Source organism: Xanthomonas sp. F10, from assembly GCF_014206815.1.
GTDB lineage: Bacteria > Pseudomonadota > Gammaproteobacteria > Xanthomonadales > Xanthomonadaceae > Xanthomonas_A > Xanthomonas_A indica.
In genome coordinates, this window is record NZ_JACHNP010000002.1 from 458,233 (window position 1) to 1,300,321 (window position 842,089).

Annotated in this window: 667 protein-coding genes, 4 tRNA genes, 4 other RNA genes, 8 pseudogenes and 2 riboswitches (1 of these 685 cut by a window edge); of the genes and pseudogenes, 331 read left to right on the forward strand and 352 right to left on the reverse strand. The window is 69.7% G+C overall.

Annotation, left to right across the window (positions count from 1 at the left end; translation table 11 throughout):
- Both FHR56_RS13495 and FHR56_RS13500 read left to right on the forward strand, forming a co-directional pair.
- Positions 1–158 carry the 3' portion of a response regulator gene (locus FHR56_RS13495; RefSeq protein ID WP_019797077.1) on the forward strand. 283 nt of this gene lie to the left of the window's left edge, so only the last 158 of its 441 coding nucleotides appear in the window; the start codon falls outside the window, past its left edge; the stop codon is at positions 156–158.
- A gap of 6 nt (positions 159–164) precedes the next feature.
- Positions 165–1,679, forward strand: coding sequence for a hybrid sensor histidine kinase/response regulator (locus tag FHR56_RS13500; protein ID WP_184502643.1), 1,515 nt, complete (start codon positions 165–167; stop codon positions 1,677–1,679).
- Positions 1,680–1,884: 205 nt separating this feature from the next.
- On the opposite strand, the gene FHR56_RS13505 is transcribed toward FHR56_RS13500, so the two are convergent.
- Entirely contained in the window at positions 1,885–2,724 is an 840-nt protein-coding gene (locus FHR56_RS13505) for a 20S proteasome subunit A/B (RefSeq protein WP_160945424.1), read from the reverse strand.
- A 96-nt stretch (positions 2,725–2,820) separates the two neighbouring features.
- Here FHR56_RS13505 and folK point away from each other — a divergent pair, with 96 nt between their 5' ends.
- Positions 2,821–3,309: a 2-amino-4-hydroxy-6-hydroxymethyldihydropteridine diphosphokinase gene (folK, locus tag FHR56_RS13510; RefSeq protein ID WP_019795883.1), complete on the forward strand. Its 489-nt coding sequence runs from the start codon at positions 2,821–2,823 to the stop codon at positions 3,307–3,309.
- 195 nt (positions 3,310–3,504) lie between these two features.
- Here folK and FHR56_RS13515 read toward each other — a convergent pair whose 3' ends face one another.
- A complete protein-coding gene (locus FHR56_RS13515) occupies positions 3,505–4,239 on the reverse strand; it encodes a pteridine reductase (protein WP_160945423.1) in 735 nt (244 codons plus the stop codon).
- Between the two features lie 54 nt (positions 4,240–4,293).
- Between FHR56_RS13515 and FHR56_RS13520 the strand changes: the two genes are divergently transcribed.
- The 3 genes and pseudogenes from FHR56_RS13520 to FHR56_RS13530 all read left to right on the forward strand — a co-directional run.
- A complete protein-coding gene (locus FHR56_RS13520) occupies positions 4,294–5,478 on the forward strand; it encodes an SAM-dependent methyltransferase (RefSeq protein WP_160945422.1) in 1,185 nt (394 codons plus the stop codon).
- Complete coding sequence (locus FHR56_RS13525; protein WP_160945421.1) at positions 5,478–5,879, forward strand: VanZ family protein; 402 nt, start codon at positions 5,478–5,480, stop codon at positions 5,877–5,879. The genes FHR56_RS13520 and FHR56_RS13525 overlap by 1 nt, the downstream gene beginning before the upstream one ends.
- Positions 5,880–6,140: 261 nt before the next feature.
- Positions 6,141–6,746 (forward strand): annotated as a pseudogene (locus tag FHR56_RS13530) (expansin EXLX1 family cellulose-binding protein); the annotation flags it as partial.
- Positions 6,747–6,840: 94 nt separating this feature from the next.
- Here the strand turns inward: FHR56_RS13530 and FHR56_RS13535 are convergent.
- The gene (locus FHR56_RS13535; RefSeq protein WP_160945419.1) at positions 6,841–9,474 is read right to left on the reverse strand and encodes a TonB-dependent receptor; all 2,634 of its coding nucleotides are present in this window, start codon (positions 9,472–9,474) and stop codon (positions 6,841–6,843) included.
- Between the two features lie 1,158 nt (positions 9,475–10,632).
- Here FHR56_RS13535 and FHR56_RS13540 point away from each other — a divergent pair.
- The 11 genes from FHR56_RS13540 to FHR56_RS13590 all read left to right on the forward strand — a co-directional run bounded on the left by FHR56_RS13540 (position 10,633) and on the right by FHR56_RS13590 (position 28,141).
- The gene (locus FHR56_RS13540) at positions 10,633–13,332 is read left to right on the forward strand and encodes a TonB-dependent receptor (protein ID WP_160945418.1); all 2,700 of its coding nucleotides are present in this window, start codon (positions 10,633–10,635) and stop codon (positions 13,330–13,332) included.
- An 85-nt stretch (positions 13,333–13,417) separates the two neighbouring features.
- Positions 13,418–16,300: a beta-galactosidase GalA gene (gene galA / locus FHR56_RS13545; RefSeq protein WP_160945417.1), complete on the forward strand. Its 2,883-nt coding sequence runs from the start codon at positions 13,418–13,420 to the stop codon at positions 16,298–16,300.
- A 4-nt stretch (positions 16,301–16,304) separates the two neighbouring features.
- The gene (locus FHR56_RS13550; RefSeq protein WP_160945416.1) at positions 16,305–18,662 is read left to right on the forward strand and encodes an alpha-N-acetylglucosaminidase; all 2,358 of its coding nucleotides are present in this window, start codon (positions 16,305–16,307) and stop codon (positions 18,660–18,662) included.
- Positions 18,659–19,813, forward strand: a complete 1,155-nt coding sequence (locus tag FHR56_RS13555) for a heparan-alpha-glucosaminide N-acetyltransferase domain-containing protein (protein ID WP_160945415.1) — start codon at positions 18,659–18,661, stop codon at positions 19,811–19,813. The genes FHR56_RS13550 and FHR56_RS13555 overlap by 4 nt, the downstream gene beginning before the upstream one ends.
- 71 nt (positions 19,814–19,884) lie before the next feature.
- A complete protein-coding gene (locus FHR56_RS13560) occupies positions 19,885–20,640 on the forward strand; it encodes a GntR family transcriptional regulator (RefSeq protein ID WP_019796176.1) in 756 nt (251 codons plus the stop codon).
- A gap of 37 nt (positions 20,641–20,677) precedes the next feature.
- The gene (locus FHR56_RS13565; protein WP_019796175.1) at positions 20,678–21,943 is read left to right on the forward strand and encodes a sugar MFS transporter; all 1,266 of its coding nucleotides are present in this window, start codon (positions 20,678–20,680) and stop codon (positions 21,941–21,943) included.
- 38 nt (positions 21,944–21,981) lie between these two features.
- Complete coding sequence (locus FHR56_RS13570; protein ID WP_010343153.1) at positions 21,982–23,049, forward strand: LacI family DNA-binding transcriptional regulator; 1,068 nt, start codon at positions 21,982–21,984, stop codon at positions 23,047–23,049.
- A gap of 8 nt (positions 23,050–23,057) precedes the next feature.
- On the forward strand, positions 23,058–24,086 hold the full coding sequence (locus FHR56_RS13575; RefSeq protein WP_160945733.1) for an SIS domain-containing protein: 1,029 nt from the start codon (positions 23,058–23,060) through the stop codon (positions 24,084–24,086).
- Positions 24,086–25,231, forward strand: coding sequence for an N-acetylglucosamine-6-phosphate deacetylase (gene nagA / locus FHR56_RS13580; RefSeq protein ID WP_160945414.1), 1,146 nt, complete (start codon positions 24,086–24,088; stop codon positions 25,229–25,231). The genes FHR56_RS13575 and nagA overlap by 1 nt, the downstream gene beginning before the upstream one ends.
- A 159-nt stretch (positions 25,232–25,390) precedes the next feature.
- On the forward strand, positions 25,391–25,813 hold the full coding sequence (locus FHR56_RS13585; RefSeq protein ID WP_160945413.1) for a CTP synthase: 423 nt from the start codon (positions 25,391–25,393) through the stop codon (positions 25,811–25,813).
- Between the two features lie 378 nt (positions 25,814–26,191).
- Positions 26,192–28,141, forward strand: a complete 1,950-nt coding sequence (locus tag FHR56_RS13590) for a hypothetical protein (protein ID WP_160945412.1) — start codon at positions 26,192–26,194, stop codon at positions 28,139–28,141.
- A gap of 445 nt (positions 28,142–28,586) precedes the next feature.
- Here FHR56_RS13590 and FHR56_RS13595 read toward each other — a convergent pair whose 3' ends face one another.
- Positions 28,587–29,831, reverse strand: a complete 1,245-nt coding sequence (locus tag FHR56_RS13595) for a multifunctional CCA addition/repair protein (protein ID WP_160945411.1) — start codon at positions 29,829–29,831, stop codon at positions 28,587–28,589.
- A 124-nt stretch (positions 29,832–29,955) separates the two neighbouring features.
- Positions 29,956–31,908 carry a transglycosylase SLT domain-containing protein gene (locus tag FHR56_RS13600; protein WP_160945410.1) on the reverse strand — a complete coding sequence of 651 codons (1,953 nt, stop codon included), beginning with the start codon at positions 31,906–31,908 and terminating at the stop codon, positions 29,956–29,958.
- Positions 31,909–32,595: 687 nt separating this feature from the next.
- Between FHR56_RS13600 and FHR56_RS13605 the strand changes: the two genes are divergently transcribed.
- Positions 32,596–35,484 (forward strand): TonB-dependent receptor, encoded by a 2,889-nt coding sequence (locus tag FHR56_RS13605; protein ID WP_160945409.1) that lies wholly within the window; start codon positions 32,596–32,598, stop codon positions 35,482–35,484.
- Positions 35,485–35,666: 182 nt separating this feature from the next.
- Here the strand turns inward: FHR56_RS13605 and FHR56_RS13610 are convergent, their stop codons facing one another.
- From FHR56_RS13610 to FHR56_RS13625, 4 genes are all read right to left on the reverse strand, one after another.
- Entirely contained in the window at positions 35,667–36,434 is a 768-nt protein-coding gene (locus tag FHR56_RS13610) for an endonuclease/exonuclease/phosphatase family protein (protein ID WP_152237554.1), read from the reverse strand.
- Between the two features lie 25 nt (positions 36,435–36,459).
- Entirely contained in the window at positions 36,460–37,311 is an 852-nt protein-coding gene (locus FHR56_RS13615) for a thiol:disulfide interchange protein DsbA/DsbL (protein WP_160945732.1), read from the reverse strand.
- A gap of 103 nt (positions 37,312–37,414) precedes the next feature.
- Positions 37,415–38,056 carry a thiol:disulfide interchange protein DsbA/DsbL gene (locus FHR56_RS13620; RefSeq protein WP_160945408.1) on the reverse strand — a complete coding sequence of 214 codons (642 nt, stop codon included), beginning with the start codon at positions 38,054–38,056 and terminating at the stop codon, positions 37,415–37,417.
- Between the two features lie 84 nt (positions 38,057–38,140).
- Positions 38,141–38,962, reverse strand: coding sequence for a c-type cytochrome (locus tag FHR56_RS13625; RefSeq protein WP_160945407.1), 822 nt, complete (start codon positions 38,960–38,962; stop codon positions 38,141–38,143).
- Between the two features lie 129 nt (positions 38,963–39,091).
- Between FHR56_RS13625 and yihA the strand changes: the two genes are divergently transcribed.
- Positions 39,092–39,715, forward strand: coding sequence for a ribosome biogenesis GTP-binding protein YihA/YsxC (gene yihA / locus FHR56_RS13630; RefSeq protein WP_160945406.1), 624 nt, complete (start codon positions 39,092–39,094; stop codon positions 39,713–39,715).
- 134 nt (positions 39,716–39,849) lie between these two features.
- On the opposite strand, the gene FHR56_RS13635 is transcribed toward yihA, so the two are convergent.
- From FHR56_RS13635 to FHR56_RS13655, 5 genes and pseudogenes are all read right to left on the reverse strand, one after another.
- Positions 39,850–40,842, reverse strand: a complete 993-nt coding sequence (locus tag FHR56_RS13635; protein ID WP_160945405.1) for an MBL fold metallo-hydrolase — start codon at positions 40,840–40,842, stop codon at positions 39,850–39,852.
- 106 nt (positions 40,843–40,948) lie between these two features.
- A complete protein-coding gene (locus tag FHR56_RS13640) occupies positions 40,949–41,779 on the reverse strand; it encodes a helix-turn-helix domain-containing protein (RefSeq protein ID WP_160945404.1) in 831 nt (276 codons plus the stop codon).
- Between the two features lie 265 nt (positions 41,780–42,044).
- Positions 42,045–42,118, reverse strand: a non-coding RNA gene (locus FHR56_RS13645) — sX9 sRNA.
- Positions 42,119–42,179: 61 nt separating this feature from the next.
- Positions 42,180–42,603, reverse strand: a pseudogene (locus FHR56_RS13650) (VOC family protein).
- Between the two features lie 145 nt (positions 42,604–42,748).
- Positions 42,749–43,444 (reverse strand): VIT family protein, encoded by a 696-nt coding sequence (locus FHR56_RS13655; RefSeq protein ID WP_160945403.1) that lies wholly within the window; start codon positions 43,442–43,444, stop codon positions 42,749–42,751.
- Positions 43,445–43,667: 223 nt separating this feature from the next.
- Between FHR56_RS13655 and FHR56_RS13660 the strand changes: the two genes are divergently transcribed.
- Positions 43,668–45,032, forward strand: coding sequence for a glutamate--cysteine ligase (locus FHR56_RS13660; protein ID WP_160945402.1), 1,365 nt, complete (start codon positions 43,668–43,670; stop codon positions 45,030–45,032).
- A 34-nt stretch (positions 45,033–45,066) separates the two neighbouring features.
- Entirely contained in the window at positions 45,067–45,456 is a 390-nt protein-coding gene (locus tag FHR56_RS13665) for a hypothetical protein (protein WP_160945401.1), read from the forward strand.
- A gap of 8 nt (positions 45,457–45,464) precedes the next feature.
- Here the strand turns inward: FHR56_RS13665 and FHR56_RS13670 are convergent, their stop codons facing one another.
- Positions 45,465–45,686: a hypothetical protein gene (locus tag FHR56_RS13670; RefSeq protein WP_184502699.1), complete on the reverse strand. Its 222-nt coding sequence runs from the start codon at positions 45,684–45,686 to the stop codon at positions 45,465–45,467.
- Positions 45,687–45,804: 118 nt separating this feature from the next.
- On the opposite strand from FHR56_RS13670, the gene FHR56_RS13675 reads away from it, so the two are divergent.
- Positions 45,805–46,341 carry a DUF2199 domain-containing protein gene (locus FHR56_RS13675; protein WP_160945400.1) on the forward strand — a complete coding sequence of 179 codons (537 nt, stop codon included), beginning with the start codon at positions 45,805–45,807 and terminating at the stop codon, positions 46,339–46,341.
- Between the two features lie 76 nt (positions 46,342–46,417).
- Here FHR56_RS13675 and FHR56_RS13680 read toward each other — a convergent pair whose 3' ends face one another.
- A complete protein-coding gene (locus tag FHR56_RS13680) occupies positions 46,418–46,702 on the reverse strand; it encodes a hypothetical protein (RefSeq protein WP_160945399.1) in 285 nt (94 codons plus the stop codon).
- Between the two features lie 41 nt (positions 46,703–46,743).
- On the opposite strand from FHR56_RS13680, the gene FHR56_RS13685 reads away from it, so the two are divergent.
- The 3 genes from FHR56_RS13685 to FHR56_RS13695 all read left to right on the forward strand — a co-directional run bounded on the left by FHR56_RS13685 (position 46,744) and on the right by FHR56_RS13695 (position 48,394).
- The gene (locus tag FHR56_RS13685; protein ID WP_019798188.1) at positions 46,744–47,325 is read left to right on the forward strand and encodes a hypothetical protein; all 582 of its coding nucleotides are present in this window, start codon (positions 46,744–46,746) and stop codon (positions 47,323–47,325) included.
- Positions 47,326–47,488: 163 nt separating this feature from the next.
- On the forward strand, positions 47,489–47,710 hold the full coding sequence (locus tag FHR56_RS13690) for a hypothetical protein (RefSeq protein ID WP_160945398.1): 222 nt from the start codon (positions 47,489–47,491) through the stop codon (positions 47,708–47,710).
- 297 nt (positions 47,711–48,007) lie between these two features.
- Positions 48,008–48,394, forward strand: a complete 387-nt coding sequence (locus FHR56_RS13695; RefSeq protein ID WP_160945397.1) for a YbjQ family protein — start codon at positions 48,008–48,010, stop codon at positions 48,392–48,394.
- 34 nt (positions 48,395–48,428) lie between these two features.
- Here the strand turns inward: FHR56_RS13695 and FHR56_RS13700 are convergent, their stop codons facing one another.
- Both FHR56_RS13700 and FHR56_RS13705 read right to left on the reverse strand, forming a co-directional pair.
- Positions 48,429–49,940, reverse strand: coding sequence for an ATP-binding protein (locus FHR56_RS13700; protein WP_160945396.1), 1,512 nt, complete (start codon positions 49,938–49,940; stop codon positions 48,429–48,431).
- A complete protein-coding gene (locus tag FHR56_RS13705; RefSeq protein ID WP_026143454.1) occupies positions 49,937–50,653 on the reverse strand; it encodes a response regulator transcription factor in 717 nt (238 codons plus the stop codon). The genes FHR56_RS13700 and FHR56_RS13705 overlap by 4 nt, the downstream gene beginning before the upstream one ends.
- Positions 50,654–50,968: 315 nt before the next feature.
- Between FHR56_RS13705 and FHR56_RS13710 the strand changes: the two genes are divergently transcribed.
- The 4 genes from FHR56_RS13710 to fghA all read left to right on the forward strand — a co-directional run bounded on the left by FHR56_RS13710 (position 50,969) and on the right by fghA (position 53,957).
- A complete protein-coding gene (locus tag FHR56_RS13710; protein ID WP_048490915.1) occupies positions 50,969–51,244 on the forward strand; it encodes a metal/formaldehyde-sensitive transcriptional repressor in 276 nt (91 codons plus the stop codon).
- Positions 51,245–51,284: 40 nt separating this feature from the next.
- Entirely contained in the window at positions 51,285–52,394 is a 1,110-nt protein-coding gene (locus FHR56_RS13715) for an S-(hydroxymethyl)glutathione dehydrogenase/class III alcohol dehydrogenase (protein WP_048490914.1), read from the forward strand.
- 71 nt (positions 52,395–52,465) lie between these two features.
- Entirely contained in the window at positions 52,466–53,038 is a 573-nt protein-coding gene (gene gfa / locus FHR56_RS13720; RefSeq protein ID WP_160945394.1) for an S-(hydroxymethyl)glutathione synthase, read from the forward strand.
- Between the two features lie 88 nt (positions 53,039–53,126).
- The gene (gene fghA, locus FHR56_RS13725; protein WP_160945393.1) at positions 53,127–53,957 is read left to right on the forward strand and encodes an S-formylglutathione hydrolase; all 831 of its coding nucleotides are present in this window, start codon (positions 53,127–53,129) and stop codon (positions 53,955–53,957) included.
- A 362-nt stretch (positions 53,958–54,319) separates the two neighbouring features.
- On the opposite strand, the gene FHR56_RS20670 is transcribed toward fghA, so the two are convergent.
- The gene (locus FHR56_RS20670; protein WP_255421421.1) at positions 54,320–54,451 is read right to left on the reverse strand and encodes a hypothetical protein; all 132 of its coding nucleotides are present in this window, start codon (positions 54,449–54,451) and stop codon (positions 54,320–54,322) included.
- Between the two features lie 192 nt (positions 54,452–54,643).
- Positions 54,644–56,056 (reverse strand): PLP-dependent aminotransferase family protein, encoded by a 1,413-nt coding sequence (locus FHR56_RS13730; protein WP_184502645.1) that lies wholly within the window; start codon positions 56,054–56,056, stop codon positions 54,644–54,646.
- Positions 56,057–56,163: 107 nt separating this feature from the next.
- On the opposite strand from FHR56_RS13730, the gene FHR56_RS13735 reads away from it, so the two are divergent.
- Positions 56,164–56,955, forward strand: coding sequence for a PhzF family phenazine biosynthesis protein (locus FHR56_RS13735; protein WP_160945391.1), 792 nt, complete (start codon positions 56,164–56,166; stop codon positions 56,953–56,955).
- The gene (locus tag FHR56_RS13740; protein ID WP_160945390.1) at positions 56,952–57,863 is read left to right on the forward strand and encodes a DMT family transporter; all 912 of its coding nucleotides are present in this window, start codon (positions 56,952–56,954) and stop codon (positions 57,861–57,863) included. The genes FHR56_RS13735 and FHR56_RS13740 overlap by 4 nt, the downstream gene beginning before the upstream one ends.
- Before the next feature lie 55 nt (positions 57,864–57,918).
- Here FHR56_RS13740 and FHR56_RS13745 read toward each other — a convergent pair whose 3' ends face one another.
- The 3 genes from FHR56_RS13745 to FHR56_RS13755 form a co-directional block, all read right to left on the reverse strand.
- The gene (locus FHR56_RS13745; RefSeq protein WP_160945389.1) at positions 57,919–58,257 is read right to left on the reverse strand and encodes a hypothetical protein; all 339 of its coding nucleotides are present in this window, start codon (positions 58,255–58,257) and stop codon (positions 57,919–57,921) included.
- 83 nt (positions 58,258–58,340) lie between these two features.
- A complete protein-coding gene (locus FHR56_RS13750) occupies positions 58,341–59,282 on the reverse strand; it encodes a DegV family protein (protein WP_160945388.1) in 942 nt (313 codons plus the stop codon).
- Between the two features lie 47 nt (positions 59,283–59,329).
- Positions 59,330–59,959: a DsbA family protein gene (locus FHR56_RS13755; protein WP_160945387.1), complete on the reverse strand. Its 630-nt coding sequence runs from the start codon at positions 59,957–59,959 to the stop codon at positions 59,330–59,332.
- A gap of 317 nt (positions 59,960–60,276) precedes the next feature.
- Between FHR56_RS13755 and FHR56_RS13760 the strand changes: the two genes are divergently transcribed.
- The gene (locus FHR56_RS13760; RefSeq protein ID WP_160945386.1) at positions 60,277–61,110 is read left to right on the forward strand and encodes a cellulase; all 834 of its coding nucleotides are present in this window, start codon (positions 60,277–60,279) and stop codon (positions 61,108–61,110) included.
- Positions 61,111–61,318: 208 nt separating this feature from the next.
- Here FHR56_RS13760 and FHR56_RS13765 read toward each other — a convergent pair whose 3' ends face one another.
- The 3 genes from FHR56_RS13765 to FHR56_RS13775 form a co-directional block, all read right to left on the reverse strand.
- Positions 61,319–62,923 (reverse strand): rhamnogalacturonan lyase B N-terminal domain-containing protein, encoded by a 1,605-nt coding sequence (locus FHR56_RS13765; RefSeq protein WP_160945385.1) that lies wholly within the window; start codon positions 62,921–62,923, stop codon positions 61,319–61,321.
- A gap of 177 nt (positions 62,924–63,100) precedes the next feature.
- On the reverse strand, positions 63,101–64,390 hold the full coding sequence (locus FHR56_RS13770; RefSeq protein ID WP_160945384.1) for an amidohydrolase family protein: 1,290 nt from the start codon (positions 64,388–64,390) through the stop codon (positions 63,101–63,103).
- A complete protein-coding gene (locus tag FHR56_RS13775; protein ID WP_160945383.1) occupies positions 64,387–65,787 on the reverse strand; it encodes an amidohydrolase in 1,401 nt (466 codons plus the stop codon). The genes FHR56_RS13770 and FHR56_RS13775 overlap by 4 nt, the downstream gene beginning before the upstream one ends.
- A 163-nt stretch (positions 65,788–65,950) precedes the next feature.
- On the opposite strand from FHR56_RS13775, the gene FHR56_RS13780 reads away from it, so the two are divergent.
- A complete protein-coding gene (locus FHR56_RS13780; RefSeq protein WP_160945382.1) occupies positions 65,951–66,496 on the forward strand; it encodes a DUF924 family protein in 546 nt (181 codons plus the stop codon).
- A 636-nt stretch (positions 66,497–67,132) separates the two neighbouring features.
- Here the strand turns inward: FHR56_RS13780 and grxD are convergent.
- A complete protein-coding gene (grxD, locus tag FHR56_RS13785) occupies positions 67,133–68,059 on the reverse strand; it encodes a Grx4 family monothiol glutaredoxin (protein ID WP_160945381.1) in 927 nt (308 codons plus the stop codon).
- Positions 68,060–68,101: 42 nt separating this feature from the next.
- Between grxD and FHR56_RS13790 the strand changes: the two genes are divergently transcribed.
- Entirely contained in the window at positions 68,102–68,893 is a 792-nt protein-coding gene (locus FHR56_RS13790; RefSeq protein WP_184502646.1) for a polysaccharide deacetylase family protein, read from the forward strand.
- Positions 68,894–68,969: 76 nt separating this feature from the next.
- Here the strand turns inward: FHR56_RS13790 and FHR56_RS13795 are convergent, their stop codons facing one another.
- The 4 genes from FHR56_RS13795 to FHR56_RS13810 all read right to left on the reverse strand — a co-directional run bounded on the left by FHR56_RS13795 (position 68,970) and on the right by FHR56_RS13810 (position 72,122).
- Complete coding sequence (locus FHR56_RS13795) at positions 68,970–69,308, reverse strand: hypothetical protein (protein WP_160945379.1); 339 nt, start codon at positions 69,306–69,308, stop codon at positions 68,970–68,972.
- A 67-nt stretch (positions 69,309–69,375) separates the two neighbouring features.
- Positions 69,376–70,047, reverse strand: a complete 672-nt coding sequence (locus tag FHR56_RS13800; protein WP_160945378.1) for a methyltransferase domain-containing protein — start codon at positions 70,045–70,047, stop codon at positions 69,376–69,378.
- A gap of 60 nt (positions 70,048–70,107) precedes the next feature.
- Positions 70,108–70,749 (reverse strand): SGNH/GDSL hydrolase family protein, encoded by a 642-nt coding sequence (locus FHR56_RS13805; protein ID WP_160945377.1) that lies wholly within the window; start codon positions 70,747–70,749, stop codon positions 70,108–70,110.
- Positions 70,750–70,844: 95 nt separating this feature from the next.
- Entirely contained in the window at positions 70,845–72,122 is a 1,278-nt protein-coding gene (locus FHR56_RS13810; RefSeq protein WP_184502647.1) for a pyridoxal phosphate-dependent aminotransferase, read from the reverse strand.
- Between the two features lie 330 nt (positions 72,123–72,452).
- Here FHR56_RS13810 and rsgA point away from each other — a divergent pair, with 330 nt between their 5' ends.
- The 3 genes from rsgA to FHR56_RS13825 all read left to right on the forward strand — a co-directional run bounded on the left by rsgA (position 72,453) and on the right by FHR56_RS13825 (position 75,603).
- The gene (gene rsgA / locus FHR56_RS13815; RefSeq protein ID WP_160945375.1) at positions 72,453–73,565 is read left to right on the forward strand and encodes a ribosome small subunit-dependent GTPase A; all 1,113 of its coding nucleotides are present in this window, start codon (positions 72,453–72,455) and stop codon (positions 73,563–73,565) included.
- Positions 73,566–73,573: 8 nt separating this feature from the next.
- Positions 73,574–74,818, forward strand: coding sequence for a flavohemoglobin expression-modulating QEGLA motif protein (locus tag FHR56_RS13820; RefSeq protein WP_160945374.1), 1,245 nt, complete (start codon positions 73,574–73,576; stop codon positions 74,816–74,818).
- A 101-nt stretch (positions 74,819–74,919) separates the two neighbouring features.
- Positions 74,920–75,603 carry a type 1 glutamine amidotransferase domain-containing protein gene (locus tag FHR56_RS13825; RefSeq protein WP_160945373.1) on the forward strand — a complete coding sequence of 228 codons (684 nt, stop codon included), beginning with the start codon at positions 74,920–74,922 and terminating at the stop codon, positions 75,601–75,603.
- Between the two features lie 346 nt (positions 75,604–75,949).
- Here FHR56_RS13825 and FHR56_RS13830 read toward each other — a convergent pair whose 3' ends face one another.
- The 3 genes from FHR56_RS13830 to FHR56_RS13840 all read right to left on the reverse strand — a co-directional run bounded on the left by FHR56_RS13830 (position 75,950) and on the right by FHR56_RS13840 (position 80,678).
- The gene (locus FHR56_RS13830; RefSeq protein WP_184502648.1) at positions 75,950–77,869 is read right to left on the reverse strand and encodes an alpha-amylase family glycosyl hydrolase; all 1,920 of its coding nucleotides are present in this window, start codon (positions 77,867–77,869) and stop codon (positions 75,950–75,952) included.
- Positions 77,870–77,915: 46 nt separating this feature from the next.
- Positions 77,916–80,375, reverse strand: a complete 2,460-nt coding sequence (locus tag FHR56_RS13835) for a TonB-dependent receptor (protein ID WP_160945372.1) — start codon at positions 80,373–80,375, stop codon at positions 77,916–77,918.
- 93 nt (positions 80,376–80,468) lie between these two features.
- The gene (locus FHR56_RS13840; protein WP_160945371.1) at positions 80,469–80,678 is read right to left on the reverse strand and encodes a hypothetical protein; all 210 of its coding nucleotides are present in this window, start codon (positions 80,676–80,678) and stop codon (positions 80,469–80,471) included.
- On the opposite strand from FHR56_RS13840, the gene FHR56_RS13845 reads away from it, so the two are divergent.
- A complete protein-coding gene (locus FHR56_RS13845) occupies positions 80,677–82,002 on the forward strand; it encodes an MFS transporter (RefSeq protein WP_160945730.1) in 1,326 nt (441 codons plus the stop codon). The two genes, FHR56_RS13840 and FHR56_RS13845, sit on opposite strands and share 2 nt — an antisense overlap.
- Positions 82,003–82,120: 118 nt before the next feature.
- Here the strand turns inward: FHR56_RS13845 and FHR56_RS13850 are convergent, their stop codons facing one another.
- The 4 genes from FHR56_RS13850 to FHR56_RS13865 all read right to left on the reverse strand — a co-directional run bounded on the left by FHR56_RS13850 (position 82,121) and on the right by FHR56_RS13865 (position 86,752).
- Positions 82,121–83,152: a LacI family DNA-binding transcriptional regulator gene (locus FHR56_RS13850; protein WP_160945370.1), complete on the reverse strand. Its 1,032-nt coding sequence runs from the start codon at positions 83,150–83,152 to the stop codon at positions 82,121–82,123.
- Between the two features lie 73 nt (positions 83,153–83,225).
- The gene (gene phbB / locus FHR56_RS13855; RefSeq protein WP_160945369.1) at positions 83,226–83,966 is read right to left on the reverse strand and encodes an acetoacetyl-CoA reductase; all 741 of its coding nucleotides are present in this window, start codon (positions 83,964–83,966) and stop codon (positions 83,226–83,228) included.
- A gap of 137 nt (positions 83,967–84,103) precedes the next feature.
- The gene (locus FHR56_RS13860) at positions 84,104–85,429 is read right to left on the reverse strand and encodes a CitMHS family transporter (protein WP_160945368.1); all 1,326 of its coding nucleotides are present in this window, start codon (positions 85,427–85,429) and stop codon (positions 84,104–84,106) included.
- A gap of 132 nt (positions 85,430–85,561) precedes the next feature.
- On the reverse strand, positions 85,562–86,752 hold the full coding sequence (locus FHR56_RS13865) for a porin (RefSeq protein WP_160945367.1): 1,191 nt from the start codon (positions 86,750–86,752) through the stop codon (positions 85,562–85,564).
- A gap of 245 nt (positions 86,753–86,997) precedes the next feature.
- Between FHR56_RS13865 and FHR56_RS13870 the strand changes: the two genes are divergently transcribed.
- The 3 genes from FHR56_RS13870 to FHR56_RS13880 are packed head-to-tail and all read left to right on the forward strand — an operon-like array spanning position 86,998 to position 90,162.
- Positions 86,998–87,702: a response regulator transcription factor gene (locus tag FHR56_RS13870; RefSeq protein ID WP_160945366.1), complete on the forward strand. Its 705-nt coding sequence runs from the start codon at positions 86,998–87,000 to the stop codon at positions 87,700–87,702.
- Complete coding sequence (locus FHR56_RS13875) at positions 87,695–89,083, forward strand: sensor histidine kinase (RefSeq protein ID WP_160945365.1); 1,389 nt, start codon at positions 87,695–87,697, stop codon at positions 89,081–89,083. Before FHR56_RS13870 ends, FHR56_RS13875 begins: the two co-directional genes overlap by 8 nt.
- Complete coding sequence (locus tag FHR56_RS13880; RefSeq protein ID WP_160945364.1) at positions 89,080–90,162, forward strand: ABC transporter substrate-binding protein; 1,083 nt, start codon at positions 89,080–89,082, stop codon at positions 90,160–90,162. The genes FHR56_RS13875 and FHR56_RS13880 overlap by 4 nt, the downstream gene beginning before the upstream one ends.
- Before the next feature lie 16 nt (positions 90,163–90,178).
- Here the strand turns inward: FHR56_RS13880 and FHR56_RS13885 are convergent, their stop codons facing one another.
- Positions 90,179–93,313: a ligand-binding sensor domain-containing diguanylate cyclase gene (locus FHR56_RS13885; RefSeq protein WP_160945363.1), complete on the reverse strand. Its 3,135-nt coding sequence runs from the start codon at positions 93,311–93,313 to the stop codon at positions 90,179–90,181.
- 300 nt (positions 93,314–93,613) lie between these two features.
- On the opposite strand from FHR56_RS13885, the gene FHR56_RS13890 reads away from it, so the two are divergent.
- The gene (locus FHR56_RS13890; RefSeq protein ID WP_048490880.1) at positions 93,614–94,252 is read left to right on the forward strand and encodes a response regulator transcription factor; all 639 of its coding nucleotides are present in this window, start codon (positions 93,614–93,616) and stop codon (positions 94,250–94,252) included.
- Positions 94,253–94,346: 94 nt separating this feature from the next.
- A complete protein-coding gene (locus tag FHR56_RS13895) occupies positions 94,347–94,697 on the forward strand; it encodes a DUF5713 family protein (protein ID WP_019796691.1) in 351 nt (116 codons plus the stop codon).
- A 504-nt stretch (positions 94,698–95,201) separates the two neighbouring features.
- On the opposite strand, the gene FHR56_RS13900 is transcribed toward FHR56_RS13895, so the two are convergent.
- Positions 95,202–97,847 (reverse strand): PAS-domain containing protein, encoded by a 2,646-nt coding sequence (locus tag FHR56_RS13900; protein WP_160945362.1) that lies wholly within the window; start codon positions 97,845–97,847, stop codon positions 95,202–95,204.
- Between the two features lie 314 nt (positions 97,848–98,161).
- Positions 98,162–99,334 carry a porin gene (locus tag FHR56_RS13905; protein WP_160945361.1) on the reverse strand — a complete coding sequence of 391 codons (1,173 nt, stop codon included), beginning with the start codon at positions 99,332–99,334 and terminating at the stop codon, positions 98,162–98,164.
- 443 nt (positions 99,335–99,777) lie between these two features.
- Here FHR56_RS13905 and FHR56_RS13910 point away from each other — a divergent pair, with 443 nt between their 5' ends.
- Both FHR56_RS13910 and FHR56_RS13915 read left to right on the forward strand, forming a co-directional pair.
- On the forward strand, positions 99,778–101,118 hold the full coding sequence (locus FHR56_RS13910) for a dicarboxylate/amino acid:cation symporter (protein ID WP_160945360.1): 1,341 nt from the start codon (positions 99,778–99,780) through the stop codon (positions 101,116–101,118).
- A 149-nt stretch (positions 101,119–101,267) separates the two neighbouring features.
- Complete coding sequence (locus FHR56_RS13915; protein WP_160945359.1) at positions 101,268–103,553, forward strand: NADP-dependent malic enzyme; 2,286 nt, start codon at positions 101,268–101,270, stop codon at positions 103,551–103,553.
- A 470-nt stretch (positions 103,554–104,023) separates the two neighbouring features.
- Here FHR56_RS13915 and FHR56_RS13920 read toward each other — a convergent pair whose 3' ends face one another.
- Positions 104,024–104,272, reverse strand: coding sequence for a helix-turn-helix transcriptional regulator (locus tag FHR56_RS13920; protein WP_311195509.1), 249 nt, complete (start codon positions 104,270–104,272; stop codon positions 104,024–104,026).
- 191 nt (positions 104,273–104,463) lie between these two features.
- Between FHR56_RS13920 and FHR56_RS13925 the strand changes: the two genes are divergently transcribed.
- From FHR56_RS13925 to FHR56_RS13935, 3 genes are read left to right on the forward strand one after another with little or no spacing between them, the layout of a single operon-like run.
- A complete protein-coding gene (locus tag FHR56_RS13925) occupies positions 104,464–104,661 on the forward strand; it encodes a zinc-finger domain-containing protein (RefSeq protein WP_160945358.1) in 198 nt (65 codons plus the stop codon).
- 10 nt (positions 104,662–104,671) lie between these two features.
- On the forward strand, positions 104,672–105,784 hold the full coding sequence (locus FHR56_RS13930; protein WP_160945357.1) for a glycosyltransferase: 1,113 nt from the start codon (positions 104,672–104,674) through the stop codon (positions 105,782–105,784).
- A complete protein-coding gene (locus FHR56_RS13935; RefSeq protein WP_160945356.1) occupies positions 105,765–107,120 on the forward strand; it encodes an O-antigen ligase in 1,356 nt (451 codons plus the stop codon). The genes FHR56_RS13930 and FHR56_RS13935 overlap by 20 nt, the downstream gene beginning before the upstream one ends.
- A 4-nt stretch (positions 107,121–107,124) precedes the next feature.
- Here FHR56_RS13935 and FHR56_RS13940 read toward each other — a convergent pair whose 3' ends face one another.
- Positions 107,125–108,066: an LpxL/LpxP family Kdo(2)-lipid IV(A) lauroyl/palmitoleoyl acyltransferase gene (locus FHR56_RS13940; protein WP_160945355.1), complete on the reverse strand. Its 942-nt coding sequence runs from the start codon at positions 108,064–108,066 to the stop codon at positions 107,125–107,127.
- A gap of 91 nt (positions 108,067–108,157) precedes the next feature.
- On the opposite strand from FHR56_RS13940, the gene waaA reads away from it, so the two are divergent.
- Positions 108,158–109,468 carry a lipid IV(A) 3-deoxy-D-manno-octulosonic acid transferase gene (gene waaA / locus FHR56_RS13945; RefSeq protein WP_160945354.1) on the forward strand — a complete coding sequence of 437 codons (1,311 nt, stop codon included), beginning with the start codon at positions 108,158–108,160 and terminating at the stop codon, positions 109,466–109,468.
- A gap of 470 nt (positions 109,469–109,938) precedes the next feature.
- On the opposite strand, the gene FHR56_RS13950 is transcribed toward waaA, so the two are convergent.
- The 3 genes from FHR56_RS13950 to FHR56_RS13960 form a co-directional block, all read right to left on the reverse strand.
- Positions 109,939–111,306 carry a TolC family outer membrane protein gene (locus FHR56_RS13950; protein ID WP_160945353.1) on the reverse strand — a complete coding sequence of 456 codons (1,368 nt, stop codon included), beginning with the start codon at positions 111,304–111,306 and terminating at the stop codon, positions 109,939–109,941.
- 18 nt (positions 111,307–111,324) lie between these two features.
- Entirely contained in the window at positions 111,325–111,984 is a 660-nt protein-coding gene (locus FHR56_RS13955) for a protein-L-isoaspartate O-methyltransferase (protein ID WP_160945352.1), read from the reverse strand.
- Between the two features lie 134 nt (positions 111,985–112,118).
- Complete coding sequence (locus tag FHR56_RS13960) at positions 112,119–112,781, reverse strand: TetR/AcrR family transcriptional regulator (protein WP_184502649.1); 663 nt, start codon at positions 112,779–112,781, stop codon at positions 112,119–112,121.
- Positions 112,782–113,082: 301 nt separating this feature from the next.
- Here FHR56_RS13960 and FHR56_RS13965 point away from each other — a divergent pair, with 301 nt between their 5' ends.
- Entirely contained in the window at positions 113,083–116,019 is a 2,937-nt protein-coding gene (locus FHR56_RS13965; RefSeq protein ID WP_237473010.1) for a diguanylate cyclase, read from the forward strand.
- A 171-nt stretch (positions 116,020–116,190) separates the two neighbouring features.
- Here FHR56_RS13965 and leuB read toward each other — a convergent pair whose 3' ends face one another.
- From leuB to ilvC, 8 genes are all read right to left on the reverse strand, one after another.
- Complete coding sequence (gene leuB / locus FHR56_RS13970) at positions 116,191–117,252, reverse strand: 3-isopropylmalate dehydrogenase (protein ID WP_160945349.1); 1,062 nt, start codon at positions 117,250–117,252, stop codon at positions 116,191–116,193.
- Positions 117,242–117,820 carry a 3-isopropylmalate dehydratase small subunit gene (gene leuD, locus FHR56_RS13975; RefSeq protein ID WP_017914017.1) on the reverse strand — a complete coding sequence of 193 codons (579 nt, stop codon included), beginning with the start codon at positions 117,818–117,820 and terminating at the stop codon, positions 117,242–117,244. Before leuD ends, leuB begins: the two co-directional genes overlap by 11 nt.
- A gap of 177 nt (positions 117,821–117,997) precedes the next feature.
- Positions 117,998–119,413, reverse strand: a complete 1,416-nt coding sequence (leuC, locus tag FHR56_RS13980) for a 3-isopropylmalate dehydratase large subunit (protein WP_160945348.1) — start codon at positions 119,411–119,413, stop codon at positions 117,998–118,000.
- An 84-nt stretch (positions 119,414–119,497) separates the two neighbouring features.
- On the reverse strand, positions 119,498–121,057 hold the full coding sequence (locus FHR56_RS13985; protein ID WP_160945347.1) for a 2-isopropylmalate synthase: 1,560 nt from the start codon (positions 121,055–121,057) through the stop codon (positions 119,498–119,500).
- Complete coding sequence (locus FHR56_RS13990) at positions 121,054–122,154, reverse strand: threonine dehydratase (RefSeq protein WP_160945346.1); 1,101 nt, start codon at positions 122,152–122,154, stop codon at positions 121,054–121,056. The genes FHR56_RS13985 and FHR56_RS13990 overlap by 4 nt, the downstream gene beginning before the upstream one ends.
- Positions 122,155–122,324: 170 nt before the next feature.
- Complete coding sequence (locus FHR56_RS13995; protein WP_017910519.1) at positions 122,325–122,573, reverse strand: ACT domain-containing protein; 249 nt, start codon at positions 122,571–122,573, stop codon at positions 122,325–122,327.
- Entirely contained in the window at positions 122,557–124,278 is a 1,722-nt protein-coding gene (gene ilvG, locus FHR56_RS14000) for an acetolactate synthase 2 catalytic subunit (protein WP_160945345.1), read from the reverse strand. Before ilvG ends, FHR56_RS13995 begins: the two co-directional genes overlap by 17 nt.
- Positions 124,279–124,321: 43 nt before the next feature.
- The gene (gene ilvC, locus FHR56_RS14005; RefSeq protein WP_160945344.1) at positions 124,322–125,329 is read right to left on the reverse strand and encodes a ketol-acid reductoisomerase; all 1,008 of its coding nucleotides are present in this window, start codon (positions 125,327–125,329) and stop codon (positions 124,322–124,324) included.
- A gap of 492 nt (positions 125,330–125,821) precedes the next feature.
- Here ilvC and ggt point away from each other — a divergent pair, with 492 nt between their 5' ends.
- On the forward strand, positions 125,822–127,543 hold the full coding sequence (gene ggt, locus FHR56_RS14010) for a gamma-glutamyltransferase (protein ID WP_160945343.1): 1,722 nt from the start codon (positions 125,822–125,824) through the stop codon (positions 127,541–127,543).
- Between the two features lie 22 nt (positions 127,544–127,565).
- Here the strand turns inward: ggt and FHR56_RS14015 are convergent, their stop codons facing one another.
- Positions 127,566–129,146: a BCCT family transporter gene (locus FHR56_RS14015; protein WP_160945342.1), complete on the reverse strand. Its 1,581-nt coding sequence runs from the start codon at positions 129,144–129,146 to the stop codon at positions 127,566–127,568.
- 313 nt (positions 129,147–129,459) lie between these two features.
- Here FHR56_RS14015 and FHR56_RS14020 point away from each other — a divergent pair, with 313 nt between their 5' ends.
- From FHR56_RS14020 to FHR56_RS14045, 6 genes are all read left to right on the forward strand, one after another.
- Positions 129,460–131,316 carry a methyl-accepting chemotaxis protein gene (locus tag FHR56_RS14020; RefSeq protein WP_160945341.1) on the forward strand — a complete coding sequence of 619 codons (1,857 nt, stop codon included), beginning with the start codon at positions 129,460–129,462 and terminating at the stop codon, positions 131,314–131,316.
- A 212-nt stretch (positions 131,317–131,528) separates the two neighbouring features.
- Positions 131,529–131,629: riboswitch (TPP riboswitch) on the forward strand.
- A gap of 111 nt (positions 131,630–131,740) precedes the next feature.
- Positions 131,741–133,618 (forward strand): phosphomethylpyrimidine synthase ThiC, encoded by a 1,878-nt coding sequence (thiC, locus tag FHR56_RS14025; protein ID WP_160945340.1) that lies wholly within the window; start codon positions 131,741–131,743, stop codon positions 133,616–133,618.
- 185 nt (positions 133,619–133,803) lie between these two features.
- Positions 133,804–134,469, forward strand: a complete 666-nt coding sequence (locus FHR56_RS14030; protein WP_160945339.1) for a two pore domain potassium channel family protein — start codon at positions 133,804–133,806, stop codon at positions 134,467–134,469.
- A 265-nt stretch (positions 134,470–134,734) separates the two neighbouring features.
- On the forward strand, positions 134,735–137,053 hold the full coding sequence (locus FHR56_RS14035) for a winged helix-turn-helix domain-containing protein (RefSeq protein ID WP_160945338.1): 2,319 nt from the start codon (positions 134,735–134,737) through the stop codon (positions 137,051–137,053).
- A 120-nt stretch (positions 137,054–137,173) separates the two neighbouring features.
- The gene (locus FHR56_RS14040) at positions 137,174–138,070 is read left to right on the forward strand and encodes a helix-turn-helix transcriptional regulator (RefSeq protein WP_160945337.1); all 897 of its coding nucleotides are present in this window, start codon (positions 137,174–137,176) and stop codon (positions 138,068–138,070) included.
- A 49-nt stretch (positions 138,071–138,119) separates the two neighbouring features.
- Positions 138,120–140,975: a TonB-dependent receptor gene (locus FHR56_RS14045; RefSeq protein ID WP_160945336.1), complete on the forward strand. Its 2,856-nt coding sequence runs from the start codon at positions 138,120–138,122 to the stop codon at positions 140,973–140,975.
- Between the two features lie 641 nt (positions 140,976–141,616).
- On the opposite strand, the gene FHR56_RS14050 is transcribed toward FHR56_RS14045, so the two are convergent.
- Both FHR56_RS14050 and ppa read right to left on the reverse strand, forming a co-directional pair.
- Positions 141,617–142,732 carry an HDOD domain-containing protein gene (locus FHR56_RS14050; protein ID WP_160945335.1) on the reverse strand — a complete coding sequence of 372 codons (1,116 nt, stop codon included), beginning with the start codon at positions 142,730–142,732 and terminating at the stop codon, positions 141,617–141,619.
- A gap of 156 nt (positions 142,733–142,888) precedes the next feature.
- The gene (ppa, locus tag FHR56_RS14055; protein WP_017917485.1) at positions 142,889–143,422 is read right to left on the reverse strand and encodes an inorganic diphosphatase; all 534 of its coding nucleotides are present in this window, start codon (positions 143,420–143,422) and stop codon (positions 142,889–142,891) included.
- Positions 143,423–143,620: 198 nt separating this feature from the next.
- Between ppa and FHR56_RS14060 the strand changes: the two genes are divergently transcribed.
- On the forward strand, positions 143,621–144,109 hold the full coding sequence (locus FHR56_RS14060) for a hypothetical protein (protein ID WP_160945334.1): 489 nt from the start codon (positions 143,621–143,623) through the stop codon (positions 144,107–144,109).
- A gap of 55 nt (positions 144,110–144,164) precedes the next feature.
- Here the strand turns inward: FHR56_RS14060 and FHR56_RS14065 are convergent, their stop codons facing one another.
- Complete coding sequence (locus FHR56_RS14065) at positions 144,165–146,192, reverse strand: sodium-translocating pyrophosphatase (protein WP_160945333.1); 2,028 nt, start codon at positions 146,190–146,192, stop codon at positions 144,165–144,167.
- A 257-nt stretch (positions 146,193–146,449) separates the two neighbouring features.
- Here FHR56_RS14065 and FHR56_RS14070 point away from each other — a divergent pair, with 257 nt between their 5' ends.
- Entirely contained in the window at positions 146,450–146,989 is a 540-nt protein-coding gene (locus FHR56_RS14070) for a hypothetical protein (RefSeq protein ID WP_160945332.1), read from the forward strand.
- Positions 146,990–147,129: 140 nt separating this feature from the next.
- Here the strand turns inward: FHR56_RS14070 and FHR56_RS20485 are convergent, their stop codons facing one another.
- Together FHR56_RS20485 and FHR56_RS14080 are read right to left on the reverse strand one after the other, a co-directional pair.
- Entirely contained in the window at positions 147,130–147,495 is a 366-nt protein-coding gene (locus FHR56_RS20485; protein WP_237473009.1) for a DUF6434 domain-containing protein, read from the reverse strand.
- A gap of 169 nt (positions 147,496–147,664) precedes the next feature.
- Positions 147,665–148,921, reverse strand: coding sequence for a 6-phosphofructokinase (locus tag FHR56_RS14080; RefSeq protein ID WP_160945331.1), 1,257 nt, complete (start codon positions 148,919–148,921; stop codon positions 147,665–147,667).
- A gap of 145 nt (positions 148,922–149,066) precedes the next feature.
- Here FHR56_RS14080 and FHR56_RS14085 point away from each other — a divergent pair, with 145 nt between their 5' ends.
- The 4 genes from FHR56_RS14085 to FHR56_RS14100 all read left to right on the forward strand — a co-directional run bounded on the left by FHR56_RS14085 (position 149,067) and on the right by FHR56_RS14100 (position 152,970).
- Positions 149,067–149,630, forward strand: coding sequence for an adenylate kinase (locus tag FHR56_RS14085; protein WP_010343370.1), 564 nt, complete (start codon positions 149,067–149,069; stop codon positions 149,628–149,630).
- 532 nt (positions 149,631–150,162) lie between these two features.
- Positions 150,163–151,602, forward strand: coding sequence for a UDP-N-acetylmuramate:L-alanyl-gamma-D-glutamyl-meso-diaminopimelate ligase (gene mpl / locus FHR56_RS14090; protein WP_160945330.1), 1,440 nt, complete (start codon positions 150,163–150,165; stop codon positions 151,600–151,602).
- A 28-nt stretch (positions 151,603–151,630) separates the two neighbouring features.
- Positions 151,631–152,212 (forward strand): LON peptidase substrate-binding domain-containing protein, encoded by a 582-nt coding sequence (locus FHR56_RS14095; RefSeq protein WP_010343368.1) that lies wholly within the window; start codon positions 151,631–151,633, stop codon positions 152,210–152,212.
- A gap of 278 nt (positions 152,213–152,490) precedes the next feature.
- Positions 152,491–152,970, forward strand: coding sequence for a protease inhibitor I42 family protein (locus tag FHR56_RS14100; RefSeq protein ID WP_160945329.1), 480 nt, complete (start codon positions 152,491–152,493; stop codon positions 152,968–152,970).
- Positions 152,971–153,061: 91 nt separating this feature from the next.
- Here the strand turns inward: FHR56_RS14100 and FHR56_RS14105 are convergent, their stop codons facing one another.
- Positions 153,062–155,074 carry a bifunctional DedA family/phosphatase PAP2 family protein gene (locus tag FHR56_RS14105; protein ID WP_160945328.1) on the reverse strand — a complete coding sequence of 671 codons (2,013 nt, stop codon included), beginning with the start codon at positions 155,072–155,074 and terminating at the stop codon, positions 153,062–153,064.
- 126 nt (positions 155,075–155,200) lie between these two features.
- Positions 155,201–156,592 (reverse strand): gluconate:H+ symporter, encoded by a 1,392-nt coding sequence (locus FHR56_RS14110; RefSeq protein WP_160945327.1) that lies wholly within the window; start codon positions 156,590–156,592, stop codon positions 155,201–155,203.
- Positions 156,593–156,765: 173 nt separating this feature from the next.
- On the opposite strand from FHR56_RS14110, the gene FHR56_RS14115 reads away from it, so the two are divergent.
- From FHR56_RS14115 to FHR56_RS14135, 5 genes are all read left to right on the forward strand, one after another.
- Positions 156,766–157,428 carry a serine/threonine-protein kinase gene (locus FHR56_RS14115; protein WP_160945326.1) on the forward strand — a complete coding sequence of 221 codons (663 nt, stop codon included), beginning with the start codon at positions 156,766–156,768 and terminating at the stop codon, positions 157,426–157,428.
- Positions 157,429–157,560: 132 nt separating this feature from the next.
- The gene (locus FHR56_RS14120) at positions 157,561–158,376 is read left to right on the forward strand and encodes an NAD(P)-dependent oxidoreductase (protein WP_160945325.1); all 816 of its coding nucleotides are present in this window, start codon (positions 157,561–157,563) and stop codon (positions 158,374–158,376) included.
- 195 nt (positions 158,377–158,571) lie between these two features.
- Positions 158,572–159,732 carry an ROK family transcriptional regulator gene (locus FHR56_RS14125; protein ID WP_184502650.1) on the forward strand — a complete coding sequence of 387 codons (1,161 nt, stop codon included), beginning with the start codon at positions 158,572–158,574 and terminating at the stop codon, positions 159,730–159,732.
- A 118-nt stretch (positions 159,733–159,850) separates the two neighbouring features.
- Entirely contained in the window at positions 159,851–160,273 is a 423-nt protein-coding gene (locus FHR56_RS14130; protein WP_019798348.1) for a VOC family protein, read from the forward strand.
- A 159-nt stretch (positions 160,274–160,432) separates the two neighbouring features.
- The gene (locus tag FHR56_RS14135) at positions 160,433–161,665 is read left to right on the forward strand and encodes an acetylornithine transaminase (RefSeq protein ID WP_160945323.1); all 1,233 of its coding nucleotides are present in this window, start codon (positions 160,433–160,435) and stop codon (positions 161,663–161,665) included.
- A 9-nt stretch (positions 161,666–161,674) separates the two neighbouring features.
- Here the strand turns inward: FHR56_RS14135 and FHR56_RS14140 are convergent, their stop codons facing one another.
- A complete protein-coding gene (locus FHR56_RS14140; RefSeq protein WP_160945728.1) occupies positions 161,675–162,292 on the reverse strand; it encodes an HAD-IA family hydrolase in 618 nt (205 codons plus the stop codon).
- Positions 162,293–162,528: 236 nt separating this feature from the next.
- On the opposite strand from FHR56_RS14140, the gene azu reads away from it, so the two are divergent.
- Positions 162,529–162,984, forward strand: a complete 456-nt coding sequence (gene azu / locus FHR56_RS14145) for an azurin (RefSeq protein WP_019797104.1) — start codon at positions 162,529–162,531, stop codon at positions 162,982–162,984.
- Positions 162,985–163,057: 73 nt separating this feature from the next.
- Here the strand turns inward: azu and hemL are convergent, their stop codons facing one another.
- Both hemL and thiE read right to left on the reverse strand, forming a co-directional pair.
- Entirely contained in the window at positions 163,058–164,350 is a 1,293-nt protein-coding gene (gene hemL / locus FHR56_RS14150) for a glutamate-1-semialdehyde 2,1-aminomutase (RefSeq protein ID WP_184502651.1), read from the reverse strand.
- A gap of 598 nt (positions 164,351–164,948) precedes the next feature.
- On the reverse strand, positions 164,949–165,572 hold the full coding sequence (gene thiE, locus FHR56_RS14155; RefSeq protein WP_160945321.1) for a thiamine phosphate synthase: 624 nt from the start codon (positions 165,570–165,572) through the stop codon (positions 164,949–164,951).
- Between the two features lie 72 nt (positions 165,573–165,644).
- Between thiE and FHR56_RS14160 the strand changes: the two genes are divergently transcribed.
- Complete coding sequence (locus tag FHR56_RS14160; protein ID WP_019798180.1) at positions 165,645–165,836, forward strand: rubredoxin; 192 nt, start codon at positions 165,645–165,647, stop codon at positions 165,834–165,836.
- Positions 165,837–166,329: 493 nt separating this feature from the next.
- On the opposite strand, the gene FHR56_RS14165 is transcribed toward FHR56_RS14160, so the two are convergent.
- The 10 genes from FHR56_RS14165 to FHR56_RS14210 form a co-directional block, all read right to left on the reverse strand.
- On the reverse strand, positions 166,330–167,175 hold the full coding sequence (locus FHR56_RS14165; RefSeq protein ID WP_019796091.1) for a SirB1 family protein: 846 nt from the start codon (positions 167,173–167,175) through the stop codon (positions 166,330–166,332).
- 119 nt (positions 167,176–167,294) lie between these two features.
- Positions 167,295–167,744 carry a DUF192 domain-containing protein gene (locus FHR56_RS14170; RefSeq protein ID WP_019796090.1) on the reverse strand — a complete coding sequence of 150 codons (450 nt, stop codon included), beginning with the start codon at positions 167,742–167,744 and terminating at the stop codon, positions 167,295–167,297.
- A gap of 170 nt (positions 167,745–167,914) precedes the next feature.
- The gene (gene rpiA, locus FHR56_RS14175; protein ID WP_160945320.1) at positions 167,915–168,562 is read right to left on the reverse strand and encodes a ribose-5-phosphate isomerase RpiA; all 648 of its coding nucleotides are present in this window, start codon (positions 168,560–168,562) and stop codon (positions 167,915–167,917) included.
- Between the two features lie 100 nt (positions 168,563–168,662).
- Entirely contained in the window at positions 168,663–169,133 is a 471-nt protein-coding gene (locus FHR56_RS14180) for an EVE domain-containing protein (protein ID WP_160945319.1), read from the reverse strand.
- The gene (locus FHR56_RS14185) at positions 169,130–169,723 is read right to left on the reverse strand and encodes a 5-formyltetrahydrofolate cyclo-ligase (RefSeq protein WP_160945318.1); all 594 of its coding nucleotides are present in this window, start codon (positions 169,721–169,723) and stop codon (positions 169,130–169,132) included. Before FHR56_RS14185 ends, FHR56_RS14180 begins: the two co-directional genes overlap by 4 nt.
- 81 nt (positions 169,724–169,804) lie before the next feature.
- Positions 169,805–170,584 (reverse strand): thioesterase family protein, encoded by a 780-nt coding sequence (locus tag FHR56_RS14190; protein WP_160945317.1) that lies wholly within the window; start codon positions 170,582–170,584, stop codon positions 169,805–169,807.
- Between the two features lie 160 nt (positions 170,585–170,744).
- Positions 170,745–170,929, reverse strand: a non-coding RNA gene (ssrS, locus tag FHR56_RS14195) — 6S RNA.
- Positions 170,930–171,027: 98 nt separating this feature from the next.
- Positions 171,028–171,321: a cell division protein ZapA gene (locus FHR56_RS14200; RefSeq protein ID WP_160945316.1), complete on the reverse strand. Its 294-nt coding sequence runs from the start codon at positions 171,319–171,321 to the stop codon at positions 171,028–171,030.
- Entirely contained in the window at positions 171,318–171,539 is a 222-nt protein-coding gene (locus tag FHR56_RS14205) for a TIGR02449 family protein (RefSeq protein ID WP_017910437.1), read from the reverse strand. The genes FHR56_RS14200 and FHR56_RS14205 overlap by 4 nt, the downstream gene beginning before the upstream one ends.
- A 67-nt stretch (positions 171,540–171,606) precedes the next feature.
- Positions 171,607–173,790 (reverse strand): GGDEF and EAL domain-containing protein, encoded by a 2,184-nt coding sequence (locus FHR56_RS14210; RefSeq protein ID WP_160945315.1) that lies wholly within the window; start codon positions 173,788–173,790, stop codon positions 171,607–171,609.
- 210 nt (positions 173,791–174,000) lie between these two features.
- On the opposite strand from FHR56_RS14210, the gene FHR56_RS14215 reads away from it, so the two are divergent.
- The 3 genes from FHR56_RS14215 (at position 174,001) to FHR56_RS14225 (ending at position 177,058) form a co-directional block, all read left to right on the forward strand.
- A complete protein-coding gene (locus FHR56_RS14215) occupies positions 174,001–174,546 on the forward strand; it encodes a YecA family protein (RefSeq protein WP_160945314.1) in 546 nt (181 codons plus the stop codon).
- Entirely contained in the window at positions 174,546–175,877 is a 1,332-nt protein-coding gene (locus FHR56_RS14220) for an aminopeptidase P N-terminal domain-containing protein (RefSeq protein WP_160945313.1), read from the forward strand. Before FHR56_RS14215 ends, FHR56_RS14220 begins: the two co-directional genes overlap by 1 nt.
- Before the next feature lie 173 nt (positions 175,878–176,050).
- Entirely contained in the window at positions 176,051–177,058 is a 1,008-nt protein-coding gene (locus FHR56_RS14225; protein ID WP_160945312.1) for a hypothetical protein, read from the forward strand.
- Between the two features lie 13 nt (positions 177,059–177,071).
- Here FHR56_RS14225 and pepQ read toward each other — a convergent pair whose 3' ends face one another.
- From pepQ to rph, 7 genes are all read right to left on the reverse strand, one after another.
- Positions 177,072–178,397 (reverse strand): Xaa-Pro dipeptidase, encoded by a 1,326-nt coding sequence (gene pepQ, locus FHR56_RS14230; protein ID WP_160945311.1) that lies wholly within the window; start codon positions 178,395–178,397, stop codon positions 177,072–177,074.
- Between the two features lie 266 nt (positions 178,398–178,663).
- A complete protein-coding gene (locus tag FHR56_RS14235) occupies positions 178,664–179,005 on the reverse strand; it encodes a PilZ domain-containing protein (protein WP_160945310.1) in 342 nt (113 codons plus the stop codon).
- The gene (locus tag FHR56_RS14240) at positions 179,002–181,380 is read right to left on the reverse strand and encodes a DUF1631 domain-containing protein (RefSeq protein ID WP_345776737.1); all 2,379 of its coding nucleotides are present in this window, start codon (positions 181,378–181,380) and stop codon (positions 179,002–179,004) included. Before FHR56_RS14240 ends, FHR56_RS14235 begins: the two co-directional genes overlap by 4 nt.
- Positions 181,381–181,472: 92 nt before the next feature.
- Positions 181,473–182,702, reverse strand: coding sequence for a radical SAM family heme chaperone HemW (hemW, locus tag FHR56_RS14245; RefSeq protein WP_160945309.1), 1,230 nt, complete (start codon positions 182,700–182,702; stop codon positions 181,473–181,475).
- 134 nt (positions 182,703–182,836) lie between these two features.
- Complete coding sequence (gene rdgB, locus FHR56_RS14250; protein ID WP_160945308.1) at positions 182,837–183,448, reverse strand: RdgB/HAM1 family non-canonical purine NTP pyrophosphatase; 612 nt, start codon at positions 183,446–183,448, stop codon at positions 182,837–182,839.
- Complete coding sequence (locus FHR56_RS14255) at positions 183,445–183,834, reverse strand: VOC family protein (protein WP_160945307.1); 390 nt, start codon at positions 183,832–183,834, stop codon at positions 183,445–183,447. The genes rdgB and FHR56_RS14255 overlap by 4 nt, the downstream gene beginning before the upstream one ends.
- Positions 183,831–184,556 (reverse strand): ribonuclease PH, encoded by a 726-nt coding sequence (rph, locus tag FHR56_RS14260; protein ID WP_160945306.1) that lies wholly within the window; start codon positions 184,554–184,556, stop codon positions 183,831–183,833. The genes FHR56_RS14255 and rph overlap by 4 nt, the downstream gene beginning before the upstream one ends.
- 109 nt (positions 184,557–184,665) lie before the next feature.
- On the opposite strand from rph, the gene FHR56_RS14265 reads away from it, so the two are divergent.
- From FHR56_RS14265 to FHR56_RS14305, 9 genes are all read left to right on the forward strand, one after another.
- Positions 184,666–185,526, forward strand: coding sequence for a YicC/YloC family endoribonuclease (locus FHR56_RS14265; protein WP_160945305.1), 861 nt, complete (start codon positions 184,666–184,668; stop codon positions 185,524–185,526).
- 153 nt (positions 185,527–185,679) lie between these two features.
- Positions 185,680–186,306, forward strand: a complete 627-nt coding sequence (gmk, locus tag FHR56_RS14270; RefSeq protein ID WP_160945304.1) for a guanylate kinase — start codon at positions 185,680–185,682, stop codon at positions 186,304–186,306.
- Between the two features lie 112 nt (positions 186,307–186,418).
- Entirely contained in the window at positions 186,419–186,718 is a 300-nt protein-coding gene (rpoZ, locus tag FHR56_RS14275; RefSeq protein WP_010343101.1) for a DNA-directed RNA polymerase subunit omega, read from the forward strand.
- 101 nt (positions 186,719–186,819) lie between these two features.
- Positions 186,820–188,991 carry a bifunctional (p)ppGpp synthetase/guanosine-3',5'-bis(diphosphate) 3'-pyrophosphohydrolase gene (locus FHR56_RS14280; RefSeq protein WP_160945303.1) on the forward strand — a complete coding sequence of 724 codons (2,172 nt, stop codon included), beginning with the start codon at positions 186,820–186,822 and terminating at the stop codon, positions 188,989–188,991.
- A 252-nt stretch (positions 188,992–189,243) separates the two neighbouring features.
- Positions 189,244–189,627 (forward strand): RidA family protein, encoded by a 384-nt coding sequence (locus FHR56_RS14285; protein WP_010341827.1) that lies wholly within the window; start codon positions 189,244–189,246, stop codon positions 189,625–189,627.
- A 9-nt stretch (positions 189,628–189,636) separates the two neighbouring features.
- Positions 189,637–191,790, forward strand: coding sequence for an ATP-dependent DNA helicase RecG (recG, locus tag FHR56_RS14290; protein ID WP_184502653.1), 2,154 nt, complete (start codon positions 189,637–189,639; stop codon positions 191,788–191,790).
- 274 nt (positions 191,791–192,064) lie between these two features.
- Positions 192,065–193,003, forward strand: a complete 939-nt coding sequence (locus FHR56_RS14295; RefSeq protein ID WP_160947498.1) for a nucleoside hydrolase — start codon at positions 192,065–192,067, stop codon at positions 193,001–193,003.
- 153 nt (positions 193,004–193,156) lie between these two features.
- On the forward strand, positions 193,157–193,399 hold the full coding sequence (locus FHR56_RS14300; protein ID WP_010341537.1) for a type B 50S ribosomal protein L31: 243 nt from the start codon (positions 193,157–193,159) through the stop codon (positions 193,397–193,399).
- A 289-nt stretch (positions 193,400–193,688) separates the two neighbouring features.
- On the forward strand, positions 193,689–194,978 hold the full coding sequence (locus FHR56_RS14305) for a citrate synthase (protein WP_026143410.1): 1,290 nt from the start codon (positions 193,689–193,691) through the stop codon (positions 194,976–194,978).
- A gap of 193 nt (positions 194,979–195,171) precedes the next feature.
- On the opposite strand, the gene FHR56_RS14310 is transcribed toward FHR56_RS14305, so the two are convergent.
- Together FHR56_RS14310 and FHR56_RS14315 are read right to left on the reverse strand one after the other, a co-directional pair.
- On the reverse strand, positions 195,172–195,816 hold the full coding sequence (locus FHR56_RS14310; protein ID WP_160947499.1) for a hypothetical protein: 645 nt from the start codon (positions 195,814–195,816) through the stop codon (positions 195,172–195,174).
- Between the two features lie 155 nt (positions 195,817–195,971).
- Positions 195,972–198,404 (reverse strand): penicillin-binding protein 1A, encoded by a 2,433-nt coding sequence (locus FHR56_RS14315; protein ID WP_160947500.1) that lies wholly within the window; start codon positions 198,402–198,404, stop codon positions 195,972–195,974.
- Between the two features lie 218 nt (positions 198,405–198,622).
- Between FHR56_RS14315 and FHR56_RS14320 the strand changes: the two genes are divergently transcribed.
- The 13 genes from FHR56_RS14320 (at position 198,623) to tkt (ending at position 214,718) form a co-directional block, all read left to right on the forward strand.
- Positions 198,623–199,681 (forward strand): pilus assembly protein PilM, encoded by a 1,059-nt coding sequence (locus tag FHR56_RS14320; protein ID WP_017908825.1) that lies wholly within the window; start codon positions 198,623–198,625, stop codon positions 199,679–199,681.
- A complete protein-coding gene (locus FHR56_RS14325) occupies positions 199,681–200,463 on the forward strand; it encodes a PilN domain-containing protein (protein WP_160947501.1) in 783 nt (260 codons plus the stop codon). The genes FHR56_RS14320 and FHR56_RS14325 overlap by 1 nt, the downstream gene beginning before the upstream one ends.
- Entirely contained in the window at positions 200,460–201,125 is a 666-nt protein-coding gene (locus FHR56_RS14330) for a type 4a pilus biogenesis protein PilO (protein WP_184502654.1), read from the forward strand. Before FHR56_RS14325 ends, FHR56_RS14330 begins: the two co-directional genes overlap by 4 nt.
- The gene (locus FHR56_RS14335) at positions 201,122–201,658 is read left to right on the forward strand and encodes a pilus assembly protein PilP (RefSeq protein WP_160947502.1); all 537 of its coding nucleotides are present in this window, start codon (positions 201,122–201,124) and stop codon (positions 201,656–201,658) included. The genes FHR56_RS14330 and FHR56_RS14335 overlap by 4 nt, the downstream gene beginning before the upstream one ends.
- Positions 201,659–201,678: 20 nt before the next feature.
- The gene (locus FHR56_RS14340; protein ID WP_160947503.1) at positions 201,679–203,574 is read left to right on the forward strand and encodes a type IV pilus secretin PilQ family protein; all 1,896 of its coding nucleotides are present in this window, start codon (positions 201,679–201,681) and stop codon (positions 203,572–203,574) included.
- Positions 203,575–203,728: 154 nt separating this feature from the next.
- Positions 203,729–204,748 (forward strand): MoxR family ATPase, encoded by a 1,020-nt coding sequence (locus tag FHR56_RS14345; RefSeq protein ID WP_160947504.1) that lies wholly within the window; start codon positions 203,729–203,731, stop codon positions 204,746–204,748.
- Between the two features lie 67 nt (positions 204,749–204,815).
- Positions 204,816–205,748, forward strand: coding sequence for a DUF58 domain-containing protein (locus FHR56_RS14350; RefSeq protein ID WP_160947505.1), 933 nt, complete (start codon positions 204,816–204,818; stop codon positions 205,746–205,748).
- Positions 205,745–206,212: a DUF4381 family protein gene (locus FHR56_RS14355; RefSeq protein WP_160947506.1), complete on the forward strand. Its 468-nt coding sequence runs from the start codon at positions 205,745–205,747 to the stop codon at positions 206,210–206,212. The genes FHR56_RS14350 and FHR56_RS14355 overlap by 4 nt, the downstream gene beginning before the upstream one ends.
- The gene (locus FHR56_RS14360) at positions 206,209–207,231 is read left to right on the forward strand and encodes a VWA domain-containing protein (protein ID WP_160947507.1); all 1,023 of its coding nucleotides are present in this window, start codon (positions 206,209–206,211) and stop codon (positions 207,229–207,231) included. The genes FHR56_RS14355 and FHR56_RS14360 overlap by 4 nt, the downstream gene beginning before the upstream one ends.
- Positions 207,228–209,075, forward strand: coding sequence for a tetratricopeptide repeat protein (locus tag FHR56_RS14365; RefSeq protein ID WP_160947508.1), 1,848 nt, complete (start codon positions 207,228–207,230; stop codon positions 209,073–209,075). Before FHR56_RS14360 ends, FHR56_RS14365 begins: the two co-directional genes overlap by 4 nt.
- 47 nt (positions 209,076–209,122) lie before the next feature.
- Complete coding sequence (locus FHR56_RS14370) at positions 209,123–210,829, forward strand: BatD family protein (RefSeq protein ID WP_160947595.1); 1,707 nt, start codon at positions 209,123–209,125, stop codon at positions 210,827–210,829.
- A 384-nt stretch (positions 210,830–211,213) separates the two neighbouring features.
- Positions 211,214–212,503, forward strand: a complete 1,290-nt coding sequence (locus FHR56_RS14375) for a dicarboxylate/amino acid:cation symporter (RefSeq protein WP_160947509.1) — start codon at positions 211,214–211,216, stop codon at positions 212,501–212,503.
- A 214-nt stretch (positions 212,504–212,717) separates the two neighbouring features.
- Complete coding sequence (gene tkt, locus FHR56_RS14380) at positions 212,718–214,718, forward strand: transketolase (RefSeq protein ID WP_019796904.1); 2,001 nt, start codon at positions 212,718–212,720, stop codon at positions 214,716–214,718.
- A gap of 194 nt (positions 214,719–214,912) precedes the next feature.
- On the opposite strand, the gene FHR56_RS14385 is transcribed toward tkt, so the two are convergent.
- The 14 genes from FHR56_RS14385 to FHR56_RS14450 all read right to left on the reverse strand — a co-directional run bounded on the left by FHR56_RS14385 (position 214,913) and on the right by FHR56_RS14450 (position 230,482).
- Entirely contained in the window at positions 214,913–215,674 is a 762-nt protein-coding gene (locus tag FHR56_RS14385; RefSeq protein ID WP_160947510.1) for a DUF2894 domain-containing protein, read from the reverse strand.
- Positions 215,664–216,314, reverse strand: coding sequence for an OmpA family protein (locus FHR56_RS14390; protein WP_160947511.1), 651 nt, complete (start codon positions 216,312–216,314; stop codon positions 215,664–215,666). The genes FHR56_RS14385 and FHR56_RS14390 overlap by 11 nt, the downstream gene beginning before the upstream one ends.
- Positions 216,311–218,767, reverse strand: a complete 2,457-nt coding sequence (locus tag FHR56_RS14395) for a DUF802 domain-containing protein (RefSeq protein WP_160947512.1) — start codon at positions 218,765–218,767, stop codon at positions 216,311–216,313. The genes FHR56_RS14390 and FHR56_RS14395 overlap by 4 nt, the downstream gene beginning before the upstream one ends.
- Before the next feature lie 10 nt (positions 218,768–218,777).
- A complete protein-coding gene (locus FHR56_RS14400) occupies positions 218,778–219,512 on the reverse strand; it encodes a DUF3348 domain-containing protein (protein ID WP_160947513.1) in 735 nt (244 codons plus the stop codon).
- A gap of 257 nt (positions 219,513–219,769) precedes the next feature.
- Positions 219,770–222,508, reverse strand: coding sequence for a TonB-dependent receptor (locus tag FHR56_RS14405; protein WP_160947514.1), 2,739 nt, complete (start codon positions 222,506–222,508; stop codon positions 219,770–219,772).
- Between the two features lie 132 nt (positions 222,509–222,640).
- On the reverse strand, positions 222,641–223,759 hold the full coding sequence (locus FHR56_RS14410; protein ID WP_160947515.1) for a phosphatidylinositol-specific phospholipase C1-like protein: 1,119 nt from the start codon (positions 223,757–223,759) through the stop codon (positions 222,641–222,643).
- Between the two features lie 229 nt (positions 223,760–223,988).
- Positions 223,989–225,944 (reverse strand): acetyl-CoA hydrolase/transferase C-terminal domain-containing protein, encoded by a 1,956-nt coding sequence (locus tag FHR56_RS14415; RefSeq protein WP_160947516.1) that lies wholly within the window; start codon positions 225,942–225,944, stop codon positions 223,989–223,991.
- 121 nt (positions 225,945–226,065) lie between these two features.
- A complete protein-coding gene (locus tag FHR56_RS14420; protein ID WP_160947517.1) occupies positions 226,066–226,623 on the reverse strand; it encodes a flavin reductase family protein in 558 nt (185 codons plus the stop codon).
- A 60-nt stretch (positions 226,624–226,683) separates the two neighbouring features.
- Positions 226,684–227,301 carry an ATP-binding cassette domain-containing protein gene (locus FHR56_RS14425; protein ID WP_160947518.1) on the reverse strand — a complete coding sequence of 206 codons (618 nt, stop codon included), beginning with the start codon at positions 227,299–227,301 and terminating at the stop codon, positions 226,684–226,686.
- 28 nt (positions 227,302–227,329) lie between these two features.
- Complete coding sequence (modB, locus tag FHR56_RS14430) at positions 227,330–228,025, reverse strand: molybdate ABC transporter permease subunit (protein ID WP_160947519.1); 696 nt, start codon at positions 228,023–228,025, stop codon at positions 227,330–227,332.
- Between the two features lie 9 nt (positions 228,026–228,034).
- Positions 228,035–228,814 (reverse strand): molybdate ABC transporter substrate-binding protein, encoded by a 780-nt coding sequence (gene modA / locus FHR56_RS14435; RefSeq protein ID WP_160947520.1) that lies wholly within the window; start codon positions 228,812–228,814, stop codon positions 228,035–228,037.
- A gap of 117 nt (positions 228,815–228,931) precedes the next feature.
- Positions 228,932–229,762: an MBL fold metallo-hydrolase gene (locus FHR56_RS14440; RefSeq protein WP_160947521.1), complete on the reverse strand. Its 831-nt coding sequence runs from the start codon at positions 229,760–229,762 to the stop codon at positions 228,932–228,934.
- Positions 229,759–230,109 (reverse strand): metalloregulator ArsR/SmtB family transcription factor, encoded by a 351-nt coding sequence (locus FHR56_RS14445; protein ID WP_019797877.1) that lies wholly within the window; start codon positions 230,107–230,109, stop codon positions 229,759–229,761. Before FHR56_RS14445 ends, FHR56_RS14440 begins: the two co-directional genes overlap by 4 nt.
- A gap of 4 nt (positions 230,110–230,113) precedes the next feature.
- Complete coding sequence (locus FHR56_RS14450; protein ID WP_160947522.1) at positions 230,114–230,482, reverse strand: rhodanese-like domain-containing protein; 369 nt, start codon at positions 230,480–230,482, stop codon at positions 230,114–230,116.
- A 157-nt stretch (positions 230,483–230,639) separates the two neighbouring features.
- Between FHR56_RS14450 and FHR56_RS14455 the strand changes: the two genes are divergently transcribed.
- The 4 genes from FHR56_RS14455 to trxC all read left to right on the forward strand — a co-directional run bounded on the left by FHR56_RS14455 (position 230,640) and on the right by trxC (position 236,019).
- On the forward strand, positions 230,640–231,815 hold the full coding sequence (locus tag FHR56_RS14455; RefSeq protein ID WP_160947523.1) for an efflux RND transporter periplasmic adaptor subunit: 1,176 nt from the start codon (positions 230,640–230,642) through the stop codon (positions 231,813–231,815).
- A 1-nt stretch (position 231,816) separates the two neighbouring features.
- Positions 231,817–235,020 (forward strand): efflux RND transporter permease subunit, encoded by a 3,204-nt coding sequence (locus tag FHR56_RS14460; protein ID WP_160947524.1) that lies wholly within the window; start codon positions 231,817–231,819, stop codon positions 235,018–235,020.
- A gap of 79 nt (positions 235,021–235,099) precedes the next feature.
- On the forward strand, positions 235,100–235,579 hold the full coding sequence (locus FHR56_RS14465; protein ID WP_019797577.1) for an OsmC family protein: 480 nt from the start codon (positions 235,100–235,102) through the stop codon (positions 235,577–235,579).
- A complete protein-coding gene (gene trxC, locus FHR56_RS14470; protein WP_160947525.1) occupies positions 235,576–236,019 on the forward strand; it encodes a thioredoxin TrxC in 444 nt (147 codons plus the stop codon). Before FHR56_RS14465 ends, trxC begins: the two co-directional genes overlap by 4 nt.
- 88 nt (positions 236,020–236,107) lie before the next feature.
- Here trxC and FHR56_RS14475 read toward each other — a convergent pair whose 3' ends face one another.
- From FHR56_RS14475 to FHR56_RS14485, 3 genes are all read right to left on the reverse strand, one after another.
- Positions 236,108–236,920 carry a S1/P1 nuclease gene (locus FHR56_RS14475; RefSeq protein WP_160947526.1) on the reverse strand — a complete coding sequence of 271 codons (813 nt, stop codon included), beginning with the start codon at positions 236,918–236,920 and terminating at the stop codon, positions 236,108–236,110.
- A gap of 132 nt (positions 236,921–237,052) precedes the next feature.
- The gene (locus FHR56_RS14480; protein ID WP_160947527.1) at positions 237,053–237,673 is read right to left on the reverse strand and encodes an OmpW family outer membrane protein; all 621 of its coding nucleotides are present in this window, start codon (positions 237,671–237,673) and stop codon (positions 237,053–237,055) included.
- Between the two features lie 234 nt (positions 237,674–237,907).
- A complete protein-coding gene (locus tag FHR56_RS14485; RefSeq protein ID WP_160947528.1) occupies positions 237,908–238,537 on the reverse strand; it encodes an OmpW family outer membrane protein in 630 nt (209 codons plus the stop codon).
- Positions 238,538–238,696: 159 nt separating this feature from the next.
- On the opposite strand from FHR56_RS14485, the gene gap reads away from it, so the two are divergent.
- Positions 238,697–239,698, forward strand: coding sequence for a type I glyceraldehyde-3-phosphate dehydrogenase (gene gap, locus FHR56_RS14490; protein ID WP_019796921.1), 1,002 nt, complete (start codon positions 238,697–238,699; stop codon positions 239,696–239,698).
- 237 nt (positions 239,699–239,935) lie between these two features.
- Here the strand turns inward: gap and FHR56_RS14495 are convergent, their stop codons facing one another.
- The 3 genes from FHR56_RS14495 to FHR56_RS20495 all read right to left on the reverse strand — a co-directional run bounded on the left by FHR56_RS14495 (position 239,936) and on the right by FHR56_RS20495 (position 241,513).
- A complete protein-coding gene (locus FHR56_RS14495; RefSeq protein ID WP_237473304.1) occupies positions 239,936–240,391 on the reverse strand; it encodes a hypothetical protein in 456 nt (151 codons plus the stop codon).
- A 292-nt stretch (positions 240,392–240,683) separates the two neighbouring features.
- Complete coding sequence (locus FHR56_RS20490; RefSeq protein WP_202407016.1) at positions 240,684–241,088, reverse strand: hypothetical protein; 405 nt, start codon at positions 241,086–241,088, stop codon at positions 240,684–240,686.
- Positions 241,089–241,327: 239 nt separating this feature from the next.
- Positions 241,328–241,513: a hypothetical protein gene (locus tag FHR56_RS20495; RefSeq protein WP_202407010.1), complete on the reverse strand. Its 186-nt coding sequence runs from the start codon at positions 241,511–241,513 to the stop codon at positions 241,328–241,330.
- Positions 241,514–241,589: 76 nt separating this feature from the next.
- Here FHR56_RS20495 and FHR56_RS14505 point away from each other — a divergent pair, with 76 nt between their 5' ends.
- From FHR56_RS14505 to FHR56_RS14535, 7 genes are all read left to right on the forward strand, one after another.
- Entirely contained in the window at positions 241,590–244,331 is a 2,742-nt protein-coding gene (locus FHR56_RS14505) for a DUF2339 domain-containing protein (protein WP_160947529.1), read from the forward strand.
- Positions 244,328–245,689 (forward strand): DUF3999 domain-containing protein, encoded by a 1,362-nt coding sequence (locus FHR56_RS14510; RefSeq protein WP_160947530.1) that lies wholly within the window; start codon positions 244,328–244,330, stop codon positions 245,687–245,689. The genes FHR56_RS14505 and FHR56_RS14510 overlap by 4 nt, the downstream gene beginning before the upstream one ends.
- A 211-nt stretch (positions 245,690–245,900) precedes the next feature.
- Positions 245,901–247,076 (forward strand): phosphoglycerate kinase, encoded by a 1,176-nt coding sequence (locus FHR56_RS14515; protein ID WP_160947531.1) that lies wholly within the window; start codon positions 245,901–245,903, stop codon positions 247,074–247,076.
- Positions 247,073–247,723, forward strand: coding sequence for an HAD-IA family hydrolase (locus FHR56_RS14520; protein WP_160947532.1), 651 nt, complete (start codon positions 247,073–247,075; stop codon positions 247,721–247,723). The genes FHR56_RS14515 and FHR56_RS14520 overlap by 4 nt, the downstream gene beginning before the upstream one ends.
- A gap of 234 nt (positions 247,724–247,957) precedes the next feature.
- Positions 247,958–249,424, forward strand: coding sequence for a pyruvate kinase (pyk, locus tag FHR56_RS14525; RefSeq protein ID WP_026144035.1), 1,467 nt, complete (start codon positions 247,958–247,960; stop codon positions 249,422–249,424).
- A gap of 104 nt (positions 249,425–249,528) precedes the next feature.
- Complete coding sequence (locus FHR56_RS14530; RefSeq protein ID WP_184502655.1) at positions 249,529–250,938, forward strand: HD domain-containing phosphohydrolase; 1,410 nt, start codon at positions 249,529–249,531, stop codon at positions 250,936–250,938.
- Positions 250,939–251,056: 118 nt separating this feature from the next.
- Entirely contained in the window at positions 251,057–252,061 is a 1,005-nt protein-coding gene (locus FHR56_RS14535) for a class I fructose-bisphosphate aldolase (protein ID WP_010341500.1), read from the forward strand.
- A 167-nt stretch (positions 252,062–252,228) separates the two neighbouring features.
- Here the strand turns inward: FHR56_RS14535 and FHR56_RS14540 are convergent, their stop codons facing one another.
- Positions 252,229–252,912, reverse strand: coding sequence for a response regulator transcription factor (locus tag FHR56_RS14540; RefSeq protein ID WP_160947534.1), 684 nt, complete (start codon positions 252,910–252,912; stop codon positions 252,229–252,231).
- A gap of 67 nt (positions 252,913–252,979) precedes the next feature.
- Between FHR56_RS14540 and FHR56_RS14545 the strand changes: the two genes are divergently transcribed.
- Positions 252,980–255,052, forward strand: a complete 2,073-nt coding sequence (locus tag FHR56_RS14545) for a sensor histidine kinase (RefSeq protein WP_160947535.1) — start codon at positions 252,980–252,982, stop codon at positions 255,050–255,052.
- 172 nt (positions 255,053–255,224) lie between these two features.
- Here the strand turns inward: FHR56_RS14545 and FHR56_RS14550 are convergent, their stop codons facing one another.
- From FHR56_RS14550 to FHR56_RS14560, 3 genes are all read right to left on the reverse strand, one after another.
- The gene (locus FHR56_RS14550; protein WP_160947536.1) at positions 255,225–260,993 is read right to left on the reverse strand and encodes a GLUG motif-containing protein; all 5,769 of its coding nucleotides are present in this window, start codon (positions 260,991–260,993) and stop codon (positions 255,225–255,227) included.
- Positions 260,994–261,006: 13 nt separating this feature from the next.
- Complete coding sequence (locus tag FHR56_RS14555; RefSeq protein ID WP_237473305.1) at positions 261,007–262,626, reverse strand: ShlB/FhaC/HecB family hemolysin secretion/activation protein; 1,620 nt, start codon at positions 262,624–262,626, stop codon at positions 261,007–261,009.
- Between the two features lie 328 nt (positions 262,627–262,954).
- On the reverse strand, positions 262,955–263,497 hold the full coding sequence (locus FHR56_RS14560) for an O-acetyl-ADP-ribose deacetylase (protein WP_160947538.1): 543 nt from the start codon (positions 263,495–263,497) through the stop codon (positions 262,955–262,957).
- 125 nt (positions 263,498–263,622) lie between these two features.
- On the opposite strand from FHR56_RS14560, the gene FHR56_RS14565 reads away from it, so the two are divergent.
- Positions 263,623–264,126 (forward strand): hypothetical protein, encoded by a 504-nt coding sequence (locus FHR56_RS14565; protein ID WP_160947539.1) that lies wholly within the window; start codon positions 263,623–263,625, stop codon positions 264,124–264,126.
- Positions 264,127–264,148: 22 nt separating this feature from the next.
- On the opposite strand, the gene FHR56_RS14570 is transcribed toward FHR56_RS14565, so the two are convergent.
- Positions 264,149–264,655 carry an isoprenylcysteine carboxylmethyltransferase family protein gene (locus FHR56_RS14570; protein ID WP_160947540.1) on the reverse strand — a complete coding sequence of 169 codons (507 nt, stop codon included), beginning with the start codon at positions 264,653–264,655 and terminating at the stop codon, positions 264,149–264,151.
- A gap of 281 nt (positions 264,656–264,936) precedes the next feature.
- Here FHR56_RS14570 and FHR56_RS14575 point away from each other — a divergent pair, with 281 nt between their 5' ends.
- A complete protein-coding gene (locus FHR56_RS14575; protein ID WP_160947541.1) occupies positions 264,937–266,061 on the forward strand; it encodes a nucleoside hydrolase in 1,125 nt (374 codons plus the stop codon).
- Between the two features lie 119 nt (positions 266,062–266,180).
- Complete coding sequence (locus FHR56_RS14580; RefSeq protein ID WP_237473306.1) at positions 266,181–266,642, forward strand: hypothetical protein; 462 nt, start codon at positions 266,181–266,183, stop codon at positions 266,640–266,642.
- On the opposite strand, the gene cysK is transcribed toward FHR56_RS14580, so the two are convergent.
- Together cysK and cobA are read right to left on the reverse strand one after the other, a co-directional pair.
- Complete coding sequence (gene cysK / locus FHR56_RS14585) at positions 266,599–267,558, reverse strand: cysteine synthase A (protein ID WP_160947542.1); 960 nt, start codon at positions 267,556–267,558, stop codon at positions 266,599–266,601. The two genes, FHR56_RS14580 and cysK, sit on opposite strands and share 44 nt — an antisense overlap.
- 25 nt (positions 267,559–267,583) lie before the next feature.
- Positions 267,584–268,768 carry a uroporphyrinogen-III C-methyltransferase gene (gene cobA, locus FHR56_RS14590; protein WP_160947543.1) on the reverse strand — a complete coding sequence of 395 codons (1,185 nt, stop codon included), beginning with the start codon at positions 268,766–268,768 and terminating at the stop codon, positions 267,584–267,586.
- Positions 268,769–268,935: 167 nt separating this feature from the next.
- On the opposite strand from cobA, the gene FHR56_RS14595 reads away from it, so the two are divergent.
- Together FHR56_RS14595 and FHR56_RS14600 are read left to right on the forward strand one after the other, a co-directional pair.
- A complete protein-coding gene (locus tag FHR56_RS14595; RefSeq protein ID WP_160947544.1) occupies positions 268,936–269,919 on the forward strand; it encodes a LysR family transcriptional regulator in 984 nt (327 codons plus the stop codon).
- A 373-nt stretch (positions 269,920–270,292) separates the two neighbouring features.
- A complete protein-coding gene (locus tag FHR56_RS14600) occupies positions 270,293–270,880 on the forward strand; it encodes a phospholipid scramblase-related protein (RefSeq protein WP_160947545.1) in 588 nt (195 codons plus the stop codon).
- 440 nt (positions 270,881–271,320) lie between these two features.
- Here FHR56_RS14600 and FHR56_RS14605 read toward each other — a convergent pair whose 3' ends face one another.
- Both FHR56_RS14605 and arsC read right to left on the reverse strand, forming a co-directional pair.
- Positions 271,321–272,523, reverse strand: coding sequence for a GAF domain-containing sensor histidine kinase (locus FHR56_RS14605; RefSeq protein WP_160947546.1), 1,203 nt, complete (start codon positions 272,521–272,523; stop codon positions 271,321–271,323).
- A 132-nt stretch (positions 272,524–272,655) separates the two neighbouring features.
- Entirely contained in the window at positions 272,656–273,081 is a 426-nt protein-coding gene (arsC, locus tag FHR56_RS14610) for an arsenate reductase (glutaredoxin) (RefSeq protein ID WP_160947547.1), read from the reverse strand.
- 413 nt (positions 273,082–273,494) lie between these two features.
- Between arsC and FHR56_RS14615 the strand changes: the two genes are divergently transcribed.
- From FHR56_RS14615 to FHR56_RS14625, 3 genes are all read left to right on the forward strand, one after another.
- Entirely contained in the window at positions 273,495–273,899 is a 405-nt protein-coding gene (locus FHR56_RS14615; RefSeq protein WP_160947548.1) for a DUF2946 family protein, read from the forward strand.
- A 67-nt stretch (positions 273,900–273,966) separates the two neighbouring features.
- Positions 273,967–276,021, forward strand: coding sequence for a TonB-dependent receptor (locus FHR56_RS14620; protein ID WP_160947549.1), 2,055 nt, complete (start codon positions 273,967–273,969; stop codon positions 276,019–276,021).
- Positions 276,021–277,454 carry a PepSY domain-containing protein gene (locus FHR56_RS14625; RefSeq protein WP_160947550.1) on the forward strand — a complete coding sequence of 478 codons (1,434 nt, stop codon included), beginning with the start codon at positions 276,021–276,023 and terminating at the stop codon, positions 277,452–277,454. The genes FHR56_RS14620 and FHR56_RS14625 overlap by 1 nt, the downstream gene beginning before the upstream one ends.
- 304 nt (positions 277,455–277,758) lie before the next feature.
- On the opposite strand, the gene FHR56_RS14630 is transcribed toward FHR56_RS14625, so the two are convergent.
- From FHR56_RS14630 to FHR56_RS14640, 3 genes are all read right to left on the reverse strand, one after another.
- Positions 277,759–278,499, reverse strand: coding sequence for a phosphoadenylyl-sulfate reductase (locus FHR56_RS14630; RefSeq protein WP_160947551.1), 741 nt, complete (start codon positions 278,497–278,499; stop codon positions 277,759–277,761).
- Positions 278,496–280,220 carry an assimilatory sulfite reductase (NADPH) hemoprotein subunit gene (gene cysI / locus FHR56_RS14635; RefSeq protein ID WP_160947552.1) on the reverse strand — a complete coding sequence of 575 codons (1,725 nt, stop codon included), beginning with the start codon at positions 280,218–280,220 and terminating at the stop codon, positions 278,496–278,498. Before cysI ends, FHR56_RS14630 begins: the two co-directional genes overlap by 4 nt.
- A 140-nt stretch (positions 280,221–280,360) precedes the next feature.
- Complete coding sequence (locus FHR56_RS14640) at positions 280,361–282,235, reverse strand: assimilatory sulfite reductase (NADPH) flavoprotein subunit (protein ID WP_160947553.1); 1,875 nt, start codon at positions 282,233–282,235, stop codon at positions 280,361–280,363.
- 194 nt (positions 282,236–282,429) lie between these two features.
- Here FHR56_RS14640 and cysD point away from each other — a divergent pair, with 194 nt between their 5' ends.
- The 5 genes from cysD to FHR56_RS14665 all read left to right on the forward strand — a co-directional run bounded on the left by cysD (position 282,430) and on the right by FHR56_RS14665 (position 292,630).
- Entirely contained in the window at positions 282,430–283,338 is a 909-nt protein-coding gene (gene cysD / locus FHR56_RS14645) for a sulfate adenylyltransferase subunit CysD (protein WP_160947554.1), read from the forward strand.
- Positions 283,339–283,382: 44 nt separating this feature from the next.
- Positions 283,383–285,326: a sulfate adenylyltransferase subunit CysN gene (cysN, locus tag FHR56_RS14650; protein WP_184502684.1), complete on the forward strand. Its 1,944-nt coding sequence runs from the start codon at positions 283,383–283,385 to the stop codon at positions 285,324–285,326.
- A 245-nt stretch (positions 285,327–285,571) separates the two neighbouring features.
- Positions 285,572–288,250 (forward strand): M1 family aminopeptidase, encoded by a 2,679-nt coding sequence (locus tag FHR56_RS14655; RefSeq protein WP_160947556.1) that lies wholly within the window; start codon positions 285,572–285,574, stop codon positions 288,248–288,250.
- A gap of 163 nt (positions 288,251–288,413) precedes the next feature.
- Positions 288,414–289,508 (forward strand): efflux RND transporter periplasmic adaptor subunit, encoded by a 1,095-nt coding sequence (locus FHR56_RS14660; protein ID WP_160947557.1) that lies wholly within the window; start codon positions 288,414–288,416, stop codon positions 289,506–289,508.
- Positions 289,505–292,630, forward strand: coding sequence for an efflux RND transporter permease subunit (locus FHR56_RS14665; RefSeq protein ID WP_160947558.1), 3,126 nt, complete (start codon positions 289,505–289,507; stop codon positions 292,628–292,630). Before FHR56_RS14660 ends, FHR56_RS14665 begins: the two co-directional genes overlap by 4 nt.
- A gap of 37 nt (positions 292,631–292,667) precedes the next feature.
- Here FHR56_RS14665 and FHR56_RS14670 read toward each other — a convergent pair whose 3' ends face one another.
- Entirely contained in the window at positions 292,668–293,789 is a 1,122-nt protein-coding gene (locus FHR56_RS14670; protein ID WP_160947559.1) for a glycosyltransferase family 4 protein, read from the reverse strand.
- Positions 293,786–294,529, reverse strand: coding sequence for a polysaccharide deacetylase family protein (locus FHR56_RS14675; RefSeq protein ID WP_160947560.1), 744 nt, complete (start codon positions 294,527–294,529; stop codon positions 293,786–293,788). The genes FHR56_RS14670 and FHR56_RS14675 overlap by 4 nt, the downstream gene beginning before the upstream one ends.
- Positions 294,530–294,682: 153 nt before the next feature.
- On the opposite strand from FHR56_RS14675, the gene FHR56_RS14680 reads away from it, so the two are divergent.
- Positions 294,683–295,240, forward strand: a complete 558-nt coding sequence (locus FHR56_RS14680) for a GNAT family protein (protein WP_160947561.1) — start codon at positions 294,683–294,685, stop codon at positions 295,238–295,240.
- A gap of 43 nt (positions 295,241–295,283) precedes the next feature.
- Here the strand turns inward: FHR56_RS14680 and FHR56_RS14685 are convergent, their stop codons facing one another.
- On the reverse strand, positions 295,284–296,342 hold the full coding sequence (locus FHR56_RS14685; protein ID WP_160947562.1) for a hypothetical protein: 1,059 nt from the start codon (positions 296,340–296,342) through the stop codon (positions 295,284–295,286).
- Between the two features lie 494 nt (positions 296,343–296,836).
- Here FHR56_RS14685 and FHR56_RS14690 point away from each other — a divergent pair, with 494 nt between their 5' ends.
- The 3 genes and pseudogenes from FHR56_RS14690 to FHR56_RS20765 form a co-directional block, all read left to right on the forward strand.
- On the forward strand, positions 296,837–297,679 hold the full coding sequence (locus FHR56_RS14690; protein WP_160947563.1) for a TrmH family RNA methyltransferase: 843 nt from the start codon (positions 296,837–296,839) through the stop codon (positions 297,677–297,679).
- 198 nt (positions 297,680–297,877) lie between these two features.
- Positions 297,878–297,967 (forward strand): tryptorubin family RiPP precursor, encoded by a 90-nt coding sequence (locus FHR56_RS20760; RefSeq protein WP_017911958.1) that lies wholly within the window; start codon positions 297,878–297,880, stop codon positions 297,965–297,967.
- A gap of 625 nt (positions 297,968–298,592) precedes the next feature.
- A pseudogene (locus tag FHR56_RS20765) lies at positions 298,593–298,904 on the forward strand (cytochrome P450); the annotation flags it as partial.
- A gap of 231 nt (positions 298,905–299,135) precedes the next feature.
- Here FHR56_RS20765 and FHR56_RS14705 read toward each other — a convergent pair.
- The 5 genes from FHR56_RS14705 to FHR56_RS14725 all read right to left on the reverse strand — a co-directional run bounded on the left by FHR56_RS14705 (position 299,136) and on the right by FHR56_RS14725 (position 303,388).
- On the reverse strand, positions 299,136–300,188 hold the full coding sequence (locus tag FHR56_RS14705; RefSeq protein ID WP_160947565.1) for a LacI family DNA-binding transcriptional regulator: 1,053 nt from the start codon (positions 300,186–300,188) through the stop codon (positions 299,136–299,138).
- 61 nt (positions 300,189–300,249) lie between these two features.
- A complete protein-coding gene (locus FHR56_RS14710; RefSeq protein ID WP_160947566.1) occupies positions 300,250–301,665 on the reverse strand; it encodes a M28 family peptidase in 1,416 nt (471 codons plus the stop codon).
- Positions 301,666–301,758: 93 nt separating this feature from the next.
- Positions 301,759–302,178: a large-conductance mechanosensitive channel protein MscL gene (gene mscL / locus FHR56_RS14715; RefSeq protein ID WP_019798175.1), complete on the reverse strand. Its 420-nt coding sequence runs from the start codon at positions 302,176–302,178 to the stop codon at positions 301,759–301,761.
- Positions 302,179–302,288: 110 nt separating this feature from the next.
- The gene (locus FHR56_RS14720) at positions 302,289–302,996 is read right to left on the reverse strand and encodes a fumarylacetoacetate hydrolase family protein (protein WP_160947567.1); all 708 of its coding nucleotides are present in this window, start codon (positions 302,994–302,996) and stop codon (positions 302,289–302,291) included.
- 119 nt (positions 302,997–303,115) lie between these two features.
- Complete coding sequence (locus FHR56_RS14725; RefSeq protein ID WP_017910413.1) at positions 303,116–303,388, reverse strand: hypothetical protein; 273 nt, start codon at positions 303,386–303,388, stop codon at positions 303,116–303,118.
- 204 nt (positions 303,389–303,592) lie between these two features.
- Here FHR56_RS14725 and FHR56_RS14730 point away from each other — a divergent pair, with 204 nt between their 5' ends.
- Positions 303,593–303,931, forward strand: a complete 339-nt coding sequence (locus FHR56_RS14730) for a Rieske (2Fe-2S) protein (protein ID WP_160947568.1) — start codon at positions 303,593–303,595, stop codon at positions 303,929–303,931.
- Positions 303,932–303,962: 31 nt separating this feature from the next.
- Here the strand turns inward: FHR56_RS14730 and FHR56_RS14735 are convergent, their stop codons facing one another.
- The 4 genes from FHR56_RS14735 to thiS form a co-directional block, all read right to left on the reverse strand.
- On the reverse strand, positions 303,963–305,831 hold the full coding sequence (locus FHR56_RS14735) for an SLC13 family permease (RefSeq protein WP_019796679.1): 1,869 nt from the start codon (positions 305,829–305,831) through the stop codon (positions 303,963–303,965).
- Between the two features lie 116 nt (positions 305,832–305,947).
- Positions 305,948–306,706 carry a tRNA (guanosine(46)-N7)-methyltransferase TrmB gene (trmB, locus tag FHR56_RS14740; protein ID WP_160947569.1) on the reverse strand — a complete coding sequence of 253 codons (759 nt, stop codon included), beginning with the start codon at positions 306,704–306,706 and terminating at the stop codon, positions 305,948–305,950.
- A gap of 10 nt (positions 306,707–306,716) precedes the next feature.
- Positions 306,717–307,511 carry a thiazole synthase gene (locus tag FHR56_RS14745; protein WP_019796478.1) on the reverse strand — a complete coding sequence of 265 codons (795 nt, stop codon included), beginning with the start codon at positions 307,509–307,511 and terminating at the stop codon, positions 306,717–306,719.
- A 64-nt stretch (positions 307,512–307,575) separates the two neighbouring features.
- Positions 307,576–307,776, reverse strand: coding sequence for a sulfur carrier protein ThiS (thiS, locus tag FHR56_RS14750; RefSeq protein WP_160947570.1), 201 nt, complete (start codon positions 307,774–307,776; stop codon positions 307,576–307,578).
- A 184-nt stretch (positions 307,777–307,960) separates the two neighbouring features.
- Between thiS and FHR56_RS14755 the strand changes: the two genes are divergently transcribed.
- The gene (locus FHR56_RS14755; RefSeq protein ID WP_160947571.1) at positions 307,961–309,784 is read left to right on the forward strand and encodes an autotransporter domain-containing protein; all 1,824 of its coding nucleotides are present in this window, start codon (positions 307,961–307,963) and stop codon (positions 309,782–309,784) included.
- A gap of 260 nt (positions 309,785–310,044) precedes the next feature.
- Positions 310,045–310,118, forward strand: a tRNA-Gly gene (locus FHR56_RS14760).
- 232 nt (positions 310,119–310,350) lie between these two features.
- Here FHR56_RS14760 and FHR56_RS14765 read toward each other — a convergent pair.
- A complete protein-coding gene (locus FHR56_RS14765; protein WP_160947572.1) occupies positions 310,351–311,313 on the reverse strand; it encodes a LysR family transcriptional regulator in 963 nt (320 codons plus the stop codon).
- Between the two features lie 71 nt (positions 311,314–311,384).
- Here FHR56_RS14765 and FHR56_RS14770 point away from each other — a divergent pair, with 71 nt between their 5' ends.
- Complete coding sequence (locus FHR56_RS14770) at positions 311,385–312,008, forward strand: NAD(P)H-dependent oxidoreductase (protein WP_160947573.1); 624 nt, start codon at positions 311,385–311,387, stop codon at positions 312,006–312,008.
- 65 nt (positions 312,009–312,073) lie between these two features.
- Here the strand turns inward: FHR56_RS14770 and FHR56_RS14775 are convergent, their stop codons facing one another.
- Positions 312,074–312,694, reverse strand: coding sequence for a histidine phosphatase family protein (locus FHR56_RS14775; RefSeq protein WP_160947574.1), 621 nt, complete (start codon positions 312,692–312,694; stop codon positions 312,074–312,076).
- 266 nt (positions 312,695–312,960) lie between these two features.
- On the opposite strand from FHR56_RS14775, the gene FHR56_RS14780 reads away from it, so the two are divergent.
- The gene (locus FHR56_RS14780; RefSeq protein ID WP_237473307.1) at positions 312,961–314,985 is read left to right on the forward strand and encodes a phospholipase C, phosphocholine-specific; all 2,025 of its coding nucleotides are present in this window, start codon (positions 312,961–312,963) and stop codon (positions 314,983–314,985) included.
- A 252-nt stretch (positions 314,986–315,237) separates the two neighbouring features.
- Here the strand turns inward: FHR56_RS14780 and FHR56_RS14785 are convergent, their stop codons facing one another.
- The gene (locus tag FHR56_RS14785; protein ID WP_160947575.1) at positions 315,238–317,547 is read right to left on the reverse strand and encodes a TonB-dependent receptor; all 2,310 of its coding nucleotides are present in this window, start codon (positions 317,545–317,547) and stop codon (positions 315,238–315,240) included.
- A 283-nt stretch (positions 317,548–317,830) separates the two neighbouring features.
- Here FHR56_RS14785 and rimK point away from each other — a divergent pair, with 283 nt between their 5' ends.
- The 3 genes from rimK to FHR56_RS14800 all read left to right on the forward strand — a co-directional run bounded on the left by rimK (position 317,831) and on the right by FHR56_RS14800 (position 321,368).
- Positions 317,831–318,724 (forward strand): 30S ribosomal protein S6--L-glutamate ligase, encoded by an 894-nt coding sequence (gene rimK, locus FHR56_RS14790; RefSeq protein WP_160947576.1) that lies wholly within the window; start codon positions 317,831–317,833, stop codon positions 318,722–318,724.
- A 639-nt stretch (positions 318,725–319,363) separates the two neighbouring features.
- Positions 319,364–320,041: a response regulator transcription factor gene (locus FHR56_RS14795; protein WP_010340533.1), complete on the forward strand. Its 678-nt coding sequence runs from the start codon at positions 319,364–319,366 to the stop codon at positions 320,039–320,041.
- Positions 320,034–321,368, forward strand: a complete 1,335-nt coding sequence (locus tag FHR56_RS14800; protein ID WP_160947577.1) for a HAMP domain-containing sensor histidine kinase — start codon at positions 320,034–320,036, stop codon at positions 321,366–321,368. Before FHR56_RS14795 ends, FHR56_RS14800 begins: the two co-directional genes overlap by 8 nt.
- 109 nt (positions 321,369–321,477) lie before the next feature.
- On the opposite strand, the gene coaE is transcribed toward FHR56_RS14800, so the two are convergent.
- The 3 genes from coaE to FHR56_RS14815 are packed head-to-tail and all read right to left on the reverse strand — an operon-like array spanning position 321,478 to position 324,250.
- Positions 321,478–322,107: a dephospho-CoA kinase gene (coaE, locus tag FHR56_RS14805; protein WP_160947578.1), complete on the reverse strand. Its 630-nt coding sequence runs from the start codon at positions 322,105–322,107 to the stop codon at positions 321,478–321,480.
- 13 nt (positions 322,108–322,120) lie between these two features.
- Positions 322,121–322,984 carry an A24 family peptidase gene (locus FHR56_RS14810; protein WP_010342233.1) on the reverse strand — a complete coding sequence of 288 codons (864 nt, stop codon included), beginning with the start codon at positions 322,982–322,984 and terminating at the stop codon, positions 322,121–322,123.
- Between the two features lie 6 nt (positions 322,985–322,990).
- The gene (locus FHR56_RS14815; RefSeq protein ID WP_160947597.1) at positions 322,991–324,250 is read right to left on the reverse strand and encodes a type II secretion system F family protein; all 1,260 of its coding nucleotides are present in this window, start codon (positions 324,248–324,250) and stop codon (positions 322,991–322,993) included.
- A 365-nt stretch (positions 324,251–324,615) separates the two neighbouring features.
- Between FHR56_RS14815 and FHR56_RS14820 the strand changes: the two genes are divergently transcribed.
- From FHR56_RS14820 to pilB, 3 genes are read left to right on the forward strand one after another with little or no spacing between them, the layout of a single operon-like run.
- The gene (locus FHR56_RS14820; protein WP_019799634.1) at positions 324,616–325,035 is read left to right on the forward strand and encodes a pilin; all 420 of its coding nucleotides are present in this window, start codon (positions 324,616–324,618) and stop codon (positions 325,033–325,035) included.
- A 33-nt stretch (positions 325,036–325,068) separates the two neighbouring features.
- Complete coding sequence (locus FHR56_RS14825) at positions 325,069–325,542, forward strand: pilin (RefSeq protein WP_160947579.1); 474 nt, start codon at positions 325,069–325,071, stop codon at positions 325,540–325,542.
- Between the two features lie 40 nt (positions 325,543–325,582).
- The gene (gene pilB / locus FHR56_RS14830) at positions 325,583–327,316 is read left to right on the forward strand and encodes a type IV-A pilus assembly ATPase PilB (RefSeq protein WP_160947580.1); all 1,734 of its coding nucleotides are present in this window, start codon (positions 325,583–325,585) and stop codon (positions 327,314–327,316) included.
- A 161-nt stretch (positions 327,317–327,477) separates the two neighbouring features.
- On the opposite strand, the gene FHR56_RS14835 is transcribed toward pilB, so the two are convergent.
- Together FHR56_RS14835 and FHR56_RS14840 are read right to left on the reverse strand one after the other, a co-directional pair.
- Positions 327,478–328,866 (reverse strand): sigma-54 dependent transcriptional regulator, encoded by a 1,389-nt coding sequence (locus FHR56_RS14835; protein ID WP_160947581.1) that lies wholly within the window; start codon positions 328,864–328,866, stop codon positions 327,478–327,480.
- 82 nt (positions 328,867–328,948) lie between these two features.
- Positions 328,949–330,562 (reverse strand): ATP-binding protein, encoded by a 1,614-nt coding sequence (locus FHR56_RS14840; RefSeq protein ID WP_160947582.1) that lies wholly within the window; start codon positions 330,560–330,562, stop codon positions 328,949–328,951.
- Positions 330,563–330,937: 375 nt separating this feature from the next.
- On the opposite strand from FHR56_RS14840, the gene sucC reads away from it, so the two are divergent.
- The 4 genes from sucC to FHR56_RS14860 all read left to right on the forward strand — a co-directional run bounded on the left by sucC (position 330,938) and on the right by FHR56_RS14860 (position 337,537).
- Positions 330,938–332,107 carry an ADP-forming succinate--CoA ligase subunit beta gene (sucC, locus tag FHR56_RS14845; protein WP_010342227.1) on the forward strand — a complete coding sequence of 390 codons (1,170 nt, stop codon included), beginning with the start codon at positions 330,938–330,940 and terminating at the stop codon, positions 332,105–332,107.
- A gap of 22 nt (positions 332,108–332,129) precedes the next feature.
- Positions 332,130–333,005: a succinate--CoA ligase subunit alpha gene (sucD, locus tag FHR56_RS14850; RefSeq protein ID WP_026144653.1), complete on the forward strand. Its 876-nt coding sequence runs from the start codon at positions 332,130–332,132 to the stop codon at positions 333,003–333,005.
- Positions 333,006–333,343: 338 nt separating this feature from the next.
- Positions 333,344–335,440, forward strand: coding sequence for a pyrroloquinoline quinone-dependent dehydrogenase (locus FHR56_RS14855; protein WP_343160762.1), 2,097 nt, complete (start codon positions 333,344–333,346; stop codon positions 335,438–335,440).
- A 459-nt stretch (positions 335,441–335,899) separates the two neighbouring features.
- Complete coding sequence (locus FHR56_RS14860; RefSeq protein ID WP_160947583.1) at positions 335,900–337,537, forward strand: NAD+ synthase; 1,638 nt, start codon at positions 335,900–335,902, stop codon at positions 337,535–337,537.
- Positions 337,538–337,730: 193 nt separating this feature from the next.
- Here the strand turns inward: FHR56_RS14860 and egtD are convergent, their stop codons facing one another.
- Positions 337,731–338,714 carry an L-histidine N(alpha)-methyltransferase gene (gene egtD / locus FHR56_RS14865; RefSeq protein ID WP_160947584.1) on the reverse strand — a complete coding sequence of 328 codons (984 nt, stop codon included), beginning with the start codon at positions 338,712–338,714 and terminating at the stop codon, positions 337,731–337,733.
- Positions 338,711–340,000, reverse strand: a complete 1,290-nt coding sequence (gene egtB, locus FHR56_RS14870) for an ergothioneine biosynthesis protein EgtB (protein WP_160947585.1) — start codon at positions 339,998–340,000, stop codon at positions 338,711–338,713. The genes egtD and egtB overlap by 4 nt, the downstream gene beginning before the upstream one ends.
- A 70-nt stretch (positions 340,001–340,070) precedes the next feature.
- Here egtB and FHR56_RS14875 point away from each other — a divergent pair, with 70 nt between their 5' ends.
- Positions 340,071–341,279: an aminotransferase class V-fold PLP-dependent enzyme gene (locus tag FHR56_RS14875; RefSeq protein WP_160947586.1), complete on the forward strand. Its 1,209-nt coding sequence runs from the start codon at positions 340,071–340,073 to the stop codon at positions 341,277–341,279.
- Positions 341,280–341,529: 250 nt separating this feature from the next.
- On the opposite strand, the gene FHR56_RS14880 is transcribed toward FHR56_RS14875, so the two are convergent.
- The 4 genes from FHR56_RS14880 to FHR56_RS14895 all read right to left on the reverse strand — a co-directional run bounded on the left by FHR56_RS14880 (position 341,530) and on the right by FHR56_RS14895 (position 345,923).
- Positions 341,530–342,987, reverse strand: coding sequence for a glycine betaine ABC transporter substrate-binding protein (locus FHR56_RS14880; RefSeq protein ID WP_237473310.1), 1,458 nt, complete (start codon positions 342,985–342,987; stop codon positions 341,530–341,532).
- A 41-nt stretch (positions 342,988–343,028) separates the two neighbouring features.
- The gene (locus FHR56_RS14885; RefSeq protein ID WP_160947588.1) at positions 343,029–343,766 is read right to left on the reverse strand and encodes an ATP-binding cassette domain-containing protein; all 738 of its coding nucleotides are present in this window, start codon (positions 343,764–343,766) and stop codon (positions 343,029–343,031) included.
- A gap of 52 nt (positions 343,767–343,818) precedes the next feature.
- Positions 343,819–344,772, reverse strand: coding sequence for a hypothetical protein (locus FHR56_RS14890; protein WP_160947589.1), 954 nt, complete (start codon positions 344,770–344,772; stop codon positions 343,819–343,821).
- Between the two features lie 275 nt (positions 344,773–345,047).
- Positions 345,048–345,923: an outer membrane protein assembly factor BamD gene (locus FHR56_RS14895; RefSeq protein WP_019797124.1), complete on the reverse strand. Its 876-nt coding sequence runs from the start codon at positions 345,921–345,923 to the stop codon at positions 345,048–345,050.
- Positions 345,924–346,039: 116 nt separating this feature from the next.
- Here FHR56_RS14895 and rluD point away from each other — a divergent pair, with 116 nt between their 5' ends.
- The 4 genes from rluD (at position 346,040) to FHR56_RS14915 (ending at position 348,890) form a co-directional block, all read left to right on the forward strand.
- A complete protein-coding gene (gene rluD, locus FHR56_RS14900; protein ID WP_160947590.1) occupies positions 346,040–347,047 on the forward strand; it encodes a 23S rRNA pseudouridine(1911/1915/1917) synthase RluD in 1,008 nt (335 codons plus the stop codon).
- Between the two features lie 112 nt (positions 347,048–347,159).
- A complete protein-coding gene (gene pgeF / locus FHR56_RS14905) occupies positions 347,160–347,933 on the forward strand; it encodes a peptidoglycan editing factor PgeF (protein WP_160947591.1) in 774 nt (257 codons plus the stop codon).
- Positions 347,918–348,460 carry a DUF4166 domain-containing protein gene (locus tag FHR56_RS14910; protein ID WP_160947592.1) on the forward strand — a complete coding sequence of 181 codons (543 nt, stop codon included), beginning with the start codon at positions 347,918–347,920 and terminating at the stop codon, positions 348,458–348,460. Before pgeF ends, FHR56_RS14910 begins: the two co-directional genes overlap by 16 nt.
- A gap of 10 nt (positions 348,461–348,470) precedes the next feature.
- The gene (locus FHR56_RS14915; RefSeq protein ID WP_160947599.1) at positions 348,471–348,890 is read left to right on the forward strand and encodes a thiol-disulfide oxidoreductase DCC family protein; all 420 of its coding nucleotides are present in this window, start codon (positions 348,471–348,473) and stop codon (positions 348,888–348,890) included.
- 19 nt (positions 348,891–348,909) lie between these two features.
- Here FHR56_RS14915 and FHR56_RS14920 read toward each other — a convergent pair whose 3' ends face one another.
- The 6 genes from FHR56_RS14920 to FHR56_RS14945 form a co-directional block, all read right to left on the reverse strand.
- Positions 348,910–350,766, reverse strand: a complete 1,857-nt coding sequence (locus FHR56_RS14920; protein ID WP_160947593.1) for a methyl-accepting chemotaxis protein — start codon at positions 350,764–350,766, stop codon at positions 348,910–348,912.
- A 308-nt stretch (positions 350,767–351,074) separates the two neighbouring features.
- Positions 351,075–353,507 (reverse strand): membrane-bound PQQ-dependent dehydrogenase, glucose/quinate/shikimate family, encoded by a 2,433-nt coding sequence (locus FHR56_RS14925; RefSeq protein ID WP_184502687.1) that lies wholly within the window; start codon positions 353,505–353,507, stop codon positions 351,075–351,077.
- 363 nt (positions 353,508–353,870) lie between these two features.
- On the reverse strand, positions 353,871–355,241 hold the full coding sequence (gene otsA / locus FHR56_RS14930; protein ID WP_160948496.1) for an alpha,alpha-trehalose-phosphate synthase (UDP-forming): 1,371 nt from the start codon (positions 355,239–355,241) through the stop codon (positions 353,871–353,873).
- The gene (locus FHR56_RS14935; protein WP_160948495.1) at positions 355,238–357,019 is read right to left on the reverse strand and encodes a glycoside hydrolase family 15 protein; all 1,782 of its coding nucleotides are present in this window, start codon (positions 357,017–357,019) and stop codon (positions 355,238–355,240) included. Before FHR56_RS14935 ends, otsA begins: the two co-directional genes overlap by 4 nt.
- Before the next feature lie 76 nt (positions 357,020–357,095).
- On the reverse strand, positions 357,096–357,848 hold the full coding sequence (gene otsB / locus FHR56_RS14940; protein WP_160948494.1) for a trehalose-phosphatase: 753 nt from the start codon (positions 357,846–357,848) through the stop codon (positions 357,096–357,098).
- A 329-nt stretch (positions 357,849–358,177) separates the two neighbouring features.
- Positions 358,178–360,616, reverse strand: a complete 2,439-nt coding sequence (locus tag FHR56_RS14945) for a TonB-dependent receptor (RefSeq protein ID WP_184502656.1) — start codon at positions 360,614–360,616, stop codon at positions 358,178–358,180.
- Between the two features lie 244 nt (positions 360,617–360,860).
- On the opposite strand from FHR56_RS14945, the gene FHR56_RS14950 reads away from it, so the two are divergent.
- The 4 genes from FHR56_RS14950 to FHR56_RS14965 all read left to right on the forward strand — a co-directional run bounded on the left by FHR56_RS14950 (position 360,861) and on the right by FHR56_RS14965 (position 364,734).
- Complete coding sequence (locus FHR56_RS14950; protein WP_160948386.1) at positions 360,861–361,340, forward strand: DUF3574 domain-containing protein; 480 nt, start codon at positions 360,861–360,863, stop codon at positions 361,338–361,340.
- A gap of 76 nt (positions 361,341–361,416) precedes the next feature.
- The gene (locus FHR56_RS14955) at positions 361,417–361,893 is read left to right on the forward strand and encodes a GNAT family N-acetyltransferase (RefSeq protein WP_160948385.1); all 477 of its coding nucleotides are present in this window, start codon (positions 361,417–361,419) and stop codon (positions 361,891–361,893) included.
- A 100-nt stretch (positions 361,894–361,993) separates the two neighbouring features.
- Complete coding sequence (locus FHR56_RS14960) at positions 361,994–363,592, forward strand: hypothetical protein (protein WP_160948384.1); 1,599 nt, start codon at positions 361,994–361,996, stop codon at positions 363,590–363,592.
- Positions 363,593–363,900: 308 nt separating this feature from the next.
- Positions 363,901–364,734 carry a DUF3014 domain-containing protein gene (locus FHR56_RS14965; protein WP_184502657.1) on the forward strand — a complete coding sequence of 278 codons (834 nt, stop codon included), beginning with the start codon at positions 363,901–363,903 and terminating at the stop codon, positions 364,732–364,734.
- A 215-nt stretch (positions 364,735–364,949) separates the two neighbouring features.
- On the opposite strand, the gene FHR56_RS14970 is transcribed toward FHR56_RS14965, so the two are convergent.
- Positions 364,950–365,654, reverse strand: coding sequence for a glutathione S-transferase (locus FHR56_RS14970; protein WP_160948382.1), 705 nt, complete (start codon positions 365,652–365,654; stop codon positions 364,950–364,952).
- 216 nt (positions 365,655–365,870) lie between these two features.
- Between FHR56_RS14970 and clpB the strand changes: the two genes are divergently transcribed.
- The 3 genes from clpB (at position 365,871) to FHR56_RS14985 (ending at position 370,519) form a co-directional block, all read left to right on the forward strand.
- Positions 365,871–368,456 (forward strand): ATP-dependent chaperone ClpB, encoded by a 2,586-nt coding sequence (gene clpB, locus FHR56_RS14975; RefSeq protein WP_160948381.1) that lies wholly within the window; start codon positions 365,871–365,873, stop codon positions 368,454–368,456.
- On the forward strand, positions 368,456–369,106 hold the full coding sequence (locus tag FHR56_RS14980; protein WP_160948380.1) for an HAD-IA family hydrolase: 651 nt from the start codon (positions 368,456–368,458) through the stop codon (positions 369,104–369,106). Before clpB ends, FHR56_RS14980 begins: the two co-directional genes overlap by 1 nt.
- Before the next feature lie 126 nt (positions 369,107–369,232).
- Positions 369,233–370,519, forward strand: coding sequence for an O-acetylhomoserine aminocarboxypropyltransferase/cysteine synthase family protein (locus FHR56_RS14985; RefSeq protein WP_160948379.1), 1,287 nt, complete (start codon positions 369,233–369,235; stop codon positions 370,517–370,519).
- A 192-nt stretch (positions 370,520–370,711) separates the two neighbouring features.
- Here the strand turns inward: FHR56_RS14985 and FHR56_RS14990 are convergent, their stop codons facing one another.
- Positions 370,712–371,662: a LysR family transcriptional regulator gene (locus FHR56_RS14990; RefSeq protein ID WP_184502658.1), complete on the reverse strand. Its 951-nt coding sequence runs from the start codon at positions 371,660–371,662 to the stop codon at positions 370,712–370,714.
- A 47-nt stretch (positions 371,663–371,709) separates the two neighbouring features.
- Here FHR56_RS14990 and FHR56_RS14995 point away from each other — a divergent pair, with 47 nt between their 5' ends.
- Positions 371,710–373,746, forward strand: coding sequence for an FUSC family protein (locus FHR56_RS14995; protein ID WP_160948378.1), 2,037 nt, complete (start codon positions 371,710–371,712; stop codon positions 373,744–373,746).
- Between the two features lie 63 nt (positions 373,747–373,809).
- Here FHR56_RS14995 and FHR56_RS15000 read toward each other — a convergent pair whose 3' ends face one another.
- On the reverse strand, positions 373,810–374,559 hold the full coding sequence (locus FHR56_RS15000; protein ID WP_160948377.1) for an SDR family oxidoreductase: 750 nt from the start codon (positions 374,557–374,559) through the stop codon (positions 373,810–373,812).
- Between the two features lie 97 nt (positions 374,560–374,656).
- Here FHR56_RS15000 and FHR56_RS15005 point away from each other — a divergent pair, with 97 nt between their 5' ends.
- Positions 374,657–375,028 carry a helix-turn-helix domain-containing protein gene (locus FHR56_RS15005; protein WP_160948376.1) on the forward strand — a complete coding sequence of 124 codons (372 nt, stop codon included), beginning with the start codon at positions 374,657–374,659 and terminating at the stop codon, positions 375,026–375,028.
- Between the two features lie 100 nt (positions 375,029–375,128).
- Here the strand turns inward: FHR56_RS15005 and FHR56_RS15010 are convergent, their stop codons facing one another.
- On the reverse strand, positions 375,129–375,959 hold the full coding sequence (locus FHR56_RS15010; RefSeq protein ID WP_160948375.1) for a helix-turn-helix transcriptional regulator: 831 nt from the start codon (positions 375,957–375,959) through the stop codon (positions 375,129–375,131).
- Positions 375,960–375,988: 29 nt separating this feature from the next.
- Between FHR56_RS15010 and FHR56_RS15015 the strand changes: the two genes are divergently transcribed.
- Together FHR56_RS15015 and FHR56_RS15020 are read left to right on the forward strand one after the other, a co-directional pair.
- On the forward strand, positions 375,989–377,257 hold the full coding sequence (locus FHR56_RS15015; RefSeq protein ID WP_160948374.1) for an MFS transporter: 1,269 nt from the start codon (positions 375,989–375,991) through the stop codon (positions 377,255–377,257).
- A 102-nt stretch (positions 377,258–377,359) separates the two neighbouring features.
- Complete coding sequence (locus FHR56_RS15020) at positions 377,360–378,451, forward strand: sterol desaturase family protein (RefSeq protein WP_160948373.1); 1,092 nt, start codon at positions 377,360–377,362, stop codon at positions 378,449–378,451.
- Positions 378,452–378,556: 105 nt separating this feature from the next.
- Here the strand turns inward: FHR56_RS15020 and FHR56_RS15025 are convergent, their stop codons facing one another.
- The 9 genes from FHR56_RS15025 to ybaL form a co-directional block, all read right to left on the reverse strand.
- Positions 378,557–378,871, reverse strand: coding sequence for a PsiF family protein (locus tag FHR56_RS15025; protein ID WP_160948372.1), 315 nt, complete (start codon positions 378,869–378,871; stop codon positions 378,557–378,559).
- Between the two features lie 53 nt (positions 378,872–378,924).
- Positions 378,925–380,178 (reverse strand): type III PLP-dependent enzyme, encoded by a 1,254-nt coding sequence (locus tag FHR56_RS15030; RefSeq protein WP_160948371.1) that lies wholly within the window; start codon positions 380,176–380,178, stop codon positions 378,925–378,927.
- On the reverse strand, positions 380,175–381,932 hold the full coding sequence (locus tag FHR56_RS15035) for an IucA/IucC family protein (RefSeq protein WP_160948370.1): 1,758 nt from the start codon (positions 381,930–381,932) through the stop codon (positions 380,175–380,177). Before FHR56_RS15035 ends, FHR56_RS15030 begins: the two co-directional genes overlap by 4 nt.
- Positions 381,910–383,082 carry an MFS transporter gene (locus FHR56_RS15040; protein ID WP_160948369.1) on the reverse strand — a complete coding sequence of 391 codons (1,173 nt, stop codon included), beginning with the start codon at positions 383,080–383,082 and terminating at the stop codon, positions 381,910–381,912. The genes FHR56_RS15035 and FHR56_RS15040 overlap by 23 nt, the downstream gene beginning before the upstream one ends.
- Entirely contained in the window at positions 383,079–384,875 is a 1,797-nt protein-coding gene (locus tag FHR56_RS15045) for an IucA/IucC family protein (RefSeq protein ID WP_160948368.1), read from the reverse strand. Before FHR56_RS15045 ends, FHR56_RS15040 begins: the two co-directional genes overlap by 4 nt.
- Positions 384,872–386,098, reverse strand: coding sequence for a siderophore biosynthesis protein PvsA (locus FHR56_RS15050; RefSeq protein WP_160948367.1), 1,227 nt, complete (start codon positions 386,096–386,098; stop codon positions 384,872–384,874). Before FHR56_RS15050 ends, FHR56_RS15045 begins: the two co-directional genes overlap by 4 nt.
- Before the next feature lie 251 nt (positions 386,099–386,349).
- Positions 386,350–388,479: a TonB-dependent siderophore receptor gene (locus FHR56_RS15055; RefSeq protein ID WP_160948366.1), complete on the reverse strand. Its 2,130-nt coding sequence runs from the start codon at positions 388,477–388,479 to the stop codon at positions 386,350–386,352.
- A gap of 28 nt (positions 388,480–388,507) precedes the next feature.
- Complete coding sequence (locus FHR56_RS15060) at positions 388,508–389,239, reverse strand: aldolase/citrate lyase family protein (RefSeq protein ID WP_160948365.1); 732 nt, start codon at positions 389,237–389,239, stop codon at positions 388,508–388,510.
- A 203-nt stretch (positions 389,240–389,442) separates the two neighbouring features.
- Positions 389,443–391,122 (reverse strand): YbaL family putative K(+) efflux transporter, encoded by a 1,680-nt coding sequence (ybaL, locus tag FHR56_RS15065; protein ID WP_160948364.1) that lies wholly within the window; start codon positions 391,120–391,122, stop codon positions 389,443–389,445.
- Between the two features lie 514 nt (positions 391,123–391,636).
- On the opposite strand from ybaL, the gene FHR56_RS15070 reads away from it, so the two are divergent.
- Positions 391,637–393,148, forward strand: coding sequence for an MASE1 domain-containing protein (locus FHR56_RS15070; protein ID WP_160948387.1), 1,512 nt, complete (start codon positions 391,637–391,639; stop codon positions 393,146–393,148).
- On the opposite strand, the gene FHR56_RS15075 is transcribed toward FHR56_RS15070, so the two are convergent.
- From FHR56_RS15075 to FHR56_RS15095, 5 genes are all read right to left on the reverse strand, one after another.
- The gene (locus FHR56_RS15075; RefSeq protein ID WP_184502659.1) at positions 393,138–393,569 is read right to left on the reverse strand and encodes a hypothetical protein; all 432 of its coding nucleotides are present in this window, start codon (positions 393,567–393,569) and stop codon (positions 393,138–393,140) included. The genes FHR56_RS15070 and FHR56_RS15075 overlap by 11 nt on opposite strands.
- 473 nt (positions 393,570–394,042) lie before the next feature.
- On the reverse strand, positions 394,043–394,189 hold the full coding sequence (locus FHR56_RS15080) for a hypothetical protein (RefSeq protein WP_160948363.1): 147 nt from the start codon (positions 394,187–394,189) through the stop codon (positions 394,043–394,045).
- A gap of 162 nt (positions 394,190–394,351) precedes the next feature.
- Entirely contained in the window at positions 394,352–396,736 is a 2,385-nt protein-coding gene (locus FHR56_RS15085; protein WP_160948362.1) for a TonB-dependent receptor, read from the reverse strand.
- Between the two features lie 886 nt (positions 396,737–397,622).
- Positions 397,623–400,004: a TonB-dependent receptor gene (locus FHR56_RS15090; protein WP_160948361.1), complete on the reverse strand. Its 2,382-nt coding sequence runs from the start codon at positions 400,002–400,004 to the stop codon at positions 397,623–397,625.
- A gap of 201 nt (positions 400,005–400,205) precedes the next feature.
- Complete coding sequence (locus tag FHR56_RS15095) at positions 400,206–402,596, reverse strand: TonB-dependent receptor (RefSeq protein ID WP_160948360.1); 2,391 nt, start codon at positions 402,594–402,596, stop codon at positions 400,206–400,208.
- A 254-nt stretch (positions 402,597–402,850) separates the two neighbouring features.
- On the opposite strand from FHR56_RS15095, the gene FHR56_RS15100 reads away from it, so the two are divergent.
- Together FHR56_RS15100 and FHR56_RS15105 are read left to right on the forward strand one after the other, a co-directional pair.
- Complete coding sequence (locus tag FHR56_RS15100) at positions 402,851–404,710, forward strand: ABC-F family ATP-binding cassette domain-containing protein (protein ID WP_184502660.1); 1,860 nt, start codon at positions 402,851–402,853, stop codon at positions 404,708–404,710.
- A 94-nt stretch (positions 404,711–404,804) separates the two neighbouring features.
- Positions 404,805–405,320: a YcxB family protein gene (locus FHR56_RS15105; protein ID WP_160946527.1), complete on the forward strand. Its 516-nt coding sequence runs from the start codon at positions 404,805–404,807 to the stop codon at positions 405,318–405,320.
- Positions 405,321–405,762: 442 nt separating this feature from the next.
- Here FHR56_RS15105 and FHR56_RS15110 read toward each other — a convergent pair whose 3' ends face one another.
- Both FHR56_RS15110 and FHR56_RS15115 read right to left on the reverse strand, forming a co-directional pair.
- Positions 405,763–406,053 (reverse strand): hypothetical protein, encoded by a 291-nt coding sequence (locus tag FHR56_RS15110; protein ID WP_237473104.1) that lies wholly within the window; start codon positions 406,051–406,053, stop codon positions 405,763–405,765.
- A gap of 208 nt (positions 406,054–406,261) precedes the next feature.
- Positions 406,262–407,140, reverse strand: a complete 879-nt coding sequence (locus FHR56_RS15115; protein ID WP_184502661.1) for a LysR substrate-binding domain-containing protein — start codon at positions 407,138–407,140, stop codon at positions 406,262–406,264.
- 98 nt (positions 407,141–407,238) lie between these two features.
- Between FHR56_RS15115 and bla the strand changes: the two genes are divergently transcribed.
- Together bla and FHR56_RS15125 are read left to right on the forward strand one after the other, a co-directional pair.
- On the forward strand, positions 407,239–408,147 hold the full coding sequence (gene bla / locus FHR56_RS15120; RefSeq protein WP_160946525.1) for a class A beta-lactamase: 909 nt from the start codon (positions 407,239–407,241) through the stop codon (positions 408,145–408,147).
- 317 nt (positions 408,148–408,464) lie between these two features.
- Positions 408,465–409,406 (forward strand): alpha/beta hydrolase, encoded by a 942-nt coding sequence (locus FHR56_RS15125; protein WP_160946544.1) that lies wholly within the window; start codon positions 408,465–408,467, stop codon positions 409,404–409,406.
- 114 nt (positions 409,407–409,520) lie between these two features.
- Here FHR56_RS15125 and FHR56_RS15130 read toward each other — a convergent pair whose 3' ends face one another.
- Both FHR56_RS15130 and FHR56_RS15135 read right to left on the reverse strand, forming a co-directional pair.
- Complete coding sequence (locus FHR56_RS15130) at positions 409,521–411,689, reverse strand: phospholipase C, phosphocholine-specific (RefSeq protein ID WP_160946524.1); 2,169 nt, start codon at positions 411,687–411,689, stop codon at positions 409,521–409,523.
- Between the two features lie 70 nt (positions 411,690–411,759).
- Positions 411,760–414,036, reverse strand: a pseudogene (locus tag FHR56_RS15135) (TonB-dependent receptor); the annotation flags it as partial.
- Positions 414,037–414,588: 552 nt separating this feature from the next.
- Here FHR56_RS15135 and FHR56_RS15140 point away from each other — a divergent pair.
- Entirely contained in the window at positions 414,589–415,872 is a 1,284-nt protein-coding gene (locus FHR56_RS15140) for a cation:proton antiporter (protein WP_160946522.1), read from the forward strand.
- A gap of 71 nt (positions 415,873–415,943) precedes the next feature.
- Complete coding sequence (locus FHR56_RS15145; RefSeq protein ID WP_160946521.1) at positions 415,944–416,282, forward strand: zinc ribbon domain-containing protein; 339 nt, start codon at positions 415,944–415,946, stop codon at positions 416,280–416,282.
- A gap of 173 nt (positions 416,283–416,455) precedes the next feature.
- On the opposite strand, the gene FHR56_RS15150 is transcribed toward FHR56_RS15145, so the two are convergent.
- A complete protein-coding gene (locus tag FHR56_RS15150) occupies positions 416,456–417,406 on the reverse strand; it encodes a DUF3011 domain-containing protein (protein ID WP_160946520.1) in 951 nt (316 codons plus the stop codon).
- A 157-nt stretch (positions 417,407–417,563) separates the two neighbouring features.
- Between FHR56_RS15150 and aspS the strand changes: the two genes are divergently transcribed.
- The 5 genes from aspS (at position 417,564) to FHR56_RS15175 (ending at position 421,213) form a co-directional block, all read left to right on the forward strand.
- Complete coding sequence (gene aspS, locus FHR56_RS15155; protein ID WP_160946519.1) at positions 417,564–419,315, forward strand: aspartate--tRNA ligase; 1,752 nt, start codon at positions 417,564–417,566, stop codon at positions 419,313–419,315.
- Positions 419,316–419,346: 31 nt separating this feature from the next.
- Positions 419,347–419,649, forward strand: a complete 303-nt coding sequence (locus FHR56_RS15160) for a DNA primase (RefSeq protein WP_160946518.1) — start codon at positions 419,347–419,349, stop codon at positions 419,647–419,649.
- Between the two features lie 3 nt (positions 419,650–419,652).
- Complete coding sequence (locus FHR56_RS15165) at positions 419,653–420,171, forward strand: GNAT family N-acetyltransferase (RefSeq protein ID WP_160946517.1); 519 nt, start codon at positions 419,653–419,655, stop codon at positions 420,169–420,171.
- A gap of 99 nt (positions 420,172–420,270) precedes the next feature.
- Entirely contained in the window at positions 420,271–420,582 is a 312-nt protein-coding gene (locus FHR56_RS15170; RefSeq protein WP_237473103.1) for an I78 family peptidase inhibitor, read from the forward strand.
- Positions 420,545–421,213: an alpha/beta fold hydrolase gene (locus FHR56_RS15175; RefSeq protein ID WP_160946516.1), complete on the forward strand. Its 669-nt coding sequence runs from the start codon at positions 420,545–420,547 to the stop codon at positions 421,211–421,213. The genes FHR56_RS15170 and FHR56_RS15175 overlap by 38 nt, the downstream gene beginning before the upstream one ends.
- Positions 421,214–421,308: 95 nt before the next feature.
- Here the strand turns inward: FHR56_RS15175 and FHR56_RS15180 are convergent, their stop codons facing one another.
- A complete protein-coding gene (locus FHR56_RS15180; RefSeq protein WP_160946515.1) occupies positions 421,309–422,211 on the reverse strand; it encodes a hypothetical protein in 903 nt (300 codons plus the stop codon).
- Positions 422,212–422,516: 305 nt separating this feature from the next.
- Here FHR56_RS15180 and FHR56_RS15185 point away from each other — a divergent pair, with 305 nt between their 5' ends.
- The 16 genes from FHR56_RS15185 to FHR56_RS15260 all read left to right on the forward strand — a co-directional run bounded on the left by FHR56_RS15185 (position 422,517) and on the right by FHR56_RS15260 (position 435,960).
- Positions 422,517–423,251: a YebC/PmpR family DNA-binding transcriptional regulator gene (locus FHR56_RS15185; RefSeq protein ID WP_010344319.1), complete on the forward strand. Its 735-nt coding sequence runs from the start codon at positions 422,517–422,519 to the stop codon at positions 423,249–423,251.
- 82 nt (positions 423,252–423,333) lie between these two features.
- Complete coding sequence (ruvC, locus tag FHR56_RS15190; protein WP_202406919.1) at positions 423,334–423,930, forward strand: crossover junction endodeoxyribonuclease RuvC; 597 nt, start codon at positions 423,334–423,336, stop codon at positions 423,928–423,930.
- A 124-nt stretch (positions 423,931–424,054) separates the two neighbouring features.
- Entirely contained in the window at positions 424,055–424,639 is a 585-nt protein-coding gene (gene ruvA, locus FHR56_RS15195; RefSeq protein ID WP_010344317.1) for a Holliday junction branch migration protein RuvA, read from the forward strand.
- Between the two features lie 133 nt (positions 424,640–424,772).
- Positions 424,773–426,614, forward strand: a complete 1,842-nt coding sequence (locus tag FHR56_RS15200) for a potassium transporter Kup (RefSeq protein WP_237473108.1) — start codon at positions 424,773–424,775, stop codon at positions 426,612–426,614.
- Positions 426,615–426,745: 131 nt separating this feature from the next.
- Positions 426,746–427,780 carry a Holliday junction branch migration DNA helicase RuvB gene (gene ruvB / locus FHR56_RS15205; RefSeq protein WP_160946513.1) on the forward strand — a complete coding sequence of 345 codons (1,035 nt, stop codon included), beginning with the start codon at positions 426,746–426,748 and terminating at the stop codon, positions 427,778–427,780.
- 5 nt (positions 427,781–427,785) lie between these two features.
- Positions 427,786–428,280 (forward strand): tol-pal system-associated acyl-CoA thioesterase, encoded by a 495-nt coding sequence (ybgC, locus tag FHR56_RS15210; RefSeq protein WP_160946541.1) that lies wholly within the window; start codon positions 427,786–427,788, stop codon positions 428,278–428,280.
- Positions 428,277–429,053: a protein TolQ gene (gene tolQ, locus FHR56_RS15215; RefSeq protein ID WP_017907448.1), complete on the forward strand. Its 777-nt coding sequence runs from the start codon at positions 428,277–428,279 to the stop codon at positions 429,051–429,053. Before ybgC ends, tolQ begins: the two co-directional genes overlap by 4 nt.
- Positions 429,054–429,090: 37 nt before the next feature.
- Entirely contained in the window at positions 429,091–429,528 is a 438-nt protein-coding gene (tolR, locus tag FHR56_RS15220; protein ID WP_010344312.1) for a protein TolR, read from the forward strand.
- On the forward strand, positions 429,518–430,519 hold the full coding sequence (tolA, locus tag FHR56_RS15225) for a cell envelope integrity protein TolA (RefSeq protein WP_019797277.1): 1,002 nt from the start codon (positions 429,518–429,520) through the stop codon (positions 430,517–430,519). Before tolR ends, tolA begins: the two co-directional genes overlap by 11 nt.
- A gap of 171 nt (positions 430,520–430,690) precedes the next feature.
- Positions 430,691–432,010 (forward strand): Tol-Pal system beta propeller repeat protein TolB, encoded by a 1,320-nt coding sequence (tolB, locus tag FHR56_RS15230; protein WP_019797276.1) that lies wholly within the window; start codon positions 430,691–430,693, stop codon positions 432,008–432,010.
- Between the two features lie 68 nt (positions 432,011–432,078).
- Positions 432,079–432,597, forward strand: a complete 519-nt coding sequence (gene pal, locus FHR56_RS15235) for a peptidoglycan-associated lipoprotein Pal (protein ID WP_010344309.1) — start codon at positions 432,079–432,081, stop codon at positions 432,595–432,597.
- 6 nt (positions 432,598–432,603) lie between these two features.
- Positions 432,604–433,431, forward strand: a complete 828-nt coding sequence (ybgF, locus tag FHR56_RS15240) for a tol-pal system protein YbgF (protein ID WP_184502662.1) — start codon at positions 432,604–432,606, stop codon at positions 433,429–433,431.
- A 46-nt stretch (positions 433,432–433,477) separates the two neighbouring features.
- Positions 433,478–434,155 carry a 7-carboxy-7-deazaguanine synthase QueE gene (gene queE, locus FHR56_RS15245; RefSeq protein ID WP_019798162.1) on the forward strand — a complete coding sequence of 226 codons (678 nt, stop codon included), beginning with the start codon at positions 433,478–433,480 and terminating at the stop codon, positions 434,153–434,155.
- Between the two features lie 186 nt (positions 434,156–434,341).
- On the forward strand, positions 434,342–435,007 hold the full coding sequence (gene queC, locus FHR56_RS15250; RefSeq protein ID WP_026143259.1) for a 7-cyano-7-deazaguanine synthase QueC: 666 nt from the start codon (positions 434,342–434,344) through the stop codon (positions 435,005–435,007).
- A gap of 64 nt (positions 435,008–435,071) precedes the next feature.
- Positions 435,072–435,147, forward strand: a tRNA-Lys gene (locus tag FHR56_RS15255).
- Positions 435,148–435,558: 411 nt separating this feature from the next.
- The gene (locus FHR56_RS15260; RefSeq protein WP_160946512.1) at positions 435,559–435,960 is read left to right on the forward strand and encodes a hypothetical protein; all 402 of its coding nucleotides are present in this window, start codon (positions 435,559–435,561) and stop codon (positions 435,958–435,960) included.
- 256 nt (positions 435,961–436,216) lie between these two features.
- On the opposite strand, the gene FHR56_RS15265 is transcribed toward FHR56_RS15260, so the two are convergent.
- Complete coding sequence (locus tag FHR56_RS15265; protein ID WP_160946511.1) at positions 436,217–436,834, reverse strand: LysE/ArgO family amino acid transporter; 618 nt, start codon at positions 436,832–436,834, stop codon at positions 436,217–436,219.
- 105 nt (positions 436,835–436,939) lie between these two features.
- Here FHR56_RS15265 and FHR56_RS15270 point away from each other — a divergent pair, with 105 nt between their 5' ends.
- The gene (locus FHR56_RS15270) at positions 436,940–437,848 is read left to right on the forward strand and encodes a LysR family transcriptional regulator ArgP (RefSeq protein WP_160946510.1); all 909 of its coding nucleotides are present in this window, start codon (positions 436,940–436,942) and stop codon (positions 437,846–437,848) included.
- Positions 437,849–438,133: 285 nt separating this feature from the next.
- Here the strand turns inward: FHR56_RS15270 and FHR56_RS15275 are convergent, their stop codons facing one another.
- From FHR56_RS15275 to FHR56_RS15290, 4 genes are all read right to left on the reverse strand, one after another.
- A complete protein-coding gene (locus FHR56_RS15275) occupies positions 438,134–438,760 on the reverse strand; it encodes a TetR/AcrR family transcriptional regulator (protein WP_160946509.1) in 627 nt (208 codons plus the stop codon).
- A 596-nt stretch (positions 438,761–439,356) separates the two neighbouring features.
- On the reverse strand, positions 439,357–439,851 hold the full coding sequence (locus FHR56_RS15280; RefSeq protein WP_160946508.1) for a hypothetical protein: 495 nt from the start codon (positions 439,849–439,851) through the stop codon (positions 439,357–439,359).
- Between the two features lie 146 nt (positions 439,852–439,997).
- Entirely contained in the window at positions 439,998–441,806 is a 1,809-nt protein-coding gene (gene recQ / locus FHR56_RS15285; protein ID WP_160946507.1) for a DNA helicase RecQ, read from the reverse strand.
- Between the two features lie 424 nt (positions 441,807–442,230).
- On the reverse strand, positions 442,231–442,797 hold the full coding sequence (locus FHR56_RS15290) for a Dps family protein (RefSeq protein ID WP_160946506.1): 567 nt from the start codon (positions 442,795–442,797) through the stop codon (positions 442,231–442,233).
- A 93-nt stretch (positions 442,798–442,890) separates the two neighbouring features.
- Here FHR56_RS15290 and hrpA point away from each other — a divergent pair, with 93 nt between their 5' ends.
- On the forward strand, positions 442,891–447,024 hold the full coding sequence (gene hrpA / locus FHR56_RS15295) for an ATP-dependent RNA helicase HrpA (RefSeq protein WP_184502663.1): 4,134 nt from the start codon (positions 442,891–442,893) through the stop codon (positions 447,022–447,024).
- A 737-nt stretch (positions 447,025–447,761) separates the two neighbouring features.
- Here the strand turns inward: hrpA and FHR56_RS15300 are convergent.
- The 6 genes from FHR56_RS15300 to pqqB form a co-directional block, all read right to left on the reverse strand.
- Positions 447,762–449,537 (reverse strand): chloride channel protein, encoded by a 1,776-nt coding sequence (locus tag FHR56_RS15300; RefSeq protein ID WP_160946504.1) that lies wholly within the window; start codon positions 449,535–449,537, stop codon positions 447,762–447,764.
- 12 nt (positions 449,538–449,549) lie between these two features.
- Positions 449,550–450,062, reverse strand: a complete 513-nt coding sequence (locus tag FHR56_RS15305; protein ID WP_160946503.1) for a hypothetical protein — start codon at positions 450,060–450,062, stop codon at positions 449,550–449,552.
- Between the two features lie 97 nt (positions 450,063–450,159).
- Positions 450,160–451,281, reverse strand: coding sequence for a pyrroloquinoline quinone biosynthesis protein PqqE (gene pqqE, locus FHR56_RS15310; RefSeq protein ID WP_160946502.1), 1,122 nt, complete (start codon positions 451,279–451,281; stop codon positions 450,160–450,162).
- Positions 451,278–451,556 carry a pyrroloquinoline quinone biosynthesis peptide chaperone PqqD gene (gene pqqD / locus FHR56_RS15315; protein WP_160946501.1) on the reverse strand — a complete coding sequence of 93 codons (279 nt, stop codon included), beginning with the start codon at positions 451,554–451,556 and terminating at the stop codon, positions 451,278–451,280. The genes pqqE and pqqD overlap by 4 nt, the downstream gene beginning before the upstream one ends.
- Positions 451,553–452,299 carry a pyrroloquinoline-quinone synthase PqqC gene (pqqC, locus tag FHR56_RS15320; protein ID WP_160946500.1) on the reverse strand — a complete coding sequence of 249 codons (747 nt, stop codon included), beginning with the start codon at positions 452,297–452,299 and terminating at the stop codon, positions 451,553–451,555. Before pqqC ends, pqqD begins: the two co-directional genes overlap by 4 nt.
- Positions 452,300–452,333: 34 nt before the next feature.
- Entirely contained in the window at positions 452,334–453,233 is a 900-nt protein-coding gene (pqqB, locus tag FHR56_RS15325; protein WP_160946499.1) for a pyrroloquinoline quinone biosynthesis protein PqqB, read from the reverse strand.
- 606 nt (positions 453,234–453,839) lie between these two features.
- Between pqqB and FHR56_RS15335 the strand changes: the two genes are divergently transcribed.
- Together FHR56_RS15335 and FHR56_RS15340 are read left to right on the forward strand one after the other, a co-directional pair.
- Positions 453,840–455,993, forward strand: coding sequence for a bifunctional (p)ppGpp synthetase/guanosine-3',5'-bis(diphosphate) 3'-pyrophosphohydrolase (locus tag FHR56_RS15335; RefSeq protein ID WP_160946498.1), 2,154 nt, complete (start codon positions 453,840–453,842; stop codon positions 455,991–455,993).
- A gap of 122 nt (positions 455,994–456,115) precedes the next feature.
- Positions 456,116–457,639: a hypothetical protein gene (locus tag FHR56_RS15340; RefSeq protein WP_237473106.1), complete on the forward strand. Its 1,524-nt coding sequence runs from the start codon at positions 456,116–456,118 to the stop codon at positions 457,637–457,639.
- 526 nt (positions 457,640–458,165) lie between these two features.
- Here FHR56_RS15340 and FHR56_RS15345 read toward each other — a convergent pair.
- The gene (locus FHR56_RS15345) at positions 458,166–460,262 is read right to left on the reverse strand and encodes a glycosyltransferase (RefSeq protein ID WP_160946497.1); all 2,097 of its coding nucleotides are present in this window, start codon (positions 460,260–460,262) and stop codon (positions 458,166–458,168) included.
- Between the two features lie 93 nt (positions 460,263–460,355).
- On the opposite strand from FHR56_RS15345, the gene mrcB reads away from it, so the two are divergent.
- From mrcB to FHR56_RS15370, 5 genes and pseudogenes are all read left to right on the forward strand, one after another.
- Positions 460,356–462,788 carry a penicillin-binding protein 1B gene (mrcB, locus tag FHR56_RS15350; protein ID WP_160946496.1) on the forward strand — a complete coding sequence of 811 codons (2,433 nt, stop codon included), beginning with the start codon at positions 460,356–460,358 and terminating at the stop codon, positions 462,786–462,788.
- Between the two features lie 22 nt (positions 462,789–462,810).
- Entirely contained in the window at positions 462,811–463,332 is a 522-nt protein-coding gene (locus tag FHR56_RS15355; RefSeq protein ID WP_160946495.1) for a tetratricopeptide repeat protein, read from the forward strand.
- Between the two features lie 162 nt (positions 463,333–463,494).
- Positions 463,495–465,534 carry an ATP-dependent DNA helicase gene (locus FHR56_RS15360; RefSeq protein ID WP_160946494.1) on the forward strand — a complete coding sequence of 680 codons (2,040 nt, stop codon included), beginning with the start codon at positions 463,495–463,497 and terminating at the stop codon, positions 465,532–465,534.
- Between the two features lie 94 nt (positions 465,535–465,628).
- Positions 465,629–466,333, forward strand: coding sequence for a tRNA (adenosine(37)-N6)-threonylcarbamoyltransferase complex dimerization subunit type 1 TsaB (gene tsaB, locus FHR56_RS15365; protein ID WP_160946493.1), 705 nt, complete (start codon positions 465,629–465,631; stop codon positions 466,331–466,333).
- A pseudogene (locus FHR56_RS15370) lies at positions 466,330–467,251 on the forward strand (ADP-ribosylglycohydrolase family protein). Before tsaB ends, FHR56_RS15370 begins: the two are co-directional and overlap by 4 nt.
- 59 nt (positions 467,252–467,310) lie before the next feature.
- Here the strand turns inward: FHR56_RS15370 and FHR56_RS15375 are convergent.
- The 3 genes from FHR56_RS15375 to gshB all read right to left on the reverse strand — a co-directional run bounded on the left by FHR56_RS15375 (position 467,311) and on the right by gshB (position 472,672).
- Complete coding sequence (locus tag FHR56_RS15375) at positions 467,311–470,310, reverse strand: TonB-dependent receptor (protein WP_160946492.1); 3,000 nt, start codon at positions 470,308–470,310, stop codon at positions 467,311–467,313.
- Between the two features lie 533 nt (positions 470,311–470,843).
- Positions 470,844–471,725 carry an energy transducer TonB gene (locus tag FHR56_RS15380; RefSeq protein WP_160946491.1) on the reverse strand — a complete coding sequence of 294 codons (882 nt, stop codon included), beginning with the start codon at positions 471,723–471,725 and terminating at the stop codon, positions 470,844–470,846.
- Positions 471,722–472,672: a glutathione synthase gene (gshB, locus tag FHR56_RS15385; protein WP_160946490.1), complete on the reverse strand. Its 951-nt coding sequence runs from the start codon at positions 472,670–472,672 to the stop codon at positions 471,722–471,724. The genes FHR56_RS15380 and gshB overlap by 4 nt, the downstream gene beginning before the upstream one ends.
- Before the next feature lie 242 nt (positions 472,673–472,914).
- Between gshB and pilG the strand changes: the two genes are divergently transcribed.
- The 10 genes from pilG (at position 472,915) to FHR56_RS15435 (ending at position 493,540) form a co-directional block, all read left to right on the forward strand.
- Complete coding sequence (gene pilG, locus FHR56_RS15390; RefSeq protein ID WP_003472648.1) at positions 472,915–473,316, forward strand: twitching motility response regulator PilG; 402 nt, start codon at positions 472,915–472,917, stop codon at positions 473,314–473,316.
- Positions 473,317–473,333: 17 nt separating this feature from the next.
- Entirely contained in the window at positions 473,334–473,696 is a 363-nt protein-coding gene (locus tag FHR56_RS15395; RefSeq protein ID WP_010343242.1) for a response regulator, read from the forward strand.
- A gap of 1 nt (position 473,697) precedes the next feature.
- Positions 473,698–474,228, forward strand: coding sequence for a chemotaxis protein CheW (locus FHR56_RS15400; RefSeq protein ID WP_017914762.1), 531 nt, complete (start codon positions 473,698–473,700; stop codon positions 474,226–474,228).
- A gap of 40 nt (positions 474,229–474,268) precedes the next feature.
- Positions 474,269–476,305, forward strand: a complete 2,037-nt coding sequence (locus tag FHR56_RS15405) for a methyl-accepting chemotaxis protein (RefSeq protein WP_160946489.1) — start codon at positions 474,269–474,271, stop codon at positions 476,303–476,305.
- A gap of 111 nt (positions 476,306–476,416) precedes the next feature.
- The gene (locus tag FHR56_RS15410) at positions 476,417–483,730 is read left to right on the forward strand and encodes an Hpt domain-containing protein (protein WP_160946488.1); all 7,314 of its coding nucleotides are present in this window, start codon (positions 476,417–476,419) and stop codon (positions 483,728–483,730) included.
- Positions 483,717–485,054: a chemotaxis protein CheB gene (locus tag FHR56_RS15415; RefSeq protein WP_160946487.1), complete on the forward strand. Its 1,338-nt coding sequence runs from the start codon at positions 483,717–483,719 to the stop codon at positions 485,052–485,054. The genes FHR56_RS15410 and FHR56_RS15415 overlap by 14 nt, the downstream gene beginning before the upstream one ends.
- 73 nt (positions 485,055–485,127) lie before the next feature.
- Positions 485,128–485,604 carry a chemotaxis protein CheW gene (locus FHR56_RS15420; RefSeq protein WP_160946486.1) on the forward strand — a complete coding sequence of 159 codons (477 nt, stop codon included), beginning with the start codon at positions 485,128–485,130 and terminating at the stop codon, positions 485,602–485,604.
- A 315-nt stretch (positions 485,605–485,919) separates the two neighbouring features.
- A complete protein-coding gene (locus FHR56_RS20510) occupies positions 485,920–490,677 on the forward strand; it encodes an RHS repeat-associated core domain-containing protein (protein WP_221441949.1) in 4,758 nt (1,585 codons plus the stop codon).
- 1,013 nt (positions 490,678–491,690) lie between these two features.
- Positions 491,691–492,755 (forward strand): N(4)-(beta-N-acetylglucosaminyl)-L-asparaginase, encoded by a 1,065-nt coding sequence (locus tag FHR56_RS15430; protein WP_160946485.1) that lies wholly within the window; start codon positions 491,691–491,693, stop codon positions 492,753–492,755.
- 14 nt (positions 492,756–492,769) lie between these two features.
- The gene (locus tag FHR56_RS15435; RefSeq protein ID WP_160946538.1) at positions 492,770–493,540 is read left to right on the forward strand and encodes a copper homeostasis protein CutC; all 771 of its coding nucleotides are present in this window, start codon (positions 492,770–492,772) and stop codon (positions 493,538–493,540) included.
- 74 nt (positions 493,541–493,614) lie between these two features.
- On the opposite strand, the gene FHR56_RS15440 is transcribed toward FHR56_RS15435, so the two are convergent.
- Positions 493,615–494,706, reverse strand: coding sequence for a sialidase family protein (locus FHR56_RS15440; protein WP_160946484.1), 1,092 nt, complete (start codon positions 494,704–494,706; stop codon positions 493,615–493,617).
- 112 nt (positions 494,707–494,818) lie between these two features.
- Here FHR56_RS15440 and FHR56_RS15445 point away from each other — a divergent pair, with 112 nt between their 5' ends.
- From FHR56_RS15445 to FHR56_RS20680, 5 genes and pseudogenes are all read left to right on the forward strand, one after another.
- Positions 494,819–496,195: an alpha-L-fucosidase gene (locus FHR56_RS15445; protein WP_160946483.1), complete on the forward strand. Its 1,377-nt coding sequence runs from the start codon at positions 494,819–494,821 to the stop codon at positions 496,193–496,195.
- A gap of 794 nt (positions 496,196–496,989) precedes the next feature.
- Entirely contained in the window at positions 496,990–497,589 is a 600-nt protein-coding gene (locus tag FHR56_RS15450; RefSeq protein ID WP_237473102.1) for a hypothetical protein, read from the forward strand.
- A 70-nt stretch (positions 497,590–497,659) separates the two neighbouring features.
- Positions 497,660–498,223 carry a hypothetical protein gene (locus FHR56_RS15455; protein WP_160946482.1) on the forward strand — a complete coding sequence of 188 codons (564 nt, stop codon included), beginning with the start codon at positions 497,660–497,662 and terminating at the stop codon, positions 498,221–498,223.
- Between the two features lie 373 nt (positions 498,224–498,596).
- A complete protein-coding gene (locus FHR56_RS15460; protein ID WP_160946481.1) occupies positions 498,597–498,923 on the forward strand; it encodes a RebB family R body protein in 327 nt (108 codons plus the stop codon).
- 80 nt (positions 498,924–499,003) lie between these two features.
- Positions 499,004–499,147 (forward strand): annotated as a pseudogene (locus FHR56_RS20680) (RebB family R body protein); the annotation flags it as partial.
- Positions 499,148–499,476: 329 nt separating this feature from the next.
- Here FHR56_RS20680 and FHR56_RS15470 read toward each other — a convergent pair.
- Positions 499,477–499,863: a helix-turn-helix domain-containing protein gene (locus FHR56_RS15470; protein WP_019797807.1), complete on the reverse strand. Its 387-nt coding sequence runs from the start codon at positions 499,861–499,863 to the stop codon at positions 499,477–499,479.
- 151 nt (positions 499,864–500,014) lie between these two features.
- Between FHR56_RS15470 and FHR56_RS15475 the strand changes: the two genes are divergently transcribed.
- Positions 500,015–501,022, forward strand: a complete 1,008-nt coding sequence (locus tag FHR56_RS15475) for an NAD(P)-dependent alcohol dehydrogenase (protein WP_160946480.1) — start codon at positions 500,015–500,017, stop codon at positions 501,020–501,022.
- A 224-nt stretch (positions 501,023–501,246) separates the two neighbouring features.
- Here the strand turns inward: FHR56_RS15475 and FHR56_RS15480 are convergent, their stop codons facing one another.
- From FHR56_RS15480 to FHR56_RS15580, 21 genes are all read right to left on the reverse strand, one after another.
- Positions 501,247–501,702, reverse strand: a complete 456-nt coding sequence (locus tag FHR56_RS15480; RefSeq protein WP_160946479.1) for a hypothetical protein — start codon at positions 501,700–501,702, stop codon at positions 501,247–501,249.
- Positions 501,703–501,949: 247 nt separating this feature from the next.
- On the reverse strand, positions 501,950–502,237 hold the full coding sequence (locus tag FHR56_RS15485) for a SymE family type I addiction module toxin (RefSeq protein ID WP_343160746.1): 288 nt from the start codon (positions 502,235–502,237) through the stop codon (positions 501,950–501,952).
- Between the two features lie 688 nt (positions 502,238–502,925).
- Positions 502,926–503,345, reverse strand: a complete 420-nt coding sequence (locus FHR56_RS15490) for a hypothetical protein (protein WP_160946478.1) — start codon at positions 503,343–503,345, stop codon at positions 502,926–502,928.
- A 254-nt stretch (positions 503,346–503,599) separates the two neighbouring features.
- Positions 503,600–504,415 carry a hypothetical protein gene (locus tag FHR56_RS15495; protein WP_160946477.1) on the reverse strand — a complete coding sequence of 272 codons (816 nt, stop codon included), beginning with the start codon at positions 504,413–504,415 and terminating at the stop codon, positions 503,600–503,602.
- Positions 504,416–504,880: 465 nt separating this feature from the next.
- A complete protein-coding gene (locus tag FHR56_RS15500) occupies positions 504,881–505,474 on the reverse strand; it encodes a hypothetical protein (protein ID WP_160946476.1) in 594 nt (197 codons plus the stop codon).
- 56 nt (positions 505,475–505,530) lie between these two features.
- Positions 505,531–506,337: a hypothetical protein gene (locus FHR56_RS15505; protein WP_160946475.1), complete on the reverse strand. Its 807-nt coding sequence runs from the start codon at positions 506,335–506,337 to the stop codon at positions 505,531–505,533.
- Between the two features lie 69 nt (positions 506,338–506,406).
- Positions 506,407–506,895, reverse strand: a complete 489-nt coding sequence (locus tag FHR56_RS15510; protein WP_160946474.1) for a hypothetical protein — start codon at positions 506,893–506,895, stop codon at positions 506,407–506,409.
- Between the two features lie 399 nt (positions 506,896–507,294).
- Positions 507,295–509,139, reverse strand: a complete 1,845-nt coding sequence (locus FHR56_RS15515; RefSeq protein WP_160946473.1) for a beta-galactosidase family protein — start codon at positions 509,137–509,139, stop codon at positions 507,295–507,297.
- A gap of 118 nt (positions 509,140–509,257) precedes the next feature.
- Positions 509,258–511,600 carry a GH92 family glycosyl hydrolase gene (locus FHR56_RS15520; RefSeq protein WP_160946472.1) on the reverse strand — a complete coding sequence of 781 codons (2,343 nt, stop codon included), beginning with the start codon at positions 511,598–511,600 and terminating at the stop codon, positions 509,258–509,260.
- Between the two features lie 114 nt (positions 511,601–511,714).
- On the reverse strand, positions 511,715–513,154 hold the full coding sequence (locus FHR56_RS15525) for a glycoside hydrolase family 125 protein (RefSeq protein ID WP_160946471.1): 1,440 nt from the start codon (positions 513,152–513,154) through the stop codon (positions 511,715–511,717).
- A gap of 170 nt (positions 513,155–513,324) precedes the next feature.
- The gene (locus FHR56_RS15530; RefSeq protein ID WP_160946470.1) at positions 513,325–514,767 is read right to left on the reverse strand and encodes a 6-phospho-beta-glucosidase; all 1,443 of its coding nucleotides are present in this window, start codon (positions 514,765–514,767) and stop codon (positions 513,325–513,327) included.
- Positions 514,742–515,677 carry a carbohydrate kinase family protein gene (locus FHR56_RS15535; RefSeq protein ID WP_160946469.1) on the reverse strand — a complete coding sequence of 312 codons (936 nt, stop codon included), beginning with the start codon at positions 515,675–515,677 and terminating at the stop codon, positions 514,742–514,744. The genes FHR56_RS15530 and FHR56_RS15535 overlap by 26 nt, the downstream gene beginning before the upstream one ends.
- Positions 515,674–517,044: an APC family permease gene (locus tag FHR56_RS15540; RefSeq protein WP_160946468.1), complete on the reverse strand. Its 1,371-nt coding sequence runs from the start codon at positions 517,042–517,044 to the stop codon at positions 515,674–515,676. Before FHR56_RS15540 ends, FHR56_RS15535 begins: the two co-directional genes overlap by 4 nt.
- Positions 517,041–518,960 (reverse strand): beta-galactosidase, encoded by a 1,920-nt coding sequence (locus FHR56_RS15545; RefSeq protein ID WP_160946467.1) that lies wholly within the window; start codon positions 518,958–518,960, stop codon positions 517,041–517,043. Before FHR56_RS15545 ends, FHR56_RS15540 begins: the two co-directional genes overlap by 4 nt.
- An 868-nt stretch (positions 518,961–519,828) precedes the next feature.
- Positions 519,829–522,801, reverse strand: a complete 2,973-nt coding sequence (locus FHR56_RS15550; RefSeq protein WP_160946466.1) for a TonB-dependent receptor — start codon at positions 522,799–522,801, stop codon at positions 519,829–519,831.
- 637 nt (positions 522,802–523,438) lie between these two features.
- Positions 523,439–526,114: a glycoside hydrolase family 3 C-terminal domain-containing protein gene (locus FHR56_RS15555; RefSeq protein WP_160946465.1), complete on the reverse strand. Its 2,676-nt coding sequence runs from the start codon at positions 526,112–526,114 to the stop codon at positions 523,439–523,441.
- Between the two features lie 11 nt (positions 526,115–526,125).
- Positions 526,126–528,825, reverse strand: coding sequence for a glycoside hydrolase family 2 protein (locus FHR56_RS15560; protein WP_160946464.1), 2,700 nt, complete (start codon positions 528,823–528,825; stop codon positions 526,126–526,128).
- 16 nt (positions 528,826–528,841) lie between these two features.
- The gene (locus FHR56_RS15565; protein ID WP_160946463.1) at positions 528,842–531,334 is read right to left on the reverse strand and encodes a family 20 glycosylhydrolase; all 2,493 of its coding nucleotides are present in this window, start codon (positions 531,332–531,334) and stop codon (positions 528,842–528,844) included.
- Between the two features lie 119 nt (positions 531,335–531,453).
- Complete coding sequence (locus tag FHR56_RS15570; protein ID WP_160946462.1) at positions 531,454–532,509, reverse strand: glycosyl hydrolase family 18 protein; 1,056 nt, start codon at positions 532,507–532,509, stop codon at positions 531,454–531,456.
- Positions 532,506–534,200, reverse strand: coding sequence for an alpha-L-fucosidase (locus FHR56_RS15575; RefSeq protein WP_160946461.1), 1,695 nt, complete (start codon positions 534,198–534,200; stop codon positions 532,506–532,508). The genes FHR56_RS15570 and FHR56_RS15575 overlap by 4 nt, the downstream gene beginning before the upstream one ends.
- Before the next feature lie 99 nt (positions 534,201–534,299).
- Positions 534,300–536,960: a TonB-dependent receptor gene (locus FHR56_RS15580; protein ID WP_160946460.1), complete on the reverse strand. Its 2,661-nt coding sequence runs from the start codon at positions 536,958–536,960 to the stop codon at positions 534,300–534,302.
- Positions 536,961–537,834: 874 nt separating this feature from the next.
- Between FHR56_RS15580 and FHR56_RS15585 the strand changes: the two genes are divergently transcribed.
- A complete protein-coding gene (locus FHR56_RS15585) occupies positions 537,835–538,857 on the forward strand; it encodes a glucokinase family protein (protein ID WP_160946459.1) in 1,023 nt (340 codons plus the stop codon).
- 469 nt (positions 538,858–539,326) lie between these two features.
- Here FHR56_RS15585 and FHR56_RS15590 read toward each other — a convergent pair whose 3' ends face one another.
- Together FHR56_RS15590 and bioA are read right to left on the reverse strand one after the other, a co-directional pair.
- A complete protein-coding gene (locus FHR56_RS15590; protein WP_160946458.1) occupies positions 539,327–540,058 on the reverse strand; it encodes a 16S rRNA (uracil(1498)-N(3))-methyltransferase in 732 nt (243 codons plus the stop codon).
- A complete protein-coding gene (bioA, locus tag FHR56_RS15595) occupies positions 540,049–541,440 on the reverse strand; it encodes an adenosylmethionine--8-amino-7-oxononanoate transaminase (protein WP_160946457.1) in 1,392 nt (463 codons plus the stop codon). The genes FHR56_RS15590 and bioA overlap by 10 nt, the downstream gene beginning before the upstream one ends.
- Positions 541,441–541,526: 86 nt before the next feature.
- Between bioA and nudE the strand changes: the two genes are divergently transcribed.
- The 10 genes from nudE to FHR56_RS15645 all read left to right on the forward strand — a co-directional run bounded on the left by nudE (position 541,527) and on the right by FHR56_RS15645 (position 549,757).
- Complete coding sequence (gene nudE, locus FHR56_RS15600; protein WP_202406913.1) at positions 541,527–542,069, forward strand: ADP compounds hydrolase NudE; 543 nt, start codon at positions 541,527–541,529, stop codon at positions 542,067–542,069.
- Entirely contained in the window at positions 542,066–542,866 is an 801-nt protein-coding gene (gene cysQ, locus FHR56_RS15605; RefSeq protein WP_184502664.1) for a 3'(2'),5'-bisphosphate nucleotidase CysQ, read from the forward strand. The genes nudE and cysQ overlap by 4 nt, the downstream gene beginning before the upstream one ends.
- Positions 542,867–542,995: 129 nt before the next feature.
- Complete coding sequence (gene mazG / locus FHR56_RS15610) at positions 542,996–543,772, forward strand: nucleoside triphosphate pyrophosphohydrolase (RefSeq protein ID WP_160946536.1); 777 nt, start codon at positions 542,996–542,998, stop codon at positions 543,770–543,772.
- Positions 543,769–544,092 carry a YnfA family protein gene (locus FHR56_RS15615; protein ID WP_160946455.1) on the forward strand — a complete coding sequence of 108 codons (324 nt, stop codon included), beginning with the start codon at positions 543,769–543,771 and terminating at the stop codon, positions 544,090–544,092. The genes mazG and FHR56_RS15615 overlap by 4 nt, the downstream gene beginning before the upstream one ends.
- Positions 544,093–544,513: 421 nt before the next feature.
- Positions 544,514–544,816 carry a DUF962 domain-containing protein gene (locus tag FHR56_RS15620; protein ID WP_160946454.1) on the forward strand — a complete coding sequence of 101 codons (303 nt, stop codon included), beginning with the start codon at positions 544,514–544,516 and terminating at the stop codon, positions 544,814–544,816.
- Positions 544,817–544,884: 68 nt separating this feature from the next.
- The gene (locus FHR56_RS15625) at positions 544,885–545,847 is read left to right on the forward strand and encodes an SPFH domain-containing protein (RefSeq protein ID WP_160946453.1); all 963 of its coding nucleotides are present in this window, start codon (positions 544,885–544,887) and stop codon (positions 545,845–545,847) included.
- A 3-nt stretch (positions 545,848–545,850) separates the two neighbouring features.
- Positions 545,851–546,282 (forward strand): NfeD family protein, encoded by a 432-nt coding sequence (locus FHR56_RS15630; RefSeq protein WP_160946452.1) that lies wholly within the window; start codon positions 545,851–545,853, stop codon positions 546,280–546,282.
- Positions 546,283–546,506: 224 nt separating this feature from the next.
- Positions 546,507–547,613 carry a glycine cleavage system aminomethyltransferase GcvT gene (gene gcvT, locus FHR56_RS15635; RefSeq protein ID WP_160946451.1) on the forward strand — a complete coding sequence of 369 codons (1,107 nt, stop codon included), beginning with the start codon at positions 546,507–546,509 and terminating at the stop codon, positions 547,611–547,613.
- Positions 547,614–547,707: 94 nt separating this feature from the next.
- Positions 547,708–548,103 (forward strand): glycine cleavage system protein GcvH, encoded by a 396-nt coding sequence (gene gcvH, locus FHR56_RS15640; RefSeq protein WP_017910465.1) that lies wholly within the window; start codon positions 547,708–547,710, stop codon positions 548,101–548,103.
- A gap of 1,213 nt (positions 548,104–549,316) precedes the next feature.
- On the forward strand, positions 549,317–549,757 hold the full coding sequence (locus FHR56_RS15645; protein WP_019797776.1) for a hypothetical protein: 441 nt from the start codon (positions 549,317–549,319) through the stop codon (positions 549,755–549,757).
- 1,420 nt (positions 549,758–551,177) lie between these two features.
- Here FHR56_RS15645 and FHR56_RS15650 read toward each other — a convergent pair.
- The gene (locus tag FHR56_RS15650) at positions 551,178–552,530 is read right to left on the reverse strand and encodes a serine hydrolase domain-containing protein (protein ID WP_184502665.1); all 1,353 of its coding nucleotides are present in this window, start codon (positions 552,528–552,530) and stop codon (positions 551,178–551,180) included.
- 371 nt (positions 552,531–552,901) lie between these two features.
- The gene (locus FHR56_RS15655) at positions 552,902–554,500 is read right to left on the reverse strand and encodes a choline dehydrogenase (protein ID WP_160946449.1); all 1,599 of its coding nucleotides are present in this window, start codon (positions 554,498–554,500) and stop codon (positions 552,902–552,904) included.
- Positions 554,501–554,709: 209 nt separating this feature from the next.
- On the opposite strand from FHR56_RS15655, the gene FHR56_RS15660 reads away from it, so the two are divergent.
- Positions 554,710–556,056, forward strand: a complete 1,347-nt coding sequence (locus FHR56_RS15660; protein ID WP_160946448.1) for an MFS transporter — start codon at positions 554,710–554,712, stop codon at positions 556,054–556,056.
- An 82-nt stretch (positions 556,057–556,138) separates the two neighbouring features.
- Entirely contained in the window at positions 556,139–556,492 is a 354-nt protein-coding gene (locus FHR56_RS15665; protein ID WP_160946447.1) for a DUF1304 domain-containing protein, read from the forward strand.
- Between the two features lie 42 nt (positions 556,493–556,534).
- Here FHR56_RS15665 and FHR56_RS15670 read toward each other — a convergent pair whose 3' ends face one another.
- From FHR56_RS15670 to FHR56_RS15680, 3 genes are all read right to left on the reverse strand, one after another.
- Complete coding sequence (locus FHR56_RS15670; protein ID WP_160946446.1) at positions 556,535–557,011, reverse strand: hotdog fold domain-containing protein; 477 nt, start codon at positions 557,009–557,011, stop codon at positions 556,535–556,537.
- A 68-nt stretch (positions 557,012–557,079) separates the two neighbouring features.
- A complete protein-coding gene (locus FHR56_RS15675; RefSeq protein WP_160946445.1) occupies positions 557,080–559,566 on the reverse strand; it encodes an acyl-CoA dehydrogenase in 2,487 nt (828 codons plus the stop codon).
- Complete coding sequence (locus FHR56_RS15680; RefSeq protein WP_160946444.1) at positions 559,563–560,483, reverse strand: alpha/beta fold hydrolase; 921 nt, start codon at positions 560,481–560,483, stop codon at positions 559,563–559,565. The genes FHR56_RS15675 and FHR56_RS15680 overlap by 4 nt, the downstream gene beginning before the upstream one ends.
- Before the next feature lie 139 nt (positions 560,484–560,622).
- Between FHR56_RS15680 and FHR56_RS15685 the strand changes: the two genes are divergently transcribed.
- The gene (locus FHR56_RS15685; protein ID WP_160946443.1) at positions 560,623–561,234 is read left to right on the forward strand and encodes a TetR/AcrR family transcriptional regulator; all 612 of its coding nucleotides are present in this window, start codon (positions 560,623–560,625) and stop codon (positions 561,232–561,234) included.
- Positions 561,235–561,358: 124 nt separating this feature from the next.
- Here FHR56_RS15685 and FHR56_RS15690 read toward each other — a convergent pair whose 3' ends face one another.
- From FHR56_RS15690 to FHR56_RS15700, 3 genes are all read right to left on the reverse strand, one after another.
- Positions 561,359–564,238 carry a TonB-dependent receptor gene (locus tag FHR56_RS15690; RefSeq protein ID WP_160946442.1) on the reverse strand — a complete coding sequence of 960 codons (2,880 nt, stop codon included), beginning with the start codon at positions 564,236–564,238 and terminating at the stop codon, positions 561,359–561,361.
- Between the two features lie 220 nt (positions 564,239–564,458).
- On the reverse strand, positions 564,459–565,319 hold the full coding sequence (locus tag FHR56_RS15695) for a hypothetical protein (RefSeq protein ID WP_160946441.1): 861 nt from the start codon (positions 565,317–565,319) through the stop codon (positions 564,459–564,461).
- A gap of 115 nt (positions 565,320–565,434) precedes the next feature.
- Positions 565,435–566,328, reverse strand: a complete 894-nt coding sequence (locus FHR56_RS15700) for an Hsp33 family molecular chaperone HslO (RefSeq protein WP_160946440.1) — start codon at positions 566,326–566,328, stop codon at positions 565,435–565,437.
- An 81-nt stretch (positions 566,329–566,409) separates the two neighbouring features.
- On the opposite strand from FHR56_RS15700, the gene mtgA reads away from it, so the two are divergent.
- From mtgA to FHR56_RS15715, 3 genes are all read left to right on the forward strand, one after another.
- The gene (gene mtgA / locus FHR56_RS15705) at positions 566,410–567,153 is read left to right on the forward strand and encodes a monofunctional biosynthetic peptidoglycan transglycosylase (protein WP_160946535.1); all 744 of its coding nucleotides are present in this window, start codon (positions 566,410–566,412) and stop codon (positions 567,151–567,153) included.
- Between the two features lie 197 nt (positions 567,154–567,350).
- A complete protein-coding gene (locus FHR56_RS15710) occupies positions 567,351–568,373 on the forward strand; it encodes a glycosyltransferase family 2 protein (RefSeq protein ID WP_160946439.1) in 1,023 nt (340 codons plus the stop codon).
- Positions 568,333–568,761 (forward strand): CBS domain-containing protein, encoded by a 429-nt coding sequence (locus tag FHR56_RS15715; protein WP_160946438.1) that lies wholly within the window; start codon positions 568,333–568,335, stop codon positions 568,759–568,761. The genes FHR56_RS15710 and FHR56_RS15715 overlap by 41 nt, the downstream gene beginning before the upstream one ends.
- A 142-nt stretch (positions 568,762–568,903) precedes the next feature.
- Here FHR56_RS15715 and FHR56_RS15720 read toward each other — a convergent pair whose 3' ends face one another.
- The 4 genes from FHR56_RS15720 to FHR56_RS15735 form a co-directional block, all read right to left on the reverse strand.
- Positions 568,904–570,877, reverse strand: coding sequence for an AsmA family protein (locus FHR56_RS15720; RefSeq protein WP_160946437.1), 1,974 nt, complete (start codon positions 570,875–570,877; stop codon positions 568,904–568,906).
- Positions 570,878–570,929: 52 nt separating this feature from the next.
- Positions 570,930–571,601 carry a hemolysin III family protein gene (locus FHR56_RS15725; RefSeq protein ID WP_010344180.1) on the reverse strand — a complete coding sequence of 224 codons (672 nt, stop codon included), beginning with the start codon at positions 571,599–571,601 and terminating at the stop codon, positions 570,930–570,932.
- Positions 571,602–571,709: 108 nt separating this feature from the next.
- On the reverse strand, positions 571,710–573,314 hold the full coding sequence (locus FHR56_RS15730; RefSeq protein WP_160946436.1) for a peptide chain release factor 3: 1,605 nt from the start codon (positions 573,312–573,314) through the stop codon (positions 571,710–571,712).
- Positions 573,315–573,441: 127 nt separating this feature from the next.
- The gene (locus tag FHR56_RS15735) at positions 573,442–574,272 is read right to left on the reverse strand and encodes a M23 family metallopeptidase (RefSeq protein WP_160946435.1); all 831 of its coding nucleotides are present in this window, start codon (positions 574,270–574,272) and stop codon (positions 573,442–573,444) included.
- Positions 574,273–574,420: 148 nt separating this feature from the next.
- A riboswitch (SAM riboswitch) is annotated at positions 574,421–574,539 on the forward strand.
- A gap of 70 nt (positions 574,540–574,609) precedes the next feature.
- Between FHR56_RS15735 and FHR56_RS15740 the strand changes: the two genes are divergently transcribed.
- The 3 genes from FHR56_RS15740 to FHR56_RS15750 are packed head-to-tail and all read left to right on the forward strand — an operon-like array spanning position 574,610 to position 577,943.
- Positions 574,610–575,647: a homoserine O-succinyltransferase gene (locus tag FHR56_RS15740; protein WP_160946434.1), complete on the forward strand. Its 1,038-nt coding sequence runs from the start codon at positions 574,610–574,612 to the stop codon at positions 575,645–575,647.
- Entirely contained in the window at positions 575,644–576,861 is a 1,218-nt protein-coding gene (locus FHR56_RS15745; RefSeq protein WP_160946433.1) for an O-succinylhomoserine (thiol)-lyase, read from the forward strand. The genes FHR56_RS15740 and FHR56_RS15745 overlap by 4 nt, the downstream gene beginning before the upstream one ends.
- Complete coding sequence (locus FHR56_RS15750) at positions 576,858–577,943, forward strand: homoserine dehydrogenase (RefSeq protein ID WP_160946432.1); 1,086 nt, start codon at positions 576,858–576,860, stop codon at positions 577,941–577,943. The genes FHR56_RS15745 and FHR56_RS15750 overlap by 4 nt, the downstream gene beginning before the upstream one ends.
- A gap of 165 nt (positions 577,944–578,108) precedes the next feature.
- Here the strand turns inward: FHR56_RS15750 and FHR56_RS20685 are convergent, their stop codons facing one another.
- The 5 genes and pseudogenes from FHR56_RS20685 to FHR56_RS15770 all read right to left on the reverse strand — a co-directional run bounded on the left by FHR56_RS20685 (position 578,109) and on the right by FHR56_RS15770 (position 586,241).
- Positions 578,109–579,353 (reverse strand): glycoside hydrolase family 18 protein, encoded by a 1,245-nt coding sequence (locus FHR56_RS20685; RefSeq protein ID WP_237473105.1) that lies wholly within the window; start codon positions 579,351–579,353, stop codon positions 578,109–578,111.
- Between the two features lie 345 nt (positions 579,354–579,698).
- Positions 579,699–580,160: pseudogene (locus tag FHR56_RS20690) on the reverse strand (Ig-like domain-containing protein); the annotation flags it as partial.
- 421 nt (positions 580,161–580,581) lie between these two features.
- On the reverse strand, positions 580,582–581,592 hold the full coding sequence (locus FHR56_RS15760) for an alpha/beta hydrolase (protein WP_160946431.1): 1,011 nt from the start codon (positions 581,590–581,592) through the stop codon (positions 580,582–580,584).
- Between the two features lie 68 nt (positions 581,593–581,660).
- Complete coding sequence (locus FHR56_RS15765; RefSeq protein ID WP_260400302.1) at positions 581,661–584,747, reverse strand: ligand-binding sensor domain-containing diguanylate cyclase; 3,087 nt, start codon at positions 584,745–584,747, stop codon at positions 581,661–581,663.
- A gap of 111 nt (positions 584,748–584,858) precedes the next feature.
- Positions 584,859–586,241, reverse strand: coding sequence for an L-serine ammonia-lyase (locus tag FHR56_RS15770; RefSeq protein WP_048490425.1), 1,383 nt, complete (start codon positions 586,239–586,241; stop codon positions 584,859–584,861).
- Between the two features lie 87 nt (positions 586,242–586,328).
- On the opposite strand from FHR56_RS15770, the gene FHR56_RS15775 reads away from it, so the two are divergent.
- Together FHR56_RS15775 and FHR56_RS15780 are read left to right on the forward strand one after the other, a co-directional pair.
- The gene (locus tag FHR56_RS15775; protein WP_160946430.1) at positions 586,329–586,577 is read left to right on the forward strand and encodes a glutaredoxin family protein; all 249 of its coding nucleotides are present in this window, start codon (positions 586,329–586,331) and stop codon (positions 586,575–586,577) included.
- Positions 586,578–586,651: 74 nt separating this feature from the next.
- Positions 586,652–587,284: a glutathione S-transferase N-terminal domain-containing protein gene (locus tag FHR56_RS15780; RefSeq protein WP_160946429.1), complete on the forward strand. Its 633-nt coding sequence runs from the start codon at positions 586,652–586,654 to the stop codon at positions 587,282–587,284.
- 76 nt (positions 587,285–587,360) lie between these two features.
- On the opposite strand, the gene FHR56_RS15785 is transcribed toward FHR56_RS15780, so the two are convergent.
- From FHR56_RS15785 to FHR56_RS15795, 3 genes are read right to left on the reverse strand one after another with little or no spacing between them, the layout of a single operon-like run.
- Complete coding sequence (locus tag FHR56_RS15785) at positions 587,361–587,930, reverse strand: YceI family protein (protein WP_160946428.1); 570 nt, start codon at positions 587,928–587,930, stop codon at positions 587,361–587,363.
- 12 nt (positions 587,931–587,942) lie between these two features.
- Positions 587,943–588,509, reverse strand: a complete 567-nt coding sequence (locus FHR56_RS15790; RefSeq protein ID WP_160946427.1) for a cytochrome b — start codon at positions 588,507–588,509, stop codon at positions 587,943–587,945.
- The gene (locus tag FHR56_RS15795) at positions 588,506–589,192 is read right to left on the reverse strand and encodes a YceI family protein (protein ID WP_160946426.1); all 687 of its coding nucleotides are present in this window, start codon (positions 589,190–589,192) and stop codon (positions 588,506–588,508) included. Before FHR56_RS15795 ends, FHR56_RS15790 begins: the two co-directional genes overlap by 4 nt.
- Before the next feature lie 231 nt (positions 589,193–589,423).
- Here FHR56_RS15795 and FHR56_RS15800 point away from each other — a divergent pair, with 231 nt between their 5' ends.
- Both FHR56_RS15800 and FHR56_RS15805 read left to right on the forward strand, forming a co-directional pair.
- Entirely contained in the window at positions 589,424–592,996 is a 3,573-nt protein-coding gene (locus tag FHR56_RS15800; RefSeq protein WP_160946425.1) for an ATP-binding protein, read from the forward strand.
- A gap of 92 nt (positions 592,997–593,088) precedes the next feature.
- Positions 593,089–596,667 (forward strand): ATP-binding protein, encoded by a 3,579-nt coding sequence (locus tag FHR56_RS15805; protein WP_237473101.1) that lies wholly within the window; start codon positions 593,089–593,091, stop codon positions 596,665–596,667.
- Positions 596,668–596,917: 250 nt separating this feature from the next.
- Here the strand turns inward: FHR56_RS15805 and mdtD are convergent, their stop codons facing one another.
- The 4 genes from mdtD to FHR56_RS15825 form a co-directional block, all read right to left on the reverse strand.
- Entirely contained in the window at positions 596,918–598,348 is a 1,431-nt protein-coding gene (mdtD, locus tag FHR56_RS15810; RefSeq protein ID WP_160946423.1) for a multidrug transporter subunit MdtD, read from the reverse strand.
- A 320-nt stretch (positions 598,349–598,668) separates the two neighbouring features.
- Positions 598,669–599,736 carry a uroporphyrinogen decarboxylase gene (hemE, locus tag FHR56_RS15815; RefSeq protein WP_160946422.1) on the reverse strand — a complete coding sequence of 356 codons (1,068 nt, stop codon included), beginning with the start codon at positions 599,734–599,736 and terminating at the stop codon, positions 598,669–598,671.
- 10 nt (positions 599,737–599,746) lie between these two features.
- The gene (locus tag FHR56_RS15820; RefSeq protein ID WP_160946421.1) at positions 599,747–600,001 is read right to left on the reverse strand and encodes a WGR domain-containing protein; all 255 of its coding nucleotides are present in this window, start codon (positions 599,999–600,001) and stop codon (positions 599,747–599,749) included.
- Between the two features lie 66 nt (positions 600,002–600,067).
- Entirely contained in the window at positions 600,068–601,021 is a 954-nt protein-coding gene (locus FHR56_RS15825; RefSeq protein WP_160946420.1) for a helix-turn-helix domain-containing protein, read from the reverse strand.
- A 92-nt stretch (positions 601,022–601,113) separates the two neighbouring features.
- On the opposite strand from FHR56_RS15825, the gene FHR56_RS15830 reads away from it, so the two are divergent.
- The 5 genes from FHR56_RS15830 to FHR56_RS15850 all read left to right on the forward strand — a co-directional run bounded on the left by FHR56_RS15830 (position 601,114) and on the right by FHR56_RS15850 (position 608,248).
- The gene (locus tag FHR56_RS15830; RefSeq protein WP_160946419.1) at positions 601,114–601,737 is read left to right on the forward strand and encodes a cysteine hydrolase family protein; all 624 of its coding nucleotides are present in this window, start codon (positions 601,114–601,116) and stop codon (positions 601,735–601,737) included.
- Positions 601,734–602,057, forward strand: a complete 324-nt coding sequence (locus FHR56_RS15835) for a cupin domain-containing protein (RefSeq protein ID WP_160946418.1) — start codon at positions 601,734–601,736, stop codon at positions 602,055–602,057. Before FHR56_RS15830 ends, FHR56_RS15835 begins: the two co-directional genes overlap by 4 nt.
- A gap of 334 nt (positions 602,058–602,391) precedes the next feature.
- The gene (locus FHR56_RS15840; protein WP_237473100.1) at positions 602,392–603,609 is read left to right on the forward strand and encodes an efflux RND transporter periplasmic adaptor subunit; all 1,218 of its coding nucleotides are present in this window, start codon (positions 602,392–602,394) and stop codon (positions 603,607–603,609) included.
- Positions 603,606–606,806 (forward strand): efflux RND transporter permease subunit, encoded by a 3,201-nt coding sequence (locus tag FHR56_RS15845; RefSeq protein ID WP_160946417.1) that lies wholly within the window; start codon positions 603,606–603,608, stop codon positions 606,804–606,806. Before FHR56_RS15840 ends, FHR56_RS15845 begins: the two co-directional genes overlap by 4 nt.
- Positions 606,806–608,248 (forward strand): efflux transporter outer membrane subunit, encoded by a 1,443-nt coding sequence (locus tag FHR56_RS15850; RefSeq protein WP_237473099.1) that lies wholly within the window; start codon positions 606,806–606,808, stop codon positions 608,246–608,248. Before FHR56_RS15845 ends, FHR56_RS15850 begins: the two co-directional genes overlap by 1 nt.
- A gap of 68 nt (positions 608,249–608,316) precedes the next feature.
- Here FHR56_RS15850 and FHR56_RS15855 read toward each other — a convergent pair whose 3' ends face one another.
- Complete coding sequence (locus tag FHR56_RS15855) at positions 608,317–609,342, reverse strand: alpha/beta hydrolase (RefSeq protein ID WP_160946415.1); 1,026 nt, start codon at positions 609,340–609,342, stop codon at positions 608,317–608,319.
- A gap of 111 nt (positions 609,343–609,453) precedes the next feature.
- Between FHR56_RS15855 and FHR56_RS15860 the strand changes: the two genes are divergently transcribed.
- The gene (locus FHR56_RS15860; RefSeq protein ID WP_160946414.1) at positions 609,454–610,272 is read left to right on the forward strand and encodes an AraC family transcriptional regulator; all 819 of its coding nucleotides are present in this window, start codon (positions 609,454–609,456) and stop codon (positions 610,270–610,272) included.
- A 78-nt stretch (positions 610,273–610,350) separates the two neighbouring features.
- Here the strand turns inward: FHR56_RS15860 and aroB are convergent, their stop codons facing one another.
- Positions 610,351–611,460: a 3-dehydroquinate synthase gene (aroB, locus tag FHR56_RS15865; protein ID WP_160946413.1), complete on the reverse strand. Its 1,110-nt coding sequence runs from the start codon at positions 611,458–611,460 to the stop codon at positions 610,351–610,353.
- The gene (locus FHR56_RS15870) at positions 611,457–611,999 is read right to left on the reverse strand and encodes a shikimate kinase (RefSeq protein WP_017910873.1); all 543 of its coding nucleotides are present in this window, start codon (positions 611,997–611,999) and stop codon (positions 611,457–611,459) included. Before FHR56_RS15870 ends, aroB begins: the two co-directional genes overlap by 4 nt.
- A gap of 133 nt (positions 612,000–612,132) precedes the next feature.
- On the opposite strand from FHR56_RS15870, the gene pdxH reads away from it, so the two are divergent.
- The gene (pdxH, locus tag FHR56_RS15875) at positions 612,133–612,732 is read left to right on the forward strand and encodes a pyridoxamine 5'-phosphate oxidase (RefSeq protein ID WP_160946412.1); all 600 of its coding nucleotides are present in this window, start codon (positions 612,133–612,135) and stop codon (positions 612,730–612,732) included.
- A 67-nt stretch (positions 612,733–612,799) separates the two neighbouring features.
- Positions 612,800–613,600: a cobalamin-binding protein gene (locus tag FHR56_RS15880; RefSeq protein ID WP_160946531.1), complete on the forward strand. Its 801-nt coding sequence runs from the start codon at positions 612,800–612,802 to the stop codon at positions 613,598–613,600.
- 148 nt (positions 613,601–613,748) lie between these two features.
- On the opposite strand, the gene FHR56_RS15885 is transcribed toward FHR56_RS15880, so the two are convergent.
- Positions 613,749–615,134 carry an MFS transporter gene (locus tag FHR56_RS15885; RefSeq protein WP_160946411.1) on the reverse strand — a complete coding sequence of 462 codons (1,386 nt, stop codon included), beginning with the start codon at positions 615,132–615,134 and terminating at the stop codon, positions 613,749–613,751.
- A gap of 101 nt (positions 615,135–615,235) precedes the next feature.
- On the opposite strand from FHR56_RS15885, the gene soxR reads away from it, so the two are divergent.
- Complete coding sequence (soxR, locus tag FHR56_RS15890) at positions 615,236–615,673, forward strand: redox-sensitive transcriptional activator SoxR (RefSeq protein ID WP_160946410.1); 438 nt, start codon at positions 615,236–615,238, stop codon at positions 615,671–615,673.
- A gap of 937 nt (positions 615,674–616,610) precedes the next feature.
- Here the strand turns inward: soxR and FHR56_RS15895 are convergent.
- The 5 genes from FHR56_RS15895 to FHR56_RS15915 form a co-directional block, all read right to left on the reverse strand.
- Positions 616,611–617,063 (reverse strand): DUF4426 domain-containing protein, encoded by a 453-nt coding sequence (locus FHR56_RS15895; protein ID WP_160946409.1) that lies wholly within the window; start codon positions 617,061–617,063, stop codon positions 616,611–616,613.
- 21 nt (positions 617,064–617,084) lie between these two features.
- Positions 617,085–617,160: non-coding RNA, sX9 sRNA (locus tag FHR56_RS15900), on the reverse strand.
- A 61-nt stretch (positions 617,161–617,221) separates the two neighbouring features.
- On the reverse strand, positions 617,222–618,067 hold the full coding sequence (gene proC / locus FHR56_RS15905) for a pyrroline-5-carboxylate reductase (protein WP_160946408.1): 846 nt from the start codon (positions 618,065–618,067) through the stop codon (positions 617,222–617,224).
- 131 nt (positions 618,068–618,198) lie between these two features.
- Positions 618,199–619,227: a hypothetical protein gene (locus tag FHR56_RS15910; RefSeq protein WP_160946530.1), complete on the reverse strand. Its 1,029-nt coding sequence runs from the start codon at positions 619,225–619,227 to the stop codon at positions 618,199–618,201.
- Between the two features lie 316 nt (positions 619,228–619,543).
- The gene (locus tag FHR56_RS15915; RefSeq protein ID WP_255421434.1) at positions 619,544–620,215 is read right to left on the reverse strand and encodes a YggS family pyridoxal phosphate-dependent enzyme; all 672 of its coding nucleotides are present in this window, start codon (positions 620,213–620,215) and stop codon (positions 619,544–619,546) included.
- Positions 620,216–620,316: 101 nt separating this feature from the next.
- On the opposite strand from FHR56_RS15915, the gene FHR56_RS15920 reads away from it, so the two are divergent.
- The 6 genes from FHR56_RS15920 to FHR56_RS15945 all read left to right on the forward strand — a co-directional run bounded on the left by FHR56_RS15920 (position 620,317) and on the right by FHR56_RS15945 (position 626,755).
- Entirely contained in the window at positions 620,317–621,354 is a 1,038-nt protein-coding gene (locus FHR56_RS15920; protein WP_184502666.1) for a type IV pilus twitching motility protein PilT, read from the forward strand.
- A gap of 118 nt (positions 621,355–621,472) precedes the next feature.
- Positions 621,473–622,603, forward strand: a complete 1,131-nt coding sequence (locus FHR56_RS15925) for a PilT/PilU family type 4a pilus ATPase (RefSeq protein WP_160946405.1) — start codon at positions 621,473–621,475, stop codon at positions 622,601–622,603.
- Between the two features lie 156 nt (positions 622,604–622,759).
- Positions 622,760–624,040, forward strand: a complete 1,281-nt coding sequence (locus FHR56_RS15930) for a PQQ-binding-like beta-propeller repeat protein (RefSeq protein WP_160946404.1) — start codon at positions 622,760–622,762, stop codon at positions 624,038–624,040.
- Entirely contained in the window at positions 624,037–625,536 is a 1,500-nt protein-coding gene (locus FHR56_RS15935) for a diguanylate cyclase (protein WP_160946403.1), read from the forward strand. The genes FHR56_RS15930 and FHR56_RS15935 overlap by 4 nt, the downstream gene beginning before the upstream one ends.
- Positions 625,537–625,716: 180 nt before the next feature.
- Entirely contained in the window at positions 625,717–625,887 is a 171-nt protein-coding gene (locus FHR56_RS15940; RefSeq protein WP_237473097.1) for a hypothetical protein, read from the forward strand.
- A gap of 151 nt (positions 625,888–626,038) precedes the next feature.
- A complete protein-coding gene (locus FHR56_RS15945; protein WP_160946402.1) occupies positions 626,039–626,755 on the forward strand; it encodes a YitT family protein in 717 nt (238 codons plus the stop codon).
- A gap of 124 nt (positions 626,756–626,879) precedes the next feature.
- Here FHR56_RS15945 and FHR56_RS15950 read toward each other — a convergent pair whose 3' ends face one another.
- The 3 genes from FHR56_RS15950 to FHR56_RS15960 all read right to left on the reverse strand — a co-directional run bounded on the left by FHR56_RS15950 (position 626,880) and on the right by FHR56_RS15960 (position 630,225).
- The gene (locus FHR56_RS15950) at positions 626,880–627,794 is read right to left on the reverse strand and encodes a DUF72 domain-containing protein (protein WP_160946401.1); all 915 of its coding nucleotides are present in this window, start codon (positions 627,792–627,794) and stop codon (positions 626,880–626,882) included.
- Between the two features lie 83 nt (positions 627,795–627,877).
- On the reverse strand, positions 627,878–628,417 hold the full coding sequence (locus tag FHR56_RS15955; RefSeq protein WP_160946400.1) for a DNA-3-methyladenine glycosylase I: 540 nt from the start codon (positions 628,415–628,417) through the stop codon (positions 627,878–627,880).
- A 14-nt stretch (positions 628,418–628,431) separates the two neighbouring features.
- Positions 628,432–630,225, reverse strand: coding sequence for a DUF4153 domain-containing protein (locus FHR56_RS15960; protein ID WP_160946399.1), 1,794 nt, complete (start codon positions 630,223–630,225; stop codon positions 628,432–628,434).
- 105 nt (positions 630,226–630,330) lie between these two features.
- Between FHR56_RS15960 and FHR56_RS15965 the strand changes: the two genes are divergently transcribed.
- From FHR56_RS15965 to FHR56_RS15995, 7 genes are all read left to right on the forward strand, one after another.
- Positions 630,331–630,897 (forward strand): YqgE/AlgH family protein, encoded by a 567-nt coding sequence (locus FHR56_RS15965; RefSeq protein ID WP_160946398.1) that lies wholly within the window; start codon positions 630,331–630,333, stop codon positions 630,895–630,897.
- Between the two features lie 7 nt (positions 630,898–630,904).
- Positions 630,905–631,402 (forward strand): Holliday junction resolvase RuvX, encoded by a 498-nt coding sequence (gene ruvX, locus FHR56_RS15970; RefSeq protein WP_160946529.1) that lies wholly within the window; start codon positions 630,905–630,907, stop codon positions 631,400–631,402.
- 19 nt (positions 631,403–631,421) lie between these two features.
- Positions 631,422–632,369: an aspartate carbamoyltransferase catalytic subunit gene (locus FHR56_RS15975; RefSeq protein WP_160946397.1), complete on the forward strand. Its 948-nt coding sequence runs from the start codon at positions 631,422–631,424 to the stop codon at positions 632,367–632,369.
- A 192-nt stretch (positions 632,370–632,561) separates the two neighbouring features.
- Positions 632,562–634,565 carry a M1 family metallopeptidase gene (locus FHR56_RS15980; RefSeq protein WP_160946396.1) on the forward strand — a complete coding sequence of 668 codons (2,004 nt, stop codon included), beginning with the start codon at positions 632,562–632,564 and terminating at the stop codon, positions 634,563–634,565.
- A gap of 416 nt (positions 634,566–634,981) precedes the next feature.
- Complete coding sequence (locus FHR56_RS15985; RefSeq protein WP_160946395.1) at positions 634,982–636,046, forward strand: polysaccharide lyase family 1 protein; 1,065 nt, start codon at positions 634,982–634,984, stop codon at positions 636,044–636,046.
- Positions 636,047–636,510: 464 nt separating this feature from the next.
- Positions 636,511–638,769 carry a methyl-accepting chemotaxis protein gene (locus FHR56_RS15990; RefSeq protein ID WP_160946394.1) on the forward strand — a complete coding sequence of 753 codons (2,259 nt, stop codon included), beginning with the start codon at positions 636,511–636,513 and terminating at the stop codon, positions 638,767–638,769.
- A gap of 793 nt (positions 638,770–639,562) precedes the next feature.
- Positions 639,563–641,818 (forward strand): methyl-accepting chemotaxis protein, encoded by a 2,256-nt coding sequence (locus FHR56_RS15995; protein WP_160946393.1) that lies wholly within the window; start codon positions 639,563–639,565, stop codon positions 641,816–641,818.
- A 341-nt stretch (positions 641,819–642,159) separates the two neighbouring features.
- Here FHR56_RS15995 and FHR56_RS16000 read toward each other — a convergent pair whose 3' ends face one another.
- Positions 642,160–642,642, reverse strand: coding sequence for a hypothetical protein (locus FHR56_RS16000; RefSeq protein ID WP_160946392.1), 483 nt, complete (start codon positions 642,640–642,642; stop codon positions 642,160–642,162).
- 517 nt (positions 642,643–643,159) lie between these two features.
- Between FHR56_RS16000 and FHR56_RS16005 the strand changes: the two genes are divergently transcribed.
- The gene (locus tag FHR56_RS16005) at positions 643,160–644,536 is read left to right on the forward strand and encodes an amino acid permease (RefSeq protein WP_160946391.1); all 1,377 of its coding nucleotides are present in this window, start codon (positions 643,160–643,162) and stop codon (positions 644,534–644,536) included.
- Between the two features lie 366 nt (positions 644,537–644,902).
- Here FHR56_RS16005 and FHR56_RS16010 read toward each other — a convergent pair whose 3' ends face one another.
- The 17 genes from FHR56_RS16010 to FHR56_RS16090 all read right to left on the reverse strand — a co-directional run bounded on the left by FHR56_RS16010 (position 644,903) and on the right by FHR56_RS16090 (position 660,366).
- Positions 644,903–646,171 carry an arsenic transporter gene (locus FHR56_RS16010; RefSeq protein WP_160946390.1) on the reverse strand — a complete coding sequence of 423 codons (1,269 nt, stop codon included), beginning with the start codon at positions 646,169–646,171 and terminating at the stop codon, positions 644,903–644,905.
- A gap of 474 nt (positions 646,172–646,645) precedes the next feature.
- Positions 646,646–647,095 (reverse strand): hypothetical protein, encoded by a 450-nt coding sequence (locus tag FHR56_RS16015; RefSeq protein ID WP_160948502.1) that lies wholly within the window; start codon positions 647,093–647,095, stop codon positions 646,646–646,648.
- Positions 647,096–647,281: 186 nt separating this feature from the next.
- Positions 647,282–648,100, reverse strand: a complete 819-nt coding sequence (locus tag FHR56_RS16020) for a prolyl oligopeptidase family serine peptidase (protein ID WP_160948503.1) — start codon at positions 648,098–648,100, stop codon at positions 647,282–647,284.
- A 260-nt stretch (positions 648,101–648,360) separates the two neighbouring features.
- Positions 648,361–649,719 carry a magnesium transporter gene (gene mgtE / locus FHR56_RS16025; protein WP_160948504.1) on the reverse strand — a complete coding sequence of 453 codons (1,359 nt, stop codon included), beginning with the start codon at positions 649,717–649,719 and terminating at the stop codon, positions 648,361–648,363.
- A 431-nt stretch (positions 649,720–650,150) separates the two neighbouring features.
- A complete protein-coding gene (gene ptsP, locus FHR56_RS16030; RefSeq protein WP_160948444.1) occupies positions 650,151–651,857 on the reverse strand; it encodes a phosphoenolpyruvate--protein phosphotransferase in 1,707 nt (568 codons plus the stop codon).
- 58 nt (positions 651,858–651,915) lie between these two features.
- On the reverse strand, positions 651,916–652,185 hold the full coding sequence (locus FHR56_RS16035; RefSeq protein ID WP_010344110.1) for an HPr family phosphocarrier protein: 270 nt from the start codon (positions 652,183–652,185) through the stop codon (positions 651,916–651,918).
- Complete coding sequence (locus FHR56_RS16040; RefSeq protein ID WP_160948445.1) at positions 652,178–652,570, reverse strand: PTS fructose IIA subunit family protein; 393 nt, start codon at positions 652,568–652,570, stop codon at positions 652,178–652,180. The genes FHR56_RS16035 and FHR56_RS16040 overlap by 8 nt, the downstream gene beginning before the upstream one ends.
- A gap of 145 nt (positions 652,571–652,715) precedes the next feature.
- Complete coding sequence (rapZ, locus tag FHR56_RS16045) at positions 652,716–653,594, reverse strand: RNase adapter RapZ (protein ID WP_019795905.1); 879 nt, start codon at positions 653,592–653,594, stop codon at positions 652,716–652,718.
- Positions 653,591–654,541 carry an HPr(Ser) kinase/phosphatase gene (gene hprK, locus FHR56_RS16050; protein ID WP_019795906.1) on the reverse strand — a complete coding sequence of 317 codons (951 nt, stop codon included), beginning with the start codon at positions 654,539–654,541 and terminating at the stop codon, positions 653,591–653,593. Before hprK ends, rapZ begins: the two co-directional genes overlap by 4 nt.
- Positions 654,538–654,990 carry a PTS sugar transporter subunit IIA gene (locus FHR56_RS16055; protein ID WP_160948446.1) on the reverse strand — a complete coding sequence of 151 codons (453 nt, stop codon included), beginning with the start codon at positions 654,988–654,990 and terminating at the stop codon, positions 654,538–654,540. The genes hprK and FHR56_RS16055 overlap by 4 nt, the downstream gene beginning before the upstream one ends.
- 21 nt (positions 654,991–655,011) lie before the next feature.
- A complete protein-coding gene (gene raiA, locus FHR56_RS16060; RefSeq protein WP_010344105.1) occupies positions 655,012–655,329 on the reverse strand; it encodes a ribosome-associated translation inhibitor RaiA in 318 nt (105 codons plus the stop codon).
- 50 nt (positions 655,330–655,379) lie between these two features.
- Positions 655,380–656,843: an RNA polymerase factor sigma-54 gene (locus tag FHR56_RS16065; RefSeq protein WP_160948447.1), complete on the reverse strand. Its 1,464-nt coding sequence runs from the start codon at positions 656,841–656,843 to the stop codon at positions 655,380–655,382.
- A gap of 43 nt (positions 656,844–656,886) precedes the next feature.
- A complete protein-coding gene (gene lptB, locus FHR56_RS16070; protein WP_152239442.1) occupies positions 656,887–657,606 on the reverse strand; it encodes an LPS export ABC transporter ATP-binding protein in 720 nt (239 codons plus the stop codon).
- A complete protein-coding gene (gene lptA / locus FHR56_RS16075) occupies positions 657,606–658,187 on the reverse strand; it encodes a lipopolysaccharide transport periplasmic protein LptA (protein ID WP_160948448.1) in 582 nt (193 codons plus the stop codon). The genes lptB and lptA overlap by 1 nt, the downstream gene beginning before the upstream one ends.
- Positions 658,165–658,731 carry an LPS export ABC transporter periplasmic protein LptC gene (gene lptC, locus FHR56_RS16080; RefSeq protein ID WP_019799409.1) on the reverse strand — a complete coding sequence of 189 codons (567 nt, stop codon included), beginning with the start codon at positions 658,729–658,731 and terminating at the stop codon, positions 658,165–658,167. Before lptC ends, lptA begins: the two co-directional genes overlap by 23 nt.
- Positions 658,728–659,276: an HAD hydrolase family protein gene (locus tag FHR56_RS16085; RefSeq protein ID WP_160948449.1), complete on the reverse strand. Its 549-nt coding sequence runs from the start codon at positions 659,274–659,276 to the stop codon at positions 658,728–658,730. Before FHR56_RS16085 ends, lptC begins: the two co-directional genes overlap by 4 nt.
- Before the next feature lie 88 nt (positions 659,277–659,364).
- On the reverse strand, positions 659,365–660,366 hold the full coding sequence (locus FHR56_RS16090; protein ID WP_160948450.1) for a KpsF/GutQ family sugar-phosphate isomerase: 1,002 nt from the start codon (positions 660,364–660,366) through the stop codon (positions 659,365–659,367).
- Positions 660,367–660,418: 52 nt separating this feature from the next.
- Between FHR56_RS16090 and FHR56_RS16095 the strand changes: the two genes are divergently transcribed.
- From FHR56_RS16095 to FHR56_RS16105, 3 genes are read left to right on the forward strand one after another with little or no spacing between them, the layout of a single operon-like run.
- Positions 660,419–660,661, forward strand: coding sequence for a BolA/IbaG family iron-sulfur metabolism protein (locus FHR56_RS16095; RefSeq protein WP_160948451.1), 243 nt, complete (start codon positions 660,419–660,421; stop codon positions 660,659–660,661).
- A gap of 49 nt (positions 660,662–660,710) precedes the next feature.
- Positions 660,711–661,985, forward strand: a complete 1,275-nt coding sequence (murA, locus tag FHR56_RS16100) for a UDP-N-acetylglucosamine 1-carboxyvinyltransferase (RefSeq protein WP_160948452.1) — start codon at positions 660,711–660,713, stop codon at positions 661,983–661,985.
- Entirely contained in the window at positions 661,982–662,296 is a 315-nt protein-coding gene (locus FHR56_RS16105) for a hypothetical protein (RefSeq protein WP_010344096.1), read from the forward strand. Before murA ends, FHR56_RS16105 begins: the two co-directional genes overlap by 4 nt.
- 397 nt (positions 662,297–662,693) lie before the next feature.
- On the opposite strand, the gene FHR56_RS16110 is transcribed toward FHR56_RS16105, so the two are convergent.
- From FHR56_RS16110 to purM, 4 genes are all read right to left on the reverse strand, one after another.
- A complete protein-coding gene (locus FHR56_RS16110; RefSeq protein WP_019797113.1) occupies positions 662,694–663,377 on the reverse strand; it encodes a DUF3108 domain-containing protein in 684 nt (227 codons plus the stop codon).
- 2 nt (positions 663,378–663,379) lie between these two features.
- The gene (locus FHR56_RS16115) at positions 663,380–664,234 is read right to left on the reverse strand and encodes a DUF3108 domain-containing protein (protein WP_184502667.1); all 855 of its coding nucleotides are present in this window, start codon (positions 664,232–664,234) and stop codon (positions 663,380–663,382) included.
- A 63-nt stretch (positions 664,235–664,297) separates the two neighbouring features.
- Positions 664,298–664,951 (reverse strand): phosphoribosylglycinamide formyltransferase, encoded by a 654-nt coding sequence (purN, locus tag FHR56_RS16120; protein WP_160948454.1) that lies wholly within the window; start codon positions 664,949–664,951, stop codon positions 664,298–664,300.
- A gap of 157 nt (positions 664,952–665,108) precedes the next feature.
- Positions 665,109–666,167, reverse strand: a complete 1,059-nt coding sequence (gene purM / locus FHR56_RS16125; RefSeq protein WP_160948455.1) for a phosphoribosylformylglycinamidine cyclo-ligase — start codon at positions 666,165–666,167, stop codon at positions 665,109–665,111.
- Between the two features lie 106 nt (positions 666,168–666,273).
- Between purM and FHR56_RS16130 the strand changes: the two genes are divergently transcribed.
- Genes FHR56_RS16130 through hda form a run of 3 tightly spaced genes read left to right on the forward strand, consistent with a single transcriptional unit; the run spans position 666,274 to position 669,271 of the window.
- Positions 666,274–667,377, forward strand: coding sequence for a DUF2066 domain-containing protein (locus FHR56_RS16130; protein ID WP_160945761.1), 1,104 nt, complete (start codon positions 666,274–666,276; stop codon positions 667,375–667,377).
- Entirely contained in the window at positions 667,374–668,543 is a 1,170-nt protein-coding gene (locus FHR56_RS16135) for an AI-2E family transporter (RefSeq protein WP_019796858.1), read from the forward strand. The genes FHR56_RS16130 and FHR56_RS16135 overlap by 4 nt, the downstream gene beginning before the upstream one ends.
- A complete protein-coding gene (hda, locus tag FHR56_RS16140; protein ID WP_160945762.1) occupies positions 668,540–669,271 on the forward strand; it encodes a DnaA regulatory inactivator Hda in 732 nt (243 codons plus the stop codon). Before FHR56_RS16135 ends, hda begins: the two co-directional genes overlap by 4 nt.
- Positions 669,272–669,320: 49 nt before the next feature.
- Here the strand turns inward: hda and murU are convergent, their stop codons facing one another.
- The 4 genes from murU to FHR56_RS16160 all read right to left on the reverse strand — a co-directional run bounded on the left by murU (position 669,321) and on the right by FHR56_RS16160 (position 673,149).
- Entirely contained in the window at positions 669,321–670,043 is a 723-nt protein-coding gene (gene murU, locus FHR56_RS16145; protein WP_160945763.1) for an N-acetylmuramate alpha-1-phosphate uridylyltransferase MurU, read from the reverse strand.
- Entirely contained in the window at positions 670,040–671,068 is a 1,029-nt protein-coding gene (locus tag FHR56_RS16150; protein ID WP_160945764.1) for a phosphotransferase, read from the reverse strand. The genes murU and FHR56_RS16150 overlap by 4 nt, the downstream gene beginning before the upstream one ends.
- Before the next feature lie 73 nt (positions 671,069–671,141).
- Positions 671,142–671,411, reverse strand: coding sequence for a GlsB/YeaQ/YmgE family stress response membrane protein (locus FHR56_RS16155; RefSeq protein ID WP_010344083.1), 270 nt, complete (start codon positions 671,409–671,411; stop codon positions 671,142–671,144).
- 247 nt (positions 671,412–671,658) lie between these two features.
- Entirely contained in the window at positions 671,659–673,149 is a 1,491-nt protein-coding gene (locus FHR56_RS16160; RefSeq protein ID WP_160945765.1) for a M20 family metallopeptidase, read from the reverse strand.
- Positions 673,150–673,353: 204 nt separating this feature from the next.
- Here FHR56_RS16160 and FHR56_RS16165 point away from each other — a divergent pair, with 204 nt between their 5' ends.
- From FHR56_RS16165 to FHR56_RS16175, 3 genes are all read left to right on the forward strand, one after another.
- Positions 673,354–673,686 (forward strand): ComEA family DNA-binding protein, encoded by a 333-nt coding sequence (locus tag FHR56_RS16165; protein WP_017909203.1) that lies wholly within the window; start codon positions 673,354–673,356, stop codon positions 673,684–673,686.
- A gap of 243 nt (positions 673,687–673,929) precedes the next feature.
- Positions 673,930–674,526, forward strand: a complete 597-nt coding sequence (locus FHR56_RS16170) for a HutD family protein (protein WP_237473047.1) — start codon at positions 673,930–673,932, stop codon at positions 674,524–674,526.
- A gap of 96 nt (positions 674,527–674,622) precedes the next feature.
- Positions 674,623–675,351, forward strand: coding sequence for a response regulator transcription factor (locus tag FHR56_RS16175; RefSeq protein WP_160945767.1), 729 nt, complete (start codon positions 674,623–674,625; stop codon positions 675,349–675,351).
- A 182-nt stretch (positions 675,352–675,533) separates the two neighbouring features.
- Here the strand turns inward: FHR56_RS16175 and FHR56_RS16180 are convergent, their stop codons facing one another.
- From FHR56_RS16180 to FHR56_RS16195, 4 genes are all read right to left on the reverse strand, one after another.
- Positions 675,534–676,454, reverse strand: a complete 921-nt coding sequence (locus FHR56_RS16180; protein WP_184502692.1) for an FAD:protein FMN transferase — start codon at positions 676,452–676,454, stop codon at positions 675,534–675,536.
- Positions 676,455–676,623: 169 nt separating this feature from the next.
- Positions 676,624–677,316, reverse strand: coding sequence for a Fe2+-dependent dioxygenase (locus tag FHR56_RS16185; RefSeq protein ID WP_160945768.1), 693 nt, complete (start codon positions 677,314–677,316; stop codon positions 676,624–676,626).
- A gap of 63 nt (positions 677,317–677,379) precedes the next feature.
- Positions 677,380–679,677, reverse strand: coding sequence for a catecholate siderophore receptor Fiu (locus tag FHR56_RS16190; protein WP_160945769.1), 2,298 nt, complete (start codon positions 679,675–679,677; stop codon positions 677,380–677,382).
- 640 nt (positions 679,678–680,317) lie between these two features.
- A complete protein-coding gene (locus FHR56_RS16195; RefSeq protein ID WP_160945770.1) occupies positions 680,318–681,814 on the reverse strand; it encodes an aminotransferase class III-fold pyridoxal phosphate-dependent enzyme in 1,497 nt (498 codons plus the stop codon).
- Between the two features lie 128 nt (positions 681,815–681,942).
- On the opposite strand from FHR56_RS16195, the gene FHR56_RS16200 reads away from it, so the two are divergent.
- The 3 genes from FHR56_RS16200 to FHR56_RS16210 all read left to right on the forward strand — a co-directional run bounded on the left by FHR56_RS16200 (position 681,943) and on the right by FHR56_RS16210 (position 685,727).
- Complete coding sequence (locus FHR56_RS16200) at positions 681,943–682,374, forward strand: Lrp/AsnC family transcriptional regulator (RefSeq protein WP_160945771.1); 432 nt, start codon at positions 681,943–681,945, stop codon at positions 682,372–682,374.
- 138 nt (positions 682,375–682,512) lie between these two features.
- The gene (gene queA / locus FHR56_RS16205; RefSeq protein ID WP_160945772.1) at positions 682,513–683,562 is read left to right on the forward strand and encodes a tRNA preQ1(34) S-adenosylmethionine ribosyltransferase-isomerase QueA; all 1,050 of its coding nucleotides are present in this window, start codon (positions 682,513–682,515) and stop codon (positions 683,560–683,562) included.
- A gap of 317 nt (positions 683,563–683,879) precedes the next feature.
- Positions 683,880–685,727, forward strand: coding sequence for a S8/S53 family peptidase (locus FHR56_RS16210; RefSeq protein ID WP_160945773.1), 1,848 nt, complete (start codon positions 683,880–683,882; stop codon positions 685,725–685,727).
- 258 nt (positions 685,728–685,985) lie between these two features.
- On the opposite strand, the gene FHR56_RS16215 is transcribed toward FHR56_RS16210, so the two are convergent.
- Complete coding sequence (locus FHR56_RS16215; RefSeq protein ID WP_160945774.1) at positions 685,986–687,800, reverse strand: DUF885 domain-containing protein; 1,815 nt, start codon at positions 687,798–687,800, stop codon at positions 685,986–685,988.
- Positions 687,801–688,094: 294 nt separating this feature from the next.
- Between FHR56_RS16215 and FHR56_RS16220 the strand changes: the two genes are divergently transcribed.
- A complete protein-coding gene (locus FHR56_RS16220; protein WP_160945775.1) occupies positions 688,095–688,922 on the forward strand; it encodes a DUF4349 domain-containing protein in 828 nt (275 codons plus the stop codon).
- Between the two features lie 373 nt (positions 688,923–689,295).
- Here FHR56_RS16220 and FHR56_RS16225 read toward each other — a convergent pair whose 3' ends face one another.
- The 4 genes from FHR56_RS16225 to FHR56_RS16240 all read right to left on the reverse strand — a co-directional run bounded on the left by FHR56_RS16225 (position 689,296) and on the right by FHR56_RS16240 (position 692,603).
- Positions 689,296–689,589 carry a hypothetical protein gene (locus tag FHR56_RS16225; protein ID WP_017909065.1) on the reverse strand — a complete coding sequence of 98 codons (294 nt, stop codon included), beginning with the start codon at positions 689,587–689,589 and terminating at the stop codon, positions 689,296–689,298.
- Between the two features lie 66 nt (positions 689,590–689,655).
- The gene (locus FHR56_RS16230) at positions 689,656–691,089 is read right to left on the reverse strand and encodes a DUF2867 domain-containing protein (RefSeq protein ID WP_184502668.1); all 1,434 of its coding nucleotides are present in this window, start codon (positions 691,087–691,089) and stop codon (positions 689,656–689,658) included.
- Between the two features lie 30 nt (positions 691,090–691,119).
- Entirely contained in the window at positions 691,120–691,434 is a 315-nt protein-coding gene (locus tag FHR56_RS16235) for a metalloregulator ArsR/SmtB family transcription factor (protein ID WP_019798027.1), read from the reverse strand.
- Between the two features lie 227 nt (positions 691,435–691,661).
- On the reverse strand, positions 691,662–692,603 hold the full coding sequence (locus FHR56_RS16240) for a LysR substrate-binding domain-containing protein (RefSeq protein WP_160945777.1): 942 nt from the start codon (positions 692,601–692,603) through the stop codon (positions 691,662–691,664).
- A 218-nt stretch (positions 692,604–692,821) separates the two neighbouring features.
- Here FHR56_RS16240 and FHR56_RS16245 point away from each other — a divergent pair, with 218 nt between their 5' ends.
- Positions 692,822–693,748 carry a DMT family transporter gene (locus FHR56_RS16245; RefSeq protein ID WP_160945778.1) on the forward strand — a complete coding sequence of 309 codons (927 nt, stop codon included), beginning with the start codon at positions 692,822–692,824 and terminating at the stop codon, positions 693,746–693,748.
- Positions 693,749–693,904: 156 nt separating this feature from the next.
- Here the strand turns inward: FHR56_RS16245 and FHR56_RS16250 are convergent, their stop codons facing one another.
- On the reverse strand, positions 693,905–694,825 hold the full coding sequence (locus tag FHR56_RS16250) for a peptidylprolyl isomerase (protein WP_160945779.1): 921 nt from the start codon (positions 694,823–694,825) through the stop codon (positions 693,905–693,907).
- Between the two features lie 99 nt (positions 694,826–694,924).
- Positions 694,925–696,703 (reverse strand): XVIPCD domain-containing protein, encoded by a 1,779-nt coding sequence (locus FHR56_RS16255; RefSeq protein ID WP_160945780.1) that lies wholly within the window; start codon positions 696,701–696,703, stop codon positions 694,925–694,927.
- A 171-nt stretch (positions 696,704–696,874) separates the two neighbouring features.
- Here FHR56_RS16255 and FHR56_RS16260 point away from each other — a divergent pair, with 171 nt between their 5' ends.
- Both FHR56_RS16260 and FHR56_RS16265 read left to right on the forward strand, forming a co-directional pair.
- On the forward strand, positions 696,875–697,240 hold the full coding sequence (locus FHR56_RS16260; protein ID WP_160945781.1) for a PadR family transcriptional regulator: 366 nt from the start codon (positions 696,875–696,877) through the stop codon (positions 697,238–697,240).
- Positions 697,237–698,157 carry a sensor domain-containing protein gene (locus FHR56_RS16265; RefSeq protein ID WP_160945782.1) on the forward strand — a complete coding sequence of 307 codons (921 nt, stop codon included), beginning with the start codon at positions 697,237–697,239 and terminating at the stop codon, positions 698,155–698,157. Before FHR56_RS16260 ends, FHR56_RS16265 begins: the two co-directional genes overlap by 4 nt.
- A 45-nt stretch (positions 698,158–698,202) precedes the next feature.
- Here the strand turns inward: FHR56_RS16265 and phaZ are convergent, their stop codons facing one another.
- Both phaZ and FHR56_RS16275 read right to left on the reverse strand, forming a co-directional pair.
- On the reverse strand, positions 698,203–699,513 hold the full coding sequence (gene phaZ / locus FHR56_RS16270) for a polyhydroxyalkanoate depolymerase (protein WP_160945783.1): 1,311 nt from the start codon (positions 699,511–699,513) through the stop codon (positions 698,203–698,205).
- A 63-nt stretch (positions 699,514–699,576) separates the two neighbouring features.
- Positions 699,577–700,182: a class I SAM-dependent methyltransferase gene (locus FHR56_RS16275; RefSeq protein ID WP_160945784.1), complete on the reverse strand. Its 606-nt coding sequence runs from the start codon at positions 700,180–700,182 to the stop codon at positions 699,577–699,579.
- A gap of 81 nt (positions 700,183–700,263) precedes the next feature.
- On the opposite strand from FHR56_RS16275, the gene FHR56_RS16280 reads away from it, so the two are divergent.
- Positions 700,264–700,719, forward strand: coding sequence for a CopD family protein (locus FHR56_RS16280; protein WP_019797166.1), 456 nt, complete (start codon positions 700,264–700,266; stop codon positions 700,717–700,719).
- A 152-nt stretch (positions 700,720–700,871) separates the two neighbouring features.
- On the opposite strand, the gene FHR56_RS16285 is transcribed toward FHR56_RS16280, so the two are convergent.
- From FHR56_RS16285 to FHR56_RS16405, 25 genes and pseudogenes are all read right to left on the reverse strand, one after another.
- Positions 700,872–701,831, reverse strand: coding sequence for an acetyl-CoA carboxylase carboxyltransferase subunit alpha (locus tag FHR56_RS16285; RefSeq protein ID WP_160945785.1), 960 nt, complete (start codon positions 701,829–701,831; stop codon positions 700,872–700,874).
- Positions 701,832–701,911: 80 nt separating this feature from the next.
- Positions 701,912–702,775: a hypothetical protein gene (locus FHR56_RS16290; RefSeq protein WP_160945786.1), complete on the reverse strand. Its 864-nt coding sequence runs from the start codon at positions 702,773–702,775 to the stop codon at positions 701,912–701,914.
- A 56-nt stretch (positions 702,776–702,831) separates the two neighbouring features.
- A complete protein-coding gene (gene dnaE, locus FHR56_RS16295) occupies positions 702,832–706,422 on the reverse strand; it encodes a DNA polymerase III subunit alpha (RefSeq protein WP_160945787.1) in 3,591 nt (1,196 codons plus the stop codon).
- A gap of 201 nt (positions 706,423–706,623) precedes the next feature.
- Positions 706,624–707,283 carry a ribonuclease HII gene (locus tag FHR56_RS16300; protein WP_160945788.1) on the reverse strand — a complete coding sequence of 220 codons (660 nt, stop codon included), beginning with the start codon at positions 707,281–707,283 and terminating at the stop codon, positions 706,624–706,626.
- Between the two features lie 17 nt (positions 707,284–707,300).
- Positions 707,301–708,485 (reverse strand): annotated as a pseudogene (gene lpxB / locus FHR56_RS16305) (lipid-A-disaccharide synthase); the annotation flags it as partial.
- 161 nt (positions 708,486–708,646) lie between these two features.
- Positions 708,647–709,438, reverse strand: a complete 792-nt coding sequence (lpxA, locus tag FHR56_RS16310; RefSeq protein ID WP_017908793.1) for an acyl-ACP--UDP-N-acetylglucosamine O-acyltransferase — start codon at positions 709,436–709,438, stop codon at positions 708,647–708,649.
- A 19-nt stretch (positions 709,439–709,457) separates the two neighbouring features.
- Positions 709,458–709,913: a 3-hydroxyacyl-ACP dehydratase FabZ gene (fabZ, locus tag FHR56_RS16315; RefSeq protein WP_019797386.1), complete on the reverse strand. Its 456-nt coding sequence runs from the start codon at positions 709,911–709,913 to the stop codon at positions 709,458–709,460.
- Positions 709,910–710,926: a UDP-3-O-(3-hydroxymyristoyl)glucosamine N-acyltransferase gene (gene lpxD, locus FHR56_RS16320; protein ID WP_160945789.1), complete on the reverse strand. Its 1,017-nt coding sequence runs from the start codon at positions 710,924–710,926 to the stop codon at positions 709,910–709,912. The genes fabZ and lpxD overlap by 4 nt, the downstream gene beginning before the upstream one ends.
- 96 nt (positions 710,927–711,022) lie before the next feature.
- Entirely contained in the window at positions 711,023–711,316 is a 294-nt protein-coding gene (locus tag FHR56_RS16325; RefSeq protein WP_160945790.1) for a hypothetical protein, read from the reverse strand.
- Between the two features lie 93 nt (positions 711,317–711,409).
- Positions 711,410–713,830, reverse strand: a complete 2,421-nt coding sequence (gene bamA, locus FHR56_RS16330; RefSeq protein ID WP_160945791.1) for an outer membrane protein assembly factor BamA — start codon at positions 713,828–713,830, stop codon at positions 711,410–711,412.
- Positions 713,831–713,910: 80 nt separating this feature from the next.
- Positions 713,911–715,269, reverse strand: coding sequence for an RIP metalloprotease RseP (rseP, locus tag FHR56_RS16335; RefSeq protein ID WP_160945792.1), 1,359 nt, complete (start codon positions 715,267–715,269; stop codon positions 713,911–713,913).
- 26 nt (positions 715,270–715,295) lie between these two features.
- On the reverse strand, positions 715,296–716,501 hold the full coding sequence (locus FHR56_RS16340) for a 1-deoxy-D-xylulose-5-phosphate reductoisomerase (RefSeq protein WP_160945793.1): 1,206 nt from the start codon (positions 716,499–716,501) through the stop codon (positions 715,296–715,298).
- Positions 716,502–716,506: 5 nt separating this feature from the next.
- Complete coding sequence (locus FHR56_RS16345) at positions 716,507–717,331, reverse strand: phosphatidate cytidylyltransferase (RefSeq protein WP_017911571.1); 825 nt, start codon at positions 717,329–717,331, stop codon at positions 716,507–716,509.
- Positions 717,328–718,068 carry a polyprenyl diphosphate synthase gene (uppS, locus tag FHR56_RS16350; protein ID WP_160945794.1) on the reverse strand — a complete coding sequence of 247 codons (741 nt, stop codon included), beginning with the start codon at positions 718,066–718,068 and terminating at the stop codon, positions 717,328–717,330. The genes FHR56_RS16345 and uppS overlap by 4 nt, the downstream gene beginning before the upstream one ends.
- Positions 718,069–718,106: 38 nt before the next feature.
- Positions 718,107–718,664 carry a ribosome recycling factor gene (frr, locus tag FHR56_RS16355; RefSeq protein ID WP_160945795.1) on the reverse strand — a complete coding sequence of 186 codons (558 nt, stop codon included), beginning with the start codon at positions 718,662–718,664 and terminating at the stop codon, positions 718,107–718,109.
- Positions 718,665–718,867: 203 nt separating this feature from the next.
- On the reverse strand, positions 718,868–719,590 hold the full coding sequence (gene pyrH, locus FHR56_RS16360; protein WP_160945796.1) for a UMP kinase: 723 nt from the start codon (positions 719,588–719,590) through the stop codon (positions 718,868–718,870).
- An 81-nt stretch (positions 719,591–719,671) separates the two neighbouring features.
- Entirely contained in the window at positions 719,672–721,165 is a 1,494-nt protein-coding gene (locus FHR56_RS16365) for a GGDEF domain-containing protein (protein WP_160945797.1), read from the reverse strand.
- 119 nt (positions 721,166–721,284) lie between these two features.
- Entirely contained in the window at positions 721,285–722,163 is an 879-nt protein-coding gene (gene tsf, locus FHR56_RS16370; RefSeq protein ID WP_160945798.1) for a translation elongation factor Ts, read from the reverse strand.
- Positions 722,164–722,314: 151 nt separating this feature from the next.
- Positions 722,315–723,112: a 30S ribosomal protein S2 gene (rpsB, locus tag FHR56_RS16375; protein WP_017908839.1), complete on the reverse strand. Its 798-nt coding sequence runs from the start codon at positions 723,110–723,112 to the stop codon at positions 722,315–722,317.
- Positions 723,113–723,387: 275 nt separating this feature from the next.
- A complete protein-coding gene (locus FHR56_RS16380; RefSeq protein WP_160945799.1) occupies positions 723,388–724,101 on the reverse strand; it encodes a fimbria/pilus periplasmic chaperone in 714 nt (237 codons plus the stop codon).
- Between the two features lie 17 nt (positions 724,102–724,118).
- A complete protein-coding gene (locus FHR56_RS16385; protein WP_160945800.1) occupies positions 724,119–724,439 on the reverse strand; it encodes a hypothetical protein in 321 nt (106 codons plus the stop codon).
- Positions 724,440–724,520: 81 nt separating this feature from the next.
- Positions 724,521–725,543, reverse strand: a complete 1,023-nt coding sequence (locus tag FHR56_RS16390) for a spore coat U domain-containing protein (RefSeq protein WP_160945801.1) — start codon at positions 725,541–725,543, stop codon at positions 724,521–724,523.
- Positions 725,540–727,909: a fimbria/pilus outer membrane usher protein gene (locus FHR56_RS16395; RefSeq protein WP_184502669.1), complete on the reverse strand. Its 2,370-nt coding sequence runs from the start codon at positions 727,907–727,909 to the stop codon at positions 725,540–725,542. The genes FHR56_RS16390 and FHR56_RS16395 overlap by 4 nt, the downstream gene beginning before the upstream one ends.
- Positions 727,860–728,600 (reverse strand): molecular chaperone, encoded by a 741-nt coding sequence (locus FHR56_RS16400; RefSeq protein ID WP_160945803.1) that lies wholly within the window; start codon positions 728,598–728,600, stop codon positions 727,860–727,862. Before FHR56_RS16400 ends, FHR56_RS16395 begins: the two co-directional genes overlap by 50 nt.
- A gap of 14 nt (positions 728,601–728,614) precedes the next feature.
- The gene (locus FHR56_RS16405; RefSeq protein WP_019796707.1) at positions 728,615–729,118 is read right to left on the reverse strand and encodes a spore coat U domain-containing protein; all 504 of its coding nucleotides are present in this window, start codon (positions 729,116–729,118) and stop codon (positions 728,615–728,617) included.
- On the opposite strand from FHR56_RS16405, the gene FHR56_RS16410 reads away from it, so the two are divergent.
- The 11 genes from FHR56_RS16410 to FHR56_RS16460 all read left to right on the forward strand — a co-directional run bounded on the left by FHR56_RS16410 (position 729,117) and on the right by FHR56_RS16460 (position 740,432).
- Positions 729,117–729,329, forward strand: coding sequence for a hypothetical protein (locus FHR56_RS16410; protein ID WP_160945804.1), 213 nt, complete (start codon positions 729,117–729,119; stop codon positions 729,327–729,329). The two genes, FHR56_RS16405 and FHR56_RS16410, sit on opposite strands and share 2 nt — an antisense overlap.
- Before the next feature lie 15 nt (positions 729,330–729,344).
- On the forward strand, positions 729,345–730,121 hold the full coding sequence (gene map / locus FHR56_RS16415) for a type I methionyl aminopeptidase (RefSeq protein ID WP_160946051.1): 777 nt from the start codon (positions 729,345–729,347) through the stop codon (positions 730,119–730,121).
- Positions 730,122–730,150: 29 nt separating this feature from the next.
- A complete protein-coding gene (locus tag FHR56_RS16420; protein ID WP_160946050.1) occupies positions 730,151–732,751 on the forward strand; it encodes a [protein-PII] uridylyltransferase in 2,601 nt (866 codons plus the stop codon).
- The gene (dapD, locus tag FHR56_RS16425) at positions 732,751–733,761 is read left to right on the forward strand and encodes a 2,3,4,5-tetrahydropyridine-2,6-dicarboxylate N-succinyltransferase (RefSeq protein WP_160945805.1); all 1,011 of its coding nucleotides are present in this window, start codon (positions 732,751–732,753) and stop codon (positions 733,759–733,761) included. The genes FHR56_RS16420 and dapD overlap by 1 nt, the downstream gene beginning before the upstream one ends.
- Positions 733,762–734,793: 1,032 nt before the next feature.
- Complete coding sequence (locus FHR56_RS16430; protein WP_237473049.1) at positions 734,794–735,453, forward strand: hypothetical protein; 660 nt, start codon at positions 734,794–734,796, stop codon at positions 735,451–735,453.
- A gap of 220 nt (positions 735,454–735,673) precedes the next feature.
- A non-coding RNA gene (locus FHR56_RS16435) (sX9 sRNA) lies at positions 735,674–735,751 on the forward strand.
- Between the two features lie 28 nt (positions 735,752–735,779).
- Complete coding sequence (locus FHR56_RS16440; protein ID WP_019797108.1) at positions 735,780–736,136, forward strand: arsenate reductase; 357 nt, start codon at positions 735,780–735,782, stop codon at positions 736,134–736,136.
- The gene (locus tag FHR56_RS16445) at positions 736,133–736,591 is read left to right on the forward strand and encodes a GNAT family N-acetyltransferase (RefSeq protein ID WP_160945807.1); all 459 of its coding nucleotides are present in this window, start codon (positions 736,133–736,135) and stop codon (positions 736,589–736,591) included. The genes FHR56_RS16440 and FHR56_RS16445 overlap by 4 nt, the downstream gene beginning before the upstream one ends.
- 159 nt (positions 736,592–736,750) lie before the next feature.
- On the forward strand, positions 736,751–737,881 hold the full coding sequence (dapE, locus tag FHR56_RS16450) for a succinyl-diaminopimelate desuccinylase (protein ID WP_160945808.1): 1,131 nt from the start codon (positions 736,751–736,753) through the stop codon (positions 737,879–737,881).
- A 251-nt stretch (positions 737,882–738,132) separates the two neighbouring features.
- Complete coding sequence (gene asnB, locus FHR56_RS16455) at positions 738,133–739,824, forward strand: asparagine synthase B (protein ID WP_160945809.1); 1,692 nt, start codon at positions 738,133–738,135, stop codon at positions 739,822–739,824.
- The gene (locus FHR56_RS16460) at positions 739,821–740,432 is read left to right on the forward strand and encodes a LysE family transporter (RefSeq protein ID WP_160945810.1); all 612 of its coding nucleotides are present in this window, start codon (positions 739,821–739,823) and stop codon (positions 740,430–740,432) included. The genes asnB and FHR56_RS16460 overlap by 4 nt, the downstream gene beginning before the upstream one ends.
- A gap of 115 nt (positions 740,433–740,547) precedes the next feature.
- Here FHR56_RS16460 and FHR56_RS16465 read toward each other — a convergent pair whose 3' ends face one another.
- The 3 genes from FHR56_RS16465 to FHR56_RS16475 all read right to left on the reverse strand — a co-directional run bounded on the left by FHR56_RS16465 (position 740,548) and on the right by FHR56_RS16475 (position 745,429).
- On the reverse strand, positions 740,548–741,621 hold the full coding sequence (locus FHR56_RS16465) for a GGDEF domain-containing protein (protein ID WP_160945811.1): 1,074 nt from the start codon (positions 741,619–741,621) through the stop codon (positions 740,548–740,550).
- Between the two features lie 300 nt (positions 741,622–741,921).
- Entirely contained in the window at positions 741,922–742,968 is a 1,047-nt protein-coding gene (locus FHR56_RS16470) for a right-handed parallel beta-helix repeat-containing protein (RefSeq protein WP_160945812.1), read from the reverse strand.
- A gap of 82 nt (positions 742,969–743,050) precedes the next feature.
- Positions 743,051–745,429, reverse strand: coding sequence for a penicillin acylase family protein (locus FHR56_RS16475; protein WP_160945813.1), 2,379 nt, complete (start codon positions 745,427–745,429; stop codon positions 743,051–743,053).
- Between the two features lie 191 nt (positions 745,430–745,620).
- Here FHR56_RS16475 and bfr point away from each other — a divergent pair, with 191 nt between their 5' ends.
- The 11 genes from bfr (at position 745,621) to FHR56_RS16530 (ending at position 756,180) form a co-directional block, all read left to right on the forward strand.
- On the forward strand, positions 745,621–746,112 hold the full coding sequence (gene bfr / locus FHR56_RS16480; RefSeq protein ID WP_026143459.1) for a bacterioferritin: 492 nt from the start codon (positions 745,621–745,623) through the stop codon (positions 746,110–746,112).
- A gap of 215 nt (positions 746,113–746,327) precedes the next feature.
- The gene (locus FHR56_RS16485) at positions 746,328–746,657 is read left to right on the forward strand and encodes a hypothetical protein (protein WP_160945814.1); all 330 of its coding nucleotides are present in this window, start codon (positions 746,328–746,330) and stop codon (positions 746,655–746,657) included.
- A gap of 57 nt (positions 746,658–746,714) precedes the next feature.
- On the forward strand, positions 746,715–747,140 hold the full coding sequence (locus FHR56_RS16490; protein ID WP_160945815.1) for a DUF2147 domain-containing protein: 426 nt from the start codon (positions 746,715–746,717) through the stop codon (positions 747,138–747,140).
- A gap of 104 nt (positions 747,141–747,244) precedes the next feature.
- Positions 747,245–748,150 carry a TorF family putative porin gene (locus FHR56_RS16495; protein ID WP_160946052.1) on the forward strand — a complete coding sequence of 302 codons (906 nt, stop codon included), beginning with the start codon at positions 747,245–747,247 and terminating at the stop codon, positions 748,148–748,150.
- 3 nt (positions 748,151–748,153) lie between these two features.
- The gene (locus tag FHR56_RS16500) at positions 748,154–749,797 is read left to right on the forward strand and encodes an FGGY-family carbohydrate kinase (RefSeq protein WP_160945816.1); all 1,644 of its coding nucleotides are present in this window, start codon (positions 748,154–748,156) and stop codon (positions 749,795–749,797) included.
- Positions 749,784–750,425, forward strand: coding sequence for a class II aldolase/adducin family protein (locus FHR56_RS16505; RefSeq protein WP_160945817.1), 642 nt, complete (start codon positions 749,784–749,786; stop codon positions 750,423–750,425). The genes FHR56_RS16500 and FHR56_RS16505 overlap by 14 nt, the downstream gene beginning before the upstream one ends.
- A gap of 49 nt (positions 750,426–750,474) precedes the next feature.
- The gene (locus tag FHR56_RS16510; protein WP_160945818.1) at positions 750,475–751,923 is read left to right on the forward strand and encodes an aminotransferase class III-fold pyridoxal phosphate-dependent enzyme; all 1,449 of its coding nucleotides are present in this window, start codon (positions 750,475–750,477) and stop codon (positions 751,921–751,923) included.
- Positions 751,924–751,926: 3 nt separating this feature from the next.
- Entirely contained in the window at positions 751,927–752,565 is a 639-nt protein-coding gene (locus FHR56_RS16515; RefSeq protein ID WP_160945819.1) for a hypothetical protein, read from the forward strand.
- 84 nt (positions 752,566–752,649) lie between these two features.
- The gene (locus tag FHR56_RS16520) at positions 752,650–753,801 is read left to right on the forward strand and encodes an MFS transporter (RefSeq protein WP_160945820.1); all 1,152 of its coding nucleotides are present in this window, start codon (positions 752,650–752,652) and stop codon (positions 753,799–753,801) included.
- A 99-nt stretch (positions 753,802–753,900) separates the two neighbouring features.
- Positions 753,901–755,343, forward strand: a complete 1,443-nt coding sequence (locus FHR56_RS16525; protein WP_184502670.1) for an aldehyde dehydrogenase family protein — start codon at positions 753,901–753,903, stop codon at positions 755,341–755,343.
- Between the two features lie 165 nt (positions 755,344–755,508).
- Complete coding sequence (locus FHR56_RS16530) at positions 755,509–756,180, forward strand: TetR/AcrR family transcriptional regulator (RefSeq protein WP_160945821.1); 672 nt, start codon at positions 755,509–755,511, stop codon at positions 756,178–756,180.
- Between the two features lie 191 nt (positions 756,181–756,371).
- On the opposite strand, the gene FHR56_RS16535 is transcribed toward FHR56_RS16530, so the two are convergent.
- Positions 756,372–757,268: an SDR family oxidoreductase gene (locus FHR56_RS16535; RefSeq protein ID WP_160945822.1), complete on the reverse strand. Its 897-nt coding sequence runs from the start codon at positions 757,266–757,268 to the stop codon at positions 756,372–756,374.
- Positions 757,269–757,365: 97 nt separating this feature from the next.
- Between FHR56_RS16535 and FHR56_RS16540 the strand changes: the two genes are divergently transcribed.
- Positions 757,366–758,238 carry a helix-turn-helix transcriptional regulator gene (locus tag FHR56_RS16540; RefSeq protein WP_160945823.1) on the forward strand — a complete coding sequence of 291 codons (873 nt, stop codon included), beginning with the start codon at positions 757,366–757,368 and terminating at the stop codon, positions 758,236–758,238.
- A gap of 387 nt (positions 758,239–758,625) precedes the next feature.
- Here the strand turns inward: FHR56_RS16540 and FHR56_RS16545 are convergent, their stop codons facing one another.
- The 3 genes from FHR56_RS16545 to FHR56_RS16555 form a co-directional block, all read right to left on the reverse strand.
- Complete coding sequence (locus FHR56_RS16545; protein ID WP_160945824.1) at positions 758,626–759,519, reverse strand: hypothetical protein; 894 nt, start codon at positions 759,517–759,519, stop codon at positions 758,626–758,628.
- A gap of 63 nt (positions 759,520–759,582) precedes the next feature.
- Complete coding sequence (parC, locus tag FHR56_RS16550; RefSeq protein WP_160945825.1) at positions 759,583–761,826, reverse strand: DNA topoisomerase IV subunit A; 2,244 nt, start codon at positions 761,824–761,826, stop codon at positions 759,583–759,585.
- 57 nt (positions 761,827–761,883) lie between these two features.
- Positions 761,884–762,768, reverse strand: a complete 885-nt coding sequence (locus FHR56_RS16555) for a helix-turn-helix transcriptional regulator (protein ID WP_242080868.1) — start codon at positions 762,766–762,768, stop codon at positions 761,884–761,886.
- Between the two features lie 142 nt (positions 762,769–762,910).
- Here FHR56_RS16555 and FHR56_RS16560 point away from each other — a divergent pair, with 142 nt between their 5' ends.
- The 5 genes from FHR56_RS16560 to FHR56_RS16580 all read left to right on the forward strand — a co-directional run bounded on the left by FHR56_RS16560 (position 762,911) and on the right by FHR56_RS16580 (position 769,408).
- Positions 762,911–763,360, forward strand: a complete 450-nt coding sequence (locus FHR56_RS16560; RefSeq protein WP_160945827.1) for a MarR family transcriptional regulator — start codon at positions 762,911–762,913, stop codon at positions 763,358–763,360.
- Between the two features lie 10 nt (positions 763,361–763,370).
- Positions 763,371–764,855 (forward strand): efflux transporter outer membrane subunit, encoded by a 1,485-nt coding sequence (locus FHR56_RS16565; RefSeq protein ID WP_160945828.1) that lies wholly within the window; start codon positions 763,371–763,373, stop codon positions 764,853–764,855.
- A 10-nt stretch (positions 764,856–764,865) separates the two neighbouring features.
- Entirely contained in the window at positions 764,866–766,047 is a 1,182-nt protein-coding gene (locus FHR56_RS16570; RefSeq protein WP_160945829.1) for an efflux RND transporter periplasmic adaptor subunit, read from the forward strand.
- An 8-nt stretch (positions 766,048–766,055) separates the two neighbouring features.
- The gene (locus FHR56_RS16575; RefSeq protein ID WP_160945830.1) at positions 766,056–767,633 is read left to right on the forward strand and encodes a DHA2 family efflux MFS transporter permease subunit; all 1,578 of its coding nucleotides are present in this window, start codon (positions 766,056–766,058) and stop codon (positions 767,631–767,633) included.
- Between the two features lie 242 nt (positions 767,634–767,875).
- Positions 767,876–769,408, forward strand: a complete 1,533-nt coding sequence (locus FHR56_RS16580; RefSeq protein WP_160945831.1) for a GDSL-type esterase/lipase family protein — start codon at positions 767,876–767,878, stop codon at positions 769,406–769,408.
- Positions 769,409–769,577: 169 nt separating this feature from the next.
- On the opposite strand, the gene FHR56_RS16585 is transcribed toward FHR56_RS16580, so the two are convergent.
- On the reverse strand, positions 769,578–769,925 hold the full coding sequence (locus FHR56_RS16585; protein WP_019798064.1) for a helix-turn-helix transcriptional regulator: 348 nt from the start codon (positions 769,923–769,925) through the stop codon (positions 769,578–769,580).
- Between the two features lie 251 nt (positions 769,926–770,176).
- Between FHR56_RS16585 and FHR56_RS16590 the strand changes: the two genes are divergently transcribed.
- On the forward strand, positions 770,177–770,374 hold the full coding sequence (locus tag FHR56_RS16590) for a hypothetical protein (RefSeq protein ID WP_010343993.1): 198 nt from the start codon (positions 770,177–770,179) through the stop codon (positions 770,372–770,374).
- Between the two features lie 74 nt (positions 770,375–770,448).
- Here FHR56_RS16590 and FHR56_RS16595 read toward each other — a convergent pair.
- Positions 770,449–770,533: transfer RNA gene (locus FHR56_RS16595), tRNA-Leu, on the reverse strand.
- Between the two features lie 96 nt (positions 770,534–770,629).
- Complete coding sequence (locus tag FHR56_RS16600; protein ID WP_160945832.1) at positions 770,630–771,085, reverse strand: VirK family protein; 456 nt, start codon at positions 771,083–771,085, stop codon at positions 770,630–770,632.
- 352 nt (positions 771,086–771,437) lie between these two features.
- Here FHR56_RS16600 and FHR56_RS16605 point away from each other — a divergent pair.
- From FHR56_RS16605 to FHR56_RS16625, 5 genes are all read left to right on the forward strand, one after another.
- Positions 771,438–771,522: transfer RNA gene (locus FHR56_RS16605), tRNA-Leu, on the forward strand.
- Positions 771,523–771,661: 139 nt separating this feature from the next.
- On the forward strand, positions 771,662–774,109 hold the full coding sequence (rnr, locus tag FHR56_RS16610) for a ribonuclease R (protein WP_160945833.1): 2,448 nt from the start codon (positions 771,662–771,664) through the stop codon (positions 774,107–774,109).
- Between the two features lie 103 nt (positions 774,110–774,212).
- Positions 774,213–774,686 carry a GFA family protein gene (locus FHR56_RS16615; protein ID WP_160945834.1) on the forward strand — a complete coding sequence of 158 codons (474 nt, stop codon included), beginning with the start codon at positions 774,213–774,215 and terminating at the stop codon, positions 774,684–774,686.
- A gap of 338 nt (positions 774,687–775,024) precedes the next feature.
- Positions 775,025–775,771, forward strand: coding sequence for a 23S rRNA (guanosine(2251)-2'-O)-methyltransferase RlmB (gene rlmB / locus FHR56_RS16620; RefSeq protein ID WP_160945835.1), 747 nt, complete (start codon positions 775,025–775,027; stop codon positions 775,769–775,771).
- An 867-nt stretch (positions 775,772–776,638) separates the two neighbouring features.
- Positions 776,639–779,500 carry a ligand-binding sensor domain-containing diguanylate cyclase gene (locus FHR56_RS16625; RefSeq protein ID WP_237473061.1) on the forward strand — a complete coding sequence of 954 codons (2,862 nt, stop codon included), beginning with the start codon at positions 776,639–776,641 and terminating at the stop codon, positions 779,498–779,500.
- A 131-nt stretch (positions 779,501–779,631) separates the two neighbouring features.
- Here the strand turns inward: FHR56_RS16625 and FHR56_RS16630 are convergent, their stop codons facing one another.
- The 13 genes from FHR56_RS16630 to pstS (FHR56_RS16690) all read right to left on the reverse strand — a co-directional run bounded on the left by FHR56_RS16630 (position 779,632) and on the right by pstS (FHR56_RS16690) (position 789,828).
- On the reverse strand, positions 779,632–780,045 hold the full coding sequence (locus FHR56_RS16630; RefSeq protein ID WP_160945837.1) for a hypothetical protein: 414 nt from the start codon (positions 780,043–780,045) through the stop codon (positions 779,632–779,634).
- Between the two features lie 113 nt (positions 780,046–780,158).
- Positions 780,159–780,395: a hypothetical protein gene (locus FHR56_RS16635; RefSeq protein ID WP_184502671.1), complete on the reverse strand. Its 237-nt coding sequence runs from the start codon at positions 780,393–780,395 to the stop codon at positions 780,159–780,161.
- Positions 780,396–780,405: 10 nt separating this feature from the next.
- Entirely contained in the window at positions 780,406–780,738 is a 333-nt protein-coding gene (locus FHR56_RS16640) for a low molecular weight protein tyrosine phosphatase family protein (RefSeq protein WP_160945838.1), read from the reverse strand.
- 108 nt (positions 780,739–780,846) lie between these two features.
- Entirely contained in the window at positions 780,847–781,500 is a 654-nt protein-coding gene (rnt, locus tag FHR56_RS16645) for a ribonuclease T (RefSeq protein ID WP_017911007.1), read from the reverse strand.
- A 41-nt stretch (positions 781,501–781,541) separates the two neighbouring features.
- Positions 781,542–782,288 (reverse strand): putative DNA-binding domain-containing protein, encoded by a 747-nt coding sequence (locus FHR56_RS16650; protein WP_160945839.1) that lies wholly within the window; start codon positions 782,286–782,288, stop codon positions 781,542–781,544.
- Entirely contained in the window at positions 782,285–783,130 is an 846-nt protein-coding gene (locus tag FHR56_RS16655; RefSeq protein ID WP_160945840.1) for a DUF692 domain-containing protein, read from the reverse strand. Before FHR56_RS16655 ends, FHR56_RS16650 begins: the two co-directional genes overlap by 4 nt.
- Positions 783,117–783,518 carry a hypothetical protein gene (locus FHR56_RS16660; RefSeq protein WP_160945841.1) on the reverse strand — a complete coding sequence of 134 codons (402 nt, stop codon included), beginning with the start codon at positions 783,516–783,518 and terminating at the stop codon, positions 783,117–783,119. The genes FHR56_RS16655 and FHR56_RS16660 overlap by 14 nt, the downstream gene beginning before the upstream one ends.
- Positions 783,519–783,695: 177 nt before the next feature.
- Complete coding sequence (gene phoU / locus FHR56_RS16665) at positions 783,696–784,406, reverse strand: phosphate signaling complex protein PhoU (protein WP_160945842.1); 711 nt, start codon at positions 784,404–784,406, stop codon at positions 783,696–783,698.
- A gap of 130 nt (positions 784,407–784,536) precedes the next feature.
- Positions 784,537–785,364 (reverse strand): phosphate ABC transporter ATP-binding protein PstB, encoded by an 828-nt coding sequence (gene pstB / locus FHR56_RS16670; protein ID WP_160945843.1) that lies wholly within the window; start codon positions 785,362–785,364, stop codon positions 784,537–784,539.
- 19 nt (positions 785,365–785,383) lie between these two features.
- On the reverse strand, positions 785,384–786,250 hold the full coding sequence (gene pstA, locus FHR56_RS16675; protein ID WP_160945844.1) for a phosphate ABC transporter permease PstA: 867 nt from the start codon (positions 786,248–786,250) through the stop codon (positions 785,384–785,386).
- A gap of 1 nt (position 786,251) precedes the next feature.
- Entirely contained in the window at positions 786,252–787,226 is a 975-nt protein-coding gene (gene pstC / locus FHR56_RS16680; protein ID WP_160945845.1) for a phosphate ABC transporter permease subunit PstC, read from the reverse strand.
- Positions 787,227–787,439: 213 nt separating this feature from the next.
- On the reverse strand, positions 787,440–788,537 hold the full coding sequence (gene pstS / locus FHR56_RS16685) for a phosphate ABC transporter substrate-binding protein PstS (protein ID WP_160945846.1): 1,098 nt from the start codon (positions 788,535–788,537) through the stop codon (positions 787,440–787,442).
- Positions 788,538–788,814: 277 nt separating this feature from the next.
- A complete protein-coding gene (gene pstS / locus FHR56_RS16690) occupies positions 788,815–789,828 on the reverse strand; it encodes a phosphate ABC transporter substrate-binding protein PstS (RefSeq protein WP_160945847.1) in 1,014 nt (337 codons plus the stop codon).
- A gap of 258 nt (positions 789,829–790,086) precedes the next feature.
- On the opposite strand from pstS (FHR56_RS16690), the gene FHR56_RS16695 reads away from it, so the two are divergent.
- The 4 genes from FHR56_RS16695 (at position 790,087) to FHR56_RS16710 (ending at position 794,231) form a co-directional block, all read left to right on the forward strand.
- Complete coding sequence (locus tag FHR56_RS16695; RefSeq protein WP_160945848.1) at positions 790,087–791,337, forward strand: porin; 1,251 nt, start codon at positions 790,087–790,089, stop codon at positions 791,335–791,337.
- A gap of 197 nt (positions 791,338–791,534) precedes the next feature.
- Positions 791,535–791,852 carry a hypothetical protein gene (locus FHR56_RS16700; RefSeq protein ID WP_160945849.1) on the forward strand — a complete coding sequence of 106 codons (318 nt, stop codon included), beginning with the start codon at positions 791,535–791,537 and terminating at the stop codon, positions 791,850–791,852.
- 104 nt (positions 791,853–791,956) lie between these two features.
- Positions 791,957–792,646 (forward strand): carbonic anhydrase, encoded by a 690-nt coding sequence (locus FHR56_RS16705; protein ID WP_160945850.1) that lies wholly within the window; start codon positions 791,957–791,959, stop codon positions 792,644–792,646.
- A 19-nt stretch (positions 792,647–792,665) separates the two neighbouring features.
- Positions 792,666–794,231, forward strand: coding sequence for a SulP family inorganic anion transporter (locus FHR56_RS16710; RefSeq protein WP_184502695.1), 1,566 nt, complete (start codon positions 792,666–792,668; stop codon positions 794,229–794,231).
- A 414-nt stretch (positions 794,232–794,645) separates the two neighbouring features.
- On the opposite strand, the gene nth is transcribed toward FHR56_RS16710, so the two are convergent.
- The 3 genes from nth to FHR56_RS16725 are packed head-to-tail and all read right to left on the reverse strand — an operon-like array spanning position 794,646 to position 796,506.
- Positions 794,646–795,323 (reverse strand): endonuclease III, encoded by a 678-nt coding sequence (nth, locus tag FHR56_RS16715; protein ID WP_160945851.1) that lies wholly within the window; start codon positions 795,321–795,323, stop codon positions 794,646–794,648.
- Positions 795,320–795,712 carry a hypothetical protein gene (locus FHR56_RS16720; RefSeq protein WP_160945852.1) on the reverse strand — a complete coding sequence of 131 codons (393 nt, stop codon included), beginning with the start codon at positions 795,710–795,712 and terminating at the stop codon, positions 795,320–795,322. Before FHR56_RS16720 ends, nth begins: the two co-directional genes overlap by 4 nt.
- Before the next feature lie 11 nt (positions 795,713–795,723).
- On the reverse strand, positions 795,724–796,506 hold the full coding sequence (locus FHR56_RS16725) for an enoyl-CoA hydratase-related protein (RefSeq protein WP_160945853.1): 783 nt from the start codon (positions 796,504–796,506) through the stop codon (positions 795,724–795,726).
- Positions 796,507–796,666: 160 nt separating this feature from the next.
- Between FHR56_RS16725 and FHR56_RS16730 the strand changes: the two genes are divergently transcribed.
- The 4 genes from FHR56_RS16730 (at position 796,667) to FHR56_RS16745 (ending at position 800,150) form a co-directional block, all read left to right on the forward strand.
- Positions 796,667–797,368 carry an FKBP-type peptidyl-prolyl cis-trans isomerase gene (locus FHR56_RS16730; RefSeq protein WP_010343966.1) on the forward strand — a complete coding sequence of 234 codons (702 nt, stop codon included), beginning with the start codon at positions 796,667–796,669 and terminating at the stop codon, positions 797,366–797,368.
- Between the two features lie 113 nt (positions 797,369–797,481).
- Positions 797,482–798,282, forward strand: coding sequence for a DUF1289 domain-containing protein (locus FHR56_RS16735; RefSeq protein WP_160945854.1), 801 nt, complete (start codon positions 797,482–797,484; stop codon positions 798,280–798,282).
- The gene (locus FHR56_RS16740; protein ID WP_160945855.1) at positions 798,279–799,160 is read left to right on the forward strand and encodes a sulfurtransferase; all 882 of its coding nucleotides are present in this window, start codon (positions 798,279–798,281) and stop codon (positions 799,158–799,160) included. Before FHR56_RS16735 ends, FHR56_RS16740 begins: the two co-directional genes overlap by 4 nt.
- A gap of 54 nt (positions 799,161–799,214) precedes the next feature.
- Positions 799,215–800,150 (forward strand): DUF1684 domain-containing protein, encoded by a 936-nt coding sequence (locus FHR56_RS16745; RefSeq protein ID WP_237473050.1) that lies wholly within the window; start codon positions 799,215–799,217, stop codon positions 800,148–800,150.
- A 242-nt stretch (positions 800,151–800,392) separates the two neighbouring features.
- On the opposite strand, the gene FHR56_RS16750 is transcribed toward FHR56_RS16745, so the two are convergent.
- Positions 800,393–800,968 (reverse strand): N-acetylmuramoyl-L-alanine amidase, encoded by a 576-nt coding sequence (locus FHR56_RS16750; protein WP_160945856.1) that lies wholly within the window; start codon positions 800,966–800,968, stop codon positions 800,393–800,395.
- Between the two features lie 22 nt (positions 800,969–800,990).
- On the opposite strand from FHR56_RS16750, the gene FHR56_RS16755 reads away from it, so the two are divergent.
- From FHR56_RS16755 to FHR56_RS16770, 4 genes are all read left to right on the forward strand, one after another.
- Entirely contained in the window at positions 800,991–801,482 is a 492-nt protein-coding gene (locus tag FHR56_RS16755; protein ID WP_160945857.1) for an MOSC domain-containing protein, read from the forward strand.
- On the forward strand, positions 801,479–802,006 hold the full coding sequence (locus FHR56_RS16760; RefSeq protein WP_010343959.1) for an alpha/beta fold hydrolase: 528 nt from the start codon (positions 801,479–801,481) through the stop codon (positions 802,004–802,006). The genes FHR56_RS16755 and FHR56_RS16760 overlap by 4 nt, the downstream gene beginning before the upstream one ends.
- A gap of 14 nt (positions 802,007–802,020) precedes the next feature.
- Positions 802,021–802,524 carry an N-acetyltransferase gene (locus FHR56_RS16765; protein ID WP_184502696.1) on the forward strand — a complete coding sequence of 168 codons (504 nt, stop codon included), beginning with the start codon at positions 802,021–802,023 and terminating at the stop codon, positions 802,522–802,524.
- 167 nt (positions 802,525–802,691) lie between these two features.
- Positions 802,692–804,305, forward strand: a complete 1,614-nt coding sequence (locus tag FHR56_RS16770) for an ABC-F family ATP-binding cassette domain-containing protein (protein WP_160945859.1) — start codon at positions 802,692–802,694, stop codon at positions 804,303–804,305.
- 166 nt (positions 804,306–804,471) lie between these two features.
- On the opposite strand, the gene FHR56_RS16775 is transcribed toward FHR56_RS16770, so the two are convergent.
- Positions 804,472–805,302, reverse strand: a complete 831-nt coding sequence (locus FHR56_RS16775; protein WP_160945860.1) for an oxidoreductase — start codon at positions 805,300–805,302, stop codon at positions 804,472–804,474.
- 89 nt (positions 805,303–805,391) lie between these two features.
- Here FHR56_RS16775 and FHR56_RS16780 point away from each other — a divergent pair, with 89 nt between their 5' ends.
- Positions 805,392–806,321 (forward strand): AraC family transcriptional regulator, encoded by a 930-nt coding sequence (locus FHR56_RS16780; RefSeq protein WP_202406839.1) that lies wholly within the window; start codon positions 805,392–805,394, stop codon positions 806,319–806,321.
- 336 nt (positions 806,322–806,657) lie between these two features.
- Positions 806,658–808,832, forward strand: a complete 2,175-nt coding sequence (rlmKL, locus tag FHR56_RS16785) for a bifunctional 23S rRNA (guanine(2069)-N(7))-methyltransferase RlmK/23S rRNA (guanine(2445)-N(2))-methyltransferase RlmL (protein ID WP_160945862.1) — start codon at positions 806,658–806,660, stop codon at positions 808,830–808,832.
- Positions 808,833–808,933: 101 nt separating this feature from the next.
- Here rlmKL and FHR56_RS16790 read toward each other — a convergent pair whose 3' ends face one another.
- From FHR56_RS16790 to FHR56_RS16820, 7 genes are all read right to left on the reverse strand, one after another.
- Positions 808,934–809,977, reverse strand: a complete 1,044-nt coding sequence (locus tag FHR56_RS16790) for an HD domain-containing phosphohydrolase (protein WP_160945863.1) — start codon at positions 809,975–809,977, stop codon at positions 808,934–808,936.
- A 20-nt stretch (positions 809,978–809,997) separates the two neighbouring features.
- Complete coding sequence (locus FHR56_RS16795) at positions 809,998–814,077, reverse strand: CHASE domain-containing protein (RefSeq protein ID WP_184502672.1); 4,080 nt, start codon at positions 814,075–814,077, stop codon at positions 809,998–810,000.
- A gap of 299 nt (positions 814,078–814,376) precedes the next feature.
- The gene (locus FHR56_RS16800) at positions 814,377–815,618 is read right to left on the reverse strand and encodes a DUF445 family protein (RefSeq protein ID WP_160946056.1); all 1,242 of its coding nucleotides are present in this window, start codon (positions 815,616–815,618) and stop codon (positions 814,377–814,379) included.
- A 151-nt stretch (positions 815,619–815,769) separates the two neighbouring features.
- Positions 815,770–816,612 (reverse strand): plasmid replication/partition related protein, encoded by an 843-nt coding sequence (locus FHR56_RS16805; RefSeq protein WP_160945865.1) that lies wholly within the window; start codon positions 816,610–816,612, stop codon positions 815,770–815,772.
- 156 nt (positions 816,613–816,768) lie between these two features.
- Positions 816,769–817,083, reverse strand: a complete 315-nt coding sequence (locus FHR56_RS16810; RefSeq protein WP_160945866.1) for an EthD family reductase — start codon at positions 817,081–817,083, stop codon at positions 816,769–816,771.
- A gap of 333 nt (positions 817,084–817,416) precedes the next feature.
- The gene (gene ald, locus FHR56_RS16815; RefSeq protein WP_160945867.1) at positions 817,417–818,529 is read right to left on the reverse strand and encodes an alanine dehydrogenase; all 1,113 of its coding nucleotides are present in this window, start codon (positions 818,527–818,529) and stop codon (positions 817,417–817,419) included.
- A gap of 64 nt (positions 818,530–818,593) precedes the next feature.
- Entirely contained in the window at positions 818,594–819,970 is a 1,377-nt protein-coding gene (locus tag FHR56_RS16820) for an aspartate aminotransferase family protein (RefSeq protein WP_160945868.1), read from the reverse strand.
- Between the two features lie 196 nt (positions 819,971–820,166).
- Between FHR56_RS16820 and FHR56_RS16825 the strand changes: the two genes are divergently transcribed.
- Complete coding sequence (locus tag FHR56_RS16825) at positions 820,167–820,715, forward strand: cupin domain-containing protein (protein WP_160945869.1); 549 nt, start codon at positions 820,167–820,169, stop codon at positions 820,713–820,715.
- A 79-nt stretch (positions 820,716–820,794) separates the two neighbouring features.
- Entirely contained in the window at positions 820,795–822,297 is a 1,503-nt protein-coding gene (locus tag FHR56_RS16830; protein ID WP_160945870.1) for an aldehyde dehydrogenase, read from the forward strand.
- Positions 822,298–822,457: 160 nt separating this feature from the next.
- On the opposite strand, the gene FHR56_RS16835 is transcribed toward FHR56_RS16830, so the two are convergent.
- Positions 822,458–822,955, reverse strand: a complete 498-nt coding sequence (locus FHR56_RS16835; RefSeq protein WP_160945871.1) for a DUF1203 domain-containing protein — start codon at positions 822,953–822,955, stop codon at positions 822,458–822,460.
- A gap of 152 nt (positions 822,956–823,107) precedes the next feature.
- Positions 823,108–823,698 carry a hypothetical protein gene (locus tag FHR56_RS16840; protein ID WP_160945872.1) on the reverse strand — a complete coding sequence of 197 codons (591 nt, stop codon included), beginning with the start codon at positions 823,696–823,698 and terminating at the stop codon, positions 823,108–823,110.
- Positions 823,699–823,995: 297 nt separating this feature from the next.
- Here FHR56_RS16840 and FHR56_RS16845 point away from each other — a divergent pair, with 297 nt between their 5' ends.
- The 6 genes from FHR56_RS16845 (at position 823,996) to FHR56_RS16870 (ending at position 835,223) form a co-directional block, all read left to right on the forward strand.
- Positions 823,996–825,678 (forward strand): OFA family MFS transporter, encoded by a 1,683-nt coding sequence (locus tag FHR56_RS16845; RefSeq protein ID WP_160945873.1) that lies wholly within the window; start codon positions 823,996–823,998, stop codon positions 825,676–825,678.
- A 15-nt stretch (positions 825,679–825,693) separates the two neighbouring features.
- Complete coding sequence (fdhD, locus tag FHR56_RS16850) at positions 825,694–826,533, forward strand: formate dehydrogenase accessory sulfurtransferase FdhD (RefSeq protein WP_160945874.1); 840 nt, start codon at positions 825,694–825,696, stop codon at positions 826,531–826,533.
- The gene (locus FHR56_RS16855; RefSeq protein WP_160945875.1) at positions 826,530–828,878 is read left to right on the forward strand and encodes an FdhF/YdeP family oxidoreductase; all 2,349 of its coding nucleotides are present in this window, start codon (positions 826,530–826,532) and stop codon (positions 828,876–828,878) included. The genes fdhD and FHR56_RS16855 overlap by 4 nt, the downstream gene beginning before the upstream one ends.
- Positions 828,868–829,116: a hypothetical protein gene (locus tag FHR56_RS16860; protein WP_160945876.1), complete on the forward strand. Its 249-nt coding sequence runs from the start codon at positions 828,868–828,870 to the stop codon at positions 829,114–829,116. Before FHR56_RS16855 ends, FHR56_RS16860 begins: the two co-directional genes overlap by 11 nt.
- Positions 829,117–829,806: 690 nt before the next feature.
- Complete coding sequence (locus FHR56_RS16865; RefSeq protein WP_160945877.1) at positions 829,807–833,574, forward strand: Ice nucleation protein; 3,768 nt, start codon at positions 829,807–829,809, stop codon at positions 833,572–833,574.
- A gap of 368 nt (positions 833,575–833,942) precedes the next feature.
- Positions 833,943–835,223, forward strand: coding sequence for an MFS transporter (locus tag FHR56_RS16870; protein WP_160945878.1), 1,281 nt, complete (start codon positions 833,943–833,945; stop codon positions 835,221–835,223).
- Here FHR56_RS16870 and FHR56_RS16875 read toward each other — a convergent pair.
- The 3 genes from FHR56_RS16875 to FHR56_RS16885 all read right to left on the reverse strand — a co-directional run bounded on the left by FHR56_RS16875 (position 835,162) and on the right by FHR56_RS16885 (position 839,416).
- Positions 835,162–836,541, reverse strand: coding sequence for a diguanylate cyclase (locus FHR56_RS16875; RefSeq protein WP_160945879.1), 1,380 nt, complete (start codon positions 836,539–836,541; stop codon positions 835,162–835,164). The two genes, FHR56_RS16870 and FHR56_RS16875, sit on opposite strands and share 62 nt — an antisense overlap.
- Positions 836,542–836,631: 90 nt before the next feature.
- Complete coding sequence (locus tag FHR56_RS16880; protein ID WP_184502698.1) at positions 836,632–837,942, reverse strand: FAD-binding oxidoreductase; 1,311 nt, start codon at positions 837,940–837,942, stop codon at positions 836,632–836,634.
- A gap of 94 nt (positions 837,943–838,036) precedes the next feature.
- Positions 838,037–839,416: a glutamine synthetase family protein gene (locus FHR56_RS16885; protein ID WP_160945881.1), complete on the reverse strand. Its 1,380-nt coding sequence runs from the start codon at positions 839,414–839,416 to the stop codon at positions 838,037–838,039.
- Positions 839,417–839,683: 267 nt separating this feature from the next.
- Between FHR56_RS16885 and FHR56_RS16890 the strand changes: the two genes are divergently transcribed.
- Positions 839,684–840,439 carry a gamma-glutamyl-gamma-aminobutyrate hydrolase family protein gene (locus FHR56_RS16890; RefSeq protein ID WP_160945882.1) on the forward strand — a complete coding sequence of 252 codons (756 nt, stop codon included), beginning with the start codon at positions 839,684–839,686 and terminating at the stop codon, positions 840,437–840,439.
- A gap of 5 nt (positions 840,440–840,444) precedes the next feature.
- Positions 840,445–841,827 carry a glutamine synthetase family protein gene (locus FHR56_RS16895; RefSeq protein ID WP_160945883.1) on the forward strand — a complete coding sequence of 461 codons (1,383 nt, stop codon included), beginning with the start codon at positions 840,445–840,447 and terminating at the stop codon, positions 841,825–841,827.
- Positions 841,828–842,089 lie beyond the last annotated feature (262 nt).

Here is an 842,089-nt window from a genome sequence, read left to right on the forward strand (position 1 = left end):
TGTCGTCCTCGCGCGAGGAAAGCGACCTGGCCCGCAGCTGGGACCTGGGCGTGAACGCCTATGTGGTCAAGCCGGTGGACGTGGACCAGTTCTTCACCGCGGTGAAGACCCTGGGCACCTTCTGGGCGCTGATCAACCAGGCGCCGGACAAAGAGTAAGCGCGCATGCCCACCACCGGCCCCAGGCTTGGCCCGATCCGGATCCTCATGGTCGAGGATTCGCCGGAGGATGCCGAGCTGCTGTCCGACCAGTTGCTGGACGCCGGCCTGGAGGCGACGTTCCGCCGTGTGGAAAGCGAACCGACGCTGCGCGAGGCGCTCGGCGATTTCGCCCCGGACATCGTGCTGTCGGATCTGAGCATGCCCGGGTTCTCCGGGCACGAGGCGCTGCGGGTGGTGCGTGAGGACGGCAACGCCGTTCCCTTCATCTTCGTCTCCGGCACCATCGGCGAGGAGACCGCGGTGGAGGCGCTGCGCGACGGCGCCAACGACTACATCATCAAGCACAACCCGACCCGCCTGCCGTCGGCGGTGGCGCGGGCGATCCGCGAGGCCCGCACCGAGCGCGAGCGGCAGCGGGTGGAGCGCGAACTGATGCGCGCGCAGCGGCTGGAGAGCCTGGCCCTGCTCGCCGCCGGCCTCAGCCACGACCTGCGCAACATCCTGCAGCCGCTGCTGATCGTGCCGGAACTGATCGTCGGGCGCAGCGACGATCCGCAACTGCGGCACCTGGCCGACGTCATCGCCGAGTGCGGCCGGCGCGGCCATGAGATGGCCGAGTCGATGCTCTCGTTCGTGCGCGGTTCGCGCACGCCCAGCGAGCGGGTGCGCCTGGCCGAGCTGTTCCAGGCGGTGCAGATGCTGCTCAAGAGCAGCCTGCCGGAGCGGGTTTCGCTGAAGGTGGACGTGGCCGATCCGGCGCTGTCGATCGAGGCCAACTACACCGAACTGCAGCAGTGCCTGCTCAACCTCGGCCTCAACGCGATCCAGGCGATGCCGGAGGGCGGCCAGTTGAGCCTGTCGGCGACGCCGGCGATCGGCGCCGACGGCAGCGAGCAGGTGCGCATTCTGGTCCGCGATAGCGGTATCGGCATGGATGCGGAGACCCAGGCGCGGCTGTTCAGCCCGTTCTTCACCACCAAGCCGGACGGCACCGGCCTGGGCCTGATCTCCTGCAAGCGCATCGTCGAGAGCTATGGCGGCCGGATCGGCGTGGACAGCACGCCGGGCGAGGGCACCTGCTTCGAACTGCTGATGCCGCTGCGCACGCCGGCGCCGTCGACCGAGCCGGAGCTGTCGCTGCCGATGGGCAAGGGCCAGCGCGTGCTGCTGGTCGACGGCGAGGCCACGCGGCTGTCGCTGCTGGGCAATGCGCTGTCCAGCCAGGGCTACCGCCCGCAGCTGGCGTCCGACGGCGCCGCGGCGCTGCGCGACGTCGAGGAGCACGGCCTGCCGGACCTGGTGATCGTCGACAGCGACATCATCCTGCTGTCGGCGGTGCGCTTGCTGCTGGCGCTACAGGACCTGGGCTACCAGGGCCCGGCGATCGTGCTCGAGGACACCGGCACCCACCTGGAACGCGACCACTTCCCCGCCGACATCGCCGTGCACGTCCTGCGCAAGCCGCTGGAAATGCAGCGCGTGTTCCGCGCCGTGGCGCATGCGCTTGAGAGTGGTTGATCCAGGGGCTGGGATTGGGGAGTCGGGATTCGGGATTTGTTGTGAAGCCGGAATTGGGGAGTCGGGATTGGGGATTCGCCCGGGGCAACAACAACAGCCGACGCCGCTCGCGCGCGAAGCGCAGCAACGCGCTAGGCGCGTTGTGTCAGCTCCCCAGGGATCCGCTTTTGCGAATCCCTAATCCCGACTCCCCAATCCCGGCGCCTCACTGCTGGGCTGACTGGTCTTCCGGGTCGCGACGGGCGGGGGCGCGACGGGGCGGCAGGGGCGGCAGGATGTCGCGGGTTTCGTTGTCGGGGTCGGCGGCCAGGGCCGGTTCCCAGGGGAAACGCGGCAGGGTGCGCACGGCGTTCTCCAGCTTGCGCGACCAGGTGTCGTGGATCTCGGCGTACAGCGGGGTGTCGGCTTCCAGGCGCATGCGTTCGGTCACGCGCAGGTCGTTGCGGCGGATCAGCGCCAGGTCGATCGGCATGCCCACCGACAGGTTGGAGCGGATGGTCGAGTCCAGCGACACCAGCGCGGTGCGCGCGGCGTCTTCCAGTTGCATCTCCGAGCGGATGATGCGGTCCAGGATCGGCTTGCCGTACTTGGATTCGCCGATCTGCAGGTAGGGCGTCTCCGGCGAAGTGGCGATGGCGTTGCCGAGCGGATAGATCATGTACAGCCCGGGCCGTTCGCCGGCGATCTGCCCGCCCAGGATCAGCGTCGACTGCACGTTGACGCCGCTGTGCTGGGATTGCTCGGAGAGCTTGATCTGGCTGGAGGCCAGCACTTCGCCGACATACTCGGCGACCTCGAACAGGTGACGGAAGCTGCGCAGACTGCGCGGCGCCTCGGGATCGTCGGCGTCGCGCTGCAGGCGCGAGAGGGTCAGCTGCGTGGTCGCCAGGTTGCCGGCCGACATCAATGCGAACACCGCCTGGCCCGGATACTCGAACACGTGCAGCTTGCGGTGCACGCGGACGTCGTCCAGCGAGGCGTTGGTGCGGGTGTCAGCGGCGAAGACCAGGCCTTCGTCCACTTCGATGCCGACGCAATATGTCATGGCGCTGCCGAAAAACCAGGTACGTTCCGATTCTATGCGGGGGGCTCGGGCTTGGCTACCGTTGACGCTCGCCGCCGCGGCATGCGCGAATAGCGCATGACCACCGTGCTTCTGAGCCTGGGCAGCAATCTGCGCCCGCATCACCACCTGGCCGCGGCGATCGCGGCGCTGCGCCGGCAGTTCGGCGCGATCGTCGTGTCGCCGACCTATCGCACCGCGGCGGTCGGCTTCGACGGGCCGGCGTTCCTGAACAACGCCGTGGCGCTGCAGACCGACTGGGAGCTGGCGCCGCTGGACGACTGGCTGCATGCGCTGGAGGACGCGCATGGCCGCGACCGCAGCGGCCCGCGTTTCAGCGACCGCACCCTGGACATCGATGTAGTGTTCTACGGCGACCGCATCGTCGAGGGGCCCGGCAAGTTGCGCATCCCGCGTCCGGAACTGCGCCACGCCTTCGTCCTCAAGCCGCTGGCCGACATCGCCGCCGACTTCGTCGACCCGGTCAGCGGCCAATCCCTGGCTGCGCTATGGCAGGCGCATGCCGAGCACGGGAAGGTGTTCGAGGTGGTGGAATTGGTTGAGTAGCGGGGATTGGGGAGTCGGGATTGGAGATTGGTTGTGAAGCAGGGATTCGGGATGTAGGGATTGGGGATTCGCTTCAGGCAGCAGCGACGGCGGGGCCACGGCCATCGCGGAAAGCGCCGCGGCGTTCAAGCGGCGCTATCGGACCGCTGCAATCCGCTTTTGCGAATCCCGACTCCCGAATCCCCAATCCCGGCCTCACATCAGCCCGCGCCCGCCATCCACCCGCACGGTCTGCCCGGTGACGAAGCTGGCATCGTCGAGCAGCCAGCGCACGGCCTCGGCGATTTCCTCGATCTGGCCGGTGCGCGCCAGTGGGGTGCGTGCCAGCAGGGCCTGCTGCGCGGCCGCGTCCTTGCCCGCGTCGGGCCACAGGATCGCGCCGGGGGCGATGGCGTTGACCCGCACCTGCGGTGCCAGTTCCAGCGCCAGCGAACGGGTCAGCATCGCCAGGGCGGCCTTGGCCGCGCTGTACAGCGGATGCGCGCGCAGCGGTTGTTCGGCGTGCAGGTCGGTGAGGTTGACGATCGCGCCGCCATGCTGGCGCAGTTGCGTGGCCGCGGCCTGCGCCAGGAACAGCGGCGCGCGCGCGTTGACCGCGAACAGGTCGTCCCACTGCGCCGGCGTCGCCTCGTGCAACGGCGTGGGATAGAAGTTGGAGGCGTTGTTGACCAGCGCGTCGAGCCGGCCGAAACGCGCCACGCACTGCGCCACCAGGTCCGGTAACTGCGCGGTGTCGCGCAGATCGGCCTGCAGGGTCAGCGTGCTGCCGGCGCGCACGGCCTCCAGTTCCTGCGCCAGCGCCTGCAGCTCGGCCTGCGAGGTATGCGCATGCAAGGCGACGGCGTAGCCGGCCGCGTGCAGGCGTCGGGCGATGCCGGCGCCGATGCGCCGCGCGCTGCCGGTGATCAGGGCGACTTTGGTCTGGGTCATGTACGGGTTCCGTGCTCGGCTATGCTGTGCATTGTCCACGCAATCCGGCGCCGCATGCCCACCGACCTTCCTTCGCCCGATGCCATCGCACTGGCCCACAGCGATCGCCTGGCCGCGCACATGCGCGCCGAGATCGCCGCCGCCGGCGGGGCGATTCCGTTCTCGCGCTTCATGGAGCTGGCGCTGTACGCGCCAGGTCTCGGTTACTACAGCGCCGGCAGCAGCAAGTTCGGCGAGGAGGGCGATTTCGTCACCGCGCCGGAGTTGGGGCCGCTGTTCGCCGCGACCGTGTCCAATGCGCTGGCGCCGGTCTTGCAGCAACTCGGGCCGCAGGCGCGCATGCTGGAAGTGGGCGGCGGCAGCGGCGCCTTCGCCGAGGTCATGCTCAAGCGCCTGCTGGCGCTGGATGCGCTGCCCGAGCGCTACGCGATCCTGGAGCCCAGCGCGGATCTGCGCGAACGCCAGCGCGAGCGCCTGGCGCGCGCGCTGATCCCGCCGGTGTTCGACCTGGTGGAGTGGCTGGACCGGCCGTTCGACGACGACTGGAACGGCGTGCTGTTCGCCAACGAGGTGATCGACGCCCTGCCGACGCCGCGCTTCGCGCTGCGCGACGGCGAGGTGTTCGAGGAGACCGTGACCCTGGACGGCGAGGGCCGCTTCCGCCGCGGCGAACAGCCGGCCGATCCGCTGCTGGCGGCGGCGGTGCGGCACATCGAGCGCTATCTGCAGGCGCCGTTCGCCGATGGCTACCGTTCCGAGCTGCTGCCGCAGTTGCCGTACTGGATCCAGGCGGTGGCCGGCGGCCTGCGCAGTGGCGCGATGCTGTTCGTGGACTACGGCTATCCACGCCGCGAGTTCTATCTGCCCGAGCGCGACGACGGCACCTTGCGCGCCTTCTACCGGCATCGCACGCATGCCGATCCGTACCGCTGGCCGGGCCTGCAGGACCTGACCGCATCGGTCGACTTCACTGCGCTGGCCGAGGCCGGCACCGGCGCCGGCTTCGACCTGGCCGGTTACTGCAACCAGGCCAGCTTCCTGCTCGGCAACGGCCTGGACGCGCTGCTGGCCGAGGCCGAGGCGCGCGGCGACGAGGCCGCGCGGCTGCGCCTGCGCCAGCAGGTGAAGCAGCTGACCCTGCCCAGCGAGATGGGCGAGCGCTTCCAGGTAATGGGCTTCGAACGCGACGTGTCGCTGGCGCCGGCGTTCCTGTCCGGCGACCTGACCTGGCGGCTGTGATGGCGGCAGTGCGCGCCTTCCGCTGGCCCTGGCTGTGGCTGGGGCTGTGGTGGCTGGGCATCGTGGTGCTGATCTACGTGTGCATGATGCCGCACCCGCCGCAGTTGTCGGACCTGCCCGACAGCGACAAGGCCGAGCACTTCATCGCCTACCTGCTGCTGGCGGCTGCGGCGGTGCAGATCTACGCCGGGCCGCGCGCCTGGCGCTGGGCCGCGCTGGGCCTGCTGGCGTTGGGCGTGGGCATCGAGTTCGCGCAAGGGGCGTGGACCACCACGCGGTCGGCCGATCCGCTGGATGCAGTGGCCGATGCCTTGGGCGTGGCGGCGGGCATGGCCACCGCGGCCACGCCATGGCGCGACCTGCTGTGGCGGCTGGAGCGCGGCGGTCTGCGCCGTCGCTGAGACGTGACGGCGCGGTCTACGGTGTCGGCCAAGTCGTGGAATTCCCGGCCGCGCGCAAGGCGCGGCGTGCGCGCCGCGTCCTAGAGTGCCGGCGCCGGGCAGGCTGCCCGGTCGCCGCGCGGCGGCTCCGCGCGCCTGTGCAGGAGAACACGCATGCAAGCACGCCACTCCACCCGTGCCGCGCGCGGCGCCGGCCTGTTCGCCGCGCTGTGCCTGGCGATCAGTGCGGCACCGGCCAGCGCCGCCTGGAACGATGTCTGCAGCGGCACCGCCACCTACACCAGCTCCGGCTATTCCGGGGGCGCGCTGCTGCTGGATCCCATCGACCCGGCCGCGACGATCACTGCGCTGAACCCGAAGCAGCTCAATTACGGCGGAATCCAGGCGGCGCTGGCCGGCGCCTACCTGCAGGTGCAGGGACCACGCGGCACGGTCACGGTGTACGTCACCGATCTGTATCCGGACGGCGCCGACTGCGGGCTGGATCTGTCGCCCAATGCGTTCGCCGCGATCGGCGACACCAGTGCCGGGCGCATCCCGATCCGCTGGCAGGTGGTGGCCGCGCCGGTCAGCGGCAACGTGGTGTACCGGATCAAGGAGGGCAGCTCGCAGTATTGGGCGGCGATCCAGGTGCGCAACCACCGCTATCCGGTGGTGAAGTTCGAATACAAGAAGAACGGCGACTGGGTCAGCCTGCCGAAGACCGCGTACAACCATTTCGTCGGCGAGCAGATGGGCGCGCAACTGCTGGAGATCCGCCTCACCGATATTCGCGGCCAAGTGGTCACCGATACCATCGGTGCGCTGCCCAGCCAGGGCGACAAGGGCGTGTACTTCGCCGACGGGCACGTGCAGTTTCCGCGCTGAGGCGTGCCGGTGCCAGCGCATGCCGGCGCTGCCGCGGCCCGCATGCGCGCGCCTGCGCCGCGGCGTTGGCTCCGCGGCGCAGGCGTGGCAGCGCTCAGAACTTGAAGTGCAGCGTCGCCATGTAGCGGCGGCCGTTGTGGTAGCGCCCGGCCGGGTGGTCCTTGTCGCCCAGGTACTGCAGGTACTCCTCGTCCAGCAGGTTCTGCGCGTCCAGTTGCAGCGACCATTGCGCGTTGATCGCGTAGCCCACGCTGGCGCCCAGGTCGGTGTAGTCGTCGACGCTGGCCGGCGCGGCGCCGGCGACGTAGCCGCCGGCCAGGTAGCTGTCGCGCCAGTTCAGGCTGATCCGCGCGTTCCACGGCCCCTTCTCGTAGTACGGGCTGAAGGCGACGCTGTTGCGCGACTGATAGGGCAGCGGGTTGCCGCTGTTGTTCTCGCCGCTGGCGTAGGTGTAGTTGGCGGACAGGCCGAAGCCGGTCTCGCCGAACGGCTGCTGATAGGCCAGGGTGAAGCCCTTGACCTTGCCGTCGCCGGCGTTGCGCGGGCGCTGGATGCTGTAGTCGCAATAGCCGTCGGCGGTGCAGCCGTTGCTGCCGAGCATCTGCGCCCAGGTCTGCGGCGAGGTGTCGCGGATCGCGTTGTACTGGCGCTCGATGGTGGCCGAAGTGTCGATGTAGTTGTCGATCTTCTTGTAGAAGATCGACCAGGCCACCACCGCCTGCGGCGCGAAGTAGTACTCGGCCGAGAGGTTGAAGTTCCACGATTCGTAAGGCGAGAGCTCGGCATTGCCGCCGCTGCCGGTGAGCGTGGTGTCGTTGAGGAAGGTGTTGTTGACCATCTGGTTGTACGGCGCCCAGGCGATCACCTTGCCGGCGCCGAAACGGAACACCCAGTCGTTGTCGGTGTCGTAGGCCAGGTTCAGCGACGGCAGCAGGAAGTGCTCGGTCTGCGTGCGCGTCTGCCACTTGCTGTCCAGGTCCTGCAGGGTCGGCGTGCCGCTGTAGACGAAGCCGCTGCCCTCGGTCTTGGAACGCACGTAGCGCAGGCCGAGGTTGCCGCGCAGGCCGGCGTTGGAGAAGTTCAGCTGCACGTAGGCGGCGTTGTTGGTCTGCTGCAGCGCCCAGGTATTGTTGAGGTAGCTGGACGGGTCCGGGTTGGCGTAGTCGACCGGGCTGTTGCGGATCCAGTCGATCACGTTGCCGCGCCCGGCCTGCACGTGCTGGCCCTGGTCGGGATAGAACCCGCGGATGTCGGTCAGGCCGATGGTGCCGATGTCGGCCAGCGTGCCGGGGGTGACGCCACCGTACACGTTGAGGGCGAAGTCCTCGTCGTGCTTGCCCTGGCGTACGCCGGCCAGCAGCTGGTTGAACACGCCGTCGAACTGCAGGTCCAGATCGAGCTGGCCGTAACGGTCCTTGCTCTGGGTGGAGAACACGCCGTTGTTGCCGATCCAGCCGCCGGCCGAGCCCCAGTTGGCCGGGTTGCGCGCGCCGGTGGGGTCGTCGAAGCGGATGCCGCGGTCCAGATCCCAGCGGAAGCCGCCGTTGTAGAACGGCTCGATGAAATACTGCGCCAGGTGATCGTTGTCGGACTTGCTCTGGCCGACCTGGCCGCGCAGGGTCCAGCGTTCGCCGCGGTAGGCACCGCGCAGGTCCAGGCCCTTGGTGGTCACCTGCGATTGGCGCACGTTGTTGTCGTAGATCACCGTGCCGCCGCCCGCGTTGGCGTTGGCGCCGGAATGGCCGCTGCGGACCACGCCGTTGCGCACGTCGCCCAGCGCGTCGACCGCGGCGACGGTGCCCGGGTTCCAGGTCAGGAAGCTGTACATCGACTGGTTGTAGTTGTCGAAGTCTTCCTTGATGTACAGGCCGCTGAGGTTGAACTCCAGCGCGTCGCTCGGCTTGAGCTGCAGGTTCACCACCGCGCTGTCGCGCTTGCGGTCCTGCTGGAACCAGGCGGCGTTGATCGAGTTGGGCACGTCGGCATCGGCGGGTACGCCGGTGGCGTTGGCGAAGGTGCCGGCCTTGGCGTAGCCGAACACTTCCAGGCCCTGACGGTCGACGCGTTCCTCGTAGTGCTGCGCGGAGACCGCAATACCGAAGGTCTCCTGCGGATTCTTCCAGCTGTACAGCAGCGACGCATTCGGCTTGCCCTCGCTGGCCTGCTGGCTGTAGCTGTAGCCCACCGAGCCGGCGATCTCGTTGGCCTTCAGGTCCAGCGGCTGGCGGCTGTGCATCAGCACGGTGCCGCCAAGGCTGCCTTCGGTCAGCCGCGCCTCGGTGGATTTGACGATCTCCGCGCGCCCCAGGATCTGCGGCGACAGCAGGGTGTAGTCGAAGCCACGGTTGGGCTGCTCGCCGTACAGCCAGATCGCCTGCGCCACCGGGTGGCCGTCCAGGAACGACAGGTTGAGGCTGGGATCGGTGCCGTCGATGCTGACCCGCTCACCCTGGCCGAAGCGGCGGTCGATGGTGACGCCGGGGATCTGCGCGAATGCCTCGGCGACGTTGGTGCTGGGGAACTTGCCGATGTCCTCGGCGGTGATCGCCTCGGACACGGTGACGTTGTTGCGCTTGGTGTCCAGCGACTTCTCCAGGCTGGCGCGGATGCCGACCACCTGGACCGCGTCCAGGTCGGTGGCGGCGGAATCGGCCTGCTGCGCCTGCGCGGCGAAGGCGAGGACGCTGGCGGCGATGGCCGCCGACAGGGCGGAATGGCGGTATTGCATGATGTCTCTCCCTCATCATTCAATGGATCAACGCGATTGCGCGGACGTCGGGCCGCGTGCCGGAGTTGCCTGTTGCCTTACTGCCTGGGGTGCGGATGCGGGCTGGAGTGCCGGGTGGTGCGGAACCTGGAGGCCGTCCTGCGCTGCACGGGACGACGGGTGCTGCCGGTGTCGTGCGCACGTGCAGGCGCGAGCGGCCGCGGCGCGTGCACGGCGATATTGCGTGAATCGAGCAGGTGCGCTGGCGAGGCCGCCCATCGCGGTCGATCGGACCACGTTCCGATGGCGGGACGCCGCGGAAACGGTGGCAGGGCACTGGACGCGGCGTGCGCCGACGACCTCGCGCCGGGCAGGGCGCGAGGCCGTCTTTCGGAATGCCATGAAGTGCCGCGTGCGACACGCGATGCGTGCGAACGGATCATTGCGATCACATGCCTCCCTTGGCCCGCTTTCGCGCCGCACATGCGCGGCTACACCCCCGTGTGCGCCGATTCTTACGAGGCCATGACAACGATGTCAAGCCTTGGCAAGAAAATTTGTCTGGTTCTGGTTTTGCCGCTCAATCTCGGCACTGGATCCCGGAAAGGACGCTGTGGTGGAGTGGGAATGTAGATTTATCAATCAGTTGCACAAGAGGCTGTAACAGTACGTGGCCGTGCGCAAATGAGAATGCAGTGCGATTATGCGGCGGTGCACAAATTGGTCTCGTTGTCACAATTGGTGCGACATAGGTATCGTGACAACGATGCGTGGAAAACGCCGCGCCGGAAATATTTCGCCGGTGCATACAATTGATAAATAAGCGATTTATCGGAATGCGCGCGCAAGTCCAGAGGTCATTGTGCGATTTCGTGCGGCACGGCGTTGACACAATCTTTCTAAGACCATAAGAATCGAAGCGCCTGGAATTGGTCCTTGCCAATTCGGGCCAGATTCGTCCAGCCGCACCATGCAGTCGCCCGTTCCGGGGAAGGGACGGGGACGCGCCTCCTGCAAGACCGGGCGCAGGAAACAGCCAGAACGCTCCATTCACTCCGTGTCCGCACGGACGGCATCGCCCTGCGCGTCGCGTGGGCGCGATGGAGGGTGCTGCCTGCCGATCGCCGCCCTGGATGTCCGCCGTCGTCGTGCCGATCCGCCATCAACCAGGATAGCCCAATGCCACATGTCGCCCGCTCCCGTTCGCATTGTTGTCCCCTGTCCGCCCTCGCCAGCGCCATCGCGCTCGGCCTGCTCAGCGCCGCTGCGCAGGCGCAGGAAGCGCCCGCATCCGACGCGGTCTCCCAGCTCGATACGGTGACCGTCACCAGTTCCTACCAGAAGAGCCTGATCACCGCGCTGGACAACAAACGCACCGACGCACGCATGACCGACGGCATCTCCTCGGAGGACATCGGCAAGTTCCCGGCCGAGAACATCGCCGAGGCGATCCAGCGCATTCCCGGCGTGCAGATCTCCACCATCAACGGGCGCGGGTCGACCATCAGCATCCGCGGCCTGGGTCCCCAGTATTCGGCGACCACCATCAACGGCCAGACCATCAAGAGCGCCGATTTCACCGACGGTTTCCGCTACGACATCATCCAGCCGGAAGTGGCTGCGGCGATCCAGGTGATCAAGTCGCCGTCGGCGGACATGGATGCCGGCGGGCTCTCGGGCACGGTCAACATCGAGACCACCAAACCGCTGGACTACAAGGCGCGCAAGCTGATCTTCTCGGCCAAGGAGCAGTACGCCGAATTCGCCGGCGGCGCGCCGACGCCGAAGGGCGTGCTGACCTACATCGACCAGTTCCATCTCGCCGACGGCGGCGAACTGGGCGTGTTCGTCAACGCCGGCTACCAGAAGCTCAAGGACCGTGCCGACTACCTGTGGATCGACCGCTGGTACACCCAGGCCACCGACGACGGCACCCTGTACATCCCGCGCCGTCCGCGCTATCGCTCGATCGAGCGCGAGACCGACCGCAAGATGCTCACCGCCGGGCTGCAGTGGAAACCCAACGACCGGTTGGAGATGAATCTGACCGCGCTGTATTCGCAGGACAAGACCGACAACGACATGAACCAGTTGGTCTACTCCTTCGATCGCAACTTCCTGAGCGTGCTGCAGACCGACGGCCTGACCGCAACCAAGGTGTCGGCCTCCAACTACTGGCTGGAGAACAACCGCCAGCTCGAGCGCCACGATCTGACCTCGCAACTGCTGACCTGGGACGCGCGCTGGAAGGGCGACGCGTGGACCTTCAGCGGCGTGGCCAACTACACCGAGGGCAAGACCGACGAGGACGAGCGCGCGGCGATCCTCGGCCGCAAGCCGAGCGCGACGCTGTTCGACATGTCCAACCCCGGCGCCATCTCGCTGACCACCGATGCCGACGCCACCGACGCCAGCGCCTGGAACAAGGCCAACCTGGTCCGCGACGAATACCCCAACGGCGCGATCAACGCGCTGCGCAACAAGGAATGGTCGCTGCAGTTCGATGCGGAGAGTTACGTCGGCAACGGCTTCCTCGATGCGGTCAAGGTCGGCACCAAGTTCCGCCGCGAGACCTTCGACCGCAACGTCTGGCGCCGCGACTTCCTGTACCTGATCAACTCCGGCGCGGTGTCCGGCTACGACATGTTCCCGGAGCTGTCGGCGGCCAGTTCCAACGTCAGCAACTTCCTCGACGGCAACCTGGCCTCGCAGAGCGACTGGGTGGCGCCGGACGTGTATGCCTACGCCCGGGCCCTGGCCGCCTCCGGCATCACCGTGCCGGTGCTGTTCGCGCCGCAGGCCAGCTACCACATCCGCAACGACATCTTTTCCGCCTACGCGTTGGCGAAGATCGACACCGACCTCGGCAGCATGCGCCTGCGCGGCAACGTCGGCGTGCGCTACGAGAACACCAAGCGCACCACCGACACCTACCTGACCACCGCCTCGCAGTACAGCGAGGACGCCAACGAGGTGGTCGGCACCGAGCGCGCCCCGTACGACTACCACAACTGGCTGCCCAGCCTGAACCTGGTGCTGGACATGCGCGAGGACCTGCTGCTGCGCTTTGCCGCCGGCAAGGTGCTGGTGCGGCCGATCCTGGACAGCAACACCGCCATCGCCACCACCATCTCCTCCGGCAGCAACACCGGCGGCACCACCACCTACGACGTGGCGCTGGGCCAGACCGACCTGAAGGCGCTGACCGCCGACCAGGCCGACCTCAGCCTGGAGTGGTACTACGGGCAGGGCGGCGGGCTGACCCTGGCCGGCTTCTGGAAGAACGTCAAGAACGGCACCTTCAACAGCATCGTCTGCCCGGCCACGTTCAACGGCACGGCGCTGTCCACCAATGGCGCCGGCGACTGCGTGGACGGTGGCGGCAACATCTACGAGATCACCGCCACCCGCAACGATCCCAGCAAGGTCAAGATCAAGGGCTACGAACTGGGCTGGACGCAATCCTTCGATGCGTGGCTGCCGATCCAGGGCTTCGGCCTGACTGCCAACTTCACCCGGGTGATCCCGCAGCGCGACACCGACTTCAAGATCCGCAACCTGTCGGAGAAGACCTGGAACGCCACCGGCTACTGGGAGAACGCGATGTTCTCCGCGCGCGTGTCGCTGAACCACCGCAGCGAGTACGAGCAGGACAGCAGCGACAGCTTCTTCGCCCGCGAAGGCCACACCATGAAGGCGCGCACCCAGGTCGACGCGGTGCTCGGCTACCAGGCCACCGACACGCTCAGCTTCCAGCTCGGCGCGCTCAACCTGACCAACAAGAAGGAAGAGGCGTACAAGGACATCAGCAGCCGCTGGCAGATGACCGGGGTCACCGGCCGCAGCTTCTACGTGTCGATGCAGTGGGACATCCTGTGAGGGCGGCGCGCGCGCCTGCGGGCTAGCGCGACCCTGGCCCGGCGCCGCGGTGGCGCCGGGCGGTCGTTCCGATGAGGACAAGCGCATGCAACGAAGAACCTTCCTGGCCGGCAGCGCCGGCGCCGGCCTGCTGCTGGCGCTGCCACGCGGCAGCCGCGCCGGCCCGGCGGCGTCCGCCGGCCTCGCCGGCGCCGATACCGCGGCGCTGGCGGCCGTGCCAGGGGTGACCCTGGCGGCCGATCCCGGCCTGTTCTGTCTGGACGAGGGCTGGCGTTTCCACGAGGGCGACATCCCGTTTCCGCCGATCACCGGGCAGGACGCGAGCTACGACAACGCCAAGGCCGGCAAGGCCTGGGGCGCGGCCGCCGGTGATTTCGACGACAGCCAGTGGCGGCAACTGCGGCTGCCGCACGATTTCGCCATCGAGCAGCCGATCGAGGCCAGCGCCAATGTGGCGCAGGGCTATCGCCGCCGCGGCATCGCCTGGTACCGGCGCAGCCTGCGGCTGGACGAGGCGCAGCGCGGCAAGGCGCTGGAACTGCGCCTGGACGGCATCGCCAGTCGCGCCACGGTGTGGGTCAACGGCCTGCTGATGGCGCGCAGCTGGAGCGGCTACGACGGCATCGCCATCGACATGACCGCGATCGCGCGCTATGGCCAGGATCTCAACACCATCGCGGTGCGCGTGGACGCCGAGGCGATGGACGGCTGGTGGTACGAAGGTGCCGGGCTCTACCGGCATACCTGGCTGGCGGTGCGCGATGCGCTGCATATCGTCGGCGACGGCGTGCATGCGGTGCCGCGTGCCGGGGCCGACGATCGCTGGACGCTGCCGGTGACGGTCACCGTCGCCAACGTCGGCGAGCACGCCGATGCGGCGCTGCTGGAGGCGGCCCTGTACGACGCCCGAGGCACGGTGGTGGCGCAAGGCAGCAGCGCGCTGCAGGCCGGCGCGCTGGCGCAAGTGGAGGCCCAGGTCGTGTTGCAGGTCCGTCAGCCGCAGCGTTGGGACGTGGCCGCACCGCATCTGTACCGGCTCGCGACGGTGCTGCGCAGCGCAGGCCGCGAGCGCGACCGCCGCGAGTGCGCGATCGGCTTCCGCACGCTGCGCTTCGATGCGCAGCAGGGCTTCTTCCTCAACGAGCGGCCGCTCAAGATCAAGGGCGCCTGCCTGCACCAGGACCATGCCGGGGTCGGCGTGGCGGTGCCGGACAGCCTGCTGGACTTTCGCATCCGCCGGCTCAAGGCGCTGGGCTGCAACGCGATCCGCCTGCACCATGCCGTGGCCGCCGAACTGCTCGACGTGTGCGATCGCCTGGGCATGCTGGTGATGGCCGAGAACCGCGTGTTCAATCCTGCCCCGGACTATGCGGCGCAACTGCGCTGGCTGGTGCGCCGCGACCGCAACCGCGCCTGTGTGTTCCTGTGGTCGGTATTCAACGAAGAGCCGATGCAGGGCACCGCCGCCGGCTATGAAATGGTGCGCCGTGCGGTGGCGCTGGTGCGCGAACTCGACGACAGCCGCCCGGTGACCGCGGCGATGAACGACGGCATGCTGACCCAGCGCAACGCGTCCCATGCGGTGGATGTGGTCGGCTTCAACTACCGCCAGTTCAACTACGACCGGGTGCATGCGGCGATGCCGCATACACCACTGCTGTCCAGCGAGGACACCAGTGCGTTCCAGACCCGCGGCGCCTGGTTCACCGACATGGAGGCGCACGTCATCGCCGAGGACGATTCGGTCGCTGCGCCCTGGGGCAACACGCATCGCACGTCCTGGAAATTGATCGACGAGCGGCCCTACCTGGCCGGCAGCTTCGTCTGGACCGGCTTCGACTATCGCGGCGAGCCGACCCCGTTCGAATGGCCATCGGTGTCCTCGTTCTTCGGCATCATGGATCTGTGCGGCTTCCCGAAGGGCGCCTACTGGCTGCGCCAGGCGCAGTGGATCGACGAGGCGCCGGTGCTGCAGCTGCTGCCGCACTGGAACTGGCCGGGCCGCGAGGGCACGCCGATCAAGGTGATGGCGTTCTGCAACGCGCAGCAGGTGGAGCTGTGGCTCAACGGCCGCTCGCAGGGGCGGCAGGCGGTGGACCGGATCGCGATGAACACCTGGCAGGTCGTGTACGCGCCCGGCGTGCTGGAAGCGGTGGCGTATCGCGACGGGCGCGAGGTGGCGCGGCAGCGGGTGCAGACGGTCGGCGCAGCGGTCGCGCTGCGGCTGACCCCGGACCGCCCGCGCATGCGCGGCGATGGCCGCGACGCGCAACCGATCACGCTGGAAGCGGTGGACGCGCAGGGCCGTCACGTGCCGTTCGCCGATGCGCAGATCGCGCTGCAGCTCGACGGCGGGCGCCTGCTCGGCGTCGGCAACGGCGACCCGAACCGGCATGCGCCCGACAACGTGCCGCAGGTGCAGTTGTTCAACGGCCTGGCGCAGGCCATCGTCGAGGCCGGCAGCGATCGCCGTCGGCTACGCATCGTGGCAAGCGCGCCTGCCTTGCGTGCGGCGCAGGCAAATATCACGCTGGACGCGGCGCCGCCGCCGTTGTCGTTGCCGCCGGCTGCCGCGGCGATGGTGGTGGGCGGCTGGCGGCACACCCTGCCGTTCGCCACCCCGCCGGATCCGGCGCTGCCGCGCGCACCCAACGACAACAACAGCTGGAGCTTCTGCCAGCCGGGCAACCTGGAGACGCGCGCCGAGCGCGATGGCTATGTGCTGTACCGAACCACGTTCACGCCCTGGGCCGGGATCCAGCAGCGCGGCGGCCGCGTGCGGCTCGGCCGCGCGACCGGCGCGGTGCAGGTGTATCTGGACCGGCAGCGGGTGGCCGACGTGGCGGCGGGGCAGCCGGTGTCCCTGCGGCTGTCGCCGGCGTCCGGCGAACGGGTGCTGGCCGTGGTGATGCAGGTGACGGCCGGGACGCCTTTCGGCTTCGACGATGTCGCGACAGTGGAGTATTGAGCCAATGAACCATGTTTTCCGCCAGATCTTCCCGCATGGCCTTGCCGGGCTGCGCCGCCTCCGGGCGGCGTCGGGACGCGCGCATGTGGTGCTGTTGCTGCTGGCCTGTGCGCTGCTGGCGCCGATCGCTGTTGCCGCGCCCGCGCAGGACACGCAGGGCGGCGCCGCACGCGAGGTGCTGCTGCGCACGCTTGGCCCACGCGCGGCCGAGCTGCAGCTGCAACGGCAACCGCGCGGCCGCGGCAACGACTGGTACCAGGTGACCGCCGAGGCCGGCGCGCTGCGCGTGTCCGGGTCCTCGGAGGTGGCGCTGGCACACGGTGCATACAGCTATCTGCAGTCGATCGGCGCGGCGTCGGTGAGCTGGGAAGGCAGCCGCGTGGCACTGCCGGCGGCGTATGCCGACGCCCACGGTCCACGCGTGGCCACGCCGTTCGCGCACCGCGCCTATCTCAACGTCTGCACCTACGGCTACACCACGCCGTGGTGGGACTGGGCGCGCTGGGAGCGCGAGCTCGACTGGATGGCGCTGCACGGCATCGACATGCCGCTGGCGATGGAAGGCCAGGAGTACGTGTGGCAGGCGCTGTGGCGCGAGTTCGGCGTCGCCGATGCCGACCTGGCGCAGTACTTCTCCGGCCCGGCGTTCGCGCCATGGCAGCGCATGGGCAACATCGAGGGCTACGATGCGCCGCTGCCGCAGCAGTGGATCGAGGACAAGCACGCGCTGCAGCTGCGCATCCTGCAGCGCATGCGCGCGCTGGGCATGAAGCCGGTGCTGCCGGCCTTCGCCGGCTATGTGCCGAAGGCGTTCGCGCAGACGCATCCGCAGGCGCGGATCTACCGCATGCGCGCCTGGGAGGGCTTCCACGAGACCTACTGGCTGGATCCGGCCGATCCGCTGTTCGCGCAGATCGCGCAGCGCTTCATCCAGCTCTACGACCGCACCTACGGCAAGGGCACCTATTACCTGGCCGATGCGTTCAACGAGATGCTGCCGCCGATCGCCGCCGACGGCAGCGACGCGCGCCTGGCCAGCTACGGCGACAGCACCGCCAACTCCGCCAAGACCAAGCCGCCCGAGGTGCCGCCGGCGCAGCGCGACAAGCGCCTGGCCGAGTACGGCCGCGCGCTGTACGCCTCGATCCACCGCGCCAACCCGGATGCGGTGTGGGTGATGCAGGGCTGGCTGTTCGGCGCCGACCGCCACTTCTGGACGCCGCAGGCGATCGCCGCATTCCTGCGCGAGGTGCCCAACGACAAATTGCTGGTGCTGGATATCGGCAACGACCGCTACCCCGGCACCTGGAAGCTGTCCGACGCGTTCGACGGCAAGCAGTGGATCTACGGCTACGTACACAACTACGGCGGCAGCAATCCGGTGTACGGCGACCTGGCGTTCTACCGCGAGGACCTGCGCACGCTGCTCGCCGACAAGGACAAGCAGCAACTGGTCGGCTTCGGCGCCTTCCCGGAGGGGCTGCACACCACCTCGGTGGTCTACGAGTACATGTACGCACTGGCCTGGGGCGCACAGCAGCGCCCGCTGCAGGACTGGCTCGACGACTACACCCGCGCCCGCTACGGGCACACCTCGCCGGCCTTGCGCGCGGCCTGGGACGACCTGCAGGCGTCGGTGCTGTCGACCCGCTACTGGACACCGCGCTGGTGGCGCAGCCGTGCCGGCGCCTACCTGTTGTTCAAGCGGCCGACGCTGGACATCGGCGAGTTCGAGGGCGCGCCCGGCGATCCGCCGCGGCTGCGCCGCGCCTTGCAGCAGTTGCTGGCGCTGGCGCCGGAGTACGCCGACGCGCCGCTGTACCGCTACGACCTGGTCGACTTCGCCCGCCACTACGCCACCGGTCGCGTGGACGTGCAGTTGCAGCAGGCCGTGGCCGCGTACCGGCGTGGCGACGTTGCGGCCGGCGACGCCGCGGTCGCGCGCGTGCGAGATGCGGTGATGCAACTCGACCGTCTGGTCGGCGGCCAGCAGGACACCTTGTCGAGCTGGCTCGACGCGGCGGCCGGTTACGCCAAGACCCCGCAGGACGCGGCCTACTACCGGCGCGACGCCAAGGCGCAGGTCAGCGTGTGGGGCGGCGAGGGCAATCTCGGCGACTACGCCTCCAAGGCCTGGCAGGGCATGTACGCCGACTACTACCTGCCACGCTGGACCTTGGCGCTGCAGATGCTGCGGGAAGCGGCGGTCGCCGGCGGCAGCGTGGACGAGGCGCACTTGCAGCAGCGGCTGCGCGACTGGGAGCGGGACTGGGTGGTGCGCGACACGGCCTACCTGCGGCAGGCGCCGGCCGATCCGGTCGCCGCGGTGCGCACGCTGCTGCAACAAGTGGATGCGCCATGAGCGCCGCGTCCGTCCGCCTTCCCGCCGCGGCGCCGTCGCGCGAACGCTTCCTGTCGCTGGACGTGTTCCGCGGCCTGACCATCTTCCTGATGATCCTGGTCAACACGCCGGGCGCCGGGGCCGATGCGTTCGTGCAGTTGCGGCACGCGCCGTGGTTCGGCTTCACCGCCGCCGACCTGGTGTTCCCGTCGTTCCTGTTCGCCGTCGGCAACGCGATGAGTTTCGCGCTGGACCGCGGCCAGCCGCTCGGCGCCTTCCTGCGCCGGGTCGGCAAGCGCAGCGCACTGATCTTCCTGCTCGGCTTCCTGATGTACTGGTTTCCGTTCGTGCACCAGGGCGCCGACGGCCACTGGAGCGTCACCGCGATCGACCAGACCCGGGTGCCCGGCGTGCTGCAGCGCATCGCGCTGTGCTACGCGCTGGCCGCGCTGCTGTGCCGCTGGCTGTCGCCGCGCGGCCTGCTGGGCATGTGCGTGGCGCTGCTGCTCGGCTACTGGGGTGCGTTGTACCTGTGGGGCCAGCCGGGCGCGGAACTGAGCAAGCTCGGCAATGCCGGCACGCGGCTGGACCTGTGGCTGCTGGACCCGGCGCAGCTGTACCGCAAGGACGGCGGGTTCGATCCCGAAGGTCTGCTCGGCACGCTGCCGGCCACGGTCAATGTCATTGCCGGCTACCTGACCGGGGTGTACGTGCGCCGTGTCGGCAAGCAGGCACGCACGGTGCGCTGGCTGCTGCTGGCCGGTGTCGCGCTGGTCCTGCTGGCGCTGGCCTGGCAGCCCTGGTTCCCGCTGGCCAAGAAGCTGTGGACCGGCTCGTTCGTGCTGCTGACCGTGGGCCTGGACCTGCTGTTGCTGGGCGCGTTGTTGTGGGCGATCGAGATACGCGGCTGGCAGGCCGGCAGCGGCTTCTTCACCGTGCTAGGGCGCAATCCGCTGGCGATTTACCTGTTCTCCGAACTGTTTGTGGTCTGCCTGCGGCTGGTCCCGGCCGGCGCCAGCGGCATGGACCTGTACCAGTGGCTGGGCGTGGAGGTGTTCCAGCGGCTGCTGCCCGGCCCCTGGGGCAGCCTGGCCTGTGCGCTGGCCTACACCCTGCTGTGCTGGGCGGTGGGCTGGTGGATGGACCGGCGAAGGCTGTACCTGCGGCTGTGACCCGGCGTGCACGGACCGCAAATTGGTACTATATTGGACATAACGAATTCATGCGGACTGGAGAGCGCGCCATGACCAAGCCCAAGCCGCAGGCCGATCCGCGCCTGCATGCGCTGGCCGTGGACCCGGACGCGCCGACGCCGCTGTACCTGCAACTGGCCAGCAAGCTGGTGGAGGCGATCAAGGGCGGGCAGTGGAAGCCGGGCGAGGCGCTGCCGGCCGAACGGCAACTGTGCGAATACCTGCAGGTGTCGCGGGTGACCCTGCGCCAGGCCGTGGATGCGCTGGTCGAACAAGGCCTGGTGTCGCGCCGCCAGGGCGCCGGGACGTTCGTCACCTCGCACATCCAGCACCAGCTCAGCGGCCTGGCCAGCTTCAGCGAGACCCTGCGCATGAAGGGGCTGGAGCCGGGCACGCGCTGGCTGGAGCGGCGCACGCGTCCGGCGCACGGCGAGGAGATCCTGCGTCTGGGCCTGTCGCCGGACACGGTGGTCGCGGCGCTGACCCGCCTGCGCAGCGCCGACGGCCGGGTGATGGCCTACGAAAAGGCGGTGCTGCCGCAGCACGTGGTGCCCGATCCGCACGCCATCGCCGATTCGCTCTACACCTACCTGGACGAACGCGGCACCCCGGTGGTGCGGGCGCTGCAGTACTTCCGTGCCATCAACCTGCCGGCGCGGCTGGCCGGCCACTTGGGCATGAAGGAAGGCGAGGCGATCCTGCACGTGGTGCGGGTCGGCTACACCCGCGACGGCAGCGCGATCGAGCTGACCGACACCTATTGCCACAACGACTACTACGACTTCGTCGCCGAACTGCGACGCTGATCGCCGAACCCTGCGCCCACCCGGAGCACGCCCGCCCATGACCACCGCACGGCCCGCCAGTCCCTACGCCTCCATCGCCATCGTCGGCCTGTTGTTCTTCATCATGGGCTTCTTCACCTGGATCAACGGGCCGTTGATCCTGTTCGCCAAGGTCGCTTTCAACGTCAGCGACACGTTCGCGTTTCTCATCCCGAGCGCGTTCTACATTTCCTACTTCTGCCTGGCATTGCCTGCTTCGTTCATCCTGAAGCTGACCGGCATGAAAAAGGGCCTGGCGCTGAGCCTGCTGATCATGGCGATCGGCGCCGCCATCTTCGGCCAGTTCACCAATGCCCGTTCGTATGCGGGTGCGGTGAGCGGCATCTTCATCATCGGCGGCGGCCTGGCCTTGCTGCAGACTGCGGTCAATCCGTACATCAGCATCCTCGGGCCGATCGATGGCGCAGCGCGCCGTATCGCGCTCATGGGCATCTGCAACAAGGTGGCCGGAGCGCTGGCCACCTATGGACTGGCGAAGGTGGTCCTGCACGGGATGGAGGATTTTTCGACCCGGATCGAACAGGTACTGCCTGCGCAGAAGGAGCTGCTGTTGCAGGAGTTCGCTGGTCGCATCCACGGCCCCTACATGGCGATCGCCGGTGTCCTTGCCGTGCTTTCCGTCGCCATCCTGTTTTCGCCCTTGCCCGAGATCAGCGCCGAGAAGGCGAACGCGTCGGCCTCCGACGAGCGCAGCCGCGACAGCATCTTCGCGTTTCCGCACGTGTGGCTGGGCGCGTTGTGCATCTTCGTGTACGTCGGCGCCGAGGTGATGGCGGGCGATGCGATCGGCATCTACGGCAACAGCCTCGGCCTCTCGCTCGACTACGCGAAGTATTTCACCATCGGCACGCTGGCCTGCATGCTGGCAGGCTACCTGGTCGGCCTGGTGCTGATCCCGAAGTACATCTCCCAGGAAAAGTACCTGTCCATTTCGGCCGGCCTTGGCATCGTGTTCTCGCTGTGCGCGATGTTGACCGGCGGCTATGTCTCGGTGGCGTTCGTCGCGGCGCTCGGATTCGCCAACGCCATCATGTGGCCGGCCATTTTCCCTCTGGCCATCAAGGGCCTGGGAAAGTTCACGGAGAAGGGCGCGGCGTTGTTGATCATGGGCATCGTGGGCGGCGCAGCGGTTCCGCAGCTGTTCGCCCATCTGAAGGAGTTCTTCGATTTCCAGGTGGTCTTCGCCGGCTTGATGATCGCTTGCTACCTGTACATCTTGTTCTTCGCGCTGCGCGGTCACCGCGTGGGCCAGGGCGCGCGGTGAGCTGACGCGCTTTTCTCCAACTCGGCAAACTCATTCCAATGCGCAGACCCACCATCAAAGACGTCGCCGAACGGGCGCGGGTGTCGCTGAAGACCGTCTCGCGGGTCATCAACAACGAACCGTCGGTGATGCAGGCCACGCGCTCGCGCGTGCTGCACGCCATCGCCGAACTCGACTACGAGCCGGATCCGTCCGCGCGCAACCTGCGCAGCGGCACCCCGTTCGTGATCGGGCTGGTGTACGACAACCCCAATCCGTACCACATCATCGGCGTGCAGAACGGCGTGCTCGCCGCCTGCCGCGAAACCGGCTTCGGCCTGCAGATCCATCCCTGCGATTCCACCGCGCCGATGCTCGCCGAGGAACTGGCCGAATGGACCCAGCGTTCGCGCCTGGCCGGGCTGGTGCTGACCGCGCCGATGTCCGAGCGCGCCGACCTGGTCGCGGCGCTGGCCGCGCGCGGCATCAAGACCGTGCGCATCATCGCCGCCACCGAGGATCCGCAGGACGGCCCGTGCGTCTATGTCGACGATCGCGATGCCGCCTATGAGATCACCGAGCACCTGATCCAGCTCGGCCACCAGCGCATCGGCTTCCTGTGGGGCGGCACCTCGCACCGGTCCAGCGGCGAGCGCTATGCCGGCTACGAGGCGGCGCTGAAGGACTACGGCATCACCCTGGACAAGCACCTGGTGATCCCCGGCGACTACACCTTCGACGATGGCTTCCGCGGCGCGCGGCGGCTGCTGGCGCTGCGCGAACCGCCGACGGCGATCTTCGGCTCCAACGACGAGATCGCCGCCGGCGTGCTGGCCGCGGCCAAGTCGGCGGGCATGAACGTGCCCTACGACCTGTCCATCGCCGGCTTCGAGGACAGCCCGTTCTCGCGCCAGTCGTGGCCGCCGCTGACCACCGCCAAGCAGGCCACCGAGGACATCGCCCGCCATGCCGCGCGGCTGCTGATCAGCCAGCTGCGCAGCGATGCCTACGAAGACCATCCGGCGCCGGTGCACAACCAGGGCTTCGTGCCGCAACTGGTGGTGCGCGGCTCGACCGCGCCCATGCAGCCGCATTCCCGCCGTTCCTCCTCCCCCGACCCCACATGACCCTGCCCATGGCGCTGCCCTCCGAAACCGAAACCCTGATGTTCCGCGAAGCCGCGGAAGCCGCCGCGGTCGTCGCCGCGCAGTTCCAACGCAACCACGCCACGGTGGCCGCACTGGCCGCATCGCTGCGCGCCGATCCGCCGCCGTTCGTGGTGACCTGCGCACGCGGCAGTTCCGACCACGCCGCCACCTACGCCAAGTACCTGTTCGAGACCCAGCTCGGCGTGGTCACCGCTTCGGCCTCGCCGTCGGTGGGCTCGGTGTACGAGGCGCCGCTGCAACTGCGCGGGGCGCTGTACCTGGTGATCTCGCAATCGGGCAAGAGCCCTGACCTGCTGCGCAACGCCCAGGCCGCCAAGGACGCCGGCGCGCGCGTGGCGGCGCTGGTCAACGTCGAAGACTCGCCGCTGGCGCAACTGGCCGACACGGTGATCCCGCTCGGCGCCGGCCCGGAGAAGAGCGTGGCCGCGACCAAGAGCTACCTGGCGTCGCTGGCGGCGATCCTGCAACTCGGTGCGCACTGGAAGAACGACCCGGCGCTGCTGGACGCGCTGCAACACTTGCCGCAGGCGCTGCGCGCGGCCTGGCAGGCCGATTGGCGCTCGCTCACCGACGGCCTGGTCGAGGCGCACAACCTGTTCGTGCTCGACCGCGGCCTGGGCCTGGCGGCGGCGCAGGAAGCGGCACTGAAGTTCAAGGAAACCTGCGGCCTGCACGCCGAGGCCTACAGCTCGGCGGAAGTGAAGCACGGGCCGATGGCGCTGGTCGGCCCGGGCTTCCCGGTGCTGGCGTTCGACCAGCCGGACGAAGCGGGCGAGGGCACCCGGCGCCTGGCCGAGGAATTCCGCGGCCGCGGCGCGCAGGTGTGGCTGGCCAGCGCCGGCGGCGACCTGCCGCTGGTCGCCGCGCCGCACCCGGCCTGCGCGCCGCTGCTGGCGATCCAGAGCTTCTACCGCGCGATCAACGCCCTGGCGCTGCGCCGCGGTTACAACCCGGACCTGCCGCCGCACCTGAACAAAGTGACGGAGACCGTCTGATGACCACGGTGGCGCTGCGCAATGCCCGCGTGCTCGGCGAGGACGGTTTCCTCGATGGCGTCAGCGTGCTGTTGGAGGGCGAGCGCATCCTCGCCCTGCTCGACGACGCCGACCCGCGCGTGGCGGCGGCGCCGGTGCAGCACGACCTGGGTGGCGGCAGCCTGCTGCCGGGCTTCATCGACCTGCAGGTCAACGGCGGCGGCGGCGTGCTGTTCAACAACCGCACCGACGTCGAGGCGCTGCGCCGCATCGGCCAGGGCCATCGCCGCTACGGCACCACCGGCTACCTGCCGACGCTGATCAGCGACGACGTGGAGGTGATGCGTGCGGCGATCGCCGCGACCCGCCAGGCCATCGCCGAGGGCGTGCCGGGCGTGCTCGGCATCCATCTGGAAGGGCCGTACCTGGCGCCGGCGCGCAAGGGCACCCACAACGCCGACAAGTTCCGCGTGCCCGACGCCGAGGAACTGGCGCTGGCGACCTCGCTGGACAACGGCGTCACCCTGATCACCCTGGCGCCGGAACGCGTGCCGGCGGCCAGCATCCGCACCCTGGCCGCGGCCGGCGCGCGCGTGTTCGCCGGCCACACCGCCGCCAGCTACGAGGAGACCCGCGCCGGGCTGGACGCCGGCATCTGCGGCTTCACCCATCTGTACAACGCCATGACCCCGCTGCAGGGACGCGATCCCGGCGTGGTCGGCGCCGCGCTGGAAGACCGCAACGCCTGGTGCGGGGTGATCGTCGACGGCGTGCACGTGCATCCGGCCAGCCTGCGCGTGGCGCTGGCGGCCAAGCCGCGCGGCACCGTGTTCCTGGTGACCGACGCGATGCCGATGGTCGGCGCCGACAGCCCCGCCTTCGATCTGTATGGCGAAACCATCACCGCCATCGACGGGGTGGTGCGCAACGCCGCCGGCGCCCTGGCCGGCTCGGCGCTGGACATGGCCAGCGCGGTGCGCAACAGCGTGCAGTGGCTGGGCGTACCGCTGGAGGAGGCCGCACGCATGGCCTCGCTGTACCCGGCGCAGTGCGTGGGCCTGGACCACCGCTACGGCCACATCGCACCCGGCTATCAGGCCGACCTGGTGCTGCTAGACGCCGCGTTGCAGGTCCGCCATACCTGGATCGCCGGCGCGATGGAGTAAGCGGCTGCCGGCACCGCCCGTCGGTGCGCGCAGGGAAACATCGTGCCGCCGGCCGTGGATAGGTGCGGTAGCCTGGCGCCGGCGCATCGGCGATGCCGCGCCCTCGCCGCGCGGGCGCAGGCAGGCGCCAGCTCCGCTCCACCTCACAAGGAACGTCCGGTGATCTACGCGATTCAACCCTATGCCACCGTGGGCGGATTCCGTTTCGGCTGCAGCCAGGCCCAGATCGCCAAGGCGCACGGCGCGCCATTCACCACGGTGATCGACAACATCCAGAAGATCGTGACCGAGACACGCGAAGGCTGCGAACTGGTCTACGAACACAAGGCGCTGTGTTACGTGACGCTCAACCGGCATGTGGCCCGGGTGGTCGAGGGGATCGCCATCTATGCGTCGGACGCGTTGGCGCAGCTGATGGCGCTCGATCCCGATCATGCGATCGGGCCGCGCTATGCGCTGTTTCGCCGCCTCGGCATCTGCGTCGGCGGCCTCGGCGTCAAGCGCATTCCCGAAGGCAGGCTGGTCAGTGCCTTCGCCGAGGACAAGCGCGACTTCTTCGAATTCTTCGTTGCCGAGGACTGAGGCGCGCGCTCGTGTGGCGGACGCACGGTGCGCAGGGTGCAGGCGCAACCACGCGAATCGTTTGGAAGCGCGGTTCGCTTGAGCGGCGATGTCGGCAGCGCCGCGGCGCCAGTCCCCGCTGGGCGTGCCTGTTGAGCAAAAGATTAAAAGTCTTCTGTCTCTCTCCCCGCACGCGGGGTCGTCACCCGCATGCATTAGGATCACGGGCGATCGCCACAGGGGGAGATCGTCATGCGTATCGTACGGACGGTGCCGCGTTCTTGCGGCAGCGGTGAAGGGTGGTTCGACGGAATGTCGCGTGTCGTCGTGGCTTGGCGCAAGCAATGGCATGGTATCGGCGATGCGCCGCGTCGCGCGGCTGAGCGGCCGCAGGTGCAGATGTCGAAGCTGCTTGGCGCGGGCAGCATGCGCGCCGGGGCCGTCCTGCTGTTATGGGCCACGGCCTGGCCGACCTGGGCCGCGACGCCACCGGCGGCGTGTCGGCGGCCGGCGTTGCCGGTGGCGTGCGCGGGTCCGACCGCGGTCGGGCGCTTCATCGCCCGCAACGGCGGGTCCTGGCAGCCCTATGCGTTCGCCACGCCGCTCGATGTGCCCGCCGGGGAAACCCTGGCCATCGCGATCTGCGGACAGGCCAATCAGACCGTGCAGGATGCGTGGTGGCAAGCGCAGCCGTCGTTGTTGCCGACGCTGGTGCACAGTGTCGGTGCGAACGCCACGCTGGCGATCTTGGTGGAGGACAGTGCCAACGTGGCGCTGGCCGGGCGGTTGATCCTGGGCGAGGACACGCGTGCGGCCGACGGCAGCTTGCATGCGCCGGCGGGGCTGGTGCAGGCCGCGCTGATCGGCACGTTGGTCGACGGCCCCATCGCGGACGGTGCGCGCCTCGATGTGCGCCTGCGCGACTCGGCCAACGTCAGTCTGCAGACCGCGCAGAGCCACCTGCACCTGGGCGGCGGCAGCCTCAGCGAACGGCTCATCGCGCCACGCGATGCAGCGGTCGCGGCGGCCGACGGCGCCTGTCTCGCGGTCGCCGTGGAGCGCAGCGACCGGGTGCGCGGTGATCGTGGCCTGCTGACGATCGGCGGCGGCCGCCTGCAAGGCGCGCTGATCGCCCATCCGTTGCGCGGCAGCCATGTCGCCGTGCAGGCGGACGACGTGGCCACTGTGGCGGCGGACGAGGTCCGCCTGTTCGCCGGCCAGTTGCTGGATGAGGTGGTGCACGCCGGGCCGTGGCTGGGCGGCCAGATCGCGATCGGACTCGCCAACGTGGCCAATGTCGATGCGCGCGCACTGGACATCCAGGATGCGGTGCTGGTCGACGAACTGGTCGACGCCGGCCACGTGCAGGGCGCGGCGATCGACCTGCGCCTGACCGATACCGGCAACGCCAGCATCGAGGGCGCGCTGCGCATCGGCGATGGCGGGCTGATCGACGAGCCGTTGGACGCTGCCGACCTGCTCGCGTCCGATGTCGCGGTCACGCTGCTGCGCAGCGGCAATGCGGTCGCTGCCGAAGCGCGGATCGTGGACGGCGAACTGATCGACGAAGCGATCGATGTGGGGGCGATACAGGATGCGGTGTTGGCGGTTCGCTTCGAGGATGCCGGCAACCTGCATGCCGTGGCCGCGCGGATCGAGGAGGGCGAACTGATCGACGAGGCGATCGATGCCGGGTCCATCGACGGCGGCACGCTCGACGTCGCGTTCGCGGACAGCGGCAACGTCACCGGCGACGCCCTGGCCATCGTCCATGGCGAACTGATCGACGAGGCGGTCGACCTGCAGGGCCCGCTCGCCCGCGCGCAGCTGCGCCTGGACATGGCCGATGCCGGCAACGCCCGGGTCCAGGCGCTGGACATCGTCGAGGGCGAACTGGTCGACGAAGTGCTGGACCTGATCGATGCGCGCGATGCCAGCGCGGAACTGCGCGTGCGGCGCAGCGGCAATGCCGGAGGCGCGCTATCGGCGTCGGCCCAGCGCGTGTCGATCGTGGATGGCGAGTTGATGGATGAGGTGATCGACGCGGCAGGCACGCTGGACGGATTCGCCGGCATCGTCGATCTCGGCGATGTCGCCAACGCGCGCGCCGCACGCATCGCGCTGCAGGGCGCGCAGCTGCTCGACGGCGTGGTGGACGCCGCGTCGCTGCGCGTCAGCGAACTCGGCCTGCAACTGACCGATGTGGCCAACGCGCGCTATCGGGACGCCTTGGACATGCAGGACAACAGCACGCTGTTGGGGGAGATCGCCGACGTGGTCAGCCGCGATGCCGCATCGCAGATCGCCACGGTGGTCGTGGCCAGCGGGGAGGCGATCCAGGTGCCCTAGCGGGTGTCCGGCGAGCACTGCGGCGGGTGGTGGCAGCGCTGCAATCGCCGCCACGCAATTCGGGCAACTTGCCGTTGTCTGCAGGCGCGGTGTCAGGTGCGGCGGCATGCTTGCCACGCATCAAGCGGGCACGTTACCGCACCCGTAGGAGCGGCTTCAGCCGCGACGGGCGTTCCCGATAACGCGGTCGCGGCTGAAGCCGCTCCTACACGTGTGGCTAGGGCACCTCAATAACGGCAAAGACCGCGACCAAAGCGCCTGGAAAACACTAATGTGCACAGATCGCTATGGATGGATTCCAGGTTCTCAGCGGTGCCTTCAATCGCTCCTGGATGTTCGCTTCCGTTGCGATGGACCATCCAGTTGAGCCTGTCGCGGCTCATGCCCAGGAAGCGGATGAGCCCCGCTTCCACCGCGCATCTATGCAAGCGCGACGTGGCAGCGCTCAGAGCGTGTCGGCCGGCAGCTCCCGCCGCGCCGCGGCGATCGCCGCGATCCGCGCCTTGGCCAGTGCCTCGCCGATCTGCGGGCCGCTCAGGCCCTGCGCGGCCAGGTCGCGGGCGTTCACTGCCAGCGCCGCGGCATGCAGGCGCTGCAGCGCGGGGCCCTGCGGATAATCGGCGTCCTCGCTGCCGAGGCGGCCGCGCTTGTCGGCCTCGCACACCGTCGCCAGCTGCGCGATGCGCTCGGGCTTGCGGAAGCCGTCGCAACGCTGCAGCAGTTCGTGCACGGTGCGGTCGCGCAACTCGGCCAGGCGATGCACGTTCAGATGTTCGCGGCAGGCGATCTCGGCCAGTTGCCGATGCTCCTGCGGCAGCTTCAGGCGCTCGCACAGCGCGCGCAACGGCGCCAGGCCGCGTTGCTCGTGCATCAGGTGGCGCGGCCATTCCTCGGGCGGGGTCAGCGCCTTGCCCAGGTCGTGGGTCAGCGCGGCGAAGCCGATCAGCGCGTCGCCCGGCGCCAGCCGCGCGGCCATGTCGCTGACCAGTTCCTGGTGGCGTCCGGTGTCGATCTCCGGGTGGTACTCGGCGCGCTGCGGCACCCCGTACAGCGCGTCCAGTTCGGGCAGCACCCAGCACAGCGCCTCGGCCTCGCGCAGCGTGCGCAGGAACGCCGATGGCTGCGCGGACGCCAGGCTGCGGCGCAGCTCCTGCCACACGCGCTCGGGCACCAGCGTTTCCAGTTCGCCGCCGGCGGCCATCGTGCGCATCAGTGCCATGGTCTCGTCGGCGACACGGAACCCCAGCGGCGCCAGCCGCGCCATGAACCGCGCCGCGCGCAGCACCCGCAGTGGATCCTCGGCGAAGGCCGGGCCGACATGACGCAGCACCCGCTGTTCGAGATCGCGCACGCCGCCGTAGGGATCGACCAGGCGCCCGTCGGCCTCGTCGCGGGCGATGGCGTTGATGGTGAAGTCGCGCCGCTGCAGGTCCTCCTCCAGCGTCACCGACGGATCGGCCTGCACCACGAAGCCGAGGTAGCCGCGCCCGGCCTTGCGCTCGGTGCGCGCCAAGGCGTATTCCTCGCCGCTGCGCGGATGCAGGAACACCGGGAAATCGCGGCCGACCTGCTTGTAGCCCAGGTCCAGCATCTGCTGCGGCGTGGCCCCGACCACCACCCAGTCACGATCGCCCGGCGGCTGCCCGAGCAAGGCATCGCGGACGGCGCCGCCGACGAGGTAGGTGTTCATGGGCTGGGATTCGGGAGTGGGGATTCGGGATTCGTAAAGGCGGATTGTCGGAACGAATACCGCTCCCGCCTATGTCGATGCTACCTGCATGTGGGCGCGCTGCGCTGTTGCCAATCCCGAATCCCTAATCCCGAATCCCCGCCTCACACACAAACTTCTTCCGCGGCGCGTCCAGCTTGCCGAGCATGCGCTCGGTGACCGGCAGGGCGTCGCCGTTGAGGCGCCAGTCGTAGATCACGCTGAAGGCGAGGATGCGCGCCACGTACTCGCGGGTTTCCTTGTAGCTGACCGTCTCGATCCAAAAGTCGGGATCGTGGCCCGGGCGCTGGGTCTGCCAGCGCGAGGCCGGGCCGGGGCCGGCGTTGTAGGCGGCGATGGTCAGGTAGGGCAGGCCGTAGGTATTGAGCAACTGGCGCAGGTAGGCGGTGCCGATGGCGATGTTGGTGTCCGGGTCGTACAGGCTCGCGGCGCCGCCGTAGCCGGCCAGGCCGAGGTTGCGGGCGACGCTGGCGCCGGTGGCCGGCACCACCTGCATCAGGCCCATGGCATTGGCCGGCGAGCGCGCATTGGGATTGAACACGCTCTCGGCGCGGATCTCGGCGGCCACCCAGGCCGGGTCGATCGCGTTCCTGCCGGCTTCACGGCGGATGGTCTCGGCGTGGTGCAGCGGGAAGCGCAGCGTGTACAGGCGCTGCTCTTCCGGGCGCTTGCCCAGCCCGAACACCGCGCGGTCGAACCAGCCGTTGGCGCTGGCCACTTCCACCGCCAGGCGCCGCTGGGTGTCGTCGAAGCGGCTCAGCGCATCGTTCCACTCGGCCACCGCCCAGCCGGCGCGGTCGATCTTGAACAGCTCCAGCGCGCGGATCAGCGCCGGGTCGCGCGCCACCGCCGCCTGCGCCTGCGCGCTGTCGTTCGGTTCCCACGGGCACAGCGCATACGGCTGCTTGAGCCGGTCGGCGGCCAGGAAGCCGTGGAAGGTGGCGGAGGTGGCCGCCGCGCGATACAGGCGCTGCGCCTCGCTGGCATTGCCGGTCTTCTCCGCCAGGCGCGCTTCGAAGTACTGCCAACGCGAATCGCTGCGCTGCGCCGGCGGCATCTTGCGGATCGCGGCCAGCGCCGCCGGCCAGTCGCCGCGCGCCATCGCCTCGCGCGCGCGCCACTCGTGCAGGCGTTCGTCGTAGGCGGACTCGGGCACGGCATTGAGCCGGCGCGCCGAATCGGGGCCGTACGAGGCCACCGTCCACAGCGCGATCTGATACAGCACCGCGCCGCGTTGCGCCTCGCTGAACTGCAGCGCCTGGGCGAACTGCGGCAGTTGCCGCTCGGCGGCATCCGGGTCAGTCTTGGCCAGCTTTTCCAGCCCGTCCACCGCCACCTTGCGGCTGCGCTCGGTCTTGGGCCAGCTCAGCGCACGCGGATGCACCGCGTCCAGGAACGCGGCGTAGTCGTTGGCCAGCGCCAGCTCGGCGGTGGGCAGACCGCGCGCGGCGGCGCGCATCACCGCCGGTTGCTGGGCGTCCGCGGCCGCTTCCACGCGCGCCCAGCGCAGCGCATCGGTCATGCCGCCGCGCGCCTGCAGCACCGCGAACACCGGGTCGCAGGCGTCGGGCAGCGACTTGCCGGCGTTGCGCCACAGCGCCTGCGCCTCGTCCACCCACTGTGCGTCGGCGCGGCCGGTGGCCTGGCGCGCATTGAGCTGGGCGCAGCGCAGGCCGAGGTTCTCGGTGGGTTTCCAGTTCGCCAGCAGTGCCGGCCAGTCCTCGCGCCGCGCCAGCGCCGGCAGCCACAGCGCGCGGAAGCTCTCGGCCACCGGCTGCCCGGCGTAGCGCTTAAGGAAGTCCTGCGCCTGCGCATCGGACACCTTGTCGATGGTGCGGCGCAGGTTGGCGTACTCCAGCCAGCCGTACAGCGGATGCTGCCTGAAGGCAGCGGCGCGGACCGGATCGAACCGGCCCTGCTCGGCATCGTCGATCGCCGAGCGGATCGCCGGGCGTTGCGCATCCAGGGACTGGGCGAGGGCGGAAACGGGGCCGCACAACGCGGCGGCGAACAGCAGGAGAGACGTGCGCAGGATCATGCGCGGGACTATACCGAAGGCCGATGAATCGCCGTGCCACGGGCGATGGTGGGTGCTGTCGTTGCGTCCGCTGTCGCGGCTGCGGCGCTGTTGTCCCGTGCCGTCCGGGCGCGCGACGATTGCGCTGGATGACGCGATGCCGACGTGCTGACGGGTGGAGCCGCTGCACGTCGTGTCGGTGCAACGCGCTGCAGCGTTTGCAGCTTGGCGCCGCTCGCCGGGCCGGTATCCGGTGCCTGCAGGGACGGATGAGAGAGTGGGCAAGCCTCTTGTCGCAGATCGGCGCGGGCGCTTCGCCTCTGTACTTTCACCCCAACCCTTCTCCCGGGGGAGAGGGGCTTGGCTTCTCCCTTCTTCCATCGAGACCATGGCCCCCTTTTCGGGGGAAGGTGCCCCGCAGGGGCGGATGAGGGTGCGGGCGAAGCCCCTTATCGTCGCGGGCGCTTCGCGCGCCGGACCCTCACCCCAACCCCTCTCCCGAGGGGAGAGGGGCTTTGGCATTGCGTCGCTGTTGGATGAAGTCTCGCGAGCCTGTGTCTACCAGATCGACCAGTCGCATCGATCGCCCACCGCTTTGCCTGCCGGGCGCTTGCAGCCCGTTTACGATTTGTTTACAAAGAATTCCACGCCGTCGCGGTGCAGGGGGTCGCAGCGGCCGACCCACATCCTTTCTGGAGAGAGAGACGGATGAACTTCCTGCACCGCCATCCTTTGGTCTTCGCGGTATCCCTGGCCCTGCTCGGCGGCGTCCCCGCCATCGCCGGCGCCCAGCAACAGAGCACCCCGGCCGCCCCCGGCGGCGCCACCACCCTGGACAGCGTGCAGGTCACCGGCACCCGCATCCGCCGCGCCGAAGTGGAGGGCCAGGTGCCGGTGCAGACCCTGAGCCGCGCCGACATCGAGCGCACCGGCCTGACCTCCATCGGCGATGTGCTGCAGGAGCTCACCGCCTCCGGCTCGGCCTTGAACGCCAAGTTCAATTCCTCCGGCAATTTCGGTTTTCCGCCGGACGGCAGCGGCGTCGGCGCCGGCTCGGCGCAGGTCGATCTGCGCCATCTGGGCGCCAAGCGCGTGCTGGTGCTGGTCGACGGCATGCGCTGGGTCAACGAGTCCTCGGCCTCGGGCGTGGGCGCGGCCACCGACCTCAATACCATCCCGCTGGCCATCGTCGAACGCGTCGAGGTACTGGAGGACGGCGCTTCCTCGCTGTACGGCTCGGACGCCATCGCCGGCGTGGTCAACATCATCACCCGGCGCAGTTTCGAAGGCGGCCAGGTCACCCTGAACTACGGCGGGTACGACAAGGGCGACGGCGCCAGCAAGGGCGTGGACCTGGCCTGGGGCCACAGCACCGAGCGCACCAGCCTGTTCCTCGGCGCCAGCTACACCAAGCAGGACCCGATCTACGCACGCGACCGTGCGCAGTCGCTGTATCCGATTCCCGGCACCGGCCTGAGCTTCGGCAGCTCGGCCACGCCGGACGGGCGCTTCATCTTCGTCGATCCCAACACCGGCGCCGAGCAGAACCTGACCCCCAACAGCGGCGTGGGCACGCCGCGCTACGACGGCGCCGGCGGCTGTACCCGCAGCGACGACTACCATTGCTTCACCACCGCCGACCGCTACAACTTCGCCGCGTCCAACCTGCTGCTGACGCCGTCCGAGCGCAAGGGGGTGTTCGGCCAGTTCCGCTTCTTCTTCAACGACGACGTGCAGTGGTACCTGAAACTGCTCGGCAACCGCCGCGAATCGACCAACCAGGCCGCGCCGGAGCCGATCTTCCTCGGCCCCGACGCCGGCACCGGCAATCCGCTGGCCGACAACATCGTCATTTCCGCGGCCAACCCGTACAACCCGTTCGGCTTCGCGCTGGATTCGGGCAGCAACCTGATCATGATCGGGCGCCGCCCGGTGGAAGGCGGCGCGCGCGTGTTCGAGCAGCGCGTGGACACCCAGTACGTCGGCACCGGCTTCATCGGCAGCTTCGAGGGTGCCGACCGCACCTGGTTCTGGGACGTCAACGGCGCCTACAGCAAGAACAAGGCCGAGCAGACCAACTACGGCAGCTACAACATCTACAACATCAACCTGGCGCTGGGCGATCCGGCGGCGTGCGCGGCGGTGGCCGGCTGCGTGCCGCTGAACATCTTCGGCGGCGCCGGCAGCATCACCCCGGACATGCTGCGCTGGATCCAGCCGGTGGTGCACGACCGCAGCCAGAACGAACTGACCCAGTTCACCGCCAACCTCAGCAGCGACCTGTTCCGGCTGCCGGCCGGCGCGGTGTCCTTCGCCACCGGCGTGGAGTACCGCAAGTACGAGGGCTTCTACCGCCCCGATCCGCTCACCGTCATCGGCCACTACAACGGCGTGCCGTCGCTGCCGACGCAGGGCAGCTACGACGTCAAGGAGGCCTACCTCGAACTGAGCGTGCCGATCTTCGCCGACTCGCCGCTGGGCGACAAACTGGACCTGAGCCTGGCCGGGCGCTATTCCGACTACTCCACCTTCGGCGGCAAGTTCACCCCGAAGTACGGCCTGCGCTGGCAGGTGGCGCCGGACTTCGTGCTGCGCGCCAGCTATGCCGAAGGCTTCCGCGCGCCCAGCATCGGCGAACTGTACGGCTCGGCCGCGCGCGCCGACCTGACCCTGTCCGACCCGTGCTCGATCGGCCTGGGCGGCACCGCGCCGCGCGGCAGCGCCAGCAACTGCGCCGCGCTCGGCGTCCCGGCCGGCTACCAGCAGGCCAACTCGCAGATCTCGGTGACCACCGGCGGCAACCGCGCGCTGGAGCCGGAGAAGGCGCGCAGCTTCAGCGCCGGCTTCGTCTGGAGCCCGTGGTTCGCCAGCAACGTGCCGTGGTCGGACCGCTTCGACGTGGAGGTGACCTTCTACCGCCACGACATCGATGGCGCGATCCAGGCGATCAACGCGCAGACCCAGCTCGATCTGTGCGTGGACACGCTGTCGCCGACGTACTGCGACGGCATCACCCGCGCGTCCACCGGCGGCATCAACGGCTTCAACAACCGGCTCACCAACCTCGGCTCGATCAAGACCGACGGGTGGGACGTGGACCTGTTCTGGACCACGCCGGAGACCGCCGCGGGGCGCCTGAAGGTCGGCTGGCAGAACACCTTCGTCACCCGCTACGTCGCCACCGGCGCGGCCGGCCAGGTGCAGCCGCAGCGCCCGGGCGTGGAAGTGGTGGACAGCTCGATTCCCGAGTGGACCAGCAACCTGAGCCTGGACTGGTCGCTTGGCCGCTGGAATGCGTCGTGGACGCTGCGGCACATCTCCGAACTGACCGAACAGTGCGGCGATGCGGTCGCGTTCCCGGTGTGCAGCGACCCGGTCGCCGGCACCAACACGCTGGATGCGATCACCTACCACGACCTGCAGGTGGGCTACCGCTTCGACTGGCTCAAGGGCCTGACCCTCAGCGGCGGCGTCAACAACGTCTTCGACAAGGACCCGCCGATCTGCCTGTCGTGCTCGCTCAACGGCTACGACGCCTCCACCTACGGCATCCCGGGCGGGCGCTACCTGTACGTGCGCGCGGATCTGAAGTTCTAGTCGCGGCCTGCGCATGCAACCGTGCGGGAGCGCGCGTGTGCTCCTGCAGGGCGCGGCTGATGCGGTGGGCCGAAGCGACCTTGATGCTGTAGGAGCGGCTTTAGCCGCGACCGATGTTCCCGGGAACGCCCGTCGCGGCTAAAGCCGCTCCTACGCGTGGTGCAAGAACCGGCGTGGCTGCCTCAGCGCAACAAGTGCTGCGGCACTTCGATCTCGGTGGCCACGGCGAGGTGGTCGGAGAACGCGGCGGGCACCGCACGCTGCGCGTTGCAGCGCAGGCCGTCGCTGACCAGGATGTGGTCGATGGCGCGCTGCGGGCGCCAGCTGGGGAAGGTCGGCACCACGCAGCCCGGCGGTTGCAGCCGGGTGCGCTGGTAGAGGAACTGCATCTCCGGGCGGTCGGCGACGCAGTTGAAGTCGCCCATCAGCACCACGTTTGGGTGATCGGACAGCAGCTCGGCGATGAAGGCCAGTTGCGCTGCGCGCGAGTTGGCGCCCAGCGACAGGTGCGCCACCGCCACCGCCAGGCCTTCGGCGCCATTGCCGAACTTGGCCAGCAGCACGCCACGCCCGCCGAGCCGGCCGGGCAGGGCATGGTCCTGCACCTCCACCGGCTCCAGCCGGCTGAGCAGGCCGTTGGCGCTGGAGGCCACCCCGCCCACGCGGCGGTTCGGCTGGTGGCTCCAGTAGTTGAAGCCGGCGCGCTCGGCCAGGTAGTGGGTCTGGTTGGTGAAGCCCGAGCGCAGGCTGCCGGGGTCGGCCTCCTGCAGGCCGACGATGTCGTGGTCGCTGGCCAGCTGCGCGATCGCGTCCAGGCTGCTGCGCTTGCGCCCGGCCGGCAGCGCATGCGACCAGCTGCGGGTCACGTAGTCGCTGTAGCGGCGCGTGCTGGAACCGGCCTGGATGTTGGCGGTCAGCACGCGCAGGGTGCGGGTGGCGGGAGCGGTCACGGCGGGGCGGGCCGGGGCGGACGGCTTACTTGGCCATCGCCGCGCGTTCGCGCGCGATCAGGTGATCGGCGATGCGCAGCATGTCGTCGTAGCTCTTGCCCTTGACCAGGTACTTGCCGTTGATGATCAGCGACGGCGTGCCGCTGATGCCGCTGCGGGTGGCGAACTGCTTGGCGCGGTTGGTCTTGGTGGCCACCGCGAAGCTGCCCATGGTGTCGGCGAACTGCTTCGGGTCCACGCCGTACTTGGCATAGAAGTTGGCGATGTCCTGCACCGAGTCGCGGCCGCGCTCGCCCTTCAGGGTCTGGTCGACGTGGATGGCCTTGTACAGCGCATCGTGGGTCTTTTCCTGCACGCCCAGTGCCTCGGCGGCGTAGAAAGCGCGGGCGTAGTCGTCCCAGGTGCCGCCGAACATCGCCGGCACATAGACGAAGCGCACGTCGGAGGGCAGGCCGGCCTTCCACGGGCCGATCAGCGGCTGGAAGCGCGCGCAGGCCGGGCAGACGTAGCCGAAGATCTCGGCCACCTCGATCTTGCCGTTGGTCGGCTGGAACGGCTGGCCGCCCGCGATGTCGACATAGTCGGTGCCGGCGACCGGCTCCGGACCGTTCGGGGTCTTGGCGGCGACCGGCTTGGCTGCGGCGGTGCTGTCGCCTTCGGCGGCGGCGGGCTGCGCGGCGGCATCGGCGGTGGTGGTTGCGGGAGCGGCCGGGGTCTCGGCGGGCGCGGCGGCGGCATCGTTGCCGGCGGCAGGCGCGGCCGGGGCCGCGGTGGTGCCGGAGGCAGGGGCGACGGTGTCGGCAGTGCCGTCCTGGGCCTTGCATGCCACCAGGATCGGCAGCAGGGCCATCAGGGTCAGGGCGAAGCGGGTCTTCATCGGCGACATCTCCAGCAGGATGGGGGACAAATGCCGGACGCCGCAAGCGCGGTCCGGCCACCCCGTCATGATGCCATGGCGCGGATGAAGCGCCGTGCGCCGATTACTTGCCTGCGCGCTCGCGGGCGATCAGCGCATCGGCGATGCGCAGCATGTCCTCGAAGTTCTTGCCCTTGACCAGGTACTTGCCGTTGACGATCAGCGCCGGGGTGCCGGCGATGTCGGCGCGCACGGCGAAATCGCGCGCGGCCTTCACCTGCGCGGCGACCTGCGGGCTCTGGTAGGCGGCGATGAAGGCCTGCGGCTTGACCCCGAAGCCGGCGTAGAACGTGGCCAGTTCCTCCGGCGCCACGTTCTGCACGGGCACACTGCGCTTGTCGTGGATGGCCTCGAACATGGCGCGGTGGCTGCGGCTCTGCACGCCCAGCTGCTGCGCGGCATAGAAGGCGGCGGCGAAGTTGTCCCAGTAGCCGCCGAACGCCGCCGGCACCAGGGTCAGGCGCACGTCCTTGGCCTGCTTGCCGGCCCATTCCTCCAGCAGCGGCTCGAAGTGCGCGCAATGCGGGCAGGTGTAGCCGAACACTTCCACCACCTCGATCTTGCCGGCCAGCGGCGCGAACGGCTTGGGATCGGCGATCAGCGTGTAGTCCTCGCCTTCCACCGCGGTGGCGGACTTGGGTTGCGCGCAGGCGCTCAACGGCAGCAGGGCGAGCAGGCACAACAGCAGGCGGGGCAGACGGTTCATGCGATCTCCAATGGCAAAAACGAACGCCGGTCGTCGGACCGGCGCAAGGGGGAAACGGGCCGGCGCCGCCGCGGCGGCGCACGGTCAGGATTGTTGCGCGGGTGCCGGCTGCGGTGGCGTTGCGGCCGCCGGCGTCACCTGCGCGGCGGCCGCGTCGTCGGCGCGGTCGTGCAGGCCCTGCAGGTAGCTGCCCAGCGCCTTGATCTCCTGGTCGGTCAGCGGCTTGGCCACCTGCGCCATGATCTTGAACAGGGTCGGGTCGCGCTCCTGGGTGGTGCCGGCCTGGTATTCCTGCAGGCGCCGCGCCACGTAGTCGGCATGCTGGCCGCCCAGGTGCGGGTAGGCCGGGCCCGGGTTGCCGGCGCCGGCCGGGCCGTGGCAGGCCATACACGCGGGGATGCCGCGGCTCGCATCGCCGCCGCGATACAGCTGCTGGCCGACCTCGTAGAACTTCATGCCCGCATACGGGCCGTCGGCGATCACCGCGTCGTCGGCGATGCCGGCGCCGGCCTTCTGCGTGGCGAAGTAGGCGCCGATGTCGCGCATGTCCTGCGCGCTCAGCGGCTGCACGAACGGCACCATCGCCGCGACCGCGCCGCTGGTGCGCTCGCCGTGGGCGATCAGCGCCATCTGCCGCGCGCTGTAGCGCTCCACTTGGCCGGCGATGCGTGGATACATGGCGATGGCGGGATTGCCGTCCGCGCCATGGCAGGCGGCGCAGGCCGCGGCCTTGGCCTGGCCGGCCTTGGGGTCGCCCCAGGCGGCCTTGCCGATGTCGCCCTCCAGCGGCGTGGTGCGCACCGGGGCGTTGTCGGGAATGGGAACCACCGAGGTCTGCGCGAACGCGACCGCGGCGGCGACGGAAACCGCTAGACCGGCAAAGGCAAGAACGCGAGCGTGGCGCATTGCTGAAGCTCCGTATGACCCGACCCCGCGGCTGCCGGGCCGGCGACCGCACTCGCGCGATTATCGGCATGCCGCGGCCTGGCGGTCAACGAAGCCCGCCCGGGGCCGCGGACGTGCGATCCTAGGCGGATGTCGCTGATCCTCGAACGTGCCCACTATCTGCTTTCCGCCCACAACGCCCGCCAGTTGCCGGACGATGGCGGCTGGGAAGTGGCATTCGCCGGCCGCTCCAACGCCGGCAAGTCCAGCGCGCTGAACGCGCTGACCCGGCAGAACGCCCTGGCCCGCGTCTCCAAGACGCCGGGCCGCACTCAGCAACTGGTGTTCTTCGAGGTCCAGCCTGAGCGCTGCCTGGTGGACCTGCCTGGTTACGGCTACGCCAAGGTGCCGCTGGAACTGCAGGCGCACTGGCAGAAGTTCATCGACACGTATTTCCGTACCCGCGAGGCGCTGCGCGGGCTGGTGGTGGTGATGGACATCCGCCATCCGCTCAAGGACTACGACCGGCAGATGCTCGGCTACGCGGTGCAGCGCGGGCTGCCGGCGCATGCGTTGCTGACCAAGGCCGACAAGCTCGGCCGCGGCCAGCAGGCGCAGGCGCTGCAGCAGGTGCGCAAGGAACTGGCCAGCGCGTTCGGCGACACGGTCAGCGTCCAGGCCTTCTCCGGCGAGACCCGCCAGGGCGTGGACGAAGCGCGCGGCATCGTCGGCCGCTGGCTGGGGCTGGAGACGGAGCCGCCCGCCGCTGAGTGAGCGCGGCGGCGCCGGGCTCGGTCTCCTACGCTTGAATCCTGCGAGACGCTTCGCGCCGGACCCTCACCCCAACCCCTCTCCCGGGGGGAGAGGGGCTAACAGCGGTTCCTTCTCCCATCGGGAGAAGACCAGCCTCAACGCGCGGCCGGCAACGGCGAGAACTCGGTCGGCACCCAGGCGAACGCCTCGCCTTCGCGGCGCACGTGACCCAGGCCCGGGAACGGCAGGTGCGCGCCGGCCACCCACCAGCCGTGGTCTGCCGCCTGCGCCAGCATGCGCTTGCGCGCGGCGATCGCCGCGTCGCGGTTGCTGTCGGCCTCGTACGAGGCCTGCGGCTGCGCGAACTGCACCGCGTGGTAGTGCACCAGGTCGCCCCACACCAGCAGCTGTTGCCCGGCGCCGCCCTCGAAGCGGTACGACACGTGCCCGGGCGTGTGCCCGTGGGTGTCCAGCGCGACCGCGCCGCCGGGTAGCGCATCGCCGGGACGGAAGCGGCGCAGCCGCTGCGTGGCCTGGTACGGCGCCACTGCCGCACGCGCCAGCGGGAAGGCGAAGCGCAGCATTTGCGGCGCGCCGGCCTCGCTGGCCGGGTCCAGCCAGTACGCGGCGTCGGCGGCGCTCAGCCACACCGTCGCCTTGGGGTAGGCGGGCTGGCCTTGCGCGTCCAGCAGGCCGCACAGGTGATCGGGATGGGCGTGGGTGAGCAGCACGTCGTCGACCTGCTCGGGCGCATAGCCGGCCGCGCGCAGGTTGGCCAGCACCTGGCCGAGCCCGGGGCCGAAGCAGGTGGCGGTGCCGGTGTCGACCAGGGTCAGGTGCGTGCCGTCCTGGATCAGGTAGGCATTGACCGCGGTCTGCAAGCCCTTGTCGTTCTCCGGCACGTAGCGGTGGTCGAGCAGGCGCGCGATCGCCGCCGGCGGGATGTTCGCCAATTGCGCGCGCGGCAGCGCGACGGTGCCGTCGAACAGGGCGGTGACGCGCAAGCGGCCGATCGCCTGGCGATAGACGCCGGGTACCTGCGTCGCGGTAGCGTCCGCCGCGGCGGCACGGGCGGGGGATGGCAGTGTCAGCGCCGTGCTGGCGGTCAGGGCCAGCGCGCACAGCGCACGCAAGGGAAACACGGACATGGGGACTTCCTGGCAGAGCGGCAGGCGCCGCGGTACCGGCATGCTGCGCCTGCGTCGCTGCGCGATTCGCTCATTCCGCTGCGCGCGGCGCTCAAGCCGTCGCCGCTCAATTGCCGATGCTGGCCGGATCCAGGCCGTAGCGTTGCTGGAAGCGTTGGCTGAAGCTGCGTACCGAGCGGTAGCCGGTGTGCGCGGCGACCGTCTTCAGCGGCCAGCGCGTGGTGTACAGCAGCTGCATCGCATGCGCCAGGCGCGCATCGGCGAGCAGTTCGCGCAACGAGGTGCGTTCGCCGGCCAGGTGCCGGCGCAGGGTCGCGCCGCTGAGGCCCAGGCTGTCCTCGATGTCGCGCGAACGCCAGGCGCGTTGCGGCTGTGCGGCGATCAGGTCGCGCACCTGCGCGGCCACGCTCGGCGCAGGCGGCAGCAGCAGGCCGCCATGGCCACGCCGGCATAGCGCCACCACCAGCGTCGCCAGTGCCAGCCGCGCCTCGGTGTAGTGGCCGTCCTGCAGCGCCTGCCGCCATTGCAGCAGAGTGCTGCCGAACGCCTCGGCATGCAGGCGTGCCAGTTCCGCGCCGGCAGCGGGCAGCGGCTCGTTCCACAGCACGCGTGCGGCGCTCAGCGCCTCCTCGCACAGCGGTACCAGCACGCTCAGGTACAGGCCGCTGTGCGGATCCGGGATGTTGACCACATCGATGCGGCAGCGCCGCGTCACCAGGAACAGGTCGCCCGGCACGAACTCCAGGGTCTGCGTGGCGGTGCGCACCTGCTTGCGGCCCTGCAGCAGGATCGCCAGGTGCGGCTGCGGAATCTCCACCGAGCGCGCCCCGTGTTCGCGGCGCGCGGTGATGCAGGCGTAGCCGTCGGCCTGCGAGCAATCGGCCAGGCTGGCCAGGCGCGCCAGCAGCAAGGCGTCGGGGGAAGTCGTGTCGGCCATGGCCGTCATGCTAGCGCAGCGCGGCGCGCGCGCTCAGAGCAGAGCGCCGGGCCGCTCCGTCGCAGCCGGCAGGAGACCACCACGGCTGCGCTGGTGCCGGCCCGCAAACTGCCGGTCTCGGCGCGCCACAGGTCGCTTCCCCTCGGGTTCGCCGGCCGCGCCGCGGACAGCCGACGCATAGCGCCTCAATGTGCATCACCCACTTTAGCCAGCGGCGATCAAAGGATCGAAGCGCCCCGCACCATGCAGGATGAGACTTCAGAGTGGCTGACAAAACGGCGCGAGCAGTCGCCAGGCGGGCGCGGACGGGCACAGGAACTGCGATGTACAGCGCTACACGAGGATTGCGAGCGCTGCACGCGCCGCTCTGGCAGCTGCGCAGTCGTTTTGTTGGCCACTCTTACCTGGGAGGTTGCATGAGTTCGATGGTGATCCCGTCGGGCCCGCTGACGTAGGCAACGACGGTTCCCGCGCGTGGCCCGGCCTCGATCGGTCGCGGAGATCCTTTCAAGTGCCATCCCTGCGCCTGGATCCTGGCGACAGCGACGTCGATCTCCGTCACGGTGACGGCAAGATGGGCCGCGCCTATCGCGCCAGCGCTTGCGGGTGTCTTGCCCAACGTGCGGGCCGTCGAGTATTCCAGCAGTTCGATGGGGAAGCCGGCAGGCGATACCACCAGCGCCATGCGGCAACGCGGATCGTCGACGACCTGTCACCTCGCGCAGGAAATCGCCGCCCATTTCGCCTGTGCGGACAAGTTCGAAGCCCATGGCCGCAGTCCAGAACGCGATCGCCTCATCCAGCGATGAAACGGAAAATCCCATGTGATCGACGACGAAGGTGCCGGTATTGATTTTCAGTCCTCCAGGTCAGGTTCCGTTTTGAGCGATGGGCGTGCGGTTGCCTTGCATTTCGGGGAACCGGGTATTGGCCATGCCGGTGATGCTACCCAGTACGGTGCGCGTCCGCTCAGACATGCACGCCGAATACGTGGCCGATCGCGCCGCTGGCGAGCATCGCCGCCGCGCCCCAGAACACCACGCGCACCGCGCCGCGCAGGCCCGAGGCGCCACCGGCGCGGGCGGCCAGCGCGCCGGTCAGCGACAGGCCGAGCAGCGTCGCCGCGCCGGTCACCCACAGTTGCCGGCCGTCCGGCGCCAGCCACGCGGCGGCGATCGGCAGCGCCGCGCCGCTGCAGAACGCGGCCGCCGAGGCGGCCGCCGCCTGCAGCGGACGCGCGCGCAGGCTCTCGGTGATGCCGAGTTCGTCGCGCGCGTGTGCGCCCAGGGCATCATGCGCGGTCAACTGCTCGGCGACCTGGCGGGCCAGGCCGGGATCGAGCCCGCGCTGGCGATAGATCGCGGTGAGTTCGTCCAGCTCGCTCTGCGGATCCTCGTGCAGTTCGCGCCGCTCCAGCGCCAGGTCGGCGCGCTCGGTGTCGGCCTGCGATTGCACCGACACGTATTCGCCGGCGGCCATCGACATCGCACCGGCGACCAGGCCGGCGATGCCGCTGGTCAGCACCGTGGCCGCCGACGCACCGCTGCTGGCGACGCCGACCACCAGGCCGGCCACGGACAGGATGCCGTCGTTGGCGCCGAGCACGGCCGCGCGCAGCCAGCCGGCGCGGTCGGTGCGATGGCGTTCGGTGTGGGTCGGGCGCATGCGTTGCCTGCTGCGGGCGGTGAGAGAGTCCGCAGCCTACCGAAGCCGGCGCCGCGAGCGCTTGCTGCGTCTCACTCTCGACGCCGCCAGCTGCCGCGGTCGTGGAATGCTGCAGTGCCGCCGGTAGCGATATGGGCCTCACCCCCGGCGCGTTATAGTGCGGGGCCTTGCGGTGCTGGCGGCTGGCCCCCACATCGCTTCACCCGTTGCGCGAGTCCTGCCCTTGTCGAGCCCCAGCCACGTTGCCGAGACGCCGATCACCGACCGCGCCGAACTGGTCCAGGTGCTCGCCTCCGGAGAAAAACCCGAAGCGCAGTGGCGCATCGGCACCGAGCACGAGAAGTTCGGCTTCCGGCTCGACGACCTGCGGCCGCCGACCTTCGACGGCGAGCGCGGCATCGAGGCCTTGCTGCTCGGCCTGACCCGTTTCGGCTGGGAGCCGGTGCGCGAAGCCGGGCACACCATCGCGCTGCTGCGCGATGGCGCCTCGGTGACGCTGGAGCCGGCCGGCCAGCTGGAACTGTCCGGCGCGCCGCTGCCAACCATCCACGACACCTGCGTGGAAGTGGGCAGCCACCTCAACGAGGTCAAGCAGGTCGCCGACGAACTGGGCCTGGGCTTCCTCGGCATGGGCTTCCAGCCGAAATGGCGCCGCGACGAGATGCCGTGGATGCCTAAGGGCCGCTACAAGATCATGCAGGCGTACATGCCCAAGGTCGGCGCGCTCGGCCTGGACATGATGACCCGCACCTGCACGGTGCAGGTCAATCTGGACTACGCCAGCGAAGCGGACATGATCAGGAAGTTCCGCGTGTCGCTGGCGCTGCAGCCGATCGCCACCGCGCTGTTCGCCGATTCGCCGTTCGCCGAGGGCAAGCCCAACGGCTACCTCAGCTACCGCTCGCACATCTGGACCGACACCGACGCCGACCGCACCGGCATGCTCGACTTCGTGTTCGAGGACGGCTTCGGCTACGAGCGCTACGTCGACTACCTGCTCGACGTGCCGATGTACTTCTCCTACCGTAACGGCACCTACGTGGACGCCAGCGGGCAGAGCTTCCGCGACTTCCTGCAGGGCAAGCTGCCGGCCTTGCCGGGTGCGTTGCCGACCCTGCGCGACTGGTCCGACCACATGACCACCGCGTTCCCGGAAGTGCGCTTGAAGAAGTACCTGGAAATGCGCGGCGCCGACGCTGGCCCGTGGGGCCGGCTGTGTGCGCTGTCGGCGTTCTGGGTGGGCCTGCTGTACGACGATGCCGCACTGGATGCAGCCTGGGACCTGGTCAAGGATTTCAGCCTGGTCGAACGCCACGCGTTGCGCGACGGCGTGCCGAAGCAGGCGCTGAAGCTGCCGTTCCGCAACGGCACCGTGCAGGACCTGGCCGCCGAAGCGGTGAAGATCGCCCTGAGCGGCCTGCGTCGCCGCGCGCGGTTGAACCGCGACGGCCAGGACGAATCGCGCTTCCTGGAGCCGCTGGTGGAAATCCTGCACGCCGGCGAGACCGCGGCCGAGCGCAAGCTGGCGCTGTACCACGGCGCGTGGCAGGGCAATATCGACCACGTGTTCCGCGAATTCGCGTACTGAGCGTCGCGCCGCACGCCGGTACGCCAGCACGACGATGACCGCGATCGAGGGCATGGCGGGCCTGTTCCAGGACGAGCCGCCCACATGGGGCGGCCGTGGCGATCCGTATCTCTGGGAGGAAATGGCGTCGACCCTGGCCGGCGTGCCGCTGCCGGTGACAGCGGCACAGTGCGAGGCGCTGCTCGCCGACACCTTCGCGCGCCTGGTCGGCACGGCGCTGGACGGCGCCTCTGTCGAATCGGTCTTCGTGCCGCGCCACAGCCATGGCGGCATGTCATCGGGGTACGTCAGCCTGGTGTTCTGGCGGGCGACCGCCATGCCGCTGTTGCTGGCGCGCCATGCGGCGGCCCTGGCGCAGCAACGTGCGGGCGCCGCAGCGCTGCAGACGCTGCCATGGTGGCGACGGCTATTCCGCTCGCGCTAGACGCCCTGTCACAGCCCATTCGCGCGCTGGTTGCGTCCCAGCCCGGGCGGCCGCATGCCGAGCGACTGCTGCTGTACGCCGCCGCCGACCTGGCCGAACGCAATACCTTCGAGGTCGCGCGCTCTACTTGCCGGCCATGTGCTGATCGGCGACGACAGCGGCGGCCAGGCCGTGCTGGTCGCGCCGGCGCATCCGGTGGTGTACGACGTAATGTGGTTTCCGGTAGTCATTGCGTCGTGTCCGGTGCGCCGCCGCCAAGAGCCGGAGCGAAATGCGTTCCAATGCATCCATCCATCGCCGATACTGGACGCTGCAATCTTGTGGATGGTCCTGGGGGGAGGGGCTGGCATGACAGAACATGACTTTGTATGCGCCAATTGCGGGCAAGCGCACCCGGGGCTGCCTACGGACTGGGCTTTCGGATTGCCGGACGAGGTGTTTGCGCTGCCCTACCTGGACAGGTATCGCCGTGCGCGCTTCAACACCGACCTGTGTACCCTGGACGATCGGCGATTCTTCGTTCGAGGCGTGCTGAAAATCCCGTTTACGTATCGGGACGACGCATTCGCCTGGGGAGTCTGGGCTGAAGTGTCCAAGGAGGATCATGACTTCTATGTGGATCACTTCAATGACGCGCAGGTGCAAGGTCGGCGATTCTCTGGGGTGCTCGCCAACGCCATTACCGGGTTGAGCGACGCCGTAGGCCTGCCATTTTCGGTCGAACTGCAGGATCCCAGGAGCCGTCCCGAGTTTGCATTTCCGTCCTGTGCGGAGCATGCGCTTGCTGTGGACCAGCGCACCGGCATCGATGAGGCGCAGCACCACCGGATGCTGGAGTTGTGCGGGCATTTCAAGGACTCTCAACGTATGGACGTTACTCAGTAGGCTTCTCCTGAAGAGGTCGAGCCAATTGGGGAAGGCGCAGGGCGTTTGGTCTCTCGTAATCCGGAAGATGCCACGATCACGTCTTGGCACTTCTACAAAGAATGCCGCAGGCTTCTTCGGCTTCGTGTCGCTTTTCGTCTATTGCGGCATTCTGCTCGCGCTTGGACCAGCTCCAGGCGCGGTGTTGTTCATCGCATTGGGAATGCTTGCCACCTTCTTGATATCGGTGCGATCGGGCAAACGGCTTCTGCTGCTCCGGCGCATGCGGACGGCGCAACGTCGATAGTTCCTTGCATTGGCTGGCCTGGTTGCGGCCTCGTGCCTTCCATTGGCGCCCCTGAATGGTGATGACGGCGGCCACGGGGCAGGCGACAATGCCATACTCGTCTTTGGGGAGACGTCATGCACCAAGCACCACCGCGGTCCAGCTTTGTCACCATCCTGGCCTGGATCTTCATCGCACTCTCTGGTTTCGGAACGGTGGTCGGCGTCATGCAGATCTTCGTTCTGTTTGCCGTGTTCGATCACGTGCAGTTCGCCGATCTGGCAAGGAGGCTTCCGCCAGGGATGCCGCCCACGACGGCCTTCATTTTTTCCAACTTTCGTTGGTTGTTTCTTGGAACTGTGCTGTTTTCGGCGTGGACCCTGGCGAGTTCGATCGGGCTTCTGCGGCGGCTGAACTGGGCGCGGTGGTGCTTCATCGGTGCCATGGTGCTGGTGATCGCATGGAATCTGGGCGGCGCAGTCGTGCAGGTGCAGATGATCGGGTTCATGCAGCAACAGCTCGCGGTTGCGCAGATGCACGGCGCGCCGGATATGCAGCCGATGATGTGGGCCATGGCGGCGATCGGCGTGGTGTTTGCTGCGGTCTTCGTCGTCCTGCATGGCTGGATCATCGCGCGCTTGCTTTCACGACCTGTCGCTGCCGAGTTTCGACGTTCATTGCCGACGGTGGGCGGCAGCGGCGCGCCACCGAGGCGTTGATCTGCAGTTTTTCGTGTTTTGCGGTAACGGTGCTTCAGGCAGGGGGGGCTCCATGTTGTGTGCGGAGTGGTTCGCATCGAAATGGCGATGGCTCAAGTGATTCGCGGGCGCCGCCGGGCTGGGAAGCGCGCTCATCGTCGCTGGCTGGAGCGCGGAGCACGAAGTGATTGTCGCTGTCGGAGGGCTGCTGGTGGTGCCGCTTCTCATCTGGCTGTTCATCATTCCGATCCTGCATTGGAAGGACCGCTGTGTGGGCGAACGCAGTGGCGCGTGGGGTGCACTGCTGGTGTTGGAGACTTCAAACTGGTCGAAAATGCTCTATTGGTATCGACATGTGCTGTCCGATTGGCGGCGCACGGGGCGCTACGAGCATGTGCCGCGATGAGGGTGTCCGCTGCGTGAGGGTTCCCTTCCTCGTTCGGCCAGAGATTCACGACCAGCGGCACGTGATGCGCTGTCGCTCGACGGGTCGCTCTGCAATACGCGCACTTCGCATCGTTCGCACTCGCTTGCCACCTGCCTTGCGGCGCGCAGCGGTGCTCGGCGCCATCGTGGCGATGCTGCTGCTATGGAGGGTGGCGATTGCGTGGGTCTTCCTGCGGTGCTAACACTGCCCGCCTCGGCGCATGCGCGCCGGGGCCGCGGTCCGCGGCGCCACGGACCACGCCACCAGGGGACTTCGATGACCGATCCGTACAATTCCTCGCCGCCGCGCGCGGTGGCGGCTTCGCCGCTCACCGATGCGATGGTGACCACCGCGCCGGAGCTTCCCGGTTACCGCATCGTGCGCAACCTGGGCATCGTGCGCGGCATCACCGTGCGCTCGCGCTCCATCGTCGGCAATTTCCTGGGTGGGCTGCAGACCATCTTCGGCGGCAATATCACCATCTACACCCAACTGTGCGAGCAGGCGCGCCTGGAGACCTACCGGGACATGCTGCAGCACGCGCGGCAGATGGGCGGCAACGCCATCGTTGCGGTGCGCTACGACGCCACCGAGTTGATGGCCGGGCTGACCGAGGTGCTGTGCTACGGCGCGGCCGTGGTCGTGGAGCCGCACCCGCGCTGAGCCGATCGGTGCGGCGGTGTGGGGCAGGCCCGGCTCAGCCGCCCACCGCCTGGCACGGCAGCCGCACGCTGACCCGCAGGCCGCCCTCGGGGCGGTTGTCCAGGGCGATCTGGCCGCCGTGCGCCAGCACGATGCTGTGCGCCACCGACAGGCCCAGGCCGATGCCGCCGGTGTCGCGGTTGCGCGAGTTCTCGCCGCGGAAGAACGGCAGGAACAGCTTCTCGCGCTGCGCGGGATCGATCCCGGGGCCGTCGTCGTCGATCCACAGCAGGCACTCGCCGGCGTCGTGACGCAGCTGCAGGCGCGCGCGCTTGCCGTACTTCAGCGCGTTCTCCACCAGGTTCATCACCATGCGCCGCAGCGACAGCGAGTCGCCGTCGAGGGTGATGGCGTCGCCGAGCAGCAGGACCACGTCGGCGCCGGTGTCGCTGGCGTCGTCGACCACGCTCTCCACCAGCAGGCGGAAATCCAGGGGCGAGCGGGTGCCGCGGCGGCTGTCGTTGTGGATGAAGTCCAGCGCCGCGGAGATCATTGCCTTCATCTCGTCGATGTCGGCCATGGTCTTCTCGCGCAGCGGCGACTGCAGGTTCTCCAGGCGGAACGCCAGCCGCGCCAGCGGCGTGCGCAGGTCGTGGGCGATGGCCGCGACCATGTGCGTGCGCTCGTTGATCAGCCGGTTCAGGCGCGCCTGCATGGCGTTGAACGAGTCGGCGGCCTGCACGATCTCGCTGGGGCCGCTGCGCCGCAGCGGCTGCGCGTCGGGGTTGCGCCCGAGCTGGTCGGCCGCCTCGGCGAAGCGCCGGATCGGCGCCGACAGCGCCCGCGAGAACCACCAGGCCAGCGGCAGCATCGCCAGCATGCCGACCAGGAACAGCATCACCACCTGGGTCTTGAACGCGTTGGAGAAGCGGCGCGGCGGCGACATCACGCTGCGCCAGTGTCCATCGGGCTGGCGCAGCGCCGCGGTGAAGCCATCCAGCAGCGGCACCGCCGGGGCGAAGCCACGTTCGCGCCAGCCCACTGCGCGCATGGTCGCGCCAAACGCCTCGGTGCGCGGTGCCTCGCCCGGTGCCGGTGGCGGCTCCAGCGGCGGTGGTTGCTGCGCGTCGGGTGGAGGCGCCAGGTCGTCGGGTGCGGGGATGGCGTCGTCGGCAGCGAGTGCATGCGGTGGCGGCGGCGGGCGTTCGCCCAGGCGCAGACGCAGGCGCTCCAAACGGCCGTCGCTGTTGCGGTAGAAGCGCACCTGGTCCGGCGCCACCTCCAGCCAGTGCGCCATCACCCGTTCGGCATTGCGGTCGCGCACCTGGTCGCGCGCCGGCAGCGGCGCATGCGCCGTGTCCTGCACCTTGAGGGTCTGGGTGCCGGCCGGCATGCGCGTGCTGAGCAGGGCGATCACTTCCGGCGGGTGCACCGGCATCTCGTAGACCGGGGTGCGCAGCACCAGGGCGATACCGATCAACTGCGCGGTGAGCAGCGCCACCACCAGCAGCAGGAAGGCGCGGGCGAAGATCGGCACGCCGCGGCGGGCGCGCGTGGGCCCGCTCACAGGCGGGCGACGCTCGGCAGCAGCATGTAGCCTTCGTTGCGTACGGTGCGGATCAGTTCGGTCTGCACGCGTTCGTTGATCTTGCGGCGCAGGCGACTGATCTGGCTGTCGATGGCGCGGTCGTAGACCTCGGTGTCGCGGCCGCGCGCGTAGTCGAGCAACTGGTCGCGGCTGAGCACGCGCTGCGGGTGCTCGACGAAGGTGCGCAGCAGCGCGAATTCGCCATCGGAGAGATTGATGAAGATGCCGGTGGGGTCGCGCAGGTCGCGGCGGATCACGTCCAGCCGCCAGCCGGCGAACTCGTAGACGTTGCCGCGCGCTTCCGGCGGCAGCGTCGCCGCCTGGCTGCGCCGCAGCAGGGCGCGCACCCGCGCCAGCAGTTCGCGCGGATTGCAGGGCTTGGCCAGGTAGTCGTCGGCGCCGACTTCCAGGCCGATGATGCGGTCGGTGTCGCTGCCCAGCGCGCTGAGCATGATCACCGCCGGTGCGCCGCGCTCGCTGGCGAGCTGGCGGGCGGCGCTGAGGCCGTCCTCGCCGGGCATCATCACGTCCAGGATCACCAGGTCCGGCTGGCGCTCGGCCATCCGCAGGCGCATCTCCGCCACTGTTTCGGCGGTGTCCACCTGATAGCCGTGGTCGCTCAGGAACTCGCTGATGAGTCGGCGCAGATCCGGATCGTCGTCGACGACCAGAATGAAGGATTTCATGTCCACGATCTTGAGGGGCGGCCACACGGGAGTCGCCCAGTCTAGACGTGGCCGCGGCTGCCTGGAACTGGGCGCGGGCAGGGACGTGGCCGCCGGAGCCGGGCCCGCGCTTGACCGCATGGCCATCATAGGCAGCGCCGGCGGCGCGAACATGGCCGGTTCGTGTCTTGTGCCGACACGCGTTGCCATGCGCCGGCACTAGCGCTGTCGCGGCCTCCGGCGGCGGGGGCCGATCTGGCGGGGCGGCCGCGCGGCGCGGGCATTTCCTTTTTTCGGTCGTGAAGATACTATCCCCCAGTATAGTTCCTGGGTCCCCATCGCATGCCACATACCCCGCACGAGAAGAAGCGCGTCCTGGCCCGCATCCGCCGCCTGCGCGGCCAGACCGAAGCACTGGAGCGCGCGCTGGAAGGCGGCGCCGAGTGCGCGGCGGTGCTCCAGCAGATCGCCGCCATCCGCGGTGCGGTCAATGGCCTCATGTCCGAGGTGATGGAGGCCCACGTCCGCGAAGAATTCGGCCAGCCCGCCAGCTCCGACGCGCAGCGCGCCGCGCGCGTGCGCGAGATGGGCATGCTGGTCCGCTCCTATCTCAAGTGATCCACACCCCACACCCATTTCCTCAGCCAGGAGAAAGCGCATGAAATCCCGAGCCGCCGTTGCCTTCGAAGCCGGCCAGCCACTGCAGATCGTGGAGATCGATGTCGAGCCGCCGCGCCAGGGCGAGGTGCTGGTGCGCATCACCCATACCGGCGTGTGTCACACCGACGCGTTCACGCTGTCCGGCGACGACCCGGAAGGCATCTTCCCGGCGGTGCTCGGCCACGAGGGCGGCGGCATCGTCGAGGCGGTGGGCGAGGGCGTGACCAGCGTCAAGGTCGGCGACCACGTGATCCCGCTGTACACGGCCGAGTGTCGCAAGTGCAAGTTCTGCCTGTCCGGCAAGACCAACCTGTGCCAGGCGGTGCGCGCCACCCAGGGCAAGGGCCTGATGCCCGACGGCACCACCCGCTTCTCCTACAACGGCCAGCCGATCTACCACTACATGGGCTGCAGCACCTTCAGCGAGTACACGGTGGTGCCGGAAATCTCGCTGGCGGTGGTCAATCCCGAGGCGCCGCTGGAGAAGGTGTGCCTGCTCGGCTGCGGCGTCACCACCGGCATCGGCGCGGTGCACAACACGGCCAAGGTGAAGGAAGGCGACAGCGTCGCGGTGTTCGGCCTCGGCGGCATCGGCCTGGCGGTGATCCAGGGTGCGGTGCAGGCCAAGGCCGGGCGCATCCTGGCCATCGATACCAATCCGGGCAAGTTCGAGCTGGCGCGCAGCATGGGCGCCACCGACTGCATCAACCCCAAGGACTATTCCAAGCCGATCCAGGAGGTCATCGTCGAGCTGACCGACGGCGGCGTGGATTTCAGTTTCGAATGCATCGGCAACGTGCACGTCATGCGTTCGGCGCTGGAGTGCTGCCACAAGGGCTGGGGCGAGAGCGTCATCATCGGCGTGGCCGGCGCCGGCCAGGAAATCAGCACGCGTCCGTTCCAGCTGGTCACCGGCCGCGTCTGGCGCGGCAGCGCCTTCGGCGGGGTCAAGGGCCGCACCCAGCTGCCGGGCATGGTGGAACAGGCGATGCACGGCGAGATCGACCTCGATCCGTTCATCACCCACACCCTGCCGCTGGACGAAATCAACGAGGCCTTCCACCTGATGCACGAAGGCAAGTCGATCCGCACCGTCATCCACTTCTGACCCGCAGGTCAGGCCGGCGCGCGGCCGTTTCCGCGCAGTGCAGCGACGCAACGAACCCGGGAGGGGGCAAGATGAGTACTGTGACGATTCATCCGTCGGTGGATGCCGGCGTGCGTGCCGGCGCGGAGCAGTTCCAGGGCGGCACCCTGGAATGCCACTGCGCCAGCGACAAGGTAGTGGTGGAAGTGGGGGCACAGACCGCGCACAACCATGCCTGCGGCTGTACCAAGTGCTGGAAGCCGAAGGGCGCGACCTTCTCGGTGGTGGCGGTGGTGGCGCGCGACAAGGTCAAGGTGACCGCGCACAAGGAGAAACTGAAGGTGGTGGACGAGAGCGCGACCATCCGCCGTCACGCCTGCACCGGCTGCGGCGTGCACATGTACGGCCGCATCGAGAACACCGAGCATCCGTTCTACGGCCTGGATTTCGTGCATACGGAACTGTCGCCGCAGCAGGGGTGGTCGGCGCCGGGCTTCGCCGCGTTCGTGTCCTCGATCATCGAGAGCGGTACGCGGCCGGAGGCGATGGACGGGGTGCGCAACCGCCTGCGCGAACTGAAGCTGGAACCGTACGACTGCCTGTCGCCGCCGTTGATGGACGCGATCTCCACCCACGTGGCGCGCAAGCACGGCGTGCTGCACTGAAGTCCGCTGCCGCGCGTCGCCGGTCGACGCGTCGCGGCATCCCGCCTGCGGCCGGTCGCGGTCGCAGGCCCACATTTCGGAATTGCCCATGGAACGCATCGAACACCACGCCTGCTGCGGCGGCTGGCAGGACGTCTATCGCCACGACTCGGCCGTGCTCGGCTGCCCCATGCAGGTGGCCGTGTACCTGCCGCCGCAGGCCGAGCATGCCAAACTGCCGGTGCTGTACTGGCTCAGCGGCCTCACCTGCACCGAGCAGAACTTCATCACCAAGGCCGGCGCGCAGCGCTATGCGGCCGAGCATGGGGTGATCCTGGTCGCCCCCGACACCAGCCCGCGCGGCGAGCAGGTCGCCGACGCCGAGGGGTACGACCTGGGCAAGGGCGCCGGCTTCTACGTCAACGCCACCCAGGCGCCGTGGGCCGCGCACTACCGCATGTACGACTACGTGGTGCAGGAACTGCCGACGCTGATCGAGGCGCAGTTCCCGCACAACGGCCGCCGCGCCATCAGCGGGCACTCGATGGGCGGCCACGGCGCCCTGGTGATCGCGCTGAAGAATCCCGGCCGCTACCGCAGCGTGTCGGCGTTCGCGCCGATCGTCGCGCCGAGCCAGGTACCGTGGGGCGAGAAGGCCTTCACCGCCTACCTGGGCGAGGATCGCGCGCAATGGCAGGCGTACGACGCCAGCGTGTTGATCGGCGGCGCCAGCGAGCACCTGCCGCTGCTGATCGACCAGGGCGGCGGCGACGAATTCCTGGACAAGCAGTTGCGCCCGCAGCTGCTGCAGGCGGCCGCCGAGGCCGCCGGCTATCCGCTGACCCTGCGCGTACAGCCGGGCTACGACCACAGCTACTACTTCATCGGCAGTTTCATCGGCGAGCACATCGCCTTCCACGCGCGCGCGCTGCAGGACTGAACGCGATGCGCTGGCGGTCGCGCACGATGCGACCGCCGGGCAGAGTGCCGCGGGCTTGGCGGCGATGCCGGTGCACCCCGTGCCCTCCGGGCTGTCGTCGCTGCCGTGCCGTGCGGTGGCCGGAGGCGAGCGGCGCAGATGTGGGCTCGCCGGCCTGCACATGACAGCGCGGTGACCGCCACGGCGGCGGCGTGGCCGGTCTCGTAAACAAACGTGGGTGCAGTACCACCCGGCGCGCGGATGTGCGATCGCGTTCGCGCCTGCTGAGACGGGCGCTGGCTAGATTCCGCAGGGATCGCCATCGCCACGTCCCTGGATCGGAGCCGCGCCATGTCTTGCCGTCGCACCCTGCTGCTCCCCTGTCAACGCTGGCGCAGCCCGCTCAGCCCCGTGGCGATGCTCGCCTGCACCTTGTTCGGCGCCTGCGTGGCGCTGGCGATCGGTGCGGCCACGCCATAGCGCAAGCCGCCGCTGGCTGCCGTCGGTTGGTCCACGCGTGCTGTCGGGCGCCTCCACTGCGTCGGCGGTGCACCGCGGCCATCGTTGTGGCTGGCCGACACTCGTGTAGATGCAGGTGTAGGGCCCCGCTTGGCAAGCGGGCGGGACGTGGTGCGGTCACCAGCCAGGTAGACGCTGGCAGCGCGCGCGTCGCCTCGGCACTGCGGCGCGGCGCCGGACGTCCCTTTTCAGCGCGGCAGCCGCGCGGCCAGCGTGCCGAGTTGGCGCATGGCCTGCTCCAGGGCGGGCGTCCAAGGCTGGCCGCAGCTCAGCCGCAGGTGGTCGGCATAGTCGCCGCGGCTGGAGAACAGATGCCCGGGCGAGGTGCCGATGCCCTCGGCGAGGGCGGCCTCGAACAAGGCCTGGCCGCTGCCGGCGTCGGCCAGTTGCAGCCACAGCGACAGACCGCCGGCCGGGTCGCCGATGCGGGTGCCGGCCGGCCAGTGCCGCAGTACCGCCTCGCGCAGGCGCTGGCCGTTGTCGGCCAGGGTGCGGCGCAGCTTGCGCAGGTGGCGCTCCAGGTCGTGCCGTTCCAGGTAGTCGGCCAGGGCCAGTTGCGGCAGGCTGGCGCCGCCGATGGTGGAGAAGTACTTGGCGCGCACCAGCGCGTCGGTCCAGGCGCCGCCGAGCAGCCAGCCCACGCGGAGGCCGGGCGCCAGCACCTTGGAGAAGGCGCCGCAGGTGATCACGTTGCCGTGGGTGTCGAAATGGCGCAGCGGCCGCGGGCGCTGTCCCGACCAGTCGAGTTCGCCATAGATGTCGTCCTCGATCACCACCGTGCCGTGGCGCGCGCAACTCTCCAGCAGGGCGCGCTTGGCCGGGTCCGGGGTGAGGCTGCCGAGCGGATTGTTGAAGTTCGGCACCAGCACCGCGGCGCGCGCCGGGGTGCGCTGCAGCAGTGCGTCCAGGCGTGCGGCGTCGATCCCTTGGCCCGGGCGGTTGGGCACTTCCAGTACCTTCAGCCGCAGCGCCGCCACCGCCTGCAGGATGCCGTGATAGGTCGGGGTCTCGACCAGCACCACGTCGCCGGGCGCGGTGAGGGTGCGCAGGGCCAGGCTGATCGCTTCCATCGCGCCGGCGGTTACCACCACCTCGTCGGCGGCCACGGCGGTGGCGCAATGCGCGTAGCGCTGCGCGATTTGCCGGCGCAGCGCGGCATGGCCCTGCGGCGGCGCGTAGTCGAGCGCGGCGCTGCGCTGGCGGCGCAGTTGCCGCGCCAGTGCGCTGGCCAGGTGCGCGCCGGGCAGCAGCGCCGCGGCCGGCGTGGCGGTGTGCAGCGGCACCAGGTCCAAACGCGCGAGCATGTCCAGCACGCCCTGCAGCGCCGGATTGGCGACCGCGCCCGGCGCGCGCCGCCGGGTGGTGGCGCTTGCGCCGGTCGGTTGCGCTGTGGTCGCAGCACGCACGAAGTAGCCGGAGCGCGGCCGCGCCTGCACCCGGCCTTCGCGTTCCAGTTGCAGGCAGGCTTGCACCGCGGTGGCGGCGCTGATGCCGTGGCCGGCGGCCAGTTGCCGGATCGACGGCAGGCGCTCGCCGGCGCGCAGCGTGCCCTGCGCGATCTGGTCGCGCAGTTGGTTGGCGAGGGCTTCGTACAGGCGCATGCGCCGGCCTCATCTGTATCGGTCGATTTGCAGCGTATCTGACTCTGTGCTGGTCGCCCAACCCGGCGCACACTGGCCGTGTCCTATCCGATCCCGCGAGGCCGCGCGTGCAGCTGCCGTTGTTCATCGTCGATGCGTTCACCAGCGTGCGGTTCCGCGGCAACCCGGCCGCGGTGGTGCCGCTGCAGGCGTGGTTGCCGGATGCGCTGATGCAGGCCATCGCCAGCGAGAACAATCTGTCGGAGACCGCGTTCTTCGTGCGCGAGGCCGATGGCGCGTTCGCGATCCGCTGGTTCTCGCCGCTGCGCGAAGTGGCGTTCTGCGGCCATGCCACCCTGGCCAGCGCCTTCGTCGTCGCCACCCAGGGCCTGGCGCCGCTGCCGTTGCGGTTCCGCGCCGCGGGTGTCGGCGAACTGGCGGTAGATCGCGAAGCCGACGGGCGCTTCGTCCTGCGCTTCCCGAACCAGGCGCCGACCGCGTTGGCGGCGGTGCCGCAGGCCCTCGCGCAGGCCCTGTCGATCGCGCCGCAGGCGGCGTACCGCAACGCCCAGGCCTATATCGCCGTGTACGCGGACGAAGGCCAGGTCCGCGCGGTGGTGCCGGACCTGGTGCGGATGCTGGCGCTGGCGCCGCGCGATGTCGCGGTCACCGCGCCTGGCCGCGAGCACGATTTCGTCTCGCGCTATTTCTGGCCGGCCAACGGTGGTGCCGAGGATCCGGTCACCGGCTCGATACACGCCGCGCTGGCGCCGCTGTGGGCGCAGCGGCTGGGCAAGCGCGACCTGCGTGCGTGGCAGGCCTCGGCGCGCGGCGGCGAGCTGGAGTGCCGGGTACTGCCGGACCACGTGCAGGTGCGCGGCGCGGCGGTGCAGTACCTGCACGGGAGCATCGCGCTGTGAGCGCGGCACCTGCGATATCGGCGGGTGCATCCCGGCGCGCGCTGTGGCAGTTGCTGCTGGCCGAGGTACTGATCGGCTCGGTCGGCGTGTTCGTGCACGAGAGCGGCCAGGACCCGGTGACCGCGGTGTTCTACCGCTGCTTGTTCGGCGCACTGTTCCTGACCGTGTGCGGCCTGCTCGGCGGACAGTTGCGCGGGCTGTGGCGCGAGCGCGCGCTGCTGCGCGACGCCGCGCTCAGCGGCGTGCTGCTGGTGCTCAACTGGGTGGCGCTGTTCGCCGGCATGGCGCGCTCGTCGATCGGCGTGGCGACCATGGTCTACCACGTGTTTCCGTTCGTCATGCTGATCCTGGCGGCGTTGCTGCAGGGCGAGCGCAGCCGCCGCGCCGACCTGGGCTGGACGCTGCTGGCCTTCGTCGGCGTGGCCTGTTCGGCCGACCCGCTGCGGCTGTGGTCCAGCGCCGACCGTGGCTACCTGGGCGGGATCGCGCTGACCCTGCTGGGCGCGCTGCTGTGCGGGGCGTCGTTGCTGATGTCGCGGCGGATCAGCCGCGAGCGGCCGCTGGCGGTGGTGACGGTGCAGTGCTGGGTCGGGGCGGCGATGCTGGCCGGCTTCTCCAGCAGCGCCGCGCTGCATCCCGGGCGGCACTGGTTCTGGCTGGTCGGCCTGGGAGTGATCCACAGCGGCGTGGTGTACGTGCTGTTCTACAGCGCCTACCGGCACCTGCACGTGGCGGCGATCGCGGTGGTCGCCTTCGTCTACCCGCTGGTGACGCTGCTGCTGGACTACCTGCTGTACGGCCACCGGCTGGTGCCGGTGCAATGGCTGGGCCTGGCGCTGATCGTGCTGGGCACGCTGGCGGTCAACCTGCGCTGGTCCTGGCCGCGCCGCGCGGTCGCCGCTTCCTGACGCGGCTCCGCGTGGGCGCGTCGGCCACCGCAGTGCGGTGGCCGTGCCGCGGGGCTCAGCGCACGTCGCGCAGTTCCCAGCCGCTGCCGGCGAGCAGGCGCAGGCGCTGCTTGAGGATGTCGCCGGGGACGCTGGTGGTGGCGGACAGGTCGATGCGCAGATCGTCCTGGCGGCCGGTCACCCGTGCTGCCGGATCGGTCACGCCCAGCGCCGGGTCGACCTCGTCCGGCTCCGGCTGCATCGCGCGCCAGCGCTCGAACCAGGCCGGATCGCTCAGGGCGGCCTGCAGTTGTTCGGCGAAGGCGTCGGCGCCATGCGCGGTGAAGCTCAGCGACGGGTGGCTGCCGCGGGCACGGGCGGGATCGGGCAGGCTGATCGAGTAGGTGACGGCCATTGGGCATCTCTTGTGGGCGGTACGAAGCGGCGCAGCCTAGCAGAGCCGGCGGCGCGCCGTCGTCGACGCGGCCAGCGGGCGGATCAACCGAAGCGCAGCGCTTCGCCGGCGAAGCCCAGCACCAGTGCGCCCTTGCCGACGTTGACCATGCCGGTCAGGCTCATCACGCTTTCCAGCAACTCCACGCCATGAGTGTCACAGGCCTGCCGCAGCGCTGCGTAGCCGGGCAGGGCGTGCAGTTCCGTCAACTCGCCGCCATAGCTCACGCACAGCGTGGGCGTCATCAGCCCGCTGGCCACGCGCTTGGCGGCCAGACCGAACAACGTCTGCACGGCGTGCTCGAAGCCCTTGAGCTTGGCCACCGGCGCGGTCTCGCCGCGATGGCAGTGCAGCACCGGCTTGATGTCCAGGGCCGAGCCGAGCGCGGCGCTGAGCAGGCCGACGCTGCGGTCGCCCTTGCTGCGCGCGCGGCTGCGCAGGTAGTACAGGTCGCGCGCGATCATGTAGCCATGGGTGTGCTCGGCCAGCGTTTCCAGCCGCTCGCGGATGGCCTGCACGCTGGCGCCGCCGGTACGCAACCGCACCGCCTCGACGGCGACCACCGCCTGCGCGGCGAACAGGTTCTGGGTGTCGATCACCCGCAATGCGAACGGCGAGGCATGGCCGGCGGCCTGGCGGATCGGCTTGTAGTCGGTGAGGATGGCGAAGCCGGCCTGCTGCGCGTGATCGTGGATCGGGCTGCGGGTCTTGGCGATGGTCAGGCAGAACACATGGTCGTAGTCGATGACCAGCCGGCCGAGGAACAGCTCGCGGATCTGCGCCACGCTGTAGGGCACGGTCTCGGCCTCGGCGCCATGCGCGCTGACCTGCGCGTGCAGGAACTCGAGCGTCGCCGCTTCGTCGCGGCGATCGGCGAGCACCGTGCCGCCGAGGCGCACGCTGATCGGCAACACCACCAGGTCGTGTGCTGCGATGTAGTCCTGCGGCAGATCGCAGGCGGAATCTACGACGATGCCGATGCGCATCCGCTGGATCTCCGGGATTGGGAAATGTCGATGGACATGGCGGCGGCTCAGGCGTTGCGCTGCACCGCGGCCGGCAGACTGCCCAGGCGCGCCATCTCGCCGCGCTGCAGCAGCTGCGGGTCGGCCAGCACCGCCCGCATCAGCGCGTGCGCGTCGTTGCCCCACAGCAGGGTGTCGTCGATCTGCAGGGTCGGCACGCCGAACACGCCGGCCGCCAGCGCCTGCTCGGTGTTGGCGCGTAGTTGCGCCTTGACCTGGGCCTCGGCGGTGGCCGCAGCCACGTCGGCGATGCCCAGCACCTGGCCGACCGGCGCCAGCGCCGCGGCGTCGTCGCCGGCGTGGCCATCGCGCCACAGCCAGTCGAAGATCGCATCGATGGCCTGCGGCGTGGTGCCCGCAGCGACGCACAGGCGCAGCGCCGTCAGCGGGTTGAACGGATGAGCCGGCGGGAAGCGCAGCGGCACGCCCTGCTGCTGCGCCTGCCACTGCACGAAGCGGTAGGTGAACTCGCGCTTGTGCGGCACCTCGGCCGGCCCGCGCGTCTGCAGCTGCGCCAGCACCGCACCGAACACGATCGGCACCGGCTGGATCCGGGCGAACTCCGGAAGCGTTTTCACCTGCTGCCAGTGCAGGTAGGAGAACGGCGAGATGAAATCGAAGTACCAGCGCAACGGCATCGTGCTTCTCCGCAATGACCGCTCAGCTTAGCGCGGCGCCGCGCGCGCGGCGACTGCATGCCCGTGCATGCTGCAGTGCGGGACGCCGGTGTCGCGTGGGCGCGCGCAGACAGCGCGGCGTAGACGATGCGCGGGCGAGAATCTCGCCGGCACGAGATACCTGTGAAGCGCCCCACGCCCGCGCCCTGGATCGCGGTAGCGCTATTGCGTTGGCGCATGGCGTGCGCGGGTCTTGTCATAGCTCGCGGCGCGCGCGCCTTGCTAGCGTCCGTCGCGGCAGCACCGTCGCTGCCCCTGCACGCTCAGGAGAGACCGCCATGCACGCTTCCGCTCCCGTTTCCGCCGCCGCTTCGCCGCGCTTTCCCGTCACGCTCGCACGGTCGTTGCGCGGCCGCACACGGACCGTGCGCGCGCTGCTCGCCGCGGCCCTGCTCGCCGTCGCGCCTATGGCGCTGGCCGGTCCCTACCAGGTGTACGGCAACCAGTACGCCTGGGTGAACAACTTCAACGATCCCAACAACGTCATCCAGGGCACCTTCCACAGCGGCAGCACGCCGAGCATGACCGTGACCTTCAATTTCCCCAACGCGAGCCTGTACGGCTATCCGGCGATCCTGCGCGGCTCGCACTACGGCTTCAATCCCACCTCCGACCGCACCTTCCCGCGGCAGGTCTCGGCGCTGCGGTCATTGCCGGCGACCTTCGCGTACTCGTCCGGTGGCAGCAACCTGGGCGGCGATTTCGCCTACGACCTGTTCTTCCGCTGGGACAGCACGGTCTCCTCCAGCGCGATCCCGCAGACCGAAGTGATGATCTGGGGCGGCCACAACTCGTATCCGATCGGCACGCTCACCGCCAGCAACGTCATCAGCGCCGGCGGCTACACCTTCGATCTGTGGGGAGGCATGAACAGCGCCGCCGGCTACTACGTGTACACCTTCATTCCGCACAACACCGCCGGCCAGCCGACCCTGCCGAGCAACGGCAATCTCAACATCGACATCAAGCCGTTCCTGACCTGGCTGCACAATCACCGCGCGCAGGACGGACGCTTCAGCAATGCGATGTACCTGCACGTGGTCGAGGCGGGCTTCGAGGTGGTGCGCGGCAACGGCTGGGCCTGGATCCAGGCCAACATCGGCGCCAACTGAGCCGCTGTAGGGCGCCGCCGGGCGCAGGGCGGCGGCGCCTTGCGCCGCGCCGCGTTGTGCCGGGCGGCGCGGGCGATCGGCAGGAACGCGTCGGCGTCGCCAGGCGGCACGCCGTGGCGCATGTCCTCGGCATCGTTGCCGGCGCGTTCCAGCCCGGTGCCAGCGTGCGCAGGCAAACGGCGTCTCTCCAGCGCCTCACGGTGCCGCCTCACGGCGCGAGCAGTTGCACGCTGTCGAAGACCAGGCCGGGGCCGAGGAAGCCGTTGTCCGGCGTGCCCGACGCGACCTCGATGTCCAGCGTGTTGAGGCCGGCCTGCAGGGCGCTGGCGGGGATGTCGAACAGATACGCCGTGTTGTTGCCGCGATAGGTACCGCGGGTGATGCCGCGGCTATCCGGCTGCTCCGGGCGTGGCGGCACCGGTCCGTTCCAGCGCTCGTTCACTCGCAGCTGCGGACGGCCGCCGGCCTGGGTCAGGGTGACGAACAAGCGCAGGCGATAGGCGTGCACCTGGTCGCGGCCGAGCACGAAGGCGATGCGGATGGGCGTGTTGACGCCGCGCCATTGCGCTGCCGGGAACGCGTCGAGAGGGTCGCGGCCCACGCGATACGTGAGCGGCCCCCACGGCGCCATGCGCCGGTCGGAAGGATGCGCGCTCGCCAGCAGCGCGGCGTTGCGGAAGCCGGCCGGCGTGCCATCGGGATCGCCGATCTGCCAGATCACCTGGCCCGGCAGCGGCACCGCATGCAGCTCGGCCTGTGCGGTGGCCGCGGCATTGATCTGCACCGTGGCGTGGGCCAGCTCCAGCTCGTTCTGGTACAGCGCGATGCGGTACGCGCCGGGGCGGATGCCGGCGATGCGGAAGCGGCCATCGGCGTCGGCCCTGGCCCAGTACTGCGCCTGCGCGTTGCGCAGGGCCACCACCGCCGGCCGCCCCGCGGCGATGCCGGAGACCTGGCCGGCCACCGCGCCGCGCTCCGCTGCGCCCAGGAAGCCCTGCAGCCCCAGCGACGCGTCCACGAAGCGCAGGTCCGGCGGCACCTGCGCCGCCGCGCCGCCCTGGCTGAACTGCAGCACGTACACGCCATGCAGGCCGCCGCGGTACGGTTCGGTCTGGGTGTGGTTGGAGAACATGTAGTTGTACAGCTCGTGGGTGCGCGCGGTCCGTTGCGTGGCGATGTCCTTGAAGAACGGCCCGCCGGCGCTGTGTTCGCGATCGCCCATCCACATCCGCACGGCGAGGCCGGGACCGCTGACGCCATGCACGGTGTCGTCGATCGCGCGCCGCGCCGAGTAGAACTTGGAGCTGGTGCGGCCGTTGGGCAGCAGGAACACGTCCTTGCCTTCGATCGCGGTGCCGACGTTGGAATCCGGCTCGCGTTCTGCGTTAGGCAGCTTGACCGCGTCGAGCCTGGCGATGAAGCGCAATTCGCCGACCGGCAGCAGGGTCGGTGCGTAGGTGGCCAGATAGATCGCGTCGCGTCCCTTGCGCGCCATGTAGTACTGCACCAGGTCGCCGGCGCTGGCCGAGACCACGATGGTGTCGCCGACGGTGCGTGCGGTGACGCTGGCGCTGCCCAGGCCCGAGGCGATCTGCGAGTGCTTGGCTTCCGGGCTCTCCAGTTCGACGCCGCGGTAGCGCATGGAGACCACGTCGCCGGTGCGCGCGTCCACGCTGAACTGCAGATCGGCGCCGCTGTCGACGACGAAGCGCTCGCCGACCCTGGCGACGCCGAAGCGGCTCGCGCCGGCCCATGCGGGCGCTGCACTGGTCAGCGCGAACAGACACAGCAGCAGGCGAGACAGGCGGGGCATGGCGGTGCGCGCAAGGGCAAGAAGGCGCTCAGCCTACTGCGCGTCGGTGCGCTGCCGGATGTCGCCGACGCGCGCCGGTCGGGTGGCGCTCAGCCGCGCGTGGTCGAGCGCGCGGCCACGTGTGTCGCCGGGGAACGGCAGCGTCTGCACGCTGCCGTCTCCGCGTCCCCGGCGGGGCTAGTGGGTGTAGGCCTTCGGCAGCGCGCCGCTGTGCTGCATGTAGCGGTCGCGCAGTTCGGTCTGCCGCGAGCGCATCGGGATGGCGCGGCCGCCCAGCCAGACCTGCTCGGCGTAATGCGCCACGTCCAGCGGGTCGCCCTCCCACAGCACCAGGTCGGCGAGCTTGCCCGGGGCGATGCTGCCCAGGCGGTCGCCCACGCCAAACGCCTCGGCCGGAACCCGGGTCAGGCCGGCCAGGGCGGCGTCCCACGGCAGCCCGTGCGCAACCGCGTTGCCGGCCAGTTGCCGCTGCTTGCGCGCGTTGTGCGCGCCGTCGCCGCCCTGGGTGAAGCTCACCGCCACGCCGGCGGCATTGAGGCGCGCGGCGTTCTCCAGGGTGGCGCCGATCTGGTCGAAGCTGGCCGGCAGGTCGTCCAGCGCATTGACGAACACCGGCACCTGCGCCTTTGCCAGTTCCGGCGCCAGCTTCCAGGCCTCGTCGCCGCCGGCGATGGCGATGCGCACCTTCTCGCGCTGCGCCCAGCGCAGCAGCTGGCGGATGTCGGCCGCCCGGTTCACCGTCACCACGATGCGGCCCTGGCCGGCGAGGTAGCGCGCCAGCACCGCGCGGCCGGCCGGGGTCAGCAGCGCATGCGGCGAGTCGGCGGGCATGCGCCCGCGGGCCTCGGCCACCAACTGGTCGAGCAACATCCACTGCGCCGCACGCGACTTGCCGCTCAGTTCCAGCGCATCGCTGCCCAGGTGCAGGTACAGCGCGCGCGGGCCGATCGGATCGGCGCCGCCGTCCAGGCGCATCACCGCACCCTGGCCGGCGACGAAGGCGCCGCCGGTGTTGGCGCCGAGCGCGGTGAAGCCGATGCCTTCCACGCGTGCGACCGGGATCAGCACCGATTCGGGGTTGTAGGCCAGGGTCACGTCGAACTCGGGACGCATCGGCTGGTCGTGCGGCAGGGTCAGCGTGCTGTCGACGGTGGAGGCCTCGCCGGAGACCTCCTCGATGCCGATCTCGGTGATGCCGCCGAACAGCGCCGGGGTCAGTGGCCGGCCTTTGGCTTCGACCACGGCGACGCCGGCCGGCGCGCTCAGGCCGGGGCCGACCGCGCGGATCACCCCGCCCTGGACCAGCACGTCGGCATTGGCCAGGGTGCCGCGGGCGCTGGCGGTGTGCACGGTGGCGCCGCGGATCAGCACGTCCTGGGCGACGCCGGGCGCGCTGCCCAGCAGCAGACAGGCGGCCAGCGCCAGGCGCTGCGCCAGGCGGTGCGGCGAAGATAGGGCGCGGCTCATGGGGCAGCCTCCTGGCCAAGCATGAAATCGGAGGTGGGTTGCAGGCGGCGGTCGGCGCGGTCGTAGACCTGCGCGCCGTCGATGTAGACCTTGTCGGCCAGGGCGTAGGAGCTGAAGGGGTTGCCGTTCCACAGCACCACGTCGGCCATCTTGCCCGGCTCCAGCGAGCCGGTCTGCTTGTCGATGCCCAGCGCCTTGGCCGGATTGCTGGTCAGCCAGCGGATCGCGCGTTCGGGCGGGATGTCCATGCCGGCGCGGCGCCCGGCGGCCATCGCCTTGGCCGCTTCCTGGTTGAGCCGCTGGATGCCTTCCTCCGAGTCCGAGTGCACGATCGCGCAGCCGTTGGCCGGGCGATCGACCAGGGCGATGTTCTCCTGGATGCCGTCGAAGGCCTCCATCTTGAAGCCCCACCAGTCCGCCCACAGCGCGCCGCAGACGTTCTCCTGGGCCAGGCGGTCGGCGATCTTGTAGGCCTCCACGCCATGATGGAAGGCGGCGATCTTGAAGCCGAACTCCTTGGCCAGGTCGAGCATGGTGGTCATCTCGTCGGCGCGGTAGCAGTGGATGTGCACGCGGATGTCGCCGTTGATGGCGCCGGCCAGGGTGTCCAGCTTCAGGTCGCGCTTGCCGCCGCTGTCGCCGCTGCTGTCGTTGTCGCCGTTGCCGCGGCTCCACCAGTGGCGCTTGGGCGGGCTCTTCTGCATCGGCGCGTTCTTGCGCAGGTATTCGCTGGCGTCGATCAAGGCGGCGCGGTAGCCGGCGACGTTGCCCATGCGCGTGGACGGGCCGCCCTTCTCGCCGTAGACCCGCTTGGGGTTCTCGCCGCAGGCCATCTTCAGGCCCCACGGCGCGCCGGGGAACTTCATCGCCTGGTAGGTGGTGGCCGGCACGTTCTTCAACGTGACGCCGCGGCCGCCGACCAGGTTGGCCGAGCCGGGCAGCACCTGCAGCGCGGTGACGCCGCCGGCCAGCGCGGTGCCGAAGCCGGGATCCTGCGGCCAGATCGAATGTTCGGCCCACACGTTCGGGGTCACCGGCGCGGTCGCCTCGTTGCCGTCGCTGTGCGCGCTGACCCCCGGGCTTGGGTAGACGCCCAGGTGCGAGTGCACATCGATGATGCCGGGCGTGACCCACTTGCCGTGGCCGTCGATGCGGGTGGCGTTGGCCGGCGCGGCCAGCGCACGGCCGACCGCCTGCACGCGGCCGTCCTGCAGCAGCACGTCGGCATCGTCCAGGCGCTCGCCGGTGCCGGTGAGCACGGTGGCGTGTTCGATCAGCACCGGCACCGAGGGCAGCGCGCGGTAGGTGCTGGGATAGGGATCGTCGACGAAACGCGAGGCGGCAGCGGCCGGGCCGCACAACGCCACGCCCAGGCAGGCGAGCAACAGATGACGCATCGGATTTTCCCCGGAAGATGGACGCGGCCCTTGCGGCCGTGCCCGCACGCTAGCCCGAGCCGGCGCGCTTGCCAAGTGCGGGTGCGGCATGGGCGTGGTTTGATGCACCGGATCGCGACGCGAAACCTGGTATGCAGACCCATTCCCGCTCATGGACACCGCGATGACCGACACCCCCGCGCGCACCGTCGTGGACTTCTGGCGCAGCGCCGGCCGCGAACGCTGGTTCGCCGCCAACGACTCCTTCGACGCCAACGTCCGCCAGCACCTGCTGGACGCGCACCATGCCGCCGCGCGCGGCGAACGCGCCGACTGGCTGGCCGACGCCGAGAGCGCGCTGGCGCTGCTGCTGTTGCTCGACCAGGTGCCGCGCAACGTGTTCCGCGGCAGCGCCCACGCCTTCGCCACCGACGGCCTGGCCTGCCGCTACGCCGACCAGGCGCTGGCGGCCGGCTTCGACCAGCAGGCCGATGCGGAATTGCGGATGTTCTTCTACCTGCCCTATACGCATGCCGAGGACGCCGCGCGGCAGCGCCAGGCGGTGGAGCTGTTCAGCGCGCTCGGCGACGCCGAGTCGCTGCAGTGGGCGGTGGTGCACGAGGACGTGATCCAGCGCTTCGGCCGCTTCCCGCACCGCAATGCAGCCCTGGGGCGTACGACGACGCCGGAGGAGCAGGCGTTCCTGGATGCGGGTGGGTTTGCTGGTTGAGAGATGTCTGATTGAGAGAAGCTTGGTCGAGGGGGGCTACACGTTCAGCGCCTCATGCGCTTCGCGCTCCTTGTCGAACATCGGTGGAGACGTATCGCGGCGGCAATGCTTCGGCATCCGCGTCCAGCGCGCCTGGAGACAGCAGGCATGGTGTGGGAGCGAGTTTGATTGCGACGAGCGGAGCCACTGGCGCATTGGATCTCTCGCAGTCGGGACTGAAGTCCCTCCCACAGGGAGGCATCAGGCAGTGAGCACCGCCTTCCGCATTCACTCAGTGCTCGCACAGGAGACATGGGAGTCTGCTCCTTGTGGGAGCCGCTTCAGTCGCGACGAGCGGAGCCATCGGGCGCATCGGATCTCGTTGCAGTCTGGACTGAAGGCCCTCCCACAGCGGATTGCCGAACCTCGGTACTGCCGCCGGCACCTGCGCAAGACGCCAAGCGGTTTTGCCTCGGGTAGGAGCGGCTTCAGCCGCGACCGGGCGTTCCTGGTAAAGCCCGGTCGCGGCTGAAGCCGCTCCTACGCGTTTGCGTATTTGCGCGTTGTGGCGATCGCGGCGCGCGAAAAAAAAAGGGCGATCGTTCGATCGCCCCTTGCGAAGTGTCCGCGCTGGAGGCGAACGACGTGGTCCCCGACTCAGTACTTCGGCACGCTGCCGTCGACCTGGTCGGTCCAGGCGTCGATGCCGCCGACCACGTTGTGCACCTTGGTGAAGCCCAACGAACGGAAGTGCTCGGCTGCCTGCGCGCTGCGGCCGCCGCGGTGGCACAGGAAGGCCAGGGCGGTGTCCTTGGGCAGCGCTTCCAGTTGCGCGCGCTGCTCGCCGTCGAGGGTGCGGAATGGCACGTTGACCGACGCCACCGCGCGCTCCTCCGGCGGACGCACGTCCACCAGGATCACGCTGCCGGCGCGCACCTGGTCGTCGGCGTCGCGCGGACTGAGGTCCTGCACCGGCTTGGGCGCGTTGGGATTGTCGATGGCCAGGCCACGGCCGCGCATGTCGTCCACCCAGTCGATGGTGATGCCGTCGGCGCGGCGCGCGCTGCCCAGGTCGAACTGCACGCGCAGGCCGTTGGACTCGGCGGCAATGGCGTTGGGATCGGTCGGCGCCAGCTGGAAGTTCGGCTGGAACTGCGCGTCGATCGCCAGCGCCAGGCTCGCGCCCGGGGCGTCGGCCAGCGCGCCGCGCAGCATTTCGGCGGCGGCGTCGGTGATGGTGATCGACGGCGGGGTGCGGTCCGGCGCCGGCACGCCGAGCAGCTCGCTCAGTTCGCCGCTGCCGGCCATCTGCAGGATGATGTCGCTGCCGCCGATCAGCTCGCCGTCCACGTACAGCTGCGGGATGGTCGGCCAGTCGCCGTAGACCTTGATGCCCTCGCGGATGTCCTGGTCGGCCAGCACGTTGACGTGGGCGAAGTCGACGCCGAGCTCGTTCAGCGCGCCCACCGCCTTGGCGGAGAACCCGCACTGCGGCATGCCCGGCTGGCCTTTCATGAACAGCACGACGCGGTTGGAGCTGAGCAGCGTTTCGATACGGGAGCGCAGGGCGGGGTCGAGGGACATGGCAGCAGTCGTCGCAGAGTCGGACCGGTCATTCTACGCCGCATGGCATCATGGGGCATGACAGTTCCGGAAACGCTGCATCGCATCCCGCGCCACCCGTACCGCTGGCTGCCCTGGGCGCTGGCCTCGCAGGCGTTGGTGGCGGCGCTGTGGTGGGCCTACGGGTGGCGGGTCGGGCTGCCGGCGCTGCTGCTGTCGCACGCGGCGCTGGTGCTGCCGGTGTTCCTGCCGCGGGCGCGGCTGTATGCGCCGGTGCTGGACCGCCTGCCCGGCAACGCGCCGCGGGTGTGGCTGACCATCGACGACGGCCCTTCCGACGACACCGCGGTGATCCTGGACCTGCTCGACCGCCATCAGGCCAAGGCCACCTTCTTCCTGGTCGGCGCCCGCGCCGCCGCGCGCCCGCAGCTGGTGCGCGAGATCCTGCGTCGCGGCCACGGCATCGGCAACCACAGCCAGCATCACCCGCAGGCCTGGTTCTGGGCGCTGGGGCCGCGGCGCATGGCCCAGGAGATCGGCCAGGCGCAGCAGACGCTGGCCGCGATCGCCGGCACCGCGCCGCGCTGGTACCGCTCGGTGGTGGGCATGACCAACCCCTTCGTCGCCGCGCCGCTGCGCCGGCATGGCCTGACCCGGGTGGCCTGGAGCGCGCGCGGCTTCGACGGGGTGCGCTGCGACCCCGCGGTCACCGTCGCGCGCATCGCCCGCGACCTGCGCCCCGGTGCCATCGTGCTGCTGCACGAAGGCGCGGCGCACGGGCACAACCCGGCGATCGTGGAGGGCGTATTGCAGGCCTTGCAGGCACGTGGGCTGCAGGCGGTGTTGCCGGATTGAGTCGGACTGCGTCGTGGTGCCGCGGCATCGCGACCCGCGGCATGTCCCCGTGCCGATCGCTTCGCCGCCGCGGGGATCAGCCTGGCCGGGTCATGCCGTAGGCGAGCAGCGCCGCCATCGCTCCGAGGGTGAGCAGGGCGCACAACAGACCGAGGATGCCGTAGCGCTTGCTGCGGCCAGGCTGCAGGCAGTTGCCGATGCCCAGTGCGATGGCGCAGACCTGCGCGATGGCGGTGAACAACGCCAGCAGGCCGAGCAGCAGCGACATCGGCGCGCGCGGGCCAGCGGCGAACGTCGGGATGACGAAGAAGGTGCTGAGCACCAGCGCTGCGAGCAGCAAGAACGCGCTGAGCAGGCTGGTCGCCAGGGATGCGATGCCCAGGCCGGAGTGTGGCCGTGGCGCGGGTGCCGTCATGCGTGGCAAGCCGGGTGTGAACCGGCGCAGCCGCTGCGGCCGCTGCCTGCGCGGGGCAGTACCAGCCTCACCGTGGCTCCGCCACGATCAGCCAGTTGTTGAACGGCGTGTTGCCGTACAGCGGCGCGAAGCTGGCGCGCAGGCCGGCGGCGTCGAGCTGGGCCTGCAGGCTGTCGCGGGTGGGGTAGGCCTTGGGCAGCTCCTGCATCCAGCCGGCCAGGTGCGCCAGCACGTCGGTGATGCGGCTGGTGCGGCCGCGGCCGCTGGCATCGCCGAGACCGCTGCGGATCACCAGCTTGGCGCCGGGCGTGAGCATCCGCGCCACGCTGCGGATCAGGTTGGACTGCATGTCGCGGTCCAGGTACTGAAGTACGTCCAGGATCGCGACGCTGCCGTGGTGCTCGGGCCAGGACTGGCCCAGGTCGACCACCGCGAAATGCGTGTCCTGCAGCCCGTTGCGCGCAGCGATGGCGCCGGCGCGGCGGATCTTGGCCGCATCGATGTCCACGCCGTGGTAGCGCTGGCGCTGGCCGTCGGCGCGCAGCGCGTGCGCCAGCAGGCCCAGCCCGCAGCCCAGGTCCAGCACCGACGCGTCGGTGCCGCGCAGCGCGGCGAGCACGCCGGGATACAGCGGATCGGTGCGCAGCTTGGTGCGCGTGTAGTAGTAGTCGTAGCGATTGCCCAGCGGATGCGTGGGCAGGAAGGCGCGGGCGATGGCCAGGGCCTGTGGGCGGGTCATGGGCTGGGTGGTGCTGGCGTCGCGCAATGTCGGTCCTTGGCAGCGGGCGTCGTACGCCGGCTAGGCTAACGCATCGCGTGCCGCCGATGACAGCAGCGCGGTCCAGCGCGCATACATCGCTGCCGACGGATGCAGCCCGTCGGCGGCCAGCATCGCCGGATCGCCGCCGCCATCGCGGCTGCAGGCAGTGATATCGACGAAGCGCACCGCGCGCGCGGCGCAGCAGGCCTGCGCCGCGGCGTTGAAGGCGTCGATCTGCACGGCGATGCGCGCCGGATCGTGCGCAGGCGGCTGTGCGAAGGCGGTCACGCCCCAGTCCGGGATCGACACCGCCAGCACCCGCTGCGGCCGCGCGTCGGCGAAGCCGATCGCACGCTGCAGCAGCGCGTCGAACTGCGCGCGGTAATTGTCCAGCGGATAGCCGCGGTACTGGTTGTTGACGCCGATCAGCAGCGTCACCAGGTCGAAGGGGCCCTGCGGGGCTGCCGCATCGATGCCGGCGTCCAGTTCGTCGGTGGTCCAGCCGGTGGTGGCGACGATCTGCGGATCGTCCAGCGCGATGCCGTCGCGGCGCAGCGTCGCGGCCAGTTGCATCGGCCAGCGTCCGTCGGCGTCCACGCCTTCGCCGATCGTGTAGGAATCGCCCAGCGCCAGATAGCGCAGCAGTGTGGGCTCGGGCGTGGCGAAACGGCCTTTGCTCATCTACGCAGAACCCGCAGCGGCCATATCACCGGGATACGCGATCCAGCAACGGCGCACGCTTAGCCATTCCCGATTCCCGATTCCCCAGTCCCCACTCACCGCCCCACAGCCGCCCGCGGCTTCAGCGGCACCACCTTGGTGGCGTCCTCGGCGCGGCGCGCCAGCACGCGGTCGATGCGCGCGAACACTTCGCGCATCGTCGCCGCTTCCGGCAGCAGGGTGACGCGGAAATGGTGCCGGTAGGGCACGTTGAAGCTGGAGCCGGGCACCACCAGCACGCCTTCCTGTTCCATCAGTTCCAGGGCGAAGGCGTGATCGTCGAAGCCGCGCGCGGCGGCGCCGACCACGGCCGGGAACGCGTACAGCGCGCCGGCCGGCTGCACCAGCGACAGGTGCTCGCTGGCCGCGCAGGCCTCGAGCACCGCGCGGCGGGTCTCGTACAGGCGGCCGCCGGGCGCGCACAACGGCGAGATCGTGTCCGGGCCGTTGACCGCGGCATCGATGGCGAACTGGCCGGGCACGTTGGCGCACAGGCGCAGCGCGCCGAGCAGGTCCATGGCGTTGCGGAAATCGCCGACGCGCTCGCTATCGCCGGACAGCAGCGCCCAGCCCACGCGCCAGCCGCAGGCGCGGTGCACCTTGCTCAGGCCGCCGAAGCTGATGCACGGATGCGCGCCGGCCAGCGGCGCCACCGACACGAACTCGGCGGCGTCGTACAGCACCTGGTCGTAGATCTCGTCGACCATCAGCAGCAGGTTGTGCTTGACCGCGATGGCGACGATCTTCTCCAGCAGTGCGCGCGAGTAGCTGGCGCCGCTGGGGTTGTTCGGGTTGATCAGCACGATCGCGCGGGTGCGCGAGGACACCAGTGTCTCGATCTCCACCGGGTCGGGCTGGAAGCCGTTCTCCGGCGCGCAGCGGTAGTACACCGGGCGGCCGTCGTTGAGGATGGTGGCGGCCGACCACAGCGGGTAGTCCGGCGAGGGCACCAGCACTTCGTCGCCCGGGTTGAGCAGGGCGCGCAGCGACAGGTCGATCAGCTCGCTGACGCCATTGCCGACGAAGATGCGGTCCGGGTGCGCGTTCGGGTGCTGGCGCCGGGCGTAGGCCGCGGCGATCGCCTCGCGCGCCTCCGGCAAGCCCTGCTGGTGGGTATAGGGATCGGTACGGCCCATGTCGTCGGCGATCGCGCGCTGCAGATGTTCCGGCGCACGGAAACCGAACGCGCCGGGATTGCCGATGTTGAGCTTGATCAGCTTGCGCCCCTGGGCCTCCAGCTCGCGGGCTCGCCGTGCCAGTTCGCCGCGGATCTCGTAGCGGACTTCGGACAGGCGTTCGCGGATCGCGAGCGGCTTGATCGGCAGGGTGGGCATCGCATTGGCCGGTGGGGCGTGGGACCTGCATGGTAGCGGAAATGTGACACCACGGCGGGGCAGAGGGCGCCGCGGCAGCCGGTCGTCTACGGCGGCCGGCCGCTGCCGCGGGCGCCGCATCGGGCGAGGCGCCGGGATGGCCCGTGTGGCTGCCGCAGACGCACGCCGCAGCGCTCGCCCCGCCACGGGCGCAGCGCTGCGGCGGGCTGCCCGGTGCTGCGCTGTCCTGCGTGGTTGGGCGCGGCCGCCATCCCAGGCCGTCATTGTGCGTGGCCATGGCTGCGGCCTGGCGCTCACCGCGCGGCGTGGCACACCCTCTAGAATCCGCGCATGACTTCCTCCCCGATCGACTTCGACGCGTTGCGCCCCATCGGCTGGCCCTGGCCCGGAATGCCCGAGGAGCCGGCCTGGCGCGCGCTGTTCGACACACATCCGCAGGCACGGCCGGCACGGGTGGTGGAGCAGCACCGCACCGGCTACGTGGTCGCCGATGCGGTGGACACCGGGTTCAAGGTCGAATCGCTGCCGGACTGGCAGCGGCCACGCTTTCCCAGCCACGAGCGCGCCGCGGTCGGCGACTGGGTGCTGCTGGAGGACACGCGCATCGTCGCGCTACTGCCGCGGCGCACCGCGATCAAGCGCGGCGCCGCCGGCGAGCACTATCACCAGCAGGTGATCGCGGCCAACATCGACACGGTGTTCATCGTCTGCGGCCTGGATGCGGACTTCAACCCGCGGCGGATCGAGCGCTATCTGCTGCTGGTGGGCGGCGGCGGTGCGGCGCCGGTGGTGGTGCTGACCAAGGCCGACCTCACCGAGTACGCCGACGATGCGTTGGCAGTGCTGGAGGAACTGGCGGCGCAGGCCATCCCGCTGCTCACGGTCAACGCGCGCGAGGCCGACAGCGTCGCCGCGCTGCAGCCGTGGCTGGGGCCGGGGCAGACCGCGGTGCTGGTCGGCTCGTCCGGTGCCGGCAAGTCCACCCTCACCAACACCTTGCTGGGCGTGCAGAAGATGCGCACCGCGGCGGTGCGCGCCACCGACTCGCGCGGCCGCCACACCACCACCCATCGCGCGCTGCTGCCGCTGCCGTCCGGCGCCTGCCTGATCGACACCCCCGGCATGCGCGAACTCAAGCCCACCGGCGAGGAAGACCTGGCCGAAGGCGCCTTCGCCGACATCGAGGCGCTGGCCGCGCAGTGCCGCTTCAACGACTGCGCGCACCTGGCCGAGCCGGGCTGTGCGGTGCAGGCAGCGATCGAGCGCGGCGAGATCGATGCCGCGCGCCTGGCCAACTACCTGAAGTTGCGCGAAGAAGTGGCCGGCGCGGCCGGCAAGCTGGCGCAGCGCCAGGCTCAGAACGCGGCCGCCGGCCGGGGCGGCAAGCCCAGCGGCGGCAAGCCGGGCGGCAAGCGCCCGCCGCCGCGCAACCTGCGCCGCTGACGCCGGCCGTGGCCAAGCGCGCGCTGCCGGCCGAGATCCGCCACCACGCCGCGCTCGATGCGCGGCTGGTCAAGGCGGTGCGCGGCATCCGCCTGCTGGCCCTGGCCAGTTGGCCGGTGGCGCTGCAGGCGCCGTTCCTGGAGAGCGTGGCGCGCGGGCAGCCGCAGCTGCCGCAGGTGGACTACCCCAGGCTGGATTTCGCCGACACCCGCCGCGAGCTGGCCGCGATCGCCGAGGCCGCCGATCCGGCGCACCCGCTCGGCGCCTATCTGCAGGCGTCGGTGCATAGCTGGGATCTGGCCGCGGCCCTGCTGGAAACGCTGGGCACGCCGGCGGTGGGCACGTACTCGGCGCAGTTGTTCGGGGTGCCGGACGACCCGATGCCCGGCAACGGCCCGACGACCCGCGAGGCGGCCGGCCATTTCATCCGTATCGCCCAGGAACTGGACCGCGAACTGTTCTCGGCCGAAGAACAGGTGCCGGTGTCGGCCACCGCCTTGCGCCTGCTGCTGCAGCGCGACCTGGACGAATTCTTCGGCACGCGGGTGATCACGGTGGAACTGGATCCGGACCTGCTGGCCAAGGCCGCCGCCGGCGCACAGCGCATCCGTCTGCGCTCCGGCGCGCACTTCAGCGACTACGACCGCGCGCAACTGTTCCACCACGAGGCGCTGGTGCATTCGCTGACCGCGCTCAATGGCCGGCAACAGGCGCAGTTGCCGAGCCTGGCGCTGTCCTCGCCGCGCACCACCGCAACCCAGGAAGGCCTAGCGACCTTCGCCGAGCAGATCACCGGCAGCATCGACATCGCGCGGATGAAACGGATCAGCCTGCGCATCGAGGCGATCGCGCTGGCCCGCGACGGTGCCGACTTCATCGAGGTGTTCCGCTACTTCGACGCAGCCGGGCAGGCGCCGGCGGAGAGTTTCTCCTCGGCGCAGCGCGTGTTCCGCGGCGTGCCGACCACCGGCGGCGCTGCCTTCACCAAGGACACCGTGTATCTGCGCGGCCTGGTGTCGGTGCACACCTTCTTCCGCCAGGCGCTGCAGCGCGACCGCCTGCCGCTGTGCCGCTGGCTGTTCGCCGGCAAGATGGCGCTGGAGGACGTGGCCGCGTTCGCGCCGCTGTTCGAGTCCGGCGTGCTGGCGCCGCCGCGCTGGTTGCCGACGTGGGTGGCGCGCGCCAGCGGCCTGGCCGGGATGCTGGCGTTCTCGCTGTTCGCCAACCGCATCCGCATGGATCAGGTGGACTGAACGGCGCCACGTCGCGCTCACTCGCCGCGAATGCGTGGCTGCCGATACTGCGGCGCCCGGCCTGCCCCCGCATGGCCGCTTCCCCTCACGAGGAACTCTGCATGAAGATCCTGATGGTGCTGACGTCGCACGACCGCCTAGGCGACACCGGCCACAAGACCGGCTTCTGGCTGGAAGAATTCGCCGCGCCGTACTACACGTTCAAGGACGCCGGTGCCGAGATCACGCTGGCCTCGCCCAAGGGCGGGCAGCCGCCGCTGGACCCGAAGAGCGATGCGCCGGACGCGCAGACCGAGGCCACCCGCCGCTTCAAGGATGACCCGGCCGCGCAGCAGCAACTGGCGAGCACGCAGACCTTGGCGTCGGTGCGCGTGGACGACTACGACGCGCTGTTCTACCCGGGCGGCCACGGCCCGCTGTGGGATCTGGCCGAAGACCGCGACTCCATCGCGCTGATCGAAGCGTTCGCGCGCGCCGGCAAGCCGATCGGCTTCGTCTGCCATGCACCGGGCGTGCTGCGCCGAGTGACCGCGGCCGATGGCACGCCGCTGGTGAAGGGCCGTCGCGTCACCGGCTTCACCAACGGCGAGGAAGCCGCGGTCGGCCTGACCGAGGTGGTGCCGTTCCTGGTCGAGGACGAACTGCAGCGCCTGGGCGGCGACTACAGCAAGGGCGCCGACTGGGGCGTGCACGTAGTCGAGGACGGCCGCCTGGTCACCGGGCAGAACCCCGCCTCGTCCGAGGCGGCGGCAGAGGCGTTATTGGGAATGCTGCGCGCCAAGTGAGCGCTCACCGATCGCGAGGCTGGCAAGGCGACGCCATCTCGGTGCGAGAGAGCACCGTTTCCTGGCGTGGCGTGGCGCGGGCGCAGCGGTTGAAGCGCACCTCTGGTAACCGCGTTGGTAGCGCCCGTCCGGCCCCACCTTTGCGCTGCCTTCCGTAGGAGCGGCTTCAGCCGCGCCAGGCGTTCCCATGAACGCTGGTCGCGGCTGAAGCCGCTCCTACGACGCACACATGCCACCGCGTGCCAGTGAGGGTGCGCGCCTGTGGGAGGGACTTCAGTCCCGACTGCACGCACTCGCACGTGCAGATGTGCAGCAGCGGCGCGTACAGCGCCGCTGATGTTTCGGCTCAGCCGCGCCGCCACCAACGCAAGCCGTACGCGGGCAGGATGCCGTTCCAGTTCGACAGTGCCGAGGGATCGCTGCCGCCGTCGGCGATGGCCTGCCAGTCGCTTTCGCCCAGCGTGGTGGCGACATCCACCGCGATCGGTTGCGCGCTGAAGTTGTACACCGCCACGAACGCCTCGCCGCGGGCCAGGCCAAGCAGCGCGGGATCGCCCAGCGGCAATGCGCGCAGCGGCTGGTCGGCGGCCAGCGCCGCGGTGTCGGTACGCGCGGCGATCAACCCGCGCAGGCGGGTGTAGACCTGGCCGGGCAGGCTGTCGGTGTCGTGGCGTTGCGCCGCGCGTGCCCAGTCCATGGCCGGACGATGCAGCCAGCGGCCTTCGTGGCGGCGCAGTGGATCTTCGCGATAGGCCTCATCGTTGCCCAGGGCCAGCTCGTCGCCCATGTACAGCAGCGGGACGCCCGGCATCGCCAGTGCCACCGCGTACAGCAGCAGCAGGCGGCGCACGCCCAGCTCCAGTGCGTCGCTGTCGTTGGCGGCCAGCGCCGTGGCGATGCCGGTCAGTGCCGCGCTCATGCCGTTGCTGCCGTGTACGCCGTCGCCGCTGCTCTGGAACGCCTCGCCACGCGCGTAGCTGTCGGCGGTGCGGCCGGCGTAGAACTGGGCGATGCGCGCCAGCGGGAACGGGGCCACGCCCTCGCCACCGGCGGCTTCGCGCTGCAGTACGTTCCAGCCGATGTCGTCGTGGCAACGCACGTAGCTGAGCCAGGCGCAGGCCGGCGGCAGCGCGGGCGTGTGCGCGATCGCCGCCTGCACGATGTCGCCGCGCTGCTCGGCCAGCGCCACCCAGCCGGCCGCCATCAGCGTGCTGTGGTAGGCCAGGTGGCATTCGTGGCCGCGCGTGGCGCCGGTGCCGAAATAGGGCGGCAACTGCGCCATCGGCACGATCGCCTCGGCCTTCAGCAATACCGCCGGCGCCAGGATGTCGGTGAGCGCGCGCAGCGCCTGCAGGATGATGTGCGCCTCCGGCTGGTTCATGCAGTCGGTGCCGGGGCGCTTCCACAGGTAGGCGGTGGAATCCAGGCGGAACACCTCCACGCCCAGGTTGGCCAGGTGCAGCAGCGCCAGTGCCATCTCGCCGAACACCGCCGGATTGCTCCAGTCCAGATCCCACTGGTAGGGATAGAACGTGGTCCACAGCCAGGCGTCGGCTTCCTCCACCCAGGTGAAGTTGCCCGGTGCGGTGTGCGGGAACACCTGGCCCAGGGTGCGCTCGTAGGCGTCCGGCACGCTGCGGTCGGGGAAGTGGTGGTAGTAGTCCAGATGCCGCGCATCGCCGCGCTTGGCCGCCAGCGCCCACGGGTGGTCGTCGGCGGTGTGGTTGAGCACGAAGTCGGCGCACAGGCTGATCCCGGCTTCGCGCAGGCGTGCGGTCAGCGCTGCCAGGTCGACGGTGTCGCCGAGGCGCGGCTCGACCTGGCCGTAGTCGCTGACCGCGAAGCCGCCGTCGTTGTCGCCGTCGCGCGCGCGCAGGAACGGCAGCAGGTGCAGATAGCGCACGCCCAGTTCCTGCAGGTAGGGCACACGCTCGCCGACGCCGGCCAGGGTGCCGGCGAAACGGTCCACATAGGCGCTGTAGCCGAGCATCGCCGGGGTGGCGAACCAGTCGGGCGCGCGCTCGGCATCGAGCTGGCGCAGCGCCGGCGGCCGCGCAGTGGCGGTGGCCGCGAGTTGCGTCAGCCAGTGCGGCAGCCACTGCGCGAAGGCCGGATGCGCGCCGTACAGCGCATGCAATGGGGCGAGCAGGCGCTCGCCGTGGCGCTGCAGGCGTGGCAGCACTGCGGCAGCGGCATCCGGAGGCAGATGCGCCTGCCACAGGGTGTGGGCGAGCGCGGACAGTGCGGAAGGAGCGGGTGCGGTCATGGGGGGCTTGGCCGCGCCCGTGCGGGGCGCGGATGTGCGGTCCTCGTCAGAAGTCGTAGCGCAGGCTGATGCTGGAGGTGCGGCCCGGGATCGAGCGCGCGCGGATCACGCCGGAGGCCGCGTCGGCGATGGACGCTTCTTCCGCTTCGGTCAGGCCGAAGGTGTTGAACAGGTTGTTGACGTTGAGCGAGACGGTCAGCGCGTCGGTGATGCGGTAGTCGCCGAACAGGTTGACCTGGGTGTAGCCGGGCATCTTCAGCTGGTTGCTGTCCTGGGTGTAGGCCGAACTGGTGCCGATCGCGTTGATGCCGATCTGGTAGCGCTCGCCGCGGTAGCTGGGGGTCAGCTGCCAGACGAAGCGCGCCTGCCGACGCGGCGTGTTGCCGGCGTTGGCCGGGGTGATCTGGTCCTTGTCGATGGTGGCATCGGTCCAGGTCAGGCCGCCGTTGAGGTTGAAGCCACCGGCGCGGTACGCCGCTTCCAGTTCCAGGCCATGCGCCTTGTAGGTGCGGTCGAAGAAGCGCTGGGTGGTCGCTTCGTAGTTCTGCTCCTGGGTGCGCGCGGCGAAGGCGGTGGCGAACAGGCTCAGCCCGCCGCTGCGCCACTTCAGGCCGCCCTCGAGCTGCTTGACCACGTTCACCGCCTCGTTGGAGGACACCGAGCCATCATCGCGGACCACGCCGAACAGCAGGCGGTCGGCATTGGCACGCGCACCGCGGCTGTAGCGCGCGAACGCGGCCAGGTCGTCGTTGAGCATGTAATTGCCGCCGAACGAATACGACAGGTAGTTCCAGTCGTAGCGCACCGGCTTGCGGTTGCCGTAGTCGATGGTCGCCACGCTTTGCTCCGGCGCCTCGATCACGCCGTCGCCGTTCACGTCGATGTTGCTGGCCAGCACGCCGCCGGCGGTGTTGCCGCGCGCGCGGCCCATGTCGTAGCGCAGGCTGCCGTCCACGCTCAGCGGGCCCTGGTCCCAGCTCAGCGCCAGGTACGGCGCGTTGATGTCGTAGCGCACGTCGTAGTGGCGGGTATTGTCCAGGCCCCAGTACGGCACACCGTAGGCGTACAGGCCGTCCTGCGAACGCAGGCTGCCGTCGGCGGCGACCACGTCCAGCAGCCGCGGCCGGTGCGCCAGCGACTGCACGTAGGAATTCCAGGTCCAGTCCACGTCGATGGTCTGCCGCGAGGTGTACCAGCCGGCCTTGAGGTTGAGGTTGTCGCCGCCGCCGCTGCCGAAGTCGCGGGCCAGGCTGAGGTCGTTGACCGCGTTGCCCAGGTCGTTGAGATGCACGTTGAACAGGTGCGTGCGCAGCGCCAGCCCGGTGTAGGCCTGGCCGGCGTTCGGTCCGTCGACGTAGCGCAGGCCGGCGCCGGCGCCGCCGATGCTGGCGGCCAGCGCCGCGGCATCGGCGACCTGCGCCGGGAACGGCGAGACGAAGCGCCCGGAGGTGTCGGCGATGCGGAACTTGTCGGTCAGGGTCCAGCCGCCGCCGACATCGAACTGCGCCTCGGCGCCGAACGCGCGCGACAGCGGATGCATGCCGTCGCCCAGTTCCACGCGCGAGGGCGTGTTGCCGCCATCGAGGGTGGCGCTGCTGCGGAAGTACGGGCTGTACAGCGTGTCGGTGCCGGGGTCGAAGCCGTCGATGCTGCCGAAGTGCGGCGACCCGTCGCGGCCGCTGACCCGCGTGGGTACCGGCAGGTAACCGGCGGCGCGGTCGTTGAGGTACTTGGCGTAGACGCGCACGTAGCCGTTGTCGAACAGCCGGGTCAGGTTGGCCTTGAGCTGGCCACCCTTGTCGGTGGTGTAGCCTGCGTCGCGCACGCCGTCGCCACGGCGGTAGAAGCCGCCGACATTGAACTGCCAGTGCTCGGCGAACGGCGCGCCGTAGTCGAAGTCCAGGCGGGTGTTGTCGTAGCCGCCCAGGCCGCGGGTGAGGCCGACGCTGCCGCCGGCGGTGTCGCCGGTCTTGCTGATGAAGTTGATGATGCCGCCGGGCGAGTTGCTGGCGAAGGTGGAAGCCGAGCCGCCGCGGATCGCCTCGATGCGCTCCAGGCTGTAGTCGGCGCGCAGGAAGATGTCGGCGTTGCCGAAGGCGATGTCGCCGAACTCCAGCACCGGCAGCCCGTCTTCCTGCAACTGCAGGAACTTGGCGCCGCCGGAGGCGACCGGCAGGCCGCGCACGGCGATGTTGGCATTGCCTTCGCCGCCGCTGGATTCGGAACGGATGCCGGGGATGTTGCGGAAGATCTCGGCGGTGCTGCGCGGTGCCGACCGTTCGATCGCCTCGGCGCCGACGGTGCTGACCGAGACGCTGGACTTGAGCTTGCTCTTGGGTGTGGCGGTGCCGGTGACGAACACCGAGTCCAGGCTGATCACGTCGCCCTGCGCCGCCGGAGCGTCGGCAGCGGCGGGCGTGGCCTGTTGCGCGAGCGCAGCCGGCGCGGACAGCGCCGCGGCGACGGCCAGGGCCAGGGTCTGCAGGCGGATCGAAGGGTGGTGCATCGCTGTCTCTCCCGAAGCGAAATGGTGCAGTAGGTGGCGGCGCGCCACCGCCGGGAACGGACAGGGCGCGGCACGGACGGTGGGTGCGGCGGGCTACAGATACGGCTGCTTGCAATCGTTTGCAATTTGCAGTGCAGCAAAGCGGCAGCGGTGCCGATGGATCCCGATCAGGAAGAGACGGGGCATATCTTGCATGGTGCGGCGCAGCGTTACAAACGATTGCAGGCGCGGCGACACTCCGCTCCGCCGCTGCGGCACGCCTCCCGCGTGCCCGACCCGCCCCAGGCCGATGCCGATGCTCATGCGTTCCGATCGCCCTCTGCTTCCGCTCTCTCGCGTGCTGGCGCTCAACGCCGGTTTCTTCGGCGTGCAGTACAGCTTCGGGCTGCAGCAGAGCAACATGAGCCCGATCTACAACTACCTGGGCGCCGACCACGCCAACCTGCCGTATCTGTGGCTGGCCGGCCCGATCACCGGGTTGGTGCTGCAGCCGGTGGTCGGCGTGCTCAGCGACCGCACGGTGACGCGTTGGGGCCGGCGCATGCCGTACATGGTGGTGGGCGCGCTGGTGTGCAGCCTGTGCCTGCTGACCATGCCCTTCAGCGTGGCGCTGTGGATGGCGGTGGCGCTGCTGTGGATGCTGGATGCGGCCAACAACGTGGCGATGGAGCCGTACCGTGCGCTGGTGAGCGACGTGCTGGCGCCACCGCAGCGGCCGCTGGGCTACCTGACCCAGAGCGCGTTCACCGGCCTCGGTCAGACCCTGGCCTACGTCACCCCGCCGTTGCTGGTGTGGCTGGGCATGAACCAGGACGCGGCCAACGCCCACCATATTCCCTACGTCACCATCGCCGCGTTCGCGATCGGCGCGGGTTTCTCCGCTGCGTCGATCCTGCTCACCGCGCGCAGCGTGCGCGAGCCGGTGCTGCCGCCGGCGCAGCTGCAGCGCCTGCGCAGTGCCACGGTCGGGCCGCTGGCGACGCTACGCGAGATCGTCGACGCGGTGCGGCAGATGCCGCCGACGATGCGGCAGATGGCGCCGGTGATGCTGTTCCAGTGGTATGCGATGTTCTGCTACTGGCAGTACATCGTGCTGTCGCTGTCCACCACCCTGTTCGGCACTACCGCGGCCGATTCGCATGGTTTCCGCGAGGCTGGGCTGGTCAACGGCCAGATCGGCGGTTTCTACAACTTCGTCGCCTTCCTGGCCGCGTTCGCGATGGTGCCGGTGGCGCGCCGGTTCGGCCCCAAGGCGACCCACGCCGCCTGCCTGGTCGCTGCCGGCCTCGGCATGTGCCTGCTGCCGTCGATCCACGACCGCTGGCTGTTGCTGCTGCCGATGATCGGCATCGGCCTGGCCTGGGCCAGCATGATGGGCAATCCCTACCTGATGCTGGCCAACAGCATCCCGCCCGAACGCACCGGCGTGTACATGGGCCTGTTCAACCTGTTCATCGTGCTGCCGATGCTGATCCAGATCGTGACCCTGCCGCTCTACTACGACAGCCTGCTGCAGGGCGACCCGCGCAACGTCATTCGCCTGGCCGGCGTGTTGATGCTGTTGGCGGCGGTGGCGATGGGGTTGGTGAGGGGGCGGGATTCGGGAGTGGGGATTCGGGATTCGTAAAGCGGTGGAGCCGGGATTGGGGATTGGGGATTGGGAAAAGCCGGCTAGGCCGGTGCACCCGCAATGCGCGCGTCCTGGCTTCTACGAATCCCCAATCCCGCTGCCCAATCCCCGCCCCTCACGCCGACTCCCGCACCACCAGGCTGACCGGCAGCTCCACCGAGTCCACCGGTGCGCCGGCGATCAGGTGCAGCACGCCGTCCACCAGCAGGGTGGCGGCCTGGGCCAGGTCCTGGCGCACGGTGGTCAGCGGCGGCTGGCTGTAAGCGGCGAGCGGAATGTCGTCGAAGCCGACCAGGGCGATGTCCTGTGGCACGCGGTGGCCGGCTTCGATCAGGGCGCGGATCGCGCCCAGTGCGATCACGTCGGAGGCGGCGAAGACTGCATCGGGTGGATCGGTCTTCTTCAGCATCGCCCGGGTCAGGCGGTAGGCGTCCTCGCTGAGGAAGTGGCTGCGCGCGTGCAGCCGCGGGTCGAACGCCAGGCCGTGCGCGTCGAGCATGCGCCGGTAGCCGGCGAAGCGCGGCGCCACTTCCGGTAGTTGCTCGTCGCCAAGGAAGGCGATGCGCTGGCGGCCGTGCTCGATCAGGTGCGCGGTGGCCAGTTCGCCGCCGCGCAGGTTGTCGCTGCCGACGCTGGCATAGGCCTGGCCGTCGATGCGGCTGCCCCACACCAGCATCGGCAGGCCCCCGCGCGCGGCCGCGTCCAGCGACGCATGCTCGTGGCTCTGGCCGAGCATGATCACGCCGTCGGCCCGGCTGCTGCGCGCCAGGTCCTCGACCCAGTGGTCCTGGTGCTGGTCCAGCTTGGACAGCAGCATGCTGTAGCCGCGCGCGGTCAGTGCATCGGCGAGCAGCGCCAGCATGGTCATCATGAACGGGTCCGACAACGGCTGCTCGTGCGCGTGCATCAGCGGTACCGCCACGCAGACGATGTTGGAGCGGCGCGAACGCAGGCTGCGCGCCACCGGATCGACCCGGTAGCCGGCGTCGCGGGCGAGCTGCTTGATGTAGGCGCGGGTGCGTTCGGCGACCACCGGATTGTCGGCCAGCGCGCGCGACACCGTGGATTCGGAGACGCCGGCCATGCGTGCGATGTCGGCCATCTGCAGGCGCGCGGCGGGCGCGCCGGATTCGGGTTTGTCGGACATGCGGAGCGGGGCGCGACGAACGAAGCGGAACCGGCAGTGTATGCCAGGGGCGCGTCGCGGCGCTGCGCACGCCCTAGGCCATGTGCAGGCCGCCGTTGACCGCGTAGTCGGCGCCGGTGACGTAGGCGGCCTCGTCCGAGGCCAGCCAGGCGCACAGCGCGGCGACTTCCTCGGGCTTGCCGAGCCGGCGCAGCGGCACCGAACTGGCCAGGCGGTCGAGCACGTCCGGCGGGAAGCCGCTGATCGCCGCGCTGGCGATGTAGCCGGGCGACACCGTGTTGACGGTGACCCCGCGCGAGGCCACTTCCTGCGCCAGCGCGCGGCTGAAGCTCTGCATCGCCGCCTTGGCGGTGGCGTAATTGATCTGCCCGATCTGGCCCTTCTGCGCGCTGACCGCGCCGATGTTGACGATGCGGCCCCAGCCGCGTGCGGTCATGCCATCCACCACCTGCTTGGTGATGTTGAACAGCGCATGCAGGTTGCTGGCGATCACCGCCTGCCAGTCCTCGCGGCCCATCTGCCGGAACAGCATGTCGCGACTGCCGCCGGCGTTGTTGACCAGCACGTCGATCTCGCCGACCTCGGCCTTGACCTTGGCGAAGGCGGCCACCGTCGAATCCCAGTCGGTGGCATTGCCCTCGGAGGCGATGAAGTCGAAGCCGAGCTCGCGTTGCTCGCGCAGCCACGCCGACTTGCGCGGCGAGTCCGGCCCGCAGCCGGCGACCACGGTATGGCCGTTGCGCGCCAGCTTCTGGCAGATCGCGGTACCGATGCTGCCCATGCCGCTGGTGACGTAGGCGATTCTTAGGGTCATGAAGATGCTCCGTGGCAGGTGGGGAACGCCGGGACTCGGGACCGGGGACCCGGGACCCGGGGAACGGAAGTCGGTAAAACTTTAGTCACAGCGCTGCGCTCTTCCGGGTCCCGGGTCCCGGGTCCCGGGTCCCGGCTTCATCGCGCCACCGGATACAGCGCAAACAGCAGGCTGCCCGCCATCAGCAAAAGTGAAATCAACACCGCCCACTTCAGGGTGAAGCGCTGGTGGTCGGCGAAGTCGACCTTGGCCAGGCCGACCAGCAGGTAGGTGGACGGCACCAGCGGGCTGAGCAGGTGCACCGGTTGCCCGGCCAGCGAGGCGCGGGCCATCTCCACCGGAGTGATGCCGTAGTGGCTGGCGGCGTCGGACAGGATCGGCAGCACGCCGAAGTAGAAGGCGTCGTTGGACATGAAGAAGGTGAAGGGCATGCTGGCCAGCGCGGTGATCACCGCCAGGTACGGGCCCCAGGCGTCGGGGATCACCGCCAGGAAGCTGCGCGACATCGCCTCGACCATGCCGGTGTTGGAGAGGATGCCGGTGAACACGCCGGCGGCGAAGATCAGCGACACCACCGACAGCACGTTGCCGGCATGGTTGACCAGGCGCCGACGCTGTTCGGCCAGGTTCGGATAGTTGATCAGCAGCGCCAGGGCGAAGCCGATCATGAACAGCACCGGCATCGGCAGCACGCCGATCACCAGCGCGGCCATCAACGCCAGGGTCAGCACCAGGTTCACCCACAGCAGCCGCGGCCGCTTGATGTCCTCGGCGTCCTCCACCGTGGGCAGCGCCTCGCCGTCGTCGGCCACGCTGCCGTCCATCCAGGCATCGCCGGGCAGCGTCACCACGCCGAGGCGCCGCCGCTCCTTCATGCCCAGGTACCAGGCCAGCACCAGGATGCCGGCGATCGCCAGCGCCATCGCCGGCACCAGCGGCACGAACACGTCTGCCGGGTCCACGTGCAGCGCGGTGGCCGCGCGCGCGGTCGGGCCGCCCCACGGCGTCAGGTTCATCACGCCGCCGGCGAGGATGGTCACGCAGGTCATGTTCAGCGCGTTCATGCCCAGCCGCCGGTACAGCGGCAGCATCGCCGAGACAGTGATCATGTAGGTGGTGGAGCCGTCGCCGTCGAGCGAGATCAGCAACGCCAGCACCGCGGTGCCGACCACGATCTTCATCGGGTCGCCCTTGACCAGGCGCAGGATGCGCCGGACCAGCGGATCGAACAGGCCAGCGTCGATCATCACCCCGAAGTACAGGATCGCGAACATCAGCATGACGCCGGTGGGCGCGATCTTCTTGATCCCTTCCAGCATCATCTCGTTGATGCCGGTGCCGAAGCCGCCGGCCAGCGCGAACACGATCGGCACGATGATCAACGCGACCAGCGGCGACAGCCGCTTGCTCATGATCAGGTACATGAAGGTAATGACCATTCCGAAACCGAGCGCGGTCAGCATGGAAGTTCCTTGTGGTGAAAGGCCGGGGCCCGGGGCCGGGGACCCGGGGCCCGGAGAGCGAAGGTCGATAAAGCCTCAGGGACAACCCTGCGCTTTTCCGGGTCCCGAGTCCCGAGTCCCGGGTCCCGGCACTTAGAAGTCATACTGAAAGCGCCCGGTGATCGCCCGCGTATGGTCCAGCGTCACGCCGGCCAGGTGATCGCGGTTGCGGCTGTCGATCAGGTTGAGCATCAGCCGCAGGTTCGGCTTGAGATACCAGTTGCCGGCCAGCGTCCACGAGGCGGTGGAGGCGTCGAGCAGATCCGGCTGGCCGTCGCGGTGCTGCTCGCCCCACATGCGGTCGTAGCGCAGCGCCAATTCGAAGGCGCCGTACTTGTGGTTGACCTGCTTGATGCGGGTGAAACGCCCGGTCTTGCTGTCGTAGCGGCGCGATTCGCCGGTGGCGAACCAACTGACGAAGCCGTAGGCCGCCATCACGTCGGCACGCTGCGCACCGTCGTCGAACAATCCGCCGCTGAACTCGCCCTGCCACGACAACGGTCCGCGCACCTGCGCGTATTCCAGCGACCACTTGTCCACGTCGGTGTCGCGGCCGTCGGCGAAGCGCGCCAGGGTGATGCGGCTGTCGTCGGACAGATGCCCGGCCGGGCGCGGGCGGATGCTCAGCGCCGGCGCGCCGCCGGCGCCGGGATGATCGTAGTGCTCGTGCGCCAGCGACAGGCCCAGGTGCAGCACGTCGCCGTCGCGCGCGCCCGGCGCCCAGGTGCCGCGGCCGCCGAACGCATGGCCGCGGACATTGGAGACGTCGATGCTCTGCAGGCTGTAGACGCTGGCGGCCCAGGTGTAGTCGGTGCCTGCGGCCTGCCACGACACCGCCTTGCGGTACAGCGGCGCCAGCGTACTGGCCGCGCCGCTGCGCTCCAGGAACTGGCCGAAGTTGGAGCCGGTGCGGTCGTCGAGGGTGAAGTACTGCTTGAACTGGCCCACGGTCAGGGTGCCGGCGCCGAATTTGCGGGTGATGTAGACGTCCTTGGCCTCGATGCCCTTGCCATTGAAGTCGTCCTGCAGCCCGGCGAAATCGCCTTCGACCTTGTAGCCGAAGCCGAAGAACTTGCCGGACACATCCAGCCACAGGCGGCGGATCTCGGTGTCGTCGGGATTGGGCGTGCCGCGATTGTCGTTGTCGAAATGGGCGAAATCCCAGTGCAGGCGGCCGCCGAGTTCGGCGGTCACCGGGCCGTCGTCGTCGGTGGCGGCGCGCGCCGAGCCGGCCAGGCACAGCAGCGCGCAGGCGCTGCCCCATGTCAGAGTCTTTAGTTCCACGTCCCCTCCCAGGTGCGTGTCGCAGCGATTGGATCGGTCCGCCAGCGCATGCCGCGGACCGGCGTGGACGCAGCCTAGTCGGGCGTAGCTGTCATCGACCTGTCGGTGGGGCCGGGATTGGGGATTCGGGATTCGGGATTGGTAAAAGCACCGTGCGTGCTGTCTGCCCTGACGCAGGCGCGTTAGCATCCGCGTACGGAGCCGCTCTTGCGAATCCCCAATCCCGAATCCCCAATCCCCGACCCATGCGCCTGCTCCTGGTAGAAGACAACGCCGATCTCGCCGATGCGATCGTGCGGCGCATGCGCCGCAGCGGGCATGCGGTGGATTGGCAGCGCGATGGGCTGAGTGCGGCCGGTGTGCTGCGCTACCAGCGCTTCGATCTGGTGGTGCTGGACATCGGCCTGCCGGGGCTGGATGGGCTGCGCGTGCTGGCCGGGCTGCGCGAGCGCGGCGATACCACGCCGGTGCTGATGCTGACCGCGCGCGACGGCATCGAGGACCGGGTGCAGGCGTTGGACGTGGGCGCCGACGATTACCTGGGCAAGCCGTTCGATTTCCGCGAGTTCGAGGCGCGCTGCCGGGTGTTGCTGCGGCGCAACCGCGGCCAGGCCAGCGAAGTGGTGCAGCTTGGCGGCTTCGCCTTCGACAACGCCGCGCACAGTGTCAGCCTGGACGGCACGCCGATCGACTTGCCCAACCGCGAATACCGCCTGCTGGAGATCCTGATCGGCCGGCTCGGCCAGGTGGTGGGCAAGGACGAGATCGGCAACGGCCTGTTCGGCTTCGACGACGAGGCCGGGCCGAACGCGATCGAGCTCTACGTCGGGCGCCTGCGCAAGAAGCTGGCCGACGCGCCGCTGCGCATCGTCACCGTGCGCGGCGTCGGCTACAAGCTGGAGGCGGCCGCGGCGCCGCCGGATCCGGCGGCAGCGGACGTCGATGGCTGAGGCCGCGCCGCCAGCGCCGTCGATCCGGCGCACGCTGTTGCGCTACCTGGGCGCGTTGTCGCTGCTGGGCGCGGTGGCGCTGTTCTTCGTGGCGCGCGATTACGGCCAGCGCGCCGCCAACCGTTCCTACGACCACCTGCTGGTGTCCTCGGCGCTGTCCATCGTCGATTCGGTGGCGCTGGCCGGCGGCCAATGGCAGGTGGACCTGCCGTACGCGGCGCTGGATCTGCTGGCGATGGCGCCGGAGGACCGGGTGTTCTACCGCGTGTTCGATGCGCGTGGGCGCACCATCACCGGCTACGACGACCTGCCGGCGGCGCCGTCGCTGCCGCGCGCCAGCGCACCGCCGCGCTTGTTCGACGCGGTCTACAGCGGCGAGCCGGTGCGCTTTGCGGTGGTGTCGCGGCGGGTGTCCTCGGCGGCGGCGCAGGACCAGGTGTGGGTGCAGGTGGGGCAGACCCGCCGCGCACGCGAGGCGCTGGCGCAGGACGTGGTGCTGCACGCGCTGGTGGCGATCGCACTGCTGTCGCTGCTGGCGTTGGCGCTGGTCTGGCTGGGCGTATCGCGCGCCTTGCGCCCGTTGCGCACGCTGGAGCGCGAGCTGTCGCGGCGCGAACCGTCCGAGCTCAAGCCGGTGGCCGCCACCGCGCCGCAGGAGATGCAGCAGATGGTGGCGGCGCTGAACCGCTTCATGGCGCGCCTGGCCGGCAGCAACGAAACCCTGCGTGCGTTCATGGCCGAGGCGGCCCACCAGATGCGCACGCCGCTGGCGGCGCTGCGCGCGCAGGCGCAACTGGCGCTGGACGAGGACGACCCGCACGAGATGCGCCGCAGCCTGGAGGCGATCGAGCGCAATGCCACGCACATGAGCCGCCTGCTCAACCAGTTGCTCAGCGATGCCAGCGTGATCCACCGTTCGAACCTGCAGCGCTACGCCAGCGTCGACCTGGCCGAGGTGCTGCACCAGGCGCTGCACGAGGCCGTGCCGCAGGCCGCGCCGCGGCCGCGCGTGCAACTGGCCGTCGCCAGCGAACCGGCGCTGGTGCGCGGCGATGCGCTGCTGTTGCGCGAGGCGATCAAGAACCTGATCGACAACGCCTGCAAGTACGGCGGCGACGGCCCGCTGCAGGTGGCGCTGACCTGCAATGCGCGCGACTGCGTGGTGACCGTGGCCGACCACGGCCCCGGCATCGCCGCGGCCGAGGCCGAGCGCGTGTTCGAGCGTTTCGTGCGCGGCGAGGGCGCGGCCGCCGGCGGCGCCGGACTGGGCCTGGCGATCGTCAAGCGCGTGGTCGAGGCCCATGGCGGCCGCATCGACCTGTCCAACCGCGTGGGCGGCGGCCTGATCGCCAGCCTGCACCTGCCGAGGTTGCATCCATGAGCCTGTCCGCACTGTTGCGCCGTCTGCCGCTGCTGTTGACCGTGCTGCTCGCCGGCACCGCGCTGGCCGCGCCCGGCGACGTGCGCCGCTTCCCGGCACAGGGCGCCGCCAGCGCGCAGCTGTGCATCCAGGGCTCGACCGACATCGAAGTGTTCGCCGCGGTGATCGGCGACTACCAGCGCCTGCATCCGCGCACCGAGGTGGTGTACCAGGACGCGATCGCCTGGGACATCTACCAGCGCTATCTGCGGCCGGGCCCGGGCCCGCGCTGCGCCGATCTGCTGATCAGCGCCAGCATGGACCTGCAGACCAAGCTGGTGAACGACGGCCACGCGCTGGCGCACCGTTCGCCGCAGACCGAGGCGCTGCCGACCTGGGCGCAATGGCGGCACGAACTCTTCGGCATCAGCTACGAGCCGGTGGCGATCGTCTACAACACCGCGCGGCTGCCGGCCGCGCAGGTGCCGCGCACCCGCCGTCGTCTGCTGGAACTGCTGCGCGCACCGGGCCAGCCGCTGCGCGGACGCATCGGCACCTACGACGTGGAGCGCAGCGGCGTGGGCTACCTGTTCGCGACCCAGGACAGCCAGCTCGGCAGCATGGCCGGGGCGCTGCTGGCGGCGATGGGCGACAACCAGGTGGTGCTGGAGGAGCGCACCGGCGTGCTCCTGGACAAGGTCGCGCGCGGCGAGCTGCTGCTGGCCTACAACGTGCTGGGCTCGTATGCGCAGGCGCGCATCGATGCCGGCGCGCCGCTGGCGATCGTGCAGCCGGAGGACTACACCCTGGTGGCGCTGCGCACCGCGGTGATCCCGCGCGACAGCCCGCATGCGGCCGAGGCGCGACGTTTCCTGGACTACCTGCTGTCGCCGCGCGGACAGCAGGTGCTGTCGCGCGAGGCACGGCTGCAGCCGATCCTGCCGCAGCCGGGCAGGGTGGCGCAGGGCGGGCCGGCCGCCGCCGCGGCGTTCCGCCCGATCGCGCTGGGCCCGGGGTTGCTGGTGTACCTGGATGCGCTGAAGCGGCGCCAGTTCCTGGACGCCTGGCGCAGCAGCATGCAGCAGGCGCCGCCGCGCTGAGCCGCGGTGGCGGCGCTCAGCGCGCGAAGCGCGGCTGGCGCCCGGGCGAGCACAGCACGCGCACGCCGTCGCCGAGTTCCTCCGGCGCGCCGCCGGCCAGCAGCGCGTGCAATCGCGGCCGGTCCGGTGCGGCGCCCGGCGCCAGTCCCACCCAGGCGTCCTTGCCGGCGCCCTTGGCGGCGTAGAGGCAGCGGTCGGCCAGGCCCACGCTCTGTTCCCAGTCGCCCAGCGCCGGCCACGCGGCCACGAACGGCCACGGCGCGAAACCGATCGAGCAGGTCAGGGTCAGTTCGCGCTCGGCCAGGGCGAAGCCCTGCGTCGCCACCGCCGCGCGCAGGCGTTCGGCCAGGTCGGTGGCGGCGCCCTCGCGCGGCAGGCGCGTGACCAGCAGGAATTCCTCGCCGCCCCAGCGCACCAGCAGGTCGTGTTCGCCGCACAGCCCGCGCAGGCGATCGGCGCAGTGCACCAGCGCGGCGTCGCCGGCCTGGTGGCCGTAGTCGTCGTTGATGCGCTTGAAGTTGTCCACGTCGATCATGAAGAAGTACAGCGCATCGGCGCTGCTGCCTTCGTCCAGCGCCGCCAGCAGGGCCGGGCATTCGCGTGCCAGCCAGTCCTGCAGTTCGCGGCGGTTGGCGACCTGGGTCAGCGGATCCAGGCGCGTGGCCGCCTGCAAGCGCGCGTTGCTCTGCAGCAGTTGCTGATTGGCGCGCTCGAGCTGGCGGGTGCGCTCGGCCACGGTCAGGTTCAGCAACTCCACCATGTCGCGCTCGCGGTTGACCGTGCGCCGCACGCGATGCAGCACCAGGCCGATCACCGCCAGCCCCAGCAGCACGTAGCCGGCATAGGCCAGCGGATGCCGCCACGGCGGCGGCAGTACCTCGATCTGCAGCCGCCGCGCGGCGCCGAACTGGCCGTCGCGCCCGGCCGCTTCCACCACCAGGGTGTAGCGGTCCGGCGGCAGGTGGCTGACCGAGAAATCGCTGTGCGCGGTCTGCGGATACACCCAGCCCTTCTGCAAGCCGTCGACGCGGTAGCGCAGGCGCGCGGTGCCGGGCGCGGCGAAGTCGATCGCGGTCATGCCGAGGGTGAACACATTGTCGCGGTGGTCCAGGGCGATGCGCTGCGCGTAGACCACGTCGCTCTCGGCCTGGTTCTGGCCGCCGTTGCGATCCTCGCCGGCATTGAGGATGCGCAGGTCCGTGAGCACCGCGCGCGCCTGCGGGCTGCGCAGCGGCAGACGCGTGGGATCGATCACGTCCACGCCCTGGGTGCCGCCGAAGTACAGCAGGCCGTGTGCGTCGAGATAGCCGCGGCCGCTGTTGTATTCCTGGTTCTGCAAGCCGTCGCGGCGGCCGAGGCTCTGCACGATGCGGGTGCGCGGGTCGAGCACGCTCAGGCCGTTGTTGGTGCTCAGCCACAGCCGCCCCTGCGGATCCGGCAGGATGGTGTAGATGACGTTGCTGCTGAGGCCCTCGCGGTCGCTGTAGCGCACTGCCACGTCGCGCTTGAGGTCGATGCGGTACAGCCCGCCGGAGAAGGTCCCCACCCACAGCACGCCGTCGTGTTCGTACAGCGACCACACCGAGGGGTACAGGGTGCTGCCGCGCGGGCGGTACGGCTCGGCGGGGCGGCCGCTGCGCATGCGCCACACGCCGCAGTCGTTGCAGCCGATCCACAGCGTGTCTTCGCTGTCGCGGTAGACCCGGGTCAGGGTGTGCCCGTTCAGCGGCGCCCAGCGCGGATCGTTGCGCACCTGGCCGCCGACCACGCGGCTCAGGCCGCGGCGGGTGGCCACCCACAGCGTGTCGCCTTCCAGCAGCAGATCGTTGATGTGCGCGTCGGCCAGCCCACCCAGGCGCCGCAGAGCGCCGCTGCGGTCCAGGCGCCACAGCCCCTGGCGCGTGCCCAGCCACCAGCCGTCGCGGTCGGCGGCGATGCTGCGGATCGCCTGGCTGGCCAGTCCCGGTACCACGCGCCACGCGGCGCGGTTGCCGTCGCGCAGCAGCAGGCCCTGGTCGGTGCCGATCAGCATGCGCTCGCCGTCGCGCCAGATGCTGCGCACGCTGCTGCTGGGCCAGTCGTGGGTGTCGCTGACGCGCTCCTCGTCGTTGCGGATCACCGCCGACAACGGCCGCACCCGGTACAGCCCGGCGGTGTAGGTGCCGATCCACCAGGTGCCGTCGGGGGCCTGGTAGAAGCGGATGATGGCGCTGTTCGGCGCTATGTCGAAGCTGAGCCGCTGCGGCGCATGCCGCGCGCTGTCCAGTTGCGTCACCGTGGCGTTGGTGGTGCCGACCAGCACACGGCCATCGTGCAGCCGGATCAGCGCGCTGAGGTCGCTGCCGCCGGTCAGCAGCTGCGCCGGCGTCCAGTGCGCCAGCACCGCGCCGCGCGGATCGAGCTGGAACAGCCCGCCGCGCGCCGAGGCCAGCCACAGCCCCTCCGGCCCGGACTGCAGGCCCACGCATTCGTCGATGCCGGGCGGTGCCGGCAGTGCCTCGCGGGTGTCGCGGCCCAGCCGCCACAGCCGGCATTGCCTGTCCAGCGCCACCGGCTGCTTGCCGTCCGGCATCCAGGTCAGGCCCACCACCGGCGCATCGCCGCCCAGCGGACGTGCCCGCTGCAGGTCGGCGTCGACACGGTCGACCCCGCGTTCGGTGCCCAGCCACGCGCCGCCCTGCGGATCGATCAGGATCTGGGTGATGCGGTTGTGCGACAGCCCTTGCTTCTTGCCGAGGCGGTGGTGTTGCCAGGTGGCCAGCTCGATCACTTCCAGGCCGGCATCGTTGGTGCCCAGCCACAGGCGGGTGCCTTTCGGTTCGAAGCCGAGGCTGTCGATGCTGCTGCTCAGCAGACTCTGCCGGCTGTCGCTGCCGAGCTCGCGCCGGTAGGCGCGGAACAGATGGCCGTCGAAGCGGTTCAAGCCCTCCTGCGTGCCCACCCACAGGAAGCCCTGGTCGTCGCTCTGCAAGGCGTTGATCGACAGTTGCGACAGGCCCTCGTCCAGGCCGAAGTGTTCCAGGCTGCTGGGCAGGTCGTCGTCGTTGGCCGTCACGGCCGCCGCCGCGGTCGGCGCCAGCGCCAGGCACAGGAGGAGGCAGCGCGCGGCCAGCGGCAGGCGGCCCAGCAGGTTGGAGAGCGAGACGATCACGCCGTCTTATCGGCCAGTGTGGTGCTGGTCTTGAATACGCGGCCGTCGCTGTTGCCGTTGCGGTAGCGGCTGGCGGCTTGCGATACGTGCGTCCCGTGCGCAACGCGCCGACCTGCGCCGGTTGACGCGCCCCGGTGGCGTCCCGGAGGCCGACCATGGCCGCCATTGGCCGCGCCGCGGTCCGATCGGGGCACGTGCACGCTCGGCATCCAGCCGCGCCGCACGTACACTGCCTATCCTGCGCGCTGTCCGCGCCCACCCGACGCCGCGTTGCGGCGTCATGCCAGCCGCCTCACGCCCATGGATGCCCCGACGATCCTGGTCGCCGACGACCACCCGCTGTTCCGCGCCGCCGTGCTGCACGCGCTGCGCCAGGCCCTGCCGCGCGCCCTGGTGGTGGAGGCGGCCAGCGCCGCCACCCTGGACGCCGCACTGGCCGCGCAAGCCGATGCCGACCTGATCCTGCTGGACCTGGCCATGCCCGGCGCGCGCGGCTTCTCGGCCCTGCTGCACGTGCGCGGCGAGCGCCCGGACGTGCCGGTGGTGGTGATTTCCTCCAACGACCACCCGCGGGTGATCCGCCGTGCGCAGCAGTTCGGCGCCGCCGGCTTCATCCCCAAGTCCTCGCCGGCCGAGACCATCGGCATCGCGGTGGCGGCGGTGCTCGACGGCGGCACCTGGTTCCCGCCGCTGACCGCGGCGCGCTCGGAGGCCGATGCGCAGCTGGCCGCGCGCCTGGCGCAACTGACCCCGCAGCAGTTCCGGGTGCTGCTGTGCCTGGCCGACGGGCTGCTCAACAAGCAGATCGCCTACGAGCTGGGCCTGGCCGAGAACACCGTCAAGGTCCACGTCACCGCGATCCTGAAGAAGCTCGAGTGCCACAGCCGCACCCAGGCGGCGGTGCTGGTGAAGGCGCTGGAGCCGGAAGGCGAGGCCTGAACCGGGCGCCGGCGGGGGGCGTTTTCCGCGGCGCCCGGATACGCGATGCTATGCGCCGATGCCCGCGCCCCCTGCGGGCGGAGACCACCGGACCATGCCCACCACGACCATCCGCAACGAGCAGACCGCCCACTATCCGTTCCTGCAGGAGATGCTGGACGACGACTACTTTCCCCCGTCGCTGGTCGGCAAGGGGCAGAAGATCCTGCTGCGGTTGTGCGAGGCGATCGAGGCGCAGGAACCGGCGGACCTGGCGGCGCTGTACCGGCTGACCCATGCCGCCACCGAGGAGTTCAACAAGCTGGCGCTGGAGTTCGAGGCCCACGACAGCGAGATCGAGACCTCCGCGCGCGAGAACATCGGTGTGGATTTCCTGCACATCGCCAAGGCCTACGGTTTCGAAGACGCCGACGTCGAAGAGCTGATCGCCCCGCGCGAGTGGTGAAAGCGGCGCATCCTTCTCCCCCGGGAGAAGGTGCCCGCAGGGGCGGATGAGGGTGCGGCGGCCCGGGGGCTTCCTCTCTCAAGGGCAAGGCGGGGAGGGCTTGCCAACTGCGCATGAGGTCTCAGGTGGCGCTGCGCGCGCCGACCCTCACCCCAACCCCTCTCCCGACGGGAGAGGGGCTAAAGCGCGACGCTCCGGCTTGTCCTTCTCCCCTCGGGAGAAGGTGCCCCGCAGGGGCGGATGAGGGTGCGGCAGCCCGGGGTTCCTCCCTCAAAAGCAATGGCTGGGATGCCCGCCAACTGCGCATGAAGCCTCAGGTGGCGCTGCGCGCCCCGGACCCTCACCCCAACCCCTCCCCCGGGGGAGGGGGCTAAAGCGCGACGCTCCGGCTCTTCCTTCTCCCCTCGGGAGAAGGTGCTCCGCAGGGGAGGATGAGGGTACGGGCGCCGGGTTTCCCTAGCCGCCAAAGTACCGCGGCCAGACATCCAGCCTCCACAACACGCCTCACCCACGCCGCAGCAGCATCTGCGTCATCAGCGCGCGCAGGGCCGGGGCCCGGACCGGCTTGGCCAGGAAGCCCCAGCCGCGTTCCTGCGCCAGGGCGCGCAACGCCGGATCGGCTTCGGCGGTGATCAGGATCACCCGTGGCTCGGCCTGCCAGCGTGCGCACAGCTGCGCGAACAGGCTCGGGCCGTCGCGGTCGCCCATGCGCACGTCCAGCAGCACCAGTTCGGGCGCCTGCGCCGGCTGCGCCGCGGCCAGGGCCTGCTCCGGGCCGGCGGCCAGTTCCACCTGGCAGGCCCAGCGCGTCAGCAGGGTGCGGCTGGCCTCGCAGACCCGCGGGTCGTCGTCGATGCACCACACGCGGCAGCCGTGCAGGATCGGGTCGTCGCCGTTGTCGCTGGCCATCGCCGCCGGCGCCTGGCGTTGCGCGGCAGCGGCATCGCCCAACGGCACCGTCACCGAGAACACGCTGCCGCGGCCCAAGTGCGAGCGCAGGCCGATGCGATGGCCGAGCAGGCGGCCGATGCGCTCCACGATCGCCAGGCCGAGGCCGGCGCCGCGGTCGTTGGCGACGCCGTCGCCGAGCCGGCGGAATTCCTCGAAGATCTCCTGCTGCAGGGCGTCGGGAATGCCCGGCCCCTGGTCGTGGACCTCGATGCGCAGTTGCGCGCCCTCGCGCCGGCAGCCCAGCAGCACGCGCCCGCGCGGGGTGTAGCGCACCGCGTTGGACAGGAAGTTCTGCAGGATGCGCCGCAGCAGGGTCGCATCGCTGCGCACCGTGGCGCGCGTCGGCACATAGTCCAGGCGCAGGCCGCGACCTTCGGCGACGATGCCGAACTCGCGCGCCAGGGTCTGCAGCAGCGGATCCAGCGCCAGGTCCTGCACCTGCGTCTTCAGCGTGCCGGCCTCCAGCCGCGAGATGTCCAGCAGGCTGTTGAGGATCGCATCCTGCGCCGCCAGCGCGTTGTCGACATGGTCGGCGATCTGCCGCGCATCGGCCTCGTGCAGCTTGCCGCGCAGCGCCGAGACGAACATGCGCGCGGCGTTCAGCGGCTGCAGCAGGTCGTGCACCGCCGAGGCCACGAAGCGGGTCTTGTAGCGGTTGGCGTTCTCGGCCTCGCGCTTGGCCTCGGCCAGGTCGCGGGTGCGTTCGGCGACGCGGTGCTCCAGCGCGTCGGCCAGCGAGCGCAGTTCGCGCGCGGCGTTCTTGTAGCTGGTGATGTCGGCGTAGCTGGTGACGAAGCCGCCGTCGGGCAGCGGATTGCCGCGGATTTCCAGCACCGTGCCGTCGTCCTTCTCGCTCTCGCGCATGTGCGGGCGGCCGCTGCGCAGGTGGTCCAGGCGGCGCTGGATGGCCGCCTCCACCGGGCCGGGGCCGAGCAGGCCGCGACGCGCGTTGTAGCGGAACACGTCCTCGATCGGCCGGCCGACCCGGATCAGTTCCGGCGGAAAGCGGAAGATCTCCAGATAGCGCGAATTCCACGCCACCAGGCGCAGTTGCGCGTCGATGATCACCACGCCCTGCGGCAGGTGCTCCAGGCTGCGGCTGAGGCCGGTGTCTGCCTGCTGCGCGGCCTGTACGATGCCGTCCTGGGCGGTACGCAGCTCCTGCGCATGCTGCTGCAGTAGCGACTCCAGTTCGCGCCGGCTGCGCTGGCGCAGCCGCGCCAGGCGCTGGCGCTGCTGGAACAGCAGGCCCAGGAACGACACTGCCAGCCAGATCCCGGCTGCCGCCAGCGCGGCGGCACGGCCGGCCGCGCGGCTGCCGCCGATGTCGTGCAGCAGGTGCAGGCGCCAGCCGCTCTCCGGCAGCGCCATGCTCTGCCACAGCAGCGGCGCCGGCTGCGCCGGCATGTCGATGCGCATCACCTGGCCGCCGTCGTCCAGCGTTTCCAGCACCCGCCGTTGCGCCGGCAGCAGGGTCTGCTGCGCGTACTGGCGGGTGGCCAGCAGTTCGCCGCGCTCGCGCGCGCTGAGCGGCTGCAATTGGCGGTAGCGCCAGACGTCGCGGCTGGACAGGAACACCACGCCGTGGCGGTCGCTGACCAGCACCACGTCGGGCACGCGCAGCCATTCGTGCTCCAGCGCGGCCAGCTCGATCTTGATCACGATCACTCCGAGCGGACGCCCGCGTGCATCGAGGATCGCCTGCGACAGGAAGTAGCCGGGCACGCCGGTGGTCATGCCGATGCCGTAGAAGCGGCCCTTGCCCTGGGCCAAGGCCTGCTTCACGTACGGGCGGAAGCTGTAGTCGGCGCCGACGTTGCTGCTGGCCAGGCGCCAGTTGCTGGCGGCCAGGGCCACGCCGTTGGCGTCGATCAGGGTCAGGGTGGAGGAGCGGGTGACATCGTTGGCGCGTTCCAGTTTCAGGTTCAGTTGCCGCTGCGTGGCCGCGTCCAGCGGGTGGGTCAGGGCATCGCGCAGTTCCGGATCCAGTGCCAGCACCTGCGGCAGGGTGCGGTAGCGGTCGATGCGCTGCTGCAGGGTCTGCGCATACAGCTCCAGTTGCTGGCGCAACTGCACGCTCTCGGCACGCAGGGCGCGTTGTTCGGCGACGTGTTGCGCCGACAGCATCGCCAAGGCCATGCCGCCGACGATGACGACCAGCAGCAGGACGAGGCGGCGATGGCGCAGGAGCGAGGGCATGCGGAAGAATGCGGCGACAGGGGCCGCATCAGCTTAGAGGGTGCGATGCCGTTTGCGGCATGCGCTGGCGCTGGCCGGTGTCGCTGATCGTCTAGAAACGGCCCGGTCAGGCCTGGACGGCAATCGCGTCAGCGAGCGTCGCCGGTAGCGACCCGCAGATGCGCCGCGGACACGCTGTGGGCGGCGAGGCCGGAGTGCACGCGGGCCGTCGGCATCGACGACGGGCTGCGCTGCGGTTCCTTGCACGGTCGCTGCGGCTGGCGCCGCAGTACGCACGCCGGCCGATCGCGTCGGATCGGCCGGCGTGCGACGGCTCAGAACTGGACCTGGGCGCGGACGTCCAGCGAGTTCGGCTTCAGGCGCACGCCGGCGCGTTCGGCATCGGCGCGCACGTAGTTGACCTGGAACTTGAAGTGGCTGGTCAGGTACCAGTTGGCGCCGAAGGTCCAGTCGTGCTGGCGGCCGCCGAGCACGGTGCCGTCGTCCAGGTCCAGGCGGCTGTAGCGCGCCAGCAGCTCGACCGCGCCGTAGGCATTGGCCGGCTTGATGTTGCCGACGTTGCCGGCGCTGTACGGCCGCGATTCGCCGGTCAGCACGTAGCTGGCGAACACGTACTGGCCGTCGGCGGTGTAGTCGGGGCGGCCGTTGTCGCGGGTCACGTCGGCGCGCAGCGCCTCGCCCTGCATCGAGAACGGCCCCTTGATCCAGATCGCCTCCAGGCCGGTGCGGCGCACCTGGTCGACGTCGACCAGCGTGCCGGAGTCGATCAGGCGCACGTCGGTCAGGCCGGCTTCCGGACGCGCGCGGAAGCGCGCGCGCGGGCTGAAGCTCACGTCCAGGCCGTTGTGGTAGCCGCGCGGATTCTCCTGCGAATAGGCCAGGCCCAGGTGCAGCACGTCGCCCTCGGCCTTGAACGGGGTCCACACGCCGCGCACCGCCTGGGTGGTGCCGGGGTTGTCGCCCTGCAGGTCCTTGCCGCCGTAGGCGCCGGCCTGCAGCAGGTATTGCGGACGCTCGAAGGTCCACTCCACGCCGGTGCGGCGGCCCTGGTAGATCGCCTGCACCGGCAGCGCCACTTCCATGAAGCTGTCCGCACGCGAGCTGGTCACGCCTTCCAGGCCCACCGGCACCTTGATGTAGCCCAGCCGCACCTTGCCGTAATCGGCGCCGAACAGCGCCTTGGTCTCGAAGCGGAAGAACACGTCCAGCCACAGCTTGGACTCGAAGTCGAAGTACACCATCGCGTCGTACACGCCCTTCTTCTTCAGCGTGGCGCCGAATTCCTTGCGGCGGAACGCGTTGTCGTCTTCCAGGCGGCCGTCGTCGTTGGAAAAGTTGTTCCAGTCGTAGGCGTAGTTGCCGGTCACGGCCAGTTCGGTGCCGTCGTTGAAGGCGACCTTGGTCGGCCAATTGTCGAAGTTATCGGCGGCGATGGCGGGAGCGGCGGCGGTCAGGCCCAGCGCAGCGAAGAGAAGGGTGTGGCGCATGATGGAGTCGTCTCGGTAAGGAATGAAGGCGCGGCAGTCCCCGGCCGGGCTGGTGGTGCGATGGCGCGGGCAGTGCGGTGGCGGGCCGCACGCGAACGGCGAGCCGCCGCGATGCGGACACGGTGCCGGACGTAATTGCCCCCTGCATGCAATAGCGGACGCGCCCGGCCGTTCTTTACGGCGATGTTGCAATTCCTGCGGCGCCGCCTCCCCTGAGGACGCGCTGCGATGGCGACGGCGCCGCCACAGGCCGCCAGGGCGGCGTCTGTCTGCGGCGTTGCGTTCGGCCCTTCCGTGAGCGTACCGCGGCACTGTAACCGCGTCGACATGGCCAGGCGCCGGGCCTAGTACCAATAGGTTATCTGCTTAGACGCCGGCGACGCGTACAAAGGCAGCATTCCGCGACCCGCGTCGGGTGGGCGGACCGTCCCGGAGCGCAAGCCATGCATATTCCAACCTCGCCGGCAGGTCACGCGCCCCGGCATCTGCCGTTCTACCGGCAGCTGTACTTCCAGGTGGTGGTCGCCATCGTCCTCGGCGCCATCCTCGGCCACTTCGAGCCGGCGTTTGCCGAGAAGCTCAAGCCGCTGGGCGACGCCTTCATCAAGCTGGTGAAGATGATCATCGCGCCGGTGATCTTCCTGACCATCGTCACCGGCATCGCCGGCATGACCCACCTGAAGACGGTGGGGCGGGTGTTCGCCAAGGCGATGGTGTACTTCCTGTTCTTCTCCACCCTGGCGCTGATCGTCGGCATGATCGTCGCGCACGTGGTGCAGCCCGGCGCCGGCATGAACATCAATGCCGCCGACCTGGACCAGAGCGCGGTGCACAGCTACGTGGAGAAGTCGCACGAGCTGACCCTGGTCGGCTTCCTGATGGACATCATCCCGAAGACGCTGCTCAGCCCGTTCGTCGGCGACAACATCCTGCAGGTGCTGTTCGTGGCGGTGCTGTTCGGTGTGTCGCTGGCGATGGTGGGCGAGCGCGGCAAGCCGGTGCTGAACCTGCTGGAGGCGCTGGTGGCGCCGGTGTTCAAGCTGGTGCATATCCTGATGAAGGCCGCGCCGATCGGCGCGTTCGGCGCGATCGCCTTCACCATCGGCAAGTACGGCGTGGGATCGCTGGTCAATCTGGCCTGGCTGGTGGGTTCGTTTTACGTGACCTCGCTGCTGTTCGTGCTGGTGATCCTGGGTGCGGTGGCGCGCCTGTGTGGCTTCTCGGTCCTCAAGCTGATCCGTTACCTGAAAGCCGAGCTGCTGCTGGTGCTCGGCACCTCCTCGTCCGAATCGGCGCTGCCCTCGCTGATGGAGAAGATGGAAAAGGCCGGTTGCCAGAAGTCCGTGGTCGGCCTGGTCGTGCCCACCGGCTATTCGTTCAACCTCGACGGCACCAACATCTACATGACCCTGGCGGCGCTGTTCATCGCCCAGGCCACCAACACCGAACTGACCCTCGGCCACCAGATCGCGCTGCTGCTGGTGGCGATGCTCAGCTCCAAGGGCGCGGCCGGCGTGACCGGCGCCGGCTTCATCACCCTGGCGGCGACGCTGGCGGTGGTGCCGGAAGTGCCGGTGGCCGGCATGGCGTTGATCCTGGGCGTGGACCGCTTCATGAGCGAGTGCCGCTCGCTGACCAACTTCATCGGCAATGCGGTGGCCACCGTGGTGGTCTCGCGCTGGGAGAACGCGCTGGATCGCGACCGCCTGCGCATCGCCTTGAACGGCGGCGAAGAATCGCTGCCCGATGTGACGGTCGATCCTGTCGCCACCCCGACCCGCTGAGTCCGCTGCAATCTGGACGCGCCGGCACTGCCGGCGCGTCGCGTTTTTCCCGGTGCCCGCGGCCCTGGTGACAGCCGCCAGACAGGACCGCTCCTGCTGCTGGGGGTAGAATTCCGGGCCTCCGCGCCTTTCGACAAAAGAAGCCCTCGATGTCAAACGACGATTTCAAACAGGCCGCCCTCGACTATCACCGCCAGCAGCCGCCGGGCAAGATCAAGGTCTCCGCGACCAAGCCGATGCTGACCCAGCGCGACCTCTCCCTGGCCTATTCGCCGGGCGTGGCCTTCGCCTGCGAGGCCATCGTCGCCGACCCGAAACAGGCCAGCGAACTGACCGCGCGCGGCAACCTGGTGGCGGTGATCAGCAACGGCACCGCGGTGTTGGGCCTGGGCAACATCGGCCCGCTGGCGTCCAAGCCGGTGATGGAAGGCAAGGGCGTGCTGTTCCAGAAGTTCGCCGGCATCGACGTGTTCGACATCGAGATCAACGAGAACGATCCGGACAAGCTGGTCGACATCATCGCCAGCCTCGAGCCGACCTTCGGCGGCATCAACCTGGAAGACATCAAGGCGCCGGAGTGCTTCATCGTCGAGCGCAAGCTGCGCGAGCGCATGAACATCCCGGTGTTCCACGACGACCAGCACGGCACCGCGATCATCGTCGGCGCGGCCGTGCTCAACGCGCTGGTGGTCACCGGCAAGAAGATCGAAGAGGTCAAGCTGGCCACCACCGGCATGGGCGCGGCCGGCATCTCCTGCGTCAACATGCTGGTCTCGTTGGGCCTGAAGCCGGAGAACATCCTGGCGCTGGACCGCGACGGCGTGATCCACACCGGCCGTACCGACCTGGACCCGGACAAGGCGCGCTACGCCCGCGACACCGACAAGCGCACCCTGGCCGAGATCGTCGAGGGGGCGGACATCTTCCTGGGCCTGTCGGCCGCAGGCATCCTCAAGCCGGAGATGGTGGCGACGATGGCGCCGCAGCCGGTGATCTTCGCCCTGGCCAATCCCAATCCGGAAATCACCCCGGAAGCGGCCAAGGCGGTGCGCCCGGACGCGATCATCGGCACCGGCCGTTCGGACTACCCGAACCAGATCAACAACGTGCTGTGCTTCCCCTACCTGTTCCGCGGCGCCATCGACGTCGGCGCCACCGGCATCAACGAGGAGATGAAGATCGCCTGCGTCAAGGCGATCGCCGCGATGGCGCGGCGCGAGGCCTCGGACCTGGGGGCGGCCTACGGCGGCGAGACGCCGAGCTTCGGCCCGGACTACCTGATCCCGCGGCCGCTGGATCCGCGCCTGCTGGTCGAACTGTCCTCGGCGGTGGCGCAGGCGGCGATGGATTCGGGCGTGGCCACGCGGCCGATCGCCGACATGGCCGCCTATCGCGACAAGCTCAGCCAGTTCGTCTACCGCACCAGCCTGATGATGAAGCCGGTGTACGACCGTGCGCGCGCCGACAAGCAGCGCGTGGTCTACGCCGAGGGCGAAGAGGAAGTGGTGCTGCGCGCGGTGCAGAGCGTGATCGACGAGGGCCTGGCGTTCCCGATCCTGATCGGCCGCCCCGACGTGATCGAGGCGCGCATCAAGCGCCTGGGCCTGCGCATCACCGCCGGCGTGGATTTCGAAGTCACCAACATCCATGACGACCCGCGCTTCAACGACTATTGGCAGTACTACCACGCGCTCACCGAGCGCCGCGGCGTCACCGTGACCGCGGCCAAGGAGCTGATGCGCTCGCGGCCGACGCTGATCGCGGCGGTGATGGTCGCGCGCGGCGAAGCCGATGCGCTGCTCACCGGCGTGGTCGGCCGCTTCCACAAGAAGCTCGGCTACGCGCGCAGCGTGATCCCGCTGGAACCGCGGGTCAGCTCCACCTCGGCGATGACCGGCGTGATCAACCAGCAGGGCGCGTTCTTCTTCGTCGACACCCACGTGCAGGAAGATCCCAGCGTGGAGCAGATCGTCGAGGCCACGCTGCAGGCCGCCTATCGCCTGAAGCTGTTCGGCATCGAGCCGAACATCGCGCTGCTGTCGCATTCCAATTTCGGCAGCCACGATTCGCGCGATGCGCTGAAGATGCGGCAGGTGCGCGAGGCGTTGCTCAAGCGCAAGCCCGAGCTCAACATCGACGGCGAGATGCAGGGCGACACCGCGTGGGACGAGGCGCTGCGCAAGCAGATCATGCCCAACAGCACGCTGAAGGGCCGCGCCAACCTGTTCGTGCTGCCGAATCTGGAAGCGGCCAACATCGCCTACAACCTGGTGCGCGTGTTCACCGATGGCGTGGCGATCGGCCCGATCCTGATGGGCATCTCCAAGGCGGTGCACATCCTCACCACCAGCGCCACCTCGCGCCGGGTGATGAACATGACCGCGATCGCCGCGGTCGACGCGCAGATCCGCAAGCAGCTCGAAGCGGAGAAGTAAGCCGCCGCCGCGGCCTCCGTTGCACACCGGTCCGCGCGAAGGCGCCGCCGGTGTGTTGCATGCGCTCCGGCACCGCCGCCGGGGCGCACAGCTTGCCCGCTCGGCAGCCTGGCTGCCTTCCGGTCGCTCCTACGAGGTCGGTGCGTGCGTTGTGCGCGCACTTGAAGGCGGGGCGTGTTCGGTGCCGTGCCTGAGAGGGCGTGAGGTGGCAGCAGGCGGGCTTGCTGGCAGAGAAGGGTGGCGATCGCGCGCGGATCAGTGTCGGAGTATCACGACAGCAGCGTGGGCGTCTTCGCTACGGGCAGCGCTGCTGCGCAGCGGGTCAGAGAAACGTGGGGGCTGAAAACGGTTTCATATGCAGGCGACAAGGTATGTCGCAGTGCCATTCGCGCCATCGCGCGCGGCCGGCACGCGGGCCGCGCGGGGTCAAGCCGGGGCACGGGAGCGACGCCAGTGGCGCCGCGCCGCACTCAGGCCATGCGCTTGCCCACCGGCAACGGCAGGCTGTCGCCGTCGGTCTGGTTCAGCTTGGAAGGCTTGCCAGTCAGCAGCACATATGCGTCGACGCCGGTAAGTTCGGCGATCTTCAGCAAATGCCGGGCATTAGGGACAGAACGATTGTTCTCCCAGTGACCCAGGGTGCTATGCGCCACGCCCAGCAAGGCGGCAAGCTCGCGCAGCGTGAAACCGGCATTTCGCCGCGCCTGCATCAAACGCACACCTATATCCACGAGACACCTCAAAGCGGCATGTTGGCGCCGCGTGACACCAGCATAGTGCTGCGTTCGTCTTGCATCAAGCGAATAGGAAAAGCGCGTGAAGGAACGTCGTCGCCGTGCCTCGCGGATCCCACGCCGGGCCCGGGCGGGCTGCTAGAATCGCCTGTCCCTTTCGCCGTGTCCCCACCGCCATGAGCCATACCGCCACCGCGCCCGCCAATGCCCAGACGCGCTACGAGGTGCGCCGCGCCGACCTGCCGCTGAGCTGCCCGACGCCGGAGATGGCGCTGTGGAATTCGCACCCGCGGGTCTACCTGCCGATCGAGGACGAGCCCGGCCTCGAAGCCAAGTGCCCGTACTGCGGCGCGGTCTTCGTGCTGATCGACTGATCCGGGTTCGATGCACCGCCTGACCGTGGTGCAGCTGCTGCCGGCGCTGGAGTCCGGCGGCGTCGAGCGCTCCACGCTGGAAATCGCCCAGGCCCTGGTCGATGCCGGGCATCGTGCCCTGGTGGTCTCGGCCGGCGGCCGGCTGCTGCCCGCGCTGGCCGCCACCGGCGCCGAGCACATTGCCCTGGACATTGGCCGCAAATCCCTGCTGACCCTGCGCCACGTGCCCGCGCTGCGGCGCCTGTTCGCGCGCGAGCGCGCCGACATCGTGCACGCGCGCTCGCGGCTCCCGGCCTGGCTGGGCTGGCGCGCGCTGCAGGGCATGCCGGCGGCGCAGCGCCCGCGCCTGGTCACCACCGTGCACGGGCTCAACTCGCCCAGCCGCTACAGCGCGGTGATGACCCGCGGCGAGCGGGTCATCTGCGTGTCCGAGACCGTGCGCGCCTACGTGCTGCAGCACTATCCGCAGACCGATCCGGCGCGCCTGCGGGTGGTGCCGCGCGGCATCGATCCGGCGCAGTTCCCGCGTCGTGCCTGGCCCGATGCGCAGGCGCGGGCCTGGGCGGCCAGCCAGGCGCCGGCGCTGGCCGGGAACGGGCCGCTGCTGTTGCTGCCGGGGCGCGGCACCCGCCTCAAAGGCCACGCCGACGCGCTGCGCCTGCTGGCGGCGCTGCGCGGCGACGGCCGCGACGCGCGGCTGTGGCTGCCCGGCGCACGCGAGGCCGGGCGCGAGGCCTATATCAGCGAACTGGAAGCCGAGGCCGCCGCACTCGGCGTGGCCGACGCGGTGGCGTTCACGCCGCCGACCGCGCGTATCGCCGAGGCCTACGCCGCCAGCGACCTGGTGCTGCAGCTTTCGCGCAAGCCCGAGGCGTTCGGCCGCACCGTGGTCGAGGCGCTGGCGGTCGGGCGGCCGGTGCTGGGCTGGGCGCATGGCGGGGTCGGCGAATTGCTCGCGCAGCTGCAGCCCGCCGGCGCGGTGGCGACCTTCGATGCCGGAGCCCTGCAGGCCGCCGCGCGTGCGCTGCTGGCGCAACCTCCCGCGCCGCCGGCGGCGCTCCCCTACACGCTGCAGGCCATGCAGCGCAGTACCTTGGCGATCTATGACGAACTCCGGCCCTGACGGTTCCCTGTCCGCTTCCGCCTTGCCCGAGGTCCGCGAGCGCTGGGCGCCGGTCTGGGTGCTGCTCTTCGTCGCGCTGTGGCCGGCGCCGGGCCTGGCGGCCGGGGTGCTGGCGCTGGGCGCCCTGGTCACCCTGGCGCGCCTGCTGCACAGCCGCTTCCGGGGGGGCGGGCGCCTGCTCAGCGGCCCGGCCTGGGCGCTGACCACGCTGCTGTTCTTCGCCTATTGGCTGCCGCAGCCGCTGTCGGCGCTGGGCGCGGTGGACGTGCCGCTGGCCCTGCGCGAATCGGCGGTGGACCTGCGCTTCCTGCCGTTCCTGTGGCTGGTGGCGATGGCGGTGGCGACGCCGCGCGGACGCCGCATCACCTTCAACGGCGTGGCGGTGATCGCCGCGCTCTGGACCGTGGACGCACTGGCGCAGGCGCTGTGCGGCACCAGCCCGCTGTTCTGGTCGATGGACCAACTGAAGTGGGCGATCAGCCACCACGGCCTGTGCACGCCGCAGGAGATCGCCCTGGCCGATCGCCTCAGCGGCGTGTTCGGCCCGTGCAACCTGAAGTTCGGCCAGGTGCTGGCCAGCGTGTCGCCGTTCCTGCTGTGGGTGGCGGCGCGCCGCGGTGGTGCCTGGGGCTGGCTGCTCGCCGCGGCCGCGGTGGGCGTGGTGCTGGTGCTGGCGGGATCGCGCGCCTCGTGGATCACCTATGCGGTGCTGCTGGTACTGTCGGGCTGGCGCCTGCTCGGCGCGCGCAAGCTGCTGGCGCTGGGCGTGGCCGCGCTGCTGGTGGCCGGGGTGCTGGGCGTGGTGTCGCCGCAGGTGCACGACCGCTTCGAGCGCACCGCGCGCGCGCTCAGCGGGCATCCGGCCGACCTCAACGCGGCGCTGACCGGGCGCGCGCAGATCTGGACCGCTGCGTGGTGCATGATTCGCGAGCATCCGATCAACGGCGTCGGCGTACGCGGCTTCCGCGAGGCCTACGTCGGGTGCGACCCGGATCCGACCCATGGCGGGGAATGGGGGCGCGAGCCGGCGTTCCATGCCCACCAGATCGTGCTCGAAGTGCTCGCCGAGACCGGCGTGATCGGCCTGCTGCTGTGGCTTGCCGGTGCCGCGCAGGCATGGCGCGCCTGGCGCTATGCGTCGGCGCAGGCGCGCGAACGCGCGCGCCCGGCGATGCAGGCGTTGCTGATCACGGTGTTCCCGTTCAACACCCACCTGGCGTTCTACTCGTCGTTCTGGGGCGGGCTGACCATGCTGCTGATCGGCCTGTACGCCGGCGCGCTGCTGGCGAACGACCCCGAACCGGGCGAGCGCGCCAACGCCGCGGCGCCGGGTTGAGCGCTCAGCCGCGCTCGTAGAAGTCGCTGCGGCCGCCGGGCTGGCGCTTGAAGCGGCGGTGGATCCACAGGTACTGCGCCGGCGCCTCGCGCACCATCGCCTCGATGGCGGCGTTGACCCGCGCGGTGTCGGTGACCATGTCTTCCGACGGAAAGTCCTCCAGCGGCGGCGCGATGCGCAGGATGTAGTCGGCGCCTTCGCGGCGGTGGAAGTACGGCACCACCGCGCAGCCGGTCAGCCGCGCCAGCTGGTGGGTGGCGGTGATGGTGGCCGCGGGCATGCCGAAGAACGGCACGAACACCGTGTCCTTGCCGCGCATGTCCTGGTCCGGGGCGTACCACAGGAAGCCGCCGCGCTTGAGATGGCGCACGCTGCCGCGCAGGTCCTCGTTGGCGAACATGGCGGTGGCGTAGCGCAGGCGGCCGCGCTTGACCGCCCATTCGAACACCGGATTGCGGTGGCGCCGGTACATCCCGGCCAGCGGCACGTACTGGCACAGCAACCGGCCGCAGATCTCCAGGGTCATGAAATGGCCCGACACCAGCAGCACGCCGCGGCCCTGCGCCTGCAGCGCCTGCAGGTGTTCCAGGCCTTCGATGCGGGTGCGCCGGCGAATCGCGCCGATGCCGCCCCACCAGGCGCGGGCGAACTCGAACACGCCCACGCCCAGCGCATCGAAGCTGTCGCGCAGCAGGCGTTCGCGCCAGGCCGCGCTCTGCTCCGGGAAGCACAGTGTCAGGTTGACCTCGGCGGCATGGCGGCGGGTGCCGGCCAGGCGCAGCGCCAGCCAGCCGATGCCGCGGCCCAGGGCGCGTTGCAGCAGCCAGGGCAGGCGCGCGGCGATCACCGCCAGGCCGAGCAGCAGCCAGGTGAGCCAGTGGCGGGGCGAGCGCGGCGGCGGTGCGGCGTGGGTCGCGGAGGCGGGCGGAGTGGGAGCGGCAGACATGCGCCAAGTTTAGCCGGGCACGCGCACGGCCGCGTCGGCGCGCCTGGCGATCGTCTGCCGCCGCCCGCGCGCAACCGGCTATGCTGTCCGGATGCGCAACGATTTCATCGAGCGGCTGCTGCGCGGCCTGTACTCGGCCGTGCTCTATCTGCTGCTGCCGGTCACCGTCTATCACCTGGTCTGGCGCGGCTTCCGCGTGCGCCAGTACTTCCAGCGCTGGGACGAGCGCTACGCCTCGTATTCGCAGGCGCGCGGGCGCCCGCGGGTCTGGCTGCACGCGGTCTCGGTGGGCGAGGTCAACGTCGCCGCGCCGGTGGTCAACGCGCTGCGCGCGCAGCGCCCGGACATCCGCTGGGTGATCACCACCATCACCCCGACCGGCTCGGAGCGGGTGCGCGCGCTGTGGGGCGATGCCCTGGACCATGTGTATCTGCCCTACGACGTGCCCGGCAGCGTCGGCCGCTTCCTGCAGCATTTCCGCCCCAGCCTGGCGCTGATCCTGGAGACCGAGCTGTGGCCGAACATGTTGTTCGGCTGTCGCGACCGCGGCATCCCGGTGTACGTGCTCAATGCGCGGCTGTCGGCGCGCTCGCTGCGCGGCTACCGGGTGCTGCGGCCGTTGATCGGGCGCGCGCTGCGCACCGTTACCTGTGTGGCGGCGCAATCGCAGGAGGACGCCGAGCGCTTCGTCGCCCTGGGGGCGCGCCCGGAGCAGGTGCGTGCGCTGGGTAATCTGAAGTTCGACATCGCCGCGCCTGCGCACCTGCCCGACGTCGTCGCCGCGTTCCGTACGCGTGTGCCGGCGACGCGTCCGGTGTGGATCGCCGCCAGTACCCACGATGGCGAGGAGGCGGCGGTGATCGAGATGCATCGGCAACTGCGCCGCCAATGGCCGGACGTGCTGCTGCTGTGGGCGCCGCGGCATCCGGAACGTTTTGCCAAGGTCGAGGCGCTGGCGCGCGACCAGGGCTGGCGGGTGACCACGCGTCGCCAGCAGCAGTGGCCCGGCGCCGACGATGCGGTGTTCGTGATCGATACGCTGGGCGAACTGATGGGCTTCTACGCCTGCGCCCAGGTGGCCTTCGTCGGCGGCAGCCTGCAGCCGATCGGTGGGCACAACCTGCTGGAGCCGGCCGCCGTCGGCACGCCGTCGGTCACCGGCCCGCACCTGCACAACTTCTCCGAGATCTCGCGGCGCATGCGCGAGGCCGGCGCGGTCGCCATCTGCGAGGATGCCGGTGCCGTGTGCGCGGCCCTGCAGACCCTGCTGGCCGATGCCGAGGCGCGCAAGCGCATGGCCGAGGCCGGCTGCGCGCTGGTCGAAAACGGCCGCGGCGCGCTGCAGCGGACCCTGCAACTGATCGCGCCGCACCTGCCGCCGCTGGCGGGCGCGGAGGAGTGACCTGCGTCGCTCGGGATGCGCTCGCCCGTAGGAGCGGCGTCAGCCGCGACGGGCGTTCCCGGTAAAGCGCGTCGCGGCTGAAGCCGCTCCTACGGATCTGCGACGGCATCCGAATTCTAGAAAGACCCCTTGTGGGAGTGGCTTCAGTCGCGACGCATGAGGCACTTTCCGTTCGCCCATCGTATTCCTTGGCACAGCGCGTCGGGACTGAAGTCCCTCCCACAGTGGCTGCCGGAGCGTCGCGTCAGCGGCCAGTGCGGCGTTCGTTCCGCTAGTGGCGCGGGGCCTACGCTGTACGGCGTGGGGCGTGGGGCGTGTGTCGCATCGCCATGCGCGCCCCGTAGGAGCGGCTTCAGCCGCGACCCGCGAGCGGGCGGCAGAGCTCCGACACATCGCCTCTAGTGGCTCCCCAACACAGAAACGGCGGACCCGAAGGCCCGCCGTTTCTGTGTTCGCGCCAGCGAACGCGCTTACTGCGTGCTGCTGGCGGAGTTGAGCTTGGACTCGGCGCTCTGGGTCAGCAGCGCGTTGATCGACTGCACCTCGGCCACGTCCAGCGAGCCGAGCGCCTGGCTCAGCAGCAGGCGGTTCTGCAGGAAGTTGTAGCGGGCCTGCGCGTACGCCAGCTGCGCCTGGTACAGGGTGCGCTGGTTCTGCACCACGTCGAGCACGGTGCGGGTGCCTACTTCCAGGCCGACCTGCGAGGCGTCGAACGCGGCCTGCGCCGACACCACCGCCAGGCGTCGCGCCTCGATCTCGCTGATCCCGGCCACCACCGTCTGGTAGGCGTTGCGAGTGTTGCGGTCGAGCGCGCGCTTCTGCAGCTCGTAGGTGTCCTGGGCGATGTCGCGCTGCGCCAGGGCCTGGCGCACGGCCGACTGGGTGGCGCCGCCGGCGAAGATCGGGATGTTCAGGGTCAGACCGATGGTGTTGCTGTCGGCGCGCGGGGTGCTGCCGCTACCGGAGACGCTGTCGCCCCAGTTCGCGTCGCGGCCGGCGCTGGCCGACAGGTTCAGCGTCGGCAGGTGCCCGGCGCGTGCCGCCGAGACGCTGGCCTCGGCCGCCTGCACCTGGTACTGGTAGGAGCGCAGCGACGGGTTCTTGTCCAGCGCCGAGGCGATCAGGCTGTCGATGTCGCCGCCGGTGGCCGGCAGCTGCGGACGGAAGTCCTCCGGCAGGCCGCGCAGGTCGCGCACCGGCTGGCCGGTGATCTCGGTCAGCGCCTGGTACAGGTCCTGCAGCGAGTTGCGTGCGGTGATCGTGTCGGCGCGGGCCTGGTCGTACTCGGCGCGCGCTTCGTGCACGTCGGTGATCGGTGCCAGGCCCACTTCCAGGCGCTTGTCGGCGTAGTCGAACTGCTTCTTGGCGGCGGCTTCGTTGGTCTCGGCGGCGACCAGCGACTCGATCGCCACCAGCACGTTGAAGTAGGCCGCCGAGGTGCGCACGATCAGGTCGTCGTTGGCTGCGTCGAGAGTGTAGTCGGCGGCCTGGCCGCGGGCCTTCTGCGCACGCAGGTTGGAGAACTGCGCGAAGTTGACAAGGGTCTGCTGGCCCTGCACCGCATAGCTGCGGCTCTTGCCGGTGCCGGACAGTTCGCCGCCGCCGCGCTCGACCTCGCTATGGTTGCGCTGCAGCGACGCGCTGCCGTTGATCTGCGGCAGCAGCGCGGCGCGCGCCTGCACCTCGCCTTCCTTGTCGTACAGCCGGGTCGATTCCGCGGAGGCCAACTGCGGGTCGCTGTTGCGGGCCATTTCGTAGACTTGCAGCAGGTCCGTGGCGTTGGCGGCCAGCGGAGACAGCGCGGCGGCCAGCGCCAGGACGAGGGATCGGCGGATCATTGCGGCTTCCTTGATGGATCAGAATGTGAACTGGGGGACTGGCGCGGCGCCTCGCAGGTAGTACGCCAGGTCGGTTTCGAACAGCGATTCCGTGCGCGGCGCGCCGGCCTCGGCATGCACCAGCACCGCTTCCATGACCGGCGCGCGGCCGCGGATCGCGAACAGGCGTCCGCCGGGGCGCAGCCAGGCCAGGAACTGGGCCGGGATCTCGGTGACCGCGGCGGTCACGCAGACCACGTCGAAGCGGCGCTCGCTGTTCCAGGCGAAGGCGTCGGCAGTCTCGATGCGGACGTTGCTGCCCAGGCCGGCGGCGTCCAGGTTGGCGCGCGCGGCAGCGGCCAGGGCCGGCTCGATCTCCAGGCTGACCACTTCGCGGCCGAGCTCGCCCAGGCAGGCGCTGACGAAGCCGCTGCCGGTGCCGATCTCCAGCACGTCCTCGCCCGGCTGCAGGTCCAGGGCCTGCAGCATGCGGCCTTCGATGACCGGCTTCATCATGTACTGGCCGTGGCCCAGCGGAATCTCCAGGTCGGCGTAGGCCACGGCGCGGTGCGCCGGCGGCACGAAGGTCTCGCGCGGCAGCCGCGACAGCACGTCGAGCACGCGCAGGTCGAGCACGTCCCAGGGACGGACCTGCTGTTCCACCATCTTTTCGCGGGCTTGGGAGTAGTCGATCGTCATTTCGGGCATCCAACGCGGAGGGCCGGGCATTTTAGCCGGCACGGAGGCCGGGCGTATGCCGCAGCATCGCCGCCGGACGGCCCGGCGCGCAGTGCCGGAAGTCATCGGCGCCGGGGAATGGCCTGGCGGCCGGGCTAGCGCGACGCATAGGCACGCAGGAAGAAGTCGATGCTGGCCTCGACGTGGGCGCGGATCCGGTCCTGGCCGGCGTCGCGGCACAGGCCGCACATCATCAGCGAGTACAGCTCGCCCTTGACCAGGCAGAAGAACTGCGAGGCGGCCAGGTTCAGGTCGGCGATGTCCAGCTCGCCGGCGGCGACATGCGCCTGCAACAGCGTCGCCAGGTCCTGCTGGGTGCGCTTGGGACCGGCGTTCCAGAACATCTCGCGGACGTGGTCGTCGCCGGTGCCGGGGGTCAGCATCATGCGGTGGGTGGCCATCGCCGCCTCGCTGCTGATCATGGCGAAGAAGGCCAGGCCGATCTCCACCAGCTGCGCGCGCAGCGGGCCTTTCAGCGCATGCCCGAACAGGTCGTCCGGCAGCAGCGCCTGGCATTGCGCGCGCACCGCCTCGGCGAACAGGGTTTCCTTGTCGCCGTAGTGGCTGTAGACGGTGAGCTTGGAGACGCCGGCGCGGGCGGCGATGCCGTCCATGCTGACCCCGCCAAAACCCAGTTCGGTGAACATCTCCCGCGCCGCCTCCAGGATCGCGGCACGTTTGCCCATGTCCTTGGGGCGACCGGGCCCGGCGGGACGCGAGGAGGATTTGGCGGAGGCGGCGGGCGATTTGCTGACCATGGCGGCAATACTAGACCAGTCGGTTCGATATTTATACTAGACCCGTGGGTTCATTATTGTGACGCTGCGTTCGGCCGCGCTGCGCCGGAAGCCGGCGAAGGCGTGCGCCGGCCGCCCCAGGACCGCCCAGCCGTCAGGAAGTCCCTGACATCGGCAGCGAACAGGCGGTGATAGATTAGGTATCTGCCCACAGGGGGTACCGCGCGCCGTTGCCGGTGTGATTCGGAAAGGGATGGAACAAGGGGATCGGCGTCACGATAGTCGCGACGGCGCGCATGCGCTGTGTCACCGCGTGGGTGTGATGTTGTGCCTGTTGCTGGCGCTGTGGTGTGCCAGCGTCGTCGCGCGCGCCGCCGAACCGGCCGCGCCGCTGACCGAGCGCGCCGTGCTCGAGCGCCCGGTGATCGCGCGCTGGACCATGGAAGAGGGGCTGCCGCACAACCTGGTGCACGCGTTGGCGCAGGATCGCGACGGCATGATCTGGGTCGGCACCTGGGAAGGCGTGGCGCGCTTCGATGGCCGCGCCTTCACCGTCTTCGATCGACAGAACACTCCGGGCATGGAGCTGTCGGGAGTGTTCGCGCTGCTCGCCGACGCCGACGGCGGCATGCTGGTCGGCACCGCGTACGACGGCGTGTTCCGCTACGCCGCCGGGCGTTGGGAGCATCTGGGCGATGCGCGCGCGCAGCGGCTGCGGGTCACGGCGATGCTGCGCGACGCCGACGGCGGACTGTGGGTCGGCAGCGAGGACGGCCTGTTCCGGATCGAGGCCGACGGCCGCCTGGTCGACGTCGGTGCCGCCGCGGGGCTGGGCAAGACCCGCATCGCTGCCCTGCTGCGCTACCGCGATGCGGTGCTGGTGGGCACGCCGCAGGGGCTGTTCCGGATGGCCGCGCACGGCACGCAGGCACAGCGCTGGGGCGCGGCAGCGATGCGCACCGCGTCGATCCGGCGCCTGGCCGCCGACCGCCAGGGCGGCCTGCTGGTCGCCAGCGACGAGGGCGTGTTCTGGCTCGGCGCCAACGGCGGCCTGCAATGGCTGCGGCGCGGTCAGCGCGTCGATGCCGCGCTGCAGGACCACGAGGGCCAGCTGTGGATGAGTCTGTCCAGTGGGCAACTGCTGCGGCGCGCTTCCAACGGCGCCGAGGAAGTGCTGTCGATCTCCGGCGTGGTCAGCCCGGCGCTGATCGAGGACCACGAGGGCCTGGTATGGGCCGGCAGTACCGATGGCCTGTTCCGCGTCGCCAACGGCGATGCCGGCGGCCTGACCCGCCAGGACGGGCTCGGCAGCGACTACGTGCGCGTGGTCCAGCAGAACGCCGATGGCGCGATCTGGATCGGCCATGCCGCCGGCCTGGACCGCTGGCAGGACGGCCGCATCCGCGCGGTGCGGCTGAGCGAGCGCCCGGGTCGCGATCCCTCTGCGCTGGCGCTGGCCGCCGCCCGCGACGGCGGCATGTGGGTCGGCACCTACGACCAGGGCGTCCTGCTGCTGTCGGCCGACGGCAGCATCCGGCAACGCCTGGGCGTGGCCGCGGGCGTGCCGCGGACCATGGTGCGCGCGCTGCTGGCCGATGCCGACGGCGGCCTGTGGATCGGCGGCAACGAGGGACTGCTGTATCGCAAGGGCGATCGCACGCGGGCCTACGGCACCGCCGAGGGCCTGCCCGGGCGGCAGGTGCAGACGCTGTACCGCGACCGTGCCGGGGTGCTGTGGATCGGCACCAACCAAGGCATCGCCACGCTCGCCGCGGACGGCACACTGCAGGCGCGGCCGAGCGGCCACGGCTTCCCGGCGCAGAACGCCTTCGATTTCCTGGAGGATGCCGACGGCACCCTGTGGGTCGCCAGCGACCGCGGCCTGCTGCGCCTGCGCGACGGGCAGTGGCGCATCTACGACCACAGCGTTGGCCTGCCGCGCGACAAGCTGTTCCGCCTGCTCGACGACGGCAACGGCAACCTGTGGGCGGACAGCAATCGCGGCGTGCTGCGCATCGCGCGTGCGCGCCTGGCGGAACTGGACGCCGGCCAGCGCAGCACCCTGGCGGTGGACGTGGTCGATCGCAGCGACGGCATGCCCGGCGGGCAGGGCAACGGCAGCAGTGCGCCGGCGGGCTGGCGCAGCCGCGACGGCGTGCTGCTGATCCCGACCTCGGCCGGGCTGGCGCTGATCGATCCGGCGCTGCCGAGCCGGCGCAACGTGCGTGCGCCGCCGCTGGTGATCTCCCATGTGCAGGTGGATGGCGTGGCGCAGCCACTGCAAGGCGACTACCGCCTGCACGGCGGCGTTGCCCGCCTCGCGATCGGCTATGCCGGGCTGAGCTTCCGCTCGCCGGACAAGGTGCGCTACCGCTACCGCCTGCAGGGATTCGATCGGCAGTGGGTCGACGCCGGCAGCAGCGAGGAAGCGGTCTACACCAACCTGCCGTCGGGCAGCTACCGCCTGGACGTGCAGGCGATGACCAGCCCGCTGGACTGGTCGCGCAGCGAGCGCATCGGCAGCGCCTCGCTGCGCCTGCAGCTGGTGCCGCCGTTCTGGGAACGCTGGCCGTTCGTGGTCCTGGTGGCGCTGTGCGCGACCGGCCTGCTCCTGTGGTGGTACCGCGGCCGCAGCCGCCGTTACCGGCGCCGCCAGCGCCGGCTCAACACCATCATCGCCGAGCGCACCCACGAACTGAAGGCGAAGAACCTGGCGTTGAAGCTGGCCAACCTCGAGCGCGAGGACCTGGTGCGCAAGCTCGCCTACCAGGCCGGGCACGATGCGCTCACCGGCCTGCCCAATCGGCGCACCGGCGATCCCTACCTCAACGCGGCGCTGGAGCGGGCGCTGAGCACGCGCACGCCCCTGTGCGTGGCGCTGCTGGACATCGACCATTTCAAGAAGATCAACGATGCCTACGGCCACGAGATCGGCGACGAGGTGCTGCGCCGGGTCGGCGAGGCGCTGCGCGCCAGCCTCGGCGAGCAGGCCTTCGCCGCGCGCCATGGCGGCGAGGAGTTCCTGCTGGTGCTGCCGGGCCTGGACCAGGAGCCGGCGCAGGCGCGCCTGGACGCGTTGCGCCTGCACATCGCCGATCTGGTGCTGCACGACGACCACGGACGCGCGGTGCGCTTCACCGCCAGCATCGGCTTCGCCTGCCTGTCGCCGGCCCTGCGCACCCGCCGCGACCTGCTGGTGCAGGCCGACAAGCGCCTGTACCAGGCCAAGCGCGAAGGCCGCGATCGGGTGATCGGCTAGGGCGGTGAGGCGGCGTAGGCGCGGCGCATGGTCCGCGCGGTGGCCTAGGACTGCGCAGGGGCGATGACGCAGGCGCCACGCAGGCGCACCGAAGAGAAAGGGCAGCGCTCCACATCCGCCGCATCGTCGCGGCGGGCGGGAGGCGGCCGGCGCCAGTGGCGCCGGCGCGGATCAGCCCTGCAGGCGCTGCAGCACCGCCTCGGTGGCGGCCTCAGTGGAGATGCCCTGGCCCGGTGCGGCAAGGTCGGCGGTGAACGCCTGTGCATCGAGCGCGGCATTCACGGCCTGCTCGATCGCCACGGCTTCGGCTTCCAGGCCCAGCGAGTGGCGCAGCAGCAGCGCCGCGCTGAGGATGGTCGCGTAGGGATTGGCGATGCCCTTGCCGGCGATGTCCGGCGCCGAGCCGTGGATCGGCTCGTACAGGCCGATGCGGCCTTCGCCCAGCGAGGCCGACGGCAGCAGTCCCAGCGAGCCGGCCAGCATCGAGGCTTCGTCGGTGAGGATGTCGCCGAACATGTTCTCGGTGACGATCACGTCGTACTCGCGCGGCTTGGCCAGCAGGTGCATGGCCATCGAATCGACCAGTTGGTGTTCCAGGCGCACGTCGGGAAATTCCTCGCGGCCGATCCGCGCGGCGACGTCGCGCCACAGCCGCGAGGTTTCCAGCACGTTGGCCTTGTCCACCGAGACCACGTGGTTGCGGCGCTGCCGGGCCAGGCGGAACGCGCTGCGCAGCACCCGCTCGATCTCCGCGACGGTGTAGCGGCACAGGTCGCTGGCGTCGCTGGGGCTGCGGGTCTTGTCGCCGAAGTAGATGCCGCCGGTCAGTTCGCGCACCACCACGATGTCCACGCCCTGCAGCAGGTGCGGCTTGATCGGCGAGGCGTCCAGCGCCGCCGGGTGCGGCTTGACCGGGCGCAGGTTGGCGAACAGGCCCAGGCCGCGGCGGATCGCCAGCAGGCCCTGCTCGGGGCGTACCTTGGCATTCGGATCGGACCACTTCGGTCCGCCGACCGCGCCCAGCAGCACCGCGTCGGCGCGCTGGCAGGCGGTCAGCGTCGCCGCCGGCAACGGCTCGCCGTGGCGGTCGATGGCGATGCCGCCGATGTCGTGTTCCTGGAACTGGAAGTCGTGGCCATGGCGCGCGGCCACGGCGCGCAGCACCGCGACCGCGGCGGCGGCGACTTCCGGACCGATGCCGTCGCCGGGCAGGACGACGATGTCAGCGTGCATGGGTGGCCTCGTAGCGTTCGATGTCGGGTTGGCGCAGCAACAGGTAGCCCATCTCGTCCACGCCCTCGAGCAGGCAGGTCTGCGAGAACGCGTCGAGCGGGAAGGCGTAGACGCGGCCGTCGGGCGTGCGCAGTTCGCGCGCGGCCACGTCCACGGTCAGTTCGTCGTCCGGGCGCTGCATCAGCGTCTGCACGTCGTCCTCGGCCAGCACGATCGGCAGCAGGCCGTTCTTGAGGCTGTTGTTGCGGAAGATGTCGGCGATCTCGCTGCTGACGATGGCGCGCAGGCCCAGGTCGGTCAGCGCCCACGGCGCATGCTCGCGCGAGGAGCCGCAGCCGAAGTTGCGCCCGGCCAGCAGGATCTGGCGGCCGGCGTTGTGCGCCTGGTTGAAGGCGAACTCCGGGTTCGGCGTGCCGTCGGCCTGCCAGCGCCAGTCGTTGAAGGCGTGGCGGCCGAGGCCGGCGCGTTCGGTGGTGGACAGGAACCGTGCCGGGATGATCTGGTCGGTATCGATGTTGGTCTGGCGCAGCACCACGCTGCGCGAGGTGAGGGTGGCGAAGCCGGCCATCACGGGGTCTCCTGGGAAGCGACGGGTCGGGGGCGGGCGCCGCGGCGTCGGCCGCTGGCGGCAGTGCCGCGGGCGGCACATGCGGCGGCAGCAGCGGCTGATGGCGGTGTGCGAAAGCGCGGGTGGTGGTGGCGACGAAGGTCAGCGTGGCCGCGAATGCGGCGATGTGCGATGCCATCACGCGACCTCCGCGAACAGCGCGCGCGGATCGCTGACCCGGCCGTTCACCGCGGCCCAGGCCGCGGTCAGCGGCGAGGCCAGCAGGGTGCGCGAGCCCGGGCCCTGGCGGCCTTCGAAATTGCGGTTGCTGGTGCTCACCGCCAGCTGTCCCGGCGCCACCAGGTCGCCGTTCATGGCGATGCACATCGAGCAGCCCGATTCGCGCCATTCCGCACCGGCGGCGCGCACCACCTCGTGGATGCCCTCGGCCTCGGCCTGGCGCTTGACGATCTCCGAGCCCGGCACCACCAGCATGCGCACGTGCGGCGCCACCTTGCGGCCGCGCAGCACCTGCGCCACCTCGCGCATGTCGCTGAGCCGGCCGTTGGTGCAGGAGCCGACGAACACCACGTCCACCGGCGTGCCGATCAGCGCGTGTCCGGCTTCCAGGTGCATGTAGTGCAGGCCCTTCTGCGCCGCCGGATCCTGCGCGGCCGGGATCGGCACGTCCACCGCGATCGCGGTGCCGGGGTGGGTGCCCCAGGTCAGGGTCGGGCGGATGTCGCGCGCGTCGATGCGCACCTCGGCGTCGAAGCGCGCGCCGGGATCGCTTTGCAACTGCGACCAGCGCTGCACGGCGGCCTCGAAGTCGGCCCCCTTGGGGCCACGCGGGGTCTTGGCGACCCAGTCGAAGGTGACCTGGTCCGGCGCGACCATGCCGGCGCGCGCGCCGGCCTCGATCGACATGTTGCACAGGGTCATGCGCTGTTCCATGTCCATCGCGGCGATGGTGGAACCGCGGTACTCCAGCACGTGGCCGGTGCCGCCGTTGACCCCGATCACGCCGATGATGTGCAGGATCACGTCCTTGGCGCCGACGCCCGGCGCCAGCGGTCCGTCGACGGTGATGGCCATGGTCTTGGCCTTGCGCTGCAGCAGGCACTGCGTGGCCAGCACATGGCCGACCTCGCTGGTGCCGATGCCGAACGCCAGCGCGCCGAACGCGCCATGCGTGGAGGTGTGGCTGTCGCCGCAGACGATGGTCATGCCGGGCTGGGTGAAGCCCTGTTCCGGCGCGATCACGTGGACGATGCCGCGGTTGTCCGAGCCCATGTCGAACAGTTCGATGCCGTAGTCGGCGCAGTTGCGCGCGAGCATGTCCACCTGCGCCTCGGAGGCCGGGGTGTAGTACGGCAGCTTGCCGTCGGCGCCGCGCGGCAGGGTCGGCGTGGAGTGGTCCATGGTCGCCTTGGTGCGGTCCGGCCGGCGCGGCGTCAGGCCGCGCGCCTTGAGCTCGGTGAACGCCTGCGGCGAGGTCACTTCGTGGATCAGGTGCAGATCGATGTACAGCACCGCCGGGGCGGCGGCGCTTTCGGGGACGACGACGTGCGCGTCCCACAGCTTGTCGTACAGGGTGCGGGGAGTGGCGGACATTGCGGAACTACCTGGCAGGAAAGCTGGGCGGGACGGACGGGCGAAGGCGAGCGTGCACCACGACGATGACCGTGCGGTGGCGGCTCAGGCCAGCGCGTCGGCGATGCCGGCCGGCGCGCCCTGGCGCTGCCGCAGCACGCGGTTGGCCACGTCCAGCCAGGCCAGCGCGCTGGCCTCGATGATGTCGCGGCTGGTGCCGGTGCCGTCGTACTCGACCTCGCCATGGCGCACGCTGAGGTTGGCCTCGCCGCGCGCGTCGGCGCCGATGCCGACGCTGTGCACCTGGTAGCTGTCCAGCACCAGCTGCACGCCGGTGGCCGCCGACAGCGCGGCGAACAGCGCGTCCACCGGGCCGTCGCCCTCGGCGCGCTCGCTGACCCGCTGGCCATCCGGATCGGACAGCTCGACCTGCGCGCTGGCGCGCTGGCCGCGGTCGCTGACGGTCATCGACGACAGGCGGTAGCCCTGGCTCTCCGGCGCGTCCTGCATCATCGCCTGCAGGTCGGCGTCGTTGACCACGCGCTGCTGCTCGCACAGCGCCTTGAACGCGTCGAAGGCGATGTTCAGTTCGGCCTCGTCCAGCACATAGCCCAGCGCGCGCAGGCGCTGCTCGACCGCGGCGCGGCCGCTGTGGCGGCCCAGCACCATCTGCGAGGACTCCCAGCCCACGTCTTCCGGGCGCATGATCTCGTAGGTGCCGCGGTGGCGCAGCATGCCGTGCTGGTGGATGCCCGACTCGTGGGCGAAGGCGTTGCCGCCTACGATCGCCTTGTTGCGCTGTACCGGCATGCCGACCAGGCGCTGCAGCAGCTGCGAGGTGGCGACGATGCGCGGGGTGTGGATCGCGGTGTCCAGCTCGTAGAACGCGTTGCGTACCTTCAGCGCCATCGCGATCTCTTCCAACGCGCAGTTGCCGGCACGCTCGCCGATGCCGTTGATGGTGCATTCCACCTGCCGTGCGCCGCCTTCCACCGCGGCCAGCGAGTTGGCCACGGCCAGGCCCAGGTCGTTGTGGCAGTGGGTGCTGAAGACCACCCGATCGGCGCCGGGGACGCTGGCGATGATCCGCGCGAACATGCCGCGGATCTCTTCCGGGGTGGTGAAGCCGACCGTGTCGGGCAGGTTGATGGTGGTGGCGCCGGCGGCGATCGCCACGCTGGCGACCTCGGCCAGGAAATCCTCCTCGGTGCGGGTGGCGTCCTCGGCCGAGAACTCCACGTCGTCCACGTACTGGCGCGCCAGCGCCACGTGCTTGCGCACCGACTCCAGCACCTGCTCACGACTCATCCGCAGCTTGTGCTCGCGGTGCAGCGGGCTGGTCGACAGGAACACGTGCAGGCGCGGATTGGCCGCCGCTTCCAGTGCCCGTGCCGAGGTCTCGATGTCGGCGGCCAGGCAGCGCGACAGCACCGCCAGGGTCGGCGTGCGCAGCTCGCGGCCGATCAACGCCATCGCCTCGCGGTCGGACTGCGAACTGGCCGGGAAGCCGGTCTCGATGATGTCCACGCCCAGCTCGGCCAGGGCGCGCGCCATCACCAGCTTCTGCGGCGGGGTCATGCTGCAGCCGGGGGATTGCTCGCCGTCGCGCAGGGTGGTGTCGAAAATGCGGATGCGGGGGGTCTGGGAAGAAATGGAAGTGTTCACCAGATGGGTTCCTCTACGGCGGCGGTGGCTTGCGGATGGGGATGCGGGGACGACGCGATGCGGGCAGGAGCGGGCGGGGCGGGACGTTGGCTGCGAAGTCGCTCGGCGCTGCGGCGGCGCGGCTTGCGCGGCGGGCGCGGGCGCACCTCCGACAGCAGCGTCGCCAGCACGCCGGCGTCGATGTTGCCGCCGGACACCACCGCGCATTTGCGCTTGCCGGCGACGCGGCGCCCGGCCGCCAGGGCCAGCGCGCCGGCGCCCTCGGCGATGACGTGCTCCTCCAGCGCCAGGCGGACCAGCGTTTCGCGCAGTTCCGCCTCGCGCACGATCACCACGTCGTCGAGCAGGCTGGCGCACAGCCGGCGGGTGATGAACCCGGGGATTTTAACCTTGACGCCGTCGGCCAGGGTGGGGACGGGATCCACGGCGCGGATGTCGCCGCGGATCGCCCGCGCCATCGAATCCACGCCCTCGACCTGCGCGCCGACCACGCGCACGCCCTGCGAGCGCAGCGCCAGGGCCACGCCGGAGGCCAGGCCGCCGCCGCCGATCGGCACGATCACCACGTCCGGGGCGTGCGCGGCCAGCTCGATGCCGACGGTGCCCTGGCCGGCGATCACATCCGGGTCGTCGAAGGCGGACAGGAAACGGTAGCCGTTCTGCTCGGCCAGTTCGCGGGCGAAGGCGAAGGCCTCGTCGTAGCTGTTGCCGTGCTGGCGCACGGTGGCGCCCCAGTGCGCGACGCCGGCGATCTTGGTCTGCGGCGCGCCGTGCGGCATCACCGTGATGGCCTGCACGCCCAGGCGGTGCGCGGCCCAGGCCACGCCCTGCGCGTGGTTGCCGGCGGAGGCGCAGATCACCGCGCGCTCGTCGCCGCGTTCCAGCCCGGCCAGCAACGCATTGAGCGCGCCGCGCACCTTGTAGGAACCGGTGCGCTGCAGGTTTTCCAGCTTCAGCCAGACGCCGAAGCGCTCGGCGTAATGTACCGGCGTCGGCGGCAGGTAGCGGCGCAACCGCGCCTGCGCGGCCAGCACGTCGGCGACGCTGACGGCGACGTGCGGTACGTCCGGCTCCTGCGGGACGGTGATGTCAGACATGGAGCCGGGACCGCGGACCCGGGACCCGGGAAAAGCGGGTTCCCGGAGAAGCGACCTCCATGGAAGAAGACACCTCCGTGCAGCCCTCGCTTGCGCACGTTTCGCGCTGCGCCTGACACCCGCGGCGACCGCCACGGGTTCCGGGTCCAGGGTCCCGAATCCCGACCTTTTCATACCACCCCATCCAGCGCGGTCACGCGCACCGATTCGCAGTCGTAGACCTTCTCCATCTGCAGGCGCAGGGTCTCGCCGGGACGGTTGCCGTCCACCACCAGTTGCAGGTGCCAGCGGCCGGCGTCCTCGGCCACCGGCGCGCCGCTGATCGAGATCGGCGCGAAGCCGCGGCGTTCGGCCATGCCGATCGCGCGCAGCAAGGCGCCGTCGATCGGTTTCAGCACCAGGTCAAGCTGGTAACGCATGTGTCGTCTCCTGGCGCTGGGCGGCGGGATTGCTTTCCAGCATGGTGCTGTTGGCGGTGTTCGGCGGCACCAGCGGCCACACGTTGGCGCGCGCGTCGATGGCCACGTGCAGCAGCGCCGGGCCCGGCTGCGCCAACAGCTCGGCCAGCGCGTCCTCGACCTGGCCGCGCGCGGTGATGCGCTTGGCCGGGATGCCGAACACCTGCGCCAGCGCGGCGAAATCCGGGTTGTCGGACAGGTCGATCTCGCTGTAGCGCTCGGCGAAGAACAGTTCCTGCCATTGCCGCACCATGCCCAGCGAACTGTTGTCCAGCAGCACGATCTTCACCGGCAGCTTGCAGCGGGCGATGGTGACCAGCTCCTGCACGTTCATCATGAAGCTGCCGTCGCCGCTGACCAGCACCACCGTGCGGTCCGGGCAGGCGAACTGCGCGCCCATCGCCGCCGGCAGGCCGAAGCCCATGGTGCCCAGCGCGCCGCTGGTCAGGTGATTGCGCGGGTGGTTGAAGCGGCAGTGCTGCGCCACCCACATCTGGTGCTGGCCGACGTCGCAGGCGATCACGGTGTCGGCGGGTGCCAGTTCGCTCAGCCGCTTCAGCAGGCCGGGCGCGTAGATGTCCTGCCCGGGCGCGTCGTAGCGCGCGCCGAACTTCTCGCGATGGCCGACGCAGCGGGCGTGCCAGGCCTCGCAGGTGCTGGTCGCCGCGGCCAGCGCGCGCAGCGATTGCGCCACGTCGCCAGGCACGGCGATGTCGGCCTGGCGCAGCTTGGAGATCTCGCAAGCGTCGGCGTCCAGGTGGATGACCCGCGCGAACGGCGCGAATTCGGCCAGCTTGCCGGTGGCGCGGTCGTCGAAGCGGGCGCCGACCACGATCAGCAGGTCCGACTCCTGCACCGCCATGTTGGCGGCGCGGGTGCCGTGCATGCCCAGCATGCCCAGGTAATGCGGGTGCGCGTGCGGCAGCGCACCCAGGCCGCGCAGGGTCAGCACGGTGGGGATGCGAGTGGCCTCGACGAACTGGCGGAACGCCTCCACCGCATCGCCCAGGGCGATGCCGCCGCCGCCGTAGATCACCGGCTTTTCGGCGCCGGCGATCGCCGCCAGTGCCTCGGCCAGTACCGCATCCTGCGGCGCCGGCGGGGTCGGCACTTCCGCCGGCACGTGCGCGGGCAGATGCGTGGCATCGGCCAGTTGCACGTCCTTGGGCAGGTCGATCAGCACCGGGCCCGGCCGCCCTTCGCGGGCGATGCGGAACGCGTCGCGCAGCACCTGCGGCAGGTCGTCCACGTGTCGCACCAGGAAGCTGTGCTTGACGATCGGCAGGGTCAGCCCGAACACGTCCAGTTCCTGGAACGCGTCGGTGCCAAGCAGCGGCGTGGCGACCTGTCCGGTCAGGCAGATCATCGGCACCGAGTCGAGCATCGCATCGGCGATGCCGGTGACCAGGTTGGACGCGCCCGGCCCGGACGTGGCGACGCACACGCCGACCCGGCCGCTGGCGCGGGCGTAGCCGTTGGCGGCCAGCGCCGCGCCCTGCTCGTGGCGGACCAGGATGTGCTTGAGCTGGCTGTCTACCAGCGCGTCGTAGAACGGCATGATGGTGCCGCCCGGATAGCCGAACAGCGTGTCCACGCCTTCGGCTTCCAGGGCCTGCGTCAGCCAGCGCGCGCCGTTGCGGGGCGTGCCGTGAGCGGAGGAGTTCATACGGTGGCGACCTTTCGGTGGAAGCGGGTGGGGGAGCCGCGGGTTACGCGGCCTTGGTGCCGCCGGCGGCCGGAGCGGCAGCGGCGTCGCCGTTGAGCCACACCATCTTGGCGCGCAGCTGCTTGCCGACCGTTTCGATGGGGTGGTCCAGGTCGGCCTGCTTGAACTTCGTGTAGTTCGGCAGGCCGGCGTTGTACTCGGCCACCCAGTTCTTGGTGAAGGTGCCGTTCTGGATGTCGGTCAGCACGTCGCGCATGCGCTCCTTGGTCGCCGCGTCGATCACCCGCGGGCCGCTGACGTAGTCGCCGTACTGCGCGGTCTCGGAGACGAACTCGAGCATGCGGGTGATGCCGCCTTCGTAGAACAGGTCGACGATCAGCTTCAGTTCGTGCAGCACTTCGTAGTAGGCGATTTCCGGCTGGTAGCCGGCTTCCACCAGCACTTCGAAGCCGGCCTGCACCAGCGACGAGGCGCCGCCGCACAGCACGGCCTGCTCGCCGAACAGGTCGGTCTCGGTCTCTTCCTTGAAGGTGGTCTTGATCAGGTTGGCGCGCGCCCCGCCCAGGCCGGCGGCGTACTCCAGCGCGAACTGCTCGGCCTTGCCGCTCTTGTCCTGGTACACCGCCCAGATGCACGGCACGCCGCGGCCGATCTCGTACTCGCGGCGCACCAGCGCGCCCGGACCCTTGGGCGCGACCAGCACCACGTCCAGGTCGGCGCGCGGCTTGATCATGTCGAAGTGCACGTTCAGGCCGTGCGCGAACAGCAGGCACGCGCCCTGCTGCATGTTCGGCGCCAGCACTTCCTCGTACAGCTTCTTCTGCACCATGTCCGGGGTCAGCACCGCGACCAGGTCGGCGTCCTTCACCGCCTCGGCGGGGCTCTTCACCACGAAGCCGTCGGCCTGCGCCTTGGATTCGGTCGGGCCGCCGGCACGCAGGCCGATGGTGACGTCGAAGCCGGACTCGCGCAGGTTCAGCGCGTGCGCGCGGCCCTGGCTGCCGTAACCGACGATGGCGATCTTGGTGGTGGGCTGGGCGGAACTGGTCATGGGGCGGATGTCCTTGAACGGTGTTGGAGTGAAGGGGGGTCTTGCATTCGCGGTCACTGAAACGAAAAACCCCGCGCCGTTGCCGGTGCGGGGTCTGATCGAATCCTGGCTGCTTGTCGCTTACACGCCGGTTCGTCCCGCACTTGTGGGCGAGGTAATAAGCACGAGTACGAGGAGCGACGCCGCAGCGTCCGCGCGCAGGGCGGCGGGCTGGAGGGTCGACTTCGGGCGGGTGTGGCGCTGCAACATGCAGCGAGATAACCATGGGCTTTGCGCGACTGTCAACTGTGTTGCGGGCGTGCGTGGGCGAATGTGCCGAAAGCCGCGCCAGCGCTGCATGGTTACGCATGAAACGGAGGTGGCGCAGGCGGCGAAAAGCGCCAATTGCGCGGAACTCCGGCCTTTGCCGACGGCGCGCTGTGCACGTGTACGCGGCGGCGCCGGCCGCACTCGGGTACGGTGGGTGTCCCCTGTTCTTCCGGAGAGCCGCGCATGTCCGTTTCGCTTCCTTCCCTGGCGCGCCTGGCGCTCGCGCTGGCACTGGCGACGTCGGTGCCGGCGCAGGCCGCCGACCGCATCACCGGCCAGCCGTTCGCGACCCGCTCGGAAGTGATCGCCCCGCACGCCATGGCCGCCACCTCGCAGCCGCTGGCCACGCAGATCGCGCTGGAGACCATGCGCGACGGCGGCTCGGCGGTGGATGCGGCGATCGCCGCCAACGCCGCGCTGGGACTGATGGAGCCGACCGGCAACGGCGTCGGCGGCGACCTGTTCGCCATCGTCTGGGATCCGAAGACGCAAAAGCTCTATGGCTACAACGGCTCGGGCCGCTCGCCGAAGGCGCTGACCCTGGCCGAGTTCCAGCGCCGCGGGCTGAAGGAGATCCCGGCCACCGGCCCGCTGCCGGTGTCGGTGCCCGGCGCGGTCGACGGCTGGTTCGCGCTGCACGAGCGTTTCGGGCGCAGGACGATGGCGCAGAACCTGGCCCCGGCGATCCGCTACGCCCGCGACGGCCATCCGGTGGCCGAGACCATCGCCTACTACTGGGACCGCTCGGTGCCGCGGCTGTCGCAGTACCCCGGCTTCAAGGAGCAGTTCACCATCGATGGCCGCGCCCCGCGCAAGGGCGAGCTGTGGAAGAACCCGAACCTGGCCAACACCTTGCAGCAGATCGCCGACGGCGGCCGCGACGCGTTCTACAAGGGGCCGATCGCGCGCACCATCGACGCCTACTTCAAGGCCAACGGCGGCTTCCTGCGCTACGAGGACCTGGCCAGCCACCATGGCGAATGGGTGGAGCCGGTGTCCACCAACTACCGCGGCTACGATGTGTGGGAGCTGCCGCCCAACAGCCAGGGCATCGCCGCGCTGCAGATGCTCAACATCCTGGAAGGCTACGACTTCTCCAAGATCCCGTTCGGCTCGGCCGAGCACGTGCACCTGTTCACCGAGGCGAAGAAGCTGGCCTTCGCCGACCGCGCGCGCTTCTACGCCGACCCGGCGTTCCAGCCGGCGCCGCTGGCGCGGCTGATCTCCAAGGACTACGCCGCGCAGCGGCGTGCGCTGATCTCGATGGACCGCGCGCTCAAGGAAGTGCAGCCGGGCACGCCGAAACAGTTGGAAGAGGGCGACACCATCTACCTGACCGTCGCCGATGCCGACGGCATGATGGTGTCGCTGATCCAGTCCAACTACCGCGGCATGGGCAGCGGCATGGCGCCGCCCGGGCTGGGCTTCATCCTGCAGGATCGCGGCGAGATGTTCGTGCTGCAGAAGGACCATCCCAACGGCTACGCACCGGGCAAGCGTCCGTTCCAGACCATCATCCCCGCGTTCGTGACCAAGGACGGCAAGCCGTGGCTGAGCTTCGGCGTGATGGGCGGGGCGATGCAGCCGCAGGGCCACGTGCAGATCCTGATGAACCTCATCGATTTCCACATGAACCTGCAGGAGGCCGGCGACGCGCCTCGGATCCAGCACGACGGCTCCACCGAACCGACCGGGCAGGCCACGGCGATGCGCGACGGCGGCGAGCTGAACCTGGAGACCGGCTTTGCCTATGACACCATCCGCGACCTGATGCGCAAGGGTCACCGGGTGATCTTCGCCGACGGTCCCTACGGCGGCTACCAGGCGATCGCCCGCGACCCGGACAGCGGCGTGTACTACGGCGCCTCGGAAAGCCGCAAGGACGGGCAGGCCGCCGGCTACTGAAGCCGACCGCGCGCGGCGGGGTTCATGCCTGTTCGCGGGGCGGCGCCGCGTCGGTGCCGTCGCGCTGCGCCTGCGCGGCCTGTTCGCGCGCGATCCAGGCCTCGATCATGTGCCGCGCGCGCTGCGCCTTGCGGCGTTCGCGGTTGGACTCGGCATCGAGCACGCGGTACAGCGACACGATCACCAACACCATCAGCAGGGCGAACGGCAATGCCGCGATGGTGATCATGCCCTGCAGCGCATCCAGGCCGCCGGCCAGCAACAGCACCGCGGCGATCAGCGCCACCGCCACGCCCCACACCAGCTTGCGCGCCAGCGGCGGGTCGCCGGCCTCGTCGGTGGACATGCTGGCCAGCACCAGCACCGCCGAGTCGGCGGAGCTGACGAAGAAGATCATCAGCAGCAACAGCGCCGCGCTCGACAGCAGCAGCGAGCCGGGCAGGCTGTCGAACAGCGTGAACAACACCGTCTCGTAGCCGTTGTGCAGCGCCTGCAGCATGTCGACGTGACCGAACAACTGCGACCACAGCGCGGTGCCGCCGAACACCGAGAACCACAGGAAGCCGAGCAGGGTCGGTGCCAGCACCACGCCGACGACGAATTCGCGCACGCTGCGGCCGCGCGAGACGCGGGCGATGAATGCGCCGACGAACGGCGCCCAGGCGATCCACCACGCCCAGTAGAAGATGGTCCAGTCCGCCACCCAGCGGCTGCCGGAGAACGGCGACATGCGCAGGCTCATCGTCACCAGCTGGTTGAGGTAGGCGCCCAGCGTGGTGGTGAAGGTGTCGAAGATGAAGCCGGTGGGGCCGAGCACCAGCACCGCGGCCAGCAGCAGCGCCGCCAGCGCCAGGTTGAAGTTGGACAGCCACTTGATGCCGCGCTCCACGCCACTGCTGGTCGAGGCCATGTACAGCACGAAGGCCACCGCGATCACCGCCATCTGCACCGGGATGCCGGCGTGCACGCCGAACACGCGTTGCAGGCCGGCGGCGATCTGGATGGTGCCGAAGCCCAGCGTGGTGGCCACGCCGACCGCGGTGGCGACCACGGCGGCGATGTTCACGCTCTGTCCGATCCAGCCGCGGTGGTGGCGGCCGATGACCGGCTGCAGCATGTCGCTGACCAGGCCGCGGCCGTTGCGGTTGTACTGGAACCAGGCCATCGCCAGGCCGATCAGGCCGTAGATCGCCCAGGGATGCAGGCCCCAGTGGAAGAACGCATAGCGCATCGATGCGCGCGCGGCCTCCATGCTCTGCGGCGCCAGGCCCTCGGGCGGCGCAAGGAAATGCGAGATCGGTTCGGCCGCGCCCCAAAACACCAGGCCGATGCCCATGCCCGCGGCGAACAGCATCGACAGCCAGCTGCCGCGCGAGAAATCCGGTTCGGCGTCTTCGCCGCCGATGCGCAAGTTGCCGAAGCGGCCGAAGGCCAGGTACAGCAGGAAGCTCAAGGTCAGGAACACGATCAGCAGGTACATCCAGCCGGCGCCACGGACCACCTCCACCAGTGCCGCCTGCACCAGCGCATTGAACGGCCCGGGCGCGATGCCGGCGATCAGGACCAGCAGCGCCACCAGGGCGATGGAAATGCGGAACACCATGGGGATGCGTCTCCAGTCGTGGACGGTGGGTGCGCCGGCTTCGCGCAAGCGGGCGGGGAGGCGGGGACCGCGCGTCGCGTCGCAGCGAATCGGGGTGCCGGCGTCCTGCCGGATCGCATCCCGCCGAGCCCTGCGCGACCGCCGTCGTGGCGTGATGGATCCCGATCCTCGCGAGGACGGCGTCATGACTGCGTCGTTGTCGCGTCTGCCGGTCACGCGGCGGCGCATGATGAGGATCCCGGGTTGCGGCGGCCGTGGCTGCGGGAGCAGGGTGGGAGCCGATACCATGGGCGCAGCACCGAGGGAGACGACGATGGCCTTGTTCTCACGCAGTCCGGAAGTCGATGCCGCACCCGCTGCCGGCTTGCCGGACGCCCCGATCGCGCTGCTGCGGCTGGAACCGGACGGCCGCATCAGCGCCGCCAACCGCGCGGCCCTCGACCTGCTGGGAGTGACCGCGCAGACCTTGCTCGGCGCCACCAGCGAGGCGATCTGGGGCCTGCCGCTGACCGCCCTGGTCGACGCCGAAGGCAGTTGGCTGGCGCCGGGAGCCGATCCCACGCGCCGCGTGCGCTACCAGCGCGATCGCGATCGCGGCGGCCAGGGCTGGCTGCTGTCGCTGCCGCATCCGGAAACCGCGGCGCTGCTGCGCGATGTCGCCCTGCTCGGCGCCGGCCAGGCGCAGGGCGCGATCAGCCCGGCGCTGCAGGCGCTGGCGCAACGGATCCACGAGGGCGCGGCCGCGCAGGCGCTGCTGGACCGGGTCGGCGAGCGGCTGACCGGCTGCGATCTGGATCTGGGGCTGCAGACGCCGCTGTCGGCGCAGGAGACCGAGGCAATGCCGGGGCGGCGCCTGTCGGCCGGCTTCGGCAATCTGGCCGAGGCGATCCGCCAGGCGGTGGCGCTGTCGCTGCAGATCGCCGCCGACGTGCCGCACGTGGTCGCCGAGAACGACGAACTGGCGCGGCAATCGCAGACTCAACTGGATGCCTTGCAGACGGTGCTGGCCACCACCCGGCAACTGCTGCAGGGGTTGCACGAGATGGATCGCGACCTGCGCGCGGTGATCGCAGTGGCGGCCAGCGCCGACGACAGCGCACGCCAGGGCGTAGAGGCGGCGCGCACCCTGGGCCAGGCGATGCAGGAGGTGGCGCGGCGTTCGGCGCGCGCCAACCAGGTCATCGAAGTGATCGATTCGGTCGCGTTCCAGACCAACATCCTCTCGATCAACGCCAACATCGAGGCGGTGCACGCCGGCCCGGCCGGGCGCGGCTTCGCGGTGGTCGCCACCGAGATCCGGCAACTGGCCGAACGTGCCGCCACCGCGGCGCGCGACGTGCGCGGCATCATCGGCGAGACCGGTGCGGCCCTGCAGGACAGCGCGGCCTCGGCGCAGCGCACCGAACAGGTGCTGGGCGGCATCGGCGAACTGCTCGGTCGCGCCAGCGCGGCGATGGACGCGGTGGCCGGCCGCATCGCCACCCAGAGCGGGGAGATCGGCGGCATCGACCGGGCCGTCGAGCACGTGGTCGGACTCAGCCGCAGCAACCTGGAGCACGCCGCGCGCGTAGTGCAGCGCAGCGCCGACCTGGCGGCCGGCAGCGAGACCCTGCATGACTGCGTGAACCTGTTCCGCTTGCCGGCCGATCCGATGCGGCAGCCTCGGCATGCGCGGGTGCGCGATCTGGCCAGGGCCGCCGCCGTCGGGATCGGCCAGGCGTTCGAGGCCGCGCTGGCACGTGGGCGCATCGCCGAGGATGCGCTGTTCGCCACCGACTATGTCCCGATCCCGGGTGTCGACCCGCCCAAGTACCGCACCGCCTTCGATGCGCTGTGCGACGAACTGCTGCCGCCGCTGCAGGAGCCGCTGCTGGCCGCGCATCCGTGGATCGTGTTCGCGATCTGCGCGAACGTCGACGGCTACGTGCCGACCCATAACCTACGCTTCAGCCAGCCGCTCAGCGGCGACCGCGCGCGCGATCTGGTCGGCAACCGCACCAAGCGCATCTTCAGCGACCGGGTCGGCCGCAACGTCGGCCGCCACACCGAGCCCTATCTGCTGCAGGTCTACCGGCGCGATACCGGGCAGATCCTGTTCGACCTGTCGGTCCCGGTGCAGGTGCGCGGGCGCCACTGGGGCGGGCTGCGCGTGGCCTACGTACTCGAGTGAGCGCGCGCGGCGCGCGGGCAAAAAATGCCGCCGGCAGCGCCGACGGCGATGAGAGAGAGCCCTGATGCTTGTGCGAGCAGGCTAGGCCGGCCACGTGGCCGCGGTTTGTCGCCGGCGGCGCGGCGCGTGGCGGTGCTGACACGTGCGCATGGCGGCTGTGCCGGCGTTCAGGCGCGCCGGTTGGCGGCCAGCGGCCGAAACGGGTCTAATAGCCGCAGAAGCGGGGGTACCGTCGGCGCAGGCCGCGGTTGAGACAGTCCCTTCGAACCTGATCCGGTTGATACCGGCGTAGGGAAGCTTCGCAAGTCCGCTACGAGCGCCTGCGCGCGCGTGGCGGGCCCGCGCCGCCGCTTCGTCCGAGATGCGAGTCCGCTCGCACCCGTCCCGCCTCCGCCGCGGGTCACTTGAACCAGGACGAACGCCGATGAACGCCGTACCCAATCCGCTGCAGCAGCAGACCGATACCTTGTCCGCGGCGGTGACCCGCCCGATCCCCGGCTCGCGCAAGATCTTCGTGCAGGGCTCCCGCGCCGACCTGCAGGTGCCGATGCGCGAGATCGCACTGACCCGCACGCCCACCGTGTTCGGCGGCGAGGAGAACGCCCCGGTCACCGTCTACGACACCTCCGGGCCCTATACCGATCCGCAGGCACGGATCGATCTCGGCGCCGGCCTGGCGCCGTTGCGCGCGGCCTGGATCGCCGAGCGCGGCGACAGCGTCGCGCTGGCCGGGCTGAGTTCGCAGTTCGGTCGCGCGCGCGAGGACGATGCGCGCCTGCAGGCGGTGCGCTTCCCGGCGCGGCGCCTGCCGCGGCGCGCCCGCGATGGCGCCAACGTCACCCAGATGCACTACGCGCGGCGCGGCATCGTCACCCCGGAGATGGAGTTCGTGGCGATCCGCGAGAACCAGCGCATGCAGGACCTACACGATGCGCAACTGCGCGTGCAGCACCCCGGCGAGGGATTCGGCGCCGCCATCCCGCAGCAGATCACGCCCGAGTTCGTGCGCGCGGAAATCGCCCGCGGCCGCGCCATCCTGCCGTGCAACATCAACCACCCGGAAAGCGAGCCGATGATCATCGGCCGCAACTTCCTGACCAAGATCAACGCCAACATCGGCAACAGCGCGGTCAGTTCCGGCATCGCCGAGGAAGTGGAGAAGCTGGTGTGGGCGATCCGCTGGGGCGGGGATACGGTGATGGACCTTTCCACCGGCAAGCACATCCACGAGACCCGCGAATGGATCGTGCGCAATTCGCCGGTGCCGATCGGCACCGTGCCGATCTACCAGGCGCTGGAGAAAGTGGATGGCCGCGCCGAGGAGCTGACCTGGGAGATCTTCCGCGACACCTTGATCGAGCAGGCCGAGCAGGGCGTGGACTACTTCACCATCCATGCCGGGGTGCTGCTGCGCTACGTGCCGCTGACCGCAAAACGCGTCACCGGCATCGTCTCGCGCGGCGGCTCGATCCTGGCCAAGTGGTGCCTGGCGCACCATCGCGAGAACTTCCTCTATACCCACTTCGAGGACATCTGCGAGATCATGAAGGCCTACGACGTGGCCTTCTCGCTGGGCGACGGCCTGCGCCCGGGCTGCATCGCCGACGCCAACGATGCTGCGCAGTTCGGCGAACTGGAGACGCTGGGCGAGTTGACCAGGATCGCCTGGAAGCACGACGTGCAGACCATGATCGAAGGCCCCGGCCACGTGCCGATGCAGTTGATCAAGGAGAACATGGACAAGCAGCTGCGCGAATGCGGCGAGGCGCCGTTCTACACGCTGGGACCGCTGACCACCGACATCGCGCCTGGCTACGACCACATCACCTCGGCGATCGGCGCGGCGATGATCGGCTGGTTCGGCACCGCGATGCTGTGCTATGTCACGCCCAAGGAGCATCTGGGCCTGCCCAACCGCGCCGACGTGCGCGACGGCATCATGGCCTACAAGATCGCCGCGCACGCCGCGGACCTGGCCAAGGGCCATCCCGGCGCGCAGGTGCGCGACAACGCCTTGTCCAAGGCGCGCTTCGAGTTCCGTTGGGACGATCAGTTCCATCTCGGCCTGGATCCGGAGAAGGCACGCGAGTTCCACGACGAGACCCTGCCCAAGGACGCGCACAAGCTGGCGCACTTCTGTTCCATGTGCGGGCCGCATTTCTGTTCGATGAAGATCACCCAGGACGTGCGCGACTACGCCGCCGAACACGGCGTCGACGCCGAGGCGGCCTTGCATGCCGGCATGGTGGAGAAGTCGGCGCAGTTCCTGGCGGCTGGCGCGCAGGTGTACCGCGCCGAGTGACTCACAGCGGTCGGCGGCGCGGTCCGCCGACCGCTGACGTGGCCCGGTGGCCCCGTGCGCCTGTGCACCGCCACGCCTGGAGTGCACACGTGCACGACAGGGGCGGCGTGCGTCCGAGGTCATGACCACGGCGCCTTGCGGGCGCACATTTATGATGCGCGCTGGGTCGCCACAGGGAATGTCTCATGCTGCGCTACGCGTTCGCGCTGCGTCGCCATCCGTCCGCACTGTTGCTTGCTGTGCAACTGCTGGGCGTGCTGCTGTATCCGTGGATGGAGGACACCGCGGCCGGACGCGCGCTGTTCGGCGCGTTCGGCATCGTGGTGCTGGCGCTGGCGTTATGGGTGGTCAACCGCGGGCCGTCGGCGCTGTGGATCGCCTGCTGCCTGGCGCTGCCGTCGGTGGCGCTGTCGATCGCCGCGGCCCTGCTCGGCAACCCGGCGATGACCGCCTGGGCGCAGTTGCTGGAAAGCCTGCTGTACTTCTATACGGCCGGCAGCCTGATCGCCTACATGCTGCAGGACCACGTGGTGACCCGCGACGAGCTTTATGCCGCCGGCGCCACCTTCACCCTGCTGGCCTGGGCGTTCGCGTTCGTCTTCGCGGTGTGCCAGCAATGGTGGCCGGGCAGCTTCACGGCGGCCGTGGACGCGGCCTCGCCGCGGACCTGGATGGAATTGCTGTATCTGAGCTTCAGCGTGCTGTCGGGCGTGGGCTTGAACGACGTGGTGCCGGTGCAGCCGTTCGCGCGGGCACTGGTGATGATCGAACAGTTCGCCGGGGTGATGTATATCGCGCTGGTGGTGTCGCGCCTGATTGGGCTCAGCGTCACGCGTCACATGAAAGCGTGAACGCGGCGTAAAAAAAGCGCGCCCAGGGGCGCGCAGTCATGGAGCGATTATGTGAATTGCGTCGGCGGAGAGAGAGAGCCTGAATGCGTCGTCGCGGTGGCAACGGCGACGACTAGAGTAGAATCCGACGACAGGTCGCGCTTGGCGGTATCCGCCGCCTCGTTTTGCCGAGTTTGCTCGTTGGCCTCCACTGCGGGGCCACCCGTGGCTGCGTCGCCGCCGCATCTGCGACACTTCCATCACGGCGTTTTCTTTGTTGTCCAACATGGTTTCCTCATCGTTCGCCACCCCGACGCTTCCGCAACGGATGCAGGTCGGCGATTGCCTGGTGCTGCTGTCCTTGCGGGAAGTGCATGCGCCACGCGCGCGCCGACCGCAACGGCTCACGCCCAAGGCGATGGGCGTGCTGCGGGTGTTGCTGGCGCAACCGGGCCAGGTGGTGGAGCGCGAGGCGCTGTTGGCGCAGGTCTGGCCGGACACGCAGCCGACCAACGATGTGGTGACCCAGGCCATCACCCAGTTGCGCAAGGCCTTCGCCGCAGGCGAGCGCGGCGAGGCGCCGGTGTACATCGAGACCCTGGCCAAGAGCGGCTACCGCCTGGTGGCACCGGTGCAGGCCTTGCCTGACGTCGAGGCCGAGGTCGAGGCGGAGGTGGTGGCGGCCTCGACGACGGACGCGGACGACGTCGCGGCGACGGCCGCCGCCAGCGTGCCGGCGGCGCCTGCCGCCGTGCGACGGCGCCTGCCGCCGTGGCTGGCCGCCGCCGCCGGTGCGGCCGTCATGCTGGTTCTGGCGCTGGCCTGCTGGTGGTGGTTCGCCCGTGAACCAATGCCTGCCGACAGCGCCGAACAGGAGCGGGTGCTGGGCAGCCCCAAGCGGCCCTATCGGCTGATCACCGCCACCTCCGGATTCAAGCTGGAGCCGGCGCTGTCGCCGGATGGCGCGCAGGTGGCCTATGCCGCGCGCGCCATCGGCAGCGACGGCACGCAGTTGCTGGTGCAGCCGACCAGCGGCGGCGCCGGCAGTACCACGCCGCGCTCGCTGGGCGTCCCGGCTCGCGGCGAGTCCGACCGGCTGCCGGCCTGGTCGCCCGACGGCACGCGCATTGCCTTCGCCCGGCTCGGCGCGGAGCGGCAGTGCCGGGTCATGCTGGTGCAGGCCGACGGGCGCACGCCCGCGCGCGAGGTCTCGCGCTGCGACGACAGCGAATTGTTGAGCTTCGACTGGACTCCAGACGGCCATGGGCTGGTGTTCGGCAGCATGCACGGGCGCTCGGCCGCGCGTGGCATCCGCGTGCTGGATCTGGGGAGCGGCCGCTGGACGGCATTGGATTATCCGGTCGCCGCTGGCGATTTCGATTACGCGCCGCGCTACTCGCCGGACGGCAAGTGGATCGCCTTCGTACGCAATCCGCAGATGGGCGGGCTGTGGCGGATGCCGGCCGCCGGCGGCACCGCCGAGCCGCTGACCCATGAATTCGCCGAGATCCGCGGCTGGGACTGGGCGCGCGACGGGCGCGGCATCGTGTTTGGGCGCCGCGTCGATGGCGAGACCCGGCTGTACCGGCTGGACACCCAGACCCGGCGCCTGCGCGACCTGGGCCTGAGCGACGCGCAGGCGCCGCGGCTGGCGCGCGACGGTGGCAGCCTGGCGTTCGTGCACCGGCGCCCGCAGTTCGCCGTGTACCGCATCCCGGCTGGCGCGGCGGACGTGCCCCGCGAGCGCCAGCGGTTGTTCGCTTCCACCGGCCGCGACGGGCAGCCGAGCATTGCGCCGGACGGACGCCAACTCGCCTTCACCTCCGATCGCGACGGCAGCTATTCGCTGTGGTGGGGCGACGTGACCCAGCCAGCCTCGCTGCGGCTGATCGAGGGCGTGCGCCCGGAAACCCGGCAGCCCCTGTCCTGGTCGGCCGACAGCCAGGCGCTGCTGGTCAGCGGCCGCGATGCGCAGGGAACCTCGACGATCTACGAGGTGCGGCCGCAGTCCGGCGGCGTGGCGGCCCTGCCGGTACCGGCAGGTGAGCCGCTGCAGGCGCTGTACACCGCCGATCCAGGGCAATTGCTGGTGCTGCTGGGCGAGAACGGGCGCACCCGCCTGCAGCTGTACGACCGGCGCGCCGTGCCGTGGCGGCCCTTGGCGAGCCTGCCGGACGTGTCCCAGGTCCGCACCGATCCCGCCACCGGGCAGATCCTGTTCACCCGGCTCGCACGCAGCGGCCTGTGGCGCGCCGACGCCAGCCTGGACTTGGACAGCGTGCGCGCCGTGGACGACGGCCTGCCATCGCTGTGGCGCTACCGCAGTTGGGCGCTGGGGCCCGATGGCGCGGTGCATTACCTGTTCCAGACCGGCGAATGCGCCAGCCGCCTGGCACGGATCGGCGGCGGCCTCGGCACCAGCGTGTGCCTGGATCGCGACCATTTCAGCGCGGTCAACGGGTTCAGCATCGACCCGCGCAGTGGCGACGCCTATGTGTCGCTCGCGATCGAGGACGGCAGCGAGATCGGCTTCATCCGGATGCACGAGCAACCGGAATGGTTCTCGACCATTTCGCACAACTGGTTGATCCGCAAGGACATATAGGTTTCGTAAGTTGTTCGTAAGGGCGTCGTGGCGATTTCGGACAAATATCGCCAGGCCTTCCTGACCTGTCGCCACATTCGGCAAAGACTGCACACCGGTTTACGTCAAACAGGTGCTTGGATGCGGCAATCTTTCCTGGTCGATCATGGACAACAGCTGGTACTGGACGCGGACGATGCGCCGACCGGTCCCGCCTGCCTGGGCGCAGCCCGACTGGCCAGCGTGCAGGCGTCGGCGAACGCCTTCACGGTCTGGCTGCAGTTGCGCGGCAGCGCCTGGATCGAGGCCAAGGAGGGGCGTTTCGCCTTGCGCCGCGGCCAGTGGCTGGCCTTCGAACGCGATTCGCGCCCCCTGCTGCAGACCGACCGCGATGGCCTGTGCATCGGCTTGAGCCTGGACGGCGAGGCGCTGAAAGCGTTGGGGCGGATGGCCGACGAGACCTTGTATGCCGGGCGTGGCGAATTGTCGTTGCGCGAGACGCGCACCGCCCTGCGCTTGTGGCGGCAGGCCGCGGCGCGGCCGGGCGACGCCTTGGCGATGCGGCCGGTGCTGCTGCATCTGGCGTCCATGCAGGGCGAGTTGTCGCGCCGCGTGCAGCGCTGTCCCGGGCGCTCGCGGATGCGCAAGCGTCAGGTGTTCGGGCGCATGCAGCGCGCGCGGCTGTATCTGGACGGCCATCGCGACCGCGTGGTGCGGATCAGCGAGCTGGCCGAACTGACCAACTTCTCCGGTTGGTACCTGTCCAAGACGTTCCAGAGCCTGTACGAGGAAAGCCCTCAGGCGCTGTCGGCGCGCCTGCGCCTGGAGCGGGCGGCGGATCTGCTGCGCGAGACCACGATGATGATCGGCGAGGTGGCCGCCGCCAGCGGGTTCGACAACTGCTGCAGCTTCGCGCGGGCGTTCCGTGCGCGTTTCGGGGTCTCCGCCTCGCAATATCGGCATGGCACCACCGTCCCGCCAGAATCGGCAAAGTCTGCAGGCGGCAGCGGCAAAGCAGCCGCGCTCACCGGAACGTAACGTGCCGAGGGCGTCTTAACACGCCCCTAACGTTACCCTGGAGAGATTGATGAACCTTCGCACTCCCGCAGTGCGGCTGGGCTTGCTGCCCGCCAGCATCGCGATCGCGTTGACGCCGGCGATTGCCGGCGCGCAAGAAGCCGCCGCCTCGTCCACCACCACGCTGGACCGGATCGAAATCACCGGTTCGCGCATCCGCAGCGCCGACGTCGAAACCCAGCAGCCGATCCTGACCCTGGACCGCCAGGCGCTGGAGCGCCAGGGCTACACCTCGGTCGCCGACGTGCTGCAGAACCTGACCTCGGCCGGTTCCCCGGCGATCTCGCGCGCCGACGCACTGGCCTCCGGCGAAAATGTCGGCGGCTACTACGTCGACCTGCGCAACCTCGGCGCCGAGCGCACCCTGGTGCTGCTGAACGGCAAGCGCCTGGGCGCCACCACCTCGGGCCTGCAGGACCTGAGCCAGGTGCCGATGGCGGCGATCGAGCGCATCGAAGTGCTGAAGGACGGCGCCTCGTCGATCTACGGCTCCGATGCCATCGCCGGCGTGGTCAACGTCATCACCCGCAAGCGCTTCGACGGCGCCGAGGCCTCGGCCGAGTTCGGCCAGTTCGGCGAAGGCGACGGCAAGACCTCGCAGTACTCTTTCACCATCGGCACCCAGGGCGAGCGCGGTGGCGTGGCGCTGACCGCCGAGTACTCCAAGCAGGATCCGGTGTTCGCCAAGAACCGTTGGTTCAGCCGCGACGGCAGCCGTGGCCCGAACTCCACGCCGAGCGGCTGGAGCCCGATCAGCCAGAACGGCAGCTGGTGCAACCCGCTGACCGTGGACTGCTCGGATCCGGAAACGGCGGTGTGGCAGACCCTGAACCCGGGCGGCAACCCGAACAACCCGGCCGATTACCATCCGCTGACCCCGGCTGAGTACGCCAACTCCAACCAGCAGATGATGGTGCAGACCGGCATCGAGCGGAAGTCGGTGTTCGCCAACGCCAACTACGACCTGACCGACTCCATCGTCTTCAACGCCGACGTGCTCTACAACGAGCGCACCACCGATCAGCAGATCGCCGGCTACCCATACGACTCCGTCAGGTTCGGCACCCCGCTGGCCGGCGACAGCGCGTTCAACCCGATCGGCCAGGACGTCGACTTCCGCCGCCGCCTGTGGGAAGTGCCGCGCACCACCGAGAGCAAGCTGAAGACCACGCGCTTCGCGCCGACCATCAGCGGCTCCTTCGAGTTCGCCGACAAGAGCTGGGACTGGGACGTCGGTGCGCTGTGGAACCGCAACGAGAGCACCAAGACCGGGCACGGCGACATGAGTCTGATCGCCTCGCGCCAGGCGCTGGGTTCGTCCTTCATCAATGCCAACGGCGTCGCCCAGTGCGGTACCGCCGCCGCGCCGGTGCCGCTGAGCGCCTGCCGTCCGTGGAACCCGCTGCTGCCGTATGGCGTGGCCGGCCCGGGCTCGCTGGCCGATGCGGACACCCAGGCCTTCCTGTTCCCGTACTTCACCGACACCGGCCTGACCAAGACCACCAGCTACACCGCCAACCTGAGCGGCACGCTGGCGACGCTGCCGGCGGGCGATCTCGGCATCGCGGTCGGCTACGAGCACCGCAAGGAAGAAGGCCGCTTCTCGCCGGATGCCTTCGCGCAGTCGGGTGAGAGCACCGGCCTGGGCGCCAAGACCACTGCCGGCAACTACGATCTGGACGAGTTCTACCTCGAGTTGAACGTGCCGATCCTGGCCGACATGGCGTTCGCCAAGCAGCTGACCCTGAACCTGGCCAGCCGCTACTCCGACTACAGCAACTTCGGCGACACGGTGAACTCCAAGTTCGGCTTCACCTGGAAGCCGATCGACGAGCTGCTGGTCCGCGGCACCTACGCCGAGGGCTTCCGCGCGCCGACGATCAGCGATCTGTACGGCGGCCTGAACAGCAGCTTCGAGTCGTACATCGATCCGTGCGGCGTGGGCGCACCGAACAGCGTCAACGGCAATGCGGCGTGCAGCGCCGCCGGCGTGCCGGTCGGCTACACCCAGCTGGGCCAGGGCTACGTGCCGTGTTCGACCCTTCCTTGCCAGACCCCGGACGAGTTCATCAGCGGCTCCAACCCGAACCTGAAGCCGGAGACCTCCACCAGCAAGACCGCCGGTCTGGTGTGGAGCCCGCGCTGGGTGCAGGGCCTGGACATCTCGCTGGATTGGTACCGCTACGAGATCAAGGACATGATCATCGCCGATAGCGTGGACCGCATCCTGCGCGACTGCTACGTGCTGGGCAATGCCGAGCGCTGCGCCGGCGTGACCCGTGCCGCCGACGGCCATATCTCGGCGATGACCTACGGCGTGGCCAACCTCGGCCAGATGGAGACCGAAGGCTACGATCTGGGCATCCGCTACCGTCTGCCGGAAATGGCGTTCGGCAAGATCATGATCGACTGGCAGACCAGCTACGTCAGCAAGTACGACGAAGCCGGCCAGAATCAGGCGGGCGACAACATCACCATCGGCAGCGTCGGCACGCCGGGCATCTTCCGTGTGCGCTCCAACCTGGGCGTGAACTGGACGATGGGCGACTTCGGTGTGAACTACACCCTGCGCTACTACTCCGGCATGAAGGAAAGCTGCATCTCGCGCGCCACGGACTACTGCGATGCGCCGGACCACTTCGCCAACGGCGAATCCGATCCGCTGCGTCACACCGGCGCCAACACCTTCCACGACCTGCAGGTCAACTGGAAGGCGCCGTGGGACGCGACGATCGCCATCGGTGCGAACAACGTGTTCGACCACCGCGGTCCGCTGATGTACTCGGCCCCGGACAGCAGCTTCGCCTACTACGGCGGCTTCGACATCGGTCGCTACGTGTACATGAAGTACACCCAGCGCTTCTGATCGAGCTGTTGGCGTGACACGAAGACGGGCCGCAAGGCCCGTCTTTTTTTGTGCCTGCGCGGCGCCTGTGAGGTGGCGTGCTGGGCGGCAGGCAGGCGGTTGGCGAACCGTGGCGCGGCGTATGGCCGGCGCATCCTGGCGTGCGCGTCGCTGCTATGGCCCGGGGACTGCTGGCGATGGAGGCGCTTGGCTTGGCAGCGCGTGCCGACGATCACGGCATCAGGGCCGCTGCAAGCACCGGCTGTCGCTGTCGTAGGAGCGGCTTCAGCCCCGACGGGCTTTACCGGGAACGCCCGCGTCGCGGCTGAAGCCGCTCCTACGGACACGTCCTTAGGTTATTAGAGGCGCCCTGAAGCCGCGCCTGCGATAGCGCGCTTCGCGCGTCGTCGCGGGATGCCCTGAAGCCGCTCCTCTCGCGGCCGCTGCGCGCTCGCTGGGGCGGTCTCGCCCCGACTCGCGATGGTGCCGTCGTCGCGCTGCAGGGGCGCGCGGCGGACCGTCTTGCGGATTGGCCCATTGGCGGGCCGCGATGCCGGCGAGATACGCCGAAAACAGCGGACCAACGGCAGCGAGGACGCCGGCGAGGTGCACAAGCGCCATTCGGCGCGCACGGCGGCAAGCCGCGCGCACCACGTTCGGGCTCAGGCCGAGGTCAGCCCCATCAGGTTCTCGGCCTGCTCGCGCCAGGTCGGCAACTTGCCGAGCATGCCGGTCTTGGCCAGGTACTCCTCGTCGACCTCCGAGCCGCTGGCCAGCGCCATCGCCACGTGCACCGCGCCGGTGACCCAGAAGCTGCGGGTGCTGGAACGCTGCGGCTGGCGATGGAAGGCCACCGCTTCGATGATCGGCATCGGCAGGCCCCACAGGCCGAGCAGGTAGGCACCGGCCTCGGCATGGCCCGGCCGGGTGTCGTCGTCACCGGTGGGTGGCTCGCGCTCGTCGCGCACGCCCGGCAACAGCAGGCCGATGTCGGCCAGCAGTGCCGCGGTCGACCCCAGCTCGACGCTGGAGGTCGGCAGCATCTTCGCGGCCAGCTTGGACGCCAGCAGCGAGCGCTGCTGCAGCGCGTTGCGCTCGGCGTTGGACAGCGCCTGCACCGAGAACACTTCGCTGGCTAGGACCAGGTCGCGCAGGGTGGCGGTGCCCAGGCGGGTCACGGCGGTGCGCAGGTCGGAAATGGTGCGGCCGTTGGAGAAGAACGCCGAATTGCACAGCTGCAGCACCTTGGCCGCGATCGCCGGGTCGGCCGAGACCAGCTTGGCCAGGTCGGCAGCGTTGCTGCCTTCGTCCTGCTCCAGCGCGTGCATCAGGCTCAGGTACAGATGCGGCGGCGAGGGCAGCTTCTCGATGCGGCCGATGCTGGAACGCAGGCGCGGGTTGCCCAGCAGTTCCTGCAGCTCCTCCAGGCTGGTGACCGCCTCCAGCAGCATCTCCGGCGACAGCGGCAGCGGCAGGAACCGGTGCGCCACGCCGATGATCCGCGCCGGCGGCGCACGGTTGCTCTGCTCGGCCTCGATCAAGGCGATGCGGATGGTTTCCGGGCTCAGCGTGCGGATCTGGCCGAGCAGGGTGGCGGTGGTCAGGTCCGGCAGCGTCGGCGCGGCGATCACCGCATCCAGGCGCACGGTGGCCGCCGCGGCGATGGCGGCATTGCCGTCGGCGACGCTCTGGACCTGCCAGTCCTCGCCAAGATCGCGAATGTATTCAGTGACTTCGGACGGAAGGCTGGCTTCGTCGCCGACGAACAGGATGCGCAAGAGACTGTCCCCCAAGAAGAGCCGGGTCGCGGACGGACCGGGCTCGGTGATGCCATGGCGCAATGTACCGCAAACCCCGATGGGCGGCGCCCCGGCAACGGCAAAACGTGAAACAGGTCAGCCACGGCGGGGCAGGGCCCCGCCACGGCGAGCGGCTCAGGCGCCGGCTTCGAAACGGGTCACGGACTCGCGCAGGATGCGCTTGGCCTCTTCGGCGTTGCCCCAGCCGTCGAGCTTGACCCACTTGCCCTTCTCCAGGTCCTTGTAGTGCTCGAAGAAGTGGCCGATGCGCTCCATCCAGTGGCCGGACACCTGGGTGATGTCCTCGATGTGCGCATAGCCCTGGAACACCTTGGCCACCGGCACCGCCAGGATCTTCTCGTCGCTGCCGGCCTCGTCGCTCATCTTCAGCACGCCGACCGGGCGGCAGCGCACCACGCAGCCGGGCACCAGCGGCAGCGGCAGCACCACCAGCACGTCGGCCGGGTCGCCGTCGCCGCACAGGGTGTTGGGCACGTAGCCGTAGTTGCAGGGATAGCGCATCGGGGTGGAAAGGATGCGGTCGACGAAGATGGCGCCGCTGGCCTTGTCCACTTCGTACTTGACCGGTTCGGAATCCTTGGGGATTTCGATGACGACGTTGATTTCTTCCGGCAGGTTCTTGCCGGAGGTGACCAGTTCCAGACCCATGCGCTAGCTCCAGTGGAGTGGCTTCTAAAGAGGCAGGCATTCTAGTCGGTTGGCTGTTGCAATGCAGCGCACGCCCGTTCGGAGGATTCCTACAGCGGTTTCGGACTCCATACCGGCCCGCATGGGGCGCAGTCCGATGGTGCCGGCAACGGGCGGCGGCGATCCTGTGGCCACTGTCCCCCACCACGGAGCAAGACGATGAATGGAATCCGGCGATCGATGTGGCCGCTGCTGGCGGTGCTGGTCCTGGCCTGCGGCGCTGCGCAGGCACAGCAGGCGCAACCGACCTACGTGGATGCGATGGACTACCCGGCACCCGGCGAGGGCTGGGAGGCGTTCGCCGACCTGGAGCAACGGCTGGCGCACGACTTCGACCAGCTGTGCGGCGACACCTTCTGCGAGGGCGACTACAGCGACTACCGGCCGCTGCGCTATCGCTGCTCGGTGCGCCAGCGCGACGGGGTGATCGGCGAGTGCATCTGGAGCTTCGGCGCCAGCGAGGCCAGCATCGAGCCGGACAGCGGCCGGGTGGTGGTCGATGCGCGGCTGTGGCATTGCCGCACGCCGCTGCAACCGCAGACCCGGCTGCACGCGCTGTACGTGGCGCTGTCGGGCGAGCGGCCGCTGTTCGCGCCGCTGCCGCGCAGCGAGCGCAGCATCAACGACGGCCTGATCGACTGCCTGTAGCCAAGCGCGTCCTGCGCAGCGGGCGTCGGCATGCGCCGGCGCCCGCTGTCCCCGGCTACAGCAGCGGCACCAGCAGCAGCGCCACGATGTTGATGATCTTGATCAGCGGATTGATCGCCGGCCCGGCCGTGTCCTTGTACGGGTCGCCGACGGTGTCGCCGGTCACTGCGGCCTTGTGCGCCTCGCTGCCCTTGCCACCGAAATGGCCGTCCTCGATGTACTTCTTGGCGTTGTCCCAGGCGCCGCCGCCGGTGGTCATGGAGATCGCCACGAACAGGCCGGTGACGATGGTGCCGATCAGCAGGCCGCCGAGCGCGCGCGGGCCCAGCAACAGGCCGACCACGATCGGCACCGCCACCGGCAGCAGCGACGGCACGATCATTTCGCGGATCGCCGAGCGGGTCAGCATGTCCACCGCGCGGTCGTACTGCGGCTTGCCGGTGCCCTGCATGATTCCGGGGATCTCGCGGAACTGCCGCCGGACTTCCTCCACCACTGCGCCGGCGGCACGGCCCACCGCTTCCATCGCCATCGCGCCGAACAGGTAGGGGATCAGGCCGCCGATCAGCAGGCCGATGATCACCGTGTGGTCGGACAGGTCGAAGGCGAAGGTGTCGGTGGGATGCGCGGCGCGCAGGTTGTGGGTGTAGTCGGCGAACAGCACCAGCGCCGCCAGCGCCGCCGAGCCGATCGCATAGCCCTTGGTCACGGCCTTGGTGGTATTGCCGACCGCGTCCAGCGGATCGGTGACCGCGCGCACCTCCGGCGGCAGTTCGGCCATTTCGGCGATGCCGCCGGCGTTGTCGGTGATCGGGCCGTACGCATCCAGCGCCACGATCATGCCGGCCATCGACAGCATCGCGGTGGCGGCGATGGCGATGCCGTACAGGCCCGACAACGCGAACGCGCCCCAGATCGCCGCGCACACCGCGACCACCGGCAGCGCGGTGGACTTCATCGAGATGCCGAGCCCGGCGATGATGTTGGTGCCGTGGCCGGTGGTGCTGGCCTGGGCCACATGCTGCACCGGCTTGTACTGGGTGCCGGTGTAGTACTCGGTGATCCACACGATCAGCCCGGTCAGCACCAGGCCGATCAGCGCGCAGCCGTAGAGCTTGCCGGCACCGGCGGCGGTGTCGCCCATCAGCTGCTGGGTCACCGGCCAGAACGCCAGTGCCGCCAGCACCGCCGAGACCACCACGCCCTTGTACAGCGCGCCCATGATCGAACCGCCCGGGCGCACGCGCACGAAGAAGGTGCCGACGATCGAGGCGACGATCGAGACCCCACCCAGCACCAGCGGATACAGCACCGCGTTGCGCCCGGCCTCGGCCGCCATCAGCCCGCCCAGCAGCATCGTCGCGATCACCGTGACCGCATAGGTTTCGAACAGGTCGGCGGCCATGCCGGCGCAGTCGCCGACGTTGTCGCCGACGTTGTCGGCGATCACCGCCGGGTTGCGCGGGTCGTCTTCGGGAATGCCGGCCTCGACCTTGCCGACCAGGTCCGCGCCGACGTCCGCGCCCTTGGTGAAGATGCCGCCGCCCAGGCGCGCGAAGATTGAGATCAGCGAACTGCCGAAGGCCAGGCCGACCAGCGCATGCAGGCTGTCGCCGACGCTGTGGCCCAGCCACTGCAGCAGGCCGTAGTAGCCGGCCACGCCGATCAGGCCCAGGCCCACCACCAGCATGCCGGTGATCGCGCCGCCGCGGAACGCCACCGCCATGGCCGGCGCCAGCCCGCGTCGCGCCGCCTCGGCGGTGCGCACGTTGGCGCGCACCGACAGGTTCATGCCGATGTAGCCGGCGACCCCGGACAGCACCGCGCCGATCGCAAAGCCCCCGGCGGTGTACCAGCTCAGGAACACGCCGACCAGCACCAGCAACACCACGCCGGCGATGGCGATGGTCAGGTACTGGCGGTTGAGGTAGGCGCGGGCGCCTTCCTGGATCGCATCGGCGATCTGCCGCATGCGTTCGTTGCCGGCAGGCTGCGCCAGGATCCAGCGCGTGGAGACGATGCCGTAGAGCACCGCCAGAGCCGCGCACGCCAGTGCCACGGTGACCGCATATCGTTCCAACATGACCCCTCCCAAGGATGTGGATGGCGCCCAAGCGCTGGACATACCGAGGGATCACACCGTAGGAGCTGAAGCATGCAACGACTCCGCGGCCACAACGCGCGCCGCTGGTGCGTATCGCAATGTCATCTGGCCTGAACGTGGGCGAGTATGCGCCTGGCTCCGTGATGCCGCCAGCGACCAGGCAGGGCGTCGCACTTTTGGCGTCCGGTTCAGTCTGCGCATGGCAGCGTGGCGCATCGCTTCCCAGGAGCCTTCCGATGCAATCGACGATTTCCCCGCGGCTGCGCGCACGCGCCTCGATCCTAGCCATCGCCCTGTGCGCGCTGGCGCCGCTGGCCGCGGCGGCCGCCGACCCGACCCCCGAGTTGCAGCGCCCGGCCAGCGCGCCGCAGGCGGTAGGCGTGGTCCACACCATTCGCCAGATCCCCGAGGCCTGCGTGCGCTTCGAGGGCGAGTACACCGGCGATGCGGCGCAGCCCTACCGTTTCTCCGCCGTGCGCAGCAGCTCCACCTGCCAGCCGCGCGCCAAGCTGGTCGAGTTCGACCAGGCCAAGCCCAGCGAGGCCACCGGCTGGAAGTTCAACGATCTGATCCGCGTGCCCAGCGCGGCCTGTCCGTCGCAGCAGGCGGTGGTGCGGGTGTGGCGCAAGCCGGTCGCACTGAATACCGAACGCGATGGCCAGGGCCAGTCGCGCATCTATCTGGAGGAGGCCAAGCAGCAGGCGGCCGCCGGCAAGGTCGCGCAGGTGCCGCAGTTCACCGCGCAGATGACCGTGGAAGGCAAGGCCTGCCGCTGAGCGGGCGGGTTGGCTGGGCCCGGCGTCTCGCCTGCACGGCGGGGCGGCACGGTCGCGACTGCGGCAGCGTGTGTACGCGACGAGAACGGAGCTGCGGTGACACGGCCCGCGCCGGCGGACGTGAGGTATCGACGCGTGCGTCAATCGGCGCTCAGGCCAGGCTCCCCGGCGTGGCGCGTCGCGCTATTTGGTTGCCGATCCGGCGCATGCGGTGTGTGACCGCCCGTCTCATCGGCTGACGTCGTGCCGATGTGCCGCCGCTGCCATGCGTCGGCGACGTCGCCCATGGTCTTGGCGACGCCATTCCTGATCCAGGCCATGAACGCGCGATCGAAGGCGAAGCCGTCGCCACATGCCGCAACGAGAAAACGACGCACGTTCTGCGTGTTGCTGTAGCGCCCATCCACCGGCGTCGCGCGCGTGATGGTGTCGCTGTGCCAATCGAAGCCCATCGTGGGACTCTCGCTGGTGCGGTCTTCGCGCTTGCCGCCGTGCATGCCGGCCATCTCGGACTTTGTGGGGGCGCTGGCACGCGTGCCGTCGTGCCAGCGCGTGGTGAGCGAGTGGGGTCTGCCATGCCTCCGTCGCCGCGCTTCAGGCGTTGGCGCCTGTCCCGCAGCGTGCCGCGCACCGGCGCGCGCCGGTCGCGGCACAGGGGGGCGTGCGCGCGCGTTGTCAGCCCTCCCAGGCCGGCAGCTTCTTCTTCACCGCCACGTTCTTCAGTGCCACGTACTTGGGCAGGCCATCCGTGCCGTAGGGCAGCGGCGCTTCGCCGCGGATCAGCGGCTGCAGGTAGCGGCGTGCCTTCTCGGTGATGCCGAAACCGTCCTTGCGCAGGAAGCCGGCCGGCATCTTCTTCTCGTGGTTGGCGACCTTGGCCAGCGGCGCGGCCTCGATCTTCCAGCGGTACGGCGCGTCGCTGCTGCGCACGATCGCCGGCATCACCGCGTTCATGCCCTTCAGTGCGAACTGCACCGCGGCCTTGCCGACCGCCTGCGCCTGCTCCCAGTCGGTGCGCGAAGCGATGTGGCGCGCCGAACGCTGCAGGTAGTCGGGCAGGGTCCAATGCACCTTGTAGCCCAGTTCGGCCTTGACCTTGCCGGCCAGGTAGGACGCCACGCCGCCGAGCTGGCTGTGCCCGAACGCGTCGGTGCCGCCGCCGGCATCGGCGACGAAGCGCCCGTCGGCGGTCTGGATGCCCTCGCTGGCCACCACCACGCACCAGCCGACCCTGTCCACCACCTTGCGCACCTGCGCCAGGAACGCGGCCTCGTCGTAGGCGCGTTCGGGGAACAGGATGATCTGCGGCGCGTCGTCCGGCGATTGCGCGGCCAGGCCGGCGGCGGCGGCCAGCCAGCCGGCATGGCGGCCCATGGCTTCGTAGACAAATACCTTGGTCGAGGTCTCGGCCATCGCCGCCACGTCCAGCGCCGCCTCGCGCACCGACACCGCGGTGTACTTGGCGGCCGAGCCGAAGCCCGGGCAGGTGTCGGTGACTGCCAGGTCGTTGTCGATGGTCTTGGGCACGCCGATGCAGTGCAGCGGGTAGCCGAACGCCTGCGCCAGCTGCGACACCTTCCACGCGGTGTCGGCCGAATCGTTGCCGCCGTTGTAGAGGAAGTAGCGCACGTCGTGTGCCTGCAGCACCTGCAGCAGACGCTCGTACTTGGCGCGGTCGGCCTCCAGCGACTTGAGCTTGTAGCGGCACGAGCCGAACGCGCCACCGGGGGTGTGGGCCAGCGCGGCGATCGCCGCCGCCGACTCCTTGGAGGTGTCGATCAGGTCCTCGCGCAGCGCGCCGAGGATGCCGTTGCGCGCGGCCAGCACCTTGACCTTGCGCGCCCGCGCTTCGCCGATGACGGCGGCGGCGCTGGCGTTGATGACGGCGGTGACGCCGCCGGACTGGGCGTACAGCAGGGTGCCTTGGGCCATGGTCGGGGTTCGCTCCTGGGGTGAGGACATTGCCGGGACATTGCCTGGATGCGGTAAGCTGGGGATCTTGCGGTGCAGCGCAGGCGTGGCCCCCGAGTCTAACGCCGCCGGCCGCGCACGGTACTTTCCTCGAGGAGTCAGGTTGATGCGATTGGTTCTGTTGGGACCGCCCGGATCGGGCAAGGGCACGCAGGCGGCCCGCCTGAAGGACAAGCTGCAGATCCCGCACATCTCCACCGGCGATCTGCTGCGCGCCGAAGTCGCCGCCGGCACCCCGCTGGGCGTGCAGGCCAAGGAAGTGATGGCGCGCGGCGATCTGGTTTCCGACGACATCCTGCTGGGCATGCTCGAATCGCGCCTGGGCCGCGACGACGTGCGCAACGGCTTCATCCTCGACGGCTACCCGCGCAACCTGGCCCAGGCCGGCGCGCTGGACGAACTGCTGGCCAAGCTCGGCCAGCCGCTGGACGCGGTGGTGCAGTTGGACGTGGCCAACGAACTGCTGGTCGAGCGCATCGCCGGCCGCGCCAAGGCCGAAGGCCGCGAGGACGACAACCCCGAGTCGGTGCGCAAGCGCCTGCAGGTCTACACCGATTCGACCGCGCCGGTGATCGGCTTCTACGACAAGCGCGGCACGCTGGCGCGAGTGGATGGTGTCGGCTCGCTGGACGAGGTGCTCGCCCGCATCCTGGCGGCGATCGGCCGCTGAGGCGGCTTGGCACGCCGGCGCCCGCGACGGGCGCCGGACGTGCAGACGGTGCGGGATCCCGACGATTGCGCGTCCCCGTTCACGACGCGCAACGCCCGTAGGAGCGGCTTCAGCCGCGACGGGCATTTCCGGGAAAGCCCATCGCGGCTGAAGCCGCTCCTACGAAGGTAAGCTTGTCTCCCGCCGCCGCACAGCGAGTGATCGACCGTGGGCGCGCATGCCGCTTGCCATGGGGCCAGGGTCGATAAAAAAAGTGCCAGCGAGCGGGCTTGCTCAGGGCCCCACGACATGAGCTCCCTTGGGGATGGTCTCTTGGGGAGTAGAACCACAGGGTGTCGAGGCTGGCCCGTTCATTCTCGGCGTCGGCTCCCGACTTGCCTATCGGGAACTTTACCCAGCCGATGTGGGGGATTCCCTACTTGACGGCGCAGCGGCGCGCTTGCCCCGAAGCGGTCCCGCGCGGGGCCTGTCGCCGCCAACTGTCGGCACGTCGCTGGTTTGCGTGCGCCGGGGGATCGGCGACAATCGGGCCATGAGCAAGATCCATATTCTCGGCATCGCCGGTACGTTCATGGGCGGTGTCGCCGCGCTGGCGCGCGAACTCGGCCATGCGGTCGAGGGCAGCGACCAGGCGATCTATCCGCCGATGTCCACGCAGTTGGAACACCTTGGCATCGCGCTGAAGCAGGGTTACCTGCCCGAGCACATCGCCGCGGACTGCGACCAGGTGATCGTCGGCAACGCGTTGTCGCGTGGCAATGCGGCCGTGGAAGCGGTGCTCGACGCCGGGCGCGCCTACACCTCCGGCGCGCAATGGCTGAGCGAGCAGGTGCTGCCGGGGCGCGACACCCTGGCGGTGGCCGGTACCCACGGCAAGACCACCACCACCAGCATCCTGACCTGGCTGCTGCAGGCCGCCGGGCGCGAACCGGGTTTCCTGATCGGCGGGGTGGCCGAGGACTTCGGCGTGTCCGCGCGGCTGGGGCGTGCCGTTGCCGAACCCGCATCCGGCGCTGCGCGCCACCTTGTCCCGGAGGGAGCAGGGGAGCAGGGGCCGGACCTTTCGGAACGGCCGCTCTTCGTTGTGGAGGCCGACGAGTACGACACCGCGTTCTTCGACAAGCGCAGCAAGTTCGTGCACTACCGGCCGCTGGTGGCGATCCTCAACAACCTCGAGTACGACCACGCCGACATCTTCCCCGACGTCGCCGCGATCCAGCGCCAGTTCCACCACCTGGTGCGGACGGTGCCGCACCGCGGCCGGCTGATCGTCAACGGCGAGGACGCGCACCTGCGCGAGGTGCTGGCGATGGGCTGCTGGACCCCGGTCGAGCGCTTCGGCTTCGATCCGGCCTTCGAGTGGAGCGCACGCCTGCTCGCCGCCGACGGCAGCCGTTTCGCGGTGCTGCACCAGGGCCGCGAACTGGGCGAGGTGGACTGGCCGCTGCTCGGCCGCCACAACGTGATGAACGCGCTGGCCGCGCTGGCCGCCGCCCATGCGGTGGGCGTGGCACCGGCGCAGGTGATGCCGGCGCTGGCGCGCTTTCGCAGCGTCAAGCGGCGCCTGGAGGTGCTCGGCCAGGCGCAGGGCATCACCGTGTACGACGACTTCGCCCACCATCCCACCGCCATCCGCACCACGCTGGAAGGCCTGCGCGCCAAGGTCGGCGCGGCGCGCATCGTGGTGGCGATGGAGCCGCGCAGCAATTCGATGCGGCTGGGCGCGCATGCCGAAGCGCTGGCGCCGTCGCTGGAGGCCGCCGACGCGGTGGTGTTCCTGCAGCGCCCGGAGCTGGCCTGGGATGCCGGCAAGGTGATCGCTGCGGTGCGCGGGGATGCCTGCGCGGCGCCCGACGTGGACGCCTTGCTGGCTGCGCTGCAGGCGCAGGCGCGCGCCGGCGACCACGTGGTGTTCATGTCCAACGGCGGTTTCGACGGGGCGCCGCGGCGCTTCCTGGCGGCGCTGCAATGAGTCTCGCCGGGCACGGCGGAGCCGGCGCGTGAGCCCGCAGCGGACCACGCTGCCGCTGTTCCCGCTGCACGCAGTCCTGCTGCCTGGCGCCTCGATCAAGCTGCGGGTGTTCGAGCGCCGCTACCTGGACCTGGTCCGCGAGTGCGGGCGCACCGACAGCGGCTTCGGCGTGTGCCTGATCCTGGACGGCAGCGAGACCGGCGCCCCGGCGGTGCCAGCGGCGTTCGGCACCGAGGCGCGCATCGTCGACTTCGATGTCGGCGCCGACGGCGTGCTGGTGCTGAGCCTGCGCGGTGCGCGGCGCTTCCACGTGCTGCGCAGCCGGGTCCGCGACAACGGCCTGGTGGTCGGCGACGTGGAATGGCGCGAAGCCGACGGCGACGACGAACTGCGTCCGCAGCACGCGCTGTTGGCGACCGTGCTCGACAGCATCCTCGACCAGGCCGCCGCGGTGTATCCGCTGGCCGGTCCGCGCCAGCTCGACCAGGCCGCCTGGGTCGGCTGGCGCATGGCCGAACTGCTGCCGCTGGACGAACGCCAGCGCCTGTCGCTGCTGCAGGAAGACGACCCGCACGCGCGGCTGGATCAGTTGCTGGCCTGGATTCCCTGAGCGAGCCAGGCGAGGGCGGTAGCGCCGTCCTCGCCTGCACGACGCATCGCAGGGCAGGGCGGCCCGAGCTCTGCGCGGCCTCGCGCCAGGATGCCCCCATCCGACACGATCGCCGCGCACTGCCTCGATGGGGCAGCGAAGGCGCCCACGCACGGCATTCAGCGCGCCGCTAGCAGGCGCAGGCGACGCTTGGCAGCGATCGGCGGCCGCCCGGCTGCCGGCACGGCATCCCGCCCTGGCGGCCTGACGTCCTATCCACGCACGATCGAGGACTTCGTATGAGGCGTTCCTTCCTGCTGTTGTTGCTGTCCGCCGGCGGCGCCGCGAGCCTGCCGGCCGTCGCCGCCGAGCCGCCCGGCACCACCGCCGCTGCCACCACTGGCCAGGCCGATTGCCCGCGCGGCGCCATCGCCCTGGTGACCGGCAATGCCGATCAGGTGTCGCCCAAGACCTGCCTGACGCCGTCGATGAAGCCATTCGCCCTGCAGCGCGGCCAACTGTTCGCCATCACCCTGTCCGAGAACGGCTCGACCGGCAGCGCCTGGGCCTTGCGCAGTCTGCCCGCGTCGCTGTCGCTGCTCGACATCGAACATGCACCGGGCACGGCCTGCGCCGCCGGCCGGATGGGCTGCCCCAGCAATGTCACCTACACCTTCAAGGCCACCGAGCACGGCAGCGGTACGATCGATCTCCTCTACGCCCGGCACTGGGAAGATCGGGCCACCGACTCGCGTTCGGTCCGGGTCGAGGTGAAGTAGCGGGACGGCGACGCGCCTGCGCCAGTGGCGGGTCGCGTCAACCGTGAGTCGCCTGCGCGTGCGCCATCGCGGCCCGCGTTGCCGCCGTCGTTCAGGGCGACGGCGGAGCCTCGTCGTCGCTGCGCACCAGCAGCACCGGGATCTCGCTGCGGCGGTGCATGTCCTTGCGCGTGGGCAGCGCGTGCAGCGCCTCGGTCACTGCGTTGAGCGCCGGATCGGCGCCGCGCAGCGGGCGCCACAAGCCGATCAGGTTGAAGTGGCGTTCGTAGCGCAGGCTTTGCGCGCTGCCCAGCCACAGCGGCACGTTGCCCGGCTGCAGGCGGGCCGGCGCTGGCCACAGGCGCAGCGCGTACAACTCGTCCGGATTCGGTCCGGGGCGCAGCATCAGCAGCGATTCCACCCGCGTGTCCAGCGTCGCCGGCAGCACCGGCACCTGCGCCGGCGTGGCCTTGTAGTCGAGCAACTGCAGCGCCTGCTGCCAGCCGGCCTGCGGCTGCACGCGCCAGCCGGCCGCTTCGAGCTGGCGCTGCAGCGGCGCCAGCGGCCCGGCCACCTGGATGTCCAGCGGCCAGCGCTGGTCGTCGTCGAACTCGTTGCGCCGCGATGGCAAGGTGCGCCAGTCGTGCTGCCACCAGGCCGCGTCGGCCAACTGCGTCAGCTGCGGCGGCGGCGGTTCGAACTTGGCCAGCTTGCGTTCCAGCTGGCGCGGCGCGTACCACAGCGCCGCAATCGCGAAGCCGCCGTAGAACAGCCAGGCCAGCGGCTTCATCCAGAACCCGCGGTTGAAGCGGCGGCGGTAGGCGATGCCCAGCACCAGCAGCCAGAAGATGCCGAACAGCATGCCGCCGACCACGTCGCTGAGCCAGTGCGCGCCCAGGTACAGGCGGGCGAAGCCGATCAGGGTCACCACCGCGCCCGACAGCAGGTACGGCCACACCCGCGAGCGCCCGGGCAGTTCGCGGGCGATCAGCACCGCGAAGAAGCCGAAGCTGATCGTGGCCATGGTCACCGCCACCGAGGGGAAGCCGAAGCCGCTGCTGGCCGCCGGCGGGCGCACCACGTGCACGGTGGCGCCGAGCAGCTTGGTCAGCGCCAGGCCGAAGGCCAGCGCCGCCAGCCAGTGCGCCGCGGCCATCCAGCGCCGGCGCCAGGCCAGGTAGAGCAGGCCCAGCGCGGTCGGCGGCACCAGCACCTGCCAGTTGCCCAGCGAGGCCAGCGCGGTCATCGGGTAGTCGGCCAGCGGGTTGCGCAAGGCCAGCATCAGGTCGTGCACGGCCAGGTCCAGGCGCAGCGGCTCGCCGTGCGCCACCACCACCATCAGCAGCGCGAACCAGCCCCAGCCCAGCGCCAGCAGCATCACCGCCAGCATCGCCAGCGGCACCGACTCGCGCCGCTGCGGATCGAACACCGCGATCGAGTAACGGCCCAGCACCGGATGCCGGCGCGACCAATCCAGGCCGCGCGCCAGCAGCGCGTCCATGTGCCCGGCCGACCAGCGGTAGCCGTACAGCACGATGGCCCACACCAGGCCCAGCGCCAGCGCCAGCAGGCCCACGACCAGGAACAGGCGGCCGGCGACCGCGGCGACTGCGTCGTAGGCCTGGCCCAACAGCCAGCCCGGGCCCAGGAACAGCAGCGCCCAGGTCACCGCGGCCACGCTGCTGGGCAGCAGATAGCGCCGCAGCGGCATCTTCATCATGCCCGCCACCGCCGGCACGAACGGACGGATGGCGCCGACATAGCGCGCCACCAGGATGCTCTTGAAGGCGTTGCGGCGGAACATCGCCTCGCCGCGGTCGAGCAACTGCGGGTAGCGCTTGAACGGCCAATAGTTGCGCAGCTGATGGCCCCAGCGGTAGCCGACCCAGTAGCTGACCGCATCGCCGATCAGCGCGCCGAGCGCGGCGCTGATCACCGCATACGGGCCGGAGATCTGGCCCAGGCCGATCAGCACGCCGATCGCGAACAGCAACGGCAGCGCCGGCACCAGCGTGCCGAGGATGATGACCGCATCGCAGAACGCGATGGCGAAGATGACCGCGCCGGCCAGGACGGGGTGTGCTGCGATCCACTCCAGCGTGGCATCGGTCCATGAGGCATTCATCGGGCGATTATAGAGGGAGCACGATGACCGTCCGTGCACGCGACCGCGCTGCCGATCGTGACCGGTCCCTGGGCCTGCCTGCGCTGCCGCCGGGCGACGGCGAGGCGGCGAGACCGTCGCCGCGGGTCACGCCAACGGCGGCAGCAGGTTCAGCAACAGCACCATCCCCAGCCCCACCAGCGCCACGATGGACTGCACCACCGAGATCGTCTTGGTCGCCTCGCCCATGCTCATGCCGAAGGACTCCTTCACCAGCCAGAAGCCGGCATGGTTGGCGTAGTTGAAGAACAGCGAGCCGCAGCCGATGGACAGCGCCAGCAACGGCAGGTTGAGCGTGGGCTCGGCGCTGCCGAGCGGCGCCAGCAGCCCGGCGGCGCCGACCACGCCGACGGTGGCCGAGCCGGTGGACACCGACAGCAGCATCGAGATCAGCCAACCCAGCAGCAGCGGCGACAGCGCCAACTGCTGGCTCATGTGCACGATCGCATCGCCCACGTGCGCATCGGTGAGCACCTGCTGGAAGGCGCCGCCGCCGGCGATGATCAGCAGCACGCCGGCGACCGGCTTGACGCTGTCGCCCAGGGTCTTGCGCAGTGCGGCCGGTGTTCCCGGCCGCAACGCGACCTGTGCGAACAGCACCCCGAGCAGCATCGCCACGATGGGGTGGCCGACGAAGGCGGTGGCATGCAGCACCGCCGAGTCCTTGCGCAACAGCATCTCGGCCACCGCATGGCACAGCATCAGCAGGGCCGGCGCCAGCGCCGCCAGTACGCCCAGGCCGAAGGCCGGCGGCGTACGTGGTGCGGACGCGCCACCGTCCGCGGCGTCGGCCGACGCGTACTGCGCCAGCAGTGCGGCATCCGGTTCGGCCTGGATGTGCCGCGCGATATAGCGGCCGTACAGCGGTCCGGCCAGGACGATGGCCGGAATGGCCGCGATGAAGCCGTAGAGCATGGTGGCGCCCACGCTGGTCCCCAGCGTGGCGATGGCCGTGAGCGGACCGGGATGCGGCGGCACCATGCCGTGCATCGCGGCGAGGGCGGCGATGACCGGGACGCCCACGTAGGCATAGGCCGAGCCGTTGACCTGACGATCCGCTTGCAGCTTGCGGGCCACGCCGAAGATCAGCGGCAGCAGGATCACCAGGCCGACTTCGAAGAACATCGGGATGCCGACGATGAAGGCGACGCCTGCCATGGCCCAGGGCAGCGCGCGCGGCGACGCGCGGCGCAGGATCGCGTTGGCCAGCGTGTCGGTCACGCCTGCCTGGGCCAGCAGTTTGCCGAGCATCGCGCCCAGCGCCACCACCAGGCCGACCGCCCCCAGGGTCTTGCCCGCGCCCGTGGCGACGGCGTGCAGCAGCGCGTCCATCGGCATGCCGACCACCAGGCCGGCGACCAGCGACACCAGCAGCAGCGCCAGCAGCGGATGCAGCTTGGGGCGTGCCACGATCAGCAGGACCAGGGCGATGACGCTGAAGAGCGCGGTGAACAGCAGAAACAGGTCGTTGGAGCTCATGGGGGCGCTGTCGCGTGGATCGGCCGCAAGCTTAGCCTGCGGCATCGCCCGAGCGCCGGACGCTTTCGGCGAGATCGTGTGACGCCGCGGCGAACGGCGCGCTGCCGGCAGGGACAAAGGTGCGACGGGCCCGACCCGCCTCGCAAACGGCAGGGCACGTTTACACTGGCCGGATGCCTGCCCCCGCGTCCCGCACCGTGCACATCCTCAAGGCCGACAGCTTCGGCCGCATCCTGCTGCTGGGCGAGGGCGAGGCGCGCTTCGTCCGCCGCGACCTCACCGCCTCGCCCTGGTGGCTGCGGCTGCCGGCGTGGTGGCTGGCGCGGCGCGAGGCGCTCGCCCTGCGTCACCTGGACGGCATGCCGGCGACGCCGCAACTGCGCGGCTGGGACGGCACCTTCCTGGATCGCAGCTACCTGGACGGCGCGGCGATGTACCAGCGGCCGCCACGTGGTGACCTGGCCTATTTCCGCGCCGCGCGGCGCCTGCTGCAGCAGGTGCACCGGCGCGGCGTGGCGCACAACGATCTGGCCAAGGAGGCGAACTGGCTGGTGCTGGAAGACGGCAGCCCGGCGTTGATCGACTTCCAGCTCGCCGTGCGCGGCGCACCGCGCGCGCGCTGGATGCGCCTGCTGGCGCGCGAGGACCTGCGCCACCTGCTCAAGCACAAGCGCATGTACTGCGCCCACGCCCTGACCCCGGTCGAACGGCGCCTGCTCAAGCGCCATTCCTGGGTGCGCGACCTGTGGTTCGCCAGCGGCAAGCCGGTGTACCGCTTCGTCACCCGGCGCCTGCTCAAGTGGGAAGACAACGAGGGGCAGGGGCCGAAGCCCTGAGAGGCCGGGATTGGGGATTGGGGATTCGGGATTGGGGATTGGCAACGGCGCATGGTGGCGCCTGACCCTGCCCTGGTGGGGACAGCAAGGCGCTAAGCTTTGGCGAATCTCCAATCCCGACTCCCCAATCCCGTGACCTTACAAGGCAAAACCCTCTTCATCACCGGCGCCTCGCGCGGCATCGGGCTGGCGATCGCGCTGCGGGCGGCGCGCGACGGTGCCAATGTGGCGATCGCGGCGAAGTCGGCGGTGCCCAATCCCAAGCTGCCTGGCACCATCCACAGCGCGGCAGCGGCGGTGGAGGCGGCCGGTGGGCGCGCGCTGGCGCTGAAGTGCGACATCCGCGAAGAGGAGCAGGTGCGCGCGGCGGTGGCGGCGACGGTCGCGGCCTTCGGCGGCATCGACATCCTGGTCAACAACGCCAGCGCGATCTGGCTGCGCGGGGCGCTGGAGACGCCGATGAAGCGCTTCGACCTGATGCAGCAGGTCAACGCGCGCGGCAGTTTCCTGTGCGCGCAGGCGTGCCTGCCGCATCTGCTGCGCAGCGCCAACCCGCACATCCTGACCCTGGCGCCGCCGCCGTCGCTGGATCCGAAGTGGTGGGCGCCGCATACCGGCTACACCCTGGCCAAGATGGGCATGAGCTTCGTCACCCTGGGCCTGGCCGGCGAGTTCGGCCCGCAAGGCGTTGCCGTCAATGCGCTGTGGCCGCGCACGCTGATCGCCACCGAGGCGTTGAACATGATCCCTGGCGTCGAGGCCGGCAACGGCCGCCGCCCGGAGATCATGGCCGATGCCGCGCACGCCGTGCTGACCCGGCCGGCCGCCGGTTTCTACGGCCAATTCCTGATCGACGACGCAGTGCTGGCCGAGGCCGGCGTGCACGATCTGTCCGGCTATGCGCTGGATCCCTCGCAGCCACTGTTGCCGGATCTGTTCCTGGATTGAGACCCGCTGGTGGCGGGCGCGCGGCAGATGCGACGCGGCGCCGCGTTCCGGACGCTGGGAGGCCGCGATCGCAACGCGCTGCGTGCGGGTGGCGGCGCGCTGCAAAGACGCTCTGTTCCATCCGATCGCGGTCGGTGCCGCAATGACCAAGCGCGGCGCGGCTATGCTGCCGGGGTCTTCATGCCACCGCCGCCCATGCCCGCTCCAGTCGCCGTCGCCCTGCCGCGCCTTCCCGAGTCCCGCCACGCCATCCATGCCGATCTCAGCGACAACGAGCGGCACATGCTCGATCGCCTGCGCCTGGCCGGCACCGCCACCCGCGCCGATCTCAGCCGCAGCACCGGGCTGACCGTGCAATCGGCGGTGCGCCTGGTCGATGCGCTGGCCGAGCGCGGCCTGGTCGCGATCGGCGCCTCGCTGGCGCACGCGGGCCGCGGCAAGCCGGGCGCGGGCATCGCGCTCAACCCCGGCTACGGCCATACCGTCGGTTATGCGATCGCCACCGATGCGCTGTCGCTGGCGCTGCTGGATTTCAGCGGGCAGATCCGCGCCACCGCCGAGCATGCGCTGCGCTCGACCGAGCCGGCCGCCCTGCTGGCGCAACTGCGCGAGGCCGACGCCGCGCTGACGGCGGCGGCCGGCGCCGGGCTCGGTCCGCGCCTGGGCGCGGGCGTGGCGATGACCGGCTTCTTCGTCGAGGACGGCGTGCACATGAACCCGCCCGAGCCACTGCGCGCGCTGGGCCAGCTGTCGATCGGCGACTGGCTGGCCGAGGCGCTGGGCTTGCCGGTGTGGGTGGACAACGACGGCACGGTGGCGGCGGCGGGCGAGAGCCTGCTCGGCATCGGCCGCCAATACCGCGATTTCGCCTACCTGCACTTCAACTACGGCCTGGGCGGCGGCGTGGTGATCGATGGCGCCTGCCTGCGCGGGGCGCACGGCAACGCCGGCGAGTTCGCCGGCATGCTGCCGCAGCAGGGGCTGGAGCGCGGCACGCTGGAGCTGTTGCGGCAGTTGCTGGCGGAGGACGGCATCGCGCTGCCCGACATCCGCGCGCTGCTGGCGGCCTACGATCCGACGTGGCCGGCGATCGAGCGCTGGATCGCACGGGTGGCGCCGGGCCTGTCGCTGATCGTGTCGGCGATCGTGGCGATCTTCGATCCGCAGGCGGTGGTGTTCGGCGGGCGCATGCCGCGCGAACTGGCGACGCGGCTGATTCCGCACGTGCGCATCGACAACCAGCCGCGCCGCGGCCAGGCGCGGCCGTTGCCGGTGCTGCTGCCGGCCGCCGCCACCGCCGATGCCAGTGCGGTGGGCGCGGCGGCGCTGCCACTGAAGGCCTGCTATTTCCGCTGAACCGGTGCTGCCGCGGCGTCGCCATGCCTGCACGGCGCCGGCGCTACCCTATGCGTCCTCTCCGCGCGCCGCCGCAGTTCCGCGCGCGCCCCATCCCCCCACCATCGGAGTTGTCACGATGAAATACCTGCACGCCATGATCCGCGTCCACGACCTGGAGAAGACCAGCAAATTCTTCACCGAAGGCCTGGGCCTGCACGAGACCCGCCGCATCGACAACGAAGCCGGCAAGTTCACCCTGGTGTACTTCGGCGCCCCGGAGAACCCGGAGGCCGAGGTCGAACTGACCTACAACTGGGGCTCGGACGAGGACTACGGCAGCGCCCGCAATTTCGGCCACCTGGCCTTCGAGGTCGACGACATCTATGCCCTCTGCGCGCACCTGCAGTCGCTCGGCGTGACCATCAACCGGCCGCCGCGCGACGGGCGCATGGCCTTCGTGCGCAGCCCCGACCTGATCTCGATCGAACTGCTGCAGAAGGGCGAGGCGCTGGCCCCGGCCGAACCGTGGGCATCGATGCCCAACACCGGCGTCTGGTAAGCACAGCCAGCGCTGCCGCCGCCGCGCCGTCGCCGGCGGCGCGCGAGCGTGTGTCCGTCGCGGCGGGCCGGCGCCGCGTTGCGCCGGCGGTCGCGGTCCGACCGCCGCGCCTGCCGCGGCGGTCTCTATAATCGGCGCTTTCCCCGCAGGACTGCCTCGATGACCGCTTCTTCCGCCGCGGAGCTGATCGCCCTCGGTCAACGCTACAGCCTGCCGATCTACCGTCCGCGCCAACTGGTGCTGGAGCGCGGCCAGGGCGCCCGGGTCTGGGACAGCGAGGGACGCGACTACATCGACCTGTCCGCCGGCATCGCCGTGTGCGGGCTCGGCCACAACGATCCGGACCTGCAGGCGGCGCTGCTCGAGCAGGCCGGCAAGCTGTGGCACACCAGCAACGTGTTCTACAGCGAGCCGCCGCTGCGCCTGGTCGAGGAACTGGTGGTGGCCTCGCGCTTCGCGCACAAGGCGTTCCTGTGCAATTCCGGAGCCGAAGCCAACGAGGCGGCGATCAAGCTGGTGCGCAAATGGGCCACCGCCCAGGGCCGCCCGCCGCAGCGGCGGGTGATCGTCACCTTCCGCGGCAGCTTCCACGGCCGCACCCTGGCGGCGGTGACCGCCACCGCGCAGCCCAAGTACCAGGAAGGCTACGAGCCGCTGCCCGGCGGTTTCCGCTACGTCGACTTCAACGACATCGTGCAGCTGGAAACGGCGATGGCCGCCGGCGACGTGGCCGCGGTGATGCTGGAGCCGGTGCAGGGCGAGGGCGGGGTGATGCCGGCGGCGCCGGGCTTCCTGGCGCAGGTGCGGGCGCTGTGCGACCACCACGGCGCGCTGCTGGTGCTGGACGAGATCCAGTGCGGCATGGGTCGCACCGGCACCCTGTTCGCGCACTGGCAGGACCAGGTGACGCCGGACATCGTGACCCTGGCCAAGGCGCTGGGCGGCGGTTTCCCGATCGGCGCGCTGCTGGCCGGGCCGAAGGTCGCCGAGACCATGCAGTTCGGCGCGCACGGCACCACCTTCGGCGGCAACCCGCTCGCCGCGGCGGTGGCGCGGGTGGCGCTGCGCAAGCTGGCCTCGACGGCGATCGCCGCCAACGTGTCGCGGCAGTCGGCGGCGCTGCGCAAGGGCCTGGCGGCGCTCGACGAGGAGTTCAGGTTGTTCTCGCAGGTGCGCGGCCGCGGCCTGATGCTCGGTGCGGTGTTGAATCCGGCGCATGCCGGGCAGGCCGGGACGATCCTCGACCACGCCGCCGCGCACGGCGTGCTGACCTTGCAGGCCGGGCCGGACGTGCTGCGCTTCGTACCGGCGCTGAATCTCACCGATGCCGAACTGGGCGAAGGCCTGGCGCGGTTGCGCAGCGCGCTGCGCGCCTACCTCGCCGCGCGCTGACCCAGCAGTTCAACCCAGCCCGTGCCGCGCCAGCGCGCGGCGCAGGGCGCGTGCGCCGCTGGCGGTTTCCGCGGCCATGCCGATCGCGCGGGCGCCGCGCACGTTGACGAACAGGTCGTCGATGAACAGTGCCTGCCGTGGCGCGACACCGAAGTGGGCCAGCGCCTGCCGGTACACCGCCGCGTCCGGCTTGCGCCCGCCCAGGCTGCCGCTGCACAGCACGCGCCCGTGCAGCAGCGGGAACAGCGCCGGCACGATCTGCGGCAGCGCCTGTGCCATCAGCGCGCCGTTGTTGGTCAGCACGCCGACGGCCACGCGCTCGGCCAACGCCAGCACCTGCGCGACCACGCCGGCATCGGCGCGCGTGGCCGCCACCCGCGCAGCGATCCATGCAGTCGCATCCACCTGGGCGCCCAGGCCCACGCTCAGCCGCTGCAGGTAGCTGGCGGTGTCCAGTTCGCCGCCGTCGTAGGCGGTCTCCAGCCCGGAGCCGAACAGTACCTCGCGCACCTGCGCCGCCTCGCATCGGCAGTGCGCGGCCAGCGCGGCGATGCGCGCGGCGCGCGTGTAGCGCGCCAGCACCCCATCGAAATCGAGCAGCAGCAGGGCCGGCCGCGCGCGGATCATGGCGGACATGCGTGCGCCTGCGTGGCTGGCTGCAAGCGCAGTGAACGTGGCGAGGGAGCTGCGCCGATCGAGCCGCGTTTCGCGCTCGTCGCCGCGCGCGGCAGCGCGTGTCGATGATGCAATGCGCCATCGCTTGTCGTTGACAAGCCGTTACGCGCGAGTGGACAGTCGGGGCACATCGCCGCACGCATGATCTGCCGTGGCGCAAACCTGTCTTTCTTGCCGAGGAATCCGCCTTGAACACCAAGTTTCCGTCCCTGCTGCTCGTCCTGTCCGGCCTCGCGTTCGCGCCTGCCGCCTGGGCCAAGACCTGCGCGGTGACCATCACCGGCACCGACCAGATGTCCTTCGACCAGACCCAGATCAAGGTCGCGGCCGATTGCACCGAGGTGGCGGTGACGCTCAAGCACAGCGGCAAGCTCGCCGCCGCGGTGATGGGCCACAACTGGGTGCTGACCAAGACCCCGGATTTCCAGGCGGTGGCCAGTGCCGGCACCAGCTCCAGCCTGGCCGACAGCTACCTGCCCAAGAACGATCCGCGGATCATCGCCCACACCAAGGTGATCGGCGCGGGGCAGTCGGACACGGTCAAGTTCTCCACCGCCAAGCTCAGCAAGGGCGGCGACTACACCTTCTTCTGTTCGTTCCCGGGGCACTGGGCGGTGATGAAGGGCAAGTTCGTATTCGGCTGATCCAGCACAGCGTCGCGGCGCCAGCCATCGGCGCCGTGCGTTGTCGTCATGCCATAGTCGTGGCGCCGGCATCTCAGCCGGCGGCGACCACTGCGAATGCCTCGCGCGCCGCGGCCAGGGTGGCGTCCAGCACGCCCTGGTCGTGCGCACTGGAGACGAAGCCGGCCTCGTAGGCCGAGGGCGCCAGGAACACGCCGCGCTCCAGCATCGCGTGGAAGAAACGGTTGAACGCAGCGGTGTCGCAGGCGGTGGCCTGCGCATAGGTCTCGACCTTCTCGGTGGTGAAGAACAGCCCGAACATGGCCCCGACCTGGTTGGTGGTGACCGCCACGCCGGCCGCCGCCGCGGCGGCTTCCAGCCCGGCGCACAGCTGCGCGGTGGCCGTGTCCAGGCGCTGGTGGAAGCCCGGTGCCTGGATCAGTTCCAGCATCGCCAGCCCCGCGGCCATCGCCACCGGGTTGCCGCTGAGCGTGCCGGCCTGATAGATCGGCCCCGACGGCGCCACCTGCCGCATCAGCTCGGCGCGCCCGCCGTAGGCGCCCACCGGCATGCCGCCGCCGATGATCTTGCCGAAGGTGGTCAGGTCCGGGGTGACCCCGTAGTGCGCCTGCGCGCCGCCCAGGGCGACGCGGAAACCGGTCATCACCTCGTCGAAGATCAGCAGCGCGCCGTGCTGCGTGCACAGCTCGCGCAGGTGCTGCAGATAGCCCGGCCGCGGCGGAATGCAGTTGGCGTTGCCGACCACCGGTTCGATGATGACCGCGGCGATCTCGTGGCCGATCCGCTCGAACAGCGCGGTGGCGCCCTCGGCGTCGTTGTAGGCCAGAGTGGCGGTGAGTTCGCTCAGGCCCGCCGGCACGCCCGGCGAGGTCGGCACGCCCAAGGTCAGCATGCCGCTGCCGGCCTTGACCAGGAACGAGTCGCCGTGGCCGTGGTAGCAACCTTCGAACTTGACGATGCGGTTGCGCCCGGTGGCGCCGCGCGCCAGGCGCACCGCCGACAGCGTGGCCTCGGTGCCGGAGTTGACCATGCGCACCATCTCGCAGGACGGCACCAGCCGGGTAATGGTCTGTGCCATCGTCACCTCGGCCGGACACGGCGCGCCGAACGACAGCCCGTCGCCGATCGCGCGCTGCACCGCCTCGCGCACCGCCGGGTGGTTGTGGCCGGCGATCATCGGCCCCCACGAGCCCACGTAGTCGATGTAGCGGTTGCCGTCGACGTCGTACAGGTACGGACCATCGGCGCGCTGCACGAAGAACGGCTCGCCGCCGACCGACTTGAAAGCGCGCACCGGCGAATTGACGCCGCCGGGAATCAGCGATTGCGCTTGGGCGAACAGGGCGTGCGAGCGGGAATGGTTCATGAGCGGAAATCCTTGGCGATGCTGGCCAGGCCGATCGGCCGGGCACGGAGCGAGGCCGTCTATTGTCGCGGCTGCCGCCGGCATGCGCCATGTCGTCGATCCGCCGCGCTCGGCGCCACGCCGTGATTTGCCGTCTACGCTCAAGCGCTAGCCCCTCTCCCGCCGGGGGAGGGGTTGGGGTGAGGGTCCGGCGTGCAGCGACGCGCGATGTCTTGGTGCGCGAGGTTTCGCCCGCACCCTCATCCGCCCCTGCGGGGCACCTTCTCCCAAAGGGAGAACGGAAGCGCTAAGTCCCTCTCCCATCGGGAGAGGGGGTGGGGTGAGGGTCCGGCGCGCAGCGACGCGCGATGTCTTGGTGCACGAGGCTTCGCCGTACCCTCATCCACCCCTGCGGGGCACCTTCTCCCAAAGGGAGAAGGGAAACGCTAAGCCCCTCTCCCATCGGGAGAGGGGTTGGGGTGAGGGTCCGGCGCGCAGCGACGCGCGATGTCCGGGTGCATGAGGCTGCGCCCGTACCCTCATCCACCACTTCGGGGCACCTTCCCCCGAGAAGGGCGCATGGTCCCGGTGGGAGAAGGAAGGCGCTAGGTCCCGTGCCTCAGTCGAAACAGGCGCGGTACGCAGCCAGCGCCGTGCGTGGATTGGACGCATCGAATACGCCGCTGATCACCGCCAGCAGGTCGGCGCCGGCCGCCACCAGCGGGCGCGCGTTGTCCGGGGTGAGGCCGCCGATCGCCACGCGCGGCAGACCCAGTGCCGCGGCCTCGTGCAACAACGTGGGCGTGGCGCGGCGCGTGGTGACCTTGCTGCGGGTGGGGAAGAACGCGCCGAAGGCGACGTAGCTGGCGCCGGCGGCCGCGGCGCTGCGGGCCAGCGCCAGGTCGTCGTAGCAGGACGCGCCGATCAGCGCCTGCGGCCCGAGCGTGGCGCGCGCGGCGGCCAGGTCGCCGTCGTCCTCGCCCAGGTGCACGCCGGCCGCGCCCACCGCCTGCGCCAGGGCGACGTCGTCGTTGACGATCAGCGGCACCCCGGCTTGCGCGCACAGCGCCTGCAGTGCCGCGGCCTGCTGCTGCCGTTGCGCGGCATCGGCGCGTTTGTTGCGGTACTGCAGCCAGGTCACGCCCTGGTCCAGCAGCGGTGCCACCCGTGCCAGCAGGCGCGCGCCATCGGCTTCGTCGGGAGTGATCAGGTACACGCCGCGCGGCGCCGGGGATGCGTTCATGGCCAAGCCTTCCGATGCGTCGACGGCGATGGGACAATGCCGTTCCGTCCGACTGTGACCTGCGATTATCCAATGAGCGACGCCACCGCCACCACCTATCGCACCTGGATGTGCGTCGTCTGCGGGTTCATCTACAACGAGGCCGACGGCCTGCCGGAAGAAGGCATCGCCCCCGGCACCCGCTGGGAAGACGTGCCCGACACCTGGACCTGCCCGGACTGCGGCGTGACCAAGGACGATTTCGAGATGGTCGAGATGGAGTGAGGCCGGGATTGGGGAGTCGGGATTGGGGATTCGTTGGAGCCCGGTTCCGCCTTTTTTCCTGCTGGTAGATGCGGCTTCGTTCCCCTGGATCAGTCGCGATGTGGCGCTGGTGATGCCTGATTCGGGAGTGAAGGCAGCCTCCGCTCCCGAGATCCATGTCTTAGATGCGGCTTTCTCTGGGTTGTCTGGGCGATGCGATCGCGTTTGCCGCGATGGCGCCGCTGACTGGCGTGATGCGGGAGAGGCTTCAGTTCCCACCCGTCCGCCATTGTCGCGTCGGGGCTGAAGCCCCTCCCACAGTGGCGATGCGTTGACGACGCGGGTTGCGCGCGCCTCAAAGAAGCCCGTGACGGTGTGGAGCGCTTACAGCGACGCCACACTGCATGGCACGTCCAAATCCCGAGTTCCGGCGTTCAACAGCCGCAGGTTGGTTCTTGCGATCCCGGCTTTCCACCGCCGCAGGCGGCTCATCCCGAATCCCGAATCCCCGCCGTCAGTGCATCCGCTGCGCGCGGGCGCTCAGTTCCACCAGGCGCTCGCGGATCGGCAGGGCGTCGGAGGCCTCGGGGTTCAGTTGCAGGTAGCGGCCCAGGTCGCGGCGCGCGCCGGGCACGTAGTCCATCTGCAGGTAGGCCATGCCGCGGTCGCGCAGGGCTTCGGGCTGGTCCGGCATCAGCTTGAGTACGCGGTCGGCGCTGCGCGCGGCGCGGTCCCACTCGTCGCGTTCGGCATACAGGCCGTGCAGGTTGCGCAGGACACGGGCGAGGATCGCGCGATGCGGTGCCGGGTCCAGGATCTGCAGCAGGGCGCGGTCGTCCGGGCTTTCGCCGCCCATGTGCGGCCGCGCGCGCTCGCGCAGTTCCTCCACCGCCAGCGGGCGCCCGCCGTTGAACGGGTCCATCACCAGCAGGCCGTCGTCCACCGGCAGGCGCACCAGGAAATGCCCGGGGAAGGACACGCCGTCGAGCGGGATGTCCAGGCGCCGCGCCACTTCCATCTGCACCAGCGCCAGCGAGATCGGGTTGCCCAGGCGCCGCTCGAACACCTGGTTCATGTAGCTGTTGCGCGGGTCGTAATACTCGTCGTGGTTGCCGGTATAGCCCAGCTCTTCGAACAGGTGGCGATTGATCGCCGCCATCTTCAGCGGCCACTGCTCGATTGTCGCCACCTCGTGACGCAGGTGGTCGGCGTGGCTCTGCGCCAGGGTGTCGTAATGGGCGGCATCAAGTTCCGGATACTCGTCGCGGGCGATCAGCAGTGCGGTCGCCAGCAGCGGCAGGGCATCGTCGTCCAGAGCGGCTAGGGTATTCCAGCTCGGCAATGTCAATCGGGCGGCCATGGCCCAAGACTGGCGGCAAAGCCGAGCCCGATCAAGTCCGGCGGTTCCCGACAGCGGTGTCGGGTTCAGCGCCGTGGTGGCGGGGCGTTTTCCCGACCCCCACCGGCACGGCGGGGGGATCAGTGGCCCTGCGGAATCCCGGGGCCGAAGCGCAGTTCGGTGCCGTCCTGCAGCTTCAACTGCTCGGCCTGGCCGGCGTTGAGTTCGAGCACGTAGCGCGCCGGCGCGTTGCTCGGGTAGGGCGGGCAGGCGTCGCCGGCCGAGCACGGCGGCACGTCGCGCTGCTGCGCCACCAGCTTGCGCTGGTTGTCGAAGTACAGGATGTCCAGCGGGATCTTGGTGTTCTTCATCCAGTACGCCTGCGGTTCCTCGCGGTCGTGGATGAACAGCATGCCGTGGTCGGCGTCCATCTGGTCGCGGAACATCAGCCCGCGCGCGCGGGTGGCGTCGTTCTGCGCCAGCTCGACCTGGTAGCGGTGCCCGCCCAGTTCCACCCAATGGTCGCCGGCGCTGGCGCAGCCACTGAGGGCGAGCAGGAGAAGGACGCCGAACGCGCGGAAGAGGGACATGGGCGGGGCCAGGGCAAGAGGAAGACAGCGCGCACCTTGTTGCATGGTGCGCGTGGCGTCAAGAGCGGGGATTGGTGATTGGAGATTGGGGGATTCGTGAAAGCCAGGGATCCACGCTTTTACGAATCCCCAATCCCGACTCCCCAATCCCACGCGCGCGCCAGCGCGCGTCAAAAGACGCGCGGCGGCTCGCCACCGACGATCACCACGTCGGCCGGGCGGCGCGCGAACAGGCCGACGCAGACCACGCCCGGGATCTGGTTCAGTTCGCGCTCCAGCGCCACCGGGTCGGTGATCGACAGGTGGTGCACGTCCAGCACCACGTTGCCGTTGTCGGTGATCACGCCGTCGCGCCACACCGGCTGGCCGCCGGTGCGCGCCAGGATCTCGCGGGCGACCAGGCTGCGCGCCATCGGGATCACCTCGATCGGCAGCGGGAACGCACCCAGGGTCTGCACCTGCTTGCTCGGGTCGACGATGCAGATGAAGCGCTCGCTGGCCTCGGCGATGATCTTCTCGCGGGTCAGCGCGGCGCCGCCGCCCTTGATCAGGCACTTGTTCGGATCGCACTCGTCGGCGCCGTCCACGTACAGCGACAGGTTGCCGGTGTGGTTCAGGTCCAGCACCTCGATGCCGTGCTGGCGCAGGCGCGCGGTGCTCTGCTCGGAACTGGACACCGCGCCCTTGATGCGGTGGCCGATGCGGCCGAGCGCGTCGATGAAATAGGCGACGGTGGAGCCGGTGCCGACGCCGACGATCATGCCGTCCTGGACGTAGTCGATGGCTTTCTCGGCGGCAAGGCGTTTGGCGTCTGACATTGGAAGAGCTCGGGAGTGGGGATTCGGGATTGGGGATTCGTTGAAGCGGCAGACGGGTGGGCTGGGAGGCAAATCCCCAATCCCCAATCCCGAATCCCGGCTATTCGAGCGAAAGCAGCAGCTTCCACTGCGCGGCGCTGACCGGGAACACCGACAGGCGGTTGCCGCGGGCGACCAGGGGGAAGCCCTCGCCCAGCGCGTCGGCGTGCTGCTTGATCTCGTCCAGGGCGATGGTGCGCGTCAGCTTGCGTTCGAACGCCACGTCCACCAGATACCAGCGCGGCTGCTCCGGGGTGGCCTTGGGGTCGTGGTAGTCGGAGGACGGGTCGAACTGGGTGGCGTCGGGGTAGGCCTGGCTGGCCACGCGCGCCACGCCGACAATGCCCGGCACCTTGCAGTTGGAGTGGTAGAACAGGATGCCGTCGCCGACCTTCATGCCGTCGCGCATGAAATTGCGCGCCTGGTAGTTGCGCACGCCGTTCCAGGGTTCGGTGCCGACCCGCTGCAGGTCGTCGATCGAGAAGGCGTCCGGTTCGGACTTCATCAGCCAATAGCGGGTGCGTGCGGTCATGCGGGGAAATCGTGCGCGGTCGACAGGGTGAGGGATTCGGTGCAGACCGCGTCCAGCGCCACGTCCCAGGCGGCGAGCGGCAAGGCCGCGACCTGTTGCGCGTCGAAGGCGGCCCCGACCAGCCAGGGCGGCGGAGCCTGCCGCTGGCGGAAAGCGAAGCTGCGATCATACCAGCCGCCCCCCATGCCCAGGCGGCCGCCGGCGGTGTCGAAGCCGACCAGCGGCGTCACCACCAGCGCCATCTGCGCCGGCGCCAGGGTCGTGGCCGGGTCGACGTCGGGCTCGGGAATGCCGTAGCGGTTGGCGTGCAGCGGCTGCCCGGGACGCCACGGCGCGAAGCGCAGGGTGTCGCCGCTGAGCACCGGCAGGCAGTACTGCACCGTGTCCGGCAGCGACAGTTGCCAGCGGTGCAGCGCGATCTCGCCATCCATGGCCCAGTAGCCGCCGACATGGCCGTGCTGCGGCGCGAACGGCAAGTCCAGCAGCCGCTGCGCCAGCGCATCGGCGGCGGCCAGGCGCACGGGCGCGGTGAGCGCGCGGCGGCGCGCACGCAGGTCCTGGCGCAGGGAGTCGCGGTCGTCGGCAGTCATCGGGCAGGCGTGGCGAGGATTGGCGCTATTGTCGGCGCCGGCGCGCGCACTGACCAGCAGGCGCGGTCGCCGCCGCGGCGATCACGCGTAGAGCGCCACCGTCTGCCGGCCCCACAGCGCCAGCCGCCCGGCCGTATCCCAGATCTGCATGTCCTGCAGCGAGTAGCCGTCTTCGGCATGCAGGCTGGCCGAGCGCAGCAGGAACCAGTCGCTGGCGCTGGCCGGCTGCGGGAAGTCCAGGGTCCAGGTCATCGAACTGACCGGCGCCGGTGCGCTGAAGCAGGTCATCGCGGCCGGCGGCAGGCAGTCGCCCAGTGCGACCAGGGCCACGCTCGGATCCACGCCGGCGGCGTCGCGATGGCGCGCCCAGACCAGCAACTCCGGGTCGGCCGCGGCGGACAGCGGCAGCGCGCCGCTGGCCAGGCGCATCTCGAAGTTGGCGACGAAGGCCGGCGTCGCCGCGCTGTCGGCGATCGGCGTCGCCGCGTCGGGGCCGACCACCGCCGGGCGTGCCGGCAGGAAGTCGTGGGCGATGCGGCTGGGGCGCGGCTGCGCGAACAGCAATGCGGCACGCAGGGCGACCTGTCCGTCGGCCAGGCAATCGACCGCGATCGAGGTGGCGGACTTGCCCTGGCGCAACAGCTGCGTATCGAAGCGCAGGGTGCCGTCGGCCGGGCCGATGAACCCGATATGCGCCGACTTCAGTGGCGGCAACGCGGACGGCGCCGTGCGCAGCGCGGCCTGCAGTGCCAGCGCCGCGGACAGTCCGCCGAAGGCGGTGCGGCCTTGTCGCCAGCTGGCGGGAACGTCGAATCCCGCTGCGGGATCGAAGCGGTCGAGGATCTGGGCGAGCGTCGGCAATCCGGGATCTCCGTGGTGGGGGCACCAGTATCCCGGGTTTCGGCCGGCGCGAGAACGCGCGGCGCATGCGCTACGCCGGCAACCACGGCGTGATGGACGCGCACGTTGCGGACGCGCAAAAAGGAAACGGCGCCTTGCGGCGCCGCTTCCTGGAAGAATTGCATTCTCCGCCGTGACGATGCGTGCGAAACGACCTTGAACCCGGGGTTCAAGTGGGATGGCTGGAGAATCATCGGGCTTCCCGCTACGAGGCGGACTTGCACTCCCGATTCCGTCGCCACCCCGTGGTCGTCATTAAGGGACAAGGCGAATGTTTGCACACGCTGTCGTTCACAGCAGAGAACGCAAGTGGAGTATAGCGCCGTCGTCGCGCTTGGCTAGTCCGTTCGTCGGTGCTTCGGTGCGTTGCAATTCACGTTGATGATCGCAGCGCCACGTGCGGATCAGCGCGCCGTATCGACCACGCTGTCCAGGCGCCGATTGAGATCGGCGAGTGTGCGCGCCATCTCGCGGTCGCGCTGCGCGTGTTCGTCGCGCAGTTGCTGCAGTTCGTGCGCCAGATTCAGCGCCGCGAGAACGGCGACGCGATCCACCGCGGCCATGCGGTTGCTGCCGCGCACTTCGCGCATCTTCGCGTCGAGCAGGCGCGCGGCCGCGAGCAGGCCGTCGCGCTCCTCGGCCTCGACGCCGACGGTGTACTCGCGGTCGAGGATGCGGACGCTGACCGGCTCGCTCACGTGTGCTGCTCCAGGGACTTCAATCGGGCGATCATCGCTTCCACGCGCGAACGCGCCTGCTCGTTCTTGGTCAGCAACTGCGAGCGCTCGCCGATCAGGTGTTCCTGCTGCTGGCGCAGGCTGCGGTTCTCGTCGGACAGGCGCTGGCAGCGCTCGACCAGCGTTTCCACGCGTGCGGCAAGGGCGCGAAGCTCGGCGAGGGCGTCAGGGCTATCCATGGCGCTCACGATAGGCATGCGCCGGAGGGGCGGTCAAGACGCCGCGTGGCGGCGCCATGGCCGGCGCTCAGGCAGGCAGCCGCAGCGGTTGCTGCAACAGCCGCAGGCAGGCGTCCGGCTCCAGCGCCGGCGCCACCAGGTGGCCCTGGATCTCGTCGCAGCCGTGCGTGCGCAGGAACGCCAGCTGGCCGGCGTCTTCGACCCCTTCGGCCACCACCTTCAGCGCCAGTGAATGGCCCATCGCGATGATGGTACTGGTGATCGCCTCGTCGTCCGGGTCGCGGGTGAGATCGCCGATGAATTCCTGGTCGATCTTCAGGGTATTGATCGGCAGCCGCTTCAGGTAGGCCAGCGACGAATAGCCGGTGCCGAAATCGTCGATGGCCAGGGTCAATCCCAGCTCGCGGCAGGCGCGCAGCAACTCGGCGTTCTTGCCGACCTGCGACATCACCACGCTCTCGGTCAGTTCCAGTTCGATGTTGGCGGCCGGCACGCCGGTCTCGGCGAGGATCTCGGCCATCAGCTCCGACAGGTTGCCGCGCTCGAGCTGGATCGCCGAGACGTTCACCGACATGCACAGGTCGGTCAGCCCCATCCGCCGCCAGTCGCGCAGCGCGCCGCAGGCCTGGCGCAGCACCCATTCGCCGATCTCCAGGATCAGCCCGGTCTCCTCGGCCAGCGGGATGAACTGGCTCGGCGAGACCGGTCCGAAATCGGCGCTGTGCCAGCGCAGCAGCGCTTCCACGCCGACCACCCGCTGCGTGCGCAGCGAGTAGCGCGGCTGGTAGACCAGCTTCAGTTCCTGGTCCAAGGGGATCTTGCGCAGCGTGCTGGCCAGGGTGGCGCGATGGCGGGTGGCCTCGTCCATGCGCGCCGAGTACACCTGCACGTTGCGGCGCCCGGCGGCCTTGGCCTGGTACATCGCGGTGTCGGCGTGCTTGAGCAGTTCGCTGGGCAGCAGCGCGTGCTGCGGGAACAGGGAGATGCCGATGGAAGTGGAGACCGCGACCTCGCGGCGTTCGTCCAGCCGCAGCGGCGCCTCGAAGGCGGCCAGCACGCGGGCGGCCACCGCCTCGGCCTCGCCCTGGCTGACGATGTCCTCGACCACCACGGTGAATTCGTCGCCGGCCAGCCGCGCCACCGTGTGCTGCGGCCCCACCGCCTGCTGCAGGCGTTCGGCCACGGCGCGCAGCACGCGGTCGCCGACCGCATGGCCGAGCGAATCGTTGATGTCCTTGAAACGGTCCAGGTCCAGAAACAGCACCGCGACCGAGCCGGCCTGGCGCCGCGCACGCACGATCGCCCGCGCCAGGCGCTCGGACAGCAGCGCACGGTTGGGCAGGCTGGTCAGCGTGTCGTAGTTGGCCAGGTAGCGCAGTTCCTGCTCGGCACGCTTCTGGTCGGTGATGTTCTCCAGCACCACCACCTGGAAGCTCTGCCGCCCGTCGGCGTCGACCACGGTGTTGCGGCGCAGGTGGCAGAGGATCTCCTGGCCGTCCTTGCGCCGCTTCCAGGCCTCGCCGCGCCAGTGCCGGCCGTGCTCGGCCGCTGGCGCGGCCGGCGTTTCCGGGGTGTGGTCGATCAGCGTCATCGGCTGGCCCAGCACCTCGCGCTCGCTGTAGCCGGTGATGCGGGTGAACGCCGGATTGACCGAGATGAAGCGGCGCTCCTCGTCGAGGACGGCGACCGCCTCGCCCATGCTGCGCAGCACTTCGGCGGCGATGCGCCGCTCCAGGTCGGCCTGGCGGTGCGAGGTGATGTCGCGTGCGGTGCCGGCGAGGCGACGCGGTGCGCCGCTGGCGTCGTAGTCGACCACGCGGCCCCGCACCCGTGCCCAGTGCCAGACCCCGTCCCCGGCCAGGTCCACGCGGTACTCGGCGGTATAGATCGCGGTGCGGCCCTGCAGGTGTTCCTGCAGCACCTGCCGCGCCTGTTCCATGTCCTCGGGATGGATCCGCAGCGGCTCGTTCTCGCGGATCACCAGGCCGATGTCCTGCGCGTGCGGCGTGGCCTCGTCGGCGCGCATCAGCCGCAGCGTGCGCTGTTGCAGGTCGTAATCCCAGAAGTGCTCGCCCGAGGCCCACAGCGCCAGTTTCAGGTGCTGGTCGCGTTGCTGCAGCTGCGCGTGCCGGTGCAACTGCTCGCGCAGGCGCCGGCGCGAACGCAGGGCGAACAGCGCGGCCACCCCGCAGGCCGCCAGCGCGCCGAGGGCCACCAGTGGCCATGCGGCCAGCAAGGTATCGCCGAACAAGGCCAGGCCGGTCCTTTCCGCAGCTCCTGCAGCAACGTGCTCCAATGGCATGGCGGAAAGTGACTTCTGTCAAAGAACGGGTGGTGGAGTGTAGGCGCGTGTCGGAAGCCTCCACAAGCGGCGGCGCACACGCGATTGCTACACTGCGCAGTCCCGATTCCGCTGCAGGCCGCCACAGGCCCGTGGCCAGCGCCCGACAGGCTTCGCTCCATGACCGAACTTCCCACTGCCGACCAGATCGCCGATGCCAGCCGGACGCTTGGCCTGGCTGCGTCGGCAGCCGAACTGCACGGCGCCCTGTGCGGCTGGCTGGCCGGCGGCGGCGCCGAACTGCCGGCGTGGCCGGCTGCCGTGCTGGCCGATGCCAGCATCGCCGCGCCGCGCAGCGGCGACGCGCTGGATCGCCTGCGCGAGGCCACGACTGCGCAACTGAACGACCGCGATTTCGGTTTCGACCTGGTGCTGGCCGATGCCGGCGCGTCGCTGCCCGAGCGTGCCGATGCGCTGTTCGACTGGTGCCGCGGCTTCCTCGGTGGCTTTGGCCTGGCCGCAGGGGCGGCACCGCCCCTGTCCGAGGAGGGGCAGGAAGCGCTGCAGGACCTCGCACGGCTGGCCCAGGCCAGCGCCGACGACTTCGACAGCGGCGACGAGGACGAGGACGCGCTGGCCGAGATCGAGGAGTTCGTGCGCGTGGCGGCGCTGTTGCTGCACAGCGACTGCGTGCTCGGCCCGCGCCACCGGCAGCGCCTGAACTGATGAAGCGGCTCACCGGGATTTCCTCCGGCGAGTACGCGCGCCGGCGCCGGCAGCTGATGGACATGGCCGGCGAGCAGGCCATCCTGGTGCTGCCCAGCGCGCCGGAGCGGGTGCGCAGCCACGACACGCACTACCCGTACCGGCAGGATTCGGACTTCTGGTACCTGTGCGGCTTCCCCGAGCCGGATGCGGTGCTGGTGCTGGTGCCCGGGCGCCGCCACGGCGAAGCGCTGCTGTTCTGCCGCGAACGCGACCCCGAGCGCGAAGCCTGGGACGGTCCGCGGGCGGGCCAGGAAGGCGCGGTCGAGCGCTACGGCATGGACGACGCCTATCCGATCGACGACCTCGACGAGATCCTGCCGGGGCTGCTGGAAGGGCGCTCGCGGGTGTACTACCACTTCGGCCGCGATGTCGATTTCGACCTGAAGCTGATCGGCTGGGTCAAGCGCGTGCGCGAGCAGGTGCGGCATGGCGCGCAGCCGCCGCACGAATTTTTGGAACTGGGCCATCTGCTGCACGAGCAGCGCCTGTTCAAATCGCGCGACGAGATCGCGCTGATGCAGGTCGCTGCGGACCTGAGCGTGGCCGGGCACCGCGCGGCGATGCGGCTGGCGCGCCCGGGCGTGCACGAATACCAACTGCAGGCCGAGATCGAGCGCGAATTCCGCGCCGGCGACGCCTGGCCGGCCTACGGCAGCATCGTCGGCAGCGGCCACAATGCCTGCGTGCTGCACTACCGCGCCAACGCCGCGCGCCTGCGCGACGGCGAGCTGGTGCTGGTCGATGCCGGCGCCGAGTACCGCGGCTATGCCGCCGACATCACCCGCACGTTCCCGGTCAACGGCCGCTTCAGCGCCGAACAGCGCGCGCTGCACGACCTGGTCGGTGCCGCCCACGCCGCCGCGCTGGCGCAGGCGCGGCCGGGCGTGGCCTACGAGGCCGGGCACCTGGCCGCGGTGCAGACCCTGACCGAAGGCCTGCTGCGGCTGGGCCTGCTCAAGGGCAGTCTGGATCAGAACCTGGCCAGCGGCGAGTACCGGCGCTTCTACCGGCACAAGACCGGGCATTGGCTGGGCCTGGACGTGCACGACGTCGGCGACTACCGGCTGGCCGGCGAATCGCGCCTGCTCGAGCCTGGCATGGTGTTCACCATCGAACCCGGCCTGTACGTGTCACCGGACGACAAGGACGCGGACCCGAAGTGGCGCGGCATCGGCATCCGCACCGAGGACGACGTGCTGATCACCGACGACGGCCACCGCGTGCTCACCGATGCCCTGGCGCGCAGCGCCGAGGAGATCGAGGGACTGATGGCTGGGAATGGGGAATAGGGAAACGGGAATGGGAAAGCGGTGACCGCGCGCTGGAAGGTCAGCTAGCAGGTCCGGCGCTTTTGCTGTTGCGAATCCCCATTCTGCATTCCCTGTGATAGCCCAGGCAGCCGCCTCTTGCGTATGCGCGGCCGCTTGCGCACAGTGACCGGCTGAAAGGGGGATTCATGACGATGTGGATGCGATGCCTGCTGGCGGCAGGACTGTGCCTGGCCGTCTCGGCGCAGGCGGGCGCACAGCAGGCGACCGCGCCGGCGGCGCCAGCCGATGCTGCGCCGGCAACGATGCCGACAGCCGCACCGGCCGCGGTGCCTACGCTGGCACTGGACGATCTGCAGACCTTGTTGTCGCTGCGCTCTGCGCCGGAAGCGCGCGCGCAGATGCTGGCGCAGGTCGTCGCGCTGGCAGGCAAGGGCGATGGCGCCTCGGCGTACGTGTTGGGTGTGCTCTACCGCAATGGCGAGGCGCATCCGGCGCATCTGGTGCCGCGCGACCTGGACACGGCCCGCTACTGGCTGGAGCGCTGCCTGGGCATGCCGCGCTGCCCACTGCTGGCGTTGGCCTCGCTGGCCGAGCTGGAACTGTCCGCCGGCAATGCCAAGCCGGCGCTGCAATGGGCGCAGGGCTGGGTGGCGCTGGACCGCGAGTTCACCACGCGCGCGCGGGAGATCGAAGGCCGGCACGTGCGGCCCAGCCAGCGCAATCGCGATACCGCCTACCATGCCTACCTGCTGGAGCGCTGCTATGCGGCGATGCCGAGCGGCGACCGCGACGCGGTCGGCCTGGCCTGGTTCAATGCATTTCGCGTGCAGTGGGGCCGGGTCCTGGACCGGATGCTGTTCGCGCAGCTCGATGCGCTGCAGGCGCAGGATGGCGAGGACGCGGGCGGGCTCACCGCGCGTGCCGAGAATCAACGCCGCAAGACCGTGCTGGACAGCCCGGCGGACCTGCCGGTCACGCCGGCGTTGAGCCTGTTCCTGATGCGTGGCGATCCCCAGGGCGGACGTCCCGAGTCCGCCCTGGTGCTGGAGGCGCTGCCCTCGCCGAACGCGGCACGTGGGCTCGAAGCGCTCGCCCGCGATTTCAAGACCGCGCCATATCCGGCCGCTGCTGGACAGCGTCGCTACGACCTGATCCCGATGAGCTTCAATCGCGGCCCTTACGCGTTGACCGGCAAGTGACCGTGGTGGCGGCTCAGGCCGCCGCCGCGAATACCGGCCGCGTCAGGTTCTCGGGCGCGCCCTCGGTGCACACCACCTCGTCCTCGATGCGGATGCCGCCGTAGGGCTTGAACTGTGCCACGCGCGCCCAGTCGACGCTGTTGCCGTGGCCGGCCTGCTTGAGGTCGTCGAGCAGCATGTCGATGAAGTACAGGCCCGGCTCGATCGTCACCACCATGCCCGGTTCCAGGGTGCGGGTCATGCGCAGGTAGGGGTGGCCGTCGGGGCGTTCGATGCGGCCGCCGCGGTCGCTGGCGGCGAAGCCGGCGACGTCGTGCACCTGCAGGCCGATCGGGTGGCCCAGGCCGTGCGGGAAGAACGCGGCGCTGACGCCGGTGGCCACCGCGGTTTCCGGCGACACGGTGAGCACGCCGGCATCCTTCAGCACGCCCATCAGCGCCAGGTGCGCATCCAGGTGCAGCTGCCGGTAGTCGACGCCGGCGCGCACGGCCTGGCCCATGCGCTGCTGCGCGGCGTCCACCGCGTCGATCAGCGCCTGGAAGTCGCTGTCGCGATCGGCGGCGTAGGTGCGGGTGATGTCGCTGGCGTAGCCGTGCGCGGAGGCGCCGGCGTCGATCAGGAAGCTGCGCAGCGGCGTCGGCGCCTGCCGCTGCAGTTCGGTGTAGTGCAGGACGGCGCCGTGTTCGTTCAGCGCCACGATGTTGCCGTACGGCAGTTCGTTCGCGTCCTGCCCGACCGCGGCGCAGTAGGCCATGTGGATCTCGAACTCGCTGCGGCCTTCGCGGAACGCGGCCTCGGCGGCGCGATGGCCGCGCACTGCCAGTTGTTGCGCCTGGCGCATCAGCGCCAGCTCGTAGGGCGTCTTGTAGGCGCGGTGGTACTCCAGGTACTGCAGCACCTCCGCCGGGTTGTTCGGCACGTAGCCGCCCAGTGCGCTCTGCGGCTCGCCCAGGATCGCGCTGCGCGCGACATCCGGCAGCAGCGCCAGCGCCTCGTCCGGGGTGCGGATCAGGTGGATGTCGCAGTGCTCCACCCACCAGCCGCTGGGTGCGTCCGGCACCACGTGCCAGTAGTCGCGGGGCTGGTGGAAGATCACCTGCGGCCGGCGTCCGGGCGTGTACACCACCCAGCTGTTCGGCACCCGGGTCAGCGGCAGCCAGGCCTTGAACTGCGGGTTCACCGCGAACGGATAGTCGCGATCGTCGAACACCTGGTAGTGCAGGCTGCCGCTGGGGACCACCAGGTGGTCGAAGCCGCCGCGCGCCAGCGCCTCGTCGGCGCGTCGGGTCAGGGTGCGCAGGTGGTCGGCGTACAGGGCGCTGGGGTCGTGCTGGGGCATGGCAATGGCTCGTTCGGCGATGCGGAAACAGGGCGCCAAGTGTGCCGGAAACGGTGTAGGTGTGCGGACGTGAGTGGACGGCGTGCGCATAGCGCACGTTGTCGAAGCTGCGCCGGCGACGCGGGGCTTTGTCGATCCGCTGGATCTTTTTGAGTCGGAGCGCGTAACGGACTCGGATGGCTGTCGTAGGAGCGGCTTCAGCCGCGACCGAGGCGTTCCCGCGAATGCCGGTCGCGGCTAAAGCCGCTCCTGCGAGATTGGCGGCGTTAGCCGCCGGATGCGGCGTTGATCCACTGCCGCAACAGGTCGCGGTGCGCGGGAGAAATGGTCAGGAAGCGGAAGCCGGCCCAGGCCTGGCCCGGTGCGTGAGAAGGTTCGCTCCACAGCAGGTGCGCGCCGACGTCGATCTGCACCTCGCGGTCGGCGTGCGGCATCGCGAAGCGCAACTGGTACAGGGCGTCCTCGTGCAGCGGCGCCGAAGCCAGCAGCAGCATGCCGTGTTCGGACACGTTGCCGAGGCGGCCGACCACGGCGTCTTCCATCAGGTCCAGGACCGGCACCATCTCCGGGACCTGGCGGCGCGGCGAACGGCGGGCGTCGGTGCTCATGCGCCCTCCATCGCGTCGTCGGCCGCGGGCGCGCCGGCCAGGGTGCGCAGCGCGCGCACCGCGGCCTGCCAGGCGCGGTCGATCAGGCGGGCGCGGTCTTCGCTGACGATGCGGGCCTGGCCCTGCGCCAACAGCCGCGCCAGCCCGTCCAGGGTGTGCTCGGCGGCCTTCTGGCCGCGCTGGTTGACGAACAGCGCGCGATCGGTGATCGGGCTGTACCAGGACAGGCGCTGCCGTTTCAGGTCGCCCTGCTGGTTGACGACGAACTCGAACCAGGTGCCGAACGGCAGCGTGCGCAGCCGCGCATACGCGGCCTGTTCGGTCTCGGTGCGTGGCGGCAGCGACGGCCGTTCGCCGTCCTCGCCCTGGTCGCCCAGGCGGGTGCGCGCCTTCAGTCGCACGCTGAGTTCGGTGCGCGAGGTGGTGGCATCGGTGCCGCCCGGCGTGGACAGGCGGCGGGCGATCGCCTCGGCTTCCTGCTGGTGGTAGCCCACCTGCAGCAGCGCCTGGCACACGCGCTCGGCCAGGGCGGCATCGGAGGCGCCGTCGCTTTGGCAGGTGACCTCGGCGATGCGCTCGGCCAGGCCGATGCGCTCGCGCCAGGTCTCCGAGTCCTCGCCCTGGCGCAGCAGGGTCAGCACCAGCACGTCGGACCAGGCCTGCTGCAGCAGGGTTTGCACGAAGCCGGGCGGTTGCCGGGCGCTGCACAGCGCCTCCAGGGTGGCGGTCGCGGTCTGCTTGGCCAACTCCAGCCGTTCCTTGCCGCGCGCGGCCTCGACGTGGCGGCGTTCGGCGATCTCGGCCTTGTGCGCCAGGCTGCGCTGCTGCGCCTGGATGTCCTGGTGGGCCTGTTCGAAGACGACCTCGTCGCCTTCGTACTCCTCGACCACGCGGTCCACCGCGTGGTCGAGCTTGAGCAGCAGCGTCGGATCGCTGTCGTCTTCGCCCAGCCAGGTCGCGCCCGATTCGGCGACGGCGTTGAGCAGTTCCCGCGCCGGGTGGCGGCTGTGCGTGAAGAACGCCGGATCCTGCAGCGCCGCGCGCACCAGCGGCACCTGCAGGCGTTCCAGCAGCCCCGCGGCCGGCGCGTCGGGGCGGACCTCGCGTTCGATCTCGCCGTACAGCAGGCCGAGCAGGTCGAAGGTGTCGGCCTGCTGCGGTGCCAGCGTCGCCTGTGCGCCGTGGGTGGCGTGCAGCGCCTGCAGCAGGGCGGCGCGCACGTCGCGCAGGTGGCGGCGCCCGCGCAGCCCGCCCAGGGTGCTGTGGGCCGGCGGCTGCGCCTGCAGTTCGCCCAGGGCCTCCAGCAGGCTGGCGGTCGGCACCGGCGCCGCGCCGATGGCGCTCGCCGGCAGCGACGGGAGGGGGGCGGCGCCGGTGGCCATGGCCGCCGGTGCCGCGGCGGTGGGCGCGGCATGCGCGCGTGCGGCCGCCAGCAGCTGGCGCAGGGTGGCCAGATCGGGACCGCCAGCGGGTGGCGCGCCGGCATCGGCCGCCGGGCTCGCTGGCGGCAGCGGCGGTGGGGCGGCGGGCCCCGCCGACACGCCCGCGGCAGGCGCGGTCTGGCCGGGAGCGCTGCCGCTCCCCCTGGGTCCGCTGGCGGCAGCGGCAGGCGCGGCGCCTGCGGGCATGCGCGCGACGCGGCGCGCGCCCGGCTCGACGTTGGTGCTGCGCGCCACGTAGGGCAGGTAGATCAGGCCCGGCAGCACCCCAGCGTGGGTGAGCATGACGTTGGCCCGTTCAACGATCTCGCCATAGCCCGCCAGCACCTGGCGTTCGAAGGCGCGGTACAGCGCCAATTGCGTGTCCAGGCCCAGGCCCAGCGCGTCGCCGGCATCGCGCAGCAGCCGGCACAGCGCGTGCGGTCCCAGCGGCAACTGCTCGATCTCGAAGGCGGGCCGTGCCGCCAGCACGCCGAAGCGCTGGCCGAGCAACTGCAGCGGGATGTTGCAGCGGGTGGCCTCGCGGCGGGCGATCTCGTGCAGCACGATGTCGCGGTCGATATCCACGTCGGCGACCAGGGTCATCATCTGCGCGGTGGCGCCGGCCTTGGCCGCGCGCGGCGTGGCGGCCATCGTCAACGGGCTGCGGATGCCGGCCAATCCGGCTTCCAGGTGGGCCTGACAGAACGGCGCGAAGCGCGCGCGCTGCGCGCGCAGGCGCTGCGCTTCCTGGTAGATGTCCTGCTGCACCTGGCCGTTGCGGGCGCGCTCGGCTTGCTCGAACAGGGCCTGCTCCAGGTCGTCCAGGGTCGCCTGCAACGGTCCCTCGAGGGACCGCCACAGCTGGGCGTTCAGGGCCTGCAGGAGGCCGCGCACGCGCGCCGGCAACGCGGCGCTGGCAAGCGTCGCCGGCGGGGCCGACCTGGTCGCAGACACGGGCATCCTGTGATCGCCGTTGTACTTTTCTGCGCGGTATGTAGCACGATCCGCCGCCGCAACCAAGGCGGCGACGTCGTCAGGACACCGTCCTAGGGCAGAAACAGCGCGACCACGTCGTTGGTGAAACGCCGCCCCAGCTCGGTCGGCACGGCGTGGCCGGCGTCCACCCGCAGCCAGTCGCGGGCCTGCGCGGTGGCCAGGGCCGGGGCGATCGCCTGCAGCGGCAGGCCGGTGCGGGCGCTGAAGTCGCGCAGCGCGAAGCCGCCGTTGAGGCGCAGCGCGTTGAGCATGTACTCGAACGGGCGCCGCTCCGGCGCGATCCATTCGTCGCCGCCGATCGCCGCCGGCGTTCCGGCCGTGTCCAGGAACGCCTGCGGATGCTTGTGCTTCCAGCGCCGCAGGATGCTCTGCTCGGCGCCGGAGCTGATCTTGCCGTGGGCGCCGGCGCCGATGCCGAGATAGTCGCCGAAGGTCCAGTAGTTGAGGTTGTGCGCGCAGCGGTAGCCGGCGCGGGCGTAGGCGCTGACCTCGTACTGTGCGTAGCCGGCCTCGGCCAGCAGCGCCTGGCAGCGCTCCTGCATGTCCCAGGCGTCGTCGTCCTCGGGAATGCCCTGCGGCGGTCGCGCGGCGAACAGCGTATTCGGTTCCAGGGTGAGTTGGTAGTGGCTCACGTGGGTCGGCTGCAGCGCCAGCGCTTGCGCGATGTCGCGCTCGGCCTCGGCCAGGGTCTGCTGCGGCAGCGCGTACATCAGGTCCAGGTTGAGATTGGCGTAGCCGGCGTCCTGCGCCAGCTTCACCGCGCGCTCGGCCTCGGCACCGTCGTGGATGCGGCCCAGCCGCTGCAGCGCCGCATCGTCGAAGCTCTGGATGCCGAAGCTGAGGCGATTCACCCCGGCCGCCAGGTAACGGTCGAAGCGGCCGTGCTCGGCGGTGCCGGGATTGGTCTCCAGGGTGATCTCCAGGCCCGGGGCAAAGCGCAGCCGGGCGCTGGCGGCCTGCAGGAAACGGTCGATCGCCTCGGGCGGGAACAGGCTGGGCGTGCCGCCGCCGAAGAACACGCTGTTGACCACGCGGCCCCAGACCAGCGGCAGGTCCTGGTCCAGGTCGCGGATCAGCGCCTCCACGTAGGCGTCGAACGGCAGCGCGCCCTTGGCCGCGTGCGAGTTGAAGTCGCAGTACGGGCATTTGCGCACGCACCACGGCAGGTGCACGTACAGCGACAGCGGCGGCGGCACCAGCGCCGGGCTGTCGGCGTGCGCGGACGGGTCCGGGCAGGCGGTGCCGGGCGGATGCTGGCAATGGTCGTGGGCGTGCGGCATGGCGGGCGAGGGCGGGGAAGCGGAGAGGCGGGCGGCGCGTGTGCTGGGTGGTGGTCAGGGCCTGACGGCGTGGCGCGACACGGGCCGCGCGGGCCATGGCGCCGGCCCTGGTCGGATGCCCGCGCGCGGCGCGTTCATCCGGTCGGTTGCGCCGCCAGCAGGTCGGCCAGGCGCTGCTTGAGCTGCTGCAGGGCGAGGGCGCGATGGCTGATGCGGTTCTTCAGCGCCAGCGGCATCTCGGCCGCGGTCTGGCCGTGGTCCGGGTCCAGGAACACCGGGTCGTAGCCATGTCCGCCGGTGCCGGCACGGGCCCGCGCGATGCGGCCGCGCCAGCGGCCCTCCACCAGCAGCGGCTGAGGATCCTCGGCATGCCGCAGCAGCACCAGCACGCAGTAGAAGTGCGCACCGCGCTGCGCGTCCGGGACATCGTGGAGTGCGTCCAGCAGCTTGTCGATGTTGGCCTGCGCATTGCCGTGTTCGCCGGCATAGCGCGCCGAATACAGGCCGGGTGCGCCGTGCAGCGCGTCGACGCAGATGCCGGAGTCGTCGGCCAGTGCCGGCAGGCCGGTGACGCGGGCGGCGTGGCGCGCCTTGAGCAGCGCGTTCTCGACGAAGGTCAGGCCGGTCTCGTCGGCATCGCTGACGCCGAGCGTGGATTGCGCGATCAGGTCGACGCCGACGTCGTCGAGCAGGGCATGCAGTTCTTCGAGCTTGCCGGCGTTGCTGCTGGCGAGGACCAGTTTCATGCGGTGGGCTCCAGCAGATCCCAGGTGTTGCCGTAGAGGTCGCGGAACACCGCGACCGTGGCGTAGGGTTCGTGACGTGGGGCTTCCAGGAATTCCACGCCGGCGGCGAGCATCGCCGCATGGTCGCGCTGGAAGTCGTCGGTGTGCATGAAGAAGCCGACCCGGCCGCCGGTCTGGTCGCCGATGCGGCTGCGCTGCGCGTCGTCGCTGGCGCGCGCCAGCAGCAGCGCCGCACCGCGCGCATCGCCAGGCCCGACCACGACCCAGCGCTTGTGGCCCTGGTCCACGTCTTCCAGCAACTGGAAGCCCAGCTTGCCGGTGTACCAGGCGATGGCCTCGTCGTAGTCGGCCACCACCAGGGTGACCAGCGCCAGGCGCCGGTTCATTGCGCCAGGGCCGCGCGCTGCGCCGCCAGCAGCTCGCTGATGCCGCGCTCGGCCAGGCCGAGCAGCGCGTCCAGTTCGTCGCGACGGAAGGCGTGGCCCTCGGCGGTGCCCTGCAGCTCGATGAAGCCGCCGCCGTCGTTCATCACCACGTTCATGTCGGTATCGCAGTCGCTGTCCTCGGCATAGTCCAGGTCCAGCACCGGCACGCCGCGGTAGACGCCGACCGAGACCGCCGCGACCGCGCCCAGCACCACCGGCTTCTTCAGGTCGCCGCGCTTCTGCAGCCAGTTCACTGCATCCACCAGAGCCACGTAGGCACCGGTGATGGCGGCGGTGCGGGTGCCGCCGTCGGCCTGCAGCACGTCGCAGTCCAGAGTGATGGTGCGCTCGCCCAGCGCGGTGCGGTCGACGCAGGCGCGCAGCGCGCGGCCGATCAGACGCTGGATCTCCAGCGTGCGTCCGCCCTGCTTGCCGCGCGCGGCCTCGCGATCGGAACGCGAATGGGTGGCGCGCGGCAGCATGCCGTATTCGGCGGTGACCCAGCCTTCGCCCTTGCCGCGCAGGAAGCCAGGCACGCGGTTCTCGACGCTGGCGTTGCACAGCACGCGGGTGTCGCCGAAGCTGACCAGGACCGAGCCTTCGGCATGGCGGGTGAAGGCGCGTTCGATGCGGACCGGGCGCAACTGATCGGCCGTGCGGCCGCTGGGACGGGAGAAGGACATGCAGGGGGTTCCGGGAAGGGCGGGGCCATGCGCGGCATGTGACCGCGTTCGGCAAGGCAGGAAAGGGCGCTAGGTTAACATCCGCCCCTTGTCCGCATTGGAACACCGCATGATCCGCAGCATGACCGCCTACGCCGGCGCCGAGCGCATCACTCCCTGGGGCACGCTGGGGTGCGAGCTGCGCTCGGTCAACCACCGTTTCCTGGAGGTGGGCGTGCGCCTGCCGGAGGAACTGCGCGCGCTGGAGCCGCAACTGCGCGAACGCGTGGCCGCGCGGATCAGCCGCGGCAAGCTCGACCTGATGCTGCGCCTGCGCGCGCCGGACGCGGCGCAGACCCTGGCGGTGAACGAGGCCCTGGTCGAGCAGCTGGGCGTGCTGGCGCAGCGGCTGGGCGCGCGTTTTGCGCAGATGCAGGTGCAGTTCGTCGACCTGCTGCAGTTGCCCGGCGTGCTGCAGGGGCAGAGCGTCGATCCGGCGGCGCTGCAGGCGCAGGCGCTGGAACTGCTGGACGAGGTGCTGGCCGAGTTCGTCGCCGCGCGCGAGCGCGAGGGCGGCAAGCTGGCCGCGGCCATCGTCGAGCGGGTGGATGCGGTGGAACGCATCGCCGGCGAGGTGCGCACGCTGATCCCGGCCATCCGCGACGGCCAGCGCGCCAAGCTGGCGGCGCGCCTGGCCGACCTGCCGCACCCGGTCGACCCCGGTCGCGCCGAGCAGGAACTGGTGCTGTGGCTGCAAAAGCTCGACGTGGACGAGGAACTGGACCGGCTCGCCAGCCACATCAAGGAACTGCGCCGGGTGCTGCGCCAGCCGGAACCGGCGGGCCGGCGCCTGGACTTCCTGCTGCAGGAGTTCAACCGCGAGGCCAACACCCTGGGCTCGAAGTCGGTGGACAGCCGCACCTCCAACGCCGCGGTGGAACTGAAGGTGCTGATCGACCAGATCCGCGAGCAGGTGCAGAACCTGGAGTAGCCGGGATGGCGGGAGTCGGGATTGGGGATTGGTACGGCGGATCCCGGCGTTGGCCGGGTCGGACCCAATACCGGGTAGCATATCGACCCCGTGGGTATCGGCCCGCGGCTTCGCTCGCGAATCCCGACTCCCCAATCCCGAACCCCTGATCCTATGCGCGGCACTCTCTACATCGTGGCGGCCCCCTCCGGCGCCGGCAAGAGCAGCATCGTCAACGCCACCCTGGCGCGCGATCCGCAGATCGCGCTGTCGATCTCGTTCACCTCGCGTGCGCCGCGCCCGGGCGAACGCCATGCCGAGCACTATCATTTCGTCTCCGCCGACGAATTCCAGCGCATGATCGATGCCGGCGACTTCTTCGAGTACGCCCGCGTGCACGGCGACTGGAAGGGCACCGCGCGGCAGTCGGTGGAGCCGCAGCTGGCTGCCGGTCACGACGTGCTGCTGGAGATCGACTGGCAGGGCGCCCGCCAGGTGCGGACCAAGGTGCCGGACGCGGTCAGCGTGTTCATCCTGCCGCCCTCGCGCGAGGCGCTGGAGCAGCGCATGCGCAAGCGCGGCCAGGACAGCGAGGCGGTGATCGCGCAGCGGCTGGCCGCCGCGCGCGAGGAGATGTCGCACTACGCCGACTTCGACTACGTGATCGTCAACGAGCACTTCGACACCGCCGTGGACGAGATGTGCGCGATCTTCGTCGCCAGCCGCCTGCGCCGCCTGCCGCAGCAGCAGCGCCATGCCGGGCTGATCGCCACTCTCCTGCAGGAACAGCCAACTGGCTGATTCCAAAGGGAACTGAATAGGGTGGGGTTGATCTTGGGCGGTTGCCGCCCTACAATCCCCGCCCTTTCCCTCATTCGAACGCGTGGCCGTTGCCGGCCCGCCGGGAGCCCGCATGGCCCGCATCACCGTAGAAGATTGCCTGGAAGTCGTTAACAACCGTTTCGAACTGGTCATGATGGCGTCCAAGCGCGCCCGCCAGCTCGCCAACGGCGTGCAGGCCACCCTCGACAACACCGAATCGGCCGACAAGCCGACCGTGCTGGCGCTGCGCGAGATCGCCGCGCGCAAGATCGACAATGCGCTGATCGACGAGGTCGAGAAGGCCGAGCGCGAGCGCGCCGAGCGCGAAGCCCTGGAATGGGCCGCGGCCGAGGTGGTGGCCGACGAGGACATGTCCAAGAACGACGACTGATCGCGTCCCCGCGTCGCGATCGTCCTGCGAACAGCCCGCATCCGCGGGCTGTTTCGTTTTGCGGGTTTGCCGTCCACGCGCCGCTGGCATAGTCTTTCCGCATGAACCCAGGCCCTTCTGCCCAGGTCGCCAGTGCCGCGCCGCCGTCGGCCGACGAGGCGGTCCCCGACTACGTCCTGCAGCTCGAACGCAGCGCCAGCTATCTGCCCGCCGAGCAGATCCCGCTGCTGCGCCGCGCGTGGGAGGTCGGCGCGGCCGCGCACGCGGGGCAGACCCGCAAGTCCGGCGAGCCCTACATCACCCATCCGGTGGCGGTGGCCGGGGTGCTGGCCGAACTCGGCCTGGACGTGGAGGCGCTGATCGCGGCGATCCTGCACGACACCATCGAGGACACCCCGCTGACCCGCGCCGAACTGGCCGCCGAGTTTGGCGAGGCGGTGGCGGAACTGGTCGACGGCGTCACCAAGCTGGACAAGCTCAAGTTCCGCGACCGCCAGGAAGCGGCCGCCGAGAGCTTCCGCAAGATGCTGCTGGCGATGTCGCGCGACCTGCGCGTGATCATGATCAAGCTCGCCGACCGCCTGCACAACATGCGCACGCTGGGCGCGCAGAGCGCCGAGGCGCGCAGCCGCATCGCCCGCGAGACCCTGGAGATCTACGCGCCGATCGCCCAGCGCCTGGGCATGAGCCTGATGAAGTCCGAGCTGCAGAATCTCGGCTTCCGCGCGTTGCATCCGTGGCGCCACGCAATCATCGAAAAACACATCCGCAGCCAGCCGGTGGTGCGCCGCGAGTCGATGGCGCAGGTGGAGGTGCAATTGTCGCAGCGCCTGGCCAAGGAAGGGCTGGAACACCGGTTGGTCAGCCGGATCAAGACCCCGTGGAGCATCTACAACAAGATGCGCGACGAGAACAAATCGTTCGACCAGGTGATGGACGTGTTCGGCTTCCGCCTGGTGGTGCGTGGCGTGCCGGACTGCTACCACGCGCTCGGCGCGGTGCATGCCACCTTCAAGCCGCTGGACGCGCGCTTCCGCGACTTCATCGCCATTCCCAAGGCCAACGGTTACCAGTCGCTGCACACGGTGCTGTTCGGGCCCTTCGGCTCGCCGATCGAAGTGCAGATCCGTACCGAGGAGATGGACCTGATCGCCGAGCGCGGCGTCGCCGCGCACTGGACCTACAAGTTCGGCGGCGATTCGCCCAACAGCGCGCAGAGCCGCGCGCATGCGTGGATCGTCGAACTGATCGAATCGCAGCGCGCCGCCGGCTCGTCGCTGGAGTTCCTGGACAACGTCAAGGTCGACCTGTTCCCGGACGAGGTCTACCTGTTCACGCCCAAGGGCAAGATCCTGGCGTTGCCGCGCAACTCCACCGCACTGGACTTCGCCTATGCGGTGCACACCGACGTCGGCAATCGCGCGGTGGCCTCGCGCGTGGACAAGAAGCTGGTGCCGCTGCGCACCAAGCTGGTCAGCGGACAGACGGTGGAAGTGATCACCGCGCGCTCGGCCACGCCCAAGCCGCAGTGGCTGGAGTTCGTGGTCAGCAGCAAGGCGCGCACCGCGATCCGTCACCAGCTCAAGCAGCTCGAGCACGAGGACGCGGTGCAGCTCGGCCACCGCATGCTCGACCGCGCGCTGGAGGCGATGGACAGTTCGCTGGAACGGCTGCCCAAGGGGCGCCTGGACTCCTTCCTCAGCGAGCACCGCTACCCGCGTCTCGAAGCCCTGCTGGCCGACGTGGCGCTGGGCAACTGGATGCCCAACCAGGCGGCGCAGGCGCTGATGGCGTATGCCGAACTGCGCGGCGGCGGCCACTCCAAGCATTCGCAGGAAAAGATCCTGATCAACGGCACCGAGCGCGGCGTGGTCAGCTTCGCCAACTGCTGCCAGCCGATTCCCGGCGACGAGATCATGGGTTATCACACCGCCGGCAAGGGCATCGTGGTGCATCGGCTGGACTGTCCGAACCTGGCCGAACTGCGCAAATCGCCGGAGCGCTGGGTGCCGATCGGCTGGGATACCAGCGTCATCGGCGACTACGACACCGCGCTGGTGGTGGACGTGGAGAACCGCACCGGCGTGCTGGCGCAACTGGCCGCGGCGATCGCGCAGAGCCAGTCCAACATCGAGCGCGTCGACTACCTGGACCGCGACTTCAACGCCGCGGTGCTGCGCTTCAACATCCAGGTGCGCGACCGCAACCACCTGGCCGAGGTGATGCGCCGGCTGCGGCGCTTGAATGCGGTGCAGAGCGTGCGGCGCCAGTAGGTGGTGCCGGGATTGGGGAGTTGGGATTGGGGATTCGACGCGGGCCTGGCCCTGGCGTCGTAGGAGCGGCTTCAGCCGCGACGCCTTACCGATGAAGTGTCGCGGCTGAAGCCGCTCCTACGAAATCTCCTGAAAGCGGGCACCGCGGCGTGTCCCGCCGTCACGCTGTTCCCGAATTCCCAATCCCCAATCCCCAATCCCCAACCGCGCACGCCAGCTAAACTAGGCGGACATTCTTCCAACGGAGTCGCCATGTCCCGCCAGATCATCCATACCGACCGTGCACCGGCTGCGATCGGTCCGTATTCGCAGGCCGTGCGCGCCGGCAACACCGTGTACTTCTCCGGGCAGATCCCGCTGGATCCGGCCACCGGCGAGATCGTCGCCGGCGACATCGCCGCGCAGGCGCGCCGCGCCTTCGACAACCTGCAGGCGGTGGCCGAGGCGGCCGGCGGCTCGCTGGATCGCATCGTGCGCCTGGGGCTGTATCTCACCGACCTGGCGCAGTTCGCGCAGGTCAACGCGGTGATGCAGGACTACTTCCAGGCGCCGTTCCCCGCGCGTTCCACCATCGAAGTCTCGGCCCTGCCCAAGGGCGCGGGCTTCGAAGTGGACGCGGTGATGGTGCTGGACTGATCCCCCGCCGTGCCGCGCGTGCAGGTTCCGGCGCCGGCGCCGGCGCTGTCGGCGGCAGGCGAGGTGCCGCTGACCACGCTGCCCGGCGTCGGACCCAAGCTGGCGGAGAAATTCGCCGCGCGCGGCCTGTCCACGCTGCAGGACCTGTGGCTGCACCTGCCGCTGCGCTATGAGGATCGCACCCGCCTGACCACGGTGGCGGCGCTGCAACCCGGCGTGCCCGCGCAGATCGAGGGGCGGGTGCAGGCGGTGGACCGTGGCTTCCGCTACCGGCCGATGCTGCGCGTGGCGGTGGCCGACGACTCGCGCGGCACCCTGGTGCTGCGCTTCTTCCAGTTCCGTGCGGCGCAGGCGGCGCAGTTCGCGGTCGGTGCGCGCTTGCGCGCCTTCGGCACGCCCAAGCCGGGCCAGCACGGGCTGGAGTTCGTGCATCCCAGCTATCAGATCCTCGGCGAGGACGACGACGCGGCGTTGGGTGATCGCCTAGATCCGGTGTACCCGGCGGTGGAGGGCGTCGGCCCGGCGACCGTACGCCGGCTGATCGGCCAGGCGCTGGACCGTCTGCCCGAGGAGGCGGCGCTGGAACTGCTGCCGGCGTCGTTGCTGGCCGAACTCGGCTTGCCGTCGTTGCGCAGCGCGCTGCTGGTCGCGCACCGGCCGCCGCCGCAGGCCGATCTGGCCGCGCTCGCCGCCGGCCTGCATCCGGCGCAGCAGCGCCTGGCGCTGGAGGAGTTGCTCGCGCATCACCTGAGCCTGCGGCGCCAGCGCATCGCCCTGCAGTGCCAGCCGGCGCCGTCGCTGCGCGGTCGCGGGCTGCTGGCCAAGCGCCTGCAGCAGTCGCTGCCGTTCCAACTGACAGGCGCACAGCAGCGCGTGTTCGCGCAGATCCGCGCCGATCTGGAGCGGCCGGCGCCGATGCTGCGGCTGGTGCAGGGCGACGTCGGCAGCGGCAAGACCGTGGTCGCCGCGCTGGCGGCGATGCTGGCGGTGGATAAGCGCAAGCAGGCGGCGCTGGCGGCGCCCACCGAACTGCTCGCCGAGCAGCATCTGGCCAACCTGCGCGGTTGGCTGGAGCCGCTGGGCGTGCGCGTGGCCTGGCTGGCCGGCAAGGTCACCGGCAAGGCGCGCAGCGCGACCCTGGCGCAGATCGCCTCCGGCGAGGCGCAGGTGGTGGTCGGCACGCATGCGCTGATGCAGGAGGCGGTGCGCTTCCACGACCTGGCCCTGGCCATCGTCGACGAGCAGCACCGCTTCGGCGTGCACCAGCGGCTGGCGCTGCGCGACAAGGGCGCCTCGGGCGCGGGCGTGCCGCACCAGTTGGTGATGACCGCCACGCCGATCCCGCGCACGCTGGCGATGGCCGCGTATGCCGACCTGGATGTTTCCTCGATCGACGAACTGCCGCCGGGACGCACCCCGGTGCAGACCATCGTGCTCAACGCCGAGCGCCGTCCCGAACTGGTGCAGCGCATCCGCGTGGCCTGTGCCGAAGGCCGGCAGGCCTACTGGGTCTGCACGCTGATCGAAGAGGCCGAGGACAGCGAGAAATCCGCGCAGGCCGGCGCCGGCCACCGGCTCGAGGCCAGCGCCGCGCAGGCTACCTTCGAGGCGCTGTCGGCGCAGTTGCCGGAACTGCGCGTGGGCCTGGTGCATGGGCGCATGAAGCCGGCGGAGAAGCAGGCGGCGATGCGCGCGTTCAAGCAGGGCGAGATCGACCTGCTGGTCGCCACCACGGTCATCGAGGTCGGTGTGGACGTGCCCAACGCTTCGCTGATGATCATCGAGAACGCCGAACGCCTGGGCCTGGCGCAGTTGCACCAGCTGCGCGGCCGGGTCGGGCGCGGTGCGGCGGCGTCGAGCTGCGTGCTGATGTACCAGGCGCCGCTGTCGGCGATGGCGCGGCAGCGCCTGGAAACCATGCGCCAGACCAACGACGGCTTCGTCATCGCCGAAAAGGACCTGGAACTGCGCGGCCCCGGCGAACTGCTCGGCACCCGCCAGACCGGCCTGGCCGCGTTCCGCGTGGCCGACCTGGCCCGCGACGCCGGCCTGCTGCCGCGCGTGCACGCCCTGGCCGACCGGCTGCTGGAGGAGGCGCCGGTCCTGGCCGACCGCATCGTCGCGCGCTGGGTCGGCGGCGCGGTGCGGTTCGCCGGGGCGTGAGGGGCGGGGATTCGGCATTGGGGATTGGGGATTCGCAAACGCGATATCGCCACGTCTTTCTCGTAGGAGCGGCTTCAGCCGCGATGGGGCTGTCCTGGTAACGCCCGGTCGCGGCTGAAGCCGCTCCTACAACGAACAGCGGTGGCGCAGCCTCTGCGAATCCCCGCTTTCAACAGCCGAATGGCTGGTCATCCCGACTCCCCAATCCCCGCGCCTTCCCATGCCCGCGCCGCAGTGCCAGACTCGGCGGCCGAATGGACGAGCGAAGCGACGCATGAGCGACAAGATTCCCCTGTTGATCGATACCGACCCCGGCGTGGACGATGCGCTGGCGCTGCTGATGGCGTTCGCCGATCCGCGCCACGAGGTGGTCGGGCTGACCATCGCCGCCGGCAACGTCGGGCTGCGCCACACCGTGCGCAATGCGCTGAAGCTGTGCGAAGTGGCCGGGCGCGAGGATGTGCCGGTGTTCGCTGGCTGCGCCGATCCGCTGCTGCATCCTTCGGTGGACGCCGGGCACGTGCATGGCCAGGACGGCTTCGGCGACGTCGACCTGCCGGCGGCCGCGCGCGGCGCCGAGGCCGAGCATGCCGCGCTGGCGATCCTGCGCCTGTCGCACCAGTATGCCGGGCGCCTGCTGCTGGTCGCGCTGGGGCCGCTGACCAACATCGCGCTGGCGCTGAAGCTGGACCCGACCCTGCCGCAGCGCGTCGGCCGCTTCCTGGTGATGGGCGGGGCGATCACCTGCCACGGCAACATCACCCCGGCCGCCGAGTTCAACATCGCCTTCGACCCGGAGGCCGCGCACATCGTGTTCAAGGCGTTCCCGCACATCGAGGTGGCGGATTGGGAGGCGACCGTGGCGCACGGGCTGCCGCACCGCGAGGTCGAGCAGTGGCTGGCGGTGGATGCGCCGAAGGCGCGCTTCTACGAACTGATCTCGCGCAAGACCCGGCTGTGGTCGGAAGACGCGCGCGGCGAACACTGGTATGCCGCCGACGCACTGGCGATGGCCTGGGCGCTGCAGCCCGACGGTGCCCAGGAGTTGCAGGCGCGCCCGATGCAGATCGAGCTGTCCGGGGTGCATACCCGCGGCGCCACCCTGGTCGACTGGAACCGCCAGCTGGGCCTGCCGGACAACGCGACCATGCTGATCCGCTACGACCACGCCCGCTTCCTGGGCCTGGCGCGGGCAGCCGTCGGCGCCGGCTGAGCCTGTCGATCCCGCCCGCATCCGGGCGGGATCTCCCGGAGCAGGGCCCCCGGGGCGCTGCCACCGCATCTGTCGCGACGTAAACGTTGCGTGGAGGGCGGCAGGGCTGTTATAGTTTCCCTCTTGTCCAGCAGCCACCTACGGTGCGAGCCCATGAAGGCCGACATCCATCCCCAGTACCGCGACGTCGTGTTCCACGATGTCACCTCCGATTTCAAGATCCTGACCCGTTCGACCATGTCCTCGAAAGAGACGGTCAAGTGGGAGGACGGCGAAGAGTATCCGCTGATCAAGGTCGAAATCTCCTCGGCTTCGCACCCGTTCTACACGGGCAAGCACAAGGTCATCGACACCAGCGGCCGCATCGACAAGTTCCAGAAGCGCTACGCGCGCTGATCGGAACCGTCGAACGGATGTAAAGCGACGGCCGCTTGCGCGGCCGTTTTGCTATCCGCTGCATGGTCTCTTCCCGGCGCGGCCGCGCCGGTGTCATCTTCCCGTGAAAGTGCGGCGAGGATGCAACGCTGTGTCGCTTCCTGCCGCCATCGTGCGGCATGAGGGGTGAGCGACGACGCAAATGCTGCTGTGCGATAATGGCGCGATCCGTGGCGATTGCCGTGGACTTCCTTCACGCGTCTGTTCGCAACGTAATCGGACAGGCGCCTTCCATCGAGGAGCGCACACTGTGTCCGATCTTGATCAGGTCACGTTGAACGCCGGCGACAAGTCGGTCGTTCTTCCGGTACTCAAGCCCACCCTGGGCAACGATTGCGTCGACATTTCCAAGTTGACCAAGGAGACCGGTCTCTTCACCTACGACTCGGGCTTCACCGCGACCGCCAGCTGCAAGTCGGCGATCACCTACATCGACGGCGACAACGGCGTGCTGCTGTACCGCGGCTACCCGATCGAGCAACTGGCCGAGAAGTCCAACTTCCTCGAAGTGGCCTACCTGCTGATGAACGGCGAGCTGCCCACCGCCGACGAATTCAAGAAGTTCGACCACGAAGTGACGCATCACACGATGATGCACGAGTCGCTGAAGAACTTCCTCGGCGGCTTCCGTCACGACGCGCACCCGATGGCGATGATGGCCGGCACCGTGGCCTCGCTGTCGGCGTTCTACCACGACACCCTCGACCTCAACGATCCGGAGCAGCGCCGCCTGGCCGCGATCCGCCTGATCGCCAAGGTGCCGACCATCGCCGCCGCCGCCTACCGCTATTCGATCGGCTGGCCGATCCGCTATCCGCGCAACAACCTCGGTTATGTCGAGCGCTTCCTGCACATGATGTTCGAGGTGCCCAGCGAGCAGCTGCAGATGAACCCGGTCGTGGCCAAGGCCCTGGACCTGCTGTTCATCCTGCACGCCGACCACGAGCAGAACGCCTCGACCTCGACCGTGCGCCTGGTCGGTTCCACCGGCGCCAACCCGTACGCCTCGGTTGCCGCGGGCATCACCGCGCTGTGGGGCCCGGCGCACGGCGGCGCCAACGAAGCCGTGCTGAAGATGCTGGAAGAGATCGGCACCGCCGACAATGTCGAGAGCGCCGTGGCCAAGGCCAAGGACAAGAACTCGAGCTTCCGCCTGATGGGCTTCGGCCACCGCGTGTACAAGAACTTCGACCCGCGCGCGAAGATCATCCGCGAGATGACCCACAAGGTGCTGGGCGAGTTGGGCGTCAACGACCCGCTGCTGGAAGTGGCGCTGAAGCTGGAAGAGGCAGCGCTGAAGGACGACTACTTCGTGCAGCGCAAGCTGTACCCGAACGTCGACTTCTACTCGGGCATCATCTACAAGGCGCTGAACATTCCGGTGGAGATGTTCACCGTGATGTTCGCCATCGCCCGCACCGCCGGCTGGGTCTCGCACTGGCTGGAGCAGCAGGTCGACCCGGAAATGAAGATCGGCCGTCCGCGCCAGATCTACACCGGCTACGACAAGCGCGACTACACCAGCGCCGACAAGCGCTGATCGATCGCCTTCAAGGCTGTCCGGAACGCCCCGCTTTGCGGGGCGTTTTTCGTTTGTGGTGGGGCCGAAACGGGAAAGGGGGCCGTCAGGTGACTCGTCGTGCGCGCTGCAAGCCTGTGTGCGGGCGCCGGCCCAAAGGTGCCGCGCCCATCGCGTCCATGATCCGCATCCGCGACGCGGCGCGCTGCCGCGTTCAGCCGGCCTGGTAGTCGGCGATGTCCTGCTCGGTCAGCAGTTGCCGCAGTTGCGGCATGGAGGCACGCCGCATCGGCTTCTCGTCCACCTGCGACAACGGCGCCTGGCGCAGCGCGTCGTAGGGGAGCACGGTCAGGTCGAAGGTCAGCTCCTCGGCGGTGAACAGCCACACCGGGAAGTCCTCGCTGCGCTCGCGGTCCAGGCGCAGGCGACGGCTGCGCAACTCGGCCGGGATGCGGTGCTCTTCGAGGAAGCGCGCCACTGCCTCGGCATCGTCGCTGTGCAGGTGCAGTTGCACCGGGCTGTTGGCGTCGGCGGTGCCGTCGTGCACCGGGCCGGCCAGGCGTGGCGCGAACGCGTGCAGGAAGTCCATCGCGCGCAGCGCGGCCTCGCGCCGTCGGCGCAACTCGCCGGCATGGTCCGGGCCGGCGAACAGCCGCTGGTATTCGCGCAGCGCGTCCTCGATCTCGCTGTTGCGCGGCAGCGAGGCATCGTCGTGGATGCCGAGCCGGTCGGCGGCCTTGAGCTTGGCCTGATGGAAATCGCGGATGCCGCCTTCGGCCATCAGCCGCGCGGCTTCGTGCGCCAGCCGGCGACGGCGTTCGTGCGTGCGGGTCCGGGCGTGTTGCCGAGCGTGGTGCATGGTGCGCCTCCCCTCAAAGCCTGCCCCGACTGTACCGCAGCCTTGCGAAATTCAGGTGTAGCCGGCGGCGCTGCGTGGTGCGGCGTCCGCCGGGCGAGGCGCGCCCGGCGAAACAATGCCCCCGGCGGGCGCCGAGGGCGAGGGAGGCGGGGCGATCAGAAGATGTCGAATGCCGCGTCGTCGGTCTTCTGGTCCTGCAGGCTTTCGTCGAACTGCTGGATGCGGTCCATGTCCTCGGTCTTGACCCATTCGGTGGCGCCGTTGAGGGTGACCTGGACCATGCCGGCCGGCGGGTCGTTGCGGGCGATCGGCTGGTCCTTCAGCGCCACCCGCATGTAGTCGATCCAGATCGGCAGCGCCGCCTTGCCGCCGTACTCGCGGTAGCCGAGCGAGCGGTAGTCGTCGCGGCCGACCCAGACCGTGGTCACGTACGGGCCGCCGAAGCCGGAGAACCAGGCGTCGCGGTGGTCGTTGGTGGAGCCGGTCTTGCCGCCGACGTCCTCGCGGCCGAGCACCTTGGCGGGAGTGCCGGTGCCGCGCTGGACCACGTCGCGCATCATCGACACCAATTGATAAGCGGTGCGCTCGTCGATGGCGCGCGGTGCGACCTTGGCCTCCGGATCGGTCGCCGGGGTCTTTTCGTCCGCGGTCGGTGTGGCGGCGGTCGCGGCCGGCTTGGCCGCCGGCGGCGGCGTGGCCGCGCCGAAGTTGAAGCCGTCCACCACCTGGCTGACCGGCGCGGCATTGCCGCCGACGCTGCCGCAACTGCGGCACGCGGTCAGCGGATGCTCCTGGAACAGCACCTTGCCGTCGCGGTCGGTGACCTTGTCGATGATCCAGGTGTTGACCAGCGAGCCGCCGTTGGCGAACACGGTGTAGCCGCGCGCCACCGACAGCGGCGTCAGCGAGGCGGTGCCCAGCGACATCGACAGGTTCGGCGGCAGCTCGGCTTCCTGGAAGCCGAACTGGCTGATGTACTTGCGTGCGAAGTCCACGCCGATGGCGTCCAGCAGGCGCACCGAGACCAGGTTGCGCGACTGCACCAGCGCCTCGCGCAGGCGCATCGGGCCGCGGAAGCCGCCGCCGTCGTTCTGCGGCGACCAGGTCTTGCCGCGGCGGTCGCGGAACACCACCGGCGCGTCGAGCACGATCGAGGCGGGGTTGAAGCCCTTCTCGAACGAGGCCGCGTACAGGAACGGCTTGAAGCTGGAGCCGGGCTGGCGGCGCGCCTGGGTGGCGCGGTTGAACTTGTTGCCGGCATAGCTGAAGCCGCCGACCATGGCGCGCAGCGCACCGTTGTTGGCGTCCAGCGAGACCAGGGCGGCCTGGCCGCGCGGGATCTGAGTGATCTCCCATTCGCCCGGCTTGTCGCCGGCCTGGATACGCACCAGGTCGCCGCGCTTGAGCAGGGTGGCCGGGCTGCGCCCGGTCCAGCGGCTGGCGGCCACCGGCAGCACCAGCTCGGTCTTGTTGGCGAGCACCACGGTGGCGCTGCCGTCGCTGCCGGTGCTGGCGACGATGCTCGGCAGCATCCCGCCCTGCACGTAGACGCCGCTCAGGTGGCTGGCCAGCGCCGCCGCATCGGCATTGGCGGGGACGTCGAAGTGCTTCTCGACGCCATGCCAGCCATGTCGACGGTCGTAGACGATCAGGCCCTCGCGCACGGCATGGTTGGCCGCGGTCTGCAGGGTCGAGTCGATGCTGGTATAGACGTGGTAGCCCTTGTCCAGCACGTCGCCGCCGAAGCGCGCGATCATCTCCTGACGCACCAGCTCGGCCACGTACGGCGCCTCGACCTCGACCGGGCGCTCGTGCGGCGCGGCGTGCATGGGCACCGCCTTGGCCGCCTCGGCCTCGGCCGGGGTGATGAAGCCCAGCGCGGCCATGCGGCTGAGCACATAGTTGTCGCGGCGCTGCTTGGCGCGCTCGGGATTGCTGATCGGGTTGCCGCTGGAGGGGAACTTGGGGATGCCGGCCAGCGAGGCCATCTCGTCCAGGCTCAGCTCGTTGAGCTTCTTGCCGTAGTAGTACTCGGCGGCGGCGGCGATGCCGTAGGCGCGGTTGCCGAAGAAACTCTTGTTGAGATACAGCTCGAAGATCTCGTCCTTGCTCAGCTCGGCCTCGATCTTGCGCGCCAGCAGGATCTCCGCCAGCTTGCGGGTGTAGCTGTACTCCGAGCTCAGGAAGAACTGGCGGGCGACCTGCTGGGTGATGGTGGAGCCGCCCGGCACGCGCTTGTCGTTGGTGGTGGCCAGCAGCCACACCGCGCGGGCGATGCCCTTGTAGTCGACGCCGCCGTGCTCGTAGAAGCGGGCGTCCTCGGTGGCCAGGAAGGCCTGCTTCAGCCGCTCCGGCACGTCCTTCATGGTGATGGGGTAGCGCCGGGTCTCGCCGAACAGCGCCATCAGCTTGCCGTCGCTGGAGTAGACGTACATGGGCTCCTGCAGTTCGACCTTGCGCAGGGTCTGCACGTCCGGGAGCTTGGAGGAAACGACGTAGTACAGCCCGCCTGCCACGGCGGCGCCGACGAGGCCAAGGAGGACGAATGTGACCAGCGCCCAGCGCAGCCAACGACGAAAACGGGGCATCGCGAGAGATTCCGATTGCAGATTTCTTGGGCGCAGAGTATAGAGTACGCCGGGGAACGGCTGGGGCCGGTTCCGGGGATGCGACGGGTTTGCTGCCGCAGGTCATGCCGTGACACGGATCGCGGTATGCAACCGGGCGGTTGCCAATTGCAAAAAATTTGTTATTAATGCGCTGGCGCAACATTGGCGTCCAAGTGCCCGCCGGCAGGGGAAAATCCGTGGGGCTTATCCCAAAGAGTCAGCAACCGCTGATCGGCATCGATATCAGCTCGACCGCGGTCAAGCTGCTGCAGCTTTCGCGTAACGGCAACCGGTTCCGCGTCGAGCATTACGCCGTCGAACCCTTGCCGCCCAATGCCGTGGTCGAAAAGAACATCGTCGAGGTCGAGGCGGTGGGCGAGGCGATCCGCCGCGCCGTCACCCGTTCCGGCACCCGCGCCAAGCATGCCGCGGCCGCCGTGGCCGGTTCGGCGGTGATCACCAAGGTGATCCCGATGCCGGCCGAACTGGACGAGAGCGAACTGGAAGCCCAGGTCGAGCTGGAGGCGGTGAACTACATCCCGTACCCGATCGACGAAGTGAACCTGGATTTCGAGGTGCTGGGCGTCATCCCCAACAACCCCGAGATGGTGCAGGTGCTGCTGGCGGCCTCGCGTTCGGAGAACGTGGAACTGCGCCAGTCGGCCCTGGAACTGGGCGGCCTGGTGGCCAAGGTGATGGACGTGGAGGCCTTCGCGGTCGAGAACGCCTTCGCGCTGGTGGCCAGCGAGCTGCCGGTGGCCGCCGACGGCATCGTCGCCCTGGTCGACATCGGCGCCACCATGACCACCCTCAATGTCCTGCGCGGCGGGCGCAGCCTGTACAGCCGCGAGCAGGTGTTCGGCGGCAAGCAGCTGACCGACGAAGTGATGCGCCGCTACGGCCTGACCTACGAGGAAGCCGGCATGGCCAAGCGCCAGGGCGGGCTGCCGGAGAGCTACGAGGTCGAGGTGCTGGAGCCGTTCAAGGAAGCCACGGTGCAGCAGATCAGCCGCCTGCTGCAGTTCTTCTACGCCGGCAGCGAATTCAACCGGGTCGATCACATCGTCCTGGCCGGCGGCTGCGCCGCCCTGGCCGGGCTGCCGGAGATGGTGGAGGAGCAACTGGGCGTGGCCACGGTGGTCGCCAACCCGTTGGCGCAGATGACCTTGGGCCCGAAGGTCCAGGCGCATGCGCTGGCCCAGGATGCGCCGGCGCTGATGATCGCCACCGGCCTGGCGCTGAGGAGCTTCGACTGATGGCGAAGATCAATCTGCTGCCCTGGCGGGCGGAACGGCGCAAGCAGCGCGAACGCGAGTTCTATTCGATGCTTGGCCTGGCCGCATTCGCCGGGGTGCTGCTGGCGGGGCTGATCTGGTTCTATTACGACCTGCAGATCAGCGGCCAGAACGAACGCAACGCCTATCTGCAGACCGAGATCGAGAAGGTCCAGGCGCAGAACAAGGAAATCGACACCCTCGACGAGAAGAAGCGCCGGCTGCTGGCGCGCAAGCAGGTCATCGAGGAACTGCAGGCCAAGCGCTCGCAGATGGTGCATCTGTTCGACTCGCTGGTGCGGACCATTCCCGATGGCGTGGTGCTGACCTCGGTGAAGCAGGAAGGCGACATGCTGACCCTGGAAGGCCGCTCGCAGTCCAACGCGCGGGTCAGTACCTACATGCGCAACCTCGAAGGCTCTGGCTGGATGACCAATCCGGAGCTGACCGTGATCGAGGCCAAGGCCCAGGACAAGGAAGCCAAGGGTCCGATCGTCGACACCAAGGCGCTGCCGTACGTGTTCACGCTGCGGGTCAAGCTGCCGGTGCCGGGTGAAAGCGCCGACCCGGCGGCCGACGCGACAGCACCGGCCGGCTCCGCCGCGCCCGCAACCCCAGGCGCCGCGCCCGCGGGCGGCGCGCCTGGCATGCCGACGCAGACGCCGGGTGCATCTGCACCTGCCGCGGGCGGTTCCGCCGCACCCGCACCGGCCGCCGCGCCGACGCCCGCTGCCACGCCAGCGCAACAGGGACCGGCGTCATGAGCAAGAAATTCAACATCAAAGAGCTGGATTTCAACAACATCGGCAACTGGCCCCAGCAGGCCAAGATCGTGTTCTGCGTGCTGGTGACCCTGTTCATTCTGGCCATGTCGTGGTTCCTGCTCATCAGCAGCAAGAGCGATGAGCTGGAAGGGCTGGAACAGAAGGAAACCGAGCTGCGCGCCACCTTCGAGAAGGAACAGGGCCGCGCGGTGAACCTGCAGCCGCTCAAGCAGCAGCTGGTGCAGATGGAGAAGGTGCTGCAGCAGATGCTGCGGCAGCTGCCGAGCAAGACCGAGATGCCCGACCTGATCATCGACATCTCGCAGACCGCGCTGTCCAGCGGCCTGACCAACGAGTTGTTCCAGCCTGGTCCGGAATCACCGAAGGAGTTCTACGCGGAGAAGCCGATCGCCCTGCGCATGGTCGGCAGCTACCACCAGTTCGGTGCCTTCGTCAGCGGCGTGGCGTCGCTGCCGCGGGTGGTGATCCTGACCATGCACGACATCAACCTGAAGCCGCGCGACAAGAGCAATGGCATCACCGCGCGCGGCGAACTGGAACTGTCCGGTACGGTCAAGACCTATCGCTACCTGGACGACAAGGAAATGGAAGAACAGGAGCAGGCGGCGAAGAAGGCCGGCAAGCAAGGCGGTGGCGCATGAGTCGGCAGCGGATTGTCAGGATGCTCGCCGCGGGCGCGCTGGCGCTTGTGCTCGGCGCGTGCGGCCGCAGCATCACCAGCACGCCTGGCGATGCGCCGAACCTGGAGAACTGGGTGAAGGAAGTGCGCGCGCGGCCGGCGCAGCCGCTGGAGCCGCTGCCGGTGATGCAGCAGTTCGAAACCTTCGAGTATGCGGCGCAGGGCCTGCGCGATCCGTTCAGCGATGCCTGGGCCAGCCCCGACGGCAGCAGCGGCCTGCGCCCGGACCCGAACCGCCGCAAGGAACCGCTGGAGCAGTTCCCGCTGGACAGCCTCAACATGGTCGGCACGCTGGGGAGTGGCGCGGGCCAAGTCGCGCTGGTGATGGCGCCGGACAAGGTGACCTACCGCGTGCGTCCCGGCGTGTACATGGGGCAGAGCGATGGCCGCGTGACCGGGGTGCACGAGGATCGCATCGATTTGATTGAACTGGTGCCGGATGGCGCCGGCGGCTGGTTGGAACGTCCCGCCTCCGTCGCGCTGGACGATCAATGATTGATTATGGGGATAGCACGATGACTTTTTCCAAAGCCCTGAGCCTGCGCCCCATCCGGCGCCACGCGACGATGCGGCTATGCGCGTTGGGGTTGGCGGCGATGCTCGGGAACGCGGTCGTCGCCAGCGCGGCACCGGCCACTGCGGCTGCGGCCACGCCTGCCGCAGCGGCGGCGACGCCGGCCAAGCTCACCGTGTCGAAGGTCGACTTCAAGCGCGGCGACGGCGGTGCGGGGCGGCTGATCCTGTCCTTCAACGGCGCCGGCGCCAGCCCGGACCTGCGCACGCAGGGCAACAACGTGGTGGTCGATGTCGGCAATGCCGTGCTGCCGCCGGAGCTGCAGCGGCCGCTCAACGTCACCGACTTCGCCACCCCGGTGCAGCGCATCGATGCCAAGCCCTATGCGGGCGGCGCGCAGCTGACGCTGAGCACCAACGGCCCGTTCGAGTCGCTGGCCTACCAGTCGGGCAACGAATACGTGGTCGAGATCACCCCGCGCGCCGCTGCGCCGGCCGTCGGCGCGGTCACCGCGGCCACGGTCAGCCAGGCCGCCGCGCAGGTGGCCGAGCGCGGCTACAGCGGCAAGCCGGTGACCTTCAACTTCCAGGACGTGCCGGTGCGCACGGTGCTGCAGCTGATCGCCGAGGAATCCAATCTCAACATCGTCGCGTCCGACACCGTGCAGGGCAGCGTCACCCTGCGCCTGGTCAACGTGCCGTGGGACCAGGCGCTGGACATCGTGCTGCGCGCCAAGGGCCTGGACAAGCGCCGCGACGGCAAGGTGATCTGGGTCGCGCCGCAGCAGGAACTGGCCAAGTTCGAACAGGACAAGGAAGACGCGCGCATCGCGATCGAGAACCGCGAGGACCTGATCACCGACTACGTGCAGATCAACTATCACAGCGCCACGGCGATCTTCAAGGCGCTGACCGAGGCCAAGGGCATCGGTGGCGGTGGTGGTGGCGGTAGTGGCGGCTCGGGTGGTGGCGGCAACAGCCAGAACGACAACGGCTTCCTGTCGCCGCGCGGACGCATCGTCGCCGACGAGCGCACCAACACGCTGATGATCAGCGACATCCCGAAGAAGGTCGCGCAAATGCGCGAGCTGATCAATGTGATCGATCGACCGGTCGACCAGGTGCTGATCGAGGGGCGTATCGTCATCGCCACCGATACCTTCGCCCGCGACCTGGGCGCCAAGTTCGGTGTCGGCGCAACACGCACCTATGGAGACAATGTCGCCACGGTCGGAAGCAACGCAGCCGGTGGCGGCGTCAATACGCGTGGCCTCAATGTCGATCTGAGCGGCCCGACCTTCACCAGCGCGCAGACCCTGCCCAGCCTCGCATACACCCTGCTCGGCAAGAACTTCAATCTGGATCTGCAACTGTCTGCCCTGCAAGAAGAAGGGCGGGGTGAAGTCATTTCCAATCCGCGCATCGTGACCTCCAACCAGCGCGAGGCAGTGATCCGGCAAGGCAAGGAAATCGGCTATGTCACGATCACCGGTGGAACCGCCGGAACCGCGGCGACGCCCAACGTACAGTTCAAGGAAGTATTGCTGGAGCTGAAGGTGACGCCGACCATCACCGACGACAATCGTGTGTTCTTGAACATGAACGTCAAGAAAGACGAAGTCGAGCGCTACGTGGTCTTGCAGAACTACGGCACCGTGCCGGAAATCAATCGCCGCGAGATCAATACCGCCGTGCTGGTCGACGATGGTCAGACGGTGGTGATCGGTGGTGTCTACGAGTTCAACGATCGCAGCAGTGTCTCCAAGGTGCCGTTCCTGGGCGATGTGCCGTTCCTGGGTAACTTGTTCAAGAAGCGCGGCCGCAACAAGACCAAGGCAGAGCTACTGATCTTCGTCACCCCGAAGGTGATGCACGTGGCCAAGCGCGCGTCGGCCTGAGTTTGCAAAACGCAGGCGGGATCCTCCGACGGGAGAGGCGCAAGCCTCTCCCGTCGTCGTTTACGCCGCATGGATGAGGAAAACCTGAATTCACAGCACGTGGCGGCGGCCGCGCGCGGAACCATTTTCACCGGTGATCGGTCAGACTGCGCAAATGAACACGTCCTCCTCGCCCCTCGATTCCCCGCCGGCCGCGCCCGAGCAGCAGCGCCTGCACGCCGCCTTCGTCGCCCTGCGCGACGGCCTGTCCCAGACCATCGTCGGCCAATCGGCGCTGGTGGAGCGCTTGCTGATCGCGCTGCTCGCCGACGGCCATCTTTTGGTCGAAGGCGCGCCCGGTCTGGCCAAGACCACGGCGATTCGCGCCCTGGCCTCGCGCCTGGAAGCGGACTTCGCCCGCGTGCAGTTCACGCCGGACCTGCTCCCGGCCGACCTCACCGGGACCGAGGTGTGGCGTCCGCAGGAAAGCCGCTTCGAGTTCCTACCCGGGCCGATCTTCCATCCAATCCTGCTTGCCGACGAGATCAACCGAGCGCCGGCCAAGGTGCAATCGGCGCTGCTCGAAGCGATGGGCGAGCGCCAGGTTACCGTCGGCCGGCATACGTACGCGCTGCCGAAGCTGTTCCTGGTCATGGCGACGCAGAACCCGATCGAGCAGGAAGGGACCTTCCCGCTGCCGGAGGCGCAGTTGGATCGCTTCCTGATGCATGTGCGGATCGGTTATCCGGAAGCGGCGGCGGAAGCGGAGATCCTGCGCCTGGCGCGCGAGCGCGCACGCGAGACGCTGGAGGCGGGGGAGGCGCCGTCGCCGCGCATGCCGCTGGAAGACGTGTTCGCCGCACGCCGTGCGGTGCTGGCGCTGCACATGGCGCCGCCGCTGGAGCGTTATCTGATCGAACTGGTGCTGGCTTCGCGCGACGCCAGCGGCTATGACGCCGCGTTGGCGCGGCGCATCGCCTGGGGCGCGAGCCCGCGCGGCTCGATCGCGCTGGAGCGTTGCGCGCGCGCTCGGGCCTGGCTGGCCGGACGCGATTTCGTCACGCCCGACGACGTGCGCGCGGTCGCCGCCGACGTGCTGCGCCACCGGGTGTTGCCTAGCTACGAAGCCACCGCCGAAGGCTGGGATGGCGATCGCCTGGTCGCCGCGCTGCTGGACAAGGTGCCGCCGCCGTGACCGGGTGCAGGTACGCGCGCCCTGATGCAGGGCTGACTGCCGCCCGCCTTCGCACGGAGTAACGACGATGGCACCGCAGCCGACCGCGCCGGGCATGCCGCAGGCCGCCGCGCCGGCCGAGCAGGGCGTTCGCCCCAGCCTGACCGAACTGGTGGCGTTGCGCGCGGCCGTCGCGCGGGTGCCGCCGCCGCGTCGCGGCCGTCACGGCCTCAGTGGCGCCGCCCCGTCGCCGATGCGTGGGCGAGGCATGGAGTACGCCGAATCGCGCGAATACGTGGTGGGCGACGACGTCCGGCACATCGACTGGCGGCTGACCGCGCGCAGCGGCCGCACCCACACCAAGTTGTTCCAGGCCGAGCGCGAACGGCTCAGCCTGATCGTGGCCGATACCGCGCCGTCGCTGTATTTCGGTACGCGCGTCCGCTTCAAGTCGGTGCAGGCGGCGCGTGCCGGGGCCGTGGCCGCATGGGCGGCGCAGCGCCAGGGCGATCGCCTGGCCGCGCTGCGCGGCAGCCGCAGCGAAGCGCCGGTGCCGCCGGCCTCCGGACCGCGCGGGGTGCTGCGCGTCCTCGATGCGCTGGCGCGCTGGTATGCGCAGCCGCCGCAGGACGACGCCGGCCTGGGCATGGCCCTGGATCATGCGGCCAAGTTGCTGCGTCCAGGATCGCGCCTGACCGTGCTGGCCGATCCGGCCAGCGCCCAGGCGGTTCCCGCCGCGCGCTGGGCCGGACTGGCGCTGCACAACGACGTCGAGTTGATCCTGCTCGCCGATCCGCTGGAAGTGCAGCCGCCGCGCGCGGCCCTGCCGTTCTGGGCGAGTGGCCGCCGCGTGGAAGTGGATCTGCTGGCGAGCACCGCGCAACAGCGCTGGCGCGCGCAGTTCGTGCAGCCGCTGGAAACCCTGGCTGCGGAACTGCCGGGCCGTGGCGTGCAGGTGCGGGTACTGCTGAGCGACGCGCCCAGCGAATCGTGGTTGCTGCCGGTGGGGGCGATGGCATGAGTCCGCAGCAACTGCCCCTGCGCGATGTGCATCTGCCGCCGGCGCCGGCCTGGTGGCCGCCCGCACCGGGCTGGTGGATGCTGGCGGCAGTGCTGCTGCTGGCGATCGCCGTGGTGCTGGTCGTGTGGATACGCCGGCGCCAGCGCGTGCAGCGCTGGCAGCGCCAGTTCGACGCGGCAACGCGCGCGGGCGAGCCGCCGGCGCAGGTGGCCGCGGTGTCGGAGTTGCTGCGGCGCGCGGCGCAACGTCGCGATCCCGCCGCGGCGACATTGCAGGGCGAAGACTGGCTGCGGTTCCTGGACGGTGGCGACAAGCGCCAGGCGTTCTCGGCCGGCCCGGGCCGTGTGCTGCTCGATGGCGGCTATCGGCCCAGCGTGGACCCGGCACAGGTGCAGGCGTTGCTGCCGCTGGCCCGGCGCCGGTTCCTGGTGCTGATGGCGCCGCGACGTGGAGGACGGCGATGAGCCTGTTGCCGTCGTCGTGGCAGAGCCTCAGCGACCTGGTGGCCGGCTTCGTCTGGCCCTGGATGTGGCTGGCGATGCCGCTGCCCTTGCTGGCTAACCTGCTGCTGCCGGCACGCCGCGGCAATGCGCCGGCCTTGCGCGTGCCCTATGGCGAGCGCCTGCAGGCCGTGGCCGCCGCGCCGGTGCGCGGTGGGCTGTGGCGTGCCAGCGCGTGGCTGGCATGGCTGGCGTGGTTCTGCCTGTGCGCGGCGGCGGCGCGGCCGCTGCAACTGGGCGAGCCCATCGCGCCGCCGCAGCAGGCGCGGCAGCTGATGCTGGCGGTGGATCTGTCCGGCAGCATGAGCGAGCCGGACATGAGCCTGGGCGGGCGCGTGGTCGATCGTTTGACCGCGGCCAAGGCGGTGCTGGCCGATTTCCTCGACCGCCGCGACGGCGACCGCATCGGCCTGCTGGTGTTCGGCCAGCAGGCGTATGCGCTGACCCCGCTGACCGCAGACCTGGCCACGGTGCGCGACCAGTTGCGCGACAGCGTGGTCGGCCTGGCCGGGCGCGAGACCGCGCTGGGCGATGCGATCGCGCTGGCGGTCAAGCGCCTGCGCGAGCAGAAGCAGGGCGAGCGCGTGCTGATCGTGCTCACCGACGGCGTCAACACCGCCGGCGTGCTCGACCCGCTGAAGGCCGCCGAACTGGCCAAGGCCGAACACGTGCGCGTCTATACCATCGCCTTCGGTGGCGATGGCGGCATGTCGTTGTTCGGCCTGCCGATCCCGGGGAGCGGCGGCGACGATCAGGTCGACGAGGACACGCTGCGCAAGATCGCGCAGGACACCGGTGGGCGCTTCTTCCGCGCCCGCGACACCGCCGAGCTGGCCTCGATCTACGCCGAGCTGGACCGGCTCGAGCCGGTACGGTCTGCTGGCCCGGCGGTGCGGCCACGGATCGAACGCTACGCCTGGCCGCTGGGCGCGGCGTTGGCCCTGGCGTTGCTGTCCTTCATCTGGCCCTGGAGGCGGCAATGACCCGCGTGGTGGAATTTCTCCAGGCCCTGCACCTGTTGCGCCCGGAGTGGCTGTGGGCGCTGCTGTTGCTGCCGTTGCTGGGCTGGAGCTGGTGGCGTCGGCGTCGGCGCCGCGACATCTGGCGGCGCACGGTGGACCCGCATCTGCTGCCGCACCTGCTGGCGCGCGGCGATGCCAAGGGTCGCGCCGGCCTGTTGCTGGGTGCGCTGGGCTATGCGTTGGCCGTGCTGGCGCTGGCCGGGCCGAGCTGGCGCCAGGAACAGCAGCCGCTGTGGCAGGCGCGCACGCCGTTGGTGATCGCGCTGGATCTGTCCGCGCAGATCGATGCGCGCGACCTGCCGCCGTCGCGGCTGTTGCAGGCGCGGGCCAAGCTGGCGCGGCTGCTGCACGAGCGCGCCGGCGGCGAAGTGGCGCTACTGGCGTATGCCGGCGAGCCGTACACGGTGGCGCCGCTGACCGACGACGCGGCGAACGTGGGCCTGTTCCTCGACGCGCTGTCGCCGCAGGTGATGCCGGTGGCGGGGCAGCGGACCGACCTGGCGATCGACTGGGCAGCGCAGTTGCTGCGCCAGGCCGGTTTCTCCCGCGGCGACATCCTGGTGCTCAGCGATCAGGCCGATGCGCAGGCGCAGCAGGCGGCGGCACATGCGGCCGGGCAGGGCTATCACGTGTCCGCGCTGGGATTGGGCACGGCGCAGGGCGCTGCCTACCGCGACGACCAGGGCCGGCTGGCGCACGCGCAACTGGATGCAGGCTCGCTGCGTGCGCTGGCCACGGCCGGCGCGGGGCGTTATGCCGCGTTGACGCCCGACGATAGCGACCTGCGCGCACTGGGCGTGTTGCGGCCGCAGGAAGCGGACGCCACGGCCGCCGACGAAAGCCATGGCCGGGTCTGGCTCGACCAGGGTTACTGGTTGTTGCCACCGCTGATGTTGCTGGCCCTGCTGGCGTTTCGCCGGCGCGGCGGCGCGGCGGTGCTGCTGTTGGTGTTGGTGCCGTTGGCGCTGCCGGAACCGGCCCAGGCCCAGCCAGCGGCGCAGGCACAGGCAGCCACTCCCGCTCCCGTTGCAGGCGGCTGGTGGGAGCGTGCCGACCAGGTCCGTCAGCAGCGGCTGGACGCCGGCGTGCAGGCGTATCGCAAAGGTGACTTCGCCGCCGCCCAACAGCAGTTCGAAGGCATCGACAGCGATGCCGGTTGGTACAACCTCGGCAATGCGCTGGCGCGCCAGGGCCGTTACGACGAGGCGATCGACGCGTACGACAAGGCGCTGAAGCTGCATCCGCAGATGGCCGATGCGATCGCCAACCGCGCTGCGGTGGAGGCCGCGCGCAAGCGTCAGTCGTCGCAGAACTCCAAGTCCGGCCAGCAGGGCAAGGACGGCCAGCAGCAGAAGAACGGTCAGCAACAGAACGGTCAGCAACAGAACGGACAGCAGCAGTCGGGCCAGCAGCAGAATGGTCAGCAGCAGAATGGTCAGCAGAAGGACCAGCAGCAAGCGCAGGGTGGCCAGCAGCAGAACGGCAAGCAGCGCGACGGCCAGCAGGGGCGCGACGGCGCCAGGGACGCACAGCAGGCGCCACCGAAGCCAGGCGATGCGCAGGCGCAACAGCGGGCCGATGCGGCGCAGCGCCAGCAGATGCAGCAGGCGATGGCGCAGCAGGGCGGCACCGACAAGCAGGCCGCCGAACGCGCGGCTGCCGCCGCGAACGAGACGCCGCAGCAGCGCGAGCAGCGCCAGGCGGTGGAGGCGTGGTTGCGGCGGGTACCGGACGATCCGGGCAATCTGCTGCGCGCCAAATTCAGGCTGGAACACGAACGCAGGCAGCGGGAACAGGAACCATGATCCACTTCAAGCGATTCGGCCAGGGGGGGCGCGTCTGCGCAGTGCTGATGGTGTTGGCCGCGCTGCTGCTGGCGCTACCGGCGGGCGCCGCCACGCGCGCGTGGCTGGATCGCGACAACGTCGGCGCCGGCGAGGGCGTGACTCTCAACATCGAGACCGACCAAGCGACGGCGACCCCGGACTACACGCCGCTGCGCGCGGATTTCGCGCTCAGCAACGAGGTCAAGAGCCGGCAGATGCAGATCGTCAACGGCGCGGTCTCGGCGAAGTCCCTGTTCGGCGTGATCCTGACCCCGCGCAGCACCGGCACGCTGGAGATCCCGTCGCTGCAGGTCGGCAACGAGCGCACCGCGCCATTGCGGTTGGAGGTGGGCGCGGCCAGCGCCGCGGCGCCCGCCACCGCCAACGCCGATGTGCCGGCGCAAGTGGGCAACGCCGATGTGTTCGTGCAGACCGTCGTCGACGACGCGCAGCCCTATGTGCAGCAGAGCGTGGGCGTGGTGGTGCGGCTGTATCTCGGCGTGCCGCTGAGTTCCGGCGAACTGGACCTGGACGCACCGGCGGGCGCGTCGTTGCAGCGCGTCGGCGACGATATCCAGAACCGCCGCCAGATCGACGGACGCATGTACACCGTGGTCGAGCGGCATTACCTGCTGGTCCCCGAACGCAGCGGACCGCTGCTGTTGCCGGGCGCGCGTTTCAGCGGTCGTGGCCCCACCGGTTTCTTTGACGACTACTTCGGCCGTGGTGGCGAACTCAATGCGCGCGGCACCGAGCAGACCCTGAAGGTGCGCGCGCAGCCGGCCAATGCGCCGCAGCCATGGCTGCCGCTGCACGAATTGCGCCTGCGCTATACCGCCACGCCGCAGCGCGCCAAGGCCGGCGAAGCGGCCGACATCGTGGTCGAGGCCACCGCACGCGGCGCCACCCAGGCCCAGTTCCCCGAACTGCCCACGCCCAGCGTCGATGGCGCACAGGTGTTCGCCGAGCCGCCGCAGGTGCAGGAACGCTTCGTCGACGGCGGCCCGCAGGTGACCGTCACCCGCCGCTACTCGATCGTGCCGCAGGCGGCGGGCCCGTTGCTGGTGCGCGGCCTGCGCACGCCCTGGTGGGATGTCGGCGCCGGCGCCGCGCGCGAGGCCAGCCTGCCGGACCTGACCCTGCAGGTGCAGCCCGGGCAAGGCGTGCCCGCGCCGGCCCCGGCGCCGCTCAGTCCGACGGCGCCGACGCTGAGCGTGGTGCCGCCGGACAACGCGGTGGCGCCGACGCACACGCTGCGCGGACGGCTCGCTTCGTTGCCGCTGTGGATGGCATTGGCCGCGGGCTTCGCGGTGCTATGGCTGGCGACCCTGGTCTGGGCCTGGCGCCGCGCGCGCCGCCCGCGCGGCGTTGCCGCGCTGCCGTCGACCACGCCCAACGCTGCGCCTGGGACGCCATCGGCGCCTGCAAGTGCCCGCGCCGCGCTGCCGGCGTTGCGCAAGGCCCTGGACAGCGGCGGACTGGACGAGGTCGCGGCGATCCTGTGCGCGCAGGCCGGCGTGGTCGACCTGGATACAGTGGTGCAGCGTCTGGACGATCCGGCACAGCGCGACGCGGTGCTGCGCATGCAGCACGCGCGCTGGGGCGGTGGCGGCGATGTGACCGGCGCGCGTGCCGCGCTGCGTCAGGCGTTCTGGGCCGGGCCACGTTGGCGCGCTGCGCTGCGCAAGCAAGACAAGGACGATTTGCCGCCGTTGTATCCGCGCGATGCGTGAGTTCCTGTTGTTATGCGCGTAACGCTGATCGTTCTCAACGACGCAGCGTGATCAATGATGTTGTCGCCGATTTCTCAGGTGCTTACCGGAAGACCGGCGGCGGATGTGGCTATAGCCGCGACACGATCCCGATAGCGTGATCGAGCGAATGGCGCGGATCCAGCTTCGTACCATCCGTGTCTTCACCCGGAGCACAGGACGTTGACGCCCGGCCGTACGCCTTGGTGCTGATGCAGTCATGGCTGGCCAGCCTGTCTGTCAGGTTTTTTTTTCGCGCCTGCGTCTATCGACGGCGCCTTGCCACAGGACTCGCACCAGCGGCGAGATGTCGACGCTTGCTCATGGTTTGTTAAGCTGGGTGTTCCTCCTTGCAAGGCGCACACCATGACCGACACCCCCGTGAAGGCCGAAACCGGCATGCCGTTGCACTGGAAAATGGCGATCGGCTTCGTCCTCGGGCTGGTGCTGGGCCTGGCGGTGCATATGAGCGTGGGCGGCGATGCGGCCTGGGTGCAGGCGCTGACCAAGTACCTCACCACGCCGTTCTCCAAGCTGTTCCTCAACCTGATCTTCATGCTGATCGTGCCGTTGCTGTTCTCGGCGCTGGTGATGGGCATTTCGGAGATGGGCGACATCCGTGCGCTCGGCCGGATCGGCTGGAAGACGCTGGGCTATACGGTGGTACTGTCTGGTGTGGCGGTGCTGCTGGGCCTGGTGCTGGTCAACGTACTCAAGCCCGGCATCGGCGTGGATCGCGAGCTGGCGCAGCAGTTGCTGCAGCAGAACGTGGAGCGGACGGCGCAGATCGTCGACCAGAGCAAGCACCAGCCGCACGGCATGGACATGCTGTTGTCGATCGTGCCCGACAACGTGGTCGCGGCCGCGTCCAGCAATGGCGCGATCCTGTCGCTGATGTTCTTCGCGGTGATGTTCGGCGTGGGCATGGTGCTCAGCGACGACGCCAAGGTGGCGACGCTGCGCCGCGGCATCGAGGGCGTGTTCGAGATCTCGATGACCCTGATCGGCTTGGTGATCCGCCTGGCGCCGTATGCGGTGGCCTGCTTCATGTTCAACCTGGCGGCGCTGTTCGGTTTCGAACTGTTGGTGCGGCTGGGCGCATACGTGGGCGTGGTGGTGCTGGCGCTGGGCCTGCACATGGTGGTGAGTTACGGCGTGGCGGTGCGCCTGGCCGGACGCTCGCCGCTGTGGTTCTTCCGCTCTACCCGCGAAGCGACGGTGATGGCGTTCTCGACCGCGTCCAGCAACGCCACCCTGCCGACCGCGCTGCGCGTGGCCGACCAGATGGGGCTGCCGCACAAGGTCTCGCGTTTCGTGCTGACCGTCGGCGCCACCGCCAACCAGAACGGCACCGCGCTGTTCGAGGGGGTGACGGTGATCTTCCTGGCGCAGTTCTTCGGCGTGGAACTGAGCATCGCGCAGCAATGCATGGTGATGCTGGTGTGCATCCTCGGCGGCATCGGCACTGCCGGCGTGCCATCCGGCTCGCTGCCGGTGGTGGCGCTGATCTGCGCGATGGTCGGCGTCGACCCGGTCGGCATCGGCATGATCCTGGGCGTCAACCATTTCCTGGACATGTGCCGCACCGCGCTGAACGTGACCGGCGACCTGGCCCTGACCACGCTGGTGGCCAAGGGCGAGGACGGCGGGAATTAGGGATTCGGGATTGGGAAGGCGGCGCTATCGCCGCCTGACGGGCCATGGGTAGGTGCCGCTTCAGCCGCGATGGGCCATCCCGGTGCGCCTGTCGCGGCTGAAGCCGCTCCTACGCCATCCGAGGTGTCCAGCCGGCGACGCTACGAATCCCCAATCCCCGCCTGTGGGACAATAGTGGGCCCGACGCCACGCGCCCGCTTCCGACAGATCCCTCATGACGACGCCTACCCGCCGCGAACTCGCCAACGCGATCCGTTTCCTTGCCGCCGATGCGGTCGAGGCCGCCAATTCCGGCCACCCCGGCATGCCGATGGGCATGGCCGACATCGCCGAAGTGCTGTGGAACGACTTCCTCAGCCACAATCCGAACAATCCGCACTGGTTCAACCGCGACCGCTTCGTGCTGTCCAACGGCCATGGCTCGATGCTGCAGTACGCGCTGCTGCACCTGTCCGGCTACGACCTGCCGATCGAGGAGCTCAAGCGCTTCCGCCAGCTGCACAGCAAGACCGCCGGCCACCCCGAGCGCAGCGAGACCCCGGGGGTGGAGACCACCACCGGTCCGCTGGGCCAGGGCTTTGCCAACGCGGTCGGTTTCGCGCTGGCCGAGAAGCTGCTGGCGCAGCGCTACAACCGTCCCGAGCACCAGATCGTCGACCATCGCACCTGGGTGTTCATGGGCGACGGCTGCATGATGGAAGGCGTGTCGCACGAAGCCGCATCGCTGGCCGGCACCTGGGGCCTGGGCAAGCTGGTTGCGTTCTGGGACAACAACCATATCTCCATCGACGGCAACACCGCCGGCTGGTTCAGCGACAACACCCCGGCCCGGTTCGAGGCCTATAACTGGCACGTGATCCGTGATGTCGACGGCCAGGATGCCGACGCGGTCAAGGCTGCGATCGAGGCCGCGATCGCCGAGAGCGAGAAGCCGACCCTGATCTGCTGCCGCACCACCATCGGCTTCGGTGCGCCGACCAAGGCCGGCAAGGAATCCTCGCACGGCGCCGCGCTGGGCAAGGAAGAGCTGGAAGGCGCGCGCAAGGCGCTGAACTGGCCGTATGCGCCGTTCGAGATCCCGCAGGCGATCTACGACGGCTGGCGCGCCGGCGGTGCGGGCACGCTGCGCCAGGCCGAGTGGGAGCAGGCCTTCGACAAGTACGCCAAGCAGTACCCGGCCGAAGCCGCGGAACTGACCCGCCGCTCGCATGGCGAGCTGCCGGAAGACTTCCTCGCCCAGGCCGACGCCTACATCGCCAAGCAGGCCGCCGAAGGCCAGACCATCGCCTCGCGCAAGGCGTCGCAGATGGCGATCGAGGCGTTCGCGCCGCTGCTGCCGGAGCTGGTCGGCGGTTCGGCCGACCTGGCGCATTCCAACCTGACCCTGTGGAAGGCCAGCAAGTCGGTCGCCAGCGACGATCCGAACGCCAACTACGTGTACTACGGCGTGCGCGAGTTCGGCATGACCGCCATCGCCAACGGCCTGGCGCTGCACGGCGGCTTCATCCCGTTCGACGCTACCTTCCTGGTGTTCAGCGACTACGCGCGCAACGGCGTGCGCATGAGCGCGCTGATCCCGGCGCACGCGATCCACGTCTACACCCACGATTCGATCGGCCTGGGCGAGGATGGCCCGACCCATCAGCCGGTGGAACACCTGGCGTCGCTGCGCTACATCCCCAACAACGACGTGTGGCGCCCCTGCGACACGGTGGAGTCGGCGGTGAGCTGGAAGGCCGCGATCACCCGCAAGGACGGCCCGAGCTGCCTGGTGTTCAGCCGCCAGAACCTGCCGCACCAGCCGCGTAGCGCCGAGCAGATCAAGCAGATCGAGCGCGGCGGCTACGTGCTGGCCGATGCCGAGGGCGGCACGCCCGACGTGATCCTGATCGGCACCGGCTCGGAAGTCGGCCTGGCGGTGGAAGCGAAGCAGGCGCTGGATGCCGCGGGCCTGAAGACCCGCGTGGTGTCGATGCCGTGCACCGACGTGTTCGATCGCCAGGACGCGGCCTACCGGGAGTCGGTGCTGCCGTCGTCGGTGCGCAAGCGCGTGGCGGTGGAAGCCGGTGTCACCGCCTTCTGGCGCGCCTACGTGGGCCTGGACGGCGCCGTGGTCGGCATCGACAGCTTCGGCGCCTCGGCGCCGGCGAATGTGCTGTACAAGCACTTCCAGATCACCGCCGAGCACGTGGTGGCGGCGGCGAAGGCGCTGTAAGCCGATCCCGCGATGGAAGACGGAAAAGGCCGGCGCATGCCGGCCTTTTTCTTGCCTGTGCGGATGTGTCGGATGAGGAAAAAGCGGATCTCGTAGGAGCGGCTTCAGCCGCGACCGCGTTTCCTGTAACGCCCGTCGCAGCTAAAGCCGCTCCTGCCACGACGCTGTCGGCGCGATGTGCATCGACGATGGGCTCAACCGCGCTTGCGCGGCCTGCTGCGCGGCGTTGCAGGTTTGCCGGCGGCGTTACTGGATTTCTGCGGCGTCGCCAGTGCGCCAGCCTCCTGCAGTTGCTGCAGCCAGGACAGTGCGTCGACGTAGGACAGGAAGTGCTGCAGATAGCCGGGCGAGAGCGTGCGCATCAGCGTCAGTGCGCGATGCACCAGCACGCCGGAGTTCAGCGGACCGGCGTCGGCGGGTGCCGGTTGCAGCGACTGCCGCAACTGGCTGCGGCTGCGCAGCTCGGTCCACAGCCGGCGCGCGTCTTCGACCGCGGGCAACTGTGGCGCGACGAGGCGCGCTGGCGCCGCTGCGGACGACGACGCTGCGTCAGCTGGCGACGCTGCCGCTGTGAGCGGCTCGGTGGTGGTCCCGGTGCCGGTGTCGGCACCCAGACCGGGCGCGGCGTCGGATTCGGTTGCAACGTTGCTGGCGCTGGCGACGGCAGCCGAACGATGTTCCGCCAGCAGTGCACCCAGCGGACTCGGCTGGGCCGAGTGCGCCGCGGCGTCGGCGGTATCGCCAGTGTTCTGCGGCGTCGCGGCCAGCGCGGCCGCGTAGGCGTCGAGCAGGGCGGACAGCTTCTGCTCCAGCAGTTCCCGCGCCTTGCCCCGCTGCGCCTCGGTGCGGCGTGCCAGCGCTTCGAGGAAGCGGAAGCGCAGCGGGTCCAGCCGCTCGGCATGCTGTGTGCGCCAGGCGGCAAGACGGTCGGTGGCGGCGATTGGATCAGGGCGCATGCGGTGTCGCGGCGCGCTTGCGCATGCGTGGCAGCGGTGCCATCTCCACGCGGCGGTTGCTGGCGCGTCCGGCCTCGTCCACGTTCGGCGCCACCGGTTGCTGCGCGCCGAAGGCCGCGGCGAAGACCGCATCGGCCGGTACGCCGGCCTCGATCAGCGCACGGGTCACGGTCAGCGCACGCTCGGCCGACAGTTCCCAGTTGTCGGCGAACTGGCGGTTGCTCTCGCGCACCTGGCGGTCGTCGGTGAAGCCGCTGACCATCAGGATCTCGTCGCGGGCCTTGAGGTAGCCGGCCAGCGGCGCGGCCAGGCTCTTCAGCAGGTCGCGGCCCTCCGGCTGCAACTGATCCGAGTTCAACGCGAACAGCACGTTGCCGCGGATGCCGATGCGGCCGTCGACCAGGGTCACCCGGCCCGCCGCCAGCGGGACCGCCAGCGCCTGTTCCAGGGTCTTGCGCTGTTGCGCTTCGCGCTGGTGCTGACGCATTTCCGCGTCCAGCTTGTTCGCCAGCTGCAACTGCACGCCGATCACCCCGATCAGGATCAGCACGAAGGCGCCGAGCAGCACCGACATCAGGTCGCCGAACACCGCCCAGACCGGCGCGCCGCTGTCGGCCTCGAGTTCCAGCTCGTCGCTCATGCCGCGTCGGCCTGGTCGGGCGCCTGGCGCGCGGCGAGCTGGCGCAGCTCTTCGGTGATCTGCTGCTGCGAGAGCATGCTCAGGTCGATCACCTCACGCGCCTGCGCCACGTAGTAGGCCAACTGTTCGTCGCTGCGCGCCAGCGACTTGTCCAGCGCCTGCTCGATGCCCTGCAGGCGTTCCAGCAGTGCCGTGTTCGATTCGCCGAAGGCCTGCACCGCACCGGCGAAGGCGTCGCCCAGGCTGGCCACTTCGGTGGCGCCGGCGACGACCTGTGCGGCGGCGTCGCCGAGCTTGCCGGTCTCGGCTTCGATCCGGTCGGTGAAGCGGCTGCCGACGCGTTCCAGCAGGTCGGCCGAGGTGGCGACCAGGGCGTCCACCGCGCTGCGCTGTTCGGTGGACGCGTGGTTGACCGCCTCCAGCAGGGTCTGCAGCGTGGCCAGCAGGCGGTTGCGTTCGTCCAGCATCGCGGTGTCGCGGACCATGCTGTCGGAGAGCTTCTGGCGCAGTTCGGCGACCACGTCGGCCGCCGCCTTCGGCGCTTCCGAGGCGACCTGCACCAGCCGCTCGATCTCGGCGATGGTGTCGCGCGCCTGCGCCTGGCTCTGTTCCGACATCGCCGCGGCGGTCTCCTGCAGGGTGCCGCAGATTTCCTGCTGGCGCTGCGCGATGCGCTCGCCGTGGTGCTCCCACTGCCCGCCGAGGGTCGCGGCCATGCTGGCGAAGCTGTCGGTCCAGGCACGCAGGCGCGCCTGGTCGCGCGCTTCCAGCGCCTGCTGCAGGTCGGCGTGTGCCTGCTGCAGCGTCTCGGCCAGCGCGGCGGCGCGCTGCTCCAGGGTGGCCGCGGCCGTGTCCAGCGCCTGCGCATTGCGCGTGGCGAGGGCCTCGTTGACGTCGCGTTGTTGCGTCAGCGCGGCGCTCCAGGCCTGCTGCACGGCTTCGGCGGTGGCGTCCAGACGGGTCGCCACGGTGTCCAGTGCTTGCGCTTGGCGCGTGGCGAGCGCCTCGTTGGCGTCGCGTTGCTGCGCCAGCGCGGCGCTCCAGGCCTGCTGCGCGGCCTCGGCGGTGGCGTCCAGACGGGTCGCCACGGTGTCCAGCGCCTGCGCGTGGCGCGTGGCGAGCGTCTCGTTGACCTCACGCTGCTGCGTCAGTGCCGCGCCCCATGCCTGTTGTGCGGCCTCGGCGGTGGCATCCAGACGGGTCGCCACCGTGTCCAGCGCCTGCGCATGGCGCGCGGCGAGACCGTCGTTGGCCGCGCGCTGCTGCGTCAGGGCCTCGGCCCAGGCCTGCCTGGCGTCGTCGCTGGCGGCCTGCAGGCGTGCCGCGGTCGCCTCCACCAGGCTGGTAGTGCGCTGTTCCAGGCCGTCGCCGGCGCGTTGCAGCGCGCTGCCGAGTTCCTGCAGCAGCGCGCCGTTGGTGCGTTGCTGCTCGGCCAGCGCCTTGTCCCAGCGCTGCGTGGCCTGCTCGGCGGCCTGTGCGAAGCCGCTGGACAGACCGTCCAGTTGCCGCTGCACCGCCTGGCCGACGCTGTCCTGCAGCGCGGCGGTCTCGCGCGCCACGCCGTCGAGGGTGCGCTGCACCACCGGTTCCAGCGCATCGCCGAAGGCACGCGCGTGCGCGGCCACGCCGGCCTGCAGGGCATGTTCCACGGCCCCGGCCAGGCGCGTGTAGGCGGCTTCGGTGCGGCTGTGGAAGGCGTCCTGGCTGCTGGCCAGGCGCTCGCCGCTGACCGCGCTGTGCTGTTCCAGCGCCGCCATCATCGTCTGCATGCGCTCGATCAGGCCGGGCATCAGCGTGGCCTGGGTCTGCAGCAGCTTGAAGGCCTCGTTGCGCTGGTAGGCCAGCGAATGCGTGCGCAGTGCGGTCGCCGCATGCAGGTCCAACTGCTGCACCGCCTGCAGGCGCTCGCGCCGGCACAGCGCGGCGAGCAGGCCGAGCATCGCCGAGGTGGCCACGCCGGCGATGGAGGTGCCGAAGGCGAAACCCAGGCCCTTCAGCGGCGCCGCCAGCGAGGCGCGGATGGCCTGCAGGTCGGTGGCGCTGTCCAGCGCCAGGCCGGTGCCGCGCAGGGTGGCCATCATGCCCAGGAAGGTGCCGAGCATGCCCAGCAGCACCAGCAGGCCGACCAGGTACGGGGTCAACGCCGGCACCGGCAGGCCCGCGCGCTCGCCCTCGATGCGCAGGCGCACCGCGTTGCGCAGGCTGGGGTGCAGGCGCTGCAGCCAGCCGCCCAGGTCGCTGCTTGCGGCGTCGGCGTGCGCCAGCGCGCCGTGCAGGGTCTGCGTGGCCTGGCGGTAGCGGTACAGCTCGGCGATGCCGGCCAGGTAGCAGAGGCCGATCAGCGCGGCGAAGCCGGCGCCCAGCGGGTTGGAGCCGAGATAGCCGACGCCGATCCAGCAGACCACGGCGAGGCCGGCGAGGAACAGGGCGGAATGGAGCAGGGTCTTGGGCATGAGGGTCAAATCAACGGCTGCGAAGCGCGGCGAGCAGCGCCTCGATGGGATGGAAGCGGACGTCCAGTTCGGCGCGCAGGACGCTGTGCAGGTCCTGGCGGAACAGGTCCAGCCAGGCCGCGTCGGACGGCGCCGGAAGAGGGTCGGTAAGCGTCGGATCGGGAGCGGGTGCCGCCGCCGTCGCGCGCAGGCGCTGGAAATGCGCCTCGAGCAGGTTGGGCACCGTCGCCAGCAAGGTCTGTTCGCGTGGGCTGAGGGTCAGTTCCATGACCGCATCGACCTCGGCCAGCCGCGCCATGTCCGGCGAGAGCGGGATCAGGGCATCGCGCAGCAGGCCACGCAGGCGCCCGGTCGCGGTGAGCATCGCGCGTTGCAGCGCCAGGTAGCGCTGGCGGAACGGCGCGTACTCGATCGGTGCGTCGGGGTCGTGCTGGCGCTTGCCCACGGGCTTGCCGGTCTCCTTGGCGATGTCCAGCGCGATGCCTTCTTCCAGCGCGGCGCGCACGCGCAGGCATTCGGCCTCCAGCGCCGACGGTTCCGGCGCCTCGGGCGCGTCTTCCGCGGGCTCGGGCAGTTTGCCGTCCAGCGCCCGCGACACCGCCACCGCGCGGTTCCAGTCGATCCATTGGCCGAGCCGGTCGGCCAGCGCGGGGCTGGACGCGGGCATCGGCGCATCGCTCAGGCGCGCCAGCAGGCGAATGAAGGCCGGGCCCGGGACGGGCGCCCGTGGAGGGGCTTTCGCCATGTGAGGGGTCAAAAACCCGCAATTTTACACGCGAATGACATCCCCCGCCGGCACCTGCCTGCGGCGGACGGAAACCGTTGCGTGGCGGGCGCCGCGCGGTCTTGGCGGCGTCCAGGTGGGGCTGGCGGCGCAGGCGCCCGGGGGATGCGGGGCGCGCGCTGACGCGGCCGCAGGACCGACCGCGCCCTCGGGGCGCGTCCAGGCTGCCCGATGCGCCGCAAGGCCTCCGGCGCGGCGCGCCGGAGGCAGGCGCGGCGTCAGTAGGTGTAGCTCAGCGTGAGCATGTACACGCGCCCGGTTTCCACGTAGGCGCCATCGGCACCGGGGTCGTAGGCCATGTAGCGCGTGGACTTGCCCTGGGTTTCGTAGAACGTGGCCGCGTTCAGCAGGTTCTTGGCGGCGATCCCGACATCGATGCCGTGCGGCAGGTGGTAGGTGGCGGTGAAGTCCAGCGACTTGACCGGCTGCAGGTAGTAGTTGAGCCGGTCGCTGGTCAGGCCGAGCAATTGCAGGCCGGTGTAGTTGTAGCTCAGGTCGGCGCGCAGGCGGCTGTCGTCGTAGAACAGGTCCAGGTTGTAGATGCGCTCGGGCGCACGCGGCAGCCAGGTCTTTTCGGGTTGGTCGGCGCGCTTGCTGTCGGCGGAGCTGTGCTGCAGGGTCAGGTTGGCGGCGATGCCGAGATTGCCCCAGAACCCGGGCAGGTCCTGCAGGCGCTTGCTGCCGGCCAGTTCCACGCCGTACAGCGTGGCGGTGCCGCCGTTCTGCGGCATGGTCACCGGCACGCCGTCCTCGAAGGTGGTGCCGGTCGGGACCAGGCCACCCAGCGTGTTGTCGTTGCTGGTCGCCGACTGCGAGGTGTAGATGAAGCCGGTGATGCGCTTGTAGTAGGTCGAGGCGCTGAGCACGCCGCCGTTGCGGTCGTAGAACTCCGCGGACAGGTCGGCGTTGTCGGCCTTGCTCGGCTGCAGGTCGGGATTGGGTTTGGAAATGCCGATGACTTTCTGGGTGGGGTCGACGGTGTACACCGTCTCGCCGGAGATCAGGCCGAACGCCGGGCGGCTGAAGCTGCGCCGCAGCGAGGCGCGGTAGACGGTCAGCTCGTCCGGGCGGTAGTTGAGGCTGATGCCGGGCAGCACCTCGCCGTAGCTGCGGCCGCTGCCGACGAAGCGGCCGTTGATGCCGTCGCCGTTGGACTGCCAGGCGTCGGCCGAGTAGCGCGTCAGTTCGTAGCGCACCCCAGGCAGTACGGTCACCGCGCCGACATGCAGCGTGGCCATCGCGTAGCCGGCGTAGATCGCCTCGGTGCTGGAGGTGGTGTTGGCGTTGTAGTCGTTGGCGGTGTAGACGCCGGCGCCATTGGGATCGTTGACGTACTTATAGGGCACCGCCTGCGCGCGCACCCAGTCGCGGTCGAGGATCTTGAACGGGCCGGCGTAGTGGCCATCGAAGGCGGCATAGGTGAGACGGCCGGGCAGCGCGCTCAGCGGCGGGCCGCCGGCGTTGGGGAACACGTAGTTGCTGCCGCCGAAGTAGGGGCCGTTGTAGATGAAGTTGCCGTCCTTGTGGAAGAACGGGTGATCGTAGGAGCCGCGGTCGGCGTGGTCCAGCGACAGGCCGGTCTTGACCTCGTCGAGCAGGTCGCCGTCCACGCGGTAGCTGATGTCGGCATGCGCGCTGGCGCGGTTGTCGTGGCTGCCGGCGTCGTGGCCCTGGGTCTTCCAGAACAGCGCCGAATCCAGGCTGTAGAAGAAGTTCTTCAGGGCCGGCGAGCTCGGGCCGATGCCGGGATAGGTCGGATCGCTGAGGTCGAACGCGAAGCTGCCCGGGGTGAAGCCGTACAGGCTGGCCGCGACATAGTCCGGTCGGGCGCGCGTACCGCGTCCGAACGAGCCGCCGTAGTCGAAGCGCAGGCGGTCCAGCGTGGTCTGCCCACCCAGTTGCAGCGTGGCCAGGGTTTCCTTGATGTCGTGGGTGTTGAAGTAGCCGCCACGCACCGCGGTGGGCTGGTTGTTGACGGTTTCCAGGCGTGCGCTGGACTGGTCCTGCTGGCCGGTGACGTTGTAGCTGCCGTAGATGGCGCGGGCGAAGAAGGCGCTGTGGTCGCCCTGCCAATCGAAGGCGAGGTTGCCGCCGTAGCGCTCGATCTGGCTGGTGTAGACGCTGTACTTGTAGCGGGCGCTGAGCAGCGGGCCGACATCGCGCAGATCCACCGCCTTGGCCTGTGCCGGGTCCGCGGGGAAGTACGCGCTGTTGGGCGCGGGCGCCTGCGCCATGTTGTTGTTCTTGCCGTAGTAGGCCGAGGCGTAGATGCCGAACGCGTGGTCGTCGCCGAACTTCCAGGCCAGCTCCTGTTGCACCGTGCCGCCGGTGTGCTTGCCGCCGAGGTCGGAGGCGAGCGCGTTGAACTGGCCTTGCGCGGTGGTCTTGCCGTAGAAGTCGCCGTCGAAATCGAACGCGCTGGGCGTGCGCATGTCGATCGCGCCGCCGATCGCGTCGCCCGGCAGGTCCGGGGTCGGCGACTTGGAGACCTTGACAGACTGGATGCCGAACGGCGCCAGCATGTTCAGCGAGATCGCACGCGTGGACGAATCGGTCTCGGGCATGCCGAAGCCGTTGAGGCTGTAGCTGTTGTAGCTGGCATCCAGGCCGCGGATGCTGACGTAGGCGTTCTCGCCGGTGGTGGCCTGGCCCAGATGCATGTCGCTGTAGGCCGACAGGCCGGGCAGGTGCGCGACCACGTCGGCGATGCCGGCGGAGGGGATCGCGTCGATCTGCTGCTTGCTCATCACGCTGTTGACGCCGTTGGACAGGCGCTGTTCGTCCAGCGAGCCCGGCGCGCTGGCCTGCGCCGCCTGCACGTTGACCGAGTCCAGGGTGGTGGTGCGCGCACTGGCGTCAGTCGGGTCGTCGGCGTCGCTGGCGTGGGCGGCTGGCGAGAGCGCCAGCGCAAGGGCGATGGCACAGCACAAGGGACGGGGGCGATGGAACACGGGCATGGGCACGACTCGTTGGGGGAAACAGCGGTTGCGATCCGAGGTCCGGACACGCCGATGCCGGCGCGCGGATCGCCCAGGCCTTCCATTGCGTGTGTGCAGGGCGTGGCCGCGACGCAGCGCGGCCACTGGCGATCAGTGGCGCAGGTCGACGTCGTGGCAGTCGGCCTGCGGACGTTGCGGATTGCAGCGGGCGACGGCGTCGCCGGGAAAGCGCACCACGTAGCCGGAGGCGGCCGGCTCGTGATCGGGAAAGTCGGTGCTGAGCAGTTGCGCGCCGCTGGCGAGCATGGCGTCGCGCCGCGCGGTGTCGTTGCGCAGGGCTTCCTTGAGGTCGGCATCGGTGCGGGTGCGCACCAGGTAGCCGGCCTTCACCAACGTTGCGATCTCATCGGCGCTGCCATCGTTGCGCTCGACGAAGGCGGCATCGTCGGTGCCGGGATCGGCATTGGTGAAACACACGCGGCCGCGCAAGGACGGATGGCCGGCCAGGTAGGCCGAGCCGACGCCACGCTGGTCGAGCAGGAACACCACCTTGCCGCGCGCCGCGGAGAGCGCCGGCCAGCCATGCGCGAGCACGGCGGCGTTGAGCGTGGCGGCGCTGCCACGCACCTGGTCGGGGCTGATGTACTCGTTGGCGGCGAACACCGCGCGCAGTTCGGCGTCCAAGGCATCCAGTGCCTTGCCGTCGAACGGTTCCGGCTGCACCGTGGGGAAGGCCGCCGGCACGGTCGATTGCTTGGTTTCCAGCAGGATGAAGAGTGGCAGATGCCCGGGATGCCGTCGCGACCACGCGCGCACCTCGCGCAGGCAGGCCAGCAGCGGCTGGCAGGTGCTGCGCTGATCGAGGTCCTGGATGTGCATGACCTTGAAGCCCGGTTGCTGCATCACCCCGGGCGCGGAGATCGGCGGGGCCGGCGGCAGCCCGGCCTTGGCGAGTTGCTCGATCATCGCCGGATGCGCATAGCGGCCGCCCTTGGCGTCGGCGTAGATGTCCAGTTCGATCTGGCGCACGCCGTCGTCCAGTTGCTGCGTCAACGGCGGGTGCCGGTAGTCGAGCGCCGCGAACGTCGCCGGGTCCAGGCGTTTCCACAGCGCCGCTTCGCTGGGCGCGAAGCCGGCGTGGTAGCTGTTGTGGCTGCCGAGGTACTGCAGGTCGTTGAGCTTGGGTTCGGCGAGCAGGGCGGACGGCAACAGCACCAGTACCGCCAACAGCACGCGCAGCGCGGTGCGGCGAGAGAACGACGACGGCATCGGGACAGGGCGTTGGGAGTGCATCGCGGCCACGCTTGGTAACGATATCCCGACAGCATCCCGAGCGCAGTTGACGCCCTTCCTGCCGGCATGTTGCCGAATCGTGTCATCGCCGCCGATGTGCGACATTCGTGCGGCACATCGCATTCGCGTGCGACGCGCGATCACTTATCGCATCGCGCCTGCGATCGGTGCGCCAGCGCGTTGCAGCGTCAGGCGCGGCGGCGCGTCATGGCGGCGTGCGCGTGCGCTGCAGGGCGAACGCCAGCAACGTCGCCTCCAGGCGCTCGCCGAGACTGCGTGGTGCGTCCAGCCCCATGCGCTGCATGCAGGCGGCGTCGCCGGTGGGACGCGCCAGCAAAGCCGTGGCGATCGTCTTCAGCTTGGCGCCCGTGCTGGCGGTGTGTTGCTGCAGCCAGGCCAGCGCGCGCAACAGGCGCTGCTCGACCTCGGTGAAATCGCTGCCCAGCGGATAGTCGGGAAGGCTGCCGTCGCGGCGGAACGGCGCCAGTGCGTCGCGCACCCGCGCGGCGTGGTTGCGCTGCCAGTGCGCCGGCGCAGCGAAGCCGGCGGCCAGCTTGCCGTTGGTCTTCGCCGTTTCCAGCAGTGCGGGCTGGGCCTGCACGTCGGCGATCCCGGCCATCGCCGCGATGCAATCCTCGTCGGTCAGGCCACGCAGGTCGGCGATGCCGTACTCGTTGACGTAGAGGTCGCGCAGGTGCCGCGGGATGGTGGTGTGGCCGTAGTTCCAGCGTACGTTGGACTGCGCCGCGCCGCCGTCGCTGCGCATGGCGCGGAACATCAGCACGCTGCGCGCGTCGTCCAGCGCGTGCGCCATCGCCACGAAGTTGTACTGGCCGCCGACGCCGGACACCACGCGGCCGTCGTCCAGCGCATCGGACACCGCCGCGCCGAGCGCGGTGGCCATCATGCAGGAGTTGAAGAAACGCGCCTCGCGCCGCTGCAGCCTGCGCAGCGCCTCGCCGCCGTAGAGCTGGTTGATCTCGCTGATGCGGTGCATGCCGATCGCCTTGCGCGCCTGCGGATCCATCTCGCGCAGCCAGGCGTAGAACTCCGGCGACCCCAGGTAGAACGCGCCTTGCAGGTATTCGCCGTCGCGCTCCAGACGCTGCAGGTCCTGCGCATCGGCGCTGCCGTCGGCCACACGCTGCAGCAGCGGCGCGTCGTCGAGCACCTTGCGCCGGATCACCCCGCACTGGACCAGTTGCCGGAAGCCCTCGTTGAGCATCTCGCTGCAGCCGAACAGGCCGACCGCAAACGGCTCCAGGCCGCCGCATTCGCGCACCGCCGGATGCCGCTCCAGTTCCGGATCCAGCGCCGCCAGCACCTGCCGGTAGTGCGCGTTGTCGGTGTGCCGCAGCACCAGCGCGTGGCACAGCGCATCGGCCAGGGTGCCGATGCCGATCTGCAGGGTGCCGCCGTCGCGCACCAGGGTGCTGGCGTACAGGCCGATGGCGTAATCGGCATCGGCGACCGGCTGCCGCGGCAGCCCGAACAGGCGCGGATACGGCCCGGGCGGGGTCACCACCACGTCGAAGAATCTCGGTTCCACCGCCGCAGCCCCGCCGATCCACGGCAACTGGGGATCGACTTCGGCCACCAGCAGCGGCCGCGGCAGGCCGCGCCGCTGCACCGCCGCCAGGGTGTCTTGGGTGATGTCGTTGTTGCACGAGAACGACAGCCGGGTGCCGTCGGGTTCGCGCGCCACCTTCTGCACGATCAGGTTGGGCGCGCGCTGCGCCACCGCGTCGGCGGCATGGGTGTAGTTGAGGCTGGTGTAGCTGCGCTGCGCCTGGGTCGAGCGCAGCAGCGCGCCGGACTGCATGTAGAACTCTTCGACCTGGATGTGCGCCGGCAGCGCATCGCGCTGCATCGCCTGCACGTAGCGCAGGCGCGGGAAATCCTCGCCGAAATGGCGCTGCACGAACGGCCGCGCGAAACGGCCCTGCAAGCCGCCGCCGGGCGCCGGCGGATGCAGCGACAGCGCCGTGTAGATCTGCAGCGGCCGCGTCGGATCGTGCTCGATGCGGTCGTACAGCGCGTTGAGCAGGCGGTGCGGTTTGCCCAGGCCCAGCGGTGCGCCCACGCGCAGCGGGCCGGCGATGCGCTGCAGGATCAGGTCGGCTGCGGCGTCGAGGTCGTCGAGATGATCGGTCATCGGCATAGCTTAGAGCGTGTGCGGCCCTTGGATGAAACCAACGTTGCCACTTGAGCGCCCGGCTCGTGTGTGCGTGGATCGCCTGCCGAGCGACTGAAGCCATCCGCCTGCCTCTGGGAGTCTCGGCCTACAGCATCTCCGGCTTGAACAGGCGCCGCCGCGAGATCTCCGGGCCGGACAGCATGAAGCGGCCGTCGCCCCGGTAGTGCAGGGTGCGCGGCCGCTTGGGCGAGGCGGCGACGTGCGCCTTGACCACTTCCCACACGAACAGGCCGTGTTTGCCAATCTGGCTGCCGTCGTGCAGCCGGCATTCGAAGCTGGCATAGCACTCGGCGATCAGTGGCGCCGCCACGTGCGTGGCGGGCACCGCGGTGAGACCGAAGTGCGCGAACTTGTCCAGGTCCGCGCCGCTGCAGTTGCCGATGCCGACCACGGTGTCGACCAGGTCGGCAGTGGGCAGGTTGATCACGCATTGCTTGCTGCGCCGGATCAGCGCGAAGCTGTGGTTGGCGCTGGAGATGCAGCAAGCCAGCAGCGATGGCGAGAACTCCAGCACCATGTGCCAGCCCAGGGTCATGACGTCGCGCTGCTGCTTCCAGGCCGAACTGACCAGCACCACCGGGCCCGGCTCCAGGAAGCGGCGGACCTCCTGCGTGGGGAAGTCGAGCTTGCGGTAGCGGCGCATGCGGTGTGCCGGGAACGTGGGACCTCAGTCTCGCCAGCGGCGGTGAACGCGGTGTCGGTGTCAGTCCAGCCGATGCACCGCGTCGGCGATGCGCGCCACTTCCTCGGCCTGGTGGCTGACGTAGAGCATCGGCAGCCGCACTTCGTCGCGCACCCGCTGCAGGTAGGGGATCAGGTCGCTGCGGCGGTCCGCGTCCAGCGCCGACAGCGGTTCGTCGAACAGCAGCAGCGCGGGCTGCGACAACAGCGCCCGGCCGATCGCCACACGCTGCGCTTCGCCGCCGGAGAGCGTGTCGGGACGCCGCGCCAGCAGGGCGCCGATGCCCAGCAGTTCGACCACCGCGTCCAATGCGAAACGCGCCGGCTGGCCGCGGCCGTGGCGGCCGTAGCCGAGGTTGCGGCGCACGTCCATGTGCGGGAACAGCCGCGCATCCTGGAACACGTAGCCGATACCGCGGCGGTGCGCCGGCAGGTCGATGCCGGTGGCGCTGTCGTACAGCACCCGACCATCGATGGCGATGCGCCCGCTGCGCGGCGGCAGCACGCCGGCGATGGCGTTGAGCAGGCTGGTCTTGCCGGCGCCGGACGGACCGACCAGGGCGACCACGCGCGCCTGTTCCTCGATGCGCACGTGGCGGGCGAAGCGCCCGCGCTGCAGGTGCAGGTCGATGCTCAGCATGGGGGCCGGCTCCGGGCGCACGTGCGGCTCATGCGTCCGCCTCCGCGCCGCGCTGGCGCCGCACCAGCCACTCGGAGGCCAGCAGGGCGCCCAGCGAGATCGCCAGTGCCACCGCCGCCAGCCGCCAGATGCCGGCCTCGGCTCCGGGCACCTGCAGCAGGCTGTAGATCGCCGAGGCCAGGGTCTGCGTCTGTCCCGGAATGTTGGAGACGAAGGTGATGGTGGCGCCGAACTCGCCCAGTGCCTTGGCGAAGCCGAGCACGCCGCCGGCGACCACGCCCGGCCATGCCAGCGGCAGGGTGATGGTGAAGAACACCCGCCACGGGCCGGCGCCGAGGGTGGCGGCGGCCGCTTCCAGACGCCGGTCGGTGGCTTCCAGGGCCAGGCGGATCGCCCGCACCATCAGCGGGAAGCCCATCACCGCGCTGGCCAGCGCCGCGCCGGTCCAACGGAACGCGAACTGCACGCCGAGGTGCTCGAACAGCCATCCGCCGATCGGGCCCTGCAGACCGAACAGTTGCAACAGCGCGTAGCCGGTGACGATCGGCGGCATCACCAGCGGCAGGTGCAGCAGCGCGTCCAGCAAGGCCTTGCCGAAAAAGCGGCGCCGCGCCAGCAGCCAGCCGCAGGCCACCGCGAAGGGCAGGCTGGCCAGCGCCGCGACCAGCGCCACCTTGACGCTCAGCACGATCGCGGTCAGTTCCTGCGCGGTGAAGTCGAACAATGCCAGGCCTCAGCGGGCGAGCGAGAAACCGTGGCGACGGAAGATCGCCTGTGCCGGTGGCGTGCCCAGCCAGCGCACGAAATCGGCGGCGCTCTTCGCCTGTGCGCTCGCGCGCAGCGGCGCCACCGGATACACGATCGGCGCGTGGCTGTCGGCGGGGAAGGTCGCCACCACCCGCACCTTCGGCTCGGCCTGGGCGTCGGACCCGTAGACGATGCCCAGCGGCGCCTCGCCGCGCGCCACCAGCATCAGCGCGCTGCGCACGCTCTCGCTTTCGGCCAGCCGCGGCTGCACGCTGGCCCACTGCCCCAGCGCCTGCAGCGCGGCACGCGCGTATTTGCCGGCCGGCACGCTGGCGGTCTGGCCAACCGCCAGGCGTCCCTGTGCGCCGAGCGCGGCGAGCAGTGCGCCGGGCTTGCGCAGATCGACCTGGGCGGTGCTGGCCGCTGGCGCCACCAGCACCAGAGTGTTCCCGAGCAGGTCATGGCGCTGCGCCGGGTCGATCAGCTTGCGCTGCTGCAGGTAGTCCATCCATTCCTGGTCGGCGGACACGAACACGTCCGCCGGCGCGCCCTGTTCCACCTGCCGCGCCAGCGTCGAGCTGGCGGCGTAGGACACCTGCACGGGCGTGCCGCGGGCGCGCTGGTAGGCGCTGGCGGCCTCGTCCAGCGATTCCTTGAGGCTGGCGGCGGCGAACACGGTCAGCGGCGTCTGCGCCGAAACCGGCGCGATCGCGTTGGCGACGAGCAGCGTGCACAGGCACAACAGGCGGCGCAACGGTCGGGTCATGGGTCACTCCAGCGGGGGCGGGGAGGCGATGCGGCAGAGCGCGGCGGCGCGCGCGACCGCAGTCGCGCAGCGCTGGCGCAGACCCGCATCCTAGCGCGCCCGCGGCGCGCTGCCTGCTCACGCCGACGGCGGTGCCAGATCGTCGGTGCGCCCGGCCTGGATGTTGGCGCGCACCGACGGCTGCATCAGTCGCGGCTCGGCCAGCGTCGCATCGCGCGCCTGGCGCAAGGCCACGAAGGCCGCTTCGTCGATGCCGTCGCGCACGTGGATGTTGGCGCGGCGCTGTTCGCCGATGCTGGTCTGGCAAGCGACCGCGCGGCCGCCTGCGCCGTAGTCGTGGCACACGAACACGCGCGTGGCTTCCGGCAGCGCGTACAGCCGCTGGATCGAGCGGTACAGCGTGGCCGCGTCGCCGCCGGGGAAATCGCAGCGCGCGGTGCCGCTGTCGGGCATGAACAGCGAATCGCCCGGGAACAGCGCATCGCCGATCAGGTAGGCGACGCTGTCGCCGGTATGGCCGGGCACCGCGATCACCTGCGCCTGCAACCCACCGATCGTGAAGCGCTCGTCATCGGCGAACAGGTGGTCGAAGCCGCAGCGCGCCTGCGCATCGGTGTCCAGGCCGAATTGCGGTGCGAAGCGGGCGCGGACCTGGCGGATGCCGTCGCCGATCGCCAGCGTCGCCTGTGGCCAGCGCTGTTTGAACCATTGCGCGGCGGACACATGGTCGGCGTGGGCGTGGGTCTCCAGGATCCAGCGCAACTGCAGCCCGCGTTCTTCCAGGCACGCGGCCAACACCTGCGCCGGCGCTGCGTCCAGCGCGCCGGTCTGCGGATCGAAGCCCACCACCGGATCGATCACCGCGGCGTCGTGGCCGTCCTCCACCACATAGCTCCAGGTGCCGGAACCGGCGTGGTGGAAGGCGTGGACGTGCGGATGCTGGTTCATCGATCGCTCCTGCTGGCGGCGGGCGGCGCGGCGCTGCAGTAGATGCCGTGCAGCACCTCGAGGATGCGCTGCACCGGGCCGGGCACCAGCGAATAATAGATGGTCTGGCCGTCGCGGCGGGTCTGCACCAGCCCATCCTCGCGCAGCAGCGCCAGGTGTTGCGACAGCGCCGACTGGCTCAGCTCCACGCGTGCGTTCAGTTCGCCGACCGATTGCTCGTGGTCCACCAGCAGGCACAGCAGCAACAGGCGCTTCTCGTTGCCGAGCGCTTTCAGCAGGCGCGCGGCCTCGCTGGCGTGCGCACGCATCGCGGCAGGATCCAGGACGGGCGCGGCGCGGCGCGTCATCGGCTCAGAAATCGACCGGGCCACCGGCCGCGGTCCAGCCCAGGAAGCCGCCGGTCAGCGAGCGCACCGCGGTGTAGCCCAGGTGCTGCAGGCTCAGCGCCGCCAGCGTGGAGCGGCCGCCGCTGGCGCAGTACAGCAGGATCGGCTGATCGCGCCGGGCCAGCGCCGGATCGGCGTCGAGGCGGAATTCGAGGATGCCGCGCGGGATGTTGATGGCGTTGGGCAGGTGGCCCATGGCGAACTCGCCGGGTTCGCGCACGTCGATGATCCATTCGCCGGGCAATGGCGTGGCGGCGGCATCGGGGTGGATGGGGGTTTCGTGGATCTGCGCGCGTGCGCGATCGACCAAGGCTTGAGCGGAGGAAGCGGGCATTGGGGGTGCTCGGCGGGAAAGTGCGCTCATCATATCAGTTGACTCTAATATAAGAAAATTCTAATTTATCTCGCGGCCAGCCTCGTGGTCGCAACCGCTGCCGCCCCTGGGCTTGCCCGCCACCGGCGCAACCGTGCCTTTCCTGTGGAGTTCGATCATGCATGTGCGTCGTTGGCCAATCTGCAGCGCCGGGAGCGCCGAACGGCTGCGCTGGACGGGTGCGGCCGCGGCCACGCCATCGGGCGGGAACGGCCGCGCCACCGTGGCTGGCGTGCTCGCGTCGCTGGCCATGCTGGCGCTCGCCGGCTGCCGCCATGACGCCGCCGCGGTTGCGCCGCCGCCGTTGCCGGCGCTGGCGACCGCTCCGGTGGTGCCTGCGGCGATGGCCTCGCGCTCCTGGGATGGCGTGGTCGCCGCGGTGGAACACGCCGATCTGAGCGCGCAAACCGATGGCCGCGTCCGCAGTGTGGCGGTGGACGTGGGCGACCGCGTCGTCGCCGGCCAGCTGCTGCTGCAATTGAGCGCAGTGGAACAGCGGGCCGGGGTCGACAGCGCACAGGCACAGTTGCGCGCTGCCATGGCCAGCGCCGGCGAGGCCGAGGCCAGCTACCGCCGCTATGCCGCCCTGGCCGATGCGCAGTACGTGTCGCGCGCGCAACTGGATCAGGCGCGCGCCACCCGCGATGCGGCACGCGCGGCGCGCGCCGCGGCGGAAGCGCAAGTGGCCCAGGCGCAACAGCCGGCCGCGTACACGGTGGTGCGTGCGCCGTTTGCCGGGGTGATCAGCGCACGCCATGTGCAGCCAGGCGAGGCGGTGGCGGCTGGACAGGCGTTGCTGTCGCTGTACGTGCCCGGTTCGCAGCGCATCGAGGTGCAGGTGCCGCAGTCCGATGCCGCTGGCGTCCGCGCCGCGCCGCGCGCGCAGGTGCTGTTGGACGATGGCCGTACCCTGCAGGTTCCGCAGGTCACGGTGTTTCCCACGGCCGATCCGCGCAGCCACAGCGTGACGGTGCGGGTGCCGCTGCCGGCGCTGCAGCCGGCCCCGGCGCCGGGCACCACGGCCAAGGTCCACTTTCCGCTGGCGGCCGGCGATGCCGCGGAGGCGACGCCGTTGAGCATTCCGCGCTCGGCGTTGCTGCAGCGGGGCGAACTCAGCGCCGCCTATGTCCTGGCCGATGGGCGCTTGGTCCTGCGTCAGCTGCGGATCGGACGGCGCGATGCGCAACGGGTGGAAGTGCTGGCCGGGCTGCGCGCAGGCGAGCGCGTGGCGCGCGACCCGGTCACCGCCGGACAGGCCCTGGTCGCGCAGCGGCGCGCGCTGGCGGAGCACTGAGATGGGACCGTCCGGCCGCCTGGCGGCACTCTTTCAGGCCAATCCGTTGACGCCGCTGCTGGCCCTGCTCGGTCTGCTGCTTGGCCTGGCGGCGGTGGCGGTCACCCCGCGCGAGGAAGAGCCGCAGATCGATGTGACCATGGCCAATGTGTTCGTCGCCTTGCCCGGTGCCGATGCGCGCGAGGTCGAGCAATTGCTGAGCACGCCACTGGAACAGAAGCTCGACGAGATCGAAGGCATCAAGCACGTGTACTCGGTGAGCCGCCCGGGTCAGGCGGTGCTGACCGTCGAATTCGAGGTCGGGGTGCCGCGGCAGGCCGCGCTGGTGCGCCTGTACAACCAGGTGTATTCCAACCTGGACGTGCTGCCGACGCGGATGGGCGCGAGCGCGCCGCTGATCAAGCCCAAGGGCATCGACGACGTGCCGGTGATGAGCGTGACCCTGTGGAGCGACGATGTGCAGCACAGCGCCGCCGACCTGGGCGCGATCGCGCGCACGCTGGAAACCGAACTCAAGCGCATTCCCGGCACGCGCGACATCTACAGCATCGGTGCGCCGCCACGGGTGCTGACGGTGACCCTGGATCCGGCGCGGCTGGCCGCCTACGACCTCACCGTGGCCGACCTCGGCCAGGCGCTGCAGGGCGCGAACGTGGCACGCCCGCTCGGCGACCGGATCGGCGGCGGCCGCGCGGTGCCGCTCAGTGCAGGCCGGTTCCTGGCCGACGCCGACACCGTGCGCGAACTGGTGATCGGCATGCACGACGGCCAGCCACTGCGGTTGCGCGACGTGGCCCAGGTGGAGGCTGGCGCCGATCTGCCCGGCGCCTACGTGTGGTACGGCGCGCCGCCCACGCGCGGCGGCCCGGCGCAGGGGCGTGCGCCGGCGGTGACCCTGGCCATCGCCAAGAAGCCGGGCAGCGACGCCGCGGCGCTCACCCGCGCGGTGGGCGCGCGCCTGCAGGCACTGCGTGGCGAGTTGCTGCCGCAGGGCGTGCATGCGGAGATCACACGCGATTACGGCGCCAGCGCGGCGGCCAAGGCCGATAAGCTGATCCACAAACTGGTGTTCGCCACTGCCTCGGTGGTGCTGCTGGTGCTGTTCGCGCTGGGGTGGCGCGAGGCCATCGTGGTCGGCAGCGCGGTGGTGCTGACCCTGGCGCTCACGCTGTTCGCCTCGTGGGCGATGGGCTTCACCCTCAACCGCGTGTCGCTGTTCGCGCTGATCTTCTCGATCGGCATCCTGGTCGACGACGCCATCGTGGTCGTGGAGAACATCCACCGCCATCTGCGCGCCGGCGGCAAGACCTTGCGCGAGGCGATTCCGGCGGCGGTGGACGAGGTCGGTGGCCCGACCATCCTCGCCACCTTGACCGTGATCGCGGCGCTGATGCCGATGGCCTTCGTCAGCGGCCTGATGGGACCGTACATGCGGCCGATCCCGATCAATGCCTCGGTCGGCATGCTGCTGTCGCTGGCGATCGCGCTGGTGGTGACGCCGTGGCTGGCGTTGAAGCTGTTGAAGCGGCATGTGCCGGCGCATGCCGCGCAGGCACATGCCGGTGGCGACGCGCCGCCGCGCCTGCAGCGGCTGTTCGCGCGGTTGCTGCGCCCGTTCCTGGATCCGGTCCGCGGCGCGCGCCGCCGTGGTTGGCTGTTCGCCGGCATCGCGGCGTTGCTGCTGGCCGCAGTGGGCCTGGTCGGGCTGCAATGGGTGGTGCTGAAGATGCTGCCGTTCGACGACAAGTCCGAACTGCAGATCGTGGTCGATCTGCCCGAAGGCAGCACCCTGCAGGACACCGACGCGCTGTTGGTGGAACTGGCCGGGGTGCTCGACCGCACGCCTGAGGTGCACGACTACCAGGGCTATGCCGGCACCTCGGCGCCGGTCAACTTCAATGGCTTGGTGCGGCAGTACTTCCTGCGCAGCGGCAACAACGTCGGCGACCTGCAGGTGAACCTGGTCGACAAACACCAACGCACGCGCCATAGCCATGCCATCGCCCGCGCGCTGCGCCCGCCGCTGGCGGCGATCGCACGCCGGTATGGCGCCTCGCTGAAGGTGGTGGAAGTGCCGCCGGGGCCGCCGGTGCTGGCGCCCTTGGTGGCCGAGGTCTATGGGCCGGACTATATGCGCAGCCGGCGCCTGGCGTTGCTGCTGGAGCAGCGTTTCCTGCGTATGCCGAACGTGGTCGATGTCGACACCAGCGTGGAGCGCGCGGCGACCCGCGAAACGCTGGTGGTCGACCGGGCGCGCGCCGCCCGCCTGGGCGTGAGCCAGGCGGCCATCGCGGACGCCCTGACCACGGCGGTGCAGGGGCTGGATGTCACCTGGCTGCACGACGGGACGTCCAAGGTGGCACAGCCGGTGCGGCTGCGCCTGCCGGCCGCCGCGCAGGCCGCCAGTGCACGCGTGCTGGCGCTGCGCGTACGCGGCGGCGATGGGCAACTGGTGCCGCTGTCGGAACTGGTCACGGTGCAGCGCCTGCCCTGGGACGACAGCATCGCGCACAAGGACCTGCGGCCGGTGGTGTACGTGACCGGCGACGAATCCGGGCGCCTGGACAGCCCGCTGTACGGCATGTTCGACCTGGTCGGGCAGCTGCGCCGGCACGCGCTCGGTGGCCAGGGGCTGCAGCAGCACTTCATCGCGCCGCCGGCCGATACCGGCGACTTCGCAGTGAAATGGGACGGCGAATGGCAGATCACCTACGAGACCTTCCGCGACATGGGCATCGCCTACGCGGTGGGCCTGTTGCTGATCTACCTGCTGGTGGTGGCGCAGTTTCGCAACTATCTGCTGCCGCTGGTGATCATGGCGCCGATTCCGCTGACCGTGATCGGGGTGATGCCGGGCCATGCCTTGCTCGGCGCGCAGTTCACCGCGACCAGCATGATCGGCATGATCGCCCTGGCCGGCATCATCGTGCGCAATTCGATCCTGCTGGTGGACTTCGTCCGCCATGCGCTGGCGCAGGGGCGCAGCGCCGAGCAGGCGGTGATCGAGGCCTGCGCGGTGCGCGCGCCGCCGATCGCGCTGACCGGGCTGGCCGCGATGCTGGGCGCCCTGTTCATCCTCGACGATCCGATCTTCAACGGCCTGGCGGTGGCGCTGCTGTTCGGCATCCTGGTCAGCACCGCCCTGACCCTGCTGGTCATCCCGTTGCTGTACTACCCACTGGCGCGACGCGAAGCGTCGGCATGAGCGCGACAGAACGTCCACATGCCGTTGCCGGCGCCGGCGTAGAGTCGCAGATTCCTTCTTCGCACCTGGAGCCTCCGCCATGCCCATCGGCGATCCGATTCGCGTCACCCTGGAGCAGGACACGGACTTCGCGTTCCGCATCCAGTTCGACGAAACCGCACTGGAGCCCTGGCTGAGCGACGAAACCGCACCGCTGGGCCAGGAGCGCGGTCCGAACCCGACGCGCATCCTGCTCGCCGGCATCGCCAATTGCCTGGCGGCCAGCCTGCTGTTCGCGATGCGCAAGTACAAGAACGATCCGGTCGGTGTGGTCGCGCACATCACGGCAACGCCGATGCGCAATCCGGAAGGGTTCTGGCGCATCCCCCAGGCGTCGGTGGAATTGCAGTTGCCCGGCGCCAACCAGGACTACGCGCAACTGGAGCGGATCCTGGCCCAGTTCGAGCAGTTCTGCGTGGTCACCCAGAGCGTACGCCAGGGCATCGACGTGCAGGTCACGGTCAAGGATGCGCAGGGCACGGTGCTGCTCGGCGACAAGAGCATTGAGGCCGGGGCATGAGCGAGCCGCTGCATGTCGCCTGCCCGCATTGCGCCGCGCTCAACCGCGTGCCGGAGGCGAAGCTGACGGACGCGCCGCAGTGCGGGCGCTGCCATCGTGCCTTGTTCGAGGCCGCGCCGGTGACGCTGACCGCCGACAGCTTCGCCGTGCATGCCGAACGCAGCGATGTACCACTGCTGGTGGACGTGTGGGCGCCGTGGTGCGGTCCGTGCCGGACCATGGCGCCGCATTTCGCGGCCGCCGCCGCGCAGCTGGAGCCGCGGCTGCGCCTGGGCAAGCTGGACAGCGACGCGCAGCCGGCGCTGGCCGGGCGCTTCGGCATCCGCAGCATCCCGACCCTGCTCCTGCTGCGCCAGGGCCGCGAACTCGCCCGGCACAGCGGCGCCATCGGCACGGCCGAGATCGTGCGCTGGGCGCGGGCGCAGTTGGGTGTGGCGTAAACGGTCTTGTAGGAGCGGCTTGGTCGCGACGGGCTTGCCTAGCAAAGCCTGTCGCGGCTAAAGCCGCTCCTGCAACGTGCAACCAAGCTTACTTGCCCAGCGCTGCGTTCAAGGTCGCCGCCAGGTCGGCACCGGCCTGGCGCAACTGCGCTTCAGCGACCGGCCGCCAGGTCGTCACGTAATCGGCCGGCAGCTTCGCGCCAGGCGGATAGAAGCCCGGGCGCATCATGATCCTGCAGGAGGCCTCGGCCCATGCGGCGGCCGGCGGCGGCAGGGCGCTGCCGGCCGGGGATGGCGCCGGCAACGGCTGTTTTTCCAGTTCGGCCAGGTAGCCTTGCTCGTCCAGTCCGCGGCTGCGCAGCAGGCCGCTGTCCCACAGTGAGTGCAGATTGGTGCCCTTGCCCTCGAACTGGATCTGCACGGTGTTGGCGCCCTTGTCGCGGGCGTAGCCGGCATGCAGCGGCTGCTGCACGTCGCCGGCGAAATGCACGACGAACTTCAGCGCCTGCGCGCGCGCAGCCTGCGGCTGGCTGCGGTCGGCGAGGATGGCGGCCTGGCGGCGCAGCGCCTCGACCGCGCAGTTGCCGTCCGGGCAGTCGCGGGTCTGTTCGTAGTGGCAATCGTTTTCGGCCAGATTGACGTAGTGCCAGCGCGCACTGCGCTTGCCCAGGTCGGGATCGTGTTCGCGGAGCTGGTCGGCCCAGTTGGCGACGCCGGCCAGGGTCGGCTCGGGTTCGCCCTGCAGCAGGGTCTGGACCTGCGCGCGGGCTTGCGGGGTGAGCTGGGTGGCGGCGAGATCGGCGACCAGGCGGTGGCCCAGCGGGCCCCAGGCGAAGGCGGCGGACGGTGCGGCAGCGAGGGCCGCGGCGAGCGCGGTGCAAACGAGGGAAGAGGTTTTCATGCGCGGATTCTAGCCCGCGAGGGCGACGCGACCATGACGCGGGCCGGGCGCGTTGCGCTGCCGCTCAGCGTGGCGGCAGCGAGGCATCGCCGTTGGCCAGGCGCGTCCGTGGACGCGGCCTGGCGCGCTGGCTCAGAAGTACATCAGGTAGGCGACGCCGTAGGTGACCGGATCGAGCTTGGCCTTGCCGAGCTTGGTGCCCTCCACCTCCACGTCGCTGCGCATGCCGGTCCAGCGCGCGTCCACGCGGATCGCGCTGCGTTCGCCGACGGCGAAGTCCACGCCCGCATGCAGTGCCGGGCCGACGCTGTCCTTGAACTTGACGTCGTTGGACGAGAACGCGCCCTTGCCGTCGCTGCCGAGGAAGGCGGTGTAGTTCAGGCCGGCGCCGACGAACGGGGAGATGTCGCCGTTGCCGTTGAAGTGGTACTGCAGCGAGATCGTGGGCGACAGCATCCAGGCGCTGCCGATGTCGCCGCCGCCGTCCACGCCGATCTTCTGCTGGCCGACCAGGCCCTGGATCTCCACGCCGAGGTTGCCGCGGAAGAAGTATTCGTAGGTGAACGACACGGCCGGGGCGGTATCGGCGTCGAAGCGCTGGTCGCTGCCGCGCAGCGTGCCGTTGGAGCCGCCCGGCACCATGCCGTGGAGGCCGTAGCTGGTGGTGAAGTGGCCGGCCGATTGCGCCGCGGCGGGCAGGGCGATGCTGGCGAGGGCGGCGACGGCAAGGCGACGGAACAGGCGTGGCGGCATGGAAGACCCCGGTGGACGACGAGTGGGCGGATGCGAACCCATGTCGGCCCGGTGGGCGCCGATCCACATCCGTGTGGCGCGTAGTCTGCCAGAGAAGCGGCGCCGACGCGCTGCGATCCGGTGTCGCCGCGGGTGCGGCGGCAGCGTCGATGCGGCGCGTCCGTGCCCAGGATGGCGCCGCTGCGGCGAACGGCGCCCGCCCTGCCGCCGCCGCATGTCGCGGCGGCGCACGCCTCAGAACTTCATCACGTAGGCCAGCCCGTACGCCAGCGGATCGATGTGCGCGGTGCCCAGGTCGCTGCCGTTGACCTTGACCTTGCTGTCGATGTCGATCCAGCGCAGGTCCACGCGCAGCGCCGATTTCTCGGTGAGCGCGAAGTCCACGCCGGCGTGCGCGGCCAGGCCCCAGGAGTCTTCCAGTTTCAGCTTGCTGCCGGCCAGCGCGCCGGTGGTCTTCTCGCTGAAGAAGGTGGTGTAGTTGAGGCCGGCGCCGACGAACGGCGAGACCTTGCCGGCGCTGTTGAAGTGGTACTGCAGCGACACCACCGGCGGCAGGTGCTTGGTGCTGCCGACCTTGCCCACGCCCTTGACGCTGATGTCGTGCTCGAACGGCAGCGCGGCCAGCACTTCCACGCCTAGGTTCTGGTGCACGAAGTATTCGAAGGTCACCGTTGGGCGAATGTTGCTGTCGATGCGCAGCGGCAGGGTGCCGCCGGCCAGCGTGCCGTTGTCGGACTTCGGGTTGACCTGGTGGGCGCCGATGCCGAGGGTCCAGTCGCCTTGCGACTGCGCCAGCGCCGGCAGGGCGCACAGGGTCAGGGCGGCGGCCAGGCCGGTGAGCAGGAGGGGGGAGGTGGTGCGCATGGTGGAGTCTCTGTTGGGTGTGGGCGCAGTGTCCGGCGCGCGGCCCCACGCCGCCTTGATCCTGATCAAACCGGCGTGTCCGGCGCGGAGCGGCCGGCCTGCTAGAATGCGGTTCCCCTTCCATCCGCCGCGCCAGGCGCGGCCGCAGGAGCTACTGAAATGGCAATCAAGGTCGGCATCAACGGTTTCGGTCGCATCGGGCGCAACGTGCTGCGCTCGGCGGTGCAGAATTTCGGCAGCGACATCGAGATCGTCGCCATCAACGACCTGCTGGAGCCGGATTATCTGGCCTACCTGCTGCAGTACGACTCCGTGCACGGCCGCTTCGAAGGCGAGGTGGCGGTCGACGGCGGCCACCTGCTGGTCAACGGCAAGAAGATCCGCCTGACCCAGGAGCGCGATCCGGCGGCGCTGAAGTGGGGCGAGGTCGGCGTGGACGTGGTGATCGAGTCCACCGGCCTGTTCCTGACCAAGGAAACCGCGCAGAAGCATCTGGACGCCGGCGCCAAGAAGGTGATCCTGTCGGCGCCGTCGAAGGACGACACGCCGATGTTCGTCTACGGCGTCAACGACAGCACCTATGCCGGCCAGGCCATCGTCTCCAACGCCAGCTGCACCACCAACTGCCTGGCGCCGCTGGCCAAGGTGATCAACGACAAGTGGGGCATCAAGCGCGGCCTGATGACCACCGTGCACGCGGCCACCGCCACCCAGAAGACCGTGGACGGCCCGAGCAACAAGGACTGGCGCGGCGGCCGCGGCATCCTGGAGAACATCATTCCGTCCAGCACCGGCGCGGCCAAGGCGGTCGGCGTGGTGATCCCGGAGTTGAACAAGAAGCTCACCGGCATGAGCTTCCGCGTGCCGACCTCGGACGTGTCGGTGGTCGACCTGACCGTGGAACTGGAAAAGCCGGCCACCTACGCCGAGATCTGCGCCGAAGTGAAGGCGCAGAGCGAGGGCGCGCTGAAGGGCATCCTCGGCTACACCGAGGACAAGGTGGTGGCGACCGATTTCCGCGGCGACGCGCGCACCTCGATCTTCGATGCCGATGCCGGCATCGCCCTGGACGGCACCTTCGTCAAGCTGGTGTCCTGGTACGACAACGAGTGGGGCTACTCCAACAAGTGCCTGGAAATGGTCAAGGTGGTGGCGAAGTAAGACGCCTGGCGTCGCTCGCTCACTGCGGGCGACGCAGCGGTGTTGGCATGCGACCCGTGGCGGTTTGCCGCCGCGGGTCGCATGCCCCCGACACCGCGAAAGGACGCAAACAAAAAGGAGCGCATCGGCGCTCCTTTTTGCTGTGACAGGTCTGTGGTGATGGGCTTGCCCGCCGCGACGGCGGCCTGAATGCCGCGGGTGGCGGCGCGATGCGCGCCGACCCCACCCTGGTCGCCCTTACAGCGCGTCCTTGGAGACGTTGCTTTCGCTCTGCTGGTAATCGGTGACCACGCCCTTGGCATCGAATTCCACTTCCAGGTCGTACGACTTGACGTTGCGCGCGCCGACACCATGCTCCTGCGCCTCGTTGATCGCCGGGCCGGTGTAGTAACCGGGCAGCATCCGCTTCAGCAGGCCGGTCGCGGTCTTTCGCGCTTTCTCGCCATGCGATTCGCTGGGGCGATAGCTCCACGACTTCTCGTAGCCCCCTTCTTTCCCGGACGTCCTGGAGACGTAGGTGGGCTCGCCATAGATGGCGCGCACCTGTTCCTTGGTGGTCTTGCCGATGACGATGTTCTTCTTGACTGCGTCGGGGGTGTAGAGCTCCGGATTGTCGACCTTTTCGGCCAGGGCGGGAGCGGCGAAGGACGCGGCCAGCAGGGCCGAGATCAGCAGGGTGCGAAAGGGTTTCATGGTCATGTCCGTTTACCTGGGGAGTGGCGTCTGCAATCCAGAGGGCACCGGTCGCGTCGAGGATGCGTCGGTACGGCTTCAGCGCGGCGCACCGAGCTTAGGCATGGCGAAATGACGCCGTCAATACAGCAGGCAGGAGACATTCAGGCAGCGCCTGTGCCCTTCCGGCGATGCCGTTGGACGGTTATTGGCGCGATGCGCCATGCCGCCGCATGCGCAACCACGCCGACACGCCACGCGGTACCCTGTGACCCGCTGCCGCTTTTGCGCAGGACGCGGTGGGGCGCGCGGTCTACAGCACCTGCAGGATCGGCGAGTGCCAGCCGGTGCGGTAGGTTCTTGGCTCGGCGCGGCGACATGCGCGATGCAGGGCGATCGGCCCTCGAGGTCGATCATCAGGGGCACTGCGCGGCTGCTTGAACAAGGCGTCGCGGCCGTCGAAGTCGAGCCGGTCCTGCAGCATGCGTCCGGCCGAGTCGTCCAGCATTTCGCCGCGTGCGTCGACGATGCAGACCCGGCTGCGGCCCCGTTCCGATCCGGACAGCGGCGTGCGCCGCACGATCGTCTGCGCCAGCGCGTCCCATCGCAACACGATGCCCAGTGCGCCCAGCACGCGGCCGTCGACGCGGCCGCCCTCGCGGACCGTGCACGCGTACATCAGGACCCGCCCGCTCGCCATCGGCCAGCCCACTGGCATGCACGCCCTGGACGCTGAAGTCCCGCCGCTGCGGGTGCGCACGGCCGGCTCGAACCATGGCTGTGCGGAAGCGTCGCTGCCGACCGAGGCGAACTGCCGCGGCCGTCCATTGGCGCGAATGCGGCCATCGCTGCCGGCCAGGGTCAGGTCGAAGGAGACCATTTACGAATCCGGGACCTGACCCACGCGGCGCGATGCGTAGGCCAGCGCTTCGGCATCGCTGTCGGCGCGCGCCGCCATCACCACCGTGGCGTCGGTGGCCCACCCGCGCACTCGCAACTGCACGCGTCGAGGTTGCGGTCGATCAGGTCGATGTCGCTCAGCGTCAGTTCGCGACGCCGGGTGCGGCGCACGTCGTCCTGCAGTCGGCCAGCGTCTGCCGCATCTCCGCGCTGGCCGATGGCGGCGCCGAACTCGTCTACCATCTGCGCCAGGTCCGGCGCCGCCGGGCTCCGGATGCGGCCGCCGGCGCCGCGCCACCGCGATGGAGAGGCGAGTCGAATGGAGATGGTGATCGTGCTGGTGGTGTTGGCGGTGCTGGCGGTGCCGGTGCTGTTGCTCGTGGCCCTGGTGGGGCAGTCGCGCCTGCGCCAGCGGCTGGCCGCGCTGGAGGCGCAGGTCGCACGGATGGCGGCCGCCGCCCCGGCAGCGCCTGCGACGGCCGGGGCCGGTGCCGCGGCCGCAACCGGGCAAGCCGATGCCGCCGCCGAGCCCGAGCCTGCCGCCGAGCCCTGGCCGATCGAGGCGTCACGCGACCTCGCGCGTCCGCATCAGGCGATGGAGGACGCGGGCGCGCCACCGCCGCTGCCGCCGCCCTTGCCGGCGCCGCCGCGGGAGGACCATGTCGCGACGCTGGCCGCCGCGGCCGAGCACGCCGAACGGCAGCAGGCGCAGGCGCGCGCCGCCGTGGCGGCCCAGCCCGCCGTGCCGCGTGGGCCGGACCCGATCGAGCGGTTGCTGGGCGGCATCAAACGCTGGTTCACCGAGGGCAATGTGCCGGTCAAGATCGGCATGCTGGTGCTGCTGGCCGGCGTCGCCGCGCTGCTCAAGTACGCCGGCGACCAGGGCTGGTTGCGCATGCCGATCGAGCTGCGCTACGCCGGCATCGCCGCCACGTCGCTGGCCGGCCTGGCCTTCGGCTGGCGCCAGCGCACACGCAAGCGCAGCTTCGCCCTGGCCCTGCAGGGCGGGGCGATCGGCGTGTTGCTGCTGACCGTGTTCGCCGCGTTCAAGCTGTCCGCGCTGATCCCGGCAGGCGCGGCGCTGGCGTTGAGCATCGCCCTGGTGGCGGGCATGTGCGTGCTGGCGGTGGCGCAGGATTCGCGCACGCTGGCGGTGCTGGGCACGCTGGCCGGCTTCCTGGCGCCGCTGTGGCTGTCCACCGGCAGCGGCAACCACGTCGCGCTGTTCTCCTACTACGCGCTGCTCAACGCGGCGGTGTTCGCGATCGCCTGGTACCGGCCCTGGCGGGTGCTGAACCTGCTCGGGTTCGGCTTCACCTTCGGCATCGGCACGCTGTGGGGCGTGCTGCAGTACCGGCCGGAGCAGTTCGCCAGCACCGAGCCGTTCCTGCTGCTGTTCTTCGCCTTCTACCTGCTGATCCCGATCCTGTACGCGCGGCGGCAGACGGCTGTGCGCAGCACGCTGATCGATGGCAGCCTGCTGTTCGGCACGCCGCTGATCGCGTTCTCGCTGCAGGCCGGGTTGCTGCGCGGCGAGCGCCTGCCGCTGGCCCTGTGCGCGCTGGGCCTGGCGGCACTCTATGCGCTGCTGGCGGCGGCGCTGATCCGGCGTGCGCGCTTCGCGCTGCTGGGGCAGGCGTATGCCGTGCTGGCGGTCGGGTTCGCGACGCTGGCGGTGCCGTTGGCGCTGTCCGCGCGGGCCACCGCCAGCGTGTTCGCGCTGGAGGGTGCGGCGCTGGTGTGGCTGGGCCTGCGCCAGCGGCGCTGGCTGCCGCAGCTCAGCGGCGCCGGCCTGCAACTGGCGGCCGCGCTCGGCTTCACCGTGGGCCTGGACGCTGTGGCGCAGGACACCCAGGCGGTGGTCAATGCCACCTGCATGAGCGCGCTGTTGCTGGCCCTGGCCGGCTTCGTCAGCGCCTGGTGCTACCGCCGTGAGCGCGCCGCCATGCCGGCGTTGGGCTACTACCTGTGGGGACTGGCCTGGTGGTGCGGGATCGGCGTCGCCGAGATCCTGCGCTTCGTCGACGCCGACGCGCGTGCCGACGTGTTGCTGGCCTGGGTCGCGGTCAGCGGCTGGCTCGCGGCCGAAGCGCAGCGGCGCTGGCCGGCACCGGCGCTGGCCGCGACCACGCTGGGCGGCCTGGCGCTGGCGGTGCCGCTTGCGGCCTGGCAGGCCGGTGCGCATGGGCAGCCGTTCGCCGGGCACGGCGCCTGGGCCTGGGCGCTGTACGCCGCGCTCGGCCTGCGCAGCCTGCTGTGCCTGCGCGACAGTGGCGGCGGCGTGGCACGCGCGGCGCAGTTCGTGTGGTGGCTGGTGTGGCCGATCGTGGCGACCTTGCTGTGCGGCTGGCTGGCGCTGCACAGCGGCCTGGCCGCCGGCTGGCGCTGGATGCTGCTGATCGCGCCCTGGCTGCTGGTCGCGGCGCTGTCGCTGTGGCGCTGGAGCTGGCTGGCGGCGCCGCTGGGGGCGGCGTTCGCGCCCTGCCGCAGTACGCTGCAGAGCACCTACTTCGGCCTGCTCGCGCTGGCCTGGCTGTACAGCCTGGGCCAGCCCGGCGGCAGCGCACCCTTGCCGTGGGTGCCGGTGCTCAATCCGCTGGAACTGACCCAGCTGGCGCTGCTGGTGCTGGGCGTGCGCTGGACTCGCAGCCCGGAGCTGCCGGCGCTGCTGCGTCCCTGGCGCACGCAGTTGCTGGCCGGCGCCGGTTTCCTGTGGATCACCAGCGTCACCCTGCATGCGGTGCACGACTGGGCGGCGGTGCCGTGGCACGGCGTGCTCGGCGAAGGCGTGGCGCAGACCAGCCTGACCGTGGTCTGGAGCGTGCTGGGCGTGCTTGGCTGGGTGCTGGGTTCGCGGCGCGGCCAACGCGGCCTGTGGCTGGCCGGCGCGGTGTTGATGGCGGTGGTGCTGGGCAAGCTGTTGCTGGTGGATCGCGGCAACCTCGGCAATGTCGCCGGCATCGCCTCGTTCATCGCTTACGGGCTGTTGTGTACCGTGGTCGGCTATCTGGCGCCGGCACCGCCACGCGCCGCCGAACCGGCCGAGGAGGCCCTCCCATGATCCGACGCGTGCTGTTCCCGTTGTGGCTGGCCTGGTTGCCGCTGTGCGCAGTCGCCGCCAGCCAGCGCGACGACTACGCCCAGCAGTGGCCGCTGACCCTGCAGGACGCCGATGCCGGTGCCTATCGCGTGCAACTCGACGATGCGGTGTACCGCAGCGCGCAGCGCGCCTCACTGGGCGACGTGGAGGTGTTCAACGCGGCGGGCGATCCGCTGCCGGCGGCCCTGTTCGCCGCCGAGCAGGCCGAGACCGCGCCACGCCGGCAGCCGTTGCCATGGTTTCCGCTGCCGGCCTCGCGCGACGGGCGCGCCGCGGACCTGGAACTGATCGCCGAACGCGACCGCGACGGCAGCGTGCGCCGCATCCAGACCCGCGTGGCCGGGGGTGACACCGACGCCGGCGCGGGCTGGCTGGTCGATGCCAGCGCGCTGCACGCACCGCTGCGCGCGCTGTCGCTGCAATGGGCTGCCGCCACGCAGCCGCAGCAGGCGCGCTACCGGGTCGAGGGCAGCGACGATCTGCGCGACTGGGAGGTGCTGGTGGCGGATGCGACCCTGGTCGACCTGGCCAACCAGGGGCACCGGCTGCAGCAACTGCGCATTCCCATCGATCGGGAGGTGCGCTACCTGCGCCTGCTGCCGCTGGCCGGCGCCAGCGCGCCGCCGCTGACCGGGGTGGAGGCCGAACTGGCGCCGGCGCCGGTCGCCGCCGACTGGCATTGGCAGCAACTGGACGCGGTGAGCACCGACACGGCGCAGCATCGCTACGCCTTCGTGTCGCCGGGCCGCTACCCGGTGACGCGCGTGGACGTCGCCTTGCCCGGCAACAACGCGATCGAATGGCGCGTGCAGAGCCGCGACAGCGCCGAGGCGCCGTGGCAGGACCGCGCCGGTCCGTGGCTGGCTTACCAGGTCGGTGGCGGCAGCCGCTCGCCGCCGCAGGCACTGACCGCGCCGGTGCGCGATCGCTATTGGCGCTTGCTCGCGGCGCAGGATCCGGGCCGGCAGCGGTCGGCGCTGCGCCTGGGCTACCAGCCGGAGACGCTGGTGTTCCTGGCGCAGGGCACGCCGCCCTATGCGCTGGCCGCCGGCAGCGCGCGCACGCAGCGTGCGCAGGCGCCGCTGGCCGCCGCGCTGCAGGCCTTGCACGCCCAGCGCGGGCCGCAATGGGCGCCGGCCACCGCCAGCCTCGGCGCGGCGCAACCGCTGGCCGGCGCGGCGGCATTGCAGGCGCCAGCGCCGCCGCGCGACTGGAAGACCTGGCTGCTGTGGGCGCTGCTGGTCGGCGGTGCGTTGCTGGTGGTCGGCTTCGCGCTCAGCCTGCTGCGCAAACCCGGCGCCGCCGACGGCACCGGCTGATCGATCCCGTGGCGACGGTGCGCGCGCTGCGCCGCGCGCGCGGCATCGCACCGCACCGATTTGCCGCTGTGCGGCCGACGCCGGACAATGGCGGTTTCGCCGCTGCGCGGCACTCGGCCGGCGGTCGTGCACCTTGCGTTCCGATGCCGACGCCGATACTGCACCGATGGCGCGGTTTTCCCTTTGCAACCCCACGAAAGCGAGCACTTACATGTCCATCCTGCGAATGACCGATCTCGACCTGTCCGGCAAGCGCGTGCTGATCCGGCAAGACCTGAATGTGCCGATCGACAATGGCCTGATCACCTCCGAGCAGCGCATCCTGGCCTCGGTGCCCACGCTCAAGCACGCGTTGGCGCAGGGCGCGGCGGTGATGGTGACCTCGCACCTGGGCCGGCCCAAGGAAGGCGTGTGGACCCAGGAGGACTCGCTGGAGCCGGTGGCGATCCGCCTGGCCGCGCTGCTCGGCGTCGATGTGCCGCTGCTCCGCGACTGGGTCGATGGCGTGGACGTGCAGCCGGGGCAGATCGTGCTGCTGGAGAACTGCCGCATGAACGTCGGCGAGGGCAAGGACGACGAGGCCTTGGCGAAGAAGTACGCGGCGCTGTGCGACGTGTTCGTGATGGACGCCTTCGGCACCGCACACCGCGCGCAGGCCTCCACCCATGGCGTGATCAAGTTCGCCCCGGTCGCCGCCGGTGGCCCGCTGCTGATGGCGGAGCTGGACGCGTTGGCCAAGGCGCTGGAACAGCCGGCCAAGCCGCTGCTGGCGATCGTCGCCGGCAGCAAGGTCTCGACCAAGCTGGAACTGCTGTCCAACCTGGTGGACAAGGTCGACCAGTTGATCGTCGGCGGCGGCATCGCCAACACCTTCATCGCCGCGGCCGGGCATGCGGTGGGCAAGTCGCTGTGCGAGCCGGACCTGCTCGAAACCGCGCGCAAGATCGTCGCCGATGCTAATGCGCGCGGTGCGGCGATCCCGCTGCCCAGCGACGTGGTGGTGGCCAAGCAGTTCATGCCCGATGCCGAGGCCACGGTGAAGGCGGTCACCGACGTCGCCGACGACGACCTGATCCTGGACATCGGCCCGCAGACCGCCGCGCACTATGCCGAGCTGATCGCCAAGGCCGGCACCGTGGTCTGGAACGGCCCGGTCGGCGTGTTCGAGTTCGACGCCTTCGGCAAGGGCACCGAGACCCTGGCGCGGGCGATCGCCGCGTCGCCGGCGTTCTCCATCGCCGGCGGCGGCGACACCCTGGCCGCGGTCGACAAGTACGGCATCGCCGAGCAGGTCAGCTACATCTCCACCGGCGGCGGCGCGTTCCTGGAGTTCCTGGAAGGCAAGACCCTGCCGGCGGTGGCCGCACTGCAGGCGCGCGGCGCGTGAGCGCCGCCGACGTCCTGTTCTTCGACCTGGACGGCACCCTGGTCGATTCGGAGGCCGGCATCGTCGGCAGCCTGCGCCACGCCTTCGCCGAACTCGGCCAGCCGCTGCCGACCCCGGCGCAGTTGCGCGCCTGGATCGGCCCGCCGCTGCGCGACAGCTTCCAGCAGCACTTCGCCGGCGATGCGGCGCTGGTGGAACAGGCGCTGGCCCTGTACCGCAGCCGCTACGACAGCCACGGCTGGCGCGAGCACACGGTGTTCCCGGACATCGGCGCGGCGGTGGAGGCGATAGCCGCGGCCGGCCACCGCCTGGCGGTGGTGACCTCGAAGAACGAGCGCTTCGCGCGGCGCATCGTCGAGCAGTTGCCGTTCGGCGCTCGCTTCGAGGAGATCGTCGGCGCCAGCGACGACGGCGCGCGCCGGGCCAAGCCCGACCTGATCGCCGAGGCGCTGCGGCGGCTGGCGGTCGCGCCGGCGCAATGCCGCATGATCGGCGACCGGCGCATGGACATCGACGGCGCCCGCCACCACGGCATGCGCAGCATCGGCGTACTGTGGGGCTTCGGCGATGCCGAGGAACTGCGCCAGGCCGGCGCCGATGTGCTGGCGCAGACGCCGGCGCAGTTGCCGACACTCGTCGCGGCCTGAGGCCCGCATGCGCCGGCGCGTCCGGCGCACGCGAGGGCGCCACGCATGGGGTGGCGCACCCCGCGATCGCGCCCCTGCAACGCCCGCGGGCCGGCGCCTGCGGGCCCGGCATGACCACATACTGTCCCGCATTGTCCGCTCGCTATGCCCGGCCGCACGCGCGTCTATGCCGAAATGCCATGCCGTGTGATGGGCGCGTGTGCTAGCTTTGAGCGCTTTTCCAAGGATGCCGTCATGATCGAACGCCAGCGCCGTACCAAGATTCTCGCCACCCTCGGTCCGGCCACCGACCCGCCCGGCGTGCTCGAGGATCTGTTCCGCGCCGGCGTCAACGTGGTGCGGTTGAACTTCAGCCACGGCGATCCGTCCGGCCAGGCCAAGCGCGCCGCCGAAGTGCGCGCCGCCGCGGCCCGCGTCGGCGCCGAGATCGGCATCCTCGCCGACCTGCCGGGTCCGAAGATCCGCATCGAGCGCTTCGCCCAGGGCAAGGTGTCGCTCAAGCTCGGCGACCGCTTCGACCTGATCGCCGACGCCAATGCCGCGCCGGGCGACGCCAGCCAGGTCGGGGTCAGCTACCTGGGCCTGCCGCAGGACGTGGCCCCGGGCGACGTGCTGCTGCTGGACGATGGCCTGATGCAGCTGAAGGTGGTCGAGGTGCAGGGCGAGCGCATCGTCACCAGCGTGCTCAACGATGGCGTGCTGTCCGACCGCAAGGGGCTCAACAAGCAGGGCGGCGGCCTGTCGCTGGGCGCGCTGACCGAGCGCGACAAAGAACTGATCGGCATCGTCGCCAAGATCGGCGTCGACTTCATCGCGGTGTCGTTCTGCCGCAATGCCGAGGACATGAACGAGGCGCGGCGCATCGCCCGCGCGCACGGCTGCGACGCGGCGCTGGTGTCCAAGATCGAGCGCACCGAGGCGATCGAGAACCTGAGCGAGATCGTCGAGGCCTCGGACGTGGTGATGGTCGCGCGCGGCGATCTGGGCGTGGAAATCGGCGACGCCGAGCTGCCCGGCCTGCAGAAGAAGATCATCAAGGAATCGCTGGCGCAGAACAAAGTGGTGATCACCGCCACGCAGATGCTGCAGTCGATGGTGGAAAGCCCGATCCCGACCCGCGCCGAAGTGCTGGACGTGGCCAACTCGGTGATCGACGGCACCGACGCGGTGATGCTGTCGGCCGAGAGCGCCGCCGGCGCCTATCCGATCCGTGCGGTCGAGGCGATGGCGCGCATCTGCCTGGGCGCCGAGCGCCAGTTCGAGACCGAAACCGACTTCGGCATGGCCCCGCGCAACCTCGAGCGCGCCGACCAGGCCATCGCCATGGCCACGATGTTCCTGTCCCAGCACGTGGGCGTGCGCGCGATCGTGGCGATGACCGAATCCGGCGGCACTCCGCGCTACCTGTCGCGTTTCCGCGCCAAGGCGCCGATCTTCGCGGTGACCCGCCACGACGGCGCGCGCCGGCACATGGCGATGATGCGCGACGTGTTCCCGATCAACTTCGACAGCCGCGGCCTGACCCCGCGCGAGGCCGCGCGTGGCGCGATCCGCGTGCTGGTCGAGGCTGGCCTGCTGGCGCCGGGCGACCGCGTGGTATTCACCAGCGGCGAGCACATGGAAACCCACGGCGCCACCAACACCCTGCGCCTGCTCGAGGTCGGCCCGGATGGCCGCGCCAGCGGCCTGGGCGAACTCTGAAGGACGCGGTGCGGCGGCCCAGGCCGCCGCACCGTCGGCAGCCCCTGTCCGATCGCGCATGGAACGGCGCGTCATCCACCGTTCCCTGATCGCGCGATACCCCCATGACATCCACGAGCGCGCACGCCGAGCTCGGGCTGGAACTGCCCGAGCGCCCCGGCACGCACTGCCTTGAACACCTGATCCAGGCCTCTGCCACGCGCGAGCTGGTGGTCACCGAGGACATCCGCGACCGCCGCGGCATCCTGCTGGTCGCCAAGGGCCAGCGCATCAACGCCGGCCTGCGCGAACGCCTGATCGCGCGGCGCCTGCTGCGCCCGCTGGAATCCTCGCTGGCGTTCTGCGAAGAACTGCGCCCCAGCGAAGTGCAACTGGCCGCGCAGCGCGAACTGGACGAACACCCGCATCTGCGCCTGCTGCTGGGCGAGGAGGTGCAGTCGGTCATGACCGCGCTGGCCCGCGCCCGCACGCTGGGCGCGCCCGGCACCTTGCTGACCACGCTCGGCCAGACCCGGCCGGCGGCGTTCTCGCACGCGGTGCGGGTGGCGATGCTGGTGTCCTGGCTGGCGGCGCTGCTGTCGCGCTCGGACGCGGCGATGCGCGAGGCCGCGGAAGTCGGCCTGCTGCACGACCTCGGCGAGATGTACGTGGATCCGGCGGTGCTGGAACTGCCGGAGGCGCAGCAGGATTTCGCGCAGTGGCGCATGCAGTGCGTGCACCCGGTGATCAGCGCGGCGCTGCTGGGCGAATCCGGCGTGTATTCGGCCCAGCAGGCCGCCGCCGCGCGCGAGCATCACGAACGCATCGACGGCTCCGGCTATCCGGTCGGCACGCCGGTGTTGTCGCCCCTGGGACGGCTGATCTCCTGCGCCGAAGCGCTGGATGCGTTGTTCGAGCGCGAGCAGGGGCAGGCGCACGCGCTGGCGCGGATGCGCATCGCGCTGCGCGTGGTGCCGGGGCAGTTCCCACGCGACGTGGTCGATCTGGTGACCGCGCGGTTGCGCGACTGCGTCCCGGAGCCGGCGTCGGCGCACGATCCGCAGCACCTGCGCGCAGTGGTGGCGGCCTCGCTCGACGGCCTGGAACGGGCGCGCGACGAAGCCCTGCGCCTGCAGCGCGGTGGCGACCTGCGCGAGGACGAGCGCGCGGCCCTGCAGCACCTGCTGTTGCTGATCGTGGGCTACATCATGGCCATCCACGATTCCGGCGCCGGCAAGATGGTCGAGCAACTGCCGTGGCTGATCGCCGCGCCGGAGGCGGCCGAGGAAGTGGATCGCGTCTGTTGCGAACTGCGCTGGCAGTTGCCGGGGCTGCGCCGCCATGCGGCGTTGCTGGCGCACCGTCGCGCGCGCGGCGCCGACGACTGGCGGCCGTTGCTCGATGCGCTCGACATCGCCCTGCCGGCGGCGCACGCCGCGCCTGTGCAGGTGCCGGCCGCGGACGCTGCACCGTTGCAGACGGCGCAGGCCGATGCAGCAGTGCCGTGCGAGGCGATGGCGGATGCGCTTGGCTGACATGCCGGAAAGATGCACGGTCTACGCCTGTAACCGCTTGCAACACCGACGGTAACGGAATGCATGCAGGCCGGCCCGGTATACTTGGGGTTCCCCCGTTGCAGCCATCAGGAACCGTATGAGCATCGAACAGCTTGCCGAAACCGCACAGGCAATGGTCGCCCCGGGCAAGGGCATCATCGCGATCGACGAATCCACCAGCACGATCGCCAAGCGCTTCGCCGGCGTGGGCATCGAGAATGTCGAAGAGAACCGCCGTGCCTACCGCGAGCTGCTGCTGACCACGCCGAAGCTGAGCGACCACATCTCCGGCGCGATCCTGTATGACGAGACCATCCGCCAGAAGACCAAGGATGGCGTGCCGTTCGCCAAGTACATGGCCGAGCACGGCATCATCCCCGGCATCAAGGTCGACAAGGGCACGCATCCGCTGGCCGGCATGCCGGGCGAACTGATCACCGAAGGCCTGGACGGCCTGCGCGCCCGCCTGGAGGAGTACTACAAGCTCGGCGCGCGCTTCGCCAAGTGGCGTGCGGTCATCACCATCGGCGAGGACATCCCGTCCGGCGTGTGCATCGAGACCAACGCGCACGCGCTGGCCCGCTATGCGGCGCTGTGCCAGGAGCAGGGACTGGTGCCGATGGTGGAGCCGGAAGTGCTGATGGACGGCGACCACGATATCGAGACCTGCTACGAGGTCACCGAGGCCACGCTGCGTTCGCTGTTCGGCGCGCTGTACGAGCAGAACGTGGTCCTGGAAGGCACCATCCTCAAGGCGTCCATGGTCATCGCCGGCAAGGACTGCGACGAGCAGGCCAGCGTCGAGGAAGTGGCCGAGTCCACCGTGATGTGCCTCAAGAGCACCGTGCCGGCGATCCTGCCGGGCATCGTGTTCCTGTCCGGTGGCCAGACCGACGAGCAGTCCACCGCGCACCTCAATGCGATGAACCAGCTCGGCAACCTGCCGTGGCCGCTGAGCTTCTCCTATGGCCGCGCCATGCAGCAGGCCGCGCTGAAGCTGTGGGCGCAGGACATGAAGGGCAATTTCGCCAAGGCGCAGCAGGTGGTGTACGAACGCGCCAAGGAAAACGGCCTGGCCGCGCTGGGCAAGTGGCAGGGCTGAGCATCCCGACACTGTCGATGCGCAACGAAGAACGCCGGCATCGCCGGCGTTTTTCGTTTGTGGCCTGGCGGCTTGCGGTTATCCGCTGAGGTGCTTTCGCATCGCCGCTGCAGGCGGCCCAGAGCGCGCGTCAGCCGCGCGCAGCGCCGCGTCTCGCGGCGTCGCGCTTACGGCGCCAGCGCGGCCGGAGCGTGGAAGCAATAGCCGCTGTTGCGCAGGGTCTTCACCGGCAATGCGCGCCCGCTGATCTCTTCGACGCGACGCCGCAACCGGTACATCTGCGTGTCCAGCCGGCGCCGGTCGTAGTCGAGGAAGTTCACCCCCAGCGCCTCGGCGATCTCGCGGTGGCCCACGCTTTCGCCGGCGTGGCGCATCAGGCAGGCCAGCACTAGCAGATCCTGGCGCGAGAGCGGAACCGGCGATGCATTGGGAACGTTCAGGCGTGCGGCGGCCAGTTCCAGCACCCAGCGCGCGGTCGGCGGCGGCAGCGCCAGGCGCCGGCCGAGCGCGGCCAGGGTCGCGGCCAGTTCGTCCAGGTCGATGCCCTTGCCCAGGTAGTGGTCCGCGCCGATCTCCAGCCCCGCGATGCGATCGCTGGGGGTGTTGTGGGCGCTGAACACCACGATGCCCAGCCGGTGGCCGGCGCGGCGCAGTTCGCGCACCAATTCCAGGCCGCTGCCGTCGGGCAGGCCCACGTCGATCACCGCCATGCCGTGGCGCGTCGGATCGAACCGCGCCCGGAAGCCGGCGAGGCTGTCCACGCACGTGGCGACGTAGCCCAGATCCTGCAGGAACTCGCCGAGTTCCTCGCACAGCACCGGCTCGTCCTCGAGCAGGATCACCTCGGACATGGCGGCGGATCCTCGCGCCTGGCGGTTTGCTGTAACGTCATCGGCTGGCAACGGGGCGGTATGGCGAATGATGGCGCAATGGTGGCGCTGGCTGGCGGGCGCATGGCTGCTGGTGGGAATGGGCGTCGGCCTGGCCGCGGCACCGGCACCGCATGCGGTCGCGGCGTTGCCGCTGACCGCGGCGCATCACGATACCAGCGGCTACCTGCAGCGCCTGGACGACCCGCAGGGCCGCCTGGACGCCGCGCAGGCCGCGGCCGCGCGCGGCTGGACCCGGCTGCCCGCCGGGCTCAACGCAGGATTTGTCGACGGTCCGGTGTGGCTGCGCCTGCCTGTTCATGTCGAAAGTGTACCGTCCGGCGGTTGGATGTTGCGATTGAGCAATGCCTTGCTCGACGACGTGCAGGCCTACGTGCGCAGCGACGGCGGCGCCTGGCGCGCGCTGGGGCATAGCGGCGAACGCGTGCCGCGGCGCGACTGGCCGGTGGACTACCGCAGCCCGGTGTTCCAGTTCGCGCCCTCGCATCCTGGGAACTACGAGGTGCTGCTGCGGTTGCGCAGCAAGAACGCGCTGGTCACGCGCCTGGACGTCTGGCAACGGTTGCCGTTCGACAACCAGTCGCGGCGCGAGGGCCTGCAGTTCGGCCTGTACTTCGGCTTGTATCTGCTGCTGCTGTGCCTGCACGTGCTGTTCTGGCTCGCTACGCGCTCGCGCATGAGCGGCCTGTTCGTGGCCTACCTCGGCGGCTGCGTGTTCAACGAAGCGATGTCGATCGGCCTGGTGCAGCAGGTCACCGGCATGCCGATGGCCTGGAGCGACAGCCTGCTGGGCATCAGCATCGCCTGCAGCCTGCCGGTGGGGTTCCAGGTCGCCAGCCGGCAGCTGAACCTGCGCGCGTTCCATCCACGTCTGGTGCGCTGGGGCACGCGTTTTCTATGGGCGGTCGCGTTCGGCGGCGCGGTGGCCGTGCTCGCCGGCCACTACGCCTGGGGCATGCAGCCGGTGCAGGCGCTGGGGCTGCTGGAGATCCTGCTGCTGGTGGGGTTGGGGGTGCATCTGCTGTGGCGCCGCTACCGGCCGGCGCTGTTCTTCGTGCTCGCCTTCTCCCCGTTCTACCTGGGGGTGATGCTGGGCTTCCTGCGCAACCTCGGCTTCGTCCCGGTCAACGCCTGGACCCAGTACGCCACCACAGTCGGCACCATGCTGCACATGACGCTGCTGAGCGTCTTCCTCATCGCCCGGTACGAGCGGCAGCGCCGGCTGCGCGAACGGCGGCATGCCGATGCCGCGGTGGAACTGGCACGCAGCCACGGCCTGGCGCTGGAGCGCGAAGTGACGCTGCGCACCGCCGAACTGCGCAACGAGATCGGCCGGCGGCAGGCGCTGGAGGACGACTTGCGGGCCTTGCTGCAAACCGAACGCAAGGTCGCGCAGGAACAGCGCGATTTCGTGGCGATGGTGTCGCATGAGTTCCGCACGCCCTTGGCCGTGATCATGACCTCGGCGCAACAGCTGGCGCGCAAGCTGGATGCGCCAGCGGAACGCAATCGCGCGCGCTGCGGCAACATCCGCGACGCGGCGCAACGGCTGCTGGCGCTGGTGGACGAGTATCTCGCCGACGACCGCATGGGCGAGGCGGCATCGGAACTGCGGCTGCAGCCGTGCGCGCTGCGCGCACTGCTGGCCGAGCTGTGCCTGGACTTTCCGTCGCACCGGGTGCTCTGCGAATTCCTCACCGACGACGACGGCCTGCTCACCGATCTCGGGCTGTTGCGCGTGGCATTGCGCAACCTGATCGCCAACGCAGACCGCCATTGCCCCGAAGGCCTGGCCATCCGCGTGCGCGTGCGCGGCAGTGACGAACACCTGTGGCTGGAGGTCGCCAATCCGGGCGAACGCATCGCGCCCGCCGAACAGGAGCGTCTGTTCCAGAAGTACTACCGTGGCGAGAACGCGCGGCATGCGCCGGGCGCGGGGCTGGGCCTGTATCTGGTGCGGCGGATCGCCGAGCGGCTGGGGGGCTCGGTGGAGCTGGCCACGCAGACGCCGGGCGAATCTGTCTGCTTCGTGTTGCTGTTGCCGCGTCGGCCGGTGCTGCAGCGCACGGTGCCGCGGCTGCCGCCGGCGGCGGATGCCTGATCGCGCGCAGCGCGATGCATGGCCTGCACTGTCGGCGAACGCGATCGGGTCTGGTTGCACCGGATCGTGCGTTCCGGGATGGCCCTTGCGGCCCCGGCGTGCCGCCGGGAGCCGTCGTGATGGCGTTGCCGTGACCTGACGACACCATCGCGGTGTCGTCAGGCCATCCCGGTCACTGTCGGATGATGCAGCTGTCCGCGGATGCGTTGGACGTGCCGCTCGGGGTGCAGGCGACGCTCGGGGCGCGGATGCCGCCATCGACGATCAGGATCGAGTCGGTGGCGGCCGTGACGGTGCCACCGCCGCTGGCCTGTGTCGCCGCAGCCAGTTCCTTGGCGGCTTCGTCGGCCTTTTGCTGATGCGTCGGTGCCGCGCCGACGGCATCGCTGGTCGTTGCGACGGCGACCGAGGTGTTGATCGCCTGCACGGCCGTGGTGGTCAGCTGGGTACCGGCACCACCGCCATCGCCACTGCCGGGGACCACGTTCAACAGGCCGTCGACGTAGGTGATGGCGTAGTTGGACAGCCCCGCGCCGGTGGCACCGGACGCGGTGATGGCGTAGTTGCCGACCGCGGCGTTGGCGCCGGCACCGGCGCTGTCCAGGGCGACGCCGGCGACGGTGTCGCCGTTGAGCAGGCCGGAGACACGGTAGCCGCTCAGGGTGGCGGTGCTGCCGACGGTCTTGCTGGCGTCGCTGGCGACGATGCGCAGGGTGGCCGGATCGACGCGGAGGCTGCCATCGACGTAGGTGACGACGTAGTTGGAGAGTCCTGCGCCGGTGGCGCCGGAGGCGGTGATCGCGTAGGTGCCGACCGCGGCGCCGGCAGCGGCGCCGGCGCTGCCCAGGGCGACGCCGGCGACGGTGTCGCCGTTGAGCAGGCCGGACACGCTGTAGCCGCTGAGGTTGGCCGTGCCGCCGTAGGTCTTGTTGGCGTCGGTGGCGACGATACGCAGGGTGGCCGGATCGACGCGGAGGCTGCCATCGACGTAGCTGACGACGTAGTTGGAGAGTCCTGCGCCGGTGGCGCCGGAGGCGGTGATCGCGTAGTTGCCTACCGCCGCGCCGCTGCCGGCGCCCGCGCTGCTCAGCGCGACGCCGGACACCGTGTCGTTGCCGACCAGGCCGGAAACGCTGTAGCCGCCGAGGTTGGCGGTGCCGCCGTAGGTCTTGGAGCCCGAGGTCGCCGTCACCGTCAGCGTCGCCGGGGTGATGCTGATACCGCCGGAGACCACGTAGGCGATGTCGTAGCCCTGCTGCGAGGACGCCAGGCCGCCGAGCTGCAGCGTGCCGTTGCCCGTGGTGTAGCGGCCGACCCCATTGCCGGTGGTCGCGTAGCGCAGCGACGAGCCGAACAGCAGGCCAGGGTCGAAGGCGCCGCCGATCGTATAGGACGCGAGCGTGCCGCTGACAGCGTTGCCGTCGTAGGTCTTGTCGAGGCCGGAGACGCCGGTGGTGATCGTCAACGGGGTCAGGAAGCTGCGCAGCAGCGGCGTGCCCATCTGTTCGTACAGGCGCCAGGTCAGGCCGGTGCCGCCGCGGTCGTCGATCGCCCAGCCGGCGTCGGTGAAGGTGGACAGCGTGTTCAGCGCGCTCCAGGACCTGCCGCCGCTGATCGCGTCGATGCTGCCGCCGCTGTTGCCGACCGTGTTCAGGCCCACGTTCCGCGGATTGCCGCCGATGTCGGTGGCGAAGAAACTGGCGACGATGCTGCCGTTGGAGTTGGAGCCGACCAGGCCGCCGACCGCGCCGGTGCCGGAGACGTTGCCGGTGGCGTAGGAGTTGCGCACGGTGTTGTTGTAGTTCACGCCGACCAGTCCGCCGACATAGGCCGTGCCGGTGGCATCGCCGCTGGCGTAGGTGTTGGCGATGGTGCCGTTGTCGTTGTAGCCGGCCAGCCCGGCGACATACATGTCGCCGGAGACGTTGCCGGTGGCGTAGGCATTGCCGATGCTGCCGCCGTCGTTGTAGCCCACCAGCCCGCCGAGATAGTTGGTCCCGGACACGGCGCCGGTGGCGTAGGACGCGCCGACGCTGCCGGTGTCGCTGTAGCCGACCAGTCCGCCGACAAAGCTGCCGCCGGAGACGTTGCCGGTGGCGTGGGTGGACGCGAGGCTGCCGTGGTCCAGGGTGCCGACCAGGCCGCCGAGTTCGGATGAGGTGCCGTTTGCCGCGCCGTTCACCGCGCCGGTCGCGTATGCCGTATCGATCGTGGCGGAGCTGCGTCCGACCAAGCCGCCCACGCTCCGGGTTCCCGACACGTTGCCGCTGGCATACGCGTTCTGGATGCTGCCGGCGCCGGCCATGCCGACCAGGCCGCCGGCGCTCGAGGTGGTCGCGGTGACATTGCCGGTGGCGTGGACGTTCTGCAGGGTGCTCTGGATGGCATTGCCGATCAGTCCGCCGACGTTGTTGCCGGTGGTGGTGCTGGTGCTGCTGACGTTGCCGGTGGCGAAGGCGTTGGTATAGCTGCCCTGGTAGTCGTTGCCGACCAGGCCGCCGACGCTGCTGCCGCCGGAGACCGTGCTCGACGAGGACGAGGCGCTGATCGTGCCGTTGGCGTTGCTGCCGATCAGCCCGCCGACATAGTTGCCGCTGTAGGGGCCGCCGCTGCCGACCACGGTGCCGCTGGTCTGCACGCCGGCGATCGTCCCGGCATTGTTGTAGCCGGTGAGGCCACCGACGAAGTTGCCGGTGCCGCTCATGGTGCCGTTGACGCTGATGCCGCTGAGGGTGCCGGCATTGAAGCCTGCGACGCCGCCCACGTAGGCGGTGCCCACGACGGTGGCGCCGGTCAGGGCCAGGTTGCCGATCTGGCTGGCGAGGCCGGTATTGCCGAACAGGCCGACGTAGGACGCGCCGCCGCGTGCGATGGTCAGCCCGGCGATCGTGTGGTTTGCGCCGTTGAGGCTGCCGGTGAAGGCGCCGGTGCTGTCGCCGACCGGGCTGAAGCCGGCGCTGCTCCACATGCCGCTGGCATTGCTGCCGGCGGTCTGGCTGGCGTCGATGTCGGCGGACAGGCTGTAGCTGGCCGCCAGGTTGTACGCCATCAACTGCAACTGGTGCGCGTTGCCGATGGTGGTGCTGTACTCGCTGGCCAGGAACGGGCGCGTCTGCCCCTCGATCATGATCCAGGTCGGGTTGCCGTTGCCGTCGCTGGCGACATAGACATTGCTGCTGCCGGCGAGCAGCGCCCAGTTGCCGAGATTGCCGTAGCTGGTGTGGCTGTAGCGGTTGCCGCTGCCGAAGCTGGTCAGGTTGGTCACGCTGCCGCTGCCGCCGTTGCTGATGGCATTGGCCTGGCCGGTGCTGCCGACGTCCCAGGACGCATTGCTGACACTGCCCGTATTGGCGCCAACCAACCCGCCGACGTTGTTGGTGCCGTTGACCGCACCGGTGGCGTAACTGTTGCTGACGCTGCTGGAGGTGACGGCTGCGCTGCCCGGATTGTTGATGCCCACCAGCCCGCCCACCGAGGTCGGCGCAGTGACGCTGCCGGTGGCGTAGGTGTTGGCGATGGCGCTCTGGTAGTTCATGCCGACCAGCCCGCCGACGCCGTAGCTGGTGCCGATCACGCTGCCGCTGGCATAGCTGTTCTGGATCGTGCCGGCATTCTGGTTCGTTCCGACCAGGCCGCCGACAGAGTTGGTGCCGCTCACGTTGCTGGTGGAATACGTATTGGTGAGGCTGCCGCCGTCGTTGTAGCCGACCAGGCCGCCCGTGTTGCTGGAGCTGCCGGTCACGCTGCCGGTGCTGTGGGAATTGCGGATCGTGCCGCTGATGTTGTTGCCCGCCAGGCCGCCGACCGCGCTTTGCCCGTTGACGTTGCCGGTGAACGCGCCGTTGTCGATCAAGCCCAGGTTGTAGCCGGTCAATCCGCCGACGCCGCCCGAGGTTCCGGTCACGCTGCCGTCGACGGTGACGTTCTTGATCGCGCCCTGGCCGTAGCCGACCAGGCCGCCGACGTAATAGCCGCCGGAGACGGACACATTGCCCAGGTGCAGATCGCGGATGACGCTGTTGCTGCTGGTGGTGCCGAACAGGCCGACGTAGCCGCTGGCGCCGGAGATGGTCAGGTTGTTGATGCTGTGGCCGAGGCCGGCCAGCTTGCTCTGGAAGGAGGACACCAGGGCGCTGCTGCGGGTGACGCCGCTCAGATCGATGTCCTGGGCCAGCGCATAGGAACCAGGGGTGTTGAAATAGGTGGCCGCGTCGGCCAGCGAGTGGATCAGCCGGTACGCCTGTCCGTTGATGCTCAGGCCGGCATGCGCGCCGCCGAGCGAGACCGGCGCGTTGACGTAGTAGTCGCCCGTGCCGCCGACGCTGCCGTTTTCGGTATAGCCGGCGTAGTTCATCACCAGGCCGGCCGTGTCGCCGGTCGCGGTGACGGCGGCATTGAGGTGGATGCTGTGGTACGCGTCCAGGGTCAGCGTGGAGTTGCCGCTCCAGCCGATCGCCGCATTGACGTTGATGTCGCCGGCGCCGCTGCTCACGTTGCCCGGACCGCTGGCGTTGGTGAGGGTGGCGAGCAGGGTGACGTTGGTGCCGCCATTCAAGGCGCCGCTGATGGTGCTGGCCGCCGCGCTGTCCACGGTCAGGTCTTCCGGGTCGACCAGCCAGGTGCCGGCGCTGCCGGGGCCGGCGGCCTTGGCGCCGACGGCGATCCCGGAGAAGTCGACGGTGTGGCCGCTGGTTTCGAGCAGGCCGCCGTTGCCGCTGCCGGCGGCGTTGGCGCGCAGCGTTCCATGCACTGCGGTGTGGCCGTCTGACCAGACCACGACCGAGCCGCCGTTGCCCTGGCCGGTCGCGCTGGCATCGAGCCTCGCACCGCTGGCGACCGTGGCCGCGCTGGCGTGTTGCAACTGTTCGCCGCCCTGGTAGCCGCCGCCGATGCGGATACTGCCGCCGGCCGCGGTGCCGCTGGCATCGATGCGGCCATCGACGTTCACCGCGCCATCGGACAGCACCTGCACGCTGCCGCCGTGGGGGCCGGAGACATCGATGCGGCCGCTGCTGGCGACGTCGCCGCCGCTGCCGACCAGGCGCACGCTGCCGCCGGAGGTGTCGATGCCGGTGGCTTCGAGCGCGCCGGTATTGTTGACCAGCAACTGCGACAGCCCGGTGCTGCCGGCCTGCAGCAGGATCTGTCCGCCGTTGGCGCGCAGGCTGCCGCTGTTCTCCACCGCCGCCGCGGCGCCGTCCACCGACTGGCTGGCGGCCGCGACCATCTGCATGCCGATGGCGCCGGCCGCGTCCATGGTCACCCTGACCTGGTCGGCGGAGAGCAGGCGGATGGCGCCGCCGTCGGCGGTGATGCTGCCGCGGTTGGCGACATGGTTGCCGACCAGGTTGACCGAGCCGCCGTTGCCGGCGCGGATGCTGCCCTGGTTGATCACGCTGGCGGCGCCATGCTCGCCGCGGGCGAGCAGGTAGCCGTGGTCATCGTCGCCGGCCAGGCCCAGCGAACTGGCGACCAGGCCGCCGACGTTCACCTGCGCGTGGTTGCCGAACAGGATGCCGGCGGAGTTGATCAGGAACACGTTGCCGTTGGCGCGCAGGCTGCCGTCGATGACGCTGGCGCCGCGGCTGGCGTCGATCAGGTTGAGCGCCACCGCGGAACTGGAGGGCTGCACGAACACCACGCTGGCATCCTTGCCGACGTTGAAGCTGTTCCAGTTCAGCACGGCCTTGGCGGCGTTCTGGTCGATCTGCAGCGTGCCGCCGTTCTGCGACACGGTGGCGCCGGTGGCGCTGGACAGCGACGGCACGCCGCTGGCGTAAGCCGGCGCGGCCAGTGCGCAGGCCAGGGCGAAGGGCAGCAGCGGCGCGGCCAGGCGCGCAGCGCCGGCGCCAGCGCTGCCGGCGTGGCCGGCGGCGACTTCGGAGGCGACCTGGAGCATGCCGAGACTGCGGTTGAAGACGAGGCGGTAGATGCGGTTCATGGTGATCCCCAGGTCAGAAGGTCAGGCCGAAGCGGGCCCAGTAGCGCACGTCCTTGCCGTCGCCCGGCTTGGTGGTGCCGGTGGGCTTGGCCGCGGCCAGATCGAACGAGAGCCCGTGCCAGTCGGGCAGCCGGAAGCTGAGGCCGACACCAGCGCCTTCGAAGGTGGTAACGCTGTCGTACACGGCGCGATTGGCGCCGTTGGGGTAGACCCGGCCGTAGTCGTAGAACACGCTGGCGGTCAGCAGCTGGCCCCAGGCGCGGCCGCCGAACGGCGAGGCGGCGGTGGCGAAGCCGGGTGCGTCCACCTGGTACTCCAGGCCGGAATCGAAGCCGCGGTCGCCGAGCGCGGCGCCGAGCGGGAAGGCGCGCACGCTGGTCGGCCCGCCCAGCGAGAACTGTTCCAGCGGGGTCAGGGTGTCGTCGCTGTACTGGCCGCTGAAGCGCAGCTGCAGGCGCTGCGTGGCGGTCAGCCCCTGCAGCCGGGTGTAGCTCAGGCGGGCGACCGTGAAGTGGCGGTCGTGGCGGGCGTACAGGTAATCGGTCTGCGGCGAGTCGTCGTCGAGCGCGCCGCGCACGCTGAGTTGCAGCAGGTCGATGGCGTGGCGCTGGCGGTCGTCGTGGCGCACGCTGGTGCCGAGCTCGGCCACGTCGAACGTCTGCTTGGACAACAGCACGCCCAGGCCCTGCAGGCGCGAGCTCTCCTTGACCAGGTGCAGCCAGCTCTGCACGCGCCAGGCGTCGGAATTGACGAATTTCCAGTCCAGGCCCAGCGCCGTCTGCTGGGTCGGACCATGGATGTCCAGCGCGGCGAACGCGCCGTTGTCGAGGTTGACCACGCTGCGCGTATAGGACGCGCTGGCGCTGAGGCCGTCCACGCCGGCGATCGGCACCTGGTAGGCGAAGCTGCCCTGCCAGGTATTGGCCGGATCCAGCGCATAGGCGTAGCTGGCGGACAGGTGGTCGCCCAGGCCCAGCGGGTTGTTCCAGTCCACGCCGAGCTGGGCGCGGTAGCGGCCGATGCTCGGGGTGCCGTAGTTGCTGGCGCCGACGCTGACATGCAGCGGACGCTCCTCGCTGGCCTGGATCACCACGTCGGTCTCGCCGGGGTTGGCGCCGGGCTTGAGCACGGAGGTGGCGGAGACGCCCGGCAGGTCGCGGGCGTACAGCAGGGCCGATTGCAGGTCCTGCTGGCGCAGGATCTGGCCCTGCAGGGCCAGGGCAGGGCTGGCGATCAGCCGGTCGTCGTAGCGGCGCGCGCCCTCGACAGTGATCTTGCCGACCCGGCCTTCGGTCACGCGGATCTCGACCACCTGGTCCGGTCCCAGGGTCTGTACCGGCAGATACGCGCGGGCGACCAGGAAGCCGGCCTGGCGATAGGCATGGGTCAGCGCGTCGGCGATCTGCTGCAATTGCGCGAAGCTGAGCTGGGCCGGCAGCGTGCCGCCGCCGAGCGCACGCAGGCGGGCGTCGGCCAGCGCCTGCAGGCGCGCCGGATCGATCTGCTCGCGCGGATGGTCGCCGACGCCGGTGACGCGGATCGCCTGCACCGCGATCGGGGTTGCCGCGTCGGCGGCCGTGCCGGCGGCCGGGACGGCCTCCTGGGCAAAGGCCGGCACGCAGCTCAGGGTCAAGGCGAGGCCGGCGGCCCACGGGAGGGCGAGGAGCGCATTTGCCAGCGTGCTCGGACGCGGACGGCAGGAGATCGTCATGATGTTAAGGCGGCGTTATGATTGAGGCTCGCGCAATGTAGCCTTCAGACCGCGGATCAATCTGAGCAAATCTGAGCGCAACGTCACTCTTTGCTGCATCCCCTGACACGGTGTCGGGGAAATACCCACAGTGGCGATACGGGTGCTGTTACTGCGGATCGGTCAACGCCTGCGATCGGGCGGAACGCAGGCCCTGCACGCTCAGAAGTACGCGGGGGGCGCTTGGCCGGGCCCGCCAGCGAGCGATCGCTCAGGCCGCGGTGGCGCACTGCACGTCGCGCAGCGCCTGCCGATACGCCTTGGCGGTGGCCTCGTTGTAGGCCACCAGGATGATCCGCTTGGGCACCGCGTGCGCGCGCTGCCAGGCATCGGTCTCGGTGACCGCGATGCGCGCGGCCTGGTGCAGCGGATAGCCATAGACGCCGCAACTGATCGCCGGGAACGCCACCGAGTGCAGACCCATCTGCTCGGCCAGGCGCAGCGTGCGCCAGTAGCAGTTGGCGAGCAGCGCGGGTTCGTTGTGGGCGCCGTCGCGCCACACCGGGCCGACGGTATGCAGCACGTGCCGCGCTTTGAGCCGGTGGCCCGCGGTCGCGCGAACCTCGCCCACCGGGCAGCGCACGCCGGGCTTGAGTTCCGGCAGGCGCCGGCACTCTTCCAGCAGGTCCGGGCCGGCGGCGCGGTGGATGGCGCCGTCCACGCCACCGCCGCCGAGCAGGGACTCGTTGGCGGCGTTGACGATCGCGTCCACGTCGAGTTCGGTGATGTCGCCTTGCCAGATTTCGATGTTCATGACGCGATCTTTAGGGGAGCCGAATGATGGACACGTGAGGGCAGGGCCACCGCCGTCGCGCGCTGCCACAGCCGCTTAACCGGCCGGCGGCAAGACTGGCGCGTCCCGATCTCAGCACCTGCGACATGAACCCGAACCCGCCGCCCCCGCAGGTTGCCGATGCCCTCGCGCAGGGCCAGATCATCCAGGCGATCAAGCTGCTACGGACCCACACCGGCATGGACCTGCGCAGCGCCAAGGAGCAGGTCGACGCGTGGCTGCTGGCCGGCGCGGCACGCTCGGTGACCGAACTGCTCGACCGCCACGCCTCCGGCCCGGCAGTGGCCACCAGGCCGGACACCGCAGCCAGGACGCAGGCGTCGACCGTGCCAGAGGAACGGCGCCTGCCGCCGGCGGCGGAGCTGGCGTTGCGCCGCGGCGAGCGGCGCGAGGCCGCCAAGCTGGTGTTCGCGCACTACCCGGACATGTCGCTGCGCGAGGCACTTGACCTGGTGCAACGGCATCTGCGGACGGCGCCGACGCTGGGCGCCGCCTCGACGGTGAGCGCCGGCGACCGCGGCGGGCGCTGGCGCTGGATCCTGCTGGCGCTGCTGCTGGCCGCGGCGGCGGCCTGGTGGCTGGCGCGCTGAGACGCGCCGGCGTGGCCGGTGGCTACAGCCAGCGCGCGACCTGCGCGCAGTAGCGGTCGTAGGCGCTGCCGAAGCGCTCGCGCAGGCGCGCTTCCTCGTAGGGGATCACCACCCACTGCAAGGCCAGCAGCGGCAACGGCAGCAGCAGCGCCGACCAGGGCCAGCCGATCTGTATGCTCAGGCCGAGGTAGCTCAGGGTCAGGCTGACGTACATCGGATTGCGGGTATGCCGGTACGGCCCGTGGCAGACCAACTGCGCCGGCATGCGCTCGGGCAGCAGGGTGGTGCGATCGCGCGCGAACAGCACGAAGCACCAGCACGCCAGCAGCAGACCGGCGAGCGCAACCGCGCCGCCGCCCAGTTGCAGCCAGGCCAGCGTGGCGCCCTGCGGCAGCGGCAGCGGAATCGCGCGCTGCAGGCTCGCGCCGAGCAGCAGCGCCAGCAGGAAATGCGCCGGCGAGGTCGTGCGGACCAGCAGCGGCACCCGCGTCTGCGCGCGCGCAGGCAGTCGATCGGTTCGGTCGTGCATGCAGTCCTTCCGTGGTGTGGGGGCGCGCCAAGTTTACGCGGCTGCCCACGGCATCGGCGCGGGCCGCGCGTCGTCGCCTCCCGTCATGGTGCAACGCGCGCCGCATGCCGGCACACCGCGGGGCATCGCCGCGCGTGGCGATGCAGGCAAACCCGATTACCCTAGCGCCCACGCGGCACGTCGGCTGTTCCGTTTCGACGCGCCGCCCTTCTCGCATCGAGCGGCGTGCCCGCGCGCCGATCGCGCCGTGTTTCCCGTTTCGCCACCGACCGCCCCGCCTCATGCCGATCGCCTCTGCCAGTGCCGCCACCACGCTCACCTCGCCATCCGCTAACGCCCCGCGCCGCCGCGTCATCCTCGAAGACGACATCGACGGCTTCACCCCCGCGCAGCTGTTGTTGCTGCAATCGCCCGAGGTCGAGGTGCTCGGCATCTCGGTGGTCAGCGGCAACATCTGGCGCGACGAGGCGCTGGCGCACACGCGGCGCCTGCTCGAGATCGCCGGGCGCGGCGAGGTGCCGGTGCTGCCCGGGCCGGTGTTCCCGCTGCTCAACAGCGAGCTGGCCACCGAGCGCTGGGAGGCGCTGTACGGCAAGTTGCTGTGGAAGGGCGCCTGGACCCGGCAATGGGTCGAGCACGACACGGTGCAGAGCGCGCCGCGCTATCACGCTCACGACGTGGTCCCGGATCTGCCGCTGGGCAATCCGAGCGTGGTGCAGGCGGCCAGCGAACCTGCCGCCTTGTTCATGATCCGCAAGGTGCGCGAGTTCCCGGGCGAGGTCAGCATCGTCGCCACCGGGCCGCTGACCAACCTGGCACTGGCGCAGCGGCTGGATCCGGAGTTCGCCTCACTGGCCAAGGAACTGGTCTACATGGGCGGCAGCCTCAATCCGCGGCAGCGCCGCGACAGCGTCTCGGCGGCGCAGTTCGCGCGCGAGTTCGTCAATTCGCCGCGGCGCGAGTTCAACATTCGCTGGGATCCGGAAGCGGCCAGCATCGTGATGCGCGCGCCGTGGCGGCGCATGGTGATGGTGCCGGTGGATCCGTCCACCGCCACCGAATTGACCCCGCAGCTGCTGGCGCGGATGAGCGCCGCCGACACCCCGATCGGCCATGCGCTGCGCCGGCGCGAACCCGGCTTCCCGATGTGGGACGAACTGGCCACCGCAGTGTGGCTGCGTCCGCAGCTGGCCACCGTCAGCGAGACCCTGTACGTGGACACCAACACCGAGTTCGGCGCCGGCTACGGCGACATCCTGTCGTGGGCGCCGGGCTACCAGCCGGGTTTGGGCGAGCAGGCGCAACAGGTGGTGCGCGAGGTCGACGTGGAGGCGATCGAACAGTTGCTGATCGAACGCCTGACCGCGCCGCAGCCGCCGGCGCTGGGCGCGCCGCTGCCGGGCTGAGGCATGGCGCATGCGGAGCTGCAGTCCGGCGCAAGGCGCGTTGCCATGACGTGCAGTGAACCCGCCTGGATGCCGCCTGCGTGCGGCGCAGGCGCGGCGTCTGCCTGGGCTCTGCCCGCATGAGCGCGTCCTCGCCCGATGTCCGCCTCGCGCAAGCGAAGGCCTTGGCCATGTCGCCGTTCCAGGACGCGCAGCGTGCCGATACGCCGCTGGCGCAGGCCGAGGCGCTGTTGCGCGCAGTGGCCAGGGCGGCGCCGACCGATGCCGACGCGCTCACCTGCCTGGGCGCGGTGCTGTGCGATCGCGGACACTACCGGCACGCGTTGACGGCACTGCGCCGCGCCGTGCGCTTGCAGTCCCACGATCGCAATACCTACTTCCACCTCGGCGTGGCGCTGCTCAACGCGGGCCGGGAGGCCGAGGCCATGGCGGCGTCCGGAAGGCGGCCACCTTGCGTGCCGCACCTGGGTCGTGGACGGCGTATTTCGATCCGCACGCGCACGAGCGATGCCGCGCCTGTGTGGCGCGGCGATGCGCTTACGGCAACCCGGCCAGCCAGTCGTCGTCGCTGCCTTCGTTGATGTCGGCGAACAGCGGCGTGGAGAAGTAGCGCTCGCCGGTATCGGGCAGCATCGCCAGGATCACCGCGCCGGGCGCCGCGGTTTCGGCCACGCGCAGCGCGGTGGCGACGGTGCCGCCGCCGGAGATGCCGGTGAAGATGCCTTCCTCGGCGGCGAGGCGGCGCGACACCGTGATGGCGTCGGTGTCCTCCACGCTCAGCACTTCGTCGTAGACCTCGCGGTTGAGCACGTCCGGCACGAAGTCCGGAGTCCAGCCCTGGATCTTGTGCGGCTTCCACTCCTGGCCCTGCAGCAGGGCCGCGCCGGCCGGCTCGGTGGCGGTGATGCGGACTTCCGGGCGGGCCAGGCGCAGCACTTCGCCGACGCCGGTGAGGGTGCCGCCGGTGCCCCAGCCGCTGACGAAGTGGTCGAGCCGGCGGCCGGCGAAATCGCGCAGGATCTCCGCGGCGGTGGTGCTGCGGTGATAGGCCGGGTTGGCCGGGTTGGCGAACTGCCGGGCCAGGAACCAGCCGTGCTGCTTGGCCAGTTCCTCGGCCTTGCGCACCATGCCGCTGCCGCGCTCGGCGGCCGGGGTCAGGATGACCTTGGCGCCGTAGGCGCGCATCAGCTTGCGGCGCTCGATCGAGAAGGTCTCCACCATCGTCGCCACGAACTTGTAGCCGCGCGCGGCGGCGACCATCGCCAGGGCCACGCCGGTGTTGCCGGAGGTCGCCTCGACGATGGTGTCGCCGGGCTTGAGCAGGCCGCGCGCCTCGGCGTCGAGCACGATCGCCAGGGCCAGGCGGTCCTTGACCGAGCCGCCGGGATTGAAGGCCTCGACCTTGACGTACAGGTCCAGGTGCGCCGGCGCCAGGCGCTGCAGCTTGACGATCGGGGTGTGGCCGATGGTGTCGAGGATGTTGTCGTAGATGGCCATGCGTGGGGTCTCCGAAAAGTGCGGGTCAGGCGGCGTGGGCCAGGGTAGGCACGGCCGGCTTCGGGGAAGGTGAGGGTGCCACGCCCAGCGGCGCGGCGCCGAACCAGTGCAGGGTCGACGCCAGCGCCGCCACCTCGCCCAGGATCAGCAGCGCCGGCGAGCGCACGCCGTGCGCGCGGGCGGTGTCCGGCAGGTCGGCGAGGGTGCCGGTGATCACCCGCTGTTCGGGGCGTGAGCCGTTTTCGACCAGGGCGAACGGGGTGTCGGCGGCGCGGCCGGCGCGCAGCAGGCGCGTGCGCACCGTGTCCAGCCCGGCCACGCCCATGTACACCGCCAGGGTCTGTCGTTGCTGCGCCAGCGCGGCCCAGTCCAGGGTGTCGAACGAATCCTTGCAGTGCGCGGTGACCAGGCGCAGCGACTGCGCATGGTCGCGATGGGTCAGCGGGATGCCGGCGTAGGCGGCGCAGGCCAGCGCCGCGGTGATGCCGGGCACCACCGCATAGGGCACGGCGTGGGCGCGCAGGTATTCCAGTTCCTCGCCGCCGCGACCGAACACGAACGGGTCGCCGCCCTTCAGCCGCACCACCCGGCGTCCGCGCCGCGCGTGTTCCAGCAGCAGCGCGTGGATCTGCTCCTGGGCCACGCTGTGGCCATCGGCCGACTTGCCGACGGCGATGCGTTCGGTGCCAGCCGGCAGCAAGTGCAGGATCGCGGGGCTGACCAGACGGTCGTGCAGCACTACGTCGGCCTGGCGCAACGCATGCAGCGCGTGGCCGGTGAGCAGGCCGGGATCGCCGGGGCCGGCGCCGACCAGGGTCACGCTGCCCGGGCGCAGTGGCAGCGCCTCGCCCGTGGCGGTATCGGCGGCCTCGGCCGCAGACACCGGCTCGGCCGGCAACGCTTGCGCCAATACCCGCCGCGCGGCCGCCGCCTGCAGCGCCTGGCGGTTGGTCGCGGCGTCCTCGCTGGCGGCCACCAGGTACCAGACCGTCTCCAGCCAGGCCGTATCGAAGCTGCCACGCAGCCACGCCAGCCGGCCATTCGCGGCCAGCGCGTGCAGTGCCGGGGTGAGACTCGGCGCCGCCACCCGCGGCACGGCGCCGGCGGCCAGCAGCGCCTGCACCTGTCGCTCGGCGGCCGCACCGCCGCCGATCACCAACACGGCCCGGTCGCGCAGGTCCGGATACAGGGCAATCGGGGCAGGGCTCACAGGGACGGCTCGCAACGCGGGGAGGGGCGGAGTGACGACCGTAGCGCCGGCTCATAGCCCCAGGAAATGACTTCATGCCCAAGGCAGATAGCTTTCGGTTATAAGGTGAAAGGCCGAATTCCACTACAGTCGAGCGTCCCGCCTGGCGGCGCCTCGCCCTCGTCCCGATGACGCTGACCCAACTCCGCTATCTCGTCGCCATTGCCGATGCCGATCTGAACATCACCCTGGCGGCGGCGCGCGTGCATGCCACCCAGCCGGGGCTGTCCAAGCAGCTCAAGCAGTTGGAGGACGAACTGGGCTTCCTGCTGTTCGTGCGCAAGGGCCGCAGCCTGGAAACGGTGACCCCGGCCGGGCGCGAGGTGATCGAGCGCGCCCGTGCGGTGCTGGCCGAGGCCAACAACATCCGCACCTACGCGGCCAACCAGCGCCGCGAGAGCCAGGGCCAGCTGACCCTCACCACCACGCACACCCAGGCGCGCTTCGTGCTGCCGCCGGCGGTGGCGCAGATCAAGCAGGCCTATCCGCAGGTCAGCGTGCACCTGCAGCAGGCCGCCGAGAGCGCGGCGCTGGACCTGCTCAGCCAGGGCGATGCGGACATTGCCATCGTCAGCACCGCCGGCACCGCGCCGGCCGCCGGCATCGCCGTGCCGCTGTATCGCTGGCGGCGGCTGGTGCTGGTGCCGCGCGGGCATGCGCTGGACATGCCGAAGCGGGTGCCGGACATGGCCGCGCTGGCGGCGCAGCCGCTGATCAGCTACGAATCCTCGACCCGCGCCGGCTCCTCGCTGCAGCGCGCCTTCGGCCGGCTCGGGCTGGAGCCGCGGATCGCGCTGACCGCGCTGGACGCGGACCTGATCAAGACCTACGTGCGCACCGGGCTGGGCGTGGGCCTGCTGGCGGAGATGGCGGTGAGCGCCAACGACACCGACCTGCGCGCCTGGCCGGCGCCGCCGGAGATTCCGGACTGCATCGCCTGGGCGGTGCTGCCGCGCGACCGGGTACTGCGCGACTACGCGCTGGAGCTGGTGCACGTGCTGGCGCCGCAGATCGACACGCGCGACCTGCGCCGGGTGATGGAAGGCAACCAGCAGCCGGACTGGCCGGCACCGCCGAGCTGGGAAGAACTCACCCAGACCATCACCAGCTAGACGCCGGGAGTCGGGAATCGGGATTGGGGAATCGCGGTGAAGCCGGGAATGGGGAATCGGGATTGGGGAATCGCGACAGCGGCGTCCGGGACTGATGCGTGGATTGGCTTCAGACCGACATTCGAGCAAAAGACGTGCGGCAACGACAACGCGGTGTGGTATTCGAATGCCGGAATGCACACCACGCATCGGCGCGGGCGCCTGCCGCGACGGCATCGTGCGCGTTGCCGCGGCCGGAGCCGCCCCCTATCATGCGGCCCCTTCTGCCACCCGGCAGACCGCGACCCTGGACTGCCGGCGGCTGCCGGCCATGCGCCGCCGCCGTGTGGCCGACGCCCGGGGCGCGTCGACTTTCCCAACGCAAGGACGCCCGATGCATCCTGTTCTCCAGCACAACCTGTTCTTCGTCAAGGAACAGGTCGGCATGTTCAAGGCCGCCAACAACTACGACGTATTCGATCCGCACAGCAACCGCAAGCTGCTGGAATGCCGCGAGCCGCACCTGGGCGTGTTCACCAAGCTGCTGCGCTTCACCGACTACAAGCGCATGACCCCGTTCCAGGTGGAAGTGCGCACGCCGGACGGGCACAAGGTGCTGACCGTGAGGCGCGGCGTGTCGCTGTTTTTGTCCACGGTCGAGGTGCTGGACGAGCACGACCGGCGCGTGGGCTCCTTCAGCCAGAAGTTCTTCTCCATCGGCGGCAAGTTCGATGTGCTCGATGCCCAGGGCGCGCCGGTGTGCACGCTGCGCGGCAAGTGGACCAGTTGGGATTTCCGCTTCGTGCAGGGCGAGCGCGAACTGGCGCAGGTGTCCAAGAAATGGGCGGGACTGGGCAAGGAACTGTTCACCAGCGCCGACAACTACATGCTGTCGATCGCCGAGAGCCTGCCGGCCGAGGATCCGCGGCGGATCCTGATCATGGCGGCGGTGTTGTGCATCGATATGGTGTTGAAGGAGTGATGGTGAAGCCGGGAATGGAGAATCGGGATTGGGGAATCGCGGTGAAGCCGGGAGTAGGGAATCGGGATTAGGGAAGCGCGTGAAGCCGGGAATGGAGAATCGGGATTGGGGAATCGCAAAAGCCGGCTTCTCGCGGCTGCTGCACCCTGGCCCCACCACGCTGAGTGGGAGGCGCCGTTGTGGGAGGGACTTCAGTCCCGACTGCAATGCTGCGGGAAGATCCTAGGGCTTCGCTTGTTGCTGCCGAGGCCTGGCCAAACGCGCGATTGCCCGTAGGAGCGGCTTCAGCCGCGACGGGCATTCCCTGTGGCGTGTCCATTTGCTGCCCAACGGCGCTTCTTCGCTACAGCTCAGGCGGTGCTAGCCCCAACCCCTTTTCCCCCCGGGAGAAGGTGCCCCGAAGGGCAGATGAGGGTGCGGAGGCCTGCGCCCAGCGCGACTCAGGCGTCGGCCGTTGCTGCCGGCAGCAGCACGGTGAAGCGGCTGCCATGGCCGGGCTGGCTGCGGACTTCGACGGCGCAGCCCAGAGTCTCGGCGGTGCGGCGGACGATCCACAGGCCCAGGCCGAGGCCGTCACTGCGCGGGTCGGCCTGTTGGAAGGCCTGGAACATCGTGCGCAGGCCGGCTTCGTCCATGCCGATGCCGCGGTCGATGATTTCCACCGCCACGCGATCGCCACGGCGCCGGCAGCCGATCAGCACCTTGCCTTGCGCGGTGTACTTGACCGCGTTGCCCAGCAGGTTGCCGAGCAGCGTCGACAGCAGGGGAGCGCTGCTGCGCACGCGCAGCGAGGTCGGCACGCTGCGCAGCTGTACGCCCTTGGCCGCGGCCTGCGGCTGCCAGGTGGCCAGGATCGGCGCCAGCACGTCGGCCAGGGCCAGGTCGTGCAGCGCCGGCAGGCGCAGTTCGCCGGCGGCGGCATTGGTGGCGAGCTGGTCGAGCCCGCTGGCGACCTGGTTCAAGGCCGCGCGTGCGGTCTCCAGCGGGCCGTCCTGCGCGGCGTCGTGCTGGCGCTGCAGCTTGCTCAGCGCGTAGGACGCGGTGCGCAGCGGGGTCTTCAGATCGTGGCCGGCGATGGCCATCAGGCGGCTGCGGTAGTGGTTGGATTCCTGCGCCAGCTGCAGCGCCTTGCGCAGTTCCAGTTGACCCATCGCCTGTCGCGCCAGCGCGCGCAGCGCTTCGATCTGCTCGTAGCTGAGCTGGCGCGGGCGCCGGTCCAGCACGCATACCGTGCCCAAGGCCAGGCCGTCGGAGGTCTTCAGCAGCGCGCCGGCGTAGAAGTGCAGGCGCATCTCGCCGGTCACCAGCGGATTGCAGGCGAAGCGCGGGTCCTCGCGGGTATCCGGCACCAGCAGCAGGTCGTCCTCGAGCAGCGCGTGCGCGCACAGCGAGGTGGCCAGCGGGGTTTCGCGCGTGCCCAGCCCGATCTCGCTCTTGAACCACTGGCGCTCGCTGTCGATCAGGTTGACCACCGCGATCGGCGCCTGGCAGATCAGCGCCGCCAGCCGGGTGATGTCGTCGAATGCCGGCTCGCGCGGCGTGTCCAGGATCGCATAGCTGTGCAACGCATCCAGGCGCAGCGCTTCGTTGCGTGGCTTGACCGCGCAGTAGACCGGGTCGGCGGCGGGTTCGACGGTGGACATGCAGCGCGGCTCGGTCAGGAAGACGCGCAGTCTATGGTACCTGTCACGGTTTTTGCCGACGCGGCGTTCACATGGCACTCGCGTGGGCTGCACCCGCCCTTAGCGAATCCGTCGGCCCCCGCCGTCAGCGCTTCAGCCCACCCAGCGGCCCTGTGCGTCGACCAGCGGCGTGCCGTCCTCCTTGGCGAAGGCGCCACGCTGCGGCGATGGCAGGATGTCCAGCACGGTCTCCGAGGGCCGGCACAGGCGCGTGCCCAGTGGGGTAACCACGATCGGCCGGTTGAGCAGGATCGGGTGCTGCAGCATGGCGTCCAGCAATGCGTCCTCGCCCAGCGCCGGATCATCCAGTCCAAGCTCGGCGTACGGCGTGCCCTTCTGCCGGATCAGTGCGCGCAGCGGCTGGCCGCTGGCCGCCGCCAGCGCCTGCAGGGTGGCGCGGTCCGGCGGCGTCTTCAGGTACTCGATCACGGTCGGTTCGACGCCGCTGTTGCGGATCAGCCCGAGTACGTTGCGCGATGTGCCGCAGACAGGGTTGTGATAGATCGTGATGGTGGGCATGCGGCGGCTCGTTGATTGGGCGGGACAAGGGCGACCGTACGGAAATCTTCTGCGCGGCCGCGGCCGATGGTGCCGCAATCGCGGTGCCATGCAAGGGCGACGCGCGTCGGGCACGCCATGTGCACGGCGCCCGTGGCGGTCGTCGCCAGGTGGGAAAGGCGTGCCTGGCGTCGATCCACAGAGACGGGATGATCCGGCCGGGCAACGGATGGACCGCGCTGCCGGGCGACTGGCAGGCGGCAGGACGACGGCGCTGGGGCTACGGCCGGACGGAGGTAGCGGCCGCCATTGCGGAGTGCGGCCTGCCGACCGAGGACGCGTCCTTCCTGCACCGCCACGACGCGCCTGCGTCACTTCGCCGCACGCGGCGTCGCACGCGTTTCAATGGCCAGCGCACCCTCTAGAATGCGCCGATGGTCCGTCTCCGCCAGTTGCCGTCGTATTGGGCCGCGCTCGCCGCGCTGGCGCTCGGCCTGTTGCTGCTGGCGCCGCCGATCAGCCAGTGGCGGCAGGCACAGGCCGAGGCGGCCGCGCTGCAGGACCAGGCGCTGTGCAGCAGCGGCGGCCTGCGTCTGGCGGCGCTGGCAGGTGCCGTCTCCGCGGCGCATGGCGGCCATCACGACGATGCCGGCCTGACGCACGCGCCGGCCTGCGATTATTGCCTGCTGGCCGCGCGGCTGCTGCCGTGGGTGGCGCTGTTGCTGGCGCTGCTGCCCTGGCGCTGCCCTCCGGCGCCGGGGGCGGCGCTGCGCCGCCGTGTCGTCACGGCCACCGCACGCCGTGCACACCCGGTACGCGGGCCGCCGCTGTTCTCCTGATCCACGGGTTGCCGTTTCCGTGCCGCGGCATCGCTGCGGCATGTCCTCGTGCCGATGGAGTTTCGCAATGACCCGCTTTCCTGCCATGCCGCCCGTGGCGGCGTGCTGCTGTGTCCTTCTCGCAGCGGCCGCGCCCGCCCAGGCCGCCGATGCGCCGCCCGGCGCCGCCGGCGATTCCGTGCTGACCCTGGGCAAGGTCCAGGCCACCTCGCCGCTCGCCGCCGGTTCCAACGCGCGTAGCGTGTTCAGTTCCGTCGACATCCTCGGCGGCGACCTGCTGCAGGACCAGCACGTGGACTACAGCTGGGAACTGCTGATGCGCGCGCCCGGCGTGCAGGTGACCCAGTTCAAGATGGGGACCGACGCCGGGCGCTTCTCCTTCCGCGGCTTCAATGGCGAGGGCCGGGTCAATGCGGTCAAGCTGCTGATCGACGGCGTGCCAAGCAACGACAATGCCGGCGCCATGCCGTACCTGGATGCGGTGTTTCCGCTGGACATCGCCGCGATCGAGATCGTGCGCGGCACCAACGACCCGCGCTACGGCCTGGACGCGATCGCCGGCAGCGCCGACGTGCTGACCCGCAGCGGCGGCAACGACGGCCGCGCCAGCGTCACCGTCGGCAGCTTCGGCACCCGCGAGGTGCAGGCGACGCAGGGCATCGAGCGCGGCGCCTGGAGCCAGAACTACGTCGCCGCCTGGCGCGACAGCGACGGTTACCGCGACCATGCCGACGCGCGCAAGCGTGCGTTCTCCGGCAAGTGGTTCTATACCGATCCGGACGGGCGCTGGCGCGCCGGGCTCAGCGCGCGCGACTACCGCAACACGGCGCTGGAGGCGGGGTATCTGGATTACGCCACGGCGCAGCGCGCACCGCGCAGCTCCCCCGATTACGCCCGCGACGATCGCAGCCAACGCCACACCACGCAGGTGTCGCTGCACCTGGATGCGCGCCTGGCCGACAGCGTGCAGGGCAGCGCCAAGGCGTACTGGAACCGCTACGACAATCAGCGCTGGGTGCGCTTCACCGCCGCCGGCGCGCAGCAGGAGCGAGACACCGACGAGCGCCAGCGCGGCGTGCTGGCCAGGCTCAGCTGGCACCCGGCGCTGGCCCGCGCCGACGCCTTCGCGCTGGAGGGCGGGGCCGATGCGCAATGGCAGGACAACGTCTCGCAGCGCTATCGCACGGTGGCGCGCGTGCGCACCGCGCCACTGCGCGACTGGCACTTCGACCTGCATACCGAAGGCGCCTACGTACAGGCGGTGCTGCGCCCGACCGCGCGCCTGCAACTGGTGCCCGGCTACCGGGTGGATCGGGTCGGCGGGCAGTTCCGCGACCTCGCCAGCGGTGCGCGCTATCCCACCTACGCCTACGGCACGATTCGCCAACCCAAGTTCAGCGCGGTGTATGCGCTGACCGCGCAGGCCAGCCTGTACGCCAACATCGGCCGCAGCTTCCAGATCGGCAGCGGCAACGGCGCCTACCGCACCCAGGCGCGCAACCTCGCGCCCTCGTTCAACGATGGCTGGGAGAGCGGTCTCAAGTTCGCCGGCGCGCAGCAGCGCTGGGACGCGCGCGTGGCCTACTGGGAACAGCGCGCCTCCGACGAGGTGGCCACCATCCTCGGCGTGAACGGCAGCGTCGGCACCGGCGAGGTCGGCAACGTCGGCAAGACCCTGCGGCGCGGCTGGGATGCGCAACTGAACCTGCGTCCGGACGAACGCTGGACGCTGTGGCTGGCCTATTCCCGGCAACGCGCGCTGATCGTCACGCCGGATCCGAGCGCGCCGGCCACCCGCGGCAAGGAGATCGAGAACGTGCCGCACTACCTGGCCACCGCCGGTGTCGACTGGCAGGCCACGCCGCGGCTGACGCTGTCAGCCTGGGGTAACGCGCAGGGCGACTACTATGTGGAGCGCAGCAACACCCTGGGCCGCTATGGCGGCTATGCGCTGGCCAACCTCGGCGCGACCTGGCGCTGGCGCGCGCAGCGCGAGGTCTCGCTGCAGCTGAAGAACCTGACCGATCGGCACTACGTCTACGCCTGGTACGACAGCGGGTCCTCCGGCTACTCGCCCGGCGATGGCCGCGCGCTGTACGCCACGCTGAGTTGGGGCTGGTGATGGCGACGAAAGCCATCACCACCGAGGCGCCGCCAGCGCGCTTCTACCGTGCGGTATGGCGCTGGCATTTCTACGCCGGTCTGCTGGTGCTGCCGCTGCTGGTCTGGCTGGCGCTGACCGGCGCGGCCTTCGTCTACCAGCAGCCGATCGACGGCTACTTCCATCGCGCGCTGAAGACCGTGCCGGTGCCGGACCACGCGCCGGCGCTGGCGCCGCAGCGCGTGCTGGATGCGGCGCTGGCCGCGCAACCGGGCCAGGCGCTGCGCTACACCACGCCGCCGCGGCGCGATGCTTCGGCGGAAGTGACCATCGCCACCGCCGACGGCCACCGCGAGGTCGTCTACGTGGATCCGTACCGGGCGCGGGTGCTGGGCCGGTTGCCCGAGCACGGCACCGTGGCCTGGACGATCCGCCGCCTGCACAGCCTCGACTACGTCGGCTGGTTCGCCAACGCGCTGATCGAGGTGGCGGCGGGCTGGGCGATCCTGCTGGTGCTCACCGGCGTGTACCTGTGGTGGCCGCGCGGGCGCCGCGGCGGCGTGACCACGGTGCGCGGGCGGCCGGCGCAGCGCGTGTTCTGGCGGGATGTGCATGCGCTCACCGGCAGCGTGGTCGGCGCGCTGCTGCTGTTCCTGGCGCTGACCGGCATGCCGTGGTCGTGGTTCTGGGGCGCGCAGGTCAACCGCCTGGCCAATGGCCATCACTACGGCTATCCATCCGGGCTGCGCGTGGATCTGCCGATGTCGACGCAGCGGCTGAGCGACAGCGAGGTGCCGGCGTGGTCGCTGCGCCAGGCGCGCCTGCCGCAGTCGTCGCCGCCGGCCGCGGACCCGCATGCGGCGCACGGCGCGCACGATGGCCACGGCGGACACGACGGCATGGCCGGCATGGCGGACGCCGCGCCGGCGGCGGGCGCGATCGGCCTGGATGCGGCGGTGGCGCGGTTTCAGGCGCGCGGCATCGCGCCGGGCTACAGCGTGGCATTGCCGCGCGGCGTGCGCGGGGTCTATACCGCCTCGGTGTATCCGCCGGACCTGGCCCAGCAACGGGTGATCCATCTGGACCAGTACAGCGGCCAGGTGCTGCTGGACATGCGCTATGCCGACTACGGCCCGCTGGCCAAGGCGCTGGAGTGGGGCATCAACGTGCATCTGGGCCAGGAGTACGGGGTGCTCAACCAACTCGTGCTGATCGGCGCCTGCCTGGGCATCGTGCTGTTGTGCGTCAGTGCCGCAGTGATGTGGTGGAAACGGCGCCCGCACGGCAGGCTTGGGGTGCCGCCGCTGCCGGCAGACCGGCGCACCTTGCGCGGCGTGGTCGCGCTGCTGGTGCTGGGCGGGATGCTGTTCCCGCTGGTCGGTGTGTCGTTGCTGCTGATGTTGGCGCTGGACTGGGCGCTGGTGCTGCGGCGCGAGCCGGCGGTGGGGGCTTAGCGGGTCGAGGTCGGAATCCACTGTGATTTCGCCGCGATCAGCGCAGCATCGGCGCATTCGGGTTCGCTGCAGTCAGGACTGAAGTCCCTCCCACAAGGAGCGGGTCAGCGGTCATCGCTGCCGTCAGCACTTGCGCCGGAGACAAGGGGCTATCCGTGTGGGAGCGGCTTCAGCCGCGACCGGGCATTCATGGGAACGCCCGGTCGCGGCTGAAGCCGCTCCTACGGAAAAGACCGGTACGGCGGCCACGTCTGTCGCGGGCGAAGCCGCGCCTACATAAAGGCCGAACGCGTGCTGGAGGGCCTTACAGATCTTCGTGGATCCCGCACTCGCGCTTGAGGCCGAAGAAGCGGGTGTCTTCCTCGCGCATGCCCGGTTCCCAGCGGCGGGTGGTGTGGAAGTCGCCGATCGAGACGTAGCCCTGTTCCCACAGCGGGTGATAGGGCAGGTCGTGCTGCTGCATGTACTGCCACAGGTCGCGGTCGCTCCAGTCGGCGATCGGGTTGATCTTGTAACGCTCACCGCGCTTCTGCACGAACGGGGTCTGCGCGCGGCTGTCGGACTGGCTGCGGCGCAGGCCGGTGAACCAGGTGCCGACCTTCAGTTCGTCCAGGGCGCGGCGCATCGGTTCGACCTTGCGCAGGTTGTTGTACTGCTCGATGCCGACCATGCCCTGTTCCCACAGGCGGCCGTGGCGCGCTTCCATCCACGCGCGGCTGACCAGCGGGCGGTAGATCTTGAGGTTGAGCTTGAGCCGCTCGGTCAGCGCGTCGGCGAAGCGGTAAGTCTCGGCGAACAGGTAGCCGGTGTCGATCAGGATCACCGGGATGTCCGCGCGCTGCCGGGTCAGCAGGTGCAGAGTGGCCGCCGATTGCGCGCCGAAGCTGGACGACAGGGCGGCTTCGGCCGGGCCGTGCTGCAACGCCCAGGCCACGCGCTCTGGCGCGGGCAGCGTCGCCAGCAGCGCATTGGCGGCATCGAGATCCATGACCGGCACCGGTGCGTTGGCGGGGGCGTCTTGGGAGGCGGCGGGCAGAGCGCTCATGCGTGCAGTTCCGACGGAATCAGGTGACGGTGGGTGGGATAGGCGGGCAGGGCGACCACGCCGGTGCGGTGCAGGAAGTCGCCGAAGCGCTCGTCCGCGTCCCGCTCGTTGGCATAGCGCGCGAACAGCGGTTCCAGCGCGGCGAGGATCTCCGGCTCGGCGACGTTCTCGCGGTACAGGGTGTTGAGGCGCTGGCCGCGGTGGTCGCCGCCGAGCATCAGGTTGTAGCGGCCCGGCGCCTTGCCGACCAGGGCGATTTCGGCCAGGTACGGCCGCGAACAGCCGTTCGGGCAACCGGACAGGCGCAGCAGGATCGGCGCGTTCTCCAGGCCGTGGCGGGCCAGCAGCGGCTGCAGCTGCGCGGCGAAGGCCGGCAGGTAACGTTCGGCCTCGGCCATCGCCAGGCCGCATGTAGGCAGGGCCACGCAGGCCATGGCCGCGCGCGCCAGCGCGGTCGGCGCGCGGTTGCCGGCGTCCAGCGCATGCGTGCGCACCAGTGCGTCGATCGCCGCGCGTTGCGCGGCGGGGATGCCGGCGATCACCAGGTTCTGGTTCGCGGTCATGCGGAAGTGCGCGCCGTCGCCGGCGTCGCGCAGGTGCACGGCGATCGCGCGCAGGCCGCTGAGGTGCTGCGCGCCGTCGACGTGGTCGGCGATGCGTCCGGCCGGCAGCGACAGGGTCAGGTGCCAGCGACCGTCCTCGCCGGCCTGCCAGCCTTCGCGGTCGCCGTTGTGCTCGAAGGCGAAGTCGCGCACCGGCTGCAGGCGCACGCCGGCGCGGCGCTCGATTTCCGCCAGCACCGTATCCAGGCCGTGGTCGTCGATGGTGTACTTGAAGCGCGCGCGCTTGCGCACGGTGCGGTTACCCAGGTCGCGCTGGGTGGTGACCACGGCGGTGGCGACGTCGAGCAACTGCGCGCGGTCGATGAAACCGACCACGTTGGCCACGCGCGGGTAGGTCTCCGCATCGCCATGGCTGGCGCCCATGCCGCCGCCGAGGCTGACGTTGTAGCCGGCCAGCGTGCCGTCGGCGTCGAGCACGCCGATGAAGCCCAGGTCGTTGGCGAACACGTCGACGTCGTTGATCGGCGGCAGCGCGAAGCCGATCTTGAACTTGCGTGGCAGGTAGGCATTGCCGTAGACCGGCTCGTCCTCCTGGCCGCTGCCGGCGACCTGCTCCTCGTCCAGCCAGATCTCGTAGTAGGCGCGGGTGTTGGGCAGCAGGTGTTCGGACACGCGCGCGGCATCCGCGTAGAGCGTGGCGTGCGCCTGCGAGGCCAGCGGATTGGCGGCGACCTGCACGTTGCGATTGACGTCGCCGCAGGCGGCGAGGGTGTCGATCAGCGCGGCGTTGATCGCCTGCATGGTCGCCTTCAGTTCGCGCTTGATCACCCCGTGGAACTGGAACGCCTGGCGCGTGGTGATGCGCAGCGAGTGGTTGCCGTAGGTGGTGGCGATGGCATCGAGCTTGAGCCACTGCACCGGATCCACCACCCCGCCCGGGGTACGCGTGCGGATCATGAACTGGTAGGCCGGCTCCAGCTTCTGCCGGCGCCGCTCCTCGCGCAGATCGCGGTCGTCCTGCTGGTAGCTGCCGTGGTACTTGATCAGGGTCTGATCGTCCTCGCGCAGCGCCCCGGTGACCGGATCGGCCAGGCTCTGCAGCAGCGACCCGCGCAACCGCTGGCTGTGGTGCTTGATGTCTTCGACGGAGTGGGACATTGAAAGGCCGGGATTCGGGAATGGGGATTCGGGATTGGAAAGCGGTCGGCGCTGCGGCGACTGGTCAGCACCTTCGGCAGTTCTCAGCGCAGGGATAGCGGCTCTGACGAATCCCCAATCCCGAATCCCCAATCCCCGCCTCAATAGACATCGCGCGCATACCGCCCCTCCTGCTGTAGCTGGCTGAGGTAGGCGGCGGCGTCTTCGGGGCTGCGGGCGCCGTGTTCGGCGACGATGTCCAGCAGGGTGGCGTGCACGTCCTTGCCCATGGCGATGGCGCCGCACACGTACAGGTACGCGCCGTGCTGCAGCCAGTCGTAGACGGCGCGGCCGTGTTCGCGCAGGCGCTGCTGCACGTACACCTTGGACGGAGCGGTGCCGCCGCGCAGCGGCTGCACGTCGCGCGAGAACGCCAGGTCCAGCCGGTGCAGTTCGCCGCTGCGCAGTGCCTGTTGCCATTCGGCCTGGTAGAGGAAGTCGCGGTTGAAGTGGCGGGCGCCGAAGAACAGCCAGTTGCGGCCGCTGGCGCCGCTTTCGGCGCGTTCCTGCACGAAGCCGCGGAACGGCGCCACGCCGGTGCCGGGGCCGATCATCAGGATGTCGCGGCTGCCGTCGGCCGGCACGCGGAAGCGTTCGTTGGGTTCGATGTACACCGGCGCGCTGTCGCCTTCGGCCAAGGCGGCCAGATAGCCGCTGGCGGCGCCGCCGTGGGCATGGCCGTGGGCGTCGTAGGCCAGCACGTCGACGGTGAGGTGGGCTTCGTCGCCGACCCGCTTGCGGCTGGAGGCGATCGAGTACAGGCGCGGGACCATCGGCCGCAGCGCCTGCAGCAGCGCGGCGTGGTCCCAATCCGCCGGCCAGCGGCGCAGCACGTCGATCACTTGGTGATCGGCGAGCAGCGCCGCCAGGCCGGCGGTCTGGGTGGGGTCGAGCAACTCGGTCAGCGCGCTCGCGCCGGCGCGTTCGGCGACCGCACTGAGCAACGGGCGCGAGGCCCGGGTCAGTTCGCGGTGGCCGCTGAGCCACTCGTGCAGGGACAGTGTCTGCCCATCGGCGGTGAGTTCGGCGTGACCGTCCAGTCGGGTCGCGGTCAGGATCGCCTCGACCAGCGCAGGCGGATTGCGATGGCGCACGCCCAGGGCGTCGCCGGGCTCGTAGTGCAGGCCGCTGCCGGCCAGCGACAGTTCGAGGTGGCGCACGTCCTTGTCGGCCTGGCCGTGCGCGGCGTAGCGCGGTCCTTTGAAATCGCGGCCGCTGATCGCCTGGTTGGCCAGCACCTCGGCGGCGAACGGCTGGGTGCGGCTCCACGCTGACGCAGCGGTGCCACGCAGCGGCGTCACCGTGGCCGACGGCGTCGCGGGCGTGCGGCCCAGGATGTCGCGTGCCTGCGCCAGTGCCTGCGCGCGCCACGGCGCCGCCACCGTCTCGATCTCCAGGTCGGCCTCGCCGAGCGGCAGCAGCCGCTGCGCGCCCAGTTCGGCCAGGCGCGCATCCAGGCGCCGGGCGATGCCGCAGAAGTCGGCGTAGCTGGAGTCGCCCAGGCCGAGCACGGCGTACTGCAGCTGCGGCAGCTTGGGTGCGCGCCGGCCCTGCAGGAACTCGACGAAGCCGATCGCATCGTCCGGCGGGTCGCCCTCGCCCTGGGTGCTGATGACCACGTACAGCAGGCGCTCGTTGCTCAGCTCGCGGGTGGGATAGACGTCGGCGCGCAGCAGGCGCACCGCCAGCCCGGCCGCCTCGGCCTCGGCCGCCACCTGTTCGGCGGCGCGGCGTGCGTTGCCGGTCTGGCTGCCGTAGACAATGCTCAGCTGCGGCGTGGGCGAGGGCGCCGCGGCGGCACCGGCGACCACGGCCAGGGCCGGCGCCGCCGGACCCTGCGCCTGGGCCAGGCCGGCGGCGTAGCCGGACAGCCACCACAGCCCGGCCGCGTCCAGGCCTTCCACGGTCCGCGCCAGCAGTGCCTTGCGCTCCTCGGGCAAGGGGCTGGGCGGCAACGCGGGCGAGGCGGCGGTCATGGCCGGTCCGGGTGTTGGGAAGGGATGACCGATGTTAGGGAAGCGTTGCGTGGTGCAGAAAGGAACAGGGGTTATCGGCTCATGCCCGGGGCTTATTTCTGCGAGGTGCCCGGCGCGACGCACACTGCCGCCCCGACCGCCACGACCGCTGCTACGCTTCGGTCCGGTCTCCACTGCCTGCCGCCGCCGTTTCGATGAGTGCGTCCGCCCTGTCCCATCTCGACCGTCTCGAGGCCGAGAGCATCCACATCCTGCGCGAGGTTGCCGCGGAGTTCCGCAACCCGGTGCTGCTGTATTCGGTGGGCAAGGACAGCTCGGTGCTGCTGCATCTGCTGCTCAAGGCGTTCGCGCCGGCGCAGCCGCCGATTCCGCTGCTGCACGTGGACACGCGCTGGAAGTTCCGCGAGATGATCGCCTTCCGCGACCGCCGCGCCGCCGAGACCGGGGTGGAGCTGCGCGTGCACATCAATCCCGATGGCGTCGCCCAGGACGTCGGCCCGTTCAGCCACGGCCCCAGCGTGCACACCGACGTGATGAAGACCCAGGCGCTGAAGCAGGCCCTGGACCTGTGGAAGTTCGATGCCGCCATCGGCGGGGCGCGCCGCGACGAGGAGAAGGCGCGGGCCAAGGAGCGGGTGTTCTCGTTCCGCAACGCGCACCACCGCTGGGATCCCAAGCAGCAGCGCCCGGAGTTGTGGAACCTGTACAACCCGCGCATCCATCCCGGCGAGAGCGTGCGCGTGTTCCCGCTGTCCAACTGGACCGAGCTGGACATCTGGCTGTACATCTACCGCGAAGCGATTCCGGTGGTGCCGCTGTACTTCGCCGCCGAGCGCCCGGTGGTGGAACGCGACGGCGCGCTGATCATGGTCGACGACGCACGCCTGCCGCTTCGCCCCGGCGAAACCCCGCACCTGCGCCGCGTGCGCTTCCGCACCCTCGGCTGCTACCCGCTGACCGGCGCGATCGAGTCGCAGGCCGACACCCTGGAGACGATCATCGCCGAGATGCTGCAGGCCACCACCTCCGAACGCCAGGGCCGGATCATCGACCAGGACCCGGGTGCCTCGATGGAGCAGAAGAAGGTGGAGGGCTATTTCTGATGAGCCGGGATTCGGGATTGGGGATTGGGGATTCGCAAGAGCGGATGTCGGCGGCGGATGCGGTGTCGGGAGGGAGCGCTGTGACGAATCCCCAATCCCCAATCCCCAATCCCGTAGGCGGCGCCGCCGTCGCCGCCTACCTGCAGCAACACGAACACAAGCCGCTGCTGCGCTTCATCACCTGCGGCAGTGTCGACGACGGCAAGAGCACCTTGATCGGGCGCTTGCTGTACGACAGCAAGCGGCTGTTCGACGACCAGCTGGCCGCGCTCGGCGCCGACAGCAAGCGTCACGGCACCCGCGGCGGGGCCATCGACTACGCGTTGCTGCTGGACGGCTTGGCCGCCGAGCGCGAGCAGGGCATCACCATCGACGTGGCCTACCGCTACTTCGATACCGACCGGCGCAAGTTCATCGTTGCCGACTGCCCGGGGCATGCGCAGTACACCCGCAACATGGCCACCGGCGCCTCCACCGCCGACGTGGCGGTGGTGCTGGTCGACGCCGCCAAGGGCGTGCTGACCCAGACCCGCCGGCACAGCTACATCGTCGCCCTGCTGGGCATCCGTCACGTGGTGCTGGCGGTCAACAAGATGGACCTGGTCGACTTCGCGCAGGACACGTTCGACGCGATCGCCGCCGAGTACCGTGCGCTCGCCACGCAGCTGGGCATTGCCGACGTGCAGTGCATCCCGCTGTCGGCGCTGGAGGGCGACAACCTGTCGCAGCGCTCGGTGCGCACGCCCTGGTACGCCGGCCCGGCGCTGCTCGAACACCTGGAAAGCGTGCAGCTGGGCGCGCGCAGCGGCGACAGCGGCCTGCGCCTGCCGGTGCAGTGGGTCAACCGCCCGCACGCGCAGTTCCGCGGCTTCGCCGGCACCGTGGCGTCCGGCGCGGTGCAGCCCGGCGATGCGGTGGTGGTGCTGCCGTCGGCGCGGCGCGCGCAGGTCGCGCAGGTGCTGGTCGGCGCCGAACCGGTACCGCGCGCGGTGGCCGGGCAGGCGGTGACGCTGACCCTGACCGAGGAGATCGATGTCAGCCGTGGCGATGTGATCGCCGCCGCCGACGATCCGCCGGAGGTGGCCGACCAGTTCGCCGCGCACGTGCTGTGGATGGACGATGCCGCACTGCTGCCCGGTCGTCCGTACTGGCTGAAGATCGGTGCGCGCACCGTGGCCGCCAGCGTCACCGAGATCAAGCACCGCATCGACGTCAACACGCAGGAGCGGCTGGCCGCCAAGCGACTGGAACTCAACGAGGTCGGCTACTGCAACCTGGCGCTGGACCAGCCGATCGCCTTCGCTCCGTACGCGCAGGATCGCACGCTCGGCGGCTTCATCCTGATCGACCGCCACAGCAACGCCACCGTCGCCGCCGGCACCCTGGATTTCGCGCTGCGCCGTGCCGGCAATGTGCACTGGCAGCACCTGGACGTGGACAAGGCCGCGCGTGCGCGGATCAAGGGGCAGACGCCGAAGGTGCTGTGGTTCACCGGCCTGTCCGGCGCCGGCAAGTCGACCATCGCCAACCTGGTCGACAAGCGTCTGCACGCGCTGGGCTACCACACCTTCATTCTCGACGGCGACAATGTGCGTCATGGCCTCAACCGCGACCTGGGCTTCACCGCCGAGGACCGCGTCGAGAACATCCGCCGCGTCGCCGAGGTGGCCAGGCTGATGACCGATGCCGGATTGATCGTGCTGGTCAGCTTCATCTCGCCGTTCCGCGCCGAGCGGCAACTGGCGCGCGAGCGTTTCGGCGAGGGCGAATTCCTCGAGGTGTTCGTCGACGTGCCGCTGCCGGTGGCCGAGGCGCGCGACGTCAAGGGCCTGTACGCCAAGGCGCGCGCCGGCCTGATCCCCAACTTCACCGGCATCGATTCGCCGTACGAAGCGCCGGAGCGGCCGGAACTGCACCTGCACGCCGATGGCGACAACGTCGAAGCGCTGGCCGCGCAGGTGCTGGCGGCGCTGGGGCTGCAGGATTGAGGCGGGATCCTGACGTTGCGGCTGGCGTGGCCGGTGTGGATCGTCTCGCCGCGCCACGCCACAGCACACCTGTCGTCGGAGCGGCTTCAGCCGCGACCCGGCCTTCCCGGTGATGCCCGGTCGCGGCTGAAGCCGCTCCTACGAGAACCTTTCCCGCCGCGCGAGGGTCTGCTGGCGTCATCACGTGACAGCCGCGGCCGCGCGTGCTTAAGTCGTCGCCCTCCTCATCGGCGAAGGCCCCGTCCATGCCAGTTCTGTCCCGTCGCGTGCTGTTCTCCGTCCTCGCGCTGTGCTGCGGCGCGGCTTGCGCGCAGGCGCCCGATGCGGTGCCGACCGGGCGCCTGCCGGCCTGGGCGGTCCCCGAGCACTATGCGCTGGATCTGAAGATCGATCCGGAACGCACCGATTTCGACGGCACCGCCACCATCCGTGTGCGCCTGGAGCGCGCCTCCGACCATCTGTGGCTGCACGGCAAGGAATTGCGGGTAAGCAAGGCCACGCTGCGCACCGCCGATGGCGCCTCGTTCCCGGTGCGCTACACGCAGGCCGACGCGCAGGCGGGCGTGGCCCGCATCGCCTTCGGACGCACGCTGCAGCCGCAGGAACTGACCCTCACCTTCGTCTACCGCGCGCCGTTCAATCAGCAGCTGCAGGGCCTGTACCAGGTCAAGGCGCAGGGGCATGCCTACGCCTTGACGCAGATGGAGCCGATCAGCGCACGCTATGCCTTTCCCGGCTTCGACGAGCCGGCGCTGAAGACGCCGTTCGCACTGCGCCTGACCGTGCCCGAGGGCGAGCAGGCGCTGGCGAACACCCGCGCCACGTCCACCGAGCCGGCCGGCAAGGGCTGGAAGACCGTGCGCTTCGCCGAGACCGTGCCGCTGCCGACCTATCTGGTGGCCTATGCGGTCGGGCCGTGGGACGTGGTGGACGGGCCGGCGTTGCCGGCCACGCCGCAGCGTCCGCAGTCCGTCCCGCTGCGCGGCGTGGCCGCGCATGGGCAGGGGCCGCGCATCCGGCGCGCGCTGCAGCAGACGCCGGAGATCATCGCCGCGCTGGAGGACTACTACGACTTCGGCTATCCGTTCGACAAGCTGGACCTGGTGGCCGCACCGGACTTCTCCGCCGGTGCGATGGAAAACCCCGGCTTCGTGACGTTCCGCGACTGGCTGCTGTTGCTGGACGACGATTCGCCGCGGCACAACGTCGAGGGCTCGTTCAACGTCACCGCGCACGAACTGGCGCACCAGTGGACCGGCGACACGGTGACCATGGCCTGGTGGGACGACCTGTGGCTCAACGAGGCCTTCGCCACCTGGATGCAGCAGAAGATCACCATGCGCCTGCGGCCACAGTACCGCGCCGACCTGGACCGCATCAGCGCCGCGCAGGACGCGATGAACAACGACAGCCTGGTCAGCGCACGCAAGATCCGCCAGCCGATCACCGGCAACGGCGACATCGAGACCGCCTTCGACAGCATCACTTACCGCAAGGGCGCCGCGGTGCTGGGCATGTTCGAACAGTTCGTCGGCGAGGACACCTTCCGCAGCGGCATGCGCGCCTATATCCGCGCGCACCGCTTCGGCAACGCCACCGCCGACGACCTGGTCGACGCCATCGCCGCCGCGGCCGGCAAGGGCGCCGACTTCAAGGCGGCGTTCCGCAGTTTCCTGGATCAGCCGGGCGTGCCCTCGCTGCAGGTGCGCTTGCAGCCGGAGGCGAGCGGTGCGGTGCTGCAGTTGCACCAGCAGCGCTTCCTGCCGCTGGGCTCGCGCGGCAGCGCCGCGCAGACCTGGGGCGTGCCGGTGTGCGTCAAGTACGGCACGCGCCAGGGCGTGCGCCGCGCCTGTCAGATGCTGGCCGCCAGCGACGGCCGCCTCGCGCTCGCCGGCGCCGATGCCGACAGCTGGGTGATGCCCAACGCCGGCGGCACCGGCTACTACCGCTTCGCCCTGCCCAAGCCGCAACTGACGGCGCTCGGCCGCCACCTCGATGCGCTCGACGACGCCGAGAAGCTGGCCTATGCCGACGCCATCGACAGCGCGTTCCGCACCGGGGAGGCCGACACCGGCGATGTGATCGCGGCGATGCAGCAGTTGGTGCCGGCCAAGGCCACGGCGGTGGCGACCGCGCTGAACGACCGCATCGGCTGGATCTGGCGGGTCCTGGCCCGCGACGACGCACAGCGCGCCATGCTGCGTCAGGCCACCGAGGCGGCATTCGGCGCACGCCTGCAGGCGCTGGGGTATCAGCGCCGCGCCGGCGACAGCGACGACGATGTTGCGTTGCGCTCCGAACTGGCCGAGCTGCTCGGGGTGACCATGGGGGTGCCGGCGGTGCGACAGGCGCTGCTGGCCCAGGGCGATGCGGTGCTGGCGGGCAAGGGCGGCGCATTGGACTTCGCCGCCGCCAATCCGGATCTGCTCGATGCCGCGCTGACCGTGGCGGTGCAGGAGCGCGGCGCGCCGGCGGTGGACGCGTTGATCGCCGCCCTGCGCGGTCACGGCGAACCGGCGCAGCGCAACGCGATGATCGCCGCGCTCGGCGCCGTGCGCGATCCGCAGCAGTTGCAGAAGGTGCGCGATTTCGCCCTGACCGATGCGATCAAGGTCGGCGAGATGACCCGCCTGCTGATGGGCGCGCATGCCGAGCCGGCCACGCATGCGTCGATGTGGCCCTGGTACACCGCGCACTTCGATCGCATCGCGGCGCGCTCCGGCTCCTTCGACGGCGGCCGCTTGCCGGCGTTGGCTGCCGCCGGCGGCTGCGACGCTGCCGAAGCGGACCGGCTGGAGGCGTTCTTCACCCCGCGCCTGAAGGCGCTCAGCGGTGCCGACCGCGGCCTGGCGCAGACCGCCGAAAGCATTCGCCTGTGCAGTGCGCTGCGCGAACGGCAACACATCGCCGTCGCGCCGCGCTGAGGGTGACGAACGGGCGCGGCGCAGGCCGCGCCAGCCGTGCGCTGCGTCTCACCGCGCAGCGCATGCCGGGGCCGGCAAGGGTCGTCGGTCATGGTCGCCGTGTGTCAACGCTCGTCACGCCGGGCCGTTAGACTGCGTCGAACTCCACGCGTCCGGGATCTCCATGCCGCACCGACCACGCGCCGGCGTCCGCCTGGTGTGCCTCCTGTTGTCGTCGCTCGCGCTTGCCGGCTGCGGCAAGCAGTCGGCGCCGACGAGCCCCGGCACTGCGGTTCCGGTGACGCTGCAGACGGTGCAGCCCCGTGAGTGGAACGACAGCCTGTCCTCGTTGGGCACGGTCAAGGCGCGCGAGTCGGTGACGTTGACCGCCAAGGTCAGCGAGATCGTGGAGCGCGTGCATTTCGAGAGCGGCCAGGAAGTGGCGGCCGGCGCGCCGCTGGTGACGCTGCGCGGGCAGGGCCAGCAGGCGGCGCTGCGCGAGGCCGAGGCCACCTACACCGAGGCCGAGCAACTGTACCGGCGGCAGAGCGAGCTGGTCGGGCGGCAACTGGTCTCGCGCGCGCAACTGGACACGCAACGCGCCCTGCGCGACGCCGCACAGGCACGGGTGCTGCAGATGCGCGCGGAGATCGGCGACCGCAGCGTGCGCGCGCCGTTCGCCGGTGTGCTCGGCCTGCGCCAGGTCAGCCCCGGCGCGCTGCTGACGCCGGACGCCACCATCGCCACGCTCGACGACGTGGCCCAGGTCTACGTGGATTTCCAGGTGCCGGAGGCGGCGCTGTCGACGGTGCAGGCGGGCGATGCCGTCGGCGGCCGCAGCGTGGCCTATCCGGGACGCGCCTTCGAAGGCAAGGTCGCCACGGTGGATGCGCGCGTGGACAGCGCCACCCGTGCGGTCACCGTGCGCGCCGCGTTCGACAACGCCGACCGCGCGCTGCGCCCGGGCATGCTGATGGACGTGCGCCTGTACCGGCCCGCCCGGCAGGCGCTGGTGATCCCGGAGATCGCGGTGGTGCAGGTGGGACGCGACGCCTTCGTCTATCGGGTCGGCGCCGACGCCACCGTGGCCCGCGCCGACGTGCGCACCGGCGCGCGCCGCGACGGCCTGGTCGAGATCGTCGGCGGCCTGCAGCCCGGCCAGCGCATCGTGGTCGAGGGCACCGGCAAGCTGCGTCCGGGCGTGGCGGTGGTCGATGCCGCCGCCAGCGCTCACGGCGGCGTGCGCAGCGGCAGCGCCGCGGCGGATCTGGCGCGATGAAGCTGTCCGACGTCTCCATCACCCGGCCGGTGTTCGCCGCGGTGATGAGCCTGTTGCTGGTGGTGCTGGGGGTGATGGCGTACAGCCGGCTGACCCTGCGCGAACTGCCGGCGATCGATCCGCCGATCGTCTCGGTGGAGGTGCGCTACCCTGGCGCCTCGGCGGCGGTGGTGGAAAGCCGCATCACCCAGGTGCTGGAGGACGCGCTGGCCGGCATCGAAGGCATCGAGACGATCCAGGCGCGCAGCTCCAACGGCGTGGCCGACATCAGCATCGAGTTCCGCGCCACCCGCGACATCGAGGCCGCCGCCAACGACGTGCGCGACGCGGTCAGCCGCGTGCTCGATCGCCTGCCCGACGAGGCCGACGCGCCGGAGATCGCCAAGGTCGAGGCCGATGCCGATGCCATCCTGTGGCTCAACATGAGCTCCAGCACGATGGACGCGCTGCAGTTGTCCGACTACGCCGAACGCTACGTGGTGGACCGGCTCTCCAGCATCGACGGCGTCGCCCAGGTGCGCCTGGGCGGGCGCCAGCGCTATGCGATGCGGATCTGGCTGGACCGCGACCAGTTGGCCGCGCGCGCGCTCACCGTGACCGACGTGGAGAACGCGCTGGCCCGCGAGAACGTGGAACTGCCGGCCGGCCGCCTGGAATCGGCCGATCGCGACTTCACCCTGCGCGTGGAGCGCGGCTACCGCACGCCGGCGGACTTCGCCGCCATCCCGCTGGGCAAGGGCCGCGACGGCTACGTGGTGCGGCTGGGCGACGTGGCCAAGGTGGAACTGGCCTCGGCCGAGCGCCGCGCCTACTTCCGCAGCAACGGCGTGCCCAACGTCGGCCTGGGCATCGTCAAGACCTCCACCGCCAACAGCCTGGACGTGGCCCGCGCAGCGCGCGCGGCGGCGCAGCAGATCCAGCAGACCCTGCCCAAGGGCACGCAGATCTTCGTCGCCTTCGATTCCACGGTGTTCATCGATGCCTCGGTGGAACGCGTCTACCACACCCTGATCGAGGCGGTGGTGCTGGTGCTGGTGGTGATCTGGCTGTTCCTGGGCAGCGTGCGCGCGGCACTGATTCCGGCGGTGACGGTGCCGGTGTGCCTGGTCGCTGCGTTCATCGCGCTGTATGCGTTCGGCTTCTCGATCAATCTGCTGACCCTGCTTGCGCTGGTGCTGTGCATCGGCCTGGTGGTGGACGATGCGATTGTGGTGGTGGAGAACATCCAGCGCCGCGTCGACCTTGGCGAACCGGCGCTGGTGGCGGCGCGGCGCGGCACCGCGCAGGTCGCCTTCGCGGTGATCGCCACCACCGCGGTGCTGGTGGCGGTGTTCCTGCCGGTCGGCTTCCTCGAAGGCAACACCGGGCGCCTGTTCCGTGAACTGGCGGTGGCGCTGGCCGCGGCGGTGGCGATCTCCGCCTTCGTCGCGCTGACCCTGACCCCGATGATGTCGTCCAAGCTGCTCAAGGCGCATGCCAGCGAACGGCCCAACCGCGTGCATGGCTGGGTCGAGGCGCGGCTGCAGGGGCTGAGCGGGCGCTATCGGCGCGTGCTCGAACGCCACGTCGGCCGCGCCTGGCTGTTCGGCGCGCTGATGCTGGCGGCGCTGGCGGCCAGCGCGCTGCTGGCGCGGATCATCCCCTCGGAACTGGCACCGGCCGAGGATCGCGGCTCGTTCCAGGTGATGATCGACGCGCCGGAAGGCGCCGGCTTCGACTACACCGTGGGGCAGATGCATCAGGTCGAGGCCATCCTCGACCGCCACCGCGGCGACGGCCAGCCGATCGCGCGCGCTAACCCGCGCGTGCCCGGCAGCTTCGGCGCCAGCGAGGAGATGCACACCGGCCGGGTCAGCGTGTTCCTGCGCGACTGGAGCGAGCGCGACGTGGCCACTGCCGACGTTGCCGCCACGCTGCAGGAGGAACTGCGCGCCTTGCCCGGCGTGCGCGCGCGCACCCAGGTCGGCGGCGGGCTGGTCAACAGTCGCGGGCAGCCGTTCCAGATCGTGCTCGGTGGCCCCGACTACGCCGAGATCGCGCAATGGCGCGACCGCCTGCTCGCGCGCATCGCCGACAACCCGGGCCTGGTCGGCGCCGACTCGGACTACAAGGAAACCCGGCCGCAGATGCGCGTGGAGATCGACCGCCAGCGCGCGGCCGACCTCGGCGTGCCGGTGACCGAGATCGGCCGCGCGCTGGAGACGCTGATGGGCTCGCGCCAGGTCACCACCTTCGTCGACAACGGCGAGGAATACGACGTGATGTTGCAGGCCAGCCGCGACGGCCGCGCCAACCCGGCGGACCTGGCGGCAATCCGCGTGCGTGCCGACAGCGGCCAACTGATCCCCCTGTCCAACCTGGTGACCCTGCGCGAAGTGGCCGAGCCGGGCAACCTGCACCGCTTCAACCGCCTGCGCGCCATCACCATCAACGCCGGCCTGACCCCGGGCTATCCGCTCGGTGAGGCGATCGCCTGGGCGCAGCAGGTGGCGCGCGAGGAACTGCCCGACTACGCGCAGCTCGACTGGAAGGGCGAATCGCGCGAGTACCAGCAGGCCGGTGGCGCAGTGCTGCTGACCTTCGCCCTGGCATTGCTGATCGTGTACCTGGTGCTGGCGGCGCAGTTCGAGAGTTTCATCCACCCGCTGGTGATCATGCTGACCGTGCCCCTGGGCGTGCTCGGCGCGCTGATCGGCCTGGCGATCAGCGGCGGCACGCTCAACCTGTTCAGCCAGATCGGCATCGTGATGCTGGTGGGACTGGCGGCGAAGAACGGCATCCTGATCGTCGAGTTCGCCAACCAGTTGCGCGACGCCGGGCGCAGCGTGCGCGAGGCCATCGTCGACGCCTCCGCGGTGCGGCTGCGGCCGATCCTGATGACCTCGCTGGCCACCGTGGTCGGCGCGATCCCGCTGGTGGTCGCCGGTGGCCCGGGGTCGGCCAGCCGCGCCACCATCGGCATCGTGGTGATCTTCGGCGTGTCGGTGTCCACGCTGCTGTCGCTGTTCGTGGTGCCGGCGTTCTACGCGCTGCTGGCGCCGTACACGCGCTCGCCGGACGCAGTGCAGCAGCGCCTGCAGGAACTGGAAGCACGGACGCCGCCGGTCGGCGGCCACGCCTGAGCTGGATCGCCCAGGCGCGTTGGCGCAGCGAGAGCGCTCAGGCCGGATCGGTGCGCGACGACGCCAGCGGCTGCGGCGCGCAGCGCGGCTGCTGCAGCAGGTGCACGAACTGCGCGGCGATCACCGCGCCGCCGAAATGGCGCTGCACGAAGTCGCGCCCGGCCTGGCCCATGCGCTGGCGGCGTTCGCCATCGCACAGGCGCAGGATCGCATCGCGCCAGCTATCCACGTCGCCGGGCGTGAGCAGTTCGCCGCTGACCCCGGGGTCCAGTGTCTCGGCGGTGCCGCCGACGTGGCTGGCCAGCACCGGCACGCCGCTGGCCTGCGCCTCCACGGAGACCCGGCCGAAGGTTTCCGGCGCCAGCGACGGGAACGCCAGCATCGACATCGCGTTGTAGTACGGCGTGGTGTCGTTGACCCAGCCGACGAAGCGGTGGCGTTCGCCATGCGGCTGCGTCGCGGCCTGCGCCTGCAGTTGCGCCGCGTCCGGACCGTCGCCCAGCCACAGGCAGTGCAGCCGCGGCTCCTGCGCCATCGCCGCCGAGGCCGCCTCCAGCAGCGGGAAAATGCCCTTGCCGGCATGCATGCGCCCGCTGTAGCCGAGCACGATCGCATCCTCGGGCAAGCCCTGCGCGGCGCGGATGGCGCGGCCGCGTTCGGGATCCGGGCGCAGCCGCTCCATCGTCACCGGGTTGTACAGCACCTGCACCAGCGCTTCCGGGACGCCGCGCTCCAGGTAGGCCTGGCGCGCGTAGTGCGACACCGCGAAGAAGCGCGCCGCCAGCCGCGGGATGGCATAGCCGGACAGCGCGCTCATCGCCGGGGTGCGGTGGCGGAACAGCGTGACGGGGATGCCCAGCGCCCGCCCGGCCAGCAGCAGCGGCCAGTACTCCTTGCCGAAGTTGCCGACCAGCCAGTCCGGCCGGCTGCGCCGCGCCACCCGCAGCAGCGGCCCGTAGCCATCCGGATCCAGCACGTTGCGGAAGTGCCCGACGTGCACGGTGATGCCGCTGCGGCGCAGCTCGTCGGCGATCAGGCCGCCCTCGCAGGCGATCACCTCGACCTGGTGGCCGACGCCGGCCAGGGCCTGCGCCAGCGCCACGAAATGGGTGGCCGCGCCGGTGTTTTCGGGATTGGTGCCGACGAACAGGAATTTCATCCGCGCCGGTCCTCGTAGGCGGTGAAGGCGCGCAGCGCGAATTGCGGCAGCAGGTGGTGGCGCGCGACCTGGATGCGCGGGTAGCGCATCGGGTCCGAGCCGGCCGGCGCGCGGCCGCGTCGGGTGCTGGTGGCGGCGGTGTAGCCGGCCTCGCGCACCACGTCGGCGACGCGGTCGTCGACATCGCCGTAGGGGTAGCAGAACTGCGGCACCGCCTCGCCGAGCAGGTCCTCCAACTCGCGCTTGCAGCCGCCGATCTCCTCGCGCAGCGCCGCATCGCTGCAGCGGGTCAGGTGCGGGTGCGAACGGGTGTGCGCGCCGATCTCCATGCCGCCGGCGCGCCACTGCCGCAACTCGGCGAGGTTCATCAGCGGCTTCTCGATGCCCAGCTTCTGCGCATCCCACACGTTGTGGCGGCCGATGCAGCCGCTGACCATGTACACCGTGGCGGTGAAGCCCAGCCGCTGCAGCACCGGCAGCGCCGCGTGCAGGTTGTCCAGATAGCCGTCGTCCAGGGTGACCACCGCGACCTTGCCCTGGCGCTCGCCACGCAGGTACGGCATGGCGTCGGACATGGACACGCCGCGGTAGCCCAGCCGCTGCAGCAGGCGCATCTGCCGGGCGAAGCGGCCCGGGCTCACGTACAGGCTGCGGTACACCTGCAGGTGACGCGGCGCCTCGGCCACGTTGTGGTACATGAAGATCGGAATGCGGGCCGTGGCGGCGGTGTCGGAGGGCATCGGGGAACGGCTCTTGGACAGAAGGGCGAGGTGCGGCGCGGGAGTCTAGCGGCGCTGGCTTTCGCTGGTCTGTCAGGAAAAACCCTCAGCCGTAGACGATCGCGCGCCGCAGCCGGCGGCTATGCTGGGCGCCCCGCAGCACAGGAGCCGCCGATGTCCGAGACCGCCGCCGACGTCCCCTGGCGCGATCTGCAACTGCATCTGGATGGCATCGTGCTGCGGCGTTGGTGTGCCAGCGACCTGGACGCGCTGGTCCGCCACGCCGACGATGCCCAGGTGGCGCGCGGGCTGAGCCGGCGTTTTCCGCACCCCTACACGCGTGCCGACGGCGAGGCCTTCCTGGGCGGACAGGTGATCGACCTGAACGACCCGGTGCTGGCGATCGAGATCGGCGGCGAGGCCTGCGGCGGCATCGGCCTGCATGCCGCGGCGCAGCCGGCGCCTGGGCTGGCCGAGCTCGGCTACTGGCTCGGCAGTGCGTATTGGGGCCATGGGCGGATGACCCGCATCGTCGCCGCCTACCTGGACTGGGCGGTGCCGGCATTGCGACTGCAGCGGATCGAGGCGCTGGTGCTGCCGGACAATCGCGGCTCGGCGCGGGTGCTGCAGAAGAACGGCTTCGCCGAGATCGGCGTGCGCCCCGAGGTGTCGGTACGCGACGGGAAACGACGCGATTTGCGGCTGTTTGCCCGGACCTGGCCGGCAGCCTGATCCGCGCGTCGCTCGTTCGGAGCGACGCGCAGGAGGCACGGCCTCAGTAGGAAATGGTCGCCGAGGCGGCGGTGGTGTCCACGGCGTAGTTGCACTGCACATCCAAGCCGGAGCTGTCGACGTACGACACCCACGCCGGTGACGTCACCCGTTGCATGCGGTAGTCGTACACGCCGATCGCGTTGAAGGTGATGCGTCGGTCGGGTGGATACTGGTCGCAACTGTCCACCGCGTACACTTCCAGCGCGCCGCCCACCACCAGGTGGGTACGGGAGTTGATGTCGTAGGTGGTGCTGAGCCGCACGCTCTGGCCGCTGGTGACGTTGCGGGTGTCGACGTTCCAGTTCGAGCAGGGCTTGCCGTTGTTGCAGGTGGCATAGGTGTCGCCCACGATCCGGTCGCCAGCCTTGGCCGGGATGAAATCGCTGTACCACACCATGCCGTCCTGGCAACAGTTCCAACTGCTCAGGTCCCAGGTGTTGCTGTCGCCGCGATAGCCCAGCACCGGTTGCAGGATGGTCGGATCGTCGCTCTGCATGCCGGGGAAGAAGTACACCGTCTGGTGGGCCACGTTGGTCGGGTTCTGCGGCACCGTCCAACTTGCGACGATGCGGCCCATCTTGTTGCCGGTCACGTCGATGGCCGCCTGCACCCAATCGTGGGTGATCGGCGGTGGCACCGCGCGACGCGTGCTGGAGCCCACCAGCGCGGCGCTGTCGCGGACCTGCCGGCCATCCGGGCCGCGCCCGTCGGGCTTTACCCGGATGCCGTTGGGCGTGAAGTTGTCCTGGGTGCAGGCCTGCGCCTGTTCGCGCACGCCGTCGGCGCGCTGCAGGCCGCCGTCGCCGAGGATGCGTTCGTTGCGATGGACCTGGCGCACGCAGGCGGGCGCGAAGTAGCCGAAAGGCGTCTGGATGTAGTCGTCGGGGACGTTGCTGGGTTTGTGCACGGCGCGCAGGGCGCCGACCCGGGTCAGGCGCGCATCGGGCGCGGCGGTTTGCGCCACTGCGCTGGCGCTGAGGCCGAAGAGTGTCAGCGTCAGCAACAATGCGGCGCAGGCGCGGTAGCGTGCGGTCCGGGAAGGGCGGAAGTCGGAATGCATGGGAGTTCGCCTTGTCATGAGAATGCGGAATGCGTTCTCGGGAGGCCGTGCGGCGCGACGGCGCGGCGCGTAGCGGCGCCGTCGGTCGTGGCTTGCCTCCCGTCTGCGAAGCGCGTGGTGCGGGGCGTGCCTGCTCTCGATAAATGCCTGCGTGGTGGCCGTGGGAGTGGCGACCATGGACCCAACGCGCATCGCGCGCTTGTCGGATTTCCTCATGCATCGCCGCGAATCCCGCATGGTGTGGGGCGAGGGTGAACTGTTTCTCGGTCGTCGCCGCGATCCGGTTTGCGCTTCGTGTGGCGTGACGTAGACAAGTGCCGGCGCCGCGATGACCACACTGGGGCAGCCGGCGCCGCGCGGATGAGCGAAAATGCCCGAAGCGCGCCGTTCCCGGCGCGTGGTCCACGCGCTTCCAGGAGAGTCCCCATGCGTCATGCCCTTCGTTCCCGCTGCGCCGCTCCGGCGTGGCGCGCCTGCGCCACGGGCGTGCGCCCATGACCTCGCCCTGGGGCAACCGCCCGCGCGGTGGCAATCCCCCCTCTCCTCCCGGGAGAGGGGCCGGGGGTGAGGGTGCGGCGTCCGCGACCAACCGCAACGAACTGCGCCTGTACGGCCTCAACGCCGTGCGTGCGGTGTACGCGCGGCGTCCGGAGGCGATCCGCAAGCTGTACCTGAGCGAGGCGCGGATCCCGGCGCTGCAGCCGCTGCTGAAGTGGTGCGTGGCCAACCGGGTCGGCTACCGGGTGGTGGACGAGGCCGACCTGCACAAGCTCGCCGCCAGCAGCCACCACGAGGGCGTGGTCGCCGACGTGCTGCGTGTCGCGCCGCTGGCCTTGGCCGACTGGCTGCAGACGCTGGCGCCGGGACCGGTGGTGGCGCTGTGGCTGGATGGCGTCGGCAATCCGCACAACTTCGGCGCGATCCTGCGCTCGGCGGCGCATTTCGGCGTGGGCGCGATCCTGTTGCCGGAGCAGGCCGCGCTGGCGCTGTCCGGTGCCGCCGCGCGCGTGGCCGAGGGCGGTGCCGAGGCGGTGCCGCTGGTGCGGCTGCCGCCGGCGATGCAGGCGCAGGCGCAGTTGCGCGGCGCGGGCTTCGCCCTGGCGGCGACGCTGGTGGCAGGCGGCGACGATCTGTTCGCAACGGCCTTGCCGCAACGCCTGGTCTACGTGATGGGCGCCGAGAGCGACGGCATGGATCGCGACTTCGCGCAGGCCTGCGATCTGCGCCTGTCGATCCCGGGCAGCGGCGCGGTGGAAAGTCTCAATGTCGCCGCCGCCACCGCGGTGTTGCTGGGGACCTGGCGCAGCCGGCATCCGCACGGATCCGCTGCGCGCTGAGCACGGCGTCACGCGTTGAGGACGGCCGGCATTTGGCTACGAAATAGTGTGCGCACGTGCCTGTTTCGGGTTTGCGGGGCGACTGTCGGCGGCGTAGCGTGCAGGCGCGCCTCGTCGATGCGATCGCGTCCCCGCGCGATGCGCGCCAGCGAGACCGCGCAGTCCTCCCCCGAAAGGGTCGTCGTCACTCCTGCGGAGATATCGCTCATGAAGCTGCTGTTCTCCATCAAGCACCTGCTCTCGTCGAAGAAGCCGCTGAAGTCGTACGCCTGGTACATCTGGTACTGAGCGCCCCTGTGCGTTGACGCGCGCGCTGTCGCGTGCGGCCGGTGCCCGGCGGAGACGCTGCGTCGGGCGCCGTTCCTCCAAGAGATTCGCGATGTCCGCCACCCTGGTCGACCGCGACGCGCGCGCCACGGTCTTCGCGCCGCGTCTGCAGGCATTGCTGCGCACGCATGTGGGACAGGAGGCCTTCCGCCTGGATGCCGACACGGTCGGCGTCGCCGGCGCCGCGCTGAGCGACCGCCTGCTCGCGGCGCGGCCCGCCACCGAGTACGAACGGCCGACCTTCAAGCCGCTGCACGGCCGCTCGATCGCGCGCAGCGAGGCCGCCAAGCTGATGCAGGCGATCGGCCGCGACGTACGCGAGGCGTTGAAACGTCCGCCGCCGCCGACGCTCGACCTGTCCGGCCCGTGGCCGCATGTCGGCCATGTCTATCTGCGCGACCTGCTGCTCGGCGGCGACCCGTGGCGGCTGCGCCTGCTGATGGACCGCACCCTGGAACTGACGCCGCGCCTGACCTGGGCCGTGATCGCCGCCGGCGCGCTCGCGCCGCTGGCGCCTGGCGCGGAGGCATCGGCGTTGGCCACGCTGCTGTCGGCGGCCGACGGCTACCGCGCGCGCCGCGATGCGATGGGCCTGTACCGGCGCACCGCCGCGCCGGTGTGCTTCACCATTTCCACCCTGGTCGCCAATGCGCTGTGGCTGGGATCGCCGTTCGACCCGCGCGTCTCCAACCGCAACCTGCTCTACGAAACCCTGCGCCTGCTGCCGCCGTCCTGGAACATCCTGCGCAACGCCTCGCCGGAGTACGGCGCGCTGGATCCGCGCATCGGCGCCGCCGACGACGTGCTGGTGCTGCCCTTGCTCAGCCATCGCGATCCGGCGCTGTGGGAGGAGCCGGAGGCGTTCCGCCCGGAGCGCTGGGACGGCGTGGATCCCGATGCCTTGCCGGGCTACCTGCCGTTCGGGCATGCGTCCGAGCGTTGCTGGGGCCGGCACATGGTCATGCCGCTGGCCGAGCGGCTACTGGACCTGCTGCGCAACCAGGGGTTGGTGGCCGACCCGCGGCAACGCCGCGCCGACGTGCCGTTGACCGGCCTGCTGGGCGTCGCCCAGGTCGACGTGGTCCGGCACGCGCGCGCCTGAGCGGCAGCGCACGCGTCGCCGTCGCGATCAGCCCGCTGCAGGCGGCGCGGTGGACGCGCGCGTGACCAGGGTGTAGTCCAGCACCTGATGGGTGCCGCGGCCGGGCAGGCCATCGCGGCGCTGGCGGATCTCGCCGAGCAGCAGCGTCACTGCCGCCCCGCCCATCGCCGCCACCGGCTGGTGGATGGTGGTCAGCTCCGGCCAGATCGTGGTCGCCACCGGCGTGTCGTCGAAGCCGGCGATGGACAGATCATCCGGCACGCGCAGGCGCAACCCGTGCGCGATCGCCAGCGCCGCCGCGGCCATGTCGTCGTTGCTGCACAGGATCGCGCTGGGGCGCGGCGCGACCTGCAGCAGCGCGGTGGCCGCGAGCAGGCCGGAGCGGTAGGTGAACATGCCCTCGGCCACGCGCTCCGGCGCCACCGTCAGTCCGGCCCGGGCCATGGTGTCGAAGAAACCGCGGCTGCGCAGCGCGCTGGGCGTGTGGCCGGGATCGCCGCTGACGAAGCCGATGTCGCGGTGGCCCAGGTCGAGCAGGTGCTGGGTGAGCGCGCACGCGGCCTGGTAGTCGTCGATGCGCACCGAGCTGACCCCGGGCAACGGCGCGCCGGTGGCCACCGCCACCAGCGGGATGCCGCGCGCGTCCAGTTCGGCGATGGTCTGCCGCGCATCGCACAGCGGCGGGGGCAGGATCAGCCCATCGGCGCCGGCATCGAGCAGGCGTTCGGTGGCGGCGCGCTGGCTGTCGCTGTCTTCGCTCTTCTCCACCAGCACCTGGCAGCCTTCCAGGCTGCTCCGCTCCAGCACGCCGAGCATGAACTGGTTGAGGTAGGCCGCGCTGGGATTGCTGTACAGCACGCCGATGCGCGCCAGTCCTGCAGTGCGCAGCGAGCGGCCGGCGAGGTTGGGGCGGTAGCCGAGCGCCTGGATCGACGCCTCGACGCGCTCGCGCATGGTCGCGCTCACGCGCGGGTGGCGGTTGATCACGCGCGAAGCGGTCATCGGCGACACGCCCGCATGGCGGGCCACATCCAGCAACGTCACCGCTGAGCCCGCGCGACGTTGCCGTATGCCCATCAAAGGTCCTGGCGCTGCTGCGGAAGGGAGCGCCTGCGCGCGTCCTGCGCAGGTCCGGTGCACTTTACTCCCTGGGCGGTTCCACTGTCTTGGCCTGGCTGCCGAAACCGCCGTCGGTCTGTGCCGCCAGATACGCGAACACCGCATACGCGGCAACGTTCTGCGCCAGCGCCTTCGGGTCGATCTTGTCCAGGGTGTCGTCGGCGGTGTGATGCAAATCGAAGTAGTCGCTGCCGTCCTGCGCCAGCCACGCCCAGGCGCCGCCCTTGGCCGCGAGCGGACCGACATCCGGGCCGGGGCCGCCGGCATCGGGCGCATAGGCGATACCGAGCGGCGCCAGCGCCTCGGCGATCTGCCGGGTCGCCTCACGCGAGCCGGCAGCATCGCCGGAGCCGGTGTTGAACGCGTAGATGCGGCCGGCGCCGAAGTCGCTCTCGGCGGCGATCTGGTGCCGCGCCACGTCCTTGGCATGCGCCTGTGCGTAGGCCTTGCCGCCGTACAGTCCCTGCTCCTCGTTGGCGAAGGCGACCACGCGGATGCTGCGCTTGGGCGCCTGCTCGAGCTGGCCGATCAGATGCCCGGCGGCCATGCTGATGGCGACGCCGGCACCGTCGTCGACCGCGCCGGTGCCCAGGTCCCACGAATCCAGGTGCCCGCCGATCAGCACGACCTCGTTGGGCAGCGTGCGCCCGGTGATCTGCCCGATCACGTTGTAGGAGGTGGCGGTGCCGTCCCAGCCACAGTCCAGCGCCAGGCGCAGGCGTACTGGGCCGCGCGCGAGCAGGCGCGTGAGCTGGTTGGCATCGGGCACCGACAGCGCCGCCGCCGGCACCGGCGTCAGTCCCTCGTCGAAGCGGGTGATGCCGGTATGCGGCACGCGGTGCGAATCGGTGCCCGCCGAGCGCATCACGAAGCCGATGGCCCCCTTGCGGATCGCTTCGGACGGCCCCTTGCTGCGCACCGCGCCGCCATTGCCGTAGTCCTTGCCGTCGCGCGTGCGCAGCATCTGGTAATCGACGAAGGCGATCTTGCCGCGCAGCGCGTCCGCGGGCGCCGCCTGCAACGCGGCCAGGTCGGCGAAGCGCACCACCTCGGCCTCGACCGTGCCGCCGGGGCTGCCGCCCAACGCGGTGACGGTCAGCGGTTGCGCATGCGTGCCGAGCACCTGCGCGTGTTCGCTGCGCCGCTCCCACTTCGGGAACGTCACCGGCTCGGTCCACACCTTGTCGAAACCCAGTGCCTTGAATTTCGCAGTGGCCCAGGCCACCGCGCGTGCGTCGGCCTCGCTGCCGGCCAGGCGCGGGCCGATTTCGGTGGTCAGCGATTCGACCACCTTCCAGCCGGTGTCGTCGGCCAGCGCACGCTCGCGCAACGTCGCCGCATCACGCAGCGCCGCCTCCGGAATGCGCGTGGCCTCGGCGGCGACGGCAGGGGAGGACAGGCTCAGGACGGCAGCGATGACGACGGCGAGACGGCGCATGGAAGACTCCGTGGACAGGAACGGCGAGCTTAGCAGTGCCTCGCCGTCGTGCACGGCGCGGCCTCCATGCGAAGGCCGCGCACGCCGTCGCGCTTACTCGGGGCGCGGCTCGTGCTTGAGCGAATCGCGGATCTCGCGCAGCAGCAGCACTTCTTCGCTCGGGGCCTTCGGCGCCGGCGGTTCCTTGCGCGCGATGCGGTTGATCGCCTTGACCAGCATGAAGATGGCGAAGGCGACGATCACGAACTGGATGATGGTGTTGAGGAAATCGCCGATGCCGATCACCACGGCCGGCACCGGCTTGCCCGCGGCGTCCACCGTGGCCGCCTTCAGCGTCCAGGCCCAACGCGAGAAATCCACGCCGCCCACGAGCAGTCCGATCGGCGGCATGATGATCTTCTCCACCAGCGCGGTGACGATCTTGCCGAACGCGGCGCCGAGCACCACGCCGACCGCCAGGTCCAGCACGTTGCCGCGCATGGCGAATTCCTTGAATTCGCGGATCATGCTCATCGGAACTCCTCTTTTGTCAGTGCGGGCCTGTCGCCGCGGCGCTAGCCTAGCGCAGTGACTGTGGTCGTCGGATCACGGCATGCGCACGGCGCGCGACCATGCGCGTGGCTTCAGCCGACGATGCGGCCGTGCCGTTCGGCCACGTTCTCCAGGCGCGCGCTGAAGCGGTCGCCCGGGCGCAGCGCGGCCACGCCGGCCGGCGTGCCCATGAACACCAGGTCGCCGGCGCGCAGCGCGAACAGCTTGGACAGTTCGTGCAGGATCTCCGGCACGTTCCAGATCATCTGATCCAGCAGCGATTGCTGACGCACCTCGCCGTTGACTTCCAGCGACAGGTTCAGCGCCTCCAGCGCACCGACTTCGCCAGCCGGGATCAGCTCGCTGATCGGCGCGGACGCATCGAAGCCCTTGGCGATATCCCATGGCAGGCCCTTGGCCTTGGCGGCGGCCTGCAGGTCGCGACGGGTCAGGTCCAGGCCCACGCCGTAGGCCAGGATCAGCGCGTCGGCGGCTTCCACCGGCAGCACGCCGACCGGCGCGTCCTGGCCCAGCGCCACCACCAGTTCCACCTCGTGGTGCAGGTCCTGGGTCGCGGACGGGTAGGGGATAGCCTCGTCGCCGATCACCAGCGCATCGGCCGGTTTCATGAAGAAGGTCGGCTGGCCGCGCTCGGCCTTGGAGGCCGGCGCGCTGGCGCCCATCTCGCGCGCATGGTCGGCGAAGTTGCGGCCGACGCAGTAGATGCGATGCACCGGGAACAGGCCCTGGCCGCGCACGGGAACGCGCGGAGCCTCGGCAGCGGCGAACAGGTCTTTCATGGGCATGCATCCAACGAGAAGGGGATGCAGCAGTCTACCGCGATGGGTTCAACCCAAATCCAACAGGCATATGGAATCCGCTTTTGCGAATCCCCGATCCCGACTCCCCAATCCCCGCCTTACAACGGCAACGCCGGCTTGCGCACCACCCGGTACTCGCCATCGACGACATGCCGGCGCGCGGTGGCCGGGCGCTTGCCGCGCTGGCTCAGCAGCTTCATGGCGATGCCGCCCAGGATCATTGCCGCACCCACGAACACGCTGACGAACACCAGCCCGGCCAGGATCGCCAGGCCGAGCAGGCCGACCGCCAGCTTGACCAGCGGATGGCGCGGCTTGCGCGGCGCGAAGACATGCCGGAATTGGTCGAAATTGAAGAGGCGAGCACGCATGGCAGAACTCTGTTTCAGTTTGAACCGAAGGGGCGCAGTATCGGCGCTGTTTTATGTGACAGAGTGAAAACTTCGTTAAGCGAAAAATTAACACTTTGCGTTCAACCGCTTGCATGTCCTCGTGGAGTGAAGCCGCGCACCGGCGCGGGGGCTCGCGCGTCCGTGCCAGAATTGCGGCCCCATCGCTGTGCGCGCCTGTAGCCCATGACCGACCCTTCCAACGTGCTGGCGTCGCTGCACGACCTCGTCCCCGGCGAACTGGCCGAGGCCGAGGCGCTGCTCGGCGGCGAGTCCGAATCGCTGCTGCTGTACCGCGAAGGCGACAGTGTGCGCGCGTGGTTGAACGTGTGCCCGCATGCCGGGCGCCGCCTGGACTGGGCGCCGGGGCAGTTCCTGAAGAGCCGCGAGGGCCATGTGGTGTGCGCCGCGCACGGCGCCGCGTTCGACCTGCAGGACGGCCTGTGCGTGTCCGGCCCGTGCCGCGGCCAGAGCCTGCACGCGGTGCCGGTGGACGTGCAGGCAGGGCAGGTGGTGCTGGTCTAGCGCGCAGGTCGCGCTTGCGATGCGGCGCGCGCTACAGCGCGTGCCACCAGCCCATCGACATCAGGTTGACCATCAGCACCACCACCAGGGTGTAGATCAGCGACAGCGGGCCGCCGACGCGCCACAGTTCGCGCGGCTGGTAGTTGGCCGGGCCGGTGATCATCGAGATCACCGGATTGGACGCGGTCATCAGGTTGTTGGACGCCGACAGCGCCACGATCAGCGCGAACGCGGTGGGATTGCCGCCGGCCGCCAGCGCCAGGTTGACCGCGATCGGCACCATCACGATGGTCGCGCCGACGTGGCTGATCACCAGCGAGAACGCGGTGGTCAGCAGGCCCAGCGCGATCTCCAGCGCCCACACCGGGATGCCCTCGGGCAAGCGCGCGATGGTGTGGCCGGCGACCCAGGCCGCCGCGCCGCTGCTGTCCATCGCCCAGCCCAGCGGGATCAGCCCGGCCATCAGGAACACGGTCTTCCAGTTGATCGAGGCATAGGCCTCGTCCATGCGCAGCACGCCGGTCAGCAGCATGCCGGCCACGCCGGTCATCAGGGTCAGCGCCACCGGCAGCTTGGAGGTCAGCGCGATCAGGATGGTCAGGGCGAAGATCGTCATCGCGATCTTGAACTTGTGCGGGCGGTGCTCGCCCTTGGGGTAGTCGGTGACCACCACGAAATCGCGGCTCTCCGAGGCCTGCGCCAGGTCCTGCCAGATGCTGTGGAACACCAGCATGTCGCCGGCGCGCAGCGGCACCTTGCGCACGTCCTCGCGGATCACCTGCTTGTCGCGGTTGATCGCCAGCAGGCTGATGCCGGCCTGCTTGCGCAGCCGCAACTCGGCCGCGCTCTTGCCGATGAAGCGCGAGGTCGGCGGGATCACCGCCTCGGAGATGCCGGCGCGGCTGGGGTTGAACAGGTCGCCCAGGTTGCGCAGGCGCGAGGACAGGCGCAGGAACTGGTTCTGCGCGAAATCGGCGACCTGCTGGCGCGCGCCCATCACCCCGAGCACGCTGCCGACCCAGATGCGCATGTCCGCCGGCGGTGCCAGGCGGGTGTCGTTGCCGGTCTTCAGGGCCAGCAGCAGGGGGGCGTTGTGCACGGTCTCGGCTTCGCCGAGGGTCATGCCGACCAGCGGGCTGTCGGCGCTGACGATCAGTTCGAACACATCGCCTTCGATGCCGTAGGTACGCGCGAAGTAGCTCTCGGTGCGCGCCGGGGTGACGCCGTCGTTGATCAGTCGCTCTTCTTCGGCCAGCGCCTTGTCGCCGCGCACGCGGAAGTAGATCAGCGAGGCCAGCAGCAGCGCCACGCCGATCGGCAGCGGCGCGAACATGCGCAGCGGCTCGATGGTGGCCATGCCCGAAGGCAGGTTGTTGTTGGCCGACTGCAGCAGATCGTTGAGCAGGATCAGCGGCGAGTTGCCGACCATGGTCAGTGCGCCGCCCATCACGATGGCCGCGGCGATCGGCAGCAGCAGCCGCTGCAGGGTCAGCCCGGTGCGTCCGGCCAGGCGCGAGGCCACCGGCAGGTACAGCGCCATCACCGAGGGGTTCTGCATGAACGAGGAATTGAGCCCGGCGATGGCGGTGGTGAGCAGCATCAGCCGCTCCTCGACTCCGCGCGCGCGGCGCAGCAGCCACGACGCCAGCCGGTTCAGCGCACCGGTACGCTCCAGCCCGGCACCGAGGATGGTGGTGGCGATGATGCTCATCACCGCATTACCGGAGAAACCGCTGAACAGCTCCTCCGGCGCGATCAACCCGGTCACCCCCAGCACCACCAGCACCACCAGCGCCACCACGTCGGCACGGATCCGCTCGAACACGAACATCGCCATGGTGAAGCCCACCAGCCCGAGCACGAGCTTCATATCGGTGGTCAGCGTCAGCGCGGTATCCATTGGTGGCCGGGATTGGGGATTGGAGATTCGGGATTAGCTAACGGCGCTAACCGGCACCGGCCGCGGTAATGGCATGCCGCGGATGCATTGTGTCCGGAACGTGGCGGATTCGCTCTTCATCCCGAATCCCGACTCCCCAATCCCGGCTTGTCATACAACAAATCCCACACCCCATGCCCCAGATTCTGGCCGCGGGTCTCGAAGTGGGTCTGCGGGCGCCAGTCCGGGCGCGGCACGTGGCCGCGCGGGCCGGCGCGGTTGACCAGGCCGGGGGTGGCGTCGAGCACGTCCCACATCTGCTCGGCATAGTCGGCCCAGTCGGTGGCGCAGTGCAGGCGGCCGCCATCGCGCAGCTTGCGTACCAGCAGCGCGGCGAAGGCCGGCTGCAGCAGGCGCCGCTTGTTGTGGCGCTTCTTGTGCCAGGGGTCGGGGAAGTAGATGCGCACCTCGTCCAGGCTGCCGTCGGCGATCTCGTGCTGCAGCACCTCCACCGCGTCGTGGTGGTACAGGCGCACATGGTTGGCACCGTCCTCGGCCAGCGCATTGAGCAGGCGGCCGACGCCCGGCGCATGCACCTCGATGCCGATGTAGTCGCGGCTGGGGTCGTGCTGCGCGGCATGCCGCAAGGCGGCGCCGTTGCCGAAGCCGATCTCCAGCACCTTGGGCGCGCTGCGACCGAAGGTGGCGTCCAGATCGCGCGGCTGGCCGCTGTAATCCAGGCCGAAGCGCGGCCACAACGCGTCGAACGCACGCTGCTGGGCCGGGGTGAAGCGGCCCTGGCGCAGCACGAAGCTGCGCACCTGGCGGTGCCCCTCCTCGACGGTGAAGGGTTTCGGCGGGGTCTTGGCGCCGGCGCTGGAGAACGGGTCGGTCATGCCTGCGGCCTCACCCGATCAGCCCATCGACCGGCGAGGAGGCGCTGGCGTAGCGCTTGCGCGGGATGCGCCCGGCCAGGAACGCCTCGCGGCCGGCTTCCACCGCCTTGCGCATGGCGCTAGCCATCAGCACCGGATTGCGCGCGCCGGCGATGGCGGTGTTCATCAGCACGCCGTCGCAGCCCAGCTCCATCGCGATCGCCGCGTCCGAGGCGGTGCCGACGCCGGCGTCGACGATGATCGGCACCTTGGCGTTGTCGATGATCTCCAGCAGGTTGTAGCGGTTCTGGATGCCCAGGCCGGAGCCGATCGGCGCGGCCAGCGGCATCACCGCCACGCAGCCGATCTCCTCCAGGCGCTTGGCCAGGATCGGGTCGTCGCTGGTATAGACCATCACCTCGAAGCCGTCGGCCACCAGCATTTCGGCGGCCTTGAGGGTCTGCACCACGTCCGGGAACAGCGTGCGCTGGTCGCCCAGCACTTCCAGCTTGGTCAGGTTGTGGCCGTCGAGCAGTTCGCGCGCCAGCCGGCAGGTGCGTACCGCATCCTCCGCGGTGTAGCAGCCGGCGGTGTTGGGCAGGATGGTGTACTGCTCCGGCGGCAGCACGTCGAGCAGGTTGGGCTCGCCCGGGTTCTGGCCGATGTTGCTGCGGCGGATCGCCACGGTGACGATCTGCGCGGCGGCGGCCTCGGTGGCCAGGCGGGTCTGTTCGAGATCGGCGAACTTGCCGGTGCCGGTGAGCAGGCGCGAACGGTAGGGTTTGCCGGCGATCACCAGCGCATCGTGGGGGGCGGGAGCGTTCATCGGCGGATTATCGCCCATCGCACCGGCCCTGCCGAGTCCGCGCCGCGGCGCGCGGCGGCGCGATTCAGCCCCCGCCCAGCGCGTGCACGATCTCGACCCGGTCGCCGGCATGCAGTTCGTGCGCGGCGTGTGCCCCGCGCGGCACGATCTCGCCGTTGACCTCGACCGCGACCCGTCGCTGTCCCAGCCCCTCGGCCTGCAGCAGCGCGGCCACCGTGGTGGCCGGCGCCAGCGTGCATTGTCTGCCGTTCAATTCGATGTTCATGCCATCATTGTGCAATGCGCGCCCACCGGCGTGCGAGTCGTGTTCTTGCGGCAGTGCAACGTGAGCGTGTCCGGCAGAGGTGAAATGATGTCGGCCATGCGGCGACGTATGGTGCGGCCGCACCTCGGTTTCGTTCCACTTCGTGTTCCATTTCTGTGTTCCATTTCTGCCCGGGAGGGCTTCCATGACTTCGTCCGTCCGTCCGCTCCGCTCGCTGCTCGCCGCCGCGATCGTGCTCGCCGCCGCGCCTGCGTTCGCGCAGTCCACCACCTACAGCCGCACCGTGTTCTTCGGCGACAGCCTCACCGACGCCGGCTACTACCGTCCGCTGCTGCCGGCCTCGGTGCAGGCGGTGACCGGCCAGTTCACCACCAACCCGGACTTCGTCTGGGCGCAGTACGTGGCCCAGTACTACGGCACCAACGCTGCCGCCAACGGCAACGGCCAGATCGGCGACGACTATGCCGCCGGCAATGCCCGCGTCGGCGTGGCCAACGCGAGCGCCCTGGGCGTGGCGCCGTCGCTGGCGACCCAGGCCAGCAACTACCTGGCGGCCAACGGCGGCAAGGCCGACCCGAATGCGCTGTACTCGGTGTGGGGCGGCGCCAACGACCTGTTCGCGATCGCCGGCGGTGCGCCGGTGCAGGCCACCATCGGCAATGCGGTGACCGCCGAGGTGGGCATCGTCGCCAGCCTGCAGAATGCGGGCGCGCGCTACGTCATGGTCAACAACCTGCCCGACGTCGGCATCACCCCGCGCTTCCGCGCCGGTGGCGCCGCGGCGATGGCGCAGGGCACCGCGCTGGCCACCGCCTACAACACCGCGCTGTTCTCCGGCCTCAAGAGCGCCGGGCTGCGGGTGATCCCGGTCGATACCTTCCACCTGCTGCAGGAAGTGGTGGCCAACCCGGGCACCTACGGCTTCACCAATGTCACCGGCACCGCCTGCCAGCCGCAGGTTACCGCGCAGTCGCTGACCTGCAACCCGACCAGCTACGTCAGCGCCGATGCGGCCGACACCTACGTGTTCGCCGACGGCGTGCATCCGACCGGCCGCACCCACGAACTGCTGGCGCAGTACGCGCTGTCGATCCTGGAAGGCCCGCGCACTCAGCAGATCCTGACCCACTCGGCGCAGATGGTCGGCCGCTCGCGCGCGGACCAGGTCGCCTGGCACGTCGATGGCCGCCCGGAGGCGGACGGCGTGCGCTGGTGGGGCAACCTGCGCGGCGACATGCAGCGCTACCAGCACGGCGATCTGTACGACGGCATGGCGCCGGCCGGCCTGTTCGGCGTGGACTGGTCGCGTGGCGAGTGGGTGTTCGGCGGCTTCGGCGGCTTCGGTCGCACCGATGCCGACTTCGGCAACCGCGGCGGCGACTACACCCAGGACGACAGCACCCTTGGCGGCTTCGCTGGCTGGTACGGCGAGCATGCCTGGGTCAACGCCCAGGTCAGCTACACCTGGCTGAGCTACGACGTCACCCGCAAGGTCAACCTCGGCCCGGCCACCATCGAGCACAAGGGCTCGCCGGACGGCAGCAACCTGACCGCGGCGCTGCAGGGCGGCTACGAGTTCGGCGAAGGCAGCTTCAAGCACGGCCCGGTGGCCGCGGCGATCTGGCAGAAGGTCAAGCTCGACGGCTACACCGAGAGCAACCCCAACTCCAGCGCGCTGGGCTACAGCGACCGCGACGTCGAGTCGATGGTCGGCCGCATCGGCTGGAAGGCCAGCATCGACGCCGGCACGGTGAAGCCGTACCTGCAGGCCACCTACGACCACGAGTTCAAGAAGAACCAGGAAGCCACCGCGTGGCTGCAGACCATGTCCGACCTGGGCGAGTACGCGGTGCCGGGCATCGACTTCGACCGCAACTACGCGTCGGTGGTGCTGGGCGCGCGGACCAAGCTGTGGGGCTTTGAGAGCAACGTCGGCATCGCCACCACCACCGGCCAGTCGCGCGCGCACGACACCTCGCTGTTCGTGAACTTCGGCGGCAGCTTCTAAGCACTGCCCGACGTCACCCGCCTTGCCCGGCTGCGTGCCGGGCAGGGTAGGGTGAGCGATGTGCCGTATAAGGGCAGCAATGCCTGTTGTGGGAGGGGCTTCAGCCCCGACGTCTCGGAGTGCGAGCCGTCGGGACTGAAGTCCCTTTCGCATTGCCGGCTCATGATCGCCGGCTGCTTCGGCACCATGGCGCGCTGCAGCCCGCATCGCGCCGATTTCTTGCGCAACCCCCGTCCCAACGCATAGACTGCACCGGCAACGCGGGCGTAGCTCAATGGTAGAGCTGTAGCTTCCCAAGCTACTGACGTGGGTTCGATTCCCATCGCCCGCTCCATGTCCTGCAAGCGTCCCGGACAAAGTGCGCGCTCCGCAATCGCCGGGCCGCTCCGCAATCGAGCGGTTGAATGTCCTGCGCCGTTCCCGCTGTCACGCCGTTCTGGTCACCTTGTACGCGTCTGGGTGATGCCCCAGTCCGCAACGGCGACTCGGCTCGTATCGTCCTCGTCCACCCTCTCTGGTCACCGGCCGATGCTGCGCGTCTGGCACTTGCCTGCATTCCGCTGGCGCTAGCGAACGCGTTCCATGCACGGGGACAAAGGAGCTTGTGGGTCTGGACCATCGGAATCGATCCCCGCAAGCCGGCGCCACAACCAGTCCGCTGCGGGCCGAAGCGTGGCGTCTTTGCGTTTCGCCACCGTGATTCGAAGCGTTTGATCGGATTTCCAGGTCGCGGAGGCCAATTCGACGAGCCGTTCCGCCGCCAGGTCGTTGATCACCATGTGCTGTGGCATGCCTCCCCATCCCAGTCCGGCGAGCAACATGCCGTAGGCGGCGCCCAGGTCGTCGATGTGCCAGACATTGGGCGAATGGAAGGACATGTCCGTTCTGGATCTTGCCGCTGGATCGAGCAATGCGATTTGCACATGGTCCTTCAGGTCTTCCGCTGCGACGGTCTTCGCGATCGCGGCCAAAGGATGACGTGCCGAGGCCACGGTAATGATGGGCACGGTGGCCACGGTCACCGCCTCCAGCTCGGGGTGAACCTCGGACGTCCCGTCCAACAAGCCGATGCTGGCCTTTCGGTCCAGCACCTTTTCCGCCGCCTCGCCTGCGTTGTGCATGAGCACGCTGGGCGAAACGGCTGGCCAGGCAGTGCTGAACGCGCGTAAGGCGCGGTAGAGGTCGCACATCGGGAACAGCGTGTCCACGGCCAGCCTGACTTCGGCCTCGGCGCCAGACGCCAGGTCTCTCGACAGCGCCTGGAACACATTCACCTCGTCGCAGATGCGACGTGCCCGAGTCAGGAGGGCGCTGCCGGCGCTCGTGATCGCAGGGCGGTAGGCGCTTCGGTCAAAAAGCGTCACGCCCAGTTGCTCTTCCATGCGTTGAATGCTGTGGCTCACCAACGATTGCGCCTTGCCCAGTGCGCGTGCCGCAGCAGAAAAACTTCCGTGGTCGGCTGCCGCGATGAAAATGCGCAGTTGATCGAGCGAGAACGCATCTCCATCTGGAATCTTGATGGTCATCATCAGGTTGGCAGCAGTTTTTTAAGTTTTCGAGCTTCGTTAGCGTAGCGCATCTTTCCTGACGGAGTTTCTCGATGACACGGCTTCTCGTTCTCAACAGCAGCATCAATGTGTCTGGCTCGATTTCCCGTGCAATGGTGCATGCCTACGTGCAAGCGCACCTGCTTGCCCATCCAGCGACCGTGGTGGTGCAGCGCGACCTGGTCAAGGAACCCTTGCCGGCGATGCAGCCGGAGATGCTTCCTCTGTATCTCGGCCGGCCGGAACAGGCGGACGACGCGGCCGCGGCGCTCTGCGATGCACTGATCCGCGAGGTGGAACAGGCCGACGTCATCGTCATGGGCTTGTCGATGTACAACTTCTCGTTGCCGGCCTCGGTCAAGGCATGGCTCGACTATGTGGTGTGTGCCGGCAAGACCTTTCGCTATACCCCAGAGGGGCCGCAAGGCCTTCTGCCGGCGGGGAAACAGGTGATCGCACTTGTCGCCAGCGGAGGCATCTATTCGCACGGCGATGGCGCAAATTACGATTACCTATTGCCCTACTTGAAAACCATCCTGTCCCTGATTGGTCTTTCTGACGTGCGAGCGGTGCGTGCGGAAGGCACGGCGCTCGGCGACGTGACGGCCATTCGAGAGAAGGCCATCGCGGAGGTCGCGGCGCTGGCGAAGCAGCTAGGACAAATGGGATCGTCGTGAATCGCGACCGCGATTGCCTGCACGGCAGTGCCTTCCAACGCCGCAAGCAAGGGCGTTGGATTGCACTAGACGCGAAGCCCGAGCGTGTGATGGGTTTCGTTGAGGCGATGCAGGGTGAAGTTGCCTTCCTCGATCGCGATTTCATTCACGCAACACGGCTCCTGCTTGATGCGCCAGTAGCGCGCCAGCGGCAGCCCGAGGCATTGCAGGAGGAGGACCCGGTTGATGCTGTCGTGGCCGACCAGCACGACGGTCTGGCCGCTGTGATGATGCAGGATGTTGTGCAGCACCTTCATGGCGCGAACCAGCACGTCCGCCAGCGTTTCGCCTCCTGGAATGAGTGCGAGGTCGGGCGTCTGAAACCAGGTACGCGCGCTCTCGGGCCAGCGCGCAGCCACTTCGTCGTGCGTCAGCCCCTGCCACTGGCCGTAGTCGATGTCCGACAGGTCCTGCAGGATCTTGGCCGGCACGCCGGTCGTCCGCGCGATCGCAGCACCGGTCCGTACGCACCGCGACAGTGGGCTGGTGTAGATCGCGTCCGGTGCCCAGCTTTGCGCGACGCGCGTGGCCAGCACCGCGGCCTGCAGCTCACCAAGCGTCGATAGCGGCAGTTCCGCGCGCCCGCGGAAGCGTTCGGGTGCAATCCAGTCGACATGCCCATGGCGGGCGAGGATCAGGGTGGTCATGTCGCCTTTCTCTCATTGTCTTGTCGAACCAATGCTGAGCGGTGAGGCGGTGCCATGTCCTCGATGCGCGGTGTCTGGTCGCTGGCGCGTCGCGACCGTCGGCTGTTCGACAGCCGCTGGCCGACTGTCAAACCCGCTTCATCGACCAGCGCTAGGCTGGCCGACGCCTGAGCGTTTGCTCGTTGCCGGTCCTGCTTCCCGTGGTCGAACACAGCCGTCGTCGTTTCCTCGCCCGCGCGTCCCTGGCCCTGGGGGCCGGCGCGGCCATGCCGCTGTTGCCGGGCGTCATCCGCAGTGCACTGGCTGTGCCGCCGGCGCGGGTCACCGGTACGGTGCAGGACGTGCAGCACGTGGTGATCCTGATGCAGGAGAACCGGTCCTTCGATCATTACTTCGGCTGCCTGCGCGGGGTGCGCGGCTATGGTGATCCGCGGCCGCTGCGGCTGCCCAGCGGCAAGCCTGTGTGGTACCAGCCCGAGCGCAAGGGCAGCGATCGCTATGTGCTGCCGTTCCGGCTCAACAGCCAGACCAGCAGCGCGCAGTGGATGAAGGATCTCAACCACGACTGGAAGGGCTCGCACGAAACCTGGAAACACCAAGACGCCTGGATCGCGCAGAAGAGCGCCATGAGCATGGGGCACTTCCAGCGCGAGGATCTGCCGTTCTACTACGCGCTGGCCGACGCCTTCACCATTTGCGACGGCTACCACGCCTCGCTGTTCGGCCCGACCAATCCCAACCGTATGTACATGTTCACCGGCACCAGCGGGCTGAGCGTCGGCAACGACGGCGAGCAGGCGGTGAACAACCGCGACGACGGCAACTGGACCGCGGACATGGCGCGCGACAATCCGCGCTTTCCCGGCTACACCTGGAGCACCTACTCCGAGCGCCTGCAGGCGGCCGGCGTCAGCTGGCAGGTCTATCAGGAGTTCGACAACTACGGCGACAACAGCCATCCGTACTTCGCCAACTTTCGCAAGCTGGACCGCGCCTCGCCGCTGTACCGCCGTGGCCGCGCCATCGTGCCCGGCTCCACCGCCGACAACGCCAAGGCCTCGCGCGGCGAACATCTGGTGGCGGCGTTCGCGCGCGACGTGCGCGCCGGCACGCTGCCGCAGGTGTCGTGGATCGTGGCGCCGTACCTGCTCAGCGAGCATCCCGAGGCGACGCCGGCCTATGGCGAATCCTTGAGCGCACGCCTGCTGGAGGTGCTGGCGGCCTCGCCGGAGGTCTGGTCGAAGACGGTGTTCCTGATCAACTACGACGAGAACGACGGCTTCTTCGACCACGTGCCGCCGGCGCTGCCGGCGATCCGGCCAGAGCTGGGCGCCAGCAACGTGGATCTGCACGGCGAGGACTATCACGGCGTGCCGGTCGGCCTGGGGCCACGGGTGCCGATGCTGGTGGTGTCGCCGTGGAGCCGCGGTGGTTGGGTGAACTCGCAGGTGTTCGACCACACCTCCGTGCTGCGCTTCCTCGAACGCCGTTTCGGCGTGATGGAGCCGAACATCAATCCCTGGCGCCGCGCCGTCGCCGGCGATCTGACCTCCACGCTGGACTTCGTCGGCCACGATCCGGCGCCGGTGGCGTTGCCGGACACCCGCGACTACATCGCCCGCATCGACGCCACCGCGACGCTGCCGCCGCCGCAGCGTCCTGCGCAACAGGCGCTGCCGGTACAGGAGCCTGGCCAGCGCCCGGCGCGCGCGTTGCCCTACGACTTCGACGTGCGGCTGCAGGTGCAGCCGCAGGCGCGGGTCCTGCGCATGCGCAACCGCGGCGCGGCCGGCGTGGCGCTCAATGTCTATGCCGACGATGGCGTGGCCGGGCCCTGGTTCTACACGCTCGCCGCCGGCAGCGAGCTGCAGGATGCGCGCGCGTGGCGCGGCGATGCCGCCGATGCCGGCTACGCGTTGCGCGTGCACGGGCCCAACGGGTTCCTGCGCGAGTTCCATGGCGACGGGATCGGCGATGCCGGGCTACAGGCGGAGGCCGACTACGATGCCGCCGCGCAGTGCCTGCTGCTGTCGCTGGCCAATGCTGGCACGCAGCCGTGCGCGCTGCGCGTGCGCGACGGGTATCGCCGCGATGGCGACGCGCAGGCGCTCACGCTGGCCGCCGGCGAACGCACCCTGCTGCGCCTGCCGCTGCAGGCGCAGCACCACTGGTACGACCTGACCATCGACAGTGCGACCTTGCCGCAATGGCGCCGGCGTCTGGCCGGACACATCGAAACCGGCCGCCCCAGCATGAGCGATCCGGCGATCGGCCGCACGGTCGACGCGTAGCGGTCGCCGCCTTTCAGCGTGGGGCTTGGTTGTTGCTGGCGGTATTGGGTCGCGGCTGAAGCCGCTCCTACGGGCCATCCGGCTATCGTAGGAGCGGCTTCAGCCGCGACCGCTTCGCGCGCGTGACACACCAGCCTATTCTTCGCTGGCTGATCTACAGCACTCCGCACGTTTGCATGACCCAAAAACAAACGCCGCCGCTGCAGGTGCAGCGGCGGCGCAGGGTGCCTTCACTGGCGGTGTCGCCTCGGCTCAGAACTTGCCGCTGAAGGTGACGAAGAACTGGCGCGGCGCGCCGGCCATCAGCGTCTGGTTGTAGCCGTTGGGGTCGGAGACGACGTAGCCGTTGGTGCCGACGGTGGCGAAGTAGCGCTTGTCGAACAGGTTGGTGACGTTCGCGCTCAGGCCCAGGTTCTGGAACATGCCGACCTGGCCGAAGTCGTAGCCGGCGCTCAGGTCGAAGCGCCAGTAGCTGGGCACCGACGAGTCGTTGAGGTAGCTGATGTAGCGGCGGCCGGTGTACTTGCCGTCCAGCGAGGCGTGCCAGCCGGCGTTCTCGTAGGCCAGGCTGCTGGAGAACATCCACTCGGGGATGCCGACCACGCGCTTGCCGGAGGTGGCCACCACGCCGCCGTTGAGGTAGTCGTCCTGGTAGGTCGAATCGTCATAGGACAGCGAGTTCAGCCAGCGCAGTTGTTCGATCGGACGCCAGATCACCGCCAGGTCGGCGCCCTGGCTGCGCACCGAGCCGACGTTGTTGAGTGTGGCCGAGCAGGTCTGGATCGCGCTGCACGGCGAGGTCACCAGCAGGCGGTCGTCGAAGGTGGTGTGATACAGCGCCAGCGACGCTTCCACGCCGGCACCGCGCACGCGGTAGCCCAGTTCGTAGGTCTGCGCGGTCTCCGGCTCCAGCGAGCCCTTGATCGCATTGAATGCGGCCTGCGACTCCTGGAACGGGGTGAAGCCGAAGCCGGCCATGTTCTTGTTGTAGGAGGCGTAGACCTCCTGGTGCTCGTCGATCTTGAAGTTGGCGCCCACCTGCGGCAGCAGGTCGGAGTCGGCCTTGATTTCGCCGGCGGCGTTGGACGCGGACGGCACCTGCGACTGCGCGGTGGTGTCGACGATCAGCTTCTTGGCGCCGAAGTTCAGGGTCAGGCGCTCGTCCATCAGGCGCAGCGTGTCCTGCGCGTAGAACATGGTGGTGTCGGTGTCGTAGTGCTGGGCGAAACCACGCGCGAACAGGGTGCCGTTCTTGTTGAAGTAGTACAGATCGGTGAACGGGCCGTCGAGCAGGAAGTAGTTGCGCTCCTGCACGGTCTTGGCGTTCTGGTACCAGCCGCCGATCTCGATCTCGTTGCCGGCCACGGTGAAGTTCAGCGAGCCGGTGATGCCATGGCGGTTCAGACGGTAGTCGGTGGTGCGCATCGACAGCGGCACGCTGGCCGAGGACGCGGCGTACGGCGTGGTCCACTGGCCTTCGCCGTTGTTGTCGTGGTAGTAGCCGGTCAGGTTCAGCGTGGCGCTGCCGCCGAGGTTGAACGCGCCGCTGAGCGCGGCCAGGTTGTCGCGGCGCAGGCCGGCGCCGGAGTAGTAGGACGCATCGGCCTTGCCGTAGTCGGCGGGCAGGCCGTTGAGGCTGGCCGGATAGCTGCCCTTGCCGTTGAGCGCGTTGGCGATCTGCACCGCGCTGTTCCAGTCCGGCATCAGGTAGTCCCAGTCCCAGCCGAGGACCCGCTGCGAGGTCAGCGACAGGTCCATGATGTCGTATTCCTTGCGGTGCGAGCTGTCCAGGTACAGGCTGACCCGGTTGCCGTCGCCCCACTGGTACAGCGCCTTGGCATTGGCCTGGTTGTACTCGTTGTTGCCGTAGCCCTTCCACTTGTCCATTTCGCCGTGCACCAGCGAGGTGTACAGCGAGAAGCCGTGGATGTCGCCGGTGTCGCCGCGCAGGTAGGTGCGGCGGGTGCTGTCGGAACCGAGGGTCTGGCTGAAGCGGATGCCGGCGTCGGTATCCGGATCGGCGGAGTAGTAGCGCACGGTGCCGCCGAGGTTGCTGCTCGACGGCGTGCCCAGGCCGCCGGCGCCCTGCGCCAGTTCCACCGAGGCCACGTTCTCGGAAATGATCGCGCGGGTCACCTGCAGGCCGTCGCTGACGCTGTAGCTCATGTTGCCCAGCGGCACGCCGTCCAGGGTGAAGCCGAGCCGGCTCTGGTCGAAGCCGTGCAGGCTGATCGCGGTGGACCATTCGTAGGCGCCGAACGGGTCGGCCGACTGGAACTGCACGCCCGGCAGCTTGTCCAGCACCTTCAGCGCGCTGGTGCCGGGAGCGGCGATTCCGATGTCCTCACGGGTGATGCGCTGCACCTGGCGGGTGGTGCCGCTGGACACGACGGTGATCGCGTCGAGCATCGTGGCATCGTTGCCGCTCGCGCTGGCCGCCGCATCGGCGGTTGCGGTGGCGGCGGCCGGCGCGGTCTCGGCCAGCGCGGCGAAGGCCGGCAGGGCGGACGCAACGGCAAGCACCAGCGCGTGCGGGCGCAAGGATCTGGAAGTGGGGGTCATCGAAAGTCACCAATCATGAGGGGGAGACGTGCCGGACCTGCCGCGCGGGGCGCGGGCAGCCGGTATACCGGGCCGAGACGCGGCCCGCCCGCCACGATGCAACGGTTTTGTGAACGTTTCGGGGCGGTCCGATGTCGGCTGTGGGACAGCGCGCGGACCGTGGGTGATGGCGATCACCGCGCATCCTCGGCCTGCTGTGCCGGCGGCGGCTGCGACGACGCGCGGCATCGCAGTGCCGGTGACGCGACGTATGATGCCGGGCCTGCCACCGCCGCCGCCCTCGATGAAGCTCGCCATCCTGTCCCGCAACACCAAGCTGTACTCGACCCGGCGCCTGGTCGAGGCCGGCCGCGAACGCGGGCACACGGTGCGGGTGCTGGACCCGCTGCGCTGCTACATGCGCATCGCCGCCGGCGCCTTCACCATGCATTACAAGGGCAAGCCGATCACCGGCTACAACGCGGTGATCCCGCGCATCGGCAACTCGGTCACCCGCTACGGCACCGCGGTGCTGCGCCAACTGGAAATGATGGGCGTCTGTACGCCCAATCCCTCCGACGCCATCCTGCGCGCCCGCGACAAGCTGCGTGCACACCAGTTGCTGGCGGCCAAGGGCATCGACATGCCGATGACCGTGTTCGGCGACAACCCGGACGACACCGGCGACCTGCTGTCCATGCTCGGCCCGCCACCGCATGTGGTGAAGTTGAACGAAGGAACCCAGGGCACCGGGGTGATCCTGACCGAGAAGGCCAGCGCCTCGCGCGGCGTGGTGGAGGCACTGCGCGGGCTGTATGCCAACTTCCTGGTGCAGGAATTCATCGGCGAGGCCGAGGGCGCCGACCTGCGCTGCTTCGTGGTCGGCAACCAAGTGGTGGCGGCGATGCGCCGCACCGCGCCGGAGGGCGACTTCCGCTCCAACCTGCATCTGGGCGGCACCGCCGAGCGCACCACGGCCAGCCGCGGCGAACAGGAGGTGGCGGTCCGCTCGGCCAAGGCGCTGGGACTGGGCGTGGCCGGCGTCGACCTGATTCGCTCCAGGCGGGGCCCGCTGGTGCTGGAGGTCAACTCCACGCCGGGTCTGGAAGGCATCGAGACGGTCTGCGGACTGGATATCGCCGGCAAGGTCATCGAACACCTCGAAGCTTGCCTGAAGCGAAAGAAATCAGCGGGTTAGCGGAATCTGTGGCCACGGGTTCTGGCTTAACACCGGTTTAATTCCGCACTGCGTAAGCTTCTTCGGACCGCAGCTCTGCCCTCCTCAGCAGGAACGGTAATCGGGATAGAAAACTTTCGGCCCAGGCAGTCTCGCTGCCTGGGTCTTTTTGTTGGGAACGTGGCGGAGCGGGCTATGTCGGGCGTGTGCTTGCGGCAATGTTTCGGCGAAAGCTACATTGCCAGGCACTACATGCGGCAGGGAGCGATGCGGGGACGTGCGTGAAAGCAAGGAGCCAAGGTGAGGCGCCCATGAACGTGAAGAAAGTGTTCGCGCGGCAACTCAGTACAATCCGCCAGCGATCGAGACGGTACAAACGTTCGCAGAGAGTAGGCGATCGTGTCTGGGCGCAAGCTTGCGACCGCTGGGCGTGATGTTCGCGCCCCTGCAGAGCGCTCTGCGCCGATGTAAGAACTAATCGGGGTGAGGCGCTGTCTGACGCAGCGAACCGCCAGGTGGGCCGCGAGGCGAGGCGTCGCTGAGCATTCACCAAAATGCATTGCAGGACCGTGGCGGCATATCGTCATGGACAACGAGGAGGCGCGGTATCGATATGGCGCCCTCCACTGGCAAGTAGTACGACTGACGGGGTAAATGTTGGTGCGAATTCTAGTGATCGAAGACAACAGCGACATCGCTGCCAATCTGGGCGACTACCTCGAGGATCGTGGCCATACCGTCGATTTCGCCGCCGATGGTGTCACTGGTCTGCACCTGGCGGTGGTGCACGAGTTCGACGCGATCGTGCTCGACCTCAACCTGCCGGGCATGGACGGCATCGAGGTTTGCCGCAAGCTGCGCAACGAGGCGCGCAAGCAGACCCCGGTGCTGATGCTCACCGCGCGCGACTCGCTGGACAACAAGCTGGCCGGCTTCGATTCCGGTGCCGACGACTATCTGATCAAGCCGTTCGCGCTGCAGGAAGTGGAAGTGCGGCTCAACGCGCTGTCGCGTCGCGGCAAGGGCGTGCACACCCGGGTGCTGGAGACCGGCGACCTGGAATACAACCTGGATACGCTGGAAGTGCGCCGCCAGGGCAAGCTGCTGCAGCTCAATCCCACCGCGCTGAAGATCCTGCAGGCGCTGATGGAGGCCGCTCCGGCGGTGGTGACCCGGCAGGAGCTGGAGACTCGCGTGTGGGGCGAGGAGTTGCCCGACTCCGATTCGCTGCGCGTGCATATCCACGGCCTGCGCGCGGTGGTGGACAAGCCGTTCGACGTGCCGATGATCCAGACCCGCCACGGCATCGGCTACCGCATCGCCGCGCCCGATGCCTGAAGCGCCGGCGTTGCCGCGGGTCGTGCGGCGGCGCGGGCGCTACCGCCGCCGTCTCCGCAGCCGCATCATCCTCTCGTTCGTGCTGTTGGGCTTCGGCCTGACCGCGCTGTTCGCGTTCGCCACCAACTGGGCGCGCGCGCGCGTGGAGAACCAGCTGGTCGAGGACGTGATGAACCGCAACCTGGAAGCGTCCTGGCGCAGCTACGTGGCCAGCGGTGGGCGCAACCTGGCGATCCCGGTCCAGCAGATGAAGGGCTTCGTCTATCGCCCCGACAAGCTGGATGGCCTGCGTCGCGATTTCCCGGAATGGGAGCGTCTGAGCGACGGCATCCACATGATGTCGGGTACCGACGCCGATGGCAAAGCGTTCGCCTACAAGGTCGGTGTCCGCAAGACCCCGGACGCGTGGTTCTTCATGGCCTACGACCTGACCCAGACCATGCAGGGCGAGGTGCAGCTCAAGCGCACCCTGATCCTGTCGGTGCTGGTGTTCAGCGCGTTGTCGCTGGTGATCGGCTGGTGGTCGGCGTCGCGGGTGATGCGGCCGGTGTCGGACCTGGCCGCGCGCCTGCGCGCCTATCGCGGCAGCAGCGATCCCAAGCCGTTGGCGCCGCACTTTCCCGACGACGAGGTCGGCCAGCTGGCCGAGGCGCTGGACGACTACTCGGCGCGGCTCACCGAAGTGGTGCAGCGCGACCGCGAGTTCAACGCCGACGTCAGCCATGAGTTGCGTACGCCGCTGGCGGTGATCCGCGGCGCGACCGAGCTGCTGCTGACCCGGCCCAATCTCGACGAGAAGGTGCTGCAGCGCCTGCAGCGCATCCAGCGTGCCGAACAGCAGTGCAGCGATCTGATCGGGTCGCTGCTGCTGCTGTCGCGCAACGAGCGCGGGCAGGGCCACAGCAACGTTGCCAAGGTCGCCGAGCAACTGATCGAATCGCATCGCGCACAGCTGGGCGGCAAGCCCTTGCAGCTGCTGCTGGAGGGCGAGCGCAACCTGACCATCGATGCGCCGGAAGCGGCGCTGTCGGTGGCGCTGGGCAATCTAATCGGCAATGCGGTCAAGTACACCCAGGAAGGGCAGGTGGTGGTGCGGGTGCTGAGCGACGCGGTGCAGGTGATCGACTCGGGCCCGGGCCTGAGCGAGGAGGACGCGGCCAAGCTGTTCCAGCGCGGCTACCGCGGCACCCATGCCGGCCATTCGCAGGGCGGCGGCATCGGCCTGTCGATCGTCAGCCGGCTCTGCGACCTCTACGGCTGGCAGGTCAACGTCCGTCCGGGCGCGACCAAGGGCGTGGTGGCGACGCTGTGGTTCAAGCCGGCGTGAGGCTGGCGACGACGCTTCGTCCATCTCGTAGGAGCGGCTTCAGCCGCGACCGGGCGTTCCCGGTAAAGATTGAACGCAGCTGATCCCAAAAGGGAACAAGGGTGACTACCTACAAAGAAGCTGACGCCTTGGCCGCAGCCAGCGCACGGTACTGCCTGTCCAGCTTCTCCACCGCTTCCTGCAGTTCCGTCGCAGCGCCGTCGTTGACCACCACGTCGTCGGCGATGGCCAGGCGCGCGGCGCGGGTCGCTTGCGCCGCGAGCATACGCTGCGCCAGGTCGGCGGTGATGCCGTCGCGCTGCATCAGGCGCGCGTGTTGCAGCGCCTCGGGGGCGTCGATCACCAGGATCCGGTCGAGCCAGGGATAGGCGGTGCGTGCGCCGACTTCGGTCAGTAGGGGAATGGCCGCGATCGCATACGGTCCTGCGGCCTCGCGGCACTGTTCCTGCAATAACCGGCGGATGGCGGGATGGGTGATCGCTTCCAGGTCGCGGCGCGCCGTCGTGTCCTCGAAGATGCGCTGGCGCAAGGCGGCGCGGTCGAGTTGTCCATCGTCCTGCAGGATCTGCGGCCCGAAGCGCGCCACGATCTGCGCCAGCGCCGGATGGCCCGGCGCGACGACTGCGCGGGCGGCGAGGTCGGCATCGGCGACGACGATACCCTTGGCCTCGAAGCGGCGGCTCAGTTCGCTCTTGCCGGAGGCCACGCCTCCGGTCAGGCCGACGACGAAATCAGTCAAGCCGCAGGCTCCGTCAGCGCAGTCCCGACCAGCGCATGTAGGTCTCCACGATCTCCGTGCCCCAGAAGAAGGTGATCCAGCCGGCGATCGCCAGGTAGGGGCCGAACGGGATCGGCGTGGCGCGGTCGCGGCCCTTGGCTGCCAGCCACAGCGACCCTAGGATCGCACCGACCAGCGACGAGATCAGGATGGTCGGCAGGATGCCCTTCAGGCCGCACCAGGCGCCGATCGCGGCCAGTAGCTTGAAATCGCCATGGCCCATGCCTTCCTTGCCGGTGATCTGCTTGAACAGCCACCACACCGACCACAGCGAGAAATAGCCGACCGCAGCGCCGAGCAGAGCGGGTTTGGCCGGCATGTACAGGTTGTCCATGCTGCCGATCAGGCCGAGCCACATCAGTGGCAGGGTCAACTGGTCGGGCAGCAGGCGGGTGCGCAGGTCGATGCCGGACAGCGCCACCAGGAAACAACTGAACACGATCGCGCCGAAACCCTGCCAGCCGAAGCCGAAGCGCCACACGCTGGCGACCACCAGCAGGCTGGTGAGCAGTTCCACCAGCGGGTATTGCGGCGAAATCGGCGCATGGCAGTAGCGGCACTTGCCGCGTAGCGCCAGCCAGCTGAACAGCGGGATGTTCTCGAACCAGGCCAGCTTGTGCTTGCAGTGCGGACAGTGCGACGGCTCCACCACGATGCCGGGCGGCGGCGGATCGTAGATGTCCGGAAGCTCCAGGATCTCGCGCGAATCGCGCTTCCACTGCCACTCCATGCGCTTGGGCATGCGCAGGATCACCACATTGAGGAAGCTGCCCACCAGCAAGCCGAGTCCGGCCGCGGCCGGGAAGCCGAGGCCGGGGTGTTGATCGAGAAATGCCATTAATGCTTATCCAACGACGGAGGCCAGCTTGAAGATCGGCAGGTACATGCCGATGACCATGCCGCCGACGATGGTGCCGATGAACACCATGATCAAGGGCTCGATCAGGCTGCTCAAGGCATCGACCGCATTGTTCACTTCCTGCTCGAAGTACTCGGCCACCTTGAACAGCATGGCGTCCAGCGCGCCGGCTTCTTCACCGATCGCGGTCATCTGGATGACCATGTGGGGAAACAGGTTGGTCTGCTTCATCGCCATGTTGACTGGGTAGCCGACCGATACGTCGTCGCGCATACGCAGCACGGCAGTCTCATAGACGCTATTGCCGGTAGCGCCCGCGACGATGTCCAGCGCTTCCACCAGCGGTACGCCGGCGCGGAAGGTCACTGCCAAGGTGCGCGAGAAACGCGCGACCGAGCTGTTGTGCATGATCTGGCCGATGATCGGCACCTTGAGCACCAGTCGGTCCATCCCATGCTGCATCGCGGGCGAACGTTTGTAGGCGAAGATGAAGCCGCCGATGGTACCGATCAACAAGAGCAACAGCATCCACCAGTAAGCCACCATGAAGCGAGATGCAGCAACGATCATCTGGGTGAAGGCCGGTAGCTCCGCACCGAAGCCCTTGAACACGTCCTCAAACTGCGGAACGACCCAGACCAGTAGGATCGAAGTAACGATCAGGGCAACCGCCATCACCATGGCAGGGTAAAACAAGGCCTTCTTGATCTTGCCTTTCAGTGCCTCGATGTTCTCTTTGTAGGTGGCAACCGTCTCCAGCACGGTCTCGAGCACGCCGGCGCCTTCGCCGGCCTTGACCAAGTTGCGATACAACTCATCGAACTGCACCGGATGTTTGCTGATCGCTTCATACAGGGATGAACCGCCTTCGATATCGGTGCGGATCTGGTCCACCATCTTCTTCATGCGCGGGTTCTTGTGCCCGCTTGCGATGATCTCCAGCGAACCAACAATCGGCACGCCCGACTTCATCATCGTCGCCATTTGGCGACTGAAGAAGGCGATGTCCTTGGGGCTAATCTTCTTGCCAGCGGCGCCAAACAACGGCTTGGGCTTGGGCTTGACCACCGAGGGAGTAATTCCCTGACGGCGCAGCTCCGCGCGCAATAGGTTGGCATTCTTGGCGACTTGCTCGCCCTTCATCTTGACGCCGCGCTTGTCGGTACCTTCCCAGACAAAGGGCACCTGTTGGCTGGTATTACGCGCGACCGGTTCTTTCTTGACTGCGCTGCGAGTTGCGGACATCAGGTCGTCTCCCCCGTCCGGCCATCCCCGGGCGGACATGCCAGGCATGGTATCGGTTTCCTGGGCATCTGACATCCGTAGGCGCCGCGTCGGCAAGGTCCCTTGTCCATTGATGTGACCTCCTGCGTCACTTTTCGCCGAAATTTGGCAGATGGCCCATTCTGTCGCAAATTGCTGATTTATCTGCCTCTTGCCCTGCCTGCTAGGGCATGATGGGCGCACGAGGCATGGGGCCGGGCGATGTGAGAAGTTGGCACGCCGTCTGCTTCTATCACCTCGCACGTGGCGCTTCGCCGCGGCGCTCGGGGAGTATGATCCGCGGGCGAGTGCCTACCACCACCTCATTCCATCTCTAGGGGTTCACAATTAAGAAGCAACAGGGCTTTACCCTGATCGAACTGATGATCGTGGTTGCGATCATCGCCATCCTGGCCGCTATCGCGATCCCGATGTACCAGGACTATGTCGTCAAGTCCCAGGCGACCTCGGCTCTGGCTGAAATCACGCCCGGGAAGGTGGGTTTTGAGACCGCCATTAACCAGGGCAAGACTCCCAGCACCACTGCGACGGATGATGGCTACATCGGCATTCCGGCTACCACCACCTATTGCAACGTTACGCTGGGTGCCACTGCTACTGGCAATATCACGTGCACCGCGAAGGGCGGAAATGCCGGTAAGTTCAACACCAAGACGATCATCTGGACGCGCGACGCAAACGGTGCATGGACTTGCACCAGCACCCTGGACGCCAAGTATCGTCCGGGCAGTTGCGCTGCGGGCTGAGTTGTAGCTCCGTTGTTCACAGGAAGCCCCCGAATGGGGGCTTCTTTGTTTCTAGAGTTGTCAGGTGAGGCCTACATATTTTGGTGCGCAAATGAAGGGGGGCATGTGCGCGGATTTGCTTTGATTGAATTGATGGTGGCTGTTGCCATAGTGGCTATCCTTGCTGCTATAGGGTTCCCTGTCTATCAGGGATATGTCGCGAGAAGCCAAACGACGGCTGCCTTGGCGATATTACGGCCGGGAAAGACCATGATCGAAACTGCCATCGCGGAGCAGCGGGATGCTTCTCTCCTCGATGCCGATTACATCGGGGTCAAAGCTGCTGCTTCTTGCTCCGCAGTGAGCGTTGATGTGACTAGTAATTATGTGGTTCAGCTCGGTTGCCGTGTTTCAGGTAATTCAAAGGTAGAAGGAAAGATTCTGTACTTGAAGCGCAATGTGGAAGGTGTTTGGACGTGTGACGCGAGCGCCTTTGAGGTACCTTACAGGCCAGGAGGCTGCGGTTGAGATGCATGCCCGCTCTTTCATCGTAAGCTGAGGTGGCAACATGAGCGCGTTGATGACTCCAAATCTGGTCGGCATCACCGGTATCGCCCGCCGTCTCGTGCAGGACGGTGCGCTGGACGAAGCCGCGGCGCGGGCCGCGATGGCCCAGGCGGGCGAGGCCAAGGTCCCGCTGCCGCAGTGGTTCTCCGAGAAGAAGCTGGTCACTGCCGCGCAACTGGCCGCCGCCAACGCGGTGGAGTTCGGCATGCCGTTGATGGATGTCTCGGTTTTCGACGCCAGCCAGAACGCGATGAAGCTGGTCAGCGAGGAACTGCTGCAGAAGCATCAGGTGCTGCCGTTGTTCAAGCGCGGCAGCCGCTTGTTCGTCGGCATCAGCAATCCGACCCAGACCCGGGCGCTGGACGACATCAAGTTCCACACCAACCTGACGGTGGAGCCGATCCTGGTCGACGAGGACCAGATCCGCCGGACCCTGGAGCAGTGGCAGGCCAGCAACGACTCGCTCGGCAGCGCGCTGGGCGACGACGAGGGCATGGACAACCTCGATGTCGGCGGCGGCGACGAGGACATGGGCAGCAGCGGCGACACCGGCATCGACGCCAAGGGCGAGGACACCCCGGTCGTCAAGTTCGTGAACAAGGTGCTGGTCGATGCGATCCGCCGCGGCGCGTCCGACATCCACTTCGAACCCTACGAGGACGACTACCGGGTGCGCCTGCGCATCGACGGCCTCCTCAAGAGCGTGGCCAAGGCGCCGGTCAAGCTCAACCAGCGCATCGCCGCGCGCCTGAAGGTGATGGCGCAGCTGGACATCGCCGAGAAGCGCGTCCCGCAGGACGGCCGCATCAAGCTCAACCTGTCCAAGAACAAGCAGATCGACTTCCGCGTCAGCACGCTGCCGACGCTGTTCGGCGAGAAGATCGTGCTGCGTATCCTCGATGGCAGCGCGGCCAAGCTGGGCATCGACAAGCTCGGCTACGAGCCGGAGCAGCAGAAGCTGTTCCTGGATGCGATCCACAAACCGTACGGCATGGTGCTGGTCACCGGCCCCACCGGCTCCGGCAAGACGGTGTCGCTGTACACCGCACTGGGCATCCTCAACGACGACACCCGCAACATCTCCACCGCCGAGGATCCGGTCGAAATCCGCCTGCCCGGGGTCAACCAGGTGCAGCAGAACAACAAGCGCGGCATGACCTTCGCCGCGGCGCTGCGCTCGTTCCTGCGCCAGGACCCGGACATCATCATGGTCGGCGAAATCCGCGACCTGGAGACCGCCGAGATCGCGATCAAGGCCGCGCAGACCGGCCACATGGTGCTATCCACCCTGCACACCAACGACGCGCCGCAGACCATCGCGCGCCTGATGAACATGGGCATCGCGCCCTACAACATCACCAGTTCGGTGACTTTGGTCATCGCCCAGCGCCTGGCGCGGCGCCTGTGCAACAACTGCAAGCGCCCGGTCCAGTTGCCGGAGAAGGCCCTGCTGGCCGAGGGCTTCACCGAGGCGGAGGTCGCCGCCGGCATCCAGTTGTACGAGGCGGTCGGCTGCGACGATTGCACCGAGGGGTACAAGGGTCGGACCGGCATCTACCAGGTGATGCCGATGAACGACGAGATCGCGGCGATCGTGCTGCAGGGCGGCAACGCCATGGACATCGCCAGCGCCGCGCAGAAGATCGGGGTCAAGGACCTGCGCCAGTCGGCGCTGCTCAAGGCTCGCAACGGCATCACCAGCCTGGCCGAGATCAATCGGGTGACGAAGGATTGATGGGGGCGGGGATTGGGGAGTCGGGATTGGGGATTGGCAACGGCGCACGGCGGCCTACGCCTTCGTCTGTTGCCTAGCCACCTCACCTGGTGATCCGACGGCTCGGACTCCGCTCTTCGCTCTTGCGAATCCCCAATCCCGACTCCCCAATCCCTGCCTTCCTACTCCATCCCCAGCTTCTTCAGCTTGTAGCGCAGCGCCCGAAAGGTGATGCCCAGTTGCGCGGCGGTGCGGGTCTTGTTCCAGCGGTTCTCTTCCAGCGCCTTCTGGATCGCGGCGCGTTCGAGTTGCTCGATGTAGGACGGCAGGGCGGAGGAGCTGGGGTCGATGTCGACCACGCCGCGCGGCAGCGCCGGGGCGGCCTCGGCGGCGCTGCGGGCGTGGTTGCCGGGTTGCGGCAGGCGCAGGTCGGTGGCGCTGATCTGGTCGTCCTCGGCCATCGCCAGGGCGCGCTCGAGGATGTTCTCCAGTTCGCGCACGTTGCCGGGGAAGGCGTAGCTGCTCAGGGCGTCCAGCGCCGAGGGCGACAGCAGCGGGGTGGGGCGGCCGTGGCTCTTGGCCAGCCGCGCCAGGATCGCCGCGGCCAGTTGCGGCAGGTCGCCGCCGCGCTCGCGCAGCGGCGGCACGCGCAGTTCGATGACGTTGATGCGGTAGTACAGGTCGTGGCGGAAGCGGCCCTCGGCGACCAGGTCGGCCAGGTCCTTGTGCGTGGCCGAGAGGATCCGCACGTCCACCGGCACTTCGCTGGCGGCGCCGACCGGACGCACCGATTTCTCCTGGATCGCGCGCAGCAGCTTGACCTGCATCGGCAGCGGCAGTTCGGCGATCTCGTCGAGGAACAGGGTGCCGCCGTGCGCGGCCTGGAACAGGCCGGCCTGGTCGGCATGGGCGCCGGTGAAGCTGCCCTTCTTGTGGCCGAAGAACTCACTTTCCATCAGTTCGGCGGGGATCGCGCCGCAGTTCACCGGCACGAACGGGCCGGCGGAGCGGGCGCCCTGTTCGTGGATGGTGCGCGCGACCAGCTCCTTGCCCACGCCGGACTCGCCGAGGATGTAGACCGGCGCCTGGTTGCGCGCGACCTTGGCGATGGTGCTGCGCAGCGCGTCCATCGCCGCCGAGGCGCCGAGCAGGCGGCTGGCCTGTTCCGGGGCCGGCTGCGGCGGCGCGGCGCGGCTCTCGTTGTTGAGTTCCAGTGCATGCTTGACCAGGCCGCGCAGCACCTGGATGTCCACTGGCTTGCTGACGAAGTCGAAGGCGCCGGCCTTCAGCGCTTCCACCGCCAGGTCCATGCTGCCGAAGGCGGTGATCATCGCCACCGGCGTGCGCGGGTAGTGCTTGGCGATCTCGCTGACCAGCTCGATGCCGTTGCCGTCGGGCAGGCGCATGTCGGTGATGCACAGGTCGTAGGGGTTGCTCGCCAGCAATTCGCGCGCTTCGGCGAGGTTGGCGGCGGTGCTGATGCGCAGCCCCATCCGGCCCAGGGTCAGGACCAGCAACTCGCGGATGTCGCGCTCGTCGTCGACGACCAGGGCACTTCGGGTTTCGTTCATGTGCAGGGAAGATAGCGTAGGAACCGGGGCATGTGCCAATTTACCGGCGCCGGCCGCGCGCTGGCGGAGCGATTCTCACCTATCAGCCGCTGAGCATGGCGTGTGGACCGGGCAGGGCGACGCGGAAACACGCGCCGCCGGCCGGTACCGGCACGTACTCCAATCGCGCCTGGTTGGCCCGGCACAGTTCGCGGGCGATATACAGGCCCAGCCCGGTGCCGTGCTCGGAGGTGGTGAAGAACGGCCGGAACAACTGCGCCGCCACCGCCTCGGGAATGCCGGGGCCGCGGTCCATCACGTCGACGATGGCGTTGCGCTCCTGCAGCGCGACGCGCAGGCGCACCCGCGCCGGTTCTTCCATCACCCGCCCGTACTTGAGCGCGTTGTGCACCAGCGCGCTGAGGATCTGGTGCAGGTGCTTGGGATCGACCAGCGCATGCACCGGCTGCGGGGCGAGGATCGCCTCGAGGCTGTCGGTCTCGATCGAGAGGGTCTGCCGGTACTCCAGGACGAAGCGGCGCACGAACGCGCCCAGGTCCAGGTTCTCCGGATTGGAGCGCTCGCGCCGGGCCAGGCCGAGCACGCTCTCGACGATGCCGTTTGTGCGCTGGCACTGCTGGTGGATGATCTGCAGCAGGCGGCGGTCGGCATCGCCGATCGCCGGCGATTCCTCCAGCAGCTGCGAGGCGTAGTTGATCGCGGCCAGCGGATTACGGATCTCGTGGGCCAGGCTGGCCGAGAAGCGGCCCAGCGCCGACAGGGTCAGCGACTCGGCGCGCCGCGACACCACCGTGGCGTCGTCCAGGAACACCAGGGTCAGGTCGCCCTCGGCCAGCAGCCGGGCGAAGCGCGGCTGCACTTCCGGCTGGTCCGGCGACAGCTGCAGCGGGCTTTCGTCCTGGTTCCAGCCGTTGCGCCAGCGCTGCAGGCGCCGGGCCAGTTCCGGCGCGGCACTGAGCAGGTCGAGCCGGCCGCTCTCGCTGTTGCCGTCGGTGTCGCCGAGCAGGGCCGACGCGGCCTCGTTGGCCAGGGTCACCCGGTTCTGCGCGTCCACCACCAGCACCCCGGTGCGCATGCGGCGGATGATCAGTTCGTTGATTTCGTAGAGGTTGGCCACCTCGGCGCCGCGGCGTTCGGCCAGGCTCTGGCTGGTGCGGGCGCGCTGGCCGAGGCCGTTGCAGATGTAGGCCACCGCCAGGTAGCTGGTGGCGAACATCGCCAGTTCGGCCAGGCTGCGGGTGTTGTCGGCACCGTCCAGCACGCTCCAGATGTACTCGGCCAGCGTCGCCGCCGAGGCGATCAGGGCGATGGCCAGGCCGCCGCGCAGGCGCAGCAGCATCGCCGCGGCGGCGACGTTGAACAGCAGCATCATCGCGATGCCGGCGCTGGCCGCAGGCAGGGCGTGCGCGGCCAGGGTCGCGGCGACGATGTCGGCCACGGCGCTGAAGCCGACGATCGGCGCCAGGTGCGCCTCGTTGCGTCCCCACACCAGCAGCGCCAGCGCCACCGCCAGGTAGGCGGTGGACAGGGTGCTGGCCAGCTGCGGATAGCGCGGCTCGCCCACCAGCACGCTGAGCGGGCTGAACACCAGGGCGGCGATCAATCCGGCCACCAGCACGCGGTACAGCGCGAAGAAGTACAGCTCGCGGCGTGGAATGGACTCGATGCGATCGATGAGCGAGGCGCTGGTGGGCAAGCCGGACTCCGGGCGGGCAGCGGACGGCGCGAGTATAGGGGCGGTGCCGTGTACGTGGATGGCGGCCGGCGTGGCGACGACCTGCCTGGGCCGTCGCCGCCCATGATGGGAAGCTACGATTGTCGCCGCTGGTGGTCCGGCGCCCGGGCAGGTCAAGGGCAAGGACGAGCGAGCGGGGCAGGGCGCGTGTGGCGCGGTGCCTGCTCCACCCCGCCACCGCGGACCTCCCCGGAGGCCTCGGCCGGGCCACACCACCGGCGCTTTTGCGCCGCCGCCCTGGGTCGGCGACAATAGCCGTCCCGTCCGTACCGCTCCCGGCCGCCACTCAGGGCCCGGATCGCTGCGGGACGGCCGTTCCTTTTCCCACGGTGACGCATGAATTTCCACGAATATCAGGCAAAACAACTGCTTGCCGAGTACGGCATCCCGGTCCCGGCCGGCAAGGTCGCGGCGACTCCGGAAGAAGCGGTTGAAGCCGCCAAGTCGCTGGGCGCTGGCCCTTGGATGGTCAAGGCGCAGATCCACGCAGGTGGCCGCGGCAAGGCTGGCGGTGTCAAGTTCTGCAAGACCACCGACGACGTGAAGGCCGTTGCCGAGAAGCTGCTCGGCACCAAGATGGCCACCTACCAGACCGCCGGCGTCGAGCTGCCGATCAACCTGGTGCTGGTGACCACCGCCGGCGAGATCGTCAAGGAGCTGTACCTGTCGGTGCTGGTCGACCGCGGCACCCGCACCATCAGCTACATCGCCTCCTCCGAGGGCGGCATGGAGATCGAACAGGTCGCCGCCGAGACCCCGGACAAGATCCACACGCTCAACGTCGACTTCGTCGAGGGCGTGCAGGGTTACCACGGCCGCGACATCGGCTTCAAGATGGGCCTGACCGCCAAGCAGGCCGGCCAGTTCGCCAGCATCATGGTCAACCTGTACCGCATCTTCAACGAGAAGGACCTGGCGCTGGTGGAGATCAATCCGCTGGCGATCCTGGACGACGGCAACCTGTACGCGCTGGACGGCAAGTTCAACAGCGACGACAACGCCAACTTCCGCCACAAGGAACTGGTCGCCATGCGCGACAAGTCCCAGGAAGACGAGACCGAAGTGACCGCTTCGGAGCTGGACATCAACTACGTCACCATGGACGGCAACATCGGGTGCATGGTCAATGGCGCCGGTCTGGCGATGGCGACCATGGACGTGATCAAGCTCAACGGCGGCGAGCCGGCGAACTTCCTCGACGTGGGCGGCGGTGCCAACAAGCAGCGCGTGATCGAGGCGTTCAAGCTGATCCTGTCCTCGGACAAGGTCGAAGGCATCTTCGTCAACATCTTCGGTGGCATCGTCCGCTGCGACATGATCGCCGAGGGCATCATCGCGGCGGTCAAGGAAGTGGGCGTCAAGGTTCCGGTCGTGGTGCGCCTGGAAGGCACCAACGTGGAAGAAGGCAAGCAGCTGCTGCGCGACAGCGGCATGGCCATCATCCCGGCCGACAACATCAACGACGGCGCCAAGAAGGTCGTTGAAGCTGTCAAGAACGCCGCCTGATCCACGACACCAAGGAACTCCAATGTCTGTTTTGATCAACAAGAACACCAAGGTGATCGTGCAGGGCTTCACCGGCCAGCAGGGCACCTTCCACGCCACCCAGATGATCGAGTACGGCACCCAGGTCGTCGGCGGTGTCACGCCGGGCAAGGGCGGCACCACCCACATCGACCTGCCGGTGTTCAACACCGTGGCCGATGCCGTGCAGAGCACGGGCGCCGACGCCTCGGTGATCTACGTGCCGCCGCCGTTCGCGGCCGACGCGATCCTGGAAGCGGCTGCGGCCGGCATCAAGGTCATCGTCTGCATCACCGAAGGCATCCCGGTGCTGGACATGCTGCGCGTCAAGAACGTGCTGACCCGTTCGTTCCCGGAAACCGTGCTGATCGGGCCGAATTGCCCCGGCGTGATCACCCCGGGCGAGTGCAAGATCGGCATCATGCCGGGCCACATCCACAAGCCGGGCAAGATCGGCATCGTCTCGCGTTCGGGCACGCTGACCTATGAAGCGGTCAAGCAGACCACCGAAGTCGGCCTGGGCCAGTCCACCTGCATCGGCATCGGCGGCGACCCGATCAACGGCCTGAACTTCGTCGACTGCCTCAAGCTGTTCAACGAGGATCCGCAGACCGAAGGCATCATCATGGTCGGCGAAATCGGCGGCGACGCCGAGGAAGCCGGTGCCGAATACATCGCCAAGCACGTCAAGAAGCCGGTGGTCGGCTTCATCGCCGGTGCTTCGGCGCCGGCCGGCAAGCGCATGGGCCATGCCGGTGCGATCGCCTCGGGCGGCAAGGGCACGGCCGAGGGCAAGTTCGCGGCGATGGAAGCCGCTGGCGTCAAGACCGTCCGCTCGCCGGGCGACCTGGGTGCAGCGATCGCCTCGCTGGTGAAGTAAGCCGCCAGCGCCGCGGCAGCGACCGCCTTCGGGTGCGTCGTTGTCGCCGCCGCTGTCCGGAAGGGCCTCGCGCGAGCGAGGCCTTTTTCGTTTCGAGGATGCGGTGCGCGGCACTGATGCGGCGTCCCTGGCGCGACGGGGCGGATGGGGTGGCCACGCACTGCCGCCCACCACCGTCCGCGCAATCAAGCAGTTGCGCCATCCCGGTGGTCGCCATTCGTCCCTGTCGCCCCGCCATTGGTCCCCTGGCCGGGTGATGCCGTCCCTGCGGCGCTGACACGGTCCGGCGCGGTGCCGACATTGACGCCACTTTCTTCGGCAGTGACAGGAGCGGATGCGTGATCAGGCGATGGCGGGCGGCGGTATGCGGGGCGGGCATGGCGATGGGCATCGGTGGTCTCTGCGCGGCGGCGCCGGGCGACTGGGCCAGTTACGCCGGCGCGCCCGGTGGTGGGCAGTATTCGCCACTGACCCAGATCACCCAGGACAACGTCGGCCGGCTGCGCATCGCCTGGTCGTTCCGCACCGGCGAACTCGGCGCGGGCCTGCCCGATCCGGAACGGCGTCGCTTCGAGGCCAATCCGCTGGTGCTGGGTGGACGCATGTACCTCACCACCGGCACCGGCATCGCCTTCGCCCTGGATGCGGCCAGCGGCCGCGAGCTGTGGTCCTTCGATGCCAAGGTGCGGCGCGACAAGCACTACAGCGATCCGGCCTCGCGCGGAGTGAGTTTCTGGCGCGACACCCAGGCCGCAGCAGGGGCGTGCCGCGAGCGCATCGTGTTCGGCACCCTGGATGCGCGGCTGATGGCATTGGATGCCGTCGACGGCCGGCCCTGCGCCGGGTTCGGCAAGGACGGCACGATCGACCTGCATGCCGGCATCGACGTGCACGACAACGCCAGCGATGCCTGGTCCAACTATGCGGTGACCTCGCCGCCGGTGGTGGCCGGCGACGTGCTGGTGGTCGGCAGTTCGATCGGCGACAACCGCGGGCATGCGCTGGAACAGGGCGTGGTGCGCGGCTACGACGCGCGCAGCGGCCGTGAGCTGTGGCGGTGGGATCCGGTGCCGCGCGACCCGGACAAGGCTACCGCCGCCGGCTGGCAGCCGGCGCAGGCGGCCACGGTCGGCGGCGGCAATGCCTGGGCGCCGCTGTCGGTGGATCCGGCGCTGGGCCTGGTCTACGTGCCGACCGGCTCGGCGAGTCCCGACTACTACGGCGGCGAGCGCCTCGGCGACAACCGCGATACCGACTCGCTGGTGGCGCTGGACCTGCACAGCGGGCGCCGGGTGTGGGCGCAGCAACTGGTGCATCACGATCTGTGGGACTACGACCTGGCCTCGCAGCCGGTGCTGACCACGGTGCAGACCGTGCAGGGGCCGCGCGCGGCGTTGCTGCAGGCGACCAAGACCGGCTTCCTGTTCGCCTTCGACCGTCGCGACGGCACGCCGCTGTTCCCGATCAGCGAGGTGCCGGTGCCGGCCTCCGACGTGCCGGGCGAGCGCGCCTCGCCGACCCAGCCGATGCCCGAGCCGGGGTTGCGCCTGGCGCGGCATACGCCGCTGACCGCCGCCGATGCCTGGGGCGCGACGCCGGGCGCGCGCCGCGAATGCGCCGCGCTGATCGCCGGGCTGCGCTCGGAAGGCCTGTTCACTCCGCCCAGCGTGCGCGGCACGATCGCGCTGCCCGGCTGGGCCGGCGGGGTGAACTGGGGCGGGATCGCGGTGGATCCGCAGCGGCAGCTGGCGATCCTGCCGGTGTCGGACCTGCCGATGCAGGTGGCGCTGATCCCGCGCGAGCAATTCAGCAAGGCCGAGCACGCGCGCCATCCGGACCAGCAGTTCAACGACATGGAGGGCACGCCGTACGACATGCGTCGCGGCATGCTGAGTTCCTCCGGCGGCATTCCCTGCGTCAAGCCGCCGTGGGGGCGGCTGGTGGCGGTGGACCTGCGCACGCGCAAGATCGCCTGGGAGCGCCCGCTCGGCACCCTGGAAGAGAAGCTGCCCTGGCTGCCGCTGGAGGTGGGCACGCCACTGCTCGGCGGTGCGGTGACCACGGCCAGCGGCCTGACCTTCATCGCCGCGGCGGCCGATGCGCGCCTGCGCGCGCTCGACAGCGCCACCGGCAAGACCCTGTGGGAGGCCAAGCTGCCGGCCGGCGGCCAGGCCACGCCGTCGGTCTATGCGGTAGGCGGCAAGCAGTACGTGGTGATCGCCGCCGGTGGTCGCGAGGGCATGGGCACGATGGGCGATTACGTGGTCGCCTATACGCTCGACGGCGAGGGCAAGGACGTGGTGTTCCAGCACGGCGTCGCCGTGCGCATGGCGGTGCTGGGCGTCGCCGCGCTGGGGCTGTGTGCGGGACTGGCGATGCTGCTGCGGCGTTGGCGCCGGCAGCGGCGTGCACGGGCTGGTGCTGGCGCCCGCTGAAGCACATGGTGGTGGTGGCTGGCCGGCGCTTCGGGGTTGATGCAGTCGGGACTGAAGTCCCGCCCACAGTGACGCCTCAGCACGTGCTGTCCCTGGAGTGAGCGCGGCTTCGGCGGCGACGCGCGGTGCATGCGCCAGCGATTTCTGTTGGTCGTGCATGTTGCTGTGGGAGCGACTTCAGTCGCGACGCGGGGTGCCTGGCCAAGCGGCTTTCTCTGGGCGCGTGCGCCATAGGGAGCGTCCTGTGGCATCGCCGCGGCTGCCGCCATGTGCGCACCCAAGATGTGGCTTGCCTGGCCTACATGCCTGCACTCCAACGTGGCGGCATGCGCATCACCGGCCGCAACCCGGCACAGCGCTACACTGCACAGGGCGCCACGCGATGCCGCGGCGCCGCGGCAGGCACGATGCGCTCGCGTGGCGCCTGCCTGTCTTCCCTTCGTTCCTGCAAGGTTGCCTATGTCCGCCTCCCTCCGTCTCGCCATGGCCCAGTTCGATTTCCCGGTCGGCGCCGTGGCCCAGAACACCGACCGGATCATCGCGTTGATCGAGGAGGCGCGCGACGAATACGGCGCCGACGTGGTGCTGTTCCCGGAACTGGCGGTCAGCGGCTATCCGCCGGAGGATCTGCTGCTGCGGCCGGGCTTCCTGGCCGATTGCGAGCGTGCGGTACAGCGCATCGCCGCGCAGGTGCACGGCATCGTCGCGGTGGTCGGCTGGCCGCAGAGCGCCGGCAGCGTGGTCTACAACGCCGCCAGCGTGCTGCGCGGCGGCCGCATCGAGCGGACCTATCGCAAGCGCGAACTGCCCAATTACGCTGTGTTCGACGAGCGCCGCTATTTCGACGTCGACCCGGACGGCGAGAACTGCGTGTTCGAGGTCAAGGGCACGCCGGTGGGCCTGGTGATCTGCGAGGACCTGTGGTTCCCGGAGCCGCTGGCGGCGACCGTGCGGGCGGGCGCGGAACTGGTGCTGGTGCCCAATGCCTCGCCCTACGAGCGCGGCAAGCATGCGCAGCGCGACGCCCTGCTGGCCGAGCGCAGCCGCGAGAGCGGTGCGGCGCTGGCCTATCTCAACGTGGTCGGCGGCCAGGACGCGCTGGTGTTCGACGGCGCCTCGGTGGTGGCCGACGGCGACGGCACCGTGCATCCGGCGGCGGCCGCCTTCACCGACCAGTGGCTGGTGGTGGAATACGACACCGCCGCGCGCCGTTTCGCGCCGCTGCGCTGGACCGACGATGGCGACGAGAGCATGGATGCGCTGGCCTGGCGCGCGGTGGTGCGCGGGCTGCAGGACTACTGCGCCAAGAATCGCTTTTCCAAGGTCTGGCTTGGCCTGTCCGGCGGCATCGATTCGGCGCTGGTGCTGGCGATGGCGGTGGACGCGCTGGGCGCGGACAACGTCACCGCGGTGCGCTTGCCGTCGCGCTATACCGCCGACCTGTCCAACGACCTGGCCGCGGACCAGTGCCGCGTCCTCGGCGTGAAGCTGGAGACGGTGGCGATCGAGCCGGCGTTCGAGGGCCTGCTGAGCGCGCTCGGCCCGCTGTTCGCCGGCACCGAGCCCGATGTCACCGAGGAGAACCTGCAGTCGCGCAGCCGCGGCGTGATCCTGATGGCGCTGGCCAACAAGTTCGGCGGCCTGCTGCTGACCACCGGCAACAAGAGCGAGTACGCGGTGGGCTACGCCACCATCTACGGCGACATGTGCGGCGGCTATGCGCCGCTGAAGGACTTGTACAAGACCGAGGTGTTCGGCCTGGCGAAGTGGCGCAATACGGTCGGCGGCACGCCGGTGATCCCGCCAGCGGTGATCACGCGGCCGCCCTCGGCGGAACTGCGCGCCAACCAGACCGATCAGGACTCGCTGCCGCCCTACGACGTGCTCGACGGCATCCTGTACCGCTACGTCGACCAGGAAGAATCGCGCGACGAAATCGTCGCTGCCGGCTATGCCGCCGAGGTGGTCGACCGGGTGGTGCGCTTGGTGCGCATCAGCGAGTGGAAGCGCCACCAGGCCGCGCCGGGGCCGAAGGTGTCGCGCCGCGCCTTCGGGCGCGAGCGGCGCTATCCGATCAGTAACGGGTATCAGGCCTGACGCGGTCGTCGGCCTGGCATCTGTCTCATCTGTAGGAGCGGCTTCAGCCGCGACGGGCGTTACTGGTAAAGCCCGTCGCGGCTGAAGCCGCTCCTACGAGGGATGTTACGCGGGTCCCGTTGACAGGAAACTACGGCATCGCGCCGTATTCGCTTTTGCGAATCCCCAATCCCGAATCCCCAATCCCGGCCCCTCAGACCGCCTGCAGCAACCGCAGCCCGAACGCATCGTCCTGCGCATTCCAGCCATGGCTGACGCGCAGGCCGGCTTCGGCGGCCATCGCCGCGAAGCTCTGGTCGGTGTACTTGTGGCTGTACTCGACCTGCATCGCTTCGCCTTCGGCGAAATCGAAGCGCTGCCCGGCCACCGTCACCTGTTGGGCGCACTGGCTGACCAGGAAGGTCTCGATCCGCTCGCGCGCTTCCGAATACACCGCATGATGGCGGAACTGTGCCAAGTCGAAATCGCTACCGATCTCGCGGTTGAGCCGGCGCAGCAGGTTCAGGGTGAATGCGGCGGTGACCCCGGCGGCATCGTTGTAGGCCGCCTCCAGCAGCGCCGTGTCCTTGACCAGGTCGATGCCGATCAGCGCGCAACCGTCCGCGCCCATGGTCTGGCGCATCGAGCGCAGCAGGGCAATGCCGTCCTCGCGGGTGAAGTTGCCCAGGGTCGAGCCGGGGAAGAACACCAGGGTGCGGCGCGCGCCGCGCTGCGGCGCCGGCAGCGCCACCGGCGCGGTGAAGTCGGCGCATACTGGCAGCATCTGGATGTGCGGGAAGCGCTCGGCCAGCCGCGCGGTGCTCGACATCAGCATGTCGCGGGAGATCTCGATGGGGGTATAGGCCACCGGCATGCGCAGGCCGTCCAGCAGCAGCTGGGTCTTGCGGCCGCTGCCGCTGCCCAGTTCCACCACGTGCGCACCGGTGCCCACCGCCTGCGCGATCGACGGCATCCGCGCTTCCAGCAGGTCCAGCTCGGTGCGGGTCAGGTAGTACTCGGGCTGGCGGGTGATCGCCTCGAACAGGCGCGAGCCCTCGGCGTCGTAGAAGTACTTGGACGGCAGCTGCTTGGGGCTGCGCGACAGGCCGGCGATCGCGTCGGCGGCGATGTCGTCGGCCTGCGGATGCAGATCGGTGAGGGCGGCTTCGGTCAGGGCGCGGGCGGTTGCGGCATTCATGCGGGATCCTTGGCCAGGCGCACGCCGGCGAACTGCCACCGCGCATCGGAGGGGAAGAAATTGCGGTAGCTGGCGCGGATGTGATCGTGCGGCGTGGCGCAACTGCCGCCGCGCAACACCCACTGCGCGTTCATGAACTTGCCGTTGTATTCGCCCAGCGTGCCCGACCACGGGCGGAAGCCGGGGTAGGGCAGGTAGGCACTGCCGGTCCATTCCCAGACATCGCCGAACAACTGCTGCAAGCCGGTATTGGCCCGCGCCGTCGACTGCGGATGCAGCGCATCGGTCTCGACGAAGTTGCCGGCGATGGCGACGCCGGCGGCCGCCTGTTCCCACTCCGCTTCGGTCGGCAGGCGTGCGCCAGCCCAGCGCGCGAACGCATCGGCCTCGAACAGGCTGAGATGGCACACCGGTGCATGCGGATCGCGTTCGCGCCAGCCGCCGAGGGTGAATTCCCGCGCGCCGTCGGCATGCCAGTACAGCGGGCGCTGCCAGTCCTCGGCGCAACGCTTGGCCCAGCCGTCGCTGAGCCACAGCCCGACCGTGCGATAGCCGCCGTCGGCGATGAACTCGGCGTATTCGGCGTTGCTCACCGGGCGGCTGGCCAGCGCATGCGCCGGCACCAGCACGCGATGCCGCGGCGATTCGTTGTCGTAGGCGAAGTCGGCATGCGCCGGCCACGGCGCGGCACCGATCTCGCTGATCTGCTCATCGCGCTGCAGCCAGCGCAGCGGGGACGCCGGCGCGTGCTGCGTCGCCAGGTCGGCGCGATAGGCCGGGCCCAGTGGATTGCGCCAGAACGCGTGCTTGATATCGGTGAGCAGCAACTCCTGGTGTTGCTGCTCGTGCTGCAGGCCCAGTTCCAGGATCTGCAGGGTCTGCGGCGCCAGCGTGCCGGCCTGCAACTGCGCCAGCACGCGGGTTTCGATCTCGTTCCGGTACTCCAGCACCTGCGCCAGCGAGGGCCGCGACAGCAGGCCGCGATGCGGCCGCGCATGCGCCGGGCCGATGCTCTGGTAGTAACTGTTGAACAGGTAATCCCACTGCGGATCGTGCGCGCGGTACGCCGGATCGGCGCCAAGCACGAAACGCTCGAAGAACCAGGTGGTGTGCGCCAGATGCCATTTGGCCGGGCTGGCGTCGTCCATGCTCTGCACCATCGCGTCTTCTTCGCTCAATGGCGCGGCGAGATGACGGCTGCGGGCGCGCACGCGGCGCAGGCGGTCCGCCAGCGTCGCAACGGACGCGATGGGCGAGGGCGGTGACGCCGGAGAGATCGCTTGCATCGATGCAGTCTTAGCGCAGCGGCGTGAACGGACCGTCACGCGTCGCGGACCGTGGCGTTACCCTAGACACATGTCTACGATCGCCTCGCCCCATGCTGCCGGTCCGGCTTGCGCCGGCGAACTGGTCGACCTCGATGCTGCGGCAGATGCGTTCGCCTTGCCGGCGGGAGTGCGCTACCTGGACACCGCCAGCAAGGGGCCGCGCCTGCACCGTGCGCTGGCCGCGGGGCAGGCGGCGTTGGCCGACGCGATCGCGCCGTGGACGCTGTCCTTCGATGCCTGGCGCGCGCAGATCGAAGACCTGCGCGCGCTGGCTGCAGCCACCGTGTTCTCGGGCGACAGCGAAGGGGTGGCGATGGTGCCGTCGGCGGCCTACGGCCTGGCCATCGCGGCGCGGCAGGTGCCGTTGGCGCCCGGCGATGCGGTGCTGCTGCTCGATGGCCAGTTCCCCTCCAACCTGCTGGCGTGGCAGCAACGCTGCGCCGAGAGCGGCGCGCACCTCGCGGTGGTGCGGCCGGCGCCGGGCCAGGACTGGACCGACGCGGTGCTGGCCACGCTCGAGGCGCAGCCGCGCGTGCGCGTGGCCACCCTGCCCAATGCCTACTGGCGCGACGGCAGCCTGCTGGATCTGGACCGCATTGCGCCGCGCGTGCATGCGGCCGGCGCGATGCTGGTGCTGGACCTGAGCCAGAGCCTGGGCGTGCTGCCGGTGCGGCTGGACGTCTGGCGGCCGGATTTCGTGGTGTCGGTCGGACACAAATGGCTGCTCGGTCCGATGGGGCTGGCGTGGCTATGGGCCTCCCCGCACTGGCGCGCGCACGGCGTCCCGTTCGAGCAGCACTGGCAGGCGCGCGATCCGGGCAGCGACTGGCAGTTCCCGGCCGACGCGCCGCCGCCCTACCGCAGCGGCGCGCGCCGCTTCGATGCCGGCGGCGTCGCCGATCCGCTGCGCCTGGCGATGGCCAGCGTCGCGCTGCAGCAGGTGCAGCGGTGGCGGCCGGCGCGCATCGCACAGCGGCTCGGCGAGCTTGGCGCGGCCTTCAACGCGGAACTGCACGCGCTGGGCGCGGGCGACTGGACCGTGCCCGGGCACGCGCCGCACCTGTACGCACTGCGTCCGCCAGCATCGACGATGCCGGTCTTGCTGCCATGGCTGCAGCATGCGCAGGTCATCTGTACCCATCGCCATGGTGCGCTGCGCATCGCGCCGTACCTGCAGCTGACGGCGGAGGCGATGCGCGGCCTGGCGCGAGAGATGGTGGCGGTGGTGCGTGCTTGAACGCACGTGTGTGCGATCGTTGTCTGGCTTCAGTTTCTATGGGGAACGCAGTCGACTACCGGTCCGGATCGGCGATCCTGTTGGGTGCATGGCTTCGTTGGTCGCGGCTGAAGCCGCTCCTACGGGAGAAACGGCATGCAGGCCGTAGGCGCGGCTTCAGCCGCGACCCATTGCCGGTGTGATGCGTTTCGCGCGGGTGGCGGTTGCCACGGCCGGTCGCACCTCTGACGCCCGTGGCGTGGCGCCCGGTTCACCGCCGCGCTGCCAGGCGCAATCCGCGCGGGGTCAGCGCCCGCTCCAGCAGCTCGAACAGGCCTTGGACCAGCAACGCCAGCAGCGCGGCCGGCACCGCGCCTTCCAGGATCAGGCCGAGGTCGTCCAGGCGGATGCCGGTGAGGATCGGCTGGCCGTAGCCGCCGGCGCCGATCAGTGCGCCCAGGGTCGCGGTGCCGACGTTGATCACCGCCGCGGTCTTGATGCCGGCAAGGATGGTGCGCAGCGCCAGCGGCAGTTCGATCCTCCCCAGCCGGGTGCCCGGCGGCAGGCCGAGCGCGGCGGCGGTCTCGCGCAGCTCGCGGGGAATGCCGGTGATGCCGGCATGGGTGTTGCGTACGATCGGCAGCAGGCTGTACAGGAACAGCGCGGCGATCGCCGGCTTGGCGCCGATGCCGAACAGCGGGATCATGAACACGAACACCGCCAGCGACGGCAGCGTCTGCAGCACGCCGGTCAGCGCCAGTACTCCCTGGCCGAGCCGTGGCCGGTACGCCGAGAGGATGCCCAGCGGCAGCGCCACCAGCAGGGCCAGGCCCAGCGACAGCCCGACCAATGCCAGGTGCTCGCGGGTGCGTTGCAGCAGCCGTTGCAGGCGTCCGTCCTGCGCCGGCGCGGCGATGCCCAGCCAGTGCGCGGCGATGGCGCTCTCGGCGCGCTTGTCGAGCTTGGCCTCGGCGTTGAGCCGCTGCATGGTCGTCGCGTCGATGCGTCCGCCCAGTCCCTGCAGCGCCTGCACGAAGCGCGGCGCGCGCTGCGCCAGGTCGGCGCGGTACAGGAACACCGCGGCGTAGCGCGGGAAGTAATGCCTGTCGTCCTGCAGCACCAGCAGGTCGTGTGCGGGGATTTCGGCGTCGGTGCTGTACAGGTCGGTGAGGTCGATCGCGCCACTGTCCAGCGCGCGGTAGGCGAGGTCGTGGTCCAGGCCGGTCGGCGTCTGCGGCAGCCCGTAGGCGTCGCGCACGCCGGGCCAGCCGTCGGCGCGCGAGACGAATTCGTTGCTCAGCCCGAACTTGAGCGTCGGATGCGCGGCCAGGTCGGACAGGCGCACAATGCCCAGCGCCTGCGCGCGTTGCCGGCGCATGCCGAACGCATAGGTGTTGTCGAAGCCCAGCGGCGCGCTCATCGCCAGGCCGCGTTGCGCCAGCGCCTGCCGCAGCGCGGCGTCGTCGGCGCCCGGCATCTGCAGCAGTTCGGCGGCCAGGGTGCCGGTGTACTCGGCATAGGCGTCGATCGAGCCTTGCTCCAGCGCGCGCCACAGGATGCGGGTGCCGCCGAGCTGGCGCCGGTGCTCGACCTCGACCCCGGCCTGGCGCCCGGCGCCGGCGGCGATCTCGCCCAGCACCACCGCTTCGGTGAAGTTCTTCGAGCCGACCACCACCTTGGTCTCCGCGGCAGCGGCCGGCAAGCCCGACAGGCTGGCCACAGCGGCCAAGGCGACCAGCACGACCGCGCGCCAGCGCGCGCCCGGCGACGTCACCGCGCATCCTCCAGGGTGCGCTGCGCCTGCAGGAACTGGCCGACGAACGGATCGGCCGGCGCCTCCAGCAGGTGGCGCGCGCTGCCTTCCTGCAGCACGCGGCCACCGCGCATCAGCACCAGGGTGTCGCCCAGGTAGGCGGCCTCGGCGACGTCGTGGGTCACCAGTACCACGGTCTTGCCCAGCAGCGCGAACAGTTCGCGCATCTGTGTCTGCAGTTCGCGGCGCACGATCGGATCGAGCGCGCCCAGCGGTTCGTCCAGCAGCAGCACCGGCGGGTCCAGCAGCAGCGCGCGAATCAGTCCCACGCGTTGGCGCTGGCCGCCGGACAGCTCGGCCGGATAGCGCGCCAGCAGCGCTTCCGGCAGCCGGCACAAGGCCGCCAGTTCGTGCAGGCGCGCGGCGATGCGCGGCCGCGTCCAGCCCAGCGTGCGCGCCAGCAAGGCGGCGTTGTCGCGCGCGCTCAGGTGCGGGAACAGCCCGCCTTCCTGGATCACGTAGCCGATGCGCCGGCGCTGCGCCAGCAGGGTGGCGCGGCGCAGCGGCTCGCCCTGGAAGCGCACCTCGCCGCGATCCGGCCATTCCAGTCCCAGCAGCAGGCGCAGCACGCTGGATTTGCCGGCGCCGCTGGGGCCGATCAAAGCGGTGGTGCGGCCCGGGGCGATGCAAAGATCGACCTGGTCCAGTGCCAGCGTGTCGCCGTAGCGGCGGGTGACCCGATGCAGTTCGAACATCGCCGCAGCATAGCCGCAGGCGGCGACCACGCCGCGCGAAGACGCGGCACGCTCAGCGGGCGGCGTCGGTCAGCAGGCCCAGGGTCGGCTTCGGCCGGCTCAGGTCGTACATCAGGCCGAAATGGGCTTCCGCGCCCTGCTGGTCCGGCTGGTCGAGCAGTTCGTAGAGATTGATCTCGGCGACCACGTCGGCGTAGTCGCTGCGCAGGGTCTGCAGCAGTTCCGCCACGCTGTCGTAGCAGGCGCCGTCGCCGGGGTAGCCACCATCGGTGTTGCCGGTGTAGATCTCGGCGCAGTTGAGCTCGTTGACGTACACCTTGGTGCCGTACTTCTGCGCGGCGGCGCGCAATTGTCCGAGATACAGGTCCATCCAGTAGCCGCGCTCGCCGTGGAAGGCGTAGTAGTGGAAGCTGATCCGGTCGAAGTCGAAGCCGGCGGCCTTGGCCTGGTCGAGGAACCACAGCGAGCCGTTGCGGTCGCCGGGGCAGCGCGCGGTGGCCGAATGATCGTCGCTGTTGCAGGCGGTGATGTTGATGGTGAACTGCAGGCCGGCGCCCACTTCGTCGGAGGCCTGCTTCATGCCGCGGTACATCGTGGTCATCGCCGCGATCCGCGCCGGGGCGGCGGCACGGTCCAGGTCCTGCTCGTTGCCGATCTCCCAGACCTTGATGTCGTTGGCATAGCGTCGCGCCAACGCGTAGCCGATCTCCTGCGACATCGGATACACCATCGGCCGCAGCGCGATGTTGTACTTGCGCGAGAGCTGCACCAACGTGTCGAGCACGGTGAAGTTGCGCGGGTCGACGTCGAAGCGGTAGCTGCGCAGGTTGCGCTGGTCGAGCAGGCGGAACACCGCCTCGCTCTGACTGAGCGGATAGGCCTGGCGGCCGTCGTGGCCGTTGACGCCGTACACGATGGCCGGTGCTGCGGCGGCCGGCAGGGCGGCAGCGGCGGAGAAGACGGCGGCGAACAACCACAACAGCGGGCGCAGGATGGGCATGGGCATGGGCAGGGTCCCAGCGGATCGGCACGGAGGAGGTGTGGGGGCAGCCTAGCAAGGCTGCGCAGCGGTCTGGCCGACAATCGTCCGGATTGGGGCGCGCGTCGCAGTCCGCGGCGCGGGGCAGGCCCGGCACCGTCTCGCTGCCGCGCGGTCTTCGCCGCCGAGTACCGGACCGGATCGGCCCGCCATTGCAGGGGAGGGCGGGGCCGCAGCGATCCCCCAGAACGCGACAGGGGCCTTGCGGCCCCTGTCGGTATGCATCTCGCCGGCGCGATGGATCAGCGCTGCATCTGCGAGTTGGACTGTCCGGTGGCGGCGGACTTCTCGCCGGCGAACGGATTGAGCTTGCGGATCATCCACGGGTACTTCGGCCAGTTGCCGGTCAGCCACGGATGCTGCGGATCGTTGAGCTCCAGCACGCGGCGCGCGTCCGCGGCCAGGGTCTTGTTGCCGAGGTGGGTGTAGGCATCGGCCAGCACCGCCACCGCGTCGTACTGGTAGGCGCTCTGCGGGTAGGTCTCGAGCAGGTAGGTGGCGCGCGAGGCGGCCGACACCCAGGCGTCGCGGCGCAGGTAGTACAGCGCGTTGTCCAGCTCGTGCTGGGCGAACACGTTGCGCAGGGCGATCATGCGCTCGCGCGCGTCGGCGGCGTAGCGGCTGTTCGGGTAGCGCTCGGCGACGGTGTTGAAGTCGGCGTAGGCCTGCTGTGGGGTGGACAGGTCGCGGCGGCTGGGATCCAGCGACCACACCCGGCGCAGGAACACCGTGTCGCGGTTGGAGTTGGACAACCCGCGCAGGTAGTACATGTAGGCGATGTTGCGCTGGGTCGGATAGGTGCGGATGAAGCGGTCGATGGTCGACACCGCGTCGTCGTGCTTGCCGGCCTTGTACTGGGCGTAGGCGCTTTCGATCATCGCCTGCTCGGTGTAGTTGCCGTACGGGTACTGCGCGATCAGCCGCTTGAAGCTGCTCTCGGCGCCGGCCCAGTTGCCGCTCTCCATCTGCGCATGCGCCTTCTGGTAGAGCTGCTCCACCGGCATCCCTTCCTCGGGGTTCTTCTTCTGACGGTGGCAACCCGTCGCCACGACCAGCGTGACCAGCAGCAGGGCGATGAAACGGACGTGCGCGGACAGCGGGACGGAGCGTCGGATCATGGGTTCGGGCGCGGCAGGGCAGGAATACGAAGGGGCGATGATAGCCTAGTGGCCTGTCCTGCGACTGACTACGGCCGCCGCGACCCTCCTTTTCCGACCCAAGCCGTGCCCCTGCCATGCCCAATACCCCCCCGGACCTCCCCGAGGACGCCGCCAGCGACGGCCCGCGCCAGGCGCGCGTGCCCGACCATGCCGCCGGCCGCCGTTTCGACGCGGTGCTGGCCGAACTGTTCCCCGAATACTCGCGCTCGCGCCTGGCCGAATGGATCAAATCCGGCGACGCCCTGCTCGACGGCGCCCCGGCGCGGCCGCGCGATCCGCTGCGCGGCGGCGAGATCGCCAGCCTGCATGCGGTGCTGGATACCCAGACCCACGCCCTGCCCGAGGACATCCCGCTGGAGGTGCTGTACGAGGACGACCAGGTCATCGTGCTGAACAAGCCGGCCGGGCTGGTGGTGCACCCGGGTGCCGGCAACCCCAGCGGTACCCTGGTCAACGCCTTGCTGTACCGCGACCCGGGGCTGTCGGCGCTGCCGCGCGCCGGCATCGTGCACCGTCTGGACAAGGACACCAGCGGCGCCATGGTGGTGGCGCGGACCCTGCAGGCGCACACCTCGCTGGTGGCGCAGCTGTCCGCGCGCGACGTGCACCGGCAATACCTGGCGGTGGTGGTCGGGGCGCTGGTCTCCGGCGGCACCGCCAACGCGCCAATCGACCGCCATCCGCGCGACCGCCTGCGCATGGCGGTACGCGAGGACGGCCGCGATGCGGTCACCCACTACCGGCTGCGCGAGCGCTTCCGTGCGCATACGGCCCTGGAATGCCGCCTGGAGACCGGCCGCACCCACCAGATCCGCGTGCACATGGCGCACCTGAAGCACCCGATCGTCGGCGACCCGCTGTACGGCGGCCCGCTGAAGCTGCCCAAGGGCGCCAGCGAGGAACTGATCGGCGAACTGCGCGGCTTCAAGCGCCAGGCGCTGCACGCCGAGACCCTGGAGTTCAAGCATCCGCTGAGTGGCGAACCGGTCCGCGCCACCGCCGCAGTGCCGGCCGACCTGCAGCAGCTGATGGCCTCCCTGCGCGCGGATGCGCAGGCGGCGGCCGAGCGGGCGCGGCGCTGAGCATGGCCACGTCGCCGGGTTCCTGCGCCGTGGCACGCGGCACCGTCTCGGGCTGCGGCCGGGGACGCCCGCGAAGCGGCCAGGCGGCCGCTGTCGGCCGAGGGTGCTGCTGATGCCGGACTTCGCCTTGCAGGCCGATTGGCCGGTCCCGCCGCGGGTCCACGCGCTGACCACCCTGCGGACTGGCGCTGGCGCCTCGCAGCCGCCGTTCGACCGCTTCAACCTGGGCAACCGCAGTGCCGCCGACGGCGACCACCCGGCCACGGTGCAGCGCAATCGCGACGAACTGGCCGTGCGGCTGGCGCTGCCGACGCCGCCGCATTGGCTGCGGCAGGTGCACGGGGTGCAGGTGCTGCGCTTCGACGGGCCGCCGCACGCCATTGGCATCGACGCCGAGCCAACCGCCGATGCCGCGGTCACCGCCGAACCGGGCGTGGTGCTGGCGATCCTGACCGCCGACTGCCTGCCGGTGGTGTTTGCCGCCCGCGACGGCAGCGAGGTGGGCGCCGCGCATGCCGGCTGGCAGGGCCTGGCCGGCGGCGTGCTGGAAGCCACCGTCGCCGCGCTGCGCACCCCCCCGGCGCAACTGCAGGCCTGGCTCGGCCCGGCCGCCGGGCCGCAGCGCTACGAGATCGGCGTCGACGTCCGCGAGGCCTTCCTGCGCCACGATCCGGCCGCGGCCAGCGCCTTCGTCGCGACCCGTCCCGGGCACTGGTTGGTGGACCTGTACGCGCTGGCGCGGCAGCGTCTGGTCGCGGCCGGCGTGGCGCCAGACCAGATCCACGGCGGTGGCTTGTGCACCATCGCCGATGCGCAGCGCTTCTACTCCTACCGGCGCGACCGCCGCAGCGGGCGCATGGCGACCCTGGCGTGGATCGCGCCCTGACCGCGCCGCTGTTCGCGCAGGTGCTGGGGCCGGCGTTCGCGCAGTTGCCGCCGGTGCTGCGCGCGCTGCACACGCCGGGGCCGCGGTCGCGCTACGTCGGCCAGGCCGAGGTCGCCCGCGGCCGACATCCGCTGCTGCCGCTGTGCGCGTGGCTGGTGCGGCTGCCGCGCACCGGACCGGCCACGCCGGTGGAGGTGGTGTTCCGCGCCGACGCGCGCGGGGAGTGCTGGGAGCGCCGTTTCGGTCGGCATGCCATGCCCTCGCGGCTGTGGCTGCACCGCGGCCGGCTGCGCGAGCGCCTGGGTGCGGTGGTGTTCGAATTCGCCCTGCGGGTCGACGGCGCGGGCATCGAATGGCGCGCGGCGCGGGCCTGGGCGTTCGGCGTGCTGCCGCTGCCGCGGCGCTGGCTGGCCGGCGTGCACTGCCGCGAAGACCAGCGCGACGGCCGCTATGCGTTTCTGATTGCGGTGACGCTGCCGTGGATCGGCCCGTTCATCCGCTACGAGGGCTGGCTTGCGCCGGCCTGAGCCGCCGCCGGTGGTGGCGCCCACGGCGCCGGAGGACGCGGCCATCGTCGTGTTCGACGGGGTGTGTGCGCTGTGCAGCCGCTGGGTGCGGTTCCTGCTGCGCCATGACCGCCGCGGCCGCTACCGCTTTGCGGCGATACAGTCGCCGCGCGGCAGCGCGCTGTTGCGCGACCACGGGCTGGATCCGGCCGATCCGCTGTCGTTCCTCCTGCTGACGCCAGATGCTGCACTGACCGACTCGGACGCGGCGATCGCGGTGATCGCCGGGCTTGGCGGGGTGTGGCGCAGCGTCGCGCTGCTGCGCCTGCTGCCGCGGCGCTGGCGTGACGCCGGCTATCGGCTGCTGGCGCGCAACCGCCATCGCTGGTTCGGCACCACCGCGCAGTGTTTCCTGCCGGAGCCGCAACAGCGCGCGCGTTTCCTGGAGTGAGCGCGCTGCGCGGACCGGCTCAGCCGGCGTCACGCGCGAACGGCAGCACCTTGCCGTCGGCAGCGCCGGCACGGCGGCTGTCGAGGCGGAACACGCCGACCGCCGCGGCCAGGCCGCCGGCCTGTTCCTCCATGCTGCGCGCGGCGGCGGTGGCTTCCTCGACCAGGGCGGCGTTGCGCTGGGTCACTTCGTCCAGCTGCGCCACGGTGCGGTTGACCTGTTCGATACCGCTGGACTGCTCGCCGCTGGCGGCACTGATCTCGCCGATCAGGCCGGTCACCCGCTGCACCGAACCGACGATCTCGTGCATGGTGACGCCGGCACGGTTGACCAGTGCCGCGCCTTCGCCGACGGTGCGCGTGGACGCCTCGATCAGGTCCTTGATCTCCTTGGCCGCATCGGCCGAGCGCTGCGCCAGCGAACGCACTTCGGTGGCGACCACGGCGAAACCGCGGCCCTGTTCGCCGGCGCGCGCGGCCTCCACCGCGGCGTTGAGCGCCAGGATGTTGGTCTGGAAGGCGATGCCGTCGATCACTCCGATGATCTCGCCGATGCGCTGCGAGGACGCGCTGATCGCGCGCATCGTCGCCACCACCTCGTCCATCACCTGTCCACCGGACCGGGCGATCTCGCCGGTGTTCTGCACCAGGCCGTTGGCCTGCTGCGCGTTGTCCGCGTTCTGCTTCACCGCCGAGGTCAGTTCCTCCATCGAACTGGCGGTCTCTTCCAGGCTCGCCGCCTGCTGCTCGGTGCGATCGGACAGGTCGGTGTTGCCCGCGGCGATTTCCGCGGCGGCGCGGCGGATGGTCTCGGCCGCGTCCTGGATGCCGACGATGATCTCGGTGAGCTTGGCCACGGTGCGGTTGGTGTCCTCGCGCAACTGCGCGAACACGCCCTGGGCCTGGCCGTCGACGCGATGGGTGAGGTCGCCCTCGGCCAGCGCCGCCAGTGCCGTCGCCAGGTGCGCCAGGTTGCTCTCCACCGCATCGGCGATGCGGTTGACGCCTTCGGCCAGCGACTTGAGCACCCCGTCCATCGCCGCCGTCTCGATGCGCTGACTGAAATCGCCGCGCGCGGCGGCCTCGATCACCGTGGCCAGCGCCTGTTCGGCGTTGACCTGCGCGGTCACCTCTTCCCACTGCGCGATGGTGCCCAGGCGGCGGCCGTCGGCGTCGTTGATCGGGCTGTACACGAAATCGATCTGGCGGCCGAAGAACGGCGCACGCACGCGCTTGGACCCGGTCAGTGCGCGCATGCGGTCGATCGCCGCCTGGCTGTCCGGATAGATGTCGCCGATGCTGCCGCCGACGAACTGCTCGGCGCGGAATTCCGGACGGAAGCGCTGCACGTCCGCTTCGATGGTCTGCAGCATCTGCAGCAGCTTGCGATTGGCGAAATGCACACGGCCATCGTCGTCGGCGATGCGCACCATGGTGTCGAGATCGTCCAGCGCCTGGATCACGAAGCGGCCATGGCGCAGTTCCGCCTCGGTCTGCGCCTGGCGTGCGGCCAGCGCCTGTTGTGCGTTCTGCACCGCGCGCAGCAGGGCCACTTCGGCCGCGTCGCCGGCCAGGTCCACGCGGTACTCGAAGCGGCCTTCGCCCAGCGCCTGCAGCGCCTGCGTGGCCCGTTCCAGGGCGCGTGGCGCGCTGCGTCTGCCGGCCCAGACCAGCGCCGCGGCTGCCGCGGCGGCAACCAGTAGCGCCGGCAGCACGCGCGGCAACGCCGATCCGGTCGGCCCGACCGTGCGGCCGACCTGCAGCGCGTAGGCCGTCAGCGCCAGCAGCACCAACACGTGGGCCAGGGCAAGCAGCGCCGACTGCGGGCGCAGCCACGCGGGAATGGTGGGGCGGAGAGCGGCGGATGGCGAGGGCATGGTGTGCACCGGCTGGGAAACAACGGGCAACGCTGCAGGGGCGACGCGATCTCGCGGGGGTACAGCCAGTATCGGCGCATTGCGCGGCGTGCTGGATCGCCGGCACCTGCCGTTCGTCGGGAACTTCACATGGCCTGCACGCCTGTGCGGCGTCGGCAGCGAGGCGCGAGAGGGTGACGCGCTGCAGCAGCAGAGGCGCTGCGCGGGGAACCCGCGGCAGGCCAGACGGGCATGCCGGCTCGAGCGTGGCCGGGCTGACCGTCCTCGCCACCGACCCACTGTGGGCCGGTGGCGGGATGGGCGGACGCTTACTTCGCCGGCGCCTTCGCGTCGGGCAGGGTCCAGGCGATCACGCTGTCGCCGGCCTTGGTATCCATGCGGTCGTGGCCGCCGATCGCGGCGACGATGTACTGCTTGCCATCGACGGTGTAGCTCAGCGGTGCGGCCTGCGGACCGGCCGGCACGCGCACTTCCCACAGCAGCTTGCCGGTCTGGGTGTCGTAGCCGCGCAGGAAGTTGTCCAGCGCCGCGCCGATGAAGGTCACGCCGCCGGCGGTGGCCAGCGAGCCGCTGTTGTTGGGCGTGCCCAGTTCGAACTTCATCTTCGACGGAATGCCCATCGGGCCCTGGTCGTAGCCGGTGCCCAGCGGACGCCGCCAGATCACCTGCTGGGTACGCAGGTCCACGCCGGAGATATAGCCCCACGGCGGCGCCACGCACGGGGTGTTGAGCGGCGACATCCACGGCTCCTTGCGCGCACCGTAGGGCAGGCCTTCCTGGGCCATGTAGCCGGGCGTCCTGCTCTTGCCGTTGAACACCGACACCACGCCCAGCGCCTGCATTTCCTGGCGCGGATACACCTGCTCGGTGTAGGGCAGGCGGTTGCTGTTCATCACCATGATGCCGCGCTGCAGGTCCACCGACACGCCGCCCCAGTTGATGCCGCCGTGGTTGCCGGTGAAGGCCAGCGAACCGCCCAGGCTCGGCGGGGTGAACATGCCCTCGTAGCGCAGCCGCTTGAACTGGATGCGGCACACCAGTTGGTCGAACGGGGTGATGCCCCAGGCGTCGGATTCGACCAGGGTCTCGTAGTCCTTGCTCGGCGCGCCGACGGTGTTGGGCATGCCCGGCGACACCGGCTGGGTCCTGGCGGTCCAGTCGCCGTGGTCGGTGCCCTGCGGTACCGGCTTCTGCTCCACCGGCATGATCGGTGCGCCGGTCTCGCGGTCGAGCACGAACACCTGGCCGGACTTGGTGGCCTGGATCACCGCCGGGCGGGTGCCGCCGCCGGGCACCGGGAAGTCCACCAGGTTCGGCTGCGGGCCGATGTCGTAGTCCCACAGATCATGGTTGATGGTGCGGAAATGCCAGCGCTCCTTGCCGGTGGCCGCATCCAGGGCGACCAGCGAGGCGGTGTACTCCTCTTCCTGCGGCGTGCGCTGCCTGCCGAAGAAGTCGCCGGAGGCGTTGCCGGTGGGCAGGTAGACCAGGCCCAACTGGTCGTCGGCGGCCATCAGCGACCACACGTTCGGGGTGGAGCGGGTGTAGGTCTGGCCGGCCGGCGGGGCCGCATCGATCGCCGGGTTGCCCAGGTCCCAGGCCCAGCGCAGCTGCCCGCTGACCGCGTCGAAGGCACGCACCACGCCGGACGGCGCGTCGCGCTCCTGGCCGTCGCGAATCTGCCCGGTGGGCTGGATCACCACGCCGCGCATCACTACCGGCGGCGAGGTCGGGCCGACGAAGCCGGGCTTGGTGTTGCCGGTGTCCTTGTTCAGATCGACATAGCCGTGCGTGCCGAAGCTGTCGCAGAGCTTGCCGGTGAGCGCGTCGAGCGCGCCCAGGCGGCCGTCCACCATTGGCCAGAAGATGCGCTTGGCGCACTCGGCGACCGGCGTGGTGGCCTCGAAGTAGGACACGCCGCGGCAGGTGGTGGCGGCGACGCCGGCCATGGCCTTCGGATCGGTGTGCGGATCGAAGCGCCAGCGTTCCTTGCCGGTGGTGGCCTCCACCGCGATCACCTTCTGCGTGGGCGTGCAGATGTAGACCAGGTCGCCGACCTTCAGCGGGGTGTTCTGGAACGCGTAGCCGAGCTTGGAGCCGGCCGGCTTGAGGTCGCCGGTGTGGAATTCCCAGGCGATCTTCAGGTCCTTGACGTTGTCCGGGGTGATCTGCGCGCCGGGGCTGTAGTGGTTGGACAGGTTGGACCCGGCATAGGCGGTCCAGTTGCCGGCGTCGTGATTGCCGGCGACGTTGCCGTCGGGGCTGTCCACCGTGGCGCGGCTGAAGGCGGCCTGCGGGCGCTGCGCGGCCAGGCTGGGGTCGACCAGTTCCACCGTGCGCGGGAACAGCAGCGGCACGAACACCAGTGCCGCGCCCAGCACCGGCAGCACGCCGGCGACGAGCAGGTAGCCGATGCCGGAGACCGGCGCCAGGCGCCAGCGCGCCACTTTCCAGAATGGCAACAGCAGCAGGCCCAGCACCGACACCATCGCCAGGCGCGGGATCAGCGCCCAGCCGTCCAGGCCGACCTCGGCCAGGGCCCAGGCGATGGTGGCGGCCAGGGTGACGCCGAACAACCACAGGCCGGCGCGGTGGCCCAGCGCCAGCAGCACGCCGGACGCGGCCAGCGCCACGCCCGCGAGCAGGTAGTACCAGGAGCCGCCGACGGCGACGAGTTGCCCGCCCATGATGGCGAGGGCGACGCCGATCACGGCGATGAGGACGGCATAGCCGGCGAACAGCCAGCGGCCAGGTCCGTGGGGGGAGGAAGCAGCGGTCATGAGCGAAACATCCGACGAGGATCCCTGGCGCGTGGCGCGAATGGCGGCGGTGCAGGCGGATCGTGGAGGGGGAGGCGAGGGCGGGGCCGCAACCGCGGCGCGCATCGCAAGGCAGCGACCGCGCTGCCGCGTATTCGGAAAGCGGCGGGAATCGGCGCGGCGCGTGCGGGCTATTTTAGGCGGTGCAGGTCGTCGGGCCGTGATGGCACGCGGAACACTGCGTCATGCCGCGCAGTGGCGGACGCCGCATGACGACGTAGTGAGCCAGGATCGCGGCGCGCGCAGGCTTTGTGCGCGCCACGTCGGACGAAGCCTATGCCGCCGCTAGCGCAGGCTTTCCAGCGCCTGCAGGTAGCGCTGGCGCCAGGCGTTGATGTCGTGCTTGCGCAGGTGATCCATCATCGCCTGCCAGCGTTCGATGCGCTTGGCCTTGGGCAGCGACGCGCCGGTGGCGATGGCGTCGGCGACGCCGTCCAGGTCGTGCGGATTGACCAGCAGCGCTTCCTTCAGTTCGTCGGCGGCGCCGGCCAGCAGCGACAGCACCAGCACGCCGGGATTCTCCGGGTCCTGCGCGGCCACGTATTCCTTGGCCACCAGGTTCATGCCGTCGCGCAGCGGCGTCACCAGGCCGACCTGCGCGGCGCGATAGAAGCCGGTCAGGGTGGCGTGGGTGAAGTTGCGGTTGACGTAGCGCAGCGGGGTCCAGTCCGGCTCGGCATGGCCGCCGTTGATGTGGCCGGCGATCTGCTCGAGCTGGTTGCGCAGCTGCTTGTACTCGGTGACGTCGCCGCGCGAGACCGGCGCGATCTGCAGGTAGGTGAGGCTGCCGCGCTGGTCCGCATGCCGCTCCAGGTAGCGCTCGAAGCCGAGGAAGCGTTCCGGCAGGCCCTTGGAGTAGTCCAGCCGGTCCACGCCGATCGCCAGCTGGCGGTCGCGCAGGCTGCTGCGCAGGTCGCGCACCGCCGGCTTGGACATCGCCGCGCGCGCCTGCTGCGCGATCAGTTCGGTGTCGATGCCGATCGGGAACATGGCCGCGCGGAACCGGCGGCCGCCCGGCGCTTCCAGCACGCCGTCCTTGATCACCTTGCCGCCGCCGAACAGGCGCACGTAGGCCTGGAAACGGTCGACGTCGCGGCGGGTCTGGAAGCCGATCAGGTCGTAGGCGTAGAAGCCGGAGAACAGCCGTGCGTGGTCCGGCAGCGCCTGGATCAGGTCGGCCGAGGGGAACGGCACGTGCAGGAAGAAGCCGATGCGACAGCCGATGCCGCGCTCGCGCAGCAGCGAGGCCAGCGGGATCAGGTGATAGTCGTGGATCCACACCGTGTCGTCCTCGCGCAGCATCGGCGCGAGCTTGTCGGCGAACATGGCGTTGACCCGGCGATAGCCCTCGCGGGTGGCGCGGTCGTAGTCGACCAGGTCCAGGCGGAAGTGCAGCAACGGCCACAGCGTGCGGTTGGCGAAGCCGTTGTAGTACGCGTCCAGGTCGGCGCGATTCAGATCCATGGTGACGAAGCGGATGTCGCCCTGGGTCTGCTCGTGCATTGCGCCGCTGTCGCCGCGCACGGTCTTTCCGCTCCAGCCGAACCAGACGCCGCCGCGTTCCTTCAGCGCCGCCAGCAAGCCCACCGCCAGGCCGCCGGCGCGGTTCTCGCCGGGCAGTGCCACACGGTTGGATACCACGACCAGTCTGCTCATGATGCCTCCTGCCAACTGCGCGACAAACGCATGGCGGCGATGATCAGGCCGACATGCGAATAGGTTTGCGGGAAATTGCCCCAGGCTTCGCCGTTGTCGAAGGCCAGATCCTCCGACAGCAGGCCCAGGTGATTGCGTCGGGCGAGGATGCGCTCGAACAGCTCGCGCGCCTCGTCCTTGCGGCCGATCGCGGCCAGCGCGTCGATGTACCAGAACGTGCAGATGGTGAAGCTGGTCTCCGGTTCGCCGAAATCGTCCGGCGCCACGTAGCGGTACAGCGCATCGCCATGCTTGAGATCGCGGCCGATCGCCTCGACCGTGGCGATGAAGCGCGGGTCGTCCGGGGCGATGAAGCCGATGTCGGCCAACAGCAGCAACGAGGCGTCCAGCCGGTGGCCGTTGAAGGTGTCGGTGAAGTGCCCCAGTTCCGCGCTCCAGGCCTCGGCCAGCACGCGTGCGTGGATGCGGTCGGCGCGCTCGCGCCAGTGCGCCACGCGCTCCTCCAGGCCCAGCCGCGCGGCGATCTTGGCCAGGCGGTCGCAGGCGGCCCAGCACATCGCGCTGGTGTAGGTGTGCACCTCGGCGCGGCCGCGGAACTCCCACAGGCCGGCGTCGGGCACGTCGTGCAGCGCGAAGGCGCGCTCGCCCAGTGGTTCCAGGCGCAGGAAGGTGTGGGTGTCGCCGGGGTCCTTCAGGCGCAGGTCGAAGAACAGTTGGGTGGAGGCCAGCACCACGCTGCCGTACACGTCGTGCTGCTTCTGGATCCAGGCCAGGTTGCCGCGCCGCACCGGGCCCATGCCGCGGTAGCCGGCCAGCGACTCGACCTCGTGTTCCTCCAGCGCGGCCTCGAAGCCGATGCCGTACAGCGGCTGCAGGCTGCCGTCGGTGGTGGCGATGTTGAAGATGTAGCCGAGGAACTGCTCCATGGTGCGGGTGGCGCCGAGCCGGTTCAGCGCGCGCACCACGAAGGCGGCGTCGCGCAGCCAGCAGTAGCGATAGTCCCAGTTGCGCGGGGTGTCCGGCGCTTCCGGAATGGAGGTGGTCATCGCCGCGATGATCGCGCCGCTGTCCTCGTACTGGCACAGCTTCAGGGTGATGGCGCTGCGGATCACCGCGTCCTGCCAGTCCAGCGGCACCGACAGGTAGCGCACCCACTCGCGCCAGTATTCCTCGGTGCGCTCCTGCGCTTCCTGGATGTAGCCGGTCAGCGAGCGGGTCAGCGATTCGTCCACGCCCAGCATCAGGTTGACCGGGTGGGCAAGCACGAACGGCAACTCGTCGCGGATGAAGCGCACCGGCACGTCGGTGGTCAGGCGCAGGGTGAAGTCCGGCAACAGCCAGCGCACGTGGTTGCTGCCCCAGGTGCTCTCCGGCTGGCGCGCGCCCCAGTCCGCCAGCGGCCGTGCGCGCACGCGGATGCGCGGGTTGCCGGCCAGCGGCCGCACCTGGCGGATGATGCTGACCGGGCGGTAGAAGCGGCCGTGGTTGCGCCAGCGCGGCGCGAAGTCGATCACCTCCACCGCGCCGCCGTGGGCATCGCGCAGCACCGTGCGCAGGATCGCGGTATTGGCCAGGTAGTGCTGGTCGCTGTCGACGAAGTCTTCCAGCTCGATGCTGAAATCGCCGCCGGGATGCGCGCGCGGCGACAGCAGGGCGCAGAACGCCGGGTCGCCGTCGAAGGCCGGCAGGCAGCTCCACACCACGCTGGCCCGTTTGTCGATCAGGGCGCCGAAGCTGCCGTTGCCGATGACGCCGAGGTCGAGATTGGGGGAACTCATGGAACGGACGGATCCTTGTGCGGAAGCAGTGGGGGAAGCGGCCACGGGACGGAACCAGGCGGGCGCGGCGGCGCCCTCATCCGGCGTTATCGCGCAGCCAGGCGTGTACGCCGCGTGGATCGGGCAGCGCATAGGTGGCGACGCTGTCGGCGCGGCTGCCGACCAGCACGCTCCAGCCGCCGGCCTGGTTGGCCGCGGCGAAGCCGAATTCGTCGGTGAGATCGTCGCCGACGAACACCGGGCGGCGCCCCCGGAACGGCGGTTGCTGCAGCAGCGTGGTCAACGCCACGCCCTTGTCGCTGCCTTCGGGCACGAACTCGACCACGTGATCGCCGGGCTGCAGGCGGTAGCCGGGCAGGTCGGCGATCTGGGCGTGGGCGAACCCAAGCACCGCCTCGGCGGCGCTCGGCGCCGCGCGCCAGTGCAGCGCCACGCTGGCGCCCTTGTCCTCGACCAGCACGCCCGGATGCGCCTGGCGCAGGTGCGCGGCGCGCGCATGCAGCGCATGCAGAAACTGCGAGGTATCGGCGGGCATCGCCGCCTGCGCGTCGGCGTCGCTGCGCAACTCGTGGCCGTGCAGGCCGGCGGCCGGCAGCCGCAGCGGCGCGAACAGGGCGTCCAGTTGCGTCAGCGGACGTCCGCTGACCAAGGCCACTGCGCCACCGAGGCGCTGATGGAGGCGGCCGATCGCCTCACGCACCTCGGGCAGCAACTGCACCTGGTCGGGGCGTTCGGCAAAGGCGATGAGAGTGCCGTCCACGTCCAGGAACAATGCGCAGGCATCGTCCAGGCGCGGCGGCGGCGGTCGGAGGGGGAGCGCGTCTGCCATCTGTTCATGATGAACGGGACAGCGTTAGCGTCAGGTGGATTGGGGCGGGGATTCGGGAGTGGGGATTGGGGATTCGTAAAAGCGGGCGTCCAGCGGCTGTGGCTGTCTGCAGATGACGGGATTGGGGATTCGGGATTCGGGATCGGGTGGCGTTTCACGAGTGCCGACGCACCGCTTTTGCGAATCCCCAATCCCGACTCCCGAATCCCGGCCCTCTGCAGATGCCGGGATTGGGGAATGGAGATTCGGGATTGGGTAGCGCTCCACGAGTGCGGACGCACCGCTTCTACGAATCCCGAACCCCGACTCCCCAATCCCGGCCCCCTCCGTCAGAAGGTGTACCGCACCCGGCCGTAGTAATAAGCACCGTTGCTGCCGATCGGCGAGAGCACGTCGTAGGGCAGGTTGCCGAAGTAGGCGATGTCCGGCTTGGAGCGGTCGGCGTAGGTGTCGGTGAGGTTCTGTCCGCCCACCGCCACGCTCCACTGCGGGGTGAGGTGGTATTCGACCTCGGCGTCGAGTTGCCACTTGGCGCTGTAGGTCTGCTCCGGGACGAAGCCGCCGCCGAAGTCGAACACGCGGGTGGCGCTGCCGTAGCGGGTGACGCGGGTCTGCAGCGACCAGCGCGCATCGCTCCAGTTCGCCGCCAGTTGCGCGCGGGTGCGTGGGGTCGCTTCGGTCAGGGTGTTGCGCTCTTCCACGCCGAACAGCACGTAGTCCGGATTCAGCGCCAGCAGCTGCGCCGGCGTGGCCACCACGTTCTCCAGCTCGGTCTTGGCGTAGCTCCAGGTGCCGGTCAGCTGCAGTTGGCCATCGCCCAGTGCCTGCCGCCAGTTGCTGACCAGTTCGGCGCCGCGGGTGCGGGTGTCGGCGGCGTTGACGAAGAAGCTGGCGCTCTGCAGGCCGGCGATGCCGAAGCGCTGCGCGACGAAGTCGGTCAGGGCGTCGCCGTCGATGCTTTCCGACAGCGCGATGCGCTTGTCGATGTCGATCTGGAACAGGTCCAGCGACAGGTCGAAGTGGCTGCCGACGCGGCTGGTGAAGCCCAGGCTGTAGTTGCGCGACTTTTCCGGCTGCAGCGTGCGGGCGCCCAGCGCCTGCGCGATCGGGTTGTCGACCGAGAGCAGGCGGCCCTGCAGCAACTGGCCGTTGGCGTTGTAGCCGGTGGAACTGGCTTCGTAGCCGATCTGGCTCAGCGACGGCGCGCGGAAGTTGTTGGAGATCGCGCCGCGCAGGGCGAACGCCGGGACGAACTCGTAGCGCGCGGCCAGCTTGCCGGTCAGTTCGCCGCCGAAGTCCTGGTAGTGCTCGTAGCGCGCGGCCAGGTCGGTGGAGAGCTTGTCCCCGAACTGGCTGGACACGCTGGCGTAGACGCTGGCGACGTTGCGCGACAGATCGGCGGCATCCTGCGGGGTCAGGCCGCCGCCGGCCTGGGCGCCGGTGGGGCGGTCGGTGTAGGGACCGGCGGCGTAGCTGGCCGGGTCGCCCGGACGGGTGCGGTAGTGCTCGCGGCGCAGTTCCACGCCGGTGCCCAGGGTGTGGGTGGCGCCGGCGGCGTCGAAGCTGCGGCTCAGGTCGAGGTCGGCCACGCCCTGTTCGAAGGCGTAGTCGCCGGTCTTGAAGCGGGTCGGGCTGCCCGGGCCCAGCGAGGCGTTGAGCGAGTGCTTGAGCCGGTAGGTGAAGTCGTTGCGGCCGTAGTCGAGGCTGGCGTCGTAGGCCCATTCGCCCCACTGCCCGCGCGCGCCGAGCACGGCCTGCAGGTCGCGGTTCTCGCCCAGCGACACCGGGCGGTAGCCCTGTGGATACACCTGGGTCCAGTTGGCGGCGCCGTCGGGGTAGCGGAAGTAGTTGTCGCCCCGCGTGTCGCGCTGGTTGTAGGTGCCGAAGGCGTAGACCTCGCTGCCCTGGCCGAACGGCAGCTTGCCGTTGAGCCAGGCGTCGAGATCCTTGCTGGCGCCGTCGCCGAGCGCGTAGTTGCGCTTGCCGGCCAGTGCCAGGTTGGCCGGGGTCTGTTCCTCGAACGAGGGGATCTGGTCGAAGCCGGCACGGTTGGTGGCCTCGTGGTTCTTCAGTTCCAGGCCGACCTTGAAGAAGCCGCCGTCCTCGCCCAGGCGCGTGCCGACCTTGCCGCTGGCGTAGCCGGTCTGGCCGTCGGTGAGGGTGCGGTGGATCGGCTTGACGTCGGTGTGGTTGGCGCCGTAGCTGGCTTCCAGCGCACCGCTGTCCGGGTCGTCGTCGAGGATCACGTTGATCACCCCGGCCACCGCGTCCGAGCCGTACTGCGCGCCGGCGCCGTCGCGCAGCACCTCGATGCGCTTGATCGCGCTGATCGGGATGGCGTTGAAGTCCACCGGCGTGGTGCCCTTGCCGATCTTGCTGTCGGTGTTGACCAGCGCCGAGGTGTGGCGGCGCTTGCCGTTCACCAGCACCAGTACCTGATCGGGCGAGAGCCCGCGCAACTGCGCGGCGCGCACGTGGTCGGCGCCGCCGGAGTTGGACTGGCGCGGGAAGTTGAAGGAGGGCAGCAGCGCCTGCAGCGCGCTGCCGAGTTCGCCGTTGACCACGCCGGCCTTGCGGATGTCCTCGGCGCTGAGCACGTCCACCGGGGCGGTGGATTCGAGCACGGTGCGGCCGCTGGCGCGGGTGCCAGTGACGATCACCGTGTCCAGATTGGTCGCGGTGGCGGGGGCGGCGTCCTGGGCGAGGGCGGGGGCCGCCAGGGCCAGGGCGACGGCCAGGCTCAACGGCCTGACGAACGGGGACGACATGGGGGTTCTCTCCTGAAACGATGACCATCAAGACCGGCCGCGCCGGCCGTGGCGGCGACTGGGGTCGGCAAAGGTTGCTGCATCCATCCGGATGAAGCGATATATTAGCCCGACGTTAAGGCGATGTGCGAGCCGCGTGTTCGGTGCTGTCGGGCATGAGCTCATGCCCGCCGGTTATCCGGGTCCGGACCGCGCCTGGCCTACGATCGCCCGTTCCCTTTCCGTTCCCACCGAGATCCTGCCGATGCTGCTGCGTGCCCCGTTGATCGCCGTCCTCCTGGCCCTGAGCGCGTGCGCCAGCGTCGCGCCGTCCAAGCCGACCGCGCCGAGCAAGGTCAGCGCGACCATGCAGGGCGATGCAGCGCGGCCGGCGCAGGCCAGCGGCTGGGTGCGCAGCGAGCTGTACTTCGGCGTGGGCGAGGAGAGCGGCCCGGCCGACCGCCCGCAGGCCGAGCCGATCAGCGAGGCGCGCTGGCGCGCGTTCCTGGACAAGGAGGTCACGCCGCGCTTTCCCGATGGCCTGACCGTGTTCGATGCCTACGGCCAATGGCTGTTCCGCGGCGCCAAGGAACCGAACCGGCTCAACACCAAGGTGCTGGTGATCCTGCACGAGGACACCCCGCAGCGCCGGGCCGACATCGAGGCGATCCGGCTGGCGTGGAAGCAGGCCACCGGGCACCAGTCGGTGCTGTGGGCGCGGCTGGCGGTGGACGTGTCGTTTTGACTGCGGGGATTCGGGAGTGGGGATGACCAGCCGTTCGGCTGTGGAAAGCGGGGATTCGCAAAGGCGGAGCGCTACGGTGACGGTGGGGTCGTTCGTGATCCGGCCCGGTGATCTCGACGATCCGGCGGTGCGCGGGTTGCTGGAGTACCACGTGCAGCAGATGCATGCGCAGTCGCCGCCGGGCAGCGTGTACGCGCTGGATCTGTCCGGTCTGCGGCAGCCGCAGGTGCGGGTGTGGAGCGTGTGGCGCGACGACGCGCTGGCCGCAGTCGGCGCGCTACGCGTGCCGGACGCGGGCGGCGGCGAACTGAAGTCGATGCGCACGCATCCGGCGTTCCTGCGCCAGGGCGCGGCCGCGGCGCTGCTCGACCACCTGATCGCGCTCGCCCGTGCCGAAGGCCTGCAACGGCTGAGCCTGGAGACCGGCAGCGGCGCGGCGTTCGAGCCGGCGCTGGCGTTGTATCGCCGACGCGGCTTCCGCAACGGGCCGGCGTTCGGCGATTACGTGCCGAGCGCGTTCAACCAGTTCCTGCATCTGGAGCTGTCGCCGTAGCGGCGCGCTGCCTCCGGAAAACCGCATCCTGCGCGTGCACCGATCCGCCGGTGCCGCTTCCCCTTACCATCCCTCGACTCCCCACGCCGCCACTGCCCGCATGTCCAGTCCCGCTCCCGTTTCGCCGCGCCTGCGCTGGTTCGTCGCCGGCGACCTCAACGGCTTCTTCGGCCTGGTGGTCGACAACCTGTCGATCCTCGGCTTCATCACCCTGGCGCTGGTCGGCCTCTTCCAGTTCCCCGCCGAGGTCATCTACACCCGGATGATTCCCGGCACCGCCTTCGGCGTGCTGGTCGGCAACCTGCTGTACACCTGGATGGCGCGGCGGCTGGCCGCGCGCAGCGGCCGCAGCGACGTCACCGCGATGCCGCTGGGCCTGGACGCGCCGACCAGCATCGGCATGGCGCTGCTGGTGCTCGGCCCGGCGTTCGTGCGCTACAAGCAGCAGGGCCTGGACCCGCAGGCCGCGGCGCTGGCCACCTGGCACCTGGGCATGGCGTCGCTGGTCGTGATGGGCGCGCTGAAGACCGTGCTGTCGTTCTTCGGCGACGCGGTGACCCGCGCCTTGCCCCGCGCCGCGCTGCTCGGCTCCATCGCCGGCATCGCCATCGTGCTGATGGGCTTCCTGCCGCTGCTGGAGACGCTGCGCACGCCGCTGGTCGGGCTGGTGGTGCTGGGCCTGCTGCTGTACGTGCTGATCGCCAAGGGGCGGCTGCCCTGGCGCCTGCCCGGGGTGCCCGTGGCGCTGGCATTGGGTACCGGCCTGTACTACTGGGCCAATGCGGCGGGGATCGGCATTCCCGGTCACCAGGCGCCGCAGTGGATCGCGCCGCAACTGGTGCTGCCCTGGCCGAGCCTGGGCTTCGTCGCCGGCTTGGCCGACACGGTGCCGCTGCTGCCGCTGCTGCTGCCGTTCGGCCTGCTGATGGTGGTGGGCGGCATCAACGTCAGCGAAAGCGCGCGCGCCGCCGGCGACGACTACCGCACCCGCGACATCCTGCTGGTCGAGGCCGGCGCGACCCTGATCGCCGGCGTCTGCGGCGGCGTCGCCCAGACCACGCCCTACATCGGCCAGCCGGCCTACAAGCACATGGGCGCGCGCAGCGGCTACACCCTGCTCACCGGGCTGTTCATCGGCCTGGGCGGCATGCTCGGGCTGGTCGCCGGCCTGGTGCAATGGCTGCCGATGGCGGTGCTGGCGCCGATCATCGTCTACGTCGCCATCGACATCACCACCCAGGCCTTCCAGGCCACGCCCAAGCGCCACGCCGGGGCGATGGTGCTGGGCTTCCTGCCGTCGGTGGCCTACCTGCTGGCAATCAAGGCGCCGGGCTGGATCGCCCCGGACCAACTGGCCAAGCTCACCACCACCCTGGACGGCCACGGCCTGCCGGAGCTGGCGGTGATCCTGACCCTGGGCAACGGCTTCATCATCACCGCGATGCTGTGGATCGCCACGGTGGCGGCGATGGTCGACGGCCGCCTGCGTCGCGCCGCGGCGTTCCTGCTGGTGGCGGCTGGGCTGACCTTGTTCGGGCTGATCCATTCGGTGGACCCGCGCGGCGGCCTGTACCTGCCATGGACGCTGAGCGGCGTGCCGAAGCTGATCGCCTGGCAGTTCGTCGGCGGCTATCTGGTGCTCGCTGCCTTGCTCGGTCTGCTGTCGCTGCAGAAGCCGCGCGCGGTGCTGGTGGAGTGAGCGCTGCTGCGGTGGACGAGCCGTCTCGCGTGAGGTCGCGCGACCGCCGCTCGATCGCGCGGCGGCGGTGGTGCCGTTCCGCTGGCACCACCGCCAGGGTCTGCTGACATTCCCGCGCCGCCGCGCGCGCCTGCGGCCTGTGGCATGAAATAGGTGTCGCAGGCCCGCGACGCTCATGGCGCGCCGATGCGCAGTAGTCGGTGCTCTCCCGGTGAGGTGCGTCGAGACTGAACGCCAGCCGTCCCATGCTGGAACCGGCACACGCCACCGCGGTCACACCTCCATTGTCCGATGGAGATGTGCATCCCATGCAGCCGCGTCATTCGTTCTGGCCGTGGATCCTGGTCGCCGTGCTGGTGGCCGCCGCCGCGGCGTGGTTGTTCCGCGACAACATCGCGGCGCTGTGGCCCGCCGCCGCGCCGGCGCCTGCAGCGGTCGCGCCGCCCTCCGCCGTGGCCCCGCCTGCCACACCCGACGCGCCGGCCGCGGCTGCAGCGCCGCCGCCGATCCAGCACCCCATCGATGCCGCGGAAGCCGCCGACGCGGCGATTCCGGCGCTGGCCGCCAGCGACGACGCGGCCTGGGCGGCGCTGAGCACGCTGGCCGGCGGCGACGCGCCGCTGGCGCTGCTGCTGCGCGACCACCTGATCCAGCGCCTGGTGACCATGGTCGACAACCTGACCCAGCGCCGCGTCACCGCGCGCGCGCTGGCACTCAAGCCGGTGCCGGGCGAGCTGCAGGTGAGCACCGATGCCAGCGGCGCCAGCGTCATCGCCGACGCCAATGCGCAGCGTTACGCGCCCTACGTGGAGGCGTTCACCCGGGCCGATCCGGGTACGGCGGTGGCGGCCTACCGGCGCTTCTATCCGCTGTTCCAGCAAGCCTACGTGGAACTGGGCTATCCGCAGGGCTACTTCAACGACCGCCTGGTGCAGGTGATCGACCACCTGCTGCAGACCCCGACGCCGACGGCGCCGCTCGCAGTGGAGGTCGACCCGGTGCGCGGCAAGTACCGCTTCGTGGATCCGGCGCTGGAGTCGCTGTCGATCGGGCAGAAGGCGCTGCTGCGCATGGGCCCGATCCAGGCCGCGGCGGTGAAGGCGCAATTGCGTGCGGTGCGCGAGGCGCTGACTCGGACCTGAGCCGGACGCGAGGCGCGTGCCGCGTCACGTGGCCGCGCCTGCGGGCTTTTTGTCCTTGTAGGAGCGGCTTCAGCCGCGACGGGCGTTACCGGTAATGCCCATCGCGGCTGAAGCCGCTCCTACAGTCGCGATGCTTCGGTGCACCCCTTTTATTCGTCATCTGCCAGCCTGCCGGGACAGCGGTCTTCCGGTAAATGACAAGGCCGTCGCCCCGCTCAACCATCCAGCTCCGGGTAATGCCGGAAGATGCCGTTCTCGTTGAACGGCAGGCGCCGCGGCGACGCCAGGTAGGCGGCGATCGCCGGGCGCTCGCACACGCGCTGCTGCAGCGCGCGCAGCCGTGGCAGCTTCGGCGACAGTTTTTTCATTGCCTGGGGGAAGGCGTAGTCCAGTCCGCTCATCAGCTGGAACAGCGACAGGTCCACGTAGGAATGCTCGCGCAGCACATGGCGGCCGCCGCCCTGGTCCAGGACCTGCTCGAAATAGCCCAGGAACTTCGGCAGCCGTTGCTTGCGCAGGTCCTCGGCGCGGCGCTGCGCCTCGGCCTTCTGGTCTTCGTAGTACAGCCCGCTGGCGATGGGGTGGTGGCTGTCGTGGACCTCGGCGACCAGGTCGGCGATGGTCAACTGCAATTGCAGCGCCTGCAGCCGCCGCGATTCGCTGTCCGGCACCAGGCCCAGCGGTGGGCCGAGGTAGTGCAGGATGTTGGCGACCTGGGCGATCACCAGCCGGCCGGCCTTGAGGAACGGCGGTGCGAACGGCCGCGCACCGGCGTGGGCGCCGTCGAGGAAGGGCTGCATCGCCGCGTCGCCCTGCTCGCGGGCGACATCGCGATAGCCGGCGCCGGCATCCTCCAGCGCCAGCCGCACGAACTCGCCGCGGCCCTGGATGCCGGTCCAGTAGTACAGCTCGTAGTGCATGGCGGCTCCTGCGCGTGGGGACATAGCCGCCGAGGGTAACTGCGGTTCCGGTAGCGGCGTGTGACCGCCGGTGCCCGGCCACGACGGCCGGCACACCGCGTCGCGGCGGCCTTGCCAAGCGTATACAGACGCGCCGTCGGCCTTGAAACAGGGACGGCCAGCCGCATTTTGCTGGCATGCCGGCACGGCCGGCCCTTTCCTTCAGAGGACTTCTCGATGCGGATGGACAAGCTCACCTCGCGCTTCCAGCAGGCCCTGGCCGACGCGCAGTCGCTGGCCGTGGGCCGCGACCACACCATCATCGAGCCGGTGCACGTGTTCGTCGCGCTGCTCGACCAGGCCGGCGGCAGCACCCGGCCGTTGCTGGCGCAGGCCGGCGTCAATGTGCCGGTACTGCGCGAGCGGCTCGGCGAGGCGCTGGACAAGCTGCCCAAGGTCAGCGGCCAGCCCGGCAACCTGTCGATGGGCAACGACCTCAGCCGCCTGCTCAACCAGACCGACAAGCTGGCGCAGCAGCACAACGACCAGTTCATCGCCAGCGAGTGGTTCGTGCTGGCCGCGGCCGACGACAGCGGTGCGCTGGGCCTGGCGCTGCGCGCGGCCGGCGCCGACAAGAAGAAGCTCGAAGCCGCCATCGACAAGTTGCGCGGCGGCGAGACCGTGCAGTCGGAGAACGCCGAGGAACAGCGCCAGGCGCTGGAGAAGTACACCATCGACCTCACCGCGCGTGCCGAGAGCGGCAAGCTCGATCCGGTGATCGGCCGCGACGAGGAGATCCGCCGCACCGTGCAGGTGCTGCAGCGGCGCACCAAGAACAATCCGGTGCTGATCGGCGAGCCCGGCGTCGGCAAGACCGCCATCGTCGAGGGCCTGGCCCAGCGCATCGTCAACGGCGAGGTGCCGGAAGGCCTGCGCGGCAAGCGCGTGCTGTCGCTGGACATGGGCGCGCTGATCGCCGGCGCCAAGTTCCGCGGCGAGTTCGAGGAGCGGCTCAAGGGCGTGCTCAACGACCTGGCCAAGAACGAAGGCCAGATCATCCTGTTCATCGACGAACTGCACACCATGGTCGGCGCCGGCAAGGCCGATGGGGCCATGGACGCGGGCAACATGCTCAAGCCGGCGCTGGCGCGCGGCGAGTTGCACTGCATCGGCGCCACCACCCTGGACGAGTACCGCAAGTACATCGAGAAGGACGCGGCGCTGGAGCGGCGCTTCCAGAAGGTGTTCGTCGGCGAGCCGAGCGTGGAGGACACCATCGCCATCCTGCGCGGGCTCAAGGAGCGCTACGCGGTGCACCACGGCGTGGAGATCACCGACCCGGCGATCGTTGCCGCGGCCACGCTGTCCAACCGCTACATCACCGACCGCCAGCTGCCGGACAAGGCCATCGACCTGATGGACGAGGCCGCCAGCCGCATCCGCATGGAGATCGACTCCAAGCCGGAGGAACTGGATCGCCTGGAACGGCGCCTGATCCAGCTCAAGATCCAGCGCGAGATGCTGAAGAAGGAGAAGGACGAGGCCTCGCGGCAGCGCCTGGCCGACCTGGAGAGCGACATCGACAAGCTCGAGCGCGAGTTCTCCGATCTGGACGAGGTGTGGCGCTCGGAGAAGGCGGCGCTGCAGGGCGCGACCAAGATCAAGGAGCAGATCGAGCAGGCGCGGGTTGAGCTGGAGGCGGCGCAGCGGCGCCAGGACTACGCCAAGATGAGCGAGATCCAGTACGGCCTGCTGCCGAACCTGGAGAAGCAGCTGGCCGCGGCCAACGAAGCCGAACAGCACGACTTCAAACTGGTGCAGGACCGCGTCACCGCCGAGGAGATCGCCGAGGTGGTGTCGCGCTGGACCGGCATCCCGGTCAACAAGATGCTCGAGGGCGAGCGCGACAAGCTGCTGCGCATGGAGGACGAGCTGCACCAGCGCGTGGTCGGCCAGGAAGAGGCGATCAAGGTGGTGTCCGACGCGGTGCGCCGCTCGCGCGCCGGCCTGTCCGATCCGAACCGGCCGAGCGGCTCGTTCCTGTTCCTGGGCCCCACCGGCGTCGGCAAGACCGAGCTGTGCAAGGCGCTGGCCGAGTTCCTGTTCGACAGCAGCGACGCGATGATCCGCATCGACATGAGCGAGTTCATGGAGAAGCACTCGGTGGCGCGTCTGATCGGTGCGCCTCCGGGCTACGTGGGTTATGAAGAAGGCGGCTACCTCACCGAGGCGGTGCGGCGCCGGCCGTACTCGCTGATCCTGCTCGACGAGGTGGAGAAGGCGCACAGCGACGTGTTCAACATCCTGCTGCAGGTGCTCGACGACGGTCGCCTCACCGACGGCCAGGGCCGCACCGTGGACTTCCGCAACACCGTCATCGTGATGACCTCCAACCTGGGCTCGCACCAGATCCAGGAACTGAGCGGCGACGGCAGCGCCGAGGCCTATACGCAGATGAAGGCGGCGGTGATGGGCGTGGTGCAGGCGCATTTCCGCCCGGAGTTCATCAACCGCCTGGACGACATCGTGGTGTTCCATCCGCTGGACAAGGCGCAGATCAAGTCGATCGCGCGCATCCAGTTGCACGGTCTGGAAAAGCGCCTGGCCGAGCGCGGCCTGAAGATCGAATTGAGCGACCGCGCGCTGGAGCTGCTCGGCAATGTCGGTTTCGACCCGGTGTACGGTGCGCGCCCGCTGAAGCGCGCGATCCAGGCGCAACTGGAGAATCCGCTGGCGCAGCAGATCCTGTCCGGCCAGTTCCTCAGCGGCGACACCATCAGGGTCGAGGCCGAGGGTGGCAAGCTGGTGTTCGAGAAGGCCTGATGGGGCGCATCGCGCAGGCGCGCACCGCCGCGCCCACGGCGCGCGCGCTGTTGATCGACATGGACGGCGTGCTGCGCCTGTGGCCAGACGACGACGCCGCGCTGGAGCGCGCGCATGGGGTGCCGCCGGGCAGCCTGCGTGCGGTGGCCTTTGCGCCGGCGCTGCTGGAGCCGGCGATCCGTGGCGCCACCAGCGACGCGCACTGGCTGGCCGAGGTCGCCACGCGCATCGCCGCGCTGGCCCCGGCTGCGGACGCCAGTGCGCTGGTCGCCGCATGGTCCGCGCCGACGGCGGCGCGCCTCAACGCGCCGGTATTGGCGCTACTGCGCGAGGTGCGCCAGCGCCTGCCGGTGGTGCTGCTGAGCAACGCCACCTCGCGCCTGCCGCACGATCTGCAGGCGCTCGGCATCGCCGATGCGTTCGATGCGGTGGTGAATTCGAGCGAGGTCGGCGCGATCAAGCCGGAACCGGCGATCTTTACGCATGCGCTGGCGCAGCTGGGGATGGCCGCCGACCAGGTGTTGTTCGTCGATGACACGGCGGCCCATGTCGAGGCCGCGCGTGGCCTGGGCCTGCGTGCCGAGCGCTATGTCGACGCCGCGGCATTGCGCACCTGGCTGTTCGCCGAGGGCGCGCTCGGCGACGCCTGAGGCCGGCATGCGGCCGCGGTGCTGCCGAAGCGCTGACAACCCCGCGGCATGGCCTCATAACCGCAGGTTTGCATTCGCCGCCGCGCGCGGCGCTATCGTCTGCGCTCCCGTTGCCGAGAGCCGCCCATGTCCGACCCGAACTGGAAGCTGGAAACCATCGCCGTGCACGGCGGCTACCGTCCCGATCCGACCACCCGCGCGGTGGCGGTGCCGATCTACCAGACCGTGGCCTACGCCTTCGACGACACCCAGCACGGCGCCGACCTGTTCGACCTGAAAGTGCAGGGCAACATCTACAGCCGCATCATGAACCCCACCACCGATGTGCTGGAGCAGCGCATCGCCGCGCTGGAAGGCGGCATCGGCGCGCTGGCGGTGGCCTCTGGGCAGGCGGCGGTGACCTACGCCATCCAGACCATCGCCGAGGCCGGCGACAACATCGTCTCCTCCAGCGCGCTGTACGGGGGTACCTACAACCTGTTCGCGCATACGCTGCCGCTGTCCGGCATCCAGACCCGCTTCGCCGACTACCGCGATCCCGGCGCATTCGCCGGGCTGATCGACGCGCGCACCAAGGCGATCTTCGTCGAGTCGATCGGCAATCCGCGCGGCAACGTCACCGATCTGGAAGCGGTGGCCGCCATCGCCCACGCCCACGGCGTGCCGCTGATCGTCGACAACACCGTGCCCACACCGTACCTGCTGCGGCCATTCGACTTCGGCGCCCACATCGTGGTGCATTCGCTGACCAAGTACCTGGGCGGCCACGGCACCAGCCTGGGCGGGGCGATCGTCGATTCCGGGCGCTTTCCGTGGGCAGCGCACGCGCAGCGCTTCCGCCGCCTCAACGAGCCGGACGTGAGCTACCACGGCGTGGTCTACACCGAAGCGCTGGGCGAGGCCGCCTACATCGGTCGTGCGCGGGTGGTGCCGCTGCGCAACACCGGCGCGGCGCTGTCGCCGTTCAACGCGTTCCAGATCCTGCAGGGCATCGAGACGCTGCCGCTGCGCATGGACCGGATCAACCAGAACACCCTGGCGCTGGCGCGGCACCTGCAGGGCGAAGCCAAGGTGGAGTGGGTCAACTACGCCGGCCTGCCGGACCATCCCGAACACGCGCTGGCGCAGAAGTACCTGCGCGGGCATGGCTCCGGCGTGCTGACCTTCGGCCTGCGCGGCGGTCGCGCCGCCGGCGCGCGCTTCCTCGACGCGCTGCAACTGTTCACCCGCCTGGTCAACATCGGCGACGCCAAGTCGCTGGCCACGCATCCGGCATCCACCACCCATCGCCAGCTTTCGCCCGAGGAGTTGCAGCGCAGCGGGGTCAGCGAGGACACGGTGCGGCTGTCGGTGGGCATCGAGCACATCGACGACCTGCTCGCCGACCTGCGGCAGGCGCTGGCGCAGGCCTGAGCGCGCGGCAGCCTCGCCGCGATGGGGCGTCTGCAACCCTGCTTGTGGGGCTTTAGCGCACTGAAGTGCCCTGTAGGAGCGGCTTCAGCCGCGACAGGGGCGTTCCCGGCAGCCCATCGCGGCTGAAGCCGCTCCTACCGGGCAACTCGCCTCCGGCGCGCTGGGCCGGAGGCGGGTGATGAGAGTCGCCTTTCAATCGGACACGCGCCAATCGGCGAAGATCTCCAGCAGGAAATCGACGAAGGCGCGGACCTTGCGCTCCTGGGTGGCACGACGGGGGTAGAGCGCGGTGATCTCCAGATCCGGCCAGCGCTGCCAGCCTGGAAGCAGGCGCACCAGCTGGCCTTTGTCCAGCCGCGACTGGACCAGCGGCTGGGATAGCAGGGCGATCCCGGCGCCTTGGGCGACCTGGCGGATCACCGTGGTCGATTCGCTTGAAATCAGCACCGGCCGCAGGGTCAGCTCGATCGCTTCGCCGGCGCTGTGCCGCAACGCCCAGGCGACCAGCGGCGCATCCGCGCCGACCGCGAGCACGGCGTGGCCGATGAGCTCCTTGGGGTGGGCGGGCGTGCCGGCGCGGGCCAGATAATCGGGGCTGCTCACCAGGATGCCGCGTGAGGCGCCCAACGGCCGCGCCACGTAGCTGGAATGGACCGGCGGCCCCACATGGACCGCAACGTCCAGGCCATGGCGGAGCAGGTCCAGCGGCTGATCGTCGTAGGTCAGCGCCAGTTGCACGCCCGGGTGGCGCTGGCGGAATCGCGCCAGCTGCGGCTCCAGCACCAGCAGGCCCAGCGCATAGGGAGCCAGCACACGCAGGGTGCCGCGCGCCTGGGCGCGCAGGTCGCGCGCGGCCTGCACCGCATCCTGCAGGGTCTGCTCGGCCTCCACGCAACTGGCATAGAAGGCGCGCCCGGCCTCGGACACCGCCAGCCGCCGGGTGGTGCGATGGAGCAGTTGCACGCCCAGTGCCCGTTCCAGCGCCTTGATGCGACGGCTGACGCTGGTCAGCGGCACCCGCGCCTGGCGCGCGGCGGCGGTCAGGCTGCCGTGTTCGACCACGCGCAGGAACAGCCGCACGCTGTCGAAGTCGACGCCGTCGGTGCGCCGGTTTTCTTCCGTTTCTGGCAAGAGTCTATCCATCTCTGGTGCCATTATCTCGCAGGCGATCTGCTTCTACGATGACGGCCATGCGCCTGCCCTGCTTCGACCCGGTGTCGATGGTCCGCTTCCGTCCTTCGCCCGCGTTGTGGTTTGCGCTGCGGACCACGGCCGCCGCGCTGCTGGCGCTGGCCATCGCGCTGCTGTGTTCGATGGAAGACCCCAAGTGGGCGGCGATGACGGTCTTCATCGTGGCCCAGGCCGACCGCGGCATGAGCGTGGTCAAGGCGCGCAACCGCATCGTCGGCACGCTGGTGGGGGCCGGCATGGCCGTGGTGCTGATGGGCCTGTTCGGCCAGGCGCCGCCCTTGTTCATGATCGCGCTGGCGCTGTGGCTGGGCGTGTGCACCGGCATGGCCAGCGTGGTCTCGGCCTTCCGCAGCTATGGCGTGGTGCTGGCCGGCTACACGGCGATGATCGTGGGCATGTCCTCCACCGCCCATCCGCAGCAGGTGTTCGACATCGCCGTGGCGCGCGCCACCGAGATCCTGCTCGGCATCCTGGTCGAAGGCGCGATGGGGGCGATCTTCTCGCCGGCGTCGCCGCGCCCGGCACTGGAGGCGCGGCTGGAGGCGTATCTGCGCCAGGGCAGCGCGCTGGCCGCGCGGCTGCTGCGCGGCGAGGCGACCGGCACGCAGATCCACGGCTTCTTCGCCAGCGCGTTGGCGCTCAACGATGCGGTCGACTATGCCGCCGCGCGCTCGCGCGAGATCGCGCGGCTGGGCGGGCGCCTGCGGCACATCAGTTACCTGATGCTGGCGCAACTGTCGGCGGCGCAATCGTGCCGGGTCGGCCTGGATGGACGCGCGCCTTCGCGCGCGCTGCGCGGCGTGCACGATGTGTTGGTGCAGCGCGCCGAGGGCCGGCTGCCTGGCCAGGAACAACTGGCCGCCGCACTGGATCTGCTCGAGCAGCGCCATCGCCGCCTGCGCCGGTTGTGCGCGCATCGGCGCGAGGCCTTCGACCGTGCCTTCGCGCTGGAACACGCGCGCAACATCGTGCGCGACCTGCAGGCCAGCCAGCACGAACAGGCCGCGTTCGAACAGGGCCGGCCGTCGCGCCACCGCTTCGCCACACGCCGCCATCGGGACCTGCACGAGGCGACGTACAACGCACTGCGCGCCTTCCTGGCGGTGGGGGCGGCGTCCTTGTTCTGGGTCTACAGCGGCTGGAGTGCCGGTTCGGGCATGGTGACCATCGTTGGCGTGGTGTGCGCGCTGTATGCGACCCGACCCGATCCGGTGTCCGGCGGTCTCGGCTTTCTCAAGGGCGCCGGGCTGTCGGCGCTGGCGGCCTTCGTGTGCATCGTCTGGCTGCTGCCATGGGTGGAGGATTTCGCCGGGCTTGTGGTGGTGCTGGCGCCGTTCCTGATCCTGGCCGGCCTGGCGATGCGGCGGCCGTCGACCGCCGCGCTGGGGGCCAGCGGCTCGATCTTCTTCATCGATCTGGTGGGGCCGCTCAACGGCACCAATACCGGTGTGGTGCAACTGTTCAATGGCGCGCTGACGCTCTTGCTGGGGATCGGCATCGGCGTGCTGATGTTCACCGTGCTGCTGCCCAGTGGGGCCGGGCGGTACGTGCGCCGGCTGCGGCGTTCGGTCGACGCCGATCTCGCGGCGATCGCGCTGCATCCGCGGCGCATGAAACGACGGGCCTGGTTCGGCCTGATGGCCGATCGCATGCGCGCGCGCCTGGGCCTGGCCGCCGCGCTGCCGGAGGCGACGCTGCAGCGCGACCTGGCCGCCTTGCTCGGCGCGCTGGGCATGGGCAGCGACGCGCTTGATCTGGCGCGGACCGGTGGCGCGCCGGGGCCGCGGGTGCGTGCGGTGCTGCGCCGGCTCGCGCGCGGCGACCTGCCTGGCGTTGCCCACCAGGCCATGCGCGCGGCGCGCCACCATGCGGTCCTGGCCGGCGACCGCCAGGACGCGCAGGCGCAGGCGCACTGGCATACGGCGATGCTGCTGTGGGACATGGCGCTGTGCGCACGCGAGTATCTGCAGGCCGGCGCGCAGGAACGCGTGCAAGCGCAGGCGCTGCTGACACCCTCGGCGCCGCTGCCGTCCTGATCGGCGCGCGATTCGACCGGTCGGCCGGGCTGTGCCGGCAGGCTGGAACCGGCGTCGCGTCGTTCAGACCTGCGCGAATCCGCCGTCCACGAACACCTCGCTGCCGGTCATGAAGCTGCTCTCGTCCGAGGCCAGGAACAGCGCCGTCGCCGCGACCTCTTCCGCGCGCCCGATGCGGCCCAGCGGGAGCTGCGCGGTCATGCCGTCGAGGATCGCCTCCTGCTGGCCCGTGCCGGACAGCACCGAGTCCAGCCCGGGCGTTGCGATCGGCCCGGGCGAGAGCACGTTGACGCGGATGCCCGTGCCTTTCAGGTCCAGCGCCCAGCTGCGGGCGAAGTTGCGCAGCGCGGCCTTGGTGGCGCTGTAGACGCTGAATGCCGCCGTGCCCATGCTGCCGGTGGTGGAACCGGTGAGGATCACCGAACCGCCGGCGCCCATCAGCGGCAGCGCCTTTTGCACGGTGAACAGCGTGCCTTTGACGTTGACGCCGAAGGTGCGATCGAAGGAATCCTCGGTGATCGAGCCGAGCGGCTGGAAGTCGCCCAGTCCCGCATTGGCGAACAGCACGTCGATGCGGCCTTTGCTGGCTTCGACCTGGGCGAAGACGCGGTCCAGATCGTCCAGCTTCGAAATGTCGCCCTGGATGGCGACGGCGTCGGCGCCGATCAGGCGCAACGCCTTGTCCAGTTCCTCCTGCCGACGCCCGACGATGACGACCTGCGCGCCTTCGGCGGCGAAGCGGATCGCGCTTGCCAGACCGATACCGCTGTTGCCGCCGGTCACCACTGCAATCTTGCCCTCGAGCCTGCGCATGCTGCACTCCAGAGAATGGGGAGGCGCCACTGTAGAACTGAGCTATTCTTTTGAATAGTATGCACCATTTGGTAAGTGCCTTCGGAGCGGTCGGATCATGGCGAACGCCACCTTCAGTTGCGGTCTCGAGGCCGCCCTGTCCGTGCTTGGCGGCAAGTGGAAGCCGCTGATCCTCTACAACCTGGCGAAGCACGTGCACCGCTACGGCGAGTTGCGGCGTGCCATCGGCGGCGTGACCGACAAGGTGCTGATCCAGCAGCTCAAGGAACTGGAACGTGACCAGGTCGTGGCCCGCACCGACTTCCAGGAGATCCCGCCCAGGGTCGAGTACGCGCTGACGCCGTTCGGGCAGTCCCTGGCGGAGGCGCTGGCAGGGTTGTGCGAGTGGGGCACGCAGCACATGCAGATGGTCGAGCGCATCAGCGCGCGTCGCGCGTCCGCCGCCTCCAAATCCAGGTCCAATGCCTGATCGCCGGTGCCATGGCCGGCAGCGATGCTGCATGGTCAGACGCCGTTGCCTGGCCGCGTGCTGGTGACTGCGCGGTCGATGCGCCGCCGCCTCGGGGCCGCTACCGGAAGAACTGGCTCGGCGGCTGCCCGAACTGGCGCTTGAACATGGCGGTGAACGCGCTGGGGCTGTCGTAGCCCAGGTCCATCGCCACGTCGATGATGCGGTCGCCGGCCGCCAGTCGTTCGAGTCCGCGCAGCAGGCGCAGTTGCTGCCGCCATTGGCCGAAGCGCATCCGCAGGTCGCGCTGGCACAGGCGCTGGATGGTCTTGACGTCCACCTCCAGTTGCGCGGCCCAGGCGTGCAGGGTGGTGGGGTCGGCCGGGTCGGCGTCGAGTGCGGCGCCGATGCGCAGCAGGCGCGGATCGCGCGGCTGCGGCAGGTACAGCGGCAGCGCCGGCAGCGCATGCAGTTCGTCCAGGATCAGCCGCATCAGCCGCCCGTCGCGCGAGTCGGTGGCATGGTCCCAGGGAATCTCGGCGGCGCTGCGGATCAGCGCTTCCAGCAACGGCTCCACCGCCACCACGGCCGGCGTGTCGGGCATGCCGGCGATGGCGTCGGGGCGGATGTACAGGCTGCGCATGCGCAGCATGCCGATCCAGCGCACGCTGTGCTCGGTGCCGGCCGGCATCCACAGCGCACGCGTGCTCGGCACCACCCAGTGGCCCTGGCCCGAGCGCACCACCATCAGCCCGGACACTGCGTAGACCAATTGGTGGCGGGCATGGCGATGCGGGGGGATGGCGCTGTCGCCGGGGTAGTCGGTGGCCTTGCATACCACGTCGGCCACGGCGTCGTCCGCATTGCGCGGCGACGGCGGTTGCGGCATGTCCTTTTCGCGATAGGGAATGGTCATGTCGCGCGGGAAGGTCGGGGCCGGGAAGCCTACCATGCGTCCACCCTCGCGCTGCCCGTTCCGCCATGTCCTCTCTGCGCCCCGCCGCGTCCGCGGCCACCCCCGCCTCCGCTCCTGCCGCCAGTCCCACCGCCGCCAGCTCCACTGCCGCACCGCGCAGGCTTGCCGCCGGCGTGCTCGCGGCCATCACCTCCTCGCACCTGATCAACGACATGATGCAGTCGCTGATCCTGGCGCTGTACCCGGTGCTCAAGGGCCAGTTCCAGCTCAGCTTCGCCCAGGTCGGCCTGATCACCCTCACGTACCAGATCACCGCCTCGCTGTTCCAGCCGCTGATCGGGCTGCGCACCGATCGCCGACCGGCGCCGTATTCGCTGCCGATGGGCATGGGTTCCACGCTGTGCGGACTGTTGCTGCTGGCCTATGCGCCCAGCTTCGGCATGGTGTTGCTGGCCGCGGCCCTGGTCGGGATCGGCTCGGCGATCTTCCATCCCGAATCCTCGCGCATCGCACGGCTGGCCTCGGGCGGCCGCCATGGCCTGGCCCAGTCGGTGTTCCAGGTCGGCGGCAACACCGGCACCGCGCTGGGGCCGCTGATCGCCGCGGCGGTGATCGTGCCCAACGGCCGCCACAGCGTGGCCTGGTTCGGCGGTGCGGCGCTGCTCGGCATCGCCTTGCTGTCCTATGTCGGGCGCTGGTACGCGCTGCACCTGCAGGCCGCGCGCGCCGCGCCGCGGCCGGTCGCCACGGCGCCCGCGCTGCCGCGCGCCATGGTGGTGCGCATCGTCGGCATCCTGCTGCTGCTGATCTTCTCCAAGTACTTCTACATCGCCGGGCTGAGCAGCTACTACACCTTCTACCTGATCCAGCGCTTCGGCGTCTCGGTGCAGAGCGCGCAGTTGCATCTGTTCGCGTTCCTGCTGGCCTCGGCGCTGGGTACGCTGATCGGCGGTCCGGTTGGCGACCGCATCGGCCGCAAGCCGGTGATCTGGGTGTCGATCCTGGGCGTGGCGCCGTTCGCGCTGGCGCTGCCGCACGTGGGCCTGCACGCGGCCACCGCGCTGACCGTGCTGATCGGCTTCGTGCTGTCCTCGGCGTTCTCGGCGATCCTGGTCTACGCGCAGGAAATGATGCCCGGGCGCATCGGCACCATCTCCGGGCTGTTCTTCGGCTTCGCCTTCGGCATGGGCGGGCTGGGCGCGGCGGTGCTGGGCCTGCTCGCCGACCACCGCGGCATCGTCTTCGTGTACCAGGTGATGTCGTTCCTGCCGCTGCTGGGCATCGTCGCGGCGTTGCTGCCGAGCCGGCGCCCGGGCGCCGCCGCGGCGCACTAGCGCGGGCAGCGGCGGCCGGCCTCGGCCGACGCGGACAGCTTGGCGAAAGCCAGCGGCAGCATGCTGTCGCGCCGGCCGTCGCGCCCCCATCGCCGTCTTCGCATGCCTGTCATCGCCCTGGTCTCGTCCATTGCCCACGCCTGGTCCACGCTGGTCGACCTGGTCGCCAGCCACGCGGTGGCGCCGCTGCTGGCGGCGCTGCACTTGACCGGCCTTAGCGACGATCCGCACGACATCGCCGCCTCGCTGCTGGTGGCCGCGCTGCAACTGTCCATCATCGGCGTGCTGTTCCGGCCGCTGGAAAGCCTGTGGCCGGCCGAGCGCTGGGAACACCGGCGGCTGGCGCGCATCGATTTCCACTACACCTGGCTGATGCTGATCGGCGTGTTCCCGCTGTTCTCGTTCCTGATCCTGACGCCGGTGGTCAACGCGCTGGGCGGCGCCGATCCCAATGCCGCGGCGGCGCCGGAGACCGGCCTTCGGCATCTGTGGCCGTGGCTGGACCGGCATCCGCTGGCGCTGTTCGCGCTGTACTACCTGGCCTACGACTTCACCTACTACTGGATGCACCGGGTGCAGCACTGGATGCCGTGGTGGTGGGCCATGCACAGCATGCACCACAGCCAGCGCCAGCTCAGCTGCTGGGCCAACGACCGCAGCAACTACCTGGACGGCATGCTGCAGTCGTTCGTGCTGGCAGGGGTGGGCATTGCCTTCGGCATCGAGGCCGACGAGTTCGCCTGGCTGATGCTGCTCGGCGAACTGGTGCAGAACCTGTCGCACGCCAACACGCGTTTCGGCTTCGGCCCGGTGCTGAACAAACTCCTGGTCGATCCGCCGTTCCATCGCCTACACCACATGCGCGTGGATCCGGAGCGGCCCGGCCTGCACAACTGCAACTTCGGCCAGGTGTTCGCGTTCTGGGACGTGCTGTTCGGCACGGCGCTCTACGGCGAGCCGGTGCGACCGACCGGGGTGGGCGATCCGATGGTCGACCGCGACAACGAGCTGGGCCTGGTGGCGCTGCAGGTGGAAGGACTCAAGCGCTTCTGGGGCGCGGTGCGGCGGCGCTCCGGATGGACGCCGGGCGAGGTCGCGTTCGGCGAGGACTATGCGCCGATCCCGGTGGATCACGGTGGCATGCCGGTGCAGGCCGAGAAGGGCCGGGATTTGGGAATGGGGATTAGGGATTAGGGATTCGTAAGAGCGGCGACGTCTGGCAACACGGTTGTTGCCGGCCTCGCTGGCTGTCGTACCCTCACCCCAACCCCTCTCCCGGGGGGAGAGGGGCTAGTCAGTTCACTGCTTTTTGAGGCAGCCGCTCATGAAGGTCTTGCGGGCGTCGCCCTGCAGCTTCTGCGTGGCTGCCTGGGCGTTGCAGTCCTTCATCCGTTGCTGCGAGGCGTTGCCCGCCGCCGGTGCGCTGCCACCGCTGAGGCAGGCCTTCTGCGCGCTCTTGTACTCGTCGCCTTTCTTTCCCTTGTTCTGGGCCGAACACTTGGCCATCAAGGTCTGTTGTGCGGTTTGTGGCTTGGTCGCGGCGGTGGCCAGCAGCGGGGCGGCAGTAAAGCTCAGCAGCAAACAGGTGGCGGCGAAGCGAGCGGAACGGGTCATGGCGGCAGCTCCGGAGGGTGTGCCGGCAGGGTGTGCCGGCACGGGCGAGCGGATCATGACGCGGCGGTGGCCGGGTCGGCAATGCGGCGCTGCGGCATGGCGTCCGCGGCCTGCGCCGGGCCGTCGAGGAACAGCATCTGCGGCGGCGGATGCATCAGGAACTGCTGGTGCGAGATGTTCCAGGCGTAGGCGCCGGCCAACGGGAACGCCAGGCAGTCGCCCGGCGCCAGCGCGGCCACCGGCTGGTCGCGGGCCAGCACGTCCTTGGGCGTGCACAGTTGCCCGACCAGGGTCACCCGTGCATCGCGCAGCACCGGCGGCTGCGTGCCGCGCAGCACCAGGAACGGATGATCGTGGCCCTGCGCGGCGGGCGTGCGGAAATGATGGGTGCCGCCGCGGCCGATGGCGAACTGCGCGCCATGGCTGCGCTTGATGTCCAGCACCTCCATCAGGTACCAGCCGCAGGCGGCGCTGACGTAGCGGCCCGGCTCCAGGCGCAGGCGCAGGCCCTGGCCATGCGTGCGCAGCAGCTCAGGCAACCCCTCGCAGAACGTGGCCCAGTCGAACGAGGCCGCCGGATCGGCATAGTCCACGCCGAAGCCGCCGCCGGCGTTCACCGTCAGCGGTCCCAACTCATAGGCCTGGCGCCAGCCCTGCACGGTCTGCAGGTAGTGCGCGATCAGCCGCAGCTGCAATTGCGCATCGCGCTGGTGCGACAACAGGTGGAAGTGGAAGCCGTCCAGGCGCAGTCCCGCCGCGCCGCGCAGCACCTGCATGGCCGCGTCCAGGTCGTCCACGTCCAGGCCGAACGGCGAGGGCCGCCCGCCCATCACCAGGCGCGTGTCCTGCATGCCCGGCACCACGATGTTCAGGCGCAGGAACACCGACAGCGGCCGCTCCCTCGACGCGGCGATGCGCGCCAGTCGCTGCAGCTCGCCCAGGCTTTCCACGTGCACGCTGCAATCGGGCAGGCTGGCGGCCAACTGCAGTTCGGCGTCGAGCTTGCCAGGGCCGCCGAACAGCAGCCGGCGGCCCGGCTGATGCGTGTGCAGCCACTGCAGCTCGCCGCCGGAGGCCGCTTCGAAGCCGTCCACCCACGGCGCCAAGGTGCGCAGCACGGGCGGCTCGGCGTTGGCCTTGGCCGCATAGAACAGCTCGCACCCGGCCGGCAGGTGTGCGCGCAGCATCGCCGCGTGCGCCTGCAGCGCCGCCAAGTCGTAGACGTAGGCGCAGACCGGGCCGTCGGCCTGCGCGCGCAGCCGCGCCAGCGCCGCCTGCAGCCGGGTGGGATCGATGCGCAGGCTCATGCCGCCACCTGCCGCAGGGCGGCGCTGCCGATCGGGTTGGGCAGGAAACTGTAGTCGGCATGGCGGTCGGCGCGCTGCAGCAGGCGCAGGCGCAGGTTGTTCTTGGCCGGCAGCGGCGCGCCATCGAGCAGGGCCTGCAGCGCCGGTTGCGCGCCGTGGCGCTGCTGCCAGCGGCGGGCGATGTCGCCGACGATCTGCCACAGTTGGCGTTCGCGGCGGTCGTGGCCATCGGCGAGGTGGAAGATCGCTTCGGCCAGGTTGTTGACCAGCGCGCAGTAGGCGATGCGGTTCCAGCCGCGTTCGGCGCTGTAGTACAGCGACTGCCGCGCGGTCTCGGACATGCCGGGCAGGCGCGCGGCCGGCCAGCGCGACGGCAGCAGCTTGGTGCCTTCCAGGTCGCGGATCCACACCTGTGTCGGCAGGCCGTCCTCGCAGCCGATCACGGTGTTCTGCAGATGCGGCTCCAGCACGATGCCGTAGCCGAACCAGGCGCTCCACACCCCGTCCAGCAGCAACTGTGCGTAAGCGCGGAACCAGGCCGCGGTGGCCGCTTCCAGGCTGCTGCCGCTGCGCTGCGCCAGTGTCTGCAGCGCGGCGGCGCAGGCCGGCTGGCCACGCGCGTCGTGGGTGAACAGCGCGCCGGCCACCTGCGGGCGATAGCGTGCCCGTTGCGCTGCCGGGATCGCCTGCCGGTACAGCACGCCGAAGCTTTCGCCGAGTTCGCGGCAGGCCTGCGCATCGGCCTCCAGCGCGGAGAAGTCCAGGTCGGTGGCGGCCGGCTCCAGCAGCACGTGGAAGCCGGGCACGCGCTGCGCCAGCGCCTGCCAGTCCGGGGCCAGCAGGCGGGTCAGCGCCACCGCGCTTTCCAGTTCGTACCAGGCGTTCTTGCGCACACAGTTGGTCAGGCGCACGTGCACCGACAGCTTGAGGAAATGATCGAGGTCGGCGTGGTACAACGTGCGCACCGACGAGGTCGGACGCAGCGCCAGGCCGCGTTCGCCCAGCGGTTCGATCCAGCCGCGCGCCTGCGCCTGGCGCAGCAGCGGATGCGCCAGCACGCGCTCGGCCTCCCACGGATGGCAGGGGTACAGGTCGGCGCCGCCGCCGGCCTGCGCCAGCGTGGCGCGCACGTCATCGCCCTGCGCGCGGTACAGGCGTGGGTCGATGCGGAACCAGAACAGCGGGAAGGCACTGCGCGCTTCCGGCGCGCAGGCCAGCACCTGCTCCAGCGGCACGCCTTCGCGGCTCTTGGGCGTCGGATGGAAGGCGTGGCCCCACAGCATCGATTGCTCGGCATCGATCAGCGCCTCGCCGGTGGGCGATGCGGCCTCGGCCTGGCGCAACAGCTGCGCGGTGATGGCGATGCTGTTGGCGCTCTGCGCCAGCAATTCCAGGTTCGGCGCCTGCTCGCCTTCGCTGAGTTCCTGCAGCAGCAGGCGCACCAGCGCCTCTGCGTCCAGGCAGTGCCAGGGACGGCCATCGGCCTTGAGGTAGGGCGCCGAGGCGAAGCGGCAGCGACCCAGGCCGTCGGCATGCGCCAGGCGTACGCACAGCGTCGCGCCCGAGGGGAACTGCAGGCGTAGCCAGCGTTCGCCGGCGGCGGCCACGCCGGGCCGGTCCAGGCCGCGGTAGTCGAAGTCGGCCAGGCCGCGAGCGAGCGCGACTTCGCGCAGGTAGCAGTTGAGCCAGCAAGTGATCGCCTGCGCTTGCGCGAGGCTGTCGTACCACGGGTCATGCATCGGCAACGGGGACATGGACGGTTCTCCGAACGGACGTGAGCATCAGGGCCGGCAGCAGCGCCAGCAGGGCGGCCGCGGCGGCGGCGAGGAACGGCACGGCCAGGCCATGGCCTTGCACCAGGGCGCCGGCGAGGACGCCGCCGGCGACACCGGCGTACTTGCCGGCCGCATCGAAACGGCCGAACAACTGGCCGGCGCCGCGCCCGCCGGCGATCTCGGCCAGGCTGCGGTTGAGGCCGCGCAGCGCCATCCACATGCCCAGGCCGAACAGCAGCCGCGCGGCGATCAGCCAGCCCGGCGCCGGCGGCGCCATCTGCAGCAGGCAGGCCAGGGCGAACAGCCCCAGCCCCGCTGGCAGCGGCGACACGCGGTGATCGCGACCGCGCCAGCACGGCATCAACACCAGGTAGACCAGGTGCGGCAGGCTGTACAGCAGGCCGGCGACCGCGCTGCTGCCGATGCCGTGCGCCTGCGCGTACGGCAGGAAATAGGGAAAGGTCACCACCATCGCGAAGCAGAACAGGAACTGCGTGGTCCACAGCGCCCAGCGCTGGCGGCGCTGCGCCGCATCCAGGTGTGGCGCAGCGGGCGTGGACGCGCGTGACGCCGGTGCGCGCGGCGGATCGGCCGGCAAGCGCCAGCTCAGCGCGAAGGCGAGCAGCGGCAGCAGCGCCAGATAGCGGTAGAGCGACTGCGCCGGCCCCAGCGCGGTGGCCAGGCCGAGCAGCGCCGGGGCGGTGACCATCGCCAGCCGCGCCGAGAACTGGGTCCAGTCCAGCGCCCGCGCCAGCGAGCCACTCTGCGCCTGGCTGCTGAGATAGGCATTGGTCGCAGCCAACGAGCCGCCGCAGGCGCCCTGCACGACCAGACCGGCGACCAGCCAGCCCAGGTTCGGGGCGAAGCCGGCCATGACGAAGCCCAACGCCAGGCCGAGTTGCGCGCGCAGCAGCGAGCGCTTGCGTCCGTAGCGATCCGCCAGCCGGCCCCAGGCGCTGGCGGTGAGCGCGGTGCACAGGGTCGGCAGCACGTAGAGCACGCCGCTCCAGCCGATCGCTGCGCCCGGCGCCAGCTGCTGCAGCACCTGCGGCAGGAACAGCGGCATGCCCAGCGCGGTGAAGGCGGCCAGGTAGTGCGCAGCCAGCACCGGGCCGAGCAGGCGCTTCATCGCGCCGCCCCGGCCGCGGCCGCACGCGCCGCCAGCGCATCCTCGCGCAGCAGGTTGGGCGCGCTGTCGCCGTAGAACTTGTTGATGTCCGCCGCGCCGGTGATCTGCTTGCCGAGCAGGCTGCCGGCGCTGAGCAGGTACTTCACCGGGAGCTTCGGTGCATCCAGCAGCGCCTGCGCCGGGGCGGTGTCGATGCCGTCCTCGCGCAGCGCGCGCAAGGTGCCGTGCAGGCGCGCGCGCAGCAGCGCGTAGAGCGTTGCACGCAGTCCCGGCTGCCATTCCGCAAGTCCTTCGAGCACCGCCTGCAGATCCAGCTGCAAAATGATGGTGCAGAACATCCGCGCCAGCGCGGCGTCGTCCTGCACCGCGATGCGTGTGTCGCGCGGCGTGCCCAACGCGGCCAGCGCCGGCCGTTGCGCGTACAGCCGCGACAGCAGCACCCGCGCCGCATCATTGTCCTTGAGCAGCAGCCGCGGCGCGCGCCCGGCGGCGTAGATCAGCACGCTGTTCTGCTGGTTGGCCTCCAGCGCGATGCCGTAGCGCAGCCACAGCCGCAGGTGCACCTGGCACATCAGCGCCAGGTAGCTGTCCCACCAGGCGGTCAGGTCGCCGCCATGGAAGCGCTCGGCCAGGTGCACGGCCAGCGGCCGGCCATCCGGCAGCGCCGCGCACAGACCGGCCACGGGGACCAGGGTCGCCTCCGGCAGCGCCGGATAGCGGCGCAGCAGGTAGGACAGGTGCCGGGTCTCGCCGACATGGCCGGCATGCGCCTCGTCCACGTGCAGGTAGCGTTCGCCCAGCGCCGGATCGTGCGCGGCGAGGTCGCGCAGCACGCGTTCGAACCAGTGCCCGTCGTACAGCGTGGACGGCTTGATCAGGCGCAGGTTGAGCGCGCCGAGCGTGCGCATCGGCACCGGCAGCTTCAGGTGATGATCGGGAAACGCCAGCGGGATCACCGTGCGCAGCGACAGCGACGGGCGTACCTGCAGCCACGGCTGCGGCGCGGCGATCGCGCCGTCGGGCTCGGCGAAGCCGTCCTCGCCCAGCCGCGCGAAGATCAGCGGATGCAGCGGCCAGGCGACGTGATCGGCGTCCAGTGCCGGGTCCAGGCCGAGCATGCTCGGGCGCGGCCAGAACGCCGGCGGCGGCGTGGTCTGGGTGACCTGCGCGGCCGGCAGCGCCAGCCAGCGCAGCGCGAAGCTGGGGCCGAACTCCGGCGCGTAGCGCGGCAGGTCGGCGTCGTCCAGGCCGAGCTTGGCGCGCGCGCTGGGATAGAACGGATGGTCGCGGTGGCTGGCCAGTTGTTCGCAGCGGTAGGCGCGTTCGTGCGCGTCGGCCGCGTCCAGCGCGGTGGCCAGCAGGGGCTGTTGCTGCGCGTAGGCCTGCCGCGCCAGCGCGCGCTGGCGCACTGCGCAGTCGGCTTCCTCGACGTAGGCGCGGTGCAGCGCCTGGGTCTGCGCGTCGAGCCCGGCGCCGAGCCGCGCCAGCCACTGCGCCGCGCCGGATTCGTAGGCGCTGTGCTGCCCGGTGTGCAGCACCCAGCCGTCGCTGCAGGCGCTCACGGTCTGCAGGTAGCCGGCGCGGCGCAGCGGCAGCCACAGTTCGCCGTCGGGCAGGTGCGCGATGCGCCACCAGATGGCGTCCGCAGGCAGCGGCACCTGCGGCCAGGCGGCGAGCACCGCCGGCGGCGGGGTGGCGGCGGCGCCGCGGCTGACGATGCCGCGCAGGTCTTCGCGCAGGCAGGCGTCGATGACGCGCAGGTCGATGTAGTGGCGGTCGGCGTCCTGGCTCATGCGGCTGCTCCGATGGTGGTGTCGATGCGCCAGTGCAGCGACGCCTCGGTGCTGGCCAACGCCTGCTGCAGGTCCGCCTCGCTGTCGGCGAGCACGTCCAGCACGCCCAGGTAATCCTTGTTGGAATGGCTCAGGCGGATCGCGTCGCCAGGTTGCCGCAGGCGCCGGTAGCGCGCCTCCCAGTGCGCGTCGCTGCTGCCGTGGTCGGCGCTGGCCACCGCCAGCGTGCCGTCGCGCTCGGCCACGTAGTAGCGCACCAGGGCGTGCGCGCGGCGCACCTGCAGCGTCGGCAGCGGCCGGCCCAGGTGCAGGCCGAGCACGCTGTCGAACCAGTGCCCGCCGAACAGCCGATCGAGCAGGAATTCGCGGCCGTCGCCGATGCTGCGGTAGTTGATCTCCACCAGTACCGGGCCGTCGGCGGTGAGGATGAATTCGCTGTGGCACACGCCGAAGCCGATGCCGAACGCCTGCAGTTGCGCCAGCGCCTGCTGCAGCACCGGCGTGTCGGTGGCGCCGCGCCAGCGCGCTTCGCACTCGACGAAATGCGGCGGTGCCGACAGCTGCACGTCGAAGCCGCCGATGGGCTGCAGGCTGCGCCCGTCGCCGAGCGTTTCCAGGGTGAACAGCGGGCCGTCCAGCACGCTTTCCAGCAGCACGCTCCGCTGCGGGTGGCGCTGCCAGAAATCATCGAGGTAGGTCTGCAGCGCCGTCGCATCGGCGCAGTGGCGCACGTCCATGCTCGCCACGCCTTCGCGCGGCTTGGCGATCAGCGGCCAGGGTGCCTGCGTCGGCGCCATCGCGCCCGGCGCCAGGCTGCAGAACCACGGCGTCGGCAGGCCGAGCGCGCGCAGCCGCTGGCGCATCGCCGCCTTGTTCTTGGCCGCGTAGCAGACCTGCCAATCCTTGCCCGGCACGCCGAGCGCGGCGGCGACCACGGCGGCGCTGGTCTGCAGATGGTCGCTGTTGCTGAACACCGCGCGCGGCGGCTGCGGCAGGGTGCCGAGCAGGTCGAGCACGCCCAGCGGATTGAACACGTCGCACTCCAGCACCTGCACCGGTGCGGCCGGCGGATGGCGGCGGAAGTGGTCGAGGTGGGCGTGGCGGTGGTCGGTCAGCAGCAGCACCGGCACGCCCAGGCGCTGCGCGGCGGGGAGGAAGCCATCGGTCACCGCCGGGTGGCAGACGTGGCTGAGGATCAGCAGGGGAGCGTCGTGCGGGGTCATGTGCGGGTCTCGTCGGGCGCAGGCGCACGCACGCCAGCGCGGCCGCGCGGAGGCGGACACGGGAGGCATGCGCCGCGGCTGCGGCAGGGTCGCGTGGTTGCCTGGCGCATCGCATCGCATCGGGCGCGCGCTGGGTAGGGAAGGACGCGGCTGCGTCCGTTGCACTGGCCCGCGTCTCCCGCGGGCGGCGGCGCGCCGTGCTGGCGCGCGGTGGTGCGGCGTCCGGCGTCGTCGTCCGACGCCGGGATGGATCAGAACGTGTACTCGAGGCCGACGGTGACGCTGCGGCCCGGCGCCGGCTGCCGGCCCCAGGGGCTGGTGTCGATGCCGCGGTACCAGTACTTGCGATCGAACAGGTTGTTGACCGCCAGCGACGCGCTGAGCTTGCCGCTGGTCCCTTCGCTGAGCACCTGGCTCAGCTGCGCGTTCCACACCCAGTAGGAGGGCAGTTCGCCGACCGAGGCGATCGCGTTCTCCTGCACGGTATTGGCCGCATCGCTGAAGGCACGGCTGAAGTAATAGCTGGAAACGGCGACGGTGGTATGACCGGATTCGGGCCGGTACGACGCGCCGAGGGTGATCTGGTTGCGCGAGGTGTAGGGTACGCGCAGGCCGTCGTACACGCCGGACTTCTGGCGTGCGTCCAGATAGGCGTAGCCGGCGTTGAGGGTCAGCGCGCGCAGGTGCGCCGGGCTCCATTGCACTTCCACTTCGCCGCCCTGGTGGCGGGTCTTGCCGAGGTTGCGGTAGGTGCGGGTGGTGTTGTCGAGCTGGATCTGCTGATCGAAGTCGATCAGGTAGCCGCCGAACTGCACGCGGGTGCGCGCGTTGGGCTGGTAGCGCGCGCCGGCCTCGTAGTTCCAGGCCAGTTCGGCGTCGAGGTTGTCGCCGAAGATGATCTGGGTGACCTGCGGCGCGCGCAGCGAGCGCTGGCCGTCGGCGTACAGGTACCACTGCGGGCTGGCCTGGACGCCCAGGGTCAGGCCGGGCAGCACGTCGTCGGTCTTGTTGCGGGTGCGCGCGCCGCTGGCCAGGTTGTAGTAGCGCGAATCGACCTGCTCGTAGCGCAGACCGGGGGTGACGGTGACGCGGCCGTCGGCGAACGCGATCGCGTCGCTGACATAGGCCGCCGCGCCGCGGTCCTTGAAGCGCCAGTCGCGCACCAGGGTGTACAGGCCATCGCTGAGGCGGGTGTTGCCGACCAGGAAGTCGATGTCCTCGTTGATCGCGCGCGCGCCCAGCGTCCATTGCTGGCGCACTGCACCGTCGCCCATCGTCCAGCTCAGTCGCGGCTCGCTGCCGTAGACGCGGAAATCGCGCGGCGCGCTCTGCCGCAGTTGCGGCGGCAGGTCCGCGCGCCAGGTCTCGCTAGACGCCTGGCGCATGCCGACGATGAAGTTGCGGCTGCTGCGCGCGCTGAAGTTGCTCCAGTCCAGGCGCAGGTCCTGGAACGGCCCCACATCGCCGAAGTCCTGCTGGTAGACCAGCGAGGCGCGGGTGGTACGGCCGGTGAATGCATCCAGCGGCCGCGTCGACTGGCGCGGATCGCGCAGGTAGTCGGCGGTGGACAAGGCGCCGGCCATGTCCATGTCGGCGACATAGCGCTGCACGCTGGCCTTGAGCAGCTTGTCCGGCGCCAGCCACCACTCTGCGCGCAGGCGCAGGTTCTTGATGTCGGTGGCGCTGTGTTCGCGCCAATAGTCGCCCTTGGTCCAGTTCGCATCCAGTTGCAGGCCGAAGGTCTCGCTGGTGTAGCCGCCGGTGCTGATCGCGGTATCGCTCAGGTAATGCCCGGCGCCGCCGGCGGTGACCTTCTGGCCCAGCGTGGTGGTCCAGGTGGTGGGGATGTCCGGGCTGATCAGGTTGATCACGCCGCCGACGTTGTTGGGGCCGTACTGCACCGCGGCGCCGCCGCGCACGATGTCGATGCGGTCGATCTGGTGCATGCCGACCGGGAACAGCGACAGGCTGGTCTGCCCGTACGGCGCCAGCGCCAGTGGAATGCCGTCCTCCAGCACCTGCACGCGGCCGCTGCGGCTCTCGTACAGCCCGCGCAGCATGATCTGCGGCAGCGCGCCGGTGCCGGTCTCGTCGAACACCTTGATGCCCGGCACCTTCTGCAGCGCGTCGTCCAGCGAGCGGTTGGCGCCGGTGCGCAGCTGCGTGCTGTCGATCACCTGGCGGCTGCCGGCGTAGTGCTGCACGTCCTCGACGGTGGAGCGGCCGAGCAGGCTGCCCTGCACCTGCACCGCGTCGAGCTGGCGGATCCGCGCCTGCGCGTCGGCATCGGGCGGCACGTCCTCGGCGCGCACGCTGGTGGGAGCGAGCATGGCGGCGACGACGGCGACGGCCAGCAGCGAAGGGGAAAGCGAAGCGATCAAGACGACGACTCCAAAGGCACGAAAACGGTCAGCGACGGCGCAGGTCGGCCGCGCGCCGGCGCAATGCGGCCTGCAGCAGCGCGCGGTCTTCGCCGGCGAACAGCCACTGCAGGTCCGGCTGTGCCAGCCAGTGCGCGCGTTGCGCGGCGTCGCGGGGATTGGGGCAGAACGGAACCCCGGCGGCGCGGCAGGCCGCATCGATCGCCAGCAGGTGATCCCAGACCTGCGGGTGGGTGGGCTGCGGGCCGACACCCAGGTCCAGCGCCAGGTCCAGCGCGCCTTCCATGACCAGCGACACGCCGGGCACCTGCAGGATCTGCGGCAGCGCGCGCACGCCGGCGGCGCTTTCGATCATCGGGATCACGCGTAGACGCTCGCGGCTGTGGGCGATGTAGTCGGCCAGGGCCACGCTGCCGAAGCCGGTGACGCGACCGCCGGTGATGCCGCGGCGGCCGTGCGGCGGGAAGTGCGCGGCGGCGACCGCGCGCTCGGCCTGCTCGGCGTTGTCCAGCCCGGCCACCACCACGCCGCGGGCGCCGGCGTCGAGCACCCGGCCGATCAGCTTGGCATCGACCTCGGGCACCCGCACCCAGGCTTCGCAGCCGCCCAGCTCGCAGGCGCGGATGGCATGTTCCAACTCCGCCGGCGAGCGCAGCACGTGTTCCAGATCGAGGACCGCAAAGTCGTAGCCGACATGCCCGAACATCTCGCACAGCAGGGCACTGGGCACGGAGTTGAGCAACCCGATCTTGCAGGCCATGGGGGAGGGCGAGCGGAACTGGGGAAGGGAGCGCAATCCTGCCGCAAACGAGAATGCTTATCAAGAAGATTCGCTGCAGGTCTCCACGGCCTCCGTAGACGCTTTCTGTGCGCTACCGCGCTTTTCGCTGCGACCCACTCTCCGAAGAGGAGCCGCTTTTGCGAATCCCCAATCTCCAATCGCCAATCCCTGCGGTCAAGGCCTCAACGTGCGGCGGCGCGCATCCCCCGGTACGGCGGCGTCGCCATCACCATTTCCGCCAGCGAATACGCCAGCTCGCGCTCGGCCATCACCGTGCCGTCGGCGCCATGGTCGAGCAGATGCTTGACCTCGGCATCGCTGTGCGCCCGCGCCAGCAGGGTCAGCGCCGGATTCAGCGCACGCAGCTTGGCCAGGGCCTCGCCGGCCTCCAGCGGCTGCGGGATCGCCAGGATCGCGATCTTGGCCTTTTCCGGATGCGCCTCGGCCAGCACGCGGTCGGCGGCGGCGCTGCCGCGGATGCCGGGGATGCCGTCGGCATGCGCGCGTTCGACGTGGTCGCGGTTGTCGTCGATCACCAGCAGCGGCACGCCGCGCTCGCGCAGGACCGCCGCCAGTGCGCTGCCGACCCGGCCGTAGCCGATCACGATGGCATGGTCGACCAGGTCCAGCGATGGCCCCGGGGGCAGTTCCGGTTCCACCGTCACCGGCGCCTCCACCGCCTGCCGCGCCTGCCAGCGGTCCAGCCAGGTGAACAGCAGCGGGTTGGCGATGATCGACAGCAGCGCGCCGGCCAGGATCAGGTCGCGGCCGGTCTCGGGCAGGATCGCCAGGCTCACGCCCAGGCCGGCCAGGATGAAAGAGAACTCGCCGATCTGCGCCAGGCTGGTGGAAATGGTCAGGGCGATGCCGGTGGGATGGCCGAAGGCCCGCACGATCACGAACGCGGCCAGCGACTTGCCGACGGTGATGGTCAGGAAGGTGGCCAGCACCTGCCAGGGATGCTCGAGCAGGATGTGTGGGTCGAACAGCATGCCCACCGAGACGAAGAACAGCACCGCGAAGGCGTCGCGCAGCGGCAGCGAATCGTTGGCGGCCTTGTGGCTGAGCTCGGACTCCTTCAGCAGCATGCCGGCGAAGAACGCGCCCAGCGCGAACGACACGCCGAACAGGGTAGCCGAGCCGAACGCCACGCCCAGCGCGATCGCCAGCACCGACAGGGTGAACAATTCGCGCGAACCGGTCGCGGCCACCTTTTCCAGCGCCCACGGGATGGCGCGGCGGCCGACCACCAGCATCACCGCCACGAACGCGGCCATCTTCAGCAAGGTCACGCCGAGCGCGCCGAGGATCGAGCCGGTATCGGCGCCCTTGCCGCCGAGCGCGTCGGCCAGCGCCGGCAGCAGCACCAGTGCCAGCACCATCACCAGGTCTTCCACGATCAGCCAACCGACCGCGATGCGCCCGCGCAGGGTCTCCAGCAGGCGCCGTTCCTCCATCGCGCGCAGCAGCACCACGGTACTGGCCACCGACAGCGCCAGGCCGAACACCAGGCCGTGCAGGGTCGGCCAGCCCATGCTCCAGGCCAGCCCCCAGCCGAGCAGAGTGGCGGCCGCGATCTGCGCCAGCGCGCCGGGGATCGCGATCCACTTCACTTCCATCAGGTCTTCGAGCGAGAAGTGCAGCCCCACCCCGAACATCAGCAGCATCACCCCCAGTTCCGACAACTGGGTGGCCAGGGCCTGGTCGGCGACGAAGCCGGGCGTGAACGGACCCACGCAGATGCCCGCCACCAGGTAGCCGACCAGCGGCGAGAGTTTGAGGCGGTGGGCGAGCGTGCCGAGGATGAAGGCGAGCGCGAGCCCGACCGCGATGATGTCGATGAGACTGGTGTCGTGATGCATTCAGGATCGCAGAACAAGGAAGCCTGGAGTGTCGCCGATCGGGGCTTTTGTCGGCAAATCGGTGTAGCAGGCATGGAGTGACCACAGTGGCTGCAGGCATCCGGCGCGCGCGTCTGCGTCCCTGCCCGCGGAACGCAGTGGCGACAGGGCGAACCCGGCCAGCGGCGTGCCCAGCCAGGCTCGGCCAGCCGTGGCCTGATCGGAGCAGGTGGGGCCGGCCGGGAGGAACTGGACCCGTCCGCACACGACCGATCCATTCGCTCGAGTACGGTCAAAGAGGGGGGGGGCGGCGGCGATCGTTGCGCAGCCGGCGCCGGCGTCGGCCCTTCATCATGGCCCTGACGGCCACTCCCCGACAGCGCGACTGGGATGGAGGTCGCAGGGATCGGGTGCTGCGCGCAACTCCCTGTCAGGAAAGGCATTACACCCAATGATGGACGTTAACTGTCTACTGTTTCGGCCCATTCCCTGGTGTATGTTTGCGCCCATTGGTGTCCTGCCAGGACAGGGTGGCATGGCTAGACTGAATTCATTCGCGAAGGGACTACTGCTCAGCACCGTTTACTGCGCCGGCTATCTGCTGTCGTGGCGGCTGTCGTTGGACAAATGGTTCCTGCCGGCCGGCTTGCGCGCAGCCGTGTTGTTGTTCATGCCGCTGCGGCTGTGGCCTTATCTGTTGCTCGGCGATGCCGCGGCGCTGATGGCGTTGCGTGTGCCGATAATCGACGAGGGTCAGAGTGCTGCCTGGGCGTATCTGAGTCCGCTGCTGCTGATGCCGTTGTCGGCGTTGGTGCCGCTGTGGTTCCGCCGTCGCGTGCCCGACGTGATGGTCTGGCAGCAGCGGCTGCTGCCGGTGGTGCTGGGCATGGCGCTGTGGGGTGTGCTGATCAATAAGGCGCTGAACTGGCTGCTGGATGGGCCGGTGACCGACATCAACGTCGAGAACGCGCTGAAGTTCTGGGTCGGTAATTACCTCGGCATCCTGGTGTTCGTATTGCCGGCCTTGCTGTGGGTACGCCGCGAGGGCACGGCGCTGATGTCGCGAGGCCTGATGCACGACAGCCTGCGCGCTGCGCTGATGGTGGCAGCCCTGTTCGCGGCCGCGATGAACGTACCGGACGGTGTCGCGCGGCAGTTCCTGCTGGTGATGATGATCGTGCCGGGTTTCTGGCTGACCCTGGGCCACGAGTGGCGCGGGGCCGCCGTCGGCATCGTCATGGCCGACATCGCGGTGGCGATGGCGCTGGCCAAGTCGCATCACGCCGGTGCGTTTGACCTGGAAACTTTCTACGTGCAGATGCTGGTGTCGTTCGCCGCCACCACGCTGTTCGTGCTCGGTACCCGTATCGCCGGGGTGATGGATCAGGCCCGACGCCTGGGCTTCGCCGAACAGGAGGCGCTGCAGGTGGCACAGGCCAGCTACATGTCGGCCGAGCGCACCCTGCGCAACCGGGTGATCGAGTACACCGATATCCACGTGCACATCAACAAGCTGCGCCGCGACATCGCCATTACGCTGAAGCAGCACGGCCACTACGCGGCGGCGATGGAAATGAACCGCACCGGGGTGATCCAGGCGCAGCTGCTGGACGACTATGTTGCCGCACTGTATCCGCTGGATATCGAAACCCATGGCCTGTATGGCGCGCTGAATTCCATCGCCTTCGCCAATGCCTGCGACACCGAGGTCGAGGCGCGCCTGCGCGGAGATTCGCGGCGGCTGTCGATCGGGCTGCAGCTGGCGGCATATCGCTGCGTGCTCAACGCCATGCAAATCCTGCCGGACGCGGGCCGGCACACGATCGCGGCGCGGGTCTGGTCTGCCCGTGGCAAGCGCGGCGTGGTGGTGACGGTGGAAGCCGATGCGGCGATGCCGGGTGCCGGCCGCAAGCCTCACAACGCCGACGAGATGGACTGGGAGTTGGCCAGCCGGTTGAAGGCTCATGACGGCACCTGCCGGCGCCGTCATGAGCAGAAGATCAGTTTCCTGATCTCCGAGCCGCTGGAAAGGACCGTTACTTCTTGATGGTCACGGTCCAGACGTCGCCGTTGGCGCCACTGGCCAGCTGCACGGTGAAATAACGCGCGTCATAGACCACGGTGCCGCGGCTGCTGTCGAAGGTGTCGACGGTGCTCACCCGATCCACGTCCTTGCCCATCGGCGTCACCCATGCGGTGTCGCCGACGCGGCCGACCGCGCCACGCACCTGGCCGGTGGCATCGTTGATCTGCAGGTAGGTCACGCCGTTACGCTCGAACTGGTAGATGCGTGCCGACGGGTTGCTGGACAGATTGGTCGCCGCCGGCGCGCTTTCACCCAGACCGCGAATGGCGATCGGGCTGCCATTGCCGCCGCTCGGGCAACAGCTTTGCGCATAGGCACTCGACGCGAGCGCCGAGCACGCCACGATGCCTGATAGCACCGCTATTTTTGAGGTTTTCCACATGATACGGTCCTTCCCCTGATGGGGTTTTTTTGCCTGCCGTTCAGGCGATTCCACATTACGCGAATCGCAACAGGCGACTGTTGACAAATAATCAAACGATTCATACTTGTGATGTGCATCACTTTTATATTTCGGGAAATGATTCCCGAAAAGTGCGCCGCATCGGCTTGCTCAGGTATGGCCCCAGGTCATCGCAGCATCGCGTGACCGATCCGGCGTCGCCGGGGTGTCGGGCGCTGTGCTCGTTGCAGTTTCCATGCCATAAGCGGCCATGCGTGTGCGGCGTGATGGCCGAGCGCGCCGGTACACGTGCGGGTCTTCGCTGGCGGCGCGCTGGATCGAGTGCCGCTGTCTATCGTCTGCGCACCGCATTGCAGGTAAGACGATCGCGTCGCCGACTGGAGTTTCTCGAGCGTGGCGCGCCGGTCCTGTGTCGGACATCGACATTGGATGCGACCAGATGGCTGCACGTATTAACCGATGCATTTGCGTTGCGCGACGAATGCTTGACGCATTTGCGTCGCCGCCGCGATCAGGTGGGGTGGTGCTGTAAACGCGATAGGAATGGCGATGTCGTAGCGCGATGCGCGCCGAACAGCATCTTGCAGGTCGGCGCGCATGTGTCATGCCGAGTCCGTATCACCACTGCATTGGCACGCAGTCCATCCTGTTGCACGGCTGTGTTGCCGCTTGTCATCGCACACTGCCGTCGCGCGCGTCGGTCGCGGCGTTGCCGACGACGAAGACGGCGGCGGTGCCGGGACACCGCCGCCGACTGCGCTTTACCAGCTGTAGTTGACGTTGGCGTAGGCGAAGGCGCCATTGAAGCCGAACGGCGAGGAAGTGCTGTACGGCAGGTAGGTGCGGGTGCCGGCACCGGCGCGCGAGCGGTCGGGGTACTCGTTGAGCACGTTGTCGCCGCCGACAGTCACGCGCCAGCGACCCAGGGTGTAGGCGGCCGACAGATCCAGCGTCCACTTGGCCGCATAGGTCTGATCGGCGGCAGGTGTGGTGCCGAAGTCGGTGAACTCGCCCCAGCGCGTGGCGGTGGCGGTGAAGGCCCAGGCGCCGGGCGACCACACGCTGCTCAGGAAAAACTTGTCGCGTGGCGAGCCGCGGGTGATGCGGCCGATCTCGGCACGGCCGATGCGCACCGCGGTCGGGTCGATCGCTTCCAGCACCGCCGGGTTGCCGGCGATCTTCTCGATGTCGGTCTTGTTGTAGTTGTAGCCGGCGGTCAGATCGAGGCTGCTGGCGGGCAGCGCCAGCTTGTAGGTGCCGATCGCATCCACGCCCTCGGTCTTGGTGTCGATGGCGTTGGTGAAGTAGCGGCCGCCGCCGATGCCGGCATAGCCGTTGCCCTGCAGGTAGTTGCGCACGGCCGTGGAGGTGAGGTTCTCCGAGAGCACGATGCGGTCGTCGATGTCGATGCGGTAGGCGTCGAGGGTGATGTACAGCGCATCCACCGGCTGCAGCACCAGGCCCAGGCCGTAGTTTTTGGACTTCTCGGCCTTCAGCGGTTCGGCGCCGAGCGCGATCGCCGCCGGGTTGTCGGTGCGGAAGGTGCCGATCTCGAACGGCGTGGCGGCGATGCTGCCGTCGGGCTGCGCAACGTTGATGAAGTTGGTGGCGACCGACTGGAAATACTGCTGCTGCAGCGAGGGCGCACGGAAGCCGGTGGAAACGGTGGCGCGCAACGCGACCTTGGGGCTGAAGGCATAGCGCAGCGACAGCTTGCCGGTGGCGGTGTCGCCGAAGTCGCTGTAGTTCTCGTAGCGCCCGGCCAGGCCGGCGGAGAACTTGTCGGTGATGTCGCCTTCCAGGTCGAGGTAGGCCGAATAGCTGTTGCGGCCGTAGTGGCCGGAGTCGCTGGGCTTGAAGCCGGCGAACACCTGCGCGCCCGGCAGCAGGGTGCCGTTGGCCGAGGGGATGCCGCCGTTGACGTAGGACGCCGGCGCGCCTGGCGATTCGTTGAACTTCTCGCCGCGCCATTCGGCGCCGAAGGCCAGGGTGACCGGGTAGGCCAGGCCGACCTCCAGCGATTTGCTGAAGTCGGCGTTGAGCACGTTCTGGGTGACCTGCAGCGCGCCGGCATAGAACTCGGTGGGGCTGGCCAGGCCCAGGCTGTTGTTGAGGCTGTGGCGCACGTCGAAACTCAGGTCGTTGCGGCCGTAGTTGTAGCTCAGGTCGATGGCCAGGCCGCCGGCGGTGCTGGACTTGACCCCACCGACCCAGGACACGTCCTTGCTGACGTTGTAGATCTGCGGCAGGAAGCCGTCCGGGTAGATTTCCGGGCGATTGCGGTTGTCGCCGGACCAGCGGAAGTAGCCGTTGGACAGCACCTCGCGGCGGCTGAGCATCGCGTAGGAATAGAAGGTGATGTAGTCGGCCGGGCTGTACTGGCCGTTGTAGGAGAACGCGCCCTGGTCGACGTCGGGGTCGCCGTAGCGTTGCTGTACCTGGCCCTGGTACGGCGTGGCGCGGTCGGTCTGGTCCTGGTGGCCGGCCTGCGCGGCGAAGTGCACGCTGCCGGTCTCGGCGAAGGTGAGTCCGGCATCGCCGGAGAGCTGGTACTGCTCGCCGTCGCCGGCGCTGTACTTGCCGTAGCGCGCGGCCAGGCTGCCGCCGCTGCCGCTGCCCTTGAGCACGATGTTGATGACGCCGGCGATGGCGTCGGAGCCGTATTGCGCCGAGGCGCCGTCGCGCAGCACTTCGATGCGTTCGACCGCGGCGATGGGAATGGTGTTGAGATCGGCCGGCGACGAGCCGCGGCCCTGCGCGCCGTTGAGGTTGACCAGAGCGGTGGTGTGGTAGCGCTTGCCGTTGACCAGCACCAGCACCTGGTCCGGCGAGAGCCCACGCAACTGCGCCGGGCGCACCGCGTCGGAACCGTCGGTGATCGCCGGGCGCGGGAAGTTCAGCGAGGGCACTGCGCGCGACAGCGCGGTCGCCAGTTCGGTGGTGCCGGTGGACTGCAGCGTTTCCGGCGCGATGATGTCGATCGGCGACGCCGATTCGGCCACGGTGCGGTCTGCCACGCGGGTGCCGGTGACGATGACGGTATCCAGCGTTTGCGCGTTGCCGGTGGTCTGCGCGTGGACGGAAACGGCGGACGTGGCCACGCACAGGGCGACGGCGTGGGCGAGCGGAGTGAGCGTGCGCGTCATGGGGGAGGCGGCTCCAGTAGTGGGGGAGTGCGTCGCTGCATGCGCGCTCCCCTTGTCCCCTGGCGGATGCGGCGACGCCCGCTAGGGATTACCGGTTGATGTCAGCGGAGTCAATATTCCGTTAAACACGACGCTGCGGTTGCAATTGCAACCACCGCTGCAGGCATTGCGGCAGCGCAGATCCGCGGATTTGCCGGGGTTGTAGACAAAATGGCCGGGCACGCGCGACGGCGCGGTGCCTGCGCCGTGCCTGCGCGGGATCGTGTGCGCATCCTGCGTGACGCTGCGGGCTGCGCGGCCGTGAGTTGCGGGCCACGTGACCGCGGGCGTCATCCTGTGGATTGACCGCGGCGGCGTTGCCATAGGTGGTCGCCAGCGCGCGGCTGGTCGTTTCAGCAACATCGTCCGCTTCGACGCGCTGTCGATGAAGTGTCGCGGCTGAAGCCGCTCCTACGGGTGTCACCGCGTACGCTGCGGAGGCCAGGCCGGCACGTGCGGTGCGTTCGGCTCGTGCCTTGATGACGGGATGGAGAGGCACGCAGGCGACGGTGGTGACGAAGTCACCATCTCCAGCGGTTGTCGCTGGGTTGAGCCAGGGAGATGCCGTGCGGCAACGTCGTTCGCGTTTGGTACGTTCGCGTTTCGTAGGAGCGGCTTCAGCCGCGACCCATGCACGATCGCGTCGCGGCTGAAGCCGCTCCCACAAAAAACCTAGGCAGGCGACACGTCGCAACCGATAAATTGCCGATCCCGAATCCCGAATCCCGAATCCCGAATCCCCAATCCCGGCCCCAATCCCCAATCCCCGCCCGCAAAAACAACGGCCCGGAAACCCGGGCCGTCGTCATGCCGCATAACGTAGGCGCCATCCACGCCCGGGCCGCGATCACCAGCGGTAATTGATCCGCCCGTACACGTAGGCGCCGTTGAAGCCGTACGGCGAGTAGTTGCTGTACGGGAGCATGCCGTAGGTCGAGTTGATCAGGTTGGCGGTCTTGTCCGGGTACTGGTCGAACACGTTGTCCGCGCCCAGCGTCAGCGTCCAGTTGGTGCTCGGCTTGAAGCTGGCCGAGGCGTCGACCACCCAGTCCGCGCCGTAGGTCTGATCGCGCGCGGCGGTGGCCGAATTGCGCACGGTGAACTCGCCGTAGCGGGTGGCGGCCAGGCTCAGGTCCCACTTCGGCAGCTTCCAGGTACCGCTGAGGATCAGCTTGTCCTTCGGGTAGCTGTCCTCCAGGCGGCCGATCTCGTCGCGGCCCAGGGTGGTCTGGGTCGAGCCGATCGCGGCCAGCGCCTGCGGCTGGGTCACCGCATGGGTGATGTCGGTCTTGCTGTACCCATAGCTGGCGGTGAGGTCCAGCGTGCTGGCCGCCAACGGGATGCTGTAGGTGCCGACCACGTCGACGCCGCGGGTGCGGGTGTCGGCGGCGTTGCTGAAGTAGCGCACGCTGGTGACGTTGCTGTAGCCGAGTCCGCGCAGCTGCGCCAGCACGGCCGCGTCGTTGAGGTTGGACGACAGCAGGATGCGGTCGTCGATCTCGATCTGGTACGCGTCCACGGTCAGGTACAGGCGTTCGACCGGCTGCAGCACCAGGCCCAGGCTGTAGGACAGCGAGGTCTCGGCCTTCAGCGGCGTGGCGCCCAGCGCCTGGGCCACGGCGCTGTTCACCGGGAAGGTGCCGGATTCGAAGAAGCTGCCGTTGATGTAGCTGCTGGTCACCGCCTGGTACTGCTGCTGCGCCAGCGACGGCGCGCGGAAGCCGCTGGCGACGGTGCCGCGCAGCGCCACCTTGTCGGTGAACGCGTAGCGCGCCGACAGCTTGCCGGAGGTCTTGCTGCCGAAATCGGAGTAGTCCTCGTAGCGGCCGGTGAGGCCGGCGGAGAACTTGTCGGTGAGGTCGGCTTCCAGCCCCGCGTACACCGCGTAGTTGTGGCGGTCCGAATGCACCGCGTTGAGCGGCGCGAAACCGGCAAAGCCCTGCGCACCGCCGGTGGTGCCGGTGTACGAGGCCGGCTCGCCCGGCGACTGGTTCCACTTCTCCTGGCGGTATTCGGCGCCGAAGGACAGCGTCACCGGATAGGCCAGGCCCCACTCCAGCGGCTGGGTGAAGTCGGCGTTGACCGCGTTCTGGGTGTACTCCAGCGCGCCGTCGTAGAAGCGCCGCGGGCTGTCCGCGCCGAGGCTGTAATTGATGCTGTTGGCGGTGTGGAAATCGACCTTGTTGTAGCCGTAGTTGTAGCTGATGTCCCAGGCGAAGCCGCCGGCGGTGCTGCCCTTCAGCCCGGCGAGCAGCGAGCGGTCCTTGGAGTACTGCTCGATCTGCGGCACGTAGCCGTCGGGATACACCTGGGCCAGCAGCGCGGTCTGGCCGTTGTGGTTGCGCGAGCGGTAGAACGCGAACGAGGTGATGTCGCGGTTGCTGGCGATCGCGGTGGCATAGCCGGTGAGGTGGTCGCTGAAGCGGAACTCGCCGTTGGCCGAGACCGCGGTGGCGTCGACCTTGGGATCACCGTAGACGAAGGTGGTCTGGCCGATGCCGGGATAGTTGCCGGTGTTCGGCGCGGTGCCCTGGTACGGGCCGGCGCGATTGGTGGCGTCCTGCTGGCTGATCTGCCCGGCCACGTGCAGGGTCCCGCGGCCGTCGCCGAAGCCGACCCCGGCATCGCCGGAGAGTTGCGACTTGGCGCCGTCGCCGGCCGAATACTGGCCGTGCTCCACCGCCAGGCTGCCGCCTTCGCCGGCGCCCTTGAGCACGATGTTGACCACGCCGGCGATGGCGTCGGAGCCGTACTGCGCCGAGGCGCCGTCGCGCAGCACTTCCACCCGCTCGATCGCGGCGATCGGGATCGCGTTGAGATCCACCGCCGAGGCGCCGCGGCCGATGGTGCCGTTGACGTTGATCATCGCCGAGGTGTGGCGGCGCTTGCCGTTGACCAGCACCAGCACCTGGTCGGGCGAGAGCCCGCGCAACTGCGCCGGGCGGATGCCGCTGGTACCGTCGGTCAGCGCCGGGCGCGGGAAGTTCAGCGAGGGCAGCGCGCGCGACAGCGCGGTCGCCAGTTCCGAGGTGCCGGTGGCCTGCAGCGCCTCGGGGGTGATGATGTCGATCGGCGATTGCGACTCGGCGACGGTGCGGTCGCTGACGCGGGTGCCGGTGACGATCACCGTGTCCAGCGTGCTGGGCGCGTCAGCGGTTTGGGCGAAGGCGGAGGGAGCGGCGAGGGCGGCGAGCACGGCGCTCGCCAGCAGCGACAACGGACGGTTCATGAAAACTCCAGCAGGTGCCGAAACGGCAGGCGGGGCGCGGCGGCTGGCATGGCGGGCCGCGTCCCAGGGGCGTCTTATTATTTTTTAACATGCGTGCTGCGTCGCAGGATGCAAGCGCATGTTCTTATTCCTTTACGTTCTAAGTCGCCCGCGCCGGAGCATGGCCGCGCCCCTGCAGCCATGCCGCGTTCCCTGGCTGTCTCAGAAGCGGTAGCTCACCCGCCCATACCAGTAGCGCCCGTTGAAGCCGAACGGCGATAGAGGCGAGTACTGCAGGCCGTTGGGGCGGTCGTCGTAGATGTTGTTGAGGGCGGTCCGGGTCGGGTACTGGTTGGTGACGTTGTCGGCGCCCACGGTGAAGGTGAGGTCGTGCCAGGCGTAGCTGGTGGACAGGTTGAGCAGCCAGCGCGCGGCGAAGGCCTGGTCCTGGCTGCCGTCGGCCTCGTCGCCGCGGCGGGTGATGGCGCCGTAGCGGGTGGCGTCGCCGTGCAGGGTCCAGCCGGCCAGGGTCCAGTCGCCGCTGAGCACGTACTTGGTGCGCGGGGTGGCGTCGGTCAGCAGGCCCTGGCTGGCGCGGCCAAAGTTCGGATCGGAGATCTCCAGGATCTCGATCTTGTTGTAGTTGGCGCTGAAACTGAGGTTGAGGGTGCCGGCGCGGTCGAGGTCGAGCAGGTAGTTGTTCACCCAGTCCACGCCGCGGGTGCGGGTGGTGGCGCCGTTGACGAAGAACTGCGCGGCGCTGACCTGGCCGATCGGTTCGGCCAGCGAGATCTGGTCCGAATACAGGATCTGGTCCCAGATGCGGATCTGGTACAGGTCCAGGGTGGCGTTGAAGCCGCCGCCGGGCTGCCAGACCACGCCGACGCTGTAGTTGGTGGATTTCTCCGGGGACAGCGGCTTGGCGCCGAGCGCGATGGCCACCGGGTCGGAGGTGCGGTAGGTGCCGATCTGGCTGAGCACGCCGTCCACCGGCAGGGTCACCACCGAGGCGTAGTTCTGTTGCGCCAGCGAGGGCGCGCGGAAGCCGTTGGAGAGCGTGCCGCGGACGGCGAAGGCGTCGTTGAGCTGGTAGCGTGCCGACAGCTTGCCCGAGCGGGTGGTGCCGGCATCGCTGTAGTCCTCGTAGCGTGCGGCCACGCCGCCGGACAGGCGCTCGCTCAGGTCCGCTTCCAGGTCGGCGTACACCGCCTTGCTGTGGCGCTGGAACCGCCCGGCCACCGAAGGCGACAGGCCGGGAAACACCTGCGAGCCGCCGGGGTAGGGCGCGCCGGTCTCGGGGTTGATGGCGTTCGGGTCGAAGTAGATCGAGGTGGGCGAGCCGGCCACCACGGCGTACTTGTCCTGCCGGTACTCGGCGCCGAAGGCCAGGTTCACCGGGTAGGCCAGGCCCCAGTCCAGGGACTTGCTGAAGTCGGCGTTGAGCGCGTTCTGCTCGTTGCGGAAGCCGCCGGCGTTGAAGCGGGCCGGCGAGGCGCCGGTGCTCCAGTACAGGTTGGTGTTGATGGTGTTGCGCAGGTCGAAGGTGACGTCGTTCTTGCCGTAGTCGGCGGAGACGTCCCAGGTCCAGCCATTGTCGGTGCTGCCCTTGACGCCGAGCACGGCGGCGCGGTCGTTGGACGGGTTGTAGATCTGCGGCAGGTAGCCGTTGGGATAGACCGCCTGCACGTTGCGGTCGCTGTTGTCCCAGGCGCGGTAGTAGCCGTTGGACAGCACCTCGCGGCGGCTGAAGTTGGCGTAACCGTAAAGGTCGACGTGCGGGGTCAGCGCGTAGCCGAAATTGACCAGCCCCTGATAGGTCTTGACCGCCGGGTCGCCGTAGCGCTCGTAGGGAACGCCGCTGGGGTTGGCGGCGCCGGCCAGGGTGGTGGCCTTGTCGGTGTTCTCGGCGCGATTGGTGTTCATCGCGTTCTGGTAGTTCCACGACACCCGCACCCAGCCCGGCGCCTCGCCGTCCGGCGCGCCGCCGAAGGCCAGGCCGTAGGAGCCGTCGATGCCGTTCTGCGCGCCGTCGCCCTTGTCCATGATGCCGCCGTTGGCCGTCACGCTGTTGCTGCCGGCCTTGGCGCCGTGCTTGAGCACGATGTTGATGACACCGGCGATGGCGTCGGAACCGTATTGCGCCGAAGCGCCGTCGCGCAGCACCTCGATGCGCGCGATCGCCGACATCGGGATCGAGTTGAGGTCGGCCGGCGCCGAGCCGCGGCCGACCGAGGGGTTGTAGTTGACCAGCGAGGTGGTGTGGTAGCGCTTGCCGTCCAGCAGCACCAGCACCGCGTCCGGCGACAGGCCGCGCAGGGTCGCCGGGCGCAGCGCGTCGTTGCCGTCGTTGATCGCCGGGCGCGGGAAGTTCAGCGACGGCAACAGCTTGCCGAGCGCGCTGGCGAGGTCGCTGGCACCGGTGGCCTGCAGCGCCTCGGGCGCGATGATGTCGATCGGCGATTGCGATTCGGCCACCGTGCGGTCGGCGATACGGGTGCCGGTGACGATGATGTTGTCCAGCGTGGTCGGTGCCTGCTGGGACTGGGCGAGGCTGTTGGCGGAGGCGAGCGCGAGCAGGACGGCACTGACGAGGGGGAGGCGGCGTTGCGTCATCGGGCGGAGACTCCAGTGGCTGGGGGGATTGGCGTGGGTCTGGCGATTTCCGGTGGGGGCGGGTGAATGCTGCAGTGCAGCGCGTGCCATCGGATTGAAATCCGTTTTTCACGCCGGCGCGTATACAAAAAAGGACCTGGGTCGGATTTTTGCGGCGCCCCGGAGGCGGCCCCGGACCGCGCCGGGTGGCCTCGCGGGTGGGCCGCCGCGGGCGAAGCGGCTACACTTCCGCCTCGCTAGCCGAGTGCCCTGCCTTGATTTCCCTACGTAATTTCGCCTTGCGCCGCGGCGAGCGGCTGTTGCTGTCCAATGTCGACCTCACCCTGCATGCCGGTTACCGGGTGGGCGTGGTCGGCCGCAACGGGGCCGGCAAGTCCAGCCTGTTCGCGGCGGTGAAGGGCGAACTGGAGGCCGACAAGGGCGACGTCGACCTGCCCGGCAAGGTGCGCATCGCCAGCGTCGCCCAGGAGACCCCGTCGCTGCCGGACCCGGCGCTGAGCTTCGTGCTCGGCGGCGACACCGCGGTGGCCGCGGTGCTGGCCGAAGAGGCCGAGGCGACCGCGCGCGAGGACTGGGAGGCGGTCGCCGCGGCGCACACCAAGATGGCCGAGATGGGCGCCTACGATGCCGAGGCGCGCGCCGGCAAGCTGCTGCACGGCCTCGGCTTCCCGGCCGAGACCCACCAGCGCGCGGTGTCCTCGTTCTCCGGCGGCTGGCGCGTGCGCCTGAACCTGGCGCGCGCGCTGATGATGCCCAGCGACCTGCTGCTGCTCGACGAACCGACCAACCACCTCGACCTGGACGCGGTGTACTGGCTGGAGCAGTGGCTGCTGAAGTATCCGGGCACGCTGCTGCTGATCTCGCACGACCGCGAGTTCCTCGACAACGTCGCCACCCACACCCTGCATCTGCACAACGGCGGCGCCAAGCTGTACACCGGCGGCTACACCGATTTCGAGCGCCAGCGCGCCGAGCAGTTGCGCCAGCAGCAGATCGCGCACGAGAAGGAACAGGCCGAGCGCGCCCACCTGCAGAGCTTCATCGACCGCTTCAAGGCCAAGGCGTCCAAGGCGGCGCAGGCGCAGAGCCGGATGAAGCGCCTGGAGAAGCTGGCCGGCACCGAGGCGGTGCGCGCCGAGCGCGAGTTCCGCATCGAGCTGGCGCCGCCGGCCAAGCTGCCGTTCTCGCTGATCCGCCTCAACCACGTCGAGGCCGGCTACGGCGCGGACGCGGTGATCCTGCACAACGTCGGCTTCGGCCTGGAGGCCGGCCAGCGCATCGGCCTGCTCGGCCCCAACGGCGCCGGCAAGACCACCCTGGTCAAGACCCTGGTCGGCGAACTGCCGCCGATCGCCGGCGAGCGCATGGCGCATCCGGACCTGCGCATCGGCTACTTCGCCCAGCACACGGTGGAGTCGCTGCACGAAGGGCAGTCGCCGATGGACCACATGCGCGAGATCGACAAGGAGGCCAGCAACCAGGCGTTCCGCGATTTCCTCGGCAAGTGGAATTTCCCCGGCGACCGCGCGTTCGAGCCGGTCGATGGCTTCTCCGGCGGCGAGCGCGCGCGCCTGGCGCTGGCGCTGATCGCCTGGCAGCAGCCCAACGTGCTGCTGCTCGACGAACCGACCAACCACCTCGACCTGGAGATGCGCGAGGCGCTGGCCGAGGCCTTGAGCGATTTCGAGGGGGCGATCGTGATGGTCTCGCACGACCGCCACCTGATCGGCCTGGTCTGCGACACGTTCTGGCGCGTGGCCGACGGCGTGGTGGAGCCGTTCGACGGCGACCTCGACGCCTACGCCGCGTGGCTGCGCACGCGGCCGGCCGCGCAGGGCACCAAGCAGAAGCTGGCCGAGGCCGCGCCGACCCCGCCGCAGCCGGTCAAGCCGCTGCCGGCGAAGAAGCCGCCGAACCCGCACAAGCTGGCCGCCGCGGAGAAGCGCGTGGGCGAGCTGGAAGCGACCCTGGCCGAGCTCGACCGCCAGCTCGCCGATCCCAAGCACTACGCCGATGCGGAGAAGATGGCGGTGCTGGGTCGCGATCGCGAGGCCACCGCGCGCGATCTGGCCCAGGCCGAGCAGGCGTGGATGGAGCTGATCGACGGCGCCTGAGGCGTTGCGCTGCGGCGGCCAGGCGTGCCCCACGTCCGGCTGTCCGTCCCGTACTCCCGGCCCGCGTCGGTCACGCCCTCAGGGAGAGACGACGATGATCAGCGGCAACATCCGCCTGGACGATTACCGCGCCGCGCAGCGCCTGCATTATCGATATCGCTTGCGCCGCGCGCTGATCGTGGTGGGTGTTGCGTTCGTGCTCGGCTTGGGGCTGCTGTTGTTTACCGCGCCCGGGTCCTTGGCGAGCATGCTGGGCACGCTGCTGCTCGGGGTTGGCTGCGGTGGCCCGATCTGGCTGGGGCTGTGGTACGGCTGGGTGTTGCCGAGCAAGCTGTTGTTCCTCTATGCGCAGCAGGAGCAGCTGCAGCATCGCTACACCTATGCATGGGACGAGGCGGGCATCCGCATTACCTGGCCGAACGGCGAGGTGCGCCGCCGCTGGCGCGATTACGTCCGCTATCGCGAGAGTCCGCAGGTGTTGCTGCTGTACCACGATGCGCGCGCGTTCGACGTGGTGCCGACCTCCTGGTTCGCCGATGCCGCGCAGCGCGATGCGTTCCGGCGGCTGGCGGCGCGGGTGGGGACCGGAACCGGCAGGCGCAGCGTGTAGCAGGCGCCGCGGTTGCGGCCTGCGCTGCACATGCATGAGATGTGGATGTCCGTGCCTGGTTCAGGCACGGCGGGAGCGCGAGCGGGACCCCTGTGGGAGGGGCTTCAGCCCCGACGCCTCACCCCCCCCCCCAGCCAGCGGAAAGCTCTACCCGCAAGGGCGGTGGTCGCGCGTGGAGAGGCGCAACTCGGCTTCCAACAATTCGATCAACAGTGGAGGTGTTGGCTCATGTGTCAGACATTGCCAGCGATTCCCTCTCCCCGCGGGAGAAGGTGCCCCTAATGGTCGGATGAGGGGGCGGGAACCTAGGGAGTCGGAGCAGCCGGCCCTGCATGCCGGCGTACCCTCACCCCAACCCCTCTCCCGGTGGGAGAGGGGCTTCAATCGCTTCTTGACGCGGCTCCAGGTGAGGCCAGAGCGCGAGAGCGCCGGTCTGTAACGCTCAGGCGGCGGCGCTGGCCACGACCAGCAGGCCGCCGGCGATCGCGGCCCAGTCCAGCGGCGTGCGCGAGCGCAGGCTTTGCAGCGAGGGGCGGGCGGTCGGCGTCGGCCGCAGGCCGGCCTTGAGCGCCATCAGCGCCAGGCCCGCGGCGCTGAGCGCCCAATGCCATTCGCTGGCGCCGCCACGCAGAAAGTAGGCCAGATGCAGTACGCACAGGCAGCTCAATGCGGCTGCCAGCACGACGTCACGCGAGACCAGGCCCGGACGGGCGGTCAGGACAACACGGTTCATCAGCATGTTTCCCCCTGAACGGTGAGCGCCATCCCCGGCGCACATTGTCACTGCGACGAGGATCATATTTCGGGCCTGGACGGCCGCCAAGCGGCAGTGCACAAATTCTTCACATTGCTGTCAGACCTTGCTGGTAGGACTAGCAAAGCACGTGCCGGACGGGCGGCGAGTGGGCTGGGGGCGCGACGTGCAGCGCTGGCGGCGCCGCTCAATCCGGGCGCAGCGCCTGCTCGGCCAGCAACCACGTGCGCAGGCGCCGCCCGGCGTCGCTTTCCGCGCGCGAGCGCAGCCGGGTCAGCCAGTAGCGGCCTAGGTCGATCCGGGTGGTGAACGGACAGACCAGGCGCCCGGCGTCCAGGTCCTGGGCGAACAGCCGCAGTGGCAGCAGGGCCACGCCGTGGCCGGCCGCGGCGATGCTGGCCAGGGTCAGCGAGGCGTCGCAGATCGGGCCACCGGCCTGGATCTCGGGCGCACCGGCGGCCTGCAGCCAGCGCGGCCATTCGTCCAGCCGGTAGGAGCGCAGCAGGGTGGTCCTGGCGAGATCCGCGGGCGTGCGCAGCAGCGGTGCCAGCGCCGGCGTGCAGACCGGTGCGAAGGGGGCATCCAGGATCGGCGTGGCGCTCTGCCCCTGCCAGTCGCCGTCGCCGAAGCGGATCGCAAGGTCCAGGCCTTCGCCGGCCAGGTCGACCCGGTTGTTGTGGGTGTACACGCGCAGTTCGATATCCGGATGCGCGGCATGGAAGGCGTCGAGCCGCGGCAGCAGCCAACCGACCGCGAAGGTGCCGACCACGCCCACGCTCAGCGTCTCGCGATAGCGACCGCCAGCGAAGCGCTGCAGGGTGGAGGCGATGCGGTCGAAGGCCTCGGTCAGCACTGGATGCAGGCGCAGGCCCTCGTCGGTCAGGGCCACGCCGCGCGGCAGACGCTGGAACAGGAGCACGCCCAGGCGTGCCTCCAGGTGCTTGATCTGGTGGCTCAGCGCGGCCTGGGTCACGCACAGCTCGGCGGCGGCACGGGTCAGGTTCTGGTGCCGCGCCGCGGCCTCGAAGGCGCGCAGGGCGTTCAGCGGCAGGTGCGGGCGGGTCATCGCCAGGTATCAATTCGGCTCATGGGTGCGATTCAATAACCTCGCTGGTGGGGGCGGGTCAATGCGGACATCATCCTGGCTCCCGACGGAGGTGGACGATGCTGACGAGACGACGGTTCCTGCAGGGCGTGGGCATGGGCGCGAGCCTGCTGGCGGTGGCTGCGGTACAGGCGAAAACGGTGCAAAACCCAGCGCAAACGCTGCAGCAGCGGCTGGCCGAGATCGAGCGCCGCAGTGGCGGCCGGCTCGGCGTGAGCCTGCTCGACGGCAGCGGCGCGACGCTCGGCGGACAGCGCCAGGACGAGCGCTTCCCGCTATGCAGTACCTTCAAATTTCTATTGGCGGGGGCGGTGCTGCAGCGGGTCGATCGCGGCGAACTGGCCCTGGAGCGGCGCCTGCCGGTGCGCAAGGCGGATCTGCTGGCGTATGCGCCGGTGTCCGAGCGCCATGTCGGCGGCGCGCTCAGCGTGGCCGAGCTCTGCCAGGCGGCGATGATCTACAGCGACAACACCGCCGCCAACCTGCTGCTGCCGCTGGTCGGCGACCCGCCTGGCGTGACCCGCTTCCTGCGTGCGCTGGGCGACGCGCAGACCCGCCTGGACCGCAACGAGCCAAGCATGAACGACGTCGTCGCCGGCGATCTGCGCGACACCACCACGCCGGCGGCGATGGCCGCGACGATGCGCACCCTGCTGCTCGGCGAGGCGCTGCAGCCCGCGTCGCGGCAGCGCCTGATCGCCTGGATGCGCGACAACCGCACCGGCAACGACTGCTTGCGTGCCGGCTTGCCGGCGGCCTGGCGGATTGGCGACAAGACCGGCAGCAACGGCACCGATACCCGCAACGACATCGCCATCGTGTGGGCGCCGGGGCGGGCCACGCCGCTGTTGCTCACCGCGTATCTCAACGGCGCGACCGTCGACAGCGCCGCGCGCGATGCGGCGCTGAAAGCGGTGGCGCAGGCGGTGGTGGCGTCGCTGCCTGCGCAGACGCTGCGTACCGGCTAGGCGGCATTGCGCGCGCTGTATCGCCTGCGTTCGCCGCAATCGCACCGGATGCAGGTCGCTCTTCCGTAGGAGCGGCTTCAGCCGCGACGGGCTTTACCGGGAAGGTCCGTCGCGACTGATCCCACAACGGGGACAACAGCCATTCCTGCCGGACGCCGCTGGCGATCACTGGCGGCGCGATCGTGCCGATGCCGCGCGCGATCGCCTTCGCTGCACCCAACGGCCACAGCCGCCGCGGCCGTGCCCCCTGCGCGTGCGGTCCCGTCCATTCCCCATCCTGTTCGGAGCGTCCCATGCGTCGATTCGTGTGCTGTTCCTTGGCCATCGCCCTCGGTCTGTTTGCCCACGCCGCGCAGGCGCGGGTGTGGGAGCCCACGCCGGGCCACGTGCAGGTGCCGATCTGGCCCGGCGCGGTGCCGGATGCATTGCCGCATCCGAAGCCGGAAACGGCTGGCCCTGGCTCAGGCAAGCCGTGGTGGCCGGCCATCCACGACGTCAGCCGGCCGACCATGACCGTGTACCCGGCGCAGGGCCACAACACCGGCGCCGCGGTGGTGGTGTTTCCTGGCGGCGGCTACCAGATGCTGGCGATGGACCTGGAGGGCACGGAGATCTGCGACTGGCTGGTCTCGCGCGGCATCACCTGCGTGTTGCTGAAGTACCGCGTGCCGAACTCGGGTCCGACCTGGGTCGACGACCGCCGCTACTACCCCAAGGTGCAGACCGCGCTGCAGGACGCGCAGCGCACGCTGGGCCTGGTGCGCCAGCAGGCCGCGACCTGGGGCGTGGACCCGCACAAGATCGGGGTGATGGGTTTTTCCGCCGGCGGCCACCTGGTGGCCGCGGTGAGCACGCACTTCGCCCAGCGCACCTATCCGCTGGTGGATGCCGCCGATCGCGTCAGCTGCCGCCCGGACTTCGCCATCGCCGTGTATCCGGGCCATCTGTGGGTGCACGAGGACGAGGACGCCGACACCCGCGATTTCACCGATCTGGCCTTGCGTCCGGACATCCGCGTGGTCGCCGACACCCCGCCGACCTTCCTGCTGCAGGCCCAGGACGACTATGTGGACGGCATCTCGCAGGTGCTGGCGTACTTCGTCGCGCTCAACCACGCCGACGTGCCGACGGAAATGCATATCTACGCCAAGGGCGGCCATGCCTTCGGCCTGCGCGCCAAGAACCTGCCGATCGCGCAGTGGCCGCAGCTGGTGGAGACCTGGCTGCGGACGATCGGGGTGCTTGAGAGCCGGGATTAGGGATTCGGGATTCGTAACAGCCGGGATTGGGGATTCGGGATTGGCAAAAGCGTGTCGGCGCGCGGATTGCGCTTTCACGAATCCCAAATCCCTAATCCCCAATCCCGGACGTTGTCACGAATCCCCACTCCCGACTCCCCAATCCCGCCCGCCTCCGGCGGGCTCCTGATACAGCCGCGCCGGTCCGCCCATCGCCGGATCGCTGATGCCGGGCTTGCCGTTTTCCGCGCGGCCAGCCAGGCGCTGGCGTGCGTTGTCCTGGACCAGCCACAGGTCGTACCAACCGCCGCTCGGCCTGGCGCTCCAGCGCATGCGCTGCTCGGTGCCGGGTGCCAGCGTCACGCGTTGGCGGGGTTGTGCCTGTGCGTAGGCGGCCGGTTCAAGCGACACGCTGAGTGGCGCGGTCCCAGGATTGCGCAACAGCAGGCACAGCGCCTGCGCATCGTCCGGGTCCTGGATGATGTCGGCCTGCAGCAGCGGAGCGCTCAGGTCACCGCGGTAGTGGCGGTGGAAGCCGTTGGGGCCGAGCAGCCACAGATCGTAGTCGCCGTCGTAGGTGGTCCAGGTGCCGTCCAGGGGCGCACCGGCGCCGACGGTGTAGCGGCGCGGGATCGCGGCCAGGTCGTAGCGGTCGTAGACGTGCAGCACCGCCGCCGCCCCGCTGTTGGCCATGTGCAGTCGCACCTCGCCGCGCTCGCGTTCGTACTGCAACTGCACCGTCGCCCGATACGGCAGGGCACGCGCGCGGCGCACGCCGAACGCCTGGTGCGGCGCCTGCACCTGCGCTGGCAGCGGCGGCAGTGCGTGCTCGTGCAATGCGGCGGCACGCGCTGCCGCCGCGCGCACGTCGGGCAGGTCGGCGACGAAGGGGCGGGTATCGGCCTGGCGGAAATCGAAGGCGTCGAGCAGATCGCCGCAGACCGCGCGGCGCCACGCGCTCACACCGCTGGCGGCGACGCCGAAGCGGCGTTCCAGCAGACGCAGCACCGAGGTGTGGTCGTAGACCTGCGAATCGACCCAGCCGCCGCGGCTCCACGGCGAGATCACGTACAGCGGCACGCGCGGGCCGAGGCCGTAGGGACGCCCGCGCAGTTCCGGCGGGTCGGCCTTGGCGTCGCCCGGCGCCGGGTGCAGGTGGTATTCGCCGTCGGTGTCGACGCTGGAAGCGCCGGCCCGGCCGCCGGCCGCCGACGGGTCCGGCGAAGGCGGCGCCGGCGGCGGCACGTGGTCGAAGAAGCCGTCGTTCTCGTCGAACATCAGCAGCAGGGCGGTGCGCGCCCACACCTTGGGGTCGGCGGTCAGCGCGTCGAGCACGCGCGCGGTGTAGGCCGCGCCCTGCGCCGGGCTGGACGGATCGGGATGCTCGCTGCCGGCGGCGTCGGCGATGATGAAGCTCACCGACGGCAGCCGCGCCGCCAATACATCTTCGCGCAACTGGGCCAGGCTGCGGCTGGAGACGCCGCGTGCGCGCAACTGCGGGTCGTGCCCGGGCGCACCGCGCCAGGCCGCGCGGAACGGCGCGAAGCCAGCCAGCGGGTTGTCGGTGAAGTTGTCGGCCATGTCCTGGTAGATCTGCCAGGACACGCCGGCCTGCTGCAGTGCCTCGACATAGCTGGGCCAGCGGTAGTCGTCCGGGTCGCCGCCGAGTTCCGGGAAGTTGTCGTGCGAGTTGGCGATGACCGGGCCGCCGGCGCGGGCGTGCGGATCGTTCTGCCCGGTCCACAGGAACACGCGGTTCGGATTGGTGCCGGCCTGGATCGCGCAGTGGTAGGCATCGCACACGGTGAACGCCTCGGCCAGGGCGAACTGGAACGGCAGGTCGTCGCGTTCGTAATAGGCCAGCGCGTGGTCGCGCTTGGCCGCCGGCCACTGGCCCATGCGGCCGTGGTCCCAGGCCTGCTGCGCGTTCGGCCAGGTGTGCGGCGTGCCTTGCACGCGCATGGTGGCGAAATTGTGCGCGGTGCGCAGCGGGAACGGCGCCAACTGGCGGCTGCCGTCGGCGCTGGGCTGCAGCCAGACCGTGCGCGGGGCGATGCCGGGCAGCGGCGGTGCCGGGATCGGGAAGCGGTCGCCGAAGCCGCGCACGCCGGCCAGGCTGCCGAAGTAATGGTCGAAGGCGCGGTTCTCCTGCATCAGGATCACCACGTGCTGCAGGTCGTCGAGGGTGCCGCTGCGCACGTCCGGGGCGATCGCCGCGGCGCGGGCGATGCTCGGCGGCAGCAGGGCGGCGGCGCTGGCGGTGAGGCCGGCGCGGAGCAGCCGGCGGCGGGTCTGGTCGGTCATGCTGGTCCGGGAAAGCGCAATGCGGCGGCGGCCGGGAGCGGCCGCCGCCGCGAGACTGCCACGGCGCCGGTTACAGGTCGACCATGAAGGTCAGGCCGACGGTGCGCGGCGGCGCGATGAAGGCGCTGTCGCTGCCGTCCACGCCGTTGAGGTAGCGCTTGTCGGTGAGGTTGCTGATCACCAGGTCCAGCCTGGCCTGCTGCAACTGCGGCGACAGCCCGCCCAGGGCGATGCCGAGATTGGCGTCGAAGGTGGTCACCGCATCCAGCGCCGCGCTGTTGGCCGCATCCAGGTAGCGCCGACCGAGGTAGCGGCCGGACAGGCCGCCGTGCCAGCGCTGACCCTGCCAGTCGGCCGACAGCACCAGGGTCTGGCGCGGCTGGCCGATCACCTGCGAGCCCGGGGCGATCTCCAGCGCCTGGTCGCGCGCGGCGTTGCCGCTGCCCAGGTAGGTCGCCTTGTTGTAGGTGTAGGCCCCGTTGAGCCGCCAGCCGTTGTCCCAGGCGTAGCCCAGCGCCAGCTCCACGCCGCGTGCGTGCACGCCGCCGAAGTTCTCGTAGACGCCGTCGGTCTCGCCCAGGTAGTCGATGCCGGTGACGAAGTTGGCCGGCACGTAGACGATGCGGTTGTCGAAGCGGATGTCGTACAGGGTGATGCTGCCGGTCAGCGGCCAGCGGCTCATGCGCAGGCCCACCTCGATGTTGTCGGCGGTTTCCGGCTTGACCTTGCTCAGCACCAGCGGGTCGGTCTCGCCGAGCACGCCGGAGGGGATCGCGGCGAAGTTCTGCGAGAAACCGGCAAAGGCTTCCACGCCCTTGAGTGGCGTGGTCCAGGTCAGGCCGGCGGAGAACAGCGGATCGGAGTGCGAATCCGATTCGATGTGCGCCGCGTCGCCGATGCGGCGGTCGCGGGTCTGGTCGACGAAGAACTGCTTGACGCCCACGCGCCAGGCGAAGTCGCCGTAGCGCATCACGTCCTCGGCGTAGTACATCTGCTCGTCGGTGCGGTAGTCGTCCTTGAACTGCACCCAGTACGGCACGTGGTCGAAGGCGATGTTGGTGCCGACGTCGAGCAGGCGGTGCCAGTCGCGGGTGACGCTGCGGTCGTAGCGTTCCAGCCACAGGCCGCCGCGCACGGTGTTGTGCAGTCCACCAAAGTCCTGCGCCCATTCCACGTCGGCGGTGACGCCGCCGCGCTGGTTGTCGTAGTGGCTGTGGCGGTAGGACTGCACCGGCAGCGAGCCGGCCGGGTAGCAGGCCGGGTTGGACTCGGCCGGCAGGGTCGCGGTGTCGGCGCAGCCGGGCAGCATGCTCGCGGCCGCGCCGCTCGGGGTGACGAAGTAGAGCTTGCCCAGCGCGCTGCCGCCGTACACGGTATGGCCGCCGGTGTATTCGGACTCGGGCTGGCCCGCGCCGTCGTTGGTGACGTCGACCAGGTACGGCGGAATCCAGTCGCCACGGCCCCTCATGCGGTGCGCGTAGCCGGTCAGCGTGGCCTTGAAGCCGTTGCCGCCGTCGAACAGGCCGCGCAGGTAGCCGAAGCTGTTCTTGCGCAGCGCGCGCGAGCCGGAGCGGTAGTTCTGGTCGTAGTAGGGGATGCCGGTGAGCTTGCCGGTGAGCAGGTCGTGGTCCGGATCGGTGGCGAACTGCGCCGGGGTGACGCTGCTGTATTCGGATTCGTTGGCATCGTCGTAGGACAGGTAGCCGCTGAGCGTCCATGCGCCGAGGTCGCTGACGAACTTGCCGGCCAGGTGGTCGCGGGTGGTGTGGCCGCTGCCGTCGATCCAGTCGTCGTTGCTGGCATGCGAACCGCTGACCCAGGCGCGGGTGCCGCCGAGGTCGCCGCTGTCGTAGCGCGCGTAGTACTTGCGCGCCTGGTTGTCGCCGATGCCGAAGGCCATGCGCACGCGCTGTTGGTCCAGCGGTTCGCTGGTGAGGAAGTTGAGGGTGCCGCCCAGCGCTTCGTTGGAGCGCGAGGCGATGTCGGCGGTGCCCTGGCTGACCTCCACCGTCTCCAGGTCCAGCGTGTCGATGAAGCGGTTGGCCTTGGAGCCGCCACCGTAGGCCGAGCCGCCGTTGGGCACGCCGTCGATGGTGGTGCCGATCTGCTGGTCGTCGCGGTTGGTGACGAAGCCGCGCATGCTGATCTGGGTGCCCCAGTCGGAGGAGCCGAACGCATCGGCCTCGGTGGCGATCACGCCGGGCAGTTCGTTGAGCGCGTCGTTGACGCTGCTCATCGCGAACTGGCGGTCCAGCGCCTCCTTGCTGACGTTGATCTTGGCGTAGGTGGTGGCCTGGCCGAGCACCTGCACCTGGTCCAGGGTCGAGACCCGGTCGCTGCTGTCGGCAGGCGCGGCGGGCTCCGCTGCGCCGGTGGTCTCGGCGGCGTGGGCGGAGGCGATGCTGGCGGCCAGCGCCAGGGCCAGCAGGGTTGGGGCGGGGGTGCGGAAATACGCCGAAACGGTCATCGGTTGCGTGGCTTGCGTGAGGGGCGCTCATGGTCCGATCGAGCGGTTTCGTGCATATGACCGGGATCTTGCGAATCCATGCATCATGCGCAAATCGGCATGAATCGAGGCGGGGCGATGTCGCCCGCTACGCGCAGCGGCAACGGAGGGACGGCGGTCGAGGCGGAACCGTTGCGTTCGCGCGGCTGCCCGGGAGGGCGTTCGCGTGCGCGGCGTGTGCGCCGGACGCGTTCGTGTCGGGCACGGATGCCTGGATGCGATGCGGATTCGCCGCAGGCAGGCAGTGCCCCGCGTGGACGCGCCGCTGCACGCAGACGCTGCACTGGGCCCGCGACCGCAGCCGGCGCTTCGCCGTGATGGCGCACAACACGGGCGAACCGGCATCATCGCCGCTGCCGCCGCCGGCGGGCCCGCGATGGAACCTCCTGCCCGATGAGCCACGAACTGATCTACCTGCTGCTGATCTTCGCCCTGCTGGTGATCCCGCGCGCGTTGCAGCGCTTCAAGATGCCGGCGCCGCTGACCTGTCTGCTGTTCGGCATCATCGCGATGCTGGCGATGGGACCGCGCGCGCACGACCCGGTGGTGACCCTGCTGGCCACGCTCGGCATCTCGTCGCTGTTCCTGTTCGCCGGCCTGGAAGTGGACCCGAAGGCGCTGCGCCGCGGCTTGTGGCCGCTGCTGCTGCACCTGGTGGTGCGCGGCGGCACCCTGTTCGGCGTCGGCTGGCTGGCCTGGCGCTACGCCGCGCTGCCGTGGCAGGCGGCCGGGTTGCTGGCGCTGGCCCTGCTGACCCCGTCCACCGGTTTCATCATCGAGTCGCTGGGGCGGCTGGGGCTGGACGAGGAAGAACGCTTCTGGGTCACCAGCAAGGCCATCGCCGGCGAGCTGCTGGCGCTGGCGGCGCTGTTCGTGATCCTGCAGGCCGGCGATCCCTGGCAGATGGGCCTGTCCAGCCTGGCGCTGGTGGCGATGCTGGTCGGCCTGCCGCTGCTGTTCGTGGCCCTGGGGCGCTGGGTGGCGCCGCAGGCACCGGGCTCGGAATTCTCGCTGCTGGTGATGGTCGGCCTGATCGCCGCCTACATCACCTATTCGCTGGGCGTGTACTACCTGGTCGGTGCGTTCATCGCCGGGCTGGTGGCGCGGCTGCTGCGCCAGCGCATGCCGCTGCTGGCCTCCGACGAGAACCTGCAGGCGGTGCGCCTGTTCGCCTCGTTCTTCGTGCCGTTCTACTTCTTCAATGCCGGCACCAAGGTGCCGAGCGGGGCGCTGAGCCTGCAGGCGCTGGGCCTGGGCCTGGCCATGACCGCCTGCGTGCTGCCGCTGCGCATCGGCATTCTGTGGCTGCAGCGGCGGGTGCTGTTCGGCGAAGGCGCGCGCAGCAGCCTGCGGGTGTCCCTGGCGCTGTCGCCGACGCTGATCTTCACCCTGGTGCTGGCCGGGATCCTGCGCGACCGCTTCGCCATCGCCGACGCCCTGTTCGGCGCCTTGCTGCTGTACGCGGCCCTGACCACGCTGCTGCCGGCGCTGTTGCTGCGCATGCCGTTCGACGTCAGCCCGCTGGAAGGGGCGCCGGCCGCGCCGGCGGATCCCGCGTCGGCGCAGGCACCGGCGGCGCCGGACGCGCCGGTCGCCGAGGCGCCGGTAGCGGAGGCGCCAACGCCGCCCGTGGGCGCGGCGGAGACGCTGCCGCGGCCCCAGCCCGGGCCGGCATGAGCGAGAGCGCTTGAAAGCCGGCGTGCGGCCCCCATACTGGCCGCCTCCGTTGCTCTCGCGTTTTTGCCGCCATGCCGATCTACGCTTTCCAATGTGCCGCATGCGGTCACAGCTTCGACCGCCTGCAGAAACTGTCCGATCCGGATCCTGAGACCTGTCCGTCCTGCGCCGCCCCGGCGGTCAAGCGCCAGCTCACTGCACCGGCGTTCCGCCTGTCCGGCAGCGGCTGGTACGAGACAGACTTCAAGAAGGACGGCGACAAGAAGCGCAACCTCGCCGAGTCGGGCAGCACGGGCGGCAGCAGCGAGGCCAAGCCCGCGGCTGCAGCTGCGTCCGACGCCCCAGCCAAGCCGGCGGCTGCCGCCGCCCCGGCGCCGGCGCCCGCCGCGGCCAAGCCTGCGGCGACCTGAGCCCCACCTGGCCAAGCCGCGCCAGGCGCGGCTCCTCGTAGGAGCGGCTTCAGCCGCGACCAGGCATCACCCGGTCGCGGTAATCCAAAAACGGTACGAGCTGCCCCTGGAAATCGACTTCTCACGCCGGCATCGGGCCGCCCGACATCGCGGGCGGCCCGCATTCGCCTTGCTCAGCGCGCGCCGAAGCGCGCCCGGCAGCCGCCGTTGACCCACACCGTATTGCCTTCGTAGCCCCAGCTGCGGCCTTCCGCGCAGGTGGTGCCCGACAGCTGTTCGATCAGCACCGGGCGGCCCTGGCGGCGGTCCCAGGCGCAGGTGCGCAGGCGCTTGTCGTCGCTGCTGCAGGTCACCGTATAGCCGCTGTCCAGCGGCGGCCGGCCCGGTCCCCAGCCACCGCCGCCGCGGCCCTGGGCGAATTCGCCGCGGCAGCCGTCGTCGACCCACACTGCGCCATCGCGCGAGCCCCAGGTGCGGCCCTCGATGCAGCGGGTGTCCGACAGCTGGCGTACCAGCATGGCGTTGCGCCAGCCGGTCGGGCACACGCGCTGGCGCTGGTCCTGACTCTCGCAGCGCACGGTGCCGGCTACGCCACCACCACCGCCGCCGCCCCAGTTGCCGCCCCAATCGCCGCGACCTTCGACGAAGCGGCCGCGGCAGCCCTGGTCCACCCACACCACGCCCGGCGCCGAGCCCCAGGTGCGGCCCTCGATGCAGGGCGAGTCGGAGAGGGTGCCGACCAGGCGGGCGGGCCCACGGAACGGGGTCGCGCACTGTTGGCGGCGGCGATCGTTGCTGGAGCAGGCGACGGTGCGGCCGTCGAAGCCCGGTTCCTGCCGCCAGCCGCCGCCGCTGCCGCGCAGCGAAGTGGCGATGTCCTGCTGGATGTTGCCGAAGCCCCAGCCGCGGTCGATCTGGTCCAGGTAGAACTCGAGCTGGTCGTCGGGGATCTGCCGGCCGCGCGACTGGTCGGCGTATTCGCGCTCGATCACCCGCACCCGGCCGGGGATCGATAGTTGCCGCAGGTCCTGCGGGGCGTAGGCGCGGGCGCTCTGGGCCGCGGCCGGGGCGCTGGCCAGGGCCAGCGCGGCGATCACCAGCCAGGTGCCAAGGGGCTTCAACATGGGTTCTCTCCTCCCCGTGAATGGTGCGCGGACTATAGCCGCAGGCCGACTTAAGCCAGGATGAGTCATGCGCGATTTGCCCGGGCCGACGCGCCGCCGCAGAATACCGGGCTTGCCGGCGCCTTCTGCGCCGGCCGCCCCCTGTTTGGAGCTAGCGATGCGTACCCACTTCTGCGGCCTGGTCGACGAGACCCTGATCGGCCAAACCGTCACCCTGGCCGGCTGGACCGACGTGGCCCGCAACCTCGGCGGCGTGTGCTTCATCGACCTGCGCGACCACGAAGGTATCGTGCAGGTGATGGTGGAGCCGGAGAACGCGGAGGTGTTCAAGGTCGCCGCCAGTCTCGGTTACGAGGACGTGCTGCAGGTCGAGGGCGTGGTGCGCGCGCGGCATGCGGTCAACGACAAGCTGCGCAGCGGCAAGGTCGAGGTGATCGCCACCGCCATCACCGTGCTCAACAAGGCCGCGCCGCTGCCGTTCCACGCGCACGAGAACCCGGGCGAGGAAACCCGCCTGAAGTACCGGTACCTGGACCTGCGCCGCCCGGAGATGCAGCGCATGCAGCGCACCCGCATCAAGCTGGTGCAGGCGCTGCGCCGCTACCTGGACGAGCGCGGCTTCCAGGACATCGAGACCCCGATCCTGACCAAGGCCACCCCGGAAGGCGCGCGCGACTTCCTGGTGCCGGCGCGCATGCACCCGGGCGAGTTCTACGCGCTGCCGCAGTCGCCGCAGCTGTTCAAGCAGATCCTGATGGTGGCCGGCTTCGACCGCTACTACCAGATCGCGCGCTGCTTCCGCGACGAGGCGCTGCGTGCCGACCGCCAGCTCGAGTTCACCCAGCTCGACATGGAGTTCGCCTTCGTCCGCGAGCGCGACGTGCAGGACTTCGTCGAGGCGATGGTCCGCGCCATCTTCAAGGAAGTGGTCGACGTCGAACTGGATGCCGCATTCCCGCGCATGACCTGGGCCGAGGCCATGCGCCGCTACGGCTCGGACAAGCCGGACCTGCGCATCGCGCTGGAGCTGACCGACGTGGCCGAGCTGGTCAAGGACAGCGACTTCGCGGTGTTCAGCGCCGCGGCCGCCGATCCCGATGGCCGCGTCGCCGCGCTGCGCATTCCCGGCGGCGCCAGCCTCTCGCGCAAGCAGATCGACGAATACGCCGCGCACGCCGCCAAGTACGGCGCCAAGGGCCTGGCCTACGTCAAGATCGCCGACAGCGGCGAGATCAGCTCGCCGATCCAGAAGTTCTTCGGCGAGGCCGCCTTCGCCGCGCTGCTCGCCCACGTCGGTGCCGGCAACGGCGACATCGTGTTCTTCGGCGCCGGCGCCTACGGCAAGGTCTCCGACTTCATGGGCGCGCTGCGCCTGAAGGCCGGCAAGGACTTCAACCTCATCGCCGACGGCTGGCGACCGCTGTGGGTCACCGATTTCCCGATGTTCGAGTGGGACGAGGAGGCGCAGCGCTACGTGGCCCTGCATCACCCGTTCACCGCGCCGGCGGTGGACGACATCGCCGAGTTGCGCACGCACGCCAAGACCGCGGTATCGCGCGGCTACGACATGGTGCTCAACGGCAACGAGATTGGCGGCGGTTCGATCCGTATCCACCGTCCGGACATGCAGAGCGCGGTGTTCGAGCTGCTCGGCATCGGCGCCGAGGAAGCGCGCGCCAAGTTCGGCTTCCTGCTGGATGCGCTGAACTACGGCGCGCCGCCGCACGGCGGCATCGCCTTCGGCATCGACCGTATCGCCGCGCTGATGGCCGGTACCGAGTCGATCCGCGACGTGATCCCGTTCCCCAAGACCACCGGCGCGCAGGACCTGATGACCGACGCGCCGTCGCCGATCGCCGACGCGCAGCTGGCCGAAGTGCACGTGCAGGTGCGCCCGCAGGCGCAGTGATCCCGTTCTCCCAACCGTAGCAGGCCGACACATGAGCGAGACCGCATTCAATCTGGAGTGGGAAACCCTCGGCAACGAGGGCGCAGTGGAGGCCATCGTCACCCAGCGCGCGCGCGTGTTCGGCGGCTGGCTGGTGCGCGCCGGCAGCGGCGCCAACGCGCCGCTGGCGTTCGTGCCGGATCCGGAGGGCCGTTGGGACGGCGAGGATTTCGGCGAGGACGATTACGAGTACGAGGAAGACGACGAGGAAGAAGAGGACGAGGAAGACGGCGACGACGAGGACGAGGACGACGGCGAAGAGGCCGACGCCGACGCCGCGCACCCGGCGCGCTGAGCCGTGCTGATTCGCCGCGCCACGCCGGACGATGCCGCCGCGGTGACCCGCATCGCCGCGGCCACCTTCTGCGAAACCTTCGGCCATCTGTATCCGGCGCAGGACCTGCAGGCCTTCCTCGACGAGGCCTATTCGCTGGAGCGCGCCCAGGTGGTGCTGGCGCATCCGGACTACGCGATCTGGCTGGTCGAGCACGACGGCGCCGTGGTCGGGCACGCCGCGGCCGGTCCCTGCGGCCTGCCGCATGCCGAGGTGCGTCCCGGCGATGGCGAACTCAAGCGCCTGTACCTGCTGCGCGCGCACCAGAACGGCGGTTGGGGTGCGCGGCTGTTCGAGACCGCCCTGGCCTGGCTGGAACGCGACGGCCCGCGCACGCTGTGGGTCGGCGTGTGGTCGGAGAACCTGGGCGCGCAGCGTTTCTACGCCCGCTACGGCTTCGAGAAGGTCGGCACCTACGAGTTCCCGGTGGGGCAGGTGCGCGACCTGGAATTCATCCTGCGCCGGCCGCCGCGCGCGGCCTGAGGCCTGCAGCCGGGCGCGCCCCAGGCGCCGCCACGTCGACACCGCGGCAACGCAGGCGCGCTAGAGTGCTGGCCTGTCCAGCCTGCAGGAGAGCGCGTCATGTTCCGACCGTGGATGGGAATCGCCGCCGTGTTGCCGTTGCTGGCCGCGTGCGCGCCGCCGGCCAGACTGCAGCCGGCCAGCGGCGGGCCGACCGTGCAGGGCGATGGCCGCTGCAACGTCGAGGCCGTGGCCTGGGCGGTCGGCCAGGAGGCCACCCAGGCGACCATGAGCCGGGTCTGGAAGGAGAGCGGAGCCGGCGTGGTGCGGCCGATCGCGCCGGGCCAGGCGGTGACCCGCGATCTGCGCCTGGACCGGCTCAACGTGTTCCTGGATGGCAGCAATCACATCGTCCGCACCACCTGCGGTTGAACCGCGCATCGCCGCGCCGCAGGTGCTGTTGCTGCATGGCATCTGGAACGCGCGGCCGTGGCTGTTGCCGCTGGCGCTGCGCCTGCGTCGCGATGGCTGGCGCGTCGCCAGCTTCGGCTATTCGACCGCGTTCGGCGGCGCCGAAGCCGCGCTCCCACGGCTGCACGCCCGCATTGAACGTATGGCCGCCACCGGTCCGGTGGCGCTGGTCGGGCATAGCCTCGGCGGCCTGATCGCCTTGCAGGCCTTGCGGCAGGTGCCCTCGCTCCCGGTGACCCGGGTGGTGTGCCTGGGCAGCCCGCTGGCCGGCAGTGCCGCCGCGCGTGCCCTGGCGCAACGGCGGCTCGGATTGGCGCTGGGCCGCAGCGCGGCGCTGTTGCAGCGGGGCGTGGCACGTTGGGACGGGCCGGCCGAGGTCGGCATGGTCGCCGGCACCGTGGCGCGTGGGCTGGGCGCGCGCTTCGCCGCGCTGGGGCCGGAGTCCGACGGCAGCGTGGCCCTGGCCGAGACCCGCGTGCCCGGCCTGGGCGATCACTGCCAGGTCCGCGCCAGCCACAGCGGCCTGCTGTTCTCGGTGGAGGCCGCGCGGCAGACCGCCGCGTTCCTGCGCGACGGTCGCTTCGCCGCCTGAGCCGGCGGCTGCCAGAACCCGGCGCCCTGCGGCGTCGGCCGCGCCGCGTCGGTCTCCGCGACCGCCTTGGCGCCGGTGCGGGGCGATGCCGTGCCTTATGGCGTCACGAAGGTCTTCAACCAGTCCAGCGTGGGATTGAGCGCCCAGGCGGCGGTGCCGCTGCGGTAGTTGCCGTCGACCAGAAGTCCCGTGCACTGGGTGCCGGGGTAGCCGCCGAAGCCCATGAAGCAGTGGTCGGCGTAGAGGTCCTGCACCTCCCGGTTCTTGACGATGTACCAGCCGCTGCCGTTGCTTCTGAAGCACGACTGCTGCCCGTCGCAGCGCAGGCCGGTGACCAGTTGCGCCTGCGTGCGGGCGATGTTCTCGGTGCCGCCGACGAACATGTCGCGCTCGCCGTTGATGATGCGCAGGCGATCGGACGGCAGCGAATGGTTGCCGTCGGCGATGCAGGACGCCAGGTTGTAGTAGGCGGTGTAGGTCGCGCCGGTGCCTTGGCCGAACGAGGCGGCGACCCGGGGCTCGTAGTCGTGCGCCAGTACCGAGATGATCGAGCCCTGGCTGAGCCCGCCGGTCACCACGCCCTTGGAGCAGTCGGCCTTGTCGCGGGCGCAAATCTGGGCGATGGCGCTGTTGAGATTCTGCGCATCGAAGATGGCCTTGGCGCGGTTGCCGATGACGCCGCAGCTGCCGAAGCTGGTGTTGTCGTACTCCACCGAGGCGGCCACGAAGCCCTTGGCCGCCGCGGCATTCACCGCGGCCATCGCCCAATTGCTCTGGTAGTTCTCGCCGGTCCCGCCGATATGCACGTAGACCGGGTACTTGCCTGTCGCGCGGGGTTCCTGGCCGCTGATCGCATAGGTGGTGAAGCCGGCGCTGTAGCGCCCCCGGAAGGCATCGGTCTGGGCGCTGGCCAGGCCCGGGGCGGCAAGCGCAGCCAGGCCCAGGCAGCGCAGGGCCAGCGACAGGAACGGCACGGGGATGGACGTACTGCGGGACATGGGGATCTCCTTCGGTGCGATGGAACGCGGGCACGACCCGTGTGCGTTCAGCGTTCCCATGGGGCTGACAGTTCTCGCACGCCGCTGTGCCTGCGGGTAGACAGTCCGCCGCTGCTTGATAGGCACCACGGCCCTGGTGTGCGCTGTGGCAGGCGTGTCGGCCAGCGCGGGGCAGCGGCGCTCCCGGTGGCGAGCGACCGGGCATGGCGCAGGTTCCGGCGAGTCGCCGGCGTGGCCGGACCCCGGGATGTGCGCGGCATCAGGTAAAATCCGCGCCTTGTCCTTACAACTGTCCGGAACGCCCCATGGGTAGAGGCCCCTCGATCGAAGCCCGCAAGAACGCATCTGATGCGAAGCGCGGCAAGATTTTCACCAAGATCATCCGCGAGATCGGCGTCGCCGCGCGCGCCGGTGGCGGCGATCCGTCCAACAACCCACGGCTGCGCGTGGCGATGGACAAGGGGCTGGCCTCCAACATGTCCAAGGACGTGATCGAGCGGGCGATCAAGAAGGCCACCGGCGAACTGGAAGGCGTGGAGTACGAGGAAGTGCGCTACGAGGGCTATGCCCCGGGCGGCGTGGCGGTGATCGTGGACTGCCTGACCGATAACCGCGTGCGCACCGTGGCCGACGTGCGCCATGCCTTCAGCAAGTGCGGCGGCAACATGGGCACCGACGGCTCGGTGGCCTTCATGTTCAAGCGCCTGGGCGTGCTCAGCTTCGCCGCCGGCGCCGACGAGGAGAAGATCACCGAGGCGGCGATCGAGGCCGGCGCCGACGACATCGTGGTCTATCCCGAGGACGGCGCGATCGACGTGCTGACCGCACCGGAAGCGTTCCAGGCGGTCAAGGACGCCATGGACGCGGCTGGCCTGGCCGCCGACCATGCCGAAATCACCTTCCGCGCCGACAACGACATCGCCGTGGACGGCGACACCGCGGTGCAGGTGCGTAAGCTGCTGGACATGCTGGAAGACCTGGACGACGTGCAGAACGTCTATTCCAACGTGGACCAGGCCGCGCTGAGTGACGGGGGCTGACACCATGAAAGCCGGGACCCGGGACCCGGGACCCGGGACCCGGAACGGAGCTGTGCCGGTACCGAACGCGTTGCCGTCGCAGATGGTTGCGTCGGGCCGCAGTACTCGGACGGCAAACGCTTCCACGGGTCCCGGGTCCCGGGTCCCGGGTCCCGGTTTCACCCGGATCCTCGGCATCGACCCTGGCTCGCAGCGTACCGGCGTGGGCATCATCGACGTGGACGCGGCCGGCCGTACCCGGCACGTGCACCATGCGCCGCTGCTGCTGTTGGGCGAGGGCGACTTCGCGCTGCGGCTCAAGCGCCTGCTGCTCGGGCTGGACGCGCTGATCGAGGAGTACCGCCCGCAGGAAGTGGCGATCGAGCGGGTGTTCATGGGCAAGAGCGCCGACGCGGCGCTGAAGCTCGGCCACGCCCGTGGCGCGGCGATCTGCGCGGCGGTGCTGCGCGAGCTGCCGGTGCACGAGTACGCCGCCAAGGAGATCAAGCTCGCCGTGGTCGGCAAGGGCGCGGCGGAGAAGCAACAAGTGCAACACATGGTCGGTCTCATGCTGAGCCTGACCGGCAAACTTCAGGCCGACGCCGCCGACGCACTGGCCGTCGCCATCACCCATGCCCACGTGCGCGCCACCGCGCAGCGCCTGGGCGTCAGCACGCAGCAGGCGTGGAGTAGAAAATGAGTGGAGCTGGGATTCGGGATTCGGGATTCGGGATTGGCAACAGCCGTGCGCGCGCGCGCCGGCGCCGCTTGGGCGAATCCCCAATCCCCAATCCCCAATCCCGGCGCCTCCAAGGAGGCGCCCCATGATCGGCCGTCTGCGCGGGATCCTGGCCTACAAGCAGCCGCCGTGGCTGGTGATCGACGTGGGCGGGGTGGGGTATGAGCTGGAGGCGCCGATGAGCACCTTCTACGACCTGCCCGACGTCGGTCGCGACGTGATCCTGTTCACCCACTATGCGCAGAAGGAGGACAGCGTGTCGCTGTACGGCTTCCTGCGCGAGGGCGAGCGGCGCCTGTTCCGCGACGTGCAGCGGGTCAGTGGGATCGGCGCGAAGATCGCGCTGGCGGTGCTGTCCGGGGTCAGCGTCGACGAGTTCGCGCGGCTGATCACCGCCGCCGACGTCACCGCGCTGACCCGCATCCCCGGTATCGGCAAGAAGACCGCCGAGCGCATGGTGGTGGAACTGCGCGACCGCGCGGCCGACTTCAGTGGCGGCGCGCCGGTGACCGGGCAGTTGGGCACCGACGCGGTATCCGAGGCCACGGTGGCGCTGCAGCAGCTCGGCTACAAGCCGGCCGAGGCGGCGAAGATGGCGCGCGACGCCGCCGCCGACGGCGACGAGGTCGCCACGGTGATCCGCAAGGCCCTGCAGGCGGCGCTGCGCTGACCGCCCGGTCGGCCTGGCTCTCCCCGCTCTTTCTTCACGTTCTGGCGCTACTCTTCCCACCATGTCCAGCTCCTCCAGTTCCGCCGCCCGCCCGGGCAGCCACGATCCGCACGCCAAGACGGGCTTTGGGGTGATGCTGACCGCCATCGGCGTGGTCTTCGGCGACATCGGCACCAGTCCGCTGTACACGCTCAAGGAGGCGTTCTCGCCGCACTACGGGCTGACCCCGGACCACGACACCGTGCTGGGCATCCTGTCGCTGGTGTTCTGGGCGCTGATGCTGGTGGTCACGGTCAAGTACGTCACCGTGATCATGCGTGCCGACAACGACGGCGAGGGCGGCATCATGGCGCTGACCGCGCTGGCGCAGCGGACCCTGCCGGGCGGCTCGCGCTCGATGTACGTGGTCGGCATCCTCGGCATCTTCGGCGCCTCGCTGTTCTTCGGCGACGGCGTCATCACCCCGGCCATCTCGGTGCTGTCGGCGGTGGAAGGCCTGGAGGTGGCCGCGCCCAAGCTGGAGCCGTTCGTGGTGCCGATCACCCTGGTGGTGCTGGGGATGCTGTTCATGGCCCAGCGCTACGGCACCGAGCGGGTGGGCAAGGCGTTCGGGCCGATCACCCTGGTCTGGTTCGTGGCGCTGGGCGCGATCGGCGTCTACAACATGACGCGCGCGCCGGAAGTACTGCATGCGCTGAACCCGTGGTGGGGCGTGCGTTTCTTCGCCGAGCACAACTGGCACGCGGTGTTCGTGCTCGGCGCGGTGGTGCTGGCGGTGACCGGCGGCGAGGCGCTGTACGCGGACATGGGCCATTTCGGCGCCAAGGCGATCCGCCGCTCCTGGCAGTTCGTGGTGCTGCCGATGCTGACCCTGACCTACCTGGGGCAGGGCGCGCTGGTGCTGCGCGACCCGGCCGCGGTCAGCAATCCGTTCTACGAGGCGGTGCCGGAGTGGGCGCTGTACCCGATGATCGTGCTGGCCACCGCGGCCACGGTGATCGCCTCGCAGGCGCTGATCACTGGCGCCTACTCGGTGGCCAGCCAGGCCATGCAGCTGGGCTACATCCCGCGCATGCACATCCGCCACACCTCGCACTCCACCATCGGCCAGATCTACGTGCCGGCGGTGAACTGGTGCCTGCTGGCGCTGGTGGTGGTGGCGGTGATCGGGTTCGGCGACTCGACCTCGCTGGCCACCGCCTACGGCGTCTCGGTGACCGGCACCATGCTGATCACCACCGTGCTGATGGTCATCTACGCGCGCGCCAACCCGCGGGTGCCGGCGCCGCTGCTGTGGCTGTTCGCCCTGGTGTTCCTGGCGGTGGACTGCGCGTTCTTCTACGCCAACATCATCAAGTTCCTGGACGGCGCCTGGTTCCCGCTGCTGCTGGGCCTGATCCTGTTCACCCTGATGCGTACCTGGCGCCGCGGCCGCAAGCTGCTGCACGACGAGATCCGCAAGGACGGCATCAAGCTCGACACCTTCCTGCCCGGACTGATGCTGGCGCCGCCGGTGCGCGTGCCCGGCACCGCGGTGTTCCTGACCGCCGACCCGATGGTCGTCCCGCACGCGCTGATGCACAACCTCAAGCACAACAAGGTGCTGCACGAGCGCAACGTGTTTCTGACCGTGGAGACCCTGCAGGTGCCGTACGCGGCGGCCGGGCAGCGGCTGAAGATCGACGCGATCGGCGACGAGTTCTACCGCGTCTACGTGCGCTTCGGCTTCATGGAGACCCCGGACGTGCCGCTGGCGCTGATGCGCTCCTGCGACCAGGGCGGGATCTACTTCGACCCGATGGACACCACCTATTTCGCCAGCCGCGAGACCATCGTAGCCAGCGCCAACCGCGGCATGCCGATCTGGCGCGACAAGCTGTTCGCGGTCATGCACCGCAACGCCGCCCCCGCCACCGGCTTCTTCCGCATCCCCGGCAACCGCCTGGTGGAACTGGGCGCGCAGGTGGAGATCTGAGGCCGCCTGCGGCGGCCGGGATTGGGGAGTCGGGATTCGGGATTGGTCAAGGCCATGGCGCCGAGACCGTCCCGCAGCCGATACTATTGCGCGACCACTCCCGAATCCCCACTCCCCAATCCCGGCTCTAAATGGACCGCATCATCGCCAGCAGCGCCACCCGCGAGGATGAGGTCGCCGAGGCCAGCATCCGCCCCAAGCGGCTGGACGACTACCTCGGCCAGCAGCCGGTGCGCGAGCAGCTGTCGATCTACATCGAGGCGGCCAAGGCGCGCGGGGAGGCGATGGACCATGTGCTGATCTTCGGGCCGCCGGGCCTGGGCAAGACCACGCTGAGCCACGTCATCGCCAACGAGCTGGGGGTCAACCTGCGGGTCACCTCCGGCCCGGTGATCGAGAAGGCCGGCGACCTGGCCGCGCTGCTGACCAACCTGCAGCCGCACGACGTGTTGTTCGTCGACGAGATCCACCGGCTGTCGCCGGTGGTCGAGGAAGTGCTGTATCCGGCGATGGAAGACTTCCAGATCGACATCATGATCGGCGAGGGGCCGGCCGCGCGCTCGATCAAGATCGACCTGCCGCCGTTCACCCTGATCGGCGCCACCACCCGCGCCGGCCTGCTGACCGCGCCGCTGCGAGACCGCTTCGGCATCGTCCAGCGCCTGGCCTTCTACACCCCGGACGAGCTGGCGCAGATCGTGCGCCGCTCCGCCAGCATCCTCGGTATCGCCTGCGACGCCGACGGCTGCGCCGAGATCGCCCGGCGCGCGCGCGGCACCCCGCGCATCGCCAACCGCCTGCTGCGGCGGGTCCGCGACTTCGCCCAGGTCCGTGCCGGCGGGCAGATCGACCTGGCGGTGGCGCAGGCCGCCACGCAGATGCTCAAGGTCGATGCCGAGGGCTTCGACGAGCTGGACCGGCGCATGCTGCGCACCATCATCGAGTACTTCGACGGCGGCCCGGTCGGCGTCGAGTCGCTGGCCGCCTCGCTGTCGGAGGAACGCGGCACCCTGGAGGACGTGATCGAGCCCTACCTGATCCAGCAGGGCTACCTGATCCGCACCGCCCGCGGCCGCATGGCCACCAACAAGGCCTATCTGCACTTGGGCTTGCAGCCCAAGCGGGATTCGGGAATGGGGATCGGGGATACAGGAGCGCTGTTTTGACCGCGATCGACCCGAACACGCCGTCGCCCGGCGAATTCCCACTCCCCAATCCCCACTCCCGGCGTCTATTCAGTTGGCCGACACGCGTCTACTGGGAAGATACCGACGCCGGTGGCGTGGTCTACCACGCGCGCTACGTGGCCTTCCTGGAGCGGGCGCGCACGGAGTGGTTGCGGGCGCTGGGGTATGGTCAGGAGCGCCTGCGCCTGCAACACGACCTGGTGTTTGCGGTGCGCGCGATGCAGCTCGACTTCCTGCGCCCGGCACGCCTGGACGACTCCCTGCAGGTCGGCGTCGCGCTGTCGCAGTGCAAGCGCGCCAGCCTGGTGTTCGCGCAGTCGATCCGCCGCGACGACGGGGAACTGCTGTTGCGCGCGCAGGTGCGGGTGGCGGCGCTCAGCGCCGGCAGCTTCCGCCCGCGCGGCATGGACGACGCGCTGCACGATGCATTGAAAGTTCTTGAAATCACTGAAGCCGAATTACTGAGGAACGACGGATGATCGCATTGCTCCTGGCCCTGCAGGACACGGTGGTGGAGGCGCTGCCGCAGGACGTGACCCAGACCGCCACCCAGGCCGTCGCCAGCACCGCCGCCCACGGCGGCATCAACTACCTGGACCTGATGGTCAAGGCTAGCCTGCCGGTCAAGGTGATCGTGCTGCTGCTGCTGCTCGGCTCGCTGATCAGCTGGGTCATCATCTTCCGCAAGGGCAAGGTGTTCAAGGACGCCAACCGCGAGGCCGACGACTTCGAGAACCGCTTCTGGTCCGGCACCGACCTGAGCAAGCTCTACGCCGGCGCCACCGACCGCAACCGCGTGGTCGGCGGGCTGGAGGCGATCTTCGAGGCCGGCTTCCGCGAATTCACTCGCCTGCGCGACAAGCGCCGGCTCGATGCGCGCATCCAGCTGGAAGGCGCGCAGCGAGCGATGCGTGCCACCTACGCGCGCGAAGTGGACCGCCTGGAGCGCAACCTGGAACTGCTCGCCAACATCGGCTCCACCGCGCCCTACGTGGGCCTGGTCGGCACCGTGTTCGGCATCATGGTGACCATGCACGACATGATCAATAGCGGTCAGCAGGCGGGCATCGCCGCGGTCGCGCCGGGCATCTCCGAAGCGCTGTTCGCCACCGCCATCGGCCTGTTCGTGGCGATCCCGGCGGTGTGGGCCTACAACCGCTTCACCACCCGGGTCGAGCGCCTGGCCGTGCGCTTCGAGACCTTCTCCGAAGAGTTCAGCTCCATCCTGCAGCGCCAGGCCAGCGGCGACTGAGCGTCGCCCGCCTGCCCACGACTCCCAGGATTCCCGCATGACTGCCGCCATTTCCCGCCGCAAGCGCCGCAAGCTCAAGTCCGAGATCAACGTCGTGCCGTACATCGACGTGATGCTGGTGCTGCTGATCATCTTCATGGTCACCGCGCCGTTGCTCAGCCTGAGCGTGGACGTGGACCTGCCCGATTCCACCGCGCGCTCGGTGGAGAGCAAGAAGGATCCGGTGATCGTCACCGTCGATGCCGAGGGCCGCTACACGCTGACCTTGCAGGACGGCAAGCCGGAGAAGATCGCCGCGCCGGAACTGAAGGCGAAGATCCAGGCCTTCGTCGGCCAGAACAAGGACGTGCCGGTGTTCGTCGCCGCGCCCGGCAGCTCCAACTATCAATTGGTCATGGACACCATGGTCATGCTGCAGCAGGCCGGCGTGCCCAAGGTCGGCCTGATGAGTCAGCCCGGAAACAATGCACGCTGAAGCCGACTCCCGCCCGCCGCTGCACCGCGGCGACGACAAGGGCCTGATCTACGGGGTCGCCCTGGCGCTGCTGGTGCATGTGCTGATCGCGCTGCTGTTCTTCCTGGCCTGGTGGTGGTCGCCGGTGCGCCAGGTCGAACCGGCCGCCGGTTCGCCGATGGTCGAGGCCTCGCTGGTGGTCTCGGCCGCCGACGTGCGCTCGGCGCAGAAGGCGGTGAAGGACGCGCCCAAGCCCTTGCCCGAGCCGCTGCCCGAACCGGTCAAGGACGTCGCCGAGGAAGACACGGTGCCGCCGCCGCAGCCGCTGCCCACGCCCAAGCCGCAGCAGGCGCCGACCCCGCAGCAGCAGAAGGCGCAGGACTTCGTTCCGGTGCCCGACAAGGTCGACCAGGACCGCGCCACTCGCACCGCCATCTCCCAGGAAAAGGAGAAGCAGGAGCAGGAGGCCAAGCGCCGCCAGGAACAGATCGACCTGACCGAGCAGAAGCGCCAGCAGGAGGCCGAGCAGAAGCAGCGCCTGGCCGCGCAGCAGGAAGAGGAGCGGCAGAAGAAGATCGCAGACATCCGCAAGCAGCGCGAGAAGCTGGAGCGCGAGGCCCAGCTGGCCCAGCAGAAGCTGCAGCAGATCGCCGACTTGAACGCCAAGAAGGCCTCGGCGGCCGCGGCCACCACGCCGCAGCAGGCGCCGGGCCAGAACGGCACCAATACCGACCTGCAGGCCAAGTACGCCGCGGCGATCCAGCAGGCGGTGCTGAGTCAGTGGGTGCGTCCGGATTCGGTGCCGCTGGGGCAGAAGTGCAAGATCTCGATCACGCAGATTCCCGGCGGCCAGGTGATGGAGGCCAAGGTCAGTCCCGACTGCCCGTACGACGAGGCCGGCCGTCGCTCGATCGAGGCCGCCGTGCTGCGCGCGCAGCCGCTGCCCTACCGCGGCTTCGAGACCGTGTTCGCGCGCAACCTGACGTTCAACTTCACCGCCCAGGACCAGTGAGACCGGCCGCCGCCGCTGCGTTTGCGCGCGGCCGGCCATCCACCCCCCGGGCGATGGGCGATAATGTGCCGCGTCCTGCCATCGGCTTCACATGGCGATGGTTCATGATTGCGAATACGTTCACCCGCGCATTGCTATCTCTTGCGCCTTTCCGATCCTGCTGAGCGACCCATGAAGAAACTGCCGCGCTGGCTTGCCGTTCTCACCGCCCTGTTGCTGCCTCTCGCCGCGTCCGCGCAGGACAAGGGCCTGGAAATCGACATCGTCGGCGGCAATGCCTCGGCGACCCCGATCACCGTCGTGCCGATGCCGTACCAAGGCTCGGCGACCCCGCCTAGCACCGACGTCGCTGCGGTGGTCCGCGCCGATCTGGATCGCTCCGGCCAGTTCCGCAACCTGCCCGAGTCGCAGATCGTCGAGCGCCCCACCCGCGGCAGCGAAGTGCAGTTCGCCACCTGGCGCGCGCTCAAGCAAAGCTACCTGGTCGTCGGCCGGGTGATGGACGCCGGCGAGGGCGCCTACCGCGTCGAGTACGAACTGTTCGACGTGGGCAAGGGCGAGCGCATGCTCGGCCTGGCCATGACCGCCCGCGCCAACGCCATGCGCGACGTCGCCCACCAGATGGCCGATGCCATCTACGAGAAGATCACCGGCGTGCGCGGCGCGTTCTGGACCCGCATCGCCTACGTCACCGCCAGCGGCAAGGGCGGGGCGATGCGCTATGCGCTGATGGTGGCCGACTCCGACGGCTACAACCCGCAGACCATCGTCCGCTCGGCCGAGCCGCTGCTGTCGCCGAACTGGAGCCCGGACGGCAAGAAGCTGGCCTACGTGAGCTTCGAGCGCGGCAACTCGTCGATCTACATCCAGGACATCGCCACCGGTGCGCGCCAGCTGGTCTCCAGCTTCCGCGGCATCAACGGCGCGCCGTCGTTCTCGCCGGACGGCAAGAAGCTGGCGCTGGCGCTGTCGCGCAGCGGCAACCCGGAGATCTATGTGATGGATCTGGGCAGCAAGCAGCTGACCCAGCTGACCAACCACTTCGGCATCGATACCGAGCCGACCTGGGCACCGGACGGCAACAGCATCTACTTCACCTCCGACCGCAGCGGCCGTCCGCAGATCTATCAGGTGCCGGCCACCGGCGGCAGCGCCACCCGCATCACCTTCCAGGGCAACTACAACGCGACCCCGAGCGTGTCCTTCGACGGTAACAAGCTGGTCGTGGCCCAGGGCAGCGGCAATACCTACAAGATCGCGATGATGGACCGCAGCCTGGGTTCGCCGCGCTGGAACACGCTGTCGACCGGTTCGCTGGACGAGTCGCCGAGCTTCGCTCCCAACGCCAGCATGGTGCTGTATGCGGCGCGTGAAGGCGGCCGTGGCGTCCTGTACGCGGTCTCGGCCGATGCCCGCGTGCGGCAGCGTCTGGTGCTTGCCGATGGCGACGTGCGCGAGCCGTCCTGGTCGCCGTATCGCACTGCACGTTGACATGTAAGTTTGGTGTTAATATTTCGCTGTTGAACCCCTCATCGGCCCAGGAGCCACAAGGTATCGCCATGAACAAGACCACCCGCGTTCTGCTTGTTTCGCTGTTGTCCGTTGCAGCTCTGGCCGGCTGCGCCAAGAAGGTCAAGGAACAGCCCCAGACCGACACCACCGGCACCACCGGTACCACCGCCCCGACCGGCCCGTCGACCTCCGGTCTGTATGGCCCGGGCGACCTGGACACCGATTCCTGCCTGCGTCAGCGCGTGGTCTACTTCGACCTGGACAAGGACACCGTGAAGCCGGAGTTCCAGGCGATCATGGCCTGCCACGCCAAGTACCTGCGTGACCGTCCGTCCTCGCGCATCACCCTGCAGGGCAACACCGACGAGCGCGGTTCGCGCGAGTACAACATGGGCCTGGGCGAGCGTCGTGCCAACGCCGTGTCCTCGGCGCTGCAGGCCAACGGTGGCTCGGCTGCGCAGCTGACCGTGGTCAGCTACGGCGAAGAGCGTCCGGTCTGCACCGAGTCGAACGAGTCCTGCTGGTCGCAGAACCGTCGCGTCGAGATCGTCTACACGGCGCAGTAAGAAAAGATGCGTATCGGTGTCCTTACATCGATGATCGTCGCGGCGGCCCTCGTGGCCGCCGCGCCGGCTCATGCGCAACGCGCGAGCCTGGCCGACCGCGTTTCCGCGCTCGAGCAGCAGGCCATGAATACCCAGGCCAACACCGACATCCTGAACCAGCTCAACCAGCTGCGGACGCAGATGCAGTCGATGGAGGCCACGATCGAACAACTGCAGCACAGCAACGACCAGCTCAAGCAGCAGATCAAGGACCAGTACCTGGACCTGGATGGCCGCGTGGGCCGGCTCGAAAGTGGTGCAGGGGCAGGGGCGACGCCGCCGTTGCCGCCGGCCAATGGCGCCGCACCGGCTGCCGCGCCGGCCGCGCCCGCAGGCAAGCCGTCCGCCGTCGCCGAGCCGCCGCCGTCGGTGCACGGCGACGCCGGTACCCTGGCGGCCGCCGGCGATGAGCGGGCGGCCTACAACGTCGCCTTCGACGCCCTGAAGGCAGGCAAGTACGCCGATTCGGCGAACCTGTTCCAGAGCTTCCTGCAGGCCTTCCCGAACGGCGTGTACGCGCCGAACGCGCTGTACTGGCTCGGCGAGAGCTATTACGCCACCAAGAATTTCCAGTTGGCCGAGGCCCAGTTCCAGGACCTGATCGGCCGCTATCCGACCCACGACAAGGCACCGGGCGCGCTGCTCAAGCTGGGTCTGTCCCAGTACGGCGAAGGCCGCGTCCAGGACGCCGAGCAGACCCTGCAACAGGTCGGCGCGAAGTATCCTGGCTCCGATGCCGCGCGCACCGCGCAGGACCGCCTGCAGTCGATCCGTATCGGCCAGCAGTTGCGCTGAGCCCCTTACGCTGCCGCCGCCGTCGCGGGAGCACTTTTCTCCCGCCATGGCCGCCGTTCCCAGCGATATCGTCCAAAGCCCGCTGCCCCGCCTGAAGCTGACGGAGATCTTCCTGTCGCTGCAGGGCGAGGCCGAGAGCGCCGGCTGGCCCACGGTGTTCGTGCGCCTGACCGGTTGCCCGCTGCGCTGCAGCTACTGCGACACCGCCTACGCCTTCCACGGCGGGCAATGGTGGGACATCGATGCGATCCTGGAAGAGGTGGCGCGCCACGGCGTACGCCACGTCTGCGTCACCGGCGGCGAGCCGCTGGCGCAGAAGCGCTGCCTGCAGCTGCTGCAGCGCCTGTGCGATGCCGGTTACGACGTCTCGCTGGAGACCTCCGGCGCCCTGGATATCGCCGAAGTCGACCCACGCGTGTCGCGGGTGCTCGACATCAAGACCCCGGCGTCGCAGGAGGCGCACCGCAACCGCTGGGAGAACCTGCCGCTGCTGACCGCGCGCGACCAGATCAAGTTCGTCCTGTGCGGCCGCGCCGACTACGAATGGGCGCGCGCCGTGGTCGCCGAACACCGGCTGGACACCCGCTGCACGGTCTGGTTCTCGCCAAGCAAGAGCGAACTGAGCGCGCGCGACCTGGCCGACTGGATCGTCGCCGACCGCCTGCCGGTACGGTTCCAGATGCAGTTGCACAAGCTGCTGTGGAACGACGAGCCTGGCCGCTGAGCGGCCGGGATTTGGAGTTCGGGATTCGGGATTCGTAGGAGCGGCTTCAGCCGCGACGGATCTTGTTCGAACTTTCATCGCGGCTGAAGCCGCTCCTGCATGGTCAAATGCACCATGTGGATCCCATCCGCTCACGTGCCGTCGCTTTTGCAAATCCCCAATCCCCACTCCCGAATCCCCGCCCCCATGAAAAACGCCGTCGTCCTTCTCTCCGGTGGCATGGACTCCGCCGTCGTCGTCGCCATCGCCCGTGCGCAGGGTTTCGCGGTGCATGCCTTGAGCGTGCGCTACGGCCAGCGCCACACCTCCGAACTGGATGCGGCCGCGCGGGTCGCCTCGGCGCTGGGCGCGGTGGCGCACAAGACCGTCAACGTCGACCTGCGCAGCATCGGCGGCTCCGCGCTGACCGACGACATCGAGGTGCCGGACGCCGGCGGCGACGGCATCCCGGTCACCTACGTGCCGGCGCGCAACACCATCATGTTGTCGGTGGCATTGGGCTGGGCCGAGGTGCTGGGCGCGGCCGACATCTTCTGCGGGGTCAACGCCGTGGACTACTCCGGCTATCCCGACTGCCGCCCCGAGTTCATCGATGCGTTCCAGACCCTGGCCAATCTGGCGACCAAGGCCGGGGTGGAGGGGGCCGGGCTGCGCGTGCATGCGCCGTTGCAGCACATGAGCAAGGCGGACATCGTGCGCGAGGGCGTGCGCCTGGGCGTGGATTTCGGCCTCACCGTGTCCTGCTACCGCGCCGACGACGCCGGCCGCGCCTGCGGCCATTGCGATGCCTGCCGCCTGCGCGCGGCCGGTTTCGCCGACGCCGGCGTCGCCGACCCGACCCGCTACGCCTGATTTCGCGAAACGCCCCGTGCTGGGGTAGACTACGCGCCCCGGTGCAACGCCGGGGTCTTGTTTTGGGCCGTTAGCTCAGTCGGTAGAGCAGAAGACTTTTAATCTTTTGGTCGATGGTTCGAATCCATCACGGCCCACCACTTCGATCCACGCGTTAGGCGTCGCCTTTGGTGATTTTTCGCCGGCTCCTGAAAACTCTACTGAAAATAGCGGCAGCTTCGCTGGTTCCACGGTCGGCACTGCGTGGCCATAACGCTGCCGCACCACATCCGTATTGCGTGGCCTGAGTCCTCATCATCCAAAGGCGTTCTGCCTCGGTGCTTCATGTTGCGCAGCGCAACGCGATCGCTCGCAGCGATCATGTCCTCCGTGATCGCGCGCTTCGTACAGTGTTGCCGAGCGCGCTTTTCGAAAGCCTGGCGTCGCTTTGATCGCGACGTGGGCGACCTTTTGGCCGCACTGAATGTGCATGCCAATGTCGCATCGCCCGCAGCGTCAGCTGCATGCCGCCCGCAAGAGCCAGCCGAAGCCGAGGCATCAGGCACCTGAACGTGCTGCTGAAGCTGCTATGCTGGAACCTGTCTACAGGGGGCTTTGTTGTGCGATTCAATGTGTTGCTTCTTATCGCTGTCCTGGCGGTTCTTTCCGTGCCTGCGCCCGCCGCCCAGTCCGGCCGCTATACGGTCGTGCGCAAGCAACTCACGATTGCCAGCCTGCCGGACGACGACATGCGCCCACAGATCGTCGGGACCGTCGTCGACGTTGGCGCGGGAAGCACCACCCTGAAAGGTGGCGCTCGCGTCCCAGCGATAGGTGCCAAGCTCGGCGACTTGGCGCGTTTCGTCTGTGCTTCGATCGACACGGGCAACCCGCCGGTCTCGACCGACTGTCAACTGGTCAGCTCCCAGGCACCAGACAAGAAGCCGCGCGACTACAACAACTTCTGGGATTGACCCGACGCTGTAGGCGCTACGATCAGCATCCTCCAAGCCCCGGCCATGTGCCGGGGTTTTTGTTGCTGGCTTCTCGTCGCGCTCGGCGGGCAGCTGAAGCGCATGCCCCCGCGCGATTATGAAAGTTTGTCCTCGTCGTCTTGAAGCGGAGGGCAATTCGGAATGCGGCAGTGCTGGCATGTGCTTGGCGGCCTGGGATGTCGGCGTGCTGCATCGGTGCAGTCGCGCCGCGTGGGCCGTCGATGCTCTTGAGCGCTTACCCCAAGGGCTGCAGGAGTAACGACAGGCACAGTCCCAGCATGAACAGCGCGACTGCCGCATCCAACACGCGCCACGCAGCGGGCTTGCGGAACACCGGCTGCAGCAGCCGCGCGCCGTAGCCCAGGCTGCAGAACCAGGTCACGCTGGCCAGGCAGGCGCCGAGTGCGAACGCCCAGCGCAGTTGTCCCGGGTAACGGGTCGAGAGGCTGCCCAGCAGCACCATGGTGTCCAGGTACACGTGCGGATTGAGGAAGGTGAAGGCCAGGCAGGTCAGCAGGACGCGTTGCCAACTCCGCGGATCCTGGCCTTGCGCCAGCAGGCCGCCGCTGCCGCGCCAGGCGCGGCGCGCCGCCAGCAGCGCGTATGCGCCAAGGAAGGCCGCGCCGCCGAAACGCAATCCCTGCAGCACGCCTGGCCAGGCATCCACCACGGCGCCGATGCCCGACACGCCCAGGACGATCAGCGCGACATCGCTGGCAGCGCAAACCGCCACGACCAGGCCGACGTGCCGACGCTGCAGTCCCTGGCGCAGCACGAAGGCGTTCTGCGCGCCGATGGCGACGATCAGGCCGGCGCCGGCGACGAGGCCGGCCAACAGTGCGTGCAGCCACATGCGCAAGGTCCTGGTGGGTGGGGCGAGCATGCTGCACGCGCCGCCCGCATTAGCCAAACTCGTTTTTCTGTACGCTGTGAAGCGTTCCTAATCTGCGTCGTTGCCATGGATCTGCTTCATCCCCAACTGTCCGCCTTCGCCGCCGTGCTGGAAGAAGGAAGTTTCGAGGCTGCCGCGCGCCGCCTGGCATTGACGCCGTCGGCAGTGTCGCAGCGGATCAAGGCACTGGAAGACCGGCTCGGCCAGGTGCTGATCGTGCGCCAGGCTCCCTGCCGGCCGACACCGGCCGGCGAGCGCCTGCTGCGCAGCGTGCGGCCGATGCAGGCGCTGGAAGCCGAGGCGGTGGCCGACTTGCTGCCCGCGCCCGCCGGCAGCGCCGTGGCGCGCAGCATCGCCATCGCGGTCAACGACGACTCGCTGCAGACCTGGTTCCTGGACGCGCTGGCGGCCCTGCACGACGCGCACGGGTTCCTGTTCGACATCCGCGTGGACGACCAGGACCACACACTGGAGTTGCTGCGCAGTGGTGCGGTGCTCGGTGCCGTCACCTCCGTCGGCAAGGCATTGCAGGGCTGCAACGTGCTGCCGCTGGGCGCGATGCGCTATCGCGCGATCGCCTCGCCGGCCTTTTTCGCCCACTACTTCGCCGATGGTCTGGATGCGGCCGCGCTGGCGCGCGCCCCGATGATCGTCTACAACCGCAAGGACGCGCTGCAGGCGCGCTTCGTGCGCCGTATCACCCGCTCGCGGCTGAACCCACCGATCCACTATCTGCCGACCTCCATCGGTTTTGTCGAAGCGGCCGCGCGTGGACTGGGCTGGTGCCTGGCGCCGGAGCAGATGCTTGCAGCCGCCCTGCGCCAGCAGCAGATCGTCGTCGTCGATCCGCAGCGCTGGCTCGACGTGCCGCTGTACTGGCAGCACGTCGCGGTCCGTTCCAGGACCTTGCAGCACATCGGCCAGGCCATGCGCAGCGCGGCACAGCGCATGCAGGGGCAGCTGCCGCCGATCTGATCGGTGCTTGCGCACTGCCGTGTGGCAAAGGTGCGGGCCGCGCGCGGACGCGGTTGCGGTCTGGGCGCTGCGGAGATCGTGTTCGCGTGTCACGCTGGATTGGATGGCATGCGCGTGTCCTGCGAACTCGCCCACCTGGTTCGCCACGCTTGCAACGGTGGCGGTCGACCATGCGCGGTGCATGCGATCCATCTGAGCGCGGTACCCGCTTGGCATGCCGGGTGTCCATCAGCATCCCGCGACGCGTGCGCGTGAGGCGCGCACGTCGGGCGACACCGGGCCGCGCTACGCGCGCGCCTTACTGAAGATCCCGGCCAGGCTTTCGCTGAGGATCAACTGCAGGTGCATGCGGTTGAGTTCCACGCCGGTGGTCATCATCATGTGCAGGCCGCCGCACATCGCCGCGACCGCATAGACGCGGGCCTGGAACTCCGCCTCGCCACCGCTCCAGCCGTGGTCGCGCAGCATGCGTCGCAGCAGATCGCCCAGGTTCTGCACCAGGGACACGTTGAGCCGGCGCGCGTACTGCGCCAGTTCGGGATCGCGCGCCGCGGCCAGGTCCATTTCCAGGTCCAGGCGCCGCCGCCGCTGGTTGGCGTCGGCGACCAGCCACTCTTCCAGCGCCCCGGCGATGAACGCGGTGGCGTCCTGGTGCGGCGGGGGTTGCAGCAGCCACATCGTGCGGATCGCGCGCTCGTAGCCGCGTTCCATCAGCGCCTGGACCAGGCTGCGCTTGTCGTCGAATTGCCGGCGCACTGCGCTGCTGGGCACGTCGGCCGTCCCGGCGATCAGTTCGAAGGTGGTGGCGCCGAGGCCGTTCTCGACGATGCAGCGTTCGGCCGCATCGAGGACGTCATCGTGCAGGCGCTGCTCGCGTTCGCGGGCGCTGTGCAGCCGGACTACGTTGGACATGGCGTGAGCTCGGGGGGGAAGCGGTGCCACATGAAGGAGGATGACGGCCTGGTGCCGACCGGCGAGGCGCACGCTGCTGCGCGTGTCGCCGCCGCACACGCAGACGCCGGTGCAGCGCGATTGTAGACGCGATGCGTCGTTGTCGCGCGTGCAGTGGCGAGTTGGTCGATCCCGTTGCCATGAGCGTGACGGCGGCACTCTTGAAGGGGTGCGCTGGTGCGCGCTTCGCGCGTGCAACGAGCGCCGTCGGCATGGCGGCATGATCGGGGGCGCCTGCCTGCACAGGCGCGCGAGCGGGGTGCATGCGGACTTGGCGTTGCCGGCACGAGACGACCTACTGCGCGGTGCGGCAACTGCGGACCTGAATGAGGGAGGGCGCGTGGCTGCCGAAGAGTCCCCTGGCTGCGTCCGTACCAGCCGAGACGACTTGCGGCACTGCTAATGGCTTCGGGAAGTGTGCTGTAGGAGCGGCTCAGCCGCGACGGGCTTTGAGGGGCTTTGCCGGGAACGCCCCGTCGCGGCTGAAGCCGCTCCTACGAGGTTCGATCGCGGCGGCAGCGGGTTGTTGTGTTGGCGCTGCCCGTGCGTCGCCGCGCTTACCAGCCGAACGGCGGTGGGCCGTAGGCGCCGGGGTAGTAGCCGCGGCCGAACACCGGGCCATCGCCGCGGCCGACGCTGATGCTGATGCCCATCTGCCGCGGCTTGCCGTCGTCGGTGTACGAGGTCTTGCACATGTTCAGATTGGCGGCCTGGTAGTTGCTGTTGCCGCCATGCGTGGAATAGCCGATGCCGGTGGCGACGCTGCCGTGCACGTCGCCGTTGCAGCGTTCGGCCTGCGCCCGCAGGGCCTCGGCGCGCGCCTGCGCTGCTGCGGCCTTCTGTGCCGAGGCCGAGGTGCCGCTGGTGTCGCCGTAGTAGGCGCCCGGCGGATCGGCCTTGGTGCCGGGATCGGCATAGGTGATCGGTTGCTGCGGCACGCTCAGGTCGAGTTTGCGCTTGGCCGCCTCGCTGTCGCCGTTGGCATCGGCGGTCTGGGCCAGGGCCGGGCCGGAAAGCAGGGTGCAGGCGAGGAGAAGGAGGCTGCGGTTCATCGGGCATCCGCCAGGAGAAAGGGGCCAGGCGGGGCCGATGGAACGCTCCGCCATGACGCTGACGCTATCAATACCAGGTTGAACCCGGCCTGTCGGTGCCGTGGGGCGCGGCGGCCTGCGGACGCTGCGGACACCGTTGCCGCGGCTCAGCCCTGCGCGTGCACCACATCCAGCAACTGCTGGCCGTAGCGGGCCAGCTTGCTGCCGCCGATGCCGCCGACCCGCGCCAGCTCGTCCAGGCTGCCGGGGCGCTGCTCGGCGATGTTGCGCAGGGTGCTGTCGTGGAAGATCACGAAGGCCGGCACGTTCTGCTCCTTGGCCAGGCCGGCGCGCAGGTCGCGCAGGGCGTTGAACAGGGGCAGGTCCTGCGCCTGCACCGGTACGCCGGTGCGCGGGCTGCCGCTGCGGTCGCCGCGTTCGCGACCGCGGCTGGGCAGTTCGCGGCGCATCATGATCTTGCGTTCGCCCTTGAGCACCTGGCGGCTGGCGTCGGTGAGGCGCAGGCCGCCGTAGGCGTCGCTGTCCACTTCCAGCAGGCCGGTGGCAACCAGTTGCCGGAACACGCCGCGCCAGGCGCGCGCGTCCAGGTCCTTGCCGATGCCGTAGGTGCTGAGCTGGTCGTGGCCGAACTGCTTGATTTTCTCGCCTTCGTTGCCGCGCAGGATGTCGATCAGGTGGCCGACGCCGAAGCGCTGGCCGCTGCGGTACACGCAGCTCAGCGCCTTCTGCACGGCCACCGTGGCGTCCCAGGCGTCGGCCGGCTGCAGGCAGTTGTCGCAGTTGCCGCAGGGCTGTGGATAGGTCTCGCCGAAGCCGGCCAGCAGCACCTGGCGGCGGCACTGCATCGATTCGCAGTAGCCCAGCAACTGGTCGAGCTTGCGCCGTTCCACGCGCTTGCGCTCTTCGCCGGCCTCGCCCTGCTCGATCATCTGCTTGAGCAGCACAACGTCGCCCAGGCCGTAGCAGAGCCAGGCCTCCGCGGCCTCGCCGTCGCGGCCGGCTCGGCCGGTCTCCTGGTAGTAGCCCTCCAGCGACTTGGGCAGGTCGGTGTGGGCGACAAAGCGCACGTCGGGCTTGTCGATGCCCATGCCGAAGGCGATGGTGGCGCACATCACGATGCCGTCCTCGCGCAGGAAGCGGCGCTGGTTGTCGGCGCGCACCTCGGCCGGCAGGCCGGCGTGGTAGGGCAGGGCGTTGAGGCCTTCGCGGGCCAGGAAATCGGCGGTCTCCTCGACCTTGCGCCGCGACATGCAGTAGACGATGCCGGCGCTGCCGCGGTGCGCGCGCAGGAAGTCCAGCAGCTGGCGCCGTGCATTGTCCTTCTGCACCACGGTGTAGCGGATGTTGGGGCGATCGAAGGAACTGACGAAGTGGCGGGCCTGCGCCAGGTCCAGGCGCTCGGCGATCTCGCGCTGGGTCGGCGGATCGGCGGTGGCGGTGAGGGCGATGCGCGGGGTCTGCGGCCAGCGCTCGTGCAGCACGGTGAGCTGGCGGTATTCGGGGCGGAAGTCGTGGCCCCACTGCGACACGCAGTGTGCTTCGTCGATGGCGAACAGGGCGATGCGGCTGCGCTCGATCAGCGACAGGAAGCGCGGGGTCAGCAGCCGTTCCGGGGCGACGTAGAGCAGGTCCAGCTCGCCGGCCAGCAGGGCACGCTCGACCCGCTGCGCGGTCTCGCCGTCCAGGGTGGAGTTGAGGTATTCGGCGCGCACGCCGAGCTGGCGCAGCGCCTCGACCTGGTCCTGCATCAGCGCGATCAGCGGCGAGATCACGATGCCGGTGCCGTCGCGCTGCAGCGAGGGGATCTGGTAGCACAGCGACTTGCCGCCGCCGGTGGGCATCAGCACCAGTGCATCGTGGCCGGCGGCGACGTGTTCGACGATGTCCTGTTGCAGGCCGCGGAACTGGTCGTAGCCGAAGACGCGGCTGAGCAAGGCGTGGGCGGGGGAAGACATCTGTGTAGGATACCGCGCCGCGCAAGGGCGGTTGGCTTCCGGATGTCCGCAGGCGGGTATCAGGCGAAGGTGCAGCGTTCTGTAGGGCTCACGGGTAGTGCGTCGATGACGAACCAAGCTTGCCTGGTCCGACCCTGCAAGTCGTTGGGGCTGAAGTCCCTCCCGCAAAGCACCCGGCTGGCGCCTCGCAGGTCCCGGTAGCAGCGGCGCTTGTCTCCTTTCGGAATCAGCCGCGACCGGGCCTTGTCCTGAGCGTCGGTCGCGGCTGAAGCCGCTCCTACAAGAAGCCGCTCCTACAACGGGAGCCAGGCGTGACGAGGCAGCGACCGGAATGCATTGCCGCCCAATGCGCGCGGCGGAGCGCGCGCAGCGTCGCCCAGCCTAGCGGCCCGCCCTGCCTGCCAGGCAGGCAGGGCGGCATCCCTTACTGCAGCAGCGAGCGCAGCATCCAGGCGTACTTCTCGTGGGTCTGCAGGCGCTGGGTCAGCATGTCCACCGACGGGTCGTCGCCGGCGTCGTCGGCGGTCTTGAGCACCTTGCGCGCGGTGCGGCATACCGCTTCGTTGCCGACCACCAGCTGGCGCACCATCTCGCGCCAGTCGGCGCTGTCGCTGAGGCCTTCCTCTTCCGGGATCGAGGTCAGCGCCGCGTATTCCTTGTACGAACCGGGGGCGTTGAAGCCCAGGGCGCGGATGCGCTCGGCGACGTCGTCCAGCGCCGCCCACTGTTCGGTGTACTGGGTCTCGAACATCAGGTGCAGCGAGTTGAACATCGACCCGGTCACGTTCCAGTGGAAGTTGTGGGTCTTCAGGTACAGGGTGAAGGCGTCGGCCATGTAGTGCGACAGGCCGTCGGCGATCTTCTTGCGATCGCCGCCGCCGATCCCGATATCGATGTTGGGCGCAGACGGCGCCAGCCCGGCCAGCGGCTGGCCGGCGATGGCCCTGCTGGTGGAGTTCTTGGTCTTGCCGGGGGTCTTGCTCTTGGCCATGGGAAGTTCCTCCTGGGGGTTACGGATGAGATGGCGTCACAATAGACAGACTAAAGCATGTGCTGTGATTCAACGTTCAATGGCATCCGATTGATGAACGCTATCGAAAAACCCTCCGTGCCGGCACGCCTGCGCGAACGCCGCGCCGCGATCGACGGCGCGCTGACCCGCGACCGCGGCCGCCTGCTGGGCCTATGGTCGCGCTGGCAGGCCGCGCCCGGCAATGCTGCGCTCGAGGCCACGTTCGAGCAGGCCCTGCAGGCGTCGCAGGCGCGTTGCGCCGCGCGCGCGGCGCAGCAGCCGGCGATCACCCTGGATCCGCAGCTGCCGATCGCGCGCGAGGCAGAGCGCATCGTTGCGCTGATCCGCGACCACCAGGTGGTGGTGATCGCCGGCGAGACCGGCTCGGGCAAGACCACGCAGTTGCCGAAGCTGTGCCTGGCCGCCGGTCGCGGCGCCGCCGGCATGATCGGCTGCACCCAGCCGCGGCGCATCGCCGCGCGCGCGGTGGCCAGCCGTGTGGCCGAGGAGCTGCGCACGCCGGTGGGCGAGACGGTGGGCTTCCAGGTGCGCTTCAACGATCGCGTCGGCGAGCAGACGCGGATCAAGTTCATGACCGACGGCATCCTGCTGGCCGAGATCGCCAGCGACCGCTGGCTGTCCAGCTACGACACGATCATCGTCGACGAGGCGCACGAGCGCAGCCTCAACATCGATTTCCTGCTCGGCTATCTGAAGCAGCTGCTGCGCAAGCGCCCGGATCTGAAGGTCATCGTGACCTCGGCGACGATCGACACCGCGCGCTTCGCCGCGCATTTCGACGATGCGCCGGTGATCAGCGTGGAAGGCCGCACCTATCCGGTGGAAGTGCGCTATCGGCCGCTGGAGGAGCCGGGCGAAGATGCCGATGCCGAGGGCGGCGATAGCGCCGGCGACCGCACCGTCAACCAGGCGATCGTGGCGGCGGTGGACGAAATCACCCGGCTGGATCCGCGCGGCGACGTGCTGGTGTTCCTGCCCGGCGAGCGCGAGATCCGCGATGCGCACCATGCGCTGGAACGGCGCAAGTACCGCGAGACCGAGGTGCTGCCGCTGTACGCGCGGCTGTCCGCGGCCGACCAGGACCGGGTATTCAATCCCGGCCCGCGGCGGCGCCTGGTGCTGGCCACCAACGTCGCCGAAACCTCGCTGACGGTGCCGCGGATCCGCTACGTGGTCGATCCCGGCTATGCGCGGGTCAAGCGCTACAGCCCGCGGCAGAAGCTCGACCGCCTGCACATCGAGCCGATCTCGCAGGCCAGCGCCAACCAGCGCAAGGGCCGCTGCGGCCGCGTCGCCGAGGGCATCTGCTACCGGCTGTACGCCGAGGCCGATTTCCAGGCGCGGCCGGAATTCACCGATCCGGAAATCCGCCGCTCCAGCCTGGCCGGGGTGATCCTGCGCATGCTGCAGCTGGGGCTGGGACGGATCGAGGATTTCCCGTTCCTGGAGCCGCCGGACGAGCGTGCGGTGGCCGACGGCTGGCAGCAACTGGTGGAACTGGGCGCGGTCGGCGAGCCGGACCGCCATGGCCTGCGCAAGCTCACCGAGATCGGCCGCAAGATGGCGCGGCTGCCGGTGGACGTGAAGCTGGCGCGGATGCTGGTGGCGGCGCAGCAGCACGGCTGCCTGCGGCCGATGCTGGTGATCGCGGCGTTCCTGGGCATCCAGGACCCGCGCGAGCGCCCGCCGGAGGCGCGCGAGGCGGCCGACAACGCACATGCCAAGTTCGCCGATGCGCGCTCGGAGTTCGTCGGCATCCTGCGCCTGTGGGACGGCTACCGGCAGGCGCACGAGGACCTGACCCAGTCCAAGCTGCGCGACTGGTGCGGGCGGCATTTCCTCGGCTTCCTGCGCATGCGCGAGTGGCGCGAACTGCACCGCCAGTTGCATCTGCTGTGCGCGGAACTGGGCTGGACCGAGGAACCGGCGGAGGCCTCCCTGCGGCCGCTGCTGGCCGGCGCTTCCGCGCCCGCGCCGGCGCGCGATGCCGAGACCGCGGCGCGCGCGACCCGCGGGCAACTGCACCGCGCCGCGCGCCTGGCCCGCGAAGGCCGCGGCACCGGCATGCCGGCGACGCCCGCACCGGCGGTCCAGACCCCGCCGCCGGCGCCCGCCGAGTCGGGCGAGGCGCCGCGCGCCAGCGAGCGCGAGCGCGCCGCGGCCTACCAGGCGCTGCACCGCGCCTTGCTGGCCGGCCTGCCGACCCAGGTCGGCCACCGCACCGAGAAGGGCGATTTCCTGGCGCCGCGGCAGCGCCGTTTCCTGCTGTTCCCCGGCTCGGCGCTGGCGCGCAAGCCGCCGCCGTGGGTGCTGCCGGCGACGCTGCTGGACACGCAGAAGGTGTGGGGCCTGACCAACGCTGCGATCGAACCGGATTGGGTGATCGCGGAGTTGCCGCACCTGCTGGCGCGCAAGCATTTCGATCCGCACTGGTCGCGCGCGCAGGGGCAGGTGCTGGCCTCCGAGCAGATCAGCCTGTTCGGGCTGGTGCTGGCGCCGAAGAAGCCGGTGCACTACGGCCGCATCGATCCGCCCGGTGCGCACGAGCTGTTCGTGCGCCAGGGCCTGGTGCCGGGCGAGATCAACACCCGTGCCAGCTTCGTCGCCGACAACCAGAAGGTGCTGGCGCAGGCACACGAGGAAGAGGCCAAGCTGCGCCGCGCCGGCATCGTCGCCGACGAGGACTGGCAGGCGCGCTGGTATCTGGACCGGATTCCCGGCGAGATCCATTCCGCCTCCGGCCTGGACGCCTGGTGGAAGGCGCTGGCGCCGGAGCAGCGGCGCACGCTGCACTGGTCGCTGGCCGACCTGCTGCCGGGCGAGGGCAGCGAGGCCGAGCGCTATCCCAAGTACTTCCCGCTGGGCGATGCGCGGCTGCCGCTGCAGTACCGGTTCGAACCGGGCGCGGCCGACGACGGCGTGACCCTGGAGGTGCCGGTGCACCTGCTCAACGCGCTGGATCCGGCACGGCTGTCGTGGCTGGCGCCCGGCTTCGTGACCGACAAGGCCGCGGCGCTGATCCGCAGCCTGCCCAAGGCGCTGCGCCGCAACTACGTGCCGGCGCCGGACTTCGCCCGCGCGTTCCACGAGGCATTCCCGCAGCCCAGCGCCGACGACATGCGTGGTGAGCTGGCGCGCTTCCTGCAGCGAGCCACCGGCGCGCCGCTGAGTGCGCTGGAGTTCGACGAGAGCACGCTGGAGCCGCATCTGCGCATGAACCTGCGCCTGCGCGACGATGCCGGCAAGGTGCTGGCCGAATCGCGCGACCTGGACGCGCTGCGTGCGCGCTTCGGCGAACGTGCCGGGCAGGCCTTCGCCGCGCGCGCCGGCCGTGCCATGGCCGCGACCGGGCTGCGCGAATTTCCGGCGGCGCCGATTCCGCTGCAGGTGCCGGGCGAAGCCGGCGTGCCGGCCTATCCGGCGCTGGTGGACGAGGGCGACAGCGCCGCGCTGCGCATCTTCGCCGACCGTGCACAGGCCGAGGCCGCGCATCCGCGCGGCGTGCGCCGGCTGCTGGAGATCGCCCTGGCCGACAAGGTCAAGCAGGCGCGCAAGCAGTTGCCGGTGTCGCCCAAGACCGGGCTGCTGTACGCGGCGATCGAGTCGCAGGAACGCCTGCGCGGCGACCTGGTGGAGGCGGCGTTGAACGCGCTGCTGGAGCAGGGGCTGGAGGCGATCCGCGATGCGGACAGCTTCGCCCAGCGTCGCGACGTCGCCGCCAAACAGCTGTTCGGCGAGGCGATGGAACGGCTGAAGCTGGCCGAGGCGATCATGGGCGCGGCCGCCGAACTGAAGCCGCAACTGGAATCGCCGCTGATGGGCTGGGCCAGCGGCAACCTCGACGACCTGCGCGCGCAACTGGCGGCCTTGCTGCATCCGGGCTTCCTGCGTGAGACCCCGGCCACCGCGCTGGCGCAGTTCCCGCGCTATCTGCGCGCGATGATCCTGCGCGCCGAACGCGCCAAGCGCGACCCGGCCCGCGACCAGGCGCGCATGCTGGAGCTGAAGCCCTTCGTCGACGCACTGGCCGACGCGGCCGCGGCTGGACGTGCAGACACGCCGGAGTGGCAGGCGCTGCGCTGGGACCTGGAAGAACTGCGGGTGTCGCTGTTCGCCCAGGAGCTGGGCGCCCGCGCCGGCATCTCGGCCAAGAAGCTCGCGCAGCGGGTGGCGCAACTGCGGTGATTCGGGAGTGGGGATTGGGGATTGGGTGCGAGATTCCTGCGCTGGTCCTGCTGCCCGTGCCGCGGTGTTCGCGTTTGCAGCGTTCCGTGGGAGGGACGTCGGGGCACGTTTCATCCCCCGCGTTCGCCAGGCGTCATTGCCTCTGTAGGAGCGGCTTCAGCCGCGACGGCGTTCCAGGCAAGGCCTCGTCGCTGAAGCCGCTCCTACGCGTACACCCCAGAAGGTAGTGGAGGTGTCCTGCATTCCAGATGCTCTGGCGTTGATGCGTCGGGGCTGAAGCCCCTCCCACAAAGGGAGACATCGCGTGGAGCGGTCACGACGACGCGCTCTGCAACCATTCGCCGTGTTTTTGAGCGCCAAGGGCCTGACGGCGCTGAGTCTTGTTCTTGTCGCTGCAGGTGCTTTGGTCGCCACCGGCTGCATCGAAGCGCAGCTCGGCTGACGCCGCTGCACAGCTGCGCCGCTTGCTGTTGCGCGCCGTGAGTTCAGCGTATCGACCATGTCGCTCGTTGTGGGAGGGACTTCAGTCCCGACGCATTCCCACAAAGAGAGATAGGCCGCGTGGGTGTGGTCAATGCAGCAGATCGCAGTGGAGTCGTGCCGAAACGCCGTAGGAGCGGCTTCAGCCGCGACCTTTTTGCGCCAACGCGTCGCGGCTGAAGCCGCTCCTACGACATGCGATCACGGCCCTCACCTCTCAGGGGCCAGCAATCCTGCGAATCCCCAATCCCGGCCCCTCAATCATCCACCCGCTCGCCCATCAGCTCGCGCTGGCGCTTGTCCAGTTCCTCGGCATAGCGCTTGCGCACGAAGCTTTCGCTGAGCACGCCCAGCACCTTGCCCTGCTCGTCGACCACGGCCAGTTCGTCGCTCTGGGTCAGGTCGAACTGGCGCATGGCGGTGACCACGTCGGTGTCGGCGGGCAGGGCGACGTCGCGGTTGCCGGCGTAGTCGACGATGGCCGCGTCGGCGTTGACGCCATCGGCATAGGCGGCGGCCAGGGTGACCAGGCCCGCGTAGTGGCCGTTCTCGTCCTCCAGCACCACACGGGTGCCCGAACCGAGCGGGAAACGGCGGCGGAACTCGGCGACGCTGGTGGTGGCGGCCAGCGGATGCACGTCCTTGCGCATCATCCGTCCGGCGCTGAGGTGCTTGACCCACCCGACGTCGCGCGCGCTCTTGATGGTTTCGCCGCGCAGGTGCAGGCGCCAGGTGGAGAACGAGTAGCCGAAGATCTGCCGGACGATGGTATTGGCCACCAGCACCGCCACCATCACCGCGCTGGCCAGCACGAAGTCGTGGGTGCCCTCGAGCACCAGCATCGCCATCGTCATCGGCGCGCCGACCACGGCGGCGGCCATCGCCGCCATGCCGGCCAGCGAGGCGGCGGTGCCGTCGACCAGGGCCATGCCGCTGCCGAGGTTCAGTACGCCGGCGAACAGCCCGCCGACCAGCGAGCCCATGAACAGCGAGGCGAAGAACAGGCCACCGCGGAAGCCGAAGCCCAGCGAGATGGCCGAACCCAGGCACTTGAGCAGCAACAGGATGCCGAGCCAGCGCAGCGAGGTCGGGCTGGTCAAGTCCAGGTGCAGCGCGCCGTGCCCGGAGGACAGCACCTGCGGGGTGATCAGTGCCAACGGGATCAGCAGCAGGCCGCCGGCCACCGGGCGCGCCCAGCGCGGCAACGGGCTGCGGTTGATGGCCTGTTCGATCGCGCCGATCAGGCGCATCACCGCGACCGCCAGCAGCGCGCAGAGCACGCCGAGCAGCGCGTACAACACGTAGTCTCGCGCCTCCAGCGCCGAGGCCGCCGAGGCCGGCAGCAGGTACGGCTGCACCCCGGCCAGCTGCGACACGAACACCGCGCCCAGCGAGGCCACCGCCACCGGCGCCAGCGCCGAGGGCGAGTACGCGCCGATGACGATCTCGAACGCGTAGAAGGCGCCGGCCAGCGGCGCGCCGAAGGCGGCGGCGATGGCCGCGCCGGCACCAGCGCCGACCAGAGTGCGGATGTCGGCGCGGCGCAGGCGCAGCACCCGGCCCAAGTGCGAGCCGGTGCCCGCGCCCATCTGCGTATACGCCGCTTCCAGGCCGACCGAGGCGCCGACGCCGTTGGAGAACAGGGTCTGCACGGAGACGATCAGGTTGTCGCGCATCGACATGCGCCCGCCATACAGCGCGTTGGCTTCGACGGCGTCGACCAGCTGGCGCTTGCGCGCGCGCGCGGCCATGCCCAGCAGGCCGACCAGCAGCCCGCCCAGCGGCAGCACCAGCAACTGCTGCACGCTCAGCTCGGACATGGCGCTGAGCCGCTCGTCGGCTTCGAGGCCGTACAGCCAGGTCTGCGCGCCATGCGCCAGGCTGCTCTGCAGCAGGGTCAGCAGGCCGGCCATCACCCCGACCAGCAAGGCCAGGGCGATGAACCACACATCGCTGGCGCGCAGGCGCCGGCGCAGCGCATCGGCGACGCTGTGCGAAGCGTCGGCCAGGCCCGGCCGCGGACGCAGGTGCACGGTGCGCGATCCTTATTTGACGCGACGGACCTTGGCGCGGGTGTTGTAGTTGTCGATCTGCATGTACCACACGCCCATGATCCCCGGGGTGATCTTCACCTTGGGCGCAGTGCGGTGCACGCTGGCCAGGCTCGCTGCTTCGGTCTGCTCCCATTCCTGGCCATTGGCCAGCACGTAGTGGCGGCCTTTGGCGAAGCCGGAGAACTCGCCCACCAGGGTGCTCTCGATCGGCTCGGCGCTGCCGAAGTCGAAGAAGCCGCGGTTCTTGGTGATCACCTCGCGGCGGCCTTCCTCCTTGGCTTTTTCCAGCGCCACCGCGGTTTCCTTGGCGACCTTGCCCTGCAGCCAGTCGTTCAGCGCGGCCAGCTCCTGCGGCGACAGCTTGTCCAGCCCGGCGGCCTTGAACTCCTGCGGCGACATCTGGGTCTGCAGATCGCCGGAGACGGTGCGCTGGGCGAGTGCCGGGGCGGCGTATACGGCGAGCGCCGCGCACAGGGCCAGGGGAGCGAGACGCGCAAGGGACATGGCGGGGATCCGGGCAGTGGGATGCGCGGTAGTGTAGTCGCAAGCGGTGACGGCGCACCGCCTGCCGGCGCACCCGGGACCGCGTCGGCGCCCGGCCTCAGTCCTCGGCGGCAGCGGGCGCGACGGCCGCGCGTGGCGGCCGCCGATACACGAAATCCGGGGGCGGCGCGGCGGCTTCGCGCTGCGCCAGCGCCTGCAGTGCCGCGTGCGCCGGGGCGCGTTCGCACACCGGGTCCAGGGTCGCGGCATCGCCGCTCAGCGCCAGCGCCTGGCAGCGGCAGCCTCCCCAGTCGATCTCGCGCTTCGGGCAGCCCTGGCACACCTCGGGCATCCAGGCGCTGCCGCGGAAGCGCACGAAGGCCTCGCCGTCTGCCCAGATCGCCGCCAGCGGGCGCGTGCGCAGGTTCTCGAAGCGCATGTCCGGCAGGGTCTCGGCGGCATGGCAGGGCAGCACGTCGCCGCGCGGGGAGATGTTGACGAAGCGCTGGCCCCAGCCGCCCATGCAGGCCTTGGGCCGGTGCGCGTAGTAGTCGGGGGTGACGAAATCGATGTGCAGGCGGTCCTGCAGGCGCAGGCGGGCGGCGTCCACCGCGGCCACGGTGGCGTCGATCTGCGCGCGGCTGGGCATCAGCGCGGCGCGATTGCGCAGGCCCCAGCCGTAGTACTGGGTATGGGCCACTTCCAGGCGTTCGGCGCCGAGCTCCAGCGCCAGTTCGATCATTGCCGGGACACGTTCGGCGTTGTGCCGATGGATCACCGCGTTGATCGTCAGCGGCAGGTCGAGCGCGCGCACCGCCGCGGCGAACGCGCGCTTCTTCGCCAGGCTGTCGCGGTAGCCGGCGATGCGGTCGGCGCCGGCGGCGTCGGCATCCTGGATGCTCAGTTGCACGTGCTCCAACCCAGCGGCGGCCAGGGCCGCCAGCATCGGCGCGCCGCCGGCCACGCCGGAGGTGATTAGGTTGCTGTACAGGCCCAGTGCGCGCGCATGCGCCACCAGCTCGGGCAGGTCCTTGCGCAGCATCGGTTCGCCGCCGGAGAAGTGCGCCTGCAGCACGCCCATCGCCGCGGCCTGGTCCAGCGCCGAGCGCCAGCCGGCGGTGTCCAGTTCCTCGCGCAGGCCGGCCAGTTCGATCGGGTTGGAGCAATACGGGCAGGCCAGCGGGCAGCGGTGGGTCAGCTCCAGCAGGATCGACAGCGGCGGCGGCACCTGGGCGGTCATGCGCGCAGCAGCCGCTTGGCGTGCAACTGCTGCGCCAGTTCGCGCACGTCGCGTTCGACCTCGGCCGGGTCGGCCTCGAATTCGGCGGCCAGTTCCGCGGCGATCGCCGCCAGGCTGCGGGCGCCGTCGCAGCGCGAGACGATGGCGTGGGCGATCTCGTCCAGTTCGATCACCCGTTCCGGTGCCAGCAGCACCCATTGGTCGCGGGCGCGGTCGTGCTGCAGGCGCACGCCGGCGACGAGCCGCGGCTGGCTGCCGGCGTCCAGCGTGCTCATGCCGCGGCCTGCGCGGCGTCGGGGGCGAACGCGTCCGGCCAGGCCACGCCCGGCTGCACGTAGGCGAAGTGCAACGCGTCCAGTTGCGACCACAGCACGCCGCACTTGAAGCGCAGCGCGTCTTGCACCAGGTGCTGCTTCTCCACGGTGTCGGCGTGGCGCTTGACGTAGTCCAGGGCGAAGTCCGAATCGCGCGGCGCCTCGTGCAGGCGATGCTCGAAATACGCCAGCGCCTCGCGCGAGACGAAGTCGTAGTGCTGCAGCATGCCGGCCACGCGGTGGCTGATGATGCCCGGCGCGAACAGCTCGGTCAGCGACGAGGCGATGGCCTCCAGCAGGCTCTTCTCGCGCACGAAGTGCAGGTAGCCCTGTACCGCGAAGCGAGTGCCGGGCAGCAGGCCGCGGCCGGACTGCACCAGGTCGCGGTCCAGCCCGAGCGCGTCGGTCAGGTGCAGCCAGCGGGCGATGCCGCCTTCGCCGTCGCTGCTGCCGTCGTGGTCGACGATGCGTTGGCGCCAGATCCGGCGCAACGCCGGATCGTCCATCCGCGCCAGGATCGCCGCGTCCTTGAGCGGGATGCAGCGCTGGTACTCGTAGCGGTTCAGCGCCCAGGCCTGGACCTGGCCGCGGTTCAGGCGCCCGCTGTGCAGCAGCGCGTGGAAGGGATGCTGGTCGTGGTACAGCCGCGCGCCGATCGCGCGCAGCGCGGTTTCCAGTTGCTCTGGGCTCAGCAAGGCGCTCACGGGCTCGGCCTCGCAGGCGATGCGGGGGTTCGGGTCATAGCGCGATCTCCATGCCGTCGTGGGCCACGTCCCAACCGTGCGCGGCGACGGTGGCGCGCTCCGGGGAACCGGCGTCGAGGATCGGGTTGGTGGTGTTGATGTGGATGAAGACCTTGCGCGCCACCTGCAGATCGGCGAAGGCGCGCAGGGTGCCGGCCGCGCCGTCGATGCTCATGTGGCCCATGCGCTGGCCGGTCTTGGCGCTGACGCCAAGCTGCACCAGTTCGTCGTCGCGCCACAGCGTGCCGTCGAAGAACACCAGCTCGGCGCCATGCAGCCGCGCGCGCAGGGCCTCGGTCAGCGCGGCGCAGCCGGGGATGTAGTGCACGCGGTGCTGGCCGTCGTCGATGGTCAGGCCCAGCGTCTCCTCGGCGGAGCCGGCCAGGTCGCCGCTGTGGCGGCTTTCCATGAACAGCGGCACCTTGCCCGGCACCGCGAACGGCGTGACCTGCAACCCCAGCAGCGACAGCGGCGTGTCCAGGGCGAACGGGTGGCGGTGCACGTAGGCCGGGTGCAGCGCGTCGAACACCGGGTTCTGCGCCAGCAACTCGAGCACGCGGCCGCTGGCATACAGGTCGAAGCGCTGGCTCTCGCGCATCGACAGCAGGCCGGCGATATGGTCGATCTCGCCGCTGGTCAGCAGCACGGCCTCGATCGGCGAATGGCGCTGCTCGCGCTGCGGCCACAGTGCCGGCGTGGCCAACACCTGCTGGCGAAAATCCGGTGAGGCATTGATCAACAGCCAGCGCTGGCGGTCGACGCTGACCGCAATGCTGGCCTGGGTACGACGTTGAGCACCCGGGTGTTGCTGCCACGCGCGTTGGCTCGCGGGCGTGTGACAGTTCCACTGCGGGTGCCCTCCGCCTGCCGCCGATCCCAATACGATGAGGTGCATCCGGTCTCCGTTGGCATAAGGGGATGCCTCCATCCCCGAACACGCCGCGTCGAGCCTGGCGGCTCAACCCGATGGGCCGCGTTTGCCCACGCCCGTGGCTGCGTCATCGCTCGGGCGTGGACGGATGTCCACTTCCTCGCTCTTTCTTGCCACAGGCGCGCGCAAACACGGCGCGGCATGTTCGGGGATGGAAGACATACCCCGGCCGGTCGCGCTTCGGTCGCGGGAAAGGAGGACTGCGCGGGTCAGAGCTCGCCGGAGGCGTAGCAGTTGATTTCCGCGCCGACGCAGATCTCGCGGATCACAGGCTTGTTCCACTTCTTCATGTGCGTTCCTCTTCGAGTCGGTCCAGGGGCGACGGCAGCGGCGCATGCAGGACAGCTTTGCGGTTGCAAAGCATGAGGTTGCCGTCGCGTTCGAGCATAGGCGCGGGGGTTGGGGCGGTTGTGAAATTCCGGTAAAAGCGCCGCAAGTCGCAACCGGGTCACAGTGAGCTGGCGGTGCGTGTCCGCGCCGCGCGTCGTGGCGACGCACTCGGCGCAATTGTGAGAACGCGCACAAGCGCGTTAGTGTAGGCAGCACCGTTTTCGTCGACTGCGTCCGTCCTTGAACCACACCGTCCACTCCGGCCTGGAGGCGTTGCTGCAGCGCCCGGCGGCCGCGACCCTGGCGCCCGCCCTGCGCGCGGCGCTGTTGCAAGCCTGGCAGGCGCAGCCCGAGCCGCCGCGGCTGCCGTGGCCGGTGCTGGCCGACACCCTGGATGCGCTGGCGCTGCTGTCCGCGGACGAAGCCGCGCTGCTGGCCGCGCTGCTGTTCGACCTGCCGGGCCTGCGCGCGCAGTTGCCGCAGCTGCCGGTGGAACCGCCGGCGCGGGCGCAGGCGGTGACCGGGTTGCTGGAGGCGCAGGACGCCGCCGACCAGGTGTGGGCGCTGCATGCCGGGCGCGAGGCCGGGCGCAACAGCGAGGGCCTGCGCCGGCTGCTGCTGTCGATCGTGCAGGACCTGCGGGTGGTGCCGATCCTGCTGGCGCGGCAACTGGCGCAGATGCGCGTGGCCGACAAGGCGCCGGAGGCGCAGCGCCGCGCGCTGGCGCAGCTGACCCGCGACATCCACGCGCCGCTGGCCAATCGCCTGGGCATCTGGCAGTTGAAATGGGAGCTGGAGGACCTGGCGTTCCGGCACCTGGAGCCGGACACCTACCGGCGCATCGCCCGCGAGGTCGACGAGAGCCGGGTGGCGCGCGAGCGCTACATCGAGGCGGTCAAGAAAATCCTGTCCAAGGCGCTGGCCGAGCAGGGCCTGCGCGCGGAGATCAGCGGGCGGCCCAAGCACATCTACAGCATCTGGCGGAAGATGCAGAAGAAGCGCCTGGCCTTCGACCAGCTTTACGACCTGCGCGCGGTGCGGGTGATGGTCGACGACGTCGCCGCCTGCTACGCCGCGCTGGGCGTGGTGCACGCGCTGTGGGCGCCGGTGCCCAGCGAGTTCGACGACTACATCGCCCGGCCCAAGGCCAACGACTACCGCTCGCTGCACACCGCGGTGGTCGGCCCGGAGGGGCGCACGATCGAGGTGCAGATCCGCACCCACGACATGCACGCGCAGGCCGAACTGGGCGTGGCCGCGCACTGGAAGTACAAGGAAGGCGGCAAGGGCGCGGAGAAGGCCTTCGACCGCAAGATCACCTGGATGCGGCAGCTGCTGGAGCAGTCGCAGGACGGCGAGCAGGGCGGGCTGGCCGGGGCGCTGGACGCCGAACTGGTCGAGGACCGGGTCTATGCGCTGACCCCGATGGGCGAGGTGATCGACCTGCCGCAAGGCGCCACGCCGCTGGACTTCGCCTACCACGTGCACACCATGGTCGGGCACCGCTGCCGCGGCGCCAAGGTCAACAACCGCATCGTGCCGCTGACCCACAAGCTGCGCAGCGGCGACCGCGTGGAGATCCTCACCGGCAAGGAGGCCGAGCCGCGCCGCGACTGGCTGCTGCCGGCCAACGGTTACCTGGCCAGCGGGCGCTCGCGCGACAAGGTGCGCGCCTGGTTCCACAAGCTGGACCGCGCGCGCAACGTGCAGGCCGGCAAGGAATTGCTGGAGCGCGAACTCAAGCGCCTGGGCCTGCAGCAGGCCGACCTGCTGCCGGCGGCGAAGAAGTTCCATGCCGACGGCGTGGAGGAGCTGTACATCCAGGTCGCGCTGGGCGATGTCGGCCCCAGCCAGGTCGGGCGCGCGCTGCACGAGGCCGAGCGCGCCGCGGCGCAGCCGGCCGCGCCGGCCATGCCGCGGCCGACCGCGCGGCGCACCGGGCTGGGCAAGTCCAAGTTCACTGTGCAGGGCGTGGGCAATCTGCTGGTGCAACTGGCGCGCTGCTGCCAGCCGGTGGCCGGTGAGCCGATCGCCGGGTATCTCACCCGCACCCGCGGCGTCACCGTGCACCGCAGCGACTGCGCGGCGTTCGCGCGGCTGGCCGCCAGCCATCCGCAGCGGGTGCTGCCGGTGGAGTGGGGCCAGGCCGGCGGCGGCTACGAGGTCGACGTGCTGGTGCGCGCAGTGGACCGGCGCTGGTTGCTCAAGGACATCACCAACCTGATCGCCCAGGAAGAGGCGCACGTGCTGGAGATCAACAGCGACAACGTGCGCGACAGCGGCCTGGCGCAACTGCGGCTGCGGCTGAAGGTCGGCGACTACGGGCAACTGTCCACCTTGCTCGGCAAGCTCGACGCGTTGCCGGGCGTGCACGAGGCGCGGCGGCTGGGCTGAGCGCCGGCGCCGCGCGGGGCCGCAGGCGTGCCCGCGGCCGCTCCGACCGTCCCCGGAGGGGAGGGGGCTGGGCGACGCACAGCTGTTCGTCATCGGGCCGACGCTAAGCTTGCGCGGTGAGCATGCCGCCAGATCAGGTCAGGGACGAACCCCAGCGCAGGCCGCGGCCGGTGCCGCTGTGGCGTGACCGGCGTGTCTGGCGCTGGGCGCTGGCGGCGCTGCTGGTGCTGGGCACGACGCTGGTGGTGTTCCGCCGCCCGCTGGCCGATTTGATCTGGCCGGAGACGCGCATCCAGCAATTGCTCGACCAGGGCCACGCGGCGCTGCGCGCGGGCCGGCTCAGCGCCGCCGACGGCAGCGGCGCGCGCGAGCGTTTCGAGGCCGCGCTGGCGCTGGACGGCGACCGCATGCAGGCGCGCGTCGGGCTGGCCGCGACCGGGCGCGCGGCGCTGGGCCAGGCGCGCGCGGCGCTGGCCGCCGGCCGTTATCCGCAGGCGCGCGAGGCGTTGGCCCTGGCGCGTGCGCTGCAGGTGCCGCGCGCCGATGCCGATCGCATCGAGGCGGCGTTGCGCGCGCGCGAGGCCGCGCACGCCGGTATCGATCAACTGCTGCAGCGGGCGGCGCAGGCGCGCCGCGACGGGCATCTGGACGATGGTCCGGACGCGGCCCTGCCGCTGTACCAGCGGGTGCTGGAGTTCGCGCCTGAGCGCACCGCGGCGCTGGAAGGCCGCGAGGACGCGCTGTCGGAACTGCTGCAGCACGCGCGCAGCGCGCTGGCGCGCGGCGACCTGGCCGCCGCCGCGGCGCTGGTGGAGCGCGCGCGCGGTTACGACGCCGGCCATGTCGACCTGCCCGAGACCCAGGCGGAACTGAACCGGGCGCTGGAGCGCCTGCAGCACGACGCCGAGCAGGCCCTGCGCCGGCAGCGCCTGGACGCGGCGGCGCGCGCCTTCGCGCAGTGGCGCGCGGCGGTACCGGAGGCGCCCGGGGCCAGCGACGGCCTGGAGCGGGTGGCGGCGGCCTATGCCCTGCAGGCCAGCCGCGCCGCGGCCGATTTCCGTTTCGGCGAGGCCGAGCGCGCGCTGCGCAAGGGCCAGGCGCTGGCGCCCGACAGCCGCGCCGTGGCCGACGCCAAGCAGGCGCTGCAGCGCGCCCGGCAGAGCCAGGCCACGCCGCAAGCGCGGGTGTCGCCGGCCGAGCGCGAGCGGCGCCTGCAGCGCCTGCTGGCCGACCTGCAGGCCGCCGAGGCGCGTGGCGACTGGGTAACCCCGCCCGGCGCCAGCGCCTACGACACCTTGCTCGCGGCACAGACGCTGGCACCGCGCGATACGCGGGTGCGCGCGGCCGAGCAGCGGGTGCTGGCCGCGCTGCGACGCTGTTTCGACGATGCCATGCGCGGCAACCGGGTGCTGGCGGCAAGCGCCTGCTACGACGCCTGGCGCGCCTTGGCCCCGGGCGGCAACGGCCTGGTCAACGCCCGCCGGCGTCTGGCGCAGCGCTGGCTGGCGGTCGGCGACGAGCGCCTGGGTGGCGGCGATGCCGCCTTCGCCCGGCAGGCACTGCAGCACGCCCGCGCGATCGATCCGTCCACCCCGGAACTGGCCGCCTTCGAGCGCCGTTTGCGCAGCCTCAGTCCTGGGCGCTAGCGGGCGCAGTGAAGTCTGTGGGCTTCCGCTCGGCTGATGGTGCTGCGCGTCGGGACTGAAGTCCCTCCCACAGGGGCGCGGAGAGGTTCCGGCGATCGGGGTGTGTTTGTGGCTGCGTGCGGGCTGGTCTGCATCGCCTGGGCAGTGTCGGTGCGCGACAACGCTGCCCAGGTGATGCGAGGCATATTGGGGCGCCTGTGCATCGTGATGGCGACTGCACGCGCGTAGGAGCGGCTTCAGCCGCGACGGGGATTACCGGTGACGCCCGTCGCGGCTGAAGCCGCTCCTACGAGGTGACGGTGCGTTTCGCCAAGGCGCGGCGAAAGAGACGTGTTCCAGTCCCGAGGGGCTGGCAGATGCGTCGGGGCTGAAGCCTCTCCCGCATGTGCAGATCAGACCTGCTTACGTCGTGTACGACGCGCGCGTGCCCTTGCGCAGGGCGGGCCGGGTCATCGGCGATGTCTGCAGCACGAGTGTGGGAGGGACTTCAGTCCCGACGCGATCGACAGCGGCGTGCCAGCAGCACTCAGGCCAGGAACGCCTCCCGCACCGTGGCGCGCGCAGCGTCCAGCGAGAAGTGGGTTGCGATGTTGCGCAGGCCGTTGTCGGCCAGCCGCTGCCACAGCGCCGGATCGGCGTACAGCTGCGCGATGGCGTCGGCAAACGCCGCCGCCTCGTCGGCGATCAGCACGTCCTCGCCATCGCGCAGGTGCATGCCTTCCACCGCGCAGGCGGTGGCCACCACCGGCTGGCCATGGGCCATGCTCAGGTTGACCTTGCCCTTGACCCCCGCGCCGAAGCGCAGCGGCGCCACCGCGATGCGCATGCCGTCCATGTAGGAGGCGATGTCGGGGACGTGGCCGAGCAGTTCGACGCCGGCGGTGGCCTCGCCGAGGCGGCGGATGTCCTCCGGCATGTCCGCACCGATGCAGTGGAAGCGCACCTCCGGCAAGCGCAGGCGCACCGCCGGGAACACCTCCTGCAGGAACCAGCGCACCGCATCCACGTTGGGCGCATGGCGGAAGCCGCCGACGAACACCAGGTCGCGGCGCTGCGCCCACGGCAGGCCGGGACCGGCGACCTGGTGCAGGTTCGAGATCAGCACCGTGCGCACCTGCGGCGCCTCGCGCTGCAACTGTTCGCGTTCGACCGCGCTGACCAGCACGGTCACGTCGACCTGCGCCATGACCTCCAGTTCGCGCGCGCGGGTCCGCTCGGCCTCGCGCAGCAGGCGCGCGTCGCCGGCGAGTTCGGCGCCGCGGCGTTCGCGCAGGTAGTGCAGGTCCACGGTATCGAACAGCCGCCGCGCCTGCGGCGCGAACCGGCGCAGCAGCGGCAGGCAGGCGTGGGCGACGTGGTGGCGCACCAGCAGCACGCTGTGGAAGCGCGCGCCGTGCTGCTGCAGGAACCCGGTGAGGTTCTTCAGGTACGGCGCGTGCCACACCTCCACGCCGAGCCGCTGCAAGGCCTCGCTGTGGCGGCTGGCGTAGCTGCGCTCGCTGGGCACGAACACCACGTGGGCGCCTTCCTGCAGCAGCAGGCGGATCAGGTTGAGCTGGCGCAGCGAGGCGGAGTCGCGGTCCGGCTGCGGCAGCGCTTCGTCCAGGATCAGCACCTGGCGCTGCTGGCGGTGCAGAAGCGCTGGCGTCGGCACCGTGCCCGGCGCCAGGTGCCGCGGCAACACCTCGGCCCACTTGGCGGCGAAGATCGCGCGGTTGCGCACCTGGTAGGCCTTGATCCCGCTGCCGGTGTCGGTGCCGTTGCTGGTGCCCTCGTCGTGGACCACGCGACTGGCCGGTTGCACCAGCGTGCGTAAGCCGGCGGCGCGCACTGCGAAGGCGAGATCGGTGTCCTCGTAGTAGGCCGGCATGTAGCGCGTATCGAAGCCGCCCAGTGCCAGGAAGCGCGCACGTTCGATCGCCAGCGCCGCGCCGCTGCCGTAGTCGACGTCGCGCAGGTAGGCGTAGCGCGGATCCTCGGGCGACTCGAAGCGGCCGTAGCTCCACGCGCTGCCGTCGGCGAAGACCACGCCGCCGGCGTCCTGCAGGCGGCCGTCGGGATACAGCAGTTGCGCGCTGACCAGGCCGGCCTCCGGCAGGTGCGCGAAGGTGTCCAGCAGCGCGTCCAGCCAGCCCGGTTGCGGCACCGTGTCGTTGTTGAGGAACACCAGGTAGCGGCCCTGCGCACGTGCCGCGCCGTCGTTGCAGGTGGCGATGAAGCCGCCGTTGTGCTCGCGCACGTGGTAGTGCAGGCCGACGATCTGCGGCAGCCACTGCGCGGTGGCATCGCTGCTGCCGTCGTCGACGACCAGGATCTCGCAAGGGGCGGCTGGCGGATGCGCGGCCAGCGCGCGCAGGCAGGCGAGGGTATGGTCGACGTGGTTGTAGACCGGGATCACGATGCTGACCAAGGGCGCCGGACTGTTCGGCACCGCGAACGGCGAGAACGGCGCCGGCGCCACTGCAAACAGCGCGCGTTGCGGCGGCGGCAGCGGTTGCGCATGCACGCGCAGCCGCTGCCAAGTGCTGCGCCAGCCGCGCGTGCGCAGGCTGGTCAGGCCGCGCCGGACCAGGCCGGCCAGGCGGTTCAGGGCGTAGCGCGCATTCGCCCACGACATCGACATCCGGCACCACTCCAACTTAAACGAAGAGGCCGCCGCGCCGCGCTGCCCGCTGGGCTGCGCTAGACTCGGCGGAATTTACATTCTCGCATTCCCGTGCCCCGACGCTACGACGATCACGACACCGACGATCAGGACGACGCCCTGGACAGCCCCGCCGCGGTATGGCGCCGGCGCCTGCTCACCTGGGGCCTGGCGGCCGCCGCACTCGGCCTGGGCTTCCTGATTCCGTACACGGTCTATCTGAACAAACAGGTCACCCAGCGTTTCGGGGAACTGCGCTGGCAGATCCCCACCCGTGTCTACGCGCGCCCGCTGGTGCTGGCGCCGGACACGGCGATGGACCCGCAGACGCTGAAGACCGAACTGGATGCAGCCAGCTATCGCGCAGATGCCGGTGCCGAGCGCCCCGGCAGCTATCAGCAGGACGGCAGCCGCTTCACCATCGCCAGCCGCGGCTACGTCGACGTCGACGGGCGGGTCGCGCCGCGGCGCATCGAGGTCGGCCTGGCCGGCGGCCGCGTGGTGGCGCTGCGCGATGCGCAGACGCGCAAGTCGCTCAAGGCCGCGCGGCTGGATCCGGCGCGCATCGCCACGCTGTACGGGCAGAAGCAGGAAGAGCGGCGCCTGGTGCGCGTGGACGAGGTGCCGGAACTGCTGGTCACCGGCTTGCAGGCGGTCGAGGACCGCGACTTCAATTCGCACCACGGCATCGACCTGAGCGGCATGGTCCGCGCGGCCTGGGTGATGGTGCGCTCCGGCGGCAAGAGCCGGCAGGGCGCCAGCACCCTGACCCAGCAGCTGGCGCGCAGCGGCCTGCTCGGCATCGGCAAGGAACAGACGGTCACCCGCAAGTTCAACGAGATCCTGTACGCGCTGATCATGGAGGCGCGCTACGACAAGCGCACCATCCTGGAGGCGTATCTGAACCAGGTGTACCTGGGCCAGCGCGGCAGCCAGGCGGTGCATGGTGTCGCGTCCGGTGCGGAGTTCTGGTTCGGCCGCGAACTCGATGCGCTGGCGCCGGAGCAGGTGGCGCTGCTGATCGGCCTGGTCAAGGGGCCGTCCTACTACGACCCGCGGCGCTACCCCGAGCGCGCGCTGGACCGGCGCAACTTCGTGCTGGGCAAGCTGCGCGAGAGCGAGCTGATCGACGAACCCACCTACCGCAAGGCGCTGGCCGCGCCGCTGGGCGTGCCGGCCGAACCCGGCCTGGTCGCCGCCAACCGCTTCCCGGCCTATGTCGACCTGGTGCGGCGCCAGCTGGCGCGCGATTACCCCGAAAGCGCGCTGCAGGGCGCCGGCCTGAGCGTGCTCACCGGCATGTCGCCGTCGGCGCAGGCCTATGCCGAGGGGGCGGTCACGCGCACCATCACCGCGCTGGAGACCAACAAGAAGCGCCCGCCGCTGCAGGCCGGGCTGGTGCTCACCGACACCCACAACGGCGAGGTGCTGGCGGTGGTCGGCAGCCGCGACGTGGCCCAGCCCGGCTTCAACCGCGCGATCGAGGCGCAGCGCCAGGTCGGTTCGCTGCTCAAGCCGTTCGTGTACCTGCTGGCGCTGGCGCAGCCGGACCGTTTTTCGCTGGCCAGCTGGGTCGACGACACGCCGGTCACCGTGCAACTGGGCCGCGGCCGCACCTGGAGCCCGGGCAATTCCGATGGCCGCAGTCACGGCACCGTGCGCGTGGTCGATGCGCTGGCGCATTCCTACAACCAGGCCACGGTGCGGGTCGGCATGCAGGTCGGGCCGGAGCGCGTGGCGCAACTGGTGAAGGTGCTGGCCGGCATCGAGGCCGAGGTCAATCCCTCGCTGATCCTCGGCGCTACCGACCAGAGCCCGTACGCGATGGCGCAGCTGTACCAGTTCCTGGCCTCCGGCGGCGAGATCCAGCCGTTGCATGCGGTGCGCGGCGTGCTCGATCCGCAGGGCAAGCTGCTCAAGCGTTACGACAAGACCCCGGCGCCGGCGCAGGAGGGCGACTCCATCGCCGCCAACCTGGTCGGCATGGCGCTGCAGCAGGTGGTCAGCAACGGCACCGCGCGGCAACTGCTCAGCGACGGCCTGGGCAAGCTGTCGCCGGCCGGCAAGACCGGCACCAGCAACGACGGCGTGGACAGCTGGTACGCCGGCTACACGGGCGATCACTTGGCGGTGATCTGGATCGGCAACGACCAGAACAAGCAGACCGGCCTGTACGGCGCCACCGGTGCGATGCGGGTGTGGTCGGGCATCTTCTCGCGGCTGCCGAGCGCGCCGCTGCAGGTGCAGGGCAAGGGCATCGACTGGCAGTGGATGGACCCGGTGGGGTACAACAGCACCGACGCGACATGCCCCGGCGCGCGCCAGTTCCCGTTCGTGGTCGGCTTCGTGCCGGCGTACGCCGCGTGCACGCCGCCGCAGGCGCTGCCGGAAGAAGCCGCGCCCGCCGAGGGCGAGCACCAGGGCGGCGGCTGGCGCAGCTGGTTCGGCCTGGACAAGAAGAAAGACCCGCCTGCCGACGCGGCCGCACCGCCGCCGGCGCATTGATTCCCGGATCCGGATACCGCTCATGACCCCACGTCTTCCCGCCATCGCCGCCCTCAGCCTGCTGCTCGCCTCCTGCGTCAGCGCGCCGCCGCCGCCGCCCCCGGCCGCGCCGGTGGACACCACCACGCCGGCGCAGCGCCTCGCCGCGATCGACGCCAGCGGCGGTGCCGACGACACCGAACTGAGCGTGCAGCCGCTGCGCGATCCGGAAGTGGAGGACCTGCGCGAGAGCGCCAAGCGCAAGCGCACCGCCGGCGACCTGGCCGGCGCCGCCGCGGCGCTGGACCAGGCGCTGAAGCTGGTGCCGGACGACCCGGCGCTGTTGCAGGACCGCGCCGAAGTGGCGCTGCTGCAGAAGGACGACGCCCAGGCCGAAGCCTTCGCCAAGCGCGCCATCGACCTGGGCTCGCAGACCGGCCCGCTGTGCCGCCGCCATTGGGCGACCATCGAACAGGCACGCCTGGCCCGCGGGCAGAAGGAAAACGCCGCCTCGGCGCACGCCCAGATCGCGGGGTGCACGGTGCCGGGGATCAAGAGGTACTGAGGGCCGGGAATGGGGAGTCGGGAATGGGGAATGGGTAAAAGCTGCGTTTCTGGCGGCTCGTCACCCTGGCGGCGTTCGGTCTTCCTGCTCTGCCGGCGGCAGTAACAGTGAGCTGGTAGCGCTGCTGCTCCAACCATTCCCTATTCCCGACTCCCCATTCCCATGTCGTTAGCTCACGCAAGCACCGAAGCGCTCAGCGAAGGCGGTGCGCTTGCACGCCAGCTCGATGCGTTCGTGCCGCGGCCGGCGCAGTTGCGGTTGACCGCGGCGATCGCCGAGGCGTTCGAGCAGCGCGACGTGCTGCTGGCCGAGGCCGGCACCGGCACCGGCAAGACCTATGCGTATCTGGTGCCGGCGCTGCTGTCGGGGTTGAAGACCATCGTCTCCACCGGCACCCGCGCGCTGCAGGACCAGCTCTACCACCGCGATCTGCCGCGGGTGCGGGCGGCGCTGGGCGTGGGCCTGAGCAGTGCGCTGCTGAAAGGCCGCGCCAACTACCTGTGCAAGTACCGGCTGCAGCAGGCCCGCGGCGAGCCGCGGTTCACCGCGCGCGAGCAGGTCGCGCAGTTCCAGCGCATCGTCGCCTGGAGCGGGCGCACCCGCTTCGGCGACATCGCCGAACTGGACGCGCTGGCCGACGATTCGCCGCTGCTGCCGCTGGTCACCTCCACCGTGGACAACTGCCTGGGCACCGAGTGTCCGTTCTGGGGCGAGTGCTTCGTGGTGCAGGCGCGGCAGCGCGCGCAGGCGGCCGACCTGGTGGTGGTCAACCATCACCTGCTGCTGGCCGACCTGGCGCTGAAGCAGGAGGGCTTCGGCGAGATCCTGCCCGGCGCGCAGGCCTTCGTGATCGACGAGGCGCACCAGTTGCCGGAACTGGCGGCGAATTTCTTCGGCGAGGGCTTCGGCATGCGCCCGCTGCAGGAACTGGCGCGCGACTGCCTGGCCGAGAGCCGGAATGTCGCCGGCGCGCTGGCCAGCCTGCAGGCGCCGGCGCAGGCGCTGGAACAGACCCTGCGTGAACTGCGTGCGGCGATGGAAGGGCTGCCGGCACGCGGCACGCAGTGGCGGCTGCTGGCCAAGCCACAGGTGCGCGAGGGCTTCGACGCGCTGCTGGCCGATCTGGCGCGGCTGCAGGAACCGCTGGCGGTGTTGCGCGAGGCCTCGCCCGGCTTCGACGCCTGCGCGGCGCGCGCGCGCGAACTGCGCACGCGGCTGGGCCGCTGGCTCGGCGAGGATGCGCCGATTCCGGATTTCGAGGCCGAGCCGGAACCGGACGCGCCGTCCAACGACGTGCTGTGGTACGAGTTGACGCCGCGCGGCTTCCGCTGCCAGCGCACGCCGCTGGACGTGTCCGGGCCGCTGAGCGCGCACCGCGAGGCCTCGCACGCGGCCTGGGTGTTCACCTCGGCGACGCTGGCGGTGAAGGGCGAGTTCGAGCACATCGCCACGCGCCTGGGGCTGAGCGACCCGATGACCTTGCTGCAGCCCAGCCCGTTCGATTGGGCGCGGCAGGCGCTGTGCTACCTGCCGGCGCTGCCCGATCCGGCGGCGCGCGGCTTCGGCACGGCGTTGATCGCCGCGCTGCAGCCGGTGCTGGAGGCCTCGCAAGGGCGCGCCTTCCTGCTGTTCGCCTCGCACCGCGCGCTGCGCGAGGCGGCCGAAGCGCTGCGCGACGGACCCTGGCCGTTGTTCGTGCAGGGCGAGGCGCCGCGCGCGACCCTGTTGCAGCGCTTTCGCGCCTCCGGCAACGGCGTGCTGCTCGGCTCGGCCAGCTTCCGCGAGGGCGTGGACGTGGTCGGCGATGCGTTGAGCGTGGTGGTGATCGACAAACTGCCGTTCGCCGCGCCCGACGATCCGGTGTTCGAAGCGCGCCTGGAGGCGATCCGCCGCGACGGCGGCAACCCGTTCCGCGACGAGCAGTTGCCGCAGGCGGTGATTGCGCTCAAGCAGGGCGTGGGCCGCCTGATCCGCAGCGAGCGCGACCGCGGCGTGCTGGTGCTGTGCGACCCGCGCCTGCTGTCCAAGTCCTATGGCCGCACCTTCCTGGAATCGCTGCCGCCGTTCGCCCGCACCCGCGACGTGGAGGACGTGAAGGCGTTCTTTGCAGAAGAGGGAGCGGGACCCGGGGCCCGGGACCCGGGTCCCGGAGAAGCGAAGGCGGCCGCGGCGGTGGGGTTTGCCGATGGGGACATCCCCTGAATCCAACCCGCCGTCAGCGCAGCCAAAGCCCCGTTACAATCCTCGTCCCCCCGCTTTTCCGGGTCCCGGGTCCCGGGACCCGGGTCCCGACCCCATGAACCTCCTCGCCTTCGAAACCTCCACCGAAGCCTGCTCCGTCGCCGTGCTGGTCGGCGACCGCGTGCTGGAGCGCTTCGAACTGGCGCCGCGGCGGCATGCCGAACTGGCGCTGCCCTGGGCCGAGCAGTTGCTGAGCGAGGCCGGCATCGGCCGCCGCCAGCTCGATGCGGTGGCCTTCAGCCGCGGCCCCGGCGCGTTCACCGGGGTGCGCCTGGCGATCGCGGTCGCGCAGGGCATCGCCCTGGCCCTGGACCTGCCGGTGCTGCCGGTGTCCACGCTGCAGGTGCTGGCGCTGCGCGCGCCGGCCGATGCGCCGCGGGTGCTGGCGGCGATCGATGCGCGCATGGGCGAGGTCTACACCGCCGCCTACGCGCGGCAGGCCGATGGCGGCCTGCAGGCGCTGACCGCCGAGCAGGTGCTGAGCCCGGAGGCCTTCGCGCTGCCGGAACCTGAAGCGGCCTGGGCCGCGGTCGGCACCGGACTGGCCGCGGTCGATGGCACCTTGCAGCGGCGCTTCGGCGCGCACTGGCGCAGCGCCGACGCGCAGGCGCTGCCGCATGCCGCCGACGTGCTGACCCTGGCCGCGGCCGCGTACGCGCGCGGCGAGGCGATCGCGCCGGAACGCGCCGAACCGGCGTACCTGCGCGACAACGTCGCCCTGACCCTGGCCGAGCAACAGGCGCAGCGGGCCGCGCGATGAGCGGTGGCGTAGCGCCCGGCGACCGCTTCCGCGGGTGCCTGCTGGGGCTGGCGGTGGGCGACGCGCTGGGGACCACCCTGGAATTCAAGGCGCCCGGCAGCTTTACGCCGATCGACGACATGGTCGGCGGCGGCCCGTTCGAGCTGCAGCCGGGGCAGTGGACCGACGACACCTCGATGGCGCTGTGCCTGGCGCACAGCCTGCTGTACCGGCAGGGCTTCGATGCCGCCGACCAGATGAACCGCTACTGCAACTGGTACCGGCACGGCTACATGAGCAGCACCGGCACGTGCTTCGACATCGGCAATACGGTGCGCGCCGCGCTGGAGCGCTATCTGCAGGGCGGGCCGGCATTCAGCGGCAGCGACGATCCGCGCGCGGCCGGCAACGGCGCGCTGATGCGGCTGGCGCCGGTGGCGATGTTCTACGCGCAGCGCCCCGACGTACTGGCCGAGCGTGCCGCCGACAGTTCCCGCACCACGCATGCCGCGGCAGAGGTGCTCGACGCCAGCCGGCTGTTCGCCTTCCAATTGCGTGCCGCGTTGCTGGGCGAGGACCGTGCGCAGGTGCTGCAGCCGACGGGCGCGCCGCCGATGCAGACACCGGCGCTGCGTGCGCTGGCCATCCGCGACCACGCCGCGGTGCCGGGCGGCGCAGATCCGTGGCACCGGCTACGTGGTCGATGCGCTGTCGGCGGCGCTGTGGTGTTTCGCGACCACCGAGTGCTTCGCCGACGCGGTGCTGCGCGCGGCCAACCTGGGCGACGACGCCGACACCACCGCGGCGATCTGCGGCCAGCTGGCCGGCGCCTTCTATGGCATCGACGGCATTCCCGCGGCCTGGCGCGCGCGCGTGCAGGATGCAGCGGAGATCGTGGCGCTGGCCGACCGGCTGCAGGCCGCCAGTGTTGGCGGCTGAAGGCTGACGCGGACGCCGGCCATGCATGGCCGGCGTCGTTGGGTTTGCTGCGCAGCGGGTCAGTAGTCGTAGCTGACGCTCAGGCGCAGCGAACGCGGCGACTGGCGCAGCAGGGCCGCGCCGTATACCGGGTCCAGGTTGCCCGGGTCCGACTCCGAGTAGGGATACTTCCACAGCGTGGCCTGGCCGTTGAAGACGTTGAACACGTCCAGGCTGAAAGCCAGTTTGCGGTCGGCATAGGCCGGTCGCCACGACACCCCGAGATCCAACTGCTGCAGCCACGGCAGGCGGCCCTGGCTGCCCGGAGGCGCGGGCTGGCCCTGGTAGAAGTGATAGTCCGTGCCATAGCCGGAGGGGTCCGTGTGGTCGGGGCCGTAGGAGCCCAACGCACTGAACGGCGAACCGGAGATCAGCTTGAAGTTGGCCGACACCAGCCACGCGGGATTGATCTGGTAGTAGCCGTAGAACTTGAACTGATGGGTGTGGTCGTTGCTCTGCGGGCCGTTGGTATGCTCCATCAGCTGCGCATAGTCCCAGGCCTGGGTGGTGGACACCGCAGTCTGGCCGATGCCCGACAGCAACTGGCCCTCGGTGGTGCCGTAGCTGCGCGACCAGGTGTAGTCGAGGCGGCCGTACCAGCGCTGGTCGAAGGGATGCTCCAGCGACAGGTTCAGCCCGTAGTAGTTGCGCTTGAATTCCGGGAAGCCGAACTGCGCGTTGCTCAGCGGCACCTTGACGTAGTTGCCCGAGGTGTCGACCAGGGTGAAGGTGTTGGCCCGGCCCGGGTTGATCAGCCAGCAGCTGACCGGATTGCTGGCCAGGGTCACCGTGTGCCCCTGCGCCGCGGCGGCGGCGAACACGGTATCGCTGTCGCAGTAGTCGTCCACGCCGCTGCGCAGGACGCGGTAGGTGCCCTTGGCGCCGTAGACCCAGCTGTCGCCCCAGGCCTTGGTGAAGCCGAGGATGAACTCGTCCTGGAACGAGGGCTTGATGCCTTGCGTGGCGACGGTCTTGGGATCGGGCAGGATGCCGTAGTTGTTGTTGGCCGAGACCGCGCCGGAGATCTGGGTCAGGCCGGTGGGATAGCCGTTGGCGTCGATGCCGCCGTAGGTGTAGTAGGTCGACGTCGCCAGGGTGGCGCCGGCGGCGTTGAACGCCGGGTTCAGCGGCAGCGCCAGGTAGTAGCGGCCGGCGTTGCCGTAGACCTTGAAGCGCGCATCGCCGTCGACGTCCCAGCTGAAGCCCAGTCGCGGCGCCCATTGCCCGCTGGTCTGCTTGATGTACGGCGCGCCGTCGCGGTTGTAGTTGGTGAACTGGTCCAGGCGCAGGCCGAGGTTGAGCAGCAGCCGGTCCGTCACCTGCCAGTTGTCCTCCACGTACTGCGCGCGCTGCGCCGAGCGCACCGAGGCCAGCGCGCTGTAGATGTACTTGCGCACGTAGTAGCCGTCCTGGCCGTTGGGGAAACCGCCGGTGGCCGGCACGCCGAGCCCGGTGTTGATGGGCACGTTGGGGCTGGCCTGGCCGTAGATCCAGTAGTAGCCATCGCCCGAGGCCACCGAGCCGCGGTTGAGTGCGCGTGCGTTCTGGTTGTCGATGCCGATGGTGATGCTGTGCGCGCCGAGGGCGTAGTTCAGATCCAGGCGCAGGTTGTCGGTGCGGTTGCCGCGCGCGGGGTCGACCAGCAGCGAGGTGGTCTGCGCATTGGTGATCGGGGTACCGCCGGTGTAGGCCGGGTTCTGGAAGCTCGGGCTGGAAATGTAGGTCAGCGCGCCGTTGTAGCTGGGATTGCCGCTGTAGTCGTCGGTGCGCTGCTGGCCGTACAGCGCGCTGAAGGTCAGGCGATCGGTGAGGTAGCCGGTGTACTTGGCGCTCCACAGGTCGCCGCCGGTCTTGGTGGTGTCGGCGGCGCCGCGCAGGGCGCCGATGTCGCGCCCGCTGTACTGGGAGTAGGTGCCGCGGGTGACGTAGCGGCTCGAGGCGCCGGTGATCTCCAGCAGTTGGCTGTCGCTGATGTTCCAGTCGAGCTTGGCGTACCAGCTCGGCCGGCGGTACTGGTAGTCGTAGTAGTACGGCCCCGGCGTGGTCTCGCGCGCGCCGTAGAAGCGGTCGCCGTCCTGCCGTTGCAGTTCGTAGGCGCCGAAGAAGAACAGCCGGTCCTGGATCAGCGGGCCGCCGGCGTAGATGCTCTGGGTGCTGAGGGTGGAGCCGCTCTTGCTGTCAGGCCGGTACAGCGCGCCGTTGCCGGGTGCGTACACGTCCTTGGGCGCGGAGCGCAGGCCGTCCGGTTCCCAGGTCGCCTGGCCGCCGAAATGCCATGCGTTGCTGCCGCGCTTGCCCACGGCATTGATCACGCCGCCGTCGGACCGGCCGTACTTGGCGCTGTAGCCGCCGGTGTAGACCTCCAACTGGTCGATGCTGCCGTAGGGCAGGGTCAGCCCGCCCAGGCCGCGCAGCGGGTCGGTGGTATTGAAGCCGTTGATGTAATAGGCGTTCTCCGCGGCCGAAGAGCCGCCGAAGCTGAGCAGCTGCGCGCCGGTCGGGCCGATATAGGTGCCGCTGCCGCTGTTGCCGGCCACGCCCGGCGCCAGTTGCGCGATGGCCTCCGCCGAGCGGCCCAGCGGCAGGCGCTGCAGCTGTTCGGCATTGATCACCGTGCGCGAGTCCACGCTGCTCACGTCGATCGCGGCGGCGGCGCGGTCGGCGCTGACCTGGACGCCGGCCAGGCTGGTGGTGGCCGGGGCGAACGAGACCTCGGTGACGCCGCCGACGGTGAGGCCGACGCCGTCGCGGCTGCCCAGCACGCTGCCGTCGGCGCCCTTGGCGATGATGGTGTAGGTGCCCAGCGGCAACTGGCCGATGCTGTAGCGGCCGCGCGCGTCGATGGTGACCTCACGGCTGAGGCCGCTGTCGCTGCGGACCAGGATGCGCTGGGTCTCGGCCGGCGCCTGGCCGGCGACGGCGCCGGTGGTGGACTGGGCCTGGGCCGGCGGGAGGGCGAGGGCGGCACTCAGTGCCAGGGCGAGCAGGGCGGGCCTGCGGAGGGAGCGGTGGTTGTGCATGCGGGGGCGACTCGGGTGGTGGTGGGGCGGGGACACGCCGCGCCGACTCGAATCCGCCCGTCCTGGATGATGCGATGTGCGCGGTAACGTTCCCCCGCTCCATTAACCTTAATGGGACGCCATCACAGAAATGCCGCGTCGTTATGTCGGCGGCACCAATGGTTATGTCCCTTGCCGCCAGGTGCTCCATGGCGGCCGGACCCTCACCCCAACCCCTCTCCCGAGGGGAGAGGGGCTAGCGCCTTTCCTTCTCCCGCTGGGAGAAGGTGCCCCGAAGGGGCGGATGAGGGTACGGGCGCAGCCTCGTGTGCCCAAACACCACGAGACGCTGCGCGCCGCACCCTCACCCCAACCTCTCTCCCGAGGGGAGAGGAGCTAGCGCCTTTCCTTCTCCCCTCGGGAGAAGGTGCCCCGAAGGGGCGGATGAGGGTCGGGCGCAGCCTCGACCTGTTTGCTATCACCAGGCGCTGCGTGGCACCGCACCCTCACCCCAACTCCTCTCCCGGTGGGAGAGGGGCTGATCTGCTCTACGCTCAGCGGTCGTCCACCAGACTGCCGCCGGGCAGGAACACCCAGGTGCGGGTGACCTGCAGGATGTCGACGTTGTCGTCGGTGCGCGGCAGCGGCGGGAATGGCTGCGCCAGTTGCACGATCCGCAACGCGGCGGCATCGAGCATCGGCACGCCGCTGGAGCGCAGGATGCGGCTGCTCTCCAGGCTGCCGTCGCGGCGCACGCCGACGCTGATCACCACCTGGCCGCCGAGCCGGCGCCGCCGCGCTTCATCGGGGTAGTTGAGATTGCCGACGCGCTCGGCGCGGTCGACCCAGGCGCGCAGGTAGTTGGAGTAGGCGTATTCGCGGGTGCTGGCAGAGACGAACTTGCGGTTGGGGCGCTTGGCATATTGCTCCGAGCGCAGGTGCACCTCGGCGGCCAGCCGCGCCATCTCCGCATCGCGCTGTTCGCGCTGGGCGTCCACCGGCCGCTGTGGGTCGTCGGTGCGCGGCTGCGTCTGTGCCACCGGCAGCGGCTGCTCGCCGCGCGCGCTGCTGACCACGCGCGGGGTCGGCTCCGGCGCGGCGGCCGCGGTCTGCGCGCGCAGCGCCTGCGGCGCCAGGCCGTCCTGGCGCTGCGGCACCACGCCCGGCTGGCTGTCGCGCGGGCGCTGGGGGGTGTCGTGGTTGCCGCCGCCCTGCTGGTTGGCCTGGGCCAGGAAGTCGGCCTGCTTCGGCGTCAGCGGGGTGCTGGTCTGGCTGAAGATCACGTCCAGCGTCGGCACCAGCGGCGCATCGTCGTCGATCGCAAAACCCACGCCGAGGATCAGCAGGCCGTGCACGATCAGCGACAGCACCAGGGTGGCGCTGAGCCGTTCGCGCTCGCCGATGCGCGGCGCGGGCGTCGCGGCCGCCGCGCTCATCGCGCCGGGTAGGCCTCGATGGCGTCGAACAGCAGCCCGGCGATGTTCAGCCCGAACTGCGCGTCCAGTTCGCGCACGCAGGTGGGGCTGGTGACGTTGACCTCGGTGAGGTAGTCGCCGATCACGTCCAGGCCCACGAAGCGCATGCCGCGCCGCTTCATCTCCGGGCCGACCTGGGCAGCGATCCAGCGGTCGCGCTCGCTCAGCGGGCGGCCTTCGCCGCGGCCGCCGGCGGCCAGGTTGCCGCGGAACTCATCGCCCTGCGGGATCCGTGCCAGGCAGTAGTCCACCGCCACGCCGTCCACCAGCAGGATGCGCTTGTCGCCGGCGCTGATGTCCGGGATGAAGCGCTGCGCCAGGGCCAGCTTGCGGCCGCCGTCGGTCAGCGTCTCCAGGATCACGTTGAGGTTGGGGTCGCCGGTGCCGCTGCGGAAGATCGAGCGCCCGCCCATGCCGTCCAGCGGCTTCAGCACCGCCTGGCCATGCTCGAGCACGAAGGCCTTCAGCGCGGCGGCGTCGCGGCTCACCAGGGTCGGCGGGCAGCACTGCGGGAACAGCAGGGCGGCCAGCTTCTCGTTGAAATCGCGCAGGCCCTGCGGGTCGTTGATCACCTGTGCGCCGGCGCGCTGGGCCACGCTCAGCACGTGGGTGTCGTACAGGAACTCGGCATCGAACGGCGGGTCCTTGCGCATCAGCACCACCTGCCCGGGGCCGAACGCCAGTTCGGCGAAGGCGTCCAGCTCGAACCAGCCGGCCTTGTCGTCGCGCACCCGCAGCGGCGCGGCCTGGGCCAGCGCGCGGCCGTCGCGCAGGGTCAACCCGCCGGGGCGCACGTAGTGCAGCCGATGCCCGCGGCGCTGCGCTTCCAGCAGCATCGCGAAGGTCGTGTCTTTGGCGATCTTGATGCTGGCGATGGGGTCCATCACCACGATGACATCGAACGGCATGGGGGCACCTGAGAGACTGAGCGGAAGATGGTAGCGGGTCGGCGGGGGCGCCGCGCACCGGGTGCTGGCCGCGGCCGCGCGGTGTCGCACGTGATCCGCCAAACTGTGACATAGTTTGTGCTGTTACGTGGTTCAACGCAGACCGGCAGCGGCGGCCTTGACAGTCGCAGCGGGTCTTGGGATACATGGCGTTTCGCAGCGAAGCCGGATCCGATGAAGCGTCGCGCGCTTGGGGGCAAGTGATGAGTGAAAACACGACTGCGGGTGGGGAACTCGCAGGCTTGCGGGTGATGGTGATCGACGATTCGAAAACAATCCGTCGTACCGCCGAAACATTGCTGAAGCGCGAAGGGTGCGAAGTGGTGACGGCCACCGACGGCTTCGAGGCCCTGGCCAAGATCGCCGACCAGCAGCCGCAGATCATCTTCGTGGACATCATGATGCCGCGGCTGGACGGCTATCAGACCTGCGCGCTGATCAAAGGCAACCAGCTGTTCAAGGCCACCCCGGTGATCATGCTGTCCTCCAAGGACGGTCTGTTCGACAAGGCGCGCGGGCGCATCGTCGGTTCCGAGCAGTACCTCACCAAACCCTTTACACGCGAAGAGCTGCTGGGCGCGATCCGTACATACGTCAACGCCTGACCAGGGGGAAAGGCAGCATGGCCCGTATCTTGTTGATCGAGGACTCACCGACCGACCGGGCGGTGTTCACGCAATGGCTGGAAAAAGCCGGGCACCAGGTCCTGTCCACCGACAATGCGGAGGACGGGATCAAGCTGGTGCGCGAGCAGGCGCCGAGCCTGGTGCTGATGGACGTGGTGCTGCCCGGCATGAGCGGCTTCCAGGCCACCCGCGCGCTGTCGCGCGACGAGGCCACCCGGCACATCCCGGTGCTGATCATCAGCACCAAGAGCATGGAGACCGACAAGGTCTGGGGCATGCGCCAGGGCGCCACCGACTACATCGTCAAGCCGCCGCGGGAAGACGAACTGATCGCCCGCATCAACCAGCTGGTGGGCTGACATGCGCTCGCCCTTCGACATCCTCGAGGCCTACGAGCGGCGCAGCCTGGCGCACGCCGTGCAGATGCCCGAACGCGCCTTCGACGACGACGTCTGGCGCGGGGTCGGCTACCGCGTCGGCAAGCGCCACCTGGTGTCGGACTTCCGCGAAGTGGTGGAAATCGTGCGCATGCCGCCGGTCACCCCGGTGCCGGGCGCGCAGCCGTGGCTGCTGGGCGTCGGCAACCTGCGCGGCAACCTGTTCCCGGTGGTCGACCTGAAGCAGTTCCTGGAAGGCGAGCGCACCGCGCTGCAGGAAGGCCAGCGCGTGCTGATCATGCGCCAGAGCGGCGGCGACGTGGCCCTGACCATCGACGAGCTGTTCGGCCAGCGCAGTTTCACCGAGACGCAGGCGGTGGAGCCGGGCGATCTGGCCCAGGGCCGCTACGCGCATTTCATCGACCGCGCCTTCCGCGGCGACGCCCAGGACTGGGGCGTGTTCTCGCTGTCGCTGCTGTCGCGCACTCCCGAATTCCGGCAAGCCGCCGCCTGAGCGCGCGCGCTGCCTCCGCATCGAAGACCGAGGTCGCATCATGAGTACTGCTCCGGACGCCCGCAAGGCCAGCAAGCTCGGCAGCGTGGGCACGAGTTTCTGGCTGGGCCTGCTGGCGCTGTCGCTGGTCGTGTTCGGCGCCAACACCGGCGTGGCCACCTGGCAGGGCAACCGCCTGGCCGGCGCCAGCACCGGCGCGGCCGACCTGCAGGTGCTGTCGCAACAGCTGGCCAACCAGGCCCGCGACGCGGTGTCCGGCAACGCCGAGACCTTCAAGCAGTTCAAGCAGACCAAGGCGAAGGTGGAGAGCACCGTCGCCGAGCTCAATGCGCGCTACGCCAACGAGACCGGCGTGTCCGGGCCGTTGCAGACCCTCAACGGCACCTGGGCGCCGCTGGCCAAGAACGCACAGCAGGTGGTGGACAGCGAACCGGCGGTGCTGGCGCTGGCCGGCAATGCCGACCGCTTCGTCGGCGGCGTGCCGCAGCTGCAGGCGCAGTTGAACGAGGTGGTGCGCGCGATGACCGTCGGCGGCGCCCCCGCCGCGCAGATCTACAACACCCTGCAGCAGGTGGTGGTGGCCGGCACCATGGCCCGCCGCGTCACCGAGATGCGCGCCGGCGGCCGCGGCGCCGCCAGCGCCGGCGATGCGCTGGCGCGCGACTCGGTGGTGTTCGGGCAGATGCTCGAGGGCCTGCGCAACGGCAACGAGGAACTGGGCATCGCCCCGGTGCGCAACGCCGCCGCCTTGGCCGCGCTGGAGCAGTCGCAGGCGCAATGGGCGGAAATGAAGAAGGACCTGGACGCGCTGCAGGCCAGCTCGCGCAGCCTGTTCGCCGCGCAATCCGCCGCTGCGGCGCTGACCGCCGGCTCGGGCAAGATGCTGGAGGACAGCAAGAAGCTGTTCGATGCGTTCTCCGCGTTCGGTTCCACCCGCGATACCCGGTGGTTCCCGAACTTCTGGCTGGGCGTGATCTCCGGCCTGCTGGCGCTGCTGTCGATCATCGGTTTCGTCTGGACCACGGTGCGCAGCCGCAGCCGCGAGCAGGAAATCCGCCTGCAGACCCAGGTCGAATACAACAGCCGCAACCAGCAGGCGATCATGCGCCTGCTCGACGAAATCAGCTCGCTTGGCGAAGGCGACCTGACAGTCAAGGCCTCGGTCACCGAGGACATGACCGGCGCCATCGCCGACGCGATCAACTACGCCGTCGACGAACTGCGCCACCTGGTGACCACCATCAACGACACCTCGGCCAAGGTCGCCGTGTCCACCGAGGAAACCCAGGCCACCGCGCGGCAACTGGCCGAGGCGGCCGGCCACCAGGCCGAGCAGATCGGTTCGGCCTCGGTCCGCATCAACGAAATCGCCGCCAGCATCGAGCAGGTCTCGCGCAACTCCACCGAATCGGCGGAAGTGGCGCAGCGTTCGGTGGTGATCGCCGCCGAGGGCGCCGGCGTGGTCCGCGAGACCATCCAGGGCATGGACCAGATCCGCGACCAGATCCAGGAGACCTCCAAGCGCATCAAGCGCCTGGGCGAGTCGACCCAGGAGATCGGCTCGATCGTGGAACTGATCAACGACATTTCCGAGCAGACCAACATCCTGGCGCTCAACGCCGCGGTGCAGGCCGCCTCGGCCGGCGAGGCCGGCCGCGGTTTCGCGCTGGTCGCCGACGAAGTGCAGCGCCTGGCCGAACGCACCTCCGGCGCCACCCGCCGCATCGAAGGCCTGGTGCAGACCATTCAGGCCGATACCAACGAAGCGGTCAGCTCGATGGAGCAGACCACCTCCGAAGTGGTGTCGGGCGCGCGCCTGGCCGAAGACGCCGGCACCGCGCTGACCGAGATCGAGCGCGTGTCCAACGCGCTCAACACCCTCATCAAGAACATCTCCATCGCCGCGCACCAGCAGTCGGCGGCGGCGATCGACATCACCCAGACGATGGACGTGATCCGGCAGATCACCGGACAGACCTCGCAAGGCGCGGGACAGACCGCCGAATCGATCGGCCGCCTGGCGCAACTGGCGGCGGACCTGCGGCGCTCGGTCGCCGACTTCAAGCTGCCGGCGTAAGCGGGCCGGAACCGGGTGGAAGGAAGCGCACATGACGTACCGTGAACAACTCCCGCATGCCGTCGCCGCGCTCGCGCGGCGCGGCGCGTGCCCGGCCGTGGAGACGCGGCGATGAGCGCGCTGCGCGATGCGATGAGCCATGCCGCGCTGGGCTGGGTCAAGCCGGAACTGGACGAGACCCTGCGCCAGGTCCGCGGCGAGATCGAAGCCTTCGTCGAGGAACCGGCCGACACCGGGCGCATGCGTTTCTGCGCCGGCTACCTGCACCAGGTGCAGGGCACCTTGCGCATGGTCGAGCTGTACGCGCCGGCGATGGTGGCCGAGGAGCTGGAACTGCTGGCCACGGCAGTGCAGAACGGCCAGGCGGCCGACCGCGACGAGGCCTGCGCCACGCTGATGCGCGGCACCGTGCTGCTGCCGGACTACCTGGAGCGCCTGCAGGACGGCCATCGCGACATTCCGATCGTGCTGCTGCCCTTGCTCAACGAGATCCGCGCCGCGCGCGGCGAAGCCGGGCTCAGCGAGGGCGCGCTGTTCGCGCTGGCGCCCGACGCTGCCGCCGCCACCGAGGCCGAACTGGACCACGCGCGCGGCAGCCTCGCCGGGCGCAACCGCGAACTGCTCGACACCGTCGGCACCGCGATCAAGGAAGAACTGCTGCGGGTCAAGGACGCGCTGGACCTGCACCTGCGCACCGGCGGCGACGTCGCCGCGCTGCAGATCCAGGTCGATGAGCTGGGCAGCGTCGCCGACACCCTGGGCGTGATGGGCCTGGGCGTGGCGCGCAGCGTGGTGGTGCAGCAGCGCGATGCGCTGCGCAGCATCGTCGACGGTGCGCGCGAGGCCGACGAAGGCCTGTTGCTGGATATCGCCGGCGCGCTGCTGTACGTGGATGCCTCGCTCGACGACCAGGTCGCCTACCTGGGCGCCGGCGGCGACGTGCACGACGACGCCAGCGCCGCCGAGGCGCGGCGGACGGTGGAAGTGCTGGCGCACGAGGCGATCGCCAACTTCGGCAGCGCCCGCGAGCATTTCGTCGCCTTCATCGAGACCAACTGGGACCACGCGCGCCTGGACGAGGTGCCGCGCCTGCTCGGCGAGGTCGCCGGCGCCCTGCGCATGCTGGAACTGCCGCAGCCGGCCGACTACCTGGAAGGCGTGCGCCGCTACGTCGCAACCGAACTGATCGGCAAGCGCCGCGTGCCCAGCGGCCGCCAGCTCGACACCCTGGCCGACGCGATGGCCAGCCTCGAGTACTACCTGGAAGCGCTGCGCGAGCGCCGTCCGGGGCGCGAGGAGATCCTCGACATCACCCGCAGCAGCCTGGAAGCGCTGCGCTACTGGCCGTTGCCCGAGACCGCGCCGGCCGCGCCGGGCGTGTTGCCGAGCGGGAGCGGGGGGGGCGAATCGGTTGCGCCGCCGCCGCCGGTGGTCGCCGATCGCATCGTCGAGTCCGCGCCCGCGTCCATCGCCCCGCCGGTCGTGCCGGCCTGGGATCTGGCGCCGGCCGAGGACGCCCCGGAGATGAAGCCGCGCACGCAGGACGCCGCGCCGTCCGCACCGCAGGCGCCACAATGGAGCCTGGCCACGGACGAGCCCGACGCTGCGGCCGAACCCGCCTCCGTGGCGGCCGACGAGGGTGCCGTGCGCGACGAAGCCGCGCAAGAGTCCACGGCGCCGTCGCAGGCGCTCAGTTTCGATCCGGTCGCGGCCGAACAGGACAGCTGGACCGGCACCGCCGAGCCGCTGCACATCAGCCTCGATTCCCTGGTGCTGGAGCAGGACGCGCTGCGGCCGGAGACGCCGCCCGCATTCGCGCAGGAAGACGAGGCGGCAACCGCTTCCGCGGCGTCCGCCTCCGAGCTTGCCGGCTTCGATCCGGTGGCCGCCGAGTACAGCGACGCTGCGCCGGCCGAGACGCCGGCCGCGTTCGCGGGCCTGGGCGAGTACGACGATCCCAACCTGATCATCGTCGACGCGCCGGCCGCTGCGGAAGACACCGACGCCGCCACGCCGCCGCTGGTCATCGAACTGGAGGACGCGCCGGCGTTCGCCGACGCGCCGAGCATGGCGGCCGACGAGGAACCTGCACTCGATTGGCATGCAACTCCGGCCTCGCAGGACGAGGAGCCGGCGTTCGCGCTGGCCGACGTCGGTGCCGACATCGCGCACGGCGAGCGCCTCGACGCGGCAGGGGAGGCGGAGCCTTTCGACGCCGCTGTCGAAGACGAAGGTGCCGCGCACGCAAGCCCGACCGGGACCGAGGAAGTCGCCGCCGCCGACGGCGTACACGAGACCGATTCTCCCGCTGCCCTCGATGGCGCGGCGCATGCCGATGCCGACCTTGCCAGCAGCGGTGAGGAAGCGCACAGCGATGCCGTCACCGACGCACCATCGGTGCCGGCACATGCCGAGCCGGAACCCGAGCACCATGCGACGCTGGAGCCGGCGCCGGAACACGCTGCAACTGCCGAGACCGCTGCGCCGGTGTCGGACGCCGAAGCGGCGTTCCTCGCCGACCTGGAAGCGGCCGCGGCGCAATTCGATGTCACCTCTGCCGCGCCCGGCGGCGAGCATGCCGCACCCGCCGCCGCGGAGGCGAGCGCCGCGCCCGGCGCCGCGCCCGCTACCGCAACGCCTGCCCTCGAAACCGGTTTTATCGACGGCGATGGCGAGATCGACGACGAGATCCGCGCCGTGTTCCTCGAGGAGTTCGACGAGGAACTGGTCAATCTCGGCACGCTGCTGCCGGCCTGGCGCGCCGCGCCGGGCCACATGGAAAGCCTGCGTCCGATCCGCCGCGTGTTCCACACCTTGAAGGGCAGCGGCCGCCTGGTCGGCGCGCGCGTGCTCGGCGAGTTCAGCTGGAAGATCGAGAGCATGCTCAACCGCGTGCTCGACGGCTCGCGCCCCGCCAGCCCGGCGGTGGTGGCCATGGTCGAGCAGGCCTACGCCGTGCTGCCGCAACTCAATGCCGCGCTGCGCGGCGAGGGCGCGGTGCAGGCCGACCTGGACGCGATCCAGGCCGTGGCCGAGCGCATCGCCGCCGGCGAGGACGCCTTCTATTTCGCTACTCCGCAGGCGGCGGCCACGCCGCGTGCGGGCACACCGGCGTCGGTGGACAGCGTGCTGCGCGAGATCCTCGAAGCCGAGGTCGCCACCCATCTGGAGACCGTGCACGACTGGCTGCAGCACGCGCCGCAACCGGCGACCGAAGCACTGCTGCGCGCGATGCACACCATGAGCGGTGCGTTCGCGATGACCGACGTGCCGGAGATCACCGCCGTCACCGGCCCGGCCGAGAGCTACGTCAAGCGCGCGCTGGCGTCGGGCAGCGTGCCGAGCGCCGACGGCGTGCGCGCGCTCGAGGAGTCGGCGCGTGCGATCGCCGCCACCATTGCCGAGTTGCAGGCGCCGTCGCCGGTGATTCCGCCGTTCACCGAACTGTCGCAGCGTCTGCGTGCGCTGGTGGACACGCTGCCGGAAGTGCAGTGGCCGCCGATCGCGTACGACGAGGACGAGGAAGACCTGTCCGCGTCGGCACCGGCCGATGCCGGCCTGGATGCACAGGCCGTGCAGGCGGTGGAACTCACCGCGGCCGACGACCTGTCGGCGTTCGTGGGCGATGCCGCGCATCTGCACGAGACGCTGCCGGCGGACGAAACGGCTGGGCAGGCCGACGAACGCGCCTCCGACCAGCGCGCTGTCGACGTCCCCGCGGACGCGGTACCGGAGTCCACGCAGGCTGAAGCCGGGGCCACGCTCGACGCTGACGCTGACGCTGACGCTGACGCTGAGGCGGCCGTGCCGGCATCGGCGAGCGAGCACGCGTCGCCTGCGGCAGAGGCGTCTGCGCAGGAACAGCCGCCGAGCCACGACACGGCATCGGTCGACGCGACGACGACGCACGACGAGCCCGAGGCCGACGCACAGGCGGCATTGGCGCAGGACGGCCAGCTCGACGAGCTGACGGTCGAGGCGCCCTTGAGCGCCGAGCAGGTGCCGGACGAGTCGGCGCCGGAGGCGCTGGACGCGGGCGCGGAGCAGGATGCGACCGCGGATGCGATCGCCGCGGATGCTGCCACCGGCACCCAAGTCGACGCGCAGGAACTGCAAGCGCCGGAACACGATGATGAGGCGCAGGATTCCGAGGATCGCGCGACCGACGCGCAAGCCGAGGAGATTCGGGACGCATCCGCGCACGCGCAGGCACCCGATCACGCGGCAGCGGACCGTGATGCCGAGGCTCACGCAATCGACGCGCAGGCCGAGGACACCCAGGACGCAGCCGTCCACGCGCAGGAGGTGCAGGCGTCCGACCACGCGGCAGCAGAGCGCGATGGCGAGGACCAGGCAACCGACGCGCAGGCGAACGACAGCCAGGATGCGTCCGCACACGCGGAAGCGACGCAGGGACCGGATCACGACGCCGCGCACCGCGACGCCGACGCGCCCACCGAAGACGCCGACGAAGCCCACGAGCAGCAACTCAACGAGGATGCTCCCGCAATCGGTCTGCGGCAGCAGCCGTCGGCGTCGTCGAACGGCTGGCGCCACGACGGCACAGCCTCGGCCAACGACGATACCGAGGCCGCCGCCGAGCATGGCGATGCCACGCCGGATGGCGCATCGCATCCGGACGAGGTGACGGACGCGGACGGTGCAGCTTCCCTCGCCGCTGACGCGGCGGACGCGCACACCGACGCCGAAGCGCAGGCAGAGCACGTCGAGCCGATCGACGGCGCGCGCGATGGCGTGCCGCAGGACGCGGCCGATGCAGCGGACCATGCCGCGCACGTACCGCCGTCCGATACCGCAGAGGCGACGGACACGCATCACGCGACGTCCGACGAAGCGCACCATGCGCCCCAGGCCGACGCCGCTCAGGACGACACGACCACGGCGGCCGATGCCGACGCGGCAGCGTCTGCCGACGACCTCCACGAAGACACCCATCAGCACGCGCCGGAGGCGGCCGCACCCGCGCCGTTCGAGGCCGACGCCGCGCATGCCGCGGCCGATGGCGCGCGGACCGATCTGTCGGCCGCCGATCTCGGCCCGCTGGACTTCGCCGACCTCGATCGCGAACTGGTCGATATCTTCGTCGACGAAGGCAAGGATCTGCTCGACCACTGCGATCGCCTGATCGCCGAGCTGCGCGCCGCGCCGCAGGACCGCGACGTGCTCGGCGGCCTGCAGCGCGACCTGCACACGCTCAAGGGCGGCGCGCGCATGGCCGGCATCAACGCCATCGGCGACCTCGGCCACGGCATCGAGTCCTTGCTGGAGGTGGTGGCCGCGCATCGCACCGAACTCGATCGCCAGGACGTGCAATTGCTGGAGCGCGGCTTCGATCGCCTGCACCAGTTGTTGACCCTGACCGGCAACCACCGCGCGGTGGCGATGCCGCAGGACCTGATCGGCGCGTTCGACGCGCGCGCGCACGGGCAGGCGCCCGTCGCCGTCGGCGATGCCGCGACCGTCGCCGCGGCGACGGTCGCGGCAGCCGACGACACCTTGGCCGCCGCAGCCCTGGCCGCGGTGGCGGCGCCGCTGTCGGCCCCGCTGCCGGCGGAGGGCACGCTCGACGACGAGTCGACGATCGCGCGGCCGATGCAGGAACAGGTGCGCGTGCGCGCCGACCTGCTCGACCGCCTGGTCAACCACGCCGGCGAAGTGGCGATCTACCGCTCGCGGCTGGAGCAGCAGTTGGGCGCATTCCGTGGCGCGATGGCCGAACTGGACCGCACCAACGCGCGTCTGCGCGACCAGCTGCGGCGTCTGGATCTGGAAACCGAGGCGCAGATCGTCGCCCGCTACCAGCGCGAACAGGACCAGGCCGAGCAGAGCTTCGATCCGCTGGAACTGGACCGCTTCTCCACGCTGCAGCAACTCAGCCGCGCGCTCAACGAGTCCGCGGCCGACCTGGGCGGCCTGCAGGGCGTGCTCGACGACCTGGCACGCCAGTACGACGGCCTGCTGCAACAGCAGTCGCGCGTGAGTTCGGAGCTGCAGGACGGGCTGATGCGCGCGCGCATGGTGCCGTTCGACGGCCTGGTGCCGCGGCTGCGGCGCGTGGTGCGCCAGGCCGCCAGCGAGACCGGCAAGCAGGTGCACCTGAGCCTGGAAGGCACCCACGGCGAACTCGACCGCAACGTGCTCGATCGCATGGTCGCGCCGCTGGAGCACATGCTGCGCAACTCGGTCGCGCACGGCCTGGAAGCGCCGGAACAGCGCCGCGCCGCGGGCAAGGCGGAGGAGGGCAACATCGCCATCCGCCTGCGCCGCGAAGGTTCGGAAATCGTGCTGGAAGTGGCCGACGACGGCGCCGGGCTCGACCGCGAGGCGATTCGCCGCCGCGCCGAGCAGCGCGGGCTGGTCGCCGCCGACGCGGTGCTGTCCGACGACGAACTGGATGCGCTGATCTTCGCGCCCGGGTTCAGCACCTACGACCAGGTCAGCCAGCTGGCCGGCCGCGGCGTGGGCATGGACGTGGTGCGCAACGAAGTGCGCCAGCTCGGCGGCTCGGTGGACATCCACTCGGTGCGCGGCCAGGGCGTGACCTTCACCCTGCGCCTGCCGCAGACCCTGGCAGTGACCCAGGCGGTGTTCGTGCAGATCGGCGACACCACCTTCGCGGTGCCGGTGGCGTCGGTCAGCGGTATCGGCCGCATCGGCCGCGAACGCTTCGAGGCCGGCAGCGGCGGCTACCGCTACAGCGGCGAGGAGTACGCGCTGTACGACCTCGGCTCGCTGGTCGGACAGGCGCCGGCGCGGGCCGAAGGCCAGGCGCAGGTGCCGCTGCTGCTGGTGCGCGCGGGCGATCTGCGCGCGGCGGTGGCGATCGACCAGGTGCTCGGCAACCGCGAAATCGTGGTCAAGCCGGTCGGCCTGCAGATCGCTTCGGTGCCCGGCATCTACGGCGCCACCATCACCGGCGACGGCCGCGTGGTGGTGATCCTCGACATCGCCCCGTTGGTGCGCCGCTACCTGGCGCAGCCGCAGCGGCCGGTGGTGGAGGCGGTCCCGACCGAACAGCGCCGCGTGCCGCTGGTGATGGTGGTCGACGACTCGCTGACCATGCGCAAGGTCACCGGCCGCGTGCTGGAACGGCACAACTTCGACGTGGTGTCCGCGCGCGACGGCGTCGAGGCGCTGGAACGCCTGGAAGAGCGCGTGCCCGACCTGATGCTGCTGGACATCGAGATGCCGCGCATGGACGGCTACGAACTGGCGACCGCGATGCGCGCCGACCCGCGCTACGCCGCCGTGCCGATCGTGATGATCACCTCGCGCAGCGGCGAAAAGCACCGCCAGCGCGCCTTCGAACTGGGCGTGCAGCGCTACCTCGGCAAGCCTTATCAAGAGTTGGATCTGATGCGCAACGTCTACGACCTGCTGGGGATCGCCCGTGTTCGCGAATGACGGCGACGCCACCGCCACGCCGGTCGCGTTGCTGGCCCGTCCCGGCAAGGCGCGCGAGCGCCTGCGCGAAGCGCTGCATCTGGTCGGCGCCGCGATCGTGCTGGAGGACGACCCCGGTGCGATCGACGCGCAGACCCTGGCCGATGCCGGGCCCAGTGCGGTGCTGATCGCGCTGGAGCCGGCGATCGAGGACGCGCTGGAGCGGCTGGATGCGGCGCTGGCGCTGCCCGGCGTCACCGTGATCTTCGACGAGGCCGAACTGGCCGCGCGCCGCGAAGGATGGGAAGTGCAGCGCTGGGCGCGGCACCTGGCGGCCAAGCTGCAAGGCCACCAGGACGTGCTGCCGCCCGGCCGCGAGACCGAGGCCGGCCTGCAGCCGGAGCCGGGCCTGCCGGCGACGCCGGCGCAACTGCACGACGCCGCGCCGATCGGCCTGCACGTCGACGAAGCCACCAGCTTCGCCGAGGCCGCGCCAGAAGATGGCATGTACACCTGGCAGCCGCCGGCCGATGTCGCCCCCGGCTTCGAGGAGCTGCAGTTTGCGCGCGCCGAAGCTGCCGCCAGCGACGCGCCGGCGTTCCCGGCTGCAGCGCCTGCCGATGCCGCACCGGCTGCGCCGACAGCCGCACCCGCGGCGCTGCCGGCCAGTGCCTGGTCGCTGGTCGACGACGATACGCCGCTGATCGCGACGCCGCGCGTGCCGCAACGCGAACCGCAATTTTCGACCGAAGGCCTGTCGCTGGTCGCGCTGGAGTCGGAAGAGCCCGCGTCCACCAGCGGCGCCGGCACCCGCGCCGACGTCGCGCGTGGGGCGGTGCTGGTGATGGCCGGCATCGGCGGCCCCGACGCGATCCGCCGCCTGCTCGCCGCGCTGCCGGAACGCTTCCCGTTGCCGCTGCTGGTGCAGTTGCGCCTGGATGGCGGCCGCTACGGCAACCTGGTCAAGCAGATCGCGCGCGTGTCCGCGCTGCCGGTGCTGCTGGCCGAGGCCGGCGAGCCGGTCGCCCCCGGCAACGTCTACATCCTGCCCGACGACGTCGGCGTACAGGGCACCGCCGGCCTGCGCTTCGTCGCCCAGGACGCCGGCGCCTCGGTGGTCGCCGGCCTGCCGGCCGCACACAGCGCAGTGCTGCTGCTCAGTGGCAGCGATCCGCAACAGGTCGACGCCGTACTGGCACTTGCCGCGCAGGGCGCCTGGGTGGCTGGGCAATCCGGCGACGGCTGCTACGACCCCGCCGCCGGCGCGCAACTGATCCTGCAGGGCCATCCCGGCGGCGATCCGGCGCAACTGGCCCAGGCCTTGACCGCGCGGTGGAGCGGCTGAGCGAGGCGGCACACGCCATTCCCCGCCGCGCCCGCACCGCGCGTTTTTTCCGCTTTCAGGACGAAGTCACTCCATGAGCAGCTACGCCAGCAACGACGAAATCCGCGGTGTCCTCATCCTGGCCGGCAGCGAGCGCGTGTTGCTGCCCAACGCCACCATCGCCGAAGTGATGTCGCGCGTTCCGGTCGAACCGCTGCCCGACGCTCCGCACTGGCTGCTCGGCCAGATCGCCTGGTACGGCTGGAAAGTCCCGCTGGTCTCCTTCGCCCGCCTGACCGGCCTGGGCGCCGAGACCGTCGCCACCAACAACAAGATCGTCGTGCTCAAGGCCCTGGGCGGCAATCCCGACCTGCCGTACTTGGCGCTGCTCACCCAATCCTTCCCGCAACTGATCTCCGTCCCCCGCGACGGCCTGCTCGCTGACGCCTCCGAAGAAACCCTCCCGCCCGGCGTGCACATGCGCGTGCTGCTGGGCGAGCAGAGCGCATTGCTGCCGGATCTTGAGGCGATCGAGGGGATGGTTGTGGAGCGGTTTGCGGTGGCAGAGTAGGGGCGATCAGTCTTGCGGCCGTCTTGCTTCTGACTGCAAGCTGCAACTTCCATCGCCGATGTTCTGCCTGCTTGAGCAGAGCGCGCTTCAGCGTGTTGCCAGGGTAAGTGGCTTCGTCTAGCATCGTCGATCGTCATGACAAGGATTGTCGTATGCGCAACGTGTGGTTTCCGTTCGCTGTACTGCTTCGCTCAGGGATGAGCCGATCTGGCCAATGCCACGCGTTTTATTTGGATGGCCCCGATCTTGCGACCGCACCAGCGGCCGCCGTTGGCTATGCGCTATTGCGCGTCAGAAGGAGGCCGGTCGAGTCCCATGGACCCGCTCGACATCCTGCTGCTCCCTGATTCGACCGAATTGATGGACTTCTTGCAAGGACGCGCAATGATCACTACCGCCCGCACTCCCACTTATTTCGGCGCCATGCGCTTCGCGCTTCTGATCGCGATGCTGCTCCTTCTGTCAGGGGCCGCATTCGCAGCGGCAGAAGGGAAGAAGCAGCAGTTCCAGCTACGCGATGCGGAGGGGAATGACCGTGGTGTCTATTCCACCCAAGCCGAAGCGGAGGCCGCGATCAAGGCGATTCCTGGGCCTCAAAACATGGAGGACGCGTACCAGTACGTCGATACGATCAAGGACACCGTCGTCAAGGAAAATGGGTCATCGGTGATCACCTATTGGATGGGTCGTACCAAAGCCATTGACGAAGAGTGGATGTATACCACTTGGCACACCTCCAAGATTCCGACCGAAGAGCAGGCAGCCATCATTCTTGCCCAGGAAGTCAGCGCTACAAAGCCCGCGTGCCCTCCAGCTTCAGTCTCGCCGGTAGAGGCTTGGCGAGCTATCTCTGGCCCGTATCCCGAGTATGACATCGGCATCGAAGGTCAGAGCAGAGGATACAGCGCTCATACCTATTATGAAGATTGCAGCGGCCCCGACGAGTACATCACGTATATGAGCCGTACGCGGCGCTCCGAATGCCCGAAGCCTTACGCGTCCTGGCACATTAGCGACCAAGGTTGCACCAACAAAGAGATCTTCGCCACCATCGAAGTCTCGACGTTGCAATGCGAGACGCAAAAAAATGGCGGCAACTCCGGAATGCGAGGCAACCCCTGCGACGTCAAGACCGGCGAGAAATTCCAGACCGAGCGCGACCTGGATCTTGGGTGGATCACCCTGACGCGTTATTACCACTCGGGTATCGCGCTGAACACGGGTGGATTCGGCCCTGGCTGGACCTTCTCGCACAGTCTGCACCTGACGATCCAGGGCGATACGCTTGGCCTGGTGGAAGGCAGCGGCTATGCCGTGCCGTTCCGCAAGATGGGTTCTGAATATCGCGCGGCCAACGCCTCGGACGAGCGCATCGTCGCCAACAGCGACCAATGGATCCTGTATCGCCAGGATGCGATCTACACCTTCGATGCCAAGGGCAAGCTGGTCTCGCGCATGGCCGAGGATGGCAGTGGATGGGTGTATGGCTACAACGCGCGTGGGCGCTTGCAGAGTATCGCCTCGCTGCAGGGGCGCTCCCTCGAACTGGTGTATGCAGACGAAAACGACGATGCACTGATCAGCGGCGTCGTCTCCGGTGGGGTGCAACTGGTCAGTTACAGCTACGACCAGCAGCGCCTGACTGGCGTCACGTATGCAGACGGCAAGAGCCGGATCTATCACTATGAGGACACGCGCTTCCCGCGCCATCTGACCGGTGTGACCACGGAAGACGGCCAGCGCTTCAGCACCTTCGCCTACGACGAGGTCGGTCGTGCGATCTCCAGCCAGCACGCCGGTGGCATCGACGGCATCACCCTGGCGTACTCCGCCGCCGGTACCCGCGTCACCGACGCGTTGGGCGATGTCAACGATTACACGATGACCGATGCCGGTGGTGTCTCGCCGAAGGTGGCCGCCGTTGCTAGGACCGACGGCACGCTGCAGTACAGCTACAATGACCAGTCCAGCGACTTCCGCCGCCGGCTGAGCAGCGTCACCGATCGCCGTGGCGTCCAGACCCAGCACAGCTATGCCGAAGCGACCGAGAACGGTGTCGTGGTGAACATTCACACCGTGCGCGAGGCGGTCGGGCAACCACAGGAGCGCACCACAACGACGCGTACCGCGGCCGGCAGCAATCGCCTGCTGTCGGTGCAGACCGGTGGGCGTACCGTGTCCTACAGCTACAACGATCGCCTGCAGCCGGTGCAGATGACGAGCAGCGACACGGCTTCAGGCAAGCAGCGCACGGTCACCTACAGCTACTGCGAAGCGGCGGACGTGGCGGCGACCGACAGCACCTGCCCGATCCTGGGCCTGCCCAAGTCGGTCGACGGCGCGCGCGCCGACGTCAACGACACCACCACGTTCACCTACTACCCCGCCGACGACACCACCTGCGCCACGTCCCCGACCAGCTGCGCACACCGCAAGGGCGACCTGTGGAAAGTGACCCATGCGCTGGGCCAAATCACCGAGTACTTGGCCTACGACGGCGCCGGCCGCGTGCTGTCGGCGAAGAACGCCAACGGCGTGGTCACCGACTACACCTACCACCCGCGTGGCTGGCTGACCGCCAGCAAGGTGCGCGGGTCCGACGACAGCAGCGAGAGCGACGACCGCATTACCGCGATCGACTATTGGCCGACTGGTCTGGTCAAGCAGGTGACGCAGCCTGATGGCGCGTTCACCCGCTTCACCTACGACGCCGCACACCGGTTGACGGATATCGCCGACAACGCCGGCAACACCATCCACTACACGCTGGACAATGCCGGCAACCGATCCAAGGAAGACACCAAGGACGCATCGGGCACACTCAAGCGCACGCTCTCGCGGGTGTACAACCAGCTCGGCCAACTGGTGACGCAGGCCACCGCACAAGGTGATCCGACCGACTTCGGCTACGATCCAAACGGCAACACCAAGACCGTCACCGACGCGCTCGGACATGTCACCCAGAACGACTACGACCCGCTCAACCGCCTGGCGCGTACCCTGCAGGATGTGGGCGGCATCGCTGCCGAGACCAAGTTCGGCTACGACGCGCTGGACAACCTGACCAAGGTCACCGACCCCAAGGGCCTGGACACTACTTATGCCTACAACGGCCTGGGCGACTTGACCAAGCTCACCAGCCCAGACACCGGCAGCACCACGTATACCTACGACAGCGCCGGCAACCGCGCCACCCAGACCGATGCGCGCAACATCAAGACCAGCTACGGCTACGACGCGTTGAACCGCCTGACCCAGGTCGGCTATCCGACCACCAGCCTCAACGTCAGCTACACCTACGACGTCAGCCAGAGCACCTGCGCCAGCGGCGAGACCTACGGCGTCGGCCACCTGACCCGGATGCAGGACGGCAGCGGCAGCACCGACTACTGCTACGACCGTTTCGGCGGTCTGGTGCGCAAGGTGCAGACCACCAACGGCAAGGTGTTCGTGGTCCGCTACGCCTACACCAAGGCCGGGCAACTTAGCCGGTTGACCTACCCGGATGGGGCGGTGGTGGACTACGTACGCAACGCCCAGGGCCAGACCACCGAGGTCGGCGTGACCCCACCTGGCGGCACCCGCCAGGTGCTGCTGAACCAGGCCACCTACTATCCGTTCGGCCCGGTCGCCGGGTGGACCTACGGCAACGGCCGTCCGATGCAGCGCGTGCTGGATCAGGACTACCGCCCGCTGGCGGTCAACGACACGCGCAGCGATGGCCTTGCGGTGGGCTTCGCGTTCGACCCGGTCGGCAATCTCAGCGCGCTGACCGCGCCCGGCAACACCGCACCGGTCATCAAACTGGACTACGACCCGCTGGGCCGTCTGACCGCGTTCAAGGATGGTCCGACCGATACGGTGATCGACGGCTACACCTATGACGCCACCGGCAACCGCCTCAGCGCCAAGGTCAACACCAGCACCCAGACCTACAGCTATCCGACCACCAGCCATCGCCTGAGCAGCGTGGCCGGCACCGCACGTAGCTATGACGCGGCCGGCAACACCACGGCGATCGGCGGCACCGCCGTGCAGTACGTGTACGGCGCTAACGGCCGGCTGACACAGGTCAAGCGTAGCAGCACCACCGTGGCGAACTATGCCTACAATGGCCGTGGCGAGCAGGTCAGGCGGGTGGGCAAGACCAATACCTACACGCTGTACGACGAGAGTGGTCACTGGCTGGGCGACTACGACAACAACGGTGCGGTCGTGCAGCAGGCGATCTGGCTGGATGACCTGCCGGTGGGCGTACTCGCCAAAAACACGCTGCGCTATGTGCAACCAGACCACCTGGGCACCCCGCGCGCGGTGATCGACCCGGTCCGCGACGTGGCGATCTGGCGCTGGGACCTGAAGGGCGAAGCGTTCGGCGCCACCGCCCCAGACCAGGACCCGGACAAGGACGGCACGGCCTTTGTGTTCGATATGCGGTTCCCGGGGCAGCGCTATGACGCGCTGAGTGGGCTCAACCAGAACTACTTCCGCGACTATGAGCCCGGTACGGGGCGGTATGTGCAGAGTGATCCGATTGGGTTGGGCGGAGGTATGAGTACGTACGCCTATGTGGGCCTTAATCCTGCTTATTCAAAAGATCTTTACGGCCTTGAGTCTCCTGGCTGGTGGTCATTCCCCCCCGGAGTGCAAAGAGAACGCTGGCGAGAGTCTCAAAAACACGGATATCGCGGAGAGTTGAATTTTCAGCTCAGCTTAGGTGGCTCCTACGGAAATTTTGCCGCAGGAGGCAGTGGTGAGGGTGGCATTGCCCTCGATACGAGTGGCAAGATTTGCTTATATATGAAGGGGTGTGGTACTACGCCGGTGGCCGGTGGTTTCATTGGGGGACTAGGTGGGACAGCAGGTTTCTCCTGTGGGACGGGCGGTTTGTCTGAAGGGAAAAGTAGCTCGGTTCAGTTGCAGATAGGTGCAATGGAAGGAGCTGGGGCCAAAGGTTCGGTTGAAGTTTCCAAGGATGGAAGTGCATCTTTAGGAATAAATGCTGGTATAGGTAGTCAGGTCTCCGGTGGCTTTCAGCAATGTCAGACAAGGACATTTCTATGCACAAAATAAACTGGCAAAAAATCAGATCTGATCAGAAATTGCTTGTCGGTTTTTCGATATTTTTGCTTGCATTTTTTGGGCTTATTTCATGTTGGGCGATAGAGTATTTTATTGGGCTCAGGGTCTATAGGTTGCTCGTCATGTTGTTCATGGGTTTAGCTATTGTGGATGTTCTTGCGCTTGCATCATATTCATATGATAAATATTTGAAGAAGAGTTAATTTATTTTATTTTTGGAGCCCTTCCGCAGTGGAATTGCTTTGCTGATGCGGCGCGGCGGGCAATTCCAAACTTTGCTGAAATGCTTGTATGACGCCAACAGCGCACTGGCCAAGCTCAGTGACAACGATAAGACAAAAAGTTGGATTGAATACAAAATAATGGAGCGATGAATGTCCAAAAAAAAAGCTAGTAGACTTGGCGTTCGTCGTTTTATGCATTGGCGTTGCTTACCATCTTGAACTGTTCGGAAGTTACATAAGAGTTTTTTTATTCTTTTTGTGTTGCATGGCAATTTATGTTCTTGCAGGGTGGATGGTGTCGCGTTGCTTTCGAACTCGTAGTAAGTGATTTAATTGCTGCGTCATTGAGGAAGATAAGCAAATTTCTTCGCGGTTTTAGTGGTTGCGAAATTGTTTTCATGTTTGTATTTGGAGTGAGGCGACCTTATCGGGGTTATTGTTATAGGTGTGGTGGAGAGGGGCTCGGTCTGCTGAAAGTGCGCGATGGAAAAAAATTCTATTATATTGAGCCGGTTTCTAGTGGGGGGCTTGGAGGTTTATGCAAGGTGCCAACTAGGTTGTAGTGGCTGGATGATTGACGAGTAACGTTGGTACTCTTCGGAAGTACGTGATGAGCTTGATAAAAGTTCAGGCATGCTTCGATGCAATTCTGCCGGAGCAAATGGCCAAGACAACCCTGTAGCGCCAAGCAGACCGTTTAATCCCATCCCGCTCTGCCGCATGATGTAGGGCTACGCACGCGCCCCGTCCCGCGTGCCCTCCCAACGCCGGAGCCTCCCCATGCCGCAACGCCGCCACTTTCTGAAAACCGCCGCCTTCGGCGCCCTGGCCGCCGGGTTGGGCGGTGTGCTTCCTGGCGTACGCGCCGCCGTGGCCAAGGCGCAGGCCAAGACCGGCGTCGGCCCCTTGCCACACGGCGCAGCACGGGTGATTTCCACCTGGGACTTCGGCGTCGCCGCGAACCAGGCGGCGTGGCAGGTGCTCTCGCGCGGCGGCGCGGCGCTGGATGCGGTGGAGGCCGGGGTGCGGGTGCCGGAGGCGGATCCGGACAATCACACGGTGGGGCTGGGCGGTTATCCGGACCGGGATGGGCGGGTCACGCTGGATGCCTGCATCATGGATCACACCGGCGGCTGCGGGTCGGTCGCGGCGCTGGAGGACATCGTGCATGCGATCTCGGTGGCGCGGCGGGTGATGGAGAAGACGCCGCATGTGATGCTGGTCGGCGATGGCGCGCTGCAGTTCGCGCTGGCGCAGGGGTTCGAGCGTACCAAGCTGCTCACGCCCGAATCTGAGCAGGCGTGGAAGGAGTGGCTGAAGACCTCGCATTATGCGCCCGAGGCCAATATCGAGAACCGTGCCTATCGCCGTGGCACGCTGCCCGGCGGCAAGGACAACCACGACACCATCGGCATGCTGGCGCTGGATGCGCACGGCAACTTGTCCGGCGCCTGCACCACCAGCGGCATGGCCTGGAAGATGCACGGGCGAGTTGGTGACAGCCCGATCATCGGTGCGGGGCTGTACGTCGACAACGAAGTAGGTGGGGCGACTTCCACCGGTGTTGGCGAGGAAGTGATCCGCAACGTCGGCAGTTTCGCGGTGGTGGAGATGATGCGGCAGGGCAAGAGTCCGGCCGAGGCCTGCCGCGAGGTGGTGATGCGCATCGTGCGGCGCAAGCCGCAGCTCACCCGCGATCTGCAGGTGGGGTTCCTGGCGATGAACAAGCGCGGCGAGGTCGGTGCGTTTGCGATCCAGCCCGGTTTCAGTTACGCGGTCTGCGATGCGCAGCGGCAGGATCTGCTACTGCCCGGACAGAGCCATTTCGCGGCGCCGGCGGCATGAGCGGGAGCGTACCGATGGGCTTGGAAGTGGCGGCCGATGCGATCGGCTCGGCGCTGGCCGCGCAGGAGGGCGGTGCGATGCGGGTGGAGTTGTGCGGTGGCCTGGATGGCGGCGGGCTGACGCCGTCGTTCGGCACGCTGGCAGCGGTGCGCGATCGGCTGCGCATTCCGCTGTACGTGCTGATCCGCCCGCGGGTCGGCGATTTCGTGTTCGACGCGGCGGAGGTGGAGGCGATGCGTCGCGACGTGGAGCAGTGCGTGCGCCTGGGTTGCGATGGCGTGGTCCTCGGTGCGCTGACCGCGGCTGGCGAGGTCGACATGGCGACGATGCGCGAGTTGATCGCTGCGGCCGGTTCGCTCGGCGTCACCTTCCATCGCGCCTTCGATGTCAGTGCCGATCCGCGGCGTGCGTTGGAGGACGTGATCGCGCTGGGCTGCGAGCGTGTGCTGACCTCCGGTGCGCGCGAGACTGCCGAAGAGGGCGCCGACATGATCGCCGCGTTGGTGCAGCAGGCCGGTGCGCGTTTGAGCGTGATGCCGGGATCCGGCGTCACCGAGGCCAACCTGGCGCAGTTGCGTGCGCGCACGGGGGCGCGCGAGTTTCATGGCTCCGCCCGTGGACCGCTGGCGTCGCGGGCGCTGGCGCCGCATCCGCACGTGCGCAGCCTGGGCGGCGACCGCATGCAGACCGATGTGGCGCGCGTGCGGCGGATGGTGGCGTTGTTGGAGGAGCCGGGACCGGGGACCCGCGGCCCGGGGCCCGAAAAGGCCCATTTCACAGTCTGATCCGATCGCCAGGGAGCGCTCTTGCTCTTGCTTCTCCGGGTCCCCGGTCCCGGGCCCCGGGTCCCGAGCACGATTCACCTGCCGCCAGCAGGCGCCGCTGACTCCACACCCAACCGCTTCGGATCCAGCACCACATGCTTGATGCGCGTGCGCTTCCAGGTGTAGCTGATGTGCACCTGGCCGTCGCGGGTCTGGATCACCGCGGGGTAGGAGAATTCGTCCTTGGGGCTGTCTTCCAGGGTCAGCACGCGGGTCCAGTGCAGGCCGTCGTCGGACAGGGCGACGGCGAGGATGCCGCGGCCGTCCCACCAGTCCTTTCCGGCCTCGGTGGGGTTGTAGACCAGCAGGGAACGGCCGTCGGCCAGGACCACCGCGTCGGTGCCGGAATTGGGATTGGCCAGGTCGAGTAGGGTCATCGGTTCCCAGGTGCGGCCCTGGTCGCGCGACCAGGTGCTGAACACGTGGTTCTGCTGGCTGCGGCCCACCGCCTGCAGGCGGCCGTCCTTGTGCAGCAGCACGCTGGGCTGGATCGCGCCGATCCTGGCCGGGTCGTTCATCGCCGGGCCGCGGGTCCAGTGCGCGCCGTTATCGTCGGACCATTCCATGTGCGCGACCCAGCCGGCGTCCTCGCTGCTGCTAGGGCTGAGGATGCGGCCGCTGGGCAACTGCACCGGCTTGTTCTTGATCGGGCCGAGGATGCCGGCGGGCAAGCGCTCGGGCGTGGACCAGTGGTGGCCGCCGTCGCTGGAAGTGGTCTGCATGCCCCACCAGCGTTTCGGGTCGGGGCCCACCTTGTAGAACAGCCGCAGCGGCCCTTGCGCGGGCTGGAACAGCACCGGATTCCAGGCCGGCAGCGGCGCGCCCTGCGCCTGTGCGCCATCGGCCACGCGCTGTGCCGGTTGCCAGCCGTTGGCGTCGCGGCGCGCCACCCAGATGGCGACATCGTCGGCGCCCTCGTGGCGGCCGCCGAACCAGGCCGCGAGCAGGCCATCGCGGGTTTCCACCAGGGTGGAGGCGTGGCATTGCGCGGTCGGCGCCTGCGCGTTGACGAATTCGCTGTAGACGATGGGCGAGGGCGGCACCTGCGGCGGGGCGACGGCGGCCGGACCGGCGATGGCGCGCACGGCGAACAGCGACAGCAGGGGAAACAGCGAAGGCGACATCATGTGGTACGGTCCTGTCCCGCAAACGGGGATACCTATTTATCATCAATTAAATACCATATGCTGACACCACCGGCAGCGCCGCCTGCCCGACCGACGATTGCGAGGATCCGCCATGCCGAACCGCCCGCTCTCTCCGCTCCGCTGGCTGGCCGCGCTCGGCCTGACCGCCCTGGCCGCGCCGCCGCTGCTCGCCGAGAACTTCGCCGAGGTCAAACCGTCGCCGCAGCAGGTGGCCTGGCAGGACCTGGAATTCGGGGTGATCGTGCATTTCGGCACCAACACCTTCCTGGATCGCGAGTGGGGCGACGGCACCGCCAGTCCCAAGGTGTTCGCGCCCGACCAGGTGGACCCGGCGCAGTGGGCCCGCGCCTCCAAGGCGGCCGGCGCCAAGTACCTGATCCTGGTCGCCAAGCACCATGACGGCTTCGCGCTGTGGCCCACCGAGGACAGCGCCTATTCGGTGAAGAACAGCCCGTGGCTCGGCGGCAAGGGCGACCTGGTGAAGATGACCAGCGAGGCCGTGCGCAAGGAAGGCATGGGCTTTGGCATCTACCTGTCGCCGTGGGATCGCCACGAGCCCAAGTACGCCGATCCCAAGGCCTACGACAAGTTCTATGCCGCGCAGCTGGTGGACTTGGCCTCGCACTACGGCCCGCTCACCGAGTGGTGGCTGGACGGCGCCGGTAGCGCCGGCCACGTGTACAACTTCGACAAGTACATGGAGGAGCTGCGCACCTACCAGCCCAACGCCATGGTCTTCGCCGACACCGCGCTGTTCGAGTACGGCGACGTGCGCTGGGTCGGTAACGAAGCCGGGGTGATCGAGGGCGAGAACTGGAACACCATCGACCGCCATGGCTACCTGCGCTGGCGCCCGGTCGAGGTGGACACGCCGCTGCACAAGCTGCAGTGGTTCTGGCACCCCAACAGCGACCAGACGCTGAAGAGCGTCGACGAGCTGGTGCAGATCTGGGAAGACAGCGTCGGCCGCGGCGGTCAGTTGGTGCTGGGCATCGCCCCGGACAAGCGCGGCCTGCTGCCCGAGGCCGACGTCAAGCGGCTGGAGGAAATGGGCCAGGCGCTGCAGGCGCGCTACGGCGCCGACCGCAACCTGGTGCGTGGCCGGCTCAAGAACGACGACGGCATCGCCGCGGCGGTGGACGGCGACCGCGATACGTTCTGGAGCGCGCCGGACGGCACGCACCACGCCACGCTGGAGCTGCAGTTCAAGCAGCCGGTGACCTTCGACACGGCAATGTCGATGGAATGGCTCAACGACGGCCAACTTGTGCAGAAGTACGCGGTGGAAGTGTTCCGCGACGGCGCCTGGGTCAAGGTCGCGCAGGCTCAGGCGATCGGCCATATGAAGATCGACCACTTCCCCGCGGTCACCGCCTCGCGCGTGCGCCTGAACATCCTGTCCAGCGTCGATGCCGCACATATCCGCGAGTTCCAGCTGTTCAACGTGGGCGCCTCCGCGACGCGTTGAATCTGCCCGCGACGTAAGACCGAAGCCGCGCCCGGCGTGAAGCCGGGTGCGGCTTTTTCGTTGGAGTTGTGGCGCGGCGTTTGTGGTGAAGGTGCCTGTACGCAGGCACAGTGGTTCCAACATTGCTGCGAATAAGATGGTGCGCGCGACAGTGCAAACTCCCCTCCCCCCCCCCCCCGGGAGAGGGGTCGGGGGTGAGGGTACGGCGCAAGCGCAGCCCCTCCTCGCGATTCGTGATTGGCAGTCGACGATGCATGCGTCCGCCCTGATTCTGCAAGGCATACCCGTGTTTGGCCGGCGCCGCGATGCAAGCACCAAGCGCGGACCTTTAGGCGAGCCTTTTGCGACGTCGTCCTCGATGCTTGGAGCGCGTGTTGTCCGAGCCGAACGCCGTAACGTGTGCGCCGGAGCGAGCGGTGGCTACCGCCAGAATGTGGTGTGTTGCCATTGCCCTCATGAAAGGCGCGAGGATTGCTTGGGGGATGTCTACGAATATGGACAAAGCCTGCTGCCTGCTGCGCGGGCTATGCAGGAACTGCGCATTGCAGCCGATCACGATAGGAGTGCGTTGCAACGTCGCGTGGCACAAGCAAAGCATCTGAGGTGTAGCTGCCGTCGCTATGTCATGCGCCGTAGCGAAGCCTTGGTCGTCGCCGTTTCGGGGAGTTGTCTCCCCGATGGTGCCGGCCCGCTCGGCTTCTGCGGCCGTCGTTGCACGTAGCTCACCGTCCTCGCCCGCCTGATCCGATGCGCAGGGCTTACGGCATCGGCCATTCCTCTCTCAGCAGCGAACCATGACAGTTCCCAACGGCACCAATGCACAGATCACCGAAGCGGCGACGGTGTCCACCGGACCTTCTGCCACGACACCGGTTGCAACGGCGACCGATCGCGACGCCGTCGGCGAGCGGGCCGGCGCGGCAGCCGCCGCATCGCCGCCCGTGTCGCCAACGCCGCCATCCATGCTGAAGACACTCGATGCACACCTGCTCGCGCGCCCCGAGGTGGCAGGGTTGGCCCGCGACGCGCTCGACAGCAAGATCGCGCGGCGCGTACAGCGCAGCAATGCCGAAACCATGGCGTATGCACCGACGCAGGTTGAGGTCGGCTCGAACATGCTGATCAGACAGGCGCCAGGCCTGGTTGCGCAATCGGCGGCGGTCTATTTCGACGGCGTCAGCAAGACGGCGCTGGCCAGCCAGAGCGTGCTGCTCAAAAACCTGGCCGAGAACAGGATGGAGCAGGCCGCCGAGGGTGCGCTGGGCGTGCTGGCCACCGACATGCTGGTGGGGGCCGCCGCGGCGGTCGCGGCCGCTGCTGGCGCGCTGGAGGCCGAGTCCGCGACTTCGCCATCGACAAGATCGACCAGCGCATCGCCAAGTAGGCGGACATGATGCGCGGCCGCAAGTCCGCGTCCACCTAGGCCGTTCGCACCACCGGTTTCACCACACGCAGGGGAGCACCATGCAAGCCAACCAAACATCCGATTTCGCTACGCTGCGCCAGCTCACCGAGAGCTGGTTGGGTCGCCCGCTACTCCCTCTCGAGGAGGAGCAACTGCGGCGCTTCGCGTCAGAATCGTCCGCACCCCCGGTAGCGCCTGCCGCCGAAACGGCCGGTGCGTCGCCGTCGCTGATCGATGCCGAGCGCGAGCGCGTGAAAGGCTTGATCCAGCAGATGCAGCAGACGATGCAGAACAGCAGGGACGCGCTGGACGGTGCCACCGCGGCCAGCGAAGCGGCGGTGCTCAAGGCGGTCCAGTCGGCCAATTCGCTAGACCAGTTACGACCGGGCCAATTGCGTCCGCCGCAGAGCGGCGAGGGCGGCAGCAGCCACCTGGTGATGGCGCAGATCGCCGATCGCCTGGCCAAACTCGCGCAGGCCGAAGTGCGCGCCTGCTTCGATCGCGAGTTCGCGACCCTGGCCCAGCAGATGCAGGCGGTGGTCGAGGCGGCGCGTGCGCAGGGGCTCATCGCGGATGCGCCGGCCGCGGAGCCGGGAGCGCCATCGCCGCCTCCCGCTGCCTGAGCCTGTGTGTGTTTTCACAGGCATGGTGTGCTTTGCGGCGTGCGCCAAGGCCTTGCGCCACGGCGCGCGATGCACATGGCTGCGTGCCATCAGCGATCCAGCCTGGCGCCACGTCGCGGACAGTAGCTCGTTCGTCTGCCGTGTTGGTGGATCGCATTGCTTGGCAGCGGATGCCGCCAGGGGATACACCCCGCAGCGGTAGCAATACGCATCGGCTGCTGTCGCGGCGCATCGTGGCCGATGTTCCTTCGTCGCGTCCATATCGCGACGAGGTTGGCGAGTCAAACGCCGCACATGGTTCCACAGTTTTTGCACTGCCCCGTTTTCAGAGATCGTACGGCGTGAGCCGTACCCCCAACCCAGGAGCGACTACATGGCATTTCCCACTGCGGTCAACGACCAGATCACCGATGCGGTCACCCAGTCCAACGTGAAGGTCGTCGGTGAGGCACCGGCCTTGGCGATGGCGTCGATTTACCAGAGCATGGCGCACTCGACGGGTATCCTGTTCGGGAACGCGGTCTCCGCGCAGCAGCAACAGAACACCTTGGCGCAGGCCGTGGCCAACCAGGGCGTCATGCAGATCTACAGCCTCGACTCGACCGCCGCCGCCGGCGCCACCGAGAAGGTCGCGCAGACCGGCGTGTCCGACAACCTCACCAGCCTGCTGACCGTGCTCAACGCGTTCAAGCAGCCGTAAGCCATGCACGCGAACGCCGTCGCAAGACGGCGGTAGCGATGCAGTCTCCTTCCTGCTGTGGACCGTTCTAGGGCCTATCCACTGCAGTCAATAACCAGGTCACCGACGCCGTCACCCTGTCCAACGCCAAGGGCATTGGCGAAGCGCCGGTACAGGCGATGACGTCCCTCGACAAGAGCTTGGCGCATTCGGTAGGCACGCTATTCGAGAATGCTGTGGGAGCGGCGTCAGCCGCAACGGGCAATCCCGCTAACGCGCGTCGCGGGGGGAGCCGTTCCTCAGACTTGCGGTGCATTGGTCAAGCCCACTGTGGGAGGGACTTCAGTCCCGACGCCTTCCAAGGTCGGGTAATCGGAAGACCTTGTTGATCGCAGCGCATAAGCGTTGATGCCTGCAAGTAGGCGTCCCTTCGCGATTGAAGGCTCACTAGCGTCGTCGGACCTTGCATCTACAGCGGTGTCGCTCTCGACCATCGAAGTTCCGCGACGCCACGGCGTGCTTCCTGCCACGCTGACGTCGCCTCGTGATGCGCGGGCCGCTTTTCTTGCCTTAATCAAGTAGCCGTCGCGACACCAGCCACGCATTCCGGCGCGTCGGCCGGCGCGCGCGACAGTTCGCTGCTGCGATACGACTCGCCCCATTCGCGCAGGCTGATCAGCACCGGCGCGAGGGATGCGCCGAGCGGCGTCAGCGCATATTCGACCTTGGGCGGCACCTGCGGGTAGACGTGCCGCACGATGACGCCGTCCTCCTCGAGTTCGCGCAACTGCAGGGTCAGCATGCGCTGCGTGGCATTGGGAACCAGGCGCGTCAGTTCCATGAAGCGCTTCTTGCCGGAGAGCAGGTGGAACAGGATCACCGGCTTCCAGACCCCGCCGATCACCGAAAGCGTGACCTCGACCGCGCAGCCGCTCTTGCCATCCAGACGTTTCAGACGCATGGTCGTTGTACCTACAAAATTGATAGTACCTGCGAAAATTGTACGTTCTTGCGATGCAGGAAGTGCATCCCGACAATGCCTGCAACGCGGTCGCGCTGCAACTGCTGCAGCGCTGCCTCCTCGCCACCTTTCCGCTAAGGATGTCGTGCTCATGAAAGCCATCACCCTGCGCCAGCCCGCTGGCCTCGAGAACCTCCGCCTCGTCGATCTGCCCGATCCCGGCCAGCCGGGCGCCGGCGAACTCCGCGTGCGCGTGCATGCCAGCTCGCTCAACTTCCACGACCTGGGCGTGGTGACCGGGCGCATGCCCAGCGCCGACGGCCGCATCCCGATGTCCGACGGCGCCGGCGTGGTCGAGGCGGTGGGCGAGGGCGTGGACGAGTTCGCCGTGGGCGACGCCGTCGTCTCGACCTTCTTCCCGACCTGGCTGGATGGCGGCCCGACCATCGCCGATTTCGCCACCGTGCCCGGCGATGGCGTCGACGGCTATGCACGCGAATACGTCGTTCGTCCTGCGCACTGGTTCACGCACGCACCGCGCGGCTACAGCCACGCCGAGGCGGCGACGTTGACGACCGCGGGGCTCACCGCATGGCGCGCACTGGTGGTGGACGCGCACCTGAAGGCCGGCGACACCGTGCTGGTGCTCGGCACCGGTGGCGTGTCGATCTTCGCGCTGCAGTTCGCCAAGCACATGGGCGCCAGCGTGATCGCCACCTCGTCCTCCGACGAGAAGCTCACGCGTGCGCAGGCGCTGGGCGCCGATTTCACCATCAACTACCGCCGCGATACCGACTGGGCGGCCAAGGTGCTCGACTACACCAACGGCCGCGGCGTCGACGTGGTGATCGAAGTGGGCGGCCCCGACACCCTGGGGCAATCCATCCAGGCCTGCCGCATCGGCGGCCACATCGCCCTGATCGGCGTGCTGACCGGCATTGCCGGCCAGGTGCCGACGGTGGCGCTGATGCAACGCCACCAGACCCTGCAGGGCCTGATCGTCGGCAGCCGCAGCCACCAGCGCGACATGGTCCGCGCCCTCGACGCAACCGGCATCAAACCGGTGGTCGACCAGACCTTCGCGCTGGCAGACATCGCCGATGCGTTTGCGCATCAGTCGGCGGGGAAGCATTTCGGGAAGCTGTGCTTGTCGATCTGACGGAGATGCCCGAGCGATCGGTGCTGTTATACCGACCGCGGCAGCTGTTGGAGCAATTCGAACGGCGACCGGCCGCTTCATTGGTAGGCAGCCACGGAGGTAGTGCCGATGGTCTGGGCTGACAGGTTGCCCATCCAGGCTAAAATTTCAGCAAAGAAAACGGGCCTTTAGGCCCGTTTTTCTTGTTCGCAGATACTTGCCGCAGATGTCGACCTACGCTTAGCTCAAGCCCCTTCGGAGCCGCAGGCTTTCCTAGCGTACTTGTAGTCGACCAACACCCAAGTGCCTCCGTTCGAGCCAGAAACGAACTTGTAGCTCCACGACTGGGAGACGCCACCACTGCAGTTCGAGACCGAATACGTGTCTCCGGGCTGTCCGGGTGGTAGCGGGCCCGGCGGGCCATCCCCAGGCGACTGCGGGCGTACACGACCGTCCGTTGTACGGGTATATGTGACGGTAACGTCCTGCAGCTTATCGAACTCCCCGATCAGATGCCCGTTTACATACTGAGCATGCTGCCGAAGCCAAGCCACAACCGCCTGCTGCTCAGGAGACTTGTCGGCATAGGTTGCCGTGGTCGTGATGATGAATGGCGACGAGGGGGCAGCGCCGGCGAAAAGCGGGGCAACGAGAAGCTGAGCCGCGAATACGACTTTCAGCAGGTTCTTTGCGAGGTTCATGGTGATCTTCCATGGCGGATAGGCGCTTACACCAACACGCTATTCCCATCCCTAACCAGCCACAACATCTGGCGACATTTGTCTACCAGATAAGCCGTTCAGCTAGACCAGAGCGAGATCTCAGCCCTGGACTAACGGGGTCAGGTTCCGTTGAGTGGATGTTTTGCGGGGCTGTATGCGGGCCTAATACTTATTAAGTACCTTGTCTTCGCTTGGATCTTGTAACTGGTCAGCTCTACTCGGGAAGTCAATCTGACCCCGTTTCTCTGGCCACGCTCACCACCAGTTCGCCGTCGCGTACCTGCACGCGCAGGGTGCTGCCGATGGTGAAGCCCAGTTCTTCCATCCAGCGGCCGCCCAGGCGCAGCGCGGGCGTGCGCTTGCCATTGGCGGAGTGGCCGCAGCCGACGGTGCACTGCTGTGGCGGGCGTGGGCGGCGGGCGCGCGCGAGGCGCGGGCAAGATCGGCGGCGTTGGCGGCGGCGACCTGTTCGGGCGTCAGCATGGGGATGGGCGACGACTCGACGATCGTCCACTGCGGGCAGTGGCGATGCTTGTGCGACTTTCGCTTGCAGGGAGCGGCGGGGTGGGGTGACGGTTGACGCATGGCACAGCCTCCTTGGCAGACAGGAACCCGCGCCGAATGGCGACGGGATGTCGGGAGGTTAGAAACCGCAGAGAGCCGGCGGGCTTATTTCCCCGAAGGGTGTTGTATTCACCGCCCTCCCGACGCAGACAGCGCGTCGGAGTGTGCCTGCGAACAGGCACAAAAAACCCACCGGTTTGACGGAGGTGGGTGCCGCTCTCTGAGGAGTTTCTACGCTCCTTGGGAGGAATGGTGCTACTGGTTTTGGGGGGTGTCAACTGGTATGGACTGTGGCGCGAAGATGCGCTTTGTAGTGAAACTGACCCCGTTTCTATGCCATTGCAACTTGCAATGAGGCGTGAGGTTCTAGGTGTGCTCGTGGCCGGCTATGAATGCGACTGCGGGGTAATTAATGGCATTAGCCTTCCGTTTTATATCTGTTTCCAATTGCCTTAATTGGGCCGACGGGCGACATGTGTTTGGCTAGTGCATTTATTGCGTCCACACGTGACCTGTAATGTCCGCCAAAGTGGATTTGTCCATTTTCGATCACGTAAGAGCGGACTGTCCCATCTGGATGATTTCTGATCTGATCAATTCCCATTTTAAAGGCATCAGTAACAAGGTCATTGCAGGACTCAATCTCTTCTATGTCGCGACCAATAGATATAACAAGTATTGTACTTTTTGTCGAATTTGTTCTTTGCAGAAATTGCGGTAGAATAATATTTTTCGCTTTTTGATTTATCAAGAAATTCTTTAATGGCCTTCTTGGCGCGCGGTCTTATTATTGATTGATAAACTTCGTCAAGCAATTTTTCGGCTGCCCATCCGCTAATGAATACAGCTACTGTTGCCACGCCGCCAAGGTCAGTGACAAAAGCTTGAAGGTTTGAGTGAGGTTTTATTTCGAAATGGTCGTCAATGTCAGATGGAGGAAAATACCTTGCTGCCTCCTCCATCTGCTCAGATAGAGGGATTGCGACGGATCTTACGAAATTACCTTGGCCCATAACCAAAATTGACGCGTCTATGGAAATGTGGTGATCTTTTTGCATGATGGTCTTCTGTCCATTATTTTAGGCAAAAATCACTAGCGGGGTCAGGTGCACTTATCAGTCGATTTGGATGCCTCACGTGGGCAATGTGAGCGAATAACGGGTTCAGGTTGACTTATCAAATGAGTTGGATCCTTTACGCGGGTGGCACGCAGGCGTATGCCTGCGAAGCACCGATTATTGGCTTGGACCTTGCGTTTCATTTAGGAAGTCAACCTGACCCCGTTCCCGGACGTCGTTCCCGCACGAGTTGTTTAGGCGGCACCTTCGCCCGCCTGTACCTCTGGGAACGCGAGTTGTGGGCTACGCCTGCTTTCGAGCTCTGCACTATGCCAATGCTGATGAAGTTCGTTCTCTAGCCAGTCGGTAACCTGCAAACAGGCTTCGTACGCCTCCAAGAAATACTGAGTATCAACGGGGAGATACGCACCCGGCTTGACTCGGGCATGCGACGAAGCCTTCCTGACGTAGATGTCGTTTGCGATGCCGCGATTGTGTACGTGGATGTCCCTTGTGGCCTTCACTTCCACGTACTTGTGAAATGCTGGAGACGCTAGAAGATTGACGCCAATAAGGCCATCTACTGCCTCGGCGAACTCGACTGGTGATTTGTAGGACAACTCATTAGCGAGTGCGTCTGTGGCTTTCAAGTGTACCTCTTGGAGTGAAGATGCTTCGAGGACCGCTTGAACAAGAATAGTCCGCTTTGCCCCGAGCTTTTGCGGGTATCGCACCACCACGGCACGCAATACGTCGCCGAGCATTGACTCCATAATAGTGACTAGCTGCATTACGCCATTTATTCCGAGCTGCGTATAGGTCAGGAAGTTGTACCGCTCAAGAAGCTCCTGCTTAGAGTATGTGCGTGCGAACGGCACTACTGTTCGGTCAGCGTTGTACCCTATTGGATAGGAGATCTCGACTTCGGTAGACGAATTATCGCTAACGGAGTTTGCTGCGTAAGCCAGTGCAAGGTGGGTTAGCTGTGCCAGTTCACCTTGCACAAAGAGGGAGTGGCAAGCAGTCCTCATAATTCGGTTGAGCTCGTCGCCGAGATTAACGGTTTCCATACGGCCTCCTGTGCCGCCTAAAATCTGAGTAAGCCGCACCGCGAAGCGGCGTCGGTGCTAGTTCGCTGGTTGATCGGCTACCCGATCCCATGCTTGACGGGCCGGGCGGGGCAGCTAACGATCTCTAAGCCGCTGAATTGACTGCCATACTCCCATACGAGCACGCTCACTTTCGCCTGAGGGCGTTTCGGCGATTGCATCGGCCACAAGCTCGGCGATCTCGCCCTTGGCACATGTGCAAAATCCACCAAGGCGAAGTCGTAGTTATAGCGGCCAACGACTTGGAGGTTGGTCAGCATTGCGGAAGACAGCATTTAGACATCATCCACTGGTGGAGCACTACCAAGCACTCGACGATGGCGCGCTTTGCGTTGGAAATTGGCCTTATAGCGAGCGGAGCTTTTTTCATACGGCCTAGCGCTTGAATTAAGTCGCGCTGCGAAGCGCGTGGGCTTGAATAAATTGTTAGGTTCCAGCACGGTAACCCTGAACAAACCTGACAGCGTTGCGTGTAATGATGTAGATCCGATCCCCACGCCCGTTATGGTCTAGGCGAAGTAGCTCGAACTCAAGCAAAGTATTGAGGTCGTCCTCGATAAATCGTGGGTCCGAATATGCCAGATTACCGCTGCCACCTTCGAGGATGTGGAGCACAAGCTCTCCGTCAATGTAACGAGAGGTTAAGACCTTACTTGCGCCGGAATCTACAAATTGCTCGATAAGCGACAGTGCTTGATCTGATAGCTCAGCACCTGGGTAGACTGCGAGTGCAATGTCTCTGAAGCCGTTGAACCCAGTTGCAAGCTGCGCGAGTGACGCATCTAAGCTCTGGAGGCGAGCGATCAACTCTTCTCGACCTTCGTTCAGAAGTGTCTTGATGCTAGTAGCCGTCGTGTTGCTTCGTGTGATTAGCGCCACCAACTCTTGGTGATTGTTCTTGATTAGCCACTCCATGAATTCCTCGTAGTTGGCGGACGCAGCGTTGCGTCTCTCAGCTGAGAAATTTCCGATAAGGCCGACAATTGTGGCGAAAGCTGTGGCTGTGCTGAGTGGGTCCATGGCACCTAACGCCTGAACTAACCGAGCCGCGAAGCGGCTTCGGCTTGAATGAATGTTTAGACACGACGGTCCAGCACCGTCTCAAGAAGTGGTAGCTCTTCTTCTGTGATCCACAACTCGAGAGTGTCCTCATTTCTCTCGATTTCACTGTCTAAAAACTGGTTGTGGTACATGGCTGCCCACAGGTACTTGCCAGTCTCTCCATCTAGTTCCGAGGTGGACTTTATGTTGCCAAGGATGTTCGTCTTATGCTGCTTCAGAAAAAAGTGGCCGCCTATGTGGGGGTCGTCTATATTGTTAAGCGTTACTCGAAGGTAATCAATGAAGTGAATTCCATCGCTACCCCTCTTTAGCTCTCTAGCAATATAGCCAATCTCATCATCAAGATCATTGTGAGAGGAGTATAGTCTTTTGTCTATCTTCATTGCGTCGAAGATTTTTCGATCTACAACTATTCTGGGATAATTTGCGATCTTTGATTCCAAATCATACGCTCTGATGAAGCCTGGGCCGAAGATGTTGCCACTCTCGTATGAGATATCGCCAATGGTGACGCCGCCGCGAATGTAGATGTTGTTGTTGGCAAGTTCGCCTTGCATCATTCCAATATCAAGGAGCTCATGAAAAAGTGTCCCGTAGCCTCCATCTTCATTCGTCTTCGAATCCAGTGGGCGTATTCTTATTATCGAATCTGAGAACTGAATGACTCTTGCGTTGAACTCTTCGCCGGAGTCATCTCCTTCCGAGAACTGCCTCATGGTTTTCAATGCGGTACTGATTTCATCACAATTGCGGGAGCCAACGATTTGCCTAAATCCAAGTATGTCGATGAATGAGATCAGCGCTTTTCTATATGCGGCCAAGATATAGTTCCCCTTGTCTAACGCTTAAATTAAGCCGCGCCGCGAAGCGGCGTCTGCTTGAACGAATGGTTAGGTTGCTCCAGGCGGCAGCCCAGAATCATGATCTATTGACGCCTTGTATCCGAACTCCAGGCCGCGAGGCTGGATGCCCTTCACTCTGGCGCGCTCAGCGGCGAGAAAGAATATCATCCAAGTCGCTGCCTCCAGGAATTGCTCTTGTAGTGACGGCTCGCCGCGCTTCTCGAGCCATTTTGGACTGCGGGAGAAAATTCCGTGTGACTGAGTCAAAGCGAGGACGCGTGCCTTAGCGCTCGGCTCTTCAAACGTAAAGCCTTTAGGTCGGTGCGCGACGTCATTGCGAATCTTGCGAATCAAATGCAAGTCACGACAGAACTGATGGCTGATGAGTCCGAGCCTAAAGCTACCGTCAATCTTCGAACTGAAGGAGCCGAAAGGAGATGTTGGGCCATCAAAAAGCGAGTCTGATGACGAAGGATTCGGTAAGAGAAAGCCAAGCATTAGCTCACTCAGAGCTTCCTCCAGCAGCGCGCTTGACACAAGCACGATCCCTCGAGGTGATTCTCCCCGTAGCTCAGACTGCAGGCGCGCCACTGCGTCAAAGTCTGGTCCAGGTTCTGGGGCCTTCATGAGCAGTTTAACCACTATTCGGCGACAAAATGGTGTGTAAAACAGGTATGTAGCGCGGCCATGTCACTGCCTTTCGGAGTGGCACGCATCCGAAACTCAATCTTTCGCCATTGTCGTTGTCGCATAATCCCTGCGTCTAACCCCACGCCATTCCCCAGCGCATCCCCGCACTAGGCCAACGCTACCACTTGTTGATGTGTGTCACAAGTTGAAGGCCGCTAGGCGGAACCGCCAGCGGCCTTAATTTGTAGACAAGTTGTTTGGCGCCGCTCCGTCCATAGTTATCGGGCGTCGCTTTATTCAGACAACTCAATCCGCGGGCGCACTCCAAACCTGCCCCTTAACCCCACGCACACTCGCCTCCGCCACAGCATCCAAATCAAACACAATCACACTGTTCTCGCCCTTCCGCTGCCAAGGCGCCGGAAAATACAGCGCCCGCTGCGGCCCGATATCCCAGTGCCTTCCCAGGTTATGGCCGTTGGCCCAGGCGAAACCTTTGCCGAAGGCCTGCATGTCCAGGAACGTATCGGCAGGCGTGCCGATCTTCAGCGTGCCGCGGTGGAAGGCGGGGCCGTCGACCTTGGCGGTGGTCCAGCCGGTGAGATTGCTCGAGTCGTCCATCGGCAGGGGGAAGGTCTGCCAGCCGGTGAGGGGCTTGCCGTCGAGCAGCACGGGGTCGACCAGGCCGGCGTGGCCGTCGGGGAGGTGGGCGCCGTAGTTGATGCGGCCGGTGTTCTCCACCAGCACGTCGAGGGTGTGGGCGCCGGCGGGGATGTCCACGTCCACCGCCACTTGCTGCAGGCGGCGCTCGGCGCTGCCTGCCAGCTTCCGGTCGACGTAGACGCGGGCGTAGTCGCGCACGTCGCCCAGGTACAGGCTGCCCTTGCGCGGGCCGGTGACGGTGGTGCGGTAGAGGATGTAGCCGTAGGCCTGGCCGTAGCGCTCCATCGGCTGCGGGGTGTCGGTGGTGGCGGCCGGGGCGGGCAGGTTGTCCCAGAGCGAGGCGGATTCGCGCAGCGGCGTGGCCGGCAGTTCGGTGAAGCGGATCGGTGCGGGCAGGGCTGGTGGGGTGGTGCCGGTGACGCGCTGGATGGCGTCGCGGAACAGGGTGAACTTGGGGGTGGGGCGGCCGGCTTCGTCGAGCACGGCGTCGTAGTCGTAGCTGGTGGTCTGCGGGGCGTAGTGGTCGCTGGGGTTCTTCTGAAAGTTGGCGCCATTCATGAAGCCGAAACTGGTGCCGCCGACGAACATGTAGAGGTTGGCGGAGTGGCCCTGGCGCAGGATCCATTCGAATTCGCTGGCCTGCTTGACGGCATCGGTGGCCGCGTGCTTCTCGCCCCATTGGTCGAACCAGCCGGCCCAGTATTCGCCGACCATCTGCGGTTGCCCGGGGCGGAACTTGGCCAGGGTCTGGAAGGCGTTCTTGGCGTCGCCGGGGGCGAAGTTCACCACGGCCAGGGTGTCGGCCAGGGTGCCGTTAGCGAGCACGTCGGGGCCGTCGGCGGTGAACAGCAACGCCTTGTCGAAGCCGGCCTGGACGAACATGGCGCGGTTGCGGCGCATGTAGGCGTGGTCGTCGCCGTAGGAGCCGTATTCGTTCTCCACCTGCACGGCGACGATCGGGCCGCCGTTGCCGTTGAGCCGCGGCTTGACCTGGGCGGCGAGGGCGTCGAGGTAGGCCTGGCTGGCGGCGAGGAAGCGCGGGTCCTGGCTGCGCACGCGCATGCCGGGTTCGGCGAACAGCCAGGCGGGATAGCCGCCGGCTTCCCACTCGGCGCACACGTACGGGCCGGGGCGCAGGATCACGTTGAGGCCTTGCGCGGCGGCTTCGTCGACGAAGGCGGCGATGTCGTTGTTGCCGCTGAAGTCGAACTGGCCCGGCCGCGGTTCCACCAGGTTCCAGAACACGTAGGTCTCCACCGTGTTCAGGCCCATCGCGCGCGCTTTCTGCAGGCGATCTTTCCAATAAGCGCGCGGGATGCGCTGGAAGTGGATGGCGCCGGAAATGACCTGGTACGGCTTGCCGTCGCGGATGAAGTGATCGCCCTGGGTGGCGAAGGCGGGCCAGGCGGTGGCGTGTGTCGGCTGCGCGGCTGCCGGGAGCGACAGCAGGAGCGACAGGGCAAGGGCGGACAGGGAGCGACGCAGCATGTGGGGGTTTCTTCCGGGAGCGAGTTCGGGCTTTACCTGTAGGAGCGGCTTCAGCCGCGACCGGGGGTTGCGGGGAAGGCCCGGTCGCGGCTGAAGCCGCTCCTACGAGACGCGAGGATCAGCTAAAGGATGGCGGCAGATCGTCCTTGCCCGCGCCGAACGCCGTATTGGGTTTGGGACCCATCTCCAGCTCCAGCGTGCCGCCGGCGGCGAGGTCGGCGTGGCGCAGCCAGCTGCGGGTATACGGCTTGCCGTTCCAGCGGGCGCTCTGGATGTAGACGTTGGCCGGGCTGTTGCCGTGGGCGACGATGCGCAGGGTGCGGCCGTTGCCCACGTCGAGTTCGGCGCGCTTGAACAGCGGGCTGCCCAGCACGTAGTTGGCGCTGACCGGGTCCACCGCGTACAGGCCCAGTGCGCTGAGCACGAACCAGGCGCTCATCTGCCCGCAGTCCTCGTTGCCGGACAGGCCGTTGCGCGCGTCGTGGTACTGCTCGCGCAGCAGCCGCCGCACCATCGCCTGGGTCTTGTACGGCTGCCCGGCGTAGGCGTAGAGGTAGGCGACGTGGTGGCTGGGTTCGTTGCCGTGCGCGTACTGGCCGACCATGCCGTCGATGTCCGGCGGCGCGTCCGCCGGCAGTTCGGAGCTGGTGGTGAACAGTTCGTCGAGCTTGGCGACGAAGTGGTCGCGGCCGCCGAACAGGTCCATGTAGCCGTACAGGTCGTGCTGGTTGAGGAAGGTGGCCTGCCAGGCGTTGGACTCGGTGAAGTCGCGCCACTGCGCGCTGTGGCCCATCGCGCGCGGATCGAACGGGGTGGCCCACTGGCCGTCGCTCAACCGCGGCTGCACGAAGCGGCTTTCGCGGTTGAACACGTTGCGGTACTGGCGCGAGCGTTCGCGCAGGTGCTTGGCGTCGTCGTCGGCGCCGACCGCCTGCGCCAGGTGCGCCACCGCCCAGTCGTCGTAGGCGAATTCCAGGGTGCGGCTGACCGATTCGTCGACCTTGTCGCAGGGGATGTAGCCCATCTTCCGGTACAGCGCCAGGCCGTGCACGTCGTCGTCCATCGCACGCTTGCGCCAGGCTGGGTAGGCGGCTTTCCAGTCGATGCCGGTGAAGCCCTTGGCATGCGCCTCGGCCAGCACCACGGCGGAGTGGTAGCCGATCATGCAGTCGGTCTCCACTCCCTGCAGCGGCCAGATGGCGACGCCTTGCGGGGATTCGTGGGCGCCGCGCACCAGGCACTGCACCAGGTCGGGCACGCGTTCTGGCTGCACCAGGGTCAGCAAGGGATGCAGGGCGCGGTAGGTGTCCCACAGCGAGTAGGTGCTGTAGTTGTGGTAGCCGGCCGGCGCCTGGTGCACCTGCAGGTCCATGCCGCGGTAGCGGCCGTCGGTGTCGCTGAACAGGGTCGGCGCGATCAGGCTGTGGTACAGCGCGGTGTAGAAGATGCGGCGCTGCGCCTCGTCGTCGCTGTCGATGCGCACGCGCCCCAGTTCCTTTTCCCATTCGGCCACGGCGGCGGCATGCACGCGGGCGAAGTCGAAGTCGGGCAGTTCCGCGTCGAGGTTGGCCAGGGCGTTCTCGGCGCTGACCGCGGAAATGCCGACCTTGACCAGCAGCGGCGCCTGCGCGGCGTCGGGGTAGTGCAGGGCCAGTTTCAAGCGGTTGCCGTCGGCGCTGCGCGCGCCCGCGGCCAGCGGCTGGTCGTCGGCATACAGCTGCGCGCTGGCGAACGGCCGCGACAGGCGCATGGCGAAGTAGATGTAGCGGCCCTTGGCCCACTGGTAGACGCGGCGGCCGCCGGTGACGGTCTGCGCGTCGAGCAGACGCAGGCTGGCGTCCTCGACGCGGGTGGGGATGTCGGGCTTGTCCTGCATGCCGTGACACAGGTCCAGCAGCAGGTGCGCGGGCTTGCCCTTGGGGAAGTGGTAGCGGTGCAGGCCGGCGCGCGCGGTGGCGGTGAGCTCGGCATGCACGCCGCTGTCCTTCAGGCGCACGCGGTAGTAGCCGGGCGAGGCGGCCTCGTCGGCGTGGTCGAAGCGCGAGCGGTAGCCGGCGTCGGGGTCGTCGAGCGGGCCGGGCTGCAGTTTCACCTCGCCCACGGCCGGCACCACCAGGAAATCGAGCATGTCGCCGACGCCGGTGCCGGACAGGTGGGTGTGCGAGAAGCCCATGATCGAGCCGTTGTCGGCGTGATAGCCGGAGCAGGCGTCCCAGTCGGCATTGGAGGTGTCCGGGCTCAGCTGCACCATGCCGAACGGCAGCGTGGCGCCGGGGAAGGTGTGGCCGTGGCCGCCGGTGCCGATGAACACGTCGACGTTGCGGGTAAGCTCGGCCTTGGCGCGCGCGTCGGCCGGCAGCGCGTAGCTGCCGGCGCGTGCCTGCGCCAGGCGCGCGATGCCGCTGCTGCCGAACAGGGCCAGGGCGATGGCGCCCTGCAGGAAACCGCGTCGTGTGGCCATGGTGCTGTCCTCGGGGGTGTGCGGCGGTGCGGTGGGGGTTCGGTTTTTTTGTAGGAGCGGCTTCAGCCGCGATGGGGCGTTACCGAGAACGCCCGGTCGCGGCTGAAGCCGCTCCTACGAGAGCAGGTGCGGCTTGCGCTGATGCAGGTCGATGATCAGCTCGCCGAACAAGGTGTTGGCCCAGGCGAACCAGGGGCGGGTGAAGGTGCTCGGGTTGTCCTTGTCGAAGGCTTCGTGCATGAAGCCGCTGCCGGCATCGGTGGTCTTGAGCCACTGCAGGCACTGGCGGATCTGCGCGTCGTCGTCGCTGGCCAGGGCGTACTGCATCAGCGACATCGGCCAGATCGTGCCCAGGCCGCTGTGCGGGCTGCCCACGCCCTCGGCGGCGCGGCCGCGATAGAAGTACGGGTTGCGCTCGCTCCAGGCCAGTTGCCGCGTGCGCAGGAACAGCGGATCGCGGCGATCGCAGCAGCCCAGGTAGGCCAGGCTCAGCAGGCCGGGGGCGTTGGCGTCGTCGATGAACAACTGGTTGCCGTAGCCGTCGACCTCGTACGCCCAGAACGGCTGGCCGTCGGCGTCGCGCATCTGCCCGAACTGACGGGTGGCGGTCTCGACTTGGTCGGCCAGGGCGCGGCATTCGCCGGCGAAGGCGGTGTCGTGGTGCAGCGCCTCGCTCATCGTCGCCAGTTGCCGCAGCGAGGTCACCGCGAACAGGTTGGCGGGGACGAACAGCGGGTACAGGCAGGCGTCGTCGGACGGGCGGAACATCGAGTGGATCATGCCGTTGGGCCGGGTCGGCTGCCCGTAGCCGTCCAGCACCAGGGTTTCGGTGGCCAGCGGCGAGGGTCGCTGGAAACTGTACGGGCCGCGGCCGTGCAGGCGCTGCTGTTCGCGAAAGGTGCGCACCACCACGTGCATGGCCTCGCGCCAGTCGTCGTCGAACGGTGCGGCGTCGCCGCTGGCACGCCAGTACTCGTGCGCCAGGCGGATCGGGTAGCACAGCGAATCCACTTCCCATTTGCGCTCGCCGACGCCGGGCTTCATCTCGGTGATGTCGGCCACCGACCACTTCAGGCGCTGGCTGGTGCCGTCGGGCAGGAACGCGTTGGCGTAGGGGTCCAGGCGGATGCAGGCGGCCTGGCGCTGGATCAGCCCGTGGTACATGCGCCGCAGCGCCGGGTCGCGCCTGGCCAGCGGCACGTAGGGATGCACCTGCGCGGAGGAATCGCGCAGCCACATCGCCTCGATGTCGCCGGTGATGACGAAGGTGTCCGGCTTGCCGTTGCGGGTGCCGGTTTCGACCGTGGTGTCGAGGGTGTTGGGGTAGCAGTTCTCGAACAGCCAGGCCAGGCGCGGATCGGCGATGCCGGCCTTGACCGTGCGCAACTGGCGCTCGACCGCGGCGCTGACGAAGCGGCGCTTGCCCGGTGGGGGCCGCTTGCTGGGCAGCGCGGAGGACGCTGAGGCCGCCGCGGCGGCTGGCAAGGTCCCGCTCAACAGCGCGGCGCCGGCGCTGGCGCCGAGGAAGTGGAGGATGTCGCGGCGGGTGGGCATGGCCTGGAACGCTCCGTGGAATCGACGAACGCTCCCCGCGCGCGGCCGGCACCAAGAGGCGCCGGCCGCGGCCGGGAGGGCAGGTTGATGGTACCTATAACGGACCAATTTGCGACGACCTTACAACGTGTGGCCGTCCGATGCATCCTGCGACCGCACACGCTGCCGGCTCAGTGGTGGTGGTGCGCGCCATGCCAGTGCATCGGTCCCGAGCACACGCAGTCGCCGTCGTCGTCGCCGTTGCCGGCATGGCCGAACAAGGCCTCCAGCAGCCGCCGCGATGGGCTCCACTCGCCGATGGCCGGGTGGATCAGCATCGCCTTGCAGGCCTCCAGGTGGCTGCCGCTGAGCGCGGCGTCGATGGCGGCGTGTTCGTAGGCCTTGACCGTGCGCACCAGGCCCTGGATCGCCTCGGGCATCGGCCGTGCCGGCAGTGGGGTGATGCGGTCGCGCTCGATGGTGGAGGAGATCTCGACGATGTCGTCGTCGGCCAGTTCCGGCATGCAGCCCTGGTTGCGCACGTTGACCACGTGCCGCCCCGGCAGCGCGCCGGTCAGCGCGCTCATCACGTCCACGGCGATGCGGTGGTAGCCGGTGCTGGCGCGGAACGGGTCCGGCTGCGGCGCGAGGTCGTCGGCGAAGGCCGAGCCGGCTTCGGCCTCCAGCCGCATGTACGAGCCGGAGCGCTGCTGCAGGTAGGCGGCGTAGGTCTGCACCGCGCCGCTGCCGTCGCCGGCGTTGAGGCGGCTGCGCAGGTCGGCGATCAGGGTGTGGTTGAGCCGTTCGATCTCACTGCCGCGGCTGGCGCCGCTGGCGCGCTGGTTCTCCAGGGCGCGACTACGCTCGTAGTAGAAGTAAAGGTACTCGGTGGGGATCAGCCGCAGCGTGCGCAGCATGTCGAAGTCGAACAGCGGCGCCAGGTACAGCTGGCGCAGGATCGCATCGTCGGCCAGGATGCGGTCGAGCACGTCCTCGCCGCGCACGCGCACCGCGCGGATCCAGCCCAGGTGGTTGAGGCCGACGTATTCGCAGTCCACGTCCGCGGGCGGCTCGCCGAGCGCACGGGCGATGTTGTGGAACAGCTCCACCGGCGTGTCGCAGATGCCGACCACGCGCGCGCGGGTGTGGCGGCTGATGGCCTGGGTGATCAGCCCGGCCGGGTTGGTGAAGCTGACCAGCCAGGCATCGGGACTGAGCCGCTCCACCATCCGCGCCTGCTCGATCGCCACCGGCACCGTGCGCAGCGCCTTGGCGACGCCGCCGGGGCCGGTGGTCTCCTGCCCGGCGTAGCCGTGGCGGATGATGGTGTGCTCGTCGGTGGCGCGCTGATGGATGCCGCCGATGCGGATGCTGTTGAGCACAAAGTGCGCGCCGTCGATCGCCGCTTCCGCCGAACTGGCGGCGTTGACCTGCAGGTCGCCACCGAACTCGGCGACCACCGCGCGGCCCAGCGCGACCATCAACGCCAGCCGATCCTGGTCCGGATCGTAGAGCACGATCTCGCGCGCGCCGAGCGCTTCGGCGGCATCGTTGACGCCGTACACCACCAGCGGCGCGCGCACGCCGCCACCACCGATCAGGGCGAGTTTACGGTTGGGAAAGGAACTGCTCATGGAGACTCCTGAGACGTGGGGGATCGGGAAGGCCGTCGAGCGCGCCGAGCGCGGTGCAGCAGGCGGCGCCGCACAGGCAGCCGCGCTGCGCGCAGGCATCGAGGGCGGCGTGGTCGAGCAGCGCATCGATGAAGCCGGCATCGAAGGCGTCGCCGGCGCCGGTGGTGTCCTGCACGGCGACCGTGGGCGCGGCGACCCGCCACGCGCCGGTGGCATCCACCACGCAGGCGCCGGCGCCGCCGAGCTTGATCGTCACCTGCGCCAGGCCCAGCGCCTGCGCCCAGGCGGCACAGGACGCGGCGTCGTCGCCGGCGCAGCCGGCCAGGGCCGCTTCCTTCTGGTTGGGCAGGAAATGATCGACCGCGCGGCAGGTGGCGTGGTTGTCCGGATCGGCCAGCCAGGCTGGGTTGAAGCCGACGTCCAGCGAGGTACTGCAGCCGGCCGCGCGCAACGCCGGCAGCAACGTGCGCGCCAGCGTTGCCGGCAACGGCAGGGCGAAGTGCACGTGGCGCGCGGCGCACATGGCCTCCAGCGCGGCCGCGCTGCGCAGCAGCGGCTCCAGCGCGGCATTGGCGCCGGGGTAGGTGAAGAACGAGCGGTCGTCGTGCAGCGACACGCTGGCGGTGACGCCGGTGCCGGCGGGGTGGTCGACCAGGCCCTCGGTGCCGACGCCGAAGGCGCCCAGGCGCTGCGCGAACCAGGCGCGGTCGCCGGCGCCGATCGCGCCGATCAGCGTGACCTTGCGGCCCAGCCGCGCCAGCCCGCAGGCGGTGTTGACGGTGCCGCCGCCGAGATCGCGGTGGTAGTGCCGCGCCATCGCTTCCTCGCCCGGCCCGGGCCAGGCGGTGAAGCCGCTGAAGATGTGGTCGAGATAGACCTCGCCGACCACCGCGACGTCATGCGTTTTCATTGATGGAAGGGCCATGCTGCCTCGCGTTTGGCCTGGATGAGATAGAGCGCGGTGCCTGCGCACAGCGCCAGCACCGCCGCCAGCAGCCGCGGCAGCGGGCTGGTGGCCAGCAACGCCAGCCAGCCGCCGACGCTGATCAGCAGCGGCCACGGATACAGCGGCATGGCGAAGCGGGCGCGGCGTCGCGGCTGCCGCCGCAGCAGCACCACCGCCAGGCATTGCGCCAGGAACTGGAACAGGATCTGGATGATCATCAGCGTGGCGATCAGGTCGTCCAGCGACAGCGGACAGGCCAGCGCCGAAGTGATGCCGACGAACAGCAGCGACACGGTGGGAAAACGCCCGCGCGGATGCAGCCGCGCGAACACGCCGAAGAACTGGCCGGACGCGGCCGCGGCATACGGCACCCGCGAATAGCCCAGCAGCACCACCAGCGCCGAGCCCCAACTGGCGAGCACGATCAGCGCCACCGCGACGGTGCTGCCCACCGGGCCATAGATGGCCTGCATGAAGTCGGCCACCACGGCCTTTGACTGCGCGGCCTGCTGCCACGGCAGCACGCCGAGCAGGGTCACGTTCAAGCCCAGGTACAGCACTGCCACGATCGGGATCGACCACAGCACCGCACGCGGAATCGTGCGGCGCGGCTTGCGGATCTCGCCGCCGAGCATGCACACGTTGTTGTAGCCGCCGTAGTCGTATACCGCGATCAGCGCCACCGCGCCGAAGCCCAGCCAGAAGCCGTGCGGCGAGGCCGGCCGCGCCTGCAGGAACTCGCGCGCCAGCGCCATGTCGAAATGCAGCGCGCCGCTGAGCACGATCCACACGCAGGCGGCGATCACCACCGCGCTGACCAGCAGCGACAGCAACTGCACCGAGCGCACCTGCCGGTACAGCAGCGCGGTGTTGAACAGGCACAGCGCCATGGCGATGCCGGTGAGCGCGGTGTGGCTCAGTCCCGGCATCAGGTAGGCCAGGTACTGCGCGCAGCCGACCGCCGCCGCGGCCACCGACAGCGGTGCGGTCAGCAGCGTCTGCCACAGGTACAGGAAGCCGAACAGGCGCCCGGCGCGGTCGCGGCCGTAGGCTTCGCGCAGGTAGTGGTAGGGTCCGCCCGAGCGCGGGATCGCCGAGCCCAGTTCGGCCCACACCAGGCCGTCGCACAGGCACAGCAGCGCGCCGACCACCCAGCCCAGCAGCACCGCCGGCCCGGCCAGCGCCGACAGCGCCAGCGGGATGGTGATGAACGGGCCGATCCCGATCATGTTGAGCAGGTTGGCCGACAGCGCGCTCCAGAATCCCAGCGTGCGCGGCGGCGCGCCCTGGTCTGCGGCGGAGGACGCGACGGGGGCGGCGAGCGACGTCATGTGCATGCGCGATCCTGCGGGGAGGGAAGGGGAGCTGAGGCCTGCGTTGCAGGTGTGGGTACCAGGCCGTCGGCGCAGCGCAGCAGGCCCGGCTGCAGGCGATGCAGATCCAGGATCAGCACCTGGTTGGCGCCGGCGCGCAGCCAGGCGCCCGGGCAATACAGGCATTGCTGCGGGCCGATGTCCCAATAGCGCCCGAGCAGGCGCCCGTTGACCCACAGATAGCCCTTGCGCCAGTCGCGCATGTCCAGGTGCACGTCGCCGGGCTGGTCCAGGGTGAACGTGGTAGCGAAGAACAGGCCCGGGCGTTGCGGTGATGTCTGCAGCGGGCGCAGCGACGGGGTCGGGTCCGCGTCCAGCGCCAGCCCGCGCACCTCCCAACCGTGCAGGTCCTGCCCATCGAGCCGCACCGGACCGAGCAGCCCCTTGCGATCGCCCAACGCCGGGCCGAAGTTGATGTGGCCGAAGCTGTCGACCAGCACCTCCAGATCGCGCGTGTCCTGCTCTGCATCCGGCAAGCGCAGTTGCAGCGCGCTGTGCAGGCGCGGATGCCGCATCCGCGACACGTGGTCCAGCTCGCGGCCGTCCAGATGCACCACCGCGTAGTCGTGGACTTGCCCCAGATGCAGCGCCTGGCCCGCCCCAATCCGCCGCCGATACAGCACCAGGCCCTGGTCCTGGCCGAGCAGGCGTTGGTTGTCGATGGGGGTGTCGGTTTGCAGCGCGGGACCGAGGTTGTCCCATAGCGCGGCCACGGGCGTGGCCTGCACCGCGTCGAAGCGCGCGCGGCGCGGTGCGGCCGGCACCGGTAGCGCCGGCGTGTCCTCCTGCGCGGCGATGATCTTGCGCAGGGCGAAATACGCAGGCGTGGCGCGGCCGGCCTCGTCGATCGGCGCGCCGTAGTCGTAGCTGGTCAGCGCCGGCTGGAACTGCGAGCCGTCGTCCTCGGCGTTGGCCCCGGCGCTGAGGCCGAAGTTGGTGCCGCCGTGCACCACGTACAGATTGAACGAATAGCCGGCGGCGGCGATGCGGCGCAGCAGCGGCGCGTAGTCGCGGCGAGCGAACTGCGGCTCGCCCCAGTGCGTGAGCCAGCCCGGGTAGCCCTCGGACACCCACACCGGCGCCTGCCCGGCGAAGGCCGTGGCCGCCTGCAGATCGTGCAGATCGGGACCATCGAGCCCCAGCGCGGCGCCGGGCAGCATCGCCTGGCGCCGCCGCAGATCCTTGAGCCCTTCGGCCAGCGAGAACGGTCCGTCGACCCCATGCGAACGCCACAGCGCGGCCAGCGCCTGCAGATAGCCGACGTCGCTGCCGTGCATCGAGTACTCGTTCTCGATCTGCAGCATCAGCACCGGCCCGCCGGCACTGGCCATCAGCGGCGCGATGCGCGGCGCGATCGCCCCGATGTAGCGTTCCACCGCCGCCATGTAGCGTGCGTCGTGGCGGTCGCGCAGGCGGATGTTCGCTTCGCGCAGCAGATACGGCGGCAACCCGCCCAGCGTCCACTCCGCGCACACATACGGACCCGGGCGCAGATACACCCATAGCCCCTCCTGCTGGCACAGCCGGATGAACCCGACGAAATCGCGCTCGCCGCTGTCCAGATCGAACTGCCCCGGCGCCGTTTCCAGCGCATTCCACATCAGGTACAGCGCGATGGTATTCAGCCCCATCGCCTTGGTCATGCGGATGCGATGCAGCCAATCCGCCTTCGCGATCCGCAGCGGATGCAGCTCCCCACTCCGGATCTGCCAGGGCTGCCCATCCAGCGTGAAGCGGCCCTGTGCGAAACCGAAGGTGTGTGGTTTGCCATCGGGGATGGGAGCTAGCCTTGGTGCAGCTGCGCGCAACACCGGCATCGCGGCCAACCCCAACGGCGCCAGCAAACCGAATCGGCAGAACGCGCGGCGCTTCATTGTGGGCTCCAGCCGGAGCATTGCTGTTGCTGTTGCTCTTCAGCTTTTGCTTTTCCCGGGTCCCCTCCGCAGCGGCGGAGCTGGCGGGCAGAACCCCCCGCAGGGGGGCGGCGCACAAGGATGTGCGCTGTTTTCGGCCGGGGCAGGGCTCGCCGGGAAAAGGCGAAGCACTGCTTCGCCCCGGCGGGCGGGCTGGCGCCGTGAGGCGACTGCCCCGGACTTGGCTGCGAAGCAGACAAGCCCCGTCCGAAAATCCCGTCAGCGGAGCGGACCCGCGCAGCGGGCGCGAAGGCGGGGTGTGCTTGATCAGCCATTCGGCTGCTGTAAAGCGGCTTCTTTTGGTTACTTTTCTTTGCACAAGCAAAGAAAAGTGACTCGCCGTCAGGCGAAAGCTGTTGCTTTTGCTTGTCTATCCAAGCAGTACCGGTAAAGCCCGTCGGGACTGAAGTCCCTCCCACAAAAAGCGTGGTGCAGTCGAAGTCGGTAAGGCCTGTCGCGGCTGAAGCCGCTCCTACAACAGCCAAGGCGCGCATTGCTCGAGTGGGCCACCGATGCAGCCTGAGGCAGGCCGCAGCGGTAAGGCCCGTCGGGACTGAAGTCCCTCCCACAAGAGCCATAGTCCAGGCTGTGTCGGTAGAGCCTGTCGCGGCTGAAGCCGCTCCTGCGACAAGCGGGGCGCGCGCTGCTCGAGTGGGCTCCCGATGCAGCCTGATCCAGGCCGCACCGGTAACGCCCGTCGGGACTGAAGTCCCTCCCACAAAAGGCCTGATCCACGCGGAGTGGGTAAGGCCCGCTGGGACCGAAGTCCCTCCCGCATAGCGCGTGGCACCTCTTCGTGATGGCATTCCAGTGCGCACGCCGCGGCGCCCTAGAACGCGTACTTGACGGTCAACAGCGTCATCATGCCGGCATCCACGATGTCCGACACCGCCAGATTGTGCCGGCCCACGTGGCCCCAGTAACTGTATTCCTTGGTGAGATTGGAGATCGACAGATCCACATTCACCCCATTGTCGAACCGATAGCCCGCATGCAGATCCACCCGCCGCGTCGGCCGCGCCCACAGGTCGTCCCACGGTGCGTTCTGGTGCAGGAAGTCGTAGTTCAGCAGATACGAACTGCTGAAGTGATAGCTCAGGTTCACCGAGAACTTCGAGCGCTCGTAGAACAACTCCAGATTGGCCATCGCATTCGGCGCCGACTGCATCTGCTCGTCTTCGAAGCCGACCATGCCCAGATCCGCGTGCGCATGCTGGCGCGTGGCATTGGCGCTGACGCCCAGCCCGTCGAACGGCGCCGGCAGATCCTGGAAGCGCTGCCGCGCGCTGACTTCCACGCCATAGACGCGGCCGTCGCCGCCGTTGGTCGGCATCTGATAGAACACTGTGCCGCTGCCGCTGGTGCCCGAATTGGCCTGGCCGGAACCGGCATCGTAGATGTAGTGGTGCAGGCGCTTGTAGAAGCCGGCCACCGAGAAGAACCCGCCATGATCGGTCGCCCACTCGCCGGACAGATCCAGGTTGGTCGAGGTGATCGCCTTCAGGTCCGGATTGCCCTGGGTGATGGTGGTGATGCCGTTGGAGATGTTGATCTGGGTGCCGCCGCCCAACTGCACGAACGCCGGCCGCGTATAGCTGGTCCACAGCGCGGCGCGGTAGGTGGTGGCGCTGTCCGGGCGCCAGGTCAGGAACACGCTCGGCAGCGGCTGGTCGTAGTGCGTGCTGTTGGCGGCGAAGTAGCCGACCTGCTGGTTGCCGTCGCTGTCGGTGGGCGTGGTCCAGAAGGTGTTGTGGATGCTGGTGTGCTCGAAGCGCACGCCCGGCACCACTTCCAGGCTGCCGAAGGAGAACGTCGCCATCGCGTAGGCGGCGCTGACCGCCTCGGTGCCGCGCATGGTGTTGCAGTTCCAGTTGTTGACGTAGAACGCGCTGCCGCAGGTGTCCAGATCGTCGTCGGTGAGGTGGTCGGCGATCACCCGCGCCACCGCGCCTTCGCTGACCCGCGGCGTGGCCCAGTGGTACTTGCCGGGGAAGATCGCCGCGTAGCCGCCGTTGAAGATGCCCAGGTCGCCCAGGGTGCTGGTGTCGGGCACCGGGCCGGTCCACCAGTCGCGGTTGCTGTAGTGGCGGCTGCTCTTGCTGTACTTCACGCCGAACTGCAGCGCGGTCAGCGCGCCGTCGGCGAAGTCGTAGCGCGCATCGAACTTGGCGCCGCCTTTCTTCTGCCCGGAGTAGATCTTGGTCGATTCGCCGTAGCTGCTGGCGTACAGCGACGGAATGTTGTTGACCTGGGCCAGCAGCGCCGGGGTCAGCTGCGGGTAGGGGAAGGCGCCGCTGCCGTATTGCATCAGGCTGCCGCCGGAGTAGGCGAAGTTGGCCTGGCTGAACTTGTCCTCGCGCCCGTCGATCTCGATATGGTCGGGGCGGTCGTTGTCGCCGAAGCTGTAGAACAGGTTCGGCGACAGCGTCCAGTTGCCGGCGGTCTTGCGCGCGCCCATCTGGAAGGTGGCCAGGTCGGCGATTTCCGGGTTTGTCTCGTACCAGAAGCGCGCGGCGATGCGGTTGATGTTGGGCGAATACACGCCGGGCGTGGCGCTCGGCACGAAGCTGACGTCCTGCGGCAGCAACTGCACGAAGGTGGTGCCCTGGTCGGTCTTGGCGTAGGCGTAGGTGGCGCGCGCGTACACCGACAGGGTGTCGTCCACGTTCCAGTCGAAGGCGGCATTGCCGCCGTAGCGGCGCTCCCAGCCGGCAACCACGCCGACGTTCATGCCGGTGCTGGTGAGGTTGTCCTGCGGCGCGTAGCCGGCCGCGTTGCTGCCGTCGGCATTGGCGTGCAGGAATTTCCAGGAGCCGTCGTTGAGCGCGCTGGTGGCCGCGGCCACCTCGCTGTTGGTCGAGGTGCGGTAGTCGTAGTAGGCGCTGGCGTAGAAGCCGAACTGCTGCTCGTCGCCGAACTTGTGCTGGAACTCGCCGGCCAGGCCGCCGCCGAGGCCGTCGCCGCCGTAGTCGCGCGCGCGGCTCTCGACGCGGCCGCTGACGGTGACGCTGCCGCTGGTGGCGTCCTTGTAGTCGTAGGCGGTGGGCGTGCGGAAATCCAGGGTGCCGCCGATGGCGTCGCCGTCCATGTCGGCGGTGGAGGTCTTGTTGGCGACGATGGTCTGCAGGCCCGAGGGCGGCAGCAGGCTCAGCTGCACGCTGCGGCTGTACGGCATGCCCTGGGCGACGGTGACGCCGTCGATCAGGTTGACGTTGTATTCGGAGGGCAGGCCGCGCACCGAGGCGAACATGCCTTCGCCGCGCGCGGCGCCGTCGACGCCGCCGAAGTAGCCCGAGCCGCTGTAGGTGATGTTGATGCCGGCGATCAGGCCCAGCGCCTCGGCGACGTTGTGCACGGCGGTGTGCTCGAGATCGTTGGCCGACAGCACGTCCACCGTGTTCGAGGAATTCATCTTCAGCGTGCTGGCGTCGTAGCGGTTGGCCGCCACGCTGATGGTCTGCAACTGCTTGGCCTCGTCCAGCGCGATCGACACCGTGGCGGCGCCGCTGTCGGCGACCTGCACGGTGGTTTCCGGGGCGCTGAAACCGGGATAGTCCAGTTGCAGTGCGTATTGCCCGGCCGGCACGTCGGCGATGACGAAGCGGCCCTGCGCGTCGGTGACGGCGCTGAGCGCGGTGCCGGCGATGGCGACCTTGGCGTGCGCGGCGGGCTTGCCGCTGCTGCGCTCCTTGAGTTCGCCCTGCACGGTGCCGGCCAGCGCCGGGGCGGTGGCGGCAAGGCCGGTGATGGCCAGAATGGCGGCGCACAGCGCCTTGCGCTTGCAATACGGATGGGTTGCCACGTGACACCTCGCTGATCGTGATCGGTACGGGCACGCGCCGAAGGCGACGCGCCGCTGCGTTCCTGGGAGGCAGACACGGTGGACGGAAGGCGCGCACGCTCGGGCCGCACGCCAGGCGGCGTGCGAACAGGACAAGACGAGCGGACGGCGACCGACGCGTGGCGTCTGCCGGCTGGGCGGACCGTTAAACGGCGATCAGTGGCGTGGCGGCGAGTAGCCGGCGATGCACTTGGAGCGCGAACGCAGCGCGCTCAGCTTGTAGCGACGGGTCATGCGCAGCGGCCCCCGTGCGTGCCCGCGCGGAACGTGGACGACAGGCAGGGCGCCGGAACTCCGGCGAGGCATCGGTCCTGGCTGCGACGACTGCATGACATGGCACATCACCCCTGGAACTGCCCTGGAAAACGCCGCAAGTGCTGCGGCGTTCGGCGCGTCTGGCATCGTCGATGCGCGGCACCGACGTGTTATCGATACCTCTGTCCCGGAAGACTGTCAATAGGTTGTGAAAAATAAATTCATCCGGCGCCGCGCACCGCGGTCGGTCGGCCCGGCGGCGCGAACGCGGCCGGGCAGTTACGCTGCACCGCCGCATGCGCTGGCGCATTTCGTAGACGGGGGCCGCAGGCGGCCCCGTCGCTCACTTGGGCAGGGCCATGCGTCCGCTGATCGAGAAGGCGGCGTCCTCGCCGGGCGCACCGGTACCGGGCTGGCCACCGCCGACGAACAGGCGGTAGTCGCCGGCCTCGACCGCGCGCTGGCCGCTGCGATCGACATCGCTGAGCTGGCGCGCGTCCAGCACGAAGCGCAGCGTGCGCGCCTCGCCCGGCTGCAGGTGCACGCGCTGGAAGCCGACCAGGCTGCGCAGCGGCGACTGCGCGCGCGGTGGGTATTGCAGGTACACCTGCACCACCTCGTCGCCGGCGCGCGCGCCGGTGTTGCGCACGGTGGTGCTCACCTGCAGCGGCTGGCCGGCCTGCAGTGTCGCGGTCGACAGCCGTGGCGCGTCGTAGGCGAACTGGGTGTAGCTGAGGCCGTAGCCGAACGGGAACAGCGGCTCGCCCTTGAAGTAGCGGTAGGTGCGGCCCTTCATGTCGTAGCTGACGTAGGGTGGCAGGTCCTTGGTCGAGCGGTAGAAGGTCACGGGCAGGCGGCCGCCGGGATTGATGTCGCCGGCCAGCGCCTGGGCGATCGCGGTGCCGCCGGACTGGCCCGGATACCAGGCGGCGATGATCGCGTCGGCGTGCTGCTTGGCCCAGTTCAACGCCACCGCGCTGCCGCTCATCAGTACCACGACCAGCGGCTTGCCGCTGGCCTTGGCCCGTTCCAGCAAGGCCTGCTGCGCCGCCGGCAGGGCCAGGTCGTTGCGGTCGCCGCCGTCGAAGCCGGGCACGTCGATGCGCAGTTCCTCGCCTTCCACGTCCGGCGACAGGCCGACGAAGGCCACCACTGCGTCGGCCTGCGCCACCGCGCGTTCGGCTTCGGCCAGTTGCAGCGCCGGCGGCGCCAGCCACTCCAGGCGCAGGCCCTGGTCCTGGCCGCGGTGTTCCAGCTCCAGGCGGATGCGGCGCGGCCGCGCGTCGTCGAAATGCAGCACGGTCTCGACGTTGCGGCCGTCGGCGTTGTGCATGCCGGCCGGCAGGTGCTTGTCCTCGGCGTTGCCGGCGATCACCAACTGGTCGTCGATGTACAGGCGCACCGGGTCGTGGCCGGCGCAATCGAAGCAACGCGCCACCCGCACCGCCAGGGTGTAGTCGCCGGGGCCGGGCGGCAGCAGTTCGCCGCTCCAGCGCACCGAATAACGGTCTTTGTCCACGCCCTTGGCCGGGGCCACGTGGTCCCAGTTGAAGCCGACCACGCGGTCCTGGCGCTGCACGCGCGGGGCGCCGGCCAGGTCCAGGTTGTCGAAGTATTCGCCGCGCAGCCCGGGCTTGCCGTCGCTGCGCAGGGCGGTTTCGGGGATCATGCCGGGCACGCCGGCGGCCAGCGGCGCACCCTGCGCATAGGCCACCTGGGCGGCGCCGAAGCGCGTGCGCAGGCCCTGCAGCGGCGTCACTGGCTGCACCGAGGTGCCCTGGTAGTTGGCTTCCAGCGCGGCCAGCGCGTCGGCATTGGGGCCGAGCACGGCCAGGCGCAGGCCCGGGCGCAGCGGCAGGGTGGCGTTGGCGTTCTTCAGCAGCACCAGCGATTGCTGCGCGGCCTGCAGCGCCAGTGCGCGGTGCGCGGCGCTGTCGATGTCCCTGGCGCCCAGCCGTGCGTACGGATCGTTGCGCCGCGGCTGCAGTTCGCCGAGCCGGTAGCGCGCGGCGAACAGGCGCACCAGCGAGCGGTCGAGCAGGGCTTCGTCGGCCTCGCCGCGGTCGAAGGCCAGGCCGAGCTCCCGGTAGGCGTAGCCGCAGTTCAGATCGTGCCCGGCCTTGAGCGCCGCGGCGGACGAGCCGGCGTTGTCGGGGCGGTAGTAGTGGAACTGGGTCATGTCGTCGATCGCATCGCAATCGGACACGACGAAGCCCTTGAAGCCCCAGTCGCCACGCACGCGGCCATCGAGCAGCCAGTCGGCGGCGCAGGCTGGCGTGCCGTGCAGGGAGTTGTACGCGCACATCACCGAGCCGGCCTGGCCGTCGACGATGGCGGCGCGGAACGCCGGCGAGTAGGTGGCCTCGAAATCGTGCGGCGACACGTCCACGTCGAAACCGTGGCGGCCCGGTTCCGGTCCGCTGTGCACGGCCAGGTGCTTGGGCGTGGCGATGGTGCGCGGGTGCGCCGGATCGTCGCCCTGCAGGCCGCGGATGAAGCCGACCGCCAGCCGTCCGGTGAGGTAGGGATCCTCGCCGTAGGTCTCCATGCCGCGGCCCCAGCGTGGGTCGCGGAAGATGTTGATGTTGGGCGACCAGATGGTCAGCCCGGCGTAGCGCGGATGGTCCTTGCCGGGGCCGCCGGCAAGATTGAACTTGGCTCGCGCCTCGGTCGAGGTGACGGTGCCGACGTCATGCAGCAGCTCGGGGTTCCAGGTCGCGGCCAGGCCGATCGCCTGCGGGAACACCGTGGCCTCGCCGTTGCGGGCGATGCCGTGCAGGCCCTCGCTCCACCACTCGTAGGCGGGCACGCCCAGGCGCGGAATCGCCGGTGCATCGTTCATCGCCTGCGCGATCCTCTCGGCGCGGGTCATCTTCGCCACCAGCGCGGCGGCGCGATCCTCGGCCTCGTCGGCGTGGGCGAGCGGGGCGGCGAGCAGGCCGATCGCACACAGCGCCTGTGCCAGCGGATGTAGGAGCGGCTTCAGCCGCGACCGCACGCCGGCCGATCCGCGGAGCATCTTCCAGCCCATCACTTCGCCTCCGCCGGTTCGGCCGGGGCACCCGCCAGGGTGCTGCCCAGGTCGCGCACCTGCAGCGCCGCGCGCACCTGCTCCAGCGTCGCGCTGCTGTGCACGCGCACGGTCAGCGGTTCGCCCGGCAGCAGGTCGAAGGCGTTGTCGGACAGGGTCACGTCGAGGTCGCCGAAGCTCAGCCACACCTGCGCCGCGAGCGTGGCGCTGCTCAGGGTCAGCGCGTAGCCGTCGCCATCGGCCCGCAGGTCGCTGCGGATGTCAGCCTGCGGCCACTGCAGGTGCTTGGCCGCGTCGAAGTACACCAGGGTGCGCGACAGCACGCGCTCGCCGTCGAGCAGTTCGAACACCGCCACGCTGCGGCGCGGATCGGCGCGGCGCAGTAACTGCGCATCGCTGAAGCTGCCCACGCGCACACTGGACAGCGGCGCCAGGGTCACCGGCTTCTCGGTCTTGCTCAGCACCTTGCCGGACAGGTCCATCACCCGCATGCGCCAGCGCGCGGCCAGCGGCGTGGTGCGGTCGGAAACCAGCGATACTGTGGTCTGGCCCTTGTCGTCGCGCAGTGCGGCGATCAGTTCCGGCGCGTAGAAGCGGCGCGCGTGGTACTGCAGCGCCTTCCAGCGGCCGAAGTAGTCCAGGCTCGACCACGAGGCGCCGGGCCACACGTCGTTGAGCTGCCAGTACAGCGAGCCCATCGATTGCGGCCGCGATGCACGCAGGTGTTCGGCGGCCAGGGTGATGCCTTCGGCCTGCATGATCTGGCTCAAATAAACGAAGCTGGCGAAGTCCTTGGGCTCGCCGAACGCACGGCGGATGTACAGCAGCAGGCGCTGGTTGCCGTTGCCCTTGTCGAACTTCTGGTGCGCGCGCATCACCGGCGATTCGGGCTGCAAGTCGCCGGGTTCGGCGAAGGCGCGGATGGTGCGCAGTTCCGGGAACGACTGCAGGCCGTATTCGGACATGAAGCGCGGGGTCACGTTGAGGTATTCGTTGACCGGCAGCGCCGGGCCGCCCCAGACCTTCCAGTAATGCATGTCGCCATCGTCGGGCTGGTCCGCGGCGCCGTCGAAATCGGTACCCGGCGAGGTCGCCCAGTACGGGGTGTCGCTGTCGTACTTCTGCACCGCCTCGCGCAGCACCGTGCCGAACAGCGTGGTCATGCCGCGGACGATGCGCTCGCGCTCTTCCGGGTCGATCGACTGCTTGAACTTGATGCGGTCGCCCCAGTTCTCCCAGCCGGTCTGCACTTCGTTGTTGCCGCACCAGATGACGATGCTGGGGTGGTCGCCGAGGCGCCGCACCTGCTCCTCGGCCTCGGCGCGGGTGTTCTCGCGGAAGGCGACGTCGTAGGGTGGGATGGCGCCGCCGAACATGAAGTCCTGCCAGATCATGATGCCCAGGCGGTCGGCGTCCTCGTAGAAGCTGTCCGGCTGGTAGTGGCCGCCGCCCCACATGCGCAGCATGTTCATGTTGGCGTTGCGCGCGGACTGCAGGAAGCCGCGCATGCGCGCGGCGTCGACGCGGGTGGGGAAGCTGTCGAACGGAATCAGGTTGGCGCCCTTGGCGAACACCGGGATGCCGTTGACCACCAGGGCGAAGCTCTTGCCCCACTGGTCCTGCTCGCGGCGCAGCTCGACGCTGCGCAGGCCGGTGACGCGCTGCGCCTCGAAGCGCTCGCCCGCCGCATCGCGCAGGTGCGCCTTGAACGTGTACAGATCCTGGCGGCCATAGCCGGCCGGGAACCAGCGCTGCGGCTTGGCGATGCGCACCGGCACGGTCAGGGTGTTGGCGCCCGGGTCGACGACCGCGCGCTGGCTGAACTGGCCGACGCGCTGGCCGTCCGGGCCGAGCACGTCCAGGTCCAATTGCACCTCGCCGCTGCGGCCGGCCTGCACCTGCAGTTGCGCCAGCAACTGCGCCGCGTCGGCGTCCACGCGCTGCTGGGCGATGCGCAGGCCGTCCACGCGCAGGTCGTCCCAGGCCTCCAGGCGCACGCCCTGCCAGATGCCGGCGGTGACGATGCGCGGGCCCCAGTCCCAGCCGAAGTTGTACGGCGCCTTGCGCACGTAGGTGGAGCTGTGCCGCGCTACCGGCTCGTCGCCGAACGCCGAGTCGTAGGCGCCGGGCAGCGCATACGGCTGCTTGGCCAGCCACGGCTGGATCTTCTTGATCGGCGAAGCGATGCGCACTTCCAGCACGTTGTCGCCGCGCTTGAGCAACGGTTTGGCGTCCACCCGCCACTGCCGGAACATATTGTCGGCGGCCAGCAGCTTCTTGCCGTTGAGATAGACCTCGGCGAAGGTGTCCAGCCCGTCGAACACCAGCTCCAGGTGCGGGCGCGCCAGCAGGGCCGCGTCGACCTGGAACCGGGTCTGGTACTGCCAGTCGCTCAGCCCGGCCCACTGGATCTGCGCTTCATTGTCGCGATAGAACGGATCGGGCACGACCCCGGCGGCGATCAGGTCGGTCTGCACCGTGCCCGGCACCTGCGCTGGCAGCCATTGCGCCGCCTTCGGATGCGCCTTGGCGTTGGCATCGCCCGGCGCCAGCCGCACCTGCCAGCCCTGCTGCAGCGACAGCGTCGTCGGCGCCGCCGCCTGCCCCATTGCCGGCAAGACCAGCGCCAGCAGCAGCCCGAGGCGGGCAGGAAGGCGCGTGCGCGACGCGGAACGGGAGCGGCGGGGCGGCTGGGTCATGCGAGGGTCTCCGTGGTCAGTGCGCGGCGGCGGGGGGCGCCTGCGCCGCGGTGTCGATCAGATGGACGGCGCCGATGGCGTAGTACGGGCCGGCGATGGGCGCGGTGGAGCGCAGGCACAGGTCGTGCACGCCGGTCTGCTTGGGCAGCCGCGCTTCCAGCGCGAACTGGTCGCCCAGGGTCTTGCCGGCCGGCATTGGCAGCCGGGCCAGCAGCTTGCCCTTGCAGTCGCCCAGCCGCACCTCGAACTCGCCGCGCGCGCTGTGCGCCGGGTAGCGCTTGACCTTGGCCTGGTCGTGCGCCAGCCCGTAGTTGCGCGCCAGGCGCGCGGCGTCGATGCGGATGCGGTCGACGCCGTCCAGGCGTGCATCGGCGTAGCGCCAGCAACTGGTGAACAGGTCGATGTTGAACACCGGCGTGTCCTGCTCCGCCAGGTCCGGCAGCAGCGGCACGCGCAGGCCCAGTTCGCCGCCGGCGCACGAGCTCAGGCCCTGGGTGTCGCGGCTGAGCAGGTTGGCGCGGTCGAGGATGCGGCTGCGCGGCGCGGCCAGCAGGCGGCCGTCGTCGGCGAAGGTGGCCGCACGCACGGTGACCGGCAGGGTCACCGCGAACGGCGCGGTGTAGCGCGGCGAGTCGGCCTTGGGCTCGCTGCCGTCGGTGGTGTAGCGGAAGCTGCCGAACTTGGCCTGGTTGCCCAGCACCACGGTGGCCTGGCCGCTGTCCAGCGCCGCGTTGTCGCCGCCCTGCACGGCGATGTCCGGGGCGAAGGCGCCGTCGCCATAGGCGATGCCCTGCAGGCGGTAGCGGTCCAGCTGCGCCGGCATGCGCTGCAGGAAGCCGTTCCAGTCGCGCGCGGCCATCGGCGACCAGCCGGCCTCGGCCACCGCGCTCAGCCGCGGGAACAGCGCATGGTCGATATGCCAGGCGGAGGGGATGTACTCGCTCCACAGCGCCGCCTGCACGCCGAGCACGTGCTTGCTCTCTTCGGGGCTGAGCGCCGCCGGCACCGGGTCGAAACCGTAGACCTTCTGCAGCGGCAGCGTCGCCAGGCGGCCGTTGGGCTCGTCGTTGCGCGCGCTCTGCAGGTTGTCCAGGTACATCCAGCCGGCCGGCGCCAGCACCACGTCGTGGCCCTGCTTGGCGGCGGCGACTGCGCCGTCCACGCCGCGCCAGGACATCACCGAGGCACTCGCGGGCAGCCCGCCTTCCAGGATCTCGTCCCAGCCGATCAGGCGCCGCTGGTGCTGGGTCAGGTAGTCGGCCAGCTGCTGGTTGAACCAGCCCTGCAGCGCGTGCGCATCCTTGATGCCGAGCTTGCGCATCTGCGCGCGCACCGCCGGCGAGCGTTCCCACTGGTCCTTGACCGCTTCGTCGCCGCCGATGTGAATGTACGGCGAGGGGAACAGTTGCAGCACTTCGTCCAGCACGCCCCGGATGAAGGTCATGCTCTTGTCGTTGGTATTGAACAGGTAGGGATTGACGCCCCAGTCCACCGACACCTTGGGCCGCTGCCGGGTCACCCCGACCAGTTCCGGGTACGCGGCCACCGCGGCCTGCGCGTGCCCGGGCATGTCCAGCTCCGGCACGATGGTGATGTGGCGCGCGGCGGCGTAGGCCACCAGGTCGCGGATCTGGTCCTGGGTGTAGAAGCCACCGTAGCGATCGGGCAGACCATGGGTGCCGGCGCCGGGCGGGGTGCGCCAGGCACCGATCTCGGTGAGCTTGGGATAGCGCTTGATCTCGATGCGCCAGCCTTGGTCGTCGGTCAGGTGCAGATGCAGCACGTTGAGCTTGTGCTGGGCCATCGCGTCGATCAGGCGCTTGACCGTGTCAGGGCCGTGGAAGTGCCGCGCCACGTCGAGCAGCACGCCGCGCCAGCCGAAGCGGGGCCAGTCGCGGATGTGCACCTGCGGGACGTCCACCTCGCCCTTGCCGGCGTCGGGGGTCATCAGCTGCCAGGCGCTGATCGCGCCGTAGAACAGGCCGCGTTCCTCGCGCGCCTGGATCAGCATGGTGCGCGGGTCCACGTCCAGCGTGTAGCCCTCGGCCTGCGCGACTTCGGTATTGGGATTGAGCTGCAGGCGGATGCTGCCGTCGGCGGGGATGGTCTCCTCGCGCACCTCCAGCGACAGACCGCGGGTCTTGCTCAGCAACTGCGACAGTTGCTCGGCCACGCGCTGCGCGCCGGGGTCGTCGAGGGGCACCGACAGCGCAGCGCCGGCTCGGATGGTCAGGGTGCCGCCGTCGCGCTCGGCCTTGGCCGGCGCCGGGATCAGCGGCAACGGCGTCTTGTCGTCGTCGTCATCGTGTTTCGGGGCCGGCGGCGGCGCCGCGGCGGGCTTGGCCGCAGGCGCAGGCGCTGGCGGCGGCGCGCGGTCGCAGCCGCCGAGCAGGCTGCCACAGGCGAGCAGGGACAACCCCAGCCAGGCGTTGCGGGAGGCCGCCGCGATGCGCGCGGCGGCGAGCATCGGGCGGTGCGGCAATCGGGGGTGTGCACCCACTGCAGTCATCGGTCTACCTCAAGCGATCGAGATGCGTATCGTAGAGGCTGCGGGGTAGCCTGAGGTGAGCGCGGCGCGTTCGGCGCGCGCCGCATGCGCCGCGTGTCGCATCTCGAGCGCGCGGCCGCTCAGCGTGCCGCGGTCGGCAGTTCGTCCCAGACCTTGGGATCTTCGGCGCCCAGCACCCAGCAACTGAAGCCTTCCAGGCCGTACTGTTTGACCAGGTCGTAGCGGGCGCGGAAGCTGCGCGCGTCCGGGCGGAACACCCATTCGCGCATGTCGTCGCGGTAGAAATAGAACCACGACTCCTGCTCCACCGGATCCCATTGCACGGTGGCGTTCTGCTCCACCGCCAGCGGGAACGACTCGTCGGCGTCGATGTAGTCGGCGGTGATGTTGGAGGCTTCGGTGCCGTCGGGCTTGACCGGATTGCCGGTGTACCAGCGGTAGCCATAGGTAGCGATGCCCAGCGACAGCTTGTCCTTCGGTACCTGGGTCAGCGCGTAGTCCAGGTGCTTCTTCATCCACACCATGCCGTCCACCGGGCCGGGCGTGGTCCAGCGGGTGTGCTGGTCGTAGGTCATCAGGCTGATCAGGTCGGCCGAGGCGCTCAGCGCCTTGAGGTCGTAGGCGCCGCGCCAGTACTCCCACATCCACTTGGCGAATGCGCCGCCCTCGGCATAGCCCGGTGCGTTCGGCACCACCGCCACCGACAGCTTGAAACCGGCCTTGTGCAGCGCCTCGGCGGTCTGCTTGACCATCAGCGAGTAGGCATCGCGGTCGGTCCAGGCGATGCTCTCGAAATCGAATTGGAAGCCGTAATAGCCGTGCTTGCGGCCGTGGATCAGCAGCGCGGCGATCATGCGCTGCTTGGCGTCCTCGTCGTGCAGCAGCTTGTGGAAGCCGTCGCGGCCGGCGGTCATCGACAGGATCGGCATCACCCGCAGCTTGTGCTGCTTGGCGATCTCGTACAGGTACAGGTTCGGGGTGCCGTTGACCAGGCCGCTCTGGTCCACGCCGTACCAGGTCGGCACCACCACATCGATCTTGTCGAGGTGTGCCAGGAACGAATTGGTCGATTTCTGCGTGTTCATCAGATAGAACAGCGCAGTCGGGTTCTTGGCCATGGCCGGGGCGCAGGCCAGGGCGAGGGCGAACAGCAGCCCTGCGAAACGCTTCATCATCGGGAGGGATCCGTTGGCGGGGTGGGGGAGGACAGGTCGATGCGGAACACGTAGGCGTGTTCGCCTGCCGGCTTGGCCGGCAGGCGCAGGTGCAGGCCGTCGGCGCGCTGCTCGAACGGCACCGGCTTGCCGCTGGCGAGCAGGGTGACGCCACGCACGCCGTCGGCCGGCTTGAGCGAGCGGATAACGGCCTGGCCGTCGGCCGGCCAGCCCAGCTCGATCGCATACAGCGCGCCGTGGCCGGTGGTGAAGCGGAAATCCTCGGGCGTGTAGGGCTTGGTCTTGGTGTCCTGGAAGGTGCCGCCGACCACTTCGGTGGGGCCTTCGCCGTAGGTGCGCCACGGCGTGCTGTCGTAGATCGCCTCGCCGTTGGTCTTGAGCCACGTGCCGATCGACAGCAGGATCGCGCGTTCGGTGTCCGGGATCGAACCGTCGGCGCGCGGCCCGATGTTGAGCATCAGGTTGCCGTTCTTGCTGACCACGTCCACCAGCATGTGGATGATGAAGGTCGGCGTCTTGTAGGTGTCGTTCTCGACATAACCCCACGAGGCGTTGCTGACCGAGGTATCGGTCTGCCAGTGGGTGGTATGGATGCCGGTGAGCTGGCCGCGCTCGATGTCTAGGGTGCCCGCGCCCTCGGGGAAGGCGCCGAGCTTGTAGTTCACCACCACGCCGCCCTTGGCCGCGCCATGGTTGTAGTAGTACGAGAGCATGGTCGGCAGCGTGCCGCGGAAGGTCGGGTGCGCGATCCACCAGTCGAAATAGATCAGATCCGGGTCGTAGCGGTCGATCAGCTCGGTGGTGCGCGCCAGCCAGTCGTCCAGCCAGGCCTGCGACACCGGGGTCCAGTCGTTGGTGACGTCGGCGTCGTCCTTGCCAGGCAGGCGCACCTGCGCCGGGCCGTACAGGCCGGCGTAGCGCGGGTCGTTGACGTCCGAGTCGAACTGGCGGCCGCCGTCGAAGAACCAGTCGTGCTCGGCGCGGTGCGAGGACAGGCCGAAATGCAGGCCCTGCGCGCGGATCGCCTTGGACAGCTCGCCGATCACGTCGCGCTTGGGGCCCATCTTGACCGCGGTCCAGTCCGACAGCTGCGAGTCGTACATCGCGAAGCCGTCGTGGTGCTCGGCCACCGGCACCACGTAGCGAGCGCCGGATTCGCGGAACAGCGTGGCCCAGGCCTGCGGATCGAACTTCGGCGCGGTGAACAGCGGGATCAGGTCCTTGTAGCCGAAGCGCGACTGCGGGCCGTAGGTGTCCCGATGGTGCAGGTAGTCCTTGCTGCCCTGCTGGTACATGTTGCGCGAATACCACTCGTTGCCGAAGGCCGGCACCGAGAACACGCCCCAGTGGATGAAGATGCCGAACTTGGCGTTGTCGTACCAGGACGGCGAGCGGTACTGCTTGAGCGAGGTCCAGTCGGGCCGGAAAGGTCCGCCGCGCGCGCCGTCGTTGGCTTCGCGCACTAGGCGCGCGCGTTCGGGCGCGTACTTGGCGGTGGCCTGCAGCCACTGCTGGTCGATCTGTTCCGGACTGAGGGTGGTGGCGGTGGGCGCGGTCGGTGACGGCGCATCCGCGGCGCCGGCGGGCAGGGCCGTCAGCGCGAGAATGAGGGCCAGCGCGCTGGCCAGGGTCTGGCGTGCGGCTCCGGCGTGGCGGGATCGGTCCGCACGGGGGCGGGTCTCGGTCGTCATGGAACGGCACTCCTTGTTGCAGAAGACGATGCCGGCGCCGCCGCGCCGGACACGAAACAGCGCGCCACCGTGGAGGGACGGTGGCGCGCCGGTGCTACATCAGAACTTGAAGTTCAGCTGCGCCTGGTAGCCGCGGCCGTTCTTGTACATGCCGATCGGCGCGTACTTGACCTCGTTGTACCAGTAGTAGGTCGAGTCGAGCAGGTTGGTCGCGCTGAAGCTCACGCTCATCCAGTCGTTGATCTGATACGAGGCGGTCAGGTCCAGCTGCTTGTACTCGTCGGTGAACACCTGCGAGTTCAGGCGGCCGACCTGGGTGAAGTACTTGGAGCGGTAGCTGTAGTTGACGCGCACCATCCACGGGCCGTTTTCCCAGTAGGGGATCACGTTGTAGGTGTTCTTCGACAGGTACGGCAGGTTCAGGCCGGTGCTGGCGTCGGCGGTGGCGTAGGTGTAGTTCGCCTGCAGACCGAAACCGTAGCCGAAGGCCTGCTGGTAGTTCAGCGAAGCGCCCTTGACCTTGGCGTCGGAAGCGTTGATCGGCGAGCTCACCGAGTACAGGCCGCTCACCCCGGACACCGCGTCGGTCAGCTGCTGCTGCGTGGTGGTGGTGACGATGTACGAGCTGATGTCGCGGTAGAACAGTTCCGCCGACAGCATGCTGGACGGCGCGAAGTACCACTCGGCGGCCAGATCGTAGTTGGTCGACTCGTAGGGCTTCAGGTCCGGATTGCCGCCGCTGGCGGTCAGGTTGCCGTTGCTGCTGTTGATGGTGAACGAACCGGCCAGGTCGCCGTAGCGCGGACGTGCCATCACCTTGGCCACGGAGAAGCGCAACACCTTGTCGGTGTCCAGATCGTAGGCCAGGTTGAAGCTCGGCAGCGGCTTGTAGTACTGCTTGGTCACCTGCGTCTGATTGTAGGTGGCGCCGCCGTCATTGCTCTGCCAGTACAGCGACTTGTCCTTGGTGTCCACATAGCGCACACCCAGGTTGCCGCGCCACGCGCCCGACTCGAAGTTCAACTGCGCGTACAGGTCGCTGGTGATTTCCTTGACGTCGAACGAGGAGCCGTAGTCGATCTTGTATGGACCCTGCGGCTGGCCGCGCAGGTAGCTGATCACCGAGTTGAGGTTGGCGGTCGACCAGTTGGTCAGGTCGCCGCTGGCACCCAGGCCGTCGTACAGGCCGCTCGGGGTGGTGCCGGGGCTGAAGTCGGTCAGCGAGATCGCATCGGTGGTGTTGATGCGGTTGCCGCGGGCGTCGACGCCGTTGTCGTGGTTGATGTACTTGTAGCCGACCTGCAGCTTGTTCAGCGGACCCCAGTCCAAATCGCGCGCGGCATCGAACTGGAAGTACTTCTCCTTGTCCGTGCTCTTGGCGTAATAGATGCCGCCGGCCTGCATCGCCGACGCATCGGTGGAGCCGGCGGCCAGGCCAGCCGGCGAACCGACCAGGCCCCAGTTGGCGGCGCTGCCGTTGTCGTAGTTGACGTCGGTGTGGCTGCCGTCGTAACCGAAGTTGTAGCCACCGTCCTTCAGCAGGAACTTCATCAGGTACTCGGGGTTCTTGCCGCCGGTGGCCTCGGTGGTGCCGGCCTGGGTGGTGAACACCCACTTGTCGCCATAGAAGTCGTGGCGCAGGTTCAGGCTCTTGGTGGTGACGGTGCTTTCGCGGTAGTTGGTATCCAGCTGCGCATACGGCTGCTTGCCGTTGCCGGCGCCGTCGGTGACCGTGGCCTGGGTGATGTAGCCGTTCTGCACCGTGGCGCTGGTGATCTTGTCCTGATCGCCGCAGCCCGGGCAGACGTAGCGCGATTCGCTGAAGTTGTTGTACTTGCCCTTGATGTAGATGCCGGTCAGGTTGAACTCGTTCTGATCGTTCGGCTTCCACTGCAGCGCGCCCTGCAGGCCGTTGCGCTCGCGGGTCTGCTGGAAGAAGGCGCTGTTGATGCCGACCGGGATCTTGGCGGTCGCGACGTTACCACCGTCGCCGGAGATGTTGGCGGTCGGCGAGATGCCCGAGCCGGTGTTGTAGCCGAAGAACTCGATGCCGGCGCGCGACAGGTCCTGCTTGTCGTGGGTGGCGGAGATCAACGCGCCGAAGGTCTCGTCGTCGTTCTTCCAGCTCCACAGCGCCGAGCCGCGCGGATTGCCTTCTTCCGAACGGTCGTTGTAGTTGTAGCCGATCGAGCCGCGGATGGTGTTCTTCGGCAGGTCCAGCGGCTTGCGGGTGTGCACGATCACGGTGCCGCCGATCGAGCCTTCGTCGATGCGCGCTTCCGGAGTCTTGTAGACCTCCATCAGGCCGATGATTTCCGGCGACAGCAGGGTGTAGTTGAAGGTGCGGCCGCTGGTGTCGGTCGGGTTGCCGCCCCAGTCGCCCGAGGCGATGGTCTGGCCATTGAGCAGCACGCGGTTCAGCGCCGGGTCGGTGCCGTTGATGCTGACCTTCTCGCCTTCGCCGAACTGGCGGTCCACGCTGATGCCCGGCAGGTGCGCCAGCGACTCGGCGGCGTTGGTGTCCGGGAACTTGCCGATGTCTTCGGCGCTGATCGCATCGACGATGGAGTTGGCCGAGCGCTTCACCGACTGGCTCTTCTCCAGCGAGGCGCGGTAGCCGGTGACGGTGATGGCATCCAGCTGCTGGACGTTCTTGGAATCCGCGTTGGCGGAAGCGGGCGCTTCCTGCGCGGCGGCGTTACCGGACAGGTACAGCGCGGCCATGATGCTGATGGCTAAGGTCGTGGTGCGGCTATTCATTGGCTAAACCTCTGGGTGAGTACTTGGGCATGAGGTGCCAACCGATGTTCCGGCGTGCTGGCCGCTGCCCGGCCTTGTGGATGGGCGCCGCGCCTGGTGGCGCTGCGCGGATCGCATCTCGATGCGCGTCGTCCGGTCGCTGACGCGGAAGTAGCCAACCGGCGGCATCGAGGGCGCCGGTTCTTCCTGTGTTCCTGCAGGTAACAACCAAGTCCAGCAATGAAGCAGTGCACCTGCTGCCTGGTCCGGGCGCGGCTGCGTCCGTGCCCGGCGCGGGCGTGGTCTCGTCGGTTCGGGGATGCCGATTGCGGCGTCAGCGCGCGTCCTGCCACTTGGCGCGGGAGGAGCGGCGATGCGTCGCTGTATCTGAATCCCCTGAACGTGGCATGTCTTGAAGTTGTAAAACTTGTGTGAGCCGAGTCTGTCGTAGCGCTGACAGCGTTGTCAACACCCGTTTCACGCGGTTTTGACGGTTGCAAGCAAGGCTCGCCGCGGCATCTTTCTGCCGGCTTTCACAGCGTGTCCGGGGGCTGCTCTAGGTGCTTGTCTACAAAAGAAAACATGCTGGAAGATGGCGGCGACACCGCCGTTGTGACCGACAGGCCCAGGCGCGGCAAGGGCTGCCGGGTTGCCAGGCATGTGGCAAAAATTTGTGCGATGCGGCGAAATTTTGCGACGGATGTTCACCCATGCAACGGGCCTCCTCGGCCAACCCTCATGACGGCCAGGCGATCACCCACAAGAAGGCGACGTGGTGAAGACAAAACGGCAAACCGGTGAATTTCACCTTGACAACGTTGTCAAGGTGGTCGGACACTCGATCGATCAATCGGCCGAATCGGCGTGCGCCTGCTCTGGCGCAACGGGAGAAGACGTGTCCGCAAGCAGTTCATCAGTGGCAGCGGCCGTGCCGCGCGCCGAGCCTTTCATTGCTGCCGATGTCGGCGGAACCCATGTCCGGATCGGCCTGGTCGCACGCGCTGCCGGCGCCGGCCCTGCGCCGGCCGTCGATGTACTGGACTACCGCAAATACCGCTGCGCCGACTATCCCGGCCTGGCCGAGATCATTGGCGAATTCCTCGATCAGGTGCAGGGGCCGAAGCCGACCCGCGGCGTGATCGCCAGCGCCGGTTATGCACTCGAGGACGGGCGCGTCATCACCACCAATCTGCCGTGGACGCTGTCGCCGCCGGAGATCCGCGAACGCCTGGGTCTGACGGCGCTGCCCCTGGTCAACGATTTCGAAGCGGTGGCGTATGCGGCGGCGTCGATGGACGCCAGCGAAGTGCTGCATCTGGCCGGGCCGCGCAAGGCGCAGCGTGGGCCGGCCTTGGTGATCGGCCCGGGCACCGGCCTCGGTGCCGCGGTGTGGATTCCGACCCACGGCGGCGCCGTGGTGCTGGCCACCGAGGCCGGCCATGCCGCGCTGCCGGTCGGCAACGAGCTGGAACTGGCGTTGGCGCAGCGCTTGTTGCGCGACCGTTCCTATGTGCCGGTGGAGCATTTCCTGTCCGGCCCCGGTCTGCTCAATCTGTATCGCGTGCTGTGCGACCTGCGTGGCGCCACGCCCACGCATGCCGCACCGAGCGACATCACCGCGGCGGCGCTAGCTGGCGACGATCCGCTCGCGCACGAGGCGCTGTCCGCGTTCTGCGGCCTGCTCGGCAGCGTGGTCGGCGACATGGCGCTGCTGTACGGCGTGCAGGGCGGCATCTACCTGGCCGGTGGCTTCCTGCCGCAGATCGGGGCGTTCCTGTCCGCGAGCACTTTTGTCGAGCGCTACTTGAACAAGGGCGCGATGCGTCCGGCGCTGGAGCAGATCCCGGTGAAGCTGGTCGAACACGGCCAGCTTGGCGTGATCGGCGCGGCGAACTGGTTCCTGCAGCAGCGCGACTGAGGCGCTGGGCGCGGTCGCGCCGGCACAGGCCGCGTCCTGCGGCTGGTGTGCGTGCGAGTGCATCCCGCAGGCTTTTATCTCTAGTGCATGCCTGCGTTGCGCTGCCGCATCGCGCCTACAGGGCGTGCCTGCCAGCAACGGGAAGTGTCCTGTAGGAGCGGCTTCAGCCGCGACGGACTTCCCGGGAAAGCCTGGTCGCGGCTGAAGCCGCTCCTACGTGTGCGCTGGCCGTCGTGATGAGAGGCTCTCGGCGTCGCTCCTGCAGGGCAGGCCAGCTTCGGCATGAGCCGATGATTCGCCGTTCCCGACTGGCTGGGCTGCAGTCCAGGTGGGTGGCTGCGCCCGTTTCGCTACATATAAGAAGGAAGGACGCCGACGGAGGTCCGATGGCATGGCGTCGCGTCCGGTGGCACGCCAACGCCTGCAGCGCGTCCGGCGCGGCGCCGCCTACGTTGGGGCGTGCCCGAACTTACAAGTCGCCATGGTGCGCCTGCAGCGCCGCGATCGCGGCCAGGCCAGCGGTTTCAGTGCGCAGGATGCGCGGCCCCAGCCGCAGGCCGACGAAGCCGGCCGCCTCCAGCGTGGTGCGGTCGCGCGGCGACCAGCCGCCTTCCGGGCCGATCGCGATCGTTGCCGCGTCGCCGCGGATCTCCAGCGCGCGCAGACGGTGTTCGCCCTGCGGGTCGAGGATCAGCCGGCATGAGCTGTGCGCGGCGGCGCGCGCGGCGTCGGCCAGGGCCAGCGGCGCACTCAGTTGCGGCACGCGCGCGCGACCGGACTGTTCGCAGGCCGCGATCACCACGCTGCGCCAGTGCGCCACGCGCTTGTCCACTCGCGCCGCGTCCAGCTTCACTTCGGTGCGCTCGGCCCACACCGGCACGATCGCGGCGACGCCGAGCTCGGTGGCCTTCTGCAGGATCAGGTCCATCTTCTCGCCGCGCGCCACGCCCTGCAGCAGGGTGATCGCCAGCGGCGACTCGTTGTCGGCCGGCCGCGCCGCGCCGATGCGCACGCTGGCGTTGCGCTTGCCGGCCTGCAGTAGTTCGGCGTGGTAATCGCAGCCGTCGCCGTTGAACAGCACGCAGGGGTCGCCTTCGCGCAGCCGCAGCACGCGCAGCAGGTGGTTGGCGACGTCCTCCGGCAGGCTCAGTTCGGCGCCGGCATGCAGCGGCAGGTCCACATGGCAGCGGGTCAGGCGCATGCCACCGCCTCGTCGATCGCCGCCAAGGTGGTCTCGGCCAGCAGCGCCAGTTGAGCGGCATCCACGCAGTAGGGCGGCATCCAGTACAGCACGTCGCCCAGCGGGCGCAGCACCACGCCGCGCGCCAGCGCGGCACGGTAGGCATGCAGGCCCACGCGCGCCGAGGCCGGGAAGGGCGTGCGCTTGTCGCCGTTGCGGGTGAGTTCGAACGCCACCACCATGCCGGCCTGGCGCACGTCTGCCACGTGCGCGTGCTCGGCGAACGGCGCCGACAACGCGCGCATGGTTTCGGCGGTGCTGCGGTTGCGCGCGATCACGTCGTCCTCCTGCAGGATCCGCAGCGACGCCAGCGCCGCCGCGCAGGCCAGCGGGTTGCCGGTGTAGCTGTGCGAATGCAGGAAGGCGCGTTCGCGGCTGTCGTCGAGGAAGGCGTCATAGAGATGCTGGGTGGCCAGCACCGCCGACAGCGGCAGGAAGCCGCCGGTCAGGCCCTTGGACAGGCACAGCAGGTCCGGCATCACCCCGGCCTGCTCGCAGGCGAACAGGGTGCCGGTGCGGCCGAAGCCGGTGGCGATCTCGTCGGCGATCAGGAACGCGCCGTTGGCGTCGCACAGTTCGCGCGCCCGGCGCAGATAGGCCGGGTCGTGCATGCGCATGCCGCCGGCGCACTGCAGGCGCGGCTCCAGGATCACCGCGCAGATCTCGCCGGGATGGCGGTCGAACAGGTCGGCCAGCGCATCGGCGGCGGCATCGGCGCGTTCGCGCGCGCTCTGCCCGGGCGCGGCCTGGTAGGCGTCGGGCGAGGGCGCGAACAGCGCCTCGGCCAGCAGCGGCGCATACACCCGCCGGTACAGCGGGATGTCGCCGACCGCCAGTGCGCCGATGGTCTCGCCGTGGTAGCCGTTCTCCAGCGCGACGAAGCGGGTGCGCCCGGGCTCGCCGCGGTTCTGGAAATAGTGGAAGGCCATCTTCAGCGCCACTTCCACGCCGGCCGAGCCGTTGTCGGCATAGAACACCTTGGCCAGCGGCGCGCGGCCCTCCTGGCGCGGCGCCAGCGCCAGCAGTTGTTCGGCCAGCAGCACCGCCGGTTCGTGGCTGAAACCGGCCAGCATCACCTGTTCCAGCTGCGTGGCCTGGGCGGCGATGGCCGCGGCGATGCGCGGTTCGCCGTGGCCGAACAGGTTGGTCCACCAACTGCTCACCGCATCCAGGTAGCGGCGGCCGCCGTGGTCGATCAGCCAGGCGCCTTCACCGCGTGCGATCGGGACCAGGGGCAGGGTGTCGGGGTGCTCGCGCATCTGCGTGCACGGGTGCCAGAGCACGGCCAGGTCGCGCTGGCGCCACGCATCGGCCATCTGTGCTGCGGTCAGGTCTGATAGCATTTCGCGCTCATGAACAGGTTCTTCGCTCCGCGCATTCTATCGATCGACGCCGCCCGGCGCCGCAGGGTGCCGGCGTGACCCGTCCGTTGCCGGTCATCCATGCCGTGCGCGAGCGCAGCGAATCGGCCACCGAGCGTCGGGTCGAGGAACTGGACCTGGAGTTCAGCAACGGCGAACGCCGCGTGTTCCACCGGCTCAAGGCGCCGGGCCACGGCGCAGTGGTGGTGGTGCCGATGCTGGATGCGCAGACCGTGCTGCTGGTGCGCGAGTACGCCGCCGGCGTGCACCGCTACGAGCTGGGCCTGGTCAAGGGCCGTATCGACGCCGGCGAGACGCCGCTGCAGGCGGCCGACCGCGAACTCAAGGAAGAGGCCGGTTATGGTGCGCGGCAACTACGCGTGCTGCGCGCGATGACCCTGGCGCCGACCTACATGAGCCACCAGTCGTGGCTGGTGCTGGCGCAAGATCTCTATCCCGAACGACTAGCCGGCGACGAGCCGGAGGAATTGGAAGTGGTGCCCTGGAAACTGGCTGAACTGGATCAACTGATGTTGCGTGAGGATTTTTCCGAGGGGCGTTCGCTGGCGGCGCTGTTCATCGCCCGCGAGTGGCTGGGTCGCGCCGAATGATCCGTCTGACCAGTGATTTGCGCGAAACCGTGATCGCCATCGCCATCGATGCCGCCGCGGCGATCATGTCCGTCTACGCCACCGGCTTCGAGGTGGAACACAAAGCCGACGCCAGTCCCTTGACCCAGGCCGACCTGGCCGCGCACCAGATCATCGTCGAAGGCCTGGAACGGCTGACTCCGGACCTGCCGGTGCTGTCAGAGGAATCGGCACAGATCCCGTGGGAGGTGCGCCAGCACTGGACCACCTACTGGCTGGTGGACCCGCTCGACGGTACCCGCGAGTTCGTCAAGCGCAACGGTGAGTTCAGCGTCAACATCGCGCTGATCCACCAGGGCGCGCCGGTGTTCGGCGTGGTCCAGGCGCCGGTCGACGGGCGCGTCTGGCACGCAGTGCGCGGCGAGCAGGCGTACCGCCGCGAGGGCTTCCGCGATACCGCGTTGAACACGCGGCGCCCGGGCACCGCGCCGCTGCGGGTGGCGGCGAGCCGCTCGCACCGCGACGCGCGCACCGACGCGCTGCTGCAGCGCATGGGCGACATCGAACTGGTCGCGCAGGGCTCGTCGCTGAAGTTCTGCCGCATCGCCGACGGCGACCTGGACGTGTATCCGCGCTTCGGCCCGACCTCCGAGTGGGATACCGCCGCCGGGCAGTGCGTGCTGCAATCCGCCGGCGGTGCGCTGCTGGCCGCCGCGACCGGCAAGCCGTTCCGCTACAACCGCCGCGAATCGCTGCTCAATGGCGACTTCGTGGCGCTCGGCGATCCGGCGCAGCCCTGGCGCGACTGGCTGGGCTGAGCCGCGCCGCACGCGCGCGCCGCATGGCGCGCGCTCTGCCACACTAGGGGTCAGGCGGCAGCGGTGCCGTCGCACCGGAACCCGCCCGTGACCGCAGCCCGCTACGACCTTCCCGCCCTGCTCGACATCATGGCGCGCCTGCGCGACCCCGCGCAGGGCTGCCCCTGGGACCTGGAGCAGGACTTCGCGAGCATCGCCGCCTACACGGTCGAAGAGGCCTACGAAGTGGCCGACGCGATCGATCGCCAGGATCTGGCCGGGTTGAAGGACGAACTGGGCGATCTGCTGCTGCAGGTGGTGTTCCATGCGCAGATGGCGCGCGAGCAGGGCGCGTTCGGCTTCGACGATGTGGTCGCGGCGATCTGCGACAAGATGGTGCGCCGCCATCCGCACGTGTTCGGCGACAGCCAGGTGGCCGATGCCCAGCAGCAGACGCTGAAGTGGGAAGAGATCAAGCGCGCCGAGCGTGCCGCCGCCGGCGAGCGCGACGGCTCGGCGCTGGCCGGCATCGCCCGCGGTCTGCCGGAATGGCAGCGTGCGCTGAAGCTGCAGTCGCGCGCGGCGCGGGTCGGCTTCGATTGGCCCGGCCCCGCGCCGGTGCTGGACAAGGTGCAGGAAGAACTGGAAGAAGTGCGCGCGGAGCTGGCGCATGGCGCCGCGGCCGATCCTGCACGGCTGCAGGACGAGATCGGCGACCTGCTGTTCGTCTGCGCCAACCTGGCGCGGCATGCCAAGGTCGACGTCGGCGCCGCGCTGCGCCATGCCAACCTCAAGTTCGAACGTCGCTTCCGCGCGATGGAGCGCTTGGCGCAACAGGACGGCGGCGCGCTGCACGGCCTGGCCCTGGCCCAGCAGGAGGCGTACTGGCAGCGTGCCAAGGACGAAGAGCGCGCCGCGGCCGGATGAAGACGCTGCTGCTGTTCGTGCTGACCGCCGTCGCGGAAATCGTCGGCTGCTACCTTCCTTATCTCTGGCTGCGCGAACAACGCAGCGCCTGGCTGCTGGTGCCGGCTGCAGGCAGCCTGGCGGCCTTCGTCTGGCTGCTGACCCTGCACCCGGTCGCCAGCGGCCGCGTCTATGCGGCCTACGGCGGCGTCTATGTCGCCGTCGCCTTGCTGTGGCTGTGGGCGGTGCAGGGCATGCGCCCCACGCGCTGGGACCTGCTCGGTGCCGGTCTGTGCCTGGTCGGCATGGCCGTGATCATGGTCGCGCCGCGGCAGGGTTGAGGCCTGCGCGGTAGGCGGTCCTCGAAAAGTCTCTTACGACGAATGAGAGGTGGACTCCGTAGGAGCGGCTTCAGCCGCGACGGGCGCTCTCGGTGACGCGCGTCGCGGCTGAAGCCGCTCCTGCGAAGCGCACGGCGCGCCCCGCGGAGTTGCGGCACAACGCGTTAGAGGTGCCCTGAAGCCGCTCCTGCAGGTGAGTTCGCAGCCCATTGTGCCGAGGCGATGCGATTTGCTGGCGGTGCCCTTCAGGCACGCGGTTTACACCAGGCTGCAGCGTTGCGGGCATGCCTGTCGCGGCGCTGTCGTCCACCACCTGTCCGTGTCCGGCGCCTGCACCCCAGGAGGGCGTCCACGCGCTGCGAGCGAACGCCCATGCCCCGGCGTATGCTGGACGCCTGCGTCGCCTCGGGAGGGCCATCGCATGCGCCGCTTCGCCAGTTTCCGCGAGTTCTATCCGTTCTATCTGAGCGAGCACCGCCATCCGCTGTCGCGGCGGCTGCATTTCGTCGGCAGCGTCGGCGTGCTGGCGAGCGTGTTGCTGGCGCTGTGCACTGGTCAGCCGCGCTGGCTGTGGGCGGCGCCGATCTGCGGCTACGGCTGCGCCTGGATCGGGCATTTCGTGTTCGAGAAGAACCGCCCTGCCACCTTCAAGTACCCGCTGTACTCGCTGGCCGGCGACTGGGTGATGTTCAAGGACATGCTGCTGGGCCGCATCCGCTGGTGACCGGCATGTGCGCGTGCGCTGGCTATACTGCGGATTCGATTCTTTCTTCTGGTTAATGGAGCAACCTGATGCCGTCCACTTTCTTCTTCGCGGTGGTGCTGTTGGCCGCCGGCGTGATCATTCTGTTCAAGACCGTGCGCATGGTGCCGCAGGGATTCCAGTGGACGGTGGAGCGCTTCGGTCGCTACACCCACACCCTGTCGCCCGGCCTGCATTTCCTGATTCCGGTGGTGTACGGGGTAGGGCGCAAGGTCAACATGATGGAGCAGGTGCTGGACGTGCCCAGCCAGGACGTCATCACCAAGGACAACGCGGTGGTGCGCGTGGACGGGGTGGTGTTCTTCCAAGTGCTGGACGCCGCCAAGGCGGCGTATGAGGTGTCGAATCTTGAGATCGCCACGATCGCGTTGGTGCAGACCAACATCCGTACCGTGATCGGCTCGATGGACCTGGACGAATCGCTGAGCCAGCGCGAGACCATCAATGCGCAGCTGTTGAACGTGGTCGACCACGCCACCAATCCGTGGGGCATCAAGGTCACCCGCATCGAGATCCGCGACATCCAGCCGCCGCGCGACCTGGTCGATGCGATGGCCCGGCAGATGAAGGCCGAGCGCGAGAAGCGCGCGCAGATCCTCGAGGCCGAGGGTTCGAGGCAGTCGGAGATCCTGCGCGCCGACGGCGAGAAGCAGGCCGCGGTGCTGGAGGCCGAAGGCCGCAAGGAGGCCGCGTTCCGCGACGCCGAAGCGCGCGAGCGCCTGGCCGAGGCCGAAGCGCGGGCGACGGCGATGGTGTCCAAGGCGATCGCCGAAGGCGACGTGCAGGCGATCAACTACTTCATCGCGCAGAAGTACGTGGAGGCGTTCAAGGAGCTGGCCACCGCGCCGAACCAGAAGTTCGTGCTGATGCCGATGGAGTCCAGCGGCATCATCGGCTCGATCGCCGGCATCGCCGAACTGGCGCGCGAGGCGCTGAACAAGCAAGCCACCCCGCCGGCAGTGCCGCGCGTGCCGCCGCGCAGCGGAGTCTGAGCCATGCGCATTGAGGTAGTGGCCTGGGGTGCCCTGACCTTGTTGCTGTTCGCGGCCGAATCGCTGGCGCCGGGCGCCTTCATGCTGTGGATGGGCTTCGCTGCCGCGGCGGTGTTCCTCGCGGTGCTGGTGTTCCCGGACATTTCCCTGCTGCTGCAGGTCGGCGCATTCGTGGTGCTGAGCTTCGTCTCGATCCAGGTGTACCGCACCTGGTTCCGCAACCGCGGCCGGACCAGCGACCAACCGCTGCTCAACCGCCGCGCCGAGCAACTGATCGGCCGCGTGGTGACCCTGGACCAGCCGATCCACGGCGGCCGCGGCCGCGCCAAGGTCGACGACGCCTTCTGGGTCGTCGGCGGTCCCGACCTGCCCGCCGGCAGCACGGTGCGCATCGTCGGCGTGGACGGAATGACGCTGCTGGTCCAGGCGGCTTGAAGGCCGGGATTGGGGATTGGGGATTGGGGATTCGTAGGAGCGGCTTCAGCCGCGACCTGGGACCGATGACGGGTCGCGGCTGAAGCCGCTCCTACGGCACTGCTGCGCGATCAAGCGCCAACGTTCCGGCTCAAGGCAGCCGCTCTTGCGAATCCCCAATCCCGACTCCCCAATCCCGGCTCCCTGCCGGCGATAATGGGGGACTTTTCTCACGGACCCGCGCCATGACCCAGAAGACCATCCTCAACGACAGCCACCGCGCCCTCGGCGCCAAGATGGTCGACTTCGGCGGCTGGGACATGCCGATCCACTACGGTTCGCAGATCGACGAGCACCACCAGGTGCGCCGCGACGCCGGCATGTTCGACGTCAGCCACATGACCGTGGTCGATCTGCACGGAGACCAAGTCCGCGCGTTCCTGCGCCACCTGCTGGCCAATTCGGTGGACAAGCTGAAGGTGCCGGGCAAGGCGCTGTACACCTGCATGCTCAACCCGCAGGGCGGGGTGATCGACGATCTGATCGTCTATTACATGTCCGATGCGTTCTTCCGCCTGGTGGTCAACGCCGCCACCCGCGCCAAGGACCTGGCCTGGATCGGTGAGCAGGCGCAGGCGTTCGGCGTGCAGGTGCGCGAGCGCGACGACTTCGCGATGATCGCGGTGCAGGGGCCGAACGCGCGCGCCAAGGCGATCGGCCTGCTGCGCGAGCAGGACCGTGCCGCCGCCCAGAAGCTCGGCCGTTTCGCCGCGCTCGAGGCGACCTCGGTCGACGGCGTGCCGCTGTTCGTCGCGCGCACCGGCTACACCGGCGAGGACGGCTTCGAGATCGCGCTGCCGCAGCAGCAGGCGCCGGCGTTCTGGGAGGCGTTGATCGGCGCCGGGGTCAAGCCGGCCGGCCTGGGCGCGCGCGACACGCTGCGCCTGGAGGCGGGCATGAACCTGTACGGCCAGGACATGGACGACACCGTGTCGCCCTACGAGGCCGCGCTGGCCTGGACCGTGACCCTCGACGAGGGCCGCGACTTCATCGGCCGCGCCGTGCTCGAGGCGCAGAAGGCCGGCGGCGCGCCGCGGCAGATGATCGGCCTGGTGATGGACGAGAAGGGCGTGCTGCGCCATGGGCAGAAGGTGCTGACCGCGAACGGCGACGGCGAGATCCTGTCCGGCACCTTCTCGCCGACGCTGGGCAAGGCGATCGCCTTCGCGCGGGTGCCGGCCGGCGAGCCGGGCGCGGTGCGCGTGGACATCCGCGGCAAGGAGGTGCCGGTGCGCGTGGTCAAGTTCCCGTTCGTGCGCGAAGGCCAGGTCCAGCCCGGCGTGCTCGACTGAGTCCCGTCCGCCGCGCGCGCGACTTCTTCCCCATGCGCGCGGTTCGCTACACTAGCCTCCCATCCTCGATACCGTCTTCTTCCGGAGCAGCCCCATGAGCGAGATCCCTGGCGACCTCAAATTCCTCAAGTCCCACGAGTGGGCCCGCGTCGAGGGCAACGGTCGCGTGACCATCGGCATCTCCGACCACGCCCAGGGCCTGCTCGGCGACCTGGTCTACGTCGAGCTGCCGAACGTCGGCGATCACGTCGAAGCCGGAAACGGCGTTGCAGTGGTCGAGTCGGTCAAGGCCGCCTCGGACGTGTACAGCCCGCTGAGCGGCAAGGTGGTCGAGGTCAACACCGCGCTGAGCGACAAGCCGGAAACGATCAACGAAGACGCCTACGGCGAAGGCTGGATCCTGGTGCTGGAAGCGGACGACGCCGAGCAGTTGAACGAACTGCTGTCGCCGGACGAGTACGCCGAACTGCTCGAGGACGACGGCCACTGAGCCGACCGCCCGCCGCGACACCCGAACCGGCCGCCTCGTGCGGCCGGTTTCTTTTTGGGCCCTGCGCAGCGACCACGTCGTCCGCGTTGCCGTCGCCCTCTCTGCATGGCCGTTGCGGTAACTCATGTCGCTGGCGTCGCGGCGTGCGTCGATGCGAAGACGGCGTGAGGCTGTCGCCGGTTGCACCGCGAGCGCAGCGTGTGCCGCGCGCGGAGACGTCCGCTGACCCGCGCGTCGTCGGCGCCGGTTTTCCGACGCGGTACGGGTGCGGCGCGGCATGAGCGCGGTATGGGGTGGCGAGGAACAGGCAGCGGCGACGTGGTGTGCGTCGCGCACGTCATCGTTGCGCGCCTGAGAGGTGTGCGCCGGCGCCAGTCGCCCACCTGTGCGATCGGTGTCGGTCGACGCACCCGCGCGAAGGTGTCGGTGGCGGCTTGGCGTGGAGGCGGACGAGGGTGGTCGCCTGCGTTGTGGTGCGGTGGCGACGTGCGTGCAGGTCGCGTCGCAGTGGCGCGACGCGCCACGTCTCGGCGACGCCGCACGCGACGCATCGCGAGCGTCGCGACGGGCGCACGACGCAAAAAAGTTTGCGCACTTTTGCGCATTTGCACTTGTGCGATGCCGGAACCGCACGCGGTCGCGAAATTTTTTTTCAGCTAGCGGACAGCCTAGCGTGCACTCCCGCGATTGCTGCCGACGCGTCGTCGCGCCCCGTCCGCAACGCGATGGCGGCGTCGTGTCGTTACAGAAAACACGGAAATTTCCCTGCTTTTTTTGCGCGCGCCGTTTTCCTTGTGGTGCCGGCATCGGCGATCGGTGGCGTCGGCAAGGCGGCTGGCGCGGCATGCGGTGGGCGTGGCGCGCGCGCCAGCAGAAAAAAAATTGCGCGGAAGTGTTGACAGTAAAAAAAACCGTGATTAGGTTTCGCCCAGCAGACGTTGCTGCGCAAGCGAGTGAATCGGATCGACATCAAAACGCGAAGCACAACTTGGACATCCGCCAGGAACCCGAAGATGGTGGAGTTGGAGTCGCTTCCCTCCGAGAAACGCAACGTCTCCCCTGGCATCGCACCCGTATCGACATCCGGTACGGGTGTTTCTGTATCCGATCCGGCCCGCAGTGCGCGCCGGCGGTTCCCGCAGGCGGAGCATCGCCGCGAGGTTGCTTTAACTGGGCATTTTCAATCCATAGTTCACTGACGAGGAGCCATCCCATGGCCACGAAAAAAGCTGCGAAAAAGCCGGCCGCTAAGAAGGCGGTCAAGAAGACTGCCGCCAAGAAGCCGGCAGCGAAGAAGGTTTCGGTAAAGAAGGCGGTCAAGAAGGTCGCCAAGAAGGTGGCCAAGAAGGTCGCCAAGGTGAAGAAGGCGGTCAAGAAGGCCGTTGCCAAGAAGCCGGTGAAGAAGACGGCGAAGAAGGCCGCCACCAAGAAGACCGCGAAGAAGGCCGTCGCCAAGAAGGCGGTGAAGAAGACCGCGAAGAAGGCTGCGACCAAGAAGACCGCGGCGAAGAAGACCGTGAAGAAGTCGGCTGCCAAGAAGCCGGCCGCGAAGAAGGCCACTGCCAAGAAGACCGTGGCGAAGAAGAAGCCGGCCGCTCGCAAGAAGAAGGCCGCTCCGGTCGCGCTGCCGGCCACGCCCGCGCCGCTGATCTGATCCATCCCGATCGCTGTTCCTAGACTCTCTCCCCGGTGCCCAGCGGGGAGGGAGTTTTTTATTTGCGACGTCCTGCTGTGCGCAATCGCATCGCGCCTCTCTGCCCGACGCTGCCGGCGGCGTCCTTCGTCTCGATCCTCGAAGACTGCTCTCTGCGGCCAGCTTGCCAGGTCGCGACATGGTCATCGCGCCCCTGTCGCCGCGACTTCAAGCGCCTGGACGTGATCGGCGACTGGGACAATCCCTACGCACGCTGGACTTCCATTTCGAGGCCAACGAGATCCGTGCGCTCTCGCACCGCCGATCAGCGGCCGCCTGCCGCGTCCGCCCGTTCCAACCACCTCGACCGTTCTCTGTGCCCTGATCGCCAGATTGGCACGTAGGGATCTGCCTGTGGGTCTCGTATGGGAACGAGCCTGCGCGTCGGAACGACTGCCGCGCGATCGGGCGCCTGCGCCGACGGCTGCGATCCATCAGGTCATCCCGAGTGCGTGTGCCGCCGCGGCAATCACGTGCGCACCACGCGTGAGCAAGCCGGTTCGGCAAGGGGCCTGCGCGGAAAGCAAGGGGACAGCCACCACACGGCGCTGGGCTGCAGGGGAGGGGTATCGCATTGAATGCACCGACCCGGACGTGGATCGGCTGGTCGTCGGAATGGGAAGCGCTGTGGCTACCGAGGCGCACCTGGCATCCGGCGGCCAGCCAAGGCATCGTGTGCAACGCATGCAACGCGTCAGCGCGCCTTGCCCGACGGTGGACAGTACATCGCTGCTTCCGCGCATTGCGTGGATCGCAGTGGATCTCTGAGCACCTGCTTTCGCCACCTTGAGCCGGAGACAACTTGCCCTGTCGTAGGCGCGGCTCAAGCCGCGACGAGCGATCCCGGTAAAGCCCGTCGCGGCTGAAGCCGCTCCTACGAACTACTTCTCGTCGTGGAGAGAAATCGCGACAGGCGCGATCTGCGTGTGCGTGCTGCCCAACGCTCGCGCGCGGCGGTGCACCGAGTTGCCAGCATGCCAGCGGCAGCGTGCGGCGATGCGAGGTGCCTTGTCCATCCGATGCGGGATCGCGGAGGACGCCGCGAGGGGGCGATGCACGCCCCGCGCGATCGCGGAGGTGAGGGCGCGCATCATCGCCGTGCCTGACGTGCGCTCCGCCCGCCGCCGCGTCCGGGCGACGCAGTCGTTGAGCGTTCGTCGTGGAATGTCGTCGGTCGTTGCCCCCGCGCTTTCGCGCCGCGGCCATGCCGCCGCACCGCCGCACCCCTGCGTCGCAGCGGTGTCGCGTCGTCGCAACCGGACAGGGCTGCGTCCCAGCGACGGGGCGGGTGGACTGCACAAGCGCAGCGTAGGTCAGCGCTGCAGACAGCAGAAAGGCGGCTTGCGCCGCCTTTCTGCGAGGATGCTGCGGGAGGCCGCGCTCAGTGCGGCGAGGCCACCGACTTGGACGAGGACGCGCCCTTCTTGTCCTTCGGGTCCGGACGCTCGGCCATCAGGTTGTCGCTGCCGAAGTCGGTGTCCACGTCCAGCCAGCGCTGCGCCGGCAGGCCGATCGCGCGGTCGAGGACGGTCGGCAGCAGGCCCGAGGGCAGGCCGCTTTCGCCGTTCCACAGAATCGCCACAGCGAAGTCGCGTTCCGGCACCAGCGCGATCAGGCCGCGATAGCCCTGCACCGCACCGGCATGGAAGATCACCTGGTGGCCGGAGTAGTCGAACACGCGCCAGCCCAGCGCGTAGCTTGCCGAGTTGACGCGTGCGCGGCGCCAGCCCGAGCGCATCTCGCCCGGGGTCAGGATCAGCGGCGCATGCAGGGTCGCCAGCAGCGGCTCCGGCAGCACGTCCGGGCGATGCCCGGTCTGCGCGATCAGCCACTGCGCCATGTCGCTGATGCTGGCGTTGACGCCGGCGGCCGGCGCCAGGCGGTAGTAGGTGGGCTTGGGCGTCAGCGAGACCCAGCCGTTGCGGCTGCGCACGTGCGGGCGCGCCCAGCGAGGGCTGGCCTGGATGCCGGCCAGGCCCATGCTGGCGTCGTTCATGCCCAGCGGCTTGAAGATGCGGCGTTCCACCGACTGCTCGTAGAAGCTGCCGGACGCAGCGAACACCACGTCGCCGATCAGGCTGAAGGCGACGTTCTGGTAGGCGTAGCACTCGCCCGGCGCGCACTTCAGCGGCGCATAGGCCAGCTTGTGGCTGAGCGTGTAGTAATCGAGGTTGGATTCGACGTCGCGGTCGTAGGCGTTGTAGGTGAGGCCGACGCGGTGGCTGAGCAGGTCGGCCACATTCAACTGGCGCGTGGCCACCGGGTCGCTGAGCTGGAAGCCCGGCACGTAGTCGACCACCTTGCTGTCCCAGCGCAGGGTGCCGTCGGTGACCAGCAGGCCGGCCATGGTGCCGGCGAAGGCCTTGGACAGCGAGGCCAGGCGGAACACGGTGTGCGCATCGACCGGCTCGGGACGGTTGACGTCGGTCACGCCGTAGCCGCGCGCGCTGAGCACCTGGCCGTTGTGCACGATGGCCATCGCCAGACCGGGCACGCGCTCGCCATAGGTCAATTGTTCGGCGACCGACTCCAGCGCGGCCACGTCGAAGTCCTTGGCCAGCGGCAGTACCTGGCTCTGGGTCAGCGACGCGCGGTAGGGCAGCGGCTGGGTCGGCGAGGTATAGCGGGTGGCTTCGGTATGCAGCGGCGGCGGCAGCGGTTGGGCGGGCGCCGGCGTCTGTGCGGTGGAGGACATCGCAAAGGGCAACAATGCCCCGAGCAACCCGGTTGCCACCGGTCGAAGGAGCCGGTGCCTGCTGTTCTGTGTCATTGCGCCTGAGGCCTGTGAGGTGCTGCCGGCAACGATTCTAGCGCCGGATTTCTCGAATGCACAAACTGGGAGAAGATGAATAGGCATCGCCTTGATCCTGCTGGGGATTTCCCGCGTCGAGCGGGGGTCTGCAGGCCTGCCGGCGGAGCGGTGGCGGGGACTGCGGCGGATGCCCATGGACATGCAATCACCGTGCCGCGCGAGTCCCGCTTCAGCCCCTCTCCCCCCGGGAGAGGGGTTGGGGTGAGGGTAGGCGCGTCAGCACTAGCGGAACAGCGGTAGCGTCGGTCAGCAAGTCGTCACCACCGCGCAGCGTGCGCATCCCCGCAGCCGCTTCACCCTTCCCGCAGCACAGCACGCCCACGGATCAGATCCGCGGCGCGCTCGGCGATCATCATCGTCGGGCCGTTGGTATTGCCGCTGACCAGGCGCGGCATCACCGAGGCATCGACCACGCGCAGGCCGTCGAGGCCACGCAGGCGCAGCTGCGGGTCGACCACCGCCTGCGCGTCGCTGCCCATGCGGCAGGTGCCGATCGGGTGATAGATGGTTTCCGCCTTGGCGCGGATGAAGGCGATCAGTCCGGCTTCGTCCAGATCCTCGCGCGCAGGCAGCAGCGGCGCGCCGCGCCAGGCGTCGAACGCCGGCTGGCGCAGGATGTGCCGCGCCAGGCGCGCGCATTCGACCAGCATGCGCAGGTCGAAGCCGTCGGGATCGCTCAGGTAGTTGGCCTGGATCCGCGCCGGCGTGCGCGGGTCGGCGTCGTTGAGCGCGATGCGGCCGCGGCTGCGCGGCTGCAGGTGGCAGGCGTGCAGGGTGAAGCCGTCGCCGGGCAGGCGGTTGCGGCCATGGTCGTCGAGCATGGCCGGCACGAAGTGCAACTGGATGTCGGCACGCGCGTCCGGCGCCAACGGCGAGCGGATGAAGCCGCCGGCCTCGGCGATGTTGCTGCTGCCGGCACCGCGGTGCCCGCGCAGGAAATAGTCGAAGGCGATCTTGGCCTGGTTGCGGCGGTCGTAGCTGATGCCCGGGCGGGTGCGGTACAGCGTGCACACGTCCAGGTGATCCTGCAGGTTGGCGCCGACCTGCGGCTGGTCCAGTTGCACCGCGATGCCATGGCGGCGCAGCGCATCGGCCGGGCCGATGCCCGAGAGCATCAGCACCTGCGGCGAGTTCACCGCGCCGGCGCTGAGCAGCACCTCGCGCGCGGCGCGCGCCTGCACCTCGCGGCCGTCCTGCGCATAGGCGACGCCGACAACGCGTCCGCCTTCGATCAACAGGCGCAGCACCAGCGCGTCGGTGACCACCTGCAGGTTCTCCCGCGCGCGCGCCGGCGCCAGGTAGGCGACCGCGGCCGAACAGCGCGCACCGTCCTTCTGGGTGACCTGGTACAGGCCCACGCCCTGTTGCTGCGGGCCGTTGAAATCGGGGTTGTGCGGGAAGCCCGCCTCTTGCGCCGCGGCCACGAACACGTCCGAGAGCGGGTTGTGGTAGCGCAGGTCGGAGACGTGCAGCGGGCCGTCGCTGCCATGCAGCGCATCGCCGCCGCGACTGTTGCATTCGCTGCGGCGGAAGTAGGGCAGCACGCCGCGCCAGTCCCAGCCGTCGGCACCGCCGGCCGACCAGTCGTCGTAGTCGGCAGGCACGCCGCGCACGTAGCACATCGCGTTGATCGAACTGGAGCCGCCCAGCACCTTCCCGCGCGGCCACCACAGCCGCCGATCGTTCAAGGCCGGCTCGGCCTCGGTGAGATAGTTCCAGTTGATGCGCCGGTTGTTGGCCAGGCGCGCCAGGCCGGCAGGCATGTGGATGAAGGGATTGCGGTCGCGCGGGCCGGCCTCGATCAGCAGCACCTTGCAGTCGCGGTCCTCGCTCAGGCGGTTGGCGAGCACGCAGCCGGCCGAGCCTGCGCCGATGATGATGTAGTCGTACACCCGCGGTGTCCCCTGAGTTTCTGGCGCCGACGCTAGTCGCCGAGGATAGAGCATATGCTCGGCGCGGACCGCCGCCGGGCGCAGCGCACGTGCGGCGCGGGCGATGGAGGGCGCGCATGCTGGCGGTGTTGCGGTGCATCAGCTACCGTGCGCCTTTTCCGCCCCCGAAAATCGCCGATGTCCCGTTCCCGCGCCAGGGTCCGCCGCCGATGAGCGCCACCTCGCATGCTCCCGGCGCGCTGGCGCGGCTGCGCGGCGCCCTGCGCGATTCGCCACCGCTGGCGTGGGCGTTCCTGTACTTCTTCTCGCTGCTCAGCGGCTACTACGTGCTGCGTCCGGTGCGCGAGGCGATGGGGGCCTCCGCCGACGTGGCCGCGGTGTTCCCGCCGGCGATGATCGCGTTCTTCGCCGCGCACGGCATGCCGCTGAAGGAGTTCGCGCTGCAGGTACTGTTCACCTGCACCTTCCTGATCATGCTGTTGTTGCAGCCGGTCTACGGTGCGCTGGTCAGCCGCTATCCGCGCCGGGTGTTCCTGCCGGTGGTGTACGGCTTCTTCATCGCCACGCTGCTGCTGTTCTACGTGTTGTTCGACAGCGGCGTGCCCGGGCGCGGCATGGCCTTCTTCCTGTGGATCTCGGTGTTCAACCTGTTCGCGGTGGCGGTGTTCTGGAGCTTCATGGCCGATGTCTTCAGCAACGCCGAAGCGCGCGCCTGCTATGGCTACATCGGCGCCGCCGGCACGCTCGGCGCGTTCCTGGGGCCGGTCATCGCCAGCAGCCTGGTCGAGCGCATCGGCATCGCCAACCTGATGCTGGTGTCGGCCGGCTTCCTGGTGGTCAGCGTGATCTGCCTGCTGCGCCTGCGGCTGTGGGCGGTCGCCCGCGAACGCGAGCGCGGCGTGGTCGGCGGCGAGGCGCCGATGGGCGGCGACGTGCTGGCCGGGCTGAAGCTGATCGCGCGCGAACCGCTGCTGCGCTGGCTGGCCCTGATGTCGGTGTTCGGCGTGGGCGTGGGCACCTTGCTGTACAACGAACAGGCGGCGATCGTGCGCCGCCTGTACACCGATGCGGCGGCCAGTACCGCCTTCTACGCCAGCATCGACCTGGCGGTGAACGCACTGACCTTGGTCCTGCAACTGCTGGTCACCCGCGCGCTGCTGTCGCGCTTCGGCATCGGGCCGGCGCTGCTCATCCCCGGCTGCGCGATCCTGCTCGGCTATTCGGTGCTGGCGGTTTCGCCGCTGCCGATGCTGGTGGCGGTGGTGCAGGTGATGACCCGCGCCGGCGAGTTCTCCCTGGCCAAGCCGGCCCGCGAGACCCTGTACACGCGGGTCGGCCGCGAATGGCGCTACAAGGCCGGCGCGGCGATCGATACGGTGATCTACCGCGGCAGCGACCTCAGCTTCGCCTGGCTGTACAAACTGCTGTCGGGATTCGGCTCGCAGGTGGTGTTCGTCGCGGGCCTGCTGGCCGCCTCCGGCATGACCCTGGGCGCGTGGCGGCTGCTGCGCGAGGCGGCCAAGCTGCCGCCGGAACGCACGCCGCCGACGCGCTGAGGCGGCGCCGCGGAGCAGGGGACTGGCCGCCCATCGGGACGCTGGCTATGCTGGCGCCCTGTTTCCTGTGCCGGATAGCACGATGATCCTGTTGGCTTCGATCCTGGTGGGCGCGGTCGCGCTGCTGCACCTGTACATCCTGGTGCTGGAGATGGTCCTGTGGACGCGTCCGCTGGGCATGAAGGTGTTCCGCAACAGCCCGGAGAAGGCGCAGGCCACGCGCGTGCTGGCGGCCAACCAGGGGCTCTACAACGGCTTCCTCGCCGCCGGCCTGGGCTGGGGCCTGGTCGCGCAGCGGGTCGACGTGATGCTGTTCTTCCTCGGCTGCGTGGTCGTGGCCGGCCTGTACGGCGGCTGGAGCGTCAGCCGCCGCATCGTGTTCGTGCAGGCGCTGCCGGCGGCGCTGGCCATCGCCGCGGTGCTGCTGGCCTACTGAGCCGCACACCGCACACCGCACACCGCACACGCGGCGCAGCGATCAGGCCGAGGTCGACGCGCGTGGCGACACCCACATCGCGATGCGCGCGAAGCACACCACCTGTTCGCGTGCGTCGCGGATCTCCACGCTGACCGGCAGGTCGTAGCCGCGCTCGGCGGCGACGATCGCCACGTCCGGCGTGGCCACGGCATGCATCGGGCCGAGCGCCTTGCTGCGGTATTCCACCTGCATGCCCTTGGGGATCCAGCGCATCGACGGCGGCAGGCTGGCGTCGACCAGGAGGCCGCCGGCCAGTTCCGCCAGATTGCACAGCGCGATCGCGTGCACGGTGCCGATGTGGTTGCTGACCCGCCGCCGATGCGCGATGCGCGCCTCGCAGCGGCCCGGCTGCAGGACGGTGATGCGCGGCGCGATGCTGGCGAAGTAGGGCGCCTTGAAGCAGACCGCGCGGGCGAACAGCCAGGAACCGGCTGGCCAGCGTTGCATGCGGCGATAGAGCGAAAGCAGTTGGCTCATGGCTGTCTCCTCAAACGCACGACGGCGGACCGAAGTCCGCCGTCGTGGGTGTCGCATGGCCGGGACGATCAGGCCGCTTCGCGCGAATGCCCGTCGTCGGCCGCCGCAGCGGCGCGCTGGTAATAGCTCGCCGAACGCAGCTCGTCGGTGTCGAAGTCGTCGACACTGATCGTGTCCATGGTGATCTCGCGCAGCTCCTCCAGCTGACGGCGCTCGTCGGCAGACAGCACGCCTTCGCGCACCGCCTCGTCCAGCTGCGAGGCGAAGTCCAGCGACTCGATGCCCTTGCTCTTGAGCGCCTTCAGGAACTTGCGCTCCACCGGCTCGGCCAGCACCGCCTTGGTCAGGTAGCTGGCGATGCGGCCGCCGGGGTTGTTCTCGCACGGGGTTAGGAACACGCCCTGGCCCAGGCGATCGCGGGCTTCGTTCGGCGTCATCAGCAGCGCGGCGACGCGGTGACCCAGGCGGTCGCCCGGCGCTTCGGCACGGCGGCCCCACGGGAAGATCAGCGCCCACATCAGCCAGCCGACCGGACGGATCGGGAAGTTGCGCAGCGCCGCCGACAGCGCCAGCTCGATCTTGTGCACGCTGTCGTGGAAGGCCCAGGCCAGCAGCGGCTGGTCGGTGGCCGGTGCGCCATCGTCGTGGTAGCGCTTGAGCATGGCGCTGGTCATGTAGATGTGGCTCAGCACGTCGCCCAGGCGCCCGGACAGCGACTCCTTGAACTTCAGCTTGCCGCCGAGCATCAGCATCGACACGTCGGCCATCAGCGCCAGGTTCGCCGAATAGCGATCCAGCTTGCGGAAGTAGCGGCGGGTGTAGGCATCGCCCGGCGCGGCGCCGATGCGCGCGGCGGTCAGGCCGAACCACAGCGAACGCACCGCGTTGGAGATGGCGAAGCCGATGTGGCCGAACAGGTTGCGGTCGAACTCGTCGACGCCGGCCTTGTGGTCCGGGTTGCCGGCGGCCTTCATTTCCTTCATCACCCACGGATGGCACAGGATCGCGCCCTGGCCGAAGATCAGCAGGCTGCGGGTCATGATGTTGGCGCCTTCCACGGTGATCGCGATCGGCGCGGCCTGCCAGCTGCGGCCGGCGAAGTTGCGCGGGCCGAGGATGATGCCCTTGCCGCCGACCACGTCCATCACGTCGCTGATGACCTCGCGGCTCATCGTGGTGCAGTGGTACTTGGCGATCGCCGACGGCACCGACGGCACGTCGCCGCGGTCCACTGCCGCGGCGGTGGCCTGCGACAGCGCGCTGATCGCATAGGCCTTGCCGCCGATGCGGGCCAGCGCCTCTTCCACGCCCTCGAAGCGGCCGACCGACAGGCCGAACTGCTTGCGGATGCGCGCATACGCACCGGTGACGACCGCGCCGAACTTGGCGCCGCCGCTGGCGGTGGAGGGCAGGGTGATCGAGCGGCCCACGGCCAGACACTCGTTGAGCATGTTCCAGCCCTTGCCCACCATCTCCACGCCGCCGATCAACTGGCTCAGCGGGATGAACACCTCGCGGCCGTGGATCGGGCCGTTCTGGAACGGCGAGTTCAGCGGGAAGTGGCGGCGGCCGATCTCGACCCCGGGGGTCTCGCGCGGCAGCAGCGCCAGGGTAATGCCGATGTCCTTGGTGTCGCCGATCAGGCCTTCCGGGTCGTACATGCGGAACGCCAGGCCGACCAGGGTCGCCACCGGGGCCAGGGTGATGTAGCGCTTGTCGAAAGTCAGCTTGACGCCGAGCACGTTGGCGCCGTTCCACTCGCCCTTGCAGACGATGCCGTAGTCGGGGATCGAGGTGGCGTCGGAGCCGGCGAACGGACCGGTCAGGCCGAAGCAGGGCACTTCCTGGCCCACCGCCAGACGCGGCAGGTAGTAGTCCTTCTGCTCCTTGGAGCCGTAGTGCAGCAGCAGTTCGCCCGGGCCCAGCGAGTTGGGCACGCCGACAGTGGAGCTGACCACGCTGGAGACCGAGGCGATCTTCTGGATCACCTTGTGATGCGCCAGCGCGGAGAAGCCGAGGCCGCCGTACTCCTTCGGAATGATCATGCCGAAGAACTTGTTCTTCTTGATGAAGCTCCAGATCTCCGGCGGCAGGTCGGCGTGGACGTGGGTGATTTCCCAGTCGTTGGTCATCCGGCACAGCTCTTCGACCGGGCCATCGAGGAAGGCCTGTTCTTCGGCGGTCAGCTGCGGCTTGGGATAGTTCAGCAGCTTCTGCCAATCCGGATCGCCGGTGAACAGTTCGCCTTCGAAACCGACCGAACCGGTTTCCAGGGCGATGCGCTCGGTCTGCGACAGCGGCGGCAGCACCTTGCGGAACACCTTCAGCATCGGTGCGGTGAGCAGCGGCTTGCGCACGAACGGCAACAGCAGCGGCACCGCGATCACCGCCAGCACGACGGCCGCGACGATGGTGGCGACGTGGCTGGCGCCGAGCAGCCAGCACGCGACCAGCAGCGTGGCGCTCAACGCGGCCCAGACGGCGAGCCGCATGCGGTGATAGGCGGCGAACGCGCCGGCCAGCAACAACACGAGGAAGGGGGCAATGATGCTCATGGGCGTGCTCCGGGGAGGTACTCGGTGACGGCGGACGATGCGCCGGCGCAGGCCGGTGGCAGGGCGTCCAGGTAGTGCAACACAGTGGCGGTAAATGCGGCGTTGTCGTCGCCGGCCAGCATATGCGTGGCCTCGGGCAGATGCGCATGCTGCGCATGCGGCACCAGCGACAGGAATTCTTCGATGGTCTGCGGCGTGACCAGGTCGCTGCGGCCGCCGCTGATCAGCAGCAGCGGGCACTGCACGTGCGCGGCGGCCTGCGCGATCGCGCCCTGGTGCTGGTCGCTGTCGCGCGCCAGCTCTTCGACCAGGCGCGGATCCCAGTGCCAGTACCAGCGGCCGTCGGCGTGCTGGCGCAGCACGCTGCGCAGCGCCTCCGGCGACTTGCGCGCGCGCTGCGGCAGGTAGGCGGCAATGGCGTCGCCAGCGTCGTCCAGGCTGGCGAAGCCCTGCGGATGTGCGGTCATGAAGGCGAGGATGCGTTCGACCCCGGCCGGCTGCCAGCGCGGGGTGATGTCCACCAGCACCATCGCGCGGAACAGGCCGGGCCAGCGCGATTCGGCGATCAGCCCGAACAGCCCGCCCATCGAGGCGGCGACCAGCACCGGCGGCGGCGACATCTCGCCGGCGACCACGATCAGGTCGTCGGTGAACTGCTCGCCCCGATAAGGAAGGTCTGCCGGGTTGCGTGCGGAATCGCCATGGCCGCGCGCATCGTAGGCAACGCTGCGGTAGCCGTGCGCCTGCAGCGCCGCGGCGGTCGCCGACCAGGCGTGCCGGGTCTGGCCGAAGCCATGCGCGAACAACACCGAACCGGCCTCGCCGGGACCGGTGACGGTCGCGGCCAGCGCCAACTCGCCGGCGCCCGAGAGGGTGGCCGAGGCGGCATGCGGGACAGTGGCGGATGCGGAAACCATACGAGATAGTATGGTCGCCCTGCGCGGCATGTCAATACGATGCAGTATGGGTGCGAAAAGCCAATGCTGCCGGGCGTTTGCGCCGCCCTCGTGAAGGCCACATACTGCAACCGACGTCCCCGTATGGTTAAATCCACGGATGAATACCGCGCCCGCTCCTTCCTCCGACGACGGCACCGCTTCCGGCGGTGGCCGCAACAACCGGCTCAGTGCCGAAGACTGGGCGCAGGCCGCCCTGGACCTGATCGCCGAACAGGGCGTGAGCGCCGTGGCGGTGGAGCCGCTGGCGCGGCGCCTGGGCGTCACCAAGGGCAGCTTCTACTGGCACTTCCCCTCGCGCGATGCGCTGCTGCAGGCCGCGTTGGAACGCTGGGAACTGGTCGAGCAGCAGCAGGTGTTCGGCAGCCTGGAAGAGGTGCCGGATCCGCGCACGCGCCTGCGCGCGCTGTTCCAGTTGGTGGCGCACGAGGTCAAGCCGCATGTCATCTACAGCGAACTGTTGAAGGCGCTCGACCATCCCGCGGTGCGGCCGGTGATCGACCGGGTCTCGCAGCGGCGCATGGAGTATCTGATCGCCTCGTTCCGCCAGGCCGGGCTCAGCCGGACCGACGCGCAACACCGCGCACGGCTGGCCTATGCCGCCTACGTCGGCTTCCTGCAGCTGTCGCTGCAGTTGCACCAGCCCAAGCAGGCGCGTGAGGACTTCGAGGCCTACGTCGAGCACGTCATCGTGACCTTGATTCCCGGCTGATCCCTGCAGCGAGGCGCGTCGGCACTGAACGCCGGCGCATACCCAGCCAATCGCATGAAAAAGCTGGTTGCATAAAAAAACGGCCCCTTTCGGGGCCGTTCTTGTTACCGGAACACCGGCGGTATCAGAACCGCTGGGTGTATTGCATGAACAGGTAACGGTCGTAGTCCAGCATCGGATCGATCGACGAAGAGCTGTTGTTGGTCAGCGAGTAGGTGATCGGCGGCTGCTTGTTCCAGATGTTGCGAGCACCCACGGTAACCGCGCCGTTCCAGGGGGCCGACCAGGTCATCGAAACGTCCTGATAGGTGATGGCTCCCTTCTTGTTGGCGCCCACGCCACCGCCCCAGCCGGCGTTGGGCGTCTGGTAGTTGGGCTCGTTGCACTCTTCGGTGTACTGGCAGAAATCGCGGTAGCCGCCGTAGTAGCGCAGGTTCCAGCTGGCCGACAGGTCGCCCTTGACCCAGTTCACGCCGAGCGTGGCCCGAACGCGCGGGTAGTTCCAGTAGCCCGCGTAGTCGTTCCAGGGGCTGCCCTTGTCGCTCTGCTGCCGGAACGCAACCAGGTAGTTGCTGTCCAGTCGCAGCGAGAACTGGCCGACCGCGAATTCCGGCAGGCGATAGTTCGCGACGAAGTTGTAGCCCTCGGTTTCCAGCGCACCCAGATTGGTGTTGCCGCGGCTCAGGCTGACCACCTGGCCGGTGGCCGCATCGCGGGTGTAGTTACAGAACGAGGTGACGCCGTTGTAGCACTGGTTCAGCACATAGGTCGCGCTGACCGCGGTGATCACGTTGGAGATGCTGATCTTGTACCAGTCGAGCGAGAAGTCCAGGCCCTGCACCCAGTGCGGGCTGAAGACCAGGCCGACCGTGCGGGTCTTGCTGTACTCAGGCTGCAGCTCGGCGTTGCCTACGCCGGCCTGGAACGCGGAGTTGCTCTGCGTTTCGCGGGCGCTGACCGGCCTGCCGGCGTTGTCGGTCTGGCGGAAGTTCGGCGAGAGGCCTTCCGACGCGCAGCGCGCTGCGACGACGGGAGTGGACAGCTGGCCGAAGCGCGCATCGCACGGGTCGGTGAACGGATCGAAGGACTGCGAGCCGCCGCCGAAGGTGTCGTCCAGGGTCGGGGCGCGGAAGCCCTTGCCGTAGGTGCCACGCACCAGCAGATCCTCGACCGGCTTCCAGGTCAGGCTGAACTTGCTGTTGGTGGTGTTGCCGAACCGGTCGTAGTCCGAGTAGCGGCTTGCCACGTCGAACGAGAGTTCCTTGGCGAACGGCACGTCCTTCAGGACCGGAATCATCAATTCCAGGTAGGCTTCGTTGGTCTTGTACTTGCCCGTCGTCGGCGCGGCGGCCAGGTCGGTGGTGTAGCCCGCGCTGGAGAGCTGGTCCGGGTAGTCGTAGCCGCTGACTTCGCGGTGCTCGACACCTGCGGCGAACGCGAACTCGCCTGCCGAACCCGGCATGTCGAACAGGCCGCCGGTGATGTTAGCGAAGTACTGCTTGCTCACGCTCTGCTGGGTGGCCTGGCCGAGGGTGCTGATGTACTTCAACGCATCGGCGGTGGACGCGGACGGGCCGCCGAGGATGTTGAACGGCGTGCACTGCCCGGCAGCCAGGCCGGTGCCCAGCGCGATCGGGTTCGCCGCGGTGCCGCACTGAACGACGCCCTGTGCATTCAGGAAGGACGGTCCCAGGGCCTTCTGCAGCGCCAGCAAGTTGATGTTGCCGGTGCTGATCTGGGTGACGTCGTACTTGTTGTAGTTCATGCCGACGTCCCAGTTCCAGCCATGGGTGCCGACATTGAACGCGCCTTCCAGGGCGGCGTCGAAGTGGAAGCTCTTGACGTCGTTTTCCGAAACGCGCGGGATCTCCGTGATGCGACGGAACCACGAAGTGATGTCCTGGCCGACCGGGTTGTAGTAGCTCTGGCCGCTGATGGAGACCGGGAACGTACGCTGGGATGTCGCATTCAGCGGGTAGCCGCCGACCTGGCGCGTGGAGTTGCGCTCGGAGTACATCGCCGTCGACTTGAAGGTGATGTTCTCGTTGATATCGAAGCTGCCGGAGGTGAAGACCGACTTGGTCTCATTGCCCTGCGCCAGCATCATCTGCTGGGTGACGTTGAAGCGATCGTCGGTGGTCAGGCCATTGTGGTAGTTGGCGAGGCTGCGCGAATCGGCGCCGACGCCGTTGCCGTCCCACGAGCCGGTATGGTTCAGGACGTAGGTGCTGCCGTTGTAGTTGAAGCGACCCCACGGACCGGTGGCGCTGAGGCCGTCCAGCGGGTGGCTCGGCCCAAAGGTGGTGCGGGTCAGTTCGCGGTCCTTGGCGAACACCGGATCTTCCTTGGTGTAGCTGGCGCCGAACACGAGCGAGGAGTGGTCGCCGCTGGCGCCCAGGGTGATCGAGTAGGACTGCTTCTGGCCGTCGCCGCGGCCGTTCTGGCCGAACAGCGCCGAGGCTTCGGCACCTTCGAAATTCTTGCGCAGGATGATGTTGACCACGCCGGCCACGGCGTCGGAGCCGTAGATCGCCGAGGCGCCGTCCTTCAGCACTTCGATGCGATCGATCAGGGCGCTCGGGATGGTCGACAGGTCGGTGTAGCCGGCCAGGCTGGAGGTCCAACGCTTGCCGTTCACCAGCACCAGGGTGCGCTGCTCGCCCAGGTTGTACAGGTTGACGTACTGGCCACCCTGTTCGGCGTTCGAGGTCAGCACCGCTGCCTTGCTGAACGTCTGGGTGCCAGAGACGGTGAGGTTCTGCAGGATGTCGCCGACGCTCACCAGGCCGGACTTCTTGATCTCCTCAGAGGACACGGTGAAGACCGGCTGGGCGGTCTCGACGTCCACGGAACGGATGCGCGAACCGGTGACTTCGATGCGATCCAGGTTGGTGGCGCCGCTGCCGTTCGCGTCCTGAGCGACGGCTGCGCCAGCGGTGCCACCGGCGCCCACAACAAGCGCGAGCACCACTGCATCACGCAGTGTGTTGGTCTTGCAATTCATTAGCTCTCTCTCCGAAAGATGGGGTAAAGCCCAAGGTTGCCTGTGGGCGGAATCGAAAGCGCGATTCCAAATCCCTTCAGGGTGCCTGGATGTTAGCCCGGTCGGAGGAAGAATTAAAGTACCGTTAACGAAGTGGTACTTTTATGTGATTTCAGAGAAAAATCACCTTCCATCACGTTGCTTCGTGACAGGTGCGGCCAGCGCGGCACGCTATGGCGCGCTACAGATCCTGCTCGTAGCGCACATAGGGGATGGTCCCCTCTTCGGTGCTGATGTTGTTCGGCGAGAACGGGTTCTTGCCGCGGGTGATGACGTTCTCGGCGCCGACGGTCAGCTGGCCGCTCCACGGGGTGCGCCAGGTCAGGCCCACGCCCAGGCCGGTCCACTTGCCCGGCTGTCCGGGGGCATCGACGACGCGGCCGATGACGTTGGCGCTGAACGAGCCGTAGCCGCCGCCGATGCTCAGGCTCTTGCTGTCCCAGCGGTCGAGCATGGCCGGGGTGGCGTCGGCGATCGGCACCAGGCGGGCCTTGGCGTAGGTGCCGCCGATCGACACGAAACCCTCGCGGCCGATGTTCTGCTGCGCGAAGACGGTCAGGTCGTTCTGTTCCATCCGCATCGACGGCGTCTTGTTGGCGCCGGCCAGCCAGGCGGGGAGGTTTTCGCGACCGGTGCCGGCCGACAGCGACAGGCGCCCGCCGGAGCGGTTGAAGGTGGTGGTGGCGGCGACATGGTGGCCGGTGCTGCCGTCGTCGTCGCCCAGGCTGGCCAGCATGCAGTGGCTCGCCAGCCCGCTGATGCTGCTGCCGCTGGCGCTGTTGCACAGCAGGCCCAGCGAGTCGCCGGAGGACAGGCCGAACGCGGCATCCAGGGAGTTGCGGCCGAAATGCCAGCGCGCCCCGACCGCCTGTTCGCCAGTGGGTTCCAGGTACAGCAGCGCCTCGACCTTGCCGCTGCCCTTGTTCCAGACCGGCAGCACGGTACGGTCCTGGCCGTTGGCCGGCTTGCTCTGCGCGTGCGCGCCCGTGCTCGCCGCAAGGGCGATCAGCAGGGCGAGCGGTAGGCGCAGGAAGGGTCGCATCAGCAGTCTGAGACTTGGGGCGGGCACGAAAGTTCCCGCCGGACAGGGTGGTTGATGCTAGTGGGTTTATGTTTCTTTAACAAGTCGGACTCCCCGGTCGCGACGCGCATTTCCGCTAGTGCAAGCGCTCCGAGGACGTCGGTTCAGCCTGCGTTACGGCAAACAATACTCCGAATTCCGTCAAGGGGAAGTCATAGTGGCGGCCGCAGAATTCGCAGCGGATCTCAACTTGGCCGGTGGCCTCGGCCGCGGCCCGCGCTTCTTCCTCGCCCAGCGAGCGCAGCATCGCCGCCACCCGTTCGCGCGAGCAGGAGCAGCCGAAGCGCAGCGGGCGGTCGCCGAGCAGTTCCGGGGTCTCCTCATGGAACAGCCGGTGCAGCAGGGTCTCGGCGGGCGTCGCCAGCAGTTCGGCCTCGCCGACGGTTTCGAACAGCGCACCGGCGCGGTTCCAGCCGTCCTCGTCGCCGGCGTCGCCAGGCAGCTTCTGCAGCAGCAGGCCGGCGGCATGGCTGCCGTCGGCGGCCAGGATCAGCCGCGTCGGCAACTGTTCGGACTGGCGGAAGTAGTCCTCGAAGGCTTCGTCCAGCTCGGCCGAGGACATCGCCACCAGACTCTGGTAGCGCTGCGGTTCGCGCGGGTCCAGGCCGGGGTTCTCGATGGTGATCGCCAGCAGGGCGTCGTCGCCGAGGGCGCGCAGGTCGCGCGGCGCGTCCTGGCCTTCGCTCAACTGGACGATGCCGCGCAGCGTGCCGGCCGCGGTGCACTCGGCGAACAGGGTGCGCAGCGCGCCCTGGCTGCGCAATTGCACCGACAGGCGCCCGTCGACCTTGGTGTGGCCGGTGAACAGGGCCGCGGCGACGCAGGCCTCGCCCAGCAGTTCGGTGGCCGCGGCGGGGTAGCTGGCCGGCGCCAGGATCTCGCGCCAGGTGTCGTGCAGACGTACGTGCACACCGCGCACACCGGCGCCGGGTAGCAGGAAGCGGGTCAGACGATCGTCGGAAGAATGCATTGCGGCCTCGCTGCGCATGGGAAGATGGCGACCGCACGAGAGTGGATCGTCATGGTGGACCAGATCGAAGAGAGCATAGGAATGGGGGCGGCGCGCCGCGATGCAAGTGGCGCTGCGCCGGCGCGTCCACGGGCCAGGCGCTGGCGGCGCTGGCTGCTGCTGGCGCCGCTGGTCTTCGTGCTGGCGAGCGTGTCGCAGGTCCTGCTGCTGCGCTTCGTCGACCCGCCGTTCTCGGCGATGATGCTGGAGCGCCAGCTCGGCGCCTGGGCCGGCGGCGACTGGTCGTACCGCATCGCCTACGATTGGCGCGATACCGCGCAGATCGCGCCGAGCCTGCCGATCTCGCTGGTCGCCGCGGAGGACCAGCGCTTTCCCAGCCACCATGGCTTCGACCTGGACGCGATCGAGAAGGCGCGCGACCACAACGCACGCGGCGGGCGCCTGCGCGGCGCTAGCACGATCAGCCAGCAGGTCGCCAAGAACGTCTTCCTGTGGCAGGGCCGCAGCTGGCTGCGCAAGGGATTGGAGGCGTGGTACACGGTGCTGATCGAGGCGTTGTGGTCGAAGCAGCGCATTCTCGAGGTGTACGCCAACGTGGCCGAGTTCGGCGACGGCGTGTACGGCGCGCAGGCGGCGGCGCGCAGCTTCTGGAACAAGGACGCGGCGCAGCTGACCCCGGCGCAGAGCGCGCTGCTGGCGGCGGTGCTTCCGGCGCCGCAGCGCTACAACGCCACGCGTCCCGGCCCCTATGTGCAGGGGCGGGCCAACTGGATCCAGCGCCAGACCCGGCAACTCGGCGGCCCGGCCTACCTGCAGGCGCCGTAGGCCTGAAGCCCCTCTCCCACCGGGAGAGGGGTTGGGGTGAGGGTACGGCCGCACGTGCGCATTGAGGTTCGGCGGCAGGCGCACCCTCATCCGCCCCTTCGGGGCACCTTCTCCCAGTGGGAGAAGGGAGGAGTTCCCTTTTGCCAGGCGATGCCCCGCCGCTGGTGAACGCGCAGGCCGCTCCGTACCATCCGCCGATGGAATCCGAACGTCTCACTGTCGTCGTCACTGCGTTCAACGAGGCGCAGACCCTGCCGCTGCTGCACCCGCGCATCCTCGCCGCGCTCGACGCCGTGCCTGGGCTGGAGGGGCGGGTGCTGTACGTGGACGACGGCAGCCGCGATGCCACCTGGGAGACGATCCAGGCGCTGGCCGCGTCCGATCCGCGGGTCGGCGCGCTGCGCCTGTCGCGCAACTTCGGCAAGGAACTGGCGCTGACTGCGGGCCTGGACTGTGTCGAGCGAGGCGCGGCGATGCTGCTGGATGCCGATGGGCAGGATCCGCCGGAGCTGATCGGGCAGTTCGTGGCGCACTGGCGCGCCGGCTACGACGACATCTATGGCACGCGCCTGGTGCGCGAAGGCGAGGGCTGGCTCAAGCGCGGCACCGCGGCGCTGTTCTACCGGGTGATCGGGCGGCTGTCGAAGACGCCGATCCCGGCCGATACCGGCGATTTCCGCCTGCTGTCGCCGCGCGCGCTGGCCGCGCTGCGGCAGTTGCGCGAGCGCCACCGCTTCATGAAGGGGCTGTTCGGCTGGATTGGCTTCCGCCGCCTGGCGGTCCCGTACCGACGCGCGCCGCGGCTGGCTGGGCGCAGCAAGTTCAGTCTGTGGCGGCTGTGGAATTTCGCCCTGGACGGCATCACCGGGTTCTCCACCGCGCCGTTGCGGGTGGCGACCTACCTGGGGCTGGCCACGGCGGTCGGTGCCTTCCTGTTCGCGATCTGGGTGGTGGTCAAGGCGGCGCTGTGGGGCGATCCGGTGGCCGGCTGGCCGACGATGATGGCGGTCATCCTGTTCCTGGGCGGCGTGCAGCTGATCGCGCTGGGCCTGATCGGCGAATACCTGGGCCGGCTGTACGAGGAATCCAAGCAACGCCCGCTGTACCTGGTGGAGACCTGGCGTGCACCGGGCGAAGGAGTATGCTCGGCCGTGCGATCCAGCGAACCGGGAGGCAGCGATGCGCACGGTACGGCAGGTCTTGAGCGAAAAGGGCAATGAGATCCACGCGGTCGCGCCGGACACGGCGGTGATCGAGGCGCTGCGGCTGATGGCCGCCAAGGGCATCGGCGCGGTGCTGGTGATGCAGGACGGACAGCTGTCCGGGATCCTGTCCGAGCGCGACTACGCACGCAAGGTGGTCCTGCAGGACCGCTCCTCGGCGACCACGCCGGTGCGCGACATCATGAGCAGCAAGGTGCACACCGTGGACCCGTCGCAGAGCGTGCAGCAGTGCATGCAACTGATGACCGGGCAACGCATCCGCCACCTGCCGGTGGTGGACGCCGGCCGCGTGATCGGCGTGATCTCGATCGGCGACCTGGTCAAGGCGGTGATCGAGGAGCAGCGCCAGGAACTGGATCAGTTGCAGGAGTACATCAGGAGCTGAGATTGGGGAGTCGGGATTGGGGATTCGTAAGAGCGGGGGCGCGCGTGCGCCGGTTGCGCCGCGCGAATCACCCATCCGGATCTGGCGGTGATCCGGCAGCCTGCTTTTGCGAATCCCTAATCTCGAATCCCGAATCCCGCGGCTACTTGCCGCCGCACTGAATATCCTTGCCCGGCCCGGTCTCGATGGTGGCCAGCAGCGCGGCGGGCGGGGCGATGCTGCCCAGGGCGACGGCGATCGCGCCGCGTACGCCTAGGGCCTTGAAGTCGGGGCGGAAGCTCGGGTCCTTGAAGGTGCCGCCGACGCGCAGCGGCGAGCGCAGGGCGAGGATGCTGTGGTCCTTGGGCTGCGCCTTCAGCAGCAGGTCCAGGCGCTCCTGGCCCAGGTCGATGGTGCCGCTGCCGACCAGCAGGGTGTCGGTGCTGTCGAAGGCCAGGGCGCGTGAGGTCATCACCCCGCGCTGGACGCCGAAGTCTCCGAACGCGCAGCGCACAGGGATCTCGCGGTCCTTGGTCACCAGGTACTTCAGCGATTCGGCGATATCCAGACCGGCCAGTTCCATCACCAGGTTGCTGATGCGGCCCTTGCCCATGCCGACGGCGACGTTCCCGTCGGCGCTGCCGAGCATCTGCGCGATCGAGTTGCCGCTGCCGGCCAAGGCGATCTCGCCGCCGATCGCACCCGCCGCTTCCTTGGCGAGCTTGCCGTCGGGAAACAGCTTGCCCAACTGCACGCCGCGGATCGACACCTGCGCTCGGGTGAACAGCGTGGGCTTGCGCGCATCCATGCGGATGTCCGAGCGCAGGTCGCCGCCGGCCACGCCGAAGTTCAACGGTTGCAGCAAGAGCACGCCGTCATCGAGCTTCAGGTGCGCGTCCATGTCGTCCAGCGGTAACGACGGCGCATTGATGCGCTGCGCCTTCCAACGCACGTCCGCGTCCATCGCGCGCAACTTGCCCAGATCGTACGGGGTGGATGGCAGCACCTTGTCGGTGGCGGCGAGCTTGGCCGCTTGCGCCTTCTGCTCGGCGTTGGCGGTCTCGCCGGCGCCGGTGCGCGGCGGCGCGCCGACGAAGCCGGCCAGGTCGTCGAAATCCAGGCGTTGCGAACGCAGGTCGGCGCGCAGGAACGGGCGCTGCCCGGCGGTGTCGATCTGCACTGTGCCGGCCAGGTCGCTGTCGCCGGCGCGGCCGCGGAAGTCCTGGTAGCGCCAGCGCTCGCCGTCGCGCTGCAGACGCCCGTCGAGTTGGTAGGGCGGCGTGGAGGGGATGGCGATGCCCAGCAGCGGATACAGATGCGCCATGTCGGCGCCGGCCAGTTGCAGTTGCAGGTCGAACACGCGCAACTGGAACGGATTGGTCAGCGTGCCGCGCATGTGCGCGCGGGTGCTGCCGGCGCTGCCGCGCAGGTCGACGCGGAACGGATGGTCGCTCTCGCTCAGTTCCAGTGGCGAGGCGGTATTGCCTTTCAGGGTGAAGGGATTGCCGCGCCAGCGGCCGTCGCCGCTGACCGCGATCGGCGGCGCGGCGTCGCCGCGGCGGCGCTGCCCGACCTGGCTGTCGACGGCGATGTCGATCTCGGTGCGTCCGGCCGGGTCCTGGAAACGCAGATGTCCCTGCTGCACCAGCAAGGCGCCCAGCACCACCGGCCTGCCGCCGTCGTCGGACTGGCCGAACGCCCAGTTGCCGGGCTGTCCGGCCGGGCCGGTCTCCAGCAGCAGATCGGGCTTGGTCAGGCGAATCTCGGGAATGCGCACGCGGCCGCGCAGCAGCGGCCACAGCGCGATATCCAGTTCGGCACGGTCGGCGCTGGCCATCTGCGGCTGCTTCGACCAGTCGGCATTGGCGAAGCGCAGGCGATCGCCGCGCACGGTGACGATGCGGCCCAGGTCCACATCCAGGTTGCCGTCGATATGGAAGGCGCGGCCGGTGCGTGCCTGCACCGCGCGTTCCACCGGCGCCTTGAACCAGTTCCAATCGAAGATCAGGATGATGACGAGCAGGAGCAGCACCAGCGCGCCGAGCACGAATGGCCAGCGCCGCAGGCGGCCGTCGTTGCGCCGCCAGGGCCAGGAGCGGCGGCGTGCGCCGGATGCGGAAGCAGGGTCGGGAGCCATGCGGCCATCCTAGGCAGCTGCCGTGCACGGGGTGCGAAAGCGAGCGGCCGCCTCAGAGCACCTGGCCGGTCACCGCCACGAAGTGGCAGACGCTGCCGGCGAGCACGAACAGATGCCAGATGGCGTGGAAGTAGCGCACGGTGTCGCGCTGATAGAAATACGTGCCCAGGGTGTAGAACAGGCCGCCGGCCAGCAGCCAGCCCAGGGTCCAGGCATCGATGGAACGCAGCAGCGGTTCGATCGCCACCACGATCAGCCAGCCCATGGCGATGTACAGGATGGTGGAGAGCAGGCGGAAGCGGCCGGTGAAGAACAGTTTGAAGATCACCCCGGCCACGGCGATGGTCCAGATCGCCGCGAACAGGCCCCAGCCCCACGGGCCGCGCAGGCCGATCAGGGTGAACGGGGTGTAGGTGCCGGCGATCAGCAGGTAGATCGCGCAGTGGTCGAAGATCTGCAGGCGCGCCTTGGCGCCTGGATGCGGAATGGCGTGGTACAGGGTGGACGCCACGTACAGCAGCAGCAAGGTGACGCTGAACACGATGGCGGTGGCGAGCTGCCAGCCATCGCCGTAGATGGCGGCGAGGGTGATCAGCACCGAGCCGCCGGCCAGCGCGGCGATCGCGCCGAGGCCGTGGGTCAGCGCACTGGCGAGTTCGTCGCGCCAGTCCGTGGAAGGCTGCGCGTCGGCGTTCGAGTAAGCGGGCGACCGGTCTGCATCCATGGGTCCGCACGGTAGCGCAATTGCGAGCGGTTCGCATCCGCTGCGGCGCAGGACTGCGACGCCGTTGGGCGTGCGCTCATCCGGCGCACGCCCGCGGTCACAGGGCGGTCATTCCACCGCCACGCTGTGCGCGTGTTCGCGGGTGGCGGCGAAGCGCACGTCCGGCGCACGTTCCTGCGCCAACTGCAGGTTGACCCGGGTCGGCGCCAGGTAGACCAGTTCGCCGGCCGCGTCGATGCCCAGGTTCATCGCGTTCTTCTCGCGGAACTCTTCCAGCTTCTTGGGGTTGTCGCAGTGCACCCAGCGCGCGGTGACCACGCCGACCGGCTCGAAGCTGGCGTCCACGCCGTACTCGTCCTTGAGCCGGTAGGCGACCACGTCGAACTGCAGGGTGCCGACCGCGCCCAGGATCAGGTCGTTGCTCATCAGCGGCCGGAAGAACTGGGTGGCGCCTTCCTCGGACAACTGCGCCAGGCCCTTCTGCAACTGCTTGAGCTTGAGCGGATCGCGCAGGCGCGCGCGGCGGAACAGTTCCGGGGCGAAGTTGGGAATGCCGGTGAACGACAGCGACTCGCCCTCGGTGAAGGTGTCGCCGATGGAGATGGTGCCGTGGTTGTGGATGCCGATGACGTCGCCGGGATAGGCCTCGGCGGCGATTTCGCGGTCGCTGGCCATGAAGGTCAGCGCGTTGGCCAGCTTGACCTCCTTGCCGGTACGCACGTGCAGGGTCTTCATGCCGGCGGCGAAACGGCCCGAGCAGATGCGCATGAAGGCCACACGGTCGCGGTGCTGAGGATCCATGTTGGCCTGGATCTTGAACACGAAGCCGGTGAGCTTGTCTTCGCCGGCCTGCACCTGGCGGCCGGTGGTGGCGCGCGGCTGCGGCGGCGGCGCGTGCTCGGCGAAGAAGTCCAGCAGCGGCTGCACGCCGAAGTTGTTGACGCCGGAGCCGAAGAACACCGGGGTCTGCTTGCCGGCGCGGTAGGCCGCCAGATCGAAGGCGTGGCTGGCGCCCTGTACCAGTTCCAGTTCCTCGCGCAGTTCGGCCAGCATCTGCTCGCCGATCTTCTCGGCCAGGCCAGGCGCGTCCAGCGACGGGAAGATGGTCGAATCCTGGCGGGTGAAGTTGCGGCCGGGCTCGTACAGGTGCACCTCGCCGGTCACCAGGTGCACCACGCCCTTCAGGCGCTGGCCCATGCCGATCGGCCAGGTCACCGGGGCGCACTCGATGCCCAGCACCGTCTCGACCTCGTCGAGCAGGTCGATCGGGTCCTTGCCCTCGCGGTCGAGCTTGTTGATGAAGGTCATGATCGGCGTGTCGCGCAGCCGGCACACCTCCATCAGCTTGATGGTGCGCTCTTCCACGCCCTTGGCCACGTCGATCACCATCAGCGCCGAGTCCACCGCGGTGAGCACGCGGTAGGTGTCCTCGCCGAAGTCGGCGTGGCCGGGGGTGTCGAGCAGGTTGATGATCTTGCCTTCGTACGGGAACTGCATCACCGACGAGGTCACCGAGATGCCGCGCTCCTTTTCCAGCGCCATCCAGTCCGAGGTGGCGTGGCGCGCGGCCTTGCGGCCCTTCACCGAGCCGGCCATCTGGATCGCCCCGCCGAACAGCAGCAGCTTTTCGGTCAGCGTGGTCTTGCCGGCGTCGGGGTGGGAAATGATGGCGAAGGTGCGGCGGCGCGCAGCTTCGGTGGCGACTTCGGACATGGGCGGCACGCCCGCAAGGGGCGTCATCGGCAACGGAGGAAGCCGCCGATTATAGCGTGCTTGCCGACAGGGCCGTTCAGTTGCGCACTTCGCGATGCGGAGGCTTGCCGGCCTGTCGATGATGGCGCTAGGGCGGGGTGGGATGGGCGAAGCGCAGTTCGCCCAGTGGGCCGGCCATCCGGAACGGCACCGATTGCAGGCGCAGGCCGCGGTTGAGCTGGAGGGCGAAATGCAGGTGCGGGCCGCTGCTCAGGCCGGTATTGCCGGACAGGCCGAGACGCTCGCCGCGCCGCACCGCCTGGCCGACCTGCACCTGCACGCCACCGGCGGCCAGGTGCGCATAGATCGCCATGCTGCCGTCGGCGTGCACCACCCGCACCAGGTTGGCGGCCTGGCCCAGGCGTGGATCGGTGCCAGACTCGCGGAAGTCGTCGCGTACCTCCATCACCACGCCCTCGCGCGCGGCCAGTATCGGCGTGCCCTCGGGCAGGGCGAAGTCCAGCGCATAGGCATTGGCCGGATCGCGATGGCTGAACGCGCCGCCGAAGCCCTGGTCGATGCGCACCGGGCGATCGGCGAAGGGCAGGGCGTACAGCACCGCGTCGGCATGGGCGCGCGGCGAGCCGGGCACCGCCTCGATGCGCAGCCGGGCGCCATCGGCCCCCGTCTCGGCCAGGTCGCCGGGCGGATACAGGCGTGCGACCACGCGGCGCTCGCCGGCGGCCAGCTCCACGGTTAGCGGCAGCGCGGGTACGGCGGTGAAGTCGGCGCGGTCGCCCAGCAGGCGGATCTGCACCGGGCCGCCGAGCGGATTGCCCAGCGCGACCTCGCGCAGGCCGCTGTCGCGGGCCTTCACCTCCAGCCATGCCGGGGGCGGTGGTGGCACGGGCCGCGGGGCATTCCAGCGCAGCAGCGGCTGCGCCGGTGCGCCGGTCGCTGCCGCCAGCGACAGGACCACGGCAAGCCAGCGGCAGGGACGGCGTCGGCGCACGGACGGGAGGCGCGATGGGGGAAACGGAGTATGGCCGAGGCCAGGGATCGAAAAATCATATCGCTTCATCCGAATAAAGAGATTGACATTGCCGAAAATCGCTGGCATCGTGGCTCCACCATCGAGACCGGCGGAGGGACAGGCCCTTTGATGCCGGGGCAGCCAGCGGACGCGCAAGCGACCGTGTAGGTGCCAAATCCTGCGGGGACCACCGCGTCCGCCGAAAGATGGTTCGATCCATGCCCTCTGCATGGCGAACGCGAGCTCCGCGAAGCTCGATGGCCGTTCCTCCCTGGATACCGCCATGCGCCTCGTGAACTCGCCTGATCGCTCCACCTCCGCCACTCCGTCCCACGACCGCGTTGCCGCGCCGGCCGACGGCGTGCACGCGATGCGTGGCGAGGTCGCCGTCGCGTTGCCGCTGCGCCATGCCGGCGTGCAACTGCTGCGCCTGCGCTACGAGTTGAGCGGCCCGGTCGTCGCACCGGTGGTGTTCGTCGCCGGCGGCATCTCCGCGCACCGTCATCTGGCCGCCAACGCCAGCTTTCCCGAGAAGGGCTGGGCCGAAGGCCTGGTCGGGCCGGGGCGGGCGCTGGATCCGACCCAGCGGCGGCTGCTGGCATTCGATTTCGTCGGCGCCGACGGCAGCCTGGACGCGCCGATCGACAGCGCCGACCAGGCCGATGCCATCGCCGCGCTGCTGGACGCGCTGGACATCGCGCAATTGCAGGGGTTCGTCGGCTACTCCTACGGCGCGCTGGTCGGCCTGCAACTGGCGGTGCGGCATCCGCAACGCCTGCACAAGCTGATCGCGGTCAGCGGCGCGCACCGCGCGCATCCGTATGCCGCGGCCTGGCGCGCGCTGCAGCGCCGCGCGGTGGCGCTGGGTCAGCTGCAGTGCGCCGAGAGCCACGGGCTGTCGTTGGCGCGGCAGTTCGCCATGCTCAGCTATCGCACCCCCGAGGAATTCGGCGAGCGCTTCGACGCGGCGCCGGAAGTGATCAACGGCCGCGTCCGCGTCGCCGCCGAAGACTACCTGGACGCCGCCGGCGCGCAGTACGTGGCGCGCACCCAGGTCAACGCCTACCTGCGCCTGTCCGAATCCATCGACCTGCACCGCATCGATCCGGCCGCCGTCGCCGTGCCCACGGTGGTGGTGGCGGTCGAAGGCGACCGCCTGGTGCCGCTGTCGGACCTGGTCACCCTGGTCGAAGGGCTGGGCCCGCGCGGCAGCCTGCGCGTGCTGCGTTCGCCCTACGGCCACGACGCCTTCCTGAAAGAAACCGATCGCATCGACGCGATTCTCGCCACCGCCCTTCGCCCCACCGGAGTTGCCGCATGAGCACTGCCCACGACACCGATCTGCCCTGTAGTGCCGCCACCGCTGCGGTCCGCGCCGGTATCGACCGCGACACCGCCTACGGCGCGGTGACCCCGCCGATCGTGCTGTCGTCGAACTTCAGCTTCGACGGCTTCGGCAACAAGCGCCAGTACGACTACACCCGCAGCGGCAACCCCACCCGGGACCTGCTCGGCGAAGCGCTGGCGGAACTGGAAGGCGGCGCCGGCGGTGTGATCACCGCCACCGGCATGGGCGCGATCAACCTGGTGCTCAACGCGCTGCTGCAGCCCGGCGACAAGCTGGTGGTGCCGCACGACGCATACGGCGGCAGCTGGCGGCTGTTCAACGCGCTGGCCAAGAAGGGCCACTTCGAGCTGATCACCGCCGACCTGACCGATCCGCGCTCGCTGGCCGATGCGCTGGCGCAGGCGCCGAAGCTGGTGTTGATCGAGACCCCGTCCAACCCGCTGCTGCGCATCACCGACCTGCGCTTCGTCATCGACGCCACGCACAAGGCCGGCGCGCTGGCGGTGGTCGACAACACCTTCCTGTCGCCGGCGCTGCAGACCCCGATCGCGTTCGGCGCCGACCTGGTGATCCACTCCACCACCAAGTACGTCAACGGCCACAGCGACGTGGTCGGCGGCGCGGTGATCGCCGCCGATCCCGAGTTGCACCAGCAACTGGTGTGGTGGGCCAATGCGCTGGGCCTGACCGGCTCGCCGTTCGATGCGTTTCTGACCCTGCGCGGCCTGCGCACGCTGGACGCGCGCCTGCGCGCGCACCAGGAAAACGCGCAGGCGGTGGTGGAGCTGCTGACCACGCACGCCGCGGTGCGCCAGGTGTACTACCCCGGCCTGGCCTCGCATCCGGGCCACGCGGTGGCGGCGCGGCAGCAGCGCGGCTTCGGCGCGATGATCAGTTTCGAACTGGCCGGCGGCGAGGCCGAGGTGCGCGCCTTCGTCGACGGCCTGCGCTACTTCACCCTGGCCGAATCGCTGGGCGGCGTGGAGAGCCTGATCGCGCACCCGGCGACCATGACCCATGCGGCGATGACCGCCGAGGCGCGCGCCAAGGCCGGCATTTCCGACGGCCTGCTGCGCCTGTCGGTGGGCATCGAATCCAGCGCGGACCTGGTCGCCGACCTGCAGGCCGGCCTGCAGCGCGCGCAGCGCGCCGGCGAGGCGCTGGCACGCAAACGGGTGGACGCGTGAGCAGCGGGTTGGCCGATGCGCCGGCGGCGCCGCTGCGTGCGGCGCCCGCCACCGCAACTGCGCGGCTGGGCCTGCTGGGTACCGGCACGGTCGGTCGCGCCTTCGTCGCGCGTTACCAGGCGCTGCAGCAGCGCCGGCCCGGCTTGCCGACCTTCGCCTGGCTGGCCAATTCGCGCACCGTCGCCGACTGCGCGCTGGCACCGGCGCAGGCGCTGGCCGCAGCTAATGCCGCGGCACGCGGAACACAGGCGGTGACGCTGCCGGACGACCTGGCCCGGGGCGACATCGTGGTCGACGCCACCGCGAGCGAAGCGGTGGCGCAGCGCCATGCCGAATGGCTGCGGCGCGGTGTGCACGTGGTCACCGCCAACAAGCTCGGCCAGGGCGCCGCGTTGGCGCGCGCCGAACAGATCCATGCCGCGCGGCATGCCGCCAGCACCCACTACGGCGACAGCGCCACGGTCGGCGCCGGGCTGCCGTTGCTGAGCAGCCTGCGCGCGCTGGTCGCCGGCGGCGACCACATCCACGCGGTGGAAGGCGTGCTGTCCGGCTCGCTGGCCTGGCTGTTGCACCGCTACGACGGCTGCCGTTCCTTTTCCGAGTGCGTGCGCGAGGCCGCGGCCGCCGGCTACACCGAACCCGATCCGCGCGAGGACCTGTCCGGCGAGGACGTGCGGCGCAAGTTGCTGATCCTGGCCCGTGCCGCGGGCCTGCCGTTGCGCGCCGAGCAGGTGCAGGTGGCGTCGCTGGTGCCGGCAGAGCTGGCCGCAGTGCCGCTGGCGCAGCTGGATGCCGCGTTGGAACTACTGGACGCGCCGTTGGCGGCGCGCCTGGCGCAGGCGCAGGCCGACGGTGCCTGCCTGCGCTTCGTCGGCCGCTTCGATGCGCACGGCGCCTCGGTCGGCCTGCGCGCGCTGCCGCTGACGCATCCGCTGGCCAGCGGCGCCGGCACCGACAACCGCGTCGCCATCCACAGCGACCGCTACCTGCAGCAGCCGCTGCTGATCCAGGGGCCGGGCGCCGGTGCCGACGTCACCGCGGCGGCCTTGCTCGACGACGTGCTGCGGATCGCGGTGCGCTGAACGAAGTGAACGACGCCCGCACTCAGTCGCGGGCGTCGTGATCGGGCTTGGCTGGCGATGACGGCCAGCCGGCAAGTTGTCGGCATGGCCCGCAACGCAGAGACGGCTGCGGTGCGGGCCACGTGGTGCGGCCATCGCGCGTCGCGCGGCGGCCGGCGCCTCACCTCATTGCAGACCCTGGCCCATGGTCTTCAGCAACTCGCCCTGGTAATCGCCGCTGAATTCCCAGAAGAACGCGCCGCCCAGGCCCTGGGCCTTGACGTAGTTCATCTTCTCGGTGACCAGTGCCGGGTCGTCGTAACTCCAGAAGGTGCTGCCGTCGTACTTCCAGTGCGCGCGCGCCTGCGCGTCGACGTAGCTGGTGCCGGCGCGGCCGCGCAACACCTTGTAGTCCTCGATGCCGGCTTCGTAAGTGCCCGCCGCGGCGCTGCCGCTCTGGTACAGGCCGTGGTTGACGTTGGGCACGTTGGTCCAGCCGCGCCCGTAGAAACCGATGCCGAGGTTGAGCTTGGCGGCCGGCACGCCACGGTCGAGGAAGGCCTGGATGGCGTCGTTGCTATTGTAGTAACGCTGGTCGCCGCTGGATGGATCGGCCGGCGATTCGAACAGCGCGGAGTGATGGTTGGTCTGCGGATCCCAGGCGCCGTGGAAGTCGTAGGTCATCACGTTGAGGTAGTCCAGGTATTGCGCGTACAGGTTCGGGTCGGTGACGCGGATCTTGTCGATGCCGGCGCCGACCGCCACGGTCAGCAGCAGCCCCGGCCGCACTTGGTCGAGCTGGCGGCGGAACTCGGCCAGCAACGCGGTGAAGTTCTGCCGGTCCTCGGGCGTGCCGCAGGCGATGCCGCAGGCCACCGGGTATTCCCAGTCGATGTCGATGCCGTCGAACACGCCAGCCGCGGCCGCGTTGCCGCCGGCGCCGTCGGTGACGGGCAGGTTGCCGCGGATGTAGGCGTCGATGCACGAGGCGACGAAGGCCTGGCGGTTCTCGGCGCGCGCGGCGCTGGAGAAGCCGCGCGACCAGGTCCAGCCGCCCAGCGAGATCAGCACCTTCAACCCGGGGTGCGCGGCCTTGAGCTTCTTCAACTGGTTCCAGTTGCCGCGCAGCGGCTGGTCCCAGGTGTCGCCCACGCCGTCCACGCTCTGCGCGGCGGAGAACGCCTTGGTGTAGTCGGCGAAGGCGTCGCCGCCGGCGCCGGTGCTGCTGTCGGAGGGCTGGGTGACGCCGACTTCGCAGCGGTTGTTGCGGACGTTGCCGAACGCGTAGTTGATATGGGTCAGGTAGCCGGCCGCGCCGCTGGCCTGGATGTCGCGCACCTGGTAGTTGCGGCCGTAGATGCCCCATTGGGTGAAGTAGCCGATCACGCGCTTGCCGCCGCCGGCGCTGGCGGGCAGGGTGCGCACGCTCAGCGCGGCGCTGCTCGCCGAGACGTTGCCGGCGTTGTCGCGGGCGCGGACCGCATAGGCGTACGCGGTGTCGGCGGTCAGCGCCGAATCGGTGTAAGCGGTGGTGGTGGAGGTGCCCACGCGGTTGCCGTCGCGGAGGATGTCGTAGCCGGCCAGGCCGCTGCCGCCGGCATTGTCGGCGGCGGCATTCCAGCTCAGGGTGATGGCGTTGCTGGCGCGTGTGGCCGCGGCCAGGCCGGTCGGCACGCTGGGTGCGGTGGTGTCGCTCGATGGCGCCGCGACGGTGATCGCGACCGCCGCGGAGGTGCTGCGCGCGCCGGCGTTGTCGGTGGCCACGGCAGTCAGGCTGTAGCTGCCGGCCGCCGCGCCGCTCCAGGCGAGCGTGTAGGGCGCGCCGCTCACGCTGCCCAGCGAGGTGGCGCCGCGGAAGAATTCGACCCGCGCGACGCTGCCGTCCGCATCATTGGCCGAGGCCTGCAGGGTGATGGTGTTGCCGACCACGAAGCGGGTGCCGGCGGTGGGCGCGGTCAGGGCCACGCTCGGCGGCTGGTTGGCCGAACTGCCGTCGCAGGTGCCCAGGTCCTGATACCAGCCGCAACTGGTGCAGTAGGTCGGCGCGGTGTTCCAGATCGGACCGTTGGCGCGGTACAGGTGACCGGCGTAGGTCAGGGTATCGCCGGCGGCGTAGATGGTGGCCGGATTCCAGGCGGCGACCCCGCTGCACGCGGCGGCCCAGGCCTGGCCGGGCACGAGGCCGGCCAGGACGAAACAGCAGAACAGCAACCACGATCCAGCGGATTTCGTGTGCATGGTGACGCCTCCGATGCGGTAGGTAACGCGACTGAGGAGCGGCGGTTCGCCGCTGTCTGGTTCCTTGGATCCGATCACCCGGGAGCGTGTGGCGCCGACGTCGTGTGGCGTTCGTGCGCGGACCGGGCAGGCGCAGGGTTCTGGCCAGAAGACAACGTTGTCAACAGACAATTCAGGCGAATGCGAGATGTATCAAAAATCACTGCGATGACAACGTTTTCATGAACGGCTGATGCTGCAGCGCAATGGCTGCATATCGGGCACGTCTGCGTATGCGGGGCGCGGGCGGGCACGGTGCGTGGCGGGGCGAGGTTCGTGCGGCGCCCCAGGCGACGTGCTGTCGCCGCCGGCACGCCGCCACGATGCGCGCAAGCCGCGTTCGTGCCGCCGTGCCGGCACCAATGGCGTGGCGAATGTGGGGTCAGGGCGCCTTGACCAGCGCCTCGAGCAACGCGGCATTGAAGCGTTGCGGCGCTTCCACCTGCGGGGAATGGCCGAGGTCGTCGAAGGCGACCAGGCGCGCGCCGGGGATCGCCGCGGCCGCGCGCTTGCCCAGGGCTGGATAGTCGCCCAGGGTCGCGGCCAGCGCCGGTGGCGCCAGATCCTTGCCGATCGCGGTGCGGTCGCGCTGGCCGATGAACAGCGTGGTCGGCACGCGCAGTTGCGGGAAGCGCTGCACCACCGGCTGGTTGAACACCATGTCCGAGGTCAGCGCCTGGTTCCAGGCCACGCGATCGCCGCCGGGGCCGGCGTACAGGCCCGCCTGCATGCTCACCCAACGGTCGTACTCGGGCTTCCACTGTCCGCCGTAGTAGACGCTCTGCTGGTACTGCTTGATCGAGGCCGCGTCGGTCCTGCGCTCCTTGGCGTACCAGTCGTCGACGCTGCGCCAGGGCACGCCGGCCGCCTTCCAGTCCTCCAGCCCGATCGGGTTCACCAGCAGCAACTGGCTCACGTCCTGCGGATACTGCAGCGCGTAGTGCGCGGCGAGCATGCCGCCCATCGAATGGCCGACGACCACGGCGCGGGTCACCCCGGCCTGTTGCAGCAACGCATGGGTGTTGGCCGCCAGTTGCGCGAAGGTGAACTGGTAGGCCTGTGGCTTGCTCGACTTGCAGAAGCCGATCTGGTCCGGCGCCAGCACCCGGTAGCCCTGTGCCACCAGCGCGGCGATCGTCGATTCCCAGGTCGCTGCGCAGAAGTTCTTGCCGTGCAGCAGCACCACCGTGCGGCCGTTCGGCGTGCCGGTCGGGGCCACATCCATGTACGCCATCTGCAGCGACTGGCGCTGCGAATCGAAGCGGTACCAGTGCACCGGGTAGGGATAGGCGAAGCCTTCCAGTTGCGCGCCGTAGCGCGGCGATGCGTCGGTGGCCGTGGCGGATGCGAGCGGCGACAGGGCGAGGGCGGCGAGCAGCAGGCAATGGCGCATGGGAGCGGGGCGGCAGGCGTGATGGAGCACGACCTTAGCCCGGCCCACGCGTGCGAGGCGTCAACGCGTTACGCCGGCGGCAGGCTGCCGCCGTTGTGCACCAGGGTCAGGCAGGCGTGGCGCTGCATCTGCCCCAGCGGTTCCTGCAGCGCCGCCAGCACCTGTTCGGCCTGCGCGCCGAGCACCGGCCGGTACGCGGCCCAGCCGTTGCGGCCCTTGGCCTTGGCCTGGTACAGCGCGCGATCGGCCAGCACCAGCAGCTGTTCCCAGCCGAGCAGGTTGTCGGGATCGTGCACGAACGGGAATTCGGCCAGTCCGATCGAGCAGGTGACCCGGCCCTGGCGGCCGTGGTCGAACACGAACGGGTGCGCGGCCACCGCGCGGCACAGCCGTTCGGCGGCCATGGTGAGGTTCTCGCGCGGCGCGGAGCGCAGCACCAGCAGGAACTCCTCGCCGCCCCAGCGCACCACGTAGTCGCTTTCGCGGGTCAGCCGCACCAGCAACTGCGCCATCTGCTGCAGCACCGCGTCGCCGGTGTGATGGCCGCCGCTGTCGTTGATCGACTTGAAGTGATCGATGTCGATCAGCGCGAACAGCATGCCCGAGGACAGCATGTCCTCGTCGTTGGCGGCCATGCGCCGGTACAGCGCGATGTCGCTGGGAATGTGCAGCGACAGGTAGCGGCGGTTGCGCAACTGGGTCAGTTCGTCGGTGAAGCTGGCCTCCTGCAGGCGCTGGTTGGCTGCCTGCAGCGCCTGCGTGCGATCGCGCACCTGGCGCTCCAGGATCTCGCGCTGGCGCCGGTTGTGCAGCCGCGCCAGGCACACGGCAGAAAGCAGCAGGGCGAACGCGCCCAGTGCCAGCAGCAGCTTGTAGGACGCCGTTTCCTGGAAGCGCAGCGCGATGCGCAGCGGCAGCCGCGCCGGCGCCGCCGCCCACACGCCGGCGTTGTTGCTGCCGGTGACCTCGAACACGTAGTCGCCGCCGGGCAGGTTGGTGTAGCTGACCGACCGCTGGCGGATGTCGTCGAGGGTGCGCCAGTTGCGGTCGTAGCCGAGCAGCCGGTAGCGCAGCTCGACGTTCTGCGGCGCCTGGAACGAGGCGGCGGTGAACTCGAAGTCGAGGTCGCGCGCGGCTTCGGGCAGCGGCGCGGGCAGCGCCTGCGGCGTCAGCCACTGGCCCAGCGCGCGTACCCGCTCCACCACCGGCTGCGGCGCCACCGGATTCTTGACGATGCCGGCGGTGTCCAGGGCGACCACGCCGTCGCGGCTGGGCAGCCACAGCGCGCCGTGCTTGATGAAGCCCTTGCCGTTGCCGGCGCCGTTGCAGCACATGCCCTGCACACCGCCATGGCGCTGCGCGCGCTCGGTGAGCATCAGCTCGGCGTTCAGCGGCGCCTGCGGCGACGCCGCGTGGCGCTGCAGGTCGGCCAGGCGCACCCGGTAGACCCCGCGCAGGCCGGCCACCCAGATCCCGCCGCGGCCGTCGTCGGCGATGAAGAAGGCGGCGTTCACCGGCAGCCCGTCCTGCTCGCCGAACGCATACCAGTGCGTCCCGTCGAACAACCACAACTGCTCGTTGAGGGTGCCGACCAGCCACTGCCCATCGGGCAGTTCGTGGATCGCGGTGACGTCGGCGCTGGCCAGCGCCGAGCCCGGCGGGGCGAGGGCGACCAGGCGCTCGCCGCGCAGTTCGTACAGGCCCGACTGCGCGCCGACGAGCAGGCGGCCGCCGCGGGTCTCGTGGACCAGGCGCACGCGCGGATCGCGCAGGCCGTCGGTCGTGCCGTAGCGGCGCAGCCGCGTGCCGTCGCTGCGGAACAGGCCGTCGTCGCTGGCGAACCACAGCCGCTGCGCACGGTCGCGGACGATGCCGCTGACCTGCAGGTCGCGCAGCGGCGCCATCCAGGCCGGCTGGCTGAGCCGGCCGTCGCGGTACAGGGCGGCGCCATGGCGCGTGCCGATCCACAGTTGCCCGGGTTCGGCCAGCAAGGTGTAGGGCGCCTCGTTGTGCAACTGGGCCAGGCTCAGGTGCTGCTGGTAGCGGCCAGCGCGCAGCTGCGACAGGCCGCTGTCGGTGCCGACCCACAGCGATCCGTCCGGGTCGCGGGCCAGGGTCCAGACCAGCGCGTCGTCCAGCCCTTCGTGGGTGCTGTAGCGGCGGGTCCAGCCGTTCCACAGCCGGGTCGCGCCGTTCCAACTGCTGCCCAGCCACAGGTTGCGCTCGCGATCCTCGAAGATGGCGTTGACGCCGATGTTCGGCTTGCTTTCCGGGCTGCGCTCGACGATCGCGCCATCGCGCACGCGCAGCAGCGCGCCGGGCTGTCCCACCCACAGGTTGCGGTCGCTGTCCTCGAACAGGGCCTGCACCGCGCGTCGGCTCAGGCCGCTGGCATCGGGCAGCCATTGCCAGCGCCCGTCGCGGCGCAACAGCAGGCCGTCGTGGGTGCCGGCCCAGACCGTGCCTTGCGCCTCCAGCAGGTGCTGCACCGGCGCGGCGCCGGCCTCCTGCGGCAGTGCCAGCGCCTCCGGCGCGTCCTGGCCGGCGACGAAGCGCAGCACGGCTCCGCGCGTCCCCACCCACAGCGCGTCGGTGCGCGGCAGCAACGCAGAGGCGCCGCCGGCGATGCGATAACGCAGCTGCAGGCGATCGTCCTGCACCGCGTACACGCCATCCTGCGCCGCGACCAGCACGGTGCCGCGCGCATCGGTGGCGATCGCCTCGATGTTGAGCAGCGGCGCCTGCGGATCCTGCGGCAGCAGCGTGGAGAAGCGTCCGTCGCGGTAGCGCGACAGGCCGCGGTAGGTGCCGATCCACAACGTGCCGGCAGGATCGACGTGCAGCGCCTTGATCAGGTTGCCCGGCAGGTGCGCCGGCGCGCCTTCGTTGAACGAGGTCATGCGCACGCCGTCGAAGCGGGTCAGCCCGCCCATCGTGCCGATCCACAGGTAGCCCTGGCGGTCCTGCGCGAACGCCTGCACGCTCAGCTGCGGCAGGCCCTGGTCCAGGCCCCAGCCTTCACGCTCGTAGTGATTGAACTGCTTGTCCGGCTGCAGTGCCCGTGCCTGCGGCACACTCGCGCTCCACGCTGTCGAGAGCATGGCCAGCTGTAGCGCCAGCAGGCGCCAGGAGGTGTGTGGGAACCGCAAGAGCATGCCAATGCCGGATCGGCCGACGTCTCTTGCGTTAGCGGCATCGCCGCGCCGATCTTTATCCGCGCGGCGGCGGGGACGCTGGCGATCGCACGGGCCAGCGTCCAAGGCGGCTCAGCACTCGATCACGTTCACCGCCAGCCCGCCGCGGCTGGTTTCCTTGTACTTGTCCTGCATGTCGCGGCCGGTGTCGCGCATGGTGCGGATCACCTTGTCCAGGGACACCTTGTGCTTGCCGTCGCCGCGCATCGCCATGCGGCTGGCGTTGATCGCCTTGACCGCCCCCATCGCATTGCGCTCGATGCACGGAATCTGCACCAGGCCGCCGATCGGGTCGCAGGTCAGGCCGAGGTTGTGCTCCATGCCGATCTCGGCCGCGTTCTCGATCTGCCCCGGCTTGCCGCCGAGCGCGGCGACCAGGCCGCCGGCCGCCATCGAGCAGGCCACGCCGACCTCGCCCTGGCAGCCGACCTCGGCGCCGGAGATGGAGGCGTTTTCCTTGTACAGGATGCCGATCGCCGCGGCGGTGAGCAGGAAGTCGAACACGCGCTGTTCGTCGGCGCCGGGGCAGAAGCGGTCGAAGTAGTGCAGCACCGCCGGAATGATGCCCGCCGCGCCGTTGGTGGGCGCGGTGACCACGCGGCCGCCGGCGGCGTTCTCTTCGTTGACCGCCAGTGCGTACAGGTTGACCCAGTCCAGCGTGGTCAGCGGATCGCGCATCGCCGCTTCCGGCTTGGACGACAGCTCGCGGTACAGCGCCGGCGCGCGCCGTGAGACGTGCAGGCCGCCGGGCAGCGTGCCTTCCTCGCGGATGCCGCGCGTCACGCAGGCCTGCATCGCGCCCCAGATCTCGCGCAGGCCGGCGCGGATCTCGTCCTCGCTGCGCCAGCACTTCTCGTTCTCGAACATCAGCGCGGCGATGCTCAGGCCGCTGCGCGCGGCCTGCGCCAGCAGCTCGTCGCCGCTCTTGAACGGGTAGGGCAGCGGCGTCTCGTCGGCGACGATGCGGTCGTCGGCGGCGTCGTCCTGGTTGACCACGAATCCGCCGCCGACCGAGTAGTAGTCGCGGGTGGCGATGACTTCGTCGTTGGCGGCATAGGCGGTGAAGCGCATGCCGTTGGTGTGGTACGGCAGCTTCTGCCGCTTGTTCATCGCCAGGTCGCGCTTCTCGTCGAAGGCGATCTCGTGCTGGCCGAGCAGGTTGATGCGCTTGCTGCCGCGGATGCGCTCCAGCGCGCCGGGGATGATGTCCGGGTCGATCAGGTTCGGACGCTGGCCTTCCAGGCCCAGCAGCACCGCCTTGTCGGTGCCGTGGCCGCGCCCGGTCAGGGCCAGCGAGCCGAACACCTCCGCACGCACCCGCACCACGTCCTGCAGGCGGCCCTGGTCGAACAGCCAGCGGTGCACAAAGCGCTCGGCGGCGCGCATCGGCCCCACGGTATGCGAGGAACTCGGTCCGATGCCGATCTTGAACAGGTCGAAGGTGCTGACAGCCATGCGCGTGCCGAAGGGGTGGGCGAAAGACCGTCTATTCTATGCTTCCGGCGCACGGCACAGGCCCGCAGCGCAGCATTGGACGCGAGCATGTCCCTGACCCTGTACCAGCGCGACGACTGCCATCTGTGCGACCAGGCCCTGCAGGTGCTGGCGCAGGCGCGCGTGCCCGAGCCGGTCAGCGTGTTCATCGACGACGACGCAGCGCTGGAGGCACGCTATGGCGTGCGCGTGCCGGTGCTGCGCGCTGCGGACGGGCGCGAACTGGACTGGCCGTTCGATGCCGCCGGCGTGCGCGCGTGGCTGGCGATCTGCTCGGCCCCACCCGAAAGGCGATGACCGGCTTGCGATGCGTGACCAGCCTCGTCATTCTGCTTTGTCCCTGGATTTGCAGGCTTTTTTGAACCTGGCCTATGCTGACCATTCTCGGCAACCGTACGTCCATCAACGTCCGCAAGGTCCACTGGGCGTGCATCGAACTCGCGTTGCCGTTCCGGCAGCAGGATGTCTGCGCGCCGTCGGTGCTGGCGACGCCGGTGAGGTCCGGGTCAGCGACCGCCGCACTCAATCCCAATGGAATGGTGCCGGTGTTGCTGGACGACGATTTCGTGCTGTGGGAATCCAACAGCATTCTGCGCTACCTCGCCAATCGCTACGGCGACGGGGCGTTGTATCCAACCGAGGCCAAGGCGCGAGCGCGGGTCGATCAATGGCTGGACTGGCAGGCGTCGGATCTGAATGGCGCGTGGCGCTATGCGTTCCTGGCGCTGGTGCGCGGGGCGCCGCATCCGGCCGAACCTGCACAGATCCAGGCCTCGCTCGCGGCCTGGGCGCGATTCATGGCGGTGCTGGACCAGCACCTGGCCGACACCGGTGGCTACGTCGCTGGCGAGCACTTTAGTCTGGCCGACATCGCCATCGGCCTGTCGGTGCATCGCTGGTACCGCACGCCGTTCGAGCATCCGCCGCTGCAGGCGGTGGACGCCTACTACCGGCGCCTCGGCCGCCGCGCCGGTTTCGTCGTGCAGTGCGCCGGCGTCGCCTGAGCCGCGCATAAAAAAAGCGGCGGACCCGACGAGGAAATCCGCCGCTCAGCGGCCGCGCGCCGCGGCCTGTGGCGAATCACTTCGCCTTGAACACCACCTTGGTGCTGATCGCGGTTTCGTTGGGGATGGTCTTCGTATCGGCCCAGTCGCCGCCGCCCACGCCGAAGTCCAGGCGCTTGACCGTGGCCTTGCCGGCCAGCACCGGCTGCGCGCCCGGGGTCCAGGTGAAGGTCAGGGTCACCGGCTTGGACACGCCGCGCAACTCCAGGGTGCCGTCGGCGGCGAACTGGTTGTTGCCCAGCGCGCGGAACTTGTCGGCGCGATAGTGCGCGGTGGCGAACTTGGCGACGTTGAAGAAATCCGGGCCCTGCAGGGTGGAGTCGCGGTCGTTGTTGCCGCTCTTGGCGCCGGCCAGCGGGATGGTCACGTCGAGCTTGGCGCCGGCCAGGTTGGCCGGGTCGAAGCTGAGCTTGGTGTCGAAGCCGGGGAACTGGCCGGTGAACACTTCGCCGTCGTACTTGCTGGCGAACACCAGGGTCGAGCCGGGGGCCTGCACATAGTCGGCGGCCTGCACCGCGGGGGCGGCGGCGAGCAGGGCCACCAGACTGGCGGCGACGGCGGCGGGGGACGCGAAACGGGTCGACATCGGAACGGCTCCTCAGGACTTGGGGGTGAGCCAACCGCGCGGCAGCATCCGCGCCAGGGTGGCATCGCGTTGGAACAGGTGGTGGTAGAAGGCGGCGCCGGCATGCGCCAGGACCACCGCGATCAGCAGCCAGAAGCCCCACTCGTGCACCGCGTGCGACAGGTCGCGCAGGTGTTCGTCGGGCGGGCTGAGCTTGGGCACGGCGACCAGGCCGAACCAGCGGAACGGGCGCAGGCCGCTGCTGGAGTCGTACAGCCAGCCGGACAGCGGGATGGCGAAGATCATCACGTACAGCAGCACGTGGGTGGCGCCAGCGATGCGCTCCTGCCAGCCGGGCGTGCCCGGCACCGGCTTGGGCGCGCCGGCGTACAGGCGCCAGCCCAGCCGCACGATCACCAGCGCCAGCACGGTCAGGCCCAGCGACTTGTGCGCGGTGTAGACCCAGAAGTACTTGGGCGTCTTCGGCAGCTCGCCCATGGTCAGGCCGACCACGCCGAGCAGCAGGATCAGGGCGGCGATCAACCAGTGCAGGGTCTGGCTGACGCTGCCCCAGCGGTCGGCGGTATTGCGTGCGCTCATGGCGTGTCGTCCTGCGCGGCCGGCGCGGCGGGCGCCGCCGGCGCGGGGGTATCGGTGGGTGCGGCCGGTGTGCTGCTGCTCGGTGCCGGCTCCGGCTCGGCCTTGGCGCCGCCTTCGCGGGTGGCCTCGGCCTCGATGCGCAGCTCCACCGTGCCGCCGATCACCGACGGCCAAGCACTGATGCCGAAGTCGGCGCGCTGCAGCGTGGCGGTGGCGGAGAAGCCGGCGGTGCGGCGGAACGGCGGCAGCGGATGGCGCTTCACAGCGTTCAGGGTCACGTCCAGGGTCACCTCGCGGGTGACGCCGTGCAGGGTCAACTGCCCGATCACCTTGGCGTGCTGCGCGTCGATCGGCTCCACGCGGGTGGAGACGAACTGCGCCTCCGGGTAGTGCTCGCCATCGAGCAGGTTGTGCGCCAGCGCGGCGCGGTTCCATTTCTCGTCGCCCAGGTCCAGCCGCTGCAACGGCACCCGCGCCTGCAGCCGCGCGCTGCGCCAGTCGTCCGGGTCGAACACCAGGGTGCCGGTGCTGCCGGACACGGTGCCCAGCGCCTTGGAGAACCCGGCGTGCTCGATCGCGAACAGCACCCGCGTGTGCACCGGGTCCAGCGCGTACTGCGCCGGCGCGGCGAAGACGGCGCCCGGCAAGGCCAGCAGGAGGGCCACGAGAGAGGGTTTGAGCATGGAGCGGGGCCGCGCTGGGAGGTCGCCGGATTCTAGTCACAGTCCGGCCCGGCTGCGTACCTGCGGCGCGTAACGGTTCGTTGCATGCCGCGACAGGTGTGATTTTTACGCCGGCGCGGGGTATAAGAACGCTGCCGCGGCGAGCGGCACACGGAGCGGCCGCCGTGCGCGTCCGGCCCCGGCAGTGCGCCGGTGTTCATCCGCCGACGTCCCTTGCCGGAGCCGATGTCCATGTCCCCCATCCCGCGTTCCCCACGCCCGTGGCGCCGCTGGGGGCTGCTGTGTCTGTTGGCGCTGGCCGGCCTCTGCGCCGACGCCTGCGCCGGCGTGCCGGAACTGCCGCGCTTCCGGGTGTTCTCCAGCGAGCAGGGGCTGCCGTCCAGCGACATCTCCGCGCTGCAGCTGGACCGCGACGGCTATCTCTGGATCGCCAGCGGCGACGGCCTGGCCCGCTACGACGGACGCGAGTTCCGGGTCTGGCGCCACGACCCGGCCGATCCGGCCTCGCTGCGCTGCAACTACGTGCAGGACATGCACATCGACGCGCGCAACCGCATCTGGGTGGCCTGCGAGGGCGGCGGGCTGAGCGTGCTCGGCGCGGACCGGCGTGGCTTCCGCCACTTCAACATGGCCACGCAGCCGGCGATGCGCAGCGACGAGGTGTTCGCCATCGCCAGCCGCGGCGACGCGGTGTTCTTCGGCACCTACCGCGGCGGTCTGTACCGGCTGGGCGGCGATGGCCGGGTGCAGCGCATCCGCGCCGGCGACCCGGCGGTGGACGCGCTGCTCGACAGCGCGGTGCTGACCCTGGCCTTCGACGATGCCGGGGTGCTGTGGGTGGGCACCTTCAAGGGCCTGCTGCGCTACGACGGCCAGCGCGTCAGCGCGTATCGCATCGACGACGGCGTGCCGGACAAGGCGCAGGTGATCACGTCGATCACGCCGCTCGGCGACGGCCTTTGGTTCAGCGGCAACACCGGCCTGTTCCGGCGCGACCATGCCGGGCGCTGGCGGCGCGCGGACTGGGTCGATGCGCTGCACCGCGCGGTCAGCGCGATCGCCGAGGACGGCGCCGGCGGCTACTGGCTCGGCAATGGCGAGGGCCTGTGGCACAAGCCCGCCGACGGGCCGGCGCGGCGGGTGGATACCGGTGGCGCGGCGGTGTCTGGCGCCAGCGTGGTGGAGGCCGTGCTGCGTGACCGCGAAGGCGGCCTGTGGGTGCCGCTGCCGACGCGCGGCCTGGGCTACCTGCGCCCGGACTGGCGCCGCCTGGCGGTGCTGGGCACCGCGCAGGGCCTGCCCGCCGACCAGTACGTCGGCCTGGCGCCGGCGCGCGCCGGCGGAGCCTGGCTGCTCGGCTCCGGCGCCAGCGTGTTTCGCCTCGACACCAGCAACGGTGCGCTGAGCGCGCCGCACTGGGCCAATGGTGCGCCCAGCGGACGCATGCTGTCGGTGCTGGACGATCCGCGCGGGGCCTTGTGGATCGGCGGCAGCAGCACGCTGCTGCGCGGCCCGCTGGACGGCGGCAACCTGCAGCGCTGGACCCGCGCCGCCGGCGAGGCCGATGCGATCCCGGACGGCACCCTGGCCTGGCTGCAACTGGACGCGCGCCAGCGCCTGTGGATCGCCGCGCCGGGCTACGGCCTGCAGGTGCGCGATGGCGCCGGCCACGTCCTGCAGAACATCCCCGGCGGCCAGCACGGCCTGGCCGGGACCGACATCGCCGCCTTCGCGATGGCCCCCGACGGGGTGCCGTGGGTGGCCGCCGAGCGCTTCCAGCACTGGGACGAGGCGGCCGGGCAGTTCCTTACGCCGCCGGAGCTGGCTGGCGAGAAGGTGCAGTCGTTCGCCTTCGCCGACGCGCGCACGCTGTGGGTGCATCGCCTGTCCGGCCTGGAGCTGTGGCGGCGCACCGGCGCCCACTGGCAGCGCAGCCAGCGCTACGCGGTGGCCGATGGCCTGCCGGCCACCGAGTCCAGCGCGCTGGTCGCCGATCCGCAGGGCCGCGCCTGGCTGGGCATGCGCCGCGGCCTGTTCCGGGTCGATCCGCGGCGCACCCCGGCGGTGCGCGCGTTCGGCACCCGCGACGGGCTCGGCAGCCAGGAACTGGTGCGGCGCGGTCTGTTGATGACCGCCGACGGCGTGCTGGTGGCCGCGGCTGCCGACGGCAGCGTGGCGCTGCTGGACACGCAGCAGCCGGATCCGGTGCCGGTGCCGCTGTCCCTGAGCATGGAGAGCGTGCAGGTGCGGCGGGGCCCGCGCCTGCTGACCCTGCCGACGCGCGGCGACTTCACCCTGCGCTCGGACGACCGCGACCTGCGCGTGGCGGTGCGGCTGCTGTCCTACATCGATCCCGAGCACATCGTCTACCGCTTCCGCCTGCCGGGCTACGACCGCGACTGGGTCAGCACCGGCGCCAGCGGCGAACGCACCCTGCCGCAGTTGCCCGACGGCGCGCAGGTGCTGGAGATCCAGGCGCGCACCCGCAACGGTGCCTGGTCGCCGACGCTGCGCCTGCCGTTCCGGGTGCAGCCGCCGTGGTGGCGCAGCGTCTGGGGCATCGTCGGGATGCTCGCCACCGCCGGCCTGCTGCTGCTGGTGTCGCTGCGCGCCTACCGGCGCCGCCTGGGCCGCCAGCACGCCTGGGAACTGGCCCTGCACAAGCAGGAACTGGCCGAGCAGGCCTCGCTGGCCAAGACCCGCTTCCTGGCCACGCTCGGCCACGAGGTACGCACACCGCTGACCGGGGTGCTGGGCATGAGCGAACTGTTGCTGGCCACGCCGCTGGATCCCAAGCAGCGCGGCTATACCGAGTCGATCCGCCGCGCCGGCACCCACCTGCTGCACCTGGTCAACGACGCGCTGGACCTGGCGCGGATCGAGGCCGGGCGCCTGCGCCTGGAGTCGCAGCCGTTCGCGCTGCAGGCGCTGATCGCCGAGGTGGTCAACCTGATGGCGCCGCTGGCGCAGGCGCGCGGGCTGCGCTTCGATCTGCACGACGCCATGCCCGGCCCGACCACGGTGGAAGGCGATGCGCTGCGGGTGCGGCAGATCCTGCTGAACCTGCTCGGCAACGCGATCAAGTTCACCAACAGCGGCTCGGTGGCGCTGAAGGTGGCGCCGGCGCAGGACAGCCACGGGCTGTGCATCGAGGTGGCCGACACCGGCCCGGGCATCGGCGCCGAGCAGCAGGCGCGGCTGTTCCAGCGTTTCGAGCAGGGCGGCGGTCCGCGCACCGCGGTGCGCCAGGGCGGCAGCGGCCTGGGCCTGGCGATCAGCCAGGAACTGGCGATGGCGATGGGCGGGCGCATCCAGGTCGAGAGCCGGCTGGGGCACGGTGCGCGCTTCCGCGTGGGGCTGCCGCTGCGCTGGCGCCCGGCGCAGGAACCGGTGGCGGTGGTGCCGGCGGCGGCCCCGCGGGCGCGCACCGCGCTGCGCATCCTGCTGGTCGAGGACGAACCGACCGTGGCCCAGGTGATGGTCGAACTGCTGCGCGGCCGCGGGCACAAGGTGGTCTGGGCCGCGCACGGCCTGGAGGCGCTGACCGAGGCCAGCCAGGGCAGCTTCGACATCGGCCTGCTCGACCTGGACCTGCCGGCACTCGACGGCCTGGCGCTGGCGCGGCAGTTGCGCACGCTGGGCTACGGCTTCCCGCTGCTGGCGGTGACCGCGCGTTCCGACGGCGAGGCCGAGGCGGCGGCGCGCGCGGCCGGATTCGCCGGGTTCGTGCGCAAGCCGGTCACCGGGCAGATGCTGGAAGCCGCGATCGACGCGGTGCTGGACGGCGCGCCGCCGCCGCTCTGAGCCGATGCCGGGCCGGTTGCCAGCGCCGGCGCTTATCGCCGACGATGGCGCCGGTGACGCGGGACGGATGCCCGCCGGGGGAGACAGAGGCGATGCGGTCGAGACGGATCTTGGGATGGCTGCTGCTGGCGTGGTCCGGCGTCGCCGGCGCGGCAGTGCCGCCGACGCCGCAGCCGCGCCAGCTCACCGTGGCCGATGGCCTGCCGTCCAACAGCATCAATGGCTTTGCCGAGGACAAGCTCGGCTATCTGTGGCTGGCCAGCAGCGACGGCCTGGCGCGCTTCGACGGACGCGGCTACCGCATCTGGCGGATCGAGGACGGCCTGCACGCCAACAAGATCTGGTGCGTGCACGTGGACGCGCAGAACCGGGTCTGGTTCGGGACCGACGGCGCCGGCCTGGGCATGCTCTCGGCCGACCGCCGCCAGTTCCGCTATTACGATCGCAGCACCTATCCGCAGATCGGCGGCACCACGGTGTGGGCGATCGCCTCCACGCCGGACGGTAGCATCTGGTTCGGCACGGCCACCGGCGGCCTGCACCAGGTGCAGCCGGACGGCCGCCTGCGCCGCTTCATGCCGATTCCCGGCGATGCACGCAGCCTGCCTTCGGCGACCGTCACGCACTTGGCGACCACGGCCGACGGCACCCTGTGGGTGGGAACGCGTAGTGGCCTGGCGCGCTGGACCGGACACGACTTCCAGCGCGTCGACGCCGCCGCGCTGCCGCGGCCGGAGGTACAGGGGCTGACCCCCGAACGCGACGATACCCTGTGGGTGTCCACCCAGGGCGGGGTGCGCCTGCTGCGTGCCGATGCCAGCGTGGTGGAGCCGTACTGGCGCAACGTGCCCGACGAGAGCGTGCTGGCGATGCTGGTCCACGACCGCCACGGCACGCGCTGGTTCGACACCATGGACGGGCTGGGCCGCGAGAGCGAGTCCGGCGTGATCCGCAACGTGCCGCTGTACAGCAACTCCGCGCACGGGCTGGTCAAGCCGAACTGGGCGCTGGCCTTCGAGGACCGCGAGGGTGGCCTGTGGTTCGCCAGTTCCAATGCCGGCCTGTGGCACCTGCCGGCGAACTGGCAGCAGTTCTCGGTACTGTCCTACCGCGTGGACGACCCGGAGTCGATGGGCAATCCCTACGTGCTCGGCACCGCCGCCTCCCGCGATGGCGGCGTGTGGCTGGCCGGCACGCGTGGCGTGCTGGACAAGCTGGATCCGGGCACCGGTGTCGTGCATCGGCACATGCAGGCGATGTTCGGGCGCGACTGGTCGCGCGCGATCGCCGAGGATCCGCAAGGGCGGCTGTGGGCGGCGACCTTCGGCGGGCTGCTGCGCTACGACCCGGTCAGCGGCGAGGTGCGGCGTTGGGCCAAGGATGCCGCCGCCGACCCGGCGATGCCGGCGGAAGTGGAGAAAATCGCCTTCAGCAGCGACCGCCACGCGTGGATCTTCAGCGATATCGGTGGCGTGCAGGTGCGCGACCTCGACGGCCGCGTGCTGCGCACCATGGTGCCGGGAACCGCCGGCCTGCCCGCGGAACTGGTGGTGGCGGAAGTGCGGACTGGGCCGCAGGGTCAGCTCTGGCTGCTGGGGCAGCACGGCCTGCTCGCCTGGGATCCGGCGCAGGCGCGTTTCGCGCCCGTGCCCGGCGCGCCGCAGCGGCCGCTGAGCACCTTCGCGATCAGCGACGGCAATGTGGTGTGGCTGGCCGGCGTCGGCCAGCTGGAGCGCTATCTGTGGGATGGCCGCCGGCTGAGCCTGCTCGACCGCATCGATGCCGATCAGGAATTCCCGGCCCTGGCGCCGAATGGCCTGGTGGTCGACGCCAGTGGCGTGGCCTGGCTGAGCAGCGTGCGCGGGCTGATCCGGGTCGATCCGGCGAGCAAGGCGATCCGCTCCTATGGCGTGCACGACGGCCTGCCGAACCAGGAGTTCCGCGCCCGCACCCTGGTGCAGGCGCGCAGCGGGCAGATCCTCGGCGGCACCCCGGACGGGGTGGTGCTGTTCGAGCCGGCGCAGGTGGTGCCGTCGCGGCGACAGCCGCCGCTGGTGATCGAGCGCATCGGCGTGCGCCGCGGCGAGCGCGGGCTGGACCTGCTGCACGCCGACCATATCGCGCTGCAGGAAGGCGACCGCGATCTGCACGTGGTCGCGCGCCTGCTGTCGTTCTCCGACACCGACGCCAATACCTACCGCTTCCGCCTCAGCGGCTACGACCCGGACTGGGTCGACGTGGGTGCCAGTGGCGAGCGCCTGTTCTCGCGGCTGCCGTCGGGCCACTACACCCTGGAGATGCAGGCGCGTACCGCCGACAAGGTGTGGTCGAAGGTGATCACGCTGCACTTCCGCGTCTTGCCGCCGTGGTGGCGCAGCCCCTGGGGCGTGGCCGGGCTGGCGGTGCTGGCGGTGCTGGCGCTGTGGCTGCTGGCCTACCTGTACCGGCGCCGCCTGCGCCGGCGCGCCGCCTGGCAACTGGCGGTGCACAAGCAGGAAGTGGCCGAGCAGGCCTCGCTGGCCAAGACCCGCTTCCTGGCCACGCTCGGCCACGAAGTGCGCACGCCGATGACCGGCGTGCTGGGCATGAGCGAACTGCTGCTGGCCACGCCGCTGGACCCCAAGCAGCGCCGCTACACCGAATCGATCCGCGACGCCGGCTCGCACCTGCTGCGCCTGGTCAACGATGCGCTGGACCTGGCGCGGATCGAGGCCGGGCGGCTGGAACTGGAGCAGCAGCCGTTCGACCTGGGCCGGCTGATCGCCGAACTGGAAGCGATGATGGGGCCGATGGCGCGCGGCCGCGGCCTCGCCTTCGCCCTGGACAATGCCATGCCGCCGCACGTCACCGCGCGCGGCGACGCCACGCGGGTGCGGCAGATCCTGCTGAACCTGCTCAACAACGCCATCAAGTTCACCGAGCACGGCAGCGTGCAGTTGCGGGTGGCGCCGCTGCAGCCGCAGCAGGGCGTGCGCTTCGAGGTCGCCGATACCGGGCCGGGCATCAATGCCGAACAGCAGGCGCGGCTGTTCCAGCGCTTCGAGCAGGCCGACGGACCGCGTACCGCCGCGCGCTACGGCGGCAGCGGCCTGGGCCTGGCGATCAGCCAGGAACTGGCGGTGGCGATGGGCGGACGCATCGAATTGCGCAGCCGCCTTGGTGCCGGCACCCGCTTCCTGGTCGAGCTGCCGTTGCCGTGGACGCCCGAGCCGCTGCCGCAGGCGCCGCGCGACACCCGCGGCTCCAGCAGCGCCGCGACGCCGCAGCGGATCCTGCTGGTCGAGGACGACCCGACCGTGGCCGAGGTGGTCGGCGGCCTGCTGCGCGCGCGCGGCCACCACGTCACCCATGCCGCGCACGCGCTGGCCGCGCTGACCGAAGCGGCGGCGAGCAGCTTCGACATCGCGCTGCTGGATCTGGACCTGCCGGGCCTGGACGGCTTGGCCCTGGCGCGGCAGTTGCGCGCCTTCGGCTACGGCATGCCGCTGATCGCGGTCACCGCCCGCGCCGACGCCGACGCCGAACCGCAGGCCCGCGCCGCCGGCTTCAGCGGCTTCCTGCGCAAACCGGTGACCGGCGAGATGCTGGCCGACGCGGTGGAGGGGGAGCCGGGACCGGGGACCCGGGACCCGGGACCCGGAGAGAGCGACGGCAACGGCGACCGTGCGTAGGCGGTGCGTGGTGCGGTTTCGCTACAGGAACGGCTTCGCCCGTACAGCCGAAAGCGCTCCGTTCTAGGCTTTTGCGGGTCCCGAGTCCCGAGTCCCGAGTCCCGGGTCCCGGGTCCCGGAGAGAGCGGCGGCAACGGCGAGCGCATGTAGGCGGTGCGCGGTGCGGTGCCGCTAGAGGAATGGCTTCGCCCGTACAGCCAAAAGCGCTCCGTTCTAGGCTTTTTCGGGTCCCGGGTCCCGGGTCCCGGCTTCACTCCGCCACCTCTTCCACCTGCTTCGGATGCGGCCGGGTATCCGGCAACTGCCAGAAGATCAGCGTCGAGGTCAGGGTGATGGCGCCGACGCAGACGAAGGTCGCGTGCAGCGCCGCGGTGGCGCCGTGGGTATCGCCGAGGTGGGTGTTGAACGCCGCCAGCAGGCTGCCCGCGGCCGCGGCGCCGAAGCCGGTGGCCAGCATCATCACCATCGACAGCAGGCTGTTGCCGGCGCTGGCCTGGTCGCGGTCCAGGTCGCGCAGGGTCACCGTGTTCATGACGGTGAACTGCAGCGAGTTGACCGCGCCGAACAGCGCCAGCTGCAGCAGCCGCCAGCCCAGCGGCTGGCCGGCGTCGAACAGCAGGAAGCTGGCCATCGCGGTGCCGACCAGCACCGTGTTGGTCATCAGCACCCGACGGTAGCCGAAGTGTTCCACCAGCTTCACCGCGGCGCGCTTGGAGGCCATGCCGGCCAGCGCCACCGGGATCATCATCAGCCCGGCGTCCATCGGGCTCATGCCCAGGCCCACCTGCAGCAGCAGCGGGATCAGGAACGGCATGCTGCCGCTGCCCACGCGCGAGAACAGGTTGCCGAGGATGCCGATGCGGAAGCTGACGACCTTGAACAGGTGCAGCGGGAACAGCGGCGCCGCCGCGTTGGCCGCGTGCAGCCAGTAGCCGATCAGTGCCGCCAGCCCGCCGATCGCCAGCAGCATCACGAAGGCGTGGCGCAGGCCCAGCTCGGAGATGCCGTCCAGCGCCAGCGACAGCGCGACCATGCCGAAGGCCAGCATCGCGTAGCCGACCAGGTCGAAGCGGGTGCGCTGCTCGCCGTAGAAGTCCGGCATGATCTTCAGCGCGGCGGCGAACCCGATCGCGCCGATCGGCAGGTTGATCAGGAACACCCAGTGCCAGGACGCCACCTGCACCAGCCAGCCGCCCAGGGTCGGCCCGACCAGCGGCCCGATCAGCGCGGGGATGGCGATGAAGCTCATCGCGCTGAGGAACTGCGCGCGCGACACCGAGCGCATCACCGCCAGCCGGCCGACCGGCAGCAGCATCGCGCCGCCGATGCCCTGCAGCACGCGCGCGGCGACCAGATACGGCAGCCGCGGCGCCGCCGCGCACAGCAGCGAGCCGAGGGTGAACAGCACGATCGCGGTCAGGAAGGTGCGGCGCGTGCCGTAGCGGTCGGCGATCCAGCCCGAGGCGGGAATGAACATCGCCACCGCCAGCGCATAGCTGAAGACCACCGACTGCATCTGCAGCGGGCTTTCGCCGAGGCTGCGCGCCATCGCCGGCAACGCGGTGTTGACGATGGTGGCATCGAGCATCTGCATGAAGATGGCCAGCGACACCAGCCACAGCAGCGGACGGAAACTGCGCGCGTTGGGAACGGCGATCGGATCGGAGGAGGGCGCGGACATCGGCACGCAGGGTGACGCGGGGGGAGCAATAGGATCGCGCAGATCGCGTCGCCGTGTCGTGCAGCCGCGTGCAGTGCGTGTGGGCGATGCAGCCCGCGCTCAGCGAGCGGCGCCGTGCAGGGCTACGCAGACGGCGGCATGCGCATGTTTGCGTCGGAGCGGCTTCAGCCGCGACGGGCATTCCCGCAACATCATGTCGCGGCTGAAGCCGCTCCTACGAAGCGCAAAAGAGCGCAAAAGATTGAGCGCACGGTCAGATCGCCGACCGTGCGCGAGACTGCAATCCCGAATCCCGAATCCCGAATCCCGAATCCCGGCGTTCAACCGCGCCGACTACGCCGCTGCACCGCCGCCACCAACGCCCCGACATGCTCGGGCTGCATGTCCGGCGACAGGCCGTGGCCGAGGTTGAACACATGGCCGTCCAGCGAGCCGCCGTTGCCGTCGGCATAGCTGCGCAGCACGCGCTGCACTTCGCGGTCGATCGCCTCCGGCGCGCCGTACAGCATCGCCGGGTCCAGGTTGCCCTGCAGGGCGACGCGGCCGCCGGTGCGGCGCGCGGCGTCGGCCAGGTCGATGGTCCAGTCCACGCCCACGCCTTCCGCACCGGAGCCGGCGAGTTCTTCCAGATAGAGCGCATTGCCCTTGCCGAACAGGATCAGCGGGGTGCGCTCGGCGCCGTCGCCGCGCGCCAGTTCGCGGGCGATGCGCTGCAGGTAGGGCAGGGAGAATTCGCGGTACATGGCCGGGCTCAGCACGCCGCCCCAGGTGTCGAACACCTGCAGCGCCTGCGCGCCGGCCGCGCGCTGCGCCGCCAGGTAGGCGATCACCGCGTCGGTGTTGACCGACAGCAGCGCGTGCAGCGCGGCCGGATCGTTCAGCGCCAGCGCCTTGATCCGCGCGTAGTTGTCGCTGCCGCCGCCCTCGACCATGTAGCAGGCCAGGGTCCAGGGGCTGCCGGAGAAGCCGATCAGCGGCACGCTGCCGTCCAGTTCGCGGCGGATCACCCGCACCGCGTCCATCACGTAGCGCAGCTCGGTCTCCATGTCCGGCACGCCGAGCTTGGCGATCGCCGCCGCGTCGCGCACGGGATGGCGGAACTTGGGGCCTTCGCCTTCGACGAAGTACAGCTCCAGTCCCATCGCATCGGGAATGGTGAGGATGTCCGAGAACAGGATCGCCGCGTCCAGCGGGAACCGCGCCAGCGGCTGCAGGGTCACCTCGCAGGCCAGCTCCGGGGTCTTGGCCATGGCCAGGAAGCTGCCGGCGCGGGCGCGGGTGGCGCGGTACTCGGGCAGGTAGCGCCCGGCCTGGCGCATCAGCCACACGGGGGTCTGGTCCACGGGCTCGCGGCGCAGCGCGCGCAGCAGGCGGTCGTTCTTGAGCATGGGGGATTCCTTAGCGCGGCGCGTCGGCGCCACGGGTGAACATGACCTGGAAGCCGCGCTTGAGCTGGGCGTCGCGGGCTTTCTCGAAGGCGGCGTTGGCGTCTTCCTGCTGCAGATAGAGTTCGCGCCGCAGCTGCGCGCGGCCGCCGATCTGGCCGCTTTCGCGCAGCAGCTCCCAGCCGCCGAACAGGTCCGGCTGCAGGGTCAACTGCAGGTAGCGTGGCGGCTCGTTGCCGTCGGGGCGTTGCTGGAGGAAGACGCGCATGCGCCGATTGTAGCGGGTGCCGGTGCGGGCGACGTGGCGCGGCCGGCGGAACGCAGCGGGCCGGCCTCAACCGGCACGGAAGCCGCGGCGGTAGGCCGAGGGCGGCACGCCCAGGGTGCGCGCGAACTGCTGGCGCAGCGCGCCGGCACTGCCGAAGCCGCAGCTGGCGGCGATCCGCTCCAGGGCCAGGTCGGTGCGCTCCAGCAGCTGCTGGGCGCGGACCAGGCGCTGGTGCGCCAGCCACTGCACCACGGTGGTCCCGGTCACCCGGCGAAACTGCCGGGTGAAGCTGCGCCGGCTCATCCGCGCGTGCGCGGCCAGCGCGTCCAGGCGCAGCGGCTGCTCCAGCCGCTGCAGCATCCAGTCCAGGGTCGGGCCGAGCAGGGCGTCGCGGCGATTGGCCGGCAGCGGCTGTTCGACGTACTGCGCCTGCCCGCCCTGGCGGTGCGGCGCCACCACCAGGCGCCGGGCGATGCGGTTGGCGACCTCGGCGCCGTGGCGGCGCCGGACCAGATGCAGGCAGCAATCGATGCCGGCCACGGTGCCGGCCGAGGTCAGCACGTCGCCGTCGTCCACGTACAGCACGTCCGGCTGCAGCCGCACCTGCGGGTGGCGCTGCGCGAAGCGCGCCAGCGCCGCCCAGTGGGTGGTGGCGGGGCGGCCGTCGAGCAGGCCGGCGTCGGCCAGCACGAAGGTGCCCAGGCACAGGCCCACCACCTGCGCGCCGGCCGCGTGGGCGCGGCGCAGCGCCTGGCACAGCGCCGCCGGGGCCGGCTCGGCGGCATCGCGCCAGGACGGCACGATCACCGTGTCTGCGCCGTCCAGCGCGTCCAGCCCGTGCTGCACCTGGATGGCGAAGCCGGCATCGGTGCGCAGCAGGCCCGGCTCGGCGGCACACACGCGCAGGTCGAAGGCCGGCAGGTCGGTATCGGGCCGCGACTCGAACACCTGGCAGGGCACCGCGAGGTGGAAGGGGCTGATGCGGTCGAAGGCGACCACGGCGATGTGATGCGGCGACATGGCCCGATTTTAGCGAAAACGGTGTTTCGGGCCACTCGTCGCCGCGCACCCGCCCGCCGACACTGGCCGCCTCTTCGCTCTGGAGCCACCGCATGTCTTCTCCCCGCCGCGCCCTGCTGGTCATCGATGTCCAGAACGCCTACTTCGACGGCGCGCTGCCCATCGCCCATCCGCCGGTGGCGCAGTCGCTGCCCAAGCTCCTGCAGGCGATGGACGCGGCCCAGGCGCACGGCGTGCCGGTGCTGGTGGTGCAGCACACCGCGCCGGCGCCGGCGCCGGTCTTCGCCGACGGCAGCCCCGGTTGGGACCTGCACCCGCAGGTCGCGGCGCGGCCGCACACGCGGCTGCTGCGCAAGACCAAGCCCAGCGTGTTCGCCGGCACCGACCTGGCCGACTGGCTGCAGCAGCAGGCGATCGACACCCTCACCGTGGCCGGCTACATGACCCACAACTGCAACGCCTCCACCGTGTACGAGGCCTTCCACCGCGGGCTGGCGGTGGAAGTGCTGGGCGACGCCAGCGGTGCGCTGCCGTACGCCAACGCCGCCGGCCAGGCCAGCGCCGAGGAGATCCACCGGGTGTTCGGAGTGGTGTTCCACAGCAATTTCGCCGCGGTCGCCGACACCGCGCAGTGGATCGCGGCGGTGCAGGCGGGGCGGCCGCTGCCGCGCGACAACGTGCTGCAGTCCAGCCGCCGCGCGCGGGGCCTGGCATGAGCGGCATGCCGCGGGTGCTGCGGGCGCGCGACTTCACCGGCACCCGTGCCTGGGAGGCGCTGCCGGTGGCGATGCTGGACGGGATCGGCGTGCGCATCCACTGGGCCGACCAACCCTATGTCTGGCACGTCAACGACGGCCAGGAGGTGTTCGTGGTGCTGGACGGACAGGTGCAGATGCGCTGGCGCGTGTACGGCGTCGAGCAGACGGCATTGCTGCAGGCCGGCGACGTGTTCCATGCGCCGGAAGGCACCGAGCACGTGGCGCACCCGCAGGGCGCGGCGCGGGTGCTGGTGGTGGAGCGCGACGGCAGTCCGTGAGCGTTCGGGCGCACTCCTGGCCGGCGCGCGCTGCGGTCCTCGCCCACGCGGTGGCGGAGACGTGGTTCCGTCGATGACGTGTGCAGAGCGCGGCGCATACCGCACCTGATGCTGTGCGTTCTATCACGGAGCCATCACTGTCGATCTGGCGTCATTGGGACAGGCTATGCCGCTGCGTGCGCACAGAGATCCTGGTGTCACGGCATCGCCATTCACCACGAGTGCGGACGCGGCCGGCATGCGAAGCCAGAGCGATGGGCGGTTCCCTGGGCAGCACCTTGATGTCGGCGCGGGACGGGATCCCGCGCGGCCTGCTGCCACCTTCGACGATGTCATGCCGCTGCGCGCGCCACGTCGGCGCGCAAGCGCTGATCAAACGCCACGCAAGGCGCGCGGCCTGGGCCGGATCACCGTCTTCGCCGGACTGGCCGCGCTGTGCCTGCTGATCCTCGGCGGCTGGTACTGGCGCGCGCACCGCCAGCAGTCCGCGCCGGCGCCCGAACCCTTGCGCGTGCAGACCATGACCGTCGCGCCGCACCGGGTCCCGGACATCATCGAGACCTCCGGCACCCTGCTGTCGCCGCAGACCGTGGAGGTGCGCGCGCAGGCCGACGGGGTGCTGCAGTCGGTGCTGATCCATGACGGCGAACAGGTCCACGCCGGGCAATTGCTGTTCACCATCGATCCGCGGCCGCTGCGGGCGGCGTTGGCGCAGGCGCGCGCCACCCTGGCCCGCGACCAGGCGCTGGCGGCGGATGCGGCCGACACCGAGGCGCGCTACGCCAAGCTGTCCAGGACCGGCGCGGTCGATCCCAAGACCTACACCACCGCGGCCGACACGCTGCGCTCGCTGCGCGGCACCGTCGCCGCCGACCAGGCGCAGGTCGAGCAGACGCAGCTGTCGCTGGCCTACACCCAGGTCCGCGCCCCCATCGATGGCCGCGCCGGCGCCATCGCGGTCAAGCCGGGCAATTTGGTGTCCAGCGGGTCCAGCACCGCGCTGGTGACGCTCAACGTCAGCACGCCGATCGAGGTGCGCTTCGCCCTGGCGCATGTGCAGGTCGATGCCGTGCGCGCCGCACCGCTGGGGCACCAGGGCCTGGGGCTGCCGGTACTGGCGCTGGATGCGGTGAAGGGCACGCTGCTGGACCGCGGCGAACTGGCGTTTCTCGACAATGCCTTCGACACCAGCAGCGGCACCCTGGAGCTGCGCGCGCGCTTCGCCAACGCCGGCGCCACGCTGTGGCCGGGGCAGTTCGTCACCGTGCGGGTGATCCTGGCGGAGGACCCGCAGGCGCTGTCGGTGCCCGAGAGCGCGCTGCAGCAGGGACAGCAGGGGCCATACGTGTACTGCGTGGTCGGTGGGCGCGCGGTGGCGCGGCCACTCAGCGTGGCGCGGATGGTCGATGGGCAGGCGGTGATCGCCAAGGGCCTGCACGCGGGCGATCGCGTCATCCTCACCGTGCCCAACGAACTGCGTGACGGCACCGCGGTGCAATCCGGCAACCCGCACGCCACGCCGAACGGGGCGGCGACGGGACGGCCTGCGTGAACCTGTCGGCGCTGTTCATCCACCGCGCGGTGATGACCTCGGTGCTGATGATCGGGCTGGTGCTGGCCGGCGCCATGGCCTACTTCGCGCTGCCGGTGAGCGAGCTGCCCGACGTCAGCTTCCCGACCATCACCGTCAACATGTCGCTGCCCGGCGCCAATCCCGAGACCATGGCCGCGGCGGTAGCGACGCCGCTGGAGCGGCAGTTCAGCGGCCTGCCCGGGCTGGACACGATGAGCTCGACCAGCAGCGTCGGCAGCACCCGCGTCGTCTTGCAGTTCGCGTTGAGCCGCAATGTCGATGCCGCGGCGCAGGACGTGCAGAACGCGGTCTCGCAGGCGGCCGGGCTGCTGCCGCGCGAGATCAACCCGGCGCAGATCCAGAAGGAGGACCCCAGCGCCGCGCCGATCATGCACCTGATCCTGCGCTCCAAGACCATCGCGCTGCCGCTGCTCAACCAGTTCGCCAAGGACCGCGTGGCGCTGCGCCTGGCCTCGGTGCCGGGCGCCGGCCAGATCGACGTCAACGGCGCGCAGAAGTACGCGGTGCGCCTGTTCGTCAATCCGCACCTGCTCGCTGCCCGCCACCTGGGTTTCGACCAGGTGGTCTCGGCGGTGCAGGCGGGCAACAGCAACGCGCCGGCCGGCACGCTGATGGGGCGCGCGCGGTCCTACACCGTGCGCGCCGACGGGCAGCTCAAGCGCGCGGCCGATTTCGATGCCATGGTGCTGACCTATGCCGACGGCGCGCCGGTGCGCCTGCGCGACGTCGGCCATGCCGAGGACAGCGTCGAGAACCTGCAGACCGCCGCTTCGCTCAACGGCCAGCGCGCGATCGAGATCAACATCCACCGCCAGCCCGGCGCCAACACGCTGTCGGTGACCCAGGGCATCCAGGCGGCGCTGCCGGGAATCCGTGCGCAGCTGCCCGGCGACGCCCAGCTCGACGTGCTCTACGACCGCGGCGACTACATCGGCGCCTCGGTGGAGGACGTGGAGTGGACCCTGGTCGGCTCGCTGGTGCTGGTGATCGTGGTGATCCTGCTGTTCCTGCGCAGCTGGATGGCGACCCTGATCGTGTCCCTGGTGCTGCCGACCTCGCTGATCGGCACCTTCGCGGTGATGCGCCTGCTGCACTTCAGCCTCGACAACATCTCGATGCTGGCGCTGACCCTGTCGGTCGGCTTCGTGGTCGACGATGCCATCGTGGTCATCGAGAACATCGTCCGCCACGCCGAGCAGGGCGCCAGCCGCATGGACGCGGCCATCGCCGCCTCGCGCGAGATCGGCTTCACCGTGCTGTCGATGACGGTGTCGCTGTCGGCGGTGTTCCTGCCGATCGTGTTCATGGGCGGGCTGGTCGGGCGGCTGTTTTCCGAGTTCGGCATGGTGATCGCGATCGCGGTGATCCTGTCCGGCATCGTCTCGCTGACCCTCACGCCGATGCTCGCCAGCCGCTGGCTCGACCCGAGGAAGAGCACGGGCTGGGTGTTCGAGCGCTTCGACCGGCTGGTCGACGCCAGCGAACGCGGCTATGCGCGCTCGCTGGCCTGGGCGACCGAGCGCATCGGCCTGATGTGCGTCATCGGCCTGGCCACCCTGGTCGGCACCGCCGGCGTCTATGCGGTGGTCGAGAAGGGCTTCATCCCGCAGGTGGATTCGGGAAAGATCGACGGCGACACCCGCGTGCCGGAGGGCACCGCCTTCGCCGACTTCGTCGCCAAGCAGGCGGCGGTGGTGAAGATCATCCAGCGCAATCCCAACGTGGCCAACGTCGAATCGGTGATCGGTTCGGACAATTCACTCAGTAACAGCGGGCGCCTGCTGATCGGGCTCAAGCCGCTGTCCGAGCGCAGCGGCAGCGCCGAGGAGGTGATCCAGGACGTGCGCAAGCAGATCGCCGCGATCCAGGGCATCACCCTCAACATGCGCAATCCACCGGCGATCGACATGGGGCCGACGGCCTCGAACGGATCGCTGCAATACGTGCTGCAGTCCACCGACCAGAAGGCGCTGTACGCCCAGTCCGACACCATCCTGCAACGCATTCGGCAACTGCGCGACGTGCAGGATCCGCAGAGCGACCTGCAGCTCAAGAACCCGGAGATCGAGGTGGTGCTGCACCGCGAGCAGGCCGCCGCGCTGGGCGTCACTGCCGCCGGCCTGCAGGACACCCTGGCCAGCGCCTACGGCGGCCGCAAGATCAGCACCATCTACGGCGACACCGATCAGTACGAGGTGCTGCTGCAGGTCGATCCCGCGGCGCAGGCCGACCTCAACGGCCTGGATGCGCTGTCGTTCAACGGCAACCAGAACCCGGGCATCACCGCGATCGGCACGCAGACCTCCAACAGCAGTTCCGGCACCAGCGCGGTGCTGACCGCGGCCGGCGGGCCGATGGTGCCGCTGCGCGCGGTGGCCGACGTGCGCATGGGCGTGGGGCCGGTGGCGATCAACCATTACGCCGGCCTGCCGGCGGTGACCTTGTCGATGAACCTGGCGCCGGGCGTGTCGCTGGGCGATGCCGCCGCCGGCATCGGCAACCTGATGGCGCAGATCCTGGGCAAGGGCGACGCCCGCGCCATCAGCGGCCAGTTCGCCGGTTCGGCGCAGGCCTTCGAGAATTCGATGAAGACGCTGCCGATGCTGCTGCTGATCACCGTGCTGCTGATCTACGGCGTGCTGGCGATCCTGTACGAGAACGCGCTGCACCCGATCACCATCCTGACCTCGCTGCCGCTGGCCGGGTTCGGCGCCATTCTCATGCTGGTGCTGTTCCGCCAGGAGCTCAATCTCTTCAGCTTCGTCGGCCTGATCCTGCTGGTCGGGCTGGTCAAGAAGAACGGCATCATGATGGTGGACTACGCGCTGGACCTGGAGCGCTCCGGCGAGGAACGCTGGAAACAGCCGCGTGCGGCGATGCTGGAAGCGGCGACGGTGCGCTTCCGCCCGATCATGATGACCACCCTGGCGGCGGTGCTGGGGTCGTTGCCGATCGCATTGGGCGTCGGCGCCGGCGCCGAGGCGCGGCGCCCGCTCGGCATCGCCGTGGTCGGCGGCCTGCTGTTCTCGCAGGCGCTGACCCTCTACCTGACCCCGGCCTTCCACATCGCGATGGCCGAATGGCTGGCGCGCCGCCGCGCGCGCCGCGACGGCGCAACGCCACCGTCCGCGCCGACGCGGCCGGAGCCGGCCTGATGCGCGCGCTCGTGCTCGGCGCCGCGTGCCTGCTGTCGGCGTGCAGCCTGACGCCGGCCTATGTGCGGCCCGCTGCGCCGATTCCGCCGTCGTGGCCGGTCGGTGATGCCTACCTGGCGCAACACGAGGCCACGCTGCCGTCGCTGGGCTACTGGCAGGTGTTCGGCGACCCGCGGCTGCAGACGCTGATCGCGCAGGCGCTGGACCACAACCGCGATCTGCGGATCGCCCTCGCTTCTATCGCCCAGGCGCGGGCGCAGTACCGCATTCAACGCGCCGCGTTGCTGCCGCAGGTGGGTACCAGCGCGACCTATGCGCGGTCCTACCGCGGCAAGGGCGCGGCCCCGGCCGACGGGGCGCAGGGCGGCAGCGCCGCGGCCGCGCCGGCGGCGGGCTATGCGAGCAGCTACGACCTGGGCGTGGGCGTCACCGCCTTCGAGCTGGATCTGTTCGGCCGGCTGCATGCACTGACCGCGGCCGCGCAGCAGCGTTACCTGGAACAGGAGGCGGCGGCGCGCGCCACGCGCCTGACCCTGGTCGGCGACATCGCCATGGCCTGGCTGACCTATGCCAGCGACCGCAGCCTGCTGACGATCGCGCAGGACACCGTGCGTAGCGCCGGCGCCAGCGTGGCGCTGACCGCGCAGCGCGTGGACGGCGGCATCGTGCCGCACTCGGCGCTGGACCAGGCCAACCAGGTGCTGCATGCCGCGCAGGCCGACCTGGCCGCGCAGACCACGGCGATGGCGCAGGACGTCAATGCGCTGCAGTTGCTGGTGGGTGCTCCGGTCGATCCGGCACTGCTGCCGGCCTCGATCGAGGAGGCCGCGGCGCGCATCGGCGATCCGCCGGCCGGCCTGGACACGGCCATCCTGCTGCGCCGGCCCGACGTGGTGCAGGCCGAGTACGAACTGCGCGCGGTCAATGCCGAGATCGGCGCCGCCCGCGCCGCGCTGTTTCCGCGCATCAGCCTGAGTGGCCTGTTGGGGCTGACCAGCACGGCGCTGTCGGACCTGTTCACCCATGACGCCTTCAACGGCTCGGCGGGTGCTAGCGCCGCCTACACCCTGTTCGATGGCGGCGCGGCGCGTGCCAACGTGCGCTACACCGAGGCGCAGCGCGACGCTGCCGTGGCCAGCTACGAGAAGTCCTTGCAGACCGCCTTCGGCGAAGTGGCCGATGCCCTGGCCCGGCGCGGCACCATCGATGCGCAGTTGCGCGCGCAGCACGCTATCCTCACCGATGCCGCCAATACCTACGATGCCAGCGCGCAGCGCTACCGCGTCGGCGTGGAGAGCGCGCTGTCCAACCTGGATGCGCAGCGCAGTTACTATGCGGCGCAGCGCAGCCTGGTCGCGGTGGAACTGACCGCGGCGACCAATCGGGTGACGCTCTATCGCACCCTGGGCGGGGATGCGTCGCTGGAGCGCGCCCAGCCCTGAGTGCGCGGGGCGCGGGTTGGCGGCACGCTGCAGCCGGGACGCTGCATGGCGTGCCGCCGGTGGTGCGCTTACTTCAGGTGCTCGCGCAGGCCGTCGCCCGCCTGCTGGATCGCGGTCCGCACCGCGGGCACCTCGCGCAGGGCATTGAGCAGGCCGAAGTCATGGATCAGCCCGTTGTAGCGGGTCACCGTGACCGTCACCCCGGCCTGGTCCAGCTTGCGGCCGAAGGCTTCGCCCTCGTCGCGCAGCACGTCCAGTTCGGCGGTCTGGATCAGCGTCGGCGGCAGGCCGGCCAGCTGCGCCGGGGTGGCGCGCAGCGGCGAGGCGGTGATCTCGGCGCGGGCCTTGGGGTCGGTGGTGTAGTTGTCCCAGAACCAGGTCATCATGTTGCGGGTGAGGAAGTAGCCGCTCTGGAACTGCTGGTACGACGCGTCGTCGAAGCGGGCGTCGGTCACCGGCCACAGCATCAGGTCGTAGCGCAGCGCCGGCGTCCCTGCGGCCTTTGCCTGCAGCGCCACCGCCGCGACCATGTTGCCGCCGACGCTGTTGCCGGCCAGCGCCAGGCGCTTGCCGTCCACGCCGATCTGGGCGCCGTGCTCGGCGACCCAGCGGGTGGCGGCATAGGCCTGGTGGATGGCCACCGGGTACTGCGCTTCCGGCGACGGCGTGTAGTCCACATAGACCGCCACCGCGCCGGAGGCGTTGACCAGGTCGCGGATCAGGCGTTCGTGGGTCGGGAAGTCGCCCAGCACCCAGCCGCCGCCATGGAAGAACATGAAGGCCGGCAATACCTGGCCGGCGGTGTGCGGCGGCCGCACGATCACCAGGTTCAGCGGCTTGCCGTCGGCCTGGATGGTGGTGCGGCTGACCTCGGCCGGCGGCAACGGCGTATTGGCCTGGGCATCGCGCAGCACCTGCCGCGCCTGCGCCGGCGTGAGCTGCTCGATCGGCTTGCCGCCGCTGCCGTTGAGCGCGTCGAGGAACGTCGCGACCGGGCGCAACGGCGCGGGCTGGTCGGCCGGCGTCGCGGCGGTGGCGGTGCCGATCGCACCGGCCAGCAGCGAGGTGGCGAGCAAGGGAAGCAGGGTCTTCATGGCGGTTTCCTGTGGCATGCCGGGCGGGGTGCCGGCGACAGGAGTGACTTTGCGCGCCAAGGCGATACGATAGGTGGCAAATCGTCCACGAAACTTTACCTGGAGTCCCGAGTGACCGACCGCCTGGCCGCCTTGTTGACCCACTTCTCGGTCAGTGCCGAGGTCTTCCACGCCGGCACGCTGTGCGGCCTGCACCGGCTCGACGACGGCGACCGCGGCCAGTTGCATCTGCTGCGCCAGGGCAGCGTGGTCGTCCACAACGGCGATGGCAGCGTGCTGCGGATCGAGCGGCCCAGCCTGCTGCTGTACCCGCAGGCCATGCCGCACCGCTTCGAGACCGATGCGCAACGCGGCGCGGATTTCGCCTGCGCGCACCTGCGCTTCAGCGGCGGCGCGGCCAATCCGCTGGTGCGCGCCTTGCCGGCCTGCATCTGCCTGCCGCTGGACGCGCTGCGCCAGGGTGAGGCGCTGCTGCACCTGCTGTTCGAGGAAGCGTTCGCCCAGCATTGCGGGCGCCAGGCGGTGTTGAATCGCCTGTTCGAGGTGGTGCTGGTGCACGTGATCCGCGAACTGATGGAGCAGGGGCTCACCGACGGCGGCATGCTCGCCGGCATGGCCGATGCGCGGCTGCGGCTGGCGCTGACCGGTATCCACGACGCCCCGGCGCAGCCGTGGACGCTGGAGAGCCTGGCCGCCCGTGCCGGCATGTCGCGCAGTGCGTTCGCGCGGAGTTTTCGCGAGACCCTCGGCTGCACGCCGGGCCAGTACCTGCAGGACTGGCGCATTGCCCTGGTGCAGCGCGGCCTGCGCGAAGGACGGCCGTTGAAGCAGCTTGCCGACGAGGTGGGTTACGGCAGCGAGGCCGCGGTGTCGCGCGTGTTCAAGGCGCAGGTCGGGCAGACCCCGCGCGCGTGGCGACAGGCACGCTGAGCGTAGGGCTCCGGGCATGCCAGCGCACCGGCAAGACCGGCGCGCGCGGGAGCGACTGCGCGCGCAGCGGGTGCCGGCTCAGCCGGCGGCCAGTACCGCCAGCACCTCGGCCTCGTCGACGTCGGGCACGATCTCGGCGTGGCCGATGCCGCGCCACAGCACCAGCCGCAGGCGCCCGGCCAGGTTCTTCTTGTCCAGGCGCATGCGCGCCAGCAGCGCCTCCGGCGCCAGCCCGGCCGGCAGCGCGGTGGGCAGGCCGAAGTCGTGCAGCAGCGCACGCAGTTTCTCCGTGTCCTGCGTGCTGGCCATGCCCAGCCGGGCCGACAGTTCCGCCGCCAGCACCATGCCCACCGCCACCGCTTCGCCGTGGTTGAGGTTGGCGTTGTCCGGGGCGCCGTAGCCCTGCTCGGTCTCGATGGCGTGGCCGAAGGTGTGGCCGAGGTTGAGCAGGGCGCGCTCGCCCTTCTCCAGCGGATCGCGGGCGACGATCTCGGCCTTGTGCTCGCAGCTGCGCGCGATCGCCTGCGCCAGCGCCGCCGGCTCGCCGGCCAGCAGCGCGCGGCGTTCGGCATGCAGCCACTCGAAGAACAGCGGGTCGCGGATGGCGCCGTACTTGATCACCTCGGCCAGCCCGGCGCGCAGTTCGCGCGGCGGCAGGCTGCGCAGCGTGGCGGTGTCGGCCAGCACCGCGCGCGGCGGATGGAACGCGCCGACCAGGTTCTTGCCCTGCGGGATGTCCACCGCGGTCTTGCCGCCGACCGAGGAGTCGACCATCGCCAGCAGCGTGGTCGGCAGCTGCACGCAATCCACGCCGCGCATCCAGCAGGCGGCGGCAAACCCGGCCAGGTCGCCGACCACGCCGCCGCCCAGCGCCAGCACGCAGGCGTCGCGGGTGGCACCGAGGGCGGCCAGCGCGGCGATCGCCGCGGCGAAGTTGTCCAGGGTCTTGGACGCCTCGCCGGCGGGGATCACGAACTCGCCGATCTGCAGCTGCGGGCGCGCCGCCAGCAGCGCGCTGCGGACCTGTGCGGCATACAGCGGCGCCACCTGGCTGTCGCTGAGCAGCAGGACGTGGCGGCCGCGCACATGCGCGGCGAGGGCGGCGCCGTCGTCGAGCAGGCCGGGGCCGATGCGGATGGTGTAGGCCGGGTCGCCAGCGACCTCGACCGTGCGCGAAGCTGCCGTCATGCAGTGGGTTCCGGAAGTTTCCACGACGCGGCCAGGCGCACGACCAACTGTGCGGTGGCTTCGGCCGGGGTGAAGTGGTCGGTGTCCAGGATCAGGTCGGCGACCTCGCGGTACAGCGGTTCGCGCACCGCATGCAGGTCGCGCAGCACCTGCTCGCGGTCGCCGCGCTGCAGCAGCGGACGGCTGCGGTCGCGGTGCAGGCGCTGCAGTTGCGCGGCCACGCCGACCCGCAGGTACACCACGAAGCCGTGCTCGCGCATCTCGCGGCGGCTGTCGGCGTTGAGCACGGCGCCGCCACCGGTGGAGATCAGGTGGCCAGGCGTGCTCAGGATGCTTTCCAGCACCGCGCGCTCGTGCTCGCGGAAGCCGGCTTCGCCGGCGTGCTCGAACAGCGAGGCGATGCTGGCGCCGGTGCGCTCGACGATGGTCTGGTCGCTGTCGACGAAGACCAGGCCGAAGCGCTCGGCCAGGCGGCGGCCGATGACGCTCTTGCCGGCACCCATCGGGCCGACCAGCACCAGGTTGGGGGCGGGATTCATCCGCCGATGCTAGCAGAGACCGGTGCCGCCTCGCGCGCCGCGCAGACCCCTCGGGCGGGCGCCGTGCGGCCAAGCGTGCGTCGCGCGGTGCATGGCGCGACAATGGCGCATCGTCCGCCGAGTGCCTGTCGCCATGCCCGATCTCTACGCCGAAGCCCTGTCCACGTTCGCCGACCTGTTCGCCGAGGCGCGCACCAGCGACGAGGCCGAATACAACGCCATGGTCGTGTCCTCGGCCACGCTGGAGGCGCGCCCGTCGTCGCGGGTGGTGCTGCTGAAGGCCTACGACGCGCGCGGGTTCGTGTTCTACACCCACCTGGACAGCCAGAAGGGCCGCGAGCTGCAGGCCAATCCGCAGGCCTCGCTGCTGTTCCTGTGGCGGCGCATGCGCGAGGACGGGGTGCAGGTACGCATCGACGGCGAGGTGCAACTGGTCGCCGCGGCCGAGGCCGACGCCTATTTCGCCTCGCGCCCGCGCATGAGCCAGATCGGCGCCTGGGCCTCGGCGCAGTCGCGCACGCTGGCCTCGCGCGAGGAATTCGAGGAGCGCGTGGCCAAGGCCGAGGCCACCTTCGAGGGCCGCGAGGTGCCGCGCCCGGACGGCTGGGGCGGGTTCCGCGTGGTGCCGCGCAGTGTCGAGTTCTGGTACGGCGCCAAGTACCGCCTGCACGAGCGCTGGCGCTACGAAGCCGACGCCGCCGGCCACTGGAGCAAGCGGATGCTGTTTCCGTGAGGGGCGCCGGCCCGGCCTGCCGCGGCGGCGCCGCGGTCAACGCGTGTCCGCGCGAGGCGCGGTGAGCATGGGCCCGCAGCGCATCGTCTGCCTGACCGAAGAGCCGACCGAAACGCTGTACGCGCTCGGCGAGCAGCAGCGCATCGTCGGCATCAGCGGCTTCACCGTGCGCCCGCCGCAGGCGCGCCGCGACAAGCCCAAGGTCAGCGCCTTCACCAGCGCCAAGATCGACGAGATCCTGAAGTTGCAGCCGGACCTGGCGATCGGCTTCTCCGACATCCAGGCCGACATCGCCGCCGAACTGGTGCGGCATGGCGTGGAGGTATGGATCGCCAACCATCGCAGCGTCGACGGCATCCTCGACTACATACGCCGGCTCGGCGCGCTGGTCGGCGCCGGACCGCGCGCCGCAGCCTATGCCGACGAGTTGCAGCGCGGCCTCGACGCCATCGCCGCGCAGGCCGCCACCTTGCCGCGGCGGCCGCGGGTGTACCTGGAGGAATGGGACGAGCCGATCATCACCGGCATCCGCTGGGTGGCCGAACTGGTGGGCATCGCCGGCGGCGACGACGTGTTCCCGGAACTGTCGGTGCAGCCGCTGGCCAAGGCGCGGATCCTCTCCAATGGCGACGAGGTGGTGCGGCGCGCGCCGGACATCATCCTCGGCTCCTGGTGCGGCAAGCGCTTCCGCCCCGAGCGCGTCGCCGCGCGGCCGGGCTGGGCGGCGATTCCGGCGGTGCGCGACGGGCAACTGTTCGAGATCAAGTCGCCGCTGATCCTGCAACCGGGGCCGGCCGCGCTCACCGACGGCGTGCGCGCCATCGCCGACATCATCCAGGCCTGGGCCAGGGGCGTGGGCGCGCGCTAGGGCGCGCTTGCCTGCCAGACCGCCATCCGAACGGGCGCGACGTGCGTCCATGGCCGCGTCATCGCGGTCGTGAGCCATCGTCGCTTCCGCGATTCTCCTTGTCGCGCACGCCACCACGCCACGGCAGGCGCCGGACGCGACGAATCCGTCAGCCGGGCGCCGGCTGGGTACGGCTGGCGATGGCCAGGCCGAGCAGGGCCATGAGTGCGGCGACGGCGAACGTCGACAGATAGGCCGCGGCCGCCGAGTACGCCAGCAGCGCGGCGAACAGCGAGCCGCCGACCGCCAGCGTGGTCGCCACCGCGATCGCCTCGCTCAACTGCAGCGCCGAACTGTTGCGGCCCTGCCGCGCCGGCGGCGACAGCGTCAGGGTCAGCACCGCCAGGGTCGGATAGATCAGTCCCATGCCCAGGCCGGTGGCGGTCCAGCCGCCGATCGCCAGCGCTGCGGGCACCGCCGGCAGCAGTGCCAGCGTGGTGGCCGCGATGCCCAGCGCCATCAGCGCGGCACCCAGGCGCAGCCGCTGCAGGCGGGTGGCGTCGCGGCCGTAATGGCCCTGATACCAGGAGCCGGCGAACCAGCCCAGCGCGCCAGCGCTCAGCGCCACGCCCGCCCACACCGGCGACAGCCCGCGCTCGCGCGACAGCAGCAGCGGCAGGAACGCCTCGCAGCCGAAGAATGCCGACCCGGCGATGCCGCGCAGCGCGATCACGCTGGGCAGGCCGCGCGCGGCGCGCAGAGTGCCGGTCGGCAGCAGCCGCCAGGTGCACAGCACCAGCAGCGCCAGCGCCGACGGCAACAGCAGCACCGTCCACAGGCCGCGCTGCTGGCCGCCCAGGTACAGCAGGCAGACGCCGGCCGCCGCGCCCAGCGACCACAGCCGCGACGCGCCGCTGGCGCCGTCCGCGCTCGCGGCGGGCGGCAGGCGCCGCAATGCCGGCCACAGCAGCGCCGCCGCCGGCAACACCAGCAGCGGCACCGCCAGGAACACCCAGCGCCAGCCGACGTGCTCGACGATCAACCCGCTGATGCTGGGGCCGATCAGCGACGGCACCACCCAGCCGGCGGAGAAGGCGGCGAACATGCGTGGGCGGATCGTCTGCGGATACAGCCGCGCGACCAACACGTACAGCACCACCGAGATCGCGCCGGCGCCCAGGCCCTGCACCAATCGACCGGCCAGCAGCAGCGTCATCGACGGAGCGAAGCCGGCCAGCAGCAGGCCGCACACGAAGCAGGCCAGCCCGGCCCACAGCGGCGCCGCCGGCCCATGCAGGTCGCTCCAGCGCCCGGCCACGGTCATGCCGATCACGCTGGTGGCCAGGGTGCCGCCGAAGGCCAGCGCGTACAGCCGCAGGCCGTCCAGTTCGCGGGCCACGGTCGGCATCGCCGCGGCCACCGCCAGCGCCTCGAAGGCGATCAGCGACACCAGCGCGACCATGCCGATGGTGGTGGCGCGATAGGTCGGCGCCAGCACGGAGCCGGCAGCGACAGGGGCGGGTGGGGCAGCGTCGGCGGTGGCGTGGTCTTGCATCGGGATACCTGGGAAAGCGGATGGACGGCTGCCGGCAGCGACTTGCATCGGCGCCTGCAGGCCATGCAGCATGCAACCTCAACCGGACTCGAGGTCAAGCGATGCAGGAGGAACTGAGCGTGGGGCAGGTCGCCGCGCGCAGCGGCGTGGCGGTGTCGGCGCTGCATTTCTACGAGAGCAAGGGCCTGATCCGCAGCATGCGCACCGCCGGCAACCAGCGCCGCTACACCCGCGATGTGTTGCGCCGGCTGGCGGTGATCCGCGTGGCGCAACGCGTCGGCGTGCCGCTGGACAGCGTCAAGGCCGCCTTCGCGCAGTTGCCCGACGCGCGCACGCCGACCCGTGCGGAGTGGGCGCGGATGTCGGCGGCCTGGCGCGAGGAACTGGACGCGCGCATCCTGCAACTGACCCGCCTGCGCCACCAGCTCACCGACTGCATCGGCTGCGGCTGCCTGTCGCTGCGCCGTTGCCGGCTGAGCAACCCGGCCGATACTCTCGCCGCGCACGGCGACGGCCCGCAGCGCTGGGCGGAGGACTGAGCGGCGCGTCTGCGCGCGGCAACCGCGCGTGATGTCGGTGCGGTCGCCAGGTCTGGCATGCGTAGGAGCGGCTTCAGCCGCGACCTGGCTTTCCCAGTAACGCCCGGTCGCGGCTGATCCAAAACCGGGGACAGGAGCCGCTCCTACGAGACGCGACGGCGACGCGATGTGGGTCGAGGTGGTGTGGGAGGGACTTCAGTCCCGACGCGGTACAGGTGGATGTCGCGGCACTGCTGCTTGTGCGCTCAAAGAATGCACAGGGTGGTCGCCTTGAGCGCGGCGCGAGTGCCGAGCTTGTCGAGAGTGCTGGATATGTGGCGTTTCACCGCGCCCTTCAGCAGCGACGAGCGAATAGGAAAGGCGCCTGATGCTGCATGCAGTCGGGACTGAAGTCCCTCCCATAAGATATGCCTGTGCTCACCGCGCTCGTGCGCATGGCCGGTCTGTTGAGCTGTCCGTAGGAGCGGCTTCAGCCGCGACTGGGCGTTACCGGGAAAGCCCGTCGCGGCTGAAGCCGCTCCTACGAGACGCGACGGCGACGCGATGTGGGTCGAGGTGGTGTGGGAGGGACTTCAGTCCCGACGCGATGCCGGTGGATGTCGCGGCGCTGCTGCTTGTGCGCTCAAAGAATGCGCAGGGTGATCGCCTTGAGCGCGGTGCGAGTGCCGAGCTTGTCGAAGATGTTGGAGACGTAGTACTTCGCCGCGCCCGTCAATCGCCACGAGTAAAGAGGAAGGCGCCTGACGCTGCATGCAGTCGGGACTGAAGTCCCTCCCACAACGGACGCCTGTGCTCACCGCGCCTGGCGTGCATAGCTCGGCCTACCGCACTGTTCGTAGGAGCGGCTTCAGCCGCGACCGGGCGTTACCGGTAACGCCCGGTCGCGGCTGAAGCCGCTCCTGCAGGTGGGGACGGCGCGCGTACCAGGCTGCGCACGCTAGAAATTGCGGGTAAAGCGCACCGTGCCGCTGCCGTCGGCAGTGCGCACCTGCACCACGAAGCGCAATTGGTCGTGGGCACTGCTGCGCACGGTGCCGACGTAGTCGGTGTAGGCGTCGGTGCGGACCGCGCGCAGCGCCACCGGCTGGCGTTGGCCGCTGAGGTCGGTCGCCACCGCCTCCACCGTGCCCACGGCCGGCGCTTCCTCGCCGCCGTGCAGGGCGCGCAGCGCGATCATCACCAGCGCGGTGTCGGCCTCGCGGGCGATGCCGTAGCGGCGTGCCACGTCCTCGCTCATCGCCAGCGTGGGCAAGGCGTTGTAGTGCACGCGCAGCGCGCCGAAGTCGGCCTGCGCCGGGGTGGCGGCGAGCAGCGTCGCCGGACGTGGGGTGTCCTGGTCCGAACAGGCGGCCAGGGCCAGGCACAGCAGCGCAGCGGGCAGGACACGCATCGGCGTTCTCCGGCTCAGAGTGGCGAGCACAACGTTGCGCGCGGTAGCCAGCGGGTGCGGGACGGCGCGCCGGAAGCGCAGTGTACAAGCGGTTCATGGGCATGCCGAGCACCGTCCGCGCCCGCCTGGCGGTTGCGCAGCGGTGGTGTCGGCGGCGCTTAGTCGTCGTTGGCGGCGGACAGGGACCGCCCGCGTGCCGCCGCCGCCGCGATCGCGGCCGCGGTCAACGCCTCGAAGCCGCCGTGCTGGAAGGTCTCGATCGCGGCCTGGGTGGTGCCGTTGGGCGAGGTCACCCGGCGGCGCAGTTCGCTCGGCGCCTCGCCGGACTCGGTGAGCATACGCGCCGCGCCGAGCACGGTCTGCAGGGTCAGGGTGCGCGCGGTGTCGGCGGGCAGGCCCTGGGCGATGCCGGCCGCTTCCATCGCCTCGGCGAGCAGGAACACGTAGGCGGGCCCGCTGCCGGACACCGCGGTGACCGCATCGATCAGCGCCTCGTCCTCGACCCACACGGTGACCCCGGCAGCGGCCAGCACGCGCTCGGCATGGGCGCGCTGTCCGGCATCGACACCGGCGCTGGCGAACAGGCCGGTGACGCCGGCGCCGAGCAGGGCAGGGGTGTTGGGCATCGCGCGGACCAGAGCGTGGCCGCCGCCGAGCCAGCGGTCCAGTTGTGCGGTGGTGATGCCGGCGGCGATGGACACCAGCAGCGGCCGCTGCGCCTGCGCCAACGCGGCCAGGTCGGTGCAGACCCCGCGCAGCACCTGCGGCTTGACCGCGAACATCCACAGCGCTGCGCCATCGGCGGCCTCGGCCGCGCTGGCGACCGCCTGCACCGCGTACTCGGCGGCCAGCGCCTCGCGCAGTGCCGCCACCGGCTCGGCCACGCGGATGCGGCGCGGATCGGCGCCCTGCCGGACCAGGCCGGCGATCAGGCTGCGCGCCATGTTGCCGCCGCCGATGAAGGCGATGTCGGCGGCGTGGGAATCGGAGGAAGCGGAAGCCATGGCGCAACACCGTCGCGAAGAGGGAGCGTCATGGTAGCGGCTGCGCCGCGCCGCAGTGCTGCGGTGCGGCGCAACCGGATCGTGCCGCGCGAGAACGCGCCGGCCGCTGTGTGCGGGCCGGCGCGACGGCCTCAGTTGGACTCGGTGAAGGTGATCGACGGGGTGCTGCCGCCGGCCACCGAGCAGCTGCCCAGGTTGAGGTTGTTGGTCTCGCCGGTGCTGCCGGCATTGGCCGCGCAGGTCGGGGCGGCGGTGGAGCCGTTGGTGGCGGCCACCTTCACCGTGATCGACGAGCCGGAGTTGAAGTTGGCGCTGGAACCGCCGGCGTTGCCGACCACGTTGAACTCGGCGTCCTTCCACACCGTGGCCAGCTTGACCACGCTGTCCTTGGCGCTGACGCTGTAGGCGGTGCCGTTGTTGGTGAAGGTGATTGTGTCGTTGCCGTTGGCGGTGGCCGAACCTGTCAGCTTGAGGTTGGCCAGTTGCGTGGCCGGCACGTCCGGCGCGCTGACCGCGTTGCTGTTGCGGTAGCAGTCCGAGCCGCCGCCGCTCATCCAGCCGCTCGGGCAGCTGCTGCCGTAGCCGATCAGCCAGTACTGCATGAACACCGCGGCCTGGCCCTGGGTCTCGTAGTCGGTGGCGTAGACGAACTGCTGCCACACGGTGCAGCCGGAGCGGCCGCCGCAGACGCTGGTGGTGGCGTCGTAGTTGGAGTTGATCTGCAGCGAGTACTCGTTGGGGCCGAGGATGCCGCCGCCGCCGAAGGAGGCCACGCCGACGCCTTTCTCCGAGGTCACCCCGGTGACCTGCGGGAAGCTGCCCACGACCTTGCTGATCAGGCTGCTGGAACGCAGCGCGTAGTCGTACCCATTACCGGTGGTCTCGGTGGCGCCGAACAGGATCTTGTGCGGGATCGGATGCACACGGCGGGTCAGGGTCTTGCAGACGTCCGTTTGCCACTGCGTATCGGGGAAGCTGGCATGGAAGCAGCCTTCCGCCGGGGTCGGCTGATGCGCCATGGTCTCGCGCCAGGCGGTGCGCGCCTGGACTTCCGCGGGCGACATCATCGCTTCTTCGTTGGTCCAGGCCGGCGTCGCCGTCGGCGCGGCCATGGCCGCGGGGACGTGCAGCAGACCGACGAAGCAGGAGGCGAACAGCAATCGGGTGGATGCTTGCATCTGTGACCTCATTGGAGCCGAGCGCATTCGGCGATGGACCTGCGGATGAGCCGCGGTCGCCGCCATGGAAGCCGAAGCGCGCGCATCTGAAACGTGACTGAATTAACGGTTCGCAACCGTGTCGCACGGTTCAGAAATCGCTGTCGGGGCGAACCTTTCATTCATCCCGAAACGCTATGGTTTTCAATAGGATCGGCTACGACAGAATTCCGATGTTGGTGAACCGATTTTGAAACGTTCGTAGACAAATCATCACCCTGTCACGAGTCCTGCGGTCATGCGGCGCGACAGCAGCGGATCAGCCCGCAACACGCGGGCCGCGCGCGCCGAACAGGGCCGTGCCGACCCGCACCATGGTGGCGCCGGCGGCGATGGCGTCGGCGAAGTCGCCGCTCATGCCCATCGACAAGGTGTCCACCTGCGGATGCGCGGCGCGCAGTCGTGCGAACAGGGCGTGCATGCGCGCGAACGCGTCGATGCGGCGTGCGGCCTCGGGCCAGGGCGCGGGAATGGCCATCAGCCCGCGCAGGGCCAGCGCCGGCTGCGCGACGATGGCCGCGGCCAGGGCGTCCACGGCGTCGGGCTGGCAGCCATGCTTGCTGGCCTCGTCGTCGATGTTGACCTGGATCAGCACGTTCAGCGGCGCGCGCGCGGAAGCGCGGCCCTTGGCCAGGGCGGCGACCAGCTTCGGCCGGTCCACGGTCTGCACCCAGTCGAACAGCGTCGCCGCCAGTTCGGCCTTGTTCGACTGCAGGTGGCCGATCAGATGCCATTCCAGTCCGGCCTCGGCCAGCGCGGCGATCTTGGCCGCCGCTTCCTGCACGTAGTTCTCGCCGAAGGCGTGCTGCCCCTGTGCGGCCAGCGCCGCCACGGCCTCGGCCGGCTGGGTCTTGGACACCGCCAGCAACTGCGCGTGCGGCCGCCCTGCGGCGTCGGCGGCGCGGTCCATGTCCAGGCGGATCTGTTGCAGCGGCGAGAGGGGCACAGGCGGCGTTCCGGCAAAGGGAAGGGCGCTATACTGCCGGCCGGGGAATCATCCTTCCAGTCGCAGCCCAAGGGGAAAAGCAGCGTATGGATATCGCTGAACTATTGGCGTTCTCGGTCAAGAACAAGGCGTCCGACCTGCATCTGTCCGCGGGCCTGCCGCCGATGATCCGGGTCGATGGCGACGTCCGCCGCATCAACATCCCGGCGCTGGACCACAAGCAGGTGCACGCGCTTGTCTACGACATCATGTCCGACAAGCAGCGCCGCGACTACGAGGAATTCCTCGAAGTCGACTTCTCCTTCGAGATTCCCAGCCTGGCGCGCTTCCGCGTCAACGCGTTCAACCAGAATCGCGGCGCCGGCGCGGTGTTCCGCACCATTCCCTCGGAAGTGCTGACCCTGGAAGACCTGGGCTGTCCGCCGATCTTCCGCCAGCTGATCGACCAGCCGCAGGGCCTGATCCTGGTCACCGGGCCGACCGGTTCGGGCAAGTCGACCACGCTGGCCGGCATGATCGACTACATCAACAAGAACGAGTACGGCCACATCCTCACCGTCGAGGATCCGATCGAATTCGTGCACACCTCGCAGAAGTGCCTGATCAACCAGCGCGAGGTGCACCGCGACACCCACGGCTTCAACGAGGCGCTGCGCTCGGCGCTGCGCGAAGACCCGGACATCATCCTGGTCGGCGAGTTGCGCGACCTGGAGACGATCCGCCTGGCGCTGACCGCGGCCGAGACCGGCCACCTGGTGTTCGGCACCCTGCACACCAGCTCGGCGGCCAAGACCATCGACCGCATCATCGACGTGTTCCCCGCCGGCGAGAAGCCGATGGTGCGCTCGATGCTGTTCGAATCGCTGCGTGCGGTGATCTCGCAGGCGCTGCTGAAGAAGGTCGGCGGCGGCCGCACCGCGGCCTGGGAGATCATGGTCGGCACCCCCGCCATCCGCAACCTGATCCGCGAGGACAAGGTGGCGCAGATGTACTCGGCGATCCAGACCGGCCAGCAGAGCGGCATGCAGACCCTGGACCAGCACCTGCAGGATCTGGTCAAGCGCAGCCTGATCACCCGCAACCAGGCCCGCGAGTACGCCAAGGACAAGCGGTTGTTCGAGTAGCGGGGATTGGGGATTCGGGATTGGGGATTCGCACAAGCGAGTCTCTCCGATCCTAGGATGCCCGCCGTTACCAATCCCCACTCCCGACTCCCCACTCCCGGCTCCGAAGGAGCACGCCATGAGCACCATCGACTTCACCTCCTTCCTGAAACTGATGGCGCACCAGAAGGCGTCGGACCTGTTCATCACCTCGGGCATGCCGCCGGCGATCAAGGTCCACGGCAAGATCACCCCGATCACGCAGACGCCGCTGACCCCGCAGCAGAGCCGCGACCTGGTGCTGAACGTGATGACGCCGGCGCAGCGCGAGGAGTTCGAGAAGACCCACGAGTGCAACTTCGCCATCGGCGTGTCCGGGGTCGGGCGCTTCCGCGTCAGCTGCTTCTACCAGCGCAACCAGGTCGGCATGGTGCTGCGCCGGATCGAGACGCGCATTCCCAGCGTGGACGAGCTGAACCTGCCGCCGGTGATCAAGACCCTGGCGATGACCAAGCGCGGCATCATCATCTTCGTCGGCGCCACCGGCACCGGCAAGTCGACTTCGCTGGCGGCGATGATCGGCTACCGCAACCAGAATTCCACCGGGCACATCATCACCATCGAGGACCCGATCGAGTTCGTGCACAAGCACGAGGGCTGCATCATCACCCAGCGCGAGGTCGGCATCGACACCGACAGCTGGGAGAACGCGCTGAAGAACACCCTGCGTCAGGCGCCGGACGTGATCATGATCGGCGAGGTGCGCACCCGCGAGGGCATGGATCACGCCATCTCCTTCGCCGAGACCGGCCACCTGGTGCTGTGCACCCTGCACGCCAACAACGCCAACCAGGCGATGGACCGCGTCATCAACTTCTTCCCCGAAGACCGCCGCAGCCAGTTGCTGATGGACCTGTCGCTGAACCTGCGCGGGGTGGTCGCGCAGCAGCTGATCCCGACCCCGGACGGCAAGGGCCGCCGCGTGGCCATGGAGATCATGCTCGGCACGCCGTTGGTGCAGGACTACATCCGCGAGGGCGAGATCCACAAGCTCAAGGACGTGATGAAGGAGTCCACCAACCTGGGCATGAAGACCTTCGACCAGAGCCTGTTCGAGCTGTACCAGGCCGGCGAGATCAGCTACGAGGATGCGCTGCGCCACGCCGATTCGCAGAACGAGGTGCGCCTGCGCATCAAGCTGGCCCAGGGCGGCGACGCACGCACCCTGGCGCAGGGCCTGGACGGGGTCGAGATCGCCGAGGTGCGCTGAGTCCGTCTTGCAAGCGCAAGGCCGGGCGCTCGATGCGATGGCGGGCAACCCACGTCGCAGTGGCGATCTACAGGTGGTGCACGGGTGTCGTGTTGTCAGTCAGGCGTTCGCCGGAAGTCCAGCGCGGACGCTTCAGCCGAAGGGAGAGAAGCCGCGATGAACGACGCGCCTGAAGTGCTCTGGTCGATCCAGCCGCACGCCGGCTACTACATCAATTCGGTGGCGGTATCCGACGATGGCAACGTCATCGTCGCCGGCACCTTTTTCCACCAGTACGGCGGCCTGTCGCAGATGCCCGGGCTGGAGGCGGTGCCGGTCGAGCAACGCAAGATCTTCGAACGCATCGCGCCCGCGGCGACGCGCAGCGACGTGTGCGACGACCAGCAGGGGTGCTTCGGCACCTATGCCTGGGACCGGGCCGGCAACCGCCTGCTGACGAAGGAATTCGAAGGCTGGCAGGGCGTGTACTGGGTCGACGTGGCGGCGAACGGCGGCACCGTGGCGAGTTGCGGCTGGAAGAGCCAGACGCCGTATGCGGGCTTCGTCAGCGCCTGGGCGATCCCCGGCGGCGACGAACTGCTGTCCTTTGCGCTCCCGGTCCGCGGCAACATGGTGTCGCTGGCCGCCTGCGGACGGACCTTGCTGGCCGGCGCCGACCAAGGCTATCTGTTCCACCGCGATGGCGACGCGGCCTTCTCCGCCACGCCTGCGTGCATCGCGCTGACCGCGGGTGGGACCGGTGACAGCGCCGACAGCGTCGTCGCCACCGGCATCGCCGCCGACGGCACGACCGGGCTGGTGGCCAGCGCGCAGGGCGAGATCATCCTGTTCTCGATCGCATCGGGACAACCGGTGACGCCGACGCGCTGGCAGTTGCCCAAGCAGGCGCGCGTGCATGCCGCGGCGCTGTCCGGCGATGGGCGCCGGGCCTACGTCGGTGCCAGCGACGGCACGCTGTACGCCTTCGACGTGGTGGCGTTTCAGCAAACACCCGCGCCGGTCTGGACCACATCGGTGCCCGAGGGCGCCACGACCATCTACGGGGTGGCCTGCGATCGCGCCGGCGACAAGGTCGCGATCGCCGGCAACCTCACGGGCGGTGGCATCGTCGCCGTGTACGCCGACGCCGGCACCGCCGCGACGCTGCGGTGGACCGGGCACAGCGCGCACTCGCCCAACGACCTGGCGTTCGACCCGGGTGGCCAGTGGCTGGGGTTGGCCGATGGCCATCCCGACGGCACGCCCGGCACGTTCACCGTCTGGAGTGCGGTCGACGGTGCGCTGCAGTGGTCCTATGGCACGGCCAACATGAGCTGGCCGATCCGTTTGAACAGCGATGCCACGGTGGTGGTGGGCGGCAGCGACGACAGCACGGTCACTGCCTTCGTCGGCCCCGGTTCGGCCATCGGCCGCGGCGGCTCGGAGGCGGATGGATGACAGGCTGGGACGCCGAGGCGCCGTTCCCTGGGCGTGTCGCGGCGCCGCGCCGTCCCGGCGCGCTGCTGGTGCTGTCGGCGGTGCTGGTGGTGGCGTGGCTGGCGGTCTTCGAGTTGGCGCGGGTCCTGGACTATCAACTGCACGCCAGCCTGTGGTTCCCGCCGGTGGCGGTGACGCTGGCCACGTTCATGGTGCTGGGCTGGCGCGGCGCGCCGGCGATCGCCATCGCCTGCGTGCTGGCCACGCTGCTCAGCTTCTATCGCACCAGCGGCCACGCCGGCGTTCCCGGTCGGGCGGTGCTGGGGTATGCGCTGCTGTTCACCGCGCAACAGTTCGGCATCTGGGGCGGGCTGGCCTGGCTGCTGCGCCGGGTCGGCCAGGGCGTGTCCTCGAGCAGCCTGCCGCGTGTGGTCACCTGCTTCATCCTCGGGGGCGGCGTGGCGGCGCTGCTGTCGGCCGTGCTGGGCGGCGCGGGACTGGCGGTCACCGGCGCCCTCGACCTGCCGAGCATGCTGGCGCAGCTGATCCCGTGGGCCATCGGCGACTACGCCGGCCTGCTGGCGCTCGGCCCGCTGGCGATCGTGGCGGTGCTGCGTCTGGCCGAGCGGCTGCAGATCACGCCGCAGCCGGGGATTCCGCGCCTGTCGGGAATGATCGCGCCGGCCGGCAGCGTCTCGGCCTATCTGATCAAGCTCGCGCTGCTGCTTGGCGTCACCCTGGCGGTGATGTCGTTGGCGGCGGCGTTGCCGAAACAGCCGGCGGTGGTGTTCGCGCTGTTCGTGGTGGTGGTGATCCAGTTGTGGATCGTGCATACCCACGGGATGCTGCAGGCGCTGGTGGCGATCGCCGCCTTCAGCCTGTTGATCGCCCTGGCCACGCCATTGCTGCGGCTCCAGGCGCAGGCGCTGGCGCTGCAGTTCGCCATGATCAGCCTGGCGGCCAACAGCTACTTCGGCCTGGCCGTGCCCGGGCTCTACGCCGACAACACCCGGTTGCGCCGTGCGCTGGTGCGCGATCCGGTGACCGCAGCGCTGTCGCGGACCGGATTCCTGGAGCAGGTGCTCAACGACCTGCACGTGGCCGCACAGGATCCGCGTCCGCTGGCGCTGATCGTCGCCGACATGGACAACCTCAAGGCGATCAACGACCAGTTCGGGCATGCCGCCGGCGACGCGGCCTTGCGCGCCTTCGTCAAGCGCTGCCGGCACTGCCTGCGCCCGGGCCAGTTGCTGGGGCGTCGAGGGGGCGACGAATTCGCGCTGTACCTGCCGCTGACCACGCCGGAGCGGGCGCGCGCCCTGATCGACACGTTGCGCGCCTCGCTTGCCACGCCCGGCGAGGACGACGGCTTCGCGACCGGGCTGTCGGCCAGCTTCGGCCTGGCCCTGTGCCACCGGCGGGATCTGGACGGGGAGGCGCTGGAGGGATTGCTCGAAACCGCCGATGCGGCGATGTATGCGGACAAGCGGCGGCACCGTGCCGTGGCAGTTCGCTGATGATTCCCTTCTCCCCTCCGGAGAAGGTGTCCCGAAGGGGCGGATGAGGGTAAGGGCGCAGCCTTGTGGTCTTGTTTCAGCCAGGCGCTTCGCGCCGGACTCTCACCCCAACCCCTCTCCCGAGGGGAGAGGGCTTTGCGCTCCCTTCTCCGCTCGGGAGAAGGTGCCCCGAAGGGGCGGATGAGGGGTCGGTCAGCCAGGAATGCCACACATGCCGCCGCGGAACGCTTCACCGCCTGGACCTGGACATGGCTGGCGATCGCCGGGCCGGTGGCGCTGCTGGTGATGATCTCGATGGTGAGGGCGGTGACCGTCGGCCTGACTATCGACGTCGATCTGCCGCAGCGATAGGTCTCCGAAGCCAGGCGCAATCGGGGAGGCCGCAGATCGGCATGCGGCTGCCGACGCGTCGCGGGGACGATCCGCTGGAGACTTCAAAGTTTCATGTGCAACCACTCCCTGCCTGGTGTCTAATACCGCCCCCCACGCCGTGCCCCCTCCCGTGAGCCTTCCCGATTCCGATCTGCGTCCGGACCTAGACCCGTTGCCCGACGACGGCACCGTCGTCACCGCCGGACCGCTGACCCCGCCGCCGGATTCGGCCGGTACCGTGCAGGATGCGCGCGCGCTACGCCACAGCGTGGCCGAGGACGTGCAGGGCATGCTGCTGGCGACCCTGGTGGCCTCGCTGGGGCTGGCGGTGTTCGCCCATGGCGGCTTGATGATCGGCGGCATGGCCGGCGTGGCGTTCCTGCTGCACTACGCGCTGGGCTGGAACTTCGGGTTGATGTTCGTGCTGGTCAACCTGCCGTTCTACTGGCTGGCGGTGCGGCGCATGGGCTGGGAATTCACCCTGAAGACCTTCGTCGCGGTCGCCGCCTGCGGCCTGCTGACCGACCTGCTGCCGCGCTGGGCGCAGTGGGCGACGATGACGCCGCTGTTCTCGGCGCTGGTCGGCGGCGCGCTGGTCGGGCTCGGCATCCTGTTCTTCATCCGCCACCGCGCCAGCCTGGGCGGCGTCGGCATCCTCGCGGTCTACCTGCAGCGCAGCCGCGGCTGGAGCGCGGGCAAGGTGCAGATGGGCTTCGACGCGGCGCTGATGGCGGTGGCGTTCTGGTTGCTGGCGCCGCAACAGGTGCTGTACTCGGCGATCGGCGCGGTGGTGCTGAGCCTGGTGCTGATGTTCAACCACCGCGCCGGGCGCTACATGGGCGTGTGAGATCCGCTGCCGGTCGCCTTTGCGCGCTCGGGAACGCCTGTCACGGCCGAAGCCATTCGTGCGGGATAAGGGCGTCGGCGTATCCGACAGCACTGCCGCAAACTCCCGTGACGCGAAACGTCCCTCAGCCGTCGCCGTCGCTGTCGTCATCGCCGCGCGCCGGGCACGGCGTCGGCATGCCCAGCCGTTGCGCCAGGCGCCGCGCGTCGAACGGCGCATGCACCTTCATGTCGTTGTCGAAATAGCAGTACACGTCGCGCCGTGCCCGCGCCGGCGCGCGCGGGCCGACCCGCTGCGCGTCGGCCGGCTCGCTGCCCCGGTGCCAGGCGTCGATGCGCCTGGCCCAGGCGTCGAGCGCCTTGTCGTCGTAGCCACTGGCGTACAGCTGCGCATCGCCGTGCAGGCGCAGGTACAAAAAGTCGGCGGTCACGTCTTCCAGGTACGGCCACTTGCCGGCGGTGTCGGCCTGTACCAGGGCCACGCGGTGCTTGCGCAGCAAGGCCACCGCCTCCGGCGTGGCGAAGCTCGGGTGGCGCACTTCCAGCGCATGGCGCAGGCGCCGGTTGCGGTCGATCTGCAGCAGGCTGCGATCGCGCATGCGCGCGCTGTCGCGCTTGCGCGCCAACGCCAGGGCGGCCTCGCTGGTGCGCGGCAGCAGCGAGAGAAAGGCGTCCAGCAGGTCGTGATCGAAGGCCAGCGACGGCGGCAACTGCCACAGCAGCGGCCCCAGCTTCGGTCCCAGCGCGAGCAGCCCGGAGGCGAAGAAGTTGGCCAGCGGCTGCTCGCAGTCGCGCAGCCGCTTCAGGTGGGTGACGAAGCGCGGCCCCTTGACCGCGAACACGAAGCCGCGTGGCGTGGCGTCATGCCAGGCGGCGTAGCTCTTCGGGGTCTGCAGCGAATAGAACGAGCCGTTGAGTTCCACCGTGCGGAAGCAATGCGCGGCGTACTCCAGCTCCCGCCGCTGGGTCAGGTCGGACGGGTAGAAGACGCCGCGCCAGCGGGGGTAGCGCCAGCCGGAAATGCCGATGCGCAAAGCCATGCGCCGACCATGCCGGCGGCCTCGTGCAGCGCCCGTGCAGGCGGCGGCAAGGCGGTGTCGTGCCGGGCCTCGCGCAGCGGGCTTCAGCCAGCGCGCATCCATGGCGGATCCAACTGCGCGATGCGCACGAACGCCGGGCAGTCCTCGCGGTGCGCGCCGGGCAGGTAGCCCAGGCTCATCAGGAACTCGCCGGTGATCTCGCCGCCGGTGAAGCGGAAGGTGCGCTTGAACAGCTTGATCCACTCGGCCTTGCTGCGCGGGTGCTGCGCGTCCAGCCAGGCGGCGAAGCTGCCGTGGCTGGCGCGCAGGCGCTGGATCACCTGCGCGTTGTGGATCGCCGCCTGCACCTTGAGCCGGTTGCGGATGATGCCGGCATCGCCGAGCAGGCGCAGCACGTCGGCCTCGCCGAAGGCCGCCACCGTGTCCACGTCGAACCCGGCGTAGGCGGCGCGGAACCCGGCACGTTTCTTCAGCATCAGCTCCCAGCTCAGCCCGGCCTGGTTGATCTCCAGCACCAGCCGCTCGAACAGGTCGGCGTCGGCGCGTTGCGGAACGCCGTACTCGTGGTCGTGATAGTGGCCGTGCACCGGGTGCCCGGGGGCGATATCGCAATAGCTGCTCATGCGGCGGGTGTCCGTCAGTCGGTCTGGTCGTTGGGGTCGGCGGCGTACACCTCGGTCCGCCGGGTTCCCGGCAGCTGCAGGTCGGGCCAGCGCCGCGGCAGCAACTGCAGCTTGCCGTCGCGCAGCGCCTGGTACAGCGCCTCGGCGTTGTCGCCGCGACGCGGGAAGAAGTGCGTGCGCGCCACGTCGCGCCAGCCGCTGCCCACATCGGCGTGGATGCGGCATTCGACGCCGTAGCCGACGCTGGCATTGCACAGCAGTACGTCATCGTGGCCATCGCCGTCCAGGTCGCGGCGCAGGACCACGCACTGCGCGCCCTCGCGCCGGCAGTTGGCGTCCTCGATGCGTCCGGCCAGCAGCGCCTGCCACCAGGCGGCGTCGGGATCGGCGCTGGCGGCGGCCAGCGCGATGCGCTGGCGCACCTGCAGCGGATCGGTGCTGCGCGGCGCATCGTTGGTGTCGCCACCCCAGCGCTGCTGCCGCTGCAGCATGCGTTGCAGGCGTTCGCGCTGCACCGGGTCGTCGGCGAAGGCGGGCACCTCGCGCAGGGCCTGTACCGCACGGTAGCCGCGGCGGCCGCTGTCGAAGCGCAGGTAAGCCAGGTCCAGTTGCGCCGCGCTGGTGCGGCCGTCGGCCAGGCGCTGCACCTGGTCGCCGACGACGATGCGGTAGGGGTCCAGCAGCGGCGAGCTGACCGCCAGCGCCAGGCCGATCACCACCCACGACAGCGCCCGGTTCACCGGCGCCAGCGGCTGCAGCCAGCGCGCGCCCGGCCGCAGCACCGCCCAGGCATAGCCGCATGCGTAGCCGCAGGCGACCACCGCGACCAGCACGCCGGCAAAGCGTTCGGCGCTCCAGCCGTACTGATCGATGCGCAGCCACAGCGCGTACAGTGCCAGCCCGGCGTACAGCGGCAGGCTCAGCAGCCCGGCGTCGATCACCCGTTGCAGCCAGGCCGGGTAGGGTGCCTCCGCCGTGCCGTCCTGGTACACCGCGTTGACGAAGACCACCAGCGTGACCACCACCGCGATCAGGATGCTGGCCGCCGCGCGGGTCTCCCACAGCGGCTGCAGGCCGGTGAACGGCAGGCTCAGGGCGAACAGCACCGCCACGAACGCCAGCAGCGGCAGCAGCCCGGTGCAGATCGCGAACAGGATCTGCCGCATCACCTGCACCGCGCGCTGCTGGGTGCGGCCGATCAGCAGGCCCAGGCCGAACATGGTGCCGGTGGCCAGGTAGACGAAGGCGGTCTGCCGGAACAGGTCGCGGAACAGGGTCAGCTTGACCAGCGCGAACAGCGCGCCCCACAGCCACAGCACCAGCCAGCAGATGCCGACGAACAGCAGCGCCAGCGCCAGGGTCAGCGCGTTCTGCCAGGCATGCTCGAACAGGTCGCGGTACGGCGCCTGCCAGCGCCCGTGCTGCAGCCGGCATTGCAGCCACGGCAGCAGCACGAACATCGCCAGCGCCACGGTCGCGCCGAACGGGCCCAGCACCTCGCTGGCGCGCAGGCCGGGGGCGCCGGTGGCGTTCCAGACGGCCCAGGCGGACAGGGCGGCCACCAGCACCGCCACCGCGATGGTGTGCTGCCACAGGCGCAGCGCGCCCAGGTGCCGCACCGACAGCAGGGTCATGGTCGGCACGGTCAGCACCAGGGTGTACCAGCACACCCGTCCGCCCAGCGAGCCGAACGGCCACAGGCCGCTCTCGGCGCCGCGCTGCGCCAGGTACAGCAGTGCGCCCTGCAGCAGGGCCACCAGCACGATGAAGGCGCGGGTCTGGCGTGGCAGGTCGGGGGGCGTGTCCATGCGTGCGTGCTCCTGGGCGGCCGGTCGGGGCCGCGATCGGGCGGATTATGGCAGCCCGCCGCAGCACGGGCAGCGCGCACCCGGGAGGGACGATAGAATGGGGCCATGTCCGCTTTGCCCACGCCTCTGGCCAACCAACTGCTGATCGCGCTGCCGGCGCTGTCCGATCCCAACTTCGCCCGCAGCGTGGCGCTGATCTGCCAGCACGACGAGAACGGCGCGATGGGCGTGGTGGTCAACCGCGCCTCCGAATACACCCTGGGCGAAGTGCTGGAGCAGATGGGCATCGAGACCATCGATGCCGCGCTGCGCGAGCAGGTGGTGCTCAGCGGCGGGCCAGTGCATCCGGAGCGCGGCTTCGTCATCCACGACGGCACGCACGGCTGGGATTCCAGCCTGGCGTTCGGCGACGGCCTGTTCCTGACCACCTCGCGCGACGTGCTCGAGGCGATGGCGCGTGGCGAGGGGCCGCGCAACGCGGTGGTCGCGCTGGGCTGCGCCGGCTGGGGCGCCGGCCAACTGGAATACGAACTGGGCGAGAACAGCTGGCTGACCGCCCCCGCCGATGCCGAGTTGCTGTTCGAACTGCCGCTGGAGCGACGCTGGCAGACCGCCGCCGGGCGCATCGGCGTGGACCTGTTCCGCCTGACCGACTACAGCGGGCATGCCTGAGTCCGGCCTGCCTGAGGCTGGCGCGCCCGCGCCTGCCAGCGCCGCGCCTGCGACGATCCGCCGCGACGGCACCGTGCTCGGCTTCGATGTCGGCCACCGCCGCATCGGCGTGGCCGTGGGCAGCCCGTTCGGCACCGGCGCGCGCGCGCTGGCGGTGATCGACGTGCACGCGCAGGGGCCGGACTGGCCGGCGCTGGACCGCCTGCACGCCGAATGGCGGCCGCACGGCCTGGTGGTCGGCGATCCGCTTACCCTCGACGGTGCCGACCAGCCCAACCGCAAGCGCGCGCATGCCTTCGCCCGCGAGCTCGGCGCGCGCTACCGCCTGCCGGTGGTGCTGGTCGACGAACGCTCCAGCTCGGTCGAGGCTGCGCAACGCTTCGCGGTGGACCGTGCCGCCGGCCGCAAACGCCGCCGCGATGCCGCCGCGCTGGACGCGGTGGCCGCCGCGGTGATCGTCGAGCGCTGGCTGGCCGCGCCCGACGACGCCATTCCCCTTTCCTGATCCCCAGCCCGGACCCGCCATGACTGATCCGCAACTCGATTCGAACGGGCGCCTGCGCCACCTGCTGACTCTGGAAGGATTGCCGCGCGCGACCCTGCTGCAATTGCTGGACCGCGCCGGGCAGATCCGCGACGCGGCGGTGGGCCGGGTCGGCAAGCGCAGCGTGCTGGCCGGCACCGCGGTGTGCACGCTGTTCTTCGAACCGTCCACGCGCACCCGCAGCTCGTTCCACCTGGCCGCGCAGCGGCTCGGCGCCGACGTACTGAACTTCGATGCCTCCACCTCGTCCACGCGCAAGGGCGAGACCGCGCGCGACACGCTGAAGAACCTGGAAGCGATGGGCGTGCGCGGCTTCATCGTGCGCCATCCGGAGGACGGCGCGGTGGAGCGCCTGGCCGAAGCCGCGGGCGAGGGCACCGCGCTGATCAACGCCGGCGACGGCCGCAGCGCGCATCCCACCCAGGGCCTGCTCGACATGCTGACCCTGCGCCACGCCAAGGGCGGCGATTTCTCCAAGCTCAAGCTGGTCATCGTCGGCGACGTCAAGCACTCGCGGGTGGCGCGCTCGGACCTGCACGCGCTGCGTACCCTCGGCGCCGGCGAAGTGCGGGTGTGCGGTCCGCGCGCGCTGCTGCCCGACGACGGCACACTGGACGGCTGCGTGGTCGGCGACGACTTCGACGCCATGCTCGACGGCGTGGACGCGGTGATGATGCTGCGCCTGCAGCGCGAGCGCATGGAAGAAGGCCTGGTGACCTCGCTGGAGGATTACCACGGCCAGTACGGCCTCACCGCCGAGCGCCTGCGCCGGGCGTCCAAGGACGCGGTGGTGCTGCATCCGGGGCCGATCAACCGCGGCGTGGAGATCACCGACGAGGTCGCCGACGGCGCGCAGTCGTGCATCCTGCGTCAGGTCGCCAACGGCGTGGCGGTGCGCATGGCGGTGCTGGAGACCTTGCTGGGCTGATCCTGGCAAGTGTCTCCCTGCTGTCGTAGGGGCGGCTTCAGCCGCGACAGGCATTCCCGGTAAAGCCCGTCGCGGCTGAAGCCGCTCCTCCCCCGTCTTGCCAGATATCCGCTGCCGCAGATGGCGATCGGCACATCCGCGCCCTCCCGATTCGGCCTACCATCGGCGGCGATCCTCCCCACGGACGCCACCATGATCCCTGTTCTGCGCCGCGCTGCGTTCGCCGCGGCCTGCCTCCCGCTTGCCGCCGCCGCCCAGGCCGGCACCGCCACCGCCACCAACGCCGCGGACCGCCCGGGCGCCTACGATCCGCAGGCGCTGTTCGCACCGCTGCAACTGCCGCAGCCGGCCAACGCCTACCGCAGCGGCGGCGGCGTACCCGGCCCGCAGTACTGGCAGAACCGCGCCGACTACGACCTGCACGCCACCCTGGAGCCGGCCACGCACACGCTGCGCGGCCAGGAGACCATCACCTACAGCAACCGCAGCCCGGACACGCTGGACGTGCTGTGGCTGCAACTGGACCAGAACCTGTACCGCACCGACGCGCGCGCCCGCACCATGCGTGCGGCGCGTGCCGACCGGCCTGCGCCGCAGAGCACGGAGGGCTACCGCATCGCCAGGGTGGAACTGGAGCAGGGCGGCAAGCGCGTGCCGGCGACCTTCCTGATCGACGACACGCGCATGCGCGTGGACCTGCCGCAGCCGCTGGCCAGCGGCAAGGCGCTCAAGCTGCACATCGACTACGCCTATACCGTGCCCGGCACCTGGGGCGGGCGCACCGCGGTCACGCCCACCGCCGACGGCGACATATACGAGATCGCGCAGTGGTATCCGCGCATGGCGGTGTACGACGACCTGCGCGGCTGGGACACCCAGCCCTACCTGGGGGCGGAGTTCTACCTGGAGTACGGCGATTTCGACTATGCGGTGACGGTGCCGTGGAACTACCTGGTCGCCGGTTCCGGCGAACTGGTGAATCCGGCGCAGGTGCTCACCGCCACCCAGCGCCAGCGCCTGGCGCAGGCGGCTGCCAGCGACAAGACGGTGACCATCCGCGGCGCCGATGAAGTGGGCAAGCCGGACAGCCGGCCCAGCGCCAGCGGCACCCAGACCTGGCGCTTCCACATGGACCACACCCGCGATGTGGCTTTCGCCGCCTCGCCGGCCTTCGTCTGGGATGCGGCGCGGATCAACTTGCCCGAGGGCAAGCATGCGCTGGCGATGTCGGTGTATCCGCGCAGCGCGGTCGGCACCGACAAGTGGGGCCGCTCCACCGAGTTCGTGAAAGCGTCGATCGAGCACTTCTCGCAGTGGTATCCGTACCCGTGGCCGGCGGCGGTGAACCTGGGCGGCCACGGCGCCGGCATGGAGTATCCGGGCATCGTCTTCGACGACATGGAGGACGGCGGCAAGCAACTGTTCTGGATTACCGCGCACGAACTGGGCCACGGCTGGTTCCCGATGATCGTCGGCTCCAACGAGCGCCGCCATGCCTTCATGGACGAGGGCTTCAACACCTTCATCGACGTCTACGCCTCCGATGCGATCAACCACGGCGAATTCGCGCCCAAGCGCGACGGCGAGTACGCGCCCGGCGGCGGCAACCCGGTGGACGAGATCCTGCCGCTGCTGGCCGACGCGCAGGCGCCGACCCTGCTCGATCGCGCCGATGCCACCAGCGAGACCTACCGGCATCCGCTGACCTACTTCAAGGGCGCGCTGGGCCTGGTGCTGCTGCGCGAACAGATCCTCGGCCCGGCGCGCTTCGATCCGGCGTTCCGCAAGTACATCGCCACCTGGGCCTACAAGCATCCGACACCGTCGGATTTCTTCCGGCTGATGGAGAGCGAGGCCGGCGAGGACCTGAGCTGGTGGTGGCGCGGCTGGTACGTCAACAACTGGCAGCTGGACATGGGCGTGCGCGCGGCGGCCTACGTCGACCATGACCCGGCCAAGGGCCTGTTGGTGACCCTGCGCAGCCGCCAGAAGCTGGTGATGCCGGCGACCTTGCGCATCGACTTCGCCGACGGCAGCCACCTGGACCAGCGCGTGCCGGTGGAGACCTGGATGCAGCAGACCCAGCCGCAGATCCGCGTGCCGAGCACGCAGAAGGTGCTGCACGTGACCCTGGATCCGGACCACCTGCTGCCCGATGCCGACCGCAGCGACAACCGCCTCGATACGGTGAGCTGATCGCGCCGCGGCCATCCGCGCCGTCGTCGGTGTCGGATGGCCGCGCAAACGTGCTGCGGCCGCAACATCTGCCGTTGCGCGCCGCCAGTGCGCGCTTGTCCCGATGCAGTGCACCAGCGTCGCTGGCGATGCGTGCGATGCGCGTGCGTTCGCCGGCATTGCCGGCTGCCTGCACGCCACGCGGCGCGCGTGTAGACGGCCTGTCCCCGCCTGTCGCTGGCTGTCTCCTGCGGACCGTGCGTGTCCGCTTGTCCTGTCCCGTGCGGCGAACGGAGGGTGGGATTCCAGTTCGGTGTCGCGGCGATTGCGTGGGCCGCCGCGCGCATTCCAAGAATGCGTCGGCCCCCACGCCCTTGTGCCGGCGCATGCGCGATGCCATGCGTCCTGCACTCATCGCGACAACTGGGAGACACAGCATGCAGCAGCAATTCCGAACAGGCGCACTGGCGCTCGCGCTGGCCGTAGGCGCCACTCCGGCCTTCGCCGGCCCGATCGGTTACGGGGCCAATACCACCGGCGGCGGCAATGCCATCCCGGTCAACGTCGCCACGATGGAGGCAATGCAGGCGGCGATCGACAATTACGCCGGCTCAGGCGGCCTGGTGCTCAACTACACCGGCAGCTTCAACTACGCCAGCATCACCGACGTGTGCACGCAATGGAAACTGCCGGCCAAGACCGTGCAGATCAAGAACAAGCGCGACATCACCATCAAGGGCGCCAACGGCTCCTCGGCCAACTTCGGCCTGCGCGTGGTCGGCAACGCGCATAACGTCATCATCCGCAACATGACCATCGGCCTGCTGCCGGGCGGCGAGGATGCCGATTCGATTTCCCTGGAAGGCAATTCCAGCGGCCAGCCGTCCAATATCTGGGTGGACCACAACACCATCTTCGCCTCGCTGACCAAGTGCCCCGGCGCCGGCGACGCCTCCTTCGACGGCGGCATCGACATGAAGAAGGGCGTCAACCACGTCACCGTGTCGTACAACTACATCCACGACTACCAGAAGGTCGCGCTCAACGGCTACAGCGACAGCGACACCCAGAACGCCGCCGCGCGCACCACCTATCACCACAACCGCTTCGAGAACGTGGAATCGCGCCTGCCGCTGCAACGGCGCGGGCTCAGCCACATCTACAACAACTACTTCAACAACGTCTTCACCTCCGGCATCAACGTGCGCATGGGCGGGGTGGCGCTGATCGAAGCCAACTACTTCGAGAACATCAAGAACCCGGTCACCTCGCGCGACAGCAGCGAGATCGGCTACTGGGACCTGATCAACAACTACGTGGGCGGCGGCATCACCTGGACGGTGCCGGAGAGCACCAGCAAGCCCTACGCCAACGCGACGACCTGGATCTCGTCCAAGACCTATCCGGAACCGCTGGGCTACCTGTACACGGCGATTCCCGGCGCGCAGGTCAAGGCCAAGGCCATCGCCACCGCCGGTGCCGGCACCAATCTGGCCGAGTGAAATACACGGCCTCCGCGCGCCGCGGCGCGGAGGCCGTCTTCGCGCGTGTCATAAAATTGTCACAAGATGTGTGCCGTTTACGGCATCTCAGGGGTTCTGGCAGAACGCCCCCGGTTGGTGCGGCGGGGAGCTGGTTTCGCACCCCGCGGGTGCCAGTCTTATCGTTTTTTCACGCAGAATTGACGCAATCCGGCGGTTTTCAGGGCCCGCGTGCACGGGCATGCACATCGGAGTCACGATGCTGAGGGAGTTCAAGAAGTATGCACAGTTGCGCATCAAGAATTGCGCGCGGCGGCCGCTACCTAAAGCGAGTCCCCGCACGTGACATTCCCGATGCGGCCGGTGCTGGAAGTGGCCTTGTCTTCTTCTCCGTCGCATCGCATCAGGCCTTCCGCCTGGCAGTGTCTTGCGCGATCCCAGGTCGTGACGCGGGGGCTCCACCCCTTTCTCACTTGGTACTCCCCATGATCGGTTTCCTGCAACGCTACAACGTCGGGACGCGGCTTGCCTGCGCCTTCGGTGTCCTCATCCTGCTGTCCTGCGCCCTGGTCGTCGCCGGCCTGCTGACGTTGAAACAGTCACGCGACATGATGGACACCATCGTCAATCGGCGCATGCAGATCCTCGATTACACCGCCGAGATGCGCAACGCCAGCTCGCTGATCGCGATCAACCTGCGCAACATCGTGCTGCCGACCACGCACGAGGAGAACGAGGGTTTCGCCAAGGTCGTCGACGAGCAGCGACGTTACTACGGCGAGATCCACGACAAGCTCTACGCGATCCCCAATACCAGCCCGGTCGGCGTGCAGATGCGCAAGGCGATCGACGATGCCTATGCGCGGACACGGGTCGCCAACCAGGAGGTGCTGGACCTGGGCATGCAGGACAGGGACGCCGACGCGCTGAAGGTGTTGATGGCCCAGGCCGCGCCGGCTACCCAGCAATGGCAGGATGCGCTCAACGTCTATGCGAACCGGCAGCGCGAGCAGGGCGCCCAGGCGTATGCGAGCGCCGAAGCGGCCATGGACCGCGGCCGTGCCCTATTGCTCTCCGGCGGCGCCATCGTGGTGATCGTCAGCGGCCTGTTGGCCTGGCTGATCACCCGTAGTCTCACCGTGCCGCTGACCCGTGCCACCCGCGTCGCCGAGGCCATCGCCAATGGCAAGCTGGACAACGACGTGCGCACCGACGCGCGCGACGAGACCGGGCGCCTGCTGGTCGCGATGCAGGGCATGCAGCAGCAGGTCAGCAACCTGATCGGCGCGCAGTTGGAGATGGCCAAGCGCCATGATGCCGGCGAGGTCAGTCATCGCATCGAAGCGCAGGCCTTCCCCGGCGACTACGGGCGCATGGCGGCCGAGACCAATGCGTTGGTGGCCTCGCACCTGGCGGTGAAGACGCGCCTGGCGCAGATCATGGGCCGCTATGCGATCGGCGACCTGTCGCAGGACATGGACCGCCTGCCCGGCGAGGAAGCCGTGCTGAGCCAGACCATGGACGAGGTCAAGGCCAACCTGTCGGCGATGAACGGGCAGATCAAGCAACTGGCGACCTGCGCTGCCGACGGCGACTTCAGCGCACGCGGCGATGCCGAGCGTTTCCAGTACGACTTCCGGGTGATGGTGGACAGCCTGAACCAGCTGATGGCCACTGCCGACGGCAACCTGCAGGCGCTGTCGACGCTGCTGCAGTCGATCGCCGCGGGCGACCTGACCGCGCGCATGCACGGCGATTTCCGCGGCGTGTTCGCGCAGATGCGCGACGACGCCAACGCCACCGCCGAACAGTTGGCCGGCATCGTCGGCCGCATCAAGCACTCGGCGGTGTCGATCAACGCCGCGGCCACCGAGATCGCCGCCGGCAACGACGACCTGTCGCGGCGCACCGAGCAGCAGGCCGCAAGCCTGGAGGAAACCGCTGCCTCGATGGAGGAGCTGACCTCCACCGTCCGCCAGAACGCCGAGCATGCGCGCCAGGCCAACCAGCTCGCCGCCGGCGCCGCCGCTGTGGCCTCGCAGGGCGGCACGGTGGTCGGCCAGGTGGTGAGCACCATGGATGGCATCGAGGCGGCCTCCAAGAAGATCGCCGACATCATCGGCGTCATCGACGGCATCGCCTTCCAGACCAACATCCTCGCGCTCAACGCCGCGGTGGAGGCCGCGCGCGCCGGCGACCAGGGCCGTGGTTTCGCGGTGGTCGCCAGCGAGGTGCGTACGCTGGCGCAGCGCTCGGCCAGCGCCGCCAAGGAGATCAAGAGCCTGATCGACGACTCGGTCAGTCGCGTCGCCGAAGGCTCGGCCCTGGTCGACCAGGCCGGCAAGACCATGGACGAGATCGTGAGCTCGGTGCAGCGCGTCACCGACATCATGGGCGAGATCTCCGCGGCCTCGCAGGAACAGTCGGCCGGCATCGAGCAGGTCAACCAGACCGTGACGCAGATGGACGAGAGCACGCAGCAGAACGCGGCGTTGGTGGAAGAGGCCAGTGCGGCGGCGCGCTCGATGGAGCAGCAGGCGGTGGAACTGAGCCAGGCGGTGGCGCTGTTCAAGCTGGACACCTCGGCGGCCACGCCGGTGGCGCAGGCGCCGCGGCACCTCGCCACCGCGCCGGCTGCCGGCAAGCCCAGCGCTCGCCCGGTGGCGGCCACGCCCGCGCCGGTGCGGCGCGCGGCGCAGCCGGCTGCGGCGGTGGCACTGGACACGGATTGGCAGGAGTTCTGAGCACAGGGGCGTGCGGCGGGCGGGGCGCGCAACGCGCGCCGCCCGCGCTGTCGAAGGCCGGCACGGCAGCCTGCTGCTGCCGGTGATGCATCCAGTCGCTCCGGACGCCTGCTGCTGCGGCCACGAAGCCGTGCCTGTCAGCGTCGTGGCCCGATCCAGGCGTAGCCCACGCCGCCGAGCGTGCGCAATGCGCCGCTCTTGGCGCTGCTTCGTCTCGCGCGCGTGCCCCAATGTGGACGCGCCGTCATGCTGCTTCACGTCCACGATCGCCGCTGTGTGGCCAGCGCGTCGCGTTGAGGGTGACGCCCCCATTGAATGCCTCGAGGCGGCTGCCGCTCCGCCTCGACGATTGCGCTGACACCACCATGTAACTGCGATCGCATTCCTGGCCCGGCGCAACGCGCTGCGAGATCCCTGTGCAGCGGAGTAATCGAGAATTTTTTCCTCGTGGTCGATTGCGCCGTAAGCAAGCCCCATGCCGGCGATTGCAACACAACGTGCACGCGCTCTTCACGCAAAAACGCCGATTCGGGCGAGGCGTCAATGGGCTTTCCACACCCTTGTGATGTGCCTGAGGGCGTTCAATAAATTGTCCGCAATCGCCACTCAAGTCCCTTCGCCGGGAGCCGTTACTTCGCCCGCACATTGAGCGGGATGCGGCATCAAGCGTCTGATTCAAAACGCTTTTTCACGATTTGTTCATCCTGTTTCGATGCCGGCGCGCAACGGCCATTGGCTGGCGTGCGTGGTCCGGGGCGCCCACTGCCCCTCATTCCCCCAAACAGGTCATTTCATGATTGCATTCCTTCAGCGCTACAACGTCGGCGCCCGGCTCGCCACCGCGTTCGGCCTCCTCATCCTGCTGTCCTCGGCGCTGGTCGTCGCCGGGCTGTTCACCCTGTTCCAGGCGCGCGAGCGGCTGGATGGCATCGTCAACCGCAACATCGCCGCGATCCGCGCCTCCAACGAGATGCTCAACGCCAGTTCGGCCGTGGCCATCAATGTCCGCAACATCGTGCTGCCGACCTCTCAGGAGGACAACATCCGCTTTGCCAAGGTCGTCACCGAGCAGCGCGCGCGCTATCAGGAAGCGCGCAAGCGGGCGGGTGCCATTCCCAGCGGTGCGCAGAGCCAGGCCGTGCTGGCGGAGGTCGATCGCGCCCGCGCGCAGACCGTGGACGTCAACAACCGCGTCATCGATCTGGGCATGCATTACAAGCCGGATGAGGCACTGGCCCTGCTGATGGGCGAGTCCGCGCCGCTGACGCAGAAGTGGCAGGACGCCATCGCCCGCTATGCCGATCTGCAGGCCGCCCGCAGCAACGAGGCCTATGCGGCCGCGACGGCGGCGATGGCGCGTGGCCGCGCCATGCTCATCGCCGGCGGCCTGGCGGTGGTGCTGGTCAGCAGCGTGCTGGCCTGGCTGATCACCCGCAGCCTGACCGTGCCGCTCAACCGCGCCACCCGTGCCGCCGAGGCCATCGCCGACGGCCGGCTGGACAACGACGTGGCCACCGAGGCGCGCGACGAACCCGGTCGCCTGTTGCAGGCGATGGGCGGCATGCAGACCCAGTTGCAGCGGTTCTCCAGCGAAACCGTCTTGATGATCGAACTGCATGCCGACAAGGACATCAGCCACCGCATGCCACAGGATTTCCCCGGCGTGTACGGCGAGCTGAGCAAGGGCATCAACACCATGATGTTCGAGCACCTGGACGCCATCGTCGATGCCATCGGCGTGCTCAACGAATACGCCAACGGCGACCTGCGCCGCGATGCGCGCCGCCTGCCGGGCAGTCGTGCGGTGTTGCACGAATCGATGGACGCGGCCAAGGCCAGCCTGCTGGCGATCAACACCGAGATCAAGCGCCTGGCCGCGGCGGCCGCGGCCGGCGACTTCAGCGCCCGCGGCGATGCGGTGCACTTCCAGCACGACTTCCGGCTGATGGTGCAGGACCTCAATGCGATGATGGAGGTGAGCGACCGCAACCTGGGCAAGCTCTCGGCGTTGCTGCAGGCCATCGCCGCCGGCGACCTGACTGCACGCATGCACGGCGAGTTCCACGGCGTGTTCGCGCGGATGCGCGACGACGCCAATGCCACCGCCGACCAGTTGACCGGCATCGTCGGCCGCATCCAGACCGCCGCGGTCAGCATCAATGCCGCGGCCAGCGAGATCGCCACCGGCAACGACGACCTGTCGCGTCGCACCGAGCAGCAGGCCGCCAGCCTGGAAGAAACCGCCGCGTCGATGGAAGAACTGACCTCCACCGTGAAGCAGAACGCCGAACACGCGCGCCAGGCCAACCAACTCGCCAGTGGCGCGGCATCGGTCGCTTCGCAGGGCGGCGCGGTGGTCGGTCAGGTGGTCGAGACCATGAGCGGCATCGAAGCCTCCTCCAAGAAGATCGCCGACATCATCGGCGTGATCGACGGCATCGCGTTCCAGACCAATATCCTGGCGCTCAACGCGGCTGTCGAAGCGGCGCGTGCCGGCGAGCAAGGTCGCGGCTTCGCGGTGGTCGCCAGCGAAGTGCGCACGCTGGCGCAGCGTTCGGCCAACGCCGCCAAGGAGATCAAGACGCTGATCGACGATTCGGTGACCCGCGTCGCCGAAGGCTCGGCGCTGGTCGACAAGGCCGGCAGCACCATGCAGGAGATCGTGGCCTCGGTGCAGCGCGTCACCGACATCATGGGCGAGATTTCCGCCGCCTCGCAGGAGCAGTCGGCCGGCATCGAGCAGGTCAACCAGACCGTCACGCAGATGGACGAAAGCACCCAGCAGAATGCGGCGCTGGTGGAAGAAGCCACGGCGGCAGCGCGCTCGATGGAGCAGCAATCGGTGGAGCTGACCCAGGCGGTGGCGTTGTTCAAGCTGGAGGGCGCGCATGCTGCAACGCCGTCGCCAGCACCGTCGCCGTCGCGCGCCAGGCATGTTGCGCCGACCGCCACGCGCAGCCCGCGCCCGCTGGCTGCGGCCGCGCCGGCGCGGCGCGCGCCGGCGTTCGCGGCGGCGGTGGCGCTGGACAAGGACTGGCAGGAGTTCTGAGCCAGCGCGGTCCGTGCGCGGACTGCTCGCGTGCGGCCGCCTTTCTCGGAAGGCGGCCGCTTGCGTTTGCCAGGCGCCTCCTAGCGTGCGCGATGGAACGCCGGATGCGAGGCAGGCAGGCGGCGGAGCGGTGGGCCGGCGCGGAGACCTGCGGTGCGAAGCACCACATTGCCCCAGGGATTCTTCCTTGGGCAGGGCAGGCGGGGACGATGCAACCTGCGAAGGCCATGCACTCACCGAGGCGCGGTGGCGACCGCTCCTCATCGAGCGACCGGAACCATCAGCGCCAGCCGCCAATCGTGCCGCGGCCGCAGGGTGCGGCCGCGGCACGCGCTCGGCGCTTACTGCGGCGGCTTGGTCTGCGGCGTCTTGATGACGTACGAAGTGATGTACTCGCCGTTGGAGCCGTAGACCACCACGATGGTGGTGGTGGCGTCGCGGTAGACCACGGTGGCGTTGCACGGGCAGCTCGCCGCGGCGGTGACCATGCCCAGCGGCTGGTTCTTCGCGTCGTTGACCGCGATCATCTGCTCCTCGGCGGCGCTGCCGATCGGCAGCCGTGCCTCGGTGCCCGGGGTGGCGCTGAGCACGGTGATGACCTCGTCCTGCAACGAGTTGATCTGCACGAAGCGCAGGCCGGCCTTCTCGAACGTGTAGACCTTGAACAACGGCGACAGGCTGACGTTCTTCTTGCCGATGGGCAGGCGTTCGCCCATGCCCTGGATGGCATCGGCGGCGTTGAGCGGCGCCCGCTCGGCGGCCCGCAGGCCTGGAACGGCCAGCGTGGCCGCCAGCATCGTCAGGGTGAGCAGCGGTTTGATCATGGTGTCTCTCCTTGTCTGGATGTACGGACCTGTACGCCATGGGACGAGCGGCAGCCGTGGTCCTTGCCGGCCGGAGCGCCCGCAACGGGCCGTCTCCCGGTCCGTCGTCGCCTGCCGTCCCTTCGCTCCGTGTTCGCGCGCTCATCGGCAGGTACGGAGAAAGGAGATCTGGCGGGCGTCAAGTTCAGTATTTCTGACGTTAGTATCGCTGTCAATACGCAAAATCAACGAGATGCGGGAAATCCACGGTGTGAGTGGTTGTTTGGTATCTCCGCACTTCGTGCGGTCGCGGCGGTGGCGCTGCGTGGTCGGGGCAGGCAGCAAGCCAGGGCGGTCTTCGCCGGCGCGCGGCGGGTGGTGTCCAGCGGCGGCCGCGTGCGCGGATCCGCGCTGCGTTGCAGCAGCCATCCCGCTGCGGCGGGCCGATCCGCGGCCGCAAGCGGCCAAACGTGTGCGCAGCCGCACGTCGTCGCCCTCAGCCTGTATCGTGTCGCGTTTTCCGCACCCGACCGAGCCGATGCCGCATTCGTCCGCGCCTGTCCCGCCCGCCGCCGCACCCGCCTTGCGCCACGCGCTGAAACCGCGGCAACTGATCATGATGGGATTGGGCAGCGCGATCGGCGCCGGCCTGTTCCTGGGCTCCGGCGTCGGCGTGCACGCGGCAGGGCCGGCGGTGCTGATTTCCTACCTGGTCGCCGGCGCGCTGGTGATCATCGTGATGAACGCGCTGGGCGAGATGGCCGCGGCCAAGCCGGCCAGCGGCGCGTTCTCGGTGTACGCCGCCGACGCGATGGGGCCGACCGCCGGCGCCACGGTGGGCTGGCTGTGGTGGCTGCAACTGGTGATCGTGATCGCCGCCGAAGCGGTAGGCGCGGCCGGCCTGCTGGCCACGGTGTGGCCGGGCTTGCCGGTGCCGCTGGCCGCGATCGCGTTCATGGCCGCGTTCACCGCGATCAACCTGCTGGGCGTGCGCAACTTCGGCGAGTTCGAATTCTGGTTCGCCATCCTCAAGGTGGCGGCGATCGTCGGCTTCATCCTGGTCGGCATCGCCTTGCTGGCCGGCTGGCTGCCCGGCGTGGCCTCGCCGGGCCTGTCCAACGTCACCGGCAACGGCGGCTTCGCGCCGAAGGGGCTGGCCGGCATCGGTGCCGCGCTGCTGGTGGTGGTGTTCGCCTTCGGCGGCACCGAGATCGTGGCGGTGGCCGCGGCCGAGACCGCCGACCCGGAGCGCAGCATCGCCCGCGCCATCCGCACGGTCGCCTGGCGCATCCTGGTGTTCTACATCGGCTCGCTGAGCGTGATCATCGCGGTGGTGCCGTGGCAGAGTCAGGCGCTGAGCTCGCCGTTCGCTGCGGTGCTGCAGGTGGCCAGGATCCCCGGCGCCGCGACCGCCATCACCCTGATCGCGGTGATCGCGTTGCTGTCGGCGCTCAACGCCAATCTGTACGGCGCCTCGCGGATGATCTTCTCGCTGGCCCAGCGCGGCGAAGCGCCGCGCGCGCTGGCCGCGTCCAGCCGGCAGCAGGTGCCGTGGCTGGCGGTGCTGGCCAGCGTGCTGTTCGGTTTCGTCGCCGCGGTGCTGGAGTTGCTGTATCCCAACCGGGTGTTGCCGGTGCTGCTGAACATCGTCGGCGCCACCTGCCTGCTGGTGTGGACGATCTCGCTGCTGTCGCAGCTGATCCTGCGCGCGCGCGCCGACCGCGCCGGTACCCGCCTGCCGTTCCGCATGCGCGGCTACCCGGTGCTCACCGTGCTGGCGCTGGCGATCCTGGCGCTGATCTTCGGCCTGCTGGTGGCCTCGCCGGACACCCGCACGCAGTTCCTGTCGATGGCGGCGCTGACCGCGGTCATCGCCCTGGTCAGCGGCGTGGCGCGGCGGTTGCGCGCGGGGTAGGGCGGCGCGTTGCATCGGTGTGTCGTGCCGTTGTGGGAGGGACTTCAGTCCCGACAGGGGGCGATGGCCGATGGCGTCGCGCGCGTCGCGACTGACGTCGTTTCCCACAGGGGGCTTCGCCCGCGTCATATGTGCTGCCGTAGCAGCGGCGCCTGTTGCTTTTCATGGAGCAACCGCAGCAGGTGTCCGCGGTAAGGCTTGTCGCGGCTGAAGCCGCTCCTACAGTGGAATTCTGCGCGCTGTCGGTGCCGTCGTAGGAGCGGCTTCAGCCGCGACGCGTTGCGATGGACGGTCGCTGCACGCCAGGCCTTGGCGCCCGTCCCGGGCGCCTGGCCATGGGCAATTCACCAAGTGCACGCGCGCCGCTCAGCCCAGCAGCAGGCGCGCGCCCAACGCACACAGCAGCGCCGGCGGCATCACCAGCGCGCCGACCTTGAGGAAGCGCCAGAAGCCCACGTCCTCGCCTTCGCGGCGGATCGCGGTCAGCCACAGGATGGTCGCCAGCGAGCCGGTGATCGACAGGTTCGGGCCCAGGTCCACGCCGATCAGCAGCGCGTCCACCACCAATTGCGGCGGCTGCGCCTGGGCGACGGTGGTGCTGGCGATCAGGCCGGCCGGCAGGTTGTTCATCAGGTTCGAGCCGAACGCCAGCAGGGTGCCGGCGACGCCGGCGGTGGCCTGCGGCGAGTGCGCGGCGGCGTCGGCCAGGGTGCGTGCGAGCAGGCCGATCACGCCGGTGCGCGACAGCGCCTCCACCAGTACGAACAGGCCAGCCACCAGCGGCAGCACCGCCCACGACACCGCCTTGGCCATCGGCAGCGGCGACTGCCGGCCGCCCAGGCAGACCGCGCCGAGGGTGGCCAGGCCGGCCAGGCAGGTCGGCAGGCCCAGGTCCAGACCCAGCGCGGAGACGCCGACCAGCAGCACTGCGGTGGCGAGGATGCCGACCAGGGCGAAGGTGCCGCCGCGGGTCAACGGCACCGTGTCCACGCGCGCGGCGCAGCGGCCGGTCAGGTCCTTGCGCTCGGCCCAGCGCAGCATCACGAAGGTCACCGCGATCGCCAGCAGCGACGGCAGCGCGAACGCGGCCATCCACGCGCCCAGGGTCGGCATCTTGCCGCCGTACAGCACCAGGTTGGCGGGGTTGGAGATCGGCAGCACGAAGCTGGCGGCGTTGGCGATCAGCGCGCAGGCGAACAGCAGCGGCAGCGGCTTGGCCCCGGCCTTGCGCGCGGCCGCGTACACCGCCGGGGTGAGCACTACCGCGGTGGCGTCATTGGACAGGAACGCGGTGACCACGATGCCGACGCCGAACACCAGCGCGAACAGGCGCTGGGGCGAGCCCTTGGCCAGATTCACCGCATGCATCGCCACCCAGTCGAACAGGCCTTCGGCGCGCGCGGTTTCCGACAACAGCATCATGCCGATCAGGAACAGGTAGACGTCCAGGCCCTTGAGTGCCGCCTGCCAGGCCTCGCCGCCAGGCATCAGCCCCAACGCCATCAGCAGCAGCGCGCCACCCACCGCCCAGCACGCCTCGGGCAGCTTGAACGGCCGCGCGATCACCCCGGCGGTGGCCAGCGCGCAGATGCCCCAGGTGGCGAGATTGGCCGTGTGCGCGCCGGGCATGCTCATGCCGCCGCTGCCGTGGCGCGGGCAGGCAGACGCACGCGCGAGGAGGCCGCAGGGGCAGGGCAGGGGCGGGCAGCGGGGGAGGGCACGGGCATGGGGCGTCGGGCAGCGGAGTCCGAGGGGCGTGCAGGATAGCAGCGGGACAGGCCCAACCCAGGTCGGCGCGAACGGCCCGGCGCTTGCGGTTTAGCTTGCGTAGACGCGCCTTGCGTGGCGCATTCGGCACATCTTCCGCACGACGCGATGCGGTTGCGGTGCCGCGCACGCTGTCGGAACTGTGGTGCTCCTCGGCGAGGCTAGCCAGCACGCGGCACGTGCCATGCGCGAACGGCGTCGTCTTTCGTCAGCCGCGATCGCGGCGGATCCCGGGAGGGCGCGCGAGCGCCGTTCCTGCAGAACCGCACCGACCTTCGCCCGCTTCACCCATGGCGCGCCGCCATGGACGCCAGCCATGCGCCCCACGGCCGTGTGGCGGCCTTACCCCAGATGACGCGCGATCCATCCTTGCACGAACGCCACCGGCCCGGTCCGTGGCGGTGGCGTCAGCCCGGCGCCGCGCACGAAGCCGGCCGCAGCCTGGGCCAGCGCCTGGTTGGCGCGGCGCAGCGCCTGCTGCGCGGCCGCCTGCTGCTGGCGCAACTGCACCAGGTGCAGCGAGGGGCGCCCAGGTGGCGCGAACTTCTGGTCCCGGCGCAGCGCATCGGCAGACAGGCGGGTGACTTGCGTGGCCTGGTGCAGGGCGTCCAGCGCGTCCAGCACCTGCAACAGCCAGCGCCCGCTGTCGCTGAGCTGCAAGGTCGCGGCGTCGTCCTGTGTCGGCACCAGCAGCGGCGGAACGGCCGCGCCGGCGATCGCCGCGGCGCTCGGATCCAGGGCGCGCAGGCGGGCGTGGAAGGCGGTTTGCGATGCGGAAGGGGTGGTCGCCATGCTTGGCCTGTACGCGAAAGCGCGGACTGTACGCGGTTTGGTGGGCTCGCTGCACAGGCCGCGACGACGCGGCGGCAGATCGTATGGACGCCCTTGGATGAACGCTGAGCGTTGCGTCGATGCGGGCCCTGGTTGCGCGGACTGTCGTGGGCACCACCTGGCACGCGCGGCGATGGTGGAAGCTGCTTACTTGTCGGCGGTGGTCTCGTTGCCGGCGTCGCTGCGCTTCTGCGCGAACAGCCACTGCCACATCTTCGGATCGCGGTAGGTGGCATCCCAGGCATTGTGGTTGCCCTGCGGGTATTCGGTGTAGCGCACGTCGGCGTCGACGTTCTTGAGCGCACGCACGATCTTGCGGTCGTCGTGCGGCAGCACCACGTCGTCCTGGGCGCCGTGGAAGATCCACACCGGCACGTGCCGCAGGCGCTGCGCCAGCGCCGTATACGGATCGGCCAGATAGGCCACCGGCGTGACCACCAGATACTCGCGGTCCTCGTGCGGGGACAGGATCGCGCCGCAGATCGGCACCAGCGCGGCGAAGCGCTGCGGTTGCTTCAGGGCGATCTCCCAGGTGCCGTAGCCGCCCATCGACATGCCGGTCAGGTAGGTGCGCTGCGGGTCGCCGTTGAACTCGGCGCTGCTGTCGTCCAGCGCCTGCAGCGCCATGGTCGCGTTGACGCCGTTCCACTCCTCGCCATCGGGCGCCTGCGGCATCACCACCAGCGCCGGGAAATCGGCCAGGTGGCGGCGCAGGTACGGGCCCAGCCCGGCGGTGGTCTGGTCGCGGCCGTCGTCGCCGCGCTCGCCGGAGCCGTGCAGGAACAGCACCACCGGCACCGGGCCCTGGCGATGCGCTGGCGCCGGCACGAATACCTGGTAGCGGTAGACGCGTCCGTCGAGGGTGAGCTGGCGGCCGACAAAGTGGCCGGTGGCCGGGTCGCTGGGCAAGCTGCTGCATCCGACCATCGACAGGCACAGCAGAAGCAGCAACGAACGCATCGACATGGCCGGCCCTCGGGTGGGAAGGCCGCAGTATCGTGGCCTGGGCGTCTCCACGACAACCCGGGTAAGGGCGGCGGACATGCGGCAGTCAGCCGACGGGCGGCGCAGCGTGCTCGCGCCATGCAGGGGCGGATGGCGGCAGCGGGCGGTGGATGCGCCCGATCCGCCGCGCACCGATCGCGGCCGGCAGGCGCGCCCGCCGATCACGGCTGCGCGACGAACGCAGCGGCCGCTTCGAGCCGCGCCCGCCGCTCGGACACGCGCTACAGCAGGACCAGGGTGGCCAGGCCGAGGAAGCTGAGGAAGCCCATGACGTCGGTCAGCGTGGTCAGGATCACCCCGCCGGCCAATGCCGGATCGAAGCCCAGGCGCTTGAGCGTCAACGGCACCAGCACGCCACCCAGGGCGGCGGTGAGCAGGTTGATGGTCAGCGCCGAGCCGATCACCAGCGACAGCAGCGGCTGCTTGAACCACAGCAGCACGATCAGGCCCAGGCCGATGCCCAGCGACAGGCCGTTGATCAGGGCCACCGCCAATTCCTTGCGCAGCAGCACGATCACGTTGGACGCGCCGATCTGGCCCAGCGCCAGGCCGCGCACCATCAGTGCCAGGACCTGGGTGCCGGCGTTGCCGCCCATGCCGGCTACGATCGGCATCAGCGCGGCCAGCGCCACCAGCTTGGCGATGGTGCCCTCGAACTGGCCGACCACGCTGGAGGCGATGAAGGCGGTGCCGAGGTTGATCGTCAGCCACAGCAGGCGGCGGCGGAACGCGCGCCGCACCGGGCTGAACAGGTCCTCGTCCTCGTCCAGGCCGGCGGCGCTCATCGCCTGGTGCTCGGCCTGGTCGCGGATGATGTCGACCACGTCGTCGATGGTGATGCGGCCGAGCAGGATGTTGTTGTCGTCCACCACCGGCGCGGAGATCCAGTCGTGGTCGGAGAACTGCCGCGCGACCTCGTCGGCGCCTTCGCCGACGTCGATGGCCGGCTGCTCGTCGTCGATCAGCCGGTTGATCGGGGTGGAGTCCTCGTGGGTGACCAGCGCCGCCAGCGACACCCGCCCCAGGTATTGGTGGCGGCGGCTGACCACGAACAGATGGTCGGTGTGGTCCGGCAGTTCGCCGCGCAGGCGCAGGTAGCGCAGCACCACGTCGACGTTGACGTCGGCGCGCACGGTGACCACGTCCGGGTTCATCAGGCGGCCGGCGCTGTCCTCGGGATACGACAGCACCTGCTCGAGCCGCTCGCGGTTCTCGCGGTCCATCGACTTGAGCACTTCGTCGATGACCGTGTCCGGCAGGTCCTCGACCAGGTTGGCGAGGTCGTCGATGTCCAGGTCTTCGACCGCGGCGACGATTTCGTCCGGGTCCATGTCCGCGAGCAGGCTCTCGCGCACTTCTTCGCCGACGTGGACCAGCACCTCGCCGTCGTCCTCCGGATCGACCAGCCCCCACACCACTTCGCGCTTGCCGGGCGGCAGCGATTCCAGCAGGTTGCCGATCTCGGCCGGCGCCAGCGTATTGACCAGTCGCCGCACCGGGCCCAGGCGCCCGCTATCCAGCGCATCGGACAGCATGCGCAGCTGCCGCGCGGTCTTGTCGTGGCGGACGGCGTCGGCCATGCGCTGCTCCCTTGGGGTGAGGCCGCGCTCCGGAGAAACGCGGTCGGTCAGATGTTCATCCCAACATTATCGCCTGCATGTTGCGGGAAGCACAGTGGACGGCCGGGATTGGGGAGTCGGGATTGGGGATTCGCGGGTTTCCGCATGCGGACGTCTGCGCATGTAGGAGCGGCTTCAGCCGCGACGGCATTCCCGGGAACGCCCGTCGCGGCTGAAGCCGCTCCTACAGAAGATCGATGGGTTTCTTGACGAGAGAGAGCGCTGTGCACGCAGAGACCAAGCGCCGCGCCTTTCAGAAAATCGCTTGCCTGCGATCAGAGGAAGGACATCCTGCCCAATCCCCAATCCCCAATCCCCAATCCCCAATATCGAATCCCCAATATCGAATCCCCAATATCGAATCCCCAATATCGAATCCCCAATCCCGGCTCTCAAGCCAGCCAGCGCTCGATGCCCTTGCGGTCGCGGGCCTGCAGCAGTTTGGCGCCGCGCTGGCGCAGGGCCTGCAGGTCGGTGTCGCGGATCACCTGGCGCACTTCCAGCATCGTCGCCGGGTGCAGGCTGAACTCGCGCAGCCCCAGCGCCAGCAGCATCGGCGTCAAGGTCGGGTCGCCGGCGATTTCGCCGCACACCGCCACCGGTTTGCCGTGGGCCTGGCCGGTGGCGATCACCTGCGCGATCAGCCGCAGCACCGCCGGATGCAGCGGCGAATACAGCTCGGCCACCGCCTCGTTGTTGCGGTCGGCGGCGAGCAGGTACTGCACCAGGTCGTTGGTGCCGATCGACAGGAAGTCGATGGTGTCGATGAAGGTATCCAGGGCCAGCGCCGCCGCCGGCACTTCGATCATCGCGCCGAGTTGCACCTGCTCGGCGATGGCATGGCCATCGCGGCGCAGTTGCGCCGCGATGCGCTTGAGGTGGCGGCGCATCGCCAGCAGTTCCTCGCGCGCGCTGACCATCGGCACCAGCACCCGCACCGGGCCGTAGGCGGAGGCGCGCAGCAGCGCACGCAACTGGGTGTCGGAGACCTTGGGCCGGGCCAGCGACAGGCGTACGCCGCGCAGCCCCAGCGCCGGGTTTTCCTCATTGCTCATGGTCAGGCCGGTGCGATCGGCCTTGTCCGCGCCCAGGTCCAGGGTGCGGATGGTCACCGGCCGCCCGCTCATGCCCAGCACGGCGTCGCGGTAGGTGTGGAACTGTTCTTCCTCGTCGGGCAGCGCGTCGCGCTGCAGGAACAGGAATTCGGTGCGGTACAGGCCCAGGCCGTCGGCGCCGAGCGCATGCGCGCGGGTGACGTCGTCGCGCGACTCGGCGTTGGCCAGCAAGGTGATGTCCACGCCATCGCGGGTGCGGCTGGGCTTGGAGCGCAGCTTGCCCAGGCTGCGCTGCAGCTTGGCCTGCTCGCGCACGCGGCTGCGGTAGTCGCGCAGGTCGTCCGGGGTCGGGTCGACCAGCACCGCGCCCTGGGTGCCGTCGATGATCAGCACGTCGCCGTCGTTGATCTTCTGCAGCGCGTCGGCGACGCCGACCACCAGCGGCAGGTGCAGGCTGCGCGCCAGGATCGCGCTGTGCGACAGGGTGCTGCCGGCGCTGGTGACGATGCCGACCACGCCCTGCGCCTGCAGTTGCGCCAGTTCCGACGGCGCCACGTTCTCGCACACCAGGATCTCGCCGGCCAGGCCTTCGCTGTCCGGCTGGCGTTTCTGCAGGAACGCATGGATCCGCCCGATCACATGGTCCAGATCGTCCATGCGGCTCTTGAGGTAGGCGTCCTCCATGTCGTCGAACACGGTCGCCAGGCGGTCGCGCTGCAGGCGCAGCGCGTAGTCGGCGCTGTAGCGGCCGGTGCGGATCAGTTCGTCCAGGCCGTGCAGCAGCTCCGGGTCGTCGAGCAGCAGCGCGTGCAGGTCGAGGAATTCGCCGACCTCCTTGGCCAGGGCGCCGTGCAGGCGTTGGCGCAGGCCGTGCATCTCCTCGCGCGCGGCGTCCACCGCGCGGTGCAGGCGATCGAGTTCCTCGGGGATCTGCGCGGCGCCGATGCGTTGCTCGGCCACCTCCAGCGCATGCGGCAGGCGCACCCGCGCCCGGCCCAGGGCATTGCCGCGCGAAGCGCCATGGCCGGCGATGCGCACGCTCACCGCGCGTGCCCCGTGCGGCGGCACCGCGTCCCTGCCTGCGGCCGCCGGCGGCGCATGCTCAGCTGTCCTCGTCGAAGCGCCGCTCGAACAGGTCGACCACGGCCTTGAGCGCCTCGGCTTCGTCGGCGCCGTCCACCCGCACCGTCACCGGCGTGCCTTGCGCAGCGGCCAGCAGCATCACGCCCATGATGCTCTTGGCGTTGACCTCGCGGCCCTTGGCCGCCAGCGTGGCATTGCAGCGGAACGAGGACAGCGTCTGCACCAGCTTGGCGGTGGCGCGGGCGTGCAGGCCGAGGCGGTTGGAGACCAGCAGTTCGCGTTCAAGCATCGTCGATCACCACGCCGTTGCGCGAGCCGGCGGCGGCGGTCGCGGGCAACTGCTCCAGTCCTTGTTCGGGGTAGTTCATGATCCGCAGCAGCATCGGCAGGCTCAACGCCGAGACGCGCCGCACCGGCGTGCCCAGGCGCGCCAGCCGCGCGGCGAGATTGCTCGGGCTGGCGCCATACAGATCCGTCACCACCAGCACGCCATCGCCGTCGTCCACCCGCCGCAACGCCGCCGACGCCTGCGGCAGCAGCGCATCCAGGTCGGCATCGAACGGCACGTCGAACGCTTCGGTCTTCAGCGGCAACTGCCGCAACAGTCCGGTCGCCACGCGCAACAGCGCCGTGCCGATCCCGGGATGAGTGATGAGGAGAATGCCGCAAGCCATGGGAGAACGTTAACAGGTCAGGCAGGGCACAGGGAATGGCTGGGGGGAGCCGGGATTGGGAATTCGGGATTGGGGATCCGCAAGAGCCAGCGCAATGCCGCTTTTGCCAATCCCGAATCCCCAATCCCGAATCCCGGCTTTTCGATCAATCCTGCTCGCGATGGAAGGTCGCCACTTCCGGCCAGCCCTGTTCGCGGGCATGGCGGGCCAGGCGTTCGGCCAGATACACCGAGCGGTGCTTGCCGCCGGTGCAGCCGAAGGCGATGGTCACGTAGCTGCGGGTGTCGTTGCGCAGCCGCGGCAGCCAGGTGTCGAGGAAGTCGATCAGCTGCGCGGTGTAGCGCTGCACGTCCGGTTGCGCGTCCAGGTATTCGCGCACGCCGCTGTCGCGGCCGGTCATCGGGCGCAGTTCCGGGTCCCAGTGCGGATTGGGCAGCACCCGCGCGTCGAACACGAAATCCGCCTCGGCCGGTACGCCACGCCGGTAGGCGAAGGACTCGAACAGCAGCGACAGGGTGTTCTCGGCGGACAGCGCGAACTCGGTGGTGACCCGCCGGCGCAGCTGGTGCACGTTGAGCGTGCTGGTGTCGATCACCGCGTCGGCCGCCTCGCGCAGCGGCTCGGTCAGGGCGCGCTCGCGCTCGATCGCCTCCGGCAGCGACAGGCCCTGGTGCGACAGCGGATGGCGCCGGCGGGTGTCGGCGTAGCGCTTGATCAGCGCCTCGTCGTTGGCGTCGAAGAACAGCAGGCGCGCGTCCAGGCCGAACTGCGCCACTGCCTCGCGCCAGCGCGACAACTGGGTCAGGTCGCTGTGGCGGCTGCGCACGTCGATGCCCACCGCCAGCTTGCTGGGGCCGGCATCCTCGCGCACCAGGCTCTTGACGAAGGCCGGCAGCAGTTCCACCGGCAGGTTGTCGACGCAGTAGTAGTCCAGGTCCTCGAAGGTCTTCAGCGCCACCGACTTGCCGGAGCCGGACAGGCCGCTGACGATGACCAGGGTGGAGGTGTTGGCGCCGGCGGTCATGGATTGCGCCGCTCCAGCAGGTTGCTGTGGCGGGCGATGAACATCGCCGCCGGGTCGATGCCCTTGGTGCGCAGGATGTGCAGGCGCGTGGCGGCCTCGGTCAGCACCGCCAGGTTGCGGCCGGGCATCACCGGCAGGGTGATCAGCGGTACGTCCAGGTCCAGCACGTGGCGGGTACCGGAATCGCCGGTGAGGCGCTCGTAGCCGTGGGGCGTGGGCTCGGTCATGGGCCGGGTCAGGTGCACGATGAGCCGAAGGTACTTATTCTTCTTTACAGCCGTGTCGCCGAACATCTCGCGCACGTTCAGCACGCCCAGCCCACGCACTTCCAACAGGTCCTGCAGCAGTTCCGGGCAGGTGCCGTCGAGCACGTCGGGGGCGATCTGGGTGAATTCCGGGGCGTCGTCGGCGACCAGGCGGTGGCCGCGGCTGAGCAGTTCCAGCGCCAGTTCGCTCTTGCCCGAACCCGCCTCGCCGGTGATCAGCACGCCGATCGAATAGATCTCCATGAACACGCCATGCAGGATCACCCGCGGCGCCAGCGTGCGGGCCAGGTGGTAGGAGAGGTGATTGAGCAGTTCGTGGCCGCGCTTGGGCGAGACCCACAGCGGCGTATCGGATTCGTCGGCGGCCGCGCGCAGGTCTTCCGGGCACGACTGGTTCTTGGTGACCACCAGCGCCAGCGGCCGCACCTGCACGATCTTCTCGATCGTCTCCCAGCGCTGGCGCGCGTCCAGCGAGTCCAGCCAGGCCAGTTCCTCGGTGCCGAGGATCTGCACCTTGTTGGGGTAGATGGTGTTGAGATAGCCGGCCAGCGACGGACGCCGCGAGACCGCATTGCCGGCCTCCAGCACCCGGTGTTCGCCCTTGTGCCCGGCAATCCAGCGCAGGCCCAGGCGGTCGCGCTGCTGGTCGAACAGTTCGCGTGCGTCGATGCTGGTGTTCATGCGGCGGCCCGTGGCGCGCCGCCGAGCAGCGCATACAGTGCGGCGGCATCCGGCGCGTTGCGCAGGGCGTCGCGGAACTCTTCGATGGAGAACTGCTCGGCCAGTTCCGACAGCAGCATCAGGTGTTGGTGGGTGTAGTGCGCGGGCACGGCCATGGCGAAGATCAGGTCGACCAGAGTGCCCTGGCCATCGAAATCGATCGGCTGCAGCAAACGCAGCAGCGCGCCGCGTGGGGCATCCAGGTCCGGCGCGCGGCCGTGCGGGATGGCGATCCCATGGCCGATGGCGGTGCTGCCGAGCTGTTCGCGCTCGCGCAGGCTGGCGAAGAGTTCATCGGCGCCGGCCTGCTGGCAGGCCAGCAGACCGGCGGCGGTGTGCAGCAGGGTGTCGCGATCGGCGGCCGGAAGCACCTGGGTGCTGACGGCCGCCATCAGATCGGTCAAGGGCATGGCGGCGCAACGTGGGGAGGATCACGCGAGATTGTCGCGCACCTCGGCCGCATGGTGGTCGTGCTTCTTTTCCTTGTGCTTGATGATCAGCCGGTCCAGCTTGTCGGCGAGCAGGTCGATCGCCGCGTACATGGTCTGTGCGCTGGCGTCGGCGTGCAGGGTGCGGCCGGGGACGTTGACCGTGGCCTCGACGTGATGGTCGGGCTTGCGCAGCGCCAGTTGGGCGCGGACCTCGATGGTTTCCTCGTAGTGTCGCTTCAGCCGTTGCAGCTTGGTCTCCACATACTCGCGCAGGGCGGGGGTGACTTCGATCTGCTGGCCGTAGGTCTCGATACGCATCGGATACTCCTTGGTTCGGGTTTTACACCTATGAACCATCGCCGCCGCCGCTAGCCGATTCGGACGCGTTCGTGGGAGGCGGAAATGTTCATGGCCTCACGATACTTCGCCACGGTGCGGCGCGCTACAGGGACCCCGGCACTTTTCAGCAGGTCGGCCAGCTTGGCGTCAGAAAGCGGCTTGCGCGGATTCTCCGCATCGATCAGCCGCCGGATCATCGCCTGGATCGCGGTGCTGGAGGCTTCGCCGCCGCTGTCGGTGTCGATGCCCGAGGCGAAGAAGGCGCGCAGCGGGATGGTGCCGCGCGGGGTGCGCACGTACTTGCGGGCGATGGCGCGCGAGATGGTGCTTTCGTGCAGGCCCAGTTCGCCGGCGATCTCGCGCAGGGTCAGCGGACGCAGCGCCTGTTCGCCGAATTCCAGGAAGCCGGCCTGCTGCTTCAGCAGGCAGCGGGTCACCTTGAGCAGGGTCTCGCCGCGCGCCTCCAGGCTCTTCAGCAGCCAGCGCGCTTCCTGCAGTTGCCCGCGCAGGTAGCCGGCGTCGCTTTCGCCGCACTGGCGGATCAGCCGCTCGTAGCCGCGGTGGATGGTGACCTTGGGCTGGGCGTGCGCCGACAGCGCCGCATGCCACACCCCGCGCTGGCGCCAGACCACGCAGTCGGGCACCACGTAGGTGTCGCTGCCCAGTTCGCCGATCTGCTTGCCCGGGCGCGGGTCGAGCGAGCGCAGCAGCGCGACCGCGGTGTCGACCTCCGCCGTCGGGCGCTTGAGCTCGTGGGCCAGCCCGGCCACGCCGCTGCGCGGCAACCGTTCCAGCGGGCCATGAGCGATGGTGCGGGCGAGCGCCAGCCCCGGCGTGTCCTCGGGCAGGGTGTCCAGTTGCAGGGTCAGGCACTCGCCCAGGGTGCGCGCGGCGATGCCGGCCGGGTCGAAGCGCTGGATCTGGTGCAGCACGGTGAGGATCTCGTCCTCCTCGGCGGCGATGTCCGGGCGCAGGGTCTCGGCGATCGCGGCCAGCGGCTCGCGCAGGTAGCCGTCGTCGTCCAGCGCATCGATCAGCGCCGCGCCGATGCTGCGGTCGCGCGCGGACAGCGGCGACAGGTGCAACTGCCACAGCAGGTGGTCGATCAGGGTATCCGGCTCGGCCACGCGCTCGGCCGCGCTGCCCAGGTCGTCGTCGTCGAACGAACCGCCGCTGCCGCCGCTCCAGGCCGATTCGGTGTCGGACCAGTCGGCGCTGTCGGCAGCCGGCGCGGCCTCGCCACGGTCGCCATCGCCGTCGCTGCGTGTGTCGCCTGCCGCGTGGTCGTGGTCAAGCCCTTGGTCGGCGCCTTCGCTGCGTTCGAACGCCGGTGCGGCGTCTTCGGACCATTCCAGCAGCGGATTGCTCTCCACCGCCTCGGCGATCTCCACTTCCAGCTCGGCGCTGGACATCTGCAACAGCTTGATCGCCTGACGCAACTGCGGCGTCATGACCAGGTGCTGTCCCAGCGATGTCTGCAGCCGTGCTTTCATGCCTGTACCGAGCGCGGAAGGAGCGTAGCCGGCGCGTGCGCGGTCAGAGCCTGAAGGTTTCCCCGAGGTAGACGCGGCGCACGTCGCTGTTGGCCAGCAGCGCTTCCGGCGCCCCCTGCGCCAACACGCTGCCCTCGTTGAGGATATACGCCCGGTCGCAGATTCCCAAGGTTTCGCGGACGTTGTGGTCGGTGATCAACACGCCGATGCCGCGCTGCTTGAGGTGGGTGACGATGCGCTGGATTTCGCCGACCGAGATCGGGTCGACGCCGGCGAAGGGTTCGTCGAGCAGCATCAGCCGCGGCTTGGCCGCCAGCGCGCGGGCGATTTCGCAGCGGCGGCGCTCGCCGCCGGAGAGGCTGGCGCCGAGCTGGTCGGCGACGTGGCTGATCTGCAGTTCGTCCAGCAGCGCCACCAGTTCGCGTTCCTGTCCGGCGTTGTCCAGATCCTCGCGCAGTTCCAGCACCAGGCGGATGTTGTCGGCGACGCTGAGCTTGCGGAACACCGATGGTTCCTGCGGCAGGTAGCCGACGCCGAGCTTGGCGCGCTTGTACATCGGCAGCGCGGTGATGTCGTTGCCGTCGAGCACGATGCGCCCGGCATCGGCGTCGACCAGGCCGACGATCATGTAGAAGCAGGTGGTCTTGCCGGCACCGTTGGGGCCGAGCAGGCCGACCACTTCGCCGGCCTCCAGGGTCAGCGCAAAGTCGCGCACCACTTCGCGCTGCTTGTAGCGCTTGCGCAAGCCTTCGGCGAGCAGCATCACTGGCCTCCTTGCTTGGGCTTGGCCGGCGTCGCGGCGGGCTTGGCGGCGGGCTTGGCGCCGTTCGCAGGCGCGCCGGCCGGCGCAGCGGCCGCGTTCTTCGGCTGGATCACCGTGTGCACGCGCGTGCCGTCGCCGCCGCCCTGCATGTCGCCGCTCTTGGTGTTGTAGACCATGCGCTGGCCGGCGTTGGTGCCCTTGGGCGAGGTCATCCGGTAATTGCCGGTGAGGATCACCGTGTCGGTCGGCACCTTGTAGTCGATGTTGTCGGCGACGGCGTCCATCGGCGAGCCGTCGTCCAGTTCCTGCTTCAGGGTGGCCTGCTTGCCGGTCAGGACGACACGGTCGATGTCGCCGTTCTTGCGGAACAGGTCGGCGGTATCGGCATGGATTTCCAGCGTGCCCTGGGTGATCACGACGTTGCCGAAGAAACGGACCTTGCCGTCGTCGGCCATCATGTTGCCGTCCTGCGCGTCGGACTTGATGTCCATCGGCTGGTTGCGGTCGGTCGACTTGGCCAGCGCCAGGGTCGGCAGCAGCAGGGCGAGCAGGGCGAGCTTAGCGGGCAGCATTCGGTTCATAACGGGACTTGACCTGTGAAAGGAGCTTGTACTGCCGGGATTTCAGGTCGACCTGGAAGCCGACGCCGGTCTGCATCATACCGGGCCGGGTCATCGTGACCGGGTCGGCGGTGCGCGCGCTGTTGGTCTGCGGGAAGACGTCCAGGCTCTGGGTACGGAAGGTGGTGGGTGGGATGCTGGGCACCTTGGGGCTGTCGCCGGCGACGTCGCCGCGCAGGCGCAGTTCGTCGCCGTTGGCGCTGACCCAGCCGGTCTTGCTGCGCATTTCCCAGTGCTGGCCGTTGGCGTCGGGCAGCAGGAACAGCGGGGTCACGATCGACATCGTCTGGTCGGCGCGGCTGCGTTCCATCTGCGGCGCACGCAGGGTCATCGCTTCCTTGCCCTGCTTGTCCAGGCTGACGATCTCGAAGTCGCGGGCGATGTAGTCCACGCTGGCTTCGTCGGAGGGATTGCGGCTCGGCTTGCTGCGTTGGTTCCAGGCCGACCAGCCGCTGATCAGCGCCCCGACCAGCAGCAGGCCGCCGAGGGTGGTGCGCCAGTTCATGCGCCATGCTCCTGCAGCAGTGAGGGGACGTGGCCCTGTGCGGCCAGCAGCACGTCGCACAGTTCGCGCGCCGCGCCTTCGCCGCCGCGCGCACGGGTGGTCCAGTGCACGTGTTCGGCGGTCCAGGGATGGGCGTTGGCCGGGGCCACGGCCAGGCCGACCACGCGCAGCGGCGCCAGGTCGGGCAGGTCGTCGCCCATGAAGCAGACCTGCTCCAGGCCGATGCCGCGCTCGTCGCACAGGGCCTGTACCCCGGCGCGCTTGTCCTTGACCCCGATCTGCACCAGCAGGCCCAGCTCCTGGCCGCGCTTCTCCGCGGCCAGGCTCGGCCGCGCGGTGATCAGCGCCACCTCGATGCCGTACCGGCGCAACTGCACCAGCCCCTGGCCGTCGAGCACGTGGAAGGCCTTGCTCTCGTTGCCGTCGCGGTCGTAGTACAGGCGGCCGTCGGTCAGCGTGCCGTCCACGTCGAAGCACGCCAGGCGGATCCGGGCGGCGCGGTCGATCAGGTCGGCGGGGAGGTCGGCCAGCGGGGAATAGGGCATGTTCGGGATATCGGGGCGGGGAGGCCGGCTTTCCAGCGGCCAGGGCCAGCGGTGTGGGGCACCGCGGGCAGTGAACGGATTCAGCCTGTTAAACCACTCTGGCGCGCAACAGGTCGTGAATGTTGAGCGCGCCGACCGCGCGGCCGGCCGCGTCGACCACGATCAGGCCGTTGATCTGATGGGTCTCCATCAGCCGTGCGGCCTCGGCGGCGAGCTGGTCGGCGCCGATGGTACGCGGCTGCCGGGTCATCACCTCGGCGATGCGGGTCTGGCGCACGTCCAGCGCGCTGTCCAGGGCGCGGCGCAGGTCGCCGTCGGTGAACAGCCCGAGCAGGCGGTCGTCGGCGTCGACCACCGCGGTCATGCCCAGGCGCTTGCGGCTCATCTCCACCAGCGCCTCGCTGAGGCTGGCGTCCTCGCGCACCTTGGGCAGTTCGTCGCCGCGGTGCATGACGTCGGTGATGTGCAGCAGCAGGCGCCGGCCGAGGCTGCCGGCCGGGTGCGAGCGGGCGAAGTCGTCGGCGGTGAAGCCGCGCGCGTCCAGCAGCGCCACCGCCAGCGCATCGCCCAGCGCCAGCGAGGCGGTGGTGCTGGAGGTCGGCGCCAGGTCCAGCGGGCAGGCCTCGGCCGGCACGCTGACGTCCAGGTGCAGGTCGGCCTCGCGCGCCAGCGTGGACTGGGCGCGGCCGGTCATCGCGATCACCGCGTTGCCCTGGCGCTTGAGCACCGGCAGCAGCATCAGGATCTCGTCGGACTCGCCGGAGTAGGACAGCGCCAGGACCACGTCGGCGTCGGTGATCATGCCCAGGTCGCCATGCCCGGCTTCGCCCGGGTGCACGAAGAACGCCGGGGTGCCGGTGGAGGCGAGGGTGGCGGCGATCTTGCGCGCGACGTGGCCGGACTTGCCCATGCCGGTGGCGACCACGCGCCCGCGCGAGCCCAGGATCAGCCGGCACGCGGCCGCGAACTCGGCACCGATGCGGGCGCCGACCGCCGCCAGCGCGGCCTGCTCGATCTCGACCACGCGGCGACCGCTGGCGATCAGGCCGGCGTCGTCGGGCGTCGTGGGAGACAGGGGCGATACATCCATGCGGGTGCCGGTCGGAGGGTAGAATGGCCGACCATTTTAGGAGGAAAGCCCGGTGGACGCCGATACCATCCGTAAACTCATCGAGGCCGGCCTGCCGGGCGCGCGCGTGCAGGTGCAGGGCGACGACGGCGTGCACTTCGAGGCGACCGTGGTCAGCGACGCCTTTGCCGGCAAGCTGCCGCTGGCGCGCCACCGCATGGTCTACGCCACCCTGGGCGATCTGATGGGCGGCGCGATCCACGCGCTGGCCCTGAACACCCTGACCCCCGAGCAGGCCGAGCGCGCCGACGGCTGAGCCGCCCGCGCGCCCGTTTCTCCCCTTTTCCCTTTCCCCCACGAGACCCATGGCCAAAATCGTAGTGACCGGCGGCAGCGCGCTGCACGGTGAAGTGAACATTTCCGGCGCCAAGAACGCCGTGCTGCCGATCCTCTGCGCGACCCTGCTGGCCGATGCGCCGGTGGAGATCACCAACGTGCCGCAACTGCACGACGTGATCACCACGGTGAAGCTGCTCGGCGAGCTGGGCGCGGAAGTCACCATCGACGAAGGCACCCTCTCGCGCGGCAGCGCGATCACCGTCGACCCGCGCAAGGTCCACCAGCACGTCGCCCCGTACGAACTGGTGCGCACCATGCGCGCCTCGATCCTGGTGCTGGGCCCGCTGCTGGCCAAGTTCGGCGCGGCCGAAGTGTCGCTGCCGGGCGGCTGCGCGATCGGTTCGCGGCCGGTCGACCAGCACATCAAGGGCCTGCAGGCGCTGGGCGCGGAGATCAGCGTCGAGAACGGCTACATCAAGGCCAGCAGCAACGGCCGGCTCAAGGGCGGCCGCTACGTGTTCGACATGGTCAGCGTCACCGGCACCGAGAACGTGCTGATGGCCGCGGCCCTGGCCGACGGCACCACCGTGCTGGAGAACGCGGCGATGGAGCCGGAGGTCAGCGACCTGGCCGACTGCCTGATCGCGCTGGGCGCGAAGATCGAAGGCGCGGGCACCTCGCGCATCGTCGTGCACGGCGTGGAGCGCCTGTCCGGCGGCCGCCACGCGGTGTTGCCGGACCGCATCGAGACCGGCACCTTCCTGGTCGCCGCGGCGATGACCGGCGGCAGCGTCACCGTGCGCCGCGCGCGCGCCGACACCCTCGACGCGGTGCTGGACAAGCTCACCGAGGCCGGCGCCAGCATCGAGACCGGCGAGGACTGGATCCGCCTGGACATGCACGGCAAGCGCCCGCGCGCGGTCAGCCTGACCACCGCGCCGTATCCGGCGTTCCCCACGGACATGCAGGCGCAGTTCATGGCGCTCAACTGCGTGGCGGACGGCGTCGGCGTGATCAACGAAACGATCTTCGAGAACCGTTTCATGCACGTCAACGAACTGCTGCGCCTGGGCGCGGACATCCAGATCGAAGGGCACACCGCGATCGTGCGCGGCAGCGAGCGGCTCAGCGGCGCGCCGGTGATGGCTACCGACCTGCGCGCCTCGGCCTCGTTGATCCTGGCCGGCCTGGTCGCCGACGGCGACACCACCATCGACCGCATCTACCACCTGGACCGGGGGTACGAGAACATCGAGGAGAAGCTGGGGGCGCTGGGCGCGTCCATCCGGCGCGTCGCATGATCCTCAGCGGCCGCTTCAGCCGCCGGCGCAAGGTGTTGCTGGCGATCGTGGTGGTGCTGCTGGCCTGGGTCGGCTATGCCTGGTACACCGGCATCGCCATCACCCAAGGCATCGAAGAGCGCGACATGGACTGGAACGGCGACGGCCAGGTCACCCGCGACGAGATCTGGCAGTCGTTCTACGCGGTCGGCGTGAGCCGCACCCAGAACGGCCCGCGCGAGTGCAGCACGTTCTACTGGCGCAGCACCGGCGCGCAGATCCGCGTGGATTGCCGCACGACCTTCAAGGCTGCGCCGGCGGAGAAGAAGTAACGGCGTGGGGCGGGCGCTGCCTAGGCGGTGCCCGCGTTGGGAGTGGGGTAGAGAAAGGCACGGCCGGTCGTCACGCTCCATGTGCCGTGGATAGGAGTCGACGCGCCCGCTTTGGGTCTGCTGCAAATCGCCAGCGGGTTTCCGCAAGACGATTCGCATCTGCGCGTCGGGGCTGAAGCCCCTCCCACATGGGAAGCACCACGGGCAGGGAATTGCTGTTGCGATTCCCGAATCCCATATCCCGGCTCATCGCGTCGCGGCTGAAGCCGCGCCTACATGGGAAAAACCCGGGCGGGAAGCCGCTGTTGCGATTCCCCAATCCCAGCCCTCACACGGGAGCGATCACGGCGGGGAGCTGCTTTCACGATTCCCCAATCCCCATTCCCCAATCCCGGCCTTACCGCAACGCCTTGATGGTCAGGTCCAGCGCGTCCTGGCCGTTCTCGCGCTGCAGGATGCGCACCGGCACGGGCATGTCCGGCACGATCCAGGCCACGATTTCCTTGGAGCCGTCGGTGCGGCTGACCTTGGTCGCCTGCTCGGTCTTGCCGTTGACGGTGACCGCTTCCTTGCCGGCGACGCGGTAGGTCATCGGCTTGGCGCGGCCCTCGTCGACCATGCGGTAGCTCGGGGTCTTGCCGGCGTTGACGTCGCGCGCGATCGCCAGGTTGATCAGCAGCGCGTCCATGTCGCCCGGCTGCAGCTTCACCGGGCCGCGGCGGTCGGGCTTGAGGTCGCCGCCCCAGGTCGCCTGGCCGGTGCTCCAGTCGTAGTTGGCGGTCACCGCCTTCTTCTTGATCAGGAACACCGAGCGGTCGTCGCTGCTGAGCGGACGCAACTGCCCGCCCTTTTCCTCGAACACGGTGCTCTGGCTGAGGTCGGCGACCTGATTCTTGATCGCCAGGCTGTAGCGCCAGCGGTTGCCGCCTTCCTTGGCCAGGGTCATCACGCCGTTGGCCTGCATGCCCATGTAGCTGGCCTGGTAGTCCGCGGTGAACGGCTCCAGGGCCAGGGCGGGCAGGCTTGCCGTGGCCAGCAGGGCGGCGGCGAGGGCGGTCAGCGGGCGGGCGATGCGGGTCATGGTCAGGCTCCTTGGTATTCGGTCAGGCGCAGGTCGATGCGGTCTTCGCCGTCTTCGCGCTGCAGGATGCGCACCGGCGTCGGCACGCCGTTGGCGATCCACAGGATGGTCTCATTGCGGCCGCCGTTGGTGCGCGACACCCGCAATGCGTCGTAGCTGATGTCGCCGACCTGCACGGTCTCGGTCTGGTCGGCGGCGCGGTAGACATGTTCGCGCACCCGGCCGACGTCGACGAAGCGGTAGGTCATGGTCTTGCCCGGCTGCGCGTCGCGCATCAGCGAGAGGTTGAGCAGCAGCGCGCTCTGGTCGCCGGGTTGCAGCGGGATCGGCGCCTGCCGGTCCTTCTTCAGGTCGCCGTCCCAGCGCGCCACGCCCTGTTTCCAGTCGTACACGCCGGTGACCTTCTTGCCGAAGAACACCGCCTTCTTGACCGTGCTCTGGCTCTGCGGAACGTAGCGGCCGTCCTCCACCGTGAACACCGTGCTCTGCTCGATGTTCAGGCCGAGGATGCTGGCGAACCCGCTGCGGCCGTGCACGCCCAGGTCGACCCGCCATTGGTCGCCGCCGGTATGCACCACGTCCATGCGCGCGTCGCCGGCCGGCTTGCCCTTGTACAGGGCGTCGTAGGTGGCCACGAACGGCTGCAGCGGCGGCGGCGTCCAGGCCTCGGCGGGCAGCGCCGGCGAGGCGGCGGAAGCCGGCGCAGGGGTGCTGGTGGCGGGCGTGGCCGGAGCCGGGGCGGTCTGCGGTGCCGGCTGCGCGGCGGGCGCCGGCGCGACCTGCGCGCCGACGATGGGCGCCAGCAGGCCGAGGCCGGACGCGACGAGGAAGGCGAACGGACGCGGAGCGAGCTTCATGGGATCGGCTGGCGTGAGCGGGAGAGAGGAGGGGAGGGGCCGCGGACGGGTGCGGCAGCGCATTCAGGGAAGCAGCACGTCGTCGCAATCTAGGCGCAGCGGACTAAACCGGCACTGACCGTCCAGCCAGACCTTGCCGTCCCGTTCAGCCAGGCGGCCCGCCGCCGCCAGCCGCAGCACCGCGCACAGCAGCCGGTGCTCGCGCGGGAGCAGGCGCTGCGCCAGGTCGTCGGGACCGTCGCCGGCCTGCACCGGCACCCGCACCTGTGCGATCACCGCGCCGGCGTCCAGCTCCGGCACGACGAAATGCACGCTTGCGCCGTGTTCGGCGTCGCCGGCCGCCAAGGCCTGCGCATGCGTGTGCAGGCCACGGTACTTGGGCAGCAGCGAAGGGTGGATGTTGAGCAGGCGCCCGCCGAAGCGCTGCACGATGCCGGCGCCGAGGATGCGCATGTAGCCGGCGCACACCACCCAGTCCGGCTGTACCGCGGCGACGGCGTCGCCCAGTGCCAGGTCGAATGCGGCGCGGTCGGGGAAGGTCTTGGGCCGCGCCGACCAGCGCCGGTCCGGCGCGACCATGGCCAGCGCCGGCGCCTCGGGGCGATCGCCGAACACGCCGACCACCTCGGCGTCGAGGGTGCCGGCGGCGATCGCGGCGAGGATGGCCTGCAGGTTGGACCCGCGGCCGGAGGCGAGCACGGCGAGGCGAAGCGTCATCGGGCTAACGTCCGGGGCAGGGCACTGGCGGACGGGCGGTGCCGCGCCTGCAGCGGCCTCCGGCCCGACACCGTGTCGGGCGGGAACGCCGCTGCCGGCAGCGCCGCACCGAACCGGCCCGCGGCCCGCCAGGTGCACTTGGCTGCCGCCACGCGGCTCAGCCGATGTGGACGCGTTCGCCGGCGTCCGCGGCGGCCACGACCGCGCCGATCTGCCAGTGCGCCAGGCCCAGGCTGTCCAGGCTGCGTTCCAGGGCGGCCACCTGCTCCGGCGCGGCGACCAGCACGAAGCCGATGCCGCAGTTGAAGGTGCGCCACATCTCGCTGTCGGCCACCGCACCTTCGCGCTGCAGCCACTCGAACACCGGCGGCAGGGTCCAGGCGCTGGCGCGGATGTCCAGGCCCAGGCCGTCCGGGATGACGCGGATGATGTTCTCGGTCAGGCCGCCGCCGGTGATGTGCGCCATGGCGTGGATGCCTTCGCCCTGGTCGCGCAGCAGCGACAGGATCGGCTTGACGTACAGGGCGGTCGGCGCCATCAGCGCGTCGGCCAGGGCCACGCCGCCCACCTGCAACTCGGCCGGGCGCCCGGCGCGGTCGTAGATGCGGCGGATCAGCGAGTAGCCGTTGGAATGCGGGCCGGAGGAGGCAATGCCGATCAGTACGTCGCCCTCGCGCACCCGGGCGCCGTCGAGCAGTTGCGACTTCTCCACCGCGCCGACGGTGAAACCGGCCAGGTCGTACTCGCCCGGCGGGTACATGTCGGGCATTTCCGCGGTTTCGCCGCCGATCAGCGCGCAGCCGGCCAGTTCGCAGCCGCGGGCGATGCCGCCGACCACCGCCACGGTGGTCTCCACGTCGAGCTTGCCGGTGGCGAAGTAGTCCAGGAAGAACAGCGGCTCGGCGCCCTGCACCAGCACGTCGTTGACGCACATGCCGACCAGGTCGATGCCGATCGTGTCGTGGCGGCCGAGCTGCTGCGCCAGCTTCAGCTTGGTGCCGACGCCGTCGGTGCCGGACACCAGGACCGGCTCGCGGTACTTGCCGGACAGGTCGAACAGCGCGCCGAAGCCGCCCAGCCCACCCATCACCTCGGGGCGGAAACTGCGCTTGACCAGGGGCTTGATGCGTTCGACGACGGCGTTGCCGGCATCGATGTCGACGCCGGCGTCGCGGTAGGTCAACGGGGCGGCGGCGGGGGGCTGGGAAGTGGTCACGGGCGGCGGGGTCGGCGGAAAGACGGCGATTTTAACAGGCCGCATTGGCGCTAGGCCCGCATTCGGGCAACAATTCGCCCCGGATACGCCGAGTACTGGACCCTTCATGCGCCGCAGCCTTGCCTTCCTCCTGTCTTTCGCGCTGTGCCTGCCCGCCGCGACCGCCCTGGCCCAGGCCGAGCTGCGCACCGAGGGCGACGTGGCCGGCGCCACCGGCCCCTACGATGCCGAAGTGCCGGTCAACAGCCAGAGCGAGGGCGACCGCAACGGCGCGCTGTCCCGCGCGCTCGGCGTGGTGCTGGGTAAGATCTCCGGCGACAAGGGCGTGATGTCGCGGCCCGGGGTGACCCAGGCGCTGCGCAACGCCAGGAACCTGGTGGATACCTTCGACTACCGCCAGGACCAGGGCACCTCGCCGAGCGGCGCGCCGACCTTCCGCACCATCCTGGTGGCGCGCTTCCGCCCGCAGGACGTGGACGGCCTAGCCGCGGCGCTGGGCCTGCCGGTGTGGCCGCAGCCGCGGCCCAAGCCGGTCGTGTGGCTGGCCATCGACGACGGCAGCGGCCCGCGCCTGGTCGGCGTGCAGCAGTCCAATGCCGCGCGCAGCCTGCTCGACCGCGCGATCGAGCGCGGCTTCCGCCTGGGCCTGCCCACCGGCAACGCCGCCGAGCAGGCCCTGGCAGGCGCGATCTGGCGCCAGGACACCGCCGCGGTGGCCAGCGCGTCTTCGCGCTACAGCCCGCCGATGCAGCTGATCGGCAAGCTCTACCGGGGCAAGGCCGGCGGCTGGACCGCTGACTGGACCTTCGTCGACGGCGGCAAGGTGCTGTCGACCTGGTCGGCCAGCGACGCCGACGCGCGCCGCGCCATGGCCAGCGGCGCCGACGGTGCCGCCGACGTCCTGGTCAAGCGCTACGCCAAGGCGGTCAGCGCCGGCCCGGCCGGCATCTACCGCGTGGTGATCACCGGTATCCGCAGCGCCGACGACTACCTGCGCGCCTCCGCCGCGCTGCAGAACGCCTCGGTGGTGCGCCGCATCGTGCCGATCCGCGCCGACGGCGATCGCCTGGAACTGGATCTGGACCTGCTCAGCGGCGTGTCCGGCCTGAACCGCATGCTCGGCCCGGACGGCGCGCTGCAGCCGGTGGTCGCGCCGGTCGAGGGTCCGGTGATCCTCAACAGCGAGCCGACGGAGTACCGCCTGAAATGACGTTGTCGCCCGAAGCCGAGATCGCGCTGTTCCTGCGCCGCCTGAAATGGACGGCGGTGATCGTCGGCGTGCTGTGGGTGGTGTGGCTGCTGGCGCCGATCCTGACCCCGTTCGTGCTGGCGCTGCTGCTCGGCTGGCTCGGCGACCCGCTGGTGGACCGCCTGGAGCGCGCCGGGCGCTCGCGCAACATGGCGGTGACCCTGGTGTTCGTGCTGATGGTCCTGCTGCTGGTGCTGGCGCTGGTGATCCTGGTGCCGATGCTGGAGCGCCAGATCGTCACCTTCATCGACGTGCTGCCGCAGGCGCGCGACTGGTTCATCGGCACCGCGATCCCGTGGGCGGAGCAGAAGACCGGGCTGGAACTGATGACCTGGCTGGATCCGGAGCGGCTGATCGACTGGATCCGCGGACACTGGCAGCAAGCCGGCGGCGTCGCCGCGACCTTCTTCGGCTACCTGTCGCGCTCGGGCTTCGCGATGGTCACCTGGGTGGTCAACCTGGTGCTGCTGCCGATCCTGACCTTCTACTTCCTGCGCGACTGGGACCTGCTGGTCGCGCGCGTGGCGGCGACCATCCCGCGCAACCACGTCGGCACGATCACCCGCCTGGCGCAGCAGTCCAACGAGGTGCTGGGCGCGTTCATCCGTGGCCAGTTCCTGGTGATGCTGGCGTTGGGCGTGATCTATGCCGGCGGCCTGACCCTGGTCGGCCTCAAGCTCGGCCTGTTGATCGGCATCGTCGCCGGCCTGATCAGCTTCATCCCTTACCTGGGCGCCACCACCGGCATCCTGCTGGCGGTGCTGGCCGCGCTGGTGCAGGCCAAGGGCTTCGACCTGCAGTTGCTGATCCTGGTCGGCGTGGTGTTCACCGTCGGCCAGTTGCTGGAGAGCTACGTGCTGACCCCGCGCATCGTCGGCGACAAGATCGGCCTGCATCCGGTGGCGGTGATCTTCGCGGTGATGGCCGGCGGCCAGCTGTTCGGTTTCCTCGGCATGCTGCTGGCCTTGCCGGTGGCGGCGGTGGCCAACGTGCTGCTGCACTACCTGCACGAGCAGTACCGGCAGAGTGATCTGTACGCGGGCGAGAAGTCGGCGATCCTGCTGGATACCGCCACCGAGCGCACCACCATCATCGAGCTGCCGCCGCGCAGCCCCGATCAGCCGTGAGCGTGCCGCAACTGCCGCTGGCCTTGCGCTATCCGCCGGAACAGCGCCTGGACCGCTATCTGGGCGCGCCGGACGGGCTGCTGGCGCAGTTGCAGGCGGTGGCCGACGGTGCCGTCGCCGACTGGGTGTACCTGTCCGGGCCCGCCGGCACCGGCAAGACCCATCTGGCCCTGGCGGTGTGCGCGGCCGCGGAACAGGCCGGGCGCAGCGCCGCCTACCTGCCGCTGCAGGCCGCCGCCGGGCGCCTGCGCGATGCGCTGGAAGCACTGGAAGGACGCAACCTGGTCGCCCTCGACGGCCTGGAAGCGATCGCCGGGCAGCGCGAGGACGAAGTGGCGCTGTTCGATTTCCATAACCGCGCGCGCAGCGCCGGGGTGACCCTGCTGTACACCGCGCAGGCGATGCCCGACGGCCTGGCGCTCAGCCTGCCGGATCTGCGCTCGCGGCTGTCGCAGTGCACCCGCATCGCGCTGGCGCCGCTGGACGACGCCGGCCGTGCCGCGGTCCTGCGCGAACGCGCCCAGCGCCGCGGCCTGGTGCTGGAAGACGCGGCGATCGACTGGCTGCTGACCCATGCCGGACGCGACCTGGCCGGCCTGATCGGCCTGCTGGAGCGCCTGGACCGGGAATCGCTGGCGGCGCAGCGGCGAGTGACGGTGCCGTTCTTGCGCAGGGTGTTGGAAGGGCGGGGATTGGGGAGTCGGGATTCGGGATTGGACGAGCAGTGAGCGCCCTAGTGAAAGCGACGGACTGCGCAGGTCAGACCGCGCGGACCGTCTAGCTCTTCTCGAATCCCGAATCCCCAATCCCCAATCCCAGCACCTCATCCAATTCCGCCAACCGCTGCGGCGTCCCCACGTCCGTCCAGCGGCCGTAGTGCCGCAGACCGTGCAGGCGCCCCTGTTCGGCCTGCGCGCGCAGCAGCGGTACCACCGAGAAGCGGGGCGGCGCGGCGGGTGCCGGCGCGGCGATGGTCTGCCAGTCGTGCAGCAGGGCCGCGCGGTACATGCCGATGCCGGCGTAGGTCAGCAGCGGGTCGCCGGCGTTGCGCACGCGCCCGTCGTCCTGCAGGGCGAAATCGCCGTGCGCGGCATAGGCCGGCGGGTCCACCAGCACCAGTTGCGCCAGGCCGGGCGGCTCCGGCGCCAGCCGGGCGAAATCGAAGTCGGTCCAGATGTCGCCGTTGACCAGCAGGAACGGCGCCTCGCCGAGCAGCGGCAGCGCGTGCAGCATGCCGCCACCGGTTTCCAGCGGCGTGGCGCCTTCGTAGGAATAGGCGATGCGCAGCCCGAACGCGCTGCCGTCGCCGAGCGACTGCGGGAACTGCTCGGCCAGCCAGGAGGTGTTGATCACCACCTCGCGCACGCCGAGCGCGGCAAGCTTGCGCAGGTGCCAGACGATCAGTGGCGTGCCGCCCACCGCCAGCAGCGGCTTGGGCGTGTGCGCGGTCAGCGGTCGCATGCGCTCGCCCAGGCCGGCGGCGAAGATCAGCGCCTTCATGCGCCGGCCGCCGCGCGCTGCGCCAGAGCCGGCTTGATCCGCGTCTGCAGCAGTTGCGCCAGCGGCTGCAGGCTGGGGTGCCGCGGCAACGCCTCGTCGAGGTAGGCGATGAAGCGCGGCACGTTGTCCAGGTACCAGGCCTTGCCGTCGCGGTAGTTGAGCCGCGCGAAGATGCCCAGGTTCTTCAGGTGGCGCTGGATGCCCATCCATTCGGCGTCGCGCAGGAACTGCGCCAGCGGCGGTACCGGGATTCCGGCCTGCAGCGCGCGCGCGTGATAACCGGCCAGCCACGCGTCCACCTGCGCCAGCGGCCAGCTGACCGTGGTGTCCTTGAACAGGCTGACCGGGTCGTAGGCCACCGGCCCGACCACGCAGTCCTGGAAATCCAGCACCGCCGGGCCGTCGGCTGCCGGCATCAGGTTGCGCGGCATGAAGTCGCGATGCACCAGCACCTGCGGCTGCGCCAGCGCGTTGTCCATGAGCTGGCGCTGCGCCGCGTGCAGGGCCGCGCGCTCGTCGGCCTCCAGGGTGATCCCCAGGTGGCGCTGCAGGAACCAGTCCTCGAACAGCCCGGCATCGCGTTGCAGCAGCGCCTCGCCGAACATGCCCATCCCCGGTGGAGGCGCGATGGCCTGCAGCCGCAGCAACTGGCCGAGCGCGGCGTCGAAGTGCGCGTCCGCCGTGGTCGTGTCCAGGCGTTGGGCCAGGGTCGGTTGCCCCAGGTCTTCCAGCAGCAGGAAGCCGGCCGCCGCGTCCTGCGCCAGGATTTCCGGCACCCGTACCCCGCCGCCCTGCAGCAGGGCGTGCATGCGCAGCCACGGCCGCACGTCTTCCAGGTCCGGCGGCGAATCCATCACGATGCGGCTGATGCCGCGGGCGTGGCTGCGCCAATAGCTGCGCTGGCCGGCGTCCACCGAGGCGCGCTCCAGCGTCGCCTGTGCGTCGTCGAGGGCCGTGCGCGCCCAGGCCAGGCGGTGCGCGGCGCGTGCCGCAAGGACATCGGGAACGGTCGGGCTGGCGCTCATCGGCAGGCTGTGGCGGAAACGAGCCGCACAGCGTAAACGGGCGCCGCCGCCGTGGCGAGCGGCGCCGCGTGCCTCAGCGTTTGCTGGAGAACAGCCGTAGCAATGCGAGCAGGGCGATGGCGCCGAGCAACGCACCGAGGAAGCCGGCCGGCTCGCCGCGGCTGTACCAGCCCATGTAGTGGCCGAACCAGCCGGCCAGCAACGCGCCGGCGATGCCCAGCAACACGGTGAACAGGCAGCCGGAGCGCCCGCTGCTGGGGCCGAGGAAACGCGCCAGCAGGCCGACCACGAAGCCCACCAGGATGATGTAGAGCCAGCTGTCGCTGCCGAACAGAGTGTGCATGGAGAGCGTTCCGGACGCGGAAGGGAATCAGCGCCGGATCGTGCCAGATCGACTGTGATGGCGTCGATGCTTGCGTGCGCCGCGCAGGCGGCACGCCCATGGAAGGCGGCCGCCTGCGCTGCGCGGATGACACTCTCGCAAGGCGCCGCGTCGGAGCCGACGCCTCTCCCACCGCAAACAGGGGGGCGGATCAGTCACTCATGAAACCGGCTTCGCCAATCCCGGCTCCCGACCCCCATCCCGGCCCTCAACAGCAGCCGTGCCCGCCATGCTGCTCGCCGCCGGCCACCGCCGCGCTGCCGGTGGTCTCGCCGCGCAGGCTGGCGGCGTGGTGGGCCGCAATCACCCGCGACACGCAGGCGGTGACCCGCTTGCCCATCGGGATGTGCAGGAACTCGTTGGGGCCGTGCGCATTGGAATGCGGACCGAGCACGCCGGTGATCATGAACTGCGCGCCGGGGAACTTCTCGCCGAGCATGCCCATGAACGGGATCGAGCCGCCTTCGCCCATGTACATCGCCGGCTTGCCGAAGGCTGCCTGCGAGGCCGATTCGATCGCGTCGGTCAGCCATGGCGACTGAGCCGGCGCGTTCCAGCCGGAGGAGGATTTCTCCAGCGCCAGCGACACCTCGGCGCCATACGGCGGGTCGCGCAGCAGCACCTCTTTCAGCAGTTCGCCGGCGCGCTTGCCGTCCAGCGTCGGCGGCAGGCGCAGCGACAGCTTCACCGCGGTCTCCGGGCGCAGCACGTTGCCGGCCGAGGCCAGCGGCGGCAGCCCGTCGGCGCCGGTCACCGACAGCGCCGGGCGCCAGGTGCGGTTGAGCACCAGCTCCGACAGGTCCTCGTGCATCGGCCGCATGCCGGGCAGGAACGGGAACTTGCTGTAGACCTCGTCGCCCAGCACCTCGGCGACCTTGCGCGCCTGCGCCAGCCGCTCCTCGGGAATCTCGGCGTACAGGCCCTCGACCTTGATCTTGCCGGTGGCCTCGTCCTCCAGCCGCGACAGCAGGTCGCGCAGCACGCGGAAGCTCGACGGCACCACGCCGGAGGCGTCGCCCGAATGCACGCCTTCGCTGAGCACCTTGACGCTGAAGTTGCCGCCGGCCAGGCCGCGCAGCGAGGTCGTGCACCACAGTTGCTCGTAGTTGCCGCAGCCCGAATCCAGGCACACCACCAGCGAGGGCTTGCCGATCCGCGCCGCCAGGTGGTCGACGTAGGCGGGCAGGTCGTAGCTGCCCGATTCCTCGCAGGCCTCGATCAGCACCACGCAGCGTGCGTGCGGGATGCCCTGGTCCTGCAGCGCCTGGATCGCCGCCAGCGAACCGAACAGCGCGTAGCCATCGTCCGCGCCGCCGCGGCCGTACAGGCGGTCGCCCTTGAGCACCGGGGTCCACGGGCCCAGATCGGCGTCCCAGCCGGACATTTCCGGCTGCTTGTCCAGGTGCCCGTACAGCAGCACGGTGTCCTCGCCGGTCGCCTCGCTGCTGGCCGGTACCTCCAGGTAGATCAACGGGGTGCGGCCTTCCAGTTGCACCACCTCTACCTGCAGGCCGGGGATCGCCTGCGCCCGCGCCCAGCGCTCCATCAGCGCCACCGCATCGGCCATGTAGCCGTGTGCGACCCAATCGGCGTCGAACATCGGCGATTTGTTGGGGATGCGGATGTAATCGACCAATTGCGGGACGATGTCGTCATCCCACTTTTCGCTCAGGAAACGGTCGATCTTGGCACTGTCCATGAAAAACTCCGAAGTGATTGCACACGTGTGCAGCCATTCTACGCCCCGCTGCCCGTGTAGGGTTTTTCCTACACAGCGACGCGCCGTTTACCTGCTGTTTGTGACGCGCTCCGACGATATGCTGTACCCATGTGGCGAGCGATGCTGACCACGCCGGCAGGAAAGGCCGGCGAAGTCCCCATCCAAGTCACAAGGAGCGTTGCCATGCAGTCTTTTATCGTGGTCCTGAAGTCGCTGGTCGTTGCCCTGATGCTGTCCGGTTCCGCGCTCGCCGCGGACAAGGTCAACATCAACTCCGCTGGAGCGGAGGAAATCGACCAGGTGTTGGTGAACGTGGGAGCCTCCAAGGCTCAGGCGATCGTCGACTACCGGCAGGCGCACGGACCTTTCAAGAGCGCCGAGGAACTGGCCCTGGTGAAAGGCATCGGACTCAAGACGGTCGAACGGAACCGCGACCGGATCGACGTGGGCGCCACGAAGGCACCCGCGCCGACAGCCGCCAAGCAGGCAGCTGCCAAGCCGGTGGAAAGGCGTTAAAGGGATTTGCAACGAAAGGATAGGGCCGGTGCTGGACGCGCGGCCGCAGCCTCACTGAGCAGGACGCGAAGGGGGAAGGCAGGAAGCCGACAGGGAGGTACATCGTCGCCCGGCGTTGCACAGTGACGTGCAGCCGGGCGATGTTTTTTTGGGGGGCATGGCGCGTCTTGCGTGGCCCCTGCCGGCTAGCCAGGGACAGGCGCCGATGCCGCGATCGTGCAGAATGTGCGGATGGACTGGTACATGCTGCCCGCGCGAGTGATTCCCGCCAACGCGTATCGCCGCGAACGCTGGCGCAATGGCCTGGGCTGGACCCGGGAGATCCTGCGCCTGCCGGCATCCGGCGACGACTGGCTGCTGCGCCTGTCCATCGCCGAGATCGAGCAGGATGCCGCGTTCTCCGCCTTCCCCGGGATCGACCGCGAACTGGTCATGCTGCGCGGAAACGGCGTGCGCCTGCGTTTCGACGATGGCGATGAGCAGGTGCTGCAGGACCCGTATGCGCGCCTGCGCTTCGCCGGCGAGCGGCCGCTGCGCGGCGAGTTGCTGGACGGGCCGACCCACGATTTCAACCTCATGTGGCGACGCGACCGGCTGCGCACGCAACTGCTGCACCGGCCGCTGGTCGGGCCGATGTTGTTCTTCGCCGAACCCGGTGTCGCCTGGGCCGTTCATCTTCTGGCAGGGCAAGCGCAGTTCGATGCGGCCAGCGGACTGCCGCCACTGGCGGCCGGCGACAGCGCCTGGTTGGCCGCCGATGCCAGGCGCCGCTTCGCTTTGAGCGGGGGTGGGGAGTTGCTGGCGATGCGCATCGAGGCCGCGCCGACGCCCACGGACTGAGCCTGCGCGACCCCGCGCGCGGGTCTTGCGGCGTCGGCGCCGACCGCGTCCAATGCGCGGGCGCGGCCATCCGGGCCGCACAGCGGAAGCCGACAGGTGCTCTCGGACAACAGGTGGTTGGCGAAAATCCTGGTAGCGGACGCGGACGCGGCCTTGCGCGACCGGATCCGCGATTACCTTGCCTGCTTCAACCTGCAGACGCACGACGCCGACAGCGCGCCGCACCTGCAGGCGCAATTGGCGGCCGGGCATTACGACGCGGTGGTCCTCGACGCCGGCCTCGACGGCGCCGAGGGCCTGCGCCTGTGCCGGCAACTGCGCGACCGCGGCGATATCGCCATCGTGATGATGGGCGACCGCGCCGAACCGGTGGACCGGGTGATCGGGCTGGATCTGGGCGCGGACGACTTCCTGGTGCGGCCGCCCGACCTGCGCGAACTGGTGGCGCGGCTCAACGCCGTGCTGCGCCGGGTGCGTGCGACGCAGCCGCCGCCGGCCGCACACGGCGGTTGGCAGGTCGATGCCGCGCGTCACCAGGCGGTGGCGCCGGACGGGCGGACGATCCCGCTGTCGCCGGGCGAACTGCGGCTGATGGCGGTGTTCCTCGAACAGCCGGGCGAGGTGCTCAGCCGCGAAGTGTTGCGGACGGCGCTGGGCGACGGCGAGGCCAGTGCAGTGGCGGGCAGCCGCGGCATCGATCTGCAGGTGTCGCGGTTGCGCCAGAAGCTCGGCGACGACCCGCTGGTGCCGCAATGGATCCGCACGGTGCGCGGCAAGGGCTATGTATTCGAACTGCAGCGCATGGGGCTGCCGGCCGCGCGCTGAGGGCGTGAGGGTGTGGCGGTGTGGCACTCCTGGCGTCGCCGCGGCCGAAGCAGAGCCCGCAGTCGTCACCGCAGCCTCCGCGGGTGGTGTCGCAGCGCGTCGTCCGGCACACGCCCGGTGCGTTGTATCGCGTGGTGACGGGTGTTCTTGGTGACCGCGTCGCGTGGAGCAGTGCGCTGCGCTCAGGCCTGCGCCAGCGCGGCGAAGGCGCTGCTGCGCCGTTCCTGCACGCCACCGTCCTGGCGCAGCAGAAAGCGCACCGCGAGGCCTTCGCGCTCGGCGCAGGCCAGGCCCGCCTCGGCACCCAGCACGCCGAGCGCGGTGGCCCAGGCATCGGCCCGCATGGCATCGGCGGCCGCCACGGTGACCGTGGCCAGCGTCGCCGCGATCGGCTGGCCGCTGCGTGGGTCCAGCAGGTGCCCGTAGCGCCGGCCGTCCTGTTCGAAGTGGTGCCAGCGGTCACCGGAGGTGGCCACCGCCAGGCCGTCGACCGCGAGCGTGCGCGGCGGCGCATCGCTGCGCACGCCGTCCTCCGGGGGCGTCTCCAGCAGCACCCGCCACGCCTGCCCATCCGGTTTGCGGCCATAGCCGTAGAGATCGCCGCCAACCTCGACCAGCGCGCTTTCCACGCCGCGTGCCTGCAGTGCCCGGACCGCCAGGTCGACGCCGTGGCCCTTGGCGATCGCCGACAGATCCAGGTGCAGTCCGGCCGGCTGGTGCCAGCGGCCTTGCGCGTCGACGCTCAGCCGGCGCCAGTCGCCCGCGGCGCGGGCCTGTCGCAGCGCCGTGGCGTCGGGCACGCGCCGATTCCCGGCGGCGGCGCCGAAGCCCCATAGGCCGAGCACGGTGCCGATCGTGGGATCGAAGGCGCCACCGCTGCGCTGCGCCACCTCCACCGCGCAGTGCAGCACGGTGTCCAGCGCGGCGGGCAAGGTGTGCCAGGTGCCGGCATCGGCGCGGTTGTAGCGGCTGAGGTCCGAATGCGCGTCCCAGGTGCTCATCTGCGCGACCACCAGATCGAGCTGCGCCTGGATCGCATCGCGCAGCGCATGCAGATCGTTGCCGTGGGGCGGCAGCAGCCTGGCGCTCCAGCGCGTGCCCATGCTGCTGCCGTGCAGCGTGGCGATGCCGGCGCTGGGGCGGGACGCGGTGTGCGAAGCTGGGTGACTCATATTTCGAATTGACGCGGGAATGCAGCGCCAGAGCGCACGCGTCTGGCGATGCGCGACCCTCTGCTGGCGATGTGTTCGGCGTTGCGGTCGCCGCGCGCGCTCATGTCTCCGACCAGCCGCGCAGCAGGTTGTGGTAGACGTTGGTCAGGCGCAGCAGCGCCGCCGCGTCCGCGCCGCTGGCGGTCAGCGCCTGGATCGCGGTGTCCAAGTCGAACAGGGTCTGCCGCCGGCTGGCGTCGCGCACCAGGCTCTGTACCCAGAAGAACGAGGCCAGGCGCGCGCCGCGGGTCACCGGCGCCACCCGGTGCAGGCTGCTGGACGGATACAGGATCAGATCGCCCGCAGGCAGCTTGACCTCGTGCTCGCCATAGGTGTCGTGGATCAGCAGCTCGCCGCCGTCGTACTCCTCCGGCGCGCTGAGGAACAGGGTGCAGGACAGATCGCTGCGCACGGTCAGCGCCGGCTGCGCGGCGGTGGCGGCCTGGGTCATCACCGCGCCATCGACGTGCAGGCCGTAGCTGCCGCCGCCGGTGTAGCGATTGAAGCGCGGTGGGATGGTGCGCAGCGGCAGCGCCGCGGCGAAGTACAGCGGGCTGCGCGCCAGGGCGCTCAGCACCGCCTGGCCGAGGTCCTGCTTCAGCGGCGAGGCATCGGCGAGTTGCTGGTTGCGCTTGACCTGCGCGCCCTGCGTGCCGACGGTCTCGCGGCCGTCCACCCAGTCGGCGGATTGCAGTGCCTGGCGAAACCGCGCGACCTCATCGGCCGTGAGGATGTCTGGAATGTGCAGCAGCATGGGGCGCTCCGGCGGTGGACGCCCAGGATAGGGCGTCCACCGCGCATTGGCAGGCGCGGTCGGTCAGAACCGGACCTCGGCGGTCAGCAGCACCGAGCGCGGCGCGCCGGGCGTGTAGCGGAAGCCGCTCTTGTTGATGGCGGCGACGTAGTCCTTGTCGAACAGGTTGTAGGCGTTCAGGCGCAGCGCCACGTGGTCGTTGACCGGGAAGCTCAGCACCGCGTCCCACACCGCGTACGACTTCACGAACGCCGGCGTGCCGACCGCGCCGTCGCGGCCGCGCTTCATCTCGCCGGAATAACGGACGCCGCCGCCGACGGTCAGTCCGAACGGCAGGGTGTAGGTGGTCCAGGCGGTGAACGCACTGTCCGGCGTGTAGGCCAGGTCCTGGCTGCCGTCCTGCGAGACGGTCGTGCCTTGCCGCACCCGCGCATCCAGCTTGGTGTAGCCGCTGGACAGCGACCAGCGCTCGGTCAGCTTGCCCACCGCCGACAGTTCGATGCCCTGCACGCGCTTCTCGCCGCTCTGGTAGTACAGCCCGTCGCTGCCCTGCACGATCTCGTTGTTCACGTCGGTGCGGAACAGCGCCAGCGTCGCGAACAGCGCGTCGTCGAGGAAGTTCCACTTCGTGCCGACCTCGGCAGTCCTGGCCTTCTGCGGGTCGAAGCGCGGATTGTTGGCGTTGTTGGCCGAGGCGCTCAGTTCCAGCGTGCTGCCGCCGGGCGGCTGCTGCGAGGTGGCGAAGTTCGCGTACACGCTCACGTCCTCGTTGGCCTTGTAGACCGCGCCGAGTTTCCAGCTGAACAACGTGTCGGCGATGTCGGTGTCCAGGCCGACCACGGTGGCGCAGGGCGCGGCGGTGGAGGTGGCGGACGTGCAGACCAGGCTGTCGAAGTCGGTCTTGTAGCGGTCGGCGCGCACGCCGGCGGTGACCAGGAAGCTGTCGCCGAACTTCAGCGTGTCGAAGGCGTAGGCCGAGTAGGTGGTGGTGGTGCCATGGCTGCGCGCGCCGTTGCGCGCCGTGCGCAGTGGCGTGGTGTTCCAGTCCGGCGCATACAGGTTGGCCGGATTGGCCGCCAGCCAGGTGGCCCGGTCCACGAGATTGTGCCCCCAGCTGCGCAATTCCTCGCGCGAGGCTTCCACGCCGGTGCTGAGGTTGTGCTGCACCGCGCCGGTGGCGAAGTCCACGCGCAGGTTCAACTGGTCGGCGAGCAGGGTGTACTGCTGGTCCTTGAAGGTCGGCAGGCTGCGCGCCACCGTCCAGGTCGCCGGATCGGCCGGATTCGGCGTGCGCAGGTTGGCGGCGTTGGGCATGAACGCGAACAGCAGGTAATCCTGTTCGTTGCGGCCCCAGCGCGCGGTGTTGGTCAGCTTGACCGTGTCGGACACGTCGTGCTCGATGCGGAAGGTCGCCATCTTCGCGGTCACGTCGTCGTGGTCGGCGCGCGTGCCGTAGAAATTGGCGCTGTCCACGCGTGCGGCGCCGCCGAGCCACGGCCGCGTGGGATCCGGCGAGCTGTAGCCGGGCAGGCCGATGGTCGGCACGCCGCCGTCGGGCACGTTGTCCTGCTTCACGTATAGCAGGTCGAGCAGGTAGCGCGTCTCGGTGCCCAGGCCGAACGCCAGCGACGAGGCCAGGCCCCAGCGCTTGTTGGCGACATGGTCGCGGCCGATGGCGTCGCTGTCCTGGCCCATCACGTTCACCCGCAGCGCACTGCTGGCGCCCAGGGCCTGGTTCCAGTCCGCGGTCGCACGGCGCTGGCCATGGTCGCCGCCGGACAGCGTGGCGCTGCTCGCGTTGTCCAGGTGCGCCTGCTTGCTCACCAGGTTGATCGCGCCGGTCGGCGCGCTACGCCCGTTGTCGGTGCCGGCCGGGCCTTTCTCGACCTCGATCTGCTCGATGTTGAAGACGTCGCGCGAGATCGAACCGAGGTCGCGCAGCCCGTCGACGAAGATGCTGCTGGAACTGTCGAAGCCGCGCATGTAGATCGCATCGCCGGTGCTGGTATTGCCGTTCTCGCCGACATAGAACGTGCCCACGCCGGGGCTGTTGCGCAGCGCTTCGGTGAGGGTGGTGGCGCCCTGTTCGTTGAACAGGTCCTTGCCGATGATGTTGAGGGTCTGCGGGGTGTCGATCAGCGGCTGGGTGAACTTCGGCGAATCCGGCGCTTCCACCAGGTAACGCTTGGCGCGCTGGGCCTGCACGTCGACCTGGTCCAGCGTCGTGGGCTGGTCGGCCGCCGCCGCGTGCGCGGAGGAGAGCAGGCTCAGCCCGCCGAGCAGCATGGCGGTGGTGAGGGTCGTCGGTGCCGCGGCCTGGCGGGTCACGGTGTGTTTGCGGCGCTTGATCGGAGAGGTCATGGGCGGTTCGGTTTGCAGGATGGATGACACCCGGCCGCGGACGCCGACCGTTCCTCACTAGGAGCGGGCGCGGCGCCAGGGTCGGGCGGCAGTGCGAAAGGGTGTCTGCCGCGAGTGCGATGCGGGCAGTGCGTTCATTTTCCATGCAAATGCGAATTGTTTGCAATCTCTTTGTCATTGAAGCTGGCCCGCCACGGCTCGGATGTCACGATTCTTCGGGAAGCGCGGTCCACCCGCCGAGGTGGCGCTCGGCGGCCCGATGACGGAGCGCCGAGGCGATGATGCGGGTGTGTGCGGGCGCAACTCGGGCGCCAACGACGCGAGCGCTGGATGCGTGGAAGTCCGAACGCAAGAGACCAGAGAGGTAGAGCGCCGGTGTCGGGTAGCCGATGTTTTCTGGAAACGGTGCGGCACCGGCCGCGCATTGCCGCTACGGACGTGTCCTACGTGTCCTACGTGTGCTTGGACGTGCGGCGAGCGGCGCGTCGTGCTCCGTCAGATCGCGTCCGCCAAGGTATCGTCAGCGCGGGCGAGCCTGAGGACAGGGCGGTGCATGCCCTCTGTGCAGTGGCGGCAAGCGCCTATGCGAATGGGATTGGCCGCGTGCGACGCCCGAGGGTGGCGCCGCACGCGGCAGACTTCAGGCTGCCGCGGCTTGGGCCACGCGCGGGCCTTCGCGCAGGGCGCGGCCGATCAGCCCGACAAGCAGGTCGAGCTCTTCGCTGTCCATCGCGAAGTGCGGGGTGAAACGCAGCGAGTTCTCGCCGCCGTGGATCACGTTCACGCCGTGCTGGCGCAGCCACTCCTCGGTGGAACCGGCGCCGTAGCACTTGTACTGCGGGGCCAGCGCACAGGAGAACAGCAGGCCCGTGCCCTGCACCTGAGTGATGGCGCCGCCGAGCTCGGCCTTGAGCTTCTCCAGCTTCTGCACCGCCTCGGCGCCGCGCTCGCGGATGTTGGCGCGCACCTGCGGGGTCAGCTGTGCCAGGGTCGCGGTGGCCACGTCCAGCGCGCGCGGGTTGCTGGTCATGGTGTTGCCGTAGGTGCCCTTGCGGTACACCTGCGCCGCGTGCTCGGTCACCGCCAGCACCGACAGCGGGTACTGCGCGGCGTTGAGCGCCTTCGAATAGGTTTCCAGGTCCGGCGGGTCGAGCTGCTCGAAGCCGGGATAGTCCACCACCGACAGCACGCCGTGCGCGCGCAGGCCGGCCTGGATCGAGTCCACCAGCAGCAGGCTGCCGTGGTGGCGGGTCAGCTCGCGCGCGGCGGCGTAGAACGCCGGCGGCAGGGCACGGCCGGGGTCGCCTTCGCCCATCACCGGCTCCAGGAATACCGCCTCGATGAACCAGCCGTGCTGCTCGGCCTCGGCGAAGGCGCGGCGCAGTGCCTCCACGTCGTAGGGCGCGATGGCGATCAGCGCATCGTCGCCGCGGTAGCTGGCCAGATGCTGTAGATAGGTCTTGCGGCTGGAGTCGGAGTACATGCCCGGCCGGTCGGTGCGGCCGTGGAAGCTGCCCTTGACCACCAGGCGCTTGATCTTGGCGCCGGCATGGCGCGCGCCCGGATCGGTCTGCAGCTTGGCGTTGATGTCGACGATGCGCGCGGCCAGGCCCACCGCTTCGGAGCCGGAGTTGAGGCACATGAAGCGGCTGTACGGACAGCCGCCGCGGCGGTGGCCGATCTCCGCGCGCAGCGCGCGCTCGAAGCGCAACTGCGACAGGTTGGGGGTCATCACGTTGGCCATCACCTGCGGCCGCGCCATCGCCTCCAGCACCGCGTCCGGCGTGTGGCCGAAGCCGAGCATGCCGTAGCCGCCGGCGTCGTACAGCACGGCGCCCTTCAGCGTGACCACCCACGGGCCGCGTGCGCTCAGCGCCACGTAGGGGGTCACCGCGTCGTCGGCGTAGAAATTGACGAAACCGGCCTGCAGATGGCGGATCTGCTCGGCTTCGTCCAGTTCCAGCAATTCGCCGAATTCGGCAGCGATGCGCGCGTAGTCTTGGCCCGCCGCCTCGATCGCCGCGTGCAGCGCCGGATGCGAGGCCGCCAGACGCTCGATGCTGGCATCGTCCAGGCCGTGGGTCAGGCGGTCGCCGGCGTGGGCACGGAGCGGGGCGAGGGGGCCGAGTACGGTCATGGGCGATCTCCTGAAGGCGGGCTGTCTGGTGACGATCCTGTCTATTATCGGGACAGGATCGTCGAATGGCAGCGTGAATCCGTGCAGGAATTGACGCAATTTCGTCGATTCGACGAAAATCCCTGGCCATGAAGATCACCGCCTCCGACGACGCCCTGCTGTCGCTGCTGCGCGAGGACGCGCGCGCCTCCACCGCCCAGATCGCCCGTCGCCTGGGCGTGTCGCGGACGACCGTGCAGAGCCGGATCGAGCGCCTGGAGCGCGAGGGCGTGATCTGCGGTTACACCGTGCGCACCCGCGACGACTACGAACAGGGCCATATCCGCGCGCACATCCTGATCACCGTGCTGCCGAAGAAGATGACCTCGGTGGTCAAGGCACTGCGCGAGATCGATGCGGTGCGCGTGCTGCATTCGGTCAGCGGCTCCTTCGACCTGATCGCGCTGGGCGTGGTGCCGGGCGTCCACGACATGGACGAACTGACCGACCGCATCGGTGCGCTGGATGGGGTGGAGCGCACGACCTCATCGATCATTCTGTCCACCAAGTTCGAGCGCTGAGAGGCCGGGATTCGGAATTAGGGCGTGGGGCTTCGCAAGAGCGCGATCCCGCTTCTGCTTCAACGAATCCCCAATCCCGAATCCCCAATCCCGGCGCCGCTACAATATTCGGCCCTGCTCTCGATCGTCCCCGGCGCCGTGAAAAAGTCCGATTTCCACTACGACCTGCCCGAAGACCTGATCGCGCAAGCGCCGCTGGCCGAGCGCTCGGCCAGTCGCCTGCTGCTGGTGCCACCGGCACCGGCGCCCTTCGCCGACCACCACGTGCGCGACCTGCCGGAGTTGCTGCGTGCCGGCGATCTGCTGATCTTCAACGACACGCGGGTGATTCCGGCACGGTTGTTCGGGCAGAAGAGCACCGGCGGGCGGGTCGAGATCCTGATCGAGCGGCTGCTCGGCGGCCAGCGCGCGCGGGCGCAACTGGGCGTGAGCAAGTCGCCCAAGGCCGGCGCACGCATCGCCCTGGACGCCGGCGGCGAGGCCGAGGTGCTGGGCCGCGACGGCGAGTTCTACCAGCTGCAGTTCCATGTGGATGGCGCGCTGGAGCACTGGCTGCAGCAGGCCGGACGGTTGCCGTTGCCGCCGTACATCCGCCGCGAGCCGGGCCTGGACGACCGCGAGCGCTACCAGACCGTGTTCGCGCGCGAGGCCGGCGCGGTCGCCGCGCCGACCGCCGGGCTGCATTTCGACGCGCCGCTGCTGCAGGCGCTGCAGGCGCGCGGGGTCGAGGTCGGGCATGTGACCCTGCATGTCGGCGCCGGCACCTTTCAGCCGGTGCGGGTGGAGGCGCTGGAACAGCATCAAATGCACCGCGAGTGGCTCAACGTCGGCGCCAGCCTGGTCGAACAGGTGCGGCGCACGCGCGCGGCCGGCGGGCGTGTGATCGCGGTCGGGACCACGGTGGTGCGCGCGCTGGAGAGCGCGTCCAAGGACGGCGAACTGCATCCGTTTGCCGGCGAGACGCAGATCTTCATCCTGCCCGGTTACCGCATCCGCAGCGTCGACGCGATGGTGACCAACTTCCATCTGCCCGAGAGCACGCTGCTGATGATGGTCTCGGCCTTCGCCGGCCGCGAGCGCATCTTCGCCGCCTACCGCCACGCCATCGCCCAGCGCTACCGCTTCTTCAGCTATGGCGATGCGATGCTGCTATGGAGCAGCGAGACGCCGGCCGACCGCGCTGCGTGATACGCCGTGTTGCCGCGCCCGCACACGAGCGGGCGCGGTGCGTCGTGTCGTGGGGTCAGGCGCGTCATGCAGCGTGCATGCGCGCACAATTGCGGCGTTGCATCGCGGCCTCGGTGCCCACTTCCTATCGGCTTGCCGGCGCTGCCGCGGCGATGCGACGAATGCACGGACTGTGATGCACAGCGTGCAGCGTCTGCCTGAGTAGACGATGACGCCCGTGCGGTAGGGGAGGTGCGTGCGCCCCTCGTCCTTGATGGATGGAACCCCTGTTCCGGTGTCCCGACGAGCGGGGCATCCCCCAGTCAAAGGATGAGTCCATGAAGAAGACATCGACCGAACTGCTGCTGGCTGCGTTGCTGGCGAGCCTGGCCGTCGCCTCCGCGCACGCGCAGCCGCAAGCGACGGGCGGCGGCAAGTTCCCGGCCAAGCGCACGTTGCAGGAGGCGACCCTGCCGCGCACCGACACCCAGGGGCGGCGCCTGTACGCGATCGACCTCAATCCGTTCGTGCTGCAGGAGACCACGCGGCTGTACGCCAAGTCCCGTCCTTCGGACTACCGCACCCTTGATCCGGCGATCCGTGCGCACGAGAACAGCACCGGCATGGTCCACTTCGCCGACCAGATCGCGCAGCTGCCGGGGGTGAAGATCGAGCGGGTGCTGTCCACGGTGTCCAGCACCGTCTATGCCTGGATGCCCGAACGCACTGCGGCGCAACTGCTCAAGGCCGACTGGGTGGTGTCGGTGCGCGGGGTCGAGGCGGCGCACGCCACGTTCTCCGCCGCGGGCGACATCGTCAATGGCGGCGAGATCACCTCGTGGGCGCTGCCGTATACGCAGACCAACGATGGATTCACCACCTCCAATCCCGCCTATCTGCTGGATGCGGTGCTGGACAATCCGCCACATTCCGAACTCAACGTGGTGTATCGACAGGACTTCCCGACGCTGTCGCCCAACCCCCTGCACAGCACCGCGACGGCTGGCCTGATCGGTGCCAGGCAGAACGGGCAGCTGGTGCGCGGCGTCAATCCTGGTCAGCCGATCAAGGCGTTCGGCCTTGCCGATCTGAACGAAAGCACGGTGGCCACGGCGCTGGACGCGGCAGTGCGCTACGCCGAAGCGTCGGGCGAATTCGCCGTCCTGAACATGTCGTTCAATCAGAGTCCGGGCGGGACGTACAACCCGTTCAACGCCGGCAATCGTTGGGGCCGTCGGATGCGCGCGGCGAGCAATCGCTTCTTCATCACCCAGTCGGCGGGCAATGCCTACACCGTCGGGCTCTCGCCGCAGGAGCAGGACGCGTGCAAGGTGGCGTTCGGCTACATCGATCCGCAGACCCAGCAGGGAGCCGCACGCGACATGGACGGCATCGTCGTGGTCGGCGGCTTGCAGCGCGACGGCTCGCGCTTCGGCGGCGCCCAGAACAGCGATCGCTGGGGTGGCTACGCCAAGGGATCGACGGTCGGGCCCTGCATCGAGGCCTGGGCGCCGGCGCACGAGATCACCAACCTCATTTACGACGGCGGCACCGAAGCGGTCTCAGGCACCTCGTTCGCCGCGCCGATCGTCGCCGCGATCGCTTCGCGCTACGGCAACACCCAGACCCGGCCGATCGAGCGCGAGGCCTACATCAAGGCCGGCCTGAGCAACACCGGCTACAGCGAGGCGGGCCTGCCGCTGCGCAAGGTGCAGTACGTGGCGCCGTCCTCGCTCAACCTGATCAAGCGCCTGCCGATCGTCGGTGCGACCTCGCCGACCAATTCGGACAACCTGGCCTCGCTGTACGACGGCCGCTTCTTCAGCGACACCGATTACTGGAACGCGCGCACCAACTGGGGCAGCGTCACCGTGAACCTGGGGCAGACGCGCAAGGTCACCGGCGTGCGCATCACCGTGCGCACCGCGGCCAGCGAGACCGCGGGCGCGCCGCAGCCGATCGACTTCGCCGTCTCCGCCGGCCGGCATGGCGCGGTGTTCGGCGGCAGCACCAATCCCGGGCCGGTGTACTTCGACAACCCGCAGTACTACACCGAGCCCGACCAGTCCGACGTGGCACCGGTGTACATCGCCTTGAATGGCAGCAGCGCCCAGTACCTGAAGATCGAGGCGAACAACCTGTACTCGTGGTTGGCGTACTCGGAAATCGAGGTCTACGGCGAGTGAGCAGTGCCGGCGCCGCCGCTGAATGCGGCGGCGTCGGGCAACGCCTTTGCGCTGCTGCCTCCGCCTCGGGTTGACGCGGTCGCGGTGTACCGCAGCGCGATGGCCGCTGCGCGCATGCACGACAACCGCAGTCACACACACTCCCGGCTTCGCCGCTTTTCGCCGGCTTCGGCAGCCCCCTCACTCGAGGGGGCTCTTCTCCAGCTGCCTCAGCGACCGGGACGTTGCCAATCCCAAATCCCGACTCCCCAATCCCGATTACTTGATCGGCTCGTCCAGCATCAATTCGCGCACGAACCGCACCGGCGGCGCGCCGTAGGACAGCACCTGGTCGTGGTAGGCCTTGAGGTTGAACTTGGCGCCGAGCTTGTCCTGCATCGCCTTGCGCAGGTCCAGGTGCTCCTGCACGCCGACGAAGTAGGTCGGCAGCTGCGCCGAGGTCAGCTGTGCGCGCACCCACTTGCCCTCGGCCTCGCTCTGCTGCTGGAAGGTGTCGTGGACCATCAGGTGCAGCGCCTGTTCCTTGCTCCAGCCGTCCACGTGCACGCCCTGGTCGAGCAGCGCGTTGGCGATGCTGCGCAGGTAGAACTTCAGCTGCACCAGGTGGAACAGGGGATCGTTGTCCAGGTAGCCCTGCTCCTGCATCATCCGCTCGGTGTACACCGCCCAGCCCTCGGCGAACACGCCCGAACGCAGCACGCCGCGCAGCGTGGACGGGAACTTGGCCGAGTGCCAGCCTTCCACGTAATGCCCGGGCACGCCCTCGTGGATGCTCAGCAGGTGGATCATGCGGCTGTTGTATTCGCGCAGGAACGAGTCGGCCTGCTGCGCGGTCCAGTCGTCGGGAATCGGCGACACTGCGTAGAAGGTCTTCAGGTTCTTGTCCAGCGGGCCGGGCGAATCGCAGTACGCCACCGCCACGCCGCGTTGGAATTCGGGCATCAGGATGATGTCCACCGGCGCGTCGGGCAGGGTCACCAGGTCCTTCTTGCGCACGAAGTCGGTGGCGTCGGCCAGCGAGGCCTTGGCGGCCTCGACCACCTTGTCGCGCGCGGGATGCTGCGCGTAGGCCAGCTCCAGCGCCGCCTCGATCGCCTTCTGCTGCTGTTCGTCGCTGGGCGCATCGACCAGGGCCGGCGCGCCGGGCTTGTCCTTGAGCACGGTGCGGGCGATGCCGTACATGTCCTGGCGCACGCGCTTGAGTTCGGCCTCGGCGCGCTGCTTGATGTCGGCGCGCGACAGCGAGGAGTTGAGCGCGAACTTCAGCTTCTGGTCGTACTTCTCCGCGCCGAGGCGGAAGTCGCCCTTGGCGTTGGGCACCAGGGTCTGGTCCAGCCAGGTCTGCTGCTCGGCCACGGCCTTCTTCAGGCCCTCGATCGCGGCCTGCAGGCGCTGCGCGTCGGCCTGCGGCAGTTCCTGGATATGCGGGACGATGAAACTGTCGACGATGCTGAGGATGCCGCGGTTCTGCTTGGCCACAGTCTTGGCGCTGATCTCCGACACGCGCGCCGGGTCCAGGTTGGCGCGCGCCTGCGCGAACAGCGCCGGGATCTTCTCCATGCGCGCGGTGGCCGACTTCAGCCGCTCCGGCAGCGGCGCGAACTCGCGCGCCATCAGCCCATAGATCGCGCCGCCGGCCAGGCCGTTGTAGACCTGCGGATCGGTCGCCCAGCCCTGCGCTACCTCGCTGTTCCAGATGTCGGACTGCAGTTGGTTGCGCAGGATCGCCGCGTCCACCTGGTTCTCGCGCGAGAGCTTGGCGACGTCGAGCTTGTCCAGTTCGGCCAGCAACTGCTTGCTCGCGTCCAGGCTCTTCTGCCGGCCCGCGGCGCTGAGGTCGTCCAGGTCGCTGTCGTAGCGGTGGTCGCCGGTCTGGGTGGCGCCGACCGGGGACAACTGCATCCAGGTGTCGACGGCGCGCTTGGACAGCGCAGCGAAGCTGGCGTCGGCGGCTGCATCGGTGGCGGCCGCGGCCTGGCCGGGGGCGGCGTTGCTGGCGGCGGGCGCGTCGGCGGGTTTCTGGCAGCCGGCGAGGGCGGCGAGCAGGGCGGCGGCGAGCAGGTGCTTGCGCATCGGGGTTCCTGGAGTGGGTCGATCCACCAGGGTAGCCCCGCCACGGCTGCCGGCGCCCCTGCCATTGGATTACCCTGGGCCCTTTCGCCATTCAGGAGCACAGGAATGCAGGACAAGGGACGTTGCCATGAAGGTCGTGTCGTGTGCGGTCGCGCGTTCGATCCGGAGGCCGCCGCGACGGCTGGGGGCGCGGGCGATGCCGCAGCAGGGCGCGCCGCGCTCGCAGGCGCTCGCCCCGGTCTGCTGCCTGCGCGTCGTGGCTGGCGTCGCTGGGGCGCTTCCCTGGCACTGATGATGTCGATCGCTGCCTGCAGCCGCGACGGCGAGAGCGCGCGGTTGCCGGCCGCCGACCTCTACGCCGCCGATGCCGCCGGGAGTGCTGCGACGGCCGCCGAAGCCGCGGCGCAGGCGGCAGACGCGTCGTTTGCCGCAGGCGCGCCTGGCGAAGAGCATCGTGCCATGGCCACGCTGGCCTACGAGCACGAGGTCAGCGTCGCGCTGCCGGCAGCGCAGATTCCGGCCCGACTCAAGCAGTTGCAGGACGGCTGCCTGAAATCCAGTTTCGGCGCCTGCACGGTGTTGCAGGTCGAGCAACGCGGTGGCGAGCGGCCGCGTGGCGAACTCAGCGTGCGGATCGCGCCCAGCGGGGTCGAGCCGTTGATCGCGCAGGCGGGCCAGGACGGCCAGATCGAGAGCCGCACGACCCATGCCGAGGATCTGGCGCAGGCGGCGCAGGACAACGATGCGCAGCGCCAGCGCCTGCAGGCCGAGCAGCGACGCCTGCAGGAGTTCCAGCAGCGCCGCGATCTCAGCGTGGCCGACATGATCGCGCTGTCGGAGAAGCTGGCCGCGGTGGAGACGCAATTGCTCGCCACCAGCCAGGAAGCCGCACAGCAGCGCCGGCGCCTGGATACGCAGCGGGTGACATTGACGTTTACCGCACCGACCGCCGAGCGGAGCCGCAGCGACATCGGTGATGCGCTGCGCGACAGCGGCGAAATCTTCGCCGGATCGATCGCCTGGGCGATTCGCGCGGTGGTCGGCCTGGCGCCGTTCGTGCTGCTCGGCTATGCGCTGTGGCGGCTGATCGCCTGGCGCCGACGTCGGCGTCGTTCCGCCTAGCGGAGGAAGCTGTTCCCGTCCGACGGGATCGGACGGGAACGGATGGAGATGATGCGCGAGCAGCGGTGCTGCCACGCGTTGCCGACGAAACAGTGGCACGTCGTCCAGCAGTCGTGGACGACGAGGGGTTGTGGGTCGCGGCTGAAGCCGCTCCTACGGTTCTTCTCGTCTGACACTCACGCTTGAGCAAAAGCAAAACGACTCCTGCCGGGGCTCGCGATGCATTGGCTGGGTGCACTGTGGGAGGGACTTCAGTCCCGACGCCTTGAAGTGGGATACCTGAGGCACGGCTGGCGCCGCTGGAAAGCAAGGATGCTGGCCATGGGCATGCCAGGACGCTGCGCCAGACGGCGCAACGCCCCAGACGCAGACCTCAGCCTTCGTCCTGTTCGAACTCCACGACCACGTCCAGCTCGAACGCCAGCGCTTCCACCGCCTCGCGCACCTTCTGCGCGGTGGCGGCATTGCCGGCCTCCACTTCCACTTCGTGGGTGCCGGGTCCCTGGTCGTCGGGCAGGCCGGCGGAGCTGGAATCGTCGTCGTCCATGTGCGGCATCAGGTCGTCGATCTCCTCGACGTGTTCGATGCCGTCCAGGCTCGACAGCAGGTTGATGATGGCGCGGGCGTCGTCCTCGCTGCCGGTGATGCGGATGCGGAGCTGGGGCATGTGCCTTCCTCTTAGGGGGAAGGCGCAGGCTAGGCAGGCATCGGCTAAGGCGGGGTGATGATGCGCTCAGCGCAGCGGCACGACCGCGTCCGGCCCGGCGTGCTCGGCTACCGGCAGCAGCAGCGCCTCGGCAGCCGCGCGCAGCAGCGCCGGGGCGATGTAGCGGCGGTGTACGGCAGCGATCAGCGCCATGTACAGGTGCCCGAAGCGGTTGCGGCACGTCACCCGCGTTTCCAGGCTCAACTCGGCCCTGCCGTCGTCGCGCAGCGCCACGCCGACGCAACTGCGGAACACCAGGTGGCGGTCGTCGGCGCCGAGCAGCACCTGCACGCGCTGCGCCTGCGCGGTGGAGGCCTGCGCCAGCACCGGAAAGCGGCCGGCGAACACCTGATCGCGCTGCGGCGACAGCAGCGAGGACACCGGGCAGCCCAGCGGCGAGGTGCGCAGCCGCAACGGTGCGACCAGCACGTTGCGCAGGCGCATCAGCCAGGTCACGCCACGCGGCGGGTGCTGCAGGAAGCCATCCAGCAACGCCGCCATCAGCGCGTGCGCGCCAAGCGGTCGCAGCGCCTGCGCCGGCACCGTCAGCCGCACGCTGTCCTGGTGGTGATGCGCGGGCAGCTGCGGTTCGAGCAGCGAGGCGGGCAGCAACTGTGGCGTCACCCGTGCCCGCGGCAGGCGCGGCGCCAGTGCCGCGAAGCCCGCCGGATGCCGCCAGGCACCCAGCCGCTGCCGCACACGTCCGCTGAGCGCACGCAGGCCCGCGCACCAGGCCAGGCGCCGGCTGCCCGGGGAGGCGACCAGCGACAGCTGCACCGTCGGCACGGATAGCGCCTGCGCCTGCGGCGAGGCCAGCAGCGCGGTGACCGCGGGCGGCAGCAGTTCGGTGAGGGTGGCGATGTCGGCGGTGCCCGCCAGCACCTGCGCGCGCACGTCCTCGGCCAGCGTGCCGCCGGCTTCGTCGCTGTGGCAGGACAGGGCGAAGAACGCCGGATGCCCGGACTGCGCGCGCAGCGGCGCGAACTGGTGCCAGGTGCCGCCGCCGAAGCGCACGCTGAACAGGCAATCGGCGGGCAGTTCGACGTGCCGCAGCGCGTCGAGGAAATGCTGCGGATCCTGCGCCAGTTGCGCCGGCGAGGCGGTGCTGAAACGCAGCAGCGCGCCGCCGCTGCCGGTGATCGCGGTGAACATGCGATGCCCGGCATGGCAATGGAAGGGATGACCGCCGCTGCCGACCGCGAACGAGTACAGCGCGGTCGACTCGCCGTTTTTGAAATCGGTGCCGGCCAGGCGCGCCGAGGGTTCGTCCAGCGCGTCGCGGAACTGCGGATGCGCGCGCTGGCGCAGGCAGGCCTGGGCGATCAGCGGATCGCCGGCACCGACCCCTAGCTGGGCGATCAGGATGACCTCCACCGGCAGGCCGCCGCTGTAGGAGGGCAGGCGCACCGAGGGAAATCCGGTTTGCGCGGCGGCGTGTTCGCTGAGCGGTGCGGCGGTCATCGGCGGACTCCTGTTGCCGGGGCGGAAGGATCAGGCGGTGCGCTTGGCCTGCCTGCGCGATTCGCGTTTGAGTGGGCCGGCGCTGGGGCAGATCTCGAAGGCGAAACCGCTGAGGGTGTTGACCAGGTTGTCGGGCGTGAGCCGGTACACCACGAACTGGCCGCGGCGCTCGCTCGCCACCAGCCCGGCCGCTTCCAGCACGGACAGGTGCCGCGAGATCGCCGGCGCGCTCATCGCGAAGCGCTGCGCGATCTCGCCGGCCGTGAGTTCCTGTGCCGACAGATAGGCCAGGATCTCGCGGCGCGGGCGCGAGGCGAGGGCTTCGAAGACGCGGTCGATGGACATCGGGGCTTAGATAATTAACGAATTAGTTAATTAATGACCAGGTGTGTGGCGCTTGTCAATGGCGTTTGGCTGGCAGCCCGAGCTTGAGTCGATTCGCGTGGTTTCCAGTAGGAGCGGCTTCAGCCGCGACACAGGCGACCGGTAACGCGGCGTCGCGGCTGAAGCCGCTCCTGCGACGCGATCGATGCCGCGGGTTCCTGCACGTGTGCCCTGCGCTTACGCCAGCGCTAGCCCGCCGTCGGCGGCAACCCGAGCAGCTCGGCCGGCAGCGCCGGCAGCGGCGTGCGTTCGTCCAGCGCCTCGCGCTTGAGCCAGTCGACGAAGTGGCTGGCGGCCGGGCTGAGCAGGCGGTGGGTCGGATGCACGATGTAGTAGGAGTAGCGCGCGGTCAGCGCCGGGCCGGGCAGGCGCACCAGTTCGTAGCGCTGCAGATACGGCTGGGCGATGTGCTTGCGCGCGAGCACCGCGCCCACGCCGTACACCGCCGCGCGCATCGCATCGGTGCTGTCGTTGAAGGTGTGCATCGGCGGCAGGGCCACGCCGCGCACGCCGGCGGCGCGGAACCAGTCGCGCCAGCCCTGCGGCGACATGTCGGTGAGCAAGGGCAACTGCGCGATCTGCTCGGGCCGGCGCAGCGTCGCCAGTTGCGGCAAGGCCGGGGACGCCACCGGGAACAGTTCGTCGTCCATGAGGTGGTGCGAGGTCAGCCCCGGCCAGTCGCCCTGGCCGTAGCGGATGCCGAGCTCGGGGCCACCCTCTTCAAAGCGCGAGAAGGCCGAGTCGGTCTGGATCTCCAGGCGCACGTGCGGGTAGGCCTGGCAGAAGCGCGGCAGGCGCGGCAGCAGCCAGCAGTACGAGAGCGAGCGCAGCGTGGTCAGGCGCAGCGGCGCGGTGTCGGCCTGCGGATGCAGGTTGCCGGCCACCGCGGCGATGTCGGCCAGCGCCGCGCTGGCGGCATCGGCCAGTTGCCGGCCCTCGGCGGTCAGCTTGACCCCGCGCGCGTGGCGCTGGAACAGCGTGGCGCCGAGCAGCGCTTCCAGGCGCCGCACATGGTGGCTGACCGCACTGGCGGTGAGATGCAGTTCCTCCGCGGCATGGGCGAAGTTCTGGTGGCGAGCCGCGGCGGCGAACACGCCGAGCGCGGGCAGCAGGGACGGGCGCAGTTGCACGGTCAGACACGCGGCAGATTTGTGGCTCGCGACGATACTACGCGCTTGTCGCCCCTGGGGCGCAGGACGATGCTGACCGCCGAACACGACATGCGCAGCAGGCAGAGCAGCGAGAAGGGAGCGGTGCGGATGCGCCACCCGGCATCCGCCGCCGGCGGCGGATGCGTGGCGTCGCAGGATCGCTGCGGCGCGTTTCCGGTCGACCGCGAGCCTCCTCCATGCCTACTTCCGACACCTCCCTGCAACCTGGCATCGTCTCTGCCCCTCCCGCGCCCGTATCCGACAGCGCTGCGTCGCGCGACTGGCGCACGCCGCTGGAACTGGGTTTTCTCGGCGTCGTCTGGGGCTGCTCGTTCCTGTTCATGCGCGTGGCGGCGCCGCAGTTCGGTGCCTACGCGCTGGTGGAACTGCGCCTGGCCCTCGGCGCAGCGGTGCTGCTGCCGTTCCTGTGGCTGGCGCGGGCGCGCTTCCCGCTGCGGCGCTGGCCGACCCTGGCGGCGATCGGCGTGCTCAATTCCGCGCTGCCGTTCCTGCTGTTCGCGTGGGGGGCGCAGCACGCGCCGGCGGCGATCGGCGCGATCTGCAACGCGATGACGGTGCTGTTCACTGCGTTGATCGCGTTCCTGTTCTTCGGCGAGCGCATCGGCACCCGCCGCGCGCTGGCCTTGCTGGTCGGCTTCATCGGAGTGTTGGTCTTGGCCACCGGCAAATCGGCCGGGCTCAGCGTCGGTCCGTCCGCCTTCGCCGGCGCCACCGCCTCGCTGCTGTACGGCATCGGCTACAACCTGGTGAAGCGGCATATGGGCGACCTGCCGCCGGCCGCATCGGCGGCGGCCACGCTCGGCTGCAGCGCGCTGCTGCTGGCGCCGCTGGCGTTCACGCATTGGCCGACCGCGCCGGTGTCGGCGCTGGCCTGGGCCTGTGCGGGCGGCCTGGGCGTGGTCTGCACCGGCCTGGCCTACCTGATGTACTACCGGTTGATCCAGCGCATCGGCCCGGCCCGCGCCTCGACCGTGACCTACCTGATCCCGGTGTTCGGCGCGCTGCTGGCCTGGTGGTTCCTGGGCGAGCCGCTGACCTGGACCATGCTGCTGGCCGGTGCGCTGATCCTGGGCAGCGTGGCCTTCAGCCAGCGCGCGCGGTAGAACGTGCCATCCATCGCGGCGACATCGCCAGGCGGCTGACCGGCTGCGCCGTGGAGCAGCCGCGCGAACTTTTCATCCGCTTCCTGCACGCGCAGCCGCCGCAGCGGCGCGGCGTCGGCGGCGCCTGAGCGCGCCGGACGGCGCGCGCATGACGCGTCACTTCGGCGGCGCGCGCACCGGCAGCGGCACGTTGCACAGGTCGATGTGCCCGGCCGGGCGCTTGTAGAACGCGTCGCGGCGGTTGCGCCGCGCCTCGACCACGTCGCGGAAGGTTCGGGTGTCGGTACGCAGCAATTGCAGCGGCGTGCGCTCTGCTTCCGGCACGTCGCTGGCCAGGCGGATCGCGCGGATCGGCGTGCGCTGCTCGGGTTTCTCATAGAAGCCCATCGGGTCCGGCCCGCGCGGGATCACGCTGAGCAGTTCCATGCCCTTGACCACGCGGCCGACCACGGTGATGTTGCGGTCCAGTTGCCGCGGCGACTGCCCGGTGACCACGTAAAGCTCGGCCCCGATGCTGCTGTCCTCGTCGTTGTTGCGGCCGGCGCCGAGCGTGCCGTAGCAATGCGCCAGCCAGGCGGTGCCGGCCTTGGGATCGCGCGCTACCGGAAAGTCGTCGACGAAGCCCACCTGCGCCGCCCAGCCGTCAGGATCGGGCAGCGGCTGGAACGCGAGGCCCGCGGCGGGTCGCTGGAACTCGGCGGGCAAGTGGGTCTTGGCGCTGCCCAGCGACTTGGCCTTGCCCGGCTCCTCGCCATCGGGGTCGCCGAACTGCACCACGAAATTGTCCTGCGAGCGATAGATGCTCAGGCCGTCCCAGAAGTGCTCGTGGGCCAGGGTACGGATGTTGCCGACGTGCTGCGGCGCGAACGCCGGCGCCAGCTCGATGATCACCCGGCCGGTGTCCAGCTCCAGGTACAGCGTGTTGGCCGGATCCAGCGTGCGCCAGTCGCTGGGCTTGGAGGCGTCCAGGATCTGCTGCGGGCTGCGGTACGGCACCGCCGGCGGCGGTGCGCCCGCCGACGCGGCGAAGGTGGACAGCGACAACGCGAGGGCGAGCAGGGAAGTGCGCAGCGGCATGAGGGCGGCCCGGTCGGTGAGCGCCCGATTCTCACCGAAGCGGCGGCCGCTGCCAATGCGCCGGCGGCACGGCGATTGCCGTGCTGCCGACAGGGCTGCCTACGACAGCGCGCGCCGCTGCGGTTCCTGCGCCTCCTGCACCGGTGGCTGGCTCGGCGTCGGCGGCAGCGCGGCGAGTTGCCTGGCGCTTTCCGCGGCCGGGATGGTCGCCGCCTGCGCGGCGTCCACGTAGGCCACGCGCTTGTCGGCGGACATCGGGTCGCCCTGTACCGCGAACACGCGCCCGTTGTCGTTGCGCAGCACGTGATCGACCTGGGTCAGGCCATCGCGCCGCGCCGCCAGCAGTAAGCCGCTCGCGACGTTGGCGTCGTAGGGCGTGAGCTTGCGCGCGATCGCCTGTTGCATCGCCTCTTGCTGCGGATCGGCGGCGGCACGCGCAGCGGGCGTGGCGCCGGTACTCGGGGCGGCGCGCGTGGGCGCTGACGGTGATGGCGGGTCGGCGCGGTCGACCTGCGCGTCGATGCGCACCAGGTCGCCGCCCGGCGTGCCGCCGGCGCTGCTGGACACGCGGAACAGGCGCTCGCTCAGGCCATACTGGGAATTACCCAGATTGCGCGCCAGGCCGATCGCGAAGTCCTGCGGACTCTGCTTTGCATATTCCGCCGCCTCGTGCGCGGTCATCGGACTGGCCTGCGCGGCGCGCTGGTACTGATGGCGCAGCGCGTCCATCTGCTGTTCGGAGAAGCGCAGGGTGGCGTTCTCGCCAGCCCTGATCGGCGGGTTGGCCGGGTCGGTGTCCTTGCCGGTGAGCGCGGCGTTGAGCAGTTGCGCCTGGTTGTGGTCGACCTTGTCGAAGCTGAACTGGTAGCTGCGTTCGTCCACGCGCTCCTTTCCCGCCGGGTCGAACTGGCGGGTCAGGGTCATCGGCACGTTGCCCGCGTACTGCACCTTGCCGACCACGCTGGAGCTGCCGTCGGCATAGGTGGTGCGCACGTTCTCGCCGCTGTTGCGCTGGCCGCCCAGTTCCGCCTTGAACGGGCCCAGGCCGAGCTGGGCGCGGGTCTCCGAACTCATGGTGAGGCTTTCGACTTTCTGCACCTCGGTGACACCGGGCGCGTTGGCGGCGAGCTTGCCGCTGGCCAGGAACGCGCGGTAGGCGGCCTGGGCCTGCGGATCGCGCAGGTCGAAGGTGGCGGTGTTCATGGTCGCCTGGCCGAGCGCATCCTGCCGGCCCAGCATGGCCTGGGCGATGTCGGTCTTCAGTCCCGCCGCCTCCAGCCGCTCCACCGCCTGGGTCGGACCGACCGCGACGCGGACGCGATCGGCATCCAGGCGCTCCACCGCATAGCTCATGCCGGCCGCGTCGGTGCGCTCGCTGGACGTGGCGAAGCCGCGGAATGCCGCTTCCATCGAGGTCTTGGCGAACACCTGGCCATCGAGCTTAACGCGGCCGCCTTCCGGGATGGTCGTGGGGTCGAAGGGATTCACCCGCGCAGCGGCGTCGGCCGTGGCATCGCCGCGCAGCCGGACTTCGTAGCGGCCGCGCTCGCCGGTGGCCTGGGTCAGGCTGCCGTCGGCGGCCAGGCGCCCGGCTTTGAAGTCGCCCTGGATGCGATGGCCCTGGGTGAACTCCATCTCGACGTTGAACACCGTGTCGCCATTTTCCTGCTTGCGCCCGGCGCCGACCTTGCCGGTGTGCACCGCCGCGTATTCCAGCGGTCCGTACTTGGCCTGTGCAGCCGTGCGGCTGTACTCGACCGAGGCCGAACCGGCCTCTGGATCGCGCTTGAACGCGCCGGTCGAGAACTGGTTGCCGGAACTGGCGAAGCTGGCCTCGGTGGCCTGCCCGGGCTCTGGGGTGGCGGGCGTCGAACTCATGCGTGACCTCCTGGATGGCATGCACAAAGGAAGGTCCCGCAGTGTAGTCAGCGTGGTGTTGCCGAAGAGTTTGTCGCCTGGAACGCCGGTTGGGGCGGCGGACATGACCAACGGCACAGGGGCTATGTCGAACTTTGCACTAGTATCTACTTCAACCTAGTGAGGGATGCCATGGTCGAGCCGGATGCGCAGCTGAAGAAATTCCAGAAAGAGCTGAGCGCCGGCACCGTGTCGCTGGCCTTGCTGGCGGTGCTGGCCGCCGCCGAGGCGCCGCTGTACGGCTATCTCATCGCCAAGCGCATGGAGCAGGTGGGCGAGGGCGTGCTCAGCGGCAAGCAGAGCGCGCTGTACCCGGTGCTGCGCAACCTGGAGGCGGCGGGGTTGCTGTCCAGCCATGTCGAGCCGTCGGTGGCCGGGCCGCCGCGGCGTTACTACCGCATCACCGCGGCGGGCCTGGCCACGCTGCGGCAATGGGCCGCGGCGTGGAGAGCCACCCGCGATTCCGTCGATTCCGTGCTGAAGGGGATTTCAGAATGAGCAGCGCACACACCGCACCACGGCCCTTGCCGACCACCATTCCCGACTACCTGGCGCAACTGCGTGCGGCATTGGGCGGCGCCGACCCCGCGCTGATCCAGGACGCGCTGTACGACGCGGAGGAATACCTGCGTTCGGAGTTGGCCGAGCAGCCGGGCAAGAGCGAGGCCGAGGTCATCGCCGGCGTCGCCGGTAGCTACGGCGCACCGGAGGAGGTGGCCGAGATCTACCGCGATACCGAGGTGACGGTGAACCGCGCGCTGCGCCCGCCGGCGCCACCCAAACGCCGCTCGCTGGCCGGCCGCTTCTTTGGCGTGGCCGCCGATCCGCGCGCCTACGGCAGCCTGTTCTACATGTTGTTGTCGCTGGTCACCGGCATCTTCTACTTCACCTGGGTGGTGACCGGGGTCAGCGTGTCGGCGGGCATGCTGATCCTGATCGTCGGCGTGCCGCTGCTGGTGCTGTTCTTCGGTTCGGTGCGGCTGCTGTCGCTGGTGGAAGGCCGGGTGGTGGAAGTGCTGCTGGGCGAGCGCATGCCGCGGCGGCCGCTGTACAGCGAGCGCACACAACCCTGGCTGCGGCGCATCGGGCAGATGTTCACCGACGCGCGCACCTGGACCACGATGCTGTATTTCCTGCTGATGCTGCCGCTGGGCACCTTCTACTTCAGCGTGTTCATCACCCTGCTGAGTACGGGGCTGGCGCTGGCGTCGGCGCCGCTGGGGTTCTTCCTGCCGCAGCAGTTCAATGCGATGTTCGTCGACTGGAACGTCACCGAAAGCGCACCGTGGCTGCTGCCGGTGTGGAGTGCGCTGGGCATCGTGCTGCTGGTCGGCACGCTGCACTTGGCGCGTGCGGTCGGCAAGCTGCACGGCATGCTCGCCAAGCACCTGCTGGTGCACAGCGCGGGGCAATGACGAGGCGCCGCGGCTGGCGAATGCCGGCCGCGGACGCTGCACGGCTCAGCCGGCCTTGCGGCTGCCGCGGCGCTTGAGCGGGGTGACGTTGCCGGCCGCCGGCGCGCGGCTGGCGCCGGCGTTGGCGGCGATGAAGCTGCGCACCTGCGGATACACGATGTCGCGCCAGCGGCGGCCGCTGAAGATGCCGTAATGGCCGGCGCCTTGCACTTCCAGGTGCTGGCGGCGAGCGGAGGGGATACCGGTGCACAGGTCCTGCGCGGCGGCGGTCTGGCCCAGGCCGGAGATGTCGTCCAGTTCGCCTTCGATGCTGAGCAGCGCGGTGTCGCGGATCGCGGCCGGGTCGACGCGCTCGCCGTCGATCACCCATTCCCCGCGCGGCAGCAGGAACTCCTGGAACACCACGCGGATGGTGTCCAGGTAGTAGGTGGCCGGCATGTCCAGCACCGCGTTGTACTCGTCGTAGAAACGGCGGTGCGCCTCGGCGTCCTGCAGGTCGCCCTTGACCAGGTTGGCGTAGAAATCCCAGTGCGACATGAAGTGCCGGCTCGGGTTCATCGCCAGGAAGCCGATGTGCTGCAGGAAGCCCGGGTAGACCTCGCGGCCGTGGCCGGGGTAGGCCGGCGGCACGGTGTGGATGACGTTGTGCTCGAACCAGGACAGCGGATTGCGCGTGGCCAGGTTGTTGACCTCGGTAGGGCTGCGCCGCGCGTCGATCGGGCCGCCCATCATCACCAGCGAACGCGGCGTGGTCTCGCCGCGCCCGGCCATCAGCGACACCGCGGCCAGCACCGGCACGGTCGGCTGGCACACGCTCATCACGTGCAGCGACTCGGCGCCGATGTGGCGGATGAAGTCCTGCACGTAGCGCACGTAGTCGTCCAGGCCGAAGTCGCCGTCGGCCTGCGGCACCATGCGCGCATCGATCCAGTCGGTGACGTAGACCTTGTGGTCGCGCAGCAGGGTGCGCACGGTGTCGCGCAGCAGCGTGGCGTGGTGGCCGGACAGCGGCGCCACGACCAGTACGGCCGGCTGCTTCTTGAGTCCGTCCACCACCTTGGCGTCGTCGCTGAAGCGCTTGAAGCGCAGCAGCCGGCAGAACGGCTTGCGCAGCACTTCCTGTTCGACGATCGGCAGCGCGTGGCCGTCGACCTCGACATGGTCCAGCGCCCAGGCCGGCTTCTCGTAGTCCTTGCCCAGGCGGTGCATCAGTTCGTTGCTGGCGGCCAGGCGCTCGGCACCGGGCAGCGTCGACCACAGGCTGTTGGGGTCGGAGAAGATCTTGGCGTTGGCTTCGGCCTGGTGCACCCAGGGGGCGAGCAGGTTACGGGTCAGTTCGTGCCACTGGTAGAGCATGCCGGCGTTTCCATCCTGAGCGTATGCTGCCGTGCAGCATAACCCATTCCGGGCATTTGCACCTTAATGGGGCACCAGACCAATCGTCTCCAGCGCCGCCGCATCGCCCGCCAGCGCTGGCGCCAGCCAGCAATGACTGCCGACCGGGCGCAGCCCGAGCGCACCGAACTGGCGCCGGTACCAGCGCGCTGCACGGGGCTGGAAGCCGGCGTGGTCGCCGTCGAAGTCGTCCTCGGCGGCGAAGGTCTCCAGGAACGCCACCCCGCCGCACAGCTCCACCAGGCCAGGCAGGCCCTGGCGCAGTTCGCGGCTGGGCACGTAGTGCAGCACGTCCGAGCACACCAGCAGGTCCACCGGCGCGCATGGCCGCAACCAGGCGAAATCGCCGAAGCGCGCCGGGTGCAGGTTGCGGTGGCGGCCGTAGCGGGCGACGGCGTAGTCGCTGCTGTCGAAGCCGAGGTAGCGCAGCTTCGGCCGCAGCTTCAGCAGCGGCGCGCGCCAGGCGCCTTCGCCGCAGCCGATGTCGAGCACGCTGCGGATCGGCCGTTCCAGGTAGTACTCGGCCTGTGCCACGGCGAGCCCGACCTTGCGCGCCAGGCGTGCGGCGTCGCCGATGCCGTCGCGGCGATACCAGCGCTGGAAGTAGTCGGCGTCGTACTGTTTGTCCATGCGGGCGTGTGGTCCGTGCGGGCGCCGGGCGAATCGGCGAAAATGGCCGCACATCCTACGCCAGCGACCCGGAGCCAGCGCATGCAACTCTATCTGTGGATCAAGTCCCTGCATCTGCTGTTCGTGATCGCATGGATGGCGGCGGTGTTCTACCTGCCGCGGATCCTGGTCAACATCGCCGAGAGCGCGGGCCAGCCGCAGGTGCAGGAGCGCCTGGCGCTGATGGGGCGGCGCCTGTACCGCTTCGGCCACAGCATGTTCGGCCTGGCGCTGCTGCTGGGGCTCACCCTGTGGCTGGGCTACAAGGTGCTGCCGGACTTCCCGACGATGGTCGCGCCCGGCCACAGCGGCTGGCTGCACGCCAAGCTCGGCTTGGTGGCGCTGATGCTGGCCTACTACATCTTCACCGGCCGCTGGCTCAAGCGCGTGGGGCAGGCGCAGCCCCTGCCGTCCTCGCGCGCGCTGCGCCTGTTCAACGAACTGCCGGTGCTGGGACTGCTGGTGGTGATCTGGCTGGTGCTGGCGAAGCCGTTTTGAGCGGGGATTGGGGATTCGGGATTCGGGATTCGCAAGAGCGGGGTCTTCCAGCCTGGTATTGATCGCGGCTACCCATAACACTTCGGCGCCGGGAACGGGCTTTTACGAATCCCCAATCCCGATTTCCCAATCCCGAGGCGCCGCCCGGCGCCTCACGCCGTCTCGTACGCGCCGTAGCTGCGCAGGCGCGCGTAGCGCTTCTCCAGCAACTGCTCGATCGGCTGCTGTTCCAGGGCGTGCAGTTCGTTGAGCAGGACCGCCTTCAGGCGCTTGGCCATCTGCGTGGGGTTGCGGTGGGCGCCGCCGATCGGTTCGCGGATCACCTTGTCGACCAGGCCCAGCGCGGACAGGCGCTTGGCGGTCAGGCCGAGTTGTTCGGCGGCGTCCTTGGCCTTGGACGCATCCTTCCACAGGATCGAGGCGCAGCCTTCCGGCGAGATCACCGAGTAGGTGCCGTATTCCAGCATCAGGGTGCGGTCGCCCACGCCGATCGCCAGCGCGCCGCCGGAGCCGCCTTCGCCGATCACGGTGCAGATCACCGGCACCTTCAGCTCGGCCATCTCCAGCAGGTTGCGCGCGATCGCCTCGCTCTGGCCGCGCTCCTCCGCGCCGATGCCGGGGTAGGCGCCGGGGGTGTCGATGAAGGTCAGCAGCGGCAGCTTGAAGCGCTCGGCCAGCTTCATCAGGCGCAGTGCCTTGCGATAGCCCTCCGGACGCGGCATGCCGAAATTGCGCGCGATCTTGCTCTTGGTGTCGCGGCCCTTCTGGTGGCCGATGATCACCACCGCGCGGCCGTCGATGCGGCCCAGGCCGCCGACGATGGCCTTGTCGTCGGCGAACGCGCGGTCGCCGGCCAGTTCCTGGAACTCGTCGCAGAACACGTTGATGTAGTCCAGCGTGTACGGGCGCTGCGGGTGCCGCGCCAGCTGCGAGATCTGCCACGAGGACAGGTCGCGGAAGATCTGCGCGGTACGCACCCGCAGCTTGTCCTCCAACGCACCCACCTCGGCGTCGACGTTGACCGCCGGGCCGGTGCTGGCGTTGCGCAGTTCCTGGATCTTGGCTTCCAGATCGGCGATGGGTTGCTCGAAGTCGAGGTAGTTCGGGTTCATTGGAAGCCGTGGAGAACGTGAAGTGGGGAGTTTAGCCGAATGCCGCGTGGCGGCCCGTACGCGGCCGTCCGGTACCCGGCTCAGGGGCCGGTCACCAGCGCAGGGCTGTGCATAATCTGGTGCATGCCCTCGACGAAGTCGTTGACGCGTTTGTTGTCGTCCACCGACAGGCCGCTGAACAGGCGCGCGGTGGCATGGGTGAAGTCGATCTGCGTGGACACGTAGGTCTTGCGCAGGCGCTGTTGCTCCGCCGGATCGGTCGCGTGCAGGTAGGCGTTGGCCAGCGCGCGCAGCGGCCCGGCGTGCGCCTCCATCACCGGCGGCAAGGCCGGCAGGCGTTCGGCCGCGGGCGTGACCCGGCGCTGCGGCGGCTGCCAATCGCGCGGCTGATGCGCCGCGACATAGCCAGGGGCATCGTGGCTGCTCTCGACGTAGGCGACGAAGTCGTCGGGCGCGAAAATCTTGCGCATGCGCCGGCCGCCGCTGCTGTCGACTGCGCCGACGGCGTTCTCGGGGAACGGGGTATGCACGTCGAAGTCCCAGTCCTTGACGATGAACAAGTCGTGGACTTGCCCGTAGCGGCCTTTCAGTGCCACGCCCCGCACCTCGACGACCCCATCGCCCTGAAACTCGCGCGGACGTGCGGTGCTGGTCCAGTAGATCTCGTCGATCCAGTAGTAATCCGACAGGGTGGGGTTGACCAGGGCACCGTCGTGATCGGCGTAGACGATGAAGGGGACGCGGCCGAGTTGCGCGGTCTGCAGGGTGTGCGCGCCCGGTGCCAGTTCCAGGGCCAGGTCGGCATGTGCGGGGATGCTGTGCGACTGTCCATCGACCTGGATCGGCAAGGCCTGCCCGGTCGGATTGTCGAAGCGGAAGGTTTGCGGACCCTTGCCGCAGGCAGTCAACAACAAAATGCAGCAGGACAGGAGCAAAAAGCGCATGCGGATATCCAGAACGGAAGGAAAAAAGAGAGAGCCGATTCGGTTTGCAGCGAGGGTCAGTTCGCCCACGGCGGGCTGTACTTGACCTTCACCGCGCGCACCGCCGGGTCGCCGCGCAGGGCGTCCAGCAGCTGCGGATCCACGCGCACCGAATGGCTGCCGTTGAGGTCGAGCATGCCGGCGATGCCGCCCTGCGCCGACTGCAGCAGCAGGTCCAGGCGCAGGGGGGTCTTGCCCGGACGGTGGCGGGCGAGCAGGCCGTCGATGCGCGGCCAGGCGCTGCGCTGGCGCAGGTCCAGGCGCAGCGACAGGCGCTGCGCGTGGTGCGTGCAGATCTGCTCGTAGTCCCAGCACTGGCGGATGCGCATGGCATAGCCGCCGTTGAATTCGTCCTCGCGCACGCCGCCCTTGACGATGAGGATGCGGTCGCGGGTCAGCAGGTGGCCGAATTCGGCGATGGCGTCGGAGAACGCGCTGCACTCGATGCGGCCGCGGCCGTCCTCCAGTTGCACGAACACCTGGCTGTCGCCCTTGCGGCGCACGCCAACCACCTGGCCGGCGAGGATCGCGCTGACCTCCGGGCGCCACGCGCGCTTCTCGCCGTCGCCACTGCCGCCGCGGCCGCCGCCGGATTGCGCGCAGATCTTCTCCAGCGCGCTCAGGTCGCAGCCGACCAGTTCGCGCACTTCGTCGCGGTACGGATCGAACGGATGGCCGCTGAGGTAGAAGCCCAGCGTCTCGCGTTCGCCGGCCAGCAACTGGCCCAGCGGCCATTCCTTGCTCTCCGGCAGGTCCAGGCGCAGCGCAGGCGCGCTGGTGTCGGCGCCGCCGAACAGCGAGTTCTGTCCGGAGGCGCGCTCGCGCGCCATCTGCTCGGTGGCCTTCATCACCTCCGGCAACTGCAGCATCAGCGTGGCGCGGTTGCTGCCCAGCCCGTCCATCGCGCCGGCGTTGATCATCGCTTCCAGCGTGCGCTTGTTGAGCTTGGCCGACTCCACGCGGGTGCAGAAATCCAGCAGCGAGGCGTACTCGCCGCCGCGCTCGCGCTCGGCCACGATCGCTTCGCAGGCGCCGCGGCCCACGCCCTTGATCGCGCCCAGACCGTACTGGATGGTGTCCGGCGTGGCCGCCTCGAACATGTAGGCCGACGCGTTGATGCGCGGCGGCAGCACGGTCAGGCCGAGGTTGCGCACCTCGTCGAGGAAGCCGACCACCTTGTCGGTGTTGTCCATGTCCGAGGACAGCGTGGCCGCCATGAACTCGGCCGGGTAGTGGCGTTTCAGCCACGCGGTCTGGTAGCTGACCAGCGCGTAGGCGGCGGCGTGCGACTTGTTGAAGCCGTAGCCGGCGAACTTCTCCATCAGGTCGAAGATTTCGTCGGCCTTGGCCTCGCCGACGCCGCCCTTGGCCGCACCCTCGCGGAAGATCTCGCGGTGCTTGGCCATTTCCGCCGGCACCTTCTTGCCCATCGCGCGGCGCAGCAGGTCGGCGCCGCCCAGCGAGTAGCCGCCGACGATCTGCGCCATCTGCATCACCTGCTCCTGGTACACCATGATGCCGTAGGTGTCCTTCAGGATCGCTTCGGTGCGCGGATCGGGATAGACGATCTCTTCCTGGCCGTGCTTGCGCGCGTTGAACGAGGGGATCAGGTCCATCGGGCCGGGGCGGTACAGCGAGACCAGCGCGATGAGGTCCTCGAAGCGGTCGGGGCGGGCGTCCTTCAGCAGCCGGCGCATGCCCGAGGATTCGAACTGGAACACCGCGCCGGTGTTGCCCGAGGCGAAGATGCCCTTGTAGGTCGGCGCGTCGTCGAGCGGGATCGCGGCGATCTCCACCGGCGGAATGCCGGCGCGCGCGTGGCGCACGTTGATCGCCTTCACCGCCCAGTCGATGATGGTCAGGGTGCGCAGGCCGAGGAAGTCGAACTTGACCAGGCCGACCTGTTCGACGTCGTCCTTGTCGAACTGGGTGACTGGGTTCTTGCCGAAGTTGTCGACGTCGTGTTCGGCGAACAGCGGGCAGAAGTCGGACAGCGGCGTCGGCGCGATCACCACGCCACCGGCGTGCTTGCCGGCGTTGCGGGTCAGGTCCTCGAGCTGCCGCGCCAGGTCCATCAGGTCGCGGACGTCGTCCTCGGCCTGGTAGCGCTGGATCAGCTCCGGCGAGGCCATCTCGCTGTCCTTGCCTTCGCCCATCGCATCCTTCAGCGTGATGCCGAGGATGTTGGGGATCAGCTTGGCGACGCCGTCGACCAGGCCGTACGGGAAGCCGAGCACGCGGCCGCAGTCGCGCACCACCGCCTTGGCGGCCATGGTGCCGTAGGTGATGATCTGGCTGACCCGGTCGCGGCCGTACTTGCGCGCCACGTAGTCGATCACCTCGTCGCGGCGATCCATGCAGAAGTCGATGTCGAAGTCGGGCATCGACACGCGTTCCGGGTTGAGGAAGCGCTCGAACAGCAGGTTGTACGGCAGCGGGTCCAGGTCGGTGATCTGCAGCGCCCACGCCACCAGCGAACCGGCACCGGAGCCGCGGCCCGGGCCGATCGGGATGCCCTGATTCTTGCCCCACTGGATGAAGTCGGCCACGATCAGGAAGTAGCCGGGGAAGCCCATCTTGATGATGGTGTCCAGCTCGAACTCGAGCCGGTCCACGTAGTCCTGGCGGGTCTTGCCGGGCGCCAGCGGGTTCTTTTCCAGGCGCGCGGCCAGGCCGTCGCGCGACTGGCTGCGGATCCAGCTGTCCAGCGTCTCGTCGTCGGGCACCGGGTAGGCGGGCAGGAAGTAGGTGCCCAGCTGCATCTCGATGTTGCAGCGTTGCGCCAGCGCCAGCGTATTGTCGATCGCGTCGGGGATGTCGGCGAACAGCGCGGCCATTTCCTCGGCCGACTTCAGGTACTGCTGGTCGCTGTAGTCGCGCGGACGCTTGGGGTCGTCGAGCACGCGACCGGAGGAGATGCACACGCGCGCCTCGTGCGCGGCGAAGTCGCTGGCGTACAGGAAACGCACGTCGTTGCTGGCGATCACCGGCAGGCCGCGGGTGCCGGCGGCGTGCAGGGCGAACTGGTTGAACGCCTCCTCGCCGTCGCGGCCGGTTCGGGTCAGTTCCAGGTGCAGGCCGTCGCCGAAGATGCGCTGCCAGTCGGCCAGTTGCTGCTCGGCCAGGTCGTGGCGGCCTTCGCTGGCCAGGCGCCCGGCCAGGCTCTCGCGGCCGGCCAGCGCGAACAGGTTGTCGCTGCCGGTCTGCAGCCATTCCGGGCGCAGCGCCACGCCGCCTTCGCTGCGGTGGCCTTCCAGCCAGGCGCGGGTCAGCAGCCGCGACAGGCTCAGGTAGCCGTCGCGGTTGCGGCACAGCACGGTCAGCCGCCACGGCGCCTGGGCGCCGTCGGCGATCAGCAGGTCGGCGCCGGCGATCGGCTTGATGCCCACGCCCTCGGCGGCTTTGTAGAACTTGACCAGCGCGAACAGGTTGTTGAGGTCGGTGACCGCCAGCGCAGGCAGGTCCAGCTCCACTGCGCGGCTGAGCAGGTTGGCCTGCTTGGCTTTCTTCGGGTCAGCCTGATCCGGTTTCTCGGGCACACGGATGGTCGAATCCGCCAGCGAGAACTCGGTGTGGATGTGCAGATGGGCGAAGCGGGAAGTGGACATGCGGAACCAGAGCGATGCCCGGGCAGGGTAGCGGCGGGGGGCGAGCCGGGCAAGGCTTGACAGGCGGAAGAGCCGGGACCGGGGACCCGGGACCCGGGACCCGGAAAAGCAAAAGCCAGGACTGCCGTCCGCGCACGCGCTTGGGACCATCGCGCGATCGGCGTGGACACCGGTAACGGTAAGTGGCGTCGAATTCGGAGCTTATGCGACCAGTTGCTGTTCCGGGACCCGGGTCCCGGGACCCGGGTCCCGGCTTTCCAGGGCCATCCTGACCGGCGCGAAGCTGCGCCGGTGGTGGATGCAGGGGCCGTGCGCGGCCAGTGCCGCCAGGTGCGCCGGGGTGGCGTAGCCCTTGTGCAGATCGAAGCCGTAGTGCGGGTGCTCGTCGTGCAGGCGTTGCATGATCCGGTCGCGGGTGACCTTGGCCACGATGGAGGCGGCCATGATCGCGCGGTCGCGGGCATCGCCGCCGACCAGCGCCTCGGCGGCGCAGGGCAGGCCCTTGGGCACGCGGTTGCCGTCGATGCGGGCGAAGCCGGCGACGTGGGCCACGCCCTCGACCGCGCGGCGCATGCCCAGCATGGTCGCCTGGTAGATGTTCAGGCGGTCGATCTCCTCGGCCTCGATCAGCACCACCTGCCAGGCCAGCGCCCGCTCGACGATGCGCGCATACAGCGTCTCGCGCCGCGCCGCGGTCAGTTGCTTGGAATCGTCCAGCCCGTTGATGCGGGTGCGCGCCGGATCGAACACCACCGCCGCCACTGCCACCGGCCCGGCCAGCGGACCGCGGCCGGCCTCGTCGACGCCGGCGTAGAGCCGGGGCCCGGGACCCGGGAACCGGGACCCGGGGAAGAGCTGCAATTCTGGCTGCTGTCCGTTCACGGGATGTGCCGTTCCGAGTCCCGGGCCCCGGGTCCCGGGTCCCCACCTTCCATCAATTCAGCCACCGCATCCGCCGCGCGTGCCGAGGCGTCCTGGCGCAGCAGCAGGTGCAGGCGTTCGTACTCGGGCTGCAGCGCCGCCACCGCCTGCGGGTCTCGCAGCCAGTGCAGCAGGGCGGCGGCCAGCGCGTCGGGGGTGCAGGCGTCCTGCATCAGTTCCGGCGCCAGATCGTGGCCGGCCAGGATGTTGGGCAGCGCGTAGCGGTCCACCTTCAGCAAACCCAGCGCCTTGACGATGCGGTAGGTGAGCGGGGCGACCTTGTAGCCGACCACCATCGGCCGCTTCACCAGCATGGCTTCCAGGGTTGCGGTGCCGGAGGCCAGCAGCACCGCGTCGGCAGCGAGCAGGGCGGTGCGCGCGTTGCCGTCCAGCACCTGGGTGGCGGCCGGCGGCAAGGCCGAGCGCGCGAGTTGCTCGGCGATCAGCGCCTTGCACGCGGCATTGGCGGCCGGCACCAGCACGCGCGCGTTCGGCAACTGCTGCAGCACCTGCGCGGCGGCGGCGAAGAAGGTGTCGCCGAGCTTGCCGATCTCGCCCAGGCGGCTGCCCGGCAGGACCGCCAGCACCGGCACGTTGGCGGGAAGGCCGAGGGGGGCCCGCGCGGCGTCGCGGTCGGCGTGCAGCGCGATCGCGTCGGCCATGGGATGGCCGACGAAGCGCGCATCCACGCCGTGTTTGGCGTAGATCGCCGGCTCCATCGGGAACAGGCACAGCACCCGGTCAGCGCTGGCGCCGATCTTGGCCGCGCGCTGCTCGCGCCAGGCCCACACCGACGGGCTGACGTAATGCACGGTGCGCAGCCCGCGCTGCTTCAGCCAGCGCTCCACGCCGAGATTGAAGTCGGGGGCGTCGATGCCGACGAACACGTCCGGCCGCCACGCCAGCAACCGCTCGCGCAGCGCGCGGCGCAGCGTGAGCAGGCGCGGCAGGTGCCGCAGCACTTCCAGCAGGCCCATCACCGCCAGCTCGCTGGCGTCGAACCAGGTCTCGCAACCGGCCTGGCGCATCGCCTCGCCACCGACCCCGGCGAACTCGGCGTCGGGGTAGCGCGCGCGCAGCGCCTCGATCAGCCCCGCGCCCAGCAGATCGCCGGAGGCCTCGCCGGCGACGAGGGCGATGCGGATGGAGTCGGGACCCGGGGCCCGGGACCCGGGGCCCGGGACAGAGAGCGCCGGATCCCGACCAAGAGAAGGGAACGCCGCGACTTCCGGCGGGAAGCTGGAAGCACCGGTGACCTCATTGCGGGCCCCGGGTCCCGGGTCCCGAGTCCCGGCTCCGGCGTTCATCGCAACAACGGCCGCTCGCTGGATTCGATGAATTCCAGCATCGCACGCACGTCCTCGCTGCCTTCGGCGAGCACCGCCAACTGGTGCTTGGCCTCGGCCAGCGGCAGGCCGGCCACGTACAGCGCACGGTAGGCGCGCTTGATCGCGGCCACGCGTTCGGGATCGAAGCCGCGGCGTTTGAGTCCTTCGCTGTTGATGCCGCGCGGGCGTCCCAGCGAATTGCCGCCGACCATGGTGAACGGCGGGACGTCGCCGTTGATCAGCGCGCCCATGCCGAGGAAGGCGTGATCGCCGATGCGGCAGAACTGATGCGCGCCGGCGAAGCCGCTGATGATGACGTGGTCGCCCACTTCCACATGCCCGGCCAGGGTGGTGTTGTTGGAGAACACGCAGTGGTTGCCGACGATGCAGTCGTGGGCGACATGGGTGTAGGCGAGGAACCAGTTGTCGCTGCCGACCCGGGTGATGCCGCCGCCGCTGCCGGTGCCGCGGCTGACGGTGACGAACTCGCGGATCACGTTGCGGTCGCCGATCACCAGTTCGGTGCGTTCGCCGGCGAACTTCTTGTCCTGCGGGTCGCCGCCGAGCGCGACGTGGCCGACCAGGCGGTTGTCGCGGCCCAGCCGGGTCGGGCCGACGATGCTGCAATGCGAGCCGATCTCGCAGCCTTCGCCGATCTCCACCTCGGCGCCGATCACGGTGAAGGCGCCGACGCGCACGTCGGCGGCGAGCTTCGCGCCGGGGTCGATGATCGCGGAGGGGTGAATCAGGGGGGCGTTGGCGCTCATTGCAGGTCTCCTGCCAGGGTCATTCGCGGGTGCCGGCGCACAGCACTTCGGCGCAGGCCACGACCTTGCCGTCGACCTTGGCCTCGCCGTAGTACACCGCCATGTTGCGGATCACCCGCTTGATCTCCACATGCAGCTCCAGCACGTCGCCGGGCACCACCTGGCTGTTGAAGCGGGCGTTGTCGACCTTGACCATGTAGAACAGCTTGGACTGCGCGTCGCGGCCCATCGCCAACTGGGTCAGGATGCCGCCGGCCTGCGCCAGCGCCTCGATGATCAGCACGCCGGGCATGATCGGCTGGCCGGGGAAATGGCCCTGGAAATACGGCTCGTTGATGCTCACGTTCTTGTGCGCGACGATCCGGCGGTTCTCGAAATCCAGCGAGACCACCTTGTCCACCAGCAGGAACGGGTAGCGGTGCGGGAGCAGTGCGCGAATCTGGGCGATGTCCGGCAGGGGCTGATCGTGGCTCATTCCTTCTCCTTGCTGACAGACAGGATGCGACGGGCCAGGGCATCGAGCTGTTTGAAGCGCGCGGCGTTCTTGCGCCACGTGCGGTTGTCGGTCAATGGGGTGCCGGACGAGTACTCGCCCGGCTCGTGGATGGAGTTGCGCACGACCGACTTGCCGGTGACCACGACCTTGTCGCAGATCTCCAGGTGGCCGACCACGCCGACCGCGCCGCCGAGCATCACGTAGCGGCCGATCTTGGCGCTGCCGGCGATGCCGGTGCAGCCGGCGATGGCGCTGTGCGCGCCGATGTGCACGTTGTGCGCGACCTGCACCAGGTTGTCCAGGCGCACGTCTTCTTCGAGGGTGGTGTCTTCCAGCGCACCGCGGTCCACGCAGGTGTTGGCGCCGATCTCGCAATCGTCGCCGATGCTGACGCCGCCCAGTTGCGGCACCTTGATCCAGCGGCCGGCATCCATCGCCAGGCCGAAGCCGTCGGCGCCGAGCACCGCGCCGGGATGCACGCGCACGCGCTGGCCCAGGCGCACCCGGGTGACCAGGGTGACGCGGGCGATCAGTTCGCTGCCGGCGCCGACCTGGCAGTCCTCGCCGATCACGCAGCCGGGGCCGATCACGCACCCTTCGCCGACCACGCTGCGCGCGCCGATGCTGACGAAGGCGCCGATGTGCGCGCTGGCCGCGACCTGCGCGCTGGGATCGATGCTGGCGCTGGGATGGATGCCGGGCGGCCGCAGCGGGGCCACGTCGAACAGCGCGGCGATCTTGGCGAAGGCCACGTACGGATCGCGCGCGATCAGCGCGGTGCCCGGCGCCGCCTCGGCGTCGTCGGCGCGCAGCACCACGACGGCCGCGGTGCTGTCGGCCAGTTGCGCACGGTAGCGGGGATTGGCCAGGAAGCTGAGCTGCCCCGGGCCGGCCTGCGCCAGCGTGGCCACGCCATGCACCGCGACGCTGCCGTCGCCATGCACCTGCAGGCCGAAACGCTCGGCGATCTCGTCAGCGGTATAGGAATTCATCACGGATAGAAGTCTATTCTCTGCTCGTGTGCTAGTCACGACGAGGCCCGGGTTGACCGGGCCTCGTGGATGCATCAGGAAACTGCTTTTCCGAGATCAGCTGCCGCGGTGGCTGGTGGATTTCGGATCGGTTGCGGCTACTTTGGCCAGATCGTGTTTGGCGACGCTACTCTGAAGCTGCTCGCCGAGGACGATCTGTCCCTGCCCCGGTGACTTGGTGTTTGCAAGGCAATATCGCAAGTTTGCGTCGCAGTTCATGCCGTCCGGATGCGCCAGGCAGGCCGAGTAATTATCGTAACAGTCAGCCATCGCCACGCCCGAGAACGTGGAAAGCGCCAATAAAGAAGCGAAACACCAGCCCGTTACAGAACCGCGATTGGTCTTCTTCATCTGATTGCGTCCTGATTGTAGTGCCGCCCCGATTGGCGGCGGCACTACGTTGGCGCAGCGGCGATGCGATGTGAAGGCCGCGTCACGCCTCGATCAGAACTGGCCGCCGAACGTGAACTGGAGGCGCTCGATCTCGTCGTTGTCTTCCTTCTTCAGCGGAATCGCATAGCTGATCGAGATCGGGCCGACCGGCGCCCGCCACAGCAGGGCGATACCGGTGGACGCACGCAGTTCGTTGGACTTGAAGTTGTCCACGCCGTTGAACACGTTGCCGAAATCGACGAACGCCGAAATGCGCGCCGACGGGCTGTCGAACAGCTTCGGGAAGTACATTTCGAAGGAGCCGACGGTCTTGAACGAGCCGCCCAGCGGCTGGCCGCGGCGGTACGAGGCGGTGGCTTCGGAGCGCGGGCCGAGGGTGTTGTCCTCGAAGCCGCGGACCGAGTTGGTGCCGCCGGCGTAGAAGTTCTCGTAGAACGGCAGGCCCGAGGCGGTGACGCGGCGGATCAGGTTGGAACCGTCGCAGGCCTGCGAGTTGAAGGTCGTGGTGCCTTGCGCATCGTTCGTGTAGCTGCCGCAGATGTCGCGCGACACGTCGCTGCCGTAGCTGTCGCCGTAGCCGAATTCGGCACGCGTATTCAGCACCAGCGACGACGACAGCGGCCAGTACTTGGAGATCTGGTAGTTGAGCTTCCAGTACTCCACGGTCGAGCCGGGCAGGGTGGCTTCCAGGCCCACGCGCTGGTACATGCCGCGGGTCGGCATGAAGTATTGGTCGCGGGTGTCGCGGGCCCAGCCCAGTTCACTGCGCCAGGCGTGGAAGGTCTTGGTCCCCATCGCATCGATGTAGTTGATGATCGCCTGCGGGGTGAAACCGGGATAGGTGGTGATCTGGTTGCTGTCCACGCCGAACATCAGCGAGACGCTGTCGGTCTCGGTGATCGGCACGCCGAAGATCACCTGCGCCGCGCCGTTGGTGCTGTTGTACTGCGCGGTGCCGAAGTCGGAGTAGTCCAGCTTGCGCCACGACAGGTTGTAGCCCAGCGACACGCCGTCGTCGGTGAAGAACGGATTGGTGTAGGAGAACGCGTAGCGCTCCTGGTAGCTGCTGCGCGAAGCATCCACCGCGACGCGGTTACCGCCGCCGAGGAAGTTGTTCTGCGACAGCTGCACCGAGGTGGTGACGCCGTAGGTCTGCGAGTAGCCCAGGCCGAAGGTGAAGCTGCCCGAGGTGGTCTCCTTGACGTTGTAGACCACGTCGACCTTGTCGTTGCTGCCCGGCACCGGCGGGGTTTCCACGTCCACCGTCTCGAAGTAGCCCAGGCGCTGCAGGCGGATCTTGGAGCGGTCGATCGCCGCCTGCGAGTACCAGGTGTCTTCGAACTGGCGCATTTCGCGCCGCAACACTTCGTCGGAGGTGCGGGTGTTGCCGCGGAACACGATCCGCCGCACCGACACGCGCGGGCCCGGCGTCACCTGCAGGTTCACCGCCACCGTGCGCTTCTCGCGGTCGGTGGTCGGGATCGGGGTGACCTTGGCGAAGGCGTAACCGATGTTGCTCAGGGTGTTGGTGATGGCGTCGGAGCTGTATTCCAGCAGCGCGCGCGAGAAGGTGTCGCCCGGCTTGGGGATCACCAGCTTCTCGATCTCTTCCTGCGGCAGGATGGTGTCGCCGGTGACCTTGATGTCGGAGATCTTGTACTGCTCGCCTTCGGTGATGCCGGCGGTCAGGTACATGTCGCGCTTGTCGGGGCTGATCGCCACCTGGGTGGAGTCGACGCTGAAGTCGACGTAGCCGCGATCCAGGTACCAGGAGTTGAGCTTCTCCAAGTCGCCGGACAGCTTTTCCTTGGAATACTGGTCGTCGCGGCGGTACCAGGACAGCCAGTTGTGCTCGCGCGACTCCCAGTTCTCCAGGATGTCCTTGTTGAGGAACTTCTCGGTGCCGATCAGGTTGACGTGGCGGATCTTGGCCGCCTTGCCTTCCTTGATCGCGATGGCCACGTCGACGCGGTTGCGATCCAGTGGACTCACCGTCGGGGTGATCTCGACGTTGTACTTGCCGCGGTTGTTGTACTGGCGGGTCAGTTCCTGGGTCACCCGGTCCAGGCTCAGCCGGTCGAAGGTGCCGCCTTCGCTGAGGCCGATGTCGGACAGGCCCTTGAGCAGTTCCTCGCTCTTGATGTCCTTGTTGCCGGTGACGGTCAGCTTGTTGATCGCCGGACGTTCCTTGACCGTGACCACCAGGATGTTGCCCTGGCGATCGACGCGCACGTCCTCGAAGAAGCCGGTGCGGTACAGCGCACGGATCGCCTCGGCGACCTTGGCCTCGTCCACGGTGTCGCCGCGCTCTACCGGCAGGTAGGTGAACACGGTGCCGGACGAAATGCGTTGCAGCCCGTCGACGCGGATGTCGCTGGCGGTGAAGGGCTCCGCTACCTGGGCCAGGGCCGGCAGGCTGAGGCTGGCGGCGAGGGCGAGGGCAAGTAGGCGGCGAGTGGGAAATCTCGTCATGTCACGTCCGGTAGAGGTCGATATCGTTGTTGCATGGGCGCCGGCGCAAGACGACAGCGGGTCGAGTGAATCGGCGCGGGTCATCGCAGGGCCTGGCCGAAGAGGTCGTTGTAGAACGCCAACCCCATCAGCCCTGCCAGCAACGTCAGGCCCACGAATTGTCCCGCCGCCATGGCGCGCTCGCTCAGCGGGCTGCCCTTGACCAACTCGATAAGGTAATACAGCAAGTGCCCGCCGTCCAAGATCGGGATCGGCAGCAGGTTCATGATCGCCAGGCTCAGCGACAGCAGGGCCAGGAAATTCAGGAACCAGTCCGGGCCCTGCTTGGCCGAGACATTGGCGACCTTGGCGATGGTGATCGGGCCGGAGACGTTCTTCAGCGAGGCCTCGCCGGTCAGCATGCGGCGCAGGATGCCGAGAGTGTCGCCGGCCATCCGGCCGGTCTCGCGAAAGGCGACCGGGATCGCCGCCAGCGGGCCGTAGCGCAGGGTGGCATCGTAGGCGGGGCGGCGCTGCTCGCCGATGCCGACCCCCAGCTTCCAGGTCGGCGCGCCGGGGCTGGCGGCCTGCTTGAGATGGACCTCCAGGGCCAGCCGCTCGCCGTTGCGCTCGACCTCGATCAGGCCGTTGCCGCCGTCGCGGCCCAGGGCTTGCACCCGCGGCGCCACCTGGTCGGCGCTGGTGATCGGACTGCCGTCCACCGCCAGCACGCGGTCGCCGGGGCGCAGCACGCCGTCGGCGGCCGAGCCGGGGGCGACGTTGGCGATCACAGCCGGCTGCAGGGTGAAGCGCCAGGTCAGGCCGGCCAGGGCCGGCACCTGCTGTTCGTCGAAGCCGACCGGCAGCTGCGACAGGCGCAGGGTGTGGGTGCGGCTGGCACCGTCCTGCGCGTCCTCGGTCAGCACCGGCACGTCTTCGCGATCCATGGCGGCGACGGTCAGCTGCATGGCGGCCTCGCTCCAGGTGGCCACGTCGCGGTCGCCGACGCGGACGATGCGCTCGCCGGGCTGGAACCCGGCCTGCTGCGCCAGGCCTTCGGCGCGGCCGACGATCGGCGCGTAGTCCTGCTTGCCGATCACGAACATCGCCCAGAGGAACGCAACGCACAGGATCAGGTTGGCGATGGGGCCGGCGGCGACGATGGCGATGCGCTGCCACACGCTCTTGTTGTTGAAGGCCTGCGCGCGCTCGGCCGGGGCGACCTCGCCTTCGCGTTCGTCGAGCATCTTCACGTAGCCGCCGAGCGGGATCGCGGCGATCGCGAACTCGGTGCCGTGGCGGTCGTAGCGCGACCACAGCGGCTTGCCGAAGCCCACCGAGAAGCGCAGGACCTTGACCCCGCAGCGGCGCGCGACCCAGAAATGGCCGAACTCGTGGAAGGTCACCAGGATGCCCAGGCTGACCAGCATCCACCAGATGGAGCCGACGACATTACCCATGCGCGTGGCTCATGGCGGCGTGGGAATCAAGCATGGGCGAAGTGGCGGGCAATGGCGAGTTCGGTGATCTTGCGCGAGTGCGCATCCGCCGCCAGCAATGCGTCCAGGGAATCGGCCGCGACCGCAGGCAGCTCGGTCAGGGCGTTCTCGACCAGCGCAGGAATCGATAGGAAACCGATCCGGCCCTGAAGAAAGGCTGAAACGGCCACTTCGTTGGCCGCATTCAGGATCGCCGGGGCGCTGCCGCCGGCCTGCATCGCGCGCCAGGCCAGGGCCAGGCAGGGGAAGGCGTCCAGGTCCGGCGCCTCGAAGTCCAGCCGGCCCTGCGCCAGCAGGTCCAGACCGGCGACCCCGGAAGCGATGCGCTCCGGCCAGCCCAGGCCCACCGCCAGGGTGGTGCGCATGTCCGGCAGGCCCATCTGCGCCAGGGTCGAACCGTCGATGAACTCGACCAGCGAGTGCACCAGGCTCTGCGGGTGCACCAGCACCTCGATGCGCTCGGGTGCCAGTGCGAACAGGTGGTGGGCCTCGATGACTTCCAGGCCCTTGTTCATCAACGTCGCCGAATCGACGGAGATCTTCGGCCCCATCGACCACTTCGGGTGCGCCACGGCCTGTGCCGGGGTCACCGCCTGCAGGCGCGCGCGGTCCCAGCCGCGGAACGGGCCGCCGGAGGCGGTCAGCAGCACCCGCCGCACCTCGGCGCCGGTCTGGCGCGAGCGCAGGCACTGGAAGATGGCGTTGTGTTCGCTGTCGATCGGGATGATCTCGGCGCCGGCGGCCGCGGCCGCGGCGGTGACCAGCTCCCCGGCCAGCACCAGCGCCTCCTTGTTGGCCAGCAACAGGCGCTTGCCGGCACGCGCGGCGGCCAGGGTCGAGGCCAGACCGGCGGCGCCGACGATGGCGGCGACCACGCTGTCGCAGGCGTCGCTGGCTACCAATTGATCCAGGGCGGCGTCGCCGGCATGCGCCTGAGTCGACAGCCCGGCCGCGCGCAGGCCGTCACGCAAGGCCGGGTAGAGGGCCGGATCGGCGATCACCGCATGCGCGGGGCGGTGCGTGGCGCACAGCGCCAGCAGCGCGTCGACGTTGCGCCCGGCCGCCAACACGCCGGCGCGCAGGCGCTGCGGATGGCGCGCGATCACGTCCAGCGCCGAGGCGCCGATCGAGCCGGTGGCGCCGAGCACGGCGATGGTGCGGACCGCCGGGTCCTTGCTGTATCGCGTGTTCACTGGCCTCAGAACCCGAAGATGTCCTTGCCCAGCGCGAAGATCGGCAGCGCCGCCAGCACGCCGTCGATCCGGTCCAGCACGCCGCCGTGGCCGGGGATCACGTTGCCCGAGTCCTTGGCGCCGACGTGGCGCTTGAGCAGGCTCTCGAACAGGTCGCCGACCACCGAGGCCAGCACGCTGACCGCAGCCACGATCAGCAGCCCTGGCAGGTGCGGCAGGGTCACCCCGGCCAGCCAGCCGAAGCCGGCGGCCACGATCAGGCCGGCCAGCAGCCCGCCGACCAGGCCTTCCACGGTCTTGTTGGGGCTGATCCGCGGCGCCAGCTTGTGCTTGCCGAACTGGCGGCCGGCGAAATAGGCGCCGGAATCGGCGGCCCACACCGTGGCCAGGGCGGTCAGCAGCCAGCGATGGCCGTTGGGCTCGCTGGCGTGGATCAGGCCTAGCGCGGCCCAGGCGGGCACGATCGCCAGGGTGCCGGCGGCCAGCTTGAACACCCGCGCGTAGGTGGCGTGGTCGGAGCCGAAGCGGTAGAAGCCCAGCCACAGCAAGGCCACGCACCACCAGCCTACGCCGATCAGGGTGGTCAGCTGGAACAGCACCAGCGAGCCGGCCGAGGCCCACACCAGCAGCACCATCAACAGCAGGTTGAGCATCAGCAGGATGGTGCGCGGCAGGGTGTCGTCGACCTCGGCCAGCTTCAGCCATTCCCACAGGCCGATCAGGAAGATCAACGCGGCCAGCGCGACCAGCCACTGGGTCGGCAGCAGCAGGATGGCGCAGATGGCCAGCGGGGCCATGATCAGCGCGGCGATGACGCGGGTACGGGTCATGCGGAAACGTTCTCCGTCGCCGCTTCGGCGACCTGCGCGCTGGTGAGGCCGAAACGCCGCTCGCGGCGGGCGTAGTCGTCCAGGGCTTGTTGCAGCACCTCGGGGCCGAACTCGGGCCAGAGGGTCTCGGTGAACCACAGTTCGGTGTAGGCCAGCTGCCACAGCAGGAAGTTGCTGATGCGCAGGTCGCCGCCGGTGCGGATGAACAGGTCCGGCGGCGGCAGGTCGGCCAGCGCCATGCGCGCCGACAGCGCCTCCTCGTCGATCTGCTCCGGGCGCAGGCGCCCGGCAGCGACGTCCTCGGCCAGCGCGCGCGCGGCCAGGGCGATGTCCTGGCGGCCGCCGTAGCTGGCGGCGATCGACAGGTGCAGGGCCTGGTTGTCGCGGGTGCGCGCCTCGGCCTGGGCCATCCGCTCGCACAGCGACGGCGCAAAGCGCGAGCGGTCGCCGATGAAGCGCACGCGCACCCCGCGCCGCTGCAGTTCCTCGACCTCGCGGTCGAGCGCATGCAGGAACAGCTTCATCAGCGCGTCCACTTCCTCCTGCGGGCGTCCCCAGTTCTCGCTGGAGAACGCGAACAGGGTCAGCGCGGCGATGCCGCGCTCCAGGCAGAAGTCGATGGTGCGGTTGACCGCGCGGGCGCCGGCACGGTGGCCGATCACGCGCGGCCGACGGCGGCGCTGTGCCCAGCGGCCGTTGCCATCCATGATGATGGCCAGGTGGCGGGGCAGGGACATGGGGACGGGGTCGGAAGGCATGGCCGGCAGGCGCAGGCTCAGACCGCCATCAGTTCCTGTTCCTTGCCCTTGACCACTTCGTCCACGTCCTTGATCGCCTTGTCGGTCAGCTTCTGGATGTCCTCCTCGCTGGCGCGGGCCTCGTCCTCGGTGACCTTCTTGTCCTTCAGCAGGTCCTTGACCTGCTGGTTGGCGTCGCGGCGGATGTTGCGGATCGCGACCTTGGTGTCCTCGCCTTCGCCGTGCACGACCTTGGACAGCTCGCGGCGGCGCTCCTCGGTGAGCGCGGGCAGGTTGAGGCGGATGGTGGTGCCGGCGGTGTTCGGGGTCAGGCCCAGGTCCGAGGCCAGGATCGCCTTCTCGACCGCGCCGACCATCTGCTTTTCCCACGGGGTGATGGTCAGCGAGCGGGCATCGGCGACGGCCACGCTGGCGACCTGGCTCAGCGGCATGTCGGAGCCGTAGTAGTTGACCTTCAGGTGCTCGACCAGGGCGGTCGACGCGCGCCCGGTCCGCACCTTGATGAGCGCATGACGCAGCGCGTCGATGCTCTTGGCCATGCGGGTCTGTGCGTCTTGCTTGATTTCGTTGAGCATCGCCGGTGTCCGTGCTGAATCTGAATCGGACGATTATAGCCGGGAAAGGCGTGGGGCCGGGATTGGGGATTGGGGATTTGGGATTCGCAAAAGCCGCGCTTCAGGCGCTGTGAGATGCGGTGGCGCTCCTGCAGATGCGATGCTGCAGCGCGGAACGCTCTTGCGAATCCCTCATCCCGACTCCCCAATCCCGGGTCGAGGCATCAGCCCCGACCCTTCACCAGCGTGCCGATCTCGGCGCCGCGCAGGATCTTCAGCAGTTCGCCGGGCTGGCCCATGTTGAAGATGCGCAGCGGCAGGTCGCTGTCGCGAGCCAGGGCGAAGGCGGCGGTGTCCATCACCTCGAGGTTGCGGGCGATGACCTCGTCGTAGGTCAGGCTGTCGAAGCGCACCGCGTCGGGGTGCTTCTTCGGGTCCTTGTCGTACACGCCGTCGACCTTGGTCGCCTTCAGCAGCAGGTCGGCGCCGATCTCGATCGCGCGCAGCGCCGCGCCGGAGTCGGTGGTGAAGAAGGGATTGCCGGTGCCGGCGGCGAAGATCGCGATGCGGCCCTTTTCCAGATGGCGGATCGCGCGGCGGCGGATGAAGTCCTCGCACACGTCGTTGATCTTGATCGCGCTCATCACCCGCACCTTGGCGCCGAGCTTCTCCAGCGCGTCCTGCATCGCCAGCGCGTTGATGACGGTGGCGAGCATGCCCATGTGGTCGCCGGTGACCCGGTCCATGCCGCCGGCGGCCAGGCCGGCGCCGCGGAAGATGTTGCCGCCGCCGATCACCAGCGCCACTTCCGCGCCGGCCTGCTGGGCCTCGATCACCTCATGGGCCAGACGGTTGATGATCTTGGGGTCGATGCCGTAGTCCCCATCCCCCATCAGCGCTTCGCCGGAAAGTTTCAACAGGATGCGGCGATAGGCGAGCTGGGACATGGCGACCTCGTTGGGGGATGACGGGCAAACCACGCGATTTTAGCCGATGCGCGCCAGCGCGTCTGCGGCGCCGGGCAGGCTTCAGCGTTGCGCCTCGCCGCACGAACGCGCGGTGACGCGGTTGCGGCCGCCGTGCTTGGCGCTGTACAGCATGTCGTCGGCCGCCTGCAGCAGTTCCTGCGCGCTGTTGAAGCGCTCGCGGCCGCCCTGCGTGGCCACGCCCGCGGAGAAGCTGATGTGCAGCGGTCCCTGCCTGGTCTCGGCCATCGGCCGCTGCGCGATCTCGGACAGGATGCGTCGCATTACCCCGAGCGCGGCTTCCTCGCCGGTATTGGGCAGCAGCACCAGGAACTCCTCGCCGCCGAAGCGCGCCACGATGTCGCTGCTGCGCACCAGCGGCTGCAGGGCCTGGGCGAACGCGCGCAGCACCTGGTCGCCGACCAGGTGGCCGTGGGCGTCGTTGATCTTCTTGAAGTCGTCCAGGTCGATGAAGGCCACCGACAGCGGCCAGTCGTGACGGTTGGCCAGTTCGAACTGCTGCTGCAGCAGGGTGTCCAGCTGGTGCCGGTTGAACACGCCGGTGAGGGCGTCGCGGCTGGCCTGCTCGGCCAGGCGCCGCGCATGCTGCTCGTACTCGTCGGCGCGCTGGCGTACGCGGTTGGCTTCCTGCACGTCGCGCAGATTGCGCAGCACCATCAGCTCGCGGGCGTGGCTGATGATCGCGTCGACCCGCTCCGGCTGCGCGATGCGCACGTCGAAGATGGGGCTGACTGCTGGCAGCGCCTCGGCGATATGGCCGATCACTTCGTCGAAGCGGCGGCTGTCCAGCTGCAGGTCGCGATAGGCGCGCTGCATGGCGTGGCTGCGTGCGGCTTCGGTGTCCTCGCTGAGCCAGATGTCGGCAATCGACCCGGACAGGCGCACGCAGATGTCGAAGGGTTCGCTCGTCTCGGCGTCGCTGCCGTTGCCGATGCTGCGCTGCAGGTAGCCGGGCAGCTTCCATTTCTTCGCCAGCCAGGCGCCGACCTCGGCGCGGTCGGCGCCCAGGTGTTCGCGCTCCAGGGCGCTCAGCCGCTGCGGATCGCCTTCGGCCTCCTGCAGCAGTGCCGCGTACCGGTCGTGGCAGACGTGCAGCAGGGCCAGCGCGCCCATGTCCTGCAGCAGGCCGGCCAGCATCAGCTCCTCGTGCTTGCGCAGCCCAGCGGCCTGGCCGAGCAGGCGACTGGCCAGGGCGGCCAGCACGCTGCGCCGCCACAGCCGTTCCTGCGGCGCACTGGCGTCGCCACGCAGGCTCTGCACCATCGAAAAGCCCAGCGCCAGGCTCAGCGCGGCGTTCAGTCCGAGCATGGTCAGTGCCTGGCCGAGGTTGTCGATGCGCCGGCGGCTGGCGTACAGCGGGGAATTGGCGATGCGCAGCATCCGCGCGCTCAGCGCCATGTCCATGGCGATGGCGTCGGCGGTGGCCGCCAGATCCACGTCCGCGTCCTGCGCCAGCTCGATGATGCGCAAGGCAATGCCGGGAGGCGAGGGCAGGTCGCGGGAGTGGCTCAGGATCGCTTCGAGTTCAGGATGCATGCACTTCCGATACGGCATGGAATAAGAGATGGGGCAGCGGCCTGTCCCAGCCCGCGCAGCGTACACCCGCAAAAAAAAAGCCGCGACAGTGCGCGGCTCTTTTCTTCCCGGGTGCGGGATCAGGCCAGGCCGGCCTGCTTCATCACTTCGGCGGCGTAGTCTTCCACCACCTTCTCGATGCCTTCGCCCACCGCCAGGCGCTGGAAGCCGACCACGTCGGCGCCGGCGGCCTTCACCGCCTGCTCCACGGTCTGGTCGGTGTTCAGCACGTAGGGCTGGCCGTACAGGGTGACTTCGTTGACGATCTTGGCGATCTTGCCGCTGATGATCTTCTCCAGGATGTCGGCCGGCTTGGCCTTGTCCTTCTCGGACATCTTGGCCAGCTCGATTTCCTTTTCCTTGGCCACGAACTCGGCCGGGACGTCGGACGCCTTGACGTGCGGCGGGTTCATCGCCGCGATGTGCATGGCGATGCCGCGGGCCAGGTCGGCGTCGCCGCCCTTGACCTCGACCAGCACGCCGATGCGGCCGCCGTGCACGTAGGCGGCGACGTTGTTGGCGCTGTCGATGCGCACCAGGCGGCGCACCTGCACGTTCTCGCCGACCTTGGCGATGACCGCGGCACGGGCTTCCTCGACGGTCTCACCGCTGGGCAGCTTGGCGCTCTTCAGCGCTTCGACGTCGGCGGCGCTGGAAGCCAGGGCGGCCTGGACCACGGCATCGGTGAAGGCCAGGAAGTTGTTGTCCTTGGCGACGAAGTCGGTCTCGGAGTTGATTTCGACCAGGACCGCCTTGCCGCCGTCCTGGGCCATCGCGATGCGGCCTTCGGCGGCGACGCGGTCGGCCTTCTTGTCGGCCTTGGCCAGGCCCGACTTGCGCAGCCACTCGGCGGCGTTGTCGATGTTGCCGGCGTTCTCGGTGAGTGCCTTCTTGCACTCCATCATGCCGGCGCCGGTGCGCTCGCGCAGTTCCTTGACCAGGGAAGCAGTGATTTCCACGGGATGTCCTCACGAAAGGTGGGAAAAGGCCGGCTTGCGGCCGGCCGGTAGATCTGGGAAGCGGGCGCCGCAGGCGGCGCTCGCGAAGCCGGGCGCGCCGAACGCGCCGGGCAGCGGCTGCGCATGATCGCGCAGCCGCATGGCGCGCCGGTTACTCGGCGGCGGGAGCGGTCTCTTCGGCCTTCTTGCCGTTCTTGCGCGGGCCGCGGCCCTTGTCGTCGCCGCCCTCGGCGAACTCTTCCTCGCGCACGCTGGCGGCGTTCGGCGCAGCGGCCTTGCCTTCCAGCACGGCGTCGGCGGCGGCACGGGCGTACAGCTGCACGGCGCGGATGGCGTCGTCGTTGCCCGGGATGGCGTAGTCCACCAGGTCCGGGTTGTAGTTGGTGTCGACCACCGCGATCACCGGGATGCCGAGCTTCTTGGCTTCCTTGATGGCGATGTCTTCATGGCCGATGTCGATGACGAACAGGGCGTCGGGCAGGCGGTTCATTTCCTTGATGCCGCCCAGCGAGGCTTCCAGCTTGTCGCGCTCGCGGCGCAGGGTCAGCACTTCGTGCTTGACCAGCTTGTCGAAGGTGCCGTCGGTTTCGGCCGCTTCCAGCTCCTTCAGGCGCGCCACCGACTGCTTGACGGTGCGGAAGTTGGTCAGCGTGCCACCCAGCCAGCGCTGGGTCATGAACGGCTGGCCGCAACGCTCGGCTTCTTCCTTCACCGCGTCGCGGGCGCTGCGCTTGGTGCCCAGGAACAGGATGGTGCCGCGCTTCTGCGCGACGCTGGAGATGAAGTTCATCGCGTCGTTGAACAGCGGAACCGTCTTCTCGAGGTTGATGATGTGGATCTTGCCGCGCGCGCCGAAGATGTACGGCGCCATCTTGGGGTTCCAGTAGCGGGTCTGGTGGCCGAAGTGGACGCCGGCTTCCAGCATCTGACGCATGGTGACCTGGGGCATTGCAGTGACTCCTGATGGGGAACCGGCCGTGCGCGGGCAGGGATGGGTGAAGCGCGCGCATGACGGCGGCCTTGCGGGCCGCACGACGATTCCGGGGTTGGGCCTCCCTGCCGCCTCCGTGGCCGAACTCCTCGCGGAGCACCCCGGCACGGGCGATGGCGGCAGGTGTGAATTCGCCGGTGCGTCCGGCGTGGACGGTCCATCGGCCGATGACAGGCACGACGAAGCCGCGCACTATACCTGGCGGGGGGCGGTGGCGCAATGCGCCGGGCGGCTCATTCGGCCGGCAGCGGCTGCAGCGGCGCTTGGTCGTCCAGCCGCGCCGCGAAGCGGCCGCCGGGGGCGGCTGCGGCGGCCGGCAGCGGCCAGCGCTTGTAGGCGCCCGCCAGGATGTAGCCGGCGAGGCTGGGGAACAGGGTCTGGGTGCGGCCGTCGGCGCCGATGAAGCTCAGGTCGCTGAGCCGGGCATGGGCGCTGCCGCGGTTGTGCACCACCAGTTCCGGCCCGCGCGCGCCGGTGATCAGGTGGGCACTGAGGCGCGGCGCGGCTGCCGGGTCCGCTGGGCGAAGGAACACCGGCGTGGAATAGCGCAGCAGCAGGGGCGCGGCTGGCGTGGCGGGTGCAGGCGCTGCGGCGTCGGGCGGCGCGGCGCGTTCCTCCAGCACCAGGCGGTAGGCGCGCTCGGTGGCGGCGCCGGGGCCGGTGCGCACCAGTCGCAGCAGTTGCCGCCCCTGCGCCGGGATGTCGATCGATTGCGGGCTGGTACGCACCTCGTCGGTGCTGTCCAGCGCGTCCATCCCGTCGCTCTGCTGCCAGCGGTACACCTGGACCTGTGCCTGCCAGGGGCGGTCCTGGGTGTTGTTCAGCCAGATCTCGGTGCTGGTCTCCTCCGGCGCCAGTTGCACCAGGGTCGGACTGATGCGCACGCCAGCCGCTTCGGCGCTGCCGGCCAGCGCCAGCAGCAGCGCCGGCAGCAGGCGCGTGCGCAATCGGCGGGCACCGCCCACTAGAACGCGACCGTGGCGTAGCGCGCCGTGTCGCGCGGCGCGGCGCCGGTCGTGGACAGGCCCAACGCGAGCGCGGTCCCGGCACTGGGCACGGGCGCGCCATCGATGCTGACCTGGTAGGCCAGCGGGCGGTTGCAGGCGATCGTCGGCAGCGTCCCCGGCTGGGCACCGACGGCGGTGCCGATCTCGCAACTGCGCTCGATGCGGATGCCGATCCGCAACGTGGCGCTGCCGCTGGCGACCGTGGGCTGCGCCGCCGCGTCGACGCCGGCCACGCACAGGCTCGCCAACAGCAGCGGTCGTAGAAACGGCAGGCGCATCGATCGGGGCTCCGAAGTAGACACAATCGATAACGGCTCCCATCCCGGCAACTTGACCCGCGTCGCGGCCCCGTTCAGGACTCAGTAGGTGACGGTGACCTTGACCACGTCGCTGTAGCTCCCCGGGGCCGGGGTCTGCTGGGCCGGCACCTGGCCATACAGGGTCAGCGACTGCGCGCTGCCGGTCCCGGTGCCGGTCTGGGTGTCGGTGTTCAGGGTGCTGCCCCAGCGCTGGGTGCGCGCAGCGTCGCGGTACAGCTCGTAGGTCAGGTACTGGCCGCTGGCGCTGCGCATGCGCCGCACCGTGCCGCTGGCGTTCTGGCCGTTGTCCAGGCTGACCTGCCAGGCGGTGCGGTAGCGGCAGTTCATGCTGAGCGCGGTGGTGTAGTTCAGTGGCGTGTCGATCAGGCCCGCCTGGGTGCCGAAATCCAGGTCGGCGATGCTGGCGATGGTGCAGGTCGGCGCGGCGGTGGCGCTGGCCACGAACGGGAACTGCACCGAGGTGCCGCCGCCCTTGCCGCCGGTGGTGCAGGAGGTGGGTATCACCGCGGGGTTGCCGATCAGCGGTTCGTCATAGCGGTACTGCAGGTTGGTGTACACCCCGCTGAAACTGTTCTGGTACAGCCCGGTGGCGATGCCGCTTTGCAGCGGCACCCGCGCGTAGAGGGTGTAGGTGGCGGTGCCGCTGCCGCCGGTCGCCAGCGACGAGTAGGTCAGGTCCACCTGCAGCGGCGTGGAGCCGCTCAGCGTGCTGCCCCAGATCAGGCTGCGCGCGCTGTCGCGATAGAGCTGGAAGCCGAGGCTGTCGTTGAGCGGGTTGAGCATGCGCCGCGGGGTGATGCCGAGACCGCCGCCTTGCGCGCCTTCGTCGATGTTCAGGCACATGCGCACGTAGATGGTGCCCAGCACGCTGATCGCGCCGGTCTGGCAGGTGACCACGATCTGTGCGGTGGCATCGGTGGCGGCGCTGTCGGAGAGCGTACCGAAGCTCAGTGCCGTGGCCTGCGCGGTACAGGTGGTGGTGGCCGCGGCGCGCGATGGCAGCAACGCCGTGGCCGCCAGCAGCAGGGCAGGCAGCAGCAGGCGCCAGACGCGCGCGCTCACGGCGTGGTCTCCGGCAGGCAGCGCAGCGGGCCCAGCCGAGTGGGCGGCGCCGGTGTCGTGCGCTCGATCCGGAACCGGCAACGGCTGCCGTGCATGTCCACCTCCAGGTCGTTGCGTCCGGCGCCGAGTCCTTCTACATAAGCTTGGCCATCGTAGCCGACCACCGTGTCGACCCCGGGTCCATGCACCCGGCTGCCGACCGGGAGCGGCACGCCGTCGGCGTCGTGCAGTTGCACCAGCACGCCATCGCTGCGGCGGATCGGGAACGCCACCACCACCCCGGTGCGGTCGCGCGGCACCACGATCTGGTCGACCTGCTCCGGCCGCAAGTCCGCCGACAGGCGCATCGGATCGATCGACAGCCGGTTGTGCTGCCAGGCCAGCAGCGGCGTGACCAACAGGAAGCCGCGCGCATCGGTGCGGCCGATCGGCCGGTTCTCCAGCAACACCGGCACGTCGGCGACGCCGCCGGTGGAGACCAGGGCGAAGGCCTGGTCGAGATCGCGGCCAGGGAACCAGCCGCCACCGATCCAGGCCACGCCGCCCGAGGCCTCGGCGTAGCCGTAGGTCTGGCCGCCGGTGCTGGCGATGCCGCCGGCGTAGCGGGCGCTGGCGCCGCGCCAGCTGGCTTCGGCCAGGCCGCCGCCGCCGTCCTGCCCGCCGCGCGCCTGCAGCCGCCAGCCGCTGCCGCCGTCGGCGGCCGCCGCCTGGCTGAGGTCGGCCGTCGCACTGGTGCGCGCGCCGATGCGCTGCATGGCGACGCCGGCCTGGCGGCGGCCGCCCAGCGCCACCGACCAGCCCAGGTACACGCTGCGGTCGCTGGCCTGGTCCAGGTTCTGGTTGATGCTGAGGTTCAACGACGATTGCCGTGGCAGGGCGCGGGTCCAGAACAGGCTGGCGTAGCGCTGGTCGTCGCTGTCCGGATAGGCCAGCCGTACATAGCTCAGGGCGATGCTGCCCAGGCCGTTCCAACTGCTGCCGAACAGGGCGCGCTCGCTGATCCGCGGCGGCGCAGCGCCATAGCGCGCGGCTACGTCGCGGTAGCCGGATTGGGCGCGCTGGGTATCCAGTGCCAGGTTGAAGCGGCCGTTGTTCCAGCGGTAGCTGAGCGCATATTGCAGGCCTTGCTGGCCGGCCCCGCTGCCGTGCGCCAGCGAGGCGCCGAACACGCCGGCGCGCGGCAGCAGCCACAGCCCGCCGACGCCGGCGTTGCGCACGCCGGCCCCGGCTTCGGCATGCGCCTCGGCGGTGAAGCGCGGCCCGACGCCGCGCCGCCAGCTGGCGCTGCCGACCGTGTCGCCGGCATAGGCGAAATCGGCGACGCCGTACTCCTCGCGCACCTTGCCCAGCGCCAGCGACCAGTCGGTCAGGCCGCTGGCCAGCAGATCCTGGGTCGCATAGAACGGAAAGGCCAGCGAGCGGGTGCGGCCGTAGGCGTCGGTGATCACCACCTGGGCATTGCCGGCGCCGTCCACGCCCGGCGCGGCGGACAGCTGGAACGGCCCGGCCGGCAACTGCGCGCCGTACTGGCGGATGCCGTTGACGTACAGGTCCACACTGGACGGCACCGCCACTTCGCCGAGGAATTCCGGCAATGGGGTGATCGCGCGATACGGCTGCAGGCCGAAGTCGCTGCCGACCCGCACCCCGCCCAGGCGCAGGGTGCGGCTCCAACTGGTGCTGCTGCTGAAGGTGTCGCCCAGCACCACGCTGGTCATGCGCTCGGGCAGCGACCACTGCCACTGCGTGTCCAGGCGGATCGCCTGGGCGCGCCAGTCCTGCTGCGGCTCGCGGTACAGCCGGCCGACGAAGGACTGGCGCAGCAGGCCGTCGCCCAGGCCGAACACGCGCAGTTCGCCGCTGGCGGTGAGATTGCTGGCGCTGCCCTGGTGGCTGGCATAGAGGTCGTAGTCGAGCAGGGCGCCAGGCGAACTGGTCGCCGGCAGCGACGGCACGCCGCCGCGGGCGTCGATCCGGGTGGTGGCGACGTCGAGCAGCGCCACCGGCGCATCGATGGCCACCTGCTGCAGGCTGGCGTCGTAGCGGAAGCGCACGCCGTCCAGGTCGCCCAGGGCGATCGCCGCGGAGGCGTCGCTGCCGTCCACACGCAGGCCGAGCTGGCGCAGGGTCGCGGCACTGGCGCGCAGTTGCTCGCCCTCGCGCTGGAACTGGAACAGGCCGGGCTGGCGGGTCTGGTTCAGGGTGACCTCCAGGTACAGGGTCTCCTGCGCCGGCGCAGCGGCCTGGGCCGGGGGGAGGGTCTGGGGCTGGGCGACGGCGAGCGCGGTGGTGCCGGCCCACAGGGCCAGCAACAGCTCAAGGCGCCGCGGCGTCCACGACCAGCGATTGCGCGCGTGGCTCGCCATTGATCCTGGCCTCGAACGTTCCCTGTGTCTGCGCCAGTGCCGCCGGCAGCGGCCAGCGCTTGCGCTGGCCCGGCAGCACGTAGCCGGCCAGGCCAGCGGCGATGGCGCTGCGTTGCCCATCGCCGGCGACGAACTGCAGGTCCACCAACTGCGCGTGGCCGTTGCCCTGATTGCGCACTTCCAGCGCCGCGCCCGCGCTCTCGCGGACCACCCGCGCGCGCAGTGCCGGTGCGGTGGTCACGGCCGGCTTGAGGAACACCGGCACCGAATAGCGCAGCACGAACTGCAGCCCGGCGCTGGCGGTGCCGCTGGCGTCCTGACTGGGCAACTCGTCGACCAGGATGCGGTAGGCGTCCTCGCCGGCGCCGGGCGCGGGATCCAGGCGGATCACCCGGACCAGCTGCCGCGAATGCGGTGCCAGTTCCAGCATCGGCGGGCTGATCGCGATGCGGTCACTGGGATCGAGCACGTCCTCGCCGTCGCGCTGCTGCCAATGGAACACGCGGACCTGCGCGCGCAGCGGCACGTCGCCGCTGTTGCTCAGCCAGACGCCTTGCGCGGTCTCCTCGGCGCGCAGCGACACCGACGTCGGTGCCACCTGCAGGCTCGCCGCCACGGCCGCGCCGGCCGCCGCCAGCCACAGCGCGGCAAGCGCCGGCAGGCGCAGGAAGGAATGCAGTCGCACTTGCATGCAGGCGGCTCCGGTTACCAACTGACGGTGGCGGTGACGACGTCGCTGTATGACCCGGCAGGGTAGTTGGTGTTGGCGACCTGGCCGTAGACGGTGATCGGCTGCACCGCACCATTGCCGGTGCCGGCCTGGGTATCGGTGCCGATGGTCGAGCCCCAGTTCTGCGTGCGCGCGGCGTTGCGATACAGCGCATAGGGCACGCGCGTGGTGTTGCCGGCGGCGGCGCTGCCCATGGTGCGGGTGGTGACCGTGGCGCCGGAGCCGGAGCCGGCGTTGAGCGCGATGTTGTACGGCGTGCCGGAGGTGCAGCGCACGTTCAAGGTGCCGGTGCTGTTGATCGCGGTCTGGTTCGAATTGACGCTGCCGAAATCCACGTCGGTCGGGGCGGTCTGGATGTCGCAGACGCTGGTGATCTGGATCTTGACGTTGAAGGTGCGCGAGTCGGACTGGGCCCAGGCCAGGCCGGTGCCGGCGGCGAACAGCACGAGGAAGGCAAGCACGCGATGGAAGAGGTACATGGCAGGGTTCTTCGGTGAAGGCGGACAACCGCCGGTGCCGCTGCCGGTGCAAAATGCGGGCCAGTTCACACTTTTATGGATCTTTATCCAGATTTCACATGGGACGGAAAACACAGGAACCCGCGTTCAGCGCGATGAAAGCGGCGCCGGCGAGGCCGAGGCGCCGGAAAACCGCCAACGCGCGCGGCGCGTTCAGCCAGCGCCGGGATGAGCGATAATGACGACCATGACCGTCAATCTGAAAACTCCGCAGGACATCGAGAAGATGCGCGTGGCCGGCCGCCTGGCCGCCGAGGTACTGGACCTGATCGGCCCGTACGTGAAGCCCGGCGTCACCACCGCCGAGCTGGACCGCATCTGCCACGACCATATCGTCAAGGTGCAGGGGGCGGTGCCGGCCAACGTCGGCTACCGCGGCTTTCCGAAGACCGTGTGCACGTCGGTGAACAACGTGATCTGCCACGGCATCCCCAGCGAGAGCAAGGTCCTGAAGGACGGCGACATCGTCAACATCGACGTCACCGTGATCAAGGACGGCTGGCACGGCGACACCAGTCGCATGTACTGCGCGGGTACCCCTTCGGTGATGGCGCGGCGCCTGATCGAAGCCACCTACGAGGCGATGTGGCGCGGCATCCGCGCGGTGAAGCCGGGCGCCACGCTCGGCGACATCGGCCATGCCATCCAGCAGTACGCCGAGAGCGAGCGCTTCAGCGTGGTGCGCGAGTACTGCGGCCACGGCATCGGCAAGGTCTACCACGACGAACCGCAGGTGCTGCACTACGGCCGGCCGGGCGATGGCCTGGTGCTGAAGCCGGGCATGACCTTCACCATCGAGCCGATGATCAACGAGGGCACGCGCTACACCCGCGTGCTGCCGGACGGCTGGACCGTGGTCACCAAGGACCGCAAGCTCTCGGCGCAATGGGAGCACATGGTCGCCGTCACCGAGGATGGGGTGGAGGTGCTGACCCTGTCGCCGGGCGGTCTCGGCGAACCGTGAGCCTGCTGCCGGCCGGTGCCGATGCCGGCATGCCCGACGCCGGCGTCGATGACGCCGGCTGGGCGGCCGCGGTCCGGCAACTGCTGGTGCAGACCGATGCGCGGCTGAGCAAGCGCTTCGACCAGGGCGACGACATCGATCGCCTGCTGGCGCTGCGCGCACGCGCGCTGGACCAGTTGATCCGCCATGCCTGGAGCCGCTGCGTGCCGCGCGAGGCCGGGCTGGCGCTGTTCGCGGTCGGCGGCTACGGCCGCGGCGAACTGTTCCCGCGCTCGGACATCGACCTGCTGGTCTTCGGCGAGCTCGATCCTGCGTACGAACCGGCGCTGGCGCGGCTGTTCCCGCTGCTGTGGGACGCGGGCGTCCCGGTGAGCCATGCGGTGCGCTCGGCCGCGCAGTGCACGGCGGCCTGCGCCGACCAGACCGTGCTGACCGCGCTGATCGAGGCGCGCCCGCTGCAGGCCGACGCCGCGGCCAAGGCGGCGCTGGCGGCCGCCATCGCGCCGCCGCGGGTGTGGCCGCCGCGCGAATTCTTCATGGCCAAGCGCGAGGAACTGCAGGCCCGCCACCAGCGCTTCGGCGATACCGCCGACAACCTGGAGCCGGACATCAAGGACGGCCCCGGCGGCCTGCGCGACCTGCACACGCTGGGCTGGATGGCGCTGCGCGCGTTCGGCGTGCGCGACCTGGAGCCGTTGATCGGGCTGGGCCACGTCGGCGGCGACGAAGCCGCCGCGCTGCGCCGCGAGCGCCGCGAGCTGGCGCGCTTGCGCTACGGGCTGCACCTGGTCGCCAATCGCACGGAAGAGCGCCTGCGCTTCGATTACCAGAAGACCCTGGCGCAGCGCCTGGGCTTCTCCGACGACCCCGAGAGCCTGGGCGTGGAGAAGATGATGCAGCGCTTCTACCGCAGCGCGGCGATCGTGCGCCGGCTCAGCGACCGCTTGCTGCAGCGCTTCGAGGAGCAGTTCGACGGCGAGGCGCAACCGCAGCCGCTGGACGGCGGTTTCTCGCTGCGCCGCGGCTACCTGGCCGCCGACGACGAACGCTGGCCGCAGGCCGATCCGGTGCAGGTGTTCGCGCTGTTCGCCACATGGGCCGCGCACGGCGAGATCCGCGGCCTGCATTCGCTGACCGCGCGCGCGCTGGCAGAGGCGCTGCCGCATCTGCCGGCCTACGCCGACGCCAGCCCGACCGCGCGCGAGCGCTTCCTGGCGCTGTTGCGCGGCCCGCGCGCGGTGCAGACGCTGACCCGGATGGCGCGGCTGGGCGTGCTCGGGCAGTGGATCCCGGCGTTCGCGCAGGTCTCCGGGCGCATGCAGTTCGACCTGTTCCATGTGTACACGGTCGACCAGCACACGTTGATGGTGCTGAAGAACATGGCGGTGTTCGCCAACGCGCGCGCCGACGAACGCTTCTCGATCGCGCATGAAGTCTGGCCACGGCTGCGCAAGCCGGAACTGCTGCTGCTGGCCGGCCTGTTCCACGACATCGCCAAGGGCCGCGGCGGCGACCATTCGGAACTGGGCGCGGTGGATGCGCGCGCGTTCTGTGCCGCGCATGCGCTCAGCGCCGCCGACACCGACCTGGTCGCCTGGCTGGTCGAGCAGCACCTGCGCATGTCGGTGACCGCGCAGAAGCAGGACATCGCCGATCCGGAGGTGATCCATCGCTTCGCCAGCCTGGTCGGCGATCGCGAGCGGCTGGACTATCTGTATCTGCTCACCTGCGCCGACATCGCCGGCACCAGCCCCAAGCTGTGGAACGCATGGAAGGACCGGCTGCTGGCCGATCTGTACTTCGCTACGCGCCGCGCCCTGCGCGAGGGCCTGGAGCATCCATTGCCGATCGCCGAGCGCCTGCAGGAGGCGCGCGAAGCCACGCGCGCGCTGATGCACCTGCAGGGCCACGACGACGTCACCATCGATCGCCAGTTCGCCGGCATGCCCGACGAGAGTTTCCTGCGCTTCCGTCCCGAGCAATTGGCCTGGCAGGCCACCTCGCTGATGGAGGTGGAACTGGGCGGCACACTGGTCAAGGTGCGTCCGGTCACCCCCGACGACGCGGCGCTGGAAGTGTTCGTGTACTCGCCGGATCGCGACGGCCTGTTCGCCGCGATCGTGATGACCCTGGACCGGCTCGGCTACGGCATCCACCGCGCGCGCGTGCTCGATGCCCCGCACGAGGCGATCTTCGATACCTTCGAGGTGATGCCCGCCGATGCCTTCGCCAGCGGCGACCTGGTGCAACTGCAGGCCGCGCTGCGCGAGGCGCTGGCCGGCGACCTGGCGCGCCTGCGCCCGGCGCGGCGGGTGATGCCGCGGCAGTTGCGGCATTTCCGCTTCGCCCCGCGCATCGAATTCCGCGAGAGCCTCGACGGCCGCCCGACCCGGCTCAGCCTGGTCGCGCCGGACCGGCCCGGGCTGCTGTCGGACGTGGCCCAGGTGCTGCGCCGGCATCACCTGCGTGTGCACGACGCGCGCATCGCCACCTTCGGCGAGCGCGCCGAGGACCTGTTCCACATCACCGACGAGCACAACCTGCCGTTGCCCGACGCCTCCCGCCAGGCGCTGCAGGCCGCGCTGCAGGCCTGTCTGGACCCCGATACCCCGCCTGGAGACCCCCGCTGATGGCCACCAAGAAGCCTGCCGCCAAGACGCCCGCTGCCAAGACGGCGGCCACGAAGAAGCCGGCACCCAAGACGCCGGCCAAGCCGGCTGCCGCGAAGCCTGCGGCGCCGACCGCGGCAGCCAAGCCCGCCAAGCCCGTGCCGAAGCCGCTGCGCGCCAAGCCGGCCTCCCTTCCCAGCGCCGACGAGCTGAAGTTCACCATCGACAGCGCCTTCGAGCGCCGCGCCACGCTGACCCTGGACGAGATCGAGGGCTCGACCCGGCCGGTGGTCAACCGCATCATCGATGGCCTGGAAAGCGGGGAGTTCCGCGTCGCCGAGCCGGACGGGCACGGCGGCTGGAAGGTCAACGAGTGGCTGAAGAAGGCGGTGCTGCTGTACTTCCGGGTCAACGAGATGGCAGTGGTGGAAGCGCAGCCGGCGCCGTTCTGGGACAAGGTGGAAGCGCGCTTCGCCGGCTACCACGAAGCCGAGTTCCGCAAGGCCGGGGTGCGCGTGGTGCCGGGCGCGGTGGCGCGCCGCGGCAGCTATTTCGGCAAGGACGTGGTGCTGATGCCGAGCTTCACCAACATCGGCGCGCACGTGGGCGAGGGCACCATGGTCGACACCTGGGCCACGGTCGGTTCCTGCGCGCAGATCGGCAAGCATTGCCATCTGTCCGGCGGCGCCGGCATCGGCGGCGTGCTCGAGCCGCTGCAGGCCAGCCCGACCATCATCGAGGACCATTGCTTCATCGGTGCGCGCTCGGAGGTGGTGGAGGGCGTGGTGGTCGGCCACCACAGCGTGATCGGCATGGGCGTGTTCCTGGGCCAGAGCACGCGCATCTACAACCGCGCCACCGGCGAGATCTCCTACGGCTACGTGCCGCCGTACAGCGTGGTGGTGTCCGGGCAGTTGCCGTCCAAGGACGGCTCGCACTCGCTGTACTGCGCGGTGATCGTCAAGCAGGTCGATGCCAAGACTCGGAGCAAGACCAGCGTCAACGATTTGCTGCGTGGGTTGGCTGACTGAGGATGGTGAGACCGGGGCAACCCCGGTCTCGCTTTGGTGTGCTGCTTCCTGTCGACTTCGTGGTCAGGTGGGGGCCTTTGTGTGTTGCGCGGTTATTGTGCGTGTTGGTGTCTGGTGCATAGGGCGTGACATTCGCGGAGACGAGCTGCCCCGCGGCACCGCATTGCGTTGACGTTGAAGCCGCTTTATATGCCTTGAGCTTCAGGAAGCAGCAAAGGCTTTCGCCCTTGCGGGCGAGTTACTTTGATCAGCCTTCGGCTGCTGAGAAGCGCTTCTTTGCTCGTGCAAAGAAAAGTAACCAAGAGAAGTGCTTCACCACAGCCGAAGGCTGGTCAAGCGCGCCCTGCCTTGCGCCCTCCGCGCTACGCGCTCCGGGTCCGCGGATGCACCGGGGATTCGCGGAAGGGGCTTGGCTGCGTTGCAGCCAAGTCCGGGGCAGTCGCCTCACGGCGCCGGCCCGCCCGCTGGGGCGAAGCAGTGCTTCGCCTTCTCCCGGCGAGCCCTGCCCCTGCCGCGAACGGCGCACATCCCTGTGCGCCGCCCTTCGGGTGTTTCCCCGGTCCATCCGCCGCTGCGGAAGGGAACCCGGTAGATCAAAAGCAAACGCAAAGGCGATAAACCACGCTGTGGCTTCCGTCGTCATCGGCATCCGGTATGCCGAACCTCCGGCGAATCCACTGCCAGTGCGCTGTCTGCGGGTAGGCCAGGCACATGATGTGGTCGTCGCACGGCGCGAGGCCATTGTCTCGCAGGACTCGCGGTCTCGCGGCCAGGGAAGGGCGCACACCCGGCGTACATCGGTGGCCGGATACGCTGCCACACGCGGGTTCGAGCGCTGCCGCGGCGATGCGGATCGGGCCGACGATGCCTGGCGTAGACCGTTGCCGGATGCTGCCACTGTGCCGACAGGAGACACCGATGCGGAAGATGAAATGGGCTTGTTGGATGACGGTAGCGTTTACGTTGTCCGCATGTGGTCGTGAGGGCGCACCGGCGCCAGCGGCACCTGCGGGTGCCCACACGCCCACTGCGATGGACGCTGCGCCAAACCCTGCTTCGGCCGCGACACCTGCGCCTGCGCAACTGCCTGCGACGACCGCAGAGAGCGCCGGCGCCGGCGAGCCGCTGTCCTGCGCCGCCGAGATCGGTGCCGATGCCGCGGCGGCGCGCGTGGCCACCTGCCGCGCGGTGTCGCCGGCCACGCATCCGCCCTGCAATGCCGCCAACAGCTGCGCCATGATCGACGACGAGATCGCCCGCAGTTGCGCGTTGCTCGGCCGCGACGGACCGACCACCGCCGAGTGCGGTGCGGCCGCCGACAGCCCGCAGGCAGCGGCCGACGTGGTGCGGCGCTACTACGCGGCGATCAACGCGCGCGACTACCCGGTGGCCTGGCAGCAATGGGGCGAGGACGGGCGCCCGGGGCAGTCCTACGACGCGTTCAAGGCCGGCTTCGCCAGGACCCGTGCGGTGACGGTGACGATCGGCGCGCTCGGCGCCAGCGACGGTGCCGCCGGCTCGGTGTATCAGCCGGTGCCGGTCACCGTGGAAGCGACGCTGGCCGACGGCACGCGGCAACGCTTTCGGGGCAACTACGTGCTGCGCCGGGTCAATGGGGTGGACGGGGCCTCGGCCGCGCAACTGCGTTGGCGGATCGACTCGGCGAAGCTACAGGAACTGCCGGCGCAGTGAGGCTTGGTCTAGAGAGGTGGCTGTCCGATCGCCCTTCTCACAGCAGCGACGGAACCGATGGCGTTCGCGGGCGGTGAGGCAACGCGGGCTGTCTGCATGTGCCATGGCAGCACGGCGCACCGACCCTCACCCCAACCCCTCTCCCGATGGGAGAGCGGCTTGGAGCGGCTAACGAATCTGCTGCGCAGCCGCCAGGCGAGCGGGGACGGTGCTCGGAATCATGGACGCACTTGTACACTCCGGTTCCTGCGCGCGCCGTCCCGCCCATCTGTCGGTTGCTCGCAACGTGTTGTTAGCCACGCTTCCTCGTTTGAAGGGATGTTTCGATGACGACGTTGTACGGATTGAAGAACTGCGACACCTGCAAGAAAGCGACCAAGTGGCTGGACCGCTTCGGCGTGGCTTACACCTTCGTCGATTACCGCGAGCACAAGCCGACGCCGGAGACCCTGCTGGACTGGGCCGGCCAGGCCGGCGGGTTCGACGCCTTGGTCAACAAGTCCTCCACCACCTGGCGGCAACTGCCCGACAACAAGAAGACACCTGGCTCCGATGCCGAGTGGAAGTTGCTGCTGCGCGAGTATCCGCAGCTGATCCGGCGGCCGGTGGTGGTGACCGACGACGGCCGGCTCAGCCAGGGCTTCTCCGACAACGGTTTCAAGCAGCGATTCGGGGTGGCGTGAACATCCGCCCGTATCGGGCCGAGGACTGGACGCGGCTGTGCGCCATCCACGATGCCGCGCGTCTGCAGGAACTGCAGGCGGCGGGCCTGGTGGAGGCGTTCCTGCCACTGCCGATCGCGGCCGAGCGCGAGGCCCTGTTCGACTACCGCGTGCAGGTCGCCGAGTGGCAGGGCCAGGTGCTCGGCTTCGTCGCCGACGATGGCGAGGAACTGGCCTGGCTGTACGTGGACCCAACCGCACGTCGGCGCGGCGTCGGCCAGGCGCTGGTGACGGCAGTGCAGGACGCCAGCCCAGCCGGCCTGACCCTGGAATTGTTGGAAGGCAATGCCGCGGCGCTGGCGTTCTACCGGGCCTGCGGTTTCGTCGAAACCGGTGTGCACGGCGGGCGCATGCCGGGCAACGAGGCGTTCGCGGTGCGCGTGCAGTGCATGCGCTGGCCGGGCGTCGCGTCGTAGCGAAGCCGCGACCGCGCCGCACATCCGCCAGGCGACACTGGCAGACCCTTCGAATCCGCCAGCACCGCTCGTACACTGCGTTTCCGGTGTCGTCCGTACGCGACGCTGCCGCTGGCGATCCTCATCGCGTCTCCCTCGTGTCTTCCAACGGTGTCCTGCATGTCCGATGTCCTTGAACTCGCCTGCGACCTGATCGCCCGCCCGTCTGTCACCCCCGACGATGCCGGGTGCCAGGAACTGATCGCGCAGCGGCTGCAACGCGCCGGTTTCGTCATCGAGCGGCTGCGCTGCGGGCAGGTCGACAACCTGTGGGCGACCCACCGCGGCGGCGACGGTCCGGTGCTGGCGCTGCTCGGGCATACCGACGTGGTGCCGCCGGGACCGCGCGAGGCCTGGGCCAGCGATCCGTTCGTTCCGCAGGTGCGCGACGGCGTGCTGTACGGACGCGGCGCTGCCGACATGAAGGGCAGCGTGGCCGCGTTCGTGGTCGCCGCCGAGCGGTTCGTAGCCGCGCAGCCGCAGCACCCGGGCACACTGGCGCTGCTGCTGACCAGCGACGAGGAAGGCGATGCGATCGACGGCGTGCGCCACGTGGCGCGCGTGTTCGCCGAGCGCGGCGAACGCATCGACTGGTGCATCACCGGCGAACCCTCGTCCACCGAACGGCTTGGCGACCTGCTGCGGGTCGGCCGCCGTGGCAGCCTTTCCGGCGCACTGCGCGTGCGTGGCGTGCAGGGGCACGTGGCCTATCCGCACAAGGCGCGCAACCCGATCCACCTGGCCGCGCCGGCGCTGGCCGATCTGGTCGCGCGACACTGGGACGACGGCTACGAAAGCTTCCCGCCGACCAGCCTGCAGATTTCCAACGTGCACGCCGGCACCGGCGCCAACAACGTGATTCCCGGCGAATTGCAGGTCGCCTTCAACCTGCGCTACACCCCGCACTGGGACGCGCCGCGGCTGGAGGCGGAGATCGCCGCGCTGTTCGATCGCCATGGCCTGGACTACAGCCTGCGCTGGCACCGCAGCGGCGAACCGTTCTACACCCCGGAAGGCACACTGCGCCGGGTGGCGCGCGAGGTGCTGGGCGAGGTCGCCGGCGCGCCGCCGGAGGAGAGCACCGGCGGCGGCACCTCCGATGCACGCTTCATCGCGCCGCTGGGCGCGCAGTGCATCGAGGTCGGTCCGGTCAACGCCAGCATTCACCAGGTCGACGAGCACGTGCGCGTGGCCGACCTGGAGGCGCTGCCGGATCTGTACCTGCGCCTGGTCGAACGGTTGCTGCGGTAACAGTTGCGCCCGCCCGCGTGCCGGGTTACGGTCGCCCCATGACCTCGCTGTCCATCCTCCGCTCGACCACCGCCAACGGCCGCAATAACGCGCTGGCGAATAATCGTGCGCGGCCGATGCGGGTCTGCGACTAGGCGCTACCAGAAACACCACGCCCAGCCACCAGAAAACCCGCATCGGCCGATGCGGGTTTTTTTGTGCCTGGAGTGTGCATCCCTCGCGACCACCACCCCACGATCAGGAGCTTTCCCATGTGTTCGATCTTCGGCATCTTCGGCCTGCAACCGGGCGACGACCTGCAGGCCCTGCGGCGGCAGGCGCTGGACTGCTCGCAGCGGCAGCGCCACCGCGGCCCGGACTGGAGCGGCGTGTATGTCGACGACGGCGCCATCCTCGTGCATGAGCGCCTGGCCATCGTCGACCCGGCCGGCGGCTCGCAGCCGCTGCTCTCCGACGACGGGCAACTGGCGCTGGCGGTCAACGGCGAGATCTACAACCATCGCGAACTGAAGAAGCAACTGGCCCAGCCCTACGCCTTCCAGACCGGCTCGGACTGCGAGGTGATCAACGCGCTGTACCGCGAGACCACGCCGGACGCGCTGCTGAACCGCCTCAACGGCATCTTCGCCTTCGCGCTGTGGGACAAGGCCGCCGGCCGCGTGCTGATCGCGCGCGATCCGATGGGCGTGTGCCCGCTGTACTGGGGCCATGACGCGCAGGGCCGGCTGCGCGTGGCGTCGGAGATGAAGTCGCTGGCCGACAGCTGCGCCGACGTCGCCCAGTTCCCGCCGGGCCACTACTACGACAGCGCCAGCGGCGAACTCGTGCAGTACTACCGCAAGCCGTGGCGCGACTACGCCGCGGTGCAGGGCGTGGAGGTCGGCAAGCAGGAACTGCGCGAGGCCTTCGAGCGCGCCGTGCACCGCCAACTGATGACCGACGTGCCGTATGGCGTGCTGCTCTCCGGTGGGCTGGATTCGTCGCTGGTGGCGGCGGTGGCCGCGCGCTTCGCGCGCAAGCGCATCGAGGAGAACGACGAGGCCGAGGCCTGGTGGCCGCGCCTGCACTCGTTCGCGATCGGCCTGAAGGGCTCGCCGGACCTGGCCGCCGCGGCGATCGCCGCCGAGGCCCTGGGTACCGTGCATCACGGCTTCGAGTACACCTTCGAGGAAGGCCTGGACGCGCTGCCGGAGGTGATCCGGCACATCGAAACCTACGACGTCACCACCATCCGCGCCTCCACGCCGATGTTCCTGCTGGCGCGGCGGATCAAGGCGATGGGCGTGAAGATGGTGCTGTCCGGCGAAGGCAGCGACGAGATCTTCGGCGGCTACCTGTATTTCCACAAGGCGCCCAACGCGCGCGAGTTCCACGAGGAGCTGATCCGCAAGCTCGACGCCCTCTACAACTACGATTGCCTGCGCGCCAACAAGTCGATGATGGCCTGGGGCGTGGAGCCGCGCGTGCCGTTCCTGGACGTGGAGTTCCTGGACGTGGCCATGCGCATGGACGCCCAGTACAAGATGGCCGGCACCCGCGCCGACGGCAGCAAGCGCATCGAGAAGGCGGTGCTGCGCGAAGCCTTCGAGGGCTACTTGCCCGAGTCGATCCTGTGGCGGCAGAAGGAGCAGTTCAGCGACGGCGTCGGCTATGGCTGGATTGATGGGTTGAAGGCGCACGCCGAGGCCCAGGTCAGCGACCGCGAACTGGCCGCGGCCGACAAGCGCTTCCCGGTGAACCCGCCGCAGACCAAGGAAGCCTATTACTACCGCAGCCTGTTCGAGCGCGTGTTCCCGACCCCGGCCGCGGCCGAGACCGTGCCCGGCGGCAAGTCGATCGCCTGCTCCTCGCCAGCGGCGATCGCCTGGGACGCCAGCTTCGCGGCCATGGCCGATCCCTCCGGCCGCGCGGTGGCCGGGGTGCACGCGCAGGCGCTGGGATGACCGCTGCCAGCCTGCTGGCGATCGCCGGCGTGCTGCTGCTGGGGGCGATCAGCCCCGGCGCGAGCTTCCTGCTGGTGGCGCGGCTGGCCGCCGGACGCTCGCGCGCGGCCGGATTCGCCGCGGCACTGGGCATGGGCGTGGGGTGCGCCCTGTTCGCGCTGGCGGCGTTGTTCGGCCTGCAGGCGGTGCTGGAACGGGTGCCGGCGCTGCACCGTGCGCTGTCGATCGCCGGTGCCGCCTATCTGCTGTGGCTGGCCTGGCGGGCGTGGCGGACGCCGGCGCCGGTCGTCGCGCTGGCACAGGAGGTGCCAGCCGTGCGTTCGGCCTTCGTCATGGGCGTGCTGACCCAGCTCGGCAACCCGCAGACCGCGCTGGTGTTCGCCGGCCTGTTCGCCGCGCTGCTGCCGGCGCAGCACGTGCCGGCCGACTATGTCGTGCTGCCGCTGCTGGCCTTCGCCATCGATGCGGCCTGGTTTGCAGTGGTGGCCGGGGCGCTGTCCGCGCCGGCGCCTCGGCGCTGGTGGCTGCGCGCGCGGCGGCCGCTGGATCGGCTCAGTGCAGTGTTGATGAGCGGATTGGGCCTGCGCCTGCTGTGGCGGGCCGTGTAGCGGCGGCGTGCGACGCGCGGACAAGGGCGGCGCTGCACGCACCTGCTGTGTCTAGGCGCAGATGCGCGCTACTGCCGCGCTTGCGCCCGGAGCAAGCGCAACGTCTGCCGCGGGCTTACGGCGGCGTGGCTGCCGGCAGATCGACGCTGCCCGCGAACGTGGGCGTGCCAGGAAAGGCGCTTGCGGCGCCGTCGAGGCGGAGGTTGCCATGGCCGTCCTGTCGGGCAGCGGACAGCGCACGGTCGGCGCGGGCGAGCAGGTCGGACAGCTCGCCACCGACTGGCAGCGATGCCAGGCCGATGCTGCAGGTGAAGCCGACCCCATCCACGCGCACGCCGCGGATCCGCTGCTGCAGGCGCTGCAGCCGTTCGCGCGCCTTGGCCTGCGACACGCCTTCGAACAGCAAGCCGAATTCTTCGCCGCCGAGGCGGCCGACGCGGCAGCGCGGATCCAATCGCAGCAGTTCCGTCGCCAGTGCCTGCAGCAGCGCATCGCCGACGTGGTGGCCGTGCTGCATACCGATCTGCTCGAGGTCGTGGATCTCCAGCATGGCCAACTGCACCGCCTGCTGCGTCCCGGTCGCCGCCTGCAGGTCGGCCAGCAGCGCGCGCCGGTTGGGAAGGCCGGTCAGCGCATCGGTCGCGGCCAGGCGCCGATCGCTTTCCCGCTGCGCGTGGGTGCTGCGCATGGCGGTGACGACGATGCGGTTCAGGGCCAACCCGACGATCGTCACCGCCGCCACCAGGAGTTCCAGCAGCGGCAGGTCGGCCGCGGTCGGCACCAGGCTGTCGTGCCAGCCGAGCATGATCGCCCAGGTGCAGGCCAGCGCCAGCAGGTAGTCGCGCGTGCTGGAGAACAGCACGCTGTAGCCCAGGCACAGGGTCACCGCCACCGGCAGCAGCCAGGCCAGGCTGGCGCCGCCCATGTGGTGCAGCTGCAGCCGGAACGCGGCGTCGAACGCGATCACCGACAGGAACGCGCCCAGCCGCCATTGCCAGGCTTGCCTGGCCATGCGCATGACCACACAGCTGCCCAGCATGGCGACGAAGGCCAGCGCGTAGCGCGAGTCCAGCGGTCGGCTCAGGTAGGGATTCCACAGTAGCAGCACCAGCCAGGCGCACAGGGTCAGGCCTTGGAGCGCCAGGATCGGCGTGTCGAGCGTGCGGCGAACATGCAGGTGGTAGTTCATCTGCTCTCCAGAGAGCGCCGCGGCACTCCAGCGTCTGCGCGGCACGGCCGGTGCGGTGGTCCAGCGCGATCCGTCGGTCGCTGGGGTGTCGTCACCGGATAGCGGCCGCTGCAGGCACAGCTTTAGCGCCTTCGTCGGATGCGTGCGCCGCCCGGGCCATGGCCGGCGGTCATGCGGTACCAGGGAGAGGGCAGCGCCCTGCACGCGCCGGACGCATGCCGCGCGTCAGCCGCGGCACGACCGCGCCCTGCCGCCCTGCCGAGACAGGCAGGGCGGCAGGGCGGCGAGGCAGCAGCGCGCTTACTCGAAGCGCACGCAGTGGCCGTAGCGTTCGGGCTGGATGTCGATGCCCGAGGCATCGGCCTGGTTGCTCTTGCGCCACAGGTTGGGGCGGAAGTCCGGCCCGGTGCAGTTGGCCGCGCTGTCCACGCCGATGGTGTAGGTGTAGGGATTGCCGCGGAAGGTGTTGTTCTCGAAGGTGTTGTCCTGGCTCATGCTGTTGTCCCAGCACAGGATCTGCGGCGTGCGCTGGCGGATCGAGCAGGTCAGGTAGAGCCCGGCGCCCTTGTTGTCGATGAACTGGTTGCCCGCGAACAGGTTGCGGCGCGCGTCGGCCAGGTACACGCCCTGGCTGCCGTTGCGCTCCAGGCGGTTGTCGCGGATCTCGCTGTCTTCCAGGTGCTCGGTGGTGATGCCGGCGGCGACGTTGTCGTGGATCACGTTGTCGATCAGCTTGACCTTGGCGGTGCGGTTGAACGACACCCCGTCCCAGATCGCGCCGGACACGTCGTTGTGCGCGATCAGCAGGTCGCGGCTGTCGAACTCGCTGAGCAGGCAGGCGCTGCGGCACTTGCTCACCCGCAGGTGGGTCAGCTGGATGTTCTGGCCGTTGCGCACCACCACCAGGCTGTTGCTCAGGTACGGGCGCTCGGGCATGAACTCCTTGTCGATGGTGCCGCCGACGATCTGCAACTGCTCCACGCGCACGTCGCGGATCGGCCGTATGGGGCGCTCGTTCTGGTAGTCGCCGATGACGATGGTGGGTTGCTGCACGTGATCGCGCATGCGCAGCACGGTGCTGTCGCCCTGGCCGCGCAGGCGCAGGCCGTCGCGCTGGATCGACAGCAGCTTGCCGACCGGGAATTCGCCGGCGCTCAGGCACACCGTGGCGGGTTTGCCGTCGTTGGGGACGCGGTCGATGGCGGCCTGCAGATCGTCGCCGGGTTCGGCGCGCACGCTGCAGTCGGACGCAGCAGCCGGCGCGTCGGCGGCCGGCGTGGCACAGGCGGAGAACGACACGGCCGCGGCAAGCGGCAGCAACAGGGCGAGTAGGGGAGGGCGCTTCATCGGTAGGCAGACTCGGCAGTGGGGGGAGGGAAGACGGTAGGCCGGCGCATGAGATAGACGCGTGCGCGGAACCGAGATCGGGTCATTGTGGAGCGGGCGGCCTTAATGTCAGCGTGTGCCGGGTCGGGCCGGGCAGGAACTTTGTGGCGCGACCCTGCACCCAGTCGGCGTGGCCGGCGCCCCAGAACGGCGACAGCGGATGGCCGCTCTGGCCGCCCGGCATGTGCACGATGCCGTCGGCCTCGTGGCCCGGCGCCACCACCATGCGCTCGGACGCGCCAAAGGCCGGGCGCTGTACGCGCGGCATGTCGTCGTCGCCGGGCAGCGGCGTGTCCGGCATGCACAGCCAGCCACGCAGCGGCGCCGGCAGGCCCTGCGCCAGCGGATGGCAGATCGCCGCACGGTTCTCCAGGCCCCAGCGGCGCGTGTCCAGCGGGCCATCGGCCTGCAGCGTCGTGCGCACTTCGGCGGCGGCGTCTTCCAGCAGCGCCTGCCAACTGCCGTAGCGGCGCGGCAACAGGTGCAGCGGCTGTTGTTGCAGCAGTGGCCAGGCCACGCCTTCCAGCTGCGGCAGCGGCGGTGGCGCGGCAGCGCCGCCGGAGCCGGCACGGGCCGGCGCGATCAGGCCGTCGCGGATCCGCGTCAACACCGCCAGGCGCCACGCGCGGACCACGGTGTAGCTCACCGAGCCGGTGCTGGCGCGGCCCTCCCAGTGCTTGGCCGCCTGCGACAAGGCATGCAGCGCCGGTGTGGCCGCGTCGGCGTCGCGTTGCTGCAGCAGCGCCCACCAGCGCTGCAGGAACAGCGCGCGATCATCGAGCTGGATCGCCAGCAACTGCTGTTCGTTGAGGTGCGGGTGCAGGCGCAGGTCGTCGCGGATCTGCTGCGCGCGCGCGCCCAGCGCGTAGCCGCCATCGCCGAGCGGTGCCAGGTCGGCGCCGCCGACCACGCGGGCATTGGCGGTCCACAGTTGCCCGTCGGCGGGATCGATGCGCTGCGGCGATTGGGTGGTGGACAGCGGCCACGGCGCGCAGCGCGCATCCGCCGGCACCGTCGCGCGCACGTCGTGCATCACCGCGTCGGCCACGCAATGCGGGCCGCGCAGCGGCAGCGGGCCGAGCACGCGCCAGCCGATGTGGCCGTCGCGGTCGGCCAGCACCAGGTTCTGCGCCGGCGTGGCGATGCCTTGCGCGCGCGCGAAGGCGCCGCCCAGCGTATCGGTGCGGGCGAAGTCGGCCAGCCCCAGGTTCAGCGCGCCCGGCAATTGCGCCGCCCAGCGCAGCGCCAGTGCGCTGCCATCGGCCTCGTGCTGCAGGATCGGGCCGTAGGCGGTGTCCTCCACCCGCAGCGTGGTGGCGGGCGCGCCGGAGACGCGGATCTGTTCGCGGTGCACGGTGACCGGCGTGCAGCCGGGCTGCGCGACCGCCGCGCATGGGGTGAGCCGGTACCAGTCGGCGGTATCGGCATAGCTGTTGGTGAAGCCCCAGGCGATGTGGCCGTTGCTGCCGACGATCACCGCCGGCAGCCCCGGTAGCGAGAACCCCGACACGTCCACGCGGCCGCCCGGCGCCTGCGCATCGGCATAGCGCAGGCGTACCCGGAACCACAGGCTGGGCGCGCGCAGGCCCAGGTGCATGTCGTTGGCGACGATGGCGCGGCCGTCGGCGGTGCGGCTGCCGGCGATGGCCCAGTTGTTGCTGCCGGGCGCGCTGCTGGCTACGGCGTCCGCGGTGGCGGGCACGTCCGCCAGGCGCCGCAGATCGACCTGGTCGGCGGTGGGCAGCAGCGCATCGCCGCGCACGCTGCCATCCAGGGCGGCGTCCCAACTGCTGCCCTCGTGGCGCAGCAGGGCGTACAGCGGCGCCGGCAAGCGCTGCTGCAGGCGGTACAGGTCCAGCTTGCGTTCGAGCTGCTTGCCCTGCAGATCGAAGTACATCGCCTGGCCGGCCAGCGCCGAATCCACCGGCTGCCAGTCGCGCGGCGCGGCGAACAGCACCAGGTACGGCCACGGCCGCACCCGCAGCGCATGCAGGCCCTGGTTGACGCCGGCGCTGTAGGCCTGCAGCGCCGCCGCATGCGTGCCGGCGAACGCGGCCAACTGCGCGCTGCTGCGGGCACGCAGGCGATGCGCGCGCCGCGCCTTGTCCACGTCCAGCGCGTGCGGGCCGACCAGCTCGGACAGTTCGCCGGCGGCGGCGCGGCGCAGCAGGTCCATCTCGAAGAAGCGTTCCTGGGCGTGCACGTAGCCGAGCGCGCGCATCGCATCGGCTTCGTCGGCGGCCTCGATGGTGACCACGCCCAGCGCGTCGCGTTGGATGCTCACCGGTGCCTGCAGGCCTTGCAGCGGGGCATCGCCGTCGAGCGTGGCCAGGCTGCCGCGCAGCAGCAGCCAGACGCACAGCACCAGGGCTGCCGCCAGCAGCAGCATGCCCAGCAGCAGGCGTTTCCATCGACCGCGCATCGTCTCTCTCCGGTGGCAAGTCTCCGATTCTAGACACGAGTGCGTGTCGTTCCCGCGTAGGCGCGGCACGCTGTGCGCGGGGTCACGCATCGTGGGTGGTGCGACTCGGGATGTGAATGATTCCGATTGGAACGCGGCGCGGCGGCATCGGGCACTATGGCGCCCTCAGTCGACCCCACGGAGCCCGCCCCATGAAGGGACACCCCGACGTTGTGCAATGCCTCAAGGAGCTGCTGCGCGGCGAGCTGGCCGCGCGCGACCAGTATTTCATCCACTCGCGGCGTTACGAGGACCAGGGCCTGCTGGCGCTGTACGAACGCATCAACCACGAGATGGAAGAGGAGACCGAGCACGCCGATGCGCTGCTTCGGCGCATCCTGTTCCTGGAGGGCGACCCGGACATGCGCCCGCATGCCTTCGAACCCGGACGCACGGTCGAGGAGATGCTGGAGAAGGACCTCAAGGTCGAGTACGAAGTGCGCGCCAATCTGGCCGCGGGCATGAAGCTGTGCGAGCAGCACGGCGACTACGTCAGCCGCGACGTGCTGCTGGCGCAGTTGCGCGACACCGAGGAAGACCATGCCTGGTGGCTGGAGCAGCAGCTCGGCCTGATCAAGCGCATCGGCATGGCGCTGTACCAGACCTCGAAGATCGACGGGCACGTGTCCGGCAAGGACGCCTGATCCGTCCGCGCGCTTCCCGCGTGCGGGAGGCGCCGATGCACTGAGCGGGGGATTTCCCGCCACTGCGGCCGCGCCATCACCGGCCGCTTGAGGCCGGTCGCGCGTACCGGTCGCCCTCTCTGTCTCGCTGGCCCGCAGCGGCATTGCCACTCTTCACGGGTGACAGTGCGCATTGTCGATGTAGTGAAGGTTGCCGCTGCAGCCAGGTGGCACCCATGCCGACCGATCTCGCTGCATTGGCCGTCGTCTTTAGCCGTTGCGTGACGTCGCCGACCGCGTTCGGCGGCGCGCAGGTGCCTGCGTTCGTGGAATGCACGCGACCGACCCATGCGTTCGGCGCGTGGCGGCTGACATGGTCCGAAAGCCGGCCGATCCGCGTCGCCATCTTCGCCGGTGGCTGTTGCAGCGCCGCAAAAGTGGCCGCCGCATGCCTGGCGCTACGCACAAAAATCACTTTAAATCCAAGGGCTTGCGCGACTCGCTGCGCCCGCGACCAGCACGGTGTGTGCAATGCTTGCAAAACAGTAGTGATCGCTATACGGTAGTTTTCACTACTGAATTGCGCGATGGCGAGGGGGCGTTCGATGCAGGCGAGTCTTGGAATGAAGCGGTACGGCGCGGTCGGTACGGCCGTCGCCGGATGGTTGCTGGCGAGCGCCACCGCGTGCGCCGCCCCGGCCACGGCGCAGGGGCTGTGGTTGACCGCGGCCAAGGACGCGGTGGTGGAGTTCGCGCCCTGCGCGGATGCGGCCAGCGCCTTGTGCGGGCGCATCGTCTGGGACAAGGACGCCGGCACCGCGACCGATACCTGCGGCGTGCAGATCGCGCGCCTTGGGCGCGAGGACGGCGATACCTGGCGCGATGGCTGGGCCTTCGATCCGCGTAGCGGCAAGCGCTACAAGGCCACGCTGCGCGCCAGCGGCAAGTCGCTGGACCTGCGCGCCTTTGTCGGCGTGGAAGTGCTTGGCGAGACCGAGCGCTTCACCCGCGTGCAGGCGCTGCCCAGCACGCCGGTCTGCACCAAGTAGTCCACCCGCCGCGCGCAACGCGCCGGCGCCATCGACGTGCGGGCCGCCGCGCGTCCCACTTCCTCAGCGAACCAGGGGAGATTGAGATGACTGCAGTCCGCTTCATGGCGGCCCTCGCGGGCGCACTGGCCCTGCACGGTGCGTGCTGCGCCCAGGCCCAGGCCCAGGCCCAGGCCCAGCAGGCCGACCCCGATGGCATGGTGAACTACGAGTTCCAGAACCAGATCAAGCTGATGAGCGAGCAGCGTACGCGCGGCGTGTCCGACTCGCTGATGCGCCCGTCGCTGAAGTGGACCACCCAGTTCGTGCACGCCAGCGGCTTCGTCGCGCTGCTGGAGGTGGCCAAGGTCAGCAAGAAGCAGTTCCTCGACGGCGACGGCCTGGGCATGACTGCGGCGGCCGGCTACCGCTTCGGCAACCCCGATGCCTGGCATGCCGGCGTCGGCCTGGCGACCGAGCGCTTCCCCGGCGCCAGTTTCCTGGCCCCGCACCGGATCGACCTGGAGACAGGAACGCCGGAGGACATCCGCCGCACCGACTACGACAGCAATTTCGGCGTGCTCGAACTCGGCTACGGCGCGGTCGAGGGCCGCGTGCTGTACGTGTTCTCCAAGACCTACCGCGGTGCCGACACCGGCGGCGTGTGCGCGCAGATCCTGCAGTTCGCCGCCGACCCGACCGTGGCGCTGCGCTGCTTCGCCCGCGGCGACCACGATTCGCGCGGCACCTTGCTGGGCGATCTCAATTACCAGACCCCGCTGTTGCCGTCGCTGCTGCCGTCCACCACGCTGCGCCTGCACGCCGGCTACCAGAAGCTGCGCAACTTCAGCGAGGGCAGCTTCGCCGACTACCAGATCGGCGTCACCCACAAGCGTTGGGGCCTGGACTGGAACCTGGACTGGGTCAGCACCCGGGTCAACGCGCACGAACTGTACTGGGTGCAGGACGGCGCGCGCATCCGCAAGACCGACGGCGACACCCTGGTGGCCTCGATCGGCTACACGTTCTGACCCATGCGCAGCGAACTGCTCGATGCCGACCGTGGCGGCGACCAGCCGCTGGTGCTGGCGGTGGACCTGGGAACCTCCGGCTGCAAGTGCGCGTTGGTCACCCTGGACGGCCAGGTGATCGCCTGGGCGTTCGAACCGGTGCCGCTGCACGTGCACGGGGTCTGCGCCGAGCAGGATCCGCGCGACTGGTGGAACGCGCTGCTGGTCACCGCCGCGGCGGTGCTGCAAGGGGGCGAGGCGCTGCGCCGGCGGGTGACCGCGGTGTGCTGCTCGACCCAGGGCGAGTGCACCGTGTGCGTGGACCGCGATGGCGGTGCGCTGGGCAACGCCATGCTGTGGCTGGACATGCGCGGGCAGGCGGCGATCGCGCGGCGCCTGCGCGGGCGCTGGCTCAACGTGCGCGGCTACGCGCCGCTGAAGCTGCTGCGCTGGCTGCGCCTGAGCGGCGGCGCGCCGGCCGGCAGCGGCAAGGATTGCGCCGGCCACATCGCCTACCTGCGCGACCACGAACCGCAGCGCTACCAGCGCACGCACAAGTTCCTCAACGCGCTGGACTATCTCAACCTGCGCCTGACTGGACGTTTCTGCGCCACCGCCGATTCGGTGCTCACCACCTGGGTCACCGACAACCGCGACCCGATGCGGATCCGCTACGACGACGGCCTGCTGCGCCTGCTCGGCATCGAGCGCGACAAGCTGCCGGACCTGGTGGCCTCGACCGAGCTGCTGGGGCCGCTGCTGCCGGGCGTGGCCGCGCAACTGGGCCTGTCGCCACAGACCCGGGTGATCGCCGGCGCCATCGACAACTCGGCGGTGGCGGTGGCCGCGGCGGTCGAGGACTACGCCTCGCATCTGTACCTCGGCACCTCGTCGTGGCTTGGCGCGCACGTGCCGCGGATGAAGACCGACGTGTTCAGCAATATCGCCGCCGTGCCGTGCGCGGTGGGTGGGCGCTACCTGGCCACCGCGCTGCAGTCCACCGCCGGCGCCAACCTGTCGTTCCTGCGCGACCGCATCCTGTTCCATCCGGACGAGCTGCTTCGCGACGAGGAGCGCCCGGACGTGTACGAGGTGCTCAACGTGATCGCCGCGCGGGTGCCGGCGGGCGCCAACGGCCTGGTGTACATGCCGTGGCTGTTCGGCGAGCGCACCCCGGTGGAGGACCACAGCCTGCGCGCCGGGCTGGTCAACCTGTCGCTGATGCACACCCGCGAGGACATCATCCGCGCCTTCATGGAAGGGGTGGCGTTGAACACGCGCTGGATGATGGAGCCGTTCGCGCGCCTGCTCGGCCGCGATCCCGGGGTGGTCGCCGCGGTCGGCGGCGGCGCGCAGTCGGACCTGTGGTGCCAGATCATCGCCGACGTCAGCGGCCAGCCGATCCGGCAACTGCACAACCCGATCCAGGCCAATGCGATCGGCGCCACCTTCATCGCCGGCGTGGGCCTGGGCCGGCTGCGCTTCGCCGACTTGCCGGCGCTGCAACGTGCGCGCCGGGTGTACGAACCGTCTGCGGCCACGCGCGCGCTGTACGACGACCGCTATGCGACGTTCCGCGAGTTGCAGCGCACCCTCGCGCCGATCTACCGGCGCATGAATCCCCTTCCCGAGTGCGTGCCGGAGGTTCCCCAGCATGTTTGCCCATGAACAACGCGCGCGCGTGGTCGCGCTGTGCGTGGAACTGTCGCGGCGCGGCTACCTGGCCGGGACCGGCGGCAACGTCGCCTTGCGCCTGGACGCCGAGCGCTTCGCGGTGACGCCGTCGGCCACCGATTACCTGGCGATGCGCGCCGAGGACATCTGCGTGGTGCGCCTGGCCGACCTGCGGCAACTGGACGGCGCCGCCACGCCGTCGGTGGAGACCGGCCTGCATGCGCAGGTGCTGCGCCGCCGGCCCGACGTGGCCTGCAGCATCCACACCCATCAGCCGGTGGCCAGCGCCTGCGCGCTGCTCGGTGCGGCGCTGCCGGTGGAGGACCCGGCGTTGCAGGTGGCGATCGGCCACAGCGTGCCGATGGTCGGTTACTTCCCGTCCGGCACCGGGCTGTTGGCCTGGTTGCTGGCGCGGCAACTGCGCCCATCGCGCAATGCCTATCTGATGCGCAACCACGGCGTGCTGTGCTGCGGCCGCAGCCTGGAGCAGGCGGTGGCGGCGGTCGATGCGCTGGAGCAGGTGGCGCGCGAACACCTGACGCGCCGCATCCGCCGCCGCGCCCTGCACGACACCGGCCTGGCCGCGCCGTTGCGCGCCGTTCTCACTGCCCTGGAGGCCTGAGCGCATGCACGCCCTTTCCGTTTCCGTTCCCCCGAGCCCGGCACCGACCATGAGCCAGACCCCCGCCATTTCGCAATGGCCCGATGTGGACCAGTTGTACGCGCGCTTCCATGCGCTGGTGAACCAGCCGATGCGGCCGATCGGCGCCGCCGGCATGGCCAAGGTGATGCGCTACTTCGACGAGCGTTGCCAGGGCTCCAGGCGCCTGGGCGATGCGGCCAAGCAGGTGATCCCCGGCGGCGTGCAGCACAACCTGGCGTTCAACCATCCGTTCCCGCTGGCCATGCACAGCGCCGAGGGCGCGTACCTGACCGACGTGGACGGCAACCGCTATATCGACTTCCTGCAGGCCGGCGGCCCGACCCTGCTCGGATCCAATCCGCCGGAACTGCGCGAACACGTGCAGGCGGTGCTGGACCAGTGCGGCCCGGTGACCGGCCTGCTGCACGAGTACGAGGTCAAGCTGGCCGAACTGGTCTGCGCCAGCATGCCGGCGGTGGAGATGCTGCGCTTGCTCGGCTCCGGCACCGAGGCGGTGATGGGTGCGGTGCGCCTGGCCCGCACCCACACCCGCAAGAAATGGATCATCAAGATCGGCGGCGCCTACCACGGCTGGAGCGACCAACTGGTGTACGGCATGCGCCTGCCGGGCACCGGGCGCATGGAGGCGATCGGCATCCCGCGTGGCGCCACCGCCTACACCCAGGAATGCCATCCCAACGATCTGGAGGCATTGCGCCGCAAGCTGCAGCTCAACCGCCTGCGCGGCGGCACCGCGGCGGTGCTGCTGGAACCGCTGGGGCCGGAGAGCGGCACGCGGCCGGTGCATCACGACTACAACCGGCAGGTGCGCACGCTCTGCGACGAGTTCGGCGCGCTGCTGATCTTCGACGAGGTGGTCACCGGCTTCCGGCTCGGCCCGGGCGGCGCGCAGGGCTACTTCGGGGTCCTGCCGGACATCACCGTGCTCGGCAAATGCCTGGCCGGCGGCTATCCGATGGCCGGGGCGATCGGCGGGCGCCGCGAGGTGATGATGAGCCTGGTCGGCGGCATCGGCACCACCGCGCGGCGGGCCTTCGTCGGCGGCACGCTGTCGGCCAATCCGCTGTCCTGCGTGGCCGGCTACCACGCCTTGCTGGAGGCGCAGCGCAGCGACGCCGCCGGCCAGGCCGGCCGCGCCGGCGATCGCCTGCGGCAGGGCCTGGAGGCGATCATCCGCCGTCTCGGCCTGCCGTACGTGGTCTACAACATGGGCTCGATCGTGCACCTGCAGACCTCCGGCGTGCTGCTGCTGGACACCGGCAACCTGTACAAGCTGTGGCGCGTGCGCAACGAGGCCAAGCAGCGCAAGCACATGATGGAGGAGATGGGCGCGGCGTACTCCGCGCACGGGCTGATCACCCTGGCCGGCAGCCGCATCTACACCAGCCGCGCCGATACCGATGCGGTGGTGGACGAAGCGCTGAACCGCTTCGACGACGTGTTCAAGCTGGTGTAGCGCATGCCCACCCTCTCGCACATCGAATCGCTGTGGCTGCACACCCGCGAGCGGCTCGTGGCCAAGCGCCTGCTCGGCGACGATGCGGCAGCGCTGGCGCTGCGCTGTCCGGGCAGCACGGCGATGTGCTGCGGCGCGCTCGATGCGGAGCGGCCGCAGTGGCTGGACTGGCGCGACCCGGCGCTGCCGGCGGCGGCGCAGGTGCACGCGCAGGTGTACCTGCGGCGTCCCGACGTCGGTGCCAGCGCCTGGTCGGCGGGCGCGTTCGGCCATCGCCTGGCCGATGTCGGCGGCGTGCTGCCGCAGGTGTTCGACGAGCAGGCCCGGCACATCGGGCCGATGCCGGCGCCTTTTTCTGCGGTCGAGGCGTTGGCGACGGCGCCGCCGGCAGGCGGCAGCGTGCTGCTGCTCGGCGCACGCCCGCTGTGTCTGGGCATCACCGCGCAGCGGCTGGCGTTGAACGTGGAGTTGTTCGAGAAATGCGCCAAGGCCTACGTGCTCGCCGCCGCCACCGGCGGCCAGGTGCGGGAGTTGCCTTGGTGGGTCCGGCGCATCGCCAACGGGCGGCTGCGCAAGGACCAGATGCGTGCCGCCGCGGCCTTCGCCGCTGGCGAATTGCCGGCCGAAAGCAAAGGCTACTGAGGGTCCACCGCGATGACCGCCACGCCATCCCCGTCTTCCATCGCGCCAACCGCCGTCCAGGCGAAGCGTCCGCTCGCTGCGGCGTTGTCGATCGGCGCCATCGCCCTGCTGATCCTCGGCGTACAGCCGATCGTGCTCGGCGCACTGGTCGAGCAGCGCCTGATCACGCTGCCAGGGTTGGGCGTGGTGGCGATGGGCGAGATCATCGCGCTGGGCATCGGCGTGGCGCTGGGCGATGCGCTGCTGCCGGTGTCCTGGCAGCGCACCACCGCGATCGTGGCGGCGCTGCTCGCGGCGCTGCTGAATCTGGCCACGGTGCAGGCGCAGGGCGATGCCGCCTTCGTCGCGCTGCGCGCGGCCGCCGGCCTGGCCGAGGGCCTGCTGGTCTGGGTCGCCACGGTCAGCATCGTGCGCGCGGCGACGCCGGACCGGACCACCGCAGTGTTCATGGTGCTGCAGGCCTTGGCGCAGATCGCGCTGGCGGCGGCGCTGGCGCTGTGGGTGTTGCCGGCGGCCGGCTGGAAGGGCGGCTTCGTCGCCATGGCCGCGACGTGCCTGCTGGTGCTGCCGCTGGCGGCGGCACTGACCGCGCCAGCGTCCCTGGCGTCCGCAGCCATTGCGCAGTGCGCGACGACCGCCACCGCCAGGTTGCGCTGGTCGCCGGCGACGCTGGCGCCGCTGCTGGTGGCGTTCCTGCAGATGTCGGCGATCGGCGCGCTGTGGGCCTACCTGGAACCGCTGGCGCTGCGTGCGGGGCTGGACGCGCATGCGGCGCAACTGCAGACCTCATGGGTGCTGGGCATGCAGATCGCCGGCGGACTGGCGGCGATCTACTGGGTGCGGCGGCTGTCGGTGACGGCGACCCTGACCCTGGGCAGCCTGGTGCTGTGCCTGGTGGCCGCGTCCATGTATCGGGTTCCCGGCAATCCGGCACTCGGGTTCGCGGCGGTGTGCGTGGCGTTCGGCTTCGCCTGGATGTTCCTGATGCCGTTCCATGTCGGCCTGGCGCTGCGCGCCGATGCGCAGGGCCGGGTGGCGGTGCTGGTGCCGGCCGCGCAATTGATCGGCTCGGCCTGCGGGCCGTTGCTGGCCTCGCTGTTGCTGCACGCCGACGATCCGGCACCGGTGCCGCTGGTCGGCCTGGGCTTCGCGCTGGCGGCGGCGCTGCTGGCGCTGTGGATCGGCCGGCGGCAACGCGGCCCGGTCGCCGTGCAGGCCGGTTCGCATGCGCGGTGATCGCGGCCGCGACGCGTGCCCGTCGGGCGCGCGTGGCGCGGGGCAGGGCGCTGCCCTGCGCCATGTGGCTGTCGACGTCAGGCAGGCTGGAGAACGGTGATGTCGCCTGAGCCCGTGCAGGACACCGCGCCGGAGACGATCGCGGCGCTGTTCGCCGCGCAGCAGGCCACCGCGCTGGCTTGGCGCGGCTCGTCGGCGAACGCGCGGCGCGCGCATCTGCGGGCGCTGCGCGATGCGTTGCTGGCGCGGCGGCAGGCGTTGATCGCCGCCTTCGCCGCCGATTTCGCCAAGCCTGCGCTGGAAGTGGAATTGACCGAGCTGCTGCCGGTGGTCGACGAGATCGCCACCGCCATCGCGCAGCTGCCGCGCTGGATGCGGCCGCGCAAGGTCGCGCCGACCCTGCTGGCCCTGGGCACACGCGCGCGCATCGCCTACCAGCCCAAGGGCCGCTGCCTGATCATCGGGCCCTGGAACTATCCGGTGGCCACCGTGCTGGGGCCGCTGGTATCGGCGCTGGCCGCCGGCAACACCGCGCTGATCAAGCCGTCCGAATTCACGCCGCAGGTCAACGCAGTGCTGCAGGCGGTGCTGGAGGAGGCGTTCGCGCCGGAGGAAGTGGCGCTGGTGCAGGGCGGTGCGGCGACCGCGCAGGCCTTGCTGGCGTGTCCGTTCGACCATGTGTTCTTCACCGGCTCGGCGTCGGTGGGCCGGCAGGTGATGGCCGCGGCAGCGCGGCAGTTGACCCCGGTGACGCTGGAGCTGGGCGGCAAGTCGCCGGTGATCGTCGACCGCAGCGCCGACCTGCGCCGCGCCGCCGAGGTGATCGTCTGGGCCAAGCTGGTCAACGCCGGACAGACCTGCATCGCACCGGATACCTTGTTCGTGCATCGCGATGTCAGCGCGCGCCTGCTCGACCACTGCCGCGCACTGCTGGCGCAGCGCTACGGTGCCCACGCGCAGGCGGTCGCCGCCAGCCCGCACCTGGCGCGCATGATCCACCCGGCGCACGCCGCGCGCGTGGCCGGCCTGATCGACGAGGCGCGCGCCGGCGGTGCGCAGCTGCTGGCCGGTGGCGAGCACGACGCGGCGCGGCGCTACGTGGCGCCGACGCTGCTGGCGCAGGTGCCGGCGCAGGCACGGATCGCGCAGGAAGAGATCTTCGGCCCGGTCCTGCCGGTGGTGGAGTTTGCGCACCTCGACGAGGTGCTCGACCGGCTCGACGCTGCGCCCAAGCCGCTGGCGCTGTATCTGTGGAGCTGCGACCGCGCCGGCATCGCGCGGGTGCTGGCGCGCACCAGCTCCGGCAGCGCGGTGGTCAACCACTGCCTGCAGCAGTTCGTGCACAGCGGCCTGCCGTTCGGCGGGGTGGGCGCCTCGGGCTTCGGCAGCGGCCACGGCGTGCATGGCTTCCGCGCCTTCTCGCACGAGCGCGCGCTGCTGCAGGGCGGCCGCCTGCCGATCGTCAAAGCGTTCTTTCCTCCCTATACGTCCTTGCAGCAGCGCTTGGCGGCCGGCCTCAGCGCTTGGCTGGCGCGGCGCTGAGCAGCGCAGCCGGTGTGCCAGGGGCGGGCGCGGTAAGATGCGATGCCGGCGCGTGCAGCGACGCTGCGGCACCGTCCGCGCATGCATTGCCGTGGCGATGCATGCCGCCAGATCGACGCAGCGACGCCAGCGTGGCGTCTGCCGCTTCACCACCATCGAGATCCCATGCCCGCCGACACGCCGCGTTCCCCCGCACCGCACCGCCCGCGCCTGACCGGGAACAAGGTGCCGGCCCAGCATCGCGCCACCGAGACCTACGAACAGATCCTCTCGGTCACCGCGCAACTGCTCGGCGATGTCGGCGTGGAGCGGTTGTCCACCAACCTGGTGTGCGCGCGTGCGGGGCTGACGCCGCCGGCGCTGTACCGCTATTTCCCCAACAAGTACGCGCTGCTGTCGGAACTGGGCCGGCGGCTGATGGAGCGGCAGAACCAGCTCATCCCCAAGTGGATCACCCGGCAGGCGATGAGCGGCACGCGCGAGGAACTGCAGCGTGCGCTGGCCGGGCTGGTGCTGGATACCTACCGCGTCACCAAGGCGACCGAGGGTGGGGTGTGGGTGCTGCGCGCGCTGCGCGCGGTGCCCGCGCTGCAGCAGGTGCGCCTGGATTCGCACGCGCAGGTGACCAAAGGCCAGGTGCGCTTTCTCAGTGAGGCCTTCCCCGATGCCGACCCGCGCCAGTTGCGGCTGGTCAGCCGCATCGTGGTCGATCTGATCTACGCGACCGTGGAGCTGCTGTTCGACACCCGCCTGAGCGCCCGCGCGGTGGCCGATACCGTGGCAGCGATGATCGCCAGCCATATCGAGCAACTGCGCGACGGGGCCGCGGCTGGGTGAGGCGGGGCTGCGGCGTCGGTTCCGGATGTGCGGCATCTGCGTGGCCCACGCAACGCAATCGCAAGGCGCAGCGGCCGATGCCAGCGCGAACCGCGCGCCACCAAACGGCGGCTTGAGGCCAACTGCAAACGAGGCGTCCGCAGACACGGCGCGACGCCCGCGAGGCGCTGCACGTGCCGGCCCCGACGGGATCAGGGCGCGGCGGCGAACCTGCCTTCGTCGAGATCCGCGACCAGCGTCGGACCGGTCGGCGTCCAGCCGAGCCTGGCCTGGGTCAGCGCGCTCGAGGCCGGCATGTCGAGTTGCACGAACATCGCCATCCAGCCGAAATGCGCGGCCGCCTCGCCCGGCGCAATGGATACCACCGGCAGCTTCAGGCCGCGCCCGAGCGCCTCGGCGATCTCGCGGATGCGCACGCCTTCCTCGCCGACCGCGTGATAGCGCGCGCCGGGCTGCGCCTTCTCGATCGCAAGACGATACAGCCGCACCGCGTCGGACAGGTGGCCGGCCGGCCAGCGGTTGCTGCCGTCGCCGACATAGGCGACCACGCCCTTGTCGCGCGCGATCGCCGCCAGCGGGGTGACCAGCCCTTGCCGAAACGGGGTGTGGACCTGCGGCAGTCGCATCACCGAGACGTTGACGCCGGCCTCGCGCAACGCGTTGCCGGCCTGCTCGGAGGCGATGCGCGGATTCGGATGTGCGGCGTTGAAGACGTCCTCGCTGGCCGGCTCGCCGTGTTCGCCGCTGCCCACGCCCGTGCCCGAGGTGATCAGCAGCGGGCGATCGGAGCCCTGCAGCGCCGCGCCCAGGGACGTGATCGCGCGTCCGTCCTTCTCGCAGTTGGCGGCGAAGTTGCTGAAATCATGATCGAACGCCGCATGGATCACCGCATCGGCCTGGGCGGCACCACGACCCAGGCTGTCCGGATCCTCGAGCGTGCCGTGGTGGACCTCGGCGCCGGCCGCGCGCAGCGCCTGCGCGCCGGCCTCCGATCGGGTCATGCCGAGCACGCGATGGCCGGCCTGGAGCAGTTCGGGAACCAGCGCCGAGCCGATGAAACCGGTCGCGCCGGTCAGAAAGATACGCATGGTGCACTCCGTTGGGTCAGTCCGAGCGACTCTCCGGCATCTGCTTATCCCGTTAAAGTAGTGACGTCATCGTAGTAAAGCGACTAACAGGCTTGCCATGCATTCCGATCCAGCCCATTCCCTGGGCGACTTCCTGCGCAGCCGGCGGACCCGGCTCGATCCCGCCAGCTTCGGCTTCTCCGGCCGTCGGCGCACGCCGGGTCTGCGCCGCGAGGAAGTCGCGCAGCGCGCCAATATCAGCCCGACCTGGTACACCTGGCTCGAACAGGGGCGCGGCGGCGCGCCCTCGGCGCAGGTGCTGGAGCGGATCGCAGGCGCGCTGCTGCTGACCGACGCCGAACGCGAACATCTGTTCATGGTCGCACTGGGGCGACGGCCAGAGGTGCGCTATCGCGCGGTGGCGGGCGTCAACCCGCGGCTGCAGCGCGTGCTCGATGCGCTGGAAACGAGTCCGGCCATCGTCAAGACGCCGACCTGGGACGTAGTGGCCTGGAATCGCGCGGCGGCCGTGGTGCTGACCGATTACGGCCAACTGCCCGTCGGCGAGCGCAACATCCTGCGCTTCCTGTTCTGTCATCCCGCCACGCGTGCAAAGCAGCACGATTGGGGCAGGGTGGCACGCTTCGTGGTGGGCGCGTTTCGCGCCGACGTGATGCGTGCGGGACTCGCCTCGGAAGCGGGCGACCTGGTAACCGAGCTGTGTGCGCTCAGCGCCGAGTTCGAGGCCTTGTGGCACGACCACGAAGTGCTGAGCCACGGCGAGGGCGACGGCGAAAAGCGTCTCAAGCATCCGGTGCTCGGCGAGATCGCGCTCGAGTACTCGGCCTTCGCCGTGGATGGCAGGCCGGATCTGGGCATGATCGTCTACACCCCCGTCGATGCCGGCGTGGCTGCGCGCATTCGCGCACTGGCGACCGCGCATGGTGCGGGCCAGGCGGCGCGGACGGATGCGGCGCTGGCACCGGTGTGAAACAGTGAAACCAAGCGGGAGAAGCGCGCACCCGGTCGTCTGGTCTTCTCGTGCCGCCGCGGCTGGCGCGGCGCCGGGGATTCGCATGCAGATCATCAGGGGCATGGGCGATTGCTGAGCGAGACTCCCCCGACGCCGAGCCACGTCAACTGCAACCAGTCAGCCGCCTCGTGGCCGACCTGATCTACGCCTCCGATCGCGAGGCAGCGAGCAAATGCAGGTAGGGCGTCGTGGCCGCCACGCGCTCGAGCACAACGGCGCCGATCCGGTCTGCTTGTCGTAGGAGCGGCTTCAGCCGCGACACGCTGAGTCGTTGCGGCTGAAGCCGCTCCTACGATAAAACGGGCCTACTGGCCGAAGCGGACAGTTGGCGATCCGCTCAAGGCCTCACCAGGAAGCGACGACGCTGCCCTTCTTGACCAGTTCCACCTTGTCGCTCGTACTGTTGTAGCGCAGATACACGCTGCCGTATTTCTCGAGAATGATGCGTTGATTGGCATTCATTCTGAGGCTGTTGTCGCCAAGGTCGATGCCCATGTTGTAGTTGGACTGGTCGAAGTTGATGCCGATGTTGCCGAGCGCGCCGCTGTCGAAGTGGATGCCGTTCTGCCAGCCGCGCGTGCCCGGCTGGATCTGGATGGCGTGCGTGCCGGCGGTGCTGGAACCCGGGGTGTTGAGCAGGTTGAGGCCGATGGTCGAACCGCCGTTGGTGTAGGAGGTCAGTTCGCCGTTGAACAGGATGCTGGTGCCGTGCGTTGCGACGTTTTGCCCCGCGATCCCGTCGTAGCCGTGGAACAGTTCGCTGTGGAAACCCGCCAGCCACGGCGAACCGGTGCTGCGCTGGAACGCGCGGACCGTGGCGCCCACGCTCTGCGAACTGTCTTGGGTCGCGTTGGGATGTTTGGTCGCGTTGAGCTGGATGTACAGCGGCCAACTGAAGGAGTTCTGCTGGTCGGACTCGGAGATCAGCGACAGGATCTCGTTGGTGTAGCCCGGGCCGACATTGGACGCATCGCGCCGGCCCCAGCGCACCGAGGTGTCCAGCGCCGGCGTGGACACCGGCGTGCTGGAGAAATCCATGTACTGGCTCAGTTGTTCGCCGACGCTGGTGATGGCGCCGGCGCTGGCGACCACCAGTGCGGCGACGCCGAACAGCAGCACCCGGTTGACCGTCACGGCACGGCGCAGGCGTTGGTCCTTGGCCTGGAGTTGTTGCTCCAGCCTCTCCACCCTGGCCATCAAGGAAGCGTCGTTGCCTGCGTTGATCGCGTTCTCGTTCATGGTTGCGGTCCTTCGTTGGGATGACTGCGATGCCGGCGCTGGACGCTTGTCCTGCGAAGCGGCTTATTCCACCGCCAGATCGTCGACCTTCTGCCAGCCGCGCGGCAGCAGCCCGCCGCGGCTGGCGCGGGCGCCGAGGTAGGCGTCCAGGTCCTTGAACGACAGCGACATGGTGCGCTGGCCGCTCTTCACCAGCAGCGTGTTGCCCGGTGCCACCGCGGCGATCGCCACCACCCGTTCGGTGCTGAGCTTGGCCTTGGGGATGTCGATGATCTTGTTGCCCTTGCCCTTGTCCAGCTCGGGCAGGTCGGCGACCGGGAAGGCCAGCAGATGGCCGGCGCTGGTGACCGCGACGATGCGGTCGGTGCCGGCGCCGCTCACCGGGGCCGGGGGCAGCACCTTGGCGTTCGGGGTCAGGTTGAGCATGGCCTTGCCGGCCTTGTTGCGGCTGGTCAGGTTCTCGAAACGGGTGACGAAGCCGTAGCCGTGCGAGGACGCCAGTACCAGGCGCGCGTCGTTGTCGCCGCTGGCCAGGGCCTGGAAGGCGGCGCCGGCGGCGGGCGAGAAGCGCCCGGTCAGCGGCTCGCCGTTGCCGCGTGCCGAGGGCAGGGTATGCACCAGGGTCGAGTAGGCGCGGCCTTCCGAATCCAGGAACGCCACCTGCTGCGTGCTGCGCGCGCGCACCGCCGCCAGCAGGCTGTCGCCGTCGCGGTAGGAGAGCGCCGCCGGATCCACGTCGTGGCCCTTGGCCGCGCGGATCCAGCCCTTCTCCGACATCACCACGGTCATCGGCTCGCTCGGCACCAGCTCGGTCTCGTCGATCGCCTGGGCCGCGTCGCGCTGCACCAGCGGCGACCGCCGCGCATCGCCGAACTTCTTGGCGTCGGCCATCAGCTCGTCCTTGATCAGCTTCTTCAGCTTGGTCTTGCTGGCCAGCACCGCCTGCAGCTGTTCGCGTTCCTTGGCCAGCGCATCCTGCTCGCCGCGGATCTTCATCTCCTCCAGCCGCGCCAGCTGGCGCAGGCGCGTTTCCAGGATGTAGTCGGCCTGTTCCTCGCTGAGCGCGAAGCGCGCGATCAGCGCCGGCTTCGGCTCGTCTTCGGTGCGGATGATGCGGATCACTTCATCCAGGTTGAGGAACGCGGTCAGCAGGCCTTCCAACAGGTGCAGGCGGCGCTCGACCTTGTCCAGCCGATGGTTGAGGCGGCGCACCACGGTGTCGCTGCGGAAGCGCAGCCATTCCTCCAGCAGGGTCTTGAGGTTCTTGACCTGCGGGCGGCCGTCCAGGCCGATCACGTTGAGGTTGACCCGGTAGCTGCGTTCCAGGTCGGTGGTGGCGAACAGGTGGCCCATCAGCTGTTCGGCGTCGACCCGGTTGGAGCGCGGCACCAGCACCACCCGTACCGGGTTGGCGTGGTCGGATTCGTCGCGGATGTCTTCCAGCCACGGCAGCTTCTTGGCGCGCATCTGCTGCGCAATCTGCTCGATCACCTTCGACGGCGACACCTGGTAGGGCAGCGCCGTGACCACGATGTTGGCGTTTTCCTTCTGGTAGGTGGCGCGGGCGCGCACGCTGCCGTGCCCGGTTTCGTAGAGGGTGCGCAGGTCGGCGGCCGGGGTGATGATCTCGGCGGTGCTCGGGTAGTCCGGGCCGCGCACGTGCTCGCACAGGTCGGCGACGCTGGCATCGGGGTCGTCGAGCAGGCGGATCAGCGCGCTGACGATCTCGTTGAGGTTGTGTGGCGGCACGTCGGTGGCCATGCCCACGGCGATGCCGGTGGTGCCATTGAGCAGCAGGTGCGGCAGCCGCGCCGGCATCCAGGTCGGCTCGTCCAGGGTGCCGTCGAAGTTCGGCGACCAGTCCACCGTGCCCTGGCCCAGTTCGCCCAGCAGCACTTCGGCGATCGGGGTCAGCTTGGACTCGGTGTAGCGCATCGCCGCGAACGACTTCGGGTCGTCGGTGGAGCCGAAGTTGCCCTGGCCCTCGATCAGCGGGTAGCGGTAGGAGAACGGCTGCGCCATCAGCACCAGCGCTTCGTAGCAGGCGCTGTCGCCGTGCGGGTGGTACTTGCCGATCACGTCGCCGACGGTGCGCGCGGACTTCTTCGGCTTGGCCGCCGCGTTCAGGCCCAGCTCGCTCATCGCATAGATGATGCGCCGCTGCACCGGCTTGAGCCCGTCGCCGAGGAACGGCAGGGCGCGGTCCAGCACCACGTACATGGAGTAGTCGAGGTAGGCGCGTTCGGCGTATTCGCGCAGCGGCAGCTGTTCGAAGCCATGGAAGGCGGGGCGGGCGAGATCGGTCATGCGCAGGGAATACCTATAGGGGAACGCGGCGCCAGGCGCCGCAGGTCAGCCGGTCGATTATCCGGATGCGGCCGGCGATGCCAAGCCGCGCGTGCCGCCGGCGCTGGCCAGGTAGCGGGCCGGAGGGTGGCCGAAGCGGCCGCGGAAGGCGGTGACGAAGGCGCTGGGGCTGCTGTAGCCCAGGCGGAAGGCGGTGTCGGCGACGCTGGCGCCGTCGCTGAGCCGGCGCAGCGCCTCGGCCAGCCGCGCCTGCTGGCGCCAGCCGGCGAAGCCGAAGCCGGTTTCGTCGCGGAAGTGCCGGCTCAGGCTGCGCGGCGACAGCCCGGCCCAGTGCGCCCACTGCGCCAGCGAACGGTCGTCGGCGGGGGTTTCCAGCAACTGGGTGGCGATGCGCAGCAGGCGTCGGTCGCGCGGCATCGGCAGGTGCAGGTGCTCGATCGGGGCGTTGCGCACCTCGTCCAGCAGCACCGCGCACAGGCGCTGCTGTTCGGCGTCCAGCGCCGCTGGCACGCCCCATTGGGTCATCCGCCGCAGCACCTCCCGGAACAGGCCGTTCATGCCGATCACGCAGGTCCGCGGCGGCAGGTCGGCGCAGACGTCGGGGCGGAGCAGCGCCAGGTAGCTGCGCACCCGCCCGGACACCTGCACGGTGTGCAGTTCCTGCGGCGGCATCCAGCCGGCGCAGCCCGGCGGCAGCGACCACTGGCCATGCGCGGTGGAGGTGCTCAGCACGCCCTCCTCGACATAGATCAACTGGCCGCGCACGTGGCGGTGCCAGTCCACCTCGTGCCGCAGCGACACCGGCGAGTGCGCCATGAAGGCCAGCGCGGGCGGGCCGTCGGCGCGCTCGAACCAGTCGAGGGCACGCGGGTCCAGGGCGCTGCCGGATGCAACGGCGGGGGAGGCAGGGGCGGACCCGGTTGGCGCGATTTCGATATCCATTGTCTGGATTGTAATACCGGGCCACGCCTCGCCGCCGCTAGAGTGCGCACCGCTGCCAGTGTTCCTTCGCTGCAACGCAGCATCTACTTTCTGCGGGGATATTTTCTTGACATATATTTCTAAATGAAAATAATTGGCGCCCATGAACTGCGCTCCCTCCCTGCCTGGTCCGCCCTCGTTCGGCCTGCTGCTGCGCCAGGTGCGTGACGGCCTGATGCGGCGCCTGGACGAGGCCATGGCCGGGCTGGAACTGGACCTGGGCTTCAGCCACTACCTCGGCATGAAGGCCTTGGCCTACATGTCGCCGTGCACCGCCAACGAACTGGCCCAGGCCCTCGACCAGAACCCCAGCGCGGTGACCCGCCTGCTGGACAAGCTGGAAGACCTGGGCTGGGTACGCCGCGAAGCGCATGCGCAGGACCGCCGCGCGTTGCAGATCGTGCTCACCGACGACGGCCGCGCGCTGTGGCAGCAACTCAAGCAGCGCGGCGAAGACGCCATCGCCGATGCGTTGCGCGATCTGTCCGCCGAGGAGCGCGAGCACCTGTTTTCGCTGTTGGCCCGCGTCCGCGACTCCCTCAATTCGCCCTGAATCCGCTCACATGAACCTGTCTCCTTCGCTTTCCCGCCTGCGTCCATTCGCGGTCGCGGCCCTCACCCTGGCGCTGGCGGCCTGTGCCAGCAGCCGTGGCCTGGAACCGCAGGGGCGCCGGCTCGATGCCGACCGCCAGCTGCATATCGGCAAGACCCTGGCCGCCGACGCGCTGGCGCCGGCGCCCTGGCCGCAGCAGGACTGGTGGAAGGCGTTGGGCGATCCGCAGCTCGACGCGCTGATCGCCGAGGCCCTGCAGGGCACGCCCAGCCTGGAGGCCGCCGATGCGCGGCTGCGCCTGGCGCAGGCGCAGGCCGGCGCCGCCGATGCGGACCGCGACCCCAAGCTGTCGCTGTCGGCCGGCTACACCGGCCTGCAACTGCCCAAGGGCCTGGCCGGCGACGAGATCGGCGGCAAGTACATCCACAACGAACAGGCGCTGCTGGATTTCAGCTACGGCTTCGACCTGTGGGGCGGCAAGCGCGCGTCCTGGGAAGCGGCGGTGGACCAGGCGCATGCGGCCGAGGTCGACGCGCAGGCCGCGCGCCTGGACCTGTCGGCCGGCGTCGCCCGCGCCTACGCGCAACTGGGCTATGCCTGGCATCTGTACGACCTGGCCGGTGCCGAACTGGCGCGCTCGGAGAACAGCCTGAAGCTGGTGCGGCAGCGCCGCGACGCCGGCATCGACAGCAACCTGCAACTGCGCCAGGCCGAGGCGCGGGTGCCGGCGGCACGCCAGCAGCAAGCCGCTGCGCAGCAACAGATCGACGAAGCGCGCACCGCGCTGGCGGCGCTGCTGGGCCGCGGCCCGGACCGCGGGCTGCAGATCGCGCGGCCGCGCCTGCTCGATCCGCAGGCTGCGCGGGTGCCGTCGGTGCTGCCCAGCGACCTGCTCGGCCGCCGGCCCGACGTGGTCGCCGCGCGCTGGCGGGTGGAAGCCGCCTCGCAGGGCATCCATGCGGCCAAGGCCCAGTTCTACCCCAGCGTCAATCTGAGTCTGCTGGGCGGCGTCGCCGCCACCAATCCGGGCGACCTGTTCAAGAGTTCGTCGGTGCTGGGCCTGCTCAGCCCGGGCGTGAGCCTGCCGCTGTTCGACAGCGGGCGGCTGCGCAGCCAGCTCGCCGAGCGCGATGCGCAGTACGACCTGGCGGTGGCCAACTACAACCAGACCCTGGTGGCGGCGTTGCGCGAGGTGGCCGACCAGGTCAACGCGGCGCGTTCGCTGGCCGAGCAGGCGCAACAGCAGGCGCAGGCGCTGGAGACCGCGCAGGCCGCCTTCGACCTGTCGCAGCAGCGCTACCGCGCCGGCATCGGCAACTACCTGGACGTGCTCAGCGCGCAGCAGCAGTTGCTCGACGCGCAGCAGCGCCTGGCTGCCCTGCAATCCAATCAGATCCTAGTCTCGGTGCGCCTGAATCAGGCGCTGGGCGGCGGCTACGACGCCACCTCCGCCGCCGACGCGCCGAGCTCTTCTTCCGCACCTTCGCATTCCTGAGATCGCTGCAATGAATCAGACAACGACCCCCGCTTCCCCCGCTCCCGCCGCCAGCCGGCGCGGCAAGCTGCTGCGCGGCCTGGCCGTGGTAGTGGTGCTGGTGCTGATCGCGCTGGCGATCTGGTACTTCCTGGTCGGCCGCTGGCACGAGGACACCGACGATGCCTACGTGCAGGGCAACCTGGTGCAGATCACCCCGATGGTGGCCGGCACCGTGGTGCGCATCGACGCCGACGACGGCATGCGCGTGGAGCGCGGCCAGCCGCTGGTCAAGCTCGACCCGGCCGACACCGAGGTCGCGCTGCAGCAGGCCGAGGCCAATCTGGCGCGCACCGTGCGCCAGGTGCGCGGTCTGTACCGCTCGGTCGAGGGGGCCCAGGCCGAACTGTCCGCGCAGCAGGTGACCCTGCAGCGCGCCCGCGCCGACGTCGCCCGCCGCGCCAGCCTGGTCGCCACCGGTGCGATCTCCGCGGAAGAACTGGCGCATGCCCGCGACCAGCTGGCCGCCGCCGAGGCCGCGGTCAGCGGCTCGCGCGAGACCCTGGCGCGCAACCGCGCACTGATCGACGAGAACGGCGTGGCCGACCAGCCCGACGTGCAGGCGGCCGCCGCGCAGGTGCGCCAGGCCTTCCTCAACAACGCCCGCAGCGCCATCGTCGCGCCGGTGGCCGGCTACGTGGCGCGGCGCTCGGTGCAGGTCGGCCAGCGTGTGCAGCCCGGCACCGCGCTGATGGCGGTGGTGCCGCTGAACCAGGTGTGGGTGGACGCCAACTTCAAGGAAACCCAGCTCAAGCACATGCGCCTGGGCCAGCCGGTGGAACTGGAGTCGGATCTGTACGGCGGCGCGGTGAGCTACCGCGGCACCGTGGAGAGCCTGGGCATCGGCACCGGCAGCGCGTTCTCGCTGCTGCCGGCGCAGAACGCCAGCGGCAACTGGATCAAGATCGTGCAGCGCGTGCCGGTGCGCATCGCCATCGACGCTAAGCAGTTGCAGCAGCACCCGCTGCGCATCGGCCTGTCGATGAAGGTCAACGTCAACCTGCATGACCAGAATGGGGCGGTGCTGCCGAGCAAGCCGGCCAGCGGCACGCTGCTGGATACCGATGTCTACGCGCAGCAGCTGCAGCAGGCCGATGCGGCCGTGAAGCAGATCATCCACGCCAACCTGCCCGACGCCGCCAAGGCGAACTGAGCCCGGTCATGTCCAACCAAGCTGCCGCTCCCGCCGCGCCCGGCGTTCCGGGCGCACCGGCCGCCGCGTTTCGTCCGCCCAGCGTGGCGTTGTGCACGGTGGGCCTGGCGCTGGCCTCGTTCATGCAGGTGCTCGACACCACCATCGCCAACGTCTCGCTGCCCACCATCGCCGGCAACCTCGGCGCCAGTTCGCAGCAGGCCACCTGGGTCATCACCTCGTTCGCGGTCAGCAACGCCATCGCGCTGCCGCTGACCGGCTTTCTCAGCCGCCGCTTCGGCGAGACCAAGTTGTTCGTGTGGGCCACGCTGGCCTTCACCGCCGCCTCGCTGCTGTGCGGCCTGGCCCAGAGCATGGGCATGCTGGTGGTGTCGCGCGCGCTGCAGGGCTTCGTCTGCGGCCCGATGTATCCGATCACCCAGAGCCTGCTGGTGTCGATCTATCCGCGCGAGAAACGCGGCCAGGCGCTGGCGCTGCTGGCGATGATCACCGTGGTCGCGCCCATCGCCGGGCCGATCCTCGGCGGCTGGATCACCGACAACTACAGCTGGGAATGGATCTTCCTGATCAACGTGCCGCTGGGCATCATCGCCGCGACCGTGGTCGGCTCGCAGCTGCGCGACCGTCCCGAACCGACCGAGCGCCCGCGCATGGACTACGTCGGCCTGATCACCCTGATCATCGGCGTGGGTTGCCTGCAGGTGGTGCTGGACCTGGGCAACGACGAGGATTGGTTCAATTCGACCAAGATCATCGTGCTGGCCGCGATCTCGGCGGTGGCGCTGGCGGTGTTCCTGATCTGGGAACTGACCGACAAGGATCCGATCGTCGACCTGCGCCTGTTCCGCCACCGCAACTTCCGCGCCGGCACCATGGCGCTGATCGTCGCGTATGCCGCGTTCTTCAGCGTGTCGCTGCTGATCCCGCAGTGGCTGCAGCGCGACATGGGCTATACCGCGATCTGGGCCGGTCTGGCCACCGCGCCGATCGGCATCCTGCCGGTGATCATGACCCCGTTCGTCGGCAAGTACGCCTCGCGCTTCGACCTGCGGATGCTGGCCAGCATCGCCTTCATCTTCATGGCCACCACCAGCTTCATGCGCTCGGACTTCAACCTGCAGGTGGATTTCCCGCACGTGGCCGGAGTGCAGTTGCTGATGGGCGTGGGCGTGGCGCTGTTCTTCATGCCGGTGCTGCAGATCCTGCTCTCGGACCTGGACGGGCGCGAGATCGCCGCCGGCTCCGGCCTGGCCACGTTCCTGCGCACGCTGGGCGGCAGCTTCGCCGCGTCGCTGACCACCTACCTGTGGTCCAAGCGCACGCAGCTGCACCACGCGCACCTGACCGAGCACATCTCCAGCTACACGCCGGGCATGCAGGAACAGGTGCAGATGATGGGCAACGGCAGCCTGCAGAACGGCGCGGCGCTGCTCAACAACACCATCAACCACCAGGCCTCGCAGATGGGCTTCAACGACATCTTCTACCTGCTGGGCTGGACCTTCCTCGGGATCATCTTCTTCCTGTGGCTGGCCAAGCCGCCGTTCGGCGGCGGTGGTGGCGCGGCGGCGGCTGGCGGTCACTGAGACCTCGAAAGCGGCGCGGACGGCACCACCGGCTGGTGCAGTTCCGCGCCGTCCGGTGCTGCCGCTACGTCAGTGGTGCATAGGTGCCTGCCCCCGATTGCGTGGCATGCCGGCCGGCACGGCGCGCCAACGCTGGCAACGCGGCATGCGTACCCGGCGTCGCGCGCCGGCGCCGGGCCACTTGCCGCTGCCGCGGCCCGCACACCAGAATGCGGCTCTCGCAGGCTTCGGCAGCCCCGCACATGCAGCGCTCTCTCCGCGCCCTCGGCGCCCGCTTTGCCGCATCGCTTCCGCGCGCGGCCGTCCTCGCACTGCTGTGCCTCGGCGCGCATCCAGGCAACGTCCAGGCCGCGCCGCCGCCCGCGGCCTCGTCGGTTCCGGTGACCCCGGCCGATCGCCTGCAGGAAGCCTGGTGGGCCGAGCGCCACCAGCAGGTGCTGGCGCAGGGACGCGCGCACCCGGACGCACCGCTGCTGCTGATTGGCGATTCGATCACCCAGAACTACGAAAAGGCACAGGCGCCAGACCAGGACTTCCAGTCGACCTGGCAGACCTTCTACGGCAGCCGTGGCGCGCTCAACCTGGGCTTCAGCGGCGACGCCACCGAACACGTGCTGTGGCGGCTGCAGCATGGCGAAGTCGACGGTCTGCAGCCCAAGGTCGCGATCCTGCTGATCGGCACCAACAACACTGGCCACGAAGGGCAGAGCGCGGCGGACACGGTGCGCGGCATCGATGCGGTGGTGGCCACGCTGGAACAGCGCCTGCCGCGCACGCGCATCCTGTTGCTGGGCCTGCTGCCTAGCGCGCTGTCAACGCAGAAGAGCGCGCGCGATGCCGAGGTCAACCGCGCGCTGGCGGTGCGCTACGGCGACAACCCGCGCGTGGCGTATCTGGACATCGGCACCGTGTTCCAGCGCGCGGACGGCACGCTGGAGCAGGGCCTGTTCTACGATCCGCGGGACAAACCCGGCAGCGGCGCGCTGCACCCGGACACGCGTGGGCAACGGCGCATGGCCGAGGCGATCGAGCCGACCCTGGCGCGCCTGCTCGAGGAAGCGCCGCGGGTGCCGCTGGACGCGATGACCGAGGTCGATACCGCGCGCATCGCGGTGCCCTGGCTGGAGCAGGATTCCTACGATTGGTACGGCCGCCACCATGCCGCGCTGGACGCCGCGCGGCAGTTGCAGCCGCAGGTGGTGCTGCTCGGCGATTCGATCACCCACTTCTGGGCGGGGGCGCCGCAGGCGATCCGGGTGAACGGCGCGCAGGCCTGGCAGCGCACCTTCGGCGCCACGCGCGTGCTGAACCTGGGCTTCGGCTGGGACCGCACCCAGAACGTGCTGTGGCGGCTGCGCCAGGGCGAGGTCGATGGCCTGGCGCCACGCTGGGTGGTGGTCAACCTCGGCACCAACAATCTTGCCGGCACCGAGCATGCGCGCACCAACACCCCGCAGGAGACCGCCGATGGCGTGGCGGCGGTGGTCGCCGAGATCCGGCGGCGCCTGCCGCGCAGCCGGATCGTGCTGATGGGCATCTTCCCGCGCGGCTTCGCCGCCGATGCGCCGCAGCGCGCGCCGATCCTGGAAACCAACCGCCTGCTGGCCGCGCGCTTCGGCCACGACCCGCAGGTCCGCTGGCTCGACATCGGCGCGCGCTTCCTGCAGCCGGACGGCACACTGCCGGCGGCGCTGATGCCCGACGGCACCCATCCCAGCGAAGCCGGCTACGCGATCTGGGGCGAGGCCTTGCGCGAGATCGGCGTCGGCGGCTAAAAGGAAGCCTCCAACAATGCGCTGTGCCGCGGGTCCGCGGCATATGCCATGGTCCTCTCGCGGCCCTCGTAGGAGCGGCTTCAGCCGCGACCGAGCGCTACCGACAATCCCTCGTCGCGGCTGACGCCGCTCCTACGATGGACGTTCGTCGTTCGCTACCGGCGCGGCCTCAGCCGTTGCTGGGCTTGAGCAATTCCAGCACGGCGTCGCGGTGGCCCGGCGGCGCGTTGCGATAGCGCGCCAACAGCGCGCGCTCCTGGGCGTCCTGCGCCAGCAACGGATAGTCCGAAGGCAGGTCCTGCACGCGCTTGCCCGGACCCACGCCGCACACCAGCTCGTCGAGCGAGCGGTTCAGCACGTTGCGCAGCGTCGGCAGCAGGCGGAAGCTCGGCGTCTCGCGGTCGTTCTCCCAGGCCGACACCGACGACTTGGTCACGTCCAGCGCGAAGCCCAGCTGTTCCTGGGTCAGCCCGGCGGCTTTTCTGGCTTCGCGCAACCGGTCGCCGAAGCTATTCATCGCGGTGGGCCTTGGGGGACGGCGGGCCTACCAAGATATGGAGCATCCGCCGGCTTGTCGTACAGCCACGCTTGACTCCAATTGTTCGGAAATTCAATACTCACGCGGTGCGGAATGCACGGACGCGCGAGGATGCGCATGCAGGACATGGAGGTTATGGACACAAGGGTGTCGGCGCCGCGTTGCGCGGCCGCTCTGCGCTGGCCGACAGCGGCACGACGCGGCGCCTGCCGGCGCGTGGGGGAGGGCGCATGGCCACCTACGAAGTGAGACTCCGGCGCGTCGCGCAACTGGAGCCGTCCTTGCAGGTGCTGGTGCATGCCGCCAATGCCTACCTGGCCGCACGTGCGGCCGAACGCCACAACCCGGGCTACCGTGCCTACAAGGTGGCGGTGTGGGTGAAGGGCGTGCGCGTGGACATCGGTCCGTTGCGTCCGCCGCAGCGCTGAGCGCCGCGGCCTGCACGCAGCCAACAAAAAACCCGCCGAAGCGGGTTTTGAGATCTTTCTCGACCTGTCGGTCGTGGTGCCCAGGAGAGGACTCGAACCTCCACGGTTTTACCCGCTAGTACCTGAAACTAGTGCGTCTACCAATTCCGCCACCTGGGCAACTCAGAACGAGAATTCTGCGCGCCGCGGTGGGTGCTGTCAAGCGTTTTGCGACAGCGGCGTAACACCGCTGTCGCGTGCGCATCGCTCGCGCCTTCAGTAGCCGACGTTGAAGCGCAGGCCCTGGTTGATCGCGCAGCGATAACCGAGGGTATTGCCGGTCTGCTGGTAGCTGGGCAGGGCGAACACGAACATGGTGAAGTCCACCGTGTTGTCCGGGTGCACCTGGTAGCGCAGGAACTGCTGGATCGGCTTGCCGTCGCGGCCGACGGTCACGTGTTCGTCGGCGAAGGACAGGGTGCCGTCGGCGGTGACGCGGTAGGCGCCGATGCGCAGGCCGCCGCGGGTCTGGCTGGGCGTGGCGCCGCCAGAGGTCGGCGTGCACTGGCTCAGGTCGATCGCCACGGCGACCGAGGCGCCGCTGTCCAGGGCGCGCTGGATCTCGGTGAGCGAGCCGAGGGTGGCGTCGTCGGTGCCGGCCGGGGCGGCGGAGGCGCTGGTGGCAGTGGCGAACAGGGCGGCGGCGAGCAGGGAGGCGGACAGGCTATGCATGGGGATGCTCCGGAGCGTGGGGGAGGGCGACGGATTGCCGGATGCAAACTAACCAGGCACCGATCCGGGTCAACCGACAAATTCGCGAACTTCCGCGGCCGTCACGGCGCATCTTCGAAGCAGGTCCGCTTGTGACAGCGCTGTGTCGGAATCGGCATTGCGCCTGCGGTTTTCCGCCGACTCCGCGCGCCGTCGAAGCGTGCGCGCGTGCGCAGCCGCGCGGCGTCTGGCACATGCGCGCCGACGCCGCGTGCCGCGCTCGGATCGCGTCATCGACGCCGTCGATCGCGACCGGCGCAAAAATAGACGTTGACAAGGTCGCGCGGGCACCGCAGAATTCGCGGCCTTCAGCGCCCAGGTGGCGGAATTGGTAGACGCACTAGTTTCAGGTACTAGCGGGTAAAACCGTGGAGGTTCGAGTCCTCTCCTGGGCACCACAGGCAACATCGCGAGAGCGCTGAACTCTCGCACCGACCGGCCCGCTGACGCGGGCTTCGTCGTTTCTGGGGCTTGCCATCGGGGCGTCGCCCGGCGCGGTTCGCGTGGCGGCCAGCCCCATGCGAGTACCATGGGCGCATGACCACTCGTAAAAGCAAGCCCGGCAAGCCCGGCAAGTCCGCGTCCAGCGACGCGCCCACCAGCAAGCGCCCCCCCGCCGCCGAGACGCCGAAGAAATCGCGTCTGCCCGCCTGGATGCCCAGTTTCCTGCGCCGCGGCCCCAAGCCGCCGCTGCAGCCCCTGCACCCGCCGTCGCCGCCTCCTTCCCCGGTGCCCGCCGACGCGCCGGCGCCGATCCAAGACCCGTATGCCGCGCGCGAGGCCGAGCGCTATGCGCAGCCGATCGCCAGCCGTGAGGCAATCCTGCAGTTGCTCGAACGCTGCGATGGCCCGCAGACCCTGGACGAACTGGCCGAACAACTCGGCCTGACCGAGCCGACCCGCAAGGAAGCGCTGAGCAAGCGCCTGGGCGCGATGCTGCGCGAGGCGCAACTGGTGCAGAACCGCCGCGGCGGCTACGCGCCGCTGCAGCAGACCAACCTGATCCCCGGCGTGGTGATCGCCAATCCGGACGGCTTCGGCTTCCTGCGCCCGGACGAGGGCGGCGACGATCTGTTCCTGCCACCGTACGAGATGCGCAAGGTGCTGCACGGCGACCGCGCGCTGGCCAACGTCACCGGCATCGACCGCCGCGGCCGCCGCGAAGGCAGCATCGCGCGCGTGCTCGAGCGCGGCCTGACCCGCCTGATCGGCCGCTTCAGCCTGGAAGCCGGCATCGCCTTCGTGGTGCCGGACGACAAGCGCATCCAGCGCAACGTGCAGATCCCCGCCGACGCCGTCGGCGAGGCCCGCGACGGACAACTGGTGGTGTGCGAACTCACTTCCGCGCCGGACGCGCGGCGCCCGCCGATCGGCAAGATCATCGCCGTGCTCGGCGACAAGCTGACTCCGTCGCTGCTGGTGGAAGCGGCGATCCATGGCCACGAGCTGCCCTACGAATTCCCGCAGGCCGTGCTGGACGAAGCCGCGGCGGTGCCGCTGACGGTGGAGCCGGCGGCGATCAAGGGCCGCGTGGACCTGCGGCAGACGCCGCTGGTGACCATCGACGGCGCCGACGCCAAGGACTTCGACGACGCGGTGTTCTGCGAGTCCAACGCCGATGGCTTCCGCCTGGTGGTGGCGATCGCCGACGTGTCGCACTACGTGCGGCCGGGCACGCCGCTGGATACCGAAGCGGTCAAGCGCGCGACCTCGGTGTACTTCCCCGGTTTCGTGGTGCCGATGCTGCCGGAGACGCTGTCCAACGGCATCTGCTCGCTCAATCCCAAGGTCGACCGCATGTGCTTCGTCTGCGATATGCAGATCGACCGCCAGGGCGAGGTGACCGGCGCGCGCTTCTACGAGGCGGTGATGAACTCGCACGCGCGGCTCACCTACGAGCAGGTGTGGCGGGCGGTGGGCGAGAAGGACGAACAGGTGCGCAAGGAGGTGGCGGCGGTGCTGCCGCAGTTGGAGCGCCTGCACCAGCTCTACCACGTGCTGGCCAAGGCGCGCGCGCGCCGCGGCGCGATCGAGTTCGAGTCCTCTGAAGTGCGCTTCGTACTGGACAACACCGGCGAGGTGACCCAGGCCGGCATGCTGGTGCGCAACGACGCGCACAAGCTGATCGAGGAGTGCATGATCGCCGCCAACGTGGCCGCGGCGCGCTACCTGCTGGAGACGCACATTCCGGCGCCGTTCCGCGTGCACGAGCGGCCGCCGGAATCCAAGTACGCCGACCTGCTGGAGTTCCTCAAGGAGTTCAAGCTGAGCCTGCCGGCGTGGAGCAAGGTGGTGCCGGGCGACTTCACCAAGCTGCTGAAGAAGGTGCGCGAGCGCCCGGACGCGGCGCTGCTGGAATCGGTGCTGCTGCGCAGCCAGAGCATGGCGGTGTATTCGCCCGACAACGCCGGCCACTTCGGCCTGGCGCTGGAGGCCTACGCGCACTTCACCTCGCCGATCCGCCGCTACCCGGATCTGCTGGTGCACCGCGCGATCAAGTACGCCCTGACCCGCGGCGCGCCCGACAAGTACCTGTATGCGCCGCGCGAGATGGCGGCGCTGGCGCTGCAGTGCTCCGAGCGCGAGCGCCGCGCCGACGAGGCTGAGCGTGAGGTCGACGAGCGTTACCGCGCTGCGTGGATGGAGAAGCACGTCGGCGGGCAGTTCGACGGCGTGGTCAGCGGCGTGACCAGCTTCGGCCTGTTCGTCGAGCTGGACCAGTCCAAGGTCAACGGCCTGATCCACGTGACCCAGTTGCCGCAGGACTATTACCAGTTCGACGCCACCCGCAAGACCCTGACCGGCGAGCGCCGCGGGCGCGAGTTCCGCCTGGGCGACCGCGTGCGCATCCTGGTGCTGAAGGCGAGCATGGAGGAGCGCAAGATCGACTTCCGGCTGGTCGAGGAAGGCGCACCGGCGCACGACGAGTTGCCGCCGCCGCCACCGCGCGGGCAGCCGGCCAAGCGCAAGAAAAAGAAGTACTGACGGCGCAGCGTCGCGGTGGACCGACTGGCCGCCGCGATCGCGTTTCCCTTGCATCGTGCGGGAGGCGTCACCTGCGCGATGCGGTTCGCAGCGGAGAGCAGACATGGAGCAGGAACAGGAGTACAGCGGCGGTTGCCAGTGCGGCGCGGTGCGCTTCCGGGTGCGCGGGCGGCTGCACGATGCCTCGATCTGCCATTGCCGGATGTGCCAGAAGGCGTTCGGCGCCTACTACGCCCCACTGGTCTCCACCCGCGGCGCGGAGCTGACCTGGACCCGCGGCGCGCCCAGGCGCTTCGCCTCGTCCAACATGGTGCAGCGCGGTTTCTGCGCCGATTGCGGCACGCCGCTGACCTACGAAGCGCCGGACGGCATCGCCATCGCGGCCGGCGCCTTCGACCATCCCGAGGCCTTGCCGCCGACCATCCAGTACGGCATCGAAGCGAAGCTGCCGTTCGTGGACGCGCTGCATCGCCTGCCGGCGACCCGCACCGAGGGCGATCTTGCCGCCGCGTCGTTCCTGGCCGATGTGGTCTCGCGCCAGCATCCGGACCACGACACCGCGCGCTGGCCGGCCTGAGCCGCTACGGAAGTGCCGACCTCGCGCGGCGCCTTGTTGGGACCAGTGACAACCTGGGGCAATCGGTCGCGCCAGGCAGGAGGCAGGGGTTCTCCAGGTCACTGCAGTCGGGACTGAAGTCCCTCCCACAAGGCCGCGCCGCGATCTGGCCGGACGGCGCGGTGTCGGTAATCTTGCCGCCGCCACACGCATGCCTCCGACATCGCGGGAAGCAGGACACTGCGGGCGACCCGCTTTTGCCAATCCCGAATCCCCAATCCCCAATCCCGGCCCCCAGGCATGACGCCAGCGGCCACAACCCCTACCATGCCCGCTTTCCTTTCGCGTAGTCCCGCCTCATGAGCAAGCAGAACCAGTGGATCGTCGGCGTCAACGCCGTGGCCTCGTCGATCGAGAACGACGCGGACAACGTGCGCGAGGTGCTGGTGGAGGCGGGCAGCAAGAATCCGCGCCTGCAGGAGATCGAGGAGAACGCGCGGCGCAAGGGCATCGAGGTGCGGCGGGTGAACACCCAGGCGCTGGATGGCGTCGGTGGCTCGGTCCGGCACCAGGGCGTGGCCGCGCGCTACGCCGCGGCGCGGACCTGGGCCGAGAGCGAACTGGAAGGCCTGGTCAGCGCCGCCGAGGGCCGCGCCCTGCTGCTGGTGCTCGATGGCGTGCAGGATCCGCACAACCTCGGCGCCTGCCTGCGCAGCGCCGCCGCGGCCGGGGTGACCGCGGTGGTGATTCCCAAGGACAAGTCGGCGCCGGTCAACGCCACCGTGCGCAAGACCTCGGCCGGCGCCGCCGACCGCCTGCCGATCGTGGCGGTGACCAACCTGGCGCGCTGCCTGCGCGACCTGCAGAAGCAGGGCGTGTGGATCTACGGCCTGGCCGGCGAGGCCGAGACCTCGCTGTACGCGCAGGACCTGCGCGGCAACGTGGCGCTGGTGCTGGGCGGTGAGTCCGACGGCCTGCGCCGGCTGACCCGCGAACACTGCGACGGCCTGGTCCGCATCCCGATGCCGGGCGAGATCGAGAGCCTCAACGTCTCGGTCGCCGCCGGCGTGACCCTGTTCGAGGCGGTGCGGCAGCGCATGGGCTGAGCACGGCCGCGCATTGCCGCCGGCCTGTGAAGCCTGCAGCGCCTCCTCATGCCCGCAGCAAGCAAAGCCCCTCTCCCCCCGGGAGAGGGGGTGGGGTGAGGGTACGGGGGGCGAAGCCCCTCGCAGATCGAAGGCCAACACCAAGCCTGGCCGGTACCTTCTCAGCTCCTGCAATCGACTTCTCCCCAGGCTTCGCCCGTACCCTCATCCGCCCCTTCGGGGCACCTTCTCCCGGTGGGAGAAGGGGAGCGAGTGGTGCCTGGAAAGCCCCTCTCCCCGCGGGAGGGGGTTGGGGTGAGGGTCCGGGGGCGAAGCCCCTCGCAGCAGCGAAGGCCAACACCAAGCCTAGCCGGTACCTTCCCAGCCCCTGCAATCGACTGCTCCCGAGCTTCGCCCGGATCTCATCCAGCTCTTCGGGGCGCCTTCCACCAAAGGGGAGGTCCGTGGTCCCGGCAGGAGCAGGGAGTCATCGCGCGACGGGCACCTAGCGCTGCGCTTGCGCAGGCTGCTCCGGCTTAACGGCCGCGCAATCTTCACGCATCCTTTGCCCGGCACCTGCTACCGCCTGCGCCCGCTGCGGTGCTTTTTTGCCCTACCATGGGCGTTCGTCCCGTGTTCCGCTCCGGTAATGAGTCTGCGTCGCCCCCGTCCCTTCGACTCTGGCCCCCCACGCCAGGGTCCTGTCGCGCCCCGCCTGCGTCGGATCGGGTCGGGACAGTGAACGTCGCCAGGGGGAGGGGGGAAGCGGTGCTCGCATGCGGCCGCGGGCGCGCGTGTCTGGTGCTGCTGGTCCTGCTGCTGGCGCTGGGCGCGGCCTGGCGCGCCGTTGCCGCCGACGCCGACGCCGCTGCGAACGGGGTGCCGCCGCTGCGCGACTACGCGATCGATTCCTGGACCTCGCGCAATGGCCTGCCGCACAACTCCTTGCGCGATCTGGCGCAAACCCCGGACGGCCGCCTGTGGTTCGCCACCTGGGAAGGGCTGGTGCGCTACAACGGCTTGGACTTCACCGTCATCGACCGCAGCACCCGCCCCGGCCTGCCCGACAATGGCGTCGGTTCGCTGTACGTGGATCGTGCCGGCGCACTGTGGCTCAGCGATTCGCGCGGCAACCTCGGCCGCCACGACGCGGCCGGCCGCTGGCGCTTTTGGCGGCAGCCGCCGGGCTGGCCGCATGCGCTGATCCACGCCATGACCCAGGACCGCGATGGCCGCATGTGGCTGCTGTTCGAGGGCAATGGCCTGGGCTGCCTGTGGCCGGACGGCCGCTTCGACTACCAGCCGGCGCCGCGCGACCTGCCGTTGGCGGCGAGCTTTCCGCATCTGGCCGCCGACGATCAGGGACGGCTCTGGATCGGCAGCCTCGACGGCTTGCTGTACCGCGACCCGCAGGGCGTGCTGCGGCGCGCGCCGGCCGCGTTCGGCCTGCCGCCGGGGCTGGCCTGGCCGTACCGGGCGCCGGACGGCTCGTTGTGGCTGGTGGCCGCGGAGAACCTGTACCGATTGCAGGGCCAGCGCGCGGTGCTGGTGCAGCACCTGCCGGGCTATGGCCATTTCACGTCGATGCTGCGCGACCGCGACGGCGCGATCTGGCTGGGGACCGAGAACCAGGGGCTGCTGCGGATCAGTGCGCACGGCATCGAGCGCATGCTGCCGGGCGACGTGCTGCCCAACGGGCGCATCGTCAGCCTGCTGCAGGATGCCGAAGGCAGCATCTGGATCGGCGCCAACGGCGGCCTGTTCCGCCTGCGCGAGACCCTGTTCGCCGGCTATACCCGCCGCGATGGACTCAGCGGCGACTACGTGCGCGCGCTGCTGGAGACCCCCGACGGGGCGCTGTGGATCGGCAGCGCCGCCGGCCTGGACCGGATGGCGCCGGACGGGCGGATCGCCCCGGTCGCGCTGCGCGACGCGCCCTCGGTGCTGAGCCTGGCGCGGGGCCGCGACGGCGACCTGTGGATGGGCACCTATGCCGACGGCGTGTTCCGCCTGCGCAATGGCCGCGTCGTGCGCCACTACGGAACGCGCGAGGGTTTGCCGAGTGGGCAGGTGCGTGCGCTCAGCGTCGATGCCGCCGGCACGGTGTGGATCGGCACGCGCAGCGGGGTGATGCGCATCGACGGCGAGCGGCTGTCAGTGCCGGACGTGCCCGGCCTGCCGCACGGCCTGATCACCGCCCTGGCCAGCGTCGACGGGGCGCTGTGGATCGGCTCGGTCGAAGGCGCGGCGGTGCTGCGCGATGGCCGGGTGCGGAAGCTGGCGCTGGAACCGCTGGGCGGCGCGCGCACCGTGTTCGGGTTCCAGGCGCTGGGCCGCGACATGTGGATCTCCACCGACCGCGGCCTGCACCGCGACCGCGACGGCCGCCTGGCGCGGGTCGGACTGGAGCAGGGCCTGCCGGTGGATGCGGTGTTCCAACTGGTTCGCGACCGCCTCGGCAATGTCTGGATCAGCAGCAACCGCGGCGTGCTGCGGACCACCGCGGCGGCACTGGACGCGGTCGCCGACGGGCGCCAGGCCCGGCTGCAGGTGAGCCGCTACGACGAGATCGACGGCATGTCGAATGCACAGGGCAACGGCAGCTCCGGGCCGTCGATGATCCTGCGTCACGACGGCACGGTGTGGCTGGTAACCGCCGGCGGTGTCAGTACGGTCGATCCGCGCCGCCTGGCCCGCTTCCGCGATCGCCTGCCGCCGCCGGCGGCGATCGAGAGCGTGCTGCTGGACGGCCAGCCGTTTCCCTGGCGGGGCAAATCACAGTTGCCCGGCGCCAAGCGCATCAGCGTGTCCTATGTCGGCCTGAGCTACCTGCTGCCCGAGCGCATCCGCTACCGCACCAAGCTCGACGGCCTGGACAGCGGATGGGTCGACCGCGGCAACCAGCGCAGCGTGGAGTTCATCGGCCTGCCGCCGGGCGACTACACCCTGCACGTGGCCGCAGCGCATCCGGACGGCGCCTGGAGCACCCGCGAGGCCGTGTGGCACTTCAGCGTGGCGCCGCTGTGGTGGCAACGGCACAGCGTGCATGCCGCGGCCGTGGCGGTGCTGGTGCTGGCGCTGGTGCTGCTGTACCGCTACCTGATCGCGCGCTACAAGCGGCGTGCGCTGCGCCTGGAGCGGCTGGTGGAGCGGCGCACCAGCGCGCTGCGCCTGCAGACCGAGCGCCTGCTGCAGGCCGACGCCGAAAAGAGCCAGTTGCTGGCGGAACTGCAGCGCCAGGCCACCGCGTTCGAACGTCTGGCGCACGAGGATGCGCTGACTGCGTTGCCGAACCGGCGCCACTTCGACGAGGTGCTGGTGCACAGCATGCAGCGCGCCCAGCGCAGCGGCGCGCCGCTGTGCCTGCTGGTGATGGACATCGACCGCTTCAAGCAGATCAATGACGGCTACTCGCATGCCACCGGCGATGCGGTGCTGCGCGAAGTCGGGCAGTTGTTGCTGAGCGCCTGCCGTGCCGCCGACCTGCCGGCGCGCCTGGGCGGCGAAGAGTTCGCGGTGCTGCTCGGCGACACGCCGCTGGCCGATGCCGAGCGCTTCGCCACGCGCTTGCGCGACCTGTTCCACGCGCGCCTGCAGTGGGCGCCCGATGCACCGGCGCTGCGCGTGACCTTCAGCGGCGGCCTGGTCGCGCTGCGCGCGGACGAGACGCCGAGCCAGTGGCTGGAGCGCGCCGACGGGGCCCTGTACCGCGCCAAGGGGCTGGGGCGCGATCGGGTGTGCGTGGGCTGAGGTTGTCGTTCATTCCCGTCGCGTGCGGACACTCCGCGTCGATAGTCAGTCTGTCCGGTAGCACTAGGTGGGGCGAGCATGCCGTCCGCCGTCGCAGAGAGGCGCCGTCCTGCGGCGATGTCGCCGGGCGCTTACTGGATCAGACGATGGCGATAGACGAACAGGACAAGGCGATGAAACAGCGTGGCCGATCGCGTTCTGCCACCTAGCGGCAGGCACGCTGCCGACACGATGATGGCCGCCAAGGTAACCAGCAGCAGGGCAGGAAAGACGAAGACCGCCGAGAGCATCGACCAGCCTGTCATCATGAATCCCGTCACGAACAGAAGACCTTCCGTGAACGAGAGCGAGGGGCCGGAACACTGGCGATGGCACAACAGCAGAAGCGACAGCAACACGCCCACCGCGCCAAGCGATAGGAGCCAGGCGTTCGGATTTCGGGCGTGCCATGGCGTCATCAGCAGCAACGGAGCGGCCAGAAACATGCCGATGAAGATGGCGAAGTAGAACATCGTGAACAGCCCGAAGCCAGAATGCTTGCTCATAGGACGACTGGATCGTTGGAGGAGACTTGGGACAGTGGAGCGCCAGAGGGCATAGTGTGAGGCCAATGCGTGTCGCCTGCTCGACCGCGAAGCCGAGTGCCTGCCTGGCCAGCTCAGCGCGCCCGCTGTTCGTCCCCCAACTCCAGCGCCAGTGCTGCGGCCTCACGGATGTCCGCATGCGCGGCGCACAACGACACCACCAGGCCATCACGAACGCCGGATCCGCAAAGGCCGCCCAGCTGCGTGACCCGGTAGCGGCTCCCGTCGGGCAGCGTGGGATCTTCCAGCGCCTCCCGGATCGCGGCGACGGTCTCGCTGCGGTCGCAGGCATGAAACACGTCCTCGACCAACGGAAAGGTGTCAGCGCACGGCCAGGTGCCGCGACACCTTCGCGGTCAGCACCTGCACTAGCGCCGGATCCATGTAGCCGTAGTCGTCGGGGATGTCGAGGCAGACGATGCGTGCGCGGCCGAGGTGGCGCTTGAACCGACGCGACAGCTTGGCGCGATGCGCCGGTTCCATGACGAAGACGATGTCCGCCCACTCCAGCAATTCCGGGGTGACCGGGGTATCCGCGTCGTGGTCGACGCCGGCCGAGGCGGTTTCCACGCCGGGCCAGGTGGCGAACACCTGCTCGGCGGTAGGGCTGCGCAGCCGGTTGCGGCTGCACACGAACAGCAGGTGGCGGCTCATGCGATCCGCTGCCAGCCTGCGCGCGCCGCTAGCACTGGGCGGTCGGCCGTCGTGCCGCCGGGCCGACGCGACGGCGTCGCGCGCGTGCCGTGCAATGCGCGCCGCAGCTCAAGGCGCCGCGCCCACCGGCGGCGCCGGCCAGGCGTTGGCGATCTTGCAGAACAGGCGCGCGGTCTGCTCGGTGTCGTAGACCGCGCTGTGCGCGTCGGCGGCGTTCCAGTCGAAGCCGGCGGCCTGCACCGCGCGCGCCAGCACGGTCTGGCCGTAGGCGATGCCGGCTAGGGTGACGGTGTCGAACACGCTGAAGGGGTGGAACGGATTGCGCTTGTGGCCGCAGCGGGCGACCGTGGCGTTGAGGAAGTTGAGGTCGAAATGGGCGTTGTGGCCGACCAGGATGGCGCGCTGGCACCCGTACTTCTTCACCGCCGCACGCACCGGCGCGAACACGTGGTCCAGCGCCTCGCGCTCGGGCTTGGCGAAGCGGAACGGGTGGTCCAGGACGATGCCGGTGACCTCCAGCGACTTCGGATCGATCAGGGTGCCGGGCGCCGGCACCACGTGCGCGCTGGCGGTGACCCCGGGATAGAGCTGGCCGAAATCGTCCATCTCGATCGGCACCACCGCGATCTCCAGCAGCGCATGCTTGTTCCAGTCGAAACCGCCGGTTTCCACGTCCACCACCACCGGCAGGTAGCCGCGGAAACGCCGCGACATCGGGGTGATGACCAGGGGCTGGGAGGGGCTGTCGACCGAATCGTTCATTCGCCAAGGTTAGCAGAGCGCGGCCGTCGGCCGCCGCGGCGTCACCCCGGCAGACGCGTGCCGAGCACGCTGCCTTGCGCGTGCAGCCGCTGCAGCAGGGCCGCACCCTCGTGCAGCAGGGCGTCCGGCGCAAGGCCGTGCGCGGCGGCCAGGTCCAGCAGCAGCGCTCGTCCGCTGCGCGCGCCGGGCTGCAGCGCCGCCAGCACGGCATAGGCCAGCGGCGCCAGTTCGGCGAAGCGCACCTGACCGTCGGCCTCGCGCCGCGCCAGCAGGCAGGTCGGCTGCGCTGGCGCCGTGTCCGGCTGCCAGGCCGGGCCGATGCGCTGTACCGGCCAGCGGTAGCGCAGCAGGCGCAGCCACGGCGACAGCAGCGGGATGCCGTCGAGCAGGTCGCCGTGCGGATCGTGCGGCGGCAGCGCCGCGTCGTCGATCTGCACCTGCAGTTCCACGGTTTCGTAGTGCGCCAGTTCGGCCAGCCACGGCCGCTGCGGATCGGGCGCGCGCTGCTGCAGGAACGCCACCAGTTCCTCGCCCAGGCGCGGGAACAGCGGCGTACGGGCGCGGTGCTCGGCGCAGAACGCGCGCAGCAGCGCCGCCCAGTCGGTGTCGCCGAGGGTGGCGCGCAGCACCGGGAACTGGCCGCCCAGCAACTGCGCCAGGTTGTCGAAGAACAGGGCGCGGTACACCGCCAGGCGCTGCGGCGGGATGTCGGCCGGCGGCGGGTGCCGCTGCGGATCGCGCAGATGCCGGGTGAGCGCGAACTGCTGGGCGCGCAGGGTCTCGCTCATGCGCCGCGCGACTGCGCCTGCACGGCGCGGATGTGCTGCACTTCGTCGAGCAGCGCGTGCAGCGGCGGGAACTGGCCGTCGCGCTCGAGCACGGTGGGGCGCACGCCGTGCAGGCGGTAGGCGGCGCCAAGCAACTCCCAGACCGGGTCGGCTACCGGCGCGGCGTGGGTATCGATCTTCAGCCCGCTGGCGGCGTCGTCGCGGTGACCGGCGACGTGGTACGAGGCGATGCGCGCGCTGGGCATCGCGGCGAGGAAGGCCAGCGCGTCGTCGCCGTGGTTGCTGGCGTTGACGTGCACGTTGTTGATGTCCAGCAGCAGATCGCAGTCGGCCTCGTCCAGCACCGCGGCCACGAACGCGGCTTCGCTCATGGCCTGGCCCGGCGCGGCGTAGTAGGAGACGTTTTCCACCGCGATGCGTCGGCCCAGCGCGTCCTGCACCTGGGCGATGCGTGCACCGACGTGGCGCACCGCCTCGTCGGTGAACGGCAGCGGCAGCAGCTCGTAGAGCTGGCCGTCGTCGGCGCTGTAGCTGAGATGCTCGCTGTACAGCGCGACCCGGTGCCGGTCGAGGAAGTCCCGGGTCTGCTGCAGCAAGGTGGTGTCCAGCGCGGCCACGCCACCCAGCGACAGCGACAGGCCGTGGCAACTGAGCGGATGGCGCGCGCTCAGCGTCTGCAGCAGTTCCCCGGGACGGCCGCCGACGCCGATCCAGTTGTCCGGCGCGCATTCGAGGAAATCGAACGCATCCGCTGGCGCCTGCAGCAGGTCCTGGAGCAGGCCGCGGCGCAGCCCGAGGCCGGCACTGGACGCGACCAGCGGCCTTGGTTCAGAGGCTGCCACCGCACTTGCCCTCGCCGCACTTGCCTTCGGCCATGGCCTTGTCGTCGTGCTTGGCCTGCGGCGTGGCCGCGGCAGCGGCCGCCGCGGGCTTGGCCGGTGTCGCCGCTGACGTGTGTGCGCCGCAACTGCCGTCGCCGGCCTTTGCGCCGCAGCCGCCCTCGCTGGCCTTGGCCGGATCGGCGGCCTGCCCGGCTTGCGCCGCCGGTGCGGGTGTCGGCGTTGCCGGTGCAACCGCCTCGGTGCGTTGCGGCGGAGTGACGGCGGCCTGTGCGCCCAGCGCATAGCCCTGGGCGAGGTCGGTCATGGCCAGGGCGGAGGCGGACAGGCCGATGCCGCCGAGCAGGACCGCGCCGGCGAGGGCAGGGGACGGACGGGACGAAGTGGACATGCGCAGGCTCCTGGCGATAGATGGGCGCCGGCCGTGGTGGCCGGAGTGCGCCAAGCCTACTCGTTGCCGCGCGGCGCTGCATGCGGCGGTGCGTGGCGACAAAAAAGGCTCCGTTGCGCACGGAGCCCAGGGAGACCACGACGGCGGAACGGCGTATCGCCGTCCGCTCGGTAGGGGTCAGATGCCGCTGGTGGAACTGGTCTCGTCGCGCTTGTCGCGCGGCGGCAGCGGCTGGTCGCCGTGCACCAGGAACCACACGTTCTCGGCGATGTTGGTGGCGTGGTCGCCGATCCGCTCCAGGTTCTTGGCCATGAACAGCAGATGCGTGCATGGGGTGATGTTGCGCGGGTCTTCCATCATGTAGGTCAGCAGCTCGCGGAACAGCGCGGTGTACTGCGCATCCAGCTGCGCGTCGCCCTGGCGCACCAGCAGGGCGGCGTCGGCGTCGTTGTGCTGGTAGGCGGCCAGCGCCGCGCGCACCTGTTCGGCGGCGAGCTTGCCGAGCTGGCGCAGGCCCAGGGTCTGCGGCATCGGCGGCGACATGTTCAGCGCGATCGAGCGCTTGGCCACGTTGGCGGCGTAGTCGCCGATGCGCTCGACGTCGGCGGGAATGCGCAGGCCGGCCAGGATCTCGCGCAGGTCGCGCGCCATCGGCCCGCGCAGCGCCAGGCGCATCACGTCGTGGCTGATGGAATGCTCGAGTGCGTCGATCGCTTCGTCGTTGACGACGATGCGCAGCGCGGCGTTGTCGTCGCGGCGTTCGACCACGTCCAGCGCCGCTTCCAACTGCGCCACCGCGGTTTCGCCCATGCGCACGATCTCGGCGGCGAGGCGATGCTGTTCTTCGTCGTAGCTCTTCACGATGTGCTCGTTGGGCTGAGTGTTCATGTCGTAGGTCCAATAAGTGCGTTGGTGTCGCCGCGGCCATGCCTGGCATTGTGGTGCTGGTGTCGCCGGGCGCCCGCCCGGAGGGCGGCGGGCGCGGCCGCTGCGACCAGGCAGCGGCAGCCGCAGCGGCTCAGCCGAAACGGCCGGTGATGTAGTCTTCGGTCTGCTGCTTGTTCGGCTGCGAGAAGATGATTTCGGTGCGGTCGTGCTCGATCAGGTCGCCCAGGTACATGAAGGCGGTGTAGTCGGACACGCGCGCGGCCTGCTGCATGTTGTGGGTGACGATGACGATGGTGTAGTCGGTCTTCAGCTCTTCCACCAGCTGCTCGATGCGGCTGGTCGAGATCGGATCCAGCGCCGAGGTCGGCTCGTCGAGCAGCAGCACGTCCGGGCGCAGCGCCACCGCGCGGGCGATGCACAGGCGCTGCTGCTGGCCGCCGGACAGGCCCAGCGCGCTCTGCCCGAGCTTGTCCTTGACCTCGTCCCACAACGCGCCCTGGCGCAGGGCCTGCTCGACGCGGTCGGCCATGTCGGCCTTGGACAGCTTCTCGTGGTGGCGGATGCCGTAGGCGACGTTCTCGAAGATGGTCATCGGAAACGGCACCGGCTTCTGGAACACCATGCCGACCTTGCTGCGCAGGCGGTTCATCGGGTACTTCGGCGAGAGGATGTTCTCACCGTCCAGCAGCACCTCGCCGCGCGCTTCCAGCTTCGGGTACAGCGCATAGATGCGGTTGAAGATGCGCAGCAGGGTGGACTTGCCGCAGCCGGACGGTCCGATCAGCGCGGTGACGCGCTTCTCCGGCACTTCCAGGTTGATGCCCTTCAGCGCGTGGTACTTGTCGTAGTAGAAGTCCAGGCCGCGCGCGGCGATCTTGACCGGCGACGGCGCCAGCGCGGTGTGCCCGTTGGGCATGGCGATGCGGTGCATCGGGGCGGCGTTGTGGTGATCGTTCATGGCCGGGTCCATAGGGGTATCAATCGTTGGAGATCTTGTTGCGCACCAGCAGGGCGCGCGCGCCGAGGCTGACCAGCAGGACGAACACGGTGAGCACCAGCGCGCCGGACCAGGCCAGCAGCTGCCAGCTCGGGTAGGGGCTGCCGGCGAAGGAGTTCATCACCACCGGCACGCTGGCCATCGGCTGGAAGATGTTGTTGTTCCAGTACTGGTTGCCGAAGGCGGTGAACAGCAGCGGCGCGGTCTCGCCGCTGATGCGCGCCAGCGCCAGCATCACGCCGGTGACGATGCCGGCCGAGGCGCTGCGGTACAGCACCTGCATGGTCACCTTCCACTGCGGGATGCCCAGCGACAGCGCCGCCTCGCGCATCTGCGCCGGTACCAGCCGCAGCATTTCGTCGGTGGTGCGCACCACCACCGGCAGCACGATGAAGGCCAGCGACAGCGCGCCGGCCAGCGCCGAGAAGCGGCCGCCGGTCTGCATCACGTACAGGGTGTAGACGAACAGGCCGAGCACGATCGACGGCGCCGACAGCAGGATGTCGTTGACGAAGCGCACCACCTGGCCGGTCTTGCGCGCGTTGCCGTATTCGGCCAGCCAGGTGCCGGCGGCCACGCCGAGCGGGGTGCCGATCAGCAGCGCCAGGCCGCACATCACCGCGCTGCCGAAGAACGCGTTGGCCAGGCCGCCTTCCTCGCCGGGCGGCGGGGTCATGCGGGTGAATAGGTCCACGTTGATGCCGGAGATGCCCTTGGCCACCAGGGTCCACAGGATCCAGGCCAGGAACACCAGCCCGAACAGTGCGGTCAGGCAGGACAGGGTGAGCGCCACGGCGTTGACCACGCGGCGGCGGTTGTACAGGCGGTGGGCGACGTCGGCGGCCATCTCAGTTGCCCTCCTTGCGCGACAGTTGCGCCAGCATCAGGCGGGCGATCGCCAGCACGATGAAGGTCACGATGAACAGCACGAAGCCCAGCAGCAGCAGCGCCGAGCGGTAGGTCTCGGTGGCTTCGCCGAAGTCGTTGGCGATCAGCGCGGCGATGGTGGTGCCCGGTTCCAGCAGCGAGGGCGACAGCCGCACCGTGTTGCCGACCACGAAGGCCACCGCCATGGTTTCGCCGAGCGCGCGGCCCAGGCCCAGGAAGATGCCGCCGATCACCGCCGAGCGGGTGTAGGGCAGCACGATGTCCCAGCTCACTTCCCAGCGCGTGGAGCCCAGCGCGTAGGCCGACTCCTTGAGCCGGGTCGGCACGGTCAGGAACACTTCGCGCATCACCGAGGAGATGAACGGGATCACCATGATCGCCAGCACGAAGCCGGCGGTCAGCAGGCCGATGCCCAGCGGCGGGCCCTGGAATATCGGGCCGATCAGCGGCAACGTGCCGAGGTGGTCGTTGAGCCAGGGGGTGACGTACTCGGTCATCATCGGCACCAGCACGAACAGGCCCCACATGCCGTAGATGATCGAGGGGATGCCGGCCAGCAGTTCGATCGCGGTGCCGACCGGGCCGCGCAGCCAGCGCGGCGCCACTTCGGTCAGGAAGAAGGCGATGCCGAAGCTCACCGGCACCGCGATCAGCATCGCGATCAGCGCGGTCACCAGGGTGCCGTAGATCGGCGCCAGCGCGCCGTACTTGTTCTCGACCGGGTTCCACTCGCTGGAGTAGAAAAAGCTCAGCCCCTGCAGTTGCAGGGCATGGCGGCCGCCCCACAGCATCGACAGCGCAGCGCTGCCCAGGGCGACGAGCACGAACACGACGGTGGCGGTGAGGATCCAGCGGAACACGCGGTCGGCGCGGGCGTCACGCAGGTCGCGTCCGCGGGGCGCCGACATCGCTTCGGGAAGGACAGTGCTGTTCATGGGCTCGGTCGTCGCCGGAGCGCGCGCCTGCGCGCTCCGATCGTGGCCGCGGCGGCAGTGACCGCGCGCGGTGGGTGGTTGCATCGCTCCCGCACAGGCGGGAACCCGAAAGTCCGGATCACAAGATGCCGAGACGGCGACCGGCGGCGCCTGGAGCGCACCACCGGTCGCCGCTTGCCGCAGCGGCGCGCGCAACGCGCGCCGGCATGGCGCTTACTTGAACTCCTTGCTCCAGTAGGCCTCGATCTGCTGCACCAGCTCCGGCGGCAGCGGCACGTAGTGCAGCGCGTCGGCCTGCGGCTGGCCCTTCTCGAAGGCCCACTTGAAGAAGTCCAGGGTCGCCTTGCTGCGCGCCGGGTCCTTGGCCTGCTTGTGCATCAGCATGAAGTTGGTGGCGGTGATCGGCCACGCCTGCGCGCCCGCGGCGTTGGTGATGACCAGGTTGAAGTCCTTGGCGTTGGCCCAGTCAGCCGACGCGGCCGCCGCGGCGAAGCTCTCGGCGTTGGGCTGCACCCAGTTGCCGGCGGCGTTCTGCATCGACGCGTACGGCATCTTGTTCTGCAGCGCGTAGGCCAGTTCCACGTAGCCGATCGAGCCCTTGATCTGCTGCACGTACGAAGCCACGCCTTCGTTGCCCTTGCCGCCGACGCCGCCCGGCCACTGCACCGAGGTGCCTTCGCCGACCTTGCCCTTCCATTCCGGGCTGACCTTGGACAGGTAGTTGGTGAAGTTGAAGCTGGTGCCCGAGCCGTCGGAGCGGTGCACCAGGTTGATCTTGGTGTCGGGCAGGGTCACGCCCGGGTTCAGCGCGGTCAGCGCCGGGTCGTTCCACTTGCTGATCTTGCCGAGGAAGATGTCGGCCAGCACCGGACCGGTCAGCTTCAGCTTGCCCGCTTCCATGCCGTCCAGGTTGACCACCGGCACCACCCCCCCAATCGCCGAGGGGAACTGGCCGAGGCCGGCCGCGGCCAGTTCGGCGCTGTCCAGCGGCTTGTCGGAGGAGCCGAAATCGACCGTGCCGGCCTTGATCTGGGCGATGCCGCCGCCGGAACCGATCGACTGGTAGTTGATCTTGTTGCCGGTGGCCGCGTTGTAGTCGGCCGACCACTTGGAGATCAGCGGATAGATGAAGGAGGCGCCGGCGCCGGAAATCTCCGCCGCGGTCTTGGCGCCGGCGGCCGGCGCGGCAGCGGGCGTCCCGCCGGCCGCATCGGCGGCGCCCTGCTTGTCGCCGTTGCCGGGCTGGCAGGCGGTGACGGCGAGGGCCAGGGCGAGGGACAGGACGGCAATGCGCGCCGGCTGCAGTTTCATGGGGTCACTCCGTAGCGAAGAGCGCCGGGACATCCGGCGGATGCTCGCTATGAAATGATATTTTTGTTACAGCCAGATGACTTGCGGATGGGGTGGCGGACGCCATCACGGGATGCGGCCGTCGCGCCGTCCCGCATGAGCCTGTCATGCGGCGGGCAGGTGCCGATCGTAGGCAGGCGATGCCTGCCGTCGGGGACAAAAAAAGCGCGGACCCTGCGGTCCGCGCCCTCGGGTATCGCCGTGCCGACGCGCGCGCCGGCACGGGCGAGACGCCGGCTTACTTCATGTTCTGCGCCCAGTAGGCTTCGATCTGCTTGACCAGCGGCTCCGGCAGCGGCACGTAGTCCAGCGCCTTGGCCTGCGGCTGACCCTGCTCGAACGACCACTTGAAGAAGTCCAGCGCGGCCTTGGACGACGCCGGCTTCTTGGCCTTCTTGTACATGATGGCCCAGGTGGTGGCGGTGATCGGCCACGCGTCCTGGCCCGGCGCGTTGGTCATGATCAGATTGAAGTCCTTGGCCGACTTCCAGTCCGCGGTGGCGGCGGCAGCGGAGAAGGTCTTGTCGTCCGGCATCACGAAACGGCCGGCGGCGTTCTTCATGCCGGCGTAGCTGAGCTTGTTCTGCAGCGCGTAGGCGTACTCGACGTAGCCGATGCCGCCGCGGATCTGCTTGACGTAGGCGGCCACGCCTTCGTTGCCCTTGCCGCCGATGCCGGCCGGCCACTGCACGGCGGTGCCTTCGCCGACCTTGCTCTTCCACTCCGGGCTGACCTTGGACAGGTAGTTGGTGAAGTTGAAGCTGGTGCCCGAACCGTCGGAGCGGTGCACGATGGTGATCTTCAGGTCGGGCAGGGCCAGGCCCGGGTTCAGCGCGGCGATCGCCGGGTCGTTCCACTTGCTGATCTTGCCGAGGAAGATGTTGGCCAGCACGGTGCCGTCGAGCTTCATCGCGCCCGGGGCCACGCCGGCCACGTTGAACACCGGCACGATGCCGCCGATCACGACCGGGAACTGGCCCAGGCCGAACTTGTCCAGCTCCGCGCCGCTGAGCGGCTTGTCGGAAGCGCCGAAATCGACCGTGGCCGCCTGGATCTGCGCGATGCCGCCGCCGGAACCGATCGACTGGTAGTTGACGCGGTTGCCGCTTTTCTCGGCATAGGCAGCCGACCACTTCGACAGCACCGGATAGACGAAGCTGGAGCCTGCGCCGGTGACATCGGTGGCTTGCGCCGCGAGCGAAAACGTAGCGACCGCGGCGGCTGCCAGCAGTCGGAGCTTGAGGGAACGCATCGGGAGAACTCCTGGAATAGGTGGGAAGCCGGCACCCCTGCCGGCATCGGCTGCATTCCAAGACTTTTTCATGAACGTCTGAAGAAAATCAGATGTCAGTCCGGTGACAGCCTGTCCGGGTCGGCATGCCTTCGTTCCGACACGAAGCTGACTCAAAACCGTCATGTCTTTGACGGAATCTTTACAAATGGTCGGGCCGTCGCACTGGGGCCGCACCGCACCCATCCCACCCTGCCACCACCCATCGGAGACATCCTAATGCGTTCTCATGTTCTCGCCACGGCGATCCTCGCCAGCCTCGGCCTGGCGTCAGCGCCGCAGGCGTTCGCGGCGAAGGCCAAGGCCAGCAGCAATCCGCCCGCCGTCAGCGCTGCCCAGCTGCAGCAGCTGCAGGCCCAGATCGAAGCGCTGCAGACCCAGGTTCAGCAGCTGCAGGCGCAGTCGGAAGCCCTGCAGGCGCAGTCCGACGCGCAGTCGGAAGTGAATGTCGTGCAGGCCCAGGCGACCGAATCGGCGCAGGCCAGCGCCGCCAAGGTCGACAAGCTCGCCAAGCTGGTCAACGACAACAAGATCGGCGGCCGCATGTTCTTCGACCTGACCAACATCGACCGCACCAGTGGCGGCGCCAAGACCGCCGCCAGCGGCACCGGTCTGGACGTCAAGCGCTTCTACCTGACCGTCGACCACAGCTTCAACGAGATCTGGTCGGCCAACCTGACCACCGACTTCCAGTACAGCTCGGCGCTGTCCAACACCCAGCTGTTCGTCAAGAAGGCCTACGTGCAGGGCAAGTTCGACGACGCCTTCGCGCTGCGCATCGGTGCCGCCGACATGCCGTGGGTGCCGTTCGTCGAGAAGTTCTACGGCTACCGCTACGTCGAGAACACCCTGACCGACCGCCTGAAGTACGCCAACTCCTCCGACTGGGGCCTGCACGCCTTCGGCGACCTGGGCTCGCAGGTCAACTACGCGATGTCGGTGGTCAACGGTGCCGGCTACAAGAACCCGACCCGCGGCAAGGGCATGGACGTGGAAGGCCGCGTCGCCTACATGCCGATGCAGAACCTGGCCATCGCCGTCGGCGCCTACTCGGGCAAGCTGGGCAAGGAAACCGACATCCTCGACGCGCAGCACGACTACACCCGCGCCGATGCGATGGTCGCCTACGCCGATTCCAACTTCCGTCTGGGCGGCGAGTACTTCCAGGCCAAGAACCTCAACAACGTGCTGACCCCGGCCACCGACAAGTCCAGCGGCTGGTCGGTGTGGGGCAGCGTCGCGTTGACCGACGGCGGCATCAATGCCTTCGCCCGCTACGACAAGACCGACCTGAGCAAGACCCTCGACCCGACCCTGGCCGACAAGTACTGGAACGTCGGCGTCGAGTTCCCGGTGATGAAGAACCTGAAGCTGGCCACCGTGTACAAGTACACGCACCAGGACAACGACAGCAAGAAGACCGACGTGGAAACCAAGGAATTCGGCGTCTGGGGCGACCTGTCGTTCTGATTCGCGGAGAGTCCCGCATGCTGTACGAAAGGCGGCGCACTGCGTCGCCTTTCTTTTTTGCGGCGTGACCGCCCAGAGCCGCACGGTGGGCGCGGGCCGAGGTGTCTTTCACGGTTCGCGTCGACGGCCGTGGACGATGCAGTGAATTGTGCGGCGCAGCACTTGTCATCGACGATGCGCCTTCCTACTGTCGAAGCATGCTCGCCCGTCTGTCCATGTTGATGTTGACCGCATTGCTGGCGCTGTCGGCGATCCGTGCAGGATCGGCCGCGGCGGCGGCACCGGCGGCGCTGTGCGCGAGCGCCTGCGCCAGCGAGGTCGACGCTGATCTCGATGGGGTCTCGCCCGAGCTGGAAGCGCCGGCCGCCGATCCCGATCCGCACGACGCGCCGCTCGCGGTCGCGCCCGCGTTGTTTCCGCCGGCCCTCCTGATCCGGCCGGTCTTGCCGGTGCCACCGGCAGCGCCTTGCCGCGGCTATCGCCGCCCCGCGCTGCGTCCTCCATCCGGGGCCTGACGCCTGCATCGCCGCACTGGCGATGCCGATCCCCCGCTGTTGTTTGCGTCTGCGTCGTGCCGCGTGCGGTACGGCTTCGCTCCCCCCATGCCTGGAGATACCCCATGCAACGCTTGCTCGATGGTTTCCGCCACTTCCGCAACGAGGTCTATCCCCGCCAACGCGGGCTGTTCCGGCAACTCGCCGCCGGCCAGACCCCGCACACGCTGTTCATCACCTGCGCCGACTCGCGGGTGATGCCGGAACTGATGTTCGCCGCGCAACCGGGCGAACTGTTCGTCTACCGCAACATCGGCAACGTGGTGCCGCCGTACTCGCAGCACGTCAGCGGCGTGGTCGCGGCGATCGAGTACGCGGTGGCGGTGCTGCAGGTCGAGCACATCGTGATCTGCGGCCATACCGACTGCGGCGCGATGAAGGCGGTGCTCAATCCCGCGTCGCTGCAGGAGGTGCCGACCGTGGCAGCCTGGCTCAAGCACACCGACAGCGCGCGCCAGGTCGCCGCGCAGCACGGCCATGCCGCCCATGCCGAGGATGCGCTGCACTGCCTGACCGAGGAGAACGTGGTGGCGCAACTGGATCACCTGCGCACGCAACCGGTGGTGGCGGCGCGGCTGGCGCGCGGCGCGCTGCGCATCCACGGCTGGATCTACGACATCGGCCATGGCGAGATCCGCGCCTTCGACGCCGAGCAGGGGCGGTTCCTGCCACTGCTGCCGGAAGCCGGCCGACGCCCGCCCGATGCCACGCCGCCGCCGCGCCTGGCGCCGGTCCTGCGCAACGTCGCCGTCTGAGGAGCCGCCCATGCACACCATGACAGAGCACGCTCCGGCCGGCGCCTCGGCGCTGGCCCGTTACCTGCGCGGCGGCGCCTTCGGCCGCGACCTGCTGGCCTCGGTGGTGGTCTTCCTGGTCGCCTTGCCGCTGTGCATGGGCATCGCGATCGCGTCGGGCATGCCGCCGGCCGCCGGCCTGATCACCGGCATCGTCGGCGGCCTGGTGGTCGGGCTGATCGCCGGCTCGCCGCTGCAGGTCAGCGGGCCGGCGGCGGGATTGGCGGTGCTGGTGTTCGAACTGGTCCGCGCGCACGGCGTGGCGGCGCTGGGGCCGGTGATCCTGCTGGCCGGCGCGATCCAGTTGCTGGCCGGGTTGTGCCGCGCCGGCGTGTGGTTCCGCATGACCTCGCCGGCGGTGGTGGCCGGCATGCTGTCGGGTATCGGCATCCTGATCGTCGCCTCGCAATCGCACGTGCTGCTGGACGCGGCGCCGAAGGCACGCGGACTGGAGAACTTCGCCGCCTTGCCGGCGGTGCTGTGGCGCGCGCTGGACGCCGGCGTGGGCCGCGCCGCCTTGCTGGTCGGCCTGGGCACCATCGCGATCATGCTGGCGTGGGAGCGGCTGCGCCCGCAGCGCTTGCGCTTCGTGCCCGGCGCCTTGCTGGCGGTGGTGGCGATGACCGCGCTGGTGCAGCTGCAGGCGCTGGACGTGCGCAAGGTCGACGTGCCGGCCAACCTGCTCTCGGCGATCCGGGTGCCGAGCCTGGACGACATGCTCGGCGTGCTCGATGCCACGCTGCTGCTGTCGGCGCTCACCTTCGCCTTCATCGCCAGCGCCGAGACCCTGCTGTCGGCGGCGGCGGTGGACCGCATGCACCAGGGGCCGCGCACCCAGTACGACCGCGAACTGGCCGCGCAGGGCGTGGGCAACATGCTGTGCGGGTTGCTCGGCGCCTTGCCGATGACCGGGGTGATCGTGCGCAGCGCCGCCAACGTGCAGGCCGGTGCGGCCACGCGCGTGTCGACCATGCTGCACGCGGCCTGGCTGCTGGTGTTCGCGCTGTTGCTGCCGTGGCTGCTGCGGATGACCCCGGTCGCGTGCCTGGCCGGCATCCTGGTCTACACCGGACTGAAGATGGTCAAGCTGGGGCAGGTGCGCGAACTGGCCGCCTACGGACGCGGCACCGCCGCCATCTACCTGGCGACGACCTTCGCCATCGTCGCCACGGACCTGCTGACCGGCGTGCTGATCGGCTTTGCGCTGTCGCTGCTGCGCCTGGCGCTGCAGCAGTCGCGGCTGACGGTGGGGGTGCATGCGCATGAAGACGCCGCCAGCGCGGGCGCAGGCGAGGGGAGCAGCAAGCTGCGCCTGTCGCTGGAGGGCTCGGCCACCTTCCTGCGCGTGCCGACGATGGCGCGGACCCTGGAGCGGCTGCCGCCGAATACCGAACTGCACCTGGACGTGGCAAGGCTACGCCACGTCGACCACGCCTGCCTGGAACTGCTGCGCGACTGGAGCCGCAACGCCGCGTCCCGCGGCTGTGCCCTGGTGGTGGACTGGAAGGAATTGGACCGGCGCGTGGAAGGGCAGCGTGCGGCGTAGTCGGTGGTGTGGCCGGCAGTGCCTGCGCCTGGCCTTTCGACATCTGTAGGGGCGGTTCCAATCGCGACGCGGGCAGGCGAGGCCGTGTCGGCGACGGAACCTGTCGCGGCTGAAGCCGCTCCTACAGTGCAATCAGGCGGCGGCTTGGGGAGAACCGTAGGAGCGGTTTCAACCGCGACGAGCGCAACGATAGGCTTCCGGTATTAGCTGCTGTCGGGGCTGAAGCCCCTCCCACCCCACCAGGTTCCGGCTCGCGGAACGCCATTGTGGGAGCGACTTCAGTCGCGACGAACGCAGCGGTGGACCTCGCGTGCTGCACTGGTTGCCGGAGCCGATGTCCCCAGTCCCGCACCAACCGGCGCCCAAGGCCGTGGCGCAGGCGATGACGCGAGCGCCTGCCTGCGACTGCGCCGCTCAACCCGGCGTCTTGTCCTTGTACCGGCACAGGTCGCGGATTGCGCACTGCGGGCAGTCGGGCTTGCGCGCCTTGCACACGTAGCGGCCGTGCAGGATCAGCCAGTGGTGCGCGTCGTGCAGGAACTGCGCCGGTACCCGCTTGAGCAGCGCATCCTCGACGGCGCGCACGTCCTTGCCCGGAGCCAGCCCGGTGCGGTTGGCGACGCGGAAGATGTGCGTGTCCACCGCCATGGTCGGCTCGCCGAAGGCGGTGTTGAGCACCACGTTGGCGGTCTTGCGGCCGACGCCGGGCAGGGCTTCCAGCGCGTCGCGCGCACGCGGCACGTCGCCGCCGTGCTGCTCGACCAGGATGCGGCAGGTGGCGATGACGTTCTTGGCCTTGGCGTTGAACAGGCCGATGGTGGAGATGTAGCGCTTCAGCCCATCCTCGCCCAGCGCCAGGATCGCCGCCGGCGTGTTCGCCACCGGATACAGGCGGCGGGTGGCCTTGTTGACGCCGACGTCGGTGGCCTGCGCCGAGAGGATCACCGCGATCAGCAGTTCGAATGGGGTGCTGTACTCCAGCTCGGTGGTCGGGTTGGGATTGAGTTCGGACAGGCGCGAGAACAGCTCGTGGATCTCGTCCTTGCTCAGCAGGCGTCCGCGCCGCACGGGCACGCTGGCGGTCGCGCTCATCGGCCGCCTCGCTGCGCGGCCTTGGCCTTGGCGCGGGCCAGGATCGCCGCGGCCGCCGCGGGCAGGGCCGGCGCGCTGGGGGCGGCGGGAGTCGTGCCCGTGGCGGTCGGTACAACGGCCTCACGCCGCGCCTGGCGCGCCGCGGCACGGCGTTCCAGCCGCGCGCTGCGCGCCCGATAGCGCGCGCGTGCTGCCCAGGCATCGCGCAGGCGCTGCTGCGCGGCGAGCACCTGCGCGCGCAGCTGCGGATGCGCCGGGTCCAGCGCATCGTCGCCGGGATCGGTGCCGCGGTAGTCCATCAGGCCGCCATCGATCGCGGCATCCAGATCGTCGTCCAGGACCCAGCGCAGCAACTGCAGCGGCGTGGCGGAAACGGGGGCGTGCGACATCGCGCGTGGGCTCAGCGGTTGCGGAATTGCGGCCGGCGCCGCTCCAGGAAGGCGCGGGTGCCTTCGCGCATGTCCTCGCTGGAGAACAGCAGGCCGAACTGCGCAGTCTCGTACTCCAATCCCTGTTCGATCGCGCCTTCGCCGCCGATCTGGATCGCGTCGAGGATGCCGCGCAACGCCAGCGGTGCGGCCTCGGCCAGTTGCTGCGCCAGCTGCAGCGTGGTCGCCTGCAGTTCGCCGGCCGCGACCACGCGGTTGACCAGGCCCAGCTGCAACGCGCGCGCCGCGTCGATCGGCGCGCCGAGCAGGCACAGTTCCAGCGCCGCGGCGCGGCCGACCAGCCGCAGCAGGCGCTGGGTGCCGCCGAAACCGGGGATCAGCCCGAGATTGATCTCCGGTTGGCCCAGGCGGGCGCCCTCGGCGGCCACGCGCAGGTGGCAGGCCATCGCCAGTTCCAGCCCGCCGCCGAGGGCGAAACCGTTGACCATCGCCAGCACCGGCTTGGGCATGCGCTCGATCCGGCGCATCAGGCGCTGGCCCAGCTGCGAGAAATCGCGGCCCTGCACCGGTGTCAGTTCGTTCATTTCGGCGATGTCGGCGCCGGCCACGAAGGCTTTCTCGCCGGCGCCGGTCAGCACCACCACGCGGATCTGCGGGTCGTCCGCGGCCGCGGCGAAGGCCGCATCCAGCGCCTGCAAAACCTGGCGATTCAAGGCGTTGAGCTTGTCGGCTCGATTCACGGTGAGGATGCGGATCGCACCCTGGGTATCGGCGAGGACCGGCGTGCCGGACATGTGCATTCCTGGTTGTTAAAAAAAAGTAATGGGAACTCTCGGTGGGCCGCACCAGTCAGAGCAGCGTCGTCGGTAGCGGTTATGCGCCGCGGCGGCTATCCTAACGCGTCATCTCAGGCGGCACGGGCCGCCCTGTGCCACCACCCTGGAGAATTGTTTGATGAAGTTGCGTTCTATTGCGGTCGCTGTCGCGGCCCTCGCCCTGAGCGGCAATGCGTTCGCCCAGGACACCTCGTCCGAGAAGGGCAAGCTGAGCTATTACTTCGGCTACGACTACGGCAACAACCTTGCCGAACTCACCGGCCGCGGCGAGCAGCTCGATATCAATGCGGTGGTGAAGGGCTTGCAGGACGCCTACGCCAAGAAGCAGCCGGCGGTCAGCGCCGACCAGCTGAAGCCGGCGGTGGAAGCGTTCCAGAAGCGCGAGCAGGCCCGCGCCCAGCAGGCCAAGGCCGACTACGAGAAGGCCGCTGCCGAGAACAAGACCAAGAGCGACCAGTTCATGGCCCAGAACAAGGCCAAGGCTGGCGTGCAGACCCTGCCCAGCGGCGTGCAGTACCGCGTGATCGAGGCCGGCACCGGCGCCAAGCCGACCCAGGCCAGCACCGTGCAGCTGGAAGTGGCCGGTCCGTACCCGTTCGGCCAGCGCCCGGCGCAGGCGCGTCCGGCGCAGCAGATCCCGGCGATCAAGGTCAGCGAAGTCGAGATGCAGGCCATGCGCGATACGCTGCTGCAGATGCCGGCCGGCTCCAAGTGGGAAGTGACCCTGCCGCCGGACAAGGCCTACGGTGCCGACCCGCGTACGCCGTTCCCGCCGAACGTGGCGGTGCAGTTCGAGATCAAGCTGGTCAGCGTCAAGTAAGCACGCCGCTCCAGTGCACGACGATTGCGCCGGCAGCGATGCCGGCGCAATTTTTTTTGGCAGGCAACGACGGCGCCGACGAATCGCGCTAGGCTGGCAAGGTGTCGAATCCGATGGATCCCGTTCCGCATGCCCCGCTTACGCCCTGCATCGGTATTTGCCGTCTCGATGCGCAGGGCTATTGCGCAGGCTGCCTGCGCAGCGGCGACGAGATCGCACGCTGGCGCGGCATGAGCGACGCCGAACGCCGCCGCTACATGGACGAGGTGCTGCCGGGGCGCGGCTGGTCGCCGTCGCCGGGACAGCGCCTGGCCGAACGCGCGCATCTGCTGCGCGCGCTGCATCCGTTGCAGCAGCCGCCGACGGGGCCGGGCTGGAACCACCATGAACTGCAGGATCTGCTGCCGGACGGCGCGCCGGTGGAAGCCGCGGTGCTGGCCGGCCTGGTGCCGCGCGCCGACGGCACCCACGTGCTGCTGACCCGGCGCACCGATAGCCTGCGCCACCACGGCGGCCAGGTCAGTTTCCCCGGTGGCCGCATCGAAGCGAGCGACGCCGATGCGGTGGCCGCGGCGCTGCGCGAGAGCGAGGAGGAGATCGCGCTGGCCGCATCCCAGGCCGAGCCGCTGGGCTACCTGGATCCGTTCGTCACCATCAGCGGCTTCCGGGTGATGCCGGTGGTCGCGGCGATCGATCCGCGCTTCGTGCCGCAGCCGCATCCGGGCGAGGTGGCGGAGGTGTTCGAGGTGCCGCTGGCCTACCTGATGGCGCCGGACAACCTGCGCAGCATCGAGACCGATTACCGCGGACGCCCGCGCGTCGTGCTGGAGTACGGCTGGCCCGGCCAGCGCATCTGGGGCGCGACCGCGGCGATCCTGCTCAACCTGCGTCGCCGACTGGAGCAAGCCGCATGACCGCAACGTCCCCCGAATGGCACACCCTGGTCGAGGCGCCGGCCTTGGCCGCCGCGCTCGGCGATCCCGCGCTGCGCCTGGTCGATGCGCGGTTCGCGCCGGCGGCGCTGCTCGATCCTGCCGCAGCGGCGGCCGCGCGCGAGGCCTATGCGCAGTCGCACCTGCCCGGCGCGGTCTACGCCGATCTGAACGCCGATCTGTCCGATCTCGGCCGTCCCGGCCTGGGCCGGCACCCGTTGCCGGACGACGCGGCCTTCGCGCGCACCCTGGGGCATTGGGGCATCGGCCCGCAGCACCAGGTGGTGGTCTACGACGCCGGCGACGGCAGCATGGCCGCGGCGCGTTTGTGGTGGATGCTGGGCCTGCTCGGCCATCGCCGCGTCGCCGTGCTCGACGGCGGCCTGGCCGAATGGCGCCGATTGGGCCTGCCGGAAACCGACGCGGCCACCGCGCCGTCGCCGCTGCCGCCGTACCCGCAGGCGTTCGACACGGCGCGCATCGTCTCCGCCGAGCAGGTTGCCGCGCGCCTGCACGAGGCGCCGGGCTGGTTGTTCGATGCGCGCCCCGGCGAGCGCTTCCGTGGCGAGGTGGAGCCGATCGACCCGCTGCCCGGGCACGTGCCCGGCGCGCTCAACCGGCCGCTGGCGCAGAACCTGCGCGACGGACGCCTGCGCCCGGCGCAGGAACTGCGCGCCGAGCTGCAGCCGTTGCTGCAGGGGCGCGATCCGCGCGAGGTGGTGCTGATGTGCGGCTCCGGCGTCACCGCCTGCCATCTGCTGCTGGCGCTGGAACATGCCGGCCTGCACGGTGCGCGTGTGTATGCCGGCTCCTGGAGCGGCTGGATCGCCGATCCGTCGCGGCCGCGCGCCCTCGGCTAGGGCCGGCGGCGCACACCGAGCGCATGCACGATGGCACGCGACAGGGGCGGCACCATGCGTTGGCGTGAGGCCTGCGGGCTGGCGATGCTGCTGGGTCTGGCCGCCTGCGGCGACCGGCGCGCGTCGGCCGATGGCGCCGATGCCTCGCCGCGTGCGCAATCGGCCACGCACTATCGCGAGTCCGTGCAGCGCGACCGTGCGCAGCGCCTGGCGACGCTGCGCGCGCCGTCTGGCTGGTTGAGTTTCACCGGCTCCGGCCGCCTGCACAGCGGCCTGCACCGGGTCGGCAGCGCGTCCGACAACGACGTGCAGTTGCCGGCCGGTCCGGCGCATCTGGGCGTGCTGCAAGTGGATCTGCAGGAGGGTGTGCAGTTCCAGCCCGCCGCGGACGCGGCGGTGCAGGTGAACGGCCAACCGTTCGCCGGCGGCCGTCTGGAGACCGACGCGGCGCACGACACCCAGACGCGGTTGACGCTGGGTGCGCAGGAGTTCTACGTGGTGCGCACCGGCAACCTGTTCGGCTGGCGTTTCCGCGATCCGCAGGCGCCGGCGCGCGCGCGCTTCCGCGGCATCGACTACTTCCCGATCGATCCGCAGTGGCGGGTGCTGGCCGACTGGCATCCGGTGCCGGCGCCACAGGCGATGGTGCTGCTGACCTCGATCGGCACGCCGCAGCCGCTGGCCCTGGTCGGCAGCGCCGACTTCGTCCTGCAGGGGCGGCACTACCGCCTGCAGGTGCTGCGCGACGGCGCCAGCCAGCGCCTGTTCCTGCCGTTTTCCGACCGCACCAGCGGCCGCGAGAGCTACGGCGGCGCGCGCTATCTGTTCGTGCCGGCGCCGCAGGGCGACCGCATCGTGCTGGACTTCAACCTGGCGCAGAACCCGCCATGCGCGTTCACCCCGCACGTGGTGTGTCCGCTGGCGCCGGTCGGCAATCGCCTCGACGTGGCGGTGACCGCCGGCGAAAAGAACTACGTCGGCGCGCGCTGAGCGCGCAGGAATCTTGTAGGAGCGGCTTCAGCCGCGACGGGGCCGTTCCCGGTGAAGCCCGTCGCGGCTGAAGCCGCTCCTACAGGCGCTTCCGGTCGCGAGGGGAGGTACCCTCAGGCGCGACCAGGCAGTCGCGGTGACGCCCGGTCGCGGCTGAAGCCGCCTACGGAAGCGTGCGAATGCGACGTTGTGTGGTTCTGCATCGCGGCCCGAATCGTTCCAGTCCACCGCCTGCAGGGCGGTCACGGCGGCGGCGCATACGGCGCCAGCGCCACCGCCTCCAGCACCTGCGGCCAGGGGAAGCGCGGTCCCGGATCGAGCTTGCGCTGCACCTGCCGCGCCGGATCGTCGCTGGCCGCTTCCAGGCTGCGGTCCAGGGCCTCGTGTCCGGCGATGTGGCGCAACTGCGGCAGTTCCGCGCGCAACTGCTGCAGCAGCCGGATCAGCGCCTGGATTTGCGCCGGCGGGTAGGGCTCCGTCATCGCCTGGTGGCGCGAATCCAGCCACAGCGGATAGCGTCCGCGGTTGACCAGCTCGATGCCCAGCGACTGCCGGTTGTAGCCGCGCACGTGGTGCGCGACGCGCTGCAACGGCACATAGCGGTGCACGCTGCCGTCGCGGTCGATGTAGAAATGGCCGCTGTTGCCGGTGCCGGACGGATACAGCACGCGCTCGCCGTACAGGCGCGCGCTGGCCAGGTCCGGCAACTCGGTGCAGTGGATCACCGCCAGCGTGATGCTGTCCGGCGCGCGCTCCTCCAGCAGGCCGACGTAGGGCAGGGGCGCATCGTGGACCGGCAACGGCGAGGTGGGCGACATGCGCGGATGCTAGCATTCGCCGATGACCCTGAATTCCGAAAGCCCGCTGGCGACCCTGCTGGCCACACTGCCGCGCGCCGGACGCGTGGAATGGATCGGCCTGCGCCCGGCGCGCGACGTGCCGATGCACGAAGTCGACGCCGCCGCCGCGCAGACCGATGGCGGCCTGCACGGCGACCGCTACGCCGGCCGCAACGGCAAGCGCGGCGTCACCCTGATCCAGGCCGAACACCTGCCGGCGATCGCCGCGCTGGCCGGCCATGCGGCGGTGGCGCCGGCGACCCTGCGGCGCAACGTGGTGGTCTCCGGCATTCCGCTGATCGCACTAAAGGGGCGCCGCTTCCGCATCGGCGAGGTCGAGCTGGAAGGCATCGCGCCGTGCGATCCGTGCTCGCGCATGGAGCAGGCGCTGGGGCCGGGCGGCTACAATGCCATGCGCGGCCACGGCGGCCTGTGCGCGCGTATCGTGCAGGGTGGCACGCTGCGCCTGGGCGATGCGGTGGTGGCGCTGTGAGCCGCGGCCACTGCATCCTCTCGCACGGCTTCGAGAGCGGGCCGGACGCGATCAAGGTGACGGCGCTGGCCGAGGTCGCGGAGCGCCTGGGCTGGAGCCATTCGCGCCCGGACTACACCGACCTGGACGCGCGCCGCGACATCAGCCCGCTCGGCGACGTGCCGACGCGCCTGCAGCGCCTGCTGGAACTGGCGCAGGCCGCGGCGCAGCGCGGACCGCTGGTGCTGGCCGGTTCCAGCCTCGGCGCCTACATCGCCGCGCAGGTGTCGCTGCACGTGCCGGTGCGCGGCCTGTTCCTGATGGTGCCGCCGACGCGGATGGGGCACATGCCGGCGCTGGACGCGGCGCCGGTGCCGACCTCGGTGGTGCACGCCTGGCGCGACGAACTGATTCCCGCCGCCGAGGTGATCGCCTGGGCGCAGGCGCGCGCGGCGCGGCTGCTGCTGGTCGACGACACGCATCGCCTGGGCGAGCACGTGGCGACGTCGGCGCAGGCCTTCGCCGAACTGCTGGAGCGCCTGTGAGCGCATCCGGCGACATGCTCTTGCGTGCGGAGCGGCCAGCCGACGCGGCGGCGATCGAGGCGCTGACCCTGGTCGCGTTCTTCCGCGTCGCGCACAGCCGCCACGACGAGCAGGACATCATCGAGCGGTTGCGCGCGGACGGCGCGCTGACCCTGTCGCTGGTGATCGAGCACGAGGGCTATGTCGTCGGCCACGTGGCGGTGTCGCCGGTGAGCCTGTCCGACGGCAGTCGCGGCTGGTACGGCCTGGGGCCGTTGTCGGTGGGACCGGGACACCAACGCCAGGGCCTGGGCGCGCGGCTGGTGCGCGAGGCGCTGGCGCAGTTGCAGGCGCTGGGCGCGGCCGGCTGCGTGGTGCTGGGCGACCCGGCGTACTACGCACGCTTCGGCTTTCGCCCGGAGCCGGGGCTGACCCTGCCGGGCGCGCCGGTGGAGGCCTTCCAGGCGCTGGCCTTCGGCGAACGCCTGCCGCCGATGGCCGAGGTGGCCTACCACCCGGCGTTCCTGTCCGCGCCCTGAGCCCGCGCCGCGCGATCTCGCCCGACACGGGTCGGGTGCGCTAGCATCGTCCCGCACCTTCATCGAGGATCTACGCCGATGCGCCATTGATGCCGCCGTCTTCGCGACGGCCTTCGTCCTTCCTGCCGATCTCTTGGCGGGCACGACCGGCATCCATGGAGGTTCCCATGACGCATCCGCTGCTTGCGCTGGACAGCGCGACCCATGTCCTGCCCGATGGCAGGATCCTGTTTTCCGATCTGCACTTCGCGCTCGATGCGCGGCCTACCGGCCTGGTCGGCCGCAATGGCGTCGGCAAGAGCGTGTTCGCGCGCCTGCTCGCCGGCGAACTGACGCCCAGCGCCGGGCGCTGCGTGCGCCACGGTCGCCTGCATTACGTGCCGCAGCAGGTCGCGCCGGCACCGCACGCCACCGTCGCCGATCTGGCCGGCGTGGGCGCGGCGTTGCGGGCGTTGGAACGGATCGAGGCCGGCAGTGCCGACGTGGCGGAGTTCGACGCGCTCGGCGAGCGCTGGGACATTGCACAGCGCCTGCAGGCGCAGCTGCACGCGCACGACCTGGGCGCGCTGGAGCCGCACCGCCTGGCGGCCACGCTCAGCGGCGGCGAGGCGATGCGGGTGGCGCTGATCGGTGCCTGGCTGGCCGATGCCGATACGCTGATCCTGGACGAGCCGACCCTGCACCTGGACGCGGCACAGCGGCAGCGCCTGCGCGAGGCGCTGCAGCGCTGGCCGGGTGGCCTGCTGGTGATCAGCCACGATGCGCTGTTGCTGCAGGACATGCAGCGCACGCTGGAACTGTCGCCCGGCGGGCTGCGCGACTACGGCGGCGACTACGCGTTCTACCTGCAGTGCCGGGCACGCGAGCGCGAGGCCGCGCAGGCCGAACTGGCCCAGCACAAGCTGCAGCATGCGCGCGACAGTGCGGCCTGGCAGGCGCAGCACGATCGACAGCAGCGGCGCAGTGCGCGCGGGCGGCAGCAGGCAGGAGCGGCCAATCAGGCGCCGATCCTGCTCGGCCGGCAGAAACAGCGCAGCCAGGACAGCGCCGGCAAGCGCGTGCGCGACCACCAGGCGACCCAGGCGCGCAGCCTGGCGCGGATCGCCGAGGCCGCGCGCCAGGTGCAGCCGGACGCGCCGGTGGCGCTGTTCGCGCCACCGGCGGCCGATGCGGCCACGCGCCGCCTGGTGGAGCTGCAGGCGCTGCAACTGCCGTTCGCGCCGGCGACGCGGCAGCCGCTGGACCTGGTGGTGCAGGGCGGCGCGCGGATCGGCGTGGTCGGGGCCAATGGCAGCGGCAAGTCGACCCTGCTGCGCGCGCTGGCCGGGCAGGTGCCGGCGCTCTCGGGCAGTTGCCGGGTACGCGCCGCCAGCGCCTACCTGGACCAGTCGCTGGCGCTGCTGGACCCGGCCGCCACCGCGCTGGCGCAACTGCAGGCCGCCGCGCCCGGCATGGCGCTCGCCGACCTGCGCACGCGGCTGGCCTTGCTCGGCCTGGACGCGCATCGCATCGGCGTGCCCTGCGGCCAGCTCAGCGGCGGCGAACGGCTGAAGACCGCGCTGGCCTGCGCCTTCTACCGCTCGCCGCCAGCCGAGCTGCTGTTGCTGGACGAGCCGGACAACCACCTGGACCGCGAGGCCCGCGACGCGCTGCGTGCGGTGTTGCTGCAGTATCCCGGCGCGCTGCTGGTGGTCTCGCACGATGCGGCGTTCCTGGACACGCTGCGCCTGCAGCAGCGCTTGCAGGCCGATGCCGAGGCGTGGCGGCTGACGCCGTGGTGAGTGGCGTGCGCTGTCGTCGACGTGGTCGTGCCGTCGGGTGTTGCGTAGCGAGCGGGGGGAGGGCAGCAACAGCGCCAGCATCCTTGTCGCGGTGATTTACGCAGTCGGCAGCCTTCATCGATGCCGCGTGGTCGACGCGCGCGGCAGGCGGCGCGGCGGCCGCCGCTCAGGCATCGGTAGAACGGCTCACCGCCTCCCATGCGGCGATGTCGGTCTTCAGGCGGTCGAGCTTGTCACGCACCAGGGCCAGCGCGTCGCTGCCCAGCAGCAGGTGCGCGGGCGGCGCAGGCGCGTCGATCAACGCCAGCATGGCCTGGGCGGCCTTGGCCGGGTCGCCGAGCTGGCGGCCGCTCTTGGCCTGGCGGGCGTCGCGGATCGGATCGAACAGCGCGTCGTAGTCGGCGATGCTGCGCGGCGTCCTGACCATCGAACGGCCCGCCCAGTCGGTGCGGAACGACCCCGGCGCCACCGCCGTCACGTGGATGCCCAGCACGGCGACCTCCTGTCCCAGCGCCTCGGAAATGCCCTCCAACGCGAACTTGCTGCCGCAGTAGTAGGCGATGCCGGGCATGGTGATGAAGCCGCCCATCGAGGTGATGTTGACGATGTGCCCGCGCTGTCGCTGCCGCATGGAGGGCAGGACCGCCTGCATCATCGCCACGGCGCCGACCACGTTGACCTCGAGTTGGCGACGCAGAGCCTCCAGCGGCGATTCCTCCAGGATCCCTTCGTGGCCGTAGCCGGCATTGTTGACCAGCACGTCCAGCGGCCCGACCGCGGCTTCGAGCTCGGCGACCATGCCAGGAATGGCGTCGACGTCGGTGACGTCCAGCACACGGCCGATCGCCCCGGCGCCCAACGCTTCGAACGCTTGTCGCGCCTCCGCGCTGCGCACGGTGCCGACGACCCGATGTCCGGCTGCCAGCGCCGCTTGAGCCAGCGCGCGGCCGAAGCCGCTGCTGACGCCGGTGATGAGCAAGGTTTTCTGCAGTGTCATGACACGCTCCCGAGAGGATGAGGGGCGAATGATGCGATGATCGACGCGCCGCTCCGATGCCGCGCTCTCTGCGATCCTTGCCTGTTTCTATGACTGCTGCCGCCAGTTCCGTGGACTTGCTGCGTGCCCTGGCACCGCAGGAGGGCTACACCCTGACCGCGTTGCCGGATGTCCGCGTGCTGCGCTCGGACCGGCCGTTGGCCGATACGCCGGTGCTGTACGACCCGGGCATCGTCATCGTCTGCCAGGGCGCCAAGCGCGGGTATTTCGGCGATGCGGTGTACGTCTACGACGAGCAGCACTATCTGTCCGTCGCCGTCCCGGTGCCCTTCACCATGCAGTCCGATGGCAGCCCGGAGCGGCCGCTGCTGGCGCTGTATCTGCATCTGGATTTCCAGCTTGCGGCGGGGCTGCTGGTCGAGCTGGACCAGGCCGGTCCGGTCCAGCTCGCGCAGGCGCCGGCGAGCATGGTGTCCAGTCCGATGGACGAGGCGTTGCGGCAGACCGTGCAGCGCCTGCTGCAGGCGCTGAGCCACCCGCTGGACGCGGCCATCCTCGGCCGCGCGCTCGTGCGGGAGGTGTACTTCCGCGTGCTGACCGGACCGCAAGGCCATGGGCTGCGTGCGGCCCTGGCGCAACAAGGGCACTTCGGCCGCATCGGTCGCGCCCTGCAGCGCATCCACCGCGACCACGCCCGGCGTCTCGACGTGGCGGAGCTGGCGCGCGAGGCCGGGATGAGCACGCCGTCGTTCCATGCGCATTTCAAGGCGGTGACCCGGGTCGCGCCGATGCAGTACCTGAAGTCGATCCGCCTGCACCAGGCGCGCCTGCTGATGGCGCGCGAGGGCATGACCGCAGCGGGCGCCTGCCACGCGGTCGGCTACGAGAGCGCCTCGCAGTTCACCCGCGAGTTCAAACGTCTGTTCGGCCGGCCGCCGATGGCCGAGGCGCGGCGCATGCGCGCCGAGTTCGCCGTGCCTCCGGCCGCGCCAGGGGCCGGATTCGTGGCTTCGCATTGAGCGATGCGTTGCCTGCCACGGCCGTGGGCGGGCGTCTGCAGCGCCGCCTGCAGCTGTCACGGCGCCGAGTCGCTCGCCAGGCGAGCGCCGGCCGGGGCGTCTCCATGCGAGGCGTACGAGGCCAGTGGCGGCGCGGCGCGCACTGCGCCAGGACCCTGCGCAGCAGGCAGGCGCGCGCAGGCCCTGTGGTATTCTGCGCGCCGTTCCGGTGCGGTGCGTTCGCGTGCTCACCCCGATCCGCGGCCGCGGCCGCGGCAACGCCGGATCCGGCGCTGCGATGCGCCACGCGCGCGGCGTCCGCCGTGCCTCCCTCCCGTCCGTCCTGGTCCGCCTTCCGTGAAATTCTTCGTCTCCTGCGCCAAGGGCCTGGAATACCTGCTCGTCGATGAGCTGCTCGCGCTCGGCGTGGCCCAGGCCACCGCCACCGTCGCCGGCGTCAATGCCGAAGGCAGCCTGCGGGACGCGCAACGTGCGGTGCTGTGGTCGCGCCTGGCCAGCCGCGTGCTGTGGCCGTTGCAGTCCTTCGACTGCCCTGACGAGGCGGCGCTGTACGCCGGCGTGGCCGCGCTGCCGTGGCGCAGCCATCTGGCGCCGCAGCACACCCTGGCGGTGGACGCGCATGTGTCCGGCACCGGCATCACCCATGCGCGCTTCGCCGCGCAGCGGGTCAAGGATGCGGTGGTGGACACGCTGCGCGGCAAGGGCCTGGAGCGGCCGTCGGTGGACGTGGAACACCCGGACCTGCGCCTGAACCTGTCGCTGCGCAAGGGCCGCGCCACGCTGTCGGTGGACCTGGGCGGCGGCTCGCTGCACCGGCGCGGCTGGCGCCAGGCGCAGAACGAGGCGCCGCTGAAGGAGAACCTTGCCGCGGCGGTGCTGCTGCGCGGGCAATGGCCGGCGCTGTATGCGCAAGGCGGCGGGCTGCTGGATCCGATGTGCGGCAGCGGTACGCTGCTGATCGAAGGCGCACTGATGGCCGCCGAGGTGGCGCCGGGCCTGCTGCGCGGCGAACTGGCGGCGCAGCAGCGCGGCGACACCGATGCCGATGCCGCGCCGAGCCGCTGGCTGGGGTTCGACCTGGCGGCCTGGCGTGCGCTGCTGGCCGAGGCGCGGCAGCGTGCCGAAACCGGTCGCGCCGCATTGCGCCCGGTCCTGTACGGCAGCGACATCGACCCGCATGCGCTGCGCGCGGCGCGCGAGAACGCGCTGGCCGCCGGCGTGGCCGAGGCGATCGCCTTCGCCGTGCACGATGTCGCCGCATTGCCCGCGCCGGCGCAGGCGCTGGGCACGGTGGTGTGCAATCCGCCCTACGACGAACGCCTGGCCGCCGACGCGGCGTTGTACCGGCGCCTGGGCGATGCGCTCAAGCGGGCGGTGCCGCAGTGGCGCGCCAGTCTGCTGTGCGGCAGCGACGAACTGGCCTATGCCACCGGCCTGCGCGCGGCCAAGAAGTACCAGATGTTCAACGGCGCGCTGGAGTGCCCGTTGATCGTCTGCGACCCGATCGCGGTCGCGCCGCGGGCCGGCGCCAGCGAGGAACCGCGCGCGCTCAGCGACGGCGCGCAGATGGTCGCCAACCGCCTGCGCAAGAACCTGCGCAAGTTCAAGAGCTGGCGCGCGCGCGAGCGGGTCAGCTGCTACCGCGCCTACGACGCCGACCTGCCCGAATACGCGGCGGCGATCGACGTGTACCAGGAAGACGGCGGCCAGGCGCGCACCTTCCTGCACGTGCAGGAATACGCGGCGCCGGACAGCATTCCCGATGCGGACGTGCGCCGCCGCCGCAACGAACTGCTGGCGGCCGCGCGCGAAGTATTCGCGGTGCCCGCCGAACAAGTGGCGCTGAAGACCCGCGAACGTGGCAAGGGCGGCAGCAAGTACGGCCGTTTCGAGCAGCGCGGCGAGTTCCTGGTGGTGCGCGAGCACGAGGCGCTGCTGCGGGTGAACCTGTTCGACTACCTGGATACCGGGCTGTTCCTCGACCACCGCCCGCTGCGCGGGACGATGGCGCAGCAGGCGCGCGGCAAGCGCTTCCTCAACCTGTTCTGCTACACCGGCGTGGCCAGCGTGCAGGCGGCGGTGGCCGGCGCCGATTCCACCACCAGCGTGGACCTGTCCGGCACCTACCTGCAGTGGTGCGCCGACAACCTGGCGTTCAACGGCAAGGGCGGCGCCCAGCACCGGCTGGTGCAGGCCGACGCGCTGAGCTGGCTGGAGGCGGAGAAGAACCGCTACGACGTGATCTTCTGCGACCCGCCGACCTTCTCCAATTCCGCGCGCGCCGAGGATTTCGACATCCAGCGCGAGCACGTGCGGCTGTTGCGCGCGGCGGTGGCGCGGTTGATGCCCGACGGCGTGCTGTACTTCTCCAACAATTTTCGCCGCTTCAAGCTGGACGAGAACGCGCTGGCCGAGTTCGCGGTCTGCGAGGAGATCAGCGCGCAGACCATCGATCCGGATTTCGAGCGCAACCCGCGTATCCATCGCGCCTGGCGCTTGCAGCGGCGCTGAGCGCGCGCCGCCGGTGCCTCGTAGGAGCGGCTTCAGCCGCGACAGGCGTTACCGTTAACGCCCGTCGCGGCTGAAGCCGCTCCTACGGGATGCGCCGTGGCTCAGTTGCCGCGGTGCCGCAGGGTGGCCTGCGCCTTGCCGCGTTGCGGCGGCTCTTCCTCCGCTTCGCGTTCGTTCCAGTACGCCTGGATCTGCAGGATCTGCGGCAGGATCGCCTCGAACAACTGCACCAGGCGCGGCTCGAACTGGCTGCCGGACTTGTCGCGGAACAGCGCCAACGCCTGATCCAGCGGCCATGCGTCCTTGTACGGGCGCGGCGAGGTGAGGGCGTCGAACACGTCGGCCAGCGCCACGATCCGCGCCGATTCGGGAATCTGCGTGCCGGACAGGCCGGCCGGGTAGCCGCCGCCGTCCCAGTGCTCGTGGTGGTACAGGGACACCTCGGCGGCGAGACGGAACAGCGGCGCGCTACTGCGGCTGAGGATGTCGTAGCCGATCCGCGGGTGCCGCTTCATCACCTGCCACTCGTCCGCGTCCAGCGGCCCGGGCTTCTTCAGCACCGCGTCGGGGATGCCGATCTTGCCGGTGTCGTGCATCGGCGCGGCCTGTTCCAGCAGGTCGGCGTCCTCGCGCGACCAGCCGGCGGCCAGGGCCAGCGCACGGGCGTAGGCGGCCATGCGCCAGATGTGGGTGCCGGTGTCCGAGTCGCTGTAGTGGCCGGCCATGCCCAGCATCTCGATCGCGGCGCGGTGGCTGTCGGCGAGGCTGGCGGCGCTGACCAGCGACAGGTGGGTGCGCACCCGCGCGCGCAGGATGCTCGGCGAGTACGGCTTGGTGATGTAGTCGACGCCGCCGGCGTCGAAGCCGATGCTCTCGTCGGCGTCCTTGTCCTTGCCGGTGACGAAGATGATCGGAATCGCCGCGCTGCGCGCATCTTGCTTGAGCGTGCGGGCCAGGGTGTAGCCGTCGACGTCGGGCAGGTCGACGTCGAGCAGGATCAGCGCCGGGCGATGCTTGGCCACCCCGCGCAGCGCTTCGGCGCCGTTCTTGGCGAACACCAGTGCGTAGTCATCGCGCAGCAACTGCCGGATCAGCGCCAGGTTGCTGGGTTCGTCGTCGACACAGAGAATGCACGGCTGGGTCATGGTGGCGTCTCGTTACGCGCTCAGTCGGTTGCCTCGGCCAGCCATTGCCTAACCTTGGCCTCGGCCTCGCGGAAGGAAAAATTCTCCAGCAACTGCTGCAGCTCGGCGGTTTGCGCCGCCGGCAGGAAAGCGGCCAGTTGCCGCAGCGTGTGGTCGATGCGGTCCGGATCGTCGCTGTCCAGCACCTGCAGCACCTGGTACCAGGACGCCTGCAGCGTCGCCGGGTCCACCGCTGCGTCGGTTGCCGACGCAGGCGTCGTCGCGACCTGGGTGGCGTCGGCGAAGCGCAGCACTTCGGCAACGGTGTCGGACATGGCCGCGTCCAGCGCGGCGATGGCCGCCTCGGCCTGCGTCGGCGCCGTGCTCAACCGTTCCTCCAGCGCGGCGCTGGCGACGCTCAACGCCGGCAATGCCAGCGATCCGGCCGAACCGCGCAACTTGTGCGCCAGGGAGAGCGCCTCGGCCGGCCGTTGCGCGTCCAGCAGGGCGCGGACGCTGGCCGCCGGGTCGGGATACTCCTGCAACAGCTTCAGCAGATAGCGCCGATACGGGTCGCGCTCGCCCCACAGCCGCTGCGCCTGGACCGTATCGAGCAACGCCGGATCGCTGGCCGGCCAGTCGTCCGTCGGCAGCCCCGACGGCGGCAGCGCAAGCGGCAGCAGCGGCAGCGCGGTCAGGTTCGGCGGCAGGTACCGGCGGATGATCGCGATCAGGTCCTCGACCTGGAACGGTTTGGCGATGAAGTCGTTCATGCCGTTGGACAGCGCCAGCTCTTGTTGCTGGCGGTAGGCGCCGGCGGTGAGGGCGATCACCGGCACCGCGGCCAGCTCCGGATCGGCGCGCAGTTGCCGGGTGGCTTCGTAGCCGTCCATGGTCGGCATCTGCACGTCCATCAGCACCACGTGGAAGCGACCGGGATCGCGCCGTAGCCGCTGCAGCGCCTGGGCGCCGTCCTGCGCCAGGTCGACCAGCGCGCCTTCGCCTTCGAGGATGCGCTGCGCGACCTCGCGATTGATGTCGCTGTCGTCGACCACCAGCAAGCGGGCCCCGGCCAGGCGCGCGACGCCGTCGCTGGGCGCCGGCGCGGGCAGGTCGCCGTTGCGGCGCGCGAGCAGCATGGCGATGGTGCGCTGCAGGGCGGAGGCGGTGACCGGCTTGGTCATCACCGCATCCACGTCGGCCACGCCAGGCTGCTGTTCCTGGAGCATGCGCCGCTCGTAGGCGGTGACCATGACGATGATCGGCTGCCGGTCCGGCGCCGATTGCGCGCGGATGCGCTGGGCCACGCTCAGCCCGTCCAGGTCGGGCATGCGCCAGTCCAGCAGGATCACGTCGAACTCGGCACGTTCCGGCGCGGCCGCGGCCAGCGCGGCGGTGCCGCTGGCCACCGCTTCCACCTGCCAGCCGAAGCCGTTGGCGATGTCGGTCAGGCTGCGTCGCACCAGGTCGTGGTCGTCGGCGATCAGCACCCGCCGCGCCTGCGCCGGTTCGGCGTCGGCGGCCGGTGCCGGCGCCACCGCGAACGGAATGACGAAGTAGAAATCGCTGCCCTGGCCCGGGGCGCTCTGGACTTCCAGTTGCCCGCCCATCAGTTCCACCAGGCGCCGGCTGATGGTCAGGCCAAGGCCGCTGCCGCCGTAGCGGCGGCTGGTGGAGGTGTCGGCCTGCAGGAACGGCGAGAAGATCAGGCTCTGCTTCTCGCGCGGGATGCCGATGCCGGTGTCGCGCACCGAGAACAGCAGCTTGAGCTTGCCGGGTTCCCCGCCGGGGAAGGCGCGCACCGACAGCGCCACCTCGCCCTGTTCGGTGAACTTGATGGCGTTGCCGACCAAATTGATCAGCACCTGGTTCAGGCGCAGCGCATCGCCGCGCAGCCAGCGGCAGCCCGGCGGCAGCGGCTCGACGATCATCTCCACCGGCTTGGCGCTGGTCGCCGAGGTCATCAGGGCGGCGATGTTCTCCAGCAACTCGTTGAGATCGAACGGGGCCGATTCCAGGTCGATGCGCCCGGACTCGATCTTGGAGAAGTCGAGGATGTCGTTGATGATCTCCAGCAGGTTGCGCGCGGACAACTCGATCTTCTGGATCATGTCCTGCGCCGCCTGCGACAGCGCGCTGTGCCGCAGCAGGTACAGCATGCCCAGGATCGCGTTCATCGGCGTGCGGATCTCGTGGCTCATGTTGGCCAGGAAATCGCTCTTGGACTGGTTGGCGGTTTCGGCCGCGTCGATCGCCAGGCGCAGTTCGCGCTCGTGGCGCTTCTGCTCGGTCAGGTCGACGGCGATGCCGAGGTAGCCGATCACCCGCTCGTCGTCGTCGCGCAGCGTGCTCAGCGTGAGCAGCACCGGGAAGGCATGGCCGTCCTTGCTCAGGTAGGTCCACTCGCGGGTATCGCTGCGCCCCAGCGTGGACAGCGCCGCCACCGACTCGAACGAGGGCTGCACTGGCATGCCCGACTGCGCGGCCATGCGTTCGGCGCGCGCGCTCAGTTGCTCCGGATCCAGGAACAGGCCGGTGGCCTTGCGCCCGATCAGTTCGTGCGCGGCGTAGCCGAGCAGGGTCTCGGCGGCGGGATTGAACAGGGTGATGACGCCATCGGGATCGGTGGCGACGATCGCGTAGCCGGCATTGGCCAGGATCGCGCGCTGCAGCGCCGAATAGGTGACCAATTCGCTGGTGCGTTCGGCCACCTGTTGCTCCAGCGTGGTGTTGAGCTCCAGCACCCGCGCCTGCGCGCGCACCTGCTCGGTGACGTCGTGCAGCAGGTGCGAATGGCCGATGGTGCCGCCGCCGGTGCCGGCGATCGGCGAGACGCTGGCCAGCACGCTGACGATGTGGCCGTCGCGGTGGCGCAGTTCGCGCACGCCGTCGCCGCCGCCGCCGGCCGGATCGCGGATCTGCGCGCCCAGCAGCTGCTGCAGCGGTTGGCCGATGGCCTGCTCCGGCGTATAGCCGAAGATGCGCATGGCCGCGGGGTTCCAGTGGGTCACCCGGCCGTGCAGGTCTTCGGCGACGATCGCCTCGCTGGTGCCGGCGACCAGTGCCGCCAGTTGGCTCTGCTCGCTGAGGATCAGGTCGCGGCGGCGCAGGCTGGTCAGGAACACGTACAGCAGTGCGGCGAGCAGCAGCGCGATGCCGCCGGCCAGGGCGCCGGCCAGCAGCGGGGAGAATTGATCCAGCGAGCGCACGAAGCCCGGCGTGGCCTGCGCCCCGATCCGCCACTGGCGGCCGTACACGGTGAGGGTGCGTTCGGCGGCCGGCCCGCCGGCCAGGATCGGCGTCGCGTCGTCGCGGTAGAACGGCTCAGCCGGGTTCTGGCTGTCGGCCAGGCTCAGGCGCAGCTCGTTGCTGTGATCGTCGGAGGAGGCCAGCACCTCGGCGATGTTCAGCGGTGCGTAGGCCCAGCCGCTGGTGGCCTGCCAGCGTTGTTCCGGGGTCTGCAGCGGCAGGCCCTCGCGGTACACCGGCAACAGCAGCAGGAAGCCGCCGTTGCCCAGCCCCGGGGTCTGTACCAGGCGGATCGGTGCGGTGATGGTGGGCGCGCCCGACCGCGCCGCGGCGATCGCCGCCGCGCGCCGTGCCGGCTCGGAGGCGATGTCGAAACCTTCGGCGGCGTTGTTGGACGGTGCCGGCTGGATGTAGACGATGACGAAACGGTCGCCGTCGTGCGGGGCCAGTTCGCCGATCTGCAACGACGGCGCGCCGTCGGCGCGGGCCTGCTGCAGGAACGTGGCCTCGTCGGCGCGCGGCACCCGCTGGATGTAGCCGAAGCCGCGCACGCCGGGAAATTCGTGCGGATAGTCGCGCGAAGCGCTGTAGCGGGCGAAACGCGCGCGCGAGATGCGGTCGCCGCCGGCCGCGATCACCGCCCCACGCGCGCCGCGCAGGCCATGCTCGTACATGTCCAGGCGTTGCCGCAGATCGCTGGCCACGTGCGAGGCCAGTTGCTGGAAGCGCGCCTGCGCCTGTGCGCGGTTGCGCTGTTGCACGCCATGCGCGATCAGCAGCGCGGCGAGCAGTCCGACGGCCAGCACGGCCAGCGCGGCGAGCCGGGCCGGACGCGCAGGGCCGGCGGCGGATGTCCGGCGTTTCTTCGACATGCTCCCCCTTCCTTTGGCGAACGCGCGTTCGGCACGCGCATCGGCTTCCTTCGGGCTGGTTGCGGAATGGCGTTCACAGTCACGGCGAACGTCCCGCAGGCCATGCCGCAACGCTAGCGCGGGCGGTGCGGCCGCGCCAGCCCTGCCGGCGAAAGAACCGAGGCGTGTCTACACCTTGCTGCGTGGATGGCACGGCGTGTCGCGGGCGAGCGGTCCGCGACACGGTGCGTCTGCATCGCGTCGCGGGCCGGCGCCTGGCCAACCGCGCGAGCGGGGCATTGCATCCTCGTCATCCACGCTCAGCCAAGCAGCGTGACGGCAGCGTGCAGCGCCAGCCCGATCAGCCCGCCGACCAGGGTGCCGTTGAAGCGGATGTACTGCAGGTCGCGGCCCACGCTCAGTTCCAGTTGCTCGACCAGGTGGCGTTCGTCCCAGCCCTTCACGGTTTGTGCGATGTGCTCGGTGACGCCGCTGCGCAGACGCTGGGTGAGCCGCTCGGCGCCGCCGAGCAGGTGCTGGTTGAGCGCCTCGCGCAGCGCCGGATCCTGCGCCAGCGACTGGCCCAGCGCGCCGAGGGCGCGCTGCAGGTGCTGCACCAGCGCGCCGTCCTGGCGCGACAGGTCTTCGCGCAGCGCCGCATGGATCTGGTCCCACAGGCCCTGCACGTACTCCTGCACGCCGGGGTGCTCGATCAGGCGCTGCTTCAGTGCCTGCACCTTGTCGGCGGTGGCCGGATCGGCGCGCAGCCGCTGCACATAGCCGCCGAGCCAGCGCTCGTAGTCCTGGCGCAGCGGGTGCTGCGGCTGCGACAGCACGTCCTGCAGTTCCTCCAGCAGCGCATGCGCCAGCCGCTCGGCGAGGGTGTCGGCGATGCCCTCGACCGGCTTCACCCATTCCACGGTGCCGACCAGCTTGGGCCACTCGCGGCGCGCGTACTTGACGATCATCGCCGAGACCCGCTGCTTGACCGCGGCATCGTCCAGGTGCCGGCCGAGCCGGGTCAGCGCTTCGTCGAGCAGCGCCTGGTGGCGTCCATCGGCGGTGAGCAGGCCGAGGATGTCGCCGGCGGTGGCCGCGGCGTCCCAGTCGCGCAGCCGCGCCACCACGAAGCCGTGGATGCGGCGCCGCACCGCGGCCTCGTCCAGCAGGTCCAGCGCCTGCAGCGCCCAGCCGCGGGCCAGGTCGGCCAGCCGCGCCGACTGCGCCGGTTCGGCCAGCCACTGGCCCAGCCGCGCCGCGGGATCGAAGGCGTTGAGCTTGGCCAGCAGCGCGCCCGGTTCCAGGAACTGGTCGCGCACGAACACCGCCAGGCTGTCGGCGATGCGCGCCTTGCCGTGCGGGATGATCGCGGTGTGCGGAATCGGCAGGCCCAGCGGATGCCGGAACAGCGCCACCACCGCGAACCAGTCGGCCAGCGCGCCGACCGTGGCCGCTTCGCAGAACGCGCCGACCCAGGCCCACACGCCGTGCAGGCCCATGGCATGGCTGAGCAGGAAGCCGCACAGCATCGCCAGCAGCAACAGCGCCGCCAGCAGCTTCATGCGCCGCAACTGTGCGCGGCGCGGATCGGGAGGCAGGGTGGGGCCGGAAGACACGCTCATGCGGGCGAGTCTACGCAGTGCTCGGTGAGCGCGGCTGCATGGACGGCGGCCGCCGTCTCCGGCGGGGACGCCAGATGCGCGTGCGCGCGGATCAGCCCGGCAACTGCGCGCGTAGCGCCGCCACTTCCTCGCGCAGCGCCTGGTTCTCGGCTTCGAGGTCGGCCACGCGCTGGCGTAATGTCAGCGTCGCGTCGCCGTCGGTGTCCGCTGCCGGAGCCGCGTCTTCGGACGCGGCCGGCGGCGCCGGTTTGGGCTTGCGCTTGGACTCGCGGGCGCGCTTGGCGGCCTGCTTCAGTTCGTCCTTGCCGGCCATCGCCGCGGCGCGCTGTTCCTCCTCGGGCAGGCTGGCCACCGCGGCGGCGGCATTGATCGAGATCGCACCGGACTTGACCGCTTCCACCACTTCGGCGGCGGCCTGCTTCTGGATCTTCTCGATCTGCACCACCTGGCTGTTGCTGAGCCGCGCCACGCGCGCCAGGTCGGCGCGGCTCAACGGCGCCGGCGCGTCGGCCCAGGGCGGCGTATCGGCGTCGCTCGCCGCCTCGGCGGCAGCAGCGTCCAGCTCGGCGGCGTCGGCCGCCGGTGCGTCCGCGGCGGCCGCACTGGCACGCCGCTCGGCGAGGATCTCGCGCTTGCGCAGCGCCAGCACGCCGCGCTGGAAATCGGAGACGCTGCGCCGGCCCAGGTGCTGGTCGATCATCCACAGGTGCACGTCCTGCAGCGACTGGAAGCGGGTGTTCTGCACGGTCTGGAACGGCAACCCGTGCTTCTGGCAGATGCCGTAGCGGTTGTGTCCATCGACCAGGATGTCGCCCCACAGCACCAGCGCGTCGCGACAGCCCTCGGCCAGCAGGCTGCGTTCCAGCGCGGCGTACTCGTCGGGGGTCAGCGGATCGATATAGGCCTTGAGGTCTTCTTTGACAACGATGTTCATCAACGGGCAGCACGGCGTGGCTCGGGGGGCGGCATTGTAGAGGGCAGGGATTGGGGATTGGGGATTCGCAAGAGCGTCGAGCTGCCTATCCGGCGCTGCCGCGCGCTGTCCGGATCCCTACTCCCGAATCCCCAATCCCGGCTCACGCAGCGAGCCTTATCCCACCACCACCTCACTGATCTGCATCATCGGCGTCAGGTCGGTGTAGTTCTTGATGTCGCCGAGGATCTCCTCCGCATGCGGGCCGAAGCCGGCCTGGAAGGCCTCTACCGACTCGCTGAAGATGTGGCACATGCCGATGTAGGTCGGATCGCTGCCGGGGGTGCCGCCGGACAGGCCCTTGTCCACGGTGTAGCGTAGGCAGGCGGCGCCCATGCGTGCCTGCACCAGCGGCATGTGCGTGTCGCGGTAGTAGGCATGGTCGAAACGGGCGCCTGGCGTGTACGGATACATCACGCTGACCTTGATCATGAAGCGGCTCCTGTGGCGGCAATGGACCCCGACCGGGCGCCGGGGTGGCGCAAGGCTACACCCGACCTCGGCTGGCGCGTGCTGCGTTGCGGCGGGTCGTGGGCGTGTGCCAGGAATCGGGAATCGGGAATAGGGAGTCGGGAATGGCAACAACAAAAGCAATAGCAAGAGCAACAGCAAGAGCAGCAGCAAGAGCAGCAGCAAGAGCAACAGCAAGAGCAACAGCAAGAGCAACAGCAAGCGATGCGGCTGACGGATTGCCCAATGCGCGCGCTGCGGTGCCTTTTCGATTCCCTATTTCCGATTCTCCATTCCCGGCCTCACAGGCAACCGTCAGCCCAGCGCGTCCAGCGGCCGCACGAAGTCCTGGCCCAGCGCCTGCGCCACCGCGCGGTGGGTGAGCTTGCCGGCGTGCACGTTGAGGCCGTTGCGCAGGTCCTGGTCGTCGCGCAGCGCCTGCAGGCCGTGTTCGGCCAGCAGCAGCACGAACGGCAGGGTGGCGTTGGTCAGGGCGAAGGTGGAGGTGCGGGCCACGCCGCCGGGCATGTTGGCCACGCAGTAATGGACGATGCCGTCGACCTCGTAGGTGGGTTGCTGGTGGGTGGTCGGGTGGCTGGTCTCGAAGCAGCCGCCCTGGTCGATCGCCACGTCCACCAGCACCGAGCCGGGCCGCAGCAGCGCCAGTTGTGCGCGCGACACCAGCTTGGGCGCGGCCGCGCCGGGGATCAGCACCGCGCCGATCACCAGGTCGGTGTGCGGCAGGCACTGCTCGATCGCAGCGCGGGTGGAATACAGCGTGGTCAGCTGCTGGCCGTAGAGTTCGTCCAGGTACTTGAGCCGCTCCAGCGAGCGGTCCAGCACGGTCACGCGCGCGTGCAGGCCCATCGCCATGCGTGCGGCGTTGATGCCGACCACGCCGCCGCCGATCACCAGCACCTGCGCCGGGGTGACCCCGGGCACACCGCCGAGCAGCACGCCGGAGCCGCCCTGCGCCTTCTCCAGCGCATGCGCGCCGGCCTGGATCGCCATGCGCCCGGCGACCTCGCTCATCGGCGCCAGCAGCGGCAGGCCGCCGTGGCCGTCGGTGACGGTTTCGTAGGCGATGGCGGTGCAGCCGGAGCGCTGCAGCGCCGCGGCCTGTTGCGGATCCGGCGCCAGGTGCAGATAGGTGAACAGCAGTTGCCCGGGGCGCAGCATCGCGCATTCCTCCGGCTGCGGTTCCTTGACCTTGACGATCATCTCGGCCTGCGCGAACACGCTCGCCGCATCCTCGGCGATGCGCGCGCCGGCGCGTTCGTACTCGGCATCGGTGAGGCCGATGGCCTGGCCGCCGCCGCGCTGCACCAGCACCTGGTGGCCGTGCAGCACCAGTTCGCGGACCCCGGACGGGGTCAGCCCGATCCGGTACTCGTGGTTCTTGATCTCTTTCGGAACGCCGACCAGCATGAGCGGTTCTCCAGGCAGACGCGGCGCGTGGGGAGCGCGGGCGGTGGGTTGGGTGAGGGAGGGGTCAGGGCGTGCTGCGGATCATGTCGGCCAGCACCGCGAAGATGCGTTCGATGTGCACGGGCTCGACGATCAGCGGCGGCGACAGCGCGATGGTGTCGCCGGTGACGCGGATCAGCAGGTTGCCCTCGTGGAAGCAGCGCTCGAAGATCTCGTAGGCGCGCGCGCCGGGCGCGCCCTTGCGCGGGGCCAGTTCGATCGCGCCGATCAGGCCGAAGTTGCGGATGTCGACGACGTGCGGCAGATCGCGCAGCCGATGGATCGCCTCCTCCCACACCGGCCCCAGCTCGATCGCCTTGTCGAACAACTGTTCCTCGGCGTAGGTGTCCAGCGTCGCCAGCGCGGCGGCGCAGGCCAGCGGATGGCCGGAGTAGGTATAGCCGTGGAACAGGTCGATGACGTGGGCCGGGCCATGCGCGAACGCCTCGTGGATGGCGTGGGACACGAACACCGCGCCCATCGGCACGCAGCCGTTGGTCAGGCCCTTGGCGGTGGTGATCATGTCCGGGGTCACCCCGAAGCGCTGCGCGGCGAAGGCGTGGCCGACGCGGCCGTAGCCGGTGATGACCTCGTCGAAGATCAGCAGGATGCCGTGCTTGTCGCACAGTTCGCGGATGCGCTGCAGGTAGCCGTGCGGCGGCAGCACCACGCCGGCCGAGCCGGAGATCGGTTCGATGATCACCGCGGCGATGGTGGAGGCATCGTGCAGCGTCACCAGCCGCTCCAGATCCTCGGCCAGTTCCGCGCCATGCGTCGGCAGGCCGCGCGAGAACGCATTGCGCTCCAGGTCGAGGGTGTGCCGCAGATGGTCCACGCCGGGCAGCAGCGGGCCGAACGCCTTGCGGTTGTTCGGCAGTCCGCCTACCGAGATGCCGCCGAAGCCGACGCCGTGGTAGCCCTTCTCGCGGCCGATGAAGCGGGTGCGCTGGCCCTCGCCGCGGGCACGGTGGTAGGCCAGCGCGATCTTCAGCGCGGTGTCCACCGACTCGGAGCCGGAGTTGGTGTAGAACACGTGGTCCAGGCCCGGCGGCGCCAGTTCCACCAGCCGCTCGGCGAGCACGAACGGCAGCGGCGAACCCATCTGGAAGGTGGGAGCGAAATCCAGCGTGGCGATCTGCCGCGCCACCGCCTCGACGATGCGCGGTCGCGCGTGGCCGGCGTTGCAGCACCACAGGCCGGCAGTGCCGTCGAGGATCTGGCGCCCGTCCACGCTGCGGTAATGCATGCCCTCGGCCGAGGCCAGCAGCCGCGGCCGCGCCTTGAACTGGCGGTTGGCGGTGAACGGCATCCAGAACGCATCCAGTGTGTCCGGTTCGCGTGTGGCCTGCGCGGCGTAGTGGTCGGACAGCGCCTGGGACGAGAGGGGCGGCTGGGGGCGCATCGCAGGCTCCACGCGAGGGATGTTGAAAAAACTTTACACCATGCCGTGGCGCCGGGTGTGACCCGGCGTAGCGCCGTCCGCACGCATTGGACTGGCTTTTCCTGGTTGCGTCGCAGCACCGGCGTGGCGCAGGAAATTGACCGGCTGGGGCGGGTGTGTAAAGTATCCGGCAACACCGCCACCGGCGTTTCCTGCGATGGATATCGGCGCCCGCCTGCACCGGGTTCGCACCGCCCACGGTCTGAGCCAGCGTGAGTTGGCCAAGCGGGTGGGGGTGACCAACAGCACCATCTCGCTGATCGAGCAGAACAAGGTCAGCCCCTCGGTGAGTTCGCTGAAGAAGGTGCTGGATGGCATCCCGATCTCGCTGGCCGAATTCTTCACCCAGGACCTGGACACAGGCGCGGCCGATGCGCCGTTCTATCGCGCCGACGAACTGCCCGATGTCGGCAGCGACGGCATCCACTACTACCTGGTCGGCCAGCATCGCCCGCAGCGGCAGATGTGCATCCTGCGCGAGGTGATGCCGCCCGGCAGCGACACCGGCAGCGCGATGCTGGTGCACGACGGCGAGGAGGGCGGGGTGGTGGTGGCCGGCGAGGTGGAGATCACCGTCGGCAGCCAGGTGCGGGTGCTGCGCGCCGGCGAGGGCTACTATTTCGAGAGCCGGGTGCCGCACCGCTTCCGCAACGTCGGCCGCGAGACCGCAGTGCTGGTCAGCGCCAATACGCCGGCCACGTTCTGAGAGCGCCCGGCGCCCCTCCGCGCCGCAGCCGCCAGGCCGCCGTGCCGTTCCGATCCTTCCGCCGCAGCAGGAGTTCCCGATGACCGCACCCCGCACCCGCGACGCCTGGCAGGCGCTGGCCGACACGCTGCGTCCGCGGACCCAGGCCTTCATCGACGGCCGCTACGTCGATGCCGCCAGCGGCAAGACCTTCGACTGCCTCAGCCCGATCGACGGCCGCCTGCTCGGCCACGTGGCCGAAGGCGGGGCCGAGGACATCGACCGTGCGGTCGCCGCGGCACGGCGCAGCTTCGAGGCCGGGCACTGGTCGCAGGCCAAGCCGGCGCAGCGCAAGAAGACCCTGCTGGCGCTGGCCCAGCTGGTCGAACGCCACGCCGACGAACTGGCGCTGCTGGAATCGCTGGACATGGGCAAGCCGGTGCGCGATGCGCGCCGGGTCGATCTGGCGGCGACGGTGCGCTGCCTGTCCTGGACCGCCGAAGCGGTGGACAAGCTGTATGGCGAAGTGGCGCCGACCGGACAGGACGAACTGGGCCTGATCACCCGCGAGCCGCTGGGCGTGGTCGGCGCGATCGTGCCGTGGAATTTCCCGCTGCTGATGGCGGCGTGGAAGATCGCCCCGGCGTTGGCCGCGGGCAACTCGGTGGTGCTCAAGCCCTCGGAAAAATCGCCGCTGAGCGCGCTGCGCCTGGCCGAGCTGGTGGCCGAGGCGGGCATTCCCGACGGCGTGTTCAACGTGGTGCCGGGCGACGGCAAGGGCGCCGGCGAGCCGCTGGCGCTGCACATGGACGTGGACGGGCTGGTGTTCACCGGCTCCACCGCGGTCGGCCGGCGCCTGCTGCAATGCGCGGGGCTGTCGAACATGAAACGCGCGTACATGGAGTGCGGCGGCAAGAGCCCGAATCTGGTGTTCGCCGATGCGCCGGACCTGGAGCAGGCGGCGCAGGCGGCGGCCGCGGCGATCTTCTACAACCAGGGCGAAGTCTGCACCGCGGCCTCGCGCCTGCTGGTGGAGCGCTCGATCAAGGATCGCTTCGTCGAACGCGTGGTCGCCGCCGGGCGTGCGCTGCAGCCGCGGCATCCGTTCGACGACGACGCGGCCATGGGCGCGCTGGTGGACGAGACCCAGACCCACCGCGTGCTCGACTACATCGCCCGCGGCAACGCCGAAGGCGCGCGTCTGTTGCTCGGCGGCAAGCGCGTGGAGGTGGTGCCCGGCGGCTGCTACGTGGAGCCGACCATCTTCGACGAGGTCGGCCATGAACACACCATCGCCCGCGAGGAGATCTTCGGCCCGGTGCTGTCGGTGATCGCCTTCGACGACGAGGCGCACGCCCTGCGCATGGCCAACGACAGCGAGTATGGCCTGGCCGCCGGCGTGTGGACCCGCGACATCGGCCGCGCGCACCGCGTGGCGCGCAAGCTGCGCGCCGGCAGCGTGTGGGTGAACTATTGGGACGGCGGCGACATGACCGCCCCGTTCGGCGGCTACAAGCAATCGGGCAACGGCCGCGACAAGTCGCTGCATGCCTTCGACAAGTACACGGAGATGAAGGCGACGTGGATCAAGCTGGGGGAGTAGCCGGGATTGGGGAGTCGGGATTGGGGATTGGTGAAGCGCGCGACCGCGAGCGCGTTGCCGTAGGAGCGGCTTCAGCCGCGACGGGCTTTGCCGGGAATGCCTGTCGCGGCTGAAGCCGCTCCTACGAAGACAGCGGTGCTCCAGGTCGCGGCGCCGCCACTCATCCCCAATCCCGACTGCCCAATCCCGGCTCTCTCTCCACCCGGCACGCAAAACAGCCTTGCCGCGCATGATGCAGATGCAGGTAGCGCACCTGCGGGTCGGCGAAGGCGCAGGCGATCGCGGTGGCGATGCGCTCGCCCGGCTGCACGTCGGCGGCGATCAGCATGTCGCCGGCGTCGTAGCCGCGCAGCGAGATCAGGCGGCGGACGATCGCATCGGGCACGTCGCCCGGCGCCGGTGCGGCGGTGGCGACGTGGCGGCGCACGTAGATGGGTCCGGCGGCGCGGTACGGGGTCTGCGCGGGCTGGTGCAGGTAGTGCAGCAACAGCAGTTCCTCGCCGGGCCGTGCGTCCTCCAGGCTGACCCGGCAGGGATAGCCGAGCGCGCTGTCGGCGCGGACGCGCTGCGCATGGCGCGCCTGCAGTTGCGCATCGTCGAGGTCGAACAGGGCGGCGAACGGTGCGGCCGGCAGGCCGACGCAACGGAAGCTGGACATGGGCGCTCCAGGAACGGATGGAGCGCGCAGCGTGCCGGTCGCCGCGGCAACGCGCTGGCCGCATTCGGACGCGGCACTGCACGGGCGCGGCGTGCGTGTGTCAGCGAGCGCGCATCAGTGCCAGGCGCGCGCTACCCAGCGCGGCGTGCCGCTCAGCGCGGAACGTAATCGGCGAAATCGACCGGATGCCGCGGGTCGGCCGCCTGCACCTGGTCGCCGTCCTTGACCAGGGCGTCTGCGTCGGGCGAGGGATTCGGGTTCAGTTCCCAGCGCTGCTGGATGCGCTTGTGGAACAGCCACTGCTTGCGCTGCGGGTCGTAGCGGAAGGTGATGAAGTCGGTCCAGTGCTGGCCGCAGGAGACCCCGTTCTGCACGGTGAAGTAGCGGCCCTTGGCGGCGAACGGATCGTCGCCATCGGTGAACGGGTCGCACTGGCCGCCCTCGTCGCGCTTGAGGATCACCCGGTCGTTGCGCGCCGCCAGCCGATAGCGGCCGTCGGCCTGCTGCACGAAGATCAGCAGCGGCCGTGCCGGTGCCGGATCGCGTTGCGCCTCGCCGCGCTGCTGCAGCGCGAGCAGGTAGTCGGCACGGCCGTCGCCATCGAGGTCGGCCTGCAACTGCGCCAGCGGCTGGTAGCCGGCCGGCAGCTGGTGCAGCACGTCGGCGGGCAAGGCGGCGGCCTGGGCGAGGGGGCTGCCGAGCAGGAGGCTGGCGGCGAGGCCAACGCGGTAGGGGACGGGCATGGGGCGATTCCGCAGGCGGGGGGCGCAAGCCTAACCGACCGGCGCGCACTGGCGGAATCGCACAGTGCCGTGCGTTGCCTGCGCGAGCGGCGTCGCTGGGGCTGCCTGTCCATCGTGCGCCGCACAAGCACAGGCGCGCGGCACGCTTGCGATGGATGGCGCGGCGCCACCGGGTGTTTTGTACTACGCTCGGCGCATGCGGTCGCGCGTCGGCAGGCCGTTCGGCAGGCGGCCTCGTGGAGACGCCGCAGGCGCGTCATCCGCACCAGGGCGCCGACGCCTCCGAGGGGACACCGCATGAACGACTCGCACCGCGTTGCCGCGTCCGCGCCGACCGATCGCCCCGGCCTGCTTTCGAAGGAACGCATCGTCGCCGGGCCCGGCTTCAATCGCTGGCTGGTGCCGCCCGCGGCCTTGGCGATCCATCTGTGCATCGGCATGGCCTACGGTTTCAGCGTGTTCTGGCTGCCGTTGTCCAAGGCGCTGGGCATCACCGAGGCGGTGGCCTGTCCACCCGACATGGGCTTCCTGGTGCGCATCGTCTCGTCCAGTTGCGACTGGAAGATCAGCGAGCTGCAGTGGATGTACACGCTGTTCTTCGTGTTGCTGGGCTGCTCGGCGGCGCTGTGGGGCGGCTGGCTGGAGCGCGCCGGCCCGCGCAAGGCCGGCGTGGTCGCGGCGCTGTGCTGGTGCGGCGGGCTGGTGATCTCGGCGCTGGGCATCCACCTGCACCAGATCTGGCTGCTGTGGCTGGGTTCGGGCGTGATCGGCGGCATCGGCCTGGGGCTGGGCTACATCTCGCCGGTGTCGACGCTGATCAAGTGGTTCCCGGACCGCCGCGGCATGGCCACCGGCATGGCGATCATGGGCTTCGGCGGCGGCGCGATGATCGGCAGCCCGCTGGCCGATGCGCTGATGCGGTATTTCGCCGGCCCCGACTCGGTGGGCGTGAAGGAAACCTTCCTGGTGATGGCCGGGCTGTACTTCGTGTTCATGATGGCCGGCGCGTTCGGCTACCGGGTGCCGCCCAGCGGCTGGACCCCGGCCGGTTGGACCGCGCCGGCGGCCAGCGCCAATGCGATGATCACCGCCCATCACGTGCACGTACGCAAGGTCTGGGGCATCCCGCAGTTCTGGTTGCTGTGGGCCGTACTGTGCCTGAACGTGTCGGCCGGCATCGGCGTGATCGGCATGGCCTCGCCGATGCTGCAGGAAGTGTTCGGCGGCCGCCTGATCGGCGTGGATGCCGGCTTCGCCAGCCTCGATCCCACGCAACTGGCCGCCATCGCCGCCATCGCCGCCGGCTTCACTGGCCTGCTCAGCCTGTTCAACATCGGCGGGCGCTTCTTCTGGGCCAGCATGTCCGACAAGCTTGGGCGCAAGCACACGTACTCGCTGTTCTTCGTGCTCGGCATCGCCCTGTACGCGGCCGCGCCGTGGGCCGGCAAGGTTGGCGGCAGCGCGCTGTTCGTCGGCATCTTCTGCGTGATCGTATCGATGTACGGCGGCGGCTTTGCCACCATCCCGGCCTACCTGGCCGACCTGTTCGGCACGCAGATGGTCGGCGCCATCCATGGTCGCCTGCTGACCGCCTGGGCCACCGCCGGCATCCTCGGCCCGGTGGTGGTCGGCTACATGCGCGAGTACCAGTTGGGCATGGGTGTGCCGCCCTCACAGGTGTACAACACGACCATGTACATCCTGGCCGGGATGCTGGTGCTGGGCCTGATCTGCAACCTGCTGGTACGGCCGGTGGCGGCCAGGCACTTCATGACCCCGCAGGAGCTGGCCGCGGAGAAGCAACTGGCCCACGAACGGGCCGGCAGCAGCGCCCAGGCGGCGCCGGATGCGGCGCAGCTGGCGCTGGTCGGCCGCGGCGGCAACCCGCTGCTGCTGGTGCTGGCCTGGCTGGCGGTCGGGCTGCCGATGCTGTGGGGCATCTGGGTCACCCTGCAGAAAGCGTTCGTGCTGTTCCACTGAGTCGGGAGGGTTGCGATGTCTTCGGGTGCGTCGTCCAGGCCAGGTGCGGTCGCGCGCGGCGTGCGCCGTCACCGCGACGGGCGCACGGCCGTCGCCCAGGACCTGGTGGCGGCCGAAGTGCCGGTGGCGTTCGCCTACAACGACACGCCGTTCGTGGTGATGATGGCCACGCCGGAGGACCTGGAGGATTTCGCACTGGGCTTCTCGTTCAGCGAGGGCATCGTGGCAACACCGGACCAGCTACGCATCGAGGCCGTGGAGACCTACCTGGAAGGTGTGTCGCTGCGCCTGCGCATCCCGCCGGAACAGGCCGCCGCGTTGCAGGCGCGGCGTCGCAACCTCGACGGGCGCAGCGGCTGCGGGGTGTGTGGCAGCGAGTCGCTGGAGGCGGTGCTGCGCACGCCGCGGCCGGTGCCGGCCGGGGTGCCGATCGCGGCCGCGGCGCTGGCCCGTGCCTTGCGCGCCTTGCGCGCGCAGCAGACGCTCAACGCGTTGACCGGCGCCACCCATGCCGCGGCCTGGGCCGATGCGCAGGGGGCACTGCAGCTGATCCGCGAAGACGTCGGCCGCCACAACGCATTGGACAAGTTGATCGGTGCGCTGGTCGGCGCCGGCCTCGATCCTGGCACCGGCTTCGTCGTGGTCACCAGCCGTGCCAGCTACGAGATGGTCATGAAGGCCACGCAGGCCGGCATCCCGCTGCTGGCCGCGATTTCCGCGCCCACCGCGCTGGCCGTCGCGCTCGCCGACAGCGCCGGCCTGACCCTGATCGGCTTCGCCCGCGATCACGATTACGTCGTCTACAGCCATCCGCAGCGCCTAGCGCAGACCGAACCCGCCGGAGAGCCCGCATGAGCAAGAAGACCATCCAGCCGTACACGCAACCGGCCGGCGGTTGGGGCGCGCTGCGCGCCGTGGCCAAGCACCTGATGGAGCAGGACGTGGCGGTGCAGGGCGGCAAGACCCTGCTGCACGCCAACCAGCCCGACGGCTTCGACTGCCCCGGCTGTGCCTGGCCCGATCGCGACCACACCTCGACCTTCGAGTTCTGCGAGAACGGCGCCAAGGCGGTGGCCGCCGAATCCACCGCGCGCCGCGCCACGCCGGAACTGTTTGCCCAGCACAGCGTCGCGCAACTGGCCCGCTACAGCGACTACTGGCTGGAAGGGCAGGGCCGACTGACCCAGCCGCTGCGCTACGACGCCGACACCGACCATTACGTGCCGATCGACTGGGACGCGGCGTTCGCGCTGATCGCCCGACACCTCAACGGCCTGGCCTCGCCGGACGAGGCGATCTTCTATACCTCCGGGCGCACCAGCAACGAGGCGGCGTTTTTGTATCAGTTGTTCGTGCGCGAGTTCGGCACCAACAACTTCCCGGACTGCTCCAACATGTGCCACGAGCCGTCCGGCACTGCGCTCAAGGCGCAGATCGGGGTCGGCAAGGGCACGGTCTCGCTGCAGGATTTCGAACTGGCCGATGCGATCTTCATCTTCGGCCAGAATCCCGGCACCAACCATCCGCGCATGCTCGGCGAACTGCGCCAGGCGGCCAAGCGCGGTGCGGCGATCGTCTCGTTCAACCCGCTGCGCGAACGCGGCCTGGAGAAGTTCGCCGACCCGCAGGACAAGCTGGAGATGCTGCACAACGGCTCCACCCGCATCTCCTCGGATTACTTCCAGTTGAAGATCGGCGGCGACCTGGCCGCGGTCAAGGGCATCATCAAGCACGTGCTGGAGCGCGACGCCGAGGCGGCGCGCAGCGGGCAGCCGCGGTTGCTGGACCTGGAGTTCATCGACCGCCACACCGCCGGCTTCGAGGCCTTCGCCGCCGAGGTCGCGGCCGAGCCGTGGGACACCATCGTCGAGGAATCCGGGCTCAGCGAGGCCGCCCTGCGCCAGGCCGGGGAGATCTACCTCAAGGCCGAGCGGCTGATCGCCTGCTGGGGCATGGGCATCACCCAGCACAAGCATTCGGTGGCGACCATCCAGATGATCGCCAACCTGCTGTTGCTGCGCGGCCACCTCGGCCGGCCAGGCGCCGGGCTGTGTCCGGTGCGCGGCCACAGCAACGTGCAGGGCGACCGCACCATGATGATCTACGAGCAGCCGCCCCAGGCATTCCTGGACCGGCTGCAGAAGGTGTTCGGCTTCGCCCCGCCGCGCGCGCCCGGCTACGACACGGTCGGCGCGATCGAGGCGATGGCCGACGGCCGCGCCAAGGTGTTCTTCGCCATGGGCGGCAATTTCGCCACCGCCACCCCCGATACCGAGGCCACCCATCGCGCGCTGCGCCGCTGCGACCTCACCGTGCACGTCACCACCAAGCTCAACCGCAGCCATCTGGTGCACGGCCGCGACGCGCTGATCCTGCCGTGCCTGGGCCGCACCGAGATCGACATCCAGGAGGGCGGGCCGCAGCACGTCAGTGTCGAGGATTCGATGAGCATGGTGCACCTGTCCGGCGGCATCAATCCGCCGGCCTCGCCGCAGCTGCTGTCCGAGCCGGCGATCGTGGCGGGCCTGGCCGAGGCCACGCTCGGCGCGCGCAGCACGGTGCGCTGGCGCTGGCTGGTGGCCGACTACGACCGCATCCGCGACCTGATCGCCCAGATGTTCGACGACTTCGCCGACTTCAACACGCGGGTGCGGGTGCCGGGCGGCTTCCGCCTGTCCAATGGTGCACGCGACCGCGTGTGGGACACGCCGGAGGGCCGTGCGGTGTTCAAGCCGCATGCGGTGCCGACCGACAATCCGATCCACCGCGCGCGCCGGCAGCATCCGGGGCAACTGGTGTTCACCCTGGCCACCACGCGCTCGCACGACCAGTACAACACCACCATCTACGGCCTGGACGACCGCTACCGCGGCGTGTTCGGCGAGCGCCGGGTGCTGTTCATCAATGCCGCCGACATCGCCGACCTGGGCATGCAGGCAGGCGACTGGGTGGATCTGCACAGCCTGTGCGAGGACGGCGTGCCGCGGCAGGCCAAGCGCTTCATGCTGGTCGAATACAACATCCCGCGCGGCTGCCTGGCGGCCTACTACCCGGAAACCAATGCGCTGGTGCCCTTGTCCAGCTTCGCCGACGAGGCGCGCACGCCCACCTCCAAGTCGATTCCGGTGGTGGTCACCGCGCATCTGGCCGAGGCCGCCGCGGCCGCCCCACGCGACATCGGAGTCGCGCTTGTCCGCTGATCCGGCGTTGACCGCACGCCTGCTGCCGTTGCTGGCCGAGGCGCCGGACGGCGTGGCGCTGGCCCGCGTATGCAAGCGCCTGGACGTGCGCATGAGCGTGTTGTTGCGCACCCTGGCGTGGCTGGGCGACGCCGAGCTCGCCGGGCAGGCGGGGCCGGGCTGGGTGCGGGTGCAGCGCGCCGGCGAGCGCGAGGTGGCGGTGCTGACGGCTGCCGGTCGCGCGCAGTTGCGGCAGTAGGCGCTACGCCCCCGCCATGCGAGGCGGCTATCGACGTGTGCACGCTGCGCCGTGGGCGGCCTCGCAAGCGGGTGCCGCCCGCGCCCGGCTGGACAATCTCTTTCGACTTCGACTTCGACAGCAGTGCGCGTGCGCTATCGGTGCGCATGCGCTGCCGGCGTGCGTGCGGCGGTGTCGTTGCGCCATCCAAACAAGCGCAGTGTGCTCTTGCGCACGCGGGGGCGTTGTACCGGAACTGCACAGGTCCGGTTTTTGCGTTAACGGGCGCACGCGAAAATAGATCATCAATTCTCGTTGCGTGGGCATGGACGTTTCATGCTTTCCCGCGGTAAGTGACCCAGTCGCGCTTTGGCGCATTTGGAGCGAAAGCGTCTTCCCCAGTCTCAATCCGTGAGAATGCCGGATTCGACGCTGCGGTCGTTTTCATGAAATGGACCGACGCGTCCGCTTGGAGAATCGGGCCTTGCGGCCCAACGATGCTTCGTGGCAATGGCTTCGCATTGCGGCCGCGGCCGGCCTCCGTTTCGTGGAGATAGGGCAGGTCTCTCGCCAGGCGCCTTTGGCGATGGCTGTGTCCACTGGCCTTCGCAGCCAGAACGGATGCGATGCAGCAGTGTTTTCCCGTTTGCAGGTCGCGGATTCGTCCTGGGAACTCATCCGATTTTCCATATCCATCATGAGGGCGATGCGATGATCACTGAAAAGATTCTGGCGCTGCGCACATGCGCCAACAACATGGCCGATCACTGTGGCTTGATCTGGCCGATGTCCGGTCACGTGGAATGCAAGTACTGGAAGCCATCCGCACTGCACGAGAACGGCCTCACCGGTCTGTCGTGGGGACGCGGCGGCGGGGCCCATCTGAGTGCGCATGCCGATGCCCGCTGGGTTGTCTGCGAAGTCGCCGTCGGCGACGTGCTGCCGTTGCCGGAAGAGGGGATGATCAAGTTCCCGCGTGCGCAGGTGCTGCTGGTCGGGAGCCGGAGCGAGGCGCTGGACTATCTCGCGGCCAACTACCGGTTCTACGCGTTGGCAGATCAGGCCGCGTTGCCGACGGTGCCGACGAACGTGGCCAGCCCCGCGGCGGCCTTGCCTGCGCCGGCAACCCTGGGCACCTCGCCGACCCAGCCCACCCCGCCGACCGTGGCGACACCGGCAACGCCGGTGGCCACGGTCGTTGCGGCCAATCCTGTCGAGTCGCGCCCCGACCTCCTTGCCAGGAAGATCGAAACAGGTGTCTATGGCAGCACGCTCACCGGCTCCGACCAAAGCCGGCTGGTCGCCGGCTATGGCAGCACCGAGACCGCCGGCGATCACAGCGATCTGATCGCCGGTTATGGCAGCACCGGCACCGCGGGCTCGGACAGTTCCATCCTTGCCGGCTACGGCAGCACCCAGACCGCGGCCGACCGGAGCACGCTCATCGCCGGCTACGGCAGTACCCAGACGGCACAGGAAGGCAGCCGCGTGACCTCCGGCTATGGCAGTACCGCGACCACGGGCGCCGACAGCGCCGTGATCTCCGGCTACGGCAGCACGCAGACCGCCGGCAGCGACAGTTCGCTGACCGCGGGGTACGGCAGCACGCAGACGGCGCGGCAAGGCAGCGACGTCACCGCCGGCTACGGCAGCACCGGCACCGCGGGCGCTGACAGTTCGCTGATCGCCGGCTACGGCAGCACGCAAACCGCAGGCAGCGACAGTTCGCTGACGGCCGGCTATGGCAGCACGCAGACGGCACGCCAGGGCAGCGACGTCACCGCGGGCTATGGCAGCACCGGCACCGCGGGCGCGGACAGTACGCTGATCGCCGGCTACGGCAGCACGCAGACCGCGGGCAGCGACAGCTCGCTGACGGCGGGGTACGGCAGTACGCAGACGGCACGGCAAGGCAGCGACGTCACCGCCGGCTACGGCAGCACCGGCACCTCGGGTGCGGACAGCACGCTGATCGCCGGCTATGGCAGCACGCAGACGGCGGGCAGCGACAGCTCGCTGACCGCCGGTTACGGCAGTACGCAGACGGCACGCCAGGGAAGCGACGTCACCGCCGGCTATGGCAGCACCGGCACCGCGGGTGCGGACAGCACGCTGATCGCGGGCTATGGCAGCACGCAGACCGCAGGTAGCGACAGCTCGCTGACGGCGGGGTACGGCAGTACGCAAACGGCACGGCAAGGCAGCGACGTCACCGCCGGCTACGGCAGTACTGGCACCGCGGGTGCGGACAGTTCGCTGATCGCCGGCTATGGCAGCACGCAGACGGCGGGCAGCGACAGCTCGCTGACCGCCGGCTACGGCAGTACGCAGACGGCGCAGCAGGACAGTTCGCTCACGACCGGCTATGGCAGCACTTCGACTGCAGGTCACGACAGCTCGCTGATTGCCGGCTACGGCAGCACGCAGACTGCGGGCAGCGACAGTTCGTTGACAGCGGGTTATGGCAGTACGCAGACGGCGCGGCAAGGCAGCGATGTCACCGCCGGTTATGGCAGCACCGGTACCGCAGGCGCGGACAGCACGCTGATCGCCGGCTATGGCAGCACGCAGACCGCCGGCAGCGACAGTTCGCTGACCGCGGGTTATGGCAGTACGCAGACAGCGCGGCAAGGCAGCGATGTCACCGCCGGCTATGGCAGCACCGGCACTGCCGGTGCGGACAGTACGCTGATCGCCGGCTATGGCAGCACGCAGACCGCGGGCAGCGACAGTTCGCTGACGGCCGGTTACGGCAGCACGCAGACGGCGCGGCAAGGCAGCGATGTCACCGCCGGCTATGGCAGCACCGGCACCGCCGGTGCGGATAGCACGCTGATCGCCGGCTATGGCAGCACGCAGACCGCGGGCAGCGACAGTTCGCTGACGGCCGGTTACGGCAGTACGCAGACAGCGCGGCAAGGCAGCGATGTCACCGCCGGTTATGGCAGCACCGGCACCGCCGGCGCGGATAGCACGCTGATCGCCGGCTATGGCAGCACGCAGACCGCAGGCAGCGACAGTTCGCTGACCGCGGGGTACGGCAGCACGCAGACGGCGCGGCAGGGCAGCGACATCACCGCCGGCTATGGGAGCACCGGCACTGCCGGCGCCGACAGTTCGCTGATCGCCGGCTATGGCAGCACCCAGACCGCCGGCTACGACAGCACCCTCACCGCCGGCTACGGCAGTACCCAGACCGCGCGGGAGGACAGTACGCTCACCGCCGGCTATGGCAGCACCTCCACCGCCGGTCACGACAGCTCGCTGATCGCCGGCTACGGCAGCACCCAGACCGCGGGCTACAACAGCACCCTGACCACGGGCTACGGCAGCACGCAGACCGCCCAGGAGAGCAGCTCCCTCACCGCCGGCTACGGCAGCACCTCGACGGCCGGCTACGACAGCTCGTTGACCGCCGGCTATGGCAGCACGCAAACCGCCGGCTACAAGAGTACGCTGACGGCGGGCTATGGCAGCAACTCGACCGCCGGCCACGACAGCTCGCTGATCGCCGGCTATGGTAGTACCCAGACCGCCGGCTATGAGAGCACCTTGACCGCGGGCTACGGCAGTTCGCTGACCGCGCAGCAGAACAGTTCGCTGACCGCCGGCTACGGGAGTACCGAGATCGCCGGTTACGCCAGCACGCTGATCGCCGGCTACGGCAGTTCCCAGACCGCCGGCTACGAGAGCACGTTGACCGCCGGCTATGGCAGTACCCAGATGGCCGAACACAGCAGTTCGCTCACGGCGGGCTACGGCAGCACCGGCGTCGCCGGGCAGGACAGCTCGCTGATTGCCGGCTACGGCAGCAATCTGACCAGCGGCGTGCGCAGCTTCCTGACGGCGGGCTACGGCAGCAACCTGATCGCCAGCTACGGAAGCTCGCTGATCGCCGGCCACGACTGCATCCAGATCGCCGGCCACAAAAGCATGTTGATTGCCGGCAAGGGCAGCTCCCAGACCGCAGGGTCGCGCAGCACCCTGATCGCCGGTGCAGACAGCGTGCAGACCGCCGGCGACCGCAGCAAGCTGATCGCCGGCGCCGACAGCACCCAGACCGCCGGCGATCGCAGCAAGCTGTTGGCCGGACGCAATAGCCAGCTCACCGCGGGCGACCGGAGCAGGCTCACCGCCGGGGACGACAGCACGCTGATGGCCGGCGACCGCAGCAAGCTGACCGCCGGCAAGAACAGCGTCCTGACCGCCGGCGCCCGCAGCAGGCTGATCGGCAGCCTGGGGTCGACGCTCACCGGCGGAGAGAACTCGACGCTTATTTTCCGCTGCTGGGATGGCGAGCGCTACACCAACCTCGTGGTCACCACCGGCGAGCAAGGGGTGGAGGCCGACATGCCGTACCAGGTCGATGCGCAGGGCAACCTTGTCGGCAAGGGCGACGACGTGGAGGTGGTGGAGCAGGCGCCGTGCCTGCCGTTGGAGTGCGATCCAGGCGTTGTCGAGGATGTGCACGATGCCTGAGGGGCGAGGCGACCGCGTCGCCGGCGGTCGCCACGGGACCGGGAGGGCGGCGGTGGCCGCACGGTCGCGCGGATAGTCCGCTTGCCGGGTTTTCCCGGTCGTGCCCGGATGTGCTCGTGCGAGGTGCGCGCGGGCACATCCCTTCTCGGTGGCGGCGCCGGCGATGGCGCCGCTGTCGGGCGGCGCGTGGTGTCCTGGAGCGGCCACGGCCGTCGTGGTGGTCGCCCATCGCCGGCAAGCGGGATTGCGCGGGCGGTCCGCTGTGCGAGGGGAGGAGGCGCGCAGCGCGGCATGGGACGGCCGCACGACGCTGCGAAAGGCGAGGCGATCTGCCAGAATCGCAGGCGTTGTCCGCCAATGCCGAGTCCATGAGCGCCGTCGCGTCTGCCGTTCCGCCCGTCAACTCGCCGCGCCGCGTGCTGCTGGCCAGTCTGGTCGGCACTACCATCGAGTTCTTCGATTTCTACATCTACGCCACTGCTGCGGTGCTGGTGTTCCCGAAGCTGTTCTTCCCCGCGGGCGATCCCGCTGCGGCGCAGTTGCAGTCGCTGGCGACCTTCGCCGTGGCCTTCGTCGCGCGGCCGCTGGGGTCGGGGCTGTTCGGCCACTTCGGCGACCGCGTCGGGCGCAAGGCCACGCTGGTGGCGGCGCTGCTGACCATGGGCCTGTCCACCGTGCTGATCGGCCTGCTGCCCAGCTACGACCGGATCGGCGTGTGGGCACCGGCGCTGCTGGTGCTGTGCCGCTTCGGCCAGGGCCTGGGCCTGGGCGGCGAGTGGGGCGGGGCGGTGCTGCTGGCCACCGAGAACGCGCCGCCGGGCAAGCGCGCCTGGTACGGGATGTTCCCGCAGCTAGGGGCGCCACTGGGCTTCCTGCTGTGCTCGGGGATCTTCCTGTTGCTGGACGCGGCGCTGGACGACGCACAGTTCCTGCGCTGGGGCTGGCGCATTCCGTTCGTCGCCAGCGCCCTGTTGGTGATCACCGGGCTGTGGGTGCGTCTGCGCATCCACGAGACGCCGGACTTCCAGCGCGCATTGGACCGCAACGAGCGGGTGCGCATGCCGATGCAGACGGTGCTGTCGCAGCACGTCGGCGCGACGGTGCTGGGCACGCTCGCGGTGCTGGCGACCTTCGTGCTGTTCTACCTGATGACGGTGTTCGCGCTGGGCTATGGCACCAACGCCCTGCACTACAGCCGCGAGCAGTTCCTGCTGCTGCAGATGGTCGGCATCCTGTTCTTCGCCGCCGGCATTCCGCTGTCGGCCTGGTACGGCGACCGCCGCGGCACGCGCCCGGCGATGCTGCTGGCGAGCGTGGCCATCATCGCGTTCGGGCTGCTGTTCGCGCCGCTGTTCCAGGCCGGGCAGCCGTGGCAGGTGCTGGGCTTCCTGGCGCTGGGCTTCTTCTTCATGGGCCTGACCTACGGCCCCTGCGGCACGCTGCTGGCCGAGCTGTATCCGGTGCCCGTGCGCTACACCGGCGCCTCGCTGGCATTCAATCTGGCCGGCATCGTCGGCGCGGCGCCGGCGCCCTACGTGGCGGTGTGGCTGGCCGAGCAGTACGGCCTGCCGTGGGTAGGTTACTACCTCAGTGCGGCTGCGCTGCTGACCTTGCTGGCGTTGCTGGCGATTCGACGGCAGCGTCGCTGAACGCCGGTTCCGCGGCCGGGGCGCATTCGACCCGATTGCGGCCGCCGGCCTTGGCCAGGTACAGGTATTTGTCGGCCTCGGTCAGCAGGGCATGCAGCGTCTGCCGCTGCGGCCCGCTGTTGCTGACGCCGATGCTGATGGTGAGGTGCAGGGTCTGCGTGCCGATGGCGACCCGCAGGTCGGCGATGCGCACGCGCAGGGCCTCGAAGTAGTCGGTGGCCGCAGCGGCGTCCAGGCCCGGCGCCAGCATGCAGAACTCTTCGCCGCCGAAGCGCGCCACCATGTCCTGGGGGCGCGCATGCGCGGCCAGGGTCGCGGCGACCACCCGCAGCGCCTCGTCGCCGGCCTCGTGGCCGAAGGTGTCGTTGATGTGCTTGAAATGGTCGATGTCGAGCATCGCCACGCTGACCGGCTGCTGCCGTGCCAGCCATCGCGGCAGCGCCCGCTGGCTCTGCTCGAGGAAGTGCCGGCGGTTGGGCAGGCTGGTGAGGAAGTCGCGCGTGGCCAGGTCCTGCAGGGTGCCGATCAGTTCCAGCTGGTCCACGTTCTGCGAGACCCGGCAGAAGAATTCCTCGCGCGAAAAGGGTTTGCGCAGGAAGTCGTTGGCGCCGTTCTTGAGGAAGCGCGGTACCAGCGACGGGTCGTTGTTGCCGGACAGGCCGATCACCGCCAGCATGTCGCGTGCGCGCAAGGTGCGCAGCCGGCGGGTGAACTCCACGCCCTCCATGCCCGGCATTTCCTGGTCCACCACCGCCAGGCGGATGGACGGGTTGGCCTCGATCGCGCGCAGCCCGGCGGCGCCGTCGGCGGCCTCCACCACCTTGTAGCCGTACATTGCCAGCAGCGCGGCGGCGTAGGCGCGCGCCGACGGCGAGTCGTCCACCACCAGCGCGGTGATGGCGCGGTTGCGCGCCAGCCGCTGCACCAGCCAGGCCAGGTAGTCGATGCTGTCCGGCGCGTTCTTCAGCACGAAATCGATGATCTGCTGGGTCAGGATGCGCTTGCGCAGGCCTTCGTCGTAGACCCCGCTGACCACCACCGTGGGCAGCCCGCGCGCGATGAAGAAGTCGACCACGGTGTCGCGGTCGCCGTCGGCCAGCACCAGCCCGGTCAGCGCCAGGAACCAGGAGCCGCCATCGTCCAGCGCAGCGGCGGCTTCGGCCAGGGTGGAGACCACGACCACCGGCAGCTCGACCCGTTGCTCGATCGCCGCGCGCAGCAGGTCGGTGAAGGTGCGCGAGTTTTCCACCAGCAGGATGCGCTGCTGTGCAGGGCTGCCGTCGGGGGCGATCGGGGAGATCGACAACGGGTGCGACATGCATGCCTCGCGGGCGGCAATCCGGGGGATGGAACCCCGGTTAGCGGCCGCGTGCGCGCAAACTTGAGGGTGGCGCGGGCCCGCCTGCGGCTACCACAGCGCGTCGCGCAGCTTGTACCAGGACATCGCCGCCACCAGCAGCGGCGTGCGCAGCAGGCGGCCGCCAGGGAAGGGCGCGTGCGGGATCCGCGCGAACACGTCCAGCCGCTGCGCCTGTCCGCCGATCGCCGCGGCGATGACCGCGCCGGCCAGCCCGGTGGCGGCCACGCCGTGGCCGGAGAAGCCCTGCGCGAAGTACACGTTCGGGGTCAGCCGGCCCCATTGCGGGGCGCGGTTGCGGGTGATGTCGACGTAGCCGCCCCACACCGATTCCAGTTCGACGTGACGCAATTGCGGGAACACCCGACGCATGCGTCGGGTCATCACCCCGCGCAGGCCGGGCGGCGGCAGCGACGAATAGCTGGCGCGGCCGCCGAACAGCAGCCGGTGGTCGCGGCTGAGACGGAAGTAGTCCAGGGCCCAGTTGACGTCGGCCACCGCCATGTCGTTGCCGATCAGTTCGCGCGCCAGCGCCTCGCCCAGCGGCGCGCTGGCGCCGATGTAGGTGCCGACCGGCATGATCCGCGATTCCAGTTCCGGGGCGATGCCGCGCAGCCAGGCGTTGCCGGCGAGGATGGCGAACTCGCCTTCGACCTCGCCGTGCGCGCTGCGCAGGATCGGCCGCGCGCCGCGCAGCAGCTGCGTGGCCGGGGTCTGTTCGTAGATGCGCACGCCGGCGGCCAGCGCCGCCCGCGCCAGGCCGCGCGCGTACTCCAGCGGATGCAGGTGGCCGCTGGCCGCGTCGTACATCGCCCCCAGGTAGCGCGGACTGCGCAGCTGCGACTGCAACTGCGTGCGGTCCCACCATTGCAGCGGATAGTCGTAGCGCTGCGCCATCTCGATGATGCCGGCGCGCAGCGCACGTTCCTGGCGCGGCTTGATCGCCACGTGGGCATGGCCGTCGCGCCAGTCGCAGGCGATGCCGTGGCGGGCGATGCGGCTACGCAGCAACTGCATGCCGTCGCGGGAGAAATCGAACAGCAGCCGCGCATCGTCCTGGCCAAGCAAGGTTTCCAGGGTGTGCTGCTCGCAGCCGTAGCCGACGATGGCCTGGCCACCGTTGCGCCCGGACGCGCCCCAGCCGACCCGCTGCGCCTCCAGCACCACCACCCGATACCCGGCCTCGGCCAGCGCCAGCGCCGCACTCAACCCGGTATAGCCGGCGCCAAGGATGCACACGTCGGCGCGCACGCGTCCGCGCAGCGGTTCCTGCGCCGGGAACGGCGCAGCGCTGTCGAGGTACCAGGAAGTACCGGGGCCCGGGGCGCGGGACCCGGGACCCGGGGATGAGCGGGTCATGATCGTGAATTGTCGATGGGGTGGGACATGTATCCGGCTCCATGTACTTGCTCTTGCTTTTGCGGGTCCCGGGCCCCGGGTCCCCGGTCCCGGTTCCTCACACCGTCCGCAAATACCAGCGATAGTCCACATCGCTGACCTGCGCCTGGAAATCCAGCAGCTCGCGGCGCTTCTGCTGGCCGTAGATATGGCGGAAGCGCGTGCCGAAGGCGGTGGCGGCGAAGTCGCTGTCCAGGAAACGGGCGATCGCGCCGCGCCAGTGCGGTTCGCGTGCGGCGTGTTGCGCGTAGGCGTTGCCCTGGGTTGGCGGGCCCGGATCGATGTTTTGCGCCAGGCCGTGTTCGATGCCGGCCAGCACCGCCGCGGCGACCAGGTAGGGATTGGCGTCGGCGCCGGCGATGCGGTGTTCGATGCGGGTGTTGGCCGGGTCGCTGTGCGGCACCCGCATCGCCACGGTGCGGTTGTTGAAGCCCCAGCTGTCGTTGAGCGGGACGAAGGCGTTGGCGACGAAGCGCCGGTAGCTGTTGGCGTGCGGCGCGAACAGCAGCAGGCAGTCCTCGGCGCTGCGCTGCAGCCCGCCGATGGCGTGGCGCAAGGGCGCCGCCGGTGCCTGCGGGGTGCAGGCGAACACGTTGTCGCCGGCGCCGTCGAGCAGGCTCACGTGCAGGTGCAAGCCGCTGCCGGACTGCGCCGCGAAGGGCTTGGCCATGAAGCTGGCGAGCAGGCCTTGCTGCTGCGCGATCGCCTTGATCGCGCGCTTGAGCAGCACCGCATCGTCGCAGGCGGCCAGCGCATCGGCGCGGTGCTTGAGGTTGATCTCGAACTGGCCGGGCGCGTACTCGGCGACCGCGGTATCGGCCGGAATGCCCTGCGCGCGGCAGGCCTGGGCGACCGCATCGGTGAAGCCGCGCTGGTCGTCCAGCTCCTGCATGTAATAGACCTGGGTGCTGTCGTTGCGCAGCCCGCTGTGAGCATGCAGCGGCGGCTGCGGGCGGCCTTGCGCATCGGCGTGCGGGTCGAACAGGTAGAACTCCAGTTCCACCGCGATCACCGGCGTCAGCCCGCGTGCCTGCAGACGCGCCAGTACCTGCGCCAAGACCTGGCGCGGGGCGAAGTCGAGCGCACCGCCGGCACCGTCCTGCATCGTGAGCAGCAGTTGCGCCGACGGCACCGGCGCCCACGGCACCGGTCGCAGGCTGCCCGGCACCGGGAAGCACAGCCGGTCCTCGTCGCCGATGTCGTAGCCCAGCCCGGTTTCCTCGACGGTGTTGCCGGTGATGTCGGTGGCGATCAGCGACATCGGCAGGCACACCCCGTCGCGGTACACCTTGTCCAGCGCGTCGCGGGCGATGCGCTTGCCGCGCAGCAGGCCGTTGCAGTCCGGCAGCAGCAGGTCGATCTGCTCGCAGCCGGCGATGCGCTGCAGGGTCTGGGCGTCGTCCGGGGGCAGCAGCGGGGCATCGTGCATGCGGATCATCGCGGCGGACGGCGGGAGTGTTTCGAGCTTAGCAGAGCCCAATGGCGTCAAGAATACTCAACAGCGGCACGTGCCCCATGCGCTGGCGCTCAATCACGCGCAACGGTGGCCGTAGTGGGCTTTTGCGGCATTGCACGGGAAGTTGCGCCGTCGCGCAGGTCCGTCATCACGTCTGTCGGTGCGTTGTGCGCCGTGTTCCACTGCGTGTCGTGTTGTAAAAATAAAACGCCCGCGGTAACTTGCAGTGACGCCACACGAGTTCTTCGCATGGCCGTATCGCCCCTGGTCGGCGTGCCGACCGACCGCAAGCTCATCGGCCATCATCCGTTCCTGGCTGCGGGCGAAAAGTATCTGCGCGCCGCTGTCGATGGTGCGGGGGTGACCCCGGTGCTGCTGCCGTCGCTGCAGCCGCCGGTCGATGCCCGCGCCTGGCTGACGCGGCTCGACGGCCTGCTGTTGACCGGCGCGGTCAGCAATATCGAGCCGCACCATTACAGCGACGAGCCGAGCTGGCTCGGCAACCTGCATGACCCGGCGCGCGACGCCAACACGCTGGACCTGATTCCGCAGGCGATCTCGCTGGGCCTGCCGATCCTGGCGATCTGCCGCGGCTTCCAGGAAGTCAACGTCGCCCTTGGCGGTACCCTGCATCAGAAGGTGCATGCGCAGCCGGGGCTGTCCGATCACCGCGAGGATCCGCAGGCGCCGCTGGAGGCGCAGTACGCGCCGGCGCACGAAGTGACGCTGAGCGAAGGCGGCTGGCTGGAGGAGATCGCCGGCCGCGGGCGGGTGCGGGTCAACTCGCTGCATGGCCAGGGCGTGGCCCGGCTCGGCGGCGACCTGATCGTCGAGGCGCTGGCGCCGGATGGATTGATCGAGGCTTTCCGCGGCATCGGCCCCGGCTTCCTGCTGGGCGTGCAATGGCATCCGGAGTGGCGGGTGCTGGACGACCCGTTCTATCTCGGCATCTTCCAATCCTTCGGCGACGCCTGTCGCCACTATGCGGCCACCCGCAGGCACTGAGTCCCATGGCCAGTCGACCCCGATCACGCAAGCACACGCCGGAACAGCAGGAAAGTTCGCTGCGGCGCTGGCTCAAGGAACGCCACATCACCGAGGTCGAATGCCTGGTGCCGGACATCACCGGCAATGCCCGCGGCAAGATCATTCCCGCCGCCAAGTTCTCGCACGACTACGGCACGCGGCTGCCCGAGGGCATCTTCGCCACCACCGTCACCGGCGATTACCCGGACGACTATTACGACCTGACCTCGCCGTCGGATTCGGACATGCAACTGCGTCCGGACCCGGACACGGTGCGCATGGTGCCCTGGGCCGCCGACCCCACCGCGCAGGTGATCCACGATTGCTATACCAAGGAAGGCCAGCCGCACGACCTGGCGCCGCGCAACGTGCTGCGCGGCGTGCTGGCGGCCTACGCGGCGATCGGCTGCAAGCCGGTGGTGGCGCCGGAGCTGGAATTTTTCCTGGTGCAGAAGAACACCGACCCGGACTTCCCGCTGCTGCCGCCGGCCGGCCGTTCCGGACGCCCGGAGACGGCGCGGCAGTCGTACTCGATCGACGCGGTCAACGAATTCGACCCGATCCTGGACCTGATGTACGACTACTGCGACGCGATGGAACTGGACGTGGACACGCTGATCCACGAATCCGGCGCGGCGCAGCTGGAAGTCAACTTCACCCACGACGACGCACTGTCGCGCGCCGACCAGGTGTTCCTGTTCAAGCGCACCATGCGCGAGGCGGCGCTGCGCCACGGGGTCTACGCGACCTTCCTGGCCAAGCCGATGGAGAACGAGCCGGGCAGTGCGATGCATATCCACCAGAGCCTGGTGGACAAGCACGGCAAGAACGTCTTCAGCGGCCGCCGCGCCGGCGAGTACAGCCGCACCTTCGCCCATTACCTGGCAGGCCTGCAGAAGTACGTGCCGATGGCGATGGCGTTCTTCGCGCCCAACGTCAATTCCTACCGCCGGCTGATGTTCGGCGAGGTGTCGCCGAGCAATGTGCTGTGGGGCTTCGACAACCGCACCTGCGGCCTGCGCGTGCCGATCGACACGATCGAGAACATGCGCGTGGAGAGCCGCTTTGCCGGTTCCGACGCCAATCCCTACCTGGCGATGGCGGCGACGCTGGCCTGCGGCCTGCTCGGGATCCGCGAGAAGCTCGAGCCGACCGAGCCGACCACGGGCAGCGGCAAGGAGATGGGCTATCAGTTGCCGCGCTCGCTGGGCGAGGCGCTGGACGAACTGGAGCGGTGCGCGCCGTTGCAGGAGTTGCTGGGGCCGCGCTTCGTGCGGGCGTACATTTCGGTCAAGCGCAAGGAGTACGAGACGTTCTTCCGGGTGATCAGTTCGTGGGAGCGGGAGTTCCTGTTGTTGAACGTGTGAGTTGCTGCGGCCTTCGTAGCTTGCGTGACGCGTCGTTTGCGACGCAACTGCCTACGCGCTCTGCAGCAGACTCGATCCTGCCGTTGCCGTTGCCGTTGCCGTTGCCGTTGCTTTTGCTTTTGCTGTTGCTTCGGTTGTTGCTTTTGACTTACCGGGTTCCCTTCCGAAGCGGCGGCCATCGCGGGGAAAAACCCGAAGGGCGGCGTACATGGATGTACGCCGTCCGCGGCAGGGGCAGGATGCCCCTTCCGCGGATCCCCGT

Bases quoted from the DNA above. Each gene is read 5' to 3' on its own strand.
- gfa (WP_160945394.1), top strand. From the start codon at position 52,466: ATGAGTACTGTGACGATTCATCCGTCGGTGGATGCCGGCGTGCGTGCC.
- FHR56_RS14345 (WP_160947504.1), top strand. From the start codon at position 203,729: ATGAACACGTCCTCCTCGCCCCTCGATTCCCCGCCGGCCGCGCCCGAG.
- FHR56_RS13760 (WP_160945386.1), top strand. From the start codon at position 60,277: ATGCACGCTTCCGCTCCCGTTTCCGCCGCCGCTTCGCCGCGCTTTCCC.
- FHR56_RS14655 (WP_160947556.1), top strand. From the start codon at position 285,572: ATGCCAGTTCTGTCCCGTCGCGTGCTGTTCTCCGTCCTCGCGCTGTGC.
- FHR56_RS14615 (WP_160947548.1), top strand. From the start codon at position 273,495: ATGGTCCGTCTCCGCCAGTTGCCGTCGTATTGGGCCGCGCTCGCCGCG.
- FHR56_RS14825 (WP_160947579.1), top strand. From the start codon at position 325,069: ATGGGGGCTTCTTTGTTTCTAGAGTTGTCAGGTGAGGCCTACATATTT.
- FHR56_RS14885 (WP_160947588.1), bottom strand. From the start codon at position 343,766: ATGTTCGAACTGCATCGGGTCACCCGCCGCTACGGCGACACGCTGGCA.
- FHR56_RS14110 (WP_160945327.1), bottom strand. From the start codon at position 156,592: ATGAGCTCCAACGACCTGTTTCTGCTGTTCACCGCGCTCTTCAGCGTC.
- FHR56_RS14045 (WP_160945336.1), top strand. From the start codon at position 138,120: ATGAACCTTCGCACTCCCGCAGTGCGGCTGGGCTTGCTGCCCGCCAGC.
- FHR56_RS14370 (WP_160947595.1), top strand. From the start codon at position 209,123: ATGGTGTTGGCCGCGCTGCTGCTGGCGCTACCGGCGGGCGCCGCCACG.
- aroB (WP_160946413.1), bottom strand. From the start codon at position 611,460: ATGACGGCAGCTTCGCGCACGGTCGAGGTCGCTGGCGACCCGGCCTAC.
- mtgA (WP_160946535.1), top strand. From the start codon at position 566,410: ATGGGGGCGGCGCGCCGCGATGCAAGTGGCGCTGCGCCGGCGCGTCCA.
- FHR56_RS15690 (WP_160946442.1), bottom strand. From the start codon at position 564,238: ATGAATTGCAAGACCAACACACTGCGTGATGCAGTGGTGCTCGCGCTT.
- FHR56_RS14685 (WP_160947562.1), bottom strand. From the start codon at position 296,342: ATGCATTCCGACTTCCGCCCTTCCCGGACCGCACGCTACCGCGCCTGC.
- FHR56_RS15040 (WP_160948369.1), bottom strand. From the start codon at position 383,082: ATGAAGCGCCTGCTCGGCCCGGTGCTGGCTGCGCACTACCTGGCCGCC.
- FHR56_RS13615 (WP_160945732.1), bottom strand. From the start codon at position 37,311: ATGAAGACCCGCTTCGCCCTGACCCTGATGGCCCTGCTGCCGATCCTG.
- FHR56_RS14895 (WP_019797124.1), bottom strand. From the start codon at position 345,923: ATGATCCGACGCTCCGTCCCGCTGTCCGCGCACGTCCGTTTCATCGCC.
- FHR56_RS16725 (WP_160945853.1), bottom strand. From the start codon at position 796,506: ATGTCCGGCACGCCGGTCCTCGCCGATACCCAGGGTGCGATCCGCATC.
- FHR56_RS14425 (WP_160947518.1), bottom strand. From the start codon at position 227,301: ATGCTGAGCATCGACCTGCACCTGCAGCGCGGGCGCTTCGCCCGCCAC.
- pstA (WP_160945844.1), bottom strand. From the start codon at position 786,250: ATGGCCGCCGACGTCGCCCACCGCCTGTACAACCGCCGCCGCGTGGTC.
- gcvH (WP_017910465.1), top strand. From the start codon at position 547,708: ATGAGCGAGATCCCTGGCGACCTCAAATTCCTCAAGTCCCACGAGTGG.
- FHR56_RS14660 (WP_160947557.1), top strand. From the start codon at position 288,414: ATGCCGCACCGACCACGCGCCGGCGTCCGCCTGGTGTGCCTCCTGTTG.
- rnr (WP_160945833.1), top strand. From the start codon at position 771,662: ATGACCACTCGTAAAAGCAAGCCCGGCAAGCCCGGCAAGTCCGCGTCC.
- FHR56_RS14280 (WP_160945303.1), top strand. From the start codon at position 186,820: ATGAACCCAGGCCCTTCTGCCCAGGTCGCCAGTGCCGCGCCGCCGTCG.
- FHR56_RS15150 (WP_160946520.1), bottom strand. From the start codon at position 417,406: ATGTTGAAGCCCCTTGGCACCTGGCTGGTGATCGCCGCGCTGGCCCTG.
- rph (WP_160945306.1), bottom strand. From the start codon at position 184,556: ATGTCCTTCTCCCGTCCCAGCGGCCGCACGGCCGATCAGTTGCGCCCG.
- FHR56_RS15520 (WP_160946472.1), bottom strand. From the start codon at position 511,600: ATGGCCACACGACGCGGTTTCCTGCAGGGCGCCATCGCCCTGGCCCTG.
- FHR56_RS15020 (WP_160948373.1), top strand. From the start codon at position 377,360: ATGCCTGTCATCGCCCTGGTCTCGTCCATTGCCCACGCCTGGTCCACG.
- FHR56_RS16790 (WP_160945863.1), bottom strand. From the start codon at position 809,977: ATGACCCAGCCGTGCATTCTCTGTGTCGACGACGAACCCAGCAACCTG.
- FHR56_RS15625 (WP_160946453.1), top strand. From the start codon at position 544,885: ATGCCGTCCACTTTCTTCTTCGCGGTGGTGCTGTTGGCCGCCGGCGTG.
- FHR56_RS15790 (WP_160946427.1), bottom strand. From the start codon at position 588,509: ATGAGCGCACGCAATACCGCCGACCGCTGGGGCAGCGTCAGCCAGACC.
- FHR56_RS15030 (WP_160948371.1), bottom strand. From the start codon at position 380,178: ATGAGCCTGCGCATCGATCCCACCCGGCTGCAGGCGGCGCTGGCGCGG.
- FHR56_RS15730 (WP_160946436.1), bottom strand. From the start codon at position 573,314: ATGTCCGAAGTCGCCACCGAAGCTGCGCGCCGCCGCACCTTCGCCATC.
- FHR56_RS15990 (WP_160946394.1), top strand. From the start codon at position 636,511: ATGATCGGTTTCCTGCAACGCTACAACGTCGGGACGCGGCTTGCCTGC.
- FHR56_RS15895 (WP_160946409.1), bottom strand. From the start codon at position 617,063: ATGCGTGTCCTGCCCGCTGCGCTGCTGTGCCTGGCCCTGGCCGCCTGT.
- FHR56_RS15955 (WP_160946400.1), bottom strand. From the start codon at position 628,417: ATGAGCAGCTATTGCGATATCGCCCCCGGGCACCCGGTGCACGGCCAC.
- FHR56_RS15405 (WP_160946489.1), top strand. From the start codon at position 474,269: ATGAGTACTGCTCCGGACGCCCGCAAGGCCAGCAAGCTCGGCAGCGTG.
- FHR56_RS16085 (WP_160948449.1), bottom strand. From the start codon at position 659,276: ATGCCCTATTCCCCGCTGGCCGACCTCCCCGCCGACCTGATCGACCGC.
- FHR56_RS16010 (WP_160946390.1), bottom strand. From the start codon at position 646,171: ATGAGCATGCCCGGCGCGCACACGGCCAATCTCGCCACCTGGGGCATC.
- FHR56_RS15965 (WP_160946398.1), top strand. From the start codon at position 630,331: ATGTCCGCTTTGCCCACGCCTCTGGCCAACCAACTGCTGATCGCGCTG.
- pilG (WP_003472648.1), top strand. From the start codon at position 472,915: ATGAGTGAAAACACGACTGCGGGTGGGGAACTCGCAGGCTTGCGGGTG.
- uppS (WP_160945794.1), bottom strand. From the start codon at position 718,068: ATGTCCCTGCCCCGCCACCTGGCCATCATCATGGATGGCAACGGCCGC.
- FHR56_RS13830 (WP_184502648.1), bottom strand. From the start codon at position 77,869: ATGACCGCACCCGCTCCTTCCGCACTGTCCGCGCTCGCCCACACCCTG.
- FHR56_RS16430 (WP_237473049.1), top strand. From the start codon at position 734,794: ATGGACGCTGCGCCAAACCCTGCTTCGGCCGCGACACCTGCGCCTGCG.
- FHR56_RS15615 (WP_160946455.1), top strand. From the start codon at position 543,769: ATGAAGACGCTGCTGCTGTTCGTGCTGACCGCCGTCGCGGAAATCGTC.
- FHR56_RS16875 (WP_160945879.1), bottom strand. From the start codon at position 836,541: ATGTCGCACCCGTTGTCGATCTCCCCGATCGCCCCCGACGGCAGCCCT.
- cysQ (WP_184502664.1), top strand. From the start codon at position 542,066: ATGATCCGTCTGACCAGTGATTTGCGCGAAACCGTGATCGCCATCGCC.
- FHR56_RS14335 (WP_160947502.1), top strand. From the start codon at position 201,122: ATGAGTCGGCAGCGGATTGTCAGGATGCTCGCCGCGGGCGCGCTGGCG.
- FHR56_RS15670 (WP_160946446.1), bottom strand. From the start codon at position 557,011: ATGAGCCAACTGCTTTCGCTCTATCGCCGCATGCAACGCTGGCCAGCC.
- FHR56_RS13730 (WP_184502645.1), bottom strand. From the start codon at position 56,056: ATGCGCCTGTACGAAGCCCTCGCCAACCAACTGCGCGACCAGATCGCG.
- clpB (WP_160948381.1), top strand. From the start codon at position 365,871: ATGCGGATGGACAAGCTCACCTCGCGCTTCCAGCAGGCCCTGGCCGAC.
- FHR56_RS15360 (WP_160946494.1), top strand. From the start codon at position 463,495: ATGTCGTTAGCTCACGCAAGCACCGAAGCGCTCAGCGAAGGCGGTGCG.
- FHR56_RS16830 (WP_160945870.1), top strand. From the start codon at position 820,795: ATGACCGCACCCCGCACCCGCGACGCCTGGCAGGCGCTGGCCGACACG.
- FHR56_RS14420 (WP_160947517.1), bottom strand. From the start codon at position 226,623: ATGCGCCGCTACCGCAAGCTCGACTTCCCCACGCAGGAGGTCCGCCGC.
- FHR56_RS14350 (WP_160947505.1), top strand. From the start codon at position 204,816: ATGGCACCGCAGCCGACCGCGCCGGGCATGCCGCAGGCCGCCGCGCCG.
- rpiA (WP_160945320.1), bottom strand. From the start codon at position 168,562: ATGTCAGACGCCAAACGCCTTGCCGCCGAGAAAGCCATCGACTACGTC.
- FHR56_RS14040 (WP_160945337.1), top strand. From the start codon at position 137,174: ATGCGGCAATCTTTCCTGGTCGATCATGGACAACAGCTGGTACTGGAC.
- FHR56_RS13620 (WP_160945408.1), bottom strand. From the start codon at position 38,056: ATGAACCGTCTGCCCCGCCTGCTGTTGTGCCTGCTCGCCCTGCTGCCG.
- mscL (WP_019798175.1), bottom strand. From the start codon at position 302,178: ATGAGCATGATCCGCGAATTCAAGGAATTCGCCATGCGCGGCAACGTG.
- hemW (WP_160945309.1), bottom strand. From the start codon at position 182,702: ATGCCGCACGCCCACGACCATTGCCAGCATCCGCCCGGCACCGCCTGC.
- FHR56_RS15765 (WP_260400302.1), bottom strand. From the start codon at position 584,747: ATGCTCTTGCGGTTCCCACACACCTCCTGGCGCCTGCTGGCGCTACAG.
- FHR56_RS16800 (WP_160946056.1), bottom strand. From the start codon at position 815,618: ATGAAGCTGCTGGCGGCGCTGTTGCTGCTGGCGATGCTGTGCGGCTTC.
- FHR56_RS14405 (WP_160947514.1), bottom strand. From the start codon at position 222,508: ATGCCCGTGTTCCATCGCCCCCGTCCCTTGTGCTGTGCCATCGCCCTT.
- FHR56_RS13525 (WP_160945421.1), top strand. From the start codon at position 5,478: ATGGCGGCAGTGCGCGCCTTCCGCTGGCCCTGGCTGTGGCTGGGGCTG.
- bla (WP_160946525.1), top strand. From the start codon at position 407,239: ATGCTGACGAGACGACGGTTCCTGCAGGGCGTGGGCATGGGCGCGAGC.
- FHR56_RS13955 (WP_160945352.1), bottom strand. From the start codon at position 111,984: ATGACGATCGACTACTCCCAAGCCCGCGAAAAGATGGTGGAACAGCAG.
- FHR56_RS15015 (WP_160948374.1), top strand. From the start codon at position 375,989: ATGTCCTCTCTGCGCCCCGCCGCGTCCGCGGCCACCCCCGCCTCCGCT.
- FHR56_RS15290 (WP_160946506.1), bottom strand. From the start codon at position 442,797: ATGGCCAAGAGCAAGACCCCCGGCAAGACCAAGAACTCCACCAGCAGG.
- FHR56_RS15075 (WP_184502659.1), bottom strand. From the start codon at position 393,569: ATGTGGAAAACCTCAAAAATAGCGGTGCTATCAGGCATCGTGGCGTGC.
- FHR56_RS15780 (WP_160946429.1), top strand. From the start codon at position 586,652: ATGCTGACCATTCTCGGCAACCGTACGTCCATCAACGTCCGCAAGGTC.
- FHR56_RS15010 (WP_160948375.1), bottom strand. From the start codon at position 375,959: ATGGTAGGCTTCCCGGCCCCGACCTTCCCGCGCGACATGACCATTCCC.
- FHR56_RS14965 (WP_184502657.1), top strand. From the start codon at position 363,901: ATGCAGCCGCGTCATTCGTTCTGGCCGTGGATCCTGGTCGCCGTGCTG.
- FHR56_RS16155 (WP_010344083.1), bottom strand. From the start codon at position 671,411: ATGCACACTCTGTTCGGCAGCGACAGCTGGCTCTACATCATCCTGGTG.
- FHR56_RS15870 (WP_017910873.1), bottom strand. From the start codon at position 611,999: ATGAATCCCGCCCCCAACCTGGTGCTGGTCGGCCCGATGGGTGCCGGC.
- hprK (WP_019795906.1), bottom strand. From the start codon at position 654,541: ATGAACACCAGCATCGACGCACGCGAACTGTTCGACCAGCAGCGCGAC.
- FHR56_RS16705 (WP_160945850.1), top strand. From the start codon at position 791,957: ATGCAACGCTTGCTCGATGGTTTCCGCCACTTCCGCAACGAGGTCTAT.
- FHR56_RS14580 (WP_237473306.1), top strand. From the start codon at position 266,181: ATGAGCGCGTCCTCGCCCGATGTCCGCCTCGCGCAAGCGAAGGCCTTG.
- gcvT (WP_160946451.1), top strand. From the start codon at position 546,507: ATGACCCAGAAGACCATCCTCAACGACAGCCACCGCGCCCTCGGCGCC.
- hrpA (WP_184502663.1), top strand. From the start codon at position 442,891: ATGAACGCTATCGAAAAACCCTCCGTGCCGGCACGCCTGCGCGAACGC.
- FHR56_RS16580 (WP_160945831.1), top strand. From the start codon at position 767,876: ATGCAGCGCTCTCTCCGCGCCCTCGGCGCCCGCTTTGCCGCATCGCTT.
- FHR56_RS14835 (WP_160947581.1), bottom strand. From the start codon at position 328,866: ATGAACGAAACCCGAAGTGCCCTGGTCGTCGACGACGAGCGCGACATC.
- FHR56_RS15825 (WP_160946420.1), bottom strand. From the start codon at position 601,021: ATGTCGCCGCATCACATCGCCGTGGTCGCCTTCGACCGCATCAGCCCC.
- pepQ (WP_160945311.1), bottom strand. From the start codon at position 178,397: ATGCCCCAGCACGACCCCAGCGCCCTGTACGCCGACCACCTGCGCACC.
- FHR56_RS15440 (WP_160946484.1), bottom strand. From the start codon at position 494,706: ATGATGTCGCCTTCGCTGTTTCCCCTGCTGTCGCTGTTCGCCGTGCGC.
- FHR56_RS13520 (WP_160945422.1), top strand. From the start codon at position 4,294: ATGCCCACCGACCTTCCTTCGCCCGATGCCATCGCACTGGCCCACAGC.
- FHR56_RS14395 (WP_160947512.1), bottom strand. From the start codon at position 218,767: ATGCCCAAGACCCTGCTCCATTCCGCCCTGTTCCTCGCCGGCCTCGCC.
- FHR56_RS14575 (WP_160947541.1), top strand. From the start codon at position 264,937: ATGCCGATCGCCTCTGCCAGTGCCGCCACCACGCTCACCTCGCCATCC.
- dapD (WP_160945805.1), top strand. From the start codon at position 732,751: ATGGCCACCAAGAAGCCTGCCGCCAAGACGCCCGCTGCCAAGACGGCG.
- FHR56_RS14565 (WP_160947539.1), top strand. From the start codon at position 263,623: ATGAACCCGAACCCGCCGCCCCCGCAGGTTGCCGATGCCCTCGCGCAG.
- queE (WP_019798162.1), top strand. From the start codon at position 433,478: ATGGCCGCCGTTCCCAGCGATATCGTCCAAAGCCCGCTGCCCCGCCTG.
- FHR56_RS15835 (WP_160946418.1), top strand. From the start codon at position 601,734: ATGAGCGGCATGCCGCGGGTGCTGCGGGCGCGCGACTTCACCGGCACC.
- FHR56_RS13965 (WP_237473010.1), top strand. From the start codon at position 113,083: ATGTTGTGCCTGTTGCTGGCGCTGTGGTGTGCCAGCGTCGTCGCGCGC.
- FHR56_RS14935 (WP_160948495.1), bottom strand. From the start codon at position 357,019: ATGAGTTCCCCCAATCTCGACCTCGGCGTCATCGGCAACGGCAGCTTC.
- FHR56_RS15000 (WP_160948377.1), bottom strand. From the start codon at position 374,559: ATGCGCAGGCTCGAGGGCAAGATTGCAGTGGTGACCGGCGGCAACAGC.
- FHR56_RS14440 (WP_160947521.1), bottom strand. From the start codon at position 229,762: ATGAACCAGCATCCGCACGTCCACGCCTTCCACCACGCCGGTTCCGGC.
- FHR56_RS14255 (WP_160945307.1), bottom strand. From the start codon at position 183,834: ATGAACCGGCGCCTGGCGCTGGTCACCCTGGTGGTGGCCGACTACGAC.
- leuD (WP_017914017.1), bottom strand. From the start codon at position 117,820: ATGGCCGGCTTCGCCACCCTCACCTCGCGCAGCGTGGTGCTGCGCCAG.
- FHR56_RS16260 (WP_160945781.1), top strand. From the start codon at position 696,875: ATGGTCGAGCCGGATGCGCAGCTGAAGAAATTCCAGAAAGAGCTGAGC.
- ruvA (WP_010344317.1), top strand. From the start codon at position 424,055: ATGATCGGCCGTCTGCGCGGGATCCTGGCCTACAAGCAGCCGCCGTGG.
- FHR56_RS16650 (WP_160945839.1), bottom strand. From the start codon at position 782,288: ATGAGCGAGACCCTGCGCGCCCAGCAGTTCGCGCTCACCCGGCATCTG.
- FHR56_RS16630 (WP_160945837.1), bottom strand. From the start codon at position 780,045: ATGAGCAAGCATTCTGGCTTCGGGCTGTTCACGATGTTCTACTTCGCC.
- FHR56_RS14065 (WP_160945333.1), bottom strand. From the start codon at position 146,192: ATGTTGGAACGATATGCGGTCACCGTGGCACTGGCGTGCGCGGCTCTG.
- FHR56_RS14165 (WP_019796091.1), bottom strand. From the start codon at position 167,175: ATGGCCGCCCGATTGACATTGCCGAGCTGGAATACCCTAGCCGCTCTG.
- mdtD (WP_160946423.1), bottom strand. From the start codon at position 598,348: ATGTCCGCGCCCTCCTCCGATCCGATCGCCGTTCCCAACGCGCGCAGT.
- phaZ (WP_160945783.1), bottom strand. From the start codon at position 699,513: ATGCTCTACCAGTGGCACGAACTGACCCGTAACCTGCTCGCCCCCTGG.
- rpoZ (WP_010343101.1), top strand. From the start codon at position 186,419: ATGGCCCGCATCACCGTAGAAGATTGCCTGGAAGTCGTTAACAACCGT.
- FHR56_RS15885 (WP_160946411.1), bottom strand. From the start codon at position 615,134: ATGCAAGACCACGCCACCGCCGACGCTGCCCCACCCGCCCCTGTCGCT.
- FHR56_RS16855 (WP_160945875.1), top strand. From the start codon at position 826,530: ATGAGCAAGAAGACCATCCAGCCGTACACGCAACCGGCCGGCGGTTGG.
- egtD (WP_160947584.1), bottom strand. From the start codon at position 338,714: ATGAATGCCGCAACCGCCCGCGCCCTGACCGAAGCCGCCCTCACCGAT.
- lptB (WP_152239442.1), bottom strand. From the start codon at position 657,606: ATGCTGCTCGCCGAAGGCTTGCGCAAGCGCTACAAGCAGCGCGAAGTG.
- FHR56_RS13875 (WP_160945365.1), top strand. From the start codon at position 87,695: ATGGCTGAGGCCGCGCCGCCAGCGCCGTCGATCCGGCGCACGCTGTTG.
- hemE (WP_160946422.1), bottom strand. From the start codon at position 599,736: ATGCTCAAGAACGACCGCCTGCTGCGCGCGCTGCGCCGCGAGCCCGTG.
- FHR56_RS13850 (WP_160945370.1), bottom strand. From the start codon at position 83,152: ATGTCCGACAAACCCGAATCCGGCGCGCCCGCCGCGCGCCTGCAGATG.
- FHR56_RS15080 (WP_160948363.1), bottom strand. From the start codon at position 394,189: ATGCGCGCCGACCTGCAAGATGCTGTTCGGCGCGCATCGCGCTACGAC.
- pstS (WP_160945846.1), bottom strand. From the start codon at position 788,537: ATGAAACTGCAGCCGGCGCGCATTGCCGTCCTGTCCCTCGCCCTGGCC.
- FHR56_RS14815 (WP_160947597.1), bottom strand. From the start codon at position 324,250: ATGTCCGCAACTCGCAGCGCAGTCAAGAAAGAACCGGTCGCGCGTAAT.
- FHR56_RS14185 (WP_160945318.1), bottom strand. From the start codon at position 169,723: ATGACTGCCGACGACCGCGACTCCCTGCGCCAGGACCTGCGTGCGCGC.
- FHR56_RS16555 (WP_242080868.1), bottom strand. From the start codon at position 762,768: ATGGATATCGAAATCGCGCCAACCGGGTCCGCCCCTGCCTCCCCCGCC.
- rdgB (WP_160945308.1), bottom strand. From the start codon at position 183,448: ATGAAACTGGTCCTCGCCAGCAGCAACGCCGGCAAGCTCGAAGAACTG.
- FHR56_RS16055 (WP_160948446.1), bottom strand. From the start codon at position 654,990: ATGCCCTTGACCGATCTGATGGCGGCCGTCAGCACCCAGGTGCTTCCG.
- FHR56_RS13900 (WP_160945362.1), bottom strand. From the start codon at position 97,847: ATGCCCTCGCTCCTGCGCCATCGCCGCCTCGTCCTGCTGCTGGTCGTC.
- FHR56_RS15005 (WP_160948376.1), top strand. From the start codon at position 374,657: ATGGCGAACGCCACCTTCAGTTGCGGTCTCGAGGCCGCCCTGTCCGTG.
- FHR56_RS14595 (WP_160947544.1), top strand. From the start codon at position 268,936: ATGACGCTGACCCAACTCCGCTATCTCGTCGCCATTGCCGATGCCGAT.
- leuB (WP_160945349.1), bottom strand. From the start codon at position 117,252: ATGCACGCTGACATCGTCGTCCTGCCCGGCGACGGCATCGGTCCGGAA.
- FHR56_RS16615 (WP_160945834.1), top strand. From the start codon at position 774,213: ATGGAGCAGGAACAGGAGTACAGCGGCGGTTGCCAGTGCGGCGCGGTG.
- pilB (WP_160947580.1), top strand. From the start codon at position 325,583: ATGAGCGCGTTGATGACTCCAAATCTGGTCGGCATCACCGGTATCGCC.
- FHR56_RS13795 (WP_160945379.1), bottom strand. From the start codon at position 69,308: ATGACGGCACCCGCGCCACGGCCACACTCCGGCCTGGGCATCGCATCC.
- FHR56_RS13550 (WP_160945416.1), top strand. From the start codon at position 16,305: ATGAACCATGTTTTCCGCCAGATCTTCCCGCATGGCCTTGCCGGGCTG.
- FHR56_RS15175 (WP_160946516.1), top strand. From the start codon at position 420,545: ATGGCAGCAATCACATCGTCCGCACCACCTGCGGTTGAACCGCGCATC.
- FHR56_RS14730 (WP_160947568.1), top strand. From the start codon at position 303,593: ATGACCGACCCTTCCAACGTGCTGGCGTCGCTGCACGACCTCGTCCCC.
- FHR56_RS15045 (WP_160948368.1), bottom strand. From the start codon at position 384,875: ATGAGCCAGGACGCCGACCGCCACTACATCGACCTGCGCGTCATCGAC.
- FHR56_RS13625 (WP_160945407.1), bottom strand. From the start codon at position 38,962: ATGCGCCACGCTCGCGTTCTTGCCTTTGCCGGTCTAGCGGTTTCCGTC.
- FHR56_RS15715 (WP_160946438.1), top strand. From the start codon at position 568,333: ATGCGCACGGTACGGCAGGTCTTGAGCGAAAAGGGCAATGAGATCCAC.
- FHR56_RS14960 (WP_160948384.1), top strand. From the start codon at position 361,994: ATGTCCAGTCCCGCTCCCGTTTCGCCGCGCCTGCGCTGGTTCGTCGCC.
- cysI (WP_160947552.1), bottom strand. From the start codon at position 280,220: ATGTCCCACTCCGTCGAAGACATCAAGCACCACAGCCAGCGGTTGCGC.
- FHR56_RS14530 (WP_184502655.1), top strand. From the start codon at position 249,529: ATGACATCCACGAGCGCGCACGCCGAGCTCGGGCTGGAACTGCCCGAG.
- FHR56_RS14980 (WP_160948380.1), top strand. From the start codon at position 368,456: ATGGGGCGCATCGCGCAGGCGCGCACCGCCGCGCCCACGGCGCGCGCG.
- nagA (WP_160945414.1), top strand. From the start codon at position 24,086: ATGACCACGGTGGCGCTGCGCAATGCCCGCGTGCTCGGCGAGGACGGT.
- FHR56_RS16890 (WP_160945882.1), top strand. From the start codon at position 839,684: ATGGCCGTATCGCCCCTGGTCGGCGTGCCGACCGACCGCAAGCTCATC.
- FHR56_RS16585 (WP_019798064.1), bottom strand. From the start codon at position 769,925: ATGAATAGCTTCGGCGACCGGTTGCGCGAAGCCAGAAAAGCCGCCGGG.
- grxD (WP_160945381.1), bottom strand. From the start codon at position 68,059: ATGTCCCTCGACCCCGCCCTGCGCTCCCGTATCGAAACGCTGCTCAGC.
- FHR56_RS14415 (WP_160947516.1), bottom strand. From the start codon at position 225,944: ATGCCGATGACCGATCATCTCGACGACCTCGACGCCGCAGCCGACCTG.
- cysK (WP_160947542.1), bottom strand. From the start codon at position 267,558: ATGGCCATCTACGACAACATCCTCGACACCATCGGCCACACCCCGATC.
- FHR56_RS15555 (WP_160946465.1), bottom strand. From the start codon at position 526,114: ATGCTCCGCGGATCGGCCGGCGTGCGGTCGCGGCTGAAGCCGCTCCTA.
- FHR56_RS13575 (WP_160945733.1), top strand. From the start codon at position 23,058: ATGGCGCTGCCCTCCGAAACCGAAACCCTGATGTTCCGCGAAGCCGCG.
- FHR56_RS16495 (WP_160946052.1), top strand. From the start codon at position 747,245: ATGGCGGCCCTCGCGGGCGCACTGGCCCTGCACGGTGCGTGCTGCGCC.
- FHR56_RS14215 (WP_160945314.1), top strand. From the start codon at position 174,001: ATGACCGAACTTCCCACTGCCGACCAGATCGCCGATGCCAGCCGGACG.
- FHR56_RS14625 (WP_160947550.1), top strand. From the start codon at position 276,021: ATGGCGACGAAAGCCATCACCACCGAGGCGCCGCCAGCGCGCTTCTAC.
- FHR56_RS15495 (WP_160946477.1), bottom strand. From the start codon at position 504,415: ATGGAAACCGTTAATCTCGGCGACGAGCTCAACCGAATTATGAGGACT.
- FHR56_RS14015 (WP_160945342.1), bottom strand. From the start codon at position 129,146: ATGGTGTTCCGCATTTCCATCGCCCTGGTGGCGCTGCTGGTCCTGATC.
- FHR56_RS14460 (WP_160947524.1), top strand. From the start codon at position 231,817: ATGGGACCGTCCGGCCGCCTGGCGGCACTCTTTCAGGCCAATCCGTTG.
- FHR56_RS14475 (WP_160947526.1), bottom strand. From the start codon at position 236,920: ATGAAAACCTCTTCCCTCGTTTGCACCGCGCTCGCCGCGGCCCTCGCT.
- recQ (WP_160946507.1), bottom strand. From the start codon at position 441,806: ATGTCTTCCCCCGCCCACGCCTTGCTCAGCCGCGTCTTCGGCTACGAC.
- fghA (WP_160945393.1), top strand. From the start codon at position 53,127: ATGGAACGCATCGAACACCACGCCTGCTGCGGCGGCTGGCAGGACGTC.
- FHR56_RS16470 (WP_160945812.1), bottom strand. From the start codon at position 742,968: ATGAAGCGCCCTCCCCTACTCGCCCTGTTGCTGCCGCTTGCCGCGGCC.
- FHR56_RS13670 (WP_184502699.1), bottom strand. From the start codon at position 45,686: ATGACTACCGGAAACCACATTACGTCGTACACCACCGGATGCGCCGGC.
- FHR56_RS16225 (WP_017909065.1), bottom strand. From the start codon at position 689,589: ATGCCCCAGCTCCGCATCCGCATCACCGGCAGCGAGGACGACGCCCGC.
- lpxD (WP_160945789.1), bottom strand. From the start codon at position 710,926: ATGAATTCCTATACCGCTGACGAGATCGCCGAGCGTTTCGGCCTGCAG.
- FHR56_RS15740 (WP_160946434.1), top strand. From the start codon at position 574,610: ATGCGCCTCGTGAACTCGCCTGATCGCTCCACCTCCGCCACTCCGTCC.
- FHR56_RS16490 (WP_160945815.1), top strand. From the start codon at position 746,715: ATGAAGCGGTACGGCGCGGTCGGTACGGCCGTCGCCGGATGGTTGCTG.
- FHR56_RS15160 (WP_160946518.1), top strand. From the start codon at position 419,347: ATGAGCGAGACCGCATTCAATCTGGAGTGGGAAACCCTCGGCAACGAG.
- FHR56_RS14180 (WP_160945319.1), bottom strand. From the start codon at position 169,133: ATGACCGCACGCACCCGCTATTGGCTGATGAAGTCCGAACCGGACGCC.
- FHR56_RS16515 (WP_160945819.1), top strand. From the start codon at position 751,927: ATGCCCACCCTCTCGCACATCGAATCGCTGTGGCTGCACACCCGCGAG.
- murU (WP_160945763.1), bottom strand. From the start codon at position 670,043: ATGAAGGCGCTGATCTTCGCCGCCGGCCTGGGCGAGCGCATGCGACCG.
- FHR56_RS16780 (WP_202406839.1), top strand. From the start codon at position 805,392: ATGACTGCTGCCGCCAGTTCCGTGGACTTGCTGCGTGCCCTGGCACCG.
- FHR56_RS16895 (WP_160945883.1), top strand. From the start codon at position 840,445: ATGGCCAGTCGACCCCGATCACGCAAGCACACGCCGGAACAGCAGGAA.
- FHR56_RS13840 (WP_160945371.1), bottom strand. From the start codon at position 80,678: ATGAGCATCGGCATCGGCCTGGGGCGGGTCGGGCACGCGGGAGGCGTG.
- FHR56_RS13890 (WP_048490880.1), top strand. From the start codon at position 93,614: ATGGATGCCCCGACGATCCTGGTCGCCGACGACCACCCGCTGTTCCGC.
- FHR56_RS14875 (WP_160947586.1), top strand. From the start codon at position 340,071: ATGTCTACGATCGCCTCGCCCCATGCTGCCGGTCCGGCTTGCGCCGGC.
- FHR56_RS15525 (WP_160946471.1), bottom strand. From the start codon at position 513,154: ATGCCCACCCGCCGCGACATCCTCCACTTCCTCGGCGCCAGCGCCGGC.
- FHR56_RS16720 (WP_160945852.1), bottom strand. From the start codon at position 795,712: ATGTCGCACGCCCCCGTTTCCGCCACGCCGCTGCAGTTGCTGCGCTGG.
- waaA (WP_160945354.1), top strand. From the start codon at position 108,158: ATGCGCAACGATTTCATCGAGCGGCTGCTGCGCGGCCTGTACTCGGCC.
- FHR56_RS16710 (WP_184502695.1), top strand. From the start codon at position 792,666: ATGACAGAGCACGCTCCGGCCGGCGCCTCGGCGCTGGCCCGTTACCTG.
- FHR56_RS13940 (WP_160945355.1), bottom strand. From the start codon at position 108,066: ATGTCTGCCGCTCCCACTCCGCCCGCCTCCGCGACCCACGCCGCACCG.
- FHR56_RS16105 (WP_010344096.1), top strand. From the start codon at position 661,982: ATGATCCTCAGCGGCCGCTTCAGCCGCCGGCGCAAGGTGTTGCTGGCG.
- FHR56_RS13930 (WP_160945357.1), top strand. From the start codon at position 104,672: ATGCACCGCCTGACCGTGGTGCAGCTGCTGCCGGCGCTGGAGTCCGGC.
- FHR56_RS16575 (WP_160945830.1), top strand. From the start codon at position 766,056: ATGTCCAACCAAGCTGCCGCTCCCGCCGCGCCCGGCGTTCCGGGCGCA.
- FHR56_RS16110 (WP_019797113.1), bottom strand. From the start codon at position 663,377: ATGACCCGCATCGCCCGCCCGCTGACCGCCCTCGCCGCCGCCCTGCTG.
- FHR56_RS13750 (WP_160945388.1), bottom strand. From the start codon at position 59,282: ATGCGCATCGGCATCGTCGTAGATTCCGCCTGCGATCTGCCGCAGGAC.
- FHR56_RS16865 (WP_160945877.1), top strand. From the start codon at position 829,807: ATGATCACTGAAAAGATTCTGGCGCTGCGCACATGCGCCAACAACATG.
- proC (WP_160946408.1), bottom strand. From the start codon at position 618,067: ATGGCTTCCGCTTCCTCCGATTCCCACGCCGCCGACATCGCCTTCATC.
- FHR56_RS15720 (WP_160946437.1), bottom strand. From the start codon at position 570,877: ATGGCTCCCGACCCTGCTTCCGCATCCGGCGCACGCCGCCGCTCCTGG.
- FHR56_RS13595 (WP_160945411.1), bottom strand. From the start codon at position 29,831: ATGAACACCTACCTCGTCGGCGGCGCCGTCCGCGATGCCTTGCTCGGG.
- FHR56_RS14770 (WP_160947573.1), top strand. From the start codon at position 311,385: ATGACACGGCTTCTCGTTCTCAACAGCAGCATCAATGTGTCTGGCTCG.
- FHR56_RS15400 (WP_017914762.1), top strand. From the start codon at position 473,698: ATGCGCTCGCCCTTCGACATCCTCGAGGCCTACGAGCGGCGCAGCCTG.
- ppa (WP_017917485.1), bottom strand. From the start codon at position 143,422: ATGGGTCTGGAACTGGTCACCTCCGGCAAGAACCTGCCGGAAGAAATC.
- FHR56_RS15280 (WP_160946508.1), bottom strand. From the start codon at position 439,851: ATGAACCGCAGCCTCCTTCTCCTCGCCTGCACCCTGCTTTCCGGCCCG.
- trmB (WP_160947569.1), bottom strand. From the start codon at position 306,706: ATGACCGACCCGTTCTCCAGCGCCGGCGCCAAGACCCCGCCGAAACCC.
- FHR56_RS15685 (WP_160946443.1), top strand. From the start codon at position 560,623: ATGAATACCGCGCCCGCTCCTTCCTCCGACGACGGCACCGCTTCCGGC.
- FHR56_RS14140 (WP_160945728.1), bottom strand. From the start codon at position 162,292: ATGATCCGCGCGCGGCCGGCCCTGCTGCTGCTCGATTTCGATGGGGTG.
- leuC (WP_160945348.1), bottom strand. From the start codon at position 119,413: ATGTCCGCCACTCCCCGCACCCTGTACGACAAGCTGTGGGACGCGCAC.
- FHR56_RS15920 (WP_184502666.1), top strand. From the start codon at position 620,317: ATGGATATCGCTGAACTATTGGCGTTCTCGGTCAAGAACAAGGCGTCC.
- FHR56_RS14970 (WP_160948382.1), bottom strand. From the start codon at position 365,654: ATGCACTACGAGCTGTACTACTGGACCGGCATCCAGGGCCGCGGCGAG.
- FHR56_RS14755 (WP_160947571.1), top strand. From the start codon at position 307,961: ATGACTTCGTCCGTCCGTCCGCTCCGCTCGCTGCTCGCCGCCGCGATC.
- FHR56_RS15940 (WP_237473097.1), top strand. From the start codon at position 625,717: ATGAGGGGTCGGTCAGCCAGGAATGCCACACATGCCGCCGCGGAACGC.
- FHR56_RS15535 (WP_160946469.1), bottom strand. From the start codon at position 515,677: ATGAAAACGCATGACGTCGCGGTGGTCGGCGAGGTCTATCTCGACCAC.
- FHR56_RS15115 (WP_184502661.1), bottom strand. From the start codon at position 407,140: ATGACCCGCCCGCACCTGCCGCTGAACGCCCTGCGCGCCTTCGAGGCC.
- FHR56_RS14690 (WP_160947563.1), top strand. From the start codon at position 296,837: ATGACCTCGCCCTGGGGCAACCGCCCGCGCGGTGGCAATCCCCCCTCT.
- FHR56_RS15700 (WP_160946440.1), bottom strand. From the start codon at position 566,328: ATGCATTCTTCCGACGATCGTCTGACCCGCTTCCTGCTACCCGGCGCC.
- FHR56_RS16440 (WP_019797108.1), top strand. From the start codon at position 735,780: ATGACGACGTTGTACGGATTGAAGAACTGCGACACCTGCAAGAAAGCG.
- FHR56_RS16770 (WP_160945859.1), top strand. From the start codon at position 802,692: ATGACGCATCCGCTGCTTGCGCTGGACAGCGCGACCCATGTCCTGCCC.
- FHR56_RS16245 (WP_160945778.1), top strand. From the start codon at position 692,822: ATGCCTACTTCCGACACCTCCCTGCAACCTGGCATCGTCTCTGCCCCT.
- FHR56_RS16190 (WP_160945769.1), bottom strand. From the start codon at position 679,677: ATGACCTCTCCGATCAAGCGCCGCAAACACACCGTGACCCGCCAGGCC.
- FHR56_RS20495 (WP_202407010.1), bottom strand. From the start codon at position 241,513: ATGGTAGACGAGTTCGGCGCCGCCATCGGCCAGCGCGGAGATGCGGCA.
- gap (WP_019796921.1), top strand. From the start codon at position 238,697: ATGGCAATCAAGGTCGGCATCAACGGTTTCGGTCGCATCGGGCGCAAC.
- FHR56_RS16200 (WP_160945771.1), top strand. From the start codon at position 681,943: ATGAAGATCACCGCCTCCGACGACGCCCTGCTGTCGCTGCTGCGCGAG.
- FHR56_RS13780 (WP_160945382.1), top strand. From the start codon at position 65,951: ATGACCGACACCCCCGCGCGCACCGTCGTGGACTTCTGGCGCAGCGCC.
- FHR56_RS13675 (WP_160945400.1), top strand. From the start codon at position 45,805: ATGACAGAACATGACTTTGTATGCGCCAATTGCGGGCAAGCGCACCCG.
- ybgF (WP_184502662.1), top strand. From the start codon at position 432,604: ATGCGTATCGGTGTCCTTACATCGATGATCGTCGCGGCGGCCCTCGTG.
- lpxA (WP_017908793.1), bottom strand. From the start codon at position 709,438: ATGAGCGCCAACGCCCCCCTGATTCACCCCTCCGCGATCATCGACCCC.
- pyrH (WP_160945796.1), bottom strand. From the start codon at position 719,590: ATGTCCCAGCTCGCCTATCGCCGCATCCTGTTGAAACTTTCCGGCGAA.
- FHR56_RS14455 (WP_160947523.1), top strand. From the start codon at position 230,640: ATGCATGTGCGTCGTTGGCCAATCTGCAGCGCCGGGAGCGCCGAACGG.
- FHR56_RS15450 (WP_237473102.1), top strand. From the start codon at position 496,990: ATGACAGTTCCCAACGGCACCAATGCACAGATCACCGAAGCGGCGACG.
- FHR56_RS16220 (WP_160945775.1), top strand. From the start codon at position 688,095: ATGTCGATCGCTGCCTGCAGCCGCGACGGCGAGAGCGCGCGGTTGCCG.
- FHR56_RS13540 (WP_160945418.1), top strand. From the start codon at position 10,633: ATGCCACATGTCGCCCGCTCCCGTTCGCATTGTTGTCCCCTGTCCGCC.
- FHR56_RS15830 (WP_160946419.1), top strand. From the start codon at position 601,114: ATGTCTTCTCCCCGCCGCGCCCTGCTGGTCATCGATGTCCAGAACGCC.
- yihA (WP_160945406.1), top strand. From the start codon at position 39,092: ATGTCGCTGATCCTCGAACGTGCCCACTATCTGCTTTCCGCCCACAAC.
- FHR56_RS15785 (WP_160946428.1), bottom strand. From the start codon at position 587,930: ATGTCGACCCGTTTCGCGTCCCCCGCCGCCGTCGCCGCCAGTCTGGTG.
- FHR56_RS15575 (WP_160946461.1), bottom strand. From the start codon at position 534,200: ATGACGACCGAGACCCGCCCCCGTGCGGACCGATCCCGCCACGCCGGA.
- lptC (WP_019799409.1), bottom strand. From the start codon at position 658,731: ATGAACTGGCGCACCACCCTCGGCGGCCTGCTGCTGGTCGGGGCGCTG.
- FHR56_RS16870 (WP_160945878.1), top strand. From the start codon at position 833,943: ATGAGCGCCGTCGCGTCTGCCGTTCCGCCCGTCAACTCGCCGCGCCGC.
- FHR56_RS16825 (WP_160945869.1), top strand. From the start codon at position 820,167: ATGGATATCGGCGCCCGCCTGCACCGGGTTCGCACCGCCCACGGTCTG.
- FHR56_RS16735 (WP_160945854.1), top strand. From the start codon at position 797,482: ATGGATCCCGTTCCGCATGCCCCGCTTACGCCCTGCATCGGTATTTGC.
- FHR56_RS14630 (WP_160947551.1), bottom strand. From the start codon at position 278,499: ATGAGCGCTCTGCCCGCCGCCTCCCAAGACGCCCCCGCCAACGCACCG.
- FHR56_RS14560 (WP_160947538.1), bottom strand. From the start codon at position 263,497: ATGAACATCGAAATCTGGCAAGGCGACATCACCGAACTCGACGTGGAC.
- FHR56_RS16700 (WP_160945849.1), top strand. From the start codon at position 791,535: ATGCTCGCCCGTCTGTCCATGTTGATGTTGACCGCATTGCTGGCGCTG.
- FHR56_RS15130 (WP_160946524.1), bottom strand. From the start codon at position 411,689: ATGACCGACCAGACCCGCCGCCGGCTGCTCCGCGCCGGCCTCACCGCC.
- FHR56_RS13915 (WP_160945359.1), top strand. From the start codon at position 101,268: ATGTCAAACGACGATTTCAAACAGGCCGCCCTCGACTATCACCGCCAG.
- FHR56_RS15430 (WP_160946485.1), top strand. From the start codon at position 491,691: ATGCCGCAACGCCGCCACTTTCTGAAAACCGCCGCCTTCGGCGCCCTG.
- FHR56_RS15145 (WP_160946521.1), top strand. From the start codon at position 415,944: ATGCCGATCTACGCTTTCCAATGTGCCGCATGCGGTCACAGCTTCGAC.
- FHR56_RS13925 (WP_160945358.1), top strand. From the start codon at position 104,464: ATGAGCCATACCGCCACCGCGCCCGCCAATGCCCAGACGCGCTACGAG.
- FHR56_RS16530 (WP_160945821.1), top strand. From the start codon at position 755,509: ATGCCCGCCGACACGCCGCGTTCCCCCGCACCGCACCGCCCGCGCCTG.
- sucC (WP_010342227.1), top strand. From the start codon at position 330,938: ATGAATTTCCACGAATATCAGGCAAAACAACTGCTTGCCGAGTACGGC.
- rsgA (WP_160945375.1), top strand. From the start codon at position 72,453: ATGACTTCCTCCCCGATCGACTTCGACGCGTTGCGCCCCATCGGCTGG.
- FHR56_RS14480 (WP_160947527.1), bottom strand. From the start codon at position 237,673: ATGCCGCCACGCCTGTTCCGTCGCCTTGCCGTCGCCGCCCTCGCCAGC.
- FHR56_RS14020 (WP_160945341.1), top strand. From the start codon at position 129,460: ATGGCCTTGTTCTCACGCAGTCCGGAAGTCGATGCCGCACCCGCTGCC.
- folK (WP_019795883.1), top strand. From the start codon at position 2,821: ATGACCACCGTGCTTCTGAGCCTGGGCAGCAATCTGCGCCCGCATCAC.
- FHR56_RS16365 (WP_160945797.1), bottom strand. From the start codon at position 721,165: ATGCATCCTGAACTCGAAGCGATCCTGAGCCACTCCCGCGACCTGCCC.
- FHR56_RS16820 (WP_160945868.1), bottom strand. From the start codon at position 819,970: ATGCGCCCCCAGCCGCCCCTCTCGTCCCAGGCGCTGTCCGACCACTAC.
- FHR56_RS15185 (WP_010344319.1), top strand. From the start codon at position 422,517: ATGGGTAGAGGCCCCTCGATCGAAGCCCGCAAGAACGCATCTGATGCG.
- FHR56_RS13770 (WP_160945384.1), bottom strand. From the start codon at position 64,390: ATGAGCCGCGCCCTATCTTCGCCGCACCGCCTGGCGCAGCGCCTGGCG.
- FHR56_RS16805 (WP_160945865.1), bottom strand. From the start codon at position 816,612: ATGAACATCGTTGTCAAAGAAGACCTCAAGGCCTATATCGATCCGCTG.
- FHR56_RS13745 (WP_160945389.1), bottom strand. From the start codon at position 58,257: ATGGCCGTCACCTACTCGATCAGCCTGCCCGATCCCGCCCGTGCCCGC.
- dnaE (WP_160945787.1), bottom strand. From the start codon at position 706,422: ATGTCCACTTCCCGCTTCGCCCATCTGCACATCCACACCGAGTTCTCG.
- FHR56_RS16065 (WP_160948447.1), bottom strand. From the start codon at position 656,843: ATGAAAGCACGGCTGCAGACATCGCTGGGACAGCACCTGGTCATGACG.
- FHR56_RS14375 (WP_160947509.1), top strand. From the start codon at position 211,214: ATGACCGACACCCCCGTGAAGGCCGAAACCGGCATGCCGTTGCACTGG.
- FHR56_RS15460 (WP_160946481.1), top strand. From the start codon at position 498,597: ATGGCATTTCCCACTGCGGTCAACGACCAGATCACCGATGCGGTCACC.
- FHR56_RS16795 (WP_184502672.1), bottom strand. From the start codon at position 814,077: ATGTCGAAGAAACGCCGGACATCCGCCGCCGGCCCTGCGCGTCCGGCC.
- FHR56_RS14385 (WP_160947510.1), bottom strand. From the start codon at position 215,674: ATGCGCCCTGATCCAATCGCCGCCACCGACCGTCTTGCCGCCTGGCGC.
- FHR56_RS15480 (WP_160946479.1), bottom strand. From the start codon at position 501,702: ATGAACCTCGCAAAGAACCTGCTGAAAGTCGTATTCGCGGCTCAGCTT.
- FHR56_RS15545 (WP_160946467.1), bottom strand. From the start codon at position 518,960: ATGAAGCGCCGCGCGTTCTGCCGATTCGGTTTGCTGGCGCCGTTGGGG.
- ruvB (WP_160946513.1), top strand. From the start codon at position 426,746: ATGGACCGCATCATCGCCAGCAGCGCCACCCGCGAGGATGAGGTCGCC.
- FHR56_RS14605 (WP_160947546.1), bottom strand. From the start codon at position 272,523: ATGTCCACCGTCGAACCCGCCGCCGACCCGGTCTACTGCGCGGTCAAG.
- FHR56_RS15345 (WP_160946497.1), bottom strand. From the start codon at position 460,262: ATGTCGATGTCGTGGGCGAATGCGCGCTACGCCCTGAACCGCCTGGCC.
- FHR56_RS15435 (WP_160946538.1), top strand. From the start codon at position 492,770: ATGGGCTTGGAAGTGGCGGCCGATGCGATCGGCTCGGCGCTGGCCGCG.
- mazG (WP_160946536.1), top strand. From the start codon at position 542,996: ATGGCGCGCCTGCGCGACCCCGCGCAGGGCTGCCCCTGGGACCTGGAG.
- FHR56_RS14765 (WP_160947572.1), bottom strand. From the start codon at position 311,313: ATGATGACCATCAAGATTCCAGATGGAGATGCGTTCTCGCTCGATCAA.
- FHR56_RS14640 (WP_160947553.1), bottom strand. From the start codon at position 282,235: ATGACCGCCGCCTCGCCCGCGTTGCCGCCCAGCCCCTTGCCCGAGGAG.
- FHR56_RS14310 (WP_160947499.1), bottom strand. From the start codon at position 195,816: ATGCACCACGCTCGGCAACACGCCCGGACCCGCACGCACGAACGCCGT.
- FHR56_RS15800 (WP_160946425.1), top strand. From the start codon at position 589,424: ATGTCCCCCATCCCGCGTTCCCCACGCCCGTGGCGCCGCTGGGGGCTG.
- bamA (WP_160945791.1), bottom strand. From the start codon at position 713,830: ATGACGAGATTTCCCACTCGCCGCCTACTTGCCCTCGCCCTCGCCGCC.
- FHR56_RS16265 (WP_160945782.1), top strand. From the start codon at position 697,237: ATGAGCAGCGCACACACCGCACCACGGCCCTTGCCGACCACCATTCCC.
- bioA (WP_160946457.1), bottom strand. From the start codon at position 541,440: ATGCTATCAGACCTGACCGCAGCACAGATGGCCGATGCGTGGCGCCAG.
- pqqE (WP_160946502.1), bottom strand. From the start codon at position 451,281: ATGACCGCCCAGGTGCCGCCGCCGCTGTCGATCCTGCTGGAGCTGACC.
- pstC (WP_160945845.1), bottom strand. From the start codon at position 787,226: ATGAACAGCACTGTCCTTCCCGAAGCGATGTCGGCGCCCCGCGGACGC.
- FHR56_RS14745 (WP_019796478.1), bottom strand. From the start codon at position 307,511: ATGAACGCTCCCGCCCCCCACGATGCGCTGGTGATCGCCGGCAAACCC.
- FHR56_RS14450 (WP_160947522.1), bottom strand. From the start codon at position 230,482: ATGCCCGCTTCCTCCGCTCAAGCCTTGGTCGATCGCGCACGCGCGCAG.
- trxC (WP_160947525.1), top strand. From the start codon at position 235,576: ATGAGCGAGCCGCTGCATGTCGCCTGCCCGCATTGCGCCGCGCTCAAC.
- FHR56_RS15270 (WP_160946510.1), top strand. From the start codon at position 436,940: ATGGATCTGCTTCATCCCCAACTGTCCGCCTTCGCCGCCGTGCTGGAA.
- FHR56_RS20510 (WP_221441949.1), top strand. From the start codon at position 485,920: ATGGACCCGCTCGACATCCTGCTGCTCCCTGATTCGACCGAATTGATG.
- FHR56_RS15725 (WP_010344180.1), bottom strand. From the start codon at position 571,601: ATGGATGCAGACCGGTCGCCCGCTTACTCGAACGCCGACGCGCAGCCT.
- FHR56_RS15110 (WP_237473104.1), bottom strand. From the start codon at position 406,053: ATGAACCGTGTTGTCCTGACCGCCCGTCCGGGCCTGGTCTCGCGTGAC.
- FHR56_RS14680 (WP_160947561.1), top strand. From the start codon at position 294,683: ATGTCCGAGACCGCCGCCGACGTCCCCTGGCGCGATCTGCAACTGCAT.
- rapZ (WP_019795905.1), bottom strand. From the start codon at position 653,594: ATGACCGCCGGCGCCAACACCTCCACCCTGGTCATCGTCAGCGGCCTG.
- FHR56_RS14325 (WP_160947501.1), top strand. From the start codon at position 199,681: ATGGCGAAGATCAATCTGCTGCCCTGGCGGGCGGAACGGCGCAAGCAG.
- FHR56_RS14125 (WP_184502650.1), top strand. From the start codon at position 158,572: ATGCCCGCTCCAGTCGCCGTCGCCCTGCCGCGCCTTCCCGAGTCCCGC.
- FHR56_RS16090 (WP_160948450.1), bottom strand. From the start codon at position 660,366: ATGGATGTATCGCCCCTGTCTCCCACGACGCCCGACGACGCCGGCCTG.
- FHR56_RS16325 (WP_160945790.1), bottom strand. From the start codon at position 711,316: ATGAAGAAGACCAATCGCGGTTCTGTAACGGGCTGGTGTTTCGCTTCT.
- FHR56_RS13500 (WP_184502643.1), top strand. From the start codon at position 165: ATGCCCACCACCGGCCCCAGGCTTGGCCCGATCCGGATCCTCATGGTC.
- FHR56_RS16500 (WP_160945816.1), top strand. From the start codon at position 748,154: ATGCGCAGCGAACTGCTCGATGCCGACCGTGGCGGCGACCAGCCGCTG.
- FHR56_RS15590 (WP_160946458.1), bottom strand. From the start codon at position 540,058: ATGCGCCTGACCCGCTGCCATGTGGACCTGCCGCTGCATGCCGGCGCC.
- pstB (WP_160945843.1), bottom strand. From the start codon at position 785,364: ATGAACGATCACCACAACGCCGCCCCGATGCACCGCATCGCCATGCCC.
- FHR56_RS16765 (WP_184502696.1), top strand. From the start codon at position 802,021: ATGCTCTTGCGTGCGGAGCGGCCAGCCGACGCGGCGGCGATCGAGGCG.
- FHR56_RS16275 (WP_160945784.1), bottom strand. From the start codon at position 700,182: ATGGACAAACAGTACGACGCCGACTACTTCCAGCGCTGGTATCGCCGC.
- FHR56_RS20485 (WP_237473009.1), bottom strand. From the start codon at position 147,495: ATGGCCGGCATGCACGGCGGCAAGCGCGAAGACCGCACCAGCGAGAGT.
- FHR56_RS15805 (WP_237473101.1), top strand. From the start codon at position 593,089: ATGCGGTCGAGACGGATCTTGGGATGGCTGCTGCTGGCGTGGTCCGGC.
- FHR56_RS15665 (WP_160946447.1), top strand. From the start codon at position 556,139: ATGATCCTGTTGGCTTCGATCCTGGTGGGCGCGGTCGCGCTGCTGCAC.
- FHR56_RS15095 (WP_160948360.1), bottom strand. From the start codon at position 402,596: ATGACGCAACGCCGCCTCCCCCTCGTCAGTGCCGTCCTGCTCGCGCTC.
- FHR56_RS13555 (WP_160945415.1), top strand. From the start codon at position 18,659: ATGAGCGCCGCGTCCGTCCGCCTTCCCGCCGCGGCGCCGTCGCGCGAA.
- FHR56_RS15070 (WP_160948387.1), top strand. From the start codon at position 391,637: ATGGCTAGACTGAATTCATTCGCGAAGGGACTACTGCTCAGCACCGTT.
- FHR56_RS14510 (WP_160947530.1), top strand. From the start codon at position 244,328: ATGATCCGACGCGTGCTGTTCCCGTTGTGGCTGGCCTGGTTGCCGCTG.
- FHR56_RS14570 (WP_160947540.1), bottom strand. From the start codon at position 264,655: ATGCACGACCGAACCGATCGACTGCCTGCGCGCGCGCAGACGCGGGTG.
- FHR56_RS16745 (WP_237473050.1), top strand. From the start codon at position 799,215: ATGCGTTGGCGTGAGGCCTGCGGGCTGGCGATGCTGCTGGGTCTGGCC.
- FHR56_RS13710 (WP_048490915.1), top strand. From the start codon at position 50,969: ATGCCACATACCCCGCACGAGAAGAAGCGCGTCCTGGCCCGCATCCGC.
- FHR56_RS14985 (WP_160948379.1), top strand. From the start codon at position 369,233: ATGTCCGACCCGAACTGGAAGCTGGAAACCATCGCCGTGCACGGCGGC.
- FHR56_RS14890 (WP_160947589.1), bottom strand. From the start codon at position 344,772: ATGCCCATGCCCATCCTGCGCCCGCTGTTGTGGTTGTTCGCCGCCGTC.
- FHR56_RS13605 (WP_160945409.1), top strand. From the start codon at position 32,596: ATGAACTTCCTGCACCGCCATCCTTTGGTCTTCGCGGTATCCCTGGCC.
- FHR56_RS15675 (WP_160946445.1), bottom strand. From the start codon at position 559,566: ATGAGCATCATTGCCCCCTTCCTCGTGTTGTTGCTGGCCGGCGCGTTC.
- FHR56_RS16565 (WP_160945828.1), top strand. From the start codon at position 763,371: ATGAACCTGTCTCCTTCGCTTTCCCGCCTGCGTCCATTCGCGGTCGCG.
- FHR56_RS15090 (WP_160948361.1), bottom strand. From the start codon at position 400,004: ATGAACCGTCCGTTGTCGCTGCTGGCGAGCGCCGTGCTCGCCGCCCTC.
- FHR56_RS16590 (WP_010343993.1), top strand. From the start codon at position 770,177: ATGGCCACCTACGAAGTGAGACTCCGGCGCGTCGCGCAACTGGAGCCG.
- FHR56_RS13505 (WP_160945424.1), bottom strand. From the start codon at position 2,724: ATGACATATTGCGTCGGCATCGAAGTGGACGAAGGCCTGGTCTTCGCC.
- ilvC (WP_160945344.1), bottom strand. From the start codon at position 125,329: ATGACCAGTTCCGCCCAGCCCACCACCAAGATCGCCATCGTCGGTTAC.
- FHR56_RS15855 (WP_160946415.1), bottom strand. From the start codon at position 609,342: ATGAAGACCCTGCTTCCCTTGCTCGCCACCTCGCTGCTGGCCGGTGCG.
- FHR56_RS15180 (WP_160946515.1), bottom strand. From the start codon at position 422,211: ATGTCCCGCAGTACGTCCATCCCCGTGCCGTTCCTGTCGCTGGCCCTG.
- FHR56_RS13870 (WP_160945366.1), top strand. From the start codon at position 86,998: ATGCGCCTGCTCCTGGTAGAAGACAACGCCGATCTCGCCGATGCGATC.
- FHR56_RS15170 (WP_237473103.1), top strand. From the start codon at position 420,271: ATGTTCCGACCGTGGATGGGAATCGCCGCCGTGTTGCCGTTGCTGGCC.
- FHR56_RS14620 (WP_160947549.1), top strand. From the start codon at position 273,967: ATGACCCGCTTTCCTGCCATGCCGCCCGTGGCGGCGTGCTGCTGTGTC.
- FHR56_RS16835 (WP_160945871.1), bottom strand. From the start codon at position 822,955: ATGTCCAGCTTCCGTTGCGTCGGCCTGCCGGCCGCACCGTTCGCCGCC.
- FHR56_RS16160 (WP_160945765.1), bottom strand. From the start codon at position 673,149: ATGGACAGTGCCAAGATCGACCGTTTCCTGAGCGAAAAGTGGGATGAC.
- FHR56_RS14060 (WP_160945334.1), top strand. From the start codon at position 143,621: ATGAATGGAATCCGGCGATCGATGTGGCCGCTGCTGGCGGTGCTGGTC.
- FHR56_RS15560 (WP_160946464.1), bottom strand. From the start codon at position 528,825: ATGACCCAGCCGCCCCGCCGCTCCCGTTCCGCGTCGCGCACGCGCCTT.
- FHR56_RS15930 (WP_160946404.1), top strand. From the start codon at position 622,760: ATGAACGACGCGCCTGAAGTGCTCTGGTCGATCCAGCCGCACGCCGGC.
- tolB (WP_019797276.1), top strand. From the start codon at position 430,691: ATGAAGAAACTGCCGCGCTGGCTTGCCGTTCTCACCGCCCTGTTGCTG.
- modA (WP_160947520.1), bottom strand. From the start codon at position 228,814: ATGACCCGACCGTTGCGCCGCCTGTTGTGCCTGTGCACGCTGCTCGTC.
- dapE (WP_160945808.1), top strand. From the start codon at position 736,751: ATGTCCGATGTCCTTGAACTCGCCTGCGACCTGATCGCCCGCCCGTCT.
- FHR56_RS14675 (WP_160947560.1), bottom strand. From the start codon at position 294,529: ATGCCCTCCGACACCGCCGCCACGGCCCGCATTCCGATCTTCATGTAC.
- FHR56_RS14130 (WP_019798348.1), top strand. From the start codon at position 159,851: ATGAAATACCTGCACGCCATGATCCGCGTCCACGACCTGGAGAAGACC.
- FHR56_RS15745 (WP_160946433.1), top strand. From the start codon at position 575,644: ATGAGCACTGCCCACGACACCGATCTGCCCTGTAGTGCCGCCACCGCT.
- FHR56_RS14535 (WP_010341500.1), top strand. From the start codon at position 251,057: ATGAGCATCGAACAGCTTGCCGAAACCGCACAGGCAATGGTCGCCCCG.
- FHR56_RS14670 (WP_160947559.1), bottom strand. From the start codon at position 293,789: ATGAAATTCCTGTTCGTCGGCACCAATCCCGAAAACACCGGCGCGGCC.
- FHR56_RS16570 (WP_160945829.1), top strand. From the start codon at position 764,866: ATGAATCAGACAACGACCCCCGCTTCCCCCGCTCCCGCCGCCAGCCGG.
- FHR56_RS16250 (WP_160945779.1), bottom strand. From the start codon at position 694,825: ATGCCGCTGCGCACTTCCCTGCTCGCCCTCGCGTTGTCGCTGTCCACC.
- FHR56_RS15710 (WP_160946439.1), top strand. From the start codon at position 567,351: ATGGAATCCGAACGTCTCACTGTCGTCGTCACTGCGTTCAACGAGGCG.
- FHR56_RS13805 (WP_160945377.1), bottom strand. From the start codon at position 70,749: ATGAGCAAAGGCCGTTTCGCCACGCCCGAGCCCACACTGCTGCGCTAT.
- FHR56_RS15695 (WP_160946441.1), bottom strand. From the start codon at position 565,319: ATGCGACCCTTCCTGCGCCTACCGCTCGCCCTGCTGATCGCCCTTGCG.
- FHR56_RS14100 (WP_160945329.1), top strand. From the start codon at position 152,491: ATGAGGCGTTCCTTCCTGCTGTTGTTGCTGTCCGCCGGCGGCGCCGCG.
- FHR56_RS13570 (WP_010343153.1), top strand. From the start codon at position 21,982: ATGCGCAGACCCACCATCAAAGACGTCGCCGAACGGGCGCGGGTGTCG.
- FHR56_RS15035 (WP_160948370.1), bottom strand. From the start codon at position 381,932: ATGTCCCCGTTGCCGATGCATGACCCGTGGTACGACAGCCTCGCGCAA.
- parC (WP_160945825.1), bottom strand. From the start codon at position 761,826: ATGACCGATCTCGCCCGCCCCGCCTTCCATGGCTTCGAACAGCTGCCG.
- pyk (WP_026144035.1), top strand. From the start codon at position 247,958: ATGATCGAACGCCAGCGCCGTACCAAGATTCTCGCCACCCTCGGTCCG.
- FHR56_RS16040 (WP_160948445.1), bottom strand. From the start codon at position 652,570: ATGGCTTGCGGCATTCTCCTCATCACTCATCCCGGGATCGGCACGGCG.
- FHR56_RS14355 (WP_160947506.1), top strand. From the start codon at position 205,745: ATGAGTCCGCAGCAACTGCCCCTGCGCGATGTGCATCTGCCGCCGGCG.
- purN (WP_160948454.1), bottom strand. From the start codon at position 664,951: ATGACGCTTCGCCTCGCCGTGCTCGCCTCCGGCCGCGGGTCCAACCTG.
- FHR56_RS15375 (WP_160946492.1), bottom strand. From the start codon at position 470,310: ATGCACAACCACCGCTCCCTCCGCAGGCCCGCCCTGCTCGCCCTGGCA.
- FHR56_RS15565 (WP_160946463.1), bottom strand. From the start codon at position 531,334: ATGACTGCAGTGGGTGCACACCCCCGATTGCCGCACCGCCCGATGCTC.
- FHR56_RS16640 (WP_160945838.1), bottom strand. From the start codon at position 780,738: ATGAGCCGCCACCTGCTGTTCGTGTGCAGCCGCAACCGGCTGCGCAGC.
- FHR56_RS16410 (WP_160945804.1), top strand. From the start codon at position 729,117: ATGGCAGGGTTCTTCGGTGAAGGCGGACAACCGCCGGTGCCGCTGCCG.
- FHR56_RS16730 (WP_010343966.1), top strand. From the start codon at position 796,667: ATGAAGTTGCGTTCTATTGCGGTCGCTGTCGCGGCCCTCGCCCTGAGC.
- FHR56_RS16290 (WP_160945786.1), bottom strand. From the start codon at position 702,775: ATGCGCTTTTTGCTCCTGTCCTGCTGCATTTTGTTGTTGACTGCCTGC.
- FHR56_RS15820 (WP_160946421.1), bottom strand. From the start codon at position 600,001: ATGCGCGTCTTCCTCCAGCAACGCCCCGACGGCAACGAGCCGCCACGC.
- raiA (WP_010344105.1), bottom strand. From the start codon at position 655,329: ATGCGTATCGAGACCTACGGCCAGCAGATCGAAGTCACCCCCGCCCTG.
- rseP (WP_160945792.1), bottom strand. From the start codon at position 715,269: ATGGGTAATGTCGTCGGCTCCATCTGGTGGATGCTGGTCAGCCTGGGC.
- fdhD (WP_160945874.1), top strand. From the start codon at position 825,694: ATGTCTTCGGGTGCGTCGTCCAGGCCAGGTGCGGTCGCGCGCGGCGTG.
- FHR56_RS15630 (WP_160946452.1), top strand. From the start codon at position 545,851: ATGCGCATTGAGGTAGTGGCCTGGGGTGCCCTGACCTTGTTGCTGTTC.
- thiC (WP_160945340.1), top strand. From the start codon at position 131,741: ATGAACGCCGTACCCAATCCGCTGCAGCAGCAGACCGATACCTTGTCC.
- FHR56_RS15795 (WP_160946426.1), bottom strand. From the start codon at position 589,192: ATGCTCAAACCCTCTCTCGTGGCCCTCCTGCTGGCCTTGCCGGGCGCC.
- pal (WP_010344309.1), top strand. From the start codon at position 432,079: ATGAACAAGACCACCCGCGTTCTGCTTGTTTCGCTGTTGTCCGTTGCA.
- FHR56_RS13635 (WP_160945405.1), bottom strand. From the start codon at position 40,842: ATGTCCGTGTTTCCCTTGCGTGCGCTGTGCGCGCTGGCCCTGACCGCC.
- queC (WP_026143259.1), top strand. From the start codon at position 434,342: ATGAAAAACGCCGTCGTCCTTCTCTCCGGTGGCATGGACTCCGCCGTC.
- FHR56_RS13935 (WP_160945356.1), top strand. From the start codon at position 105,765: ATGACGAACTCCGGCCCTGACGGTTCCCTGTCCGCTTCCGCCTTGCCC.
- FHR56_RS13685 (WP_019798188.1), top strand. From the start codon at position 46,744: ATGCACCAAGCACCACCGCGGTCCAGCTTTGTCACCATCCTGGCCTGG.
- FHR56_RS14860 (WP_160947583.1), top strand. From the start codon at position 335,900: ATGTCCGCCTCCCTCCGTCTCGCCATGGCCCAGTTCGATTTCCCGGTC.
- FHR56_RS16165 (WP_017909203.1), top strand. From the start codon at position 673,354: ATGCAGTCTTTTATCGTGGTCCTGAAGTCGCTGGTCGTTGCCCTGATG.
- ald (WP_160945867.1), bottom strand. From the start codon at position 818,529: ATGCTGGTCGGCGTTCCGAAAGAGATCAAGAACCACGAGTACCGGATC.
- FHR56_RS16170 (WP_237473047.1), top strand. From the start codon at position 673,930: ATGCTGCCCGCGCGAGTGATTCCCGCCAACGCGTATCGCCGCGAACGC.
- FHR56_RS15995 (WP_160946393.1), top strand. From the start codon at position 639,563: ATGATTGCATTCCTTCAGCGCTACAACGTCGGCGCCCGGCTCGCCACC.
- FHR56_RS13775 (WP_160945383.1), bottom strand. From the start codon at position 65,787: ATGCGTCATCTGTTGCTCGCCTGCCTGGGCGTGGCGTTGTGCGGCCCG.
- FHR56_RS15775 (WP_160946430.1), top strand. From the start codon at position 586,329: ATGTCCCTGACCCTGTACCAGCGCGACGACTGCCATCTGTGCGACCAG.
- FHR56_RS14170 (WP_019796090.1), bottom strand. From the start codon at position 167,744: ATGTCCCTCTTCCGCGCGTTCGGCGTCCTTCTCCTGCTCGCCCTCAGT.
- pdxH (WP_160946412.1), top strand. From the start codon at position 612,133: ATGCCCGATCTCTACGCCGAAGCCCTGTCCACGTTCGCCGACCTGTTC.
- FHR56_RS15060 (WP_160948365.1), bottom strand. From the start codon at position 389,239: ATGGCCTGCAAGATCGGGTTGCTCAACTCCGTGCCCAGTGCCCTGCTG.
- FHR56_RS14810 (WP_010342233.1), bottom strand. From the start codon at position 322,984: ATGGCATTTCTCGATCAACACCCCGGCCTCGGCTTCCCGGCCGCGGCC.
- FHR56_RS16885 (WP_160945881.1), bottom strand. From the start codon at position 839,416: ATGATCCGCATGCACGATGCCCCGCTGCTGCCCCCGGACGACGCCCAG.
- FHR56_RS15760 (WP_160946431.1), bottom strand. From the start codon at position 581,592: ATGCGCCATTGCCTGCTGCTCGCCGCCCTCGCCCTGTCGCCGCTCGCA.
- FHR56_RS14030 (WP_160945339.1), top strand. From the start codon at position 133,804: ATGCTGCGCTACGCGTTCGCGCTGCGTCGCCATCCGTCCGCACTGTTG.
- FHR56_RS16130 (WP_160945761.1), top strand. From the start codon at position 666,274: ATGCGCCGCAGCCTTGCCTTCCTCCTGTCTTTCGCGCTGTGCCTGCCC.
- FHR56_RS15420 (WP_160946486.1), top strand. From the start codon at position 485,128: ATGAGCAGCTACGCCAGCAACGACGAAATCCGCGGTGTCCTCATCCTG.
- aspS (WP_160946519.1), top strand. From the start codon at position 417,564: ATGCGTACCCACTTCTGCGGCCTGGTCGACGAGACCCTGATCGGCCAA.
- FHR56_RS14295 (WP_160947498.1), top strand. From the start codon at position 192,065: ATGAGCGACAAGATTCCCCTGTTGATCGATACCGACCCCGGCGTGGAC.
- FHR56_RS13990 (WP_160945346.1), bottom strand. From the start codon at position 122,154: ATGTCTGACATCACCGTCCCGCAGGAGCCGGACGTACCGCACGTCGCC.
- FHR56_RS14300 (WP_010341537.1), top strand. From the start codon at position 193,157: ATGAAGGCCGACATCCATCCCCAGTACCGCGACGTCGTGTTCCACGAT.
- FHR56_RS15395 (WP_010343242.1), top strand. From the start codon at position 473,334: ATGGCCCGTATCTTGTTGATCGAGGACTCACCGACCGACCGGGCGGTG.
- pgeF (WP_160947591.1), top strand. From the start codon at position 347,160: ATGCCGGACTTCGCCTTGCAGGCCGATTGGCCGGTCCCGCCGCGGGTC.
- FHR56_RS14080 (WP_160945331.1), bottom strand. From the start codon at position 148,921: ATGGCCCAAGGCACCCTGCTGTACGCCCAGTCCGGCGGCGTCACCGCC.
- pqqB (WP_160946499.1), bottom strand. From the start codon at position 453,233: ATGCACCTCATCGTATTGGGATCGGCGGCAGGCGGAGGGCACCCGCAG.
- FHR56_RS13905 (WP_160945361.1), bottom strand. From the start codon at position 99,334: ATGCGCCACACCCTTCTCTTCGCTGCGCTGGGCCTGACCGCCGCCGCT.
- tolA (WP_019797277.1), top strand. From the start codon at position 429,518: ATGCACGCTGAAGCCGACTCCCGCCCGCCGCTGCACCGCGGCGACGAC.
- FHR56_RS14725 (WP_017910413.1), bottom strand. From the start codon at position 303,388: ATGCGTGCTCGCCTCTTCAATTTCGACCAATTCCGGCATGTCTTCGCG.
- FHR56_RS14070 (WP_160945332.1), top strand. From the start codon at position 146,450: ATGCAATCGACGATTTCCCCGCGGCTGCGCGCACGCGCCTCGATCCTA.
- FHR56_RS20490 (WP_202407016.1), bottom strand. From the start codon at position 241,088: ATGCCAGTGGGCTGGCCGATGGCGAGCGGGCGGGTCCTGATGTACGCG.
- FHR56_RS13910 (WP_160945360.1), top strand. From the start codon at position 99,778: ATGCATATTCCAACCTCGCCGGCAGGTCACGCGCCCCGGCATCTGCCG.
- FHR56_RS14505 (WP_160947529.1), top strand. From the start codon at position 241,590: ATGGAGATGGTGATCGTGCTGGTGGTGTTGGCGGTGCTGGCGGTGCCG.
- FHR56_RS14340 (WP_160947503.1), top strand. From the start codon at position 201,679: ATGACTTTTTCCAAAGCCCTGAGCCTGCGCCCCATCCGGCGCCACGCG.
- FHR56_RS16400 (WP_160945803.1), bottom strand. From the start codon at position 728,600: ATGCAAGTGCGACTGCATTCCTTCCTGCGCCTGCCGGCGCTTGCCGCG.
- FHR56_RS16150 (WP_160945764.1), bottom strand. From the start codon at position 671,068: ATGAGCGCCAGCCCGACCGTTCCCGATGTCCTTGCGGCACGCGCCGCG.
- egtB (WP_160947585.1), bottom strand. From the start codon at position 340,000: ATGCAAGCGATCTCTCCGGCGTCACCGCCCTCGCCCATCGCGTCCGTT.
- FHR56_RS16540 (WP_160945823.1), top strand. From the start codon at position 757,366: ATGCATTCCGATCCAGCCCATTCCCTGGGCGACTTCCTGCGCAGCCGG.
- FHR56_RS13565 (WP_019796175.1), top strand. From the start codon at position 20,678: ATGACCACCGCACGGCCCGCCAGTCCCTACGCCTCCATCGCCATCGTC.
- FHR56_RS13715 (WP_048490914.1), top strand. From the start codon at position 51,285: ATGAAATCCCGAGCCGCCGTTGCCTTCGAAGCCGGCCAGCCACTGCAG.
- map (WP_160946051.1), top strand. From the start codon at position 729,345: ATGACCGTCAATCTGAAAACTCCGCAGGACATCGAGAAGATGCGCGTG.
- FHR56_RS14445 (WP_019797877.1), bottom strand. From the start codon at position 230,109: ATGACGCGCCGCGCCGCGCCCGTCCTGGATCCTGCCGCGATGCGTGCG.
- FHR56_RS14360 (WP_160947507.1), top strand. From the start codon at position 206,209: ATGAGCCTGTTGCCGTCGTCGTGGCAGAGCCTCAGCGACCTGGTGGCC.
- FHR56_RS14710 (WP_160947566.1), bottom strand. From the start codon at position 301,665: ATGCGCCGTCTCGCCGTCGTCATCGCTGCCGTCCTGAGCCTGTCCTCC.
- FHR56_RS14225 (WP_160945312.1), top strand. From the start codon at position 176,051: ATGTGGATGCGATGCCTGCTGGCGGCAGGACTGTGCCTGGCCGTCTCG.
- FHR56_RS15200 (WP_237473108.1), top strand. From the start codon at position 424,773: ATGCTGACCGCCATCGGCGTGGTCTTCGGCGACATCGGCACCAGTCCG.
- thiE (WP_160945321.1), bottom strand. From the start codon at position 165,572: ATGAACGCATCCCCGGCGCCGCGCGGCGTGTACCTGATCACTCCCGAC.
- FHR56_RS14785 (WP_160947575.1), bottom strand. From the start codon at position 317,547: ATGACCCCCACTTCCAGATCCTTGCGCCCGCACGCGCTGGTGCTTGCC.
- ilvG (WP_160945345.1), bottom strand. From the start codon at position 124,278: ATGAACTCCTCCGCTCACGGCACGCCCCGCAACGGCGCGCGCTGGCTG.
- FHR56_RS16510 (WP_160945818.1), top strand. From the start codon at position 750,475: ATGAGCCAGACCCCCGCCATTTCGCAATGGCCCGATGTGGACCAGTTG.
- FHR56_RS15570 (WP_160946462.1), bottom strand. From the start codon at position 532,509: ATGATGAAGCGTTTCGCAGGGCTGCTGTTCGCCCTCGCCCTGGCCTGC.
- rpsB (WP_017908839.1), bottom strand. From the start codon at position 723,112: ATGCCCCAGGTCACCATGCGTCAGATGCTGGAAGCCGGCGTCCACTTC.
- nth (WP_160945851.1), bottom strand. From the start codon at position 795,323: ATGAGCGCGACCGCCAGCGTGCCCGTGCGGCGCGGACGCCTGCTGAGC.
- cysN (WP_184502684.1), top strand. From the start codon at position 283,383: ATGTCGGCGGCGGATGCGGTGTCGGGAGGGAGCGCTGTGACGAATCCC.
- FHR56_RS15850 (WP_237473099.1), top strand. From the start codon at position 606,806: ATGCGCGCGCTCGTGCTCGGCGCCGCGTGCCTGCTGTCGGCGTGCAGC.
- ybaL (WP_160948364.1), bottom strand. From the start codon at position 391,122: ATGCATCACGACACCAGTCTCATCGACATCATCGCGGTCGGGCTCGCG.
- FHR56_RS14515 (WP_160947531.1), top strand. From the start codon at position 245,901: ATGTCCATCCTGCGAATGACCGATCTCGACCTGTCCGGCAAGCGCGTG.
- tkt (WP_019796904.1), top strand. From the start codon at position 212,718: ATGACGACGCCTACCCGCCGCGAACTCGCCAACGCGATCCGTTTCCTT.
- FHR56_RS13535 (WP_160945419.1), bottom strand. From the start codon at position 9,474: ATGCAATACCGCCATTCCGCCCTGTCGGCGGCCATCGCCGCCAGCGTC.
- tolR (WP_010344312.1), top strand. From the start codon at position 429,091: ATGACTGCCGCCATTTCCCGCCGCAAGCGCCGCAAGCTCAAGTCCGAG.
- FHR56_RS14085 (WP_010343370.1), top strand. From the start codon at position 149,067: ATGCGATTGGTTCTGTTGGGACCGCCCGGATCGGGCAAGGGCACGCAG.
- FHR56_RS14720 (WP_160947567.1), bottom strand. From the start codon at position 302,996: ATGAAAGACCTGTTCGCCGCTGCCGAGGCTCCGCGCGTTCCCGTGCGC.
- bfr (WP_026143459.1), top strand. From the start codon at position 745,621: ATGAAGGGACACCCCGACGTTGTGCAATGCCTCAAGGAGCTGCTGCGC.
- FHR56_RS16210 (WP_160945773.1), top strand. From the start codon at position 683,880: ATGAAGAAGACATCGACCGAACTGCTGCTGGCTGCGTTGCTGGCGAGC.
- FHR56_RS14485 (WP_160947528.1), bottom strand. From the start codon at position 238,537: ATGCGCACCACCTCCCCCCTCCTGCTCACCGGCCTGGCCGCCGCCCTG.
- FHR56_RS14285 (WP_010341827.1), top strand. From the start codon at position 189,244: ATGTCCCGCCAGATCATCCATACCGACCGTGCACCGGCTGCGATCGGT.
- FHR56_RS15950 (WP_160946401.1), bottom strand. From the start codon at position 627,794: ATGGCTTTGCGCATCGGCATTTCCGGCTGGCGCTACCCCCGCTGGCGC.
- FHR56_RS15380 (WP_160946491.1), bottom strand. From the start codon at position 471,725: ATGAGCGCGGCGGCCGCGACGCCCGCGCCGCGCATCGGCGAGCGCGAA.
- FHR56_RS13515 (WP_160945423.1), bottom strand. From the start codon at position 4,239: ATGACCCAGACCAAAGTCGCCCTGATCACCGGCAGCGCGCGGCGCATC.
- FHR56_RS13765 (WP_160945385.1), bottom strand. From the start codon at position 62,923: ATGCCCCGCCTGTCTCGCCTGCTGCTGTGTCTGTTCGCGCTGACCAGT.
- FHR56_RS15975 (WP_160946397.1), top strand. From the start codon at position 631,422: ATGACTGATCCGCAACTCGATTCGAACGGGCGCCTGCGCCACCTGCTG.
- FHR56_RS15410 (WP_160946488.1), top strand. From the start codon at position 476,417: ATGAGCGCGCTGCGCGATGCGATGAGCCATGCCGCGCTGGGCTGGGTC.
- FHR56_RS14945 (WP_184502656.1), bottom strand. From the start codon at position 360,616: ATGTCGTCCCCGTTCGTCAGGCCGTTGAGCCTGGCCGTCGCCCTGGCC.
- FHR56_RS14990 (WP_184502658.1), bottom strand. From the start codon at position 371,662: ATGGATAGACTCTTGCCAGAAACGGAAGAAAACCGGCGCACCGACGGC.
- FHR56_RS14780 (WP_237473307.1), top strand. From the start codon at position 312,961: ATGCCGCTGTTGCCGGGCGTCATCCGCAGTGCACTGGCTGTGCCGCCG.
- FHR56_RS14600 (WP_160947545.1), top strand. From the start codon at position 270,293: ATGCATCCTGTTCTCCAGCACAACCTGTTCTTCGTCAAGGAACAGGTC.
- frr (WP_160945795.1), bottom strand. From the start codon at position 718,664: ATGCTCAACGAAATCAAGCAAGACGCACAGACCCGCATGGCCAAGAGC.
- FHR56_RS16115 (WP_184502667.1), bottom strand. From the start codon at position 664,234: ATGAAGCTCGCTCCGCGTCCGTTCGCCTTCCTCGTCGCGTCCGGCCTC.
- FHR56_RS15050 (WP_160948367.1), bottom strand. From the start codon at position 386,098: ATGACCCCGCACGACGCTCCCCTGCTGATCCTCAGCCACGTCTGCCAC.
- FHR56_RS14160 (WP_019798180.1), top strand. From the start codon at position 165,645: ATGAGCGACGCCACCGCCACCACCTATCGCACCTGGATGTGCGTCGTC.
- ruvC (WP_202406919.1), top strand. From the start codon at position 423,334: ATGGTTGCGTCGGGCCGCAGTACTCGGACGGCAAACGCTTCCACGGGT.
- FHR56_RS16845 (WP_160945873.1), top strand. From the start codon at position 823,996: ATGAACGACTCGCACCGCGTTGCCGCGTCCGCGCCGACCGATCGCCCC.
- rlmB (WP_160945835.1), top strand. From the start codon at position 775,025: ATGAGCAAGCAGAACCAGTGGATCGTCGGCGTCAACGCCGTGGCCTCG.
- FHR56_RS15960 (WP_160946399.1), bottom strand. From the start codon at position 630,225: ATGGACACGCCCCCCGACCTGCCACGCCAGACCCGCGCCTTCATCGTG.
- FHR56_RS16005 (WP_160946391.1), top strand. From the start codon at position 643,160: ATGCCGCATTCGTCCGCGCCTGTCCCGCCCGCCGCCGCACCCGCCTTG.
- FHR56_RS14800 (WP_160947577.1), top strand. From the start codon at position 320,034: ATGCCTGAAGCGCCGGCGTTGCCGCGGGTCGTGCGGCGGCGCGGGCGC.
- FHR56_RS13665 (WP_160945401.1), top strand. From the start codon at position 45,067: ATGACCGCGATCGAGGGCATGGCGGGCCTGTTCCAGGACGAGCCGCCC.
- FHR56_RS15265 (WP_160946511.1), bottom strand. From the start codon at position 436,834: ATGTGGCTGCACGCACTGTTGGCCGGCCTCGTCGCCGGCGCCGGCCTG.
- FHR56_RS15490 (WP_160946478.1), bottom strand. From the start codon at position 503,345: ATGCAAAAAGATCACCACATTTCCATAGACGCGTCAATTTTGGTTATG.
- FHR56_RS16600 (WP_160945832.1), bottom strand. From the start codon at position 771,085: ATGCATAGCCTGTCCGCCTCCCTGCTCGCCGCCGCCCTGTTCGCCACT.
- otsA (WP_160948496.1), bottom strand. From the start codon at position 355,241: ATGAGCAGACTGGTCGTGGTATCCAACCGTGTGGCACTGCCCGGCGAG.
- FHR56_RS16215 (WP_160945774.1), bottom strand. From the start codon at position 687,800: ATGCGCAAGCACCTGCTCGCCGCCGCCCTGCTCGCCGCCCTCGCCGGC.
- FHR56_RS16420 (WP_160946050.1), top strand. From the start codon at position 730,151: ATGCCCGACGCCGGCGTCGATGACGCCGGCTGGGCGGCCGCGGTCCGG.
- tsaB (WP_160946493.1), top strand. From the start codon at position 465,629: ATGAACCTCCTCGCCTTCGAAACCTCCACCGAAGCCTGCTCCGTCGCC.
- FHR56_RS16535 (WP_160945822.1), bottom strand. From the start codon at position 757,268: ATGCGTATCTTTCTGACCGGCGCGACCGGTTTCATCGGCTCGGCGCTG.
- FHR56_RS16000 (WP_160946392.1), bottom strand. From the start codon at position 642,642: ATGATCAAACCGCTGCTCACCCTGACGATGCTGGCGGCCACGCTGGCC.
- FHR56_RS16405 (WP_019796707.1), bottom strand. From the start codon at position 729,118: ATGTACCTCTTCCATCGCGTGCTTGCCTTCCTCGTGCTGTTCGCCGCC.
- FHR56_RS14400 (WP_160947513.1), bottom strand. From the start codon at position 219,512: ATGGCGAAAGCCCCTCCACGGGCGCCCGTCCCGGGCCCGGCCTTCATT.
- rimK (WP_160947576.1), top strand. From the start codon at position 317,831: ATGAAGCTCGCCATCCTGTCCCGCAACACCAAGCTGTACTCGACCCGG.
- rnt (WP_017911007.1), bottom strand. From the start codon at position 781,500: ATGAACGATTCGGTCGACAGCCCCTCCCAGCCCCTGGTCATCACCCCG.
- FHR56_RS13895 (WP_019796691.1), top strand. From the start codon at position 94,347: ATGCCCACCACGACCATCCGCAACGAGCAGACCGCCCACTATCCGTTC.
- FHR56_RS14465 (WP_019797577.1), top strand. From the start codon at position 235,100: ATGCCCATCGGCGATCCGATTCGCGTCACCCTGGAGCAGGACACGGAC.
- otsB (WP_160948494.1), bottom strand. From the start codon at position 357,848: ATGGCAGACGCGCTCCCCCTCCGACCGCCGCCGCCGCGCCTGGACGAT.
- FHR56_RS15140 (WP_160946522.1), top strand. From the start codon at position 414,589: ATGAGCCACGAACTGATCTACCTGCTGCTGATCTTCGCCCTGCTGGTG.
- FHR56_RS16695 (WP_160945848.1), top strand. From the start codon at position 790,087: ATGCGTTCTCATGTTCTCGCCACGGCGATCCTCGCCAGCCTCGGCCTG.
- FHR56_RS14550 (WP_160947536.1), bottom strand. From the start codon at position 260,993: ATGAACCGCATCTACCGCCTCGTCTTCAACCGCAGTCTCGGCATGCTC.
- FHR56_RS14265 (WP_160945305.1), top strand. From the start codon at position 184,666: ATGATCCGCAGCATGACCGCCTACGCCGGCGCCGAGCGCATCACTCCC.
- FHR56_RS16750 (WP_160945856.1), bottom strand. From the start codon at position 800,968: ATGTCGCCCACCTCGCCGTTGCCGGTCCACGATGCGCCCCTGCCCTAC.
- FHR56_RS14390 (WP_160947511.1), bottom strand. From the start codon at position 216,314: ATGAGCGACGAGCTGGAACTCGAGGCCGACAGCGGCGCGCCGGTCTGG.
- phbB (WP_160945369.1), bottom strand. From the start codon at position 83,966: ATGACCCTAAGAATCGCCTACGTCACCAGCGGCATGGGCAGCATCGGT.
- FHR56_RS14105 (WP_160945328.1), bottom strand. From the start codon at position 155,074: ATGAATGCCTCATGGACCGATGCCACGCTGGAGTGGATCGCAGCACAC.
- FHR56_RS16285 (WP_160945785.1), bottom strand. From the start codon at position 701,831: ATGAACCCGAACTACCTCGACTTCGAGCAACCCATCGCCGATCTGGAA.
- FHR56_RS14205 (WP_017910437.1), bottom strand. From the start codon at position 171,539: ATGGATAGCCCTGACGCCCTCGCCGAGCTTCGCGCCCTTGCCGCACGC.
- FHR56_RS13960 (WP_184502649.1), bottom strand. From the start codon at position 112,781: ATGGTCAGCAAATCGCCCGCCGCCTCCGCCAAATCCTCCTCGCGTCCC.
- FHR56_RS16015 (WP_160948502.1), bottom strand. From the start codon at position 647,095: ATGGCGACCACCCCTTCCGCATCGCAAACCGCCTTCCACGCCCGCCTG.
- rluD (WP_160947590.1), top strand. From the start codon at position 346,040: ATGCCCAATACCCCCCCGGACCTCCCCGAGGACGCCGCCAGCGACGGC.
- FHR56_RS16840 (WP_160945872.1), bottom strand. From the start codon at position 823,698: ATGCCCGTCCCCTACCGCGTTGGCCTCGCCGCCAGCCTCCTGCTCGGC.
- FHR56_RS14330 (WP_184502654.1), top strand. From the start codon at position 200,460: ATGAGCAAGAAATTCAACATCAAAGAGCTGGATTTCAACAACATCGGC.
- FHR56_RS16180 (WP_184502692.1), bottom strand. From the start codon at position 676,454: ATGGGCACGCGCTGGAGCGCCAGGCTGCTGCCGCCCCACGGCAACGAT.
- FHR56_RS13810 (WP_184502647.1), bottom strand. From the start codon at position 72,122: ATGCCCACCCTGCCGATCAAGCCGCTCGCGATCCGCGAACGCCTGTCC.
- mgtE (WP_160948504.1), bottom strand. From the start codon at position 649,719: ATGGCCGACGCCGTCCGCCACGACAAGACCGCGCGGCAGCTGCGCATG.
- FHR56_RS16660 (WP_160945841.1), bottom strand. From the start codon at position 783,518: ATGTCCACTTCGTCCCGTCCGTCCCCTGCCCTCGCCGGCGCGGTCCTG.
- FHR56_RS14235 (WP_160945310.1), bottom strand. From the start codon at position 179,005: ATGAGCACCGACGCCCGCCGTTCGCCGCGCCGCCAGGTCCCGGAGATG.
- FHR56_RS16525 (WP_184502670.1), top strand. From the start codon at position 753,901: ATGTCGCCTGAGCCCGTGCAGGACACCGCGCCGGAGACGATCGCGGCG.
- FHR56_RS15880 (WP_160946531.1), top strand. From the start codon at position 612,800: ATGGGCCCGCAGCGCATCGTCTGCCTGACCGAAGAGCCGACCGAAACG.
- FHR56_RS14115 (WP_160945326.1), top strand. From the start codon at position 156,766: ATGCCTGCCCCCGCGTCCCGCACCGTGCACATCCTCAAGGCCGACAGC.
- FHR56_RS16035 (WP_010344110.1), bottom strand. From the start codon at position 652,185: ATGCTTGAACGCGAACTGCTGGTCTCCAACCGCCTCGGCCTGCACGCC.
- galA (WP_160945417.1), top strand. From the start codon at position 13,418: ATGCAACGAAGAACCTTCCTGGCCGGCAGCGCCGGCGCCGGCCTGCTG.
- FHR56_RS15980 (WP_160946396.1), top strand. From the start codon at position 632,562: ATGATCCCTGTTCTGCGCCGCGCTGCGTTCGCCGCGGCCTGCCTCCCG.
- lptA (WP_160948448.1), bottom strand. From the start codon at position 658,187: ATGAACCGAATGCTGCCCGCTAAGCTCGCCCTGCTCGCCCTGCTGCTG.
- arsC (WP_160947547.1), bottom strand. From the start codon at position 273,081: ATGCCCACCATCACGATCTATCACAACCCTGTCTGCGGCACATCGCGC.
- FHR56_RS15660 (WP_160946448.1), top strand. From the start codon at position 554,710: ATGAGCGCCACCTCGCATGCTCCCGGCGCGCTGGCGCGGCTGCGCGGC.
- FHR56_RS16280 (WP_019797166.1), top strand. From the start codon at position 700,264: ATGCAACTCTATCTGTGGATCAAGTCCCTGCATCTGCTGTTCGTGATC.
- phoU (WP_160945842.1), bottom strand. From the start codon at position 784,406: ATGAACACTCAGCCCAACGAGCACATCGTGAAGAGCTACGACGAAGAA.
- FHR56_RS16195 (WP_160945770.1), bottom strand. From the start codon at position 681,814: ATGACCGTACTCGGCCCCCTCGCCCCGCTCCGTGCCCACGCCGGCGAC.
- FHR56_RS16755 (WP_160945857.1), top strand. From the start codon at position 800,991: ATGACCCTGAATTCCGAAAGCCCGCTGGCGACCCTGCTGGCCACACTG.
- FHR56_RS14410 (WP_160947515.1), bottom strand. From the start codon at position 223,759: ATGCCGTCGTCGTTCTCTCGCCGCACCGCGCTGCGCGTGCTGTTGGCG.
- FHR56_RS14995 (WP_160948378.1), top strand. From the start codon at position 371,710: ATGCGCCTGCCCTGCTTCGACCCGGTGTCGATGGTCCGCTTCCGTCCT.
- FHR56_RS15275 (WP_160946509.1), bottom strand. From the start codon at position 438,760: ATGTCCAACGTAGTCCGGCTGCACAGCGCCCGCGAACGCGAGCAGCGC.
- FHR56_RS13880 (WP_160945364.1), top strand. From the start codon at position 89,080: ATGAGCCTGTCCGCACTGTTGCGCCGTCTGCCGCTGCTGTTGACCGTG.
- tolQ (WP_017907448.1), top strand. From the start codon at position 428,277: ATGATCGCATTGCTCCTGGCCCTGCAGGACACGGTGGTGGAGGCGCTG.
- FHR56_RS14545 (WP_160947535.1), top strand. From the start codon at position 252,980: ATGATGGCGCAATGGTGGCGCTGGCTGGCGGGCGCATGGCTGCTGGTG.
- FHR56_RS15515 (WP_160946473.1), bottom strand. From the start codon at position 509,139: ATGCTGCGTCGCTCCCTGTCCGCCCTTGCCCTGTCGCTCCTGCTGTCG.
- FHR56_RS16485 (WP_160945814.1), top strand. From the start codon at position 746,328: ATGCCGACCGATCTCGCTGCATTGGCCGTCGTCTTTAGCCGTTGCGTG.
- hemL (WP_184502651.1), bottom strand. From the start codon at position 164,350: ATGAACCATTCCCGCTCGCACGCCCTGTTCGCCCAAGCGCAATCGCTG.
- FHR56_RS16345 (WP_017911571.1), bottom strand. From the start codon at position 717,331: ATGACCCGTACCCGCGTCATCGCCGCGCTGATCATGGCCCCGCTGGCC.
- FHR56_RS15340 (WP_237473106.1), top strand. From the start codon at position 456,116: ATGCCGCCAGATCAGGTCAGGGACGAACCCCAGCGCAGGCCGCGGCCG.
- FHR56_RS13590 (WP_160945412.1), top strand. From the start codon at position 26,192: ATGTCGAAGCTGCTTGGCGCGGGCAGCATGCGCGCCGGGGCCGTCCTG.
- FHR56_RS14920 (WP_160947593.1), bottom strand. From the start codon at position 350,766: ATGCCCTCGCCATCCGCCGCTCTCCGCCCCACCATTCCCGCGTGGCTG.
- FHR56_RS16395 (WP_184502669.1), bottom strand. From the start codon at position 727,909: ATGGCGAGCCACGCGCGCAATCGCTGGTCGTGGACGCCGCGGCGCCTT.
- FHR56_RS15530 (WP_160946470.1), bottom strand. From the start codon at position 514,767: ATGAGCAGTTCCTTTCCCAACCGTAAACTCGCCCTGATCGGTGGTGGC.
- FHR56_RS16460 (WP_160945810.1), top strand. From the start codon at position 739,821: ATGACCGCTGCCAGCCTGCTGGCGATCGCCGGCGTGCTGCTGCTGGGG.
- FHR56_RS15455 (WP_160946482.1), top strand. From the start codon at position 497,660: ATGCAAGCCAACCAAACATCCGATTTCGCTACGCTGCGCCAGCTCACC.
- FHR56_RS14735 (WP_019796679.1), bottom strand. From the start codon at position 305,831: ATGGATACCGCGCTGACGCTGACCACCGATATGAAGCTCGTGCTCGGG.
- FHR56_RS13600 (WP_160945410.1), bottom strand. From the start codon at position 31,908: ATGATCCTGCGCACGTCTCTCCTGCTGTTCGCCGCCGCGTTGTGCGGC.
- FHR56_RS14950 (WP_160948386.1), top strand. From the start codon at position 360,861: ATGCTGCTGCGTGCCCCGTTGATCGCCGTCCTCCTGGCCCTGAGCGCG.
- FHR56_RS15770 (WP_048490425.1), bottom strand. From the start codon at position 586,241: ATGGCTGTCAGCACCTTCGACCTGTTCAAGATCGGCATCGGACCGAGT.
- fabZ (WP_019797386.1), bottom strand. From the start codon at position 709,913: ATGAGCCACGATCAGCCCCTGCCGGACATCGCCCAGATTCGCGCACTG.
- FHR56_RS15680 (WP_160946444.1), bottom strand. From the start codon at position 560,483: ATGGTTTCCGCATCCGCCACTGTCCCGCATGCCGCCTCGGCCACCCTC.
- FHR56_RS13790 (WP_184502646.1), top strand. From the start codon at position 68,102: ATGGCATCATGGGGCATGACAGTTCCGGAAACGCTGCATCGCATCCCG.
- FHR56_RS13825 (WP_160945373.1), top strand. From the start codon at position 74,920: ATGAAGATCCTGATGGTGCTGACGTCGCACGACCGCCTAGGCGACACC.
- FHR56_RS15840 (WP_237473100.1), top strand. From the start codon at position 602,392: ATGCCGCTGCGCGCGCCACGTCGGCGCGCAAGCGCTGATCAAACGCCA.
- mpl (WP_160945330.1), top strand. From the start codon at position 150,163: ATGAGCAAGATCCATATTCTCGGCATCGCCGGTACGTTCATGGGCGGT.
- soxR (WP_160946410.1), top strand. From the start codon at position 615,236: ATGCAGGAGGAACTGAGCGTGGGGCAGGTCGCCGCGCGCAGCGGCGTG.
- FHR56_RS16545 (WP_160945824.1), bottom strand. From the start codon at position 759,519: ATGAACGAGAACGCGATCAACGCAGGCAACGACGCTTCCTTGATGGCC.
- FHR56_RS13845 (WP_160945730.1), top strand. From the start codon at position 80,677: ATGCGTTCCGATCGCCCTCTGCTTCCGCTCTCTCGCGTGCTGGCGCTC.
- FHR56_RS14775 (WP_160947574.1), bottom strand. From the start codon at position 312,694: ATGACCACCCTGATCCTCGCCCGCCATGGGCATGTCGACTGGATTGCA.
- FHR56_RS16560 (WP_160945827.1), top strand. From the start codon at position 762,911: ATGAACTGCGCTCCCTCCCTGCCTGGTCCGCCCTCGTTCGGCCTGCTG.
- FHR56_RS13995 (WP_017910519.1), bottom strand. From the start codon at position 122,573: ATGCGTTACCAGCTTGACCTGGTGCTGAAACCGATCGACGGCGCCTTG.
- FHR56_RS15025 (WP_160948372.1), bottom strand. From the start codon at position 378,871: ATGACCCGTTCCGCTCGCTTCGCCGCCACCTGTTTGCTGCTGAGCTTT.
- FHR56_RS15925 (WP_160946405.1), top strand. From the start codon at position 621,473: ATGAGCACCATCGACTTCACCTCCTTCCTGAAACTGATGGCGCACCAG.
- FHR56_RS16255 (WP_160945780.1), bottom strand. From the start codon at position 696,703: ATGAGTTCGACGCCCGCCACCCCAGAGCCCGGGCAGGCCACCGAGGCC.
- FHR56_RS13950 (WP_160945353.1), bottom strand. From the start codon at position 111,306: ATGATCCGCCGATCCCTCGTCCTGGCGCTGGCCGCCGCGCTGTCTCCG.
- FHR56_RS15470 (WP_019797807.1), bottom strand. From the start codon at position 499,863: ATGCGTCTGAAACGTCTGGATGGCAAGAGCGGCTGCGCGGTCGAGGTC.
- thiS (WP_160947570.1), bottom strand. From the start codon at position 307,776: ATGAACATCGAATTGAACGGCAGACAATGCACGCTGGCGCCGGCCACC.
- ggt (WP_160945343.1), top strand. From the start codon at position 125,822: ATGTCCGTTTCGCTTCCTTCCCTGGCGCGCCTGGCGCTCGCGCTGGCA.
- gmk (WP_160945304.1), top strand. From the start codon at position 185,680: ATGCGCGGCACTCTCTACATCGTGGCGGCCCCCTCCGGCGCCGGCAAG.
- FHR56_RS14315 (WP_160947500.1), bottom strand. From the start codon at position 198,404: ATGCCCCGTTTTCGTCGTTGGCTGCGCTGGGCGCTGGTCACATTCGTC.
- FHR56_RS16810 (WP_160945866.1), bottom strand. From the start codon at position 817,083: ATGATCAAGGTCAGCGTGATGTATCCGTACACGCCAGGCGCCCGTTTC.
- FHR56_RS13860 (WP_160945368.1), bottom strand. From the start codon at position 85,429: ATGCTGACCGCGCTCGGTTTCGGAATGGTCATTACCTTCATGTACCTG.
- FHR56_RS15445 (WP_160946483.1), top strand. From the start codon at position 494,819: ATGCCGAACCGCCCGCTCTCTCCGCTCCGCTGGCTGGCCGCGCTCGGC.
- FHR56_RS15985 (WP_160946395.1), top strand. From the start codon at position 634,982: ATGCAGCAGCAATTCCGAACAGGCGCACTGGCGCTCGCGCTGGCCGTA.
- FHR56_RS16475 (WP_160945813.1), bottom strand. From the start codon at position 745,429: ATGCGCGGTCGATGGAAACGCCTGCTGCTGGGCATGCTGCTGCTGGCG.
- FHR56_RS14035 (WP_160945338.1), top strand. From the start codon at position 134,735: ATGGTTTCCTCATCGTTCGCCACCCCGACGCTTCCGCAACGGATGCAG.
- FHR56_RS16385 (WP_160945800.1), bottom strand. From the start codon at position 724,439: ATGCGCCTGCCGTTTCTACGACCGCTGCTGTTGGCGAGCCTGTGCGTG.
- FHR56_RS14495 (WP_237473304.1), bottom strand. From the start codon at position 240,391: ATGAAACCCTTTCGCACCCTGCTGATCTCGGCCCTGCTGGCCGCGTCC.
- cysD (WP_160947554.1), top strand. From the start codon at position 282,430: ATGAGTGCGTCCGCCCTGTCCCATCTCGACCGTCTCGAGGCCGAGAGC.
- FHR56_RS13755 (WP_160945387.1), bottom strand. From the start codon at position 59,959: ATGCCGTTGCGCTGGTACTTCGATTTCATCTCGCCGTTCTCCTACCTG.
- FHR56_RS16235 (WP_019798027.1), bottom strand. From the start codon at position 691,434: ATGTCCATCGACCGCGTCTTCGAAGCCCTCGCCTCGCGCCCGCGCCGC.
- FHR56_RS15355 (WP_160946495.1), top strand. From the start codon at position 462,811: ATGACCCCACGTCTTCCCGCCATCGCCGCCCTCAGCCTGCTGCTCGCC.
- FHR56_RS14220 (WP_160945313.1), top strand. From the start codon at position 174,546: ATGAAGCGGCTCACCGGGATTTCCTCCGGCGAGTACGCGCGCCGGCGC.
- FHR56_RS16185 (WP_160945768.1), bottom strand. From the start codon at position 677,316: ATGCTGCTGCACATTCCAGACATCCTCACGGCCGATGAGGTCGCGCGG.
- sucD (WP_026144653.1), top strand. From the start codon at position 332,130: ATGTCTGTTTTGATCAACAAGAACACCAAGGTGATCGTGCAGGGCTTC.
- FHR56_RS15085 (WP_160948362.1), bottom strand. From the start codon at position 396,736: ATGACGCGCACGCTCACTCCGCTCGCCCACGCCGTCGCCCTGTGCGTG.
- FHR56_RS15475 (WP_160946480.1), top strand. From the start codon at position 500,015: ATGAAAGCCATCACCCTGCGCCAGCCCGCTGGCCTCGAGAACCTCCGC.
- FHR56_RS13640 (WP_160945404.1), bottom strand. From the start codon at position 41,779: ATGGCCGACACGACTTCCCCCGACGCCTTGCTGCTGGCGCGCCTGGCC.
- FHR56_RS15645 (WP_019797776.1), top strand. From the start codon at position 549,317: ATGGCCACGAAAAAAGCTGCGAAAAAGCCGGCCGCTAAGAAGGCGGTC.
- FHR56_RS13695 (WP_160945397.1), top strand. From the start codon at position 48,008: ATGACCGATCCGTACAATTCCTCGCCGCCGCGCGCGGTGGCGGCTTCG.
- FHR56_RS14135 (WP_160945323.1), top strand. From the start codon at position 160,433: ATGACCGCTTCTTCCGCCGCGGAGCTGATCGCCCTCGGTCAACGCTAC.
- pqqD (WP_160946501.1), bottom strand. From the start codon at position 451,556: ATGAGCACGCTGGACGCCGGCAGCCAGCCGCGGCTCGTCGCCGGCGTG.
- gshB (WP_160946490.1), bottom strand. From the start codon at position 472,672: ATGCCGTTCGATGTCATCGTGGTGATGGACCCCATCGCCAGCATCAAG.
- FHR56_RS15540 (WP_160946468.1), bottom strand. From the start codon at position 517,044: ATGACGTCGCTCGCCGCCCCCGTCGCGTCCTCCGCCGCAGACCAGGGC.
- murA (WP_160948452.1), top strand. From the start codon at position 660,711: ATGGCCAAAATCGTAGTGACCGGCGGCAGCGCGCTGCACGGTGAAGTG.
- FHR56_RS13835 (WP_160945372.1), bottom strand. From the start codon at position 80,375: ATGCACCACCCTTCGATCCGCCTGCAGACCCTGGCCCTGGCCGTCGCC.
- FHR56_RS16230 (WP_184502668.1), bottom strand. From the start codon at position 691,089: ATGACCGCCGCACCGCTCAGCGAACACGCCGCCGCGCAAACCGGATTT.
- FHR56_RS16505 (WP_160945817.1), top strand. From the start codon at position 749,784: ATGTTTGCCCATGAACAACGCGCGCGCGTGGTCGCGCTGTGCGTGGAA.
- FHR56_RS13655 (WP_160945403.1), bottom strand. From the start codon at position 43,444: ATGCGCCCGACCCACACCGAACGCCATCGCACCGACCGCGCCGGCTGG.
- asnB (WP_160945809.1), top strand. From the start codon at position 738,133: ATGTGTTCGATCTTCGGCATCTTCGGCCTGCAACCGGGCGACGACCTG.
- FHR56_RS14540 (WP_160947534.1), bottom strand. From the start codon at position 252,912: ATGTCCGAGGTGATCCTGCTCGAGGACGAGCCGGTGCTGTGCGAGGAA.
- FHR56_RS13800 (WP_160945378.1), bottom strand. From the start codon at position 70,047: ATGACCCGCCCACAGGCCCTGGCCATCGCCCGCGCCTTCCTGCCCACG.
- FHR56_RS13560 (WP_019796176.1), top strand. From the start codon at position 19,885: ATGACCAAGCCCAAGCCGCAGGCCGATCCGCGCCTGCATGCGCTGGCC.
- FHR56_RS15620 (WP_160946454.1), top strand. From the start codon at position 544,514: ATGCGCCGCTTCGCCAGTTTCCGCGAGTTCTATCCGTTCTATCTGAGC.
- FHR56_RS15305 (WP_160946503.1), bottom strand. From the start codon at position 450,062: ATGTCCCTTGCGCGTCTCGCTCCCCTGGCCCTGTGCGCGGCGCTCGCC.
- FHR56_RS15935 (WP_160946403.1), top strand. From the start codon at position 624,037: ATGACAGGCTGGGACGCCGAGGCGCCGTTCCCTGGGCGTGTCGCGGCG.
- FHR56_RS15580 (WP_160946460.1), bottom strand. From the start codon at position 536,960: ATGAATAGCCGCACCACGACCTTAGCCATCAGCATCATGGCCGCGCTG.
- FHR56_RS15105 (WP_160946527.1), top strand. From the start codon at position 404,805: ATGATCAGCGGCAACATCCGCCTGGACGATTACCGCGCCGCGCAGCGC.
- FHR56_RS16465 (WP_160945811.1), bottom strand. From the start codon at position 741,621: ATGAACTACCACCTGCATGTTCGCCGCACGCTCGACACGCCGATCCTG.
- FHR56_RS15500 (WP_160946476.1), bottom strand. From the start codon at position 505,474: ATGGACCCACTCAGCACAGCCACAGCTTTCGCCACAATTGTCGGCCTT.
- FHR56_RS14665 (WP_160947558.1), top strand. From the start codon at position 289,505: ATGAAGCTGTCCGACGTCTCCATCACCCGGCCGGTGTTCGCCGCGGTG.
- FHR56_RS16020 (WP_160948503.1), bottom strand. From the start codon at position 648,100: ATGTCGATGCGTTCGTTGCTGCTTCTGCTGTGCCTGTCGATGGTCGGA.
- pstS (WP_160945847.1), bottom strand. From the start codon at position 789,828: ATGCGTTCCCTCAAGCTCCGACTGCTGGCAGCCGCCGCGGTCGCTACG.
- FHR56_RS16775 (WP_160945860.1), bottom strand. From the start codon at position 805,302: ATGACACTGCAGAAAACCTTGCTCATCACCGGCGTCAGCAGCGGCTTC.
- FHR56_RS14365 (WP_160947508.1), top strand. From the start codon at position 207,228: ATGACCCGCGTGGTGGAATTTCTCCAGGCCCTGCACCTGTTGCGCCCG.
- FHR56_RS16135 (WP_019796858.1), top strand. From the start codon at position 667,374: ATGACGTTGTCGCCCGAAGCCGAGATCGCGCTGTTCCTGCGCCGCCTG.
- FHR56_RS16740 (WP_160945855.1), top strand. From the start codon at position 798,279: ATGACCGCAACGTCCCCCGAATGGCACACCCTGGTCGAGGCGCCGGCC.